The organism is Micromonospora sp. NPDC000668 (assembly GCF_042897975.1).
Lineage (GTDB): Bacteria > Actinomycetota > Actinomycetes > Mycobacteriales > Micromonosporaceae > Micromonospora.
Genome location: NZ_JBIAYP010000004.1, coordinates 142,160 through 837,843, shown reverse-complemented (window position 1 = coordinate 837,843; position 695,684 = coordinate 142,160). Strand labels below are relative to the sequence as shown.

Below are 695,684 nucleotides of genomic sequence, written 5' to 3'. Positions count from 1 at the left end.
GGGGGGGTGGGGGGTTTTTTTGGGGGGGGGGGGGGGGGCGGTGGGGGGGGGGGGGGGCGGGGGGGGGGGGGGGGGGGGGGGGGGGGGGGGGGGGGGGGGGGGGGGGGGGGGGCGCCCCCCCCCCCCCCCCCCCACCGCTCGTCGGAGCGCGTGGCGGGTCAGGCCCGGGCGGCGGCCAGCACCTGGCCGACCAACGCCCCGGACGTGCCGGACCGCTCGTACTCGGGCCGGTGCAGAGTGCCGCCCATCAGCGGCGCCGGGTTGCGGTGCACAGCCGGGCTGTCCGAGCTGACCAGGGCCGCGAAGTGGTACTCGTCGGCGCCGGTCGCCTCGACGATCCGGGCGATGTTGCGCGGGGTGATGCCGCCGCCCGGCATGATGACGATCCGTCCGGCGGCCCGGCGGACCAGGTCGGCGATGAGCGGAGCACCCTCCAGCACGCTGACCTCCTGGCCGGAGGTGAGCACGCGGTGCACTCCCAGCTCGACCAGTTGCTCCAGGGCCGCGTACGGGTCGCGGACCATGTCGAACGCGCGGTGGAAGGTGATGCTGGCGTCGCCGGCTGCGGCGATCAGCCGGCGCGTGGTCGGTACGTCGACGTCACCCTCGGCGGTCAGCGCGCCGATCACGATGCCATGCGCACCGGCCGCCACCGCGGCCCGCACGTCCCGCTCCATCGCCTCGATCTCCAGCGGCGAGTAGATGAAGTCGCCGGCCCGCGGCCGGACGATCACGTGCACCCGGATCCGGGTGACGGTGCGCAGGGTCGTCTCGATGGTGCCCAGGCTGGGGGTCAACCCGCCGTCGAAGAGCGCGGAGCACAGCTCCACCCGGTCGGCCCCGGCCTCCTCGGCGGAGACCGCCCCCTCGACGCTGTCGATGCAGATCTCGAATGTGCTCATGACTCTTCCTTTTCGGTGCGAGACGATGCCGCGGTCCAATCGATGACGGCGGTGACGGCGCCCACGGGTTCGCCGCCGCCGAGCACCGGCACCCGGCGCAGGGCGTCGGCCCCGCCGACCGGTACGCCCACGGCCTCCAGGGCGGCGAGCGCGATGGCGGTAGTGGCTCGGGGTGAGCCGTCGACCACCTTCACCGCCACCGCGTGGCCATCCGGGGCGGCCACCGCGAGTACGCCCTCGGCCCCGCCCTTGGCGAGTACTCCGGGCAGCGCCCGCATCAGGTCGGTGTTCGGGTGCGCGTGCCAGCCGCCCACGTACTCGGGGTACTGGCGCATGGCCTGGGCGGCCCGCTCCTCGTCGCTGCCGGTGGGTGCCGTGACCAGCGCCTGGAACGTGCGGGCCAGGCCGGTCAGCGGCAGGCCGAACAGCGGTGCGCCGCAGCCGTCGACCGCCTGGTGCGTGATCGGCGTGCCGGCCAGTCGGGCGACGGTGGCGGCGGTCTCCCGCTGGAGCGGGTGGTCGGGATCGAGGTAGTCGTGCGTGCTCCAGGACCGCGCGACGCAGGCGACGAGCATCGCGGCGTGCTTGCCGGAGCAGTTCATCCGGATCCGCTCGCGCTGCCCGCCGGCGCGGATCAGCCGGTCCCGGGTCAGCTCGTCCTCCGGCCAGTCCACTGGGCAGCCGAGCGCGTCCTCGGTCAGACCCGCGTCGGCGAGCATCGCCCGGACCACCTCGACGTGCCGGTCGTCGCCAGTGTGGCTGCCGGCGGCGAGGGCCAGCGCCCGGCCGGTCAGTGGGTCGGTGTCGCCCGGCCCGGCGGTCGCCGCGATCCGGCAGGCCAGCGCCTGCACCGGCTTGAGGGTGGAGCGGGGGAGCACCGGCTCGTCGGGTACGCCGGCAGTGCGGGCGACCGCGCCGTCCGGGTCGAGCACCACGACGCTGCCGTAGTGCCGGCTCTCGACGAAACCGTTGCGGACGACCCGGGCCAGTTCGGCGTAGCGGGGGATGGTCACCGGATGTTCCCTTCGGTGAGCGACGGCGGCAGGTCCGCGGATCGTCGTCCGCGCCGGCCGGTGAACCGACCGTTGCGGGCCTGGAGTACGCGGGCGAACTTCGACAGCGACGCGTTGACCACCAGGTAGATCAGCGCCACCACCAGGAATGTCTGGATCAGCAGGTGGGTGTACGAGGAGAGCACCTGCCCGCTGTAGAGCAACTCGGTGTAGCTGACCACGAAGCCGAGCGAGGTGTCCTTGAGCAGCCCGACCAGCTGGCTGACCAGGGACGGAGTGAGCTGGAGCAGCGCCTGTGGCAGGACCACCAGCGCCATCACCTGCCCGCGGCGCAGCCCGACCGCGAGGCCGGCCTCGGTCTGCCCCCGGTCCAGGGCCCGGATGCCGGCTCGGAAGATCTCCGCGAACGCCGCCGAGTTGGAGACCACCAGTGGCACCACGAGCTTCCAGAACAGCGGGAAGTTCATCCCGTACTGCGGCAGCGCGAACAGCGTCACGTAGATCAGCAGCAGCGTGGGTACGGTCCGGAAGATCTCGACGTACGCGCCGGCCAACCACCGCAGCGGTCGGTGCGCCGACAGCCGGCCGAGCGCCAGCAGCAACCCGAGTGCGGCGCTGAGCACGGCGGTCGCGGCGGCGGCGCGCACGGTGGCCCAGAGCCCGTTGAGCAGGTACCGCCAGATCGGCCAGGTGGTGAACGGTTCCCAGCGGGCGGCGGCCAGCTCGCCGTGGCTGGCGAACTGGTACACGGCCGCGACGACGGCGCCGACCAGGATGACGGCGCCCAGCACGGTGGCGATCCGGATCCGTCGCCGGGCCCGAGGGCCGGGCTCGTCGAACAGGATCTGTTGGGTCTGGTTCATCGGACGATCGCCAGCCTTCGCTCGAGCAGGCCGGTGACCTGACCGATGATCAAGGCCAGCAGCATGTAGGCGAGGCCCGCGCCGGTGAAGACGGCGAGTGGCTGGGCCTCGATGAGGTTCACGGTGTTGGCGGCCTGGGTCAACTCGACCACGCCGACGGCGGCGGCCAGCGAGGTGTTCATCAGCAGCGCGATGCAGATGTTGCCGATCGGCTGGATCACCGCCCGCAGTCCCTGCGGCAGGATCACGTGCCGCAGGGACTGACCGAAGGTGAGCCCGATGGCCCGCGCCGCCTCGGCCTGGCCGACGCCGACCGTGTTGATCCCGGCCCGGATCGCCTCGGCCAGGTACGCCCCCTCGTAGACGGCGATGACGATCGCGGCGGAGGTGAACAGCGGGAACGTGATGCCGATGGTCGGCAGCGCGAAGACGAAGAGGACCAGCAGGGCCAGCAGCGGCAGGTTCTGGAACACCTCGACGTACGCCGTGCCGATGGCGCGCAGCAGCGGTACGGGGGCGATCCGCAGGGTGGCCACGATGATGCCCAGCAGCATCGCGCCGACGGTGGTCACGACGGTCAGTTCGACCGTCGTGACCAGGCCGTGGCCGAGTTCGCTCAGGTGGGCGGTGAGGGCGTCCATCGGCGCGGGAGGCTACTCAGGAGCCGTCGGCGGAACCGAGGGCCGGCGGAGTGGGCGCCCCGCCCTCCACCACCGAGCCGAGGGTGGCCTCCCAGACCTTCGCCCACGTGCCGTCGGCCTGGATCTTCGTCAGCCACTTGTTGACGAACTCCTTGAACTGCGCGTCCTCCCGGTTGAGGCCGATGCCGTACGCCTCGGTGGTGAACGGCTCGCCGACGACCTTCATCCCCGGGTTCGCCTTGGCGCCGGAGGCGAGCAGCGTGAAGTCCTGCACGTACGCGTCGCCGCGCTTCTGCAGCAGCGCCTGCAGCGCCTGAGGGTCGGTCCCGAAGGCGATCTGCTTCGAGCCGGGAGCGGCGCTGGGCAGCGCGGTGACCGCGGGGGTGTTCGCCCCGACGATGACGGTCTTGCCGGCGAGGTCCTTGACGCTCTTGATCGAGGTGTCGTCCTTGCGGACCCCGACCGCCAGACCGGAGGTGAGGTACGGCCCGGCGAACGCGATCTGGGTGGCCCGCTGCGGGGTGATGGTGTACGTCTGGAAGACCACGTCCACCGACTTGGCCTGGAGCATCGCCTCCCGGGTCTGGGTGCCGATGGTCGTGGTCTTCACCTCGGTCTTGCCGGTGATGTACTTCGCCAGCAGCTTGGCCATGTCGGCGTCGAAGCCCTCGATGGTGCCGCTGACCGGGTTCTGCTGGGACAGCAGCGGTGCGTCCAGCGAGCCGCCGACGCTCAGGTAGCCGCGCTTGCGGATCGCGTCCATGGTGGAGCCCGCCGGGATGTCCGCGTCGGTGGCCACCGGGGCGGCGTCGTACACCGACTGGGCGACCACGCCGTCGCCGCCCAGGCCGGGGTTGCCGGGCAGGGCCGGTGCGCCGCTGTCGCTGTCGCCGCCGCAGCCCGTCGCGGCGAGGGCCACCGCGACCGCGGTGGCGGTGAGGGCGAGCGAGCGCCGCCCGGTGAAGCTCATCTTGAGGATTGACATGACACCCTCCCGTTGGGGGCTAGTGCTGGAGGATCTTGGACAGGAAGTCGCGGGCCCGCTCGGTGCGCGGGGCTGCGAAGAATTCGTCGGGGGCGCCGGACTCGACGATCCGGCCGTCGTCCATGAAGACGACCCGGTCGGCGGCGCGGCGGGCGAAGCCCATCTCGTGGGTGACCACGATCATGGTCATCCCCTCGGCGGCGAGAGAGACCATCACGTCGAGCACCTCGTTGACCATCTCCGGGTCGAGGGCCGAGGTCGGTTCGTCGAAGAGCAGCACCTTCGGCCGCATGGCCAGTGCCCGGGCGATGGCGGCCCGCTGCTGCTGCCCGCCGGAGAGCTGGGCGGGGTGGTGGTTCGCCTTGTCGGCGATGCCGACCCGCTCCAGCAGCGTCATCGCCTGCTGGCGCGCCTCGGGCCGGGCGATCCGGCGGACCCGGGTGGGGCCGAGGGTGATGTTGTCCAGCACCGTCTTGTGCCCGAAGAGATTGAAGGACTGGAAGACCATGCCGACGTCGGCGCGCAGTCGGGCCAGCGCGCGGCCCTCGGCGGGCAGCGGCTCACCGTCGATCTCGACGGTGCCCTGACCGGCCGTTTCCAGCCGGTTGAGGCAGCGGCACAGGGTCGACTTTCCGGAGCCGGATGGCCCCACCACGACGACCACCTCGCCAGCGGCCACCGTGAGGTCGATGTCCTTGAGCACGTGCAGTGGACCGAACCACTTGTTCAGGCCGCGGACCGACACCATCGGTCGGTCCGGACCCGTCGTCCCGGACCGGCCGGCGCGATCGGAGACCGTCGTCGGTGCCACCAGACGCCCCCACTTTCTTCGACTACAGAACTAAGTTTGCTTCATATCGAAGCAACAGCGCCATCTAAAGGTAGACGAGAAATTAAGTCAACCGGTTGCTTGAACAAACTGCGGGTGCTAAGAACCTGACGTGACGATTGACGACGCGCCGCGCGACGCTCTCCGGAGCAGCCCCCGGGAGCTGCTGCGCTGGGTTGCCACTGGAGCGGCCGTCAGTCGCGCCGACCTGTCCCGGCTCTCCGGGCTGTCCCCGTCGACGGTCTCCCAGCGCGTGGAGGCGTTGATCAACGAGGGGTTGCTGGAGGAAACCGGCGCCGGGCGGTCCCGGGGTGGCCGACGGCCGCGCCAGCTCGCCGTGCCCACCGGCGGCGCCGTGGTCGGCGCCATCGACCTGGGGGCGCATCACGCACGCGTCGGCACACTGGATCTCTCCGGCCGGGTGGTTCAGGCCCGTACCCTGCCGGTGCGCATCGAGGACGGTCCGGAGGAGGTGCTCGGCGGGTTGTTGGCCGAGGTCTCCGCGCTGGTGGCCGTGCCCAGCGGGCCGGGCCGGGAAGCGGCCGGTGGTGCGGTGGCGGCGGGCGCGCTGCGGGGCATCGGCATCGGCATCCCCGGCCCGGTGCAGCACGCGACCGGGCGGATCGTCAGCCCGTCCCGGATGCCCGGCTGGAACGGCTTCGACGTCGCCGCCTTCTGTGCCGACCGGGTCGAGGTACCGGTCCTCGTGGACAACGACGCCAACCTGATGGCGCTCGGTGCGCACCGCACGGCACATTCCGAGTTGGACCATGCCGTCTACATCAAGGCTGGCACCGGGATCGGCTCCGGAGTGATCTCCAGTGGACGGCTGCACCGGGGCGCACAGGGATCGGCCGGGGACATCAGCCACTGCCGGGTGGTGGCCGATCCGGCACCACCCTGCACCTGCGGCAACGCCGGTTGCCTGGAGGCGGTGGCCAGCGGCGCGGCCCTGGTCACCGCGCTACGTGACCAGGGCGTGCCGGTCTCCGACCTGACCGGCGTGATCCGCCTGATCGACGACGGTGACCGGCATGCCACCGCGCTCGCCCGGCAGGCTGGCCGGGCCATCGGCGAGATCCTGTCCGTGGTGGTCAACTTCTTCAACCCGCAGGTGGTGGCCATCGGCGGCCGGCTCGCCGACTGCGAACCCCTGCTCGCCAGCATGCGGGGCACCCTCTACGAGCGGTGCCTGCCGCTGGCCACCCAGACCCTGCTCATCGAGCGGGTCGCCACCGGCCAGGATGTCGGCATCACGGGCGCCGCCCACCTGGTGATCGACCACGTCGTGGCAAGCAACTAACCCGCTGCACACCAGCCCTCGCTGAAAGGGCTGCGTACGCGTGCGGCACCGCGAAGACCGGAGGTGTCGGGTCAATGGGCACGGCGTGGCTCCGGGATGGGGCCTGCCCGGCTCCTGAAGCGGCACTGCCCGGCCGGTGAGTCTCCTCGCCGACCGGGCAGTATTCCGATTCTGGTCAGTTGCCGGCGGTCAGGCCCTCCAGGCCCTTGAGCATCTCGGCGAAGTCGGCGGTCTCGGCCGCCGGCGGCGTCTCGATGGTCGCCGCCTTGCCGTAGTCGGTGTAGTCGACCACCATGTCGCCCATCTTGCCCATGACCATGCCCGCGCGCCGCGGCCGGTACTGCTCGTCGACCCACAGGTCGATCTTGATCTCCTTGACGCCCTGCTTGGCCAGCCCCTTCTCGACGTCCGCCCGCAGCTTGGCGTCGACCTGCCCGAGGTAGGTCGTCACGGGGGTGGTGACGGTGTAGTGGACGGTAGGCGCCCCGTTTACCGTCTCCTGCCCGACCACAGTCACACCCTCGGTGGCGAGCAGCGTCTTGACCTGCTTGATCGGGTCGACGTCCTCGAACTGCTTGGTGAAGTCCATCCCCGCCTGCTCGCCCACGGCGCTCAGGTCCATCTTCATCCAGCGCTTTCCGCCCGTGCTCGCGCGGTCCTCCGCCGGGATCTCGACGTAGACCACAGCGCCGATCATCCGGACGGTGGTCGTGGTGCCGTCCGGGTCGGACGTCTTCATCTCGGCCTTGAGCGGGTCACCCAGGTCCAGGACACCCTGCATGGAGATCTTCTCGCCGCCCGCCGTGCCCGTCATCGTCACGGTCACCGAATCGGTCTTGTCGGTGGCGTCGACCGTCTTCTGCAACGATCCCTTGAGATCGCTGGCGAGCAGTTCCAGGACGCTGGGCTGCTTCGGCGCCTCGGACGAGCCGGACTTCGCGCCGCAGGCAGAGACAGCGAGCGCAGTGAGCGCCGAGACCGCTACCACCGCGGTCTTCTTCCAAAGTGACACGTGAGCGCTTCTTTCCCCGAAGGATTTGGGGCTCTCCCCAATAGACCGACGACACGCTATCCCACGCTGTCGACCCCGGGGCAACACCTTTCCGTCGATCTATCGTTGGTGCCCAGGACCGCGTTGGGGCCGGCGCGTCCACTCACTCCGGGACGCGGCGGTAGGCGCCGTCGCTGGCCGAGGTGGCCATCGAGGCGTACGCGCGCAGCGCCGCCGACACCGGCCGCTGCCGGTCGGTCGGGGTGTACGGCTTGTCGCGCTTCTCCTCTTCGACCCGCCGGGCCTGGAGCACGTCCTCCGGCACGTTCAGCTCGATGGACCGGCCCGGGATGTCGATGACGATCTCGTCGCCCTCGCGGACCAGGGCGATCAGCCCACCGGAGGCCGCCTCGGGGGAGACGTGCCCGATGGAGAGCCCTGAGGTGCCGCCGGAGAAGCGACCGTCGGTGAGCAGCGCGCAGGAGCGGCCCAGCCCTCGACCCTTGAGGAACGAGGTGGGGTAGAGCATCTCCTGCATGCCGGGGCCGCCCTTGGGGCCCTCGTACCGGATCACCACCACGTCCCCGGCGACCACCTGCTTGGCCAGGATCGCCGTCACCGCGTCGTCCTGGGACTCGTAGACCTTCGCCGGCCCGCGGAAGGTCAGGCAGTCGTCCGGCACACCCGCGGTCTTCACCACGCTGCCCTCCGGGGCCAGGTTGCCGTGCAGGATGGCCAGCCCTCCGTCGGCGGAGTACGCGTGCTCCCGGTCCCGGATGCAGCCCTCGGCCGCGTCGGTGTCCAGCGACGACCAGCGGTTGGTGGTGGAGAACGGTTCGGTGGTGCGCACCCCGCCCGGCGCGGCGTGGAACAGCTCGACCGCCGTCGGCGTCGGCGAGCCGCCCCGCACGTCCCAGTCGGTCAGCCACTGGGCCAGCGAGGGCGAGTGCACGGCGTGCACGTCCCGGTTGAGCTGCCCGCCCCGGTCCAGCTCGCCGAGGATCGCCGGAATGCCGCCGGCGCGGTGCACGTCCTCCATGTGGAAGAGCGGCGAGTTCGGCGCGACCTTGGCCAGGCAGGGCACCCGCCGGGAGATCGCGTCGATGTCGGCGACGCCGAAGTCCATCTCCGCCTCGCGGGCGGCGGCGAGCAGGTGCAGCACCGTGTTGGTGGAGCCGCCCATCGCGACGTCCAGGGCGACGGCGTTCTCGAAGGCGGCCTTGGAGGCGACCGTGCGGGGCAGCACCGAGTCGTCGTCGCCGTCGTACCAGCGCTTGGAGATCTCCACGATGGTGCGGCCGGCCTCGACGAAGAGCGACCGGCGTGCGGCGTGGGTGGCCAGCGTCGAGCCGTTGCCGGGCAGCGCCAGCCCGATGGCCTCGGTGAGGCAGTTCATCGAGTTGGCGGTGAACATGCCGGAGCAGGAGCCGCAGGTGGGGCAGGCGGAGCGCTCGATCTCGCCGAGCTGGTCGTCGGTGACCGCCTCGTTCGAGGAGGCGATCATCGCGTCGATCAGGTCGATCTTGCTGTGCACGACGCCCTCGATCGCCATCGTCTTGCCGGCCTCCATCGGGCCGCCGGAGACGAAGACGGTCGGGATGTTGAGCCGCAGCGCGGCCAGCAGCATCCCGGGGGTGATCTTGTCGCAGTTGGAGATGCAGACCAGGGCGTCCGCGCAGTGCGCGTTGACCATGTACTCCACCGCGTCGGCGATCAACTCCCGGCTGGGCAGGGAGTAGAGCATGCCGCCGTGGCCCATCGCGATGCCGTCGTCGACCGCGATGGTGTTGAACTCCCGCCCCACACCGCCGGCCTCGGCCACCGCGTCGGCGACCAGGCCGCCCATGTCCTTGAGGTGTACGTGACCCGGCACGAACTGGGTGAAACTGTTGGCGATGGCGACGATCGGCTTACCGAAATCGTCGTCGGTCATCCCGGTGGCCCGCCAGAGGGCCCGGGCGCCGGCCATCGTCCGACCGTGCGTGGAGGTCTTCGACCGCAGCTCAGGCATGCGTACCAGTCTGACACCGCCGCCACGGTGGCTGTCCAGAGTGCGCGCGTGTCCCAACAGATGCACATCCGGTCCCCCACGACGAGCGCGCATCCGGCACTCTTGGGGGCGTGCATCTCCCCCCGGGCATGGTCGCCGTCGCGGTGCTGAGCGGGCTCGTCGCCGCTGCGGCCGTCGTACTGCTGACCGTGGTCGCCCGGCGGCGCACCGGGTCGCGCCGGCCCGCGCATCTGCTGCTCGCGGTGGCCGCCGGGGTCGCTCTGCTCAGCCTCGTGGTCGGGGTGGTGGCCGCGCTCGCCGCGAACGACCACTGGGCGCACGAGCAGGGGCAGCGCACCGGCTGGGCCACCGTGGTGGCGATCGGCACGGCGGTGAGCGGGCTGGCCTTCGCGGCCGGATTGCTCCGGCTGCCCGGGGTGGCCGCCACCTCGGCGGCGACCGCCCGGCTCGCCCTGGACGGCTTGATCATGGCCGCCGCGCTGTGGTTCGTCGGCTGGGTGCTCTTCTCCGAGCCCACCCGGTTGCTCGGCGCCTCCACCCCGATGGCCTGCCCGGCGATCCTGGTGGCCACGGTGGCCGCCGCGCTCGGTGCCGGGCTCGCCGTGATCGTCGTCTTCCGGGCTGCCGCCCCGCGCCAGCGGCTGGCCGCGCTCGGCGTCGGCATCAGCGCGGTGACCTGCGGCGGGCTGGGCCTCGCCGCCGGGCTCTGCCAGGCCGGGCCGACCATGGCACTGACCGGCGCGGTGGTGCTCGCCGCCGGCCTGCTGACCGTTGCGCTCGCGGTGCTCCGGGCCGACCGGCCGGGGCAGGTCGAGCTGGACCTGACCGGTCGCGACGGCGAGTACGCGATCGCCCCGATGCTGGCGATGGCCGCCTCGGCCATGCACCACCTCCTGCAGGGCGGCCGGTTCACCGCGGCGGGCATCGTGGCCGGCAGCGTGGAGGGCTTCGCCCTGGTGGCCCGGCAGTACCTCACCCTCAAGGACGTCCGGGACTACGCCGGCCGGTTGGCCGAGCGGGAGGCGCACTTCCGTGAGCTGGCACACACCGATCCGCTGACCGCGCTGGCCAACCGGCGGGGGCTGCTGCGCGCGCTGCACGACAGCGCGGCGGCGGGCACCCCGTGCGTGCTGCTCGGGCTTGACCTGGACGGCTTCAAGAACGTCAACGACATGCGCGGCCACGACGTGGGCGACGCGGTGCTGGCCGAGGTGGGCCGGCGGCTGCGCGGCAACCTGCGCCCCGGCGATGTGGCGGCCCGGCTCGGGGGCGACGAGTTCGCCGTGCTCATGCCGGGGCGGCCGGCCGAGGCGGACCGGGTCGCCGAGCGGCTGCTCGGGGTGCTCAACCGCCCGTACGACCAGCCGGAGGGGCCGGTCTTCCTGTCGGTGAGCATCGGGGTGGCCGGGTGGGCCGGCGAGCCGGACGTGGAGTTGCTGCTGCGCCACGCCGACCTGGCGCTGCGCTACGCCAAGCAGCGCGGCAAGAACCGGATCGAGCGCTACGACGCCACGTACGACCAGCTGCTGCGTCGGCGCACCACGCTGGAGCACGAGCTGCGCGGCGCCATCGAGCGCGACGAGCTGCGGCTGGCCTTCCAGCCGGTGGCCTCGCTGCCGTCGGTGCGGCCGGTCGGCGCCGAGGCGCTGCTCCGCTGGCACCACCCCAAGCTGGGCAACGTCCGTCCGGACGAGTTCATCCCGTTGGCCGAGGAGTGCGGGATGATCGCCACGCTCGGGGCCTGGGTGCTGCACCAGGCCTGCTACCAGCTCTCCCGTTGGCTGGCCGACGGGCACGACGTCTGGGTCTCGGTGAACGTCTCGCCGCGCGAGCTGCACGCCCCGGAGTACGTGGTCCAGGTCGCCGAGGCGCTGCGCGCCCACCACGTGCCGCCGCAGCGGCTGGTGCTGGAGGTAACCGAGCACGCGGTCGCCACCGACCTGGACGAGCTGATCCGGCGGCTGACCGCGCTGCGGCTGACCGGCGTGCGGATCGCGCTGGACGACTTCGGCGCCGGCTACTCCTCGCTCGGGCAGCTCCGCCGGCTGCCGATCGACATCCTGAAGATCGACCACAGCCTGGTCGCCGAGCACGAGCCGGTCCGCCCGGTCGGCAAGGACGGCCCGGCGTTCGCGCCGATGGTCGACATCGTCATGCGACTGGGCCACCAGCTGGGGCTGGAGGTGATCGCCGAGGGGGTGACCACGCCGACGGAGTTGGCCGCGGTGGTGGCGGCCGGCTGCCGGTTCGGTCAGGGCGCGCTCTTCGGCTGGGGTGTGCCGGCCGAGCACCTGGAGGCGATGCTGGAGGCGGCCACCTCGCCGGGTGCGCGACCCGCGCCGCTGCCCGCGCCGCGCCGGGTTTCGGGCGGGCCCGGGCAGGTCATCCCGGTTGCCGAGGGCGTGTCGCCGGCGGACGCGCCGCGTTCCGTTAACCAACATGTGGGATCAGTTGACTCATCGCGTGAGATGCGTCAGGCTTAGCCGCATGTCGTCGTACCGGTCGCTGCGAGTACTTACCTGAGCGCACTCTCCCTCATTGAGAGTGCGCTGGCCCCGTGCATCTGCACGAGGGCCGTTTTTATTGCCATCGGAACCTGTCGGGGCGGGCCCCGCCCGCGTCGCATCGCTTGACAAGCCCCAGCCACTCCAGCCGAAGGCCAGAACCGCCATGACGAGACCCACGCCCGAGACCCTCGCCCATACCGCCCGCCGTGCCCGCGCGGCCACCGAGCCGGCCGGCGACGTCGACCCCGCCGCCGCGCGCACCCCGGCCAGCCCGGCCACCCCGGCGGTACGGCCATCCGCTCCGGCCCAGGTCTCCGGCGCCGGTTCGCTGGTGCGGTCCCTTGAGGCGCTCGGCGTCGACGTCGTCTTCGGCATCCCGGGCGGCGCGATCCTGCCGGCTTACGACCCGCTCTACGACTCCACCGTCCGGCACATCCTGGTCCGGCACGAGCAGGGCGCCGGGCACGCGGCGACCGGGTACGCGCAGGCCACCGGCAAGGTCGGCGTCTGCATGGCCACCTCCGGCCCGGGCGCCACCAACCTGGTCACCCCGATCGCCGACGCGTACATGGACTCGGTGGCGATGGTGGCGATCACCGGTCAGGTGGCCCGCCCGTCGATCGGCACCGACGCCTTCCAGGAGGCGGACATCCAGGGCATCACCCTGCCGATCACCAAGCACAACTTCCTCGTGCAGACCGCCGAGGAGATCCCGCAGGTGCTGGCCGAGGCCTTCCACCTGGCCAGCAGCGGCCGGCCCGGCCCGGTGCTGGTCGACATCCCCAAGGACGTGCTCCAGGCGCCGACCACCTTCGCCTGGCCGCCCACCCTGGATCTGCCCGGCTACCGGCCCACCCTGCACCCGCACGGCAAGCAGATCCGGGAGGCGGCCCGGCTGATGGCCGCCGCCCGCCGGCCGGTGCTCTACGTGGGCGGCGGGGTGCTCAAGGCCGGTGCCACCGACGGGCTGCGCAAGCTGGCCGAGCAGACCGGCATCCCGGTGGTCACCACGCTGATGGCGCTCGGCGCGTTCCCCGACTCGCACCGGCAGCACCTGGGGATGCCCGGCATGCACGGCACGGTCGCGGCGGTCTACGGCCTGCAGAAGGCGGATCTGATCGTCGCCCTGGGTGCGCGGTTCGACGACCGGGTGACCGGCAAGCTGGACTCGTTCGCCCCGGACGCGGCAGTGGTGCACGCCGACATCGACCCCGCCGAGATCGGCAAGAACCGGCACGCGGACGTGCCGATCGTGGGTGACGCCCGGCACGTCATCGACGAGCTGATCGCCGCGGTGACCATCGAACGGTCGGCCGGGCACAGCACCGACCTGGCCGACTGGTGGACTCAGCTGGACGACCTGCGCGACCGCTACCCGCTGGGCTACGACGAGCCGGCCGACGGCACGCTCTCCCCGCAGTACGTGATCAAGCGGCTGGGCGAGATCGTCGGCCCGGACGCGATCTTCGTGGCCGGGGTGGGCCAGCACCAGATGTGGGCGTCCCAGTTCATCTCCTACGAGAAGCCGCACACCTGGTTGAACTCCGGTGGCCTCGGCACGATGGGCTACGCGGTGCCGGCGGCGATGGGCGCCAAGGTCGGCAAGCCGGACACGGTGGTCTGGGCGGTGGACGGCGACGGCTGCTTCCAGATGACCAACCAGGAGTTGGCCACCTGCGCGCTGGAGGGCATCCCGGTCAAGATCGCCGTGATCAACAACGGCAACCTCGGCATGGTGCGGCAGTGGCAGACGCTGTTCTACAACGAGCGGTACTCCAACACCGAGCTCGGCACCCACAAGCACCGCATTCCCGACTTCGTCAAGCTCGCCGAGGCCCTGGGATGCGTCGGGCTGCGCTGCGAGAACGCCGCCGACGTGGACAAGACCATCGCCGCCGCCATGGAGATCAACGACGGCCCGGTGGTGATCGACTTTGTGGTCGGCAAGGACGCCATGGTCTGGCCGATGGTCGCCGCCGGCACCAGCAACGACGAGATCATGTTCGCCCGCGGCGTCCGCCCGGCCTTCGACGAGGATGACATCTGACATGAGTGAGCGAAGCGAGGTCGTGGCATGACGATGCACACCCTGTCCGTGCTCGTGGAGAACAAGCCCGGCGTGCTCGCCCGCGTCTCCGGCCTGTTCTCCCGGCGCGGGTTCAACATCGACAGCCTCGCCGTGGGCGAGACCGAGAACCCGGACGTCTCCCGGATCACCATCGTGGTCAACGCGGAGTCGTCCCCGCTGGAACAGGTCACCAAGCAGCTCAACAAGCTGGTCAACGTGCTCAAGATCGTCGAGCTGGACCCGCAGGTCTCGGTCGCCCGGGAGTTGCTGCTGGTGAAGGTCCGCGCCGACCGGTCCGCACGGACCCAGGTACTGGAGACGGTCAACCTGTTCCGCGCCCGGGTGGTCGACGTCGCGCCGGACACCCTGACCATCGAGGCCACCGGCACCCCGGACAAGCTCGACGCGCTGCTGCGCGACCTCGAGCCCTTCGGCATCAAGGAAATGGTCCAGTCCGGGCTCGTGGCGATCGGGCGCGGCTCGCGTTCGATCACCGCTGGCCCCGCGCTGCGGGCCGCCTGACCCATCCACACGGACCACGACGGGCCGCCCCGGCCGTTGTACGAAAGGGAAGTCCCAATGAGTGTTGAGGTGTACTACGACGACGACGCCGACCTCGGCCTGATCCAGGCCAAGAAGGTCGCGGTCATCGGCTACGGCAGCCAGGGCCACGCCCACGCGCTGTCGCTGCGCGACTCCGGCGTCGACGTGGTGATCGGTCTGCCGGAGGGCTCGAAGAGCCGCCCCAAGGCCGAGGAGCAGGGCCTGCGGGTGGTCACGCCGGCGCAGGCCGCGGCCGAGGCCGACGTGATCATGGTGCTGGCGCCGGACACCGCCCAGCGTGCCCTGTACACCGAGTCGATCGCGCCGCACCTCGCCCCGGGCAAGGCGATCTTCTTCGGTCACGGCTTCAACATCCGGTACGGGCTGATCAAGCCGCCGGCCGAGGTGGACGTGGCGATGGTCGCGCCGAAGGGCCCGGGCCACCTGGTACGCCGGCAGTACGCCGACGGCAAGGGTGTGCCCTGCCTGGTCGCCGTCGAGCAGGACGCCAGCGGCAACGCGCTCGCGCTCGCCCTCGCGTACGCCAAGGGGATCGGCGGCACCCGCGCCGGCGCGATCAAGACCACCTTCACCGAGGAGACCGAGACCGACCTCTTCGGCGAGCAGGCGGTGCTCTGCGGTGGTGCCGCGGCGCTGGTGCAGACCGGTTTCGAGGTGCTCACCGAGGCGGGCTACGCCCCCGAGATCGCCTACTTCGAGTGCCTGCACGAGCTGAAGCTGATCGTCGACCTGATGTACGAGGGCGGCATCGCGAAGATGCGCTACAGCATCTCGGACACCGCCGAGTACGGCGACCTCTCCCGTGGCCCGCGAGTCATCGACTCGCGCGTCAAGGACGAGATGCGCAAGATCCTCGGGGAGATCCAGTCCGGCGAGTTCGCCCGCGAGTGGGTTGCCGAGGACGAGGCGGGCCGGCCCAACTTCAAGAAGTGGCAGGCCGAGGGTGCGGCGCACCCGATCGAGGAGACCGGCAAGAAGCTGCGCGGCATGATGAGCTGGGTCGACCGCCCGATCACCGAGACCGCCTGACGTCGCGGCGCGACCGCCCGGCCGTCCAGACACGGCCGGGCGGCCGCGTGCACTACTCAGCCGCGCTCGATCGACCTGGCCTCACCGGCTGCCCAGGCTGCCTCCTCGTACCGGCCGAGGCCTTTGAGAATGCCGGCCAGCGTGCGCAGCGCAGCGACCAACCAGTGGTCGTACCGGACGGGATCGTGCTCGGCCAGCCAACGGAAGTGCCCCACCGCCTCCTCGGCCGTCGTCACGGCCGCTTCCGGTTCGCCGAGCTCTGAGCGGCACGTGGCGATCACGAACAGCAGTCGGCCGAGCGCCGGCCGGGCCCGCAGCGGCTCCCAACGGACCCAGAAGGTCAGATCCTCGCGGGTGTTCGCTGTCAGCGTCAGCGCCTCGGCCCACCGTCCGTCGCTGGCGAGGGACTCGGCCAGCCCGGTCACCGCGTCAAATCGGGCGGGCATGTACCGCAGCCGCGCCCAGGCGGGAAGCCGCCGGAAGGTCTCGACCGCCTCCTCCCGGGCGGCCAACGCCTCGACCGGCGCATCCAGCGCTGCCCGGCAGCTACCGAGCACGGTGAGCGACCGGGCCAGCCCCGTCAGCTCTCGGACGCCGAGCGGCGCGCAGCGTAGCCATGTCGCCCGGGCCCGCTCAGCAAGGGGCAGCGCGTCCTGAGGGGCGCTGGGGGAGAGCAGGCTGGCCATCATCAGGTGCGCTGCGGCCAGAACGACCAGTCCGTCTCGGTCGGTCGCGTTCTCGACGTACCCGATCGCCTCCCAGCCCTGGTCGAGCGCGGAGGCCACGGTGCGGTCGTCGGGGACCGAACCCTGCGCGACGAGCGCTCGCGCGAGCCCCACCTCGTGCCGGCCCGGCCGGCCCTGGACCAGCCGCCGGTAGAGCGCGACCGCCTCGTCCGCGGCGGCGGTGCGCCGGACCACGAAACCGCGTCGGATGCTCACCTGCTGGGACCGGGTGACCAACGCCTCGGCCAGCATCGGACCGAACCGCGCGAGATCGACGCGGGTCAGCTGTCGGAGCAGCGTGATGCGGATGACGAGCGGCACGGGCGGCTCCTCCCCGAGGGCTGGTGCCTCCGGTTGTAGCTGGCCAGGGCAACCATGTCGGTCAGGTGAACGCCCGATGTCCGTCGCCCGACCCGGCGTGTGAGGGCCCTCACCCCGCGGACCGGAACATGCCGACCAGCGAGGCACCTACGATCGCGGGTAGGTGCGCAGCCGGCACCTGACGGCCACGGCACGGATCAGCGCAGGGCGCAGTGCGGCGCCTTACCGCCCGGGCCGATCGCAAACACGACCTCTACGAGGACCGATGAATCCTGTCGTACTGATCGCCGAAGAACTCGCCCCCGCCGCCATCGAGGTGCTCGCCTACGACTTCGACGTCCGTCACGTCGACGGCACCGACCGTCCGGCCCTGCTCTCGGCGCTCTCCGAGGCCGACGCCGTCATCGTGCGCAGCGCGACCCAGATCGACGCCGAGGCGATCGCCGCCGCGCCGCGACTCAAGGTGGTCGCCCGGGCGGGTATCGGGCTGGACAACGTCGAGGTGCCCGCCGCCACCGCGCGCGGCGTCATGGTCGTGAACGCGCCCACCTCGAACATCGTGTCCGCCGCCGAGCAGGCCGTCGCGCTGCTGCTCGCCGTGGCCCGCAACACCGCGAGCGCCAGTTCCGCACTCAAGGCGGGGGAGTGGAAGCGGTCGAAGTACACCGGCGTCGAGGTGCAGGGCAAGACCGTCGGCGTGGTCGGGCTCGGCCGCATCGGTGTGTTGTTCGCGCAGCGCATCGCCGCGTTCGGCACCCGGCTGATTGCGTACGACCCGTACATCCAGCCGGCGCGGGCGGCGCAGCTCGGCGTACGCCTGGTCGGGCTGGAGGAGCTGCTGCGGGAGAGCGACTTCATCTCCATCCACCTGCCGAAGACCCCGGAGACGGTGGGCCTGATCGGTGAGAAGGAGCTGGCGATCGTCAAGCCCGGCGTCCGCATCGTCAACGCCGCCCGCGGTGGTCTGGTCGACGAGCAGGCGCTCGCGAACGCCATCGCCGAGGGCCGGGTCGCCGGTGCCGGCGTCGACGTCTACAGCAAGGAGCCCTGCACCTCCTCGCCGCTGTTCGCCTTCGACAACGTGGTGGCCACCCCGCACCTGGGCGCCTCCACGCACGAGGCGCAGGACAAGGCCGGCCTGGCGGTGGCCAGGAGCGTGAAGCTGGCGTTGCAGGGCGAGTTCGTCCCGGACGCGGTCAACGTGCAGGCCGGCGGCGTGGTCGCCGAGGACGTCCGGCCGCTGCTCCCGCTGGCCGAGAAGCTCGGCCGGGCCTTCACCGCGGTCGCCGGCGGTGTCGCCGCCAGCGTCACGGTCGAGGTTCGCGGCGAGATCGTCAGCCACGACGTGTCGGTGCTCAAGCTCGCCGCCACCAAGGGCCTGTTCAGCTCAGTGGTCGAGGAGCAGGTCACCTACGTCAACGCCCCGCACCTGGCCGCCGAGCGTGGCGTCGAGGTCACCCTGGCCAGCCTGGCCGAGACGGCTGAGCAGCCCACCCTGGTCACGGTGCGCGGCGCGCTGCCGGACGGCCGGACGGTCAGCGTCTCCGGCACGGTCACCCACGCCGGTGCTCGCGACGTCCTCAAGCTCACCGAGGTGGACGGCTTCGACGTGGAGATCGGCGCGGAGGGCATCCTGCTCTTCCTGCGCTACGCCGACCGGCCCGGTGTCGTCGGCACCGTCGGCACCCTGCTCGGCGAGTCGGGCATCAACATCGCCGCCATGCAGGTGGCCCGGCGCGAGGCGGGCGGCGAGACGCTGATGACGCTCACCGTCGACCAGGCGCTCGGCGCCGACCTGCTCACCTCGGCGGCCGACTCGATCGGTGCGACGGCGGCCAGCGCCGCGGATCTGCGCGACGAGTAGTCGACGGCAGCACCACGGGGGGCCCGGCGATTCGCCGGGCCCCTCGTCATACCCGTGGTGGGGTGTCCTGCCGCCCGGTCAGCCGGGCAGCCGGGCCGGGGGCGGGTAGACCGAGCCGTCCTGGGGGTCGAAGAGCATCAGCCCGTGCTCGCCGGCCAGCCGCTCGATGTCCAGCAGCACCTGGTCCGCACAGGTCGGGTGCAGGTTCAGCTCGACGTGGTCGTGGGCGGCGTGCAACGGCGTCACGGCCCACGGGCTGTCCGGGCCGGGGTGCCGGTCCGGGTAGGAGGCGGTGATCGCCCGATAGAAGCTGACCACTCGCGGGTCCGGGTATCGGTCGACGTGCCGCCCTTGCCGGCACCCCTCGACCGCGGCCCGCACGTCCTCGGGCGTCGCCCCGTCCTCCAGGGCCCACACGCTCAGATCGAAACTCACGGCGGACAGCGTGCCATCCGTCGTTCACCATGTCGAAACTGCCTCGCCGCAGGCCAATCGCCGATCCGCCACACTCCGGTCACGACGGTCCGCTGTGGAGACTCTTGCGTCGAGTTGCGTCGATTCGCTAGCGTACCGACTGCGGTCACTGGCCGAGTTCGCGGCGCCGACCCGTCTTCGGGTGGCGCGGTCGACGTCCGGCCCGACCGGTCCGCACCCCTCGATTGTGCGAGCCACGCGCACTCGTCGCTGACCGGCCCCCACGGTCGTTGCCGAGACTGTGGGGGCCGATCGCGGGCCCGAGTGGCGGCCGACGTGCGAATCGGACGCAGCGCCACGGGGAGGCGGGCCGGTGCGGCGACGTTCCGCTCAGCGCCGGTGGGCGAAGAGCGCGCGGTAGTCGGAGCCGGCGCGGAACCAGGACAGGCCGGTGGGGCCGGCGGCGTAGAGCGCGGTGGCGTAGGCGTCGGCGACCGTCAGGTCGGGGCCGACGACGGTGGCGGCGACGAGCTGACTGGCCGGCTCACCGGTGTGCGGATCCACCACATGTCCCTGGCGCCCGGTCACCCCGGAGGTGCCGACCGCTCCGGCGGTCATCTCCAGCACCAGCGGCGCGCGTTCGGGTGCGGTCGGGTGATGCACCGCCACCCGCCACGGGCCGCCGTGTGGCGCGTGGCCACGGACCACCAGGTCGGCACCGGTGAGTACGGCGTAGTCGTGGATGCCCGCGGCGCGCAACCGGGCGGCGGCGCGCTCCACCGCCCAGCCCCCGAGCAGGCCGCCCGGGTCGAAGCCGCCGGGCACCGCCCAGGCGTCGAACCACCCGTCGGTGGCGGCCCGCATCGCCGTGCAGCGGTCCACCAGGTCGGCCAGTGGGGGGTACGAATCGGGACTGATCTCGCCCCGGCGCAGCATGGAAACCAGACTCTCGGGCCGGTTCGGGCCATAGGTGAGGTCGATGGCGCGCAGCTCGGCGACGCTGTCCCGCAGTGCCTCGCCGACGCCCCGGCGGCCGAGCCACTCGGGTGCGTTGAGCAGCAGGGTGTACTCGGCGGTCGGGGTCTGCACGGTGTGCTGAACGGCGATCCGGCCCTCGGTGGCGCTGGCCGGATCGATCCGCTGGCGGCGGCGGCCCAGCCGCAGGTCCGGCCGGCGGTTCCGGAAGGCCGACGGATCGGGCCAGCGGGTCCGCGGCTGCTCGTCGATGCGCATGGCACCTGCCCCTCACAGTGTGGCGTCGCGTCATCGGCGACCCCGTGTCGCGGGCCCCCCTGACCCGCTGACCCCTACGTTAGGCAGCGGAGATGATTGGCTCATGGATCCCACCTGTGAGGGTGCTGTGTATCGGCGTGTCCCAGATTGTGGACGATCCGTACCGGGAGGCGGGACGGCGACGTACCGTTGCCCGGTACGGGACAGTCGAACAGAGGAGTGCGGGCGTGACGCGGATCGCGGTGGTGGCCGGGGACGGCATCGGGCCCGAGGTGGTCGCGCAGGCCCGCAAGGTCCTCGACGCCGTGCTGCCCGGCGTGCAGGCCACCGAGTACGACCTCGGAGCGGCCCGCTGGCACCGTACCGGAGAGGTGCTGCCCGACTCGGTCCTGGCCGAGCTGGCCGGGCACGACGCGATCCTGCTCGGCGCGGTCGGTGACCCGACCGTTCCGTCGGGAGTGCTGGAGCGGGGCCTGCTGCTCAAGCTCCGGTTCGCCTTCGACCAGTACGTCAACCTGCGCCCGTCGCGGCTCTGGCCCGGGGTCGCCGGCCCGCTGGGCAACGTGAAGCCGGGCGAGGTCGACCTGGTCGTGGTGCGCGAGGGCACCGAGGGTCTCTACGCCGGGGCCGGCGGTTCCCTGCACCGGGACACCCCCGCCGAGGTCGCCACCGAGGAGAGCCTGAACACCCGGCACGGCGTGGAGCGGGTGATCCGCGACGCGTTCGCCCGGGCCGGTCGCCGGGAGCGGCGCAAGGTCACCCTGGTGCACAAGACCAACGTGCTCACCCACGCCGGGTCGCTGTGGGCGCGTACCTTCGACGCGGTCGCCGCCGAGCACCCGGACATCGCCACCGAGTACCAGCACGTCGACGCGGCCGCGATGTTCCTGGTTACCCAGCCGCAGCGCTATGACGTGGTGGTCACCGACAACCTGTTCGGCGACATCCTCACGGACATCGCCGCGGCGGTCACCGGCGGGATCGGGTTGGCCGCCAGCGGCTGCATCAACCCCGAGGGGGCGTACCCCTCCATGTTCGAGCCGGTGCACGGCTCGGCGCCGGACATTGCCGGGCAGGGCATTGCCGACCCGGTCGCCGCGGTGCTCTCCGCCGCGCTGCTGCTGGAGCAGCTCGGGCACGCCGAGGCTGCGACCCGGGTCAACGCGGCGGTTGCCGCCGAGCTTGCCGGCCGGACCCCGGGCGTGACGCTGCGTACCGCCGAGGTCGGCGACCGGCTCGCCGCGCACGCCGTAGCCTGACTCGGCCCGGGCCGACCGGCCACCCGCCGGTCGGTCCGACGAGGGGCCATCCGGGGTTCCCTATGCCCCCGAGCGGCGCTACCCGCTGAACGACCGTTCGGGGTAAGTTTCTGGCACAGCCATGTCGGTGTGCGGTCCCGCATGCCGTTGTCCCGCAGGGAGGTCAGCGCGATGAGCGGTGGTGACAAGCTCGACTTCGAGATCCGTCCGAATCCCGCGCCGGTATCCGCCGCCGACCGGGCCGCCCTGCTGGTCAATCCCGGGTTCGGCCGGGTCTTCACCGACCACATGGTCACCGTCCGGTACGCCGACGGCAAGGGCTGGTACGACGCCCGGGTGGAGGCGCGCGCGCCGATTCCGATGGACCCGGCCAGCGCGGTGCTGCACTACGCGCAGGAGATCTTCGAGGGGTTGAAGGCGTACCGGACCGCCGACGGTGGCGTGACGATGTTCCGGCCGGACGCCAACGCCGCCCGGTTCGCCACCTCGGCGCAGCGGATGGCGATGCCGGCGCTACCGCCCGAGGTCTTCGTCGACTCGCTGCACAAGCTCATCGAAGTCGACCGGGACTGGATCCCGACCGGCGAGGACGGCAGCCTCTACCTGCGGCCGTTCATGTATGCCAGCGAGGTCTTCCTCGGCGTCCGCCCGGCCAACGAGTACCTCTACCTGGTGATCGCCTCGCCGGTCGGCGCGTACTTCACCGGCGGGGTCAAGCCGGTCACCGTCTGGGTCTCGCCGGACTACACCCGGGCCGCGCCCGGCGGCACCGGCGCGGCCAAGTGCGGCGGCAACTACGCCGCGTCACTCGCGGCCCAGGCGGAGGCCATCGAGGCCGGCTGCGACCAGGTGGTCTTCCTGGACGCGGTGGAGCGCCGGTTCGTCGACGAGCTGGGCGGCATGAACGTCTTCTTCGTCTACGACGACGACACCGTGGTCACCCCGCCGCTGACCGGCACGATCCTGCCGGGTATCACCCGGGACGCGATCATCACGCTGGCCGGCGCGGCCGGGCACCGGGTCGAGGAGCGGCCGGTCACGTTCGCCGACTGGCAGGCCGACGCGGCCAGCGGCCGGCTCCGCGAGGTCTTCGCCTGCGGCACCGCCGCGGTGATCACCCCGATCGGCGGGGTCCGCTTCCCGGACGGCGAGTTCCTGATCGGCGGCGGTGAGCCCGGCCGGGTCACCATGGCGCTGCGCCAGCAGCTGGTCGACATCCAGCGGGGCAAGGCCGCCGACCCGCAGGGCTGGGTGCACCGGGTCCTCTGACGCCCGCACGCGCCCACGGGTCCGGCTGGACGGGTGGGCGCGGCCGGGTCGACACGGTCGGTTCGGAGGGCGATAACGCACGGGCATCGCCATGACCGTGCGGTATCGCCCCCGACGACCGGCGGGCTAGTCGAGCAGGTGGTCGCGGAGGGCGGCGAGCTGCGCCTCGGTGACCCCGGCGTGGCGCAGGTACCCCTCGACCGAGCCGTGCCCCGCGCGCAGCTCGGCCAGGAAGATCTCCATCGCCTCGGCGGGCGAGGCCAGGAACGGTGCCGGCACGTCCACCCCGCCGCCGGTGGTGGCGGCCAGCCAGGCGCTGTACCGGGCCGACGCCTCCGCACTCAGCGCGTAGTCCGAGACGATGTCGGCGTCGTCGACGCCCAGCACGGCAAGGGTCAGCGCGCAGACGATGCCGGTGCGGTCCTTGCCCGCCACGCAGTGCACCACCACCGGGGCGTTGGCGGAGTCCGCGATCAGCCCCACCGCCTCGGCCAGGCCGGCGGTGCCGGTCTGCGCCAGGTCGGCGTACCGGTCCGCGAGGTAGCGGGCCAGGCTGGCAGCCTCCTCGTGCGGCTGCCCGGCCCAGTCCGCGTGCTCCGGGTGGATGTGCCGGTAGGTCAGCCCCGGGTACGCCGGCACCCGGCCGTCCCGGTCCACCTCCTGCGGGCGGCGGAGGTCGATGACGGTCCGGATGCCGATCGCGGCAAACGCGTCCCGGTCCTGCTCGTCGAGGCGGTGCAGCGAGTCGGAGCGGTAGAGCCGGCTCCGGCGCACGGTCCGGTCGTCGTGGCCGGCGTAGCCACCGACGTCGCGGAAGTTGAAGGTCGCGGGCAGCGAGATGTGTCGGTTGTCGTCGATGGCGTCCACGCTGCCACGGTAACGGCCGGTGGGGCAGTGCCCCACCGGCCGTCGGGTCCGTTCAGCTACCGTGCGGTGCCGGGCGGGAGTGCGCCGTACGTCTCGTCGTAGTAGCCGCCCAGCCGATCCCGGTAGCTCGGGTCGCTGTGGCTGGTCTCGTCGTACTCCGGGGCGGCCTTGATCTGGTCGCGGGTCCGGTCGACGGAGACGGTGCGCTGGTCGTGGTCGACCTGGTTGACCGTGCCGGCCGGCAGCATCACCTTCTTGCCGAAGATCCACGGGCCGGTGTCCACCACCAGGTAGCTGCCGTCCACCTCGTGGCTGGCGCTGTCGATCTTGCCGATCCCGCCGTCGATGGCCTCGACCTTGTAGCCGACCAGGTCGGCGTCGGCCACCCCGGCCTGATCCCGGTAGCGCCAGGGGTCGAAGGTGCCGGCCGGCGCGCCGCCGGGCACAGCGCCCTGGTCGCCGCCGCGCAGCGGGTCCGGCCCGGCGTGGGTGGCGTGCGGATCGATCCTGTCCATGCCGTTCACTCCTGACTGTCGCCGATCGTCTCGGCGTCGGTGGGTGCGTCCCCGCAGGAGCTACCCGGCCGCCGGGGTCCGGAAACGGCGAGAGGTCGACACCGCAGGTGCGGCGTCGGCCCGTCGGGGCGTACCGACCCTGCGTCGGCGTCCCGCCATGTGGGTTATTCCTCCCAAATACAGGAGCGGGGTGGCACAGTAGTGATCGTGACCAGCACCGCCCTGATTATTGCGACCTAGCGCGCCGGCCTCCCCTCCGCCGAGCGCGCAGACCTCCCGCACCCGCGGGAGGTCTTTTTGTTGCTCCCAGAAAGGATCCTGATGACGTTCCAGGTCTTCGACACGACGTTGCGCGACGGCGCCCAGCGCGAAGGGCTCACCTACTCGGTGGTCGACAAGCTGGCGGTGGCCCGGTTGCTCGACGAGTTCGGCGTCGGCTTCATCGAGGGCGGCTGGCCGGGCGCGGTGCCCAAGGACACCGAGTTCTTCCGCCGGGCGCGCAGCGAACTCAACCTGCGGCACGCCGTGCTGGTCGCGTTCGGCGCCACCCGCAAGGCCGGCGTCGCGGTCACCGACGACCCCCAGGTACGCGGCCTGCTGGACGCGCAGACCCCGGCGGTGGCGCTGGTCGCCAAGGCCGACATCCGGCACGTCGAGCGCGCGTTGCGCACCACCGGCGCGGAGAACCTGGCCATGATCCACGACACGGTCACCCACCTCGTGGGCGAGGGCCGCCGGGTCTTCGTCGACGGCGAACACTTTTTCGACGGCTACCGCCACGACCCGGCGTACGGCGCGGCCGTGGTGCAGACCGCGCTGGCCGCCGGCGCCGAGCGGATGGTGCTCTGCGACACCAACGGCGGAATGCTGCCTTCCCAGGTGACCGCCGCGATCGTCGACCTGACCCAACGGCTCGGGGTCGACGCCGGGCTGCTCGGCATGCACGCGCAGAACGACACCGCCTGCGCGGTCGCCAACACGATCGCCGCCGTGGAGGCGGGCGTCCGCCACGTCCAGGGCACCGCCAACGGGTACGGCGAACGCCCCGGTAACGCCGACCTCTTCGCGGTGGTCGCCAACCTCCAACTCAAGCTGGGCATGCCGGTCCTACCGGAGGGCTGCCTGGAACAGATGGTGCGGGTCTCGCACGCCATCGCCGAGATCGCCAACATCGCCCCCGACACCCACCAGGCGTACGCCGGGGCCGCCGCTTTCGCTCACAAGGCGGGGCTGCACGCGAGCGCGATCAAGGTCGACCCGTTGCTCTACAACCACGTGGACCCGTCGGTGGTGGGCAACGACATGCGGATCCTGGTGACCGAGATGGCCGGCCGGGCCAGCGTCGAGCTCAAGAGCCGTGAGCTGGGCCTGGATCTGGCCGGCCGTCCGGAGGCCCTGACCCGGGTCACCAACCGGGTCAAGGAGTTGGAGGCGGGCGGCTGGTCCTTCGAGGCCGCAGACGCCTCCTTCGAGCTGCTGGTCCGCTCCGAGCTGCCGGAGGGCCGGCCGGCCCGGCCGTTCACCCTGGAGTCGTACCGGGTGCTGGTCGAGCACCGCGAGGACGGCGCAGTCGTCTCTGAGGCGACCGTCAAGATCCGGGTACGCGGCGAGCGGGTGATCGCGACCGCCGAGGGCAACGGCCCGGTCAACGCCCTGGACGAGGCGTTGCGAGTGGGGCTGACGCGGCACTACCCGCAGCTGCGCGACTTCGAGCTGGCTGACTACAAGGTGCGCATCCTGGAGGGCAGTCACGGCACCGGCGCGGTCACCCGGGTGCTGCTGGAGACCGCCGACGGCAACGGCCGGGACTGGACCACCGTGGGCGTGCACCACAACGTGGTCGAGGCCAGCTGGCACGCCCTTGTGGACGCCCTCACCTACGGCCTGGCCCCCACCACCGTCTGACCCACGCCGGCCCCCGGGTCGCGGGTGGGCGGTCAGGGGGTGGGGAGGGTGAGGGTGGCCAGCACGGGTCGGTGGTCGGTGGCGGGGAGGGTGAGCACCGTGACGGAGCGGACCGCGATACGGCGATCCACCAGCACGTGGTCGATGGTGACCGGCGGGATGAGGTCGCCGTCGTACGGGCCCCAGGTGCCGGTCAGCCCTTCCCCGGAGGCGTCCGCGGCGTCGACGTAGCCGGTGTGCAACAGGGCTCGCAGCGGGCTGTGGTCGAGGGTGGCGTTGAAGTCCCCGGCAAGGATCCGCAGGCCACCGTCCGGGGTGGCCGGTGGCTGCGCGGCCAGGTCGGTACGCCAGGCGTTGACCTGGTCCAGCGCGTACGGCGCCGAGGGGTGGGCCGACTCGACGCGGACCGGGGGCGCGCCGGGCACGACCAGCGTGCCGTACGCCTGACTGAAGCCCCACCCTTCGAGGTTGTGCCGGATGCCGGCGTCGGTGATCGGCCACCGCGAGTAGAGCCCGGACCCGGGTGTGCCGATCTGCGGGTTGAGCTGGCGGTGGGGCAGCAGTTGGTCGAGGCCGAGCCGGTCCAGGGCGGCCTGCGCGTCCGGGGTGAACTCCTGCACGGTGAGCACGTCCACCCGATGCTGCCGGACCAGTTCGACCAGCGTCCGCGGGTCGGCGGAGCCGGCGAGCAGGTTGGCGGTGAGCAGCCGCACGGTCGGCCCACCCGCCGCCGGCTGCGGGGCGGCCAGTGCCCGAGGTGCGACCACGCCGAGCAGCGCCACCGCGGTCAGCGCCGCGATCGCCGCCGGCCACCAGCGCCGCAGCGCGAGGGTGAGGGCCAGGGCCAGCACACTCCAGCCCGCGACGTACGGGGTGAAGGCGAGCGCCTGCACCAGCGGCCCCCGGTCCAGGCCGGCCAGCCGGATGGCGGCCCAGGCGGTCGTCGGGGTGACCGCCAACCAGCAGAGCACCGTGCCGAGCCGGTCGGCGCGGCGTCGGGTCGGACCGGGAGGAGCGTCGACGATCACGGCGGTCAGCCTAGCGGAACTCGTCGCGCCATTTCGTGAACGGTTATCCGCTCACATTTCACAATTATTTGACGGCTGGCCGACAGCGGCATAAGGCCAGGTCAACTATTGACGCTCGGCTTTTTGCGATGCTACGTTCCACCTGGCCTAAACGACGCAACTCTGAGTAGTAAGCCCAGCTCAGACCGGATCTCGATCGTTGAGAAATCAACCTCACCAGGTGCGCGTGAGAGACCTTTTTCCGGTCCTATTGTCGTCGTCCACCTATTTATAGGCAGTCATCCGTCCCGCCCCGCGGGTCGGCCGAATCCGCACGGTCACACAAGGGGGACCTGTCATGAAAACATCTTTCCGACGCAAGGCGGCAGCGATTACGTTCGCCGTTCTGGCGCTCAGCCTGGCCGGTGGGGGCATCGCCGTCGCACAGCCGTCGGCGAAGGCGCCGCAGGAGGCCGTCCAGCCGGCTGCGCGCGGCACGAACGCCCAGCCGCCGGTGACGGCGGAATCCGCCCGCAAGGCCCGCGCCGCGCTGAAGGCCAACTCGACGCTCATCGCGACCACCAGCATCGTCGTCGTCAACGCCAACGGCACCAAGGTGCGCGGCGTCGGCACCGTGATCAAGTACGGCCCCGGCCAGTACGAGGTCCAGGTCGGTTACACCGTCACCGCTGGTGTCTTCGTGGCCACCCTCGGCCGCGGTGACGCCTGCTGCGTCCCGGCGGGCGGCGAGATCTCGGTCGCGCCGCGGCTGAGCACACCGAACGCGGTCTTCATCCAGACCCGCAACTCGGCCGGTACCCCGGTCGACCTGGGCTTCCACCTGGTCATCCACACCGCCTGACGGCACGGGTGCCGACCCCACGCCGGGGCCGGCACCCGGTTCGTCCTGCAGCCGCCGGTTCATGGCGATGGTCAACTCCAGATCACCGACATCGGGGGCATCCCCGCACCGGGACACCGCGACATCGCCGACACCGAGTCGATCAACAGCGACCGCCACCGGACGGCGTCCGGTCTGCGGCACGTCGCGTGGCTCATGCCATCCCGGGATGTTGTCCCCCGACCGGGCAGTTCATCCCGACCCCGCCCACCTCGGAGGCTTCGGCGCCGATAATCCGACGTTTGCCGGGCTGCCGCCCGGGAAGCAAGCACCGTGACGGACATCTCGGACACCCTGGCCAGCATGCCCAGCTCGGTCGATCCCGAGCCGACCGGCGTCGAGCTGGAACAGACCCTCTTCGAGGTCAAACGCGTGATCGTGGGGCAGGATCGGCTCGTCGAGCGCCTGCTCACCGCCCTGGTCGCCAATGGCCACTGCCTCCTGGAGGGGGTCCCCGGCGTGGCCAAGACGCTGGCCGCGCAGACCCTCGCCACCGTGGTCGGCGGCACCTTCTCCCGGATCCAGTTCACTCCGGACCTGGTGCCCTCGGACATCGTCGGCACCCGGATCTACCGGGCCTCCAAGGAGACCTTCGACATCGAGCTCGGCCCGATCATGGCCAACCTGGTGCTGGCCGACGAGATCAACCGAGCCCCGGCCAAGGTCCAGTCGGCGCTGCTGGAGGCGATGGCCGAGCGGCAGGTCTCCATCGGCGGGCGGAGCTGGCCGGTCCCGGCGCCGTTCCTGGTGCTGGCCACCCAGAACCCGATCGAATCCGAGGGGGTCTACCAGCTCCCGGAGGCGCAGCGGGACCGGTTCCTGATGAAGGTGGTGGTGGACTACCCGAGCGACGCCGACGAACTGGCCATCCTCTACCGGATGAGCACCGACCGGCCGAGCCCGCGCCGGGTGCTCGACGCGCAACGGCTGCTGGACCTCCAGGCCCGGGCGGAGCGGGTCTTCGTCCACCACGCGTTGGCCGAGTACGTGGTCCGGCTCATCCTCGCCACCCGTGATCCGGGCCGGTTCGGGTTGCAGGAGCTCGCGCCGCTGCTCGCGTACGGGGCCAGTCCACGCGCCACCCTCGGCCTCGTCGCGGCCTCCCGGGCACAGGCACTGCTGCGTGGGCGGGAGTACGTGCTGCCCGAGGACGTCCGTGAACTGGCCGTGGACGTCCTCGCCCACCGGCTGGTGCTCTCCTTCGACGCCGTGGCCGACGGGGTGTCGGCCGAGACCGTGGTCCGCCGGCTGGTGGAGGCGGTGCCACCGCCCAGGATGGCCACCGGGCATCCGCAGCAGACCCAGGATCTGGCCGCGGCATGAGGCGCGCGAGCACCACGCCGGTCGCTGTGCCGGCGGACCCCGGCCTGGCCGAACTGGCTCCGGACCAGCGGCTGCGGCGCCTGGAGCTGACCGTCACCCGCCGGCTGAACGGCCTGCTGCACGGCCAGTACCGCGGCCTGCTGCCCGGGCCGGGCAGCGAACCCGCCGGCAGTCGGGAGTACCGGCCGGGCGAGGACGAGGTCCGCCGGATGGACTGGGCGGTGACGGCCCGAACCGCCGTGCCGCACGTCCGGCAGGTCGACGCCGACCGTGAACTGACCACCTGGCTGTTGGTCGACGCCAGCGCCAGCATGGAGTTCGGCACCGCCGACCTGGACAAACGGGAGTTGGCGGTCGCCGCGGTCGCTGCGATCGGCTTCCTGACCGCCGGTGTCGGCAACCGGCTCGGTGCTCAGGTGCTGCGCGCCGACGGGGTACGCCGCTTTCCGGCCCGCACTGGGCGTACCCATCTGCTCGGTCTGCTCCGCGCGCTACTGGCCGCCCCGCGCGCCACCGGGCCCGACGACCGGCCCGGGCGGATGCCGTCGGTGGGGGTGTCGGTGCCGGTCGGGCCGCCGGAGCTGACCGACGGGCTCGCCGCGCTGCACCGGGTCGCCAACCGACGCGGTCTGGTCGTGGTGGTCTCCGACTTCCTCGACGGCCTGCCCGACGACCCCGGTGAGCCGCCGCCCTGGGAACGGACCCTGCGCCGGCTGGCCGCCCGGCACCAGGTGCTGGCGATCGAGGTGACCGACCCGCGTGAGCTGGAGCTGCCGGACGTCGGCCTGATCACCCTGGTCGACCCGGAGACCGGCCGCCGCCGGGAGGTGTGCACATCGGACCGTCGGCTGCGGGAGCGGTACGCCGAGGCCGCAGCCGCCCAGCGTGACCAGGTACAGCAGGCGCTGCGCCGCAGTGCGGCCACCCACCTGGCGCTGTGCACCGACCGGGACTGGAGTGCGGACATCGTCCGGCACGTGCACGCCCAGCGCCGGCTGGCCGCCGCGCCGGCCGGTGTCGCCCGGGGAGGTGCCGCGTGATCTGGCAGTCGCCGCTGCGGCTCTGGCTGCTGCTCGGCGTGCTCGCCCTGGTCGTCGCGTACCTGGTGATGCAGCGCAGACGCAGCCGGTACGCGGTCCGCTTCACCAACCTGCGGCTGCTGGACCGGGTGGCGCCGGAGCGGCCGGCCTGGCGCCGGCACGTACCGGCCGGGCTGTTCCTGGCCATGCTGGCGCTGCTGGTGGTCGGCTTCGCCCGGCCCACCGCCGAGGTCCAGGTGCCCCGGGAACGGGCGACGGTGATGGTGGCCGTCGACGTGTCCACCTCCATGCTCGCCACCGACGTGGAGCCGGACCGGCTGGCCGCGGCCAAGCAGGCGGCCCGGCGCTTCGTCGAGGGTCTGCCCGACGAGTTCAACGTGGGTCTGGTCGCGTTCGCCGGCAGCGCGGCCGTGCTGGTGCCACCCGGCACCGACCGGGACGCCCTGGAGGACGGGATCGGCCGGCTCGCCGAGGGGGTGACCGGGGTGCAGGGCACCGCCATCGGCGAGGCCATCAACACCTCGCTCGGTGCGGTCAAGGGCTTGGACAGCCAGGCCGCGAAGGAGCCGCCGCCGGCCCGGATCATCCTGCTCTCCGACGGGGCGAACACCTCCGGGATGGATCCGATGGAGGCGGCGGCGGACGCGGTGGCGGCGGAGGTGCCGGTGCACGCCATCTCCTTCGGCACCCCGTCCGGGTTCGTGGACCGGGGCGGGCGGCCGATCCAGGTGCCGGTCGACGGGCAGACCCTCAAGGCGGTCGCCGACGAGACCGGCGGCATGTTCCACGAGGCCAGCACCACCGAAGAGCTGCGCGCCGTCTACGACGACATCGGCAGCTCGGTCGGCTACCGCACCGAGCGGCAGGACGTCTCGGCCCGGTTCATCGGCCTCGGCCTGGTCTTCGCGATGGGCGCCGCCGCCGGCTCGATGCGCTGGTTCTCCCGGCTGCCCTGACCCCGCCGCGCAAACGGACTTCGACCGGAAGGAGTACGCATGGCAGTGCAGACCGGACTGGGCGAACCGCGCGGTCCCTGGTTCATCTCGCCGGAGCTCGACCCGGACGGGCGCGGGTGGTGGGACGCGCCCGGTTCCGGCCGGGAGCCTGGCGGCCGCCGGCCGGGCCGCCTGCTCGCCGCGCTGGCGGTGGTGGCGCTCTCCGCCGTCTCCGGGGCTGTGGCCGGTGGCGTGGTGGCCAGCCGGGACGGCGTCCCGGGCGAGGCCGCGGCGTCCGCCGCCCCGGTGCCGGCGGAGTTGGTCACCGCCGCCCAGCGAACCGTGCCCGGAGTGGTGTCGGTGCTCGCTGGCGCGAACGGCGGCTCCGCGACCGGCTCCGGCTTCGCTGTCGACGACGAGCAGCACCTGATCACCAACGACCACATCCTGGCCAAGGGCGGTGGCGGACCGGTGACGGTGGAGCTGCCCGACGGCCGCCGGTTCGCCGCCGAGGTGGTCGGCCGGGAACCGCGCAGCGACCTGGCGGTGCTGAAGGTGCCACCGTCGGCCGGGCTCGCCCCGTTGCCGCTGGCCAAGCCGGGGGCGACCCGGGTCGGTGAGCCGGTGCTCGCGGTGGGCTCGCCGCTCGGTCTGTCCGGGACGGTCACCGCGGGCATCGTCAGTGCGTTGGACCGTCAGGTGCGGTTGGGCAACAACCGGCACAGCGCGGTGCAGACCGACGCCTCCATCAATCCCGGTAACTCAGGCGGGCCGCTGGTCAACGCCCGCGGTGAGGTGGTCGGGGTGAACACCGCCATCGCCACCATCGATGGCAATGGATCAATCGGCATCGGTTTCGCCATCCCGATCGAGCAGGTGCAGCAGACCGCCGACACGATCATCGGCAAGGGCGGCTGAGCTGCACGGACTGCCCGGAGGTGGCCGCTGGGATCACGGGCAGTGTCGGATATCCGGCCGGAGAGCATCGGGCCATGGAAATATTACGCTCGGTATGGATACTGGCGGAGGTGGAGCGTCCTCTTCTCACGGTCCTCCTGCTGGTGGGCCTGGTCATCGGATGTGCAGTGGGGTCGGCGTACGCCCGCGCGCGGCGTGGGTGGAGCGATTACCAGACCGTCAAGAAATCGGTGCCGGGTGCCCGCCGTGGCGCCTGGCTGCTGATCCGCGGGGTCGCCGTGAAGGCCGCGGTGATCGGGCTGCTGCTCTTCGGCGCGGTGGCTTACGCCGCGGTCGGCTCGGACGAGGAGACCGCAGGCCCGGCGCCCAGCCCGTCAGCGACGCAGAGTGAACCGCCGCACCGCTGACCCCGGGAACGCCGGTGGGGGTTAGCCTCGGGGCGTGGACGACGGACTGCGGGTGACCGACCGGTGGGTCGTCCCTGCCGGGGAGCTGCGGGAGCGCTTCTCCCGTTCGTCCGGGCCGGGTGGGCAGGGCGTGAACACCGCCGATTCCCGGGTGGAGTTGAGCTACGACCTGGCCAACTCTCCGGCCGTGCCCGAGTCGGTCCGGTCGCGGGCGCTGGCCCGGCTGGCCAACCGCCTGGTGGACGGGGTGCTGACGATCGCCGCCAGTGAACACCGGGCGCAGCTGGCCAACCGGGAGGCCGCCCGCGAGCGGATGCTGGCGTTGTTGCGGGAGGCCGCGTCGCCCCCGCCACCGCCGCGCCGGCCGACCCGTCCGTCCCGGGGCGCCAAGGAGCGCCGGTTGGCCGAGAAGAAGCGTCAGTCTCAGCGCAAGCGCGACCGCCGGACCGACGGCGAGTAACGACCACCAACGCATCTCCAGTCCGAGCGGGACCTCTCTGGCTATCGGGTGACAGAATCTGGAATCTGTCAGTCAAAGGATGTACGCTTGCCGGGCAACCCAGGTGAGAGGAACACCCCATGGACACCCGCACCCTCGGCACCACCGGCCCGACCGTTTCCGCCCTCGGGCTCGGCCTGATGGGCATGTCGGACCTCTACGGCGCCGCCGACGAGGCCGAGAGCATCGCCACCATCCACGCCGCACTGGACGCCGGCATCACCCTCCTCGACACCGGCGACTTCTACGGCATGGGTCACAACGAGCTGCTGCTGCGCGACGCGCTGCGCGGCCGCAACCGCGACAACGCCGTGATCAGCGTCAAGTTCGGCGCCCTGCGCGACGCCGACGGCGGCTGGAACGGCATCGACGTCCGACCCGCCGCGATCAAGAACTTCCTGGCGTACACCCTGCGCCGTCTCGGCACCGACCACGTCGACATCTACCGCCCGGCCCGGCTCTCCCCGGATGTGCCGGTGGAGGACGTGGTGGGCACCCTGGCCGAGTTGGTCAAGGCCGGCCACGTCCGGCACATCGGTCTGTCCGAGGTGAGCGCGGAGACGCTGCGCCGGGCGCACGCCGTGCACCCGATCACCGACCTCCAGATCGAGTACTCGCTGATCTCCCGCAACCCGGAGTCCGAGATCCTGCCGACAGCCCGCGAGCTGGGCGTCGGGATCACCGCCTACGGGGTGCTGTCCCGCGGGCTGATCAGCGGCCACTGGACGGCGCGGCGGGAGACCGCCGGCACCGACTTCCGGAGCCACCTGCCCCGGTTCTCCGGCGCCAACCTCGACCGCAACCTGGCCCTGGTGGACGCCCTGCGCGCCATCGCCGAGGCCCGGGGGGTCACCGTGGCGCAGATCGCCATCGCCTGGGTGCTCGCCCGGGGCGAGAGCATCGTGCCCCTGATCGGTGCCCGCAGCCGGGACCGGCTCACCGAGGCCCTGGGCGCTGCGGCGGTCACCCTGACCGACGCGGACCTGGCCGCGATCGAGGCCGCCGTCCCGGCCGGCGCGGCAGCCGGCACGCGCTACGACGAGGCGCAGATGGCGTTCCTGGACAGCGAGCGGGCATGACCGCCCGGCCGTGGCGCGACCGCCGGCCGGGGGCCGCGCCACGGCCGTCCGCGCGGTCAGGGAGGCTGGGGTGATGAGCGACGCCACCGCCCTGACGGCCGACCGCATCCTCGACACCGCCGAGGAGGTGCTGCGCCGGTACGGGCCGGCCAAGGCCACCGTGCTGGACGTCGCCCGCGCGCTGGGCGTGAGCCACGGCAGCGTCTACCGGCACTTCGCCAGCAAGGCCGCGCTGCGCGAGGCGGTCGCCGACCGCTGGCTGGCCCGGGTCTCCACCCCGCTGATCGAGGTTGCCACCGGGCCCGGGCCGGCCCCGCAACGGCTACGCCGCTGGCTGGCCGAGCTGAGCGGCACCAAGCGCCGGATTGCCCGGGAGGACCCCGAGCTGTTCACCAACTTCCACCAGCTCGCCACCCTCTCCGAGGGCGTGGTCGCCAACCATTTGGAGGTCCTCGCCGGTCAGCTCAGCCTGATCGTCGCGGACGGGGTGGCGGCCGGCGAGTTCAGCGTGCCCGACCCGGCGGTGGCCGGCCGGGCGCTGTTGCAGGCCACCGCCCGGTTCCACCATCCCGCCCACCGCGCCGAGTGGAGCGAGCCGGGCCTCGACGACGACCTGGCGGCGGTCGTCGCGCTGCTCATCGACGGTCTGCGTACCCGCCCGGCGAGCTGACCTGGCCGACCCCGGTCAGGCCGGGACGGCCGCGAGCAGCCGGTCGCGCAGCACGGCGGCCCGGTCGGCGAACCCGCGCTGCGCGGCGGCGTACTCCGCCCGGCCCTCCGGCGTCTCCACCCGTACCGGGGGGCAACCAAGCGCTGCCAGGTCGTACGGGCTGGCCCGCATGTCCAGCGTGCGGATCTCCCGGGCCAGCGCGAAGGCATCGGCCACCAGCTCCGAGCTGACCAGTGGGGAGAGCTTGTACGCCCACTTGTACAGATCCATGTTGGCGTGCAGGCAGCCCGGTTGCTCGTGCGCGTGCTGGGTCTCCCGGGTCGGAGTGAGCAGGTTCAACGGCCGGGCCGGCGGGGTGAAGAACCGGAACGCGTCGAAGTGGCTGCACCGCACGCCCCGCTCCTCGACGATCGCCGCGGTCCGTTCCGGGTCCAGCCGCAACGGCCAGGCGTTGTGCCGCAGTTCCTCGCGGGTCTGCCGGTAGACCATCGCCCACTCGTGCATCCCGAAGCAGCCGAAGTGCGGCGCCCGCCCGGCGGTGGCCGCCAGCAGCGAACGGATCCAGCCGATCGACTCGCCGCGCCGCGCGCGTACCGCCTCGGTGTCGAGGGTGACCCCGGCGGTGGTGGCGCGGTAGTCCCGGCCGTACTCGGCCGGATCCGCGCCGTGCAGCTCGACCCCGGCGCCCGGGTGCCAGCGACGCAGCTGGGCCGGACGGTGCGAGTAGTAGGTGAACAGGAAGTCGTTCACCGGGTGCCGCTCACCGCGGCGTCGGCGGGCCAGGTGCGGGGTCAGCCAGACGTCCACCCGCTCCTCGTGGGCCCGGCGGCGGGCCTGCCAGGCCGCCACGTCGAGCACGGCGGGGGCGAGGGCGGCGGTCACGGACCCCAGGGTACGACCGCCGCCCGCCCACCGGTCAGGGCATGTCCACCCGCACGCCGGCGGAGAACACCCCGCTGCGCAGCTCCAACTGCCGGGGCGGGTCCCGACCGTCGACGGTGAAGACCAGCGGGAGCACCACCCGGCTGCCCGCCGCCATCGGGTCGGCGAAGACGTCCCGACCCAGGTTGGCCGCCCTGGTGGCCGACTCGTCGGTGCTCACCCAGCGTCCCCCGGGCAGGTAGGCCCGTTGCAGCTGACCGTGCCAGGGCTGGTGGTCGCCCGTGACGTTGCGCACGCCCACGGTGGCCTGGCAGCGTCGACCGGCGGCCGGAGGCGCACCGCCCCCGTCAGCCGGCCGGGCGGCGCCGGCCGAGCCGCAGGACATCCCGTACACGGTGAACTCGAACGCCGACTCGCGTAGCGGCACACCAACCGGCCCGGAGACTCCGGTGCCCATCCACGCGCCGCTGGTCGGCTGCTTCTGGGTGTCGATCGCCGCGACCCGCTGGGTCGCCGTCCACCCCGCCGCGCCGATCACCCCGGCCAGCACCGCCACGGCCACGCCCACCAGCAACCAGACCGGCGGGGTACGCCGGCGCTTCGCCGGGCTGGGTGCGGCCGGGCGCGGGTAGATCGTTCCCCGTCCAGCGTCTGGCCCGCCGCCGGTGGCCAGGGCGGCGGCCGTCACCCGACGCCCGCGCCGCCGTCGCCACACCCAGACCAGACCGGCGCTGAGCAGCAGCAGGATGGCCGCTCCCGCCAGCAGCACCGGGATCCGCTGCCAGGGCGGTGTCTCGGTGACCTTGGCCGGGGGTGGCGCTGCCGCCTGCCAGGTGGCCGTGCCGCAGTCGTACGGCCGGCTGCCGTCGCTGGTGAACGCGCAGGCCGGCGCGGTCAGCGGCTGGCCGGGCGCGGTCGCGGTGAGCGCGGTGCCCAGCGTGGTGGTGCTGTGCGCGGGCAGCCTCAACCGCCAGGTCACCTCTGCGGCGGACCCGCCGGCCCGGGTGGACCGGCCGCCGGCGCTGATCGAGGTGGCCGACGAGCCGGGTGGCAGCTCCTGGCGCACGGTGGTGTCGACCGGCGAGTTGCCCACGTTGCGCACGTGGATCCGGTACCGCGGTGCCGGGCTGCTCTCCGGGGCGACCGCCACCGTGACCGGTGGCGGCGGCGTCGACGCCGGTACCCGGGCGGGTGGCGCCACCGCCGGTGGGGCCGAGGGTGGTGTTGGCTCCGCGGTCGCCGTGGGCGCCCGCGCGGCCACCGCCACCGGTGGCGGCGTGCTGGTGACCGGTGGCAGCGTGGCCGCCACCGAACCGGGCGTGGCCGCCGTCGTCGGTCGTGGCGTGGCTGCCGCTGGTTGTGGCGTGACGGCCGGTGGTCGTGGCGCGGCCGCCGCCTCCGGAGCCGCCGCCGGCAGGGCCGGCACGGCGGCGAGGATGCCGAGGCAGTGCACGAACACTGCGAGGGCTCTGTGGTGTCGTGTCGATGCAGGCATACGAACGAACCTCCGGAGCCGACGCTAGGGGCGGGCTCCCTCCGTGCGGGTACGAAGTCGGGAAGTCCGCCCCGGCCGTTGCCGCCTCGGGTAGGGTGCCCCGCCCTGACGGGTTGAGCACACCCGGCAGCCGGTCCTGGCCGGCAGGCCCGTCGACGGGGCTAGATTGGCCAGGTGCGTATCGCTCGTTTCGCTCATGCCAAGGGAATGTCGTTCGGGGTCGTCGAGGGCGAGGCGGAGGCTGGGCTGCAGGGCCTGACCATCGCCGAGATCGAGGGTCATCCGTTCGGCCAACTGTCCTTCAGTGGGGCCCGCTGGGCCCTCTCCGACGTCCGGCTGCTCTCGCCGATCCTGCCCAGCAAGGTGGTCTGCGTGGGTCGCAACTACGCCGAACACGCCGCCGAGCACGGCAGCGAGGTGCCCAAGGAGCCGTTGCTCTTCCTCAAGCCGTCCACCTCGGTGATCGGCCCCCGGGACGCCATCCGGCTGCCGATCTTCTCCAAGCAGGTCGAGCACGAGGCGGAGCTGGCGGTGGTGATCGGCGCGCCGGGGGCGCGCCGGGCCGACCGGGCCGCCGCCGAGCGCGCCATCTTCGGCTACACCTGCGCCAACGACGTCACCGCCCGGGACCTCCAGCGCTCGGACGGGCAGTGGACCCGGGCCAAGGGCTTCGACTCGTTCTGCCCGATTGGTCCGTGGATCACCACCGGCCTGGACGTCTCCGACCTGGAGATCCGGTGTGAGGTGGGCCGCAACCCGGAGGAGATGGAGGTACGCCAGCTCGGCCGGACGAAGGACATGGTCTTCGACGTGCCGGGCCTGGTGTCGTACATCTCGCATGTGATGACTCTGCTGCCCGGCGACGTGGTGCTCACCGGCACCCCGGCGGGGGTTAGCCCGCTCGTCGAGGGGGATACCGTCACCGTGCGGATCGAGGGCATCGGTGAACTCAGCAACACCGTGGTCCCCGTCGCCTGATCCGCGCGATGCCCCTGTTTCCACAGCTCACGCGTGGTTCGGGGGGATCGGATTTGGCCTGCCGGCACCGGGAGGGTAATGTTCACTCCCGGCGCCGCAAGGGGCCAATGGGGTATGGGGTAATTGGCAGCCCGACTGATTCTGGTTCAGTTAGTCTAGGTTCGAGTCCTGGTACCCCAGCGCAGCTGGGATTCGCGAGAATCCCGGATCGCTGGATTCTGACGGAGTTCGACTCCGCCCCTTCGGGGGCGGAGGGTGGTCTCTGGTAGAGTGCAGCTCCTCCGCCCGCGAGGGCTGAGGAGCAGAATTAGTTCTGGCCCCGTCGTCTAGTGGCCCAGGACGCCGCCCTCTCAAGGCGGTAGCGCCGGTTCGAATCCGGTCGGGGCTACATCTGTGCACAGCCCGTCTCACCTGGTGAGGCGGGCTGTTTCGTGTCCAGCGGAGTGCGCCGGCCGCCCCGCACCCCGGGCTCACCCCCGGGTGCGGTGCCGCTAGACTACAGCCGCACCGCCCGCGAGGGCGGTGAAGCAGGAAAGTTCTGGCCCCGTCGTCTAGTGGCCCAGGACGCCGCCCTCTCAAGGCGGTAGCGCCGGTTCGAATCCGGTCGGGGCTACAAACCAAAGGCTCGTCTCGCTGCGCGAGACGAGCCTTTCCCGTCCCACCCCCACCCACCCGCGTTGATCATGAAGTTTGCGGTGCGACACGCCGGTGCCGGTGACGCCAACTTCATGATCACCGCGTCGGTCAGAGGCCGGAGAGGCGTTGGCCGGCTCGCACCACCGCCATGGCGTGACGTTCGCCGGGGCGGCGGCCGAGGCGCTCGATCGGGCCGGAGATGCTGACCGAGGCGATCACCCGGCCGGTGCGGTCGCGGATCGGGGCGGAGACGCTCGCCACACCGGCCTCACGCTCGGCGACGCTCTGCGCCCAGCCGCGGCGGCGTACCTCGGCCAGGGTGCGGCCGGTGAACTTGCTGCGCGGCAGCAGCGGCATCACCGCCTCCGGCGGCTCCCAGGCGAGCAGGATCTGAGCCGCCGAACCGGCGGTCATCGGCAGCACCGAGCCGACCGGAACGGTGTCCCGCAGGCCACTGGCGCGCTCCGCCGCCGCCACGCAGATCCGCTCGTCGGCGCGGCGCAGGTACAGCTGTGCGCTCTCGCCGGTGGCGTCGCGCAGCGCGGCCAGCAACGGCTCGGCGGCGGTCAGCAGGACGTCCGGCGCGGCGTTGGCCAGCTCACCCAACCGGGGGCCGGGCCGCCAGCGACCCTGGGTGTCCCGGACCAGCATCCGGTGGATCTCCAGTGCCTGTGCCAGCCGGTGTGCGGTGGCCCGGGGCAGCTTCGTACGTTCAACGAGTTCGGCCAGGCTGGCGCCGTCGACGCAGGCGGCCAGGATGACCACCGCCTTGTCGAGAACGCCGACACCGCTCATACTGTGTCCCACAAGCCGAAACTTACCTCCCAGAATTTAGGATGTCCAGATGGTGGGAGTCACTCCTGAGCCGAGGACCCTGGCCGAGAAGGTCTGGGACGCGCACGTCGTACGGTCCGCCGCTGGTGAGCCGGACCTGCTCTTCATCGACCTGCACCTGCTGCACGAGGTGACCAGCCCGCAGGCGTTCGACGGGCTGCGGCTCGCCGGGCGCCGGGTGCGCCGTACCGACCTGACGCTCGCGACCGAGGACCACAACACCCCGACCGGGTACGCCGATCCGGCGTTCCGGCTCCGCCGTGGTGACCTGCTCACCATCGCGGACCCCACGTCGCGTACGCAGATCGAGACGCTGCGCCGCAACTGCGCCGAGTTCGGCGTGCGGCTGCACCCGCTCGGCGACGACAACCAGGGCATCGTGCACGTGATCGGCCCGCAGCTCGGGCTCACCCAGCCGGGCCTGACGATCGTCTGCGGCGACTCGCACACTGCCACCCACGGCGCGTTCGGCGCGCTCGCGTTCGGCATCGGCACCAGCGAGGTGGAGCACGTGCTGGCCACCCAGACGCTGCCGCAGAGCCGGCCGAAGACCATGGCCGTGAACGTCACCGGCCGACTCGCCCCCGGGGTGACCGCCAAGGACCTGGTGCTCGCGCTGATCACGCAGGTCGGCACCGGCGGCGGTCGCGGGCACATCGTCGAGTACCGCGGTGAGGCCATCCGCTCGCTCTCCATGGAGGGGCGGATGACGATCGCCAACATGTCCATCGAGTGGGGCGCCAAGGCCGGCATGATCGCGCCGGACGAGACCACCTTCGCGTACCTCAAGGGTCGGCCGAACGCGCCGCAGGGCGCGGACTGGGACGCCGCAGTGGCGTGGTGGCGGACGCTGCCCACCGACGACGGCGCGCGCTTCGACGCCGAGGTGACCCTGGACGCCAGCCAGATCACCCCGTTCGTCACCTGGGGCACCAACCCCGGGCAGGGCGCGCCGCTGAGCGCGCCGGTGCCGGACCCGGAGGAGTTCGCCACCGACTCGGAGCGCGCCGCGGCCCGCCGCGCGCTGGAGTACATGGACCTGCGTCCCGGCGTCCCGTTGCGCGAGCTGCCCATTGACGTGGTCTTCGTGGGTTCCTGTACCAACGGCCGGCTGGAGGACCTGCGGGCCGCCGCCGACGTGCTGCGCGGCCACAGGGTCGCCGACGGGGTCCGGATGCTCGTGGTACCCGGCTCCGCCGCCGTGCGGGAGGCCGCTGAGGCCGAGGGGCTGGACAAGGTCTTCGCCGACGCCGGCGCCGAGTGGCGGTTCGCCGGCTGCTCGATGTGCCTGGGGATGAACCCCGACACGCTGAAGCCGGGCGAGCGGTCCGCCTCCACCTCCAACCGCAACTTCGAGGGCCGTCAGGGCCGGGGTGGGCGTACCCACCTGGTTTCCCCGCCGGTCGCCGCTGCCACCGCCGTGGTTGGCCGGCTGGCCGCCCCCGCCGACCTGTAGAAGGGACCCGACCGATGGAGTCGTTCACCACCCACACCGGGACGGCCGTGCCGCTGCGCCGCTCCAACGTGGACACCGACCAGATCATCCCGGCCGTGTACCTCAAGCGGGTGACCCGGACCGGTTTCGCCGACGGGCTGTTCAGCGCTTGGCGGGAAGATCCGGCATTCGTTCTCAACGATCAAACGTATTCCGGAGCGTCGATCCTCATCGCCGGCCCGGAGTTCGGCACCGGCTCCTCCCGTGAGCACGCCGTCTGGGCCTTGCGGGACTGGGGCTTCCGCGCGGTGGTGGCCCCGCGCTTCGGCGACATCTTCCGCGGCAACGCACTCAAGGAGGGTCTGCTGCCGGTCGAGTTGGAATTGAAAGCCGTCGAAGAGTTGTGGGGCCTGATCGAGGCGGATCCGAGCATCCAGATCACCGTCGACCTGACCGCCCGTCAGCTCCGGGCCGGGGATCTCACCTGGTCATTCCCCCTGGACGACTTCAGCAGGTGGCGCTTGCTGGAGGGCCTGGACGACATTGGACTCACCCTTCGGCACGCCGCCGACATCGACGCCTACGAGACAGGCCGACTGCCGTTCCTGCCCTCGGTGGCATAGCCGTACGCCCGACCGCACACTGGATTCCACCCCCATCGGGCCAACCGGTGGGGGTGAATCCGTTACGACACAAGGGCTTTTTTCTACCGAATGTTTGTGTCCCGGCAGCACAGGGCATACCGTGCGCGCAGAATGGCTCGCGTCGAGTCAGTTGCACAATCGGGAGGAAGTCGTGAACAAGGCCGAGCTCATCGAGGCGCTCGCCGTTCGCCTGGGGGACCGGAAGACGGCGACGAACGCCCTAGAGGCGGTCCTCACCGAGGTCCAGGCGGCGGTTACCAAGGGCGAGAAGGTGGCGATCACCGGATTCGGAGCATTCGAAAAGCGTGTGCGTGGCGCGCGAACAGCGCGCAACCCGCGTACCGGCGAGGCGGTGAAGGTCAAGAAGACGTCCGTGCCGACCTTCCGCCCCGGCGCTGGGTTCAAGGAGATGGTGGCCAGCGGCAAGGTGCCGAAGGCCGCGGCGGCGGCGAAGAAGACCGCCACCGCCACAACCAAGGCCGCCGGCACCAAGGCGGCGGGCACCAAGGCGGCAGGCACCAAGGCAGCGGGCATCAAGGCCACCGCAGCCAAGGCGGCCACCAAGAAGACCGCCCCGGCCAAGGCGACCAAGACCGCCACGGCGACCAAGACGGCCGCCAGCAAGAAGACCGCCCCGGCCAAGGCGACCAAGAGCACCACGGCGACCAAGACGGCCGCCAGCAAGAAGACCGCCGCGGCGAAGAAGACCACCGCGGCGACCAGATCCACCGCGGCGAAGAAGACCACCGCGGCGGCGAGCAAGAGCGCGGCGGCCAAGAAGGCCCCGGCGAAGAAGGCTCCGGCCAAGAAGGCGGCCAGCAAGCGCTGATCGACCGTCACGAAAGGGCGTCCACCCGTAGGGTGGGCGTCCTTTCGCCGTCACCGACCCGTTGTCCGGGCCGGCCGGCACGCGCAGAATCGCCGTGCCGGCCCCCTCCGCCGGCCCGTCGACGGGAAGAGGGCGCCGGTGCGCTACCGCCTGCTGACCACCGGATCGCTCGCGCTGGGCGTCATCCTGTTCATCGACGTGCTGCGGGTCTGGCTGCCCGGCATCATCACCATCTTCGGCCAGGCCGCGTCCACTCCGGCCGAGCTGATGGGCGCGTTCGCCCTGGGCTGGTTCGTGCTCGCGCTGGCCGCACCGGCGCTGGTCCGCCGGGTGGGCGTCCGCCCGGTCACCGTCGTCGCGGCCGTTGTGCTGGCTGCCGCCCGGCTTGCGCTCACCGCCACTCCCGGCGGGCGTCCGCAGCTCTGGTTGGCCACCGCCGGGCTGCTCGCCGGGCTGGTCTGGCTCGTCGGCGTCGCCGCCAGCACCGACCGGCCGGTGCCGGGGCTGGCGCTGGGGCTGGCGGTCAACGCGGCCGTACACGCGTTGCTGGACACCCACGACCTGGTCTGGCGGGGCGACTGGCTGGCCTGGTTGCTCAGCGCCGTCGCGGTGACGCTGTTCCTGCTCGGTACGGCGCTGCCCACCGCGCCGGCCGGCCCCGGCGGCGCCCGGGCCTGGCTGCTGGCCGGTCCGGCACTGCTGCTGGCCGGGATGGTGGCGCTCGCCCCGGCGCTGGCCCGCACCGGTACCTCGTACCTGGTCGCCGAGGACGGCCTGGCCCGCTCGCCGCTGCTCGGGTTGGCCCCGGTGCCGGTGGCCGTCGCCGGATTCCTGCTGGCCGCGTTGACCGGCCCGCCCCGGCGGTGGGGCCGCGTGCTGGGGCCGGTGGCGTTGCTGGCCGGCGCGCTGCTGTTCGCCCTCGACCGGGGCGACCTGCTCGTCCCGGCCGTCCTGCTCGCCGCCATCGGTCTCGGCGCCTGCCTGGCCCTCACCGACACGGCCGGCGTCACCGATGCTGGAGGCGGCACCGGCACTGCCGGCGGCACCGACAATTCCGGCGCGACCGGGAGTGCCGACGAGGCCGGCGGAATCGGCGATGCCGGTCGCCCCGAGGCCGCCGCTGGTGCCGGGCCGCAGGCCGGCGCGACAGGCAGCGCACGGTGGGCGGGCCGCCGGGGGTACGCGGTCGCCGCCGGCATGCTCGTCTTCGTGCTGGGCGCCGTCGGGTACTACTCCGCCTACGACCTCGGCTACCCCAACGGCGCGGTGCCGGTGGTGGTCGCCGGGCTGGTCGCCGTCGTGGCCCTCACCGCCGGTCCCGTCGGCCGTACGGCACCGGCACCGTTGCCGCCGGTGCGGACCACGGCCGTGGTCGCCGCCCTGGCCCTGCTGGCGCCGCTGCTCGCCGACGATGTGCCGGTGGCCGGCAACCGGGACGGTCCGCCCGAGCGGCTGACCGTGGTGGCGTACAACATCCGGATGGGCTTCGGGCTGGACGGCCGTCTCGACCTGGACGGGCTGGCCGACGCGGTCCAACGGCAGGCACCCGACGTGGTGCTGCTCAGCGAGGTGGACCGGGGCTGGCTGCTCAACGGTGGCCACGACACCCTGGACCTGCTGGCCGACCGGCTCGGCATGCCGTACGTCTTCGGGCCGGCCGCCGACCCCGTCTGGGGCGACGCGGTGCTCAGCCGCTGGCCGGTGACCGGTCCGCGGACCCTGCCGCTGCCCGCCGTGGGGGCGCCCACCGGGGCGCAGGCCCTCGCCGTCACCCTGGACCTCGGCGACGGTGTCCGTACCGCCGTGGTCAGCACCCACCTGCAACCGCCGCCCGACCAGGGCCCGGTGGTCCAGGCCCGCGCGGTCGCCGACTTCGCCACCGGGTACGCGGCCGGCTGGCCGCTGGTGGTGGCCGGTGACCTGAACACGGAGCCGGGCGACGAGGCGTTCGGACAGTTCACCGAGGCCGGTCTGGTCGACGCGTTGGCGGCCGCCCGACCGCTGGCGACCAGCCCGGCCGACGACCCGCGCGAGCAGATCGACCACGTCTTCGTATCGCCCGGCCTGACGCCCACCGATCCGGTCGCGCCGCGCGGCACGGCCAGCGATCACCTGCCGGTCGCGGTCACCCTCACCCTTCCGCCCCGCTGACCCCGCTCCACGACGCCCCGGGGCCGACGGGGGCTACAGGCGGTCGGCGGCGAGTAGCCGGTCGGCGGTGAAGGCGAGCAGCCACCCGCCGCCCTTCGGCGTGGTGAAGTCCTCGTCGTCGCGGCCGGTCAGCCGTTCCAACGCGCGCGGCAGCACCTTGCCCTGGCTGCACACCGCCACCTGCCCGCCGGCGCCGGCCAAGTCGAGCAGCCGGGCGGCGGTGGCGAGGACCTGTTCGTCGTGCTGCTGGCCCGGCTGTGGCTCGTCCAGGTCACCGCAGATCTCGATCGGCAGGTCGAGCAGCGCGGCGGCCGGGTCCAGGGTCTGCACGCAGCGGCGCGGCGAGGCCGAGAGCAGCCGTGCCGGTCGGACCACGGCCACCAGCCCGGCCAGCGCGTTCGCCTGGGCCCACCCCTCGGCGTCCAGCGGCCGGCCGGTGTCCGGGCCGGTCCAGGTGGTCCGTTTGCCGGCGTGCGCGTGCCGGACCAACGCGATCGTCCCGGTCACCGGTGGCAGTGCGGCGAACGCGGCCAGCACCTCGGCGTCGTGCGGATAGCTGACCAGCCGGATGGCGTCGTCCACGGCGAGCCAGCGCGTGTCGTCCACTTCGGTGCCGGGCTGGAAACCGCCGGTGCCCACCGCGAGCATCGACCAGTAGTCGACCAGCTTCGGCTGGCCCTCGCTGCGGTAGCGCACCGACGGCAGTCGGACCTGCGGCACACCCCGGACGTCGGACTCCTCGGCGACTTCGCGGACCGCCGCGACCAGCGGATGCTCGCCCGGCTCCAACTTGCCCTTCGGCAGCGTCCAGTCCCCGTAGCGCGGGCGGTGCACCAGGCAGACCTGTGCGCCGTCGGCGGACGGCCGCCAGACGACCCCGCCGGCCGCCCGGATGCCGGTCACGGCAGCCAACTGGTCCGCCGCCGCCGGGTGGCCCGGTGCCAGGCCGCCGGGAAACGGCCCCGCATCTGGCGTACGGTCGCGCGTTCCCGCTCGGCCAGCCGCCCGGCGGTGACCGCCATCTCGTGATCCTCCGGCCGCTCGGCGGCGATGGCCAGCCAGGTGTCCGCGGCAACGGCGGCGTCCTGGTGCTCGCCGAGCACGTCCTGCACCCCGGCGAGCGCGCGGGACAGTCGGCGCGCGGCCTTGCTGAGCGCCGGGGCCACCGCGTTGACCGCGTACCGGGCCTGCTTGCCCTCCTTGCGTACGGCGTGCCAGCGGTCGTCGGGCGCCAGCGGGTCGAGCGCGTCGACGCCGTCCGGCCCGGTGAGCCGCTGCCAGGGGCGGGCCACCAGCCCGGGCAGGGCCCGCGTCGCCGGTGCGGCCGCCCGGCTGGTGAGCCGGGGTGCGTTGGCGGCCAGTACCAGGGCGTCCACCAGGGCCAGATAGCGCGCGGAGCGCAGCGCCTCATTGACGGCGGCGAGCGCCTGCCGCTGACGCTCGGCGAGCGCCTCGTCCAGCCGGTCCACCGCCCCCGGGTCGAGCGGGCTGAGCGGATCAGCGGTCGCCGTGCGCCGCAGCCGGTCGCGCAGCACCTCGGCGTCGCGGGCCGCGCCGAGCACCCCGGCCAGCCAGCGAAGCTCGGCACGCAGCGGGCGGGACCACTTCTTGCGGACCAGCGGCGCGAAGGTGCGCAGGTCGCTGCGGAGCCGCCGGCAGGCAACCCGCATCTGATGCACCGCGCTGTCGCCCCCGCGGCCGGGGACGTCCAGCCGGACCAGCGGGTCATGCGCCAGCAGCCGGCGGACCTCCTTGCGGACCGCCTCGGTCACCACGTCACCGGCGCTCGGGTCGGCCCTCAGCCCGGCCGGTGCGACCAGATCCGGCTCGGCCCGCGCCGCCGCGCCCAACGCCCGCACGTGTTTCGGGGTGAACGACCCGACCCGCGCGCCGGCCTTCCGCAGCACCGTGCCGACGTGGTCCAGCAGCTTCCGGTCGCCGGCCTTGCGCTCCACCTCCAACTCCCGGAAGGAGCCGATCGTGGCGCCGGAGTCGTCGAGCACGGTCACGTGGTCGTCCACCACCTCGGCGAGCACCGTGCCGCCCTTGTCGCACACCTCGTGGGCGTGCCGAACGGTCCGTACCACCGTCACCGGCGTCAGCGGCGCGCCCCGGTGCAGGGCGGTGACCAGCTCCACCAACTCCGGCGGCGGCTGCTTGACCGGCCCCGGCCGCGAGATCTCGTGCCGGACGCCGGGCGTCGACGTGGGCAGCTTCACCGTCCAGGGCAGCTCGTCGCCCCGGCGGTGGCGCAACGAGGCCCCGGCGCGGGCCAGCCGCAGGTCGACGGTGTCGAGGTAGCGGGCGACCAGCGTCACCGGCGGCAGCGCCCGGACCCGGCCACCGTCCGGCGACGTGGCGGACAGGTCCGGCAGCACGTAGGCGTCGTCCACCTCGTACTTCTGCTCCTCCTCCACCATCAGCTCACCCTATGTCGCTACCCGGTCAGCCGGCGGTGCCACCGACGCGGCGCAGCAGCAGTTCCTGGAGATGGACGCGGGCCGCATCGTCGCCGGTGCGCCGGGTCCAGCGGCCGTCGCCGGCCAGCTCGAACGCGTCCACGTCGGGGCCCATCGCCAGGGCCAGCACGTGGTCCAGCTCGGCTCGGGCGACCGGGTCGCTCACCTGCACCAGCGCCTCCACCCGCCGATCCAGGTTGCGGTGCATCAGGTCCGCCGAGCCCATCCAGAACTCGGCCTCGCCGTTGTTGCCGAACCGGAAGACCCGGGAGTGCTCCAGGAAACGGCCAAGGATCGAGCGGACCCGGATGTTCTCCGACAGCCCCGGCACCCCCGGGCGCAGCGTGCACATGCCCCGGATGAGCAGGTCGACGTGCACACCAGCCTGGGAGGCCCGGTACAGCGCGTCGGTCACCCCCTCGTCGACCAGCGAGTTGACCTTGAACTGGACCAGGCCCGGCATGCCCAGTCGGACGTGTGAGATCTCCCGCTCGATCCGCTCGATCAGGCCGCTGCGGATGCCCTGCGGCGCGACCAGCAGCCGCCGGTACGCGGTCTGCCGGCTGTAGCCGGTGAGCACGTTGAACAGGTCGGTGAGGTCGGCACCGATCTCCGGGTCGGCGGTGAGCATGCCGAAGTCCTCGTACAGACGGGCGGTCTTCGGGTGGTAGTTGCCGGTGCCGATGTGGCAGTACCGGCGGATCTGGTTGCCCTCCTGCCGGACCACCAGCGCGGTCTTGCAGTGCGTCTTCAGGCCGACCAGGCCGTACACCACGTGGCACCCGGCGCGTTCCAGCGTGCGGGCCCAGCCGATGTTGGCGACCTCGTCGAAGCGGGCCTTCACCTCCACCAGCACCACCACCTGCTTGCCGGCGGCGGCCGCGTCGACCAGCGCGTCGACGATCGGGGAGTCTCCGCTGGTCCGGTAGAGGGTCTGCTTGATGGCCAGCACGTTCGGGTCGGCGGCGGCCTGCTCGATGAAGCGCTGCACGCTGGTGGCGAACGAGTGGTACGGGTGGTGCACCAGGATGTCCCCGTCGCGCAGGGTGGCGAAGACGCTGCGCGGCACCTCGCCCTCGGTGAGCCGGGGGTGGGTGGCCGGCACGAACGGCGGGTCCTTGAGATCGGGTCGGTCGGCCTCGCCGTAGACCTGCCACAGCGCGGAGAGGTCGAGCAGGCCGGGCACTCGCAGCACGTCCTGGTCGTCCATGTCCAACTCCCGGACGAGCAGCTCCAGCATGTGGTCGGAGATCGACGCGGCCACCTCCAGCCGGACCGGCGGGCCGAAGCGGCGCCGGGCCAACTCCCGCTCCAGAGCCTGTAGCAGGTCCTCGTCGCGGTCCTCGTCGACCTCCACCTCGGCGTTGCGGGTGACCCGGAACAGGTGGCACTCGACCACCTGCATGCCGCTGAACAGCTGCCCCAGGTGCACCGAGATCAGGTCCTCCACCGGCAGCATCCGCACACCGGGCTGCTCCCGGTCCACCCGTACGAAGCGGGGGACGTTGTTGGGCACCTTCACCCGGGCGAACAGTTCCGAACCGCCGTCCGGGTCGCGGACCGCGACCGCCAGGTTCAGCGACCGCCCGGAGATGTACGGGAACGGGTGCGCCGGATCCACCGCGAGTGGCGTCAGCACCGGGAAGATCTGCTCCCGGAAGTAGGTGCGCAGCCGCTCCCGTTCAGGGTCGCCCAGCTCACTCCAGCGCAGGATGCGGATGCCCTCGCCGGCCAGCTTGGGCAGCACGTCGTCGCCGAAGCAGGCCGCGTGCCGGGCCACCAGCTCGGCGGTCCGCTCGGAGATCAGATCCAGCTGGGTACGCAGGGGCAGCCGGTCCCCGCCGCGTACCGGCAGGCCGGCGGAGAGCCGCCGCTTCAGACCGGCGATCCGCACCATGTAGAACTCGTCGAGGTTGCTGGCGAAGATGGCCAGGAACTTGGCCCGCTCCAGCAGCGGGGTGCGCTGGTCCTCGGCGAGCGTGAGGACCCGGGCGTTGAAGTCGAGCCAGGAGAGCTCGCGGTTGAGGAACCGGTCCTCCGGCAGCGGCGTGGGCGCCGGCGGCTCGTCGTCCGGCTCGCCGCCGGTCTGCGGTCCGTACGGCCGTACCCCACCGGCCTCCGGCCCGTCCGTCTCGGTCGGCTCGGCGGCGGGGTCGATGACCTCGTCCAGGCCGGAGGAGGCGGCGGCCGGGTCGGTGTCGAGCGCGTCGGCGCGGGCGGCGCCAGCCCTCTCGGCCCTGGACGGGCGGAAGCGGCCGTCGGCGCCGCGCGTGCGGACGCCGTTGAGGGGGTCGGTGGTGGGCGGGCTGGCCGGGTGCTCGCGAGGGGTGCTCACCCGCTCATAATCACCCGATTCTGGTTAACGCAAAATGAACTTGGCTTCGCCAGCTCAGTTCATCGTCGGCAATGTCACCCGGACGACCTCGCCGTCGGGATCGGTGTCGATGCGGACCCGCTGGCCGAGCCGGAGCAGCCGCAGCCCGGAGGCGTCGAAGGCCCGAGCCGGGAAGCGCATCTCGGTGCCGTCGTCGAGCAGCAGGACCCCGCTGCGCGTCGCCGCGTCGTAGCTGGCCACCGTGCCTTGCATGCTGGCACCGTACACCGGGCGGGTCAGCCCGCGGAGTGCGCCGGGGAGCCCGCGTCGGTCAGCGCGGCGGTGTGCGGCCCCAGCCCGAGCTGGGCGGCGGCGGTCAGGTCCGCGGCGGTGTCCACGTCCCGGCGGAGGCTGGGCCAGTCGCCGGTCAGCGGGAGCGCTCCGCTCGCCGCGTGCGCCGCCGCCGACCCCACCCCGAACCGCGGGTCCAGGGGGACACTCGGCGGCGCGGCGAGCAGCACCGTGCCGCCGCCCGGGGCGTCCGGCACGAACCGGCGTACCCCGGCCGGGCCGGTCTGCGCCGCGAGCAGCGCAGCGGCCAGCTCGGCCGGGCGCAGCGCCGGCAGGTCGGCCGTGAGCCCGGCCACCCACCCGGTGGTCGCGCCCGCCGCGCCGTGCCGGAAGGCGGCGTTCAGGCCGGCGTCCGGCTCGTCGGGGAGCACCCGTGCGCCGGCGGCCCGGGCCGCCGCCGCCACCCGGGGGTCGTCGGTCACCACCAGGGCCTCGGCGACCGCCGGGCAGGCCAGCACCGCGCGGAGCGTGTCGGCCGCCAGTGCCAGCGCCAGCTCCTCGTGCGGTACGCCGGGCAGCCCGCCCCGCAGCCGGCTCTTGGCGGCGGCCAGACGCTTCACCGGCACCACCACGGCCCACCTCGGCTGACTCACGCCCGCAATCCTGCCAGCCGGCCGCTGGGACCCTCTCTGGCCGTACCGGGGGCGAGCAGGCATGATTTCCGCTGCGGGTGTCGCGGGCGGGGTTCCGCGGCGGGGTCGGGGCGCGACGAGGAGGCACAGTGGCACGGCGGAGGCTGGGGTTCTGGCAACGGTTCGCCGTGGCGCTGGTCAAGCCGGTGATGATCGTCTGGACCCGGCGTACCTGGCGCGGCCTGGAGCACCTCGGCGGAGACGGCGGCGTGATCATCGTGGCGAACCACATCTCGCACGCCGACCCGCTGGTCTCCGCGCACTTCGTCTACGACTCCGGGCGGTGGCCGCAGTACCTGGGCAAGGCCAGCGTGTTCCGGGTGCCGGTGGTCGGTTGGATCCTGCACAGGTGCCGGCAGATCCCGGTCGAGCGGGGCACCGTCGACGCGGTCCGCTCGCTGGAGACCTCGGTCGCCGCGCTCGACGAGGGCGGCGCCGTGGTGATCTACCCGGAGGGCACCACCACCCGGCAACCCGACCTGTGGCCGATGAAGGCCAAGACCGGCGCCGCCCGGCTGGCGCTGGCCACCGGTGCGCCCGTGGTGCCGTTGGTGATGTGGGGGCCGGAGAAGATCTTCGACCCGCGGACCACCCGGCTCAGCCTGCGCCCACGGATACCAGTGACCGTGGTCGCCGGTGAACCGATCGACCTGAGCCGGTGGGCGGACGCCCCACCGACCCGGGCCACCCTCGAGGAGATGACGGAAGCCATCATGCTGCGGCTGCGGGACATGCTCGCCGAGATCCGCGGCGGTACCCCGCCGCCGTTGTGGGAACGACCGGCCCGGCCGTCCGCCGAGCGCCAGCAGCAGGGTGGTGCCGCGTGAGCGAGCGCAGCGGGCGAACCGTCGGACACGGCCATGTCGCGGTGCTCGGCGCCGGCTCCTGGGGCACCGCGTTCGCCAAGATCCTCGCCGATGCCGGGCGGGACGTCACGGTGTGGGCCCGCCGGGCGCCGGTGGCCGAGAGCATCCGTAGCGAGCGCCGCAACCCTGAGTACCTGCCGGACCTGCTGCTGCCGGCCCGGGTCACGGCCACCACCGACGCCGCCGAGGCGATCACCGGTGCCGAGGTGGTGGTGCTGGCCGTGCCGTCGCAGACCCTGCGCGGCAACCTCGCCGAGTGGGCCGGGTACCTGCACCCGGACGCCACCCTGGTGTCGCTGATGAAGGGCATCGAGCTCGGCACCACCAAGCGGATGAGCGAGGTCATCGTGGAGACCGCCGGGGTGGCCGCGGACCGCGTGGTGGTGGTCTCCGGCCCGAACCTGGCCCCGGAGATCGCCGCCGAGCAGCCGGCCGCCACGGTGGTCGCCGGGACGAACGGCCACCGCACCGCGCTCGTGCAGGCGTCAATCCGGACGCCGTACCTGCGCCCGTACACCAACGACGACGTGATCGGCTGCGAGCTGGGCGGCGCGGTCAAGAACGTGATCGCCCTGTCGTACGGCATCGCCACCGCGATGGGGTTCGGCGACAACACCCGGGCCATGTTGATGACCCGCGGGCTGGCCGAGACGGCCCGCCTGGGCGTGGCGCTCGGCGCCGACCCGATCACCTTCGCGGGCCTGGCGGGCATGGGCGACCTGGTCGCCTCCTGCTCGTCCCCGCTGGCCCGCAACCGCACCTTCGGGGAGCACCTGGGCCGGGGCGAGACGCTGGAGCAGGCCCAGGCCGCCACCCGGCAGACCGCCGAAGGCGTGAAGAGCTGCCTGGCGATCCGTGACCTGGCGCGGGCACACGGGGTCGAGATGCCGATCACCGAGCACGTCGAGCGGATCTGTCACGAGGGGATGGACCCGCGTCTCGCCGTGGAGAACTTGATGAGCCGGACAGCCAAGCCCGAGTCGTACGAGTGAGGATTCGATGAGCGATCTGGGAGACGGCACCCGCTGCGTACGCGCCGGGCTGCCCGAGCCGGCACCGGGGGACCCGTTCCTGCCGGGGCCGGTCTTCGCCGCGCCGTACCACCTCGACCCGTGGGAGGGCCCGGCCGGCTCGCCGAACGGCTACGGCCGCCCCGACAACCCGACCCGGCGGCTGCTGGAGGCGGCCGTGGGCGAGCTGGAGGGCGGTGACTGCCTGGTCTTCTCCACCGGTCAGGCCGCCATTACCGGGATGCTGCTCACCCTGTTGCGCCCGGGGGACACCGTGTTGCTGCCCAGCGACGGATACTTCTCGGTCCGGGCGTTCGCCACCGGCGTGCTGGAGACGATGGGTGTCCGGGTGCTCTTCGTCCCGACCGTCGGGCCGTACCCGTCGCTGGAGGGCGTCCGCCTGGTGCTGGTGGAGACGCCGGCCAACCCGGGCCTGGACGTGGTCGACGTGACCGCCCTGGCCGAGCGCGCGCACGCTGCCGGCGCCCTGCTCGCGGTGGACAACACCACCGCCACCCCGCTCGGCCAGCGCCCGCTGGACCTCGGTGCCGACCTGGTGGTCGCCTCGGGCACCAAGGCGCTCACCGGCCACTCCGACCTGCTGCTGGGCTACCTGGCCAGCCGGTCCGCCGAGCTGATCGAGGCGATGACGGTCTGGCGCTCCACCACCGGGGCGGTCCCGGGTGCGTTCGACGCCTGGCTGGCCCACCGGTCGCTGGCCACCCTCGACCTGCGGCTGGCCCGGCAGAGCGCGAACGCCGCCGCGGTCGCCGACCTGCTCGCCGGTCGGTCGGACGTGACCGGCCTGCGCTGGCCGGGGCGGCCGGACGACCCCGCGTACCCGGTTGCCTCGGCGCAGATGCGCCGGATACCCGGGGTGCTCTCGTTCGACCTGGGCGACGCCGACCGGGTGGGCCGCTTCATCAACGCCGCCCGGCTGGTGGCGGCGGCCACCTCCTTCGGTGGCCTGCACACCACCGCCGACCGGCGGGCGCAGTGGGGCGACGACACCTCCCCCGGCTTTGTCCGGTTCTCCTGCGGGGCGGAGGACACGGCCGACCTGGTGGCCGACATCGCGGCCGCGCTGGACGCCGCCGGGCCGGTCTGAGTTATCGTGTCGGCGGCCCGCCACAGTGGGCCCCGACCGGAGGAGGTGAGTCCGATCCGCCAGCCCAGAGGACCGGCGCTTCCTCCCGTGTGCCCGCCGCGATAGCGGCCGCGGGAGCGCCGGCGAGCGTTTCCCGGAGGTTTCCCATGGCACCACCGTTTTCCACCGACCGACCCGCCCTCGTGCACCGGCTGCGCACCGCCGGCTGCGTCTACGCCGAGGACGAGGCCGACCTGCTACTGGCCGCCGCCGACACCCCGGCGAAGTTGGCCGCCCTGACCGACCGCCGGGTGGCCGGCGAACCGCTGGAGCACCTGCTTGGCTGGGCGGAGTTCTGCGGCCGGCGGATCGCCGTCGCCGCAGGCGTCTTCGTGCCGCGCGGCCGGACCGCCCTGCTGGTCGAGGCGGCGGCCGCGGTGACCGGCCCGGCGCCGGCCGTGGTCGACCTCTGCTGCGGCTCCGGGGCCACCACGGTGGCGCTGGCGCACCGGCTCGCGCCCCGCTGGCTGGCCGCCGCCGACATCGACCCGGCGGCCGTGGCGTGCGCCCGCCGCAACCTCGCCGGGCTGGCCGCCGAGGTGTTCGAGGGTGACCTGTTCGCACCGCTGCCGTCGCACTGGCGGGGTCGGCTGGATCTGGTGGTCGCCAACGCCCCGTACGTGCCCACGGCCGAGGTGGCCCTGATGCCCGCCGAGGCGCGGCTGCACGAGGCCCCGGTGGCGCTCGACGGTGGGCCGGACGGGTTGGCCGTCCTGCGCCGGGTGGCCGCTGGCGCGGTCCGGTGGCTGGCACCCGGTGGACACCTGGCGGTGGAGGTCAGCGCCGGGCAGGCGGATGCGCTCTGCGCGGCGCTCCGTACGGCCGGGCTGGTGCCGGCCGTACGGCACGACGAGGACCTGGACGCCACCGCGGTGACCGCCCGCAGCCCCGGCTGAGCCCGGTTGGGGTGGGCGGGCGTGGCGGGGGAGGGGCCCACGCACTAGCCTCGGCTCACACTCACGACGGCGGGAGGCGGTTTCGGTGGGCAGCGCAGGGGTGCCGGTGGTCGTCGGGTTGGACAACGGCGGCACCAGCAACAACGCCACGGTGCTGACGGTCGACGGCCGCTTCCTGGTGGACGGGCTGTTGGAGATCCCCAGCGAGGTGCGGGACGGGCCGGATGCGGCGATCGAGGCGCTGGCCCGGGCGCTGGACGGGGCCCTGGCGCAGACCGGTGTGCCGCGTGAGCTGGTCCGGGCGGTCGGGCTGGACACCCCCGGCCCGGCCAGCGCCACCGGCGTCATCTCCTCGCGGGGTTCCACCAACTTCTCCCAGCCGGCCTGGCGCGGCTTCGACGTGCGCGGCGCGTTGGAGCGGCGGCTCGGCCTGCCGGTGGTCTACCACAACGACGGCAACGCGGCCGCGCTCTACGCCCACCATGTGTACTTCGGCGCCGAGGCGATGAACCGGTCGTCGGTCTCCGCGATCGTCGGCACCGGCCTCGGCGGCGGGGTGGTCGAGAGCGGTCGGGTGATCGCCGGCGCGGCCGGGATGGCCGGCGAGCTGGGTCACGTGCACATCCCGCTGACCGGGCTGCTCGGCCCGGGGCAGCCGGAGCCCACCTGCGCCTGCGGCTTCGTCGGGGACGTCGAGAGCGTCGCCTCGCTGACCGGCATCGAGCGCAATCTGCTGCCGTACTGGCTGACCCGGTATCCCGACCACCCGCTCACGGCGGAGCCGGTGGCCCGGGCGGCGAAGCTGGTCCGGGGCTACGGCGAGCGGGGGGACGCGCTGGCCCGGGACCTCTTCGCCCAGCAGGCGATGGCGCTGGCCCGGTTGTTCACCGTGGCGGCCAACTTCACCGACCCGCACGCGTACTTCGTCGGCGGCGGGGTGGTGGAGGCGGCGCCGGAGTTCCGCGACTGGTTCCTGGCGACGGTCCGCGAGCACACCGTGCTCCGGGAGGAGCAGGCGGCGGTGGCCACCTTCGCCCTGGTGCCGGAGCGGGACATGGCCGGTGCCCGCGGGGTGGCGATCGCCGCGCTGGAGGCGCTACGTGCCGTGCCGGAGCCCAGGCCGCTGGTGGCCTGAGCCCGGCCCGGCCCACCTCGCCCGGTCAGGGGCGGGGCGGTGCCTGGGCGAAGGCGGCCCAGGCGGCCGGCGGGAACAGCAGGGCCGGCCCGGCCGGGTCCTTGGAGTCGCGGACGGCCACCAGCCGCGGGATCGCGGCCACCTCCACGCAGGCGCCCTCGTCGCCGCTGCGGCTGCTCTTGCGCCATGCCGCCGCGGCCAGCGCCGCTGTGATCGTCGGTGTCATCGGTCCTACCGTCCCTTCAGGAGTGTCAGGAGCTGGTCGCGGCTGTCGGCCGGGCTGAGCGCCACGCTCCGCAGGTGCTCCATGATCTTGGTGCAGGTACGCGTCTCGCCGGCTCGGTCGAGGATCATCTGGCCGGCGACGGTCTCCACCGAGGCGATTATCGGGTCCTCCGGGTCGGCGAATTCCAGGATGTGCAGCGAGCCGCGGGTGCCCCGGTGGTAGCCGGCGGAGAGCGGGATCACCTGGACGGTGATGTTCGGCAGCTCGGCCATCTTGACCAGATGGCGTAGTTGCCCGTCCATCACCGACCGGTCGCCGACCGGTCGCAGCAGCGCGCCCTCGTCGATGATCGCGTCGAGGATGGGCGGCTCGTCACTGGTGAGCCGCTGTTGCCGGTCGAGGCGGACCTTGACCCGCTGCTCCACCAGGTCGTCGCCGAGGGTGTGCGGCCCGCCGCGCATCACGCCCCGGATGTAGTCCGCCGTCTGCAGCAGGCCGGGCACGACCGAGGGCTCGAAGTTGGCGATCGCGGTGGCCTCGGCCTCGAGGGCGATGAAGTCGATGGTGCGTGGATCCAGCAGGTAGGAGTACGACACCCACCAGCCCGGCTTGCGGGCGTCCTTGGCGAGCTGCACCGCCGCGGCCACCTCGTCGGCGCCCACCCCGTACGAGGTGAGCAGGGCGCGCACGGTGGCCGGGCTGATCAGCGTCTGCGCGTTCTCGTACCGGGACAGGGTGCTGCGGGTGCTGTTGATCTCGTCCGCGGCGGTCTCCAGCGTGAGCCCGGCGGCTTCCCGGTGGTGGCGCAGGGCGATGCCGAGCCGGCGGGCACGGGCGGTCTTCGGAGCCATGCATCGATGGTCGCACACATCTGCGGGAACGTCTGCATGAGAGAACGTCGATGAGAGTTGCATTCATTGCTGTACACGTGTCAATCTGTCATCGCGTCCTCACTGCCGGTTGTCGTGGCGACGGTGGTGGTGAGCGACCGGAGGGGATGGGGCACGCGGCGATCGGGTTTCTCCCCGTACTCGATCGCCGCGTGCCGCCGCCATCCCGGCCCGCCGGAAGGAGACGACGTGCGTACCGGTCAGGAGCCCCCCGCCGTGCCCCCGGACGGCCGGCGATGACCCGCTTCCTGGTCGTGCTCACCGACGTGCGTCCCGTCGAGGGCATCGACCGCAACGAGCGGACCGCCCCCGAGCGGCGCCGGCAGGTCGTCGGCGCCAGCAATCGGGAGGCCGCCGACCGGATCGCCGGGGCGTTCATGGCCCTGGGCATGGTCCGGGCCGGCCGGCAGCGGGTCAAGGTGATCGCGGTCGGCCGCCGACACTCCCGCGACTGACCACCCCGACCAGCGCCCCGCGCTCCGTCGAACATCCCGTCACGCACCGTATATCCTCTGTTGACCGAATGCCGTGTCGTACCGTGGCTCGCCGGGTATCGCCTCGCCCCACCGCCACGCACAGTAAGGTCAACCGGGTGAGCGCCACCGGCGAGCACGAGCAGCCGCAGTCGCGTACGAAGAGGTGACCGGAGTGACCACCCCAGGCAGGACCCGCGTGGCGATCGTCTTCGGCGGCCGCAGCCCGGAGCACGGCATCTCCTGCGTCAGCGCGGGCAGCGTGTTCGGCGCGCTCGACCCGGACGAGTACGAGGTGGTGCCGGTGGGCATCACCCGGGCTGGCCAGTGGGTGTTGACCAGCGGTGATCCCGCCCAGCTCGCGATCAACGCCCGCCAACTGCCGGAGATCACCGCCGATTCCGGCGAGGACATCGTGCTGCGCGCCGACCCGACCGGCAACGGGCTGATGGTGCTCGACCCGACCGAGGGCCCCCGGGCGCTGGCCGACGTGGACGTGGTCTTCCCGGTGCTGCACGGCACGTACGGCGAGGACGGCACCATCCAGGGAATGCTGGAGATGGCCGGCATCCCCTACGTCGGGGCGAACGTGTTCGCCTCCGCCGCAGCGATGGACAAGGAGTTCACCAAGAAGCTCTGCGCGGTCGAGGGCATCCCGGTCGGCCCGTATGCGGTGCTGCGCAACGGCATGACGCTCAGCGAGCAGGACAAGGAGCGGCTCGGCCTGCCGGTCTTCGTCAAGCCGTCCCGGGCCGGCTCGTCGTTCGGCATCACCCGGGTCACCGACTGGGCGCAGCTGGACGCGGCCGTCGCCACCGCCCGGCAGTTCGACCCGAAGGTCATCATCGAGGCCGCGATCGTCGGCCGCGAGATCGAGTGCGGCGTGCTGGAGGGCGAGGCCGGCGGCGCGCCCGAGGCGTCCGTGCTGGCCGAGGTGCGGGTCGTCGCCGACCACGACTTCTACGACTTCGAGGCGAAGTACCTTGACGACTCCTGCGAGTACGACATTCCGGCCGGGCTGCCGGAGAAGGTGACCCGCCAGGTGCAGGAGTACGCCGTCCGCGCGTTCACGGCGCTGGACTGCGCCGGCCTGGCCCGCGCCGACTTCTTCGTCACCCCCGAGCTGGACATCTACCTCAACGAGATCAACACGATGCCCGGGTTCACCCCGACGTCGATGTTCCCGCGGATGTGGGCGGCCTCCGGCCTGGAGTACCCGAAGCTGGTCAACCGCCTGATCCGTACCGCCCAGCGACGCGGCGTCGGCCTGCACTGAGCAGCCACCACTCCGCAGCGGCCAGCACGACGACGGGGCCGCTGCGGAGCGGCCAGCACGACGACGGGGCCGGCCCGTGTTTCCGCTCGCGAGCCGGACGCCGGTCGGATCAGGCCCGGCAGCCGGCGGGGATGTCGCCCCCGGAGGGCACTGATGCCACGACCGCGTCGGAGAGCGGCGACACCCACTGCAACGGCTGCTCGTACGAGAGTGGAACGCGCACCGTCACCGGCGTCTCCCGGTCGACCGTGGTGAGCACGGTCGCGTCGCCCTGCACGACCGGGTGCCAGCAGACCGAGTTCACCCGCCAGACCTCGTCGGTGGCCGGGAAGGCCGGCTCGGTGCCGCCGCAGGCGACGGTGAGCGCCGGGTCGCCGTACGCGGCGTTCTGCTCCGGGCCGGCGGTGACCGGGCGCTGGGTCAGGTCGCGGATGCTCTGCGGTAGCTGGGAGAGCAGGGCGCGGCAGACCGTGGCCGGGCGGGCGGCCAGCGCCGGGGCGGCCATCTCGACCGGGGCGGTGGACTGCACCCGGGCTGTGGTCGCGGAGGGGCTGGGCGCGGCGGCCGGATCGGCCGGGGAGAGCTTGGCGAAGGCCAGCACGGCCACCAGCAGCGTGACCGGCAGCGCGATCAACGTGGCTAGCAGGGCGGCGCCGCGAATGGTCCGGTCCCGGCCGGCCGGCGCGTCCGTGGCCGGCTCGGCCGGCTCGCGGATACCGTCAGCCGGCCCAGTCCCGTCGGTCACGTCACGCGTCGCGTCGGACCCGTCGCCGTCGAGTGCGGAGGAGGAGGGCCTGATCTCGTCCACTTACAGCCGCACCACCGAACACGTGAGGGTGCGGGTGATGCCGGGCACCATCTGCACCTTGCTGACGATGAGTTTGCCGAGCTCGTCGACGGTGTTCGCCTCGGTGAGGACGACCACGTCGTACGGCCCGGTGACGGCGTCGACGCGCACCACGCCGGCAAGGTCCGCGATGAGACCGGCCACGTCACGTGCCCGGCCGACCTCGGTCTGGATGAGGATGTACGCCTGTACCACGACTCGACCTCCGTCCGTCGCCGCCCCGGGGCGGCCCGAAGGGTGAAACTACCTTACGGACCAGGTCTGATCCCTATCGGTGGTCAAGGAGAAGCAGTGAGCGAGCGCGGCGGAGCCGGGCAGAACGGGCGGAACGCCGGCAGTGGCGCCAGCGTGGCCGGGATCGGCGAGTTCGGGTTGATCGGGCGGATCACCGCCCGGCTGCCGTCCGGGCCGATGACCCTGCTCGGCCCAGGGGACGACGCGGCGGTGGTGGCCGCCCCGGATGGCCGGGTTGCGGCCTCCACCGACGTGCTGGTCGACGGGCGGCACTTCCGGCGGGACTGGTGCTCGGCGCGGGACGTCGGGCATCGAGCGGCGGCGGCCAACCTGGCCGACATCGCGGCGATGGGCGCCACCCCGACCGCCCTGTTGGTCGCCCTCTGCATGCCCGCGGACCTGGAGACCAGCTGGGCCGAGGAGTTGGCCGACGGGCTGGGCGCCGAGGCGGCCACGGTCGGCGCGAGCGTGGTCGGCGGGGACATGTCGTCCAGCCCCACCCTGACCATCGCGGTCACCGCGTTGGGTGACCTCGGTGGCCGCCCGCCGGTGGTGCGCTCCGGCGCCCGCCCCGGGGACGTGCTGGCCCTGGCCGGCCGCATGGGGTACGCGGCGGCCGGACTGACCGTGCTCACCCGCGGCTTCCGCACCCCCCGGCTGCTGGTCGAGGCGTACCGGCGGCCGGAGGTGCCGTACTCGGCCGGGCCGCAGGCCGCCCGGCTCGGCGCCACCTCCATGATCGACGTGTCGGACGGGTTGCTCGCCGACGTCGGGCACGTGGCGGCGGCCAGCGGGGTGGCGATCGACGTGCGCCGGGACGCGTTCGAGGTACCCCGGCAGATGGCCGACGCCGCGCAGGCGCTCGGCGTCGACCCGTACACCTGGATCCTGGCCGGTGGCGAGGACCACGCGTTGGCCGCGACCTTCCCCCCGGCGGTCGCGTTGCCGCCGGAGTGGCGGCCGATCGGCCTGGTCACGGCCGGTGCCGGGGTCACCGTCGACGGTGCGGCCTACGACGGCCCGCGCGGTTGGGACCACTTCCGGTGAGGCTCCAGGCCCGTCGTACGCTGGATACCGTGAGTGAGATCGAGATCCGGGTGGTGCGGTTCGACGCGCCGGTGGCGCAGCAGTTGATCAGTGCCGCGCTGGCCGACCTCGGTGCCCGCTACGGCGGCACCGGCGACGACACCCCGGTGGACGCGACCGAGTTCGAGCCGCCGGACGGCGCCTTCCTCATCGCCTTTCTGGCCGGCGAACCGGTCGGCTGCGGCGGCTGGCGCAGCCACGGCGCGGACACCGCGGAGCTGAAGCGGATGTACACCGCCCCGGTGGCCCGTGGGCGGGGTGTGGCCCGGACGGTGCTGGCAGCGGTCGAGCGCTCGGCCCGCGAGCAGGGCCGCAAGCGGATGGTCCTGGAGTGCGGGGACAAGCAGCCCGAGGCGATCGCCATGTACACCTCCGCCGGCTACGACCAGATCCCGAACTTCGGCTTCTACAAGGACGCGGAGGGCTGCGTCTCCTTCGGCCGCACCCTCTGACCCGACGGGTGCGGGCGGCGGTGCTCAGCCGGTGGTGATCCGGATCCCTCCGGCTGCCCGGGTGGCCGCACCGGTCGCCTCCGCCGGGTCGGTGCCCCAGGCCAGCACCTGGCCGCTGCGCCGCACCGACGAGGTGACCTCGGCCACCTGGTCGCCCACCGCCACGCTCACGCCGACGTCCAGCACACCGGGCACCCGACGGGCCGCGCGTACCCCGTCCACGGCGGTGACGGTGCCCGGCGGGGCGAGCAGAAACTCCACCGCCGCCGCGCCGGACGGCCGTGCCGGCAGGTCCGGGCGTTCCCCGCGCAGAGTCCGCAGGTACGCCGCCACGAACCCGCACTCGTAGGCGACCGAGATCAGCGCGGTGATCAGGTCACCGGGCAGCCGGGCTGCGCACTCCACCAACGCCGGGCCGTCGGCGGTACGGATCCACTCGCTGTGCAGCACGCCGGTGCGGAAGCCAGCGGCGCCGGCCAGCCGGGCCGCCACGTCGAGCAACTCCCGCCGGGCATCCTCGGGCAGCGCGGACGGCACGGTGTGCCCGGTCTCGACCGGACGCCCACCGGCCAGCACCCGCTTGTCCGTGACGTTGCCGAAGCGCACCTCGCCGTCGGCCACCAGCAGCTCCACGCTGTGTTCGGTGCCGATCAGCACCTGCTCGGCGAGGACTGCGGTCGGCAGGCCACGGCTGGTGGTGTCGGGGGAGGTCTCCGGGTCGGCGCTGGCGGCCCACGCGGCGGCGACCAGGGCCGGATCGGGGACGATCTGCACGCCGAGGCTGCCGGCGCGGCGGGTCGGCTTCAACACGCACCGTCCACCCTGTCGGTGGGCGAACGCGGTCGCCTCGGCGGCGGTGCCGACCAGCGCGAACGCCGGGTTGGTCAGGCCGGCCGCCGCGGCGAGCAACCGCATCCGGTGCTTGTCGGTGAAGATCTCGGCGGCCTTGACGCCGGCACCGGGCAGGCCGAGCGCGTCGGCCAGCCGAGCCGCGGCGAGCACCCCGTACTCCTGGCCGGGCACCACCAGCCGCGCGGCGGTCAGCCCCGGTTCCCGGGCGAGCAGCGCCGCCGGGTCCAGGTCGGTCTGGTACTCCGCAGCCACCACTCGGGAGACGAACGGCAGCGCGGCGCAGTGCCGGTCGAGGTCGCGGCGGCGGATCAGGTCGGGTTCCTCGACCACCACCACGCTGCCGGTGGGCAGCAGTTCGCCGAGCCCGCGCAGCAGGTCCAACGCGGCGCCCACCATGACCATCTCGTCCCGGCCCAGGTCCAGCTGCACCCGTCACCCCTCCGCCCGCGCCGGACCGGACGGCCGGCGCAGCGTGACCCTAACCGGACGGCGGCCCGGGTCGGCAGCCGCGTCGCGTTCTCGTCAGCGACCCCGCGCGGACACGACAGAGCCGGCGGACCACAGGGGTCCGCCGGCTGAGCCGTACGAGAAGGTGGGTGCTACCGCGTCAGGCGCGGGTGACCTTGCCGGCCTTGATGCACGAGGTGCAGACCTGCAACTTCTTGGTGTTGCCGCCACCGGCCGGGGTACGCACCGACTGGATGTTCGGGTTCCAGCGGCGGTTGGTCCGCCGGTGCGAGTGGGACACGTTGTGGCCGAAGCCCGGTCCCTTGCCACAGACGTCGCACACGCTAGCCACGGGATACTCCTGGGATTGAAACGTTCATGAGGTCGCCGGCAGGTGCTGCCCGGGCAACCTGGTCAGGTTACCCGATGACCCGCCGACCCGGCGAACCGGCCCGGTCGGGCGACCGCCCGCGCCCCAGCCCGCAGGTGGTGCTGGGCACTTCCGCCGTCTGGTGGGCCGGTCCGGCGGCAACGGTACCGGAAGCCCTGACCACCGGCGCCAGGATGACCGCCGGTCCGGCGGCGACCGGACACGCCGGACGAGTCCGACGGGTGTCGGCGTGCGCCAGTAGGCTTCTGGCCGTGCTGGACACCCTCGACGCCGCCGCGGTCCGCCGCTGGTGCGCGAGCGGGCTGGCCGCGCTGAAGCGCCACCAGGGTGAGATCGACCAGCTCAACGTCTATCCGGTGCCCGACGGCGACACCGGCACCAACCTGGTGCTCACCCTCACCTCGGCCCAGCAGGCCCTGGCGATGGACCTGGACACCCTCCCAAACAGCGGGCCGACCGCGCACGGGCACGCGTTGCGGCTGATGGCCCAGGGCGCGCTGCTCGGCGCACGCGGCAACTCCGGGGTGATCCTGTCGCAGATCCTGCGCGGCTTCGCCGACGCGGTCGTCGCCGTGCCGGCGGTGCGCGGCCGGGAGTTGGCCACCGCGCTGCGGTCCGCCACCGCCGCGGCGTACACGGCGGTCGCCCGGCCGGTGGAGGGCACCCTGCTCACCGTGGTCGGCGCGGCCGCTGTCGCGGCCGAGCGCACGGACAGCGACGACCTGCCGGCGGTGGCCCGGGCCGCGGCGCGGGCGGCGGCCGAGGCGCTGGCCCGGACCCCGGAGCAGCTGCCGGCCCTGGCCCGCGCCGGTGTGGTCGACGCGGGCGGCCGAGGGCTCTGCGTGCTGCTCGACGCCCTGGTCGAGGTGCTCACCGGGGAGGTCGCCGCCCGGCTCGCGCCGGCGCCGCGCTCCGCCCGGCCGGCGGCCACCGTCGCCCGGGAGACCGGCTCCGACGAGTACGCCTACGAGGTGCAGTTCCTCCTCGACGCCGACGCCGAGGCGGTGGCCGGGATGCGCCAGGCGCTGAACGCACTGGGGGATTCGCTGGTCGTCGTCGGCGACGGGCGTGAGCCGGAAGGCACCTGGAACGTGCACGTGCACGTCAACGACGTGGGCGCGGCGGTCGAGGCGGGCGTCGCCGCCGGTCGCCCGTACCGGATCTCGGTGACCCGCTTCGCCGACCAGTCGGAGCCGTCCCTCGGCCCGGCGACGGACGGCCGAGCCGCCGTGGTGGTGGCCACCGGCGTCGGGATCGCCGGGCTGTTCGCCGCAGAGGGCGCCACCGTCGTGCCGGGCAACCCGTCCACCGGCGAGCTGTTGGACGCGGTGCGCAGCACCGGCGCGGCCCGGGTGGTGGTGCTGCCCAACGACCCGAACACCGAGGCCGTGGCGAGCGCGGCGGCCCGCGAGGCACACCGGTACGGCATCAAGGTGAGCGTGGTGCCGACCCGCTCGCCGGTCCAGGCGCTGGCCGCCCTCGCGGTCCGCGACGGTGCCCGCCGCTTCGAGGACGACGTGATCGCGATGGCCGAGGCGGCCGGCGCCTGCCGCTACGCCGAGGTCTGCCACGCCAGCCGGGACGCGCTGACCGTGGCCGGCCCGTGCCGCCCTGGCGACGTGCTGGCGCTGGTCGAGGGGGAGGTGCACCTGATCGGCACCGACCTGACCGACACCTGCGCGGCCGTCGTCGACCGGATGCTCGGCGGCGGCGGGGAGATGGTCACCCTGCTGGCCGGGGTGGACGCGCCGGCCGGGCTCACCGATGCCGTCCGTGCGCACGTCGCGCGGCGCTGGCCGTTCGTCGAGGTGCAGGCGTACCCCGGCGGCCAGCCGTATTATCCGCTCCTGGTGGGAGTCGAATGAGCGAGCCGGCCACGGTGGACACTCCGTTGAAGAAGCTGGTCGGGGACAAGACGGCCAAGGCGTTGGCCGCCCACCTCGACCTGCACAGCGCGGGTGACCTGGTCTACCACTTCCCGCGCCGCTACGACGAGCGCGGCGAGCACACCGACATCCGCTCGCTGGACGTCGGTGAGCAGGTCACCGTGATGGCCCAGGTGCAGCGCACCGCGGTGCGCCCGATGCGCCAGCGCCGGGGCAACCTGCTGGAGGTGACCGTCGGCGACGGCTCGGGCGGTTTGCTGACGCTGACCTTCTTCGGCAACCAGGCGTGGCGCGAGCGGGAGCTGCGTCCGGGCCGGTGGGGGCTGTTCGCCGGCAAGGTCACCGAGTTCCGGGGCAAGCGTCAGCTCAACGGTCCGGAGTACGTCCTGCTCGGCGAGGGCGGCGAAGGCGAGGCGGCGCTCAGCGACGAGATCGAGGAGTTCGCCGGCGCGCTGATCCCCGTCTACCCGGCCGCGGCGGCGGTGCCGACCTGGGTGATCGCCCGCTGCGTGCGGGTCGTGCTGGACACCTTCACCCCGCCGGAGGATCCGCTGCCGGCCACCGTGCTGGCCAGCCGCAATCTGGTCGGGCTGGGCACCGCGCTGCGGGAGATCCACCGGCCGACCAGCAAGGAGGAGCTCTACCGGGCGCGGCGGCGGCTCAAGTGGGACGAGGCGTTCGCCGTCCAGGTGACCCTGGTGCAGCGCAAGCACCGGGCCGCTGACTGGCCGGCCCGGCCCCGTCCGGCACGCGCCGGTGGGCTGCTGGACGCCTTCGACGCCCGGCTGCCGTACGAGCTGACCGCCGGTCAGCGCGACGTCGGCGTGGAGATCGCCGCGGACCTGGCCGCCCCGCACCCGATGCACCGGTTGTTGCAGGGCGAGGTGGGTTCGGGCAAGACGGTGGTGGCGCTGCGGGCGATGCTCCAGGTGGTCGACGCGGGCGGGCAGGCGGCTCTGCTGGCGCCCACCGAGGTGCTGGCCGGTCAGCACCACCGCGGCATGCTCGACCTGCTCGGGCCGCTCGGGCGGGCCGGCGAGCTGGATTCCGCCGACAACGCCACCCGGGTGGAGCTGGTCACCGGCTCGCTGGGCGCGGCGGCCCGCCGCCGGGCGCTCGGCGAGGTGGCCAGCGGCGCCGCCGGGATCGTGCTCGGCACCCACGCGCTGCTCTACGAGGGGGTGGACTTCGCCGACCTCGGTCTGGTGGTGGTCGACGAGCAGCACCGCTTCGGGGTGGAGCAGCGTGACGCGCTGCGGTCCAAGGCAGACCAACCGCCGCACGTGCTGGTGATGACGGCCACCCCGATCCCGCGCACGGTGGCGATGACCGTCTACGGCGACCTGGAGGTCTCCACCCTCTCCCAGCTGCCCCGGGGTCGCTCGCCGATCGCCTCGCACGTGGTGCCGGCCGCCGAGCGACCGGCCTTTTTGGACCGGGCCTGGCGCCGGCTGCGCGAGGAGGTGGCCGCCGGCCACCAGGCGTACGTGGTGTGCCCGCGCATCGGGGAGGGCCCGGCGTCGGAGGAGGAGCCGCCGCCGGTGGACGACAACGGGCGCCGGCCGCCGCTGGCGGTGACCGAGGTGGCACCGCTGCTGGCCGAGGGGCCGTTGCACGGGCTGCGGATCGGGGTGCTGCACGGCCGCCTGCCGGCCGACGAGAAGGACGCGGTGATGCGCTCCTTCGCCGCCGGTGACCTGGACGTGCTGGTGGCGACCACGGTGGTCGAGGTCGGCGTGGACGTACCGAACGCCACCGTGATGATCGTGCTGGACGCCGACCGGTTCGGTGTCTCGCAGCTGCACCAGTTGCGCGGCCGGGTCGGCCGGGGCGCCGCCGCCGGGCTCTGCCTGCTGGTCAGCGAGGCGGCCGAGGGGTCGTCGGCGCGGGAACGGCTGGACGCGGTCGCGTCCACGAGCGACGGTTTCAAGCTCGCCGAATTGGATCTGGAGCAGCGCCGCGAGGGTGACGTGCTGGGCGCCACCCAGTCGGGGCACCGTTCGCACCTGCGGCTGCTGTCCCTCAGACGCGACGCCGACCTGATCCGCGACGCCCGCGCCGAGGCGATCACCCTGGTCGAGGACGATCCCGAGCTGACCCGGCATCCGGCGCTGGCCGCGTCAGTAACCGCCCTGGTCGACGAGGACCGCGCGGAATACCTGGAAAAGGGCTGACGTCCTGTCCGGCCGTGGCGGTTCGAGCTGCTCCCCATCACCTGATCACGAACGCGCCGCACGCGGGCGAAACGGCCGAGGGCGCGCCGACCAGATGGTCGACGCGCCCTCGGTTTCAGCGCAGTTCAGATCAGGCGGTGAAGCTCACCCGACGCCGCCGAGCGATGACGAAGAGCACCGCGCCCGCGATCAGCAGAGCGATCGCGCCAGCGGCGATGCCGCCCGCCGCCGCGCCGGTGACCGGGAGGCCCGGCTCGTCGCCGCCCCCGCCACCGCCGCCGCAGTCCTGCTCCGGCGTGTAGACCGCTTCCATCTCGAGGTCCAGGTCCGGCAGCGCGACGAGCGCCGACTTGGCCTTGTCGGCCTTGAAGGTCACCTTCTCCGACCCGCCGGCCGCGACCGTCCGGGTCTCGGTCTTGTCGCCGTAGGTGAACGTCGCCTTGACCGGCAGGCCACCCTCGGGGTTGGTCACGGTGAGCGTGAAGTTCTTGCAGTCAGCCTCGGTGGTCACGACCGGCAGCGGGCAGTCCTCGGGGCGCTGCCACGAGTACGTGCCGTTCTCGATCACCTTGCCGTCGACCAGCACCTCGATCTTGCCGGCGTCGGCGGCCGGAACCACGATGCTGTTATCGGCCTTGCCGGCCGCGACGGAGACCTTCTTGGAGAAGCCGTTCTCGCCCTTGACCTCGAACTCGACCGGGTACTTGCTGATCTTGCCGTCGTTGCTCAGCGAGACGGCCACCGAACCGTCGCAGGCGGAGGCGAAGGTCGTGGCGGGGGTGGTGCAGCTCTTGTCGCCGCCGTTGTACCAGCCCTGCGGTCCGCTGGACCGGTTACCCGGGGCGCCCGGCGAACCCAGCTTCTTGTTGTCGTACCGCTTGCCACCCTCGACCAGCGGGTCGATGACCTGCTCCGCATCGCCCCAGATCAGGTCGACCTGGGTGTGGCAGTCCGGGATCTCGACCTTCAGGTCGATCTCGGTCTGGGTGCCGCCGATCCAGTCGCTGTCCGGCGTGCCGTACACGTACTGCGGGGTGGCGAACTGGGGCCGCGGCGCGAAGTACGACACCAGCGTGAACCACTGCTTGCCCTCGCCGCAGAGCGGCAGGTCACCGTCGAGCTTGACGGTGGCGGTCCCCTTCGGACCATCGAACGTGTGGCTGTACTTGGCCTTGCTGGCGTCGATGCACTTCGGTGCCGGCGTGCAGGACTTGTCGGCCGCGATGTTGATGGTCTTGTTGTTGGTCTTGTTCGCGGTGACCTTGTTGTCCACCAACCACTCGGCGTACACCTCGAGGGTGGCGGTGGTGGTGTTGCCGGGCACCCGCTGGACGGCCTTGACGGAGGCAGCCTCGGGGATGACGTAGCCCTGCAGCTTGACCGCGTCGGCCCCCTTGACGGGCACGTTCACCTCGGTCTGCGGGGTGGCGGTCACCTTCTGGATCGTCGCGGCCTTGTTGCGCTCGCTGTTCTCCACCTTCCAGTTGATCACGCGCTCGCCGGTGAGCCGGTCACAGTCGACGGTGGCGGTGATCGTGGTGTGGTGCGCGCTGGCTGGGGCGGCCACCGCGACGGCCCCGGTGAGGCCGATGAGGGCGGCTCCCAGGACGGCCAGCGGTCGCCGGAGCGACAGCTTGGGACGGATCACGGGTACTCCTGGAGTGCTGAAGCGTCAGGGGTGTTGGCGCGGGAGCGCAGTGGACGGACGGTAACTGCACGTCCGGATGTCGGGCGCCCTCCCGAGCCGCGGGCCGACGGGTGGCCGTCGACACCCGGCAGACCCTAGCGAGATCGCCGTGAGTGATACAGCCCTCAGGATTCGTTAAGACGGATGTTATGAATGTGAGATCATTGATATACGAATAGTGATCATGTGCTCGCCCAGGCGATACCTACGGTGTCGGTCGTGGTCTCCGCCGGCTCGCGTAGCGTCGGGGTATGAGCAGGAGGAAACGGTGACCCGGATCGTGGCCGGGACGTTCGGCGGCCGGCGGATCGCCGCGCCTCCCGGCGCCGGCACCCGACCCACCTCCGACCGGGTCCGGGAGGCGCTCTTCAGCGCCGTCGAGGCCGAGGTCGACCTCAACGGCGCCCGCTTCGCGGACCTGTACGCCGGTTCCGGAGCGGTCGGGCTGGAGGCGCTCTCCCGGGGGGCCCGGCACGTCCTGCTGGTCGAGTCCGACGCTCGGGCGGCCCGGGTGATCCGGGAGAACGCGGCGGCCCTGCGGGCCGGCCCGGCCGTCCGCCTGGTGGCCAGCAAGGTGGCGACGGTGCTGGCCGCCGGCCCGGACGGTGGGCCGTACGACGTGGTCTTCGCCGACCCGCCGTACGCCGTGCCGGACGCGGAGATCACCGCGCTGCAGACGACGCTGGTCGACGGCGGCTGGCTGGTGCCCGACGCCCTGGTGGTGGTGGAGCGGTCCAGCCGCACCGGGCCGGTCGACTGGGTGGACGGGATCACTGCCGAGCGCAGTCGCCGTTACGGCGAGACCACCCTTTGGTACGGTCGCCGATCATGAGACGTGCGGTGTGTCCCGGCTCGTTCGATCCGGTCACCAACGGACACCTCGACATCATCGGCCGGGCCAGCCGGCTCTTCGACGAGGTGATCGTCGGCGTGCTGATAAACCAGTCGAAGAGTGGCCTGTTCACCGTCGAGGAGCGGATCGACATGCTCCGCGAGGTGACCGCCTCGTACGGCAACGTGCGGGTCGAGTCGTTCCGGGGGCTGCTGGTCGACTTCTGCCGCGCCCAGCAGGCGAGCGTGCTGATCAAGGGCCTGCGGGCGGTCAGCGACTTCGACTACGAGCTGCAGATGGCCCAGATGAACATCGGGCTGGCCGGGGTCGAGACGTTGTTCATGCCGACCAACCCCCTCTACTCCTTCCTCTCCTCCAGCCTGGTCAAGGACGTGGCCAAGTGGGGCGGCGACATCTCCGCCCACGTCCCCGACCCGGTCCGGGAAGCCCTCCAGTCCCGCCTCGGCCCCCGCCCGTAACCCTCCGCGCCGCCGGTCTGCAGTTGCGGTCGGTGGATCGCGCGCCCCTGCGGCGACCGGGCGGGTCCTGTCGTGGCAGTGCAAGATCGACGGGGCTGAATCGTGGGTGGTCGCGGAATGTCATGATGTCGCGACGCGCCGGGTTGGGGTGGATGGGGCAGGTGTGGGGCGGGCACGACATGATTGGTAGAGCGGGGAACCGGCCGTAGCCCGCATCATGGAGGTCGGCCGAAGAATGACAGGGAGTGAGGTACCGGTGGACCCGCTCGATCGCATCGACGAACTGATCGCCATGGTGGAGCAGGCCCGCTCCGTCCCGATGTCGCGGAACAACTGCATGGTCGACCGGGGTGAGATGATCGCGGCCCTCGACGAGGTGCGCGCCGACCTCCCCGCCGACCTGCGTCGTGCCGCCGCGCTGCTGGACGAGCGCGACAAGATCATGGAAGCCGGCAAGCGCGAGGCGGACCGGATCATCAGCGAGGGTGAGGCGGAACACGCCCGCCTGGTCTCGGTGAACGAAATCACTGTGTCGGCCGAGCACGAGGGCGCCCGGATCATCGCCGAGGCCCGGGCGGAGGCGCAGCGCCTGCGCGATGAGGTCGACGACTACGTCGACACGGCGCTGGCCAACTTCGAGCAGTTCCTCACCCGGGCGCTCGCCTCGATAGAGCGTGGCCGCGACAAGATGCACGCGCTACGGGAGATCGGCACCTTCGGTGGGGATGAGGCCGAACGCCCGCTACCCTTTTGAGCGGCACCTCACCAGCCGACATTCTCGGGCGGGCGTCGCCCCCGGTTCGACGGTCCGGCGGTCGCCCAGGTAACCTTTTTTGTCGGCCTCTCACCGGCCGGAGTCTGACTATGCCCAAGCACTCGCCATCGACACTCGACCCCAGGTCGCCGCTGGTCCTCGACACGAGGGACCTGCCGCGCCGCCCTGGCGCGTTGCGTGAGGTCCAGCGGGTCGTGCCGGCACCGGCGGACCTCGGTGTGGAGTTGATCGGCGTGCCGGAGGGCGCGGGCCTCGACCTCGATCTGAGGTTGCAGTCGGTGTCCGAGGGTGTGCTCGTCTCCGGGACCATCACCGGTCCCATCCGGGGCGAGTGCGGGCGCTGCCTACGCGAGATCAACGAATCGATGGCCGTGACGATCCAGGAGCTGTACGCGTACGAGAACAGCACCACGGACATCACGACCGACGAGGACGAGGTGGGCCGGATGCAGGGCGATCTGATCGACCTGGAGCCGGCGCTGCGGGACGCGTTGGTGCTCACACTGCCGACCAACCCGCTCTGCCGGGAGGACTGCCCAGGACTGTGCCCTGAGTGTGGGGTGCACTGGGACGATCTGCCGGCCGACCACAGTCACCAGCAGATCGACCCGCGTTGGGCGGGCCTGACGCAACTGACCCGTACAGAGGAGTAAGAACCGTGGCCGTCCCGAAGCGCAAGATGTCGCGCAGCAACACCCGGTCCCGCCGGGCGAACTGGAAGGCGACCGTGGTCGCGACCGTCGCGTGCCCGCAGTGCAAGTCCCCGAAGCTGCCGCACGCCGCCTGCTCCGTCTGCGGCACCTACAACGGCCGCCAGGTTCTCGAGGTCTGACCTGGACGCCGAGTGACGCCCCCGACCCCAGGTCGGGCGGCGCGCGCACCCTGGCATTCGCCCGGTGCCCCGGCTCCCTCCGACGCCGGCCGGCCTACTCCGGTCGACGTCCCGGTGGAGCCGGGCACCGCGCGGATCGCCGTTGACCTCCTCGGCGGGGACGACGCTCCCGCCGTCGTGGTTGACGGCGCTCTGCGTGCCGTGCGCGCCGACCCCAACCTGCATCTGCTGCTCGTCGGCCCGAGTGAGGTGGCCGACGAGCTGATTGCTGCCCTCGATCCGGCCCAACGCGCCCGGATCACGGTGCGGCCGGTTCGCGACGCCGTCGGCATGGCCGACCATCCGAGCGCCGCCCGCGCGGAGAGCACCGTCCGGGCCGCTGTCACCGCCGTCCGCGACGGCACCGCCGACGCCCTGGTCTCCGCCGGTGCCACCGGCGCGACCGTCACCGCGGCCGTGCTCGGCCTCGGCCGCTGGCCGGAGATCCGCCAACCCGCCCTGGTCGCCACCCTGCCCGCTGTCGCCGGGCCGGTCGTCCTGCTCGACGTCGGCGGCTCGCTGGAGCCCCGTCCGGCCACCCTCGCCCGGCACGCCGTGCTCGGCGCCGCGTACGCCGCGGTGGCGCACTCGATCGCCGAGCCTCGGGTCGGGCTGCTCTCCGTCGGCACCGAGGCCGGCAAGGGCGACCGGGTTCGCCGTGCCTCCGACCCCTTGCTCGCCGTCGAGCCACTGCCCCGCGGGGCGCGCTACGTCGGCCTGGTCGAGGGGTACGACGTGGCCCTCGGCGCGCGCGCCGATGTGGTGGTCACTGACGGCTTCACCGGTAACGTGCTGCTGAAGGCGATCGAGGGCGCGTACGCGATGGCCGGCGGCCCGCCCGTCGGTGGTGTCGCCCCCCGCGCCGCCGCCCTGCTCGGAGTGGCCGGAACGGTGGTCGTCTGCCACGGCGCCGCCCGTGCCGACGACGTCGCCTCCGGCATAGCCCTAGCCGCCCACCTGTGGCGGCGGCGCGCCACTGACCTGATCTCCGCGTTGCTCGACGGCGACGCCGCGACGGACCGCACAGACCGTTCCACCGACACCGAGGTACGCACATCATGAGCAATGACAAGCGGCGGCAGGCGTCCGTCGGTCACCTGGAAGCCGCCTTCGGCGTGAGCCTGGAACCCGACCTGTTGCAACGCGCGCTGACCCACCGCTCGTACGCGTACGAGAACGGCGGCCTGCCGACCAACGAGCGGTTGGAGTTCCTCGGCGACTCGGTGCTCGGCGTGGTGATCACCACAGCGCTCTTCCACAATCACCCGGACCTGCCCGAGGGGCAGTTGGCCAAGCTGCGGGCCAGCGTGGTCAACATGCGCGCGCTCGCCGATGTGGCCCGTGGTCTGGGCCCGGACGGCCTCGGCGCGTACCTGCTGCTCGGCAAGGGCGAGGAGACCACGGGCGGCCGGGACAAGGCGAGCATCCTCGCCGACACCCTGGAGGCGCTGCTCGGCGCGATCTACCTCCAGTACGGGCTGGACACCGCCGGGATCGTCATCCACCGGCTCTTCGACCCGCTGATGGCCGAGTCGGCCGGTCGGGGCGCCGCCCTGGACTGGAAGACCAGCCTCCAGGAGCTGACCGCGGCGCTCGGGCTCGGCGTGCCGGAGTACCGCATCGAGGGCACCGGTCCGGACCACCTCAAGACGTTCACCGCCTGGGTGGTGGTGGCCGGCAACCGGTACGGCGGCGCCGAGGGGCGCAGCAAGAAGGAGGCCGAGCAGCGGGCTGCCGAGGCGGCCTGGCGGATGCTCGCCGACCACGACGACAAGGACGACAAGGACGAGCAGGACGGCCAGGCCGGCCAGGCCGGAGCGGACGGACGGACCAACCTGGACGGCTCGGCCGACCGCGAGGAGCCGATCGGGCCGATGGAGCGGGCCGCACGGGTGGCCCGGACCGAGGAGGCCGACCACGCGGCGCAGGCCATGCCCGCCGACGTCGCGGCGGAGCGGGCCAACGGCGCCGGTCCGAGCAGCAACGGCGCGGGTCCGGCCGCCGACGGCAACGGTGCCCAGACGGCCGGCGGCGACCGGGCCGGAGCGACCGAAGGCCGTGAGACGGGGCGACGCCGTGCCTGAGCTGCCCGAGGTGGAGACCGTCCGGCTGGGGCTGGCGCAGTGGGTCACCGGCCGCCGGATCGCGTCGGTGGAGGTTCGTCACCCCCGTGCGGTCCGCCGGCACATCCCCGGCGGCGTGCACTTCGCCGACGTGCTCGCCGGCCGGACCGTGCTGGACGTCCGCCGCCGCGGCAAGTACCTGTGGCTGCCCCTGGACAGCGGCGACGCGGTGATCGGGCACCTCGGGATGTCCGGTCAGCTGCTGCTCCAGCCACCCGGCACGCCGGACGAGACCCATCTGCGGGTGCGGTTCCGGTTCGCCGACGACGGGCCGGAGCTGCGCTTCGTCGACCAGCGCACGTTCGGCGGGCTCTCGGTCAGCGAGGGCGGTGCCGAGCTGCCCGCGGAGATCGCGCACATCGCCCGCGACCCGATGGACCCGGAGTTCTCCGACGCGGCTTTCGTCGCCGCGCTGCGCCGCCGGCGGACCGAGGTGAAGCGGGCTTTGCTCGACCAGACCCTGATCTCCGGCGTGGGCAACATCTACGCCGACGAGGCGCTCTGGCGCGCCGGGCTGCACGGTGCCCGTCCCACCGACGCGCTGACCGGCCCGGCCGCGCAGCGCCTGCTCGGCCACGTCCGCGACGTGCTCGCTGAGGCGATCAAGGAGGGCGGCACCAGCTTCGACGCCCTCTACGTCAACGTCAACGGCGAGAGCGGCTACTTCGACCGGGAGCTGAACGTCTACGGCCGGGAGGGTGAGCCGTGCCGGCGGTGCGGCGCGCCGGTCCGCCGCGAGGCGTTCATGAACCGGTCCTCGTACAGCTGCCCACGCTGCCAGCCGCGGCCCCGGGGTTCCCTTCGGGGATGACCCGGAGTCGGCTCCGGGTCGGTGCCGGCGGGTCGCGGCCGACCGCTCCGGGCTGGACCCCGGCGGTTGTCCGAATCGCGGGCTGATGCCCGCCGCGCCGCCCGAGCGGTCCCTTCGACGTGGGGGGATCGGACTCCGGGGACGGCCGGGGCCGATCCCCGATGTGATCGCCTCGTCACGTCCCTAGCGTCAGCACCGTTGACAGGGGGCTGACGTGACAGGGGGACCCGAGATGGGGACGAGACCGGTGACGGTGCGGATGGCGCGGTGGAGCGCCGAGCACCCGTGGCGGGCGATCGCGCTGTGGGCCGTGTTCGTGGCGGTGTGCTTCGTCGGTGGCAACGCCGCCGGCCTCAACGAGGCGACCAGCGGCGACCAGGCGATCGGGGAGGCGGGCCGGGCCGGCCTGATTGTGGACGCCGGCGCCTTCGAAGACCCGGCCGTGGACAACGTCCTGATCACCTCCCGGGGCGGCGCACTGGACCCGGCGGCGGCGAAGGCGGCGGCGGACGATGCGGCGGCCCGGCTGCGTACGGTCACCGGGGTCGCCGAGGTCGGTCAGCCGGTCCTCTCCCGGGACGGCTCGGCGCTGCTGTTGCCGATCACCATGTCCGGTGACCCGGACACCGCGTCGGACCGGGTGCAGCCGCTGCGCGACGCCACCGCCACCGTGCAGGACGCGCACCCGCAACTGCGCGTCGAGCAGGTCGGTGGGCCGTCGATCGGCCAGGCCCTCGACGACACCCTGGGCAAGGACTTCAAGCGCGCCGAGCTGCTCAGCCTGCCGGTCACCCTGGCCATCCTGATCATCGCGTTCGGCGCGCTGATCGCGGCCAGCGTGCCGGTGCTGCTGGCGCTCTCCTCGGTGGCCGCCGCGATGGGTCTGTCCACCCTCGCCTCGCACCTGGTGCCGGCCACCGACACCACCGCCCCCGTGATCCTGCTGATCGGCATGGCGGTCGGGGTCGACTACTCGCTGTTCTACGTCCGCCGGGAGCGGGAGGAACGCGCCAAGGGCCGCTCCGGGCTGGACGCGGTGGAGATCGCGGCGGAGACCTCCGGGCACGCCGTGGTGGTCTCCGGCTTCGCCGTGATCATCTCGATGGCCGGGCTGCTGCTCGCCGGCGACGTGGTCTTCTCGTCGCTCGCGGTCGGCTCGATTCTGGTGGTCGCGGTCGCGGTGGTCGGCTCGCTGACCGTGCTGCCCGCTCTGCTGGCCAAGCTCGGTCGCTGGGTCGACCGGCCCCGGGTGCCGCTGCTCTGGCGACTGACCGCGCCGCGCGCCGGCCGGCACGGCGAGCCTCGCTCGCCCCGGCTCTGGCCGGCGGTGCTCCGGCCCGCGCTGCGCGCTCCGGTGCCGACCCTGGTCATCTCGGTCGGTCTGCTGCTCGCGCTGGCCTCCCCGGCGCTCGGCATGAAGCTGAAGTTCCCCGGCATGGAGGACCTGCCACGCACCACCCCGGCAATGCAGGCGTACGACCGGCTCACCGCCGCCTTCCCGAGCACCGGCACCAACCACGTGGTGGCGGTCCGGGCACCGGCCGAGCAGGCCGACCGGGTCCACGCCGCGCTCACCGACCTGGCCGCCCGGGCCGCCGGCGACCCGCTGTTCGCCCCCACGGAGACGGACGGCCCGAAGATCGAGGTGTCGGCCGACCGGCGGGTGTCGGTGCTGGACGTTGCCACCCCGTACGCCAGCCGTGACGACCGCTCCGTGCAGTCGCTGGAGAAACTGCGTGAGGACCTGGTCCCGGCCGAACTGCGGGACATCCCGGGCATCGAGTACGCGGTCGGCGGCGGCGTGGCCGACAGCGAGGACTACGCACAGCACATCCGGGACAAGCTGCCGCTGGTGATGGGCTTCGTGCTGGTGCTCACCTTCCTGGTCATGATGTTCACGTTCCGGTCGGTGGTGGTGGCGGCCAGCTCGATCGCGTTGAACCTGCTCTCCGCCGGTGCCGCGTACGGGCTGCTGGTGCTGATCTTCCAGGGCGACTGGGCGGCCGGGCCGCTCGGCTTCACCTCGATGGGTGCGATCGTGTCCTGGCTGCCACTGTTCCTCTTCGTGGTGCTCTTCGGCCTCTCGATGGACTACCACGTCTTCGTGGTCAGCCGGATCCGCGAGGGGATCCGGGCCGGCATGTCCAACCGGGACGCCGTGGCGTACGGGATCACCTCGTCGGCCGGCGTGGTGACCAGCGCGGCGATCGTGATGGTCGGGGTGTTCTCGATCTTCGCCACGTTGAGCACGATCGACATGAAGCAGCTCGGCATCGGCCTGGCGGCGGCGATCCTGCTGGACGCCACGATCATCCGGGGCGTGGTGTTGCCGGCGCTGATGACCATGCTTGGCGACGCGAACTGGTGGACTCCGCGCTTCCTTCGGCGGCGTCCGGCGCCCGCGCCCACCGAACCGCCGGCCCCCTCCCCGGAGCTGGTGGCGGTGCCCTGACCCGCACGTGCCGCCGGGCCGAGCCGCGACCGCGGCCCGGCCCGGCGGTGTCTCACCGTCGCGCCCCGGTCGGCCCTCGAACGTTCAGGGCAGCGGGCAGGCTGCCCGCCAGGCGTCCAGCGCCCGTTCCTTACGGATCGACGCGAAGCCGTAGCCGACGGTGGTGACGCAGAAGTCGTCGGTCGAGCCGGTGTACTCGACGTGGAAGACCGGCTTGCCGGCGTCGGCGAACGGCAGCAGCTTGGCGCACTGGTCCAGCCGGACGCACTCCTCGTTGACCGCGAAGTCGAAGTCCGGGGCCAGCGCGGCGAGCTGCGGCACGTCGTTGACCAGCCCGGGGGAGAGGTCCAGCGACCGGGCCAGCTGCGCCAGTCGGCGGTTGAACAGCAGTTGGTCGTCGAAGTCGAGCGGGAAGCCGGTGCGAGACGCGTACCCGTCGGCGTCGGCCAGCGCCACCGCGCCGAAGCCCTTGCCCCGGCAGAGCCGGAACCGGTCGGCCAGCACCGGCTCCAGCGCGTCCCACCCCCGGACGTCCAGCCACCGGCTGCCGGGCCGGCGGCCGTCCGAGCCCTGTACGGCCACCGGGAACCGGCTGGCGTCCGGGTCGACCGAGCGGACCGAGCCGACGTGCACCTGGCAGATCAGCCGGCGCTCCCGGGAGCGCAGCTCGGCGGTCTGGGCGGCCGTGGTGGCCACCGGGTCGAGCAGGAAGACGTCGGCGTCCACCGCCGGGTCGAGCGTGCCGCTGAGCTGCCACTGCCACTGCCAGTGGCGGGCCTGGTCGGACGGCCACGGGGTGGGCGCACCGGGCGGGGTGTGCAGGTCGACCCGGCAGCCGTAGACCGGCACCACCAGGACGAGCGCGACGGCGGCCGACAGGATCCGGCGCAGCGGGCGTACGGCGGCGCGTCGCCGCGGCCGGATCCGCATCGGCAGCTCCCGGGTCGCGGGCGGCCCGTCGCCGCCCTCACCGGTACGCCGACGCCCCCACGCTCCGGCCCGACGTACCTCACCGGGTCAAACGAGCGCGGGGGCGGGAACGACGCGCGGTCAGCGCGGCGCCGCGAAGACCTGCGTCCAGTACGGACCGTTGCTGTTGGCGATGCCGACGCCGATCTCGGTGAAGGCGCAGTTCAGGATGTTGGCCCGGTGGCCCGAGCTGTTCATCCAGGCGTCCATCACGGCGGCCGGGGTCTTCTGGTTCCACGCCACGTTCTCGCCGTAGGTGCGCCAGGTGTAGCCGACCCGGTCCAGCCGGACGCCGGCGTTGCTGCCGTCGCTGCCGGTGTGCGACATGTTCTGGTGGTCGGCCTGATCCTGGCTGTGCCGCTGTGCCGCGGTCATCAGCTTGTCGTCGATGCTCAGCGCCTTGCAGCCGGCCTTGGTGCGTTCGGCGTTGACCAGGTTCACCACCTCTTGGGCCTGGGCGCTGACGGTGCCGCTGGAGCCGGAGCCCGAGCCGGTGGTGGTGCTCGGCGCGCTGGTGCGCGGGGTGCTGCGCCGCGAGGCGGCGGTGGTCCGCGATGACTCCGGGGTCGGCTTGACGACCTTGCTCGGTGTCGGGCTCGGCCGCGCCGGGCTGGGCGAGCCGGTCGGGGAGGGCGCGACCAGGTTGTCGCCCACCGGCTCCTCGGTCGGCACCGCCGGGGCGGCGGCGAGGGTGTCGTCGACAGCGCTCGGCTCGCTGGCCGCGCCGTCTCCGCCGGGCAGGGCGAGCGCGCCGACGCCGAAGCTCACCACGAGGGTGGCCGCTGCGGCGGCGCCGCCGATCATCAACGGGCGGCGCCAGCGCCGCTGGGACCGGTGCCGGCCCTCGTTGGAACGGCCCGCACCGGTCGTATCGGTCTGCCAGCCGCCGGTCGGCTCGTCGCCAGCGTCGGTGCTCCAGCCGCCGGTGGTCTCCTCGACCGGGCGGCTGGCGCGCCAGTCACCGGTCGGCTCGTCCCCCGGCCGGTTGGCGGGCGCGTACGCCGGCCAGGCAGCGGTGGGGCCGTCGGCCAGCCCGGCGGGGGTCGCCGGTTCCGACTGCCAACGGCCGGTGGGCTCCGCGCGGTGCCACTCGTCGCCGGGTTGGTCGGGGTCGTCTCCGAACAGGTACGCCGAACGGGGTTCCGGGCGGTCGCTCAGCCAGTCCGGCTCGTCGGTCGGCCGCTCAGCGCGCCGCGGGGCGCCGTTCGGGTCCATCGGGTCGGTCCAGCCGTACACGCACTGCCTCCACGGGGTCGGTTATAGGCCGAGGTGACGCTACGACTAGCCCGTTACCTGCGGCAACGTGGCTAAGGAAGAGTTAAGGGGAAGTCGGACGCCAAGGTGCGGACTTCCGGCAATCACGGCGTACAGTAAAGGTGTCCGGACAGAGAGTGTCCGTGCCTTGAGGCAGCCCCCCGACAAGTGGACAGGTCGACGTAGAGATGATCTACGGCCTGCGAGAACTTGACGAAGGAGGGGTTTGCGGCTCAATATATAGGTGTCGCCAGTCGCGCCCGGTCATGCCCAGATACAGCTGGAATGACAGCCGCGTACAAATGGGCGCGCGTTGGCCGGCCTTTCCGGCAGCGCATATCAAGGAGTCAGCATGGCGAAGGCCCTCTACGGCCACGTAGGTGCAGCGCCCGACCGGCGTCTGCTCGACGAGGTCACCCGACTGCGTGCCAGGGTTCAGGCACTGGAGTTCGAGATCACGCGTCTGCGTGCCGACAATGATCGGCTCGCGGCGGCCGCGGCGGAGGCGGACGACCTGCTCCGTCTGGCCGAGCCGGCGCTGACCTGATCTTCGGGGTCGGAAAACTGAATCGCACCATCGCAAAAATGCGCGCCGACACCTCTGTGCCGGCGCGCAACGCTGTCCGGCTCCTATCGCGGACGACGATTTATGATCTTGTCGCTGACCGCTTGGGAACCGCGCCGACTGTTTCCGAAAAGGTGTCGGCCGGCGGGTCGATCATGAATGGTGTTTGCCTTTCTCGTCACCACCGCAACAACAGCGCGACCGGCTCGCGGTCGCGTCCCGCACTCACGACGGGTGTGACCCGGGGCGGGTCGAGTGCCCGACCGTTCCCGCCACCGGGTTAGTCTGCGGGTTCACCCAGGTCCGCGCAGCCGGCGACGGTACGGCGGCCACCGGACGAGGATCGAGAAGGTGTATCTCAAAAGCCTGACGGTCAAGGGCTTCAAGTCCTTCGCCTCCGCCACGACGTTGAAGCTGGAGCCCGGGATCACCTGCGTGGTGGGCCCCAACGGCTCCGGCAAGTCCAACGTCGTCGACGCCATCGCCTGGGTGCTCGGCGAGCAGGGCGCCAAGGCGCTGCGTGGCGGCAAGATGGAGGACGTGATCTTCGCCGGCACCGCCGGCCGGGCGCCGCTGGGTCGCGCCGAGGTCACCCTCACCATCGACAACACCGACGGCGCGCTGCCGATCGAGTACACCGAGGTCTCCATCACCCGCCGGATGTTCCGCTCCGGCGAGAGCGAGTACGAGATCAACGGCAGCACCTGCCGGCTGCTGGACATCCAGGAGCTGCTGTCCGACTCCGGCATCGGCCGGGAGATGCACATCATCGTCGGCCAGGGCCGGCTCGACGGCATGCTGCACGCCAAGCCGGAGGACCGCCGGGCGTTCATCGAGGAGGCGGCCGGCGTCCTCAAGCATCGCAAGCGCAAGGAAAAGGCGCTGCGCAAGCTCGACGCGATGCAAGTTAATCTCAACCGGCTGACCGACCTCACCGCCGAGCTGCGCCGCCAGCTCAAGCCGCTGGGCCGGCAGGCGGAGGTGGCCCGACGTGCCGCCGCCATCCAGGCCAACCTGCGCGACGCCCGGCTGCGGCTGCTCGCCGATGACCTGGCCACCCTGCGGAGCACCCTCGATCGGGAGATCGCCGACGAGACCGCGGTGCGGGAGCGGCGCGAGCAGGTCGAGGCCGAGCACGCCGAGGTGCAGGGCCGGCTCGGTGAGCTGGAGGCCGCGCTGGCCGAGGACGCCCCGCTGCTCGCCGCCGCCCAGGACACCTGGTACAAGCTCTCCGCCCTGCAGGAACGCTTCCGCTCGATCGAACAGCTGGCCCGGGAGCGGCTGCGGCACCTGAGCACCAGCGGCGACGACGAGCGGACCGGCCGCGACCCGGACCAGCTGGAGGCCGAGGCTGAGCGGGTCCGCGAGCAGGAGGAGGAGCTGCGCGGGGCGCTCACCGACGACCAGATCCGACTGGCCGAGGCGGTGGAGCACCGCCAGGAGCTGGAACGGCAGCTCGCCGCCGCCGAACGGGAACTGGTCGCCGCCGCCAAGGCCATCGCCGACCGGCGGGAGGGCATGGCCCGGCTCACCGGCCAGGTCAACTCGGCCCGGGCCCGGACCACCAGCGCCGGCGAAGAGATTGAACGGCTCGCCGTCGCGCACGCCGACGCGCTGGGCCGCGCCGAGCAGGCGCAGGCCGACCTGGACGCGGTGGCCGCGCAGTCCACCGAGGCGGATCGGGACAACGCCGACCTGGACGCCCGGCACGCCGAGGCGATCGCCGTGCAGGACCGGGCACAAGCCACCGCCCGGTCGCTGGCCGACGCCGAGCGGGCGGCGGAGAAGGACGCGGCCACCTGGAAGGCCCGGGAGGAGGCGCTCGCCCTGGGCCTGCGGCGCAAGGACGGCGCGGGTGCGCTGCTCGCCCGTGCCGGCGACGTGCCCGGCCTGCTCGGCAGCCTCGCCGGGCTGCTCACCGTCGCGCCCGGGAACGAGGCCGCGCTGGCCGCCGCGCTCGGCGGCCTCGCCGACGCGGTCGCGGTCAGCGGGGTGGACGAGGCCGTCGAGGCCATGCGGCTGCTGAAGATTTCCGACGCCGGCCGGGCCGGCCTGCTGGTCGGCAGCCCCGCCGGGCCGGGCATGACCGGCTCGGCCGACGCGCTGCGGCCGAAGCTGCCCGACGGGGCCCGGTGGGCACCCGACCTGGTGGAGTGCAGCGCCGAGCTGCGCCCAGCCGTGCACCGCGCGCTGCGCGACGTGGCGCTCGTCGACGATCTGGCCGCCGCCGCCGAGCTGGTCGCCGGCAACCCCGAACTGCGCGCCGTCACCCCGGACGGTGACGTGGTCGGGGCGTACGCGGCGGCCGGTGGGTCGGCCAAGGCGCCCAGCTACATCGAGGTGCAGGCTGCCGTCGAGGAGGCCCGCACCAACCGGCTCGCCGCCGAGCGCAGCGGCGCGGAGCTGCGCGACCAGCTCGTCGAGGCGCGTGCCGAGGTGACCGCCGCCAAGGAGGCCGTGCAGCACGCCGCCGCCGAGAAGCGCGAGGCGGAGAGCCACCGCAACGCCGCCGCCCGCCGGCTGGCCGAGCTGGGCGCGGCGGCCCGCTCGGCAAAGGCGGAGACCGACCGGCTCGGTGAGTCCCGGGCCCGCGCCGAGGCGGCCCGACAGCGGGACCTCACCGCGCTCGACGAGCTGGAGGAACGGCTGCGGCTGGCCGAGGAGACCCCGGTCGATGCCGAGCCCTCGGCCGAGGAGCGGGACCAGCTCGCCGCGATGGTGCCGCAGGCCCGGCAGAACGAGATGGAGGTCCGGCTCGCGGTGCGTACCGCCGAGGAGCGCGTCTCCTCGATCGCCGGCCGGGCCGACTCGCTGGCCCGGCAGGCCACCGCGGAGCGGGCAGCCCGGGAACGTGCCGCAGCCCGGCGGGCCGCGCGCACCCGGGGCGCGGGCATCGCCCGGGCCGTCGCCGGCGGCGCCCGGGAGGCGCTCACCCGGCTCACCACCTCGATCGCGGCAGCCGAGGAGCACCGCGACGCGGTGGCCCGGGAACGGGCCGCCCGCGAGGCGGAGCTCCAGGAGGTACGCGGGGCCGCCAAGCGGTTCGGCGCGGAGCTGGAGCGGCTGACCAGTCAGGTGCACCGGGACGAGGTGGCCCGCGCCGAGCAGCGGCTGCGCATCGAGCAGCTGGAGGCCAAGGCGGCCGAGGACTTCGGGCTGGACGTGGAGACCCTGGTCGCCGAGTACGGCCCCACCCAGCCCGTCCCGCCCACCCAGGCCGACGTCGCGGCCGCCGAACGTGACGGGCTGCCGGTGCCCGAGCCGGTCCGCTACGAGCGGCCGGTGCAGGAGAAGCGGGCCGGCAAGGCGGAACGCGAACTGGCCCTGCTCGGCAAGGTCAACCCGCTCGCGCTGGAGGAGTTCGCCGCGCTGGAGGAGCGCTACAAGTTCCTCTCCGAGCAGTTGGAGGACCTCAAGGCCACCCGGCGGGACCTGCTCACCGTGGTCAAGGACGTGGACGAGCGGATCCTGGAGGTCTTCGCCAGCGCGTTCGAGGACACCGCGCGGGAGTTCGAGCAGGTGTTCACCGTGCTCTTCCCCGGCGGCGAGGGCCGGCTGATCCTCACCGACCCGGAGGACCTGCTCACCACCGGCGTCGAGGTCGAGGCCCGCCCACCCGGCAAGAAGATCAAGCGGCTGTCCCTGCTCTCCGGTGGCGAGCGGTCGCTCACCGCGGTGGCCATGTTGGTGGCGATCTTCCGTGCCCGGCCCAGCCCGTTCTACATCATGGACGAGGTGGAGGCGGCCCTGGATGACGTGAACCTGGGCCGGCTGATCACGTTGCTGGCACAGTTGCGGGAGAAGAGCCAGCTGATCGTCATCACCCACCAGAAGCGGACAATGGAGATCGCGGACGCGCTCTACGGAGTGACCATGCGCAGCGGCGTCACCCAGGTGATCAGCCAACGGCTCAACCGGGCCGACGAGGACGACCAGCGGCAGGACCGCGGCGAGGAGTACAGGTAGTGGCTCGGGAACGCGCGACGGCGCTGCTGCTGGATCTGGACGGCGTGCTGCGCCGGTTCGACCCGGCGGTGGCCGCCGGGGTGGAACGGGAGTTCGGCCTCGCCGACGGGGTGCTCACCGAGATCGCCATGCAGTGGGGGCGGCTCCAGCCGGTGCTCACCGGTCAGGTCAGTCACGCCGACTGGGTGAGCAGCGTGGCCGATGCGCTGGCCGAGCCGGCCGGCGGTCCGGACCAGGCCCGGGCGGCGGTGGAGCAGTGGCAGCGCTACCGGGGCGAGGTGGACACCGAGGTGCTCGACTTCGTCCGTGAGGTACGCGCCGCCGGGATCCGGGTCGGACTGGCCACCAACGCCACCGACCTGCTCGACGCCGACCTGGCCGCACTCGGCCTCACCGACGAGGTCGACGTGGTGGTCAACTCCTCCACGCTGGGCGTGCACAAGCCGGCACCGGAGTACTTCCAGGCGGCCTGCGCGGCACTGGGCATCCTGCCGGCCAAGGTGCTCTTCGTCGACGACGAGGACTGGGCGATCCGGGGCGCCCGCGCGGCCGGGCTGTCGGCGCACCGCTGGGGCGGCCACGGCGACCTGCGCTACCTGCGGGCGGCGCTGGCGTACTGAGCGCGGGTCACTCTCCGGTGGCGCCGTCGATGCGTTCCCGGATCAGGTCGGCGTGGCCGTTGTGCCGGGCGTACTCCTCGATCATGTGCACGTAGACCCAGCGCAGGTTGAAGACGCGCTTCTTGGCACCGACCTCGGTGAAGGTCTCGTCGAGCGAGTGCCCGGCGGCGGCCTCCCGGGCCAACGCCACCTCGCGGTGGAAGATGGCGAAGTCTGCCTGGGCGTCGGCGGCGCTGACGTCGTGATCGGCGTCCGGCGTCTCCGGGGTGAAGTACGGGTAGTCGACCGGTTGGCCGGCGAAGCTCTCCCGGAACCACCAGGCCTCCACCTCGGCCAGGTGCCGGACCAGGCCGAGCAGGGTCAGCCCGGAGGGCGGCACGCTGGGCGTGCGCAACTGGTCCTCGGTGAGCCCGGCGCACTTGAGCAGCAGCGTCTGGCGGTGGTAGTCGAGCCAGCCCTCGAGCATCGTGCGCTCGTCGCCGACGTACGGTTCGGGGGTCCGGGTGATCTCCGGTGCGGTCCAGGTCATGCCGCGTATCCTGCCCGGCGTCCCGGACAGTCCGCGACGGGTTGTCAGGGCACCACGACGACGGGCCAGCGCCCGGTGCGGACCAGACGGGTGGCGACCGAGCCGACCAGCCGGTGACCGGCCTGCTCGGAGGCGCCCACCACCACCATGTCGGCCTGGAACTCGTCGGCCGCCGCCCGCAGCTCGCCGTACGCGTCGCCGCGCCGGCACAGGAAGGTCACCGGTACGCCCAGCTCCTCGGCCCCGCGCCGGCACTCCCGGCGCAGCTCGTCGGCCAGCTCGTTGTGGGTCCGCTGCACCGCGCCGGCGTCCATCCCGGGCACCAGGGCGGTCAACCCGCTCGCTGAGCTGACGAAGACCACCACCAACGCGGCACCCTGCCGGCGGGCCAGGCCGGCGGCGTACCAGCCGGCCCGCTCGGAGGTGCGGGTGCCGTCCACGCCGACCAGGACCACCCGGGGCCCGTCCGTGCCGCGTTCGAACGGCAGCGGGCGGGTCCGGGGGCCGTACTCCTCGCGGTCCGGTGCTCCCACGCTCATGGCTGGCTACCTCACCTCTGCTCGCCGGTACGGACCACGGCGGCACCAGCGCCGGCCGCGATGGTTGATTCTTGCTCGATCTCGGCACCGACCGGGGAGCTGTTGTGCTGCCGCAGCGGCACCTCCTTGATGAAGCTCACCGCGATCAGCGCGATCAGCGCGAAGGGGGCGGCGGCCAGGAAGATGTCGCCGGCGCCGTGACCGTACGCGCTCTCCACCACTGCCCGGATCGGGCCGGGCAGAGTGTGCACGTCGGGCAGGACACCACCGCTGCCCGAGCTGGACGCGGAGATGCCGAGCCGGGCCAGGCCGTCTGACGTGTAACCCGTGACCTTGTGGGCGAGCACCGCGCCGAGCGCGGAGACGCCGATCGCGCCGCCCAGGCTGCGGAAGAACGCCACCACCGAGCTGGCCGCGCCGAGCTCGTGCGTGCCGACGGTGTTCTGCACGGCGAGGACCAGGTTCTGCATGGTCATGCCCAGGCCGATGCCGACCAGCGCCATGTAGACGCTGAGCAGGGTGAAGCTGGTGTCGGCCCGGAGCGTGCCCATCATCGCGAAGCCGACGGTGAGCAGCGCAGTGCCGATCACCAGGAACCGCTTCCAGCGGCCGGTACGGGTGATGATCCGGCCGCTCAGCGTCGAGGAGACCAGCAGGCCGAGGATCATCGGCAGGGTCATCAGGCCGGACATGGTCGGGCTCTGGCCGCGGCTGATCTGGAAGTACTGGCCGAGGAAGACCGAGGCGCCGAACATGCCCACGCCGACCGCGATGCTGGCGACGACGGCCAGGGTGATGGTGCGGTTGCGGAACAGCCGTGGCGGGATCATCGGCTCGGCGGCCCGGGTCTCCACCCGGATCGCCAGCGCGGCGAGCGCCAGGGCTCCGACCACCATGGCGACGCTCTGCCAGGAGGCCCAGGCGAACTGGTTGCCGGCGAGCGAGACCCAGATCAGCAGCAGCGAGACGGCCGCGGTGATCAGCGTGGCGCCCCACCAGTCGATCTGCGCCTTCCGCTTCACGACGGGCAGGTGCAGGGTCTTCTGGAGCACGACCAGCGCGGCGATGGCGAACGGCACGCCGACGTAGAAGCACCAGCGCCAGCCGAGCCAGGAGGTGTCCACGATCACGCCGCCGATCAGCGGGCCGCCGATGGTGCCGACGGCCATCACGGCGCCGAGGTAGCCGCTGTAGCGGCCGCGCTCGCGCGGCGCGATCATGGTCGCCATGATCACCTGGGCCAGCGCGGTGAGGCCGCCGGCGCCGATGCCCTGGAGCACCCGGCAGGCGATCAGCTCTTCGGTGCCCTGCGCGGCGCCGGCCAGCACCGAACCCAGCACGTAGATCCCCAGGGAGAGCTGGACCAGGAGCTTCTTGCTGGTGAGGTCGGCGAGCTTGCCCCAGATGGGGGTGGTCGCGGTGGTCGCGAGCAGGGCCGAGGTGACCACCCAGGTGTACGCGGACTGACCGCCGTGCAGCTCCGTGATGATCCGCGGCAGCGCGTTCGAGACGACCGTGGAGGAGAGGATCGCGACGAACATGCCCAGCAGCAGGCCAGAGAGAGCCTCCAGAATCTGCCGGTGGGTCATGTCGACGCCGGTCGCCCGGGTGGGCGCTGTCGCCTGGCTCATCGTTGCTGCCTCCGAGTGGAGTCGAGGTGGAACGGCGGGGGCCTGCGGTGCGGCGGCCGCCTGGGAGTTGCCTGAGGCAACCATGCCTCTTGGTTGCCTCAAGCAACAACTTGTCGGAGGGGAGGAACATTCCGGGTCGGCGGGGGTCATTTCCGGGTGTCGTTGAACCGGCCGAGAAGCCGGGCGAACTCCTCGACGTCCCGGGCTGGCCAGTCGTTCAGGGTGCGCAGGAACTCTCCCACCCGCGCGGACCGGGCGGCATCGAACCGGCGCTGGCCCTCCTCGGTGAACCTGATCTGCGCGGCCCGACGGTCGCTCGGATCGGGGTCGCGGCGGACCAGGCCGAGCGCTTCCAACCCGTTGATCTGCCGGCTCAGCGTCCCCTTGCCGACCCCGAGCCGCGCCGCCAACTCGGTCAACCGGATCGACCCGCTCCGGCGCAGCCAGAGCAGCAGCCCGTAGGTGTTCGGTTCGAGGTTCGGGTGCACCTCCCGGCCGATCTCCCAGGAAACCGCCCGACCACGGCGCAGCAGGGCGGTCAGTTCGTGCTCGACCGCCCGGATCGGCTCCGACAGGTGCTCGTCCACGGGCTCAAGACTACGGTCGGGTCGGATCAGCCGTCGTGGGAGAGTCGGCGGGCCATCACCGGGCGTAGTCGTCCGTCACTCGTGGTGCCCTCGATGGTCACGTCGGCCCCCCGGCCCTGATGGGTCAGTGTGGCCACCGCGTTGCCGAAGTACGGGCCGGCCAGCTTGCGCCAGCGCACCCCCGGCCGGCGGACACCGGCCGAGCGGGCCAGCGCCCGGGCGGCCCCGGCCGGGCCGGACGACCAGCCCAGCCGCATCACGGGACGCATGCCGGCCGGTACCTGGTTGTGGATCGGCGAACAGGTGAGCTGGTGCACCGGGGTGACCACCGTCGGATCGGCGAACCGGGCCCTCGCCACGTACGAGTGGTGCACGTCACCGGAGAGCACGCTGATCGACGCAGGCGGGGCGTACGCCGGCCCTGCGCCGACCCGCGCGCCGGGCTCGCTTGGCGTGCCGGTGCCGATCCGGGCGAAGGTCTCCGCGAGCGCCTCGAAGGATTGCCGGAAGGCCGCCCAGTGCTCCAGGTCCAGTGCGCGGCGCAGCTTCTCCGCCCCGCGGGCCACCCAGGGCCGGTGCGAGTCGGCCAGCTTCTCGTTCCACGCCTCGACGTGGTGGATGCCCTGCGGCAGCAGCCAGGGCAGCGAGGCGCCGACCACCAGGTGGTCGTAGACCCCGTGCGCCTGGTCGAGGAACCAGGACCACTCGCCCGGCGGCAGCATGGCCCGGTTGCCCTGGTCGAGCACCCGGCTGCACCGGTTGTCCAGCATGACCAGCCGGGTCCGGCCCAGGTCCAGTGCGTAGCTCCACTGGTACTGCACCGCGCGCCAGCGCTCGGTGTCGTGCGCCAGGTCGGACTCCTGGTCGACCCGGTGCCCGAACTCCCGCAGCACGCCGGTGGCGTCCTCGGCGGCCACGACCTTGGCGAAGACCGGGTCGGCGGCGACCTCGTCCGGGGAGAGGTTGCCCAGGTGCTGGTAGACCCAGTACGAGGCGAGCCCGCTGCCGATCCGCTCGGCCCACCACGGTTGCTCGCGGAGCTCCGCCCGCCAACTGGCCGAGGTGTTCCAGTCGTCGATGATCTCGTGGTCGTCGAACATCATCACGCTCGGCACGGTGGAGAGCAGCCAGCGGATCTCCGGATCCCGCCAGGACTCCAGGTAGAGCTTGGTGTACTCGTCGAAGCTCACCACCTGGTCGGCCGGGGCGCCCTTCGGCCGCCGCCGGCGCCGGCGCAGCAGCCGGCGCACCGTCGGCGAGGTGACGTCGGCGTAGACCTGGTCGCCGAGCAGCACCAGCAGGTCGGGCCGCGCGGCCGACTCCGGGTCGGCCATCAACCGTCGGGCGTACGCGTCCAGCGCGTCCGGCGGGAGCTTGCGGGTGGTGGCGTGCTGGGTGGTCTCCCGGCATGAGCCGAAGATCAGGCTGACCGGCTGGTCCCGGTCGTCGGCGGCCCGGGTGCGGATCACGCTCGGCGGGAAGCCACTGCTCGGCACCGGCCAGACAACCTCGTCGTCGACCAGCACCTCGTAGGTCGTCGCGCTGTCCGGGGTGAGCCCCTCCACCACCACGAGCGCGTAGTGGTGGTCGTACGCAGAGAAGGTGGGTGTGGTGCCGCCGGCGCCGGACGCGGTGCGGACGGTGACCACGGCGGGCGCCGCCGTCTCCACCCAGATGGTCGCCCGGGTGTCCACCACTCGCCGCAGGAGGGGGCCGATGAGCAGGTGTGGGGCGGGCATGCGGCCGAGCCTACCGCCGGTTCCTGGCACCGGTCGGGTGCGGTGGCTGGGACGCCATCGCCGGCATCTGACAGGATTCCGGCATGGCCGAATATCTCGTCCTCGTTCTGGTCCTGCTCGGTGTGCTGATCGTCGGCACAGTCGGGCTGGTGGTGCCGCGACTGCGGCGGCGGCCACAGCCTCCGCTACCGCGCACCGAGGTCGACACCCGGGCCGAAGAGGATCTCGCGGGCCCGCCGGTCGAGGCACCGGAGTCCGATCTGTCCACCGGTGTCCTCGTCGAGCCGCCGGTCATCGAGGCGCCCGCGCCGGCCGTGGAGGTGCCCGAGCCGACCGCCGGGCGGCTGGTCCGGCTCCGGTCCCGGCTGTCCCGCTCACAGAACGTCTTCGGCAAGGGCCTGCTCGGTCTGCTCGCCCGCGACCACCTCGACGAGGACGTCTGGGAGGAGATCGAGGACAGCCTCATCACCGCCGACGTCGGCGTCGACGCCACCCGCGACATCGTCGACCGGCTGCGCGAGCGGACCAGGGTGCTCGGCACCCGCTCGGCCTCCGAACTGCGCGCGCTGCTCGCCGCCGAACTGGTCAACGCGCTGGACCCGAGCCTGGACCGGTCCCTGCGGACCGCGCCGAAGGACGGCGTGCCGGCGGTGCTGCTGGTCGTCGGCGTCAACGGCGCCGGCAAGACCACCACCTGCGGCAAGATCGCCCGGGTGCTGGTGGCCGACGGCCGCAGCGTGCTGCTCGGCGCGGCCGACACCTTCCGGGCCGCCGCCGCCGACCAGCTGGAGACCTGGGGGTCGCGGGTCGGTGCGGAGACCGTCCGCGGCCCGGAGCGCGCCGACCCGGCCAGCGTCGCCTTCGACGCGGTCAAGCGCGGCATCGACACCGGCGTGGACACCGTGCTCATCGACACCGCCGGTCGCCTGCAGAACAAGATCGGCCTGATGGACGAGCTGGGCAAGGTCAAGCGGGTCGTGGAGAAGCAGGGGCCGATCGACGAGACACTGCTCATCCTGGACGCCACAACAGGGCAGAACGGCCTGGAACAGGCACGGGTCTTCACCGAGGTGGTCAACGTGACCGGCGTGGTGCTGACCAAGCTCGACGGCACCGCGAAGGGCGGCATCGTGATCGCCGTGCAGCGCAAGCTCGGCATCCCGGTGAAGCTCGTCGGCCTCGGTGAGGGCAAGGACGATCTGGCCCCGTTCGACCCGGCGCAGTTCGTGGACGCGTTGCTGGGGACCGAGGCCGCCGGACGGGACGCGTAGTCTCGGGTGACCACCGACGATCGCGCGTACGCGGGCTGGCGCGACCCCGGCCACCCCTCGCAGCGCCTCGGGAGACCGTACGTGACTTCGCAGGAGATCCCGCTGCACGGCGGCAACGTGAGCACCGTGGTCCGGGTCGGAGACACGGTCCGCCGCAACGCCGGGCCGTGGACCCCGTCCGTGCACGCCCTGCTGCGGCACCTGGAGTACGTCGGGTTCACCGGCGCCCCCCGAGCGCTCGGCATGGACGAGCGCAACCGCGAGGTGCTGTCGTACCTGGAGGGGGAGTGCGGGGAGTACCCGCTCGCCCCGCACTGGGTGACCGACGAGGCGCTGGTCACCGTCGCCACCATGCTGCGGATGTTCCACGACGCGCAGTACGGCTTCACCCCGCCGCAGGGGGCGGTCTGGCGCTCGTTCGGGCCGCCGCCACCGGACACCGAGGTGATCTGCCACCACGACGCCGCGCCGCACAATGTGATCTGGCGGCCGGACGGCACGCTCGGGCTGATCGACTTCGATCTCGCCTCGCCGGGTTCCCGGATCTACGACGTGGCGTACGCCGCCTGGACCTGGGTGCCGATCTTCGCCGACCGGGACTCGATCACGCTGGGCTGGAAGCGTCCGGACCGGCCGCGCCGGCTGCGGCTCTTCGCTGACGCATACGGGCTGATCCCCCGGGACCGGCACCGGCTCATCCGGACCATTCGCAAGCGGATCGTGGACCACGTCGAGGGGATCCGCCGGATGGCCGCCGCGGGTGAGCCGGCCTTCGTCCGGATCGTGCACAAGGGGCACCTGCGCCGGCCGATGCGCGACCTGCGGCTGCTCGACTACGAGCGGCACGCGCTGGAGAACGCCCTCCGCTGAGCGCTGGCCGGTCGATGCCCGGCCGGCCTCGGTGAGCGCGTCGGTCGATGTGCCTGGCCGGCCAGCCATCGGCGTACGTCGTCTGGACGATCCACCACCGTCCATGCCGCTGGCTGTGCGGACTTCGTGACACGTACGAAACAACCCGTCACGAAACGGAAACCGGCACGAGACCCTGGGTGAAACAGCCGGCCGCGAAGCTTCCGCGCAACCGGCCTACGGGCGACGCTGCCCCGGAAAGCCGCGAAGGAGGACTTCACCTTTAGGAGGCCAGCGTGCCTGAAGCACCGACGATCGACGGCGCCAATACCGTTTGGCTGCTGGTTTCGACCGCGCTCGTGCTGCTCATGACCCCGGGACTGGCGCTGTTCTACGGCGGCCTCAACCGGGCCAAGGGCGTACTCAACATGATGATGATGAGCTTCTCCGCCATTGGGCTCATCTCAATTCTGTGGTGGTTCTACGGCTTCAGCGTCGCCTTCGGGACCGACGTGAACGGATTCTGGGGCGACCCGGGCGCGTACCTCGGCACCAAGACCTTCCTCGCCGAGACCGACCTGTGGGGCGCGACGGCGGAGAACCCCAGCGGCATCGGGGTACCGCTCTACGTGTTCATGGCCTTCCAGATGGTCTTCGCGGTGATCACCGTCGCGCTGATCAGCGGTGCCATCGCCGACCGGGCCAAGTTCGCCGGCTGGCTGCTGTTCGCCTTCGGCTGGGCCACCCTGGTCTACTTCCCGGTCGCCCACTGGGTGTGGGGCGGCGGGATCATCGGCGGTGACATCCACGCGTTGGACTTCGCCGGTGGCACCGCGGTGCACATCAACGCCGGTGCGGCCGCGCTGGCTGTGGCGCTGGTGCTTGGTAAGCGGCTCGGTTGGCCGCGCGAGGGCATGAAGCCGCACAACATCCCGCTGGTCGCGCTCGGTGCGGGCCTGCTGTGGTTCGGGTGGTTCGGGTTCAACGCCGGTTCGGAGCTGACCGTCGACTCGGTCGCCGGGCTCGCCTTCATCAACACCCAGCTCGCCACGGCGGCGGCGGTGCTCGGCTGGATCGCGGTCGAGTGGATCAAGGACCGGAAGCCGACCATGGTCGGCGCCTCGTCCGGTGCCGTGGCCGGCCTGGTCGCCATCACCCCGGCCTGTGGTTTCATCGCACCCTGGGCCGCCGTCCTGCTCGGCATCGTCGCCGGAGCCGTGTGTGCGCTCGCCGTCAGCCTCAAGTACAAGCTCGGCTACGACGACTCTCTCGACGTGGTCGGCGTGCACTTCGTCGGCGGTTGGATCGGGTCGCTCTGGCTCGGTCTCTTCGCCACCAACTCGGTCAACGCCGCGATCAGCGACGTGGTGGGTGCCTCGGACGGCCTCTTCTACGGCGGCGGCGCGACCCAGTTGGGTCGGCAGGCGCTCGCCGGCCTGATCGTCTCCGTCTGGTCGTTCGGCATCGCCTGGGTGCTCGCCTTCGTCATCGAGAAGACGATCGGCTTCCGCGTCAAGGGCGAGGCTGAGGTCGATGGCATCGACATCGCCGAGCACGCCGAGAGCAGCTACGACCTGTCCCCGGCCGGCGGCGGCACGGGCAGCGCGTTCGCGATGGCCGGCATCGGCACCCCCGGTGGCGGCGCGGCGAGCGGTGCCAAGCCGGAGGCGGACTCCGCCGAGCCGGTCAGCGCGAAGGTCGCCGGTTAACGTTCCTGGGATGGAGGGGTTGGACATGAAGCTGGTGACCGCAGTCATCAAGCCGTACCAACTGGACGCGGTGAAGGAGGCTCTGCACGCCCTCGGGGTGGCCGGGCTGACCGTCAGCGAGGTGCAGGGATACGGGCGGCAGAAGGGGCACACCGAGGTCTACCGGGGTGCCGAGTACACAGTCGAGTTCCTGCCCAAGATCCGGGTAGAGGTGCTCACCGACGAGATCGACGTGGAAAAAATCGTGGACGCCATCGTCGGGGCTGCCCGCACGGGCAAGATCGGCGACGGCAAGGTCTGGGTCACCGGTGTCGAGGAGGTCGTCCGGGTGCGTACCGGCGAGCGCGGCCTCGACGCACTCTGACCCGGACCACGACCGACATGACCTCGTTGATCAAGGGGAACGCGTCAGGGCACGCCGGTGACGGCGACGCGGACCTCTTGATCAACGAGGTCGTCGGCGTACCCGGGGGGATCGGCGAGCCGGCCCGGCTGGCCCGTGCCGCGGCGTACGACAGGTTCCTGCGGGGGTTGCTGCCCGAGGGCGACGGGGTGGCGCTGGTCGCCGTCGGCGGGCTGGGCCGGCGGCAGTGCGCCCCGTACGGCGATCTCGACCTGGTGCTGCTGCACGCCGGGGTGCCCGGCACGGACGAGCTGGCCGCCTCGGTCTGGTACCCGATCTGGGACGCCGGCCTGCGGCTGGACCACTCGGTGCGTACCGTTGCCGAGGCGCTCTCGGTGGCCCAGGACGACGTCAAGGTCGCCCTCGGGCTGCTCGACGCCCGGCTGGTGGCCGGTGACCGGTCGCTGGCCGACGCACTGATCCGCACCGCCGCCGACCACTGGCGGCGGACCGCCGTCCGCCAGATGCCCGGGCTGCGGGAGATCACCGCCGCCCGCTGGCAGGCCCACGGTGAGCTGGCCTTCCTGCTGGAGGGCGACCTCAAGGAGGCCGCTGGCGGGCTGCGCGACGTGGGGCTGCTGCGGGCGATCTCCGCCGCCGGGATCACCGACGCGCTGCGCCCCGCCGTGCGCGCCGCCCACCTGCGCCTGCTGGACACCCGGGACGCCCTGCACCAGCAGGTCGGCCGCCGGGTCGACCGGCTGGTGGCCCAGGAACGGGACGGGGTGGCCGCGCTACTCGGCCTCCGACAACTCCAGCTGGGCGGGTCTGACCCCGCGCGGCGACCTGGAGCCGTCGTCGAGGACGGTGACACCCTCCTGCGTCGGGTCGCCGGCGACGCGCGCACGGTCAGCCACGCCCTGGACGACGCCTTCCGGGCCGCCGACCGGCTGCGCTCGGGCCGTTCCCGGGGCGGGAACACCCGGCCCGCCCGCCGCCCGGTGGCCCGGGACGTGGTCGAGCACGACGGCGAGCTGGTCCTCGCCCGCACGGCGATCGGCGCACGCCCCGACCCGAGCCTGTCGCTGCGCGTGGCCGCCGCCGCGGCGGCCACCGGACTGCCGATCGCCCGTGCCACCTGCGAGTGGTTGGCGGCATACTGCCCGCCGTTGCCCGCGCCCTGGCCGGCCGAGGCCCGGGCCGCGCTGACCACCCTCCTCGGCGCCGGGTCCGGCCTGGTGCCGGCCTGGGAGACCTGCGACCGGTACGGGCTGGTCGACGGCTGGCTGCCCGAGTGGACCCGGCTGCGCAGCCTGCCCCAGCACAACCCGGTGCACCGGTACACCCTCGACCGGCACCTGGTGCAGACCGCCCACGAGGCCAGCCGACACGCCCGCGAGGTGGACCGGCCGGACCTGCTGCTGCTGGGCGCACTGCTGCACGACATCGGCAAGGGGTTGCCCGGTGACCACAGCAAGGTCGGCGTGCCGCTGGCCGAGGCGGTGGCGACCCGGATCGGTCTGCCCACCGCCGAGGCCGAGCTGATCGGCAAGCTGGTCCGGCTGCACCTGCTGCTGCCCGACGTGGCCACCCGCCGGGACCTGGCCGACCCGGTCACCATCGCCTCGGTGGCCGAGGCGGTCGGCGACACCGGCACCCTCGACCTGCTGCACGCGCTGGTCCGCGCGGATGCGGCGGCCACCGGGCCGGCAGCCTGGTCGGACTGGAAGGGTCGACTGGTCGCAGAGCTGGTCGCCCGGGTCCGCACCGCGCTGGACACCGGCGTGCTGCCCGAACCGCCGGCCCCCGACCCGGCGCTGCTGGCCGGGCCACTGCCGGTCGTCCACCTGACCGGGGACCGGGTGGCGGTGGCCGCCGCGGACCGTCGGGGCCTGCTCGCCACGGTGGCCGGCTGCCTGGCCCTGCACCGGCTGGAAGTGATCTCCGCGGACGCCTCCGCGGTTGACGGGCGCGCCCTGGTCGAATGCCGGGTGCAGCCCCGCTACGGGCTGCCGCCGGACCCGGTTTCGCTCCGCGCCGACCTGAGCAGAGCGGTCGCCGGCGATGTGTCGGTCACCCAGCGACTGCGCGGCCGTGCGCTCGCCGCCCGGAGCGGCGGCGCGGCCCCCCGGGTGGTCTGGCACCGGGAGGCGGCCACCGACGCCGTGCTGCTGGAGCTGCGCGCCGCGGACGCCGCCGGGCTGCTCTACCGGGTCACCTGCGCGCTCGACGAGGCAGGCGCCCTGGTCCGCGCGGCCCGCATCTCCACCCTCGGAGCCGACGTGGTCGACGCCTTCTACCTGGTGGGCGGCTGGCCGGACGACGCCACCCGGGCCCGCCTGGAGGCCGCGGTCCTGGCCGCCGTCTGAACCACCCTCGGATCCGGCCTGCCACCCGGCCCTGCGCGGCGCTTCCCGGCCCTGCGCGGCGTTTGCCTGGCCGCCGCGCTGCCCTCGGATCTCGTGCGTGCTGCAGACGCCCCGGGGGTAGTCGCTGTCCGGCTGCCGCGCGCGGTGCCCCCTGGATGCTCGGCCGCCGGACCCTCGTCCAGCCGGTCACTCACACGAGCGTGATACCTCAGAGTCATATTTATGCCCCAGGGTCATCACGCTCTTTAGGGTGTCCGCCACCGACCCGGTGCGACCGAGCCTTCCGCCCGCTCTCGCCGCCCCGGGTGTGTCGCCTGGGGTGCGCTGCCGGGGGTGGCGCAGCCGGGGGTGCGCGGTCGGTGGGGCGGGCGGGGCAAACAGGGAGGCGTGGTGGCGCTGGGGCGGCGGGTACGTCCGGGGGCGTAGTGGCGGTGCCGCCCGTGGACGCACGCCGACTGGCGTCGACGCCGGCAGAATGACGGCCATGCGGCGGAGTGGGCAGTGGGCGAGGCGGGCGGCTCCCGATGCCGTGCTCGCCCTGGTGCTGCTCGGATTCGGGCTGCTCGCCACTGGCCTGGCCGGGGACAACCAGCCGGGGTCGAGACCGGTGGACGCCACCTGCCGGGTGCTGATCGCGCTCGCCGCGTTGGCCCTGCTGGCCCGGCGGCGTGCTCCGATCGCGACCCTCGCCGTGGTTACCGTGGCCACCGCGACGTACCTGGTGCTCGGGTACCCGTACGGGCCGGTCCTGCTCACCTTCGTGGTCGCGGTGTACACCGTGGCGGTGCGGCTGCCGGTGCGCCCGGCGTCGCTCGCCATCGGTGGCGCGTTCGTGCTGCTGCTGACCCACGTCTTCTGGTCCCGGGGCCCGGCGCCCGGCTGGGCCGGAGTGCTGCCCGCGTCGGCCTGGGCGGTCGTACCGTTCGCGGTGGGAGTGGTGGTGCGGGTCAACCGCGAGGCGGCCGAACGCAGCCGCGCCGAGCAGGCCCGCACCCGTGCCGAGCAGGCCCGCCGCCAGGCTGATGAGGAGCGGCTGCGCATCGCGCAGGAGGTGCACGACGTGGTGGGACACGGGCTGGCCGCGATCAGCATGCAGGCGGAGATCGCCCTGCATCTGCTGCCGAAACGGCCCGAGCAGGCGGAGACCGCGCTCACCGCGATCAGCCGGACCAGCCGGGAGGCCCTGGACGAGCTGCGGGTCACCCTGGGCGCGGTACGGCGGGGAGCGGAGCGTGGGCCGGTACCCGGCCTGGCCCGGCTCCCGGCGCTGCGTGACCGGCTCGCCGGGGCCGGGCTCGCCGTCGAGGTGCGGCTGGTCGGTGATCCCCGGGAGCTGCCCGCGGCGGTGGATCTGGCCGCGTACCGGGTGGTGCAGGAGGCCTTGACCAACGTGCTGCGGCACGCCGGGGTGGCCAGCGCGGAGGTGACCGTCGGCTACCGCTCCGACGAGGTGACCGTCGAGGTCACCGACCGGGGCACGGGCGCTGCCCGCGCCGGGCTCGAGAATGCCGGCGACGAGAGCGGCGGGCACGGTCTGGCCGGGATGCGCGAGCGGGTCGACGCGCTGGGCGGGCGGCTGGCCATCGGGCCGCGCCCCGACGGCGGGTTCCGGGTGCACGCCCGGCTGCCGGTGGAGCCGTCCCCGTGATCCGGGTGCTGATCGCCGACGACCAGGACCTGGTCCGGATCGGGCTGCGCGCGCTGGTCGAGAGCGAGGACGACCTGGCACTGGCCGGCGAGGCGGCCGACGGGCTGCGCGCGGTGGAGTTGGCCCGCCAGGAACGGCCGGACGTGGTGCTGATGGACATCCGGATGCCCGGCATCGACGGGATCGAGGCGACCCGGCGGATCGTCGCCGATCCCGACCTGGTCGGTACGCGGGTGGTGGTGCTCACCACCTTCGAGCTGGACGAATACGTCTTCGACGCGCTGCGGCACGGTGCGAGCGGGTTCCTCACCAAGGACACCCGACCGGCCGAGCTGCTGCGGGCGATCCGGCTGGTCGCCGAGGGGGAGGCGCTGCTGTCGCCCTCGGTCACCCGTCGGGTGGTGCGGGAGTTCGCCACCCGGCCGTCCCGGGTCGCCCGTCCGCACCCCCGACTGGACGCGCTGACCGACCGGGAGCGCCAGGTGGTCGGGTTGGTCGGTGAAGGGCTGAACAACGAGGAGATTGCCGCCCGGCTGGTGGTCAGCCCGGCGACCGCGCGGACCCACGTCAGCCGGGCGATGGGCAAGCTGGGAGCCCGGGACCGGGCCCAGCTCGTCGTCTTCGCGTACCAGTCGGGTTTGGTGTCCGGTTGACGGCGCCGGCGGCCCGGCGCGGGGCGCGGCCGGGACGCGGGGCCGGGCCGGCCGACAGCGGCCGTGCGGCCGGCCGGTTACCCTTGCGGTGGCCGGACTCCGCACTGCCGGCCGCGTTGTGCCCGCCGGAACACTGACAAACGGGATGTTCGCGTGTTTGACACCTTGAGTGACCGCCTGTCCGGGATCTTCACCAAGCTCCGCGGCAAGGGCCGGCTCACCGATGCCGACATCGACGCCACCGCGCGCGAGATCCGTCTCGCGCTGCTGGAGGCGGACGTCGCGCTGCCGGTAGTCAAGGGCTTCATCGCGAACGTCAAGGAGCGGGCGCGCAGCTCAGAGGTCTCCCAGGCGCTGAACCCGGCCCAGCAGATCATCAAGATCGTCAACGAAGAGCTGATCAACGTGCTCGGCGGCGAGGGCCGGCGGCTCCAGTTCGCCAAGCAGCCGCCGACGGTGATCATGCTGGCCGGCCTCCAGGGCTCCGGTAAGACCACCCTGGCCGGCAAGCTGGCCCGCTGGCTCAAGGGCCAGGGGCACCAGCCGCTGCTGGTCGCCGCCGACCTCCAGCGCCCCAACGCCGTCGGGCAGCTCCAGGTGCTCGGTGGCCGCGCCGGCGTCGAGGTGTACGCCCCGGAGCCCGGCAACGGCGTCGGCAACCCGGTGCAGGTCGCGCGCGACTCGATCGAGCACGCCAAGCGGGCCGCCCGGGACATCGTCATCGTCGACACCGCCGGCCGGCTCGGCATCGACACCGAGATGATGCAGCAGGCCGCCGACATCCGCGACGCCGTCAACCCGGACGAGGTCATCTTCGTCATCGACGCGATGGTCGGTCAGGACGCCGTCCGTACCGCAGAGGCGTTCCGCGACGGCGTCGGCATCACCGGCGTGGTGCTCTCCAAGCTCGACGGCGACGCCCGCGGCGGTGCCGCGCTGTCGGTGCGCGAGGTGACCGGGCAGCCGATCCTGTTCGCCTCCACCGGCGAGAAGCTGGAGGACTTCGACGTCTTCCACCCCGACCGGATGGCCAGCCGGATCCTCGGCATGGGCGACGTCCTCACTCTGATCGAGCAGGCCGAGCAGGCCTTCGACTCCGATCAGAAGGAGAAGATGACCGCCAAGCTGATGGGCGGCGAGCAGTTCACCCTGGAGGACTTCCTCGACCAGCTCATCGCGGTACGGCGGATGGGGCCGATCGCCAACGTGCTGGCCATGATGCCGGGCATGGGGCAGATGAAGGACCAGCTCGCGGATCTGGACGACACCCACTTCGACCGGGTCACCGCGATCATCCGATCGATGACCCCCGCCGAGCGCACCACCCCGAAGATCATCAACGGCTCCCGCCGCGCGCGCATCGCCAACGGCTCCGGGGTCACCGTGATGGACGTCAACCAGCTGCTCAACCGCTTCGCCGACGCGCAGAAGATGATGAAGCAGATGGGCGGCATGATGGGCCTGCCCGGCGGCGGCCGGCGCAAGGCGACCAAGTCGCCCAAGAACAAGCGCAAGGGCACCAAGGGTGGCGGTCGGCCGCGTACCGGGGCGGGCGCGGGGATGCCGGGCGGCTTCCCGGGTGGCATGCCGCAGCTCCCGCCGGGGATGGACCCGAACGACCTGGCCGGCGGTCAGGGCCTGCCACCCGGCTTCAAGCTCCCGAAGATCGACTTCAACAAGCTCGGCAAGGGCGACAACCGTCCCCGGTGAACGGGTGTCGGTGAGGGCGGGCGACATCGCGGACGACGGGATGATCCGGTAGGACTGTGCACATGGCTCTTCATGTGCGCGGTGTGCTGCTTCCCGACGACGAGGTCCGGGATCTCTGGCTGGTCGGCGACCGGGTGACCTTCACTCCGGTGCCCGGAGCGGAGACGGTCTCCGACGGTGGCTTCGTCCTGCCGGGGCTGGTCGATGCGCACTGTCACATCGGCATCGCCCGTGGTGGGGCGCCGATCACCTCCCTGGACCAGGCCCGCGAGCTGGCCCATGTCGACCGGGACGCCGGGGTGCTGGCGATCCGCGACGCCGGCTCGCCGTACCCGTACCCCGAGTTGGACGACGAGCCGGGCCTGCCGCGACTGGCCCGCGCCGGCCGGCACGTGGCGCCGCCGAAGCGCTATCTGCGCGACATCGGGGTGGAGGTCGGCGCGGCCGAGGTGGCGGCCACGGTGACCGCGCAGGCGCGCGCCGGCAACGGCTGGGTCAAGCTGGTCGGCGACTGGATCGACCGCGGAGTGGGCGACCTGGCGCCGGCCTGGGACGCGGACACCCTCACCGCGGCCGTGCGGGCCGCGCACGACGCCGGGGTACGCGCGGCGGTGCACACCTTCTCCGAGTCGGCCGTGGAGATCATGGTGCGGGCCGGGGTGGACTCGGTGGAGCACGGCACGGGGCTGAGCCTCGACCTGATCGACGAGATGGCCCGCCAGGGCACCGCGCTGATCCCCACGATGATCAACATTGCCACCTTCGGCGGGATCGCCGAGCAGGCGCGGGACAAGTTCCCCGGGTACGCCGAGCACATGCTGGCGCTGCGGGACCGTTTCCCCGAGGTGGTGCGGGCCGCGCACGAGGCGGGCGTGCCGATCTACGTGGGCACCGACGCGGGCGGTGGCATCGACCACGGGCTGGCCGCCGAGGAGATGCTGCTGCTGCACGAACGGGCCGGAATGGCACCGCTCGACGTGCTCGCCGCCGCCTCCTGGGGCGCCCGGGAGTGGCTCGGCTTCCCCGGCCTGGTCGAGGGCGGCCTCGCCGACCTGACCGTCTACCCCGAGGACCCCCGCCACGACCTGCGCGTCGTCCGCGCCCCGTCCCGCACCATCCTCCGCGGCCACGTCATCCGCTGACACACACGCGCGCGTGCACTGCACTGCAAGATCGCGCTCGATCCTGGATGTAGTGGCCTCGGCGTCATGAGGATGCCACTACATCCAGGAAGCAGCGTGATCTTGCGGGGTGGCAGCGAGCGCCCCACGGTGGGTGGCCTTGCGGGGCGGCGGCGCCGCGCGCGGGATGATCTTGTTGGAGGCGGCGGCGCGCCGCGCGGGGTGATCTTGTGGGCGGCGCGGTGCCGCCGGGCTGGTCCGTGGGGGTCAGCGGGGCGCGCGGGCGGCCGTCATGAAGAGACGCACGGCCAGGTCGGCCAGGGCCGCGGCGGTCTGGTCGATCGGGTCCCGGGGGAGCACGATGTGGCTCACCACCAGGCGGACGATGGTGTCGGTGGCGAAGGCCAGCGCGGCCGGGTCGGCGTCCGGCAGGTAGTCGCCGACCCACTCGATCAGCGCGCCGGACGCCTCGGTGAGCACCACCTCGGCCCGGGTGGTCAGGTACGGCAGCAGCTCGTCCGAGCCGCCCCGGGCGCTCGTCAGGATCGCCTTGACCAGCGGGTTGTCCGCCGCCGCGGCGAGGGTGTGCGCGATCGCCGCGTACGCGCCGGCCCGGACGTCGGGACCGTTCGCGACCAGCGCGGCCCGGACGTCGCCGACGAACCGGTCGACCTCCTGTCGGGCGAGCGCCTCGGCCAGGCCGGCCTTGCTGCCGAACTCGTTGTAGACGGTCTGCCGGCTCACCCCGGCCGCGGTGGCCACCCCACCCATCCGGACCGCGTCCCAGCCGGCGGCGATGGTCCGCGCGCGGGCGGCGTCCACGATCGTGTCCCGCAGTCGCTGTCGCGGTGAGTCCGTCGATGCAGTCATGGTGGTCGAAGTGTACGGTCGCCCCGGCAGCGCGCCCAGGGGCCGACACAGTCGCCGCGACGAGTGGGTGCGGAACACCGCCCGGCGCGGCGCGGCGCCTCCCGGACGCGGCGGCCCTCCGTGCGACGCATAGGATATGCGGTCATGGCACGCGTGCTCACTCCCCGCGCGGAGGACTTCCCCCGCTGGTACCAGGACCTGATCGCCAAGGCGAAGCTGGCCGACAATGGCCCGGTCCGCGGCACGATGGTCATCCGACCGGCCGGCTACGCCATCTGGGAGCGGATGCAGGCCGAGATGGACGCCCGGATCAAGGCGGCCGGCGCGGAGAACGCGTACTTCCCGCTGTTCATCCCCGAGAGCTACCTCAAGCGTGAGGCCCAGCACGTCGAGGGCTTCTCGCCGGAGCTGGCGGTGGTCACCCACGGTGGCGGCAAGCAGCTCGCCGAGCCGGTGGTGGTGCGTCCCACCAGCGAGACGGTGATCGGCGAGTTCATGGCCAAGTGGATCGACTCGTACCGGGACCTGCCGCTGCTGCTCAACCAGTGGGCCAACGTGGTCCGCTGGGAGCTGCGCCCGCGGATCTTCCTGCGTACCAGTGAGTTCCTCTGGCAGGAGGGGCACACCGCGCACGCCACCCGCGAGGACGCCCGGGCCTACGCCCGGCGGATCCTGCACGAGGCGTACGAGGACCTGATGGTCAACGTGATCGGCATCCCGGTGGTGGTGGGCCTGAAGACGGCCCGCGAGCGGTTCGCCGGTGCGACCGCCACGTACACCTGCGAAGGCATGATGGGCGACGGCAAGGCGCTCCAGTTGGGCACCAGCCACGAGCTGGGCCAGAACTTCTCCAAGGCGTTCGACATCAGCTACTCCTCGGCCGAGGGCGGTCGGGAGCACGCCTGGACCACCTCCTGGGGCACGTCGACCCGGATGCTCGGTGGCCTGATCATGGCCCACGGTGACGACAACGGCCTGCGCGTGCCGCCGAAGCTGGCGCCGGTGCAGGCGTACGTCATGGTGGTCAAGGACGGCGACGGGGTGCGCGAGGCGGCGGCCAAGCTGCGCGACGGCCTGCGCGACGCCGGTGTCCGGGTCGCGCTCGACGACCGGACCGACACCCCGTTCGGCCGCCGGGCCGTCGACGCCGAGCTGCGCGGTTATCCGGTACGCGTCGAGGTCGGCCCCCGCGACCTGGCCGCCGGCAACGCGGTGGTGGTGCGCCGTACCGACGGATCGAAGGCCCCCACGCCGGTGGCCGACGTGGTCGGCGCGGTGCTCGCCGCCCTGGAGACCGACCAGCAGGTGCTGCACGACCAGGCGCTGGCCAACCGGGAGTCGCGCACGGTGGAGGTGGCCACCCTCGCCGAGGCGATCGAGGCCGCCGCGACCGGCTGGGCGCGGGTGCCGTGGTCGGCGGTTGGCGTGGCCGGCGAGGCCGAGGCGAACGGCCAGGGCGTCACGGTGCGCTGCCTGCTTCGCGCCGATGGCTCGGTGCCGGATTCCGAGGACGAGCCCGACCTGGTCGCGATCCTCGCCCGCGCCTACTGAGGTGCGTCCGAGCGGCCCCGCCGACCGGTTCGTGCCGGGTCGGCTGATCATGCACCGCAACGTGCGGCACGGCCGGATCGGGTGGGTCCGGCCGGGCCGGGTGGTCAGCGACGACGAGCGCGGGCTGCTGGTCTGGATCGCCCGGGACTCGCCGGTGGCCCACGAGGTCACCGAGGCGGGGCTGGGGATGCGGGCGATGCCGTTCGCCCAGTGGATCTCGTCGACGTACCGACTGGCGCACGGCCGCTGGAACGGGCCACCGCTGCTGAAGTTCCTGCCCACCGGGGCGGCGCACTCCGTCTGGTGGTTCCGCGACGAGCACGGCCGGTTCGCCCACTGGTACGTCAACCTGGAGGAGCCCGGCGTCCGCTGGGACGACGGCCCGGTGGCCGGAGTCGACGTGGTGGACCAGGACCTCGACGTGCTGGTCCGCCCGGATCGCAGTTGGCAGTGGAAGGACGAGGATGAGTTCGTCGAGCGTCTCGCCTTCCCCGACGACTACTGGGTGACCGACGAGAAGGCGGTCCGGGCCGAGGGGGAGCGGGTGATCGCGCTCGCCGAGGCGGGTGAGTTCCCGTTCGACGGCACCTGGTGCGACTTCGCACCTCCGGATGACTGGGACGTACCGGACGAACTGCCGCCGGGATGGGACCGCCCGCCGGTGCGCTGAGAGGTGTCCCCGGTCACCGGCCGGGGTGAGCCGGGCGCGGTGTCCGGGTCCGGTGCGAGAGATCGGCGTCGGATCTGGCAGAATGGGTCGCTGGTATCCGGCGCGCGTCCGGCGCCCTCTAACCCAGGCGCGTTGCCAGTCCACCGAGTGGTCTCCGGCCCAACCCCACTGTGCCGTCGGCGCTCACCCATACACACCGCCCGTGCCGGGCTGGTGAGATCGCAACAGGAGCGAAACAACTGTGGCCGTAAAGATCCGGCTCCTGCGGATGGGTAAGATCCGCAACCCGCAGTACCGCATCGTCATCGCCGACTCGCGCACCAAGCGTGACGGTCGGGCGATCGAGTTCGTCGGGGTGTACCAGCCGAAGGAGGACCCTTCGGTCATCGAGGTCAAGTCGGAGCGGGTCCAGTACTGGCTGTCCGTCGGCGCTCAGCCGAGCGAGGCGGTGCAGCGGCTGCTGGAGCTGACCGGTGACTGGCAGAAGTTCAAGGGCCTGCCGGCCCCGCCGCCGCTGCTGGTCGCCCCCGAGCGGGCCGACCGCAAGGCGGCGTACGAGGCTGAGGCGAAGGCCGCCGCCGGGCTCGCCCCGGAGGCCCCGGCCAAGCCGGCCAAGAAGGCCGCCAAGGCCACCGAGGCCCCGAAGACCGAGGCTCCGAAGACCGAGGCCCCGGCCGAGGCTCCGAAGACCGAGGCCCCGGCCGAGGCTCCGAAGACCGAGGCTCCGGCCGAGGCCCCGGCCGCCGCTGCCGACGCCGGTGAGCAGGCCTGACATGCCTCTGCGTCCGGCGTTGGAGCACCTGGTCAAGGGCATCGTCGACCACCCGGACGACGTCCGGGTGCGGATGGTCGATTCCCGTCGGGGCAAGCGGCTGGAAGTCCGCGTGCACCCCGAGGACCTCGGCACTGTGATCGGGCGGTCCGGCCGGACCGCCAAGGCGCTGCGCCAGGTGATCGGCTCCATCGGCGGGCGCGGGGTACGCGTCGACATCGTCGACTCGTACTGATGCAGCTCGTCATTGGCAGGATCGGCAAGCCGCACGGCGTCCGCGGTGAGGTCACCGTGGAAGTGCGGACCGACGAGCCCGAAGCGCGGTTCGCCCCTGGCACAGTGCTCCGCACTGAGCCGGGGGCGACGCCCCCGACTGCATCCGAGCGGAGCACTGGTGTGCTGCGCACTGAGTCGGGGGCGGTTCCGCCGCCCGAGCCGGCGGACGGGCCCGGGGTGCTGTTCCGGGTCCCGGCGGAGCTGACCATCGAGGCGGCCCGCTGGCACCAGGGGCGGATGCTCGTGGCGTTCGACGGCGTACTGGACCGCGACGGCGCCGAGGCGCTGCGCGGCACCCTGCTCGTGGTGGACAGCGCCGACGTGGAGCCGCCGGAGGACCCGGAGGAGTTCCACGACCACCAGCTGGTCGGGCTGGCCGTGGTCACCCCAACCGGTGAGCGGCTGGGCGAGGTGGCCCGGATCGACCACGCGCCCTCCTCTGACCTGCTGGTGCTGCGGCGCCCCGAGGGGCGTACCGCGCTGATCCCGTTCGTCCGGGCGATCGTTCCGGAGGTCGACCTGGCCGGTGGACGTGTGATCGTCGACCCGCCGGCCGGACTGCTCGATCTCTAGCCCGCTGGAGCACCCCCGCATGCGCGTCGACGTCGTGTCGATCTTTCCGGAGTACTTCGCTCCGCTGGACCTGTCGCTCATCGGGCGTGCCCGGGCCAACGGCGTACTCAAGCTCGCCGTGCACGACCTGCGGACCTGGACCCACGACGTGCACCGCACGGTCGACGACACCCCCTACGGCGGCGGGCCGGGAATGGTGATGCGCCCGGAGCCGTGGGGTGAGGCGCTGGATGCGCTCGCGCCGGCCGAGGCCCCGCCGCCCCGGCTGTTGGTGCCCTCACCGGCCGGTGCCCAGTTCACCCAGGCCATGGCCTACGAGCTGGCCGCCGAGCCGCACCTGCTCTTCGCCTGCGGCCGGTACGAGGGGATCGACCAGCGGGTGCTGGCGCACGCCGCGACCCGGATGCCGGTCACCGAGGTGTCGCTCGGCGACTACGTGCTCTTCGGCGGCGAGGTGGCGGTGCTGGTGATCCTGGAGGCGGTCACCCGGCTGCTGCCCGGCGTGCTGGGCAACGCCGGCTCGCTGGACGAGGAGTCGCACGCGCACGGGCTGCTGGAGGCACCGATCTACACCAAGCCGCCGAGCTGGCGCGGGCACGAGGTGCCGGAGGTGCTCCGCTCCGGCGACCACGGGAAGATCGCCCGCTGGCGGCGCGAGGAGGGGCTGCTACGCACCGCCGCCCGGCGCCCGGACCTGCTCGCCGCCCTGCCGCCCGATCAGCTCGACAAACGGGACATCGCGGCGCTGGACCGGGCCGGATTTCAGTCGCCACCGGATGATGTGGCAAAGTAGAGGGGTTGCCGCATCCGTCCGCGCCCGCGGGCGGTTGCGAGGATCCCCGACCGGGGTCGGCTCGCCGACCACCACCCGGAGATCAGAATCACCCACCCGCGCGCCGAGTGACGGTGCGCCGTGAGCCTTACGAGGACGCAGCGATGAACATCCTGGACGCCCTTGACGCCCAGTCGAAGCGGACCGACCTTCCCGACTTCCGGGCCGGTGACACCGTCAAGGTGCACGCCCGGGTCGTCGAGGGCAACCGGTCCCGTGTCCAGATCTTCCAGGGCGTCGTCATCCGCCGCCAGGGTGACGGACTGCGCGAGACCTTCTCGGTCCGCAAGGTCAGCTTCGGTGTCGGCGTCGAGCGGACCTACCCGATCAACGGCCCGGGCATCGACCGGATCGAGATCGTGACCCGCGGTGACGTGCGTCGCGCCAAGCTGTACTACCTGCGCGAGCTGCGCGGCAAGAAGGCCAAGATCAAGGAGAAGCGGGAGAAGCAGCCCAGCTGACTTCACGCTCGCCACGCCGCCTGAACTGCGCGTATGCCGTACCGACCGGACCGCACTACCCTGGTCGTACGGGCGCAGCGAGGCGGCGGCCCCGCCCACGTGGCGGGCAGCCGTCCACAACCGCCCGTGGAGCCTCAACGAGGCTCCCGGGCGGTTGTGTATCTGCGGACCGGGGAGTGGCGTGGTGCAGACGCTTGACGAGGACGGCACCGTCGATCCGTGGCGCCGACGGGCCCGGCGCACCCGCCGGCAGATGCCCCTCTGGCAGGAGCTGCCGCTGCTGCTGGTCGTCGCGTTCTGCCTCGCGGTGCTGATCCGCACCTTCCTGCTCCAGGCGTTCTTCATTCCGTCCGGCTCGATGGAGGACACCCTCCTGATCGGTGACCGGGTGCTGGTCAACAAGGTCGTCTACGACGTCCGCGACCCGGTGCGTGGCGAGGTGGTCGTCTTCCGGGGCACCGACCGCTGGGCGCCGCAGGTCGACGAGCAGCCCGAGCCGGGCTTCGCCGGCAAGCTCACCCGGACAGTCGGCGACCTGGTCGGGGTGAGCCGCCCCGGTGAGAAGGACTTCATCAAGCGGGTGATCGGCCTCCCCGGCGACCGGATCAAGTGCTGCGACAGCCAGGGCCGGGTCACCGTCAACGGCACCCCGCTCGACGAGCCGTACGTGCTGCGGGACTCCCCGCTGGACCTGCCACCCAACCCGGGGGAGTGCCGCTCCCGGCGCTTCGACGAGGTGGTCGTACCACCCGGCCAGATCTTCGTGATGGGCGACCACCGGGAGGTCTCCCAGGACGCGCGCTGCCAGGGCCCGGTGCCGATCGACAACGTGGTGGGCCGGGCCTTCATGGTGGTCTGGCCGTCCTCCCGGTGGAACGCGCTGTCGGTGCCGTCGACGTTCGACGACGTGGCCGGGCCGACCGCCGCGTCCTCCGGGGCGCCCCCGGTCCGACCGACTCCGCAGGGCGGTGTGCTGCTGCTTCTTCCGTTGGTAGCCGTGCTGCGTGGTTCTCGCGCGTTCCGGACGGTGCCGTCCAGTCCGGCAACGTAGGCTCCTTGGCGTGATTGACGAGCAGACCGACAAGCCCCGCAGCTCCTTCTGGAAGGAGCTGCCGATCCTGCTGGGTGTGGCGATCCTGGTCGCGGTGCTGGTCCGCGCCTTCGTGCTGCAGACCTTCTTCATCCCCTCCCCGTCCATGGAGAACACTCTCAAGATCGATGACCGGGTGCTGGTCAACAAGCTGGTCTATGACTTCCGATCACCGCATCGCGGCGAGGTGATCGTGTTCAAGGCTCCGATCGAGTGGAGCGGCAACCCCAAGGGCGAGGACTTCATCAAGCGGGTGATCGGTGTCGGTGGCGACCATGTGGTCTGCTGCGACCCGCAGGAACGGCTGATGATCAACGGCAAGTCGCTGGACGAGCCGTACATCTTCTCGTCGAAGGGGATTCGCGACAAGCCGGCCGACCAGGAGTTCGACATCACCGTGCCGAAGGGTCGGCTGTGGGTGATGGGCGACCACCGCTCGGCCTCGGGCGACTCGCTGGAGCACTGGCAGCAGTCCGGGCAGAACATCACCGATGCCACCATCCCCGAGGACGAGGTGGTCGGGCGGGCGTTCACCGTCTTCTGGCCGGTCAACCGGGCGACCTGGCTGACCGTGCCGGAGCAGTTCGAGGGCATCCCGAAGCCGTAGGCCGACCGGGGCGTGGGCGATCCGCCGTCGGTCTGGCAGGCTGGGGCGGTGACCGTCTACACCCCTCGACGCGCGGCCCGCGTGCTGCTCGTCGACGCGGCCGGCCGGGTCCTGCTCTTTCACGGCTTCGACCCGGCCCGCCCCGGGCACCGCTACTGGTTCACGCCGGGCGGCGGGCTGGATCCGGCAGAGTCGCCCGCGGCCGGCGCGGCCCGGGAGTTGGCCGAGGAGACCGGGTTGCGGCTCGACCCCGCCGAGTTGGGCGAGCCGGTCTGGTCCGACACCACCGAGTTTCCGTTCGACGGCAGGTGGTACCGCCAGCAGCAGGACTTCTTCCTGCTCCGGGTGCCGTCGTGGCAGGTGGACACCGCGGGCTTCGACGACATCGAGCAGCGCAGCATCGCCGGTCACCGGTGGTGGCCGCCGGATGAGCTGGCGGCCAGCGGTGAGCGGTACTACCCGGCCGAGCTGCCAGCCCTGCTGACGCGGCTCCTGCGCCCGACCGCCGGCGCCGGCCGGGACGAGGCGTCGTGCTGACCCCGCCGCGCACCGTCGTGCGCCGGGAGGCCGGGCTGTACGCCTTGGAGCGGGCGCTGCAACGGCGCGGCTTCCGGCAGGTGGCCGGGGCCGACGAGGCCGGCCGAGGCGCGTGCGCCGGTCCACTGGTCGCCGCCGCGGCGATCCTCCCCGAGGGGCGGCGCGGCGAGATCGACGAGCTGGCCGACTCCAAGCTGCTGACCCCGGCCAGCCGGGAGCGGGTGTACGCGGAGGTCGTGGACCGCGCACTGGCGTACGCCGTGGTGGTCATTCCGGCCGACGAGGTCGACTCCCGAGGTCTGCACGTGTGCAACCTGGCCGCGATGCGCCGGGCGCTCGCCTCGCTCACCACCCGGCCGGAGTACGTGCTGACCGACGGCTTTGGTGTGGACGGCCTGGGCGTGCCGGGGCTGGCGGTGTGGAAGGGCGACCGGGTGGCCGCCTGCGTGGCGGCGGCCAGCGTGCTCGCCAAGGTCACCCGGGATCGGATCATGGTGGAGCTGGACGGGGTGTTCCCGGCGTACGGTTTCGCCGAGCACAAGGGCTACATCACCCCGGAGCACACCGCGGCGCTGCGGGAGCACGGGCCGTGCCGGGAGCACCGGTTCTCGTACATCAATGTCGCCGCGATCTCCGGCCGTGACGGCCGGCCGCCGCGCGCCCGTCGGCCCGTCGGTCCCGGCGCGGACGAGCCGATGGAGCGCTCCTGGGCGTCAGGGGGTACCGTCGGCGTGGCGTTGGGCGAGCAGCCTCGGCCTCCGGCGCCGGTGGGGGAAGATGTGGTCATGGAAGGCGGAGTGCGATGAGCGCGGAAGATCTCGAGAAGTACGAGACCGAGATGGAGCTGCAGCTCTACCGGGAGTACCGCGACATTGTCCGCCAGTTCTCCTACGTGGTGGAGACGGAACGCCGGTTCTACCTGGCCAACCAGGTCGACCTGCACGTGCGCAACTCCGACGGCGAGGTCTACTTCGAGGTCGAGATGCACGACGCCTGGGTGTGGGACATGTACCGTCCTGCCCGCTTCGTGAAGAACGTCCGGGTGATGACCTTCAAGGACGTCAACGTCGAGGAGCTGGAGAAGCCCGACATCTCGCTGCCCGCCGACTCCGGCTTCGGCGGCTGACCGCGCCCGTCCCGCCCGGGCGTACCACGGGCCCCCCACCCGTGGCGTAGCCCTCGCGACCGGTCACTCGGCCGGCACCACGACCTCGACCCGCTGCACCAGGTTGTTGGCGAAGCCGCCACGGTTCCACGGCTGCTCGACCGGCTGGGTCCGCCCGGACGCGTCGGTCGCCCGCGCGCCGAGCACGTACCGGCCCGGCGTCGCGGTCCACTCGTGGCGCCACCGCCGCCAGGCGAAATCCCCGCCCTCCGCCGGGTCCAGCTCGGCCGGTGCCCAACTCGCCCCGCCGTCGGTGGTCACCTCCACGGCGACCACCGGCGCGTGCCCCGACCAGGCCCGACCGTCCAGAGTGCACGGTCCAGCCCGAAGCACCCGACGGCGGGACATGAAGTCGGGGAAGCCGGGCGGGCGGACCAGCGCGCGCGGCTCGATCCTGGTGACCGGCACCCCCGGGTCGTCGGCGTCACGGCGCACCCGGTACGCCACCGCGTTCTGGTAGCCCTCGAACGGCTCGGTCCGGACGTCGATCGAGTGGACCCACTTGACGTGCGCCATGCCGTACCAGCCCGGCACGATCAGCCGCAGCGGCGCGCCGTGCTGCGGCAGCAGGGGAGACCCGTTCATCTCGTACGCCAGCAGCACCTCCTCACGCAGCGCGTCGGCGACCGGCAGCGCCCGCTGGTAGTCCTGCTCCACCCCGCGCTCGACGCCGTGATCGGCGCCCGTGAAGACCACGTCGACCGCGTCCGGCCCGAGACCCGCCTCGCGCAGCAGCGGCGCCAGCGGGGTGCCGGTCCACTCGGCGTTGCCGACCGCCTCAACCAGCCAGGGCTGGCTGACCGGCCGGGGGTGCAGCAGGGCCCGACCGTTGCCGGCGCACTCCAGGGTGACCTGCTGGGTGACCCGGGGCCGCTCGCGCAACTCGGCCAGGGTGACGGTCAGCGGCCGGTCCACCGCACCGCCGACGGTCAGCGCGTGCGTGTCCGGGTCCAGCTCCGGGATGTCGTAGTGGATGAGCAGGTAGTGCAGCCCGGCCGGGGTGACGTCGTAGCGCAGCGCCTCCAACGGGATGCCGTGGTTGCGAGCCGCGAGCTGCAACTCCTCGGCACTGATCGCCTCGTCCGCCTCGGCCAGCCGGGACGGGCCGCTCACGTCGGCCACCGTGGGCGCGCCGACGGCCCCGGGGTACGGCGTGCTGTCGTCCTTGCCCGGCCCCGACTTCCGGTCATCGACAACGGTCATGTGGGCCTCCCCGGTCCGTGCGGCGGCGCTGCGCCGCGCTCGCGGCCCAGCCTAGGCCCTCCGCGAAGGTCCCAGCACTGCCCCGTGCGCGGCCTCCCCGAGCGGCGGGAGTTCCGGCAGCAGGGCCGGCCGCTCGGGCAACGGGAGCGGCAGATTGGCGGGTCGGCGGCGTGGTCGGGCAGGGTCAGCGGGGGAGGAAGTGGAACATCGTCACCCCGGGCGGCAGCGGCCGGGGACGGCCGAGCTGGCGGTGCACGCCGACGCCGACCCCGTCCGCCGGGGTACCGACCGCGACCGGGGCGAACCCCTCCTGCGCGAACCAGTCACAGATGGTGGGCACCAGATCGGGCTCACGCCGATGCCGCGTCCAGATCACCGTGCCGCCACTCGCGCAGAGCGCGGCGCTGTGTCCGATGGTGGCCCGGACGTCGGCGTCCGAGACGTTGCCGAACACCCCGCAGAGCAGCACCAGGTCGGCCGGGGCCAGATCGGCGTACGCGTCGGTCACCGCCGCGTCGCCGACCACCACCTGCACGCCGGTGAGACCGGCCGCCTCGGCGGCGTCCACGGCCACTGCGGCGTTGCGCGGGTCCAGCTCGACCAGGCGGGCGGTCACGTCGTCGCGGCGGGGGTGCATGGCGAGGACCGGGATGAGGTCCCGACCCTGGCCAGCGCAGGCGCTGACCACCCGCAGCGGCCCGGCCGGCGCCCGGTCCAGGGCAGCCCGGACCTGACCCCGCACCTCGGCCAGCCGGGCGGCCAGCGCCGAACCCGGCTGGTCGTAGTCGCTGTGCCAGGCGAGCCAGTCCCGGTTCATCCGCCCAGCCTATGGAGCCTCGGGCGGCTCTGACATAGCAGATCGTCGACGGCTTCGGGTGGTCGTCCACAGCACCGCCGGTCATCCACAGCTCGGCCGCCCGGGGTGGTGGGCGACCGGGGCCGGTCGGAGGCTGCCGTCATGCGACCGCCATCCGCCCCGCGTACCGGCTCGATCCGCCGCACCGTGCTGCTCTACGCCGCCTTTCCACTCGCGCTCACCATCCAGCTCTGCTGCCTCGCGCTGCTGGTCGCGGCTGTGCCCGGTCGTCCACCGGCACCGGTCGTGCCGGTCGCGGTGGTGGCGTCCGTCCCGGCCGACGCCGGGCCGGGGCGGTTCCGTTGGCCGGTCGACGGGCCGCCCCGCCCGGTCCGCCGGTTCGACCCGCCGCCCCGACCGTGGCTGGCCGGGCACCGGGGGGTGGACCTGGCCGCCCCGCCCGGAGCGGTGGTCCGCAGCGCCGGGCCAGGCACCGTGCTCTTCGCGGGCCCGGTGGCCGGTCGACCGGTGGTCACCGTCGGGCACGCCGGCGGGCTGCGGACCACCCACGAGCCGGTGCGCCCGGCGGTACGCCCCGGCCAGCCGGTCACCGCCGGTGCGCCACTGGGCGACCTGCTGCCCGGGCATCCGGGCTGCCCGGCCGTGGTCTGCCTGCACTGGGGGCTGCGCCGAGGCACGGAATACCTCGACCCGCTGGCCCTGCTCGGCCTCGGACCGGTCCGACTGCTCCCCCTCGGAGGGGTCAGCGCTGGGCGAGCAGCGCCGGCAGCCGCACTGCCAACCGCTCGTACTCGTCGGCGGTGTTGTAGACCTGACCGGCGAGCCGCAGCCACCCCCGCCCGTTCCAGTTCGTCACCGCCACCTCGGCAGCCAACCGCTCGCCGATCCGCGTCTGCAGCGCCCGCGCAGCGTCGATGGTGGTAGCCGTGCCAGCTGGCAGCGGAATGAGACGCAGAGCAACCCCCGGTCCGCCCGGGTCGGGCAGGTGGGCGGGGGACACCCCCAGCGCGTCGCCCACCACCCGCTGGCCGTACGCGGCGAGCGCGGCGTTGTGCGCCCGCACCCGGTCGACGCCGAGACTGCGCAACGTGAACAGGCCCGCCGGGGCGGCCAGCCAGGAGGTGTAGTCGAGGGTGCCCTGCCACTCGATCCGGGCCGGGAAGCCGGAGTCCTGCTCCCAGGAGACCACCAGCGGCTCGATCCGGTCCCGCCACGTCTCGGCCACCGCTAGCAGGGCGGTCCCGCGGGGGGCGTACCCCCACTTGTGCAGGTTGCCCGCCCAGAAGTCGGCACCGATGCTGCTCACCGGGGTCGGCAGCATGCCCGGCGCGTGCGCGGCGTCCACCAGCACCGGCACGCCGTGTTCACGGGCCACCCCGACGATGGCGGCGGTCGGGAAGAGCTTGGCGGTGGCCGAGGTGAGCTGATCGACGACGAGCAGCCGGGTCCGCCCGGGGCGCAGGCCGGCACGGATGGTCTGCACCACCTGCTCGTCGGTGGCGGCCAGCGGGACCGGCAGGACCCGGCTGACCGCGCCCGTCCGGCGGCACTCCCGCTGGATGGCCAGGCTCACCGCCCCGTACCCGTGGTCGGTGCTGAGCACCTCGTCACCGGGTTGCAGGCCCAGCGACTGGAGCACCACGGCGACGCCGGTGGTGGTGTTGCCGACCAGGGCGCTGCCATCCGGGTCGGCACCCAGGAACCCGGCGAGGTGCCGGCGGGTGTGCGCGATCCGATCGACCAGCCCCTGGGTGAAAAAGCGCAGCGGGTTGCTCTCCATCTCGTCGCGCAGGCGCTGCTGGGCGCGCTGCACGCCGATCGGCACCGCCCCGAACGAGCCGTGGTTGAGATGGCTGACCGCCGGGTCGAGGGCGAACAGCAGGCGGGCGCCCGGGATCGGCTCGGGGGGTTGCGGGACGCTCACCCGATGAGCGTAACCGCCGGTCGATCATCACCGAGCGGTTCGCCAACCAGGCAGGGCCGGCGCCGAACGGCCGTGGCTCCGCTGGCTGCCCTCCGCTGGCTGCGGCCGCTGGTGGCGTTCGCTGTTGCATCTGCCGGGCTGCGTCAACGCGGAGCCGGCCCGCCCGGGGTCAGGCGCGGGGGTGGGCCTGGCGGTAGGCAGCGCGTAGCCGCTCCACCGAGACGTGCGTGTAGATCTGTGTGCTGGCCAGCGACGAGTGGCCGAGCAGCTCCTGCACGGCGCGCAGGTCCGCGCCGCCCTCCAGGAGATGGGTGGCGGCGGAGTGGCGCAGCCCGTGCGGGCTCGTCCGGGGCAGGCCGGTGGCCTCGGCGTACCCGCCGACGATCTGCCGCGCGGTGGTCGGGTTGAGCCGGCCGCCCCGGGCACCGACCAGCAGCGCGTCACCCGAACGGGCACCGGCCAGAATCGGGCGCCCCCGACTCAGCCAGTCATCCAGCGCCCGCTGTGCCGGCACCCCGTACGGCACCGAGCGCTCCCGCCCGCCCTTGCCGAACACCCGGATCACCCGGCGGCCGTGGTCGACGTCTCCGACGTCCAACCCGCAGGCCTCGCTGATCCGCACCCCGGTGGCGTAGAGCAGTTCCAGCAGCACCCGGTCGCGCAACGGGACCGCCTCGGCCGCCGCACCTCCTGCCGTGCCAGGCGTCGCATCCGGCGTTGCCCCGTCCGGCGTTGCCCCGTCCGGCGTTGCCCCGCCCGGTGTTGTCCTGTTTTGTGTTGCCCCGGTCGGTGTCGGCCCGCCCGGCGTTGCCCGGCCCGGTGTCTGCCCCGCCGGTGCCGGGCCGGCCGGTGTTTTCAGCGTTGATGTGGGGACGGGTGGCAGCCGGGTCGGTGCCTCGACCAGGGCGGCGGCCTGGTCGGCGCGCAGGACCGAAGGTAACTCCCGGTGCGCGCGAGGGCTGGCCAGCGTGGCGCCCACGTCGGCGGGGAGCAGCCCTGCCCGGTGCGCCCACGCGCTGAACGCCCTCGCCGACGCGCCCCGCCGGGCCAGCGACGTGCGGGCGGCACCGGTGGTCCGCTGTCGGGCCAGCCAGCTGCGCAGCACCGACAGGTCCAGTTCGGCCAGGTCGACGCAGCCCATCCGGACGGCATGGTCGAGCAGTGAGACCAGGTCGGTGACGTACGCGCGGACGGTGTGCGCCGACCGGTTGCGGACCCTGGACAGGTGCTCGGCGAAGTCGTCGACCGCATCGCGCAGCGCAGGCGGCAACTCCTGGTGCACGGCCCGGGTGCCCCGGGCAGGCCGACTCATCGCCGCCCGACCGGCGGCGTCGCGGTGCGGGCCGGTCGATCGGCCCGCGCATCCCCGCTGACAGCTGGCACGGCACCAGCCTACGGCCGAGCGTCGTCCACCGCCGGCCGCGCCACTGTGGTCACCGCCGGTGTCGTTGGCGCGGCCGGCAGTGGCGGCGGCGCCCCGGTGGTCCGCGGCCCTGTGGTCGCCGCCGGTGTGGTCGGCGTTCCGTGCGCTGCTGTCGTCGGCGTCCCGCGCTTCGGTCGAGTGGGCGGGGCGAGGGCATAGCCGTCCTCGCGGCGGACGACCAGCGACAGTTCCTCCAAGAGGGACAGCTTGCGCAGCGTGATTCGCACCCCGACCCCGGCTCGGGCGGCGAGCCTGTCCACGCCCATTGCGCCTCGGCGGGGAAGCGCCTCCAGCAGCGATCGGGCGTCGTCGTCGAGCCCGTCGGCCGGCCGCTGCGGGCCTCGCGCCACCGGGGCCAGGTCCGCGCCGATCCGGCCCACCTCCTCGAGCACGTGCCCCACCCCGGTGACCAGCCGGGCCTTGGGGAACTCGCGGAGCAGTTCGTGCGCGCCGACGGACATCGCTGAGGTCACCGGCCCGGGCACCACCATGGCCGCCCGGCCTGTGTAGATGGCCCGCCGGGCGGTCTGCGTCGCGCCGCTGCGCGCCGACGCCTCCACCACGACGGTGCCGAGGGTGCCGCCGGCGATCGCCATTCCTAGCTCTTCCATGCAATGACGATAGTCGATGGGTCGAAATACGTACTGCCCGGTGTCCAGCCGCGCGGGCGGCCCTTCTTCTGGCGGTTGATGGTCGGCACCAGCAGCGTGTCGATGGCGGCGCGCCTGCGGTGTAGATCGAGCGCGCTCCAGGCAGCGGCCGGGTCTGCCACGCCGACCAGCCCGGCCAGCGCGTCCCCGCGTCCGGCGGCGGCCATCTGCTCTTCGACCTCGACCAGCCGCGCTCGCAGTCGCTCCGAGCCCTCGCGCAGCTGGCGGACGTCGATCGCGCCGTCGGCGTACGCAGCGGCCAGGCCGTCGAGACGTTCCCGTAGTCCGCTCGCGTCGAGCTGAAGCGCGCCGGCGTCCGGGCGCCCGGACGCCACCAGTAGGTCGACTACGTCCGGGCGCGACAGTCGCTCGACCACCACCGCGGCCACGTAGGCGTCGACCTCGGAAGCGTTGCGGGTCACGCATTTCGACACCTTGCAGGTGTACGACGGCACCGACCGGGTCTTCGTGGCCACGAGGGTTGCCCGAACCGGCGCCCCGCAGACGCCGCAGAGCGCCAGCCCGCTCAGCATCCACCGGCGAGCCGACGACCACTGCGTGCGCCGACCCGGGTGAGTCAGCACCGACACGAGCGCCCGCCAGCGGTCCTCGTCGACCAGCGGCGGCCACGCGGCAGGCCCGACGACTTCGCCGCGGTGCTCACGGAGTCCGGCGTTGCGGGCGCGCAGCAGCACCTTGCGCAGCTCAGTAGCTGTCCACGCGCGGCCGGTCGACGTCACCAACCCGCGCGCGTTCATCGCTGCGGCGTGGCCGCGCAAGCTTCCCCCGGACAGGATCGCGTCGGTGGCCTCCGCGACCGCCCGCGCCTCGTCAGGTCGGAGCGTGACGCCGTCCGGCTCGTACCCGTACGGCCGGCGCCCACCGCCCCACCGCCCATCGGCGGCAGCCTGCTGCTTGGCGCGCTGTTGACGCTCCACCTGGTGCTCGACCTCGTACCGGGCGACGGCGCCGAGCTGGCGCGCGACCATCCGACCGCTCGGTGTGCTCAGGTCCAGCGGTCCGGCCTTGACGGTGAAGGTCGGGACGCCGCGCGGCTCGCACGCCGAGATGTACTCCTCCAGCTCGGTGGGGGAGCGGTGCAGTCGGTCGGTATGCCAGGCGAGCACGGCGTCGATGCGTGCCGCAGCGATGTCGTCGAGCATTCGGCGGTACGCGGGGCGCGGCTTGCCCGAGTAGGCGGATAGGTCGTTGTCGCTATAAACCTGCGCTACGGTCAGCCCGTGCCGCCCGGCCAGCTCCCGGCAGTCCTGTTCCTGCCGGGCGACGCCGAGGCCGCCTCCCTCGCGGTCACGGCTGATCCGAACATAGATGGCGGCTCGCGTCATGGCGCTGAGTATGGCATAGCTTGACGTTCGCTAGGTCGAACGCCGAGCCGAACTTCGGAAGCGTCGCCGGCAGCAGGTTCAGGGTGATGCGCCGGTTCGGCCAGCGCTGGCCGGAGTTGACCACGGCGGCGCGGACCCGGTCCCGGGCCTCGTGCAGGGCGGTGTCCGGCAGCCCCGAGATCACCACCGCCAGCAGGCCGGCGGCCAGGTCGGCCTCCACCTCCACCAGGTGACCGGTGACCCCAACCAGCCCCACGCAGAGCACCTTCGCGTAGCTCACGGCGCGTCACCGCCGACCCGCTCTCCCGCAGCGCGCATCTCAGAAGGCGCCCTTCAGGTGCTCGACCCGGGCCGGACCGGCGTCGGGCAGCCGCATCGAGAGCACGTCGAACCGCACCTCGCCAGCGGTCGTCCCGGTCTCGGCCAGCCAGCGCGCGGCGAGCCCGCGCAGGCGGCGGGCCTTGGCTGGCACGACCGCCTCGGCCGGGGTGCCGAAACCGTCGCCCCGGCGGGTCTTCACCTCGCAGAAGGCGAGCACCGGCCCGTCCAGGCGATGATGTCGATCTCCCCGTCCGGGCAGCGCCAGTTCCGGGCGATTGGCCGTAGTCCTGCGCCGATCAGGTGCCGGGTGGCACAGCGCTCGCCGTACGCGCCGACCGCCTGGTTCCGCTTCGTCATGGCCGGCACGGTGCCCCCCGAGGCACACACACCGCGACCCTGCCGGTGGACGGCTGTGGATGACGGGCGTCCTGTGGACAACCGGACGATCAAGCCCGCCCTGTGCTAGGCGCACGTGGGAACGCGGGATCAGCGCCTGGCGTTCCTCGCCGATGTGGACCTGCTCTGGCGGCCGGGCCGCTGAGCCGCCGCGTCACCAGCCACCTTGCGTGACCTGCCCGCACCGCGTCGCCGCACGCGTGGAGGGGTCAGCAGCAGTGGCGGCGGGCGGGGCTGAAATGGCGCGGTCGCGGCTGGTCGCATACGGTGCCGGACGTGGACGGACGACGGAGCTTTCCGGAAGATCAGGAGTCTCGCTGGCATCCCGACGAGCGGGGTCGCGGCTACGGCGAGTCGGAGTGGCGTGGCGCGGGCGAACCGCGGTACCGGGACGACGAGGTTCCCGAGCAGCGCGGTGCCGACGAGGGGCGCTACGGCGAGGACACCGGTGCGGGTCGGCGCCGGGAGTCGGCTCGGGTCGGCTCGACCGGGACCGACCTGACGCCGCCCGAGAGCACCTCGGGCCGGTTCGCGGCGGTGCCCGACCGGCTCGGCGAGCCCGACTCCGGCCGCTTCGGCGCGGTGGACGCCGGTCGCTTCGGTACGCCAGAGCCGGACTCTGGCCGCTTCGGCGCGGTGGACACCGGTCGCTTCGGCACCCCGGAACCGGACTCCGGTCGCTTCGGCGCCGTCGACGCTCAGGCTGGCCGCTTCGGTACGCCGGAGCCTGACTCGGGACGGTTCGGCGTGGTCGACCCGTTGAGTGACGGCCGGCCGGAGGCCGACGGTTACCGGGCGACCCGTTCACGGCGGGCAGAGCGTGACCCGTCGGAGGTCTCCGGTGAGCTACCCGGGCGGCGGGCTGCCCGGGACGCGGCGTCGGCGGGCTCGCCGCTGGTCGCCGGCCGGGAGTCGACGCCGCCGACCGGCGCCCGCGAGGCGGCACCCGTCGGCGACCCGGCGGCCGGTCTGCTCGCCGGCCAGACTCGTCCGGCCCCGCTCGGCGGGTACCCGATCGTCGAACCGGGCCGGAGCGGCGATCAGCCGCACCCGCTGGAGATGCCGACCGGTCCGATGGCCCCGGTCGGTCCCCGGGGCGGCGATCTGCCCGCGGGGGAGCCGCCGGCGTACCCGCCGGTCGCCGACGGCGTCTACCGGACCCGCCGCCCGGCACTGGCTGCGCTCTTCACCCTGCTGGTGCTGATCTTCGAGGTCCCGGCGCTGCGGGTGCTGCTGGCCGGTGTGACCGGTGATCCACTGTCGGCCGGGAACGTGGTGACGGGCATCGCCCTGGTCGCCGGTCTGCCGATCCTCGCGACCGGGCTGTATGGGCTACGAACCGGCGGTCTGGCACTCTCCGACGGCCGGGGCTGGCTGCGCCCACCGGCGGCCTACCTGATCGCCGGCCTGGTGCTCTTCGTCGCCGCCGCGCTCGCCGCCGGCTGACCCGCCGCGGCCACTCCCGGGCTGGCCGCGCCGCTCGGGAGTGGCCGGGCCCGCGCCGCGTCGGACCGGGCCGTGCCTGCGCCGCGTCGGACCGGGCCGGACCCACGTCGCGTCGGGCCGAGCCGGGCCGGGCCAAGCCGAAACTGCATGATCCGCGCAACATCCTGGAAAGAGTGCGGATCATGCAGCGCGGCGGGCGGACGGGGCCGGCGGGGACCGTGCGGCCAAAGTGGGGCGGCGCGCACCCCGGGGCGGTCGGACGGGTGAGGGGCGTACACTGCCAACTGGCGACCGCCTCGCGCGGTCGACCTCGCGCGCCCTCTCCACGAATCGTCGTGGAGCGACGGCCTCCCTGGTCCCGATCTTGTCGGGAGCACCATGGCCGGCGACCAGGCGCCAGGACGCCCGGCCACCGGCCGGGCGTGACAACCAGGGATCTTGAGGAGTACCCCACCATGGCCGTCGTGACCATGCGCCAGCTGCTGGAGAGCGGTGTCCACTTCGGGCACCAGACCCGGCGCTGGAACCCGAAGATGAAGCGCTTCATCATGACGGAGCGCAACGGCATCTACATCATCGACCTGCGCCAGACCCTCGACTACATCGAGAAGGCGTACGAGTTCGTCCGTGGCACCGTCGCCGAGGGCGGCAGCATCCTGTTCGTCGGCACCAAGAAGCAGGCCCAGGAGGCTATCGCCGAGCAGGCGACCCGGGTCGGCCAGCCGTTCGTCAACCACCGCTGGCTCGGTGGCATGCTGACCAACTTCCAGACCGTGTACAAGCGGCTCCAGCGGATGAAGGAGCTGGAGGGTCTGGGTGACCTGAGCGGCACGGCCGCCGGGTACACCAAGAAGGAGACGCTGCAGCTCTCCCGCGAGAAGATCAAGCTCACCCGCACGCTGGGTGGTCTGCGGGACATGCAGAAGCTGCCGGCCGCGGTCTGGATCGTCGACACCAAGAAGGAGCACATCGCCGTCGACGAGGCCCGCAAGCTGGGCATCCCGGTGATCGCGGTGCTCGACACCAACTGCGACCCGGACGAGGTCGACTTCCCGATCCCGGGTAACGACGACGCGATCCGCTCGGCCGAGCTGCTGACCAAGGTCGTCGCCGCCGCCGTCGCGGACGGTCTGATCGCGCGTTCCGGCCGCCGTCGGGGCACCGACGAGAAGCCCGAGCCGGGTGTCGCGAGCGACGAGCCGCTGACCGAGTGGGAGCGCGAGCTGCTCGAGGAGCCGAAGAAGGCCGACGAGTCGGCCGCTCCGGCCGAGCAGCCGGCGCAGGCCGCCACTGAGCAGCCGACCGCCGCCCCGGAGCAGCCGGCGCAGGCCGCCACCGAGCAGCCGGCGACCGCCACCGCGGAGTGACCGCCCCGTCGCTGCCCCGCCGTCCGTTTTTTCGTACGGCGGGGCAGCGGCGGTATGCCGGGCACGATCGGCCCGGATCCGGGTAACCGGCACCTCTGACCATCCACACGCCGTCTCAACACCGAAGAGAGAGCCATGTCCCAATTCACCGCCGCGGACGTCAAGAAGCTCCGCGACCTCACCGGCGCCGGCATGATGGACAGCAAGAAGGCGCTGACCGAGGCCGAGGGCGACTTCGACAAGGCAACCGAGATCCTGCGCGTCAAGGGCGCCAAGGACGTCGGCAAGCGGGCCGGCCGGACGGCCGCCAACGGCCTGGTGGCCCACTCCGGCCAGGCGCTGCTCGAGCTCAACTGCGAGACCGACTTCGTGGCCAAGACCGACTCGTTCATCGCCCTGGCCCAGCAGTTGGTCGAGCACGGCGAGCGCTCCGGCGTGAACAGCGCCGAGGAGCTGCTGGCCAGCGAGCTGAACGGCAAGCCGGTCGCTGACCTGATCCAGGAGCAGTCCGTCAAGATCGGCGAGAAGCTGGTGCTCAACCGCTTCGCCAAGCTGGACGGCACCACGGCCGTCTACCTGCACCGCAAGGCCCAGGACCTGCCTCCGGCGGTCGGCGTGCTGGTGCAGTACTCCGGCAAGGCGGACGAGGCCGGCGACGCCGACGCTCGTGGCGTCGCGATGCAGATCGCCGCGATGCGGCCGAAGTACCTCACCCGTGACGAGGTGCCGGCCGAGGTCGTCGAGTCCGAGCGGCGTATCGCCGAGCAGACCGCCCTCGAGGAGAACAAGCCCGCGGCGGCGCTGCCGAAGATCGTCGATGGCCGGGTGAACGCCTTCTTCAAGGACTACGTCCTGGTCGAGCAGTCGTCGGTCACTGACAACAAGAAGTCGGTGAAGCAGGTGCTGGCCGAGGCTGGCATCGAGGTCACCCGCTTCGTGCGGTTCGAGGTCGGCCAGGCCTGAGCCGCCACCGGGCGCCGCAGGCGCCCGTGGGCAGGAAACGTCGACGAGGAGGCCGCCGGTGTACGTGACAGGCACCGCGGCCTCCTCGTCACATAAGGTCGGCAGCGGCAGGTTCGCTGTACGCGGCGCACGGGGCGTGCGCGTGGGGAAGGGCGGGGCGGATGACGCAGGTTGTGAGTGACCGGACGCTGGCGGCGGACGATCCGACGGCACCGCCGCCCGGGCGGGCCCGCCGGGTGGTGCTGAAGCTCTCCGGTGAGGTGTTCGGTGGCGGCGCGATCGGCGTCGACCCGGACGTCGTCCAGGCCATCGCCCGGCAGATCGCCACCGTGGTCCGCCGCGGTGTGCAGGTCTCCGTGGTGGTCGGCGGCGGCAACTTCTTCCGCGGCGCGGAGCTGCAGAAGCGCGGGATGGACCGGGCCCGCGCCGACTACATGGGCATGCTCGGCACCGTGATGAACTGCCTCGCCCTGCAGGACTTCCTGGAGAAGGAAGGCATCGAGACCCGGGTGCAGAGTGCCATCACCATGGCCCAGGTCGCCGAGCCGTACATTCCGCTGCGGGCGATCCGGCACCTGGAGAAGGGCCGCGTGGTCATCTTCGGCGCCGGCGCCGGGATGCCGTACTTCTCCACCGACACCGTTGCCGCTCAGCGGGCGCTGGAGATCCGGGCTGACGTGGTGCTGATGAGCAAGAACGGCGTGGACGGCGTCTACACGGCCGACCCCCGGATCGACCCCACCGCCCGCAAGCTCGACTCGATCACCTTCTCCGAGGCGCTGCGCCGCAACCTGCGGGTGGCCGACGCGGCCGCGTTCAGCCTCTGCATGGAGAACGGCCTGCCGATGCTGGTCTTCGGCGCGCAGGGTGACGACACCATCATCCGCGCGGTGGGTGGCGACAAGATCGGCACCCTGATCACCGCCTGAGCCCGGCCCCGCCCGCGGCGACGGCAGCAGCGGTCCCGGCGACTTTCAGCAGAGCCCACGACGAGCACAGAAGGAGGCGAGGAGACCGGTGATCGACGACACCCTCCTCGAGGCCGAGGAGAAGATGGAGCGTGCGGTGGAGCACGCCAAGGAGGAGTTCGGCGCCATCCGTACCGGTCGCGCCAACCCCGCCATGTTCTCCAAGATCATTATCGACTACTACGGTACCCCGACGCCGCTGACCCAGATGGCGTCCATCGCGATCCCCGAGCCGCGGATGGCCATCATCAAGCCGTACGACAACTCGCAGATCAACGCGATGGAGAAGGCGATCCGCGACTCGGACCTCGGGGTGAACCCGAACAACGAGGGCACCCAGCTGCGCATCCTGCTCCCGCAGATGACCGAGGAGCGCCGCCGCGACATGATCAAGGTGGCCCGGCACAAGGGTGAGGAGGCCAAGGTGGCGATCCGCAACGTCCGCCGCCGTGGCAAGGAGGAGCTGGACCGGATCGTCAAGGACGGCGAGGCCGGCGAGGACGACGGTCGCCGCGCCGAGAAGGAGCTGGACGACCTGACGCAGCGCTACGCGGCCAGCGTCGACGACCTGGTCAAGCACAAGGAGACCGAGCTGCTGGAGGTCTGACCTCCGGCCCGGCATCCGCCGGGTGTGCAGTCGACGTGAGGCCCGACCCCATTCGGGGACGGGCCTCTTGCCGTCTGGTCAGCGAGGGATCCGCCGGTCCGGGTGGGCCCTGGCCGGCGCCGCCTTCGCCCCGCTCGCTGCCAGGGCGGGGAGGCGGGGGCGCCATCGTCCACCTCGCGCCGGAGGCCGGTGCAGTAGGCTCGGCAGGATTCCCGGCCACCGGGCGGTGAACACCGGGAATCGACCGACCGTCGGGGCGGTCAACCGGAGGAACAAAGTCGCGCGTGTAGGGGATGCTTGTGGTCTTGCGTCATGTGGTGGTACTCGTGCCGCGTCGCGGTGCGTGATGTCCCACCCCGACCCCTACAGCAGCGAGCCTCGTAGCTGGGACCGGCCGGAGCACCCGGTGGCCCTGCCCTGGCCCGAGCCGGAGTTCGAGCCGGGCCATCGGAGCCGCCGTCCGGCTGCCGGCGCTGAGCTGTATGCCGAGCCGCGCACCCGCCCGTCGGCCGACCCGTACCCCGCCGATCCGTACGCGGCGGAGCCGTACCCCGCCGGCCCGTATCCGGCAGAGCCGTACCCCGCCGGCCCGTATCCGGCAGAGCCGTACGACGAGCGCGGCCGGCCGGTCCGCCCGGACGACCGGGACCGGCACGACCGCTTCGACGGCCGGGGCCGGTACGAGGACGACCGCAACCAGCCGGACCGGTACGACGAGCGGGGCCGCGTCGGCCAGTACGACGCCCGCCCGCCCGCTGGCGGCGACGGCCCGGCCCGTTACGACGGCCCCGAGCGTTACGACGTCCCCGAGCGTTACGACGGGCCTGACCGTTACGACGGCCCGATGCGCCACGACGACCGCGATGGCCCGGTCCGGTACGACGACGATGCCGGGTATCCGACCGCACAGCTCGAACCGGTGCGGGACGACCTTGGGCCGGACCAGGACCCGGCGACCGAGTCGGAGCCTCCGCCCGGCCGGCGGTCGAAGGGCCGACGCCGCGCGAGCGCCGACCGACCGGCCACCCAGCAGGTGGGCACCGGGCGGGCTGGCCGGAATCTGCCGGCGGCGATCGGGGTGGGTCTCGGTCTCGGCGCGTTGATCGTGGTGCCGCTGGTGTTCTACCCGCTGGCGTTCCTGTTCGTGATCGCCGCAGCCGTCGGCGTCGGTATCTGGGAGATGGCCCGGGCGGTCCGGCGCAGCGGCGCGCACCCGCCGCTGGTGCCACTGATCGCTGGCGGCGTGTTGACCGTGGGTCTGGCCTGGTTCGCCGGCCCGGACGCGCTCAGCCTGGGGCTGCTGGTCACCGTCCTGGGCACCATGATCTGGCGGTTGGGCGATGGCCCGGCCGGTTTTCAGCGGGATCTCACCGCGGCCACCCTGATCGCCGTCTACGTACCGTTCCTCGCCGGGTTCGCGGCGCTGCTGGCGGCGGCGCCGGACGACGGCCCGCTGCGCATCCTGGCCACGCTCATCGCGGTGGTCCTCTCCGACACCGGCGGGTACGCCGCGGGCGTCTCGTTCGGTCGTCACCCGATGGCGCCGTCGATCAGCCCGAAGAAGTCCTGGGAGGGCTTCGCCGGTTCGGTCACCGCGGCGGCGCTGGGCAGTGCCCTGCTGTTGTGGCTGATGTTCGACGTGGCTCTCTGGTGGGGTGCGGTGTTCGGGGTGGCCGTCTCCTGCGCGGCGGTCCTCGGCGACCTCGCCGAGTCGATGATCAAGCGCGACCTCGGGGTCAAGGACATGAGCAACCTGCTGCCCGGCCACGGCGGGCTGATGGACCGACTGGACTCGATCCTCTTCGCGGTGCCGACCGCGTACCTGTTGCTGGCGATCTTCGTGCCGTTGGTGAAGTGAGGCATGGAACACGTCGGCACGGTCAGCCCGATCCAGCGGTCGGGGCCGGTTCGACACCTCCGGACAGGTACGTGTCGCCGATGGCGTGACACACTGGACCAGCCATGACGAGCCTGCCGTTGATCCCCGCCACCTCGGACGCCCCCGCCGCACGCCGAGCCTCGATGCCACCTCAGCACCTCGCTGACCTGGACCTTGCCGGCCGCCAGGCGCTGGTCGCCGGCCTGGGCGAGCCGGCCTTCCGCGCCAAGCAGGTCTCCAACCACTATTTCGGGCGGCTGGTCCGCGACCCGCAGGCGATGACCGACCTGCCGGCGGCGACCCGGGAGCGGCTGGCCGACCAGTTGCTGCCCAAGCTGCTCACCCCGGTGCGGGAGCTGGCCTGCGACGATGGCGCGACCCGCAAGGCGCTCTGGCGGCTGCACGACGGCTCGCTGGTGGAGAGCGTGCTGATGGGCTACCCGGACCGGGTCACCGTCTGTATCTCCAGCCAGGCCGGCTGCGGCATGGCCTGCCCGTTCTGCGCCACCGGCCAGGCCGGGCTGACCCGTAACCTGTCCACCGCCGAGATCGTCGACCAGGCGGTGTACCTGGCGGGGGTCGCGGCCTCCGGCGCGGTCGCCGGCTCTCCGCCGCGACTGTCGCACGTCGTCTTCATGGGCATGGGCGAGCCACTGGCCAACTACTCTCGGGTGATCGGCGCGATCCGTCGCCTGGTCAGCCCGGCTCCGGAGGGGCTCGGCCTGTCCCAGCGGCACATCACCGTTTCCACGGTCGGCCTGGTTCCGGCCATCCACCGACTGGCCAGCGAAGACCTCTCAGTGACCCTTGCGCTGTCGTTGCACGCGCCCGATGATGATCTGCGCGACGAACTCGTGCCGGTAAACCAGCGCTGGAAGGTAGCCGAGGTGCTGGACGCAGCGTGGGACTACGCCGCCCGGACGGGCCGTCGCGTGTCGATCGAGTACGCGATGATCAAGGACGTGAACGACCAGCCGTGGCGAGCCGACCTGCTCGGGCGGCTGCTGGCCGGCAAGTTGGCGCACGTGAACCTCATCCCGCTCAATCCGACGCCGGGCAGTCGCTGGGACGCGAGCTCGAAGCCGGTTGAGCGGGAGTTCGTCCGGCGGTTGCGCGACGCCGGGGTGTCCACCACCGTACGGGACACCCGAGGTCGCGAGATCGACGGCGCGTGTGGCCAGCTCGCCGCCGCCGAGGACACCGACACCGACACCGACCGCGCCGGAGAGGCACCGGCGTGACCGGGCGTGGCGAACGAGACCAGGAGACATAGTGGCGAGTCAGGGTCAGCGTTTCCGGCGCAAGGCGCTCCGCCGGGGATACAAGGTCGACGAGGTGGATGCCTTCCTCGACCGGGTCGAGGCGACGCTCGACGGCCGACAGGTCGGCGCGCCGGTGGCCTCCCAGGAGGTCCACGACGTCGTCTTCCGGGTCCGCTTCAACGGCTACGACGAGTGGCAGGTCGACCTGCACCTGGACCGGGTCGAGCGGCAGCTGGCCGAGCTGGAGGAGCGCAGTGCCGCCGGGCGCGGCGGCGACCCCCGGATGGGTGACCGGATGGGCCCGCCGGACCGGCTGGGTCCGCCGATGCGCGACGACCGGGGCATGGTTCCGCAGCCGATGCCGCCCCGGCCGATGCCGGCGCAGGCCGGCCCACCCGCCGATCGCTACGGCCGCTACGACGAGCCGACCGGCGCCTTCGCCGGTGGGTATGACGCCCCCCGCGGCGGTTACGACGGGCCACGCGGTCCGGGCGGCCCCGGCCCGATGGGGCCTGGCGGCCCGATGGGTGGGCATGGTGGCCCGCAGCGCGGCCTGCCCGCCGGTCCCGGCGGCTACGGTCCCCCGGATGACCAGCGGATGCCCGGTGGCTACGGCCCCCCCGACGACCAGCGGATGCCGGGTGGCTACGGCCCTCCCGATGACCAGCGCTCGCCCGGCGGCTACCCCCCGGAGGAGCCGCGCTTCGACGGCTTCGAGGCCGGTCGGCACGGTCGCGCCGACATGACCGCCGAGATCCGGATGCCCGAGCGGGACCTGCGCGACATGCGGCGTGGTCCGGCCGGCCCGCCCCCGATGCCGCAGCAGGGCATCGGTGGCCCGCCGATGGCCGGTCCGCCCGCCGTTGCCGGCCCGCCGGTCGGGGGTCCGCCGATGGCCGGCCCGCCCGGCAGTGACCTGTACCGGGTCGATCAGATCCGGCGCAGCTTCCAGGTGCGCCGGTTCGGCAGCGGGTACGACCCGGACCAGGTCGACCGGTTCTTCGACACCCTGCTCGGCGGTATGCAGGGCCGCAACCCGATGCCGGTCAACCCGAAGGACCTGGACACGCTCCGGTTCGGCCTGGTGCCCGGCGGCTACTTCGAGGCCGAGGTCGACGCCGCGCTCAAGGACGTGCAGGACATCCTCTTCGGGCGCTGACCCCGACGCGTACGGACGAGGGCCCGTCCCCCGGGTGGGGGCGGGCCCTCGGCGTTGTCGGCCGGTTGTCCGACGGTCGGTCGGTCAGGAGCGCAGACCGTTGCGCCGCAGCACGACGTCGCCGATCACGATGATCAGCAGCAGCGCGGCCAGGCCGACCAGCCAGATGTCCTCGACCTTGCCCTCGTGGTTGCCGCAGATCATCGCCAGCAGCGCCAGCGCGGAGAGCACTGCGCCAATGCGCCCGGACTTACGGTGCCCGGGCTTGTGCTGGTCTGGCGACGTTACCGGCTCGCTTCCTGCCACTGTCGGTCCTTCCCTCGCGATCGGATCTTTGGTTAGTCTGGCACGCCTCCTGCCCGGGGCGGCGCGGTGGGGGTTTCCCGGCCGTCAGGCCCTGCCGGCCCGGGCCCAATGGCACTACGGGCGTCGCGGGGCGGCGGTCAGACTCCCTCCGGTAGCGTTTGGCGTACACCTGATTGTCTGTTTGAGGGGGACTGTGCGGTGCGAGTGACCGGAACCGGGCACGCCAGTATGCGGATCGACACGGCCGCGGGCAGCATCCTGTGCGACCCGTGGGTCAATCCGGCCTATTTCGCCTCTTGGTTCCCATTCCCGGATAATTCTCTGCTGGACTGGGAGAGCCTGGGCCAGGTCGACTACCTGTACGTCTCCCACCTGCACCGGGACCACTTCGACGCGGAGCACCTGAGGCGGTTCGTGTCGAAGCAGGCGACCGTGCTGCTGCCCGAGTTCCCCACCTCCGAGATGGAGGACGAGCTGCGGGAGCTGGGCTTCACGAAGTTCCTCAAGGCGCCGAACGAGCAGGTGGTCGAGCTGGACGGCGGGCTCAAGGTCATGATCCAGGCGCTGACCAGCCCCACCGACGGCCCGATCGGCGACTCCTCGCTCTGGGTGGAGTACGACGGGGTGCGGCTGCTCAACCAGAACGACGCCCGCCCGACCGACCTGAGCGTCTTCACCGAGCTGGGGCACGTGCACGCGCACATGCTCCAGTTCTCCGGTGCGATCTGGTACCCGATGGTCTACGAGCTGCCGCAGGCGGCGAAGACCGCGTTCGGCAAGCAGAAGCGCGAGCGGCAGTTCGACCGGACCTGGCGCTACATCGACGACCTGAAGGCGTCGCACGTCTTCCCGATCGCCGGCCCGCCGTGCTTCCTCGACGACGCGCTGTGGCAGTTCAACGACATCCACGGCGACGAGGGCAACATCTTCCCCGACCAGTCCGTCTTCCTGGCGGAGTACGCCAAGGTCGGCGGCACCAACGGGATCGTGCTGCTGCCGGGCAGCGTCACCGAGGTCACCACCGAGGGCGCGACCACCACCCACCCGGTGCCGATCGAGGAGTTCTTCGCGAACAAGGTCGCCCACCTGGAGGAGATGCGGGAGCGCAAGCGCCCCATCATCGAGGCGGAGAAGGCGTCCTGGCGGCACCCCGAGGTGGACGTGCTCGGCCAGATGAAGGCCCGGATCGAGCCGCTGCTCGACGAGTCGATCTACCTGGCCAAGGGGGTCGGAGGCCCGGTCCGCTTCGACCTGGTGGGCTACGACGGCGAGAGTGTCGAATCCATCGTGGTGGACTTCCCGGGCAAGGAGGTCCGGCCGTACGCCGACGAGAAGGTCCGCTACCGGTTCCGTACCGAGCGGGCGCTGATCGAGCACCTGCTGTTCATCGACGAGGTGGACTGGGTCAACTCGCTCTTCCTCTCCTGCCGGTTCTCGGCGGCCCGGATCGGCCAGTACAACGAGTTCGTCTACGCGTTCTTCAAGTGCCTCTCGGAGGAGCGGCTCCAGTACGCCGAGGGCTGGTACGACGAGCACGAGCGGAGCACCGACGCCGAGGACGTCACCCTGGGCGACTGGGTGATCCAGCGGCGCTGCCCGCACCTGAAGGCCGACCTGACCCGGTTCGGCATCGTCGAGGGCGACCAGCTCACCTGTCAGCTGCACGGTTGGCGTTTCGACCTGCCCAGCGGCCGCTGCCTGACCAGCGTCGGCCACAAGGTCCGGGCCCACCGCGTCGACGCGGAGGCGCCCGCCCCCGCCGGCGAAGCCGTGATCTGACGAGTCGGCCGGGGCGCGCGACGTCGTGCCCCGGTCGCACCTCGATCCGCGTCCGCGCGGCCCCTCCGTGCGCCACGATCAGTGGAGTGGCGAAAGCCGCAGGCCGGTAGCAGCCGGACACCACCGAGAGTGGGGCGGTCGTGGCGGGGGCGGACGCGCGGGAGAACGAGTACCGGTACGGGCGCGGCCGGGAGAAGGCTCGGGACGCTGCCCGGGTGGAGACGTTCAGCGACGGGGTCTTTGGGGTCGTGCTGACGGTGATGGCCGTCGAGCTGCTCCAGACGGGCCCGGCCCGGGAGGGCGGGCGGGAGCTTCCGGACGCCCTCGCCCACGCCTGGCCGTCCTACCTGGCGTACGTGATCACCTTCGCGATCGCCGGGCAGGTCTGGCTGGCCCACCACAACCTGTGGCGGTACGTGGTCCGGGTCGACCAGATGCTGCTGGTCCTCAACCTGCTCGTGCTGCTCTTCATCGCCACGATCCCGTTCACCGCCGACCTGCTGTCGGACAACCTGCGCGGTAGTGCGACCGAGCAGCGGCTGACCGCCGCCCTCTACCTCGGCACCGTGCTCGGTGAGGCGCTCTTCGTCAACCTGAGCTGGTGGTGGGCCCGTCGGCGCGGGCTGCTCCACCCCGACCTGGATCCCCGGCTGGCCCGGGCGATCGCACGGCGGATACTGAAAAAGCCTCTGCTCTACCTGGTCGCCTTCGCCTTCGTCTTCATCGACCCCATCCTCAGCCTCGGCGCGTACCTCCTGTTGGTCGCCTTCTACCTGATCGGGGGTCCCGGCGACCTTCGGCCGTCCGCCGGCCCGTCCAGGGAGGGGTCAGCGGCCTAGGTCGGCGAGGATGCGGCGGGCGGCGTTGTGGCCGGCGGCGCCGATCACGCTGCCGGCCGGGTGGCAGCCGGCGCTGCCGGCGTACACGCCGTCGATCCCGGTGGCGTAGGGCATCCGGTCAGTGAACGAGACGGTGTTGTCGACGTGGTGGATGTGCCCGCCGGTGATGCCGAAGTGGGCCTCGATGCCTGGCGGGGGCAGTGGCACCGCGTCGGCGATCAGGTCGCCGGTGCCGGGGGCGTACCGCTCGACGATCTCGATCAGCCGGTCGACGTAGCCGGGCAGCGCCGAATCCCAGGTGGTGCCGGCCAGCTCGTAGGGGACCGACTGGACGAAGAGCGCCGACGAGTGGTGCCCCGCGGCGTCGGAGAGTGACGGGTCGACGGTGGTGTGCAGGTACCACTCGATGGTCGGTTCGGCCGGCAGTCGGCCGGCCTGCACGTCCGCCCACATGGCGCGCAGCGCGGTCATGGGCGAGGTGGCCTCCCCGCCGACCAGTGACGCGGAGCCGGGCAGCAGGTGGATGGTCGAGCCGAACGGGCTCGGCGTGCCGGTCGGCAGGCAGGAGAAGTGCGGCAGCCCGGTCAACGCCAGGTTGAGCTTCAGCGTGGTGCCGGGCCGGCGGACCGCCGCCATCCGCTCGCCGAGCGGCGCCGGTAGTGCGCCGTCGGGCAACAGGTCCATCAGCCGGTACGGGTCGCACGCGCCGAGCACCACCTGGGCGGCGACCTGCCGGCCGTCGGCGAGCACGACACCGCTCGCCGCGCCGCCGTCCAGGGTCACCGCGGTGACCGGCGTACCGGTCAGGATGGTCGCGCTGGCGGCGCGGGCGGCGTCGGCGAACGTACGTGAGACGGTGCCCATCCCGCCTTCGGCGATCATCCAGGTGCCGCCCGAGCCGGGCAGCCGGCACATGTTGTGGACCAGGAAGTTGTGGCCGGTGCCGGGGTCGTCCGGGCCGGCGTTGAGCCCGGAGAGCCCGTCGGTCACCGCGTACATGCTGACCAGAAGTTCGGAGCGGAACTCGAAGCGGGCGAGGTAGTCGGCGACCGAGCCCTGGACCAGGTCGACGAACACCTGGCGCAGCGCCGGGCGGACGTGCCGCTCGGCGGTCTCCTGGGCCGTCAGCGGCTCGGCCAGCCAGGCCGGGGCGAGATCCTCGCGCAGCGCGGCCAACTCGGCCTGCATGGCGTCGTCGGCGGCCACGTCGGCGGGGGAGAAGAACTCGGCGAGCTGCGCCCGGGTCGCCGCGGTGTCACTGCCGAAGAGCAGGTAGGGGGAGCCGAGGCCGCCCGGCGTGGGCAGGAAGTAGTGCGGGTCGCGGCGCAGCACCGGGATCCGCACGTCGAGCGTGGCGAGCAGCTCCGGTGGCATCAGCCCGAGCAGGTACGACCCGGTGGAGTGACGCAGCTCGGGCACCTTCGGGAACGGGGTCTCGGTGCGGGTCGCACCGCCGATCACGTCGGCGGCCTCCAGCACCAGGACGTCCAACCCGGCGCGGGCCAGCAGGATGGCGGAGACCAGGCCGTTGTGCCCGGCACCGACGATCACGACGTCGGCGCGAGCGGGAAGCGCATCGGGGCTGCTCATGCCCGGGCAGCCTAGTCGCGCCGGGCCGGTTGTGGGGGTGCCGGCGGGATACGGAGCCCGGGAGGCGTCATTTCGCGTTTACCGGATAGTGGATGCGATCGATGCCCCGGTGGCCCTAGCGTCATCGGGGCATCGACCGTCATCTGGGAGGTATCCGTGGATCGTCGTACTGTCCTGCGTTCCGCCGTCGCCGGGGCGGCCGCCTTCTCCGGCAGTCTCTGGGCCGGCGCGGCGCTGTCCGCCCCCGCCCAGCCCGGGCCCGGTCCCTACGGGGAACTGTTGGAAGCCGACGCCAATGGCGTCCAGTTGCCCGCCGGTTTCACCAGCCGGGTCATCGCCCGCTCCGGTCAGCGGGTCGCCGGCACCTCGTACCTCTGGCACTGGGCGCCGGACGGGGGTGCCTGTTTCCCGGCCGGCGACGGCTGGATCTATGTGTCGAACTCGGAGATCCCGCTGGTCGGCGGTGCCTCGGCGGTCCGGTTCGCCGCGGACGGCTCGGTTGCCTCGGCGTGCCGGATCCTCGGCGGCACCAACGTCAACTGTGCCGGTGGCCCCACTCCGTGGGGCACGTGGCTCTCCTGTGAGGAGGTGCCTTTCGGCCGGGTCTTCGAGACGTGGCCGGACGGCAGCCGGGCGGCCGAGGAGCGGACCCGGATGGGTCGCTTCACCCACGAGGCCGCTGCCTGCGACCCGGACCGGAGGGTGGTCTACCTGACCGAGGACGAGGAGGACGGCTGCTTCTACCGGTTCGTGCCGGACACCTGGGGCGACCTGCGCACCGGACGCGTCCAGGTGCTGTGTGCGCCGGCCGGACAGGTCGCCGGCCCGGTCACGTGGCGGGACGTGCCGGACCGGGACGGCTTCCCGATCCCCACCCGCTTCCAGGTCGGCGCGGCGAAGCACTTCGACGGCGGTGAGGGCTGCTGGTACGACCGGGGGACCTGCTGGTTCACCACCAAGGGCGACAACCGGGTGTGGGCGTACGACGCGGTCAACCAGCGCCTCGACCTGGCCTACGACGATTCGCTGGTGCCGGCCGGCTCCGCACCGCTGACCGGCGTGGACAACATCACCGGCACCGCTGCGGGTGACCTCTACGTCGCCGAGGACGGCGGAAACATGGAAATCAACGTCATCACGCCGGCTGGCGTGGTCGCGCCGGTCGTGCGGATCCTGGGGCAGTCCTCCTCCGAGATCACCGGCCCGGCCTTCTCCCCGGACGGATCGCGCCTCTACTTCTCCTCCCAGCGCGGCCCCTCCGGCACCTCCACCGGCAGCGGCGGCATCACCTACGAGGTCACCGGCCCCTTCCGCCGCTGACCCGCTGGGGGCTGCGCTGGGTGCGCCACCGGGACAGGACCAGGGTGGCTGAGTAGCCGGACAGCACGATGACGTGGAACAGGTAGAGCCAGAGCAGCACGGCGACGCCGGCACCGATCTCGTCGAAGCCGCCGAACGGCACACCCAGGTCCAGCGGAAGGGAGGCGAAGAGCACGAAGCCGTGCATGAAACCGGACAGGTTCGCCGCCGTGAACGACCCCATCACGAGCGCCGAGAGCCAGTCCGGTGACGCCGGCCCGACCACCCGGAACACCCAGAGCAGCACCGGCGTGAGCACCAGCCAGACCGCCAGGAAGGACACCACCACACCCACCGCACCCACCCAGCCGCCCTGCCGGACCAGGCCGGTGGTGAGCGGCAGCGCCAGCAGGATCGACAGCAGTAGCGCGGGGGCCGGCGCGAGCAGCGGTAGCAGGAGCAGGCGGCCCCGCCAGCCGACCAGGTGCTCGTCCGAGCGAGGCTCGGCCACCGAGACGAACGCCCGCCGTAGGCCCTCGCCGTACAGCGACGCGGGCAGCAGCGAGGCCAGCGCCAGCAGCGGCGTCAACTCCACCCCGGCGTTGACCAGCGCGGCCACCGCCCGGGGCGCGCCGATCGCGGTGGGCAGCGCCTCCACGGCGTACGAGGTGAGCCGGCGTACCCGGTCGGCCCCGGCGACCAGAGAGGTGAGCCAGATCGCCAGTAGAGCCACCGGCACCACGGCGATCGCGCCGTAGAAGGTGATCGCGGCGGCGTGCAGCGACAGGTCCCGCCCCTGCACCGGGCGGAACGCCGCACTGATGATCCGCTTTGTCTGTTGCAGCCCGCCGCCCATCGGGGTTCCTTTCCCCGTACCGCCTCCCGTCACGCACGGGATCGCTCGCCGTGCGGCATGCCGGAGCCGCCGGACGGATGTCATCCGGCGGCTCCGGCGTACGGTGCGCCGGTGGTCAGCCCAGCGGCAGGCTCCGGGCCGCGCCGAGGCTCGTGTAGAAGCAGCCCGTGGTGGGCAGGCTCGTCGCCGCCGGCGGGGTCACCCCGTCGTAGAGCGCCAGCAGGAAGTTCTGCGGGCACCGCCGGGTGCTGCCGGTGCGGATACCGAAGTGCAGGTGCGGCCCGGTGGAGTTGCCGGTGTTGCCGGTGAGGCCGAGCTGCTGGCCGGGCGCGACCGACGCGCCGTTGCTCACCGACCACGCCGAGAAGTGGCAGTAGGTGTAGACCGCTCCGTCGGTGCCGGTGAGGTTGACGCCCTGGCCGCAGGAGCTGTCGTTGATGATGGTCACGGTGCCGGCCCGCACGGCGTACGCCCGGGTGCCGGTGCCGACGGGAAGGTCGATGGCGGGGTAGTCGTGGTGCGGGTCGTCGTACTCGGAGCGCGGCAGCGCGCTCTTCGTCAGCGGCAAGGACAAGCCGGAGCCGCCGGTTGTGGAGGTGATCCGGACGGCGTCCGCGACGACGTAGCCGGTGCCGGTGCTCCAGCGGCTCACCCCGACCACGGGGTGGTCGCCGGCGGCCAGCGTGAAGGTGCCGAGGCTGACCCAACGGCCTCCGTTGGAGCGCTGGTCCACGACCACGGTCTGGTTGCCGCCGGTGGTCGCCACGATGAACGGGGTAGCGCTGTTGTATCCGGCGTCCGCCGGGTACCACACCTCGACGAGGTGGGCGCCGGCAGTCGGGATCGAGGCGGAGAACCAGGCGGCGTCGCTGCCGCCGGTGTAGGGCGTCGCGAACCGGTAGTCGGCTCCGTACTTCTGGCCGGACCAGGACGATGTGCCCCAGTTGGCGCTGGCGGTGAAGCGTCCGGCGGTCGCGTTGTCCACGGTGGTGGTCGCCGCGGACGCGGATCCCACCGGCCCGAGCAGCACCATGGCGGCCGCCGTCACCCCGGTGATCAGAGCGCGCGCGGCGGTGGCGATTTTCACGAGGTCTCTCCGAGGGTCGAAGGGGCACGAAGGTCGGTTGGGCGAAGATATTCAACCAACAACCATCGATGATTGAAAGAGACCTTCATGAATCTCCCGGCGGCGGTCCCTGCGGCGGTGCGTGGCGCACGTCTTCCCGATCCGGCGGGGACGGGACTGTGTCGAGGTGGCGGGGTTCGGTGACGCGGTCGGGAAGCCTCGACCGCCCGTAGTGACGATCCTCCGGTGCCCCGCCCCATGCGGGCGCCGGGGATCGGGGCGTCAAACGGCCGGGAAACCGAGTTGCTCGGCGGACGCGTCGCCGGCCTGCCACGCGAACGGGTCATAGCCTCGCCCCCGAGCGATCTCGACGTTGAGAGCGAACAGCCGTCGGCCGATCTCGTCCTTGTCCTGGGCGATCGCCGTGGGCCATCCGTAACAGGCGGCCACCGCTTCGTCCAGCTCTCTGTGCAGCTTCCTGAGGTCGGCGTAGGCGCCCTCGTCCACGAGGTCGTAGAGCCTGGTCAGCCCGAACTGCTGCTCGGCGCAGATCTCCTGCCGGCGGGCGATCACCCGCCGACCTGCCTCCGCCACCCGCGCCCGCTGGTCGTCCGTGACGGGGGAAGGCCACGGGAACGTCAGGAATGTGGAGGTCGGGGCATAGCGTAGATCGTCTTTGACAGTCGAGGACTGAAACCACGCCCAGGCGCCGTGAGTGAAGGAGGAGAGGATTCCCATCGAGTAGTCGTCATCAAGAGTGATGGTGACTATCTGATTGCTGGGGCAGGTCCAAGGCTCACACCAGGTCGTCAGTAGGCGTGTGTCTCGTACGTGCACAGCGATGTAGCGAGGAAGGTAATACCACCGAACCCGCAGGCCATGATCCTTGCCGAACTGCCACCACTTTTCGCGTCTGTCCTTGCGGCGGTCATTGTCGCGGATCGGTTTGACTCGATCTCGCAGGATCTCCAGGGCGGCTGGATACCTCATAGCTTCTTCAAGAGGCCGTAGGCCAAAGTCGATGATCCAGCGCCGGGGCCGCTGAGCCGGATCGTCGGCGATATCGTCACCCATCAGATAGGGCCGGACCACGTCCGGGTACGAGGCATCCGTCCGATCGAGGAGTGACCTCGCCTCCTCGGTGGTCAGGATGAAGCCCTTACCCATCGGGCTCGGACCCTGTTGACATTTTCCCTCGTTCAGGGTGATCCGCTGTGCTTTGTCCGGCGGGTGTTGAGCCTGTACGAAGGAGATGCCGGGCAGCATCCAGAGCGACTCGGACCGGTCCGGCAACTCGGCGAGCGGGAAGTCACACAGCGGAGCCTTGGGATACGCGTCCGGCGCCCAGATCTCGAAGCGGTGGAACGAACAGAGCATGATGAACTGCGGACGACGCCTGGTGGTTACGCTCGTCCAGTCGCGCCAGTGCTCCAGCGCGTCCTTGCGGTGCTGGACGAGGCGCGTCGTCTCCTTCGGCGCCTTCATCTCCACGATGAGGTGAGCGGTCAGGTGCAGGTCCACGATCCCCGTGGACGAGTGTGCGTCTTCGAAGACCGCGCCGCGGTCCTTGCGGCTGACCCCATAGCACTCGAACAATTCGTCCAGATAGGTCTCCGCCTCCGAACGCTCGGTGCCGGCGTAGGCCTGCCATCGGGCAACGAAGCCGACCAGTGCCGCCCGGATCTGTTCATGACTGCGCATGGTCAGAAGACCTTAGGCGAATCCACCGACAAGACCTGGCCTGCTCAAATCCCAGCCCTTCCCGCCCAGGCTATGCCATCTCGACGAAGTCGAAATCCGCCCAGCGGCTCAGGTACGGGAACCGCCCCGGCGTTGACCACGGCGGCCACCGCCCGGGGCGCGCCAGCGTCCTGGCCTGGAGGGACTTGACGTTGAGACCTGCCGACTCGTCGGTCGACGCGAGGCGGTTGAGGCATCCGCGGGAATGGCTATGTCGTAGGTGTCAGGAGGGGCCATACCGCTCGCAGCGTGAGGACGGCGCCGACGACGAGGACGAGGGTGGCGGTGAGGATCGGGGTGGCGGTGGCGAGTCGGCCGGTCCAGCTCGCTGGCCGCGGGGAAATTCCGCGATGCAGTCGTTGGTGTAGTCCGACGAGTAGGAGCCCGGCGAGGGTCAGGGTGGCGGCCATGCCGAGGCCGTAGGCGAGGACCAGGAGAACGCCGAACCATGTTCGGCCCAGCGCGACTGCGCCGAGCAGGACGATGAGCGCGGAGGGGCTGGGCACGATGCCGCCGGCGATGCCCATGCCGAGTAGGCCCGCCCTGCCGCGGGCATGGTGATGGTGGTGGTGCCCACGGTGATGCTCATGTCCGTGATCATGGTCGTGGCGGTGGCTGTCACCGTGATGGTGACCCGATGCCGTGACGTCGGACTCGGCGGTGACGTGGGCGCCGGGTGCCGATCCCGCGAGGACAAGTGTTTGCGGCTGTGGCAGCTGGTGCTTCCTCCGGGCGGGGAGCGCTGACCGGAGCAGGCTGGCGCCGATGCCGGCGATGAGCAGGCCGCTGACTACACCGAGCCAGCCGAGGAGGGTTTCACCGGCCAGGGTCGACGCGGTGGTGAGCAGCAGTCCTGCGGTCAGGACGCCGGCGGTGTGGGTGGCGGTGACGGTGGCGCCGACAGTGAAGGCGTCGCGGTAGGTGCCGCGCCGGCCGGCGATGTAGGCGGCCATGACCGTCTTGCCGTGCCCGGGCAGCATCGCATGGGCGCCGCCGAGCAGCAGGGCCAGGAGGATCGCCAGTACGCCGGCCAGCGGCGTGAGTCGGTCCGCGCCGGCAATCGTGTTGAGTCGGTCACCGAGGGCGGTCATCGATCGGGCGATCGGGCCGGCGGCGGCGATCGCGGACTGACGTTCGCCGCTGGATGTGGTGCCTGCGCCCAGGGCCTGGATCCGCGCCGAGCGGTGGTTGAGCGGTGAGGACAGCAGGTCGTTGGGGTAGGTGCGCAGCTCGTCGGAGATGCTCGTGCTCGGCAACGGCGAGTCGCGCAGTCCGATGCCGTGTCCGACGGCGGTGGCCTCGTGCCAGCCGACGCGGTCGGTGCGGAAGGTGTCCTCGAAGCTGATCGTGGTGGCCCGCCGCAGGTCGACTGTGGCGGTGAGGTGACACTCGGTTCGACCGGTGACCAGGTTCGCCGCCCCGGAGTGGTAGGTGAGGTTGCTGGCAAGAACTGTCCACGTCAGGGTGTGGCCGGCTACCTCGGCGTGTAGGGCGCCTGCCATCGCCGCGCAGGTGGTGGCAGCGTGGGCTGCCGCCTCGGCCGGCTCGATGGTGCCGTTGCCGTCCCGGTCGACGGCGGGTTTCTGCTGCAGGGTGGGCAGCTCCGCTTCGTCGAGGACGGCCAGGTCCTCGATCCGGTCGGGATGCAGCTGCAGGCCGTGATAGTGGTTGACGGAGAAATTTCCCAGCGGGTGGGCGGTGGCCGGACTCGTCGGTGCCAGAGCGCACCCGACCGCGATGAAGGTCACCGCTACCGCGGCGCCGGCCTGTCGCCGCCTCATCCGCCGCCGCCGAGACTGTCGAGCAGGCGTCGCGCGATCGGCGCTTGAACGACGTCGAAGTGCGGGTTGATCGTCATCGCGAGGCTGAGATCTTCGCGAGCGTGGTCCCGGTCGCCGAGGGCGTGGCGGATCACACCGCGGTGGTAGTAGAAGGTGGCGTTTCGCCAGCCGAGGCGGGTGGCCTGCAGGGAGTAGTCCAGAGCCTCGGCGTCACGTCCGTTGCGGTGCAGCGCCCATGCCAGGGCGTCAGCGGTCAGGACGGTGCGACGGGCGGACCATTCCGCCTGTGCCTCGGTCAATGCTTCGGCGGCCTGGTCGTGGTCGGCGAGGTAGGTCGCCGCGGTGAGGTGATCGGAGATGCCGTTGGCGGCGGACAGCTGCCGGGCTGCGGCGACCAGGTCGTACTGCTGGCGCGCCTGGTCGGCCTTGCCGGAGACGGTGAGGAGGTCACCGTATTCGATCAGCAGCTCGGGCAGCGGGAGTGCCTGCACGGCGCGGGCGTAGTCGGCGAGGGCGTCGTCGCTCTGGCCGAGCGCGGCGCGCGCCTTACCGCGTCCGGCGTAAAGCTGCTGGTAGGTGGGATCGGCGGTGAGGCCGGCGTCGTATTCCCGCAGGGCTGCCTGCGGGTCGCCGTTGTGGAACGCCAACTCGCCGAGGTAGTAGCGGCAGAAGGCCCGGTCGGCGGGGCTGCTGGCCTGGGCCAGGGCACGGTTGAGCGCGCCGCGGGCTGCCGCGACCTGCCCGCGCTGTTCGAAGTCGTAGGAGGCGCGGGTGAACGCCGCCACCCCTGGTTCGACGTCCAGCATGCGCTGCACCTGGATACGCGCGCCGTCGTAGTCGCCGAGTTGGGTGAGCGCGTCGACCAGCACGCCGTGGACGTTGCCGGAGTGGGGGTTGAGGGCCTCGGCGCGGCGTCCCCAGTCACGTGCGGCGCTGAAGTCGTGGCGGGCGTTGGCCAGCGCCGCCGTGCCGACCATCGCCTTCCAGTTCGTGGCGCTCTCCAGTTCCAGCGAGCGCCGCAACGCGCCGTCGGCCTTCGGGTAGTACGACGGGTCACCGGTGATCCGGCCCTGTTGCACGTATGCCGAGCCGAGCTCGGCCCACGTCGACCAGTCCTTTGGCACATCGACGAGCCGCCGCTGGGCTTTCGCGATGGTGGATCGCAGGGCGTCGGCACCCGCCTGCGGCCCGGTCCGCGCGGGCGGGCCGACCGGGCCCGGGGAACGTTGTTGTTCCTGCAGCTGACCCGTGACGATCGGGGTGCCTACCAGCAGCACGACGCCGGCCAGCAGCAACACGACGGGCAGCCGGGTGAGCCCCCGGCACACGACGGACAGCCGACGCCGCAGACGGCTCATGAGCCACCGCCGACAAGCGTGGCGTACGCGACGAGGTTGTCCCGATAGCTGCCCGCCCGCCGGTCGAACGTGCCGGTGCAGGTGATCAGCCGCAATTCCGCCCGCTCACTGCGGGCGTAGACCGCGCCAGCGGGAAACCTGTCCTTCGGATACTCGTCGAGCCGATAAATCCGGAAACTCATCACCGACCCGGCGATGTCGCGGACCTGAACCTCACTGCCCACCACCAGGTCCCGCAACCGGTAGAAGACCCCTGGGCCGGTGTGGGAGTCCACGTGACCCACGATCACCGCCGGTGGACCTCCTGGCTCCCCCGGCATCGGGCCGCCCGCATACCAACCGGCCACCTGATAGTCGCTGGGGGCGGGCAGTGAGCCGTCCGGCTCACGGGCCAGGTCGACCAGCTCAGACCGCACCCCGATCGACGGTATCGCCACCTCGGTCGGCTGCGCGGGCGACCCGGACCCGCTCTGGCCGGGACGGGGATCCAGGGGTGCGGCCAGCGCACCCGGCGGCGCCGCGGCCGGCACCCCGGGTGCTCCCGTCAAGGGTCGCTCGACCGCCGTAAGCGCGACTGTCATCAGCACGATGAGTCCTCCAACGATCATGAGCAGCGCGCGCAGGGGTCGCCGCCTCAGCGGCAGTACGGCCAGTCGTGCGCGTCTGCGCAGCCGCATGGCAACCATCAAAGAGTTCTCCCGCCTCAGATCGGCTGACCACAGCCCGGCCCCGCCCAGCGCCGCCGACGGCTTCCGCCCGCCCGGCTCGGGCGCCAGGGTGCGGCGCGCCCATGTGGCCGCGCCGCACCCCTCAATCAGCTGCTGGCCGGGCGCGAGACGGTCAGCCGGTGACGGCGGCGGCTGACCAGCAGGCCGGCGCCGAAACAGGCCGCCGCAGCGATGCCGCCCGCGATCCTCACCCAGACCACGCCCGTGGACGCGGTGCCGCCGGCGCCGCTGGGCACGCCACCGGAGGGCATCCCGTCGGCGTCGATCTGGTTCACCGCCACGTTGCTGGGCAGCGCCAGATACGGGAAGGTGTTTCCGAACGGCACGTTGTTCGTGTTGACCTTGTCCCCGGCGGCGAGCGCGGGAACGAGCTGCCCGGTCTGCGCCGCGCCCTCGAAGGCCTGCAGCTCGATGTCCAGCACGTCGTCGGCGAGCCGGCGTCCGTTCGGGAAGCCCTGCAGGTCACCGCCGAGCACACCCAGGCGGTTCGGGTTGGCCGTCACCGGCACGCTCATGTTCAGCCGTAGCTCCTCCGCCGGCACGAACGACTTCGCGTCCACGTCCGCGTTGAGGATCTGCGAGTTCAGATCCGCCTGGATCGGCGGCGTCGACCCGTCCAGGGTCGGCGCGTTCTTCGCGATCCCGGTCAGGAAGATCTCCGCGAGATCGTTGCGCGGCGTGGCCGGTGCCGGAATGTTGTAGATCTGCTGAATCACCCGCGGCAACTCCGGGTTGAGGACGCGGTCGATCAGCGCCTGGTTCTTGCTGTCGTCCGCCGGCGTGCTGGCGTTGAAGCCATCCTTCTGGTTAGCCGCCGGCACCAGCTCATTGACCAACGGATTACCCAGCCGCGACACCTGCACCTGATCCCCGCCGGCCTTGGGGTCGGAGACCTGCATCCCAGACTGCGAGGTGGCGCTCCACACGCCGATCACCGGGTTGCGGGTGTCGTCGTTGTTCAACGCCAGCGCCGATTTGGGCACCTGCAGCGCCACGGTCTGCACGTTGTAGCCGGCCAGGGTGTCCTGCCCCCGCTCGGACAGATTCGCGCCGTAGATCAGGTCGAACACCCGCAGGTCCAGGAAGAACGGATCCTCGGCCTGACCCGCGTACGTCTGACCGCCACCCTCGACCGACGTCACGGCCTGCTGCCGCAGCCGTCCGTAGTCCGGCATCGAGGCCGGGCCAACGTTCGACGGCGCAACGATCCCGTCCCGCACCAGCACCCGCGACTGCCCACCCTTGATCTCGCTGAGGGTGTAGGTCTGCTTGAACAGCAACGTCGGATCGTTCAGGTTGTTGACCACGCCGTTGTTGTAGAGAAATGTGGTGCCATCGCGCTTGTCGTCGTTGGCGAACACCCACCGGTAGGTGACGTCCGCGCGGGCGTCACCGTTGTTGTCGATGTTGATGTCGTACTGGGCGCCGGGCTTGAAGAAGTAGAAGTTCGGCCCCCCGTTGGGCTCCTGAAACGGCAGCCAGTTAGCGATCAGCGTCACCGTGTCCTGCTTGTCGGGGCTGACGAAGGCATACACGTCGGTGTTGTCCACCTCCGGATCGCCCGCGATCAACGGCGCCTCCCGGTGACTCGACGCGTCAGCCACCTCCGACACCAGGCCCGCGCCACCGGTCGCGGCCACCAACGCCAGCACACCCGCGCTGGCATACCACGCCAACGCACCCCGCCCCGGCCTGGCGAATCTGACACCACCTTGCACGTCCCCCACCCCCGCCTCACCTCGTGATCACTAAGCTCCCGATCAGGACGCATCCCATCCACGATTCAACAGCGACCACTACTGAGCGATGGCACAAACGCGAAAGTTCATACGACACCAGGCGGACTTGGACGCACGTGACACTGCGCGGCACCGTTGCATGAGCGTTGGCAAGATCGAGGCGGGCCTGAGCGGTGGAGTCATCGACCCGCTCTCGCCCGTGGTTGCCTCCGACGTCGGCGTTCGCCGGGTTCCTGTTCCCGACCGAGGTGATCGTGGTCGCGGTCCGCTGGTATCTGCGCCTCAACCTCTCGTATCGCGACGGCGCGACCAATGGCCGGCGGGCGGCGTGGCACGGCGGATCCGGTCGGCCGTCATCTGCCACGCCTGCGCCTCGTCGACCAGGCAGCCGGCGAGCAGCTCGCGGCCCCGGGCGAGGACCGCGAGGGCGTCGGGGTGACCCGGCAGCCACTGCTCGGCGTCCCCGACGGTCAACTCGGCCCGCCGGCCGGGCAGCGGCGTCGCCCCGGGTGGCAGGCCGCCGAGCCGGTCGAGGTGCCCGGCGGAGAGGATCTGATACCACATGGCGTCGGGAATGAGCGCGTCAGCGAGCATCTCCACCCCGGGCCGCCGGGTCACCGGCATTCCGTCGCTCGGGAGCCACTGCGACCACTGTGGCGTGGTCACCCGACGGCTGTCCGGCTCGGCGTTCACCCCGGCCCAGGCCAGCAATCCGCTGTGTGCGTGCAGCTTGTCGCGCAGCCGGTGCATCGACCCGGCCAGGTCGCCAGCGTCAGTAGGGTCGGCGCGCGGCGGCGCGACGGTGAACGCCGCCGCGGGTAGCACGTCGTGGTAGCCGCCGACGGTCGCGGCCACCAGCCGGTTGGTGAGGTCGCCGGCGAGCAGGGTCACCGTGATGGCTGTGGGCAGGGTGGACAGTACGGCGGCGGTGGCCGAGCCGGCCGCCTCGGCGGTGAGCGGAACCCGCACACCGAGCACGACCGCGCTCAGCTCGTCCGCGGGCCCGCGCTCGGCGTGCAACCAGTCGAGCGCCACGTTCAGCAGGGGCGGGGGCAGTTGGCACGAGGCGTCGCCGAACGGCGCGCCGAGTGGCCCGCGCAGGTAGGCCCGCGCGGACACGCCGAACTCCTCGATGTCGTGGCTCGGGCCGCGCCGGGCCACCGAGACCAGAGCGTCGCGCACACCGGCATCGCGCAGTTGCCGGGCCAGCATCTCCGGTATGGCGAGGACATGCTCGGCGGGGAGCGGGCCGAAGTCGATCACGAGGAGCAGCGCGCCGGGCAAGGCGATCGGTGACGAGACGACGGCCGGGCCCACCGGCTCCCCGCCGGCTCCCGTCGCTTCGAGCCGAAGCAGAGCCTGCCGGAGTGCGGCCACCGCCACGGGCACACCGGCGTCGTCCGAGCGGACTTCGATCGTCAGGCAGTGCTGCTCGCGCAGAGTTTCATCGATATCGAGCACTACGACGACGGCCATGTGTCCCCCAATGGTGGCGCATCCGCTCTGGGCGGCAGTCCTATTTTCGATTTCCGCTTCGTGCGTCGATCGTGGATGGGGAAAGGATTGATTGACATTCCTCTATTGACAAGGGAAGGGGCGCGTCGGGGAGCATATTGCCGTCGCTCATTCTCCGGCGACCCTGCCAGGTGCGCTAAGCGCCGAACTGGCCGGTACACGTCATTAGTTCGAATGCGCAAAGCATGAAATAGGGCGGCCCAGATTCCATAATGTAACGCAATCGAAGGGACCGGCGCTGTTACGAATCCCAACGACTATCGCCGCACTTTTCCCAACCCTTCGGCAACGGCCGAGGTCCGTGATCGCCGTACGGGGTGCCGGCTGTCTCGGTAACGTCACCCGCAGCCGGGCGGCGGCACACCGGTCCGGTGCGAGGGGGTGGGCGTCGTGGCCGGCTCGGGCGGATCCCGGGGCGTGGTGGTCGGCGGCGCCATCGGCATCACCAGCACCAGGGCGGTCGCCGCGGTGCACCAGCCGGCCGCTGATGCCTTTGCCTGTCCAGGATCGGTCACTCATTAAGATCGCCCGCCATGACCGTTCTCACCACTGAACGCCTGATCCTGCGCGACTGGACCGCGGACCCGGTCGACCTGGCCCGCATCTACGACATCTACTCCCGCCCCGAGATCACGCGATGGCTGGGCGCGGCACCCGGGCTGCCGCTGACCGACCCGGCGCAGGCCGCCGACCGGCTGCAGATCTGGCGGGACCGCCACGCCGCCGACCATGGCCGGTACGGCACCTGGGCGATCGAGGTGCGCGACACCGGTCTGGTGGTCGGCACGGTGCTGCTCAAGCCGCTGCCGGGGCGGGACGAGGCGCGGCGTACCGATGACATCGAGGTGGGCTGGCACCTGCACCCGGATTCGTGGGGTCACGGCTACGCCACCGAGGCGGCCCGCGCGGTGACGGCGCGGGAGTTCGTCACCGGCACCCCGCAGATCTACGCGGTCGTCTCGCCGGGCAACGATCCGTCGATGGCGGTCTGCCGGCGACTCGGCATGGCTCACGTGGGCCGGCGCACCGACTGGTATGGCGGCGAGGAGCTGGAGGCCTTTGTCCTGCCCGCCCCGACCGACTGACCACCGCCAGCGAAGCGAAGGAAGGGCCCCTGTCGACGCCAGGCGTTGACAGGGGCCCCTTCATTTCCGCCGAACGCCGACAGATGGGCGGCCGTCAATAGTCACGGTGGTCGAAGTGTTGACGCCCTCGTAGCACGTCAGTAACATCTGGTCAACGTCATGCAAAATCTCGACAAAGGTGTGCTTGATTCTTTGCATGACGCCGCAAGTTTCAGCGGGCTGACTCTTTGGCGTCTTTTCTCCCCTTTCCCGCCGCCACCACCACCCTCGCCTCCTCGGCGCCTCCCCACACCGGCCGGCACGCCCCCGCGCGTCGGCCGACGACGCGCCGAATCACGCCCCACGCCGTGGCCAGTCCGTCGCGGCACCGTCCCCCCAACGACAGGACAGTGATGAGACGAACGAATCTGTTCAGGATGGTGGCGGCGACAGTCGCGGCCACGGTGATCGCCACGGCCGGGTCGACGGCCGCCGCCAACGCGGCGGAGAACCCCCGCTCCGCCGGCACGACAGCCGCGACGAGCACCGCCTTCGCCCCGGCGGCCACCAACCTCGCCCAGGGCCGCCCGACCCAGGAGAGTGGCCACGCCGACGTCTACGACTCGCCGAAGGTCGTCGACGGCAACCCGGGCAGCTACTGGGAGAGCACCAACAACTCGTTCCCCGAGTGGGTGCAGGTCGACCTTGGCTCGTCGCAGGCCGTGAACCAGGTCGTGCTGAAGGTGCCGACCTCCGGCTGGGCGACCCGCACGCAGACCCTGAGCGTGCAGGGCAGTACCAACGGATCGTCATTCAGCAACCTGGTGCCGTCGCAGACCTACACGTTCAACCCGGCGAGCGGCAGCACGGTCACGATCAACTTCAGCCAGACCTCGACGCGCTACGTGCGTATCGACATCACGGCAAACAGCGGGTGGCCGGCCGGGCAGCTGTCCGAGCTTGAGGTCTACGGCAGCGGCGGTGGCGGTCCGGACACGACCGCGCCGAGCGTGCCGGGCAATCTCTCGTACACCCAGTCGGGCACCACGATCACCCTCAACTGGGTCGCGTCGACCGACAACCCGGGCGGCAGCGGCATCGCCGGCTACGACATCTACCGCAACGGCACGCTCCTGCAGTCCATCGGGAACGTGACCACCTTCAACGACACGCAACCGGCCACGGCGACCGTGTCGTACCACGTCCGGGCGCGCGACGTCGCGGGCAACCTCTCGGGAAACAGCAACACGGTGACCCGTACCGGCAGCGGTGACACCACCGCGCCGAGCGTCCCGGGGACGCTGTCGCACAGCACGTCGGGCAACACGATCACGCTCAACTGGGGCGCCTCCACCGACTCCGGTGGCAGCGGGCTGGCCGGCTACAACGTCTACCGCGGCGGCAGCCTGATCGCGACGCTGGGCACCGTCCTCACCTACCAGGACAACCAGCCGTCGACGGCGACGGTGTCCTACTACGTCCGCGCACGCGACGGCGCGGGCAACCTGTCCGGAAACAGCAACACCGTCACCCGGACCGGCACCCCGCCCCCCGCCTGCACCAACGTGGCGCAGGGCAAGACCATGACGGCGAGCGGCTCCACCTTCACCTTCACGCCGGAGAAGGCGAACGACGGGCAGGTCACGACGTACTGGGAGGGCGCGGCGAGCTACCCGCAGACCCTGACCGTGGCGCTGGGCGCGAACCACTCGATCACGGCCGTCGCCGTCAAGCTGAACCCGGACCCGGCCTGGGGCACCCGTACCCAGAACATCCAGATCCTCGGCCGCGACCAGGCCTCGTCCACGTACACCAGTCTGGTGTCGGCGGCGAACTACCAGTTCGTCCAGGGCAACAACGTGGTGACCATCCCGGTCACCGCGACCACTGCCGACGTGCAACTGCGGTTCACCGCCAACACCGGTGCGCCGTCGGGCCAGGTGGCCGAGCTTGAGGTGTGCGGCACGCCGGCGCCCAACCCTGACCTGGTCATCAGCTCGACTACCTGGTCTCCCGCGTCGCCCAGCGAGGCCACCCCGGTCACTCTCTCGGCCGTGGTCCAGAACGTGGGCTCGGCTGCGGCCGGACCCACCACGGTGAACTTCAGCCTGGCCGGCACGGTTGCCGGTAGCGCCGCGGTGGGTGCGCTCAGCGCGGGAGGCTCGACCACTGTCTCGTTCAACGCCGGGACCCGGCCGATGGGCAGCTACAGCGTCTCGGCGGTGGTCGACCCGACGAACACGATCGTCGAGCAGAACAACGGCAACAACAGCTTCACCGCACCGTCGCCGTTGGTGGTCGTGCAGGCTCCGGGGCCTGACCTGCAGGTCCTCAGCATCAGCTCCAACCCGCCGAACCCGGCCGTCGGGGCGTCTGTCACGTTCACCGTGGCGGTACGCAACCGCGGCACCACCGCGACCGGCGCGACCACGGTCACCCGGTTGGTGGTGGGCGGCACCACGCTCAACACCAACACCGCGTCGATCGCCGCCGGCGCGACGGTCACCGTCGCGGTCGCCGGGAGCTGGACCGCCACCAGCGGCGGAGCCACCATCACGGCCACCGCCGACGCGACCAACACCGTCGCCGAGACCAACGAGACCAACAACGCGTTCACCCAGTCGATCGTGGTCGGGCGTGGGGCGGCGGTCCCGTACGTCTCCTACGAGGCCGAGGCCGGCCGGTACCAGGGCGCGCTGTTGGAGGCCGACCCGCTGCGCACCTTCGGCCACACCAACTTCGCCACCGAGTCCTCGGGCCGCAAGTCAGTACGACTGAACAGCACCGGTCAGTTCGTCGAGTTCACCTCGACCAACCCCGCCAACTCCATCGTGGTGCGCAACTCCATCCCGGACGCGCCCGGCGGGGGTGGCATCGAGGCGACGATCAGCCTCTACGTCAACGACGTCTTCTCCCGGAAGCTGACCCTCTCGTCGCGGCACAGCTGGCTCTATGGCAACACGGACGGGCCGGAGGCGCTGACCAACACCCCGCAGGCCGACGCCCGGCGGCTGTTCGACGAGTCGAACGCGCTGCTGTCGCAGTCGTACCCGGCGGGCACCCGGTTCAAGTTGCAGCGCGATGCCGGCGACTCCGCCTCGTTCTACGTCATCGACATGATCGACCTGGAGCAGGTGGCGCCGGCCGCGAGCCAGCCGACCGAGTGCACCTCGATCACGTCGTACGGTGCGGTCCCCAACGACGGACTCGACGACACCGCGGCCATCCAACGGGCCGTGACCGACGACCAGAACGGGGTCATCGGCTGCGTCTGGATTCCGGCCGGGCAGTGGCGGCAGGAGCAGAAGATCCTGACCGACGACCCGCTGAACCGGGGTACGCACAACCAGGTCGGCATCAGCAACGTCACGATCCGGGGCGCCGGCATGTGGCACTCACAGCTCTACACGCTGACCGAGCCGCAGAACGTGGTGGGCGGCATCAACCACCCGCACGAGGGCAACTTCGGCTTCGACATCGACAAGAACACCCAGATCTCCGACATCGCCATCTTCGGCTCGGGCCGGATCCGTGGCGGTGACGGCAACGCCGAGGGCGGGGTGGGTCTGAACGGTCGGTTCGGGACAGGCACCCGGATCAGTAACGTCTGGATCGAGCACGCCAACGTGGGTGTCTGGGTGGGACGCGACTACGACAACATCCCCGACCTCTGGGGCCCGGCCGACGGCTTGCAGTTCACCGGTATGCGGATCCGCAACACCTATGCCGACGGCATCAACTTCAGCAACGGCACGCGGAACTCGCGGGTGTTCAACTCGTCCTTCCGTACCACCGGCGACGACGCGCTGGCCGTCTGGGCCAACCCGTACGTCAAGGACCGGAACGTGGACATCGCCCACGACAACCACTTCGTCAACAACACCATCCAGTTGCCCTGGCGCGCGAACGGCATCGCCATCTACGGCGGCTACGACAACTCGATCGAGAACAACCTGATCTACGACACCGCGAACTACCCGGGCATCATGCTGGCGACCGACCACGACCCGCTGCCCTTCTCCGGGACGACGCTGATCGCCAACAACGGGCTCTACCGGACCGGCGGTGCCTTCTGGAACGAGGACCAGGAGTTCGGTGCCATCACCCTCTTCCCCGCCACCAGGGACATCGTCGGGGTCACGATCCGGGACACCGACATCTACGACTCGACGTACGACGGCATCCAGTTCAAGAACGGCGGCGGCAACATGCCGAACGTCGCGATCACCAACGTGCGGATCGACAAGTCCAACAACGGCGCCGGCATCCTCGCGATGAGCGGGGCCCGGGGCAACGCCACGCTGACCAACGTGACCATCACCAACTCGGCCGACGGCAACATCGTGATCCAGCCAGGATCGCAGTTCGTGATCAACGGCGGCTAGTCCCGACCGAGGGCCGCTGCGGCGGCCCTCGGTCGCCGGCCGGCGGCTTGATCGACACGGGTTCGGCGATGTCGGGGTATCCGGGTGTCAGGGATACCCCGACATCGGCGATCTGGAGTCGATCAGCGCCGGGCTCCCAGCGGGCGCTCAGCGCCTCTGGGGAACAATGGCCCCGTGACTTCCCCCCGCGACCTTGTCCTGCTCGGGTCCACCGGTTCGATCGGCACGCAGGCCATCGACATCGTCCGGCGCAACCCGGACCGGTTCCGGGTGGTGGCGCTCGGCGCCGGTGGCGGCAACGTCGCGCTGCTCGCCGCGCAGGCCCTGGAGCTCGGCGTCGACGCGGTCGGGGTGGCCAAGGCATCCGCCGCGCAGGACCTCCAGCTCGCGTTCTACGCGGAGGCGAGCAGGCGCGGGTGGGCCACCGGCGACTTCAAGCTTCCCAAGATCGTGGCCGGGCCGGACGCGATGACCGAGCTGGCCCAGTGGCCGTGCGACATCGTGCTCAACGGGGTGGTCGGCTCGCTGGGCCTCGCTCCTACGCTGGCCGCGCTGCGCAGTGGTCGTACTCTCGCCCTGGCCAACAAGGAGTCCCTCGTGGCGGGCGGCCCGCTGGTAAAGGCCGCGGTGGCGCGGCCGGGGCAGATCGTCCCGGTCGACTCGGAGCACTCGGCGCTGGCCCAGTGCCTGCGTTCCGGGTCACGCGGTGAGGTGCGCCGGCTGATCGTCACCGCCAGCGGCGGCCCGTTCCGGGGCCGGGGCCGCGACGAGTTGACGCAGGTCACACCCGAGCAGGCGCTGGCACACCCGACCTGGAACATGGGGCCGGTCGTCACGATCAACTCGGCCACGATGGTCAACAAAGCGCTTGAGGTGATCGAGGCGCACGAGTTGTTCGACGTGCCCTACGCCGACATCACCGTGATGGTGCACCCACAGTCGGTGATCCACTCCATGGTCGAGTTCACCGACGGATCCACGATCGCCCAGGCCAGCCCACCGGACATGCGGCTGCCCATCGCGCTGGGGATCGGCTGGCCGGACCGGGTGCCCGGGGCCGCCGCCGCGGTCGACTGGACGAGCGCGCACACCTGGGAGTTCGCCCCGCTGGACGACGCCGCGTTCCCGGCGGTGGCGCTGGCCAAGGCCGCCGGGGAGGCCGGGCGCTGCCGCCCGGCGATCTACAACGCGGCGAACGAGGAGTGCGTCGAGGCGTTCGTGGCGGGCCGGCTGCCGTTCCTCGGCATCGTCGACACGCTGGAGCGCGTGTTGGAGGACGCTCCCGACTTCGCCGAACCAGGTACCGTCGAGGACGTGCTCGCGGCCGAGTCGTGGGCACGCGCGCACGCGCAGGAGATCATCGCGGGTTCGGTGGAAGGAGCTTGATGTCGTACCTGCTCGGGGTGGTCCTCTTCGCCCTGGCCATTCTCATCTCGGTGAGTCTGCACGAGGCGGGGCACCTGCTCACCGCCAAGGCGTTCGGGATGAAGGTCACCAAGTACTTCGTCGGATTCGGCCCCACCCTCTGGTCGTTCAAGCGGGGCGAGACCGAGTACGGCGTCAAGGGCATCCCGCTCGGCGGTTTCTGCAAGATCGTCGGGATGACCCCGCAGGACGACGATGTGGACCCGGCCGACCAGCCGCGGGCGATGTGGCGCTACCCGGTCTGGAAACGGACGATCGTGATGGCCGCGGGTTCGATCACCCACTTCGCGCTCGCCCTGATCACCATCTGGATCCTCGCCGTCTCCGCCGGCCTGCCCAACCCGGACTTCCCGACCACCGACGCGCAGGCCCGCAATGAGCCGGCGGTCATCCAGCTCAGCCCGTGCGTGGTGCCGGAGAACGCGCTGCGGGCGTGCACGCCCGCCGACGCGGCCAGCCCTGCCGTGCAGGCGCAACTGCGCGACGGTGACCGGATCACCTCGGTCAACGGCACCCCGATCGGCAACTACGGCGACCTGCTCACCACGCTGCGCAATCTCAAGCCGGGGGAGACCGCGCGGATCGAGTACGTCCGTGACGGGCAGCCGGGCAGCACGAGCACCGTGCTCGCGCAGACCCAGCGTCCGCCCCTGGACGACCCGAAGGGCGCCGCCGGGCCGGTGGCCGCCCTCGGCGTCGGCCTCGTCCCCAGCACCCCCACCCGGGTGACGTACGGGCCGGTCGGCGCCTTTGGCGCGACCGCCTCCTTCACCGGCGACCTGGCCGTCGGTACGGCCCAAGCGCTGCAGCGGCTCCCGCAGAAGGTCCCCGCCCTGTGGACCGCCCTCACCGGCGGCGAGCGGGACGTGGACACCCCGATCAGCGTGGTCGGCGCCAGCCGGCTCGGCGGCGAGGCCGTGGAGAACAACGCCTGGCTGGTCTTCTTCATGCTCTTCGTGTCGCTGAACTTCTTCATCGGCGTGTTCAACCTGCTGCCGCTGCTCCCGGTGGATGGCGGCCACATCGCCATCGCCTGGTTCGAACGGGCCCGCTCCTGGATCTACGCGCGGATCGGCCGGGCCGACCCTGGCCGGGTCGACTACCTCAAACTGATGCCCTTCACGTACGTGGTGATCCTGATTGGTGGTGCGTTCACCCTGCTCACCATCGCCGCGGACGTCGTCAACCCGATCACGCTCTTCTCAAGGTGAGTGCCTGAAGTGACCGCAATCAGTCTCGGTATGCCCGCCGTGCCGCCCCCGCCGCTCGCACCACGCCGGGCCAGCCGCCAGATCATGGTCGGCTCGGTCCCGGTCGGTGGCGGTGCGCCGGTGTCCGTGCAGTCGATGACCACCACCCTCACCTCCGACGTCAACGCGACCCTCCAGCAGATCGCCGAGCTGACCGCGTCCGGCTGCCAGATCGTCCGGGTGGCGGTGCCGTCCCAGGACGACGTCGAGGCGCTGCCGGCGATCGCCAAGAAGTCGCAGCTCCCGGTGATCGCCGACATCCACTTCCAGCCCAAGTACGTCTTCGCGGCGATCGACGCGGGCTGCGCGGCGGTCCGGGTCAACCCGGGCAACATCCGCCAGTTCGACGACAAGGTCCGGGAGATCGCCAAGGCGGCCGGTGACGCCGGCGTGCCGATCCGGATCGGCGTCAACGCCGGCTCCCTGGACAAGCGGCTGCTCAGCAAGTACGGCAAGGCCACCGCCGAGGCGCTGGTCGAGTCGGCGCTGTGGGAGTGCTCGCTGTTCGAGGAGCACGGCTTCCGGGACATCAAGATCTCGGTCAAGCACAACGACCCGGTCGTGATGATCCGGGCGTACCGGCAGTTGGCCGAGCAGTGCGACTACCCGCTGCACCTGGGCGTCACCGAGGCCGGCCCGGCCTTCCAGGGCACCATCAAGTCGGCGGTCGCCTTCGGCGCCCTGCTCGCCGAGGGGATCGGCGACACCATCCGGGTGTCACTCTCCGCCCCGCCGGTCGAGGAGATCAAGGTCGGCAACCAGATCCTGGAGTCGCTGGGGTTGCGCGAGCGGGGCCTGGAGATCGTCTCCTGCCCGTCCTGTGGGCGGGCCCAGGTGGACGTCTACAAGCTCGCCGAGGAGGTCACCGCCGGTCTGGAAGGGCTGCCGGTGCCGCTGCGGGTGGCCGTGATGGGCTGCGTCGTCAACGGTCCGGGCGAGGCCCGCGAGGCCGACCTCGGCGTCGCCTCCGGCAACGGCAAGGGCCAGATCTTCGTCAAGGGGCAGGTCGTCAAGACGGTGCCCGAGGCGCAGATCGTGGAGACGCTCATCGAGGAGGCGCTCCGGATCGCCGACGAGATGGGTGCCGAGCTGCCCGAGGAGTTGCGCGGGCTGGTCACCGGCCCGACCGTCACCGTGCACTGATCCGTCCGGCGGCGCTCTCTCGCGCCGACGACGCGTACCGAATAGAGCGGCCGTCTCCCCTTTGGGAAACGGCCGCTCTTTTGGTGTTCCGGGTGGTGCGGCCTCGTGTCACTCGGATTCGGCGAGGATCGCGTACAGCTTGCGCCGGGTCTCGTCGAGCACCTTGGCGGCCCGCTCCCGCTGGTCGTCGGTGCCGTTCATCATCACCTGGCGCAGCGCGCTCATCGCCTGCGTACCGGCGTCACGGATGTCGTGCCAGCTGTTCACCGTGTCCTCGGCGAACTCCGCCCACGGTGGGGTCTGCGCGGCCTCGGTGGCCTCGGCCTGACCGGCCTCGGTGACCGCGAACCGCTTCCGTCCGCCGCCGGACTCCTCCGTGCTGGCGACGATCACCCCCTCGTCCTCCAGCAGTTGGAGGGTGGGGTAGATCGAGCCAGGGCTCGGCCGCCAGGCCCCGCCGGTGCGGGAGTCGATCTCCTGGATCATCTCGTAGCCGTGCATCGGCCGCTCGGTGAGCAGTGCCAGCACCGCGCCCCGGACGTTCGGGCGTCGGCCCCGACCCCGTCCCCGGCCGCGCCCACCCCAGGGACCGCCGGGTCCGCCGTGGCCATGGCCGTGCGGGCCGGGCGGGACCGGCGGGAAGCCGAAGCCGCGCCTCCGAGCCTCGTGCATCGGGTGTTGATCTCGATGGAATCTCATGTCCGTTCCTTCCTTGGACTGTCGCTGATGCATCAACGATATATCGGCAACGCATCGCTGGCAAGTCCCGGCTGCAAACCGTACGTACGTCTTGTTAAGGTGTCGGGCATGCGCCTGCTTCCCCCACCCGGCCCGGCCCGGACACTCACCCTCGGCACCCTGGTCAAGACCGTCGGGCGGGGCCTCTGGCTGGTCGCCAGCGCGCTCTTCCTCACCCGGTCGGTCGGCCTCTCACCGACCCAGGTGGGCGTCGGGCTGACCATCTCGGCGCTGGTCGGCGTACTCGCCAGCGCGCCGAGCGGCTACCTCGCCGACCGCATCGGGCCGCGCGGCGCACAGGTCGGAGGGCTGATCGCCGCCGGCACCCTGACCGCCGGCCTGATCACCGTCCGGTCGTTCGTCGCCTTCCTGGTGGTGGGCGCCGCCACGGCACTCGCCGACGCGGTCGAGCGCGGCGCCCGGGGCGCGCTGATCGCCGGCGTGATCCCCGCCGACCAGCGGGTGCACACCCGCGCCTACCTGAGGGCCACCACCAACGTCGGCATCTCCGTCGGCGCCGTCCTCGGCGGCTTCGCCATCGCCGCCGACACCCGCGCCGGGTACGTCGCGCTGATCCTGACCGCAGCGGCCGCGTCGCTGGCCGCGGCGGTGGTCTTCCTCCGGCTGCCCACCGTCGCGCCGGTCGCCGCCCCGACCCACGGACCCCGGCTGATCGCCCTGCGGGACCGCCCGTTCCTCGCGTTCACCCTGCTCGACGGGCTGATGTCCATGCACTTCAGCCTGCTCACCATCGCCCTGCCGCTGTGGATCGCCGGGCACACCCGGGCACCGGCCTGGATGATCTCCGGGTTGACGCTGGTCAACACTGTGCTGGTGGTGCTCCTCCAGGTACGCGCCGCGCGCAGCGCCGTCACCCTGCCGGGAGCCGCCCGCGCCTCCCGTCGGGCGGGGGTGGCCATCGCGCTGGCCTGCGTACTCTTCGCCGCCAGCGGCTCGCTGCCCACTGCGGCCGCCGTCGCTCTCCTCTGCTGCGGGTCGCTGGCGCACGTGATCGGGGAGCTGTGGCATTCCGCCGCCGGATGGGGGATCTCCTTCGGGCTGGCGCCGGCCAACGCGCAGGGGCAGTACCAGGGGGCATACGGCATGGGGTACGAACTCGGCAAGATGCTCGCCCCGGTCGTCGTGACCAGCCTCGCGCTCGGCTGGGGCGTACCGGGCTGGCTGCTGCTCGGCGGGCTGTTCCTCCTACTTGGTGCCCTGGTGCCCCCAGTCGTCCGGTGGGCCGGCCGCACCCGGCCGACCAGCCTTCCTGCCGAGCCCGTGCCCGTCTGAGGCCGGGCTCGTCACTCGGCCGGCGGGGCGGGGTTCCGATCTGGCAGGCTGGTACACGTGCTGACGGTGCCGGTACGGCAACTGGGAGAATCGGAGCGCCGCGCGGTCGAGCGGCTGCTCGACTTGGACCCCTTCGCGGGCGCGCAGGTCGCCGAGCGCATCGCCGCGCGGGGGCTCTCCTGGTGGCGGGCCGAGGGCAGAATCCTGGGGTATGGCGCACGGCGCAACCTCGAATCACTCTGCTGGCTCGGCGGCAACCTGACCCCCGTACTCGCCACCGAACCAGCCATCTCCGCCTTCGCCGACCTCCTCGCCGGCGAGGAGAGGCTCTGCTCCTCCATCGTCGGCCGGGCGGACGCCGTCCTCGGCCTCTGGGACCGCCTCTCCGACGCCTGGGGCCCGGCCCGGGACGTCCGCCCCAACCAGCCGCTGCTGGCCACCGACACGCTGCCGGCCGTACCGGCCGACCCGGAGGTACGCCAGGTCCGCGCCGGTGAGGTCGACCGGCTCTTTCCGGCATCGGTGGCCATGTACACCGAGGAGGTCGGCGTCTCCCCGCTGGCCGAGGACGCCGGACGCAGCTACCGCCGACGCGTCAACGACCTGGTCCGCGCCGGTCGGGCGTACGCCCGGTTCGTCGACGGCCAGGTCGTGTTCAAGGCCGAGCTGGCCGTGGTTACCAAGCGGACCGCGCAGGTCCAGGGCGTCTGGGTGGCTCCGGAGTGGCGGGGCCGGGGGATGGCAACCGCCGCGATGGCCGCCGTCGTACGCGACGCCCTGCTGCGGGTCGCCCCGACCGTCAGCCTGTACGTCAACGACTTCAACCTGCCAGCGCGCCGGGTCTACGAGCGCTGCGGCTTCCAGCCGATCGGCACCCTCGCCACGGTCCTCTTCTGACCGCCAGTTCCATTTCGTAGGCGGGCCAACTTTCGTGTGCAGGTTGCCTTCCGAGCCGACCCAACCCGGTCCGGCCTGGCTCGGTCCGGCCTGGCTCGGTCCGGCCTGGCTCGGTCCGGCCTGGCTCGGTCCGGCCTGGCTCGGTCCGGCCTGGCTCGGTCCGGTCCGGCTCGGTCCGGTCCGGTCCGGCCTGGCGCGGTCCGGTCCGGGCCGGCCTGGCCTGACCCGGTTCGGCTCGGCCTGGCCTGGTTCGGCTCGGCCTGGCCTGACCCGGTTCGGCTCGGCCTGGCCTGGTTCGGCTCGGCCTGGCCTGGTTCGGCTCCGCCCCGTCCCGCCCGGCTCGGCCTGCCTGGCCCGACTCCGCCCCCGGCCTGCCCTCGGCCCGGCCCGGCCCGGCAGATCTTGGACAGTTTCCGTTAGCGGGTAACGGAAACTGTCCAAGATTCGTCGTGACGTGGAGATGCCGCTGGCCGGCACCCCGGGTTGGGGGTGCCGGCCAGCGGTCGGGTCACGCGGTGGTGCGGTGGTGTTGTGGGTCAGCTGTTCCAGTACTGGCCGACCAGGTCGGTGGCCTGCTTCTCCCACTGGGCGTAGGCGTCCGGGTAGGCCGACACCTGCACCGTCTGCGCGGCGTCGGTCAGCGGCATGTCCTGCCACCCGTCGACCTGCTTCAGGCCCTTGAGGAACGCGGTGGTCGAGTACTCAGGGTCGGTGATCTGCTCCGGCGTGCCCCAACCCGAGCTCGGCCGCTGCTGGAACAGGCCCAGCGAGTCGTGGTCGTTCATGTCGCCGAGGTGGCCGAGGTTCTCCAGCTTCGACTCCTGCAGGCTCGTCGCGATCGAGATGACCGCGGCGCGCTCCGGCAGACCAGCCTTCTTCGTCGCGGCGATGATCGCCTTCACGTTGGCGGTCTGCTCACCGTTCAAGTCGATGCGCGACTGCTCACCCTGCGGCGAGACCGTCTGCACGGCGACGGCGGCGGGCTTGGTGTCGACGGGGGTGGCGGCGTGGGCGGCGATCGGACCGGCGAAGACACCACCGGCGAAGGCCAGACCAGCAACGGACAGCACACTCTTACGCATGATCGTGTTCATGGGGGTAGCTCCTTCACGGGGGTAAACACCCAGCCGACCGGGGGATCGGCGTTACCGGGTGCGAGCACCTCGTCCGGCGCTAACAACAAAGTCTTTTCGGCGGCCTACAAGCGGGGGGCTCGTGGCGCCGGGTGTGTAACGACCGCCGGGCCGACATCATTCCGGGCCTGGCCCATCCGTCGGCACCCGGTGGAGCGGGGCGCTGGGGCGGTCGTTCAGGGGATCTGCAACGACCGGCGGGCCGAGGTCATTCCGGCATTGGCACCGGGTCGAGCGGGTGCCTGGTGCGGTCGTTCAGGGGATCTGCAACGACCGGGCCAGGCCTGGCATTCCAACCCCGGGGGGGTCGGGGCGGCGGGCCGTGGTACTGCGATCGTCAGGGTATATAACGACCCCGGGCCGGCCCCCATTCCGGCCGACGGGTGCAGCCGGTCACACCCCAGAGACCCCCGATAACGGACATTCGATGCCCGGAGCGCCCACCGCTCCCGGCGTCAGCCGGACATTCGACGCACTCGACAACCGCTCCCGTCACAGCCGGACATTCGACGCGCTCGGCCATCGGTCCCACCGTCAGCCGGACATTCGACGCGCGCTCGACCACCGCCCCCGGCGCCAGACGCGGCCGGCTGGCCATGGTCAACTCCAGATCGCCGACATTGGGGCATCCCCGCGGCGGGATACCGCGACATCGCCGACACCGAGTCGATCACCCCGAAACCTCGCGACCCGGCCCGGAGTCGACAACACCGGTGATACCTCACAGGCATATTTATGCCTCACAGGTATCACGCCAACAACAGCGACCGACCGGGAGACGAGGGCTGGGGCTGGGGGCTGGGGCCGCGTTCAGGGCGATCGGGACAGACGGCGACCATCGACGCGACGGTGATCGCCGACAGGTCTGGGGCCCGCCCTGCCCGGCGCGGGGGTCAAGCCTGACCGCCCGGAGAAGGGGTCGCCTGGGTCGAGCGCGAGAAGCGGCGGCGGCGCGCGTACCACGGCAGTCCCACGTCCCACCGCATCCCGCACGGACGTGGCCCGGAAGCCCGCCCACCCGGTCAGTCCCGCACCGGCCGAGCACGGAAACCGGACGGCGTGGATGCCCGATGATGACCGGGACCACAGGTTCCACAGATCGCGAGTTCGGACCGGTTGACTGGACCGGAAGCCCTGCTCAGAGACGGTAAATCGGTTGAGTTGACCGGTTCCGTACCGGCACGCTGGGTTCGCCGCCACCCACGTCCGGAGGGACACCAATGCGCCTGCTCCGTGATCTGTGGGGCACCTCGACACGTCGGATGACGATCGTGGCCGTCCTGATCGTGCTCGGCGCCGCCGGTCAGGCGGGCGCGTCGGCGCTGGCCGGCGCGGTGCTGGTGCACCGCTCGGCCGGCTTCTTCGCCGTGCTGGCTGCGGCGCTGGTCGCCGTGGTGCTCAGCGACCTCGCGGTGAGCCTGCTGATGGCCGGCCTGACCGCCGACTGGTCCGCCGACGTGCGCCGCCGGCTCTGCCGCGTCGCCCTCGGGCAGGACCTGCCCACCCTGGAGACCACCCCGGTGGGCGAGCTGCTCGACCGCATCGACGGGGACGTCTACCAGGTCGCGTCGGCGGTCCGTAACCAGGGCACCCGGCTCGCCCAGGGCCTCTGCGTCGGCCTGTTGTCGATGGTCGTCGCGCTGGTCGTGTGGTGGCCGGCCGGGATCGCGATGCTGCTGCTCACGGTGGTGCTCGCGGTCGGACTGCGCCGACCCACGGCGCGGATCGGTCCGGCCCGGATGGCCGAGGAGGAGGCATGGTCGGACCTGGCCGCCGTGATGGAGGAGGCGGTGCACGGCCAGGACGACGTACGGACCAGCCTGGCCCGGCCGTACGTACTGCGGCTGTACGCCCGGCGGGCCGCTGCCGTGCTGTCCCGGGGCCACCTGGTCTGGGTGTTGTCCGCGCGGGTGGCCACGGCCGCCACCGCGACGATCCGGGCTGGCATCGGCGTGGTGGTGCTCGGCGGGGCCTGGGCGTTGACCACCGACCGGGTCGACGCTGCCCGGCTCACCGCCATCTGGCTGCTCGCCCTGGCCTTCGGGGCCACCGCGGAACACGTCAGCCGGATGGTGCCGGAGATCCAGGAGGCTCTCGGCGCGTGGGCCCGGGTGCAGTTGCTCCAGAAGGCCCGACAGGAGCCCGTCGGCGGGGCCAGCCCGACCGAGGGTGACCTGCGTATCCGCGAGCTGACGTTCGGGTACCAGGTGAGCGGCCCGGAGAGCGGCCGGGGGGCGGCGCTGCGCGGGCTCAGTCTCACCTTCGCGCGCGGGCGCTCGTACGCGCTGATCGGGCGGACCGGTTCGGGCAAGTCGACTCTGGCGAAGGTGCTCACCAGGGCTGTCGACGTGCCGCCGGGAACGGTCTTCCTCGGCGGCACCGACCTGTGCGACCTCGACGTCGAGCAGTTGCGCCGCTGGGTGGCACTGGTGCCGCAGCGCACCGAGATCCTGGCCGGCACGCTCGCCGAGAACGTCGCACTCTTCGACCCGGAGCTGCTCGACGCCGCAGCCCGAGCGCTGAACGAGCTGGGCCTGGCCGGCTGGATCGCCGAACTTCCGGACGGGTTGGCGACCCGGCTGGGGGAGGGCGGGCACGTGCTCTCCGCCGGTCAGGAGCAGTTGGTGGCGTTCGCCCGGATCCTGGTCCGTGACCCGCATGTGGTGATCCTCGACGAGGCCACCGCGCGGCTGGACCCAGTCACCGAGGCGCGGGTGCAGCGGGCCACCGAACGACTGCTGCTCGACCGGATCGGGATCGTCATCGCCCACCGACTCTCCTCGGTGCGCCGTTGCGACGAGGTCGTGGTGCTGGCCGACGGCGCGGTGGTCGAGGCCGGCCCGCTGGAGACGTCGACACGCTTCGCCGAGCTGCTGGCGACCAGTCACGCCGCCGCGTACGCCGCAGCGGCGCCGGCCGGCCGCGCCGGCGCCGGCACCGACCTGCTGGTCGGCCCCGACCCGGCCAACGCTTGGCCGAGCGAGCCGGCGAGCGCACCGACCGAGCCGGTCGGAACGAGCACGCCGGTCGGGCCGGTTGGAACGAGCACGCCGGCCGGGCCGGTTGGGCCGGTCGAGCCGAGTGCGCCGATCGGGCCGGTCGGAACGAGCGCGCCGATTGGGCTGGTCGAGCCGACTGGGCCGGTCGGGCCGACCCGTGCCGACCCGCCGCCACTGCCGCCCGTACCGCCGGCTCGGACGCTGCGGGAGATCTTCCGACTCTGTACCAACGATCCCCGGTACGGGCTGGCCGCGATCGGGCTGTTCCTCGGGCTCAGCCTGCTGGGGCTGGACGGCCCGGTGCTGCCGTGGCTCTGGGCCGACGTGGTCGACGGGACCGGCAACCCGTACCTGCCGGCGGTGGGGATCGCGGCCGGGCTGCTGGTCACCCTGCCGCTGCCGTACTACACCCACGTCTGGTTCCCCCAGTGGTGGGTGCGGCAGATGTTGCGGATCGGCCTGCGCCTGGTGCACGGCCAGACCGGGCCGCGCCGGGTCAGCTCGCACACCCCGGCCGAGGTGGTGGCACAGGGCGGCGACACTGAACGGGTGGTCCAGCTCGCCGACAACGTGCTGGACCAGGCCGTCGCGCTGGTCCTGGTGGTCGCCATGACGGCGGTCACCGGCAGCGTCGTACCGGGGCTGTTCTTCCTCGGCACGATGGTCGTCTCCGGGCTGGCCGCGACGCTGTTCGGGCCGAAGCTCGAGCGTGCCGCCCGGGCGACGGTGGCGGCGCGGGCTGCCTTCGCCACCGCGCTGGTCTCCACGCTCTCCGCGGCGCGGACGGTGAAGCTCGCCGGCGCGACCGCGGCGGTGCTACGTCACCTTGCGGACCTGGATGTGGTGCGCAGCGACCGGCAGCGGCGGGAGATCTCGGTGCAGGTGTGGTCGCGCTCCACGCCGTCGGTCGCCAGCGGGCTGTTGCCGATCGGCGCGTGGGCGCTCTACCTGAACGGCGGACTCTCCGCCGGGGCGGTGCTGGTGGCCGTCTCCACCCTGGGCGCGGCCCGCTGGTTCGCCTGGACGACGGCGTCGTTGATCTCCCAGCTGCCCTCTGCGAGGGTCTGGACCCGACGCACGGTGGCGATGACCGGGGTGAACGCGTACTCCGCGGGGGTGCCCGCGGTCGATCTGGCCGCCGGGACGGCGCCCGCGCCGAGTATGCCGCCCCGGCATCCGCTGCGCCGGCTGGAGCTGCGCGGCTTCGGGGTGGTGCACTCCGACGGCACGGTCGCCGTCCGGGATGTGGACCTGGCCGTGCAGCGCGGGCAGCTGGTGCTGGTCGTCGGGCCGGTCGGCTCGGGCAAGTCGTCGCTGTTGCGGGCGTTGGCCGGGATCGTGCACCACACCGGTGAGCTGTCCTGGAACGGCGACCCGGTCACCGAGCCGGAGTTGTTCCTGCGCCCCAACCAGGTCGGCTACGTCGGCCAGTTGCCCCGGGTGCTCTCCGGCACGGTGGCCGACAACATCGCGCTCGGCCACCAGGTGGACGCGGCCGGGGCGGTCACCACCGCCCAGCTCGACCACGACCTGGCCGCTGCCGGCGGTGGGCTGGGCCTGCTCATCGGGCACAAGGGCACCCGGCTCTCCGGCGGCCAGCTGCAACGGCTGGCGCTGGCCCGGGCGCTGGCGCCGCGTACCGAGCTGCTGGTCGCCGACGACGTGTCGTCGGCGCTGGACGTCACCACCGAGCTGGCGCTGTGGCAGGCGCTGCGCGCGCACGGGGTGACCGTGGTCGGCTCGACCGCGAAGCGCGCCGCGTTGGTCCGCGCCGACCACGTGGTGGTGCTGCTCGGCGGCACGGTGGCAGCCCAGGGGACCTGGCGGGACCTGGAGGGCGACTGGTCGCACCTGGCTGGCTGACGGTGGGGCGGCCGCCCGGCACGGCAGCCGCCCCACCGGCGCAGGTCAGCGGGTGCGGCAGCCGCCCCACCGGCAGGAGTCAGGCGGCGCGGGCGTACTGGGCGGGCCCGGTGTACGTGACGCCGAGCTTGGCGGCGGCGCGGCGTGGCCAGTACGGGTCGCGCAGCAGCTCCCGGCCGAGCAGCACCAGGTCGGCCTCGCCACCGGCGACGATCTGCTCGGCGTGCTCCGGCTCGACGATCAGGCCGACGGCACCGGTCGGTACGCCGGCCTCGCGGCGGATCCGGGCGGCCAGCGGCACCTGGTAGCCAGGGCCCAGCGGGACGCGCGCGTCCGGATGTGCGCCGCCGGAGGAGGCGTCGACGAGGTCCACGCCGGCGCCGGCCAGCTCGGCGGCGAGCACGACGCTGTCCTCGGCCGTCCAGCCGCCCTCGACCCAGTCGGTGGCGGAGATCCGGGTGAGCACCGGCACGGTCTCGCCGACCGTCGCGCGTACCGCGCGGGCCACCTCCAGGGTGAGCCGCATGCGGCCGGCCCGGTCACCACCGTAGGAGTCGGTGCGGTGGTTGGTCAGCGGCGAGAGGAACTCGTGGAGCAGGTAGCCGTGCGCGGCGTGGATCTCCACGGCGGCGAAGCCGGCGTCCAGCGCCCGCCCGGCGGCGGTGGCGAAGGCCTCGACCACGCCGGCGATCCCGGCTGCGTCGAGGGCGGTCGGCACCCGGTAGTTGGCGACGAACGGCTCCGCCCCGGGACCGACCGGCGTCCAGCCGCCCTCGGCGTCCGGCACGCCGCCGCGGGTCTGGGCCCACGGTCGGTAGGTGGAGGCCTTGAATCCGGCGTGCGCGAGCTGCACGGCGGGCACCGCGCCCTGGCCGGCGACGAACGCGGTCACCGGCCGCCACGCGTCGACATGCGCGTCGGACCACAGCCCGGTGTCCTGCGGGCTGATCCGGCCCTCGGGCAGCACGGCGGTCGCTTCGGTCAGCACCAGCCCGACCCCGCCGACCGCGCGCGTGCCGAGGTGGATCAGGTGCCAGTCGGTGGGCAGACCGTCCGGGCCGGCGGAGTACTGGCACATCGGCGCCATGGCGATCCGGTTGGGCAGCGTCACCGCGCGCAGGGTCAGCGGCGTGAACAGGGAGCTCATCTCGTCATCCTCTCAAGAACCGACGACGGGCCCCTCGGATGAGAGGCCCGTCGCTGGTGGTGCGAACTGGTCAGGCGGGGACGGGGCTGAGCTCGTCCTGCCGGTCGGGCCGGGTGTCCGCGACCGGCTCCGGGTCGGTCAGGTCCCGCCGGCCGGCGGATTCGTACGCGGCCCGGTCGAGGGTGCCCTCGCGGGCGGCGACGATGGTCGGCACCAGGGCCTGCCCGGCCACGTTGGTGGCGGTCCGGATCATGTCGAGGATCGGGTCGATGGCCAGCAGCAGGCCGGCGCCGGCCAGCGGCAGGCCCAGCGTGCTCAGGGTGAGGGTGAGCATCACGATCGCGCCGGTCAGGCCGGCGGTGGCCGCCGAGCCGACCACCGAGACGAAGGCGATCAGCAGGTAGTCGGTGATGCCGAGGTCCACGCCGAACACCTGGGCCACGAAGATCGCGGCGAGTGCCGGGTAGATCGCGGCGCAGCCGTCCATCTTCGTGGTGGCGCCGAACGGCACCGCGAACGAGGCGTACTCGCGGGGCACGCCGAGCCGCTCGACGGAGCGCTGGGTCACCGGCATGGTGCCCACCGAGGAGCGGGACACGAAGGCCAGCTCGATCGCCGGCCAGGCGCCGGCGAAGAAGCGCAGCGGGTTGAGCCGGCCGGCGAGGATCAGCACCAGCGGGTAGACCACGAACAGCACGATGGCGCAGCCGACGTAGACGGCGGTGGTGAACTTGGCCAGCGGGGCCAGCAGGTCCCAGCCGTACGAGGCGACGGCGTTGCCGATCAGGCCGAGGGTGCCGATCGGGGCGAGTCGGATGACCCACCAGAGCGCCTTCTGGACGATCTCCAACAGCGAGCGGTTCAGCGCCACGAACGGCTCGGCGGCCTCGCCGACCAGCAGCGCCGCCGCACCGACCACGAGGGCGAGGAAGACGATCTGCAGGACGTTGCCCTCGACGAATGCGCCGATCGGGTTGGTGGGCACGATGCCGGTGAGGAAGTCGGTCCAGGAGCCGGTGTTCTTCGGCGGTGCCGCGCCACCCAGGTCGAGGGTCACGCCCTTGCCCGGGTTGGTGAGCAGGCCGAGGCCGATGCCGATGCCCACCGCGATCAGCGCGGTGATGCCGAACCACAGCAGGGTCTTCAACGCGAGCCGGGCGGCGTTGGCCACGCCGCGCAGGCTGACCACGCTGACCACGATGGCGGTGAAGACCAGGGGCGGCACGGCCAGCTTGAGCAGCTGGATGAAGAGGCCGCCGACGGTGTGCAGGGTGCTGGTCAGCCAGCTCAGGTCGTTGGTGCGGGCCAGGAAGCCGAGCGCCACGCCGAGCACGAGGCCGAGCAGGATCTGCACGGAGAAGGGAATTTTGCGCAGGCCGAAAGGCATGTGGGTCTGTCCAATTGTCTGGTCCGGGCGGGGTAGGCGGGAGAGTGCGGCTACGCCGGACAGACGCCGCTGGCCTGCAGTCGGAGATCGACGTACAGGCGGACGGTGAGGCCCCAGACATTGGTCATCGCCGACCAACGTTACGCCGGTCCTTCTCCTGGGTGGAAGGACCGTTGATCGTGAGGCTCCTTACAGTCGCCGCCGATGCGTGCTCAGCGGCGGGCCAGGGCCAGCACGGTGGCGGTGGCCAGGCCCCACAGCACCGCGAGCGCCAGGATCAGCCGTTCCAGCACGCCCACCACCTCGCCCCGACCGACGAGGAGCATGGCCAGCCCCACCGTGGCGCAGAGCGGCAGGGCCAGCGCGGCCGCCCCGCCGGCCAGCCAACGTACCGCCCGGCCGGCCGGGCCGGCCAGGGCGAGCGCGACCATCGCGAGGACCACCGCCGCGGTCGCCGCGATGCTCGCTCCGCCATGCACCAGGTCCGCCACCGTGGCTCGCTCGAACGGCGGCAGCGGACAGCCGGCGGAGCAGGTCACCGCCCCGGACACGGCGGTGCACACGGCACTGACGGCGAGCAGTGCCGGTGCCGCCCGCGCCCCGGCGAGGAGCGCCGGCGCCGCCCGCACCCAGGGGGGCAGTGCTGGCGCGGCCCGCACCTCGGCAGGCAGCGCGGCGGCGAGCAGCAGGAGCGCGCCGGCCAGTGCGAGGACCCCGATCCGGTACGTCGCGGCGTGGCCGCTGCCGGCGATGCCCGCCTCGCTGACGTACCCGGTGAGCCCCGGACCGGGACCGGCGACCACGGCGACCGTCACCGCGACCGCGCCGGCCAGCGCGCAGCCGGCGGCGGCCGACGCGGCGACCCGGCGCGCGACGTCCGCGTGGACGGCGGGCGCGGTCGTGGTGCCGGGCCGACCCGGCTCAGCCACGCCCGTGCGGCGTGGTCCAGCCGGACTGGTCGGGCCCGAGCGGCACGATGGCGCTCGGGTTGATCTCCCGGTGGGTGCCGTAGTAGTGCCGCTTGATGTGGTCGAAGTCCACCGTCTCGCCGAAGCCCGGGGTCTGGAACAAGTCCCGGGCGTACGCCCAGAGCACCGGCATTTCGGTCAACTTGTGCCGGTTGCACTTGAAGTGTCCGTGGTACGCGGTGTCGAAGCGGACCAGCGTGGTGAACAGCCGCACATCGGCCTCGGTGATCGCGTCGCCCATCAGGTAGCGCTGCCCGGCCAGCCGCTCGGAGAGCGCGTCCAGCCGGGCGAACAGCGCCTGGAACGCCTCGTCGTACGCCTCCTGGGAGGTGGCGAACCCGCACCGGTACACGCCGTTGTTGACGTCGGTGTGGATCTCGGCCATCAGCGCGTTCATCTCGGGGCGCAGCTCGATCGGGTACAGGTCCGGCGCGTCCGGGGCGTGCAACCGCCGCCACTCGGTGGAGAAGTCGAGGGTGAGCTGCGGGTAGTCGTTGGTGACCACCCGGCCGGTCAGCGTGTCGACCAGCGCCGGCACGGTCACCCGGCCGGTGTAGTCCGGGTCGGTGGCCAGGTACGCCTCGGAGAGGAAGCTGACGCCGAGGACCGGGTCGAAGCCGTCCGGGTCGAGGGCGAACGCCCAGCCCCGCTCGTCCCGGATCGGGTCGACGGTGCCCAGCGAGATCGCGTCGTCCAGCCCGAGCAGACCGCGCACGATCCGGGCGCGGTGCGCCCACGGGCAGGCGCGGCACCAGATCAGCCGGTAGCGGCCAGCCTCCAGCGGCCAGCGGTCCTGCTCGTCGGGGCCGCCGCCGGGCGGGGAGGTCGAGTCCGGGGTGACCCGGCCAGTGAACCGGTTGGGTTGACGGACGAACGCGCCACCGCCGCTGGTCTCTGCGCTGAACTGGGCCCGGGCCATGCCGTCAACCTATCCGGTGTCGGCGCGGATATCCTGGCGCTCGGTAGCCCGCAAGACCCCAGCGGGTGCCTCCACCCCCGCCGTCTCCACCCCCGAAGGACTCGCGATGACCGTGGCATACCTGGTGGCCGGTGTCCGTACCCCGATCGGCCGGTACGCCGGCGCGCTGGCCGGCGTCCGCCCCGACGACCTGGCCGCGCACGTGATCCGCGAGTTGGTCGCCCGCCACCCGTCGGTGGACTGGGCCCGGGTGGACGACGTCGTGCTCGGCTGCGCCAACCAGGCCGGCGAGGACAACCGCAACGTGGCCCGGATGGCGGCGCTGCTGGCCGGCCTGCCCGAGCAGGTACCGGGCAGCACGGTCAACCGGCTCTGCGGCTCCGGGCTGGACGCCCTCGCCACCGCCGCCCGGTCCATCGTGGCCGGGGAGGCGGAGCTGGTGGTCGCGGGCGGGGTGGAGAGCATGAGCCGGGCGCCGTTCGTCATGCCGAAGGCGACCTCGGCGTACTCCCGCTCGGCGGAGGTGTACGACACCACCCTGGGCTGGCGGCTGGTCAACCCGCTGATGCGGGACGGCTGGGGGGTCGACTCGATGCCGGAGACGGCGGAGAACGTGGCCGCCGAGTACGGCGTCGGCCGGGCCGAGCAGGACGCGTTCGCGTACCGCTCGCAGCAGCGCGCCGCCAAGGCGCAGGCCGACGGCCGGTTCGCCGAGGAGATCGTGCCGGTCTCCGTGCCGGCCGGCCGGCGGGAGACCCGGCTGGTCGAGGTCGATGAGCACCCCCGCGAGACCTCGCTGGAGAAGCTGGCCGCGTTGCCCACCCCGTTCCGGGAGGGCGGCACGGTGACCGCCGGTAACTCGTCGGGCGTCAACGACGGCGCGGTCGCGCTGCTGGTGGCCAGTGAGGCCGCGGTGGCCCGCTACGGCCTCACCCCGCTGGCCCGCATCGGTGGTGCGGCGGCGGCCGGCGTGCCGCCCCGGATCATGGGGATCGGGCCGGTGCCGGCCACCCGCAAGCTGCTCGACCGGGTCGGCGTCGAGCTGGGCGCGGTGGACGTGATCGAGCTGAACGAGGCGTTCGCCGCGCAGTCGGTGGCGGTGCTGCGCGAGCTGGGGCTGCCGGTGGACGCCGAGCACGTCAACCCGAACGGCGGCGCCATCGCGCTGGGGCACCCGTTGGGTGCCAGCGGGGCCCGGCTGGCGTTGACCGCCGCGCTGGAGCTGCGCCGTCGCGGTGGCCGCCGGGCACTGGCCACCATGTGCATCGGGGTCGGGCAGGGCATCTCGCTGCTGCTGGAGTCGGCCGCCTGAGCGCGGAAAGAGCGTGAAGGGATCTCCCGAACGCGGGAGTCAGCGGCCTAGAGTGGTCCACACCACACGACCCGTGGGTCGGCCGGGGGGCGCGGGCACGCCGACGCCGGTGCCGTCCCGCGCCGCGGCGATGAACTGGGGAGCACGCTGATGCCGGACGGACTGCCGACCGAGATCGATCTGACCAGGCCGAGCGCGGCCCGGGTGTACGACTATTTCCTGGGCGGGGCGCACAACTTCGAGATCGATCGGCAGTTGGCCGAGCAGATCGCCAGCATGACCCCGAACCTCGCCGCCACCATGCGCTCCGGCCGGGAGTTCCTGCGCCGTGCCGTCCGGGCGTTGCTCGATGCCGGCATCGACCAGTTCCTCGACATCGGCTCCGGAATTCCCACCGTGGGCAACGTGCACGAGGTGGCCCAGGGGGCGAACCCCAAGGCCCGCGTGGTCTACGTCGACATCGACCCGGTGGCCGTCGCGCACAGCCGGGAACTGCTCGCCGGCAACGAGCTGACCGGGGTGATCCACTCCGACCTGCGGGAGCCAGAGCGGATCCTCGCCGAGACCCGGCAGCTCGGGCTGATCGACTTCAGTCGACCGATGGGCATCCTGCTGGCCGGGGTGGTGCACTTCATCCCGGACGCCGACCGGCCCGAGGACATCCTGGCCACCCTGCGGGCCGCCGCCGCGCCCGGCAGCTTCCTGGTCATCTCGCACTCCACCTTTGAGGACCAACCGCAGGAGATGCTGGACGCCCAGCGGCTCTCCGCGCGGACGGACACCGAGATCACGTTGCGGTCCCGCGCGCAGGTCACCGGCTTCTTCGGCGACTGGACGGTCCTCGAACCGGGCGTGGTGCACATGCCGCTGTGGCGCCCCGACTCACCGTCGGATGTGGACGAGCACCCGGAGCGGTTCGGCGCCTTCGGGGCGGTCGCCCGGTACGACCAGCCCGCCGGCTGATCCGGTGGCCGCCGTCCCGGATCCCGTCGGGGTCGACGTCGGCCGTGCCGATGCCCAGGGCTACGCCGCCGACTGGGCCCGCGCGGTACGCCGCCTCGGTTTCGTGCCGCTCAGCGCGGCCGAGACCGAGCGGCTGCTGCTGGTGCACACGGTTCGGATGGCCCAGGCGGTGCTGGCCGAGCCGTTCTCCGCCCGGCCCGCCGAGGAGATCGGGCGGGCACTGGTGGAGGCGCACCTCACCGAGCCTGGCGCCCTCGAGTGGTCGTTGCGCGCCCTCGGTGACGACTTTCCCCGCCGTGTGCTGGCCGCCGACGACCGGCCGGTGGATCTGACCGAACGGATCGCGGCGATGCAGGGCGGGCTGGCCGCCGGGTTCGCCCGGGCGCTGCGCGACCGCACCTTCACCCAGCAGGAGCGGATCGCCCGGTCGGCCTGGCAGGCGCGTGACGAGGTGGAGCAGGCGCTGCGCGACAGCGAGGCGCGGTTCCGGGCGGTCTTCACCGGCGCCGCGATCGGGATCGGCATCGCCGGCGTGGACGGCCAGATCATCGACGTCAACCAGGCGTTCGCCGACATGCTCGGCTATTCGGCCGAGGAGCTACGCGAGATCAACGTGGCGGCGCTGTTCCACGCGGACGACGCCGTCGGGATGTGGGAGCTGTACCAGGAGCTGATCGAGGGCAAGCAGGACTCGGTGCGGGTGGAGAAGCGCTACCACCGCAAGGACGGCAGCGTGGTCTGGACGGATCTGGCCGTCTCGCTGATCCGGTACGACGACGGCCGGCCCCGGTTCACCGTCGCGATGATCGAGGACATCACCCAGCGGTACGAGCTCCAGCAGCGGCTGCGCTTCCAGGCGTTGCACGACCCACTGACCGGGCTGCCCAACCGGACGCTGTTCTTCGAGACGTTGGGCAGGTTCCTCGACACCGCCCGGCCCGGGCAGCGGATCGGCGTGTGCTTCCTCGACCTGGACGGCTTCAAGGCGATCAACGACAGCCTCGGCCACGACTTCGGTGACCGGCTGTTGGTGATGATCGGCCGGCGGCTGGCCGAGTGCGTTGCCGACCACGGCCACCTGGTCGCCCGGATGGGCGGCGACGAGTTCGTCATCCTGGTCGACGGCGGAGACGACATCGACGACGCGGTGGCCGTGGCGGAGGCCGCGTTGGCCGCCGTCGCCGCCCCCGTGCACGTCGACGACCAGCAGCTGGCCGTCTCAGCCAGCGTGGGCATCGTGGAGTGCCCGGCCGGGGAGACCACCGCCTCGGAGCTGATGAAGGCCGCGGACACCACGCTCTACTGGGCCAAGGCGGCGGGCCGGGGCCGGTGGGCGGTCTACGACCCGGAGCGCAGCGCCCGGGACCTCGCCCGGTCGGCGCTGGTCGCCGGGCTGCCGGCGGCACTGGACCGGGGCGAGTTCGTGCTGCACTACCAGCCGATCGTGTCGCTGCTGGAGGGCAGCATGCTCGCGGTGGAGGCGCTGGTCCGCTGGCAGCACCCGGAGCTGGGTCTGATCGGGCCGGACCGGTTCATCGGCCTGGCCGAGGAGACCGGCCTCATCGTGCGGCTCGGTGAGTGGGTGCTGCGGCGGGCCTGCCGCGACGCCGAGCGGTGGCGGCGGGAGTTCCCCGACGCCCGGCTGGTGGTCAGCGTCAACCTGGCCGCCCGACAGGCCGACGACCCGGCGATCGTGGAGACCGTGGCCGACGTGCTGCGCACCAGCGGGTTGCCGGCGGAGCTGCTCCAGTTGGAGCTGACCGAGAGCGCCGTGATGGGCAGCGCCGGTGAACCGCTGCGCAGCCTGCACCGGCTCGCCGCGCTGGGCATCCGGCTGGCGGTGGACGATTTCGGCACCGGGTACTCCAACCTGGCGTACCTGCGACGGTTGCCGATCCACTGTCTGAAGCTGGCCGGGCCGTTCGTCGAGGGCATCCGCGCCGACGGAACGGACATCGCGGCCGACCACCGCGACGAGCGGATCGTCGACGCGCTGGTCCGGCTGGCGCACGCGCTGGAGCTGTGGGTCACCGCCGAGGCAGTGGAGACCGGGGTGCAGGCGGAACGGCTGCGGGCACTGCGCTGTGACACCGGGCAGGGGCGGTACTTCGGCGCGCCGGCCCCGGCCGAGGCGATCACCGCCCGGCTGGGCGGCGGGGCGGCGGCGTGAGCCGGGGACCCGTCCGTCGGTGGCGACGGAAGAGGGCGGCGTGAGCCTCACGGACTCGCAGACGGTGGTGACGGTGGTGGCCGCGCTCGCCATCGTGGCCGGGCTGGCCGGCGTGGTGGTTCCCGGCCTGCCGGCGCTGCCGCTGTGCTGGGGTGGGGTGCTGGTCTGGGCGATCTTCGGCGGCGCCGGCATGGGTGGCTGGGCGGTGTTCGCCATCGCCACGGTGGTCGCCGCGGCCGGAGTCGTGATCAAGTACGCGTGGCCCGGACGGAACCTGAAACGCACCGGTGTGCCGACGTCCACGCTGCTCGCCGGTGGGGTGCTCGGCATCGTCGGGTTCTTCGTGGTGCCGGTCGTGGGGCTGGTGCTCGGCTTCGTCGCCGGGGTGTGGGCGGCGGAGCGACTGCGGCTCGGTGACTCCAGACTGGCCTGGCCGTCCACCAAGCAGGCGGTCAAGGCCGCTGGTCTGTCGATGCTGGTCGAGTTCGCCGCCGGCCTGGTTATCGCCGCGCTCTGGCTGGCCGGCCTGCTACTGACGTGACCCGCGGCCCTCGGTCGGACGAGCTCGGGGCCGTGCGGCGGACCCTCGCCGGCTAGGGTCGGCTCCGTGCGCATCGTGGTGCTGGGCGGTCTTGGTGCCTGGCCTTCCGCCTGCCAGGGGTGTGCTGGCTTCGTGGTCGAGCACCAGGGCTTTCGGCTGCTGATCGATCCTGGCTACGCGACCCTGCAACCGCTGCTGACCCGGCTGAACGCCTCGGCGGTCGACGCGGTCTACGTCAGCCACGGCCATCCCGACCACTGCGCCGACCTGCAGCCATTGCTGCGGGCAAGGGTGTTGCCAGACCGGTCCGCCCCGGCCCTGCCGGTGTACGCGCCCACCGGCAGCCTCGAGCCGCTGCTCGCGATCGACGAGTCAGGGCTCATCGACACGGCGTACCGACTGCACGAGTTCACCCCCGGCGACGGCTTCGACGTCGGTCCGTTCACCGTGCGGACCTGGTCGCTACCGCACTGGGTGCCTAACGCGGGGGGCCGCTTCTCCGCTGGCGGGACGGTGCTGGCCTACACCGGGGACACCGGGCCGAGCCCGATGTTGGTCGAGTTGGCCCGCGACGCCGACCTGCTGATCGCCGAGGCGACGTACGTCGACGAGATCCCGGACCGGCATGTCGGATTCCTGTCGAGCGCCGCCGAGGTGGGTCGCTACGCCAGTGCGGCACGGACCAGAGAGGTCCTGCTGACGCACCTGTGGCCGGGGACGGACCCCGACGCGGCGGTCGCGGCGGCGCGGCGGGCGTACCGCGGTCCGGTCAGCGTGGCTCGACCGGGCCTGGTGGTCGACCTGCCCGCTTGACGTGAGGGCTCGTTGTGGGGCGGCGGCGGGGGACACCCGTCGGGTACGACGGAGCAGGCCGTACGTGAGAGAGAGGTGGGTGCCCCGCGCCGCCGCGGTGCCGGGCGGTCCGAGCGCCCGGAGGTGGACCCGTCGCGAACGGGCCTGGTCACGAGGTCAAGGATGCGCCAGGGCCGGCCGGGCGGCAACGCAATTAGCCGTGACGGCGGTGAGATTCCCACCGACTGCGTATTGACCGCCTTGATCGCCGGGACGACACTTTGCCCACTCGCACGCGGAACCACCTCAGGGAGGTGTGCAGTGGCAACGACCCCCGTGCCAACCGCCGAGCAACCAATGGACGACGACGCCCGACGGCTCGCCGAACTCGGCTACAAGCAGGAGCTGCGCCGCAAGTGGAGTGGCTTCTCCAACTTCGCCATCTCGTTCTCGATCATCTCGATCCTGGCCGGCTGTTTCACCACCTTCGGCCAGGCATGGAACAACGGCGGGCCGGTCGCCATCTCCTGGGGCTGGCCGCTGATCTCGCTCTTCATTCTGATCATCGGCTTCTGCATGGCCGAGCTGGTGTCGGCGTACCCGACCGCCGGTGGGATCTACTGGTGGGCGGCGACCATGGGCCGCCCGGTGCACGGCTGGTTCACCGGCTGGTTGAACCTGATCGGCCTGGTCGCGGTCACCGCCTCGGTCGACTACGGCTGCGCGACCTTCCTCAACCTCACCCTGTCGGCGCTCTTCGACGGCTGGGCCGGCACGCTGCGGCAGGCGTTCATCCTCTTCGTGATCATCCTGGCGCTGCACGGTCTGATCAACATCTTCGGGCACCGGATCATCGACGTCCTGCAGAACGTCTCGGTCTGGTGGCACGTGGCCGGCGCGGCCGTCGTGGTGGCCATCCTGGTCTTCGTCCCGGACAACCACCAGAGCTTCCAGTTCGTGTTCACCGAGCGGTTCAACAACTCCGGCTTCGGTGACGGGGACAGTGGCGGGCTGATCTTCTGGTTCTACGTGTTGCCGCTGGGCTTCCTGCTCACCCAGTACACGATCACCGGCTTCGACGCCTGCGCGCACGTGTCCGAGGAGACCCGGGGCGCCTCGCAGGCCGCCGCCCGCGGGCTCTGGCAGTCGATCTTCTACTCGGCGATCGGCGGCTGGATCCTGCTGCTGGCGTTCCTCTTCGCGGCCACCGACGTGGACGCGATCAACGCTCAACAGGGCTTCTCCGGCGCGATCTTCGAGTCCGCGCTGACCCCGGTCTTTTTCAAGATCGTCATCATCATCTCCACCATTGGGCAGTTCTTCTGCGGGATGAGCTGCGTGACCTCGATGAGCCGGATGGCGTATGCGTTCAGCCGCGACCGGGCGGTGCCCGGCTGGCGACTCTGGTCCAAGGTGGACCGCAACGGCACCCCGGCCAACGCGATCATCGGCGCCACCCTGGCCGGCCTGGTCCTCACCCTGCCGGCGCTCTACGAAAGCTCCGCCGGCATCCCGATCGCCTTCTTCGCGGTCGTCTCCGTCGCGGTGCTCGGGCTCTACCTGTCCTTCCTCATCCCGATCGCGCTGCGGCTGCGGATGGGCGACCGGTTCATCCCAGGGCCGTGGACGCTCGGGCGGAAGTACAAGCTGTTCGGTTGGATCGCGGTGATCGAGATCGCGGTCATCGCGGTCTACTTCGTGCTGCCGATCGTGCCCACCGGGGTGCCCGGCAATGACGGGTTCACCTGGTCGGCCGTGAACTACGCCCCGCTGGCCGTGGGCGGGGTGCTGCTGGTGGTCGCCGTCTGGTGGTACGCCTCAGCGAGGAAGTGGTTCACCGGCCCCGTGCGTACCGTCGAGGACCCGGCACGGGCGCCCGACCCGGCACCGGTCGACGGGCCCGGCTGACCCGGACGTCCCGGTCCGCCGCACAGGCGGACCGGGACGCGGTCGTGGCCTCAGCCTGCCGCCGGTGCGCAGGCGATCCACCCGAGCCATCCCGTTTGCCGGGGTGGCCGCAGCGGGCATTGACGATGATCCGCTCGACCGGTAGACCTTGGTGATGGAGGCCCGCGAATGAGGAAAGCGCCGCTCACGCTGGAACAACTGCGGGTCGCCGTCGCCGAGGGTGAGATCGACACGGTCGTGCTGGCCCTGGTCGACATGCAGGGCCGGTTGCAGGGCAAACGGTTCCACGCTCCGTACTTCCTCGACCAGGTGGTGGCCAACGGCAGCGAGGGCTGCAACTACCTGCTCGCCGTGGATGTCGACATGAACACCGTCGACGGGTACGCGATGTCGAGCTGGGAGCGGGGCTACGGCGACTTCGCGATGGTTCCGGACTTCGGCACGCTGCGCCGGACGCCCTGGCAGCCCGGCTCCGCGCTGCTGTTGGCCGACCTGGCCTGGCTGGACGGCTCCGGTGACGTGATCGCCTCGCCCCGGCAGATCCTGCGCCGGCAGCTGGACCGGCTGGCCGAGCACGGGCTGACCGCGTACGCCGGCACCGAGCTGGAGTTCGTGCTGTTCCGTGACTCGTACGAGGACGCCTGGCGCCGCGGCTACCGCGACCTCACCCCGGCCAACCAGTACAACGTGGACTACTCGCTGCTCGGCACCGCCCGGGTCGAGCCGCTGCTGCGTCGGATCCGCACCGAGATGGCCGGCGCCGGGCTGACCCCGGAAAGCGCCAAGGGTGAGTGCAACCTCGGCCAGCACGAGATCGCGTTCCGGTACGACGAGGCGGTGGCCTGCGCCGACCACCACGTGATCTACAAGAACGGAGCCAAGGAGATCGCCGCCCAGGAGGGCATGGCGATCACCTTCATGGCCAAGCCGAATGCGCGGGAGGGCAACTCCTGCCACATCCACTTCTCCCTGCGGGACGCCGCCGGGGCTTCGGCGATGCTCGGTGACGGGCCGGCGCACCTGTCGGAGACCGGGCAGCGGGTGCTCGCCGGGCTGCTGGCCACCATGCGGGAGTTCAGCCTGCTCTTCGCCCCGAACATCAACTCCTACAAGCGCTACCAGCCGGGGTCGTTCGCCCCGACCGCGCTGCGCTGGGGAGTGGACAACCGCACCTGCGCGCTGCGGGTGGTCGGCCACGGGCAGGGCATGCGGGTCGAGAACCGAGTGCCCGGCGCCGACGTCAACCCGTACCTGGCGATCGCCGGGCTGATCGCCGGCGCGCTGCACGGCATCGACGGGGAGCTGGAGCTGGGCCGGGAGTGCACCGGCAACGCGTACGACGATCCGGAGGCCGAGCGGGTGCCAGGCACCCTGCGTGACGCCCTGGCCCTCTGGGAGTCCTCCACCGTGGCCGCCGACGCCTTCGGTGCCGAGGTCGTCGCCCACTACGCCAACCAGGCCCGGGTGGAGATCGCCGCCTTCGACGCCGCCGTCACCGACTGGGAGTTGACCCGTGGCTTCGAACGCCTCTGACGAGTCCCGCCGCGTCGATCATGGACTAGTGGTGGGCGGAATGCTATGTCTCGCGGCTTGTGTGCGGCACCACAACTCCATGATCGACGGGTGTGTGGGGGTGGGGGCGTGACCACGGTGGTGGATCCGGCTACTGGGGAGGGGTTTCGGGACGTGCCCGCGGCCTCGGTGGCAGAGGTTGACGCGGCGATCTCGCGGGCCGCGATCGCGTTCGAGGCGTGGCGGGCGGTGGCGCCGGGAGACCGGGCACGGCTGCTGCGGCGGTTCGCCGCCGTGGTCGACGCGCACCTCGACGAGCTGGCCGCGCTGGAGGTCCGCAACTCCGGGCACACCATCGGCAACGCCCGGTGGGAGGCCGGCAACGTCCGGGACGTGCTGGACTACTACGCCGGAGCGCCGGAGCGGCTGACCGGGCGGCAGATCCCGGTGCCCGGCGGGCTGGACGTCACCTTCCACGAGCCGCTCGGCGTGGTCGGGGTGATCGTGCCGTGGAACTTCCCGATGCCGATCGCCGCCTGGGGGTTCGTTCCGGCCCTCGCGGCCGGCAACACCGTGGTGCTCAAGCCCGCCGAGCTGACCCCGCTCACCGCGCTGCGCCTGGCCGAGCTGGCCCGCGAGGCCGGCCTGCCCGACGACGTGTTCATCGTCGTCCCGGGCGAGGGCGCGGTGGTGGGGGAACGGTTCGTCAGCCACCCGGCGGTCCGCAAGATCTGCTTCACCGGGTCGACCGAGGTGGGCACCCGGATCATGGCCGGCTGCGCCGGCCAGGTGAAGCGGCTCACCCTGGAGCTGGGCGGCAAGAGCGCGAACATCGTGTTCGCCGACGCCGACCTGGAACGCGCCGCCGCGACCGCGCCCGGCGCGGTCTTCGACAACGCCGGCCAGGACTGCTGCGCCCGGTCCCGGATCCTGGTCCAGCGCCCGGTGTACGACCGTTTCCTGGCACTGCTCGAACCGGCCGTGCGGGCGGTGCGGGTGGAACACCCGGCCCAGGACACCGCCGAGATGGGCCCAATGATCTCCGCCGGCCAGCGGGACCGGGTCGCCGGCTACCTGGCTGGGGCGCGGGTCGCGTTCACCGGCTCCTGCCCCGACGGCCCCGGCTTCTGGCACGCCCCGACCGTGCTGCTGGCCGACTCGGCAGCCGACCGGCACTGGCGGGAGGAGATCTTCGGCCCGGTGGTCTCGGTGCTTCCGTTCGACGACGAGGCCGACGCGATCCGGCTCGCCAACGACACCGAGTACGGCCTCTCCGGCTCGATCTGGACCCGGGACGTGGGTCGCGCGCTCCGGATGGCCCGCGCCGTCGACTCGGGCAACCTCAGCGTCAACTCGCACTCCTCAGTGCGCTACTGGACCCCGTTCGGTGGGATGAAGCGCTCCGGGCTGGGCCGGGAGCTCGGTCCGGACGCGCTGCACGCCTTCACCGACGTCAAGAACGTGTTCATTGCGACAGAGGAGTGACGCCTGTGCAGGGTCGGTTGCAGGACCGGGTGGCCGTGGTCACCGGAGCGGGCAGCGGGATCGGGTTGGCCACCGTCCGGCGGTTCGCCGCCGAGGGTGCCCGGGTGGTCTGCGTGGACATCGACGTGGCGGCCGGCGAGCGGGCAGCCGAGGAGTGCGGCGGCGAGTTCGTGGCCACCGACGTCGCCGACGAGTCGGCGGTGCGTGACCTGTTCGACGGGGTGGCCGACCGGCACGGGCGGGTCGACATCGCGTTCAACAACGCCGGCATCTCGCCACCGGACGACGACTCCATTCTGGACACCGGCCTGGATGCCTGGGAGCGGGTGCTGCGGGTCAACACCACGAGCGTCTACCTCTGCTGCAAGTACGCGATCCCGCACATGCGCCGCCAGGGCAAGGGCTCGATCATCAACACCGCGTCGTTCGTGGCGCTGATGGGCGCGGCGACGTCCCAGATCGCGTACACGGCGAGCAAGGGCGGGGTGCTGGCGATGACCCGGGAGTTGGGCGTGCAGTTCGCCCGCGAGGGCATTCGGGTCAACGCGCTCTGCCCCGGCCCGGTGGCCACCCCGCTGTTGCTGGAACTCTTCGCCGCCGACCCGGAGCGGGCCGCCCGCCGGCTGGTGCACGTGCCGATGGGCCGGTTCGGGCAACCCGAGGAGATCGCCGCCGCGGTGGCGTTCCTGGCCAGCGACGACGCCTCCTTCATGACCGCCGCGCAGTTCGTGGTGGACGGCGGCATCACCGGCGCGTACGTCACACCGCTATGACGCGGCGGCCACTGATCGGGATCAGTGCGTACGTCGAGCCCGCTGACTGGGCGACCTGGCGCGGCGTGCCAGCCGTGCTGGTCCCGGAGGCGTACGTGCGGGCGGTGCGCGCCGCCGGCGGGCGGGCGGTGGTGTTGCCGCCGGACGACGAGGACGGCGACGTGCTGGCGGTCCTCGACGGGCTGCTGCTGGCCGGCGGCGCCGACGTCGGCCCGGGGCGGTACGGCCAACCGCCCGACCCGCGCACCGAGGACCGGCCGGACCGGGACACCGGCGAGCTGACCCTGCTGGCCGCCGCGCTCGCCGCCGACCTGCCGGTGCTGGGTGTCTGCCGGGGGATGCAACTGCTCGCCGTCGCCTACGGCGGCACCCTGCACCAGCACCTGCCGGACGTGGTCGGTCACGAGGAACACCGTCCGGCGCCCGGCGTCTACGGTGCCCATCCGGTGCGGTTCGCGCCGGGCAGCCTGGCCGCGACGGTGCTGGCCGGGGTGGGCCGGGTCAACTCGTACCACCACCAGGCGGTTGCCGACCCGGGGCGGCTCGCCGTCACCGGCTGGGCGGCGGACGGGGTGATCGAGGCGGTCGAGGATCCGGGCCGGCCGTTCGTGCTGGGCGTGCAGTGGCATCCGGAGAACGAGCCGGATCCGCGGCCGATCACCGCGCTGGTCCGGGCCGCCCGCCAGCGACCGCCCGGCCCGCTGGTCGCCGCCCGCGACGGTGGCGTGGATCTCACGAGGCCGCCAACGCCGTGACGCGCGTTCCACCTGCGGGTGTGACGTACGTCGCCCCCGACGGGAGCGGCGGCCGGTGGGAGGATCAGCGCATGGGCAAGGTGTATCCGGCGATCGACGGTCGGCTGCGCGACTTCATCGCAGCCCAGCCGGTCTTCTTCGTGGCCACCGCGCCATCCGGCGCGGAGGGGCACGTCAACGTCTCGCCGAAGGGCATGCGGGGCACGTTCGTGATTCTCGGTCCGCACCGGGTGGCCTACCTGGATTACCACGGCAGCGGCGCGGAGACGATCGCCCACCTGCGGGACAACGGCCGGATCACGCTGATGTTCTGCGCCTTCGACGGGCCGCCGAAGATCCTCCGGCTGCACGGCCGGGGCAGCACCGTCGCGGTCACCGAGGCCGCCTTCGCCGACCGGCTCGCCGAGTTTCCCGAGCCGCCGGACGTGCACGCCGTACGGGCCGTGATCACCGTCGAGGTGGACCGGGTCAGCGACTCGTGTGGCTATGCCGTGCCACTGATGGACTACCGCGCGGAACGCGATCTGTTGCTCAGCTCACACTCCCGCCGCACCGCCGACGACCTGGTGGTCTACCGGGCCACCAAGAACGCGGCGAGTATCGACGGGCTGCCGGTCTTCTGAGCCGCCGGGCGCGCTTCGGCACGGCCGACGCCGACGCCGCACCCGCCGCCACTGTCCGGTCACTGACAGCGGCGTAGGCAATCAGCGTCCAACAGGCGCGATGCGTTACGTTCCTCGTCCGCCGGGGTACAAGTCGGAACACGGCTGGCGAAGATCATCGGCTGGGGGGCAGCCGGAGCGGGAGGCTTTATGAGCTCGGCCCAGGGGGGCGCGGACGCGGGGCAGTCCCTCGCGGCCGCCAGCGACGTGTCCCCACTGCTGACGGCCGCCTTCGCGGCCGGCGGTGAGCTGGGCGAGCGACTGGGGAACCTCGACTGGTCCACCGCTCCGCTCGGCCCGCCGGGTCGCTGGCCGACGGCGCTCTCCAGCGCGGTCGGCATGATGCTCGCCTCCAGCGCGCAGATCGTGATGTTCTGGGGCGACGACCAGCTCGCCTTCTACAACGACGCCTACCGGCCGACCATCGGCAGCAAGCACCCGGACGTGCTCGGTCAACCGGCCCGGCAGCACTGGGCGGAGACCTGGGCGGTGCTCGGCCCGCTGCTGGACGAGGTTCAGCGCACCGGACAGTCGTACCGGGGCGCGGACCACCCTTTCCTGCTGGACCGGCACGGCTTTGTCGAGCAGACCTACTTCGACGTCTCGTACGACCCGATCCGGGGCGCGGACGGTTCGGTCCACGGCGTCTACTGCATCGTCAACGAGACCACCGGGCGGGTGCTCGGTGAGCGCCGGCTGCGGGCACTCGCCGAGCTGGGCGCCGAGTTGGCCGACGTGGTCAGCGCCGCCGAACTCGGCCGGACCGCCGCCGAGGTGCTCGGTCGGCACCGGGCGGACGTGCCGTTCGCGCTGGTCTACCTGGGCGACGAGGCCGGCCGGTTCACCCTGGCCGGCTCCGAGGGCACCGGCCAGGCCGCTGTCGACATCGCGCCCGAGGTGCTCGCCCGGGTGGCCGCCGCCGGCGCACCCGTCACGGTCGAGGTGGCCAGTCTGCTCGACCCGCCGCCGGCCGACGCAGCCGACCACGCCCTCGTGCTGCCCATCACGGCGACCAACGAAACCGTCGGCGCGCTGGTCGTCGGCATGGCCGGCCTGCTGGCGCTCAATGACGAGTACCGCGACTTCCTCGACCTGGTCGCCGCCCAGATCTCCCGCGCGGTGGGCAAACAGCGGGCATACGAGCAGGAGCGGGCACGCGCCGCGGAGCTGGCCGCGCTGGACCAGGCGAAGACCAACTTCTTCGCCAACGTCAGCCACGAGTTCCGCACCCCGTTGACCCTGGTGCTCGGCCCGATGGAGGACATGCTGGCCGACCCGGCACTGCCCGCCGCCTACACCGACCGGCTCACCATGATGCACCGCAACGCGCTGCGCCTGCTCAAGCTGGTCAACACCGTGCTGGACTTCTCCCGGCTGGAGTCCGGCCGGCTGGCCGCCCACTACCAGCCCACCGACCTGGCCGGCTACACCGCACGGCTCGCCAGCACCTTCCGCTCGGCCACCGACCGGGCCGGGTTGCGACTGGTGGTGGACTGCCCACCCCTGCCGGCGCCGGTCTTCGTCGACCGGGACATGTGGGAAAAGGTCGTCCTCAACCTCGTGTCGAACGCGGTCAAGTTCACCTTCGACGGCGAGATCCGGGTCCGGGTCAGTGCCTCTGGCGGCGCCGCCCGGTTGGAGGTGATCGATACCGGCGTGGGGATCGTGCCGGCCGAGCTGCCGCACGTCTTCGAGCGGTTCCACCGGGTGTCCGGGGTGCGCGCCCGCACCCACGAGGGCACCGGGATCGGCCTGGCGCTGGTCCGGGAGCTGGTCGAGATGCACGGCGGCGAGGTGGGGGTCACCAGCCGGATCGACGAGGGGAGCAGCTTCGCGGTGACCGTCCCGTTCGGATCCACGCACCTGCCCGCCGACCGGGTGGCGCCGTTTGGCCCTCAGCCGTCGGGCGAGCCGGAACAGGCCCGGCTCTACGTCGCGGAGACCGCGCTGTGGACCGGCGCCGAGCCGCCGCCGGAGTTGGGCAGCCGGCCGGCGGCGGTCACCCCGGCCGGCCGGATCCTGGTCGTCGACGACAACCCGGACCTGCGCGAGCACGTCACCCGGCTGCTGTCCCCGACCTGGGAGGTGGTCACGGCCAGCGACGGTCTGGCGGCCCTGCCGCTGGCCCGCGAGGGCGGGTTCGATCTGGTGCTCACCGACGTGATGATGCCCCGGCTGGACGGGTTCGGGCTGGTCGGCGCGCTGCGCGCGGACCCGCGTACCCGACACGTGCCGATCGTGCTGCTCTCCGCTCGGGCCGGCTCCGCAGAGGCGGTCGCCGGCCTCTCCGTCGGCGCCGACGACTACCTGACCAAGCCGTTCTCCGGGCAGGAGCTGGTGGCGCGGGTCCGGGCCAACGTCGAGCTGGGCCAACTGCGGGGGCAGATCATCCGCCGGCTGCGGGCGCTGGCCGACGCGGCGGTGGCGGTGAACACCGCCCGATCGACCGCCGACGTCCTCCAGGTCGCCGCCCGGCACGCGCTCAGCCTCGCCGAAGCCGCCAAGGTGGTGGTCACCGCGACCGGGGCCCGATCCGAGGCGGACGCCGGCGGCGCCACCGCCGCGGACCCGTCCTTCGTGGCCGAGCTGACCGGCACCACCGGTGAGCGGCTCGGCGAGTTGCGGGTCTGGCGGTCGGCCGGCGACGACGCGCAGGCCGACGAGGCCGCACTGACCCAGCTCGCCCGCCTGGTCGGGGTACGCCTGGAGAACGCCCAGCTCTACGAGGCCGAACACCGCATCGCCACCACGTTGCAGCACAGCCTGCTGCCCCGGTCGCTGCCTCAGTTGCCGGGTGCGGTGGTGGCCAGCCGCTATTTGCCGGGCAGCGCCGACGTCGAGGTCGGCGGCGACTGGTACGACGTGATCGCGCTGGAGGGTGACGAGCTGGCGCTGGTCATCGGCGACGTGGTCGGCAAGGGCGTCCAGGCCGCCGCGGCGATGGGGCAGCTCCGCAACGCGCTGCGCGCGTACCTGCTGGAGGGCTTCGACCCGGGTGAGTCGCTGACCCGGCTCAACCGGCTGGTCGGGTCCACCGAACGCCGCGCCTTCGCCACTGTGGTCTGTCTGCTGTTCAACCCGCGTACCGGGAGGTTGCGGTACGCCAGCGCAGGTCACCCGTCCCCACTGCTGATCAGGGGAGGTGACGTGGCATTCCTGCACGACCGGGCGCTCGGCCCACCGGTCGGCGCCATCCCCGACGCGACGTACCACTCGGTCGAGGGGGAGCTGCCTCCCGGCCGCCGGCTGCTGCTCTACACCGACGGGCTGATCGAGGATCGGCAGCTCGGCATCGACGCCGCGCTGGCCCAGCTGTGTACCGACGCGGCCACCCCCGGTGAGCACGTGACGGACCTGATCGAAGCGGTGATCGAGCGGGTCGCCGGTCAACCGCGCCGCGACGACGTGGCCGTGCTCGCCCTGGAGGCGGCCGAGCTGAACCGCTTCGCGTTGCGGCTGCCCGCGGACCCGACCCGGCTGAGCGTGCTGCGCAAGCGCCTGGAGGACTTCCTGGTCGCGCACGGGGTCGGCGAGACGGACCTGTTCGACGTGACCGTGGCGGTCTCCGAGGCCGCCGCGAACGCCATCGAGCACCCGGTCCACCCCGCCGAGCCGGTGATCAGCGTTGAGGTGGCCATCGAGAACCGGACAGTGACCGTCACGGTGCGCGACAGCGGCCGGTGGCGGGAGTCGGCCGGTTCCGGGTTCCGGGGGCGCGGGCTGACCCTGATCAAGGCGCTGGGTGAGCTGACGGTGCGGCGTACCGACGAGGGCACCGAGGTGACGCTGCGCCGGCAGCTGCAGGACTGACCTCGCGCCCGACGGTGGCGGGCGCAGCGCGTGCGCCCGACAGACCAGCCGGGTCGCGGATGGCTCAGGCCGGGCTCAGCCAGCTCTGCTCGCCCAGGCCGGAGATGTCCAGCACGCGGCGGACCTGCCGGGACGGCAGCACGGTGAGCGTGCCGGGAAACTGCTGGGCGAGCCGGACCAGCGCGTGGATGGCGGCCGAGTCGAAGAAGGTGACCGCGGTCAGGTCGAGGGTGATCCGTTCGGCGGGCTCGCGCAGGGCCGTCTGGAGCATGGTGTCGGCGGTAGCCATGTCGACCTCACCGGCCACCACCACGTGGAGGTGATCGCCGTCAATCTCCGCGCTGGCAGAGAAGACGGGTGGTGCTCCTCCTTGATCCACGCAGACACCATGGCACAGCCGACCTGGCAGGGCAACAACCGGTCCGGAGCGGCCGTGGCGCGGGTCACCAGCCGGGCCGGCGATAGGCTTGAGGCATGACCGTCCGTCCGCCGCTGACCCCAGGCACGCTCTCCCCGATGCGACCGGTGCCGGCCCACATTCCCCGCCCGGAGTACGTGGGCAAGAAGCGTCCCCAGGAGTGGCGCGGCTCGCACGTGCAGACGCCGGAGACCATCGAGAAGATGCGGATCGCCAGCCGGCTGGCCGCCCAGGCGACCCAGCTCGCCGGCGAGCACTCCAAGCCCGGCGTGACCACCGACGAGATCGACCGGGTGGTCCACGAATTCCTCTGCGATCACGGCGCGTACCCGTCGACGCTGGGCTACAAGGGCTTCCCCAAGTCCTGCTGCACCAGCCTCAACGAGGTCATCTGCCACGGCATCCCGGACACCACCGTGCTGCAGGACGGCGACATCATCAACGTCGACGTGACCGCGTACATCGACGGGGTGCACGGCGACACCGACGCCACCTTCTGTGTCGGCGAGGTCAGCGAGGAGGCCCGGCTGCTGGTCGAGCGGACCCACGAGGCGATGATGCGGGGCATCCGCGCGGTCGCCCCGGGCCGCCAGATCAACGTCGTGGGCCGGGTCATCGAGTCGTACGCCAAGCGGTTCGGCTACGGCGTCGTCCGCGACTTCACCGGCCACGGCATCGGAGAGACCTTCCACAGCGGGCTGTACGTGCCGCACTACGACAGCCCGCGTCCCACGGACCTGATGGAGCCCGGGATGACCTTCACCATCGAGCCGATGATCACGCTCGGCACCTACCAGTACGACATGTGGGACGACGGGTGGACCGTGGTCACCAAGGACCGGAAGTGGACCGCCCAGTTCGAACACACCATCGTGGTGACCGACGACGGTCACGAGATTCTCACCCTGCCGTGACCGACACCCCTGCGGCGCTGCGCGAGGCGCACCACGCGGACGTCTCCGGCGGCTGGCTGCGCCCGGCCGTCTTCGGCGCGATGGACGGGCTGGTCACCAACATCGCCCTGATCGCCGGCGTTGGCGGCGGCGGGGTCTCGCCGCGCAGCATCGTGCTGACCGGCACCGCCGGTCTGGTGGCCGGCGCGATCTCGATGGGGCTCGGCGAGTACACCAGCGTGCGCTCGGCCAACGAGCAGGTCGCCGCCGAGGTGGCCAAGGAACGGCGCGAGTTGGAGCGGCATCCCGAAGCCGAGGCCCGCGAACTGGCCGACGCGTGGGTGGCGCGCGGCCTGCCCCGCGACCTCGCAACCCAGGTCGCGGAAGCCGTACGGCGCGATCCGGAGGAGGCGCTGCGGGTGCACGTCCGCGAGGAGTTGGGCGTCGACCCCGACGACCAGCCGAGCCCGTGGACGGCGGCGATCTCCTCGTTCCTGTTCTTCTCGGTGGGGGCGCTGATCCCGCTGCTCACGTACCTGCTCGGCGCCACCGAGCTCTGGCTGGCGCTCGCCGTCGGCGGGCTCGGGCTGTTCGCCGCCGGGGCGGCGGTGGCCCGGTTCACCAACCGGCCCTGGTGGACCAGCGGGTTGCGCCAGCTACTGATGGGTGCCGCGGCGGCCGCCGCCACCTACCTGATCGGCGCTCTGATCGGCGTACAGGGCGCGCTGTGACGCCGGTCAGCAGCTGAGCAACTCGTCGACCGTGCCGTCCACGGGCCGGCCACGGGCGGCAAGCTCCTCGGCCTGCCGGCCCAGCACCAGCCCCACCTCGGTCATGTCCGCGCCGGCCAGACCGGTGCGGCGCACCGCGTCCCCCGGGTCGCGGAAATAGGTGCGGCTCAGCAGACCGGTCACCGTGGCCGCGGCCAGCCGCGCCTCGCCGAGCATCAGCAGCGCCTGGTCGGTCTCGTACCACTCGGCCAGCCGGGCGGCCCGCGCGTGCGCCGCGCTGCCCCGATACCAGGCCTGCCGGGCCGCGGTGCTGAACTCCGCCGGCCGTGCCCGGGCCAGCCGGCCCAGGTGCTCGTCGCGCAGCGTCCGCAGCCAGCCGGTGGGGTCGTGCAACGCCCGGGTGGTGACGTACCGGTCCGCGGTCAGCGGCCAGAGTGGGGAGAGCACCCGGGCCTGCCCGAGGTAGTCCTCGGCGGCGGCCACGGTCAGGTCGACCAGCACCCCGTCCACCCGCCGGGTCGCCGGGGGCGGGCCGGTGCCGGGTCGGTAGGTGACCACCAGCATCCCCACCTCGCGGTCCCCGCCGCCGTCGTCGTCGCCGTGCGCCAGCGGGCCGTGCACCGCGACCGCGAGCACGTCGGCCGCGAAACGTCGCTGGGCCGCCTGGGCGACCCGCTCCGCCACCGTCCACCGTCGATCGTCGAAGCCCCGGTCGACATCGGCCTGTTCGCTGCTCGCGCTCACGGGGCCGCCTTCGTTCCCGACTGCGGGGCTCGCAGGACCGGCTCACTCCTCGCGCTCACGGGGCACCCTTCGTTCCCGACCGCGGGGCTCACCGGATCGTCCCCGCCTGGCGACTGAGCGTCAGCCTAGCCAGCCGGTCGTGGACCAGCCGGCGCGCCGCGCCCGGTCGGCACCAGCCGGAAGATGCGGATCTCCCGGCCGCCGGCTCGCTGGACGTACGTGCGGTACGCCGGCCACTCGGTGACCAGGAGTGCCCACAGCCGGTCCCGTTCGGCGCCGGTGGCCACGTCGGCCCGCACCGGAACCCGTCGACCCCGCACGTCCACCTCGGCGGCCGGCTCGGCGAGCAGGTTCAGCGCCCAGCCGGGCTGCTGGGTCTGCCCCCAGTTGGAGCCGATCACCACGTACGCGTCGCCGTCGGGCACGTAGATCAGGGGATTGCTGCGCGGTTTGCCGGAGCGGCGGCCGGTGGTGGTAATGATCAGGGACGAGACCAGGCCGAGCGCGACCACCCGGCCCCGGGTGAGCCGGCCGACCACCCGGTCGGCGGGAACCAGCAGGCGGGCGGCGGCGCCGAACCAACGGTGGTGGCCGACTCGACGGGTGAGGGATCCCAGCACTGACACGCCGCCCAGTCTGCCGGTTGCCGCGCCTCGGTGGCCAGCCCCCTGCGCCGCTTCGGCAGCCCGCCGGAGCGTCCCGCTCAGTCCAACCGCCGCTCGATCGGCAGGCGGGCACGCGTGAACAGGCCGGCGCCGAGCATCGCCACCATCGGCACCAGCACCAGGACGCCGAGCGCCGGCCACGGCACCAGGAACGGGTACGGCTCGCTCACGGGCCAACTGGTGGCGTACTGCCGGTTGACGGAGAACAGCACGATCGCGGCGGTGCCCAGCCCGGCCACGATGCCGAGTACCGAGCCGAGGCCGGCGATGACCCCGGCCTGGCAGATCGCCAGCAGCCGGCGTACCGCCGGGGCCGCGCCGACGGCCGCGAGTGTGGACAGCTCGGCGCGCCCCTCGGCGGCGGCGAGCGCGGTGGCGATTCCGGCCGCGCCCACCGTGATCAGCCCGGCCGCCGCGGCGAGCAGCAGGAGCAGCGGTGACACGTCGCGGGGGGCGGCGCCCTGCTCCACGCTCAGCGAGAACGTCCCAAAGGACCTCAGTGCACCGGTGAACCGCTCCTGCCGGTTCTCGTCCGGCGGGGCCGGGGTGTCGATCACCCAGCCGGTCTGGGACGAATTCAGGCCGAGCTGTCGGACCGCGGACGGGGACAGCAGCAGGCGGGGCTGCCCGACTGCCGCGGGCAGCGCGTACCCGGGCAGATCGCTGGCACCGTTCGGCCCGTCCGTTCCGGCCTCCGCCCGGCTCACCTGCACGGTCACCAGGCCGTCGTGCAGGTAGCGCGGGTCGGTCACCACGACGCCCCCGGCGCGCAGCACGGCGGTGGCGGCAGCGGTGGCCGCCGGGTCCGCGCCGGTGAGGATCGGCAGGGCGCTGCCGTCGTCCACCAGCGTCTCGACGTAGCCGCCGTAGTAGTCCCCGTCGCGGAGCTGGCAGCGCGGGTCGGCCCGGGCCTGCCGGCGCTCCGCCGGGGAGAGGTTGTCCCCGGGCAGCCAGGGGCAGGCCCGCTCCGGCGGCAGCCTCGGTGCGACGTAGCAGTAGTCGCCGGGGTTGCCACCCGCTGGGCAGGCCACGGTGTGCACCGCGGCCACCGCGCCGGCGCCCAGCTGCGCCTGGGCCGCGGTGGTGACCTCGGCCAGCGTGGGTCGGGGCAGCCGGGTCGGCTCGGTCGCACTGACCAGCACGTGCCCGGTCGGCAGCATCGGTTGGTAGGCACGCGTGTCGCGGGCCCCGTCGCTGGCCAAGTACCCGCCGAGCGCGACGCTGCCGGCCACCGCCGCCATCACGGCGCAGATCGCCGGTGCCGCGACGGCCCGGTTGCGGCTGGCGTCGCGTAGCGCGATCCGGGGTGCCAGGGGCAGCACCCGGCCGAGGCGGGCGAGCGCGCCGATCAGTGTGGGTGTGCAGCAGACCAGGCCCAGTTCGCCGAGGATCAGGCCGGTGAGGATCACCGCCGGTGAGGTTCGGGTGGCCCCGAACGCCGCCAGCGCCGCCCCGCCGACCACCAGTGCCAGCCCGATGGTCAGCCACCGGGCTCGGCTCGGGGGAGGGGTGCGTCGCCCGGCGAGCCCGGCGATGACGTCCTGCCGGGCGGCGGTCCAGGCCGGTGCCAGCGCGGCCAGCACCCCGGCCAGCACCGCGACCCCCCCGAGCAGCATCAGCGCCGACGGCCAGCAGCGGTACCCGCCGAAGCGGGCGCCGAAGACGTACTGCTCCACGAGCGGACGACCGGCGAACGCCGCGCCGACGCCGAGAATCAGGCCGGCGGCGGCGCCCAGCACGCCCAGCACCACGCCGTCGGCGAGCACGACCCGACGCAGTTGGGCGGCGTCCCCACCGGCAACCGCGACCAGTGCCAGGTCCCGCCGCCGGCGGCGGACGCCGACCGCGAAGGCCGGCCCGACCAGCAGCACCACCTCCAGCAGCCCGAGGCCGGCGATCAGCACGCCGGTGCTCAGGTCCGTGGCGCTGCTCGGACCGATGGACCCGGGCCACGGCCGCGACTGTCCCGCCGCCGGGATGGTCGGGTGGCGCGGAGTGACCAGCACGCCATGGTCGTTGAGCCGGGACACCAGCGCGGCGTCGACGGTGCCGGGCACGTCCACCAGCCAACTGCTGTCCGGCAGCGGATCGCTTCGTGGCACGGCACCCGGGTGCAACGCCACCACCGGGCCGAGATCGTCGGGAAACTCGACCACCCCGACCACGGTGTACGCCCGCGTGCCGTCGGCGGTGGCCACGGCGTCGCCGAGGCGTACGTCCAGGCGGCGTAGCGCCGCCGGGCTCACGGCGACCTCGCCGGGCTGCCGCGGCGCCCGTCCGGCCCGGAACCGCACCAGCCCTCGGGCCAACGGGTCGGTGAGGTCCAGTACCCGTCCTTCGACGTTCTCGTCGCGCTCCGGGCCGCGCACCGTCAGCGGGAGTAGAGCGCGCACCTCGGTGACCCGGCTGCCGGGGCCGAGCAGCGTGGACACCTCGGCGGCGGTGGCCACCCGACCGTTTGTCCCGTAGTCGCCCTCCCGGGTGTACCAGCCTTCGCCCCACTCGTCCTGCGCGATCGGGGTGTCGGTGATCCACCGCAGCTCCGCGTCGGCGACGCCGAGTCGGCGGTCGATGCGCTCCTGCGGGGTCAGCTCGGCCATGTCGTAGCTCACGGCCAGGAAGGCCAGCACCAGCACCGGCAGGGCGATCATGGCGAGCACCAGGGCGGTTCGCCGGCGGGCCCGGCGCGACTCCCGCCGGGCGATCCGCAGCGCCGCCCGCCAGGAGCCGGTCAGCTCGGCCAACCGACGCCGGCCCGCGGGTGCCGGCGGCGCGACCGGCGGTGCCGCCGGGACGTCGGCACAGCCGGAGGCCCGCCGCGCCCGGCGGACCGTCACCGGTCGCTACCGGACAGCAGTTGCTCGACGCTGCCCAGCGGTGCCGTCGTGTCGACCAGCACGCCGTCCCGCAGGAACACCACCCGGTCGGCCCAGCCGGCGTGTCGCGCCTCATGGGTGACCAGTACGCCGGCCGCGCCCGCGTCGACCCGGCGGCGCAGCAGGTGCAGCACCGCCTCGCCGGTCTGCGAGTCCAACGCCCCGGTCGGCTCGTCGGCGAGCACCAGCCGCCGCTCGCCGACAAGCGCGCGGGCGATGGCGACCCGCTGCTGCTGGCCGCCGGAGAGCTGGTCGGGGAAGCGGTCGCCCAGCGCCGGCAGGCCCACCTCGGCCAGCGCGGCCAGGGCCGCCGCGCGGGCCCGGCGCCCGCCGGCGCCGTCGAGTTCCAGCGGGAGGGCGACGTTCTCCATCGCGCTCAGGCTGCCCAGCAGGTTGAGCTGCTGGAAGATGTAGCCGATCCGGCGGCGGCGCAGCTGGGCCAGCCCTCGGCGGTCCAGCGCACCCAACGGCTGCCCCTCGACCCGGACCTCGCCGCGGGTCGGGCGGTCCAGGCCGCCGGCGAGGGCCAGCAGTGTCGACTTGCCGGAGCCGGACGGACCCATCACGGCGACCAGCTCACCCGGCCGGACGACCAGGCTGACGCCGCGCAACGCGTGCACCGCCGCCGGGCCGACCCCGTGGGTGCGGTGGACGGCGCGAAGCTCCAGCACCGCGTCGTCCGCTCCGCTCACCGTCGCGCCTCCTCGTCGGCCCACCGCGCCGCGTCGGACATGTCGGCGTCGCCGGCTCTCGGCACGGGCGGCGCGGGGGTGCCGGGCTGGTGCCGGACCAGGCTGGTCTCGCAGTGGTCCAGCCAGCGCACCTCCGCCTCGGCCTGGAACACCATCGAGTCCAGCACCAGCCGCCAGGGCAGGTCCTCCGGCCGGTTGCTGCCGTACTTCAACCGGGTCAACTCCTGCAACGCCCGCATCGTCGCGCTGCGCTGGGCCTGTACCACCGAGCGGACATCCACGCCGGGGGTGGTCAGCGCCAGCGCCAGCTTGATCGCCAGCTCGTCGCGGGGGCGGTCGGTGCGGCTGATCGGGGTGGCGAACCACAGCGCCAGATCCGCCCGGCCGGCGTCGGTGATCTCGTACGGGCGTTGCCCGGCCTCGCTCTCCGGCAGCGGGCGCACCAGACCGTCCCGCTCCAGCCGGGAGAGCGTGGTGTAGACCTGCCCGATGTTCAGCGGCCAGGTCGAGCCGGTCGACTCCTCGAACGCGGCGCGCAGCTGGTAGCCGTACATCTGGCCGCGTTCGAGCAGGGCGAGCAACCCGTGACGGATGGACATGGGAACGGAGTATGCATACCTGGTATGGCGCTCCGCAACCGGAGCGGACCGGTTCAGGTGGGGCGGCCGGGAAACGCGACAGTTTGCGGGGTGAGCCCGGCGGTCTTGCGCCAGCGGGTGGCCCGCACGGCGTACTCGACGAGGGCGGCCAGCGCCTGGTCCCGGTCGGCGCCGGTGGTGGACGCCAGCGCCGCCCGCCAGTGCGCCGCGGTGCGCTCCTCCACCTCGACCGCCAGCCGCAACGCGCTCGCCTTGTCGGTGACCGCGAACGGCAGCGCGTACCCGGCCCGGTCCGGTGGCACGTCGCCACCGGAGGTGCTGAGCTGCACCACCAGCGCGTCGCGCCGGCGGCGGTGCGCGGCCTCCGCCTGGCGCGCGGCGTCCCGTGCCGCCCCGGTGAGCCGGACGCCGATCCGCCCGTAGGCGTAGATGGCCGCGTACTCGGCGGAGAGGGCGGCGGCGAGCGCCTCCGCGGCGGATGGCTGCCTCACTTCAGTGCCTCCTGGTGGGTGGCCCGCGCGGCGGCGATCGACCCGAGCAGCGCTGCCCGTTCCGCCGGTGCCGCGGCGCAGGCGGCGGTCGCGGACTGCTGGCCGGTCTTCTCCAGCGCACGCAGGGCGGCCAGCGCGCCGGCCGGTTCGGCCGCCGGGGCGGTGGTCGGGGCGGCGGCGGGCGTCGACGGCAACGCGACGCCGATCACCCGGGCCAGTTCGGTGGCGTGCGCGGTGTGCGCCTCGGCGATCGGGCCGAGCCGGTCGGCCAGCTCCGGGTGCGCCGCAGCGCTCGCCCGGTGTGCCGCGGCCAGCCCGAGTGACTCGTCCACCATCGGCCGCAACGGGTCAGGCGGCGGCGCCGGCTGGCCATCGCGGTCGAAAAGATCACAGCCGGTCAGCGGCGCCGCGGCACCGCCGAGCGCCAGCAGCGCTCCGGCACGCAGGAGCTTTCGCCGGGAATGTCCGGATGCTTGGTCGCGCTGTGTCGTTCTGCCGATCCCCACCGGGCAAGTCAACACCATCCGGCCCGGTCCGGGGGCCACCCGCGTCGGTGCGCCGCCCGGTCCACCAGCGGGCAGGCGCGTTACGCTCTGCGCAGCCACCGGGGCGTTCGCTCCGGTGGCGTGCCGGCATGGCGGGACGACCGTCGCCGTCGACCAGGGAAAGGGTGCGGAGATGACGCAGCGTGGCCGTGCCACCAGGTCGACGGATCGACCCCGTGGTGGTGTGAGTCCCCGCAGCGGTGATCTCACCGCGCGCCGTAACCGGTTGCGGGCCGTGATCGAGCCCGTGGTCAACGGCGTGGGCTACGACCTGGAGGACCTGTCGGTTTCCCGGGCCGGCCGCCGGCACGTGGTGCGGGTGATCGTGGACGCCGACGGCGGGATCGACCTGGACGCCGTCGCGGACGTCTCCCGCGCGGTCTCGGCCGCGCTCGACGCCGCCGAGGAGACCGGCGGCGACATCGTCGCCGGGGAGTACCAGCTGGAGGTCAGCTCACCGGGCGTGGACCGGCCGCTCACCCTGCCCCGGCACTGGCGGCGCAACGTCAGTCGGCTGGTCAAGGTCACCGTCCGGGGCGCGGCCGTGCTGCCCGATCAGCGCGGCGAGCAGCCCACCGGGGACCGCCAGGTCACCGGCCGGGTGGTCGGTGCCGACGACGAGGGCGTGCAGTTGGAGACCGACGACGGCCGGGCCTCCTGGGCGTACGCCCAGTTGGGCCCCGGTCGGGTGCAGGTCGAGTTCACCAGGCTCGCCGAGCTGGGTGAGCCGGACGAGTTCGACGACACGGACGATACCGACGACGCGGACGAGACCGACGAGATCGACGATTCAGACGACATCGACGACGAAGATGATGTGGAGGACGAGGAGAGGTGAACATCGACCTCGCGGCGCTGCGCGCACTCGAGCGCGAGCGGGAGATCCCGTTCGACACGATTCTCGCGGCGATCGAGACCGCGTTGCTGACCGCCTACCGGCACACCGACGGTGCCGAGCCGCACGCCCGGGTGGAGATCGACCGCAAGTCGGGCGCAGCCCTGGTGTACGCGCAGGAGATGGACGAGGACGGCAGTCTGGTGCGGGAGTGGGACGACACTCCCCACGACTTCGGCCGGATCGCCGCCATGACCGCCAAGCAGGTGATCCTCCAGCGGCTGCGGGAGGCCACCGACGAGGTGCACTTCGGCGAGTACGTGGGTCGCGACGGTGACCTGGTCACCGGCGTGGTGCAGGCGCACGAGGCGCGGTCCGAGAAGGGCATCGTCAGCGTCGACCTGGGCAAGCTGGAGGGCGTGCTGCCGCAGTCCGAGCAGGTGCCCGGCGAGCGGTACGTGCACGGCGAGCGGATCCGCTGCGTGGTGGTCCACGTGGCCAAGGGCATGCGTGGTCCGCAGATCACCCTGTCCCGGTCGCACCCGGCGCTGGTCAAGAAGCTGTTCGCGCTGGAGGTACCGGAGATCGCCGACGGCACGGTGGAGATCGGCGCGATCGCGCGTGAGGCAGGTCACCGCACCAAGATCGCCGTACGCTCCGCCACCCCCGGCGTGAACGCCAAGGGTGCCTGTATCGGCCCGATGGGCCAGCGGGTGCGTGCCGTGATGAGCGAGCTGCACGGTGAGAAGATCGACATCATCGACTGGTCGGACGACCCGGCCACCTTCGTCGGCAACGCGTTGTCGCCGGCCAAGGCGCTGCGGGTCGAGGTGGTGGATCTGGCCACCCGGACCGCCCGGGTGACCGTGCCGGACTTCCAGCTCTCTCTTGCCATCGGGCGGGAGGGGCAGAATGCCCGCCTCGCGGCCCGGTTGACCGGTTGGCGGATCGACATTCGCTCCGACGCGGAGCAGACCAGCCCGGCCGCGCGGGGCGCGGCTGATCACGTCCGGGAGCCGGGCGGCGCGATCTCGGGCAGCTAGGGGTAGACTTCCTCCAGTGGTACGACGCGCGCAGCCGGAGCGCACTTGTGTGGGTTGCCGGCAACGTGCGCCGGCCAGCGAATTGCTGCGGGTCGTAGCGATCGGGGACGAGGCTGGTCACAGCCTCCGGCCTGATCCGCTCCGCAGGCTGCCGGGTCGGGGAGCGAACATGCACCCGGATCCGGCCTGCTTCGCGCTGGCAGTGCGGCGCCGCGCCTTCGGGCGTGCGCTGCGCATCACCGGGGTCCCCGACCACGGTGCGCTGGCGGAGCACGTCGATGCGCCAACCACTACGTCCGGTCAGCCCGACCGGGCGAGGGTCGCTAGCAAGGTAGGACGACCGACATGAGCACACGATGAAGTCCCTGAAATGACCAGGCTTCAAGTGCACGAGTGAGGTCGCTGCGGGTGCTGCCCGCACGACCTCGGAGTGAGGAGTGCAGTGGCAGGCAAGGCCCGCGTACACGAGCTTGCAAAAGAGCTCGGGGTCGAGAGTAAGACCGTTCTCGCCAAGCTGAAGGAAATGGGCGAGTTCGTGAAGTCCGCGTCCAGCACCGTCGAGGCGCCAGTCGCCCGGCGGCTGCGTAACGCATTCGTCGCGTCCGCCGGTGCTTCGGCGCCGGCCGCCCCGTCGGCGCCCGCGCCGACTGCGGCGCCGGCTTCGACCCCGACGCCATCCCCGACCCCGGGCGCGCCCCGGGTCTCGGCCAAGCCGATGCCGCCCCGGCGGCCGTCGGCCCCGGCCCCGGCCCCGGGTCCGAAGCCCAAGGGCCCGGTTCCCGGTGCGCCGCAACCGGCGGCTCCGGTCGCCAAGCCGGCGAGTGCCCACGACATCGAGGTGGCGGCCGCGGAGGCGCGTGCCGCCGCGCTGAAGGCTGAGCAGGAGGCCGCGGTCAAGGCCGCGCAGGCCGCCCGTCAGCAGCAGCGGGACAACGTCCGCCGGGAGCCTCCGGCAGACGGCAACCGTCCCGGCCCCGGCCCTCGGCCGGGTCCCACGGCGATGCCGCCCCGTCCCGGTTCACCGGCCGCCCGTCCGGGCACGCCGGCTCCGGGTCCGGGTGCCCGGCCCGGCGGTCGCCCGCCGGCGCGCGGCGCCGGTAACAACCCGTTCGGTATCCAGGGTGGCCAGCAGCAGCGGCCCCCGGCCGCTGGCGCGGGTGGTCCCCGGCCGAGTGGCCCGGCGGGTATGCCGCCGCGGCCGAGCCCGAACTCCATGCCGCCGCGGCCCAGCCCGGCGTCGATGCCGAGCCAGCGTCCGGCTGCCGGTCGTCCCGGTCCCGGTGGCGCTGGTCGCCCCGGTGGCGGTGGCGGCGCTGGTCGTCCCGGTGGCGGTGGCGGCGGCTTCCGCGGTGGTCCTGGCGGCGGTGCCGGTGGCGGCGGTGGTTACCGCGGTGGCCCCGGTGGCGGCGCGGGTGCCGGCGGTGGCGGTGGCTACCGTGGCGGTCCCGGCGGCGGTGGCGGTGCTCCCGGTGGCGGTTTCCGTCCGGGTGCTCCGTCCGGTGGCGGCGGTCGTCCGGGTGCCGGTGGTCGTGGCCGTGGCGGTGGCGCCGCGGGTGCCTTCGGGCGTCCGGGTGGCCGGCCGACGCGCGGTCGCAAGTCCAAGAAGCAGCGCAGACAGGAGTTCGACAACCTGTCGGCTCCGACCATGAGCTCGGGTGCTCCCCGGGGTCAGGGTCAGGTCGTCCGGCTCTCCCGTGGCGCCTCGCTGTCGGACTTCGCCGACAAGATCAACGCCAACCCGGGTTCGCTGGTCCAGGAGATGTTCAACCTGGGCGAGATGGTCACGGCGACCCAGTCCTGCTCGGACGACACCCTGCAGCTGCTGGGTGAGCACCTGGGCTTCGACATCCAGATCGTCAGCCCCGAGGACGAGGATCGCGAGCTGCTCGCGCAGTTCAACATCGACCTCGACGCGGAGGTGGCTGAGGAGCGTCTGGTCAGCCGTGCGCCGGTGGTGACCGTCATGGGTCACGTCGACCACGGTAAGACCAAGCTGCTCGACGCGATCCGCAAGGCGAACGTCGTGGCTGGCGAGGCGGGTGGCATCACCCAGCACATCGGTGCCTACCAGGTGCACGTCCCGCACGATGGCGTGGACCGCGCGGTGACCTTCATCGACACGCCGGGCCACGAGGCGTTCACCGCCATGCGTGCCCGTGGTGCGCAGGTGACGGACATCGTGATCCTGGTGGTCGCGGCCGACGACGGCGTGATGCCGCAGACCATCGAGGCGTTGAACCACGCCAAGGCGGCCGACGTGCCGATCGTGGTCGCGGTCAACAAGGTCGACAAGCCGGAGGCCAACCCGGACAAGGTCCGCCAGCAGCTGACCGAGTACGGCCTGGTCGCTGAGGAGTACGGCGGCGAGACCATGTTCGTCAACGTGGCAGCCAAGCCGGGCATCGGCATCGAGGAGCTTCTCGAGGCTGTCCTGCTGACCGCCGACGCGTCGCTGGAGCTGACCGCTCCGATCGACGGGCCGGCGCAGGGTGTGGCCATCGAGGCGCACCTGGACAAGGGTCGCGGTGCGGTGGCGACGGTGCTGGTGCAGAAGGGCACCCTGCGGGCGGGCGACTCGATCGTCGCCGGCGGAGCGCACGGCCGGGTTCGGGCCATGCTCGACGAGAACGGCAACCAGGTTGCCGAGGCCGGGCCGGCGCGTCCGGTCATGGTCCTGGGTCTGACCGCGCCGCCCGGCGCGGGTGACACGTTCCTCGCCGCGGCGGACGACCGTACGGTGCGGCAGATCGCCGAGCAGCGCCAGGCGCGGCGGCGGGCGGCGGCATTCGCCAACTCCCGTGGTCGGGCCACCCTCGAGACGCTCATGGAGCAGCTCAAGGAGGGCGAGAAGACGTCGCTCAACCTCATCCTCAAGGGCGATGGCTCCGGTTCGGTGGAGGCCCTCGAGGACGCGCTGTTCAACCTCGACATCCCCGAGGAGGTCCAGCTCAAGGTCCTCGACCGGGGCGTCGGCGCGATCACCGAGAGCAACGTCATGCTCGCGAGCGCCTCGTCCGAGCCGGTCACGATCATCGGCTTCAACGTGCGGGCCTCGAACAAGGTCCGTGAGATGGCCGACCGCGAGGGCGTGGAGATCCGGTACTACACCGTTATCTACCAGGCCATCGAGGAGATCGAGGCTGCGCTCAAGGGCCTGCTCAAGCCGGAGTACGAGGAGGTCGAGCTGGGCAGCGCGGAGATCCGCGACGTCTTCCGCTCGTCCAAGATCGGCAACATCTCCGGTTGTATCGTCCGGTCGGGTGTCATCCGGCGCAACGCGAAGGCGCGCCTACTGCGGGACGGGACGGTCGTGGCGGACAACCTCACGATCAGCTCCCTGAAGCGGTTCAAGGACGACGCCACGGAGGTCCGCGAGGGCTTCGAGTGTGGTCTGACCCTGGGTGGTTACAACAACGTCCAGGCCGGCGACATCATCGAGACCTTCGAGATGCGGGAGAAGGTTCGCGCCTGATCCGGCAGTGACACGCTGATCAAGGGGTTTACGCCGAACCGGCGTAAACCCCTTGATCATGCAGGGCAGGTTGCCGGTATCGTCCGGGGCGATGTTTACCGGAACCGCGGTCTTCGACCTGCTGCTGCCGGGCGACTCCCGGTCGCTCAAAGCCAAGAGATCATATGTACGGCCGATCGTGGCGGCGCTGCGCCGCTTCGAGGTGTCGGTCGCCGAGGTGGGAGCGCTCGACCTGCACGGTCGAGCGCAGATAGCGGTGGCCGTGGTGGCCGCCGAGGCGGCGCACGTCCGCGAGGTGCTGGACTCCTGCGAGCGTCTGGTTGCGGCTCGGCCCGAGGCCGAGTTGCTGTCGGTCCGGCGCCGGCTGTACGGCGCGGACGACGACTGACCAGGGTGCCGGCTGTGCCGGCGACCCGGTCCGGCCGCGAAGGTAATGTTCGAGATGTTGGCCGGTCGGCCGGCGGCCCCCGGGTCGCCGGGTCGGCCGGGAGCAGGACGCCGTGGAGGTGGCGAGATGTCTGATCCGGCCAAGGTACGCCGGCACGCGGAACGGGTGCGTGAGCTGGTTGCGTCGGTGGTGCGGAGCCAGATCAAGGACCCGCGGCTCGGCATGATCACGATCACCGACGCCCGGATCACCGCCGACCTGCGTGACGCGACGGTTTTCTACACGGTGCTCGGTGACGTGGCGGCCCAGTCGGACACGGCGGCGGCGCTGGAGAGCGCCAAGGGGATGCTGCGCAGCACGGTCGGCAAGGCGCTGGGGTTGCGGCACTCGCCGACGCTCACCTTCGTCCTGGACGACGTCCAGGACCAGGTCAAGCACATCGACGACCTGCTCGCCGCGGCCCGTAACGCCGATGCCGAGGTGCAGCGGCTCGCCGCCCAGGCGGAGTACGCGGGCGAGGCGCAGCCGTACCGGGTCGACGAGGAGGACGACGAGACGGACGAGGCCGACCAGGCCGCCGACGTCGACGAGACCCCCCGGGGTGGGGAAGCGCGGTGACCGGCACCGCCGGCGCTCAATTCGCCACGGCGGTCGGCGCCGGCCCCACCGAGGCGGACTGGGCCGCGGCCGAGGCGTTGCTACGTGCTCTCCCGCCGACGGGCCGGGTGCTGCTGATCTGCCACGTCAACCCGGACGGTGACGCGCTGGGCAGCATGCTCGGCTTCGGTCTGGGCCTGCGCCAGTTCGGCGTACGCCGGTTGCAGGCGACCTTTCCCGGGCCGCCGGAGGTGCCCGAGCCGTTCCGTGGGCTCCCCGGGCTGGATCTGCTGGTCCCGGCGAGCGCCGCGGACGCCGACCCGGACCTGGTGATCTGCTTCGACGCGGCGAGCGAGTCGCGCCTCGGCGAGTTGGCCGGGCGGTTGTCGTCCGCCGGCTCGGCGCTGGTGCTCGACCACCACGCCTCCAACGGCGGCTTCGGCACGGTCAACCTGATCGACCCGACCGCTGCGGCGACGTCGGTGGTGGCGGAGCAGTTGCTGGCCCGGCTCGGCGTGGCGCTGGATCCGGCCATCGCCGAATGCCTCTACGTGGCGCTGACCACCGACACGGGCTCGTTCCGGTTCGAGGCGACCACCCCGGCGGTGCACCAGTTGGCCGCCCGGCTGCTGGCCACCGGCATCTCGCCCGGTGACATCTCCCGGCGGGTCTTCGACACCCGGCCCTTCGGCGCGGTCCGGCTCTTCGGTGAGGTGCTCGGCCGGGCTCGGCTGGAACCGGCCGCGGCCGACGGTCGAGGGTTGGTGTGGACGTTCGCCACCCTGGACGATCTGGCCCGGCACGACCAGCGGCCGTACGTGCTGGAGGCGTTGATCGACTCGGTGCGGTGCACCGCCGAGGCGGACGTGAGCTGCGTGCTGAAGCAGACCACGCCCGGCGAGTGGGCCGTGTCGATGCGCAGCAAGGGCGCGGTCGACGTCAGCCGGGTGGCGATCGCCCTGGGCGGCGGTGGCCATCGGTTCGCGGCGGGGTTCACCGGTCGGGGCACGGTCGATCAGGTGGTCGAGGCGATCCGGGGCCAGCTCGACACGGCGTTGATCCGTCCCGGCGTCTGACCTCGACGCCGCGCGTTCGCCCCGCAGGAAGATCAGGGTCAACTCCGGGGAGTGTTGGTCTTTCCGCGCTCCGTGAGACCGGGAAGAATTGCGGGATGGAGCAGCCGCACGACCTCACCCTGGAGGCCCCCCGCACCTGGGACCGGCCCGCCGTCTCCGTACCGGTACTCCTCTGCCTGTCGCTCGTCGGTGGCCGGTTCGCTTCGTTCTCCACCGAAGCCAACCTGTACACCCTCGGCACCGGCGGCGTGCTGATCTGGCTCGGTCTGAGCAACCGGGTGCCCCGCCGCCCGGCGCCGCGCCGGCTGGGCGTGGGCGCGGCCTGGTGGGCGCTGCCGGTGGTGGTCTTCGGGGTCTTCGAGGGCGTCACCTTCGTGATGGCGGTGGGCGACGACTTCCCCACCTTCTCCCGCCTGGCCGATCCCCTCCTGGAGGACCATCTCACCCGCTCGGCGGCCTGGTTCGCCTGGCTGGGGGCGTTCTGGGGGTTGGTGCGGCGATGATGCGGGCACTCGCGATCGGCGGTTTCATCACCGCGTTTGCGCTCTTCGCCGTGGTCGAGTGGTTGGCCCGCCGGGAGGGCTCCCGGATCCCCACGCTGGGCGAGGTCTGCGCGTACGTGATGCGCTACGAGGTCGGCCCCGTGCCGGTGGGCCGGATCGGTCTGTTCGGCTTCTGGTGGTGGCTGGGCTGGCACTTCCTGGCCCGCTGAGCCGGGCCCCGCGATGTCCAGATGGCGGGAACCGTGAGCAGTATGTGGACCTGAACGATAGCTTGGGAGACGGTCGGCATCGCGTTGCGGTGCAGGTCATGGGCGGTGGTGCCACACCTCGCGCTGCCTCCCTCCAGGGTCGGACCGACCCGGGCTCACGCTTCCCAGCCGGCTGCTCCGGTAACCCCGGACCGCCGTGGGGGCGCTCAGCACGACCGCCCGTGAGGGCCGCCGCGTGCCGGTGGCTCGCACCCTGGAAGGAGCGCCACCATGCCGAACAAGCCCAAGCCGGAGACCACCGACGACGCCCGCGAGCAGGCCCGCCGCGCGTTGCAGACGTCGATGGACACCCGCCAGTGACCCGATCCGTCCGGCGGTGACGCCGCCGACGGCCTCCGTCCACGGCGTCACCGCCCGTCTGACCTCGGTCCGCCCGGGCCGCGCCTCGCACTGATCCCGTAGCGCACGACGGCGTAGCCCCGCCGGTCTTCGCCGGTAAGTGCTGGCCTACCTTGCGATCCTTACCTGGCTCGTGACAGGATCGCCGGCGATGGACACCAGCACGCTTGCCGCGTCCCCCCGCCGGATCGCCGGCCTCGCCCTGCCCGCCCTCGTGGTGCTGGCCGCCGAGCCGCTCTACGTGCTGGTCGACACGGCCGTGGTCGGTCACCTCGGCCGGGTGCCACTCGCCGCGCTCGCCGTCGGCGGCACGGTCATGACGCTCACCGCGTGGCTCGGCACCGTGGTCGCCTACGGCACCACCGGGCGATCGGCCCGCCGCTTCGGCGCCGGCGACCGGGCGGCGGCGGTGGCCGAGGGTGTCCAGTCGTCCTGGCTGGCGTTCGGCGTCGGGCTGCTGGTCGCCATCGGCATGCAGTTCGGTGGGGGCGCGCTGGCCCGTACCCTCGCCGGAGGTGGCGGCGAGGTGGCCGACGCCGCCGCGCAGTGGCTGCGGATCGCGGCGCTCGGCGCCCCCGGCCTGCTGCTCGCCGCCGCCGGCAACGGCTGGCTGCGCGGAGTACAGGACACCCGCCGCCCGCTGGTCTTCGTGCTCGGCCCCAACCTGCTCTCCGCGCTGCTCTGCCCGCTGCTGGTCTACCCCGGTGGGCTCGGCCTGGTGGGTTCGGCGGTGGCCAACGTGATCGCGCAGACGCTCGCCGGGGTGCTCTTCGCCGCGGCGCTGGTCGCCGAGCGGGTGTCGCTGCGACCCCAGCCCCGGCTGATCCGCCAGCAGTTGGTGCTCAGCCGGGACCTGCTGATCCGTGGCGTGGCGTTCCAGGCCAGCTTCCTCTCCGCCACCGCCGTCGCCGCCCGCTTCGGCGCCGCCGCCGTCGGCGCCCACCAGATCGCGCTGCAACTCTGGTTCTTCACCGCGCTGGTGCTCGACGCGCTGGCCATCGCCGCGCAGTCCCTGGTGGGCGCCGCCCTCGGGGCCGGCGACGAGGCGGGCGCCCGGGCGCTGGCCCGCCGGATCGCGCTGCTCGGCGGCGTCTGCGGCGTCGCCTTCGCGCTGCTCATCGCCGCCGGCGCAGGAGTCGTGCCGTCGTGGTTCAGCTCCGACCCTGGGGTACGCGAGCAGGCCATGGTGGCCTGGCCCTGGTTCGTGGCCATGCAGCCGCTGGCCGGGGTGGTGTTCGCGCTCGACGGCGTGCTGATCGGCGCTGGCGACGTGCGTTACCTGCGCAACCTCACCATCGTGGCGGCGCTCGGCGGCTTCCTGCCGGCCATCTGGCTGGCGTATGGGCTCGACCTCGGGCTGGGCGGCATCTGGGCCGGGCTCACCCTGTTCGTGGTGATCCGGCTGGTCGCCCTGCTGTTGCGAATGCGCGACGGCCGCTGGGCGGTGGTCGGCGCGGTCCGCTGACCGGGTCGCCGGGCCCGCCGGTCAGCATTCCTCGCCGTCGCCGGGACGCCAGCCCGGGCCGTAGATGTCCCCGGTCGGTGCCGCCGCCGGCAGGCGTCGTTCCGGCTCAACCTCCAGGTCGATCAGGCCTTTCCGGAGCGCAGGGCAGGTGGCGTTGAGCACGGTGACGTCGGCGCTCTCCACCCAGAGCCCGCGCGAGGTCGACCGGACGTCCTCCGGATGCGGTACGTGCCAGACCACCTCGTCCCGAAGGGTGACGAGTTCGGCGCCGGGCGGGTACGCCTGCGGTCGGGGCAGGTCGAAGGAGTAGACCCAGATGAACCGGGTGGAGATCTCCAGCACCCGGATCCCGTCGCGGTCGACGGTCGACCGGTACTGCACGGTGCCGCTGGCCCGAATGCCGTCCCTGAACTCCAACTCTGGGGACGCGTCGCGGTCGGTCCGGGTGGCGTAGCCCAGGCTCGCGCCCTCCGCGAACTCCTTACGCACGTGGTCCCGGTCTTCCGGCGCCAGCAGGGCGAGGAACTTGTCGGGCTTACCGAGGAGCATCGAGACATCGAGCCGACCCTCGACCAGCGCCTGCTTGACCATCGCCAGCGCGTCGGCAACCTGCTTGGCGGTGAACGGGGCGGCGGCCCGGGCCGCAGGCAGGGTGATGGCGGCCTCGCCCACGGCGTACTTCTCGGCCGGCGTGGCGACGAACGGCCCGAGGCTGTTGCCGCTCTCGTCGACCGGCCGCGGCGCCGGCGAGGGCGATCTGGCCAGTCCCGGCCTCAGCGGCTCTCCGTTGTGGATCCGCTGCACGGCGCTGAATCCGCTCCAGCCCAGGATGGCCACCAGCACCAGGGCGACCACCGCGCCGACGCCGCCGAGCAGCTTTCCGGCGTGCCGCTCCCACAGCAGTCGGAGCCGATCCCGCCGGGTCAACGCGTGTTCCGTCGCGGGCTCCCGCATCCAGTCCGGTACCCGGATCCGCTCGGGTTCGGTGGCGACGCTGTATCGGGCCACGGTGGTGGGCGGGCTGGCGGGGTCTTCGCTGGTCATCTGTCGTCCTGGGTCGACGGGAGCGGGCGAGTGATCTTCGCATCCGGCACGCCGCCCTGGTGCCCCGTCGCCGGGCCGGTCTGGCAGGCTTGGGCGTCGTGAGCACCGATGGTCTGATCGTGGTCGACAAGCCCGGCGGCATGACGTCGCACGACGTGGTGGCGCGGATCCGCCGGCTGGCGAAGACCCGGAGGGTCGGGCACGGCGGCACCCTCGACCCGATGGCCACCGGTGTGCTGGTGATCGGGGTGGGCCGGGCCACCCGACTGCTGACCTACGTGATCGGCGCCGGCAAGAGCTACACCGGCACCATCCGACTCGGCCAGGCCACCATCACCGACGACGCCGAGGGCGACGTGATCGCCAGCACCCCGGCGGGTCAGGTCACCGACGACGGGATCCGTGCCGCGCTGAGCGCGCTGACCGGTGAGATCGACCAGGTGCCGAGCGCGGTCAGCGCCATCAAGATCGACGGGCAGCGGGCGTACAAGCGGGTGCGCGACGGGGAGACCGTCGAGCTGCCGGCGCGGCGGGTCACCATCTCCCGGCTGGAGGTGCTGGCGATCCGCCGCACCGAGCCGGACGTGGTGGACGTGGACGTGGACGTGACCTGCTCCTCCGGGACGTACATCCGGGCCATCGCCCGGGACGCGGGCCTCGCGCTGGGGGTCGGTGGCCACCTGACCGCGCTGCGCCGGACCGCGGTGGGCGGCTTCACCATCGCCGAGGCGGCCACCCTCGACGAGCTGGAGCAACGCGCCCCGGACGTGGTCAACCTGCCGCTGGACGCGGCCGCCGACCGGTTCTTCCCGCGCCGGGAGGCCACGCCCGACGAGGCTCGGGTGCTCGCCCACGGCGGTCCGCTGGACCCGACCGGCCTCGCCGGGCCGTACGCCGTCTTCGGGCCGGCCGGCGGACTGATCGCTATCGTCAGCGAGCGGGACGGCCGGGCCCGCGCGGAGATCGTGCTCGCCCCGGCCTGACGGCGGGGCGCAGGTCCGCCGGCCAGCGGCCGGCGGTTTCACCCGCCGGTCGGCGGGCCAGCAGGGAGGAGCGGCATGCAGCGGTGGCGGGGGTACGACGCGGCGCCCGGTGGGTGGGGGCGCTCGGTCGTCACCATCGGCGTCTTCGACGGCGTGCACAAGGGGCACCAGTCGACCATCGGGCACGCGGTGGCCCGGGCCCGGGAGTTGGGTGTGCAGTCGGTGGTGGTCACCTTCGACCCGCACCCGGCCGAGGTGGTCCGCCCCGGCTCGCATCCGGCGGTGCTCACCGAGCCGGCCCGCAAGGCGGAGCTGATCGAGGCGCTCGGCGTGGACGTGCTCTGCGTGGTGCCGTTCACCCCGGAGTTCTCCCGGCTGCCGGCCGAACAGTTCGTGCACGACATCCTGGTCGAGCACCTGCACGCGGCGCTGGTGGTGGTCGGCAGCAACTTCCGCTTCGGGCACCGGGCGGCCGGCGACGTGGCACTTCTGGAGCGGCTGGGCCGCACCTTCGGTTTCGGCGTGGAGGGCGGCCCGCTGGTCGCCGAGGACGGGACCGTCTTCTCCTCCACCTACATCCGCTCCTGCGTCGATGCGGGCGACGTGGGCGCGGCTGCGGCCGCACTGGGTCGCCCGCACCGGCTGGAGGGCGTGGTGGTCCGCGGCGACCAGCGCGGACGGGAGCTGGGCTTCCCCACCGCCAACCTGCTCTGCCACCGGCACGCGGCGGTGCCCGCCGACGGGGTGTACGCGGCCCGGCTGGTCCGTCGCGGGCAGCGCGAGCCGCTGATGGCAGCGGTGTCGGTGGGCACCAACCCGACCTTCTCCGGCCGGGAGCGGCGGGTGGAGGGGTACGCGCTGGACTTCGACGGCGACCTCTACGGCGAGCGGCTGGCCCTGGACTTCGTGGCGCACCTGCGCGGACAGATCCGGTACGACTCGATCGAGCCGTTGATCGCCCAGATGGAACAGGACGTCGTACGCACCCGGCGCGCTCTGGCCTGATCGTCGCGCGAGACGATGCGGCCTCGGCCGAGCCCTTGACCGGGTGCTATCGGCGAGTGCTGGTAGTCTTGCGGAGACGTCGGGTGACCGGCGTGGGGCCTCGCGTGCCTGCTCGACGCCGCGGGTGCGAGGTACCGGTCCGTTCCCGGTCCACCGGGACGACGGACACCTACTTGATCAACCCACCGAAACAGGGAGAACATGGCGCTCGACCAGGAAGCCAAGGCCACGATCCGTGCGGAGTACGCGACCGCCGAGGGCGACACCGGTTCGCCGGAGGTCCAGGTTGCGGTCCTCACCAAGCGGATCGCTGAGCTGACCGAGCACCTGAAGGTGCACAAGCACGACCACCACAGCCGCCGTGGGCTGCTGCTGCTGGTCGGCCGGCGCCGTCGGCTGCTCAACTACGTCCAGAAGAAGGACATTGCCCGCTACCGGTCGCTCATCGAGCGGCTCGGCCTGCGCCGGTGACGTGACGGGGGAGTGGCCGACCGGCCGCTCCCCCGATCGGCGTCCCACCTGAAAAACACGGGCCGCGCGACCACCCGAGAGGGAGCCGGTCAGCGTACCGGTCTCCGGTAGTGGCCCCCGGGAACCCCGGCATCATGCCGGCCACCCGGGCGCTTCGATCGAAGACCGGCCGGCTGAGCAGCTCCCCAATGTCGTGGGCCCACGACGCGAAGGAGCACGACAGCACATGACCGAGACCACACTCGGCACCGAATCCCGTACCGCTGTGATCGACAACGGGTCCTTCGGCACCCGTGAGATCACCTTCTCCACCGGCCGGCTGGCCCGCCAGGCCGCCGGTTCCGTCATCGCCCAGCTGGGTGAGACGGTCGTTCTCTCCGCCACCACCGCCGGTAAGCACCCGAAGGAGCAGTTCGACTTCTTCCCGCTGACCGTCGACGTCGAGGAGCGGATGTACGCCGCGGGCCGGATCCCCGGCTCGTTCTTCCGCCGTGAGGGCCGGCCCAGCGAGGACGCGATCCTCACCTGCCGGCTGATCGACCGGCCGCTGCGCCCGTCCTTCGTCAAGGGCCTGCGCAACGAGGTCCAGGTCGTCGAGACCATCCTCGCGCTCGACCCGCAGCACCCGTACGACGTCGTGGCCATCAACGCCGCCTCGATGTCGACCAAGCTGTCGGGTCTGCCGTTCTCCGGCCCGATCGGTGCGACCCGGGTCGCGCACATCGACGGCCAGTGGGTTGCCTTCCCGACCCTGGAGGAGCTGGCCCGGGCCACCTTCGACATGGTCGTGGCCGGCCGCACGCTCGAGGACGGCGACGTCGCGATCATGATGGTCGAGGCCGAGGCCACGCCGAACGCGGTCGCCCTGATCGCGGGCGGCGCCGTCGCGCCGACCGAGGAGATCGTGGCCAGCGGCCTGGAGGCCGCCAAGCCCGCCATCCGCGAGCTGTGCCGCGCGCAGAGCGAGCTGGCCGAGGTCGCCGCCAAGCCGGTCACCGAGTTCCCGGTGTTCCTGGACTACCAGGACGACGTGTACGACGCGGTGGCCGAGCTGGCCCGCGGCGACGTGGCCGAGGCGATCACCATCGCCGGCAAGGCGGACCGCGAGGAGGCCCTGGACCGGGTCAAGGCCCGGGTCGCCGAGGAGCTGGGCGGTCGGTTCGAGGGTCGGGAGAAGGAGCTCAGCGCCGCCTTCCGGTCGCTGACCAAGTCCGAGGTGCGCAACCGGGTGCTGCGCGAGCAGGTCCGGATGGACGGCCGCGGCCCGCGTGACATCCGGTCGCTGACCGCCGAGGTCGGCGTGCTGCCCCGGGTGCACGGTTCAGCGCTGTTCGAGCGGGGCGAGACCCAGATCCTGGGCGTCACCACGCTGAACATGCTCCGCATGGAGCAGATGGTGGACACGCTGTCCCCCGAGAACCGCAAGCGCTACATGCACAACTACAACTTCCCGCCGTACTCGACCGGTGAGACCGGCCGGGTCGGCTCGCCGAAGCGGCGCGAGATCGGCCACGGCGCGCTCGCCGAGCGGGCGCTGATCCCGGTGCTGCCGTCGCGCGAGGAGTTCCCGTACGCCATCCGGCAGGTCTCCGAGGCGCTCGGCTCCAACGGCTCCACCTCGATGGGTTCGGTCTGCGCCTCGACGCTGGGCCTGCTCTCCGCGGGTGTGCCGCTGAAGGCGCCGGTCGCCGGCATCGCCATGGGCCTCATCTCCGACGAGGTGGACGGCAAGACCCAGTACGTGACGCTGACCGACATCCTCGGTGCCGAGGACGCGTTCGGTGACATGGACTTCAAGGTCGCCGGTACGCCGGACTTCGTCACCGCGCTCCAGCTCGACACCAAGCTCAACGGCATCCCGTCGGACGTGCTGGCCGCCGCGTTGCAGCAGGCGAACGAGGCCCGGCAGGTCATCCTCGGCGTGATGAAGGCGGCGATCGAGGCTCCGGCCGAGATGTCGGACTACGCGCCGCGGGTCACCACCGTCAAGATCCCGGTCGACAAGATCGGCATGGTGATCGGCCCGAAGGGGCAGACCATCAACGCGATCCAGGACGAGACCGGCGCCGAGATCTCCATCGAGGACGACGGCACGATCTACGTCGGCGCCACCAACGGCCCGTCGGCCCAGGCGGCCGTCGACCGGATCAACGGGATCGCCAACCCGACGCTGCCGAAGCAGGGCGAGCGGTTCCTCGGCACGGTGGTCAAGACCGCCGCGTTCGGTGCGTTCATCTCGCTGCTGCCGGGTCGCGACGGCCTGCTGCACATCTCCAAGGTGGGCGACGGCAAGCGGGTCGAGCGCGTTGAGGACTTCCTCAACGTCGGCGACCGGGTCGAGGTCGAGATCGCGGACATCGACGCCCGCGGCAAGATCTACCTGGACAAGGTCCGTCCGGAGGGCGCCGAGGCGCCGGCCGCCGGTGAGGCCGCCGGTGGCGACCGTCCGGCTGGCCGGGACCGGGGCGACCGTGGCCCGCGTGACCGCGGTGACCGCGAGCGTGGCGGCGAGCGGGGCGGGCGTGGCCCGGAGCGCGGCACTGGCGGCGGCGAGGGCGGCAGCGGCGGCGGCGAGGGTGGCGAGGGCGGCGAGCGTCCGCGCCGCCGGACCCGGCACAGCTGATCGTCGTACATCGCATCACCCACCCCTCGTCGAACCGGGAGCAGTACGTGAGTCGGGCCTTCAGTGCGCCGTTTCCACCGGATCGACGGGGGGTGGCTGCGTCTCGGGACACCGGGGCGGGCCGCTCCGGCGGCACCGCCCGGGCGGTGACCCGGACGCTCAGCGACGACCCGCTGGGCGGCACGGTACGACGTACCGTGCTGCCCAGCGGCCTGCGCGTGCTCACCGAGGCGATCCCGGCGATGCGCAGCGTCTCCTTCGGCATCTGGGTGTCGGTCGGCTCGCGGGACGAGACCGGCCCGCAGGCCGGCGCCGCGCACTTCCTGGAGCACCTGCTCTTCAAGGGCACCCACAAGCGCACCGCGCTGGAGATCTCGTCGCAGATCGAGGCGGTGGGTGGTGAGACGAACGCCTTCACCACGAAGGAATACACCTGCTACTACGCCCGCGTGCTGGACGAGGACCTGCCGCTGGCGATCGACGTGATGTGCGACCTGGTCGCCGACTCGCTGCTGGAGCCGGCCGACGTGGAGACCGAGCGCGGCGTGATCCTCGAAGAGATCGCCATGCACGACGACGAGCCCGGCGACGAGGTGCACGACCTCTTCGCCCGCGCCGTCTACGGCGACCACCCGCTGGGCCGACTGATCTCCGGCACCGAGGAGACCGTCACGCCGATGACCCGGCGGCAGATCCAGAGCTTCTACCGGCGCCGCTACACCGCGCCGGAGATCGTCATCGCCGCGGCCGGCAACCTCGACCACGCCGCGGTGGTCAAGCTGGTCCGCCAGGCGGTGCGCGGCACCCCGCTGGACAGCGACCCGGCGACCCCGGCGCCGCACCGCGAGGCCACCCCGGCGGTACGAACCCGACCGGCCACCACCCTGGTGGAGCCGAAGGAGACCGAGCAGGCGCACGTCATCCTCGGCTGCCCCGGCATCGACCGCCTCGACGAGCGGCGCTTCGCCCTCGGGGTGCTCAACAACGTGCTCGGCGGCGGCATGTCCAGCCGGCTGTTCCAGGAGATCCGGGAGCAGCGCGGCCTGGCGTACTCGGTCTACTCCTACGCCAGCCAGTACGCCGACAGCGGCCTGTTCGCCGTCTACGCCGGCTGCGCGCCGGGCAAGGTGGACGAGGTGCTGGCCCTGACCCGCGCCGAGCTGGCCCGGGTGGCCGCCGACGGGTTGACCGAGGCCGAGGTTGCCCGGGGCAAGGGGATGAGCAAGGGCTCGTTCGTGCTCGGCCTGGAGGACACCGGTTCCCGGATGAGCCGGCTGGCCAAGGGGGAGCTGCTCTACGGCGACCTGATGCCGGTGGACGAGCTGCTCCGCCGTGTCGACGAGGTCACCGTGGCGGACGTGAACTCCCTCGCCGCGGAGCTGCTCAGCCGGCCGATGTCGTTGGCCGTGGTCGGCCCGTTCGGCGCCAGCGACTTCACCAACTGAGGGCTGCCGCCGTCCGTCGGGCGGGTGGTCCCGCCGCTGGGTGGGGGGCGTCCCGGCACCTGGTGGGGACCCGATCCGGCCGGGGGTGCGCGTCCCGATTGGGATAGGTTGTGCCCCGTGACTGACGAGCAGGAGAGAAACCCGGCCGAGCCGCTGCGGGTCGGTGTGCTGGGTGCCCGGGGCCGGATGGGCATCGAGGTGTGCAAGGCGGTGGACGCCGCCGACGACCTTGAGCTCGTGGCGATGATCGACCAGGGTGACGGCCTCTTCGCCGCCTCCGACGCCGGCGCCGAGGTGGTCGTCGACTTCACCACGCCGGACGTCGTCATGGACAACCTGCACTGGTGCATCGATCAGGGCATCAACGCCGTGGTCGGCACCACGGGCTTCACCGAGCAGCGGCTGGAGCGGGTGCGCGGTTGGCTGGCCCGCAAGCCCGGCGTGGGCGTCGTGATCGCACCGAACTTCGGCATCGGCGCGGTGCTGATGATGCAGTTCGCCGCGCGGGCCGCCCGGCACTTCGAGTCCGTTGAGATCATCGAGCAGCACCACCCGCGCAAGCTGGACGCCCCGAGCGGCACGGCCACGCACACCGCCCGACAGATCGCCCGGGCCCGCGCCGAGGCCGGCCTCGGGCCGGTGCCGGACGCCACCAAGGACGAGGTGCCGGGCGCGCGGGGCGCCGAGATCGACGGGGTACGCGTACACGCCGTGCGCGCCACCGGGCTGGTCGCCCACCAGGAGGTGCTCTTCGGCACCACCGGCGAGACGTTGACCATCCGGCACGACTCGTACGACCGGGCGTCGTTCATGCCGGGCGTGCTGCTGGCCGTCCGCGCGGTGCCCAACCGTCCCGGCCTCACCGTCGCCCTGGACGCCCTGCTCGACTGACCGCCGTTCGACGGGTGCGCCGGCGCCCGGTGGCCGGTCGTCCGGGGCGGAAACCTGGTCGCGGGTGGGGCGGGCCGATTCTAGGCTGCCTCCATGATCAATAGTGGACACCTGGACCGGGCCGGACGCCGGGTCACCCTGCGCCCGGTGGACGACGACAACTGGCGGGCGGTGGCCGACGTCGCCCCGCGCGACGACCAGCGTCGGTTCGTGGCCGCGCTGGCCGCCCGCTACCTGCTGCTCAGCACCCGCTCCGAGGTGTGGACCTCGCTCGCGGTGTACGCCGACGAGACCGTCGTCGGCCACGTCATGTGGGGTGTGGACGACGACGGCTCGCACTGGATCGGCGGGATGGTCATCGACGCCGCCGAGCAGAACCGGGGCGTGGGCCGGGCCACCGTGCAGACCCTGGCGACCTGGCTGGCCAGCAGGGACGGCAACCCCCCGGTCCGCCTCTCGTACCACCCCGACAACACCCAGGCCGCCCGCCTCTACACAGCCCTGGACTTCCACCCCACCGGCGCCATGGACGACGAGGAACTGATCGCCGAACGAACCCGCTGACCCACCCCGGTTGGGGTGGGGTCAGTGGGGGAGGGGGGTGGTGGGGCGGCGTTGGGTGGGGACGGTCGGGGTCAGGGTTGTGGGTAGGCCGGTGAGGGTGGGGTGGCCGGTTCGGTCGACGGTGATGTTCACCGGTGCGCCGCCCAGTCGCAGGCCGTTGACCGTGAGCGCGCCGAGTTCGGCTCCGGCCAGCGGTGCCAGCCGGACCGTGCCGGCCGGCACGTCGGGGTAGAGCCCGGTGGCGGCCTGGAGCAGCAGCACCGCGCTGGCCGCGGCCCAGGCCTGCGGCCGGCACGCCGCCGGGTACGGCACCGGGCGGTTCACCAGCGACCGGTCGTCGCCGCCGTACAGCTCGGGCAGCCGGTAGTCGAATGCCTCGGCCGCGGTGAGCAGACCTTCGGCCAGGCTGAGCGCGGCGTCGCGGTGCCCGGCCCGGGCCAGCCCGGCGAGCACGATCGCGGTGTCGTGCGTCCAGATCGAGCCGCAGTGGTACGACAGTGGGCTGAAGCCGGCGTCGTCGGTGGACATGGTCCGCAGCCCGAAGCCGCCGGCGAGCGCGTCGGTGGTGAGCAGGCGCGCGACCTGGTCCTCCTCGTCGCCGCTGAGCAGGCCGGTGCCGAGCAGGTGGCCGATGTTGCTGGTCAGCGAGTCGACCGGGCGCTTGTCCCGGTCGAGGGCCAGCGCGGGCTGCGGGCCGTGCCGGCCGTCGACCCAGAAGCTGTCCCGGAACCGGCGGGCCAGCGCGGCGGCGTGCTCGCGCCAGCGATCCCCGCCTGGGCGACCGAAGGCGTCCAGCAGCGCGGCGCCGTTCACCGCCGCCTCGTGCGCGTACCCCTGCACCTCGGCCAGCACGATGGGTGCGGTGGCCAGGGAGCCGTCGTGGAACCGGACGGCGTCGCCGGAGTCCTTCCAGCCCTGGTTGGACAGTCCGTGGCCGGTGGTGTCGACGTACTCGACCAGCCCGTCGCCGTCGGGGTCGGCGTGCTCGCCGAGCCAGCGCAGTGCCGCCTCCAGGTACGGCAGCAGCGGCTCGATCTGCTCGGCCGGCAGACCCCAGCGCCAGGCGTCGTGCAGCAGGTTGACCCAGAGCATGGTGGCGTCGACGGTGCCGTAGTAGGCCGGTGGCAGGCGCAGCCCGTCGTCGGGCAGTGCGAACTCGTGCCGGCGCAACTCGTGCAGGATCTTGCCGGGGGCCTCGCCGGTGGCCGGGTCGATCCGGGTGCCCTGTCGGCGGGCGAGCACCCGGAGGGTGCCGGCGGCCAGGTCGGTGCCGAGCGGCAGCATCATCCGGGCGGCCCAGAGGCTGTCCCGGCCGAACAGGGTGAGGAACCAGGGCACCCCGGCACCGAGGAAGACGTCCCGTGGGGCGCCGGTCTCGGCCAGTCGCAGCCCGCGCAGGTCGTCCAGGCTGCGGTCGAGCAGCCGGACCAGCCGCCGGTCGTCCGCGGTCACCTCGGGCCGGGACCAGTCCGGCTCGCCGGCCGGGCCGACGACCACGGCGCGCGGATCCTCGACGGTCAGGTGCCAGCGCAGCACCGTCTCGCCGCCGGGGGGCAGCTCGACGGGCCAGGCCAGCCGGGGTGCGGTGACCCGCTCATCGGTGGCGAGCACGTCGGCGCCCGCGCCGGTGACGGTGACGGTGATCCCCTCTGCCGACCAGGTGAGGACGCCGGGCTGGCCGGTCTTGGCCTCCAGTGGCGTCGCGGCGGCACCGGACTTGACCACCTCGATGGGCGCCAGGTCGCAGCCGAGGTCGACGCTGACGGTGGCGCGTACTCCGACCGTGGCGGTGGAGACGATCCGCAGCTCCTCGGTGAGGCCGTTGCGGGTGGCCCGGCGGAGCCGGTCGATCCGGACGGTGGGGTCGGGCACGGGGTCGCCGAGCCAGCGCGCCAGGCTCACGAAGCGGACGCCGTGCGGGCCGTCGTCGCTGCGGGTCAGCCCTTCCATCTCCCGGTCGTCGACGCGTAACTCCGCCCGGGAGAGCACGCGGGCGTCGGCGTGGAAGACGCCCTGGACGCCGGTCGGGCGGATCTGCCCGGTCGCGTCCCCCAGCGCGCTGGTCGGGGCGAGGACCACCCCGACCAACTCGTGCAGGAGGGGTTGCAGCTGGCGTTCGATCACGGTGTGGCTCCAGATCCTGAGGGTGCGGGGCGGACGTCTTGACAACGCAGCCCCCGGCGGTGCAAAGTGCGAAACATTCCAGAAACTTGAACGATCTAATCCTGCCTTATCCAGATTGGATCGTTCAAGATGGCGAGAGGGATTTAGTGGCTGAAAAGGTGACCATCGCCACGGTGGCCCAGCACGCCCGAGTGAGCCGGCAGACGGTGTCCAACGTGCTCAACGCCCCGCACATCGTGCGGGAGGAGACCCGGCTGCGGGTCGAGGACGCGATCAGCGCGCTCGGCTACCGGGCCAACCAGGCCGCCCGACAGATGCGCACCGGCCGGTCCCGTCTCATCGCCGCCCGGATCGAGCCCACTCGCGATGGCATCAACGGCTCGGTGCTCGACCGCTTCCTGCACGGCCTCACCGAGACCGCCGACGCCGCCGGCTATCGGGTGCTGCTCTACACCGCCACCGACGACGAACGGGAGATCGCCAGCTACGACGACCTGCTCGGCACGTACGAGCTGGACGCGTTCGTGCTCGTCGGCACGAAGTACGGCGACCCGCGTACCGCCTGGCTGGCCGGCCGGGACGTGCCGTTCGTGACCTTCGGCCGGCCGTGGGACGCACTCGACGCCCACCCCTGGGTGGACGTGGACGGCGCCGCCGGCACCGCCCAGGCCACCCGGCACCTGCTGGCCGCCGGGCACCGGCGGATCGCCTTCATCGGCTGGCCGCTCGGCTCCGGCGTCGGCGACGACCGCCGGGCCGGCTGGCGCGACGCGCTGCGCGCGGCCGGCGTCGACCCGACCGGGCTGCACCGGGAGACCGAGGACGGCATCGCTGAGGGCGAGCGGCTGATGCGCGACCTGCTCGTCGCCGTGGCGCCGACCGCCGTGGTCTGCGCCAGCGACTCGCTAGCCCTCGGCGCCCTCCAGGCGATCCGCGGCACCGACCCGCCCGTGTCGGTGATCGGCTTCGACGACACGCCGGTGGCCGCGGCGGTGGGGCTGGCCAGCGTCAGCCAGCCGCTCGGCGAGGCCGCCGCCCGCTGCGTGGACCTGCTCACCGGGGTCCTCGACGGCAACCACGAGACGCCCACCCACGTGCTGCTCCAGCCCGCGCTGGCGCTCCGGCACACCGCCTAGTCCCTTCCCCCCACCAGGAGAAACCATGGCACCTCGAACCCTCACCCGGGCGGCGGTGGCCGGCCTCGCCGCCGTCGCACTCCTCGGCTCCGCGGCCTGCGGCAGCGGCTTCGACGACTCGTCCGGCGACGCCGCCCAGTCCAGCAGCGGGCCCGCCAGCCTGCAGATCCTGATCGGCTCCTCGGGCGAGGCCGAGACCAAGGCCGTCCAGGACGCCGCGGCGAAGTGGGCCGGCAGCTCCGGCAACACCGCCACGGTCACCCCCGCGCAGGACCTCACCCAGCAGCTCGGCCAGGCCCTCGCCGGTGGCACCCCGCCGGACGTCTTCTACGTCGACGCGGCCCGGTTCGCCGACTACGCCAGCGTCGGCGCGCTGGAGCCGTACGGCGACAAGGTCAGCAACTCGGGCGACTTCTACGAGAGCCTGCGCACCACGTTCTCCTACGACGGCAAGCTCTACTGCGCGCCGAAGGACTTCTCCACCCTGGCCCTGCAGATCAACACCGACCTGTGGGCCAAGGCCGGGCTGACCGACGCCGACGTGCCGACCACCTGGGACCAGCTCACCACGACCGCCCAGAAGATCAAGGCCAAGGGGCAGGTCCCGCTGGCCCTCGGCGACACCCGGGACCGGATCGGCGCCTTCATGGTGCAGAACGGTGGCTGGCTGCTGAGCAAGGACGGCAAGCAGCCCACCGCCGACACCCCGGAGAACCTGGCCGCCCTCCAGTACGTCAAGACCATGCTCACCGGTGGCCTGGCCAAGTTCCCGAAGCAGCTCGACGCCGGCTGGTCCGGTGAGGCGTTCGGCAAGGGCAAGGCCGTGATGACCATCGAGGGCAACTGGATCAAGGGCGCCCTGCAGAACGACTTCCCGAACGTCAAGTACAAGGTCGTCCCGCTGCCGGCCGGTGCGAAGGGCCAGGGCACGCTCTCCTTCACCCAGTGCTGGGGCATCGCGGCGAAGAGCAAGTTCAAGGACCAGGCGATCAAGTTCGTCGAGGCGATGACCAGCGGCGAGCAGCAGATGGCCTTCGCCAAGGCGTTCGGCGTGATGCCGTCCCGGCAGTCGGTGCGCGACCAGTACACCGCCGCCTTCCCGGCGGACAAGCCGTTCATCGACGGCGCCGCGTACGCCCAGGGTCCGGTGAACGCCCCGAAGATGGACAGCGTCCTCAGTGAGCTCGACACCGGTCTGCAGGGCCTGACCAACGGCGACCCGAAGACGGTGCTGCAGAACTTCGACAAGAACGCCAAGGCGGCACTCGGCGGCAGCTGAGGTGACGGCGGGGGTCCCGGTAGCACCCGGGGCCCCCGCTTCACCTTCGGCCCGAGACAGGGAGGGAGGGAAGGAAGATGGCAACCGAGACACTGGCCGCCGTGGCGACCACGCCGGGGAGGCGCCCTCGCCGAGGCCGGGGCGGCATCCGCAGCAACGAGAACCTCGCCGGCTGGCTCTTCGTCGCACCGGTGATCGTCATCCTGGGGTTGTTCCTGCTGCTGCCGATCCTGATGGCGTTCTGGGTCAGCCTGACCGACTGGAACGGTCAGGGCAGCCCGTTCACGGGTGAGGTGCCGTTCGTCGGCGGGCACAACTACACCCAGTTGTTCACCGAGGACGGGCTGGCCCGCCGCGACTTCATGACCAGCATCCGCAACAACATCTACTACGTGGCGATCGTGGTGCCGGCGCAGACCGCCCTCGCCCTCGGGCTGGCGCTGGTCGTCAACAACCGGATGCTCAAGGGCAAGAGCTTCTTCCGCAGCGCCTTCTACTTCCCCTCGGTCACCAGCTCGGTCGCGATCAGCGTGGTGTTCCTGTTCCTCTTCGCCAACTCCGGGGCGGTCAACGCGCTGCTCGGCTTCCTCGGGATCGACGGCCCGGAGTGGTTCGCGGACTCCCGGGGCGTGCTGCACCTGCTGTTCGGCGCGGTCGGTGTCGACTCGCCCCCGGCGGCGCTGACCGACGGCGGCCCGTTCGGGCTGAGCTGGTGGGACTGGTTGGCGGGGCCCAGCGTGGCGATGATATCGATCATCACTCTGGTGGTCTGGACCACCTCCGGCACCTTCATGCTGATGTTCCTGGCCGGGTTGCAGAACGTGCCGGTCGCCCTCGACGAGGCGAGCACCCTCGACGGCGCGTCCCGGTGGCAGCGGTTCCGGCACGTCACCCTGCCGCTGATCAGGCCGACCACCTTCCTGGTGCTCACCCTCGGCCTGATCGGCTCCTGGCAGGTCTTCGACCAGGTGTACGTGATGAGTCAGGGTGGCCCGGCCAAGACCACGCTCACCCCGGCCTACCTGTCGTACCGGACCGCGTTCCGGGACTTCGACTACGGCTCCGGCGCGGCGATCTCGTTCGTGCTGTTCCTGATCATCATCGTGCTCACGCTGATCCAGCGCCGGGCGCTGGCCGAACGGGACACCGACCGGCCGCGCCGCGGCTGGTGGCGTCGGCGCGTACCGGAGAGGTCCTGAGATGGCCGTGCTGACCGACCGCCCGCCGGCGGCGCCCGCGCGGCGCGACCAGCGCGCGGCCCGGACCCTGGCCACCCGCTTCCTGGGGTACGCCACGCTGGTCTTCTTCGGGCTGGTGTTCCTCTACCCGTTCGTCATTCAGATCGGCAACGCGCTCAAGACCGAGTCGGACGCGGCGGCCAACCCGCTCTCGCCGTTCCCGGACCCGCTCTCACTGGCCGGCTTCGAACGGATCTTCGCGGGCACCAGCTTCCCGCTCTGGCTGGGCAACTCGCTGCTGGTGACGGTGCTGGTCACCATCGGTCGGGTGTTCTTCGACTCGCTCGCCGGGTACGCGCTGGCCCGGCTGCGGTTCCGGGGTCGCGGCGGGCTGTTCGCCGCGGTCATCGCGGTGATGGCGGTGCCCGGAGTGGTGCTGCTGATCCCGAAGTTCCTGGTGCTCAACCAGCTCGGCCTCTACAACAGCTACGCCGGTCTCGTGGTGCCGCTGCTGGCCGACGCGGCCGGGGTGTTCATCATGAAGCAGTTCTTCGAGTCGATCCCGCTGAGCGTGGAGGAGGCCGCCCGGATCGACGGGGCGAGCATCTTCCGGACCTTCTGGTCGGTGGTGCTGCCGATGGCGAAACCGGCGCTGATCACCCTGACCATCCTGTCGTTCCAGGGCTCCTGGAACGAGTTTCCGCACAGCCTGGTGGCGGTGCAGGACCCGGACCTGTTCACCCTGCCGCGTGGCCTGGCCGACCTGGTCAGCGGGTCGCTCGGCAGCGGCACCCAGTATCCGCTCAAGCTGGGCGCCGCGCTGCTGGCCACCATCCCGGTGGCGATCATCTTCGTGGTGTTCCAGCGGTACTTCGTCCGGGACGCCAACGACGGCTCAGACAAGGGCTGACCCGACAGGTGTGGCGGCCCCGGCGCGGGCCGCCACATCGGTCACGTCAGTCGTCCGCTGGCACCTTCTCGGGCGGAACACCCACGTGCAGGCGCACCTGGGGCACGAGCATGTCGTCGACGTCCAGCGCCCGAGCCGAGCCGTCGGGCTCCCAACCGGTGCTGGTGAGGAACTTCCGGGTCGCCTCGTCACCTTCGAACGCCCAGGCCACCGCCCGGCTCAGGCCGTCTTCCCGCCACAGGTCGACGGTGGCGGCGAGCAGCCGGCTGCCATGCCCACGCCGACCCCAGCGCGGCTCGACCAGCAGGTCGGTCACCGCAGCCACGTCCGGGCCGAGCGCGTCGGCCGGCTCGCCCGGAGCCAGCGCCTCGGCGTCGGCCGGGCCGGAGGCGGCGAACCCCACCAGATACGATTGCTCGGCCTGTTCGACGGCGACCAGCACCCGGTGTGCGCCAGAGGGCGGCTCCAGCACCGCGGCGCTCCACCGCCGGGCGAGGAACGCCTCGTCCAGGTTGTCGAGCACGTGCCGAGGCAGGATCCGGCGGTACGCGACCCGCCAGGTCGCGAGCTGGATGCGTGCGATCTCGCCGGCGTCCTCAGGACGCGCCGGGCGGACGTACCCGAGAGCCATGGGACGGAAGCCTACGCAGGGCCAGGGAGGCGACGGTGGCGCAGGGTGCCAACAGGACGGCCGCGCAGGTCGTCGGCGTGGTGGTGCTCGCCGCGGCGGTCACCGCGTTCCTCACCGTCGCGGCCGTGCGACACGGCTTCTTCGACCTGAAGGTCTACTACGGCGCGTTGACGTGGTGGGTGCACGACGGTGGGGAGATCTACGACTACCTCAAGCCCGGCACCCAGTACGGCTTCACCTACCCGCCGTTCGCCGCGCTGGTCATGCTGCCGATGGCGTACCTGCCGTGGTCGGCCGCGATCGTGGTGAGCGTGCTCGCCAGCGTGGTCACCACCACGGTGCTGATCTGGTGGCTGGTCGACCCGATCGCCCGGCGGGCCGGCTGGACCGGGTGGTTCGCCCTCGCCGTGGCGCTCTGCCTGGCCGCCGCGTTCGAGCCGATGCGGGAGACGGTCAACTTCGGCCAGGTCAACACGCTGCTGCTCTTTCTGGTGGCGGTGGATCTGCTGCGACTGCTGCCGGCCGGCAACCGGTGGGCCGGGGTGGGCATCGGGCTGGCCACCGCGATCAAACTGACCCCGGGCATCTTCATCGTCTACCTGCTGGTCACCGGGCGCTGGCGGGCGGCGCTCACCGCCAGCGGCGCCGCCGCCGGGGTTTCGCTGCTGGCCGGCGCGCTCTTCCCGGACGCCTCCCGCGAGTTCTGGACCGAAGCGCTGTGGAACACCGGTCGGGTGGGCGAGTTGGCGTTCGTCTCCAACCAGTCGCTGCGCGGGGTGGTCGCCCGGCTCAACCCGGAGCACCCGAGCACCCTGCTCTGGCTGCTGTTGGTGCTCGGCACCCTGGCGCTCTGGGCCTGGCGGTCCCGGGCCGCCGTCGCGGCCGGCGACGAGGCGACCGGCCTGGCGCTGACCGGCGCGGTGATGTGCCTGGTCAGCCCGGTCACCTGGGTGCACCACCTGGTCTGGCTGCTGCCCGCGCTGATCCTGCTGGTCGACAACGCGATGGCCGCTCCGGCCGGTGGCCGCCGCCGGATCCTGCTGGTAGCCGCGACCGTCGGGTACGTGTTGCTGATCAGCCGGACCGTCTGGTTCTGGGAGAAGGACTTCACCGGCGTCGACGGCTTCGTGGGCAGCAACGCCTACGTCTGGATCAGCCTGGCGCTGCTGGCCTTCCTGCCGGTGCGCCGGTGGCTGACCCCGGGCGGGTCAGCCGTCGAGTCGTCCGGCGTACCGCAGCTCGACCAGTCCGACCGGCGGGCTCCCACCGGCGAGCGGCACGTGGTAGGTCGACCGCTCACCGTCCGCTGACAGTCCGGCCCGCTCACAGAACCGGCGGGCCCGCAGGTTCTCCGCCAGTACCCACAGCCGGTAGCCGGTCCAGCCCCGCTCGGTGAGCCCGGCTCGGGCGGCGGCCAGCAGCGCGGCAGCGGTCCCGTCGCCCCAGCAGGCCGGCTCCACGTAGAGCGCCAGCACCTCGCCGACCGCCGGGTCCAGGTCGTCCCGGTCCTGGTCGCGGCGGTACGGCCCGAAGGTGGTGAAGCCGACCAGCAGCCCGTCCACCTCGCCGAGCAGGGTGGTGAACGGATGCTCCGGGTCGGCGGTACCGATGTCGCGTCGGCGCTGCGCCCAGGCCAGCACGTTGAGCCGCCCGAGCACCTCGTCCGGCATGAACCCGGCGTAGCCCGCCTGCCAGCCGTGCACGTGTACCCGGGCGACCGCCTCGGCGTCGTCCGGTTCCTCCCGGCGGATGGTCAGCATTGCACCGTTCTATGCCCCGGTAGCCGTCCCGTCCAGCTTCCCGCACCGGCGTCGTACCAATGAATTAGGGTCCCCGACGATGGCCGCACCGGAATCACTCTCGCTTGCCCAGGCCCGGCGGGTGGCGCTCGCCGCCCAGGGCTTCGCCGACCCGGCCCCGGCCGGGTTGCCCACCCGTCGGCATCTGCGCCGGGTGCTCGACCGGGTCGGGCTGATCCAGATGGACTCGGTCAACGTGCTGCAACGCGCGCACTACCTGCCGCTGTACAGCCGACTCGGGCCCTATCCGACCACCCTGCTTGACCAGGCCGCCTACCGCCGCCCCCGCGAGCTGTTCGAATACTGGGGCCACGAGGCGTCGCTGGTCCCGGTCGGTCTGCATCCGACACTGCGCTGGCGGATGGCCCGGGCGCACAGCGAGTCCTGGGGTGGCATGCGGCGGATCGCTCAGGAGCAGCCGGAGCTGGTGGCCTGGGTGCGCGACGAGGTGGCCGCCCGTGGTCCGCTGACCGCCGCCGAGATCGAACACGACGCACCCCGGGAGACCGGCAACTGGGGGTGGAACTGGTCGGCGGTGAAACGGGCGCTGGAGTTCCTGTTCTGGGCCGGTGAGGTGACCGCCGCAGAGCGCAGCACCTCCTTCGCCCGCCGCTACGACTTGCCCGAGCGGGTGCTGCCGCCGGCCGTGCTGGCCGCGTCCACCCCGACCGACGCCGAGGCGTACCGGACCCTGGTCGCCCTCGCCGCGCGGTCGCTCGGGGTGGCCGCCGAGCCGGAGCTGCGCGACTACTACCGGCTGCCACTGGCCGGTGCCCGGCAGGCCGTCGCGGAGCTGGCCGAAGCCGGTGAGCTGGTGCCGGTCACCGTGCCGGGCTGGCGGCAGCCGACCTGGCTGCACACGAGCGCCCGGCTGCCGCGCTGGGTCCGGGGCAACACGCTGGTCAGCCCGTTCGACCCGCTGATCTGGGAGCGCAGCCGCACCGAACGGCTCTTCGCCTTCAGCTACCGGATCGAGATCTACGTCCCGGCGCCGCAGCGGGTGTACGGCTACTACGTGCTGCCCTTCCTCCAAGGTGATCGGTTCACCGCGCGGGTCGACCTGAAGGCCGATCGCAAGGCCAGGGTGCTGCTGGTGCCGGCCGCGTGGATCGAGCCCGGGGCCGACCCGGGGGAGACCGCAGTGGCGCTCGCCGCCGAGCTGTACCGGCTCGCCGGCTGGCTCGGGTTGGACGCGGTGGCGCCGCCCGCGGCCGGCGACCTGGCCGGTCCGCTCACCGCCGCGTTGGCCGGCGTGTCCGGTGTACCGTGAGCGCGTGACGAGCGCTCCCGGACCGGTCGACCAACCGCAGCCCGTGCCCGGGGCGGCCCCGGCCTGGCCGGACGGCCAGCCGGGGTCGCCGACCGTGGCGGTCACCGCCGAGCCGCCGGGCGGGTTCCCGGCCGGCGCTGCCGACACCGGCCCCGCCGGCTACCCGACGAGCCCACAGGGCGGCTGGCCGACAAGCCCTCAGGATGGCTGGCCGGCGAGCCCGCAGGGCAGCTACCCGGTCACCGAGCCGGACCGGCTCACCCGGTTCGTGCTGCGGCTCTACGAGCGCTCGCCGCGCTGGGCGGTGCCGCTGGCCGCGGTCGGCTGCGTCGCCGTCGGCATGGCTTACGCGCTGGTCAGCGACCCGACCCACGCCGACCCGGACGCCGCGCCGACCTGCCTGCTCAAGCTGACGACAGGGCTGGACTGTCCGGGCTGCGGAGGCACCCGCGCGCTCTGGTACGTGCTGCACGGCGACCTGCCGGCCGCTGCCCGGCACCACTTCCTGTTCATCTTCGCGCTGCCGTTCCTGGCGTACCTCTTCGTGGCCTGGGCGGGCAACCAGGCGTTCGGCTGGCGGCTGCCCGAGCTGCGGATCAGCTCCAAGGTCATCGGTGGCTTCCTGGCCGCGTGGCTCGCCTTCTCGGTGTTGCGCAACCTGCCCTGGGCGCCGTTCACCGCGTTCTACGTCTGACCCGCCTCCGCTGGCGGTGTCTCCGCCTGGGCTCGCCAGGCCCCTTGTCGTGCCTGTCGAGCTGCCCCAGATATGGGGCGGTCGCGCCGCGTCGTGGGTGACCCGCCGCCGTGCGCTCTGGCTGACCCGCCGCCGTGCGCTCTGGCTGAGCCGCCGCCAGGCGATCGGGCCGCTGGGGGTGAGCGAGACCGACCTCGTGTCACGGTGATCCGCGGGTCGAGCGCCGTGCTGCGTCCCATATTTGGGGCAGCTCGACAGGCGGCGGGGACCGTTGGGCCGCTTGGGTGAGCGTCGAGGTCGCCGTCGTGTCGCGGTGATCCGCCGGTCGAGCGCCGTGCCGCGTCCCACTCGTGTCGCGGGTATCTGCCGGTCCAGGGTCGTGCCGCGTCCCATATTTGGGGCAGCTCGACAGGCTGCGGAGGACTGTCGGGCTGCTTGGGTGGGCGTCGAGGTCGCTGTCGTGTCGCGGTGATCTGCCGGTCCAGGGTCGTGCCGCGTCCCATATTTGGGGCAGCTCGACACGCGGCGGGGGAGCCTCGGGCCGCTTGGGTGAGCGTCGAGGTCGCCGTCGTGTCGCGGTGATCTGCCGGTTCAGGGCTGTGCCGCGTCCCATGTTTGGGGCAGCTCGACAGGCAGTGCGGGACCCGGCCGGGGGGCGGCGGGTTGCGGGTCCCAATCGTCGAGATCTTGGACACCTGCGGGCCCGATGGGCCGGGACGTGTCGGTGATTTGGCGGCGGCTGGGCGGTTTCGCCACCGCGAGCCCGAGTTGGGTGCGGGGCCGGCGACCATTACAGTCCCAGGCATGCCGGAGATGGTGCAGCCCCAGGTCAAGTTGATCGCGTGGACCCAGTTCGCGGCCCCGGACGACGTGCCGTGGTCGACCGACGCGGAGGGTGGCCAGGCGCTCGCCGAGTTCGCCGGCCGGGCCTGCTACCAATCGTGGAAGAAGCCGAACCCGGCGACCGCCACCAACGCCGGCTACCTCGCGCACATCCTCGAGGTCGGGCACCTCTCGGTGCTGGAGCACGGCTCGGTCACCTTCTACTTCACCGGGGTGTCCCGCTCCTTCACCCATGAGCTGATCCGGCACCGGCACTTCTCGTACTCCCAGCTCTCCCAGCGGTACGTCCCGGAGCGGGACGCGGCCATGGTCGAGCCGACGGTGATCGCCGACGACCCGGAGCTGCACAAGCGCTTCGTTGAGGCCGCCGAGGCGAGCGTGCGGGCGTACAACGAACTGCTGGAGGGGCTGGAGCAGCGCTTCTCCGACGAGCCGAACCCGACGCTGCGCCGCAAGCAGGCCCGGCAGGCGGCCCGCGCCGTGCTGCCCAACGCCACCGAGACCCGCATCGTGGTCACCGGCAACTACCGGGCCTGGCGGCACTTCATCTCGATGCGGGCCACCGAGCACGCCGACGTGGAGATCCGTGAGCTGGCCGTGGAGTGCCTGCGCCAGTTGCTGGCGGTCGCCCCGAATGTCTTCGCCGACTTCGTGATCTCCACGCTGCCGGACGGCACCGAGGTGGCGGCCAGCCCGCACGAGGCGTCCTGAGCCCTTCCCCGGCGGGTGCCGACTGGTCGTCCGCTAGGTTGGAGGGTATGACGCACGACCACCCTGACGCGGCCGCCCGGCCGGTGTCCCGCCCCTTCGGGCGGCTGCTCACAGCCATGGTGAGCCCGTTCACTCCCGACGGCTCGCTCGACCTCGACGGCGTCGTCCGGCTGGCGAGCCACCTGGTCGACGAACAGGGCAACGACGCGCTGGTGGTCAACGGCACCACCGGCGAGTCGCCGACCACCACCGATGCGGAAAAGGAACGCCTGATCCGGGCCGTGGTGGAGGCCGTCGGTGACCGCGCCAAGGTGGTCGCCGGGGTAGGCACCAACGACACCCGGCACACCATCGAGCTGGCCTCCGCCGCCGAGAAGGCGGGCGCGCACGGCCTGCTGGTGGTCACCCCGTACTACAACAAGCCGCCGCAGAGCGGTCTGCTGCGGCACTTCACCGCGGTGGCCGACGCCACCGGCCTGCCGGTGATGCTGTACGACATCCCACACCGCTCCGGTGTGCCGATCGACACCGAGACGCTGGTCCGGCTCGCCGAGCACGGCCGGATCGTCGCGGTCAAGGACGCCAAGGGCGACCTGACCGCCACCAGTTGGGTGACCAGCCGGACCGCCCTCACCTTCTACAGCGGCGAGGACGCACTCACCCTGCCGGCGCTGGCCGTCGGCAGCGTGGGCGTGGTCGGCACCTCGACGCACTTCACCGGGGCGCTGACCGCACAGATGATCAAGGCGTACGACGCGGGGGACATGCCGGCCGCGCTGGCGCTGCACCGGCGGCTGCTGCCGCTGTTCACCGGCATCTTCCGCACCCAGGGCACCATCCTGGTAAAGGCGGGCCTGGCGGCGTTGGGCCGGCCGGCCGGCCCGGTGCGACCCCCGCTGGTGGATGCCACCGACGACGAGATAGCCCAGCTGCGCGCGGACTTCGCGGCGGCGGGCCTGGAGCTGCCCGAATGATTGAACGACACGATGGGCGCCGACTGACGGCGTCGCAGAATGAGGTGGACGCGTGACCGAGGCGCACATCGAGGCGGAACTGCCCCCGCCGCTGCCGGAAGGTGGCCTGCGGATCATCCCGCTCGGCGGGCTTGGCGCCATCGGTCGCAACATGACCGTCTTCGAGTACGACGGCAAGTTGCTGATCGTCGACTGCGGGGTGCTCTTCCCCGACGTCGAGCAGCCGGGCGTGGATCTGATCCTGCCCGACTTCGGTCCGATCCTGGACCGGCTGGCTGACGTCCAGGCGATCGTGCTGACCCACGGCCACGAGGACCACATCGGCGCGGTGCCCTACCTGCTCGCCCACAAGCCGGACATCCCGCTGGTCGGCTCACAGTTCACCCTCGCCCTGGTCGAGGCGAAGCTGGCCGAGCGGCGGATCCAGCCGTACACGCTGACCGTGCGGGAGGGCGGCCGGGAGCGGCTCGGCCCGTTCGAGTGCGAGTTCTTCGCGGTCAACCACTCGATCCCGGACGCGCTCGCCGTGGCCATCCGCACCCCGGCCGGCCTGGTGCTGCACACCGGCGACTTCAAGATGGACCAGCTCCCGCTGGACGGCCGGATCACCGACCTGGCCGGCTTCGCCCGGCTCGGCGCCGAGGGCGTCGACCTGCTGCTGTCCGACTCCACCAACGCGGAGATCCCCGGCTTCGTCACCCCGGAGCGGGAGATCGGGCCGGTGCTCGACTCGATCTTCGCGAAGGCCAAGGGCCGGATCATCGTGGCCTCGTTCGCCTCGCACGTGCACCGGGTGCAGCAGGTCTTCGACTCCGCTGCGGAGCACAACCGCAAGGTCGCGCTGATCGGGCGGTCGATGGTCCGCAACATGGGCATCGCCCGGGACCTCGGCCTGCTCAACATCCCCGCCGGCCTGGTCGTCGGGATCGAGGAGGCGACCACGCTGCCGCCCGATCAGATCGTGCTGATGTCCACCGGCTCGCAGGGTGAGCCGATGAGCGCGCTGGGCCGGATGGCCAGCGGGGACCACCGGCACATCACCATCGCCCCCGGCGACACCGTCGTGCTGGCCAGCTCGCTGGTGCCGGGCAACGAGACCTCGGTCTACCGGGTGATCAACCGGCTGGCCCGGGCCGGCGCGGTGGTCGTGCACAAGGACGTGGCGAAGGTGCACGTCTCCGGGCACGCCCCGGCCGGTGAGCTGCTCTACCTGCTCAACGTGGTCCGGCCCAGCAACCTGATGCCCGTGCACGGGGAGTGGCGTCACCTGCGCGCCCACGCCCGGCTGGGCATCGAGTCCGGGGTGGCCGCCGACCGGGTCGTGATCTGCGAGGACGGCGACGTGGTCGACCTCGTCGAGGGCCGGGCCACCCTGGTGGGGCACGTGAAGAGCCGGTACGTCTACGTCGACGGCCTCGCGGTCGGTGACGTGAGTGAGTCGCTGCTCACCGAGCGGCGGATACTCGGCGACGGCGGTTTCATCGCCACCACCGTGGTCGTCGACTCGGTCACCGGCAAGGTGGTCGCCGGCCCGACCCTGTCCGCGAAGGGCTTCTCCGAGGACCCGGAGGCGTTCAACCCGGTGATCCCGCTGGTCACCGAGGCGCTTAACCGGGCCGCCGCGGACGGCATCACCGACCCGCACCAGCTCCAGCAGATCGTCCGGCGGACCGTGGGGCGGTGGGTCAACGACGCGTACCGTCGTCGGCCGATGATCGTGCCCACCGTCGTCGAGGTCTGACACCGCGCGTTCCGACGCCCGCCGCACCCAGGTGCGGCGGGCGTCGCCGTGCACGGACCGGACCGGGGTGCCGACCGGCGGGTCGGCCCGGCATGCGGGGTCAGCGCAGCGCGGCGACCGCCTCGGCGTACGCGACGCCGGTGGCTATCGCGGCTTCCACCAGCACCAGCAACTGTGCCGGGGCCACCCCGTGCGCCAGGTCCGTGGCGACATCGCCGGCCAGCATCAGCTCCTCGCCGAGGTCGTGCGCGTACGCCTTGGGCAGCAGCCGGTCGTGGTTCCACGCGTTGCAGAAGGCGTACGCCTCGGCGCGGCGGGTCGCCGGCAGCCGGCGGACGGCCATCGCCCGGGTGTGCAGCACCTCGCCGCGCTCCCCGGCCTGGCGGAACTGGATCACCGCGTCACCCCACCGGCCGACCACCGTGCCGCCCTCGTCCACCAGGTACTGGTCGCCGCGCCGGTCCAGCACCGAGGTGATCAGATCGAGAGTGAGCGCCACCAGCTCCTGGTCGCCCAGGCCGGCACCGGGCTGGCCAGCGTCGGCCCGACCGTCGCCACCCGGGTCCGTGCCGGACTCGTCGGAGCGTCCGTCGTCGGTGGCGTCGTCGACGTGCTCGGCGTCGGTGGCGTCGGTGGGCAGCGGGACCGGTGCCGTGAGGGGGCGCTCGGCCAACCAGGCGGCCATCCGACCGGAGTGGTGGCCGGTGCCGTTGCGGGCGTCGAAGCTGCCGGCCAGTTCGCTGGCCACCCCGACCAGCAGCGCGCCGAGCATGGACACGTCCAGCTCGGTGGCCGCCCGCCCGCCGTACGCCGGGCGCTGGACGGGCCGCCCGCCCAGCCCGGCCTCGACGGCCAGCCCGCAGACCAGCGCGCCAGCGGCGGCGAACTCCATCGCGGCGAGGTCGTCGGTGGGCCGGTCCAGCCGGGGCAGTTGCTCGGCCAGGATGGCCAGCCCGCGTTCCAGGTGCCCGCCCAGCGCACAGAACCGCAGGTGCGCGGCGAGGTGCGGGAACGCGGCGCGCTCACGCCGGTGCCGGCGGTACGACCGCACGTGCGCCGCCGCCGCCCGCTCCGGCTCGCCGGCCCGCAGCGCGGGCAGCAGCCCGGCGACCAGTGCCCGCTCGGGCTGGTCGGTGCAGGCCTCCAGGTCGCCGGGGGACTCCCGCAACTCGGTGAGCGCGGCTCGCCACTCGCCCCAACCGGCCAACAGCTCCGCACGCCGGGCGGGAGCACAGCCCGGGCAACCGCCGGCCGGTCCGGGGCGCGTGCCCGCCCAGCGCCCGTACCAGTGGCGGGCGGTGGGCTCGTCGCCGAGATGGTCGGCGATCCGGGTGCGCAGCTCCGCGACGGTCGGCACGTCGGGCCCGTCCGCCCCGACCCGGTGGGCCAGATCGTCCAGCAGGGACCGGGTCTGGTCCAGCCCGACCCGGGGGGTGCCGAGCAGAGCCTCCACCGCGTACCGCTGGTAGCGCAGCAGCAGCCCGGCGTCGGCGTCGGTGAGCAGCTCGGGACGGTGGTCGGCAGCGGCCCGGCAGCGCCGCACCGGCTCCACCAGCCGCCACCGCTCCCCGTGCAGCAGGTACGCCTCGATCAGCGCGAACCGGGCGTCCACCCCGGACCGCACGTCCCCGGCCGCGTCGGCCCGCTCGGCGAGCCGTTCCAGGGCTACCAGCCGGCCCGGACCGTCGGGCAGGTCCCGGGCGTCGGCGAGCGCGGCCACCAGCGCGGGAACGCGACGGTCGGCGACCCGGTCACGGGGACCGGCCTGCGGCGTGCCGGGGTCGACCGCCCGGTCGGTCCGGCTGCCCGTGGACTCCTCCCGGCCGGTCACGCCGGCACCGCACCCGGCAACCGGCCGACCGCCACGGCGAGCTGGCAGCCGGCCGAGATGCCACAGTCGAGTAGCTGGTCGAGCTGGTGTGGGGTCACCCCACGCTCCAGGTCGGTGATCACCTCGCCGTAGACCCGGGCCCGGCCGTCATCGTCGACGTGCACGAACGCCTTCGGCCAGAGTCGGTCGTGGTTCCACGAGTTGCAGAAGGCGTACAGCGCGGGCACCTGCTCGATCGGGAAGGTGGGCGCGACCATGGTGCGGACCTGGAGCAGCTCGCCGTCCCCGCCGAGACGCAGGAACCAGATCAGGTTGTCGTCGAAGCGGCCCACCAGGTCGCCGTTCACCGACCGACCGACCCGCCGGCCGCGGGCGGCGAGCACCGCGGCGACCAGCTCGCCGGTCAGCGGGCGCAACGCACCCGGGTGCCCGGCCAGGGGATCATCCGGACCGTCCTCGAATCCCGGCGACGCCATCGGGCATCCCTTCTGAGGCGGATATCACGACCGGCGGCGGTGTCCACGCTGCGACGCGCGGACACGACCCGGAAAAGCGGGGATCTGCGGGCCCCCACCGTTACCGTGACTCTATGGCGGGCCGTACCTCTCAGGCGAGCCGACGGCGCGGCGCGTCGCCGCGCGGTGGCTCCAACAGCCGTGCCCGTCAACCGGCGAAGAAGACCCGGGCGCCGGTCCGGCGCCGCACGACACCCGCCCGTCCGGGCCCGGCCGTCTACGTCGGCCGCGCGGTCGGTGCACTGTGGATGGGGCTGGCGCACGGGATGGGCTGGGCGGTGCGGGCCGCCGGTCGGCAGGCCGCCTCCGCCCGTGACCTCGACCCCGAGCACCGCCGCGACGGCGGCGGGTTGCTGCTGTTCGGGCTCGCCCTGCTCAGCGCCGTCGCGCTCTGGTTCTCCGGGGCGGGCCCGGTGGGCGCGCGGCTGGCCGACTCGATCCGGCTGTTCCTGGGCGCGATCTCCGTGGTGGTGCCGGTGCTGCTGATGATCGGTGCCTGGCGGCTGATGCGCCAGCCGGCCGATCCCGCGCACCGGGGCCGAGGGCTGATCGGGTGGGGCTCGCTGCTGGTGTCCACCGCCGCGCTGCTCCAGATCGGCCAGGACCCGGTCGACCCGGTGCAACGTGACTTCGCCGGCGGCCTGGTCGGCGCTGGCGTCGGCGGGCTGCTGGAGCGGGCGGTCACCGCCTGGGTCGCGGTGCCGCTGCTGATCCTGCTGCTGCTCTTCGGCCTGCTCGTGGTGACCGCGACGCCGATCAACAAGATCCCCGAGCGGCTGGGCCTGCTCGCCGGTGGGCTGGTCGCCCCGCCGGACGCCACCGCGGAGGAGGCGGACGAGACGGCCGCCCGGTCGGCGCGCAAGCGACCGGCGAAGCGGATGCCGCCGCCGGTGGACCCGGACGACTTCGACGATCTGGACGGTGTCGACCTCCAAGAGACGATGGTCCTGCCGCGCAAGGCGCCGCGGAAGGTGCCGGCCAGCCGCAAACCGGCCGAGCCACCGGAGCACTCGCCTGCGCCGACCCGGGCCGAGCAGCTCGCGCTGACCGGGCTGGCCGGCGACTACACCCTGCCGCCGGCCAACATGCTCAGCGCCGGTGCCGCTGCGAAGACCCGCAGCAAGGCCAACGACGAGGTGATCGCCGCGCTGACCGGCGTGTTCGACCAGTTCGATGTGGACGCCGCGGTCACCGGCTTCACCCGGGGCCCGACGGTCACCCGGTACGAGGTGGAGTTGGGGCACGGGGTCAAGGTCGAACGGATCACCCAGCTCTCCCGCAACATCGCGTACGCCGTGAAGTCGCCGGACGTGCGGATCCTCAGCCCGATCCCGGGCAAGAGCGCCGTCGGCGTGGAGATCCCGAACACCGACCCGGAAAACGTCGCGCTCGGCGACGTGCTGCGCTCGCGGGCGGCGACCAGCGACCACCACCCGATGGTGGTGGCGCTCGGCAAGGACATCGAGGGCGGCTACGTGGTGGCCAACCTCGCCAAGATGCCGCACATTCTCATTGCCGGTGCCACCGGAGCCGGGAAATCGAGCTGCCTCAATACCTTGCTGGTGTCGGTCCTCACCCGCGCGACCCCGGACGAGGTGCGGCTGCTGCTGATCGACCCGAAGCGGGTCGAGATGACCGGCTACGAGGGCATCCCGCACCTGGTCACCCCGATCGTGACCAATGCCAAGAAGGCGGCGGACTCACTGGACTGGGTCGTCCGCGAGATGGACATGCGCTACGACGACCTCGCCGCCAACGGGGTCCGGCACATCGACGACTTCAACCGCAAGGTGCGCAACGGCGAGATCAAGGCCCCGCCGGGCAGCGAGCGGGAGATGCGCCCGTACCCGTACCTGCTGGTGATCGTGGACGAGCTGGCCGACCTGATGATGGTGGCGCCGCGCGACGTGGAGGACTCGGTCGTCCGGATCACTCAGCTGGCCCGGGCCGCGGGCATCCACCTGGTGTTGGCCACCCAGAGGCCCTCGGTCGACGTGGTGACCGGTCTGATCAAGGCCAACGTGCCGTCCCGGCTCGCGTTCGCGACCTCGTCCCTCGCGGACTCGCGGGTCATCCTCGACCAGCCGGGCGCGGAGAAGCTGCTCGGCCGCGGTGACGGGCTCTTCCTGCCGATGGGCGCCTCCAAGCCGGTACGGATCCAGGGCGCCTGGGTCACCGAGCGCGAGATCGCCGACGTGGTGAAGTTCTGCAAGGACCAGCGCGAGCCGGAGTTCCGCAAGGACGTGCTCGCCCCCGCGCAGGACACCAAGAAGAAGGTCGAGGAGGACATCGGCGACGACCTCGACCTGCTGGTGCAGGCGGTGGAGCTGGTGGTCACCTCGCAGTTCGGCTCCACCTCGATGCTTCAGCGCAAGCTGCGGGTCGGGTTCGCCAAGGCGGGACGGCTGATGGACCTGATGGAGACCCGCGGCGTGGTGGGGCCGTCGGAGGGCTCCAAGGCGCGCGACGTGCTGGTCAAGCCGGACGAGCTGGAGGAGGTCCTCGCCGGCCTGCGTGGCGACGAGGACTGAGCGGCTAGCTCGACGGTACGACCGGTCTGGGGGAACGCGACGGGCCCGCCGGTGACCGGCGGGCCCGTGACGGAGCAGTGGTCAGTTGTTGATCAGCGCGGAGATGATCACCAGGCTGATCACCGCCGCGACGACGCTGGCGGCGGCGGCGTACCAGCCGAGTGGCTTGTCGCCGAGCACGGCGCCGACGATGCCCGCGATCACGCCGAGCACGCCGAAGATGATCGGGTTGAGTAACAGGGCGAGCACCGCGAAGACGAAGCCCACGATGGTGAGGATCCGGGCGGCGTTGCTGCGCGGGCGGGCGGTGCTGGGCATGTCGGCCATGTCTGCCTCCGGTTGAGAGCCTGTCGTGACGGATCGATCACTACCCACTGTGGGTGCAGGCCACGCGTGCTGCAGCAGGTCAGTGGAAGATCTTCAGTCCGATCACGCCGGCGACCACCAGCAGCAGGCAGAGGATCCGAGGCAGGCTCGCCGACTCGCCGAGCGCCAGCATCCCGACCAGGGTGGTGCCGACCGCGCCGATGCCGACCCAGACCGCGTACCCGGTGCCGACCGGGATGTCGCGCAGCGCGTACGCCAGCCCGCCCATGCTCAGCACCAGGGTCACCACGAACACCAGCGACGGAACCAGTCGGCTGAAGCCGGCACTGCGGTCCAGGGCGATCGCCCAGGCCGTCTCCAGCAGTCCCGAGATCACCAATACCAGCCAGGCCATCATTCACCTCACGGGGAGCGCCCGGGCTGTCGCGCCGGGACGAGTGGAGTCTGCACGTCACGCGGGGCGTCTTGGCCTTACCGGGTACGCCCACCACTCGTCCGGAGTGGCCACGGACGAACCGGGCCACCAGCACCGACGCTAGCACCGGACGCCGCCGGAGGCGATGTGGTTGGCGCGTCTGCCGATGGCTTGGTGACCCCCGCCACCCCACATTGACCTGCACCTCACTTCAACTTGCAGTATGGCCGTCATGACCCTGCTCTACGCCGACCCCGAGGTCGCCGCCGTACTGGACGCCGCCACCACGGTCGACGCCATGCGCGCTGCCCTGCTGGCCGCGTACGACGGGCGGCTCGTCGCCCCGCCCCGGGCCACCGCCCCGCTGGGCGGTGGCCGGATGGTGCTCACCGCCGGTCACCTGGTCGACGAGTGGTACGGATTCCGCTCGTACGACACCTTCGGCCACCCGCAGGGCGAGCAGCTGGTGGTGTTGCACGACGCCCGGACCGGGGCGATCCGAGCGGTCGCGGTCGGCGAGGAGCTGGGCTCCCGGCGTACCGGCGGGCTGGGTGGCGTCGCGGTCGACGCGCTGGCCCGGCCGGACGCGGCCACCCTCGGCGTGATCGGCTCCGGCCGCCAGGCGTGGACCCAGGTCTGGGCCGCAGCCGCGGTCCGCCCGCTGCGCGAGGTGGTGGTGCACAGCCGCTCCGCCGCCCGGCGGGACGCCTTCGCCGCCCGGGTCCGCGCCGAGCTGGGCGTCCCGGCCCGTGCGGTGGGCGACCCCGGTGCGGCGGTGACCGGGCGGGACATGGTGGTGCTCGCCACCACCAGCCCGACGCCGGTGCTCTGTGCCGCCGACCTGAGCCCCGGCACGCACGTCAACGCGGTCGGCTTCAAGCAACGCGACCGCAGCGAGTTCGGCACCGACCTGCTGGACGCCGCCGACCTGCTGGTCACCGACTCGCCGGCCCAGGCGGCGGACTACCAACCGCCGATGCTCGCCGCCTCGCCCCCGTACGCCGGGCGGCTGCGCGACCTGGGTGGCATCCTCGCCGGCGCGGTCCCCGGCCGCACCACCGCGGACCAGCTCTCCGTCTTCTGCTCCACCGGCCTGGCCGGCACCGAGGTCTTCCTGCTCGACCGGCTGACCCGGGTGGCCGCCGCGACGCGCTGACCGCTTCGGTTCACGGGCCGCCGCGGTCGGGACTGACCGAACAGTGGACGGTCACATCGGCGACCGAGCGGAGTTGCCGGCTCCAGGAACCGATCATCATGGGAGCGTCCGTCGCGACGGGGCCGGCGGAGCAACCCGAACGTGAGGTGCCATGAACCTCGGACTGGTGCTGGTAGCTGTCCTGGTGGTGCTCGTCGTCGTGCTGCTGGTCGTCGCGATCGGCGGCTACAACCGGCTCGTCCGGTTGCGGGCACAGGTCCAGGCGTCCTGGGCGCAGGTGGACGTCCAGCTCAGACGACGACACTCGCTGATCCCCAACCTGGTGTCGACGGTGCAGGGCTACGCCGGGCACGAGCGGGCGACTCTGGAGGCGGTGACCACCGCCCGGGTCGCGGCCACGACGGTGGCGGGCGGTGGCCAGGCCCGGGTCGACGCCGAGGGCGCGTTGACCGAGGCGCTCGGCCGGCTGTTCGCCGTCTCGGAGGCGTACCCGCAACTGCGGGCGAGTGAGAACTTCGCCGAGCTGCAGCGTGAGCTGACCGCCACCGAAGACAAGATCGCCTACGCGCGGCAGTTCTACAACAGCGCCGTCCAGTCGCTCAACACCGCCGTGCAGACCCTGCCCACCAACGTCATCGCCGGTATGGGCGGCTTCCGGACGGAGTCGTACTTCGAGGCCACCGGCCCGGAGCGCACCGACGTCTCCGTCCGGTTCTAGCCGCCGCAATGGAATTCTCCGACCCGATCGTCGAGATCGGCCTGCCGGTCGCGAGTCTCGCCCTCTGGGCACTGGTCTACGGGATCATCCGGCTGGCCAGGCGACCCGCCGCCGTCACCCCGGCGCCCGCCACCATGGACCTCCCCGGCCAGGAGCCCCCGGCGATCGTCAGCCTGCTGGCAAACCGGTGGCAGATCACCGTGGACGCCGCCGAGTCCACCCTGCTCGACCTCGCCGCGCGCCACTACCTGGAGCTGCGCCAGGCCGGCCCGGATCCCCGTCACACCACCGTGCACGTGACGGGCCGCGCCGCCGACGACCTCAACCGGTACGAGCGGCAGGTCTACGACCGGGTGGCCGCGCGGGCAGTGGACGGGGTGGTGCCGCTGACCGCGCTGAGTTTCTCCGACGGCGGCCAGGCCGCCGCCTGGTCCAAGCGACTGCGCCGGGCGGTCGTGGCCGACGCCAATCGGCTCGGGCTCTCCCGCCCACGGTTCTCCCGTCCGCTGGTCGTCCTGCTGGGCCTGCTCGGCGGGGTGGCCGCCGCCGGCGCCGCGGCCGGCGCCTGGCACTACGTGGCCCGCACCGACGGGGACTCGTTCGGCGCCGTCGCCGTGTTCGTCGTCACCACCGCCGCGCTCGCCAGCCTCGCGGGCCGGGACCTCGGGGAGCGGGACACCCCCGCCGGCCGGGCCGCCGCCGCACACTGGCTCGGGCTGCGCGCCTGGCTGGCCGGGCACGAGAGCTTCGCCGACCTGCCGCCCGCATCCGTCACGGTCTGGGACCGCTACCTGCCCTACGGCGCCGCGCTCGGGGTGACCCGGACGGCCTCGCAGGTGATCGACCTGGGCATGGCCGACCGGAGGCGGCTCTGGTCGTCGTACGGGGGCAGGTGGCGCCGGGTCAGCGTCAGCTATCCCGGCGGGCTGCCCCGGTACGGCCAGGCGCTGGGCTGGGTCGTTTTCCGGGCGCTCATCGCCGGACTGCTGGGCTGGACGTTCGCGCGGGTGGCCGGCGGGGCGTTCCTCGGCTCGACCGGCGGCTCGTCGACCGGCGGGACGCGGCTCACCGACCTCGGCCCGGTGACGCTCGGCATCGTCCTGCTCGGGTTCGCGCTGCTCGGCCTCGCCGGGTACCTCCTCCTTCGGGCGCTCCTGGACCTGGTGGCCCCGGCCACGGTCACCGGCGAGGTGCTCTGGCACCAGGTCTGGCAGCGACAGAGTTCGGACGAGGGGCCGGGCCGACCGATCAACCACCATCTCGTCATCGACGACGGTCACGCCGAGCGGCTCCGCGCCTGGATCATTCCGGAGAAGGTGGCGGGGGAGTGCCGGCTCGGCGACGTGGTCACCGCACGGGTCCGGCCGTGGAGCCGCCGGGTGCTCGGGGTGACCGTCCAGCGCGCCGCACCCGACCCCGATCCGTACGACGACGACGAGCCGCCGTCCGGCAGCGCCCTGCCCGCCACCGCGACCCGCGGCGCCGTCCAGCCGGACCGCCTGCTCAGCGCGGCGGAGGTGGGCGCCGCGACCGGTCGACGGGTGTCGTTGGCGCGGCCGGCCGGAAGCACCGGCCAGGTACGGGGACTGGCCTCGTTCGTCGACGGCAGCGGGGCGACCGTCCTCGCGCTCCAGGTCACCCGGGGGACGATGGCCCGGTTCAACCTGACCGTCGGCCGGAGCACGGGTGTCCCGCTGCCCGCGGTGGGTGACGAGGCGTACGCAGGGCCGGACCGGGTCGTCGGCCGGCGGGGGGATCTCGTGCTGCTGCTGGTCCGCCGGTCGGGCGCTGGCGGGATCGAGGTCGCCCAGCTCGCTGGACTGCTCGCCACCGCACTGTCCCGGCTGCCGAGCGAGCCCGCACCGCAGCACAGCGGGGCGGGCTGAGCCTCCGTTCAGAAGCGGGCCCCGGGCACGAGTGCAGGCGTGCCGGGGCCGCCAGCCCGCCCGCGTGCGTGGGCTCCCCCGATCGGCCCGGTACCCTCGGATGGTGTCTGCCTCTGCCACCGCCCCTTCCGACAGCTCCAGCTCGGCGTCTCTGACGCCGGGCCGCGACCTGGAGCTGTCGCCCGCCGCCGAGGGCCGTCGCGTGGCCCTGCTCACCCTGGGCTGTGCCCGTAACGAGGTCGACTCGGAGGAGTTGGCCGCCCGGCTGCACGCCGACGGCTGGCAGGTGACCACCGACGGCGAGGGCGCCGACGTGGTGGTCGTGAACACCTGCGGCTTCGTGGAGAAGGCCAAGCAGGACTCCATCCAGACCCTGCTGGCGGCCGCCGAGACCGGCGCCAAGGTGGTCGCCGCCGGCTGTATGGCCGAGCGGTACGGCCGGGAGCTGGCCGACAGCCTGCCCGAGGCGCAGGCGGTGCTGAGCTTCGACGACTACCCGGAGATCGCCGCCCGGCTGAACGCGGTCGTCGCCGGCGAGCAGGTCACCGCGCACACCCCCCGCGACCGCCGGGAGCTGCTGCCGCTCACCCCGGTGAAGCGGCGCGAGGCCGCGGTGTCGCTGCCCGGGCACGGCACCCCGACCCGCTCGGCCGTCGAGACCGACGAGCACACGCCGGCGCACCTGCGTCAGGTGCTGCGCCGCCGGCTGGACACCGGCCCGGTCGCCTCGCTGAAGCTGGCCAGCGGCTGCGACCGTCGCTGCGCGTTCTGCGCCATCCCCGCCTTCCGTGGGGCGTTCGTCTCGCGTACCCCGGACGAGCTGCTCGCCGAGGCGGAGTGGCTGGCCAAGACCGGCGTACGGGAGTTGGTGCTGGTCAGCGAGAACTCCACCTCGTACGGCAAGGATCTGGGTGACCCCCGCGCGCTGGAGAAGCTGCTGCCGCAGCTCGCCGCGGTGACCGGCATCGTCCGGGTCCGGGTGAGCTACCTCCAGCCGGCCGAGACCCGGCCCGGGCTGGTCGAGGCGATCGCCGGCACGCCCGGGGTGGCCCCGTACTTCGACCTGTCGTTCCAGCACTCCAGCGAGCCTGTGCTGCGCCGGATGCGACGTTTCGGCTCCACCGACCGGTTCCTGGAGCTGCTGGCAAGTGCCCGCGCGCTGGCCCCGGACGCGGGCGCGCGGAGCAACTTCATCGTCGGCTTCCCCGGCGAGACCCGCGCCGACGTCGACGAGCTGGTCCGGTTCCTGACCGAGGCCCGGCTCGACGCGATCGGCATGTTCGACTACAGCGACGAGGACGGCACCGAGGCCGCGGGGCTGCCCGGCAAGGTCTCGGCCGCGACCATCAAGCGTCGCTACGACCGGCTCAGCGCGCTCGCCGACGAGCTCTGCTCGCAGCGGGCCGAGGACCGGCTCGGTTCGACCGTCGAGGTGCTGGTCGACTCGGTCGCCGACGGTGTGGTGGAGGGCCGGGCGGCGCACCAGGCGCCGGAGGTGGACGGCTCCACCACCCTGGTCGCCCCGGCCGAGGGTGGGGTCGACCTGGCCGCGCTGCGCCCGGGTGACCTGGTGCGGGCCACGGTGACCGGCACCGAAGGGGTGGACCTGCTCGCTGTGCCGGATGAGATGATCTCGGCGGCGCCCGGCGCGGCACGGTGACGCCAGGCCCGAGCGGAGCGGGGGAGCCAGGTGGTGCGGTGCCCGGAACGCCACGGCGGCCGGAGCGGGGCGAGGCGGTGACGGGGGCGACGGAGTCGACGCCCGCCCGCGTGGTGCCCGGGGTGCCCGTGCTCAACGCGGCCAACGCGCTGACTGCTTTGCGGCTGGTGCTGGTGCCGGTCTTCGGCGCCTCGGTGATCATGTCCGAGATGAGCCACGCCGGCTGGCGGATGGCGGCCTGCCTGATCTTCGCGGTGGCCTCCGCGACCGACCTGGTCGACGGCTGGATCGCCCGCCGGTTCGGGCTGGTCACCTCGGTCGGCAAGGTGGCCGACCCGATCGCCGACAAGGCGCTCACCGGAGCGGCCCTGGTGCTGCTCTCCTGGTACGACCGGCTGCCCTGGTGGGTGACCGCGCTGATCCTCGTCCGCGAGCTGGGCATCACCGGGTTGCGATTCTGGGTGATCCGGCAAGGGGTGATCGCCGCCAGTCGGGGCGGCAAGATCAAGACTGCCCTCCAGATCCTGGCCATCGCCTGGTACCTCTGGCCGATGCCGGCCGCTCTCGCCGCCGTCGGCCCCTGGATCATGGGTGCCGCCGTCCTGGTGACGGTCGCCACCGGCTTCGACTACATATCCCAGGCACTCCGCCTCCGCCGCACCCGCTAACCCCCACCGGCCCACCCACCCTGGGCCCACCCCACCCGCCACCCCGTCGATCATGAAGTTGTTGCCGTCCGGCGCGGCGTGTCGGGGCAATGACTTTATGGTCAACGTGGAATGTCGCGAAGGTTAGGGGTGGGTGGGTGGGGAAGGACCTTTTTATGGAGCGGGATGCGGATGTTGAGCGGCCGGTTGGCAGCCCAGCGGCTGGTGTGGTGCACAGGCTGGCGCAGCGGCACGAGACCCTGGCCACGGTCGAGTCGCTGACCGGGGGGTTGCTCGCCACATCGATCGTCGAGATCGCCGGGGTCAGCAAGATCTACCGGGGTGGGCTGGTGGTCTACGCCACCGACCTCAAGGCCGCGCTGGCCGGCGTACCGGCTGACCTGCTCGCCGAGCGCGGGCCGGTGGACCCGGACGTCGCGGAGGCGCTCGCCGAGGGCGGCCGGCAGCGCTGCGGCGCGGACTGGGGGCTGGCCACCACCGGGGTCGCCGGTCCCGAGCCGCAGGACGGCAAGCCGGTCGGCCTGGTCTACGTCGCGGTCGCCGGGCCGAACGGTGGTGAGGTCCGCGAGCTCGACCTGAACGGTGGGCGGGAGCACATCCGCTCGGCCGCGGTGATCGAGGCGCTGCGCCTGCTCGCTGAGCGGATCCACGCCGCCGACGCTGACGCTGACGACCGGGCCGACGCCGCGGCCGACGACGCCGACGCCGCCGGGACGGCCTGGGACGGGGCGGGGACGGCCGGGGCCGGGCGGCGGTGAGCCGATCCGGCGAACCGACGGGCGGGGCGGGATGTCGCCCGGGCCCGCACCGGGTACGGTTGCGGGAAGACTTCGGCGCTCGGGGCTGGCGCGGTTCGCCGCGACTGGTTGTCCGGCACCGGGTGAGAGGTATCCCTCAGGGGGAGGTGCGATGGTCCTGCTACGCCGGGTGATCGGTGACGCACTGCGGGCGCGCCGGCAGGGGCAGCAGCGCACGCTGCGCGAGGTGTCCACCGCCGCCAACGTCAGCCTCGGCTACCTCTCCGAGATCGAGCGGGGGCACAAGGAGCCGTCCAGCGAGCTGCTCGCCGCGATCTGCGACGCGCTCGGGGCCCGCCTGTCCGAGCTGCTGCGCGAGGTGAGCGACACCGTGGCGCTGGCCGAGCAGATGCCCGGGGTGCTGGTTCCCATGCCGGACGAGCAGGCCGAGGCCGCTCCCGTCGGTGCCGCGTCCGCCGTGCGCAGGAACACCCCCAACCGGGGCGTACGTCAGGTCACCTCCGACGGCAAGGTCGCGGTCTCGGTCCGTCAGGACTCGCCGCTCAAGGCCACGCTGCGCAGCACCCGGGTCCGCCCCACCGAGCGCGACCGGGACGTGGTCTGCGCCGCCTGAGGTCCTTCGTGTGGACCATGGGCGAGGTGGCACCAGCCGCGTAGGGTTGCCCTCAGGAGCTGGCGGTGCTCTCGACCGTCCGGTACGGATGCCTTGTTGGCGTCCGGCTGGGACGATGGAGATCGGCCGGGTCACGTTCGGGTCGGTCCATCCGGCCCGAGCGCGACGGAGCGACGCTACTGAGGGGATACCGCGGAGATGGCGAACCCGTTCGTCAAGGGCTGGAACTACCTGATGGCGCTCTTCGGTGCCAAGATCGACGAGCACGCCGACCCCAAGGTGCAGATCCAGCAAGCCATCGAGGATGCCCAGCGCCAGCACCAGGCGCTGGTCCAGCAGGCTGCCGCGGTGATCGGCAACCAGCGTCAGCTGGAGATGAAGCTGTCCCGGCAGATGACCGAGGTTGAGCGGTTGCAGGGCAACGCCCGGCAGGCCCTGGTGCTGGCGGACCAGGCCCGGGCCAAGGGTGACGAGGCCGAGGCCGGGCGATTCGAGCAGTCTGCGCAGACCCTGGCCACCCAGCTGGTCTCCGCAGAGCAGGCCACCGAGGACCTGAAGACCCTGCACGACCAGGCGCTGGGCGCCGCCGCGCAGGCCCGCCGTGCCGTGGAGAACAACTCGATGATCCTCCAGCAGAAGCTGGCCGAGCGCACCAAGCTGCTCAGCCAGCTGGAGCAGGCCAAGATGCAGGAGACGGTGGCCCGCTCGCTGGAGTCGATGTCGTCGTTGACCGCGCCGGGCACCACCCCGTCCCTGGACGAGGTCCGCGACCGCATCGAGCGGCGGTACGCCAACGCGATGGGCCGCGCGGAGCTGGCCGGCAACTCGGTCGAGGGCCGGATGCTGGAGATCCAGAAGGCGACCATCGACTCGGCAGGCTCGGCCCGGTTGGAGCAGATCCGGTCGAGCATGGCCGGAGAGCAGCTCGGCGGTGCGGCGCAGCGACCGGCCGTGCCGCAGGCCGGGACGCCCAGCCCGGCCAGTTCGGCCAGCCCGGCCAGTGACCCGGCGGCCGCTGCACGGCTGGACGAGCTCCGGGCCAGCATGGCCCGCGAGCGGGGCACCGGCGACCCGACCGCCGCCGGCTGAACGACCGGTCCGAGGAGGTCAGGGTGGCAGACGAGCGGACGCGGTACTTCCGCCGGCTGGATCGGCTGCGCCGGTCCGCCCGGCGGTGGAGTGTGCTGGCCGGTGGACTCGGCGGCGCGGCGGCGGTCCTGACTCCGTACGCCGGCCTCGGTCTGCCCGACGCGGCCTGGGCTGGCGCCGCCGGCAGTGCGGTGGCGCTGGCCGCCTGGCGCTGGGTCGACCTGCGCGCACTGGCCGCCCGCCCCGCGCCCCCGGCGCTGGACCCGGCCGAGGCCGCGGCACGGTCGCGGGCACGCCTGGTCGCCGCCGTCGAGCGGCTGCCGATCGGTCCGGGCGTGCTGGCCGAGGTACGTCGGGTCCGCACCCGGGTCGCACTGCGCGGCACCAGCGCCGGGCAGCAGTGGGCCCGACTGGACCGGGCCGCGCTCACCCTGGCCGGGATGGCCCCCCGTCTCACCGGGCTGGCCGAACCAGCGGTTCTGGAGGCCACCGCCGCCGACCGGTCGCTGCGCGACCTGGTCGGCCGGGTGGCCAGCGTCGAACGGGCGCTGCGGCTGGCCCCGACCGACGCCCGGCCGCCGCTGGCCGAGGCGCACGGCGCGCTGACCGCCCAACTGGAGAGCGGGGTCGCGGCCTACGAACGGCTGGTGGTCGCCGCCGCCGGCTATCTGGCCGAGGACGCCCGCCCGGAGACCGCCGACCCGGCCGCCGCCCGACTCACCGAGGCGACCGACCTGCTGCACGGGGTGGCCTCGGCACTGGCCGAGCTGCGCGCCGTCGGCACGCCGCTGCGCGCCTCCGCGGAGCACAACCCGCCGCTGCGCGCGCCCCGCTGAGCACAACTCACCGCTGATCGGCGCCGCGCACTCCGGCCGGTCACGGCGGGGTGGTGACCGGGATGGGGCCGGTGTACGCCGAGCTGCCCACGACGTTGAACGACCGGATCCGGTAGTGATAGGTCACGCCCCGCGCCAGCCCGGTGTTGGTGAATCCGCGACCGGTCACCGTGAAGGTGGCCACCTCCCGGCCGAACGCCGGGTCCAGCGCCCGTTGAACGATGAATCCGGACCCCGGGCCGGCGGGCGTGGTCACCGCCCAGCCCAGGATCACCGTCGCGGTGTCCGGTGCCGGAGCGCTGGCGGTGGCGCTCACCCCGCTCGGGGCGCCCGGCGCGGGTGGGGTGCTCACCGCGGCCACCGTCGACCAGGCCGAGGCGGCGCCCAGGTACGTGGTCCGCACCCGGTAGTAGTACGTCGTGTCCGGGGCGACCGTGACGTCCAGGTGGTTGTCGCCGACCCCGATCGCGGTGGTGCCGGGGCCGCTGGTGAAGGTCGGGTTGGTGGCCCGCTGCACGTCGATGCCGGTGGCGAAGGAACGGTTCGTCCAGCGCAGTGCCACCCGTAGCGGCGCGGCCGGCGGGATCGCCCCGATCAGCCCACCCGGAGCGGCCAGGTGTACGGAGGCCGGCACGCTGTTCGACCAGGACGAGTAGCTGACCGCGTTCTCTGCCCGGATCCGGTAGTGGTAGGTGACTCCGGGGGTGACCGTCGCGTCGGTGTACCGGGTGGCGGCGGCCGCGACGGTGATCGTGGTGACCTCGCCGCCGAAGGTCGCGTCGGTGGCCCGCTGGAGCAGGTGGCTGGTGGCCGGCGGGCGGCCGCCGTTGCCGGTCCAGGCCAGCGCGATCGCGGGCAGGGCGGTGGCCGAGCCGGGCGCCGGCGTGGCGGTCAGCCCGGTCGGTGCCTTCGGTGCCACCCGCAGCACCAACGGCCGGTTCATCCCCAGGTCGCGGTGGCCGGCGAGCTGGCTGTGCAAGCGGTACTCCCAGCCCAGGTTGACCAGCTGGTTCACCACCACCGCGGGTCGCCCGTCGGCCGGGCTGACCGGGGTCGACCCGGTCCGTGCCCCGGCCGGGCGACCTGGGTCGAGCAGCCGGACGCTGTCGCCCAGCTTGAACGGCAGCGTCGGGGCGACCGGGCGCAGCGCCACCACCACGTCCTCCCGGGGGTTGACCCGGACGATCTCCTTCCAGCCCAGCTCCGTACCGTGCGGGGGTCGCAGCGTGCCGTCCCAACCGACCCGGTTGACCAGCTGCACGTCGCAGCCGCCGAAGCGCAGCGGCTCGGTCTGCCGGACGTTGCCGCTGATCCGCCAGAGCTGCGTCCCGTCCGTGGGCGCGCCGACCGGCACGGCCGGGTCGGCGGCGAAGAGCACCTCGGTGACCGGGTCGGTCGGCCCGAGAGGCAGGGTCGCCGCGGTGAGCGGCCCGGCGTGCGGGTGCCCGACGCCGAGCCGGCCGGCCAGCCGGCCGTGGTCGGGCTCGAAGACCTGTTGCGCGGCCTTGACCGCGACCGGCAGGGTGACCGGGCCGGAGCTGCCCGCCGGAGTGAAGGTCACCGTGCTGGCATGCACCGGCACGGTCGTCTCCCGCGCGGTCCGGGTGCCGAACGCCGGGTCGTACGCCGGCTGCGGCACGATCGGCGGGCGCTGGCTGGCCACGTACGCCAGCGGCAGCCGGTCGCGCAGCCGGGCCAGGTTGTACGGCGGTGCCGGCGCCCCGGTCACCCGGAACTGGAGCAGGGTGCGGGTGTTCGGGCCGTACCCCGGCTCGGTGGGGGGCGGGCCGCCCTCGGTGGTTCGGTCCGGCGCGTCGGTGTGCTGGTCGTAGCGCGGGTCGAAGCCGGGCAGCGGGGCCGGGGCGTCGTTGTACAGGATCAGCGTGCTGCCGGGTGGCACGGCGGAGAAGTCGACCAGCACGTCGGCCCGCTCGCCCGGGGCGAGCAGCAGCGCGTGCCCGTCGACGTTCAGCACGGTCGGGTCGAGGCGGTCGTAGCGGTAGCCGATCGGCTGGTTCGGCAGGACCACCGGGGCGGGCAGCAGGCCGGCCTCGTTGCCGATCTGGATGAACTCCGGTCCGGCGGCGCGCGGGTCCGGCACCCCGCCGTCCCGCCCGTCGGTCGGCCAGCTCGCCGGCCGGTCCGCCGCCCGGACGGCGGGCACCATCGGCACCTCGCCGGCGTCGGCGTCGACCAGGTCGCCGTCGTCGGTCCACATGGGGCTGTCCGAGCAGGCACGGTAGAGCTGGAGGTTGAGGCTGCGGTCCAGGCAGGCGTTGAGGATCCGGAACCGGTACGCGCGCGGCCGCACCTGCAGGTACGGGTAGGCGGCGCCGTTGACCAGCGGGGTGTCGCCGTACGCCTCGGGCACCGCGGACGGGTGCGGCACCCCGGGGCTGAGCGGGGGTTCGTCGGGTGCGCCGACCGGGTCGTGGTGCGGGTTCGAGACCGGGCCGGGCCCGGTCAGCGGCGGTCCAGCACCGTCCGCCGTCGGCCAGCCGTCGGTACGGGTGCCGTCCGGGGCCGGGTTGCGGGACCAGGGGCCGTAGTCCCACCGGCCGGTGGGGTTGCGCCCGCCGGACCGGTACGGGTTCTGCCGGGGTTGGTAGACGTGCGGATGCCAGAGGCTGCCCCGAGCGCCCCAGCGTTCCCGGTCCCAGGTCGGGTCCTCGGCGGCCAGTTGGGTGTCGTCCGGCACGAACGTCTTGTCCTCGATCACCAGCGGCAGTTGGTCGGGCGGCAGCACCCCGTCCGCGACGAGCTGCTCCTCGGCCGGGTCGGTCAGCAGGTAGAGCGCGAGCTGCCCGCCGTAGACCGTGAGGCGGGCCAGGCCGAGGGTGTTGTCGTGGAACCACAGCAGCCGGCCGCTCTGCTCGTTCGGGTAGTAGAGCGTGGTGGCGCCGGTCCCGGGCGGCGGCATGTCCGGCACGTGGGTCAGGCCCGGCCCGGTCGGGTACGGGGTGATCTCCCCGGCCGGGGTGATCCACTGCCCCGGGTTGCCGGCGCTGGTCCAGCCGGTCCGCGCCCCGGCCAGGTGCAGCACCGCCCGGTTCTGCGGGTACGGCGCCGGGCCGTCCAGCGGGCCAATGCCGGCCCCCGGGACCGTGTCGTCAACCGGCAGGAACAACTCGCCGGCCCGACCGGTGGGGAGCTGGTTGATGAACTTCACCCGGACCGGTCGGCCCCGGCGGGCGAGGATCATCGGACCGAGGTGCCAGGGCCGCTCCGGCGGTGCCACGGTGTTGTGGCCCGACGCGTCGGTGCCCAGGTTGAGCTGGCGGTAGCCGCGCAGCCGGGTGGCCGGCAGGTCGCGGTGCAGCCGCTGGGCGTACTCCTGCAGACCGATCTCGTAGTAGTCGCAGCCGGGGTAGCTGATCGTGTCCGGTACCGCCACCGGGAGGTACCCGCCGAGCTCGGTGCGGCCCTGCTGGCCCGGGATCGGCAGCGCGTCGACGAACTTCCGCAGGCCGGTGCCTCGTACCACGCGCCCGTCGGGGTCACGCGCCGGGCGAGGGCTGTGCGCGAAGTTCGGCACCGGGCCGAAGCAGCGGGGCAGGACGGCCGGGTCCAGGCTGGCCGTCGGGGCGGCCTCCTCGGCGGTCCGGGCGGCCGGCACGGACGCGGTCCAGCCGTTGGCGCGGCTGTTGTTGTCGCGGGCTGTCCGCTCGAAGAAGGTGGAGCGGAGTCTGCGGAACATCGCCATGACTCTCCCGGGGTCGGGGCACGAGGGCCGCCACCCCGGCGTGGCGACCTGGTCGAGCCCGGCACTCTGCTGACGGTCGGTGAGCACCCAACCGCAGCATGAGACTCGGACGGCCGGTTAGGAATTACCCAATCGTCCGTATCTGGGATGACCTCGGTTCACGAGGGATGGTCAGCCGGGCGACGGGGCGGCCGGGTGCTCCGGCTGGCAGACCGGGCACCAGTAGGTAACCCGTTCGCCCAGCTCCCGCTTGTGGATGGCGGTGCCGCAGCGGCGGCAGGGCTGGGCGCGGCGGCCGTACACATAGCTGGTCTGCCCCCGGTGCAGCGACCCGGTGGTGCTCTGCGTCCAGCGGCCCCGGTTGGCGGCCAGCAGTCGCTGCGCGAGGGCCACCATCCCGTCCAGGTCGGGCACCGCGCCCACCGGCGCCCACGGTGACACGCCGCGCAGGAAGAGCAGCTCGGACTTGTAGAGGTTGCCCACCCCGGCCAGGTTGCGCTGGTCGAGCAGCGCTTCGCCGATCGTCTGCTCCGGGTGGGTGGCGAGCCGGCGCACCGCCTCGGCCGGATCCCAGTCCGGGCCGAGCAGGTCGGGGCCGAGGTGGCCGACCAGGCGGTCCTCCTCGACGGTCGGCACCAGAGCCAGCTCGTGCAGGTGGTAGCCCACGGCGACCGCGCCGGGGCTGCGCAGCACCACCCGGATCAGGTGCGCCGGTCGACCACTCCAGCGTTCCCCCGGCGCGTACGCCCGCCAGGCGCCGTCCATCCGCAGGTGCGAGTGCAACGTCCAGTGCGGCTCATCGGCCCCGGCGCTCGCGCTGGCGGCGGCTCCGCGCGGCCCGTCGGCGGGGGCGGCTCCGCGCGGCCGGGCGGGGGCGGTGAGGCGGAGCAGCAGGTGCTTGCCCCGGCTGGCGGACTCGCGCACGGTCCATCCGGTGAGATCGGTGGTGGCCAACTGCGGCACCCGGAAGTCACTGGAGGTGAGCCGCGTGCCAGCCAGCGCACGGTGCAGCACGCGCGCGGTGTTCCAGACAGTGTCGCCTTCGGGCACCCCGCCATTCTCCCTCCTTAGAGCGGCATTCGCATGTGTCGCTATTTGTACTCTGGTTCCTCATGATCTCCCGACATGCGAGGGTCAGGAGGTTCTGAGGAGAATGCCCATGATGGGACCGCGTTGTCGTATCCGATCGGTCGCCCTCGTCGCCACCCTCACCCTCGGGCTCACCGTCGCGCTCATACCCGCCATCACCGCAGTCCCGGCCACCTCCGCCGCCGGCCACTCGCTCACCCTCGTCGCCGCCCCGGCCGGCGAACGCTGGAACGCTGATCTGTCGGTCGTCGACCGCGACGACGTCAACGTCCGGCGTACCGCCGCCGGGTTGCGGCTGCGCGAGGCCCGGTCCGCCGGGCGCAGCCCTCGCAGCGCGGTCGCCGAAGGGATGCTGCTGACCGCCCCGCGCACCCTCAGCCGGCCGGCAACCCGGGTCCGCGCCGAGATCACCGCCCAGGTCCCCGCCGGCGCCACCGTAGAGGCGCAGGTCCGGGGCTGGCGGGTCAACGGCTGGACCGAGTGGCGGGCCGCCACCGCCGGCGCGGTCTTCGACCGTCCGGTCAGTCGGGTGCAGACCCGGGTGGTGCTCACCGCGCCGGCCGGCGGGGCCACCGCGACGGTACGCGGTGTCCAGCTCACCGCCGACGCGGCCGCCGCCGTCTCCGCCGCCACGCCCGGCCTCACCTACCGGGTGTACGCCACCCGGATCGGCCTGGTCGGCGAGCAGACCGCCAACGGTCGCACCGTGCAGCCGCGGGACCACTTCGTGGCGCTACCGTCGCGGCGTGGCCTGTCGCCGCTCAACAGCGGCGACTACACGGTGCGGGTCTGCACCACCACCGGCTCCCGCTGCGAGTACGCCCCGGTCTGGGACGTCGGGCCGTACCTGCCGCAGGGCCGACCCGAGGCGCAGGCCGCGTACCAGTCCGGCTACAACGGCGGGCGGGACCAGTTCGGCCGCACCGTGCTCAACCCGGCCGGCGTCGACCTGGCCGACGGCACCTTCTGGGACGGCTTGAAGCTGACCACCAACGCCTGGGTGGACGTGGCCTACCTGTGGACCGGTGGCGGGCCGCGCGGGGTGGTGGGCGACGGGCCGCTCAACATCCGTACCGCCGCCAGCACGTCGTCCCCGATCCGGGGCCTTGCCGCCCGGTTCGCCAACGTGCCGATCCAGTGCTACGTCACCGGCCAGTCGGTGGCCGGCCCCTACCGCACCACCACGCGGTGGAACCGCCTGGCCAGCGGGCAGTACGTCAGCCACGCGTACGTCTCCAGCGTGTACGGAGGCGCGGTGCCGGTCTGCTGAGCCGAGTTCGTTCCGTCGGGCGCCGTCAGGGGCGCTCGTCGGGGCGGGCCTGGCGCACCATGTCCTGGTAGCGCGGGTGGCTGGCACCGTAGACGGCGTAGTTGAGGCGGGCGTGCGAGAGGCTGAGATCGCCGTTGGGGCCGCCCCGGACGGCGTCGGCATCGGCGTCGGTCTGACCGTCGTCGGTCCAGAAGCAGACCGGGCACGTCCCGCCGCCGGTCCGGGAGGCGCAGCAGGGACAACCCACGGGAACTACGTGTTCACCCACCGGGGAAGCATTCCACAGTTGAATATCAGCGGGCGACCCGCAGGAGGTCGCCCGGAGCCACCCCAAAGGCCCACCGCCGGCTGGCGGATATGGGACAGGCGCACTGGCCCACCGGCCACTCCCGCCGCCGGGTGCCGTTGGGGAGACTGCCCTGGTGACATGTCGGAGCATGCCGGCCGTCGGAGCGCTCATGGTCGCCGTCGCCCTCACCGCCGGCTGTGGCAGCGACGACGCCGACCGGCCGGACGCCTCGTCCGTCTCGGCTTCGGCGGCCACCGGGCTGCCGGCGGCGCCGATGCCCTCGGTAGTCGCGCCCAGCGCCGGCAGTGCCGCGCCCTCGTCGGCTCCGTCAGCCCGGCCAGTCCTGCCGGCCCCGCCGCCCGCCGCTCCGCAGGGGCCGACTGAGCGCCGGTCCAGCCCGCCGCCGGTGGTGCTGCCCCAGCGCCCGGCCGGGGCGCCCGGCGCGAAGCAGGTCGTCGACGCGTTCGTCGCCGCCGGTCTGAAGGCGACGCACCCGAAGGACCGCTCGGTCGACTGCGGCCCGGACGGGCTCGGCCTGGGCTGTTCCGAGCTCATCGCCACCGACGCCGTCACGGTGTACGTGTTCCCCGACGAGATCAGCGCCAGTGACATCGCGGCGACCTGGAGCGGCCAGTCGTACCAGCGCGGTGCGGTGGTGCTCAACTACCTGGAGGCGAAGACCCCGGCCGCCGACCGCCCGCGCTACGAGAAGGTCCTCGCCAACCTGCGCTGAGCACCGAGCCGGCCGGCCGTTCGGCAGGCGGGGTCAGCCGCGGAGGCGCAGGCCGCGCGGGGTGGCCCGGAAGCCGGCGGCGGTCAGCGCGTCGCGCAGCGCCGACGAGCGCACCGCCTCGCCGTCGGCCCGCTCCACCGACATGGCGCCCAACGCTCCGGAGTGGACAGCGTCGGCGAGCGCCTTGCCGGCCGCGGCGAGCGTGTCGGCGTCGTCGGTGAAGGAGAGCAGCGTCCGGCCGCCGCGCTCCACGTAGAGCACCAGGTCGCCGCCGACCTGCACCACCAGGGCGCCCGCCTTACGGCCGGCCCGGTGCCCGGTCGCGGAGACGGCCCCGTCGCCGGAGTCGACCACCCGTTCCGGCCAGGGCAGCGCCGCACCGTACGGATTGGCCGGGTCGGTGGCGGCGAGCACCGTGGCCGGGGTGCCCCGGCCACGGGCGCCGTCGGCCGGCTCTGCCAGTGCGCGCAGCCGGTCGACCGCGCCGGGCACCGCGAACTGCGCTGCGCCCAGCCCTTCCACGAAGTAGCCCCGGCGGGCCGCGCCGCGCTCCTCCAACGCCGACAGCACCGGGTAGACGGCGGCGAACCCGCCGACCACCTGCTCGGCCATCACCGCGCCGCGAGTGACCACCCCGTGCCGCTCCAGCAGCACGTCGGCGAGGGCGGCGGCGCGCCGGGTCGGGTCGAGGTCCCGCTCCGGCAGCCGCGACCAGCGGCCGGCGACCGTCGGCGGACCGCCCCGGCTGGGCAGCGCCACCCGACCCGGCCGCCGGTAGCGGGTACGCGGCGCGGACGGTCGGGAGCGGTGCGCACCGCCGGCGCCGAGCACCGCGCGTAGCGGGGCGAGGGTGTCGTTGGTGAGGTGACCGGCCCAGACCAGGTCCCAGATCACGGCGGTCAGCGCCGCGTCGTCGGTCGCGCCGACCCGGTCGGCCAGCGGCCGGAAGAACAGCGCCTGCCCGTCGCCGAGTGCGTCGAGCACCGCCTCGTGCAGCGGGGTGCGGGTCAGCGCCTCGTCGGGCGGCGGGAGCAGCAGCGGCGCGGAGTCCGCGTACGCCAGGGTGACCCAGCCGTCGCCGCCGGAGATCGCCCCCGACCCGGCCCAGAGCACCTCCCCGCTGGCGCACAGCTCGTCGAGCTGGGCGGGGGAGTAGTCGGCGACCCGGCCGGGCAGCACCAGCCGCTCCAGGGCGGACGCCGGCACCGCCGCGCCCTGCAACTGCTCCACGGTCGCGGCGAGCGCCTCCACCCCCCGGGCGGACGAGCCGACCTGTTGCCAGCGGGGCAGGAAGGTGGCCAGCGCACGGGGCGGCACCGGCTCGATCTCCCGGCGCAGCGCCGCGAGCGAGCGGCGGCGCAGCAGCCGCAGCACCTCCGCGTCGCACCACTGGGCACCGGCCGAATCCGGGGTGAACTCCCCGGAGACGACCCGCCCGGTGGCGCCGAGCCGGCGCAGCGTCTGCTCCACCACGAACACGCCGAGGCCGAAGCGGGCCGCGCAACTCGCCGCAGCGAACGGCCCGTGGGTGCGGGCGTAGCGGGCCACCAGGTCGCCGAGCGGGTCGGCCACCGGGGCGAGGTACGCCTCGGCCACCCCGACCGGCAGTGCCACGCCGAGCGCGTCGCGCAGCCGGGCGGCGTCCTCGACGCCGACCCAGCGCTGCTGGCCGGCGATCCGGACCCGGAGCACCCGGCGGGCGGCCTCCAGCTCGGTCAGCCAGGTCTCCGGCGCGCCCCGCTCGGCCAGCTCCGCGGTGCTCAGGTCGCCGAGCACCCGCAGGAGCTCGACCACGTCCTCGGCGTCGCGTGGGCGGCGCTGCTCGGTCAGCCAGCGCAGCTGCCGCTCGGTCTCGGCGAGCACCGTCGGGTCCAGCAGTTCGCGGAGGTCGACCCGGCCGAGCAGCTCGCCGAGCAGCGTCGAGTCCAGGGCGAGCGCGGCGGCGCGCCGCTCGGCGAGCGGGGCGTCGCCCTCGTAGAGGAACGCCCCGACGTAGCCGAAGAGCAGTGACCGGGCGAACGGGGACGGCTGGCTGGTCTCCACCTCGACCAGCCGCACCTTGCGGTTGGCCAGGTCGCGCATCAGCCCGGCCAGCGCCGGCTGGTCGAAGACGTCCTGGAGGCACTCCCGGGCGGCCTCCAGAGTGACCGGGAAGTCGGCGTACTCGCGGGCCACGTCGAGCAACTGCGCGGCACGTTGCCGCTGCTGCCAGAGCGGTTGGCGGCGGCGCGGGTCGCGGCGGGGCAGCAGCAGCGACCGGGCGGCGCACTCCCGGAATCGAGCGGCGAACAGCGCCGAGGTGCCGACCGACTCCTCCACGAGCTGGGCGATCTCGTCGGGCTCGAAGACCACCACGTCGGCGCCCGGTGGCTCGTCGGCGGTGTCCGGCAGGCGCACGACGATGCCGTCGTCGGAGGGCATCACCTGAGCGTCCACCCCGTAGCGCTCGGCCAGCCGGCGGCCCACCGCGAGGGCCCACGGCCCGTTGACCCGCGCACCGAGGACGCTGTGCACGGCCAGCCGCCAGTCGCCCAGCTCGTCGCGGAACCGCTCGACCACGATCGTCCGGTCGTCGGGCAGCGAGCGGGTGGCTTCCCGCTGCTCGCGCAGGTACGCCATCAGGTTGGCGGCTGCCCAGTCGTCCAGCCCGCCGGCGCGCAGCGCGGCCAGCGCCGCCTCGTCGGTCTGGCGCAGCAGGGTGCGCACCCGGGCGCCGATGGCGCGGCCCAGCTCGACCGGCCGGCCCAGCTGGTCGCCCTTCCAGAACGGCATCCGGGCCGCCTGCCCGGGGGCCGGCGAGACCAGCACTCGGTCCGGGGTGATCTCCTCGATCCGCCAGGAGGACGAGCCGAGCAGGAAGACGTCGCCGACGCGCGACTCGTAGACCATCTCCTCGTCCAGCTCGCCGACCCGGGCGGCGCGCTCGGCGCCGGCCAGGAAGACCCCGAACAGGCCCCGGTCGGGGATGGTGCCGCCGCTGGTCACCGCGAGCCGCTGCGCGCCGGGGCGGCCGGTGAGCACATCGGTGGCCCGGTCCCAGACCAGCCTGGGGCGCAGCTCGGCGAAGGCGGTGGACGGGTAGCGGCCGGAGAGCATGTCCAGTACGGCGTGCAGCGCGGAGTCGGGCAGCTCGGCGAAGGGCGCGGCCCGGCGGACCAGCACGGCCAGGTCGCCGACCCGCCACGGCTCCAGTGCCACCATGGCGACGATCTGCTGGGCCAGCACGTCCAGCGGGTTGCGCGGGTAGTGCAGCTCCTCGATCGCGCCGTCGGTCATCCGCTCGGCGACCACCGCGCAGGAGAGCAGGTCGCCGCGGTGCTTGGGAAAGACCACCCCGCGGGAGACCGCGCCCACCTGGTGCCCGGCCCGGCCGACCCGTTGCAGCCCGGCGGCCACGCTCGGCGGCGCCTCGATCTGCACCACCAGGTCGACCGCGCCCATGTCGATGCCCAGCTCCAGGCTGGAGGTGGCCACCACCGCCGGGAGCTGGCCGGACTTGAGCGCCTCCTCGATGTGCTTGCGCTCCTCCCGGGAGACGCTGCCGTGGTGCGCCCGGGCGATCACCGGCGTCGCGCCGGTGGCCGCGCCGGACTGGGCCATGACCTCGGCCGGCGGCCGGCTGCGGACCGGACCGGCCGGGCCACCCCACCGCGGCGCGTCGCCCACCGGGCCGTCGTCGCCCGCCGGGCCGTCGCCCGGCGACCACCCGTCCGGTACGCCGACCGCGCCGTTGCCTGCCTGCGCGATGGCCTGCGCGCTGGCCACCTCCTCGGCGGCCAACTCGTTGAGGCGCGCGCAGAGCCGCTCGGCGCTGCGCCGGGAGTTGGTGAAGACGATGGTGGAGCGGTGTGCCCCGATCAGGGAGAAGACCCGCTCCTCCACGGCCGGCCAGATCGAGGCGCGGCGCGGCCCGGGACCGCCGAAGGCGTCCTCCGACGGCTGCTCCTGCTCGTCCAGGCGGGTCATGTCCTCCACCGGGACCTGCACGCTGACCTCGATGGTCTTCGGCGTGGCCGGCTGCACGACGTCGACCGGCCGGGCGCCGCCGAGAAAGCGGGCGCAGGCGTCGATCGGCCGGACGGTCGCGGAGAGGCCGATCCGCTGTGCCGGGGCGGGCAGCAGCTCGTCGAGACGTTCCAGCGAGAGGGCGAGATGGGCGCCGCGTTTGCTGCCGGCCACCGCGTGCACCTCGTCGACGATCACCGTCTGGACGCCGCGCAGTGAATCCCGGGCGGCGGAGGTGAGCAGCAGGAACAGCGACTCGGGCGTGGTGATGAGGATGTCCGGTGGGGTGCGGGCGAAGGCTCGGCGCTCGTCGGCCGGGGTGTCGCCGGTGCGCATCCCGACGGTGATGTCGGGCGGGGCGACGCCGAGCCGGGTCGCCGCTTGCCGGATGCCGGCCAGCGGGGCGCGCAGGTTGCGCTCCACGTCGACGGCGAGCGCCTTGAGCGGGCTGACGTAGAGCACCCGGCACCGCTGTCGGGCCTCGGCCGGAGCCGGCTCGCGGGCCAGCCGGTCCAGCGACCAGAGGAAGGCCGCGAGCGTCTTGCCGGAGCCGGTGGGCGCCACGACGAGGGCGTTGCGGCCGGCGGCGACCGATCGCCAGGCGCCGGCCTGGGCGGCGGTGGGCGCGGCGAAGGCGGCGTCGAACCAGGCGCGGGTGGCCGGGCCGAACCCGGCGAGCGCCGCGCCGGTGTCTGCGTCTGCGCCGGTCACCGGTCCATCGTGCCCCGCTGGTACGACAACCACGAACGATCCACGGTGGAATGTGTCCGGCTGAACGGCATAAGCACCGAACGCGCGCTTAATACGTTAAGTCTCACTTAACTGCTTGCTTCTGAGGAGCAACATAAAGTAACTTCACTCGCAACGCGAACCGGGGTGGGGGGATCGGATGGCCGGCGAGCAGCGCAACGTCGAACCCGGCACCGATGTGCTGATCCGCAAGGTCGACAGCCACCTCGCCACGCTCCGCGGCGGCCTGCACGGTGCCGAGCTGCAGCTCGCCGAACGCCTCGCCCGCTGCCTGCGCGAGTTGGTCGTCTCGACCGCCCAGGCCAGCGCCGCCGACCGCGGCCAGGTCCGCGTCGCCGTCCACTACTTCGTGCTGCGCCGGGAGAGCCGTGGCCGGCTGCTCTCGGTGCGGTCGCTGGCCGCAGCGGAGCGGGTGGTCGACAAGGTCGCGCGTCAGCTCGGTCGCGTCGATCTGCTCGCCGAGTTGGCACGAGGCCGCCCGGCCAGCGACGACACGGTGCCCGTCGAGGACGCCCTGCTGCGCTGACCGCCGACGATGTCCGCGGCCTGCTGCCGCACCTCGCACGCCTGGCGCACCCGCCCGTCGCCGGCAGCGCACGAATTCCGGCAAAACGGCCCGGCGAGCGACGAACTGACGTCTGATCGCTGCTAGGCGCCACCGCTGTCCGGCGTCGGCCACCTCGATCGGGAGCGCGAGTGCTGGTACTGCTCATCCTCCACCTCGTGGCGGCCCTATCCGCGCCGCTGCTCGTCCGGTGGTGGGGGCCACGAGCGTGCTACCCGCTGGCGCTGGCGCCGGCCGCCGCGTTCTGCTGGGCGGTGGCCCGCACCCCGGCCGTCAGCCACGGCGGGGCGGTGGTCGAGACGTACCCGTGGATCCGGCAGTTGGGCCTCGACATCGCGCTACGGCTCACCACGCTGTCCTGGCTGATGACCCTGCTGATCGGCGGCATCGGCGCGCTGGTGCTGGTCTACTGCGCCCGGTACTTCGCCGCCGGCTCGACCGGGCTGGCGCAGTTCGCCGGGGTTCTGGTCGCCTTCGCCGGCGCGATGCTGGTCCTGGTCTTCGCCGACGACCTGCTGCTGCTCTACGTGGGGTGGGAGCTGACCACGATCTTCTCGTACCTGTTGATCGGCCACAGCACCGAACGGCGGTCCAGCCGGTGGGCGGCGGCGCACGCGCTGACCGTCACCACGCTGGGCGGGTTGGCAATGCTGGTCGGGTTCATCATGCTGGGCGAGCACGCCGGCACCTACCGCTGGTCCGAGATAGCCGCACAGCCGCTGCCCGGCGGCGGGTACCTGGTCACCGCAGTGCTGCTGATCCTGACCGGCGCGCTGTCCAAGTCGGCGGTGCTGCCGTTCAGCACCTGGCTGCCGGCCGCGATGGCGGCACCCACCCCGGTCAGCGCGTACCTGCACGCCGCCGCCATGGTCAAGGCCGGCGTCTACCTGATCGGGCTGCTCGCGCCGGTGCTCGCCACGGTCGGCCCGTGGCGGCCCGTGGTGCAGGTCGCCGGCCTGGCCACCATGCTGTTCGGCGGCTGGGCGGCGCTGCGGCAGACCGACCTGAAGCTGTTGCTGGCATACGGGACGATCAGCCAGCTCGGTCTGCTGGTCACGGTGACCGGGGCCGGCACCCCGGACGCCGCCCTGGCCGGCACCGCGATGCTGCTGTCGCACGCGCTTTTCAAGGCGGCGCTGTTCCTGGTCGTCGGCGTCATCGACCACAGCGCCGGCACCCGCGACCTGCGCCAACTGTCCGGGCTGCGGCACTGGTCCCGGCCGCTGTTCGTGGTCGCTGTGCTGGCCGCGGCGTCGATGGCCGGGTTGCCGCCGCTGGTCGGCTTCGTGGCCAAGGAGGCAGTGTTCGCGGCGTTCACCGACCAGCCGGTGATCCTCGCTGGTCTGGTTGCCGGGACGGTGCTCACCGTCGCGTACAGCGCCCGCTTCCTCTGGGGCGCGTTCGCCGACCGGCCCGGCGTGGAGCCGGTCCAGGCAGGCCGGGTCGCCGGGTCGCTGCTGGTCCCACCGGCCGTGCTGGCCGGCGCCAGCCTGCTCGCCGGCCCGGCCGCCAGCGTGCTGGACGGCCTGCTGCGCCCGTACGCCGATCTGCTCGGCGGGGTGCACGCGCATCTGGCGCTCTGGTCCGGACCGAGCCCGGCGCTCGGCCTGACCGTGCTGGCGCTCGCCGGCGGCGGCCTGCTCTTCGCCCTGCGCGGACCGCTCGCCCCGGTGCTGGCCCGGACCCACTCGCCGATCACCGGCAGCCAGGGGTACGAGTGGATCGTGGGCCGGTTCGACCGGATGGCCATCGAGTTCACCGGAGCGACCCAGCGTGGCTCCCTGCCGCAGTATCTGGGCATCATCCTGGTCGTCCTGGTGCTGCTGCCCGGCGGGGCGATGCTCGCCGCAGGCCCGTGGCACGCTCGGATCCCGCTCTGGGACTCCGCGCTGCAACCGGTTGTCGTGGTGGTGATCGCGGTGGCCGCGGTGCTGGCGGTCGGTGCCCGCCGCCGGCTGACCGCGATGCTGCTGGTCGGGATGACCGGCTACGGCATCGCCCTGCTGTTCGTCCTGCACGGCGCGCCCGACCTCGCGCTCACCCAGTTCCTGGTGGAGACCGCGACCATCGCGGTCTTCGTGCTGGTGCTGCGCCGCCTGCCGGAACGGTTCTCGGCCCGCCCGCTGCGCCGCAGCCGGTGGGCCCGCCGGGCGATCGGGGTGGCGGCCGGCGTGGTGGCCGCCGGGCTGGCCCTCGTCGCGGCGGGCGCCCGCCGGGCACCGGAGATCTCCGCCGCCTTTCCGGACCTGGCGGTGGCCCAGGGGTACGGCCGGAACGTGGTGAATGTGACCCTGGTCGACATTCGGGCCTGGGACACCATGGGGGAGCTGTCGGTGCTGGTGGTGGCCGCGACCGGGGTGGCCAGCCTGGTCTTCGAGCGGTCCCGCGGCGGGCCACGGCCGCGCCGACCGGGGTCGGACAGTCGGGCCACCCGAACCGGCCGGCCGGTGTGGCTGCGTGGAGGGCCCACCCTGCACGAGGAGCGGCGGTCGATCGTCCTGGAGGTGGTCATCCGGCTGATCTTCCACACCGTTGTGCTGTTCTCCCTGTTCCTGCTCTTCTCCGGGCACAACGCGCCGGGCGGCGGCTTCGCCGGTGGGCTGGTGGCGGGTCTAGCCCTGGTGGTCCGCTACCTGGCCGGCGGCCGGTACGAGCTGGCCGAGGCGGCCCCGGTCGGCGCCGGCACGGTCCTCGGCACCGGGCTGGCCGTGTCGGTGGGCACGGGCGTGGTGGCGCTGCTGGCCGGCGGATCGGTGCTGGAGAGCGCCAAGGTCGATCAGTCCCTACCGCTGGTCGGCGACGCCCACCTGGTCACGTCGCTCTTCTTCGACGTCGGCGTGTACCTGGTCGTGATCGGGCTGGTGCTGGACGTCCTGCGCAGCCTGGGAGCCGAGGTGGACCGGCACATCGAGGCGACCGGAACCGCCACCGGCGGGCTCGCCGTCGACAAGGGGGACCGGGCATGACCACCGGCGGCGCGGGGCCCACGCTGGTGCTGGTGCTCGCCGTCGGGGTTTTGGTCGGGTGCGGGGTGATCCTGCTGCTGGAGCGCAGCCTGACCCGGATCCTGCTCGGCGTGATCCTGATCGGCAACGGGGTCAACCTGCTGATCCTGTTGGGCGGCCGGTCCGGTGGGGCACCGATCGTCGGCACCGGCCCGGTGGACCGGATGAGCGATCCGCTGCCGCAGGCCATGGTGCTGACCGCCATCGTGATCACCTTCGGGTTCACCGCGTTCCTGCTCGCCGTGGCGTACCGCAGCTGGTATCTCACCGGCGACGACGAGGTGCCCGACGACCTTGAGGACCAGCAGATCATCCGCCGGGCCGAGCGCAACGAGACGGGCGTCATGGACGTCGGTGGGGAGGGCCCGGACGAGGATCCGGAGCAGGTCGATCCCGAGCCCGCCCGGCGTCGGCTGCGGCGCGGGGACGAGGCGTGATGAGCGCGCTGCTGCCGCTGCCGGTGGTGGTGCCGCTGCTCGGTGCGGCGCTGACCCTGCTGCTGGCCGCCCGGCCCCGGCTCCAGCGGGCGGTCAGCACGCTCTGCCTGAGCGGCACACTCGCCGTGGCGGTTCTGCTGCTGGTGCAGGCGTACCGGCACGGGCCGGTGGTGATGGCGGTGGGCGCCTGGCCGGCGCCGGTCGGCATCGTCCTGGTCGCCGATCAACTCGCCGCACTGATGCTGGTGGTCTCCTCGGCGGTCACCCTCTGCGTGCTGCTCTACTCGATTGGCCAGGGCGGCAGCGAGAGGGACGAGACCGCGCCGGTGGCCATCTTCCACCCGACATACCTGGTGCTCACCGCCGGCGTCACCAACGCGTTCCTCGCCGGTGACCTGTTCAACCTCTTCGTCGGTTTCGAGATCCTGCTGGCCGCCAGCTTCGTGCTGATCACGCTGGGCGGCACCGAGACCCGGATCCGGACCGGCTCGACGTACGTCGTGGTCAGCATCCTCTCCTCGATGATCTTCCTGACCGCGGTGGGACTGGTGTACGCGGCCACCGGCACACTCAACCTGGCCCAGCTCGCCCAGCGCCTCGACGACCTGCCGGACAGCGTCCGGCTGACCCTGGAGCTGATGCTGCTGCTCGGCTTCGCGATCAAGGCGGCGGTCTTCCCACTGTCGGCCTGGCTGCCGGACAGCTACCCCACCGCGCCGGCCCCGGTCACCGCCGTCTTCGCGGGGTTGCTCACCAAGGTGGGCGTCTACGCGATCATCCGCACCGAGACGCTGCTCTTCCCGGGCGGGCAGGTCGACGGGCTGCTCATGGTCGTCGCCGGGCTGACCATGCTGGTCGGCATCCTCGGCGCGGTGGCCCAGTCGGACCTGAAGCGGCTCCTCTCGTTCACCCTGGTCAGCCACATCGGCTACATGATCTTCGGGGTGGCGTTGAGCACGGCCGCCGGCCTCGCCGGCGCGATCTTCTACGTGGTGCACCACATCACCATCCAGACCACGCTGTTCCTGGTCGCCGGGCTGGTCGAGGAGCGGGCCGGCAGCACCGACCTGCGCCGCCTCGGCGGGCTGGCCCGGATGGCGCCGCTGCTCGGCGTGCTGTTCTTCGTCCCGGCGATGAACCTCGCCGGGGTGCCGCCGTTCTCCGGCTTCCTCGGCAAGCTCGGCCTGCTCCAGGCCGGGGCGGCAGCCGGCGGTCCGTTGCCCTGGGCGCTGGTCGCGGCCGGAACGCTGACCAGCCTGCTCACCCTCTACGTGGCCTCCCGGGTGTGGAACATCGCCTTCTGGCGGTCGCCCCGGCTGGCCACCGCCGAGCCCGCCGTCCGAGTGCCCACGCTGATGCTCGGGGCCACCGGGGGCCTGGTCGCGTTCGGGCTGTCGCTCACCGTGCTGGCCGGCCCGATCTTCGACGTCACCGCCGACTCGGCCGCCGACCTGATCTCGCGTACCCCGTACGTGCGGGCCGTGCTGCCGGGTGGCGCACCGTGACCGGCCCGCGCGGGACGGCTCCGGCGGCCGCCGGCCCGCCCCCGCGGCGGGGTCGGCTCGGGCGCTGGCGGGACCAGGCGCTGGCGCTCGGCTGGCTGGTGGTGGTCTGGAACCTGCTCTGGGGCGAGGTCAACTGGGCCAACCTGGCCGGCGGCCTGCTGGTGGGCGGTGCGGTTCTGCTGTTCTTCCCGCTACCGCCGGTCACCTTCGGCGGCCGCCTGCGCCCCTGGGCGCTGCTGGTGTTCGCGGTCAATTTCGGCACGGAACTGGTGAGCGCGAGCCTGCACGTCGCCCGCATCGCCGTGCAGCCCGGCTACCGGCCGCGCGGGGCGATCATCGCGGTTCAGCTGCGGGTGCCCACCGACCTGAACCTGGCGCTCACCGCCGAGGCGGTCTCGCTGGTGCCCGGCACGCTGATCCTCGAGCTCGACCGGGATTCCGGGACGCTCTACCTGCACGTGCTGGACACCCACGGGCCGGCGGACCTGACCGCCGCCCGGGAGCGCACCCTCGCCGTCGAGCGGCGGATCATCCGCGCGGTGGGCTCCGCCGCCGAGCTGCGCCGCGTCCAGTCCGATCCCGTCGAGAAGGGTACCCGCCCGTGACCACGTTCCTGGCTGTCGTCCTCACCGCCCTGCTGTCGGTGACCGCGCTGCTCGCGCTGGCCCGGCTCTACCGGGGCCCATCGCTGCTGGACCGGGTGATCGCCGCGGATGTGCTGCTCGCCACCATGGTCGGCGCGGTGGGCGCCGAGGCGGCGGTCAACCGGCACGCCACCACGCTGCCCGTGCTGGTGGTGCTCTCCCTGCTCGGCTTCGTCGGCACGGTGTCAATGGTCCGCTTCGCCGTCCGGGAGCAGCCGTGATCGGAACGATCGCGGACTGGCTCGGTGCCGGTTGCCTGGTGGCCGGCGCGCTGCTCGGCCTGGCCGCCGGGATCGGCGCCCTGCGCTTTCCGGACGCGCTGTCCCGGATGCACGCGGCCACCAAGCCGCAGGTGCTCGGGGTGCTCCTGCTGCTGCTCGGCATCGCGCTGCGGCTGCGGAGCCCGGCGGATCTCGGCATGATCCTGCTGGTGGGGGTCTTCCAGCTGGCCACCGTGCCGGTCGCGGCGCAGATGGTCGGTCGCGCGGCGTACCGGTCCGGCCGGCTGGACCGAAATCTGCTCGACGCGGACGAACTGGCCGGACGCAACCCGGGTGGCGGCCGGGCAGGACCGGCGTGACGATCGAACGGCGGCGCGTGAACCGGACGATCGGGCCCCTTCGGCCCACCCCCAGCGGAGTCCCAGACAGCGCCGATAAAATAGCGACATGATCGACTCGTCTGCCCAGGAGGGCAGCAGTAGCCAGCCGGGTTGTGCCCGGCATCTTCCCGCCCCGACGACCCCGGGAGCCCTGAGCGACCCGTGTTGATCGTCGTTGGCCTTCTTCTGATTATCGTGCTCACCGCCGCCACCGGTTACTTCGTGGCGCAGGAGTTCGGCTATGTCGCCGTGGACCGGGGCAAGCTCCGCCAGCTCGCCGATGACGGCGACCAGGCCGCCGCCCGGGCCCTGGCCGTCACCAGCCGGCTCTCCTTCATGCTCTCCGGAGCGCAGCTCGGCATCACCGTCACCGCACTGCTGGTCGGGTACGTCGCTGAGCCGTTCCTCGGCGGCGGCCTCGCCGACCTGTTCGGCCTGGCTGGCCTCAGCGAGGCGGTCAGCCTGCCGCTGTCGGTGGCGCTGGCTCTGATCTTCGCCACCGTGGTGCAGATGGTCCTCGGTGAGCTGGCCCCCAAGAACCTGGCCATCGCCCGGGCCGAGCCGCTGGCCCGAGTGCTGAGCCGCTCCACCCTGGTGTACCTCGCCATCGCCGGGCCGGTGATCCGGCTCTTCGACCGGGCGTCGGTGCGGCTGCTCCGCCGGATCGGCATCGAGCCGATCGAGGAGCTGCCCAGCGGTGCCACCCCTGCCGACCTGGAACAGATCATCGCCGAGTCCCGCGAGGAGGGCACGCTGGACGCCGAGATGTCCACGCTGCTCGACCGAGGTCTGGACTTCCGGGAGCTGACCGCCGGCGAGGCCATGGTGCCCCGGGTCGACGTGCACACCGTACGGGCGCACGAGCCGGTGAGCCGGGTGGTGGAGTTGTTGGACACCGGTCACTCCCGGTTCCCCGTGCGCGGCGCGGACGGCGTCGACGACCTGATCGGCATCGTCGGCATCGCCGACGTGCTCGGCGTACCGCCGGGGGAGCGGGCCACCACCCCGGTGAGCGCGGTGGCCGGGCCGCCGCTGCTGGTGCCGGAGACGCTGCCGCTGCCCACGGTGCTCGACCGGCTGCGGTCCGGGCACCGACAGATGGCCTGCGTGGTCGACGAGTACGGCGGCTTCGCCGGCGTGATCACGTTGGAGGACATCGCCGAGGAGCTGGTCGGCCCGATCCGGGACGAGGACGACCCGCCTGAGCGGGCGCCCGCCCGGCAGGACGACGGGTCCTGGGTGGTGCCGGCCCGCTGGCGGATCGACGAGGTCGCCGACAGCACTGGCATCGCACTGCCTGAGGCCCCGGAGTACGACACCCTCTCCGGGCTGGTCATGCGGGAGCTGGGCCGGGTGCCGGAGGTCGGCGACCGGCTGGAGATCAGGCTGCTGCCCGAGGGTGCCGACGCCGAGGACGGCGAGGCGGAGCCCCGGGCGTTGGTCGAGGTGCTGGCCGTGGACCGGCACGTGGCCGACTCGGTCCGGCTTCAGCTGACCGAGCCGGGCGAGCGAAGCGAGGTGTCCGCATGAGCCCCGGGATCGCACTGTTCGTCTCGGTGGTCCTGCTGGCGCTGAACGGGTTCTTCGTGGCCGCCGAGTTCGCCCTGATCGCCAGCAAGCGGTACCGCCTGGAGCAGGCGGCGGCGAGCGGCGGCCGGGCGGCCCAGGCCGCGCTGGACGGCGTCCGCGAGCTGTCGCTGATGCTGGCCGGTGCGCAGCTCGGCATCACGCTGTGCACCCTGGGGCTCGGCGCGCTGGCCGAGCCGGCCATCGAGCACCTGCTCAGCCCTCTGCTGCACGCCGTGGGTCTGCCGGACGCGGCCAGCCACGGGATCGCTCTGATCTTCGCACTCGGTGTGGTCACCTTCCTGCACCTGGTGGTGGGGGAGATGGCGCCGAAGTCGTGGGCGATCACCGACCCGGAGCGCTCGGCCATCCTGCTCGCGCTGCCGTTCCGTGCTTTCGCCCGGGTGTCCCGGCCGGTGCTCTCCGCGCTCAACGCCATGGCCAACGCGATCCTGCGGCTGTTCGGGGTCAACCAGCAGGATCAGCTGGCCCAGGTGCACGGCCCGGACGAGCTGCGGATCCTGCTGGAGCAGTCCCGCGAGCACGGGTTGCTCGGTGCCGAGCAGCACCAGCTGCTCACCAGCATGCTGGAGTTGCAGGGCACATCGGTGGCGCAGGTGATGGAGCCGTTCGCCACCATGGTCACCGTTGGCAGGGACGACCCGGCCGAGCGGATCGAGCAGGTCAGCCGGGACAGTGGCCGGTCCCGGCTGGCGGTGCTGGACGAGGCGGGTGACGTCTGCGGCCTGGTGCACGTCCGGGAGGCGGTGCGGGTGGTCACCGCCGGCCGCAGCGCCACCGTCGGGGAGCTGATGACCCCCGCGTTCACCCTGCCCGCGACCTCCTCGGTCACCGAGGCGGTGGCCGCGATGCGGGCCCGGCAGTCCCAGCTCGCGCTCGTGCGCAACGGGGGCGGCCCGGCCCGGCCGATCGGTTTCGTGGCGCTGGAGGACCTGTTGGAGGAGGTCATCGGCGAGTTCGACGACGAGACCGACACGGTGCCGCGCGGCCGCCGCATGAGATGAAACCGGAGGGGTGGTTTCTCTTCGCGGAAGTTGAGGTGGCCACGCGCGGGGTCCGCGAGAGTTGAGGGGTCCACGCGTGGGGTCCGCGATTCTTGAGGTGGCCACGCGCGGGGTCCGCGAGAGTTGAGGGGCCACGCGTGGGTCCGCGGGGGTTGAGGTGGCTGTGAGCGTGGCCTGGTGGAGGGGGCGCGGTGCGGCTGACGGGGGTGTCCCGGGAGTCCGGCTGGACCGGGCTGTCCGTGCAGACCACGCTGGCCAATCCGAGCACCCGACCGGGCCTGCGCCTGCCAGGGCGAGTGACGCTGGCGGCCGGGCCGCACGACGTACTGGTGCGGCACATCCGGCTCGGCCTGGTCACCACGGTCGAGCCGGATGACCCGGCCGCTGCTCGGCGCCTGATGCAGTTCTGTCAGGTGCCGATCGCCGGCCGGTTCGTCGTGCCGGCCGGTCGCCGGCGAGCGGTCGACTTCGCGATGCCGTTGCCGTGGGAGACCCCGGTGACCATCTTCGGCGGGGTGCCGCTGCTGAACCTGCAGATGGGGCTGCGGACCGAGGTGTCCGTCGACCCGGAGCTGGATCAGGGCGCCATGGTGCCGGTCTTCGTGCACCCGATCCCCACCCAGCAGCACGTGCTGGCGGCGCTGGAGACGCTGGGTTTCGTGATCCGCCAAGCCGGGTTGCAGGAGGGTGGGCTGCCCGGGGTGGAGCACACCCTGCCGCTGCACCAGCGGTGGGGCTACTGGGTGGCGCCGCTCTACGCCGGCCCGATCACCGAGCTGGAGGTGATCTTCGTGACCAACTCGGCGGGTCTGGAGGCGATTCTCTGGATGGACCGCCGGCTGGCGCTGGCCGGGATCACCCACCAGAGCATCAGCCGGTTCCGGATCTGGCACGCGGACGCCGACCGGCGGGACTGGGTCACCACCGTGGACGGCTGGTTGCGCCACGCCATCAACCGGCACGCCGCCGCAGCCGCGCACGCCGACTGGTCCGCGCAGATCAGTGAGTCCGCCCATGTGAGCCGCCATCCCGACGAGCCGGTCCGGCCCGGCTTCGGCCTCGGCGGCACCGCTGGCGGGGCCGGCGTCGGTGGTGGCGGCTCCGGCGGTGACGGCACCTGACCAGGGTCGGGTCAGCCGGCGCTGGCGGTGGCGAGCTTGAGGCTGAAGGCGAGGAAGAGCGCGGCGACGGCGGTGGTGCCGCCGGCAGCGAGCCGGCGGCGCTGGCTGAACTGCGCGGCCAGGAAGGTGCCCGCGAAGATCAACGCGGTCAGGTAGAGCGCGCTGGTCACCTGAGCGATCAGCCCCAGCAGCAGGAACGACAGCGCCGGCCAGGCGTAGCCGGGGTCGACGAACTGGATGAAGAACGAGATGAAGAACAGGATCGCCTTCGGGTTCAGCAGGCTGATCACCAGCGCCTTGCGGAACGGGCTGCGCATCGCCGCCGGCTCCGCGGCGTCGATGAGCCGCGGCGTGCTCGGGTCGTTGCGGTCGCGCCAGCGCCGCCAGGCGCCGCGCAGCATGGTCACCCCGACATACCCGAGGTACGCGGCGCCGACGTACTTGATCACCATGAACACCGGCGGGTACGCCTTGAGCAGCGACGCCACCCCGGCGGCGGAGAGGAACATCAGCACCCCGTCGCCGACGAACACCCCGCCAGCGGCCCGGTAGCCGGCCCCCACGCCCCGTTTGGCGGCGGTGGAGAGCACGAAGAGTGAGTTCGGCCCGGGCAGCAGGATGATGGCCACGGTGCCCAGCACGTACGTCCAGATGTCGGTGATCCCCAGCACGCCCGCCATCATCACGCCACCGGTGCCGTCCGGCGAAGCCTTTCCCGGAGCCTGAGCTGTGCGTTCGGCCACTCATCGACGGTCATCGCGTACTGCACGGTGTCCCGCCAGGAGCCGTCCGGGCGTTGCCGGTGCATCCGCAGCACGCCCTCCCGGGTGGCGCCGAGCCGTTCGATGGCCGCCTGCGAGCGTTCGTTGCGGATGTCGGTGTGCCAGGCCACCCGCACCGCGCCCAACTCGTCGAAGGCCCGACTGAGCAGCAGCAGCTTCGCCTCGGTGTTGATCCCGGTACGCCACCACGGCCGGCCCAGGAAGGTGTACCCGATCGCGACCGACCGCCGTTCCGGGTCGATCTCGTAGTAGGACGTGCTGCCGACCACCGCCCCGGTCGCCGCGCAGCGCTGCACCCAGGGCACCCGCTCGCCGCGGTGCTGCGCGGCCAGCGCGGCGGCGATCACCTCGGCGGTCCCGTCTGGCGCGCTCGGTGCCGCGACGTTCATGTGCCGCCAGACCTCCTCGTCGGCGGTGGCGGTGTGCAGCTCGTCGGCGTGGGCCAGGTCCAGCGGCTCCAGCCGGACGTGTTCGCCGCTCATCGGGGCCGGGTCGTGCCAGGGCGTGCGGGGCGCCCGGAGGTACGCCGGCAGCGGCGCGGTGACTCCGGCGTCCGGCTCCGGCAGCCCGGCGGTCAGCCGCAGCGGCAGGACCCCGGCCCAGTGCGGCAGGTGCAGGTCGGCCTCGTCCTCGCGGACTCCTCCGCTGCGGGCCCGGACCGACACCTCGCGCAGCGGCAGTGCCAGTACGGCGGTCTCGGCCAGCTCCCGCCGGCTGGGCGGACGGCTGTCCGCGCTGCGTCCCGCGCCCACCTTCTCCACCAGCGCGGTGAGCATGGCGGTCTTCTCCCGCTCGTCGGTGACCAGCCGGGCGGTGCCCAGCGCGACCACTGAGCGGTAGTTGGCGCTGTGGTGGAACTGGGAGCGGGCGTAGACCAGGCCGTCGAGCAGGGTCACCGTGACGCAGACCGGCAGCCCGTCGCCCCGGGCGGCGAGCAGCGGCCGGCTGCCGGTGGAGCCGTGCAGGTAGAGCGTGTCGCCGATCCGTACGTGCAGGGTGGGCAGCACCCGCGGCTGGCCGTCGACGGTGAACCCCAGCGCGCAGTGGTACGCCTCGTCGAGCACGGCGTGCGCGGCGTCCCGGTCGTAGCTCATCTTGTCGCGGGAACGGTTGGGGGTGGTCCGGGCGGTGGGTGGGTACATGCTCGCCCCTTTGTTCTAGTACAATCTCTGATTTGTGTCAGCACGCTATCAGTTCGCCGGGACGACGGCCGTCGCGATTTCGGCCAGCATCGAGTCGGGCATCCGTACGGGTGCCCTGCCACCCGGGACCGCCCTGCCACCGGTCCGGGTGCTCGCCGCCGAGCTGGGCGTCAGCCCGGCCACCGTCGCCCGCGCCTACCAGGAGCTGCGCCAGCGCGGCCTGCTCGCCACCGCCGGGCGGCACGGCACCCGGGTGCGCCCCCGCCCACCGGTGGCCGCCCGGCGCTCCGCGCTGCGCCCGGCGCCGTTGCCCGGTGCCCGTGACCTGTCCCGGGGCGAGCCCGACTCCCGGCTGCTGCCCTCGCTCGGCCCGCACCTGGCGGCCCTCGCCGCCGAGGCCGGCCCGCCGGTCGGCTACTCCACCGCCGGAGTGCTGCCCGAGCTTGCGGTGGCGGCCCGCGCCCGGCTGAGCGCCGACGGAGTGCCGGCCGGGGAGCTCACCCTCACCGGTGGCGCGCTGGACGGCATCGAGCGGCTGCTCGGCGCCCACCTGCGGCCCGGCGACGCGGTGGCGGTGGAGGATCCGGGCTGGGCCAACCTGCTCGACCTGGTCGCCGCGCTGGGGCTACGCCCGATCGGCGTACCGCTGGACGACGAGGGTCCGCTGGTGGCCGGGGTGGCGGCCGCGCTGGCCGCCGGTGCGCGGGCGCTGGTGGTCACCAGCCGGGCGCAGAACCCGACCGGCGCGGCCGTCTCCGCCGCCCGGGCCGAGGCGCTGCGGGCGCTGCTCGCCGGCCGGCGGGACCTGCTGCTGATCGAGGACGATCACGCCGCCGAACTGGCCCGCGTACCCCTGCACCCGCTGGCCGGGGCGACCCCGAGCTGGGCCTTCCTCCGGTCGGTGAGCAAACCCTTCGGCCCGGACCTGCGGCTGGCCGTGCTGGCCGGCGACGAGACCACGGTGGCCCGGGTGACCGGCCGGACGCGGGTGGGCGCCGGCTGGGTCTCCACCGTGCTGCAACGACTGGTGCTCGCGCTGTGGCGGGACCCGGCGGTCGCCGAGCTGGTGGAGCGGGCGGCGGAGAGTTACGAGCAGCGGCGCGAGGGGCTGCTGGCCGCGTTGGCGGAGCACGGCCTGACCGCGCACGGCCGCAGCGGCATCAACGTCTGGCTGCCGGTGGCCGACGAGACCAGCGCGGTCACCGCGCTGCGCGACGCCGGCTGGTCGGTGGCCCCCGGCAGCCTCTACCGAATCGCCGCCCCGCCCGGCCTCCGCATCACCATCAGCCCTCTCGCCACGTCCGATCTCGCCCCGCTGGCCGCCGCGCTGGCCCAGGCCGCGGACCCAACCCCACTCCCCGGCTTCTCCACCTGACCCACCTCTCCCCGACCAGGTCCCGTCCAGGACAGAAAGCGGGAGATCGCGACGGTTTGGGCTGCGTGGGGTGGGTATGCGGAGCGCCGGAGGTGGGGACCATGGCTTCAGGTGGGACGCGCAAGGGGATCTGGATCGCGGTGGCGGTGGTGATCATCATCATCGTGATCGTGCTGATCGCGATGGCGTCCGGCGACGGCGGCGGCGGCAACGGGTACTGACGCGGTACGACCGGCTGCCCGCAGTCGCCGGGGCGTACCCGGCACGAGGCACCGAACAGGTATATAACAGTCGGCATGGCCAAGGAGACCGGGAGTGCCCCGGGCGCCCAGCGGTTCATCCCTCCCGACGCGGACACCATCGACGAGCTGCGTGCCGCCGCGGGTGGCTGTCGGGGGTGCGAGCTGTACCGGGACGCCTCGCAGACGGTCTTCGGCCGGGGCGACGAGAGCGCGCGAGTGGTGCTGGTCGGGGAGCAACCCGGCGACCTGGAGGACCAGAAGGGGCTGCCCTTCGTCGGTCCGGCCGGTCGGCTGCTGCGCCGCGCGGTCGACGACGCCGGGCTGGACCCGAGGCAGCTGTACCTCACCAACAGCGTGAAGCACTTCCGTTTTGAGCTGCGCGGCAAGCGGCGGATCCATCAGACCCCGGACCAGGTGCACATCACCGCCTGCCGGCCCTGGCTGGTCGCCGAGTTCGCCCGGCTCCGGCCGGAGATCGTGGTGGTGCTCGGCGCGACCGCCGCCAAGGCGCTGCTCGGCCCGTCCTTCCGGGTGACCAAGCAGCGCGGGGAGTTGCTGCCCTGGCCAGCCTCGGCTCAGCACCCGGAGGACTTCACCCGCGTGCCGGTGGACAGCGCCGGCACGGTGGCCGGCGTGCCGCCGGCCCGGCTGCTGGCCACCATCCACCCGTCCGCCGTGCTGCGCGCCGACGACCAGGACAAGGCGTACGAGGGACTGGTCGCCGACCTCACCGTCGCCACCCGCGCCCTGCCCGCCTGAGAACGAGCGTCGGATCGGCTGACAGCGAAACCCACTGCCGTCGGCGGCTGCGGGTGCGCGAGGATGGGCACCCCCGTCCTGAGGAGCGCCGATGGCCACCGACCTGAGCGCGCCACGTACCGTCCGGCCCGACGTCGCGCCGATCCAGCGGCATACCCTGCGGCTGCTTTTCACCACCCAGATCATCGGCGGCATCGGCGTGACCATCGGCATCGCCGTCGGTGCGCTGCTCGCCGACCGGATCGCCGGCACCGCGGTAGCCGGCCTTGCGCAGAGCGCCGGGGTGGTCGGCGCGGCGCTGCTCGCCATCCCGGTCACCCGGATCATGGCGCGGCACGGCCGTCGGCCGGGCCTGGTGGTGGCGTACGCGGTCGGTGCCGTCGGCGGCGTGCTGGTGGTGCTGGCCGCGGCAACCCGCTCGGTGCCGCTGCTCTTCCTCGGCATGCTGTTCTTCGGCGGAGGCACCGCCGCGAACCTCCAGGCCCGTTACGCGGCGGTGGACCTCGCCGAGCCTGCCCGCCGGGCTCGGCAGCTCTCCCTGATCGTCTGGGCCACCACCATCGGCGCGGTGGCCGCTCCGAACTTCGCCGCCCTGGCCGACCGGGTCACGAGTGGCTGGGGACTGCCGCCGCTGGCCGGCCCGTTCGCGTTCAGCGCGGTCGCGTTCGTGCTGGCCGGCGGCGTACTCCTCGGGTTGCTCCGACCCGACCCGCTGCTCACCGCGCGCCGTCTCGCGGCGGCTGACGCGCCGGTGGCCGACGTGCCGGCGGCCGTGCTGGCCGCCGAGGCGCCAGCGGACGGCGGCCCGGTCGGTGGCGATGTGGCGCCGGCCGCCGCGCCGGTCGAGGTGCGCGCGCCGCGCGGCGCCGGGATGCGGGTGGCCTGGTCGGTGGTACGCGAGCGGCCCGCCGCCCGGCTCGGCATCGCGGCGGTGGCGGTCGGCCACCTGGTGATGGTGGCGGTGATGTCGATGACCCCGGTGCGGCTCGGTGAGTCGCACGCCGACGCCGACGTGCTGCGGCTGGTCGGCATCGTGCTGAGCCTGCACATCGCCGGCATGTACGCCCTCTCCCCGCTGGTCGGCTGGCTCACCGACCGGCTCGGCCGGCGGGTGGTGATCCTCGGTGGGGTCGGGCTGCTGCTGGCAGCCTGTGCGGTCGCCGGCACCTCCGGGCACCACACGCCCCGGCTCTCGGTCGGTCTGGTGCTGCTCGGGCTGGGTTGGTCGGGGACGATGGTGGCCGGCTCGACGCTGCTCTCCGAGTCGGTGCCGGCCGGCGTGCGGCCGAGTGTCCAGGGGCTGTCCGACCTGACCATGGGGCTGGCCGGGGCCGGCGCCGCCATGGCTAGCGGGTTTGTCATGCAGGTCGCCGGTTATCCGGTGCTCACCCTGCTCGCGGCGGTCGCGACGGTGCCCCTGGTGGCGCTAGCGTTGCGCCCGGTGCCGACCGGGGCACCGGACGAGGAGGGCTGATCACGTGCGGCTGACCGACTTCTGGGCGCGGCTGGAGGAGGCGTTCGGGCCCGGCTACGCGGCCAGCATCGCCCGCGACCAGGTGCTGTCCCAGCTCGATGGACGCACCATCGAGCAGGCGTTGGCGTCGGGGGAGCAGACGCACGTGGTGTGGCGGGCGGTGTGCGCCGCGTACCCCGACCGAGTGCCCGCGCGACTACGCTGAGCAGCCTTTCCGGCGCTTCCGCGTGTCGCTTGTCGAGTCGTACACCTGTTCGGCTATTGTCCACAGCGGGGTGCTCGTCCACAGCTCGCGGCCCGTCGGCTGGTTTTCTGTCGGACCCAGCGCCTAGCGTGTCCGCGTGACGCGAAGCTCAGCAAAGACGCCGGCGAAGGCAGGGGTGGCAACCATGGCAGCAGGGCCTGACCGGGAGAAGGCACTCGACCTAGCTCTCGCTCAGATTGACAAGCAATTCGGCAAGGGCTCGGTGATGCGGCTGGGGGACCGGCCCGTCGTCCAGACCGCGATCATCCCGACCGGCTCCATCGCGCTCGACGTGGCACTCGGCATTGGCGGCCTGCCGCGCGGCCGGGTGGTCGAGATCTACGGCCCGGAGTCCAGCGGTAAGACCACGGTGGCGCTGCACTCGGTGGCCAGCGCCCAGCGGCTCGGCGGCATCGCGGCCTTCATCGACGCCGAGCACGCGCTCGACCCGGAGTACGCGAAGGCCCTCGGGGTCGACACCGACGCGATGCTGGTCTCCCAGCCGGACACCGGCGAGCAGGCGCTGGAGATCGCGGACATGCTGATCCGCTCCGGCGCGATCGACATCATCGTGATCGACTCGGTGGCGGCCCTGGTGCCGCGCGCCGAGATCGAGGGTGAGATGGGCGACAGCCACGTGGGCCTCCAGGCCCGGCTGATGAGCCAGGCGCTGCGGAAGATCACCGGTGTGCTCAGCAACACCGGCACCACGGCGATCTTCATCAACCAGCTCCGGGAAAAGATCGGCGTGATGTTCGGCAGCCCGGAGACCACCACCGGTGGTCGGGCACTGAAGTTCTACGCCTCGGTCCGGCTCGACGTGCGACGCATCGAGAGCCTCAAGGACGGCACCGACGTGGTCGGTAACCGCACCCGGGTCAAGGTCGTGAAGAACAAGGTCGCGGCCCCGTTCAAGCAGGCCGAGTTCGACATCATGTACGGCAAGGGCATCTCGCGCGAGGGCTCGCTGATCGACGTCGGCGTGGAGCAGGCGATCATCCGCAAGTCCGGCGCCTGGTACACGTACGACGGCGACCAGCTCGGCCAGGGCAAGGAGAAGGCTCGGGAGTTCCTCAAGGAAAACCCGGACGTGGCTGCCGAGATCGAGAAGAAGATCCTGGAGAAGCTCGGCGTCGGGGTCGGTGCGGGTGACGCCGCCGGCGGCCCGGAGCTGCCGCCGGTCGACTTCTGACCGGTCGCTGACCCATGGCAGGACGACGCGCCCGTACGGGACGGGGCTGGGATGCCAGCCCACCCCGTACGGGCGATGCCAGTGACCCGCCCCGCCCTCGCCGGGGTCGCCGTGGCCGGTCCGAGGAGGCCGACGCCGTCGAGTCCTCGGCGCCGCCTCGTGACGAGTCGGAGGTGGCGCGCGAGATCTGCCTGCGCCAGCTCGCCGTCCGGCCACGCACCCGGGCCGAGCTGGCCGGGGCGCTGGCCAAGCGGGGCATCTCCGAGCAGGTCTCGGCCGAGGTCCTCGACCGGTACGACGAGGTCGGCATCATCGACGACGCCGCGTTCGCTCGGGCCTGGGTGTCCAGCCGGCACACCGGGCGTGGCCTGGCTCGCCGGGCGCTCGCCAACGAGCTGCGCCAGCGGGGCGTGGACGGTGAGGTGGCCACCGAGGCGCTGGGCGAGCTGGACGAGGAGACCGAGGCCGAGACCGCCCGTGCCCTCGTGGAGAGGAAGCTGCGCACCGCCCGGGGTGAGCCCGACGCGATCTTCCGGCGACTGGTGGGCATGCTGGCCCGCAAGGGCTACCCACCCGGCGTGGCGATCCGGGCAGTGAAGGACGCGATCGCGGCGCAGAGCGCCGAGGCGGCCGAGTTCGCCGAGCAGATCGACGCCGACGCGCTCGCCGACGCCGAGGGCGAATTGGACCGCGACAACCGTCCGGTCGAGTGAGCGGCCCGGTCGGTGGTCCGGGGCGAATCCCGATGGGGGTGTGGGCCGGATGCTGAAGGCATGTCTGAACGGCGGACGCGGCCGGGAAGCCCATCCGGCCGTGCCGCTCACTCCGGCGGAGTTGGCCGCCGACGCGGCCCGCTGTGCGGCACTCGGCGTCGCGGCCGTGCACGTCCATCCCAGGGACGCGGCCGGCGCCGAGTCACTGCGGCCGGCGGTGACCGCTGACGCGCTGACCGCGATCCGCGCCGCCCGGCCGGGGCTGCCGGTCGGGGTGAGCACCGGAGCCTGGATCGAGCCGGATCCGGCCGCCCGGGTCGCCGCCGTCCGGGCCTGGCCGGTGCTGCCCGACTTCGCCTCGGTCAACGCACACGAGCCCGGCGCCGAGGCGGTCGCCGCCGCCCTGCACGAGCGCGGTGTGCTCGTCGAGGCGGGGCTGTGGACGCTCGACGCGGTCGCGGCGTACCGGAGCTGGCGGGTGCCGGCCGGCCGGGTCCTCGTCGAGTGCATGGCCGAGGACGTGGCGGTCGCGCTGGTCGACGCATCCCGGATCCTCGCCGCGCTGCCGTCAGACGCACCGCCGGTGCTGCTGCACGCCGAGGGTCCGGCGACCTGGCCGGTCCTCGCCGAGGCGGTTCGCCGGAGTCTGGGCGCCCGGATCGGGCTCGAGGACACCCTGCACCTGCCGGACGGCTCGCCCGCTGCGGACAACGCGGCGTTGGTGGCGGCAGCGGTGGCGGCCGGCGCCGGCTGACCGGAGTCGGGCCGGGTCTCGGGCCGGTGTCCTCAGTTAGACGGATGGGTCACACCCCGCTCGGTCGTCGGCCGTCGCCTGACAACCGCCTGGGCGCGGGCTGAGCAGGCCCGACACGTCCAGGGGGCAGTGCGCCTCGCGGAGTTTGTCCCCTCCTGTCCGACGCGATATCAGCACGCCGTGACGCCGCAACTTCGCTCCGTTCGGGGGGTTTGATCATGAGTCCTTGACCAGACCGCCCCTGGCGACCTAGCCTCGCCATACAGGCTCACATTGCCCGACCAGCGCAGGCTAAGCGCACAACATAGATCGCGTAACAGAACAGCATCACTTTGGCCGACTCCGCGGCCTTTGGCGGCAGTTCCGGACAGGCCGGTCCGGAACGCCGCGACAACTGCACCCGGTCGCCGACGTTGCCTGAGGGCACCGCCGGCGGAGAAAGCTAACCACGGCCAGCCGCTCCGGTCGGGCGTCCACAGCCGCAGGAGTGTGCCCCCGGCACAGTCGCTGCGGTCTCGACGTTCAGGGGAGGCGGCCATGGCGGGGCGGCGGCACAGGTTCACCAGCGGGCCCCACGGGGTCCCGGCATGAACGCCTTCGACATCGTGCTCCTCGCGGCCGTCCTGATCCTCGCCGTGGTGGTGGTCGGGGCCGTGCTGGTCGGCGTCCGGACGCTGCGCCGGATGGGTGCGGCGCCGGCGCCGGAGGACCCCGCCTTCATCGCCGAGAAGGACCGCCAGGAGCAGTCGCTGGCCGCCCTGCGCACCGCGGCCGACAAGGCGAACAGCACGATCGACGTGGCGAAATCCGCAGCGGCCGCCGCCCGCGCTGAGGCGGCGGCGGCTACCGCCGAGGCGAAGGCCGCCCGGGCAGAGGCCCGCCGGGTGCTCGACGACGCCCGCGCCGAGGCGGACACCGTGCTGGAACGCGCGCACAAGCAGGCCGAGGCGGACGCCGAGCAGTTGCGCACCACCGCCCGGCGCAGCGGCGAGCGGGAGGTCGCGGTGCTCGCCGCCACCACCCGGGAGCAGGCCGCCGAGGTGGAGCGCCGGGCAGCCCGGATGGACGAGCGGGAGCGGCTGCACACCGAGGAGGTGGAGCGGTTCGCCGAGCGGGAGCGGCAGCTCACCGAGGCGAGGGCCGCGCTGGCGGCCCGGAAGTCCGCGCTCAGCCAGCGCGAGACCGACCTGGCCGAGGCGGAGGAGTTGCGCCGTCGGGAGCTGGAGCGGGTGGCCGGGCTCACCGCCGAGGCGGCCCGGCTGGAGCTGATCGAGGCCATCGAGACGCAGGCCAAGCGGGAGGCCGCGCTGTTGGTGCGGGACATCGAGTCCGACGCGCGCAGCACCGCCGAGCAGCGGGCCAGACACATCGTGGTGGACGCGATCCAGCGGGTGGCCAGTGAACAGACCGCGGAGAGCGTGGTCAGCGTCCTGCACCTGCCCGGCGACGAGATGAAGGGGCGGATCATCGGCCGGGAGGGCCGCAACATCCGCGCCTTCGAGTCGGTGACCGGGGTCAACCTGATCATCGACGACACCCCGGAGGCGGTGCTGCTGTCCTGCTTCGACCCGGTGCGCCGGGAGGTCGGCCGGCTCACCCTGGAGAAGCTGGTGCTGGACGGGCGGATCCACCCGCACCGGATCGAGGAGGTCTACGACCTGGCCCGGCACGAGGTGGAGGAGCTCTGCCAGCGGGCCGCCGAGGACGCCCTGGTCGAGGTCGGCATCACCGAGATCCACCCGGAGCTGGTCACCCTGTTGGGCCGACTGCGCTACCGCACGTCGTACGGCCAGAACGTGCTCAAGCACCTGGTCGAGACCGCGCACATCGCCGGCATCATGGCCGCCGAGCTGCGGCTGGACGTGCCCATCATCAAGCGGTCGGCGTTCCTGCACGACATCGGCAAGGCGCTCACCCACGAGGTGGAGGGCAGTCACGCCATCATCGGCGCCGACCTGGCCCGCAAGTACGGCGAGCACGAGGACGTGGTGCACGCCATCGAGGCGCACCACAACGAGGTGCCGCCGCAGACCATCGAGGCCGTGCTCACCCAGGCCTCCGACGCCTGCTCCGGTGGGCGGCCGGGCGCGCGCCGGGAGAGCCTGGAGGCGTACGTCAAGCGGCTGGAGCGGATCGAGGAGATCGCCGCCAGCAAGCTCGGCGTGGACAAGGTCTTCGCCATGCAGGCCGGCCGGGAGATCCGGGTGATGGTCAAGCCGGACGACGTGGACGACATCGGGGCGGCCGTGCTGGCCCGGGACGTCGCCAAGCAGATCGAGGAGGAGCTGACCTATCCGGGTCAGATCCGGGTCACCGTGGTCCGCGAGTCCCGCGTCACCGAGATCGCCCGCTGAGTCAGACCGGCAGCCCTCTCCGGGCGGACCGCCCGGGCGGACCAAGCGGCCGGGCGGACCTCCCGACCAAGCGGCCGGGCGGACCAAGCGGCCGGAGTCAGCGTTCCAGGTCGCCGGCGTGATGGCACGACCCTGGCATTGACCGAAGGGCCGCCCCGAATCATTCGGGGCGGCCCTTCTTGGTCGGTGTGGCGTGGCTCAGATGCCGCCGCCCCCGCCGCCGCCTTCGGCCTGCGACATGAGCGCGGCCGGCGGCAGGTGGTCCGTCGCGATGCCTGCCGTCTTGCGGCCCCGGGAGAGCCGGCGCTGGACGTACTGGGCCAGCTTCGACAGCGAGTAGTTCACCGCGATGAAGAGCACGGCGATCACGACGTACACCTGGATCGGGTTGCCCAGCACGCCGATGATCTGCTTGCCGATGTTCAGTGTTTCCTCGTAGCTGATGATGAAGCCCAGCGAGGTGTCCTTGAGCACCACGACCAGCTGGCTGATCAGCGCCGGCAGCATGATCCGGAAGGACTGCGGCAGCAGGATCATCCGGGTGATCTGCGCCGGGGAGAGCCCGATGGCGGCGGCGGCCTCCGCCTGACCGCCCGGCAGCCCCTCCATGCCGGAGCGGAGGATCTCGGCGATCACCACCGAGTTGTAGATGGTGAGGCCGATCACCAGGTACCAGAGGTTGTCGAAGTAGAGGCCGAACTCGGGGAAGCCGCGGGCCACGAAGAAGATGGTGAGCACCACGGGCAGGCCGCGGAACACCTCGACGCAGACCCGGGTGACCGCCGACAGCAGCGTGCTCAGCCCGCGCAGCAGGTACGCCACCGGCGTCGCCGCGCCGGTGAACCGGCGCCGGGTCAGGCTCTTGAGCTGGATCCGTAGTACGGCGAGCAGCGTGCCGACCACCAGCGAGGCCAGGATGGCCAGTGCCGCCGCGATCAGGGTGTTCTTGAAGCCGAGGCCGATCCGATCCCACACCTGCGAGAAGTTCTCGTTGGAGGGGTCGACCAGCGGGCCCCACAGCTCCATCGACAGCTGGCCCTTGTCGTCCAGCGGCAGGTAGATCAGGAAGTACGCCCCGATCAGCAGCACCACCGTGGCGACCAGGCTGCTGATGAGCGTGATCCGCCGCTGGCGGGGGCCGGGAACGTCGTAGAGGACGCTGGTCTGCCGGGTCATCGGGCCACCGCCTGTCGCTTCTCCAGCCGGTCCAGCAGGGCGCCGAGCGGCACAGTCATGATCAGGTATCCGATCGAGATGCCGATGGCGACGGGGATGAAGGCGTAGCCCTCGGCCGAGGTGAGCTGGTCGGCGGTCTGCGACAGGTCACCGACCACCCCGAAGAAGCCGACCAGCGCGGAGTTCTTGATCATCGCGATGATCACCGAGCCGAGCGGCACCACGGAGGCCTTCCAGGACTGCGGCAGCACCACGTGGCGCAGGTTCTGGCCGAAGGTGAGCCCGAGCGAGCGTGCCGCCTCGGCCTGCCCCGGCGGCACCGCGTTCACCCCGGAGCGCAGCGCCTCGCAGACGAACGCCGCGGTGTAGAGCACCAGGGCGATCAGGGCGAAGCGGAAGTACGGCAGGTCAGTGCCGAGCCGGTTGAACAGCGAGTCCAGGACGGGGATGCGCAGGAAGTCGGCGTTGGAGCCGAGCGCCGGCAGACCGAACGCGGCGAAGAACATCACCACGGTCAGCGGCATGTTGCGGAAGACGTTGACGTAAACCGTGCCGACCGCCCGCAGCGGCGGCACGGGGGAGATCCGCAGTACCGCCACGATGGCGCCCAGGATCAGGGCGCCGATCGCGGCGAGTACGCAGATCTGGAGGGTGAGCCAGAAACCACCCGCAAAGACGTCGAACTTGTCGATGAGCACGTTCACGGGTCGGTGTTCCTCCCCACCCTCCAGATCGAAGGATCAGATCAGTAGCGGTTGATGGTCGGAGCCGCGCCCAGTTCCGCGCCGAACTTGCCGGCGGTGTCGTCCCAGGCCTTCTTCCAGCTACCGTCGGCGACCGCCTTGTCCAGCGTGTCGTTGATGAAGCTGCGGAAGTCCGCGTCCTCCTTCTTCACACCGATGCCGTACGGCTCCTTGGTGAAGTTGGTGCCGGCCAGCTTGAAGGACGCCTCGTCCTTGGCGATGTAGCCGAGCAGGATCACGTTGTCCGTGGTGACGGCGTTGACCTGGCCACCCTTGAGGGCGTCGCGGCACTTGTCGTAGGTGTCGAAGAGCACCAGCTGGGTGCCGACGTCCTTGACGTACTGCTTGATCGTCTCGGCCGGGGTGGAGCCGGTGACCGAGCAGACCTTCTGGGTGCCGTCCTTGAACGAGTCCGGACCGGTGATGGTGGTGTCGTCCTTCTTGACCAGGATGTTCTGGCCGGCCTCGTAGTACGGGCCTGCGAAGGCGATCCGCTCCTTGCGCTTGTCGTTGATCGTGTACGTCGCCGCGACGAGGTCGACGTTGCCGTTGACGATGACGTCCTCACGGACCTTCGACGGCGTCTCGACGTACTCGATCTTGTCCTCGGGGATACCGAGCTCCTTGACGATGATCTTGGCGATCTCGACGTCGAAGCCCTCCGGCTTGCCCGACAGGCCCTTCTGGCCGAAGCCCGGCTGGTCGAACTTGGTGCCGATCTTGATCTTCTGCGCCTTGTTCAGCTTCTCCATGGTGCTGCCGGCCGCGAAGGACTTGCTGCCGGAACCGGCGTCCTCCCCGTCGTCACCGCCACAGGCGGTCAGGCCGAGCGCCAGAGCGGCGACCGCGGCGACCGCGGCAACGCGCTTGATACGCATACTCTTCTCCTTCTTCGACGGAGCCCACCGGTGTCCGGCGCGCCCCACTGCGGACACCTAGTGCGTGAGGATCTTGGAGAGGAAGTCCCGGGCGCGCTCACTGCGCGGGTTGGCGAAGAACTCCGCCGGCGGGGCGTCCTCGACCAGTTGGCCGTCGGCCATGAAGATGACCCGGTTCGCGGCGTGCCGGGCGAAGCCCATCTCGTGGGTGACCACGACCATCGTCATGCCGTCGCGGGCCAGCGAGGTCATCACGTCCAGCACCTCGCCGACCATCTCCGGGTCCAGCGCGCTGGTCGGCTCGTCGAAGAGCATCGCCTTGGGCTGCATGGCCAGCGCCCGGGCGATGGCCGCCCGCTGCTGCTGGCCGCCGGAGAGCTGGGCCGGGAACTTGTCCGCCTGGTTGGCGATGCCGACCCGGTCGAGCAGGGCCAGGCCGCGCTCGCGGGCTGCCGCCGGCTTCTCCTTGCGGACCTTGACCGGGCCGAGGGTGACGTTCTCGAGGATGGTCTTGTGGGCGAAGAGGTTGAAGGACTGGAAGACCATGCCAACCTCGCTGCGCAGCTTGGCGAGGGCCTTACCCTCGGCCGGCAGTGGCTCGCCGTCGAAGGTGATGGTGCCTGAGTTGATCGGTTCCAGTCGGTTGATGGCGCGGCACAGCGTCGACTTGCCGGAGCCGGACGGGCCGATCACCACGACCACCTCGCCCCGACCCACCGACAGCGAGACGTCATCCAGCACGTGCAGCGGTCCGAACCATTTGTTGACCGCGTCCAGCACGATGAGCGGTTCGCCCGTCGTCACGTCGTCCACCGTCCCTGTCGTCTCCCGGATCGGGGTCGGTTGACCCCCGGTGCGGCCACTGTAGGCGGCGCTATGTGGCAGAACGCAACCTGGCGGGTCACGGAGCGGTAACACCGGTCACGATCGTCGTGCCGAGTCCGATTCCGGTCACTGTGCGGACTGCGGCGGTGGCATCGGCCGCGAGTAACCGAAATCATAGGGGGATGACCGAACCGGTACGGCTGACCCGTTACGCCCGCGGTGGCGGCTGCGCCTGCAAGATTCCCCCGGGCGAACTCGAGATCATGGTGGCGGGTCTCGGCCCGGCCACCGGCACCGCCGAGCTGCTGGTCGGTCTGGACCACGGTGACGACGCGGCGGTGGTCCGCCTGGACGAGCGGACCGGCCTGGTCACCACCGCCGACTTCTTCACACCGGTGGTCGACGACGCGTACGACTGGGGGCGGATCGCTGCCGCCAACGCGCTCTCCGACGTGTACGCCATGGGTGGCGTCCCGCTGGTAGCGCTCAACCTGCTCTGCTGGCCGCGCGACGTGCTGCCGCTGGAGCTGGCCCGCGAGGTGCTGCGCGGCGGCCAGGACGTGGCCCGGGAAGCCGGCTGTCACCTGGCCGGCGGGCACAGCGTGGACGACGACGGCCCGAAGTACGGCCTCGCGGTCACCGGCACGGTCCGGCCGGAGGAGCTGATCACCCTCGACGCCGGCCGGGCCGGGGTGCCGCTGTCGCTGACCAAGCCGCTCGGGGTGGGCGTGCTGAACACCCGGCACAAGAACACCGGCGAGAGCTTCCCGGAGGCGGTGGCCACGATGAGCGCGCTCAACCGGGACGCCGCCCGGGCGGCGGTCGCCGCCGGCATCCGCTGCGGCACCGACGTGACCGGATTCGGTCTGCTCGGGCATGCCTCGAAGCTGGCCCGGGCCAGCCGGCTCACGGTGGCGATCGACACCGCCCGGGTGCCCTACCTGGCCGGTGCGCGGGAGGCGCTGCGCGACGGGTACGTCAGCGGCGGCACCCGGCGCAACCTGGACTGGGTCACCCCGTGGACCGACTTCGGCGCCGCGGACGAGGGCGAACGGCTGCTGCTGGCCGACGCGCAGACCTCGGGCGGCCTGCTGGTCGCCGGTGAGCTGCCGGGCGCGCCCGTGGTGGGTGAGCTCCTGCCCCGCAGCGAGCACCTGGTCGTCCTGCGCTGACCGGCCGGGCGGCCCCGCCGTCGGGGCCCGGAACACGCGGCGGCGGTGGTGCAGATGGCGCACCATACCCGATAAACTGTCACCTTCCGGCCACTCGAAGCAATGCTGCTCGGGGAAATTTTGCCCGGAATGGTCACAGACCGGTAACTTGCCCCCGGCTGAGGTCAAATGCCCCCCACCATCGTCAGTAAGGCCCGATCCGGAGGCCGGTGGGACGAACGCAGCGAGGAGGCGGAATGACCGAGCTGTGGAACTGGAGAATCGACCGGGTACGACCCGTGGAGGTCTACCCGGCGCTGGCCGAGGCGCTCGGTCGGGTGGTGATGCCGCTGGCGGTGGCCGACCCGGCCCGACTGCCGGCGTACGCGGTGGTCTGCGACGTCTGGCAGGCGCCGGGCGACTTCGCGACGATCGTGGACTGCTACGGGGTGCCCGAGCGGCTCTCCCAGCACGCCAGCATCGCCGCGCTGGCCCGGCTACTGGACCGCAACTGCCTGCTGCGCGACGACACGCTCGACGCCGGCCGACACCTGCTCGTCGCTCCGGACGGCACGGTCCGCCCGGTGCACTTCGACATCCGGGACACCGACGACGGCGAGGTGCTCAGCAGGCAGCGGCTCTGCACGCTGGCCGACCCGGGCTGCCGGGGCTGGTCGCAGTGCCACCGCTCGCGTTGGGCGCCGGACACGGTCGCTCCGGTGCTCGCCGCGGCCTGACCCTCCGGTCCCGCCCGGCCGGCTCCCGGTCGCCGGGTGCCGCCCTGGCGATCAGCCGCGGCCGGAGGCGGTGGCCGGCTGGTCCGCGGCGGACGGCCCGGCACCCCGCACCACAAGCTGGTCGAGCAGGGTGCGGGTGGCCTCGGTCACGGCGGCCACGGCGGCGTCGAACGCGGCGGCGTTGTGCGCGGCGGGCGCCCGGAAGCCCGAGATCTTGCGGACGTACTGCAACGCCGCCGCCTCGATGTCCGCCTCGGTCACCTGCGGGGTGAACGGCTCACGCAGCGTCTTGATGCTCCGGCACATATGACTCCCTCATCTGTCGCTGTCGACACCCCGACTGCCACCAGCGGTGCCGGCGATTGTACCGACGGTGACACTGGGTCGATATTTGTCTATCCTGGTCACGGACCAGAGCCTTTCGAGCCATTGCCGCCGCTCGCGCTCCCGCGCCCCGGGCCCCCGGAGACTCATTGTGGACCATGCCCCCACCCGCCCATCCCGTCCCGCGCTCGCCGATCTGACGCGTTGCCTGCACACCCCGCTGGAGCGGATCGCCGTCGACCATGCCGACCTGGTCGCGACGGTCCGGCAGCGCGTCCTCGCCGATGATTCGATGCCCTCGGGCACCGTTCCCGTCGCCGCCTTCAACTCGTCCATCTGATCGATGGTCTGCTGGTGTGGTTCGCCCGGGTCGGGCGGATCGTGCCGGCGGATCAGCCAGTTCGTGCTGAAGGTGCACAGCAGGTGTGACCTCAGCTGCGACCACTGCTACGTCTACCAGCACGCCGACCAGACCTGGCGTGGCCGGCCGGTCCGGATGCCACTGGCCACCGTCCGGGCCGCCGCGAAGCGGATCGCCGAGCACGCGCGCGACCACGGGCTGCCGGTGGTGCACGTGGTGCTGCACGGCGGCGAGCCGCTGTTGCTCGGTGCGGCCGGGCTGCGCGAGGTGCTGGCCGAGTTGCGGGCGGCGATCACCCCCTGGGCCCAGCTCGACCTGCGCATGCAGACCAACGGCGTGCTGCTCGACGAGGAGCTGTGCGGCGTGCTGGTCGACCACGACGTGAAGGTCGGCGTGTCGTACGACGGCGACCGCGCCGCCAACGACCGGCACCGCGTGTTCGCCCACGGCGGCAGCAGTCACGACCACGTCCGGCGGGCTCTGGCCCTGCTCCGTCACCCGGCTCATCGCGCCAGCTACGCCGGCATCCTCTGCACCGTCGACGTCCGTAACGATCCCGACCGGGTCTACGAGGCACTGCTGGCCGAACACCCGCCCCGGGTCGACCTGTTGCTGCCGCACGCCACCTGGGATCACCCCCCGGCCCGCCCCGACGTCACGGCCACCCCGTACGCGGACTGGCTGGGGCGCATCTACCGGCGGTGGGTGGACGACGGGCGGCCCGTGTCGATCCGGCTGTTCGAGGCGCTGCGCCCGGGTGGAGGCGGCACCGAAGCGTTCGGCCTCGCCCCGGCCGATGTGCTCGTGGTCGAGGCGGACGGCACCTGGGAGCAGGTCGATTCGCTGAAGACCGCGTACCACGGCGCGGCCGGCACAGGATTCGACGTGTTCGGTCAGTCGGTGGACGAGGCCGCCCGGCACCCGGGGGTCGCCATTCGACAGGACGGTGTGGCCGGGCTCAGTGCCATCTGCCGGGCCTGCCCGGTCGTCGACCGGTGCGGCGGGGGCCTGTACGCCCACCGTTGGCGCACCGGTTCCGGCTTCGACAACCCCTCGGTGTACTGCGCCGATCTGCGCGGCCTGATCGACACGGTGGCCGCGTACCCGCCACCGGGCCACGCCGCCCACCCCGCGTCACCCGAGCGGGACGACTCGCCCGTCGACGAGCTGCTGGACGAGCTGGCGACCGGGCACGAGTCGGAGCAGACCCTGGATCTACTCGCCGCCACCCAGCTCTCCATCACCCGGGCGCTGCTGGCGGCGTGGCGGGAGAAGACCGGCCGCACCGCCGCCTGGGAGCTGCTCGCGCACCTCGACGGCACCGCACCGGACGCGGTCCGGGCGGTCCTCACGCACTCCTTCGTCCGCCCGTGGCTGGCGCACTGCCTCGGCCCGTCGGCCCGGTCCGGGCTCGCCCGGGCGGTCGACCCGCTACCGGCCCTCGCCATCGCCGCCGCCCTCCGGGCGGGCGTCCCGACCGCGCTGAGCATCCCGGTGCCGGCCGGCACGATCACGCTGCCCACGCTCGGCAGCCTGGTCTTGCCGAGCGGCAGCGGGGAGAGCGCCGAGGTGACCGTCCTCCCGGGCGAGTTCCGGGTCCGAGTCGGGCCGGCGGAGCAGGTGGTGTCCCTCGATCCGGCCGGGCCGCCGTCGGCCGGCTGGCGACCCACGCGCGGCGTGCCGGTGCCCGGTCGTCACCTGTTCGTCGAGGACGGCGACCCGTACCGGGACTGCTACGGCCAGCCCGTCGCGCCCCGCCTGGACGACGCGGCGGCGCGTGCGTTGGGCCGTACCCTGGCCGACGCCTGGCGCGTCGTGCACCGCGACGTGTCGGCCCACGCGGCGGCGCTCGACGCCGGTCTGCGCGCCGTCGTGCCGCTGGCCCCTGACCCGGCGAGACCGCTGCGGAGCGCCACCGCCCGGGACGCGTTCGGTGCGGTCGCCGTCACCCCCATCCCGGACCCGGAGACGATGGCAGTGCTGCTCGTGCACGAGTGGCAGCACGCGAAGCTCGGTGCGGTGCTCGACCTGTACGACCTCGTCGAGCCGAGCTCAGCCACCCGGATCCGGGTGCCCTGGCGCCCCGATCCCCGCCCGCCAGAGGGGGTGCTCCAGGGGGTGTACGCCCACCTGGCGGTCACCCAGGTGTGGCGGTCCCGGGCGGACGCCGACCGGCCCGGCCACCGGGACGCGCCCGCGCACGCAGCCCGTTACCTGTCGTGGACCCGCAACGGCGCCGACGCGCTGCTGGCCAGCCGCACGCTCACGCCGGCAGGGGAGCGGTTCGTCGGCCGGATCCGGCACGCCCTGGAGGAGACCCGTGTCGGGCCCGGATAAGACGCGCGACCCGCCCGCGCTGGGCCGCCCCCGCCTCGCCGCGGACCTGCAGGCGATGGGCGTCCGTCCGGGTGCGTGCCTCCTGGTGCACTGTGGCCTCCGGCGGGTGGGTCCGCTGGAGCGCGGCCCCGCGACACTCGCCGGTGCGCTGCGCGACGTCCTCGGCCCGGCCGGCACGCTGCTGGTCCCCACCCAGACCGCCGGCAACTCGACCACCTCCCGGACCTACCTGGCGGCCACCGCCGGCATGGACGCGGCGCAGCTCGCCCGGTACGAGGCCGCCCTGCCCGGCTGGGACGGCCGGACCACCCCCTCACAACGGATGGGGGCGCTCGCCGAGTTCGTCCGGTGTGCCCCCGGTGCGGTGCGCAGCGATCATCCGCAGACTTCGTTCGCCGCGCTCGGTCCCCGGGCGCGGCAGCTCACCGACCGCCACGACCTCGACTGCCACCTGGGCGAACGCTCACCGATGGGTGCCCTGTGCGCGGCGGACGGGCAGATCCTCCTGCTCGGCGTCGGCTACGAGGCGTGCAGCGCGCTGCACCTGGCCGAGTACCGGCTGCCGGTGCCGCCGCCGGAGCGGGACTACCGCTGTTTTCGGCTCGTCGACGGGCGTCGGGTCCGCCTCGACTTCCGCGCCCTCGACCTGGACGACAGCGACTTTCCGACAGTGGGGGCCGCGCTCGACGGCGAGCCGTTCGTCCGGCACGGTCGGGTCGGCCGGGCGAGCGCGCGACTGCTGCCGCTGCGCGCCACTGTGGACTTCGCGGTCGGTTGGCTCGCCGCGAACCGCTTGGCGGCCAGGCATTGACGTGGGGACTACTCTGATGGTCCGGCCGCGTGGGGAGGGCGGAGGGACTGCAGTGAGCACAGTGGACCCGCACTCCGGCACGCGCGCCCCACTGTTCTTCCTCAGCTACTCACGGTCGCCGGTCCGCCGGGCCACCGGCAACCCCGCCGAATACGTCTCCCGTTTCTACGAGGACCTGTCGGTTCACGTCAGCGAGCTGGTCGGCCCGGTGACCGGAGTCGACCCCGGCTTCATGGACAGCTCCATCGCGGGCGGCGAACGCTGGAGCCCGGAGCTGCTCGAGGCCGCCGGCACCTGCCAGGTCTTCGTTCCGCTGGTGTCCAGCGCGCTGCTCGGCAGCGACTGGTGTGGCCGGGAGTGGGATGCCTTCTCCCGCAGGCGGATCGTCCGGCGGCCCGGCGCCGCCTCGGCGCACGAGACGGCGATCGTGCCGGTCACCTGGTCGCCGACGAACGGCACGCCACTGCCCCGGGTACTCCGCGACATCCAACGGTTCACCCCGACCGCGATGCCGGATCCCGACATCGCGGTGCACTACCAGCGGGATGGGGTCTACGGATTGCTCACCATGCAGTGGGAGAACGCCTACCGGGCGGTGGTCTGGCGGCTCGCCCAACGGATCGTGGCCATCCACCGGTCGTACCTGGTGGAGCCATGGGTGCCGGCGAGCGTGGACGACCTGTGCAACCGGTTCGCCGAGGAACCGGGATGAGCCCGCCGACGGGCCGACGCCGGGCGGCGGCCCGGGGGACGTACTTCTTCCTCAGCTATGCCCACTCCGCGCCGCCGCAGGGCGCGCGGGCCGACTCCGACGTCTGGGTCGGCCAGTTCTTCGACGACCTGACCGCGGAGGTGACCCGCCAGGCGCGGCCGGTGGCGGGGTTGCGGATCGGGTTCTTCGACCAGCACATTCCGTTGGGCGCCGACTGGAAGGCGGCCCTCGCGGAGGCGCTCGGTGATGCGGAGGTCTTCGTCCCGCTCTACTCGCCCGGTTACTTCAGCCGCCCGTGGGCGCTGGGAGAGCAGGAATCGTTCCGGGCCCGGCTGGCCGCTGCCGGGCAGGCCCGGACCGCCGCCGGCCACCTCACCCCGGTGCTGTGGATCCCCTTCCCGCCCTGGGAGACCCACCCGGAGCTGGACGGCGCCCTGGACCTGGGCCGGGACATCCCGGAGTACGCCGAGAACGGCCTGCGCGCGCTCTGCATGCTGGCCTCCTACCGGGCACAGTACGAACTCCTGCTGAGCCGGTTGGCCGCCCGGATCGTGCACACCGCCGAGCGGCAGCCGCTGGGCCCGTCCCGGGCGCCCGGCCTGGACGAGGTCACCCGCCCGGCACCGACCGACCCGGACTTCGTCGTCGCCGTCCTGGCCCCCACCCGGGACCACCTGCCGGCCGACCGTGATCCCGCCGGCTACGCCGCCAGCGGCCGGCTCTGGCGGCCGTACGGCAGCCGTCAGGAGCTGCCCGCCGCCGAGTACGCGGCCAGCACGGCCGAGCGGCTCGGGCTGTCGGCCCGCACGGCGGACTTCGCGCAGGCCGCCGGGCTGCTCGACCGCCGACCGGCCGTGCTGTTGGTCGACCCGTGGATCGTGGCGGCGCCGGACGCGCCCGGCACCCTCGAAGGCCTGCTGCACGGCCTGCGGGAGTGGGTCGTCCCGCTCGTGGTCACCGACGACGACGATCCGCAGGACGCCGCCCGATGGGCCACCGAGGTGACGGAGCTGCTGCACGACGCCGGCCTGCCCCAGGTGAAGCAGGCGTGCACCATGCGGGAGTTCGTCGACCTGATGCCGGCGCTGGTGACCGAGGCCCGCCGCCAGTTCCTCAAGTACGCCCCGGTCGTCGCCTTCCCCCCGCCGCCGGAGCCGGTGCCCAGCCTGCGCGACGTGCCGCCCGGCCCCGTCCCGGCGAATCCACCCGACCTTGCGTCCCCGCCCGATGATCCGGCGACACCGCGTCCCCACGGAGAGAACCAATGAGCAACGATCGCGAAGGCCAGGTCGTCACCTTCTACTCGTTCAAGGGTGGGACGGGCCGGACGATGGCGCTGGCGAATGTGGCCTGGATCCTGGCGGCCAGTGGACGGCGGGTGCTGGTCGCGGACTGGGACCTCGAATCACCCGGCCTGCACCGCTTCTTCCACCCCTTTCTCGACGCCGAGGCCATCCAGGGCACCAGCGGCGTCATCGACCTGATCCGCGACTACGAGTGGGAGACCACCCGGACCGACGACCGCCCCGAGCGGTGGATGGAGCAGTACGCCCGCGTCGGCCGCCACGCGTTCTCGCTGCGCTGGAACTTCCCGGACGGCGGCGGGCTCGACTTCCTCTCCGCCGGCCGTCAGAACAGCGACTACGCCGTCTCGGTGAGCGGGCTGGACTGGGACAACTTCTACAACCGGCTGGGCGGGGCGCAGTTCTTCGAGGCGCTGCGGGCGGACATGAAGCGGCAGTACGACTTCACGCTGATCGACAGCCGGACGGGGCTGAGCGACGTCGCCGACATCTGCACCCTGCACCTGCCGGACACCCTGGTCGACTGTTTCACCCTCAGCGACCAGGGCATCGACGGCGCGGCCCGGGTCGCGCACTCGGTGCGGGACCGCTATCGGCGGCGGGACATCCGGGTCCTGCCGGTGCCGATGCGGGTGGACCAGGCCGAGAAGGAGCGCGCCGAGGCGGGCCGCCTGTTGGCCATGCGCCGGTTCGGCGGGCTACCGGCCGGCATGACGGAGGCCGAGCGGCGGCGGTACTGGGCGGCGGTGGAGGTCCCGTACCGGCCGTTCTACGCGTACGAGGAGACGCTGGCGACGTTCGGCGACCCGCCCGGCTCCCCGACGTCACTGCTGGCCGCGTTCGAGACGTTGACCGGGATCCTCACCGAGGGAGCGGTGACCTCGCTGCCGGTCATGGACGAGTCGGTGCGGGAACGGGGCAAGGCCCGCTTCCGCAGGCGTACCGAGGCGATCGACGACCAGATCGTGCTCCGCTGCGCCCCGGAGGACGCCATCTGGGCCGAGTGGCTGGAGCGGGTGCTCAGCTCGGCCGGGATGCGGGTCGTGGACCCCGGGTCCGCCGTCGGGTCCGCCGGTACGCCCGCCCCGCGCACGCTGACGGTGGTGTCGCCGGCCTACGTGGCGACACCGTCCGGTGGCCTGCCGGCCCGCGACACCAGCACCGGCTCCACGGCCCTCGCCGTGTACGTCTCCGACCTGCGCCCGCTGGCGGAGTTCCCGGCCCAGAGCTCGACCAACCTGGTCAACGTGAGCGCCGCGACGGCCGTGGAGCGGGTGTTGCGGCTGGTCGGCCGACCGGTGCCGTCGCCAGCGGACGGCCCGGCGGGCGGGGGTGCCCGCTATCCCGGCGCCGAGCCGTTGATCTTCAATGCGCCCAACCGGAACGCGCGCTTCACCGGCCGCGAGGACGACCTGGCGCAACTGCGCGCCCAGTTGCAGAGCGGAGGCAGCGCGGTGGTGCTGCCGGTCGCTCTGCAGGGCATGGGCGGCGTCGGCAAGACGCAGGTCGCCCTGGAGTACGTGCACCGGTTCAAGGCCGCCTACGACGTGGTCTGGTGGATCGTCGCGGACCCGCCGCAGTTCGTCGACACCGCCCTGGCCGACCTCGCCACCCGGCTCGGCATCACCGCCGGGCCCACCACGCCCGACACCGTCCGGTCGGTGCTGCAGGTGTTGGGCCGGGGCGAGCCGTACGAGCGGTGGCTCGTCGTGCTCGACAACGCCGAGGAACTCGACCAGATCGAGCCGTTCCTGCCACAGGGGCCTGGGCACGTCCTGCTGACCTCCCGCAACCGTGCCTGGGGTGATCGGGCGAACCCGATCCAGGTCGATGTCTTCGACCGGACGGAGAGCGTCGCTCACCTCGCCCAGCGGGTGCCCACGATCAGCGGAGAGGAGGCCGACCGGGTGGCCGATGCGCTCGGCGACCTGCCGATCGCGGTGGCCGCCGCAGGCGCGTGGCTCGCCGACACCGGCACGTCGGTCGCCGACTACCTGCGGCAGATCGAGCGGCACGGCCCCAGCGCGCTCTCCGTGGAGGCCACCTGGGACCTGTCGTTGAACCGGCTGCACGATCAGGCGCCCGCCGCGTACCGGCTGTTGCAGCTCTGCTCGGTGCTGGCCCCGGAGATCGCCCTCGACCTGATCTACAGCGACGAGATGGCGGCGGCCCTCGTGCCGTTCGACCCGTCGGTGTCGGAACGGCTCGTCCGCGGCGCGCTGATCCAGCAGATCAACCGGCTGGCGCTGCTCAAACTCGACGTCCAGGGCGGTCGGGTCCAGGTGCACCGGTTGTTGCAGGCGGTGGTGCGGGACCGGATGACCGACGACGAGATCGTCACCGTTCGGCACCAGGTGCACCTGGTGCTGGCCGCGTCCCGACCGCGCGGCGACGTGGACGATCCGACCACCTGGCCCCGGCTGCGCATGCTCTGGCCACACCTGGAGGTCTCCGACGCGGTGTCCTGCCCCGACGAGTCGGTGTGTCAACTGCTGATCGATCGGGTCCGCTACCTGTGGCAGCGCGGCGGCCTGGAGCAGGCCAACGGGTTCAGCGAGCAGGTGGACGAAACCTGGTCCGCGCGGCTGGAGGGCCTGGACGATGAGGGTGAGGCCACGGCGCTGGGTCGCCAGCTGCTGTACCTGCGGTTCAACCGGGCGAACATCCTGCGCAGCCTGGGCCGCTTCGACGAGTCCCGGGACCTGGACGAGGCGGTGCTGGCCGAGCAGCGCCGGCTCCTGGGCCCGTTGCACCCGCACAGTCTGATGACCGCCGGCAGTCTCGCCGGTGACCTGCGGGCACTCGGCCGGTACGCCGAGGCGCTGGAACGGGACCGGTCCACGTACGCCTCCTGGCTCCAGGTGTTCGGCGAGGACCATCCCCGGACGTTGAGCGCGGCCAACAACCTCGCTGTCTCGTACCGGCTGGTCGGCGACTACCGGTCGGCCCGCCGATGGGACGACGAGGTGCACCAGCGGCGGCGGCTGGTACTCGGCCCCACCAACCCGTACACCCTGGTCTCCGCCGTCCGACTGGGCAGCGACCTGCGCGAGGCCGGCGAGTACGAGAGGTCGGCCATCCTGCTGCGCACGGTGTACGACGCGTACTGCGAGGTGCTGGGGCCCGACGACGGCCTCTCCCTCGGCGCCCAGGTCAACCTGGCGGTGTCGCTGCGCAGTACCGGTCGGGCGGGCGAGGCCGCACCCTTGTTCGAGGCGGCCTACCGGAAGCTCGACGAACGCTTCGGGCCGGACAACCCGGACACGGTGTCGTGCCGGGCGAGCCGGGCGGCGAACCTGCTGGCGGTCGGCGACGCGGCCCGGGCGCTCACCGAGATGACCGCGGTCAGCCAGGCGTACGAGGAGGATCTGCGCCTCGGCCCCACGCACCCGCACACCCTGGCGACGTTGAGCAACATCTCCGCCGCCGAACGTGCGGTCGGCCGCCGGTCGGAGGCCCGCGCGTCGGCCGCGCGGGCGGCCGGCGAGCTGCGCAAGGTGCTCGGCCCGGATCACCCGCACACCCTGGCGGCGGAAGTGAACCAGGCGGTGTGCCTCGCCGAGGAGGGTGAGTGGGTGCCGGCGCGGGAGCGGCTGCGGGAGACCGCCGACCGGCTGTCCGAGGTGATCGGCGCGGCTCACCCCGACACGCTTCGCTGCCTCGGTGATCTCGCCCTGGTGTCGAGGCACGCTGGTGACGGCGCTCCCGCCGAGGCCGTGGCCGCGGTGGCCGACCGGCTGGCCGAGGTGATCGGCCAGGAGCATCCAACCGTGCAGACCCTGCGTGAGCGGCGGTTCGTGGTCCGGGTGATCGACCCGCACTCGTTCTGACCGGGGGCAGGTGGCGACTCGGCGGCCGGTCCGGTCGTCCGGGCCGTCGCCGTGGCCGTGCTGCGGCTCGGGCTCAGAGCTGCGGGCTGGCCGCGAGTTCCGGTGTGGTCAGCCAGGCCAGGGTCTGCGGCAGGATCTCCACCGCGCCGAAGTGCGCGGCGCCGGCCTGCACCTGGACCTCGGCGTGCGGGATCCGTGAGGCGAGCCACCAGGAGTGCTCGACCGGGGAGAAGCGGTCCTGCTCGCCGTGCCACAGCCGCACCGGCGCGCGGATGGCGCCGAGGTCGAACCCCCAGCCCCGCCGCATCGCCAGGACGTCGTCGATCCAACCCTCGGGGCCGTGCCGCAGCGCTTCGGCGTACATGTCGGTCAGCAGCCGGCGGATCGCGACGTCGTCGACCACCCGGATGTCCGCCTCGGGCAACTGAGGGCGGAGGAATTCCAGCAGCGTCATCGGGTCCCGCCGGGTTTGTTCCGCGCGGACCTTCAGGTTGAGCGTGAGTTCGGCCAGGTCCTCATCGGCCTGCCCGTAGTCCTCGACGTTGGTCTCGGACATGCCGGCGTACCAGTCCAGGTCGGGTGCGCCGGCCGGGGCGAGCCCCACCAGCACGGCGGCCCGGGTGACCCGGTCCGGCAGCAGCGCGGCGCAGGCCAGGGCGTGCGGCCCGCCGCCGGAGCGGCCCACCACCGCGAACCGCTCGATGCCGAGGTCGTCGGCGATCGCCGCCACGTCGGCAGCCGCGTCGGCCACCCGTCGACCCTCGTGCCGGCTGGAGTCGCCGTAACCGGGCCGGTCGTAGCAGACGAGTTGGATGCCGAGGCGGTAGAGGACGATGCCGCGAGGGCGGGGGCCGCTGCGGCTGCCCGGTGTGCCGTGCAGCAGGAAGACCGCGGGCCCGTCCGGCGAGCCGGAGGTCTCCACCGCGAGGCGGCGGCCATCCGGAGTGGCGACGGAGTGCTGTGCCGCATGTTGTCGCGTCACGGTTGCCTCCCGCGGGTCGTCATGTGGTCCCCCGAGTACGGAGCCGCGCATCGGCGGCACCGAGTGCAAAGCCCCCGAAATCGCCCAGACATATTCTTGTTGTGCAGCGTACTGCCCGCCGTGAGCCCCCGCCATGGGCCACCGGGTCAATGCCGGTCGGCTGGGCCTCCCGACCGGGCCGCTACCCTGGTAGCCCGAGGGGAAGGGGCACCAAGAGGGTGGCTAGGACCTACAACGTCGTGACGTACGGCTGCCAGATGAACGTGCACGATTCCGAGCGCATCTCCGGCCTGCTCGAACAGGCCGGCTACGTGCGTGCGGTGCCGGCCGACGACACCCCCGACATCGTCGTCTTCAACACCTGCGCGGTCCGGGAGAACGCCGACAACCGGCTCTACGGCAACCTCGGTCGTCTGCGCCCCGTGAAGGACAAGCACCCCGGGATGCAGATCGCGGTCGGCGGCTGCCTGGCCCAGAAGGACCGTGGCGAGATCGTCCGCAAGGCTCCCTGGGTGGATGTGGTCTTCGGCACCCACAATATCGGTGCGCTGCCGGTGCTGCTGGAGCGCGCCCGGCACAACGCCGCCGCCGAGGTGGAGATCCTGGAGTCGCTGGACGTCTTCCCGTCCACGCTGCCCACCCGGCGCGAGTCGACGTACGCCGGCTGGGTGTCGATCTCGGTGGGCTGCAACAACACCTGCACGTTCTGCATCGTGCCGGCGCTGCGCGGCAAGGAGAAGGACCGCCGCCCCGGCGACATCCTCTCCGAGGTGCGCGCCCTGGTCGACGAGGGCGTGCTGGAGGTGACCCTGCTCGGGCAGAACGTCAACTCCTACGGCGTCGAGTTCGGTGACCGGTACGCGTTCGGCAAGCTGCTGCGCGCGTGCGGCGACATCGACGGGCTGGAGCGGGTCCGGTTCACCAGCCCGCATCCGAAGGACTTCACCGACGACGTGATCGCCGCGATGGCCGAGACGCCGAACGTCTGCCACTCGCTGCACATGCCGTTGCAGTCCGGCTCCGACGACGTGCTCCGGGCGATGCGCCGGTCCTACCGCTCCGAGCGCTACCTGGGGATCATCGAGAAGGTCCGGGCGGCCATGCCGGACGCCGCGATCACCACCGACATCATCGTCGGCTTCCCTGGCGAGACCGAGGCCGACTTCCAGCGCACCCTGGACGTGGTCCGCGAGGCCCGGTTCTCCTCGGCATTCACCTTCCAGTACTCCAAGCGCCCCGGCACCCCCGCCGCCACCATGGACGGCCAACTGCCCAAGCAGGTCGTGCAGGAGCGCTACGAGCGGCTGGTCGCCACCGTCGAGGAGATCACCTGGGCGGAGAACAAGCGCCTGGTGGGGGAGACCGTCGAGGTGCTGGTCGCGGTCGGCGAAGGCCGCAAGGACGAGCAGACCGGGCGGATGTCCGGCCGGGCCCGTGACGGTCGGCTGGTGCACTTCGCGACGGGAACGGCCGACGGCGGGTCGATGGCCGGCCAGATCCGGCCGGGGGACATCGTGCACACCACCGTCACGTACGCCGCGCCGCATCACCTCAACGCCGACGGTGCGCCGCTGTCGCATCGGCGGACCCGGGCCGGCGACGCCGCCGAGGCGGGGCGCTCTCCGCGTACCCCCGGGGTGTTGCTGGGGCTGCCCACCATCGGCGCCCCCGCGGTCGTGCCCGCGACCACCAGCGGCTGCGCCGCGCACTGATCCGACGGTAGGGGTCCCTTGTTGTCGCACGGCGACAACAAGGGACCCCCGCTCACGTCGTGATCCGGCGGCCCGGCAGCCGGTGCCGTTGAGCCTCACCGTGCCGCTCGCCGTCCGCGCTGCCCGTGCCTCACGCCCGCGCCACCCTGCCCGCGGCGCGCGTACCCCGCGTGATCGTGCTCGATCCTGGTTGTAGTGGTCTCGCTCCGATCCTGATGCCACTACTTCCTGGATCGAGCACGATCATGGGCGCGGGCTGCGGACGTGCGGAAGCCCCGGTCCCCTAGCGGGGCCGGGGCTTCCGGAACGCGTCAGCTCAGCCGGCCTGCTCGGCGAGCTGGAGGAACTGCCGCTTGGCGGCGAGGGCCTGCTCGGCCTCCTTGATCCGGCGGGCGTCCCCGGCGTTCTGCGCCCGGGCCAGCCGGTCCTCCGCCTCCGCCACCTGTGCCCGCATCTGGGCGAGCAGCGGGTTGTCCTCCTTGGTGGTCCGGCGCCACGCCGAGTCCATCACCTCGCGGACCTTGTCGTCGATGACGCGCAGCCGGCGCTCCAGCCCGGAGGCGGCCTCCCGGGGAACCCGGCCGGCCTCGTGCCACTGTGCCTGGATCTCCCGCAGCTTGGCCTGGGCGCCCTTCGGGTCACCGTCGATGTCCAGTGCCTCGGCCTCGGCCAGCAGGGCCTGCTTGCGCTCCAGGTTGCCGCGCTGCTCGTTGTCCCGGGCGGAGAAGACCTCACTGCGCCGGCTGAAGAAGGAGTCCTGTGCGGCCCGGAACCGTTCCCAGAGCTTCTGCTCGGCCTCCTTGGAGGCGCGCGGCGCGGCCTTCCACTGGGTCATCAGCTCCTTGAGCTGGTTGGCGGTGGCCGCCCACTCCGTGGAGTCGCTGAGCTTCTCCGCTTCGGCGACCAGCTCCTCCTTGGCCGTCTGCGCCTGCTTGCGCTGCGCGTCCAGGGAGGCGAAGTGAGCGCCCCGGCGGCGGGTGAAGCCGTCTCGGGCGGCGGCGAACCGCTTCCACAGCTCACCGTCGGCCTTTTTGTCGACCCCGCGAATGGACTTCCACTCGTCGAGGATCTCCTTGAGCCGGTCCCCGGCGGTCTTCCAGCCGGTGGACTCGGCGGCGAGCTTCTCGGCCTCTTCGACCAGCGCGGTCTTGCGGGCCAGGGCCTCGACGCGAGCGGCGTCCCGGGCAGCGCGCGCCTCGCCGGCCTTCTCCTCGGCGAGGGTGGCCAGCTTGTCCAGCCGCGCGGCCAGCGCGTCGATGTCGCCGACCACGTGGGCTTCGGGCAGCGAGGCGCGGATCCGCCGGATCGTGCTCAGCGAGTGCCCGGCATCCGCCGCGCCCGAGTTGAGCCGCGCCTCAGTCAGGTCCACCTCGGTCACCAGGTCGGCGAAGCGGCGTGCGAAGTGCGCCAGGCCCTCCTCAGGTGCTCCCGCCTGCCAGGATCCGACCACCCGCTCGCCCTCGGTGGTCTTGACGTACACGGTGCCGTCCGCGTCCACCCGTCCGAAGGCAGTCCAGTCGCTCATGTGCCCATCCTCGTTCTCCCGGCGTCGAGGGAACTGGCCCCCGTCGCCGCCACGGCGCAGTCAAGTTGCTTCCGGCATTGTCACAGGTCCGACCCCGTCCGCGTCGAGCGCCTATCGCCGACCGTGACCATACGGTGTCCTAGCGCCCGAATGACCGGATCGGCGCGGAGACGCACCGAGCATTCCCGCTACGGTGAACGAGTGCCACTGGTCGCCGCCACAGTCTGCCCCCATCCGCCCCTGCTCGTGCCCGAGGTGGCGGCCGCCGCCGCACCGGAACTGGACGACCTGCGGGCGGCCTGTGACATCGCCGTACGCGGCCTTTTGACCGCCGACCCGGACGCCGTGGTGCTCCTCGGCGCCGGCCCGGCCACCGGCCCGATCCTGCCCCCGGCCACCGGCTCCCTGCAGCCCTGGGGCGTCGACCTGGACGTGCCGCTGACTCCCGGCCAGCCCGACCGGGGCGCGGTCCTGCCGCTGAGCCTGACCATCGGCGCATGGCTGCTGGCCCGGCACCGTGTGCGGCCGCCGATGACCGCCGTGCAGGTGGCCGCCGACGCGGGCCCCGCCGAGCTGGCCGCGCTCGCCGACCAGATCAGCGCCGTCGGCGCCCGGGTGGCGCTGCTGGTGCTCGGGGACGGGTCGGCCTGCCGGGGGGAGAAGTCTCCCGGGTACGACGACCCGCGCGCCCGCCCGTACGACCAGCGGGTCGCCACGGCCCTGGCCGGGGCGGACCTGGACGTCCTGCTCGACCTCGACCCCGGCCTGTCCGCGGAGCTGAAGGCCGCCGGCCGGGCGCCCTGGCAGGTGCTCGCCGGCGCGGCCCGGTCGGCGGGGCGCCGGTGGCGGGGCGAGCTGCTGCACGACGCCGCCCCCTACGGTGTCGCCTACTTCGTGGCGTCCTGGGAGCCCGCGTGACCCGCGACGGGGTTCGCCCGGTAGGCACGGTCGTCGCGGTGGTCGGCCCGACCGCTGCGGGCAAGTCGGCGCTGAGCATCGCGTTGGCGCACGCCCTGGACGGGGAGGTGGTCAACGCCGACTCGATGCAGCTCTACCGGGGCATGGACATCGGCACCGCCAAGCTGACCCCCGCCGAACGGGACGGGGTGCCGCACCACCTGCTGGACGTCTGGGAGGTCACCGAGCCGGCCAGCGTCGCGGAGTACCAGCGACTGGCCCGTGCCGCGGTGGACGACATCCTGTCCCGGGGCCGGGTGCCGCTGCTGGTCGGCGGCTCAGGGCTGTACGTGCGGGCGGTGCTGGAGCACTTCGACTTCCCGGGCACCGACCCGGCGCTGCGTGAGCGGCTGGAACGGGAGCTGGCCGAGGTCGGCCCGGCGCCGCTGTACGCGCGGCTGCGCGCCGCCGACCCGGCCGCCGCCGAGGGCATCCTGCCCGGCAACGGCCGGCGGATCGTCCGGGCACTGGAGGTGATCGAGCTCACCGGTGCGCCGTTCGCCGCGTCACTGCCCGAGCCGACGCCGTACTACCCGTCGGTGCAGCTCGGGGTCGACCTGGACACCGGGCTGCTGGACGAGCGGATCGCCCTGCGGGTCGACCGGATGTGGGCCGACGGCCTGGTCGCCGAGACCCGCGAGCTGGTCGGGCGGGGGCTGCCCGAGGGGCGGACGGCCAGCCGGGCGCTCGGCTACCAGCAGGTGCTGCGCCTGTTCGCCGGTGAGCTGACCGAGGCGCAGGCGCACGAGGAGACGGTCCGGGCGACCCGGCGGTTCGTCCGCCGCCAGCGTTCCTGGTTCCGGCGCGACCCGCGGATCCACTGGCTGGACTCGGCAACGCCGGACCTGATCGAGGCCGCCCTGCGCCTGGTGCCCGCCGCTGCGCGATGATGGAGACGTGGAGTTCACCAAGGGCCACGGCACCGGCAACGACTTCGTCCTCCTTCCCGACCCGGACGGTCAGCTCGATCTGACCCCGGAGTTGGTCGCGGCGCTCTGCGACCGACGGCGGGGCATCGGCGCGGACGGGGTGCTGCGGGTGGTCCGCGCGGCCAAGCATCCCGACGGCGCCGGGCAGGCCGGTGAGGCCGAGTGGTTCATGGACTACTGGAACGCCGACGGCTCGTTCGCCGAGATGTGCGGCAATGGCGCCCGGGTTTTCGTCCGCTACCTGATCGACACCGGGCTGGCCACGCCTGCGGGTGCGGCGCTGCCGGTGGCCACCCGCGCCGGCCTGGTACGCGCGCTGGTCGAGGGGGACACCGTCGCCGTCGAGATGCGCCGTCCCCGGCTGCACGCCGGCTCGGCGGCCACCTTGGGCGGGCTGACCCTGCCCGGCACCGCCGTGGACGTCGGCAACCCGCACCTGGTCTGTGTCCTGCCGGCTGCCCTGGACCTGTCCGCGCTGGACCTCAAGACCGCGCCCGGCTACGACCCGGAGGTCTTCCCGGCCGGGGTGAACGTGGAGTTCATCGTGGCGGGCGAGCCGGTCGACGGCACTGACGAGCACACCCTGATGCGGGTGTACGAGCGCGGCAGCGCGGAGACCCTCTCCTGCGGCACCGGCGCCTGCGCGGTGGCCGCCGTGGCCCTGCGCGACGGCGGCCGGGACGCCGGGGTGGTCGCGGTGGACGTCCTCGGTGGCCGCGTCACGGTCACCGTGACGGACGTCTCCTGCTGGCTCTCCGGCCCTGCCGTCCTGGTGGCCACCGGAGAGGTCGACCTCGCCGCGCTGCCCGGGGCCGCCTGACCCTGCCCCCTGTTGATCAAGAGGTTTGCGTCACCAGCGAGGCGCTGGATGACGCAGCCCTCTTGATCAACAGGGGTTGGGAAGGGTCAGGGGGTGGCGGAGGCGTTGGCGGCGATCTCGGGGAGGTCGGCGGGGCCGGGGTCGGCGGCCGGCAGCGGGCTGGGGTTGTGGGCGGCGGCGCGCACGGCGGCGGCGACCGCCGGGGCGACCCGGGGGTCGAAGACGCTCGGCACGATCACCGTCGGGTTGATCTTTTCCTCGCCGACCACGTCGGCGATGGCCCGGGCGGCCGCGATCGCCATCTCCTCGGTGAACTCCTCGGCGTGCGCGTCGAGCATGCCGCGGAAGACACCCGGGAAGGCGAGCACGTTGTTGATCTGGTTCGGCTGGTCCGAGCGGCCGGTGGCGACCACCGCGGCGTACTTGCGCGCCTCCCGCGGGTCGACCTCCGGGTCCGGGTTGGCGAGCGCGAAGACGATCGAGTCCTTGGCCATTCCGGCGATGTCGTCGCCGGTCAGCAGGTTCGGCGCGCTCACCCCGATGAACACGTCGGCACCCTGGATCGCGCCCGGCAGATCGCCGGAGTAGTTCTCCTTGTTGGTGTTCTCCGCCAGCCACTGCCAGGCCGAGTTGAGCCCGGTCTGCCCGCGGTGCAGGGCGCCCTCCCGGTCGTACGCGATGATGTCGCCGACGCCCTGGCGCAGCAGCAGCTTCATGATCGCGGTGCCGGCCGCGCCGGCACCGGAGACCACCACCCGGACGTCCGCGAGCTGCTTGCCCACCACCCGCAGCGCGTTGGTCAGCGCGGCCAGCACGCAGATCGCGGTGCCGTGCTGGTCGTCGTGGAAGACCGGAATGTCCAGCAGCTCCCGCAGCCGGGCCTCGATCTCGAAGCAGCGCGGCGCGGCGATGTCCTCCAGGTTGATCCCGCCGTACGCCGGCGCGATCGCCTTGACGATGGCCACGATCTCGTCGGTGTCCTGGGTGTCCAGCACCACCGGCCAGGCGTCCACCCCGCCGAAGCGCTTGAACAGCGCCGCCTTGCCCTCCATCACCGGCAGCGACGCGGCCGGCCCGAGGTTGCCCAGGCCGAGCACCGCGGAGCCGTCGCTGACCACCGCGACGGTGTTGCGCTTGATGGTCAGCCGGCGGGCGTCCGCCGGGTTCTCGGCGATCGCCATGCAGACCCGGGCAACCCCCGGGGTGTACGCCCGGGACAGCTCGTCACGGTTGCGCAGCGCGACCTTCGAGGTCACCTCGATCTTGCCGCCCAGGTGCAGCAGGAACGTCCGGTCCGAAACCTTGCGCACGTCGACGCCGTCCAGCGCGGTCAGCGCGTCGACCACCTGGTCGGCGTGGCTCGCGTCGGCGGTGTCACAGGTCAGGTCGACGATCACGTGGGTCGGGTCCGAGTCCACCACGTCCAACGCCGTGACGATCGCCCCGGCTTCGCCGACCGACGTGGTGAGCCGGCCGATCGAGGAGGCGTCCGCGGTTACGGCGATCCGGATGGTGATTGAAAATCCGGCGCTCGGCAGTCGGGTGATGGCCACGGGATCCCTCCGTCACGGCTGGGCGGCCGCTCGGCCGCCGCCCCGCATTTCTACCGGGTTGTCGAGGTCGGCCGGCATTCGCCCCCACTTTTGGTGACCCCTGGGGTGGGCATATAGCAGGTGCGCTCAGCGTTGCGTCATGTCAGGATTACTTTCTACTTATCAAAACGGACAGGAGACCCGCTTGCGAGACCAGGAGAGCTTCGTCCCCGTCGAGGACGAGTTCGACGACGTCACCACTGGCGAGATGGAGCTGTCGGAGCGGCAGTCGCTGCGACGCGTACCGGGCCTCTCCACCGAGCTCACCGACGTCACCGAGGTGGAATACCGGCAGCTGCGGCTGGAGCGGGTCGTCCTGGTGGGTGTCTGGACCGAGGGCACGGTGACCGACGCGGAGAATTCGCTGACCGAGCTGGCCGCGCTGGCCGAGACCGCTGGTTCGCAGGTGCTCGAAGGGCTGATCCAGCGCCGCACCCGACCCGACCCAGCCACCTACATCGGCCGCGGCAAGGTTGAGGATCTCGGCGCGGTGGTGCTGTCCAGCGGTGCCGACACGGTGATCTGTGACGGCGAGCTGTCCCCGTCCCAGCTGCGCAACCTGGAGCAGCGCACCAAGGTCAAGGTGGTCGACCGGACGGCGCTGATCCTCGACATCTTCGCCCAGCACGCCAAGAGCAAGGAAGGCAAGGCGCAGGTCGAGCTGGCCCAGCTTGAATACCTGCTGCCGCGACTGCGCGGTTGGGGCGAGACGCTCTCCCGGCAGACCGGTGGTAGCGGTCGCGGCGGTGGCGCCGGCGGCGGCGTGGGTCTGCGTGGTCCCGGTGAGACCAAGCTGGAGACCGATCGGCGTCGGATCCGTACCCGCATCTCCCGGCTGCGCCGCGAGATCAAGGGCATGAAGACGGTACGCCAGACCAAGCGTGCGCGGCGTTCCCGTAACGCCGTCCCCGCGGTGGCCATCGCCGGCTACACCAACGCCGGCAAGTCCAGCCTGCTCAACCGGCTGACCGGCGCGGGCGTGCTGGTGGAGAACGCGCTGTTCGCCACCCTGGACCCGACCACCCGTAAGGCCACCGCCTCCGACGGGCGGCTCTACACCCTCTCCGACACGGTCGGTTTCGTCCGGCACCTGCCGCACCAGATCGTCGAGGCGTTCCGCTCGACGCTGGAGGAGGTCGCCGAGTCGGATCTGGTGGTGCACGTCGTCGACGGCACCCATCCGGATCCGGAGGAGCAGGTTCGGGCGGTCCACGAGGTGCTCGCCGAGGTGGGCGCGGACCGGCTTCCCGAGCTGCTGGTGGTCAACAAGACCGACTCGGCCGACGAGGACACGCTACTGCGGCTCAAGCGGCTCTGGCCGGACGCGATCTTCGTCTCCGCGCACTCCGGGTGGGGCATTGACGGGCTGCGCGAGGCGATCGAGGAGCGGTTGCCGCGCCCGGCTGTGGAGGTCCGCGCTGTGCTGCCGTACGACCGGGGTGACCTGGTGGCGCGGGTGCACCGCACGGGCGAGGTGCTCAGCACGTCACACCTGCCGGAGGGCACGCTGCTGCACGTCCGGGTCGGTGCGGCGCTCGCCGCTGAGCTGGCGCCGTTCGATGTCGAGCGGCAGGGTCAGGCGGCTGGCGTCCGGGCCTGAGCGTCCACGCGTCATCCAACAGAAACGCGTGGCATGCGACACTGGCCGAATGCGCCGCGTTGTTTCCTCGGTCACGGTTGCCCTCGGCCTGCTTGGGGCAACCGTGGCGCTCGCCGGAGTCGCCGCTGCGGCACCCGCTCCCGGGTCGTCCGAGCAGCCTGCCGTCACGCCTGGTAAGAAGCGTTGCACGATCGTTGACGAGCGGCTCCGGGAGTTGTCCGGGCTGGTGGCCACCAAGAGCGGCTACATCGTCATCAACGACGGCACCGACAACGCGGCACGCAAGCGGGTCTTCTTCCTGGACAGTAAGTGCAAGATCTCGAAGGAGCCGGTCCGGTACTCGGGGCAGGGTCCGTTCGACACCGAGGACCTCGCCCTCTCCAAGGACGGCGCGACCCTCTGGATCGCCGACATCGGCGACAACGCCACCTCGAAGGAGCGCCGTACCCGGATCGCGCTCTGGTCGATGCCGGTCACCGGCGCCAAGCAGCCGGTGTTGCACCGGCTCTCCTACCCGGAGGGCAAGCCGCACGACGCCGAGGCGCTGATCATCGGCGACGACGGCAAACCTTTGATCATCACGAAGGTGACCAGCGGCAAGGCCGAGATCTACACGCCGGCAGCGGCGTTGAAGAACGGTGACACCGACCCGGTGCCGATGCGCAAGGTCGGCGACATCTCACTGCCTCGGACAGAGACCGAGAACCCGCTCAACACGTTCGGTCGGGTCGCGATCACGGGCGCGGCGCGGTCGCCGGACGGCGCGCGGGTGGTCCTGCGCACCTACGCGGACGCCTTCGAGTTCGACGTGACCGGCGGTGACATCGTCGGTGCGCTCACCACCGAGAAGCCCCGGGTCACGCCGCTCGCCGACCCGTTCGGTGAGGCCATCACCTACACCCTGGACGGCAAGACCTTCCTCACCGTCTCCGACGGTCAGCAGTTCACCGAGGACGACACGGTCGACATCCTCAGCTATACGCCGTCCACCTCGACGGCGGCGCCGCTGGCGGCCGCCGGTGGCGCCAAACCGGGCGCCTCGAAGTCCTGGATCGACGGGCTGAGCTTCGACGACATCACCTACCTGGTCGGCGCGGTCGGGCTGGTCGGTCTGCTGCTGGTCGGTGCCGGCATCATCGGCATCCTTCGTGCCCGCCGCCGGCCGCCGGCCGCCGACGCGTCTGACCGCTCTGATCCGGACAGCGCTCCCGTCGACCGGCGCGGCGGCCGTGCCGACGACGGTTTCCCGGCGGCCGGTGACCGCTCAGGCGGTGTCTACGGCGGCGGCGCGCCGGCTGGCGGCGCGGTCTACGGCGGAGGTCGTGGTGGTCCGGGCCCGGCGGGTGGTGCGGCCCCGGCAGGTGGCGCGGTGTACGGCGGTGGCCGTCCGGCGGCTGCCGATGGTGGCTACGGCCCGGCCCGGCCCGGCGGCGGAGGAGCCGGTGGTGGTGTCTACGGCGGCGGTCGTCCCCCTGCGGGTGGCGGTGGCCGGCCTGCGGGTGGCGGTGGCGGTCGTCCCCCTGCGGGTGGCGGCGGTCGTCCCGGCGGTGGCGTGTACGGCGGCGGTGGCCAGCCTGGCGGCGGCCAGCCTGGCGGCGGTCGTGCGGAGCCGCCCCGGCGTGGTGGTCAGGAGCCCGACTACCGGGGCCAGCGGCCCGGCCGTCGGCGTGACGAGGACGTGCCCGGTGACCCGTACGGGCAGTATCCCGGTGGCGGTCGTGGCCACCGGGGCGACCGTTACTGACGCCTCGGATCAGGGCTGTGGCGTGCGATGGCCGATCGATCGAACCGTCGTCAGGTCAGCGCGGGTGAGCGCTGTCGGCACTCACCCGCGGACCGGTCAGATCCGACGTAGCACCGCCACGACCCGGCCCATGATGGTGGCGTCGTCACCGGGGATCGGGTCGAAGGCCGGGTTCTGCGGCATCAGCCAGACGTGCCCGTCGCGCCGCCGGTAGGTCTTCACCGTCGCCTCGCCATCGAGCATGGCTGCCACGATCTCGCCCGAGTCGGCGGTCGGCTGCTGCCGGACGACCACCCAGTCGCCGTCGCAGATCGCCGCGTCGAGCATCGAGTCACCCTTGACCTGGAGCATGAAGACCTCGCCCTCGCCCACCAGCTCGCGGGGGAGGGGGAAGATGTCCTCCACCGCCTGCTCGGCGAGGATCGGCCCACCGGCGGCGATCCGGCCCAGCATCGGCACGTACGCCGGAGTTGGCCGCTGTGCCCGGCTCAGCTCGTCGTCGATGGCCTCGCTGGGGGCGCGGACGTCCACCGCGCGCGGCCGGTTGGGGTCGCGGCGCAGGAAGCCCTTCTTCTCCAGCTCCTTGAGCTGATAGGCGACGCTGGACGGCGACACCAGGCCGACCGCCTCGCCGATCTCCCGGACGCTTGGCGGGTAGCCGTGCCGCTCCACCCAGTTGCGGATGAACTCCAGGATGCGGCGCTGGCGGGCGGTCAGGTCGACCGTCGCCGGGTCGGGGAAGGTGCTGACCACCGGAGTGACCGGGCGCACGGCGGGCTGGCCCGTCCGGCTGCGCGCGGCGCTGCGGCGTCGGGTGGCCGGTGGGCCCGCCTCGGTGATCTGCTGCGGGCTCTTCGGCCGGCTGGCCCGGTCCTCGGTCACGTCCGTCCTCCCTGGTCGGCGCTGGGTGCCTCGTCGGCTCGTGGTGCGTGCGGTGGTGCCACGACGGTGCTGAGGGTGGTGCGTCGCCGGGGGTGCTGAAGATCCATCACGCCCGGTTGTTCCTGACCGTATAGGTGAGATCGGTCATTTTCAAACATCTGTACGACCTCTCACCGGCGTGTCGGGGTGAAAAACGGCTCCGGTCGTACGGATGTTCTGATAAATGGTACGTCGGGTAGCACGGGTGTTCGATCGTCGGCCGTTTTCCGGGCCGCTTCGGCCTGCCGGCCGGTAACTCGCGCGGCGCCCCGACGTTGGGTCTTCCGGCGGGGCGTTGGGGTGCTGATGACCGGATGGTCCGTGACGCGCCGGACATGCCGGCCAACTTGACCCGGGTTCGCCCGCGACATACGGTCAACCCCTAGATGTAGTAGTGACACGGGCGTAAGTTGCCTACAGGTTGGGTCCGACTACCGACCGCACTCCCGTAGGGTTGCTCACGGCGGGGGCCATCTGAGGGTGGCGCCGTCGCGGTGAGCCATGTCCGGGGGTGCCCGGTGCGACCGAGTTGATCATGATTAGGAGGTAGGCGATGCGGTGTCCGTACTGCCGGCACGCTGACTCCCGGGTGGTCGACTCGCGGGAGGCCGACGACGGCCAGCTCATCCGACGGCGACGGTCCTGCCCGGAGTGCGGCAAGCGGTTCACCACCGTCGAGGAGGCGGTCCTCGCGGTCGTCAAGCGCAGCGGGGTGACCGAGCCGTTCAGCCGTACGAAGATCATCGGCGGGGTGCGCAAGGCGTGCCAGGGTCGGCCGGTCGACGAGGACTCGATCGCGCTGCTGGCCCAGAAGGTCGAAGAGACCGTACGGGCCAAGGGCGCGGCCGAGATCCCCAGCCACGACGTGGGGCTGGCCATCCTGGGCCCTCTGCGGGACCTGGACGAGGTGGCGTACCTGCGGTTCGCCAGCGTCTACCGGTCCTTCGACTCGCTCGCCGACTTCGAGCAGGAGATCGAGACATTGCGGGCCGCCGCCCGCGCCCGAGAGGGCGCGGTGGAGGCCGGGGCGGCGGGGACCGCCGGCCGTACCAATTGAGGTTGTGTTGCTGACAGGTGGACGCGCGGCGGGTGACCGCGTGGACGAGGGGGCGGATGAGATGTCGGGGGATGGTGTGACGACAAGCAGGTCACGGAGCAAGGCCAGCGCGAGCGCCGGGCTGAAGATCGAGCGCGTGTGGACGACTGAGGGGGTCCACCCGTACGACGAGATCGCCTGGGAGCGCCGCGACGTCGTGATGACGAACTGGCGGGACGGCTCGATCAACTTCGAGCAGCGCGGGGTGGAGTTCCCGGAGTCGTGGAGCGTCAACGCGGCGAACATCGTGACCACGAAGTACTTCCGGGGCGCGGTGGGCACCCCGGAGCGGGAGTGGTCGCTCAAGCAGTTGATCGACCGGGTGGTCAGCACCTACCGCACCGCGGGTGAGGAGTACGGCTACTTCGCCAGCCCGGCCGACGCCGAGATCTTCGGGCAGGAGCTGACCTGGATGCTGCTGCACCAGGTGTTCAGCTTCAACTCGCCGGTCTGGTTCAACGTCGGCACGCCGTCGCCGCAGCAGGTCAGCGCCTGCTTCATCCTGGCCGTCGACGACTCGATGGACTCGATCCTCGACTGGTACAAGGAGGAGGGGCTGATCTTCAAGGGCGGCTCCGGCTCCGGCGTCAACCTGTCGCGGATCCGCTCCTCTCGGGAGTTGCTCTCCTCCGGTGGCACCGCCTCCGGCCCGGTCAGCTTCATGCGCGGCGCGGACGCCTCCGCCGGCACCATCAAGTCCGGCGGCGCGACCCGGCGGGCGGCCAAGATGGTCATCCTCGACGTGGACCACCCGGACATCGAAGAGTTCGTGGTCACCAAGGCGCGCGAGGAGAACAAGATCCGCGCCCTGCGCGACGCCGGGTTCGACATGGACCTCGGCGGCGCCGACATCGTCAGCGTGCAGTACCAGAACGCCAACAACTCGGTCCGGGTCTCTGACGAGTTCATGTCGGCGGTGCAGAACGGCGGCGGCTTCGACCTGCGCGGCCGGCTGGACGGCGCGGTGATCGACACCGTCGACGCCAAGAAGCTGTTCCGCACCATCGCCCAGGCCGCCTGGGAGTGTGCCGACCCCGGCCTGCAGTACGACGACACCATCAACGACTGGCACACCTGCCCGGAGACCGGCCGGATCACCGCGTCGAACCCGTGCTCGGAGTACCTGCACCTGGACAACTCCTCGTGCAACCTGGCCTCGCTGAACCTGATGAAGTTCCTCCGCGCCGACGGTGGCTTCGAGGTGGAGAAGTTCGTCAAGTCGATCGAGATGGTCATCACCGCCATGGACATCTCGATCTGCTTCGCCGACTTCCCGACCGAGAAGATCGGTGAGACCACCCGCGCCTACCGGCAGCTCGGCATCGGCTACGCCAACCTGGGCGCCCTGCTGATGGCCTCCGGCCTGCCGTACGACTCGGAGCAGGGCCGTTCGGTCGCCGCGGCGATCACCTCGCTGATGAACGGCACCGCGTACCGCCGCTCGGCCGAGCTGGCTGGCATCGTGGGCCCGTACGACGGCTACGCCCGCAACGCCGAGCCGCACAAGCGGGTCATGCGCAAGCACGCCGCCGCCAACGACGAGATCAAGCCCACCAGCACGGTGGCCACCGCGATCGTCCGCGAGGCGACCAAGCAGTGGACCCAGGGCAACAAGATCGGTGACAAGAACGGCTGGCGCAACTCGCAGGCCAGCGTCCTCGCGCCGACCGGCACCATCGGCCTGATGATGGACTGCGACACCACCGGCGTCGAGCCGGACCTGGCGCTGGTCAAGTTCAAGAAGCTGGTCGGCGGCGGCTCGATGCAGATCGTCAACCAGACGGTGCCGCGCGCCCTGCGCAGCCTCGGCTACCCCGAGGAGCAGGTCGAGGCGATCGTCGAGCACATCGCCGACCACGGCCACGTGGTGGACGCCCCCGGCCTCAAGCCGGAGCACTACCCGGTCTTCGACTGCGCGATGGGTGAGCGGTCGATCGCCCCGATGGGCCACGTGCGGATGATGGCTGCCGTCCAGCCGTTCATCTCCGGCGCCATCTCCAAGACGGTCAACATGCCCGAGCAGGCCACCGTCGAGGACGTCGAGAAGATCTACTTCGAGGGCTGGAAGCTCGGCCTCAAGGCGCTGGCGATCTACCGGGACAACTGCAAGGTCGGCCAGCCGCTCTCGGTGGCCAAGCCGAACAAGACCACCGCCCCGGCCGCCGTCGAGGCCGCCAAGGCCGCGCCGGTCGTCGAGAAGGTCGTCGAGTACCGGCCGGTGCGCAAGCGTCTGCCGAAGAAGCGCCCGTCCGAGACGGTCTCCTTCTCCGTCGGCGGTGCCGAGGGCTACCTCACCGCGTCGTCCTACCCGGACGACGGCCTCGGTGAGGTCTTCCTCAAGATGTCCAAGCAGGGCTCCACCCTGGCCGGTGTGATGGACGCCTTCTCGGTGGCCATCAGCATCGGTCTGCAGTACGGCGTGCCGCTGGAGACGTTCGTCAGCAAGTTCACCAACATGCGCTTCGAGCCGGCCGGCATGACCGACGACCCGGACGTGCGCATGGCGGCGTCGGTGATGGACTACATCTTCCGTCGCCTGGCGCTGGACTTCCTGCCCTACGAGCGCCGCGCCGAGCTGGGCATCTTCACGGCCAGCGAGCGGGCCGCCCAGTTGCGGGCCGAGGCTGAGGCGGAGAGCGCCGCGGTGACCGGTGCGGAGCTCACCGCGATGGCGTCCTCGGCGCCGGTGGAGGCCCCGGCCAAGCCGGAGCCCGTCGCCCAGCCGGCCCAGGAACTCGCCGAGGTGGCCGCCGCCAAGCCGGCCCCGAACGTGGGTTCCAGCACCGAGTTGCTGGAGGCCGTGATCGGCAAGGCCGCCGACGCGCCGCTCTGCTTCACATGCGGTACGAAGATGCGCCCCGCCGGTAGCTGCTACGTCTGCGAGGGCTGCGGCTCCACCAGCGGCTGCAGCTGACGTACGCGAAACACCGCACTGCCCCGGCCTCCTGATGGAGGTCGGGGCAGCGCCGTTTGCAGGTTCTCCCAGACCCGGGGAAAGCGTGCAGAGGCGGGCGCCCGACCAGCGGCAGAACCCGGGCGCCTGATCTTGGCGAGCCGTATGGCAGGCAGGTAGGCACCGCCGATGGCTCGGCTGGGCAGCGTTGCGTTCTGGGTCATCAGCCGATCGGATGACCGAAGGCGATGATCGGCTATTTCCATGTGCGACGGACACCCTGCGACGCTTAGGAAGGAGGCATGACCAACGAGGTGACCGTTCCCCTGCTGCCGTGCGCATCCATTGACGACATCGAAACCTTCTACGGAGTTCTCGGTTTCCGCACCACGTACAAGCAGCGCAAGCCCAACGCGTGTGTGGGGCTCCAGCGGGAAGACGTGCATCTGCAGTTCTTCGAGATCGCCGGATTTGACCCGGAGCAGTCCTATGGCTCCTGTCTCGTACTCACCGCGGACATCGAGGGACTACACCGGGCATTCGCAGCCGGCATGCGCGCCGCGTACGGCAAGGTACTGGTGTCCGGAACGCCGCGGATGACCCGGCCCAGGGCGCGGAAGAACGCCGACGGGTTGGGCGGATTCAGCGTCATCGACCCAGGCGGCAACTGGATCCGCGTCTTTCGGGACGCCGCCACCGCGCCCATGCCGGCCACCACGCCTGCCGGGCGGCTGGCCAAGGCCCTAGCGAATGCTGTCGTGCAGGCCGATTCCAGGGGAAGCGTCGGACAGGCCGTTCGGATCCTCGACAGCGCGTTGGCCCGCCCGCAAGCCGACGACGACCCGGTCGAGCAGGTAGAGGTCCTGGTCTACCGCGCCGAACTCGCGATGGTGCTGCACGATCCAAAGACTGCGGCCGAGATGCTGGCCCGCGCCCAGTCCGTCACGCTCACGGAAGATGAATCCGAAAGGGCGGCACCCGCGTTCGACAATGCCGCCGAACTCGCAGCAGCACTGCGGTGACTCACCAGGCGGGCGATCGGCTCAGGGAATCCGGGCCGGCGGGTGCTCTTGCTCACCGCCAGACCACGGCACGCCTCCTGAGCTTCGAGTCTTGGGACCTTCGGCTACCGGATGCTCCGTACGAACTCCGTCCACGCGCCTCTCGTGAAGCGAAGGGTCGACCCGCTGGGGTTCTTGCTGTCGCGCACCGCGATGCCCGTATCCACTTCGGCTACCTCGACGCACGCGCCACCGTTGTTGTCGCTGTAGCTCGACTTGCGCCAGACCAGGCGATCCGAGGTCTCCATGATCACTCTCTCAGGTCTGTTGCCGCCCCATGTCGTCCGCCATCCTCAGGATGAGCTTGCGCGACTCTACCGGCCCGAGAGCGGCTGCCCGGAGTCGGTCCCACAGCCGAGTGTAGGCCCGCACCGCGTCCGGCCGGTCAAGGTAGTCGGCGTCGGTGAAGGTCTCGACGTAGATGACGTCCGATGCCGCGTCATCACCGAAGCGCAGGATGATGAAGCTGAACGAGGCTGTCTCGTAGGTCTGCGCGTCGAACGGGAAGACTTGGAGCGCGACGTTGGATTGCTCGCCGACCTCCGCCAGATGTAGGAGCTGGCTACGCATCGTTGCCCCGTCGCCGATACTCCGGCGCAGTGCCGACTCGCTGAGAACGAAGCTCAGGTCGGGTCCATCGTCCTGCCGCAGGATCGACTGTCGCTCCATGCGAATGGCGACCTGCCGGTCGACCTCATCGGTGGACGGCCGTGGATGGGCGATCGCATTCATGGCTCGGATGTATGGCTCGATCTGGAGGACTCCCGGGATGACCTCCGGCTGGTACCAGCGGATCTCTGAAGCGTCACCCTCAAGGTCCAGGTACTGGCGGAACCAGTCCGGCACGGCGTTTCGGTAGGTGCTCCAGCGCCCGCGTTGCCGCCCTGCCCGTGCGAGGTCGCGTAGAGGCTCGACTTCGTCCCCGCGTACGCCGTAGAGATCGAGCAGCAGGTTCAGATCGGTCAGCTTGATCCCCGACTGTCCAAGCTCGACCCTGCTGATCTTGCTTGCTGCCGCGTCGATGACAGCAGCCGCCTCATCCTGGGTCTTGCCTGCACCCTCACGAGCCCGTTTGAGGGCAAGACCGAGACGCCGTCGCTGGATCGTCGGGTTCACCACCGGTTGATTATGGCCCGGTCCGGGCGAGGAACCGCGACACGCCGCTAGGAGGTTCCCAAAGTAGGAGTCCAACTTTAGCCTACTTGTACTTCCAAATTAGGAGTCCAAGTTCGGGGATGTCATGGGACCGCGGGTGTCATACGACGACTACGTGCTGGCGGTGGCGATGACGCTGGCACGGCGGCATCGGCCGGTCTGGTCGTGGCGGCGGTGGCGTCGGGTCTGTCGCTGCGGCGCGGATCTGCCCTGCCGGGCCCGACACCGCATCCCGATCCGGCGAGGCCACTGGCCAGGGGAGGAGCAGGAGTGACCGAGGATCAGGTCGGACGAATCCTCTCCGTGCACCTGCCCGGCGTCGACGGCCTGTGCGCTGGCTGTCGCTGGTGGTGGGCACGGCTGTCTCCGTACCCCTGCTATCAGGCGGAATGGGCCGCCCGCTGGCACGCACGGGTCGCCACCCGGCGCTTTCTGGACGGCCTGCCGTGACCACGCACGGCCCGGTCCTTCCGGTGTGGACCTGCGGTGGCTGCGACGGCCCCTGGCCCTGCCAGACCAGGCGCACCGAGTTGCGCGCCGAGTTTGACGGTGCTCCGGTATCGCTGGGCCTCTACATGGGCTCCTACCTGGTCTGGGCGGCCGAGGACCTGACCTGGGTGCCCGCCGGGCTGCTGCACCGGCGCTTCCTGGGCTGGATTCGGTGAGTCTGATCCGGCGGGGCGACGAGCGGTTCCACTACAGCGACAACTCGCACAGGTGGATCCCGCCAGACCCGGACTACGACCAGGAAGCCTGGGACGAGATGGTCCGGCAGCACCAACGTCAGCACCTGGAGGAGATATCCCGGCGCAGGAAGCCGCGCCCGTGACCCGGGGGAGGCGGGGTCGGTATTGCCGGGGGATGGCTGCGACGATCAGGGCATGACGACCGCTGAGGCGTACGCCAGGTTCGCCAACCGCGAGGTGCGGCGGGTCTCGCCCGCGTACGAGCGGCTGTCCCGGGCGGTGTCCCGGGACGCCGATCTGCTCGCCCTGCTCGACGGGCTCCCGCCGGCCAAGCGGCAGCCGAACCTGCTGTTCGGCGTCGTCCGGTGGCTCGGCGGCCCGGTCGAGGACCCGGCGGCGTTCCACGACTACGCGGTGGCGAACTGGCCGGCCATCGAGGCGCAGATGCGGGCTCGGGCCACCCAGACGAACGAGGCCGGCCGGTGCGCGGTCCTGCTGCCGGTGCTCGCCGCGCTGCCGCAGCCGCTTGCCCTGCTGGAGGTCGGGGCGTCCGCCGGGCTCTGCCTCTATCCCGACCGGTACGCCTACCGCTACGGCGAGCACCGGGTCGGCTCCGGGGAGCCGGTCCTGGAGTGCGCGGCCAGCGGGTTGGTCCCGCCGGCGGCCGTACCCCAGGTGGTGTGGCGGGCAGGACTGGACCTCAACCCCCTCGACGTGACCGACCCCGACGACGTGTCCTGGTTGGACGCGCTGATCTGGCCGGAGCACGCGCACCGGCGGGCGCGGCTGCGGGCCGCGGCGGCGGTCGCCGCGGCCGAACCGCCGCTGCTGATTCGTGGCGACCTGGTGGACGACCTGCCGGCGCTGGCCGCGCGGGCGCCGGCGGAAGCGACGCTGGTGGTCTTCCACACCTCCGTGCTCTATCAGGTGCCCGTGCCGCGCCGGGAGGCGTTCGTCCGGCTGGTCCGTGGGCTGCCCGGTCACTGGATCGCCAACGAGGACCCGGAGGTGCTGCCCTATGAAGGGCTGCCGGAGTCGCCGGAGGAGGGGCTGTACAACGTCCTGGCGCTGGACGGCACGCCGCTGGCCTGGACCCGAGGTCACGGTCAGGCGATGAGCTGGTTCGCCTGACGCCCTTCCCCGGCAGGCGATCAGGTCAGCATCCGGGCGCGCAGGGCCCGGCTGAACCAGTCCACTGCCGGGGCCACCCCGCCGCCGGTCGACCATCCGTTGATCACCGCGAGCAGGTCGAGGTAGCGGTCCCGGCGGGGGTCGTTCGCCGTGTCCAGCCGGTCCAGCAGCCGCTGGCGCAGGTCGGCGTCATCGGGTCGGTTGGTGAGGTGTGCGTACCGGCCGACGACCGCCGCGACCACCGGATCGGCCTCGGGTCCGGTCGGATCGAGACCGGCCGCCAGGGCGGGGGCCACACCGTCCCGGACCACCGCGATGGCGTCCGGGCGGGGCAGCCCTGGGACGTCGTGGTCGGCGGCGTACTGCCGCACCAGCCGTCGCATGCTGGCCCGGAAGTCCGGGTCCTGGGCCAGCTCGGCCAGCTCCACCCACGCCTGCACCTGCTCGGTGCGGGGATCGTCGGACAGCTCTGGGGTCAGCGACCGCATGATCCCCGGGTACGCCGGTGTGGTGGCCAGGCCGTCGAAGACCGCGTCGAGGAAGTCGGCGACCAGCCGTCGACGTTCCTGCCCGGAGAGCCGGGCCAGGGTGTGCAGCAGCTCCATTTCCTCGGCTCCTCCACCGCGCTTGGCAGCCGCGGCGAGCACCGCCTGGCGTAGCCGCAGCACCCGGATCTGCACCGCCAACGCCTCGGCGTGCGCCGCGGCCACCTCGTGCAGCGGAACCTCGTGGTCCACCACCCGTCGGATGGCGGCGAGGTCCACGCCGAGGTCGCGCAGCGTCCGGACCAGCTCCAACCGGGCGGCGGCATCGGGGCCGTAGCGGCGGTAGCCGGCCGGGCTGCGGTCGGTCGGTGGCACGATGCCCCGGTCGGCGTAGTAGCGGATGGTCTTGACGCTCAGGCCGGTCCGTTGGGCCAGTTCGCCGATCGTGTAACGCGTCTCGCCGTTCATGCCCCTCACCATGCTGTCTCCTCCCGGTGGAGACTCAAGCGGCTGGTGCCGACGGTCAGCCGAGGAACGCCGCGAGCGTCGCGGTGAACCGGTCGGCGTCGTCGAGCCACGGGTAGTGTCCCGCGCCGGGCTGGACGACCAGGTCGGCGCCCGGCATCAGCTCGCCGAGCTGGGCCACCAGGCCCGGCGGCGCGCCGAGGTCGACCTCGCCGGCGAGCAGCAGCACCGGGCCGTGGTGTGCGGCGAGTGCGGCGCGGGTAGCCGCCGGATCGAAGGCGCCGTCGGCGCCGAAGACCCGGGCCGCCTCCTGGTTGCGCTGGTGGGGCTCGGCCGCCTGGTGTACCCGGGCGGCGGCGTCCCACCGGCCGTAGAAGAACGGCGCGATCGCCTGCCAGGCGTCGTCGGTGGCCCGACCGGCCACCATCGAGTCCAGTGCCGCGACCGCCGCCGGGTACCACGGCTCACCGGCCCGGACCCGGGTGACCTCCTCGCGGAGCGCGGCGGTCGCCGCGAGCCCGACCGCCCGGGTGCTCGGGGTCACCAGCGCGAGCCGGCCCACCCGCTCGGGGTGCCGGGCGGCGTACTGCAACGCCACGTTGGCGCCTGCGGAGTGCCCGAGCAGGTCCAGCCGGTCGAGGTCCAAGTGCCGGCGCAGCGCCTCCACATCACCGACCAGCCGGTCACAGCGGTAGCTGGAGACGTCCGCCGGCTCGGCCGACCGGCCGGTGCCCCGATGGTCGAGGACGACCAACGTCCGGTACGCGCCCAGACCGCCGAGGTCACCGAAGTACGCCGAATCGCGCATCGGGCCGCCGGGCAGGCAGACCAGCGGGGCGCCACCGCCGAGGACCCGGTAGGCGAGCATGGTGCCGTCCGGAGCGGTGAAGGTGGTCATGAGCACACCCTGCCAGGACCGGTCGCCCTGCGGGAGCCGCCCGGCGCCGCTCAGCGGGCCCGCTCGTGGCGGATCAGGACGACCCCGTTGCCGAACTTCCTGCTCTCGACCAGCCGCAGGCCGGTCGGGGCGTCGCTGTCGGGGAAGAGGCGGCGGCCCCGGCCGAGTAACACCGGGTGGATGTAGGTCCGGTATTCGTCGATCAGGTCGTGCCGGGCGAACGTGGCGGCCAGGTCGGCCCCGCCGAGCGCCAGGTCGCCACCGGGTTCGGCGGTGAGCTTCCGGACCTGCTCGACGTCGACCTCACGCACCACGGTGGCGTTCCAGTCGGCGTGGTCGAGCGTACGGGAGTAGACGATCTTCGGCATGTCCCGCCAGATCTGGGCGTACTCGCGCATCGGGGCACTGGCGGTCGGGTCCTGGTCGGCGGTCGGCCAGAACGCGGCCATCAGTTGGTAGCTGACGCGCCCGTTGAGGAACCCGCCCATCGGGGCGATGACCTCGTTGAAGTGCTCGTGCAGCTCGTTGTCGACCTGGTGCCAGCTGAGGTCGCCGCCCGGGCCCTCGAAGAACCCGTCCAGCGACAGGCTCATGTGCACAACGATCTTCCGCATCGTGTTCCCTCCGTGTTCCTCGACGGGTGCCGTGCCGAGCATCGTCGGACCCTACGACGGAATCGTCGGCCGCTCCGCCGACACCGGCGGCATGTCGCGCATCCGGCGCAGCGGGGAGCAGACCACGAACAGGCACGCCGCCCAGGTGCCCAGCACGCACACCCAGAGCGCCCCGCGCAGTCCCAGCGCGGTACCGAGCGCGCCGCCGGCCAGTGCGCCGAGCGGGATCACCCCGAAGCAGATCCAGAGGAACGCCGCGTTGACCCGGCCGAGGATCGCCGGCGGCGTGATCCGTTGCCGGTACGTCATCGCCGCGACGTTGTACAGCACCGCGTTGGCGGAGAACGCGGCCAGCCCGACCCCGTAGAGCAGCACTCCCCACCCGGGCTGCGCCAGTGGCATGAGCAGGTAGAACGGGCCCGGCGCGGTCATCGCCACCCAGATCACCCGGGCCGAGCCGAGCCAGGTCGACAGCCGGGCGGCCAGCACACCCACCACCAGCCCGCCGACGGCGCTGACCGAGAAGACCAGCCCCACCTGCACCGGGGTGGCGTGCAGCTCACGGACCAGGAAGGTCACCTCGATCGAACCGGAAGCCATCACGAAGAAGTTCGACCAGGTGGTGCAGGCCAGGATGCTCACCAGGATCGGTTGCCGCCGGATGAAGGCGAGCCCGTCGGTCAGCTCCACCCGCAGCGGCACCCGCGGGGCCGGCTCGCGGCGTACGGGCGCCTCCCGGATCAGGATGAGCGTCACCGCGCTGACCAGGAAGGCGCACCCGTTCGCCAGGAACGTCCGGGCGGCGCCGACCAGCCCGATCAGCGCGCCGCTGACCGTCGGGCCGACGAGTTCGGCGGCGTCCTGGCTGATGGTGAGCTTGGCGTTGCCGTCCACCAGCAGGTCCGCCGGCACCAGCCGGGGCAGCATGCTCTTGTACGCCACGGTGAACAGCACGGTGAGCACTCCGCCGAGCCCGACCACCGCGTACAGGAAGGCCAGGGTGAGCTGGTCGACCAGGGCGGCCACCGGCAGCGACAGCATGAGCGCGGCCCGACCCAGGTCGCACGCGATCATCAGGCGTCGCTGGTCGATCCGGTCGGCGACGATACCGGCCGGCAGCGAGAAGAGCAGGTACGGCAGCCAGGCCAGGACGGTCAGCAGGGAGACCTGGAACACATTGGCGTTCAGGGTGTCGGCGGCGAGCAGCGGCACCGCCACGCTGGCGATCCTGGTGCCCAACTCGCTGACCGTCTGCCCGCCCCAGAGCAGCAGGAAGTTCCGGCTGTGCCACAGCGACGGGCCTCGCCCCGCCACGACCGTCGGGGCTTGGATCGCCTGCTCGGTCACGGTCACTGCCTGTCTGTGCGGTCACGGGTGCCGCCGGGCGGCAGCCCGGGGACACTATCGGGGCCGCGACACCGTGCGACACCGCATTTCGCCCCGCCGGCCTGGTCACCGGGCCTGTCGCCGGGGCGGGTACGGTCCCAGGGCCGCCGGCACCGGGGCGGCGGAACGGAGGCTCCACCCGTGTCCATCGCCCTGATCACCCTCGGCGGCACGATCGCCATGGGCGGCGTCGACGCCGGCCGCCCAGGTGTGGTCACCCGACTCACCGGCGCGGATCTCACCGCTGCCGTGCCGGGCCTCGCCGAGCTGGGCGTACCCGTGGACGTGCGGGACACCCAGGCGGTGCCCAGCGCCAACCTCACCGGCCGTCATCTGCTCGACGTGGTCGCTGACGCGTCCCGGGCGGTGGCCGGCGGCGCGACCGGCGTGGTGGTCACCCAGGGCACCGACACGCTGGAGGAGACGGCGTTCCTGGCCGACCTGGTCTGGCCGCACGACGCCCCGCTGGTGTTCACCGGCGCGATGCGCAACCCCACTCTGGCTGGCGCGGACGGGCCGGCGAACCTGCTCGCGGCCCTGCGGGTGGCCGCCGCGCCGGTCGCCCGTGACCTGGGCGTGCTGGTCGCCGTCAACGACGAGGTGCACGCCGCCCGCTGGCTGCGCAAGACGCACAGCACCAGCACCGCCACCTTCGCCGCCCCCAACGCCGGCCCGATCGGGCAGGTGATCGAGGGGGAGGTGCGGGTGCTCACCCGGCCGGCCCGGCACGAGCCGCTGCCGCCGGTCGACCCGGCCCGGCTCGACGCGACCCGGGTGGCCCTGTACGTGCTGACCATGGACGACGACGGGCTGCTGCTGGACGGCCTGGCCGGCAGCCACCAGGGCCTGGTGGTGGCCGGCTTCGGAGTCGGGCACGTGCCCGCCGCGCTGGCCCCGGTGCTCGGGGACCTCGCCGGCCGGATGCCGGTCGTGCTCACCTCCCGCTCCGGGGCCGGGTCAGTGCTGCGACACACCTACGGGGCGGTCGGCTCGGAGACCGACCTGCAACGGCGCGGGCTGCTCAACGGGGGGCTGCTCGACCCGTACAAGGCGCGGGTGCTGCTGCGGCTGCTGCTGGCCGCTGGCGCCGGCCGGGACGAGGTGGCCGCCGCCCTGGCCCGGCACCGCTGACCAGTGGGTCGGGCGTCCCTAGACTGCTGCGGTGACCGGAGAGCGACGACCGTTGGCGGATCGGCCGCTCACCGAGCCGCACCCGTCCCGGCTGCCGCCCGATCACCCCGACCGGGCTCGGATCCTCGCCGCGCACGCCGCCGCGCTGGCCACCGGGGAGGCCGGCTACCTGGACCCGGCGACGGGGTTGTTCGTGCTCAGCGCCGGGTTTCTGGCCCGGCGCGGCACCTGTTGTGGACGCGGCTGCCGGCACTGCCCGTACGTGGACGATCCGCCGGCCGGATGAGCGCGGGCCGGGTCGCGGCGGACCCGCCGAACGAGGGCTTCCGCCGGACCCGGACACCCCGTACGGTTTCCGACGGACATCCGGCGGGCGCCTACCGCCGTCGGTCGGCGAGAGGGTGGAGCGTGCGCGGGCGGATCGTGGTCGCCGGTTTGGCGGGGCTGCTGGTGAGCGGCTGTGCCGCCGACGCCGAGCCGGTGGCGGTGCCGCCGCCGGCGCCGATCGCGGTGGACGTGGCGGCGGCCTCCTCGGGCGGCGCCTGCCGACTGCTGGACTTCACGGTGATCGAGCAGTTGGTGAAGGTGCGCTTCGACGTGGCGGCCGCCAGCGAACGCGGCGACACCCACACCTGCGTGCTCCGGGCCGAGAGCGCGGCGCTGCCGGAGCTGACGTTGACCGTGACCGACACCAAGATCGACAAGGCCACCTTCGGCGCGGACGTGGTGCCCGACAAGGCGGCGAAGGTCACCGGGCTGGGTCAGCAGGCGTACCGGCGGACCGTGGCAGCGGCGGGTGGGCGCGGGCCGGTCGCCGAGGTGGGCTGGCTGGCCACCGAGGGGCGGCTGGCGGAGCTGAGCTGGACCGGCGCCCGCGACACCGAGCGGTCGGCGGCCGAGAAGCTGACCGCCGACCTGATCGCACTGGCCAAGAAGGTGAACACCCGGGCGCTGTGACGCCGGGGCCGGCCTCGGTCAGTTGGCGGCGACGAAGACCCGGGAGGCGACCTCGCGGGGCAGCCGGACCCGGTCCCCGGAGCGGTCGATCGACACCCCGTCGCGCTCCTGGGCCACGGTCACCGTGGCACCCGGGTCGACGCCGGCGGCGTGCAGTTGGCGCAGCACGTCACCGTTGGTCTGCACGCTCTCGCAGATCCGGCGCACCACGACCGGCCCGGAAAGGCCGGGGAAGGCCAGGTTGCGCTCGCCCTCGCCGGCTTCGGCGGTCTCCGCCTCCGGCGAGCCCAGCTCCTCCAGCCCGGGAATCGGGTTGCCGTACGGCGAGCGGGTCGGCCGGTTGAGCAGGTCGTACACCCGCTTCTCCACGGCGTCGCTCATCACGTGCTCCCAGCGGCAGGCCTCTTCGTGGGCCTCCTCGTAGGGCATCCCGATGACGTTGACCAGCAGCAGCTCGGCGAGGCGGTGCTTGCGCATCACGGACACGGCGCTGCCGCGGCCCTGTGCGGTGAGCATCAGGTGCCGGTCGCCCTCAACCGTGAGCAGGCCGTCGCGCTCCATCCGGGCGACGGTCTGGCTCACCGTGGGCCCGCTCTGCTTCAGCCGTTCGGCGATCCGGGCGCGCAGCGGCGGCACACCCTCCTCCTCCAACTCGAGGATGGTGCGTAGGTACATTTCGGTCGTGTCGACCAGGTCGTGAGACTTCATGACGTCAGCGGCCCTCCGGTGCACGATGCTACCTCGGAGAACGCCGATCGACCGCCGCCGAGCCGCGAGCCGACGACCGGGATGGTGTTGGATGGTCGCCATGTCCGGTACCCAGGAGCCGCTGGTCGAGGTCGATCGGCTCGCCGCCGAGCTCGACCGCGCCGATCCGCCCGCCCTGCTCGACGTCCGCTGGCGGCTCACCGGCCCGCCCGGCCGCGACGACTATTTGGCCGGTCACCTGCCCGGCGCGGTCTTCGTCGACCTGGACACCGCACTCTGCGGGCCACCCGGTGCCGGCGGCCGGCATCCACTGCCCGACCCGGCCGCGTTGCAGGCCGCGCTGCGGGCCGCCGGCGTTCGCGCCGGTCACCCCGTGGTGGTGTACGACGGCGGCGACGGACTGGCCGCCGCCCGGGCCTGGTGGACGCTGCGCTGGGCTGGGCACCGCCCGGTCCGCCTGCTGCACGGCGGCTACCCGGCCTGGGTCGCCGCCGGCCAGCCCGTCTCCACCGTGGCGCCCGCCCCGGCCTCGGGCGACGTCGAGGTGCGCCCGGGCGATCTCCCGGTGCTCGACGCGGGGCAGGCCGCCGCGCTGGCGACCGCGGACGACGCCGTGCTGCTCGACGTGCGGGCCGCGCCCCGCTACCGCGGCGAGGTGGAGCCGATCGACCCGGTCGCCGGGCACGTGCCAGGAGCGGCGAACCTGCCCGCCACCGAGTACGTCGGCCCGGACGGGCGCTTCCCGGCCGCCGACGTGCTGCGCGAGCGGTTCGCCGCCGTCGGGGTGACCGGGGCGCGGTCCGTCGGGGCGTACTGCGGCTCCGGGGTGACCGCCGCGCAGGCCGTGCTCGCGCTGCACCTGGCCGGCCGACCGGACGCGGCGCTCTACGTCGGATCGTGGAGCAACTGGGTGGCCGACCCGACCCGGCCGGTCGCCTCCGGACCGACACCCGGTCGCTGACCAGCGCGTGCGATGGGCCGGCGACGGTCCTCGTGCGACGATGGGCTCATGTCCGAGGACACGGTGGTGGTGTGGGACGAGTCGCTGCTCGCCTACGACATGGGCGAGCATCCACTCGACCCGGTCCGGGTGGAGCTGACCATCGCGCTCGCCCGCGAGCTGGGCATCCTGGACCGCCCAGGGGTACGCCTGGTCAAGCCGGAGCCCGCCGACGACGCCCTGCTCGCCCGGGTGCACCAGCCGGCCTACCTGGCTGCGGTGCGCGCCGCGCCGTACGACCCGCTGTTCGCCGGCTACGGGCTGGGCACCTCCGACAATCCGGTCTTCGACGGGATGCACGAGTCCAGCGCGCTGATCGCCGGCGCCACCGTGGCTGCCGCCGAGGCGGTCTGGCGGGGTGACGCCCGGCGAGCCGTGAACGTGGCCGGTGGCCTGCACCACGCGATGCCGGCCCGGGCCTCCGGCTTCTGCGTCTACAACGACCCCGCGGTGGCCATCGCCCGCCTGCTCGACCTGGGCGCCGAGCGGGTCGCGTACGTGGACGTCGACGTGCACCACGGCGACGGGGTGCAGGAGATCTTCTGGGACGACCCTCGCGTGCTCACGGTCAGCCTGCACGAGACCCCACTCGCGCTCTTCCCGGGCACCGGTTTCCCGGACGAGACCGGTGGGCCGGGCGCGCAGGGCACCGCGGTGAACATGCCCCTGCCCCCGGGCGTCAACGACACCGGTTGGCAGCGGGCGTTCCACGCGATCGTGCCGTCGGTGCTGCGGGCGTTCCGACCGCAGGTGCTGGTCAGTCAGTGCGGCGCCGACGGGCACCGGCTGGACCCGCTCGCCGACCTGAACCTGACGGTGGACGGGCAGCGGGCCACCTACCTGGCGTTGCGGGCGCTCGCTGACGAGCTGTGCGACGGCCGCTGGGTGGCCACTGGCGGCGGCGGGTACGCGCTGGTCGAGGTGGTGCCCCGGGCCTGGACCCATCTGCTGGCTGTGGCCACCGGCGCCCCGCTCGACCCGGCGACGCTCACCCCGCCGCCGTGGCGGGCGCTGGCCGCCGCCCGTGGCCCCGGTCGGGAGGTGCCGCTGCGGATGACCGACGACGCGGACCCGTCGTACGAGCCGTGGCAGCCGACCGGCGAGCCGAACGCGGTGGACCGGGCGATCGCGGCCACCCGCAAGACGGTGTTCCCGCTGCTCGGGCTCGACCCGCACGATCCGCGGGACTGAGCCGGGCCGGTGACGACCGTCGACCAGTCGGTGGACGTGCTGCTCAGCGACGGCAGCACCGTCCAACTGCGACCAATCAGTCCGGAGGACGCGCCGGACATCGTGGCGATGCACGGCCGGTTCTCCGAGCGCACCCGCTACCTGCGCTACTTCTCGCCGTACCCGCGCATCCCCGAGCGGGATCTGATCCGCTTCGTCACCGTCGACCATCGCGACCGGGAGGCGTTCGTGGTGCTGGCCGGCGACCAGATCGTCGCGGTCGGCCGCTACGAGCGGCTCGGCCCGCAGGCCCCGGAGGCGGAGGTGGCCTTCGTGGTGGAGGACGCCCACCAGGGCCGGGGCATCGGTTCGGTGCTGATGGAGCACCTGGCCGAGGCCGCCCGGCGCAACGGCATCATGAGTTTCGTCGCCGAGGTGCTGCCGGCCAACGGGACGATGCTGCGGGTCTTCGCCGACTTCGGCTACCAGGTCCAGCGCGAGTACGCCGACGGCGTGGTGCACCTGAGTTTCCCGATCGCGCCCACCGAGGCCACGCTGGAGGTGCAGCGCGGTCGGGAGCATCGCACCGAGGCCCGCTCGATCGCCCGGCTGCTCGCCCCGCGCGGGATCGCCGTCTACGGTGCCAGCGCCACCGGCCAGGGCGTCGGCGCGGCGGTGCTCGGGCACCTGCGCGACGGCGGCTTCACCGGTGCGGTGGTGCCGGTGCATCCGAGCGCGTCGACCGTGGCGGGGCTGCGCGCGTACCGGTCGGCGGTCGACGCCGAGTTGCCGGTGGACCTGGCGGTGGTGGCGGTCCCGCCGGAGGCGGCGACCGCGGTGGTCGCCGACGCGGCCGCTGCGGGAGTGCACGGCCTGGTGGTCATCTCGGCCGGCTTCGGCGAGGCCGGCGCCGAGGGCGCGGCCATGCAGCGGGCGCTGGTCCGCGCGGCGCACGCCGCCGGGATGCGGGTGGTCGGCCCGAACTGTCTCGGCGTGGCCAACACCAACCCGGCGGTACGCCTCAACGCCACCCTCGCCCCGGCGCTGCCTCCAGCCGGTCGGGCCGGCATCTTCAGCCAGTCCGGTGCCTTCGGGGTGGCGCTGCTCGCCGAGGCCGACCGGCGTGGCCTCGGGCTGTCCAGCTTCGTCTCGGCCGGCAACCGGGCCGACGTCTCCGGCAACGACCTGCTCCAGTACTGGCAGGACGACCCCGACACCGACGTGATCATGCTGTACCTGGAGACCTTCGGTAATCCGCGCAAGTTCGCCCGGCTGGCTCGGCGGATCGGCCGGGCCAAACCGGTCGTCGCGCTCGCCTCGCCCGCCCGTCCGGTCGGGGTCGGCGACACCGCCGGGCCGGACGAGGTGGCGGTGGCCGCGCTCTTCGCCCAGTCCGGGGTCATCCGGGTGGACACCGTTCCGGAGCTGCTCGACGTGGGGGTGCTGCTGGCCAACCAGCCACTGCCGGCGGGCGGCCGGGTCGGCGTGGTCGGCAACTCCTCGGCGCTGACCGGCCTGGCGGCGAGCGCCTGCGCCGGGCAGGGCCTCACCGTCGTTGACGGCTACCCCCGTGACGTCGGGCCGAGCGCCGGCGCCGCCGATTTCGCGGCCGCGCTGGCCGAGACGGCGGCCGACGACCGGGTGGACGCGCTGGTGGTGGTCCTCGCCCCACCGCTGCCCGGTCAACCCAGCAATGTGGACGCCGATGTCGCCGCCGCGCTGCCCGCCGCACTCGCGTTGGGTAAGCCGACCGTGGCGACGTTCCTGGTCGGGCGACTGCCGGCCGGGGTGCCGGTGTACGGCGGCGTGGAGGAGGCGGTGCGGGCACTCGCCCGGGTGCACCGGTACGCCGAATGGCTGCGTCGCCCGCCCGGAGTCGCGCCCGAGCTGCCCCGGATCGACCGGACCGCCGCGCAGACCGCGCTGCGCGCCGACCCGCCTGACCCGACCGCGCTACTGGCGGCGTACGGCATCGACGTGGTGGCGTCGGTGCCCGTCGACTCGGTCGACGCCGCGGCCGGCGCGGCGGCGCGGCTGGGCTTCCCGGTCGCGCTCAAGGCCGCCGCCCCGGGGCTGCGGCACCGGCTCGACCTGGGCGCGGTCCGGCTCGACCTGCCCGACGAGTCGACGGTCCGCCGGGCGTACGCCGAGCTGGCGGCGGCCTTCGGCGCGGACGTGCTGGTACAGCCGATGGTCCCGCCCGGGGTGGCCTGCGTGGTGGAGCTGGTGGAAGATCCGGCGTTCGGGCCGGTGGTCGGCTTCGGCCTCGGCGGGGTCGCCACCGAGCTGCTCGGCGACCGGGCCTGGCGGGCGGTGCCGCTGACCGACCGGGACGCCGCAGAGCTGGTCGACGAGCCCCGGGCGGCGCCGCTGCTGCGCGGGCACCGGGGCGCCGCACCGGTCGACCGGGCGGCCCTGGCCGACCTGCTGCTGCGGGTGGGTCAGCTCGCCGACGAGCAGCCCCGGGTGCGCTCGCTGACCCTCAACCCGGTGCTCGCCCGCCCGGACGGCATCTCGGTCCTGCACGCCCAGGTACGGGTCGGCGGCGTGGCCGCCCGACCGGACACCGGCCCCCGCCGCTTGTGAGGGCCCCTTCTCAGCGCGTCCGGTCAGGCCCCTTCTCAGCGGGTCCGGTCAGGCGCGGCTGGAGATCTGCTGGATGGCCCAGGCGTTGCCGTCCGGGTCGGTGAAGAAGACGAAGCCGACGTTGTCCAGCGGGTGCGGCGTGGGGCTCGGGCTGGCGCCCAGCACCTGGATCTCGCTGACCTCCACACCACGTTCGACCAGCTCGGCGCGGGCCCGCTCCAGGTCGGCCACCACCAGTTGCAGTCCCTTGAGCGAGCCCGGCGGCATGTCCGGGACGGCGCCCTTGCCGATCACGACCGAGCAGCCGGACCCGGGCGGGGTCAGCTGGACGATCCGTGCGCCGTCGCCGACCACCGTGTCGTGGTCCACGGCGAAGCCGAGCTGGTCGGCGTAGAACTTCTTTGCCCGGTCCACATCGGAGACCGGCACGATCACCACTTCCAGTGTCCAGTTCATGGTGTCTCTCCTCGCATCGTCGTTGTCAGGTGCAGCAGTTCGGCGAGCCGTGTGAAGCTCTGCCCGACGCCCCGGGCCATCGGGTAGCGCAGTACGGTGTCCCGCCCCTCGGGGGTGGCGTAGCGCAGCGTGGTGGTGACTGTCGTTCGCCCGGCCAGTTCGGTGAACTCGTGGCTGACCAGCGTCTCGCCCGGGTAGGACTGGTCATCGAAGAGCTCGGTGCAGACCAGCAGGTGCGGTGGCTCGATCTGCCGGTAGACCCCGGCCTGGACCATCCGAGCGCCCTCGGGGCCCAGTGACACGTACCGCCACCGTCCGCCGACCCGCAGGTCGACATCGCACTCCGCCAGCCGCCAGCCGCGTGCGCCGTACCACCGGACCAGCAGCTCAGGCTGGGTGAAGGCGGCGAACACCAGGTGCGCCGGTGCGTCGAACAGCCGACTCAACACGATTTCCCGGTCGCCCGGGGCGTGTACGACGAGCGGGTCGCCGATGCCGGTCACCCGTCCGTCCCGTCCAGTCGGGCACGCCGGCGCTCGGCGTCGGTCTGGTCGAGGGCCTGGAGTTCGTCGAGCAGGGCGTCGAGGCGCTGGTAGCTCTCCGCCCAGTAGTCGCGGTAGTCGGCGAGCCAGGCCGTGGCCTCCCGCAGCGGTCGGGCCTCCAGCCGGCACGGTCGGCGCTGGGCGTCCCGCCCCCGGCTGATCAGGCCAGCGCGTTCCAGCACCTTGAGGTGTTTGGAGATGGCCGGCTGGCTCATCGCGAAGGGCTCTGCCAGCTCGGTCACCGTCGCCTCACCGCCCGCGAGCCGGGCCAGGATGGCCCGCCGGGTCGGGTCGGCCAGCGCCGCGAAGGTCGCGTCCAACAGTTCGGTGCCCACCGCCTATAACCTCCTGGTTGTATAACCACATGGTTTCTATCGCGGATCGGTGCCGCCGTCAAGCACCTCGACAGCATGAAAGGCCCCGGCGAACCGCCGAGGCCTTCCATGGGAACCGGGTGCGTCAGCAGGCGTACGCCTCCAGGCGCTGGGCCCGCTCCGGGGCGCGCAGCTTCAGCAGCGTCACCTTCTCGATCTGCCGGATCCGCTCCCGGGACAGGCCGAACTCCCGGCCGACCTCGTCCAGGGTGCGCTGCCGGCCGTCGTCCAGCCCGAACCGGAGCCGGATGACCGCCTGCTCCCGCTGCGACAGGGTGGCCAGCACGATGCTCACCTCGTTGCGCAGCTCGCCCTGCGCGGCCGCGTCGCCCGGCACGCCGCGCGGGTCCACCGCCGCCACGAAGTCACCGAGCGCGCTCTCGCCGTCGTCGCCGACGGCCTGGTCCAGGCTGACCGGCTCCCGGTCGTAGGAGATCAGCTCGATGACCTGGAACTCGGGGATGTCCAGAGCCTGGGCGACCTCGGCGACCGTGGGTTCGCGGCCCAGCGACACCGCCAGCTCGCGGCGGGCCCGGACCATCCGGTTGACCTGCTCGACCATGTGCACCGGGATGCGGATGGTGCGGGCCTGGTCGGCCATCGCGCGGGTGATCGCCTGGCGGATCCACCAGGTGGCGTAGGTGGAGAACTTGTAGCCCTTGGCGTAGTCGAACTTCTCCACCGCGCGAATCAGGCCGAGGTTGCCCTCCTGGATCAGGTCCAGGAAAGCCATCCCGCGACCGGTGTAGCGCTTGGCGATGCTGACCACCAGCCGCAGGTTCGCCTCCAGCAGGTGGTCCTTGGCAGCGCGGCCCTCCGCGACGATCAGCTCCAGATCGGCCCGCAGCTCCGGCGAGACCGGGGTGCAGGTGGACAACTTCTCGTCGGCGAACAGGCCGGCCTCGATCCGCCGGGCCAGGTCGACCTCCTGGGCCGCGGTCAGCAGCTTCGTCCGGCCGATCCCGTTGAGGTACGCCCGAACCAGGTCGGTGGAGATGCCACGCTCATCGGTGGCGTCCAGGTCGGCGAGGACCTCGGTGGCCCCGTCGGTGTCGGTGCTGGCGGCCGGGCGCGTCCGGTGTTCCGTCATCTGCAGGACCATTTCTGTCTCTCCCCGTATCCACGTCTGTGCCGTGCCTCCGGCTCAGTGGTGCCGGTGTGACACACAGCTTGGCGGGCGGGGCGTGAAACGGGAGTGAGGCGATCGGGCACCCGACAGGAATCCGGTCGGATCGGCGGAGCGGTGTGTCGCCCGGTGTGCCTTGCCCGCCCCGGCTACCGTCCCGACCGTCGGCCATCCCGGGTCGGCGGGGACAGCAGATGGAGGATGGTGTGGTCTTCAAGCGGCTCATGAAGGCGATGGGGGTCGGCGGCCCGTCGGTGGAGACGGTGCTGGCCAACCCGAACTGCCGCCCGGGCGGCCAGTTGGAGGGCCGCATCCAGGTCGTCGGCGGTGACCACCAGGTCGACATCGACCACGTGGCGCTCGGCCTGGTCACCCGGGTCGAGGTGGAGAGCGGCGACAACGACTACGACACCACTCAGGAGTTCCACCGCCAGCAGGTCACCGGTGCGTTCCGGCTGGAGCCGGGGCAGCGCCACGACATCCCGTTCCGCTTCGACGTGCCGTGGGAGACGCCGGTCACTGAGCTGTACGGGCAGCACCTGCACGGCATGACGATGGGGCTGCGTACGGAGCTGGAGGTGGCCCGCGCGGTCGACAAGGGCGACCTGGACGCGGTGGCGGTGCACCCGCTGCCGGCGCAGGAGCGCCTGCTGGAGGCGTTGCTGCGACTGGGTTTCCGGTTCGCCCGCGCCGATGTGGAGCGTGGCCACATCTACGGCGTACGGCAGACGCTGCCCTTCTACCAGGAGATCGAGTTCAGCCCGGGGCCGCAGTACGCCCGCTCGATCAACCAGTTGGAGGTCACCTTCATCGCCGACCCGCAGCAGATGCAGGTGGTGCTGGAGGTCGACAAGCGCGGCGGCGTCTTCACCGAGGGCCGCGACGCCTTCGGCCGCTTCACGGTCGACCACGCCACCGCCGACCGCACCGACTGGACCGCCGAACTCGACGGCTGGCTCCGCCAGTCCCTCTCCCGCCGAGGCCTCTTCTCCTAACGGACGTGCTCGACCCCACCTCCCCGGTGATCAAGAGGTTTGCGTCACATCGAGGGCGAGTTCTGACGCGAACCTCTTGATCACCGCTGTGGGGGTGCGGGGGTGGGGGTGCGGGGTGGGGTTAGAGGTCCAGGAGGATGGTTCGGGGGCCGATGTTGGTGCTCTCGACGAGCATGTGGGTGCGGAAGCGGCCGGTCTCGACCGGCGCGCCCCGCTCGCGCAGCGCGGTCACCACGGCGGTGACCAGGGGCTCGGCGACCTCGGCGGGGGCCGCTGCGGTCCAGCTCGGACGGCGACCCTTGCGGGCATCGCCGTAGAGGGTGAACTGGCTGACCACCAGGATCGGCGCACCCGTGTCGGCGGCGGACCGCTCGTCGTCCAGGATGCGCAGCTCGTGCACCTTGCGGGCCATCGTCGCGGCGGTCTCGGCGGTGTCGGTGTGGGTCACCCCGAGCAGCACCAGCAGGCCGTCCTTGATCGCGCCGACCACCGCACCGTCCACCGTCACGCTGGCCCGCCCGACGGTCTGCACCACCGCGCGCATCAGCCGCCCGCCAGCGGCCCGGCCGCCCGTGTCACCCGCATCAGGCGGTCACCGGCTCGATGACGCCGCGCTCCACCAGGTGCGCGACGATCGGGCCGGCCGCCTCGGCCAGCTCATCGGGCGCGACGTCGTGCGCCGCGGCCAGCAGCGCGAGCTGGTCGCGCAGCGGCAGCCGCCCATCGGCGCCCCCGACCAGCGCCAACACCAGCGGGTCGACCTCCTCGGTCCAGCGCAGGCCGTGCGGCATCGCGAGGACCTGCCGGTCCACCGCCCAGCCCTCGTCGCCCATGGTGGCCTCCTGCCGCAGTTGGAGGCCCTCGGCGGCCCGGTAGCGCTCGGCGAGCAGCGCCTCGGTGTCGCGTACCCGAAGGAAGTCCTGGCGGTCGAACCAGGCTGTGACCTGGTCGCCCAGCGGCGGCTGCACCCGCTGGCGCAGCTCCTCCACCCGGACCACCGGGTCAGCGTGCCCGCCCCTGCGCAGCGACACGATGCCGAAGCCGATGGCCTCCACCTTGTGCGCGTCGAACCAGTCCAGCCAGGCGGCCATCCGCTGTGGGTCGGCGCTCTCGCCGACGTCGGTGAGCCACAGGTTGACGTACGCCATCGGGTCGGCCACCTCGCGCTGGATCACCCAGGCGTCCAGGCCGGTCCCCGTGAACCAACCGGAAACCCGCTCGTCCCACTCCTCGCCGGCGACGTGCACCCAGTTCGCCAGGTACTGCATGGTGCCGCCCTCGGTGAGCAGGTCGGGGGCGGCGGCAGCCAGTTCGGCGCCGATCGCGTCACCCACCCGACCGGAGTCGCGGTAGACGTGCGTGGTGGTGCCCGGGCCCACCACGAAGGGCGGGTTACTCACCACCAGGTCGAAGCGCCGGCCGGCCACCGGCGCGACCATGTCGCCGCGCAGCAGTTCCCAGTCCTGGCCGTTGAGCGCGGCGGTGGTCGCGGCGAAGCGCAGGGCCCGCACCGAGAGGTCGGTGGCGGTCACCGAGCCCGCGTGGGTGGCCAGGTGCAGGGCCTGGATGCCGGAGCCGGTGCCCAGGTCCAGCGCGGTGTCGACCGGCCGACGGACGGTCGCGCCGATCAGGGTGTGGGTGGCCCCGCCGAGGCCGAGCACGTGCTCGGCGTGCAGCGGTCGGCCCGGCCGGGCGCTGGCCGGCACGTCGGCGAGCACCCACCAGTCGTCGCCGTACGGTTCGAGGTCGACGCCGGCGCGCAGGCCGTCGCCGTGCCGCTCAACCAGCCCGCCGGCCACCGCCTCGTCGATGCTCAGCGGCGCCAGCGCGGCGGCCACCGTCGCCTCCGACTCGGTCTGGTCGCAGATGAACACCCGGATCAGGGTGCCGAGCGGATCGCGGTCCTCGGTCGCCCGCAGCGCGGCCCGGTAGTCGTTGCGCGCGACCGCGCCGGTCGCCTGCGCGCCGAGCCGGTTCGCGATCCCGTTGCTGGTGAACCCGGCCCCGGTCAGCGCGGTCCGCAGCGCGTCGACGCCAGCGGGGGAGAGCAGCATGTCGTGTTCGTCCACGCCGCCATCCTGCCCCCCGTTGTGTCCCCGGTCAGCGCCACCCACCGGATCCGACCCGGAGCGTCGGTGTTCGCCCGGCTGGGCGGCCGGGCAGGATGGTGTGCATGACGCTCGTGCTACCCATCGACCCGGAGGCCAACCTGCTGCTGGAGCGCAGCCCGCTGGCCAGACTCCTTGGCATGGTTCTTGATCAACAAGTGCCGATGGAGAAGGCATTCTCCTCGCCGTACGTGCTGGAGCAGCGGCTCGGCCACGACCTGGACGCGGCGGAGCTGGCCGGGTACGACCCGGAGGCCCTGGTCGCGATCTTCGCCACCCCGCCCGCGCTGCACCGGTTTCCGAAGGCGATGGCGGCCCGGGTGCAGGAGGTGTGCCAGGTCCTGGTGGACCGCTACGACGGCGACGCCGCCCTGCTCTGGTCCGACGTCGCCGACGGGCCCGAGCTGTTTCGCCGGGTCGCCGAGCTGCCCGGCTTCGGCAAGCAGAAGGCGCAGATCTTCGTGGCCCTGCTCGGCAAGCGGTTCGGGGTGACCCCGCAGGACTGGCGGGAAGCGGCCGGCGGGTACGGCGACCCGGGCGCGTACCGGTCGGTGGCCGACGTCACCGACGCCGACTCGCTGCGCAAGGTGCGGGAGTACAAGCAGCAGATGAAGGCGGCGGCGAAGGCGAAAACCGCGGGCAGCTGACCCGATCGCTCAGGCGGCGGTGGGGTGGGCCAGCGAGGCCAGCGCACGCCGGACGTCGGCGAGCGAGACGGTGGCGGAGTCGTCCAGGTCGGCCAGGCCGGCCTCGATCCACTGACGCATGAGCGTGGTGACCCCGATGCCCCGGGCGTCGGCGGCGGCCCGCACCCGCTCGTAGGTGTCCAGCGGCAGCCGGACCGATCGGCTCACCATCGGCACGTCGGTGTCGGGGGTGGGCAGATCCACCGCCGGGCTCTCATCGATCAGCTCGGCGATCCGGTCGTCGCCGCTGTGGAACTGCTTGGTCGCGTCGTTACGGTGCATCGTCACGGCCTCCTCATCGGCGAGATCTCCGCACGGCCTCGTCGTAGCGCTTGGACTCGACGTCGCTCAGCTCGCGAGCGGAGAGGATGTCCCAGTCGTTGTCGGTGCCATCGGCCTCGGCGAGCAGCACCGCCAGTCGGCGGCCCCGCCGGGCGACGGCGTAGACGACCATCACGTCGTCGCCCAGGTGGCGAATCACCCGTCGGGCGCTGTGCAGCGCCTCCCAGACTTCCCCGGGCGTGACGTCGTAGACCCTCAGGTTGGCCAACGCCTCATCGGTGAAGCTGAACCTGCTGCCCACGTCGCGGAGCGTACCACGGGCGTAACACGCGACGGGATGAGTCGAATTTCGCTGATCACGGCGACGCGGTGACAGGATGGGGCGTAATCCCCTCGAGGAGGTCCATGGTGAAGCGTCAGGCGTACCAGCCGATTCTGATCACCGACGCCTCGCGCAGCCAGGACGATCAGCTCACCAGCCGTCAGCGCCGCTATGTCCTGATGATGTGCATCAGGGTCGCCTGCATCGTTGTCGGCGCGATCCTGGTTGGCGTGAACGCCCCACTGCTCTGGCTCTGGCTGTCGCTGTGTGCCCTCGGCATGGTGCTCATCCCGTGGCTGGCCGTGCTGCTGGCCAACGACCGGCCGCCCAAGGAAGAGCACCGGCTGGCCAACCGGTTCCACCCGCGCCAGCATGACGACACCCCGCCGATGAGCCTCACCGCCGACGAGCGCCCGCACAAGGTCATCGACGCCGAACCCTGACCCGCGTGCGGGCCAGGGTCCGGCAGGTCACGGCCGCGGCCGGGCGCCGATCGTGGAGACGGCCAGCGCGCCCAGGTCGGTGGCGCGGTTCAGCGCCGCCGCCGGGGTGGCGCCGGCGAGCCAGGCGGTGAGCAGACCGGCCGCGAAGGCGTCGCCGGCACCGGTGACGTCCACCACCGTCACCCGCCGGGCCGGGGCCACGCTGACCGTGTCCGTGCGGTCGACCCAGACCGCGCCGGCCGCGCCGCCCTTGACCACCACCCGCCGGGCGGTCGCCGACAGCGCCCGCCCCTGCGCCGCCGGGTCCAGGCCGCCGGCCAGCGCCGTCGCCTCGTCCGCGTTGAGCAGCAGCAGGTCGACGTCGCGTACCCAGCCCAGGAAGGCCGCCGCGCCGACCCGCCGCAGCGGCGCCGCGGAGGCCGCGTCGACGCTGGTGGTGAGCCCGCGCTCGCGGGCGGCGGCGAGCGCCCGCAGCCCGGCGCCGCGCGACCCGGCGTCCAACAGGGTGTACGCGGACAGGTGCAGATGCCCGGCGTCGGGCACCGCCGCGATGGCCCGCTCGACGTGCTCGGCGCTCAGCCGCAGGTTCGCGCCCCGCTGGCTGACCATGGTGCGCTCGCCATCGGTGGCCAGCACGATCACCATGCCGGTCGGGACGCCCTCGACCCGGTCGATCGCGCAGTCGACGCCCGCCCGGTCGAGTTCGGCTATCCGGTCCCGCCCCGCGTCGTCGTCGCCGACCGCGGCGACGAGCGTGACGTCAACCCCCTGCGCGGCGACCCAGGCGGCGGTGTTGGCCGCCTGCCCACCCCCACCAAGGCTGATCTCGGCCGCGGTGTCCGAGCCGGCCGCGAGCGGCCCGGACAGCACGGCGACCACATCGGTGATCACGTCCCCGACGACGACCACCCGGGCCGGGTGGGTCATGCCGGTACGGCGGTGGAGCGGGCGGCCGAGGCCACCGCGATCCGCGCGGCCAGGTCGGCGTTGCGCAGGATGATCCGGACGTTCACCGCCAGGCTCGCGCCCTCGGTGGCCGAGTGGAAGTGCGCCAGCAGGTACGGGGTCACGGCCTTGCCGGTCACCCCGTCCCGGTCCAGCCGGGCCAGGCCGTCGGCGAGGGTCCGGTCGTGCAGCTTCGGGTCGAGCTGCTCGTCGACCGGCAGCGGGTTGGCGATGATCAGTCCGCCGGCGTGCACGGCCTGCCGGTCACGGGCGGCGAGCACGGCGGCGACCTGCTCCGGCGAGTCCACCGACCAGTCCAGGTCGAAGCCGCCGTCGGTGAGGTAGAAGCCGGGGAACCGGTGGGTGCGGTAACCGACCACGGCGACCCCGAGGGTCTCCAGCCGCTCCAGCGTCGCGCCTACGTCGAGGATCGACTTGACCCCGGCGCAGACCACCGCGATCGGGGTCCGGGCCAGGGTGATCAGGTCCGCCGACTCGTCGAAGGTGTGCGCGGCCTCCCGGTGCACCCCACCCAGACCGCCGGTGGCGAACACCCCGATCCCGGCGCCGGCGGCCACCGCGCTGGTCGCGGCCACGGTGGTGGCACCGTCCGCGCCGGTCGCTGCCGCCACCGCGAGGTCGCGGACGGAGAGCTTGGTCACACCATCGACGGTGGCCAGCCGGGTCAGCTGCGCGTCGTCCAGGCCGACCACCAGCTCGCCGCCGATCATGCCGATCGTCGCCGGTACCGCTCCGGCGTCCCGGACCGTCTGCTCGATCTCCCGGGCCACGCGCAGGTTCTCCGGCCGGGGCAGGCCGTGCGAGACGATGGTGCTCTCCAGGGCGACGACGGGCCGGCCGTCGTGCAGGGCCTCGGCCACCTCGGTGCCGTAGCTGATGCGAAAGTCAGTCACGGGGGGCACGGTACGGGGTGGGGCTTCGGCCGGCCTCAAGTGGACCCGGCCGTGATGACCTGCCAAACTTGACGGTTGGAGGTGCAGACGTGAGCACAGAGGTTCTCGAGCGTCCGGAGCTGAAGGACGCCGACACCGGTCCTGAGATGTTCCACTACGTCCGCAAGGAGAAGATCGCCGAGAGTGCCGTCATGGGCACCTACGTCGTGGCGCTCTGCGGGGAGACCTTCCCGGTCACCAAGGCGGCCAAGCCGGGCTCGCCGGTCTGCCCCAAGTGCAAGGAGATCTACGACTCGTACCGCGAGTGAACGCCGGCCGGCGTTCCGGCCGGCGACGTAGCCTGCGGCGGTGACCACCTCCACCGCCCTGCTCCTCGCCGACCTGACCGGGGTGGCCGTGTTCGCCGCCTCGGGGGCCTCGGCCGCGGTGGCCAAACGGCTCGACCTGTTCGGTGTCGCGTTCGTCGGCTTCGTGGCCGCCCTCGGCGGTGGGATCCTCCGGGACCTGGTCATCGACGAGGTGCCACCGCTGGCCTTCGCCGACTGGCGGTACGTGGCCACCGCCGCGGTCACCGCCCTCGCCGTCTTCTGGCTGCACCCACAGTTGGCCCGGCTGCGCACCACGGTGCTGGTGCTGGACGCGGCGGGCCTCGGGCTGTTCACCGTGACCGGCACGCTCAAGGCGCTCGACGCCCGGGTGCCGGCGGTCGGCGCCTGCCTGATCGGCATGCTCACCGCGATCGGCGGAGGGCTCGGCCGGGACCTGCTCACCGCCGAGATCCCGGTGGTGCTGCGCCGGGAGATCTATGCCGTGGCCGCGCTGGTCGGGTCGGTCGCGGTGGCACTGCTGTACGTCGCCGGGCAGACCGGGCCCGCACCGCTCACCGCCGCCGCCGTACTGGTCTTCGGGCTGCGTCTGATCGCGCTGCGCCGACGCTGGTCCGCCCCGGTGGCGACGATGCGCCCGCCGCGCACCAGCGGGGCGGATCCCCGCACCGACCGGGAGTGGTGACGCGCTCGCGCTGACCGAGTGTCGGGGCCGGGCACCCGTGCGAGGGGGTCGTGGGGCGCTGCGGGCGGGGGTGGTGGATGTGACCAGCGTGGCGTCGCCTGGGCCGCAGCGCCCGCGCTGGTTATGCTGAGTCGGCCTTCGCGGCAGCTTCTGCGCGGAGGCGTTTTCATGGGCGGCGGTACTCGTGGCCCTCGCCCCGGATCCGCCGTCGTGCGGTCGGAGAGGAGCTTCGCGTGGCAGCCCGGACGCCGGTGCTTGAGACGTTCCCGGCCCTACGCGCCTGGCAGCGCAAAGCCCTGGTGGAGTACCTGCGCCGACGCACCGAGGACTTCACGGCGGTCGCCACGCCGGGTGCCGGCAAGACCACCTTCGCCCTGCGGATCGCGGCCGAGTTGCTCGGCGACGGCACGGTGGAGGCGGTCACCGTGGTCGCCCCAACCGAGCACCTGAAGAACCAGTGGGCGGACGCCGCCGCCCGGGTGGGCATCCAACTCGACGCCGCCTTCCGTAACGCGGACGTGCACTCCGCGGCCGACTTCCACGGCGCCGTGGTCACCTACGCCCAGGTGGGGATGGCCCCGCAGGTGCACCGTCGGCGCACCATGACCCGGCGCACCCTGGTCATCCTCGACGAGATCCACCACGCGGGCGACTCCCGATCCTGGGGCGACGGGGTGAAGAACGCCTTCGAGCCCGCCGTACGCCGGCTCATGCTCACCGGCACGCCGTTCCGCTCCGACGACAACCCGATCCCGTTCGTCAGCTACGAGCGGGGCGGTGACGGGCTGCTCCGCTCCCGCGCCGACTCGGTGTACGGCTACTCCGACGCGCTGCGCGACGGCGTGGTCCGGCCGGTGCTCTTCCTGGCGTACTCCGGGGAGACCCGCTGGCGGACCAACGCGGGGGAGGAGTTGGCGGCCCGCCTCGGCGAGCCGATGACCCAGGACCTGGTGGCGCAGGCGTGGCGTACCGCGCTGGACCCGGCCGGAGACTGGATGCCGCAGGTGCTGCGGGCCGCTGATGCCCGGCTCACCGTGCTGCGCAACGCCGGGATGGCCGACGCCGGCGGGCTGATCATTGCCACCGACCAGCAGACCGCCCGCTCGTACGCCAAGCTGATCGAGCAGGTGACCGGCGAGAAGGCCGCCGTGGTGCTCTCCGACGACCTGGGCGCGTCCGCACGGATCGCGACATTCGCGGCGTCCGAGCAGCGGTGGCTGGTCGCGGTGCGGATGGTGTCCGAGGGTGTGGACATCCCGCGGCTCGCCGTCGGGGTCTATGCCACCAGTGCCAGCACCCCGCTCTATTTCGCCCAGGCGATCGGCCGGTTCGTCCGCGCACGCCAGTCCGGGGAGACCGCGTCGGTCTTCCTGCCCAGCGTGCCGCACCTGCTCGGGCTGGCCAGCGAGATGGAGACCGAGCGGGACCACGTACTCGGCAAACCCAAGGAAGCCGACGGTTTCGACGACGATCTGCTGGAGCGTGCCCAGCGCGACGACCAGGCCAGCGGGGAGCTGGAGAAGCGGTTCGCCGCGCTCTCCGCCACCGCCGAGCTGGACCAGGTGATCTTCGACGGCGCGTCCTTCGGCACCGCGGCCCAGGCCGGCACCCCCGAGGAGGAGGAGTACCTCGGCCTGCCCGGTCTGCTCACCGCCGATCAGGTCTCCCTGCTGCTGACCAAGCGACAGACCGAGCAACTCGCCGCCCAGCGCCGCCGCACGGCCGCTCAGCCGGCCGCTGCGCCCACCGTGGCGCCGCCGGCACCCATGAGCGCCGCCCAGCGCCGGGTGGCGCTCCGGCGGCAACTGAACGCTCTGGTGGCCGCCCGGCACCACCGCACCGGCCAGCCGCACGGCAAGATCCACGCGGAGCTGCGCCGACTCTGCGGCGGCCCGCCGAGTGCCCAGGCCACCATCGAGCAGCTAGAGGAACGCATCGCCACCGTGCAGACCCTCTGACCCCACCGGCCCCACCCGCACCGACCACCCCCGCCCCCCGCCCCGGGTGACCGGCGCTGCCCGGGGTCCGGCTGCGTCAGCTCTCCATGATCGTGCTCGATCCAGGATCCAGTGGCATCCCCGTGTCGGTGAGGCCACTACTTCCAGGATCGAGCACGATCGTGGGCGCGGGGGTTTGGTGGGCAGAGAAAAGCCGACCGGAGACACCCTCGGGGGGCCTCCGGTCGGCTATGTCGGGTTGCGGGTTTAGTTTTCCATCAGGTCGGCGCCACGCCAGCTGAACTCGGGGTCCGTCGCGAACCGGACGGTGATCTTCACGAGATCCTCCGCGTACTTGTTCGCGTGGTGCCCACAGAACACCAACTCGCTACCACCCGCCAGAGTGATCCGGAGCTTGCCGGCAGCATTGCAGCGGTCGCACCGTTCATCGGCGGCTGGGGGAGCCACCGTTGCGGGCGGCGGCGTGAGGGTCGGGGTCATCGCCTTCCTCCTCTGGTCGTCACCGATGAACAATCTCTTCGGTCGTTGCTCACCTATCGTGCAACACCCATGCTGGGCCGTGCCTTCCCTGTGTGCCCGCGGGGGACCGAGGTCACACATGGCAGGGACAGTGTGCCGTGCACCCAGGGTGCCACGTCAACGATCACATTCGTGCATCCGGACGATCACCATCTGGCGTTGCACACCAGGTGGTCAAAACGACACGTTCGGTTGACGAAACCTGCTCAGTCCAGGTAATCCCGGAGGACCTGCGACCGGGACGGGTGACGCAGTTTGGACATCGTCTTGGACTCGATCTGCCGGATCCGCTCCCGGGTCACCCCGTAGACCTGGCCGATCTCGTCCAGCGTCCGCGGCTGGCCGTCGGTCAGGCCGAAGCGCAAACGCACCACACCCGCCTCACGCTCGGAGAGCGTCTGCAGCACCTGCTGGAGCTGGTCCTGCAGGAGCGAGAACGAGACGGCGTCGACCGCGACCACGGCCTCGGAATCCTCGATGAAGTCACCGAGCTGGCTGTCGCCCTCGTCGCCGATGGTCTGGTCCAGCGAGATGGGCTCCCGGGCGTACTGCTGGATCTCCAGCACCTTCTCCGGTGTGATGTCCATCTCTTTGGCCAGCTCCTCCGGAGTGGGCTCGCGGCCCAGATCCTGGAGCAGCTCGCGCTGTATGCGGCCGAGCTTGTTGATGACCTCGACCATGTGCACCGGGATGCGGATGGTGCGGGCCTGGTCGGCCATCGCGCGGGTGATCGCCTGCCGGATCCACCAGGTGGCGTAGGTGGAGAACTTGTAGCCCTTGGTGTAGTCGAACTTCTCCACCGCGCGGATCAGGCCGAGGTTGCCCTCCTGGATCAGGTCGAGGAAAGCCATCCCGCGCCCCGTGTACCGCTTGGCCAGCGAGACCACCAGGCGGAGGTTCGCCTCCAGCAGGTGGTTCTTGGCCCGCTCACCGTCGCGGGAGATCCAGCCCAGGTCGCGGACCATCTCGCGGCTGAGCTTCTCCTCGCCCTCGTCGGCCGCGCGCAGCCGCTCGGCGGCGTAGAGCCCGGCCTCGATCCGCTTGGCCAGCTCCACCTCCTGCTCGGCGTTGAGCAGCGGGACCTTGCCGATCTGCTTGAGGTACGCACGGACCGAGTCGGCGGAGGCGGTCAGCTCGGCGTCCCGCCGGGCCTGCTTGAGCGCCTCGGACTCCTCGTCGTCCCACTCGAAGTCGTTGTCGGTGGCCGAGGCGGCGGCGTCGGTCTCGGCGGCCTGGGCCAGCTCGGCCGGCTCCTCGACGACCACGTCCTCGATCGTGGCGGCGAGCTCCTCCGGGTCGATCTCACCCTCGGCGCCCTCGCCCTTGGCCTTGCCGCCGGCCTTGGCCGGCTTGGCGCCAGCGGCCGCGGCGACCGTCGCCTTGGTGGCCCGGGTCGACCTGGTCGCCTTCGCCGGCGTCGCCGCCGCTGCGGCGACCTCGGCGGTGCCGCCGGTGGCCTTGCGCGCGGCCACCTTCCGCGGAGCCGGCGCCGATGGCGCCTCGTCTGCGGCGGGCGCCTGCTTCGGCGCCGGCGCGACGGCCTTCTTGGTGGTCTTGGCGGTGGTGGCCCGGGACGCCGGCGTGGTCGAGCGGGCCGCGGCGACCCGGCGGCGGGTGCTCGCCGAGCCGTCCACCACCACGGTCACTCCCGCCTCGGAGAGCGCCCGCAGAATCTTCTTGGCCTGGGCCGGAGTCACCTCGGCGGACTCGACGGTGCGCGCGAGCTGGGCCGACGTGAGCTGACCACCGGCGCTCTGCGCGTGGGCGATCAGGGTGTCGGTGAGCGAGCGAACGTCGGCGCCGGTCTGGCGGGGTTCTGTCACGAATGACCTTCCGGAGGCGAAGAGCGGGTACGGCCGGGTCGTCCGGCACAGCGTGGGGCAACAGGCCGGGCGATGTGGTTGAGGGGCCCCCGTGTCACGGGCCGGCCGGTGGTCGGCGGTCCGTGACGCGTGGGCAGGGGTGAATTGTAACGCCGTCTGCGGCGATCATCCTGCGCCGCACGGCGTAACGGCGGTTGGGGACCGCCAATTCGGCGCAGATGTGGACTTTGTAAGGATGATACTCGCGCGTGGCCCGGAACGCCCCGGTCGTGCGGGAAGGGGACCTGGGATGGACCGTTCGGTGCCGTCAGCGCAGGAATTGTTGGCGATCGCGCTCGACGTGGCGCGGGACGCCGCGGCCACCGCGTACCGGATGCGGGTCGAGGGTGTTTCGGTTGCGGCGACCAAGAGCACGGTAACCGACGTGGTCACCGCGGCGGACCGGGCGGTGGAGCGGCAGGTGCTCGACGCGCTGCACCGGCGGCGGCCGGGTGACGCGGTGCTCGGCGAGGAGTACGGCACGGGGGACACCGGGCCGGTCGGTCCGGGCGGCGTGCGATGGATCATCGATCCGATCGACGGCACCGTCAACTACCTCTACGGGCTGCCGTACAGCGCCGTGTCGCTCGCCGCCGAGGTGGACGGGGTGGTGGTCGCCGGTGTGGTGCGCAACGTGAACACCGGCGAGGAGTGGACCGCCACGGCCGGCGGCGGCGCCTGGCGCGACGGCGTCCGGTTGCGCTGCTCCGGCGAGACCGACCTCGGGCAGGCGCTGGTCGGCACCGGCTTCGGCTACGACGCCGGCCGCCGGGCGCACCAGGCCCGGGTGGTGGCTGGGCTGATCGCCCACGTGCGGGACATCCGCCGGCTCGGTGCCGCCGCGCTGGACCTCTGCCTGGTCGCGGAGGGGCGGTTGGACGCGTACTTCGAGAAGGGCCTCGCCGCCTGGGACCTGGCGGCCGGCGGCCTGGTGGCCGCCGAGGCGGGCGTGCGGGTCAGCGGCCTGGACGGTCGCCCGCCCGGCCCGGACCTGGTGGTCGCGGCCCCGGCGGCGCTCTTCGCGCCGCTGCACGACCGGCTGGCCGCCCTGGACGCCGCCGGCGGCCCCTGACCGGGTACCCGGACGCACGGCGCGCCAGGGCCCCGGTGCCGGCCGGCGGGGACGCCGGGCGCGCGGTGATGGACGGGCGCGTGGTGGTGGACGGGCGCGTGGTGGCGGACGGGCGCGTGGTGGTGGACGGGTCAGCGCCCGCCGACGTACGCGATCACTTCTTCTTGACTGGGGCCGGGCAGGAGCCCTTGGGCGCCACCGGGGCGCCCAGGTCACCGAGGGACTGGTTCACCTCGGTGGTCGTGGCGAGCTGCTGGAAGCGGTTGCCCAGCACCACGTCGACCGTGTCGCCCTTGCGCTTCTCGTCGTAGGCTGGTTCGGCGTTGTTGAGGAAGTACGCCTGCAGCAGGTGAGCGGAGCCGACGCCCTCGGGGCCGTACTGGAGCACGGCCACCTCGTCGATCCCCTTGGGCGCGTTGCCGACCTTCTGGACCTGGAACTTGCGGTTGCGGAAGTCGTCCGCGACGCTGCCGGCCCGGCCGGCCTCGTCAGTCGCGTTCAACACGTTGATCTTGACGTCCTTGGTTTCGCGCAGGGTGACGTCGGCCAGTGGCCAGCCATCCGGGCAACCCTTGGCCGTGCCCGCCGTGCCCTGCGTGTCGCGGATCAGGGCAGTGACCACGAAAGCCAGGGCCAGCACCCCGAGCAGGCCGACGACGACGAGTGCTCGCACTCGCGCAAAACTCATCTGGGCGCTCCCGGGACCTCAGGTGGGTGGCGGCGGCCGCCAACGATCGCAGTGACCCGCCGGCCGTCGAATACGCCGCTGAGGTTAACGGTTGTCCGGCCGTCGCGTGGAAACAGTCCGACATGCCGGCGCGCCGACCGCGAACCGGGTACTACTACCCCTATCTTCGTGTCGCCTGAATCACATTGGGAACAACTTCGCGTGCAGGGGCGTACATCTCAGCCACGAGGGCGGTATACATGCCTCGCCCAAAGGGGGGGTAAGGTTCCGCGCTCGCAGGGGAGTCGCCCCAGCGGGCTCGACCCGTTCGGTCCCCGGGTCGGGTGCCCGACACAACTGGTGGCCGGCCAGCGGAACCGAAACAGCGTCGTCCGGCGTTACAACCGGAAGCGACAACATCGATATGGGAGAGTGAAACCGATGGCCACCGACTACGACGCCCCGCGTCGCGACGAGGTCGACCTCGGCGAGGACAGCCTGGAAGAGCTCAAGGCCCGGCGCGTCGACTCGCAGTCCGGCGCGGTGGACGTCGACGAGGCCGAGGTAGCCGAGAGCTTCGAGCTGCCCGGTGCCGATCTGGCCGACGAGGAGCTCACGGTCAAGGTGCTACCGATGCAGCAGGACGAGTTCCGGTGCGCCCGCTGCTTCCTGGTACACCACCGCAGCCAGCTGGCGGTCGAGCGTAACGGCGAGCTGATCTGCCGCGAGTGCGTCTGACACTCACGACACCAGCGGCGGCCTCCTGATCGGGGCCGCCGCTGCCGGTGTAGGCGTGCGGCACCTGTGGGTACCTGCTTGACTCGTAGCGGGTAGCCAGAGCACCGGGAGGTTCGACCCATGAGCGATCGAGGCGACACCACCACCGGCGGCGGCGCGGACGACCTCGGCGCCACGGTCGCGGCGTTGACCGCGGACGACATCGAGCCCGCCCAGCGCCGTCAACTGCTCACCCGGATGGTCGGGCAGGCCCGCGTCCGTGGGATCGCCGACCTGTTCAAGCCCCGCGCCGCCGTGCGCTGGATGGTCGACACCGTCGCCGAGATCGCCCCGCACATACCGGTGCGTGACCTGGCCACCCTGCGTCAGCACTTCCCCGGGTTGGATGACGACGCCCTGGCCGAGCGGTTGATCCGCAACGCGGCCCGGACCACCGCCGCGGTCGGCGCGGCCGGCGGGGGAGTCGCCGCCGTCGAGTGGACGGTCGCCCCGACCCTGCTCTCCGCGCCGGTGCTGCTCGCCGCCGAGACGGTCGCCGTGGTGGCGGTGGAGCTGAAGCTGGTCGGTGAGCTGCACGAGGTCTACGGCGTGCCGCTGGCGGACAGCGGCAACCAGCGGACGGTCGCCCTGGTGCACTCCTGGGCCACCCAACGCGGGGTCAATCCGATGGTGCCCGGCGTGGGGGTTGGCGCGGTGCTCGGCACGGCCGCCCGCAAGGAGCTGCGGGACACGCTGCTCCGGCGCTTCGGGCGCAACCTCACCACGCTCGGGCCGTTCCTCACCGGCGCCGCGGTGGCCAGCTTCCTCAACCGCCGGGCCACCCGGCAGATGGCCGACCAGCTCCAGGCCGACCTGCGCCGGCGTGGCATCGCCCGTCCGGCCCCGCCGCAGGCCCTCCCGGGCCCGCCTACCGGCACCTGAGCGGGCCACGCACGTCGGCGCTGGTGGAAGCCGCTGCCGCCGGTGCGGTCAGCCCGGCTCGCCGGCCGGGTGGTCGACGGGCGATCGGGCGTCCCGCGCGGTCAGCAGCGCCTCGGCCAGCTCCACCGGATGCCGGGTGCTCACCACCCAGAACGGGGTCGGATCGGCCGGGTCGTCGAGCACCACCTGCACGGCGCCGCCGATCCACGGCCGCTGCACCACGAAGGCGAGCGGGTCCGCGCCCACGCCGAGCACCTCACGGCGGCCGGCCGCGTCCAGCGGCACCACGTCGGCCACGAAGCGCACCGGCAGCCGGGCGTCGTCCACCCGTAGCTCGGAGTCGGCGACCGCGACCCGGATCCGGCCCAGCCACCACAGCCCGGCCGCGGCGGCCGGCAGCAGCACCGCGAACGGCAGCCAGGTGCGGACGCCGCTGGCGCCCATCCAGATCTCGACAGCCAGCAGCGCGGCGGCCAGGAGCCCGACCAGCCACAGCCACCAGGGCAGATCCAGCCGTTCGGCGTAGGCCGTGCGGGCCGCGACCGGCGACTGATCGGTGGACGGAGAGGGCGACATGCTCACTCCTGCGAGGGTACGGCGCACGGCGGCCCGGGTAACCGGCAGGATGGCAGGGTCACCCGATGAACCGGACGAAGAGGGGACCCGTGACCGACGTCGTACCCGTGCCCGTACGCCTGCTCGATGCCGAGCTGCCGCTGCCCGCGTACTCCCATCCCGGCGACGCCGGGGCCGACCTGGTGGCGGCCGCGGACGTGGAGCTGCCGCCCGGCGGCCGTGCTCTGGTGCCCACCGGCGTGGCCATCGCACTGCCGGAGGGGTATGTGGGCCTGGTCCATCCCCGCTCCGGTCTGGCGGCCAGGCTCGGCGTGACGGTGCTCAACGCGCCCGGTACGGTCGACGCCGGCTACCGGGGTGAGATCCTGGTCAACCTGATCAATCATGATCGGGAAACGCCGGCGAAGATCTCCCGGGGCGACCGGATCGCCCAGCTCGTGGTCCAGCGGGTCGCACGGGCGCGGTTCGAGCCGGTGGCCGAGCTGCCCGGGTCCCGACGCGGCACCGGCGGGCACGGCTCCACCGGCGGGCACGCCGGGCTGGTGCCGTCGCCAGCGGGTCAGGACCGGGTCGAGCAGCGGCGGGACGAGCCGGGCCGAGGGTGGACGGAAGAGGTGGCAGGGTGAGTGTGAACAGCGGAGGGTGGGCGCAGTGATCTTCTCCCGAAAGCGGGCCGGTGCCGGACGGCACACCCGCGACGAGCGGACCACCGAGGTCGGCGGCCAGGGGGTCGAGGAGTCGACGCCGGCGCTGGAACGCGGCCCGTACGACGTCTCCGAGGTCAACGACGACGTACAGCGCCTCGACCTGGGCAGCCTGCGCATCCCGGCGATCGCCGAGGTGGAGGTGCGGGTGCAGGCCGACCCGCAGGGCGTGATCCAGCAGGTGGTGCTGGTGCACGGGGAGAACGCGCTGCAGCTCGGCGTCTTCGCCGCCCCCCGGTCCGAGGGGATCTGGGACGAGGTGCGCGAGGAGATCCGCCAGTCGCTGCTCCGCGACGGTGCCACCGCCCAGGAGGTCGACGGCGAGTACGGCCCCGAGCTGCACGCTCAGGTGAGCACCCCGGACGGCCCGACGAACCTGCGGTTCGTCGGGGTCGACGGGCCGCGCTGGATGGTCCGCGGCGTGTTCCAGGGCCCGGTGGCCACCGACCCGGCCAGTGCCGGTCCGCTCGCCGAGTGCCTGGACGGCCTGGTGGTCGACCGGGGCCAGGAGGCGAAGCCGGTCCGCGAGCCGCTGCCGCTGCGCCTGCCCCAGGAGATCGCCGACCAGGCCGGAGCCGAGGCCGAGGGCGCCTCCGCCGCCGAGCCCCGCCAGGTCTGATCCACGCGCACCGGCCCGCCGGAACCGGCCCCGTCGGCGTACGCTGGCGGGACGGTTCCGGCGTCGCCGGTGCCAGCCGGGGACGGTGAGCGTGGAGAGGGTGACGCGGAGGTCATGACGACCGACGAGAGCAGGGTGTCGCTGCGGCGCATCCTGCAAAGGTTCACCGCCAGCGAGGCCGAGATCGACGCGCAGGAGCTGCGTCGGGAGAGCGCCGAGTGCGGCAGCGTCCCGGCCCAGCAGTGCTCCCGGGGCCAGGTGGTCTCGGTCGCCGGCCGGCTGCGCACCGTGGTCTACACGCCGCGGACCAACCTGCCCACCCTGGAAGCCGACCTGTACGACGGCAGCGACGTGGTCACCCTGGTCTGGCTGGGCCGGCGGCACATCGCCGGGATCGAGCCGGGGCGGCACCTGACCGCACGCGGCCGGGTGGCGATGCGCGACGACCGCAAGGTCATCTACAACCCGTACTACGAGCTGGACTCGCCGAAGTGACGGCGCTGCGGACGGAAGGTCGGCGATGACCACGGGACAGCACCGGGCGGCACAGCCGGAGACCGGCCCTCCGGACGACGAGCGACTACCCACGATCGCCGAGCAGATGGCCGACCAGCTCGGCGGCTGGCGGGGGCTGGTCGAGTCCAGCATCCCGGTGGTGGTCTTCGTGGTCGCCAACATCATCGGCGAGCTGCGGCCCGCGGTGATCGCCTCGATGGCCGTCGCGTTGCTGATCGCCGGGCTGCGGCTGGCCCAGCGCCGGCCGATCCGGCACGCGGTCAACGGGCTCTTCGGCGTCGGCATCGGTGCTGCCATCGCCTGGCGTACCGGCGACGAACGGGATTTCTACCTTCCCGGCATCCTCTACGGCATCGGCTACGGCATCGCCCTGCTGATCTCGGCGGCCATCCGGCAGCCGCTGGTGGGCTGGATCTGGTCGGTGCTGGTGGCCAAGGGTCGCGCGGAGTGGCGGGACGACCCGAAGCTGGTGCGTACCTTCACCCAGCTGACCGTGCTCTGGGGCGTGGTGTGGCTGGCCAAGGTGGGCGTGCAGGCCGGGCTCTACCTCGCCCATCAGGACACCGCGCTGGGCGTGGCCCGGCTGGCGCTGGGCTACCCGCCGTACGCGCTGCTGCTGTTGATCACGGTCTGGACGGTGCGCCGGGTCACCCGGGAGCCGCAACCGACCCCGCTGCCCGGCGCCTGAGCGCCCCCCGCGGCTCAGCGTGAGCCGCGGGTCCGTTCGACGCTGTCCGGCCCGAGGATCACCGCGCGGACCTGGTCCTCCACCTCGGCGGTGCAGACGAAGACCAACTCGTCGCCGGCCTCGATCGGGTCGTCCGGGCTGGGCACCAGGACCCGCTTGCCGCGCAGGATCGCCACCAGAGCGGCGTCGCGGGGCAGCGGCACGGCGTGGATCGGCTGACCGACGTACGGCGCGGTCGGCGGCAGCGTGATCTCGACCAGGTTCGCCTCGCCCTGCCGGAAGGTCATCAGCCGGACCAGGTCGCCGACGGTGACCGCCTCCTCGACCAGCGCGGCCATCACCCGCGGCTTGCTCACCGCGACGTCCACGCCCCACTGCTCGGTGAACAGCCACTCGTTCTCGGCCCGGTTGACCCGGGCGACCACGCGGGGCACCGCGAACTCGGTCTTGGCGAGCAGCGACACCACCAGGTTGACCTTGTCGTCGCCGGTCGCCGCGACCACCACGTCGCAGCCGGCGACGTTGGCCTCCTCCAGGCTGGCCAGCTCGCAGGCGTCGGCCAGCACCCACTCGGCGGACGGCACCCGCTCCGGGCGCAGCATCTTCGGCTGGCGCTCGATCAGCATCACCTGGTGGCCGTTCTCGATCAACTCCTGGGCGATCGAGCGACCCACGTTGCCGGCGCCCGCGATGGCGATCCGCATGGCTCAGTGCCCCCCTTCCGGCGGTGTCGCCGCCACCGACGTGACCGTCGCCACGATGTCGTCGCTGACCAGCATGAAGACCTGGTCACCCTCCTGCACGACGGTGGAGGCGGTGGGCAGCGTGCCGATGCCGAAGCGGATCAGGTAGGCCACCCGTGCCCCGGTCGCCTCCTCCAGCGTGCGTACCGGCCGGCCGATCCAGTCCTTGTGCAACGGGACCTCGACGATCGACACCGTGCTCGTGGGGTCGCGGAAGATCTCCACGTTGCCCTCCGGCACCAGGTGCCGCAGCATCCGGTCGGCCGTCCAGCGCACGGTCGCCACGGTGGGGATGCCCAGCCGCTCGTAGACCTGCGCCCGGCGCTGATCGTAGATACGTGCCGCGACCCGGGACACGCCGAACGTCTCCCGGGCCAGCCGGGCGGAGATGATGTTGGAGTTGTCTCCGCTGGACACGGCCGCGAAGGCGTCCGCCCGCTCGATGCCGGCCTGCCGCAGGACGTCGCCGTCGAAGCCCGCCCCGGTCACCGTGATCCCGGCGAAGTCGGGGCCGAGCCGACGGAAGGCGTCGGCGTCCTGGTCGATCACCGCCACCGAGTGCCCCCGGGACTCCAGGCTGTGGGCGAGGGTCGACCCGACCCGGCCACATCCCATGATCACGACGTGCACGCTGTCCCTCCCAAGGTGCGTACCGCTCCCGCTTCCGGTGGCCTTCGGTGCGAGCCTGCCACGTCCGGGTCGACAGCGGGGACCGACCGTACCCCGTGGCCTCGGCCAGCCGTGATCGCCCACCCCCGCACTCTTGCCGTGGTGGTCGTAGTCTTGGCGTTCGTGGCCAGTCCCACCTCGCTGCTGAAGCGGCTGCTCGTCGGTCGACCGTTCCGGTCCGACCGGCTGCAGCACACCCTCCTGCCGAAGCGCATCGCGCTGCCCGTGTTCGCTTCCGACGCGCTGTCCAGCGTCGCGTACGCGCCTGACGAGATCCTTCTGACCCTCTCCATCGCCGGAGCCTCCGCGTACGTCTTCTCGCCGTGGATCGCGCTGGCGGTGGTCGTGGTCATGCTGACCGTGGTCGCCAGCTACCGGCAGAACGTGCATGCCTACCCCTCCGGTGGCGGGGACTACGAGGTGGCCACGGTCAACCTCGGCCCGAAGTTCGGCGTCGGCGTGGCCAGCGCCCTGCTGGTCGACTACGTGCTCACGGTGGCGGTGTCGGTCTCCTCCGGCGTGGCCAACCTCGGCTCGGTGGTGCCGTTCGTGGCCACCCACAAGGTCATGATCGCGGTGGCGGCGGTGGTGCTGCTGAGCGCGGTGAACCTGCGCGGCCTGCGCGAATCGGGCACCGCGTTCGCCATCCCCACCTACGGCTTCGTGATCGTGATGGGCGGGATGCTGCTCACCGGGCTGGTCCGGGTCTTCGTACTGGGCGACGAACTCCGCGCGCCGAGCGCCGATCTGGTGATCCAGGCCGAGCACAGCGTGACCGGTTTCGCGCTGATCTTCCTGCTGCTGCGGACGTTCAGCTCGGGCGCCGCCGCGCTCACCGGAGTCGAGGCGATCTCCAACGGGGTGCCGGCGTTCAAGGCGCCGAAGAGCCGCAACGCCGCCACCACCCTGCTGCTGCTCGGCACCATCTCGGTGAGCATGCTGGTCGGGATCATCTGGCTGGCCCGGCTGACCCACCTGCAGTTCGTCGAGGACCCGGCCCTCCAGATCGTCTCCGGCCCCGAGGGGTACGTGCAGAAGACCGTCACCACCCAGCTCGGCGAGACGGTCTTCGGCTCCGGGTCGATCCTGCTCTACGTGGTGGCCGGGGTGACCGCCCTGATCCTGTTCCTGGCCGCGAACACCGCGTTCAACGGCTTCCCGGTGCTCGGCTCGATCCTCGCGCAGGACCGTTACCTGCCCCGGCAGTTCCACACCCGGGGCGACCGGCTGGCGTTCTCCAACGGCATCGTCTTCCTCGCCGTCTTCGCGATCGTGCTGATCGTCGGCTTCCAGGCCGAGGTGACCCGGCTCATCCAGCTCTACATCGTCGGGGTCTTCGTCTCGTTCACCGTCTCCCAGGCCGGCATGATCCGGCACTGGAACCGGCACCTGCGGACCGAGCGGGATCCCGAGGCGCGCCGCCGGATGCACCGGTCCCGGGCCATCAACACGTTCGGCATGGGCCTGACCGGCACGGTGCTGGTGATCGTGCTGGTCACCAAGTTCCTGCTCGGCGCCTGGATCGCGATCGCCGCGATGGCGGTGATCTACGTGTTGATGCTGGGCATCCGCCGGCACTACGACCGGGTCGCCCAGGAGTTGACCCCGCCGGACGAGGGTCGTGCCGTGCTGCCCGCCCGTAACCACGCGATCGTGCTGGTCAGCAAGCTGCACCAGCCGACCCTGCGGGCCATCGCGTACGCCCGGGCCACCCGGCCGGACACGTTGACCGCGGTGACGGTCAACGTGGACGACAAGGACACCCGGGACCTGCAGGCCGAGTGGGAGCGGCGGGAGATGGCCATCCCGCTCACCGTGATCGACTCGCCGTACCGGGAGATCACCCGGCCGATTCTGGACTTCGTCGCCTCCACCCGCCGCAAGTCACCCCGGGACGTGGTCACCGTCTTCATCCCGGAGTACGTGGTCGGACGCTGGTGGGAGAACCTGCTGCACAACCAGAGCGCGCTGCGCCTCAAGGGCCGCCTGCTCTTCGAACCGGGGGTGATGGTGGTCAGCGTTCCGTGGCAGCTCGCCTCGACCGCGAGCAAGAACCTGGACCGGTTGGACGCCACGCTGTCCCGGACCCCGGCGCGCGGCCCACGGGTGGCCCCGCGCGGCACCCTGCCGCCGGTGGTCTCCGCGCCGGCAGGCGAGAGCGGACCGGTCGACAGCGGACCGGTCGACAGCGGGCCGGTCGACAGCGGGCCGGTCGGGACCGGCCGTGACTGAGCCGGACGTGCGGGCCGTGACACCTCCGCCGCCGAAGAGTGGGCTGGCCGAGGCGGAGCTGGTCGAGCTGACCGTTGACGCGATCGCCCCCGGCGGGCACTGCGTGGCCCGGGTGGACGGGCAGGTGGTCTTCGTCCGGCACGCGCTGCCCGGCGAACGGGTGATCGCCGAGGTCACCGAGGTGCACCGGGGGTTCGTCCGGGCCGACGCGGTCACCGTGCTGGAAGCCTCCCCGGACCGGGTCGAGCCGCCCTGCCCGTACGCGAAGCCGGGCGCCTGCGGTGGCTGCGACCTGCAACACGTCGCCCCGGACGCGCAGCTGGCGTGGAAGGCCGCCGTGGTGCGCGAGCAGCTTGTCCGCCTCGGCGGGCTGACCGACGCCGAGCTGGACCAGCTCGGCGTCCGGGTCGAGGCGCTGCCCGGCGGGCTGCTGGGCTGGCGCTCCCGGGTCCGTTACGCGGTGGACGCCGCGGACCGGGCCGGCCTGCTCAAGCACCGCTCGCACGAGGTGGTGCCGATCGACCGCTGCCGCATCGCCCACCCCGCCATCCAGCAGCTGCCGGTGCTCACGCCGACCGGCGCGCTCTGGCCGGCCGCCGAGGCGGTGGAGACCGTCGCCAGCAGTGGCGGGGACGTGACCGTCGCGGAGGTCCGCGACGGGGTGGCCAGCCCGGTGAGCGGGCCGACCCTGGTCCGCGAGGTGGCCGCCGGGCGGGACTGGACGCTGCCCGCTTCCGCCTTCTGGCAGGTGCACCCGGCCGCGGCGGACACCCTGTCCACGGCCGTGCTGGAACTGCTCGACCCGCGACCGGGTGAGCTGGCGTGGGACCTCTACGGCGGTGCCGGGCTGTTCGCCGCCGGGCTGGCCGCCCGGGTCGGTGCGACCGGCCGGGTGACCCTGGTGGAGGCGGCGCCGCAGGGCGTCGCCGCCGCCCGGGAGAACCTGGCCGACCTGCCCAGGGTCGAGGTGGTGTCGGCCCGGGTGGAGACCGCGCTGGCCCGCCGACGGATCACCGGCCCGGTCGACGTGGTGGTGCTCGACCCGCCGCGCGCCGGGGCCGGCGCCCCGGTGGTCCGCGCGCTGGCCGCCGCCGGCCCACGGGCGATCGCGTACGTGGCCTGCGACCCGGCGGCCTTCGCCCGGGACGTGCGCACGTTCGCCGAGCTCGGTTGGCGGCTGACCGCGCTGCGCGGCTTCGACCTGTTCCCGATGACCCAGCACGTCGAGTGCGTCGGGCTGCTCCTCCCGCCGGCCGGGCACTAGCAGGGGAGCCGTCCTCCATGCGGATCGTCGGGTTGATGTCCGGAACGTCGTACGACGGGGTGGACGTGGTGGCGGCGGAGTTCACGGCCGAGGGGGACACCCTGTGGCTGCTTCCGCTGGGGCACCGCGGCCTGGACTACGACGAGCGGCTGCGCGCCGAGATCGCCGCGCTGCTGCCGCCGGCGGCCACCACCATCGAGGCGGTCTGCCGGCTCGACAACCGACTCGGCGACGTCTTCGCCGAGGCGGCGGCGGTCGGCCTGGAGCTGGCCGGCGGGCGGGCCGACGTGGTGGTCTCACCCGGGCAGACGGTCTTCCACTGGGTCGCCGACGGGGTGGCCCGGGGCACCCTGCAACTGGGCGCGGTCGCCCGGGTGGCCGCCCGGGTGGGCGTACCGGTGCTCAGCGACCTGCGCTCGGCGGACATCGCCGCCGGCGGGCAGGGCGCGCCGCTGGTGCCGGCCTTCGACGCGTTGCTGCTGGACCCGGCCGACGGCGCCGCCGCACCGCGCGCGGCGCTGAACCTCGGCGGCATCGCCAACCTCACCGTGGTCGCGCCGGGGGCGCCGGTGCTCGGGTACGACGTGGGCCCGGCCAACGCCCTGCTGGACGCGGCGGCCCGGCGCTTCCTGGACCAACCGTGTGACCTCGACGGCGCCCGCGCGGCGGCCGGCCGGGTGCATCCGGGCCTGCTCGCCGAGCTGCTGGCCGAGCCGTACTACGCGGCGGCGCCGCCGAAGTCCACCGGCAAGGAGTTGTTCCACGCCGGCTACCTGGACCGGCGGCTGGCCGCGCTCGGCGAGCCGGTGCCGGTGGACGACCTGCTGGCCACGCTGACCGAACTGACCGCGCGGGTGGTGGCCGCCGAGTGCGACCGGCACCACGTGGTCGAGGTGGTCGCCGCGGGCGGTGGTGTGCGCAACCCCACCCTGCTGGGTCGGCTCGCGGCGCTGGGCGCCGGCCGGTGGCGGCTGCGGGGCACCGAGGAGCTGGGTGTGCCCGCGCAGGCCAAGGAGGCGTACGCCTTCGCGTTGCTCGGCTGGCTGTCCTGGCACGGGCTACCCGGGTCGATCCCGTCGGTGACCGGCGCCACCCGGGGTGTGGTGCTCGGCTCCTGGACCCCGGCGGGGCCGGCGTACCCCGGCACCCCGGCCGACCCGCCGCGCCGGCTGCGAATCCGGTCCTGACCAGGCACGTGGCCGATCGCTGCGGGCCGGGCCGGCCGGGGTCTGACCAGGCGCTCAGCTGGCGGGCGTGGGTGTACCGGCCTCGGCCCGGGCTGCGGAGTACCGGAGGGCCGATAGACTCTCCGGTCATGAGTGTTGAAGAGGACACGGCCAACCACGGCCGGCTGCTGGCGACGGTGCGCGGTCCGCAGGACGTCAAGCGGATGTCCGGCGAGGAGCTGGACGTCCTCGCCGCCGAGATCCGGGACTTCCTGATCGCCAAGGTCTCCCGTACCGGCGGGCACGTCGGTCCCAACCTCGGTGTGGTCGAGCTGACGCTGGCCATGCACCGCGTCTTCGACTCCCCCCGGGACCGGCTCCTGTTCGACACCGGCCACCAGTCGTACGTGCACAAGATCCTCACCGGGCGGCAGGCCGGCTTCGACAAGCTCCGCCAGCGCGGTGGCCTCTCCGGCTACCCCAGCCAGGCAGAGAGCGAGCACGACCTGATCGAGAACTCGCACGCCTCCACCGCGCTCTCCTACGCCGACGGCCTGGCCAAGGCGTACGCCCTGCGGGGCGAGGCGCGCAGCGTGGTGGCCGTGGTCGGCGACGGCGCGCTCACCGGCGGCATGTGCTGGGAGGCGCTGAACAACATCGCCACCGCCGGCAACCCGCTGGTGATCGTGGTCAACGACAACGGTCGCTCGTACGCCCCGACCATCGGCGGGCTGGCCGACCACCTCTCCTCGCTGCGGCTCAACCCGGGCTACGAGAAGGTCCTCGACACGGTCAAGGACGCCCTCGGCTCCACGCCGCTGGTCGGCCGGCCGATGTACGAGGTGCTGCACGCGGTCAAGAAGGGCATCAAGGACGCGGTCGCCCCGCAGGCCATGTTCGAGGACCTCGGCATCAAGTACGTCGGCCCGGTGGACGGGCACGACGTGGCGGCGGTCGAGTCGGCACTGCGCGCGGCGAAGAACTTCGGCGGCCCGGTGATCGTGCACGCGGTCACCCGCAAGGGCTACGGCTACCGCCCGGCCGAGGAGGACGAGGCGGACTGCCTGCACGGCCCCGGCAGCGCCTTCGACGTGGAGACCGGCGCGCTGCTGGCCGCCCCCTCGGTGAAGTGGACCCACGTCTTCGCCGACGAGCTGCTGGCCGTCGCCGACGAGCGGCCGGACGTGGTGGGCATCACCGCCGCGATGGCCGAGCCGACCGGCATCGCCAAGCTGGCCCGCAAGTACCCCGAGCGGGTGTACGACGTGGGCATCGCCGAGCAGCACGCCGCCACCTCGGCGGCCGGGCTGGCGCTGGGCGGCCTGCACCCGGTGGTCGCGGTCTACGCCACCTTCCTCAACCGCGCCTTCGACCAGGTCCTGCTGGACGTGGCGATGCACAAGCTGCCGGTGACCTTCGTGCTGGACCGGGCCGGCATCACCGGCCCGGACGGCCCCAGCCACTACGGCATCTGGGACATGTCGGTCTTCGGCGTGGTGCCCGGGCTCCGGATCGCCGCTCCTCGGGACGCCGCCACGCTGCGCGAGGAGCTGCGCGAGGCGGTGGCTGTCGACGACGGCCCGACCGTGGTGCGCTTCCCGACCGGCGCGGTCGCCGCGGACCTGCCGGCGCTGCGCCGGGTCGGCCCGGTCGACGTGCTGGCCGAGTCGGCCCGTACCGACGTGCTGCTGGTCGCCGTCGGCTCCTTCGGCCACCTGGGCATGGAGGTGGCCGCCCGGGTCGCCGAGCAGGGCTACGGGGTCACCGTGGTCGACCCCCGGTGGGTCCGCCCGATCCCGGCCGAGCTGGTCGAGTTGGCCGCCGGTCACCGGCTCGTGGTCAGCGTCGAGGACGGCGTCCGGGTCGGTGGCGTGGGCGACGCGCTCGGCCAGGCGATGCGCGACGCCGATGTCCGCGTGCCGCTCAGGGATCTGGGCGTACCGGCTGACTGGCACCCGCACGGCACCCGCGCGCAGATCCTCGCCGACCTGCGCCTGACCGCCCAGGACGTGGCCCGTGACGTCACCGGCTGGATCTCCGGCCTGGACGGCACCCCGGTCCAGCTGACCGCAACCGACGCCCCGGCCCAGAACTGACCCCTGCGCGACGGCGGGCGTCCCCTCCGGGGGCGCCCGCCGTCGCCGTGTAATCAGCGGGGGGTTATCGAGCGGTAGTGAGTCTTGTCGGTGCCGGCGAGGCTGAACGTCTGGGTGCGGGGTGGTTCGGGGACGACCACCAGGCCGGGGCGTTCGACCAGCACTGGGGTGCCCGGCGGGACGGAGAGTGAGCTGTCCCGGGTGGCCCGCCAACTGAGTACCACCAGCGGCTGGCCGGGCACCGGCAGTTCGTACGTCTGCAGAGGGGTGGCCCGGTCGGCCGGCGAGACCACCGGCGCGCTCCCGTCCGCGGGGCGGTAGACCACTGCGGTCATCGTGCCGGCATCGGTGTCCCAGCTGAGCTGCTGCAACTCGGCGGCCTCGCCGCCGCCCAGGGCGACCTCGCCGAGCGAGCGGACCGTGAGCTTCGCCATCGGCCAGGACGTCGGCACCGAGCGCGGTGCGTCCCGGTCGCCGATCCGGCGCGGAATGCTGCCGAACGGACCCCGGTCGCCGGCCAGCACACAGGTGTCCAGGCCGGTGAGCGCCCGCCGGCCGGTGCCGGACTCGTCCCGCACCAGCGGATAGCGCGGATCGGCGGTGCCGGTGCCCAGGTCGAGCAGCCGGTCGGCGGCTCGGCCCCGGGGCAGCGACTCGGTGGCCCGCAGGGTCGCGGTGACCGGGACCGCCGTGCAGGCCGGCACGTCGACCGGAGCGCTGAGGCCGTCGGCGACGGTCAGCGCCCGGCCCTGCGGCCCGAGCAGCTTCTGCACCCGGGCGGACACCAGGTAGCGCCGGCCGCCAGCGGTCTGCACCGGCAGCACGTCGGAGTAGACCAGGTAGCCGGGGTCGGTGTACTCGGTGGCGCGGGTCACCGCGTACCGGTCGCCGTCGCGGGTGAGTTGCAGCAGCCAGGAGGCGCTCTCGCCGGGCACGTCGGCGGCGACCAGGGCAACCGGGGTGCCGTCGATCCGGCCGGAGAAGAGAATGCCGGACGAGGGCAGGTGCGCCCGGTCGTCGACCGGCGACCGCCAGTCGCGTACCACGTCGGTGACGGCCGCCGTCACCGCGGCGTCGGCGGCCAGGTCACCCCGGGGCGGCCACACCGCCAGCGAGCCGTCCAGGCTGTCATAGCCGACCCGCAGGTCTTGTGGCTTCCGGTCGGCGACCGGACCGCACGCGGTGCCGGCCAGCAGCGCACCGAGCAGGACGGCGAGTGTCCAGCCGTACCGGCGGCCTGGCATCACCTGATCCGCCCTCCGATCGCCTCGCAGTCGCTGTCGGAAAGCGCCATAGTACGAGATGTCCGACGCGACGCCTCCGGTGGCCGCCGGTCCACCCACCACAATGGACCTCACCGGGGCTTTAGTGCCCTTTCGAGCCTCGGGTAGACTCCGCCGACTGTGACGCCTGCCGAGTCCCGCGCCCTGTCCGCGCCGCACCCGGAGGCGGCGGCCGGCCCCGACGAGACAGTGAGCCATCGCACTCCGGCCTCCGCGCCGACCGCCACGCTGACTGCAGCGCCGACCGCAACGCCGGTCACAGTGCCTGTTGAGTCCGGGGCGGACGACCAAGCGGAGCCAACCGTCGGAACGTGGCGGCGTCGGTGGACGCGGCGGCGGCAGGACCTGGCCGTGGGCGGGTTGTTCCTGCTCGCCGCGGTCTGGGTGACCAGCCGGATCTGGCTGGACCCCGCCGGGCGGGCGGCGTCGCTCTACACCGGTGACCCGGCCCAGGTGCAGTTCTTCCTCGCCCACTCGGTACGCGTGGTGCTGCACGGGGAGTACCCGTTCTACACCGAGCAGTTCAACTACCCCGACGGCGTCAACCTGATGGCCAACACGGCCGTGTTGGCGCTGGGCATCCCGATGGTGCCGGTGACCCTGCTCTTCGGGCCTGCGGTGTCCTTCGTGGTGCTGGTCACGCTCGGCCTCGCCGGCACCGCGATGGCCTGGTACGTCATGCTCTCCCGGCACCTGGTGCGTACCCCGCTGGCGGCGGCGGCCGGCGCGTGGTTCTGCGGGTTCTCCCCGGCGATGCTCTCGCACGCCAGTTGGCATCCGAACATCATCAGCCAGTTCCTGCTGCCGTTCATCGTCTGGCGGGTGCTGGTGCTCACCCGGTCCCGCCGGCCGGTACGCGACGGGATGCTGCTGGCGCTGCTGGTCACCGCGCAGGCGTTCATCAACGAGGAGATCCTGCTCTTCACGGCGATGGCCTGCGGGATCTTCCTGCTCGCGGTGCTCGTCCAGGAGCCAGCCCGCTGGCGGGCGGCGTGGCGACCGCTGGGCGCCGGCCTGGCAGCCTGTGCGCTGCTGGCCGGGGCGCTGCTGGCGTACCCGCTGTACGTGCAGTTCGCCGGGCCGATGGCGTACCACGGGCTCAGCGACGCGGTGCAGGACTACGGCAACGACATCGCCGCCTTCTTCGCCCCCGGCTCGCCCACCCTCGGTGGCAACCAGCGGGCCAACGTCAACCTGTCGCCGAACTACTCCGAGGAGAACGCCTTCTTCGGTTGGAGCCTGTCGCTGCTGGCCGTCGGCGTCGTGGTCTGGCTGCGGCGGAATCTGGTCGTCCGGGCGCTCGCGGCAACCGGCGTGTTCTTCGCCGTGCTCTCCCTCGGTGAGCGGATCTCCTGGTGGGACCGGGAGCTGGTCACCGGGCCCTGGCAGTTCCTGGTGCACCTGCCGCTGCTGGACGCCGTGGTGCCGACCCGGTTCGGTCTGATCACCAGCGTGGTGGTCGGTCTGCTGCTCGCGCTCGCCGTCGAGCGGGCCTGGGCGCTGCGTCCGGCCGACCGGCGCACCGTGCGGAAGCTGACCGTCGCCGGGCTGGCGTTCGCGCTTCTGCCGATCGCCCCGATGCCGCTGCGGATGGTCTCCCGGCCGCCGGTGCCGGACTTCATCACCGCCGACCGCTGGCGAGCGTACGTCGGCCCGGACCAGACGCTGGTGCCGATCCCGGTGCCCAGCATGGGCAACACGCACGGCATGCGCTGGGCGGCGGCCACCAATCTCGACTTCAAGATCCCCGGCGGCTACTTCCTCGCCCCCCGCAACGGCAACACCGGTGACCCTGGCCGGTTCGGCGGCCGGCCGAGCGGGGTGGGTCAGGTGCTGGAGGAGGTGGCGACCACCGGGCGCACGCCCAAGCTGGACGACCGGCAGCGCCGTCGCTTCACGGACGAACTGCGGCACTGGCGGGCGGCGATCCTGGTGCTGCCGGTCCGGCAGCAGAACGCCGAACCGCTGCGGCGTACCGTCGAGGATCTGGTTGGTCCCGGCCGCCAGGAGCTGGACGTCTGGGTGTGGGACGTCCGGACACTGACCGACCGCTCGGTCTGATGACCACCGGGACGGCGTCCCCGGCGACGACGGTCCCGGCGACGCCAGACCGGCCGCGGCGGGCGTGGCTGCCGGACGCGCTGGTGGTGGCCGGCTATCTGGTTCTGGCCGTGCTGCTGACCAGCGGGCAGTGGCGCCACCCCGGGCGGTTGTTCCACCAGGCGGGCGACCAGGTCCTCTTCGAGTGGATGCTGGCCCACGCGGCCCACGCCGTGACCGAAGGGGAGAACCCGCTCTACAGCACCGCGTTGAACGCGCCGGACGGGGTCAACCTGATGGCGAACACCTCGGTGCTCGGCCTGGGTGTTCCGCTGACCCCGGTCACCCTGTTCTTCGGCTCGCAGGCGGCGTTCTGCGTGGCGGTCGTCTGCTGCCTCGCCGGCACCGCCACGGCCTGGTACGCGCTGCTGCGCGGCCGCCTGGTCACCGCCCGGTCCGCGGCGGCGGTCGGTGGGCTGATCTGCGGCTTCGCCCCCGGCATGATCGCCCAGGCCGGCGCGCACCTGCACATGGCCGCCCAGTTCCTGGTGCCGGCGATCCTCGCCCTGGTGTTCCGGCCCGGGCCGGGTCCGGGCGGGGTGTGGCGGCCCGGCGTCGGCCTCGGCCTGCTGCTCGCCTGGCAGGTCTTCATCGGCGAGGAGGTGCTGGTCTTCCTGGCGCTCGCCGCCGGGGTGTTCGCGCTGGGCTACGCGCTCGCCGACCGGGTGGCGGCCCGGCGGCTCGCACCGGCACTGCTCGGCCGGCTCGGGGTGGCGGCCGTGGTGGCGGCGGCGCTGCTGGCGTACCCGCTGTGGTTCCAGTTCCGCGGCCCGCAGCACTACTCCGGGATGGCCTTCGCCGTGCACGGCTTCCAGTTGGACGCGGCGTCGTTCACGGCATCGGCGCGGCAGACCGTGCTCGGCGACGACTGGCTGCCGGGGCTGCTCTCGCCGAACCCGACCGAGGAGAACTCGTTCTTCGGCCCCGGGCTGCTGGTGCTCGCCGTGGTGATCGTGATCTGGCTGTGGCGACGACCGCTGGTCCGTGCGCTGGCCGGCTGCGGCCTGATCTTCGCCCTGCTGTCGCTCGGCACCGAGCTGCGGGTGGACGGCACGGCCACCGGCATCCCGGGGCCGTACCGGCTGGTCGCCGGGCTGCCGTTGCTGGACCTCGCGGTGCCGGCCCGGTTCGCGCTGGTGTGTGTGCCGGTGCTGGGCCTGCTGGTGGCGCTCTCCCTGGACCGGGTCCGGGCGGCGCGCGGGCCGTCGGCCGCACCGGGGCTGCCGGTACGGCTGCTCTGGACCGGCGCGGTGGCCGCCGCGCTGCTGCCCCTGGTCCCGACGCCGATCCGGGCGGTGCCCGTCGCGCCGGTGCCGGGGTTCGTCGCCGACGGAGGGTGGCGCCCGCTGGTGCCGCCGGGCCGGACCATCGTGGCGGTACCCCCGGTCACCGGTGCCGCGCTCAGCCCCGTGATGCTCTGGTCAGCCCGCACCGGGCTGGCGTTCCGCGCGCCGGGCGGGTACTTCATCGGCCCGAGCGGCCCGGACGACCCGGCGGCCCGCTGGGGAGCGCCGGACCGGCCGACCGCCGTCCTGCTGCGCCGGGTGGCCGAGACGGGCACGGTGCCGGTGCTCAACGACACCGACCGCCGGCAGGCCCTGGAGGATCTGCGGCACTGGCGGGCCGCGCTGGTGGTGCTCGGCCGGTTGCCGCACGGCGACCCGGTCCGCCGGACCGTCGAGGAGCTGCTCGGCCCGGGCCGACCGGTCGACGGCGGGTGGGTGTGGGACGTCCGGGACCGCGTCTAACCCACCAGCGTGCGGACGTCCCAGACCCAGACGTCGTCGACCCGTTGCGGCGGCCCGAGCAGGGCGGTGACCAGGTCGCGCAGCACCGCCTCACGCGGGTGCGCCCCGAGCACCACCACCGACGCGCGCCAGAACCGCAGGTCCTCGACGGCCTGACGGCGGTTCTCGTCGGTGAGCGCCGGCACCACGCCAGTGTCCATCGTGGAGTAGATGAGGCTGCTGGTCGGCCGGTTCGGCGCGCCGAAGACCCCCTCACCCACCTCGTTCGGGCCGATGAAGTAGCCGCCCGGGACGGGGAACTCCTGCCCGGTCAGCGCGCTCCAGCGCAGCGTCGGCAGGCCGTGCACGTTGCTGGGGATCGGCACCGGCACCAGGGTCCGGCCCGCCGGCACGTACGGCCGCCAGCCGCCGGCGGTGATGAAGTGCGGCGGCGGGTCCATCGGCTGGGCCGGCAGCGGCCGGGGGAAGAGCGGCAGCAGGGCGAGGGCCACCGCCGCGTACCCCACCGGGCGTAGCCACCGCCGGCGCGACGCGAACGGCGCGGGCGCGGCCGACTCACCGGACGTCGCCGGCTTCGGCTCGCCGGCGCGCGGTGCCGGCACCCGGGGTCGGTCGGCCAGCGGTCGGCCCTGACGGGCCGCCGCGTCCCAGGTCAGCGCGAGCAGCACGCCCACCGCGGCGGCGACCACCAGGCTCAACCGGGTCGGCATCATCATCTCGACCAGTGGCAGGTCGTCCGGGACGTACGACCACGGGCCGCGCACCTCGGTCTCCACGCCGTTGAAGCGCACCGTCGGCCCGATCGCGGCCACGGTGAAGACCACGATCAGCACCGCGACGATCCGGGCGGCCAGCGACCGGCGCACGAGCAGCACCAGGGCCACCACCGAGAGCAGCACCAAGGGCCAACCGAACCAGGTGTTCTGCTCGGTCAGCCCGATCGTCTTCTCCACCGCCGGGTCCCCGGCCCAGGTGTCCCGGGCGAAGGTGACGAAGGCGACCAGGTCCTCACCCCAGTTGTGGAAGACACCGCCCTGGAGGCCGCGGTACGACTGCGGGCCGTTGAACTGGAACCAGATCGGGTACGCCGCGAGCAGCAACGCCAGCCCGCCGCCGACGCCGAGCGCGGCCAGGAAAGGGCCGGCTGCGGCCCGTGCCGCCGCCGGTCGCTGCACGGCGTACGCCAGCACGACGACCAGGCAGGCCAGCGCCGTGAGCAGCAGCATCTCCTCGTTGATGAAGATCTGGTACGCCACCAGCACCCCGAGCACCAGCCCGTTGCGCCGCCACCGACCCGGCTCACCCAGCCGCAGCACCCGCACCACGATCAGCGGCAGCAGGAAGTTGGACACGAAGTTCGGCTGGCCGTTGGCGTGGTGGATGATCCCCGGCGCGAAGCCGAGGAACGCGCCGCCGACGAAGGCCGCGGCCCGGGAGCGCACCAGATGCCGGGAGAGCATCCAGTACGAGGTGCCGGCGGTGGCCGCCAACGCCCCGCCCAGGTAGAGCGCGTACATCACCTGTGGACCGAGCAGCATGGTCAGCGGGGCCAACGGCAGGGTCACCCCGAGCAGCGAGGTGTTGGCCATCATGTTCACCCCGTCCGGGGCGTTCTGACGGGCCGTGAACAGCGGGTTCTCCAGGTGCTGCACCGAGTACGCGCCGTGCGCGAACAGCCACTCGAACCAGCTGTGGTCGGTGGGCAGGTGGGAGGAGACCCGGCCCTGCACGTCCCCCCAGTAGTTGAGGCAGACGAACACGCCCAGCAGCACATAGGCTCCGAGGGCCAACAGGTCGGCGCGGACCGGGCGCCGTCGGGGCCGTCGCGTCGGTTCGGCCTCGGCCGGGTCGACGTCGGTCACGGGATTCAGCGAAGGGTCTACCACCGGCACAGCCACGACGCGCCATCGTACAGGCGACCACGCGTCGCATTTGCCGGGCCGGTGCACCCACGGCCGGTTTGCCGGAGGTGACCCGTCGGCCAGCCGAGCGTGGCGGGGGGAGGACGGTCGGTGTCGATCATTGAGCTGGGCGAGGTCCGGGAGGAGCCGGCCTCGGCGCCGCCGGTCCACCGGCCGCGCGCCGCCGGCCGTCCGCTGCGCTGCGCGGCGGTGCTGCTGGTGGCGCTGGTGGCGCTGGCCAGTGCGGCACCGGTGCCGAGGCGGACGGAGACCCCGGTGCCGGCCTCGCCGGGCGCGAGGGCGTACCTCACCGAGGACGGCATTTTCGTCATCGACGCGTCGAGCGCGGGCGGGGATCGGCACATTACCGCGTACGCCCAGCCGGCCGCCGGCGGCGAGGTGCGGCGCCGGTGGCAGGCGCCGCTGGCCGGCGTCGGTGACTACCTGGGCATCCGGGACGAGCGGGGATTGGTGCTGCTCACGGGGGTCTCCGCGGGCGACGGCCAGCAGCAGACCACCGCCTTCGACGCGGCGACGGGCGAGCAGCGCTGGCGGCGGCCGGGTATCGGCTCGTGGACGGCCGACGGCGGCCTGCTGCTGAGTGCCACCGACGAAGGGTCGGGTGCGGTGAGCCGGGTTGCGCCCGACACCGGCCGGGCGCTCTGGTCGGTGCCCGTCCCGCCGCCCGGAAACGTCAGTTACCACGGTGGCATCGGCGAAGTCGACCGGTTCGTGCTCCTCCAACCGACCGGCGAGCTCCAGGTGCACGACGCCGGCACTGGCCGGCTGCTGCGCAGCATCGACACACTGCCAGGCGACCGGTCAGCGCTCCAACAGGCGCAGGTCGTGGGTGATCTGTTGCTGCTCGCCCCACCCGGTCACACCAGGTTGGAGGGCTACGGACTGTCCGAGCTGGATCGGCGATGGACGGCCGAGGTGCCACTGGTGTCCTTTGTGCTCCGCTGCGGCAGTCTGCTCTGCGCGTTTCAGCACACCGGTGGCATCCAGGCCTTCGATCCGGCGACCGGTGCCGTGCGCTGGTCGCGCCCGGGCGGGGACATGCTGGCCGACGTCCGGGACGGCCGACTGCTGATGATCGGGCCTCTCCGGCGATACACGGCGCTGGACACGACGACCGGGCGAACGGGGACCGATCTGGGGCAGTGGGACCTGGTGCCGGTGCTGCGCCCCGACGATCCGCTGATCGGCGTGCGGCAGGGGAACGCCGGGCAGTTGGTCGTCGCCGAACTGGACCTGGTGGCCGGCCGGTCACGGATCATCGACGTGCTGTCGGGCGTCTCCAATGACTGCAAGGCGTCCCAGGCGGTCCTGCTCTGCCGGCGCCTCGACGGCTCGACCGCGCTGTGGCGGTTGCGGCCGTGACCGGCCCGGTCATCGATCTCGGCGAGCTGCGGCATGATCCGGATTCCGTCCCGCTGCCCCGCCCGCCCCGCGCCAACGGCCGGCCACTGCGCTGCGCGCTGGTCCTGTTGCTCCTGCTGGTCACCCTCGCCGCCGCCGGGCCGCCGTCCCGCCGTGCCGTGGTGACGCTGCCGGGGCAGCCGGGCACCGAAGCGTTCGTCTCCGGCGACCTCTTCTTCCTCCTCGACCCGCTCAGCTCGCAGTCGAGGCAGCGGCGGCTGGCCGCCTTCCGGCTGCCCGACGGCGAGCCGGTCTGGCAGGTGCCCCTGCCGGTGGACGGCCGGATCTGGGGGGTCTCCGAGCAGGGCGGGATGCTGCTGGTCACCGGGCACGAGAGCGACCCGGGGGGTCAGGGCGCGCTCACCATCACGCTGGACCGGGCGACTGGGGCGTACGGCTGGCAGCAGCCGGGCAGCGCCGTCGAGTTGGCCGACGGGAACCTGCTGCTGCAGTCCACCGACGGCGAGGGGGCGGGCAGCCTACGCGCCGTCGATCCGTGCTGCGGCACCGTGCGCTGGCAGCTGTCCACCACCCCCGCTGAGATCAACTTTCGGGGCACGGAGCACGGGGTGGACCGGGTGGTGCTCAGCCGCCCGGACGGGCAGGTCGAGGTACGCGATGCGACCACCGGCACGGTGCTGGCGCGCGCCAATCTGGGCGCGCCCGGCCGCGGGGCGTACCCGACCGTGCAGGTGGTGGACGACCTGCTGGTCACCGTCGGCGGATCTCCGGCCACGGCCACCGCCTACGGGCTGGACCGGCTGGACCGGCGCTGGAGCGCCACCGGCGACGGGGAGCTGTACGTGCTGGGCTGCGGTTCCGTCGTCTGTCTGCAGAGCCCAGCCGGCGGGCTGCGGGCGGTCGACCCCGCGACCGGCCGGGTGCTCTGGAGCAGCGGGCGCTGGGGGTGGGCCTGGCCGTACGACGGTCGGCTGGTGACCACCCCGTCGGAAAGCACCGGCAGCAGGAATGAGCAGTTCGTTGCGCTCGATCCAGCCACCGGGGACGTGGTGGCCGAGTTGGGCCGGTGGGAGCTGGCCCAGTTCGGTCTCAAGGATCCGATGGTCGGGGTGCGCCGGCTTCCCGGCGGCGGGCTGATCGTCGCCAAGCTGGACGTCCGCACCGGGGAGGTGCGGGTGCTGGACGTGCTGCCGGACGCGATCGGGGAGTGCCAGGCGAGCGTCGGTCGGGTGCTGTGCCGGCGGATGGACGGCTCGTACGGGCTGTGGCAGTTACCCGACTGATCACCAGTTGGCTTGGGCGGGTGGCGGGGGCAGCGGCACCGACGCCGGCCGCAGCACGTACGTCACCCCGCCGCTGCCCCGCTGCCAGGCCGGCTCGAACCGCTGCCGGGGCACGGTCCGACGAACCGTGTCGTCGTCCGGCGCGTACGGGTCGTTGAGCACCGGGTCACCGGCGGCGGTGAAGCCGATCAGCACCATCAGGTGCCCCCTGGTGTCGTAGGGCAGGCCCGGCACCTCACCGGCCCGGAACGCGGCGGAGACGATCAGCGGGATGCCGGCGGCGATGAACGCCTCCGCCTCGGCCAGCGACCGCAGCCGGGTGACGAACGCGTCCACCCCGTGCAGGCCGGCGTATGCGGTGTTGAACGGCCAGTTGCCGGCCCCGGCGTACGCGTGGTCGTAGCAGTGCCGGGCGGCGTGCACCACCACCGGTCGCGGGCCGGGCGGGTCCACCCAGGCATAGCGCTCCGGCGTCGGCTCGACCCCCCAGTAGGCGAGCACCATGGAGGTGCAGGTGGGGCTGCACCACGAGTCGCCGCCGCCACCCCACTGCGGGTGCTGGCCGGCGTGCAGCCGCTGCGAGTAGCCGGGCACGTCCAGCACAGTCCCACGCCCGGCGCCGACGGCCGGCTCCCGGCCTTCCTCCGGCCCCGGCTCACCGGCGGCTTCGGCCGGGGCGTGGCCGGCGGCGACCGCGCCGACGCTGCGTAGCACCGGGGCCGCGGGGCTGCCGTCCGGCCGGCACAGGGTCACCCGGGCCTGCCAGCCGGTGACCGTCGCCCCGGTCACGACCAGCGTGTCGGTGTCCACCCGGGCGTCGCCGTCGCGCTGCCCGGGCACCGAGGCGCGTCGTACCGTGCGGTCGTTGGCCGCCCACCGGGCCAGCAGGTACCAGCCGGTGCTGGGCGCTTCTCCGTGCCAGCCGCGCAGCTCGACCTCGATCCAGCAGCCGTCGGGGGTGTCGGCGGTCCAGGACGGCACCACGTCGGTGACTCCGAAGCCGACCCGCACCGGCGGTGACGTCCAACTGCCCCGCGACACCGGCCGGTCGGCGCTGCGCAGGGTCAGCCCGCGGTCGGTGGTGTGCAGGCCGTCTCCGGTGCCGGCCGTCTGGTCTGCCGGCAGGTGGAAGCCCTGGTAGGCGATGTTCCGCCGGGTGGGTGGTGCCGCGATGGTCATGACAGGTCCGTCCGTCGCTGGGGTGTCGGAAGCATCGCGTACGCCGGGATGGCCCGCAACGCCGGGCGGCGCGGGCGGCGAGGGACGATGGTTGCCGGCCGGCACTACGTTGTCGGTGGTCAGCAGCGAGGAGGCCGGGATGCGGGTACTGGTGGTGGAGGACGAGCGCAACCTCGCCGACGCGATCGCGCGCGGGTTGCGCAAGCGGGGGATGGCGGTCGACGTGGCCTACGACGGCGATGCCGGCCACGAGGCGGCATTCGTCACCCGGTACGACGTGGTCGTGCTGGACCGCGACCTGCCCGGCGTGCACGGTGATCAGATCTGCGCGGACCTGGCCGCCTCGGGCGCGCTGACCCGGGTGCTGATGCTGACGGCGAGCGGCACGGTAGCCGACCGGGTGGAGGGGTTGCAGCTCGGCGCGGACGACTACCTGCCCAAACCGTTCGCCTTCGACGAGTTGGTCGCCCGGGTGCAGGCGCTGGGCCGGCGGGCCACCCCGGCCGCGCCGCCGGTGCTCGAACTGGCCGACCTGGTGCTCGACCCGGCCCGCCGGGTCGCCACCCGCGCCGGTGTGCCGGTCGACCTCACCAACAAGGAGTTCGGGGTGCTCAGCGAGCTGCTCAAGGCGCGCGGCGCGGTGGTCTCCAGCGAGGAACTGCTGGAACGGGTGTGGGACGCCAACACCGACCCGTTCACCACGATCGTCCGGGTCACCGTGATGACGCTGCGCAAGAAGCTCGGAGATCCACCGCTGATCGAGACGGTGGTCGGCGCGGGCTACCGCACCGCCGAGGTGGGGGCATGACGGGGCGGTCGCGGTTGCGGCCCACCCTGCGGTTGCGGCTGACCCTGCTCAACGGCGTGCTGCTGGTCGGCGCGGGAGCGATCCTGGTGCTGCTGGCCTGGCTGCTCGTCCGGGACGCGCTGCGGCCCACCGACGAGCTGCTGCCCGGCACCACGGTGGTCCTGGCCGACGGCCGGTCGCTGGACGCCGGTCAGTGGCAGCACCAACTGGTCGACGCCGCCTCCGGGGAACTGCTCGCCAAGGGCCTGGTCGCGCTGCTGGCGATCAGCATCGTGGGAGTGGCCGGGGCGTACGCGGTCGCCGGCCGGGCGTTGCGTCCACTGCACCAGGTCACCGCGACGGCGCAGCGGCTCGGCGAGGCGACCCTGGACCAGCGGATCGGCTACTCGGGCGCCGACGACGAGGTGGCCGAGCTGGCCAAGACGTTCGACGCCATGCTGGACCGGATCGCGTCCGCGTTCGAGGCGCAGAAGCGCTTCGTGGCCAACGCCTCGCACGAGCTGCGAACCCCGCTCGCGGTGATGCGGACCGAGATCGACGTGACGCTCAGCGACGACGACGCGGACGCGGCCGAGTACCGCCGGATGGCTACCGTGGTCCGGGACGCCTCCGAGCGGGCCAACGGCCTGGTGGACGCGCTGCTGGTGCTGGCCCGCAGCGAGGCGCAGGCCGGGCGGCGGCTCGGTCGGCGTACCGAATGTGACCTGGCCACCGGGACGGCCAACGCGCTGTCGGCGATGCGCCGGGAGGTGGACCGGATCGGGCTGCGGGTGCAGACCTCGCTGGAGTCCGCGCCGGTGGTCGGCGACCCGGGGCTGCTCGACCGGCTGGCCGGAAACCTGATCGAGAACGCGGTCCGCTACAACCACCTGCACGGCCGACTCTGGGTGCGCACCGGCTCGGACGGCGAGCGCTCCTGGCTGGTGGTGGGGAACACCGGCTTCGAGGTGGACCAGGTCGACGTGCCGGGGCTGTTCGAGCCGTTCCGGCGCGGCGGCCGGGAGCGGACCGGGGCCCGCGGCTCGGGCCTGGGGCTGTCCATCGTCCGGGCGGTCTGCCAGGCGCACGGCGGCACGGTGCGGGTCATCGCGCAGACCGGCGGCGGCCTGGAGGTGACGGTCACCCTGCCGTCGGCGGACGCCCCGGCGGTGACCGGCCCGGTGCCCGCCATCGGCGTCTGACCTGTCCCGTACCGGGTTGCGGGCGGTCCGCGCCGGATGGAAAGATCACGTCGTCAGCTCGAGATCGAAGGGGGGTGCGTCGAATGTCCACCAACACTGGCTCCGCGCCCCGGGTCTCTCTCGGCTGACACCCGGAGGCGGAGCGTCCCCATTCAGCACGGAGGGAACACCCGTGTATCCACGGATCCGCAACATCAGTTTCGACTGTCACGACACGTACGCCCTGGCCGGCTTCTGGTCGGCCGTGCTCGGGTACGCCCGGCACTCCGAGGACGCCCCCGGGGACCCGGAGGCGGCCCTGCTGCCGCCGGACGACGCCACCCCGAACCTGTTCTTCCAAGCGGTGCCCGAAGACAAGGTGACCAAGAACCGGCTCCACATCTGCCTGGAACCCGTCGACCGGACCAGGGACGAGGAGATCGAGCGGGTGCTCAGCCTCGGGGCCAGCATGGTCGCCGACCGACGGAACGCCGACGGCACGGGTTGGGCCGTGCTCGCCGACCTGGAGGGGAACGAGTTCTGCGTGGTCCGCAGCGCCGGCGAGCGTGTCCCTGCCACCTCTCTGGAGGCTCAACCGTGAGTTCGACGATCCACAACATCAGCATCGACTGTCACGACACGTACGCGCTGGCCGGCTTCTGGTCGCAGGTCTTCGACTGCCCCCGGCAGCCCGACGACTTCCCCGGCGACCCGGAGGCGATGCTCCTGCCGCCTGGTGGCCCGGAGGTGCTCTTCATCGCCGTGCCGGAGGACAAGGCGGTGAAGAACCGGCTGCACCTGGACGTGCAACCCACCGACCGGACCCGGGCCGAGGAGGTCGAGCGGTTGCTCGGCGTCGGCGCGATCCACGTCGCCGATCACGTCGGCCCGACCGGCGGGGGCTGGGTGGTGCTCGCCGACCCGGAGGGCAACGAGTTCTGCGTGCTCGGTAACCCGGCCGAGCGGGCGGCGGCAGCGGCGGCGCGGGCCGCCGCGGCAGGCGGCGAACCGGCCTGACGCTGACGTACGGAGCCCCGGCCACCCGAAGGTGGCCGGGGCTCCGGTCGGTACGGCTCAGGAGCGCTGCTCGACCTGCCCCCGGATGGTGACGAACTCGGCCTTCACCTGGGCGGCGGACTTGTAGTACATGATCACCATGCCCACGCTGCCCCGGTCGGCCCAGACACAGATGCCCACCGGTACGTCCTTGGCCTTGCCGTCGCCGCAGCGCGCGTCACCGCCGAGCGGCCCGGGCTCGACCGTCGCCATGGAGGCCATGCCCAGCTCGCTGGAGAGCCCGGCCACCGCGTCGTCCAGCTCCTTCTTCGGGTCCGTCATCAGCCCGGACGCGGCGGCGATCATGAAGAGGTCCTGCTTGGCCGGGTCGCCGTAGAAGGCGCCGACGGCGCTGGTCTCGTTCTGCGCCGTCGTCTTCATCTCGGCGACCATCGCGTCGGCGACGCTCTGCAACTGCGGGTCGGTGTTCTTCGGTCGGCCGGCGAGGGTGGCCGGTGCGGACACCCGGGTGTTGGTGGCATCGACGACGTCGCCCACCTCGTCCTTGACGGCGAACCAGGTGATCGCCGCTCCGCCGAGGCAGAGCACCAACACCACGGCCAGCACGATCAGCACGATCCGGCCGGCCTTCGACTTCTTCGGCGGCGGCGGGCCGGCGGGCAGGTTCGGGCCGCCGTACGGCTGACCCGGCTGCGCGGGCGGGAAGCCCTGCTGCTGCGGCGGCGGCCAACCACCGGGCTGCTGCTGCGGCCAACCACCGGGCTGCTGCGGCTGGTGCGGCGGGGGAGGGGAATTGTGCGGCGGGCCGTAGGGGGTGGCCGGCGGCTGGGACATCAGTCAGCTCCAAGATGGGATGGCAAAGCGGGTGATCTTAACCCGGTGGCGGGGCCGCCCGCTGCCCCTTCACACGTGCCCTACGCTGCCCGTTTGCGCGCCTGCGGGCGGTCGGTGCTCGGGTCCGCGAGCAACCCGTTGGCGCAGAAGCGATCGCGGTGGCCGGCCCCGTCCACGAGGGACGGTCCGACCACCGCGACGGTGGTGCTGCGACCGGTCAGGCGGGCAGGCTCGCCGCCCCGCGCGGCAGGAACCGGCGGCCGGTGACCCGTTCGCTGGTGCCGGTCCGGTCCAGGTACGGCGTTACGCCGCCCAGGTGGAACGGCCAGCCGGCACCGAGGATCATGCACAGGTCGATGTCCTGCGCCTCGGCGACCACGCCCTCGTCCAGCATCAGCCGGATCTCCTGCGCCATCGCGTCGAGCGCGTTCTGCCGTACCTGCTCGGCCGTCAGCGGCTGGTCACCGACCACGAGCAGCTTGGCGACCTCTTCGTTGATCTGGTCGTCGACCACGATCGGCTGGCCCGAGTCGGCGATCCGCTTGAGGTTCTCGCTGACACCGAACCGGTCCGGGTACGCCGCGTGCAGGGTGCCACCCACGTGGTACGCCACGGCCGGCCCGACCAGCTGAAGCAGGGCGAGCGGGCGCATCGGCAGGCCCAGCGGGTCCAGTGCGCTGTTCGCCACGTCCAGCGGGGTCCCGGCGTCGACGGCGGCGAAGACGGTGCCCAGGAAACGGGTGAGCAGCCGGTTCACCACGAACGCCGGTGCGTCCTTGACCAGCACCGAGGACTTCTTCAGCTGCTTGCTGACCGCGAACGCGGTCGCGAGGGTGGCGTCGTCGGTCCGCTCGCCGCGGACGATCTCCAGCAGCGGCAGCACCGCCACCGGGTTGAAGAAGTGGAAGCCGACCACCCGCTCCGGATGCTCCAGCTCCGCGGCCATCTCGCTGATCGAGAGCGAGCTGGTGTTGGTGGCGAGCACCGCCTCCGGGGAAACGATCTTCTCCAGCTCGGCCCAGACCTGCTTCTTGACGCCCAGGTCCTCGAAGACCGCCTCGATGACGAAGTCGGCGTCGGCGAAGGAGCTCTTGTCGACCGTGCCGCTGACCAGGCCGTACAGCTTGGCGGCGGTGCCCTTGTCCATCCGGCCCTTGGTGACGGCCTTCTCGATCTGGGTGTGCACGTAGCCGACGCCCTTGTCCACCCGGGACTGGTCCAGGTCGGTCATCACCACCGGCACCTGGAGACGACGGGCGAACAGCAGCGCGAGCTGGCTGGCCATCAGGCCGGCGCCGACGATGCCGACCTTGGTGACCGGTCGGGCCAGGCCCTTGTCCGGCGCCCCGGCCGGGCGCTTGGCCCGCCGCTGCACCAGGTCGAAGGCGTACAGGCCGCTGCGCAGCTCCTCGGAGAAGATCAGGTCCGCGAGGGCCTCGTCCTCGGCGGCGGTGCCGGCGGCGAAGTCGGCGTCCTTCGCCGTCTCCAGCAGGTCCAGCGCCTTGTATGCGGCCGGGACCGCGCCGTGCAGCCGCTGGTTGAGGGTCTCCCGGGCGAAGTAGAGCACGCCCGCCCACATGTCCTTGTCGACCTCGGGCCGGGTCACGGTGACCTGGCCGCGCACCACGCCGGCGGCCCACTCCAGGGAACGCTCCAGGAAGTCGGCCGGCTCCAGCAGCACGTCCGCGATGCCCAGCTCGGCGGCCTGCTTCGGCTTGAGCATCTTGTTCTGCATCAGCGGGTTCTGGATGATCACCTGGGTGGCGGCGGGGATGCCGATCAGGTTCGGCAGCAGCTGGGTGCCGCCCCAGCCGGGGACCAGACCGAGGGAGACCTCGGGCAGGGCGAGCGCCGCCGCGCCGCCGGAGAGCGTCCGGTAGTGGCAGTGCAGCGCCAGCTCCAGGCCGCCGCCCATCGCCGCGCCGTTGACGAACGCGAACGTGGGTACGGTGCTGTCCTTCAGCCGGGCGAAGACCCGGTGGCCGAGCCGGCCGATCTCCAGCGCCTGCGCGCGGTCGGCGAGCTGCGGCAGGCCGACGATGTCCGCGCCCACGCAGAAGATGTACGGCTTGCCGGTGACCGCGATGAACGCCGGGTCGGCGGCCAGCGCGGCGGTGATCGCCTCGTCCAGGCTGGTCAGCCCACCCGGGCCGAAGGTGTTCGGCTTGGTGTGGTCGAAGCCGTTGTCCAGCGTGATCAGGGCGGCGGGCCGGTCCAGCCCCGGTACGTTCACCTGGCGCAGCAGCGCCTTGGTGACGACCTCGTTCGGTGCGGCGAGCGCGCTCACTTGTTGCCCTCCGTCCAGTGCGGGTTCTCCCAGATCACGGTGCCGCCCATGCCGATGCCGATGCACATGGCGGTCACGCCGTAGCGGACCTCGGGGTGCTCGGCGAACTGGCGGGCCAGCTGGGTCATCAGCCGTACGCCGGAGGAGGCGAGCGGGTGACCGATGGCGATGGCACCGCCCCACGGGTTGACCCGCGGGTCGTCGTCGGCGATACCGAAGTGGTCGAGGAAGGCGAGCACCTGCACGGCGAAGGCCTCGTTCAGCTCGAACAGGCCGATGTCGTCGATGCTGAGCCCGGCGATGCGCAGCGCCTTCTCGGTCGACGGGATCGGGCCGACGCCCATCACCTCGGGCTCCACGCCGACGAAACCGAACGACACCAGCCGCATGGCGACCGGCAGGCCCAGCTCGCGAGCGACGTCCTCGGAGGCGAGCAGGCTCGCGGTGGCGCCGTCGTTCAGGCCGGCCGCGTTGCCCGCGGTGACCTTGCCGTGCGGGCGGAACGGGGTCTTCAGGGTGCCGAGCTTCTCCAGCGACGTGTCCCGGGGGGCCTCGTCGACGGTGGCCAGACCCCAGCCGCCCTCCGCGTCACGGATGGACATCGACACCAGGTCGTCCTGGAGCTTGCCCTTGGCGTACGCCTTGGCGGTCTTCTGCTGCGAGGCGAGCGCGAACGCGTCGGTGCGTGCCTTGGTGATGTGCGGGACCAGGTCGTGCAGGTTCTCCGCGGTCGCGCCCATGACCAGCGCGGACGGGTCGACCAGCTTCTCGGCGACGATGCGCGGGTTGGGGTCGACGCCCTCACCCATCGGGTGGCGGCCCATGTGCTCGACGCCGCCGGCGATGGCGATGTCGTACGCGCCCATGGCGATGCCGCTGGCCACGGTGGTCACCGCGGTCATCGCACCGGCGCACATCCGGTCGATGGCGAAGCCGGGAACGGTCTTGGGTAGACCCGCCAGCAGGGCGGCGGTCCGCCCGATGGTGAGGCCCTGGTCGCCGATCTGGGTGGTGGCCGCGATGGCGACCTCCTCGACCCGCTCCGGCGGCAGCTGCGGGTTGCGGCGCAGCAGTTCTCGGATGCAGCGGATCACCAGATCATCGGCGCGGGTGTTGGCGTACATGCCACCCGCCTTGCCGAACGGGGTACGGACGCCGTCGACGAAGACGACATCCCGAACTTCACGGGGCACTTGAGCCTCCTAGCCGACACGGGCACGTTCCACCGAATGCTACTCGCCAGTAACCAACCCCGTCCGCACCCCCCGTTGTGGCCCACCCCACACCAACCACGAACGTCCAGCCCGGTCGATCATGAAGTTGTTGTCGGGACACGCCGGCCCGATGGCAACAACTTCATGATCAACTGCGGTGGAGGTGGGTCAGGGGACGGGAGGGGTGGAGGGTTCCGGGGTCAGGGCCGGGGTCAGATGGGGGATGAGGAGGGCGATCTGCCATTCGCGGGCGTTGAAGCCGCGCAGGGTCTCCGCCACGGTCTCCTCGGTGACCTCCTCCGGCGGGGTCCAGGCCAGCCGGCGGACCGAATCCGGGGTGATCAGATTTTCCGGAGGCAGGTTGTGCTCAGTGGCGATGCGGACCACGACCTCCCGGCAACGGGCCAGCCGACCGGCGGCCACCGGGTCCCGCTCGGCCCACCGGTGCGGCGGGGGCGGACCCTCCACCGCCGGGGTGACCGGCAGCGCATCGTCCGGCAGTTGCCGGGCGTCGTCGAGTGCGGTCAGCCAGGTGCGGGCCAGCCGGCGTACCGACCGGCCGCCGAAACCGGGCAGCGTCAGCAGGGTCTTCTCGTCCTTCGGGTCCAGCTCGGCGGCGGCGATGATCGCCGAGTCGGGCAGCACGCGACCGGGTGCGGCGTCCCGTCGGGACGCGATCTGGTCCCGGGCGTACCACATCGAGCGGACCCGGGCCTGGGCCCGCGCGCCGCGCAACCGATGGATGCCGGAGGTACGCCGCCAGGGCTCCGCGCGGACCCGGGGCGGGCGTGCCCCGGTACGGACCAGCGCGGCGAACTCCTCCGCGGCCCACTCCGACTTGCCCTGCCGGGCCAACTCGGCGTCGAGCGCGTCACGCAGGTCGGTGAGCAGCTCCACGTCGAGGGCGGCGTAGGTCAGCCACGACTCGGGCAGCGGCCGGCTCGACCAGTCAGCCGCCGAGTGGTGCTTCTCCAGAGTGAACCCGAGTAGCTGCTCGGTCAGCGCGGCCAGGCCGACCCGCTCGAATCCGGCCAGCCGAGCGGCCAGTTCCGTGTCGAACAGGCGTCGCGGGCGCAGCCCCACCTCGGCCAGGCAGGGCAGATCCTGGCTGGCCGCGTGGAGCACCCACTCGGCCTCGCCGATCACCGCGTCCAGCGCGCTGAGGTCGGGCAGCGGCAGAGGGTCGATCAGCGCCGTACCCGCACCGGCCCGCCGGAGTTGCACAAGGTAGGCGCGCTGGCTGTAGCGGTACCCGGAGGCCCTCTCGGCATCCAGGGCGACCGGGCCGGTGCCCGCGGCGAAACGGGCCACGACCTCGGCGAGGTCAGCCGGCGCGGCCACCGGATCGGGGGTGCCGTCACGCGGGGCGATCAGCGGAACGGGCCCACCGTCGGTCGGGTCGGTCCCCTCGCCCGCCGGCTGCGGCTGGGCCGGCGGCGGGTGGTGGGGTGCGTTTCCCGGGAGTTCTTCGGTGGGCCGACGGCGCAGGGGTGGTTCGTCGGTCACCTGCCAACCCTAGTGCGCGCGGTGATCCGGCGGGTGCAGCCGGTCGGCTGCGTGTCGGTTGGGTGTCCACAAGGTGTCATTTCGGATGTCGGACATCGGGGGAGACAAAGCCCTTTGACGCAGGTACGGTCCATCGAGCCGCCGGTCCCGATCTTGTGACACGCGGGTCGATGGCGGCACGGGGACACCACGGGAAGGCAAGGCGATCATGACGGCTGGCTACGGTTCGGGGGACGGGCGAGCGGCGGGCGCCGAGCCTGACGGCGCGGGTGGAACGATGCCCGGGGCCGAACGGCCGGGACCGTTGCCACCGCGCATCGAGCCGTACCCCGGGTCGCCCTTCTCCGCCACCCCGACCGGCGGTACCGATCCGTCCCTGACCGTCCCGGCTCCCCGCACCGGCTGGGCCGCTCCACCGAACAACGGTCAGTGGGGCTCCGCGCCGGCTCCGCACGGCACCACCCCGGGCACTGCCCCGGCCGCGCACTACGGCACCGCTTCTGTGGCACCCCCGGGCACGTCGCCGACGCCGTACGGCACGACGCCGGCCGGCCCGTACGGCGGAGCCACCCCGGGTGCCGCCCCGACCTATGGCACGAGCGCACCACCGTCGGCCGCCGGCACCGTTGGCTATCCGCCGGCCGTCGGGCCGAGCGTCCCCGGAGCGCCCGGACAGGGCTTCCCCGGGGCGCCCGGGCCGAGCTTCCCGGGCGGCGGGTACCCACCGCTCGGCGACCCGGCCAGCGCCCCGCCGTTCGCCACCGCGGGTTACCCGGGTGGTCCCGCGCAGCCCGGCTGGCCGGGTGCTGCCCCGCCGCCGGCCGCCCGGCCCAGCCGCCGTCGCTGGCCGGTCCTGCTCGCCACGCTGACCGTCGTGGTGCTGGCCCTGGTGGCCGGGTTGCAGGCGTACCAGCTCGATCGGCTCGGCGATCGGCTCAGCGACACCGACCAGCGCCTGGCGCAGGCCCAGGACGACGACGGCACCCGCCTCGACGACCTGGAGAAGCGCGCGGAGGCACTGGAGAAGCAGGCCGGTGCCGCGTTCAACCCGGAGGCGGTGGCCAGCGCGGTGCTGCCCAGCGTGTTCCGGGTCCGGGCCGGTCAGTTCACCGGCAGCGCGTTCGCGGTCGGCAAGCCGGCCACCGGTGGCGGGACCAACCTGTTCACCAACTTCCACGTCGTCGAGGCCGTCTGGGACGGTGGCGGTCGCCAGGTCTTCCTGGAGCGCACCGACCAGCGCTTCCCGGCCACCATCGTCAAGGTCGACAAGACCAACGATGTGGCGCAGCTGCGTGCCAGCGGCAAGTTCACCGGCCTGGTCACCGCGTCCGCCGCGGTGAAGTCCGGCCAGCAGATCGTCGTCGTCGGCGCTCCGCTCGGCCTGGAGGACAGCGTCACGACCGGTGTGGTGAGCGCGCTGCGCGACGCTCAGGGCAGCTCCGGGCCGGCCATCCAGTTCGATGCCCCGATCAACCCGGGTAACTCCGGCGGGCCGGTGGTCAACGGCAGCAAGCAGGTGGTCGGCATCGCCACCGCCAAGGCTCGCGACGCCGAGGGCATCGGGCTGGCCGTACCGATCAAGGTCGCCTGCGACGGTTTCAAGATCTGCTGAACCGGTGGCCCGGCCACGTCGCCGGGCCGCTCTCGTCATCCAGGGCCACCGCCGGCCCTCTCCGATCCCGCCCAGGTCCCCGGACCCGGCCGAATCTCGCCGCTGCACCCCGGTCCGTCGCGCCTACCGGCGCGGGACCAGCTCACCTGGAGGAATAACGATGTCCCAGCCACCGACCGGGCCGGAAGGTTTCCCGACGCCGTCGGCCGGCCCGGATCAGCCGCCGTCCGCCGCCGACCAGACCGTGTCGTACGCCGCCGGCCCGCGCGCCGCCGACCCGACCGTGCCGCACCCGACCGTGCCGCACCCAGCCGTGCCGCAGCCGACTGCTGCCGACCCGACCGCGCGATACCAGGCCGGTCAGCCCGCGCCGCAGCAGCAGCCGTACGCGCCGGTCCAGGCCACGCCGCAGCAGTACGCCTCCGGTCAGGCCACGCCGCAGCAGTACGCGTCCGGGCAGGCCACGCCGCAGTACGGCACCGCCCAGCCCATACCTCCGCAGTACGGCGTCCCGCAGGCCGCACCCACCTACCTGGCGAGCGCCCCGCCGTACGCCGGACAGGTCTCCGCGCCGCCGCACGGACAGCCGATGTCGGCGCCGCCGGTCTCCGGTTCAACGTACGGGCAGCCGATGTCGGCGCCGCCGGTTTCCGGTCCGGCGTATGGGCAGCCGATGTCGGCGCCGCCGGTTTCCGGTCCGGCGTATGGGCAGCCGATGTCCGCGCCGCCGGTTTCCGGTCCGGCGTACGGCCAGCCGATGTCCGCGCCGCCCGGAATGGCACCGCCGTACGGCCCGGCCGGGGCACCGGCGGGCGGCCGGGGTCGCGCGGTACTGGTGCTGGCCCTGGTGGCCGCGCTGCTCTTCGTCGTCAGTGGGGTGATGACCGGTCTGTACGTGACCAAGAACGGTGAGCTGAACCGCACGGAGAAGCGGCTCACCGGTCAGGTCAGCGAGCGGGACGGCACCATCGCGGCCAACACCACGGAGATCACCAAGCTCAAGTCCGACCTGCAGACCATGCAAGACAAGCTCGACAACACCGAGCAGGACCTGACCGGGACCCGCAACGACCGCGACGAGCAGGCCCGGCAGAAGAAGGTCATCGCCAGCTGCCTGGACAAGCTGACCACCGCGCTCGGTGCGGCGGCGGCCGGCAACAAGAGCGCCTACGACGCGGCTATGAAGGGCCTGGACAAGGTCTGCGACGAGGCGGAGAACTACCTCTGACAGCCGCACCAACCTGGTCGATCATGGGGTTGTGGTGCCCCGCGAATGCCGCAGTGAGGGGCATCCCGCCCACCACGACCCCATGATCGACCCGGTGGTGGTGGGTGGCGGCTGCCTGCGGCTGCCTGCGGCTCAGGCCGCGCCGGCGGGGCGGCGGTCGGACAGGGCTGTCACCCCGGGCGGGGGCAGCCCTGCCGTGGAGGCGAGCAGCGCGCACCAGCCGAGCAGGTGCGGGGTCAGGTCGTCGTCGACCGGCGTCCAGGAGGCGCGGATCTCGATGTCACCGGCGGTCGGCGGGCCGGCCAGGTCGCCGAACCGGGTCGACATGGTCTGGGTGACCGTCCCCCCGATCGCCCGGTGGCCGGCGTCGTGGGCGTCCAGCGCGTCGGTCAGCCAGGTCCAGCCGACCCCGGGCAGCAGCGGGTCGGCGGCCAGGTCGACCTCCAACTCGGCGGTCACGTAGGTGACCAGTCGCAGGGTGCCCTGCCACGCCTCGTGACCGAGCGGGTCGTGCAGCAGGATCAGCCGGCCGGTGGCCACCTCGTCGCCGTCGCGCAGCACCGTCGCGGAGAGCGCGAACGCGTACGGGGCCAGCCGCTGGGGAGCGCCGACCTCCTCCAGCGTGATCTCCGGCCGGGGCGCCGCCGCCCGCAGCCCGGCGACCGCGCGGGCGAAGGTCTCCGGGAGCGCGATCGGGGGGGCCATGCCGGCAGCCTATGCCGCCGCCCGCCCACCCGCTTCGGCGGCGCGCCGACGCCCGATCCGGCCGCCGTTCCCGTTCGCTGGTCCCAGCCATCCCGGCCCGCGATCCGAGCCGCCCGGCCCGCCGCGCGATGTCAGCAACGTGTTCTTCCTTTCACCCCAGGCGGGGAGAGGGTGGGGGCCGTGGCACGATTGCGGCGATGAGCACGGACACCACGGGCACTGCCGCCCGAGACGGAGAACAGCGCGCCGGCGGACCGGCCGACTCGCCCTTCATTCGGGCCTGCCGGCGGCGGCCCGGCCCGCACACCCCGGTCTGGTTCATGCGCCAGGCTGGCCGCTCACTGCCGGAGTACCGGGAGATCCGGGCGAGCGTGCCGATGCTGGAGTCCTGCCGTCGCCCGGAGCTGGTCACCGAGATCACCCTCCAGCCGGTACGCCGGCACGGGGTGGACGCGGCCATCCTGTTCAGCGACATCGTGGTGCCGGTCGCCGCGGCCGGGGTCGACCTGGACATCGTGCCGGGCACCGGCCCGGTGGTCGCCGAGCCGATCCGCACCGCCGCCGACGTGGAGCGGGTCCGCCCGATCACCCGCGACGACGTGCCGTACGTGGACGAGGCCGTCCGGCAACTCGTGATCGAGCTGGGCGACACCCCGCTGATCGGCTTCGCCGGCGCGCCGTTCACCCTGGCCAGCTACCTGGTCGAGGGGGGTCCGTCACGGACCCACGCGAAGACCAAGGCCATGATGTACGGCGATCCGGAGCTGTGGCACGCGCTCTGCGGCCGGCTGGCCGAGGTGACGCTGGCCTTCCTCCGGGTGCAGATCGAGGCCGGGGTCTCCGCCGTGCAACTGTTCGACTCGTGGGCCGGTGCGCTCTCCGAGGCCGACTACCGGCGCTACGTGCTGCCGCACTCGACGGCCGTGCTGAGCGGGCTGGTCGACGCCGGGGTGCCGCGGATCCACTTCGGGGTCGGCACCGCCGAGTTGCTCGGCGCGATGGGCGAGGCCGGCGCGGACGTCGTCGGCGTCGACTGGCGGACCCCGCTGGACGTGGCCACCGGCCGGATCGGCCCGGACAAGGCGGTGCAGGGCAACCTGGACCCGGCTGTGCTGCTCGCACCGTGGCCGGTCGTGGAGACCGAGGTACGCCGGATCCTGGACCAGGGCAGGGCGGCCCCCGGGCACGTGTTCAACCTCGGCCACGGGGTGCTGCCGGAGACCGACCCCGACGTGCTGACGCGGGTGGTGGCGCTGGTGCACGAGCTGTCCAGCCGCCGGGCCGACCAGGGCTGACACGCGATGCGGCAGCCTTGGCGGGTGGCGGTGGTCGGCGGCGGAATCGCCGGGCTGGCCGCCGCGGCCCGGTTGCGCGAGAGCGCCCCGGCCGGCACCGAGATCTTGGTGTACGAACAGTCTGGCGCGCTGGGCGGCAAGCTGCGTACCGGCGAGCTGGCCGGCCAGCCGGTGGAGTTCGGCGCTGAGTCGTTCCTGATGCGCGACCCGACCGGTGCCGAGTCCGCCGCGGTGGCCCTGATCCGCCGGCTCGGGATGGCCGAGGAGATCGTGCACCCCACGGTCGGGCAGGCCGCGTTGGTCGTCGACGGAGGGCTGCGCCCTGTCCCGGGCGGCACGCTGGTAGGCGTACCCGGGGATCTGGACAAGGTGGCCGCGGTCGCCCGCCCGGCCGCGGACGCCGACACCGACGGAGGCCGACCGCTGGTCGCACCGGACGTGGACGTCTCGGTGGGTGCGCTGGTCCGCTCCCGCTTCGGCGACGAGGTGGTCGACCGGCTGGTCGACCCGATGCTGGGCGGCGTGTACGCCGGCCGCGCCGACAACCTCTCCCTGGTCACCACCATGCCGGCGTTGGCCCGCGCGGCCCGGGTGGAGCACACCCTGGTGGGCGCGGTCCGGGCGGCGCAGGCCGCGTCGCCGCGCGCCCCCGGCGTCCCGGTCTTCGGCACCCTGGCCAACGGGCTGAGCAGCCTGGTCGAGGCGGCGGCGACGGCCAGCGGCGCGACGGTTCGGCGGGACGCCGCGGTCCGCGAGCTGACTCCGACCGACACGGGCTGGCGGCTCACGGTCGGCCCGACCCGGGACCCGGAGCTGGTCGAGGTGGACGCCGTGGTGCTGGCGGTACCGGCCCGGCCGGCGGCCCGCCTGCTCGCCGGCCCCGCCCCGGTGGTCGCCGCAGGCGTCGGCGAGTTGGACTACGCCAGCGTCGCGCTGGTCACCCTGGCGCTGCCGCAGCCGCGGCTGCCCGAGCTGTCCGGCTTCCTGGTGCCGAGCACCGAGGGCCTGCTGATCAAGGCGGCCACCTTCTTCACCACCAAGTGGGGGCACCTGCGCCGGCCGGACGGGCTGGCGCTGGTGCGTGCCTCGGTGGGTCGGTACGGCGAGGAGGCGCATCTCCAGCGCCCCGACGCGGACCTGGCCGCCACCGTGCATCGCGAGCTCTCGGCGGTGCTCGGCACCCCGCTGCCCGCCCCGGTCGACGGGCACGTGCAGCGGTGGGGCGGAGCGCTGCCCCAGTACACCCCGGGGCACGCCGACCGGGTCGCCGCCGCGCGGACGGCGTTGCGGGCCGCGCACCCCACCCTCGTCCTCGCCGGCGCCGGCTACGACGGGGTCGGCATACCGGTCTGCGTCCGCTCCGGCGAGACGGCGGCCGACGAGATCATCACAGCACTGGGAGGATCGGCGAGATGACCGAGCAGACCAACGCGGCCCGGTTGCGGGAGCTGAACGACAGCATCCGCTACACCATGTGGTCGGTGTTCCGGGCCAGCGCACCGCTGCCGTCGCTGCGGGACAACGTCACCGGTGAGGTCGAGTCACTCTTCGAGGAGTTGGCCGGCAAGGACGTGGTGATCCGGGGCGTGTACGACGTCTCCGGGCTGCGCGCCGACGCGGACGTGATGATCTGGTGGCACTCCGCCTCCAGCGACGCGCTGCAGGACGCGTACCTGCGGTTCCGCCGCACCACCCTGGGCCGGGCGCTCACCCCGGTCTGGTCGCAGATGGCGCTGCACCGGCCGGCGGAGTTCAACAAGAGCCACATCCCGGCGTTCCTGGGCGGCGAGGAGGCCCGCCCCTACATCTGCGTGTACCCGTTCGTCCGCTCCTACGAGTGGTACCTGCTGCCGGACGCCGAGCGGCGCGAGATGCTGGCCGAGCACGGGAAGATGGCTCGCGGCTACCCGGACGTACGGGCCAACACGGTCGCCTCGTTCGCGCTGGGCGACTACGAGTGGATGCTCGCCTTCGAGGCCGACGAGCTGCACCGGATCGTCGACCTGATGCGCGACCTCCGCGCCTCCGGCGCCCGCCGCCACGTCCGCGAGGAAGTCCCCTTCTACACCGGCCGCCGCCGCTCGATCGCCGAGATCGTCGACTGCCTGGTCTGATCCCCGCCGGGCGCGGGTCAGAGCGGGCGGAGCATGACCTGTTCGCGGCGTACGCCGTCGGACAGGAGGTCACCGAGTTCGTCGGTGCGGCCGAAGCCGGCGCGCAGGTAGAGGGCCTTCGCCGCCGCGTTGTCCGGCATGACGCTGAGGCGTAGCCGGTCGGCGCCGCTCTCGCGGGCCCAGTCCGCCACCGCGTCCACCAGGAGGTGGCCGACCTTCCGACCGCGCGCCTCGGGGTGCACCCACATCGAGATCAGCTCCATGACGAGCGGGTCTGGCGTGGGTACGCCGCTGGCCATCCCGACCGGCCGTCCGCCCAGGACGGCCACGAGGTTGTGCGAGCCGGGGATGGTCAGCCGGTCGCGCCAGCGCTCCGCACGGTCGCCGTCGCCCTGCCAGTCGGCCAGCCGGGAGCCGAACGCGTCCGGCGCCTCGGTGAGGGCGGCCAGCCGCAGCTCGCGCCAGGTCGGCCAGTCGTCGGGGGTGAGCACCCTTGTCTCGATCATGCGGGGATCGTGCCGGGGGCCGGCGTCCCGCACCACCGGATTTCCCGCCGGCCGGCGCCGCACCCCCGCCCGGGTGCGGCGCCGGTCGGGGTCAACTGGTCGCCGTGCAGGAGACCAGTGGGGCGGGGTTGCTGCCGTTCCACGAGCCGAGCAGACCGAAGGTGGTGCTCGCTCCGGCGGCGAGGGTGCCGTTGTAGTCGACGTTGCGGGCGGTGACCAGCGTGCCGCTGGTGCTGATGGTGGTGTTCCACGACGAGCTGACCTGCTGGCCGTTGGCGTAGTTCCAGCTCACCGACCAGCCCTGGGTGGGTGAGCCGCCGGCGGTCACCCGGACCTCGGCCTGGAAGCCGCCGGCCCACTGGCCGGTGACCTGGTACGTCGCCGTGCAGGCCCCGGCCGGCGGAGTGGTCGGCGGAGGCGTGGTGGGCGGGGGAGTGGTGGGCGGCGGGGTCGTGGGCGGCGGGGTGGTGGGCGGCGGAGTGCCCGTTCCGCCGGAGAAGTCGACGTCGCTGCACAGGTAGTACGACTGGTCCAGGTGGCTGGCCTGCCAGATGGTGTAGACGATGTGCCGACCGGTGCGGCCCGGCGCGTTGGCCGGGATCTCGATGGAGACGCCGCCGGTCTCCTGCTTCCACTGCGACGCCGGGGTGTGGCCGATTTGGCCGGTCAGCTCCAGGTCGTCCCAGCCGAGCGGCTCGGTCAGCGGGTTGAAGCCCTGCCGGGTCACGTACACCCGGATGTAGTCGGCGCCGTGGCTGGCCTGGTCGAAGAAGCGGACCCGGAAGTTGCTCGACACCGCGGTGGTCTTCCAGGCGCCGACGGTGTCCAGGGCGTTGTAGCGGCCGCTGGACGTGCGCCCGCCGCTGCACAGTTGCCCGTTGGGGATGGCGCCCTGGTGGTTGCCGGCCACACCCTCGCGGAACAGGCCGTTCCAGTTCCACATGGCGTTCGGGTCGGCCTGCCAGGCCTGCCAGCACATCGGATCCTCGGTGGCCATCCGGGGATTTTGGAAGTCGCTGCCCCAGCGTTGCCAGCAGCCGTAGTTGCGCGAGGCCGGGTCAACGACCGAGCCGTGCGCCGAGGCGGGGCGGACCAGCGCGGTGGTCAGCGCGGTGGACAGCAGGAGCGTGGCGGCCGCCGCGATGGCGAGCAGCCAGAGCATGCGTGGTGATCGGACGAGAGTGGACATGGAGCCCCCGGGGGGATGAGGTCGGACGACGACACCCGGACTGCCGGGAGATGCCCGCTCCCGTGCCTACTCGCAGGCTCCCGCGATGGCTCTACCCGGCACGATGCCAGGCAGATCGTCAGACGTCAATGGCTTCGCGACGCATCGGGGTGTGCGGGATGCCGTCCTCGACGTACTCCGGGCCGCTGACCGCGAAGCCGTGCCGGGTGTAGAAGGCGACCAGGTGCGACTGCGCGTCCAGCACACAGGCCCGGTTGCCCACCACCTCCAGCGCCGTGGCCATCAGCCGGCCGGCGTGGCCGCCGCCGCGCGCCGCCGGGGCCACCACCACCCGACCGATCCGGGCGGTGCCGTCCGGGTCGGCCAGGATTCGCAGGTACGCCAGCGGCGCGCCGCCGTCGGTCAGCCAGAGGTGGCGGGTGCCCGGTTCCACGTCCCGCCCGTCCAACTCCGGGTACGGGCAGTGCTGCTCCACCACGAACACGTCGATGCGCAGCTTGAGCAGGTCGTGGAAGGTGCGGGCGTTCAGGTCGGCGAACGAGGCCGTCCGGACCTCGGTGGTCTGCTGGGGCACGCACCGATGGTAGGCCGTCCGGCCGGGCGGGTTCCGGTGCGTCCCGCCCGGCCGGGCCGGGTCACGGTCTGTCGGGGCGGGCGGGGGTGAGATAGGTGGCGGCCACGGCGGTGAGCAGCAGCGCGCCGCCGACGATCACCGGCAGCGGCAGTGGCTCGTGCAGCAGCACCACGGCCAGCGCCGCCGCGGTCAGCGGTTCGAGCAGGGTCAGCACTGCGGCGACGCTGCCGGAGGTGGTGCGCAGTCCGGCGTAGAACAGCGCGTACGCCACCGCGGTGGTGACCACGCCGAGGTGCAGCAGCAGCGCCACGGTGTCGACGCGCACCGGTACGCCGATCCCGGCGACCAGCGCGAACGGCGCCAGCGTCAGCGCACCTACGGTGGTGGAGATGGTGGTCAGCGTCATCGGCGCGGCGCGCTGCGACACCTGCCGGCTGATCAGGGTGGTCACCGCGTACCCGAGGCCGGACCCGGCCGCCGCGAGCAGGCCGAGCAGCGGTGCGGGCGCTGCCCCGGTGGGTTCCGCGGTGGCGCCGGTGATCAGGGCGAGGCCGGCGACGGCGGCGATCAGCGTGCCGAGCCGCAGCGGACCGGGGAGCCGCCGGGCGCGCACCGACTCCCAGGCCGCGGCGAGCACCGGGGCCAGGCCCAGGCTGACCACGGTGGCCACGCCGACTCCGGCCAGTGCCACGGCGGCGAAGTAGAGCGCCTGGTAGAGGCCGAGGCCGATTCCGGTCAGCAGCAGCGGAACCGGCGCCGCGCGCAGGGCGGCGAGGATCGCGCCAAGCCGGCCGGCGGTGCACGCCAGCAGGACGAGCGCGGCGATCGCGAGGCGGTGGAAGCCGATGCTCACCGGGCTGAGCCCGGTGCTTTCGCGCAGGAGTTGCACCGCCACGCCGGTGGTGCCCCACAGCACTCCGGTGACGGTGATCTGGATCAGGCCGGTGCGGGCCTGGGCGACGGCCGGGGCCGGGGCGGCCGGCGGCGCGGTACGGGACGTGGACACGGGTGCGCTCCGAAGGGTGAGCCGTTGACGGGGACGACGTCGACGGAGCGCGTACGGCGAGATGGCCGAGCCGGGTCAGGCACCGGTCGGCGGGAGGCGCGGCGCTCCGTTCAGGAGCGCGGCGGGGGCAGGACGCCCAGGAACGGCCGCATGGGGACGACCGTACCGCAGGGCCGCGTCAGGCGGGTCGCGAGCCGACGGCGTCGCGGATCTCGGCACCCTCGGTGCCCTCGACCGAGCGGGCGCAGTGCGCGCAGCAGAAGAACCGGCCGTTGACCTCGACGCCGTGCCCGACGATCTTGATCTGGCAATGTTCGCAGATCGGTGCCATCCGGTGGATCGCACACTCGAACGAGTCGAAGGTGTGCACGTCGCCGCTGACCGTACGCACCTCGAACGCCATCCAGTAGTCGTTGCCGCAGACCTCGCACGTTGCCATGGAAAACCTCCTGTATCAGGACATGTGCCACCAGACTGCTCCAGTGCGGGGCGGTCAAGGGCGAAATGCCGCCAGTCGACCGGCCGGTGCGGCGTGTCGGCTCCGGCGTGTCGTCCGGTGGGCCGATTGAGCCGCGGCTCGACGACGAATCGGCCGACCAGGTCGACGACTGCGGCGGGCTGCTCCGGCTCTGACGGAAAACTCGTCACCATCGATGTATTTTATCGACAAGGGTCTTTACTGTTAACAAAGTTTAAATTACCTTGAGGGGCACCACCCGACCTGGAGAAGGAGTGCCCCGATGCGTCGAAGAATCACTGTCCCGCTGGTGGCGGCGGGCGCCGTGGCCGCCACCCTCACCGTCGCCGCGCCCGCGCAGGCGCACGGTTACGTCTCCGCCCCACCGAGCCGGCAGGCGCTCTGCGCGCAGGGGCGGGTGCCCGACTGCGGGCAGATCAAGTACGAGCCGCAGAGCGTCGAGGGCCCCAAGGGTCTGCGCAGCTGCAACGCCGGAATCGCCCACTTCGCTGTCCTCAACGACGACAGCCGGGGCTGGCCGGCCACCTCGGTCGGCAGCTCGCTGACCTTCACCTGGGTGAACACCGCCCGGCACGCGACCAGCAACTGGGAGTACTGGATCGGCAACACCCGGGTCGCCTCGGTCAACGGCAACGGGCAGCAGCCGGGCGCCACCGTCTCGCACAACGTCAACCTCGGCGGCTTCTCGGGCCGGCAGAAGATCCTCGCGGTGTGGAACATCTCCGACACCGCGAACGCCTTCTACTCCTGCATCGACGTGCAGATCGGTGGCGGCGGCGGGCCGACACCCAGCCCCACCCCGACCCCGACCGCCTCACCCACCCCGCGGCCCACCCCGACCGCCACGCCGACCACTCCGCCGGCGCCGGGTGGCAGCTGGACGGCCGGCCGGGCGTACCAGATCGGCGACCAGGTCACCTACGGCGGGTCGACGTACCGCTGCCGGCAGGCGCACACCGCGATCCCCGGATGGGAGCCGCCGAACGTGCCGGCGCTCTGGAGTCAGGTCTGACCGCACGGGTGCGGCCCCCGGTCGCACCCGTGCGCCATCCTCGCTGATCGGAGCACCCGGCATGACCCGCCGAACCCTGCTGGCGCCCCTGCTCACCGCGCTCCTGCTCACCGCCGCCTGCGCCGGGCCACCCGCGGTGACCCCGTCGGCCGTGCCGCAACCGGCTGGCGCGCCGTCGGCTGTCGAGTCCCCGAACGGGTCGGCGCCCGCCGGGGACTCGATGAGCGGCATCGACGTGGTGTTCCTGAGCACGATGGTCGGCCACAGTGAGCGCACCCTGCAGATCGTCCGGCTGGCCCGGGACCGGGTGCGCGACGACGCGCTGCGCACCCTGGCCGCCGCCATCGAGGCGACCGAGGCCGACGAGTTGTCCGCCATGCGCGGCTGGCTGCCCACGGCGGGGCCGGGTGCCAGCGCGGCCACACACCACCACGCCGGGCACGGGGATGACGCCGCGCTCGACCGGCTGCGGGCCGCGCCGGACGCCGACGTCGACCGGGTGCTGCGCGAGGTGCTCGCCGACCACCAGCGGGCGGCGGCCGACCTGGCCCGGGCCCAGGTCGACGTCGGACGCAACGAGCGGGTACGCGACCTGGCCCGGCGGATCGAGCAGTCCCGGACCGCCGAGGTCGGGCTGCTGACCATGCCGCCGGCCGCGCGGCGGTGATCGGGGTACGCCGCTGGCGCACCTCCCGCCACGCGGAGGCGGCTCAGGTCAGCGGGGTTCCAGCCGGATGGAGACCGAGTTGACGCAGTGCCGGGTGTCCTTCGGCGTGAAGCCCTCGCCGTGGAAGACGTGCCCGAGGTGGCTGTTGCAGCGGGCGCAGCGGATCTCCGTACGGGCCATGCCCATGCTGCGGTCCTCGATCTCCTTGACCCGGCCCGGGATGGCGTCGTCGAAGCTCGGCCACCCGCAGTGCGAGTCGAACTTCGTGTCGCTGGAGAAGAGTTCGAGCCCGCAGGCGCGGCAGTTGTAGACGCCGGCCGTCTTGGTGTCCACGTACTCGCCGGTCCACGCGCGTTCGGTGCCGGCCTCCCGCAGTACGTGGAACTCCTCGGGGGTCAACCGGACCCGCCACTCGTCCTCGGTCTGGGGCAGCTCGTTGTCGTCAAGACTCACCCGTCAACGGTACGTCGTGCGTCGGGGCTGTGGCATAAGGTCGCGGGATGGGTGGCACCAAGGCAGCGGTCGCCGAGGTCGAGGTGGCTGGGCACACCGTACGGCTGAGCAGTCCGGATCGGGTGATCTTCCCGCAGCGGGGCTTCACCAAGGCGGACGTCTTCCACTACTACCTCGCGGTCGGCGACGGCATCATGCGCGCCCTGCGGGACCGGCCCACCACGCTGCAACGCTTTCCCGAGGGCGTCGAGGGCGAGATGTTCTTCCAGAAGCGGGTGCCCACCCGGGGCGTACCGCCCTGGATCTCCACCGCGGAGATCACCTTCCCGAGCGGCCGGAGCGCGGCGGAGCTCTGCCCGGCCGACCTGGCGCACGTGGCCTGGGCGGCGCAGATGGGCACCATCGTGTTCCACCCGTGGCCGGTGCGCGCCGCCGACGTCGACCAGCCCGACGAGCTGCGCATCGACCTGGACCCGCAGCCCGGCACCGACTTCGCCGACGCGGCGCGGGCCGCCGCGGAGGTCCGCGCGGTCCTCGACGAGTTGGGTGCCACCGGCTGGCCGAAAACCTCCGGCGGCCGGGGCGTGCACGTCTACCTGCGGATCCAACCCCGCTGGACGTTCACCGAGGTGCGCCGCGCCACCATCGCGCTGGCCCGGGAGGTGGAGCGCCGCCACCCCGCTCTGGTCACCACCGCCTGGTGGAAGGAGGAGCGCGGCAACCGGGTCTTCGTCGACTACAACCAGATGGCCCGGGACCGCACCATCGCCTGCGCGTACTCCCTGCGGGCCAACGCGCGGGCCACCGTCTCCACCCCGGTCACCTGGGATGAGCTGCCCGACGTCGAGCCGGACGACTTCGACCTGCGCAGCGTCCCGGCCCGGCTCACCGAGCGGGGCGACCCGCATGCCGGCATCGACGACGCCCCGTGGGACATCACCCCGCTGCTGGAGTGGGCCGAGCGGGACGCCGCCGCCGGCCAGGGCGACCTGCCGTACCCGCCGGACCACCCGAAGATGCCCGGCGAGCCCAAGCGGGTCCAGCCCAGCCGCGCCAAGCGCACGCCCGGCGACAGCACCTGACGCTGGCGGTCGACACCGGCCCCGACGCGCGTCGCGATTTCTGGATCGGACCCGTCACGACGGGCGCTCGACCGGACATGGAGTAGACGTGACCTCCGGGACTGAGCACGAGGACCGCTTCCGTCGCATCTACGCGGTCAACTTCGAGCCGCTGCTGGCGTACGCCATGCGGCGCGTCGAGCAGCCCGAAGACGCGGCTGACGTGGTCGCCGAGACCTTCCTCGTCGCCTGGCGGCGCAGCCGTGAGATGCCGCCGGAGGCCGAGGTCCGGCTGTGGTTGCACGGCGTGGCCCGACGGGTGCTGGCCAACCACCACCGCGGCGGAGTGCGCCGGGGACGGCTGGGTGAACGGTTGCGGCAACGGCTCAGGGCCGCGGTCGCCGTCGACCCGGGCAGCGAGGTGCCGGAACGGCTCACGGTCCAGGCCGCGCTGGCCAGGCTGGGCGAGTTGGACCGGGAGGTGTTGATGCTGACCTTCTGGGAGGGCCTGGAGCCACGCGAGGCCGCCGTGGTTCTGCACGTGAGCCCGGCTGCGGTCCGCACCCGGCTGTCGCGTGCCCGGGCCCGGTTGCGAAGTCTCGTCGGTGACGACCTCGGCCCACCCGGACATGTACTCGACGTCATGGCCGCACGAGCCCCGGAGGAGGGCAGATGACCGACGAGCAGCTCGACCGGATGGTCCGAGACGCCGACCCGTACCGACCCGATGTCATCACTCACCTCGACGGGGCCGCACAGCACCTCCTGGAGGAGATCATGTCCGCGCCGACCCTCGAGACCGTCGCCGAACCGCCGGGCAAGCCCTCACGGGCGCGTCGAACCATGATGAGCGGCCTCGCCAGCGCCGGTGTCGCGGCCGCCGTTCTCGCCATTGTCCTCACCGTCTCGATCATGAATGTCGATCAGCCGGGAGGCCGCGAAGCATCCCCGGACACCAGTCCCACCTCCGAGGCGACGAAACCAACCTCCTACTCCGCCATGGTCCTCAAGGCGGCCGAGGAGAACCCACGGCTGTTGATCGACCAGCCTGGCTGGAAGGCCACCACCGTCTACGGGTTCACCGAGAAGGAGGGCACCATCGAGTTCAGCAACGACGGGCAGCGGTTGCAGATGAACTGGTACCCGGCCGACCAGTACGACGGCTACCACAAGGATCGGCTGCACGTCAGCAAACCGGAGCAGGTGACGGTCGACCGCTGGCCGGGCGACCTGTTCCGCTACAGCGCGAGCGACTTCGCGGTCATGCTCCGGCCCCGCGACGGGTCCTTCGTCGAACTGCGTACCGGGAGCGCCTGGACGCGAAGCGAGTTCGATCGGGTTCTCGCCGACGTGGTCCGCGTCGACGCCCGTACGTGGCTGGCCGCGCTTCCGGCGGAGATCGTCACCCCGGATCGGGTGGACGAGCAGGCGGCCAAGGTGCTCGCCGACGTGCCGCTCCCGCCGGGCTTCGACACAGCAGCCCTGACCGGCCTCGGCACGAACGACGCCTACCAGTTCGGCGCCGCGCTGACCAGCCGGGTCGGCTGCGGGTGGATCGCGGAGTGGCTGCGCGCGAAGCAGGCCGGCGACGCCGCCGCGCTTCAGCGGGCCGCTGACGCGCTGCGCAGCAGCCACAAATGGAAGGTGCTGCACCAGATGAACGACGAGGGTGACTGGCCGGAGGTGTTCTGGGAGACCGCCGACAAGGTGGCCGCCGGAGAGTTTCCCGCCGGGTACCGAGGGGCCCTGGGCTGCGAATAGCCGTCCCGGATCGGCCAGCCGGCTTGTGGGGAAGGGCGCCGGGGATCAGCTGATCCCCCGGCGCCCTACCTGCTCATGATCGACTCGACGTCGGCGATGGTGCGGTGTCCGGGGCCTGCGTGGTGAGCGCGGGTGGCATAGCGTGCCGGCATGGCGGCACTGGAACTCGTACCGATGACCGAGGAGCAGTACCTGCAGTATCGGCATCGAGCGGAAATCAGCTATGCGCACGACATCGCAGCTTCCGGCGCGGTGCCGTTGCCGGAGGCGCAGGAGAAGTCGCGCCAGGACTATGACCGACTTCTGCCCGGCGGCTTGGCGACGGAGGGTCATCATCTCTGGACCGCCTACGAGGGCGATGTCGAGATCGGCATGCTGTGGCTGCACCTCGAACGAAAGTCCGACGGTCTGCACGCTTTCGGCTACGACTTCTACGTGGAATCGGACCTGCGCCGCAAGGGCTACGGTCGAGCGATCATGCAGGCCGCGGAGCAGTTGTGCCGGGAGTGGGGCGTCGTGTCCGTGGGCTTGAGTGTCTTCGGTTTCAATTTCGGCGCCCGTGACCTGTACGAGCAGATGGGCTACGAGGTCACCGCGATTCAGATGCGTAAGCGTCTGTAGTCCGCTGACACCGCGCCGACCGGACGGGTCGAGCTGGAGCTGACTCTCCTCGGAGTAACGATCAAGTAACGGGCGCGAACCTTTCCCGGGGGATGACCTGTCTTGAAGGTCGTCGGCCCGTCAGGGCCAGGGGAGGCGTCGATGAAGCTGGTGTGGAGGCGGGCCCGCGAGGCACGGGGTCTGCTGGTGGCCGCGGTGATCGCCGCCCTGGTTGCCGTCGCGTTGGTCACCGGCCTGTCCGACTACAACCGCCGCGCGGTGGACGCCGGGCAGCGGGCGCTGGTGGCGGCCTCGCCGGCCGAGGAGCGCGGCCTGCTGGTCAATGGCTCCGGCGGGCGCGACGCCGCCGAGTTCGCCACCCGCGACAAGGCGGTCCGGGACGAGTTCGCCGACGGGCTCGCCGGGGTGCCGGTCACCGTTGCCGCGGCCCGGTACGGAACCGGCCGGGAGTTGACCGGCGACCTCGGGTCGGTGCCCCGTCCCGGCGACGAACCGGTCTTCGCCAACCTGGCAACCCTCGAAGACCTGGCCGCGCACGCCGAGCTGACCAGCGGGGCGTGGCCCCGCCCCGGCGCGAACCCGATCCAGGTGAGCCTGCCGGAACGGGTCGCCACCGCGCTGGGCCTGACCACCGGCGAACCGATCCCGGTGCGCGACCGGTCCATCGAGCGGGCCAGCCAGGTGGTGCTCGCCGGTACCTGGCGGCCCCGCGATCCTGCCGAGGCGTACTGGCTGCTGGCCCCCGGGGTGGGTGCGGGCAGCGCCGGCTCGGCCACCTCGTACGGGCCGTTCGTGCTGGACCCGGCCGACTTCGCGGCCACCTTCCCGGGCTCGGTGTCGGCGTCCTGGCTGGCCGAACCGGACCTCGCGGGCGTCGACGCCGCCGACCTGCCCGCCGTGCGGACGGCCATGACGGAGGCCGCCACGGCGGTGCCCGAGGCCGCCAACCTGGGCGCGTCGGGGCAGACGCTGACCCGGATGGATCGGCTGCTGGACCGGATGGCCCGAGCCGACCTGGTGGGCCGCTCCGCGCTGGCCACCCCACTACTGCTCATCCTGGTGCTCGGCGGGTACGCGCTGGTGCTGGTCGCCGCACTGCTGCACGAGGACCGCCGCGCGCAGACCGCGCTGCTGCGCGCCCGTGGCGCCGCCCGCCGGCAGTTGGCCGGCCTGGCCGCCCGCGAGGCGGCCCTGGTGGTCGCCCCGGCCGCCCTGCTCGGGCCACTGATCGCCGTGGAGGCGCTGCGGTACGTCCGGCCGGGCGGGGCGGCGGAACTCTCCACCGCAGGCGGCAACACCACCCTGGTCTGGGCGGCTGCCGCCGCCACCGCGGCCGGCTGCCTGGTGGCCATGGTCGCTCCGACGCTGCGCGGCTCCGGCACGTACGTGGCCGACATGGCCGCCCGGTCCCGGCCGAACCGGGCGGCGAGCGTCCAGCGGGCCAGCGTCGACCTGGTGCTGGTGGCGCTGGCACTGCTCGCCTGGGTGCAACTGCGCCGGTACGCCTCTCCGCTGGCCGGTTCGGGTGGCCGGCTCGGGATCGACCCGCTGCTGATCGCCGCTCCGACGCTCGGCGTGCTGGCCGGCGCCGTGCTGGCGCTGCGGGTGCTCCCGCCGCTCACCCGGTTCGCCGAACGGTTCGTCGACCGACGCCCCTGGACGGCCACCATGTTGGGCATGTGGCAGGCCGGCCGGCGTCCGCACGCTGGCCCGGTGCTGCTGCTCGCGCTCGCCGTCGGTGGCAGCACCCTGGCCTGGTCGCTGATCAGCACGGGGGAGCGGTCCCAGGCCGAGCAGGCCGGTCACACGGTCGGCGCCGACCTGCGGGTGACCGAGCGGGCTGGTTCCGGCCCGCCGACCCGGGTCGGTCAGCTCGCCGCCCTGCCTGGCGTGGAACGGGCGCTGCCGGTGTGGCGCGACGAGGTGCGGGTCGGCCGGAAGGACCTGCCGGTGACCGTGATCGGCCTCGACGCCGCCAGCGCCGCCGGCGTCGTACGGCTCGGCGACCAGCTGGCCGACGAGCCGGTGCCGCAGCTCTACCAGCAGATGGTGCGGGCCCGGGGTGCCCCCGCCGGCGTCGAACTGCCCGCGGACGCCCGCGAGATCACCGGCACGGTCCGTACCCCGGTGGAGGGGGCAACCCGGCCGCTCCAGATCGCGGTGACGCTGCTGGTCACCAGCTCCGACGGGCTCGCCCTGCGGCTCCCGGTGGCCGACGCCGACAGCGACGGCCGGATCACCCCGTTCACCGTGCGACTGCCCGACGTCGACGGGGCACGGCTGCGGCTGGCCGGCTTCGAAGCCGACGGCGGGCCGGCGGTCGGCACGTCCTACCGGCTCCAGGTGGACGGGTTGACCGTGGTCGGTGCGGACGGCACCACCCGGCCCGCCGGACTGACCGGTGACTGGGTCATGGTGGCCGGCGACGAGCGACCCTCGCCGGTACGGACCACCGCCACCGGGTTCTCCGAATTCCACCCGGTGGCGTTGATTCCCGGCGGGCAGTTCGCCTACCAGCCGGACACCCGGTTCGCCATCGTGCCCGCCGGGCAGAGCCCGGCCATACCGGTGCTGATGACCCCGCAGGTACGCGACACGCTGAGCCTCGGCATCGGCGACACCATCAACCTGACGCTGTCCGGAGCGACGCTGCCGGTCAAGCTGGTTGGTGAGGTGACCGCCGTGCCGGCCACCACCGGTGAGGGCATCCTGCTGGACCTGCCCGCTGCGGTCGACGCGCTGATTCGAAACGGCGGCATCGTGCGACCAGTACCGGAGTGGTGGATCGGCACCGACGACGCGACGGCCGCCGCCCGCGCCGCCAGCGAGTTGCCCGCTGTCACCGTGCTCGCCCGCGAGGCGGTGATCGAGTCGTCCGCCGAGGACCCGTACTGGCGCGGGTCGCGTACCGGAATGCTCGCCGCGGCGCTCGGTGCGGTGCTGCTCGCCCTGGTCGGCCTCATGGTCGACGTGTGGGCCACCGCCCGGCGCCGGCTGAGTGAGTTCGCGGTGCTGCACACCCTCGGCGCCACGCCCCGGCTGCTGGCCCGGGCGTTGCTGGCCGAACAGACCTTCCTGGCCGGCATCGGCGTGGGGGTCGGGCTGCTGCTCGGCGCCGCGGTGGGGGCAACCATGGCTCCGCTGGTCATCCTCACCCCGGCCGCCGGCCGGCCGGTGCCCCCGGCGACGTTCGAGCTGCCCTGGGTGCCGATCGGCGCGACAGCGGTCGGCCTGCTGCTGGCGGCGCTCGCCTTCAGCGCGTTCATCGCCACCGGCATCCGGCAGCGGGTGGCGGCGGTGCAGTTGCGGATCGGGGGAGAACGATGAGCGGGCGCGACGTGCGACCCGGTGACCGGGCGCGACGGGGGAGTACCCGATGAGCATCGGTGCGGCCGTCCGGCGAGTCCGGGCGTACGGCGGGCAGTTCCTGCTCCTGGCGGTGCTGACGCTGGTGGTCACGCTGCTGGTCAGCGGCGTGCCCCGGCTCGTCAACCGGCTCGCCGAACAGGGCCTGCGGGCGCAGTTGACCAGCGAGCCGGCCGCGCGCCGGGACATCTCGTACACCTCCGGGGTAATGACCGCCCCGTCCACGAAAATCATGGGCGACGCCCGCAGGCAGTTCGAGGCCATGGCCGAGAAGATGCCGGCGCCGGTGCGCTCGGCGGTGGCCGAGCGGTGGTACAGCGTGGACGCCGCGCCGACCCGAGTGGTCGGCCCCGACCTGAAGGCGCGCAACCTGCTGGTCGACCTGGGCCTGCGTGCCATGCCTGGCGTCCAGGATGCCGGCACCCTCGTCGAGGGGACGTGGCCGAACGAGACGTACGTCCCCGACCGGCCGACCGAGGTGGCGCTCGACGCCGACGTGGCCCGCAAGCTGAACCTGCGGGCCGGCAGCCAACTGCAGATCGGCACACCCACCAAGACCGGTATCACCGAGCCGGCCCCGATGGTGGTGGTCGGGCTGTTCCGCCCGGTCGACCGGGCGGGCGGCATCTGGGACGCGCTGCCATCGCTGCTGCAGGTCATCAGTCCGCGCGGGGACGGCGAACCGTTCATCGCCGTGGGTGTGGTCGCCGAGGTGACCATCGACAAGCGGGCCGCGGCGGGTTGGCCGGTGCGTTCCGACTGGCGTTACCGGCTCGGCATCGACCGGATCGACGCACGCCAGCTCGACCAGTTGATCGACGGCCTGCAACAGCTGCAACGCGAAGCCGATCCGAATCTCACGCTGATCCAGGGCGCCGACGTTCCGCTGCGCGCGTTCGCCGCACAGGTGGACGCCGCCCGGACCCTGCTGGCGGTGATCTCGGCCGGGGTGCTGGCCACCCTGGCCGGGCTCGTCGTACTCGCGGCCATCCTCGCCGCCCGGCGCCGCCGCTCGGAGTTCGCCCTGCTGCGCGCCCGTGGTGGCGCGGCCACCACCGGCGCCCGACGCAGCCTCGCCGAGTCGCTGCTGGTGGTACCGGTCGCCGCCGTCCTGGGCTGGTGGCTGGGCACCCTGGTCCCCGGCACCCCGGACCCGACCGCGCCGTACGTCATCGCGGCGGCCGTGCTGGTCACCCTGGCACTGCCGATGGCCACGCTGGCCGTGCCGGCCGGCGGGGCCGCCCGCTGGGACCTGATCCGGGTACGGCCCTCGGCCCGCCGGCTCACCGTCGAGGTCTTCCTGCTGCTGTTGGCCGGACTTGCCACGGTGCTGCTGCGCCGGCGCGGACTCACCCTCGGCGAGGTGGACCCGTTGCTGGTGTCGGTGCCCGTGCTGTTCGCGATCGCCGCGGCGGTGCTCGCGCTGCGCGCGTACCCCTGGCCGTTGTTGTTGGTCAGCCGGCTGGCCGCGCGGACCCGGGGCAGTGTGACCTTCCTCGGCACCGCGCGAGCCGGCCGGTCCGCCGTCGCCGCCCCACTGGTCGTCGTGGTGCTGGCGATCGGAACCGCGGCGTTCTGCGCGGTGGTCGCCGCCGGCGTCGACGCGAGCCGGGACCGGGCCGCCGAGCAGGCGGTCCCGGCCGACGCGCTGATCCGGGGTGAACGGTTCGCCCCGGACACCATCGACGAGCTGGGCCGCCTGCCCGGGGTACGGGCCGCAACCCGGGTGCTGAACGAGCCGGCTGACCGGCTGGCTGCCGACGAGATCGGCACCGACGCCCGGATCGGGCAGGTGGCCGTGCTGTTGGTCGACGCCCCGGGGTTGGCCACGGTGACGCGGGAGTCCGGTGTGGACCTGCCGATGTCACCCGCGCTGCTCACCGCCCGGGCCGAACCGGGGCCGCTGCCCGCGGTCGTCTCCCCGGCGATCGCCGCTGACCTGGCCCGCGCCGGGCTGGACGGCTCCGCCTTCGCTTCCGTGCAGGGCCAGCGGTACGAGTTCCGGGTGGCTGACACCGCGGAGAGCTTCCCGCTGCTGCCGGAGAACAGCAGCCGGTTCGTCATCCTGCCCTGGCAGGCGCTGCCCGAGCGGAACACCACGCCCGTACCGACCAGCGTGCTGGTCGCCGGAGACCGGCTGGACGCGGAGGTGCTGCGCCAGGCCGGTGACCAGGGGCAGCTGCGCTACCAGCAGACCGGGGCGGTGACCGGTCGGGAAAGGCCGAGCGGGGTGACGGTCTCCACCCGGGCGGACGTCCGACAGGAGTTGGCTGACGGCGGCGCGAACGGGGTGCTGGCCTTCGGGTTCGTGGCCGGCGCCGTCGGTGGCACCGTGCTCGGGTTGCTGGCCATCGCGTTCACCGTGCTGGCCGGCGCGCGGGCCCGGGGCCAGGTGCTGTCCCGGCTGCGCACCCTTGGCCTGTCCCGTCGGCAGTGGCGAGGGCTGCTGCTGGTCGAGCTGACCCCGCTGGTCGGGGTGTCGGTGCTGACCGGCGCGCTGGTCGGGGCGGCGCTGCCCCTCCTGCTCAACCCGGTGCTCGGCCTGTCCGCGTTCACCAGTGGTGTCCCGGTCCGGGTGGCCTTCGAGCCCGGTCTGGTCGCCGCCGTGCTCGCGCTCGGGGCGGTCGCCCTCGGCTTCGCGGTCGCCGTCGAGGCCCTGAACAACCGCCGGCTGCGCCTCGGTGAGGTGCTCCGGCTCGGAGAGGAGAGCTGAGATGACCGCTACTGCCCAGGTTCCCGTGGCGCCCGACCTGGCCGCCCTGCAACAGCGGGCCGCGCAGCGCGCCGCCGAGCGGGCCGGCGGCCAGGACCGGCTGCGCGGGCACATCGTCTGCGACGGCCTCGTGCGCATCTTCAAGACCGAGGGGGTGGAGGTGGTCGCCCTGCAGGGGCTCGACCTGGTCATCGACCGGGGTGAGCTGGTCGCGATCGTGGGTGCCTCCGGCTCGGGCAAGTCGACGCTGCTCAATATCCTGTCCGGCCTGGACACCCCGACCGCCGGCATCGCCCGGGTGGCCGACTACGACCTGCTCTCGCTGTCCGCCAAGCGGCGGCTGAGCTACCGGCGGGAGCTGGTCGGGTTCGTCTGGCAGCAGACCGGCCGCAACCTGCTGCCGTACCTCACGGCGCTGGAGAACGTCGAGCTGCCGATGCAGTTGGCCGGCAAGCGCTCCCGGCGGGCCCGCCGGGAGCGGGCCCGGGAGCTGCTCGACCTGGTCGGCGTGGGCTACTGCGCGGATCGGCGGCCGGGGCAGCTCAGCGGCGGCGAGCAGCAGCGGTGCGCGGTGGCGGTGGCGGTGGCCAACGACCCGGAGGTGCTCTTCGCTGACGAGCCGACCGGCGAGTTGGACGAGGCGACCGGTGCGGAGGTCTTCGCGGCGCTGCGCACCATCAACGCCGAGCTGGGCGTGACCATCGTGGTGGTCACCCACGACCAAGCCGTGGCCACGCAGGTCCGCCGGACCGTCGCGATCCGCGACGGCCGGACCGCCTCCGAGGTACGCCGGACCGCGCGGGTCGGCGCGGACGGCAGCACCGAACTGGTCAGCGAGGAGTACGCGGTGCTGGACCGGAACGGTCGGATGCAGCTGCCGGCCGCCTTCGTCGACGCGTTGGCGATGCGGGAGCGGGTCCGGCTCGATCTCGAGCCGGACCATGTGCAGGTACGGCCCGGTGACCGGGCCTCGGATGGGCAGGAGGGGCGGGCGTGAGCCGTCGGGACATGGTGGTGACCGGCCCAGCCGGGGCTGGCGGGCTGGCCCAGGCCGGGGCGGTCCCCGGTGAGGTGGTCCGGGTCAGCGGCGTGAGCCGGACCTTCGGCCGGGGCGAGCACGCCGTGCACGCGGTGCGGGACGTCTCGTTCGGCGCAGACCGCGGCGAGTTGGTCGCCATCCGGGGCCGCTCCGGCGCCGGCAAGACCACGCTGCTGAACCTGATCGGCGGGCTGGACCGGCCGGACAGCGGCCAGGTGGTGGTGGCTGGGCACGAGGTGACCGCGGCCGGCGAGGCGGAGCTGCTGAAGCTGCGCCGGGGCACCGTCGGGTTCGTGTTCCAGACGTTCGGGCTGGTGCCGATCCTCTCCGCCGCCGAGAATGTGGGCGTACCACTGCGGCTGGCCCAGGTGCCGGCGGCCGAGCGGGAACAGCGGGTCGCAGTGTTGCTGGAGCTGGTCGGCCTGGGCGGGCACGCGGCGCAGCGCCCGTACGAGCTCTCCGGCGGGCAGCAGCAGCGGGTCGCGGTGGCCCGCGCACTGGCCAACGAGCCGGACCTGCTCATCGCCGACGAGCCAACCGGCCAGCTCGACTCGGAGACCGGTCGGTCCATCATGGATCTGCTGCGCGCGGTGGTGCACGCCCGAGGCATGACGGCGCTGGTGGCCACGCACGACCCTGCCCTGATCGACCTCGCCGACCGGGTGCTCAACCTTCGCGACGGCCGCCTGGTCGACGGCTGACCGCTGCCCTCGACCCATGGCCGTGGGCCGTGAGCCGTGAGCCGTGAGCGGTGCGCGTGGGGCCGTGGGCGGTGAGCCGCGAGCCGTGAGCCGTGGGCGGTGAGCCGTGGGCCACGGGCCGTGGGCACCGTGGGCTACGGGCTCGGCGAGAGGCGACCGGCAGGGGCATGTTCGCTCCCTGTCGAGCTGCCCCATATATGGACCGCGGAAGTCGCGGGCACGGAAGTCGCGGGCACGGGAGGCGTGGGCACGGAAGGGGCGGGCACGGAAGGCGCTGGCACGGGAGCCCAGGTGAGGGAGCCCAGGTGAGGAGCCTGGGTGGGGCGCCGCCGTCGGCTTGTTCGCAGTTCCGGATGTGGGTCACGGGGTGTTCGGGTGCGGGGGTGTGGAAGCTCGCCGTCGATGCGGTTCGCTGCCCCAGATCTGGGGCAGCTCGACAGGCATCGAGGGGCACCTGGGGACCTCGGGGCGTGATGGGGTCAGAGGCAGCCGACGGGTCGACGCCACCGACGGGTCGACGCCACCGACGGGTCGACGTCATCGACGGGCCGACGCCACCGGCGGGTCGACGTCATCGACGGGCTGGCGCCGTCGGCGGGCGGTCAGAGGGCGAGCTTCATGCCCTCGTGGCTCGCCACGAAACCGAGGCCCAGGTAGAAGCGGTGTGCGTCCTGGCGAATCTTGTCCGTGGTGAGCTGCACCAGCGCACAGCCGCGCTGCCGGGCCTGGTCGATGGCCCAGGTCATCAGCTCCCGGCCCAGCCCCTGGCCGCGCCGGTCGGACCGGACCCGGACCGACTCGATCAGGGACCGCTCGGCGCCGTGCCGGCCGAGTCCGGGGATGTAGGTGATCTGGAGGCAGCCGACCAGCTCGCCGCCCTGCTCGGCGACGATCAGCTGGTTGCGCGGGTCGGCGCTGATGTCCGCGAACGCCCGCTCGTACGCCTCGTCGACCTCGGTGAAGTCACGGGCCTTGCCGAGGACGTCGTCGGCGAGCAGGGCGATGACGGCGGGCAGGTCGGCCCGTACCGCCTCGCGGTAGATCATGTCGGTCATGCCGCTGAGCCTGGCACAGTGACGTCGGCGGATGGGTCGGTGCCACTTGCCGGGAGGGGGCAGCATAGGGCGGCATGGACCTTCTGTTCCTGCCGTTCCGGTGGATCTACCGGGCGTTGGTGTGGTTCGCGAACTCACCCCGCACGCTGATCACGTCGTACCTGCTGATGATCGTGGTGGCGGGGGTCATCTACGGCGAGGTCGAGCAGCGCAGCCCTGCCGACGCCGTCTGGTGGGCGGTGGTGACCGCGTCCACCGTCGGGTACGGCGACATCTCGCCGACCACCTGGGCGGGCCGGACGCTCGCCGCGCTGCTCATCTCGACCATGGTGTTGCTGGTGATCCCGCTGATCACCGCGCACTTCGCCAGCCGGCTCATCGTCGATGACGACGCCTTCGTGCACGAGGAGCAGGAGCAGCTCAAGACCGACGTGCGGCGGATGCGGGCGCTGCTGGAGGAGTTGGCCGCCCGGCAGGGCATCGAGCTGCCGCCGCTGCCGCCGACCCGGCCGGTCACCGAGCCGGGCAGCGTAGCCCGTCCCTGGGGACGGTCAGGTCGATCAGGTAGGCGTCCACCGCCGCGGTGATGCAGGAGGTCTGCGGGTAGGCGGTGTGGCCCTCGCCTTCCCAGGTGAGCACCCGACCGACGCCCAGCATCGAGGCGAGCCGGGGGGTCTGCTCGTAGGGCGTCGCAGGATCGCCGGTGGTGCCGACCACCACGATGGGCGGCGCGCCGTTGGCCCGGCCGGTCGGGTACGGGTCCCGCCCGCCCGGCCACTCGACGCAGCTCAGCATGCCGACCGCCAGCGCCGGCCCGAACAGCGGATACTTCGTGCGCCACTGTGACTGCAACTGGCGGATCTGGGCCCGGCTCGGCTTCTCCGTCTCGTCGGCGCAGTTGATGGCGAGGTTGGCGTCGAACAGGTTCGAGTAGTGCCCGTCGCTCTCCCGCCCCGCGTACGCGTCGGCGAGCCGGAACACGTCCTTCGGGTCACCCTCGGCCAGCCGGTCGATCGCCCGGGCCAGCTCCTGCCAGCCGGACTCGGTGTAGAGCGAGGAGATGACCGCGTAGAAGACCCAGCCGGGAGACGCCTCCCGCCCGTCGTCGCCGCGGACCGGCGAGACCCTGGCCTTGTCGATGGCCGTGGTGACGGCGGCGCGCGCGTCCGGTGCGATCGGGCAGCGGTCGGCGGTCGCGGCGCACCAGCGGGTGAAGTTGTCGAAGGCCCGCTCGAAGCCGCGGGCCTGGCTCTCCGAGCCGGCCACCAGCCGCTGCTGCGGGTCGACCGCGCCGTCGAGCACCAGCGCCCGCACCCGCTGCGGGTAGAGCTGGGCGTAGACGGCGCCGAGCAGGGTGCCGTACGAGTAGCCCAGGTAGGTGAGCTTGTCGTCGCCGACGGCGGCGCGGACCGCGTCCATGTCCCGGGCGGCCTGCTCGCTGCCGTACAGCGGCAACTGGTCGCCGTACCGGTCGCCGCAGCCGCGCCCGATCCGCTGGCTCAGCCCCACGAAGCCGTCGAACGCCGACTGGCTGGTCGGATCCGGGTCGTAGCCGAAGCTGGCGTCCAGGTCGGCGTCGGAGATGCACTTGACCGGGCTGGACCGGGCCACCCCGCGCGGGTCGAAGCCGACGATGTCGAAGCGTTCGGTGATCGTGGTGGGCAGCCCACCGAACTGGGTGCCGAAGGAGAGGTAGACGGCGGTGTCGACGCCGGAGCCACCGGGACCACCCGGGTTGATCACCAGCGAGCCGATCCGGTCCCGTTGCTTGGTGGATCGGGCGCGCAGCAGGGCGATCTCGAAGGTCTGCCCCGCGCCCGGGCCGGCGGTCGCCCCGCCGCCGGTGCCCCAGTCGCGCGGGACGGCGATCCGGGTGCACTCGTAGCGCATGTCCGGTGCGCCCCGCCCGACCAACTCGTCGGCCACCTCCGGGCAGGCTCGCCAGGTCGGGGAGCTGCCGGTTGGCGCCGCCTCGCCCTCCACCTCGGTGCGTGGCGCGAACGCCGGCAGGGTGCAGCCGGCGGTGAGCAGCGCGGCCACGGCGAAGCCGGCGAGAGTGCGACGGACCCGGCGACTGGTCGCCATTCGAGGCTGGTCGGCGGTGCGGGTCACGTGGTCCTCCGGAGTCGAGTCGACGGCCAGGCTACGCGGGGCCGGTGGCGGCCTGGTCCACGGTGGCCGCCGGGTCGCCGCGCAGCACCTGGTCCACATCGAAGCGGATCGGGCGCTCGAGCTGGTCGTAGCGGCACGAGCGAGGATCGCGGTCCGGCCGCCACCGGACGAACTGGGCGGTGTGCCGGAACCGTTCGCCCTCCATCGCGTCGTAACCCACCTCGACCACCAGCTCCGGGCGCAGCGGCTCCCACTCCAGGTTCTTCGTGCCGGTCCACCGGCTCACCCCGCCCGGGATGCGCTGGCCGCGCTCGTGGTCACCGTGCACCCACGGGTGCTCGCCGCCGGTGTCCCGGTAGGGCGCCAGCTCGTCGAGCAGCTCGGCCCGCCGGGCCATGCTGAACGAGGCGCTCACCCCCACGTGGTGCAGCACCCCCGCGTCGTCGTAGAGGCCGAGCAGCAGCGAGCCGACCACCGGGCCGGACTTGTGCCAGCGGAAGCCGGCCACCACCGCGTCCGCGGTGCGGGCGTGCTTGACCTTGAACATCAGCCGCTTACCCGGCTCGTACGGCAGGTCGGCCGGCTTGACGATCAGCCCGTCCAGCCCGGCGCCCTCGAAGACGTCGAACCACCGGCGGGCGGTCTCCGGGTCGGTGGTCACCTGGGTGACGTGCACGGGCGGGCGCACCCCGGACAGCGCCTCCACCAACCGCTCCCGGCGGCGTGGGTAGGGCTGGCCGACCAGGGCCTCGTCGCCGATGGCCAGCAGGTCGAAGGCGACGAAGTCGGCCGGGGTGGTCTCGGCCAGCAGCTTCACCCGGGACGCGGCCGGGTGGATGCGCTGGGCCAGCAGCTCGAAATCCAGCCGGGGCTGGCCGCCCGGGCCGTCCCGCCGGATCACGATCAGCTCCCCGTCGACCACGCACCGCTCGGGTAGCTGTCGGCGGGCCTGTTCGACCACCTCGGGGAAGTAGCGGGTCATCGACTTGCCGCCGCGGCTGGCCAGCTCCACCTCGTCGCCGTCGCGGAACACGATGCACCGGAACCCGTCCCACTTGGGCTCGTAGGTCACGCCGGGCGCGGTGGGCAGCTTGGGGACGCTCTTGGCCAGCATCGGCTCGACCGGAGGGTTGATCGGCAGGTCCACGGCGACCAGTCAATCAGACGGTGCCGACAGTCGTGAGGCAGATCACCGTGGGTGCCGGGGTGGCGTGTCCGCCCGCGCGCCGCTCGTCCCGACCGGGCGAATCAGATAGCCGCAGGTCAGAGCTAGTTTCGCGAGGTGTCCGAGTGGGTCTGTGACTGCTGCGGGCGGTGGCGGGTGAGCGTCGAGCTGATCCGGGGCCGCTACCGGTACCGGCTGGTCCGTCGCTACCCGGAGCAGTTCGGCGGCGGCAAGAACGTGCTCGGCGAGGTCGGGTCGGTGCCGGAGTTGGCGGAGCTGCTGCGTCGGCGTACCCCGCTCACCCTGGCCGACCTGCGCGAAGCCGCCTGATTCCCGGCGGCGCTTCCGCAGCATGGCCGGCCAGTGGTTGCCCGGGTCACTATCCGTCGGGCAGCCTCGTCTCCATGGCGCGGTGTCGCCGGGCGGCGCCGCCGGGGAGGAGACGCGATGCGGTTCGAAGCCGGTACGGAGATCGCCGCCGACGCCCAGCGGGTGTGGGCGGTGCTGATCGACGTACAGTGGTGGCCCGAGTGGACGGCCTCGGTGAGCCAGATCGAACGGGGAGAGCCGGGGCCGCTCACCGTCGGCGCGACCGCGCGGTTGACGCAGCCGAAGCTGCGGCCGGCGGTGTGGCGGGTCACCGAGCTGACCGAGGGGCGCGACTTCACCTGGGTCTCCGAGGCCCCCGGCGTGCGGACCCGGGCGGAACACCGGTTGCTGCCGCTGCCCGACGGGCGTACCCGGGTCGAGCTGGCCATCGCGCAGTCCGGGCCGCTGGCCGGGCCGGTCGGCTGGCTGTACGGCGGTCTGCTCCGCCGCTACCTGCGGCTGGAGGCCGACGGGCTCAAGCGTCGGAGTGAGCTGGGCTGACCGCCGGCTTCTCCAGTACGGCCAACCGGATGCCGTTCGGGTCCGGCCGGTGCGCCACGATCCGGTAGCCGTGCCGTTGGTACAGCCGAACGTTGCGGGCGCTGTCCGCGCCGGTGAACAGGGTGAACAGGGCCACCGAGGGCGGGCAGGCCGCCTCGATCGCGGCGAGCAGCCGACCCCCGACGCCCCGCCCCTGCTGGTCCGGGGCGACCGACAGCCGCCCGACGTGTGCGGTGTCCCCGTCGAGGTGGGCCCGCACGGAGCCGACCAGCCGGTGCCCCAGCCGGGCGGCGAGCACGGTGGTCGGGCCGGTCAACACCGCCCTGACCTCGTCCAGTGTCTCGGTCAACGGCGGCAGGAACGGATCGGTGTAGTGCTGCGCCTCGGTCAGGTACGCGGCGCGCTGCACGGTGAGGATCTCGCCGGCGTCCGCGACACCGGCCGGGACGATGCTCGCCTCGACGCTCATCCGGGCAGCACACCACAGCCCTCGCCGTCCTCGACCGGCGGCCCGCCCGGGCCGGCCGTACCCTGACGCGTGTCCGGACGAGGTCGAGGGGGAGCGGTGGCCGAGCTGACGTACCCGGAGGTGGGCCGGACCCGGCACGGGTCGCTGCCCGGCGGGTACCACCACCTGCGCCACCGGTACCCGCTGCCGGCCGGCTGTTTCGAGGTCGCGGCCGAGGCGGTGCTGAGCTGGCGGCTGCACCGCGCCGCCGGGGTCCGGATGCGGACCGACGCCCCGCGCGCCACCGAGGGCGTGCTGGTGACAGCCGGCCTGGGTGTCGGTCCGGCCCGCATCTGGGGGCCCTGCCGGGTGGTCTGGAGCGAGGAGTCGCCGGGTCTCGCCGGCTTCGGCTACGGCACCCTGCCCGGGCATCCGGAGCGCGGCGAGGAGGCGTTCGTGGTCGGCCGCGACGACGCCGGCGCGGTCTGGTTCGAGGTGCGGGCGTTCAGCCGCCCGGACCGCTGGTTGACCCGCGCCGCCGGCCCGGCCGTGCAGGCCGTGCAGCACACGTACGCCTGGTGGCTCGGCCGCACCCTGCGCCGGCTCTGCGCGGGCCGCTGACCAGCCGGCTGCTCAGGACCGCCGGCTGCTCAGAACCGGGCGAACGAGCGGATCGGGGCGCGGGGACCGTACTTCGGCGCCTGGATGCCGGCGGCCTCCAGCAGCAGGCACACCCGGCCCCGGTGGCCCCGGAACGGCTCCAGCAGGGCCAGCATCCGAGCGTCGTCACCCCGTGGCTCGCCGGCGAGCGCCCAGGCCACCGTGTTCGGGATGTGGTAGTCGCCGACGCTGACCGCGTCCGGGTCGCCGTAGGCGGTCCGGACCACCTCGGCGGCGGTCCACGGCCCGATGCCGGCGACGGCGGTCAGCCGGCGGGTGGCCTCGGCGGCGTCGGCGCAGCGCTCCAACCGGTCGGCGAGCGCGGCTACGCGGCGCAGCGTGTCGGCGCGGCGCTGCTCGACCCCGAACGGGTGGAACACCCAGTACGGGGTGGCGGCCACCGCGGCGGCCTCGGGCGGCAGCAGCAGCGGTTGCAGCGGACCGGGCGCCGGCTCGCGGAAGTGCCGCACGGTCGCCGAGTACGCCCGGTACGCCTCCTTGCCGGTGACCTTCTGCTCGAAGACCGCGCGCAGCAGCCGGGGGAAGACCTGTCCGGTGGCCGGCATCCGCAGCCCGCGATGCTCCCGGGCCAGCCGGGCGACCAGGGGGTGCGCCGCGGCCAGCTCGGCGAACCCGGTCAGGTCGTCGCGGAGCCCCGCGATCGCGTCCGCGCGGGCCAGCACGTGCTCGGCACCCGGCCCGTAGCCCTCGGCCACCAGCTCGCCGTTGGCTGGCCGAAGGGCGAGGGTGGCCGGTCCGTCCGGAGTGCGGGTGGCCCACCAGAAGGTGCCGGCGGCGACACGGGCGCACGGGTCGTACGGGCTGAAGGTGAGCGCCCGAACCGACGCGGCAAGCCGGTAGCCGGCCGGCGGGTGCAGCACCCGGGTCGCGGCGGGCTCGGTCTCGGTCACCCCGCCACTCTGCCAGGTCGCGGTGCGGCCCCGAGGACCGCATTACCGGTTCCACGGTCGGCTGGGGAGAAACGCGAGGACAGGTTCAGCCGGCCGTACCGGTGTGGTCGTACCGCCTGAACGGCCAGGATTCTTCCGGCGAATCGGCGCAGACCATCTTTACGTGACGATCTCCTGTGGGCCAGGAATCGATCCTATGGTTGTTTGATGGCCTGCGGGTGAACCTACTGCTCCGGGCCACCTGCGGCGGCCACCCTTTCCCGGCAATTGGGAGAGCGCGTGCCGGCCCGGAGATCGGTGCCAGCCGACAGACCGCGACAGCGCAGCGCGCGGACGGCACAGATCGCCACGCAGTGCCGACGGGGGACCTGTGAAAGGGCATGCAGTGATGGCTGCACAAGTGTGTCTCGAGTCAGCGCGCGACGAGTTTCAAGCCGCTACCGACCAGCAGGGCTGACGGTGATGGCTGCCGACGAGGCGGTCGTCCCGAGCGGACGGCCCGCCGCATGATCGCCCTGAAGATCTACCGACTCCTGCCCTCACCGGCGCGGCGTCGCCTGTTGGGTCTGCTGCCCGCGCACCGCAGGATCGGCCTGGTGCACGCCTTCTCGCGGCCGCGCGGCACCGACACCGTGCATCCGGTGGGTGCCCGGGTGAGCGTTCCCGACGGTGGCGTCCGGATCCAGGCCGAGGTGGTCGCCACGGCCACTCCGTTGCAGCTGTGGCACCGCAACCTCACGGCCGTCACCGCCGCCCTGGAGGCGGCCGGCATCGACTACCACTGCCTGCGCAACGACGACTACCTGCGTAGCTCGGTCGCGGTCCTCGACGATCAGCGGCCGGCGGTGGGTCGCCTGGTCCGGTCCGCGCCGGCGCTGTCCGGCGCACACGTCCGGGTGGTCAACGTCCAGCCCGGTCGGGACCGGCCGGACGCGGCCCCGGCCGAGGTGTTCCAGATTTGGTTCCCGGTGACCGACGCGCGGGCGGGCGTCGTCCTCGGTGCGCAGTTCGCTTGCGAGATCGAGTTCTGGACTCGGCACGGCGACGTTGTTCGCGCTCCCCGGCACAACGCGGTGATCGACGAAGCACCCGCCGAGGCGGAGAAGGTCCGGGTCGCCGCAGCACTGATCAGCCACTTCGTTCCGGAGGCGGACGATCACACCTACCGCACCCGCCGCGATCTCACGGTCCGGGCCCCGGACCGGGTGGGCTTCCCGATCGACGCCGTCTACACCTGGGTGGACGGGTCGGATCCCGAATGGCTGAAGCGCAAGATGGCCGCGCTCGGCACTCCCGATGGTCCCCTGCACGCGATCGCGGCGAACACCTCGCGCTACCACAACCGGGACGAGCTGCGGTATTCGATGCGCTCGTTGCACAGCTTCGCGCCGTGGCTACGCCGGATCTTCCTGATCACCGACAGTCAGCTGCCCAGCTGGCTCGATCCGAACCAACCGATGGTCACCGTCGTCTCGCACGCCGAACTCTTCGCGGACCTCGGCGGGCGCTCGTCGTTCAACTCACACGCCATCGAGTCCCGGCTGCACCGCATCGACGGTCTGGCCGAACACTTCCTCTACCTCAACGACGACGTCTTTCTGGGCCGGCCACTGCTGCCGACGCACTTCTTCCACGCCAACGGGATCGCCAAGTTCTTTCTCTCGCGGGCGCAGTTCGGGCTGGGCGAGGCGAAGCCCAGCGACCCACCGGTGAACGCCGCCGGCAAGAACAACCGCCGGCATATCCAGCGGCAGTTCGGCGTCACCATCACCCAGAAGATGAAGCACACGCCTTTCGCGTTGCGGCGCAGCATCATGCAGCAGATCGAGGGCATGTTGTCGACGGACGTGCTGGCGACGGCCCGGCACCGCTTCCGCCACCACGGCGACCTGTCCATCCCCTCCTCGCTGCATCAGTACTGGGCGTACCTGATCGGCCAGGCGGTGCCTGCCGACATCGAGTACGAGTACGCGGACCTCGGTCACCCCTCGACCCCGGCCCGCCTCGCGGAACTGCTGGCCCGCCGGCACCGTGAAGTGTTCTGCCTCAACGACACCGACTCCGATTCCCGGGCGATCGAGGAGCAGGAGAAGATGCTGGCTGACTTCCTGCCGCGCTACCTGCCCTTCCCGGCGCCCTTCGAGCTGCCCGACGACGTGGTCGCCGAGCGCAGGCGGTTGGGGGCCACCGCCCTGTGGCGTAGCTCCTTCCGGCCGGTCCCGGGGCCCCGTCGCGCCGCCCCCATTGATGCGCCGACCCTGCCGAACAACATGGTCAACACGGTCACCGACTTCAAGGCCGTCGTGACGAGGCCGGACGGCTGACCCGACTGCGCCGCCCCAGCCAGTGTTTCCCGTACACCATCCCTAGTGGAGCCCAGTTTGGTTCGCCCCGCACCCCAGCCGTCGTCGTCGGAGCCGCCACGGGCGCTCGCTGAGCCGTCGGGGCTCGTCGATGTCTACCGCCGGGTGTTGAGCGCGCAGACCCGTCGTGCCATCGCGACGAAGGTGAGTCCGCGAGCGCGCCACCAGCTGAAGCAGTGGGTCGCCCGGGCGTCCCGGGACGCCCAGGTGGCGGGGCGCCGGGGCGAGCGGCTGGCTCGGCGGCAGCCGGAACTGCTCGCCGGTGGCGACCGGGCGGTCGTGACGGCCGACCGCGCGTCGCGGATCGCCCGAGTCGACCCAGCCGTCACGCCGCTGCGGGCCCGGACGGCGAATCTGACGGCCGTGACCGCGGCGCTCGACGAGGCTGGCGTGGAGTACTTCCGCGTCCGCGGGCGGTCACACCGGGCGTCGGTGGTCGCCGTCGACGCCGCTGACCGCGGCCGGGTGTACGCCGCGCTCGCGGCGGCCTGCGGACGGGTGCCCGGCTACGTCTCCGTGCCCCGAAGCAGCGGTGAGCGGCCCCCGGCCGCGGGCTTCGAGCCGAAGACGTGGGACCGGGTTGCGGACGCCCCGGTCGTGCGGCTGACCTGGTACTGGACGGACTCCCGGCACCGGCTGGTGCTGGGGCTGGCGTACGGCTGCGACGTCGAGTTCTGGACCCGGCAGGGGGACACGCTCGTCGCCCCGCGTCGTAACCCGGTGGCGGAGCAGGTCCAGGTGTCGTCGCCTCCGGTCCTCGTGCCCGAGTCGTTGTTCACCGGCCTGGTGCCGCCGACCGCCAGCGCGACCGCTCGCAGCCGGCAGGAGTTCGCGGGGCGGCGCCCCGAGGACGTGTCCTTCCCCATTGACGTCGTCTACACCTGGGTGGACGGCACGGACCCGGACTGGCTGCGTCGGCGCGCCGACGTGACCGGGATTCCTTACCACGCCGAGGCAGCGAGCCCGGCTCGGTTCCTCAGCCGCGACGAACTCCGCTACTCGCTGCGGTCGGTACACCTGTTCGCGCCCTGGGTGCGACACATCTACCTGGTGACCGACGACCAGGTGCCCAACTGGTTGGAGCTGTCCGCACCGGGGATCCGCGTGGTCAGCCACCGGGAGATCTTCACGGACCCGTCGGTGCTGCCCACCTACAACTCGCACGCGATTGAGAGCCAGCTGCACCACCTCGACGGCCTCTCCGAGCACTTCCTGTACTTCAACGACGACGTCTTCCTCGGTACCGAGGTGCTCCCCCAGGATTTCTTCCTGGCCAACGGCATCTCCCGCTTCTTCCCGTCGCCGGCGCTGGTGCCGCCCGGTGCCCCGAGCGCCGAGGACATCCCGTCGTCGGTAGCCGGGAAGAACAATCGGGCACTGATCGCCGAACGCTTCGGAACCGTGCTCAACCAGAAGATGAAGCACATGCCGCACGCGCTTCGGCGCAGCGTTCTGTACGAGATCGAGCAGGAGTTCCCGTTGCCGCACCACGGGACCGCCGCCAGCCGGTTCCGCGGCATGACGGACATCTCGATCGCCTCGTCGTTGCACCACTACTACGCGTTCCACACCGGTCGCGCCGTGCCTGGCGAGTTGGAGTACGCCATCGCCGAGTTGTCCCACCCCGACACTCCAGCGCGACTCGCGCACCTGCTGGCCCGTCGGGACCGGCACGTCTTCTGTCTGAACGACGCGTTTTCGTCCGAGGAGGACCTGACCGCTCAGCTCGCGGTCCTCACGCCCTTTCTGGACACCTACTTCCCGGTGCCCAGCCCGTGGGAGAAGGCCTGACATGGTTACCGCGCCCCGTTCCACACCGTCTCGCGGCGACCGCCGTCGTCGCTCTCCCAGGCCGGGGGTAACGCGTTGTTCTGGTTGAGACACGGTGGCGGCCGGTCCGTCCCCACGTCGGCACGCCATCCTGCGGCTTACCTCCAGGTCGTCGCGCACCCCGACGACGACCTCTTCTTTCTCAACCCCGCCGTGCAGCAGGCGATTGGCAGCGGTTCCCCGGTCACCGCGGTCTATCTCACTGCCAGCGAGGCAGACGGCCGCAACGCTCCCCAGAACCAGCCCGATCGCCATGCCGTTCCGGTCGATTTCGCCGGTTACGCTGCGGCTCGCCAGAACGGCATCCGGGCGGCGTACGCGCAGATGGCTCTCGGCGACCGGCGGGCCGCCTGGTCACGGGTCGCCCAGGTGCTGGCGGGTGGCGTGCCGGTGGAGATCGCCACCCTGGTCGACGCGCCGGCCGTGCGGCTGGTCTTCTTCAACCTGCGGACGCAGGACGCCGTCGCGGACGAGCCGCCCCGGTGGCTCAGCGTGCTGTGGGAGGGACGCCTGGCTGCCCTGCCGGCCCTACGGCCGACGGGCAGCCCGTTGGAGGCCGTCGGCGAGTACGACCGGGAGCAACTGCTCACCGCGTTGACGGCGCTGCTGCGGGAGGTCGAGCCGACCGTCGTGCGGCTGCTCGACCCCGATCCGGACCACAAGACCTACGACGCCGCCAGCGGGCGGATCGCGTACTCCGACCACCTCACGCACACGGCCAGCGCGTACTTCGCCCTTGAGGCGGTACGACGCTACGAACAGGCCGGCGGGCGGCCGGTCCTGCGGGAGAGCTACCGGGGCTACTACAACCGGCACTGGCCGCGGAACCTTGGGCCGGGGGCGTTCGCCGCGAAGAAGGCACTGCTGGACATCTACGGCGGTGTCCCCCGGGACTGCGGGGACCCGGTGGGTTGCGGCGACTACCAGGTCGGCGACCAGGGTCACGTGCCCGGTTACGGGCAGAGCACCCATCCCCGCTATCCCGGGAGCGCATCCTGGCTGCGCCGACAGGCCGACGGGCGGCTCGCCGCGTTCGCGGTGCTCGGGGACCGGGCGGCGGTGTGGCGGGAAACCCGACCCGGCAGCGGGAATTGGCGTGGGCCCGATCTGGTCGACGGGGCAGGGCTGGTGCCGCACCTGTACGCGCTTCCGGGCGCCGACGGTCGGATCCACCTTTTCGGTGTCCGACAGGTGCTGGACCCGGCGCGGGAGGGACACCGGCGCGTTCTGGTGACCACTGTGGAGTCAGAGCCGGGCGGACCGTTCGGCCCCTGGGTGGAACTGGGTAATCCGGCGGACGGCGCCGTCGACGCGGAGGTGCGGCGGCTGGAGATGGGCATGCCGGTCGCCGCTGTCGGTGCCGACGGTCGAGTGCAGGTGTTCGTCCGTAACTTCGGGCGCGGCGTGAGCAGCCGGGCGCAGACCGGTCCGGATACCTGGGGCCCCTGGGGCGACCTCGGCGGCAGTGTCGTGCAGGAGGGACTGGCGGCCACGAGCGCCGCCGACGGTCGCATCGAGCTGTTCGCGGGCACCGACAGGGCGGTGCTGCACTGGCGCCAGGCCACAGTCGACGGGCCGTTCGAGCGGCCATCGACGTTGTCCGTTCCGGCCCCGGCGGGTCCGTTGACCGTCCTGCAGGAGCCCGGGGGCCGGTTGCTGCTGGTGTTCCGCGAGGCGGAGAGCGGTCGGGTGATGGCGTTGCGGCAGCGGGTCGGCGGTGGCTGGCCGGTCAACCCGGCGAGCCTCGACGGGCAGGGCGGCTTCGGGCCGGTAGCCGCGGCGGCGGTTCCCCGGGATCCCGGCGGGACGGTGCTGATGAAACGCGACGACGCCGGTACGACCAGCCTGTCCTGGCAGCCTGCGGGGCGGGGGGTGTCCACGGCGTGGTCCACCTCTGGTGTCCTCTTCGTCGGCTCCCCGGCCCTGGCGGTGGACGCCAGCGGACGGGCCGTGGCCGCTGTCGTCGGGGTGGATGGACGACTCTGGACGGCTAGGCAGCGCCGGGCGGGCTGTGGTGAGCAGTTCGGCAACTGGACGGCCATTGGGAATGGGCGGGGACGGGCATGAGCGGGACGGGCATGAACGGGGCGCATCTGCGCGATCTGGCGTCCGACGCGCTGCGGCGCTGGCCACGGCTGCGGGTCGCCCTGCGCCGGGCCGACCGGCAACTGAGCCGGCAGGTGGCGCAGCTGAAGGGCACCGTCCGGACACCGGCTCCCCGACGGCTCTTCCGGGCCGCGCTGCCGGCCGGACCGTCGATCCAGGCACGTTTCGTGGGCGTGCTCGACGGTCACACCCTCAACCTGGACCTCGAGGTGCCGTCCGCGCTCGCCGCCGACGTCGTCGGTGCCGAGCTGCACCTCGTCCGCGGGAGTACGCGGCTCAGCGCGCCCGCCGACCTGCGGCACGGCAGCGGAGGTCTGGCCGTGTCCACCGCCCTCCTGCTCTGCGGTAGGCCGGGTGGACTGGATCTTTCCCCGGGCGATCCGTGGCGGGTGGAGTGTCGCCTCATCAGCGGGTCCGGTGGGGGAGATCCCGTCCGGGTGGTCGGCGGCGCGACCGAACGCCCTGCGGGCCCGACCGTGTCGGCGCCGCCCTGCCCCGACTCGGGATACCGGTACCGACCGCTGACCGACCAGGCCGGCCGGCTCGCGCTCGCCGTCACGGCTCCCGGGGCGCTGGCCGAGCTGACCGACGTCCGACTCGACTGGACCGGTGCGAGCCTGGACGTGCGGACGGTCGGTTGGCAGCCAGACGGGCCGGTGGAGGTCGGGTTGGAGCCGCGGGGCGGCGGCGAGTCTTTCCGTGTCCGCGGCGAGCCGGTAGGCACGGAACTGCTGCGGTTCGCCCTGCCGCTGTCGCCGATGACGGAGGTGGGACGCGTTCGGGAGAGGATCTTCGACGTCCGGCTGTACGCCGGGTCGCGCCGGCTGCGTGTCGGCACCGTGCTGCACGATCTCGCCAACCCCAAGAAGTCCCTGCGTCCGGCGGCGGCGATCGTCTGGGCCGCGCCCGGCCGGTCGGTCCGTGTCCGCCCCTACTTCACCCCGGCCGGCAGCCTCGCCCTGGCCTGCCTCCCCATCCAATCCCGCCCGACGGACGGCAACTCATGAAGATCACCTATTTGCTCACGTGGGCTGATGCCATCGGTGGCACCGAACGCACCGTCCTGCGACAGGCGAACTGGTTGGCCCATCGGCACGAGGTGGAGGTCATCGGTGTCCTCCGCACCCGCGACGAGATGCCCTTCGAGGTGGACCCCGCGGTAAAGCTGGTGCACCTGATCGACACTCGCGGAGGCGTGTCCCGGCCGGTGCGCGGCGGGATGCCCGACGCCATCGCCGAGGCGCTGGCCGCCGCGCCCAGCACGCTCGTCCGGCGACACTGGGAGGGCGCGTTCTCCGCGCTGTCCGACCTCGAGCTCGAACGCGTGCTCGGCGAGACCGACGCCGACGTGGTGGTCACCACCACCCCCGCACTGCTCGCGGTCGCCGCGACGCTGCTGCCCCGACGCGTGGTGATCGTCGCGCAGGAGCACCGCGTCGCCGAACTTCGGGGCTCCTCCGGCGAGCCGTTCGGGCTCTTCGCCGCCCGGGCCGACGCGATCGCGCTGCTCTCCCGGCCCACCCGGGACTGGTTCGCCGAACTGCTGGCGGACGCCGCTCCCCGGCTGGTCGTGCTGCCCAACCCGATCGAGGAGGGTTACCGGCCACGGTCTACGCGGGAGACCCGTACCGTCGTGATGGCGGGTCGGTTGAGCCCGGAAAAGCAGTTCGAGCACGCGATCGCCGCCTTCGGCCAGATCGCCCCGGACCACCCCGACTGGCGGCTGCGCATCTTCGGGGGCGGTTCACGGACGCGCCTCGAGGAGCGCATCGCCGGCCTCAAACTCGGCAACCAGGTCCAACTGCTCGGCCCGACGGAGAGCATCGAGGACGAGTGGGCCAAGGCGTCGGTGGCGATGGTGACGTCCCGCGTCGAGTCCTTCGGCCTCACCCTGATCGAGGCGATGAGCGCCGCCGTACCGGTGGTGGCGTACGACTGCCCCAACGGGCCGCGTGAGGTGATCGAGGACGGCGAAACCGGGTTCCTCGTCGCCGCCGACAACATCGACGAACTCGCCGCCGCTCTGCGGAAGCTCGTCGAGGACGACGGCCTGCGGCACACGATGGGGCACGCCGCACTGCGCGATGTGGAGCGCTTCTCCGTCGAGCGGGTGATGCCACAGTGGGAGCAGCTCTTCGCCGATCTGCTCGCTGATCGGGGCCGTCCGGGGTGGACCGATCGGCGACTCGCCGCGGTGGCCGCGCACCGGGCCCGGAGGGCGGCACCGAACGTGGTTCCGACCAAGGCGGCCGCCCAGAGCGTGGGCGAGGTCGACGTGGAGGCATGGGCTGCCGGAGTCGAGGCCGGACGGGACGACCTGATCTGGACGCGGGGGCAGTTGACGCGCCTCCGGGACTCCACGCCGTACGAGGTCGCGCGGGACAATCTGGACCTGACCGTGGACAGCCTCGACGCCGGGGGCATCGACTACTTCCTCGTCCGACAGATGTCGCCGACATTCCGGGTGGCGGTACGGGAGGAGGCCCGGCAGTCCGTCGTGGCCGCCCTCGCCCGCCGGCACGCGGATCGGCCGGTCTACGTGGAGGCCTTCGACCAGCGGAACCGCACCATGGGGGTCTGGCCGGCGGCGGCCACGGTCGGGGTGGCCGCCATGGCGACGGCCGCCTGGCTGCGGGTCTTCGAACCCGCGATGACCCTGTCGCAGACGCTGCGGCTGGGCACCATCTACGGGTGTGCCCTGGAGTTCTGGCAGACCGCCGAGGACGGACCGGACCTCTGCGGCCCGACCCGGACGTTGGTGGGGGAGCGGCTGGCCGCCGAATCCCTCACTCCCGCCGCGGTGACGGTGGGTGAGCGTGACTACCGATCCGTCGAACCATTCACCCGACGGCTCGCCGACGAGATCACTTTCCCCATCGACGTCGTCTACACCTGGGTCGACGGGGCGGACCCGGCCTGGGCGCGCCGCCGCGCGCAGGCACTCGGGATCGGGTACGCCGAGCAGGGCGCGTTGCAGGGCGCCGAACGCTTCCGCAGTCGGGACGAGCTTCGGTACTCGCTACGGTCGGTCGATCTCTTCGCGCCGTGGGTGAACCGGATCTGGATTGTCACCGACGACCAGGTGCCGGACTGGCTCGACACCGGGCATCCGAAGATCCGGATGGTCGACCACAGGGAGATCTTCGCCGACCCGGGCGTGCTGCCGACGTTCAACTCCCACGCCATCGAGACACAACTGCACCACATCGAAGGGCTGTCCGAGCACTTCGTCTACCTCAATGACGACGTCTTCTTCGGCCGGCTCTTCGGTCCCGACATGTTCTTCGACCCGGGTGGGCTGCCCAAGGCGTTCAAGAGCCCCACCCAGATCCCGCTCACGCCCACTGGCCCGGACGACGAGGCGTTCGCGGTGGCCGCCAAGAACAACCGGCGGTTGCTGGAGGGAGCGTTCGGCAAGACGCTGATCCACGCGTTCCTGCACGCTCCGCACGCACACCGACGCAGCACCCTCTACGACATTGAAGCGGCGTTTCCGGAGCAGGTCCGGCGGACGGCAGCCAACCGGATCCGGTCGACCGACGACGTATCCATGCTCTCGTCCCTGGCGCATCACTTCGGTCTGATGAGCGGACGGACGACGGGAGGATCGGTCCGCTGCACCTTCGCCAACGTCGGGCTGGCCGCGCACCTGCCGCGGCTGGACAATCTGCTGGCCGGTCGAGCATTCGACGTGTTCTGCCTCAACGACTACCACGACGGCGACGTGCCGGCTGAGGACCAGGCAAGGATCATCGAGGCGTTCCTCGGTGCCTACTTCCCCATCGCCAGTCAGTTCGAACGGGGTAGTGAGCGCAACCGCCGGCTGTCCCCGGCCCGGGGGCGGTGACGACGGCACCGGACCTGCCGGCATGACGGTGGTCGGCCGCGCCCTCCCCGGCTGCGACCGACCACCGTGCCTTCTGACGTGCGGGCTCAGAACGAGGGCGCCCTCGTGCCGAGCGGGACTCAGTACGAGTAGCCCGAGCTGCCGGCGTCGCCCGTCCCGCTGTCGGCCGGCGGGGCGACCGCCTTCGGCGTCGAGGTGGGCAGGCAGCTGAGGTTCTTCTTGCCGTCCGGCTGGACCACGAACCAGGTGCCGCCGACGGCCTGGCCCTTCCACTGGCCGGGCTTCTTGTCGCCGATGTAGCGGTACACCGGCCAGCCGCCGACGGTGAGCTGACGGGTGCCGTCCTGCCGGGTGACGCTGCCGACCTTGTCGTCGGAGACGCCGGTGAGCTGCGGGTTGCCGTCGGTCAGTGCCGGCGGCCACACCTGCGCGCACTTGTCGACGCAGTTCGACGCGGGCGGGTCGGCGGTGTCCTTGTCGAAGCGGTACAGGATCCAGCCGTCCTGGTCGGTGACTACGCTGCCCATCCGGGCGACCTTCTTGCCGATCAACTGCTCGGTCAGGTCGACGTTCGCGGGCGGCGGCGCGTCGGCCACCGGGGCCTCCGCAGACGCCGAGGCCTCGGGTTCAGCCGTTGCGGTGGGCTCGGCCGCAGCAACGGCGACCGGCTCGGCCGCGCCCGGGTTCGCCCCGTCGTAACCTGCGGGAGCGCAGGCCGTTAGTGCGACCATCGCGCTCACGACGATGACGGTCCGCTTCATCTGTGCCACGTGCCCTCCTCATTCTTGGCAGTTCACCCATAGGTACGGCAGGAGGGCTGTCAAGGTTGAAGTAGTAACAGTGGTCAATTTCACTTGAATTGGTTGAACCGATTCGGGCGGTCGTCCGTATGGCACTGCACGGGACCTTTCCCGTACAACGACAGATCGGCGCCGGCCATTGTGAAAATGGCCGGCGCCGACGCGGTACGCGACTTACATGGGCACCGTGACCAGCGGGCTGGCCACCCCGTTGCCGTCCACCGACTGCACCTGGAGCTGCTTGATGTCGCCGACCGGAGCCGATGTCGAGGCGCTCAGTTCGAGGCCCTGTGGCCGGGTGTTGGTGCCATAACCGCCGGCCGGCACCGACCAGGTCGAGATCACCTCGGTGGAGGCGTTCTTGCGCACCACCACCAGTCGGCAGGTCCGCGGGCCGGGCAGTTTCCGCAGGTTGAAGTTGATCCGGGTGCCGTAATCCCGGGTGACCAGGAACATCGTCGTCTGCACGCCCGTGGTCGGGTCGGTGGCGTCGACCTGGTCGCCCTCCTCCTCGGTGCCGCCGACGCCCGGGCCGGTCGGCCCGCCCGTCGGTCCGCCGGTCGGCGGATCGTTCGTCGGCGCGCTCGGCGTCGACTCGGCGAGCACCCCCGGCGGCTCGCTGTCGGTCAGGCTGACGAAGCCGAACCCGGTCAGGCCGCCGAGCACCACCACCGCCGCAGCGGTGGCGAGCATTTGGCGGAACCGGGTGCGCCGCCGGTCGGCCCGGACCGCGACCAGCGTCCGGTCCAGCAACGCGGGGTCGGTGGCGGTCTGCTCCAGCGCCATCATCGTCTCGCCGTCGATGTCGGAGAGCAGCCCGACCACCGGCACCATCGTCTCCAGCTCGGCCGCGCACGCCCAGCAGGTGGCGAGATGCTCCTCGAACCGCTCGGTGTCCTGCTCGTCGAGTACGCCGAGCGCGTACGCGGCGACGTCCATATGTTCTGGCCGGCTCATTCTGTCACCCCCCGCTCCTGCAGAGCCGTGCGAAGCGCACGCAGCGCGTAGTAGACCCGTGACTTGGCGGTGCCGAGTGGAAGCCCCAACTCCTCGGCGGCCTCCGGCACCGTCCGCCCCCGGAAGTACGTCGAGATCAGAATCTCGCGGTGCGACTGGCTCAGCGTACGTAGTGCGTCCGCCACCGTCATGGTGCGCAGCACACGGTCGGTGCTGTCCGCCTCGGCGAACGCGGTCAGATCCCGGTCGTACGTCTCCGGCGGCCGGGCCTGCTCACTGCGGTGCTCGTCGATGGCGATGCGGCGGGCCACGGTGACCAGCCACGGCCGCAGCGAACCCTGCCCCTGCGCCCCGAGGCGGTGCGCGTTGCGCCAGGCCCGCAGCAACGTCTCCTGGACGATGTCCTCCGCGCGCTGCCGGTCCCCCCCGGTGAGCCGCATGACGAACATCAGCAACGGACCGGCGTGCTCGGCGTAGAGCAGCCGGATCAACTGGTCGGAGTGGCTCGCCTCGGTTGACGTCGCCTGATGGCGCCCGGGCGCCGGTCGCGGCGTCACCGGACCATTCTGGCGAGAGGTCGCTCGGGCGTCGACCCCTCGGGCAGACGAGGTTGGCCGCGATGAGGACCGCGCGGACAACCAGTCCGCGCGAACCGCGTCGCCATGCCAACCGGCCGCCACCGCGTGCATGCAGACCTCCGGGGTGTCCGTGACCAACGCCGGCCCACGAGGTGGGCCGCCCGGTGGTACGCACCGCCACCCCCGAGCGGATCAACGAACCGCGAAAAAAGTTTCTGCACAGCCCTCGGACGGGCCGGTCAGCGGCGGACGGAGAACAGGCCCGGCGGTGGCGGATCGGAGCCCGTGGCGTCGGCGTCCCGCACCACCGGCGCACCGCTGGCGAAGCGGTCCAGCTCGTCGCCGGCCACCACCCGGCCCGGAAACCAGTCGCCGGCCGCCCGGCGGGTCAGCTCGGGCACCGGGGGCGTGGTCCGCCCGGCGACCAGCACCAGGTTGCCGTACCGCCGGCCGCGCAGCACCGCCGCGTCCCCGACCAGACAGGCCTGGGGCAGCACCGAGCGGACCGTGGCAACCTGCCCGCGGGCGTGCCGCAGCGGCGGGCCGTCGGCCAGGTTCGCCAGGTACCAGCCCGCCGGGCGGAGCACCCGGGCCACCTCGGCGGCGTACTCCACCGAGGTGAGGTGGGCCGGGGTGCGGGCACCGGCGAACACGTCGGCGACCACCACGTCGTAGCTGGCGTCCCGGGTGGCGGCCAGCACGGCCCGGGCGTCCTCGACCCGGACCCGCAGTCGGGCGTCGGTCGGCCAGGGCAGCGCCCGGCGGACCAGCTCCACCAGAGCACCGTCCACCTCGGACACCCGCTGGGTGGAGCCGGGCCGGGTGGCGGAGACGTACCGGGGCAGGGTCAGCGCGCCGCCGCCGAGGTGCAGCACCCGCAGCGGCTCGCCGGCGGGTGCGATCAGATCCAGTGCGGCGGCCAGCCGCCGGACGTACTCGAACTCCAGGTGGGTGGGGTCGGTCAGATCGACGTGCGACTGCGGCGCGCCGTCCAGCAGCAGCGTCCACGAGCCGGGCCGGTCCGGGTCCGGCAGCAGCTCAGCCTGCCCGGTGTCCACCTGCTCGACCAGCCGGTCACCTGCCCGTTTGCGTCCCATCGCAACCAGTATCCGCGCTCAGCGGGCGGCGCGGGCCGCGGCGGTCAACGCGCGGTGCAGCAGCCGGGAATCGCCGAGCAGTGCCCGCAGGCGGCGCTCCAGGCCGGCGATCGGGATCAGGTTCTGCGGGGCCCTCGGGTCCTTGTACGGGGTGGAGGCGAACCGGGGCAGGGTGACCAGCGACAGGTCGGCCAGCTCGATCGCCGCCTCGATGGGCAGGTCGGCGGAGCACTCCACCCGGACGATGCCCGCCCACGGCGCGCCGAGCGCCACCGGCAGCCGCAGATACCACGACCAGCCACCCCAGGCCGTGCCGAGCCGGAACACCGGCGAGCGCTCACCGGGCGCCAGGCTGGTCACCACCGTGGTCAGCCGGGCGTCGAGGTACTGACTGTGCTGCGTCTTGATGTAGCCGAGCGTGCGCGGCAACTGCCGGCGGCTACGCAACGGGCCGTCCACCACCAGCAGATCGCCGTCGACCCGGGCGGCGTCGGAGACCGCCACCTCCAGCGCGGTCAGCGGGCCCTGCACGGCGGCCGGCAGCTTGGCCAGCTCACCGGTGCCGCCCACCCGGTGCACCGGGTAGCGGATCGCCCCCGCCACCACGTCCTGCGCCGACGGGCTGGCCGTGAACAGACCCCGACCGACCCGGGTACCGGCCAGCTGCGCCGCGCCCCGGCCCAGGTCGCAGCGAACCACCCCGGCCGCGTACGAGGCGGCCAGCCCGGGGAACGACGCGCCGTCGGCCTCGGCCGTCCAGATGCTCGCGTCGATCCGGCGTACCCCGTCGACCAGCAGCACCACGTCCGGCGCCCGCACCCCCGGCCGTACCCCGATCGCCCGCCAGTCCACGGCGGGCAGTTCCACGTCCGCGTCGACCTGCGCGCTGCTCGGCGTCGCCGGCCCGGAAGCGGACGCCTCGAACGACGCCCCGTACGCCGGGTCCCACGAGTCGACGAAGAACGCGGCGTCAGTCACCGAATGAGCCTTTCGTTCGCGACTGAGGGGCTCCGCTGCGCTGCGCTCACCGGCCGGTCCGTTCCACGCGCGCCGAGCGGGCGTCCTTGCGTACCTCGAACCGGACCGGGATCCGCTCGGCCAGCGCCGGCACGTGCGTCACCACGCCGACCATCCGGTCACCCCGGGCGGCCAGGTTTTCCAGGGTGGCGGCCACCGTGTCCAGGGTGGCCGCGTCCAGCGTGCCGAAGCCCTCGTCCAGGACGATCGACTCCAGGCTCGCCGCCGTGGTGGACATCCCGGCGAGCTGTTCGGAGAGCGCCAGCGCCAACGCCAGCGACGCCTGGAACGTCTCGCCGCCGGAGAGGGTGCGCACACCTCGGCGCAGCCCGGCGTCGTGGTGGTCGACCACGAAGAACTCGCCCTTGTCGTGCACCAGCTCGTACTGCCCGGACGACAGCTCCCGCAGGATCCCCGACGCGCCGTCGACCAGCAGGTCCAACGCCTCGGCCAGCAGCCACCGCTCGAAGTTGTTGGCCCGCAGGTGCCCGGCGAGCGCGCGGGCCACCTGGGCCTCCCGCTCGTGCCCGGTGCGCTGCTCGCGCAGCGTCCCAGCCTGCTCGCGGCGCTCCCGCAGCCGGCGTCGGTCGGCGTCGGCCCGCTCCACCGCCACCGTCGCGGCGTGCACCGGATCGTCCGCGACCGGCACGTCCGCGGCGGCGAAGATGTCGGCGATCCGCCGCTGCACGGCGTCGGCGGCCGCCTCGGCGTCGGCCACGACGGCGGCCCGGCCGGCCCGGTCGGCGCGGCGGCGCTCCGCCTCGGCCGTCGCCCAGCCGGTCAGCGCCGCCCACGCGGCGGCCACGTCGTCCCGGTCGGTCGCGGGCGGACCGAACCGGGCCAGACCGTCGCGGGCGGTGTCGAAGCCCCGCCAGGTCGCCCGCAGCCGCTCCTGCGCCGAGTCCACTCCGGCGCGGGCCTGGCGGGCGCTGTCCCGGCCCGCCCGGACGGCGGTCGCCGCCTCCTCCAGCGCGCGCCGCAGCCGCGCGTGCTCGGCCAGCTCCCGGCGCAGCGCGGCCGGCTCGGCCGCGCCCACGAGCTGCCCGTCAAGGTCGGCCAGCCGGGCGTCCAACTGCTCCTGCCGGGCCCTGGCCTGCACCAGCAGCCGCTCCAGGTCGCGCGCCGCCGTGTCCCGCTGCTGCACGGTCGCCTGGGCGGCCTTGGTGGCGGCCCGCGCCGCCTTGCCGGCCGCCGTGGCGGCGGCCACCGCCGAGTCGGCCGGCACCGCCGGCACCTCGGTCACCGGCTGCTCGCAGACCGGGCAGGGCCCGCCGGGATGCAGGTGCACCCGCAGGCTGACCGCCAGGTCGGTGGCCTTCGCCTCCTCGTGCGCCCGGAAGGCCGCCTCCAGCTCCGCTTCGGCCCGCTCGGCGTCGGCGCGGGCGGCGGCCAGCGCGGCCACCGACACGCTGTGCTCGTCGTTCGCCGCACCCACCGCCGCGCGGACCGTCTCGGCCTCGCCGGTCAGCCGGTCCCGATCGTCGTACGCCCGCAGCAGCAGTCGCAGCGCGCTCTCGTCCCCGGCGCCGGCCAGCTCGCCGCGCAGCTTCTCCTCCCGCTCCTCGGCCAGCGAGACGCCGGCGGCTGCCGCCTCGGCCTCGGCCCGCGCCTCGGTCACCGCACGAGCCACCTCGGCCACGCCGCGCGGCGCGCGCACCCCGGTCAGCACGGTCAGCTCGTCGTCGAGGGCGGTCAGCGCACCGGCCGCCTCCCGCGCGGTGGCCCGGGCCGCTGCCAGCTCCGGCACGGCCGCGGTCACCGCGGCGGCCAGCTCGGCCATCCGGTCGACCCGGGCGTCGGCCTCGGCCAGCGCCTCGTCGTCCACGCCGGTGAGCCCGGCCAGCAGTTGGTCGACCGCGTCCAACCGGGCTTCCGCCTGCGCGGCACGCGCCGTCGCCCGCTTCTGCACGTCCTCGTAGACGCCGAGGCCGAGCAGGTTGACCAGAATCTGCTGTCGGGTCGCCGGCTTGGCGTGCAGGAAGTCGGCGAACTGCCCCTGCGGCAGCACCACACAGCTGGTGAACTGCTCGTACGGCAGCCCGACCGCCTCCAGCACCGCCTGTTCCATCTCGGCGGGGGTGCCGGCCACCACCTCACCGAGGTCGTCCGGGCTCAACCCGGTGTCCAGCTTGGTCACGTCGAAGCCGGCCGGCATCAGCTGCAACCCGGCGTTCGCGGTCTTGACGTTGCCCCGGCCGTCCCGGCGTACCACCCGGGTGGCCACGTACCGGGCGCCGCCGGACTCGAAGACCAGCCGCACCCGGGCCTCGGTCGAAGACGGCGCAAGCGCGTTGGCCAGCCCTCGGGCACCACCCCAGCGCGGCACCATGCCGTAGAGGGCGAAGCAGATGGCGTCCAGCACAGTGGACTTACCCGAGCCGGTCGGGCCGATCAGAGCGAAGAAGTCGGCGTCGGTGAAGTCGACCGTGGTGTCGTCCCGGAAGACCGTGAACCCGGCCATGTCCAACCGCATGGGACGCATCAGTGATCGACCTCCTCGAACAGCTCGTCGAAGAGTTCCTGGACGCCGTCGTCGGCGTGGCCCCGGCTGTCCAGGTAGTCGGCGAACAACTCCCGGGGCGAGCGCCCCGAGCGTTGCGCGATGCGGGCGCCGCTGCCCGGCGCGGCGAGCAGCTCCGGGTCGATCCGGATCTCCAGCGCCCGGGGGAGCAGCTCCTGGATCTCCTCGCGCAGGCCGGCGCGGGGTTGCTCCCGCACGTACACGCGCAGCCACGCGTCCGGTGCCTCGATCTCGGCGAGCTGGGCCAGGGTGCCCCGCACGGTGCGTAGCGCACTCGCCGCGGTCACCGGCACCTCGCGGACCCGGGCGGCGGTGGTGGCGGTCACCTCGACCAGCGTCACCGAAGGGATGTTTTCCTGCTCGCCGAAGTCGACCGCGAGCGGGCTGCCGCTGTAGCGCACCGGGCAGGGGCCGACGACCCGCTGCGCCCGGTGCAGGTGGCCCAGTGCCACGTAGTGCGCGGTGGCGGGGAAGACGGTGGCCGGCACGGCGTAGCCGAGCACGGTGTGCGCGTCCCGTTCGCCGCCGCCGGTGGCCGCGCCCGTCACGGTCAGGTGCGCGGTGACCAGGTGCACCCGGTCCGGCTCGGTGAAGCCCTCGGTGAGCCGACCCAGCACCCGGCCCAGGTGGTCGGCGTAGGTCTGGTTGGCCTCGGCGGCGGTCAACTCGTACATCTCCAGTGCACGCACCGCGTACCGCTGGGACAGGAACGGGAGCGCGGCCAGCCGCCACCGCTCGCCGCCGGCGGTGGTGCCGTCGATCACGTGCTCGTCCGGGTTTTCCCGCACACCGCCGCGCAGCGTGATGCCGGCGGCCTCCGCCCAGGGTCGCAGCGCGTCCAGTGCCGGGCCGTTGTCGTGGTTGCCGCCGATCGCGACCACGTCCGCGCCGGTGCGACGCAGCGCGGTCAGCGCCCGGGTGACCAGCCGGGTCGCCTCCGAGGTGGGCGCGGCGGTGTCGTAGAGGTCGCCGGCGACGATGACCAGATCCGGCTGCTCGGCGTTGGCTATGTCGATCACGCCGGCCAGTACGGCCTTGTGCTCCTCGGCCCGGGACTGCCCCTTGAGCACCTTGCCGACGTGCCAGTCCGAGGTGTGCAGGATCTTCACCGTGGCTGCCTTCCGTGCTGCGCGACTGCGGGACTCACCGGGCCACCCCTAGAACGGGATGTCGTCGTCGGTGCCGCCGCCGGAGCCCACCACGGCGAACGGGTCGGCGGACTGGGTGATCGAGCGGAGCGTCTCCGATGGAGCCCGGCCCGCCTCGGAGACCCGGGTGGCCCAGGCCGGGAACGGGAACTCCAGGCAGAGCGGCACCGGGATGTCCGGCTGGTTGACGAACATGGTGCCCGGCTTGGCCAGCAGCGCCCGCTGCCGCTGCGCCGGGGGCAGGAAACCGTACTCCGGGCGGGAGGCCTCGGCCGGGTCGAGCCGGCCGACCACCCGGATCGCCGAGTTGGTGACGATCCGCCGCTCCACCTCGCTCGCCGTCTGCTGGGCGCCGATCAGGATCACCCCGAGCGAACGGCCCCGCTCGGCGATGTCCAGCAGGACCTCCTTGATCGGCGAGGAGCCTTCCCGGGGGGCGTACTTGTTGAGCTCGTCGAGGACGACGAAGAGTAGCGGCTTGGCGGTGCCGGACTTCTCCTTGCGCTCGAACTCGCTCTTGAGCGTCACACCGACCACGAAGCGCTGGGCGCGGTCCGGAAGGTTGTGCAGGTCGACCACGGTGACCTGCGCGGACTCGCTGGTGTTGATCGAGTGCGGGCGGCGGGTGGTCAGGTCGCCGCGGATCAGCCGGGCGAGGTCCTTCTTGCTGCCGATCAACCGCCGGGCGAACGCGTTGACTGTGCCCAGGCCGACCGCGCTGCCCGCCCAGTCGGAGCGGGTCTCGTCGTCGTTGAGCTGGTCGACGATGTGGTCGACCAGGTCGCCGTAGGAGCCGAGCCGGACCCCGTCGATGCTCACCCCACCGTCGGCGGGCTGGGCGTACCGGGCCAGGTGCGCGGTGACCGAGTGGACCACCATCGTGTACTGCTGGCGCTCGTCGTCGGCGTCGGCGAAGACGTACGGCAGCAGCCGGTCTGCGCAGAACTCGCTAAGCGTCCAGTAGAAGGCGTCCACGCCGGTGAGGCGGCTGCTCACGTCCGGTGTGCCGGCGGAGTCGCCGACCCGGGGCGGGGCGTACACCCGCACGTCGGGGAAGGCGCCCGCGGTCAGCCCCAGCTTCGCGTACGCCGCACGGGTGGGCTCGTCGAGCCGGGTGTTGGGGTGGTCGAGGAAGAGCAGGTCCTCACCCTTGACGTTGAAGATCAGCGCCTTGGCGTTGACCGCGTCGCCGCCCAGCACGCCCGAGCGGAAGACCGAGTAGAGCAGGAAGGTGGCGAAGCTGGTCTTGGTGGCCACCCCGGAGATGCCGGAGATGGAGACGTGCGCGCCCCGGCTGCCGTCGAGGAAGTCGGCGTTGAGGTAGACCGGCACCCCGTCGCGGCCCATCCCCATCGGGATGCGCCGCTCCATCCGGTCGAAGTGCAGCGCCCGGGCCCGCGCGTCACCCTCGGCACGGTGCACCACCGCGCCGGGAGTCGGCGGCACGTAGAACTCCGGATCGACCCGGGTGGTGGTCACCTCGGCCGCCTCCTGCACCTGCGCCGGCAGCGTGCCGTCGGCGATGGCGAAGACGTCCGAGTCGAACTGGGCACCCTCGTGCCGGGCCCGGACCTGGGTGACCACCCCGGCGATCGTCACCGGCTCCCGGTCGGGCAGCTCACGCCGGGTGACCACCACGTCGTCGAGCTGGAGGTAGCTGCCGGGCGCCACGGCCGTCCAGAACTGCAACGGGGTGGCGTCGGCGGTGCCCAGCACCCGGCCGACCGGCTGGCCCGGGCTGTCGAGGCCGTCGGGGCCGTCGTCGGTCATCGGGCGACTCGGGTCGGTCGGGCATCACGGTCGGGGCGCATGAGGTGCATCCTGCCCGAGGAGTACGACAGGTCGCCACGCGACGCGGCGGACGACACCATCCGCCGTCGCGCTCACGACGCTGGGTGTGCGACCGGCGACGGCCCGTCGCGGTGTCGGCTGTTACGGGCGGGCGTGGCGGAGTATGAGAACGCCGTCGTCGGCGGCGAGTACGTGCCGCAGCGGCAGCTGCCGGGGCGGCGTGGCGGCGCCGGCGGTGATCCGGCCCGGGCCCGGGCCGGCGAGCAGCGGCGACACGGTGAGGCACAGCTCGTCGATCAGGTCGGCGGCGGTGAGCGCGCCGAACAGGTGCGGGCCACCCTCGCAGAGCAGTTGGGACAGCCCACGCCGGTGCAGCTCGTCGAGCCCGGCGGCCAGGTCGACCCGGTCCGCGCCGAAGGGCAGCACGTCGGCGACGTCGGTCAGACCGGGCGGCGGGTCGGCGCCGGCGTGGGTGAGCACGATCGGGCGTACCGGCGCGTCGGCGAGGGCGGCCTGCGCGGGGTCCAGGTCGAGCGTGCCGGAGACGACCACCAGCGTCGGGTACTCGGCCAGCCCGTTCGCGCGGCGCCAGGCGCGGCGGCGCTCGTCGAGCCGAACCGCCCGGTAGCCCTCGTGCCGGAGCGTGCCGGCGGCCACCACCAGCGCGTCGCAGAGCATCCGCAGCAGGCCGAAGACCCGCTTGTCCGGCTCGCCGGAGAGCCCGGCGGAGTAGCCGTCCACGGAGACCGCGCCGTCCAGGCTGGAGACGAAGTTGATCCGCAGCCGGGGCCGGTCGGCGCGGCCGTAGAGCGTGGTCAGTGCGGCGTCGTCGAGCGGCAGCTCGGACGGCTCGGGCCAGAGCCGTCGGATCGGGATTCCGACGGTCATTCGCTGGCCGGACCAGTGACCGGAGGGGTCGGTCGGGCGGTACGGTGCTGACAGTCGCACCAGTTCCGGCCCGGGCATTCGTCGTGTCGCCGGGCCCGGCACGCTCGGCAGATCATGCTCGAAGCCTAAGCCGCGGGAGGACAGGGACAGCATGCCGCGTCAGATCTTCCAGCTGAAGATGTCCCTCGCCGGCGTACGCCCGCCGGTGTGGCGCCGGGTGCTCGTCCCGGCCGGCTACACGTTGGACCGACTGCACCGGGTGGTCCAGCACGCGATGGGCTGGCGCGACTGCCACCTGCACTCGTTCGAGATCGACGCTGTGCAGTACGGCGAGCCCGACCCGGACGGGGAGTTGGCGCTGCACGACGAGCTGGACGTCCGGCTGGACGCGGTCCTCGGCAAGGGCAGTCGGTTCTCCTACACCTACGACTTCGGCGACTGGTGGGAGCACGACCTGGTGGTCGAGGACGCGCTGACCGCCGACCCCGATGAGCGGTACCCGCTCTGTCTGGACGGCGAGCGGGCCTGCCCGCCGGAGGGTATCGGCGGGCCGCTGGGCTACCGCGCGCTGCTGGTCGCGCTGGCCGAGCAGGGCGATCCGGCGGACCTCGACGACCCACAGCAGGCGATGCTGCGCGACTGGGCAGGCTCCACGTTCGACCCGTCCCGCTTCGACGCCAGCCGCACCAACACCCTCCTGCGCCGCTTCTGCTGACGTCGCGCCACCCACCGCTCGCTCCTGCCGCGCCGCCCACTGTGGGGTGAGGCGCCTGGCGGGCCGGTGGCGGTAACGATCTGGGAACGCTCCCATCGACCTATTGACACCCCCGTTACCCGCCGGCAATCTCATGGGAGCGCTCCCGGGAGTGTCGTGGGTCACCCACGCTCCTCGGATCCGGCGCGGCAAGCACCCCCCACCACACCCACCCAGCCTCACCACCGGAAAGAGGGGTCAGCGAATGAGTGTCACCACGCGGCGTACCCGCCTGGCGGCCGCTGCCCTGGCCGCGATCACCGCAATCGGCGGTCTCGCGGCCTGCGGCAACGACGACGAGCCGGCGGCCGGCGAGAAGCCGGCAAAGCTGGTCGTCGACACCTTCGGCGAATTCGGCTACGACGAGATCGTCAAGCAGTACGAGAAGGACACCGGGATCAAGGTCGAGCTGCGCAAGACCGCCCAGCTCAACGAGTACCGCCCGAAGATCGTCCGCGCGCTGGCCACCGGCAAGGGCGCCTCCGACGTCATCGCGCTCGAAGAGGGCATCCTCAACGAGTTCAAGGCCAACCCGGCCAACTGGGCTGACCTCGCTCCGCTGGTCGCCGACCACAGCAAGGACTACCTGCCCTGGAAGTACGAGCTGGGCAAGGCGCCGGACGGCCGGCTGATCGGCCTGCCCACCGACGTCGGCAGCCTCGCGGTCTGCTACCGCCGGGACCTGTTCGAGGCCGCCAAGCTGCCCACCGAGCGGGACCAGGTCGCCGCCCTCTGGCCGGACTGGAACGGCTTCATCGAGACCGGCAAGAAGTACCGCGCGGCCACCGGCAAGGGGATGCTCGACTCGGTCACCACCGCCTCCAGCGCCGTGATGTTCCAGAAGGGCGGTGACCTGTTCTACGACAAGGAGGACAACGTCGTCGCCGAGACCAGCTCGTCGGTCAAGGCGGCCTGGGACACCGGTGTCGCCATGGCGGACGCCAACATCTCCGCGAAGACGGCGACCTGGTCGCCGGAGTGGTCGGCCGGTTTCAAGCAGGGCACCTTCGCGGCGACCTTCTGCCCGTCCTGGATGCTCGGCATCGTCCAGGAGAACTCCGGCCCGGAGAACAAGGGCAAGTGGGACGTGGCGGCGGTCCCCGGCGGCGCGGGCAACTGGGGCGGCTCCTGGCTCGCCGTGCCGGAGCAGAGCAAGTACCAGAAGGAGGCGGCGAAGCTCGCCGAGTACCTCACCAACGCCCAGAACCAGGTGGCGGCGTTCAAGCTCAAGGGCCCACTGCCGACCAACCTTGAGGCGCTGAAGAACCCGGACTTCCTCGCCTACACCAACGAGTACTTCAACAAGGCCCCGACCGGCAAGATCTTCGGCGACAGCGTGGCGAAGATCCAGCCGCTGCACCTCGGCCCGAAGCACCAGGGCATCAAGGAGAACGCCTTCGAGCCGGCACTGCGGTCGTACGAGAGCGGGCAGGCCGCGAAGGACAAGGCCTGGGAGCAGTTCGCCAAGGACGCCAAGACCCAGGGCGCCTTCTGACCTCTGATTCCTCTCCACAGCGGTGGCGTCCGGGCAGCCGTCCGGACGCCACCGGTGGCGTCCTGTTCCGCGTGCCACCCCGCAGCGCCGGCCTCCCGGCGCCGGGAAAGGAAATCCCATGAGCCTGCCGGCCACGACGGCGCCGCCGCCTCCCGCCGCGCCGCCCCCTGACCCGTCCACCCCGCGCCGGTCCCGCGCGCACTCGCTGACCCGCCTGGACCTGAAGTTCTCGCCGTACCTCTACATCGCGCCATTCTTCGTGATCTTCGGCGTCTTCGGGTTCTACCCGATGCTGCGGACCGCCTGGATGTCGCTGCACGACTGGAACCTGGTCGGTGACCACACCTTCATCGGGTTCGACAACTACACCGCGCTCGTCACCGACGAGTACTTCTGGAACGCCACGGTCAACACCTTCGGCATCTTCCTGCTCTCCACCGTCCCGCAGCTACTGCTCGCCCTCTTCCTGGCGAACCTGCTGAACCGGACCTTCCTCCGCGCTCGGACGGTGTTCCGGATGGCGATCTTCATGCCGAACGTGGTCTCGGTCGCCGCGGTGGCGATCGTGTTCGGGATGCTCTTCCAACGCGACTTCGGCGTGTTCAACTGGCTGCTCGGCATGGTCGGCGTCGACCCGGTGGACTGGGACGCGCAACGCTGGAGCTCCTGGACCGCCGTCGCGTCGATGGTCAACTGGCGGTGGACCGGCTACAACACGCTGATCCTGCTGGCCGGCATGCAGGCCATCCCGCGTGACCTGTACGAGGCCGCGTCGATCGACGGGGCCAACCAGTGGAAGCAGTTCTGGCGGATCACCCTGCCGATGCTCACCCCGACCTTCGTCTTCGTGGTGATCCTGTCGACCATCGGCGGACTGCAGCTCTTCACCGAGCCGCTGGTCTTCGCCAACGGCAACATCACCGGTGGCGACCAGCGGGAGTTCCAGACGCTGGCCATGTACATGTACGAGCTCGGCATCGAGAACCTGAACACGGCGGGGTACGGCGCCGCCGTGGCCTGGGCGATGTTCATCATGATCGCGCTGTTCTCGCTGCTCAACTTCCTGCTCGTCCGCCGCTCGGTGAAGTGAGGAGACAGCCGTGAACTCCGCCTCCCAGCGCCTCTGGCGCACCAGCCCGCTGACCTACTGCGCACTCGTGCTCGCGGTGCTCTTCTCGATCTATCCCTTCTACTACATGATCGTCATCGCCACCCGCAGCCTGGACGCCATCAACGACGTGCCGCCGCCGATGACGCCCGGCGACTCGTTCGGCGACAACTTCGGCCGGGTGCTCGACAACGACGCGGCGAACTTCGTCACCGGCCTGATCAACTCGCTGATCGTCTCGTCGGTGGTCACCCTCTCCGTGGTGATCACCGGGTCGCTGGCCGGCTTCGCGTTCGCCAAGCTGCGTTTCCGGGGCCGCAACGTCCTGCTGCTGTCGATCATCGTGACCATGATGATCCCCACCCAGCTCGGACTGATCCCGCTCTGGGGGATGATCCAGGATCTCGGCTGGTACGACACCCTCTACGCGGTGACCGTGCCGTTCCTGGTCAGCGCGTTCGGCGTGTTCATGATGCGGCAGTACGCCAGCCAGGCGGTCTCCGACGAGCTGATCGAGGCCGGCCGGGTCGACGGGGCCAACACGTTCCGGATCTACTGGAACATCGTGCTGCCGGCGCTGCGGCCCGCCGCAGCCGTGCTCGGCCTGCTCACCTTCATGGAGACGTGGAACTCCTACCTGTGGCCGTACGCGGTGCTCACCCCGGAGAACCCCACCCTGCAGGTGTCGCTGGCGTTCCTGTCGTACGCCTACTACACCGACTACTCCCAGGTGTTCGCCGCCACGGCGATCGGTACCGTACCGCTGGTCATCGTGTTCATCGTGTTCGGCCGCCAGATCATCGGCGGGATCATGGAAGGTGCCGTCAAGTCGTGAGCAACCCCGCCAGCCCGCCCGCCGTCGGCGTCCTCGACGAGCGCCCCGGGCTGACCTTTCCGCCCGGCTTCCTGTGGGGGGCCGCGACCGCGGCGTACCAGATCGAGGGGGCGGCGGCCGAGGACGGCCGTACCCCGTCGATCTGGGACACCTTCAGCCACACCGACGGCCGGGTGCTCGCCGGGCACACCGGCGACGTGGCCTGCGACCACTACCACCGGCTCGGCGGCGACGTCGCGCTGATGGCCGAGCTGGGCCTGAAGTCGTACCGTTTCTCGGTCTCCTGGCCCCGGGTGCAGCCCGGCGGCACCGGCGCGGCCAACCCGCAGGGCCTGGACTTCTACCGGCGGCTCGTCGACGAGTTGCTGGCGCACGACATCGAGCCGTGGCTCACCCTCTACCACTGGGACCTGCCGCAGCCGCTGGAGGACGCCGGCGGCTGGCCGGCCCGGGACACCGCCGCCCGCTTCGCCGACTACACAACGCTGGTCGCCGACGCGCTCGGCGACCGGGTGCGCTACTGGACCACGCTGAACGAGCCGTGGTGCTCGGCGTTCCTCGGCTACGGCTCCGGCGTGCACGCCCCCGGCCGCTCCGACGGAGCGGACGCCGTCCGCGCCGGCCACCACCTCATGCTCGGGCACGGCTTGGCCGTGCAGGCGCTGCGGACCGCCCGGCCCAGCGCCGAGGTGGGCGTGACGGTCAACCTGTACCCCGTCGACCCGGCCAGCGACGCCCCCGCCGACGTGGACGCGGCCCGGCGGATCGACGCGCTGGCCAACCGGTTCTTCCTCGACCCGCTGCTGCGCGGGTCGTACCCGGCGGACCTGGTGGCCGACCTGAGCACGGTGACCGACTTCGACCACGTGCGCGACGGGGACCTGGCGACCATCTCCACGCCACTGGACGTGGTCGGGGTCAACTACTACAGCCGGCACGTGGTCGCCGCCCCGGTCGAGGGCGCCGAGCCGGAGCCGTACTGGCGGGCACCCTCCTGCTGGCCGGGTAGCGAGGACGTCCGGTTCGTCACGCGCGGCGTCCCGGTCACCGACATGAACTGGGAGATCGACGCCCCGGGCCTGACCGAGACGTTGCGCCGGGTGCACGACGAGTACACCGACCTGCCGCTCTACGTCACCGAGAACGGCTCCGCGTTCGTCGACACGGTGGTCGACGGGCAGGTCGACGACGTCGACCGGTTGGCCTACTTCGACGCCCACCTGCGCGCCGCGCACGAAGCGATCAACGCCGGGGTGCCCCTGCGCGGATACTTCGCCTGGTCGCTGATGGATAATTTCGAATGGGCCTGGGGTTACACCAAGCGGTTCGGCATGATCCATGTCGACTACGACAGCCAGGTCCGCATCCCCAAGTCCAGTGCCAGGTGGTACGCCTCGGTGATCCGACGCAACGGTCTGGCCGCACAATAGGCTCGGGCCAGCCATCAGGGCGGTCCTGGTGTCCACCTCCCGCAGGTGGCACCGGGTCCGCCCGCCGTCGGAGGAGCAGACGATGACAACGCAGCGCACCCGGTCGCTCGGGCGCCCGACCCTCGATGCGGTCGCGGCGCGCGCCGGCGTCGGGCGGGGCACGGTCTCCCGCGTGGTCAACGGCTCGCCCCAGGTCAGCCCGGAGGCCCGGGCCGCGGTCCAGCAGGCCATCGCCGAGCTGGGGTACGTGCCGAACCGGGCCGCCCGCGCGCTGGTCACCCAGCGGACCGACTCCGTCGCGCTGGTGGTGTCCGAATCCGGTGATCGGGTCTTCACCGAGCCGTTCTTCGCCGGCATCGTGCGGGGGATCAGCTCCGCGCTGTTGGAGACGCCGATGCAGCTCTGGCTGGCCATGGCCCAGTCGCCGGTGGAGCGGGAGCGGGTCGAGCACCACCTGACCAACCAGCACGTCGACGGCGTACTGCTGCTGTCGTTGCACGACTCCGACCCGCTGCCGACCCTGCTGGAGGAGCGCGGCCTGCCCGCCGTCCTCGGCGGCCGGCCCGCCCGGATGCTGCAACCGGGCGCCCAGGCGGCCTGGTTCGTCGACGTGGACAACGTTGGCGGCGCGCGGCAGGCGGTGGAGTACCTGGCCGGTCGGGGGCGGCGCCGGATCGCCACCATCGCCGGGCCGCAGGACATGGGCGCCGGCCTGGCCCGGTTGGCCGGCTACACCGAGGCGGTCAAGGCCACCGGGGTCGGCGTCAACCCCGACCTGATCGCGTACGGCGACTTCAGCGAGGGCAGCGGCGCGGCCGGCATGCGGCGGCTGCTAGATGCCTGCCCGGACCTGGACGCGGTCTTCGTCGCCTCCGACCTGATGGCGTTCGGCGCGCTGCGTGCCCTGCGCGAGGCCGGCCGGCGGGTGCCCGAGGACGTCGCGGTGATCGGCTTCGACGACGCGCCGATCTCCCGGCAGGCGGATCCGCCGCTGACCACGGTCTTCCAGCCGGTGGAGGAGATGGGCCGGCAGATGGCCCGGCTGCTGGTCGCCCGCATCCGAGGCGACGACCTCCCCGCCCCCCACATCCTCCTGGACACCCAACTAGTCCACCGCGCCTCCGCCTAACCCCCGGCCTCCCCGCTCGCGCCCCCTCGCGCCCGCTCGCGCCCCCTCGCGGCGTGATCATGAGGTTGACGGGGACAATTCGGGCACGACGCACCGCTAACCTCATGATCACCGGGTGAAGCGCGCGCATGATCGCGCTCGATCCTGGATGTAGTGGTGTTGGGCTTGGGCGAGGGGACTACATCCTGGATCGAGCGCGATCATCGGGGTGCGGGGTGCGGCGTGGTCAGGCGAGGGTGGGGGTCCAGCGGCGGAGTTCGCGCTTGGCCAGGGAGTTGCGGTGGACCTCGTCGGGGCCGTCGGCCAAACGCAGGGTGCGGATCTGCGCCCAGAGGGCGGCCAGCGGCGTGTCCTGGCTGACGCCGGCGCCGCCGTACCCCTGGATGGCCTTGTCGACCACCCACTCCGCCATCGCCGGCGTGCCGATCTTGATGGCCTGGATCTCGGTGTGCGCGCCCTTGTTGCCGACGGTGTCCATCAGCCAGGCCGTCTTGAGCACCAGCAGCCGGGACTGCTCGATGCGCACCCGTGACTCGGCGATCCACTCCCGGACCACGCCCTGCTCGGCCAGCGGCCGGCCGAACGCGATCCGCTCGTTGGCCCGCCGGCAGAGCAGCTCCAACGCCCGCTCGGCCATCCCGATCATCCGCATGCAGTGATGGATGCGGCCCGGGCCCAGCCGGGCCTGGGCGATGGCGAAACCGGTGCCCTCGGCGCCGATCAGGTTCTCCGCCGGCACCCGGACGTCGGTGAAGTCGATCTCGGCGTGCCCGCCGTGGGAACCGTCGGTGTAGCCGAAGACGGTCATGCCCCGGCGCACCGTCACCCCCGGAGTGTCCCGGGGGACCAGCACCATGCTCTGCTGGCGGTGCCGGTCGGCGTCCGGGTCGGTCTTGCCCATCACGATGAAGATCTCGCACTGCGGGTCCATCGCACCGGACGACCACCACTTGCGCCCGTTGATCACGTACTCGTCGCCGTCGCGGGTGATCCGGGTCGCGATGTTGGTGGCGTCGGAGGACGCGACGTCCGGCTCGGTCATGCAGAACGCGGAGCGGATCTCGCCCTCCAGCAGCGGTATGAGCCAGCGCTCCCGCTGCGCGTCCGAGCCGAACTCGGCCAGCAGCTCCATGTTGCCGGTGTCCGGAGCCGCACAGTTGACGGCCTCCGGTGCCAGGTGCGGGCTGCGCCCGGTCAGCTCGGCGAGCGGGGCGTACTGGAGGTTGGTCAGGCCGGCGCCGTAGCGCGGGTCGGGCAGGAAGAGGTTCCACAGGCCGCGCTTGCGGGCCTCCGCCTTCAGCTCGGCCAGCACCGGGGTACGCGACCACGGGTCGCCGGCGGCCGCCTGCTCGGCGTGCACCGCCTCGGCTGGATAGACGTGCTCGGTCAGGAACCGGGTCAGCTCGTCGCGCAGCTCCTCGGTCCGGGCGTCGTACGAGAAATCCATCACCGCTCCCTGGCGGCGGTCAGCCCGTGTTCGACCAGCGGTGCCACCATGTCGCCGATCCGGTCGAAGCCCTCGCCGAGCGTCTGCCCGAGCGTGTGGCGGTAGTGGATGCCCTCGCAGATGACCGCGAGCTTGAAACAGCCGAGCGCCACGTGCCAGTGCAGCGGCCCGACGTCGACGTCGCTGCGCCCGGCGTACCGGTCGATCAGCTCGGCGCCGGTGGGGAAGCCGGCGCGCGGGCCGAGCCCGTCGGCGACCGGATTGCCGGCGGTCGTCTCGCTGTCGCCCAGCACGTTCCAGTACGTCAGTAGCAGCCCCAGGTCGGCGAGCGGGTCGCCGAGGGTGGCCATCTCCCAGTCGAGCACCGCGTGCACTGCCACCGGGTCGGCCGAGGCGAGGAGATTGTCCAGCCGGTAGTCGCCGTGCACGATCCGGCCCGCGTTCGCACCCTCGGGCGCGGTCGCCGCGAGCAGGTCGCGCAGCTCGTCGATGCCGGGCAGTGGGCGGCTGCGCGAGCGGTCGAGCTGCCCGGCCCAGCGGCGGACCTGCCGGGCCAGGTAGCCCTCGGGACGGCCGAAGTCGCTCAGCCCGACCGCGGCCGGCTCGACGGTGTGCAGCGCGGCCAGGGTGTCCATCATCGCCATTGCGAGGGCCCGGCGTCGCTCGTCGCCCAGCGGGTCGGTCTGGTGGCGGTTGCGGAACACCTCGCCGGGCATTCGCTCCATCAGGTAGAACGGCGCGCCGAGCACCTCCGGGTCCGTGCAGAGCAGCAACGCACCCGGCACCGGCACATCGGTCGGCGCCAGCGCCGAGATGACCCGGAACTCGCGGGCCATGTCGTGGGCGGTCGCCAGCACGTGCCCCAGCGGCGGCCGGCGCAGCACGACCTCGCGGTCGCCGAGGCGTAGCAGGTACGTGAGGTTGGACTTGCCGCCCGCGATCAGTTGGGCCCGCAGCGGGCCGACGGCCAACTCGGGGCGGTGCTCTGCCAGATAGTCGGCGAGCCGGGCCAGGTCCAGCCCGGCGGGCGAGGCCGGAACGGCTCCCGGCCGGATCGCATCGACGGCCGGATCGGTCATCCGACTAGTTGATGGCAGCCGGCTCACGTTGTCAAGGTCGGATTTTGCCCTCGGGACATGCCTCTGCAACAGGGACGAAATGGTCACGGACCAGGCTGGGACCAGCCCTGCCGGCCACTGCCGGCCCGCCGAGCGGAGGGACAGACATGTTGCTGCGAGTTCGGGTCACCCTGCCGGACCGTCCGGGCACCCTCGGCCAGGTCGCCCGCACGCTGGGCGTATCCGGCGCGGACATCGTCCAGGTGGTGGTCCTGGAGCGGCTCGGCGGGCGCGCGGTGGACGACTTCACGGTGGTCTGGCCGGGCGCGGCCCGGGTGGAGCGGCTGCTGGCCGGCCTCGCGGCGATTCCGGGCGTCCGGGTGGACGGTGTGTGGCGGGCGATCGGCGCGCCCACCACCACCGGCCAGGACGCGGAGTTGCTGGCCCAGGTCGCGGCGAACCCCGCCGACGGGCTGGCCACCCTGGTCGACGCGGTACCCGGGCTGCTGGCGGCCGACTGGGCCGTTGCCGCCGTGGTGCCGCTGGACTGGGCGTCGCGGACCGGAGGCACCGGCGGGGCGACCGTCGAGCACGCCAGCTGGCGGGCTCCCGTACCGCTGCGGCTGCCGGAGGTGACCCCGCTGCGCGGCCGGTCGGTGACCACGCCCGACGGCACGCACCACGCGATCACGCCGTTCGGCCGGGCCGGCCTGGTGCTGGTGGTGGCCCGTGAGCACAGCGACACCCTCTCCGCCGCCGCGTTCCACAGCACCGAGGTGGACCGGCTCACCCAGCTCGTCCGGGCCAGCGCGGTGATCCTCGGTGACCGGCTGGACCTGGTCGGCGCGCCTCCGGTGGTCGCTGGCCCCTGAGCGACCCGAGGAGTTCCCGGGACGTCACCGGCGAGCAACCGGGCGGCAACAGCCGGAGGCGAGGCTCATACCGGGGAAGGGAGCCAACCATGACGTTGTGGCGGATTCGAGCCACCGTGGACGACCGACCGGGCTACCTGTCGGTTCTCACGGCGAGCCTCGCGCTGCGCGGGGTCAACATCCTCACCGTGCAGGTGCAACCCACCGAGCACGGCGCGGTGGACGATTTCCTGGTCGACGCGCCGGACGCGCTCGACGAGGCCGAACTGATCGCCGCCGTCGAGCGGGGTCGGGGCCGGGACTGCTGGGTGGCGCGCAGCGAGGCGCGCGGCCTGGCCGACCAGCCCACCCGGGTGCTCGGGCTGGCCAACCGGCTGGTGCGCGACCCGGACGCGACGGGCGAGGCGCTGCGTACCCTGCTCGGCGCGGATTCGGTCAGCTGGCGGCCCGCGTCGATCGGCCTCGACCGGGGGATCGTCGGCGCCAGCATGCTGCTGGCCGACCCGGCGGGCGGCTCGTTCGCGCTGCGGCGGGCCGCGCCTGCCTTCACTCCGGCGGAGTACGCGCGGGCGCAGGCTCTGGTCGAGCTGGCCGCCACGGTGGCGCGCCGGGCCGCCGAACAGGTCACCCTGGTGCTGCCTGACGGTGCCGAGCTGACCGTCCGGCCGTCCTGCGCGGACGACGTGGCGGGCGTGCTGGAGCTGCACGAGGGTTGCTCAGCGCGCAGCCGGCACCGGCGCTACCTGGGCGGGGCGGCGCTGCCGCAGCCGGCCCGGCTGCGTCGGCTGCTGGAGCCGAGCCGAGGGCTGACCCTGATCGCCTCGGCTCCGGCCTCCGACGGTGTGGCGGAGTCGGTGGTCGCGATGGCGAACCTGCTCGGCGAGGGCGACGAGGCCGAGGTGGCGCTGCTGGTACGCGACGACTGGCAGCGGCGGGGGCTGGGCTCGGCGCTGCTGCGCCGGCTGGTCGGGCACGCCGACCGGGCCGGGTACGCGGCGTTGCTGCTGCACGTTCAAGCCGAGAACACCCCGATGCTGCGGACCCTGCGCCGGCTGGATCGGCCCAGCGTTGCCGAGCGTGACGGCGCCCTGCTCACCCTCACCGTTCCACTCGCCGTCCCCGCTCCGGTGGAAAGGAAGGGCACCTTCCTGACGCCCGGGGCATAGCAGGGAACTCCGCCAGCGCGGTGTCGAGCGGGCCCCCTGCCATGCCGCCAGGGGGCCCTTCCGCACACCTCGATCAGGTGGTGGGGTAGCTGCTGTAGTCGGGGAAGTTGCCGTAGAGCCGGCTGTCGCCGCCGACGGTGACCGCCTGCACCAGCAGGTCGCCGCCGACGAACGCGCCCTTCCAGGAGGCGCCCCGGCCACCGAACGCCTCGTCCCGGTCGCCGCGCGAGCGCGGCTTGTTGATGCCCACCTTGAACGCCTGGAGGTCCACCGCGAGCTTGCCGGCCTCGTCGGTGTCGTCGCAGGCCAGCGACGCGACCAGTGCGCCGTTGGAGGCGTTCATCGCGGCCAGCAGTTCGTCGGTGGTGTCGACCACGACGATCGTGTCGACCGGCCCGAACGGCTCGGCGTGCATCAGCCGGGACCGGCCGGGCGGGGCGAGCAGCACCGACGGCGCCACGTACGCCGAGGTGTCCTGCTCGGGCAGGAACGGTGCGCCGGTCAGCTTGCCCCGGTGCAGCGGCACCGCGCCGCCGCGGACCGCCTCGTCGACCTTGCGGTGCAGCTCGTCGGCCTTGGCGGCGCTGATCAGCGGCCCGAAGTCCAACTCAGGCAGCGGGTCGCCGGGCCGCCAGGTCTCGTCCACCGCGAGCGGGTGACCGAAGCGGACCGAGCGCACCACCGGCAGGTACATGTCGAGGAACTCGTCGACCAGGTCGCGCTGCACCACGAACCGGGGGTACGCGGTGCAGCGCTGCTTGCCGTACTCGAAGCCCTTCTTCAGGTGCGTGGCGAGCAGGTCCCACTGGGAGAAGTTCCAGATGCCCCAGGCGTTGAGGCCCTCCTGCTCGATGAAGTGCCGCTTGTCGCTGTCCAGCAGCGCGGCGGCCACCTTGCCCCCGTTGGAGCGCCCACCGACGAACGCCACTGCCCCGATCTCCGGCGCGCGGACCAGCACTTCGGACAGTTCCTCGCCGCCGCCGGAGACCAGCGTGGCGGGCAGCCCGGCCCGGCGCATCAGCGCGTGCGCGACGGTCAGGCAGACCGCGCCGCCCTGTGACGGGGTCTTGGCGATGACCGCGTTGCCGGCCAGCAGTTGGACCAGTTCGGCGTGCACCAGGACGCTCATCGGGTAGTTCCACGACGCGATGTTGCTGACCGGGCCGGGGAGCGGTTCGCGGCCGTCGGCGAGCATCCGGTCGATCTCGCCTGCGTACCAGCGGACGCCGTCCAGTGCGCGGTCCACATCGGCGCAGGCCAGCCGCCACGGCTTGCCGATCTCCCAGACCAGCAGCAGCGCGAGCAGGTCGCGGTGGGCGGTGAGCGCGTCCAGCGCGTCGGTGACCCGGGATTTACGCTCGGCGAGTGGGGTCTGGGCCCAGGCCCGGTGCGCGGCGGCGGCGTGTGCGACCGCGGCGCGGGCGGTGTCGGCGTCGAGCCGGGGCAGGTTGATCACGACGGTGTTGTCCACCGGGGTGCGGACCGGTGCGGGGCGGCCGATGGCCCGCCAGTCGCCTTCGACCAGGTTGTGCAGGGTGGTGACGCCGTCGACCTCGGCGCCGAACGCCTCCGGGGTGGCGGCCACCGCGCGGGCGAGGACGTCGGACCATGCGGTGCCCTCGGCGAGTCGTAGTGCCATCGCGTTCTCCTCAGGGTTGTCCGGGGAGCGGCGGCGTCGATGGCACCACTGGTGACCGGTACTGTCTCGCGCCGGGTAGCGGGTCAGCAACAGTACGTTTGTCTGGCTGGACACGGTCGCGTCCGCGCAGCCCGGCGGCTCGCTCGATGGCGAGCCGTCGGAGCTGCGCAGACACTCGCTAATAAATCAACGAACATCGATGATGTGACCTAGCCCCCGGGCGCCGTCGACCGGTTACCCGTCAGTACGGATCGACGGCGGGAGCGGATCAACCGCCCAGTGCGTCGACCGCCTCGGCGGTGGTGCAGACCGTGCCCAGCGCGCGGAAGATGTTGTTCACCGCGAACTCGTGCGCGGACGTCTGGAGGCCGCTCATCGCGTCCTGCGGCAGCACGACCCGATAGCCGATCTCGTAGCCGATCCGGGCGGTCTGTTCCACCCCGTAGTTGGTGGCCACGCCGGCCACCACCAGCGTGTCGACGCCCCGCTCGCGCAGCGTCGCGTCCAGGCCGGTGTCCTGGAACGGGCCCCAGGTGCGCTTGGTGATCTCCAGGTCGCCCGGGTGTGGCGCAACCTCCGGTACCAGTTGGCTGCCGGCCGACTGTGGATCGACGCCCGGCTGGTCGAACCGGACCACCACGACCAACGCCCCGGCGGCGCGTGCGGCGTCGGCGAGCGCGACGCACCGGGCCACCACCTCGGCGCCGGAGTGCGGGGCGAGGGCCTGGTCGACCATCTGTCGTTGTAGGTCGATCAGAAGGATGGCGGTACGGGATGGTTCCAGGGCATTCATCGTCCGACCCTAGCAACGGCGCGACCGGCCGCCGGAGGAGCTCCGGCGGCCGGTCGGCACTGCGGCGGGATCAGCTGGTGAAGGTGATCCGGTCGCGACGGCGGCGCAGCATCAGCAGCGCCCCGCCGCCGATGAGGGCGACGCCGCCCAGCGCGATGCTGGTGACGGCGACGCCGGTCTTCGGCAGGCCACCCTCGCCGCCGCCGCTACCCGTGCTCGGCGACGGCGAGATCGAGTCCGACGGCGCGACGGAGTCCGACGGCGACACCGACTGCGACGGCGAGGTCGACTGCGAGGGGGACGTGGACTGCGACGGGGAGACGGAGGTCGACGGCGTCGGCGACGCGGTGGTCGACGGGCTCGGGCTGGGCGACTGGCTGGTGCCGGCGCACGTGTGGCTGAGGTTGAACTTGTCGGCCCCGCCGGTGATCTGGGCGGTGCCGGCGCTCAGCGTCCAGCCGGCCGGGGTGAAGACGTAGGCGTGCATCACCTTGTCGCCGGCCTTGTAGAAGTAGTCCGGGTACGCGTCGGTGCTGTCGGGCACCCGCACCTGGACCGGTGTGGAGCTGTTGGCGAAGGTGAGGGTCAGCGACTCGAAGCTGCTGTCGCCCCGCCCCTGCTGCGGGAGAACGAAGTGCCACCCGTCGTAGCCGGCCGGAAGGTCGTCGAACCGTTCGTCGCCACACTCCTGGTTGGCGAAGGTCCCCGCCTGCGAACCCACGTGGGCCGGGTTGAGCGAAATCGACGTGGCGACCGCCCAGGCGGGCGAGCCGATGGCGAGACCGGCCGTGGCGGCGGCCGTGCAGACGGCCGCGCGCGCGAGGCGCCGACGCTGTGGCATGAGGATTCCTCCGAGATTGGCCGAGGGGACGGCACATGATCCATCCGCGGGATCCCCGACCGGCATCGGTCAATCGGTCTGAGCTGCGACGACGTCCTGGACAGGAGTTGGATCCCGGCGGACTTTCCCGGCCGTCGAGCGCGTGTCGCGGTAACGCGTACGTGCGTTACGACGCTGCCGGCGCACTCGGCGGGCTTCCCAACCGGCGGTGTCCACATTACATTGTCGCTTATCCATGGGAGCGCTTCCATAGATGCTCATGGTCACTCCACCACCCCGCAGTCGCTGGTGGCCGTGCCGTTCGACGCCGTCCCGCGTCGGTACGGCCGCCGGCGGCGCCTCCGACAGGAGCCCGCCATGCGCCACCCCACCCGGCCGGTCCCCGGCCACCCCGGCCGATCTCCGGTCGTTGACCAGCCCTGGCCGCGGCGACTGCTGGCTGCCGGCGTCGCCCTGCTCACCGGGCTGTCCCTCGCGGTCGCCGCACCCCCGTCCGGGCCCGCGTCCGCCGCGCCGGCCTTCAACTACGCCGAGGCGTTGCAGAAGTCGCTGCTCTTCTACGAGGCGCAGCAGTCCGGCCGGCTGCCCGACTGGAACCGGGTCTCCTGGCGTGGCGACAGCGCGCTCACCGACGGCGCCGACGCGGGGCTGGACCTCACCGGCGGCTGGTACGACGCCGGCGACCACGTCAAGTTCGGCTTCCCGATGGCGTTCAGCGCCACCATGCTCGCCTGGGGCGCGGTCGAGTACCGCAGCGGCTACACGGCCTCCGGTCAGTTGCCGCACCTGCTGAACAACCTGCGCCACGTCAACGACTACTTCATCAAGGCGCACCCCGCGCCGAACGTCCTCTATGGACAGGTCGGCAAAGGCGACGACGACCACAAGTGGTGGGGACCGGCCGAGGTGCTGCCGATGGCGCGGCCCGCGTACAAGATCGATGCGAGCTGTGGCGGCGCGGACCTGGCGGGGGAGACGGCGGCCGCGATGGCCGCCTCCTCGATGGTGTTCCGGCCCACCGACGCGGCCTACGCCGACCGGCTGCTCGGACACGCCCGGCAACTCTACACCTTCGCCGACACGGTGCGGAAGTCGTACCACGAGTGCATCACCGACGCGACCAGCTTCTACCGCTCGTGGAGCGGCTGGCAGGACGAGCTGGTCTGGGGCGCGATCTGGCTGCACCGGGCCACCGGCGAGGCCAGCTACCTGGCCAAGGCCGAGAGCGAGTACGACAAGCTCGGCACCGAGAACCAGTCCACCACCCGCTCCTACAAGTGGACCATCGCCTGGGACAACAAGCAGTTCGGCGCGTACGTGCTGCTGGCCAACCTGACCGGCAAGCAGAAGTACGTCGACGACGCCAACCGCTGGCTGGACTACTGGACCGTCGGCGTGAACGGCCAACGGGTGCCCTACTCGCCCGGCGGGATGGCGGTGCTCGACTCCTGGGGTGCGCTGCGGTACGCCGCCAACACCTCCTTCGCCGCGCTGGTCTACAGCGACAAGACCACCGACGCGACCCGCAAGGCGCGCTACCACGACTTCGCCGTCCGGCAGATCAACTATGCGCTGGGCGACAACCCGCGCAGCTCCAGCTACGTCATCGGGTTCGGCGCCAACGCGCCGCGCAACCCGCACCACCGCACCGCGCACGGCTCCTGGTGGGACAGCCAGAGCGTGCCCGTCGAAACCCGACACACCCTCTACGGCGCGCTGGTCGGCGGCCCGTCCGCAGCCAACGACGCGTACACCGACAGCCGGTCGGACTACGTGATGAACGAGGTGGCCACCGACTACAACGCCGGCTTCACCTCCGCGCTGGTCCGGCTGGTCTCCGAGTACGGCGGCAACCCGCTCGCCGGCTTCCCGGTCGCCGAGACGCCGGACCTCGACGAATTGACCGTGGAAACCACGGTGATGCAGGCCGAGCCCCGGGCCACCGGGCTGAAGGCGATCATCTACAACAAGTCCGCGTTCCCGGCCCGGGCCCTGACCGACGGCCGGTTCCGGTACTACTTCCGCCCCGACGGCGCCGGGCCGGTGCAGGTCACCGCCGGCTACACCCAGGGCTGCCCGTCCCCGACCACCGCCCGGCAGTTCAGCGGCGACATCTGGTACGTCGAGGTGGACTGCACCGGGCACACCATCGCGCCGGCCGGCCAGTCGCAGCACCGGATGGAGATCCAGTTCAAGATCGGGGTTCCGGAGGGCGGCACCTGGGACCCCACCAACGACCCGTCGTACCAGGCCACCGCCGGGCCCAACTCTCGCGTTCCGCTGTACTCGGGCGGCACCCGGGTCTGGGGCGAGGAGCCCGGGCCGACCGTGCCGGACACGACCGCTCCGACCGTGCCCGGCCAGCCCGTCGCGTCCAACCTCACGGCCCGCTCGGTCACCCTGACCTGGGCGGCGTCCACCGACAGCGGCGGCAGCGGGCTGGCCGGGTACGAGGTCCGCGAATTCCTGGTCGGCAACGACGTGGTGGTGATCCGGCCCGTCACCGGCACCTCGCTGACCGTCTCGCCACTGCTGCCGGAGCGGACGTACCAGTTCACGGTGGTGGCCCGCGACGGCGCTGGCAACACGTCGGCCGCCTCGCCGACGCTCAGCGTGACCACGCCGCCGGCCGGCAGCGCCGACACCACCGCGCCGAGCGCGCCCGGCACCCCGGTCGCCTCGGCCGTCACCGCCACCGGGCTCACCCTGAGCTGGCCGGCGTCGACCGACAACGTCGGCGTCACCGGGTACCGGGTCTACCGGGAGGCCGGCGCCACCGACCCGCTGGTCGGCTCGCCGACCGCCGCCACGCTGGCGGTGTCCGGGCTGACCGCCTCCACGGCGTACCAGTTCTACGTGGTGGCCGTGGACGCGGCCGGCAACACCTCCGCGGCGTCCGCGCCGGTCGCCGTGACCACCGCGCCTCCGCCGGCCGGCGGTGCCTGCGCGGTGGGGTACGTCACCAGCGACTGGAGCACCGGCTTCACCGCCACCGTGACGATCGAGAACACGGGCACCACCGCGATCAACGGCTGGACGCTGAGGTTCAGCTTCCCCGGCGGGCAGACCGTCAGCCAGGGCTGGTCGGCGACGATCAGCCAGGCCGGCGCGGCGGTGACCGCGACGAACCTCTCCTACAACGGGACCGTGGCCCCGGGGGCGTCGGTGAGCTTCGGCTTCAACGGCACCCACTCCGGCAGCAACCCGAAACCCACCGCCTTCACCGTCAACGGCACCGCCTGCACGCTCGCCTGACCGAGATCTTGGACAGTTGCCGTTCACCGGGAACGGCAACTGTCCAAGATTCACTTGTCGTCCCGCCAGCCGGCGGCAATGAGGGCGCGACGGACGGTTGAGGCCCCGGCTGGCTCACTCCACGAGGTCGTCGGCGAGCAGATCCATCAGCAGGCCGTCGTGCCAGCGACCGTCCTCGCCGCGCTCGTAGCGGCGCAGCACCCCCACCGGCCGGAAACCAGCCTTGGCGTACGCCCGGATGGCGGCGCTGTTCGCCGCCGCCGGGTCGATGGTGAAGCGGTGGTGGCCGTACTCGTCGATCAGATGCCGGGCCAGGGTGCGGATGGCGTCCACGCCGAGCCCGGCGCCGCGCACCGCCGGGTCGAGGAAGATGTCCAGGCTGGCGTGCCGGTAGTCCGGGTCCGATTCGGCGTACCACTGGATCGCGCCGATCACCCGGCCGTCGTGCTCGATGGCGTACAGCGTCAGATCGTCGTCGTCCAGGTCGGCGCGGACGGAGTCGGTCAGGTCGTCGCCGCCCCGCCACCACCGGCGTACCTCCGGATCGGCCCGGATCGCCGCGAGGGCCGTCACGTCGTCGTCCGTCACCGGCCGCAACGTCACCGCACGCCCCCGCAGCATCGGCTCAGCCCCGGATCTCGCCGTGCTCGACGCAGACCGCCGACCAGCCGACCGGCAGCACCTGCACCTTCATCCGGCGGCGGCAATGCGGGCAGTAGCGCGGCGGCTCCAGCGCCCGGGCCGCCGCGCACGACTCGTGCCCGCCGACCGCCGCGTCCTCGCCGCAGCGGTCACACCAGCGCTGCGCCGCCACGGGCTCGACAAGCTCGGTCACGTCGTTCTCACCGGATCATCTCAGAGGGTCGCCGAGAGGGCCTTGACCGGCATCTTCAGCTCGTCCAGCAGGTCCAGGTCGGCGGTCGCCGGCCGACCCAGCGTGGTCAGGTAGTTGCCGACGATCACCGCGTTGATGCCACCGAGCAGACCGTCGCGGGTGCCCAGGTCACCGAGGGTGATTTCCCGGCCGCCCGCGTACCGCAGGATGGTGCGCGGCATGGCCAGCCGGAACGCGGCGATGGCCCGCAGCGCGTCCTTGCCCTCCACGACCGGGCGGTCACCCAGCGGCGTGCCGGGGCGGGGGTTGAGGAAGTTCAGTGGCACCTCGTGCGGGTTGAGCTCGGCGAGCTGCGCGGCGAACTCCGCCCGCTGCTCGACGGTCTCGCCGAGGCCGAGGATGCCGCCGCAGCACACCTCCATGCCGGAGTCGCGGACCATCCGCAGCGTCTCCCAGCGCTCCTCCCAGGAGTGCGTGGTGACCACGTTCGGGAAGTACGACTGGCAGGTCTCCAGGTTGTGGTTGTAGCGGTGCACGCCCATGTCGACCAGGTCGTCGACCTGCTCCTGGGAGAGCATGCCCAGCGACGCGGCGACCTGGATGTCGACCTCGGCCTTGATGGCGGCGACGCCCTCGCGCATCTGCTTCATCAGCCGGGCGTCCGGGCCGCGCACGGCGGCCACGATGCAGAACTCGGTCGCCCCGGTCTTCGCGGTCTGCTTCGCCGCCTCGACCAGCGACGGGATGTCCAGCCAGACCGAGCGCACCGGGGAGGTGAACAGGCCGGACTGGGAGCAGAAGTGGCAGTCCTCCGGGCAGCCGCCGGTCTTCAGCGAGACGATCCCCTCGACCTCGACCTCCGGGCCACACCACCGCATCCGCACGTCGTGGGCGAGCTGGAGGGCGGCGGGCAGGTGCTCGTCGGGCAGGTTGAGCACGGCGAGGACGCCGGCCTGGTCGAGGCCGACGCCGTCACCCAGGACCTGGGTTCGGGCCTGGTCGAGGATCTCTGGCATGGCTCGTACCCTACAAGGCCCCCGGGTCAGCGGGAACGGCCTGCTGGCCGGTCGGTCCGCTCGCAGCGGGCCTGCCTCGAAGCTGGAGTTCGGTGCAGGTTTGGCCCCGCGTACCGAGTGGATCCGTCGGGCCGGTGGTGGCGGGTGGTAATTTCGCCCGGCGGGTGTCGGGGTGACCGGCCCGCACGGCGGCGAAGGGGTGACGGTGGCGGACTGGCTGGCGGCGCTCGACCGCCGCGCGGATCTGCGGGCGAAGGCCGGGCTGACCCGGCGGCTGCACCCGCGTCCCGCTGGCGACGGGATGACCGATCTGGCCGGCAACGACTACCTCGGCCTGGCCACCCATCCGGAGGTCACGGCCGCGGCCGTGGCGGCTCTGTCGGCGTACGGGCTGGGAGCGACCGGGTCGCGGCTGGTGCGTGGCTCCACCGACGCGCACCAGGCGCTGGAGGACGAGCTGGCGCAGTGGCTCGGCACGGACCGGTCCCTCGTCTTCTCCTCCGGCTACCTGGCCAACCTCGGAGCGCTGCGGGCCCTCGTCCAACCCCGGACGCTGCTCGTCTCCGACGCGCACAACCACGCGTCCCTGATCGATGGCTGCCGGATCTCCGGCGCGGAGACCGTGGTGACGCCGCACGCGGACGTCACAGCGGTGGCCGCAGCGTTGTCGGCCGCCCCGGGCCGCCCGGCGGTGGTGGTCACCGAGTCCGTCTTCTCGGTCGACGGCGACCTCGCCCCGCTGGCCCGGCTGCACGAGGTGGCCCGCCGGTACGGCGCACTCCTGCTGGTCGACGACGCGCACGCGCTCGGCGTGACCGGTCCGACCGGCGCCGGTGCGGTCGCCGCCGCCGGGCTGGCCGGCGAACCGGACGTGGTCGTCACCGCCACCCTGTCCAAGGCGCTCGGAGGAGCGGGTGGCGTGGTCGCCGGCCCGGCCGAGTTCGTCCGGCACCTGGTCGAGACCGGGCGCACCTTCATCTTCGACACCGCGCTGCCGCCCGCGGTCGCCGCCGGCGTGCACGCCGCGCTGCGGCTGGCCAGGGCCGGCGACGGCCTGCGCGCCGAGCTGGCCGACCGGGTGGCGCTGGCGGTCGCTCGGCTGCGCGCGGCCGGGCTGACCGTCTCCGCGCCGGACGCGGCGGTGATCTCGGTGACCGCTCCCGGGCCGGAGGCGGCGACCACCTGGGCCGCCGACTGCCGGGACCGGGGCGTCGCGGTGGGCTGCTTCCGGCCGCCGTCCACCCCGGACAGCCGTTCCCGCCTGCGGCTCACCATCAGCGCCGGGGTGTCCCGGGCCGATTTTGAACGCGCCCTGGACGTCATCGTGGAGTGCGCGCCGTGAGCGCGAGGAGTGAGCCGGGTTTGCGAGCGCTGCGGTGAGCGAGCCGTGGCGTGGCCCGGTGCTCGTCACCGGCACCGACACCGAGGTCGGCAAGACGGTGGTCACCGCGGCGATCGCCGCCGCCGCGCAGGCCGCCGGCCTGCGGGTGGCCGTGGTCAAACCCGGCCAGACGGGTACGTCCGGCGGCGAACCCGGCGACGTGGACGCGATCAACCGGCTGGCCGCCCCGCTCACCGGCCGTACCCTCGCCAGCTTTCCGGACCCGCTGGCCCCGCTGGCCGCCGCTCGGGTCGCCGACCTGCCGCCGCTGGAGCTGTACACCGCCGTGGACGCGGTTCGCGACGAGGCCGACAAGCACGACCTGGTGCTGGTCGAGGGTGCCGGTGGGTTGCTGGTCCCGATGGGGCTGCGCCCGTCCGGCGAGCCGTGGACGATGGCCGACCTGGCGGTGTCGCTCGGTGCGCCCGCCGTGGTGGTCGCCCGCGCCGGGCTGGGCACGCTCAACCACACGGCGCTGACCCTGGAGGCGCTGGACCGGCGGGCCGTGCCGGCCGGCGTGGTGATCGGCGCCTGGCCGGCCACGCCGGAGCTGGTGCACTGGACCAACCTCACCGATCTGGTACCGAACCTGCTCGGCGCGTTGCCCGCCGGTGCCGGCGCCATGGACCCGGGCGTGTTCCGGCGCTCCGCGCCGGGCTGGCTCACCCCAGCCCTGCACGGGGTGCTCGACGACTGGCGGGCCTGGGCCGAGGAGATCGGCTGATCACCTGACTTTCGTCGGTGTCCGGCCAGGTCGTGCGTGGGTAGCCTGGCCGCCGTGAGGATCCCGAGGTGGCCGGTGGGCGGGGCGTCGGGCGTGGCGCGGCCGAAGGATGCGTTGCTCTGGGTGGTGCTCGCCGCCCCCATCGGGTTCGCGGGGCTGACCCCGCCGTTCTCGCGGCACGGTCTGGCGTCGCTGGTCGGCGGGCTGGCGCTGCTGGCCGTGGCGGTGGTGCTGAGCCGGCGTCGGCCGCTGGTCGGCCTGCTGCTGGTGGTGCTCGGGTCGCTGGTCGACGGCAATTTCGTCTTCGCCATTCCGGTGTTCAGCTACCTGACCGGGCGGCGCAGCGCCGGGGCGGCCCCGGCGGCCGTGCTGTTCGGCGTGATCGCGTTCGGTGGCACGGTGCTGAACCTGGGGTTGCTCGGCACCGCGGCGGGCACCTGGTTCATGCTCGCCTCGGTGCTGCTCTTCGCCGGTGTGTTTCCGTGGCTGGTGGGCCGGTACCGCCGGCAGCAGCAGGAGTTGGCCGACGCGGGCCGTCGGCAGGCCGACGCGCTGGCGCGCGAACAGCGCGGCGCCGCCGAGCGGATCCGGCTGCGCGAGCGGGCCCGCATCGCCGAGGAGATGCACGACTCGCTCGGCCATGACCTCAGCCTGATCGCGCTGCGCGCCGCCGCGCTGGAGCTCGCCGACGACCTCGACCCCGCACACCGGGCGTCGGTGGGGGAGTTGCGGGCCAGCGTCGCCGCCGCCACCGAGCGACTGCACGGCATCATCGGCGTGCTGCGGGAGGAGGGCGGCCCGGCTGGGCTCCGGCCCGCCGGGGAGACCGTCGCCGACCTGGTGGAGGGTGCCCGGGAGGCGGGGATGGCGATCCGGTTGGACGTCCCGCCCGGTGCGGTCGAGCTGCCCGGGATGACCGGGCTCGCCGCACACCGGGTGGTCCGGGAGGCGCTCACCAACGCGGCGCGCTACGCCCCGGGCGCCCCGGTGACCGTCACTCTCGCCCCCGCTGCGGACGAGATCGAGGTGCGGGTAGTCAACGGGCCGGCACCGGCCGGCCCGCTGCCCACCCCACCGTCCTCCGGCAGCGGGCTGCTCGCGCTCGCCGAACGGGTCCGCCTGGCCGGCGGCATGCTGGACGTTGGCCCGCGCCCGGACGGCGGCTTCGCGGTACGGGCCCGACTGCCACTGCTCACCGCCCCTGCCAGCGTGGTCTCCGCCGCCCCCGCCGACGGGTGGTCGGCCGCCGCCGGTGGGTGGCCGGCCGCGGATGAGGCGGCCGGCCCGGTCGACGGCGGCGCGGAGCGGCCGGCCGACGCCGAGCTGCGCGACGCCCACCGACGGGTACGGCACAGCCTGCTGCTGGCGCTCGGCGCCCCGGCCGGCCTGGCCCTCGTCCTGTCGCTGATCTACTACCCGGTCGCCACGGCCGGCACCGTGCTGGACGAGTCGGCGTTCGACCGGATGCGGCCGGGTGTGGCGCGCGGCGATCTGGCCGAGCTGCCCCGGCGGCAGGTCGACCCGAGTGCCGGCGTACGGCGGGCCGGCTGCGAGTACTACACGGACGGCAACTTTCCCCTCGCCGCGCCGACCTGGCGGCTCTGCTTCGCCGACGGCCGACTTGTCAGCAAGGAGCGGATCTGACGATGAGCAGCGACACCATGGAACGTGGGCCGGTACGGGTTGTCCTCGCCGATGACGAGGCGATGATCCGGGCTGGTGTTCGCGCCATCCTCGCTGCCGATCCGGCCATCGAGGTGGTCGCCGAGGCCGGCGACGGGCGGGCGGCGGTGGAGCTGGTCCGCGCACACCGACCCCGGGTGGCGCTGCTGGACATCCGGATGCCGCGGCTGGACGGGCTGGCCGCCGCCGCCGAGATCCGCCGGGTGGCGCCGGCGACGGCGACGGTCATGCTGACCACCTTCGGCGAGGACGACCATGTGGCCCGGGCGCTCGGACACGGTGCCAGCGGGTTCCTGCTCAAGGCCGGGGACCCGCGCGAGCTGATCGCTGGGGTGCACGCGGTCGCCGACGGCGGGGCGTACCTGTCGCCACGGGTGGCCCGCCGGGTGATCGAGCTGGGCGCTGGGCGGTTGGCCCGCCGGCCCGCAGCGCGGGACCGGACGGCGGCGCTGACCGAGCGGGAACGGGAGGTGCTGGCGCTGGTCGGGGCGGGGCTGTCCAACGCCGAGATCGCCCGCCGGCTGCACCTGGTGGAGGGCACCGTGAAGAGCTACCTGACCAGCATCTTCACCCGGTTGGACGTGCGCAACCGGGTGCAGGCGGCGATCATCGCCTACGAGGCGGGGCTGGTCGACGGGTGAGCGGGGGCCGGCAGGCCCCCGCTCACCGTTCAGGCGTCGCGGCGGCGCAGCGCGACCCGGCCCAGCAGCAGCGCCGCACCGGCCCACCCGGCGAGCAGCAGCAGCCCGACCACGCCCGGGTACGGCTCGGTGTCGCCGGCCAGGAAATGCCCCCCGGCCACGCCGGGGAACACGTCGGCGATCCGGTTCAGCACGGCGATGTCCGGCTCCTGAAGCGACAGCGGCACGATCATCAGGGTGGCGAAGAGCACGGTGAGGGTGAGCACCGCGCTGCGTAGTGCCGCGCCGAGGCCCAGCGCGAGCACGCCGACCAGCGCCAGGTAGGTCGCCACCGCCACGATGTCGCCGATCGTGCCGGCGACCGGCGCGCTGCCCCACTCGCCGAGCACCGGCCACGCGACCAGTGCGCCGACGCCGCCGAGCAGCAGCCCGAGGGCGAAGGTGACCGCGCCGGCGACCACGGCCTTGGCCAGCAGCACCCGACCGCGTGCCGGGGTGCACTGCAGGGTCGTCCGGATGGTGCCGCTGGTGAACTCGGCGGTGATCGCCAGTAGGCCCAGCGCCAGCACGGCGTACTGGGTCAGCTCGACGGAGTCGATCACCACGCTGCCGACGGTGACGATTCCCCGGTCGTCGAGCGGGTCGTCGTTGGTGTTGTCGTTGGCCGCGTAGATGGCCAGCTGGACGGCGCTCGCAGCCATCAGCAGCAACGCGGCCAGCGCCGTCCACCAGGTGGTCCGCACCGAGAACAGCTTGGTCCACTCGGCGGCCACCGCGCCGCGGAAGGCGGCCGGGGCGGGACGGGTGTTCGGGATGGTTCCGGTGCTCATCGTGCCCCGCTTCCGGTCGGGCCGCCCGCGTACTCGACGCTGGCGGCGGTCAGCTCCATGAACGCCTGCTCCAGCGACGCGCCGTGCGAGCTCAGCTCGTGCAACCGCACCCCCAGCTCGTACGCCAGGTCACCGACCCGGTCCACGGTGCTCCCGGTGACGGTCAGCTCGTCGGGGCCGGCCGGCTCGACGGTGGCGCCGGCCGCGACGAGGCGCGCGCCGAGGGTGGCCAGCCCGTCCGGGTGCGGACTGCGGACCCGGACGGCGACCGCGCTGCCGGCGATCACGTCGTCGATCGGCGCGTCGGCGAGCAGCCGTCCGCGGCCGATCACCACGAGCTGGTCGGCGGTGAGCTGCATCTCGCTCATCAGATGGCTGGAGACGAAGACGGTCCGTCCCTGGTCGGCGAGCGAGCGCATCAGCTGTCGGACCCAGCGCACCCCGTCCGGGTCGAGGCCGTTGACCGGCTCGTCGAACATCAGCACCGGCGGGTCGCCGAGCAGCGCGCCGGCGATGCCGAGCCGTTGACCCATGCCGAGGGAGAGGGTCTTGCCCGGCTTGGCGGCGGCGCGCTCGTCCAGCCCGACGGTGTCGAGCACCTCGTCCACCCGGCGGGCCGGGATGCCGTTGCTGCGGGCCATGGCCAGCAGGTGCGCCCGGCCGGACCGGGTCGGGTGGATGGCCCGGGCATCGAGCAGCGCGCCCACCTCGTGCAGCGGCTGCCGCAACTCCCGGTACGCCCGGCCGCCGACCAACGCCTGCCCGGCGCTGGGCCGGTCCAGGCCGAGGATCATCCGCATGGTGGTGGACTTGCCGGCGCCGTTCGGGCCGAGGAAGCCGGTGACCCGGCCGGGCGCGACGTCGACGGTCAGGGCGTCGACCGCGACGGTCGCCCCGAACCGTTTCGTCAACCCACGTAATGTGATCATGCGCTGACGCTAGGCGCACGGACCACCCTGCCGCCGCGCCCGAACGGCAGCACTGCGCCCTGACTTTCGTCAGGTCCGCAACGTCGGTCAGCCCACGTAGTCCTCCAGCACCGCCGGGGTGAGCCCGGCCCGGTGGATCGCCTTCAGCGCCGCGAGGAGGTCGTCCATGAGCGCCGGCCGGAAGTGCATCAGCAGGACGTCGCCGGGCCGGACGACCTTCTCCGGAGTCTGGTAGCGCACTTTCCCCTCGTGGACGGTCTCGGTCCAGTGGAAGACCGCCTTCATGCCGCAGTCGTGGGCGGCCTTCAGCGTGGTCGAGTCCCGGTCGCCGAATGGTGGGCGGAACAGGGCCGGCCGCTTGCCGAACAGCGTCTCCAACTCGTCCGCCGCGCCGCAGATCTCGTGCTTCTGGGAGGCGTACGACCGGCCCGTCAGCGAGGGGTGCGTGATGGTGTGGTTCGCCACGACCCCGCCGGCCGCCTCGATCTGCCGGAAGTAGTCGGTGTGCTCGGTCGCCGCCGGCGAGTTCAGGAACATGGTGACCGGGATGTGTGCCTCCCGGATGAAGTCGATCACCTCGGGCGGGCGGGCCAGCCCACCGTCGTCGATGGTGATGAAGGCGACCTTCTGCTCGGTTGGCACGCGGTGCCAGAACGGCGCCGAGCCGTTCGCCGCCGGCTGCACCGGTTGCGGTGGTGGTGCCGCGGGGAAGGCCGGCACCTGCGACACGTACCAGGCCAGGCTCTTGAATGCGGGCTTTCCGGTTGCGGACGGCGAGGTCGACGGCGTCGCCGAGGGCGTGACGGACGGGCTCGGTTGATCCGCGGTGATCCGCTGGACCTGGAGTCTGGGGCGGTGGTCGGCTGCGCAGGCGCTCAGCGCAAGGAGGGCCAGAAGCGTTGTTGCCGCGCGGATGCGGCGCACAGGGGTTGCTGACACGCCCGGAAACGTATCGAGTCGATGTCAGGATCTTGCAGCCCGGTGGTGCTCCCGCTGGCGGCAACGAGGTGTTGCCCGGGCTGCCTGGTCTCGGGTCAGAGTTGCTTCGGTCAACGGGGGCGGCGGATGGCGCGGTGGATCATGCAGGTGCTCGCCACATGTGGCTTCGGCCTGCTGCTCGGGTTCATCGGGCTGAGTGTGACCTTCAATAAGCTCGTGGAACCGCCTCTGGGGAGCGGGGAGCATCGTGCTGCTGGTCCATGGCCCGCTCGACTGACCGGACCACGAAGGCGTCGGGCATCCGGAAGGTGAGGTTGTCCGGGCACCAGGGGGCGCGGACCACGGTCACCCCGTCGAGCAGCGGCGCGGCCTCGGCCACCACCACGGCCGCCTCCATCCGCGCCAGCACGTCACCGACGCAGCGGTGCGCACCGGCGCCGAAGGCCACATGCCGGCGCGATCCGCGCTGACCCGGGCGGAACTCGTCGGGCGCCTCGACGACCGCCGGGTCCCGGCCGGCGCGGGCCAGCCAGAGCACGAGGCTGGTGCCCGCCGGCACCACCGTCCCGCCCAGCGTGCTGTCCGTCGCCGCGACTCGGCGCCAGGTGACGATCGGCGGTTCCAGTCGCAGTCCCTCCTCCACCACGTCGGCCACCGCGACCTCGCCGGTGCGGAGCCCGGCCCGCACCGACGGCTCCCCGGCCAGCCGGTGCAACAGCAGGGTCAGGAACTGCGAGGTGGTCTCCTGCCCGGCGACCAGCAGGAAGAAGAGCGCGCCGACCACCACGTCCGGCGCGTGCCCGGCCGCGCGCAGTTCGGCGGCCAGCCCGCCGCCGGTGGCCGCGAAGTCGCGCAGCACGCGATGGAACCGGCCCACCTCGGTGGCGAGCGCCTGCTGCCGGTCGGCGTCCAGCGGCGCCCAGAACAGCTCCAGCGCGGCCCGGGCGAATTCCTTGACCGCGCCGACCGGTGCGTCCGGCAGCTCCACCAGCCGGGCCAGCACCAGCAGTGGCAGGTCCGCGGCGAGTTCCGTGTGGAGGTCGACTGGCGCGCCGGCGTCGAGCGTGGCGGCCAGCCGGGTGACCCGGTCCCGGACCAGCGCGGTGAGCCAGGGGCGCTGCGCGGCGACCCGGGCGGGGTGCAGCGCGTCGGCGACGATCGACCGGATCTCTGGATGGCTGGCACCCGAGTTGTTCGCCAGGGTCGGTGGCAGCCGGAACCGATGCCCGGCGAGCACCCGCAGCGCCGTCACCGGCATCGGGGTCACCGCGTCCAGCGCGTTGTCCGGCCGGTAGGTCGCCGGGTCGGCGAGGACCTGGCGGACCAGCGCTTGCCGGGTCACGACCAGATGGGGTACGCCGACGTGGTCGGTCACCGTGGCCACGTCCGGCCAGGGTGCCTCGACCTCGGACGCCCAGCTCCGGAACAGCACGCCGCCACGCTAGCCGGCGGCCCCCGGCAGCCCGGCCCGCAACTGCCACACGGTGGTGCGCTTCACCCGGACGCTCTCCAGGGCCTCCGGCACCGGCACGTCGTAGTGGGCCAGCTCGTCGAAGCGGTCCCGGGGCAGGAACGCCCGACCGGGGTCGCCGACCAGCACCAGGGCGCCGGCACGGGCGGCGCGGAGCAGGAATCGCAGCATCCGGCGGGCCATCGCCTCGCTGTAGAAGGCGTCCCCGGCGAGCACCACCTCGGCGTCCCCGGCGTCGCCGTCGAGGATGTCGCCGAACTCGGCGTCGACGCGTACCCCGTTGGCCTCGGCGTTGAGCGCGACGGCCGCGACGGCCAGTTCGTCCACCTCGACGGCCCGGACGGCGGCCGCGCCGGCCCGGGCCGCGGCGATGGCCACCAGGCCGGAGCCGGAGGCGAGGTCGAGCACCCGGCGGCCGGCGACCAGCTCCGGGTGGTCGGTCACGAAGCGGGCGAGGGCCTGGCCGCCGGCCCAGGCGAAGGCCCAGAACGGCGGCGGTCGGTCGGTGCTGAACTCACCCTCGGTCAGCTCCCAGAGCCCGATCGGCTCGTCCGCCTGGTGCAGCCGCACCTCGGGGACGAAGGCCACCGGGGTGAGCCGGGCGTGCAGCCGGACGAAGGTGGTGGAAAGTTCGGACACGTTGGCGATTGTCCCAGCGACCCAGTGCCCGGCGTGTCGCGGGGGACCGGTGACCGGTTCACCACCGTCGGTGAAAACGCGCCCTGTCCTTGCCGCCCGGTGCGAACACACCCGTCTGGTCGGGTCGACGCCCCGCTCCTAGCGTTGCGTGGTGGAGGCAACCGAACGGAGACGGCGGTGGTGACGGTGTGGCGGTACGCGCTGCGGCTCGGGGTGGTGCTGGCCTGTCTGAGCGGGGTGGAGCTGGTGCTCGCCGCTCCGGCGCAGGCGGCGTTCACCACCGAGTTGAGTGGACTGCCGGCCCGGTTCACCGCCGGCGACCAGGTGCGTACGGTCTCCGCGGTGGTCTCGCGGACCGACCGGCGCGGCGGGTGCGTGAAGGTGCGCTGGTCGATGGTGCTCAGCGTGCAGGGCATCCGACTCGACCAGGTGAAGATGGACCGGGTGGAGGAGACCGGCGACTTCCCGCTGGAGATCCAGACCGAGGGCGATGTGGCCCGGCTGACCGACCGGCAGCTCGACCCGGGCACGCTCTGCCCGGATCGCACGGTCACCGCCCGCTACCGGTTGGCCTTCGCCGAGGACGTCACCGAGGGACGGGTCACCCTCGCCGCGGAGGCGTACGACGCGAACCTGCGCCTGCTGGCCCGCCAGACGGCCACCCGCTCGGTGGTGGGGGTGGGCGGCGTCCCGAGCAGGTCGGCGGAGCCGACCGGAACACCAGCGGAGCCCAGCGACCCGGCGAACGCGCCGGGCGAGGAGGAGAGCGTGGGGCCGGTCGGCGAGCAACCGGTCGACGCCGCGCCGCCGGAGGCCGGCCGCCCGGTATCGCAGGCCGGCGGCTTCGGCGTGACGCAGGCGGCGTTCCTGCTCGGCGGGCTGCTGCTCTCGCTCGGGTTGGGGCTGCTGCTGCGGCTGCGCCACCTGACCCGGCTCGCGACCGCGGAGGCCGACGACCCACCGGTGGACCGGCTGTGGGAACGGCCGGCCGGCCGTTGGCGAACGGCCGGCCGCTGATTCGAGGTCGAGGTGGTCGGGGCCGGCGGAGGTCCGCCGGCCCCGACGGTGTCACTTCGAGAACGCCTGGAACTCGGCGATCCTGACCTGGTTCCGGGCCGGGCTGGCGGTCGCGCAGTCCGTCGTCGTGGCCGGGTCGTTGTCCTGCTCACCGGCGTACTGCGGGCCGCCGGTGCATTGGCTGGCCAGCACCTCCAGCCGCAGGTGGGTGGCGAGCGTGGTGGGCACCGCGAACGTCCGGAGGTTGATGTCCCGGGTGTACGCCCGGTACGCCCCGCCGGGGAACGCGTCGCCCGCACTGGTGTAGATCCGCTGCCAGCGCGCGGGATCCGCGCAGTCGGTGGTCTTCGCGTTGCAGGCCGACACCGCGAACGAGCGCAGCGCGCTGAGCGCGTTCTGACTGCCGGTGTCGGCGTCCCCGGTGATCGCCGGGCGCAGCATGGCGCTGACGTTCACCCGCTTGACCACCTGCGGTGCGTCCCCGGGCAGCGCCACGGTGAGCTGCCGGCCGGCCACCCCGTCCAGCGAGGCCCAGTTCGTCGCCTCGGTGTCGTCGGCGACCCGGTCCAGGTTGACCCCGTCGCCGCTGACCGCGGCGCCGGACGCCGTGGACGCGAGGTTGCGGCTCATCCGCAGGTCCACGTATCCGTCGTGATCGGCCTTGGCGACCACGCTGAGCCGCTGGTGCCCGAAGCCGGGCGCCACCGCGAGCAGGTCGTACGTGCCGGCCACCAGCTCCACGGTGTCCGGGATCAGCGTGGCCGGGTCAGTGTCCGCGATCGGCATCGCCCGTGCCTCGTACGCCCCGACGTACACCCGGATCGGCGCGTCGGCGCTGTCCCCGCGCGGGCGCAGGGTGAGCGTCGCGTTGCCGCCGCGCGGCGAGGCGAAGCTCGGCGTCGGGTCGGTGTCACCGGCGCCGTTGGTGACGGCGTCGCGGCCCATCCCGGAGCGGGCGAACTCGGCCCAGATCAGGTCCTGGTTCGCGCCGCCGAAGCGGAGCAGGTCGGCGGTGAGCATGTTGTCCCGCATGTCGAGCATGCTCACCTGGCTGGCCGCCTGGAGCAGGAACGAGTCGAAGACCAGCTGCGACCAGCGCCGGTTGCCCGGGCACTTGTCGGCGGCGACCTTCCCCTGCGCGCACTCCAGCTGCCGCTGCGGGGTGCCCAGGCCGTACCGCTTGACCAGCGCGGAGCGGACCCGGAAGTTGGTGGCGCCCCAGATCTCCCCGTCGGCGTGCACGGCGGGACCACCGGTGTTGTAGCCGATGTCGGAGTAGTTCAGCGGGCTGCGGCTGAGGTCGTAGTTGCGGATGCCGCTGACCAGGTTGCCGGTGACGTAGCCGCCGGTGACGAAGGGCGTCTCGCCGGGCGCGCGCAGCCCGTGCTGGAAGAGGTACTCGGCGGCGAGCAGGTCGCTCCACGACTCACCCATCGACCCGCCCTGGTGGCCGCCGATCCCGCTGTCCGGGCCGGCGATCATCCGGTTGCTGATCGCGTGGGTGTACTCGTGGCCGATCACCGTCATGTCGTAGTCGCCGTCCACGCACGGCGGGTACGGCCCGCCGGCCTGCGGCTGCCACAGGTACATGTTGGTGGTCGGCGGCAGCCCGTCGCGCGGGGTGCCCTGGTTGGCGTTGTTCCGGTTGCCGGTCAGCGCACCCTGCTGGGCGCGGCCCTGCTCGGCGTCGCCGCCCAGCCCCGCCGGGGTGAGGTTGACCGCCTGGAGGTTCCACGCGGACTCGGTGAAGCCCAACTGGTACGCCCAGTCGTGCATCCGGTTGTGCATGGCGAAGAGGTTGCCGATCGCCGCGTCGGCGTCGTTGCGCTGCGCGGAGGTGAACACCTCCGGGTTGCACTTCGCCTGGTGCCACTGGTCGGTGAACGGGTACTCGTAGCGGCGTTCCGGGCTGGGGGTCGCCGGGACGACCGGAGTGCCGGCGCCCCAGGAGAGCACCGTGTTGGCCGAGTTGCCGCGCGAGGTGAAGGTGGGCGTGCCGGTTGCCGCGTCGACGTCCCACGGCTGGCCGGTCGCCGGGTCGCGGAACGCGGCCTGACAGCCGGGCGTGGGGTCGCCGCACCAGCGCACCCGGGGGTCCTGCCCGGGAGCGAGGTCGCGGGGCGGGGTGGCCGGGAAGACCGCCCAGCTCGGGTTGTCGGAGTCGAAGTCGACGAGGTCCTCGCGGACCAGCACCTGCCCGGTGATCCCGTCCACGTAGGTGGTGAACGCGGCCGGGTGGTCGGTGTCCGCGCCGATCAGCGTCACCTCGTATCCGGCCCGAGGCCCGTCAACCGGGGTGGGCACGGCCACCGCGCGCACGGTGTGGCTGGCCACCGCGCTGGCGTCCAGCTTGGCGTCGGCGAGCGCGGCGGCGTACGCCTGCTCGGCGGTGCGGGTGGCCGGCGCCGGTGCGCCGGTGTCGCGGGCCAGCGAGGAGCTGACCGAGAGCACCGCGCCGCCGGAGACCGCGATGGTGACCAGGCCGTCCGGGCCAGCCGGCAGGTCGCCGAAGCGCTGCCGCAGGGTGACCACGGCACCGCTGCCGATCGGCCGGACCAGCACCCGCTCCAGGCTGGACACCGTGGCGGTGTCCATCCCGAACAGGTCGCGGTTGGCGGCCAGGTAGGCGCGGGCCGCGGCCTCCGGGTCGGTGGGCAGGCCGGTGGCGAGCGGGGTGCGGCCGGGGCCGAGCGCCTGCGGGGTACCGAGCCGGTTCCACCGCACGTCGGGGTCGGCGGCGCGGGCCAACCCGCGCTGGCGGGCGTCCGGCGCCGCCGTACCGGTGCGGTTGTCGACGTCGGCGTGCTGGTGCCCCTCGGCGAACGGCCCGGAGCGGCGCTCGGCGGACGGCGCGCCGCCGGCGGGGGCCGCGGTGCTCGCGCCGGTGGGGAGCAGCGCGGCGACCGTCGCGGTCGTCGCCAGTACGGCGATGAGCCGGCGTCGACGCCGGCTCATCGGGGGTGACCACTCCGGTTGTGGCACGGGACCTCCTCGTGGGAGCGGGATGGCCGGCGGCCGCCGACCGACGCTGCGCGGTAACGCATGCGCATCTGTGGATATCAGCCGCCAGGGGCGGCGGCAAGGCCCCGGGCCGGCGACGCGCCGACAGATCGAGATAAATCAACGGTGCCGGTGCCCGCACGCCCGGCTGCCCGCCGGATCGACCCGGCCAAACGGGGTCAGGCCAGGTCGGTGGGATCCAGGCCGAGTTCCCGGGAGGTCACCAGCCGGACCCACTCGCCGAACTGCCGGCGGGAGATCACCCGGTCGTGCACGGCGAGCTGCACGGCCAGGCCGTCCATCACCGCGCTGATCCGCCAGGCGGCCCCGTCCGGGTCGGCGCACTGGAAGGTGCCGTCGGCGACCCCGGCCGAGATCACCGCGGCCAGGTCCTGCCGCCAGCGCAGGTCGAGCCGGCGGGAGACCTTCTCCACCTCGGGGGTACGCAACGACTCCGACCAGCCGTCGATCCACATCGACCAGGAGGTGGCTCGCCCGGCCGGGGTGTAGAGCTTCAGGATCCGCCGGAGCTTGGTCAGCGGCGGGGCCGAGGAGCGGGTCACCACGTCCAGCCGGGCCAGGTCCTGCTCGACCGCGTACGCGAATGCCTGCGCGAGCAGTCGCTCCTTGGTGGCGAAGTGGTAGAAGACCAGCGCCTGACTCACACCGGCCGCCTGCGCCACGTCCGCTGTCCGGGTGTTGGCCAGACCGCGCTGGACGATCACGTCACAGGCGGTGCGCAGCAGGGCATCCAGGCGGATCTCGGCCGCACGTCTCGTCACGACCGTTACCGTAGCCTATCTACCCGAACACGAACAGTTACGGCCACCGTCCGATTCGCCGCACGACAGTCGGAAGCCGGACACTTCCTGAGGGTGCCTTCCGTCGTTCTTCTGGGAGTGTTCGTCGAGGTCCGCCGGCACTGGTCGACGCACCGGGACGCCCACCAAGGGGCGCCCCGCCTGTGCGGGGCCGGCAGGCCCCGGCGGTGTCGGAGTGTGACGATCAGGGAGTTACCAGGTCAGCCCCCTAGGAAGCCGGTCGGTGGTGGCTCCGATCCCGCCAGCGGTCGCACTCGTCCACCTGCTTGGGTAGGACGCGCCGAGCCGGACCCCGAGTTGGCAGTCGTTCACCGGCTCGGCTAAAGTTCTCATCCGTCACCCGGGAACGTCCGGGGGCGTGCGGACGTAGCGCAGCTGGTAGCGCATCACCTTGCCAAGGTGAGGGTCGCGGGTTCGAATCCCGTCGTCCGCTCGGAGCTGCCGCCACGTATGACGGGGGCAACCTCGGTGGGGTGGCCGAGAGGCGAGGCAACGGCCTGCAAAGCCGTGTACGCGGGTTCAAATCCCGTCCCCACCTCAGCAACAAGGCACGGGCGATTGGCGCAGTGGGAGCGCGCTTCCTTGACACGGAAGAGGTCACTGGTTCAAACCCAGTATCGCCCACCAGCAAAAAGGCCAGGTCAGAGATTATCTGACCTGGCCTTTTCTTGATCTTCACCCTAGATCACGAGTCACCCGTGAGTTGCGACGGTCACAAGCGGGCGAGGCTTCAGCTCGTGCTTCCACAGGATTTCGCATATCTGGTCGAGGCCTCGAGTGAGGTGCCGACGGTAGGTTGAGAACGGTAGATTCAACCGATGGGCGGCACTTTGCTGGGTTCGTGACCCTTCAAGGTAGGTGGCCGCAACGGCGCGATGCATTTTGACCGTACGCGGATCCTCGCGCAGTGCGCTGACGGCGTCGCCGAGCACATCTCGCAACGCCCCGGCCACTGCCGCCTCGTCGACCGGCTGACCGGCGAGCGAATGCCGGACGAGCTTAGCGTGCCTGAGTGGATTGGCAGCCAGTTCGCTGGTGCTCCGCCAGCTACCGAGCGCATGCCGTACTGCCGAGTCGAATTCAGTTCGCGACAGTCTGTTCATGGCGCCGGCAGGTTGAGTGGTGGGCGACGTGTTGTAGCGGTCCGCGAACCAGTGTTCGAGGGGGACGTGCTCCCAATTTCGGCCGAACAGCGTGTGCTCCACGCCGTCGATTCGGGGGCGCTGCGGGACCGGCCGGTGTTGTGCGTGGTCCATGAGCCGACGCCAGTAGTCGGGATCGGAGGGCACGACATATGAGCAGGCCAGATTCTCCGCTTGTACCCACTCCGCCATGATGCGCAGCTGCATAGGGTGCAGCCTCGCCGATACGCGGTGGTACGAAGCGGGATAGACAAGAAACCGGTCAATCCTGATGTGCTCGTGGGCGCGCAGCGCGCCGGTCTCGGTGGCGTGGGCCCAGGCAGCAGCCGCGACCGGGTCTCGCTGGAGTGCCTCTCGGTCACCAGCACGAAGCCGGATCCATACCATGAACGCGACGAGAGCCCCGGATTCCGAACGATAGAGGCGTACGCACTCCGGCTCTCGCTGCAGCCAGAAGTCCAGAATGGCGATGGACTCCGGCCCTTCGGTCTCGGCCGCCATCGCGAGGACGTCGTGGCGGTCCTCCGGATTCATGGCTGCCTCGTGTAGCTGTCCTTCGTACGGGGTACTGAAGAAGTAGCGGTCCTCCTCCCCCAGTTCAGGTAGCAGGAGGTGAGACAGGTCCTGCATCGCGGGCAGCACGTCGGAACCGGTGGCGGCCCGGCCGACCTGGAGCAGGTACGGCCAGATTCGATTGTAGATTTCGGCGTAGCGCTGTTGATTTCGCCATCGCAGGTCCGCCTCCAGGACCCCGCGGACGATGTCGTGCGGATATATTCCGCGTGGACCCAGTTCTACGTATGGTTGCTGAATCAGCCAGTCGAACACCATGGCAGCGTCCGACTTGCTCATCACCGTCTGGAGCAGCGCTTCCGTAGTCACACGCGCTTGGGTCAACACGGTCAGCGCCACACGATGCGTCTCACTCGGCACGGGTCCCACGAGCTGACCCATCAACGGCGCGATGAAGTCCTGCGTGGGTCTCCACCTGGCATGGGAGGCACCGATGCGGGCGGCGGCCTCTGCCATGAGGCTCAGGGCCAACGGATTCCCACCGGCGAAGGCGGCGATGGTGTCTCGTAATTCCGGCCTCACACCACGGGCATCGAGCAACGCGGCAGACTCCTTGAGACTGAGCCCATCGAGTTCCATCACTTGAAGTGTGCCCGCCCAGGCTACGTCGGAGGTCCAGCTCGCCGCCGGTGGTCTGCGGCCGGCCACGACCACCACCACACCGGTCTTGACCTGTGGAAGGAAGCGGTCCCGCAGCCAGTCTTCCAGAACCTCGCACTTCTCGAAGGTGTCAATCAATACCACCGTTCGGTGATCGGTGTGTGCCGTCTCCGCCTCCACGAAGAATTCGGCAGGAGACGGCTCAGTGCGGCCGTCGATTTCGATCACAGTGCGACCGGCTTCCTCGGCTTCGTCCTTGAACCGCCGGAGCAGCGACGACTTGCCGATTCCACCGGGCCCATACAGAAAACACACCGCGTATGCGCCGGGCTCACCTGTCAGCGCGGCCCGAAATTCGGCCAAGTAATGCTCTCGACCGATGAGACCTCGAGCACGAGACTCGCGGAGACGGCCCGCCAACCGGGCCTGCGGCGGGGACGGGAATTCATGCATGACGCAAAGGTCCCTTAACAAATCTGAGCGCTAGGCTGCCGCGGCTGCGAGGCGGCCGGCTCAAAGCGTAGACGGGTTCAACGTTCTGCCATGGTCGACAACGATCACCCTTTGGCATGGCGACTTTGATGAAAGATCAGCCTACCCGAAGCGGGCGGGTCGACTGCCTCCAGGGACAGTCGACCCCCACTACCTCGGTTTATTGACCGGTTACTGCAAGACGCGGTGCGATGTGACCGGGTCGAGGGACGATTTCGCCGAGGTGGTCGAGCGCCAGAACCGAGCCGAGGACGAGGCAGCCAGGATCGGTGGACCGATCCTGGTGTGTGACACCGATGCCCGGGCCAAAGCCTTTCTGTATGTGCCCCCGCTTGGCCGCACGACCTCATCGCGTGAGTGATGTCAGCAGCTCCCGCAGCCAGGCGATCTCGGTGCGGCTGGTGGTGGTGGCGATGCGGAACAGCCCTTGGCGGAAGGGGTCGTCGGGGAAGTCGGCGGCACGCAGTGGTCGGTCACCGTCCCAGAAGAAGCTCGCCGGCTGGGTGAGGAAGTCGAGCCGACGCTGCAGGACGGCGGCCTGGCCGGCCGGGTCGTCGAGATGGCGCAGGAAGGCCAGCAGTGTGAACCAGCGGTTCTCGTCGGTGATGAACAGTTCGTCGGGGGTGCGGAGCTGACGTCTCAGCTCCGCCTCCCCGGCTGGGCTGAGGATGAGCACGTGCCGTGGTGCCGCCACCTGGCCGGCCTGCACATCGCGACGGAGAAAGCCCGCACGCTCCATCCGCTTGATCGTCGGGTACAGCGTCCCGTCCGCGATCGGTCGGACGTGGCCGGTGAGTGCGGCCACGCGCCGGCGCAGCTCGTACCCGTGCAGCGGGGCGTCGGCCAGGAAGCCCAGTATCGCGAACTCCAACATCGTGTTAGCTTACCTCCGCAACGGTATACCTCGAAGTCGAGGTATTGATCAGGAGGTACGTGATGCGCGGCGCCCAGGTGCGACCAGATGGCACGACGATCCGCTGGGTGGAGCTGCCCGGCGCCGAACCCACCCGGGTCTACCTGCACGGTCTGGGCGCCTCCTCGCCGGTTTACTACGCAGGAGTGGCCACCAACCCCACACTCGCCGGACGGCGCAGCCTGATGATGGATCTGCTCGGGCACGGCATCAGCGACCGGCCGGCCGACGCCTCGTACACGTTGGAGGAGCACGCCGATCTGCTCGCCACGGCGCTGACCGCGGCCGGCGTCAGCGGCGCGGAGGTGATCGCCCACAGCATGGGCGGCGCCGTCGCCATCGTCCTGGCCGCGCGCCATCCGCACCTCGTCGCCGCGCTGGTCCTGGTCGACGCCACCCTCGACCCGCAGCCTCCGGGCGTCGGCATTCAGGCCCGCTACACCGAGGAGCAGTTCGTCCGCGGCGATGGTCGAGCCGAGACGCTCGACCGCGTCGGCCCGGCCTGGGCGGCGACCATGCGGCTCACCGGTGCGGAAGCGCTCTACCGCACCGCGGCGCACCTTGGCGCCGGCACCACCCCCACCATGCGTGACCTGCTGCTCGACCTGCCTGTGCCGCGTACCTACCTCCACCCGGCCGACAACGAACCGATCGGTGCGCGTGCCCTCAGCGACGCCGGCGTGCGGGTGGTCGCCGTGCCGGACGCCGGCCACAACATCATGTTGGACAACCCCGACGGCTTCGTCGCGGCCACCGCCGCGGCACTGCTGGCGTAGGGCAGGCGGTCGACCCGTAGCCGGAGGGCTCGGCTCAGAACGTCAGCAGCCGGAAGGTGCCCACGGTGCGGAAGCCGAGGCGGCGGTAGACGGGCTCACCGACGGGAGTCGAGGTGAGAGCGGCCGTGCGGACGCCCCGCTCGCCGGCCAGGTCGAGCGCGGCCCTGGTCATTGCCGCGCCGATGCCCCGCCGGCGCTGCTCGGGCTGAGTGCCGACGAAGTACAGCGTGGCCAGGCCGTGGCTGAGCCAGGCGACGGCCGTCCCGACGATCCGGTCGTCGAGGCGGCCGGCCAGCCTGAGCACGGTGCCGTCGCCGGAGAACGCCTTCTCCCGGTCGATCGCCGCCGCCACGCCCTCCGCCGGGATTCCGGACACCCGGGCATACGCCCGGACGAACGTGTCCAGGTCGGTGCTCTCGCTGATGTGCAGCCCGGCGGGCGTCGGAGCGTCGGCCGCGTCACCGATCGCCACGGTCATGATCGGCAGACGGGCGACATCGACGGCGCCGAGGGACGCCAGGCCGTCGGCCGTGCCGGCGTCGCTGTCCGGGCCGACCCACCACACTCGGGGTACGCCGTCGAGGCGGCGCCGGGCCTCGGTGAGGGCATCCTGCGGCGTACGCCCGGTCACGCGCAGCACGCCGTTGAGGGGCGCGTGCGGCACGTCGCTGCGATAGGTCAGTAGGTCGGGGTCCCCGGGCTCGCCAATGTTCCAGCCGAGCAGGTAAGCCCGGTGCGCGGCCAGGACGGTGTCGAGGAACTCCACGAGTCGGATCGTAACGCGGGCCTCTGGGCAGTATGTGGAACGAACGTACAAGTAATGATCGGCGCTGAGAGGTGTGGCTGGCTGCGGTTTCGGCAATCTGCCGGACGGAAGGCGGTCCCACCGGGCTCGCCGTGATGCACGATACTTTGGCGTACGTTCCAGATATTCGCTAGTGTGAGTGCATGGCCCGTACTCGTGAGTTCGACCTCGACGCCGCGGTGGACGCGGCCATGCAGGTGTTCCGGAGCAAGGGCTACGAGGGCACCTCGATCCGTGACCTCGCGGAGGCGACCGGCCTGGGCAGTGGCTCGATCTACGCCGCGTTCGGCAGCAAGGACGGTCTGTACCTGGCCGCGCTCGACCTCTACCGGCAGCGCTACGCCGCCCCGCTGGTCGAGATGCTGCGCGCGGGCAACGACGCCCGCGAGGTCGTCCGTGCGATGTTCGTCGAGCTGGTGGACGACGTCGCCGGCGACGGTCAGCGTCTCGCCTGCCTGATCGTCGGGGCATCGATGGAACGGGCCCACCACGACCTGCGGGTCGCCGAGCGACTCCGCTCGACCACCCAGTCCGTGGAGTTGGCGCTCTACGACCTGCTCGCCGAGGGGCAGCTGCGGGGTCAGATCCCGGCCGACCGCAGCGCCAGCGACCTGGCCGCCTTCCTGGTGACCAGCCTCCAAGGCCTGCGGGTGATGGGCGCCATCAACCCGGACCGAGCGGCCCTGATGCGCTCCGCCGAGGTCGCGCTCAGCTGCCTGAGCTGACCGCCCGCCGTGGGCTGACCGGCACCGCCGCGCGGCGATGGCCTACCCGGTCGCGGAGAGCAGCGCCTCGGCGAGGTCGGTGCGGGCGCTGAGCAGTGTCCGGCCCCGCCGGTGCGTCACCACCAGGCCGGCCGCGCGCAACGCGGTGAGGTGTTGGGAGACCCCGCCGGGCGACATCCCGGCGCGTCGGGCCAGCTCGGTGGTGCTCGCCGGCCCGGTCAGCTCGGTGAGCAGCCGGGCCCGCCCGCGACCGATCACGGCGGCCAGCGCGTCCGGTACGCCGTTCGGGCGCTCCCACAGTGTGCCGAGCCCGCGTGCCGGGTAGGCGAGTTGCGGCGCGCCCCCGGCGGAGACACTCAGCACGGACGGCCAGACGAAGACCGACGGGACCAGCACCAGCCCCGGCCCGTCCGGGACGTCCGGGGCCAGGCAGTGCCGCTGCGCGATGAGCAGGGTGTCGTCCTCCCACCGGACCTGCCGATGCAGGTCGTTGAGGAGCACGGCCGCGCCGTCCTCGGCCAGCAGGCGGGCGCGGGCGGTGACGTCGGTGTCGAGCAGCAGCCGTAGCCGTGGCCAGTGCGGGGCCAGGGCGATCCGCCAGTACGCCTCGATCTCCTCGGTCAGCCGCCGCAGCCCGGCTGGCGGGTCGGCGTACAGGGCGGCGAGCGCCGGGGTTCGGTTGCCCGGGTACAGGTCCAGGTGCGTGCGGACGGAGTCGGCCGGGGTGGCGCGCAGGGCGGCCAGTTCGGCGGCCAGGTCCGGGATGAGACCGGCGGACGGAGGGGTGAGGAAGTCGGCCAGGTACCCGGGCGGGGCCGGCACCAGCTGCCAGAGCAGCCCGCCGTCCGGGCCGGCCAATCCGGCCTCGACCAGCGGTGGACGGACCCGACGTACCCAGGGCAGGTGGACGGCGTGGTCCCCGGGGTCGCGCAGCACCCGGACGCTCGCGACGACCTCCCACAGGCAGGAGACGGCGAACCGGATGCGGGCGACGGCGCCCGCCGACAGGCCGATGGCGACCACGGCACCCCCGTTGGATTCAGCTGGGACTGAAACATTACTGCGGCAGTCGGGGCGGGCCGAGACTTGCCGGGTGAGCGAACACCACACCCGAGCAGAACTGTTCCGATCCCTGCACACCCCCGGATCGCCGCTGGTCCTCGTCAACGCCTGGGATGCCGCGAGCGCCCGGATCGTGGCGGCCGCCGGCGCCCGCGCGGTGGCCACCACCAGCGCCGGCGTCTCCTGGAGCCTGGGCGCCCCGGACGGCGACGTCCTCGGTCGCGACGCGGCCGTCGACCTGGTCGGCCGGGTCGCCGCCGCGGTGCCGCTGCCGGTCACCGCGGACATCGAGTCCGGGTACGGGGCGACGCCGGCGGAGGTCGGTACGACCATCCGCGCGGTGCTGGACGCCGGTGCCGTCGGCGTGAACATCGAGGACGCCCGACGCGAGGCCGGTCCGCCGTTGCGCGACGTGCCCGACCAGTGCGCCCGGATCGGCGCGGTGCGGGCCGCCGCCGACGCGGCGGGGCTGCCGCTCTACGTCAACGCCCGGATCGACACGTTCCTCAGCGGCACCGGCGGCCTGGACGAGACCGTGGCCCGGGCCACCGCCTATCTCGCGGCCGGCGCGGACGGCATCTTCGTGCCCGGGGTGGTCGATCCGGTGACCATCCGCGCGCTGGTGCAGGCGGTGCCGGCGCCGCTGAACGTGCTCGCCGGGCCGGGTGCGCCGGCGGTGGGGGAGCTGGCCCGCCTGGGGGTGGCCAGGGTGAGCCTCGGCTCGGCCGTCGCGGAGGCCGCGTACGCGGTTGCCCGCCGGGCGGCGGACGAGGCGCTCGGCGCGGGCACGTACGACGCGCTGGCGGACGCCCTCGACTACGGCACGCTCAACGCGTTGATGCGCTGAACGGGGAGGGCGGGGCCATTGCCGACGACGCGCCGGTCACCTCGGTCGAGGTGGCCGGCCCGTCGTCGCGTGATCTGCCGGCTCCACCGGCGATGGGCAGGGGTCGGATCACAGCGGCGGGGCGATGTCCCGCCGCTCCTCGACCCGGCGGTACTCCACTGGCTCCTCGACCCGTCGGTACTCGACCGGCTGCTCGCTGGTGGTGACCACCGCGCGGCGGCGACCCCAGATCAGCGTGGTCATGATCAGGCCGAGCACGCCGGCCGCCATCAGGATCCAGCCGACCACGTCGAGGTCGATGCCGCCGACGTTCGCGTCCAGGGCGAAGGTGAGGATCGCGCCGAGCGCGATGAGGAAGATGCTGGTGCCGATACCCACGACAGCCTCCTTAGGGGGTGTGGTGCGCTGTCGAGGTCCTTCAGTACCCCCTCAACAACCAGCGCAATCACCAGGCCGCAGGGTGCCGCGCCCAGCGATCTTGGCGTCGGGTAGAGTTCACCCGTCGCCGGCACTTGCCGGAGACGTGCGGACGTAGCGCAGCTGGTAGCGCATCACCTTGCCAAGGTGAGGGTCGCGGGTTCGAATCCCGTCGTCCGCTCGCGATCCGCCCCGCGATCCTGATTGTCGGGTCGGGCGATCACCACGGGCGATTGGCGCAGTGGGAGCGCGCTTCCTTGACACGGAAGAGGTCACTGGTTCAAACCCAGTATCGCCCACCAGATTCATCCGTAGTGATGCTGAGCTGCGGCGGCGCTCATTCCCCTTTTTCCCTGAGGGTGCGCGCTGGTGTGGTCGCGGCTTCTATGCGGAACACGGGATAGCGCGCCGCTATCGCCTCGAAAGCCGTCAGGGGTGCGCCGCGGTCCACGGGCAGGTGTGGTCGAGCCCCCGGCACCTTCTGCAAGTACCGCTTGAGGATCGGGGCACGCTCTTCGACGGGTACCTCGACCAGTTGGCGGGGCCGGCCGCGGCCGCGTCGGATGGTGACCCGGCCGTCCGCCGCCCGGACGTTGCGGACCCAGTTGCAGTCGTTGCCCAGCATCGAAACCAGGTACCAGACGCCGTCCCGGTCGGCCATGCCGAGCGGGAACCGGGTGATCCGCCCGGTACGCCGGCCCGGCACCTCAAGGGTGACCCAACGTCGGGGCAGCAGGCCGGCACCCTGTACGACCGCCCAGAACCGGGCGAACCGGCGGGCCGTCGAGTTGCCGCGCCCTCCGGTGTACATGGCCCGGAGTTCGTCATCGGCATATGGCCAGCGTGCCATCGGGTCCTCCCAGTGCGCGGCTCGTGCGACGTCGTCTTCCTTCTTCAAAGGTTGCCGATGTCAGACCTGAGATACAGAGTCCAAAGTCCACATCCGGTTCGAGAACGTCATCCGCGACGCGGCCCGCCGACAATCCGGTGGCGGTCCGGATCGGTCGTTGCGAGACTCTGACCTGTGCGAGAGCCGGACCGTTTCCGAGCCGCCGTCGGCGCCTGGGCGGCTGGCGGCACGGATGCCGCGGCGGCCGCCGCGGCGGCCCGTGAGTTGGCCCGCGACGGCCTGGCCACGGTCGTGCTCGTCGAGGGGGTCAGCGACCAGTGCGCGGTGGAGGCGCTGGCCGCACGGCGCGACCGTGACCTGGCCGACGAGGGCGTGTGTGTGGTGCCGATCGGGGGCGCCATGAGCGTCGGTCGGTTCCTGCGGCTCTTCGGTGCACAGGGGCTCGCCCTGACGGTGCGAGGGCTCTGTGACGAGGCCGAGGAGAGCTACTTCCGGCGCGGGCTCGAACAGGCCGGCCTGGGCAGTGGCCTGACCCGGTCGGCGATGGAGGCCCTCGGCTTCTACGTGTGCGTCGCCGACCTCGAGGACGAGCTGATCCGCGCGCTCGGCAGCACCGGCGTCGAGCAGGTCCTCGCGGCGGAGAAGGACCTGGCCAGGTTCCGGGTCTTCCAGAACCAGCCCGCGCAGCGCGAGCGGTCGGTCGAGCGGCAACTGCGCCGCTTCATGGGCACCATGAGCGGTCGCAAGGCCCGGTACGCCCGCGCGCTCGTCCGCGCCCTCGACCCGGCCTGCGTACCCCGACCGTTGGACCATCTTCTCGCCGGCTAGTCCCACCGACCTGCCGCGTCAGCCAGCGGTTCTGCCAGCGGCAGATCCGCTACCGGTGAACATGGGTGTCACCCGCTCTGGCCAGCGGGCAGGGTGGACCGCATGAGACTGCTGGTGCTGGGTGGGACGGGTTTCGTGGGTGGAGCGACGGTGGCCGACGCGGTTCGCCGGGGCTGGTCGGTGACGGTGTTCAACCGGGGGATGCATGGCACGGTCCCGCCCGACGTCCAGCGGTTGCGGGGTGACCGGACGCAGCCGGACGGCCTGGCGGCGCTGGCGGGCGGCGAATGGGACCTGGTGGTCGACACCTGGGACGGCGCCCCCCGGGCGGTGCGGGACGCGGCCCGCGCGCTGGTCGGCGCGGTCCCGCACTACGCCTACATCTCCAGCGGCTCGGTCTACGCCCAGCCGGTGCCGGCGCAGGTCGGCGAGGAGGCGCCCACTGTGGGCACGGCCGCCGCCGACGCCACCGGGGGAGACTACGCGGAGTGCAAGGCGGGCGGGGAGTTGGCCGCGACGGAGGTCTACGGCGAGCGGGCGCTGCTGGTGCGCGCCGGGTTGATCCTCGGGCCGGGGGAGGACATCGGCCGGCTGCCGTGGTGGCTGCAGCGGGTGGCCCGCGGCGGTGACGTGCTCGCGCCCGGCCCCCGGGGTCTGCCCGTGCAGTACATCGACGTGCGCGACCTGACCGCGTGGACGCTGGACCGCGCTGCCGAGCGGGTCGGCGGTGCCTTCAACGTGATCAGCCACCCGGGGCACACCACGATGGGCGAGCTGCTCGACACGGTCGTCGCGGTGACCGGCTCCGGCGCCCGGCTGCACTGGACCGACCCGGGGCCGATCCTGGCCGCCGGCGTGGTCCCCTGGAACGACCTGCCCATCTGGGTTCCGGAGGGTCACGAGTTCCGGTGGATGCAGGAGCGCGGCGTGCAGAAGGCGTACGCGGCGGGGCTGACCTGCCGACCGGTGGCCGACACCGTCGCCGACACCTGGCGCTGGCTGCGCGCGGTGGGGTCGGTGCCACCGCGCGCCGGCCGGCCGGCCCGGGAGCCGGTGGGGCTGGATCCCGCCCGGGAGGCGGAGCTGCTCACCGCCTGACCGGGCGTCCGCCGTCGACGGGGTGCGGCTGGTGATGCCGGCTCAGGCCGGCACCACCGGCAGGTCCAGCACCTCGTCGATGCTGCGGCGCGGGGTCGGTCGGCCGGGCTGGCCGTACCCGATCCGCAGCACCATCTGCGGTGTGCCGAACCGGCCCAGCGACAGCCGCAGTTGCTCCCGCGCGCCGGGCACCTCGATCGGCTGGGAGAGCATCGACACGCTGAGCCCGGCGTCGGTGGCGGTGAGCAGCACCCGTTGCAGGGCCTGCCCGGCGATGACCTGGTCCACCGCGGTGTTGCCCACCGAGCCGAGCACCGCCACCAGCGGCTCCGGCTCGAAGTCCCGCCCAGGGGCCCGGTCGAGCCCGCCGAAGGCGCGCGCCGGCAGCACGTCCTGCGGCTCGCTCTGCGGGCCGCCGGACGAGGAGGGCACGCCGTCCGGTGCGGGCTCCCGGCGTAGCCACTGCTCGCGCTCCGCCCGGTAGGCCGGGTCCCGCTCCAGCACCCGGTGCGCGCTTCGGGCGATCTCGCCGAACGCGGAGACCGCGCTCACCCCGATCAGCATCTCCAGCCAGCACTGCTCGGTGCGGGCCGCCTCGCCGAGCCGCCATCGGGCGTCGGCCGGAACCGGGTTCGGCCAGAACGGCAGCCGGTTGCTGAACCGGCGGGGGATGGCGGCGTACAGGCTCTGCTCGGCGGGGGTGGGCGGGCGCGGGGTGTCCGGCACCAGCCGGGCCAGCAGGTTCGGCTCGGCCGGGTCGGGGCGCAGCCGCACCTGGGCCGGGATGCCGGCGACGGCCAGCGCGATCCGCAGGTTGAACAGCGCGGCGCCGCAGCCGACCCGCACTCCCCACCCGCTCGGGTCGGTCGCCGGCAGCCGGCGGGCCGGGTCGGCCAGCACCTCGATCCCGCCGTCGCGCAGCCGCAACCGCCACGGCTGGGTGTTGTGCAGAGAGGGTGCCCGTACCGCGTCCACGGCGGCGGCCCGCAGCTGTGCGGGGGTGTAGCCGATGTCCATGGCAGGTGCTCCTTTCCCGGTGCCAGCGGCCGATGGTGCCGCGACGCATCCCTACCGTCCGCCCGTCGGGTGGGCGGCGTGCAGGGCCGGACGTCCCGATCCGTCGGGCCCGACCGGCCCCCAGCCCGGGTCCGACCGTCGCGCTGGCCCGACCTCGCGGGCGGAACCGGTGTGATCGGGACCTTCGGCCCGTGCACCCGACGCGGGACCCGGGTAGAAACGAGGAATGATCCGCGTGTTCCTCCTCGACGACCACGAGGTCGTCCGCCGTGGCCTGGCCGACCTCCTGCAGAGCAGCGGCGACATCGAGGTGGTCGGCGAGTCCGGCTCCGCGCAGGAGGCGGCCCGCCGCATTCCGGCGTTGCGGCCGGACGTGGCGATCCTCGACGCACGGCTGCCCGACGGCAACGGCATCGACGTGTGCCGCGACGTGCGCGCCGTCGACTCGTCCATCAAGGGCCTGATCCTCACCTCGTACGAGGACGACGAGGCGCTGTTCGCGGCGATCATGGCCGGTGCCGCCGGGTACGTGCTCAAGCAGATCCGCGGCACCGACCTGGTCGACGCCGTGCGTCGGGTGGCGGCCGGGCAGTCGCTGCTCGATCCGGCGATCACCACCCGGGTGCTGGAGCGCATCCGCAACGGCGTCGAGCAGCCGCGCGAGTTGAAGTCGCTCACCGAGCAGGAACGACGGATCCTGGAGTACGTGGCGGAGGGGATGACCAACCGGGAGATCGCCGGGAAGATGTTCCTGGCCGAGAAGACGGTGAAGAACTACGTCTCCAGCGTGCTGGCCAAGCTGGGCCTGGAGCGCCGCACCCAGGCCGCCGTCCTGGCCACCCGCCTGCTCGGCAAGACGCCCTGACCCGACCCGCGCCGGTCAGTCGCGCAGCGGCACGGACCAGCTCACCTCGGTGCCGTGCGGCTCGACCGGGATGATCGTGAAGGTGCCGGCGTGACGTTCGGCGCGTTCGCGGAGGTTGACCAGCCCGCCCCTGGCGGCGCTCGGATCGCAGCCCACGCCGTCGTCGGTGACCGTCACGGTGACATGGCCGGCGTCGACGCGTACGGCCACGGCGACCTGGTTGGCCTGCGCGTGGCGGACCGCGTTGGACAGCGCTTCGCGTAGTACGGCGGTGAGGTCCGGGCGGATCGCGTCCGGGACGGCGCTGTCCACCGGCCCGGTCAGCTCCAGGTGGGGCTTGTGGCCCAGCGACTCGGCGGCCAGCTCGATCGCCTCGCGGATCTCGGTGCGCAGCGCCGCGGTCATGGGCGTGCGCAGCTCGAAGATGGTCCGGCGGATGTCCCGGATGGTGGCGTCCAGGTCGTCGACCGCCGCGTTGATCCGTTTGGCCACCTCCGGGCGGGTCATCATCGGCGCGGCGCTCTGTAGTTGCAGGCCGGTGGCGAAGAGCCGCTGGATCACGACGTCGTGCAGGTCGCGGGCGATCCGCTCGCGGTCCTCCAGGACCACCAGCAGCTCCCGCTCCTCCTGGCCGCGGGCCCGCTCCATGGCCAGCGCGGCCTGCCCGGCGAAGCTGCCCAGCAGGGCCACGTCGTCCTCGCTGGTGCCGCCGCCGCGTTCCGGCCGGTGCGCCACGACCAGCACACCGTGCAGGGTCTCGGCGGTGGCCAGTGGTGAGATCACCGCCGGGCCGGTGTGCAGCAGCGCGGGCCACGGTGCGGCGTGCGCGAGATCGTCCACCTGGTCGTGGCGGCCCTCGGCCACCGCAGCGCCGAAGCTGGTGTCGGCGGACGGCAGGACCGTGCCGACCAGCGCCCGGGCCTGCTCGTCGGCGCCGTCGACCACCTCCACGGTGAACTGCGTGCTGTCGGTGTCGTAGAGCAGCACCAGCGACAGCTCCGCCTCGGCGACCTCCCGGGCACGGCGGGCGACCAGCGCCAGCGCGTCGGTGCGACGCACCTCGCCGAGCAGCACCGAGGTGATCTCCGCGGTCGCGGCCAGCCAGCGTTCCCGCCGGTGCGCCAGGGCGTACAGGCGGGCGTTCTCGATGGCCACGCCGGCCGCGGCGGCGAGCGCGACCACGATCTCCTCGTCGTCCTCGGTGAACTGCGCGCCGCCCTGCTTCTCGGCCAGGTAGAGATTGCCGAACACCTGGTCCCGGATGCGCACCGGCACGCCCAGGAAGCTGTGCATCGGCGGGTGGTTGGCCGGGAAGCCGTAGGAGCGGGGGTGCTGGGTGATGTCCGGCATCCGCAGTGGCCGGGGGTCGTCGATGAGCAGGCCGAGGACGCCCCGCCCGTGTGGCAGGTCGCCGATCTGCGCGTGCACCTCGGGGGAGATGCCGTGCACGATGAAGTCGTGCAGCAGCCGGTCCGGGCCGACCACGCCCAGCGCGCCGTACCGGGCGCCGGCCAGCTCGCAGGCCGCCTGCACGATGCGTTGCAGGGTGCTGCGCAGGTCCAGGTTGGTGCCGATGGCGACCACCGCGTCGAGCAGGGCGCGCAGCCGCTCCCGGCTGGTGACGACCTCGCCGACCCGGTCCAGCATCTCCTGGAGCAACTCGTCGAGGCGGACCCGCGGCAGCGGGCTGAGCCCGAGCGACGGGGTCACATGGGCTTCCTGACGAGGCTGCGGGGCGCTGTTGGTCATCGAGCGATGGTATCGCCGATGATCGCCGTGGCCAGAACCGTCAACCCCGCTCGCCGCGCACCGCGGTGGTGTCGATCACCTGCTCGGTGGTCAGCCGCGGGGTGTGCGGCGGGCCCGCGTGCGTCGGGTCCGCGATCCCCAATCGCAGCACGAGGTACGGGAAGCCGAGCCCGGCGAGCAGGTGCCGGAGGCTCTGCCGGGTGCCCTCCACCTCCACCACCGAGCTGAGCGGTACCAGCGAGACGCCGAGCCGGGTGGCGGTCAGCCAGGCGGCGGAGAGCGCCTCGCCAGCGCGCAGCCAGCTGTCCGGTTCGTCCTCGTCGCCGTAGAGCATCCCGTACACGGCGGCCCGGTCGTGGCCGGGGCCGATCGGCAGGCCGCCGGGGTGGCCGAAGTCGCGGGCCGGCACGGTGGTCTGCGGAGGCTGCTCGGGCAGCACCTCCGGCGGCAGCCCGGTGCCGGTGCCGGCCCTGCTGGTCCAGTACTCCAGCTCGGCGCGCAGCTGCGGATCCTCGGCCTCGACCGTGTCGGCGTGCCCGGCCGCGGCGGCCAGCTCCAGCACCTGGTCGCCGTCGAGGATCTGCAACCGGCCGCCCTCGGTGGTGACCGCCCGGGTGATCTCCCCGATCGCGGCGGTCGGCACCGGCTCGTCGCTGACTGGCCGCCGGTCGGTGTGCCGGATCTGCATGCACTGCACCATCCGCATGGCGTCCGGGTCGGCCGTCACGCGGGTGAGGGTGGTCAGCCGGGCCAGCAGCTCGCGGTCGCCCGGGTCGGGCATTCGCTCCACCACGGCGCGCCAACCCTCGGCGGCCAGCGCCAGGCGGGCGTGGTGCAGGGCGGTGCCGCAACTGATCGCGAGCAGCCGGCCCTCCGGGTCGGTGGCGGTGAGCTGCCGGTCGGCGACGGTGCGCAGCTCCAGCGCGTCAGGCAGCACCCGCCAGCGCCACGGCTGGGTGTTGTGCAGCGAGGGGGCGTGGCCAGCGGTGGCGGCGGCCTCCGCCAGCGCGGTGGTCAGCTTGCTCTCCTGACTCATGGTCACGACCTTTCCATCTCCGCCCATCGTGCCTCACGGCACGGTGCTGTGCGCGGCTTGCCGGTCCATCCTCTGGCATCCGAGGGAGTCCCGCACGGGCCGCAGGCGCCGATCACATCGCGTCGTTACGCCCGCCGGACCAGGCCCGGGGTCAGCGTTCCCGGACCACCGCGACCGGGCAGTGGGTGTGCTGGATCAGCTGTTGGCTGACCGAGCCGAGCAGCATGCCGGCCAGCCCGCCCCGGCCCCGGCTGCCGACCACCACCAGCCGCGCGTCGCGGCTCGCCTCGATCAGCATGGCCGCCGGGCTGCCCGGGACCAGGTCGACGGTCACGGTCAGTTCGGGGAACGTCCGCCGCCATGGCTCCACGTTCTCCTCCACCGCGGCCCGCTCGTCCGGGACCCCGGCCGCCCCACCGGGGCCGGGCGTCCAGGCCCGCAGGACGCGCAGCGGCACCCGCCGCTGGGCCGCCCGCTCGGCCGCGAAGCCGAGCGCCACCAGCGACGGCTCCGAACCGTCCACGCCGACCGCCACCGGCCCGGCCGTCGCGTCCGCCGGTGCGCTGCCGGCCCCGTCCCGGACCACCACGACCGGGCAGTGCGCGTGTGCGGCAACCGCCACCGCCGTCGACCCGGCCAGCAGCCCACCGAACCCACCGTGGCCGCGGCTGCCGAGCACCAGCAGCCCGGCCTTGGCCGAGCGTTCCTGCAGTACCAGGGCGGGTGGCCCGTCGAACACCTCGCCGGTGACGGTGAGCCCGGGGTGCGCGGCGGCGGCCTTCGCCGCCGCGTCCCGGACCAGTTCCTCCACCTGTCGCCGGGCGGCGTCGTCCGGCCAGATGCCGGGCGCTACGCCCGGGCCGACCCAGCTGGCCACGGTCAGCCATTCGAAGACGTACGCCAGCCGCACCGGCTGGCCGCTGCGCCCAGCCTCGTCCAGCGCCCAGTCCAGGGCCACCGAGGCGTCGGTGGAGCCGTCGTAGCCGACCAGAATTTCCGAGTCGCGCACGTTGTCCTCCTCAGGGGTTGGTCGGGTCGATTTCCCGGACCCAGCGCCACTCCGCGACCTGTGGGTCATCCTCGCCGTGCCGGCGGGTGTAGTCGCGGGCCGACTGCCGGGCGTCGACCATCTGCTGGCGCAGGTGCGCGGCGCGGGCCGCCAGCCCGGGCACCCGGTCGATGACGTCGATGACCAGGTGGAAGCGGTCCAGGTCGTTGAGCATCACCATGTCGAACGGCGTGGTGGTGGTGCCCTCCTCCTTGTAGCCGCGCACGTGCAGGTTGTCGTGGTTGGTACGGCGGTAGGTGAGCCGGTGGATCAGCCACGGGTAGCCGTGGTAGGCGAAGATGATCGGCCGATCCGCGGTGAAGATGGTGTCGAACTCGTTGTCGGGCAGGCCGTGCGGGTGCTCGGTGGCCGGCTGGAGTCGCATCAGGTCCACCACGTTGACCAGCCGCACCCTCAGGTCCGGCAGGTGCCGGCGCAGCAGGTCGGCGGCGGCCAGCGTCTCCAGCGTCGGGACGTCCCCGCAGCAGGCGAGCACCACGTCCGGCTCGCTGCCGCCGTCGCTGCTGGCCCACTCCCAGATGCCCAGGCCGCGCCGGGTGTGCTGGATCGCCTCGGTCATCGACAACCAGTTCGGCGCCGCCTGCTTTCCGGCCACCACCACGTTGATGTAGTGCCGGCTGCGTAGGCAGTGGTCCATCGTCGCGAGCAGCGTGTTGGCGTCCGGCGGCAGGTAGACCCGGACCACCTCGGCCTTCTTGTTGACCACGTGGTCGATGAAGCCGGGGTCCTGGTGGGAGAAGCCGTTGTGGTCCTGTCGCCAGACGTGGCTGGAGAGCAGGTAGTTCAGTGAGGCGAGCGGCTGCCGCCAGGGGATGCCCCGGGTCACCTTCAACCACTTGGCGTGCTGGTTGAGCATCGAGTCGACGATGTGGATGAACGCCTCGTAGCTGGTGAACAGGCCGTGCCGGCCGGTCAGCAGGTAGCCCTCCAGCCAGCCCTGGCACAGGTGCTCGGAGAGCACCTCCATCACCCGGCCGTCCGGGGAGAGGTGCTCGTCGCTGGGCACCGTGTCGGCCACCCAGGCCCGGTCGGTCACCTCGAAGGCGGCGCCCAGCCGGTTGGAGGCGACCTCGTCCGGGCCGAACAGCCGGAACGTCTCCGGGTTGGCGGCGATGACGTCCCGGATCCACGCGCCGAGCACACCGGTCGCACCGGCCATCGGCTCGCCCGGCTGGGGGACGTCCACGCCGTACTCGCGGAAGTCGGGCAGGGTCAGGTCGCGGAGCACCACCCCGCCGTTGGTGACCGGGTTGGCGCTCATCCGTCGGTCGCCGTGCGGCGGCAGCGTGCACAGCTCGTCCACCGGCGCGCCGGTGGCGTCGAACAGCTCCTCGGGGCGGTAGCTGCGCAGCCAGCGCTCCAGCTCGGCCAGGTGCGCCGGGTTGTCCCGTACCCCGGACAGCGGCACCTGGTGGGCGCGGTAGGTGCCCTCCACCTGGGTGCCGTCGACCTCGCTCGGCCCGGTCCAGCCCTTCGGCGTCCGCAGGATGATCATCGGCCAGCGGGGACGCTCGACGGCGCCGCCGGAGCGGGCCTTGAGTTGGATCGCGGTGATCTCGTCCAGCGCCCGGTCCATCGTCGCGGCGAGCGTGCGGTGCACCTGGGCCGGGTCGTCGCCGGCCACCACGTACGGCTGGTAGCCCGAGCCGCGCATGAGGTCGAGCAGGTCCGCCTCGGGGATCCGGGCCAGCACGGTCGGACTGGCGATCTTGTAGCCGTTGAGGTGCAGGATGGGCAGCACCGCACCGTCGCGGGCCGGGTTGAGGAAGACGTTCGAGAGCCAACTGCCGGCCAGCGGCCCGGTCTCCGCCTCACCGTCGCCGATCACACAGGCGACCACCAGGTCCGGGTGGTCGAAGGCGGCGCCGTAGGCGTGGCTCAACGCGTACCCCAGCTCGCCGCCCTCGTGGATCGAGCCCGGCACCTCCGCCGCCACGTGGCTGGGAATGCCGCCCGGGAAGGAGAACTGCCGGAACAGCCGGGCCATCCCGGCCTCGTCGCGCGAGACGTCGTGGTAGCGCTCCGACCAGGTGCCCTCCAGCCAGGTGTTGGCCACGATGGCCGGGCCGCCGTGCCCGGGGCCGGTGACCAGCATGGCGTTCATGTCGCGCGCCACGATCACCCGGTTGAGGTGGGCGTAGATCAGGTTGAGCCCGGGGCTGGTGCCCCAGTGACCGAGCAGCCGCGGCTTGATGTCGTCGACGGTCAGCGGCTCCCGCAGCAGCGGATTACCCAGCAGGTAGATCTGCCCGACGGTGAGGTAGTTCGCGGCTCGCCAGTAGGCGTCCAGCCGGCGCAGCTCGTCGTCGGTGAGGGCACGGCGCGCGTCGAGAGCGGTGTCCATGATGCTGAACCTCTCGCGGGTAGGAGTGGGGCGTCCGGCGTCCAGCCTCGTCGCCGCCGACGCCCCAGGGTCAGGGCCGTTGGTCCCGGGTCGGGCGGACGTCGGGCCCAGTCAGCGGAATGTCGGTCAGCCCGCGGACGACGATCACCGGGGCCGGGGAGTGGTAGAGCAGGGACTGGGCGACCGAACCGAGCATTCCACGCCCCGGTTCGTCGCCGCGGGCGGCGACCAGCGTCAGCTGCGCCGAGCGCGACATGTCGACCAGCACCTGCTCGGGAGCGCCGCGGATGACGCGGCACTCGACCGGCACCTCCGTGCGGCGGGCGGCGTGGCGGGCCATCAGCTCGGTGAGCTGATCGGTGACCTCGGCGGTGTCCTCGTCGGGCTCCACCACCCGCAGCGCCAGCAGTCGGGCGCTGCGCCGGGTCGCGCACTCGAAGGCCCACTGCAGGGCGAGGGTCGAGCTGGGCGAGCCGTCCACCCCGACCAGCATCGGGCCCGGCGGCGGCGGGTCGTCGCGGACGACCAGCAGCGGGCAGCCGGCCCGTGCGGCCAGCTGCACGGCAGGCGTGTCGGACGCGACGCACTCGCCGCTGCCGGCCATCCCGCTGTCGCCGACCGCGAGCAGGAAGGCCGCCTCTGACCGGCGGATCAGGGTGAGCAGCATGGCGTTCTCGATGATCTCGCCGCGTACGGTCAGTCCCGGCTCGACCTCGTGGGCGAGCTGGGCGGCCCGGGTGATCAGGTCTTCGGCGTGGTCCCGGGGCGCGGCGACGGTGTCCGCGGCGAAGGCCGCCTGCCAGTCGAAGACGTGCAGCAGGTGCAGCGGCCGGCCGTGGGTGGCGGCCTCCTGTGCGGCCAGTCGGACGACCGGGAGGTCGCGGTCCGAGCCGAGACCGACCAGCACCGCTGCATCGGCGGATGCGGCCATCCGACATCACCTCCCGGGCGTCGCGCCCGGCACGACCACGCTGTCCCTGACCGAGGGTAGTCGGGTGGTCACGATGGTGGGCCGGTTCGGGGGTGCTGTCGATGTGGGTTCTCAGCGAAGGTGCCACGTTCGTGGCCACTCAGTCGAGACAGAACTCGTTGCCCTCGATGTCCTGCATCACGAGGCACGACTCGTTGTCGCCATCGGCAAGCAGTAGTCGCACGCGTGCCGCGCCGAGCGGGACCAGTCGTGCGCATTCGGCCTCAAGTGCGGCCAGGCGCTCTTCACCCACGAGCCCGGTGCCGACCCGCACGTCAAGATGCAGCCGATTCTTGACGACCTTGCCTTCGGGAACGCGCTGGAAGAACAGTCGCGGGCCCACACCTGAGGGATCACTGCATGCGAACGCTGAACCCTGTTGCTCAGGCGGCAGCGCGCGATCGAACTCGTCCCAGGTGGCGAACCCCTCCGGTGGCGGCGGTACGACGTACCCCAACACCTCGCACCAGAAGCGAGCGACGCGCTCAGGCTCTGCGCAGTCGAAGGTGACTTGGAACTGCTTGACCGACGCCATCGGTCCACCATAGGGGCGGGGTCTTTCGTTGTCTCCACGGACCCGCCCCTGGTGGTGAGAACGGATCAACCTCGCTGAGAACCCACAGTCGATTCCTGGCGGCGGCGTTCGTCAACTGGGGTTGACACGAGTGGCGCTGTCAACGTATGTTGACGGCATGAGTCAGGCGACGGAACTCGCGGCGGCAGCCGGCAGCACCGACCCCCGGGTCGGGCTGCGCGCCGTCCGCGCGCTGCGCCGGCTGCTCGAGCGGCTCGAGGTGGTCCAGGTGGACAACGCCCGTCGACAGGGCTGGTCCTGGCAGGAGATCGCCGACGCGCTCGAGGTCAGCCGGCAGGCGGTGCACAAGAAGCACGCCGGGCGGCCGGCGGTCAATCAATCCTGGGAGGCGTGATGTTCGAACGGTTCACCGACCGGGCGCGCGACGTGGTGCACCGGGCGCTGGAGGAGGCGCGGGCCGAGGGCCAGCGCCCGGTCGGCACCGAGCACCTGCTGCTCGCCCTGACGGCCGACGAGGCCGGCCTGGCCAGCCGGGTGCTGGCCGACGCCGGGGTACGCGCCGACGACCTGCGCGAGCGGGTCCGCCGGCACACGGCCAGCGGCGGCGCCGGCCTCGGCGACGCGGACGCGGCGGCGCTGCGCGAGATCGGCATCGACCTGGCCGCGATCGTGGCCCGAATCGAGCAGTCCTTCGGCCCGGACGCACTGCGCGAGGCTGTGCCGGCACCGCGCCGCCGCTGGGGCCGCCGGCGGTTCCTCGGCGGGCCGTTCTCGCCCCGGTCCAAGAAGGTGCTGGAGTTGTCGCTGCGGGAGGCGCTGCGGCTGCGTCACCGCCACATCGGCACCGAGCACATCCTGCTCGGGGTGCTCCGCGAGGGCCAGGGCCTGGGTGCGCTGGTGCTCACCGAGGCCGGGGCTGACCTCGACGATCTGCGCCGACGGGTGGAGAGCGCGCTGCGGACGGCGGCCTGACAGCGGTCGCGTGAAACAGCGGCAGGCGTGTTGAAACCTGTCTGTGGCACTTCCGACGCCGGCCGCTCGTGGGCTCGCTGAAGGCGTACCGGTGCTGCACACTGGCGCCGTGGATGCTGGACAGGAAAGGCGGCCCTCGGGCGGCGACGGCGGGCTGCGGTCCGCCGTCGTGGTCAACCCGGTGAAGGTCGACGATCTCGACGAGCTGCGCCGCACCGTGAACGACGCCCTCGCCGCCGCCGGCTGGCCCGAGCCGCAGTGGTTCGAGACCACTGCCGACGACCCCGGGCGCGGCCAGACCGAGCAGGCCGTCAAGGCCGGCGTCGACCTGGTCTTCGCCTGCGGTGGCGACGGCACCGTGATGTCCTGCGTCAGCGGCCTGGTCGGCACGGACGTGGCGCTGGCCGTGCTGCCCCAGGGCACCGGAAACCTGCTTGCCGCCAACCTGGGTCTCTCCACCGACATGGCCGCCGGGCTGCAGGTCGCCATCGAGCGCGGCCGACGGCTGCTCGACGTCGGCGCCGTCGAGGACCAGTACTTCACCGTGATGGCCGGCATGGGCTTCGACGCCCAGATGCTGGCCGCCACCTCCGAGACCACCAAGGCCCGGATCGGCTGGCCGGCGTACGTGGTGGGTGCCGCCCGGCACCTGCGGGACCGGCCGATGCGGGTGCAGATCCGCATCGACGACCGCCCGCCGGTGCGCCGCCGGGCCCGCTCGGTGCTGATCGCCAACGTGGGCCGGCTCCAAGGCGGCGTGCGGCTGCTCACCGAGGCCGAGCCGGACGACGGCTGGCTCGACATCGCGGTGCTCACCCCACGCAACCTGCGGCACTGGCTCGCGCTCGGCTGGGCCGTGATCCGCCGCAACGGCCAGGTGCCGCAGATGGAGGTGTTCCGCGGCCGGCGCGTGGTGGTCACCAGCAACCGGGCCCAACCCCGGGAGCTGGACGGCGACCTCATCTCCCCGGGCCGGCAGCTGCGGGCGGAAGTCCGGCCGCAGGCGCTCTGGCTCTGCGTGCCACAGCCCGAGGACGCCCCCGACCTGGCCGTCGACGCGCAGCGAGCCGGGGAGCGGGGCGAGCAGCTGATCGAGGAAGCGCGTCGTGAGTAGCACCCGGATCGTGCCGGAGACCCGGCTGATGGCCGACGAGGAGCTGTCCGCCGACGATGCCTGGCACACGCTGCGCCGCCAGGGCGGCTGGCACCTGCTGCGGGACGCCTTCATCCGTTTCCGCTACGGCGACGGGTTCAGCCACGCCCGGGCCTTCGCGCTGCAGCTCTGCCTCGCCGTGGTGCCGTTCATGATCGCCCTCACCGGCCTGATCAGCGAGCTGGGCGTCGAAGAAGGCGGCCGCGTGGTCGCCGACACCGTCCTGGCGCTCACCCCCGGCCAGAGCGAGCAGGTGGTCGCCGAGCTGCTCGGCGAGGGCGAACGTGTCGAGGACGCGGGCGAACTGGCGCTCACCCTCGGCCTGCTCACCGGGCTGGTCGCGCTGACCACCACGATGGCCCAGATCGAACGGGGCGCCAACCGCATCTACGGCGTGGAGCGGGACCGCCCGGCGCTGCGGAAGTACTTCCGTGCCGCCGTGCTGGCCCTCACCGCCGGCCTGCCCGCATTGGCCGGCTTCCTGATCCTGGTTGCCGGCGGCGCGGTGGGCGACTCGGTGCGGGAGCACTACGAGTGGGGTGCGGTCGCCAACGGCGTCTGGAATGTGATCCGCTTCCCGCTGAGCCTCGGGCTGACCGTGCTCGCCGTGGCGGTGCTGTTCCGGCGCGCGCCGCGCCGCAAGCAGCCCGGCCTCTCCTGGCTGTTCTTCGGCGCCGGCATCGCCACGGCGCTGTGGTGGCTGGCCAGCCTGCTGCTCGCCGCGTACGTGCGGTTCAGCGACGACTTCGGCCAGACCTACGGCGCGTTGACCGGGATGATGGCGCTGCTGCTCTGGGCCAACCTCACCGGCATGGCGCTCTTCGGCGGGCTGGCCTTCGCCGCCCAGCTGGAGGCGTTGCGCATCGGCGTGCAGGAGCCCGCCCAACCTGACCTGTGGGAGCCGGAGGCCGACCGCGCAGAGCTCTTCGACACCGGGGACATGACGGCCCTGTAGCCGCCCCCGTCCGACGTCCGCGTGTACGGGAGGCGCCGATCGGGTAAAGCGCACCGCCAGGCAGACAAGGGAGGTGCGGGGTGACCGCGGTCAAAGAGGTGGTGCGGCGTCCGATCGGGCATTTCGCCGAGCGGAGCATCGCTGGTCTGGCGGCCGTCACCGGCGCCGGGGTGGCCTTCGGGCTGCTGTTGTTGCTCGTCCGGGTGCGGTGGAGCCCGTTGCAGGACGCCGACCACGCGGTCGCCGATTGGTTCAACGATCTCGTCGCCCCGCACCACGCACTCGTCACCGTGCTCCAGGCGGTGACCGACCTGGGCGGCCGGCCGATCCTCATCTGGCTGGTCACCATCGCCGTGGTCGGATTGCTGATCCGGCGGCAGCCACGGCTGGCCGTCTACCTGATCATCACCGGGGTCGGCGGCCTGATCCTCGACCCGTCGCTGAAGACGCTGGTCGGCCGGCTCCGCCCGGTGGTGGACCTGCCGATCGCCAGCGCCCCGGGCAACAGCTTCCCGAGCGGGCACGCGCTCGGCTCGTTCGTCGCGTACGGGGCGCTGCTGCTGGTCTTCCTGCCGGCGATGGCGCCCCGCTGGCGTAAGCCGGCGATCGTCGCGGTCGGCGTGCTGGTCACCCTGATCGGGCTGACCCGGATCGCGCTGGGCGTGCACTTCGTCTCCGACGTGCTGGCCGGCTGGCTGCTCGGCGCCGCCTGGCTCGGTGTCACCTCGTACGCCTTCCAGCTGTGGCGGCGTGAACGGGGCCGCCCGGTCCCGCCGTTGACCGAGGGGCTGGAGCCGGAGGCCGGGCACGACATCGCCCCCGCCCCGGCCGAGGAACACGTGCTGGCCCACCCCCGCTCGGCGGTGGCCGAGCTGCTGGTCGGCTGGGTGCTGGTGTTCGGGGCGCTGTACGCCTTCGGCACGTACGTCAGCTACCACGCCAAGGGCACCTTCTTCGACACCCTCGACACCGAGGTGCCGCGCTGGTTCGCCGACCGGCACAGCGAGGTGCTGACCGAGGTGAGCTGGTGGTGGAGCAAGTTCGGCGACACCCACGCCATCCTGCTCATCGCGCTGGTGTTCTGCCCGCTGGTGCTGGCGGTGTGGCGACGCTGGCGGCCGGTGCTGTTCGTGGCGCTGGCGATGGTCGGCGAGCTGACCCTCTTCCTTGCCTCCGCAAGGGCGGTCGACCGGCCGCGCCCGGCGGTGGAGAACCTGGACGGCCAGATGCCCACCTCGTCGTTCCCGTCCGGGCACATCGCGGCGACCATCTGCATCTGGCTGGCGATCGCCGTCATCGTGCTGCCGCGTACCGATCGCTGGTGGCGTTGGATCCTCGTGGCCCTGGCGGTGATCATGCCGGTCGGGGTGGCCACCTCCCGGATGTACCGGGGGATGCACCACCCGACCGACTTCATGGGCGCGATGCTGCTCTCCGCGCTCTGGATTGGGCTGCTCTACCTGGTCATCCGGCCGAACGCCGACGTGCGGGAGGGCAACCAACCGAGCATCGAGTCGGAGGACGTGGACACCCTCGACGACGAGCTGGCCCGGGCCGGCCGGGCGGACTGAGCGTCCCGTGCTGCGGGTGATGACCTGGAACATCCGGACCGGCGGTCGGGACCGGGGTGGCTCCGACCGGTGGGACCTGCTGGTCGAGGTGATCACCGCGCAGGCGCCGGACGTGCTGGCCTTGCAGGAGCTGCGCGGCTTCGACCGCGGCGGGCTCCTGGCCGAGGTGGCGGGTCGGGTGGGGATGACACCCCACCTGGCCCGGTCCTGCTTCGGACAGCCGGTGGCGGTGCTGGTCCGGCCGCCGCTGCGGGTCGTCGCCGCGGGGTCGCTGCGCCGGCCGTTCCACCACGCCGCCGCCCGCGTCGTGGTGGCCACCTCGGCCGGTCCGCTGACCGTGCTCGGCACCCACCTCTACCCGTACTCCGGGGGACGGCGGCGGATGGAGGTCGACTGGCTGGTGGCCGCGCTGCGACGCGCCCAGGGGCCACTGACGCTGGTCGCCGGTGACCTCAACTCGCTCGACCCGACCGTCGACCACACCGCGCGCCTGGCCGGGATGCCCGCTCTTTACCGGCGGCGCCACCTGCGGCGGGGCGGCGGCGCCGTGGACACCCGCGTTGTCGCCCGGCTGCTGGCCGCCGGCCTGGTCGACCTCTGGCCGTCGGCCGCCGCCGGAGCACCGGAGGCCGACGGCCGCACCGTGCCCACCCGGTTCGGCGGGGCCGAGTTCGCCGGGATGCGACTGGACTACCTGTTCGGGACCCCGGCGCTGGCCGAGCGGGTCCGGGACTGCCGGGTGATCCGTGGCGGGGCGGCGGACACCGCCTCGGACCACTATCCGTTGCTGGCCGATCTGGACCTGGACCCAGCCCCACGCTGAGCGGTCCGCTAGGTGCGACCGGGACCCCAGGCGTGGCGCGGGCCCGTTACGGTGCCCACCGTGACCGACCGTTCGACCGTCCGCCCGCCGCTGCCCGGCGCGCCCACTGTGGCCGGTCCGGCCGCCGGCCCGCCGGCCGCCGCCGAGCTTCCGCTCGTCGCGGCCGTCGCGCGCGGTGTGGCGCTGGTCGTGGTGCTGCCGGTACGCCTGCTCTGGGAGCTGATCGCGGCCACCGGCCGGCTGCTGTACCGCCACCTGCTCGGCCCGACCGGCCGGTTCCTGCGCCGCTGGCTGCTGGCGCCGCTGGCCTGGGCGCTGCACCGACTCCTGTGGGTCCCGCTGGTCTGGGTCGCCCGCACGTTGGTCTGGCTCCCTCTGGTCTGGCTCGTCCGCACGTTCGTCTGGCTCCCCCTGGTCTGGCTCGGCCACGCCATGGCCTGGGTGGCCCGCGTGGTGCTCCGCCCGCCGTTGGTCCTGTTCGGCCGGGCGTTGGTCTGGCTCGTCGAGCACCTGGTGGTACGGCCGCTGCGCTGGCTGGGCACGGTGCTCGCGCCGGCCGGCCGGCTGGTGGTCGCCGCCGTGGTGGGGGCGTGGCGGGTGGCCGGGTGGTTGCTGCGGCTGCTGTACCGACCGCTGCTGCGCGGTCTGCGGTGGGCCTGGTCGGCCATCGTCGTGCCGGTGGCGCGTGGCGTCGGGGCGGCGTGGCGGGCCACCGTGTCACCGGTGGCCCGCTGGATCCGCCGTTCGGTGCTCGATCCGGCTCGGCTGGCCTCCCGTGAGGTGCTCACCGCCCTCGGCCTGCGCCGCTGACGCCGGCCGCGCCGGTGCGCGTGCAACCTGATCCAGATCCGCGTCCATCCATAGGGTGACAGCGTCGGAATCCGGAACGGGAGTGGTTGATGCATGCCGCACAACGGCACGAGTACGTCGAGTTCGTCACCGGAGTGACCGAGAAACTGCGACGCACCGCCTACCTGTTGACCGGTGACCGGCACCGGGCCGACGACGTGGTGCAACAGACGCTCACCCAGCTCTTCGTGAAGTGGCCCCGGGTACGGCAGGCCGACAACGTCGGTGCGTACGTCCATCGGATGCTGGTCAACGCGTTCAAGCAGGAGCGGCGGTCCCGCTGGTGGGGCGTCCAGTTGTTCGACCGCACACCCGAGCCGGTGCCCCGCGGTGCGCCGTCCGGGCCGGGTGACGCTGCCGCGGACGCGGTGACGGTGCGTGCCGCGCTGGCGGCGGTGCCACCCGGCCAGCGGGTGGTCCTGGTGCTCCGGTTCTACGCCGACCTGAGCGTCGAGCAGACCGCCGAGGTGCTGGGCTGCTCGACCGGGAACGTCAAGAGTCAGACCGCGCGGGGGCTGACCGCGCTGCGCCGGCAGTTGCCGCAGGACGCGGAGTCGAAGGGAGCGGCCCGATGATCGATCAGGAGGAGACGTACGTGCGGAGCCTGTTGGCGCGCGCGGCCGACGACCTGCCCGGCGGCGGGGTGTCGATGGAGAGGGCGTTGGCCGACGGCGAGCGGACGGTCCGCCGGCGCCGACAGTTGACCGCGGTCGGGGCGGCGGCCACGGTGTTGGCGTTGCTCGGCTCGGCCGCCCTGCTGGCCGGTGTCCGGCCATCGGTGGGCCCGTCGCCTGCGGACGATCCGTCGCCGTCCGCGACGGCCCCGGCGGGACCGCCCACGGTGGCTCCGGAGGCGTTCGATCCGACGCTGCGGCTGTTCCGGCTCGGGTCGGTGACGGCCGAGGCAGTCGACCAGTCGTACCGGACGGATCTGAAGGTCCTGGCGGTGGACGCGAGCGTTCCCGAGGCGATCAGCCCCGGCGGGCCGGTGGAGCCGGGGCCGATCATGGGCGTGGGCCGGTCGGTGACCGTGCGGATGGGTGCGCGCGGGGTGGATCTCTTCGCCAACCAGCGGCAGCGGAGCGAGTTGGACGGTCCGCCGCCGGCGGTCGCCCTGCCCGGCACGCCGGTGGCACCGGTCGACGGGCACTCGGCCTTCCTCTACACCGACGGCGGCGAGACGCTGCTCTCCTGGCAGTACGCGCCGGACGGCTGGATGTCGATCCGCATGTCGAAGGTCGACCATCCCGAGGAGCTCGGCCGCCAGATCGCGGCGGGGCTGGTGTGGGAGACCCAGCGAGTGAGCGTCCCGTTCGCGCCGGTCGCCGTACCGGCCGGGGCCACGCTGAAGGGCACCGAGGTGCGGATGTACAACGGGAAGTGGCTGGACGTCCACGTCCACTACCGCACGGGTGGGCCGGGCCCCCGTCAGGACCTCAGCATCGGCGTGAGCAACGGGATCTTCGCCGGTGACGGAAGCGACTTCGAGGAGTCCCGCACGATGGTGGCGGGCCGCGTCGGGTCGGTGATGAGCGATGACGCGGGCGTCGGAGTGTTCCGGGTGGCGCAGGTGCCCGGCTGCTCGGGATGTGTCACCGAGGTCTCGACGGAGAGTCCGGCCGGCGCGAGCGCGGTGGGTGGCCGCGACGGGGGCCTGGAAATGGCCGCCTCGATGCGGATGATCGAGGGCTGGAACGATCGGGCGTCCTGGCGTCCGCTCCAGCGGTGAATGCGGTGGCCGACCCGGCGTCGGGTCGGCCACCGGACCGCCGGCTCGGCTCAGAGCACCAGATTGAGCAGTACGGTGAGCACCACCGACGCGACGATCGATGCGAGGATCATCAGCAGGCAGCCGAGACCTCCACCGAACGGCCGGATCTCCGTGTTGCCAAAGCGCATGAGGTTTCACCTGTCCGTGAGTGTGGCTACGACGACCAGCCGAGCGTTCGGGACCAGCCGGGTCATCTGGTCCCGCCAGTCAAACGGGGCAGTGCTCACAGCGAGCGCAGCCGGGGCAGCAACTCCTCCTGCGCCCAGTCCAGGAACATCGGCTGGGTCTCCCCGCCGACCTGGACGATAGCCACGTGGGTGAAGCCGGCGTCGACGAACTTCCGGAACGCCTCGACGTGCGTGTCCACGTCCGGGCCGCAGGAGATGCCCTCGGCGACGTCCTCCTCCCGGACGAATTGGGAGGCGGCGGCGAAGGAGTCCGGGCCGGGCAGTTCGGCGTTGACCTTCCAGCCCAACCCGAACCAGCGGAACTGGTCGTGCACGATCTTGCGGCACTCCGCCTCGTCCGGGCCGTAGCAGATGGGCACCTGCCCGTAGCGGGGTTGGCCGGCGCCGCCGGCGTCGTCGTACATCTCGATGATGTGCCGGTCGGGCTCGGTGGCCACGAGGCCGTTGCCGTACTCGGCGGCCAGGGTGGCGGACTGTCGGCCGGAGGCGGCGATGGCCATGGGAACCGGCCGTTCCGGGCGGTCCCAGACGTAGGCGTCGGGCACGTCGAAGTGGTTGCCGGAGAAGGTCAGCGACTCGCCGTTGAGCAGCGGCCGGATGATCTGCAACGCCTCCTCGAACATCTCGTGCCGCTGCTGCACGTGTGGCCAGCCGCCGACCACGTGCTCGTTGAGGTTCTCCCCGGCGCCCAGGCCGAGGGTGAACCGGCCGTCCGAGAGTGCACCGATCGTGCTGGCCTTCTGCGCCACGACGGCCGGATGGTAGCGGCGGATCGGGCAGGTCACGAAGGACATCAGCTCCGCGCGGGAGGTGGCGTGGGCGACCGCGCCGAGCACCGACCAGGCGTACGGGGAGTGGCCCTGTGCGTCCAGCCAGGGGGAGTAGTGATCGGACACGACCAGTTGGTCGAAGCCGGCAGCCTCGGCCCGGACCGCGTGGTCGATCAACTGCTTCGGACCGGACTGCTCGCACATCAGGGTGTAGCCGACACTGACCATCCTGGTTTCCCTTCCCACCGGCGACGTTCCCGGGATACCCCGGTCGGCAGCGGTCAACCATCCCGTCCGGTTCCGACGGACAACGCTTGACGGATGACGATGGCCTGCCTACGGTCGCTCTTAACCGGTTAAGAGTCCGGTGTGGCGTACATCCTGTGGTGGGGATGACCGCCCCGTGACGGCCCGCGTCCGCGTGGGCCGTCACGGCTGTCTGCCGCCCGGATCCGGCCACTGAACCGGTTGCGCCGACCGATCCATCGTCCTACGCTGATGCCTGCGCCGTCGGGATCCGGGCGGCGGCTGTCGGGCTGCAGCCGCCTTCCCCTGTCACGTCCCACCCCTGTCGGGCACCGGGGGTCCTCCCTGAGGAAGGCCATGAAGACTCGACTCTCCGCCGCCGGCGCGGCCCTGCTCGCGCTGCTCGTCGCCGTGCTGGCGTTCGGCCAGCCGGCACACGCCGCAGCCGGCTTCTCCGTCGCGGGCGGCAAGCTGTACGACGCCAACGGCACCGAATTCATCATGCGCGGGGTCAACCACGCGCACACCTGGTACCCGCAGCAGACCAGTTCGTTTGCCGACGTCAAGGCGCTCGGCGCGAACACCGTGCGGGTGGTGCTCTCCAGCGGCGACCGGTGGACCCGCAACACCAACGCCGACGTGGCCAACGTCATCTCGACGTGCAAGGCCAACCGGCTGATCTGCGTGCTGGAGGTGCACGACACCACCGGCTACGGCGAGCAGAGCGGCGCGATCACCCTCGATCGGGCCGTCGACTACTGGCTCAGCATCGCCGACGTGCTCGCCGGCCAGGAGAAGTACGTCATCGTCAACATCGGCAACGAGCCGTACGGCAACCAGAACTACGCCTCCTGGGCCACCGACAACGCCAACGCGATCAAGCGGCTGCGCGCCGCCGGGCTGACCCACACGATCATGGTGGACGCGCCGAACTGGGGGCAGGACTGGTCGTTCACCATGCGCGACAACGCCGCCTCGGTCTTCGCCGCCGACCCGGCCCGCAACACCGTCTTCTCCATCCACATGTACGGGGTCTTCGACACCGCCGCGGAGATCAGCGACTACCTGGGCCGGTTCCGCACCGCGGGGCTGCCGATCGTGGTCGGCGAGTTCGGCTTCAACCACTCCGACGGCGACCCGGACGAGGACACCATCCTCGCCTACAGCCAGGCCAACGGGATCGGCTGGCTGGGCTGGTCGTGGAGCGGCAACGGCGGTGGCGTGGAGTATCTCGACATGGCCACCGCCTTCAACCCGGCCAGCCTGACCAGTTGGGGCCAGCGGATCTTCAACGGCGCCAACGGCATCCGGCAGACCGCCCGGGAGGCAACGGTCTTCGGCGGCACCCCGCCGCCGACCACCCCGCCACCCACCACTCCGCCGCCGACGACTCCGCCGCCGGCCGGTGGCTGCACCGCGACGTACGCGATCGTCAACCAGTGGCAGGGCGGCTTCCAGGGTGAGGTGCGGGTGACCGCCGGCGCGACCGCGATCACCGGCTGGAGCGCCCGGTGGACCTTCGTCAACGGGCAGAGCGTCAGCCAGTCCTGGAACGTGACGCTGACCAGCAGCGGAGCCGCGGTGACCGCGCGCAACGTGGACTACAACGGCCGGCTGGCCGCCGGCGCCAGCACGAGCTTCGGCTTCATCGGCGGCTGGACCGGCAGCAACGCCAAGCCGGAGGTGAGCTGCACCGCGAGCTGACCGACGGGCAGGTGGCCGGGCCCGCGACGGGCCCGGCCACCGTGACCCCTCGTGGTCAGTGCTCCCCGGCCAGGTTCACGATGACCACCCCGGCGATGATCAGCGCGATGCCGCCGAGCTTGGCCAGCCCGACCGGCTCGTCCAGGAACACCGCACCGATCGCCACGATGGTGGCGGTGCCCAGGCCCGACCAGAGGGCGTACGCGACCCCGACCGGGATCTCCTTGACCGCCTGGGCCAGCAGGATGAACGCCACGACGTAACCGCCGAGGCAGGCCACCGTCGGCCAGAGCCGGCTGAACCCGGCAGTGGTCTTGAGGAGGCTGGTCGCCAGCACCTCGGCGGCGATGGCGATCCCCAGCAACACGTACGCCATGCGGCCCTCAGTCCTTCGTGGTGGGTTGGTGCGCCACGGCGGCGAGTCGGGCCGCCCGCATGGTGAGGTAGCGCTGCTCGGGCAGGCTGCTCGTGCGCCCGGCGGCGGCCCGGTAGTCGGCGATCGCCCGAGCGTGGTCGCCGGCCATCTCGTGCAGGTGGGCGCGGGCGGCGGACAACCGGTGGTGCCCGGCCAGCCGTGGGTCGTCGGTCAGCGCGTCGAGGGCGGCCAGGCCGGCCTCCGGCCCGTGCACCATGGCGGTCGCCACGGCCCGGTTGAGGGACACCACCGGGCTGCCGGACAATCGCTCCAGCACCTCGTAGAGCGCCAGGATCTGCGGCCAGTCGGTCGCCCCGGTGCTCGGCGCCTCGTCATGCAGCGCGGCGATGGCGGCCTGCACCTGGTACGGGCCGACCGGCCCGCGCGGCAGCGCCCAGGTGACCAGCGCGACGCCCTCGGCGATCGCCGCCGCATCCCAGCGGGTGCGGTCCTGATCGGCCAGTGAGATCAGCTCGCCGGAGGGCCCCGTGCGGGCCGGGCTGCGCGCCTCGGTGAGCAGCATCAACGCCAACAGCCCAGCCGACTCGCTGTCGGTGGGCAGCCGGGCGTGCAGCGCGCGGGTCAGCCGGATCGCCTCCACCGCGAGGTCGACCCGGCGCAGGTCCGGGCCGGCGGTGCTGGTGTGCCCCTCGGTGAAGATCAGGTAGAGCACCTGCCGCACGGCGGCGAGCCGGTCGGCCCGTTCCGCCTCGTCGGGCATCCGGAACGGCAGCCCGGAGGAGCGGATGCGCTGCTTGGCCCGGCTGATCCGCTGCGCCATGGTCGCCTCCGGCACCAGGAACGCACGGGCGATCTCGGCGGTGCTCAGCCCGCCGACCGCGCGCAGGGTCAGTGCGACGGCCGACGCCGGGGCGAGCGCCGGGTGGCAGCAGAGGAAGAGCAGGACCAGGGTGTCGTCCCGCTCGGCGGTCAGCTCCTCGTCCGCCGCCGGTGCGTGCTGTCGGTCGTACGGGTCCCGTTGGGCGACCAGGTCCTCCCGGCGACGCCGGGCCTGCTCGCCGCGGACCAGCTCGATCATCCGGCGGTAGCCGACCTGGATCAGCCAGCCGCGCGGGTTCGTCGGCGTCCCCTCGGTCGGCCACTGGGTGGCGGCGGCCAGCAGGGCCTCCTGCACCGCGTCCTCGGCGGTGGCGAAGTCCCCGAACCGACGGGCGAGCACGCCGAGGACCTGCGGCGCCAACTCGCGCAGCAGGTCCTCGATGCGGGGATCGGTGGTCGTCAGCCCTCACAACTCCACGGGTGGGGCGGACATCACCGGGTGCACCTCGATCGGCATGTTCAGCGGCCGGCCGCCGGGGCCGGGTGCGGTGGAGATGTGCGCGGCGATCTGGACAGCCCGGTCCGGGGTGTCGCAGTCGACGACCCAGTAGCCGGCGAGGAACTCCTTGGTCTCGGCGAACGGCCCCTCGGTGACCACCGGCGCGCCGTCGGCCCCGGCGCGGACGATCCGGACCTGCGCCGGGCCGCCCAGCCCCTGTCCGTCGACCATCTCGCCGTCGCTGACGAGCTTGTCGTTGACCTCCTGCATGAAGCCGATGTGCGCCCGGATCTCCTCGGGGCTCCAGGTGTCGATGCCCGGGAAGTCGGTCCCGGCGGCGCTGAACTGCATCAGCAACATGTACTTCATGGTTTCGCTCCTCACGCCTGCGCACCATCTTCGGTGCTCTCACCCTGAGGTAGAAGCAGGCGGCACCGTTCTCGACACCCCGACCCAAAGAATCTCCGGAAATTTTGTCAGCTGGCGGCGATGACCTCCAGGACCAGGCTCTGCTCCGGGTGCAACGCGGGCAGTTGCACCCCCATCCGGGCCAGTGCCGCCCCGCTGAGCGTGACGCCGGTGGCCAGCCAGCCCGGCGCGGACCGGTCGATGGTCGCCGGGGGCGGCACCTCCGACACCGGTCGGACCAGGTAACGCCGGCCCGGGTCCAGGCCGGGCAGCCGGACCGCGCCGGGGGACTGCGCCACCGAGGTGGCCAGCCGGGCGATGGCGTACACCGCGTGGGTGCCGTCGTGGTCGACCACGCCGTGCGCCCAGACGGCCGGGTCCGGGTGGTCGACCCGGACCACGCGGCCGGCGTGCAGCAGCGGCCGGAGCCGTTTGTGCAGCGCCACCCAGGCGGCCAGGTCGGTCTGCTCGGCGGCGCTGATCGACGCGATGTCCCACTCGATGCCGTGGTGGCCGAAGAGCGCGGTGGCCGCGCGGAAGCCGAGGTCGTGCACCCGGTTGGTGGTGTGTGAGCGTTCCGGCCCGACGTGTGTGCCGACCAGTTCCGGTGGCAGCAGCAGCCCGGTCCAGCGCTGGATGCTGAGCCGTTCCAGGGCGTCGTTGCAGTCGCTGGCCCACACCCGGTCGGTGCGCGCCAGGATGGCCAGGTCCACCCGGGCGCCACCGGACGCGCAGCTCTCGATCTCCACGCCGGGGTGGCGGCTGCGCAGCTCGTCGAGGAGCCGGTAGACGGCCAGGGTCTGCTCGTGCACGCCGGGGCGGCCGTGGTGCCCGGCCTCGGTGAGGTCCCGGTTGTGGTCCCATTTGAGGTAGCTGATGCCGGGGTGTTCGGTGAGCAGCTTGTCGAGCCGGTCCAGCAGGTAGTCGTACGCCTCCGGGCGGCCCAGGTCGAGCACCTGCTGGTTGCGCCAGAGCGGCGGCAGCCGTCCCGGCACGGCCAGCAGCCAGTCGGCGTGCGCGCGGAACAGGTCGGAGTCCGGGTTGACCATCTCCGGCTCGACCCAGAGGCCGAACTCCAGGCCTCGGCCCGTCACGTGGTCGATCAGCGGTTGCAGGCCGTCGGGCCAGACGCCCTCGTCGATGAACCAGTCGCCGAGCCCGGCGGTGTCGTCGCGCCGGCCGCGGAACCAGCCGTCGTCGAGGACGAACCGCTCGACGCCGATCTGCGCGGCCCGGTCGGCGAGCGCACACAGCCGGTCCAGGTCGTGGTCGAAGTAGACCGCTTCCCAGACGTTGAGGGTCACCGGGCGGGGGGAACGCGGGTGACCGGGCCGGGCGCGCAGGTGGGTGTGCAGCACGTCGCTGAGCCCGTCCAGCCCGGCGTCGGACCAGACCGCGTAGAGCAGGGGAGTGGCGTACGACTCGCCGGGGCCGAGCCGGATCTCGCCAGGGGCCAGCAGCTCGCCGCCGCCGAGGGTCGACTCGCCGGTGGGCCGGCGCTCGGCGAAGGTGACGTGGTCGCCGCTCCACGCGGTGTGTACCGCCCAGACCTCGCCGTGGGCGAAGCCGAACCCGGCGGTGCCGGCCACGAGCAGCAGGGTGGCGTCGTGCCCGGTACGCCCGTGCCGCCCCTCGCGGACCCAACTGCCCTGCTGCCACGGGTGCCGCTGCGGGGACCGTTCCCGGCACCACCGGCCGGTCAGGTCGAGCAGTTCGGTGGCGACCGCCGGCACCGGCAGCACCGGGGCCAGCTCCCGCAGCTCGTACGCGCCGTCGCCGTCGTTGCGCAGCCGGTGGCGCAGCAGCAGCAACCCGGTCGGGTCCACCTCGATCTCGATGGTCAGGGACAGCTCGGCGGCCGGGTCGCTGGCCCGTACGGTCACCCGTGCCGAGCCCTCGTTGGCCGGCTGGTCGACGTCGAGGCCGTCCAGCCGGAAAGCGGTGGACCAGCCGGTGCCGTCGCGGTGCCCGGCCAGCCCTGGCCGGCCGTTCCAGCCGGCGCTCGCCTCGGGCAGCAGGGAGAGCACGGTGGGCTCGTCGAAGCTGCTCGGCACCACCGGCGGTACGGTCGCGTCGGCGAGCTGGCGCAGGCCGTCGTCGTCGAGGTCGCCGACGTCGCCGCCCCAGTGCACGATGCGGGGCAGCCCCGGGCCGCGCGCGTCGAGCACCAGGCTGGTCCGCGCGCGGCGCAGGTGCAGGATCGTCATCCTTTGGAGGCTCCCAAGGTCAGGCCCCGGACGAAGTGCCGCTGGAGCATAAAGAAGATCACCAGGGTGGGGATCGCGACGAGCACGCTGCCCGCCGAGACCAGGTTGTTGTCGGTGAAGAACTCACCGCGCAGGTTGTTCAGCGAACTGGTCACCGGGAACTTGTCGCCGGTGCGCATCAGGACGGTGGCCCAGAAGAACTCGTTGTAGATCCAGGTCACCTCCAGGGTCGCCAGCGCCGCCAGGGCCGGCCGGCACAGCGGCATGGTGACCTGCCAGTACTGCCGCCAGATGCTCGCCCCGTCGACCATCGCCGCCTCGTACAGGTCGCGGGGCAGCGCCTTCATGTAGTTGCTGAGCACGAAGACGCAGAACCCGCACTGGAAGGCCACGTTGATCAGGATCAGCCCCCAGTAGCTGTCGTAGAGCAGCTCCGAGTCGCTCATGAACTCCGGCAGCGGCACCTCGGTGAACAGCCGGAACAGGGGGATGAGCAGCGCCTGCTGGGGCAGCAGGTTGGCTGCCGTGAACACCCCGAGCAGCACGAGGTTGAGCTTCCAGCTGAACCGCGCGATGACGAACGCCACGCACGAGGCGAGGAAGAGCGTCAGCAGCACTGCCGGCACGGTGATGTACACCGAGTTGAGGAAGTGCTTACCGAACTCCGCCGTCTGCCAGGCGGTGACGTAGTTGTCGATGGTCCAGCCGCCGAACGAGACGTAGCCGTTGGCGGCGGTGTACTCGTAGGAGCGCAGCGACGTCAGCACCGCCCAGGCGATCGGGAAGAGCCAGGTCAGCGAGACGACGATGAGGAAGCCGTGCAGCAGCAGCCGCAGCGGGGTCAGCTTGCGGCGGCGGCCGGGGGCGTCGGCTTCGCCTTCGGTACGCCGGGTCACGGTCGCGGTGCTCATTCCCGGTTCTCCCTCATCACGGTCGCCAGGTAGATGGTGATGAAGACGAGCGAGACGACCAGCATGATGGTCGCCAGCGCCGAGCCGAACCCGATCCGGCTCGCCTCACCCACCACGTTCTGGGTGACCAGCGCGGAGATCAGCTCCAATCCGTTGCGGCCCTTGTTGACCACCCAGACCAGGTCGAACGCACGCAGCGACTCGATGACCGTCACCACCAGGACGATGATGTTGATCGGCCGCATCACCGGGAACACCACCCGGAAGAACGCCCGGCTCTCCGAGGCGCCGTCGACCGCGGCGGCTTCCCGCAGCGACGGGTCGACGCCCTTCAGCCCGGCCAGGTACAGCAGCATGATGTAGCCGACGTGCCGCCATCCGGAGGCGACCATGACCGCCCAGATGTTGACGTTCGAGTCGCCGTACCAGTCGATGTTGCTGCCGAAGACCGCGTTGATCAGACCCTGGTCGCGGGAGTAGAGCAGCTGCCAGACAAAGCCGATCAGTGCCAGCGAGAGCACCACCGGCAGGTAGAGCGCGGTCTGGTAGAACCGGCTGCCCCGCAGCTCCTTGTCGAGCAGGACGGCAAGGAACATGCCGAACGGGGTGGCGACGACGAACAGCGCCGCCAGCCAGAGCAGGTTGTGCTGGACCGCCGGCACGAACGGCGGGTAGATGTTCACCACGTCGCTGTAGTTGCGGGCGCCGACGAATTCGATCTCGTTCAGTGGGCCGATGCCGTCCCAGTTGGTGCCGGAGAGCAGCACGGTGGCCACCGCCGGCAGCCAGACGAACCCGGTGACGAGCAGCAGCGGGACGAGCACCATCAGCGTGATGACCACGCGGTCGGTGCGGGACAGGAGCCGTAGCCGCCGGCGACGACCACCCGTGGAGGTGGTCGCGGCCGGCGGCGGCACGGCGCGATCCGCTTGGATCAGGGGCAGGTCGGACACGATGTCCTCCCCTTTCCGCCGTCAGTCAGTGAAGATCGACTTCTTCTGGTTCTCGATGCTCGAGGTGAGCCCGCCGATGTCCTTGGGGTCCTTGATGAACTGCTGGAGCGCCGGGATGATCACCGTGGAGGCGAAGTCCGGCCGGGTGTCCCGGTCGAGGAACTGGGCGATCTCGGTGGCCGACCCGACCAGCTCGGCCGCCTTCTTCTGCAGCGCGGTGTAGCCGCTGACGTCCGCGCCGCTGTTGGCGACGAGGGTGGCCGGGTCGTTCTTGACCGTGATGTCCGCAGCAGCCTTGCCACCGAGGTACTCCAGCAGCTTCCTGGCGTTGTCCTCGTTCTTGGGCTTGCGGGCCATCATGTAGCCGTCGATCGGTGCGTCCAGTGCCTTGGCGCCGATCGCCGGGTCGATCTCGGGGAAGGTGAAGAAGTCGAGGTCGCTCTGCTCCTCGTTGCTGAACTGCTGGCCGACGAAGAGACCGAGCAGGTACATGCCGCTCTTCTTCTGCTGCAGCGACTGCGCCGCCTCCTGCCAGGTGCGGCCGAGGCTGTCCGGCTGGTGCAGGGGGAGCAGGCCGGCCCAGGTGTCGAAGACCTTCTTGACCTTGTCGGAGGTCCAGGCCTCCTTGCCGGCCATCAGGTCGATGTGGAACTGGTAGCCGTTGATCCGCAGGTTGAGGATGTCGAAGGTGCCCATCGCCGGCCAGCCGTCCTTGTCGGCGAAGGCGATCGGGGTCAGGCCGTCCTTCTTCATCTGGCCGGCGAGGGTGGTGAATTCGTCGAGGGTCTTCGGCTGCTGGTAGCCGTACTGCTGCCAGACCGACTTGCGGTAGAAGACCGCCCACGGGTAATACGACGCCGGAACGAAGTATTGCTTGCCGTCATCCCCGGTGGACGCCTTCTTGAAGGCGTCGGAGTAGCCCGAGAGCTTGCCCCACACGTCGCTGATGTCGCCGGCCAGGCCCTTCTGGGCGAAGAAGCGCATCCGGTAGCCGGCGAACCAGGTGAAGACGTCGTCCGGCTTGCCCTGCAGGTAGTTGTTGATGTTCTCCTGGAACGTGTTGTGGTCGACCGTGTTCACCGCGACCTGGACGCCGGACGAGGTCTTGAAACCGTCCGTGACCTTGGCGACGACGTCCTTCGGTTTCGGGTCGGACTGGTTCGAGCCGAGGGACACGTCCTTCGAGTCGGACCCGCCGGAGTCGTCGCCGCAACCGGCGAGCAGGCCGGTGCCGAGCAGCGCGCCCGTGCCGGCCGCGCCGGCCAGCAGCGAGCGTCGGTTGATGCCGGCGACAGAGGACGGTACGAGCCGAGCCAGGTACTCGGCTTGGGATCGGGGACGGGACATCTGTGCCTCCTGCGAATGAAGAGGTGCTACGCCCAAGGGCCGTCAGGGGTGGGTGAAGGCAGGTTCGGCGCCGTGAATACACATCGGGATCCCACGAGAATCCACATTGGCAAACACGAACGGCCATTGGGGCCTCAAGCTACCCGTCCGCCGGGCGCTGTCAAGAGGGCAATTCGCCTCCCAGAACTCAGTCGTGACACGGCTGTTACGTGGTAAACGTTGGAAAAGAAATCGATGTTGGAACCTGTTGACTTCCGTGGGTTGCCAGGTGCACCCTCAGCTCTCATGCGGCGATGGCAGGGTGACGGCATCTATTTCGGCGGCGACTACAACCCCGAGCAGTGGCCCGAGCAGACCTGGTCGGAGGACGTCGAGCTGATGCGTCAGGCCGGGGTCAACCTGGTCTCCGTCGGCATCTTCTCCTGGGCCCTGCTGCAACCCGCCCCCGACCGGTTCGAGTTCGGCTGGCTGGACCGGGTGCTGGACCTGTTGCACGACGGCGGCATCCAGGTCGACCTGGCCACCGCCACCGCCAGCCCTCCACCATGGCTGGCCCGTGCGTACCCGGAGACGCTGCCCCGCCGCGCCGACGGCGCGATCCTCTGGCCGGGTGGGCGGCAGGCGTACTGCCCCAGCTCCCCCGTGTTCCGGGAGCGGTCGCTGGAGCTGGTGCGGGCGGTCGCCGGCCGGTACGCCGAACATCCGGCGGTGGTGATGTGGCACGTCTCCAACGAACTGGGCTGCCACAACGTGCACTGCTACTGCGACGTCAGCGCACAGGCGTTCCGCGATTGGCTGTGCGAGCGCTACGGCGACCTGGACCGGCTCAACGACGCGTGGGGCACCGCGTTCTGGAGCCAGCGCTACGGCGACTGGGCCGAAATCAACCCGCCGCGCACCGCGCCGACCTTCGCCAACCCCACCCAGCAGCTGGATTTCCTGCGCTTCTCCTCCGACGAGCAACGGGCCCAACTGCGCGCCGAACGCGAGCTGCTGAAGACGCTGGTCGGCCAGCCGGTGACCACCAACTTCATGATCGGCACCGGGATCAAGTACATGGACTACCACTCCTGGGCCGACGACGTGGACCTCGTCTCCAACGACCACTACCTGACCGCCGCCGACCCGCAGGCGCACGTCGGGTTGGCGCTCTCCGCCGACCACACCCGTGGCGTCGCCGGTGGCGATCCGTGGCTGCTGATGGAGCACTCCACCAGCGCCGTGAACTGGCAGCCGCGCAACGTGGCCAAGCTACCGGGGCAGATGCGCCGCAACAGCCTGGCGCACGTCGCCCGCGGGGCCGATGGGGTGCTGTTCTTCCAGTGGCGCGCCTCCCGGGCCGGCGCCGAGAAGTTCCACTCCGCGCTGGTGCCGCACGCCGGGCCGGAGACCAAGGTGTTCCGCGAGGTCTGCCAGCTCGGCGCGGACCTCAAGGCGCTGGCCGAGGTGCGCGGCAGTCGGGTGGACGCCGAGGTGGCCATCCTGTTCGACTGGGAGGCGTGCTGGGGCGTCGAGCTGGACTCGCACCCGAGCGTCGACGTCCACTACGCCGACCAGTTGGCCGCCCTCTACGGTGCGTTGTGGCGGGCCGGCGTGACCGCCGACATCGTCCACCCGTCGGCGGACCTCAGCGGCTACCGACTGGTCCTGGCACCCACCCTCTACCTGGTCCGCGACGCCGACGCCGACGCGCTGAGCCGGTTCGTCGAGGCCGGCGGCACCGCGGCGGTCACCTACTTCAGCGGCATTGTGGACGAAAACGACCACATCCGGATGGGCGGCTACCCGGGCGCCTTCCGGGAACTGCTCGGCGTACGGACCGAGGAGTTCTTCCCGCTGCGCGAGGGTGAGCGGGTCCGGCTGGACGACGGCAGCACGGCCGACGTGTGGACCGAGTGGCTGCACGCCGAGGGCGCCGAGGTGCTCGCCTCGTACGCCGACGGGCCGTTGCCGGGCGTACCGGCGCTCACCCGGCATTCGGTCGGCGCGGGCACCGCCTGGTACGTCGGCACCCGGCTGGACGAACCGGCCACCGACCGGCTGGTCGCCCGCCTGCTCGACGAAGCCGGAGTCCGCCCGGCGGCGCAGGCGCCGACCGGCGTCGAGGTGGTGCGGCGTCGCGACGGCGAGCGAAGCTGGCTGTTCGCGATCAACCACACCGAGGCCGAGGTACGACTCACGGCGACCGGCACCGAGCTGTTGACCGGAGTGCGGTGTGCCGGTGGGCTGACGGTGCCGGCCGGCGAGGTGGCCGTGGTCCGCGAGGACCGGGCCGCCGACCCAGCCTGATCCGGCGACAGCGTCGGTGCGAAGGAGGTTCCCCAGGTGCTCGCCCAGCAGCGGCAGACCGCCATCCTCGATCTGATCCGTCAGCGTGGTGGCGTACGGGTGAGCCACCTGGTCAGCCGGTTCGGCGTGTCCGACATGACGATCCGGCGTGACCTGGAGGTGCTGGCCGAGCGCGGGCTGGTGGACAAGGTGCACGGCGGCGCGACGCTGGCCGGGCCGGGCTCCGCCGAGGAGCCCGGCTTCGCCGCGAAGTCGATCCGCCAGCAGGCGGAGAAGCGGGCCATCGCCGAACGGGCGGCGACCATGGTGGAGCCGGGGATGGCCATCGCGCTCTCCGCCGGCACCACCACCGCCGCGCTGGCCACGCTGCTCTCCGACGTACGAGGGCTGACGGTGGTGACCAACTCGATCCCGGTGGCCGACGCGCTCTACCAGAATCCGCGCGCCGACCAGACGGTGGTGCTCACCGGCGGCATCCGTACGCCGTCGGACGCGCTGACCGGGCCGGTGGCCGAGGCGGCGATCAGCGCGCTCAACGTCGACCTGCTCTTCCTCGGCGTGCACGGGCTCAGCCCACGGACCGGCCTCACCACGCCGAACCTGCTGGAGGCCGGGGTCAACCGCTGCCTGATCGGCGCCGCCCGCCGACTGGTGGTGCTCGCCGACCACACCAAGTGGGAGACCATTGGCATCGCCACCATCGCCCCGCTGGAGGCCGCCGACGTGCTGATCACCGACGTCGGGCTGCCAGCGGAGGCGCGTACGGCGATCGGCGAGCAGGTCGGCGAGCTGATCCTCGTCGAGGCCGACTGACGGCCTGACGCTCCGACCGCAGCGTCAGTCCGGCCGCCCAGCTTGCCGTCGTTTGAGGAGGTACGGCAGCGCAAACAGGTACAGACCGGTGAACAGGAGCAGGGCGAGGGGAAACAGCGGCACGTAGGACACCCAGACGACAGGCTCGTCCTGTGCCAGGGCGACGAAGGTGACGATGACGGTCACCGTGAAGGCGATGGCCAGCCAACGATGAATCTGTCGCACCCACCGGTTCGAGCTCAAGGAAGCCTCCTTTGAGGACGCGTAACCCGGCGATGTGCCGGGTGGGATGTCGATGGCGGTCACGCTAACCGCGGCTCGTCGACCAGGGCTTCTCGATTCCTGACCGCTTGCACTCGGGCCGATGTGGCCCATGCCTGGCAACTGTTCGAGGGTGTTGGCCAGGAAGTTTGCGTCATCGGGGACGCGATTTCTGACGGCAGTGCACACCTTTCAAGCCCTGTAGAGCTGCCCCAGAAATGGGGCGGGGGCCGCCGGAGGGCTCGATTCAGGGGTGCGGGGTTGGCCGGAGACCCACGAACCGGCGCAGCCCCTTGATCATCTGCCCTTCCGCCGATATTGCGGTAATCCCCAGTGAGCCGCGATATCGGCGAGATCGAGTCGATCAAGCGGCTCAGCTCCGGTGAGGCGGGCCGATCGCGCCGCTCGCCCTATATCTGGGGCAGCTCGACAGGGGCCGACCGGGGCAGGGCGGCTGCGCTCGGGGGAGTGCGAGGGTCTTCAGCTCTCCTGGGAGAGGCGCTGGTCGATCAGGACCTGGATGCCGTCGAGGATCCGCTGTCGGCCGAACTGGTATAACCAGTCCCGGTCGGCCTCCGGGTCGTCGGTCGAGGCGAAGCGGGCATCTCCGGTCGGCGGTGCTGGTGGGTCACATCATGGCGAGCGTGGCTGACGCGACGTACCGCGCCTGCGTGGCGACACAGGGTGGCGGCCACCTGCACTTCACAGGCACCTCACAGGGCTGCTGGATAAAGTGCCTGCGAGTCAACGTCCGACTCCATCCTGGAGCGGTCGGCTGTCGCACAGGAGTTTCCGATGGTCTTCAAGAAGATGTTGAGCGCGTTCGGTGTGGGCGGTCCCAGCGTGGACACCGTGCTGACCAACCCCAACACCCGGCCCGGCCTGACCCTCGACGGGCAGGTCAACCTCGTCGGCGGTGACAGCCCGGCGGCGATCGAGCAGGTCGTGATCGGCCTGGTCACCCGGGTCGAGGTCGAGGGCCATGACACGGAGTACGCGGGCACCATGGAGTTCCACCGGATGGCCGTCAGCGGCCCCCTCCAGCTCGCGCCCAAGCAGCAGGTCTCGATCCCGTTCCAGCTTCCGGTTCCGTGGGAAACCCCGATCACCGACGTGTACGGCCAGCGCCTGCACGGCATGACGATGGGCCTGCGCACCGAGCTGGCCGTGGCCCGCGCCGTGGACAAGAGCGACCTGGACCAGGTGGCGGTGCACCCGCTTCCGGTGCACGAGCGGATCCTGGAGGCGTTCCAGCGGCTCGGCTTCCGGTTCAAGCACGCTGACCTGGAGCGCGGCCACATCCGGGGCGTGCAGCAGACGCTGCCGTTCTACCAGGAGATCGAGTTCTTCGCCTCGCCGCAGTACTCCAGCACGATCAGGGAGGTCGAGCTGACCTTCGTGACCAGCCAGCGCGGGGTCGAGGTGATCCTGGAGTGCGACAAGCGGGGTGGCTTCCTCAGCGCCGGGCACGACGCGTTCGGCCGCTACCAGGTGTCGCACGCCGACGTCGATCGGGTGGACTGGGCGCAGGTCGTCGACGGCTGGCTGCGCGAGACCACCTCCCGCTACGGCAACCTGCGTACCCAGGGCTTCGGGCCGGGTCACGGGCACGGCCGGGGGCGCGGGATGGGAATGGGCGGCATGGTGGCCGGCGCGGCACTCGGCGTCGCGGGCGGCATGATCGCCGGCGAGATGATCGAGGACGCCTTCGAGGGTGACGCCGGTGAGGACTTCGGCGGATTCGACGAGTAGTCGTCCACAAGCCACGGTGGCCTCCGGGAGATTCTCCCGGAGGCCACCGTGCGGTGTGAACCGCGCACCCGGTCAGTGCCGGGCCTTGCGCTCCTCACCGCTGCGCCAGTTGCTGCCGGCCTTGGCCAGGCCTCGGCTACCGAGGTAGCCCAGCGTCAGCAAGGTGATCATGAACCAGGCGTTATCGGCCCGGAAGATGTCCACCCCGGCGGAGTTCTTACCGACCACCTGCGAGGCGCCCAGGACGGCGGCCACCGCGATCAGGTAGATCCAGAACTCGGTGGTCTTGAACGCCTGCTTGGTCTCCGTACCGGGGGCCTGCATGTCGTGCCGACGCCCGTCCTGCATGACCGGCATCTGCCGGGTCTGCACGTCCTGCATCGACGCCGGGTTCTGCGGGTCGGACGTCGGCCGGTTCATCGGCCGGGTGGAAGCAGCCTGCGTGCTCATCTGGTCCTCCTCAGGATGCGATGAGTCGTACCTGCATTCCCTCGCCCCGCTACCGCGTTTCGGCCACGGCAGGGATCGCGTTCGTGGCGGGGACACCCCCCGACTACCCGAGGCCCGTGAGCAGCTAACACCGAACGCCGGCCGAAAAAGCCGGCCGGCGTTCGGGCGGTCAGCGCGTCAGCGCAGGCCGTTGCGCACTGCCACGCTCACCAACAGGTCCGGGTCGTCGGTGATCATGCCGTCAACGCCGAGGTCGATGACCCGCTGCATCACCCGCGCGTCGTCGACGGTGTACGGGATCACCTTCAGGTCGTAACGCGTCTGAAGGGTCCGCACGTCCGGTCCGTGGAAGTACGCGGGGTTCTCCCGCAGGTACCAGTCAGCCGAGGCGACCGTGCCCTGGCGCGGGTCGTGCACCTGCCAGTTCGCCGACACCGTGCCGGCACCCGCGGCCCGGGTCAGCTTGCCCAGGTCCTGGTACTTCCACCAGTCCAGCCCACCGGTCCACGGGCTCCGCACCGACGGGTCGCCGTACACGGCCTCCAGCGAGCACTCGTCGGCGAGGGTGGCGCACTCGGCCGGGCCGTACTGCCAGACCAGGCCGACCGTGCCGATCCGGTGGTCGAGCTGCCGCGCGTAGGTGATGGTGCGCCAGTCGAACGACTGGATGGTGGCCCGGCTGGTGAAGCCGGCCCGCTGGATCGCCTCGACCAACTTGCGGGTGAAGCTGCGGTACGGCTCGGTGTCGTTCACCACCGGGCTGATCTTCGTCTCGATGTTCATGCCGATGTCGTTGCGCCCACTCGCCTTCACCAGGGCGAAGACCTCGTCCAGGGTGGGGATCCGGGCACCCGGAGCGGGCACCTGCTCGGGCAGTTCGGACAGCGTCTTCGTGCCGCAGTCCACGGTCTTGAGCTGCGCCAGGGTCAGCTCGTGCACCGGCTTGCCCACGTACGGGAACTGCCGGTCGCCGGGGCGTACCGGCGCGGTGTCGACGCAGTGCGAACCGTTGACGGTGCGGTCGTGCAGCACGACGAGCTTGCCGTCGGCCGTCACGCCGGTGTCCAGTTCCAGCGTGGAGATGGCCCGGTTGGCCAGCGCGTTGGCGAAGGCCGGCAGGGTGTTCTCCGGCCGGGTGGCCCGACCGCCGCGGTGCGCCTGGATGTCGAACGGCGCCGCGTACGCCTTCGGCAGCCGGTAGCCGCGCTGCGCCAGCAGGCCGCGCAGCCGGTCCGGGTAGTCGGTGATGATGCCGTCCACGCCGTCGTCGATCAGCTTGGCCATGGTCGGCACGTCGTCGATCGTCCACGGGATCACCTTGATCCCGTACCGGTGCGCCTCGGTGACCATCGCCTTCGTCACGTACGGCTTGTAGCCGGGGTCGGTGACCGTGCCGTTCTGCGGGAAGCCGTGCACCGGCGAGAAGGCGCTGGCGCCGAAGCTGCGGATCGCCCGGATCGGGTCACCGCCGAAGTCGTCGATGTCCAGCCCGCCGAGCCACGGCGAAACGCCCGGCTGGCCGGTCTGCAGGAAGTCGTAGTTGGTCAGCGCGACCAGCGGCAGCTTCGGCTCGACCTGGCGCATCCGCATCAGCGCGCCCCAGTCGAAGCTCTGGATGGTGACCTGCTTGAGCAGCCCGGCGGCCCGGATCTCGGCCGCGGTGACCCGCACGAACTGCTCACGCGGCGCGGTCTCGGTCGGCGCGCCGGCCTCCACCTTGGTTTCGACGTTGAGCGTCACGTCCTTCGCCCGGTAACGGTTGACCAGCGCGAACACCTCACGCAGCAACGGCATCCGGGCACCCGGCACGGCGAGCTGACCGGGCTTGTCCGACAGGGTCTTCGAACCGCAGTCGAGAGTGCGCACCTGGGCCAGGGTGAGCGTGTTGACGTACTTCCCGACGTACGGGAACTCCGGGTCGCCGACGGTCACCGGAGCGGTGTCGACGCACTTGGTGCCGGTGACCTTCCGGTCGTGGGTGACCACGGCCTGGCCGTCCTCGGTGATCTGCACGTCCAGTTCGAGGGTGCTCACCCCGAGCTGGAGGGCGTTGCCGAAGGAGGCGAGGGTGTTCTCCACCCGCAGCCCGAGGCCGCCGCGGTGGGCCTGCACGTCGAATGTCCGGTCCGGTCGCGGCTTCGCCTGGACGGGCACCGCGAGCCCGGTCGTCACCGTCGCGGCCACCAGGGCCGCGATGGCGGTACGGCGTACTCTGCGCACGCTGTCATCCCCTCCTGCCGGCGGGCGTCTCCCACCGGTCGCCGGACAGCATGGACACCGGGAAAGGCCTGTGGGCGGCTGGCGGGCGGCGCGACGGTGAACCGGGGTGGACGACCTCCCGGTCGCGGCGGGTTTGGTCGGCCGGTGGCCGGGCACGCAGTCAGTTCCACAGCTTCTGCGAGGTGATGGACGTGCGTGAGGACGACATGCGACAGGACGCCGCTCGCCGGGCCGAGGACCGGATCGCCGGCGGTGTGTACGGCAAGGGCGCCGTCGACGAGGTGACGCTGCCCCGCACGGATGTGGAGCGGGTGATCCAGGACGAGGACCCGTACGACCCGGCGCACCAGCCGGTCGACCCGAACGTGCTGCGGGACGGCGGTCCCACCCGGGGGCAGGGCGCGGTGACCACCACCGGCGGCACCGCCGGCCCGGCGAGCGTGCGTCGGGTGGCGCGGCAGCCGGAGCGGCACCGGGGCACGGTGGCGCCGACCACCACCGGCGACGCCACCACCGGCGGCCTGAGCACCCCGGCGGACGGCGGCAACACCAGCGACCAGTCCACCTCCGCCATCGGCCCAGCCAAGTCCATCAGGGACAGATCCCGAGACTGACCGCGGAGCGCGAGCCCGCCCGCCGCCCCCGCCGATCGACGGATCGGTGGGGGCGGCGGGCGGACGCCGGTCAGCGGGTGGGGCGCAGGATGCCCAGGCGTTGGGTGGCGCGGGTGAGCGCGACATACAGGTCGCTGCGCCCGCGCGGTGACTCGGCCACCATCCGGTCCGGGTCGACCACCAGCACCGAGTCGAACTCCAGCCCCTTGGCCTGCGCGACGGTCAGCACCACCACCCGGCTCTCCAGCTCCGGATGCTCGCCAACGGCGGCCTCCGGCAGCGCGGCGGTCACCGTCGCCCCCAGCACATCCACCCGACCGGCCGGCACGATCACGCCGAGTCGACCGTCGGCCAGCCCCGCCGCCTCCCGGGTGGCCGCCGCCACCAACTCCGCCGCCAACTGCTCGTCGGGCACCGCCCGGTCCCACGGCGGTACGCCGCTCTCCCGCACCGAGCGCGGCGGCCGCAGCGCCGGGTCGATCTCCGCCAGCACGTCGGCCGCGACCGCCATGATCTCGGCGGGGGTGCGGTAGCTGACCGTCAGCTCGGTCAACCGCCATCGCTGCGCCACGTACGGGGCGAGGGCGTCCGCCCAGGAGGGCGTGCCGGTGAGCGCACCGGTCTGCGCCACGTCCCCGACGATCGTCATCGACCGACTCGGGCAGCGGCGCATCAGCAGCCGCCACGCCATCGGCGACAGCTCCTGCGCCTCGTCCACGATGACGTGACCGAACGCCCACTTCCGGTCGGCGGCGGCGCGCTGCGCGGTGGTCAGGCGGTCGGCCTCCTCCTGCCGCTCCAGCAGCCGATCCGCGTCGATCAGGTCGATCACGCCGAGGATCTCACCGCCCTCGGCCTCGTCCTCGACGTCGATCGAGCGGGAACCCCGGGCGATCTCCAGCACGCCCTCGGCGTACTCCCGTTCCATCATGCGGATGCGATCCCGCCGGGCGGCGGCGGCGCGCTCGTCCTCGCCGAGCAGCTCGGCGGCCTCGTCCAGCAGCGGCACGTCGGCCGGCGTCCAGCCACCCGGCTCGCGGTGTAGCAGGGCCCGCTCCGCGTCGCTGAGCATCGGGGCGGCGGTGGCGATCCGGTCCGGGTCGGCGTACAGGTCGGCGAGCAGGCGCTGCGGGGTGAGCACCGGCCAGAGCCGGTCGAGGGTGGCCCGGATCTCCGGCTCGTCTCGCAACTCCCGGCGGATCTCGGCCCGGTCGGCCTCGTCGAGCAGGTTGTCCCCGCCCAGCGGGTCGGCGCCGATCCGTTCGGCCACCTGGTCGGCGAGCGCGTGCACGATCTCCACGTCGAACAGCGCCCGGGCCAGGTTGTGCGGCCGGTCGGCGCGGCGCACCCGGTCCCGGGCGGCGCGCACGGTCTCCGGGTCGAGGGTCAGCGCCTCCCGCTCCACCTCGATCTCCAGCGGCTCGTTCGGCACCCACTGCCGGTCCTGTACGGCCAGCGCCAGCACCTCGGCCAGCACCGCTCGGCCCTTGAGCGCGGCGGCCTCGGCCGGCTCGGTCCGTTGCGCACTGACCCCGGGGAAGAGGTCGCCCTGGGTACGCAGCAGCACGCCGGTCTCGGCCAGCGTGGGCAGCACCTGGGAGATGTAGCGCAGGAAGGTCGCGTTCGGGCCGACCAGCAGGACGCCCCGGCTGGACAGCTCCCGCCGGTGTGTGTAGAGCAGGTACGCCGCCCGGTGCAGCGCGACCGCCGTCTTGCCGGTGCCCGGGCCGCCCTGGACCACCATCACCCCCGGCAGATCGGCGCGGATGATCCGGTCCTGTTCGGCCTGGATGGTCTCCACGATGTCGCGCATCCGGCCGGTCCGACCGGCGTTGAGCGCGGCGAGCAGCGAGGCCTCGCCGGTCAGCTCCTCGTGGGCGTCCGGAGCGGCGGTGTCGATGTCGAGCACCTCGTCGTTGAGCCCGGTCACCTTGCGCTGACGGGTACGCAGGTGCCGGCGGCGGCGGACGCCCTGCGGGTTGGCGGCGGTGGCGAGATAGAACGGGCGGGCGGCGGGAGCCCGCCAGTCCATCAGCAACGGGTCGTAGTCGCCGGTGGTATCGAAGATGCCGATCCGGCCGATGTAGCGGCGGGAGTCGTCGTCGCCGTCGAGACGCCCGAAACAGAGCCCGTCCTCCACGGCGGAGAACTGCTCGACCTGGTCGGCGTACATCGCTACCGAGCTGTCCCGCTGGGAGCGGTCCTGGCGGGTGCCGCCGGTGCTGCGCAGCTCGTCGGTGAGCCGGGAGGCGGCCTGCTCACGCAGCCCGTCCAGCCGGTCGTAGAGCATCGAGACGTACTCCTGCTCGCGGCCGATCTCGTCGTCGAGCGGCAATTCGCCGGAACCGCCGGAGTGCCTTGACAAGCCGTCTCCCTAAAGATTAGAATCCTTTGCAGGAACGGCTTTTAAGCCGTTCTTTTTTGTGCCCTCGAACTGTTGAAGATAGCGCGTCTCGCCGGCTCGGACCAAGCCGGACGGGCGGGCGCGCCCGGTGATCGTGAGGTGGCGGCGGATGATCCTGCGGACCGGGCAACGGGTGGTCTTCATCGGCGACAGCATCACCGACTGCGGCCGGCAGGGCGCCGCCGCGCCGTACGGTGAGGGCTACGTCAGCCTCGTCCGCGCCCTCGTCAGCGCCCGCCACCCCGAGTTGGAGCTGGAGTGGGTCAACCGGGGTGTGAGCGGAGACACCGTCCGGCACCTCGCCGCCCGCTGGGCGGACGACGCGATCGCCGAGCGCCCCGACTGGCTCTCCGTGATGATCGGCATCAACGACATCTGGCGGCGCTACGGCGACCGGCCGGACGAGGCCGTCCCGATCGACGAGTACGAGCGCACCCTGCGTGACCTGCTCCGCCGGGCGGTGGACGCCACCGGCTGCCGGCTGATCCTCGGCGACCCGTTCCTGATCGAGGCCGACCGCAGCGAACCGCAGCGCGCCGACACCGACCGGTACGCCGCGGTGGTGGCCGCGCTGGCCGCCGAGTTCAACGCGGTGCACGTGCCCACCCAGGCGGCGTTCGACCGGGTGCTGGCAATCAGTCCGGCGAAGCGCTGGGCCGACGACCGGGTGCACCCCCACCTGCCCGGCCATGCGGTGCTCGCCGACGCGTTCCTCACCGCTCTCGGCGCGACCGTCAGCGCCTGACTCAAGCACCGTCGACGCCGGTGCGCGTCGCTCGGCTATGTGCGGCGACGCCGGACACCAATGGGCCGGGCGCGGCGGGGCCGCAGACGACGACGCGCCGGGCCGACCACAAGGTCGACCCGGCGCGAACACCGCTGGATCAGCCGCGGGCGACCTGGTAGAGCCGCTCCGGCGTCACCGCGCCAGCGAGTACCCGGCCGTCGTCGGTGAGCAGCACGCTGAAGAGCTTGCCGCTGAGCAGCCGACCGCTGCCCCAGTCACCGCTGACCGCCGTGAGCCCGCCGAGCAGCTTCGACATGTCCACGTCCGGTGCCCCGGCCGGCTTGTCACCGGCAGGCTTGTCACCGGCCGGCTTGCCGCCGGTCGCTTCGTCGAGGCGGGCGACCAGCACGGTCGTCCAGCCGGCGCCAACGGCCTTGACCTGTGGATCACCGGCCGGCGCGGAGTGGGCGGGTCGGCCCGCGGCCGACGGCTCGGCCGTCTCCTCGGTGACGGTCACCCCGGGCGGCGGGTTGAAGGTGAACTGGTCGGCGTCGGGGCGCTGGTAGTCGACCTGGGTGAAGGCCACCTCGAACGCCGGCTGGTCGCTGCCCTTGGCGAGCACCTCGAAGCGCAGCGGCACGTGCTGCTTGGCGTCGATGGCGATCCGCAGCTGGTGCACCAGCGAGTCCTTGTCGCGCGGCTGGAGCACCAGCTCGTACGCGTCCCGGCCGGCGACGGTGGCCGACCGGCCGACGCTGACCTCGGTGGTCGGGTCGATCGCGCCCAGGGCCAGGTCGGCGGCCTGCTGCGGGGTGGCCGGCAGGCTCGGGTCGGCCTCCGGTGCGGGCTTGCCCGCATCGGCGCCGAGCGTGCGGTGGCTGGCGGTGTTGCTGCGGCTCTGCCACGTCCACACGTCCCGACCGTTGCGGATCACGTCCTGCTCGCCGAGCGTGTCCAGCAGCGCGACCCGCTGCCGCTCCGGCCCGGAGTACCAGACCCGCAGGGTGTGCGTGCCGGTCAGCAGGGTGGTCAGGTCGTTGCCGGGGACCAGCCCGACCAGCGGCGGCAGGCCGAGGTCGGCGCGCTGCACGACGGTGCCGGACAACCCCTCCAGCCGGGAGGTCTGCAGATCGACCAGGAGCTGGGCGGCGGTACGCGGCGGCAGACTCGGCTCGGCCTCGGCGGCGAACGTGCCGATCGCCGCGCCGCCACCGATGACGGCGACGGCGGCGGTCGCCGGGACCAGCCAGCGCAGGACGGGACGACTTCTCAGAACGGACATGGTGGGCACCTCCTGCGACCATCCTGCCCGGTCGCCGCTGTGAACGTGCTGAGGACGCGGATCCGTCTCAATTGACCCGGGTGGCACCCTTGAGTCGTGCGGTTGCTGGTGGTGGAGGACGAGGCCCGGTTGGCGGCTGCCCTACAACGCGGCCTACAGGCGGAGGGGTTCGCGGTGGATGTGGCGGCGACCGGCCCGGCCGGCTTGGACGCCGCCCGACACGGCGGGTACGACGCGATGATCCTCGACGTGATGCTGCCCGGCCTCTCCGGCTACGAGTTGGTCCGGCGGCTGCGCGCCGAGCAGCACTGGCTGCCGGTGCTGATGCTCTCCGCCAAGGACGGCGAGTACGACCAGGCCGACGGCCTGGACTGTGGCGCCGACGACTACCTCACCAAGCCCTTCTCGTACGTCGTGCTGCTGGCTCGCCTGCGGGCGCTGCTGCGCCGGGGCGCGCCGGAACGCCCGGCGGTGCTCGCGGTCGGCGACCTGCGGCTCGACCCGGCCCGGCGGCGGGTCACCCGGGCAGACGCGGAGGTGGCGCTGACCGCGCGGGAGTTCGCGCTGCTGGACTACCTCATGCGCCGGCCCGGTCAGGTCGTCTCCAAGATCGAGCTGCTGGACCACGTCTGGGACGCGAGCCTGGAGACCGCACCGAACGCGGTCGAGGTGTACGTCGGATACCTGCGTCGCAAGCTCGGCCGGGACCGGCTGGAGACCGTCCGGGGCGCCGGCTACCGGTTGGCGACGTGAGCACCGACGTGCCGGCCGACTTGACCGCCGGTGTGTCGCCCACTCCCGCGAACACCCCGCCGCCCGCCGCCGGCCCGACGACTTCCGCCGGCCCCCCGACGCCCGCGGGCCCCCCGACCGCCGCGGGCCCGACGACTGCCGGCAGGCCTTGGCGCGGCCGGCTGCCGGTGCTCGGGCTGCGGGCCCGGCTCATGGCGATCGGGGCGTTCGGCCTCACCGTCGGGCTGGCCCTCGGCGGGGTGGTGCTGCTCGGGGCGCTCGGCTTCGTGCTCCAGCGCACCGTGGACACCGAGGCGTTCCGGACCGCCGACGCGGTCGCCCTGCTCGCCGCCGAGGACGCGTTGCCCGATCCACTGCCGGTGGCCGGCGGGCAGGTATGCGTCCAGGTGGTCGACGCGCAGGGGCGAGTCCGGGCCGCCTCGATCGACGCCGACCGGCTGGTACCGATGGTCCGCCCCGAGCGGTTGGAGCGCGACCGCCGGCAGCGGCTGGAGGTGTCGGCGGAGCGGGTCGGCCTCGCCGGCCCGGTCCGGGTGGTCACCGTTCCCGCCGGGACCGCAGACGACCCGCTGACCGTGCTGGTCGCCCGTTCGATGGCCGACGTGCGGCACAGCATGCACGTGGTCCGCACCATCCTGCTGGTGGCGTTCCCGCTGCTGGTGGCCGTGCTCGCCGGGGTGGCCTGGCGGGTGGTGGGGGCGACCCTGCGGCCGGTGGAGGCGTTGCGCCAGGGTGCCGAGGAGATCACCGGGCGGGCCGGGACCGGCCGACTGCCGGTGCCCGCCTCGGCGGACGAGATCCACCGGTTGGCGGTCACCCTCAACGGGATGCTGGACCGGTTGGAGTCCGCCCGGATTCGGCAGCGGGCGTTCGTCTCCGATGCGGCGCACGAGCTGCGCAGCCCACTGACCAACATCCGGACCGAGCTGGAGGTGGCTCAGCGCCTCGCCGGTCAGACGGACTGGACGGCGGTGACCGCCAACCTGCTCGCCGACACCGACCGGCTGAGCCGGCTGGTCGACGACCTGCTGCTGCTGGCTCGCCTGGACGAGACACCACCGGTCCGGGGGACCGGGCCGGTGGAGCTGGGAGCCCTGCTGAGCGAGGTCGCCGCCCGGTATCCGTCGCCGCCGGTGCGGGTGGTGCCGCCACCCGGCCCGCTGTGGACCGCCGGGAACGCCGACGAGCTGCGCCGGGTGCTGGCCAACCTGGTCGACAACGCGGTCCGGCACGCGCAGGGCAGCGTCCTGCTCGCGGCCGAGGCGACGTCGGTGCAACACCGGGAGGCGGCGTACCACCTGGTGACGGTGACTGACGACGGCCCGGGGATTCCGGTGGCCGATCGGGGTCGGGTCTTCGGCCGGTTCACCCGGCTGGACGACGGGCGGGCGCGTGACGACGGCGGGGCCGGCCTGGGCCTGGCCATCGTGGGGGAGCTGGTCCGCCGGGCCGGTGGCAGCATCACGCTGACGGACGCCGACAACCAGCGCGGGCTACGGGTCTGCCTGCTGCTGCCGGCGTTGCCAACCGAGCCGACCGCCGACACCCCGTGACGAGCCGCCACCACGCTCCGGCTCACCATGTTCAGCGGCGGCGGGTACAGACCTCGTCGGCGCTGGCGATGGTGTCGGTGGACCAGACGACGGCCACCGTGAAGCAGTAGTCGTTGGTGCGGCTCAGCGCGTAGACCACGAAGCTGGTGGCGCCGGCGGGCAGCGTGGCGAACGGGCTCTTGCCCTGACCGGCCCGACCGCCGGAAACGACCACCGGCCCCTCGCCGCCGGCCGGGTAGGTCCAGGACAGGGCGATGTTGTCCCGGTTGTCGCGTAGGGCCACCGTGCCCGGTGGGGTGCCGGGTGCGGCTACGGGCGGCGCCGCGCTGGTGGTGGCCGGTGTGGCGCTGGCCGGTGCGCCCGTACCGGTCGGGCCGGCGCTGGGGGAGCCGGTGTCCGGCGTTGGCACCTGGTCGTCCCGCTCGCCGACCCGGGCCACCCCGGCGATTACCGCCGCGGCGCCCAGCAGGACCACGACCACGCCGCCCACCAGCACCGGCACCAACCGGTTGCGCTGCGGCGGCGGTGCCCGGTGTACGGGCACCGGCAGCAATCGGGACGGCGTGTACGGCTCGACCGGCCTGTACGACTGCGACGGCGTGTACGGCTCGGCCGATGTGTACGGCTCGGCCGATGTGTACGGCTCGGCCGATGTGTACGGCTCGGCCGGCGGACCCGGCTCGGACGGCGCGCCGGGTCGGTGCAGCCGGTACACCCCCGACGCCTCTTCCTCGCCGCCAGCGAGGCCGACTACCGACGGGGGCACCGGCGGGTCGGTGGGGTGGGGCGTGGACTCGTTGGTCGGACCGGGTGGCCACCATGAGCCCGCCGGCCCACCGGGTTCGTCGGCCGGCACACGGGGATTCGGCACGGCCCCGCCGCCCGCGACGGCCCCGCCGCCGGCCGCCGCAGCACCGCCACCGGCCACGGCTCCGCCACCGGCCGCCGCGCCGCCGCCAAGGGCGCCGCCTCCGGCCGTGGTCCCACCGCCGGTAACGGCAGCGTCGGTGGACGCCGGGCCGGAGTGGTGCGGCGAGGGCTCCGGCGGGTGGTAGCCGGACCCGACCCGCCCGTCGCTGTGCGGCGGGGTGCGGGCGGCCGGCACCGCCGGGGTGTCCGGGGCGGTGGGCGGGTCGTCGGCGCACACGTGGTCGGGGTTGGCCGCCGCGCGGGCCAGTGCCGCCACCTGCAAGGCCAGCGGGTCGTTGGCGGCCAGGTGCTGCCGGCACAGCTCACGGGCCAGCGCCAGATTGTCGTGTGCCTCGGCGAACTGCCCACAGTCTCGCTGCATCGCGCCGAGCCGGGCCAGCATCTTGATGCCGCTGGGATGGCCGTCGCCGTACACCTCGCGGTGCAGCTCCCAGGCGTCCTGGAGCCGGTCGCGGGCCACCGTGCACTGGCCGCGGGCGTACTCGACGGTGGCCAGGTCGGCATGGGCGGCGAGCACCCGCAGCGACTCGGGGCCGTCCTGCGCCGTCAGCTCGATGATGACTTCCTGGTAGAGCCGAGCGGCACGGGAGTGGCTGCCGACCCGGTGCAGCACCGCGGCCAGGGTCGCCGCGGCGGCCACCGTGCGGGGGTCGGTGCGGCCGTGCAGCCGGTTGGTGGCCGCGTACGCGAAGGCGGCCCAGCCCCGCGCGGAGTGCGGCTCGCCGAGGGCGACCAGCACGCGTGCCTGGAGGCTGGCCGCCTCGGCCAGATCGGGGCTGGCGTTGGCCGGGCGGGGGTCGGCGTCGGTGAGCGCGTCGGAGAGCAGCCGCTGCGCGCCGGCCAGGTCACCGGCGGACACGAGGTGGTGCGCCTGATCAGTCAGTTCGCCGAAGCCGGAGGACACGCCCCATCGTGCTCATTTGACGACGGTAAGTACAAGTCCCGCGCCGGTGTCGATCGGTCAGGATCCGGTCAGGTGCTCGGCCAGTGTCTCGCTGATCCGGCGTAGCTGGTCGACCTGGGCCGGGCTCAACGCGTCGAACAGATGTCGGCGTACCCCCTCGACGTGGCCGGGTGCGGCGGCGGCGAGGGTGGCGAAACCGGCGTCGGTGAGCAGCGCGACCTGCCCGCGCCGGTCCGTGGGGCACTCCTCGCGGCGCACCCAGCCGGCCGACTCCAGCCGGGCCACGGCGTGCGAGAGGCGGCTGCGCGACGATCCGGTCACCTCGGCCAGATCGCTCATCCGCAGCTGGCGGTCGGGGGCCTCGGAGAGCCGGACCAGGATCTCGTAGTAGGCGTGCGGCATGCCGGCGTCGCGTTGCAGCTCGCGGTCGAGCGTGTCCATCAGCGCCCGGGAGGCGGTGAGGTACGCCCGCCAGGTGCGTTGCTCGTCGGAGTCCAGCCAGCGGGTCATGACCGCCATCATACCCGAGATAGTTGAACGCTCAACTAAACCGCGCTAGCCTGGGGTCATGGGTATCCACCGGCTCAACCACGCGGTCCTCTACGTCAGTGACCTCGCCCGCAGCGTCGCCTTCTACCGCGACGTGCTGGGCTTCCGCCCGGTGGCGATGACTCCGGACGGCTTCCGGGGCGCCACCTTCCTCCAGGCCCCCGACTCGACCAACGACCACGACCTCGGCCTGTTCGAGATCGGCGCCGCCGCCGGACGGTCGACCGCCGGCCGGGCCACCGTCGGGCTGTACCACCTGGCCTGGGAGGTGGACACCCTCGACGAGCTGGCCGCCACCGCCGAGCGGCTCACCGCCGCCGGCGCGCTGGTCGGCACCTCCGACCACGGCACCACCAAGAGCCTCTACGGGCAGGACCCGGACGGCCTGGAGTTCGAGATCGTCTGGCTGGTCCCGGCCGACCGGCTCGACGACGCCGCGCTGGCCGCGCGCAAGCGGATCGGCCGGCTCGACCTGGCCGCCGAGCGGCAGCGCTACGGCGGGCAGACCCGGGGCGGGGTGGGGATCTCCGTCCCGGCCTGACCGGCCATACGGTAGAACGGACCGATGCCGACCAACCGGACCACCGACTTCCTTCGCGAGCTGCTGGTCCGCCAGTTGACGACCTGGCTGCCCGCGGCCCTGCAACGCTCCCGGCGGGCCACCGTCGCCCTGGCGTGGGCGGGCGCCGACGAGGGCGGCGGCGCGGAGGCCGCGCTGCGGGTGATCGCCGGGCACGCCGACCAGGTGCGGGGCCGGCGGGTGACCGTGCTGGTACTGGCCGACGGGGCGGCTGACCTGCCGGCCCGGCTCGGCCCGGTCGAGGCGGAGTTGCCCGCCGAGGTCACCGTCCACCTGCTGCCCGGTGTTCCGGACCGGCTGCCGGTCGCGGTGAAGGCGGCCGGCGCGGCCGGCTCTCCGCTGTTCTCCTTCGTGGACCTGCCCGGCGCCGCGACTCCGGAGCTGCTCACCGCCACAAGCAACGGCCGCGCTGGCGAGGTGCTGCTGCACGCCTGGAGCGGCACCCGCGACGCCCTCATCGCTGCCGGCTTCCCGCTGGTCGCCGAAGTGGTGCCGGTGCTCCCGGACGACGAGGCGGCCGGCGTGATCGCGTTCGGCAGCCGCTCGGACCGGAGCCTGGAGGCGGTCCGCGACGCGCTCTGGGCGATCGGCGCGGATCTTGACGTGCGCTACCGCGACCCGGCCGACCCGGCGGGGGCGCCGGTCGACGTGGCCGGCGATCCCGACCCCGAGGCGCTGGCCCGGGAGCTGCTGGCCGAGCTGCGCCGGGGCGGGTCGCGACCGGTCACCGAACTACGCCGGCACACCCTCACCACCACCGTCTACCGGGCCGCCGACGCCAACCGGGCGCTCACCGCCCTGCTTGAGGCGGGCGACGTGCGCCGCGAACGCGAGGCCGGCCGGCTGGCCGGCGACGAGATCATCACTGTGCGGGGCTGAGCGCGGCGCGCGGACCCAGTCACCCGGCCCACAGACGCCGAGCGGGGTGCCGGTGATTCACCGGCACCCCGCTCGACTCCCGGGATGCTACGACCGGGACTTGTCCTGCTTCCAGGACAGCGGACCCGGCAGGTCGACCCGGTGCGCCTTGGCCTTCGAGTTCCAGGACCAGCGCCCGATCTTGATGCTCCAGGAGGAGAAACCGTTCTCGGTGAAGTTCAGGATGATCGGACCGTACTTCTTGCGCTTGCGAAACATGAGGCCCATCGGAGGACTCCCTTCGTCACCGTTCCCTGCCGTGTCGAGATCGAACTTGCCCGAACCGGCGACTTCTGAAACCCTCTTCGGGTCCGGTCTGGACAGTGGACCGCACGCGCCACAAATCTCTATCCAACAGATAGGTGTTGCCGGGCGGTAAACGCTGGTGGAGGCGGCTCGTAACATAGTCAGGGACATAAATCTCACCTTCTGGAAGACCGTTGACCGGTCGATCCCACCGCCGGCAGCATGGGGTCATGTCGCAGCGGGATGAGCTTCTCCTCACCGCTCGCGTGCACGTCGACCTGGTCCGGCACGCGAGCGCGCTCTGTTGAGCTGACCGGTTCATCCGGCTCGGCTCCAGCACCGCACTCCCACCGCCCGCGCTCAACGCGGAGCAGCGTGCCTTCGCGCCCATCACCTGGGCGTCCTGCGCTCCCATCGTGGACAGATCAGGAGACTCCTCATGTCCCCACCCCGTCGTGCCGTCCTGCGTACCCTCGCCACCGCCGCCGTACTGGCCCTGGTCACCGGCACCGCCGGCTGCGGTGGCGACGCCGAGGCTGGCGCCGGACAGGCCACCGAGCTGCGCTACCAGGGCTCGGTCGGCCAGGTCACCCTCCCCGAACTCGCCGCCGACCTCGGCTACCTCGGCGACGTCCGGCTCAACTGGATCGGCAACGTCACCGGTGGCCCGCAGGACATCCAGGCCACCGCCACCGGGCAGAGCGACTTCGGCGGCGCGTTCAACGGCGCCATCGTCAAGCTCGCCGCCGCCAACGCCCCGATCACCGCTGTGGTCAGCTACTACGGCTCCGACGCCCAGAGCTTCCAGGGCTACTACGTGCTCGACGACAGCCCGATCCGCGGCCCCCGCGACCTGATCGGCAAGAAGGTCGGCATGAACACCCTCGGCGCGCACGCCGAGGCGGTGCTGAAGACCTGGCTCGCGCGCGGCGGGCTCACCCCGGCCGAGATCAAGCAGGTCGAGCTGGTCGCCCTGCCGCCGGTCAACACCGAACAGTCGCTGCGCCAGAAGCAGATCGACGTCGCGGTGCTCGGCGGGGTGATCCGGGACAAGGCGATCGCCAGTGGCGGCATCCGTACCGTCTTCACCGACCACGAACTGCTCGGCGCGTTCAGCGCCGGCACCTACGTGTTCCGTGACGACTTCATCAAGCGCAACCCGGACACCGTCAAGGCGTTCGTCACCGGGGTCGGCAAGGCCATCGAGTGGGCCCGCACCCAGCCGCGGGAGACCGTGGTCGCCCGGATGCGGGACATCATCGCCAAGCGTGGCCGCAACGAGGACCCGTCGCTGGTCGCGTACTGGAAGAGCAGCGGCGTCGCTGGTCGCGGCGGGGTGATCGGCGAGCAGGAGTTCGGCACCTGGATCGACTGGCTCGCCGCCGAGGGCGAGCTCAAGGGCGACCGGCCGAAGCCCGCCGACATCTACACCAACCGGTTCAACCCCTTCGTGGACGGGGGCGGCGCGTGAGCACCGACAAGATTCTCCTCGACCAGGTGAGCAAGACCTTCCCGGTCCGCGCCACCCGGCGTGGCGCCGCCGGCGCGGTCACCGCGCTGGACCGGGTGACCCTCGGGGTACGCCCCGGCGAGTTCCTGGTCGTCGTCGGCCCCAGCGGCTGCGGCAAGTCCACCCTGCTCGACCTGCTCGGCGGGCTCACCGCGCCGACCGGCGGGCAGGTGCTGGTCGACGGCCGCCCGGTCACCGGCCCCGGCCTGGACCGGGGCATCGTCTTCCAGCAGTACGCGCTGCTGCCCTGGCGCACCGCCGCCGGCAACGTCGCGTTCGGGCTGGAGGCCAAGGGGGTGCCCCGGGCCGAACGCGCCGACCTGATCGACCACCACCTGGACCTGGTGGGCCTGCGCGGCTTCGCGGACCGCTACCCGCACGAGCTGTCCGGCGGAATGAAGCAGCGCGTCGCCATCGCCCGCAGCCTCGCCTACGACCCGGACGTGCTGCTGATGGACGAGCCGTTCGCCGCGCTGGACGCGCAGACCCGCGACTCGTTGCAGGACGAACTGGTGCGGATCTGGGCCCGCACCGGCAAGACCATCGTGTTCATCACCCACGGCATCGACGAGGCCGTGCACCTCGGCCAGCGGGTGGCGGTGCTGACCTCCCGGCCCGGGCGGGTCAAGGAGGTCATCGACATCGACCTCGGCGACCGGGACGCCGTCGAGGACGTCCGCTCCACCGACGCGTTCCGCCACCACCGGCACCAGATCTGGACGCTGCTACGCGACGAGGTGCGCGCCGCCCAGGCCGCCGAAGGCGCCGCCGCCAGCCGCACCGCCCACACCGGAGCAGCCGGTGGTCGTACCCCTGCCGTGGCCGGAGCCGACACGCAGCGTGCGGCGACGGCGGCGACCCGTACCGAGGAGGCCCGCGTTGGTTGACATCGCCGAACGTCCAACCCGGCTGGAGGCGCCACCCGCCGTGCCCGGCGCGGCGGCCGATCCCGCCCCGCCCGGCCTGGCCGGTCGGCTGCTCGGCGCGGGCGGGAGGGTGCTGCACCGCACCGTCGCGATTGCCGCGCTGGCCGCGATCTGGGAGGGCGCACCCCGGCTCGGGCTGGTGGACCGGGTCTTCCTGCCCCCGCTGTCCGAGGTGCTGGTGGCCTGGTGGGAGCTGCTGCGCAGCGGGCAGCTCGCCGAGCACGTCGGGGCGAGCCTGACCCGGTCGCTGGCCGGGCTCGGCCTGGCCGTGCTCACCGCCATCCCGCTCGGGCTGCTGATCGGCTGGTACCGGCCGCTCGCCGAGCTGCTCAGCCCGCTGCTGGAGGTGTTCCGCAACACCGCCGCGCTGGCGCTGCTACCGGTCTTCGTGCTCATCCTCGGCCTGGGGGAGACCTCCAAGATCGCGTTGGTGCTGTACGCCTGCTCCTGGCCGATCCTGCTGAACACCATCGCCGGGGTGAAGGGCGTCGACCCGCTGCTGATCCGGTCGGCCCGCTCGATGGGGCTCAACCACCTGCGGCTGTTCCAGAAGGTGATCCTGCCGGCTGCGGTGCCGACCATCTTCACCGGCATCCGGCTGGCCGGGGCGTACTCGATCCTGGTGCTGGTCGCGGCCGAGATGGTCGGCGCGAAGGCCGGCCTTGGCTACCTCATCAACTACGCGCAGTACAACTTCGCGATCCCCGACATGTACTCCGGGATCATCACGATCTCCGCCATCGGTCTGGTCGTCAACCAGCTCCTCGTCGCCCTGGAACGCCGCTTCTCCACCTGGCGCGTCGACGTCTCCGCCGGATAGGACAGATACCAATGACTCGTACCCTGCACCTCAACGCGTTCCTGATGGGCGTCGGCCACCACGAGGCCGCCTGGCGGCACCCCCGCACCGACCCGCGCCGGGTGACCGACGTGCGGCATTTCCAGGAACTGGCCCGCATCGCCGAGCGCGGCACCCTCGACTCGCTCTTCCTCGCCGACGGGCTCTCGGTCGGGCCGAACCCCCGGCACAACATCCAGCGTCTTCGAACCGCTGACCCTGCTCGCCTCGCTGGCCGCGGTGACCGAACACATCGGTCTCATCGCACGTCTCCACCACCTACAACGAGCCGTTCCACATCGCCCGCAAGTTCGCCTCATTGGACCACCTCAGCAGCGGTCGAGCCGGCTGGAACATCGTCACCTCCGCCCAGGAGCGCGAGGCGGTCAACTTCAACCGGGACAGCCACCCCGCACACGCCGACCGGTACCGGCGGGCCGCCGAGTTCGTCGACGTGGCGATCAAGCTCTGGGACAGCTGGGAGGACGACGCGCTGGTCTTCGACACCGCGGCCGGGGTGATCGCCGACACCGACCGGGTGCACGAGGTGGCCCATCGCGGACCGGAGTTCCAGGTCCGTGGTCCGCTGAACATCCCCCGTGGGCCGCAGGGACGGCCGCTGCTGGTGCAGGCCGGCTCGTCACCGGACGGGATCGGATTCGCCGCCCGGTACGCCGAAGCGGTCTTCACCGCCCAGCAGACCCTCGCCGACGGCCAGAGCTTCTACGCCGAGCTGCGGCGGCAGGTCACCGCCGCCGGCCGGGACCCCGACCTCGTGAAGGTCCTGCCCGGCATCGCGCCGGTGATCGGCGGCACCGAGGCCGAGGCGCGGGCGCTCGCCGCCGAACTGGAGGAGCTGATCGTCCCCGACTACGCCCTCGCCCAGCTCTCCGGCATGCTCGGCATCGACCTGACCGGCCTGCCGCTGGACGGGCCGCTGCCGGAGCTGCCGGACGCCGACACCGTGCAGGCCCACCAGAGCCGCTACCAGCTCGTCACCGAGCTGGCCCGCCGCGAACAGCTCACCATCCGGCAGCTGATCGGCCGGCTCGGTGCCGGCCGGGGCCACCGGGTGGTCGCCGGCACCCCGGAGCAGATCGCCGACCAGATCGAGCTGTGGTTCAGTCGGGGCGCCGCGGACGGCTTCAACATCATGCCGCCGCACCTGCCCGGCGGGCTGGCCGACTTCGTCGACCACGTGGTGCCGGTGCTGCGCGCCCGTCGCCTGTTCCGCAGCGAGTACACCGGCCGAACCCTGCGCGAGCACTACGGCCTGCCCCGACCGGCCAGCTCGTACGCCACGCCGGCGCTGGTGCCGGCGTGACCACCGTGGAACGTCCGCAGACGGACGCCGCCGAGTTGCGGCCGGTGGACCGGGACCTGTTCCGGGCGTTGCTGCGTCGGCAGGCCACCAGCGTCACCGTGGTCACCGCGGTGGCGCGGGCCACCGACCCGGCCTGCCTGGGCGGGATCGGCGCGCCGATCCGTGCCGGGTTCACCGCCACCTCGTTCACCTCGGTGTCGCTGGACCCGCCGCTGGTCTCGTTCTGCCTCGGGGTCGACTCGTCGAGCTGGCCGGTGCTGGCCCGGGCCGAGCACGTCGCGGTACACCTGCTGGCCGCCGGGCAGCGGGAGGCCGCTCGGGTCTTCGCCACCAGCGGCATCGACCGGTTCGCCGCGTACCCGGACTGGACCGCCGGGCCGTTCGGGGTGCCGCTGCTGACCGGAGTGCTGGCCCGGCTGCTCTGCCGGGTGGTGCACCGGGTGCCGGCCGGTGACCACACGCTCGTGATCGCCGAACCGCTGGCGCTGGGCGACGGCGGCGACGGCCCGCCACTGGTGCACCACCAGGGCGGCTACACCACGGCCGTTCCGCCGGTGCCGGCGTGAGCGAGCGCAGCGAGCGAACCATTGGGCACAGCAGCGCGTCGCGTCGCGCCGGCACGCAGCGAAGCGGAGTGCCGGCGTGAGCGCACCGGCCCAGACCGACCTGCTCGCGCTGGACCGGGCCGCCCAGGACCTGCTGTTCCGGGCGGCCCGCACGGCCAACACGTTCACCGACGAGCCGGTCACCGACGCCCAGGTCACGGCGATCCACGACCTGATCCGGTACGGGCCGACCGCGTTCAACGGCCAGCCGCTGCGGGTGCTGCTGCTCCGCTCGGCGGCGGCCCGGGCCCGGCTGCTGCCGTACCTCTCGTCGGGCAACCGGGCGAAGACGGCCGCCGCCCCGCTGGTGGCCGTGCTCGCCGCCGACGTGGACTTCCACGATCGGCTGCCCGAGCTGTTCCCGCACCGCCCGCAGGCCCGGGACTGGTTGACCGACCGGGCGGCGCGGGCCGAGCAGGCACGGCTCAACGCGACCCTCCAGATCGGCTACCTGCTGGTGGGCGTACGCGCGGCCGGGCTCGCCGCCGGCCCGATGGCCGGGTTCGACGCGGCTGGCGTGACCCGGGAGTTCTTCCCGGACGGCCGGCACGAGACGCTGCTGCTGATGAACGTGGGCCGCCCCGGCCCCGACGCCTGGCACGACCGCCTGCCCCGGCTGGACGCGACGGAGGTGATCAGCATTCGGTGACCCGACTCGGGCTCAGGCCGGTACGGTCTCCCGGTCCAGGGCGAGGACCCGGGTGACGCTGCCATCTTCCTCGGCCATGTCGCGCTCGTGGACGAAGCCAAGTTTGGCCAGCAGCCCGAGCGAGGCGTGGTTGGCGTCGGAGACCGTCGCGTACACCCGGGTCAGGTCGAGGCGTTCGAAGCCGTACCGGATCACGGCCCTGGCCAGCTCGGTGCCCAGCCCGCCGCCCCATGCCGACGTCGCCAGGGCGTAGACGATCTCGTGGCCGTCGACGTCGTCGGTCCGCTTGATCTCGGCGTGCCCGACGTAGCGGCCGTCCCGGCGGACCGCCCACACGTCGAAGAGGTCGTCGGCGTAGACCCGGCTGAACACCCGTCCGAACAGGTCGGCGGCGTCCGTCACGGTCATCGGCCCGTCGCCCATGAACCGGCCCACCTCGGGGTCGGCGAGCAACGTGACGAAACCCTCGGCGTCGGCCGGCCGGTAGGGCTCCAGCAGCAGGCGCTCGGTGTGCAGGGTCGGAGTGGACATCAGCGTGGCTCCCAGGCGTCGGGCAGGGCGGTGAGCTTGCGGACGTGGGCTGGCAGCCGGCCACTGACGATCTCGGCGAGGCTCACCTCGTCGACCACCCGCCGCACGGCGGCGCGCACCGCCACCCACAGGCCGGGCAGGTTCTCCGCCGAGCCCTCGTACCGGGTCTCCTCCGGGCGCAGGCCGCGTACCCCGGCCAGCGGGCCCTCCACGGCGCGCAGCACCGCGCCGACGGTCACCTCCCGCGGCGGGCGGGCGAGCGTGTAGCCACCCTCGGCGCCGCGCTGGGCGCGGACGACGCCGGCCCGGCGCAGATCGGCCAGGACCGCCTCCAGGAACTTGCGGGGCATGTCCTGCTCTGCGGCGATGGCCTGGGTGGACAGCAGCGAGGGGTACGCGGTGGCGAGGCTGAGCGCCGCCCGTACCGCGTAGTCACCGCGCGCGGAGATCTGCACCCTGCCATCATGCCCGGCCGCCGCCGCTGTCTGGTCTGGCGGGCTACCAGGGTCGGATGGCGTGACCGCCGTTGGCCGGTTCGCCGGGGTTGCCGGGTCGGAACCGCCCGCCGTTGGCGCTCGCCGCCTCGACGGGCGGGCGGGGCCGGACCACCCGGACGGCCGGTTGCTCCCGGGCGGCCCGGAACGCGCCGGGGCTGACCCCGACCTCCCGGGTGAAGAAGCGGCCGAAGTTGGTGGGCTCGGAGAAACCGAGATCCCGGCCGATCCGGGCGATCGGCTCATCGGTGGCGGCGAGCAGCCGCCCGGCCTGCAACGCGACCCGCTCGTCGATGACCTGTTTGGCGCTGCGCCCGGTGACGGCCAGGCAGGCACGGGTCAGGGTCCGCACCGAGCAGCCGAGGCTGGCGGCATAGTCCTCCACCCGCCGGGTGTGCTGGTAGTCGTCCTCCACCGCCCGGCAGAACCGCTGGAACGTCTCCGCCTCGGGTCGGGGCGGAGACCGGTCCGCACCGGGCAGGGTCAGGCGCAGCAGCAGTACGGCGAGTTGGTGGCGGAGCAGGGCGCGGGCGGCGGAGCTGTCGCCATGCCGCTGGCAGTCCACCGCGAGCTGACTCACCTCGCTGATGACGGCGTCCTCGTCCTCACCGGCCAACTGCCGCCAGGTCGGCGCGTCCGGGTCGACGTCGAAGCCGCTGAGCGCCTGGGCGTCCCAGCCGACCACGGTGGCGTCGAACTGCGGACCGGCGCAGCGCAGCACCTGGCCGGCATGGACCCGCAGCAGCGTGCCCGGTCGGCACGGCAGCAGGTGGAAATCCAGCTCGGCGTCCCCATGCCCACGGGTGGTGAGGATCAACAGCTCCCGCTCGACGAGCACCGGCCGACGCCAGCCACGGTCACCGGCCAGGTCGGCCAGCGCGAACGTGGCCATCTCGTCGGGTACGGGTCGAGCCGTTCCGATCGGTGGCGCGGTGAAGGGACCGGTGGAGAGCATCGCCTGCGACGGTAGCCCGAACCGCAGGTCACCGCATCCCCGACCGATGATGCCCGCCGCACCGGACCCGGCGCGCCGCCACGGGGTTGTCGCGGTCCCGACAGCCGGGCTACGTTACCCGGCGGTAGCGCCGTCCGGTTTCGGCCCGCCCGGCGCCCCGCCGGCCGTACGCCGAGCCGGCGGACCTCGCCGACTCGCGATGGGATGGGCATGACGCAGCTGTTCTCGGTCGAAGGCAAGACAGTCCTGGTCACCGGCGGGTCGCGGGGGATCGGTCTGATGATCGCCCAGGGCTTCGTCCGGGCCGGCGCGCAGGTGATCATCTCGTCCCGCAAGGCGGACGTCTGCGAGGCGGTCGCCAAGGAGCTCTCCGCCGAGGGTCGCTGCGAGGCCATCCCGGCCGACCTCAGCGACGACGCCGGCGCCGAGGGGCTGGCCGCCGCCGTGCGGGAGCGCTTCCCTCGCCTCGACGTGCTGGTCAACAACGCCGGTGCGACCTGGGGTGCGCCGCTGGAGAACTACCCGGAGGCCGCGTTCGACAAGCTCTGGGCGGTCAACGTCAAGGCCGTCTTCCGGCTGACCACCGCGCTGCTGCCGGCGCTGCGCGCCGCCGCCAGCGCCGACGACCCAGCTCGCGTGATCAACATCGGGTCGATCGACGGCGTCCGGGTGCCGTGGCTGGAGGTGTACGCGTACTCGGCCACCAAGGCGGCCGTGCACATGCTCACCCGCAGCCTGGCCCACCAACTGGCCGGCGAGCAGATCACCGTCAACGCGATCGCGCCCGGCCCGTTCGAGAGCAAGATGATGGCGTTCGCGCTGAACGACCCGACGAGCCGGGCCACCATCGAGCAGCAGGTGCCGCTGGGTCGCATCGGCCGCCCCGAGGACATGGCCGGCACGGCCATCTATCTGTCCTCGCGGGCTGGCGCGTACCTCACCGGTGCGGTCATCCCGGTCGACGGCGGCATCACCACGCACGGTTGAGGCGCCGGCCGACCCGGGGCGGGCGGGCCCGCGTACCCCCGGGTGTGCCGGAGCCGCGCGGTCGGCAGATCCGCGCGGCCCCGTGATGGCCGGTGTTGCCCGTTCGGGCGGTGGTCAGCGACCGGCGAGCAGCCGGTTCACCGCCGTGTCGACGTCCAGGTGCTCGGCCTCCCGGCCGCGCGGGACGACGACGTAGGTCCGTCGAAGGAAACGCACCAGGACGCTGCGCGGCACCTCGAAGAGGGCGTTGCCGTCCGGTGACGAGAGGGCCAGCGCGACGAAGTCGCCGCGCGGGGTGGCCCAGGGCCAGACCCGCACATCCCCGATTCCGGCTGGCTCGTCCAGGCCGGTGACCAGCAGTTCGCGAGCAAAGGACCAGCTCACTGCCTCGCCACCAGCCGATTCGGCATGGAACAGGACATGGACCGCATACGGGTCAGCAGGGTCGTAACGCAGACTGGCACGCACCGGCAATGCGGTGGCGTCAGGCGCGACGAGCCTTAGCGACGTCTCGACCTCTACGGTCGTCGGTCGAATGACACTCATGGACGTTCTCCCCCCGGCACCGCTGCGGAACGCGCGTGTCCCGCTTTTCCCATACTCAGGTGCTACTCCTGGCTACGCTCCGCCATACGCTGACTTCACCCAGTGGTGGGAAGGGGGACGGAAACGCCTCGTGAATGCGAGGATTCATGTAGGATTTCCGGTTCTGCCCAGTGCGTGATCCCGCCCGGCATCGGGTGGTTCAGTCGTCGACTTACTCCGGTAACGTCCAGTCGACCGTTGCAGTGACGGGCCCGAGCGACACTGGGGGGTGAAATGGTTACGAACCGATCCTCAGTGGATCCGGCTGCGGCGTCCGGCCCACCGAACGTCGCGGTCCGAGCAGCCGAAAAGCGGGGGTACGGAGTGCCGAGGAAGCAGCCCGAGTGGTCCGGTCGGCCGGGGTCCGACGCGGGACGGACCGGCGGTGGCGCGCGCGCCGGTGATGGCGGTGCTGACCAGTCCGGCGATGGCGCGGATCGTGCCGGCGGCGGTGGTGGGGGTCGTGGTGATGCGGGTCGTGGTGCCGGTGGCGTCATCGTCGTGGCGGACCCGCCGCGGCACCCGCGCTGGCGGGGGCGAATCTCGACCACCCTCGACCTGATCCGGGCCAACCCCACCGGCCGGATCGCCCTCAAGGTCTTCATCGCGATCGCCGGTGCGCTGGTGGTGACCATCGGCATCGCCCTCATTCCGCTTCCCGGGCCGGGCTGGCTGCTGGTTATCGCCGGGCTGGGCATCTGGGCCGTCGAGTACCACTGGGCCCGCCGGCTGCTCGGCTTCACCCGCCGACACGTGCATGGCTGGACGCAGTGGGTGAAGCGGCAGTCACTGCTTGTGCGGATCGTGCTCGGCTCGGTCGGCCTGGTCTTCGTGGGCGTGGTGGTCTGGCTGTCGCTCAAGTACAGCCTCGGCATCGACGTGGTGGCGAAGGCGATGCACTACGTCGCGACGCACTGACCCCGGATTTCCGGTCTGGTTCCACGATCGGGTAGAGTCATCGGCGCTGAGGGCGATTAGCTCAGTGGGAGAGCGCTTCGTTCACACCGAAGAGGTCGCTGGTTCGATACCAGCATCGCCCACTCTCAGTTCCGCAGGTCAGAGGCCGCTTCCCGGGTTCGGGAGGTGGCCCTTCTGTTGTCGTACAGCAGCCCGGCTATTGCGTTAGCGATTCGCCGAGGCGCTTGAGTGCGTCGCTGGTCGCTCTCGATGAGACCTGGGTGTATATCTCCATCGTCACCGAGAAGCGGGCGTGCCGGAGGATCTGCATGGCAAGTCGCGGGTGGACGTCGAGGTCGGCCAGGAGCGTGGCGCAGGTCCGCCTCGCGTCGTGGACGGTGATCAGCTTGACTCCTGCCTTGTCGCATCGGGTCTGCCAGGATCGCTGGAAGTTGCGGGGCTCGATGGGTGTGCCATAGCGGGTGGTGAACACGAGGTCGTTCTCGTGCCACGCCCTGCCGGCGGTTGCTCGGGCTTCGTCACGTTGCTCGCGTCGCAGCTTCAACGCGGTCAGGCAGATGTCGGGCAGGGGCAGGGTGGCGTCGGACGCCTGGGTCTTGGTGTCGCGGTGCAGGAGTTGCCCGCGCACGCGTTGCAGTTGGCGGCCGATCGTCAGCTCTCCGGCGTCGAGGTCGACGTCCTCCCCGGTGAGTCCCAACGCCTCGCCTTTCGCAGACCGACGACGAGGACCAGGGCGTAGGCGGCGTAGAGCGGGTCCTCGTCGTGGCGGGCGGACTCCAGGAACGTGCGGGTCTCGTGGCAGCTCGACTGTCCGAATGCCTGTCGTATGGGGTTCTCCGCGGCTTCGGACACAAGTTGAACCTCGGGCCTGGCACTGCAGATCGTCGTCGGATTCGTGTCGGCGAGTTACGAACCACGGCGCTGTGAGGTCCCAGAAGTGCTCCGCTCGCTGTCGGATGGCAAGCTCGTGACCCATGATCGATGATTTCGCGAAGGACTGCCTGCATGGCCGGCTCAAGGGGATCCGGGAGGCACTGGTGTGGAAGCTCGACGGCCTGTCCGAGTACGACATCCGGCGTCCCCTGACAGCGACGGGGACCAACCTCCTCGGCCTGGTGAAGCACATGGCGACGTTGGAGGCCTGGTATTTCGGTGAGGTCTTCGGCCGCCCGTCCCCGGATGCGCTGGGGCGATGGCAGGACGCGGACGGCAGCGACCTGTGGGTGACCCCGGACGAGACCCGCGAACAGATCATCGACTTCTATCAGCGTGCCTGGGGGCATGCGGACGCGACGATTCAAGCGCTTCCCCTCGACGCGCCCGGCCACGTGCCGTGGTGGTCGCGGTCGGACGTCAAGCTGTTCGCCATCATGATCCACGTCCTTCAGGAGACCACCCGGCATGCCGGACACGCCGACATCCTGCGTGAGCAACTCGATGGCCGCACCGGGATGAGGCCTGAGTACGAGGAGCAGATCGACACGGCGGCCCGCGAGGCGTACCGGGCGAAGATCGAGCGGGCCGCGCAGGAAGGGGCGGGCGGCTCGCGTCATGCCGGCCTGTCCGACACGCATGGTGCATAGTGCCGCACCGTAGAGCTGCTGCGCCACGATGGTCGTCGGGAGAGATCTGGGAGACGAGCTTGCTAGCGAGACCCGTCCGTACCCAAGCATGCCGACGACTGCCCCCACTCGAAGCAGCGCAAATAGTTGTCGATGCATGTCGGGGCCCCGACCTGACCTTGTTCACACCGAAGGGGTCACTGGTTCAAACCAAGCAGGGCCCACCAGCTCCGAGGGGGCTGGACGAGACGGCCTGCTCGATGATCGCCAGAGCAGCACCGGATGCCGATACGTCAACCGGCCGTGATTCCGTGATACGGGGTCATGGCCGTCACCGTGGTGGCCGTGGCTGCCGCCGTCGCCTGGCGCGCGGTCCGGCCGTGATCGGCGACGAGTACGGCTGAGGGGCCTCGGTGACCCAGCTGTTGTGGTCGTGCACGCCCCACTGCCACAGCGCCGCCAGTACGGGCCGCAGTGATTGCCCACGCTCAGTGAGCTGGTATTGCACCCGGCCGTCAGTGAACCGCCGCTCGACGATGTCGTAGTCCTCGAGCAACCGAAGCCGCTCGGTCAACACCTTGGCGCTGATCGGACTCACGCTGCGGCGCAGGGCGAGGAAATGTCGGGCACCGCTCAGCAGTTCCCGAATGATAAGTGCGTTCCACTTTCCACCCACGATCTCCAGCGTGCGGGACACGGGACAATCGTTGGCTGCGAGATCGTGGGACCGCCACTCATGCGCATCGATCATCTGTGCAGTGCCCTCTGGTTACTTGAAGGAAACCGGTGTCATCACGCCACACTCAGCCAGTCTCACCGATATGACAGGAGACTGACATGACGCACACCACGGTAACGATCACCCGAATCGGCGGCCCGACGGTTCTGCTGGAACTGGACGGCGTACGGCTCCTGACCGATCCCACCTTTGACGATGCCGGAACGCAGTACCGGCATGGTCCGCTGTCGTGGACCAAACACCAGGGGCCGGCCATTCCCGTCGCTGCACTCGGGCGGGTCGACGCGGTGCTGCTCAGCCACGATGAGCACATCGACAACCTAGACCGTAGTGGGCGCGCCTTGCTGGCCCAGATCCCGATGACCATCACCACCCCGGCGGCCGCGCTCAGGCTCGCTGGCGGCGCAGTCGGCCTGCGGACGGGCGCGCACGTTGCCATGCGCGGCACCTCTGGTGACCTGAGCATCACCGCGGTCGACGCTCAACACGGCCCCGAGCCGCTGCTGCCTGTCCTCGGCCCGGTGACCGGCTTTCTGATCCAGCCCGCCAAGGGCCCGGCCGTGTACCTCAGCGGCGACAATGTATCCACCCATGCCGTGACCACCGCTGCCGACCTGGCCCCGATCGGGCTGGCCGTGCTACATGGCGGAGCAGCTCGTCTGGCACCATTCGGTGACGCGCTCCTGTCGTTCTCCGCGGCGGATATCACTCACGCCACGAAGCTGCTCGGAGACTGCCCTGTCCTCGTCGTACACGACGACGGCTGGAGCCACTTCCACGAGGACGCAAGCACCGTGAAGGCGACCTTCGCCGCTGAGGGACTGTCCCACAGGCTGCTGGCGCCGCAGCTCGGGCAACCAGTGACCGTGTCGCTGGCGGCCGGCCCGACCATGCTCGGTCACCCGTGACAGCACACAAGGGTTTGCTCGATTACGGGTCACCGCCGATGCCGCACTCCACGGCGTGCCGCCGCTTGTGGTGCTCGGGGTCGAAAGTCGGTGGACGGCCGCCCTTCGACCCCGGGCTCCGTTAGTGACAGGCACGGGAGCTCATCCGCCGGAGCCACCCGGCGCCGAGGCGGAGGTCCACTCCGGCCGCGTGTGGATCAAACTGGCGAGCAAATTACGCCACCGAGGGCCGCCCTCCGGCCGGCCGGTCGGCGACCGCCTCATGGAGAGCGGTGAGCAGGCCGCGGGGACGGCGATCGGGATACTCGGCCCGCGCTTCATTCATCGCGTACGAGAATGCGACCTGCCGATCCGGCCAGGCCCCGTGCCGGGAACCGCCCGCGCCCGCATGGCCGAACGCGTCAGCCGCCGGTCCGAAGACCTGTGCCGCGGTGGCGAGCTCGAATCCGGCGCCGTAGGCCATCGGGCTGCCCCACAAGGGGGAGATGCCCTGGCGCCGCTCCCGTCGACCGAGTTCCACGGTGGAGGCCTGGAGTACGCGCACGCCGTCCAGGGAACCGCCGGCGGCCAGACAGGCGTAGAACCGGGCCATCGATCTTGCGGTGGCGAACGCGCCCACTGCGGCCAGCCCAGCGCGGCGAAACTTCGGGCTGTTCCACAGGTCCGGTGAGTCGGGGACGACGAGCGGATTGTGGGTGAGCACCGCGAGCGGGTCGTTGCTGGCTGGTTGTGCGTCGAGAAGGAAACCGGGGGCGGCCAGCATGGTGGACGCCCGGTCGTGCTGGTCGTCCGGCAGCCCGATCCAGACGTCGAGTTCCAGTGGGCGGGCGAACTCGTCGGCGAAGAAGGCGCCAACCGTGCGCCCGTCCACTCGCCGGACCAGTTCGTCAACGAGCCAGCCCCAGGTGAGGGCGTGGTAGATGAACCCGGCCCGCGCATCGGTCTCGGGTGGCTGCTCGGCGAGCAGCTTGGCCATGATGTCGTGATCAAGCAGGTCGTCGTCAGTGACTGGCTGCCGCACGCCGGGCAGCCGCGACTGGTGCGACAGGATGTCTCCGACGGTGACGGCGCCCTTGCCGGCCGCCGCGAACTCGGGCCAGTACCGGGCGGCGGATGCATCGAGGTCGAGCACGCCGCGCTCGACGAGCAGCAGTACGCAGGCGGTGGCGAGACCCTTTGTCCCCGAGAAGATCAGCTGCAGGGTGTCGGCCTGCCACCGGCGGCCGGTGTCCGGATCGGCGACCCCGCCCCACAGGTCTACCACGAGGTCTCCCTTGTGGTAGACGCTGAAGGCGGCGCCCGTCTCGCCGAGTTCGGTGAAGCTTCGCTCGAATGCGTCGGCCACTGGTTCAAATCCGGCAGCGGTGAATCCTTCGACCACAGGATGTTTCCTTCCTCAGCGTTTGGCAGTGGACAGCAGCGTCAGCGCGGCCTGCTTGGCGTGCTCCGCGGCGGCATCGGCGGTGTCGTGATGGTCGGCGACGACGGTGGCGCCCTCGATCAGGATCAGCAGTTGCCGGGCCAGCACCTGCGGTTCACGCGCTCCGGCGCGCTGCGCGATGCCGGTCAGGAGGTTGAGGTAACGGCCCAGATGTCGGACGGCAACCGTGCGGGCGGGGTCGGCGTGGTGCTGCGTGGCGGCGTTGACGATGGCGCAGCCCCGGAAGGCCGGCTCGGCGTACCAGGTGCCGAGGGCGTCGAAGATCGCCGCCAGCTCTGCCTCGGGATCCGGCCCGGCCGCCTGTGCCACGTCGGTGAGCCAGCGGATGACCCGATCGCTGCGGGCAGCGAGGACGGCATCGACGAGCCCTTCCTTCGAGCCGAAGTGACGGTAGAGCGTCTCCTTGGACGCACCGACCGCGGCGCACAGCTCGGCGATCCCGACACCGTCGAGCCCTCGCTCATAGAGCAGGTCGGTGGCGCAGGCAAGGATCGCTTCCCGGGTGCGCGCCGGATCGAGTGAGGTTCCTTTGGCCACTGGCATGAAGCAGATGGTACCGATCGGTTCGATCTTTCGCTAGGGTCATCGTACCGCTCGGTACCATCACTGAAGGGAGTTGCATGACCCTCGAAACACCCGTTGCCGCCTCGCGGGCGATGCCCTGGTGGCCGTCCATCGGCCTCGCCCTCGGCACCGCCTCCGCTCTGGGGCTCGGCCGTTTCGCCTACGGACTGTTCGTGCCGGCCATGTCCCAAGACCTGCAGTGGACGATGACCACCGCCGGGGCGCTGACCGCCGCGAACGGCGCCGGATACCTGCTTGGCGCCGTTCTCTCCGCAGCAGTGATCCGCCGTGCCGGACTGACGGCGACGTTCCGCGCCGGGATGGTCCTGACTGCCGTGGCGCTCGCCACCACAGGCCTGGGCCTGTTGACGTTGGGACGCGCGGCGGCCGGACTCGGCGGAGCGCTGACCTTCATCTCCGGCGCTGCCCTGGCATCCCGACTCGCCGACCGCGCCGCAACCCTGACCCCCGTGACCGTCTACTTCGCTGGTGCGGGAGGTGGCATCGCGATCACCGGCGCCGGCATCCCGCTCCTGCTGCACGTCCACCCTGAGCGCTGGGTGGTCGGCTGGTGGGCGCTGGCTGGTGCGGCCGCACTGGCCAGCGCGGCCAGCTGGCGCGCGGCGGCCGTCCGCGACGCCACCACGCCGACCGCGGCGGTAAGCGGGAGGCACCTGTGGCCTCAACGACGGATCGCTGCGGCATATCTGCTGTTCGGTGCCGGTTACATCGGCTACCTGACGTTCCTGTCGGCGTACCTGGTCGACCGGCACGCATCGCTGCCCATGGTCTGCCTCACATGGATCCTGGTCGGAGCGAGTGCGATGGCCGCACCCGTCCTGTGGAGCCGCCCGATCGTGACCTGGGGCGGCAACCGACCGCTGTGCGTGATGCTGCTGGGCGTCGCTGCAGCGGCCGCGCTGGCCAGAGCAGCGCCTACAGCGGCCGGGACGACGGCATCCGCCGTGTTGTTCGGCCTGGCGTTCATGATGGTCCCGGCCGCCGTCACCGCCCATGTCACTCGAAGCGTGCCACTCGAAGCGACCAGCGCCACGCTCGCAGCATTCACCGTGGTGTTCGCGATTGGCCAGTCCATCGGCCCATGGATCTCCGGGATCCTGGCCGATCACAATGGCGCGGGCGCGACCCTGACCGTAACAGCGCTGCTGTGCACGCTGGCCGCGTTTCTGGTCGTCAGGCGATCGGCGGAACCGGCCGGTGCCAGGGGATGACGGCCGAGGGTTGGCGGCTGGCCCTTCCGCATCGCGTCGACATGGGCCCGGTGATGGACCGGCGCCCGAGGGAGTGCAGCGCGCAAGAGGCGGCCGTTCGCTTGGCAGGACCGCCGCCGCACCCTTGGTTCGACGCTCATCTAGGTTGACATCTCTCGAAACAGAAGCCAAGATTCCTGCGAATGACTGGTTAGAGATCTATCGAGATAGGATCGAGATGTTCGTCGATGCAGGTGCGCACCAACCCGCGATGCGCGCGAGGGTCTGATCCGATGCGTGCCGCCTACATCAAGATGACCCTGGCGACCGTGCTGCTCGGCTCCTATCTGGTCGTCAGCAAACTGATCCTGCGCGAGGTGCCGGTCTTCACGGCCACGTTCATCAGGCTCGTTACCGCCAGCCTCGTGTTGGCCGTGTACGTGGCGCTCAAGCCTCCAGGCCGGGTGCGTCCCGGCCGCAGGGACCGTGCGGTGCTGTTCACCCAGACCCTGCTCGGCGTCTTCTTGTTCAGCGTGTTCGCCATGTACGGGGTCAGGCTCACCGGCGCCATCGAAGCGGGAGTCATTCTGGGCATGGTGCCGATCTCCATCAGCATGGTCGGCCTGCTGCTTCTGCGGGAGTCGATGTCGGCCCGCCGGGGAGGGGGCATCGCCGTCGCCGTGCTGGGTGCCTTGAGCATCAATGTGATGAGCGTTCAGGCGCTGGACGGCCCGTCAGGTTCCCACGTGGCGTTCGGGTCCCTGTTGCTGGCTTGTGCGGTGGTGTGCGAGGCCGTATTCCTGACCTTCGGCAAGCTGCTGTCCAGGCCTGTTCCTCCAGCTGCGCTGTCTCTCATCCTGTCGACCGTCGGTGCTGTCATGTTCGCCGTACCGGCCGCCGTCGAGTTCGATTGGGCCATGATCACCGCCATTTCTGGTCAGGCCTGGGCTTTGATGATCTATACCGGCGTGGCCGTGAACGGCGTGGCCGTGGTTCTCATGTACGACAGCCTTGACACCGTCGATACCACGGTCGCGGCGGCCTTCACCGCCCTCACGCCGGTCAGTGGCGCTGTCCTGTCCGTGCTGCTCCTCGGTGAGAGGCTGCATCTGTACCACCTGACCGGCATGGTGCTCGTGGTGCTCGGTGTCTTCATCGTCGCCAAGGAGACGAACCGACGGCCCAGGCGCCGCTCGGACCATACGGAGCCTGGTGTCCTTCGCAGTGGGGTTGCCGAGACGACCAGCTAGCGCAGACTGGTCAAGCGGCGAACTGGCTGAGAAGGACGCATCAGCCACCTCAAACACCGCTACGACCGGGACCGCAGCCAACGATCCCGGGATACCGCCTCGGCCACACCCATGCACAGCCACCCCCGCCCGAACTACTTCTTCAGGTCGACGTAGTTAGCCGCGCGGCCTGCCCACACCGGGCTGTCCACGTAGTGGTTGTCGTAGCGGTCCTGGGTCTCGCCGACTTCCTGCCAGGTGGCTTCGCCCTGGTGCACCTTGTCGAGCAGTCGGTAGTAGTCGAACCGGGGCTTGCCGGGGGTGATTACGACGAGGAAGTCGACGTCCTGGTCGTCGGCGGGGGCGAAGGCATGCGGGGTGTTCGGCGGGACGAAGAGCACGTCTCCCTTGTGCAGGGTGTGCAGTTCGTCGCCGACGAGCATCTCGAGGGCGCCGTCGAGCACGAAGAACAGCTCGCCGGAGTGGGTGTGCAGGTGCGGCGGCGCGCCGTCGGTGCCGTGCTTGAGCAGGGTGCGGTTGCTGGTCAGGGCGCCGCCGGTGTGCTCGGGGTCGAGCAGCAGCGTGATCACGCTGGCCGGGTCGCTGTCGAGAACCTCGGCCTGGGCTGCGCGTACCAGTGTCATTGTCGGCTCCTTCGTTGTTTGACTGTTTCCTGGACACTAGATGTCCAGGATTGTTCGGCGCTAGTGATCATGGCATGGGTCACAGATTCTGGACATGTAAAGTCCAGGACTATGCGGATGAGTCAGGGCGTCGAATGGGCCCTCCACACGTGCCTCAACCTGAGCTGGCTGGACGCCCCGGTGCCAACCGGCACCCTCGCGGCGTTCTACGAGCTGCCGCCGGCCTACCTGAACAAGCAACTCCAGGCCCTGGTCCGGGCCGGGATTCTGACGTCGACCTCGGGGCCGCGCGGGGGCTTCCAGTTGGCCCGGGCCCCGGGGTCGGTCTCCCTGTTGGACATCGTGGCCGCGATCGAGGGCCCGGAGGAGTTGTTCCAGTGCGACCAGATCCTCAGCAAGGGGCCGGGGGAGCACGCGGGCGTCGATTATCGACAGTCCTGCGCGTTCGCCCAGGCCATGCGGGGTGCCGACCTGGCCTGGCGGCGGGAGTTGGCCGGCAAGACCGTGGCTGACGTCCGGGCCGACGTCGAGCGCGGGCACCCCGAAGCCCCGGCCAACACCCGGGCCAGGATCGCGCAACTTCGCTAGGACTATTGCTTTCCGCGTCGCTCAGCGTGGCTGTGCTTTGCCTTGTGGCCGCGGGCCGTGTTCGAGGGTTGCTAGGAAGCTGTCGGCCGCGTCCTGGACGCGGTCTTGGTCGCCCGTGGCCAGCAGGTCGAGCAGCAGCCCACGGATCGTCGCGATCACCAGGGTGGCCGTGCGCGTCGCTGTCTCCACGTCGGTGCCCGGTCTTTGCGCATCGACCAGGGCGCTCATCCAGTCGGTCACGACGCGATCGAGGAACTCCGTGAACTGTTGCGGTGCCTGTAGAGCACGTCCGTAGACCGCGAAGAACAGTCGGAACTCCGCCCACTGGCGCGGGTCGGAGGCGCGGGTCCAGACCGCACGCGCGGCCGCAGCCAGGTCAGGCTGGTCGCCGACCGCTTCGCTCGTGGCCGTGAAAGCACGCTCCCGCAACCGTCCGAGTATGGCCTCGAGCATCTGCTCCTTGGTGCCGAAGTGATGGACCAGTGTTGTGGTCGACACCCCGAGGGCGCGGGCCACCGGCCGCCACGACAGCTCGGCGAACCCGTGCTGCATCGCGTAGTCGACCGCGGCGTCGAGCAGGTCGGCCCGTCGCTGGTGGTTGACCGGCCGTCCCGTCATCGCTGCCTCGTGATCCCTCTGGGTTGCGGTTCCTAGAACGATCGTACTACATTCGTTCCTTGTACGGTCGTTCTAGGAACTGGGAGTTCCTCATGCGTGTGTTCGTTACCGGAGCGTCGGGCTGGGTCGGTCGAGGGCTCGTCCCCGAGCTAATCTCCGCCGGCCACAAGGTCACCGGGCTGGCCCGCTCGGATGCGGCGGCCCAATCCCTGCGGGCGATGGGGGCCGAGGTCCGCCCGGGATCTCTCGACGACCTCGACGCCCTGCGCGACGCGGCCGCCGCCTCCGACGGCGTCGTCCACCTCGCGTTCAAGCACGACATGTTCTTCGCCGGCGACTTCGCCAGCGCCACCGACGCCGATCGCGCGGCGATCGACGCCTTTGGCGAAGCCCTCGCCGGCACCGGCAAGCCGTTCGTCATGGCCTCCGGCATGCTCGGCGTGCTCGGGCTACCGTCCGGTGTCGTCGCCACCGAACGCGACGGGCTGGCCCCGGACACCGGCAGCACGGGCCCGATCAGCGGCGCCGGCGGACGGATGGCAAACGCCCGGCACGCTCTCACGCTCGCCGGCCACGGGGTCCGCTCCTCGATCGTGCGGCTCCCACCGGCCACGCACGGCAAGGGCGACAACGGCTTCACCACCACCGCGATCGGCTTCGCGCGCCAGAAGGGCGCCGCTGCGTACGTCGGCGATGGCAGCAACCGCTGGCCCGCCGTCCACCGCGATGACGCCGCGCGACTGTTCCGCCTCGCGGTCGAGTCCGCGCCGGCCGGCTCAGTGCTGCACGCGGTCGGCGACGAGGGCGTGCCGATCCGTGTGGTCGCCGAGACTCTCGCCGCACATCTGCACCTTCCCGCAGTCTCCGTCAGCCCCGAGGAAGCTGCCGACTACGTCGGCTGGCTCGGCGGCCTCTGGGCAATCGACGGGCCCGCCTCGGCGCAGATCACTCGTGACCTTCTCGGATGGCAACCTGCGGGCCTCGGGCTGATCGCCGACCTCCAGCAGGGCCACTACTTCGCCTGAGTGCGGGCCCCGCCCCAGTCCGAGCTCAGTGGCGAGCCGGACGAGATTTTCTCTAGGCTGCCCGGGTGCAGATCGACTTGGTTGCTCTGATCGTCGACGACTACGACACCGCGATCGAGTTCTTCGCTGGCGTGCTGGGTTTCGACCTCGTGGAGGACTCACCCGCACTGACGAATGACGGGAGACCCAAGCGGTGGGTCGTTGTCCGGCCGCCGGGTGCACAGACCGGAATTCTACTCGCTCGTGCGGATGGAGACCGTCAACGCGCTGCTGTGGGTGACCAGGCAGCAGGGCGGGTCGGCTTTTTCCTCCGGGTCGACAACTTTGATGCCTCGTACGCGCGCTTGGTCGAAGCCGGGGTCACCTTCGTCCGAGCGCCGCGCACCGAGCCTTACGGCCGGGTCGCGGTCTTCCTCGATATCGCCGGTAACCGCTGGGATCTTCTCGGCGAGGGCTGACTCCCTTGACCCTGCGGTATCTGCCGCAGATTGTTCGTCCCGGTTCCCAGCCGGCGTTCCTCGCCGATGTCCGCTCCACCGAGGACCGCGCTCCGCGACCGGCGCTCGCATCCAGACGTGACTGACCCGTCTCATGTCACAGAGGTAGCCGCTCCGACGGTGCCAGTCGACCTCAAGTCAGGCGGCTTCAGTCAGCGGGACTCTGTCGCCCCGATCGGCGTCGCCCTGCTGGTCACCGGCGCCGACGATTACCGCTGGAACTGGGCTAGTTTCTGCGGGTTGAGGACGATCAGCACTCGTTCGATTCCGGCGGGTGAGGCGTCGATGGTGACCAACGCGACCGCTGTTCCGGGCCGCGACATGAGGATCGCGGCTTGGCCGTTGGATTCGACGATCTCCGTTGAGAGGTCGTGGCCGAACTTCCGGATCAGTCCCAGGATGTAACGCGCGACGTTGTCACGTCCGACGATGGGTACCTGGGCGGCCCGTACGGTGCCGCCGCCGTCGGCATAGGAGGTGGCTGTTGTGGCGAGCAGTTCCTCGAGCCGGGTCAGCTCACCGGACCGGGCGGCGGCGAGAAAGGCACACAGCAGGCGGCCGTGGTCGGCGCGGGCGACCGGATCGCGCCGCTGCTGGGCCAGGTGCGTACGGGCGCGTCGGCCGAGCTGTCGTGCGTACGCCTCGCTGATGTCGAGTACCTCGCCGATCCGCCGGAACGGGTAGTCGAACGCCTCGCGCAGCACGTACACCGCCCGCTCGGCCGGGGTGAGCCGTTCCAACAGGAGCAGCACGGCAAGTCCGAGTGACTCGTTCCGTTCGGCCTGGAGTGTCGGGTCGGCGGAGGTGTCGACGGGCTCGGGTAGCCACGGTCCGGGATACAGCTCGCGTCGGGCGCGAGCCGATGTCGCGGCGTTCAGAGCGAGCCGAGAAGTCGTCGTGACCAGGAACCCGATTGGGTCCCTTACCTGGCTGCGATCGGTCTGTTGCCACCGAAGCCAGGCTTCCTGCACGACGTCCTCCGCCTCCGCGACACTTCCGAGCATTCGGTAGGCGATGCCGAAGAGCCGCGGACGGACCGCGTCGAACACCTCTAGCGCGCCGATCAGTGTCCCGTCTGTCCCTCGCCCTACCATGACCGCCCGCCTCGTCGCTTCTATCCCTGAATCTGCAGGTGATTTCGAACTACCGCCGATATCGCCACTGTCCGTTGGGCACCAGCGCATACAGATACCCCTACGCGGCCGGACTACAGCATTGGTGCATGGCGCCAGGCACCCCACCTCTGAGGTGGAGGGCCTGCAACATGGAGGCGACCTGCTCGATCGGCGGTCTGGCCACCGGAGCGGGGCGGCGACGAGTCGAGCAGACCGATACAGATCTGCACGAGCGTGCCGACGAGCCAAAGGAAGGGCCTGTCGATGCCGTCCTGTTCGTCGTCCGGCATCGTGTACCAGCCGGCGTACGTCTCCTGCACCGCGTGTTCGGCCACGTGGACCGAACCGAGCAGGTGATATGCGAGGTTCTTGAGGAGGCGTCGTTCGGCGACGACGACGCAGAACGTGCTGGGTAACGCGTTTGACCGAGGTGGCCGGCGGGGTTCGGGAACCATCGTTTCTCCCACTGGTTGGTCCGGAAGGTTCAGTGGGCGGCCCGAGCCGACTCGAAGTTGCGCCGAGCCACTCGACGGTCGCGCAGCACCGTCAGCAGGATGATCACCAGGCCGATGAGCGCCACGGCCGCGTTTGCGGTGGTGAGGAGGATCGCCTCACCTACCGTCGCCTGCTCCATGTTCGTGATGTGGAAGAAGAAATGCGGCACCGCGAAGACCGAATAGGCGCCCGCGGCAGGGATGACGAAGTGGGCCCTGGGTTTGACCGCCGCGATGCCCAGCAGCAGGGCGATCGCCAGTGATGCCGTACCGAAGTCCCGCGCGTAGTGCTCGCTGAACGGCGGCGTGAGGTCCACCGTCGGGAAGTTCGTGTAGAAGCTGGCCGGCCAGAACGCGTTCCAGGCCCCGACCACGAGGTTGTCGACAAACAAGATCGCCAGCGCGATGCGGATCATGATGGTCACGAGTTGTTGCTCCTTGCGCTGTCTCGGATGGCCGCCGCTGGTGGGCGAGTGTCACCAGGTACGGACCGAGCAGGTCTCCGATTCGTGACAGATGGCTCGGCGGCGAGCTCTGCTGTCACGGATCGGGGGGCCGCTCGGTCCAGTTCGCAGATGCCGCGGTCGTTCGCGGCGGAGGGGAGCACGCCATGAAGAGAAGCGTTGCGGCAGGCGTGACCGGCGAGTCGGACACCGGTCGGGCGCCTCGCATTCGTCGTACCGTCGGATTGATCGTCGCGGTCGCGCTTGCTGCCGGTCTCCCGCTGGCGGTCACGCCCGCCCCCGCGGTCGCCCACGGCGCGACGCATTCGATCACGCCGGCCGCCGGTGCCGCGCTCGCGACTGCTCCGGAACGGGTCGAGGTGGTGTTCGCCGCCGAGATCATGTCTGACAGCACCGTCACGATCATGGACCACACGGGTACGGATTGGGCCGGCGGTCGGCCGGCTGTCCAAGGAGCGACGCTGATCGACCAGGTGAAAGCAGGTATGCCCGACGGCGGGTACGAGATCAGCTGGCGAGCAACCTTCACCGACGGACACCCGGTAGCCGGCACGGCGGAGTTCACCGTGGGAGCGGACGCTGCGGCGGCCGCCACAGCGAATCCGTTCCGGGCCCGGGTCACCCACGGCGGGGTCGTCGCGTTCTACACCGCCGCAGGCATGGCCGTACTTGCTCTCCTTCTCGCGATCATGACGCTCTCACGCGGTGTCTACGCCGCCAACAAGCGTGCGGCCACACGTGACGGCTCCACCCTTTAGACCGACCTGATCGGTTTCCGCCTCTGTGCGGCCTGCTCGTCTGAAGGCGTCGACCCGCCGCCGGTGGTCATGTGCTGCTGGAGCGGTGGGGACCTGGTGGGGAGATCGGTGCGGGGTGCCGTCGTACGCGAATGTTGTCGGCGATGACGATGCCGGTGAGGACTGCGCCGCTGGCGAAGGCATTGATGAGCGGTGGCAGGAGCAGCATCGGCGGAAGGAGACAGGCGAGCGCGACCAGCCCGATGACGCGGCTTCTGGAGACGTGGCTGAACACCAGGTACTCCAGGAGGATCCGACCGGCAAGGAACAGCGCGGTACCGCCGAGGATGGTGACCGTCGGGATCGCGCGTGGATGGCCTAGTGGATCGTCGATGACCAGTTGGGCGCCGACCGAGGCGACGACGAGGCCGGCGATCATGACCAGGTGTGCGTAGGACGCCAGGGTGCCGAGACGGTCGGGATTGGCTGATGCCCCGATGGCTGGCCCGACGTCTTCTCCGGCACGGAAGATGTAGATCCGCCAGATCAATGCAGTGACGGCGAATGTCAGCACGAACGCGGCGGTCCGATCGGTAGCAAAACCGCGACTGGTGAGGCTCGATCCGATGGCCAGAATGACTTCGCCGAGCCCGATGACGAACAGTGCCCGGTTGCGCTCGGCCAGGAACTCGCCGCCGGCCGGCACCTGTGCACCGCCCAGGCGCATGAGTCTTGGCAGGGGGTAGCTGAACCACCGTGCGGCGTAGATGAGGACAACCGCGAGCGTCCACAACGCCGTGCGTACTCCGCTTGAGGCGACCGCCCCGACAAGCCAGGGCACCCCGGTGACGGCATGCCAGATCGCCGCCCGTCCCGCAACACGTTGTACCTCCTGGCCCCGCAACAGGACCACGAGGAAAAGACTGCGACCGATCTGGATGGCGAGGTAGGCGACCGCGAAGATCAAGCCGGTCCTGCCGAACGCCTCGGGGACCGCCGCCGAGAGCACCAGGGCACCCACCATGGTGGCGATGACCATCAATTGCACCGGCGGCCGTCGGGGGTTCAACTGCCCGGTCACCCTCGCGGTGAGGGACCACACCCATCCGATGGCCAGCAACAGCACCAGTGCCTGGAACGCGCCGGACCAGGTCAGGTTGTTGAGCAACTGCTGGGCGAGCGCGCGGAGCGCGAAGACGAACACGACATCGAAGAACAGCTCCAGGAACGACGCTCGCGCGACGTCCTCGAGCCTGCGAACCAGTCCGCTTGTTCCACTTCCTGCCACCGGCTCGCCCGTTCCTACCGATCTTCGGTTGGTATCAGCGTATCCGTCCTCTTCGTCCGTGTGGCCCGGTCCCCGACCTCTCCCTCGAGATCGTCCAGCCGGCCTCTCCGAGCACCGTTGAAGTGGTCAGGTGCTGCTGCTCCCAGAGCGCCTGCTGGCAGCCACGGCGCGCGCGGGGCGCCGACGAGGGCGCCAGTGACCGCGCGGTGGAAGTTCAATCGAGCGGGGTAGAGAATCGGTGAATATCTACTACTCCTACGCCGACGTGTGAGACGTGTAGGGGGTGCTCGTTGACAACGCGGAACCTTCGTTCGAGGCGTACGTGCAGTCTCATATCCACACCTTGGCTCGAGTGGCATACCAGTTGACCGGCGATCACGACCTCGCCGAGGACCTGGTGCAGCAGGTCCTGCTGGGCATGGTCGGGAGATGGCAACGGGTTGCTGAGGGCAGTAATCCAGACGGCTACGTGCGCCGCGCCCTCTACACCCAACACCTCAAGTGGGGGCGGCAGAGTCGCCGGATCCGTGAGGTAGGGGAGGAGACGGCGTTCGAACGCCTGTCGCCCGACCGCAGCGACGAGATCGCGCTCGCACTCGCCGTCCAGGATGCCCTCGCCAAGCTGGCGCCGAAACAGCGCGAGGTGCTGGTGCTGCGCTACTTCGAGGACCTCACCGCGGAACAGGTCGCCGAGGCACTCGGCTGCTCGATCGGCACGGTCAGGAGCCAGACCCGGGACGCGCTTGCGCGGCTGCGGGCCCTGGCACCGGAACTGCGGGGCCAGATCGAGTCGGAGTTTCGGGCGGGAACGGGCGGCAGTCGCGCAACGAGGAGATCCACACGCGCCTCGCGCTCTTGCCCGACAGCCGACCCGTCGGTTCGTCGCACACCGCGCGTGCTCAGCGAGAGCCCGCGCTGTTCCGCGTTCTAACGGCGACAACAGCGCCCGTGCGTGGCCCGTTTCCGCGGCTCCACGGCGAAGCCCGGCCGCCATTCCGGCGACCTCCCGCGATCCTTCAGCTGGGGCGCCATAGCCCGCGCGAGGCGAGTACCTGACACGGCGGCGGGCCCGTGACGTGGCCGTTCACCGATCATCCACCGGCACCGGCAGTCCATTCACGCCGCCGCTACCGGGCCTAGAGCGATGCTCTGAGCATGGCTGACTTTCTGGTTGTCCTGGGCGTCATCGGCTTCGTCGCCGCGATGCTGGGCTTGATCTGGGGATTGGAGCGGGTGTGAGCCTCACCGACGGGCTGCTTCTGATTCTTTCGTTCGGCGTCTTCATCTTTCTGGGCGTCGCGCTATTTAAGGCGGAGTTGTTCTGATGACCTTCGCGTGGACGATCGTCGCGCTCGTGGGCGTGCTGGCGATCTGTTGGCGATTCCTCGGGGCGTACATGGTCGCGGTGTTCGAGGGCCGGACGAGATGGCTTGCATTCGTGGAGCGGCCGGTTTACCGGCTGCTGAAGGTCGACACCAGGACTGAGCAGTCCTGGCAGCGGTACGCGACCTCGGTGATCATGTTCTCCGGCGTCGCGTTGCTGTTCGGCTACCTGATCTTCCGATTGCAGGGCCATCTCCCGCTCAACCCGCAACATTTCCCCGCAGTCCGATCGGACACCGCGTGGAACACGGTGGTGTCGTTCGTGACCAACACGAACTGGCAGTCCTACGCGGGTGAGACGACGATGTCGTATCTATCGCAGATGGGCGTGCTGGCGCTGCAGAACTTCCTGAGCGCCTCGGTGGGTATCGCGGTAGCGGTAGCGCTGATTCGCGGGTTCTCGCGTAAGGGCTCGAAGACGATCGGCAACTTCTGGGTCGATTTCGTTCGCACCACGCTCTACGTCCTGCTGCCGATCGCATTCGTCGCTGCGATGATCTTCATCGCTCAGGGTGCGTTGCAGACGTTCGCGGGTCCGGCCGAGGTGTACAACACCCTGACCGGGGCGACGCAGACCCTGCCGCGCGGCCCGATCGCTTCACAAGAAGTGATCAAACAACTGGGTACGAACGGCGGCGGCTTCTTCAACGCCAACGGCGCGGGGCCGTTCGAGAACCCCACCGGGTTGACGAACTTCCTGTCGATCGTGCTGATCCTGTGCATTCCGGTGGCCCTGACCTACACCTTCGGGAAGATGGTTCTCAGCATCCGGCAGGGCGTGGCCATTCTCGCGGTGATGGGCATTCTGTTCGGCGGCTGGCTGGCAATGGCCACGGTGGCCGAAGGGCAGGGCAACCCGGCCGTTGCCGCCGCCGGCGTGACCCATCAGCCCGAGGGCAACATGGAGGGCAAGGAGACGAGGTTCGGCACAGCCTCATCGACGCTGTACAACATTACCGCCACGCAGACATCGACCGGCAGTGTCAACTCGGCGGCGGACTCATACACGCCGATGGGTGGGTTCGCAATGCTCACCGGAATGATGCTCGGCGAAGTGAGCCCCGGGGGTGTCGGTACCGGTCTCTACTCGATGCTGCTGTTCGCGGTCATCACGGTCTTCATCGGCGGGTTGATGGTCGGTCGAACGCCGGAGTACCTGGGCAAGAAGATCCAGGCGCGGGAGGTGAAGCTCGCCGCCCTGGGCGTCCTCGTCATGCCGATCACCGTGCTGGTGCTGACCGCGATAGCGACGGCGGTCGGGGCGGGACGTGCCGGGCCGCTCAACGCCGGGCCACACGGCTTCTCCGAGATCCTGTACGCCTACACGTCGCAGACGAACAACAACGGTTCAGGGTTCGGCGGCCTGAGCGCCAACACCCCGTTCTACAACATCACCGGTTCTATCGCTCTTTTGCTGGGGCGGTTCGCCATCATCATCCCGGTACTCGCCCTGGCCGGGAGCCTGGCCGCGAAGCAGGTTGTCCCGGCCTCCCGGGGAACCTTCCGGACGGACAAGCCGATGTTTGTGATTCTGCTGACCGGGGTCGTACTCATCATCGGTGGGCTGACGTTCTTCCCGGCCGTCTCGCTGGGCCCGATCGTCGAGCACTTCAGTCACGGAAAGCTCTTCTGATGAATTGTCTGACTAAAGCTATTGCTGCAAGGCGCGCGCGGGCGGCCAGCCGACCCGATCGCGGAAGGGTCTTCTGATGCCCGACAACAATGTCCTTCTCCACCCGGGTTCGGCACCGGAGCACGAGGGCGGTGCGGCGGTATCCGCCCGCGGCGTGGTGAGCCGGCGCAGCCTGTTCGACACCGCGATCATGCGGCGGGCTGTGATCGACGCGGTCCTCAAGCTGAATCCGCGCGTTCAGATCAAGAACCCGGTGATGTTCGTCGTACTCATCGGCACCGCGGTGACCCTGGTGGACTCGATCGCCCATCCGAGCGTGTTCGCCTGGTCGGTCACCGTCTGGTTGCTGTTGACCGTGCTGTTCGCCAACTTCGCCGAGGCGATGGCCGAAGGGCGTGGCAAGGCCCAGGCCGACACGCTACGCAGGACCCGGACCGGTACTCAGGGCCGCCGCCTCGACAACAACGGCAACGAGCAGCGGGTCGCGGCGGCCGAGCTGGTCGCCGGCGACCTGGTGGTATGCGAGACCGGCGACGTGATCCCCTCGGACGGGGAGATCGTCGAAGGGATCGCGTCGATCGACGAATCGGCGATCACCGGCGAATCGGCTCCGGTGATCCGGGAGGCCGGCAGCGACCGGTCCGCGGTAACCGGCGGCACCATCGTCCTCTCCGACCGCATCGTCGTTCGGATCACCGCCGAGGCGGGCAAGTCCTTCCTCGACCGGATGATCAGTCTGGTGGAGGGCGCGCGGCGCCAGAAGACGCCGAACGAGATCGCACTGAGCATCCTGCTCGCTGCGTTGACGATCATCTTCGTACCGGTCGTCGTGACCCTCGCGCCGTTCGGCGAATTCGCCGGCGGCAACGTATCGGTGATCGTTCTGGTGGCCCTGCTGGTCTGCCTGATTCCGACCACCATCGGCGCGCTGCTGTCGGCTATCGGTGTCGCCGGTATGGACCGCCTGGTCCAGCGCAACGTGCTGGCGATGAGCGGCCGGGCCGTCGAGGCGGCCGGCGACGTGCAAACGCTTCTACTGGACAAGACCGGCACCATCACGCTCGGCAACCGGATGGCATCGGCCTTCTACCCGGTCGCCGGCCACCGTGAGGAGGACCTGGCCGGAGTCGCCCAGCTGGCATCGCTGGCGGATGAGACGCCGGAGGGACGGTCCATCGTGGTGCTGGCCAAGGAACGCTACGGGCTGCGTGAGCGCGAGTTGGGGCCGGAGCACGTCTTCGTTCCGTTCAGCGCGAACACACGGATGTCCGGACTGGATGTCGGCGCTCGGCGAATCCGCAAGGGCGCCGCCGACGCAGTCAAGCGCTGGGTGATCGACCAGGGCGGGGACCTACCGGCCGAACTCGACCAGATCGTCGAGCGGGTGGCGCGTGCGGGCTCGACCCCGCTGGTGGTGTCTGACGGGCCGCGCGTGCTCGGCGTCGTCGAACTCAAGGACGTCGTCAAGCAGGGCATCACGGAGCGGTTCGCGGAACTGCGCGAGATGGGCATCCGAACGGTCATGGTCACCGGTGACAACCCGTTGACCGCCGCCGCTATCGCTCAGGAGGCCGGCGTCGACGACTATCTCGCTGAAGCTACTCCCGAGACGAAGCTGCAGCTCATCAAGGCCGAGCAGGAAGGCGGCAAGCTCGTAGCGATGACCGGCGACGGCACCAACGACGCGCCGGCGCTCGCCCAGGCGGACGTGGGTGTCGCCATGAACATGGGGACCACGGCCGCAAAAGAGGCCGGCAACATGGTGGACCTGGATTCCAACCCGACAAAGCTTATCGATGTCGTGGAGATCGGGAAGCAGTTGCTGATCACCCGTGGCGCGTTGACGACGTTCTCGATCGCCAACGATGTGGCGAAGTACTTCGCCATCATCCCCGCGCTGTTCGTGGCGACTTTCCCGGAGCTGAACAAGCTGAACATCATGGCGCTGCACAGCCCTCAGACCGCCGTGCTCTCTGCGGTGATCTTCAACGCGTTGGTCATCATCGCTCTGATTCCGTTGGCATTGCGCGGAGTGCGGTTCCACTCGTCCAACGCATCGGCGATCCTTCGCCGCAACGTGCTCATCTACGGCCTCGGCGGGCTGATCATCCCGTTCGTGTCCATCAAAATTATTGATCTCATACTCACCGCTATCGGGGTCTTCTGATGCTGGTAAATCTCCGGCGGGCAATCGTCGTCTCGCTCGTGTTCTTCGCCCTACTCGGTCTGGCCTATCCGCTGGCCGCGACCGGCGTCGGACAACTCCTGTTCCACGATCAGGCGAACGGATCCCTGACCGCCAACGGCTCGACCCTGATTGGGCAGGCATGGGAAGGCCCGGAATGGTTCCAGGGTCGCCCGGACGGGTTCGACCCGAACGCTACTGGCGGGTCGAACCTCGGCCCCCGTTCGCAGGAACTGTCTGACAGCGTCAAGGAGCGGATCGACGCGCTGCAGGACAAAGGCATCGACCCTACGAATCACCTGGTCACCCGCTCCGGTAGCGGGGTCGACCCGGACATTTCGCCGGATGACGCGTACGCCCAGGTAGCCGCCGTCGCGAAGGCCAGGGGACTTTCCGAGGCTCAGGTACGCGACCTGGTGTCCCGGCACGTCACGGGACCGCAGTTCGGGTTCCTCGGCGCCCCTCATGTCAACGTTCTCCAGCTCAACGAGGCGCTCGCGGCACTTCAGTAAGCAATCGGCTTCGGCTGAGAGAGGCGAGTGGAAAGGAGGGCCGGGCCGGGCGGGGTGCCGCCCCGCCCGGCCCGGCCGTCCTGTTGGTGCCCGCCCCGGCAAGGGTGCTTCGCACGGAGTTTCCCCGCCCTGCGGGGGTGTGCGCCCGGCCACAGGCGGGAGCGCCCCGGGCGAGAGATCATTGGCCCCGGCCAGGACATTGGTGGCCCCGGTAGGAGGGACAGACACGGACACCATCACGATTCGACGGGACGTCATCGGTTCGCTCGCGGCGCTCGCCTGCATGGGCGTACTTCTCGCTGGGATGTTGCCGCTGCGTCCGCACCTGAGCGTCGCAACGTCCGCACTGGTGCTCGTTGTGCCAGTCGTCCTCGGTGTCGTACTTGGCGGCTTCCGGGCCGGCGTCGTCGCCGTGATCGCCGGATTTCTCGTCTACGACGTTCTGTTCATCCCGCCGTACATGACGCTCAACGTCGGTGCCGCCGAGAACTGGACTGCCCTCGCCGTCTACGCCGCAGTCCTGCTGCCGATCGCCCGGGTGGTCGCCGGGATGAACGCTGCGCGGGCGAAGGCCCAGCAGCGTGGTATGCAGATCAGGGAACTGTTTGCGCTATCCGGTCTGCTCGTCGAGGACAAACCGTTCGACGAGCTGAAGTCGATGATCGTCAACACCGTGCGGGATGTATTCGATGCACGTCAAGTGGTGCTGCTGTTACCGAGAGAAAACGATTTGGACATCGTCGCCTCGGCCGGCGCGCCGCTGACCGAAGAGGACCGCGGCAAGCTCATCCCCGCCCCGGGACAGCTTGCCAACCTGGATAGCTACCCGGCTATTGACAAGGACCGCTTCGGGCTCGCGCTGATCGCGGCCAACCGCCCCGTCGGCCTGCTCGTGGTGTCCGGTCAGCGGCTCGCCAAACAGGAGCGCGAACCCCTGCTCCTGTTCGCGAACCAGGCCGCCCTCGCCATCGAACGCGCGCAATTGCGCGAGCACGCTTTGCGTACGGAACTCACCGAAGAGGTCGAACGGCTGGCCCGCATGCTGGTCGCCGCGGTGTCACACGATCTACGCACACCGCTTGCCTCGATCAAGGCATCGTCCTCCATCCTTGCCGATCCCGACCTCGACATCGGCCGCGCGTCCCAGCTGGAGCTGGCCGAGCTCATCGACACTCAGGCCGACCGGCTCGCGGCGCTCGTCACCAATCTGCTGGACATGAGCCGGGTCCAGGCCGGTGTGCTGCGTCCCAGGTACACCGTCACCACCGTTGCGGATCTGGTGGCGACCGTGCTGCGCGACCTGTCGCCGGCGCTGGGCGCGCGCCTCGTGCGCGTCAACGCACCGGTCGACCTGCCGCCGATCGACATCGATCTGGTTCTCATCACCCGCGTCCTGACCAATCTGCTGGTCAACGCCGCCCGACACGGTCCCGGGAACACGCCGATCACCATCGACGCCGAGCTGACCAGCGCCGGGACCATCACCGTTGCGGTCACCGACCGTGGCCCGGGTGTTAGCCCCGATCGGCGCAGCGAAATCTTCGGAATGTATTCCCGGCGACCGGGGGACGCGGGCACCGGACTCGGCCTGACCATCGCCAAGGCCTTCATCGACGCCCACCAGCAGCGCATCTGGACCGAAGACGCGCCCCAGGGCGGCGCCCGATTCTGCTTCACCCTGCCCGTTGCGTCGCCACTTCCCGAGGAGATCCACCTTGTCCCGCATCCTGATCGTTGACGACGACAGCGACCTGCTCAACGCCTGCCGGGTCGGGCTGCGGGCACTCGGTCATGACGTACGAACCACCGAAACCGGCATCGACGGGCTCAACGAGGTCGCGCTGCGACCACCTGAGGCGATCGTCCTGGACCTCGGCCTGCCGGACATCGACGGGTTGGAGGTCTGTCGACGCATCCGCACCTGGAGCGACCTTCCCGTCGTCGTTCTGTCGGCCGACAGCTCCGAAGACCGCAAGGTGGACGCGCTCGACGGCGGTGCCGACGACTACATGACCAAACCGTTCGGTATGCGGGAACTTGATGCGCGCGTACGCGTCGCACTCCGCCACCACCTGGCGGGGACCGCGGACGATCAGACGACAGAACTGCGCGCCGGCCCCCTTCGTCTCGACCTCGTGCACTACGAGGCCACCTTCGACGGTCGTCCTCTTGACCTCACCCCGAAAGAGTTCGACTTCCTCGCGTACCTTGCCCGCCACGTCGGAAAAATCTGCACCCGGCGGATGATCCTGGAAAACGTCTGGGGAGCCGCGTACTCGAAGGAGTTGCAGTACCTCAAGGTCTACGCGTATCGGATCAGACGGAAGCTTCACGACGAGGACGGCCACTTCCTGGAGAACGACCCCTCCGTCGGCTACCGGCTGGTGGTCGCGGACAACTAGCGGACGCTTCGTCTCATGGCTGTGGTGGTCGAGACGGCGGCCTATCCGTGGTCTGGACCTGGTTGGCCGGTGCCGCCGAGGTTGTTTCGAGTTTGGTGTGGAGGACTTCGCGGGCCTGTTCGGCGGCACGGGTGATGCTCTCGCTGATGAAGTCGAGGAAGCGGGCGATGTTCTCCAGGCGGGTGGCGGCGGGGGTGTTGGGGCCGAGGATGGCGACGCCCTGGCGTGCGGTTTCGACGAGCTGGTCGTTGGATCGGGCGCTGGCGATCGTCGCCTGGTAGAAGAGTTCGTCGTCGACGACGTAGCGGTCGCGGCGGCGTTCGTCGCGTTCTCGACGGACGAGGCTCTGGCTCTCCAGGAAGGTGATCGCCTTGGAGATGGACGCCGGGCTGACCTGGAGACGCTGGGCGAGTTGGGACGCGGTGAGGCTGCCCGCGTCGGTGGTGAACAGGCAGGTCAGCACCCGGGCTGTCATCTTGGTCAGGCCGGAAGCCATGAGGACGGTAGTGAACGTCTCCTCGTACTCGGCCACGGCCTCGGCGTCGCGTCCGTGCGGCTGGGGGACTGATTCCGCCCCCCGAGAGGAGGCGGGTCTGCGCCGGTGGGCGCGGCGTTCGGTGGCGCGGTGGGCCAGGTCGGCGCGGTAGGCGGTGGGGCCGCCGTTGCGCATCACCTCACGCGTGATCGTCGAGGTGGGACGGTCGAGGCGTCGGGCGATCTCTGCGTAGGGGAGGCTGTCGGCCACCCCCAGCGCGATCTGCTGACGTTCCTGCTGGCTGAGCCTGCCTCCCGGCATCGCGATCTCCTTGGTGGTCCTTCATGGCGGTCCCTGATCCCCCCACCATAGCGTTCACTTCTCATTCATTGCAATGATCAGTGCAGTGGCCGTTGCGTTGAATCCAGAGTCGTTGCAACACTTTCTATGCTCCTACCTGCGTATATGCTGCTCTGGTGCAACAGAACTGTTGCCGGGTTGTGGAAAGCAACGTAGCGTTTCCGGTGTCAGAAACACGAACGAGCACAGGAGAGCACGATGCAGAAGTTCGCCACCCCCACCCCGATCTCCGCCGTCCTGGACATCCCCGCCGGGCGCATCCAGTTCATCGCCGCAGACCGCGCCGACACCACCGTCGAGGTCCGGCCCGCAGACCCCTCCAAGAGCCGCGACACCAAGGCCGCTGAGCAGACCACCGTCGCCTACGCCGACGGCGTCCTGCGGATCACGGCCCCGACCCCCAACAGCCAGCTCTTCGGCCCCTCTGGATCCCTGGAGGTCACCGTCCAGCTGCCCGCCGGCTCCCGCATCGAGGCCAAGACCGCCAGCGCCGAGCTCCGCGGCGTCGGACGTCTCGGCGACGTCGCCTTCGAAGGCGCTTACCGCCAGATCAAGATCGACGAGGCCGCGAGCGTCCGCCTCACTGCGATCGACGGCGACGTCGAGGTCGGCCGGCTCAACGGTCCTGCGGAAATCAGCACCGCAAGGGGCGACATCCGGATCGCCGAGGCCGTGCGGGGCACGGTCGTGCTCAGCACCCAGTCCGGCAACATTTCGGTCGCCGCCGCCGCCGGCGTCTCGGCCGCGCTGGATGCCGGTACCGGCTACGGCCGTGTCAGCAACGCCCTCAAGAACGATGGCACCGCCGAACTCGACATCCGTGCCACCACCTCCCATGGCGACATCGCCGCCCGCAGCCTCTGAGAAGCAGAAGGGCTATTCGGCCGGGCCCACCGCGATCGAGATCCTGTCGGTCGCGGTGGGCCCGCCGTCCGTCCCGAGGGGCTTGCGATCCACGCGTTCGTCGCGGCGCACTTGCCTGGGGCGCTTTCGTGCTGATCGTCGCCTGCCCCCGGTCCGCCGCTCGTGTTGGCGCCGGTATCTCCGCAGATCATGTCCGTGCCGGAGCGCCACCTCGGACCTGACCTCGTGCACGAGGTCTGGTCGATAGGCGACCTTCGATATAGTGATGGGTCCGTTGTCGGGTGTCGTCTGTGGTTGATGCCGACTCAGGTGCGGAGAGGGCGAGGAAGCAGATGCGTCGAGGTTCGTTCGGGCGGATGGTGGTCGGTCTGTTGGCCATCCTGTTCGTAATCACGGCCAGCGGTTGCGGGTCCTCCGAACCGACCGGCGGGGCGCTACCGTCCCGGCTGCGGGTCGGCGTCGTGCCCAACGTTTCCCCCGAGAAGCAGCGCGCGTTGTACGAGCCGCTGCGGACCTATCTGGCTGATCGGCTCGAGGTCGAGGTGGAGCTCTTCGTCGCCAACAACTACGCGGGCGTGGTGGCTGCCCTGGTCGCAAAGCAGGTGGACGTCGCCTACCTCGGTGGGTTGACCTACACGCAGGCCGCCGAGCAGTCGCCGGGTGTGGTGCCGTTGGTGACCGAGGTCGACGAGGAGACCGGCACCCCGCGTTACTGGGCCGCGGTCGTCGTGCGGGCGGAGGCCCCCACCAAGTCCGTCGCGGACGTCGTCGCCGCCGGTGGCCGGTTCGCTTTCGGGGACGTGGGCTCGACGTCCGGGAGCCTCTACCCGCGGATGATGCTCGTCGACGCGGGCGCCAAGTGCCAGCCGGACGACCTGAACGCCTGCCCCCCGCTGCGGAACGTCACCTTCACCGGGGGACACGACGCGACCGCGCAGGCGGTGCTCAACTCCTCCGTCGAGGCCGGCGGGCTCGAACTGCGGATCCTGCACCGGCTGGAGCGGCAGGGCACCGTCCCGAAGGGCGCCCTGCGGGTGGTGGAACAGCGCGAGGTGATGGGCTACCCGTGGGTGGCCCGGGATGGGCTCGACGAATCCGCCCGGCAGAAGGTCACCGACGCGTTCCTCGCCATCACGGACCCAGCCCTGCTGTCGTTGATGCGGGCCAAGTCCTACGCGGCGGTCTCGACCGCGGACTACACCGAGGTACGGCAGAACGCCGAGCGCCTCGGTCTGCTCACCAAGCGGTGACAGCATGGACGTCACGCTGACCGGGCTCTCCGTCAGGTTCGACAGCCAAGCCGTTCCGGCGCTGGAATCCGTGGACCTTCAGGTGCGCGCCGGCGAACAAGTGGCGTTGCTCGGCTCCTCGGGAGCCGGGAAGAGCACCCTGCTGCGGGTGCTGCTCGGCGGCGTACGGCCGCTGGCGGGGGAGGTCCGCGTCGGTGGCCGTGATCCCTTCGGGCCGGCCGCCGACGTGCGGGCGCTGCGGCAGCGGTCCGGGTTCCTCCGGCAGCGCGACGACCTCGTCCCCGGCGTCAGCGCGCGGACAAACATCCTGATGGGCCAGTCCTGGCGGTGGCGAGTCGGCGACTGGCTCACCGTCGCCCGGGGCGGCGTGCCGCGCCGGCACACCGCCCGCCTCGACGAGTTGGCCCACCGACACGGGATCGTCGACCTGCTCGATCGGCGGATCGAGCACCTCTCCGGCGGTCAACGCCAGCGGGTCGCCCTGGTACGGGCGCTGCTCGGCGGACCAGGGCTGCTCCTAGCGGACGAGTCGACGACGGGGTTGGACCCGGAGCGGGCCGCTGCCGCCGTGGCGGACCTGCGCGGGGCGGACGGCGTCACCTTGCTGCTCGCCACCCATGACGGCGCGCTGGCCCGGCAGTTCCCCCGCGTCGTCGGGCTGCGCGCGGGGCGGATCGTCGTTGACGGCCCACCGGACACGATCTCGATGGAGCAGCTCTATGCCGCTTGAGACGGAGGATCGGGACCCGCCGGTCGCGTCCGCGGGGCGGCCGGCCGGTCCGCGGACGCGGGCACCGATGCGTACGTTGCAATGGGTGGGGCTGCTGGTCTGCGCCACCGTCGTGCTCTGGTCGCTCTCGGCGACCGGGGTGGGCGTCGGATCGCTGGTGCAGGGGCGGGAGGGCACCGTCCGGTTGCTCTCCGGGCTCTTCCCACCCGACCTGGACCCCGTACTGCTGCGCCGGATCGCCGCCGCGACCGTGCAGACCCTGCAGATCTCGGTCGCCGCGCTGGTGCTGGGTGCCGTCCTCGGCCTGCCGATGGCGGTGCTCATCGCTGGCAATGTACGGGCACCGCGGGCGCTGGCCCTCCCGGCGCGATGGCTCGCCGCGGTGCTGCGGGGCGTACCGGAGTTGCTGTGGGCGTTGCTCTTCGTGGCGGCGGTCGGCCTCGGACCGGCTGCCGGGGTCTACGCGATCAGCCTGCACTCGGCCGGCATGGTGGCCAAGCTCTGCTCCGAGCAGATGGAGGCGGTCGACCCGGCCCCGGTGGAGGCGGTCCGTCTCACCGGCGCCTCCCGCACCGCGACCGCGCTCTTCGCCGTCGTCCCGCAGGCGCGGGGCACCGTCGTGTCCCAGCTGCTCTACCAGTGGGAGTGCAACGTCCGCAGCTCCGTGGTGATCGGCTACGTCGGCGCGGGCGGGCTGGGCCAGGAGCTCGGCGTGGCGCTGCACCTGTTCCGCTACCAGGAGCTGGCGACGCTGATGGCCGCCGTGCTGCTGCTGGTCCTCATCGTCGACGGCATGTCGGTCCTGATCCGCCGGCGGCTCGGGGTCATCGCCGGGCCGCCCGGCGACTGCGAACGACCCCGCTTCCGCCAACGCTGGCGCCCACAGCACTGAGTTGCTTCACACCGCCCCGGCGGGACGGGGCGCCAGCTCGATCGGACCCGTTCGTGGACCTGGGCGGCGGGCGGGCGCATCGACGATTTCGGCGATCGCTTCGAACGGGTTGTACTGGCCGATCTCCTTGGCCAGGATCCCGGCCTGGGAGCGGTAGCTCGGGTCGCGCAGCACCGTCTGCACGGCGGCGCGCAACTCGGTCGCCCCCGGCATGCTGGTGCGCAGGTTGACGCCGGTGCCGCTCCACTCGACGCGGGCGGCCACCTCCGGCTTGTCCTCGCTGGCACCGGCGACCACCAGCGGCACTCCGTAGTACAAGGCGGTCTGCACCCCGCCGTAGCCGCCGTTGGTGACCAATGCGTCGGCGTGTGGCAGCAGCCGGTCGAACGGCACGAAGCCGGCCAGCCGCACGTTGTCCGGCACTTCGGCCAGCGCCCGGCGTACCAGGTCCGGCCCGTCCTCGCGAACGGTAGCGGCCACCACGAGGACGTCGAGGTCGGCGAGGGCGCGCACCGTGGGGATGACCAGTTCGTTCAGATCGTTGTTGGCGACGGTGCCCTGGGTGACGACCACCACCGGCCGGCCGGCTGACAGCTCGGGCCACCATGGCGGCTCTACGTAGTCGCCGGTGGAGGCTGGAGGAAGCGTACCGACGAACTGCAGGTGCTCCGGAAGGTCGCTGCGGGGGTACTCGAAGCTGGGCACGGTCAGCTGCAGGTAGTGGTCCGTACGGCGGAACGGCGCGTCGAAGAGGTAGCCGGGCACCGTCACACCCAACGACTCGAACGTTGCCTCGCCGAATCTCTGCAGCTCGGCAAAGACCTGGCGCACCTCAGCATTCATCGCGCGGTTGCGGGCGCGCGCCTCCTCGCCTGGCGTTGGCACGATACCGGCGCCGAACGCAGGAGTGTCCTCGCTCTGGATCAGCAGGGGGACAGAGCCCAGCGTCACGAGCGTCGGGCGTTCCTCCGGCGCTGTCGAGAGGCTGAGCACCGGTATCGACCAAAACCCAAGCTCACCAAGCACCACATCCGCGGGGAACGTCGCCAGCAGCGCCCGTAGACCCCGCACCTGCGCGGGCAGATGGCCGAGGAAGAAGTTCTCAAAGTCGAACGACAACTGGGCCGGTCCTGGTGGCAGCGTGGCCCGCACCGGAAAGAGGGTGTCCAACTTCCGGTCGTCGAGATCGGCTTCCGGCGGTAGTGCCTGGAATCGTGCTCCGATCGCCAGCGCGCGCTCCTCGAACCGGGATCCGGTGTATACGACCACCTCGTGACCACGCCCAACCAGGTCCGCCGCGACCGTGAGGACCGGGCTCACGTGTCCCTGAAAGGGAGTCGCTCCAACTATTACCTTGGCCATTCGAGTCTCCTCATTTAGTACAGCGCCGGCTTCACCACGCGAGGGTGGAGTAAGGTCCCGGCGTTCCGGCCCGATGGGCGCCGGAGCCCGCTGCTCACTGATCCTCACGGCCCGAGGACGCCGAGGCGGTCGGCCGCCTCGATCACCTCACCGAGCAACCCGAGCCATTGGTCCACGTCGGCGGCCTTCAGGCCCACGTCGAGCCCGAGGCCCTGGCCGCCAGCGAGGTACACCTGGGTCACACCACTCTCGCGGGCGACCATGAGGTCCTCGGCGATCTGCCGGGGCGATCCGCCGAGGAAGGGCCGGCCCTCCCCGATCGGCTCACGGGTGACCGGGGTCGGCCAGGGCACCTGGTTGACCACCATGAGATCCCCGGGGTCGCGGCCCGCCTCACGGGCGGCGTCATAGAACGCGGACACGACGCCGCGCAGTTCCTGCGCCGAGGAGGTGATCGGGATCAGGCCGTCCGCGATCCGGGCGGCACGCTTGACGGCGGCCGGCGCATTCGCGGCCAGCAGCACCGGAATGCGGGCCTGGACCGGCTTGGGGTTCACCTGCGACGGCGCGATCCGGTAAAACTCGCCTTCGTGCCGGACCGGGTCCGGGCCCCACGCGGCCCGCATCGCCGTGATGAATTCCTCCGTGCGGGCGCCCTTGCGGCCGCTCGACACGTTCGCCGTCTCGAACTCGTTGTGCTGCCAGCCCTGTCCCAGACCGGCGATGACCCGGCCGCCGCTGAACCGGTCCAGGGTGGCGAGCCGGCGGGCGAGCATCACGGGCACGTGCAGCGGCGCCACCAGAACCGCGGTGCCCAGCTTGATCCGCTCGGTCACGGCGGCGATGTAGCTCAGCGTCTCCAGCGGCTCGTACGTCGAGCCGTAGAACTCCGGCAACATCTCGGGTTCACCCCCCGTCCACAGCACGACCTTGTCGATCGGGCGGAGCAGGCGTTCAAACGTCCACAGGGCGCTGTAACCGAGCCGTTCGGCCTCCTTGGCGACCTTGACGATCGTCTCTGGCGAGGTCTGCGGCCCGGCGGTGGGCAGTGCGAGACCGAGTTCCATGGGTCCTCCCACAGGTGGAATTCATAAACGGGTTGTCAGAGATCGCAGTCCCGACGAGTCAGCGATGCCAGGGCCTGACCGGTAATTCGTCACGGCCGTATGCCGCCGGGGATCTGCTCGGCGGTCCTGCCGGCATGTGGCCAACCCGGTCCCCTGGCGGCGGAGCTGCATGACTCCTTTCTCAGGCACGAGGAATGGCGTACCCAAGGGGATGAGTCAGGCATCGGGAAAGGTGGATCGTGTGGGGTGTGCATCCGACGACCGCGGCAGCCGTGCCGGCGATCAGCCCGCCCCTGGCACTCGCACATTGATCACGAGTGCTGCGTTCCCTGTTCGTCCGCGACCTGAATGATCGTCTTGCCTGGCGTGCGGCGGCGGGCGAACGCGGAGGCCGTTTCGGAAAGCGGTCGCACGGCGCCGACGATGGGGTTGAGCCGTCCGGTCCGGAGGCGCTGGGCGAGGTCGGTCAGCCGAGCGCGATCAGGTTCGACGACGAAGAAGATGGCCCGCCCGTCCTTGGGCTGCACGGTAGGTGGGGTGGCGATGGTGACGAGGGTGCCGCCCGGGCGTACCAGTTTGGTCGACCGCTCGAGGATGTCGCCGCCGATGACGTCGAACACCACGTCCACCTCGCCGACGTGCCGCAAATCGTCGGCATCCAAGTCGAGGAAGGTCTGCGCGCCGAGGCCGAGCGCGACGTCACGGTCGCCTGCTCGGCCGGTGCCGATCACGCGAGCGCCCACCTCCCGCGCGAGTTGAACGGCGATCGAGCCGACGCCGCCCGCGGCGCCGTGAATGAGGACGGTCTGGCCGGTCGTGAGGTGGGCGTGGTCGAACAGTCCCTGCCACGCGGTCAGTCCGGAGATGGGCAGCGCGGCCGCCACGGTGTGGTCGATGTCGGCGGCGAGGGGGGCGAGGTTGCGAGCCTCCACCGCGGTGTATTCGGCCAGGGATCCGTTGCGGGTCCAGTCGGTCAGTCCGAACACCCGCTGGCCCACGGTGAGGCCGGTGGTTCCGTAGCCGAACTCGACCACGACTCCGGACAGCTCGTGCCCGGGGATGCTGGGTGCTCGGTCGCGACCGGCGCGATCGGACCACGTTCCCGGCCAGTCGAGTTCTCCGGGGGTGAAGCCTGCGGCGTGCACTTGCACGATGACGTCGTTTTCCGCAGCGTGGGGGTAGGGCATGTCAGTCAGGGTGAGCCCGCTGACACCCGCGTCACGGTCTTGCACAGTGATCGCTCGCATGCTCGAATCCTTTCCAAGAAAGTTCGTTGGCTCTTACCGTTCATCGCGTGCTCGCGTGAGATGTCCAATCAGCTTGGCCAGGGCGATCCGACGATGCGTTCGACTGTCGTGACGCGCTGGAAGCCGGGGATGAAGTGTTCGAGCACGTCGGAGTTCACGGTGCCGTTCGTGGTTTCGGGGCGGTTCTTCAGCCCGTCGACGTAGGCCCGCAGAAACTCGTTCTTGAAGTCCCCTCGTGGGTGGACGGCGAGAATCTCGTCCAGCTGATCGTGTTCCAGTCCGTCCAGGCCCAACCCGAGCACGTCGGTCAAGACACCGAGGTACGTGGTCGCGATTTCCGGGGCCATCCGGTCGGGGATGCCCGGCGTGGTGTGTAGCGCGATCGCCGTCCAAAGGGTCTCGGCGGCCGCCGTCGAGAAACCCCGGTCGAGGAGGAACTTGCGCGCGTGGTCAGCGCCATCGACTTCGAAGCGCTGCTCGACGTCGGAAAAGGGAGTCAGGAGGCCGGCGTCATGGAACATGGCCGCCAGATAGAGCAGCTCCGGGTCCGGTTTCACGCCGAGCTTGTGAGCGTGAATCAGGCTGAAGAGGAAGACCCTTCGGGAATGGTGGTAGATGAGAGGGCTGGTCGTCTCCCGGATGCGCCCGGTCGCTTCGGCGACCGCCGCTGTCTCAGGAATCTCCAGCCCCGCGATGACCTCTGGCACGATCTCTGACCTTCCCCGAGTGTGCGGACCATGTTTCCGACCTCCATGCTGCCCACTGATCGTCGTATGGCGCCGCCTTCGTCCGGACGGAAATCACTTATATCCGGACAGGGCGAAGTCGCAGTCGTGCTCCACCACGCGCGGTGCCGTGTCCCCCCAGCGGGACGAGCGCGTGGCCTGCGACTTCGTGTCGTCCGTCACGGCCCGTTCCACGCGACGCCTGATGTCGGGTTCATCGCGTGAGTCAACCGGGCATCGGTTGCGGAAAGAGGATTTCGTAGACCAGCCTTTGCGACGGCTCCGGCGTTTCTTGAATAAACCCCGCTGTGTACGTAATCAGCCGAAGATCGCAGGGAGTTCGTTTACCTGCAATAGTCGAAACGTGAGTAACCCGGCCACGAGGATCCCCGTCGTATCCGGTAATGGCGTGCTACCAATAAGCGGTGTCCATGCTCATGTTTCGCCGACCCGACGGCGGTCAGTGCCGCCGGGGTCCGGTCGCTCACCGCAGGGATCCGGCTCCGAAGGGACCGGTGTGGTGAACGCTGGCCCCCATCGCGTCGCGATCTTCGTCTACGACGGAGTGACGTTGCTGGACGTCGCCGGTCCCGCGGAGGTGTTCAAGGAGTCGAACCGGTTCGGTGCCGACTACCGGATCGTGCTGCTGTCGCCGACCGGTGCGGACGTCACGTCGAACCTCGGGGTCCGGGTCGCGGTCGACGGCGCCATCTCCTCGGAGCCGGCTTTCGACACGTTGCTGGTGGCCGGGTCCGACCTCTATCCGCGCGCCCGTGTCCCCGCCGACCTGGCGGACGTCGTACGGATACCGGCGGCTGTGGCCGGCCGGGTCGCATCGATCTGCACCGGGGCGTTCGTCCTCGCCGCCGCTGGCGTCCTCGACGGCAAGCGTGCGACCACGCACTGGCAGGTCGCGCACGAGCTTGCCGCCTGGTATCCGACGTGCCGCGTCGAGCCCGACGCGATCTACGTTCGCGATGGCACCACGTACACGTCGGCAGGGGTGACGGCCGGGATCGACCTGGCGCTCGCTCTCGTCGAAGAGGACCACGGGCCCGACCTGGCACGCGACGTCGCACGCGCTTTGGTGGTGTACATGCAGCGCGCGGGCGGCCAGTCCCAGTTCTCGGCGCCGCTGCAAGGACCGCCGCCCCGCTCGCCGGCGCTCCGCAGAATCACCGACCTGGTGACGGCGGACCCCCGTGGGGACCACTCGCTCGGTGAACTCGCGAAACACCTCAACGTGAGCACCCGGCATCTCACCCGGCTTTTCCACGACGAACTGTCCACGACATCGGCCCGCTACGTGGAAAACATCCGATTCGACATGGCCAGGGCACTGCTCGACCAAGGACACACCGCGACGCAGGCCGCGACCCTCGCCGGGTTCCCCAGCTACGAAAGCATGCGACGGGTTTTCGCCAGGAAGCTGTCGATCAGCCCTGCCGCCTACCAACGCCGGTTCAGCACGACCCGCCGCGCGAATGCGGGTTAGTACTCCAGTTGCAAGTTGAGGGAGCTTGCGTGCGGCCGCGTCGTGTCTGGCCTCCGCCTCAGGACGGGTCCTGGCTTGGCGTTGCGGGTCAGGAACCGACTCAGCTCACCGGTCGGTTGCGACTGCCGCGATGGCGGCGAGCGGCCGATGAGTGCCGTCACTGGGCCGCCGCTGGCGCTCAACTTCCGTGAAGCCGGCACGCGTCAGTCGCTCGGAGATCGCGTCGACGGGCCAGCGATAGGCGGTCACGACTTTGTGGTCGAAGGCGTCGACCTCGTCACCGTCGAAGAGACCCAGCACCAACGTTCCGGACGGGGCGATGGCTCGCCGGAACTCAGCGAGCATGCCGTCGAGATCTTGCGGCGGTAGATGGATCAACGAGTACCAGGCCAGGATGCCGGCGATGGAGTGGTCGGCGACGTCGAGGCGTTCCATCGACCCGAGGTGGAACTCGGCGCTCGGGTGGTTCGCCCTCGCGTGGGTGATGAACTCGGGGACCATGTCGAGTCCCGTTGCGTCGACGCCCAGTGAGCGAAGGTAGCCGGTGATATGGCCGGGCCCGCAGCCGAGGTCGAGCACCGTGCCAGGTCGGCCTGCCAGATGTCGCCCGATGAAGGCGAGGTCGTCGGCGTGTACCTGCTGGCTCGTGCCGAACAGCTCGATGTAGAGCTCTGCAACGGACGCGTACGCCTGCCGGACCTGCTCCATGTTCACCGCCTGACTATATGAGCTCTCGGATTGGCCGGAGCCGGGCCCATGACCAGTTCGCCGCCGACCGAAGGCGGCGACTCAGGCCAACCGTCGCCGTGGTCGCAATTACCGATCGCGGTAGGTCAGCTCCTTGATGGCGTTCTCGCGCACGGTGGTTCAGGCTACGAGCAGGCGGAGGCCGAGCTCTGCGGTGTCGAGGGGGACGAGGTCGCGGTTGCGCTCGGCCCACCGACCTGAGGAAAGGTCTTCGCGGAGTGTGCTGACTGCCCGCTGCTCAGCCTGCGGTCCGACTCTGGTCCATACCGAAACCGCGCGGCGTACATGTTCGTCCAGGTATGCCTCAGGCCGGCGCCAGTGTGCCTCGAAGAAGCCGTCAGCGCAGTCCCAGGGGACGAGCACCGGCTCCGCGCGTCCTCCGATCGCGCGGGTCAGGTCGGCCAGGGACGGCCAGCCGACGAGAAGGTTCGCGAATTCAGGCAGGTAGTCGCGGGTGAGCCAGAACCGCTGACGCCAGCCGGTGTCATAGGCGTCGTACGTGAACACCACCACGCGGCGGGCCACACGCCGCATCTCACGCAGCCCGGCGACCGGGTCCGGCCAGTGATGGACGGTGCTGACCGCCATCGCGGCATCAAAAGACTGGTCCTCGAACGGCAGACTCTCCGCGGCGGCGGCCACGCACGGCGCCGCGCCCACGGGACGCTGCGCCCGCATGACCGCCGACGGTTCCACCGCCGTGACATCGCGGTCGGGGGGCTCGTAGGAACCGGTGCCAGCCCCGACGTTCAGCACCGTTCGTGCGTCCCCCAGCGCATCCCAAATCTGCGCGGCGATCCGCGGCTCGGTGCGCCGCGTCGCTGGGTAAGCAGATCCGATGGCGTCGTACAACTGCGCGCCGAACACTTGCAGTTGCTCCTCTGGCGTCGTCCTGATCCCCATTGCTCGTGCCTCCAGTTCCCTGTCTATGGCCGTGACCATGGCAGCAGCTCGGTCGCGCTGGTCCGTGAGCAGGCCGCGCAGCCGGCACAGGTGCGCGACTGCGTCGGTGGCCGGATCGTCAACCAGATCCGCGATCTCCCGCAATCCGAAGCCGAGCCGCCGGTAGGCGAGCACCTCCCGGAGTCGCTCCACATCGTCGGCGGAGTAGGCCCGGTGCCCGGCCGCGGTCCGCGTGGACGGCTCCAGGAGGCCGATCTCGTCATAGTGATGCAGCGTGCGGACGCTGACGCCGGCCAACTCCGCCACACGCCCCACGGTCAGGTGCTCCTCCACGCCACCGACTATGTGGCATGACGCCGCGTGAGGAGCAAGCACTTCGCTGCTGGCATGATCGAGTTTCCGCTCATCGGCAACGCCTGCTTGATCATTGTGCGGTTGACGTTGCCTTCGTGTCAGCGCAGCTTCGATGGCCGGTTCTGCGGTGTCCACGTCCACGGCAACCCAGAGCGGCGACGCACACCATGGACAGGTGGGCCCGTCTGCGCGTCGGGGTGTTTCGCGCATGACCCACCGATGCGCGGTGTCCCCGCACAGGTCCCGTCGGCTGTCGTCTGGGCCGATCGTCCAACCGCCCTCGAGCGCGTAGCTCAGCGCACCGACGTGCAGTTCGTCCGCACCGGCCGGCGGTTGCGTCGACCAGCGGCGCATGGCGCGAGGCCCTGGTACGGGGCGAGCCTCCGCGGATCGGCGTCCGCGATCTCGCACAATTCCTCGATGGCGTCGTCGTCCTCGGCGGCCGTCCTCCTGATCAATTCCTCGATCACGAGCGGATCGTAGCCGGGTCGATCGGCCGGCCACCGTCAGCTGTAGTACTGAGCGAGGCAGAACTCGTGGTCCTCCGGGTCGGCCATGACCACGACCACACCCTCGTCATAGTCGTGCCGTTCACCGGTGAACCGGCCACCAAGACCGATGACCAGCGCCATCGCCTCGTCGATATCGTCGACGGAGACGTCGAGGTGAATCCGCACCTTGCCTGCTCGAGGCTCCGGCACCGGCTGGAACACCAGCCGCGGCTGAGGGTCACCTCGCTCGCCGAGGTAGACCCAACCCTCCTGCGACGACCCAGGATCGCGACCGAGCAGGCCGCTCCAGAACCGGGCTACCCGCTCTGGGTCAACGCAATCGATCGTGACACCGGACCAGACGTTCGCCATGTACTGATCCTGACAGAGCTCCGGTCAGCGATCGTCCAGCGTCGACGCCAACCGGAGGCACTCGGGTCGGTATCACACGAGACGGGTGACGGCTTGGGCGCAGACCAGCGAGGTGGTCAACCGCCGCGGCGCCACTTTCCGCAGATGGGTCTCGTCCTTCCGCGCTGAGCGGACTTGTGGTGCCGGCAAGCGTGGGGGCCTGGGGTGTCGGCATCCGGCAGGTTGCCGCAGGCCGTCCCACCGCCTGTTCTCGCGTTACTAAGTGGAGTGATTCGCATCACGTCGTGTCATGTTTCGACGTTCCGTGGTGTCTTGGGGGCATGACTGAGCACATCACACGCCACAAGATTGTCGTGATCGGCGGTGGTTATGCCGGAACGCTCGCGGCCAACCATTTGCGGATGCGTGCCGACGTCGACATCGCTCTGGTCAATCCCCGGCCGAATTTCGTCCAACGAGTGCGGCTGCACCAGTTCGTGGCCGGCACCGGCGACGCCACGGTCGACTACGCCAAACTGCTCAGCGAGGATGTCCAGTTGGTTGTCGACAGCGTCACGCGCATCGACACCACCGCCCGCGCAGTGCAGTTGGCGTCGGGCCGCGTGCTGGACTACGACTATGTCATTTACGCGGTCGGCAGCACCGCGGCGATACCGTCATCGGTGCCTGGCGCGGCCGAATTCGCATTCCCCATCGCAGAGTTCGAGGCTGCGCGGCGGCTGCGCGCCAGGCTGAAGGAGTTGCCCGTCGATGCTCCGGTCACCGTGGTCGGTGGCGGACTGACCGGCATCGAGACGGCCGCCGAGTTGGCGGAGCAAGGACGTACGGTCGCGCTGGTCTGTGGCGGAACCCTGGTGTCGTCATGGAGTTCGCTGGGTCGCCGGTACGCCGCCAAGTGGCTGTCCCGGCACGGTGTCACCATGCGCGAAGCTGACGTGGTGATCGAGGTTCGCCCGGATTCGATCGTCTTTGCCGACGGTACGGTGCGTTCGAGCGCACTGACCATATGGGCGACCGGTTTCGACGTGCCGGAGCTGGCGGCCGCGAGCGGGCTGCGTACCGACACGCTCGGCCGGCTGCTCACCGACGAGACGTTGACCAGTGTCGACGACGACCGGGTGGTCGCCGCCGGCGACGCCGCGGCACCGTCGGGCCAGCCACTGCGGATGAGCTGCCAGGCCGCCGGGCCGCTGGGGGCCCAGGCCGCCAACACCGTGCTGAGCCGCATCGCGGGGATCGAACCGGCGGTGATCAACCAGGCCCTCACGGGGTCGTGCGTCAGCCTCGGCCGGCACGCCGCCATGCGCCAGCTCGCCCGCAAGGACGACACTGTGGTGAACATCTACATCGGCGGTCGGCTGGGCGCCGCGATCAAGGAGCTGACCTGCAAGGTCGCGGTGTCGCGGATCCGTCGCGAGGCCCGCAAGCCGGGTTCCACGGGCTGGGTCAAGGGCGGTCGGCGGCTGGAGCAGTCGGCCTCCGGCGCGCGGGTGGTCACGTCCCCGTGACCACCGACGAGCATGCCGAGCGATTCACCCTGTTGCGGCCGCTGCTGTTCACGATCGTCTACGAAATACTCGGCTCGGCCACCGAATCCGACGACGTGCTGCAGGACAGCTATCTGCGGTGGGCCGAGGTGGACCTCGCGACGGTGCGGGACACCAGGTCGTACCTGGCGCGGCTGGTGACCCGTCAGACGCTCAACGCGTTGCGGGCGAGCGCGCGCCGTCGCGAGGACTACGTCGGCCCGTGGCTGCCGGAACCGCTGTTGCTCGACGAGAACGACCCGTCGGCCGACGTGGTGCTCGCCGAGTCGGTGTCGATGGCGATGCTGGTACTGCTCGAAACACTCACCCCCGATGAGCGTGCGGTGTTCGTGCTGCGCGAGGTGTTCGGTTTCGGCTACGACGAAATCGCCGCAGCAGTAGGCAAATCCGTGGCGACGGCGCACCAGGTGGCGCACCGCGCCCGCGAGCACGTGCAGGCGCGACGCAGGCGATTCCAGCCCGTCGACGCCGCGAAGACCGCGCAGATCACCGAGCAGTTCATGACCGCGGCGGCCACCGGTGACATGGCAGGGCTGCTCTCCCTGCTCGCGCCGAACGTCACCTGGACCGCCGACAGTGGCGGCAAGGCCACTGCGGCACGCCGGCCGGTGGTGGGCGCGCGGAAGGTGGCGGCCGTCCTCATGGACCTCCTCCGCACGGGCCTGCAGAGGCCGGGCATGCGAATCCAGATGGCCAACTGCAACAACGGGCCCGCGATGGTCGCCCACGTCGGCGACCGCCCCGAAGGCGTCCTCCTGATCGAGGTCATCGACGGGAAGATCACCAACTTCTACGCCATCCGCAACCCAGACAAACTCGTCGCGATGACGGTTCCGCGTCAGATCAGCCGGTAAGTTGCCCGCCTGCTCGCCGCTGTCGCCCCCGCTTCGGCAGGGCTCTCAATGTCGCTTACCGCAGCGTCAACGGCGACTCATCGGTGCTGCTGTTCGACGGTGACTCCGCCTTCGCCGTCGTCGTACTCGACCTCATTTCGGGCGACAGCCAGGGGTGCGGAATCTGCGCCGTCATCAATCCCGACAAGCTTTCCCACGTCGACTGAACACTAAGGAATCCCCATGTTGCGAAAAGTGATGACCTTGCCCAGTGGCAGGATTGCGAAATGGGCCATCGTGGCCATCTGGGTCGCCCTGATGGTGCCGGCCTTCATGCTGGCCGGCAACCTGGGTGACGTTGAGAAGAACGATAATTCGGCCTGGCTGCCGAGCAACGCGGAGGCGACCAAGGTCATCGACCAGGCCAAGAAGTTCCAGCCCGCCGATACCCTGCCCGCGATCGTGATCTACGACCGGCCCGAGGGCATCACCCCTGCCGACATGGCCAAGGCCCAAGCCGACGTCGACGCCTTCAAGGGCATCGAAAAGATCGTGGGGCAGCCACAGGGGCCATTGAGGGCCCAGAATGGCAAGGCCATCCAGATCGTGGTCCAGGTTGACGACGGCAACGAGGGCTGGGACGGGGCCCACAAGGTCGTCGACGCGATGACCAAGATCGGCGAACAGAACGCCAACGGTCTCGGGTTCCACGTCACCGGACCGGCCGGTTACGCGTCCGACTCGATAACGGCCTTCAGCGGAGGAGGCGCCCTGGGGACGATCACCGCGTTGGTGGTGGTCGTCATCCTGCTGTTCACCTACCGCAGCCCGTTGCTGCCACTGCTGCCGCTGCTGACCGCGGGCGGCGCCCTGGTCGCGGCGGAAGCGGTGATCTACCTGCTGGCGAAAAGCGCCGGGCTCACCGTCAACACGCAGACCAGCCTCATTTTGACCGTACTGGTGTTCGGCGCCGCCACCGACTACGCGCTACTGCTCATCTCGCGGTACCGGGAGGAGTTGAGGCGGCACGAGGACCGGCACGAGGCGATGGCGGAGGCCCTGTACCGCTCCAGTCCCGCGATCATCGCCAGCGCCGCGACAGTCGCTGTCAGCCTGCTGGTACTGCTGCTGGCCACTCTCAACTCCACAAAAGGGCTCGGCCCGGCCTGTGCCGTCGGTATCCTCGTCGGGCTGCTCGCCATGGTCACCCTGATGCCGGCCCTGTTGGTCATCTGCGGCCGCTGGATCTTCTGGCCGGTGAAGCCGTCGTACGGCTCGGTCGGGACACCCAAGGACAGCATCTGGACGCGGGTCGGCACCGCCATCTCCAGTCGGCCGCGGATCGTGTGGGTCGGCACCGCGCTCGTCCTCGGCGTCATGGCGATCGGGGTGACGGGGCTCAAGGCCGATGGGATCCCGAGCAAGGGCCAGTTCACCAACGAGCCGCAGGCGGTCGTCGGCGAGGAGATCCAGTCCAGACACTTCCCGGCCGGGTCGGGTGACCCCATTTACGTCGTGGCCAAGGCCGCCTCGGCGGAGCAGGTCAAGAGCGTGCTGTCAGGCGTCCCAGGGGTCGCCGACGTCGCGGCACCGATGATCAAGGATGGTGAGGTCTTCGTTCTCGGGACGCTCAAGGACGCTCCCGGCAGCAAGGCCGCGATGCGCACCGTCGAGCAGGCCAGAACCGCGGTCCACAAGATCGAGGGTGCGGATGCCCGGCTCGGCGGCAGCACGGCGATCGCACTCGATACACAACAGTCGGCCGCCCGCGACTCCAAGGTGATCATCCCCGTCGTACTGATCGTGGTCTTCCTCATCCTCGCGCTGCTACTGCGGGCGATCGTCGCACCGCTGCTGCTCGTGGCGACGGTGGTGCTGTCGTTCGGTGCGGCCCTCGGCGTGAGCGCTCTGATGTTCAACCACGTGTTCGACTTCGCCGGGGCGGACGCGAACTTCCCGCTCCTGGTGTTCGTGTTCCTGGTCGCCCTCGGCATCGACTACAACATCTTCCTGGTCACCCGGGTACGGGAAGAGGCACTGCTGCACGGCACCCGGCGCGGCGCGCGGACCGGGCTGTCCGCGACCGGCGGCGTGATCACTTCGGCGGGACTGGTACTGGCCGGTACCTTCGCGGCGCTGGGATCGCTGCCGTTGGTGTTCGCGGCGCAGCTGGGGTTCGCGGTGGCGTTCGGCGTGCTGCTCGACACCATGATCGTCCGCTCGGTACTGGTCACCGCGCTGACTCTGGACGTGGGCCGATGGATGTGGTGGCCCAGCAAGCTGTTCAAGCACCACGAGCGCCAGCCGTCGGCGGGCGAGGCCGACCCCGAACCCGCTTTCGTGGACGCGGCGAGGTGACAGCCTTCCGGCGTCGGGCCGGAAGGCCCTGCCTCTGGAGGTGACGCCGCTTGGGAAGGCCGGCCGTACGGTGCGCGGCCACGACCGTGTTCGGCCGCGTTGTGTGGGCCGAATCCGGCCCTTGCGACTTACATTGCGAGCGCCGGCCCGCTCATGGACCTTGTCCATGAGCGGGCGGGGTGCGGTTGATGGTTGCTTGTTCTCCAGATGTGGGCTCACTTCGGACTGGTCGAGCTCGCTTTGGTGCGCGGGTCGCGGTGGTGGTCGGGCGAGGCGCCGACGAGCTGGTGTGTCCGGTGTTGTGACGCGGCCCGGTACCGCCCGCTGAGCAGAACCCAGCCGGCCACCACGGCCATCGGCGCCGTCATCACCATCGTGGTCGCAGTGGCATCGGACCCTTCACCCAGCAGCGTGCCGGTCAGCAGCGACAGGGTCATGTTGTTCCCGGCATGGGCGACGCTGGTGGTCCAGATGCTGCCGCTGCGCAGCCGCAGCCAGGAAAGAATGATCTCTTGGCACATGAATGACACCGTCCAGACCAGCAGGCCCAGGGCCACGTTGCTGAACTGGATGTACCCGAGGAAGGGCAGCGGATAGTGCCAGATCGCCCAGATCAGCCCGTGGCCAGGGTGGCGGCCAGTGGTCGTCCGGGAAGGATCCGCAGCCGCAGGTAGCTGGTCCAGCCGAACTCCTCGCCCCAGTAGAGCGGGGCGAGCAGGGGGACGACGAGCATCAGCACGGCCAGGAAGGCCCACCAGGGCAGGCCCGGTACCAGATCGTTCATCGGCGCCAGGGTTGGCCGCCACAGCCCTGCGGCCGCTGTAGGGCGATGTCTGGCATTCTTGCCCGGTGAGCCGACACCGGGCCAGGCCCCCGAACCGGGTGCTGGCCGGCGCCGACGTGGCGCTCGTGGGCCTGTTTTCGGCGCAGGACAACGAGTTCGGTGCCAAGCTCGATCTTCTGGCGACCGCAGTGGAAGCACACGGTGGTCGGGTGGTGAGTCGGCACGTCCAGCGGCGGGGCGTCTCTCGCGGCGGTGTGGACAAGATGACCACTCCCTTCTCGCGACGGACGTTGCTCAGCCCGGGTAAGGCACGCGAAGTCGCCGACGCGTGCCAGGCGTCCGGAGTCGGCGTCGCGGTCTTCGCGAACCCGTTGACCGAACATCAGCGAGCTGTCCTCAACGAGATGTTCGACTGCCTCGTCATCAGCAACGAGGACCTCTTCGTAGGCCCGGAGGTCAGGCCAGCAGACGTTCCCGCATCCTCGCGCCCAGATTGATCCCAGCTACCGCCCGAGGGCCGGTCGGATCGTGCACGGCGAGGGTGTTGTTCCGGCGCATCAGCTCACGGACCGGAGGTGGCAGCCGGGGCGGGTCATCCATGGCCGCCAGGACCTTCGCGGCGCTGGAGATCAGTCGATCGGCCAGGGCGGCGGCGTCGGTGTCTACCCGCACCCGGCCGTACTCCCAGCCGGCGGTGGTGAGGTCGAGCACCTCGAACATGTGGGTCAGGAGCGGGTTCGGGTCGGTCACCCGGTCGAGCCGGGGCGCCTGGCTGCCGACTACCGCGACGGCGGCAGCCACCTGCGCGTACGGGTGGAAGCCGCACGGCAACGCGAACAGTGGCCACCGCAGGGCCGGGCCGGCCTCCATCCACAGCGGCCGGTAGTTCCTGCGGTGCACCAGGAGCCGCCGGCCCGTCCGTCGGTGTATTTCCTGGGCCTGGGTCTTCAGGTCCGCGTGGGCCTCGTCGGCGACCTGGCTCACGATCCGGGCTGCCACCACCAAGCCGTCGTCGCTGTTCAGCATTCCGGTGACGGCCTCGACCTGCTCGGCGAACCGGATCTGCGCGCCGGCGCCGTACCGATACTGGACGTCCCGTAGCAGCGCCTCCTGCCGCCCCGCATCGAGCTGGACCCGCCCGCCGCCCAGCAACCGCCGGAGCCAACGCATTTCGCCTCGTTTCAGCCAAGCCGTCCCAGACCGCGGCAATGCTAGTGCGTCGGACCTTCCTCGTCCGGTGACGGGGTGGCAGAGCGACCTCTACGCAGGACGACGCGGTGTTACCGGCGACGCGGCGTGATCAGTCCCGACTCGTACGCCCACACGACCAGCTGGGCACGGTCGCGGCAGTGCAGCTTCATCATGGCCCGGTTGACGTGCGTCTTGGCGGTCAACGGACTGATCACCATGCGCAAGGCGATCTCGTCGTTACTCAGCCCTCGGGCGACGAGCTCGACGATCTCCTGTTCGCGGGCGGTCAGCACGTCGCGTCCGGCGGCTGGCTCGGCCGGCGGTGGGCCGGCCACGAACTCGCTGATGAGCGTACGTGTGACGGCCGGGGCGAGCAGCGCGTCGCCGCGAGCCACGACAGCCACTGCCTGCAGCAGGTCGGCGGGGTCGGCGTCCTTGAGGAGGAAACCGCTGGCGCCCGCGCGGAGTGCGGCGAAGACGTAGGAGTCGAGCCCGTAGTTGGTGAGGATGAGGACGCGGATCGCGGCGAGGTCGGGATCAGCGGCGATGCGCCGGGTGGCTTCGATGCCGTCGAGTCCCGGCATCTGCACGTCCATGAGCACGACGTCCGGGCGCAGGCGTCGCGACAACTGGACGGCCGACGTGCCGTCGGTGGCCTCGCCGACGACCTCCAGGTCGTCCTCGGCGTCGAGCAATGCCCGGAATCCGGCCCGCATCAGAGCCTGGTCGTCGGCGAGCAGGACCCTGATCATGCCGGCTCCTCCCTCCGGTCGGAGCCGCCACGATCCGTGGCTGACTGAGCTGGTTGGACCTCGCGCAAGCGCTCGGTCATGCCTGACCGTCCAGCGGGAACGTGGCCCGTACCGTGAACCCGCGGTCGTCGTGGGCGGCGGCTCGCAGTGTGCCGCCCACTCCGGTTACCCGTTCCCGCATGCCGCGCAGGCCCACACCCGGTGTCACCGGCCGGACCGGCGACGCCTGGCCGTCGTCGGTCACCGAGACGGTCAGCTGCGCCGGGGCGTACTCGACGTGGACCTGGGCGGTGGCGGGGCCGGCGTGGCGGGCCACGTTGGTCAGGGCCTCCTGGACGACGCGATATCCGGCCTGGTCGACCTCGGCGGGCAGGTCCCGGGGTTGACCCGTGACGGTCACCTGCACCGGTACGCCAGCGGCCCGGGTCCGTTCGGCGAGCTCGCCCACCCAGGTCAGCCCGACGCGGTCCTCGTCGGAGGGTGAGCGCAGAACGCCCAGCGTGGCTCGCAGTTCCCGCATCGCGGCGCTGCTGGCCTCCTGGATCGCCAGCAGCGTGGCCGATGGCTCCTCGCCGTGCTTGCGGGCCAGGTGCACGGCGATCCCGGTCTGCACCTTGATCACGGAGATGTTGTGGGTCAGCGAGTCGTGCAGATCGCGGGCGATGCGCAGGCGCTCCTCCCCGGCGCGGCGCAACGCCATCTCCTCGCGGGTGCGTTCGGCCTCGATCGCCCGCTGCTCGACCTGTTCCAGGTACGCCCGGCGCTGCCGCGCCACGAACCCGGCGACGTTGGCCGCCACAAACCAGCCCAGCAGCAGGGCGGTCCGCTCGGCGATCAGCTGGCCGGGTTGGCCGGCGGGCGCGACCGAGATGTCGCGGGCCAGGAAGCCACCGAGGAAGACGACGCTGGCCAGGGCGGCGGCCGATCGGTGCCCCCGCCAGGCGGCGACGTAGACCGCGCCGAGGACGGGGAACGCGGCGGACACCCCGGAGTGCACCCGGACGTGGAGGGTCAGCATGGCGACGGTCACCACGCTCAACGCCACGACCGGGTACCGCCGGCACACCGCCAGGGCCGCCGCCATGGCCAGGACCAGGAGGACGTCGACAGCCCCAACCGTTGCGGCGTCCGGTGCGAGCGCGGCATTGCCGAGCAGGAGGCCGCCGAGGGCGAGGCCGCTGAGGGCGTACGGCAGGTCGCGGCGCATGGTCGAACTGTAGAACGGCCGTCGTCAGCGGAGCATCCCGCGCCCGCAGTAGATGAGGCGTACTGCGGACGCGGTATCGGCGGCCGGGCAAGTGTCTGCGGCGGCACGACGTATTCCCGGCCCGTCGAGGCAAGCATCGAGCTCATGACATACCGCTTCTTCACCCCCAACCCCGCGAAGGCGGCGACCGGTATCACCGCGGAGGTCTACCGGCAGCTGTGGGACGACTTCATCGGGCCGGTGCCCACCTTCCAGGCGCTCTCGCCCGTACCGGAGGTGCTGGCCGCCACCTGGGCGCTGATGCGCGAGGCCCTGCTCGCCGGGGACGCGTCCCGGGTCGACCGCGAGCTCGTCGCGTCGACGGTGTCCCGCGCCAACCGCTGCCGGTTCTGCGTCGACGCCCACGTGATGCTGCTGCACGCACTGGGCGAGCACGCGCTGGGCGAGGTCATTGCCCAGGGCGGGACGCCACCCGAGCCGAGGCACGCCGAGCTCGCCGGCTGGGCGGAGGCAAGCCGCAGCCCGAAGGCCGCCGGCTGGACCAGCCCGTACGGCCCCGAGGTCACCGGCACCCTGCTCGCCTTCCACTTCATCAACCGGATCGTCTCGGCGCTGCTCGACCCGGATCTGCTGCCCGGCGGCCTGCAACGCTCCCCGCTGGTGCGGTCGGTCGGAGGTCGGCTCTACGCCAAGACGGCCCGGGGGCCGAAGGAGCCCGGCCGCGGCCTCTCGCTCGTCGACGCCGGCACGACGGCGCCACCGGCCTGGGCGGGGGACAGCCCGGTCGGTGTCGCGTACGTGGCGCTGCGGAACGCCGCCACCCAGTGCGGGGACCTCCTGGGCGACGTGGCGCGCCAGACCGTCACGGCCACCGTGCGCTGGGAGGACGGGCGGTACCCGGCCCGGCCCTCGGACTGGGCCGTCGACCTGGTCCGGGACGTGCCCGGCACGGACCGCGTCGGGACGCGGATCGCGTTGCTGGCGGCGTTCGCTCCCAGCGCCATCAGCGTGGGCGACGTCGCCCTCTGGCGGCTCTCCCATCCGGCCGACGCCGACCTCGTGCGGCTTGTCGCGTACGGGGCGATCACGGCCACCGATCACGTCGCCCAGGCCCTGGCCTCGGCACACCTCTAGGAGGTCACCATGCGCAAGGCATTCGTCATCACCAGCATTCTGTTGCTCGTCTCGTTCGTCCTGCAGTTCGTCTTCGCCGCCGTGGGCGGGTTCACGAAACCCGCGGGCGACGGCGCCTATGTCCTGCACAGCGTCAACGGCATGGCGGTCATCCCCGTTCTCTCCCTGCTCACTGCCCTGTTCGCCGCGCTGGCGAAGGCGCCGGGCCGGCTCGTCGGACTGGCGATCCTGCCGATCGGCCTCGTCGTCGTGCAGGCGCTCATCGCCATGCTCGCGAACGCGTCCACCGACGCGGCGGGCGCCAGCACCCCACTCGGCCTGACCATCGCCGGGCTGCACGCGGTCAACGGAATCGTGGCGGTGCACGTCGTGGTCGGCGTGGTTCGGGCGGCGCGACAGCTGGCCAGTCCGGCGCCGGTCGACGCCACCCCCGTGACCGTCCGGGAAGCAGAGCCGGCATGACCACCGGCTCACTGCTCGCGGCCGACCTTGTGATCGCGGTCCTCGCGGCCGCCGGATGGCTGGGCGGCGGCGCCGCGTCGGCCGCCCGGCGCCGCCCGCTCGCGCTGGGACTGGCCGCCTTCGCGCTGCTCGCCACGCTCGCCCGGGCGATCACGATCACCGCGCTCGCCCGCGCCGGCTGGTGGTTCGCGGCGGAGAAGGTCCTCATCGCCGCCCCACTGTCGCTCGCGGCGGTGGCCGTCGTCGGGCCGCGGCTGCTGAGGCTGCCGGGCGACATCCGGTCCGTCGCGGTCCCGCTTCTCTTCGCCGGGTACGCCTCGAGCAGCGCACTGCTCGTGACGCTCCTGCACGGCTATCCGGCGTCGGCGGGCACGGGACTGCTAGCGGTCGCCGGGGTTGTCGCGGCGACCGCGGTCTCCTGGCGCGCCCTCGGCGCGCGCCCGTCCCGTTTGGTGTCCCGGGCAGCCCTCGTGGTGGCGGTCGCGGCGCTGGTGACCGGAACCGGGTTGGCCGCCGCCCCGGCCGCCGCTCCCGGCGTACCCCATGATCACGGATATCGGGATGCGCGGACCGCCGACGAACCCACCAGGCGGTTCGCCCTGACGGCCGGGACCACCACGGTGAGCGTGAGCGGCCGGGACGTCGCGGCGTGGGCGTTCAACGCGCAGGTTCCCGGGCCGGAGCTGACCGCCACCGTCGGCGACGTCCTGGAGGTGACGCTGCGCAACCGGGACATCGAGCGAGGCGTCACGCTGCACTGGCACGGGTACGACGTGCCGAACAGTCAGGACGGAGTGCCGGGCGTGACGCAGGCGGCGGTGCTGCCCGGACAGGAGTTCGTCTACCGGTTCCGCGCCGACCAGGTTGGGACGTACTGGTACCACACGCATTCGGTCTCCGACGTCGGCGTCCAGATGGGTCTCTACGGTGTCCTGGTGGTGCGCCCGGCGCCGATGACCGGCGTCGACGTCACGGTGCCGGTGCACACGCTGGCGGGCCTACCGCTGCCCGCACCGAGAACCGAGCCGGTCGAGGCGGGTGTGCCCGTGCGGCTGCGGCTGATCAACACCGACAGCACGACGCACCGGTACGCCCTGGCCGGGACGGCGTTCCGGGTCGCCGCGATCGACGGATCCGACCTGCGGGGCCCGACGTCGCTCGTGGACACCGCCGTGCTGATCCCGGCCGGGGGTCGTTACGACCTGGTGTTCACCGCCCCCGCCACGCCGGTGGCGCTGTTCGTCGACGGACGGGCGGTCTACTCGACCGGACCGGTGTCGGCGGCGACCGCCGCGTGGCCGGTGCTGGATCCGCTCACCTACGGCGTCGGTTCTCCGGTGCCGTGGTCCCGGTTCGACCGGGAGTTCACCCTCGTGCTCGACCGCGGCCTCGACCTGCACCGACTGCTTCCGCGATACGCCCACACCGTCAACGGCGCGGCCGATCCGGACATCCCGTCGCAGGTCGTCCGCCTCGGTGACGTTGTCAGGTTCACGATCGTCAACCGGTCTCAGATCGTGCACCCGTGGCATCTGCACGGCCATCACGTCCTGGTGCTGGCCCGCAACGGAAAGCCGGCGACCGGAAGCCCATTGTGGCTGGACTCCTTCGACGTACGCCCCGGCGACGTGTGGGAGGTGGCGTTCCGGGCCGACAACCCAGGAGTGTGGGCCAACCACTGCCACAATCTGGGGCACGCCGACGCCGGGATGATGCTGCACCTGATGTACTCGTGATCCTCAGGGATGCGGGACTGACCGCCGTGCCCAGGTCGGTGTCCAGACCTCGGCGTCGGGCGCGTCCGCCCGTCTGGAGTCGAGGTAGTCGCGAAGCTCGCGGAGCGCGGGATGCGGGTTGTCCGCGCGCCAGATCATCGACATCGGGTAGATCGGGGTCGGACCACGCACCGGGATCCGCCGCAGGTCGTAGCTGTCCGGCCACAGGTACCGCGAGCCTTCGCCGACGAAGGTCGCCAACTCCGGGGAGTCGGCGATCTCCGCCAGCAGAGCCTCGTTTCCGAAGATGGGCCCGACCACGTCGATGGTGAGCCCGAACGCGGCGGCGAGTTCGTCGTAGTAGTCGGCCCATTCGGTGCCGGGGGCCATGCCGGGCATCCAGATGCGATGTCCGGCAAGGTGAGCGGGCGTGACGGCGCGCGCGTTGGCGAGCGCGTGGTTGGGCCCGACGAGGAGCTGGTGTGGGTCGTCGATCACTCGGGCGGCGTTGATCGCGCCGGGCAGATGCTGCGGGGGAGTGGTGACAGCGTGGAAGCTGGCGTCGATCGTCCCGGCCTCGACGGCGGCGATCGCGGCGTCGACGTCGGCATTCAGGGTCACGACATCCAGCTCGATCTCGGGGTGCAGACGGTAGAAGTCCTGCAGACGTACCGCCGGCGCTATCCGCCGGTTGACGACGTCGACGCGTAGGGCGCGCCGGCCAGGGCGCACGGACGCGTCGGCGCGCTCTGCCACCCGCAGGAGTTCACGGGCGTGGGGCAGGAACGCCTGGCCGTCGATCGTGAGCTGGACCCCGCGGGCCGTACGGGTGAACAGGCGTACGTTCAGGTCGTTCTCCAGCGCGGCGATGCGCTTGGAGACGGCCTGCTGGGTGATCGACAGCGCGGCGGCGGTTTCCTGGAACTGGCCGGCGTCCGCAGCGGCGACGAAGGTGCGCACGGCGTCGAGATCCATGCGAAGACCCTAATCGCACAACAGACGGTTGTGGCTCGCCGCCGGTTCAGTTGTTTGACCCGTCGTCCCGGGCCTTGCTTTGCTCTCCAGCGATCAACGGTCGGTTGTTCGAAGCGGGAGGCGCGGAGCGTGGTCAGACGGCGATCCCTGGGCCGACAGTTCGGATGGCTGTGGGCGGCCTACGCGGCCAGCGCCTACGGCTCGGCGCTGGGGTTCGGTGCGTTCCCGCTGATCGCCGTACTGGTGTTGGATGCCAGCCCCGCTCAGGTGTCCGTGTTGTCCGCGGTGGGGCCGGCAGTGGGCGCGCTGATCGCGCTGCCGCTCGGGCCGTGGGTGGAGTTCCGCCGTAAGCGGCCGGTGATGATCGCGATGGACCTGGCCCGGTTCGCGGTCATGCTGACGATCCCGGTCGCCTACGCCTTCGGCATGCTCAGCTTCGTCCAGCTACTGATCGTCTCGGCCGTGGTCGCCACAGCCAAGATCGCCTTCAGCGCGGCCAGCGGCGCGCACCTCAAGGCCCTCGTCCGGCCAGAAGACCTGCTGGTGGCCAACGCGCGGTTCGAGTCGACGACGTGGAGTTCCATCGCCGTCGGCCCGCCGCTGGGCGGAGCGGCGATCGGCCTGTTCGGGCCGGTCACCACCGTGGTGGCCGACGCACTCAGCTACCTGTTCTCGGCGCTGGGCATCACGGCGATTCGCGGTCGCGAAGAACACCCGCAGCGAGCCGAGAAGCGCCGGGTACGTGCCGCCGAGTTGCTCGACGGCTGGCGACACCTCCTGAGCCATCCCGGCCTGCGGGCGCTCTACCTCAACCAGCTGCTCGTCAGCGGACTGATCATGGCCACCGAGCCGCTGTTGGCCGTGCTCCTGCTCCGCGAGCTCGGATTCCCACCCTGGCAGTACGGCCTCGCCTTCGCCGTCCCCTGCGTCGGCGGGCTCATCGGCTCACGCCTCGCCCGCGGCGTCGTGGCGCGGTACGGCCAACACCGAATCCTTCGTACGGTCGGTACGTTGCGCGCGGTCTGGCTGATCGGCCTCGCCTTCGTGCAGCCCGGTGTCGCCGGCCTCGTGACCGTGATGGCTGTCGAGCTCGCGATCATCATCAGCATGAGCCTGTACAACCCGGTACTCGCCACCTACCGGCTTGAACACGCGCCCAACGACCGCATCGCCCGTACCCTGTCGGCCTGGTCGATCAGCAGCAGCGCAGCCATCGCCATCCTCAGCGCGCTCGGCGGACTGCTCGCCAGCGCCACCAGCCCACGCACGGCTATCGCCGTCGCGGGACTGCTCATCCTCGCCAGCCCGCTGCTGCTACCCCGCCGCCAGGACTCCGTGACCCGGCTGTCGAGCAGGTCCGATCAGTCGTCGCCGGCGGGCGTGTGAGGCGGGTGGCCTACCGGCGCAGGGTCTCGACCGTCACCTTCGCCGCCTGCGCGATCAGCTTGTCGTCGTACTCGGCGTCCTTCTCGTCGCGGGTCGAGAGGATCGCGAGCACGATGGGGGCGCTGTCGGGGGGCCAGACGACGGCGATGTCGTTGCGGGTGCCGTACCCACCGGAGCCGGTCTTGTCGCCGACCTGCCAGGCGGCCGGGACGCCGGCCCTGATGAGCTTGTCTCCGGTCGTGTTCCCCTTGAGCCACGTGGTCAGCACCGTGCGGTCTTCGGCGGAGAGCGCATCGCCGAGAACGTACGCGCGGAGGTCGGTGGCAAGGGCCCGGGGAGTGCTCGTGTCGCGCTGGTCGCCGGGGGTCGCCTCGTTGAGGTCGGTCTCGAACCGCTCTGGATCGGTGACCCGGTCGCCGAGGTCGCGTAGGGCCCGCTCGAAGCCAGCCGGGCCGCCGAGCCGCTTCAGCAGCAGGTTGGCGGCGGTGTTGTCGCTGTACCGTACGGCGGCGTCACCCAGTTCGCGCAGCGTCATCCCCTTCCCCGCGTGCCGCTCGGTGATCGGTGAGTGGGTCACCAGGTCGGCCCTCGTGTACCGGACGACCTGGTTCAGCTCGGCGGTCGAGGTCGCGTCCAGCACCGCGGCGGCGGCGAGCGCCTTGAAGGTCGACGCGTAGGCGAACCGCTCGTCGGCGCGATGCTCGACGGTGCGGCCGGTGCCGGTGTCGATGGCATAGACGCCGAGCCGAGCGTCGAACTCCGCCTCGAGGAGGGCGAAATCCGGCTTGGCAGCGGGCGCCGAGGGGGCGGTGGCGACAGGGCTCGACGGGGAGTTCGACGGGGAAACGGTCGGCCCTTCTGTTGCCGAGCAGGCGGCGAGCGCGAGCGCGGTGGTGGCCACCACGGCAGCCCGGCGGGGCGCGAGAAGCACGGCTCGTGTTCCTTTCGTCGGTTGACGCCCCGGACCGGTTTTGCCGGTAGTTGCCCGGGGCAATAGGAGGGCGACGACAATCCTCTGGAGGGACGGCTCTCGTGGAAGTTACCGGCTTCTTCACCGCCATCATCATCGGTCTGATCATCGGCGCGCTCGGGCGGCTGGTCGTACCAGGCAAGCAGAACATCCCGATCTGGCTGACCCTGCTCATCGGTGTGGTCGCCGCGATCCTGGGCACCCTCATCGCTGGCGCCGTCGGCGTCGATGACACCAGCGGGGTCGACTGGATCGAGCTGGTCCTTCAGGTCGTCTTCGCCGCTATCGGCGTGGCGATCGCCGCCGGCGCCTACGGCCGCCGCCGCGTGCACTGATCTTCGCGCCATCGCGACGGCCCGACCCCGTTCAACGGGGGCGGGCCGTCGCCCGTTGTGCGGCCTGCGCGGCCTCGTCTGCCGTCGGCTTCATGGCCGAGGCGCCCGATCGCCGCCACGGTGGAGGAGAGCACGGCGGCGCTGGCGGGCGGCACGCCTTGTCTCTCACGCGGACTGGCCGGGTGGCGCCGATTCGCTGCCTTCTATACCGTGGCACAGTTGCGCGAGGCGCCTTCCTCGATGGGGCGGTCCCGCGACCGGATTGTGCGTACTCAGTTGAGACGGGGGTTCGTCGTGACCATGGATCCGCAGGCGATCGGCCGGCCTGAGGCTGGCCAGGTCGACGTGCAGCAGAAGCTCGACACGTCGGTGCCGCATTCGGCGCGGATCTGGAACTACTGGCTCGGCGGCAAGGACAACTTCGCGGTCGACCGCGAGGCCGGCGACCAGTACCGGCAGGTCTTCCCCGGCGTCGTCGACGTCGCCCGTGCCTCCCGGCAGTTCCTGGTCCGTTCGATCACGTTCCTCGCCGGTGAGGCGGGGGTTCGCCAGTTCCTCGACGTCGGCACCGGGCTGCCGACGGCCGACAACACCCACCAGGTGGCGCAGCGGATCGTGCCGGAAGCGCGGATCGTCTACGTCGACAGCGACCCGCTGGTGCTGGTGCACGCCCGTGCGCTGCTGATCAGCACGGCCGAGGGCAGGACCGCCTACATCGACGCCGACCTGCACGACCCGGCTGCGGTCATCGCCGAGGCCGGCAAGACGCTCGATTTTCAGCAGCCGATCGGGCTCATCCTCAGCGGCGTCATGGGCCACGTGCCCGACTACGAGACGGCCCGGTCGATCACGCGCCAGCTGCTGGCACCGCTGCCGAGCGGCAGTTACCTCTCACTCAACGACGGCACGAGCCTGATCAGCCCCGAGATGCAGCAGGCGCAGGACGACTACAACGACAGCGGGGCGACCCCGTACACACTGCGCTCGCCCGACCAGATCGCCGGGTTCTTCGATGACCTGGAATTGGTGGAGCCCGGCGTCGTACCGTGCCCGCAGTGGCGACCTGACGACGCGGTCGACACGCCCGTCGACATCGACGCCTTCGGCGGGGTCGGCCGCAAGCACTGAGGACTCCCGGGGGCGGCCTGTGGGAAGCGGAGGCAGCACGACCGCCCGCCTGCGCTGAGCCGGCGGGCGTGGTAACCGCGCTCGGTGAAGACCGCGCGTGCGGCGGCCACGATCGCCCCGCGATTGTCAGCCGAAGCAGCCGGGCCGCGGTTGACCTGACGTTTGTCACCGCGCACACTGAAAAGTGTGACCGGACGACATTGTCCGGTTAGGGGAGGCTACCGATGACCTTCGACAGAACCTATGACGTAGTCGTTGTGGGCACCGGTGCCGCCGGCTTTGCCACCGCTCTGGGTGCGATCGACGAGGGTCTTTCAGTACTGATGCTGGAGAGCACGGCGAAGTGGGGCGGCAACAGCGCGAAGTCCGGTGGCGGCATGTGGTTGCCCAACAACCCGCTCATGCGACGCGACGGTGTGGGCGACTCGCGCGCCGAAGCGTTGACCTACCTCGAGGCCACCGTCGGGGACGAGGGCCGTTCGACCAGCCGGGAGCGCAAGGAGGCGTTCGTCGACGGTGTCGCCGACTTCGTCGAGACCGCGCAGAAGTACGGCATGGAGTTCGTACGCGCCGCCGAATACTCCGACTACTATCCGGAGCGGCCGGGCGGCAAGATCGGCCGCTCCATTGAGCACAAGCCGTTCAACCTACGCAAGATCGGCAAGTGGTGGCACTCGTCGCAAGCGCCCGCGGCGATGCCGATCCTCACCGACGACGTGTGGTTGCTGGGCCGGGCCTGGTCGACGCCCAGCGGCTTCCGGCGTGGTGCGCAGCTCGCCTTCCGCGCGGCGGGCGGCCTGGTTCGCGGTGCGAAGCTCGCGGGCATCGGCGCCGGCCTGACTGCGTCGTTCCTCAACGTCGTGGTGGTCAAGCACAAGGCCGACCTGTGGCTGGAGTCGCCGCTGGAAGATCTTGTTGTCGCGGACGGCCGGGTCGTCGGGGTGCGCATCACCCATGAGGGCGGGCAGCTCACGATCGGCGCGCGCCGCGGCTTGATGCTCGCAGCCGGCGGCTTCGACTACAACCGCGAGTGGCGGCGGAAATACCACGGCATCGACGGCTCCCCGTCTGGTGCACCGGGCAATCTCGGCAAGCCGATCGGCATCGCGATGTCTCACGGTGCGGCCACCGAACTGCTCGACGACGCGTGGTGGGGAGCGTCCGTCGCCGCGACGAGCGCGTCCGAGCCGTCGTTCATCGTTGGCGAACGGTCGTTCCCATTCTCGATCATCGTCGATGCGCGGGGCGATCGGTTCGCCAACGAGTCGGAGTCGTACGTCGACCTCGGGCACCACATGCTCGACCACGACAACGCTGGACCGTACTGGATGATCGCCGATCGCCGGCATGCCCGTCGTTACCTTCGCAGCTACCTGCTGGATCCCAAGGCGAAGCGGGCGATGCGGCGCGAGGGGGTGCTGTTCAAAGCAGACACGCTGGAGGAGTTGGCGAAGCTGATCGGCGTCGACCCGGCCCACCTGACCGCGACGGTCGAGCGGTTCAACGGCTTTGCCCGCGCCGGTGTTGACGGCGACTTCGGCCGCGGCAACTCGGCGTACGACCGCTACTACAGCGACCCGCTGGTCCACCCGAACCCCAATCTCGGCACGTTGGAACACGGGCCGTTCACCGCGGTCAAGGTCGTCATCGGGGACCTCGGCACCAAGGGCGGCGTGGTCACCGACGCCGACGGCCGCGCCCTGCGCGAGGACGGATCGGTGATCGAGGGGCTCTACTCGGCCGGCAACAACTCAGCCTCGGTGATGGGCAGGACCTACCCGGGCCCCGGCTCGACTATCGGCCCGGCCGTCGTGTTCGGGCTGCGCGCCGCCCGCCACCTGGCACACGGGAGATAGGGAGACCGTCGTGGAGATCAGGGACAACGTTTTCGTCGTCACCGGTGGTGGAAACGGGATCGGTCGGGAGGTCACCCTGGCGTTGCTCGCTCGTGGTGCCCGTGTCGTCGCGGTCGACCTGAGTGAAGCCGGCCTCAAGCAGACAGCCGATCGTGCCCGCGCCGGCGATCGGCTGATCACCATGCCCATCGACCTCACCGACCGCGCGGCGGTCCTGGCACTGCCCTCGGCAGTCGTTGCCGCCCACGGACAAGTCGACGGCCTGATCAACGTCGCCGGCATCGTGCATGACTTCAAGCCGATCGCCGCACTGAGTTTCGAGGACATCGAGCGCGTCATGGCGGTCAACTTCTGGGCCACTGTCAACACCACGAAGGCCTTCTTGCCGCTGCTCGAAGCGCGGCCGGCGTCGTCGCTGGTCAATGTCGGTTCGATGGGTTCGCTGGTGCCGTTCCCGGGACAGGGCGCTTACGGTGCGAGCAAGGCGGCGGTGAAGCTCTTCACCGAAGGGCTCATCGCCGAGCACCAGAGCGGTCCACTCAAAGTGACCATCGTTTTCCCGGGTGGCATCGCCACCAACATCCTGGGTAACTCCGGGGTTGACGCCAGGGGCGCCGTCGCCGATCAGGCGCAAGCGGCGGCCAAGCTCACGTCTCCTGAGGAGGCTGCGCGGCAGATCGTTGAGGCTGTCGTGACGGGGGCGCCGCGAGTCACGATCGGCAAGGACGCTCGGATGCTCGACCGCATGTCTCGTCTCATGCCCGCCCGCGCGATTCCCCTGATAGCCAAGAAGATGCGAGACCTGGTGGAATAGCGGTGCCCGGCGCCCTGTCGTTCCGATGAGTGACGCAACGCCGTAAGTCCCGCCCGCTGACCAGCTGACCGGGCCCGCAATCTGTTGAACCGGCCCCGTCGCGCAGCGGCGGGGCCGACTCGCCGGGCACCGGCACCGCCGCGTAAAACTGGACGTCAGCCAGTGCGGGCGAGCGCGAAGCCCGCTGACCGCCCCCATGCGCCGGCTCTCGCACGGACACTGCAAAAAACCTGCAAGCGCTAGCCCTTGCCTTGAGGGAAACCGCTTTCCTACGATTGCGTTGCATCGATGTTTCATTTCTGGGCCGGGCGAACACATTTCGGGCAACGCCACTGTCGGCATGCCGTTTGCGCAGCGGTTCCCTCCAGTTGCCAGGGCGATGGATGAGCTATGCCCATTGATTGCCGACAACTCCCGAGCGATCGAGAAGGCGTCGCACCGACAGGAGTGCGGTCGCGTCGACCGCCGCAGGCACCGGCGAACCATTCGAATACGAAGGTGAGGCGAGATGAGACGACCAGTCGCACTGCGACTTCAGGCAGCACTGGCCACGGCAGCAGTTGGGATCGCGATCGGGGTAGGCCTGCCGACCCCGCAGGCGTCAGCGGCGGCCGGCAGCGCCACCGGCTACGCCACCCAGAACGGCGGGACCACCGGCGGCGCGGGCGGGCAGACGGTACGAGCCACCACGGGGACCGCGATCCATGCGGCGCTGTGTGGTCGGGTCAGTAGCAGCACCCCGATCATCATCGAGGTCACGGGGACCATCAACCACGGAAACACCAGCAAGGTGTCGGGTTCGAGCTGCAACACCGCGGACGGCGTGATCGAACTCAAGCAGATCAGCAACGTCACCATCATCGGGGTTGGCAGCGGAGCCGTCTTCGACCAGCTCGGCATCCACATCCGCGACTCCAGCAACATCATCATCCAGAACGTGACCGTCCGGAACGTCAAGAAGTCGGGCTCGCCGACCTCCAACGGTGGGGACGCCATCGGCATGGAGAGCACGGTCCGCAACGTCTGGGTCGATCACGTCACCCTGGAGGCATCGGGCGGGGAGTCGGAGGGGTACGACGGCCTCTTCGACATGAAGGACAACACCCAGTACGTGACCCTGTCCTACAGCATCCTGCGCAACTCCGGTCGCGGCGGCCTCGTCGGGTCCAGCGAGAGCGACCTCTCGAACGGCTTCATCACGTACCACCACAACCTGTACGAGAACATCGACTCCCGTACGCCGCTGCTCCGCGGCGGCACGGCCCACATCTACAACAACCACTACGTGAGCCTCCACGAGTCCGGCATCAACTCCCGGGCCGGGGCAAAGGCCAAGGTGGAGAACAACTACTTCCGGAACTCCAAGGACGTTCTGGGTACCTTCTACACCAACGAGCGCGGCTACTGGCAGGTCAGCGGCAACACCTTCGACAACGTGACCTGGTCCAGCGCCGGCAGCGAGAACTACCCCGCCGGCCCCAACCCGACGTCCAACACCACCGTCAGCATCCCGTACTCGTACAGCCTCGACGGGGCGAGCTGCGTGCCGGACGTCGTCCGGCAGACGGCGGGCGCGAACACGGGTCTGCGGGTTTCGGACGGTAGCTGCTCGCCGCAGACCCCGCCGCCCACCACGCCCCCGCCCACCACGCCCCCGCCCACCACGCCCCCGCCGACCACGCCGCCGCCGACCACTCCGCCGCCGCCCAGCGGGACCAACCTCAGCCTCGGTGCCGGTGCCGACGGCTCCAGCAAGGCCAGCGGGACAAGCTATGGCAACGTGCGGGACGGCAGCATCAGCACCTACTGGTCGCCGGTCGGATCGACCGGCTCCATCTCGATCAAGTGGGGTTCCGCCACCCGGGTGTCCCGAGTGATCATCCGCGAGCCGTCGGGAACCCAGGGCTCCATCGGGTCCTGGCAGCTCATCAACCACGACACCGGGGCCGTCCTGGCCTCCGGTGCCGGGGCGGGTTCCATCACCTTCTCCGCGACCTCACTGGTCAAGATCACCTTCAAGATCAACAGCTCGAGCAGTACGCCGCGAGTCGGTGAGTTCGAGACGTACGCCAGCTAGCACCCGGCGCGGGACGGGGCGGCAGATACCGCCGCTCCCGCCCCGGACATCACCATCGCGCAACCACCTCGCACGCAACGGCGTGTGGCTGCCGTGCCACCTGGGCGGCACGGCAGCCACAGGGGTGTCACCTGTTGTGCTTCTCCTGGCACGGCACGCAGAAGCGAGCATGCGGAAGAACCTCAAGCCGCTCCGCCGGGATGTTCTGGTGGCACTTCTCGCAGGCACCGTAGGTGCCATCGGAGATCCGGCCCAGGGCACCGGTGATCTGCTCGATGTTGCGGCGGGTGGCCACCAGCAGCGCGGCCCGGTTGTCGGCCTCGCTGGGGTCGCCGGTGTCCGCGTTGAGTTCGGTCAGTTCCCGCAGGCGAGCCGTCTGCGTGGCGAAGTCGTCCGCCAGGGACGCTCGCAGATCAGCCAGCCAAGTCTGGTCGACGGGATGATGATCGATGCCCATGGTCTGCCTTTCAAAAGGAACGGGAAAAAGAAAAAGGGCCGAAGCTCTATAGCTTCGCCCTGGCGGTCGTTCTGAGATGCAACGATTCCGCGGGAGGGCCTCGGCCAGTTCGCGCCGGGCTCGACAGCCGCTGTGTAGGCGCGATGTGCAGCGCGCGGACAACCGGCACCCGCATGCAGGCCTTTCGGCGCGCCGCCGTCGTCACGCGGACAGCGTCGAGCGCCGCCACCTCGGTGACGGCAGGCGAGCGGAACGTCACCGGCGGCATGCCTCCACCATAGGGTGGTGACTGACCTAAAGCCAACGCCTCTTGAGGGATGGTCACCGCAGCCGAGAGCGGCGCGGGGGTGGGAGCAGTCGGGTGCTCAGCCGCCGCTTGTGAGCGGGCGGCTGGCGGTGGTGCTGAACGTTAGGCTCTCGCCGTGCCGGCCCTGATCGAGATCGTGTCCGTCATTGGTGCCGCTCCGAGCGTGGTATTTGACCTGAAGCTCGACATGGATGTCCACGCCGCGTCCCTGCGATCCAGCCAGGAGACAGCCGTCACCAGCACCGGTCGACGCCAACTCGCGCTCGGGGACGAGGTCACCTTCCACGCCCGCCACTTCGGTCTCCGCTGGCGCATGACGTGCCCCGTGCCCTGATTGCGCCGTACCTCCGCCGACTCTTGAGCCAGCGGGCAGCTCACATCAAGCACCTGGCGGAAGCCAGCCATTCGTAGCGCCAGAGGTACGGCGGGCCTGGCCAGCGCCACGGCCAGGAGAAATTCGCGCGGCCGGGTGCTGGCCGGCCTGGCGGTGATGATCGTGCCGCACGGACTTTGCATGGGGGATGCAAGGATGGCGGCATGGGCAGGCCAAACGACCGGCGTGAGCCGTGAACCAGCACGAGCGGTGGCACCGGCTCCTGGACATGGTGGCGGCCGAGGGACAGCTCGACATCGAGTCCACCGCCCGTGAGCTGGGCATGAGCACGGCGACCATCCGGCGCGACTTCGACGAGCTCGCCATGCAGCAGTTGGTGACCCGCACCCGCGGCGGCGTGGTCGCCACCAGCGTCTCCTACGATCTGCCGCTGCGGTACAAGGCGGTGCGGCAGGCGTCGGAGAAGCAGCGGATCGCCACGGCCGCCGCCGCACTGATCCCAGCACGGAGCACGGTGGGGCTCAACGGAGGCACCACGACGACCGAGGTGGCACGGGCGCTCGCGCTGCGCACCGAACCGAACGGGCAGATGCCGGCGCTCACGGTGGTGACCAATGCGCTGAACATCGCCAACGAGCTCATCGTGCGGCCGCACATCCGGGTGGTGCTCACCGGCGGGACCGCCCGCCCGCGGTCGTACGAGCTGGTGGGCCGCATCGCCGAGACGATGCTCGGGTCCGTGGCGCTGGACGTGGTCGTGCTCGGGGTGGACGCGATCGACCACCAGCACGGCGCCAGCGCGCACAACGACGGCGAGGCGGCGATCAACCACGTCATGGTGACCAGCGCCGCGCGGACGATCGTGGTGGCGGACGCCTCGAAGCTGGGCCGGCGGAGCTTCAACCGGATCTGCCCGCTGGCCAACATCGACACTCTGATCACCGACAAGGCGGCGGACCCGGAGCAGGTGAGCCTCGTCGAGCAGGCCGGGGTGAAGGTGGTACAGGTCTGACCCGTCGAGATCGAGCGGTCGCAGTCCTCATCCGGGACCGCATCGCCGAGCGGCACGGTTGTGTGGCACGACCCTGTCGGTGTTCACCTCTGCAACTTTCTGCAAGCACTGCGGCGGCGCCCGCGCACCCCGTACCGGCTCGCCGACCGGCTCCGACGGCTCGCATCGCTGCACGGATCCCGTGTCCTGTCGGATATCGCAGCCGCTGAGCCCTCGTGGTCGGAACTCCGGGGCGTTCTGGGCGGACCTTGACGGCGGTACGGCCAGATCCTAAGGTCTGCAACATCCTGATTGATTCTGGCGCTTCAGTGTCACGAAAGATCGTGCGTGCTCGACTGGCCGGCATCTTCTGGGGAGGCGGATATGAAGCGACAGGTTGGCGCGGCGCTCGTGACCGCCGAAGGCCCGTCAGCGGGCCGGGAGCGGCGTGACCTGGTCATCTCGGTGTCGCTCAATCCCGCCCTGGACATCACCTACACCGTGCCCGAGCTGGTGGCGGACACGTCGCACCGGGTGACGAGCGTGGTCTCCCGTGCCGGGGGTAAGGGTCTGAACGTCGCCCGGGTGCTGCGTCAGCTGGGTGCCGAGACCCTGGTCCTGGGCCTGTCCGGCGGCGCCGTCGGCGAGCACATCGAGGCCGAGCTGGCGGCGGCCGGCGTGCCGGCGCAGTTCACCCGCCTCGCCGCGGAGACCCGCCGGACGGTGACCGTCCTCGCGCGGGGCACGGCGACGGTCCTCAACGAACCAGGTCCGCACGTCACCGAGGCGCAGTGGGCGGCGTTCCTGGACGCGTTCGCGGAGCGGGTCCGGGCGGCACGGGTGGTGGTGCTGTCCGGCAGTCGACCACCGGGTGTGCCCGAGACCGCCTACGCCGATCTCGTCACCATCGCGCGGGCCGGCGGGGCCGAGGCCATCGTGGACGCGGAGGGCCCCGCGCTGCGACACGCGCTGGCTGCCGCACCAGCGCTGGCGAAACCGAACGCCCACGAGGCGGCGGACCTGCTCGGCCGCCCGGTACGTACCCGTGACGACGCTGTGGCGGTGGCGCGCCGGCTCGTCCGACTCGGTGCCAGCGCGGGCGTGGTCTCCCGGGGCGCGGACGGGTTCGTGGCGGTTACCGGCGGGGTCGCGTTCAGCGCCCGCGCGCCCGAACAAGTGTCCGGCAACCCGACCGGCGCTGGCGACGCCCTCGCGGCCGTCCTTGCGTACGGGCTCGTCACCCGCGCGCCGTGGCGGGACGTCCTCGCCCGAGGCGCGGCCGTCTCTGCGGCCGCCGTCGCCTGCCCGTGGGCGGGCGAGTACGACGACGACGTGGCTTCCCGGCTGCTGGACGGAACCACGGTGGAAACACTGGAAGAGCACCGCACCGAGAGAGAGCAGGAACCGTGTCGTACGTCGCCTCCGAGATAGCCTCCCAACCCGAGACTTGGCGGCGGGCCGTGGATCTGGTCGCCCAGCCGGGCGTCGCGCGGGCCCTGCCCCAGGCCGGTGAACGGGTCGCCGTCGTCGGCTGCGGCACGTCGTACTTCATGGCGCAGAGTTTCGCGGCGCTGCGAGAGTCGGCGGGCCAGGGGGAGACCGACGCCTTCGCCGCCTCGGAATTCCCCGCCGGGCGGCGGTACGACCGCGTGGTCGCCATTACCCGCTCCGGCACCACCACCGAGGTGATCCGGCTGCTTGAGCAGTTGCCGCCCGGCAGTCGCTCGACCGTGATCACAACCGACGCCGACCGGCCGGTGACCCGGCTCGTGAGCGACTGTGTCGTCCTCGACTTCGCCGACGAGCAGTCGGTCGTGCAGACCCGCTTTGCCACGACCGCACTCGCCGCCTGGCGCGCCGGTCTCGGGGAGGACCTGACCGACCCGATCATCCAGGCGCGGGCCCAGCTGAGCACGCCGCTCGACCCGGCCGTGGCCGGCCGGGACCAGTTCACCTTCCTCGGCACCGGCTGGACCGTGGGGCTGGCGCACGAGGCGGCCCTCAAGCTGCGGGAGGCGGCACAGGTGTGGGCCGAGTCGTACCCGGCAATGGAGTTCCGACATGGTCCGATCAGCGTGGTGGACCACCGGTCCGTGGTCTGGATCTTCGGCCCGGTGGTCCCCGGCATCCGCGACGACCTGGCCGCCACGGGCGCGATCGTGGTGCACGAGGACGTCGACGCCATGGCGCACCTCACCACCGCGCAGCGGCTCGCGGTCGAGCTGGCGGTCCGTCGCGGCCTGCATCCGGACCGACCCCGACTGCTCACCCGGTCCGTCGTCCTGCCCGCGCCGGCCGCCTGAGGAGCGCTGATGACCCTCGTCCCCACCGCCGACCTGGTGGCGGCGGCCCGCGCCGCTGGTACCGGCGTGCTGGCATTCAACGTGATCACGATCGAGTACGCCCAGGCGATCGCCGCCGCGGCGCAACGTGCCCACCGGCCCGCGATCCTGCAGATCAGCCAGAACGCGGCGCGCTACCACTCTGGCGTGTCGGCCATCGCCGCGGCGACGGCCGAGATCGCGCGGAAGTCCAGCGCGAACCTGTCACTGCATCTGGACCATGTGGACGACATCAGCCTGCTGGAGCAGGCCGCCGACACCGGTTTCAGCTCCGTGATGGTCGACGCGTCCGCGCTGCCGTACGCCGCCAACGTGGCCGCCACCCGCAAGGCGACCGACTGGGCGCACGACCACCGGCTGTGGGTGGAGGCGGAACTCGGCTACGTCGGCGGTAAACCGGATGCCCCGGCGAGCGCTCACACCGCTGGCGTCCGCACCGACCCGGCCGAGGCCGCCCGGTACGTGGCCGAGACCGGCGTCGACGCGTTGGCGGTCGCGGTGGGCAGCTCGCACGCGATGGCCGACCGAACCGCCTCGCTGGATCTCGACCTGGTGGCCGCGATCCGCGACGCCGTACCCGTGCCCCTGGTCCTGCACGGTTCGTCCGGGGTGCCGCTGGAGCAGATCTGCGCCGCGGTCGGTTGCGGCATGGTGAAGATCAACGTTGGTACGGCGCTCAACGTGGCGTTCACCGACGCGGTCCGGGGCGCCCTGCCGGAATCCCGCGACCCGCGCCGGTACCTCGCCGCTGGACGGGACGCGGTGACCGGTGTTGTCGAGCGGCTGCTCACGCTCCTGCCCGCGGCACCGTAGCCGGTCGCGCCACCGCAGGGCTGCCGCGACGGCGCCGCCCTCGTCGCCGCTCAGAAGCCCTGGTCGGACTGGGCCGACCAGGGCTTCTGGTTGTCCTGCTGAACCAATCCCGGTGTCAGGCGACGAAGCGGGTACGGCGGCGGCGGGTCACCACGAACAGGGCGGCACCCGCGGCCAGCAGAGCGGCCGCGCCGGCCAGCACGATGCCGGACTGGCCCGTGATCGGCAGCGACGGGTCGTCGTCCTCCCCACCGCCACCGATGCCGCCGGCCGGGTTCACGACCAGCTTGGCCACGTCGTTGTCCGACGTCACGTCAGGGGTCGAGGACTTCGCCGTGACGGTGCCGGTGAGTTCCCCGGCGGCGTCGACCCGCAGCCCGAAGTCCCACGTGACAGCCTGGTCCACCGCGAGCGGGTGGACGGCCGTCCGGCAGACGTAGCCGGTGTCCGCCTTCGTGCAGCCGGCGGGCACCGTCGTCACGGTGGTGCCCGTCGGGGGAGTGAAGGTGACGGTCGCGGCCGGCTCGGTGATGCCGGAGGCGTACGCGGGACCGAGGTTCTTGACGCCGAGCTTCGCGGTGACCGTGCTGCCCACGGCGGCCCGGACCTCCCCGCCGACGGCGCTCACGTCGGAGCGGTTCGTGCCCTCGACCGTGAGGATCACGTGCTGCGTGTCCAGGAAGAACGAGTCCTCGGTCTGGGCGCCCTGGGCGCGCAGCCCGGCGGGCTTCCGGACGAGGCCGAGGGTGCCCTGCGTGCCGCGGGTCGGCTTGGTGGCCCGGACCATGTCGAGGTTGTCCCGCCCGTCGATCGGGGTCGACCACGTGAAGCTGGCTCCGGCAACGCCCGGCGCCGGCACCTCCGGCCGCAGCCGCAACGGCAACTCCTCGGAGAGCACGTACTCCTGCTTCGGATCCAGCGTCGCGTCGAAGTGGCAGTACGCGGCGAAGCTGCCGTACTCGCAGTTGTCGTAGCGCTTGGGCACGGTGAACATGGCCTCGTAGAAGAAGAACAGGTCCACGCCGGTGATCGCGTTGTCCCCGGTGTTTCGCACCGTGAGCGGGTTCGTGACGGTGTCGCCCGGCTTGGCCTTCTTGGTGGTGATCGGCCCAACCTCCAGAGCGACCTTCTCGCTGATGGTCACCTTCGAGGTCTTGGTGAACGTCTGGTCTCGGCTGGTGACCTTCACGCTCACCTCGCCCTCGTCGCCGACCTTCGCTGCAGTCTCGGGCCGGAAGGTGAGCGTGGTGATACCCGCGAACAGGCTCTCCGAGGAGAGGGTGTCGAACCTGCAGGTGATGCTCGTGCCCGACTGCTCGCACGGGCTGGGGCCGTCGAACGTGAGCTTGGCCGTGGCGACGCCGGCGAGCTTCGCGGTGTCGATGGTGACCGCCACGTCGTTCAGGGTGAAGTCGGCGTCGTAGTTGTAGAGGTAGACGGACTGGGTCTTGCCAAACGAACCGGGCACCAGTGCGGTGTGGTCCAACCTGAGCTGCGTGCCCTTTGGCAACGCGACCGCGGAGACCGGTGCGACCGCGTTGGCACCGAGCACACCGATGGTGCAGGCGCCGAGCCACGCGGCGACGCGCAGCAGACGTGAACGACTCACAAGCGTTCCTCCCCCGTAGATGAACGGGAGCGATCATAGCCGTCGCGACGCGTTTCGTTGGGGCGCGATGAGGCCCCGGTGAGCAACCGGGTGCGCCGGCGCTCGGCTGGGCTACTGCAGACGCTGGTCGTCGAGGTCGAGGCGGTACCAGTTGCCGTCGTCGATCAGATGCAGGTCGGGTCCGCGGCCGGTCACCTGGGTCGCCTCGGGCATCGGGGAGCCGTCGGGCAGGACGAGCCGGTACTCGGCGACCTTGTGCAGCTGATCCTGGTCGCAACGGGCGATGACCAGCACGTCATGGTTGGGGCCGTAGCCGCCGTACATGGCTATGGTCTGGTCCGCGACAGCGAGGGCGCGTACGCCCCGGGCGATCGAGTTGTGCCAGCCGGTGACCGTGCCTGCCTGGATCCGCACAACGGGAAAGCCGGTGTAGTAGCAGGCCCAGGCGGTGTCGCCATCGACGTTGAGGGCGTAACAGTCGCTGATGGCACCCCAGGGCTCGTCGACGTGCGAGGGGTAGCGCCAATCAGGCTCCAGGTCAGGTGAGAACCGCACCAGCCCTGGCGCGCCCAGCGGGGGTGGCGATTCAGGGCCGCCCCAGCCGTAGTTGCCATAGACACCCTCGTCGAAGTAACCCATCCAGATGTGGCCGGAGCGGGAGACGCGCACGTGCTCGATGCCGTCACCGACGGTCTTCTCGGCGACAACGCGCCCATCGCCGTCGTAGATGATCGCGTTGCGGTCGGGGCCGCCCGGTCGCCACCGGCAGCGCGCGGCCACGACGAGCACACGGCCGTCGGGCAGCACCTGGACAGTCGGATGAGCAAGCGGCAGATCTGAGATCCGGACACTCGTTGCCACGCCCTCCCGGTGCACGGTGACGCGCACCGTCACCGCCTCGGACGCCCGTGGGTCGGGAAAGCTCGCCCATCCCGGCTGCGTGGTGGTCGCGGTCAGCGCGGCGACACCCTCCGGCGAGGTCGATAGCGCGATGGCCTCACCGTTGGGGCCGACGGACGTGGTGACCAGCACGTCATCGGCATCGCCTGCCGTGATCACGCCATGCCGACGCACCGCCATCTCCGGCAGCGCCGCCACCTCCGCGCGTCGCTTCTTCTCCCGCTTGCGCCAGTCCCTCACGGCCACATCTGATCATCGACAACGCGACCGGTCCACCTGTTAGCGCATTCGATGCCCTCGATCTCGTTCGCGCTGGCCGCCACGACGTCGACCCCGGCTCATCATGCGGACAGCCCCTGATCGGTCATCCTCGCGTTCAGCGAAGAAGATCAAAATCAAGGGCTGTCAGCTGATCAGTACGCCTGTTCCGACGTGGCGCCAGCGAGGGTGAGCCTGCGCGATCAGTGCCTCGTCAGTGCGGGCGGACCGCACTGACGAGGCACATGATCACGGGATGGGCGCTACTTCTCGACGATCTCGATCGTCGCCGTACGGTAGTTGTTGCGCTTGTCGTTCTTCGTCGGGTCGTAGTTCTTCTCGATGTTGCCGGCGCTGTCGACCGAGAACCAGCGGAACGTCGTCGTCTCGGTCACGTGGAACACCTGCCCCGGCTCACGGAACTCGGTCGCCGCATAGCGTGGCGACTCGAGCGTGGGTCGGCTGCCGTCCGTCGTGTAGTAGATGGTGGCCGGCTCGCTGGTCTCGAAGCGCACGTCGACGGGCCCGCGGTACTTCCCGTCGCCGGGGACGAGCCGGGACGTCGGGTCCTTCTTGTCCTGGCCCCAATCCGCCGCGACCCGGAACATCTCCATGATCCCGTTGGCGTACTCCATCGTCTCGGCGTGACCGCTGACGAGCTCGGGATTGCCCGCCCATTCTGGCTGGAACGAACCGCCCTGCCAGTCGCCGGTGGCCGGGTTGTAGACGGAGCCGCCGACCTCCCAGCCGAAGGCGTAGATCCCGTAGGTGTAGTACAGGTCCTCGCGCACGTTGCCCGCGGAGGAGTAGAGGACGTCGGACGAACCGCCGACGTTCTCCGGCGTGACGACGGTTTCCCGGTGCGCCTTGACCTGCGACAGGATCCTGGCGGCCGACTGCCAGTAGAACGCCTCGTCACCCAGCGGCGGGCGCGGCGTGGTGATCCGCCCGTCCGCGATGTAGGCGCCGGGCTGCCAGAACAACTGACCGCCGTTGGAGTGCACCGACATCATGAACTTGATGTTCGAGTACTTCTCGACCAGCCAGATGATGTTCTTCGACTCGGGCTCGGACAGCTCCTCCGGCCCCTGGTAGGTGCCGCTGACGCAGTTGGTTGACCCTCCCGCGTAACCGTCGTGGCCCGACCCGACCCGGTAGTTCCGGTTCAGGTCGACGCCCCAGGAGTTCCGCTGCGCCGGATCGGCGGTCGCGTCCGGGCAGTGGTTCGTCATGTTCTTCCGCTGCGAGGCGAAGTTGTAGAAGCTGTAGTTCGCCCCGTCGGGGTTGTTGGAGAGGATGAAGAAGACGTCGGTGTTGTCGACGATCTTCTTCGTCTCCCGGTCGGACCGGTAGTTGTGCACCAGACGCTCGGCCGACTCCAGGCTGGTCGTCGCCGGCACCCACTCGCGGGCGTGGTCCTGAGCCTGGATCAGGACACCAGGCTTCTTGCCGTCACGGTGCTTGCCGATCCGCAGGACGGGGATCGTGACCGGGCCTCGCGGCACCTCGCCCGCCGGTGCGCCGGCGCGCTTCTGGTCGAGGAAGTCGCTCAGCGCAACCGGGCCGGACGTCGGCGCGACGATGCCGGTGCCCGCGTTGGTGCGGTACGGGTGTGCCCGGTCGATGAGGCCCTGGGACTGGGCCCGCACTGCGTCCGCCACCTGGGTGGCCGTACTCGCCGGTCCACCGGAGGCGTCCTTCGCGAGGAGGACGCGGACCGCCTTGCCCGTGACTTCCACCGCGAGCGGGAGGTTCGCGCCCGGCCGGTCCACGAACTCGACCGTGATGTCGTTGCCGCCCTCGTGGCCCCACGCCGCCGAGCTGACGACGACCGCCGCCTGCCCCGTGCCGCCGATCGTGGCCTGCGCCTTGCGCTGGTAGCCGTTCGTCTGGTTCGGAAGGTAGACGATCTCGGCGATGTCCGGGTACTGGCGGGCGATCTCCTTGGCGCGGCTGTAGAGCTGCTGCGGGTGCTTGTAGCCGTCCACGAAGTCCGACTTGTAGGACGGGTTCGCCGTCAGCGGCGGCGGAGCATCCTCGAGCCAGTTGGAGACGACGCCGGTGACGACGCCACCGGTGGAGTTCGTCACCTGGATCTTGTCGGGGCGTGCGTCGAGCTTGAACAGGTTCCGGTGGAACATGTACTGCCCGGAGTCCACGAACCGGCTCATCGTCCGGGCGAAGCCGAACGGCGTGCCCTTGCCCGAGTCGTTCTCGAGCTGCATCCCGACGATCGGGTCTGCCTGCTGCCCCTCGGTGGTCCGCGCCTCGACGTAGAGGAAGCCCTGGCCCTTCGTGGTGAACCAGTCGGCGCGGGCGATGCGTACCGTCGCCTCGTGGTTCAACGGCTGGACCGCCCGCGAGGCAGCGCCGTTGATGCCGCCGTCGGCCTCGTCGCTCCACGCGAAGCCCACGTCGTCGCCGAGGACCTCGACGCCCATCGCCTTCAGTTCGGCGACCTGCTCGGCGGTGACCACCGCCTCGCCTTCGATGCCGGTCGGCACGCGCTTGAGGCCGTGCTCAAGGTCGAAGCCGGCGGCGACCACCTTGTCCAGCATGTCGGCGCCGGCCAGCTTGATGTGTACGAGGCGAACCTGCTCCCGATCCTCGAGTTGGGATCGTCCGGCCGTGGCTGTCGACTCCGTGGGATCCGCGCCCGCGGGCCCGGTCGCCACGAGGACGCCCGCCACCAGGGCGGGCAGCGCGAGAAGCGCGATGCGTCGTTGTATGTGTCGCATACTCCCCCTCCTTCTGCTTGCGACGTGTGAATGATGTGCTGGTCAGCCCTCGCGGAGGTCGCGCCTCCATTGAGGACAGTCTGGTGAAGCCGTCGTACGGCGTGCCTGCGTACGACGGTGGTTGCCGTTGCGAGAAGGATCGGGAAGGGCCGTGAGTGAGCTGAGTGCGGTGAGCGTATGTGCGTTTCGGGCGTCAGTGGCTCACGTGCATCGAATTTGAGCATTCCTTGAGCTGAGGGGGATTCTCCGCCGCATAGACGGCCGTGAGCGCTGGCGGGGATGCTGGGGTGAGTCGGGTCCATCCGATGTGTCCGCCAGCCGGCCCCGGCGAGGGACGGCGTCACTGGAGGGTGAGGTCTGCACCATGCGCGTCGGCCAGACTGCGAGGTCTCCGTACGATTTCCGCCTGCTCGTGGTGGCACCGGACCCGGATCTGCGTGGTTCGCTCACGGCCCAGCTGAGCTTCGCGGGCTATCTGGTCACCTCTGCCGCGACCGGCGCCGCCGCGCTGCGACTGCTCGGGGAGCATCACGTCGATCTGATCGTGGTCGACGTGGAGATCCCCGATGTCCACGCGCTCGCCCGTGATCGCCCGATCCTCACCGACCGCCCCCCGGTCCTGTGCCTTGCCGCGTGCGAGTTTCTGGGGGCTCTGGTACCCGTGCTCGGCACCGAGATCCAGGACTACATCACCAAGCCGTGCCGGAGCGCCGAGTTGTTGGCCCGCGTGCAGGTGCTTCTGCGCGACAGGACCAACACGGCATCGGGGACCGTGCTGCGGCACGGTGATCTGCTGCTAGACGAGGTCGTCTGCCGGGCGTGGCGGGGTGATCGTGTGCTCGACGTGACCCCGGCGGAGTACCGGCTCCTGCGTCACCTGTTGCTCAACGCCGGCCGGGTGCTGTCGAAGGAGCAGATGGCCTGGCAGGTCTGGAGCGAATCCCGTGGGGTCAATGCCATCGAGCGGCTGGTGTCCCGACTGCGGCAGAAGGTGGACGAGACAGGGCCCCATCTGATCCACACGCACCGGGGATTCGGGTACTGGCTCGGCTCCTCCCAGTGACCTGAGTCACGTCAGGGATCCGTCAGGTTCGCGTCCAGGTTCCGTCAGCGCCCTTTGTTTGCATGGGTTGTCAGTCTTCGCGCGACGCTCCGAGGAGACCCATGTCCGAAACCGGCGTGCCCGAGTACCCGATGGCGCGTGAGGCGGCCTGCCCCTTCGCCCCCGCTGCCACCCTCCGCGCGATGACCCGGGAGAACCCGGTCGGGAAGGTGCGGATCTGGGACGACAGCACACCGTGGTTCATCACCCGGCACGCCGACCAGCGCGCTCTGTTGAACGACCCGCGGCTCAGCATCGACGAGAAGCGGCCGGGCTTTCCGCACATGACCCGCAGCCGCGCGGCGGGCGCCCCGCACTACCCCGCGCTGATCACGAACACGGACCCGCCCGAGCACACCCGCCTGCGCCGTACGGTCAACGCTCCCTTCATGGTGAAGCGGGTGGAGGCACTGCGACCGCGGATCCAGGAGGTCCTCGACTCTCTCGTTGACGAGATGCTCGCCGGTCCGAATCCGGCCGACCTGGTTCAGGCGATCGGTCTGCCGGTACCGACGTTGGTCATCACCGAGATCCTCGGCGCGCCGTACAAGGATCATGAGCTCTTCCAGACCGCCAGCCACAAGCTGGTCAGTCATGAGGCGACGCCCGAGGACGCTCAGGAAGCCGCCCAGGCCCTGAGCGGGTACATCGGTGACCTGTTTCGGCGCCGGATGTCCGACCCCGGCGACGACGTGCTGTCCGAGATGGCGGGTCGGGTGAAGGCGGGGGAGATGACCCCTCAGGAAGCCATCACCATGGCCATGGCCATCCTCATCGCCGGTCACGAGACCAGCGCGAGCATGATCTCCCTGGGCACTCTCGCGCTGTTGCGGAATCCGGACCAGCTTGCCCTGCTGCGGGAGAGCGACGACCCGAAGTTCGTGGCCAACGCGGTCGAGGAACTGCTGCGCTTCCTGACGATCGTGCACACCGGGATCCGGCGCATCGTCAACGAGGACATCGAGCTACGCGGCAAGGTCATCAGGGCCGGTGACGGCGTCATCTTCGATCTGTCCGGCGCGAATTGGGACGCCGATGAGTTTCCAGACCCGGAGCGGCTGGACCTGCGGCGGCCCGCCCGTCAGCACCACGCGTTCGGTTACGGCGCCCACCAGTGCCTGGGCCAGTCGCTCGCCCGGGTGGAGTTGCAGGTCGTCTACGGCACTCTCTACAAGCGCGTCCCGACCCTGGCGCTGGCGGTGCCGTTCGAGGAGGTCGAGTTCGCCATGGAAGGCGTTGCCTACGGCCTCAGGTCCCTGCCGGTCACCTGGTGAGAGGAGCCGAGATGACGTTGCGAGTGGAGTTCGACGAACCGAAGTGCGTCGCGGCCGGGCAGTGCGCGATGGTCGCCCCCGGCGTCTTCGACCAGCGCGACGAGGACGGTGTCGCGATCGTGCTCGACGACGAGCCCGGCCCGGAACAGCATGACGAGGTGCGGGAGGCCGCCGCCGTCTGCCCGGCGGCCGCGATCCGCCTGGTGGAGCAGTGAAGCACGCTGTCGTGGTGGGTGCCTCGGCAGCCGGCCTCGCCGCCGCGGAAACCCTGCGCCGCGAGGGCTACGACGGCACCCTCACCCTGATCGGTGAGGAAATCGATCCACCGTACGATCGTCCGCCGCTGTCCAAGCAGATCCTCGCCTCCGACTGGGACGCCGACCGGCTGGCCCTGCGGACCCTGGAGCAGCTGACCGCGCTGCGTCTGGACCTGCGGCTCGGTGCCCGCGCGACCGGCCTGGACCGAGCGGAACGCGTCGTGCGGCTGGCCGACGGCACCGCGATTCCCTACGACGGGCTGATCATCGCCACGGGGGTACGGCCGCGGCGGCTTCCGGGCGTGGGCGCGCACGTCCTGCGTACCCTCAGTGACGCGCTCACCCTGCGCAGGAGGCTGCGCCCCGGCACCCGGTTGGCCGTCGTCGGCGCCGGGTTCCTCGGCGCGGAGTGCGCCGCCGTGGCCCGCGGCCTCGGCTGCGACGTCGTCCTGCTCGAACCGGCGCCGGTGCCGCTCGCCCATGCCGTCGGCGAGCAGATCGGGCGGGTCCTCTCGCAGGCGCACCGCGAACACGGCGTCGACCTGCGCACCGGCGTCGCGGTCTCGGCTGTCACCGACACCGGTGTTTTGCTGACCGGGGGAGAGCTGGTCGTAGCCGACGAGGTCCTGGTCGCGATCGGGTCGCAGCCCAACACCGAGTGGCTCGACGGCAGCGGCCTGGAGATCGCCGACGGACTGGTCTGCGACCAGTACAGTGCCGCCGCGCCGGACGTCTACGGCGCCGGCGACGTCGCTCGCTGGCACAACCCGCTGTTCGGCGTGCCGATGCGCGTCGAGCACCGCACCAACGCCGCCGAGCAGGGCATGGCGGCCGCCCGGAACCTGCGGTATCCCGATGCGCGGAAGCCGTTCGCGCCGGTGCCGTACTTCTGGTCCGATCAGTACGACATGAAGATTCACGCTTACGGCCACCTGCGCGGCAGCGACGAGGTCGCCGTCGTTGACGGCGACCTCGAACAGCGACGGTTCGTGGCCGCGTACCGCAGTGGCGACCGTCTGGTCGGCGCCCTCGCCGTCGGCATGCCGCCCAAGGCCATCCGCCGGTGGCGGCAGGCCGTCGTTACCGGCACCGCCTGGAAGGACAAGTGACGCACGGTGTGGCGTCGTACGCACTCATCGGGATGTGCGTTCGATACCGCGCCGGACGAGACCGCGGACGCCGGGGAGTGTGATCGCTCGGATCGCCAGGTCGTTCATCCACACGTGGAACTGGCTGGGCGGCGCGTACTGGTGCATTCCCCGGCGCGCGAGTGCCTGTCGTTTGGTGACCTCCGGGCGCAGGCCGGCTTCCCACTCGGCCAGGGCTGCCGGGATGTTGTCGTGCCGCCGCAGGGCTGCGCCGAGCTGGTCGGCGCCGGCGAGCGCGAGGGCCGCGCCGTGTCCGGCGAAGAGGGTGACGCACCAGGCCGCGTCTCCGAGCAGCACAATCCGGCCGGCGCTCCATCGGGGCATGACCACCTGGCTGACTGAGTCGAAGTAGGCATCGGCCGGATCCTTCTCAAGATGACGGATCGCATCGGGCACGCCCGCGCCCAGATCGCCGAACGTCGCGCTGAGCGCATCCACCGGTCCGCGTCTCAGGTCCGAGCCCGGGTCCGCGCATCGGTACGTGAAGAATGCCGACGACCGTTGTGGGCCCAGGTTGACGATCGCCGCGGTGCGTCCCGGACCGATGAAGGTCGTGGCGGACGACTCCGGCACGCCCGCCACCGGATGGACAAGCGGGAACGCGGCCACAACGTACGGGAGATCGACCCGGTGTCCAGAGCCGAATGTCGCCGTGCGGGTCGCGGAGTGAACACCGTCGGCACCGATCAGGAGATCGGCGTCCGCTGTCGTGCCGTCGCTCAACATCACCCGTACCCGGTCGGCGTCCTGGTCGACCGACGCGACCGTGGTGCCGAAGCGAATGTCGGTGCGGCCGCGCACCGCTTCGTACAGGGCGGTCTCCAGGTCGCCACGGAACACCGACATGGTCCGTTTGCCGAGGGCGGCTTCGGCGATGGCGGACGGCACGGTGAACTTGGGCCGCCCGTCGGCCCGGACCAGCACGGTGGTGAACAGGCCCAGTTGCCGGTCGGACAGGGCGGGTAGGAGGCCGATGCGCTCGGCGGCGTCGTAGCCCGCCCCGAGCAGGTTCACCAGGTAGCCACTGCTCCGCCGGGCCGGAGCGCGCTCCACGACGAGCGTGTGCCACCCGGCCTGTCCGAGACATAGGGCCGTGGCCAGCCCGGCGATACCGGCGCCAACGATTACCGCGCGCTTCATCCATACTCCCAGCGCCGAGAATGAGCATCTGCTCAAACCAGTATGAGCATCTGCTCATACTGACGCAACAGCGGCTGGGGCCAACGCTTAGAATTCGGGGCATGCCACGCGGAGTCGCCATCCCCGAGCCCAGGCAGCAGTTGTTCGCTGCCGTGGAGCGGGTGATCGCGGAAGACGGACCGAGTCGACTCACCGGCCGGGCCGTGACCCGCCAGGCCGGCGTCGCCACCGGCCTGCTGTACGCGCACTTCGCGAACTTCGACGACTTCCTGGTCGGCTACGCGGTCGACCGCGCCTTCCAGATCTCCGGCGAGGTCGCCGGCCTCCCGGGGCGCGCCGGGACCGGCACGGTCACCGGGAATCTCAGCGACGCCATCCTGGCGACACCGCTGGCCATGCTGCTGGCATTGACCCGGCTGATGGCCTACCGGCCGGAACTTGCGAGAGGCGTCGAAGCGGTGCTGGGCGAAGGTAACGCCGGACTGCAGACGGTCGAGCGTGCGACCGCCGACTACCTGGCCGCCGAGCAACAACTCGGGCGGGTGCCCGCGGGGGCCGACACAGAGGCGCTGGCCTTGACGGTGGTCGGCGTGCTGCACCACGTCGCACTCACCGGCGGGACCAGCCCGACGGCGACCAACCGGATTCGCCGGGCCCTGGCCGCACTGACCGATGGGTTCCCGGCCGTCGCCCCGTCCTGACCCCAGTCCTCGCCAAGCGAGCGTCCGCATCCCCGACCTGCTGGGCTGACGGGATCGGGGTCGCTACGGTTTCCCCGCCTTCGTGCGCTCAGGGTGCATGTCGCCCGAGGTCACTGGGCGACCAGGGAGGTTGATGCACAGCTGTCCCGGCTCAGCACCGCACACCGGGCAGGGGCGGTACGACTCGACGGGTCCCGGATCGAGGCCCCTCGCCCGGGCCGCTCGGACAATGTCCTCGGCCGCGTGGTGCAGCTCAAGGTCCCGATGTCTCACGGCAGCCTGGTGGATTCGCTGGAGTGCGCCTCGCGCCAGCTCCCCTGGGTCGGTCATCCAACCGACCTTCCCGCTGTACTCGCCGACACACGCACCCCACTCCCCTTCCGGCGTGCCCGCGAACGGGGAGAGTGCCTGGTCCACGGCGTGCTGCCGCCGGCAACGTCTACGCTGTGACCAGCGGCCACCGCACCATGCGACTGTCGTCCACACACAGCCCATGCGGTGGCTGCGTTGCGCCTGTCGGCCCGACCAAGATCCGAACGGGCGACTGCAGTACCAGGTGCGAACGAACGCGATCCTGCGTCGGGCGAGAAGGGCGGATCATGATCGCTACGTGGTGCCGGGCGCTGACTCCCTTCCTGGCCGGGGCAGGCGGATGAGCGCAGTCGCGTTCCTCAACATCGCCATGCACGGGCACGTCAACCCGACGCTGCCGGTCGTGGCCGAGCTTGTTCGTCGCGGGCACTCCGTCACCTACCACACGATGCCCGCCCATGCCGAGGAGATCGCGGCCACCGGCGCGCGAGTGCTCCTGTACTCCGGGGCTGACGTACCGCTGTCCGGCCCGCCGATGCCGATCACGGTGATGGAGCAGCTTGCGCGCACCGCCGTACGGGTGCTGCCCGGCGTTCTCACCGATCTGCGCGGCGTCCGGCCCGATCTGATCGTGCACGACTCCCTCTGCCTGTGGGGGCCGGTGGCCGCCCGCGAACTCGACGTGCCGGCGGCGTCGTCGTTCACCACGTTCGCGTTCAACCGGCACGTGCCCAGCCCCACCCGCGGCTCCTGGGAGCTGCTCGCCGCGGCGGCGTCCAATCCCCGCCAAGCCGGGGGGTATCTGAGGTCGCGCTGGGAGCTGCGCCGCCGGTACGACAGCCGTGCGGTGCCCCTGATCGACCTGGCGAACATCCGTCAGCCGCTCAACCTGGTCTACACCTCTCGGGCGCTCCATCCCGAGGCCGACAGTTTCGACCAGTCCTACCGGTTCGTCGGGCCGAGCGTCGGTGCTCGCCCAGCCGACTCGTCGTTCCCGGCCGATCGGCTGGGGGACCCGGTGCTGTACGCCTCAATGGGCACGGTGTTCGGCGCCGGCCCACAGCTGCTGCGCAGCTTCGTCGAGGCGCTCGCCCCGCTGGGTGGCACCGTGATCGTCTCCACCGGACAGACCGATCCCGCCGCGCTCGGTCCGCTGCCGGCCACCGTGATCGCCCAGCGCTCCGTACCGCAGCCGGAGGTGCTGGCCCGCGCGGCGCTGTTCATCACTCACGGCGGCGTGAACAGCGTCAACGAGGCCCTGTACGCCGGCGTCCCGATGCTGGTGGTTCCGCAGGGCGCGGACCAACTGATGGTCGCTTCCCGCATCGTCGAGCTCGACGCCGGCCTCTCGATCCGCACCGAGGACGTCAACGTGGAGGTCGTGCGCGCCCTCGCCCAGCGCCTGCTCGACGAGCCGCGATTCCGGGCCGCCGCACGCACCCTGCAGGTCGCCCAGCGTCAGGCAGGGGGCTCTTCGCGCGCCGCCGACGAACTTGAGCGCTATGTGCAGCAGACCGGCCCGGTCACTCAGCCGGCCTCTGCCGAGCTGCCACCGCAGGGCTGACCGGTGTCCCCCGTCGTCGCGATCCTGCTGCTGCTCGCCGGGCTGTCCGAGGCCGCCGGGCGTCTCCTGCCCGTGGTGGCACGGCTGCCCAGCGTGTCGCGTACCAGGGTGGTCGGGTTGATGCTGGCCGGCGCCCTGGTCGACGGCGCGGTGTTCGCGCTCTGGCCGCTGTCCGCGTGGACCCTTGCCGAGCTGGCACTGCCCACCTCACCGTCCGACGAGGCCGCGCTGATCTGGACACCAGGCATGGCCGCCCCGCTGCTGCTGGCCGCGGTCCTCGCGTTCCCGCTGCTCGGGCCGCTGCTGCACCTGGTGCTCATGGTGGGAGTGGGGGCCGGCCTCGCCGCCGCGCTCACCACGGTGGCCGGCCTCGGCTGGTGGGATGCCGCCGGCTGCGTGGCCATCGCGGGAATCGGGCTCGGCGTCGCCGTCGAGGGCGTCCGTCGCCTGGTCGTGAGGCTCAACACGAGAAGAGCACCGGAGCCACGTACATGATCGAGTTTGCGCTCCTGCTGCTGCTCGGCGGGATCGGCCCGGTGCTGCTCGCCGAAGCTCTGCTCGCCCGCTATGAGGTGCTGGCCTATGCCGCGGGCTGGCGAACTCCCACCACCGCGCTGCCCAAGGGCATGCCCTACGCCCGGGGCGCGGACCCGGACCGCCCTCCGGACGCCTACCTGGTCTATCTGGACGGCATCGGGAAACGCCGCTTCCACGACACCCGCGACGGTGGCCGACTGGTCAAGTCCCTGATCGCCCGAGCGCCGGAGCTCAGGGTGCTGGGCCAGGTGCAGCCCTACTCTCCGCTGGCCGATCCGTTGGCCGACCGTCCGGTGTGGACCTGGTTACGCCGCCACATCGGGCTGGTGCTGTTCCTGCACAACGTGGTGCAGATCTTCGTCGCCGCCGACCGCCGGTACCGTCCCCTGTACAACCGCGCCGTCGGCTCGCAGATCGCCACGCAGCTCCGGTTCGCCGGCTACCAGCATGACAGCGGTATCCCCGTGGTACTGCTCTGTTACAGCGGCGGCGCCCAGGTCGCCACCGGCGCGGTCGACGAACTGTGGTCCCAGCTGCGCTGCCCGCTCTGGCTGATCACTCTCGGCGGGTTCCACAACGGCGCCAACGACATCACCCACGCCGAGCACCTCTGCCGGCTCACCAGTGCCGGCGACCGGATTGAGCGAGTAGGCACCTGGATGTTCCCGCAGCGGTGGCGGCTGTTCCGCTGGAGCGGCTGGAACCGGGCTGACCGCGCGGGAAAGATCACGGTGCACCGGCTCGACCCGGCGACCCACGTAGGGCCGCACAGCTACATCAGTCCGGAGGTCGGGCTACCCGATGGCCGCAGTTACCTCGACCGGACCACCGACACCGTGATCACGCTGATCCGGGAGCGCCTGGCCGCGACTGCGGAGACCGACCGCCCGCTGCCATGAACGGCTTGACCATGGCGCACAGCACGGACCGGTCGTCGTTGCGCTCTGCGTCGGGAGGATGGAAGCCGCCCTGGCCCCACATCGCGAGGATGCGTTCGGCCAGGGCTTCCCATGTCGTGCCGTCGAGGCTGGTGTAGATCTCGTAGTCCGCGATCTGCTCGTTGGCTGTTCTGCCGTCTGTTGTCCATGCCTGATGTCGAGGCTTGTTGGCCATCCCAGTTACCCGGCCCTCGGCCTTACCGTTGCCGTGGCACCCAGAACTCCACCTCGGTGCCCTCCGGCGGATGACTGTGGATGCTGGTCGTGCCGCCGAGATCGGCGATCCGGCCCCGCATCGACTGAGCCACCCCCAGCCGGCCGGCGCGGGCCGCGTCGGCCAGCCGCTGTGCGTCGAACCCGACCCCGTCGTCACGGACGGTCACTCGCACCCCGTCTCCTTCGTCTTCCAACAGCACCCACGCCCGGGCGGTCTGGCCGGCGTGCCGGCGGACGTTGTCCAGGGCGGCCTCGACCGCCGCGACAAGTTCGGCGGCGGGACCCGACGGCAACACGACTGGTTCTGCGGGCGCGGACACCTCGACCATGGGGGAGGCCAGGGCGGTGAGCGCCGTCCGCAGGTCCGCTTCACCGCCGGGACGGGCCACCTCGGCGCCGCCGGTGAGTAGGTTGCGCAGTGCGACCTCCTGCTCGCCGGCCAACTTTGCCAGCTGTGAGCCGGTCGCTCCCAGTTGCGAACCCTGCCGCTGAACCAGCGCCAGCACCTGCAGAACACCGTCGTGGATCGGCCGGGCCAGCCGGTCCCGTTCGGCGGCAGCAGCCTCCTGTCGGATCAGCTCGGCCCGTTTCCGTTCCGCCCAGCGTTCGGCCATGTGATGCGCGACGCCCAGACCGCCGATCGTCGCGCCCGCCACGAGAAGCAACACGGCCGATGTGGTGATGTGGAAGACCGGGTTGAGATACGACGACACCGGCAGGCCATCCTGCAGATACGTCACCTGGACAATCTGTAGCCCGCTGGCGGCGAGCACGCCGACGAGGGGGCCGAGCACGGCAGGAACAGCACCACGGGCCGCGAGGACCGGCGCGGTCGCGCCGGCGACCGCCGTGGCCGCCGCGGTAACCAGAACGAGCAACAGTAGCGCCGGAATGACCCGCTGCTGTTCGGCCAGTTTCTCCGGATGGCCGGTCGTGGCGGCGTACGCGATGAGCACCGCCGTTGCCGCGCCCGCCGCCAGCGTACCGGCGGCCGCGACCCGCCACCGGCTGCTGGCGGCCGCCGCACCGACCGCCGCACCCGCGAGCGCACCCAGCCAGCGCACCGGACCCATCGCGCTGAGCGCGGTGAACGCCAGGATCAGCGGTGCCGCCACCGCCACCTGGACGGTTGCGACAGCGAGCGCCGCGGCGAGCGACCACAGTCCCGCGACGGCCGCCAGGCCCATCGCCACCACCAGTGTGACCACACCTGTCACCGCGATGGCCACTGCCTCGTGCCGGTACAGCGACGACCAGCTGACGTCCAGCAGCGCCGCGAGCCGCTCGGTGGTCAACAGGGACAGCGGAAGCACCAGGCACACCGCCAGCCCGGCGGCGATGACCAGCCGCAACCGCTGCCACGCCCACGGGCTGGTGTCCGGCGGCCCGGCCGCGGCGCCGTCGCCACGTCGGATCCGCCGGGCCGCGGGGATGAGCGCAACGAGGGCAATCGCAGTCATACCGGCATGCCAGGCAGGCCGCGACGGGTCCGAGTACAACCAGCCGGGGCCGACCAGCGCGGAGCCGACCAGGCGGGACCCGAAAGCCAGCCCCACCAGGGCCGCGCCCGCGCGTGGTGAGCCGTTGCCCAACAGACTCTGGGCACCGGCGAGGACGCCCACCAGGGCGAGTGGGTACGCCGCGGAATGCGCGAAGGTCAGCACCAGCGGGTACGACAGGCCCGTCAGCTGCGCCCAGACGTAGGGCACGCTCAGCAGGCCGGCCACGGCCAGCAGAAACGGCCACCAACGCAGCAGGCACAGGCCCACCACGGTCGCCAGGATGGGGATCAGGGCGAGTATCCACCCCTGACCGTGGTACACCGGCCGCACGGGCGTGGCGATGAACGGCGGCAGCCCGCCAGCGTACTGGGGCGATGTCGCTACCGTGAGTAACAGGCAGCCACCCAGGCCAGCCAGAGCCTCCCGCCACTGCGGCGGCCTCTCCATCATGGCGCCGATCATGACCGATCCATCGGAACCGCGCCGTCCGTCCGGCCACAGGTGACGGCCGCGGCCACGCCAGGATGCGGCAGGCGGTCGGGCCGACCCTCAGGGCAGTATTCGAAGTGCCACCACTCGTTGTCGTACCTGCGGTACAGGCCGTACCGCGCGCCATGCCGCTCCAGCCAGCGAGCGCCTTCCGAGGGTCGGATGTCCAGCGCGGTGCCCGCCACGTGGCGGGACTCGTCTGGCGGGAGCGTCCACCGCCGAGCGGCCTCCACCGACCCGCTGCGCCGGACCTCCTCGGCATAGAGAGCCGCTTGCGTGGCGGCGTCCCGGTAACCAGAGGTCAGGCCTATCAGCTCCCCGTACCGCCACAACGCCTCGCTGCGCGCCGCCTCGAAAGCCGCCCGGGCCGGGGGAGCCAGGCCGGCCAGGTTCTCGGCCGGGAAGCGCAGCGCCAGCGCCCACTGGCAGGCGGTATGGCGGGCACGCCCCGGAGCGACCATGTACGCCACGGGCGCCAGCAAAAGGGCCAGCAGCCTGGTGACGGCAGGGTAGACCAGATCCCTGGTGCGAACGGTCCGGGCAGTGCCGACACGGTGGGTGGCGTGCAGAGACATGCCCACCACGATCTCGATACCGACGGCCGTGGGCATGAGTCTGAGTACTCAGCACCGATGGCTCAGGCGGTGTCGCGGCGACGGGTCAGCTGGATGCCCGCTTCGGGAGCAGCAGCTCCTCATGATCGAGTTCACGTTCCAGAATGCGGAGCTCTTCGTCGGGCAGCCGGCCGGCGTCGCGCCAGCGCACGAGCTCCTCGCGCTGCGCGTCGATGGCAGTCCGGCGGACACGAAGCGCCGTCTCGTACTGCGGTGAGGTCGGCATTTCGGACGACCCACTCCGCTCGAGCAGATCGAGCCGCCCGCGGTAGCGCGCCAATCGGGTCAGCAGCTGCGTACGGGTGGTGTTGACGGCAACTGCGCTGTCCGGCTCGTCGGCGGCAACTTCGTCGAGGCGGGCCAGGGCGGCCTCGACCGCCGCCGAGCGGGCCTCGTTACGTACGCGAGCCTGGTCGGTCTCGTTGGCGCGCAGGCCCAGCATCCGCACGAGCGGTGCGAACGTCAGGCCCTGCCCGACGAGCGTCACCAGTACGACCACGAAGGTGCAGAACAGAAGGAGGTCGCGATCGGGGAAGGGCGCGCCACTGTCGGTGGTCAGCGGCAAAGTGAAGATCGCGGCCAGGCTGATGACGCCGCGGGTGCCGGACCAGCTCAGTGCCGTCACCTCGCGGAAGGAGAGCCGGCGGGCGTTGCGCTCCGCGCGCGCGACCTGCCGGGCGCTGCTGGGCTCGTCGGGGTCGTCCTGCTCGGATATGCCGCCCAGCCGCGTGTGCAGCGACCGGGGGAGGGACTGGGTCAACACCAGCCACGCCGGGCGGAGAAGCAGCACCACGCCGACAGATATCGCGACGGCGATGACGATGGTGGACAGGTCGTACTGGCGCAGGCCCTTGATGACCTCGGGAAGCTGCTGGCCGATCAACAGGAAGACGAAGCCTTCGAGGAGGAAGTCGACCAGCCGCCACACCGCGCTGGTCTGCAGCCGGGCGGCGCCGGACCCGAGCTGGGGCGTCTGATGGCCGACGATCAGCCCGGCGACCACCACGGCGAGCACCCCGGAGACGTGTAGCTCCTCGCCCAACAGGTAGGCCACGAACGGTGTCGCGAGCGAGATGGCGTTGGACATCAACGGGTCGGCGGTGAGCGGTCGGGCCAGACGTACCGCCCAGGCGACGGCCGCCCCCACGGCGACCCCGCCGACCGCCGCCAGCAAGAACTGCCCAACGGCGGACGGGAACGAGAACTCACCACCTACGGCAGCGGCCACCGCGACGCTGAGCATCGTCAGCGCGGTGGCGTCGTTCAGCAGCCCCTCGCCCTGAATGAGCGTGACCAGCTTCGGCGGCAGGTTGACCCGGCGGCCCACCGCCAGAGCGGCCACCGGGTCGGGCGGCGCGATAGCGGCGCCGACCGCGATGCCGGCAGCCAGGGTCGCCCCGGCGACGAACAGGTGGAACCCGACTCCCACGAGTACCGCGGTGAGGAGCACCAGCACCACGGACAGGCTGACCACGATGCGGAGGTTCCGGCGGATTTCCAGCAGCGAGGAGTCCAGTGCGGCGCTGTAGAGCAACGGCGGCAGCACGACCATGAGCACAAGGTCGGGATCAAGGCTGACGTTGGGGCCCGGGAGCAGCGCGTACGCGATGCCGATCAGCGGCAGAAGCGCTGCCGCCGGCAGGCCGGTGCGGGCCGCCACCCACCGCACGGCGACGATGACCGCGACGGCGGCGAGCACGAACAACAACATCGAATGGGTGCTCACCTGGTGACTTCCCCCTGGAGCGGCGCGAGGTGCGAGGTTCTTCGGGTCGACTGCCGGCTCGCGGCCGAGCCGGCCGGTCGTATCCGATCGGTGACACCCGTCGACGCCGTAAGGCCTGGCAGCGCGGCCTGCAGCAATCCCGAGCCTACCCGTTTGATCAACGCGCCGTTCGTCGGCGGTCCCGGGAGAGCGTGCGACCAGGGGAGGACGTCGCGCAGCTCAGAGGTGGGATGGTTGTACCGAGAGTTCGTGCTGGAAGACGTTCCGTGGGTCCCATCGGTCCTTGACCTGCTGCAGTCGCGGGTAGTTGGGGCCGTAGTAGAGGTCGGTCCAGGATCGGGATTCGGCGGCTCGTGGCCGCTGGTGTCGACCAGCGGCCACGAGCCTTCGCGTACGGCTGCTAACCGACGACCACGACACCGCCGTCCTGCACCGGTTGCAGGTGGGCCGGGTCGAGATCGTCGGGCGCACCCCGCCCACTGTCGTAGACGACCCGTCCGCCGTCGCTCTCCCAGATCCTGATCCGGAACCGGTCCACGTCGCGCCCGCCCGCGCCGTCGGCGACCGTCACCTGGTACGAGTACCCGGGCAGCCCATTCACCGTGCCCTCGCCGCAGTACTGGCCCACTGCGCCGGAGACGGTCAGGCGCTCGTTCGTCGTCCCGGTGAACGCGAAGTCGCGGTCCCGCAGCCGGAACGTGGTCTGCCCGAACGGGGTGGGCGAGCCCTTCACCAGGCCGGCGACGAAGGCGAATTCGCCCGTGCCGGTGGCGGTCAGGTCCGCGCTCCAGGACCCAGGTGGGGAGACGATCGCACCCGCACCGGCGACCGTGACATCAGCCGGGTCGTAGACCACGATCCGGATCGTCTGCTGCCCCGTCCCGCCGTCGCTGTCGGTGATGGTGATCCGGGCGAGGTGCACACCGGGCCGCAGGTTGCCGGTGGCCACACAGACGCCCTCGTTGCGCGCCTCGGTGACCACGCCGGGGATCGCCGGCTCGGCATCGTCGACGTCCCAGTCCATCGTGCACCGGTGAGCGTCCGGGACGCCCGGGTCGGTGAACGTGGCCCGCACGCTGACCGGACCGGCCGCCCGCAACTCCTCGTCGAGCGCGATCGGGCTCACCTCGATCGGCGGGTTCGCCACGGTGACCGTCACGGTGTCGGTCGTGGTGCCGTGGCGGGCGTCGGTGGCGGTGAGTTCCAGCCGATAGGTGCCACCCCGGTTGACCCGGAACGATGGCCTGCTGGCCGTCCCCTCCAGTTGCAGGCCGTTGCCAAGCCCGCCGCCGTTCGGCTCGGCGAGCACCGTCCAGGACAGGGTCACCGGGTCGCCGTCCGGGTCGGTGGTCCGGCTCGCGTCCAGGGTGACCACGTCGCCCTCGGTAGCTGTCCGGTCCGGCCCGGCGTCGGCGAGCGGGGGGCTGCCGGCGGGGAGCACCCGTCCCACGGTCACCTCCGTGCGCGCGGTGGCCTGGCCACCGTCGGCATCGGTGGCGGTGACGGTGATGAGGTGTCGTCCCTCGGTGAGCTGTCCGGGGGTGAGGGTGGCGCCCGCGCCGAGGTCGCCGTCGAGGCTGGATGCCCAGCGCACGGCGGAGCCGTCGAGGGTGCCCTGCTCCGGGTCGGCGGCCGACGCGGCCAGCGTCACCGTCTGCCCGACGGCGAAGAACGCGCCGCCGAGCGGGGCGGTGATCCGTACCGCCGGGGTCTTGCCGGCGACCGTGAGCGGCCCGCTGGTGGCCTCGGCGGTGTTGACCCCGTCGGTGGCCCGCACCCGCAGCCGGCCGGTGGCCGCACCGCCGGTGCCCGCGAGCAGCCCGGCATCGAGGGTGTACGACGTCCCGGTGACGCCGTTGGCCAGCACCCGCCAGTCGTCGGACCCGTCCGGGCTGTAGAGGACGCTCGCGGTGACCGGGCCGCCGTCGGCGTCGTCGGCCGTCCAGCGGAGCGTGACCGGCCCGGCGGCCGGCACCGGGTCGGGCGGTGCCTCGCCGGTCAGCGACACGGCGGGCCGGTTCGCCGACACCGCGAGGGCGGCGAGTTCCCGTCCCGTCCGGGTGTCCACCAGGGTTACCCGCCGGGTGCCGGGTGCGAAGTCCACCACCTCGTCGAAGGTGCGTGTCGCCCCGTGTTCGGTGCCTGCCGGTGGGGTGAACGCGTGCTCGACCAGGGTGGTGCCGGCGGCGTCGAGCAGTCGCAGCGCGTACGGGCCGGGGGTGGTCGCCGGGCGCTGGGTGATCCTGGCGACGCGCTGCCCGGTGAGGGTGGCGCCGGCGTCGTCGATGGTGCCGGACAGCGTCAGCAGGTCACCGGCCGCGCCCTGCTGGACGGGTGGGTTCTGCACACGGTCCCGCCACAGCTTCCACAGGTCGTCCGAGACCCACGTGGCCCGGCAGTAGCTCATCAGGTCCGCGACCGGCGGGCTGGTGTCCGGCGCCCAGACGATCCGGCGCGGGACGCCGAGTGAGGCGTCGCCGATGTCGTAGCCGGCGAAGGCTGGGTTTGCCAGGTCCGGCCCACCAATGGTGCCGCGCGGGTACGGGTACGGTCGTGGCCCGTCTTCGTCGGTGCGGTCCTCGGTGCACTCCACGTGCCGGGCGCCGAGCAGGTGCCCCAGTTCGTGCTGGATCACGGTCGGACTGGTTGAACCCCCGACGGCAACCCAACCGGGGATGTCCTCGGCGACGCCGCCCATCTGGGGCCGGTTCACCAGCACGAGGTGGTAGACGCCGGGTTCCCGCTCACCGGCCGTCGCCTGCTGGTAGCGACTCAGCACCGAGAACGCGTCCGACGCGTCGAGACGGTAGATGTCGTCGTTGATCCAGGAGTACGGGTGTTCGTCCCGGAACTCGGTACGGGTCACTTCCAACCGGCTCGTCGGTAGCGTGCGCCGCAGCAGCGACTCGGCCCGGTTCAGCTCGGCCTCGGCGGGCAGCACCCATTTGCCGTCGCGTTTGAAGCCGAAGCCGACCAGTTGGATCCGCACCGGGTTGGACGCCAGGAAGCGCACCGTGCGCTCGTGGACGTTGTCCAGGTAGGTCGGCTCGGTGACCCGGCGGTCGGGGTTGACCTCGACCCGTAGCCGCACCTCGCCCTCGCTGGTCCAGTTCGTCGGCAGCTCGAACAGGAAGCCGCCGCCGAGCTGCCCGCGCCGCACCGTGCGGTCCGGAACCAGCGTCCGGCCGGGGTTGGCCGGCGAGATCGGTGGGCCCAGGGACGTTCCGTCGGGTCGGAACCCGTGCAGGGCGGCCGTCACCGCGGGCGTCGCGGCGTCGGTGCCGACGTACGCCCGGACCACGGTGCGCCGGTCGGCGACCAGGGCGACGGAGTTGCTCTGATCCTGGATCACCTGGGTCGCCTCCAGATCGGCGACGCTCAGGTTCGGTCCCGGTTCGGTGCAGGTGTTCAGGTAGACGCGCAGGCTGTTGTCGACCTCGTCGAGGACGACCACGTCGAGGGACTGGTTGTTGTCGAACCGGCCCACCGCCGCCTGCACCGGTCGCCTGCCGGCGGCCAGCACCGCAGGTTGCCCGAAGGTGCCGTCGCCGCGACCCGGGAAGACGTAGACGGCGCGGCTGGCGTAGCCGACCACCACCAGGTCCGGCCGGCCGTCCCGGTTGACGTCGGCGACGTCCACGTCGTGCGGGCCCTCCGGTCCCGGGGTCAGCGGCGCCAGGTCCACCGACGGCAACTCCCGCTCGGCTGGCGGGGGTCCGCTGCCGCCGGCCGGGTCGTGGAAGCCACGCCACAGCCGGATCCGGTCCTCGCCGAGGATCGCGACGGCCGCGTCGAGCTGACCGTCCAGGTCGAAGTCGGCGATCGCGGGCTTCCACGCCTCGCCCAGGCCCTCGATTCTGGGTCCGGGGCTGAGCTTTCCGTCGCGGACCACCGAGGCCGTGCTCTGCGCACGGCTGCTGAACAGCAGGTCGGGTACCCCGTTACCGGTCAGGTCCCCGGCCGTGACGAAGTTGGGCTGGACGTACGTGGGCTGGTCGCCGAGCGTGAACCGGGAGTCGAAGGCGCCGCCGTTGAGGTTGCGGAAGACCCGGACACGGTTGTCCTCCGGGCCGTCGGGGACCTCGGGGTCGAGGGCGGCGAGGTCCGGTAGCAGGTCCCGGTCGAAATCGGCCACCGCCACGTCCGCGACGTTGCGGTCGAACAGCACGCCACGGCCCGGCCCGAAGCTCGGGTCGCTGCCAGCGCTGCCGTACCAGATGCCCACGCCTTCGGTGGTGGCGACGGCGTAGTCCGGTTTGGCGTCCCGGTTGAAGTAGCCGACGGCGATGTTGCGCGGCGTCCCCGGCGCTTGATAGACCTCCGGCGGTGCGCCCGGCCCGATCGATGTGCGGAACGTGCCGTTGCCGACCGCGATGAACTGGTGGACGTCGCCGTCGCCGCCCGCCGACGCGACGAGCAGGTCGTCGAAGCCGTTCTGGTTGGTGTCGGCGACCTCGACGTCACGCGGACCGGCGACCCCGGCGACCGCCGGCATCGCCGTGAACCCGAACGTCTCACAGCCGGAGGCGAGCGTCGCCCGCGCGTCGGGCGTACCGCCGGCTGCGGCCGGCGCGGCCGATGAGGCTGGCACCCCCACGGCCGAACCGAGCAGCACCACGGCCAGAGCCGCCGCCACCCGGCCGGCCAGCGGGCCGAACCATCGTGATCGCATCACTGCCACCTTTCCGTGCGCACGGCAGCACGAGGCACGCCGCCAGACACGGTCGTCGTCTGGATGAGGAGTCCCGGCTGGGAACACCGGAAGATGGCCGACTGCGGGCACCGGCGCGAGCCAGGCGGCCGCGCGGCAGCACCGCCCGTCAGCCAAGAACGAGTCTCATCGATGGAATCGGCCGGGGCCAGGGTCCGCTGTCCCGGACGGCCGAACAGCCCGCTCGATCTTTCGGTACGGACGCGAGGCAACCCCTGCCCGTCCGTCCACATCGGGCGGACGAGTCGGGAAGGCGATTGCGTCGGCGACGATCGGCAACGAGCGGAGGCTCGTCAGGTCAGTGGCGGCCGGGGGTGGCGTGCACAGGGTGGAGTCGCCTTCCTGACCCTGCTGGGACGGCGGCCGGGCACCGGGGGAGACGGGTCAGGAGGCGGCCAGTCGATCCAGCAGCTCGTTGAGCAGGGCCTGCTCCCCGGCTGACAGCCCGGCCGAATCTTGATCGAGCAGTGTGCGCAGGGTCAGTGCGGTGCAGGCGCGGGTCGTCGCCGGTTGGTCGGCCTCCGGGCTGTTCCGTAGGACACCGGCGAGTGCTGCTTCGCGGACGCGATCGGAGAGGTTCATGTCGCGCTGGTCGTCCGGCTGGGTGATGAGACTGAGAGTGGCCCCGATGTTGGCGGCCAGGATCTGCTCGGCCGCGTCGTCGGCCGGCACCTTGAGCAGCCCTTCCCGCGCGGCCGCGACCAGCAGGTCCCGCAGGATGGCATGCGCTGGTGCGGTGATGGTGCAGGGCTTACCGAGCTCGACCTGTCCGTACAACAGCGCGTAGAACGTCGGATGGTCCAGCCCGAACTGGACATGCCGGTCCCAGCCCTGGCGGATGGCGTCCACCGGATCGCCGGTGTCGCCGGAAGCCGGCGAGGGCCGGACGTACTGGGTGAAACCGTGGCCGATCACCGCGTCGACCAGACCCTGCTTGCTGCCGAAGTGGTGGTACAGAGTTGGTGCCTGCACTCCGGCGCGTTCGCAGACCGCTCGGGTCGACAGGGCGCGGTCGTCGGAGCTGGCCAGAAGTTCGGCTGCGGCCAGCAGGAGTCGGTCCCGGGTGTTTCCGGTCGATGCTCTACTGCCCATGGCGCTAGCATATTCGATGTAGCGCTACGTACCCAGCTGTAGCGGTATGGGTGGGTGGGGTGGTGGCTGAACTGGGCCCGGCAGCCTGTCAGGACCAGGGGTTCTGGCGGAGGCGCATGGTTGGACGCTACAGTTGCCACTGTAGCGATTGACGTTTTTTCGGTGCCCACGTTTCTGCTCGCTCACCGAGGGCAATCCTGCTCAGGGGTCCCGCCAGTCCGCACAGCCCATCCCGCGCCGCCGCACGGGTCGCCGACGACAACGTGAACGGCGCCACCCCGAAAGGTGCAATCAGGTGCGTGCAGGGTCCAGCCGGTGCACCTCGGAGGCTTCGGCCACGGCTCGGCGAGTGACGTCATGAGATGCACGTTCCCCCTCCGGCGGTCGAGCCTTGTTCGTGGCAGGCCCGTCCCACCACACCAACCGGCTCGAACGACCGCAGACGCGCAGCGGCAGCGGCAGCGGTGGGCGGTCGAGACGATGGCGGTGGCTCCACACGACCACCTGCTGGAGATCGGTTGCGGTCGAGGAACAGCCGTCGCGCTGGTCGCCGAACGACTCACCACCGGCAAGATCGTGGCGATCGACCGCGCGGCGACGATGGCGCGGCTCGCAGCAGAACGGAACGCGAGCCATATCAGCGCCGGCCGGGCCGAGATTCGACGTGCGGGGTTCGAGTCGGCCGATCTTGCGGCCTGTCGCTTCACCAAGATTTTCGCAGTGAACGTCAGCCTGTTCTGGCTGGGCACCGCGACAGAGCAGATCGAGCGGATCCGGGACCTGCTGGCTCCGGGGGGCGTGTTCTACGTCTTCGGTGAGCGGCCCACGTCTGCGAACGCCACGGGGAACGTCATGTCGACCGAACGCCTGCTCCGCGCACACGGGTTCCGCACGACAAGATCAATCGTGGCTCGCGGGCAGAGCCGCCTGTTCACCTGCGTCACCGGTACGCCGATCTGACGATCGATGATGGACGGCACGGTCGGTGGCTTCCGCCGTGCCGCGTGGGTGTCGGAGCCCGGCTGGTGACCGGGCCCCGACACCCGCCGAGGGATGTCAGGCGATGGGGAAGGGGCCGTCATTCCCCTCCGCCTGGGTTGGGTCGAACCAGCGGGTCAGCGGCGCGGCTTGGGTGCGATGCGCGGCAGGACGTACGGCGGTCCGGCGAAGATCAGGTCGGACTTGAGCTCGTGGTACGCCCGCTTGGGTTGGTAGCTCTCGTCGTAGATGGTGGCCATGCCCTGCGGCGGGTCGTTGAACCAGCCCGGCACCCACGAGTGCTTGTCGCTGAAGCCCCAGACGGTGTACGACAGGCAGCTGCGTACGGCGAGGCAGGCCTTCATCAGCACGCTGAAGTTGGCGGCCGACGCCTGCAACCTGGGGTTGATCTCCGCCGAGTTGCCGGCCTGGACCGCCTCGGTCATCTCGCTGCGGACGTCGACCTCGGTGAACGCGGTGGCGACACCGAGCGCGGCGAACTTCTTCAGTGCGGCGGTCACCTGGAGGGTGTCGTAGTTGCCGTACTGGGTGCCCAGGTGGCCCTGAGAGCCGACGCCGTCGATCGGGACGCCCTGAGCGAGCAGACCCTTGACCATGTCGTGGACGAACTGCGGCTTGTCGTCGGCCGGATTGCCGGAGCCGAACGCCTCGATGTTGTAGTCGTTGTAGAACAGCAGCGCCTTGGGATCGGCGACGCGTGCCCAGCGGAACGCGTCGGCGATGTAGCCGGGCCCGAGGTTCTGCGCCCAGAAGCCCTTGTAGTGCAGGGTGGACGGGGTGTCCCACGGGTCGCTGACCGCCTCGTTGACCACGTCCCACTGCCAGATCTTGCCCTTGTACCGGCTGACGACGGTGGTGATGTGCCTGCGTAGCAGCTCGCGCAGCTCCTGCCTGCTGATGGAGCCGTCGGCGACGCCACTGGTCAGCCAGGCGGGCAGTTGGTTGTGCCAGACCAGCACGTGGCCGCGCACGCTCTGCCTGTTGCGCTTGGCGAACTCGACGAGCTGGTCTGCCGCGGCCCAGTCGTAGGCGCCGCGGGTGGGCTCCAGGCTCTCCCACTTCATCGCGTTCTCGGCGGTGACCGAGGAGAACTCGGAGGTGGTCAGCCGGCGGTACTGCGGGTCGCTGGTGTCGTTGAGGGCCGCCATGTCCACCGCGGTGCCGACCTGGAGGCCGTGGCGCAGGCCGAGAGCGGCCAGGCTCTGCGCGGTCGGATCGTAGGGCCGGTTCGCGGCGGCTGGCACCGTGTTCAAGGCCGCAACGGTCGCGACGGCGACCGCGCCGGCGGTCATCCACCGTCTTAGCTTCATCTGCCTTCCTTTCATATTGATCGACAAGCGTCGATCATGAAACAGAGGGTGCGGGGCCGGTGCTGATGATCTGGGGGTGGGGTCGACGCCGGGTGTCGAGCGGTCGGGCTGACCGTGGGTGGTGCCGGTAGCTCGGGGTGGAAACCGGAAAGCTGCTCGAAACATTATGGTTGTCGATGTCCCTCGTCAACCTCGAAAACTTCCGGAAATCAGTTGTGTGAGCTGCGAAGCCCTGCTTGCGCCGATGCCGAAACTTTCGAAGGGTGGCGGCGCGGCGACATAGCCGGCAACACGAGGTCGCCGGCTGTGCCGTACGTGGATGTGTCTGCGGGTTGCCCTAGGCGCGGGCCACGGCATTGCGCCAGAGACGCGGCCTAACGTCGACGGGCAGGCGGCGACGTGGTTGCCGACCCCTGACGCCCCGACCGCTGCGGGCCGGTCGGCTGGGCATGCCAGCGGGCCAGCTCGTCGGCGGTGGCGACGCGTACCGGGTCGGGGTTGGCCCAGCTCCAGTTGGGGTGGGCCCGGTTGGTGAGAAGGACGAACACGAGCTTGTGGGTGGGGTCGACCAGCAGGGAGGTGCCGGTGAAGCCGGTATGCCCGAAGGTGGTCGGACGGCTGAGCCGACCCATGAACCAGGGCTGGTTGAGCACCACGCCGAGCCCGTGGTCGGCGGTGCGGTGCGGCCGTTCGGGGTCGACGGCGGGCAGTCCAGCGTTGGCGTTGGTGAGCATCCGGCGCACCGTGCTCTCGGCCAGGACCCGGCGCCCACCGTAGGTGCCGCCGTCGAGCAGGAGTTGACCGATGACGGCGACCTCCTGGGCGGTGCTGAAGATGCCGGCGTGCCCGGCGATGCCGCCGAGGTGGTTGGCCACGTCGTCGTGCACGACCCCGCGGAGAAGTCCGCGTGAGGAGCGGGCGTCGGTGGCGACCATCCGAGCGTCCCGTTCGGTGCTGCTGATCCAGGTGTTCGGGTTGAAGCCCGTCCACCGCAGGCCGAGCGGGTCGGTCAGGCCGGTCTTCAGGGCCTGGTCGAGGCGTTGGCCGGTGACCTTCTCGACGAGCTTGCCGGCGACCATCAGGCCGACGCTGGAGTAGCGGAACACCCGGCCGGGCACGCCGCCGCTGACCAGCGGGGTGGCCAGGACCGCCTTCCACTTCTCGGCGAGGGTGGGGTAGCCGGTGACGTTGGCGCCCACGGGCAGACCGCTGGTGTGCGCCAGGAGCATCGCCACGGTGACGGCCGACTTGCCGGTGCCGGTGAACTCGGGCAGGTAGCTCACCACTGGTGCGTCGAGGTCGAGGCGCCCCTGCTCGACCTGCTGCAGCACGAGGATGGCCGTGTAGACCTTCGTGATCGACGCGAGGTCGAAGATGGAGTCGGGACGCATCCGGACGCGCTGCGCGGCTGGCAGGAGCACCGGCCCGGCGCCGAAGCGAAGCGCCTCGCCGACGGTTGCCTGAGCGCTCGGCTGCCCGCCGGCGAGGGTGAGCGCCACCGCCCCCGCGTACGTGGGGTGCGAGGGGTTCTGGCTGGTGGGCTGCAGGTGGACGTTCAGGACGCCGGTCAGCCGCTGGCTGATCGTTCTCGACGTGCGGGCCAGGGGGCCGGTGGCCGCGGCGCCACCCTGTCCGGCTACGGGCTCAGCCGGGATCTGCCATGAGCCGGCCTGCCCGGTCGAGGGCTTCGACTGGCAGCCGGTGAGCGCCGCAGCGGCAGCGGAGAGTCCGAGGCCAAGCATCGAGCGTCGATCGATACGCACGGCAGGATCATGCCATCTCATCAGGCGTGACGACAGCACAGCTCTGCGACCGGCTGTTGTCCGTACCTCTGTCGATGGACGGACGGCCACGCGGTCCGTGGTTGGATGCGGGCATGGCTGAGTATCCGCAACTGCTGCACACGGTCATCGACACCACGGACGTCCGTGCCCTTGCCGAGTTCTATCGGCAACTCCTGGGACTGCGGTACCGGCAGGGCGACGAACCTCCGGCGGACGGGGTTGCGGACGACGCGGACTGGCTCGTCCTCGTGGACGCGAACGGGGCCCGCAGGCTGGCGTTTCAGCAGGTGGAGCGTCTGGAGCGTACGACGTGGCCCAAGCATGACATCCCCATGCAGATGCACCTCGACTGCACAGTGTCCAGTGTCGAGGAGCTGCAGCGGCAGCGGGAGCGGGCCGAGTCGCTCGGGGCGCAGTTGCTGCTGGACCGGTCGGACCCCGCGGACGAGCCGCTCTATGTCCTCGCGGACCTCTCGGGTCACCCGTTCTGCATCTTCGTCGGCTGATCCGCGGCTTTTCGCCACGCGGTCGCCGCTGGGCGGCATGTTTCGCTCGGATCAACCCGTTGACACGGCCGTGGTCTGCCCGGAACTATCAGCCACAGTCCAGCGGTCCCGCGTCGTCGGTCACGAGCCTTCATGACAACGATGTCAGGATCGATCGCAGCAGCCACGGTCCACTTTGCCCAGACGTTCGACGTACTCGACCCGGTTCGAGGCGAAAGGCCCTGTCCCCATGTCGCATTCCCCCCCTGTGCGCTCCTGGTCCCCTCGTCTGCTCGCCGCGACAACCGCAGTCCTGCTCCCGGTAGGGCTGCTCGTCGCCGCACCGCTGGCCAGCGCCGCGCCCCCCACGCCGCAACCCGGCAACTTCAACTCCTCGTTCGAGTCGGCCGACCCGCAACCCGCCACGAGCACCGTGGAGGTCGGCCAGAACGGAAAGCCGATCCAGGCGAACCTCAGCGGATCGGTCACCACGCTGCCAGGAAGCCTGCTCGACCAGGTCAGCGCGGTAACCGCGAGCGCCGACAACCCGCCGAACGAGATCGCCGCGAACCTCAAGGACGACGACCCCGCGACAAAGTGGCTGGTGTTCGCCTCGACCGGCTGGGTGACCTACCGGCTGGCCGAGCCCGCGGCGGTCGTGCGGTACTCGCTGACCTCAGCGGACGACGCACCCGGCCGCGACCCCCGGGACTTCGTCGTGCAGGGCTCGAACGACGGCAGTACCTGGACCGACCTCGACCGGCGCGCCGGCGAGACGTTCAGCGGGCGGTTCGCCACCAACATCTACAGCTTCACCAACACGACCGCCTACGGCTACTACCGGCTGAACGTCACCGCGAACTCCGGTGACCCCCTCGTGCAACTCGCCGACTGGAACATCAGCGACGGCTCGGACGTGCGGCCGCCGGCCACCCCCATGGTCAGCGAGGTCGGCGCCGGTCCGGACGGCGGCTACACCACGAAGCCGGAGGCCGGTTTCACCGGATTGGCCGCACTGCGCTACTCCGGTGGCGCCGAAGGCGACGGACGCTCGTACGGGACCAACAAGCTGTTCGACGTCGACATCCCGGTCGGGCCGAAGACCCGGCTGTCCTACAAGATCTTCCCTGAGTTCACCGGGAAGGACGGACGCTACCCGTCCACCTACGCGGCGGTTGACCTGCACTTCACCGACGGCAGCTACCTGAGCGGGCGTTCGCCCGTCGACCAGCACGGCTACGCGCTCACCGCAGCCGGACAGGGTGCGTCGAAGGTGCTCTACGCCGATCAGTGGAACGCGGTGCAGTCCGACATCGGCGCCGTGGCAGCCGGCAAGACGATCGACCGGATCCTGCTCGCCTACGACAATCCGCAGGCCACCGGGCAGACCCGGTTCCAGGGCTGGCTCGACGACGTCGAGCTGACGGGCTCACCGGCGTCGATCGACGGCTCACGGCTGACCAACTACGTCGACACCCGGCGCGGGACCAACTCGACGGGCGGGTTCTCGCGCGGCAACAACCTGCCGATCACCTCGGTGCCGAACGGCTTCAACTTCTTCACGCCGGTGACCGATGCAACGTCCAACTCGTGGGAGTACCAGTACCACCGGGTCAACAACGCGGCCAACCTGCCGACCCTGCAGGGCCTCGCGATCTCTCACGAGCCCAGCCCGTGGATGGGTGACCGCAACCAGATGTCGGTCATGCCGGTGGCGGGCGACAGACCCCTCACCGGGACGCCCGCCAGCCGGGCGCTCGCCTTCAGCCACGAGGACGAGACGGCGCAGCCGGACCTCTACCGGGTCACGACGCAGAACGGTCTGACGGCGGAGATGTCGCCGACCGACCACGCCGGAATCATGCGCTTCACCTTCCCGTCCGGGCAGCCGACCGGAAGCCTCGTCTTCTACAACGGCACGTTCACCATCGGCGCGGACGGCACGTTCACCGGCTGGGTCGACAACGGAAGCGGCCTGTCGGCCGGCCGTACCCGGATGTTCGTGTCCGGCGCCTTCGACCGGGCGCCGACGGCGTCCTCGGCGACGTCCGCCACCTTCGACGTCACCGCGGACCGTCAGGTGACGATGCGCATCGCGACGTCGTTCCTCTCGGTCGACCAGGCCCGCCGGAATCTCGACCTGGAGGTCACCGGGAAGAGCTTCGACCAGGTCCACGCCGCCGCCACCGCGGCTTGGAAGGATCGACTCGGCCGGGTTGAGGTCCGGGGCGCGACCGAGGCGCAGTTGGTCACGATGTACTCGAACCTCTACCGGCTGAACCTGTACCCGAACTCGCAGTCGGAGAACACCGGCACCGCCGCCGCGCCGCGCTGGCAGTACGCGAGCCCGGTGTCGGCGCCGACCGGTACGTCGACCCCCACCCAGACCGGCGCGAAGATCGTCGACGGGCAGATCTACGTCAACAACGGCTTCTGGGACACCTACCGCACCGTGTGGCCCGCCTACGCGCTGCTCTACCCGGACGTCGCAGCCAAGATCTCTGACGGGTTCGTCCAGCACTACCGCGACGGCGGTTGGATCGCCCGCTGGTCGTCTCCCGGTTACGCCGACCTGATGACCGGCACCAGCGCCAACGTGGCACTGGCGCAGGCGTACCTCACCGGGGTCAAGCTGCCCGACCCGCTGGCGGCGTACGACGCGGCGGTCAAGGACGCGACCGTCGCGTCCGGGCGCAGCGAGGTCGGCCGTAAGGGCATCGAGACCTCGCTGTTCCTCGGCTACACGCCGACCTCCACCGGCGAGTCGGTGTCGTGGGCGCTGGAGGGCTTCATCAACGACTACGGCATCGGCAACATGGGTGCGGCCCTGGCCAAGGACCCGGCCACGCCGAAGTCGGAGCGCGAGCGGCTCAAGGAGGAGTCGCGGTACTTCCTGGAGCGCGCCCGCAACTACGTCCACCTCTTCGATCCGAAGACGAAGCTGTTCCAGGGCCGCGACGCCGCCGGCAACTTCCTGGCCGGTGACCCGCTGGACTGGGGTGGCGTCTACACCGAGACCAACGGGTGGAACTTCGCGTTCACCGCGCAGCAGGACGGCCAGGGACTGGTCAACCTGTACGGCGGCCAGAAGGCGCTGCGGGACAAGCTCGACGAGTTCTTCTCCACCCCGGAGAAGGCCGACCGTCCCGGCGGTTACGGCGGCACGATCCACGAGATGCTTGAGGCGCAGGCGGTGCGGATGGGTCAGCTCGGTATGAGCAACCAGCCGTCGCACCACATCCCGTACATGTACGACTTCGCGGGCGCGCCGGCCAAGACGCAGGCGATCGTGCGGGAGATCCTGCAGCGCCTCTACGTCGGCAGCGAGATCGGCCAGGGCTACCTGGGCGACGAGGACAACGGCGAGATGTCGGCGTGGTACATCCTCAGCTCGCTGGGCATCTACCCGCTGCAGGCCGGGTCCGCCCAGTGGGCCATCGGCTCGCCGCAGTTCACCAAGATGACCGTCCACCGCACGAGCGGCGACATCGTCGTCAACGCGTCGAACAACAGCACGACGAACGTCTATGTGCAGAGCGTCAAGGTCAACGGAAAGAAGCAGCGCGAGGTGTCCCTCGACGTGTCCGCGCTCGCCAAGGGCGGCACGATCGACTTCCAGATGGGTCCCGAGCCGTCGTCCTGGGGCAGCGGCAAGAACGACGCGCCGCCGTCACTGACCAAGGGTGACGCCGCGCCCAAGCCGCTGCAGGACACCACCGGCCCCGGTCTCGGCACCGCGACCGCGAGTGACGGGCAGGACGCGTCGAAGCTGTTCGACGACTCGTCGACCACGCAGCTGACGTTCACCTCGGCCACGCCGCAGATCAGCTGGGCCTCCCGTGGTGGCAAGCAGGAGCCGAGGTACTACACCGTCACCTCCGGTGCGGCCGCGGGCGATCCGGCGGCCTGGCGACTGCAGGGCTCCAACGACGGCATCACCTGGAGCACCGTCGACTCCCGAAAGGACGAGGTGTTCCCGTGGCGTAACCAGACCCGTCCGTTCACGATCAGCGATCCGGGACGGTTCGCGCAGTTCCGCCTCGCCGTGACGAAGACCGTCGGCGCCGCCCAGACGAACCTCGCCGAGATCGAGTTGCTCGCCGGAGGCGACCTCGAACTCGGTGGCGGCGACATCTCGGTGACCGCCGCGGGCAGCGTGCACGCGACGTCCGGTGTGCCCGTGTCGGTGCCGTTGGCCTCCGTCACCGGGGGCACCGCCACCGGCTACCAGGCCACGATCGACTGGGGTGACGGCTCACCGGTCACCGAAGGAACCCTGACGCTGAGCTCTCGGGCCGTCTACAGCGTCAGTGGCGCGCACACCTATGCCACGCCGGGTCACCACCAGGCGAGCGTCACGGTGACCGACGGCACCGGCCAGAGCTCGGCGACGGTCGGCGTCGACGTGGCCTACGCGCCGAGTTCCGGGCTCACCGCGGCATTCGACACCGTCTGCATCGGCGACGAGGGCGCCCTCGCGGCGAACTGCGACGCCAAGTCGTGGGCGTACTCGCGGGCGGCCCTGACGGCAGCCGGCGTGACCCAGGGCCAGCGGCACGAGGTGCCCGGAACGGCACTGAACTTCACGCTGCCGGTGATCCCGGCGGGTCAGCCGGACAACGCCACCGGTAACGGCAAGACGATCGTTCTGAACCTTCCGACCGACGCCAGGAGCATCTCGTTCATCGGCGCCGGCACGCAGGGCAACCAGAGCACCACCGGCACGGCGACGTTCAGCGACGGCAGCACCGCCAGCATCCCGATCCAGATGAGTGACTGGACGCTGGGCGGCAACGCCAACGGCACTCCGTCCTACGGCAACATCGTCGTCGCCAAGGCCGCGTACCGGCTGAGCGGTACGAGCCGCGACGGCGCGCAGCCGTTCCTGTTCGCCACCGCGCCGTACCAGATCCCGGCGGGCAAGACGCTCGTCTCGGTGACCCTCCCGACGCAGACCGGCAACCCCGGCTCGGAGGGCAGGATCCACGTGTTCGCCATCGCGGACGACGGCACACCGGCCCCCGCGCTGGCGACCGTCGCCCCGAGTGACCAGACGGTCAACGCCGGTCAGGTCCTCTCGGCGAAGCTTGGCTCGGTCACCGGCGGCGTGCCCGGCACCCCGGGCTACCGCGCCCGCGTCCAGTGGGGTGACGGCACGATTCCGGGCGACGTCACGATCGACCAGTCCGGTGTGATGAGCGGACAGCACACCTACACGCAGGAGGGCACCTACACGGTGCACGTCACCGCGTGGGACACGTTGTCGAGCAGCACCGGGACGTTCACCGTGACCGTGGCACGTGGCGCCCGCCAGCCGGCGATCGCGGTGTCCGCGTCCGCCACCACTGGTGACACGATCACCGTCAACGGCAGCGGGTTCGCTGCCGGTGAGCAGGTGACCGTGACTCTCGGCACCAGCCCGACACGGACCATGAAGGTCGCGGCCTCCGCGGCGGGAGCGGTCCGAGTCTCGGTCCCGACGTCCGATGACGCGCAGCCCGGCCGGTACTCCGTCACCGCCACCGGCGCGTCCTCGCGGACTCCGGCGACGGCCACCGTCCAGGTGACCGAGCAGCAGGAGGCGCCGAGGTACGCACCGGCAGCGGCGCTGACGACCACGGCGGGCCCGCGCGGCACCGCGATCACGGTCGACGGTTCCGGGTTCGCACCGAACGAGACGGTCACCATCAGCCTTGGTGACGGCCTCGCGGTCAGCAGCGTGCGCGCGAATGGTGACGGCGTCATCTCTGGCGCGACCGTCAGCGTTCCCGGGGCGGCGAAGGCCGGCTCGACCAGCGTCACGCTGGCAGGGGCGAAGTCGACGACGCGGGTTTCCCTGCCCTTCACCGTCACCGGCCCGCCCACGGCGGCGACGCATCTTACCCAGGTGGCAATCGGTCGCCCCGGTCCTTGTGCAACCCGCCGTCCTGGCCTGCCCAACACCCTACGATTCAAGCGTGTCCAGCAGGCCCGAACCGCGTTCAGGCACGGGGAGCAGCCGACAAGAGGGGCCGGCGCGATGGCAACGTTCGACGAGGTGAAGCAGGTCGATGCCGGTGTCCTGAATATCGGCTACGTCGACGCTGGCCCGTCGGATGGTGCCGCCGTGATCCTTCTCCACGGCTGGCCGTACGACATTCACAGCTTCGTTGACGTCGTGCCGCTGCTGACGGACGCCGGCTACCGGGTCATCGTGCCGTACCTGCGTGGATTCGGCTCGACGCGGTTCCGGTCCGACGAATCAATCAGGAACGGCCAACCGGCGGCCATCGCACTCGACCTCGTCGCCCTCATGGACGCCCTCAAGATTGACGCGGCGAAGCTGGCCGGCTTCGACTGGGGTGCCCGCACCGCCGACATCGTGGCCGCGCTGTGGCCCGAGCGGTGCCGCGGCCTGGTCTCGGTGAGCGGCTATCTGATCGACGGCCAGGAATCGGGCCGGAACCCGCTCCCGCCGAAGGCGGAAATTGCCTGGTGGTACCAGTTCTACTTCGCCACCGAACGCGGCCGGAAAGGGTACGACAAGAACCGGCGCGACTTCGCCAAGCTGATCTGGCACACCGCCTCGCCGAGATGGATGTTCGACGACGCGACATTCGACCGCAGCGCGGCGGCGTTCGACAACCCCGATCACGTCGAAATCGTGATCCACAACTACCGGTGGCGGCTGGCCCTCGCCGCGGGTGAGCCGCAGTACGAGGAGTTCGAGAAACGGCTGGCCGACAAGCCGAAGATCACGGTGCCCAGCATCTCCCTGGAAGGGGATGCCAACGGTGCGCCACACCTGGAGCCCAGCGTCTACGGCACGCAGTTCTCCGGCAGGTACGAACACCGGACCATCAGCGGCGGGGTGGGGCACAACCTGCCGCAGGAGGCGCCCGGGGCCTTCGCCGACGCGGTGCTGCAGGTCTGAGCCGCCCCCGAGCGGGCCGCGCCAACGGCCTCCCTCAGGCTGCCCCGCCGGCCGGTCGCCGTCGCTTGTGCGCGCGCTGCTGAGCGGCCAGATCGCGTCCCGACGGTTCGGGGCGTTCGACGCGGGTGGGGTTGCCGCGTACGAGCTCGTCGTGGATGCGCCAGCGGGATGTGGTGACGGCGCGTCGGGCCGCCTCGTCGCCGTGCTCGATGCGCTGTCGCAGCAGGTTCAGGGCGATCCGGCGGTTCAGGCTGAACTGCCGCTCGTCGTCCACCACCACGACGATGCCCGAGGGACGGTGGGTCGCCCGTACCGCCGTGCTGGCCTTGTTGCGGTGCTGACCACCGGGGCCCCCGGTACGGCAGGCCACGATGTCGACATCCGCCTCCGTGAATCTCGTCGGCGCGGCGTCGAGCTGGGGCGGTTGAGCGATGACGTACCAGTTCTTGCGCCCGGTGCTCGCCCGGTACGGGCTGGGAGCCTGCCAGCACAGGGTGCCGGTCCAGGAGGCGGCGAACGCCTCGGCGCCGGCGCCCGAGACCTGGATCAGGACCGACCGGTAGGTGCCGGGCCGGTCGCCCGGCACGGCCTGGACCCGCTGGGTCGTCAGGCGCTGTCCGGTGGCGTCGTCCTCCAGGCGGCTCAGCAGTTGGGCCAGCGCCCAGGCGCACTCCTGCGGGCCACGCCCGGCCGACAGCAGCAGCTGGACGCTCATCGCCGGCCTCGCCCGCGGCGCTGGTCCCGGCGGTCGGATCGGTGCGGGGACCCGAGGTCGGGTGTCTTGTAGGTGACCAGCGGAGTGGTGGTGGCCACCGGCGTGGCCAGGTGGTGGTCGACGAGGTCGGCGATCACCTGCTCGATGCGCTTGTACGCCGTGGGTGCCTCCTCGAAGAGCAGTTGGCGGTCGCCGCACACCACGATCGAACCCACCGGTGTGCGGCGCAGCTCCTCGACCGTGTGCTTGGCCCGGCCCCGGCGCAGGGCGTCGGCGCGGGACATCTTGCGGCCCGCGCCGTGCGCCACCGAGTGGTTGGCGTCCGAGCCGGCGTGGGCGGCCACGAGATAGGAGGCGGTACCGCGCGTACCGGCGATGAGCACGTCGCGGCCGTCGCCGGGGGCAGCCCCCTTGCGGTGCAGGTAGACCCCGTCACGGACCTCGACCAGGTTGTGGCACTGGTCGACGATCGGCTCGGTCGGTTCGGCGCCCAGGGCGTGCGCGACCCGGGCGGCCATCAATCGCCGGTTGAGCGACCCCCATCGCACGGCGTCGTCATGCATCGCCAGGTAGGCGGCCGGATCGGGGGCGGGGCCGGCACCGTGGGCACCGGTATGCGCCCGCAGGATCCGCTCGCCCAGGCCGCGCGAGCCACTGTGGACGATGAGGACGAGGTCGCCGGCGTCGAGCCCGAGGCGGCTCGCGTGGCCCGGGTCGAAGACGGTCTCGACGCGTGCGAGCTCGACGAAGTGGTTGCCCCGGCCCACCGTCCCGAGGCCCTCCAGGTGGCCGGCGGGAATGTCACCCGACACGACGGCCCAGGCCGGGTCGTCGGCGTCCTGCGCAGGGTCCAGCGGGCGGTCCAGGTCGGGGAACCGGGCGGCGAGCCGTTCGGGTACGGCGCGCTTGAGGTGGATGGGGAACACGGCGATGCCGCAACCGATGTCGGAGCCCACCAGGAACGGGTACAACACGCTCGACGCCATGGCCGCGCCGATGGGCGCGCCCTTGCCCGGGTGCAGGTCCGGCATGGCGGCAACATGGATCATGCCGTCGAGGGCGGCCACCTGCTGGCACTGCGCGAGCGCGTCAGACTCGATCCAACTGGCGGGGGAGGCGAATACGGTGACGGTGGCAGGGGTGGACGGAGACAGCGACTCCCGACGGGAGTGGTGCTGGGACAAGGATGCTCACTTCTGGCTGAGACGTAGGGGCGGACGGCGTCACGGCCCCGGGGCGGCGTCACCGGGGGCTCGGAGCAGAGGGGTTGTCCGTCAGTACGTCATGGACGCCACTCTGGTGGAACCCACCGCGCCCGGCAAGCGAGTTTCGATCGCCGCGTACGCTGCCGCGATGAGCGCACCGCGTCGCATCCTGATCTACGGGGTGCATGGCGCTGGCAAGTCCACCCTCGCGGAGCGGCTGGCCGAGCACCTCGGGTTGCCGTGGTACCCGGTGGACGATCTGCTCTGGAAGCCGGGGTGGGTTGAGGTGCCGGTCGCGCAGCAGCGGAGTCGGATCGAGAAGATCTGCCAACGGGACCGCTGGATCCTCGATGGGGCGTATCACGGGTGGCGCGACGTACCCCTGGCTCGGGCCGACCTGGTGGTCGGCCTGGGCTATCCGCGGTGGTGCTCCTTCTGGCGGTTGCTGCGTCGCACCATGCGCCGGTTGGTGACGGGCGAGGAGATCTGCAACGGCAACCGCGAATCACTGGGCAGTGTGCTGTCCGGGGACTCGATCCTGGTCTGGCACGTCGGCGGGTTCGGCCGGGCCCGGCGGCGGATGCGGGCCTGGCAGGCCGATCCGTCCGCGCCACCGGTGCTGTTGATGCGGTCCCCGGCCGACCTGGATGACTGGCTGATCGACCTCCCCCGTCGTTGAACGACCGCGCTCACCGGCTGAACCGACCAGCCGGTGACGGCCGGATCGCCGCCGGCGGTCGACTGGCTGCCGTCGTCACTGCCCGCTGGTGGGCGCCGGTTTGATCGCGCGCCCGACGACGCACGGCGAGGACGGGCTGTTGCTGGCTGTCGGGAACCGGAACCGGTGCAACTCCTCGATGACGAAACCGGCTGTCGTGATGGCGGCGGTGGTGTCGCGGCCGGTGTGGCAGCCGGCGAACAACTTCGGCCACAGCGTCGCGTCGAGCACCCGTTGGAGCCGGCGCAGACCGCCGGGCTCCTCGGCGGCGACGTGCTCGAAGAAGCGCAACTGACCGCCGGGGCGCAGCACCCTGCCGATCTCGGCGAGCGCGCCCGCCTGATCGGGCACGGTGCACAACACCAACGCGACCACGGCAGCGTCGAACTCGCCCTCGCCGGCCGGTAGTGCCTCGGCCAGAGCGTCGACGACCCGGACCGGTACCGGCGCTGTCGTGGCCGCTCGGACGGCGGCGGCACGCAGACGCCGTTCCGGCTCGACCGCGACGACCTCGGTCACCCCGGGTGGGTAGTGGGGGAACATGCGGCCGTTGCCCGCGCCTATCTCGATCACCCGGCCGGAGAGGCCGGCGACCAGGTTCCGTCGGTGCTCGGCGGTGCCGGCGCGATCCATGGCCACGCTGAGCCGCTCGTAGAACCGGGCGAACACCGGGTGGGACACCGCTGCCATGCCGACCTCCAGAGGCGATGGGATGCCGTCACCCATCGTGTACGACGCACACAATCATGAGTCGTGATGTCTCCCCGCCGCGTACCCGCAGGTACGTAGCCTGATTTCATCCGTGACACCGCCCACCGTAGCCACCTCGTGCACCGACATCGGTGGACGTGTCACGGATCGGCGCCCTGGTTACGTCGTACTTGGTTGGCAACGACTCGGCCCCACCGCGGGCAGGTAGGAAGTGTCTAGATCATGAAGATAGTCGTCATCGGCGGCAGCGGCCTCATCGGCTCCAAGCTCGTGGACCGCCTCGGTGCGCAGGGGCACGAGGCGGTGGCGGCGTCGCCCAAGACCGGCGTGAACACGCTGACCGGCGAAGGAGTGGGCGAGGTACTCGACGGCGCCGATGTCGTCGTGGACGTGTCGAACTCGCCCTCGTTCGAGGACGCCGCCGTGCTGGACTTCTTCCAGACGTCCACCCGGAATCTCCTCGCGGCCGCGACGGAGGCCGGAGTGGGGCACTACGTGGCGCTCTCCGTCGTGGGCTCGGACCGCCTTCCGGACAGTGGGTACATGCGGGCGAAGGTCGCCCAGGAGAAGCTCATCGCCGAGTCCGGGCTGCCCTATTCGCTGGTACACGCCACGCAGTTCTTCGAGTTCGTCCAGGGCATCATCGACGCCGGCACGGATGGCGACACGGTTCACCTCGCGCCGGTGCTCATCCAGCCGATCGCGGCCGACGATGTCGCGGCCACGGTGGCCGACGTCGCGGTCGGGACGCCGACGAACGCTGTGGTCGAGGTCGCCGGGCCGGAGCAGTTCCGCCTCGACGAGCTGGGCCGGTCCGTTCTCGCGGGCAGTAAGGACCCCCGTTCTGTGGTGACCGACCCCGCCGCCCGGTACTTCGGCGCCACCCTGGGCGAACGCTCACTCGTTCCCGCCGACGGCGCCCGCGTCGCTGACCGGAGCCTTGACGACTGGCGCACGCAGGCGGCCCGCGGGCGGTAACGCTACGGCGGGCCGGCGGTCGGATCCGCCGGCCTGCCGAGGCGCTCCAGCAGGTCCCGCACCGCCTGGGTGAACCGTTCCTCGGATTCGCACGGCCAGTGCCCCTGAATGGGTGGTGGGACGCTGTCGCTGGGTGGAGTCACCACGTCGCGGGGATCTCGCAGGCGGCGGTCCACCGTCGCCGCCGGACCGTCGACGGCCGCCGGCTCACCTGGCCGGTGGCCGGAGAAGATCCAGCCGCCGATGGCATCGGTGTCGCGCCACAGGTTCACCCACCGCCAGCCGACCCGGCTGCCGACCTCGTGTAGCACCGCATCGTTGATGAAGGCGGGGAAGAGCCGCCCGTAGAGTCGGCGCAGCGGTGCCCCTTCGGTGATCAGGGCGACCCGGTTGCCGACCTGCGGTGGCAACTGGAGCACCGTCGCGGCGACCAGGACCGAACCATGGCTGTGCCCGGTGAGCAGCACCGCGTTGCCGCGGGAGACCAGGTACGTGATTCGTCGGGCCAGCTCCGGCACGGCTCGTTCGGCGTAGCAGGCCGGTGCGAACGGGTGGGCGGCCCGCGGCCAGAAGGTGCCCAGGTCCCAGAGGACGCCGACGTGCCGCCGGAACGGGAGGGTCCGATAGCCGAAGATCCCGCCGATGATCAGGCCGAGGATGATCGCCGCGATCACCCAGCTGCCGAACGCGATGCCGAAGGTGACCACGTCGGCCGGCACGCCGATGTTGCGCTCGATGACGTCGCTCGGGAACAGCTCCAGCAGGCCGATGGTGGTGGTGGCCGTGCCGAGTCCGGCGAGGCAGCTGTAGACCACGGCCAACGGCACCAGTTTCTCGGTGAACCGGGCCCGGGCGATCGTTTGCTGCACCTGTCGCAGGCGGGGCGCGGCCTCGGCGGGCGGGTCGGGGAAGTCGCGCTCGACGATCTTCGCCGCTGCGCGGTACCGCCCGCGGCGGGAGATCAGAATGAGCAGGCCCAAGACGATCAGCGTGATCAGTACCGCCCGGAAGAAGCCGTAGATCACCCAGGTGTACGCCCGGGCTGGCACGCTTTCCAGGCCATCTCCGGTCGGCGTATCGCGATCCAGGAAGTCCGCCACCCGGTAGATCAGCTCGGCGGAGTACGCCACCGCCAGACTGATCGAGGCGGCCACGATCACCAGCGTTCCCAGCCCGAACAGCGGGGTGACGTCCCGCTGCCGGTCCCGGCGCCAGAGCAGCACGATGCCCAGGGCCACCAGCAGCGTCGTCTGGGCGAGGAACAGGCCGGTCAGGGTCGCCTCGTAGCCGGGCAGGCCGCCCCCCTGAGGCCAGGGCGCCGGGCTGGCCAGCACGTGGGCCACGACCACGACGGTCAGGATGATGGCGATCGTCCGCAGGGTGCGGGTGATCCCGTCGAGCCGCCGGTCAGTGGCGGCCCGGTCGATCAGCGGGGGCGTGCAGAGCAGGACCACACAGACGGCCAGTACGGTCCCGGTGGCCACGGCCAGCGCGATCGTGCCGGCCGAGCGGCTGGTTGTGGCTCGGGCGGCGAGCAGAGTGACGTCCAGCGTCGCGAACGCCGCCGCGACGTGGATGGAGCGCAGCCGACCCACCAGCGGCTCGGCGTCCCACTGACCGACCGCGCCGAGCGGGAGACCGGAGACCTCCTTCTCGGGTGCGTGAAACGCCTCGAACGTTCTTCCCGGGCGGTTGGTGAGTCGCCAGAGCAGACCGATGGCGGCGGCCGGGACCAGCGCGAGCACCGCCAGCCGCAGTCCGGCGGGGCGTCCTCCCAACCAGGACAACCAGCTGCGCCCGGCCAGGCAGCGGGGCAAGGACATGCACTTCCAGGCGAGCAGGTCCAGGGCGACGCCGGCGACGGCGAGCACGTACAGCACGGTGAGCGTGAGCGCCAGCACCCGGCACAGTGACTTGACCATCGTCTCGGAGCCAGGGTTCGCCGGGCGCATCCAGATCGCCACATTGGCCAGCATGAACGGCAGCAGGAAAACCAGCGCCAGGGTGCGGGCCACGGTTCCGGAGGGCAGGTCACCCCAGCGGTACGCCTCCAGCTTCACCCCGTACGCGCCGGTGTCCGAACGGCACGGGCTGGGTCGGTAGAAGCCCCCACTGCGGTCGCCCGCGACCTGCGCCACCTGCTGCAGGCCCAACACCTGATCGGCGCTCGCGCTGGAGACCCCGTGCACCCGCAACTCCACGACGTCGCCGGAGCTGCGTGGCCCGCTCAACGGCGCTGATCCATCCGACATCGCCCCCCGAGGTGTCCCGGCAGCCCCTGCCACGCGATCAGCCGCCGAGGCGGGCCCCGCCACCCGCGTGGCAGACCGGGGTCTACCCCACCTGGACCAGCCCAATCGTGGCAACAGCGGACGCGCTGCGCACGCGCCACCCGCCGGGTGGCCGCCCACGCTCTCGACCCGGGCCACCCGGCTTCCCGGAGCCGACCCCGGTGGCGAGGGCTAGCGCGCCCGGGTGGGCATCAGGTCCGTCCTCGCCAGCCCGGTCTCCAGGTCGAGCGGGAGCGACACGTGCTGGTGGACCATCTCCCAGCCGTGGTCGGTCCGGTGGAACACCCGCGTGCCCCGCGACCAGCTCTCGCTGGTGGTGCCGTCCTCCTGTTGCGCGGTCATCCGGTTCAGGCCCCATGACACCGCCAGGTCGTCGCGGACGACGACCGCCAGATCGGGAACCTCCCAGGTGACGGTGCCGCCGCTGGCGTCGAGGCCGCTGGCGCAGACCTCGCGGACCTGGTCCCGGCCGACGTACTCCAGCGGCTGCTCGTGTTCGTACGACACGACGGCCGGGGCGATGGGCTCCATGAGGCCGTCGAGGTCCTTCGCCGCAGTGGCCTCGAACCAGCGCCGGTGCAGCGCCCGCACCTCGCGTTCGGATTCTTCGCGCTCGTCCGCGCCGTTGTCGTCGGGGAACGAGTGGTGCTCGTGGGCGACGACCCACGAGCCGCCCTCCTTACGCAGGCCGAGGGTCAGGCGCAGCAGGAACTCCGGCCTCTTCGCCAGGTCGGCGGGGGTGCCGCAGCGCAGCAGCGCATGGGCGTAGGCGACGGTGTCGCCCGCGGTGATGTCGAGGCTGGCCAGCTCGAACGTGGCGCCCGATGCCTGCCACCGGAAGAAGTCGGGCCAGCTCCGCTCGTACGCCTCAATGCCCTCGACGCCCTGGTACGGCGGGGGGACGTCGTACATGACGATGTCCTCGGCGTGGTCGGCGAGGACGCCGGGCAGGTCACCGACCCGGACCGCCTGCGTCCAGCGTTCGATCAGTTCGCGGATCTGTGTCTCGTCGTCGGCCATGATGTCCCCTCGTGGGTCGGGTAGCTCTCACCTCTACAACCCGCGCGGAGCGACGAACTCATCGCCGCGTACTGACCAACTTTCCTCGTCCTGCCCGAGTTCCATGCCGAGGCCGCACATCCGGACGGTCTCCGGGGTAAGGAACGACACCACCTCGGCGATCATGGTGCCGCGCAGCGCGACGACGTCCACTGCCGCAGCGGTGAAGACAGACGTCTCCGGATCCCAGAGGTAGGTCCCGAAGGCGAGCTGCCCGTTCGCGTACGTCGGGACGAACCGCCACCGCACCGCCAGCGGGCCGTCCAGCAGGAACCCTCGGATGCCCTCGTGGCCCTCGTACCACCGGGGCAGCGGCGGCATCGAGTACCGGGCGTCGTCGGTGAGCATCGCCAGGATGGCGTCGACGTCGCCCCGCTCCCACGCGGCCACGTATCGCCGGGCCACCTCGCGTACCTTCTCGTCGCCGAGGCCGCTCAACTCCGTCTGCTGGCTGGTGGCGGTCGGGCGCAGCGCGTCGACCACCCGGCGGGCCCGTTGCAGGGCACTGTTGACCGCCGCGGCGGAGGTGTCGAGCAGATCGGCGACCTCGGCGGCGGGGTAGCCGAGCACGTCCCGCAACAGCAGCACGGCCCGCTGCCGGCCGGGCAGGTGCTGCAGCGATGCGACGAACGCGAGCTCCAGATGCTCGCGCTCCACCATCCGCTGCGCCGGGTCCAGTTCCCCGGCGGGGGCCGACCGCCGGTCCGGGTACGGCCCGAGCCAGGCGGTTTCGGCCACTGCCGCCGCCCCCGGCGTGAGGTCAGTGGGCAACTCCCGGCGCCGACCCCGGCGTTCGATCATGGTGAGGCACCGGTTGGTGGCGATCTTGTAGAGCCAGGCTCGCAGCGTGCCGCGATCCTCGTACCGGTCCCCGCTCTGCCAGGCCCGCGTGAAGGTCTCCTGCACCGCGTCCTCGGCGTCGTGGAAGGAGCCGAGCATCCGGTAGCAGTGGGCCGTCAGCTCGTCGCGGTATGCCTCGACCAGCAGGACGAACGTCACGGTGGTAGAGCCTACATTCACCACGGCCGACGTCCGGTCGCCCGCGGGCTGACCGCTGGCTGCGGCGGCCCGCGGCGACGGCTGCCAGGATTGATCCGGGCATGGCGGGGTAGGTGCCGCCATGGTCGATGCGGGTCGGCACGAAGCGGACAGGGGAGCCTCGACCCGCACCGACGACACCGCCCAGACCGGCCTGGCGGCGATCGTCGCCCGGCTTCGCGGCCGTTCGGCGGCCACCGTGCGGGACCGGTTGCGTCGGGTACGCGCCATGGGCGGGCTCGCCGTGCAGGCCGGCCTGGCCGCGACGCTGTCCTGGCTGGTGGCGCACGACCTGCTGCACATCTCGCAGCCGTTGTTCGCGCCGATCTCCGCGGTGTCGACCCTCGCCGCGTCGGTCGGCCAACGCCTGCGCCGCACCGTCGAGCTGATCATCGGGGTGACCGTCGGGGTGCTGATCGGTGACCTGCTGCTCGTCGTGATCGGCACCGGGTGGTGGCAGCTCGCCGTGGTCGTCGTCCTGGCGATCCTCGTCGCGTTGTTCCTCGTCGGCAGTGCGGCGGTGGTGGTCCAGGCCGGGGCGACCGCGGTGCTCATCACCACGCTCAGCCCATCCGTGCGTGACCTGGAGATCCCCCGGTTCGTGGACGCGCTCGTGGGGGGAGGGGTGGCGCTGCTGGTGACCGCGGTGCTGCTGCCGCTGAACCCCCTGCGGGTGCTCAACCGGGCCGCGCGGCCGGCGCTGGATCTCCTCAGCACCCAGCTCGACGCCACCGCCGGCGCGCTGACCGAACGCGATGCCGCTGCGGCGCGTACGGCCCTGGCCGAGCTGCGGCAGAACAAGGACGAGTTGAAGGCACTCGTCGAGGCGACCCAGGGTGCCCGGGAGGCCAGCACCCTCTCGCCGTTGCACTGGCACGAGCGGCACGGGCCGGTGGGCCGGTTCGCGCATGCGGCGGAACCGATCGACCGGGCGATGCGCAACAGCGGGACGTTGATCCGCAGGGCGGTGAGTCTCATCGAGGACGGCGAGCCGGTCCCGGAGCCGATGCCGAGGGCGGTCGCCTGCCTGGCCGAGGCGGTCCGGCTCCTGAAACGGCAGTTCGCCGTCGGCGACGAACCGCGGCAAGCGCGGGATCAGGCGCTGCGAGCGGTCTGTGCGGCCGGTGACGCCTACCGGGAGGGGGTCGGCTTCTCCGGTGCCGTCGTGGTCGCGCAGGTCCGAACGACCGTCAGTGACCTGCTGGTGGCTACCGGGCTGGACCAGGAGGACGCGAACCTCCTGGTCAGGCGCGCCTTCGGCGAATTGACGTCGCCCATCGGGGGCCGCGGGGACTGACCGGTTCCTACCTGGTGGCACCATCGTGAGCCAATGGGTGTTGCGGCTGAGCCAAAGTGATGCCATGATGGTGCCATGGAACTGAGGTCGTACGTCGAGAACCTGCGAAACGAGTTCGCTGTGGCCGCGGAGGGCGTCGACCAGGACGGTCGCGCGCTGGCCGAGCGGCTCTTCACCCAGTTGGAGGCGGCGACCCGCCTCACGCTGCTCGAGGCGCTGTCCGACGCGGCCGACGAGATCACCCGCGAGCTCGCCCCGGGTTCGGTGCACGTACGGCTGCGCGGTCGCGAGCCCGACTTCGTGGTGACGCCGGCCAGCCCGCCGGTCAACGGCGCTGGCGAGCAGACCCGCGCGCCCGCGCAGCCAGCGCCGGTGCTCACACCCGAGGGTGACGACGGCGGCACGTCGAGGATCAACCTCCGCCTCCCCGACCACCTGAAGGCCAGCGTCGAAGAGGCCGCCGGCCGCGCCGGGCTGTCGGTCAACGCCTGGCTGGTGCGTGCTGTCGCCGGCGCCATCGGGGCGGGCGATCCAGATCGTCGTCCGACCCGCCGGACGGAGCCGCGCTCCGGCCAGCACTTCACCGGCTGGGCGCGCTGACCGCGTACCCCTTCTTCTTTCTTCCCGCCGCTCACCTGTAGCGATGCCCGCTGCCCACATTCCGGGAGACCACCATGCCTGTTTTCGATACGCCAGAGCCCATCTCCGTCCAGATCGAGCTGCCCGTCGGCGACGCCTGGATCGCCGCGACCGACCGCACCGACACCGTCGTGCGGGTGCGGCCCCGTGACCCGTCGAGCAAGGCCGACGTGAGCGCCTCCGAGCAGACCACGGTCGAGTTCGCCGCCGGCCAACTGATGATCAAAGCGCCGAAGAGCTGGCGTCGCTTCGGCCCCGGAGCCGGACCCTCGGTCGACCTCCTGATCGAGGTGCCGAGTGGATCGCGGGTGGACGCCAAGGCATCCTGGGCGGCCTTCCGCTGCGAGGGGCGGCTCGGCGAGTGCAACGTCAAGACCGGTGGCGCGATCCGGCTCGACCGGACCGGGCCGGTGGACATCGACAGCAGCCACGGCGAGGTCACCGTCGAGCACGTCGCCGGATCTGCCCAGGTGAAGGCGTCCTCCGGCAAGGTACGCATCGGCGTGGTCGACGGCACCGCCGAGATCAAGAACTCTTCCGGCGACTGCTGGATCGGCCAGAGCAACGGCAACGTCCGGCTCAACACCGCCTACGGCGACATCGCCGTCGACGAGCCGATGGCCTCGGTGGAGGCGCGCACGGCCTACGGCAACGTCCGCCTCGGTGGGGTCGTGCGGGGGTCGATCGAGGTGCAGACCTCCTACGGGGCCATCGAGGTCGGCGTCCGCCGCGGGACCGCCGCCTGGCTCGACGTCAGCTCCCGCCATGGCCGGGTGCACAACGCGCTCGACACGACAGACAGCCCGGGGCAGACCGACGAAACGGTCGAGGTCCGGGCGAGCACCGCCTACGGCGACATCATGATCCGCCGTGCCTGATGGACCGCGCACGGCGAGACCGTCCACGAATCGAGGAGACCATGGCCCGACCCTCCCGGCCCGCGATCATCGCGACCGGCCTGCGCAAGTCCTACGGCGACAAGGTCGTGCTCAAGGGCATCGACCTGGAGATCGCCGAAGGAACGATCTTCGCGTTGCTCGGCCCCAACGGCGCCGGCAAGACCACCGCCGTGCAGATCCTGTCCACTCTGATCAATGCCGACAGCGGCGAAGCCCGCATCGCCGGCCACGACCTCACCCGAGAGCCCGACGCCGTACGCGAGCTGATCGGCGTCACCGGCCAGTTCTCCGCCGTCGACAACCTGCTCACCGGTCGGGAGAACCTGAACCTGATGGCCGACCTGTGCCACCTGGACCGGGCGGCCGGCCGGCGGCGCACCGCCGAACTGCTCGACCAGTTCGACCTGGTGGAGGCGGCGAGCAAGCCGGTGTCGACCTACTCCGGCGGCATGCGCCGGCGGCTCGATCTCGCGATGACCCTGGTGGGGGAGCCCCGCCTCATCTTCCTCGACGAGCCGACGACCGGCCTCGACCCGCGCAGCCGCCGCGCCATGTGGCAGATCATCCGTGACCTCGTGGCGGATGGCGTCACCATCTTCCTGACCACGCAGTACCTGGAGGAGGCCGACCAACTCGCCGACCGGGTCGCGTTCCTCGACCACGGTCGCCTGATCGCCGAGGGCACCCCGCACGAGCTCAAACGGCTCATCCCCGGTGGACACGTCGTGCTGGAGTTCGCCGACCTGGCGGGGCTCGACGCGGCCGCCCGCACGCTCGCGACGGCCACCCGCGACGACACGGCGCTCACCCTGCAGGTCCCGAGCGACGGCGGGGTCGGGTCGCTGCGGTCCCTGCTCGACCAACTCGACCGCGCCTCGGTCAGCGTGGCCGGCCTCGCCCTGCACACCCCCGATCTCGATGACGTCTTCCTTGCCCTCACCGGCCAACCCGACAACGAAAGGGCCATGGCGCGATGACCACTCTCTCTCTTGCCGTCCGTGACTCGAGCACGATGCTGCGGCGCAACCTCCTGCACATGCGGCGCTATCCGTCGATGACCCTCATGCTCGTCGGCATCCCGGTCATCATCCTGCTGCTCTTCGTCTATGTCTTCGGTGGCACGCTCGGCGCCGGCCTCGGGCCCTCCGGCGACCGTGCCCAGTACGCCAACTACGTCACCCCTGGCATCCTGATCATCACGGTGGTCAGCGGGGCGCAGGGCACCGCCATCTCGATTGCCATGGACATGACCGAGGGCATCATCGCCCGGTTCCGCACCATGGCGATCTTCCGACCGTCGGTCCTCACCGGCCACGTGCTGGGCAGCCTGTTCCAGACACTGATCAGTCTCGCGGCCGTCACCGGCGTGGCGCTGCTGGTCGGGTTCCGACCGACCGCCAACCCGATCGAGTGGCTCGCCGCGATCGGCGTCCTGGCCATGATCACCTTTGCGCTCACCTGGCTGTCGGTGGCGCTCGGCCTGGTCAGCGAGAGTGTCGAGACGGCGAGCAACCTGCCGATGCCGCTGGTGCTGCTGCCGTTCCTCGGCAGCGGGTTCGTCCCCACCGACTCCATGCCCACCGCGGTACGGTGGTTCGCGGACTACCAGCCCTTCACGCCGGTCATGGAGACCATTCGCGGCCTGCTGCTCGGCACCGGGATCGGCAACAACGCGATCCTCGCGGTCGGCTGGTGCGCCACCATCTCCGTGCTCTGCTTCTTCTGGGCCAAGGCGCTGTACAAGCGCAGGGCCGCGGGCTGATCCCGGCCAATCCACCGAAGACCGACGGCCCGGCTGACCAGCCGGGCCGTCGGTTCATGCTCGGGTCTGCCGGGAGCACCATGGGCACCCGCGGACGTTGCGAAGCTGTTGCGGGCAGATGTCTTGACGGCTCTGGATGTGAGCGTTAACACTGGGTCCGTCAACGGTGGAGGTGGACATGACCCGTGTGGACGGAGCCGGCGAAAGCTACGTCGTCGGCGTCGACTTCGGCACCCTGTCCGGGCGAGCCCTGGTGGTCCGTGTCGGTGACGGCGCCGAGTTGGGGACCGCGGTGCACGAGTACCGCGACGGAGTCATCAGCGCGGCGCTTCCCGGAGGCCGGCCACTGCCGCCGGACTGGGCCCTGCAGAATCCGGACGACTACCGCGACGTGCTGCGGTACGCCGTACCGGCGGCCGTGTCCGCCGCCGGGGTCGACCCCGCCGCGATCGTCGGCATCGGCATCGACTTCACCGCCTGCACCGTGCTGCCGACGTTCGCCGACGGCACTCCGTTGTGCGAGGTGCCGGAGCTGCGCGACCGCCCGCACTCCTGGGTCAAGCTGTGGAAGCACCACGCCGCCCAGCCGCACGCCGACCGGATCAACGCCTTGGCGCACGATCGTGCCGAGCCGTGGATCGGCCGGTACGGCGGCAAGATCTCCGCCGAGTGGCAGTTCGCCAAGGGCCTGCAGATCCTGGAAGAGGACCCCGAGGTCTACCACCGGGCCGAACGTTTCATCGAGGCCGCGGACTGGATCGTCTGGCAGCTCAGCGGCACCGAGACCCGGAACGTCTGTACGGCCGGTTACAAGGGGATCCGGCAGGATGGCCGGTACCCGTCGGCGGGTTTCCTGACCGCGCTCAACCCCGACTTCGCCGACTTCGTGGCCAAGTTGGACGGCCCACTGCTGCCCCTCGGCGCCCGGGCCGGCTCGCTCACCGCCCGTGCCGCGGCCTGGACCGGCCTGCCGGAGGGGATCGCGGTGGCCGCCGGCAACGTCGACGCGCACGTCACGGCGGCCTCCGCGCAGGCCGTGGAGCCCGGTCGGCTCGTGGCGATCATGGGCACCTCGACCTGCCACGTGGTCAACGGCGCACACCTCGCCGAGGTGGCCGGGATGTGCGGCGTCGTCGACGGTGGCATCAGCCCCGGCGCATGGGGTTACGAGGCCGGGCAGAGCGGAGTCGGCGACATCTTCGGCTGGTTCGTCGAGCACGCCGCCCCGACCGGGTTCGACTCGCACGAACGCCTCACGGAGTTGGCCGCCAGCCAGCCGGTCGGCGCGCACGGCCTGGTCGCGCTGGACTGGTGGAACGGCAACCGCTCGCTGCTGGTCAACCACGACCTCAGCGGGATGATCGTCGGGATGACCCTGGCCACCCGGCCGCAGGACATCTACCGGGCGCTGTTGGAGTCCACGGCGTACGGCACGCGGATGATCATCGAGGCGTTCGTCGAGGCCGGCGTGGCGGTGGACGACCTGGTGATCGCCGGCGGTCTCACCTCCAACGAACTGCTGATGCAGATCTACGCCGACGTGACCAACCGGCCGCTGAGCATCATCGGCTCCGCGCAGGGGCCGGCGCTCGGGTCGGCGATCCACGCCGCCGTCGCCGCTGGCGAGTACCCCTCGATCCACGAGGCGTCGCGGGCGATGGGCCGGGTGCACGAGGCTGTCCACCGGCCGGATCCCGATCGGGCACGGGCGTACGACGCCCTCTATGCCGAGTACCGGGCGCTGCACGACCACTTCGGTCGCGGTGGCAACGACGTCATGCTCCGCCTGCGGACGATCCGCAACGCCGCCCTCGGGACCGGTGTGGCCACGCACGAGACAGCGCTGGAGGTGGTCGCGTGAACGCCGAGGTGAGCCGACAGATCGGCGAACTGCGCGAGACGGTCGCCCGGCTGCACGCCGAACTGACCCGGTACCGCCTGGTGGCCTGGACGGCCGGCAACATCTCCGCGCGGGTTTCCGGTCTGGACCTCATGGTCATCAAGCCCAGCGGCGTCGGCTACGACGAACTCTCGGCGGACACCATGGTGGTCTGCGACCTCGATGGCGTCCTCGTCGAGGGCGACCTCGCCCCGTCCAGCGACACCGCCGCCCACGCCTACGTCTACCGGGCGATGCCGGAGGTCGGCGGGGTCGTCCACACGCACAGCAGCTACGCCACCGCCTGGGCGGCCCGGGGGGAGGCGATCCCCTGCCACCTGACCGCCCAGGCCGACGAGTTCGGCGGGGAGATCCCGGTGGGCCCGTTCGCCCTGATCGGTGGTGACGACATCGGCAAGGGCATCGTCGCCACGCTCGCCGGGCATCGCTCACCCGCGGTGCTCATGCGCAACCACGGCGTCTTCACCGTCGGTCGTGACGCCCGCGCGGCGGTCAAGGCCGCGGTCATGTGCGAGGACGTCGCCCGCACCGCGCACCTGGCTCGCGCACTCGGGCAGCCGGTGCCGATCGCGCAGGCCGACATCGACGCGCTCTACCACCGCTACCAGAACGTCTACGGCCAACAACCGCTCTCACCGGCGGGTTCCTGACCGGCCACCGGCCACGCCCGGATCCGCCGGCCGGCACCACCGAGGTACCAGTACGCACCACCCGCGTACGCCGCTCTCCGCACGTCGGCGGTTGGCGCGGTCACCCACCACCCCGAGCCAAGGAGATCCGATGCGAAAGATGCGAACGCCCTCCGCTCCGTGGCGCGCCGCGGCGGTCCTCGCCAGCGTGCTGCTCGTCGGCAGCGTGGCCGCCTGCGGCAACAGCGACACCGGCGGGGCCGCCGACGACGGCAAGATCACCCTGGGCTTCTCCCAGGTCGGTGCGGAGAGCGGCTGGCGCACCGCGAACACCACCTCCATCAAGGACTCCGCCGCCGCGGCCGGCATCGAGCTGAAGTTCGACGACGCGCAGCAGAAGCAGGAAAACCAGATCAAGGCGATCCGCAACTACATCCAGCAGAAGGTCGACGTGATCGCCTTCTCGCCGGTGGTGGAGTCGGGCTGGGACACCGTGCTCAAGGAGGCCAAGGACGCCGGCATCCCGGTGATCCTGACCGACCGCTCGGTCGACTCGGCCGACAAGTCCCTCTACAAGACCTTCATCGGCTCGGACTTCGTCAAGGAGGGCCGGCTCGCCGGGGAGTGGCTGGTCGAGCAGAAGAAGACCGCGTCCGGGCCGGTGAACATCGTCGAGTTGCAGGGCACCACCGGCGCGGCGCCGGCCAATGACCGCAAGAAGGGCTTCGCCGAGGCGATCGCCGCCAACCCGAACCTGAAGGTCGTCGCGTCCCAGTCGGGCGACTTCACCCGGGCCGGCGGCAAGCAGGTCATGGAGCAGTTCCTCAAGGCCAACCCGAAGATCGACGTGCTGTTCGCGCACAACGACGACATGGGCCTGGGCGCGCTGGAGGCGATCACCGCCGCCGGCAAGGTGCCCGGCAAGGACATCACCATCATCACGGTCGACGCCGTCAAGGACGGCATGCAGGCCCTCGCCGACGGCAAGTTCAACTTCATCGCGGAGTGCAGCCCACTGCTCGGCCCGCAGTTGATGGACCTGACGAAGAAGGTCCACGCGGGCGAGGAGGTGCCGGCTCGGATCGAGACCGAGGAGACCACCTTCACCCAGGAGCAGGCCAAGGAGGCACTGCCCAACCGCAAGTACTGATCGACGCCGGGGTCGCCGCGCTCGCGTGGCGGCCCCGCCTCGTCGCCAGGACACGTCCACGTCGACAACCAGAAGAGGTCTGATGGGATGACGGATAGTCGTCCGGTCCTGACGATGACCGGGATCAGCAAGTCCTTCCCCGGGGTGCGCGCACTCCACGACGTCGACTTCCGGCTCCTCCCCGGCGAGGTGCACGCCCTGATGGGCGAGAACGGCGCCGGCAAGTCGACCCTCATCAAGGTCCTGACCGGCGTCTACGACACCGACGAGGGCGTGATCACCCTCGACGGCGAACCGGTGTCCTTCACCGGGCCGATGCAGGCCACGGCCGCCGGGGTGAGCACCGTCTACCAGGAGGTCAACCTCTGCACCAACCTCTCGGTGGCGGAGAACATCTTCATCGGGCGCGAACCTCGCCGGCTCGGCGCGGTCCGCTGGGGAGAGGTCCGCCGCCGAGCCCGTGCCCTCCTGACCCGCCTCGACCTCGACCTCGACGTCAGCGCACCGCTCGGGACGTACTCCCTCGCCATTCAGCAGATGGTCGCCATCGCCCGCGCGATCGACATCCAGGCCCGGGTGCTGATCCTGGACGAGCCGACCTCCAGCCTCGACGCCGGTGAGGTCGCGCAACTGTTCCGCATCATGCGTCAGCTCCGCGACGAGGGCATCGCGATCCTGTTCGTGACCCACTTCCTCGACCAGGTCTACGAGATCGCCGATCGCATCACCGTGCTGCGCAACGGCGGGCTCGTCGGCGAGTACCCGATCGCCGAGCTACCCCAGCTCACGCTGGTCGAGAAGATGATCGGCAAGGAACTCGACGTGCTCGAAAGCATCGAGGAGCACTCCCGGCGGGACGTGACGGCCCTGGAAGAGGGCACCCCGCTCCTTGCCGTGTCGGGCCTCGGCCGTTCCGGAGCGGTCGAGCCGTTCAGCCTCACCATCCACGCCGGGGAAGTGGTCGGCCTGGCTGGCCTGCTGGGCTCCGGGCGTACCGAGGTGGCCCGGCTGTTGTTCGGCGCCGACCGGGCCGACGGCGGACAGGTCACGGTGGACGGCACCACGAGCAGCCTCCGCACCCCCGCCCAGGCCATCGGCCACGGCATCGGCTTCTGCTCGGAGAACCGCCGCGCGGAGGGCATCGTCGCCGACCTGTCGGTGCGCGAGAACCTGATCCTCGCCATGCAGGCCGCCCGCGGCTGGCTGCGGCCCGTCCCGCGCCGCCGCCAGGACGAGCTGGTCGAGAAGTACATCAAGGCCCTCAGCATCCGGCCGTCCGACCCGGAGGTGCCGGTGCGCAATCTCTCCGGCGGCAACCAGCAGAAGGTGCTCCTGGCCCGGTGGCTGATCACCGAGCCGCGGCTGCTGATCCTCGACGAACCCACCCGGGGCATCGACATCGGCGCGAAGACCGAGATCCAGAAGCTCGTGACGCAGTTGTCCGACGGCGGGATGGCCGTGCTGTTCATCTCCGCCGAGCTGGAGGAGGTGCTGCGCCTCAGCCACAAGGTGGCCGTGATGCGTGACCGGCAACTGGTCGCGCAGCTCGCCAACGACGACAGCCTCGACGCCGACCGCATCATGCAGACCATCGCCAGCGGGTCCCACCGGGAGGAGGCAGACCGATGAACGACACCATGGGCCGCTACCGGGCGCTGACCGCTCACCGGCTGTTCTGGCCCGCCGCCGTGCTGGTCGTCATGCTGGCCGCGAACACGATCTACCGGCCCGGGTTCCTGTCCATCGAGGTCACCGACGGGCACCTGTACGGCACGCCGATCGACATCCTGCGGCTGAGCGCGCCGCTGATCCTCGTGGCGCTGGGCATGACCGTGGTCATCTCGACCGGCGGCATCGACCTGTCGGTCGGCTCGCTGTGCGCGATCAGTGGCGCGATCGCCTGCATGTACATCAGCCAACAGCCCGACCAGAACAGCCTTCCCGTGGTGCTGACCGCGCTCGCGATGGCGCTCGGGGTCGCGCTCGTGCTCGGCGCCTGGAACGGGGTGCTGGTCGCGGTGATCGGTATCCAGCCGATCATCGCCACGCTGATCCTGATGGTGGCCGGCCGGGGGCTCGCGCAGCTGATCACCGAGGGCCAGATCATCACCATCAACTCCGGCCCGTACCGGGCGATCGGGCTGGGCCACGTGCTGACCCTGCCACTGGCCATCCTCATCGCGCTGGCGGCGGCCCTGCTCGTCGGCGCGTTCACACGCCGCACCGCGCTCGGCATGATCATCGAGTCGGTGGGCGGCAACGCCGAGGCCAGCCGGCTGGCCGGCATCCGCTCCGGCCGGGTCATCTTTCTCGCGTACGTGCTCAGCGCCGGCTGCGCCGCGATCGCCGGTTTCATGATGACGGCCAACGTCTCCAGCGCCGACGGCAACGCCGCCGGCCTCTGGGTGGAGCTCGACGCCATTCTCGCGGTCGTCATCGGCGGCACGTCCCTCGCGGGCGGCCGGTTCTTCCTCAGCGGCACGATCCTGGGCGCGCTGATCATCCAGACCCTGACCACCACGGTGTACGCCATGAACATCTCGCCGCAGACCGCGCTGTTGTTCAAAGCGGTCGTCGTCATCGCCGTCTGCCTCATCCAGGCCCCGGCCTTCCGGGCCCGCTTCACCCGCCGAAGGAGCGGTGCCCCGCCGCGCGGCGCCGTTGCCGACAAGCCGAAGGAGCAGGTGCCGGCATGACCACTGGATCGCTCACCGCCCGTCGGCCCCGGATCCGGCTGCCACGGCGGCAGGTGCCGGTTCTGGCCACGCTCGCCCTGCTCCTGGTGATGTACGGCATCGGCGTGTCCCAGTACCAGGCGTTCTCCAACGTGCAGGTCATCTTCAACGTCTTCATCGACAACGGCTTCCTGCTCGTCGTCGCGGTGGGGATGACCTTCGTGATCCTCACCGGCGGCATCGACCTGTCGGTCGGGTCCGTCGTCGCCATGACGGCCATGGTGTCGGCCTCGCTGCTCCAGCAGGGCCTACCGGCGGCGCTCGTGCTCGTCATCGCGCTGCTGATCGGCCCGACGCTCGGCCTGCTGATGGGCTGCGCCATCCACTTCTTCGACATCCAGCCGTTCATCGTCACGCTCGCCGGGATGTTCTTCGCCCGGGGCATGTGCACGTTCATCTCCGGGTCGTCCATCCCGATCACCGACGGGTTCTGGACCAGGATGTCGCAGGAGCGGGTCGGCGATCCCCGGGGCAACTTCGTCTCGATCAGCGTGCTCATCGCCTTCGCAGTGGTCGCCGTCGCCGCCTACACGCTGGCCTACACCCGGCTGGGGCGCAACGTGTACGCCATCGGCGGTAACCCGCAGTCGGCGCTGCTGATGGGCCTGCCGGTGGGGCGTACCCGGATCGCCGTCTACACGATCAGTGGTCTCTGCTCCGCCATCGGCGGGATCCTGCTGTCGTTCTACACCCTCTCCGGTGCGCCCCTGATCGCCGTCGGCATGGAGTTGGACGTCATCGCCGCGGTCGTGATCGGCGGCACCGTGCTCACCGGTGGCTCGGGATACGTCCTCGGCACGGTGCTCGGCGTGCTGGTCCTGGGCGTGATCCAGACGCTCATCACCTTCGACGGGAGCCTCAACTCCTGGTGGACCAAGATCGTGATCGGGGGTCTGCTCTTCGCGTTCATCCTCCTTCAGCGCCTCATCGGAATCCGTTACAAGTGACCGCCCCTCTCGCGGAAGGCAACCCCATGGCACCACGCACCGAACCCGAGATCTGGTTCCTCACCGGCAGCCAGGGCATGTACGGCGAGGAGACGCTCCGGCAGGTGGCCGAGCAGTCCCGTCTGATCGCGGCCGTGCTCGACGACTCGCCGCAGATTCCCGCCCGGGTGGTCTGGAAGCCGGTCCTGACCAACAGCGGTGACATTCTGCGGGTCTGCCGCGATGCCGCCGCACAGGGCGCGATCGGGGTCGTTGCGTGGATGCACACCTTCTCCCCGGCGAAGATGTGGATCGCCGGCCTGGACGCGCTGCAGACGCCGCTGCTGCATCTGCACACCCAGGCCAACGTCCTGCTGCCGTGGGACGAGATCGACATGGACTTCATGAACCTGAACCAGGCCGCCCACGGCGACCGGGAGTTCGGGTACATCCAGACCCGCCTTGGTGTGGCCCGCAAGACCGTCGCCGGGCATGTCAGCGACCCGCGGGTGACGAGCCGCGTCGGGGCCTGGGCCCGGGCGGCAGTCGGCTGGTCGGCGATGCGGTCGTTGCGTCTGGCCCGCTTCGGCGACAACATGCGCGACGTCGCGGTGACCGAGGGCGACAAGGTCGAGGCGGAGCTGCGCTTCGGGGTCTCGGTCAACACCTACGGCGTCAACGACCTGGTCCAGGTGGTCGACGAGGTCGCCGACACCCAGGTGGACGACCTGGTCAAGGAGTACGACGACAGCTACCGCATCGTCCCCGAGCTGCGTCCCGGCGGTGAGCGGCACGACTCGCTGCGGTACGCCGCCCGCCTGGAGCTTGGCATGCGTGCCTTCCTCGACGAGGGCGGGTTCCGGGCGTTCACCACCAACTTCGAGGATCTCGGCGGCCTGCGTCAGTTGCCCGGCATCGCCGTGCAGCGGCTGATGGCGGACGGCTACGGCTTCGGCGGCGAGGGCGACTGGAAGACCTCCGTCCTGGTCCACACCCTCAAGGCAATGTCGGTCGGCCTGGACGGCGGCACGTCGTTCATGGAGGACTACACCTACGACCTCACCCCGGGCGAGGAGTTGGTGCTCGGTGCCCACATGCTCGAGGTCTGCCCGACGATCGCGGCGGGCGTGCCCGACGTGGAGATCCACGCGCTGAACATCGGCGGTCGGGAGGATCCGGTCCGGCTCGTGTTCGACGCCGCACCCGGTCCGGCGGTGGTGCTCGGGCTGGCCGACATGGGGGATCGCTTCCGGCTGGTGGCCAACGAGATCGACGTGGTGTCTCCGCCGCAGCCGTTGCGGCGGCTGCCGGTGGCCCGGGCCGTCTGGCGTCCACGACCGCACCTGCCCGGGTCGGCCGAGGCGTGGATCACCGCGGGCGCGCCGCACCACACGGTGCTGTCGCAGGCGGTGGGCGTGGAGGAGTTGCACGACCTGGCCGAGATGAGCCGGACCGAACTCGTGGTCATCGACGCCGACACCGAGCCCCGCCGTTTCGCCAACGAGATCCGCTGGAACCAGGCGTACTACCGGCTGGCCCGCGGCTTCTGACCTCGCGGCCCGCGCAGCCATGACGGATGGCCCGTCCCTGCCTTCGCCGGGCGGGTAGGGATCGGGCCACCCCGCGCCGGCGACGGAATGCCCTCCCGGTGGAAGGAGTCCGAGCTGCCATGCCGTACCACGAGAACGTCGCTGCCCGCGTCCCGCATGCTCCGCCGTCCCGGCTCGGCCGCGCCGGGTCGACGAGGGCTGTTGGCGTAGGCTGTCGGCAATCAGCGCTGGTCACCAGGGATTCAGCACCGGTTCGGTGGGTGAGCCGGAGGATCGGGGCCCGGGCCGCCCCGGTCGACGTCGGCGGGCCGCAGCTTCGACGTCGTGGGCGGGGGGAGTGACATGGCCGTGCACGGTCCGGCGATGACGGACGTCGCTCGTCTGGCCGGTGTCTCCCACCAGACGGTGTCGCGGGTGCTCAACGGGCACCCCAACGTGCGTGAGCAGACCCGGCTGCGGGTGCGGGCGGCGATCGCCGAGCTCGGTTACCGGCCCAACGGCGCGGCGCGTGCGTTGGTGACCGGCCGGTCGCAGGTCATCGGCGTGGTCGCACAGAACACGACGTTGTACGGTCCGGCGTCGTTGCTGGCCGCGTTGGAGCAGACCGCCGCGGAAGAGGGTTTCGCGGTCAGTGTGGGCAGTGTGCGGGACCTGGACCACCGTTCCATCTCGGCTGCGGTGGAGCGGCACCTGTCGCACCGGGTCGCTGGCATCGTCGTCATCGCGCCGGTCGAGTCGGCCGGTGAGGCTCTGGAACGTCTGCCCAAGGACGTCCCGTTGGTCACCGTCGACGGTGATCCGCGCCGGCCGGTGCCGTTGGTGACGGTCGACCAGGCGGCTGGTGCCCGGGCGGCGACCCAGCACCTGCTCGATGCCGGGCACCGCACGGTCTGGCACGTGTCGGGGCCGTCCGACTGGTTCGACAGCGTCGGTCGGATCGAGGGCTGGCGGGAGGCATTGGCGGCAGCGGGGGCGGAGCTCCCACCGCTGATGCCGGGGGACTGGTCCGCGGCCTCGGGATACCGGTGCGGGCAGATGTTGGCGCGGATGCCGGAGGTCACCGCGATCTTCACCGCCAACGACCATCTCGCGCTGGGCGTGCTGCGGGCGTTGCACGAGTTCGGTCGGCGTGTGCCGGACGAGATCAGCGTGGTCGGCTTCGACGACGTGCCGGAGGCGGCGTACTTCATCCCGCCGCTGACCACCGTCCGGCCGGACTTCGACGCGGTGGCTCGGGCGAGTCTTCAGCTGTTGCTGACCCAGATCGAGACGGGCACCGGAGGGGCGCTGCGGCAGACCATCGCCCCGACCCTGGTCGCCCGCGACAGCGTCGCCGCCCCGCCCCGCCGCTGACGGCTCCCGCTCCTGCCGCCCAGCTCCGGTCCGGAGTGGAGGGAGCGCGAGCGGCCTCGCTCGCCGGGTGGCTTCCGTTACGAGACTGTGGCGCCGGGATTTCCGAGAAGGTGTTGACGTGTGCTGTGTGAGCGCTAACACTACCCGAAAGGTGACAGCTTGCCCCGGCGGTCGGCGGGGAGTCCGGAGAGGAGAAACCCGTGCGCAGGAAATTCCTGGTTGCTCTCGGCGGCGCGGTGTTGGCGCTGAGCCTGGCGGCGTGCAGTGGCGAGGGTGCTGGCAGCGGCGGTGACACCAGCGAAGAGAAGCCCGGCGACCTGACCATCGGTGTCTCGATGCCGACCCAGACCTCGGAGCGGTGGATCGCCGACGGCAAAGCGGTGAAGGAGAAGCTGGAGGCGAAGGGCTACAAGGTCGACCTCCAGTACGCGGGCGACGACATCCCGACCCAGTCGCAGCAGGTCGACCAGATGATCACCCAGGGCGCGGACGTCCTGGTCATCGCGGCGATCGACGGCACGGCGCTCAGCGGCCAGTTGCAGGCCGCCGCCGACGCGAAGATCCCGGTCATCGCCTACGACCGGTTGATCCGCGGCAGCAAGAACGTCGACTTCTACGTCAGCTTCGACAACTACAAAGTCGGCGTCGCCCAAGGCACCGGTCTGCTGGTCGGTCTCGGTCTGCTGAACAAGGACGGCTCGAAGGGCACGGCGAAGGGCCCGTTCAACATCGAACTCTTCGCCGGGTCGCTGGATGACAACAACACCCAGTACTTCTTCGGCGGGGCCATGGACACGCTGAAGCCGTTCATCGACGCCGGCACCCTGAAGGTGAAGTCGCGCCAGACCACCGCCGAGCAGGTGGCGATCCTGCGGTGGCAGCAGGAGACCGCGCAGAAGCGGATGGAGGACCTGCTCACCTCCAGCTACAACGACGGCTCGCGGGTCGACGGCGTCCTGTCGCCGTACGACGGCATCTCCCGGGGCATCATCACCGCCCTGCAGAACGCCGGCTACGGCAAGGCGGGTAAGAAGCTCCCGGCGGTGACCGGCCAGGACGCCGAGATCGCCTCGATCAAGCTGATCAACGACGGCGTGCAGACCTGCACCGTCTTCAAGGACACCCGTCTGCTGGCCGAGCAGGCCGTGAACGCTTCCGAGGCGTTCCTGCAGGACAAGCAGCCGCAGGCCAACGACACGCAGACGTACAACAACGGCGTGAAGGTCGTGCCGTCGTACCTGCTGCCGATCGCGACCGTCTACAAGGACGACATCAAGACCGCGCTCATCGACTCGGGCTACTGGACGGCCGAAGAGGTCGCCGCCGGTCAGGCCAAGAACTGACCGTCCGCCGGGCTCGGCGGCCACCGCCGAGCCCGGCGCCACGGAGTACCGCGTCCGTACCTGACAGAGGACAGTGAGCATGGACGACACCATCCTCGAGATGCGCCGCATCACGAAGACCTTCCCCGGGGTGACCGCGCTGGAGGACGTCACCCTCGCGGTGCGCCGGGGCGAGATCCACGCCATCTGTGGTGAGAACGGCGCCGGCAAGTCGACCCTGATGAAGGTGCTGTCCGGCGTCCACCCGTCCGGCTCGTACGACGGCGAGATCCTGTTCGACGGCAAGCCGATGCAGTTTCGCGGCATCCGGGACAGCGAGGCCAACGGCATCGTCATCATCCATCAGGAACTCGCCCTGGTGCCGTACCTGTCGATCGCCGAGAACCTCTTCCTCGGCAACGAACGTCGCGGCCGCAGCGGGCTCATCGACTGGAACCGGGCCAACGCCGAGGCGGCCGAGCTGCTGGCGTCCGTCGGGTTGCACGAGAACCCCGTCACCCCGGTCATCCAGCTCGGCGTGGGCAAGCAGCAGCTGGTGGAGATCGCCAAGGCGTTGTCGAAGAAGGTGCGCCTGCTCATCCTGGACGAGCCGACCGCCGCCCTCAACGACGTCGACTCGGCTCACCTGCTCGACCTGTTGCGACAGCTCAAGGACCAGGGGATCACCTGCATCATGATCTCCCACAAGCTCAACGAGATCACCGCGATCGCCGACTCGACCACGGTCATCCGGGACGGGCGCGCGGTGGAGACCCTCGACATGCGAGCCGACGACGTGACCCAGCAACGGATCATCCGGGGCATGGTCGGGCGCGACCTGGACAGCTTCTACCCGGACCGGGAGTCGTCACCCGGCGAGGAGGTGCTCCGGATCGAGGACTGGACGGTGCGGCACCCGACCCAGGACCGGATGGTCGTCGAGGGCGTCGGCCTGTCCGTACGGGCCGGTGAGGTCGTCGGCGTCGCGGGGCTGATGGGGGCCGGGCGGACCGAGCTGGCGATGAGCGTGTTCGGCCGGTCCTACGGCCGCGACATCAAAGGCCGGCTGTTCGTGCACGGGCGGGAGATCAGCGCCCGTACCGTCGCGGAGGCGATCGACAACGGCATCGCCTACGTCACCGAGGACCGCAAACGGTTCGGCCTGAACCTCATCGACGACGTCCGGCGCAACGTCTCCGCCGCCGCCCTCGACCGGCTGGCCCGGCTGGGCTGGGTGAACGGCAACGAGGAGATCAAGGTCGCCGAGGCGAGCCGGCGGGAGATGAACATCAAGACGCCCAGCGTCATGGCCGTCGTCGGCAAGCTCTCCGGCGGCAACCAGCAGAAGGTCGTGCTGTCGAAGTGGCTCTTCACCGACCCGGACGTGCTGATCCTGGACGAACCGACACGCGGGATCGACGTCGGAGCCAAGTACGAGATCTACACGATCATCAATCGGCTGGTGGCCGACGGCAAGGCGGTGATCATCATCTCCTCCGAGCTGCCGGAGCTGCTCGGGATGTGTGACCGCATCTACACCCTCGCCGCGGGCCGGATCACCGGTGAGAAGCCGGTGGGCGAGGCGACCCAGGAGAGCCTCATGGAGCTGATGACCAAGGACAAGGAGTTCGTGGGATGACCAGCATCAAGACCCCGTCGACGGAGCGCCCGACGCCCCCGGACGGCGCGCCGGCCGCCGCCCTGCACACCGGGACGAGCGACCTGCGGGCACTGGTGCTGAACAACCTGCGGCAGAGCGGGATCTATGTCGCCCTGGTCGTCATCGTCGCGCTCTTCGCGATCCTGACCGACGGGGTGTCGCTGAGCCCCGGGAACATCACCAACATCGTCCTGCAGTACTCGTACATCCTGGTGCTCGCGATCGGGATGGTCATCCTGATCATCGGCGGGCACATCGACCTGTCGGTGGGTTCGGTGGTCGCGCTGACCGGAGCGGTCTCCGCCGTCCTGGTGATCCAGCAGGGCTACCCGTGGTGGGTCGGCATCCTGGCCGCACTGGCCGTCGGCGTCGCGGTCGGCGCCTGGCACGGCTTCTGGGTCGCGTACGCCGGCATCCCGGCCTTCATCGTGACCCTGGCCGGGATGCTGCTGTTCCGTGGCCTCACCCTGCGGGTGCTCGACAACATCTCGCTGTCGCCGTTCCCGGCCGAGTACCAGCGCGTCGCGGCGGGATTCCTCAACGGACTGCTCGGCGGGCAGGGCTACGACGCCTTCACGCTGCTGATCGGCGCCGTAGCCGTGGCCGGGTACGCGGTGAGCGGCTTCCGCACCCGCGTCGCGCGCATCCGCTACCAGCAGCCCGTCGAGTCGTTCCCGCTGTTCGTCGCCCGGGTCGCCGTGGTCGGCGCGGTCATCATGTACTTCGCCTGGCAGTTGGCGCACGCCCGTGGGCTCCCGATCGTGCTGATCGTCCTGGCGGTCCTCGTCCTGGTCTACGGCCTGCTCACCCGGCGTACCGTCTTCGGTCGCCAGGTCTACGCGATCGGCGGCAACCTCTCGGCGGCGGCGCTCTCCGGAGTGAAGGTCCGCACCGTCAACTTCTGGATGTTCGTCAACATGGGCTTCCTCGCGGCGGTCGCTGGCGTCATCTACTCCTCGCGGTCCAACGGCGCTCAGCCCGCCGCCGGCAACATGTTCGAGCTGGACGCGATTGCCGCGGCGTTCATCGGTGGCGCGGCGGTCACCGGCGGGGTGGGCACGGTGGTGGGCGCGATGGTCGGTGGTCTGATCATGGCGGTGATGAGCAACGGCATGCAGCTGATGGGTGTCGACCAGTCGACGCAGTCGGTGGTGAAGGGGCTCGTCCTGCTCGTCGCCGTGGCCTTCGACGTCTACAACAAGCGACGCGCCGGCGCGGCCCGCTGACGCCGGGACGGCGCGTGCCGTCGCGCCTCTGGGGCTGAACCCGTCCCTGCGCCCTTCCTGTCGAGCTGCCCCACATCTGGGGCAGCTCGACAGCGTTTCAGGGAGGTCCTCCGGCCCGGTGGGTGAGGGCCGTCATCCAAGATCGGTCACCAGGCGGGCAGGTAAGCGGGCCGATTCGGTCACCGGGTCGGGCCGTCGAATCGCCGGATGTCAGGTCGTAACGCCGAGGCGCGCGTCCGACCCGGGCACAACCCGGGCACCGGAGCGACCCCTGTGAGTCTCGCCACATCGATGCGCCGGTGTTAGACAGGACCCAGACAAAGCGGTGCCAGCGGAGGAGGTGCGGAATGCAGGCTCAGGAGCGGCGGCATCGGATCCTGGAGCTGGTCCGCGCCGAGGGTCAGGTGCTGGTCGCCAAGCTCGCCGTCGAGCTGGTCGCGGCTCCCGAGACCATTCGTCGGGACCTGCGGGTTCTCGAGGAACACGGGCTCGTGCGGCGTACTCACGGGGGTGCCTACCCGGTGGAGAGCGCGGGCTTCGAGAGCAGCCTGGCGGTGCGGACGACCCGGCGGGTGCATGACAAGCGCCGGATCGCCGCGGCTGCCGTCGGTCTGCTCCAGGACGCGGAGACGGTGTTCATCGACGAGGGCTTCACCCCTCAGTTGATCGCCGAGGCGCTGCCCCGGGACCGGCGGCTGACCGTGATCACCGCGTCGCTGATCACGGCCGCCGGCCTGGCCACCGCCCCGGCGGTGACCGTCCTGCTGCTCGGCGGCAGGGTCCGCGGCCGGACACTGGCCACGGTGGACCACTGGGCCGGTGACATGCTGGCCGGCTTCGTCATCGACCTGGCCTTCGTCGGCGCCAACGGGATCAGCCGCGAGCACGGGCTGACCACACCCGATCCCGCCGTGGCCCACGTCAAGTCACGTGCCATGCGGGCGGCCCGGCGCAGCATCTTCGTCGGCCTGCACACCAAGTTCGGCGCGAGCAGCTTCTGTCGCTTCGCGGAGATCGCCGATCTGGAGGCCATCGTCACCGACGCCCACCTCGGTGCCGCCGAGGCGCACCGGTACTCCGTTCTGGGGCCGCAGGTCATCCGGGTCTGACCCCGACCGAAAAACCACACCGCCATCACCCGACCGCCATCTGGGAGGTTCGTTGTGCCTCATCGTGCCCGAACAATCGCCGTCGCCGTCCTGGCGGCCGCCTCCACCGTCCTGGCAACCGCCGGCTGTAGCGGCGCCGGTGGCGGAGGTGACGCCGGCGGCGCAAAGACGATCAACGTCCTCATGGTCAACAACCCGCAGATGATGGACATCCAGAAGCTGACCGCGGACAACTTCACCAAGCGGACCGGCATCACGGTCAACTACACGGTGCTGCCGGAGAACGACGTCCGCGACAAGATCAGTCAGGAGTTCTCCAGCCAGGCCGGCCAGTACGACGTCGCCACCATCAGCAACTTCGAGGTGCCGTTCTACGCGAAGAACGGTTGGCTGACCCCGCTGGACGACCACGTCGCCAAGGACAGCGCGTTCAACCAGGCCGACATCCTGCCGCCGATGACCGCGTCGCTGACCGCGGCCGACGGCAAGCTGTACGCGGAGCCGTTCTACGGCGAGTCCTCCTTCCTCATGTACCGCAAGGACGTGTTCGCCGCCAAGGGCCTGACGATGCCCGAGAAGCCGACCTGGCAGCAGGTCGCCGACCTGGCCGCGAAGGCCGACGGGGCACAGCCCGGCATGAAGGGCATCTGCCTGCGTGGCCAGCCGGGTTGGGGCCAGCTCTTCGCGCCGCTGACCACGGTGGTGAACACCTTCGGCGGGACCTGGTTCACCAAGGACTGGCAGGCTCAGGTCAACTCCCCGGAGTTCACCCAGGCCACCAAGTTCTACGTGGACCTCGTGCGCAAGCACGGTGAGGCTGGCGCGCCGCAGGCCGGCTTCACCGAGTGCCTGAACAACTTCATCCAGGGCAAGGTCGCCATGTGGTACGACGCCACCTCCGCCGCCGGGTCCATCGAGGCCAGCTCCTCGCCGGTCGCCGGCAAGGCCGGGTACGCCCTGGCTCCGGTGAACCGGACGGCCAGCTCCGGCTGGCTCTACACCTGGGCCTGGGGCATCCAGAAGGCCAGCAAGAACGCGGACAACGCGTGGAAGTTCATCTCCTGGGCGTCCAGCTCCGAGTACGAGCAGTTGGTCGGCAGCCAGCTCGGCTGGGCCAAGGTGCCGGACGGCAAGCGGGCCTCGTTGTACGCCAACCCGCAGTACCAGCAGGCGGCGGCCGCCTTCTACAAGGTGACCGAGCAGGCCATCACCACCGCCGACCCGAGCAACCCGGGAGTGCAGCCGCGGCCGGCACCCGGCATCCAGTTCGTCGGCATCCCGGAGTTCACCGACCTCGGCACCCAGGTCTCCCAGGGCGTCAGCTCGGCGATCGCCGGCCGGACCTCCGTCGAACAGGCGCTCGCCGACGGGCAACGGCTCGCCGAGCAGGTCGCCGAGAAGTACCGCGGCAAGTAACCGTCGGGTGGTGCCGGTCCCGCCGTGCGGGACCGGCGCCACCGTAGAGGAGGAGGCAGCGATGAGCGCTGTTGACCTACGGGCCACGACCGCGACCGGGACCACAACGGCCCGCGGCTCGTCCGACGGGCGGCGGCAGTGGCGGCGGCAGCAGTGGATCCGTCGGGCACCACTGTTGCCGGCCCTGATCTTCACGATCGTGGTGACCCAGTTGCCGTTCGTGGCGACGCTGGTCATCTCGTTCCTGAACTGGAACTCGCTCTATCCCGACGAGCGGCGGTTCACCGGTCTGGACAACTACGCGGCGGTCGCCTCAGACCGGGTGCTGCGCAATTCGGTGGTGACCACCGTCCTGCTCACCGTCCTGGTAGTGATCATCAGCCTGCTGATCGGGTTGGGGCTGGCGCTGCTGCTCGATCGGTCCTTCCCGGGGCGCGGCATCGTGCGGACCCTGATGATCGCCCCGTTCCTGGTGGTACCGGTCGCCGCGGCACTGCTGTGGAAACACGCCCTCTACAACCCGGAGTACGGCCTGTTCAACGGGATGATCGCCGTCGTCGCGAACTGGTTCGGGGTGACCGCCCCGCAACCGGACTGGATCTCGAACTTCCCGCTGCCGGCGGTGGTCGCCTCGCTGGTCTGGCAGTGGACGCCGTTCATGATGCTGATCCTGCTGGCTGGCCTGCAGAGCCGTCCGCTGGACGCCCTCGAGGCGGCCCGGGTCGACGGCGCCGGGGCCTGGCAGGTGTTCCGCTACGTGACCCTGCCCCACCTGCGCCGCTACCTCGAACTGGGTGCGCTGCTCGGCTCGATCTACATCGTGCAGAACTTCGACGCCGTCTTCACCATCACCTCGGGTGGTCTCGGCACCGCCAACCTGCCGTACACCATCTACACCACCTTCTACCAGGCACACGACTACGGCCGCGCCTCGGCGGCCGGCGTGATCGTGGTGATCGGCTCGATGATCATCGCCACCTTCGCGCTGCGGGTGGTGCTGTCCATGTTCCGGGAGGAGACGAAGCGATGACTGCCCCTGCTGTCGCCAGGGCGAGGCCGCGCAGCCGCAGCGGCCCGCTGCTCGGCCTACTCGCCTGGCTGCTCGGCCTGCTGTTCTTCGCGCCGGTCGGCTGGATGGTGCTGACCTCGTTGCACAGCGAGTCGGACGCCGCCCGCAACCCGCCGGCCTTCACCGCGCCGCTGACCCTCGACGGATACCGCGAGTTCTTCGGCGCCTCCAGCGGCGCGAGCCCGTGGCCGCCGATGCTCAACTCGGTCACCGCCAGCGTCGTGTCGACCCTCATCGTGCTCGCGCTGGCCATCCCGGCGGCGTACGCGCTCGCCGTGAAACCGGTCCGCAAGTGGACGGACGTGCTGTTCTTCTTCCTGTCCACCAAGATGCTGCCGGTGGTCGCCGCGCTGCTGCCGATCTACCTGATCGCCCAGACCGTCGGTCTGCTGGACAACATCTGGTTGCTGGTCATCCTCTACACCTCGATGAACCTGCCGATCGCGGTCTGGATGATGCGGTCGTTCCTGGCGGAGGTGCCGGTCGAGATCCTGGAGGCCGCGGCGCTCGACGGCGCCCGGCTGCCGGCCATCCTGCGTCGGGTCATCCTGCCGGTCACCGCCCCCGGGATCGCCGCGACCGCCCTCATCTGCTTCATCTTCAGCTGGAACGAGATGCTGTTCGCCCGGGTGCTGACTGGCGTCGTGGCCGGCACCGCACCGGTCTTCCTCACCAGCTTCGTCACCAGCCAGGGCCTCTTCCTCGCCCAGGTGTGCGCCGCCGCGACCGTCATCTCGCTGCCGGTGCTCGCGGCCGGGTTCGCCGCTCAGGACAAACTCGTGCAGGGACTGTCGTTGGGAGCCGTCAAGTGAGAGCCGCTGTGATCACCGCGCCGGGCAAGGTCGAGGTCACCACCGTCGAGGATCCCACCCCGGGTCGCCGCGAGGTTGTCGTGCGCGTCGCCGCCTGTGGCCTCTGCGGGACGGACCTGCACATCCTGCAGGGCGAGTTCGCGCCCACCCTGCCGGTCGTGCCCGGGCACGAGTTCGCCGGCGAGGTGGCGGCGGTCGGCGTCGACGTCACCGAACTGGCGGTGGGCGACCGGGTCGCGGTCGACCCCTCCCTCTACTGCCACGAATGCCACTACTGCCGGCTCGGGCGGAGCAACCTCTGTGAGCGGTGGGCCGCGATCGGGGTGACCGTCGCCGGCGGCGCCGCCGAGTACGCCGTGGCGCCGGTCGCCAACTGCGTCCGGCTGCCCGAGCACGTCCGCACCGAGGATGCGGCCCTGATCGAGCCGCTGTCCTGCGCGGTGCGTGGCTACGACGTGCTGCGCTCCCAACTCGGCTCGCACGTGCTCATCTACGGGTCCGGCACGATGGGGCTGATGATGCTCGAACTCGCCAAGCGCACCGGCGCGGCCAGCGTGGACGTGGTGGACATCAACCCGGAGCGCCTCACCACCGCCCGTTCCCTCGGCGTCTCCCGTACCGCCGCTGGCCCGGACGAGCTCGACCAGCCGCGCGGCTGGGACCTCGTGGTCGACGCCACCGGTAACGTCGCCGCCATCCAGGACGGCCTCACCCGGGTCGGCAAGGGCGGCACGTTCCTCCAGTTCGGTGTCGCCGACTACGCCGCCCGCGCGGTCATCGAGCCGTACCGGATCTACAACCAGGAGATCACCATCACCGGGTCGATGGCCGTTCTGCACAGTTTCGAACGGGCCGCGGACCTGTTCGCGCAGGGCGTGCTCGACCCGGATGTGTTCATCAGCGACCGCCTGAGCCTGGAGCGCTACCCCGAGGCGCTGGACCGTTTCGCCGCCGGCTCCGGCCGTAAGATCCAGGTTCGCCCGTAGGCCCCCGGAGTCCGACGGGCGTCGATCCCGCTGCGCCGCCAACAGCGCAGCGGGATCGACGGATCACTGTCGAGTGGCGGCAACTCCGCACGACCACCGGGCCCGGTATCAATCGACGTGGCCGGGTTGATCGCTGCTCGTGGCCATCTCCTGCCGGCCGGCCGACGACGGGTTCGCTGTGGCGTGCAGGGTGATCGACTCGTCGGTGTGGTCGACCGTGAAGAGCGTTCCCGCCGGGAAGGCCGCCAACGTCTCCGGCGGCAACTGGATCGTGCCGTCCCCGGCCACCACGGCGAAGTCCCGGCCGTCCCGGCCCTCGGCGCCCACCCGACCGTCGCGGATGGTGACCGCTCGGCCCAGCCGGGCACCGACGTCACCGTCGTGGGTCACCACGACCACCGTCGTCCCCCGCTCGGAGTTGATGGTGGCCAGCGCCGCGAGCACCTCGTCCCGGCCGGCCCCGTCGAGCTGGCTGGTCGGCTCGTCGACGAGGAGCAGCCCAGGCCCGGCGGCGAGCCCCTGCGCCAGTGCGGCCCGCTGACGCTGCCCCGGGGTCAGATCGCCGACGCGCCGCGCGCCGGCATCGGCGAGACCCACGAGGTCCAGGATCGCCTCCGGCGGGTCCAACCGGCGCCCAGCGAGGCGGGCCGCGGGTCGCTGGGCCAACCAGATGTTGCGCGACAGCGACACGTACGGCAGCAGGTTGCGTTCGGCGCCCTGCAACACCGTGCCCACCGTGGTCCCGCGCAGGGCGGCCAGGGCGGTCGTGGAGAGCCGGGACAGGTCGTGCTCGCCCACGTACACCCGCCCGGCGCTGGGCTGCATGAGCCCGCCGAGGATCGCCACCAGAGTGGACTTGCCGGAGCCGGACGGGCCGACCAGCGCCAGCATCTCGCCGGCGGAGATCTGCAGGTCCACGCCGGAGAGCGCGACCACGTCGCCGGTGCCGGTGGAGTAGATGTGGATCAGCCGGTGGCAGGTGACCGCTACGCCCCCTGCGGGCATCTCGGCGGTCATTGGCCGGTCCGGCGGCGAACCGAGGCGGCGACGATCCGGCCGAGCACCGCCGCGGTTAGGGCGAAGAACGCCACCGTGGGCACCGTGAACAGCAGCAGCCGGCCGACGTCCGGCCAGTCGGGCAGCGGGACGGGCGATCGGCCGTCACTGAACAGGCGTTGCCCGTCCCGAGTGAGGAGCCAGATCACCAGGGTGGCGAGGCCACCCGACACGGTGGCGATGACGACCGGCCAGCCGTAGCCGCCACGGACGGCGCGCGGGGCCAGCCCCTGCCGCCGGAGCGCCACCAGCATCGCGACCCGGTTGCGCTGTTCGGCCGCTGCCATCGCGATGAGGCCGGCTGCCCCGATCAGGACCCCGGCCAGCGCGGCGAACAGGTTGAAGCGCAACGCCAAGGCCGCACCCTGCCGGTCGAAATCCTGTCGTACGCCGGCGATCGTCCGGTCGTCCTTGATGACCAGACCCTCCGCGCGAAGCCGGTCGAGGATGTCGGCGGGAGCCGTCGGGGCCAGCCAGACCTCCTCGACGCCGGTCTGGCCGGCGACGGCGAGCCGGTCGGCGTACTCCAGGTCAACGATCAGGCCGGATCCCCCGAGCCGGGGCAGCCGGTCCGCCAGGCCCTCGACCGACGCCTGCGTCGGCGACCCGTCGACCCCCTCGTACTGGTGAGGCCGGCCCAAGGGCGTCCCGTTCGACCGGGTCAGCCAACCGGGCAGCGGGAACGGCGAATCGACCACGCTGATGCCGGCCGGCCGCACTCGCCGGTTCTCCGCCAAGCCAAGGACCAGCGCCGCGTCCGGCCCGCTCGTGGCGTCGAGAAAGGTGTCATCCGGGTCGGTCAGCCGCCACCGATTCAGGTCGGCGAACTCCGCACCGGTCAGCAGAACCGTCTCGCCGTCGCCGTCGCCGCTGCGCAACTCCTCGAACCGGACCTTCAGTTGCCGGGATACCACCGGAGCGACGATCTCGACATTGACCAGGCGGCATTCCTGCACGCACTCGGGCACCTGTATGACGTAATCGCGGCGGCCGGGCTCGATGTCATCGCGAGCGACGACCACTCGGCTGCCGTTCCTGTTGGAGACCGTGACCGCGAGGCGGACCCGATTCCCGGCAAAGGCCGCCGCGTCGAGGTCGGTGGAGATCACCACGGTGAGCAGACGCCCTCGCAGGTGTAGCGGTGCTCCGGGTGGGTCCGGGCGGATCGTTCGCGCGATGTACGCCAGATCCGCGCCATAGGAGGCATGCGGTACGGCCACCGTCGCCAGCCGGTCGGAGTCGACGGCGAGTACCGGTGTGCCGGCCTCGGAGGCCGCGTTCGTCACGACCGCGGCCATCGCGGAGCGACCCTCGGGGTCGGCCGCCCGGACGGACGCCAACAGGTGCGACCGCGAGGATGCCTTGACCTCGACCACGCGGGGAGCCCCGACCTCGACGGTTGCCCGATCCGCGTAGGCGGCCGACGCGACCTCGCTCGTCGCGGCGGTGAAGGCGAGCATCGCGACAACGACCGTGAGCAGCGCCATCAGGGGCCGGAAGCGTGGTTGCCGCGCCACCTGCACGAGGGCGAGGCCGACGGTTGTCCGGCCTCGCGCCAGCAGCGCAGCGCCTACCGCCGCTCCGGCGATCATGGCGACCCGCGCCAGCAGGACGCCCGCGGCGAGCGCGCCCACAACCGGTGCCACCAGGGCCAGGCCGGTGGGCGATCCGCCGAGGCGCAACTGCACCACGGCGGCCACGGCGACGGCCACCGCGACGACGTCACCGACGCTTGCCCGCCACCCCCGCACCCGCGCCGGCACCCGGCGCAGCAGGTCGACGACCGGTGCGGACATGGTCCGCGCCTGAGCCAGCAGCACCGCGGCGAGCGCGCCAACGGCACCGACGGCGGCGTAGCCGACCGCGGTCGCGTCCAATGTGACGTCGGCCTGGGCGGGCAGGGTGTGCGTGGCGAGCAGTTTGGCAGCGGCCAGGCCGCCCAGGCACCCCAGGGGGATCGCGACCAACACGGGTACGGCGTGCTCGCCGACCGCCAGGGCCCACCGTCGCCGGCGCTGCACCCCGCGCAGCAGGAGCAGGCCCTGTTCTGGTCGGCGCTCGTCGGCCGCCGAACTGATCGCCACGAACAGCACCAGCCAGCAGAGCAGGACGAGTAGCCCGGCACCCAGTGTCACGCCGGCGGCCAACTGCCCGCGCTGCAGGGTGACGCGATCAAGCAGGCTCGGCAGAGAGGTGCCGGCACCGAAGCCCTGCCGGCTCCCGTCGCGCGTCACCGTCGCGACGGTCGACCGCAGGTCCTGCACCGACCCCGTGACCACCAGTTGTCTGCTGACGAAGAGGTCGGCCGTCGATCGGTACAGGATGGCATTGTCGTCGGCCAGGGGCGAGGACTCCGCCGTGAAGATCGCGTCGAGGGCGCTGCCCACGGTCGACGTGGAGGCCGGGCCGGGTGCGGGTGGCCGTAGGTACTCCTCACCCAGCCAGAACGGGTCGGTCATGTCGAGCGGCCGGTAGACGCCGGCCACCCGTACCGGAACGGCGCCGAAGGTGAACTGGCCGCCGGTGGCGACACCCAGATGTGCTGCGGTGTGCGTGCTGACCATCACCTCGGGGAGCTGGCCCCGCGAGGTGGACCGGGGGCACGCGCCGGCCACGGCGACCCGTTCGCAGACCCCCGCTCGGAAGATCAGGTTCGAGGTGACTGCCCCGGCCGGGCCGGTGGCGACGCCACCGCTCTGCGCACCGAGGACGACCTCGAACCCGGCCGGCGCGAGTCGCTCGACCTGAGCGCCGAACACGCTTCCGGCCGGGTCGCCCGGCATCCCCGGGTACTCCGTGGGGGCGACGAGCCGCAGCCGTAGCTCGTTCGGATCGGCTGTGGAGAGCTCGTACCGGGCGAGGGCCTGCCCGGCAGCGGCCACATAGCTGACCGCGGCTGCGGCGGCGGCACTGGCGAGCACCGCGAGCAGGAGCACCGCCAGGGCTTGTGCCCGGCGGGCCGCAAGTGCTCCCCCGATGACGGCCAGCATTGAGGCTCACGCTATCGAGCGGACGGCCTGCACACCGCCCCGCGGACGCGCATCGATACCGAGCGGTTACCTACCGCGATCTTCTCCACCGCGCACGACCTGCGCCCGCCCCTCGGCGAGGTGGAGTTCCGCTTCGCAGGAGGCGGCCACCTCCGCGTCATGGGTGGCGAACACGACCGCCGCACCCCGCCGGGCCTCGTCGTGCAGCAGATCCAGCACCCGCTGTCGGTTGCCCGCGTCCAGCTCGCTGGTCACCTCGTCGGCCAGCAGCACGCCGCCGCGCAGCGCCAGGCCGCGGGCGATGGCCGTGCGCTGCTGCTGGCCGCCGGACAGCTCCTCGACCAGCTGGTCGGCCTGCCCGGCGAGGCCCAGCTGGGCCAGCGTCGCGGCGGTCTGCCGGCGCGCCTCGGGCGGTGCCACGCCGCCGGCGACGAGCGCCACCTGCACGTTCTCGGCGGCGGTCAGGATCGGGGCCAGCCCGTTGTCCTGCGGGATGAGGACGATCCGTTGGTCCACCGCGTGGTCACGGTCGCGCAGTTGCTGCCCGTCGACGCTCACCACGCCGTCGCGCGGCCGCAGCAGCCCCGCCATCGCGTTGAGCAGGGTGGTCTTGCCCGCGCCCGACGAGCCGGTCAACGCCAGCACCCGACCCGGGCGGACCGTCACCGAGACGTCCCGGAGGACGGCCGGCGCATCGCCGTACCCGAGAGACACCCCTTGGATGGTCAGCATGTGCAACCGCCCCCTCCGGTACCGGCGTCCGCAGAATGCCACGCCCGGTCGGGACCGCACAATCCTCATCGATCGTCGCGCCCGCCATGTAGAAAACTTTCGATGTCGCGGTTGACTTCGATGATTTGTGACACAACAATCACCGTCAATATCGACGTACATCTCTTTTGTTCGGCGGGCCGTGTGCTACCAGGGCCGGCCGGTGACGGCGGTGTCCGCCGTGCCGCTGGCCAACCGCGAACCCGACGGGGTGCGGGTCGCCGTGGTCGACGAAACCCGCACCGAGAGTGAGGTCACGATGAGACACGGTCGACGATGGGCCGGCGGCGCCGCCGCGGCCCTGCTGATGGTCACGGGCCTGATCGGGGCGGCGCCCAGCGCCGCCGCCGCGGCCGACGCCCCCGCGCTCACCGCCGCGGTGACCGCCAAACTGCTCAGCTCGGTCGAGCTGTCCACCGCTCGCGCGGAACGAGACACCCGGGTCACCGTCAGCCGCAGCAGCGGCCGGTGGGCGTTCGGCACCGCCGTCGCCCTCGCACCCCGACAGGAGGACGCCCACCCGACCGGGTCGATCTTCATCGCCCGGGCGGACCCCGCCGGGTGGCGGGTCGCCTTCGACGGTGAGGCCGCCTTCGGTGAACTGGCCGCCCAGTCGCCCCTGGTGACGGGTCCGGAGAGAAGCGCGCTCACCACCGCTCCGACCCCAATGTACGTGGGCGGGGACTACCGGACCGGGATGGCGCTCCCGTTCGCGGTGGGCCAGACGTGGACGCTCACCGGCGGCCCGCACGGCTGGGGTGGCAGCGCGCCGTACAGCTCGGTCGACCTGGCCGGCGGCGACCAGGTGGTCCGCGCGGCCCGGGCCGGCGCGGCGTACACGATGTGTCAGGGGTGGATCCGGGTCATCCACGACCGGGGCTACTCGACCGACTACTACCACCTGTGGAACAGCATCTCCGTCAACGGCGCCAGCGTCGGTCAGGGCGCCTTCCTGGGCAACACCGGCACCGACGTCACCTGCGGCGGATCCGCCACCGGCCGCCACGTCCACTTCGGCCTGCGGCAGAACAGCGCCTACGTGCCGATCGCCGGCCACGACATCGGCAAGTGGGTGCTGGCCAACGGCACCGCCGCCTACCAGGGTGGGGCGCGACACGGGTCGGCCTGGGCCGGGGTCGGCTCCGGCCTCTACAACTACGGCGCACTCGGCCTCACCCAGGCGGTGGTCGACGCGAACGGCGGTGGGGCACTGACCCGTCGAGCCGGGCCGGGGACCGGCTACGGGGCGGTCGGCTCGCTGGCCGACGGTGTCACCGTCTCCGTCTCCTGCTCCGCCAACGGCACCTCCCACACCGGGCGGTACGGCACCACGGCGCTCTGGGACCGGTTGAGCGACGGCAGTTGGGTGTCCGACGCCTACCTCTGGACCGGTGTGAACGCTCCGATCAACGGCTGGTGCTGACGAGCTCGACCGCCGAGCCGGCGGGCCGCCGGCCGCCCGACTCCCTTCGTCGCAAGGAGTGGCAATGACCGTACGAACCTCCCGCCGGGGCCGGCTCCTGCTCGGCGGCCTGCTCACCCTGACCACCGCCCTGGCCGGTCCCGTCGCGGCCATGTCACCGGCGGCTGCCGCCCCGACCGGTACGCCGGCGTCGGCCGGCCCGCTGGCCGCCGCGTTCGACACCGCCGCCGCCCGGTACGACGTCCCGCGCGACCTGCTGGTGGCGCTGGGGTACGCCGAGTCGCGCCTGGACATGCACTCCGGTGCGCCGAGCGCGGCCGGCGGCCACGGGCTCATGCACCTGGCGAGCAACACACAGGTGCACACCCTGGAGGAGGCGGCGACGCTCACCCGGCTCACCCGGGCAGCGCTGCGCGCCGAACCCGCCGCGAACGTTCTCGGGGCGGCCGCCGTGCTGCGCTCGTACGCCGACCAGGCCGGCCTCACCGCCGCTGCCCGCGACGACGTGAACGGCTGGTACGGACCGGTCGCCCGGTACGGCGGCGCCAGCGACGCGTCGGTGGCGCGGCTCTACGCGGACACCGTCTACGACCTGCTACGCGTCGGGTTCACCTCGACGCGCGGCGAGGCGGTGGCCGGGCGGCCGGTCGCACCCCGGCGGGGCGGCCTGGAGCGGGCCGGCGTACTCGGCGGATTCGGCACCCTCAGCACCGACTACGGGCCAGCCGCGTGGGCACCGGCCAGCACGAGCAACTACACCGTGGCCAGTCGACCGGGCAGCCACCCGGTCACCCGCATCGTCATCCACATGACGCAGGGCTCCTACGCCGGCGCGGTCAGCTGGTTCCAGAACCCGGCCGCCCAGGCCAGCGCGCACTACACCTTCCGCTCCTCCGACGGCGCCGTCACCCAGTCGGTGCGGGAGAAGGACATCGCCTGGCACGCCGGCAACTGGACCTACAACACCCAGTCGATCGGCATCGAACACGAGGGGTACGTCGACAACCCCGCCTGGTTCACCGATGCGATGTACCGCGCCTCCGCGACGCTCACCCGTAGCCTCGCCACCAAGTACGGCATACCCAAGGACCGGGCGCACATCATCGCGCACGCCGAGGTGCCCGGCGCCACCCACACCGACCCGGGCCCGAACTGGAACTGGACCTACTACCTGCAACTGGTGAACGGAATCACCGGCATCGGCTCCGGCACGGTGAACACCGAGGCGTCCAGCCTCAACGTGCGTTCCGGCCCGGGCGCCAGCTATCCGGTCGTCGGCTCGGTCGCCGACGGCGCCACCGTCGCCATCTACTGCCAGGCCGTCGGCAGCACGGTCACCGGCCCGTACGGCACGACCTCCGTGTGGAACCGGATCGGCACCAACCGCTACGTCTCCGATGCCTACCTGCTGACCGGCTACGACGGATACATCCCGACCGTGCCGCGCTGCTGACGGCGCGGCACCCGTCAACCGAAGAGCAGGTCGAGGTGGGCATCCAACGCCGCCACGGCCTGCTCGGCGGTGTACTGCCCACCGAGCAGATAGACGCCCAACCCCTCCATCAGTGCCAGCAGGCCGGCCGCGGCGGCGTCGGCGTTTCGGCGGGGCAGGATGCTGGCGATGAACTCGGTCAGCTGCGCGGTGTCCTCGCGCATGCTGGCCGCGGCGGCCGGTCGTACCGCGGTGTAGGCGAAGAACGCCAGCGCCACGCTCCCGTCGTCGCGGCTCCGCTCGTCGAGCGGCAGCAGCGCGGCGATCATCGTGCGCAGCAGCAGCCGAGGGGAGGGGTCCGCGCCCAGTCGCGCCATCGCCTCGGCGATCCGGATCTCACCGCGCTCGCGGACCACGGCCAACGCGAACGCCATCATCTCGTCCTTGGTGCGGAAGTAGTGCTGGACCATCCCGGCGGACACACCGGCCTCGGCAGCCACGTGACGGAGGCTGACGGCCTCCAGGCCCTGGTCCGCGGCGACCCGCATCAACGCGTCCGCGATGAGGGTGCGTCGCTCCTGGTGATCGACCTTCTTGGGCATGACCTCGATCGTTTCACAGTGGGTGGCCTGGAAGCCCCGCCGGCGGTCGGCGGCTAACGGCTGACGGTTCCGGTGGCGGGGGTGCCCCGCGCGCTGCGCAGGAGGCCGTCCGGATCGTCGGCGTACAACCGCAGCTCGTTCATCGGCTCGGACCCGACCTTCGGCAGGTCGAAGCTCGTCGGGTGGCGCAACAGGACGTCGATGCTCGTCTGGCTGCCGACCGAGATGGACACCACCCGGCGGTCCCCCTCCTGCTCGACCTGCACCGACTTGCTGGACGGCAGCGAGCGGTAACGCTTGCGCAGGGCCTCGATGTCCGTCCACGGGATCCAGATGTCGATGCCGGAATTCAGCCGCACCCGCAGGCCCGTGTCACCCACCACGTGGGGGTTGATCGTCATGCTCGCGAAGAGGCCGACCATCCAGAGCAGACCCCAGACGCCGAGCGCGAGCACGATCCAGCGGGCCGGCCCCCACGGCACCACGTTGGTGACGATGAGGTCGAAGATCGGAATCTCCACGATTGACAGGCCGATGAAGATGCCGAGAATCGGCTTGACCACGCCCAGGTAGCCGAACGGCTCGTCACCCGGCGCCAGCGGCAGCGGCCTGCGCCGCGCCCACAGGTACAGGTTGCGCCACATGGCGGCTTCCAGCTTGGCCACCCGGCGCAGCAGCGGGCCCACCTTCACCCTGATGGGGGTCTTCATGTCGGTCATGTCGTCCTCGCGATGGTGGTCGGGCGGTCAGTGGACGGTGACGGTGCCGGCGCCGCCGTCCACGGTGACGAGCTGACCGGTGGAGATCGTCCGGGTGGCGTCGGGTACGCAGATGACGGCGGGGATGCCGTACTCGCGGGCCACTGTGGGGCCGTGCGCCATGATCGCGCCGGTCTCGGTGATCAGCGCCGAGGCGGTGAGGAATAGCGGGGTCCAGCCGGGGTCGGTGGTCGCGGCGACCAGGACGTCGCCGGGCTCGATGTGCGCGGTGGCCGGATCGTGGACGACCCGGGCTGGGCCGGTCACCCGGCCCGCCGACGCGCCCACGCCGGTGAGTGTGCCGTCCACGGCGGGCGCCGCCGGCAGTACGGCCTCGACGTCGGTGCCGTCGGACAGCAACGCCACCGGCACCGCCCTGCGGCGTGACTCCCTGCGGTGCACCGCCCTGCGGGAGGCGACCGTCGCCCGGTGATCGCTGCCGTCGTGCACCGCGGCGTGCACCTCGTCGAGGGTCAGGAACATGATGTCGTCGGGCTGCTCCAGCAGCCCGGCGCCGTGCAGGTCGACGCCGATGAGCAGCAGTTGCCGGCGCGTCTCCCGTAGCGGGTACAGCCCGGCGAACTTGCCGGCCTCGCGCAGGCCGGCCAACGAACGGGCCCGGCGCAGCAGGAACCCGGCGATCGTGCCGCGTACCGGCCGCCGACGGCGGGCACGCCTGACCAGTTCCTGAAGCGCGGCCTCGGCCTCTGCGGCGGCCCGCTGGAAGCGCTGGTCCGGCCCCTGCCGCGGATCGGTGACCCGCAGGTAGTTGGCGATCGCCGCGAAGACCGGTGCCGGATCCTCCGCCCAGCGCGGCACCCCGAGGTCGACCTCGGCAACGCCGCGATGGCCGTAGGCGTCCAGGAAGCCGGCCATCCCGACGTCGGGCAGCGTCCCGCGCAGATACCGCGCGGCCAACTCGTCCGGCGGGGTGTCGAGCAGGAGCCGGCGGTGTTCGCCGGCGCCCTGGGCGAGCCGCCAGAGCGCCAGATCCATCTCGATGGTGACGTTGTGCGGCATCCCGCCCAGCACGGTGTGGATCTCGTCGGAGCTCGCGACGCCCTTGAGCAACGACGCCGGCAACGCGGCGGCGAGCATGCCGGTGACGATCGGCCACATGATCGCGTCGGCGCTGTCCCCGGAGTCCCGCGACTCCACGAAGCGGAGCCGGTCGGCGGCGGTCCGCAGGTCGGCGGGGGCCGCCGACCGTACTCTCATCTGCTCGATCGCCCGGAACATCCGGACCCGCGCCGCGTCGGGACGGGCCAGCGCGCGCAGGATCCCCGCCACCGCGCGGCCGGCGGTCCGCAGGGACGCCGCCCCCTGTGCCGCGCCGCGCTCGGTGCTGGCCGTGGTCACGGCGAACCGTGGATCCGTCAGCACGTGCTGCATCACCGCCTGCGCCCGTGGGCCGAAGTCGACCGCCAGGAGCTTGACCAGCCGCTTGCGGGACGACCTGCTCCGAGCCAGGTCGGTCAGGTCACCGTAGAGGCGACCGCCGATGTCGACGACCTCGACCCGGACGCCGAGCGAGGCGAGCATCGCCGCGATCTGCGACCGCAGGGTCGACATGCCCATCGGGGTGACCGGTTGCAGCATGCCCTGAACGTGGCCGAACTCCAGGTAGACGCGGGGGAGGGGCTTCCCGGTGTCCGGCGGGAGGGGAAACAGGCTGGTGATCGGCCGCGACTGCAGCAACCACAGCACGCCGTCGCCGTCGATCGCCCACTCCACGTCCTGCGGGGAGCCGAAATGACCCCGCAGCCGCTCACCTGTGGCCCGCAGCTCCGCCAGGTGCACGGACGTCAGGCACCCAGCCTCGTCTCGGGTGACGCCGTCGAGCACGTAGTGGTCCACGGTCGCCGCGCCGTCCACCACCGTCGTGCCGAGGCCCGGCGCGGCGTCGACCGCCATCTCGTCGCGGCGACCGGTCAGCGGGTTCGCGGTGAACAGCACCCCCGCCACCGCAGGGGCAACCATGCGTTGCACGACGACGGCCATCCGCACCGCCTGATGATCGATTTCGCGGGCGTCGCGGTAGGCGACGGCGCGATCGGTGTGCAGCGAGTCCCAGCATTTCCTGATCGCGGCGAGCAGCTCGGCGGTGCCCGTGACGTTCAGGACGGTGTCCGACTGCCCGGCGAAACTCGCGTCCGGCAGGTCCTCGGCGGTGGCGCTGGAGCGCACCGCCACCGCGCCCGCACCGAGCCGTTCGTACGCGGCGACGATCTCCGCCTGCGGGATGACGCCGAGCCGGTGCGCCTCGGTGGTGACGCAGAATCCCTCGGGGACGCGCTCGCCTCGCCGGATCAGCTCGCCCAGCCCGGCCGCCTTTCCGCCGACCAGGTCGACCATGGTGGCAGTCGCCTCGGACAACGCGATGACGCGCATGGGGGCCTTCTCTCTATGCAATGCAACTGCATTGCATCCCAAGGTACCCACTTGGCGATACGACTGCAATGTAACGGCCAGGCGTGGCGGTGCGACCCGGGGTCGGGGCGTTGTCGGCGTCTGCCATGCTCGGGACGGTGACGACCGGCCGCCCCACCAGAGTTCGCACCCACCGTCGCGTCCGCAGCCGCACCGCCCGGGTTCTCCTCGCGCTCGTCGCGGTCGTAGCTGTCCTCGGCGTCGCCTTCGTCGTCGTGCCGATGTTGCGGCCGCCCGGTCCACGACCGCTCTTCCAGCTCCCGGTCGCCTGCGGTGAGACGTGGCAGCTCAGCACCTACCCCGGCCATGACGACTACGACGTCGACCTGTTTCCGACCGAGGGCGAGGCGTGGGGGCGGCCGGTGCTCGCGTCGTACGCCGGCACCGTCACCGTGGCGGGCGTCAACGGGTCGGTGGGCGGGCGGAACCCGGAGAATCCAGAGGGCCCGCGCGGTCGCGGCGGCGGCTACTGGGTGAAGATCGATCACGGTGGCAAATGGGAGACGCAGTACCTGCACCTGCTCGAACCGCCGTCGGCCCGGGTCGGTCAGCGGGTCGCCCAGGGCGAGCAGATCGGGCGGCTCGGCAGCACCGGCAACTCCGGCGCCCCACACCTGCACTACGAGCAGCGCCGAGGCTGGGAGAAGGTCGAGACCCACTTCGACGGGGAGCCGTCGGGCATCACCACCGACGAACGCGAACTCATCCTCAAGCGCAAGAGCAACAACTGCGTCTCCGGGTGACCGCGCACGCCGCCCACCGTCTCCTGAGGACGACATCGGGCACGTTTGCCCGACACGGCTCGGGGCACTGTGTCTGGCGAACAGTCCAGACGCAGGGAGGAGCCGGCCGTGGCCAAGGGTGACGTCGAGACGTACCAAGAGGACGGGCAGTGGAAGAACCGCCCGGAGGGCAACGAGCGAGCCAGCAGCACGCATGAGGGCAAGGCCGACGCGCAGACCCAGGGTCGCGAGATGGCGGCCGACCGTGGTGTCGAGCACGTGATCAAGAAGCAGGACGGCACGATCGGGGAGAAGAACACCTACCCGCGCAACCGCGACCCGCGAGACATCCCGGGCTGACATCCTCCGTATCCTGCGGGCTGACCTCCTCGGCGCGACCGAGGAGGTCAGCCTGTGGCACCGCCGTCGGGAGCTGAGGCGGCCCGATCAGGCCGGCACCACGTACGGGAACGCGTCGGCGCGCGCGCCTTTGGTCCCGTCCGGGGTGAGGCCGGAGGTCATGCCGGTGTTCAGCACCAGGGAGAACATCACCTCGGGTGCGTTGTCGGCCATGGTGCGGCCGTTGCGGACGGCGAAACCGTAGTTGGCCGGCGTGCCGACCTGGTACGACAGCACGTCGGGATAGAGCTGCCGCGCCACGCTCCAGCCGTACGCCTGCGGATCCGGCGCCGTACCGTTCGCCGCCACGACCCCCGCGACCGCGGAGGCGATCTCCTCGCCGTCCTCCTTGAGATCGTCGCCGGGGTGCCGCGCGTTGGCCGGGTTGGTGAAGTCGGTGTCGGTGGGCCAGAAGACCGGCCACATCATGGGGTGGCCGGCGCGGTTGATCTGGCGCCACCCGCCCGCGTCGGTGGCCAGCAGGGTGCGGCACCAGACGCCGATCTCGGTGCCGTCACGCAGCATCGGCTCGTCATGGGACACCTCGAGGACGATCGACTCGACCGTGGTGCCGGCGAAGCTGTTCGTGGCCTTGTCGGCCCGCCACGCCGAGCGGTCCAGCTTCGCGCCGTTCTTGATCGCGGCGTTGACGGTCGCGAGCTGGCCGAGGTCGATGTAGAACGGGTCGGTGATCCGCCCGGCCCAGACCCGGACGTTGCGGCCGCTGGACACCTCGCCGCTGTGGCCCTGGACGATGGGAGTGCCCATCGCGGCGTCGTCGCGGGCATCGGCTCCGGTGAGTTCGTACAACTCCAGCGTCTGCCTGCCGTCGCCGTCCGGCTCACCGAAGGCGAGCCGGTAGGCCAGTCCCTCCACCTCCGCGCCGTTGAAGTGAATCTTGAACTCGTAGCGCGCCTCGGCGTGGAAGCCGCGCTTGATGTCGGCCTTTGTCACCGAACTGTTGACGTCCATGACGAACACCGTGGCGCGGTCGCCGTTGAAGACGTACAGGTCGTTGAGGAAGAGCTGACCGCTCTGGGCGGCGAGGGGGGTGTCAAGGTGGTGCGACATGGACTCACTCCCGGTGATGCCGGATTTATAGGACTAATCCGAACATAGCGGCGACCCTCACACCCCTCGCGTCATCAGCCGAATCCGTGGTCCTCCTGGTCCGGGAACCGGAGGGTCGCCGAGGGGTCCGTCCGTTGGGGGAGGGCGATGATGGCCGAGCGGAGACGGTCGAGGGCTTCGGCGCGGGCCCCGGCCAGCGACGGTTCCTTCGTCAGCCGTGCCGGGCGTACCTCGACATGGCGGGGCATCTGGGTGAAGGCCGTGGTGATGGCGTCGAGGATCGCCGGGTGGCTGCCCCAGGGGCCGCCGATGAGGACCAGTCGTGGGTCGGTGAGCGCGACGATGGCGCCGAGCACGCCGCTGACGGCCCGCCCCAGCGCCTGCCGGTTGACTGCGGCGAGCCGACGGACGCGATCGACGTCGATGGCCGTCGTGCCGGCACGTCGAAGGTCGAGGTCGGCGAACACGTCGATGAACCGGGTCGCCTGACCGTGGGGGCCGGTGGTCAGCAGGTGCGCGATCTCGCCGGCGACTCCGGAGTGGCCGCGGCGTACCTCGCCGTCGCTGACGATCGCGCATCCCAGTCCTTCGCCGAGGAACACGTAGGCGAAGTCGCCCAAGCCCGTCGGATCGGTGTCGCGCTCGGCCTGCGCCGCCCAGTTGACGTCGTTGTCGACGATGACCGGGCCGGCGACCTGTGGCGTCAGCACCTCGACCGGGTCGAGCTCGCCGAGCAGGAACGGCGCGTCGGGCAGTCGGACCAGGCGACCACTGGCGCGTTCCACCGGGTCGGCGGCGCTGACGACCGCCAGCCGGATGGCCTCTCCGGTGCCCTCGTGCGCCTGCGCGGCGGCGGTGCGCAGGGCGTCGGCCACCTGCTCGGCTCGGGCTGGCCGACTGATGTCGTGCCGGGTCCGCCCGAGGACGTCGCCGTGTGCGCCGACCCGCTCGACCACCACGCCGTCGGGAGCGATGCTGATGGCCAAGGCGGTGCCGACGGTGTCGGCGAGGGCGTAGTACGAGCCGACGCGACCCCGGCCGCGCCCGCCGGGCGTCCGTTCCCCGGTGTCCACGACCAGGCCGGCCTCGGTCAGCCGGCGCACGCTCTCGCCCACGGTGGGCTTGGACAGGCCACTGCGGGCCGCCAGGTCGGCGCGGGTCAGCCGCCGCGCCCGCATCAACTCCCGCAGCACGTGCTCGTCGGTCAGGGTGCGCAGCAGCTCCAGCGAGGGCTTGGCGATGGTCACCCCACGATTCTAGGCAGGAGTCTTGCCTAGAAGGGTGCCCGACCCCTACAGTCTTTCCAAGAAGGAGCCCTAACTAGAAGGAGTCGCGCCATGAACGCCCAGCCCGCCCTGGCCGTCGCCCCGCTCCCGCCCCTGCCGCACTGGGAGTCGACCCCGGACGACCTCCCGGCCGCCATCCGCCAGATCAAGGCCGCGCTGCGCGACCGGATCGAGGCCTCCGGCCGTACGGTCGAGGAGGTGTTCGCGGTCGTCGAACGGCGGGTCCAGGCGAAGGTCGACGAGATCGCCGCCGCCAGGGATCGCGGCGAGACGATCTGGCCGGTCATCGAGTACGCGGACATCGAGGCCGGCACCGTGCCGGCGGAGGCGCTGGCGAAACTGCGCCAGCGGGGCTGCCTCGTCGTCCGCGGCCACTTCGACCGCCAGCAGGCCCTCGCCTGGGACCGCGGGATCGTCGACTACGTGGACAGCAACGGGTTCGCCGAGGCCTACCGCGGTCCCGCCGACGACTTCTTCGGCAGCGTGGGGTCCAAGCCCGAGATCTACCCGGTCTACTGGTCGCCCGCGCAGATGCAGGCCCGCCAGAGCGACCGGATGGCCCGGGTGCAGGCGTTCCTCAACCGGCAGTGGAAGCACGAATCCGAGGGCGTGCGGTGGTTCGACCCGGACCGCGACTCGCTCTACCCGGACCGGATCCGCCGCCGGCCGCCGGGCGCCGACTCCAACGGCCTCGGTACCCACCTCGATCCCGGCACCCTCGACCTGTGGATGACCGAGGCGTACCAGAAGGCCTTCCGCCACCTCTTCGACGGCACCGTCGAGCAGTACGACCCCTGGGACCCGGCCCACCGCACCGCCGGACCGCAGTACCCCGGCACCACCATGTGCTCGGCCTTCCGCACCTTCCAGGGCTGGACTGCCCTCTCCGACATGGACCACGACCAGGGGGTGCTGCACACCGTCCCGATCCCCGAGGCGATGGCCTACCTGATGCTCCGGCCGCTGCTCGCCGACGTGCCCGCGGACGACATGTGCGGCGTCACGGTCAACCAGGTCTTCCCTGCCAACGAGACGTGGCACCCGCTGCTCATGCAGGCACTCGCCGGCATCCCCGACGTCAAGGCGGGCGACTCCGTCTGGTGGCACTGCGACATGATCCACAGCGTGGCACCGGTCCAGGGCCAACAGGGTTGGGGCAACGTCATGTACATCCCCGCGGCCCCGTGGTGCCCGCGCAACGAGCGGTACTCGGTATCCGTCCGGGAGGCGTTCCAGACCGGGTCCAGCCCGACGGACTTTCCGGCGGAGCACTACGAGCGCAGCTGGCCCAACCGGTTCCAGCCCGACGACCTCAATCCCACCGGGCGGCGTGGCCTGGGCCTCGACTGATCGCCGACCAGCCGACGGGGTCCAGTCGCGGCGGGCCCACGGACGACGGTGGGCCGCCCGGACGTGTTGCCGGGCGGCCCACTCGCCGGTGGTACGTGGGGCCTCAGATGCGGGACCACTTCTGGTTGGCCGCACCCGTGCAGTCCCACAGGTGCAGCTTGCCGCCGTTGTTGGGGTTGGCGTCCCGGACGTCCACGCACCGGTTGGCGCTGATGTTGACCAGGTCGCCAGCGGCGCTCAGGGTGAAGCGTTGGGCGGGATTGCCGTTGCAGGTGACCAGGTTGACCTCGGTGCCGTTGGCGGTGCCGGCCCAGGCCGGGTCCATGCACTTGCCCATCGCGCGGACGGTCCCGTCGGAGGCGAACGTCCAGGCCTGCGCGGCGGTGGTGTTGCAGTCCCAGATCTGCAGCTTGGCGCCGTCGACCGGGTTGGCGCTGGGGATGTCGATGCAGCGCCCGCTCTGCGCACCCCTGATCCGGCTGGTGCCGGGAGCAGGGTCGCCGCCACCGCCGGAGGTGTAGCTGGACACCCGGACGTAGTCGACCAGCATCTGCTGGGGGAACTGCGTGGAGCCGTCCGGGTAGCCGGGCCAGTTACCGCCGACCGCCACGTTGAGGATCATGAAGAAGGGGTGGTCGAACACCCACCGGTTGCCGCCGAGCCGGGCGGGGTCGACCCGGTGGTACTGCACCCCGTCGATGTACCAGGTGATGACGTTCGGCTCCCAGTCCACCCGGTAGGTGTGGAAGCCGTCGGCGAGCGGGCCGCCGAGGGTGCGGCTGCCGGTGATGCCTCCGCCGCCGGAGTAGCCGGGCCCGTGCACGGTGCCGTAGACGGTGTTGGGTTCCCGACCGATGTTCTCCATGATGTCGATCTCGCCGGCGTCGGGCCACCCGCCGCCGGTGCCGAGCATCCAGAACGCTGGCCAGATGCCCTGGCCGCGCGGGATCTTGATCCGGGACTCGAACCGGCCGTACGTCTGGCTGAAGGTGGCCGCGGTCAGCAGCCGCGCCGACGTGTACTCGCAGCGCCCGTAGTGGCACTGGTAGTTGGCGGGGTTGTCCCGGCGGGCGGTGATGACCAGGTTGCCCTGGCCGTCGTGCACCGCGTTGCTGGTGCTGTTGGTGTAGTACTGCCGCTCGTTGTTGCCCCAGCCGCCACCGCCGATGTCGAACCGCCACTTGTTCTGGTCGACGGGCGTGCCGGCCGGGGCGTTGAACTCGTCCTGCCAGCTGATCGGGCCGATGGCGGCCTCGGCCCGGTCGTTCTGGGCCGGGAGGACGAGCGCCACGGAGGTGGCGATGAGGGCGACCGCCGCGAGGACGAACGGTCGGAGACGGGGGGTGGGACGGGCTGTGAACACGGGAGGCTCCTCAGCGAGGGGGTGGCGGAGGCTTCGCGCCCGGAGAACGCAGGAGAGCGCTCTCTATAACGAAGAATGTCGATATGCTGGCTTTCTGTCAAGAGTGTTACCAGTACGGTGACGGGTGGTCACCGCCCGATGCTCGCGGGTGAGCGCCCGCGCCCGCGGGGCCTGCTGGTCCGCCCCGGACCGTGGACACGTGCTACCACGAAAGCGGTCGAATCGACCCTTCCTATTGCCGTGGGGCGTCCACGGGGGACAGGATGACGAGGCTCGCCGGAAACATCCCCGTAACCTGCGCGCTGCTGGTCTCTGTCACGAGGAAGTGGGAGTCAGTCATGAGCGACGTGTCGACGGCGCTGGGTGTGCGCCTTTACCCGGATCTGGTCGAGCGGGGTGGTCTGGCCCCCGCGCTCATTGAGATCGCTGCCCGCCACGAGCTCGACCTCGGCCGGGTGACCGCCCCGGAGCAGGGGCGTAGCCGGTTCACCTGCGCTGAGCTGCACTCCGATCAGGGTGTGGTCTGCGTCGGGCTGGGCTCCCAGGCCCGATACTTCATGGTCGACCTTCGGGTGTCGGGTGAGGTCCAGGCTCGGGGCGACGCCATGGACCTCGTCCAGGTGGCCCAGCTGGCCTCGGCCTGGCGCGCCGGGCTGACGCTCGCCGAGCTGACCGCCCGGTTCCCGTTCATGGAGGAGATGAAGCGCCGCCCGACGTCGGCGGCCCAGGTCCGCTGACGCTCCGCTGGCCACAACGCGTGGCCGCGAACGGCCGCGCGCACGATCGGGCTCAGCAGCGCAGCCGGGGCGGCAACGGTGACTCGGTGGTGGCGTCGCGGTCCAGGTAGGTCGACTCGGCGAACGCGAGGAAGCGCTCCGCGTCGGCCGCGTTGGACGCCAGGCCGAACGAGACGCGCACCGCGCCGCCGGTCGGCAGCCGCAGCGCACCGAGGTACTGGTCGATCGTGTCGACCCGCGCGAGCAGCCGCCGGCGCAGCGAGCCCCGGCTGATCCCGAACGCGCCCTCACCCGCACCCGGGTTGCAGAAGCAGCCGGTACGCAGGGAGAAGCCCGCCTCAGCCGATTCCCGCGCGACGAGCCGCTCGTCGACCAGGGAGCCGTCCGGCTGGCGGAAGTTGAACGTCACCGTGCCGCCCCGGCCCTCAGCCGTCGCCGGCCCGTACACCTGGACCAGGGGCCGGCCGGTGCGGTGCCGCAGCGTGGTCAGCCGGTCCAGCAGCCAGCCGGTGAGCAGGCCGACCCGCGTGTGCACGAGCTGCACGCCGATGGTGTCGAGCCAGCGCAGGCCGAACTCCACGTCCGGGATGCTCAGGAAGTTGAGCGTGCCGTCCTCGAAGGCCGACTCGTCGTCCATCGACCGGTGCCAGTCACCCTGGACGCTGACCGCGCGGATCGTGCCGCCGGCGAACCACGGTCGACGCAGTCGGGCCAGCGCGTCGCGGCGGGCCAGCAGCGCGCCGACCCCGGTGGGATAGCCGAAGAGCTTGTACCAGCTCAGGCAGACGAACTCGGGCTGGACGACGCTGAGGTCCAACCGGTTCGTGGGTGCGAACGCGGCGGCGTCGAGCAGCACGTCGTACCCGTGCCGGTGGGCCAGTTCCACCCAGCCCAGCGGGTGCTGCACACCGGAGAAGTTGCTCTGCGCCGGATACGCGAACAGCCCTCGACCGCCGGGCCGGCCCCACCGCCCAGCCAGCCCGCCGCGGCCGGCGTCGAGCATCGTGGACAGGTCCGACTCGGCGACCCGCAGCTCCGGCCCGGTGAGCGGTACGTAGCGCACCCGCGCGCCGGCCGCTCGGGCGTACTCGCGGATGCCGTTGACCGAGTTGTGGTTGTCCCAGGTCAGCACGAACGGTGCGGCCCGACCGAAGTCGTACGCCTCGCCGACCAGCCGGCAGGCGCCACTGGCGTTCGGGGTGAAGACGACCGTGTACTCGGCCGGGTCCGCGCGGAAGAAGTCGAGCACCGCGCGCCGCGCCGACTCGACCAGCGAACCGGCCGCCTCGCTGGTCGGGTTCTCCGAGTGTGGATTGCTGTACAGACCCGTTAGCAGCCGATCGTGGTGGGCTCTCACCTGGGCCTGTGCGGCCACCCCCGCCCCGGCGTAGTCGAGGTAGACCTGGCCGTGCCGGTCCAGGTGCCGGTACTCGGTGGCGCGCAGTTCGTCGATCGGGGCGGTGTCGGCGTACCCCGGCAGTGCCGTCGGCGAGGTGCGGGTCGCGGCGCGGGGACCCGGCTCAGGCCGCACGGCGGGCCTCCCGACGCGCCAGCACCGCCCAGGTCGCGCAGAGGAAGAGCACCACGAACCCGCCGAGCACGAGCCAGTTCACCCACACCGGCCGGGAGAAACTGTCGCCGTACGTGGCCAGCAGTGGCGGGCCGAGCGGGGAGCCGCCGTCGCGCCATAGCCGCTCCACCCCGGCGGTGTGTCCCAAGCCTTCGAACGCCCACCGGTTCGACATCGCGTAGCTGAGCCACTGGCCGCCGACCGCCATGGCCGGCACCGGCAGGATCGCGCCGACGAACAACACCTGCGGGAAGCAGAGCATCGGCAGCATGAGCGTCGCCTGGGCGGCGTCGGAGACGGCCGCGGAGCAGAGCAGGCCGAGGGTGAGCGCGGCTGCCGAGGAGAGCAGCAGCGTCGCGTACAGGGCGGCGAAGTCGGCGCCGCCGACCGGCGGCAGCCGGTCGATACCGCGCAGCACCCCGAGCAGGACCAGGTCCACCAGGGCCAGTAGCGGCAGCAGCACCGCGACCTTCGCCAACAGGTACGGCACCAGCCGGACACCCGCCAGCCGCTCCCGGCGCAGGATCGGCAGCTCGGTGCAGATCTGGAGCAGGCCGTAGGTCAGCCCGAAGAAGAAGCCGCCGAACGCGATCCAGAACAGGATCATCACGGTCACGTTCGGGCTCGGTTGGGCCGGGTCGAACGCCCCGGGCCGGAACAGCAGCGCGAACATGCCGAGCACCATCAGCGGCGAGCCGAGCAGGATCGCCAGGGTCAGCCGGTTTCGGGCAACGATCTCCGCGTTGCGCGCGGAGAGGACGGCCCACTGCCGCACCCTGCCGACCTGCCGACGCCCCGAGCTGTCGACCCCCGGCTCGACCGTACGGGCCGTCGGGTCGCCGTCGTGGCACGCGGCGAAGCGGTCGGGCCAGGCCGTCGGGTCCGTCTCCTCGTCCAGCCGGAGGTGCACCTCCGCGAGGGACCGCAGGCCGAAGAACTCCCGGGCGTCGGCCGCCGTGCCGGCGAATGCCAACCGGCCCTGGCGGGTCAGCACGACAACGCGGTCGCAGCGGTCCACGTCGGTGATCTGGTGGGTGGTGAGCACCACCGTGGTCCCCGCGTCGGCGAGGGTCCGCAGCACCCGGAGCAGGTCCACGGCGATCGCCGGGTCCAGCCCGGAGGTGGGCTCGTCCAGGAAGAACACGCCCGGCCGGGTGAGCAGTTCGACGGCGATGCTGGCGCGTTTGCGCTCACCGCCGCTGAGCCGGCCCACCGGCACCGCGGCCCGATCGGTGAGCCGCAACTCGGCGAGCACCTCGGCGACCCGGCGGGTCACCTCGGCCGGCCCGGTGTCCGGCGGCAGGCGCAGCCGGGCCGCGTACCGCAGGGTGCGTCCCAGCGGCAGCTCGCGGTGGATGATGTCGTCCTGCGGGACGAAACCGATCGCGCCGACCCCGGCGGCGCCGTCGTACGCCACGGTGCCCGCGTCGGGTCGCCGGATCCCGGCGAGCGTCTCCAGCAGGGTGGTCTTGCCGGCGCCGCTGGCGCCGATGATCGCGACGACCTCGCCCGGGTGGATGGCCAGCGAGATGTCGGCCAGGATCCGGCGACCGCCCCGGACACGGTGGCCAAGACCAGTGGCCGTGATGCCGACGCCGGTGCGCGGGGAAGACGTGGTCTGCTCGGTCGTCATGTCGAGTGCCCGATCCGGTCGGGGAGTGGTCCGCCTGAATATCGTGCCTCGCCGATGCTACGTCCGGTGTGGACCGTGCGGTCCTGGCCCTTCAGTCCGTGGTGGTGCGCGCTTCCGGTGGTACCTGGAGGAGGTCCAGGCAGTTGCGCCACAGCGTCTCCAACTGGGCCGGGTCGTTGAGCAGCTTCGCGAGCAGGACCCGACCCTCGATCTGGGCGACGATGGACCGGGCGGCCTCGCGGGTGTCGACCGACGAGCCGGCCAGGCCACGTTCCTTCGCCTCGACGACCACCTGCTCGATCAGGTTGATCTGTTCCTCGAAGATCTCCTGAAGCCGACGGCGGATCTCCTCGGCCTGGTTGCTGAGTTCGAGGGCGAGGTTGCCGAACAGACAGCCGGCGACCACCCCGGCCTTCTGCTGGCCGGCGCGCTGGATCTCCTCGGTGGCCTCGAACAGGTCCCGTAGCCGCCGCACGGGGTCGCGCTCGCTGCCGAGCAACTGCTCCCACTGGCGGCGCTGGGTCGCCCAGTGCTCGTCGATGACAGTGCGGGCGAGCGCCTGCTTGGACTCGAAGAAGTAGTAGAAGCTGCCCTTCGGGACGCCCGCCGCCGCGCATATCTCGGCCACGCCCAGCGCCGAGTAGCCACGCTGCTCGATCAGCGTGGCGGCCGAGTCGAGGATCTTGTTCCGCGCGTCACTGGTCCGTCCCATGCCTTGAAGGTACACGACCGGTCGGCTAGTTTTAGTCGACCAGTCGTCTAGTGTCCCCGGAATCCACCCCACCCCCTTCCGAAGAGGAGCAGGCCATGCCGATCGTCACCATCCAGATCACCCGCGAGGGCAGCACGCCCGGCGCGTCCGCGGCGACCGCCGAGGAGAAGGCCGCGCTGATCAAGGGCGTGAGCGAACTGCTGCGCGACGTCCTGAACAAGCCGTTGACATCGACCTTCGTGGTGATCGACGAGGTCGAGACCGAGAACTGGGGTCGCGGCGGCCTCCCGGTCGAACAGTTCCGCCAGCAGCAGAGCGCCCAGCTGCCCGAGTAGCGCCGGGCGGCATGAACGCACCGGCCGCGGGAAGAACCGGTTCTCTGCCGCTGGTGAGGGAGCCGGGATGAGAGCCGTCGTCTACGCGGACGTCCGCAGCGTCGCGGTGCGGGAGGTGCCGGACGCCACGTTGGAGGCCGAGACCGACGCGCTCGTGCGGATCACCTCCACCGCCATGTGCGGCACCGACCTGCACATGTACGACGGGCGGACCGGCGCCGATGCCGGCCTGGTGCTCGGCCACGAGCCGTTGGGCGTGGTGCAGCAGGTGGGCGGCGCGGTGCAGACCGTCCGTCCGGGCACCCGCGTGGTGATCCCCACGCACCTGTTCTGCGGGACGTGCGTGATGTGTGCCCGAGGGCTCTCGGCGGCCTGCCTGCGGGTCCGGGCCGAGGGGCCGGGCGCGGCGTACGGCTACGCCGGGATGGGCCCCTACCGGGGGGCTCAGGCCGACCTGCTGCGCGTGCCGTGGGCCGACGCGAACTGTGTACCCGTGCCCGGGGAGCCGGGGGACGCGTACGAGGACGACTTCGTGCTGCTCGCCGACGCGTTCGTCACCGGTTGGCACGCCGCAGCCACCCTGGCCGGGGTCGAAGCCGGCGACACGGTGGCCGTGTTCGGCGCCGGCACCATCGGCCTGCTCAGCGCGTACTCGGCGCTGATCCGGGGAGCCCGGGTGGTGTACTGCGTGGACGGCGTCGACGCCCGGCTCGACAAGGCCGGCGAGATCGGCGCGGTGCCGGTCGACTTTTGCCGCGGCGACCCGGTCGAGCAGATCCGCGCGGACCGGGCGCGGACCGGGCTGCCGCTCGGCGAGGAGAAGCTGGGCGGGATCGACAAGGTCATCGACGCCGTCGGGTTCCAGGCCCGGGACCGGGAGCGCCCCGACCAGGAGCGCCCCGACCAGGTCATCGCCGACGCGGCCCGGTTGGTCAACCCCGCCGGGGCGATCGCGGTCGCTGGCGTGTACCCGGAGAAGGACCTGCAACCCCGTCCCGGCGCGAGCGCCCGCGAGGATCTGGTCGCGCCGTGGGGGACGCTGTTCAGCAAGGGCGTCGCGGTCCGGTTCGGCCGTACCCACGACCGCCGCTACACGGTGCTCTTGCGGGACCTGGTCGTCGCCGGCCGGGCCCGGCCCAGCGTGATCGTCACCCACCACGGCAGCCTCGACGATGCGCCCGAGCTGTACCGCAGCTTCGACCGCCGTGAGCACGGGGTGATCAAGGCGGTGCTGCACCCGTGAGCGACGAGCCGGAAAGCGGCGCGGCGGAGCACGTCGACCCGCTCGGGCCGGTGGAGACCAGCCTCAGAGGTTGAGCGGCCCCGGGTCGGTGGCCAGCTGCCGAAACCGTACGCGCGGGTCGGGCACCAGCCGTCGCGTCGACAGGTCCAGCAGCCCGCCCACCCCGGTCAGCCGGGCGACCGGAGTGCCGTCGACGAGGGTGTAGTCCTGCTCGATCTGGAACACCTTGCTCTCGCTCCAGTGGAACTGGCAGGACACGTCCACCTCGTCCCCGCCACGCAGCTCCCGTAGGTACTTCAGGTTTGACTCCAGGGCGACCGGTCCGATGCCAGCGGCCAGGAGCCGGTCCTGTGCGATGCCGGCGGCGCGCAGGCACTCCCACCGGGCGTGCTCGCCGTACTGGACGTAGACGGCCTGGTTCAGGTGGCCCTGGGTGTCCAGCTCGTAACCCCGGACGGTGATGCGTACCCGGAAGGGATCTGCCATGCGGCGAGGGTAGCGGGACCTACCGACACGAGGTGCCGCCCGTCCGGTCTGGGCGGCGGCCATCCGGCACGGTACCCTTCCGCCGGCGGAAGTCGCGTCGTGCCTGTTGAGGGTCCTTTGCGCAGCGGCCTGGGTCGATCCCGCTCGGCCGGCGGAAGTCGCCCGGGAGCGTGGCGATCGGGTCCTCCGCTGCCGGCGGGACTATAGGGGCCGCTGGGGCAGGCGAACACAGTGCGACGTCTATATTGCCGGATTGTTACATTTTCAACACGCCCCCGCCTTGCGGATGGGCCTCTCGCCGCAATACGTTGCCGTCAACAACAAAACCGAGTGAAGGTCAAACCTTCCGGAGGCAACCGATGACGTTGGCGAGGTGGTACGAGCGATGAGCGACGTGCCCATCCTCCTTGAGATGCGCTCCATCACCAAGGAGTTCCCAGGAGTCAAGGCCCTCTCCGACGTCAACCTGGTGGTTCGCGCCGGCGAGATCCATGCCATCTGCGGTGAAAACGGCGCGGGCAAGTCCACGCTGATGAAGGTCCTCAGCGGTGTGTACCCGTACGGCACCTACGACGGCCAGATCGTCTACCAGGGGTCGGAGACGCGTTTCTCCGACATCCGGGCCAGCGAGAACGCCGGAATCGTGATCATCCACCAGGAGCTCGCGCTCATTCCGGGCATGTCGATCGCCGAGAACATCTTCCTCGGCAACGAGCCGCGCAAGCGGGGCGCGATCGACTGGAAGGCCGCGAACCGGATGGCGCTGGACCTGATGGCCCGGGTCGGTCTGCAGGAGGACCCGGACACCCTGATCAAGGACATCGGGGTCGGCAAGCAGCAGCTCGTGGAGATCGCCAAGGCGTTCGCCAAGGACGTGAAGCTGCTCATCCTGGACGAGCCGACGGCCGCGCTGAACGAGGCCGACTCCCGGCACCTGCTGGACCTGCTGCGCGGCTTCCGCTCGCGTGGCATCACCTCGATCATGATCTCGCACAAGCTGAACGAGATCGAGGCGATCGCCGACCAGATCACCATCCTGCGCGACGGCCGGACGGTGGAGACGCTGGACGTCAGGGCCGAAGGGGTCGACGAGGACCGGATCGTGCGGGGCATGGTCGGCCGCGAGCTGAGCAGCCGGTTCCCGGACCACACGCCGAAGATCGGTGAGGTCTTCTTCGAGGTCCGCGACTGGAACGTGCGGCATCCGATCTCCGCCGACCGGCAGGTCTGCAAGAACGAGAGCTTCGTGGTGCGCCGCGGCGAGATCGTCGGCTTCGCCGGCCTGATGGGCGCGGGCCGCACCGAGCTGGCGATGAGCGTGTTCGGCCGCTCCTACGGGGTGTACGAGTCGGGCACGATCATCAAGGACGGCAAGGAGATCGTGCTCAAGTCGGTGGCGGACGCGATCGACCACGGGCTCGCGTACGTCAGTGAGGACCGCAAGGCGATCGGCCTCAACCTGCTCGACGACATCAAGTCGTCGACGGTGGCCGCCAAGCTGTCCAAGATCTCCCACCACGGCGTCCTGGACCAGGTCGAGGAGTACCAGGCGGCCGAGGCGTACCGCAAGGAGTTGCGGACCAAGGCCCCGACGGTCGACGAGAGCGTCTCCAAGCTCTCCGGCGGCAACCAGCAGAAGGTGGTGCTGGCGAAGTGGATGTTCACGGACCCGGACCTGCTGATCCTCGACGAGCCGACGCGCGGTATCGACGTGGGCGCCAAGTACGAGATCTACGGCATCATCCAGCGGCTCGCCGACCAGGGGAAGGGTGTCGTCATCATCTCCTCGGAGTTGCCTGAGCTGATCGGGCTCTGCGACCGCATCTACACCGTGTTCGAAGGTGCCATCACGGGCGAGATCGCCCGGGAGGACGCCACCCCGGAAAACCTCATGAAGCAGATGACCTCGACGAAGAAGATGCTGACACGATGAGCCGATTGAAGGACCTTCAGAAGAACCTGTTCGGAGGCACCACCTCCAACGCTCGCCAGTTCGGGATGATCTTCACCCTGGTGGCGATCGTCGTCCTGTTCCAGATCTTGACCGATGGCCTGACTCTGCGGTCGGACAACCTGATCGCGCTGTTCCAGCAGAATTCGTACATTCTGATCCTGGCCATCGGCATGCTCATGGTGATCGTCGCCGGGCACATCGACCTCTCGGTCGGCTCCGTGGCCGCATTCGCCGGCATCCTGGTGGCGAAGGCGATGGCCGACTGGTCACTGCCCTGGCCCCTCGCCATCCTCTTCGGCCTCGGGATCGGCGCGCTGATCGGCGCCTGGCAGGGCTTCTGGGTGGCCTACATCGGGGTGCCAGCGTTCATCGTGACCCTGGCCGGCATGCTGCTCTTCCGCGGCGGCAACCAGTTCATCGGTAACGCGAACACCATCCCGGTGCCGGAAGGCTTCCGGGAGATCGGCTCCGGCTTCCTGCCCGAGTTCGGGCCGAACACCGGCTACAACAACGCCACGCTGCTACTCGGTCTGGCCGCGGCGGTGGCCGTGGTGTGGCGCGAGCTCCAGGCGCGCAAGACCCGCCGGGCGATGGACGCCGATCCGGCCCCGATGTGGATCTCGATCCTGCGCATGGCCGTCATGGTCGGGGTGATCGCCTTCGCCGCGCTGCGCTTCGCCAGCGGTCGCGTCGGCACCAGCTTCCCGATCTCCGGCATCATCCTGGTCGCGCTGGTCCTCGCGTACTCCTTCTACACCCGCAACACGGCCGGCGGCCGGCACATCTACGCGGTGGGCGGCAACTCCCGGGCGGCCGAGCTGTCCGGTGTGAAGCTCAAGCGGGTCAACTTCTTCGTCATGATGAACATGTCCGTCCTGGCAGCCCTGGCCGGCATGATCTTCGTGGCCCGTTCGGCGGCCTCCGGCCCGCAGGACGGCAACGGCTGGGAACTGGACGCGATCGCCGCGGTCTTCATCGGTGGCGCGGCCGTCTCCGGCGGTATCGGAACCATCAGCGGCTCGATCGTTGGTGGTCTCGTCATGGCCGTGCTCAACAACGGCCTGCAACTGATGGGCGTGGGCACCGACCGCGTCCAGATCATCAAGGGCCTGGTCCTGCTGCTGGCCGTCGCGATCGACGTCTACAACAAGAGCCAGGGGCGCTTCTCCGTGATCGGGAGCATCACACGCTCCTTCAAGCGGGACGCACCCACCACCCCCGTTTCACCGCCCGACGCGGAGCGCGAGCCCGCCACGGCACCGGTGCCCGGACCACGGGCCACCGACCTCTCCTCCGTGTCACCTCTCCAGAAGGGCAAGTAACTTCCCATGCGTAGATTCTTCGGCAAGTCGGTGGCCATCGGTGCCGTCGCCATGCTGGCTCTCACCGCCTGCGGCTCCGGCCGCGACGAGGAGACCGGCGGCTCCAACGGTGACGCCAAGGGCTTCGCGGCGAACTCCCTGATCGGTGTCGCCCTGCCGGCCAAGACCTCGGAGAACTGGGTCCTCGCCGGTGACCTGTTCAGCAACGGTCTCAAGGAGGCCGGTTTCCAGAGCGACGTGCAGTACGCGGGTGCGTCGACCACGGTCGCCGACCAGCAGGCTCAGATCACCGCCATGGTGACCAAGGGCGCCAAGGTCATCGTCATCGGCGCGACCGACGCCGCGCAGCTGTCGACCCAGGTCGCCGCGGCCCACCAGGCCGGCGTGAAGGTCATCGCGTACGACCGGCTCATCACCAACACGCCGGACCTCGACTACTACGTCGCGTTCGACAACTTCAAGGTCGGCGAGCTCCAGGGCCAGGCCCTGCTCGAGGGCATGAAGGCCAAGAAGCCGAACGGCCCGTACAACATCGAGCTGTTCTCCGGCTCGCCGGACGACAACAACGCCGGTGTCTTCTTCAACGGCGCGATGAGCGTGCTCAAGCCGGAGATCGACAAGGGCAACGTGGTCGTCGCCTCGAAGCAGACCGACGTCAAGCAGACCGCCATCCAGGGCTGGAAGGCCGAGGGTGCGCAGGCCCGCATGGACCAGCTGCTGACCTCGACCTACGGCAACAAGGAGCTGGACGGCGTCCTCTCCCCGAACGACACCCTGGCCCGCGCGATCATGACCTCGATCAAGGGTGCTGGCAAGCAGGTCCCGGTCGTCACCGGTCAGGACTCCGAGGTTGAGTCGGTCAAGTCGATCGTCGCTGGCGAGCAGTACATGACGATCAACAAGGACACGCGGAACCTGGTCAAGGAGACCATCAACATGGTCAAGGCCCTCCAGGCCGGTAACACCCCGCAGGTGAACGACACCAAGTCCTACAACAACGGCAGCAAGGTCGTCGACACGTACCTGCTCCCGCCGGTCGCCGTCACCAAGGCCAACGCGGCTGAGGCGTACGCCAACGACCCGAAGCTCGCGCCGCTCACCAAGTAAGCACCACACGGTAGGCAGCAACGCCGATGGGTCCCGGATCTCCTCTTCCGGGACCCATCGTCGTCCTGGCACCCCCGCACCACCCGCCGCCGACCCGGAAGGAGGTCTGACCGTGGAAACACCCGTCCGGTCCAGGCCAGCCGGCGTCGGCCGCAACCCCGAATCCCCGCTGCCCTCGGTCCCCGGCGCCAGCCAGGAGGAGATCCGGCGGCAGAACCTCGGCGCCGTCCTGCGCTACGTCCACCTGCACGGGCCGACATCCCGGGCCGAGCTGACCAGCCGGCTCGGCCTCAACCGCAGCACCATCGGTGCCCTCGCGGCCGACCTGGTCGCCAGTGGCCTGGTCACCGAGGAGGCGCCGACCACCGCCCGCCGCGCCGGCCGCCCCTCGCTGGTGGTCAGCCCTCGCTCCGACCGGGTCTACGCGCAGGCGCTGAGCATCGACGCGGACCGACTGCGCGCCGCCCGGGTCGGCCTCGGCGGGCGCATCCTCGATCTGCGCGAGGTCGCCCGACCCGTCGGCATGTCGGCGGTCGACGCCGTCGGCCCGCTCGCCGACCTCGTCCGCGACATGGAACGCTGCGTGGCCGCCGACGCGCTGCTGGTCGGCGGCGCGGTCGCGGTCACCGACACCACCCGTGACGCGGACGACAGGATCCGGATCGTCGGCATCGACGGGACCCTCGGCGCCGCGCTCGAGGCCGAACTCTCCGCCGGCCCGGGTTTCGTGGCCGGCGACCTGGCCGACATCGCCGGCCTGGCCGAGCACGTCCGCGGCGTGGCGGCGGGCGTCGACGATCTCATCTACCTGCACGGCGGCCTCGGCATCAGCGCCGGCATCATCGTGGGTGGCCGGCTGATGATCGGGCACCGGGGCCACAGCGGCAAGGTTGGCCACATGGTGGTCAACCCGAACGGGCTGCCCTGCGGGTGCGGCTCACGCGGCTGCTGGGAGACCGAGATCGGTGAGAACGCGCTGCTGCGGCACGCCGGCCGGGACCCCGGCGACCGCGCGGCGGTGGCCGAGGTGCTGCGCGCGGCGGCGGACGGAGACCGGACCGCGCGAGAGGCGGTCGAGCGGGTCGCCGACTGGCTCGGCTTCGGCGTGGCCAACCTGGTCAACGTGGTCAACCCGGACGCCGTGGTGTTCGGCGGCTCGCTGCGCGACATCTTCACCGCCGGGGCGGACACGGTCCGCAGCCGGCTGGGCGCCATGCCGCTACCGGTCTCCCGCGAGCACCTGCGCCTGGAGGCGGCGGCGCTCGGCCCGGACGCCGTCCTGATCGGCGCCGCCGAACTGGCCTTCGACAAGCTGCTGGCCGACCCGCTGAACGTCGGCGTCGCCGGCCACGTGGGGCCCGTCGACCCGGCGTAGCCGCAAGCGCCTGCTGCGGCCGATGCGGCACGTCCTCGACGGCGCTGGTGCCGGGCCGGGTGGCCGGCACGCGGAGTGCGGCTGATCGGGCTCATCGATCACCTCGAACAGATCACCGTCATCAACCGACGGGAATGCCATGTGCCCATCGCTGCCGTAGGTGCTACCGTACGTCGTACGACAGCGGCGACGGCGGCATCGAGGGGGAGCGAAATGACGACCGGTGAGGACGCGATAGTCGCGCAGGGGCTGCGCAAGCGGTACGGGGACCGGCACGCGCTGGACGGCTTCGACCTGCGGGTCCGGGCCGGCACGGTGTACGGCCTGCTGGGCCCGAACGGTGCCGGCAAAACCACTGCCGTACGGATCCTGTCCACCCTGCTCCGCTTCGACGAGGGGCGGGCCGAGGTGGCCGGGTTCGACGTGGCACGCCAGCCCGAGCAGGTGCGCTACCGCATCGGGCTGGTGGGGCAGCAGGCTGCGCTGGACGAGATGCTCAGCGGCCAGCAGAACCTCGTCATCTTCGGCCGACTGTTCCACCTCGACCCGAAGGCGGCTCGGCGGCGCGCCACCGAGTTGCTGGAACGGTTCGGCCTCGCCGACGCCGGTGAGCAGCCGGTGAAGGCGTACTCGGGTGGCATGCGCCGGCGGCTGGACCTCGCCGCCGGGATGATCCTCACCCCGTCGGTGCTCTTCCTCGACGAACCCACCACCGGTCTGGACCCGCGCGGTCGCAACGAGGTCTGGGAGTCGGTCCGGGAGTTGGTCCGCGCCGGCACCACCGTCCTGCTCACCACCCAGTACCTGGACGAGGCCGACCAGTTGGCCGACCGGGTCTCCGTGGTCGACGCCGGCCGGGTGATCGCCGAGGGCACCCCGGACGACCTCAAGGGCCGCCTCGGCGGCGACCGCCTCGACCTGGTCCTCCGCGACCGCGCCGATCTCGCCGCCGCCCTGCCGCGGCTGCGGCAGGTGGTCGGGGTCGAGCCGACGGTCGACCACGACCGGCGGCTGCTCAGTGCCCGGATCGGGGACCGGGCCGCCACACTCGCCGCCGTGCTACGGGCGCTTGACGAGGGCGGCGTGCAGGTGGCGGACATCGCGCTGCGCCGCCCCACCCTGGATGAGGTGTTCCTGCACCTCACCGGGCATCGACCGCAGCCCGCCGAGGACGGCGGCGCCGAGGCGGTCGGTGTGCCCGCCGACAGCGCGGAGGTTTCGGCGTGACCAGTCTGACCCTGCCCGGCACCGGATCGCCGGCCCACCGGCCCGGCCGTCCCACCCTGCTGGCCGACAGCGTCACGCTGACCCGGCGGGGCCTAGCCCACTGGCGCCGCGATCCCGGGCCGCTGATCGGCTCGCTCGGCTTCGACATCCTGATCGTGCTGATGTTCGTCTACCTCTTCGGCGGCGCGTTGGAGGTGCCGGGGGGCGGGAGCTATCGGGAGTTCCTGCTGCCCGGCATGTTCGTGATGACCATGGTGTTCGGCATCAGCCTCACCACCATCGCCGTCTCGGCCGACCTGGACCGCGGGGTGACCGACCGCTTCCGGTCGATGCCCGTCTCGCCGCTGGCCCCGCTCATGGGTCGGGCGGCGGCCGACATGATGTTCGCCTTGGTCACCCTCGTGGTGATGCTGTTGGCCGGTCTGGCGCTCGGGTGGCGGGCGCACGGCGGTGTCGGCGACACGCTGGCCGCGGTGGGGCTGATCCTGCTGCTGCGGTTCGCCCTGGTCTGGGTCGGCATCTTCCTGGGCCTGGTGATGCGGGGCCAGCAGGCGGTGGCCGGGGTGCAGATCCTGGAGTTTCCGCTCGGCTTCCTGTCCAACGCGTTCGTGGCGCCGTCCACCATGCCCGCCTGGCTGGGCACGGTGGCCGAGTGGAACCCCCTGTCGGTGACCGTCGGCGCGACCCGTGAACTCTTCGGCAACGCCGGCTGGGGTGGCGACTCCTGGGTGGTCCAGCAGTACCCGTGGCTGGCCGTCGTGTGGCCAGTCGTGCTGGTCGCCGTCTTCCTGCCGCTCTCGGTGGCCCGCTACCGGCGGCTGGGTGGTTGAACCGGGGCTTGTCGAACGTCGTAGGTCACGATTGTCGGGTCGGTGGGCGGCCGCCCATCGACGATCCATCAGGAGGCAGAGTGCCGTTCGTGGTCGTCTTCACCCCGGGCGACCCGCCCCGCGCCGGCACGGTCCACGTCCACCATCCGTCCGCCGACGCGCTGCCCGAGGAGTTCGACGGGTTCGGCGAGGGCGGCGAGCTGGGGCTGGTCCTCCCGCGCGGCGGCCGGCCGGAGCTGTGCACCGTCCCGGTCCGGTCCATCCCGGTGGGCGACGCGGTCCGCCGGCTGGTGGCGTTGCGCGACGCCGACCAGCTCGAGCCGGCCGCCGCGTTCTGGTCGGCGGTCGCGGTCACCGGGCTCCACCTCGTCGCCCGAGGGCGAATCCTGCCCGGAGTGTCACCGCAGGGGTACGACGGCTGGCGCGCCGGCCCGTTCGACGTCGAGGACATGCGACGTATCCGGGCGTTGGCCTCCGCGATGCCCCCGACGGCGCGCGCGGTGCCGCTCGACCCCACGGCGCGACGGCTGGTCCTCCCCGACCCGGAGGAACTGGTCCGCGCCTTCCTCGACGCGGTGGCCGACACGCTGCCGCGTACCCCGGCCGCGCCCTGGCTCACCGGCGATCCCCGCTTCACCGCCCCGGCGCCCCAGCCGGCCGAGGAACTGCGCGGCTGGGCCAGGCAGGTCTCCGCCGGGGTGGACACCGGCCTGCGAGTGGCGCTGCGCGTGGAGATGCGGGGGGATCTCGACACCACCGCGCCCAGCGCCGTGGTCCGGCTGCGCAGTCTCGCTGACCCCACCCTGGTCAGCGACGCCGAGGCCCTCTGGGCGGGCGACCAGCACGGTCTCGGCGACCGGGCCACCGTGGAGGCGATGCTCGCCGTGCGACGCGCGGCCGCGCTGTGGCCGCCGCTGGAACGCCTCCTCGACGAGGCCGCGCCGGTCGAGCTGGAGCTGCTCGACGAGGATCTGGTCGACCTGTTCGACGGCGCCGAGGCACGGCTGGTCGCGGCCGGCATCGACATCGAGTGGCCGGCGCAGCTCTCCCGCGCGCTCGCCGCCCGGGTGCTGGTCAGTTCCCCACCGGAGCAGCCCGCCGACCCGGCGGCCTTCTTCCGTTCCGCCGCGCCGCTGCCGCTGAGCTGGCAGCTGACCCTCGCCGGGGTGCCGCTGACCGACGCCGAGGCGGACCTGATCGCGGTCGCCCGGCCGATCGTCCGGCTGCGCGACGGGTGGGTTGCGGTTCCACCGGAGCTGGCCCGCCGGGCCGCCGAGCGCCGGCTCACCCCGCTCCCGGCGTACGACGCCCTGGCGGCGACCCTGACCGGCAGCACCGAGGTGGCCGGCGAGCGGGTCGACGTGGTGGCCGACGGGTGGCTGGACGCGCTGTGTGAACGGCTCGCCGACCCCGACCGGGGGCCGGAGCCGCTGACCCCGCCGGCCGCGCTCGCCACCACTCTGCGCGGGTACCAACTGCGTGGGCTGCGCTGGCTGGAGCGGATGACCTCGCTCGGGTTCGGTGGCTGCCTCGCCGACGACATGGGCCTGGGCAAGACGGTCACCGTCGTGGCCCTGCACCTGCGCCGCCAGCTCGACCGGGCCACCGCCGGCGCGACCCTGGTGGTCTGCCCCGCCTCGGTGCTCGGCACCTGGGAGCGGGAGATCCGCCGGTTCGCCCCTGGCACGCCGGTACGCCGCTTCCACGGCAGCACCCGGTCGCTCGCCGAGCTGGCCGACGGGATCGTGCTGACCAGCTACGGCACCATGCGCCTCGACGCCGACACCCTGACCACCCAGCGCTGGGGGCTGGTGGTCGCGGACGAGGCGCAGTACGTGAAGAACAGGCTCAGCGGCACCGCGAAGGCCCTGCGGACGATCCCGGCCCAGGCCCGGGTCGCGCTCACCGGCACCCCCGTGGAGAACGACCTCACCGACCTGTGGGCGATCCTCGACTGGACCACGCCCGGCCTGCTGGGCACGGCGGGGGAGTTCCGCGCGACCTGGGCCCGGCCCATCGAGGTGGACCGGGACTCCGCGAGCGTCGGCCGGCTGTCCCGCCTGGCCCGCCCCTTCCTGCTGCGCCGCCGCAAGACGGACCCGGGCATCGCCCCCGAGTTGCCGCCCAAGACGGTCACCGACCATCTGGTCCCGCTGACCGCCGAGCAGACCGCCCTCTACGAGAAGGTGGTCGACGAGGTGCTGGCCGAGATCCGGGCCAGCGGCACCGGCATCGCCCGGCGCGGCCTGGTGCTCAAACTGCTGGTCGGGCTGAAGCAGGTCTGCAACCACCCGGCGCACTACCTGAAGGAGGCGCACGGTCCGCTGCGCGGCCGGTCGGAGAAGCTGCACCTCCTCGACGACCTGTTGGACACCATTCTCGCCGAGGGTGGCGGTGCGCTGGTCTTCACCCAGTACGTGCGGATGGCCCGGCTGCTGGCCCGGCACCTGGCCGAGCGGGGCGTACCGGCGCAGCTGCTGCACGGCGGCACGCCGGTGTCGCGGCGCGAGGAGCTGATCCGCCGGTTCCAGGCCGGCGAGGTGCCGGTCTTCCTGCTGTCGCTCAAGGCGGCCGGCGCCGGCCTGACCCTGACCCGGGCCGACCATGTCATCCACTACGACCGCTGGTGGAACCCGGCCGTCGAGGAACAGGCCACCGACCGGGCCCACCGGATCGGGCAGACCAGGCCGGTGCAGGTGCACCGGCTGATCGCCCAGGGCACCCTGGAGGAGCGCATCGCCGCCCTCCTGGAGGCCAAGCGAGCCCTGGCCGACGCCGTGCTCAGCGGCGGCGAGACCGCCCTGACCGAGCTGTCCGACGCCGAGTTGCTCCGGCTCGTCCGGCTCGGCGACCAGGAACGAGGGGATGGGACGTGACTGGCGACGAGGAGTTCGACGACCTGTGGGACGACGACGCCGAACCGGTGCGGGACGACGGACGGGCCCGCAGCTTCCCGGCCTTCGCACCGGACCGGCGGATCGGCCGGACGTTCGCCGCCACCTGATGGGGCACCGCCTGGATCGACGCCATGGAGCGGGCCGCGCTCGACCGTGGGCAGCTGAGCCGGGGTCGCCGGTACGCGCTCGCCGGTCAGGTCGGCCCGATCACAGTGAGTCCGGGCCGGATCTCCGCCCCGGTCCATGACGGCGACCCGGACCGTCCGCACGACACCGTGGTGCGCGTCGGCCCGCTCTCCGAGCGCCAGTGGGACCGTCTGCTCGACGCGCTCGCCGCGAAGGCCGGCCACATCGCCGCCCTGCTCGACCGGGAGATGCCGCCCGAGCTGGTCAACACCGCCGAGGACGCCGGGGTACGCCTGCTGCCCGGCTACGGCGACCTGGAACCGGAGTGCGAATGCCCGTCCTGGGACCAGCCCTGCCGGCACGCCGCAGCGTTGGCCTACCAGACGTCCTGGCTGCTCGACCGCGACCCGTTCGTGCTGCTGCTGATCCGCGGGCGGGCCGAGACCGAGCTGGTGGAGGAGCTGCGCCGGCGCAACGCCCGACGGCACATCGCGGTGGCGGACGCCGCCGCCCCGGTCGGCACCCCGGCGGAGGAAGCCTGGGCCGCTGCCCCGGCGCCGCTACCTGCACCGCCCGCGCCGGTGCCCGGCGCACCGCTGGCGCTCGCCCCGATCCTCGCCGGACACTCCGCGCCCGGCGTCGATGCCGAGGCGCTCGGGCTGCTCGCCGCCGACGTCGCTTCCCGGGCCCGGCACCTGCTCGCCGCCACCCGCGCGGAGCTGCTCGCGCCGGAGCCCGACGCCTGGCCGGACGCCGTCCGGCTGGCCGCCAGCGTGCCGCGCTCGCCGGCCGTCGAGCGGCTCGCCGAGGCCAGCGGGCGAGCGGCAGAGCTGCCCCGGGCCGTCCGGGCCTGGGAGTACGCCGGCCCGGCCGGCGTGGCCGCCCTCGACGCGGTGTTCACCCCGCCGCCCGAGGTGACCGCCCGGACCACCGCGGCGCTGCGTGCGGTGGTGGACGGCGACGTCAAGTCCTGGCGCAACCGGTGGACCGTCGGCCGGGACGTGCAGTTGCGCCACGGCCCGGACGGACGCTGGTATCCGTTCCGGCGCCGTGCCGGTGCCTGGTGGCCAGCGGGCCCGCCCCGCACCGATCCGACCGACGCCCTGCTCGACCTGCCGCCGGAGGGGTCCGACACCGAACGCCGGTGACGTACCCGCTGCCCCCGCGGGCCGCCGGTGCCCCTGCCGGCGTTCGACCAGGCGCAGGTGCGGGACTCCGACCGGACAGGCGGCGGGGCCCCCGGGCCCCCCCCCCGGGGGGCCCCCCGGGCCCCCCGGGGGGCGCCCCCCCCCCCCGGCCGCGGGGGGGGGGGGGGGGGGCGGGGCG

The 695,684-nt window shown here is 71.9% G+C and carries 619 protein-coding genes, 9 tRNA genes, 6 pseudogenes and 1 riboswitch; of the genes and pseudogenes, 383 read left to right on the top strand and 251 right to left on the bottom strand.

Annotation, left to right across the window (positions count from 1 at the left end; genetic code table 11):
- Nucleotides 1–158: 158 nt before the first annotated feature.
- Genes ACFY29_RS24645 through ACFY29_RS24620 form a run of 6 tightly spaced genes read right to left on the bottom strand, consistent with a single transcriptional unit; the run spans nt 159 to nt 5,152 of the window.
- Complete coding sequence (locus tag ACFY29_RS24645) at nt 159–902, bottom strand: copper homeostasis protein CutC (RefSeq protein WP_328424359.1); 744 nt, start codon at nt 900–902, stop codon at nt 159–161.
- On the bottom strand, nt 899–1,915 hold the full coding sequence (locus tag ACFY29_RS24640; protein ID WP_386989884.1) for an asparaginase: 1,017 nt from the start codon (nt 1,913–1,915) through the stop codon (nt 899–901). The genes ACFY29_RS24645 and ACFY29_RS24640 overlap by 4 nt, the downstream gene beginning before the upstream one ends.
- The gene (locus tag ACFY29_RS24635) at nt 1,912–2,778 is read right to left on the bottom strand and encodes an amino acid ABC transporter permease (RefSeq protein ID WP_386989882.1); all 867 of its coding nucleotides are present in this window, start codon (nt 2,776–2,778) and stop codon (nt 1,912–1,914) included. Before ACFY29_RS24635 ends, ACFY29_RS24640 begins: the two co-directional genes overlap by 4 nt.
- Entirely contained in the window at nt 2,775–3,419 is a 645-nt protein-coding gene (locus ACFY29_RS24630) for an amino acid ABC transporter permease (protein ID WP_328424365.1), read from the bottom strand. Before ACFY29_RS24630 ends, ACFY29_RS24635 begins: the two co-directional genes overlap by 4 nt.
- Before the next feature lie 16 nt (nt 3,420–3,435).
- The gene (locus ACFY29_RS24625) at nt 3,436–4,404 is read right to left on the bottom strand and encodes a glutamate ABC transporter substrate-binding protein (protein ID WP_355606144.1); all 969 of its coding nucleotides are present in this window, start codon (nt 4,402–4,404) and stop codon (nt 3,436–3,438) included.
- A gap of 19 nt (nt 4,405–4,423) precedes the next feature.
- Nucleotides 4,424–5,152 carry an amino acid ABC transporter ATP-binding protein gene (locus tag ACFY29_RS24620; RefSeq protein ID WP_328424369.1) on the bottom strand — a complete coding sequence of 243 codons (729 nt, stop codon included), beginning with the start codon at nt 5,150–5,152 and terminating at the stop codon, nt 4,424–4,426.
- Nucleotides 5,153–5,345: 193 nt separating this feature from the next.
- Between ACFY29_RS24620 and ACFY29_RS24615 the strand changes: the two genes are divergently transcribed.
- Nucleotides 5,346–6,536 (top strand): ROK family protein, encoded by a 1,191-nt coding sequence (locus ACFY29_RS24615; protein ID WP_386989879.1) that lies wholly within the window; start codon nt 5,346–5,348, stop codon nt 6,534–6,536.
- A gap of 175 nt (nt 6,537–6,711) precedes the next feature.
- Here ACFY29_RS24615 and ACFY29_RS24610 read toward each other — a convergent pair whose 3' ends face one another.
- Both ACFY29_RS24610 and ilvD read right to left on the bottom strand, forming a co-directional pair.
- Complete coding sequence (locus tag ACFY29_RS24610; RefSeq protein WP_386989877.1) at nt 6,712–7,548, bottom strand: hypothetical protein; 837 nt, start codon at nt 7,546–7,548, stop codon at nt 6,712–6,714.
- A 142-nt stretch (nt 7,549–7,690) separates the two neighbouring features.
- The gene (gene ilvD, locus ACFY29_RS24605; RefSeq protein ID WP_328424375.1) at nt 7,691–9,538 is read right to left on the bottom strand and encodes a dihydroxy-acid dehydratase; all 1,848 of its coding nucleotides are present in this window, start codon (nt 9,536–9,538) and stop codon (nt 7,691–7,693) included.
- A 128-nt stretch (nt 9,539–9,666) separates the two neighbouring features.
- Here ilvD and ACFY29_RS24600 point away from each other — a divergent pair, with 128 nt between their 5' ends.
- The 4 genes from ACFY29_RS24600 to ilvC all read left to right on the top strand — a co-directional run bounded on the left by ACFY29_RS24600 (nt 9,667) and on the right by ilvC (nt 15,706).
- Nucleotides 9,667–12,021 (top strand): putative bifunctional diguanylate cyclase/phosphodiesterase, encoded by a 2,355-nt coding sequence (locus ACFY29_RS24600; protein WP_386989949.1) that lies wholly within the window; start codon nt 9,667–9,669, stop codon nt 12,019–12,021.
- 187 nt (nt 12,022–12,208) lie between these two features.
- Nucleotides 12,209–14,092, top strand: a complete 1,884-nt coding sequence (locus ACFY29_RS24595) for an acetolactate synthase large subunit (protein ID WP_386989874.1) — start codon at nt 12,209–12,211, stop codon at nt 14,090–14,092.
- Between the two features lie 27 nt (nt 14,093–14,119).
- Nucleotides 14,120–14,635: an acetolactate synthase small subunit gene (ilvN, locus tag ACFY29_RS24590; protein WP_089017348.1), complete on the top strand. Its 516-nt coding sequence runs from the start codon at nt 14,120–14,122 to the stop codon at nt 14,633–14,635.
- Between the two features lie 57 nt (nt 14,636–14,692).
- On the top strand, nt 14,693–15,706 hold the full coding sequence (ilvC, locus tag ACFY29_RS24585; RefSeq protein WP_386989871.1) for a ketol-acid reductoisomerase: 1,014 nt from the start codon (nt 14,693–14,695) through the stop codon (nt 15,704–15,706).
- Between the two features lie 56 nt (nt 15,707–15,762).
- Here the strand turns inward: ilvC and ACFY29_RS24580 are convergent, their stop codons facing one another.
- Nucleotides 15,763–16,752: a hypothetical protein gene (locus ACFY29_RS24580; RefSeq protein WP_386989869.1), complete on the bottom strand. Its 990-nt coding sequence runs from the start codon at nt 16,750–16,752 to the stop codon at nt 15,763–15,765.
- Nucleotides 16,753–17,017: 265 nt separating this feature from the next.
- On the opposite strand from ACFY29_RS24580, the gene serA reads away from it, so the two are divergent.
- Nucleotides 17,018–18,616, top strand: coding sequence for a phosphoglycerate dehydrogenase (gene serA / locus ACFY29_RS24575; protein WP_328424388.1), 1,599 nt, complete (start codon nt 17,018–17,020; stop codon nt 18,614–18,616).
- Between the two features lie 78 nt (nt 18,617–18,694).
- On the opposite strand, the gene ACFY29_RS24570 is transcribed toward serA, so the two are convergent.
- Nucleotides 18,695–19,051, bottom strand: a complete 357-nt coding sequence (locus tag ACFY29_RS24570; protein WP_355606123.1) for a hypothetical protein — start codon at nt 19,049–19,051, stop codon at nt 18,695–18,697.
- 369 nt (nt 19,052–19,420) lie between these two features.
- A complete protein-coding gene (locus ACFY29_RS24565) occupies nt 19,421–20,263 on the bottom strand; it encodes an FAD:protein FMN transferase (RefSeq protein ID WP_355606120.1) in 843 nt (280 codons plus the stop codon).
- A 227-nt stretch (nt 20,264–20,490) separates the two neighbouring features.
- Here ACFY29_RS24565 and ACFY29_RS24560 point away from each other — a divergent pair, with 227 nt between their 5' ends.
- Together ACFY29_RS24560 and ACFY29_RS24555 are read left to right on the top strand one after the other, a co-directional pair.
- On the top strand, nt 20,491–21,522 hold the full coding sequence (locus ACFY29_RS24560) for a 3-isopropylmalate dehydrogenase (protein WP_386989866.1): 1,032 nt from the start codon (nt 20,491–20,493) through the stop codon (nt 21,520–21,522).
- Between the two features lie 171 nt (nt 21,523–21,693).
- Complete coding sequence (locus tag ACFY29_RS24555; protein WP_386989864.1) at nt 21,694–22,791, top strand: branched-chain amino acid aminotransferase; 1,098 nt, start codon at nt 21,694–21,696, stop codon at nt 22,789–22,791.
- Between the two features lie 126 nt (nt 22,792–22,917).
- Here the strand turns inward: ACFY29_RS24555 and ACFY29_RS24550 are convergent, their stop codons facing one another.
- Together ACFY29_RS24550 and ACFY29_RS24545 are read right to left on the bottom strand one after the other, a co-directional pair.
- The gene (locus tag ACFY29_RS24550; protein ID WP_386989862.1) at nt 22,918–23,658 is read right to left on the bottom strand and encodes a tyrosine-protein phosphatase; all 741 of its coding nucleotides are present in this window, start codon (nt 23,656–23,658) and stop codon (nt 22,918–22,920) included.
- A 56-nt stretch (nt 23,659–23,714) separates the two neighbouring features.
- Nucleotides 23,715–24,173, bottom strand: coding sequence for a PRC-barrel domain containing protein (locus ACFY29_RS24545; protein WP_355606109.1), 459 nt, complete (start codon nt 24,171–24,173; stop codon nt 23,715–23,717).
- Between the two features lie 321 nt (nt 24,174–24,494).
- Here ACFY29_RS24545 and cimA point away from each other — a divergent pair, with 321 nt between their 5' ends.
- On the top strand, nt 24,495–26,078 hold the full coding sequence (gene cimA, locus ACFY29_RS24540; RefSeq protein ID WP_328424402.1) for a citramalate synthase: 1,584 nt from the start codon (nt 24,495–24,497) through the stop codon (nt 26,076–26,078).
- A gap of 32 nt (nt 26,079–26,110) precedes the next feature.
- On the opposite strand, the gene ACFY29_RS24535 is transcribed toward cimA, so the two are convergent.
- Nucleotides 26,111–27,049, bottom strand: coding sequence for an endonuclease/exonuclease/phosphatase family protein (locus tag ACFY29_RS24535; protein WP_386989947.1), 939 nt, complete (start codon nt 27,047–27,049; stop codon nt 26,111–26,113).
- A gap of 394 nt (nt 27,050–27,443) precedes the next feature.
- Here ACFY29_RS24535 and ACFY29_RS24530 point away from each other — a divergent pair, with 394 nt between their 5' ends.
- The 9 genes from ACFY29_RS24530 to ACFY29_RS24490 all read left to right on the top strand — a co-directional run bounded on the left by ACFY29_RS24530 (nt 27,444) and on the right by ACFY29_RS24490 (nt 34,857).
- Nucleotides 27,444–27,947 carry a hypothetical protein gene (locus tag ACFY29_RS24530; RefSeq protein ID WP_328424404.1) on the top strand — a complete coding sequence of 168 codons (504 nt, stop codon included), beginning with the start codon at nt 27,444–27,446 and terminating at the stop codon, nt 27,945–27,947.
- 312 nt (nt 27,948–28,259) lie between these two features.
- Nucleotides 28,260–29,309, top strand: coding sequence for an AAA family ATPase (locus ACFY29_RS24525; RefSeq protein ID WP_386989859.1), 1,050 nt, complete (start codon nt 28,260–28,262; stop codon nt 29,307–29,309).
- Nucleotides 29,310–29,335: 26 nt separating this feature from the next.
- Nucleotides 29,336–30,349: a DUF58 domain-containing protein gene (locus ACFY29_RS24520; RefSeq protein ID WP_386989945.1), complete on the top strand. Its 1,014-nt coding sequence runs from the start codon at nt 29,336–29,338 to the stop codon at nt 30,347–30,349.
- Nucleotides 30,346–31,305 carry a VWA domain-containing protein gene (locus ACFY29_RS24515; RefSeq protein WP_355606097.1) on the top strand — a complete coding sequence of 320 codons (960 nt, stop codon included), beginning with the start codon at nt 30,346–30,348 and terminating at the stop codon, nt 31,303–31,305. Before ACFY29_RS24520 ends, ACFY29_RS24515 begins: the two co-directional genes overlap by 4 nt.
- A gap of 39 nt (nt 31,306–31,344) precedes the next feature.
- Nucleotides 31,345–32,202, top strand: coding sequence for a trypsin-like peptidase domain-containing protein (locus tag ACFY29_RS24510; protein WP_355606094.1), 858 nt, complete (start codon nt 31,345–31,347; stop codon nt 32,200–32,202).
- 110 nt (nt 32,203–32,312) lie between these two features.
- Nucleotides 32,313–32,609 (top strand): hypothetical protein, encoded by a 297-nt coding sequence (locus ACFY29_RS24505; RefSeq protein WP_386989857.1) that lies wholly within the window; start codon nt 32,313–32,315, stop codon nt 32,607–32,609.
- A 34-nt stretch (nt 32,610–32,643) separates the two neighbouring features.
- The gene (gene arfB, locus ACFY29_RS24500) at nt 32,644–33,069 is read left to right on the top strand and encodes an alternative ribosome rescue aminoacyl-tRNA hydrolase ArfB (protein WP_328424414.1); all 426 of its coding nucleotides are present in this window, start codon (nt 32,644–32,646) and stop codon (nt 33,067–33,069) included.
- Between the two features lie 119 nt (nt 33,070–33,188).
- Nucleotides 33,189–34,187 (top strand): aldo/keto reductase, encoded by a 999-nt coding sequence (locus tag ACFY29_RS24495; protein ID WP_386989855.1) that lies wholly within the window; start codon nt 33,189–33,191, stop codon nt 34,185–34,187.
- Nucleotides 34,188–34,260: 73 nt separating this feature from the next.
- Nucleotides 34,261–34,857, top strand: coding sequence for a TetR family transcriptional regulator (locus ACFY29_RS24490; protein ID WP_328424418.1), 597 nt, complete (start codon nt 34,261–34,263; stop codon nt 34,855–34,857).
- A gap of 15 nt (nt 34,858–34,872) precedes the next feature.
- Here ACFY29_RS24490 and ACFY29_RS24485 read toward each other — a convergent pair whose 3' ends face one another.
- Complete coding sequence (locus tag ACFY29_RS24485; RefSeq protein ID WP_386989853.1) at nt 34,873–35,739, bottom strand: 3-methyladenine DNA glycosylase; 867 nt, start codon at nt 35,737–35,739, stop codon at nt 34,873–34,875.
- A 34-nt stretch (nt 35,740–35,773) separates the two neighbouring features.
- Nucleotides 35,774–37,234: a hypothetical protein gene (locus ACFY29_RS24480; RefSeq protein WP_386989851.1), complete on the bottom strand. Its 1,461-nt coding sequence runs from the start codon at nt 37,232–37,234 to the stop codon at nt 35,774–35,776.
- A gap of 174 nt (nt 37,235–37,408) precedes the next feature.
- Here ACFY29_RS24480 and ACFY29_RS24475 point away from each other — a divergent pair, with 174 nt between their 5' ends.
- From ACFY29_RS24475 to ACFY29_RS24460, 4 genes are all read left to right on the top strand, one after another.
- Nucleotides 37,409–38,212 (top strand): fumarylacetoacetate hydrolase family protein, encoded by an 804-nt coding sequence (locus ACFY29_RS24475; RefSeq protein ID WP_328424428.1) that lies wholly within the window; start codon nt 37,409–37,411, stop codon nt 38,210–38,212.
- Nucleotides 38,213–38,320: 108 nt separating this feature from the next.
- Nucleotides 38,321–38,392 (top strand) — tRNA-Gln (locus ACFY29_RS24470).
- Between the two features lie 135 nt (nt 38,393–38,527).
- Nucleotides 38,528–38,600, top strand: a tRNA-Glu gene (locus ACFY29_RS24465).
- Nucleotides 38,601–38,752: 152 nt separating this feature from the next.
- Nucleotides 38,753–38,825, top strand: a tRNA-Glu gene (locus ACFY29_RS24460).
- Nucleotides 38,826–38,956: 131 nt separating this feature from the next.
- Here the strand turns inward: ACFY29_RS24460 and ACFY29_RS24455 are convergent.
- Nucleotides 38,957–39,643 (bottom strand): IclR family transcriptional regulator, encoded by a 687-nt coding sequence (locus tag ACFY29_RS24455; protein WP_007456408.1) that lies wholly within the window; start codon nt 39,641–39,643, stop codon nt 38,957–38,959.
- Between the two features lie 49 nt (nt 39,644–39,692).
- Here ACFY29_RS24455 and leuC point away from each other — a divergent pair, with 49 nt between their 5' ends.
- From leuC to ACFY29_RS24435, 4 genes are all read left to right on the top strand, one after another.
- The gene (gene leuC / locus ACFY29_RS24450; RefSeq protein WP_386989849.1) at nt 39,693–41,138 is read left to right on the top strand and encodes a 3-isopropylmalate dehydratase large subunit; all 1,446 of its coding nucleotides are present in this window, start codon (nt 39,693–39,695) and stop codon (nt 41,136–41,138) included.
- 14 nt (nt 41,139–41,152) lie between these two features.
- Nucleotides 41,153–41,740, top strand: coding sequence for a 3-isopropylmalate dehydratase small subunit (gene leuD, locus ACFY29_RS24445; protein ID WP_386989847.1), 588 nt, complete (start codon nt 41,153–41,155; stop codon nt 41,738–41,740).
- Nucleotides 41,741–41,912: 172 nt separating this feature from the next.
- On the top strand, nt 41,913–42,590 hold the full coding sequence (locus ACFY29_RS24440; protein ID WP_386989845.1) for an HU family DNA-binding protein: 678 nt from the start codon (nt 41,913–41,915) through the stop codon (nt 42,588–42,590).
- A 138-nt stretch (nt 42,591–42,728) separates the two neighbouring features.
- The gene (locus ACFY29_RS24435) at nt 42,729–44,741 is read left to right on the top strand and encodes an endonuclease/exonuclease/phosphatase family protein (RefSeq protein ID WP_386989844.1); all 2,013 of its coding nucleotides are present in this window, start codon (nt 42,729–42,731) and stop codon (nt 44,739–44,741) included.
- Between the two features lie 33 nt (nt 44,742–44,774).
- Here the strand turns inward: ACFY29_RS24435 and ACFY29_RS24430 are convergent, their stop codons facing one another.
- From ACFY29_RS24430 to cofC, 5 genes are read right to left on the bottom strand one after another with little or no spacing between them, the layout of a single operon-like run.
- Nucleotides 44,775–45,653, bottom strand: a complete 879-nt coding sequence (locus ACFY29_RS24430) for an NUDIX domain-containing protein (protein WP_386989843.1) — start codon at nt 45,651–45,653, stop codon at nt 44,775–44,777.
- A complete protein-coding gene (locus ACFY29_RS24425) occupies nt 45,641–47,161 on the bottom strand; it encodes a CHAD domain-containing protein (protein WP_386989841.1) in 1,521 nt (506 codons plus the stop codon). Before ACFY29_RS24425 ends, ACFY29_RS24430 begins: the two co-directional genes overlap by 13 nt.
- Nucleotides 47,162–47,186: 25 nt before the next feature.
- Nucleotides 47,187–49,535: an RNA degradosome polyphosphate kinase gene (locus ACFY29_RS24420; RefSeq protein ID WP_386989839.1), complete on the bottom strand. Its 2,349-nt coding sequence runs from the start codon at nt 49,533–49,535 to the stop codon at nt 47,187–47,189.
- Nucleotides 49,536–49,589: 54 nt separating this feature from the next.
- The gene (locus ACFY29_RS24415; protein ID WP_328424445.1) at nt 49,590–49,787 is read right to left on the bottom strand and encodes a cold-shock protein; all 198 of its coding nucleotides are present in this window, start codon (nt 49,785–49,787) and stop codon (nt 49,590–49,592) included.
- Nucleotides 49,788–49,810: 23 nt separating this feature from the next.
- A complete protein-coding gene (cofC, locus tag ACFY29_RS24410; protein ID WP_386989837.1) occupies nt 49,811–50,458 on the bottom strand; it encodes a 2-phospho-L-lactate guanylyltransferase in 648 nt (215 codons plus the stop codon).
- A gap of 128 nt (nt 50,459–50,586) precedes the next feature.
- Between cofC and ACFY29_RS24405 the strand changes: the two genes are divergently transcribed.
- From ACFY29_RS24405 to ACFY29_RS24385, 5 genes are all read left to right on the top strand, one after another.
- Nucleotides 50,587–51,324 (top strand): lysophospholipid acyltransferase family protein, encoded by a 738-nt coding sequence (locus tag ACFY29_RS24405; RefSeq protein WP_328424449.1) that lies wholly within the window; start codon nt 50,587–50,589, stop codon nt 51,322–51,324.
- A complete protein-coding gene (locus ACFY29_RS24400) occupies nt 51,321–52,355 on the top strand; it encodes an NAD(P)H-dependent glycerol-3-phosphate dehydrogenase (protein ID WP_328424451.1) in 1,035 nt (344 codons plus the stop codon). The genes ACFY29_RS24405 and ACFY29_RS24400 overlap by 4 nt, the downstream gene beginning before the upstream one ends.
- 7 nt (nt 52,356–52,362) lie before the next feature.
- The gene (locus ACFY29_RS24395; RefSeq protein ID WP_355606053.1) at nt 52,363–53,481 is read left to right on the top strand and encodes a cystathionine gamma-lyase; all 1,119 of its coding nucleotides are present in this window, start codon (nt 52,363–52,365) and stop codon (nt 53,479–53,481) included.
- Between the two features lie 146 nt (nt 53,482–53,627).
- On the top strand, nt 53,628–54,416 hold the full coding sequence (locus ACFY29_RS24390) for a putative protein N(5)-glutamine methyltransferase (RefSeq protein ID WP_386989834.1): 789 nt from the start codon (nt 53,628–53,630) through the stop codon (nt 54,414–54,416).
- An 85-nt stretch (nt 54,417–54,501) separates the two neighbouring features.
- A complete protein-coding gene (locus tag ACFY29_RS24385) occupies nt 54,502–55,551 on the top strand; it encodes an ROK family protein (protein ID WP_328424456.1) in 1,050 nt (349 codons plus the stop codon).
- A gap of 25 nt (nt 55,552–55,576) precedes the next feature.
- Here the strand turns inward: ACFY29_RS24385 and ACFY29_RS24380 are convergent, their stop codons facing one another.
- Together ACFY29_RS24380 and ACFY29_RS24375 are read right to left on the bottom strand one after the other, a co-directional pair.
- Nucleotides 55,577–55,777, bottom strand: a complete 201-nt coding sequence (locus ACFY29_RS24380) for a DUF397 domain-containing protein (protein WP_328424457.1) — start codon at nt 55,775–55,777, stop codon at nt 55,577–55,579.
- A 5-nt stretch (nt 55,778–55,782) separates the two neighbouring features.
- On the bottom strand, nt 55,783–56,628 hold the full coding sequence (locus ACFY29_RS24375) for a helix-turn-helix transcriptional regulator (RefSeq protein WP_328424459.1): 846 nt from the start codon (nt 56,626–56,628) through the stop codon (nt 55,783–55,785).
- A 275-nt stretch (nt 56,629–56,903) separates the two neighbouring features.
- On the opposite strand from ACFY29_RS24375, the gene ACFY29_RS24370 reads away from it, so the two are divergent.
- Both ACFY29_RS24370 and ACFY29_RS24365 read left to right on the top strand, forming a co-directional pair.
- On the top strand, nt 56,904–57,122 hold the full coding sequence (locus tag ACFY29_RS24370) for a hypothetical protein (RefSeq protein WP_328424461.1): 219 nt from the start codon (nt 56,904–56,906) through the stop codon (nt 57,120–57,122).
- Between the two features lie 193 nt (nt 57,123–57,315).
- Nucleotides 57,316–58,416 (top strand): D-alanine--D-alanine ligase family protein, encoded by a 1,101-nt coding sequence (locus ACFY29_RS24365; protein WP_355606042.1) that lies wholly within the window; start codon nt 57,316–57,318, stop codon nt 58,414–58,416.
- Nucleotides 58,417–58,525: 109 nt separating this feature from the next.
- Here ACFY29_RS24365 and ACFY29_RS24360 read toward each other — a convergent pair whose 3' ends face one another.
- Nucleotides 58,526–59,224 (bottom strand): DUF3515 family protein, encoded by a 699-nt coding sequence (locus ACFY29_RS24360; protein ID WP_386989830.1) that lies wholly within the window; start codon nt 59,222–59,224, stop codon nt 58,526–58,528.
- Nucleotides 59,225–59,458 (bottom strand): Lrp/AsnC ligand binding domain-containing protein, encoded by a 234-nt coding sequence (locus ACFY29_RS24355; RefSeq protein ID WP_013284547.1) that lies wholly within the window; start codon nt 59,456–59,458, stop codon nt 59,225–59,227.
- A 153-nt stretch (nt 59,459–59,611) separates the two neighbouring features.
- Between ACFY29_RS24355 and ACFY29_RS24350 the strand changes: the two genes are divergently transcribed.
- Together ACFY29_RS24350 and ACFY29_RS24345 are read left to right on the top strand one after the other, a co-directional pair.
- The gene (locus tag ACFY29_RS24350; protein ID WP_386989943.1) at nt 59,612–60,544 is read left to right on the top strand and encodes a thiamine-phosphate kinase; all 933 of its coding nucleotides are present in this window, start codon (nt 59,612–59,614) and stop codon (nt 60,542–60,544) included.
- A gap of 29 nt (nt 60,545–60,573) precedes the next feature.
- Nucleotides 60,574–61,035: a GNAT family N-acetyltransferase gene (locus tag ACFY29_RS24345; RefSeq protein ID WP_328424467.1), complete on the top strand. Its 462-nt coding sequence runs from the start codon at nt 60,574–60,576 to the stop codon at nt 61,033–61,035.
- A gap of 24 nt (nt 61,036–61,059) precedes the next feature.
- On the opposite strand, the gene ACFY29_RS24340 is transcribed toward ACFY29_RS24345, so the two are convergent.
- Nucleotides 61,060–62,316, bottom strand: a complete 1,257-nt coding sequence (locus ACFY29_RS24340; RefSeq protein WP_386989828.1) for an ATP-grasp domain-containing protein — start codon at nt 62,314–62,316, stop codon at nt 61,060–61,062.
- 178 nt (nt 62,317–62,494) lie between these two features.
- Nucleotides 62,495–62,686 (bottom strand): 50S ribosomal protein L28, encoded by a 192-nt coding sequence (rpmB, locus tag ACFY29_RS24335; RefSeq protein ID WP_007456456.1) that lies wholly within the window; start codon nt 62,684–62,686, stop codon nt 62,495–62,497.
- Nucleotides 62,687–62,976: 290 nt separating this feature from the next.
- Here rpmB and ACFY29_RS24330 point away from each other — a divergent pair, with 290 nt between their 5' ends.
- Both ACFY29_RS24330 and recG read left to right on the top strand, forming a co-directional pair.
- Nucleotides 62,977–64,590: a DAK2 domain-containing protein gene (locus ACFY29_RS24330; RefSeq protein ID WP_386989826.1), complete on the top strand. Its 1,614-nt coding sequence runs from the start codon at nt 62,977–62,979 to the stop codon at nt 64,588–64,590.
- Nucleotides 64,587–66,785, top strand: coding sequence for an ATP-dependent DNA helicase RecG (recG, locus tag ACFY29_RS24325; RefSeq protein ID WP_386989824.1), 2,199 nt, complete (start codon nt 64,587–64,589; stop codon nt 66,783–66,785). Before ACFY29_RS24330 ends, recG begins: the two co-directional genes overlap by 4 nt.
- A gap of 130 nt (nt 66,786–66,915) precedes the next feature.
- Here the strand turns inward: recG and ACFY29_RS24320 are convergent, their stop codons facing one another.
- Nucleotides 66,916–68,433 (bottom strand): cell wall anchor protein, encoded by a 1,518-nt coding sequence (locus ACFY29_RS24320; RefSeq protein WP_386989822.1) that lies wholly within the window; start codon nt 68,431–68,433, stop codon nt 66,916–66,918.
- A gap of 307 nt (nt 68,434–68,740) precedes the next feature.
- On the opposite strand from ACFY29_RS24320, the gene rsmD reads away from it, so the two are divergent.
- The 9 genes and pseudogenes from rsmD to ACFY29_RS24275 all read left to right on the top strand — a co-directional run bounded on the left by rsmD (nt 68,741) and on the right by ACFY29_RS24275 (nt 76,815).
- A complete protein-coding gene (rsmD, locus tag ACFY29_RS24315; protein ID WP_386989820.1) occupies nt 68,741–69,304 on the top strand; it encodes a 16S rRNA (guanine(966)-N(2))-methyltransferase RsmD in 564 nt (187 codons plus the stop codon).
- Nucleotides 69,301–69,783, top strand: a complete 483-nt coding sequence (coaD, locus tag ACFY29_RS24310) for a pantetheine-phosphate adenylyltransferase (protein ID WP_074317724.1) — start codon at nt 69,301–69,303, stop codon at nt 69,781–69,783. The genes rsmD and coaD overlap by 4 nt, the downstream gene beginning before the upstream one ends.
- 256 nt (nt 69,784–70,039) lie before the next feature.
- Nucleotides 70,040–70,537 carry a hypothetical protein gene (locus ACFY29_RS24305; RefSeq protein WP_386989818.1) on the top strand — a complete coding sequence of 166 codons (498 nt, stop codon included), beginning with the start codon at nt 70,040–70,042 and terminating at the stop codon, nt 70,535–70,537.
- 110 nt (nt 70,538–70,647) lie between these two features.
- On the top strand, nt 70,648–71,211 hold the full coding sequence (locus ACFY29_RS24300) for a YceD family protein (RefSeq protein WP_386989816.1): 564 nt from the start codon (nt 70,648–70,650) through the stop codon (nt 71,209–71,211).
- A gap of 5 nt (nt 71,212–71,216) precedes the next feature.
- Nucleotides 71,217–71,390, top strand: coding sequence for a 50S ribosomal protein L32 (rpmF, locus tag ACFY29_RS24295; RefSeq protein ID WP_030335284.1), 174 nt, complete (start codon nt 71,217–71,219; stop codon nt 71,388–71,390).
- Between the two features lie 114 nt (nt 71,391–71,504).
- Complete coding sequence (locus ACFY29_RS24290; protein ID WP_328424483.1) at nt 71,505–72,491, top strand: phosphate acyltransferase PlsX; 987 nt, start codon at nt 71,505–71,507, stop codon at nt 72,489–72,491.
- Nucleotides 72,488–73,243, top strand: a pseudogene (rnc, locus tag ACFY29_RS24285) (ribonuclease III); the annotation flags it as partial. The gene ACFY29_RS24290 and the pseudogene rnc, both read left to right, overlap by 4 nt.
- A 262-nt stretch (nt 73,244–73,505) precedes the next feature.
- The gene (gene mutM / locus ACFY29_RS24280) at nt 73,506–74,363 is read left to right on the top strand and encodes a bifunctional DNA-formamidopyrimidine glycosylase/DNA-(apurinic or apyrimidinic site) lyase (RefSeq protein ID WP_355606019.1); all 858 of its coding nucleotides are present in this window, start codon (nt 73,506–73,508) and stop codon (nt 74,361–74,363) included.
- A 232-nt stretch (nt 74,364–74,595) separates the two neighbouring features.
- Complete coding sequence (locus ACFY29_RS24275; RefSeq protein ID WP_328424487.1) at nt 74,596–76,815, top strand: MMPL family transporter; 2,220 nt, start codon at nt 74,596–74,598, stop codon at nt 76,813–76,815.
- Between the two features lie 84 nt (nt 76,816–76,899).
- On the opposite strand, the gene ACFY29_RS24270 is transcribed toward ACFY29_RS24275, so the two are convergent.
- On the bottom strand, nt 76,900–77,745 hold the full coding sequence (locus tag ACFY29_RS24270; RefSeq protein WP_386989813.1) for an endo alpha-1,4 polygalactosaminidase: 846 nt from the start codon (nt 77,743–77,745) through the stop codon (nt 76,900–76,902).
- Between the two features lie 120 nt (nt 77,746–77,865).
- Nucleotides 77,866–78,999, bottom strand: coding sequence for a CAP domain-containing protein (locus tag ACFY29_RS24265; RefSeq protein ID WP_386989941.1), 1,134 nt, complete (start codon nt 78,997–78,999; stop codon nt 77,866–77,868).
- Nucleotides 79,000–79,390: 391 nt separating this feature from the next.
- On the opposite strand from ACFY29_RS24265, the gene ACFY29_RS24260 reads away from it, so the two are divergent.
- The 3 genes from ACFY29_RS24260 to ACFY29_RS24250 all read left to right on the top strand — a co-directional run bounded on the left by ACFY29_RS24260 (nt 79,391) and on the right by ACFY29_RS24250 (nt 84,189).
- The gene (locus ACFY29_RS24260) at nt 79,391–79,585 is read left to right on the top strand and encodes a hypothetical protein (protein WP_007456482.1); all 195 of its coding nucleotides are present in this window, start codon (nt 79,391–79,393) and stop codon (nt 79,583–79,585) included.
- Between the two features lie 369 nt (nt 79,586–79,954).
- Nucleotides 79,955–83,569, top strand: coding sequence for a chromosome segregation protein SMC (smc, locus tag ACFY29_RS24255; protein ID WP_386989810.1), 3,615 nt, complete (start codon nt 79,955–79,957; stop codon nt 83,567–83,569).
- The gene (locus tag ACFY29_RS24250) at nt 83,569–84,189 is read left to right on the top strand and encodes an HAD-IA family hydrolase (protein WP_328424493.1); all 621 of its coding nucleotides are present in this window, start codon (nt 83,569–83,571) and stop codon (nt 84,187–84,189) included. Before smc ends, ACFY29_RS24250 begins: the two co-directional genes overlap by 1 nt.
- A gap of 7 nt (nt 84,190–84,196) precedes the next feature.
- Here the strand turns inward: ACFY29_RS24250 and ACFY29_RS24245 are convergent, their stop codons facing one another.
- The 5 genes from ACFY29_RS24245 to ACFY29_RS24225 all read right to left on the bottom strand — a co-directional run bounded on the left by ACFY29_RS24245 (nt 84,197) and on the right by ACFY29_RS24225 (nt 89,214).
- The gene (locus tag ACFY29_RS24245; protein WP_328424495.1) at nt 84,197–84,718 is read right to left on the bottom strand and encodes a DinB family protein; all 522 of its coding nucleotides are present in this window, start codon (nt 84,716–84,718) and stop codon (nt 84,197–84,199) included.
- A 44-nt stretch (nt 84,719–84,762) separates the two neighbouring features.
- Complete coding sequence (locus ACFY29_RS24240) at nt 84,763–85,257, bottom strand: universal stress protein (protein WP_328424496.1); 495 nt, start codon at nt 85,255–85,257, stop codon at nt 84,763–84,765.
- Nucleotides 85,258–85,268: 11 nt separating this feature from the next.
- Nucleotides 85,269–86,888, bottom strand: coding sequence for an MDR family MFS transporter (locus tag ACFY29_RS24235; protein ID WP_386989807.1), 1,620 nt, complete (start codon nt 86,886–86,888; stop codon nt 85,269–85,271).
- Nucleotides 86,889–87,034: 146 nt separating this feature from the next.
- Complete coding sequence (locus ACFY29_RS24230) at nt 87,035–87,475, bottom strand: MarR family transcriptional regulator (RefSeq protein WP_355606004.1); 441 nt, start codon at nt 87,473–87,475, stop codon at nt 87,035–87,037.
- 26 nt (nt 87,476–87,501) lie between these two features.
- Entirely contained in the window at nt 87,502–89,214 is a 1,713-nt protein-coding gene (locus ACFY29_RS24225; RefSeq protein WP_386989805.1) for an alkaline phosphatase D family protein, read from the bottom strand.
- An 83-nt stretch (nt 89,215–89,297) separates the two neighbouring features.
- Here ACFY29_RS24225 and ftsY point away from each other — a divergent pair, with 83 nt between their 5' ends.
- The 9 genes from ftsY to ACFY29_RS24180 all read left to right on the top strand — a co-directional run bounded on the left by ftsY (nt 89,298) and on the right by ACFY29_RS24180 (nt 100,908).
- Nucleotides 89,298–90,485: a signal recognition particle-docking protein FtsY gene (gene ftsY / locus ACFY29_RS24220; protein WP_328424502.1), complete on the top strand. Its 1,188-nt coding sequence runs from the start codon at nt 89,298–89,300 to the stop codon at nt 90,483–90,485.
- 6 nt (nt 90,486–90,491) lie between these two features.
- Entirely contained in the window at nt 90,492–91,355 is an 864-nt protein-coding gene (locus ACFY29_RS24215) for an aminoglycoside phosphotransferase family protein (protein WP_328424504.1), read from the top strand.
- A gap of 275 nt (nt 91,356–91,630) precedes the next feature.
- Entirely contained in the window at nt 91,631–93,043 is a 1,413-nt protein-coding gene (locus ACFY29_RS24210) for an ammonium transporter (protein WP_328424506.1), read from the top strand.
- Between the two features lie 25 nt (nt 93,044–93,068).
- On the top strand, nt 93,069–93,407 hold the full coding sequence (locus tag ACFY29_RS24205; protein ID WP_007456507.1) for a P-II family nitrogen regulator: 339 nt from the start codon (nt 93,069–93,071) through the stop codon (nt 93,405–93,407).
- A gap of 17 nt (nt 93,408–93,424) precedes the next feature.
- On the top strand, nt 93,425–95,755 hold the full coding sequence (locus tag ACFY29_RS24200) for a [protein-PII] uridylyltransferase (RefSeq protein WP_386989802.1): 2,331 nt from the start codon (nt 93,425–93,427) through the stop codon (nt 95,753–95,755).
- Nucleotides 95,756–96,239: 484 nt separating this feature from the next.
- Nucleotides 96,240–97,403, top strand: a complete 1,164-nt coding sequence (locus ACFY29_RS24195) for a sensor histidine kinase (RefSeq protein ID WP_386989800.1) — start codon at nt 96,240–96,242, stop codon at nt 97,401–97,403.
- Nucleotides 97,400–98,056: a response regulator gene (locus ACFY29_RS24190; RefSeq protein ID WP_386989798.1), complete on the top strand. Its 657-nt coding sequence runs from the start codon at nt 97,400–97,402 to the stop codon at nt 98,054–98,056. Before ACFY29_RS24195 ends, ACFY29_RS24190 begins: the two co-directional genes overlap by 4 nt.
- Nucleotides 98,057–98,209: 153 nt before the next feature.
- On the top strand, nt 98,210–99,766 hold the full coding sequence (gene ffh, locus ACFY29_RS24185) for a signal recognition particle protein (protein WP_386989796.1): 1,557 nt from the start codon (nt 98,210–98,212) through the stop codon (nt 99,764–99,766).
- Between the two features lie 62 nt (nt 99,767–99,828).
- Entirely contained in the window at nt 99,829–100,908 is a 1,080-nt protein-coding gene (locus ACFY29_RS24180) for an amidohydrolase family protein (RefSeq protein WP_355615357.1), read from the top strand.
- 246 nt (nt 100,909–101,154) lie between these two features.
- Here the strand turns inward: ACFY29_RS24180 and ACFY29_RS24175 are convergent, their stop codons facing one another.
- The gene (locus tag ACFY29_RS24175; protein ID WP_386989794.1) at nt 101,155–101,757 is read right to left on the bottom strand and encodes a TetR family transcriptional regulator; all 603 of its coding nucleotides are present in this window, start codon (nt 101,755–101,757) and stop codon (nt 101,155–101,157) included.
- A gap of 144 nt (nt 101,758–101,901) precedes the next feature.
- On the opposite strand from ACFY29_RS24175, the gene proS reads away from it, so the two are divergent.
- The 12 genes from proS (at nt 101,902) to ACFY29_RS24115 (ending at nt 110,252) form a co-directional block, all read left to right on the top strand.
- On the top strand, nt 101,902–103,308 hold the full coding sequence (gene proS, locus ACFY29_RS24170; RefSeq protein ID WP_386989792.1) for a proline--tRNA ligase: 1,407 nt from the start codon (nt 101,902–101,904) through the stop codon (nt 103,306–103,308).
- A gap of 49 nt (nt 103,309–103,357) precedes the next feature.
- Nucleotides 103,358–103,978, top strand: coding sequence for a DUF402 domain-containing protein (locus ACFY29_RS24165; RefSeq protein ID WP_386989938.1), 621 nt, complete (start codon nt 103,358–103,360; stop codon nt 103,976–103,978).
- A gap of 241 nt (nt 103,979–104,219) precedes the next feature.
- A complete protein-coding gene (gene rpsP, locus ACFY29_RS24160; protein ID WP_386989790.1) occupies nt 104,220–104,750 on the top strand; it encodes a 30S ribosomal protein S16 in 531 nt (176 codons plus the stop codon).
- Nucleotides 104,725–104,985, top strand: coding sequence for an RNA-binding protein (locus tag ACFY29_RS24155; RefSeq protein WP_172862164.1), 261 nt, complete (start codon nt 104,725–104,727; stop codon nt 104,983–104,985). Before rpsP ends, ACFY29_RS24155 begins: the two co-directional genes overlap by 26 nt.
- Nucleotides 104,985–105,599, top strand: coding sequence for a ribosome maturation factor RimM (gene rimM / locus ACFY29_RS24150; RefSeq protein WP_386989788.1), 615 nt, complete (start codon nt 104,985–104,987; stop codon nt 105,597–105,599). Before ACFY29_RS24155 ends, rimM begins: the two co-directional genes overlap by 1 nt.
- 19 nt (nt 105,600–105,618) lie before the next feature.
- Nucleotides 105,619–106,392, top strand: a complete 774-nt coding sequence (trmD, locus tag ACFY29_RS24145; RefSeq protein ID WP_386989786.1) for a tRNA (guanosine(37)-N1)-methyltransferase TrmD — start codon at nt 105,619–105,621, stop codon at nt 106,390–106,392.
- A 143-nt stretch (nt 106,393–106,535) separates the two neighbouring features.
- Entirely contained in the window at nt 106,536–106,892 is a 357-nt protein-coding gene (gene rplS / locus ACFY29_RS24140) for a 50S ribosomal protein L19 (RefSeq protein ID WP_091245871.1), read from the top strand.
- A gap of 181 nt (nt 106,893–107,073) precedes the next feature.
- Entirely contained in the window at nt 107,074–107,943 is an 870-nt protein-coding gene (lepB, locus tag ACFY29_RS24135) for a signal peptidase I (protein WP_386989783.1), read from the top strand.
- Between the two features lie 10 nt (nt 107,944–107,953).
- Nucleotides 107,954–108,589, top strand: coding sequence for a signal peptidase I (gene lepB / locus ACFY29_RS24130; RefSeq protein WP_386989781.1), 636 nt, complete (start codon nt 107,954–107,956; stop codon nt 108,587–108,589).
- Between the two features lie 48 nt (nt 108,590–108,637).
- Nucleotides 108,638–109,126, top strand: a complete 489-nt coding sequence (locus ACFY29_RS24125) for an NUDIX hydrolase (RefSeq protein WP_386989779.1) — start codon at nt 108,638–108,640, stop codon at nt 109,124–109,126.
- Nucleotides 109,120–109,932 (top strand): ribonuclease HII, encoded by an 813-nt coding sequence (locus ACFY29_RS24120; RefSeq protein WP_355614105.1) that lies wholly within the window; start codon nt 109,120–109,122, stop codon nt 109,930–109,932. Before ACFY29_RS24125 ends, ACFY29_RS24120 begins: the two co-directional genes overlap by 7 nt.
- Nucleotides 109,929–110,252, top strand: a complete 324-nt coding sequence (locus ACFY29_RS24115) for a DUF2469 domain-containing protein (protein ID WP_007075222.1) — start codon at nt 109,929–109,931, stop codon at nt 110,250–110,252. Before ACFY29_RS24120 ends, ACFY29_RS24115 begins: the two co-directional genes overlap by 4 nt.
- A 63-nt stretch (nt 110,253–110,315) precedes the next feature.
- Here the strand turns inward: ACFY29_RS24115 and ACFY29_RS24110 are convergent, their stop codons facing one another.
- Nucleotides 110,316–111,494 carry a sulfite oxidase gene (locus ACFY29_RS24110; protein ID WP_386989776.1) on the bottom strand — a complete coding sequence of 393 codons (1,179 nt, stop codon included), beginning with the start codon at nt 111,492–111,494 and terminating at the stop codon, nt 110,316–110,318.
- Nucleotides 111,495–111,678: 184 nt separating this feature from the next.
- Nucleotides 111,679–112,311 (bottom strand): SAM-dependent methyltransferase, encoded by a 633-nt coding sequence (locus ACFY29_RS24105; RefSeq protein WP_386989774.1) that lies wholly within the window; start codon nt 112,309–112,311, stop codon nt 111,679–111,681.
- A 141-nt stretch (nt 112,312–112,452) separates the two neighbouring features.
- On the opposite strand from ACFY29_RS24105, the pseudogene ACFY29_RS24100 reads away from it, so the two are divergent.
- Nucleotides 112,453–113,052, top strand: a pseudogene (locus tag ACFY29_RS24100) (murein hydrolase activator EnvC family protein); the annotation flags it as partial.
- Nucleotide 113,053: 1 nt separating this feature from the next.
- Here the strand turns inward: ACFY29_RS24100 and ACFY29_RS24095 are convergent.
- The 6 genes and pseudogenes from ACFY29_RS24095 to ACFY29_RS24070 form a co-directional block, all read right to left on the bottom strand.
- Nucleotides 113,054–114,235: an aminotransferase class V-fold PLP-dependent enzyme gene (locus ACFY29_RS24095; RefSeq protein ID WP_386989772.1), complete on the bottom strand. Its 1,182-nt coding sequence runs from the start codon at nt 114,233–114,235 to the stop codon at nt 113,054–113,056.
- A gap of 169 nt (nt 114,236–114,404) precedes the next feature.
- Entirely contained in the window at nt 114,405–115,547 is a 1,143-nt protein-coding gene (locus tag ACFY29_RS24090; RefSeq protein ID WP_386989770.1) for a tyrosine recombinase XerC, read from the bottom strand.
- 80 nt (nt 115,548–115,627) lie between these two features.
- Nucleotides 115,628–116,248, bottom strand: a pseudogene (locus tag ACFY29_RS24085) (DNA-processing protein DprA); the annotation flags it as partial.
- A gap of 8 nt (nt 116,249–116,256) precedes the next feature.
- Nucleotides 116,257–117,654, bottom strand: a complete 1,398-nt coding sequence (locus ACFY29_RS24080; RefSeq protein ID WP_386989768.1) for a recombinase family protein — start codon at nt 117,652–117,654, stop codon at nt 116,257–116,259.
- Between the two features lie 28 nt (nt 117,655–117,682).
- Nucleotides 117,683–117,934, bottom strand: a pseudogene (locus ACFY29_RS24075) (magnesium chelatase domain-containing protein); the annotation flags it as partial.
- 39 nt (nt 117,935–117,973) lie between these two features.
- A pseudogene (locus ACFY29_RS24070) lies at nt 117,974–118,332 on the bottom strand (YraN family protein).
- 315 nt (nt 118,333–118,647) lie between these two features.
- Here ACFY29_RS24070 and ACFY29_RS24065 point away from each other — a divergent pair.
- The 8 genes from ACFY29_RS24065 (at nt 118,648) to ACFY29_RS24030 (ending at nt 128,022) form a co-directional block, all read left to right on the top strand.
- On the top strand, nt 118,648–119,817 hold the full coding sequence (locus ACFY29_RS24065) for a hypothetical protein (RefSeq protein WP_386989766.1): 1,170 nt from the start codon (nt 118,648–118,650) through the stop codon (nt 119,815–119,817).
- Nucleotides 119,818–120,272: 455 nt separating this feature from the next.
- The gene (rpsB, locus tag ACFY29_RS24060) at nt 120,273–121,184 is read left to right on the top strand and encodes a 30S ribosomal protein S2 (RefSeq protein WP_328424544.1); all 912 of its coding nucleotides are present in this window, start codon (nt 120,273–120,275) and stop codon (nt 121,182–121,184) included.
- Between the two features lie 135 nt (nt 121,185–121,319).
- The gene (gene tsf / locus ACFY29_RS24055) at nt 121,320–122,147 is read left to right on the top strand and encodes a translation elongation factor Ts (protein ID WP_328424546.1); all 828 of its coding nucleotides are present in this window, start codon (nt 121,320–121,322) and stop codon (nt 122,145–122,147) included.
- 161 nt (nt 122,148–122,308) lie between these two features.
- Nucleotides 122,309–123,076, top strand: a complete 768-nt coding sequence (pyrH, locus tag ACFY29_RS24050; protein ID WP_386989763.1) for a UMP kinase — start codon at nt 122,309–122,311, stop codon at nt 123,074–123,076.
- 88 nt (nt 123,077–123,164) lie between these two features.
- Entirely contained in the window at nt 123,165–123,722 is a 558-nt protein-coding gene (gene frr, locus ACFY29_RS24045; RefSeq protein WP_328424550.1) for a ribosome recycling factor, read from the top strand.
- Between the two features lie 346 nt (nt 123,723–124,068).
- Nucleotides 124,069–125,580, top strand: a complete 1,512-nt coding sequence (locus tag ACFY29_RS24040; RefSeq protein WP_386989761.1) for a phosphatidate cytidylyltransferase — start codon at nt 124,069–124,071, stop codon at nt 125,578–125,580.
- A gap of 104 nt (nt 125,581–125,684) precedes the next feature.
- Nucleotides 125,685–126,842 (top strand): 23S rRNA (adenine(2503)-C(2))-methyltransferase RlmN, encoded by a 1,158-nt coding sequence (gene rlmN, locus ACFY29_RS24035; RefSeq protein WP_328424554.1) that lies wholly within the window; start codon nt 125,685–125,687, stop codon nt 126,840–126,842.
- Nucleotides 126,843–126,873: 31 nt separating this feature from the next.
- Nucleotides 126,874–128,022 (top strand): DivIVA domain-containing protein, encoded by a 1,149-nt coding sequence (locus ACFY29_RS24030; protein ID WP_386989759.1) that lies wholly within the window; start codon nt 126,874–126,876, stop codon nt 128,020–128,022.
- Between the two features lie 84 nt (nt 128,023–128,106).
- On the opposite strand, the gene ACFY29_RS24025 is transcribed toward ACFY29_RS24030, so the two are convergent.
- Nucleotides 128,107–128,328, bottom strand: a complete 222-nt coding sequence (locus ACFY29_RS24025; RefSeq protein WP_386989757.1) for a DUF2631 domain-containing protein — start codon at nt 128,326–128,328, stop codon at nt 128,107–128,109.
- A 198-nt stretch (nt 128,329–128,526) separates the two neighbouring features.
- On the opposite strand from ACFY29_RS24025, the gene ACFY29_RS24020 reads away from it, so the two are divergent.
- Both ACFY29_RS24020 and ACFY29_RS24015 read left to right on the top strand, forming a co-directional pair.
- Nucleotides 128,527–130,107: a Rieske 2Fe-2S domain-containing protein gene (locus ACFY29_RS24020; RefSeq protein WP_355614135.1), complete on the top strand. Its 1,581-nt coding sequence runs from the start codon at nt 128,527–128,529 to the stop codon at nt 130,105–130,107.
- Nucleotides 130,108–130,247: 140 nt separating this feature from the next.
- Nucleotides 130,248–130,946, top strand: a complete 699-nt coding sequence (locus ACFY29_RS24015) for a TMEM175 family protein (protein WP_386989755.1) — start codon at nt 130,248–130,250, stop codon at nt 130,944–130,946.
- On the opposite strand, the gene ACFY29_RS24010 is transcribed toward ACFY29_RS24015, so the two are convergent.
- On the bottom strand, nt 130,935–132,536 hold the full coding sequence (locus ACFY29_RS24010) for a phytoene desaturase family protein (RefSeq protein ID WP_386989753.1): 1,602 nt from the start codon (nt 132,534–132,536) through the stop codon (nt 130,935–130,937). The genes ACFY29_RS24015 and ACFY29_RS24010 overlap by 12 nt on opposite strands.
- 156 nt (nt 132,537–132,692) lie before the next feature.
- Here ACFY29_RS24010 and ACFY29_RS24005 point away from each other — a divergent pair, with 156 nt between their 5' ends.
- Nucleotides 132,693–133,856, top strand: coding sequence for an alkaline phosphatase PhoX (locus tag ACFY29_RS24005; RefSeq protein ID WP_386989751.1), 1,164 nt, complete (start codon nt 132,693–132,695; stop codon nt 133,854–133,856).
- Here ACFY29_RS24005 and ACFY29_RS24000 read toward each other — a convergent pair.
- From ACFY29_RS24000 to ACFY29_RS23960, 9 genes are all read right to left on the bottom strand, one after another.
- Entirely contained in the window at nt 133,834–134,691 is an 858-nt protein-coding gene (locus ACFY29_RS24000; protein ID WP_386989749.1) for a YhjD/YihY/BrkB family envelope integrity protein, read from the bottom strand. The two genes, ACFY29_RS24005 and ACFY29_RS24000, sit on opposite strands and share 23 nt — an antisense overlap.
- Nucleotides 134,692–134,806: 115 nt before the next feature.
- The gene (locus ACFY29_RS23995) at nt 134,807–135,778 is read right to left on the bottom strand and encodes a peptidoglycan DD-metalloendopeptidase family protein (RefSeq protein ID WP_386989747.1); all 972 of its coding nucleotides are present in this window, start codon (nt 135,776–135,778) and stop codon (nt 134,807–134,809) included.
- Nucleotides 135,779–136,039: 261 nt separating this feature from the next.
- Nucleotides 136,040–137,458 (bottom strand): type IIL restriction-modification enzyme MmeI, encoded by a 1,419-nt coding sequence (locus tag ACFY29_RS23990; protein ID WP_386989745.1) that lies wholly within the window; start codon nt 137,456–137,458, stop codon nt 136,040–136,042.
- Between the two features lie 248 nt (nt 137,459–137,706).
- A complete protein-coding gene (locus ACFY29_RS23985; protein WP_386989744.1) occupies nt 137,707–139,278 on the bottom strand; it encodes a sulfite exporter TauE/SafE family protein in 1,572 nt (523 codons plus the stop codon).
- A complete protein-coding gene (locus ACFY29_RS23980) occupies nt 139,275–140,636 on the bottom strand; it encodes a tetratricopeptide repeat protein (RefSeq protein ID WP_386989742.1) in 1,362 nt (453 codons plus the stop codon). Before ACFY29_RS23980 ends, ACFY29_RS23985 begins: the two co-directional genes overlap by 4 nt.
- Entirely contained in the window at nt 140,633–141,313 is a 681-nt protein-coding gene (locus ACFY29_RS23975; RefSeq protein ID WP_386989740.1) for a class F sortase, read from the bottom strand. The genes ACFY29_RS23980 and ACFY29_RS23975 overlap by 4 nt, the downstream gene beginning before the upstream one ends.
- A 137-nt stretch (nt 141,314–141,450) precedes the next feature.
- A complete protein-coding gene (locus tag ACFY29_RS23970; protein WP_386989738.1) occupies nt 141,451–143,040 on the bottom strand; it encodes a DUF4331 domain-containing protein in 1,590 nt (529 codons plus the stop codon).
- Between the two features lie 345 nt (nt 143,041–143,385).
- Nucleotides 143,386–144,579, bottom strand: coding sequence for a hypothetical protein (locus tag ACFY29_RS23965; protein ID WP_386989737.1), 1,194 nt, complete (start codon nt 144,577–144,579; stop codon nt 143,386–143,388).
- Nucleotides 144,580–144,956: 377 nt separating this feature from the next.
- Nucleotides 144,957–145,133: a hypothetical protein gene (locus ACFY29_RS23960; protein WP_386989735.1), complete on the bottom strand. Its 177-nt coding sequence runs from the start codon at nt 145,131–145,133 to the stop codon at nt 144,957–144,959.
- Nucleotides 145,134–145,151: 18 nt separating this feature from the next.
- Between ACFY29_RS23960 and ACFY29_RS23955 the strand changes: the two genes are divergently transcribed.
- The 5 genes from ACFY29_RS23955 to ispG all read left to right on the top strand — a co-directional run bounded on the left by ACFY29_RS23955 (nt 145,152) and on the right by ispG (nt 153,885).
- Nucleotides 145,152–145,703, top strand: coding sequence for a GNAT family N-acetyltransferase (locus ACFY29_RS23955; RefSeq protein WP_386989733.1), 552 nt, complete (start codon nt 145,152–145,154; stop codon nt 145,701–145,703).
- A 392-nt stretch (nt 145,704–146,095) separates the two neighbouring features.
- A complete protein-coding gene (locus ACFY29_RS23950) occupies nt 146,096–150,067 on the top strand; it encodes a CARDB domain-containing protein (RefSeq protein WP_386989732.1) in 3,972 nt (1,323 codons plus the stop codon).
- A gap of 174 nt (nt 150,068–150,241) precedes the next feature.
- Nucleotides 150,242–151,453: a 1-deoxy-D-xylulose-5-phosphate reductoisomerase gene (dxr, locus tag ACFY29_RS23945; RefSeq protein ID WP_386989730.1), complete on the top strand. Its 1,212-nt coding sequence runs from the start codon at nt 150,242–150,244 to the stop codon at nt 151,451–151,453.
- Nucleotides 151,453–152,703: a M50 family metallopeptidase gene (locus ACFY29_RS23940; protein ID WP_386989728.1), complete on the top strand. Its 1,251-nt coding sequence runs from the start codon at nt 151,453–151,455 to the stop codon at nt 152,701–152,703. The genes dxr and ACFY29_RS23940 overlap by 1 nt, the downstream gene beginning before the upstream one ends.
- 9 nt (nt 152,704–152,712) lie before the next feature.
- Nucleotides 152,713–153,885 carry a flavodoxin-dependent (E)-4-hydroxy-3-methylbut-2-enyl-diphosphate synthase gene (ispG, locus tag ACFY29_RS23935; RefSeq protein ID WP_328424594.1) on the top strand — a complete coding sequence of 391 codons (1,173 nt, stop codon included), beginning with the start codon at nt 152,713–152,715 and terminating at the stop codon, nt 153,883–153,885.
- 108 nt (nt 153,886–153,993) lie between these two features.
- On the opposite strand, the gene ACFY29_RS23930 is transcribed toward ispG, so the two are convergent.
- Nucleotides 153,994–154,584, bottom strand: coding sequence for a PadR family transcriptional regulator (locus tag ACFY29_RS23930; protein ID WP_386989726.1), 591 nt, complete (start codon nt 154,582–154,584; stop codon nt 153,994–153,996).
- A gap of 108 nt (nt 154,585–154,692) precedes the next feature.
- Between ACFY29_RS23930 and ACFY29_RS23925 the strand changes: the two genes are divergently transcribed.
- Nucleotides 154,693–155,916, top strand: a complete 1,224-nt coding sequence (locus ACFY29_RS23925; protein ID WP_355614636.1) for an MFS transporter — start codon at nt 154,693–154,695, stop codon at nt 155,914–155,916.
- Nucleotides 155,917–155,973: 57 nt separating this feature from the next.
- On the top strand, nt 155,974–156,813 hold the full coding sequence (locus ACFY29_RS23920) for a GNAT family N-acetyltransferase (RefSeq protein WP_386989724.1): 840 nt from the start codon (nt 155,974–155,976) through the stop codon (nt 156,811–156,813).
- Between the two features lie 536 nt (nt 156,814–157,349).
- On the opposite strand, the gene ACFY29_RS23915 is transcribed toward ACFY29_RS23920, so the two are convergent.
- Nucleotides 157,350–157,907, bottom strand: a complete 558-nt coding sequence (locus ACFY29_RS23915) for a hypothetical protein (protein WP_386989722.1) — start codon at nt 157,905–157,907, stop codon at nt 157,350–157,352.
- A gap of 1,259 nt (nt 157,908–159,166) precedes the next feature.
- On the opposite strand from ACFY29_RS23915, the gene ACFY29_RS23910 reads away from it, so the two are divergent.
- Nucleotides 159,167–162,808: an ATP-binding cassette domain-containing protein gene (locus ACFY29_RS23910; protein WP_386989720.1), complete on the top strand. Its 3,642-nt coding sequence runs from the start codon at nt 159,167–159,169 to the stop codon at nt 162,806–162,808.
- Between the two features lie 79 nt (nt 162,809–162,887).
- Here ACFY29_RS23910 and ACFY29_RS23905 read toward each other — a convergent pair whose 3' ends face one another.
- From ACFY29_RS23905 to ACFY29_RS23890, 4 genes are all read right to left on the bottom strand, one after another.
- Nucleotides 162,888–163,955, bottom strand: coding sequence for an NADH:flavin oxidoreductase/NADH oxidase (locus tag ACFY29_RS23905; protein WP_355611046.1), 1,068 nt, complete (start codon nt 163,953–163,955; stop codon nt 162,888–162,890).
- Between the two features lie 70 nt (nt 163,956–164,025).
- Nucleotides 164,026–165,330, bottom strand: a complete 1,305-nt coding sequence (locus tag ACFY29_RS23900; RefSeq protein WP_386989936.1) for a dicarboxylate/amino acid:cation symporter — start codon at nt 165,328–165,330, stop codon at nt 164,026–164,028.
- 224 nt (nt 165,331–165,554) lie between these two features.
- Nucleotides 165,555–166,271, bottom strand: a complete 717-nt coding sequence (locus tag ACFY29_RS23895) for a DUF998 domain-containing protein (RefSeq protein ID WP_386989717.1) — start codon at nt 166,269–166,271, stop codon at nt 165,555–165,557.
- Nucleotides 166,264–167,229, bottom strand: coding sequence for a glutathione S-transferase family protein (locus tag ACFY29_RS23890; protein WP_386989715.1), 966 nt, complete (start codon nt 167,227–167,229; stop codon nt 166,264–166,266). Before ACFY29_RS23890 ends, ACFY29_RS23895 begins: the two co-directional genes overlap by 8 nt.
- Before the next feature lie 106 nt (nt 167,230–167,335).
- Here ACFY29_RS23890 and pcaF point away from each other — a divergent pair, with 106 nt between their 5' ends.
- The 12 genes from pcaF (at nt 167,336) to ACFY29_RS23830 (ending at nt 183,912) form a co-directional block, all read left to right on the top strand.
- Nucleotides 167,336–168,541 carry a 3-oxoadipyl-CoA thiolase gene (pcaF, locus tag ACFY29_RS23885; protein WP_386989713.1) on the top strand — a complete coding sequence of 402 codons (1,206 nt, stop codon included), beginning with the start codon at nt 167,336–167,338 and terminating at the stop codon, nt 168,539–168,541.
- A gap of 150 nt (nt 168,542–168,691) precedes the next feature.
- The gene (locus tag ACFY29_RS23880) at nt 168,692–169,504 is read left to right on the top strand and encodes an SAM-dependent methyltransferase (protein WP_328424609.1); all 813 of its coding nucleotides are present in this window, start codon (nt 168,692–168,694) and stop codon (nt 169,502–169,504) included.
- A gap of 4 nt (nt 169,505–169,508) precedes the next feature.
- Complete coding sequence (locus ACFY29_RS23875; protein ID WP_386989711.1) at nt 169,509–171,674, top strand: putative bifunctional diguanylate cyclase/phosphodiesterase; 2,166 nt, start codon at nt 169,509–169,511, stop codon at nt 171,672–171,674.
- A 40-nt stretch (nt 171,675–171,714) separates the two neighbouring features.
- Entirely contained in the window at nt 171,715–172,215 is a 501-nt protein-coding gene (locus tag ACFY29_RS23870) for a DUF456 domain-containing protein (protein ID WP_386989708.1), read from the top strand.
- Nucleotides 172,216–172,281: 66 nt separating this feature from the next.
- On the top strand, nt 172,282–173,028 hold the full coding sequence (locus ACFY29_RS23865; protein ID WP_386989706.1) for an MBL fold metallo-hydrolase: 747 nt from the start codon (nt 172,282–172,284) through the stop codon (nt 173,026–173,028).
- A 300-nt stretch (nt 173,029–173,328) separates the two neighbouring features.
- Nucleotides 173,329–174,915, top strand: a complete 1,587-nt coding sequence (locus ACFY29_RS23860) for an amino acid permease (protein ID WP_386989703.1) — start codon at nt 173,329–173,331, stop codon at nt 174,913–174,915.
- A 168-nt stretch (nt 174,916–175,083) separates the two neighbouring features.
- The gene (locus ACFY29_RS23855; protein WP_386989700.1) at nt 175,084–176,448 is read left to right on the top strand and encodes a glutamine synthetase family protein; all 1,365 of its coding nucleotides are present in this window, start codon (nt 175,084–175,086) and stop codon (nt 176,446–176,448) included.
- A gap of 108 nt (nt 176,449–176,556) precedes the next feature.
- A complete protein-coding gene (locus ACFY29_RS23850) occupies nt 176,557–177,912 on the top strand; it encodes an aldehyde dehydrogenase family protein (protein ID WP_386989697.1) in 1,356 nt (451 codons plus the stop codon).
- A 5-nt stretch (nt 177,913–177,917) separates the two neighbouring features.
- Nucleotides 177,918–178,685 (top strand): 3-oxoacyl-ACP reductase, encoded by a 768-nt coding sequence (locus ACFY29_RS23845; RefSeq protein ID WP_328424619.1) that lies wholly within the window; start codon nt 177,918–177,920, stop codon nt 178,683–178,685.
- Nucleotides 178,682–179,440 carry a gamma-glutamyl-gamma-aminobutyrate hydrolase family protein gene (locus ACFY29_RS23840; RefSeq protein ID WP_386989694.1) on the top strand — a complete coding sequence of 253 codons (759 nt, stop codon included), beginning with the start codon at nt 178,682–178,684 and terminating at the stop codon, nt 179,438–179,440. Before ACFY29_RS23845 ends, ACFY29_RS23840 begins: the two co-directional genes overlap by 4 nt.
- A gap of 71 nt (nt 179,441–179,511) precedes the next feature.
- Nucleotides 179,512–180,063 carry a pyridoxamine 5'-phosphate oxidase family protein gene (locus tag ACFY29_RS23835; protein ID WP_328424623.1) on the top strand — a complete coding sequence of 184 codons (552 nt, stop codon included), beginning with the start codon at nt 179,512–179,514 and terminating at the stop codon, nt 180,061–180,063.
- 189 nt (nt 180,064–180,252) lie between these two features.
- Nucleotides 180,253–183,912, top strand: a complete 3,660-nt coding sequence (locus tag ACFY29_RS23830; RefSeq protein WP_386989691.1) for a SpoIIE family protein phosphatase — start codon at nt 180,253–180,255, stop codon at nt 183,910–183,912.
- Nucleotides 183,913–183,976: 64 nt separating this feature from the next.
- Here the strand turns inward: ACFY29_RS23830 and ACFY29_RS23825 are convergent, their stop codons facing one another.
- A complete protein-coding gene (locus ACFY29_RS23825) occupies nt 183,977–184,291 on the bottom strand; it encodes an STAS domain-containing protein (protein WP_355611010.1) in 315 nt (104 codons plus the stop codon).
- 95 nt (nt 184,292–184,386) lie between these two features.
- On the opposite strand from ACFY29_RS23825, the gene map reads away from it, so the two are divergent.
- Complete coding sequence (gene map / locus ACFY29_RS23820) at nt 184,387–185,244, top strand: type I methionyl aminopeptidase (protein ID WP_328424629.1); 858 nt, start codon at nt 184,387–184,389, stop codon at nt 185,242–185,244.
- Nucleotides 185,241–185,954 (top strand): VIT1/CCC1 transporter family protein, encoded by a 714-nt coding sequence (locus ACFY29_RS23815; RefSeq protein ID WP_386989687.1) that lies wholly within the window; start codon nt 185,241–185,243, stop codon nt 185,952–185,954. Before map ends, ACFY29_RS23815 begins: the two co-directional genes overlap by 4 nt.
- 6 nt (nt 185,955–185,960) lie before the next feature.
- Here ACFY29_RS23815 and ACFY29_RS23810 read toward each other — a convergent pair whose 3' ends face one another.
- The 7 genes from ACFY29_RS23810 to ACFY29_RS23780 form a co-directional block, all read right to left on the bottom strand.
- The gene (locus ACFY29_RS23810) at nt 185,961–186,698 is read right to left on the bottom strand and encodes a nucleotidyltransferase domain-containing protein (protein WP_355611004.1); all 738 of its coding nucleotides are present in this window, start codon (nt 186,696–186,698) and stop codon (nt 185,961–185,963) included.
- A 125-nt stretch (nt 186,699–186,823) separates the two neighbouring features.
- Nucleotides 186,824–187,324, bottom strand: coding sequence for a nitroreductase family deazaflavin-dependent oxidoreductase (locus tag ACFY29_RS23805; protein WP_328424635.1), 501 nt, complete (start codon nt 187,322–187,324; stop codon nt 186,824–186,826).
- 77 nt (nt 187,325–187,401) lie between these two features.
- The gene (locus ACFY29_RS23800) at nt 187,402–190,200 is read right to left on the bottom strand and encodes an FtsX-like permease family protein (protein WP_386989683.1); all 2,799 of its coding nucleotides are present in this window, start codon (nt 190,198–190,200) and stop codon (nt 187,402–187,404) included.
- The gene (locus ACFY29_RS23795; RefSeq protein ID WP_386989680.1) at nt 190,197–190,931 is read right to left on the bottom strand and encodes an ABC transporter ATP-binding protein; all 735 of its coding nucleotides are present in this window, start codon (nt 190,929–190,931) and stop codon (nt 190,197–190,199) included. The genes ACFY29_RS23800 and ACFY29_RS23795 overlap by 4 nt, the downstream gene beginning before the upstream one ends.
- Entirely contained in the window at nt 190,928–191,530 is a 603-nt protein-coding gene (locus ACFY29_RS23790; protein WP_386989677.1) for a PadR family transcriptional regulator, read from the bottom strand. The genes ACFY29_RS23795 and ACFY29_RS23790 overlap by 4 nt, the downstream gene beginning before the upstream one ends.
- Nucleotides 191,531–191,583: 53 nt before the next feature.
- Entirely contained in the window at nt 191,584–192,021 is a 438-nt protein-coding gene (locus ACFY29_RS23785; protein WP_355610996.1) for a ferritin-like domain-containing protein, read from the bottom strand.
- Entirely contained in the window at nt 192,018–192,545 is a 528-nt protein-coding gene (locus ACFY29_RS23780; protein WP_355610993.1) for a hypothetical protein, read from the bottom strand. The genes ACFY29_RS23785 and ACFY29_RS23780 overlap by 4 nt, the downstream gene beginning before the upstream one ends.
- A gap of 154 nt (nt 192,546–192,699) precedes the next feature.
- On the opposite strand from ACFY29_RS23780, the gene rimP reads away from it, so the two are divergent.
- The 10 genes from rimP (at nt 192,700) to ACFY29_RS23730 (ending at nt 202,553) form a co-directional block, all read left to right on the top strand.
- Nucleotides 192,700–193,404: a ribosome maturation factor RimP gene (gene rimP / locus ACFY29_RS23775; RefSeq protein WP_386989672.1), complete on the top strand. Its 705-nt coding sequence runs from the start codon at nt 192,700–192,702 to the stop codon at nt 193,402–193,404.
- Nucleotides 193,401–194,444 carry a transcription termination factor NusA gene (gene nusA / locus ACFY29_RS23770; RefSeq protein WP_328424646.1) on the top strand — a complete coding sequence of 348 codons (1,044 nt, stop codon included), beginning with the start codon at nt 193,401–193,403 and terminating at the stop codon, nt 194,442–194,444. The genes rimP and nusA overlap by 4 nt, the downstream gene beginning before the upstream one ends.
- Nucleotides 194,445–194,460: 16 nt before the next feature.
- Nucleotides 194,461–194,793, top strand: a complete 333-nt coding sequence (locus ACFY29_RS23765) for a YlxR family protein (RefSeq protein ID WP_328424648.1) — start codon at nt 194,461–194,463, stop codon at nt 194,791–194,793.
- A 93-nt stretch (nt 194,794–194,886) separates the two neighbouring features.
- Nucleotides 194,887–197,916: a translation initiation factor IF-2 gene (infB, locus tag ACFY29_RS23760; protein WP_386989669.1), complete on the top strand. Its 3,030-nt coding sequence runs from the start codon at nt 194,887–194,889 to the stop codon at nt 197,914–197,916.
- Nucleotides 197,917–198,007: 91 nt separating this feature from the next.
- A complete protein-coding gene (locus ACFY29_RS23755) occupies nt 198,008–198,304 on the top strand; it encodes a DUF503 domain-containing protein (RefSeq protein WP_328424652.1) in 297 nt (98 codons plus the stop codon).
- 126 nt (nt 198,305–198,430) lie between these two features.
- Nucleotides 198,431–198,922 carry a 30S ribosome-binding factor RbfA gene (rbfA, locus tag ACFY29_RS23750; protein ID WP_386989665.1) on the top strand — a complete coding sequence of 164 codons (492 nt, stop codon included), beginning with the start codon at nt 198,431–198,433 and terminating at the stop codon, nt 198,920–198,922.
- Complete coding sequence (locus ACFY29_RS23745; protein ID WP_328424654.1) at nt 198,919–199,977, top strand: bifunctional oligoribonuclease/PAP phosphatase NrnA; 1,059 nt, start codon at nt 198,919–198,921, stop codon at nt 199,975–199,977. Before rbfA ends, ACFY29_RS23745 begins: the two co-directional genes overlap by 4 nt.
- A 95-nt stretch (nt 199,978–200,072) precedes the next feature.
- The gene (locus tag ACFY29_RS23740; protein WP_328424655.1) at nt 200,073–200,480 is read left to right on the top strand and encodes a hypothetical protein; all 408 of its coding nucleotides are present in this window, start codon (nt 200,073–200,075) and stop codon (nt 200,478–200,480) included.
- A complete protein-coding gene (locus ACFY29_RS23735; protein WP_328426356.1) occupies nt 200,480–200,689 on the top strand; it encodes a DUF6186 family protein in 210 nt (69 codons plus the stop codon). Before ACFY29_RS23740 ends, ACFY29_RS23735 begins: the two co-directional genes overlap by 1 nt.
- Nucleotides 200,690–201,239: 550 nt before the next feature.
- Complete coding sequence (locus tag ACFY29_RS23730) at nt 201,240–202,553, top strand: MATE family efflux transporter (protein WP_386989660.1); 1,314 nt, start codon at nt 201,240–201,242, stop codon at nt 202,551–202,553.
- A 21-nt stretch (nt 202,554–202,574) separates the two neighbouring features.
- On the opposite strand, the gene ACFY29_RS23725 is transcribed toward ACFY29_RS23730, so the two are convergent.
- On the bottom strand, nt 202,575–203,597 hold the full coding sequence (locus tag ACFY29_RS23725) for a hypothetical protein (RefSeq protein ID WP_386989656.1): 1,023 nt from the start codon (nt 203,595–203,597) through the stop codon (nt 202,575–202,577).
- A gap of 59 nt (nt 203,598–203,656) precedes the next feature.
- Between ACFY29_RS23725 and truB the strand changes: the two genes are divergently transcribed.
- The 7 genes from truB (at nt 203,657) to ACFY29_RS23690 (ending at nt 211,579) form a co-directional block, all read left to right on the top strand.
- Nucleotides 203,657–204,580 carry a tRNA pseudouridine(55) synthase TruB gene (gene truB / locus ACFY29_RS23720; protein WP_386989653.1) on the top strand — a complete coding sequence of 308 codons (924 nt, stop codon included), beginning with the start codon at nt 203,657–203,659 and terminating at the stop codon, nt 204,578–204,580.
- 75 nt (nt 204,581–204,655) lie between these two features.
- Nucleotides 204,656–205,585 carry a bifunctional riboflavin kinase/FAD synthetase gene (locus ACFY29_RS23715; protein WP_328424662.1) on the top strand — a complete coding sequence of 310 codons (930 nt, stop codon included), beginning with the start codon at nt 204,656–204,658 and terminating at the stop codon, nt 205,583–205,585.
- Between the two features lie 201 nt (nt 205,586–205,786).
- On the top strand, nt 205,787–206,056 hold the full coding sequence (rpsO, locus tag ACFY29_RS23710; RefSeq protein ID WP_074317913.1) for a 30S ribosomal protein S15: 270 nt from the start codon (nt 205,787–205,789) through the stop codon (nt 206,054–206,056).
- A 226-nt stretch (nt 206,057–206,282) separates the two neighbouring features.
- The gene (locus ACFY29_RS23705) at nt 206,283–208,679 is read left to right on the top strand and encodes a polyribonucleotide nucleotidyltransferase (protein ID WP_386989649.1); all 2,397 of its coding nucleotides are present in this window, start codon (nt 206,283–206,285) and stop codon (nt 208,677–208,679) included.
- Between the two features lie 47 nt (nt 208,680–208,726).
- A complete protein-coding gene (locus tag ACFY29_RS23700) occupies nt 208,727–210,124 on the top strand; it encodes a pitrilysin family protein (RefSeq protein ID WP_355610963.1) in 1,398 nt (465 codons plus the stop codon).
- 117 nt (nt 210,125–210,241) lie between these two features.
- On the top strand, nt 210,242–211,015 hold the full coding sequence (gene dapB / locus ACFY29_RS23695; protein WP_328424667.1) for a 4-hydroxy-tetrahydrodipicolinate reductase: 774 nt from the start codon (nt 210,242–210,244) through the stop codon (nt 211,013–211,015).
- A 93-nt stretch (nt 211,016–211,108) separates the two neighbouring features.
- Nucleotides 211,109–211,579: a GNAT family N-acetyltransferase gene (locus ACFY29_RS23690; RefSeq protein WP_355610960.1), complete on the top strand. Its 471-nt coding sequence runs from the start codon at nt 211,109–211,111 to the stop codon at nt 211,577–211,579.
- A gap of 21 nt (nt 211,580–211,600) precedes the next feature.
- On the opposite strand, the gene ACFY29_RS23685 is transcribed toward ACFY29_RS23690, so the two are convergent.
- A complete protein-coding gene (locus ACFY29_RS23685) occupies nt 211,601–213,703 on the bottom strand; it encodes a glycogen debranching N-terminal domain-containing protein (protein WP_386989645.1) in 2,103 nt (700 codons plus the stop codon).
- Nucleotides 213,704–213,849: 146 nt separating this feature from the next.
- Here ACFY29_RS23685 and ACFY29_RS23680 point away from each other — a divergent pair, with 146 nt between their 5' ends.
- From ACFY29_RS23680 to ACFY29_RS23665, 4 genes are all read left to right on the top strand, one after another.
- Nucleotides 213,850–214,839: a LacI family DNA-binding transcriptional regulator gene (locus ACFY29_RS23680; protein WP_386989641.1), complete on the top strand. Its 990-nt coding sequence runs from the start codon at nt 213,850–213,852 to the stop codon at nt 214,837–214,839.
- A gap of 25 nt (nt 214,840–214,864) precedes the next feature.
- Nucleotides 214,865–216,118, top strand: a complete 1,254-nt coding sequence (locus ACFY29_RS23675; RefSeq protein WP_328424671.1) for an extracellular solute-binding protein — start codon at nt 214,865–214,867, stop codon at nt 216,116–216,118.
- A 77-nt stretch (nt 216,119–216,195) separates the two neighbouring features.
- Nucleotides 216,196–217,317, top strand: a complete 1,122-nt coding sequence (locus ACFY29_RS23670) for a carbohydrate ABC transporter permease (RefSeq protein ID WP_386989639.1) — start codon at nt 216,196–216,198, stop codon at nt 217,315–217,317.
- Between the two features lies 1 nt (nt 217,318).
- A complete protein-coding gene (locus tag ACFY29_RS23665) occupies nt 217,319–218,206 on the top strand; it encodes a carbohydrate ABC transporter permease (RefSeq protein WP_355610948.1) in 888 nt (295 codons plus the stop codon).
- Between the two features lie 46 nt (nt 218,207–218,252).
- Here the strand turns inward: ACFY29_RS23665 and ACFY29_RS23660 are convergent, their stop codons facing one another.
- A complete protein-coding gene (locus ACFY29_RS23660; protein WP_355610945.1) occupies nt 218,253–218,837 on the bottom strand; it encodes a GNAT family N-acetyltransferase in 585 nt (194 codons plus the stop codon).
- 35 nt (nt 218,838–218,872) lie between these two features.
- Here ACFY29_RS23660 and ACFY29_RS23655 point away from each other — a divergent pair, with 35 nt between their 5' ends.
- On the top strand, nt 218,873–220,147 hold the full coding sequence (locus ACFY29_RS23655; RefSeq protein WP_386989635.1) for a glycosyltransferase 87 family protein: 1,275 nt from the start codon (nt 218,873–218,875) through the stop codon (nt 220,145–220,147).
- Here ACFY29_RS23655 and ACFY29_RS23650 read toward each other — a convergent pair.
- A complete protein-coding gene (locus tag ACFY29_RS23650) occupies nt 220,046–220,597 on the bottom strand; it encodes a GNAT family N-acetyltransferase (RefSeq protein ID WP_386989632.1) in 552 nt (183 codons plus the stop codon). The two genes, ACFY29_RS23655 and ACFY29_RS23650, sit on opposite strands and share 102 nt — an antisense overlap.
- 79 nt (nt 220,598–220,676) lie before the next feature.
- Here ACFY29_RS23650 and ACFY29_RS23645 point away from each other — a divergent pair, with 79 nt between their 5' ends.
- The 5 genes from ACFY29_RS23645 (at nt 220,677) to ACFY29_RS23625 (ending at nt 226,869) form a co-directional block, all read left to right on the top strand.
- A complete protein-coding gene (locus ACFY29_RS23645; protein ID WP_386989629.1) occupies nt 220,677–221,906 on the top strand; it encodes a winged helix-turn-helix domain-containing protein in 1,230 nt (409 codons plus the stop codon).
- A gap of 43 nt (nt 221,907–221,949) precedes the next feature.
- Nucleotides 221,950–222,600 carry a DUF2752 domain-containing protein gene (locus ACFY29_RS23640; RefSeq protein WP_386989934.1) on the top strand — a complete coding sequence of 217 codons (651 nt, stop codon included), beginning with the start codon at nt 221,950–221,952 and terminating at the stop codon, nt 222,598–222,600.
- Nucleotides 222,601–223,413: 813 nt separating this feature from the next.
- Nucleotides 223,414–224,154, top strand: a complete 741-nt coding sequence (gene thyX, locus ACFY29_RS23635; RefSeq protein WP_386989932.1) for an FAD-dependent thymidylate synthase — start codon at nt 223,414–223,416, stop codon at nt 224,152–224,154.
- Between the two features lie 47 nt (nt 224,155–224,201).
- The gene (dapA, locus tag ACFY29_RS23630) at nt 224,202–225,128 is read left to right on the top strand and encodes a 4-hydroxy-tetrahydrodipicolinate synthase (protein WP_386989626.1); all 927 of its coding nucleotides are present in this window, start codon (nt 224,202–224,204) and stop codon (nt 225,126–225,128) included.
- A 52-nt stretch (nt 225,129–225,180) separates the two neighbouring features.
- Nucleotides 225,181–226,869 (top strand): ribonuclease J, encoded by a 1,689-nt coding sequence (locus ACFY29_RS23625; protein ID WP_355610930.1) that lies wholly within the window; start codon nt 225,181–225,183, stop codon nt 226,867–226,869.
- A 100-nt stretch (nt 226,870–226,969) separates the two neighbouring features.
- On the opposite strand, the gene ACFY29_RS23620 is transcribed toward ACFY29_RS23625, so the two are convergent.
- Both ACFY29_RS23620 and ACFY29_RS23615 read right to left on the bottom strand, forming a co-directional pair.
- A complete protein-coding gene (locus ACFY29_RS23620) occupies nt 226,970–228,700 on the bottom strand; it encodes a YbjN domain-containing protein (protein ID WP_386989622.1) in 1,731 nt (576 codons plus the stop codon).
- A complete protein-coding gene (locus ACFY29_RS23615) occupies nt 228,697–229,176 on the bottom strand; it encodes a YbjN domain-containing protein (protein ID WP_328424687.1) in 480 nt (159 codons plus the stop codon). Before ACFY29_RS23615 ends, ACFY29_RS23620 begins: the two co-directional genes overlap by 4 nt.
- 113 nt (nt 229,177–229,289) lie before the next feature.
- Here ACFY29_RS23615 and ACFY29_RS23610 point away from each other — a divergent pair, with 113 nt between their 5' ends.
- Entirely contained in the window at nt 229,290–231,746 is a 2,457-nt protein-coding gene (locus ACFY29_RS23610) for a DNA translocase FtsK 4TM domain-containing protein (protein WP_386989620.1), read from the top strand.
- Nucleotides 231,747–231,827: 81 nt separating this feature from the next.
- Here ACFY29_RS23610 and ACFY29_RS23605 read toward each other — a convergent pair whose 3' ends face one another.
- Nucleotides 231,828–232,073, bottom strand: coding sequence for a hypothetical protein (locus tag ACFY29_RS23605; protein WP_328424690.1), 246 nt, complete (start codon nt 232,071–232,073; stop codon nt 231,828–231,830).
- Nucleotides 232,074–232,152: 79 nt separating this feature from the next.
- Nucleotides 232,153–232,467, bottom strand: coding sequence for an SMR family transporter (locus ACFY29_RS23600; protein ID WP_328424692.1), 315 nt, complete (start codon nt 232,465–232,467; stop codon nt 232,153–232,155).
- Between the two features lie 60 nt (nt 232,468–232,527).
- Nucleotides 232,528–232,600, bottom strand: a riboswitch (guanidine-III (ykkC-III) riboswitch).
- A 120-nt stretch (nt 232,601–232,720) separates the two neighbouring features.
- On the opposite strand from ACFY29_RS23600, the gene ACFY29_RS23595 reads away from it, so the two are divergent.
- The 9 genes from ACFY29_RS23595 to ACFY29_RS23555 all read left to right on the top strand — a co-directional run bounded on the left by ACFY29_RS23595 (nt 232,721) and on the right by ACFY29_RS23555 (nt 241,872).
- On the top strand, nt 232,721–233,644 hold the full coding sequence (locus tag ACFY29_RS23595; protein ID WP_386989930.1) for an ornithine cyclodeaminase family protein: 924 nt from the start codon (nt 232,721–232,723) through the stop codon (nt 233,642–233,644).
- Nucleotides 233,645–233,795: 151 nt separating this feature from the next.
- Entirely contained in the window at nt 233,796–234,362 is a 567-nt protein-coding gene (locus tag ACFY29_RS23590) for a LemA family protein (protein WP_328424694.1), read from the top strand.
- Between the two features lie 8 nt (nt 234,363–234,370).
- Nucleotides 234,371–236,248 (top strand): DUF2207 family protein, encoded by a 1,878-nt coding sequence (locus ACFY29_RS23585; RefSeq protein ID WP_386989615.1) that lies wholly within the window; start codon nt 234,371–234,373, stop codon nt 236,246–236,248.
- A gap of 169 nt (nt 236,249–236,417) precedes the next feature.
- Complete coding sequence (rimO, locus tag ACFY29_RS23580; protein ID WP_386989928.1) at nt 236,418–237,908, top strand: 30S ribosomal protein S12 methylthiotransferase RimO; 1,491 nt, start codon at nt 236,418–236,420, stop codon at nt 237,906–237,908.
- Between the two features lie 77 nt (nt 237,909–237,985).
- Entirely contained in the window at nt 237,986–238,576 is a 591-nt protein-coding gene (gene pgsA / locus ACFY29_RS23575) for a CDP-diacylglycerol--glycerol-3-phosphate 3-phosphatidyltransferase (RefSeq protein WP_328426368.1), read from the top strand.
- Between the two features lie 155 nt (nt 238,577–238,731).
- The gene (locus tag ACFY29_RS23570; RefSeq protein ID WP_328424700.1) at nt 238,732–239,334 is read left to right on the top strand and encodes a CinA family protein; all 603 of its coding nucleotides are present in this window, start codon (nt 238,732–238,734) and stop codon (nt 239,332–239,334) included.
- A 151-nt stretch (nt 239,335–239,485) separates the two neighbouring features.
- Nucleotides 239,486–239,947 carry a helix-turn-helix domain-containing protein gene (locus tag ACFY29_RS23565; RefSeq protein ID WP_386989612.1) on the top strand — a complete coding sequence of 154 codons (462 nt, stop codon included), beginning with the start codon at nt 239,486–239,488 and terminating at the stop codon, nt 239,945–239,947.
- A gap of 198 nt (nt 239,948–240,145) precedes the next feature.
- Nucleotides 240,146–241,036, top strand: coding sequence for a PspA/IM30 family protein (locus tag ACFY29_RS23560; RefSeq protein WP_328424704.1), 891 nt, complete (start codon nt 240,146–240,148; stop codon nt 241,034–241,036).
- A 23-nt stretch (nt 241,037–241,059) separates the two neighbouring features.
- On the top strand, nt 241,060–241,872 hold the full coding sequence (locus tag ACFY29_RS23555) for a hypothetical protein (RefSeq protein ID WP_328424706.1): 813 nt from the start codon (nt 241,060–241,062) through the stop codon (nt 241,870–241,872).
- 40 nt (nt 241,873–241,912) lie between these two features.
- Here ACFY29_RS23555 and ACFY29_RS23550 read toward each other — a convergent pair whose 3' ends face one another.
- Nucleotides 241,913–245,575: a hypothetical protein gene (locus ACFY29_RS23550; RefSeq protein ID WP_386989608.1), complete on the bottom strand. Its 3,663-nt coding sequence runs from the start codon at nt 245,573–245,575 to the stop codon at nt 241,913–241,915.
- A 171-nt stretch (nt 245,576–245,746) separates the two neighbouring features.
- Nucleotides 245,747–246,625, bottom strand: coding sequence for a DNA-formamidopyrimidine glycosylase family protein (locus ACFY29_RS23545; RefSeq protein WP_386989605.1), 879 nt, complete (start codon nt 246,623–246,625; stop codon nt 245,747–245,749).
- Nucleotides 246,626–246,734: 109 nt separating this feature from the next.
- Between ACFY29_RS23545 and ACFY29_RS23540 the strand changes: the two genes are divergently transcribed.
- Nucleotides 246,735–247,934 (top strand): hypothetical protein, encoded by a 1,200-nt coding sequence (locus ACFY29_RS23540; RefSeq protein ID WP_386989602.1) that lies wholly within the window; start codon nt 246,735–246,737, stop codon nt 247,932–247,934.
- 25 nt (nt 247,935–247,959) lie between these two features.
- On the opposite strand, the gene ACFY29_RS23535 is transcribed toward ACFY29_RS23540, so the two are convergent.
- Nucleotides 247,960–248,202: a CPCC family cysteine-rich protein gene (locus tag ACFY29_RS23535; protein ID WP_278138018.1), complete on the bottom strand. Its 243-nt coding sequence runs from the start codon at nt 248,200–248,202 to the stop codon at nt 247,960–247,962.
- Nucleotides 248,203–248,371: 169 nt separating this feature from the next.
- Here ACFY29_RS23535 and ACFY29_RS23530 point away from each other — a divergent pair, with 169 nt between their 5' ends.
- Nucleotides 248,372–248,956, top strand: a complete 585-nt coding sequence (locus tag ACFY29_RS23530) for a hypothetical protein (protein WP_386989597.1) — start codon at nt 248,372–248,374, stop codon at nt 248,954–248,956.
- Between the two features lie 33 nt (nt 248,957–248,989).
- Here the strand turns inward: ACFY29_RS23530 and ACFY29_RS23525 are convergent, their stop codons facing one another.
- Nucleotides 248,990–253,672 (bottom strand): DEAD/DEAH box helicase, encoded by a 4,683-nt coding sequence (locus ACFY29_RS23525; protein ID WP_386989594.1) that lies wholly within the window; start codon nt 253,670–253,672, stop codon nt 248,990–248,992.
- 178 nt (nt 253,673–253,850) lie between these two features.
- On the opposite strand from ACFY29_RS23525, the gene ACFY29_RS23520 reads away from it, so the two are divergent.
- From ACFY29_RS23520 to ACFY29_RS23475, 10 genes are all read left to right on the top strand, one after another.
- Entirely contained in the window at nt 253,851–254,237 is a 387-nt protein-coding gene (locus ACFY29_RS23520; protein ID WP_328424727.1) for a hypothetical protein, read from the top strand.
- 170 nt (nt 254,238–254,407) lie between these two features.
- A complete protein-coding gene (locus ACFY29_RS23515; protein WP_386989591.1) occupies nt 254,408–257,242 on the top strand; it encodes a Na+/H+ antiporter subunit A in 2,835 nt (944 codons plus the stop codon).
- Nucleotides 257,239–257,718 (top strand): Na(+)/H(+) antiporter subunit C, encoded by a 480-nt coding sequence (locus tag ACFY29_RS23510; RefSeq protein ID WP_386989588.1) that lies wholly within the window; start codon nt 257,239–257,241, stop codon nt 257,716–257,718. The genes ACFY29_RS23515 and ACFY29_RS23510 overlap by 4 nt, the downstream gene beginning before the upstream one ends.
- Nucleotides 257,718–259,223, top strand: coding sequence for a Na+/H+ antiporter subunit D (locus ACFY29_RS23505; RefSeq protein WP_386989585.1), 1,506 nt, complete (start codon nt 257,718–257,720; stop codon nt 259,221–259,223). The genes ACFY29_RS23510 and ACFY29_RS23505 overlap by 1 nt, the downstream gene beginning before the upstream one ends.
- A complete protein-coding gene (locus ACFY29_RS23500) occupies nt 259,220–259,828 on the top strand; it encodes a Na+/H+ antiporter subunit E (RefSeq protein ID WP_386989582.1) in 609 nt (202 codons plus the stop codon). The genes ACFY29_RS23505 and ACFY29_RS23500 overlap by 4 nt, the downstream gene beginning before the upstream one ends.
- Nucleotides 259,825–260,088 (top strand): monovalent cation/H+ antiporter complex subunit F, encoded by a 264-nt coding sequence (locus tag ACFY29_RS23495; RefSeq protein ID WP_355608247.1) that lies wholly within the window; start codon nt 259,825–259,827, stop codon nt 260,086–260,088. The genes ACFY29_RS23500 and ACFY29_RS23495 overlap by 4 nt, the downstream gene beginning before the upstream one ends.
- Nucleotides 260,088–260,447 (top strand): monovalent cation/H(+) antiporter subunit G, encoded by a 360-nt coding sequence (gene mnhG, locus ACFY29_RS23490; RefSeq protein ID WP_355608492.1) that lies wholly within the window; start codon nt 260,088–260,090, stop codon nt 260,445–260,447. Before ACFY29_RS23495 ends, mnhG begins: the two co-directional genes overlap by 1 nt.
- 183 nt (nt 260,448–260,630) lie before the next feature.
- Nucleotides 260,631–261,998 carry a hemolysin family protein gene (locus tag ACFY29_RS23485; RefSeq protein WP_386989577.1) on the top strand — a complete coding sequence of 456 codons (1,368 nt, stop codon included), beginning with the start codon at nt 260,631–260,633 and terminating at the stop codon, nt 261,996–261,998.
- On the top strand, nt 261,995–263,059 hold the full coding sequence (locus ACFY29_RS23480) for a hemolysin family protein (protein WP_355608251.1): 1,065 nt from the start codon (nt 261,995–261,997) through the stop codon (nt 263,057–263,059). The genes ACFY29_RS23485 and ACFY29_RS23480 overlap by 4 nt, the downstream gene beginning before the upstream one ends.
- 191 nt (nt 263,060–263,250) lie before the next feature.
- Nucleotides 263,251–264,180 carry a sporulation protein gene (locus ACFY29_RS23475; RefSeq protein WP_386989574.1) on the top strand — a complete coding sequence of 310 codons (930 nt, stop codon included), beginning with the start codon at nt 263,251–263,253 and terminating at the stop codon, nt 264,178–264,180.
- A gap of 11 nt (nt 264,181–264,191) precedes the next feature.
- Here the strand turns inward: ACFY29_RS23475 and leuE are convergent, their stop codons facing one another.
- Nucleotides 264,192–264,863 carry a leucine efflux protein LeuE gene (gene leuE, locus ACFY29_RS23470; RefSeq protein WP_328424745.1) on the bottom strand — a complete coding sequence of 224 codons (672 nt, stop codon included), beginning with the start codon at nt 264,861–264,863 and terminating at the stop codon, nt 264,192–264,194.
- Nucleotides 264,863–266,104, bottom strand: a complete 1,242-nt coding sequence (locus tag ACFY29_RS23465; RefSeq protein WP_328424747.1) for a bifunctional pyridoxamine 5'-phosphate oxidase family protein/GNAT family N-acetyltransferase — start codon at nt 266,102–266,104, stop codon at nt 264,863–264,865. Before ACFY29_RS23465 ends, leuE begins: the two co-directional genes overlap by 1 nt.
- A gap of 34 nt (nt 266,105–266,138) precedes the next feature.
- Between ACFY29_RS23465 and ACFY29_RS23460 the strand changes: the two genes are divergently transcribed.
- From ACFY29_RS23460 to rny, 8 genes are all read left to right on the top strand, one after another.
- A complete protein-coding gene (locus ACFY29_RS23460; RefSeq protein WP_328424749.1) occupies nt 266,139–267,479 on the top strand; it encodes an aminotransferase class I/II-fold pyridoxal phosphate-dependent enzyme in 1,341 nt (446 codons plus the stop codon).
- 296 nt (nt 267,480–267,775) lie between these two features.
- Nucleotides 267,776–268,480 carry a UdgX family uracil-DNA binding protein gene (locus ACFY29_RS23455; RefSeq protein ID WP_328424751.1) on the top strand — a complete coding sequence of 235 codons (705 nt, stop codon included), beginning with the start codon at nt 267,776–267,778 and terminating at the stop codon, nt 268,478–268,480.
- A 91-nt stretch (nt 268,481–268,571) separates the two neighbouring features.
- Entirely contained in the window at nt 268,572–269,954 is a 1,383-nt protein-coding gene (locus tag ACFY29_RS23450) for an MFS transporter (RefSeq protein WP_386989569.1), read from the top strand.
- 4 nt (nt 269,955–269,958) lie between these two features.
- A complete protein-coding gene (locus tag ACFY29_RS23445) occupies nt 269,959–270,159 on the top strand; it encodes a DUF3046 domain-containing protein (RefSeq protein WP_074318010.1) in 201 nt (66 codons plus the stop codon).
- Nucleotides 270,160–270,343: 184 nt separating this feature from the next.
- A complete protein-coding gene (recA, locus tag ACFY29_RS23440; RefSeq protein WP_053656326.1) occupies nt 270,344–271,390 on the top strand; it encodes a recombinase RecA in 1,047 nt (348 codons plus the stop codon).
- 14 nt (nt 271,391–271,404) lie between these two features.
- Nucleotides 271,405–272,103: a regulatory protein RecX gene (locus ACFY29_RS23435; RefSeq protein ID WP_328424757.1), complete on the top strand. Its 699-nt coding sequence runs from the start codon at nt 271,405–271,407 to the stop codon at nt 272,101–272,103.
- Nucleotides 272,104–272,152: 49 nt separating this feature from the next.
- Nucleotides 272,153–272,857 carry a 3-keto-5-aminohexanoate cleavage protein gene (locus ACFY29_RS23430; protein ID WP_386989566.1) on the top strand — a complete coding sequence of 235 codons (705 nt, stop codon included), beginning with the start codon at nt 272,153–272,155 and terminating at the stop codon, nt 272,855–272,857.
- A gap of 587 nt (nt 272,858–273,444) precedes the next feature.
- Complete coding sequence (rny, locus tag ACFY29_RS23425) at nt 273,445–275,211, top strand: ribonuclease Y (protein ID WP_328424761.1); 1,767 nt, start codon at nt 273,445–273,447, stop codon at nt 275,209–275,211.
- Between the two features lie 198 nt (nt 275,212–275,409).
- Here the strand turns inward: rny and ACFY29_RS23420 are convergent, their stop codons facing one another.
- From ACFY29_RS23420 to ACFY29_RS23405, 4 genes are read right to left on the bottom strand one after another with little or no spacing between them, the layout of a single operon-like run.
- Nucleotides 275,410–276,387, bottom strand: coding sequence for an amino acid ABC transporter permease (locus ACFY29_RS23420; protein WP_386989563.1), 978 nt, complete (start codon nt 276,385–276,387; stop codon nt 275,410–275,412).
- Complete coding sequence (locus ACFY29_RS23415; protein ID WP_328424765.1) at nt 276,384–277,091, bottom strand: amino acid ABC transporter permease; 708 nt, start codon at nt 277,089–277,091, stop codon at nt 276,384–276,386. The genes ACFY29_RS23420 and ACFY29_RS23415 overlap by 4 nt, the downstream gene beginning before the upstream one ends.
- Before the next feature lie 41 nt (nt 277,092–277,132).
- A complete protein-coding gene (locus tag ACFY29_RS23410; RefSeq protein WP_355608283.1) occupies nt 277,133–278,008 on the bottom strand; it encodes a glutamate ABC transporter substrate-binding protein in 876 nt (291 codons plus the stop codon).
- A 57-nt stretch (nt 278,009–278,065) separates the two neighbouring features.
- Nucleotides 278,066–278,821, bottom strand: a complete 756-nt coding sequence (locus tag ACFY29_RS23405; RefSeq protein ID WP_328424769.1) for an amino acid ABC transporter ATP-binding protein — start codon at nt 278,819–278,821, stop codon at nt 278,066–278,068.
- 194 nt (nt 278,822–279,015) lie between these two features.
- Here ACFY29_RS23405 and selD point away from each other — a divergent pair, with 194 nt between their 5' ends.
- Both selD and ACFY29_RS23395 read left to right on the top strand, forming a co-directional pair.
- A complete protein-coding gene (selD, locus tag ACFY29_RS23400) occupies nt 279,016–280,005 on the top strand; it encodes a selenide, water dikinase SelD (protein ID WP_355608287.1) in 990 nt (329 codons plus the stop codon).
- A 236-nt stretch (nt 280,006–280,241) separates the two neighbouring features.
- Complete coding sequence (locus tag ACFY29_RS23395) at nt 280,242–280,721, top strand: hypothetical protein (protein WP_386989558.1); 480 nt, start codon at nt 280,242–280,244, stop codon at nt 280,719–280,721.
- Nucleotides 280,722–280,772: 51 nt separating this feature from the next.
- Here the strand turns inward: ACFY29_RS23395 and ACFY29_RS23390 are convergent, their stop codons facing one another.
- Nucleotides 280,773–281,027 carry a DUF2277 family protein gene (locus ACFY29_RS23390; RefSeq protein WP_386989557.1) on the bottom strand — a complete coding sequence of 85 codons (255 nt, stop codon included), beginning with the start codon at nt 281,025–281,027 and terminating at the stop codon, nt 280,773–280,775.
- Between the two features lie 169 nt (nt 281,028–281,196).
- Here ACFY29_RS23390 and ACFY29_RS23385 point away from each other — a divergent pair, with 169 nt between their 5' ends.
- The 6 genes from ACFY29_RS23385 to fxsT all read left to right on the top strand — a co-directional run bounded on the left by ACFY29_RS23385 (nt 281,197) and on the right by fxsT (nt 290,400).
- Nucleotides 281,197–281,385, top strand: coding sequence for a hypothetical protein (locus ACFY29_RS23385; RefSeq protein WP_386989554.1), 189 nt, complete (start codon nt 281,197–281,199; stop codon nt 281,383–281,385).
- A gap of 63 nt (nt 281,386–281,448) precedes the next feature.
- On the top strand, nt 281,449–283,743 hold the full coding sequence (locus ACFY29_RS23380; protein ID WP_386989551.1) for an FxsB family cyclophane-forming radical SAM/SPASM peptide maturase: 2,295 nt from the start codon (nt 281,449–281,451) through the stop codon (nt 283,741–283,743).
- Nucleotides 283,727–284,554, top strand: a complete 828-nt coding sequence (locus ACFY29_RS23375) for an aminoglycoside N(3)-acetyltransferase (protein ID WP_386989548.1) — start codon at nt 283,727–283,729, stop codon at nt 284,552–284,554. Before ACFY29_RS23380 ends, ACFY29_RS23375 begins: the two co-directional genes overlap by 17 nt.
- Before the next feature lie 52 nt (nt 284,555–284,606).
- Nucleotides 284,607–285,266, top strand: coding sequence for a TIR-like protein FxsC (locus ACFY29_RS23370; protein WP_328424783.1), 660 nt, complete (start codon nt 284,607–284,609; stop codon nt 285,264–285,266).
- Nucleotides 285,263–286,534: a TIR-like protein FxsC gene (locus tag ACFY29_RS23365; protein WP_386989545.1), complete on the top strand. Its 1,272-nt coding sequence runs from the start codon at nt 285,263–285,265 to the stop codon at nt 286,532–286,534. The genes ACFY29_RS23370 and ACFY29_RS23365 overlap by 4 nt, the downstream gene beginning before the upstream one ends.
- Nucleotides 286,531–290,400 (top strand): FxSxx-COOH system tetratricopeptide repeat protein, encoded by a 3,870-nt coding sequence (fxsT, locus tag ACFY29_RS23360; protein ID WP_386989543.1) that lies wholly within the window; start codon nt 286,531–286,533, stop codon nt 290,398–290,400. Before ACFY29_RS23365 ends, fxsT begins: the two co-directional genes overlap by 4 nt.
- 73 nt (nt 290,401–290,473) lie before the next feature.
- Here fxsT and ACFY29_RS23355 read toward each other — a convergent pair whose 3' ends face one another.
- Complete coding sequence (locus ACFY29_RS23355; RefSeq protein WP_355608302.1) at nt 290,474–291,382, bottom strand: alpha/beta hydrolase; 909 nt, start codon at nt 291,380–291,382, stop codon at nt 290,474–290,476.
- A gap of 218 nt (nt 291,383–291,600) precedes the next feature.
- Here ACFY29_RS23355 and miaB point away from each other — a divergent pair, with 218 nt between their 5' ends.
- Complete coding sequence (gene miaB / locus ACFY29_RS23350) at nt 291,601–293,094, top strand: tRNA (N6-isopentenyl adenosine(37)-C2)-methylthiotransferase MiaB (RefSeq protein WP_386989538.1); 1,494 nt, start codon at nt 291,601–291,603, stop codon at nt 293,092–293,094.
- A 316-nt stretch (nt 293,095–293,410) separates the two neighbouring features.
- On the opposite strand, the gene ACFY29_RS23345 is transcribed toward miaB, so the two are convergent.
- Nucleotides 293,411–294,619: a DUF349 domain-containing protein gene (locus ACFY29_RS23345; RefSeq protein ID WP_386989535.1), complete on the bottom strand. Its 1,209-nt coding sequence runs from the start codon at nt 294,617–294,619 to the stop codon at nt 293,411–293,413.
- A 150-nt stretch (nt 294,620–294,769) separates the two neighbouring features.
- On the opposite strand from ACFY29_RS23345, the gene ACFY29_RS23340 reads away from it, so the two are divergent.
- From ACFY29_RS23340 to dapF, 3 genes are read left to right on the top strand one after another with little or no spacing between them, the layout of a single operon-like run.
- Nucleotides 294,770–295,537 (top strand): hypothetical protein, encoded by a 768-nt coding sequence (locus ACFY29_RS23340; protein WP_386989532.1) that lies wholly within the window; start codon nt 294,770–294,772, stop codon nt 295,535–295,537.
- Complete coding sequence (miaA, locus tag ACFY29_RS23335; RefSeq protein WP_328424797.1) at nt 295,534–296,466, top strand: tRNA (adenosine(37)-N6)-dimethylallyltransferase MiaA; 933 nt, start codon at nt 295,534–295,536, stop codon at nt 296,464–296,466. The genes ACFY29_RS23340 and miaA overlap by 4 nt, the downstream gene beginning before the upstream one ends.
- Nucleotides 296,467–296,473: 7 nt before the next feature.
- Nucleotides 296,474–297,325: a diaminopimelate epimerase gene (gene dapF, locus ACFY29_RS23330; RefSeq protein ID WP_386989529.1), complete on the top strand. Its 852-nt coding sequence runs from the start codon at nt 296,474–296,476 to the stop codon at nt 297,323–297,325.
- Nucleotides 297,326–297,411: 86 nt separating this feature from the next.
- Here the strand turns inward: dapF and ACFY29_RS23325 are convergent, their stop codons facing one another.
- Complete coding sequence (locus ACFY29_RS23325) at nt 297,412–298,878, bottom strand: NAD-dependent malic enzyme (RefSeq protein WP_328424801.1); 1,467 nt, start codon at nt 298,876–298,878, stop codon at nt 297,412–297,414.
- A 184-nt stretch (nt 298,879–299,062) separates the two neighbouring features.
- Here ACFY29_RS23325 and hflX point away from each other — a divergent pair, with 184 nt between their 5' ends.
- Together hflX and ACFY29_RS23315 are read left to right on the top strand one after the other, a co-directional pair.
- The gene (gene hflX, locus ACFY29_RS23320) at nt 299,063–300,517 is read left to right on the top strand and encodes a GTPase HflX (protein ID WP_386989525.1); all 1,455 of its coding nucleotides are present in this window, start codon (nt 299,063–299,065) and stop codon (nt 300,515–300,517) included.
- 49 nt (nt 300,518–300,566) lie between these two features.
- Nucleotides 300,567–302,261 (top strand): hypothetical protein, encoded by a 1,695-nt coding sequence (locus tag ACFY29_RS23315; RefSeq protein WP_386989523.1) that lies wholly within the window; start codon nt 300,567–300,569, stop codon nt 302,259–302,261.
- A gap of 96 nt (nt 302,262–302,357) precedes the next feature.
- Here the strand turns inward: ACFY29_RS23315 and lexA are convergent, their stop codons facing one another.
- Nucleotides 302,358–303,143, bottom strand: a complete 786-nt coding sequence (gene lexA / locus ACFY29_RS23310) for a transcriptional repressor LexA (RefSeq protein ID WP_074318043.1) — start codon at nt 303,141–303,143, stop codon at nt 302,358–302,360.
- A gap of 592 nt (nt 303,144–303,735) precedes the next feature.
- On the opposite strand from lexA, the gene nrdR reads away from it, so the two are divergent.
- The 3 genes from nrdR to ACFY29_RS23295 all read left to right on the top strand — a co-directional run bounded on the left by nrdR (nt 303,736) and on the right by ACFY29_RS23295 (nt 308,193).
- Nucleotides 303,736–304,239 (top strand): transcriptional regulator NrdR, encoded by a 504-nt coding sequence (gene nrdR / locus ACFY29_RS23305; RefSeq protein ID WP_328424809.1) that lies wholly within the window; start codon nt 303,736–303,738, stop codon nt 304,237–304,239.
- A 61-nt stretch (nt 304,240–304,300) separates the two neighbouring features.
- Nucleotides 304,301–307,192: a vitamin B12-dependent ribonucleotide reductase gene (locus ACFY29_RS23300; RefSeq protein ID WP_386989925.1), complete on the top strand. Its 2,892-nt coding sequence runs from the start codon at nt 304,301–304,303 to the stop codon at nt 307,190–307,192.
- A gap of 281 nt (nt 307,193–307,473) precedes the next feature.
- A complete protein-coding gene (locus tag ACFY29_RS23295) occupies nt 307,474–308,193 on the top strand; it encodes a VOC family protein (RefSeq protein ID WP_386989519.1) in 720 nt (239 codons plus the stop codon).
- 104 nt (nt 308,194–308,297) lie between these two features.
- On the opposite strand, the gene ACFY29_RS23290 is transcribed toward ACFY29_RS23295, so the two are convergent.
- Nucleotides 308,298–308,480, bottom strand: coding sequence for a DUF397 domain-containing protein (locus ACFY29_RS23290; protein ID WP_386989517.1), 183 nt, complete (start codon nt 308,478–308,480; stop codon nt 308,298–308,300).
- A 10-nt stretch (nt 308,481–308,490) separates the two neighbouring features.
- Nucleotides 308,491–309,351, bottom strand: coding sequence for a DUF5753 domain-containing protein (locus ACFY29_RS23285; RefSeq protein ID WP_386989514.1), 861 nt, complete (start codon nt 309,349–309,351; stop codon nt 308,491–308,493).
- 133 nt (nt 309,352–309,484) lie between these two features.
- Here ACFY29_RS23285 and ACFY29_RS23280 point away from each other — a divergent pair, with 133 nt between their 5' ends.
- Genes ACFY29_RS23280 through ACFY29_RS23260 form a run of 5 tightly spaced genes read left to right on the top strand, consistent with a single transcriptional unit; the run spans nt 309,485 to nt 311,204 of the window.
- Complete coding sequence (locus ACFY29_RS23280; protein WP_386989511.1) at nt 309,485–309,661, top strand: hypothetical protein; 177 nt, start codon at nt 309,485–309,487, stop codon at nt 309,659–309,661.
- Nucleotides 309,658–309,837: a hypothetical protein gene (locus tag ACFY29_RS23275; protein ID WP_386989508.1), complete on the top strand. Its 180-nt coding sequence runs from the start codon at nt 309,658–309,660 to the stop codon at nt 309,835–309,837. Before ACFY29_RS23280 ends, ACFY29_RS23275 begins: the two co-directional genes overlap by 4 nt.
- On the top strand, nt 309,834–310,052 hold the full coding sequence (locus tag ACFY29_RS23270; protein WP_355608333.1) for a hypothetical protein: 219 nt from the start codon (nt 309,834–309,836) through the stop codon (nt 310,050–310,052). The genes ACFY29_RS23275 and ACFY29_RS23270 overlap by 4 nt, the downstream gene beginning before the upstream one ends.
- Complete coding sequence (locus ACFY29_RS23265; RefSeq protein WP_328424835.1) at nt 310,049–310,216, top strand: hypothetical protein; 168 nt, start codon at nt 310,049–310,051, stop codon at nt 310,214–310,216. Before ACFY29_RS23270 ends, ACFY29_RS23265 begins: the two co-directional genes overlap by 4 nt.
- 52 nt (nt 310,217–310,268) lie before the next feature.
- Entirely contained in the window at nt 310,269–311,204 is a 936-nt protein-coding gene (locus ACFY29_RS23260) for a DUF2332 domain-containing protein (protein ID WP_386989504.1), read from the top strand.
- A 20-nt stretch (nt 311,205–311,224) separates the two neighbouring features.
- Here ACFY29_RS23260 and ACFY29_RS23255 read toward each other — a convergent pair whose 3' ends face one another.
- From ACFY29_RS23255 to ACFY29_RS23240, 4 genes are read right to left on the bottom strand one after another with little or no spacing between them, the layout of a single operon-like run.
- Complete coding sequence (locus ACFY29_RS23255; RefSeq protein ID WP_386989502.1) at nt 311,225–312,157, bottom strand: MerR family transcriptional regulator; 933 nt, start codon at nt 312,155–312,157, stop codon at nt 311,225–311,227.
- A gap of 55 nt (nt 312,158–312,212) precedes the next feature.
- Nucleotides 312,213–313,052: an alpha/beta fold hydrolase gene (locus ACFY29_RS23250; protein WP_386989499.1), complete on the bottom strand. Its 840-nt coding sequence runs from the start codon at nt 313,050–313,052 to the stop codon at nt 312,213–312,215.
- A gap of 50 nt (nt 313,053–313,102) precedes the next feature.
- A complete protein-coding gene (locus ACFY29_RS23245) occupies nt 313,103–313,666 on the bottom strand; it encodes a dihydrofolate reductase family protein (RefSeq protein WP_386989496.1) in 564 nt (187 codons plus the stop codon).
- Nucleotides 313,667–313,717: 51 nt separating this feature from the next.
- Nucleotides 313,718–315,013, bottom strand: a complete 1,296-nt coding sequence (locus ACFY29_RS23240; protein WP_386989493.1) for an MFS transporter — start codon at nt 315,011–315,013, stop codon at nt 313,718–313,720.
- A 180-nt stretch (nt 315,014–315,193) separates the two neighbouring features.
- Here ACFY29_RS23240 and ACFY29_RS23235 point away from each other — a divergent pair, with 180 nt between their 5' ends.
- From ACFY29_RS23235 to ACFY29_RS23225, 3 genes are all read left to right on the top strand, one after another.
- Nucleotides 315,194–316,183 carry an asparaginase gene (locus tag ACFY29_RS23235; RefSeq protein WP_386989491.1) on the top strand — a complete coding sequence of 330 codons (990 nt, stop codon included), beginning with the start codon at nt 315,194–315,196 and terminating at the stop codon, nt 316,181–316,183.
- 31 nt (nt 316,184–316,214) lie between these two features.
- Nucleotides 316,215–316,469, top strand: coding sequence for a DUF5522 domain-containing protein (locus ACFY29_RS23230; protein WP_386989488.1), 255 nt, complete (start codon nt 316,215–316,217; stop codon nt 316,467–316,469).
- Between the two features lie 122 nt (nt 316,470–316,591).
- Nucleotides 316,592–317,140: a hypothetical protein gene (locus ACFY29_RS23225; protein ID WP_386989486.1), complete on the top strand. Its 549-nt coding sequence runs from the start codon at nt 316,592–316,594 to the stop codon at nt 317,138–317,140.
- Between the two features lie 18 nt (nt 317,141–317,158).
- On the opposite strand, the gene ACFY29_RS23220 is transcribed toward ACFY29_RS23225, so the two are convergent.
- A complete protein-coding gene (locus tag ACFY29_RS23220) occupies nt 317,159–317,848 on the bottom strand; it encodes a metal-dependent transcriptional regulator (protein WP_328424853.1) in 690 nt (229 codons plus the stop codon).
- Nucleotides 317,849–317,948: 100 nt separating this feature from the next.
- On the opposite strand from ACFY29_RS23220, the gene ACFY29_RS23215 reads away from it, so the two are divergent.
- The 3 genes from ACFY29_RS23215 to ACFY29_RS23205 are packed head-to-tail and all read left to right on the top strand — an operon-like array spanning nt 317,949 to nt 322,604.
- Complete coding sequence (locus ACFY29_RS23215) at nt 317,949–318,809, top strand: sulfurtransferase (RefSeq protein ID WP_386989483.1); 861 nt, start codon at nt 317,949–317,951, stop codon at nt 318,807–318,809.
- A 48-nt stretch (nt 318,810–318,857) separates the two neighbouring features.
- The gene (locus ACFY29_RS23210; RefSeq protein ID WP_386989481.1) at nt 318,858–320,039 is read left to right on the top strand and encodes an acetoin utilization protein AcuC; all 1,182 of its coding nucleotides are present in this window, start codon (nt 318,858–318,860) and stop codon (nt 320,037–320,039) included.
- Nucleotides 320,040–320,048: 9 nt separating this feature from the next.
- Nucleotides 320,049–322,604: a GNAT family N-acetyltransferase gene (locus tag ACFY29_RS23205; protein ID WP_386989477.1), complete on the top strand. Its 2,556-nt coding sequence runs from the start codon at nt 320,049–320,051 to the stop codon at nt 322,602–322,604.
- A gap of 48 nt (nt 322,605–322,652) precedes the next feature.
- Here ACFY29_RS23205 and ACFY29_RS23200 read toward each other — a convergent pair whose 3' ends face one another.
- From ACFY29_RS23200 to sigB, 4 genes are all read right to left on the bottom strand, one after another.
- A complete protein-coding gene (locus ACFY29_RS23200; RefSeq protein ID WP_386989474.1) occupies nt 322,653–323,060 on the bottom strand; it encodes a VOC family protein in 408 nt (135 codons plus the stop codon).
- Nucleotides 323,057–323,554, bottom strand: coding sequence for an SRPBCC family protein (locus tag ACFY29_RS23195; protein WP_386989924.1), 498 nt, complete (start codon nt 323,552–323,554; stop codon nt 323,057–323,059). The genes ACFY29_RS23200 and ACFY29_RS23195 overlap by 4 nt, the downstream gene beginning before the upstream one ends.
- 5 nt (nt 323,555–323,559) lie before the next feature.
- A complete protein-coding gene (locus ACFY29_RS23190) occupies nt 323,560–323,937 on the bottom strand; it encodes an ArsR/SmtB family transcription factor (RefSeq protein ID WP_386989471.1) in 378 nt (125 codons plus the stop codon).
- 124 nt (nt 323,938–324,061) lie between these two features.
- Nucleotides 324,062–325,078, bottom strand: coding sequence for an RNA polymerase sigma factor SigB (sigB, locus tag ACFY29_RS23185; protein ID WP_386989468.1), 1,017 nt, complete (start codon nt 325,076–325,078; stop codon nt 324,062–324,064).
- Between the two features lie 230 nt (nt 325,079–325,308).
- Between sigB and ACFY29_RS23180 the strand changes: the two genes are divergently transcribed.
- Nucleotides 325,309–326,097: a sporulation protein gene (locus tag ACFY29_RS23180; protein WP_328426374.1), complete on the top strand. Its 789-nt coding sequence runs from the start codon at nt 325,309–325,311 to the stop codon at nt 326,095–326,097.
- Between the two features lie 121 nt (nt 326,098–326,218).
- On the opposite strand, the gene dtd is transcribed toward ACFY29_RS23180, so the two are convergent.
- Both dtd and ACFY29_RS23170 read right to left on the bottom strand, forming a co-directional pair.
- On the bottom strand, nt 326,219–326,641 hold the full coding sequence (gene dtd / locus ACFY29_RS23175; RefSeq protein WP_328424867.1) for a D-aminoacyl-tRNA deacylase: 423 nt from the start codon (nt 326,639–326,641) through the stop codon (nt 326,219–326,221).
- 40 nt (nt 326,642–326,681) lie between these two features.
- Entirely contained in the window at nt 326,682–328,166 is a 1,485-nt protein-coding gene (locus ACFY29_RS23170; RefSeq protein ID WP_386989465.1) for a methyltransferase, read from the bottom strand.
- A 95-nt stretch (nt 328,167–328,261) separates the two neighbouring features.
- On the opposite strand from ACFY29_RS23170, the gene ACFY29_RS23165 reads away from it, so the two are divergent.
- The gene (locus ACFY29_RS23165) at nt 328,262–328,852 is read left to right on the top strand and encodes an HhH-GPD-type base excision DNA repair protein (protein WP_355608375.1); all 591 of its coding nucleotides are present in this window, start codon (nt 328,262–328,264) and stop codon (nt 328,850–328,852) included.
- 9 nt (nt 328,853–328,861) lie between these two features.
- Here the strand turns inward: ACFY29_RS23165 and ACFY29_RS23160 are convergent, their stop codons facing one another.
- Both ACFY29_RS23160 and ACFY29_RS23155 read right to left on the bottom strand, forming a co-directional pair.
- On the bottom strand, nt 328,862–329,173 hold the full coding sequence (locus ACFY29_RS23160) for a hypothetical protein (protein ID WP_278138095.1): 312 nt from the start codon (nt 329,171–329,173) through the stop codon (nt 328,862–328,864).
- A gap of 13 nt (nt 329,174–329,186) precedes the next feature.
- A complete protein-coding gene (locus ACFY29_RS23155; RefSeq protein ID WP_328424873.1) occupies nt 329,187–329,474 on the bottom strand; it encodes a hypothetical protein in 288 nt (95 codons plus the stop codon).
- Between the two features lie 104 nt (nt 329,475–329,578).
- Here ACFY29_RS23155 and ACFY29_RS23150 point away from each other — a divergent pair, with 104 nt between their 5' ends.
- Nucleotides 329,579–329,938 carry a DUF3099 domain-containing protein gene (locus ACFY29_RS23150; RefSeq protein WP_328424875.1) on the top strand — a complete coding sequence of 120 codons (360 nt, stop codon included), beginning with the start codon at nt 329,579–329,581 and terminating at the stop codon, nt 329,936–329,938.
- A 27-nt stretch (nt 329,939–329,965) separates the two neighbouring features.
- Here ACFY29_RS23150 and ACFY29_RS23145 read toward each other — a convergent pair whose 3' ends face one another.
- Together ACFY29_RS23145 and ACFY29_RS23140 are read right to left on the bottom strand one after the other, a co-directional pair.
- Nucleotides 329,966–330,865: a carbohydrate kinase family protein gene (locus ACFY29_RS23145; protein ID WP_386989460.1), complete on the bottom strand. Its 900-nt coding sequence runs from the start codon at nt 330,863–330,865 to the stop codon at nt 329,966–329,968.
- Nucleotides 330,862–331,797 (bottom strand): pseudouridine-5'-phosphate glycosidase, encoded by a 936-nt coding sequence (locus ACFY29_RS23140; RefSeq protein WP_386989457.1) that lies wholly within the window; start codon nt 331,795–331,797, stop codon nt 330,862–330,864. The genes ACFY29_RS23145 and ACFY29_RS23140 overlap by 4 nt, the downstream gene beginning before the upstream one ends.
- Before the next feature lie 89 nt (nt 331,798–331,886).
- On the opposite strand from ACFY29_RS23140, the gene ACFY29_RS23135 reads away from it, so the two are divergent.
- The 3 genes from ACFY29_RS23135 (at nt 331,887) to ACFY29_RS23125 (ending at nt 334,766) form a co-directional block, all read left to right on the top strand.
- Entirely contained in the window at nt 331,887–332,105 is a 219-nt protein-coding gene (locus ACFY29_RS23135; protein WP_088946800.1) for a DUF3039 domain-containing protein, read from the top strand.
- 40 nt (nt 332,106–332,145) lie between these two features.
- The gene (locus tag ACFY29_RS23130; RefSeq protein WP_328424881.1) at nt 332,146–332,808 is read left to right on the top strand and encodes a trimeric intracellular cation channel family protein; all 663 of its coding nucleotides are present in this window, start codon (nt 332,146–332,148) and stop codon (nt 332,806–332,808) included.
- 233 nt (nt 332,809–333,041) lie between these two features.
- A complete protein-coding gene (locus tag ACFY29_RS23125) occupies nt 333,042–334,766 on the top strand; it encodes a DEAD/DEAH box helicase (RefSeq protein WP_328424883.1) in 1,725 nt (574 codons plus the stop codon).
- Nucleotides 334,767–335,012: 246 nt separating this feature from the next.
- Here ACFY29_RS23125 and ACFY29_RS23120 read toward each other — a convergent pair whose 3' ends face one another.
- Together ACFY29_RS23120 and ACFY29_RS23115 are read right to left on the bottom strand one after the other, a co-directional pair.
- On the bottom strand, nt 335,013–335,246 hold the full coding sequence (locus tag ACFY29_RS23120) for a hypothetical protein (protein WP_328424885.1): 234 nt from the start codon (nt 335,244–335,246) through the stop codon (nt 335,013–335,015).
- A 245-nt stretch (nt 335,247–335,491) separates the two neighbouring features.
- Nucleotides 335,492–337,108: an RNA polymerase sigma factor gene (locus tag ACFY29_RS23115; protein ID WP_386989452.1), complete on the bottom strand. Its 1,617-nt coding sequence runs from the start codon at nt 337,106–337,108 to the stop codon at nt 335,492–335,494.
- 289 nt (nt 337,109–337,397) lie between these two features.
- Between ACFY29_RS23115 and ACFY29_RS23110 the strand changes: the two genes are divergently transcribed.
- Entirely contained in the window at nt 337,398–338,219 is an 822-nt protein-coding gene (locus ACFY29_RS23110; RefSeq protein ID WP_386989449.1) for an inositol monophosphatase family protein, read from the top strand.
- 154 nt (nt 338,220–338,373) lie between these two features.
- Here the strand turns inward: ACFY29_RS23110 and ACFY29_RS23105 are convergent, their stop codons facing one another.
- The gene (locus ACFY29_RS23105) at nt 338,374–338,892 is read right to left on the bottom strand and encodes a LytR C-terminal domain-containing protein (protein ID WP_355608497.1); all 519 of its coding nucleotides are present in this window, start codon (nt 338,890–338,892) and stop codon (nt 338,374–338,376) included.
- 435 nt (nt 338,893–339,327) lie between these two features.
- On the opposite strand from ACFY29_RS23105, the gene ACFY29_RS23100 reads away from it, so the two are divergent.
- Complete coding sequence (locus tag ACFY29_RS23100) at nt 339,328–339,624, top strand: DUF4193 domain-containing protein (protein ID WP_007075406.1); 297 nt, start codon at nt 339,328–339,330, stop codon at nt 339,622–339,624.
- A gap of 120 nt (nt 339,625–339,744) precedes the next feature.
- Nucleotides 339,745–340,545, top strand: coding sequence for a hypothetical protein (locus ACFY29_RS23095; RefSeq protein WP_328424891.1), 801 nt, complete (start codon nt 339,745–339,747; stop codon nt 340,543–340,545).
- Between the two features lie 48 nt (nt 340,546–340,593).
- Here ACFY29_RS23095 and ACFY29_RS23090 read toward each other — a convergent pair whose 3' ends face one another.
- Nucleotides 340,594–341,127: a DUF3093 domain-containing protein gene (locus ACFY29_RS23090; protein WP_386989446.1), complete on the bottom strand. Its 534-nt coding sequence runs from the start codon at nt 341,125–341,127 to the stop codon at nt 340,594–340,596.
- Between the two features lie 83 nt (nt 341,128–341,210).
- Here ACFY29_RS23090 and dut point away from each other — a divergent pair, with 83 nt between their 5' ends.
- From dut to ACFY29_RS23070, 4 genes are all read left to right on the top strand, one after another.
- Nucleotides 341,211–341,747 carry a dUTP diphosphatase gene (gene dut / locus ACFY29_RS23085; RefSeq protein ID WP_355608402.1) on the top strand — a complete coding sequence of 179 codons (537 nt, stop codon included), beginning with the start codon at nt 341,211–341,213 and terminating at the stop codon, nt 341,745–341,747.
- A 25-nt stretch (nt 341,748–341,772) separates the two neighbouring features.
- Entirely contained in the window at nt 341,773–342,444 is a 672-nt protein-coding gene (locus ACFY29_RS23080; protein ID WP_355608404.1) for a DUF3710 domain-containing protein, read from the top strand.
- A 114-nt stretch (nt 342,445–342,558) separates the two neighbouring features.
- On the top strand, nt 342,559–342,939 hold the full coding sequence (locus tag ACFY29_RS23075) for an OB-fold nucleic acid binding domain-containing protein (protein ID WP_328424899.1): 381 nt from the start codon (nt 342,559–342,561) through the stop codon (nt 342,937–342,939).
- Between the two features lie 25 nt (nt 342,940–342,964).
- Nucleotides 342,965–343,648 carry a DUF3159 domain-containing protein gene (locus ACFY29_RS23070; RefSeq protein ID WP_355608407.1) on the top strand — a complete coding sequence of 228 codons (684 nt, stop codon included), beginning with the start codon at nt 342,965–342,967 and terminating at the stop codon, nt 343,646–343,648.
- A gap of 14 nt (nt 343,649–343,662) precedes the next feature.
- Here the strand turns inward: ACFY29_RS23070 and ACFY29_RS23065 are convergent, their stop codons facing one another.
- Nucleotides 343,663–344,352: a TrkA family potassium uptake protein gene (locus ACFY29_RS23065; RefSeq protein WP_328424903.1), complete on the bottom strand. Its 690-nt coding sequence runs from the start codon at nt 344,350–344,352 to the stop codon at nt 343,663–343,665.
- Between the two features lie 3 nt (nt 344,353–344,355).
- Nucleotides 344,356–345,021 (bottom strand): potassium channel family protein, encoded by a 666-nt coding sequence (locus ACFY29_RS23060; RefSeq protein WP_386989441.1) that lies wholly within the window; start codon nt 345,019–345,021, stop codon nt 344,356–344,358.
- Between the two features lie 162 nt (nt 345,022–345,183).
- Here ACFY29_RS23060 and ACFY29_RS23055 point away from each other — a divergent pair, with 162 nt between their 5' ends.
- From ACFY29_RS23055 to dxs, 4 genes are all read left to right on the top strand, one after another.
- Nucleotides 345,184–347,292 (top strand): APC family permease, encoded by a 2,109-nt coding sequence (locus ACFY29_RS23055; protein WP_386989921.1) that lies wholly within the window; start codon nt 345,184–345,186, stop codon nt 347,290–347,292.
- Nucleotides 347,285–348,556: a class I SAM-dependent RNA methyltransferase gene (locus ACFY29_RS23050; RefSeq protein WP_386989438.1), complete on the top strand. Its 1,272-nt coding sequence runs from the start codon at nt 347,285–347,287 to the stop codon at nt 348,554–348,556. Before ACFY29_RS23055 ends, ACFY29_RS23050 begins: the two co-directional genes overlap by 8 nt.
- A gap of 17 nt (nt 348,557–348,573) precedes the next feature.
- A complete protein-coding gene (locus ACFY29_RS23045) occupies nt 348,574–349,743 on the top strand; it encodes an anhydro-N-acetylmuramic acid kinase (RefSeq protein WP_386989435.1) in 1,170 nt (389 codons plus the stop codon).
- Nucleotides 349,744–349,871: 128 nt separating this feature from the next.
- On the top strand, nt 349,872–351,818 hold the full coding sequence (gene dxs, locus ACFY29_RS23040; RefSeq protein WP_328424913.1) for a 1-deoxy-D-xylulose-5-phosphate synthase: 1,947 nt from the start codon (nt 349,872–349,874) through the stop codon (nt 351,816–351,818).
- Nucleotides 351,819–351,871: 53 nt separating this feature from the next.
- On the opposite strand, the gene ACFY29_RS23035 is transcribed toward dxs, so the two are convergent.
- Nucleotides 351,872–353,065 (bottom strand): hypothetical protein, encoded by a 1,194-nt coding sequence (locus ACFY29_RS23035; RefSeq protein WP_386989432.1) that lies wholly within the window; start codon nt 353,063–353,065, stop codon nt 351,872–351,874.
- 297 nt (nt 353,066–353,362) lie between these two features.
- On the opposite strand from ACFY29_RS23035, the gene ACFY29_RS23030 reads away from it, so the two are divergent.
- Both ACFY29_RS23030 and ACFY29_RS23025 read left to right on the top strand, forming a co-directional pair.
- Nucleotides 353,363–355,162, top strand: a complete 1,800-nt coding sequence (locus tag ACFY29_RS23030; RefSeq protein ID WP_386989919.1) for a hypothetical protein — start codon at nt 353,363–353,365, stop codon at nt 355,160–355,162.
- Nucleotides 355,162–356,949 carry a hypothetical protein gene (locus ACFY29_RS23025; protein ID WP_386989431.1) on the top strand — a complete coding sequence of 596 codons (1,788 nt, stop codon included), beginning with the start codon at nt 355,162–355,164 and terminating at the stop codon, nt 356,947–356,949. The genes ACFY29_RS23030 and ACFY29_RS23025 overlap by 1 nt, the downstream gene beginning before the upstream one ends.
- On the opposite strand, the gene ACFY29_RS23020 is transcribed toward ACFY29_RS23025, so the two are convergent.
- Nucleotides 356,946–358,811 (bottom strand): hypothetical protein, encoded by a 1,866-nt coding sequence (locus ACFY29_RS23020; RefSeq protein ID WP_386989428.1) that lies wholly within the window; start codon nt 358,809–358,811, stop codon nt 356,946–356,948. The genes ACFY29_RS23025 and ACFY29_RS23020 overlap by 4 nt on opposite strands.
- 150 nt (nt 358,812–358,961) lie before the next feature.
- Here ACFY29_RS23020 and ACFY29_RS23015 point away from each other — a divergent pair, with 150 nt between their 5' ends.
- Nucleotides 358,962–360,233 (top strand): PQQ-binding-like beta-propeller repeat protein, encoded by a 1,272-nt coding sequence (locus ACFY29_RS23015; RefSeq protein ID WP_386989425.1) that lies wholly within the window; start codon nt 358,962–358,964, stop codon nt 360,231–360,233.
- Nucleotides 360,230–361,516 carry a PQQ-binding-like beta-propeller repeat protein gene (locus ACFY29_RS23010; protein WP_386989422.1) on the top strand — a complete coding sequence of 429 codons (1,287 nt, stop codon included), beginning with the start codon at nt 360,230–360,232 and terminating at the stop codon, nt 361,514–361,516. Before ACFY29_RS23015 ends, ACFY29_RS23010 begins: the two co-directional genes overlap by 4 nt.
- On the opposite strand, the gene ACFY29_RS23005 is transcribed toward ACFY29_RS23010, so the two are convergent.
- Nucleotides 361,517–362,695, bottom strand: a complete 1,179-nt coding sequence (locus ACFY29_RS23005) for a peptidase C39 family protein (RefSeq protein WP_386989419.1) — start codon at nt 362,693–362,695, stop codon at nt 361,517–361,519.
- Nucleotides 362,696–362,834: 139 nt separating this feature from the next.
- Between ACFY29_RS23005 and ACFY29_RS23000 the strand changes: the two genes are divergently transcribed.
- From ACFY29_RS23000 to ACFY29_RS22985, 4 genes are all read left to right on the top strand, one after another.
- Nucleotides 362,835–363,503, top strand: a complete 669-nt coding sequence (locus ACFY29_RS23000) for a response regulator transcription factor (protein WP_088951539.1) — start codon at nt 362,835–362,837, stop codon at nt 363,501–363,503.
- Nucleotides 363,500–364,684, top strand: a complete 1,185-nt coding sequence (locus tag ACFY29_RS22995; RefSeq protein WP_386989416.1) for a sensor histidine kinase — start codon at nt 363,500–363,502, stop codon at nt 364,682–364,684. Before ACFY29_RS23000 ends, ACFY29_RS22995 begins: the two co-directional genes overlap by 4 nt.
- A 172-nt stretch (nt 364,685–364,856) precedes the next feature.
- The gene (locus ACFY29_RS22990) at nt 364,857–365,264 is read left to right on the top strand and encodes a VOC family protein (protein WP_386989413.1); all 408 of its coding nucleotides are present in this window, start codon (nt 364,857–364,859) and stop codon (nt 365,262–365,264) included.
- Nucleotides 365,261–365,680 (top strand): VOC family protein, encoded by a 420-nt coding sequence (locus ACFY29_RS22985; RefSeq protein WP_355608442.1) that lies wholly within the window; start codon nt 365,261–365,263, stop codon nt 365,678–365,680. Before ACFY29_RS22990 ends, ACFY29_RS22985 begins: the two co-directional genes overlap by 4 nt.
- A 57-nt stretch (nt 365,681–365,737) precedes the next feature.
- Here the strand turns inward: ACFY29_RS22985 and ACFY29_RS22980 are convergent, their stop codons facing one another.
- From ACFY29_RS22980 to ACFY29_RS22965, 4 genes are all read right to left on the bottom strand, one after another.
- Nucleotides 365,738–366,514, bottom strand: a complete 777-nt coding sequence (locus tag ACFY29_RS22980; protein WP_386989409.1) for a hypothetical protein — start codon at nt 366,512–366,514, stop codon at nt 365,738–365,740.
- 217 nt (nt 366,515–366,731) lie between these two features.
- The gene (locus ACFY29_RS22975) at nt 366,732–368,801 is read right to left on the bottom strand and encodes a 3-hydroxyacyl-CoA dehydrogenase NAD-binding domain-containing protein (protein WP_386989406.1); all 2,070 of its coding nucleotides are present in this window, start codon (nt 368,799–368,801) and stop codon (nt 366,732–366,734) included.
- Complete coding sequence (locus ACFY29_RS22970; protein ID WP_386989403.1) at nt 368,798–369,994, bottom strand: thiolase family protein; 1,197 nt, start codon at nt 369,992–369,994, stop codon at nt 368,798–368,800. Before ACFY29_RS22970 ends, ACFY29_RS22975 begins: the two co-directional genes overlap by 4 nt.
- A 189-nt stretch (nt 369,995–370,183) precedes the next feature.
- Nucleotides 370,184–371,521 (bottom strand): ribonuclease D, encoded by a 1,338-nt coding sequence (locus ACFY29_RS22965; protein ID WP_386989400.1) that lies wholly within the window; start codon nt 371,519–371,521, stop codon nt 370,184–370,186.
- A gap of 277 nt (nt 371,522–371,798) precedes the next feature.
- On the opposite strand from ACFY29_RS22965, the gene ACFY29_RS22960 reads away from it, so the two are divergent.
- Both ACFY29_RS22960 and ACFY29_RS22955 read left to right on the top strand, forming a co-directional pair.
- The gene (locus ACFY29_RS22960; RefSeq protein WP_386989397.1) at nt 371,799–373,133 is read left to right on the top strand and encodes a trypsin-like peptidase domain-containing protein; all 1,335 of its coding nucleotides are present in this window, start codon (nt 371,799–371,801) and stop codon (nt 373,131–373,133) included.
- 160 nt (nt 373,134–373,293) lie between these two features.
- Nucleotides 373,294–374,361 (top strand): hypothetical protein, encoded by a 1,068-nt coding sequence (locus tag ACFY29_RS22955; protein WP_386989394.1) that lies wholly within the window; start codon nt 373,294–373,296, stop codon nt 374,359–374,361.
- A gap of 132 nt (nt 374,362–374,493) precedes the next feature.
- On the opposite strand, the gene ACFY29_RS22950 is transcribed toward ACFY29_RS22955, so the two are convergent.
- Nucleotides 374,494–375,066 carry a DUF3000 domain-containing protein gene (locus ACFY29_RS22950; protein WP_386989391.1) on the bottom strand — a complete coding sequence of 191 codons (573 nt, stop codon included), beginning with the start codon at nt 375,064–375,066 and terminating at the stop codon, nt 374,494–374,496.
- Between the two features lie 197 nt (nt 375,067–375,263).
- Between ACFY29_RS22950 and hemE the strand changes: the two genes are divergently transcribed.
- Genes hemE through hemQ form a run of 3 tightly spaced genes read left to right on the top strand, consistent with a single transcriptional unit; the run spans nt 375,264 to nt 378,475 of the window.
- The gene (hemE, locus tag ACFY29_RS22945) at nt 375,264–376,361 is read left to right on the top strand and encodes a uroporphyrinogen decarboxylase (RefSeq protein ID WP_386989388.1); all 1,098 of its coding nucleotides are present in this window, start codon (nt 375,264–375,266) and stop codon (nt 376,359–376,361) included.
- Nucleotides 376,362–376,367: 6 nt separating this feature from the next.
- Nucleotides 376,368–377,777, top strand: a complete 1,410-nt coding sequence (gene hemG, locus ACFY29_RS22940; protein WP_328424948.1) for a protoporphyrinogen oxidase — start codon at nt 376,368–376,370, stop codon at nt 377,775–377,777.
- The gene (gene hemQ / locus ACFY29_RS22935) at nt 377,774–378,475 is read left to right on the top strand and encodes a hydrogen peroxide-dependent heme synthase (RefSeq protein ID WP_328424950.1); all 702 of its coding nucleotides are present in this window, start codon (nt 377,774–377,776) and stop codon (nt 378,473–378,475) included. The genes hemG and hemQ overlap by 4 nt, the downstream gene beginning before the upstream one ends.
- Before the next feature lie 17 nt (nt 378,476–378,492).
- Here the strand turns inward: hemQ and ACFY29_RS22930 are convergent, their stop codons facing one another.
- From ACFY29_RS22930 to ACFY29_RS22910, 5 genes are all read right to left on the bottom strand, one after another.
- Complete coding sequence (locus ACFY29_RS22930; RefSeq protein ID WP_386989384.1) at nt 378,493–378,981, bottom strand: GNAT family N-acetyltransferase; 489 nt, start codon at nt 378,979–378,981, stop codon at nt 378,493–378,495.
- Nucleotides 378,982–379,072: 91 nt separating this feature from the next.
- Nucleotides 379,073–380,170 carry a lytic polysaccharide monooxygenase gene (locus tag ACFY29_RS22925; protein WP_386989380.1) on the bottom strand — a complete coding sequence of 366 codons (1,098 nt, stop codon included), beginning with the start codon at nt 380,168–380,170 and terminating at the stop codon, nt 379,073–379,075.
- 118 nt (nt 380,171–380,288) lie between these two features.
- A complete protein-coding gene (locus tag ACFY29_RS22920; protein WP_328424956.1) occupies nt 380,289–380,744 on the bottom strand; it encodes a GNAT family N-acetyltransferase in 456 nt (151 codons plus the stop codon).
- A 61-nt stretch (nt 380,745–380,805) separates the two neighbouring features.
- Complete coding sequence (locus ACFY29_RS22915) at nt 380,806–381,750, bottom strand: DMT family transporter (protein ID WP_386989377.1); 945 nt, start codon at nt 381,748–381,750, stop codon at nt 380,806–380,808.
- A 178-nt stretch (nt 381,751–381,928) separates the two neighbouring features.
- Nucleotides 381,929–382,189 (bottom strand): Prokaryotic metallothionein, encoded by a 261-nt coding sequence (locus ACFY29_RS22910; protein ID WP_328424960.1) that lies wholly within the window; start codon nt 382,187–382,189, stop codon nt 381,929–381,931.
- A 301-nt stretch (nt 382,190–382,490) separates the two neighbouring features.
- Here ACFY29_RS22910 and ACFY29_RS22905 point away from each other — a divergent pair, with 301 nt between their 5' ends.
- Both ACFY29_RS22905 and ACFY29_RS22900 read left to right on the top strand, forming a co-directional pair.
- Nucleotides 382,491–383,240, top strand: a complete 750-nt coding sequence (locus ACFY29_RS22905; RefSeq protein WP_386989374.1) for a lytic polysaccharide monooxygenase — start codon at nt 382,491–382,493, stop codon at nt 383,238–383,240.
- 61 nt (nt 383,241–383,301) lie between these two features.
- On the top strand, nt 383,302–383,907 hold the full coding sequence (locus tag ACFY29_RS22900; protein WP_386989371.1) for a DUF305 domain-containing protein: 606 nt from the start codon (nt 383,302–383,304) through the stop codon (nt 383,905–383,907).
- A 48-nt stretch (nt 383,908–383,955) separates the two neighbouring features.
- Here the strand turns inward: ACFY29_RS22900 and msrB are convergent, their stop codons facing one another.
- Nucleotides 383,956–384,360, bottom strand: a complete 405-nt coding sequence (gene msrB / locus ACFY29_RS22895; RefSeq protein WP_328424966.1) for a peptide-methionine (R)-S-oxide reductase MsrB — start codon at nt 384,358–384,360, stop codon at nt 383,956–383,958.
- A gap of 47 nt (nt 384,361–384,407) precedes the next feature.
- On the opposite strand from msrB, the gene ligD reads away from it, so the two are divergent.
- The 8 genes from ligD (at nt 384,408) to ACFY29_RS22855 (ending at nt 395,622) form a co-directional block, all read left to right on the top strand.
- On the top strand, nt 384,408–385,442 hold the full coding sequence (ligD, locus tag ACFY29_RS22890) for a non-homologous end-joining DNA ligase (protein ID WP_386989367.1): 1,035 nt from the start codon (nt 384,408–384,410) through the stop codon (nt 385,440–385,442).
- An 88-nt stretch (nt 385,443–385,530) separates the two neighbouring features.
- A complete protein-coding gene (locus tag ACFY29_RS22885) occupies nt 385,531–386,097 on the top strand; it encodes an RNA polymerase sigma factor (protein ID WP_386989365.1) in 567 nt (188 codons plus the stop codon).
- Complete coding sequence (locus ACFY29_RS22880; protein ID WP_386989362.1) at nt 386,094–387,182, top strand: hypothetical protein; 1,089 nt, start codon at nt 386,094–386,096, stop codon at nt 387,180–387,182. The genes ACFY29_RS22885 and ACFY29_RS22880 overlap by 4 nt, the downstream gene beginning before the upstream one ends.
- A gap of 150 nt (nt 387,183–387,332) precedes the next feature.
- Nucleotides 387,333–387,803: a GNAT family N-acetyltransferase gene (locus ACFY29_RS22875; protein WP_386989359.1), complete on the top strand. Its 471-nt coding sequence runs from the start codon at nt 387,333–387,335 to the stop codon at nt 387,801–387,803.
- 141 nt (nt 387,804–387,944) lie between these two features.
- A complete protein-coding gene (locus tag ACFY29_RS22870; protein ID WP_386989356.1) occupies nt 387,945–391,130 on the top strand; it encodes an FtsX-like permease family protein in 3,186 nt (1,061 codons plus the stop codon).
- 49 nt (nt 391,131–391,179) lie between these two features.
- A complete protein-coding gene (locus tag ACFY29_RS22865; RefSeq protein ID WP_386989354.1) occupies nt 391,180–393,882 on the top strand; it encodes an FtsX-like permease family protein in 2,703 nt (900 codons plus the stop codon).
- Nucleotide 393,883: 1 nt separating this feature from the next.
- Nucleotides 393,884–394,879: an ABC transporter ATP-binding protein gene (locus tag ACFY29_RS22860; RefSeq protein ID WP_328425003.1), complete on the top strand. Its 996-nt coding sequence runs from the start codon at nt 393,884–393,886 to the stop codon at nt 394,877–394,879.
- Between the two features lie 11 nt (nt 394,880–394,890).
- A complete protein-coding gene (locus ACFY29_RS22855; RefSeq protein ID WP_386989917.1) occupies nt 394,891–395,622 on the top strand; it encodes an ABC transporter ATP-binding protein in 732 nt (243 codons plus the stop codon).
- A 602-nt stretch (nt 395,623–396,224) separates the two neighbouring features.
- Here ACFY29_RS22855 and ACFY29_RS22850 read toward each other — a convergent pair.
- Entirely contained in the window at nt 396,225–396,677 is a 453-nt protein-coding gene (locus ACFY29_RS22850; protein ID WP_386989352.1) for a GNAT family N-acetyltransferase, read from the bottom strand.
- Between the two features lie 74 nt (nt 396,678–396,751).
- On the opposite strand from ACFY29_RS22850, the gene ACFY29_RS22845 reads away from it, so the two are divergent.
- On the top strand, nt 396,752–397,264 hold the full coding sequence (locus tag ACFY29_RS22845) for a potassium channel family protein (protein WP_386989350.1): 513 nt from the start codon (nt 396,752–396,754) through the stop codon (nt 397,262–397,264).
- On the opposite strand, the gene ACFY29_RS22840 is transcribed toward ACFY29_RS22845, so the two are convergent.
- Nucleotides 397,191–398,762 carry an alpha/beta hydrolase gene (locus ACFY29_RS22840; protein ID WP_386989915.1) on the bottom strand — a complete coding sequence of 524 codons (1,572 nt, stop codon included), beginning with the start codon at nt 398,760–398,762 and terminating at the stop codon, nt 397,191–397,193. The two genes, ACFY29_RS22845 and ACFY29_RS22840, sit on opposite strands and share 74 nt — an antisense overlap.
- A 58-nt stretch (nt 398,763–398,820) precedes the next feature.
- Nucleotides 398,821–399,936, bottom strand: coding sequence for an ATP-dependent DNA ligase (locus ACFY29_RS22835; RefSeq protein WP_386989347.1), 1,116 nt, complete (start codon nt 399,934–399,936; stop codon nt 398,821–398,823).
- Between the two features lie 135 nt (nt 399,937–400,071).
- Here ACFY29_RS22835 and ACFY29_RS22830 point away from each other — a divergent pair, with 135 nt between their 5' ends.
- Entirely contained in the window at nt 400,072–400,284 is a 213-nt protein-coding gene (locus ACFY29_RS22830; protein ID WP_328425011.1) for a hypothetical protein, read from the top strand.
- Nucleotides 400,285–400,401: 117 nt separating this feature from the next.
- The gene (locus ACFY29_RS22825; RefSeq protein WP_386989344.1) at nt 400,402–400,824 is read left to right on the top strand and encodes an SRPBCC family protein; all 423 of its coding nucleotides are present in this window, start codon (nt 400,402–400,404) and stop codon (nt 400,822–400,824) included.
- Here ACFY29_RS22825 and ACFY29_RS22820 read toward each other — a convergent pair.
- Nucleotides 400,799–401,293, bottom strand: coding sequence for a GNAT family N-acetyltransferase (locus ACFY29_RS22820; protein ID WP_386989341.1), 495 nt, complete (start codon nt 401,291–401,293; stop codon nt 400,799–400,801). The two genes, ACFY29_RS22825 and ACFY29_RS22820, sit on opposite strands and share 26 nt — an antisense overlap.
- 96 nt (nt 401,294–401,389) lie before the next feature.
- On the opposite strand from ACFY29_RS22820, the gene ACFY29_RS22815 reads away from it, so the two are divergent.
- The gene (locus ACFY29_RS22815) at nt 401,390–401,893 is read left to right on the top strand and encodes a DUF1990 domain-containing protein (RefSeq protein ID WP_328425017.1); all 504 of its coding nucleotides are present in this window, start codon (nt 401,390–401,392) and stop codon (nt 401,891–401,893) included.
- Between the two features lie 29 nt (nt 401,894–401,922).
- Here the strand turns inward: ACFY29_RS22815 and ACFY29_RS22810 are convergent, their stop codons facing one another.
- A complete protein-coding gene (locus tag ACFY29_RS22810; RefSeq protein WP_386989337.1) occupies nt 401,923–402,843 on the bottom strand; it encodes a DNA-3-methyladenine glycosylase family protein in 921 nt (306 codons plus the stop codon).
- A gap of 506 nt (nt 402,844–403,349) precedes the next feature.
- Here ACFY29_RS22810 and ACFY29_RS22805 point away from each other — a divergent pair.
- From ACFY29_RS22805 to ACFY29_RS22785, 5 genes are all read left to right on the top strand, one after another.
- The gene (locus tag ACFY29_RS22805; RefSeq protein ID WP_386989335.1) at nt 403,350–405,167 is read left to right on the top strand and encodes a stealth family protein; all 1,818 of its coding nucleotides are present in this window, start codon (nt 403,350–403,352) and stop codon (nt 405,165–405,167) included.
- A gap of 183 nt (nt 405,168–405,350) precedes the next feature.
- A complete protein-coding gene (locus tag ACFY29_RS22800) occupies nt 405,351–406,997 on the top strand; it encodes a stealth family protein (RefSeq protein ID WP_386989334.1) in 1,647 nt (548 codons plus the stop codon).
- A 75-nt stretch (nt 406,998–407,072) separates the two neighbouring features.
- Nucleotides 407,073–409,103 carry a PIG-L family deacetylase gene (locus ACFY29_RS22795; protein WP_386989331.1) on the top strand — a complete coding sequence of 677 codons (2,031 nt, stop codon included), beginning with the start codon at nt 407,073–407,075 and terminating at the stop codon, nt 409,101–409,103.
- A gap of 11 nt (nt 409,104–409,114) precedes the next feature.
- Nucleotides 409,115–410,149 (top strand): hypothetical protein, encoded by a 1,035-nt coding sequence (locus ACFY29_RS22790; RefSeq protein WP_386989329.1) that lies wholly within the window; start codon nt 409,115–409,117, stop codon nt 410,147–410,149.
- Nucleotides 410,146–412,989: a stealth conserved region 3 domain-containing protein gene (locus ACFY29_RS22785; RefSeq protein WP_386989327.1), complete on the top strand. Its 2,844-nt coding sequence runs from the start codon at nt 410,146–410,148 to the stop codon at nt 412,987–412,989. The genes ACFY29_RS22790 and ACFY29_RS22785 overlap by 4 nt, the downstream gene beginning before the upstream one ends.
- Nucleotides 412,990–413,108: 119 nt before the next feature.
- Here ACFY29_RS22785 and ACFY29_RS22780 read toward each other — a convergent pair whose 3' ends face one another.
- From ACFY29_RS22780 to ACFY29_RS22740, 9 genes are all read right to left on the bottom strand, one after another.
- Nucleotides 413,109–413,759 (bottom strand): hypothetical protein, encoded by a 651-nt coding sequence (locus ACFY29_RS22780; protein ID WP_386989324.1) that lies wholly within the window; start codon nt 413,757–413,759, stop codon nt 413,109–413,111.
- A 204-nt stretch (nt 413,760–413,963) separates the two neighbouring features.
- Nucleotides 413,964–414,746, bottom strand: a complete 783-nt coding sequence (locus tag ACFY29_RS22775; protein ID WP_386989321.1) for an anti-sigma factor family protein — start codon at nt 414,744–414,746, stop codon at nt 413,964–413,966.
- On the bottom strand, nt 414,743–415,435 hold the full coding sequence (locus ACFY29_RS22770; RefSeq protein WP_328425023.1) for a sigma-70 family RNA polymerase sigma factor: 693 nt from the start codon (nt 415,433–415,435) through the stop codon (nt 414,743–414,745). Before ACFY29_RS22770 ends, ACFY29_RS22775 begins: the two co-directional genes overlap by 4 nt.
- Nucleotides 415,436–415,563: 128 nt before the next feature.
- A complete protein-coding gene (locus ACFY29_RS22765) occupies nt 415,564–416,421 on the bottom strand; it encodes a fused MFS/spermidine synthase (protein ID WP_355603437.1) in 858 nt (285 codons plus the stop codon).
- A gap of 18 nt (nt 416,422–416,439) precedes the next feature.
- Nucleotides 416,440–417,399 carry a hypothetical protein gene (locus ACFY29_RS22760; RefSeq protein WP_355603434.1) on the bottom strand — a complete coding sequence of 320 codons (960 nt, stop codon included), beginning with the start codon at nt 417,397–417,399 and terminating at the stop codon, nt 416,440–416,442.
- Nucleotides 417,400–417,445: 46 nt separating this feature from the next.
- Nucleotides 417,446–419,920: an AAA family ATPase gene (locus ACFY29_RS22755; protein ID WP_386989316.1), complete on the bottom strand. Its 2,475-nt coding sequence runs from the start codon at nt 419,918–419,920 to the stop codon at nt 417,446–417,448.
- On the bottom strand, nt 419,920–421,068 hold the full coding sequence (locus tag ACFY29_RS22750; RefSeq protein ID WP_386989313.1) for an exonuclease SbcCD subunit D: 1,149 nt from the start codon (nt 421,066–421,068) through the stop codon (nt 419,920–419,922). The genes ACFY29_RS22755 and ACFY29_RS22750 overlap by 1 nt, the downstream gene beginning before the upstream one ends.
- 48 nt (nt 421,069–421,116) lie before the next feature.
- Nucleotides 421,117–422,877: an ATP-binding protein gene (locus ACFY29_RS22745; RefSeq protein WP_328425033.1), complete on the bottom strand. Its 1,761-nt coding sequence runs from the start codon at nt 422,875–422,877 to the stop codon at nt 421,117–421,119.
- 162 nt (nt 422,878–423,039) lie between these two features.
- Nucleotides 423,040–423,786 (bottom strand): pyrimidine reductase family protein, encoded by a 747-nt coding sequence (locus tag ACFY29_RS22740; protein WP_386989310.1) that lies wholly within the window; start codon nt 423,784–423,786, stop codon nt 423,040–423,042.
- A 151-nt stretch (nt 423,787–423,937) separates the two neighbouring features.
- On the opposite strand from ACFY29_RS22740, the gene ACFY29_RS22735 reads away from it, so the two are divergent.
- From ACFY29_RS22735 to ACFY29_RS22710, 6 genes are all read left to right on the top strand, one after another.
- On the top strand, nt 423,938–424,501 hold the full coding sequence (locus ACFY29_RS22735; RefSeq protein WP_386989307.1) for a plasmid pRiA4b ORF-3 family protein: 564 nt from the start codon (nt 423,938–423,940) through the stop codon (nt 424,499–424,501).
- Nucleotides 424,502–424,745: 244 nt separating this feature from the next.
- Nucleotides 424,746–426,035, top strand: coding sequence for an extracellular solute-binding protein (locus ACFY29_RS22730; protein WP_386989304.1), 1,290 nt, complete (start codon nt 424,746–424,748; stop codon nt 426,033–426,035).
- 118 nt (nt 426,036–426,153) lie between these two features.
- The gene (locus tag ACFY29_RS22725) at nt 426,154–427,125 is read left to right on the top strand and encodes a sugar ABC transporter permease (protein WP_328425040.1); all 972 of its coding nucleotides are present in this window, start codon (nt 426,154–426,156) and stop codon (nt 427,123–427,125) included.
- Nucleotides 427,126–427,135: 10 nt separating this feature from the next.
- Complete coding sequence (locus tag ACFY29_RS22720) at nt 427,136–427,978, top strand: carbohydrate ABC transporter permease (protein ID WP_328425042.1); 843 nt, start codon at nt 427,136–427,138, stop codon at nt 427,976–427,978.
- Nucleotides 427,975–429,408 carry a GH1 family beta-glucosidase gene (locus ACFY29_RS22715; RefSeq protein WP_386989300.1) on the top strand — a complete coding sequence of 478 codons (1,434 nt, stop codon included), beginning with the start codon at nt 427,975–427,977 and terminating at the stop codon, nt 429,406–429,408. Before ACFY29_RS22720 ends, ACFY29_RS22715 begins: the two co-directional genes overlap by 4 nt.
- Before the next feature lie 82 nt (nt 429,409–429,490).
- Nucleotides 429,491–430,537, top strand: coding sequence for a LacI family DNA-binding transcriptional regulator (locus tag ACFY29_RS22710; protein WP_386989297.1), 1,047 nt, complete (start codon nt 429,491–429,493; stop codon nt 430,535–430,537).
- A gap of 226 nt (nt 430,538–430,763) precedes the next feature.
- On the opposite strand, the gene ACFY29_RS22705 is transcribed toward ACFY29_RS22710, so the two are convergent.
- Nucleotides 430,764–431,984 carry an acyl-CoA dehydrogenase family protein gene (locus ACFY29_RS22705; RefSeq protein ID WP_386989294.1) on the bottom strand — a complete coding sequence of 407 codons (1,221 nt, stop codon included), beginning with the start codon at nt 431,982–431,984 and terminating at the stop codon, nt 430,764–430,766.
- Entirely contained in the window at nt 431,984–433,063 is a 1,080-nt protein-coding gene (locus ACFY29_RS22700) for a phosphotransferase family protein (RefSeq protein ID WP_328425049.1), read from the bottom strand. The genes ACFY29_RS22705 and ACFY29_RS22700 overlap by 1 nt, the downstream gene beginning before the upstream one ends.
- 146 nt (nt 433,064–433,209) lie before the next feature.
- Here ACFY29_RS22700 and ACFY29_RS22695 point away from each other — a divergent pair, with 146 nt between their 5' ends.
- Together ACFY29_RS22695 and ACFY29_RS22690 are read left to right on the top strand one after the other, a co-directional pair.
- Entirely contained in the window at nt 433,210–433,914 is a 705-nt protein-coding gene (locus ACFY29_RS22695; RefSeq protein ID WP_328425051.1) for an amino acid-binding protein, read from the top strand.
- 89 nt (nt 433,915–434,003) lie between these two features.
- Nucleotides 434,004–435,080 carry a GNAT family N-acetyltransferase gene (locus tag ACFY29_RS22690; RefSeq protein WP_386989290.1) on the top strand — a complete coding sequence of 359 codons (1,077 nt, stop codon included), beginning with the start codon at nt 434,004–434,006 and terminating at the stop codon, nt 435,078–435,080.
- A 73-nt stretch (nt 435,081–435,153) separates the two neighbouring features.
- Here ACFY29_RS22690 and ACFY29_RS22685 read toward each other — a convergent pair whose 3' ends face one another.
- From ACFY29_RS22685 to ACFY29_RS22675, 3 genes are all read right to left on the bottom strand, one after another.
- Nucleotides 435,154–436,719 (bottom strand): aldehyde dehydrogenase family protein, encoded by a 1,566-nt coding sequence (locus tag ACFY29_RS22685; RefSeq protein WP_386989286.1) that lies wholly within the window; start codon nt 436,717–436,719, stop codon nt 435,154–435,156.
- A 268-nt stretch (nt 436,720–436,987) separates the two neighbouring features.
- On the bottom strand, nt 436,988–437,512 hold the full coding sequence (locus tag ACFY29_RS22680) for an isochorismatase family protein (RefSeq protein WP_355603389.1): 525 nt from the start codon (nt 437,510–437,512) through the stop codon (nt 436,988–436,990).
- Nucleotides 437,513–437,582: 70 nt separating this feature from the next.
- Entirely contained in the window at nt 437,583–438,353 is a 771-nt protein-coding gene (locus ACFY29_RS22675; protein ID WP_328425059.1) for an LPXTG cell wall anchor domain-containing protein, read from the bottom strand.
- Between the two features lie 357 nt (nt 438,354–438,710).
- Between ACFY29_RS22675 and ACFY29_RS22670 the strand changes: the two genes are divergently transcribed.
- Nucleotides 438,711–441,608 (top strand): glycoside hydrolase family 9 protein, encoded by a 2,898-nt coding sequence (locus tag ACFY29_RS22670; RefSeq protein ID WP_386989282.1) that lies wholly within the window; start codon nt 438,711–438,713, stop codon nt 441,606–441,608.
- 114 nt (nt 441,609–441,722) lie between these two features.
- Here the strand turns inward: ACFY29_RS22670 and ACFY29_RS22665 are convergent, their stop codons facing one another.
- Genes ACFY29_RS22665 through bioB form a run of 3 tightly spaced genes read right to left on the bottom strand, consistent with a single transcriptional unit; the run spans nt 441,723 to nt 443,459 of the window.
- Nucleotides 441,723–442,229, bottom strand: coding sequence for a GNAT family protein (locus tag ACFY29_RS22665; RefSeq protein WP_355603380.1), 507 nt, complete (start codon nt 442,227–442,229; stop codon nt 441,723–441,725).
- A gap of 4 nt (nt 442,230–442,233) precedes the next feature.
- Entirely contained in the window at nt 442,234–442,443 is a 210-nt protein-coding gene (locus ACFY29_RS22660) for a hypothetical protein (protein ID WP_386989279.1), read from the bottom strand.
- 20 nt (nt 442,444–442,463) lie between these two features.
- Nucleotides 442,464–443,459: a biotin synthase BioB gene (gene bioB / locus ACFY29_RS22655; protein ID WP_328425067.1), complete on the bottom strand. Its 996-nt coding sequence runs from the start codon at nt 443,457–443,459 to the stop codon at nt 442,464–442,466.
- Nucleotides 443,460–443,664: 205 nt separating this feature from the next.
- Here bioB and ACFY29_RS22650 point away from each other — a divergent pair, with 205 nt between their 5' ends.
- From ACFY29_RS22650 to ACFY29_RS22635, 4 genes are read left to right on the top strand one after another with little or no spacing between them, the layout of a single operon-like run.
- Nucleotides 443,665–444,801: an 8-amino-7-oxononanoate synthase gene (locus ACFY29_RS22650; protein ID WP_328426391.1), complete on the top strand. Its 1,137-nt coding sequence runs from the start codon at nt 443,665–443,667 to the stop codon at nt 444,799–444,801.
- Between the two features lie 58 nt (nt 444,802–444,859).
- Nucleotides 444,860–445,564: a dethiobiotin synthase gene (gene bioD, locus ACFY29_RS22645; RefSeq protein ID WP_355603720.1), complete on the top strand. Its 705-nt coding sequence runs from the start codon at nt 444,860–444,862 to the stop codon at nt 445,562–445,564.
- 54 nt (nt 445,565–445,618) lie between these two features.
- Complete coding sequence (locus ACFY29_RS22640; RefSeq protein WP_386989275.1) at nt 445,619–447,208, top strand: sensor histidine kinase; 1,590 nt, start codon at nt 445,619–445,621, stop codon at nt 447,206–447,208.
- Nucleotides 447,209–447,210: 2 nt separating this feature from the next.
- Nucleotides 447,211–447,888, top strand: a complete 678-nt coding sequence (locus ACFY29_RS22635) for a response regulator (protein ID WP_386989272.1) — start codon at nt 447,211–447,213, stop codon at nt 447,886–447,888.
- Between the two features lie 29 nt (nt 447,889–447,917).
- Here the strand turns inward: ACFY29_RS22635 and ACFY29_RS22630 are convergent, their stop codons facing one another.
- From ACFY29_RS22630 to ACFY29_RS22610, 5 genes are all read right to left on the bottom strand, one after another.
- On the bottom strand, nt 447,918–448,718 hold the full coding sequence (locus tag ACFY29_RS22630) for an ABC transporter permease (RefSeq protein ID WP_386989270.1): 801 nt from the start codon (nt 448,716–448,718) through the stop codon (nt 447,918–447,920).
- A complete protein-coding gene (locus ACFY29_RS22625; protein WP_386989267.1) occupies nt 448,715–449,647 on the bottom strand; it encodes an ABC transporter ATP-binding protein in 933 nt (310 codons plus the stop codon). Before ACFY29_RS22625 ends, ACFY29_RS22630 begins: the two co-directional genes overlap by 4 nt.
- An 87-nt stretch (nt 449,648–449,734) precedes the next feature.
- Complete coding sequence (locus ACFY29_RS22620) at nt 449,735–450,586, bottom strand: polysaccharide deacetylase family protein (RefSeq protein ID WP_386989264.1); 852 nt, start codon at nt 450,584–450,586, stop codon at nt 449,735–449,737.
- A gap of 205 nt (nt 450,587–450,791) precedes the next feature.
- The gene (locus ACFY29_RS22615; RefSeq protein WP_386989261.1) at nt 450,792–452,018 is read right to left on the bottom strand and encodes a cytochrome P450; all 1,227 of its coding nucleotides are present in this window, start codon (nt 452,016–452,018) and stop codon (nt 450,792–450,794) included.
- A gap of 9 nt (nt 452,019–452,027) precedes the next feature.
- The gene (locus tag ACFY29_RS22610) at nt 452,028–452,696 is read right to left on the bottom strand and encodes a class I SAM-dependent methyltransferase (RefSeq protein ID WP_386989258.1); all 669 of its coding nucleotides are present in this window, start codon (nt 452,694–452,696) and stop codon (nt 452,028–452,030) included.
- 177 nt (nt 452,697–452,873) lie between these two features.
- Here ACFY29_RS22610 and ACFY29_RS22605 point away from each other — a divergent pair, with 177 nt between their 5' ends.
- A complete protein-coding gene (locus ACFY29_RS22605) occupies nt 452,874–453,713 on the top strand; it encodes a hypothetical protein (protein WP_386989256.1) in 840 nt (279 codons plus the stop codon).
- Nucleotides 453,714–453,764: 51 nt separating this feature from the next.
- On the opposite strand, the gene ACFY29_RS22600 is transcribed toward ACFY29_RS22605, so the two are convergent.
- On the bottom strand, nt 453,765–456,695 hold the full coding sequence (locus ACFY29_RS22600; protein ID WP_386989253.1) for a M36 family metallopeptidase: 2,931 nt from the start codon (nt 456,693–456,695) through the stop codon (nt 453,765–453,767).
- 197 nt (nt 456,696–456,892) lie between these two features.
- Complete coding sequence (locus tag ACFY29_RS22595) at nt 456,893–457,495, bottom strand: TetR/AcrR family transcriptional regulator (protein WP_386989250.1); 603 nt, start codon at nt 457,493–457,495, stop codon at nt 456,893–456,895.
- A 399-nt stretch (nt 457,496–457,894) separates the two neighbouring features.
- Between ACFY29_RS22595 and ACFY29_RS22590 the strand changes: the two genes are divergently transcribed.
- The 3 genes from ACFY29_RS22590 (at nt 457,895) to ACFY29_RS22580 (ending at nt 458,161) form a co-directional block, all read left to right on the top strand.
- A tRNA-Gly gene (locus ACFY29_RS22590) sits at nt 457,895–457,967 on the top strand.
- Nucleotides 457,968–458,001: 34 nt separating this feature from the next.
- Nucleotides 458,002–458,072: transfer RNA gene (locus ACFY29_RS22585), tRNA-Cys, on the top strand.
- Nucleotides 458,073–458,086: 14 nt separating this feature from the next.
- Nucleotides 458,087–458,161 (top strand) — tRNA-Val (locus tag ACFY29_RS22580).
- Nucleotides 458,162–458,226: 65 nt separating this feature from the next.
- Here ACFY29_RS22580 and ACFY29_RS22575 read toward each other — a convergent pair.
- Nucleotides 458,227–460,302, bottom strand: coding sequence for an ATP-binding protein (locus ACFY29_RS22575; protein WP_386989247.1), 2,076 nt, complete (start codon nt 460,300–460,302; stop codon nt 458,227–458,229).
- Nucleotides 460,303–460,687: 385 nt separating this feature from the next.
- Complete coding sequence (locus ACFY29_RS22570) at nt 460,688–461,215, bottom strand: PadR family transcriptional regulator (RefSeq protein ID WP_328425091.1); 528 nt, start codon at nt 461,213–461,215, stop codon at nt 460,688–460,690.
- Nucleotides 461,216–461,277: 62 nt separating this feature from the next.
- Between ACFY29_RS22570 and ACFY29_RS22565 the strand changes: the two genes are divergently transcribed.
- The gene (locus ACFY29_RS22565) at nt 461,278–462,030 is read left to right on the top strand and encodes an alpha/beta fold hydrolase (protein WP_386989244.1); all 753 of its coding nucleotides are present in this window, start codon (nt 461,278–461,280) and stop codon (nt 462,028–462,030) included.
- 34 nt (nt 462,031–462,064) lie between these two features.
- On the opposite strand, the gene ACFY29_RS22560 is transcribed toward ACFY29_RS22565, so the two are convergent.
- Entirely contained in the window at nt 462,065–462,796 is a 732-nt protein-coding gene (locus tag ACFY29_RS22560) for a GNAT family N-acetyltransferase (RefSeq protein ID WP_386989241.1), read from the bottom strand.
- Nucleotides 462,797–462,978: 182 nt separating this feature from the next.
- Here ACFY29_RS22560 and ACFY29_RS22555 point away from each other — a divergent pair, with 182 nt between their 5' ends.
- Nucleotides 462,979–463,560 carry a TetR/AcrR family transcriptional regulator gene (locus ACFY29_RS22555; protein ID WP_386989238.1) on the top strand — a complete coding sequence of 194 codons (582 nt, stop codon included), beginning with the start codon at nt 462,979–462,981 and terminating at the stop codon, nt 463,558–463,560.
- A gap of 42 nt (nt 463,561–463,602) precedes the next feature.
- On the opposite strand, the gene ACFY29_RS22550 is transcribed toward ACFY29_RS22555, so the two are convergent.
- Nucleotides 463,603–464,583, bottom strand: a complete 981-nt coding sequence (locus ACFY29_RS22550) for a helix-turn-helix domain-containing protein (protein ID WP_386989235.1) — start codon at nt 464,581–464,583, stop codon at nt 463,603–463,605.
- 70 nt (nt 464,584–464,653) lie between these two features.
- Between ACFY29_RS22550 and ACFY29_RS22545 the strand changes: the two genes are divergently transcribed.
- Nucleotides 464,654–465,469, top strand: coding sequence for an isocitrate lyase/phosphoenolpyruvate mutase family protein (locus ACFY29_RS22545; RefSeq protein WP_386989233.1), 816 nt, complete (start codon nt 464,654–464,656; stop codon nt 465,467–465,469).
- A gap of 108 nt (nt 465,470–465,577) precedes the next feature.
- Here ACFY29_RS22545 and ACFY29_RS22540 read toward each other — a convergent pair whose 3' ends face one another.
- Nucleotides 465,578–465,847, bottom strand: coding sequence for a DUF6458 family protein (locus ACFY29_RS22540; protein WP_386989230.1), 270 nt, complete (start codon nt 465,845–465,847; stop codon nt 465,578–465,580).
- A 147-nt stretch (nt 465,848–465,994) separates the two neighbouring features.
- Between ACFY29_RS22540 and ACFY29_RS22535 the strand changes: the two genes are divergently transcribed.
- Together ACFY29_RS22535 and ACFY29_RS22530 are read left to right on the top strand one after the other, a co-directional pair.
- Nucleotides 465,995–466,067 (top strand) — tRNA-Gly (locus ACFY29_RS22535).
- A gap of 46 nt (nt 466,068–466,113) precedes the next feature.
- A tRNA-Val gene (locus ACFY29_RS22530) sits at nt 466,114–466,188 on the top strand.
- A 35-nt stretch (nt 466,189–466,223) separates the two neighbouring features.
- Here the strand turns inward: ACFY29_RS22530 and ACFY29_RS22525 are convergent.
- On the bottom strand, nt 466,224–466,736 hold the full coding sequence (locus ACFY29_RS22525; RefSeq protein ID WP_386989227.1) for a nitroreductase/quinone reductase family protein: 513 nt from the start codon (nt 466,734–466,736) through the stop codon (nt 466,224–466,226).
- Between the two features lie 174 nt (nt 466,737–466,910).
- Here ACFY29_RS22525 and ACFY29_RS22520 point away from each other — a divergent pair, with 174 nt between their 5' ends.
- Nucleotides 466,911–467,564, top strand: coding sequence for a TOPRIM nucleotidyl transferase/hydrolase domain-containing protein (locus ACFY29_RS22520; protein ID WP_386989224.1), 654 nt, complete (start codon nt 466,911–466,913; stop codon nt 467,562–467,564).
- A gap of 102 nt (nt 467,565–467,666) precedes the next feature.
- A complete protein-coding gene (locus ACFY29_RS22515; RefSeq protein ID WP_386989221.1) occupies nt 467,667–468,662 on the top strand; it encodes an NAD-dependent epimerase/dehydratase family protein in 996 nt (331 codons plus the stop codon).
- 42 nt (nt 468,663–468,704) lie between these two features.
- Here ACFY29_RS22515 and ACFY29_RS22510 read toward each other — a convergent pair whose 3' ends face one another.
- Nucleotides 468,705–469,679 (bottom strand): Acg family FMN-binding oxidoreductase, encoded by a 975-nt coding sequence (locus tag ACFY29_RS22510; protein WP_386989218.1) that lies wholly within the window; start codon nt 469,677–469,679, stop codon nt 468,705–468,707.
- 226 nt (nt 469,680–469,905) lie between these two features.
- Between ACFY29_RS22510 and ACFY29_RS22505 the strand changes: the two genes are divergently transcribed.
- A complete protein-coding gene (locus ACFY29_RS22505; RefSeq protein WP_328425112.1) occupies nt 469,906–470,544 on the top strand; it encodes a response regulator transcription factor in 639 nt (212 codons plus the stop codon).
- 15 nt (nt 470,545–470,559) lie between these two features.
- Here ACFY29_RS22505 and ACFY29_RS22500 read toward each other — a convergent pair whose 3' ends face one another.
- From ACFY29_RS22500 to ACFY29_RS22475, 6 genes are all read right to left on the bottom strand, one after another.
- Nucleotides 470,560–472,293 (bottom strand): GAF domain-containing protein, encoded by a 1,734-nt coding sequence (locus tag ACFY29_RS22500; protein WP_386989214.1) that lies wholly within the window; start codon nt 472,291–472,293, stop codon nt 470,560–470,562.
- Nucleotides 472,294–472,333: 40 nt separating this feature from the next.
- Nucleotides 472,334–473,329 (bottom strand): Acg family FMN-binding oxidoreductase, encoded by a 996-nt coding sequence (locus tag ACFY29_RS22495; protein WP_386989211.1) that lies wholly within the window; start codon nt 473,327–473,329, stop codon nt 472,334–472,336.
- 151 nt (nt 473,330–473,480) lie between these two features.
- Nucleotides 473,481–474,338 carry a universal stress protein gene (locus tag ACFY29_RS22490; RefSeq protein WP_328425118.1) on the bottom strand — a complete coding sequence of 286 codons (858 nt, stop codon included), beginning with the start codon at nt 474,336–474,338 and terminating at the stop codon, nt 473,481–473,483.
- A gap of 10 nt (nt 474,339–474,348) precedes the next feature.
- On the bottom strand, nt 474,349–476,742 hold the full coding sequence (locus ACFY29_RS22485) for a phosphoketolase (protein ID WP_386989208.1): 2,394 nt from the start codon (nt 476,740–476,742) through the stop codon (nt 474,349–474,351).
- Between the two features lie 70 nt (nt 476,743–476,812).
- Nucleotides 476,813–477,673, bottom strand: a complete 861-nt coding sequence (locus ACFY29_RS22480) for a universal stress protein (protein WP_355603306.1) — start codon at nt 477,671–477,673, stop codon at nt 476,813–476,815.
- 139 nt (nt 477,674–477,812) lie between these two features.
- Nucleotides 477,813–478,247: a VOC family protein gene (locus tag ACFY29_RS22475; protein ID WP_328425122.1), complete on the bottom strand. Its 435-nt coding sequence runs from the start codon at nt 478,245–478,247 to the stop codon at nt 477,813–477,815.
- Nucleotides 478,248–478,404: 157 nt separating this feature from the next.
- On the opposite strand from ACFY29_RS22475, the gene ACFY29_RS22470 reads away from it, so the two are divergent.
- From ACFY29_RS22470 to ACFY29_RS22430, 9 genes are all read left to right on the top strand, one after another.
- Nucleotides 478,405–478,641 (top strand): HTH domain-containing protein, encoded by a 237-nt coding sequence (locus ACFY29_RS22470; RefSeq protein ID WP_074318164.1) that lies wholly within the window; start codon nt 478,405–478,407, stop codon nt 478,639–478,641.
- Nucleotides 478,641–479,219 carry a Clp protease N-terminal domain-containing protein gene (locus ACFY29_RS22465; protein ID WP_328426397.1) on the top strand — a complete coding sequence of 193 codons (579 nt, stop codon included), beginning with the start codon at nt 478,641–478,643 and terminating at the stop codon, nt 479,217–479,219. The genes ACFY29_RS22470 and ACFY29_RS22465 overlap by 1 nt, the downstream gene beginning before the upstream one ends.
- Before the next feature lie 109 nt (nt 479,220–479,328).
- The gene (locus tag ACFY29_RS22460) at nt 479,329–480,333 is read left to right on the top strand and encodes a diacylglycerol/lipid kinase family protein (protein WP_386989201.1); all 1,005 of its coding nucleotides are present in this window, start codon (nt 479,329–479,331) and stop codon (nt 480,331–480,333) included.
- Nucleotides 480,326–481,327 carry a YihY/virulence factor BrkB family protein gene (locus tag ACFY29_RS22455; protein ID WP_328425126.1) on the top strand — a complete coding sequence of 334 codons (1,002 nt, stop codon included), beginning with the start codon at nt 480,326–480,328 and terminating at the stop codon, nt 481,325–481,327. The genes ACFY29_RS22460 and ACFY29_RS22455 overlap by 8 nt, the downstream gene beginning before the upstream one ends.
- A gap of 80 nt (nt 481,328–481,407) precedes the next feature.
- Nucleotides 481,408–482,898, top strand: a complete 1,491-nt coding sequence (locus ACFY29_RS22450) for a phosphatase PAP2 family protein (protein WP_386989197.1) — start codon at nt 481,408–481,410, stop codon at nt 482,896–482,898.
- Between the two features lie 7 nt (nt 482,899–482,905).
- Nucleotides 482,906–483,721, top strand: coding sequence for an endonuclease/exonuclease/phosphatase family protein (locus ACFY29_RS22445; RefSeq protein ID WP_386989195.1), 816 nt, complete (start codon nt 482,906–482,908; stop codon nt 483,719–483,721).
- A gap of 60 nt (nt 483,722–483,781) precedes the next feature.
- A complete protein-coding gene (locus ACFY29_RS22440) occupies nt 483,782–484,531 on the top strand; it encodes a hypothetical protein (RefSeq protein ID WP_386989192.1) in 750 nt (249 codons plus the stop codon).
- An 89-nt stretch (nt 484,532–484,620) separates the two neighbouring features.
- Nucleotides 484,621–485,145, top strand: a complete 525-nt coding sequence (locus ACFY29_RS22435) for a SigE family RNA polymerase sigma factor (protein ID WP_386989190.1) — start codon at nt 484,621–484,623, stop codon at nt 485,143–485,145.
- A complete protein-coding gene (locus ACFY29_RS22430) occupies nt 485,142–486,299 on the top strand; it encodes a hypothetical protein (protein WP_386989188.1) in 1,158 nt (385 codons plus the stop codon). The genes ACFY29_RS22435 and ACFY29_RS22430 overlap by 4 nt, the downstream gene beginning before the upstream one ends.
- Before the next feature lie 265 nt (nt 486,300–486,564).
- Here ACFY29_RS22430 and ACFY29_RS22425 read toward each other — a convergent pair whose 3' ends face one another.
- Nucleotides 486,565–487,527, bottom strand: coding sequence for a TIGR03557 family F420-dependent LLM class oxidoreductase (locus ACFY29_RS22425; protein ID WP_328425138.1), 963 nt, complete (start codon nt 487,525–487,527; stop codon nt 486,565–486,567).
- 375 nt (nt 487,528–487,902) lie between these two features.
- Between ACFY29_RS22425 and ACFY29_RS22420 the strand changes: the two genes are divergently transcribed.
- Nucleotides 487,903–489,249: a cellulase family glycosylhydrolase gene (locus tag ACFY29_RS22420; RefSeq protein WP_386989185.1), complete on the top strand. Its 1,347-nt coding sequence runs from the start codon at nt 487,903–487,905 to the stop codon at nt 489,247–489,249.
- Between the two features lie 55 nt (nt 489,250–489,304).
- Here the strand turns inward: ACFY29_RS22420 and ACFY29_RS22415 are convergent, their stop codons facing one another.
- The 7 genes from ACFY29_RS22415 to ACFY29_RS22385 all read right to left on the bottom strand — a co-directional run bounded on the left by ACFY29_RS22415 (nt 489,305) and on the right by ACFY29_RS22385 (nt 496,769).
- Entirely contained in the window at nt 489,305–489,625 is a 321-nt protein-coding gene (locus ACFY29_RS22415; RefSeq protein WP_328425142.1) for a multidrug efflux SMR transporter, read from the bottom strand.
- A 7-nt stretch (nt 489,626–489,632) separates the two neighbouring features.
- Complete coding sequence (locus ACFY29_RS22410) at nt 489,633–490,886, bottom strand: RNA polymerase sigma factor (RefSeq protein ID WP_386989912.1); 1,254 nt, start codon at nt 490,884–490,886, stop codon at nt 489,633–489,635.
- A gap of 24 nt (nt 490,887–490,910) precedes the next feature.
- Nucleotides 490,911–491,312 carry a YciI family protein gene (locus tag ACFY29_RS22405; RefSeq protein WP_328425144.1) on the bottom strand — a complete coding sequence of 134 codons (402 nt, stop codon included), beginning with the start codon at nt 491,310–491,312 and terminating at the stop codon, nt 490,911–490,913.
- A 107-nt stretch (nt 491,313–491,419) separates the two neighbouring features.
- On the bottom strand, nt 491,420–493,558 hold the full coding sequence (locus tag ACFY29_RS22400) for an alpha-galactosidase (RefSeq protein WP_386989180.1): 2,139 nt from the start codon (nt 493,556–493,558) through the stop codon (nt 491,420–491,422).
- Nucleotides 493,555–494,469, bottom strand: coding sequence for a carbohydrate ABC transporter permease (locus ACFY29_RS22395; protein ID WP_386989177.1), 915 nt, complete (start codon nt 494,467–494,469; stop codon nt 493,555–493,557). The genes ACFY29_RS22400 and ACFY29_RS22395 overlap by 4 nt, the downstream gene beginning before the upstream one ends.
- The gene (locus ACFY29_RS22390) at nt 494,466–495,422 is read right to left on the bottom strand and encodes a carbohydrate ABC transporter permease (RefSeq protein ID WP_386989174.1); all 957 of its coding nucleotides are present in this window, start codon (nt 495,420–495,422) and stop codon (nt 494,466–494,468) included. Before ACFY29_RS22390 ends, ACFY29_RS22395 begins: the two co-directional genes overlap by 4 nt.
- Before the next feature lie 21 nt (nt 495,423–495,443).
- Nucleotides 495,444–496,769, bottom strand: coding sequence for an ABC transporter substrate-binding protein (locus tag ACFY29_RS22385; RefSeq protein ID WP_386989171.1), 1,326 nt, complete (start codon nt 496,767–496,769; stop codon nt 495,444–495,446).
- A gap of 285 nt (nt 496,770–497,054) precedes the next feature.
- Here ACFY29_RS22385 and ACFY29_RS22380 point away from each other — a divergent pair, with 285 nt between their 5' ends.
- Together ACFY29_RS22380 and ACFY29_RS22375 are read left to right on the top strand one after the other, a co-directional pair.
- Nucleotides 497,055–499,058: a beta-galactosidase gene (locus tag ACFY29_RS22380; protein ID WP_386989168.1), complete on the top strand. Its 2,004-nt coding sequence runs from the start codon at nt 497,055–497,057 to the stop codon at nt 499,056–499,058.
- A 36-nt stretch (nt 499,059–499,094) separates the two neighbouring features.
- On the top strand, nt 499,095–499,871 hold the full coding sequence (locus ACFY29_RS22375) for a DeoR/GlpR family DNA-binding transcription regulator (protein ID WP_386989165.1): 777 nt from the start codon (nt 499,095–499,097) through the stop codon (nt 499,869–499,871).
- Between the two features lie 24 nt (nt 499,872–499,895).
- Here ACFY29_RS22375 and ACFY29_RS22370 read toward each other — a convergent pair whose 3' ends face one another.
- Nucleotides 499,896–500,177, bottom strand: a complete 282-nt coding sequence (locus ACFY29_RS22370; RefSeq protein ID WP_386989163.1) for a hypothetical protein — start codon at nt 500,175–500,177, stop codon at nt 499,896–499,898.
- A gap of 288 nt (nt 500,178–500,465) precedes the next feature.
- On the opposite strand from ACFY29_RS22370, the gene ACFY29_RS22365 reads away from it, so the two are divergent.
- Both ACFY29_RS22365 and ACFY29_RS22360 read left to right on the top strand, forming a co-directional pair.
- Complete coding sequence (locus tag ACFY29_RS22365) at nt 500,466–500,690, top strand: hypothetical protein (protein ID WP_386989160.1); 225 nt, start codon at nt 500,466–500,468, stop codon at nt 500,688–500,690.
- Between the two features lie 237 nt (nt 500,691–500,927).
- Nucleotides 500,928–501,884 (top strand): sporulation protein, encoded by a 957-nt coding sequence (locus tag ACFY29_RS22360; protein WP_355603267.1) that lies wholly within the window; start codon nt 500,928–500,930, stop codon nt 501,882–501,884.
- A 72-nt stretch (nt 501,885–501,956) separates the two neighbouring features.
- Here the strand turns inward: ACFY29_RS22360 and ACFY29_RS22355 are convergent, their stop codons facing one another.
- Both ACFY29_RS22355 and ACFY29_RS22350 read right to left on the bottom strand, forming a co-directional pair.
- Complete coding sequence (locus ACFY29_RS22355) at nt 501,957–502,241, bottom strand: hypothetical protein (protein WP_386989910.1); 285 nt, start codon at nt 502,239–502,241, stop codon at nt 501,957–501,959.
- 270 nt (nt 502,242–502,511) lie between these two features.
- The gene (locus ACFY29_RS22350; RefSeq protein ID WP_386989155.1) at nt 502,512–504,554 is read right to left on the bottom strand and encodes a glycerophosphodiester phosphodiesterase family protein; all 2,043 of its coding nucleotides are present in this window, start codon (nt 504,552–504,554) and stop codon (nt 502,512–502,514) included.
- A gap of 191 nt (nt 504,555–504,745) precedes the next feature.
- Between ACFY29_RS22350 and ACFY29_RS22345 the strand changes: the two genes are divergently transcribed.
- Nucleotides 504,746–505,168 carry a hypothetical protein gene (locus tag ACFY29_RS22345; protein ID WP_328425165.1) on the top strand — a complete coding sequence of 141 codons (423 nt, stop codon included), beginning with the start codon at nt 504,746–504,748 and terminating at the stop codon, nt 505,166–505,168.
- A gap of 70 nt (nt 505,169–505,238) precedes the next feature.
- Here the strand turns inward: ACFY29_RS22345 and ACFY29_RS22340 are convergent, their stop codons facing one another.
- Nucleotides 505,239–507,458 carry a HelD family protein gene (locus tag ACFY29_RS22340; protein WP_386989908.1) on the bottom strand — a complete coding sequence of 740 codons (2,220 nt, stop codon included), beginning with the start codon at nt 507,456–507,458 and terminating at the stop codon, nt 505,239–505,241.
- 223 nt (nt 507,459–507,681) lie between these two features.
- Here ACFY29_RS22340 and ACFY29_RS22335 point away from each other — a divergent pair, with 223 nt between their 5' ends.
- Entirely contained in the window at nt 507,682–508,317 is a 636-nt protein-coding gene (locus ACFY29_RS22335) for an SGNH/GDSL hydrolase family protein (protein WP_386989152.1), read from the top strand.
- A 139-nt stretch (nt 508,318–508,456) separates the two neighbouring features.
- On the opposite strand, the gene ACFY29_RS22330 is transcribed toward ACFY29_RS22335, so the two are convergent.
- The gene (locus ACFY29_RS22330; protein WP_386989149.1) at nt 508,457–509,581 is read right to left on the bottom strand and encodes an outer membrane lipoprotein carrier protein LolA; all 1,125 of its coding nucleotides are present in this window, start codon (nt 509,579–509,581) and stop codon (nt 508,457–508,459) included.
- 96 nt (nt 509,582–509,677) lie between these two features.
- On the opposite strand from ACFY29_RS22330, the gene ACFY29_RS22325 reads away from it, so the two are divergent.
- Entirely contained in the window at nt 509,678–510,334 is a 657-nt protein-coding gene (locus ACFY29_RS22325) for a response regulator transcription factor (RefSeq protein ID WP_328425171.1), read from the top strand.
- Nucleotides 510,335–510,525: 191 nt separating this feature from the next.
- A complete protein-coding gene (locus tag ACFY29_RS22320) occupies nt 510,526–511,887 on the top strand; it encodes an ATP-binding protein (protein WP_386989907.1) in 1,362 nt (453 codons plus the stop codon).
- A gap of 31 nt (nt 511,888–511,918) precedes the next feature.
- On the opposite strand, the gene ACFY29_RS22315 is transcribed toward ACFY29_RS22320, so the two are convergent.
- Complete coding sequence (locus ACFY29_RS22315) at nt 511,919–513,721, bottom strand: tetratricopeptide repeat protein (protein ID WP_386989146.1); 1,803 nt, start codon at nt 513,719–513,721, stop codon at nt 511,919–511,921.
- A gap of 57 nt (nt 513,722–513,778) precedes the next feature.
- Nucleotides 513,779–514,240, bottom strand: a complete 462-nt coding sequence (locus tag ACFY29_RS22310; protein ID WP_355603708.1) for a MarR family transcriptional regulator — start codon at nt 514,238–514,240, stop codon at nt 513,779–513,781.
- 49 nt (nt 514,241–514,289) lie between these two features.
- On the opposite strand from ACFY29_RS22310, the gene ACFY29_RS22305 reads away from it, so the two are divergent.
- Nucleotides 514,290–514,811 carry a VOC family protein gene (locus ACFY29_RS22305; RefSeq protein ID WP_386989142.1) on the top strand — a complete coding sequence of 174 codons (522 nt, stop codon included), beginning with the start codon at nt 514,290–514,292 and terminating at the stop codon, nt 514,809–514,811.
- Nucleotides 514,812–514,835: 24 nt separating this feature from the next.
- The gene (locus tag ACFY29_RS22300; protein WP_386989139.1) at nt 514,836–515,729 is read left to right on the top strand and encodes a hypothetical protein; all 894 of its coding nucleotides are present in this window, start codon (nt 514,836–514,838) and stop codon (nt 515,727–515,729) included.
- An 87-nt stretch (nt 515,730–515,816) separates the two neighbouring features.
- Here the strand turns inward: ACFY29_RS22300 and ACFY29_RS22295 are convergent, their stop codons facing one another.
- Nucleotides 515,817–515,996 (bottom strand): DUF4236 domain-containing protein, encoded by a 180-nt coding sequence (locus tag ACFY29_RS22295; RefSeq protein ID WP_053653605.1) that lies wholly within the window; start codon nt 515,994–515,996, stop codon nt 515,817–515,819.
- Between the two features lie 248 nt (nt 515,997–516,244).
- On the opposite strand from ACFY29_RS22295, the gene ACFY29_RS22290 reads away from it, so the two are divergent.
- The 7 genes from ACFY29_RS22290 to ACFY29_RS22260 all read left to right on the top strand — a co-directional run bounded on the left by ACFY29_RS22290 (nt 516,245) and on the right by ACFY29_RS22260 (nt 521,866).
- The gene (locus ACFY29_RS22290) at nt 516,245–516,322 is read left to right on the top strand and encodes a putative leader peptide (RefSeq protein ID WP_349881247.1); all 78 of its coding nucleotides are present in this window, start codon (nt 516,245–516,247) and stop codon (nt 516,320–516,322) included.
- A 131-nt stretch (nt 516,323–516,453) separates the two neighbouring features.
- Nucleotides 516,454–517,485 carry an ABC transporter substrate-binding protein gene (locus ACFY29_RS22285; protein WP_386989136.1) on the top strand — a complete coding sequence of 344 codons (1,032 nt, stop codon included), beginning with the start codon at nt 516,454–516,456 and terminating at the stop codon, nt 517,483–517,485.
- Complete coding sequence (locus tag ACFY29_RS22280; RefSeq protein WP_386989133.1) at nt 517,482–518,411, top strand: ABC transporter ATP-binding protein; 930 nt, start codon at nt 517,482–517,484, stop codon at nt 518,409–518,411. Before ACFY29_RS22285 ends, ACFY29_RS22280 begins: the two co-directional genes overlap by 4 nt.
- A complete protein-coding gene (locus tag ACFY29_RS22275) occupies nt 518,404–519,270 on the top strand; it encodes an ABC transporter permease (RefSeq protein WP_355603246.1) in 867 nt (288 codons plus the stop codon). Before ACFY29_RS22280 ends, ACFY29_RS22275 begins: the two co-directional genes overlap by 8 nt.
- Before the next feature lie 337 nt (nt 519,271–519,607).
- Complete coding sequence (locus tag ACFY29_RS22270) at nt 519,608–520,612, top strand: NtaA/DmoA family FMN-dependent monooxygenase (protein WP_386989130.1); 1,005 nt, start codon at nt 519,608–519,610, stop codon at nt 520,610–520,612.
- On the top strand, nt 520,609–521,178 hold the full coding sequence (locus ACFY29_RS22265; protein WP_386989128.1) for a flavin reductase family protein: 570 nt from the start codon (nt 520,609–520,611) through the stop codon (nt 521,176–521,178). Before ACFY29_RS22270 ends, ACFY29_RS22265 begins: the two co-directional genes overlap by 4 nt.
- A gap of 76 nt (nt 521,179–521,254) precedes the next feature.
- Nucleotides 521,255–521,866 carry a malonic semialdehyde reductase gene (locus ACFY29_RS22260; protein ID WP_386989125.1) on the top strand — a complete coding sequence of 204 codons (612 nt, stop codon included), beginning with the start codon at nt 521,255–521,257 and terminating at the stop codon, nt 521,864–521,866.
- A 12-nt stretch (nt 521,867–521,878) separates the two neighbouring features.
- On the opposite strand, the gene ACFY29_RS22255 is transcribed toward ACFY29_RS22260, so the two are convergent.
- From ACFY29_RS22255 to ACFY29_RS22245, 3 genes are read right to left on the bottom strand one after another with little or no spacing between them, the layout of a single operon-like run.
- Complete coding sequence (locus ACFY29_RS22255; RefSeq protein ID WP_386989123.1) at nt 521,879–522,397, bottom strand: GNAT family N-acetyltransferase; 519 nt, start codon at nt 522,395–522,397, stop codon at nt 521,879–521,881.
- Nucleotides 522,397–522,852: an Rrf2 family transcriptional regulator gene (locus tag ACFY29_RS22250; RefSeq protein ID WP_210785538.1), complete on the bottom strand. Its 456-nt coding sequence runs from the start codon at nt 522,850–522,852 to the stop codon at nt 522,397–522,399. The genes ACFY29_RS22255 and ACFY29_RS22250 overlap by 1 nt, the downstream gene beginning before the upstream one ends.
- Before the next feature lie 43 nt (nt 522,853–522,895).
- Nucleotides 522,896–523,846 carry a helix-turn-helix transcriptional regulator gene (locus tag ACFY29_RS22245; RefSeq protein WP_386989119.1) on the bottom strand — a complete coding sequence of 317 codons (951 nt, stop codon included), beginning with the start codon at nt 523,844–523,846 and terminating at the stop codon, nt 522,896–522,898.
- Nucleotides 523,847–524,056: 210 nt separating this feature from the next.
- On the opposite strand from ACFY29_RS22245, the gene ACFY29_RS22240 reads away from it, so the two are divergent.
- A complete protein-coding gene (locus tag ACFY29_RS22240) occupies nt 524,057–524,833 on the top strand; it encodes a glucose 1-dehydrogenase (RefSeq protein WP_386989116.1) in 777 nt (258 codons plus the stop codon).
- Nucleotides 524,834–524,947: 114 nt separating this feature from the next.
- On the opposite strand, the gene ACFY29_RS22235 is transcribed toward ACFY29_RS22240, so the two are convergent.
- Entirely contained in the window at nt 524,948–525,379 is a 432-nt protein-coding gene (locus ACFY29_RS22235; protein ID WP_007457244.1) for an SsgA family sporulation/cell division regulator, read from the bottom strand.
- Nucleotides 525,380–525,652: 273 nt separating this feature from the next.
- On the opposite strand from ACFY29_RS22235, the gene ACFY29_RS22230 reads away from it, so the two are divergent.
- Both ACFY29_RS22230 and ACFY29_RS22225 read left to right on the top strand, forming a co-directional pair.
- Nucleotides 525,653–526,336, top strand: coding sequence for a TIGR02611 family protein (locus ACFY29_RS22230; protein WP_386989113.1), 684 nt, complete (start codon nt 525,653–525,655; stop codon nt 526,334–526,336).
- Nucleotides 526,337–526,386: 50 nt separating this feature from the next.
- A tRNA-Val gene (locus tag ACFY29_RS22225) sits at nt 526,387–526,458 on the top strand.
- Nucleotides 526,459–526,532: 74 nt separating this feature from the next.
- Here ACFY29_RS22225 and ACFY29_RS22220 read toward each other — a convergent pair.
- A pseudogene (locus tag ACFY29_RS22220) lies at nt 526,533–527,149 on the bottom strand (site-specific integrase); the annotation flags it as partial.
- A gap of 161 nt (nt 527,150–527,310) precedes the next feature.
- Here ACFY29_RS22220 and ACFY29_RS22215 point away from each other — a divergent pair.
- Nucleotides 527,311–527,919 carry a DinB family protein gene (locus ACFY29_RS22215; protein ID WP_386989110.1) on the top strand — a complete coding sequence of 203 codons (609 nt, stop codon included), beginning with the start codon at nt 527,311–527,313 and terminating at the stop codon, nt 527,917–527,919.
- Between the two features lie 310 nt (nt 527,920–528,229).
- Here the strand turns inward: ACFY29_RS22215 and ACFY29_RS22210 are convergent, their stop codons facing one another.
- Nucleotides 528,230–528,649, bottom strand: a complete 420-nt coding sequence (locus tag ACFY29_RS22210; RefSeq protein WP_386989108.1) for a winged helix-turn-helix transcriptional regulator — start codon at nt 528,647–528,649, stop codon at nt 528,230–528,232.
- Nucleotides 528,650–528,735: 86 nt separating this feature from the next.
- On the opposite strand from ACFY29_RS22210, the gene ACFY29_RS22205 reads away from it, so the two are divergent.
- Nucleotides 528,736–529,545 (top strand): MBL fold metallo-hydrolase, encoded by an 810-nt coding sequence (locus ACFY29_RS22205; protein WP_386989105.1) that lies wholly within the window; start codon nt 528,736–528,738, stop codon nt 529,543–529,545.
- 214 nt (nt 529,546–529,759) lie between these two features.
- On the opposite strand, the gene ACFY29_RS22200 is transcribed toward ACFY29_RS22205, so the two are convergent.
- Both ACFY29_RS22200 and ACFY29_RS22195 read right to left on the bottom strand, forming a co-directional pair.
- Nucleotides 529,760–530,890, bottom strand: a complete 1,131-nt coding sequence (locus ACFY29_RS22200; protein ID WP_386989102.1) for a serine hydrolase domain-containing protein — start codon at nt 530,888–530,890, stop codon at nt 529,760–529,762.
- Between the two features lie 51 nt (nt 530,891–530,941).
- Nucleotides 530,942–531,529: a TetR/AcrR family transcriptional regulator gene (locus ACFY29_RS22195; protein ID WP_355603215.1), complete on the bottom strand. Its 588-nt coding sequence runs from the start codon at nt 531,527–531,529 to the stop codon at nt 530,942–530,944.
- 77 nt (nt 531,530–531,606) lie between these two features.
- On the opposite strand from ACFY29_RS22195, the gene ACFY29_RS22190 reads away from it, so the two are divergent.
- On the top strand, nt 531,607–532,782 hold the full coding sequence (locus ACFY29_RS22190) for a YbfB/YjiJ family MFS transporter (RefSeq protein ID WP_386989099.1): 1,176 nt from the start codon (nt 531,607–531,609) through the stop codon (nt 532,780–532,782).
- Nucleotides 532,783–533,009: 227 nt separating this feature from the next.
- Entirely contained in the window at nt 533,010–534,011 is a 1,002-nt protein-coding gene (locus ACFY29_RS22185; protein WP_386989096.1) for a DMT family transporter, read from the top strand.
- 134 nt (nt 534,012–534,145) lie between these two features.
- Here ACFY29_RS22185 and ACFY29_RS22180 read toward each other — a convergent pair whose 3' ends face one another.
- Nucleotides 534,146–534,634, bottom strand: coding sequence for a cupin domain-containing protein (locus ACFY29_RS22180; RefSeq protein ID WP_386989093.1), 489 nt, complete (start codon nt 534,632–534,634; stop codon nt 534,146–534,148).
- Nucleotides 534,635–534,745: 111 nt separating this feature from the next.
- On the opposite strand from ACFY29_RS22180, the gene ACFY29_RS22175 reads away from it, so the two are divergent.
- Entirely contained in the window at nt 534,746–535,222 is a 477-nt protein-coding gene (locus ACFY29_RS22175) for an Rrf2 family transcriptional regulator (protein WP_328425217.1), read from the top strand.
- A 21-nt stretch (nt 535,223–535,243) separates the two neighbouring features.
- On the opposite strand, the gene ACFY29_RS22170 is transcribed toward ACFY29_RS22175, so the two are convergent.
- Nucleotides 535,244–535,840: a TetR/AcrR family transcriptional regulator gene (locus ACFY29_RS22170; protein WP_328425219.1), complete on the bottom strand. Its 597-nt coding sequence runs from the start codon at nt 535,838–535,840 to the stop codon at nt 535,244–535,246.
- Between the two features lie 92 nt (nt 535,841–535,932).
- Here ACFY29_RS22170 and ACFY29_RS22165 point away from each other — a divergent pair, with 92 nt between their 5' ends.
- A complete protein-coding gene (locus tag ACFY29_RS22165) occupies nt 535,933–536,865 on the top strand; it encodes an SDR family oxidoreductase (RefSeq protein WP_386989089.1) in 933 nt (310 codons plus the stop codon).
- A gap of 65 nt (nt 536,866–536,930) precedes the next feature.
- Complete coding sequence (locus ACFY29_RS22160) at nt 536,931–537,323, top strand: VOC family protein (RefSeq protein ID WP_386989087.1); 393 nt, start codon at nt 536,931–536,933, stop codon at nt 537,321–537,323.
- Between the two features lie 248 nt (nt 537,324–537,571).
- Here the strand turns inward: ACFY29_RS22160 and sigJ (ACFY29_RS22155) are convergent, their stop codons facing one another.
- The 3 genes from sigJ (ACFY29_RS22155) to ACFY29_RS22145 all read right to left on the bottom strand — a co-directional run bounded on the left by sigJ (ACFY29_RS22155) (nt 537,572) and on the right by ACFY29_RS22145 (nt 539,396).
- Complete coding sequence (sigJ, locus tag ACFY29_RS22155) at nt 537,572–538,456, bottom strand: RNA polymerase sigma factor SigJ (RefSeq protein ID WP_386989904.1); 885 nt, start codon at nt 538,454–538,456, stop codon at nt 537,572–537,574.
- Nucleotides 538,457–538,569: 113 nt separating this feature from the next.
- On the bottom strand, nt 538,570–538,932 hold the full coding sequence (locus ACFY29_RS22150) for a sigma factor (RefSeq protein ID WP_355603196.1): 363 nt from the start codon (nt 538,930–538,932) through the stop codon (nt 538,570–538,572).
- A 29-nt stretch (nt 538,933–538,961) separates the two neighbouring features.
- Nucleotides 538,962–539,396 (bottom strand): hypothetical protein, encoded by a 435-nt coding sequence (locus ACFY29_RS22145; protein ID WP_386989082.1) that lies wholly within the window; start codon nt 539,394–539,396, stop codon nt 538,962–538,964.
- A gap of 209 nt (nt 539,397–539,605) precedes the next feature.
- Between ACFY29_RS22145 and ACFY29_RS22140 the strand changes: the two genes are divergently transcribed.
- Nucleotides 539,606–540,193 carry a copper resistance protein CopC gene (locus ACFY29_RS22140; protein ID WP_386989080.1) on the top strand — a complete coding sequence of 196 codons (588 nt, stop codon included), beginning with the start codon at nt 539,606–539,608 and terminating at the stop codon, nt 540,191–540,193.
- A gap of 67 nt (nt 540,194–540,260) precedes the next feature.
- On the opposite strand, the gene ACFY29_RS22135 is transcribed toward ACFY29_RS22140, so the two are convergent.
- Complete coding sequence (locus tag ACFY29_RS22135) at nt 540,261–541,460, bottom strand: low temperature requirement protein A (RefSeq protein WP_386989077.1); 1,200 nt, start codon at nt 541,458–541,460, stop codon at nt 540,261–540,263.
- Between the two features lie 283 nt (nt 541,461–541,743).
- On the opposite strand from ACFY29_RS22135, the gene ACFY29_RS22130 reads away from it, so the two are divergent.
- The 7 genes from ACFY29_RS22130 (at nt 541,744) to ACFY29_RS22100 (ending at nt 549,575) form a co-directional block, all read left to right on the top strand.
- The gene (locus tag ACFY29_RS22130) at nt 541,744–542,391 is read left to right on the top strand and encodes a SigE family RNA polymerase sigma factor (RefSeq protein ID WP_386989074.1); all 648 of its coding nucleotides are present in this window, start codon (nt 541,744–541,746) and stop codon (nt 542,389–542,391) included.
- Between the two features lie 304 nt (nt 542,392–542,695).
- On the top strand, nt 542,696–542,785 hold the full coding sequence (locus tag ACFY29_RS22125) for a potassium-transporting ATPase subunit F (protein WP_355603179.1): 90 nt from the start codon (nt 542,696–542,698) through the stop codon (nt 542,783–542,785).
- The gene (kdpA, locus tag ACFY29_RS22120) at nt 542,785–544,476 is read left to right on the top strand and encodes a potassium-transporting ATPase subunit KdpA (protein WP_386989070.1); all 1,692 of its coding nucleotides are present in this window, start codon (nt 542,785–542,787) and stop codon (nt 544,474–544,476) included. Before ACFY29_RS22125 ends, kdpA begins: the two co-directional genes overlap by 1 nt.
- 76 nt (nt 544,477–544,552) lie before the next feature.
- Nucleotides 544,553–546,643, top strand: a complete 2,091-nt coding sequence (gene kdpB, locus ACFY29_RS22115) for a potassium-transporting ATPase subunit KdpB (RefSeq protein WP_386989068.1) — start codon at nt 544,553–544,555, stop codon at nt 546,641–546,643.
- Nucleotides 546,643–547,173: a potassium-transporting ATPase subunit C gene (locus ACFY29_RS22110; protein ID WP_386989065.1), complete on the top strand. Its 531-nt coding sequence runs from the start codon at nt 546,643–546,645 to the stop codon at nt 547,171–547,173. Before kdpB ends, ACFY29_RS22110 begins: the two co-directional genes overlap by 1 nt.
- A complete protein-coding gene (locus ACFY29_RS22105) occupies nt 547,127–548,911 on the top strand; it encodes an ATP-binding protein (protein ID WP_386989061.1) in 1,785 nt (594 codons plus the stop codon). The genes ACFY29_RS22110 and ACFY29_RS22105 overlap by 47 nt, the downstream gene beginning before the upstream one ends.
- Nucleotides 548,889–549,575 (top strand): response regulator transcription factor, encoded by a 687-nt coding sequence (locus ACFY29_RS22100; protein ID WP_355603167.1) that lies wholly within the window; start codon nt 548,889–548,891, stop codon nt 549,573–549,575. The genes ACFY29_RS22105 and ACFY29_RS22100 overlap by 23 nt, the downstream gene beginning before the upstream one ends.
- 13 nt (nt 549,576–549,588) lie before the next feature.
- Here the strand turns inward: ACFY29_RS22100 and ACFY29_RS22095 are convergent, their stop codons facing one another.
- Nucleotides 549,589–550,371 (bottom strand): helix-turn-helix domain-containing protein, encoded by a 783-nt coding sequence (locus ACFY29_RS22095; protein WP_386989058.1) that lies wholly within the window; start codon nt 550,369–550,371, stop codon nt 549,589–549,591.
- A gap of 237 nt (nt 550,372–550,608) precedes the next feature.
- On the opposite strand from ACFY29_RS22095, the gene ACFY29_RS22090 reads away from it, so the two are divergent.
- The 4 genes from ACFY29_RS22090 to phnE all read left to right on the top strand — a co-directional run bounded on the left by ACFY29_RS22090 (nt 550,609) and on the right by phnE (nt 554,146).
- Nucleotides 550,609–551,274 carry a DUF4097 family beta strand repeat-containing protein gene (locus ACFY29_RS22090; RefSeq protein WP_386989056.1) on the top strand — a complete coding sequence of 222 codons (666 nt, stop codon included), beginning with the start codon at nt 550,609–550,611 and terminating at the stop codon, nt 551,272–551,274.
- Nucleotides 551,275–551,606: 332 nt separating this feature from the next.
- On the top strand, nt 551,607–552,524 hold the full coding sequence (gene phnD, locus ACFY29_RS22085; protein ID WP_386989053.1) for a phosphate/phosphite/phosphonate ABC transporter substrate-binding protein: 918 nt from the start codon (nt 551,607–551,609) through the stop codon (nt 552,522–552,524).
- Nucleotides 552,525–552,528: 4 nt separating this feature from the next.
- The gene (locus ACFY29_RS22080) at nt 552,529–553,254 is read left to right on the top strand and encodes an ATP-binding cassette domain-containing protein (RefSeq protein ID WP_386989050.1); all 726 of its coding nucleotides are present in this window, start codon (nt 552,529–552,531) and stop codon (nt 553,252–553,254) included.
- Nucleotides 553,255–553,321: 67 nt separating this feature from the next.
- A complete protein-coding gene (gene phnE, locus ACFY29_RS22075) occupies nt 553,322–554,146 on the top strand; it encodes a phosphonate ABC transporter, permease protein PhnE (protein ID WP_386989047.1) in 825 nt (274 codons plus the stop codon).
- A 6-nt stretch (nt 554,147–554,152) separates the two neighbouring features.
- On the opposite strand, the gene ACFY29_RS22070 is transcribed toward phnE, so the two are convergent.
- The 4 genes from ACFY29_RS22070 to ACFY29_RS22055 all read right to left on the bottom strand — a co-directional run bounded on the left by ACFY29_RS22070 (nt 554,153) and on the right by ACFY29_RS22055 (nt 558,529).
- Entirely contained in the window at nt 554,153–555,466 is a 1,314-nt protein-coding gene (locus tag ACFY29_RS22070; protein WP_386989044.1) for a nucleotide disphospho-sugar-binding domain-containing protein, read from the bottom strand.
- A 146-nt stretch (nt 555,467–555,612) separates the two neighbouring features.
- On the bottom strand, nt 555,613–556,575 hold the full coding sequence (locus tag ACFY29_RS22065) for a TIGR03619 family F420-dependent LLM class oxidoreductase (RefSeq protein WP_386989042.1): 963 nt from the start codon (nt 556,573–556,575) through the stop codon (nt 555,613–555,615).
- Between the two features lie 311 nt (nt 556,576–556,886).
- A complete protein-coding gene (locus ACFY29_RS22060; RefSeq protein ID WP_386989039.1) occupies nt 556,887–557,822 on the bottom strand; it encodes an NADP-dependent oxidoreductase in 936 nt (311 codons plus the stop codon).
- A 68-nt stretch (nt 557,823–557,890) separates the two neighbouring features.
- Nucleotides 557,891–558,529, bottom strand: coding sequence for an HD domain-containing protein (locus ACFY29_RS22055; protein ID WP_386989036.1), 639 nt, complete (start codon nt 558,527–558,529; stop codon nt 557,891–557,893).
- 382 nt (nt 558,530–558,911) lie between these two features.
- Here ACFY29_RS22055 and ACFY29_RS22050 point away from each other — a divergent pair, with 382 nt between their 5' ends.
- Entirely contained in the window at nt 558,912–560,042 is a 1,131-nt protein-coding gene (locus ACFY29_RS22050) for a GlxA family transcriptional regulator (protein ID WP_386989033.1), read from the top strand.
- Nucleotides 560,043–560,147: 105 nt separating this feature from the next.
- On the opposite strand, the gene ACFY29_RS22045 is transcribed toward ACFY29_RS22050, so the two are convergent.
- The 4 genes from ACFY29_RS22045 to ACFY29_RS22030 form a co-directional block, all read right to left on the bottom strand.
- A complete protein-coding gene (locus tag ACFY29_RS22045) occupies nt 560,148–560,756 on the bottom strand; it encodes a class I SAM-dependent methyltransferase (RefSeq protein ID WP_386989029.1) in 609 nt (202 codons plus the stop codon).
- A 153-nt stretch (nt 560,757–560,909) separates the two neighbouring features.
- A complete protein-coding gene (locus tag ACFY29_RS22040; RefSeq protein ID WP_386989027.1) occupies nt 560,910–562,025 on the bottom strand; it encodes a MerR family transcriptional regulator in 1,116 nt (371 codons plus the stop codon).
- A gap of 314 nt (nt 562,026–562,339) precedes the next feature.
- A complete protein-coding gene (locus ACFY29_RS22035; protein WP_386989024.1) occupies nt 562,340–562,516 on the bottom strand; it encodes a hypothetical protein in 177 nt (58 codons plus the stop codon).
- A gap of 36 nt (nt 562,517–562,552) precedes the next feature.
- A complete protein-coding gene (locus ACFY29_RS22030) occupies nt 562,553–562,909 on the bottom strand; it encodes a VOC family protein (protein ID WP_386989022.1) in 357 nt (118 codons plus the stop codon).
- A 284-nt stretch (nt 562,910–563,193) separates the two neighbouring features.
- Here ACFY29_RS22030 and ACFY29_RS22025 point away from each other — a divergent pair, with 284 nt between their 5' ends.
- From ACFY29_RS22025 to ACFY29_RS22010, 4 genes are all read left to right on the top strand, one after another.
- Entirely contained in the window at nt 563,194–564,417 is a 1,224-nt protein-coding gene (locus tag ACFY29_RS22025) for an NAD(P)/FAD-dependent oxidoreductase (protein ID WP_386989019.1), read from the top strand.
- The gene (gene sigJ, locus ACFY29_RS22020; protein WP_386989016.1) at nt 564,414–565,310 is read left to right on the top strand and encodes an RNA polymerase sigma factor SigJ; all 897 of its coding nucleotides are present in this window, start codon (nt 564,414–564,416) and stop codon (nt 565,308–565,310) included. Before ACFY29_RS22025 ends, sigJ (ACFY29_RS22020) begins: the two co-directional genes overlap by 4 nt.
- Nucleotides 565,311–565,393: 83 nt before the next feature.
- Complete coding sequence (locus tag ACFY29_RS22015) at nt 565,394–565,516, top strand: hypothetical protein (RefSeq protein ID WP_386989014.1); 123 nt, start codon at nt 565,394–565,396, stop codon at nt 565,514–565,516.
- Between the two features lie 70 nt (nt 565,517–565,586).
- Nucleotides 565,587–567,647, top strand: a complete 2,061-nt coding sequence (locus ACFY29_RS22010) for an MMPL family transporter (RefSeq protein ID WP_386989011.1) — start codon at nt 565,587–565,589, stop codon at nt 567,645–567,647.
- 215 nt (nt 567,648–567,862) lie between these two features.
- Here the strand turns inward: ACFY29_RS22010 and ACFY29_RS22005 are convergent, their stop codons facing one another.
- Both ACFY29_RS22005 and ACFY29_RS22000 read right to left on the bottom strand, forming a co-directional pair.
- Complete coding sequence (locus ACFY29_RS22005) at nt 567,863–568,219, bottom strand: type II CAAX prenyl endopeptidase Rce1 family protein (protein ID WP_386989902.1); 357 nt, start codon at nt 568,217–568,219, stop codon at nt 567,863–567,865.
- Nucleotides 568,220–568,260: 41 nt separating this feature from the next.
- The gene (locus ACFY29_RS22000) at nt 568,261–568,431 is read right to left on the bottom strand and encodes a hypothetical protein (protein ID WP_386989951.1); all 171 of its coding nucleotides are present in this window, start codon (nt 568,429–568,431) and stop codon (nt 568,261–568,263) included.
- Between the two features lie 65 nt (nt 568,432–568,496).
- On the opposite strand from ACFY29_RS22000, the gene ACFY29_RS21995 reads away from it, so the two are divergent.
- A complete protein-coding gene (locus ACFY29_RS21995) occupies nt 568,497–568,928 on the top strand; it encodes a hypothetical protein (protein WP_386989009.1) in 432 nt (143 codons plus the stop codon).
- On the opposite strand, the gene ACFY29_RS21990 is transcribed toward ACFY29_RS21995, so the two are convergent.
- The 3 genes from ACFY29_RS21990 to ACFY29_RS21980 form a co-directional block, all read right to left on the bottom strand.
- Nucleotides 568,888–569,601: a hypothetical protein gene (locus tag ACFY29_RS21990; RefSeq protein ID WP_386989006.1), complete on the bottom strand. Its 714-nt coding sequence runs from the start codon at nt 569,599–569,601 to the stop codon at nt 568,888–568,890. The genes ACFY29_RS21995 and ACFY29_RS21990 overlap by 41 nt on opposite strands.
- A 110-nt stretch (nt 569,602–569,711) precedes the next feature.
- Entirely contained in the window at nt 569,712–570,374 is a 663-nt protein-coding gene (locus ACFY29_RS21985) for a response regulator transcription factor (protein ID WP_328425279.1), read from the bottom strand.
- Nucleotides 570,375–570,450: 76 nt separating this feature from the next.
- Complete coding sequence (locus ACFY29_RS21980; protein ID WP_328425281.1) at nt 570,451–571,581, bottom strand: sensor histidine kinase; 1,131 nt, start codon at nt 571,579–571,581, stop codon at nt 570,451–570,453.
- Nucleotides 571,582–571,725: 144 nt separating this feature from the next.
- Here ACFY29_RS21980 and ACFY29_RS21975 point away from each other — a divergent pair, with 144 nt between their 5' ends.
- Genes ACFY29_RS21975 through ACFY29_RS21965 form a run of 3 tightly spaced genes read left to right on the top strand, consistent with a single transcriptional unit; the run spans nt 571,726 to nt 574,913 of the window.
- A complete protein-coding gene (locus ACFY29_RS21975; RefSeq protein ID WP_386989003.1) occupies nt 571,726–572,715 on the top strand; it encodes a carboxymuconolactone decarboxylase family protein in 990 nt (329 codons plus the stop codon).
- Between the two features lie 9 nt (nt 572,716–572,724).
- Nucleotides 572,725–573,177 (top strand): DUF6220 domain-containing protein, encoded by a 453-nt coding sequence (locus ACFY29_RS21970; RefSeq protein ID WP_328425285.1) that lies wholly within the window; start codon nt 572,725–572,727, stop codon nt 573,175–573,177.
- The gene (locus ACFY29_RS21965; RefSeq protein WP_386988999.1) at nt 573,174–574,913 is read left to right on the top strand and encodes a multicopper oxidase family protein; all 1,740 of its coding nucleotides are present in this window, start codon (nt 573,174–573,176) and stop codon (nt 574,911–574,913) included. The genes ACFY29_RS21970 and ACFY29_RS21965 overlap by 4 nt, the downstream gene beginning before the upstream one ends.
- Before the next feature lie 3 nt (nt 574,914–574,916).
- Here ACFY29_RS21965 and ACFY29_RS21960 read toward each other — a convergent pair whose 3' ends face one another.
- A complete protein-coding gene (locus tag ACFY29_RS21960) occupies nt 574,917–575,867 on the bottom strand; it encodes a LysR family transcriptional regulator (RefSeq protein WP_386988996.1) in 951 nt (316 codons plus the stop codon).
- A gap of 129 nt (nt 575,868–575,996) precedes the next feature.
- On the opposite strand from ACFY29_RS21960, the gene ACFY29_RS21955 reads away from it, so the two are divergent.
- A complete protein-coding gene (locus ACFY29_RS21955) occupies nt 575,997–577,253 on the top strand; it encodes an MFS transporter (RefSeq protein ID WP_386988994.1) in 1,257 nt (418 codons plus the stop codon).
- A 10-nt stretch (nt 577,254–577,263) separates the two neighbouring features.
- On the opposite strand, the gene bla is transcribed toward ACFY29_RS21955, so the two are convergent.
- On the bottom strand, nt 577,264–578,184 hold the full coding sequence (gene bla, locus ACFY29_RS21950) for a class A beta-lactamase (protein ID WP_386988991.1): 921 nt from the start codon (nt 578,182–578,184) through the stop codon (nt 577,264–577,266).
- Nucleotides 578,185–578,285: 101 nt separating this feature from the next.
- Between bla and ACFY29_RS21945 the strand changes: the two genes are divergently transcribed.
- The 5 genes from ACFY29_RS21945 to ACFY29_RS21925 all read left to right on the top strand — a co-directional run bounded on the left by ACFY29_RS21945 (nt 578,286) and on the right by ACFY29_RS21925 (nt 584,433).
- Nucleotides 578,286–578,558: a GlsB/YeaQ/YmgE family stress response membrane protein gene (locus ACFY29_RS21945; RefSeq protein ID WP_386988988.1), complete on the top strand. Its 273-nt coding sequence runs from the start codon at nt 578,286–578,288 to the stop codon at nt 578,556–578,558.
- A gap of 300 nt (nt 578,559–578,858) precedes the next feature.
- Complete coding sequence (locus ACFY29_RS21940; RefSeq protein WP_386989900.1) at nt 578,859–579,686, top strand: SAM-dependent methyltransferase; 828 nt, start codon at nt 578,859–578,861, stop codon at nt 579,684–579,686.
- Nucleotides 579,687–579,910: 224 nt separating this feature from the next.
- Nucleotides 579,911–581,542 (top strand): FAD-binding protein, encoded by a 1,632-nt coding sequence (locus ACFY29_RS21935; RefSeq protein WP_386988985.1) that lies wholly within the window; start codon nt 579,911–579,913, stop codon nt 581,540–581,542.
- Between the two features lie 10 nt (nt 581,543–581,552).
- On the top strand, nt 581,553–582,356 hold the full coding sequence (locus ACFY29_RS21930) for an SDR family oxidoreductase (protein ID WP_355603554.1): 804 nt from the start codon (nt 581,553–581,555) through the stop codon (nt 582,354–582,356).
- 508 nt (nt 582,357–582,864) lie between these two features.
- A complete protein-coding gene (locus tag ACFY29_RS21925; RefSeq protein WP_386988981.1) occupies nt 582,865–584,433 on the top strand; it encodes a polysaccharide lyase family 1 protein in 1,569 nt (522 codons plus the stop codon).
- Between the two features lie 127 nt (nt 584,434–584,560).
- Here the strand turns inward: ACFY29_RS21925 and ACFY29_RS21920 are convergent, their stop codons facing one another.
- The gene (locus tag ACFY29_RS21920; RefSeq protein WP_386988978.1) at nt 584,561–584,890 is read right to left on the bottom strand and encodes a TraR/DksA family transcriptional regulator; all 330 of its coding nucleotides are present in this window, start codon (nt 584,888–584,890) and stop codon (nt 584,561–584,563) included.
- 422 nt (nt 584,891–585,312) lie between these two features.
- On the opposite strand from ACFY29_RS21920, the gene ACFY29_RS21915 reads away from it, so the two are divergent.
- The 5 genes from ACFY29_RS21915 to ACFY29_RS21895 all read left to right on the top strand — a co-directional run bounded on the left by ACFY29_RS21915 (nt 585,313) and on the right by ACFY29_RS21895 (nt 589,677).
- On the top strand, nt 585,313–585,531 hold the full coding sequence (locus ACFY29_RS21915) for a hypothetical protein (RefSeq protein ID WP_386988975.1): 219 nt from the start codon (nt 585,313–585,315) through the stop codon (nt 585,529–585,531).
- A gap of 232 nt (nt 585,532–585,763) precedes the next feature.
- Nucleotides 585,764–586,543 (top strand): DeoR/GlpR family DNA-binding transcription regulator, encoded by a 780-nt coding sequence (locus tag ACFY29_RS21910; protein ID WP_386988972.1) that lies wholly within the window; start codon nt 585,764–585,766, stop codon nt 586,541–586,543.
- Between the two features lie 363 nt (nt 586,544–586,906).
- Nucleotides 586,907–587,953 (top strand): 1-phosphofructokinase family hexose kinase, encoded by a 1,047-nt coding sequence (locus tag ACFY29_RS21905; protein WP_386988970.1) that lies wholly within the window; start codon nt 586,907–586,909, stop codon nt 587,951–587,953.
- Nucleotides 587,929–588,825, top strand: a complete 897-nt coding sequence (locus tag ACFY29_RS21900; protein ID WP_386988967.1) for an SIS domain-containing protein — start codon at nt 587,929–587,931, stop codon at nt 588,823–588,825. Before ACFY29_RS21905 ends, ACFY29_RS21900 begins: the two co-directional genes overlap by 25 nt.
- Before the next feature lie 9 nt (nt 588,826–588,834).
- Nucleotides 588,835–589,677, top strand: coding sequence for a ketose-bisphosphate aldolase (locus ACFY29_RS21895; RefSeq protein ID WP_386988964.1), 843 nt, complete (start codon nt 588,835–588,837; stop codon nt 589,675–589,677).
- Between the two features lie 115 nt (nt 589,678–589,792).
- Here the strand turns inward: ACFY29_RS21895 and ACFY29_RS21890 are convergent, their stop codons facing one another.
- From ACFY29_RS21890 to ACFY29_RS21880, 3 genes are all read right to left on the bottom strand, one after another.
- Entirely contained in the window at nt 589,793–591,286 is a 1,494-nt protein-coding gene (locus ACFY29_RS21890) for an LPXTG cell wall anchor domain-containing protein (RefSeq protein WP_386988962.1), read from the bottom strand.
- Nucleotides 591,287–591,397: 111 nt separating this feature from the next.
- Nucleotides 591,398–592,426, bottom strand: a complete 1,029-nt coding sequence (locus tag ACFY29_RS21885; RefSeq protein WP_386988959.1) for a hypothetical protein — start codon at nt 592,424–592,426, stop codon at nt 591,398–591,400.
- Nucleotides 592,427–592,707: 281 nt separating this feature from the next.
- The gene (locus ACFY29_RS21880; RefSeq protein WP_386988956.1) at nt 592,708–595,182 is read right to left on the bottom strand and encodes a M14 family metallopeptidase; all 2,475 of its coding nucleotides are present in this window, start codon (nt 595,180–595,182) and stop codon (nt 592,708–592,710) included.
- A 364-nt stretch (nt 595,183–595,546) separates the two neighbouring features.
- On the opposite strand from ACFY29_RS21880, the gene ACFY29_RS21875 reads away from it, so the two are divergent.
- The 4 genes from ACFY29_RS21875 (at nt 595,547) to ACFY29_RS21860 (ending at nt 598,924) form a co-directional block, all read left to right on the top strand.
- Nucleotides 595,547–596,245, top strand: coding sequence for a response regulator transcription factor (locus ACFY29_RS21875; protein ID WP_386988954.1), 699 nt, complete (start codon nt 595,547–595,549; stop codon nt 596,243–596,245).
- A 101-nt stretch (nt 596,246–596,346) separates the two neighbouring features.
- A complete protein-coding gene (locus ACFY29_RS21870) occupies nt 596,347–597,558 on the top strand; it encodes a cytochrome P450 (protein ID WP_386988951.1) in 1,212 nt (403 codons plus the stop codon).
- A gap of 11 nt (nt 597,559–597,569) precedes the next feature.
- Nucleotides 597,570–597,773: a ferredoxin gene (locus ACFY29_RS21865; RefSeq protein WP_355603520.1), complete on the top strand. Its 204-nt coding sequence runs from the start codon at nt 597,570–597,572 to the stop codon at nt 597,771–597,773.
- Nucleotides 597,770–598,924 carry an NAD(P)/FAD-dependent oxidoreductase gene (locus ACFY29_RS21860; protein ID WP_386988948.1) on the top strand — a complete coding sequence of 385 codons (1,155 nt, stop codon included), beginning with the start codon at nt 597,770–597,772 and terminating at the stop codon, nt 598,922–598,924. Before ACFY29_RS21865 ends, ACFY29_RS21860 begins: the two co-directional genes overlap by 4 nt.
- A gap of 24 nt (nt 598,925–598,948) precedes the next feature.
- Here ACFY29_RS21860 and ACFY29_RS21855 read toward each other — a convergent pair whose 3' ends face one another.
- A complete protein-coding gene (locus tag ACFY29_RS21855) occupies nt 598,949–600,103 on the bottom strand; it encodes an FAD-dependent oxidoreductase (RefSeq protein WP_386988946.1) in 1,155 nt (384 codons plus the stop codon).
- 101 nt (nt 600,104–600,204) lie between these two features.
- Between ACFY29_RS21855 and ACFY29_RS21850 the strand changes: the two genes are divergently transcribed.
- From ACFY29_RS21850 to ACFY29_RS21835, 4 genes are all read left to right on the top strand, one after another.
- Complete coding sequence (locus ACFY29_RS21850; protein ID WP_386988943.1) at nt 600,205–600,804, top strand: TetR family transcriptional regulator; 600 nt, start codon at nt 600,205–600,207, stop codon at nt 600,802–600,804.
- A 652-nt stretch (nt 600,805–601,456) separates the two neighbouring features.
- Nucleotides 601,457–602,680, top strand: coding sequence for a macrolide family glycosyltransferase (locus tag ACFY29_RS21845; RefSeq protein WP_386988941.1), 1,224 nt, complete (start codon nt 601,457–601,459; stop codon nt 602,678–602,680).
- 3 nt (nt 602,681–602,683) lie between these two features.
- Entirely contained in the window at nt 602,684–603,175 is a 492-nt protein-coding gene (locus ACFY29_RS21840; protein ID WP_386988939.1) for a hypothetical protein, read from the top strand.
- Nucleotides 603,172–604,116, top strand: a complete 945-nt coding sequence (locus ACFY29_RS21835; RefSeq protein ID WP_355603504.1) for a hypothetical protein — start codon at nt 603,172–603,174, stop codon at nt 604,114–604,116. The genes ACFY29_RS21840 and ACFY29_RS21835 overlap by 4 nt, the downstream gene beginning before the upstream one ends.
- Here the strand turns inward: ACFY29_RS21835 and ACFY29_RS21830 are convergent.
- The 7 genes from ACFY29_RS21830 to ACFY29_RS21800 all read right to left on the bottom strand — a co-directional run bounded on the left by ACFY29_RS21830 (nt 604,058) and on the right by ACFY29_RS21800 (nt 614,505).
- A complete protein-coding gene (locus ACFY29_RS21830; RefSeq protein WP_386988935.1) occupies nt 604,058–604,330 on the bottom strand; it encodes a hypothetical protein in 273 nt (90 codons plus the stop codon). The two genes, ACFY29_RS21835 and ACFY29_RS21830, sit on opposite strands and share 59 nt — an antisense overlap.
- Before the next feature lie 22 nt (nt 604,331–604,352).
- The gene (locus ACFY29_RS21825; RefSeq protein WP_386988932.1) at nt 604,353–606,323 is read right to left on the bottom strand and encodes a sensor histidine kinase; all 1,971 of its coding nucleotides are present in this window, start codon (nt 606,321–606,323) and stop codon (nt 604,353–604,355) included.
- Between the two features lie 8 nt (nt 606,324–606,331).
- Nucleotides 606,332–606,973 carry a M15 family metallopeptidase gene (locus tag ACFY29_RS21820; protein ID WP_386988929.1) on the bottom strand — a complete coding sequence of 214 codons (642 nt, stop codon included), beginning with the start codon at nt 606,971–606,973 and terminating at the stop codon, nt 606,332–606,334.
- Between the two features lie 49 nt (nt 606,974–607,022).
- Entirely contained in the window at nt 607,023–608,702 is a 1,680-nt protein-coding gene (locus ACFY29_RS21815) for a Na+/H+ antiporter (protein WP_386988926.1), read from the bottom strand.
- A 219-nt stretch (nt 608,703–608,921) separates the two neighbouring features.
- A complete protein-coding gene (locus ACFY29_RS21810) occupies nt 608,922–609,083 on the bottom strand; it encodes a BBE domain-containing protein (protein WP_386988923.1) in 162 nt (53 codons plus the stop codon).
- Nucleotides 609,084–609,102: 19 nt separating this feature from the next.
- Nucleotides 609,103–613,374, bottom strand: a complete 4,272-nt coding sequence (locus ACFY29_RS21805; protein WP_386988920.1) for an FG-GAP-like repeat-containing protein — start codon at nt 613,372–613,374, stop codon at nt 609,103–609,105.
- A gap of 423 nt (nt 613,375–613,797) precedes the next feature.
- Nucleotides 613,798–614,505 carry a TetR/AcrR family transcriptional regulator gene (locus ACFY29_RS21800; RefSeq protein ID WP_386988917.1) on the bottom strand — a complete coding sequence of 236 codons (708 nt, stop codon included), beginning with the start codon at nt 614,503–614,505 and terminating at the stop codon, nt 613,798–613,800.
- Between the two features lie 357 nt (nt 614,506–614,862).
- Between ACFY29_RS21800 and ACFY29_RS21795 the strand changes: the two genes are divergently transcribed.
- Nucleotides 614,863–615,465 carry an SAM-dependent methyltransferase gene (locus tag ACFY29_RS21795; RefSeq protein ID WP_386989899.1) on the top strand — a complete coding sequence of 201 codons (603 nt, stop codon included), beginning with the start codon at nt 614,863–614,865 and terminating at the stop codon, nt 615,463–615,465.
- A gap of 155 nt (nt 615,466–615,620) precedes the next feature.
- On the opposite strand, the gene ACFY29_RS21790 is transcribed toward ACFY29_RS21795, so the two are convergent.
- The gene (locus ACFY29_RS21790) at nt 615,621–616,814 is read right to left on the bottom strand and encodes an endo-1,4-beta-xylanase (protein WP_386988914.1); all 1,194 of its coding nucleotides are present in this window, start codon (nt 616,812–616,814) and stop codon (nt 615,621–615,623) included.
- A gap of 374 nt (nt 616,815–617,188) precedes the next feature.
- A complete protein-coding gene (locus ACFY29_RS21785) occupies nt 617,189–618,577 on the bottom strand; it encodes a serine hydrolase domain-containing protein (protein WP_386988912.1) in 1,389 nt (462 codons plus the stop codon).
- A 113-nt stretch (nt 618,578–618,690) separates the two neighbouring features.
- Between ACFY29_RS21785 and ACFY29_RS21780 the strand changes: the two genes are divergently transcribed.
- On the top strand, nt 618,691–619,104 hold the full coding sequence (locus tag ACFY29_RS21780) for a VOC family protein (RefSeq protein ID WP_386988909.1): 414 nt from the start codon (nt 618,691–618,693) through the stop codon (nt 619,102–619,104).
- Between the two features lie 229 nt (nt 619,105–619,333).
- On the top strand, nt 619,334–625,996 hold the full coding sequence (locus tag ACFY29_RS21775; protein ID WP_386988906.1) for a GH92 family glycosyl hydrolase: 6,663 nt from the start codon (nt 619,334–619,336) through the stop codon (nt 625,994–625,996).
- A gap of 34 nt (nt 625,997–626,030) precedes the next feature.
- Here ACFY29_RS21775 and prfH read toward each other — a convergent pair whose 3' ends face one another.
- A complete protein-coding gene (prfH, locus tag ACFY29_RS21770) occupies nt 626,031–626,711 on the bottom strand; it encodes a peptide chain release factor H (RefSeq protein ID WP_386988903.1) in 681 nt (226 codons plus the stop codon).
- The gene (locus ACFY29_RS21765; RefSeq protein WP_386988901.1) at nt 626,708–627,895 is read right to left on the bottom strand and encodes an RNA ligase RtcB family protein; all 1,188 of its coding nucleotides are present in this window, start codon (nt 627,893–627,895) and stop codon (nt 626,708–626,710) included. The genes prfH and ACFY29_RS21765 overlap by 4 nt, the downstream gene beginning before the upstream one ends.
- Nucleotides 627,896–628,064: 169 nt before the next feature.
- On the opposite strand from ACFY29_RS21765, the gene ACFY29_RS21760 reads away from it, so the two are divergent.
- On the top strand, nt 628,065–628,595 hold the full coding sequence (locus ACFY29_RS21760; RefSeq protein ID WP_386988898.1) for an AAA family ATPase: 531 nt from the start codon (nt 628,065–628,067) through the stop codon (nt 628,593–628,595).
- Nucleotides 628,596–628,670: 75 nt separating this feature from the next.
- Here ACFY29_RS21760 and ACFY29_RS21755 read toward each other — a convergent pair whose 3' ends face one another.
- Nucleotides 628,671–629,324: a class I SAM-dependent methyltransferase gene (locus ACFY29_RS21755; protein WP_386988895.1), complete on the bottom strand. Its 654-nt coding sequence runs from the start codon at nt 629,322–629,324 to the stop codon at nt 628,671–628,673.
- Between the two features lie 243 nt (nt 629,325–629,567).
- Between ACFY29_RS21755 and ACFY29_RS21750 the strand changes: the two genes are divergently transcribed.
- Nucleotides 629,568–630,323 carry an SDR family oxidoreductase gene (locus ACFY29_RS21750; RefSeq protein WP_386988893.1) on the top strand — a complete coding sequence of 252 codons (756 nt, stop codon included), beginning with the start codon at nt 629,568–629,570 and terminating at the stop codon, nt 630,321–630,323.
- A 2-nt stretch (nt 630,324–630,325) separates the two neighbouring features.
- On the opposite strand, the gene ACFY29_RS21745 is transcribed toward ACFY29_RS21750, so the two are convergent.
- The 3 genes from ACFY29_RS21745 to ACFY29_RS21735 form a co-directional block, all read right to left on the bottom strand.
- The gene (locus ACFY29_RS21745; protein WP_386988890.1) at nt 630,326–632,554 is read right to left on the bottom strand and encodes a hypothetical protein; all 2,229 of its coding nucleotides are present in this window, start codon (nt 632,552–632,554) and stop codon (nt 630,326–630,328) included.
- Nucleotides 632,555–632,785: 231 nt separating this feature from the next.
- Nucleotides 632,786–633,634, bottom strand: coding sequence for a YybH family protein (locus ACFY29_RS21740; protein ID WP_386988888.1), 849 nt, complete (start codon nt 633,632–633,634; stop codon nt 632,786–632,788).
- A 33-nt stretch (nt 633,635–633,667) separates the two neighbouring features.
- Entirely contained in the window at nt 633,668–634,795 is a 1,128-nt protein-coding gene (locus tag ACFY29_RS21735; RefSeq protein ID WP_386988885.1) for a sigma-70 family RNA polymerase sigma factor, read from the bottom strand.
- Here ACFY29_RS21735 and ACFY29_RS21730 point away from each other — a divergent pair.
- The 21 genes from ACFY29_RS21730 to ACFY29_RS21630 all read left to right on the top strand — a co-directional run bounded on the left by ACFY29_RS21730 (nt 634,794) and on the right by ACFY29_RS21630 (nt 659,151).
- On the top strand, nt 634,794–636,008 hold the full coding sequence (locus ACFY29_RS21730; RefSeq protein WP_386988882.1) for an aromatic acid exporter family protein: 1,215 nt from the start codon (nt 634,794–634,796) through the stop codon (nt 636,006–636,008). The two genes, ACFY29_RS21735 and ACFY29_RS21730, sit on opposite strands and share 2 nt — an antisense overlap.
- Before the next feature lie 75 nt (nt 636,009–636,083).
- A complete protein-coding gene (locus ACFY29_RS21725) occupies nt 636,084–636,608 on the top strand; it encodes a hypothetical protein (protein WP_386988880.1) in 525 nt (174 codons plus the stop codon).
- A gap of 74 nt (nt 636,609–636,682) precedes the next feature.
- A complete protein-coding gene (locus tag ACFY29_RS21720; protein ID WP_355612267.1) occupies nt 636,683–637,525 on the top strand; it encodes a DUF4097 family beta strand repeat-containing protein in 843 nt (280 codons plus the stop codon).
- 41 nt (nt 637,526–637,566) lie between these two features.
- Nucleotides 637,567–638,523, top strand: a complete 957-nt coding sequence (locus ACFY29_RS21715; protein WP_386988876.1) for an ATP-binding cassette domain-containing protein — start codon at nt 637,567–637,569, stop codon at nt 638,521–638,523.
- Complete coding sequence (locus ACFY29_RS21710; protein ID WP_355612272.1) at nt 638,520–639,308, top strand: ABC transporter permease; 789 nt, start codon at nt 638,520–638,522, stop codon at nt 639,306–639,308. The genes ACFY29_RS21715 and ACFY29_RS21710 overlap by 4 nt, the downstream gene beginning before the upstream one ends.
- Before the next feature lie 178 nt (nt 639,309–639,486).
- Nucleotides 639,487–641,169 (top strand): ribulokinase, encoded by a 1,683-nt coding sequence (gene araB, locus ACFY29_RS21705; RefSeq protein ID WP_386988873.1) that lies wholly within the window; start codon nt 639,487–639,489, stop codon nt 641,167–641,169.
- Nucleotides 641,166–641,858, top strand: coding sequence for an L-ribulose-5-phosphate 4-epimerase (locus ACFY29_RS21700; protein ID WP_386988870.1), 693 nt, complete (start codon nt 641,166–641,168; stop codon nt 641,856–641,858). Before araB ends, ACFY29_RS21700 begins: the two co-directional genes overlap by 4 nt.
- A 130-nt stretch (nt 641,859–641,988) precedes the next feature.
- Complete coding sequence (locus tag ACFY29_RS21695) at nt 641,989–642,987, top strand: ABC transporter substrate-binding protein (RefSeq protein WP_386988868.1); 999 nt, start codon at nt 641,989–641,991, stop codon at nt 642,985–642,987.
- 87 nt (nt 642,988–643,074) lie between these two features.
- Complete coding sequence (locus ACFY29_RS21690) at nt 643,075–644,616, top strand: sugar ABC transporter ATP-binding protein (protein ID WP_355612284.1); 1,542 nt, start codon at nt 643,075–643,077, stop codon at nt 644,614–644,616.
- Complete coding sequence (locus tag ACFY29_RS21685; protein WP_355612287.1) at nt 644,613–645,683, top strand: ABC transporter permease; 1,071 nt, start codon at nt 644,613–644,615, stop codon at nt 645,681–645,683. Before ACFY29_RS21690 ends, ACFY29_RS21685 begins: the two co-directional genes overlap by 4 nt.
- On the top strand, nt 645,680–646,669 hold the full coding sequence (gene yjfF, locus ACFY29_RS21680; protein WP_328425387.1) for a galactofuranose ABC transporter, permease protein YjfF: 990 nt from the start codon (nt 645,680–645,682) through the stop codon (nt 646,667–646,669). Before ACFY29_RS21685 ends, yjfF begins: the two co-directional genes overlap by 4 nt.
- A gap of 26 nt (nt 646,670–646,695) precedes the next feature.
- Entirely contained in the window at nt 646,696–648,198 is a 1,503-nt protein-coding gene (gene araA / locus ACFY29_RS21675) for an L-arabinose isomerase (protein WP_386988862.1), read from the top strand.
- Nucleotides 648,199–648,561: 363 nt separating this feature from the next.
- Nucleotides 648,562–649,551, top strand: coding sequence for a LacI family DNA-binding transcriptional regulator (locus tag ACFY29_RS21670; protein ID WP_328425391.1), 990 nt, complete (start codon nt 648,562–648,564; stop codon nt 649,549–649,551).
- A 200-nt stretch (nt 649,552–649,751) separates the two neighbouring features.
- On the top strand, nt 649,752–650,894 hold the full coding sequence (chvE, locus tag ACFY29_RS21665) for a multiple monosaccharide ABC transporter substrate-binding protein (RefSeq protein ID WP_386988858.1): 1,143 nt from the start codon (nt 649,752–649,754) through the stop codon (nt 650,892–650,894).
- A 79-nt stretch (nt 650,895–650,973) separates the two neighbouring features.
- Nucleotides 650,974–652,512 carry a multiple monosaccharide ABC transporter ATP-binding protein gene (gene mmsA, locus ACFY29_RS21660; RefSeq protein ID WP_386988855.1) on the top strand — a complete coding sequence of 513 codons (1,539 nt, stop codon included), beginning with the start codon at nt 650,974–650,976 and terminating at the stop codon, nt 652,510–652,512.
- The gene (mmsB, locus tag ACFY29_RS21655) at nt 652,509–653,759 is read left to right on the top strand and encodes a multiple monosaccharide ABC transporter permease (RefSeq protein ID WP_355612300.1); all 1,251 of its coding nucleotides are present in this window, start codon (nt 652,509–652,511) and stop codon (nt 653,757–653,759) included. Before mmsA (ACFY29_RS21660) ends, mmsB (ACFY29_RS21655) begins: the two co-directional genes overlap by 4 nt.
- Nucleotides 653,760–654,106: 347 nt before the next feature.
- Entirely contained in the window at nt 654,107–654,868 is a 762-nt protein-coding gene (locus ACFY29_RS21650) for a DeoR/GlpR family DNA-binding transcription regulator (protein ID WP_328425398.1), read from the top strand.
- A gap of 54 nt (nt 654,869–654,922) precedes the next feature.
- Entirely contained in the window at nt 654,923–656,284 is a 1,362-nt protein-coding gene (locus ACFY29_RS21645; RefSeq protein WP_328425400.1) for a sugar ABC transporter substrate-binding protein, read from the top strand.
- A gap of 61 nt (nt 656,285–656,345) precedes the next feature.
- On the top strand, nt 656,346–657,314 hold the full coding sequence (locus ACFY29_RS21640) for a carbohydrate ABC transporter permease (protein ID WP_386988851.1): 969 nt from the start codon (nt 656,346–656,348) through the stop codon (nt 657,312–657,314).
- Nucleotides 657,311–658,165 (top strand): carbohydrate ABC transporter permease, encoded by an 855-nt coding sequence (locus ACFY29_RS21635; protein WP_328425404.1) that lies wholly within the window; start codon nt 657,311–657,313, stop codon nt 658,163–658,165. The genes ACFY29_RS21640 and ACFY29_RS21635 overlap by 4 nt, the downstream gene beginning before the upstream one ends.
- Nucleotides 658,162–659,151: a zinc-dependent alcohol dehydrogenase family protein gene (locus ACFY29_RS21630; RefSeq protein WP_386988848.1), complete on the top strand. Its 990-nt coding sequence runs from the start codon at nt 658,162–658,164 to the stop codon at nt 659,149–659,151. Before ACFY29_RS21635 ends, ACFY29_RS21630 begins: the two co-directional genes overlap by 4 nt.
- 108 nt (nt 659,152–659,259) lie before the next feature.
- Here the strand turns inward: ACFY29_RS21630 and ACFY29_RS21625 are convergent, their stop codons facing one another.
- The 3 genes from ACFY29_RS21625 to ACFY29_RS21615 all read right to left on the bottom strand — a co-directional run bounded on the left by ACFY29_RS21625 (nt 659,260) and on the right by ACFY29_RS21615 (nt 663,929).
- Entirely contained in the window at nt 659,260–660,168 is a 909-nt protein-coding gene (locus ACFY29_RS21625) for an ABC transporter ATP-binding protein (protein WP_386988846.1), read from the bottom strand.
- Nucleotides 660,165–663,197 (bottom strand): FtsX-like permease family protein, encoded by a 3,033-nt coding sequence (locus ACFY29_RS21620; protein ID WP_386988843.1) that lies wholly within the window; start codon nt 663,195–663,197, stop codon nt 660,165–660,167. Before ACFY29_RS21620 ends, ACFY29_RS21625 begins: the two co-directional genes overlap by 4 nt.
- A 66-nt stretch (nt 663,198–663,263) precedes the next feature.
- Nucleotides 663,264–663,929, bottom strand: a complete 666-nt coding sequence (locus ACFY29_RS21615; RefSeq protein WP_386988841.1) for an ABC transporter ATP-binding protein — start codon at nt 663,927–663,929, stop codon at nt 663,264–663,266.
- Nucleotides 663,930–664,140: 211 nt separating this feature from the next.
- On the opposite strand from ACFY29_RS21615, the gene ACFY29_RS21610 reads away from it, so the two are divergent.
- Both ACFY29_RS21610 and ACFY29_RS21605 read left to right on the top strand, forming a co-directional pair.
- A complete protein-coding gene (locus tag ACFY29_RS21610) occupies nt 664,141–665,391 on the top strand; it encodes a peptidoglycan DD-metalloendopeptidase family protein (protein ID WP_386988838.1) in 1,251 nt (416 codons plus the stop codon).
- A 64-nt stretch (nt 665,392–665,455) separates the two neighbouring features.
- Nucleotides 665,456–666,844 carry an N-acetylmuramoyl-L-alanine amidase gene (locus ACFY29_RS21605; RefSeq protein ID WP_386988835.1) on the top strand — a complete coding sequence of 463 codons (1,389 nt, stop codon included), beginning with the start codon at nt 665,456–665,458 and terminating at the stop codon, nt 666,842–666,844.
- Between the two features lie 14 nt (nt 666,845–666,858).
- Here the strand turns inward: ACFY29_RS21605 and ACFY29_RS21600 are convergent, their stop codons facing one another.
- From ACFY29_RS21600 to ACFY29_RS21590, 3 genes are read right to left on the bottom strand one after another with little or no spacing between them, the layout of a single operon-like run.
- Nucleotides 666,859–667,425 carry a TetR/AcrR family transcriptional regulator gene (locus ACFY29_RS21600; RefSeq protein WP_386988833.1) on the bottom strand — a complete coding sequence of 189 codons (567 nt, stop codon included), beginning with the start codon at nt 667,423–667,425 and terminating at the stop codon, nt 666,859–666,861.
- A 53-nt stretch (nt 667,426–667,478) separates the two neighbouring features.
- Nucleotides 667,479–668,144 carry a hypothetical protein gene (locus ACFY29_RS21595; RefSeq protein ID WP_386988830.1) on the bottom strand — a complete coding sequence of 222 codons (666 nt, stop codon included), beginning with the start codon at nt 668,142–668,144 and terminating at the stop codon, nt 667,479–667,481.
- A 27-nt stretch (nt 668,145–668,171) separates the two neighbouring features.
- Nucleotides 668,172–670,574, bottom strand: a complete 2,403-nt coding sequence (locus tag ACFY29_RS21590; RefSeq protein WP_386988827.1) for a PEP/pyruvate-binding domain-containing protein — start codon at nt 670,572–670,574, stop codon at nt 668,172–668,174.
- A 125-nt stretch (nt 670,575–670,699) separates the two neighbouring features.
- Here ACFY29_RS21590 and ACFY29_RS21585 point away from each other — a divergent pair, with 125 nt between their 5' ends.
- Both ACFY29_RS21585 and ACFY29_RS21580 read left to right on the top strand, forming a co-directional pair.
- Nucleotides 670,700–671,356, top strand: a complete 657-nt coding sequence (locus ACFY29_RS21585; protein ID WP_386989897.1) for a M23 family metallopeptidase — start codon at nt 670,700–670,702, stop codon at nt 671,354–671,356.
- A gap of 108 nt (nt 671,357–671,464) precedes the next feature.
- Nucleotides 671,465–671,695, top strand: a complete 231-nt coding sequence (locus ACFY29_RS21580; protein WP_386988825.1) for a DUF2188 domain-containing protein — start codon at nt 671,465–671,467, stop codon at nt 671,693–671,695.
- Nucleotides 671,696–671,782: 87 nt separating this feature from the next.
- Here the strand turns inward: ACFY29_RS21580 and ACFY29_RS21575 are convergent, their stop codons facing one another.
- A complete protein-coding gene (locus tag ACFY29_RS21575; protein ID WP_386988822.1) occupies nt 671,783–672,805 on the bottom strand; it encodes a DUF4331 family protein in 1,023 nt (340 codons plus the stop codon).
- A gap of 74 nt (nt 672,806–672,879) precedes the next feature.
- The gene (locus ACFY29_RS21570) at nt 672,880–674,052 is read right to left on the bottom strand and encodes an ROK family transcriptional regulator (RefSeq protein WP_386988820.1); all 1,173 of its coding nucleotides are present in this window, start codon (nt 674,050–674,052) and stop codon (nt 672,880–672,882) included.
- 90 nt (nt 674,053–674,142) lie between these two features.
- On the opposite strand from ACFY29_RS21570, the gene ACFY29_RS21565 reads away from it, so the two are divergent.
- Entirely contained in the window at nt 674,143–675,441 is a 1,299-nt protein-coding gene (locus ACFY29_RS21565; RefSeq protein ID WP_386988817.1) for a DUF1479 domain-containing protein, read from the top strand.
- Between the two features lie 103 nt (nt 675,442–675,544).
- Here ACFY29_RS21565 and ACFY29_RS21560 read toward each other — a convergent pair whose 3' ends face one another.
- Nucleotides 675,545–676,804, bottom strand: a complete 1,260-nt coding sequence (locus ACFY29_RS21560) for a family 16 glycosylhydrolase (protein WP_355612340.1) — start codon at nt 676,802–676,804, stop codon at nt 675,545–675,547.
- Nucleotides 676,805–677,142: 338 nt separating this feature from the next.
- Here ACFY29_RS21560 and ACFY29_RS21555 point away from each other — a divergent pair, with 338 nt between their 5' ends.
- The gene (locus ACFY29_RS21555) at nt 677,143–677,541 is read left to right on the top strand and encodes a hypothetical protein (protein WP_328425434.1); all 399 of its coding nucleotides are present in this window, start codon (nt 677,143–677,145) and stop codon (nt 677,539–677,541) included.
- Nucleotides 677,542–677,593: 52 nt separating this feature from the next.
- On the opposite strand, the gene ACFY29_RS21550 is transcribed toward ACFY29_RS21555, so the two are convergent.
- The 3 genes from ACFY29_RS21550 to ACFY29_RS21540 all read right to left on the bottom strand — a co-directional run bounded on the left by ACFY29_RS21550 (nt 677,594) and on the right by ACFY29_RS21540 (nt 681,456).
- On the bottom strand, nt 677,594–679,072 hold the full coding sequence (locus ACFY29_RS21550; RefSeq protein WP_386988814.1) for an aminotransferase class V-fold PLP-dependent enzyme: 1,479 nt from the start codon (nt 679,070–679,072) through the stop codon (nt 677,594–677,596).
- On the bottom strand, nt 679,062–680,744 hold the full coding sequence (locus ACFY29_RS21545) for an ATP-binding cassette domain-containing protein (protein WP_386988812.1): 1,683 nt from the start codon (nt 680,742–680,744) through the stop codon (nt 679,062–679,064). Before ACFY29_RS21545 ends, ACFY29_RS21550 begins: the two co-directional genes overlap by 11 nt.
- Nucleotides 680,745–680,835: 91 nt before the next feature.
- On the bottom strand, nt 680,836–681,456 hold the full coding sequence (locus tag ACFY29_RS21540; protein WP_386988809.1) for a TetR family transcriptional regulator C-terminal domain-containing protein: 621 nt from the start codon (nt 681,454–681,456) through the stop codon (nt 680,836–680,838).
- Nucleotides 681,457–681,551: 95 nt separating this feature from the next.
- Here ACFY29_RS21540 and ACFY29_RS21535 point away from each other — a divergent pair, with 95 nt between their 5' ends.
- Nucleotides 681,552–681,791 (top strand): 4-oxalocrotonate tautomerase family protein, encoded by a 240-nt coding sequence (locus ACFY29_RS21535; RefSeq protein WP_328425444.1) that lies wholly within the window; start codon nt 681,552–681,554, stop codon nt 681,789–681,791.
- A 67-nt stretch (nt 681,792–681,858) separates the two neighbouring features.
- Complete coding sequence (locus ACFY29_RS21530; RefSeq protein WP_386988805.1) at nt 681,859–683,034, top strand: glutathione-independent formaldehyde dehydrogenase; 1,176 nt, start codon at nt 681,859–681,861, stop codon at nt 683,032–683,034.
- A gap of 63 nt (nt 683,035–683,097) precedes the next feature.
- Here ACFY29_RS21530 and ACFY29_RS21525 read toward each other — a convergent pair whose 3' ends face one another.
- Nucleotides 683,098–683,520, bottom strand: a complete 423-nt coding sequence (locus tag ACFY29_RS21525; RefSeq protein WP_386988802.1) for an acyl-CoA thioesterase — start codon at nt 683,518–683,520, stop codon at nt 683,098–683,100.
- Nucleotides 683,521–683,905: 385 nt separating this feature from the next.
- Here ACFY29_RS21525 and mmsA (ACFY29_RS21520) point away from each other — a divergent pair, with 385 nt between their 5' ends.
- The 9 genes from mmsA (ACFY29_RS21520) to ACFY29_RS21480 all read left to right on the top strand — a co-directional run bounded on the left by mmsA (ACFY29_RS21520) (nt 683,906) and on the right by ACFY29_RS21480 (nt 695,506).
- Nucleotides 683,906–685,453: a multiple monosaccharide ABC transporter ATP-binding protein gene (mmsA, locus tag ACFY29_RS21520; RefSeq protein ID WP_328425450.1), complete on the top strand. Its 1,548-nt coding sequence runs from the start codon at nt 683,906–683,908 to the stop codon at nt 685,451–685,453.
- Nucleotides 685,450–686,796: a multiple monosaccharide ABC transporter permease gene (mmsB, locus tag ACFY29_RS21515; protein WP_328425453.1), complete on the top strand. Its 1,347-nt coding sequence runs from the start codon at nt 685,450–685,452 to the stop codon at nt 686,794–686,796. The genes mmsA (ACFY29_RS21520) and mmsB (ACFY29_RS21515) overlap by 4 nt, the downstream gene beginning before the upstream one ends.
- Before the next feature lie 6 nt (nt 686,797–686,802).
- A complete protein-coding gene (locus ACFY29_RS21510) occupies nt 686,803–687,903 on the top strand; it encodes a sugar-binding protein (protein ID WP_328425455.1) in 1,101 nt (366 codons plus the stop codon).
- A 112-nt stretch (nt 687,904–688,015) separates the two neighbouring features.
- Nucleotides 688,016–689,278 (top strand): ROK family protein, encoded by a 1,263-nt coding sequence (locus ACFY29_RS21505; RefSeq protein WP_386988798.1) that lies wholly within the window; start codon nt 688,016–688,018, stop codon nt 689,276–689,278.
- 213 nt (nt 689,279–689,491) lie between these two features.
- Entirely contained in the window at nt 689,492–690,505 is a 1,014-nt protein-coding gene (locus tag ACFY29_RS21500) for an ATP-binding cassette domain-containing protein (protein WP_386988795.1), read from the top strand.
- A gap of 5 nt (nt 690,506–690,510) precedes the next feature.
- Nucleotides 690,511–691,335 (top strand): ABC transporter permease, encoded by an 825-nt coding sequence (locus ACFY29_RS21495; RefSeq protein WP_386989895.1) that lies wholly within the window; start codon nt 690,511–690,513, stop codon nt 691,333–691,335.
- 80 nt (nt 691,336–691,415) lie between these two features.
- Nucleotides 691,416–694,211, top strand: coding sequence for a DEAD/DEAH box helicase (locus tag ACFY29_RS21490; protein ID WP_386988793.1), 2,796 nt, complete (start codon nt 691,416–691,418; stop codon nt 694,209–694,211).
- Nucleotides 694,208–694,339, top strand: coding sequence for a hypothetical protein (locus tag ACFY29_RS21485; protein WP_386988792.1), 132 nt, complete (start codon nt 694,208–694,210; stop codon nt 694,337–694,339). Before ACFY29_RS21490 ends, ACFY29_RS21485 begins: the two co-directional genes overlap by 4 nt.
- 24 nt (nt 694,340–694,363) lie before the next feature.
- Nucleotides 694,364–695,506 carry an SWIM zinc finger family protein gene (locus ACFY29_RS21480; RefSeq protein ID WP_386988790.1) on the top strand — a complete coding sequence of 381 codons (1,143 nt, stop codon included), beginning with the start codon at nt 694,364–694,366 and terminating at the stop codon, nt 695,504–695,506.
- The last annotated feature ends 178 nt before the right edge of the window (nt 695,507–695,684 follow it).

Coding starts and splice junctions, on each gene's coding strand:
- ACFY29_RS23300 (WP_386989925.1), top strand. CDS start 304,301: ATGTCGGGGGATGGTGTGACGACAAGCAGGTCACGGAGCAAGGCCAGC.
- ACFY29_RS23705 (WP_386989649.1), top strand. CDS start 206,283: ATGACCGAGACCACACTCGGCACCGAATCCCGTACCGCTGTGATCGAC.
- ACFY29_RS22000 (WP_386989951.1), bottom strand. CDS start 568,431: ATGAACGATCTGGTACCGGGCCTGCCCTGGTGGGCCTTCCTGGCCGTG.
- recA (WP_053656326.1), top strand. CDS start 270,344: ATGGCAGCAGGGCCTGACCGGGAGAAGGCACTCGACCTAGCTCTCGCT.
- ACFY29_RS23075 (WP_328424899.1), top strand. CDS start 342,559: ATGACGACCGACGAGAGCAGGGTGTCGCTGCGGCGCATCCTGCAAAGG.
- ACFY29_RS24620 (WP_328424369.1), bottom strand. CDS start 5,152: ATGGTGTCGGTCCGCGGCCTGAACAAGTGGTTCGGTCCACTGCACGTG.
- ACFY29_RS21625 (WP_386988846.1), bottom strand. CDS start 660,168: ATGACCGCCGAGATGCCCGCAGGGGGCGTAGCGGTCACCTGCCACCGG.
- ACFY29_RS22195 (WP_355603215.1), bottom strand. CDS start 531,529: ATGCCAGTGGCCAAAGGAACCTCACTCGATCCGGCGCGCACCCGGGAA.
- ACFY29_RS23245 (WP_386989496.1), bottom strand. CDS start 313,666: ATGCGGAAGATCGTTGTGCACATGAGCCTGTCGCTGGACGGGTTCTTC.
- ACFY29_RS23150 (WP_328424875.1), top strand. CDS start 329,579: ATGGTGAAGCGTCAGGCGTACCAGCCGATTCTGATCACCGACGCCTCG.
- ACFY29_RS22745 (WP_328425033.1), bottom strand. CDS start 422,877: ATGACCGACGACGGCCCCGACGGCCTCGACAGCCCGGGCCAGCCGGTC.
- prfH (WP_386988903.1), bottom strand. CDS start 626,711: ATGAGCGTCCAGCTGCTGCTGTCGGCCGGGCGTGGCCCGCAGGAGTGC.
- ACFY29_RS21865 (WP_355603520.1), top strand. CDS start 597,570: ATGACGTTGCGAGTGGAGTTCGACGAACCGAAGTGCGTCGCGGCCGGG.
- ACFY29_RS22785 (WP_386989327.1), top strand. CDS start 410,146: ATGAAGATCACCTATTTGCTCACGTGGGCTGATGCCATCGGTGGCACC.
- ACFY29_RS22185 (WP_386989096.1), top strand. CDS start 533,010: ATGCAGGTGCGCACCAACCCGCGATGCGCGCGAGGGTCTGATCCGATG.
- ACFY29_RS22850 (WP_386989352.1), bottom strand. CDS start 396,677: ATGACCGACATGATCTACCGCGAGGCGGTACGGGCCGACCTGCCCGCC.
- ACFY29_RS24530 (WP_328424404.1), top strand. CDS start 27,444: ATGAAAACATCTTTCCGACGCAAGGCGGCAGCGATTACGTTCGCCGTT.
- ACFY29_RS21595 (WP_386988830.1), bottom strand. CDS start 668,144: ATGACCGACATGAAGACCCCCATCAGGGTGAAGGTGGGCCCGCTGCTG.
- ACFY29_RS21855 (WP_386988946.1), bottom strand. CDS start 600,103: ATGAAGCGCGCGGTAATCGTTGGCGCCGGTATCGCCGGGCTGGCCACG.
- ACFY29_RS23725 (WP_386989656.1), bottom strand. CDS start 203,597: ATGACCAGCGAAGACCCCGCCAGCCCGCCCACCACCGTGGCCCGATAC.
- ACFY29_RS21735 (WP_386988885.1), bottom strand. CDS start 634,795: ATGGCGGCACCTACCCCGCCATGCCCGGATCAATCCTGGCAGCCGTCG.
- ACFY29_RS24645 (WP_328424359.1), bottom strand. CDS start 902: ATGAGCACATTCGAGATCTGCATCGACAGCGTCGAGGGGGCGGTCTCC.
- ACFY29_RS23660 (WP_355610945.1), bottom strand. CDS start 218,837: ATGGCTCTCGGGTACGTCCGCCCGGCGCGTCCTGAGGACGCCGGCGAG.
- ACFY29_RS21990 (WP_386989006.1), bottom strand. CDS start 569,601: ATGCGTTGGCTCCGGCGGTTGCTGGGCGGCGGGCGGGTCCAGCTCGAT.
- ACFY29_RS22285 (WP_386989136.1), top strand. CDS start 516,454: ATGTCCCCACCCCGTCGTGCCGTCCTGCGTACCCTCGCCACCGCCGCC.
- ACFY29_RS23465 (WP_328424747.1), bottom strand. CDS start 266,104: ATGTACCCACCCACCGCCCGGACCACCCCCAACCGTTCCCGCGACAAG.
- ACFY29_RS24415 (WP_328424445.1), bottom strand. CDS start 49,787: ATGCAAGGCACGGTGGCCAGCTACGACGCGGCGACGCGCAGCGGGGTC.
- ACFY29_RS22240 (WP_386989116.1), top strand. CDS start 524,057: ATGACGCAGCTGTTCTCGGTCGAAGGCAAGACAGTCCTGGTCACCGGC.
- ACFY29_RS22570 (WP_328425091.1), bottom strand. CDS start 461,215: ATGTTGGAGTTCGCGATACTGGGCTTCCTGGCCGACGCCCCGCTGCAC.
- ACFY29_RS23410 (WP_355608283.1), bottom strand. CDS start 278,008: ATGCGTATCAAGCGCGTTGCCGCGGTCGCCGCGGTCGCCGCTCTGGCG.
- ACFY29_RS22425 (WP_328425138.1), bottom strand. CDS start 487,527: ATGGTCAGTGTCGGCTACACCCTGATGTGCGAGCAGTCCGGTCCGAAG.
- ACFY29_RS23585 (WP_386989615.1), top strand. CDS start 234,371: ATGGAATTCTCCGACCCGATCGTCGAGATCGGCCTGCCGGTCGCGAGT.
- ACFY29_RS22300 (WP_386989139.1), top strand. CDS start 514,836: ATGCCGACCAACCGGACCACCGACTTCCTTCGCGAGCTGCTGGTCCGC.
- ACFY29_RS22790 (WP_386989329.1), top strand. CDS start 409,115: ATGAACGGGGCGCATCTGCGCGATCTGGCGTCCGACGCGCTGCGGCGC.
- ACFY29_RS22340 (WP_386989908.1), bottom strand. CDS start 507,458: ATGCTCTACGACCGGCTGGACGGGCTGCGTGAGCAGGCCGCCTCCCGG.
- ACFY29_RS22960 (WP_386989397.1), top strand. CDS start 371,799: ATGCCCGGGGCCGAACGGCCGGGACCGTTGCCACCGCGCATCGAGCCG.
- ACFY29_RS21780 (WP_386988909.1), top strand. CDS start 618,691: ATGGCTGAGTATCCGCAACTGCTGCACACGGTCATCGACACCACGGAC.
- ACFY29_RS22690 (WP_386989290.1), top strand. CDS start 434,004: ATGACGTTGTGGCGGATTCGAGCCACCGTGGACGACCGACCGGGCTAC.
- ACFY29_RS22235 (WP_007457244.1), bottom strand. CDS start 525,379: ATGAGTGTCATTCGACCGACGACCGTAGAGGTCGAGACGTCGCTAAGG.
- ACFY29_RS21800 (WP_386988917.1), bottom strand. CDS start 614,505: ATGGGCAGTAGAGCATCGACCGGAAACACCCGGGACCGACTCCTGCTG.
- ligD (WP_386989367.1), top strand. CDS start 384,408: ATGGGTGGCACCAAGGCAGCGGTCGCCGAGGTCGAGGTGGCTGGGCAC.
- ACFY29_RS22205 (WP_386989105.1), top strand. CDS start 528,736: ATGACGCACACCACGGTAACGATCACCCGAATCGGCGGCCCGACGGTT.
- ACFY29_RS24495 (WP_386989855.1), top strand. CDS start 33,189: ATGGACACCCGCACCCTCGGCACCACCGGCCCGACCGTTTCCGCCCTC.
- ACFY29_RS24395 (WP_355606053.1), top strand. CDS start 52,363: ATGAGCGATCTGGGAGACGGCACCCGCTGCGTACGCGCCGGGCTGCCC.
- ACFY29_RS22335 (WP_386989152.1), top strand. CDS start 507,682: ATGATCCTGCGGACCGGGCAACGGGTGGTCTTCATCGGCGACAGCATC.
- ACFY29_RS23690 (WP_355610960.1), top strand. CDS start 211,109: ATGATCAATAGTGGACACCTGGACCGGGCCGGACGCCGGGTCACCCTG.
- ACFY29_RS23450 (WP_386989569.1), top strand. CDS start 268,572: ATGGCCACCGACCTGAGCGCGCCACGTACCGTCCGGCCCGACGTCGCG.
- ACFY29_RS24480 (WP_386989851.1), bottom strand. CDS start 37,234: ATGCCTGCATCGACACGACACCACAGAGCCCTCGCAGTGTTCGTGCAC.
- ACFY29_RS21870 (WP_386988951.1), top strand. CDS start 596,347: ATGTCCGAAACCGGCGTGCCCGAGTACCCGATGGCGCGTGAGGCGGCC.
- ACFY29_RS22470 (WP_074318164.1), top strand. CDS start 478,405: ATGAGTCAGGCGACGGAACTCGCGGCGGCAGCCGGCAGCACCGACCCC.
- ACFY29_RS21730 (WP_386988882.1), top strand. CDS start 634,794: ATGGTCGATGCGGGTCGGCACGAAGCGGACAGGGGAGCCTCGACCCGC.
- pyrH (WP_386989763.1), top strand. CDS start 122,309: ATGACGCAGGTTGTGAGTGACCGGACGCTGGCGGCGGACGATCCGACG.
- ACFY29_RS22860 (WP_328425003.1), top strand. CDS start 393,884: ATGACCGCTACTGCCCAGGTTCCCGTGGCGCCCGACCTGGCCGCCCTG.
- ACFY29_RS21980 (WP_328425281.1), bottom strand. CDS start 571,581: ATGCGCCGCGACCTGCCGTACGCCCTCAGCGGCCTCGCCCTCGGCGGC.
- ACFY29_RS21825 (WP_386988932.1), bottom strand. CDS start 606,323: ATGATGGAGAGGCCGCCGCAGTGGCGGGAGGCTCTGGCTGGCCTGGGT.
- ACFY29_RS23975 (WP_386989740.1), bottom strand. CDS start 141,313: ATGCGGCTGCGCAGACGCGCACGACTGGCCGTACTGCCGCTGAGGCGG.
- ACFY29_RS21585 (WP_386989897.1), top strand. CDS start 670,700: ATGCTCGGGACGGTGACGACCGGCCGCCCCACCAGAGTTCGCACCCAC.
- ACFY29_RS24510 (WP_355606094.1), top strand. CDS start 31,345: ATGGCAGTGCAGACCGGACTGGGCGAACCGCGCGGTCCCTGGTTCATC.
- ACFY29_RS21895 (WP_386988964.1), top strand. CDS start 588,835: ATGACCCTCGTCCCCACCGCCGACCTGGTGGCGGCGGCCCGCGCCGCT.
- ACFY29_RS23005 (WP_386989419.1), bottom strand. CDS start 362,695: ATGACCATCGCGGCACCACCCACCCGGCGGAACATCGCCTACCAGGGC.
- ACFY29_RS23345 (WP_386989535.1), bottom strand. CDS start 294,619: ATGAGCGACTGGACTGCCTTCGGACGGGTGGACGCGGACGGCACCGTG.
- ACFY29_RS22770 (WP_328425023.1), bottom strand. CDS start 415,435: ATGCACGCGGTGGCGGCCGGTTGGCATGGCGACGCGGTTCGCGCGGAC.
- ACFY29_RS24080 (WP_386989768.1), bottom strand. CDS start 117,654: ATGACGCGAGCCGCCATCTATGTTCGGATCAGCCGTGACCGCGAGGGA.
- ACFY29_RS23165 (WP_355608375.1), top strand. CDS start 328,262: ATGGTGTGCATGACGCTCGTGCTACCCATCGACCCGGAGGCCAACCTG.
- ACFY29_RS21690 (WP_355612284.1), top strand. CDS start 643,075: ATGACGGATAGTCGTCCGGTCCTGACGATGACCGGGATCAGCAAGTCC.
- dxs (WP_328424913.1), top strand. CDS start 349,872: ATGAGTGTTGAAGAGGACACGGCCAACCACGGCCGGCTGCTGGCGACG.
- nrdR (WP_328424809.1), top strand. CDS start 303,736: ATGCGGTGTCCGTACTGCCGGCACGCTGACTCCCGGGTGGTCGACTCG.
- ACFY29_RS23100 (WP_007075406.1), top strand. CDS start 339,328: ATGGCCACCGACTACGACGCCCCGCGTCGCGACGAGGTCGACCTCGGC.
- rimM (WP_386989788.1), top strand. CDS start 104,985: ATGCAGCTCGTCATTGGCAGGATCGGCAAGCCGCACGGCGTCCGCGGT.
- ACFY29_RS24390 (WP_386989834.1), top strand. CDS start 53,628: ATGGCACCACCGTTTTCCACCGACCGACCCGCCCTCGTGCACCGGCTG.
- leuC (WP_386989849.1), top strand. CDS start 39,693: ATGGTGGGAGTCACTCCTGAGCCGAGGACCCTGGCCGAGAAGGTCTGG.
- ACFY29_RS22925 (WP_386989380.1), bottom strand. CDS start 380,170: ATGTCCACTCTCGTCCGATCACCACGCATGCTCTGGCTGCTCGCCATC.
- dapA (WP_386989626.1), top strand. CDS start 224,202: ATGACGCACGACCACCCTGACGCGGCCGCCCGGCCGGTGTCCCGCCCC.
- ACFY29_RS24115 (WP_007075222.1), top strand. CDS start 109,929: ATGAGCGCGGAAGATCTCGAGAAGTACGAGACCGAGATGGAGCTGCAG.
- ACFY29_RS24630 (WP_328424365.1), bottom strand. CDS start 3,419: ATGGACGCCCTCACCGCCCACCTGAGCGAACTCGGCCACGGCCTGGTC.
- ACFY29_RS22575 (WP_386989247.1), bottom strand. CDS start 460,302: ATGCATGAATTCCCGTCCCCGCCGCAGGCCCGGTTGGCGGGCCGTCTC.
- ACFY29_RS23670 (WP_386989639.1), top strand. CDS start 216,196: ATGGCAACCGAGACACTGGCCGCCGTGGCGACCACGCCGGGGAGGCGC.
- ACFY29_RS21775 (WP_386988906.1), top strand. CDS start 619,334: ATGTCGCATTCCCCCCCTGTGCGCTCCTGGTCCCCTCGTCTGCTCGCC.
- ACFY29_RS23910 (WP_386989720.1), top strand. CDS start 159,167: ATGCGCCTGCTCCGTGATCTGTGGGGCACCTCGACACGTCGGATGACG.
- dtd (WP_328424867.1), bottom strand. CDS start 326,641: ATGCGCGCGGTGGTGCAGACCGTCGGGCGGGCCAGCGTGACGGTGGAC.
- ACFY29_RS23480 (WP_355608251.1), top strand. CDS start 261,995: ATGAGCCCCGGGATCGCACTGTTCGTCTCGGTGGTCCTGCTGGCGCTG.
- ACFY29_RS22665 (WP_355603380.1), bottom strand. CDS start 442,229: ATGCTGCGGGGGCGTGCGGTGACGTTGCGGCCGGTGACGGACGACGAC.
- ACFY29_RS23210 (WP_386989481.1), top strand. CDS start 318,858: ATGTCCGAGGACACGGTGGTGGTGTGGGACGAGTCGCTGCTCGCCTAC.
- hemG (WP_328424948.1), top strand. CDS start 376,368: ATGCGGCAGCCTTGGCGGGTGGCGGTGGTCGGCGGCGGAATCGCCGGG.
- ACFY29_RS21920 (WP_386988978.1), bottom strand. CDS start 584,890: ATGGGCATCGATCATCATCCCGTCGACCAGACTTGGCTGGCTGATCTG.
- ACFY29_RS24205 (WP_007456507.1), top strand. CDS start 93,069: ATGAAGCTGGTGACCGCAGTCATCAAGCCGTACCAACTGGACGCGGTG.
- ACFY29_RS23610 (WP_386989620.1), top strand. CDS start 229,290: ATGGCGGGCCGTACCTCTCAGGCGAGCCGACGGCGCGGCGCGTCGCCG.
- ACFY29_RS22105 (WP_386989061.1), top strand. CDS start 547,127: ATGTCAACGTTCTCCAGCTCAACGAGGCGCTCGCGGCACTTCAGTAAG.
- ACFY29_RS22110 (WP_386989065.1), top strand. CDS start 546,643: ATGCTGGTAAATCTCCGGCGGGCAATCGTCGTCTCGCTCGTGTTCTTC.
- ACFY29_RS23110 (WP_386989449.1), top strand. CDS start 337,398: ATGGACCGTTCGGTGCCGTCAGCGCAGGAATTGTTGGCGATCGCGCTC.
- ACFY29_RS23520 (WP_328424727.1), top strand. CDS start 253,851: ATGGCCGGCGAGCAGCGCAACGTCGAACCCGGCACCGATGTGCTGATC.
- ACFY29_RS22030 (WP_386989022.1), bottom strand. CDS start 562,909: ATGGCGAACGTCTGGTCCGGTGTCACGATCGATTGCGTTGACCCAGAG.
- ACFY29_RS22875 (WP_386989359.1), top strand. CDS start 387,333: ATGGCGGCACTGGAACTCGTACCGATGACCGAGGAGCAGTACCTGCAG.
- ACFY29_RS22980 (WP_386989409.1), bottom strand. CDS start 366,514: ATGTCCCAGCCGCCGGCCACCCCCTACGGCCCGCCGCACAATTCCCCT.
- ACFY29_RS22910 (WP_328424960.1), bottom strand. CDS start 382,189: ATGGCAACGTGCGAGGTCTGCGGCAACGACTACTGGATGGCGTTCGAG.
- ACFY29_RS23120 (WP_328424885.1), bottom strand. CDS start 335,246: ATGACCCCGACCCTCACGCCGCCGCCCGCAACGGTGGCTCCCCCAGCC.
- ACFY29_RS22565 (WP_386989244.1), top strand. CDS start 461,278: ATGCGCGGCGCCCAGGTGCGACCAGATGGCACGACGATCCGCTGGGTG.
- ACFY29_RS23595 (WP_386989930.1), top strand. CDS start 232,721: ATGACCCTGCTCTACGCCGACCCCGAGGTCGCCGCCGTACTGGACGCC.
- ACFY29_RS23340 (WP_386989532.1), top strand. CDS start 294,770: ATGACCGGATCGGCGCGGAGACGCACCGAGCATTCCCGCTACGGTGAA.
- sigJ (WP_386989904.1), bottom strand. CDS start 538,456: ATGGTAGGGCGAGGGACAGACGGGACACTGATCGGCGCGCTAGAGGTG.
- ACFY29_RS23295 (WP_386989519.1), top strand. CDS start 307,474: ATGACCAACGAGGTGACCGTTCCCCTGCTGCCGTGCGCATCCATTGAC.
- ACFY29_RS22995 (WP_386989416.1), top strand. CDS start 363,500: ATGACGGGGCGGTCGCGGTTGCGGCCCACCCTGCGGTTGCGGCTGACC.
- phnE (WP_386989047.1), top strand. CDS start 553,322: ATGCGTACGTTGCAATGGGTGGGGCTGCTGGTCTGCGCCACCGTCGTG.
- ACFY29_RS22765 (WP_355603437.1), bottom strand. CDS start 416,421: ATGGGACGCAAACGGGCAGGTGACCGGCTGGTCGAGCAGGTGGACACC.
- ACFY29_RS23430 (WP_386989566.1), top strand. CDS start 272,153: ATGCTGAAGGCATGTCTGAACGGCGGACGCGGCCGGGAAGCCCATCCG.
- ilvD (WP_328424375.1), bottom strand. CDS start 9,538: ATGCCTGAGCTGCGGTCGAAGACCTCCACGCACGGTCGGACGATGGCC.
- ACFY29_RS21795 (WP_386989899.1), top strand. CDS start 614,863: ATGAGATGCACGTTCCCCCTCCGGCGGTCGAGCCTTGTTCGTGGCAGG.
- mmsB (WP_328425453.1), top strand. CDS start 685,450: ATGAGCCGATTGAAGGACCTTCAGAAGAACCTGTTCGGAGGCACCACC.
- ACFY29_RS22320 (WP_386989907.1), top strand. CDS start 510,526: ATGGCGATCGGGGCGTTCGGCCTCACCGTCGGGCTGGCCCTCGGCGGG.
- ACFY29_RS22170 (WP_328425219.1), bottom strand. CDS start 535,840: ATGACGGGACGGCCGGTCAACCACCAGCGACGGGCCGACCTGCTCGAC.
- ACFY29_RS21880 (WP_386988956.1), bottom strand. CDS start 595,182: ATGCGACACATACAACGACGCATCGCGCTTCTCGCGCTGCCCGCCCTG.
- ACFY29_RS22330 (WP_386989149.1), bottom strand. CDS start 509,581: ATGTCCGTTCTGAGAAGTCGTCCCGTCCTGCGCTGGCTGGTCCCGGCG.
- ACFY29_RS23070 (WP_355608407.1), top strand. CDS start 342,965: ATGACCACGGGACAGCACCGGGCGGCACAGCCGGAGACCGGCCCTCCG.
- ACFY29_RS22950 (WP_386989391.1), bottom strand. CDS start 375,066: ATGGCCCCCCCGATCGCGCTCCCGGAGACCTTCGCCCGCGCGGTCGCC.
- ilvC (WP_386989871.1), top strand. CDS start 14,693: ATGAGTGTTGAGGTGTACTACGACGACGACGCCGACCTCGGCCTGATC.
- ACFY29_RS21480 (WP_386988790.1), top strand. CDS start 694,364: ATGGAGCGGGCCGCGCTCGACCGTGGGCAGCTGAGCCGGGGTCGCCGG.
- ACFY29_RS22190 (WP_386989099.1), top strand. CDS start 531,607: ATGACCCTCGAAACACCCGTTGCCGCCTCGCGGGCGATGCCCTGGTGG.
- ACFY29_RS22870 (WP_386989356.1), top strand. CDS start 387,945: ATGAAGCTGGTGTGGAGGCGGGCCCGCGAGGCACGGGGTCTGCTGGTG.
- ACFY29_RS23675 (WP_328424671.1), top strand. CDS start 214,865: ATGGCACCTCGAACCCTCACCCGGGCGGCGGTGGCCGGCCTCGCCGCC.
- ACFY29_RS24595 (WP_386989874.1), top strand. CDS start 12,209: ATGACGAGACCCACGCCCGAGACCCTCGCCCATACCGCCCGCCGTGCC.
- ACFY29_RS22435 (WP_386989190.1), top strand. CDS start 484,621: ATGCATGCCGCACAACGGCACGAGTACGTCGAGTTCGTCACCGGAGTG.
- ACFY29_RS23025 (WP_386989431.1), top strand. CDS start 355,162: ATGACCACCGGGACGGCGTCCCCGGCGACGACGGTCCCGGCGACGCCA.
- ACFY29_RS21545 (WP_386988812.1), bottom strand. CDS start 680,744: ATGACGACCGAGCAGACCACGTCTTCCCCGCGCACCGGCGTCGGCATC.
- pcaF (WP_386989713.1), top strand. CDS start 167,336: ATGACCGTGGCATACCTGGTGGCCGGTGTCCGTACCCCGATCGGCCGG.
- ACFY29_RS24270 (WP_386989813.1), bottom strand. CDS start 77,745: ATGCGGATCCGGCCGCGGCGACGCGCCGCCGTACGCCCGCTGCGCCGG.
- thyX (WP_386989932.1), top strand. CDS start 223,414: ATGGTGCAGCCCCAGGTCAAGTTGATCGCGTGGACCCAGTTCGCGGCC.
- ACFY29_RS22500 (WP_386989214.1), bottom strand. CDS start 472,293: ATGACCAACAGCGCCCCGCAGCCTCGTCAGGAAGCCCATGTGACCCCG.
- araB (WP_386988873.1), top strand. CDS start 639,487: ATGACCCGTGTGGACGGAGCCGGCGAAAGCTACGTCGTCGGCGTCGAC.
- ACFY29_RS22355 (WP_386989910.1), bottom strand. CDS start 502,241: ATGCCGGTCATGCAGGACGGGCGTCGGCACGACATGCAGGCCCCCGGT.
- ACFY29_RS21695 (WP_386988868.1), top strand. CDS start 641,989: ATGCGAAAGATGCGAACGCCCTCCGCTCCGTGGCGCGCCGCGGCGGTC.
- leuD (WP_386989847.1), top strand. CDS start 41,153: ATGGAGTCGTTCACCACCCACACCGGGACGGCCGTGCCGCTGCGCCGC.
- ACFY29_RS22515 (WP_386989221.1), top strand. CDS start 467,667: ATGAGACTGCTGGTGCTGGGTGGGACGGGTTTCGTGGGTGGAGCGACG.
- ACFY29_RS22360 (WP_355603267.1), top strand. CDS start 500,928: ATGGTCTTCAAGAAGATGTTGAGCGCGTTCGGTGTGGGCGGTCCCAGC.
- ACFY29_RS23840 (WP_386989694.1), top strand. CDS start 178,682: ATGACGCGGCGGCCACTGATCGGGATCAGTGCGTACGTCGAGCCCGCT.
- trmD (WP_386989786.1), top strand. CDS start 105,619: ATGCGCGTCGACGTCGTGTCGATCTTTCCGGAGTACTTCGCTCCGCTG.
- tsf (WP_328424546.1), top strand. CDS start 121,320: ATGTCCCAATTCACCGCCGCGGACGTCAAGAAGCTCCGCGACCTCACC.
- ACFY29_RS23830 (WP_386989691.1), top strand. CDS start 180,253: ATGAGCTCGGCCCAGGGGGGCGCGGACGCGGGGCAGTCCCTCGCGGCC.
- ACFY29_RS24635 (WP_386989882.1), bottom strand. CDS start 2,778: ATGAACCAGACCCAACAGATCCTGTTCGACGAGCCCGGCCCTCGGGCC.
- rpsB (WP_328424544.1), top strand. CDS start 120,273: ATGGCCGTCGTGACCATGCGCCAGCTGCTGGAGAGCGGTGTCCACTTC.
- ACFY29_RS21975 (WP_386989003.1), top strand. CDS start 571,726: ATGACATACCGCTTCTTCACCCCCAACCCCGCGAAGGCGGCGACCGGT.
- ACFY29_RS21620 (WP_386988843.1), bottom strand. CDS start 663,197: ATGCTGGCCGTCATCGGGGGAGCACTTGCGGCCCGCCGGGCACAAGCC.
- ACFY29_RS22840 (WP_386989915.1), bottom strand. CDS start 398,762: ATGGCGACCAGTCGCCGGGTCCGTCGCACTCTCGCCGGCTTCGCCGTG.
- ACFY29_RS22495 (WP_386989211.1), bottom strand. CDS start 473,329: ATGAGTCAGGAGAGCAAGCTGACCACCGCGCTGGCGGAGGCCGCCGCC.
- ACFY29_RS22230 (WP_386989113.1), top strand. CDS start 525,653: ATGGTTACGAACCGATCCTCAGTGGATCCGGCTGCGGCGTCCGGCCCA.
- ACFY29_RS23315 (WP_386989523.1), top strand. CDS start 300,567: ATGCGCCGCGTTGTTTCCTCGGTCACGGTTGCCCTCGGCCTGCTTGGG.
- ACFY29_RS22680 (WP_355603389.1), bottom strand. CDS start 437,512: ATGAATGCCCTGGAACCATCCCGTACCGCCATCCTTCTGATCGACCTA.
- ACFY29_RS23045 (WP_386989435.1), top strand. CDS start 348,574: ATGCGGATCGTCGGGTTGATGTCCGGAACGTCGTACGACGGGGTGGAC.
- fxsT (WP_386989543.1), top strand. CDS start 286,531: ATGAGCAACGATCGCGAAGGCCAGGTCGTCACCTTCTACTCGTTCAAG.
- ACFY29_RS22820 (WP_386989341.1), bottom strand. CDS start 401,293: ATGAGCGTCGAGGCGAGCATCGTCCCGGCCGGTGTCGCGGACGCCGGC.
- ACFY29_RS23215 (WP_386989483.1), top strand. CDS start 317,949: ATGTCCGGTACCCAGGAGCCGCTGGTCGAGGTCGATCGGCTCGCCGCC.
- ACFY29_RS22095 (WP_386989058.1), bottom strand. CDS start 550,371: ATGCCGGGAGGCAGGCTCAGCCAGCAGGAACGTCAGCAGATCGCGCTG.
- ACFY29_RS22175 (WP_328425217.1), top strand. CDS start 534,746: ATGCGGATGAGTCAGGGCGTCGAATGGGCCCTCCACACGTGCCTCAAC.
- ACFY29_RS23790 (WP_386989677.1), bottom strand. CDS start 191,530: ATGTCCATCCGTCACGGGTTGCTCGCCCTGCTCGAACGCGGCCAGATG.
- ACFY29_RS22290 (WP_349881247.1), top strand. CDS start 516,245: ATGTCGCAGCGGGATGAGCTTCTCCTCACCGCTCGCGTGCACGTCGAC.
- bioB (WP_328425067.1), bottom strand. CDS start 443,459: ATGCCAGAGATCCTCGACCAGGCCCGAACCCAGGTCCTGGGTGACGGC.
- recG (WP_386989824.1), top strand. CDS start 64,587: ATGAGCGAGCCGGCCACGGTGGACACTCCGTTGAAGAAGCTGGTCGGG.
- ACFY29_RS24010 (WP_386989753.1), bottom strand. CDS start 132,536: ATGAGCAGCCCCGATGCGCTTCCCGCTCGCGCCGACGTCGTGATCGTC.
- ACFY29_RS22695 (WP_328425051.1), top strand. CDS start 433,210: ATGTTGCTGCGAGTTCGGGTCACCCTGCCGGACCGTCCGGGCACCCTC.
- yjfF (WP_328425387.1), top strand. CDS start 645,680: ATGACCACTGGATCGCTCACCGCCCGTCGGCCCCGGATCCGGCTGCCA.
- ACFY29_RS21845 (WP_386988941.1), top strand. CDS start 601,457: ATGAGCGCAGTCGCGTTCCTCAACATCGCCATGCACGGGCACGTCAAC.
- ACFY29_RS22735 (WP_386989307.1), top strand. CDS start 423,938: ATGCCGCGTCAGATCTTCCAGCTGAAGATGTCCCTCGCCGGCGTACGC.
- ACFY29_RS21640 (WP_386988851.1), top strand. CDS start 656,346: ATGAGCGCTGTTGACCTACGGGCCACGACCGCGACCGGGACCACAACG.
- ACFY29_RS22725 (WP_328425040.1), top strand. CDS start 426,154: ATGAGCCTGCCGGCCACGACGGCGCCGCCGCCTCCCGCCGCGCCGCCC.
- ACFY29_RS23065 (WP_328424903.1), bottom strand. CDS start 344,352: ATGCGGATCGCCATCGCGGGCGCCGGCAACGTGGGTCGCTCGATCGCC.
- ACFY29_RS21970 (WP_328425285.1), top strand. CDS start 572,725: ATGCGCAAGGCATTCGTCATCACCAGCATTCTGTTGCTCGTCTCGTTC.
- ACFY29_RS23365 (WP_386989545.1), top strand. CDS start 285,263: ATGAGCCCGCCGACGGGCCGACGCCGGGCGGCGGCCCGGGGGACGTAC.
- ACFY29_RS21540 (WP_386988809.1), bottom strand. CDS start 681,456: ATGGGACGGACCAGTGACGCGCGGAACAAGATCCTCGACTCGGCCGCC.
- ACFY29_RS22255 (WP_386989123.1), bottom strand. CDS start 522,397: ATGTCCACTCCGACCCTGCACACCGAGCGCCTGCTGCTGGAGCCCTAC.
- ACFY29_RS23095 (WP_328424891.1), top strand. CDS start 339,745: ATGAGCGATCGAGGCGACACCACCACCGGCGGCGGCGCGGACGACCTC.
- ACFY29_RS24490 (WP_328424418.1), top strand. CDS start 34,261: ATGAGCGACGCCACCGCCCTGACGGCCGACCGCATCCTCGACACCGCC.
- ilvN (WP_089017348.1), top strand. CDS start 14,120: ATGACGATGCACACCCTGTCCGTGCTCGTGGAGAACAAGCCCGGCGTG.
- ACFY29_RS23540 (WP_386989602.1), top strand. CDS start 246,735: ATGATGGGACCGCGTTGTCGTATCCGATCGGTCGCCCTCGTCGCCACC.
- ACFY29_RS23420 (WP_386989563.1), bottom strand. CDS start 276,387: ATGACCCGGCAGACCAGCGTCCTCTACGACGTTCCCGGCCCCCGCCAG.
- ACFY29_RS21590 (WP_386988827.1), bottom strand. CDS start 670,574: ATGCGCGTCATCGCGTTGTCCGAGGCGACTGCCACCATGGTCGACCTG.
- ACFY29_RS22295 (WP_053653605.1), bottom strand. CDS start 515,996: ATGGGCCTCATGTTTCGCAAGCGCAAGAAGTACGGTCCGATCATCCTG.
- ACFY29_RS21820 (WP_386988929.1), bottom strand. CDS start 606,973: ATGCCCACGGCCGTCGGTATCGAGATCGTGGTGGGCATGTCTCTGCAC.
- ACFY29_RS22755 (WP_386989316.1), bottom strand. CDS start 419,920: ATGCGTCCCATGCGGTTGGACATGGCCGGGTTCACGGTCTTCCGGGAC.
- serA (WP_328424388.1), top strand. CDS start 17,018: ATGAATCCTGTCGTACTGATCGCCGAAGAACTCGCCCCCGCCGCCATC.
- ACFY29_RS24110 (WP_386989776.1), bottom strand. CDS start 111,494: ATGACCGTTGTCGATGACCGGAAGTCGGGGCCGGGCAAGGACGACAGC.
- ACFY29_RS22165 (WP_386989089.1), top strand. CDS start 535,933: ATGCGTGTGTTCGTTACCGGAGCGTCGGGCTGGGTCGGTCGAGGGCTC.
- sigB (WP_386989468.1), bottom strand. CDS start 325,078: ATGGTCCTGCAGATGACGGAACACCGGACGCGCCCGGCCGCCAGCACC.
- ACFY29_RS23855 (WP_386989700.1), top strand. CDS start 175,084: ATGAGGAAAGCGCCGCTCACGCTGGAACAACTGCGGGTCGCCGTCGCC.
- rlmN (WP_328424554.1), top strand. CDS start 125,685: ATGACGAGCCTGCCGTTGATCCCCGCCACCTCGGACGCCCCCGCCGCA.
- ACFY29_RS22855 (WP_386989917.1), top strand. CDS start 394,891: ATGGTGGTGACCGGCCCAGCCGGGGCTGGCGGGCTGGCCCAGGCCGGG.
- ACFY29_RS21850 (WP_386988943.1), top strand. CDS start 600,205: ATGCCACGCGGAGTCGCCATCCCCGAGCCCAGGCAGCAGTTGTTCGCT.
- ACFY29_RS24240 (WP_328424496.1), bottom strand. CDS start 85,257: ATGAGCGTGGGAGCACCGGACCGCGAGGAGTACGGCCCCCGGACCCGC.
- ACFY29_RS21525 (WP_386988802.1), bottom strand. CDS start 683,520: ATGGCAGATCCCTTCCGGGTACGCATCACCGTCCGGGGTTACGAGCTG.
- ACFY29_RS23985 (WP_386989744.1), bottom strand. CDS start 139,278: ATGAGGCGGCGACAGGCCGGCGCCGCGGTAGCGGTGACCTTCATCGCG.
- ACFY29_RS22900 (WP_386989371.1), top strand. CDS start 383,302: ATGACCCGCCGAACCCTGCTGGCGCCCCTGCTCACCGCGCTCCTGCTC.
- ACFY29_RS22675 (WP_328425059.1), bottom strand. CDS start 438,353: ATGCCACAGCGTCGGCGCCTCGCGCGCGCGGCCGTCTGCACGGCCGCC.
- ACFY29_RS23730 (WP_386989660.1), top strand. CDS start 201,240: ATGGACACCAGCACGCTTGCCGCGTCCCCCCGCCGGATCGCCGGCCTC.
- ACFY29_RS22555 (WP_386989238.1), top strand. CDS start 462,979: ATGGCCCGTACTCGTGAGTTCGACCTCGACGCCGCGGTGGACGCGGCC.
- ACFY29_RS21830 (WP_386988935.1), bottom strand. CDS start 604,330: ATGGCCAACAAGCCTCGACATCAGGCATGGACAACAGACGGCAGAACA.
- ACFY29_RS24090 (WP_386989770.1), bottom strand. CDS start 115,547: ATGAGTCGGCCTGCCCGGGGCACCCGGGCCGTGCACCAGGAGTTGCCG.
- ACFY29_RS23560 (WP_328424704.1), top strand. CDS start 240,146: ATGGCGAACCCGTTCGTCAAGGGCTGGAACTACCTGATGGCGCTCTTC.
- ACFY29_RS22080 (WP_386989050.1), top strand. CDS start 552,529: ATGGACGTCACGCTGACCGGGCTCTCCGTCAGGTTCGACAGCCAAGCC.
- ACFY29_RS21755 (WP_386988895.1), bottom strand. CDS start 629,324: ATGGCAGCGGTGTCCCACCCGGTGTTCGCCCGGTTCTACGAGCGGCTC.
- ACFY29_RS21530 (WP_386988805.1), top strand. CDS start 681,859: ATGAGAGCCGTCGTCTACGCGGACGTCCGCAGCGTCGCGGTGCGGGAG.
- ACFY29_RS23145 (WP_386989460.1), bottom strand. CDS start 330,865: ATGACCCACCCGGCCCGGGTGGTCGTCGTCGGGGACGTGATCACCGAT.
- ACFY29_RS23955 (WP_386989733.1), top strand. CDS start 145,152: ATGACCGTTCTCACCACTGAACGCCTGATCCTGCGCGACTGGACCGCG.
- ACFY29_RS24105 (WP_386989774.1), bottom strand. CDS start 112,311: ATGAACCGGGACTGGCTCGCCTGGCACAGCGACTACGACCAGCCGGGT.
- ACFY29_RS24545 (WP_355606109.1), bottom strand. CDS start 24,173: ATGGACAGGATCGATCCGCACGCCACCCACGCCGGGCCGGACCCGCTG.
- ACFY29_RS24195 (WP_386989800.1), top strand. CDS start 96,240: ATGCGGCGGAGTGGGCAGTGGGCGAGGCGGGCGGCTCCCGATGCCGTG.
- ACFY29_RS23880 (WP_328424609.1), top strand. CDS start 168,692: ATGCCGGACGGACTGCCGACCGAGATCGATCTGACCAGGCCGAGCGCG.
- cimA (WP_328424402.1), top strand. CDS start 24,495: ATGACGTTCCAGGTCTTCGACACGACGTTGCGCGACGGCGCCCAGCGC.
- ACFY29_RS22420 (WP_386989185.1), top strand. CDS start 487,903: ATGAAGACTCGACTCTCCGCCGCCGGCGCGGCCCTGCTCGCGCTGCTC.
- ACFY29_RS21555 (WP_328425434.1), top strand. CDS start 677,143: ATGAGCGACGTGTCGACGGCGCTGGGTGTGCGCCTTTACCCGGATCTG.
- ACFY29_RS23570 (WP_328424700.1), top strand. CDS start 238,732: ATGGAGCGGGATGCGGATGTTGAGCGGCCGGTTGGCAGCCCAGCGGCT.
- ACFY29_RS23435 (WP_328424757.1), top strand. CDS start 271,405: ATGGCAGGACGACGCGCCCGTACGGGACGGGGCTGGGATGCCAGCCCA.
- ACFY29_RS24040 (WP_386989761.1), top strand. CDS start 124,069: ATGTCCCACCCCGACCCCTACAGCAGCGAGCCTCGTAGCTGGGACCGG.
- ACFY29_RS23255 (WP_386989502.1), bottom strand. CDS start 312,157: ATGAACGGCGAGACGCGTTACACGATCGGCGAACTGGCCCAACGGACC.
- ACFY29_RS22955 (WP_386989394.1), top strand. CDS start 373,294: ATGTCCCAGCCACCGACCGGGCCGGAAGGTTTCCCGACGCCGTCGGCC.
- ACFY29_RS24265 (WP_386989941.1), bottom strand. CDS start 78,999: ATGGACCCGAACGGCGCCCCGCGGCGCGCTGAGCGGCCGACCGACGAG.
- ACFY29_RS22685 (WP_386989286.1), bottom strand. CDS start 436,719: ATGGCACTACGACTCGCCGAGGGCACCGCATGGTCCGACGTCCTCGCC.
- ACFY29_RS21670 (WP_328425391.1), top strand. CDS start 648,562: ATGACGGACGTCGCTCGTCTGGCCGGTGTCTCCCACCAGACGGTGTCG.
- ACFY29_RS23290 (WP_386989517.1), bottom strand. CDS start 308,480: ATGGAGACCTCGGATCGCCTGGTCTGGCGCAAGTCGAGCTACAGCGAC.
- ACFY29_RS22400 (WP_386989180.1), bottom strand. CDS start 493,558: ATGACGATCCTGCACCTGCGCCGCGCGCGGACCAGCCTGGTGCTCGAC.
- ACFY29_RS22090 (WP_386989056.1), top strand. CDS start 550,609: ATGCAGAAGTTCGCCACCCCCACCCCGATCTCCGCCGTCCTGGACATC.
- ACFY29_RS21725 (WP_386988880.1), top strand. CDS start 636,084: ATGGAACTGAGGTCGTACGTCGAGAACCTGCGAAACGAGTTCGCTGTG.
- proS (WP_386989792.1), top strand. CDS start 101,902: ATGGCACGCGTGCTCACTCCCCGCGCGGAGGACTTCCCCCGCTGGTAC.
- ACFY29_RS23250 (WP_386989499.1), bottom strand. CDS start 313,052: ATGACCACCTTCACCGCTCCGGACGGCACCATGCTCGCCTACCGGGTC.
- ACFY29_RS22180 (WP_386989093.1), bottom strand. CDS start 534,634: ATGACACTGGTACGCGCAGCCCAGGCCGAGGTTCTCGACAGCGACCCG.
- ACFY29_RS23000 (WP_088951539.1), top strand. CDS start 362,835: ATGCGGGTACTGGTGGTGGAGGACGAGCGCAACCTCGCCGACGCGATC.
- ACFY29_RS24260 (WP_007456482.1), top strand. CDS start 79,391: ATGGCGAAGGCCCTCTACGGCCACGTAGGTGCAGCGCCCGACCGGCGT.
- ACFY29_RS22430 (WP_386989188.1), top strand. CDS start 485,142: ATGATCGATCAGGAGGAGACGTACGTGCGGAGCCTGTTGGCGCGCGCG.
- araA (WP_386988862.1), top strand. CDS start 646,696: ATGGCACCACGCACCGAACCCGAGATCTGGTTCCTCACCGGCAGCCAG.
- rpsO (WP_074317913.1), top strand. CDS start 205,787: ATGGCGCTCGACCAGGAAGCCAAGGCCACGATCCGTGCGGAGTACGCG.
- ACFY29_RS23715 (WP_328424662.1), top strand. CDS start 204,656: ATGCAGCGGTGGCGGGGGTACGACGCGGCGCCCGGTGGGTGGGGGCGC.
- ACFY29_RS22705 (WP_386989294.1), bottom strand. CDS start 431,984: ATGGATTTCTCGTACGACGCCCGGACCGAGGAGCTGCGCGACGAGCTG.
- ACFY29_RS24370 (WP_328424461.1), top strand. CDS start 56,904: ATGACCCGCTTCCTGGTCGTGCTCACCGACGTGCGTCCCGTCGAGGGC.
- ACFY29_RS22630 (WP_386989270.1), bottom strand. CDS start 448,718: ATGAGCACCGGAACCATCCCGAACACCCGTCCCGCCCCGGCCGCCTTC.
- ACFY29_RS22480 (WP_355603306.1), bottom strand. CDS start 477,673: ATGGCCGCATCCGCCGATGCAGCGGTGCTGGTCGGTCTCGGCTCGGAC.
- ACFY29_RS22415 (WP_328425142.1), bottom strand. CDS start 489,625: ATGGCGTACGTGTTGCTGGGGATCGCCATCGCCGCCGAGGTGCTGGCG.
- kdpA (WP_386989070.1), top strand. CDS start 542,785: ATGACCTTCGCGTGGACGATCGTCGCGCTCGTGGGCGTGCTGGCGATC.
- ACFY29_RS23980 (WP_386989742.1), bottom strand. CDS start 140,636: ATGAGCCGTCTGCGGCGTCGGCTGTCCGTCGTGTGCCGGGGGCTCACC.
- ACFY29_RS23665 (WP_355610948.1), top strand. CDS start 217,319: ATGGCCGTGCTGACCGACCGCCCGCCGGCGGCGCCCGCGCGGCGCGAC.
- ACFY29_RS23890 (WP_386989715.1), bottom strand. CDS start 167,229: ATGGCCCGGGCCCAGTTCAGCGCAGAGACCAGCGGCGGTGGCGCGTTC.
- ACFY29_RS21600 (WP_386988833.1), bottom strand. CDS start 667,425: ATGCCCAAGAAGGTCGATCACCAGGAGCGACGCACCCTCATCGCGGAC.
- ACFY29_RS21605 (WP_386988835.1), top strand. CDS start 665,456: ATGACCGTACGAACCTCCCGCCGGGGCCGGCTCCTGCTCGGCGGCCTG.
- ACFY29_RS24375 (WP_328424459.1), bottom strand. CDS start 56,628: ATGGCTCCGAAGACCGCCCGTGCCCGCCGGCTCGGCATCGCCCTGCGC.
- ACFY29_RS23600 (WP_328424692.1), bottom strand. CDS start 232,467: ATGGCCTGGCTGGTATTGGTGATCTCGGGACTGCTGGAGACGGCCTGG.
- ftsY (WP_328424502.1), top strand. CDS start 89,298: ATGGCCGAATATCTCGTCCTCGTTCTGGTCCTGCTCGGTGTGCTGATC.
- ACFY29_RS22380 (WP_386989168.1), top strand. CDS start 497,055: ATGCGGCGATGGCAGGGTGACGGCATCTATTTCGGCGGCGACTACAAC.
- ACFY29_RS22670 (WP_386989282.1), top strand. CDS start 438,711: ATGCGCCACCCCACCCGGCCGGTCCCCGGCCACCCCGGCCGATCTCCG.
- ACFY29_RS21650 (WP_328425398.1), top strand. CDS start 654,107: ATGCAGGCTCAGGAGCGGCGGCATCGGATCCTGGAGCTGGTCCGCGCC.
- hemE (WP_386989388.1), top strand. CDS start 375,264: ATGAGCACGGACACCACGGGCACTGCCGCCCGAGACGGAGAACAGCGC.
- ACFY29_RS22310 (WP_355603708.1), bottom strand. CDS start 514,240: ATGGCGGTCATGACCCGCTGGCTGGACTCCGACGAGCAACGCACCTGG.
- ACFY29_RS21925 (WP_386988981.1), top strand. CDS start 582,865: ATGAGACGACCAGTCGCACTGCGACTTCAGGCAGCACTGGCCACGGCA.
- ACFY29_RS21940 (WP_386989900.1), top strand. CDS start 578,859: ATGGATCCGCAGGCGATCGGCCGGCCTGAGGCTGGCCAGGTCGACGTG.
- ACFY29_RS24600 (WP_386989949.1), top strand. CDS start 9,667: ATGGTCGCCGTCGCGGTGCTGAGCGGGCTCGTCGCCGCTGCGGCCGTC.
- ACFY29_RS22065 (WP_386989042.1), bottom strand. CDS start 556,575: ATGGAACTCGGTCTCGCACTGCCCACCGCCGGGCCGCAGACCTCGCCA.
- ACFY29_RS21905 (WP_386988970.1), top strand. CDS start 586,907: ATGAAGCGACAGGTTGGCGCGGCGCTCGTGACCGCCGAAGGCCCGTCA.
- ACFY29_RS22710 (WP_386989297.1), top strand. CDS start 429,491: ATGACAACGCAGCGCACCCGGTCGCTCGGGCGCCCGACCCTCGATGCG.
- ACFY29_RS24565 (WP_355606120.1), bottom strand. CDS start 20,263: ATGCGCATCGACGAGCAGCCGCGGACCCGCTGGCCCGATCCGTCGGCC.
- ACFY29_RS23605 (WP_328424690.1), bottom strand. CDS start 232,073: ATGGCCGACATGCCCAGCACCGCCCGCCCGCGCAGCAACGCCGCCCGG.
- mmsA (WP_386988855.1), top strand. CDS start 650,974: ATGGACGACACCATCCTCGAGATGCGCCGCATCACGAAGACCTTCCCC.
- ACFY29_RS23455 (WP_328424751.1), top strand. CDS start 267,776: ATGGCCAAGGAGACCGGGAGTGCCCCGGGCGCCCAGCGGTTCATCCCT.
- ACFY29_RS23740 (WP_328424655.1), top strand. CDS start 200,073: ATGGAGCAGCCGCACGACCTCACCCTGGAGGCCCCCCGCACCTGGGAC.
- ACFY29_RS22730 (WP_386989304.1), top strand. CDS start 424,746: ATGAGTGTCACCACGCGGCGTACCCGCCTGGCGGCCGCTGCCCTGGCC.
- hemQ (WP_328424950.1), top strand. CDS start 377,774: ATGACCGAGCAGACCAACGCGGCCCGGTTGCGGGAGCTGAACGACAGC.
- ACFY29_RS22845 (WP_386989350.1), top strand. CDS start 396,752: ATGGACCTTCTGTTCCTGCCGTTCCGGTGGATCTACCGGGCGTTGGTG.
- ACFY29_RS21760 (WP_386988898.1), top strand. CDS start 628,065: ATGAGCGCACCGCGTCGCATCCTGATCTACGGGGTGCATGGCGCTGGC.
- ACFY29_RS22475 (WP_328425122.1), bottom strand. CDS start 478,247: ATGGCGTCGGTCAAGCAGTTCCAAGTCACCTTCGACTGCGCAGAGCCT.
- ACFY29_RS24625 (WP_355606144.1), bottom strand. CDS start 4,404: ATGTCAATCCTCAAGATGAGCTTCACCGGGCGGCGCTCGCTCGCCCTC.
- ACFY29_RS23930 (WP_386989726.1), bottom strand. CDS start 154,584: ATGAGATTCCATCGAGATCAACACCCGATGCACGAGGCTCGGAGGCGC.
- ACFY29_RS23780 (WP_355610993.1), bottom strand. CDS start 192,545: ATGGTGTTGACTTGCCCGGTGGGGATCGGCAGAACGACACAGCGCGAC.
- ACFY29_RS24455 (WP_007456408.1), bottom strand. CDS start 39,643: ATGAGCGGTGTCGGCGTTCTCGACAAGGCGGTGGTCATCCTGGCCGCC.
- ACFY29_RS21805 (WP_386988920.1), bottom strand. CDS start 613,374: ATGCGATCACGATGGTTCGGCCCGCTGGCCGGCCGGGTGGCGGCGGCT.
- ACFY29_RS22930 (WP_386989384.1), bottom strand. CDS start 378,981: ATGATCGAGACAAGGGTGCTCACCCCCGACGACTGGCCGACCTGGCGC.
- ACFY29_RS23905 (WP_355611046.1), bottom strand. CDS start 163,955: ATGAGCTCCCTGTTCACGCCGCTGACCCTGCGCGCGGTGACGCTGCCC.
- ACFY29_RS23735 (WP_328426356.1), top strand. CDS start 200,480: ATGCGGGCACTCGCGATCGGCGGTTTCATCACCGCGTTTGCGCTCTTC.
- ACFY29_RS22510 (WP_386989218.1), bottom strand. CDS start 469,679: ATGGACATCGGCTACACCCCCGCACAGCTGCGGGCCGCCGCCGTGGAC.
- ACFY29_RS24175 (WP_386989794.1), bottom strand. CDS start 101,757: ATGACTGCATCGACGGACTCACCGCGACAGCGACTGCGGGACACGATC.
- ACFY29_RS22505 (WP_328425112.1), top strand. CDS start 469,906: ATGATCCGCGTGTTCCTCCTCGACGACCACGAGGTCGTCCGCCGTGGC.
- ACFY29_RS22825 (WP_386989344.1), top strand. CDS start 400,402: ATGCGGTTCGAAGCCGGTACGGAGATCGCCGCCGACGCCCAGCGGGTG.
- rimP (WP_386989672.1), top strand. CDS start 192,700: ATGACGCAGCGTGGCCGTGCCACCAGGTCGACGGATCGACCCCGTGGT.
- ACFY29_RS22215 (WP_386989110.1), top strand. CDS start 527,311: ATGATCGATGATTTCGCGAAGGACTGCCTGCATGGCCGGCTCAAGGGG.
- ACFY29_RS22865 (WP_386989354.1), top strand. CDS start 391,180: ATGAGCATCGGTGCGGCCGTCCGGCGAGTCCGGGCGTACGGCGGGCAG.
- ACFY29_RS23965 (WP_386989737.1), bottom strand. CDS start 144,579: ATGGCCGTCGTCGTAGTGCTCGATATCGATGAAACTCTGCGCGAGCAG.
- ACFY29_RS23645 (WP_386989629.1), top strand. CDS start 220,677: ATGGCCGCACCGGAATCACTCTCGCTTGCCCAGGCCCGGCGGGTGGCG.
- rplS (WP_091245871.1), top strand. CDS start 106,536: ATGAACATCCTGGACGCCCTTGACGCCCAGTCGAAGCGGACCGACCTT.
- ACFY29_RS21740 (WP_386988888.1), bottom strand. CDS start 633,634: ATGGCCGACGACGAGACACAGATCCGCGAACTGATCGAACGCTGGACG.
- ACFY29_RS22395 (WP_386989177.1), bottom strand. CDS start 494,469: ATGAGCACCGCGACCGTGACCCGGCGTACCGAAGGCGAAGCCGACGCC.
- ACFY29_RS22485 (WP_386989208.1), bottom strand. CDS start 476,742: ATGGACACCGCTCTCGACGCGCGCCGTGCCCTCACCGACGACGAGCTG.
- ACFY29_RS22625 (WP_386989267.1), bottom strand. CDS start 449,647: ATGATCACATTACGTGGGTTGACGAAACGGTTCGGGGCGACCGTCGCG.
- ACFY29_RS23220 (WP_328424853.1), bottom strand. CDS start 317,848: ATGAAGTCTCACGACCTGGTCGACACGACCGAAATGTACCTACGCACC.
- leuE (WP_328424745.1), bottom strand. CDS start 264,863: ATGATGGCGGGCGTGCTGGGGATCACCGACATCTGGACGTACGTGCTG.
- ACFY29_RS22245 (WP_386989119.1), bottom strand. CDS start 523,846: ATGCTCTCCACCGGTCCCTTCACCGCGCCACCGATCGGAACGGCTCGA.
- ACFY29_RS22905 (WP_386989374.1), top strand. CDS start 382,491: ATGCGTCGAAGAATCACTGTCCCGCTGGTGGCGGCGGGCGCCGTGGCC.
- ACFY29_RS23200 (WP_386989474.1), bottom strand. CDS start 323,060: ATGAACTGGACACTGGAAGTGGTGATCGTGCCGGTCTCCGATGTGGAC.
- ACFY29_RS22210 (WP_386989108.1), bottom strand. CDS start 528,649: ATGATCGATGCGCATGAGTGGCGGTCCCACGATCTCGCAGCCAACGAT.
- ACFY29_RS21750 (WP_386988893.1), top strand. CDS start 629,568: ATGAAGATAGTCGTCATCGGCGGCAGCGGCCTCATCGGCTCCAAGCTC.
- ACFY29_RS23940 (WP_386989728.1), top strand. CDS start 151,453: ATGTCGTACCTGCTCGGGGTGGTCCTCTTCGCCCTGGCCATTCTCATC.
- ACFY29_RS21715 (WP_386988876.1), top strand. CDS start 637,567: ATGGCCCGACCCTCCCGGCCCGCGATCATCGCGACCGGCCTGCGCAAG.
- ACFY29_RS23990 (WP_386989745.1), bottom strand. CDS start 137,458: ATGCGCAGTCATGAACAGATCCGGGCGGCACTGGTCGGCTTCGTTGCC.
- ACFY29_RS23160 (WP_278138095.1), bottom strand. CDS start 329,173: ATGCACCGTAACGACGCGACCAAGCAGTTCCACAGCGGCGACGACCGG.
- ACFY29_RS21685 (WP_355612287.1), top strand. CDS start 644,613: ATGAACGACACCATGGGCCGCTACCGGGCGCTGACCGCTCACCGGCTG.
- ACFY29_RS22775 (WP_386989321.1), bottom strand. CDS start 414,746: ATGAGCCGGCCAGAACATATGGACGTCGCCGCGTACGCGCTCGGCGTA.
- ACFY29_RS22465 (WP_328426397.1), top strand. CDS start 478,641: ATGTTCGAACGGTTCACCGACCGGGCGCGCGACGTGGTGCACCGGGCG.
- map (WP_328424629.1), top strand. CDS start 184,387: ATGACCGTCCGTCCGCCGCTGACCCCAGGCACGCTCTCCCCGATGCGA.
- ACFY29_RS21615 (WP_386988841.1), bottom strand. CDS start 663,929: ATGCTGACCATCCAAGGGGTGTCTCTCGGGTACGGCGATGCGCCGGCC.
- ACFY29_RS24000 (WP_386989749.1), bottom strand. CDS start 134,691: ATGGGCGGCGGGCTGCAACAGACAAAGCGGATCATCAGTGCGGCGTTC.
- kdpB (WP_386989068.1), top strand. CDS start 544,553: ATGCCCGACAACAATGTCCTTCTCCACCCGGGTTCGGCACCGGAGCAC.
- ACFY29_RS21960 (WP_386988996.1), bottom strand. CDS start 575,867: ATGGATCTCGACGCCGTGCGCACCTTCGTCGCCGCTGCGGACGCCGGC.
- ACFY29_RS22525 (WP_386989227.1), bottom strand. CDS start 466,736: ATGGCACGCTGGCCATATGCCGATGACGAACTCCGGGCCATGTACACC.
- ACFY29_RS23755 (WP_328424652.1), top strand. CDS start 198,008: ATGTTTACCGGAACCGCGGTCTTCGACCTGCTGCTGCCGGGCGACTCC.
- ACFY29_RS22060 (WP_386989039.1), bottom strand. CDS start 557,822: ATGCGAGCGATCACTGTGCAAGACCGTGACGCGGGTGTCAGCGGGCTC.
- mmsB (WP_355612300.1), top strand. CDS start 652,509: ATGACCAGCATCAAGACCCCGTCGACGGAGCGCCCGACGCCCCCGGAC.
- mmsA (WP_328425450.1), top strand. CDS start 683,906: ATGAGCGACGTGCCCATCCTCCTTGAGATGCGCTCCATCACCAAGGAG.
- ACFY29_RS23260 (WP_386989504.1), top strand. CDS start 310,269: ATGACGACCGCTGAGGCGTACGCCAGGTTCGCCAACCGCGAGGTGCGG.
- ACFY29_RS21635 (WP_328425404.1), top strand. CDS start 657,311: ATGACTGCCCCTGCTGTCGCCAGGGCGAGGCCGCGCAGCCGCAGCGGC.
- ACFY29_RS24555 (WP_386989864.1), top strand. CDS start 21,694: ATGAGCGGTGGTGACAAGCTCGACTTCGAGATCCGTCCGAATCCCGCG.
- ACFY29_RS21935 (WP_386988985.1), top strand. CDS start 579,911: ATGACCTTCGACAGAACCTATGACGTAGTCGTTGTGGGCACCGGTGCC.
- ACFY29_RS22635 (WP_386989272.1), top strand. CDS start 447,211: ATGAGCAGCGACACCATGGAACGTGGGCCGGTACGGGTTGTCCTCGCC.
- ACFY29_RS22305 (WP_386989142.1), top strand. CDS start 514,290: ATGGGTATCCACCGGCTCAACCACGCGGTCCTCTACGTCAGTGACCTC.
- ACFY29_RS21835 (WP_355603504.1), top strand. CDS start 603,172: ATGATCGAGTTTGCGCTCCTGCTGCTGCTCGGCGGGATCGGCCCGGTG.
- ACFY29_RS21575 (WP_386988822.1), bottom strand. CDS start 672,805: ATGTCGCACCACCTTGACACCCCCCTCGCCGCCCAGAGCGGTCAGCTC.
- ACFY29_RS21500 (WP_386988795.1), top strand. CDS start 689,492: ATGACGACCGGTGAGGACGCGATAGTCGCGCAGGGGCTGCGCAAGCGG.
- ACFY29_RS23650 (WP_386989632.1), bottom strand. CDS start 220,597: ATGCTGACCATCCGCCGGGAGGAACCGGACGACGCCGAGGCGGTCGCC.
- ACFY29_RS22150 (WP_355603196.1), bottom strand. CDS start 538,932: ATGGTTCCCGAACCCCGCCGGCCACCTCGGTCAAACGCGTTACCCAGC.
- ACFY29_RS23565 (WP_386989612.1), top strand. CDS start 239,486: ATGGTCCTGCTACGCCGGGTGATCGGTGACGCACTGCGGGCGCGCCGG.
- phnD (WP_386989053.1), top strand. CDS start 551,607: ATGCGTCGAGGTTCGTTCGGGCGGATGGTGGTCGGTCTGTTGGCCATC.
- ACFY29_RS23950 (WP_386989732.1), top strand. CDS start 146,096: ATGAGACGAACGAATCTGTTCAGGATGGTGGCGGCGACAGTCGCGGCC.
- ACFY29_RS21535 (WP_328425444.1), top strand. CDS start 681,552: ATGCCGATCGTCACCATCCAGATCACCCGCGAGGGCAGCACGCCCGGC.
- ACFY29_RS24275 (WP_328424487.1), top strand. CDS start 74,596: ATGGGGACGAGACCGGTGACGGTGCGGATGGCGCGGTGGAGCGCCGAG.
- rny (WP_328424761.1), top strand. CDS start 273,445: ATGAACGCCTTCGACATCGTGCTCCTCGCGGCCGTCCTGATCCTCGCC.
- ACFY29_RS24225 (WP_386989805.1), bottom strand. CDS start 89,214: ATGCCCGCCCCACACCTGCTCATCGGCCCCCTCCTGCGGCGAGTGGTG.
- ACFY29_RS22805 (WP_386989335.1), top strand. CDS start 403,350: ATGATCGCCCTGAAGATCTACCGACTCCTGCCCTCACCGGCGCGGCGT.
- rbfA (WP_386989665.1), top strand. CDS start 198,431: ATGTCTGATCCGGCCAAGGTACGCCGGCACGCGGAACGGGTGCGTGAG.
- ACFY29_RS24235 (WP_386989807.1), bottom strand. CDS start 86,888: ATGAGCCAGGCGACAGCGCCCACCCGGGCGACCGGCGTCGACATGACC.
- ACFY29_RS23925 (WP_355614636.1), top strand. CDS start 154,693: ATGCGCCTGCTTCCCCCACCCGGCCCGGCCCGGACACTCACCCTCGGC.
- ACFY29_RS22405 (WP_328425144.1), bottom strand. CDS start 491,312: ATGAAGTACATGTTGCTGATGCAGTTCAGCGCCGCCGGGACCGACTTC.
- ACFY29_RS22700 (WP_328425049.1), bottom strand. CDS start 433,063: ATGACCGATCCGGCCGTCGATGCGATCCGGCCGGGAGCCGTTCCGGCC.
- ACFY29_RS23590 (WP_328424694.1), top strand. CDS start 233,796: ATGAACCTCGGACTGGTGCTGGTAGCTGTCCTGGTGGTGCTCGTCGTC.
- ACFY29_RS21710 (WP_355612272.1), top strand. CDS start 638,520: ATGACCACTCTCTCTCTTGCCGTCCGTGACTCGAGCACGATGCTGCGG.
- ACFY29_RS21565 (WP_386988817.1), top strand. CDS start 674,143: ATGAACGCCCAGCCCGCCCTGGCCGTCGCCCCGCTCCCGCCCCTGCCG.
- ACFY29_RS23915 (WP_386989722.1), bottom strand. CDS start 157,907: ATGAACACGATCATGCGTAAGAGTGTGCTGTCCGTTGCTGGTCTGGCC.
- ACFY29_RS23395 (WP_386989558.1), top strand. CDS start 280,242: ATGACCGAGCTGTGGAACTGGAGAATCGACCGGGTACGACCCGTGGAG.
- ACFY29_RS21510 (WP_328425455.1), top strand. CDS start 686,803: ATGCGTAGATTCTTCGGCAAGTCGGTGGCCATCGGTGCCGTCGCCATG.
- ACFY29_RS24245 (WP_328424495.1), bottom strand. CDS start 84,718: ATGACCTGGACCGCACCGGAGATCACCCGGACCCCCGAACCGTACGTC.
- ACFY29_RS21720 (WP_355612267.1), top strand. CDS start 636,683: ATGCCTGTTTTCGATACGCCAGAGCCCATCTCCGTCCAGATCGAGCTG.
- ACFY29_RS23390 (WP_386989557.1), bottom strand. CDS start 281,027: ATGTGCCGGAGCATCAAGACGCTGCGTGAGCCGTTCACCCCGCAGGTG.
- ACFY29_RS24180 (WP_355615357.1), top strand. CDS start 99,829: ATGGCTCTTCATGTGCGCGGTGTGCTGCTTCCCGACGACGAGGTCCGG.
- ACFY29_RS21875 (WP_386988954.1), top strand. CDS start 595,547: ATGCGCGTCGGCCAGACTGCGAGGTCTCCGTACGATTTCCGCCTGCTC.
- ACFY29_RS24165 (WP_386989938.1), top strand. CDS start 103,358: ATGCACCGCAACGTGCGGCACGGCCGGATCGGGTGGGTCCGGCCGGGC.
- ACFY29_RS23550 (WP_386989608.1), bottom strand. CDS start 245,575: ATGGCGATGTTCCGCAGACTCCGCTCCACCTTCTTCGAGCGGACAGCC.
- ACFY29_RS24300 (WP_386989816.1), top strand. CDS start 70,648: ATGCCCAAGCACTCGCCATCGACACTCGACCCCAGGTCGCCGCTGGTC.
- ACFY29_RS22385 (WP_386989171.1), bottom strand. CDS start 496,769: ATGTCCCGTCCCCGATCCCAAGCCGAGTACCTGGCTCGGCTCGTACCG.
- ACFY29_RS24380 (WP_328424457.1), bottom strand. CDS start 55,777: ATGACACCGACGATCACAGCGGCGCTGGCCGCGGCGGCATGGCGCAAG.
- ACFY29_RS24425 (WP_386989841.1), bottom strand. CDS start 47,161: ATGGTGGAGGAGGAGCAGAAGTACGAGGTGGACGACGCCTACGTGCTG.
- ACFY29_RS23835 (WP_328424623.1), top strand. CDS start 179,512: ATGGGCAAGGTGTATCCGGCGATCGACGGTCGGCTGCGCGACTTCATC.
- selD (WP_355608287.1), top strand. CDS start 279,016: ATGACCGAACCGGTACGGCTGACCCGTTACGCCCGCGGTGGCGGCTGC.
- ACFY29_RS23615 (WP_328424687.1), bottom strand. CDS start 229,176: ATGGCGTCGCCGGGATTCGAGGACGGTCCGGATGATCCCCTGGCCGGG.
- ACFY29_RS24200 (WP_386989802.1), top strand. CDS start 93,425: ATGACCTCGTTGATCAAGGGGAACGCGTCAGGGCACGCCGGTGACGGC.
- ACFY29_RS21965 (WP_386988999.1), top strand. CDS start 573,174: ATGACCACCGGCTCACTGCTCGCGGCCGACCTTGTGATCGCGGTCCTC.
- ACFY29_RS23505 (WP_386989585.1), top strand. CDS start 257,718: ATGAGCGCGCTGCTGCCGCTGCCGGTGGTGGTGCCGCTGCTCGGTGCG.
- ACFY29_RS21985 (WP_328425279.1), bottom strand. CDS start 570,374: ATGATCAGGGTCCTGCTCGCCGACGACCAGGCTCTGATGCGGGCCGGA.
- coaD (WP_074317724.1), top strand. CDS start 69,301: ATGAGACGTGCGGTGTGTCCCGGCTCGTTCGATCCGGTCACCAACGGA.
- ACFY29_RS22740 (WP_386989310.1), bottom strand. CDS start 423,786: ATGACCGTCGGAATCCCGATCCGACGGCTCTGGCCCGAGCCGTCCGAG.
- ACFY29_RS23510 (WP_386989588.1), top strand. CDS start 257,239: ATGACCACCGGCGGCGCGGGGCCCACGCTGGTGCTGGTGCTCGCCGTC.
- ACFY29_RS21790 (WP_386988914.1), bottom strand. CDS start 616,814: ATGAAGCTAAGACGGTGGATGACCGCCGGCGCGGTCGCCGTCGCGACC.
- ACFY29_RS22880 (WP_386989362.1), top strand. CDS start 386,094: ATGACCGACGAGCAGCTCGACCGGATGGTCCGAGACGCCGACCCGTAC.
- ACFY29_RS23530 (WP_386989597.1), top strand. CDS start 248,372: ATGCCGGCCGTCGGAGCGCTCATGGTCGCCGTCGCCCTCACCGCCGGC.